The 823,982-nt window shown below is 72.1% G+C and carries 731 protein-coding genes, 3 tRNA genes, 5 pseudogenes and 3 riboswitches (1 of these 742 cut by a window edge); of the genes and pseudogenes, 294 read left to right on the top strand and 445 right to left on the bottom strand.

The window, feature by feature from the left end:
* The 7 genes from ACFZAT_RS05110 to ACFZAT_RS05080 all read right to left on the bottom strand — a co-directional run.
* A partial coding sequence (locus ACFZAT_RS05110; RefSeq protein WP_391260106.1) for a carboxyl transferase domain-containing protein occupies nucleotides 1-281 on the bottom strand: 281 nt, incomplete at its 3' end.
* Between the two features lie 154 nt (nucleotides 282-435).
* Complete coding sequence (locus ACFZAT_RS05105) at nucleotides 436-1,683, bottom strand: carbohydrate ABC transporter substrate-binding protein (protein WP_391260103.1); 1,248 nt, start codon at nucleotides 1,681-1,683, stop codon at nucleotides 436-438.
* Entirely contained in the window at nucleotides 1,680-2,735 is a 1,056-nt protein-coding gene (locus ACFZAT_RS05100; protein WP_391260100.1) for a hypothetical protein, read from the bottom strand. The genes ACFZAT_RS05105 and ACFZAT_RS05100 overlap by 4 nt, the downstream gene beginning before the upstream one ends.
* On the bottom strand, nucleotides 2,732-4,129 hold the full coding sequence (locus ACFZAT_RS05095) for a hypothetical protein (protein ID WP_391260097.1): 1,398 nt from the start codon (nucleotides 4,127-4,129) through the stop codon (nucleotides 2,732-2,734). The genes ACFZAT_RS05100 and ACFZAT_RS05095 overlap by 4 nt, the downstream gene beginning before the upstream one ends.
* Before the next feature lie 55 nt (nucleotides 4,130-4,184).
* Nucleotides 4,185-6,455 (bottom strand): tetratricopeptide repeat protein, encoded by a 2,271-nt coding sequence (locus ACFZAT_RS05090; protein WP_391260094.1) that lies wholly within the window; start codon nucleotides 6,453-6,455, stop codon nucleotides 4,185-4,187.
* Nucleotides 6,452-7,810, bottom strand: a complete 1,359-nt coding sequence (locus ACFZAT_RS05085) for a trypsin-like peptidase domain-containing protein (protein WP_391260090.1) — start codon at nucleotides 7,808-7,810, stop codon at nucleotides 6,452-6,454. Before ACFZAT_RS05085 ends, ACFZAT_RS05090 begins: the two co-directional genes overlap by 4 nt.
* 76 nt (nucleotides 7,811-7,886) lie before the next feature.
* Nucleotides 7,887-11,732, bottom strand: coding sequence for an endo-alpha-N-acetylgalactosaminidase family protein (locus tag ACFZAT_RS05080; RefSeq protein ID WP_391260287.1), 3,846 nt, complete (start codon nucleotides 11,730-11,732; stop codon nucleotides 7,887-7,889).
* Between the two features lie 377 nt (nucleotides 11,733-12,109).
* Here ACFZAT_RS05080 and ACFZAT_RS05075 point away from each other — a divergent pair, with 377 nt between their 5' ends.
* Nucleotides 12,110-13,339 carry a beta-1,3-glucanase family protein gene (locus ACFZAT_RS05075; protein ID WP_391260087.1) on the top strand — a complete coding sequence of 410 codons (1,230 nt, stop codon included), beginning with the start codon at nucleotides 12,110-12,112 and terminating at the stop codon, nucleotides 13,337-13,339.
* Nucleotides 13,340-13,409: 70 nt separating this feature from the next.
* Here ACFZAT_RS05075 and ACFZAT_RS05070 read toward each other — a convergent pair whose 3' ends face one another.
* On the bottom strand, nucleotides 13,410-14,477 hold the full coding sequence (locus tag ACFZAT_RS05070) for a DUF4185 domain-containing protein (RefSeq protein ID WP_391260084.1): 1,068 nt from the start codon (nucleotides 14,475-14,477) through the stop codon (nucleotides 13,410-13,412).
* 76 nt (nucleotides 14,478-14,553) lie between these two features.
* Nucleotides 14,554-15,093 (bottom strand): hypothetical protein, encoded by a 540-nt coding sequence (locus ACFZAT_RS05065; RefSeq protein WP_391260082.1) that lies wholly within the window; start codon nucleotides 15,091-15,093, stop codon nucleotides 14,554-14,556.
* A 225-nt stretch (nucleotides 15,094-15,318) separates the two neighbouring features.
* Here ACFZAT_RS05065 and ACFZAT_RS05060 point away from each other — a divergent pair, with 225 nt between their 5' ends.
* Entirely contained in the window at nucleotides 15,319-15,939 is a 621-nt protein-coding gene (locus ACFZAT_RS05060; protein ID WP_391260079.1) for a YceI family protein, read from the top strand.
* A 43-nt stretch (nucleotides 15,940-15,982) separates the two neighbouring features.
* Here ACFZAT_RS05060 and ACFZAT_RS05055 read toward each other — a convergent pair whose 3' ends face one another.
* From ACFZAT_RS05055 to ACFZAT_RS05025, 7 genes are all read right to left on the bottom strand, one after another.
* A complete protein-coding gene (locus tag ACFZAT_RS05055) occupies nucleotides 15,983-16,501 on the bottom strand; it encodes a proline dehydrogenase (protein WP_391260076.1) in 519 nt (172 codons plus the stop codon).
* A 31-nt stretch (nucleotides 16,502-16,532) separates the two neighbouring features.
* Nucleotides 16,533-17,075 (bottom strand): DUF664 domain-containing protein, encoded by a 543-nt coding sequence (locus tag ACFZAT_RS05050; protein WP_391260074.1) that lies wholly within the window; start codon nucleotides 17,073-17,075, stop codon nucleotides 16,533-16,535.
* 83 nt (nucleotides 17,076-17,158) lie between these two features.
* On the bottom strand, nucleotides 17,159-18,733 hold the full coding sequence (locus ACFZAT_RS05045; protein WP_391260070.1) for an FAD-dependent oxidoreductase: 1,575 nt from the start codon (nucleotides 18,731-18,733) through the stop codon (nucleotides 17,159-17,161).
* Between the two features lie 90 nt (nucleotides 18,734-18,823).
* A complete protein-coding gene (locus ACFZAT_RS05040) occupies nucleotides 18,824-19,483 on the bottom strand; it encodes a methyltransferase domain-containing protein (RefSeq protein ID WP_391260066.1) in 660 nt (219 codons plus the stop codon).
* 25 nt (nucleotides 19,484-19,508) lie between these two features.
* Nucleotides 19,509-20,240, bottom strand: a complete 732-nt coding sequence (locus ACFZAT_RS05035; protein WP_391260063.1) for a nitroreductase family protein — start codon at nucleotides 20,238-20,240, stop codon at nucleotides 19,509-19,511.
* A gap of 85 nt (nucleotides 20,241-20,325) precedes the next feature.
* Nucleotides 20,326-21,456 (bottom strand): glycoside hydrolase family 3 N-terminal domain-containing protein, encoded by a 1,131-nt coding sequence (locus ACFZAT_RS05030; RefSeq protein ID WP_391260060.1) that lies wholly within the window; start codon nucleotides 21,454-21,456, stop codon nucleotides 20,326-20,328.
* Nucleotides 21,457-21,547: 91 nt separating this feature from the next.
* Nucleotides 21,548-22,405, bottom strand: a complete 858-nt coding sequence (locus ACFZAT_RS05025) for a GH25 family lysozyme (RefSeq protein ID WP_391260057.1) — start codon at nucleotides 22,403-22,405, stop codon at nucleotides 21,548-21,550.
* 324 nt (nucleotides 22,406-22,729) lie between these two features.
* Between ACFZAT_RS05025 and ACFZAT_RS05020 the strand changes: the two genes are divergently transcribed.
* On the top strand, nucleotides 22,730-24,352 hold the full coding sequence (locus ACFZAT_RS05020) for an adenosine deaminase (protein WP_391260055.1): 1,623 nt from the start codon (nucleotides 22,730-22,732) through the stop codon (nucleotides 24,350-24,352).
* 92 nt (nucleotides 24,353-24,444) lie between these two features.
* On the opposite strand, the gene ACFZAT_RS05015 is transcribed toward ACFZAT_RS05020, so the two are convergent.
* From ACFZAT_RS05015 to ACFZAT_RS04955, 13 genes are all read right to left on the bottom strand, one after another.
* On the bottom strand, nucleotides 24,445-25,863 hold the full coding sequence (locus ACFZAT_RS05015; protein ID WP_391260052.1) for a hypothetical protein: 1,419 nt from the start codon (nucleotides 25,861-25,863) through the stop codon (nucleotides 24,445-24,447).
* Between the two features lie 91 nt (nucleotides 25,864-25,954).
* The gene (locus tag ACFZAT_RS05010; protein WP_391260049.1) at nucleotides 25,955-29,032 is read right to left on the bottom strand and encodes a glycoside hydrolase family 3 N-terminal domain-containing protein; all 3,078 of its coding nucleotides are present in this window, start codon (nucleotides 29,030-29,032) and stop codon (nucleotides 25,955-25,957) included.
* 139 nt (nucleotides 29,033-29,171) lie between these two features.
* Complete coding sequence (locus ACFZAT_RS05005) at nucleotides 29,172-31,046, bottom strand: discoidin domain-containing protein (RefSeq protein WP_391260047.1); 1,875 nt, start codon at nucleotides 31,044-31,046, stop codon at nucleotides 29,172-29,174.
* Between the two features lie 55 nt (nucleotides 31,047-31,101).
* On the bottom strand, nucleotides 31,102-32,523 hold the full coding sequence (locus ACFZAT_RS05000) for a GH1 family beta-glucosidase (RefSeq protein WP_391260044.1): 1,422 nt from the start codon (nucleotides 32,521-32,523) through the stop codon (nucleotides 31,102-31,104).
* Between the two features lie 40 nt (nucleotides 32,524-32,563).
* Nucleotides 32,564-33,571 (bottom strand): oligopeptide/dipeptide ABC transporter ATP-binding protein, encoded by a 1,008-nt coding sequence (locus tag ACFZAT_RS04995; protein WP_391260041.1) that lies wholly within the window; start codon nucleotides 33,569-33,571, stop codon nucleotides 32,564-32,566.
* The gene (locus tag ACFZAT_RS04990) at nucleotides 33,568-34,554 is read right to left on the bottom strand and encodes an ABC transporter permease subunit (RefSeq protein ID WP_391260039.1); all 987 of its coding nucleotides are present in this window, start codon (nucleotides 34,552-34,554) and stop codon (nucleotides 33,568-33,570) included. Before ACFZAT_RS04990 ends, ACFZAT_RS04995 begins: the two co-directional genes overlap by 4 nt.
* Before the next feature lie 3 nt (nucleotides 34,555-34,557).
* Complete coding sequence (locus ACFZAT_RS04985; RefSeq protein ID WP_391260036.1) at nucleotides 34,558-35,538, bottom strand: ABC transporter permease subunit; 981 nt, start codon at nucleotides 35,536-35,538, stop codon at nucleotides 34,558-34,560.
* Nucleotides 35,535-36,596, bottom strand: a complete 1,062-nt coding sequence (locus tag ACFZAT_RS04980; protein WP_391260033.1) for an oligopeptide/dipeptide ABC transporter ATP-binding protein — start codon at nucleotides 36,594-36,596, stop codon at nucleotides 35,535-35,537. Before ACFZAT_RS04980 ends, ACFZAT_RS04985 begins: the two co-directional genes overlap by 4 nt.
* 24 nt (nucleotides 36,597-36,620) lie before the next feature.
* Nucleotides 36,621-38,297 (bottom strand): ABC transporter substrate-binding protein, encoded by a 1,677-nt coding sequence (locus ACFZAT_RS04975; RefSeq protein WP_391260030.1) that lies wholly within the window; start codon nucleotides 38,295-38,297, stop codon nucleotides 36,621-36,623.
* A gap of 119 nt (nucleotides 38,298-38,416) precedes the next feature.
* The gene (locus ACFZAT_RS04970; protein WP_391260027.1) at nucleotides 38,417-39,391 is read right to left on the bottom strand and encodes a substrate-binding domain-containing protein; all 975 of its coding nucleotides are present in this window, start codon (nucleotides 39,389-39,391) and stop codon (nucleotides 38,417-38,419) included.
* A 348-nt stretch (nucleotides 39,392-39,739) separates the two neighbouring features.
* A complete protein-coding gene (cimA, locus tag ACFZAT_RS04965) occupies nucleotides 39,740-41,347 on the bottom strand; it encodes a citramalate synthase (protein WP_391260025.1) in 1,608 nt (535 codons plus the stop codon).
* Nucleotides 41,348-41,684: 337 nt separating this feature from the next.
* Complete coding sequence (locus ACFZAT_RS04960) at nucleotides 41,685-42,770, bottom strand: branched-chain amino acid aminotransferase (RefSeq protein ID WP_018102491.1); 1,086 nt, start codon at nucleotides 42,768-42,770, stop codon at nucleotides 41,685-41,687.
* A gap of 229 nt (nucleotides 42,771-42,999) precedes the next feature.
* Nucleotides 43,000-44,040, bottom strand: a complete 1,041-nt coding sequence (locus ACFZAT_RS04955) for a 3-isopropylmalate dehydrogenase (protein ID WP_391260021.1) — start codon at nucleotides 44,038-44,040, stop codon at nucleotides 43,000-43,002.
* A gap of 129 nt (nucleotides 44,041-44,169) precedes the next feature.
* Between ACFZAT_RS04955 and ACFZAT_RS04950 the strand changes: the two genes are divergently transcribed.
* Nucleotides 44,170-45,738 carry a fibronectin type III domain-containing protein gene (locus ACFZAT_RS04950; protein ID WP_391260018.1) on the top strand — a complete coding sequence of 523 codons (1,569 nt, stop codon included), beginning with the start codon at nucleotides 44,170-44,172 and terminating at the stop codon, nucleotides 45,736-45,738.
* A 21-nt stretch (nucleotides 45,739-45,759) separates the two neighbouring features.
* Here the strand turns inward: ACFZAT_RS04950 and ACFZAT_RS04945 are convergent, their stop codons facing one another.
* Nucleotides 45,760-45,891 (bottom strand): hypothetical protein, encoded by a 132-nt coding sequence (locus tag ACFZAT_RS04945; protein ID WP_265540900.1) that lies wholly within the window; start codon nucleotides 45,889-45,891, stop codon nucleotides 45,760-45,762.
* Nucleotides 45,892-46,176: 285 nt separating this feature from the next.
* On the opposite strand from ACFZAT_RS04945, the pseudogene ACFZAT_RS04940 reads away from it, so the two are divergent.
* From ACFZAT_RS04940 to ACFZAT_RS04925, 4 genes and pseudogenes are all read left to right on the top strand, one after another.
* Nucleotides 46,177-46,722, top strand: a pseudogene (locus ACFZAT_RS04940) (zinc-binding dehydrogenase); the annotation flags it as partial.
* Nucleotides 46,723-46,804: 82 nt separating this feature from the next.
* Entirely contained in the window at nucleotides 46,805-47,377 is a 573-nt protein-coding gene (locus ACFZAT_RS04935) for a CDP-alcohol phosphatidyltransferase family protein (RefSeq protein ID WP_391260014.1), read from the top strand.
* Complete coding sequence (locus ACFZAT_RS04930; protein ID WP_391260010.1) at nucleotides 47,374-48,234, top strand: phosphatidate cytidylyltransferase; 861 nt, start codon at nucleotides 47,374-47,376, stop codon at nucleotides 48,232-48,234. The genes ACFZAT_RS04935 and ACFZAT_RS04930 overlap by 4 nt, the downstream gene beginning before the upstream one ends.
* Nucleotides 48,231-49,442, top strand: coding sequence for a 1-acyl-sn-glycerol-3-phosphate acyltransferase (locus tag ACFZAT_RS04925; protein ID WP_391260008.1), 1,212 nt, complete (start codon nucleotides 48,231-48,233; stop codon nucleotides 49,440-49,442). The genes ACFZAT_RS04930 and ACFZAT_RS04925 overlap by 4 nt, the downstream gene beginning before the upstream one ends.
* A gap of 87 nt (nucleotides 49,443-49,529) precedes the next feature.
* Here the strand turns inward: ACFZAT_RS04925 and pruA are convergent, their stop codons facing one another.
* Nucleotides 49,530-51,161 (bottom strand): L-glutamate gamma-semialdehyde dehydrogenase, encoded by a 1,632-nt coding sequence (gene pruA, locus ACFZAT_RS04920; RefSeq protein ID WP_391260005.1) that lies wholly within the window; start codon nucleotides 51,159-51,161, stop codon nucleotides 49,530-49,532.
* Between the two features lie 48 nt (nucleotides 51,162-51,209).
* Nucleotides 51,210-52,136: a proline dehydrogenase family protein gene (locus ACFZAT_RS04915; protein ID WP_391260002.1), complete on the bottom strand. Its 927-nt coding sequence runs from the start codon at nucleotides 52,134-52,136 to the stop codon at nucleotides 51,210-51,212.
* Between the two features lie 188 nt (nucleotides 52,137-52,324).
* Between ACFZAT_RS04915 and ACFZAT_RS04910 the strand changes: the two genes are divergently transcribed.
* On the top strand, nucleotides 52,325-53,470 hold the full coding sequence (locus ACFZAT_RS04910) for a helix-turn-helix domain-containing protein (RefSeq protein WP_391259999.1): 1,146 nt from the start codon (nucleotides 52,325-52,327) through the stop codon (nucleotides 53,468-53,470).
* Between the two features lie 12 nt (nucleotides 53,471-53,482).
* On the opposite strand, the gene ACFZAT_RS04905 is transcribed toward ACFZAT_RS04910, so the two are convergent.
* From ACFZAT_RS04905 to ACFZAT_RS04870, 8 genes are all read right to left on the bottom strand, one after another.
* Entirely contained in the window at nucleotides 53,483-54,001 is a 519-nt protein-coding gene (locus ACFZAT_RS04905) for a hypothetical protein (RefSeq protein WP_391259996.1), read from the bottom strand.
* Nucleotides 53,998-54,591, bottom strand: a complete 594-nt coding sequence (locus tag ACFZAT_RS04900) for a TetR family transcriptional regulator (protein ID WP_391259993.1) — start codon at nucleotides 54,589-54,591, stop codon at nucleotides 53,998-54,000. The genes ACFZAT_RS04905 and ACFZAT_RS04900 overlap by 4 nt, the downstream gene beginning before the upstream one ends.
* Nucleotides 54,592-54,674: 83 nt before the next feature.
* Nucleotides 54,675-56,267 carry a phosphoglycerate dehydrogenase gene (gene serA / locus ACFZAT_RS04895; RefSeq protein WP_391259990.1) on the bottom strand — a complete coding sequence of 531 codons (1,593 nt, stop codon included), beginning with the start codon at nucleotides 56,265-56,267 and terminating at the stop codon, nucleotides 54,675-54,677.
* A gap of 216 nt (nucleotides 56,268-56,483) precedes the next feature.
* Nucleotides 56,484-57,485 (bottom strand): ketol-acid reductoisomerase, encoded by a 1,002-nt coding sequence (ilvC, locus tag ACFZAT_RS04890; RefSeq protein WP_391259987.1) that lies wholly within the window; start codon nucleotides 57,483-57,485, stop codon nucleotides 56,484-56,486.
* A 115-nt stretch (nucleotides 57,486-57,600) separates the two neighbouring features.
* On the bottom strand, nucleotides 57,601-58,128 hold the full coding sequence (gene ilvN, locus ACFZAT_RS04885; protein ID WP_136329340.1) for an acetolactate synthase small subunit: 528 nt from the start codon (nucleotides 58,126-58,128) through the stop codon (nucleotides 57,601-57,603).
* 23 nt (nucleotides 58,129-58,151) lie between these two features.
* Entirely contained in the window at nucleotides 58,152-60,008 is a 1,857-nt protein-coding gene (locus ACFZAT_RS04880; RefSeq protein WP_391259983.1) for an acetolactate synthase large subunit, read from the bottom strand.
* Nucleotides 60,009-60,223: 215 nt separating this feature from the next.
* Nucleotides 60,224-63,067 carry an EAL domain-containing protein gene (locus tag ACFZAT_RS04875; RefSeq protein WP_391259980.1) on the bottom strand — a complete coding sequence of 948 codons (2,844 nt, stop codon included), beginning with the start codon at nucleotides 63,065-63,067 and terminating at the stop codon, nucleotides 60,224-60,226.
* Nucleotides 63,068-63,360: 293 nt separating this feature from the next.
* On the bottom strand, nucleotides 63,361-64,323 hold the full coding sequence (locus ACFZAT_RS04870; protein WP_391259978.1) for an NAD(P)-dependent oxidoreductase: 963 nt from the start codon (nucleotides 64,321-64,323) through the stop codon (nucleotides 63,361-63,363).
* Nucleotides 64,324-64,432: 109 nt separating this feature from the next.
* On the opposite strand from ACFZAT_RS04870, the gene ACFZAT_RS04865 reads away from it, so the two are divergent.
* Nucleotides 64,433-65,389 (top strand): aldo/keto reductase, encoded by a 957-nt coding sequence (locus ACFZAT_RS04865; RefSeq protein WP_391260284.1) that lies wholly within the window; start codon nucleotides 64,433-64,435, stop codon nucleotides 65,387-65,389.
* Nucleotides 65,390-65,559: 170 nt separating this feature from the next.
* The gene (locus tag ACFZAT_RS04860) at nucleotides 65,560-66,741 is read left to right on the top strand and encodes a PQQ-dependent sugar dehydrogenase (protein ID WP_391260281.1); all 1,182 of its coding nucleotides are present in this window, start codon (nucleotides 65,560-65,562) and stop codon (nucleotides 66,739-66,741) included.
* A gap of 12 nt (nucleotides 66,742-66,753) precedes the next feature.
* Here ACFZAT_RS04860 and ACFZAT_RS04855 read toward each other — a convergent pair whose 3' ends face one another.
* The 14 genes from ACFZAT_RS04855 to mnmA all read right to left on the bottom strand — a co-directional run bounded on the left by ACFZAT_RS04855 (nucleotide 66,754) and on the right by mnmA (nucleotide 85,531).
* Nucleotides 66,754-69,882, bottom strand: coding sequence for an AAA family ATPase (locus ACFZAT_RS04855; RefSeq protein ID WP_391259975.1), 3,129 nt, complete (start codon nucleotides 69,880-69,882; stop codon nucleotides 66,754-66,756).
* Nucleotides 69,883-69,958: 76 nt separating this feature from the next.
* Nucleotides 69,959-70,150, bottom strand: a complete 192-nt coding sequence (locus tag ACFZAT_RS04850) for a hypothetical protein (protein WP_391259972.1) — start codon at nucleotides 70,148-70,150, stop codon at nucleotides 69,959-69,961.
* A 261-nt stretch (nucleotides 70,151-70,411) separates the two neighbouring features.
* Nucleotides 70,412-71,008 (bottom strand): hypothetical protein, encoded by a 597-nt coding sequence (locus ACFZAT_RS04845; RefSeq protein ID WP_391259969.1) that lies wholly within the window; start codon nucleotides 71,006-71,008, stop codon nucleotides 70,412-70,414.
* A gap of 64 nt (nucleotides 71,009-71,072) precedes the next feature.
* Entirely contained in the window at nucleotides 71,073-73,286 is a 2,214-nt protein-coding gene (locus ACFZAT_RS04840) for an MMPL family transporter (RefSeq protein WP_391259966.1), read from the bottom strand.
* A 252-nt stretch (nucleotides 73,287-73,538) separates the two neighbouring features.
* Complete coding sequence (gene gatB / locus ACFZAT_RS04835; RefSeq protein ID WP_391259963.1) at nucleotides 73,539-75,047, bottom strand: Asp-tRNA(Asn)/Glu-tRNA(Gln) amidotransferase subunit GatB; 1,509 nt, start codon at nucleotides 75,045-75,047, stop codon at nucleotides 73,539-73,541.
* 15 nt (nucleotides 75,048-75,062) lie between these two features.
* Nucleotides 75,063-75,305, bottom strand: a complete 243-nt coding sequence (locus tag ACFZAT_RS04830; protein WP_073963825.1) for a hypothetical protein — start codon at nucleotides 75,303-75,305, stop codon at nucleotides 75,063-75,065.
* Nucleotides 75,302-76,804, bottom strand: a complete 1,503-nt coding sequence (gene gatA / locus ACFZAT_RS04825) for an Asp-tRNA(Asn)/Glu-tRNA(Gln) amidotransferase subunit GatA (protein ID WP_161211025.1) — start codon at nucleotides 76,802-76,804, stop codon at nucleotides 75,302-75,304. Before gatA ends, ACFZAT_RS04830 begins: the two co-directional genes overlap by 4 nt.
* Before the next feature lie 5 nt (nucleotides 76,805-76,809).
* Complete coding sequence (gene gatC / locus ACFZAT_RS04820; protein ID WP_018102521.1) at nucleotides 76,810-77,106, bottom strand: Asp-tRNA(Asn)/Glu-tRNA(Gln) amidotransferase subunit GatC; 297 nt, start codon at nucleotides 77,104-77,106, stop codon at nucleotides 76,810-76,812.
* Nucleotides 77,107-77,243: 137 nt separating this feature from the next.
* Entirely contained in the window at nucleotides 77,244-79,418 is a 2,175-nt protein-coding gene (locus ACFZAT_RS04815; RefSeq protein ID WP_391259959.1) for an EAL domain-containing protein, read from the bottom strand.
* Nucleotides 79,419-79,663: 245 nt separating this feature from the next.
* A complete protein-coding gene (gene ligA, locus ACFZAT_RS04810) occupies nucleotides 79,664-81,880 on the bottom strand; it encodes an NAD-dependent DNA ligase LigA (protein ID WP_391259954.1) in 2,217 nt (738 codons plus the stop codon).
* Nucleotides 81,881-81,910: 30 nt separating this feature from the next.
* Nucleotides 81,911-82,885, bottom strand: coding sequence for a methionine synthase (locus tag ACFZAT_RS04805; RefSeq protein ID WP_391260277.1), 975 nt, complete (start codon nucleotides 82,883-82,885; stop codon nucleotides 81,911-81,913).
* A 74-nt stretch (nucleotides 82,886-82,959) separates the two neighbouring features.
* Complete coding sequence (locus ACFZAT_RS04800; protein WP_073964848.1) at nucleotides 82,960-83,649, bottom strand: SDR family oxidoreductase; 690 nt, start codon at nucleotides 83,647-83,649, stop codon at nucleotides 82,960-82,962.
* Between the two features lie 43 nt (nucleotides 83,650-83,692).
* A complete protein-coding gene (locus tag ACFZAT_RS04795; RefSeq protein ID WP_391259951.1) occupies nucleotides 83,693-84,232 on the bottom strand; it encodes a TIGR00730 family Rossman fold protein in 540 nt (179 codons plus the stop codon).
* 168 nt (nucleotides 84,233-84,400) lie between these two features.
* Nucleotides 84,401-85,531 carry a tRNA 2-thiouridine(34) synthase MnmA gene (gene mnmA, locus ACFZAT_RS04790; protein WP_391259948.1) on the bottom strand — a complete coding sequence of 377 codons (1,131 nt, stop codon included), beginning with the start codon at nucleotides 85,529-85,531 and terminating at the stop codon, nucleotides 84,401-84,403.
* A gap of 61 nt (nucleotides 85,532-85,592) precedes the next feature.
* Here mnmA and ACFZAT_RS04785 point away from each other — a divergent pair, with 61 nt between their 5' ends.
* A complete protein-coding gene (locus ACFZAT_RS04785; protein WP_391259945.1) occupies nucleotides 85,593-86,270 on the top strand; it encodes an N-acetylmuramoyl-L-alanine amidase in 678 nt (225 codons plus the stop codon).
* Here the strand turns inward: ACFZAT_RS04785 and ACFZAT_RS04780 are convergent.
* The 3 genes from ACFZAT_RS04780 to ACFZAT_RS04770 form a co-directional block, all read right to left on the bottom strand.
* Nucleotides 86,267-87,436, bottom strand: a complete 1,170-nt coding sequence (locus tag ACFZAT_RS04780) for an aminotransferase class V-fold PLP-dependent enzyme (protein ID WP_391259942.1) — start codon at nucleotides 87,434-87,436, stop codon at nucleotides 86,267-86,269. The two genes, ACFZAT_RS04785 and ACFZAT_RS04780, sit on opposite strands and share 4 nt — an antisense overlap.
* A gap of 87 nt (nucleotides 87,437-87,523) precedes the next feature.
* The gene (locus ACFZAT_RS04775; RefSeq protein WP_391259939.1) at nucleotides 87,524-87,793 is read right to left on the bottom strand and encodes a DUF4190 domain-containing protein; all 270 of its coding nucleotides are present in this window, start codon (nucleotides 87,791-87,793) and stop codon (nucleotides 87,524-87,526) included.
* Nucleotides 87,790-87,942, bottom strand: a complete 153-nt coding sequence (locus ACFZAT_RS04770) for a hypothetical protein (RefSeq protein ID WP_391259937.1) — start codon at nucleotides 87,940-87,942, stop codon at nucleotides 87,790-87,792. The genes ACFZAT_RS04775 and ACFZAT_RS04770 overlap by 4 nt, the downstream gene beginning before the upstream one ends.
* Before the next feature lie 124 nt (nucleotides 87,943-88,066).
* On the opposite strand from ACFZAT_RS04770, the gene ACFZAT_RS04765 reads away from it, so the two are divergent.
* The gene (locus tag ACFZAT_RS04765; protein WP_391259934.1) at nucleotides 88,067-88,702 is read left to right on the top strand and encodes a TetR family transcriptional regulator; all 636 of its coding nucleotides are present in this window, start codon (nucleotides 88,067-88,069) and stop codon (nucleotides 88,700-88,702) included.
* An 18-nt stretch (nucleotides 88,703-88,720) separates the two neighbouring features.
* On the opposite strand, the gene ACFZAT_RS04760 is transcribed toward ACFZAT_RS04765, so the two are convergent.
* From ACFZAT_RS04760 to ACFZAT_RS04715, 10 genes are all read right to left on the bottom strand, one after another.
* Nucleotides 88,721-89,557 (bottom strand): acyl-CoA thioesterase domain-containing protein, encoded by an 837-nt coding sequence (locus tag ACFZAT_RS04760; protein ID WP_391259931.1) that lies wholly within the window; start codon nucleotides 89,555-89,557, stop codon nucleotides 88,721-88,723.
* A 58-nt stretch (nucleotides 89,558-89,615) separates the two neighbouring features.
* On the bottom strand, nucleotides 89,616-90,275 hold the full coding sequence (locus ACFZAT_RS04755; protein ID WP_391259928.1) for a TRIC cation channel family protein: 660 nt from the start codon (nucleotides 90,273-90,275) through the stop codon (nucleotides 89,616-89,618).
* Nucleotides 90,276-90,293: 18 nt separating this feature from the next.
* The gene (locus tag ACFZAT_RS04750) at nucleotides 90,294-91,493 is read right to left on the bottom strand and encodes a dipeptide ABC transporter ATP-binding protein (RefSeq protein ID WP_391259925.1); all 1,200 of its coding nucleotides are present in this window, start codon (nucleotides 91,491-91,493) and stop codon (nucleotides 90,294-90,296) included.
* On the bottom strand, nucleotides 91,490-92,578 hold the full coding sequence (locus ACFZAT_RS04745) for an oligopeptide/dipeptide ABC transporter ATP-binding protein (protein WP_391259924.1): 1,089 nt from the start codon (nucleotides 92,576-92,578) through the stop codon (nucleotides 91,490-91,492). The genes ACFZAT_RS04750 and ACFZAT_RS04745 overlap by 4 nt, the downstream gene beginning before the upstream one ends.
* Nucleotides 92,575-93,564, bottom strand: a complete 990-nt coding sequence (locus ACFZAT_RS04740; RefSeq protein WP_391259922.1) for an ABC transporter permease subunit — start codon at nucleotides 93,562-93,564, stop codon at nucleotides 92,575-92,577. The genes ACFZAT_RS04745 and ACFZAT_RS04740 overlap by 4 nt, the downstream gene beginning before the upstream one ends.
* Before the next feature lie 89 nt (nucleotides 93,565-93,653).
* On the bottom strand, nucleotides 93,654-95,417 hold the full coding sequence (locus ACFZAT_RS04735) for an ABC transporter substrate-binding protein (RefSeq protein ID WP_391259919.1): 1,764 nt from the start codon (nucleotides 95,415-95,417) through the stop codon (nucleotides 93,654-93,656).
* 44 nt (nucleotides 95,418-95,461) lie between these two features.
* Entirely contained in the window at nucleotides 95,462-96,454 is a 993-nt protein-coding gene (locus tag ACFZAT_RS04730) for an ABC transporter permease subunit (RefSeq protein ID WP_391259916.1), read from the bottom strand.
* A gap of 297 nt (nucleotides 96,455-96,751) precedes the next feature.
* Nucleotides 96,752-97,519: an enhanced serine sensitivity protein SseB C-terminal domain-containing protein gene (locus ACFZAT_RS04725; protein ID WP_391259913.1), complete on the bottom strand. Its 768-nt coding sequence runs from the start codon at nucleotides 97,517-97,519 to the stop codon at nucleotides 96,752-96,754.
* A 114-nt stretch (nucleotides 97,520-97,633) separates the two neighbouring features.
* Complete coding sequence (locus ACFZAT_RS04720; RefSeq protein ID WP_391259910.1) at nucleotides 97,634-98,404, bottom strand: enhanced serine sensitivity protein SseB C-terminal domain-containing protein; 771 nt, start codon at nucleotides 98,402-98,404, stop codon at nucleotides 97,634-97,636.
* Between the two features lie 125 nt (nucleotides 98,405-98,529).
* Nucleotides 98,530-99,213: an AAA family ATPase gene (locus ACFZAT_RS04715; protein WP_391259908.1), complete on the bottom strand. Its 684-nt coding sequence runs from the start codon at nucleotides 99,211-99,213 to the stop codon at nucleotides 98,530-98,532.
* A gap of 184 nt (nucleotides 99,214-99,397) precedes the next feature.
* Nucleotides 99,398-99,491: riboswitch (glycine riboswitch) on the top strand.
* Nucleotides 99,492-99,635: 144 nt separating this feature from the next.
* On the opposite strand from ACFZAT_RS04715, the gene gcvT reads away from it, so the two are divergent.
* The 6 genes from gcvT (at nucleotide 99,636) to ACFZAT_RS04685 (ending at nucleotide 107,595) form a co-directional block, all read left to right on the top strand.
* A complete protein-coding gene (gcvT, locus tag ACFZAT_RS04710; RefSeq protein ID WP_391259905.1) occupies nucleotides 99,636-100,751 on the top strand; it encodes a glycine cleavage system aminomethyltransferase GcvT in 1,116 nt (371 codons plus the stop codon).
* 101 nt (nucleotides 100,752-100,852) lie between these two features.
* Nucleotides 100,853-101,230, top strand: a complete 378-nt coding sequence (gene gcvH / locus ACFZAT_RS04705) for a glycine cleavage system protein GcvH (protein WP_391259902.1) — start codon at nucleotides 100,853-100,855, stop codon at nucleotides 101,228-101,230.
* Nucleotides 101,231-101,249: 19 nt separating this feature from the next.
* Nucleotides 101,250-102,509, top strand: coding sequence for a serine hydroxymethyltransferase (gene glyA, locus ACFZAT_RS04700; protein ID WP_391259900.1), 1,260 nt, complete (start codon nucleotides 101,250-101,252; stop codon nucleotides 102,507-102,509).
* A gap of 164 nt (nucleotides 102,510-102,673) precedes the next feature.
* Complete coding sequence (locus tag ACFZAT_RS04695) at nucleotides 102,674-104,056, top strand: L-serine ammonia-lyase (RefSeq protein WP_391259898.1); 1,383 nt, start codon at nucleotides 102,674-102,676, stop codon at nucleotides 104,054-104,056.
* A 102-nt stretch (nucleotides 104,057-104,158) separates the two neighbouring features.
* Nucleotides 104,159-105,865 carry a methionine--tRNA ligase gene (metG, locus tag ACFZAT_RS04690; RefSeq protein WP_391259895.1) on the top strand — a complete coding sequence of 569 codons (1,707 nt, stop codon included), beginning with the start codon at nucleotides 104,159-104,161 and terminating at the stop codon, nucleotides 105,863-105,865.
* 749 nt (nucleotides 105,866-106,614) lie between these two features.
* On the top strand, nucleotides 106,615-107,595 hold the full coding sequence (locus tag ACFZAT_RS04685) for a terpene synthase family protein (RefSeq protein ID WP_391260274.1): 981 nt from the start codon (nucleotides 106,615-106,617) through the stop codon (nucleotides 107,593-107,595).
* Between the two features lie 187 nt (nucleotides 107,596-107,782).
* Here ACFZAT_RS04685 and ACFZAT_RS04680 read toward each other — a convergent pair whose 3' ends face one another.
* The 5 genes from ACFZAT_RS04680 to ACFZAT_RS04660 form a co-directional block, all read right to left on the bottom strand.
* On the bottom strand, nucleotides 107,783-107,998 hold the full coding sequence (locus ACFZAT_RS04680; protein ID WP_391259892.1) for an EF-hand domain-containing protein: 216 nt from the start codon (nucleotides 107,996-107,998) through the stop codon (nucleotides 107,783-107,785).
* 417 nt (nucleotides 107,999-108,415) lie between these two features.
* Complete coding sequence (locus ACFZAT_RS04675; protein ID WP_026171446.1) at nucleotides 108,416-108,931, bottom strand: ATP-binding protein; 516 nt, start codon at nucleotides 108,929-108,931, stop codon at nucleotides 108,416-108,418.
* Between the two features lie 274 nt (nucleotides 108,932-109,205).
* Nucleotides 109,206-109,973: an enoyl-CoA hydratase-related protein gene (locus ACFZAT_RS04670; RefSeq protein ID WP_391259888.1), complete on the bottom strand. Its 768-nt coding sequence runs from the start codon at nucleotides 109,971-109,973 to the stop codon at nucleotides 109,206-109,208.
* Nucleotides 109,974-110,106: 133 nt separating this feature from the next.
* Nucleotides 110,107-111,360 carry an Ig-like domain-containing protein gene (locus tag ACFZAT_RS04665; protein ID WP_391259886.1) on the bottom strand — a complete coding sequence of 418 codons (1,254 nt, stop codon included), beginning with the start codon at nucleotides 111,358-111,360 and terminating at the stop codon, nucleotides 110,107-110,109.
* A 177-nt stretch (nucleotides 111,361-111,537) separates the two neighbouring features.
* Nucleotides 111,538-112,764: an Ig-like domain-containing protein gene (locus ACFZAT_RS04660; protein WP_391259883.1), complete on the bottom strand. Its 1,227-nt coding sequence runs from the start codon at nucleotides 112,762-112,764 to the stop codon at nucleotides 111,538-111,540.
* Nucleotides 112,765-112,916: 152 nt separating this feature from the next.
* Between ACFZAT_RS04660 and glgX the strand changes: the two genes are divergently transcribed.
* A complete protein-coding gene (gene glgX / locus ACFZAT_RS04655; protein ID WP_391259881.1) occupies nucleotides 112,917-115,175 on the top strand; it encodes a glycogen debranching protein GlgX in 2,259 nt (752 codons plus the stop codon).
* Nucleotides 115,176-115,184: 9 nt separating this feature from the next.
* Here glgX and ACFZAT_RS04650 read toward each other — a convergent pair whose 3' ends face one another.
* From ACFZAT_RS04650 to ACFZAT_RS04635, 4 genes are read right to left on the bottom strand one after another with little or no spacing between them, the layout of a single operon-like run.
* Complete coding sequence (locus tag ACFZAT_RS04650; RefSeq protein ID WP_391259879.1) at nucleotides 115,185-115,835, bottom strand: response regulator; 651 nt, start codon at nucleotides 115,833-115,835, stop codon at nucleotides 115,185-115,187.
* 23 nt (nucleotides 115,836-115,858) lie between these two features.
* On the bottom strand, nucleotides 115,859-117,112 hold the full coding sequence (locus ACFZAT_RS04645) for a histidine kinase (protein WP_391259876.1): 1,254 nt from the start codon (nucleotides 117,110-117,112) through the stop codon (nucleotides 115,859-115,861).
* Between the two features lie 24 nt (nucleotides 117,113-117,136).
* The gene (locus ACFZAT_RS04640; RefSeq protein WP_391259872.1) at nucleotides 117,137-117,925 is read right to left on the bottom strand and encodes an ABC transporter permease; all 789 of its coding nucleotides are present in this window, start codon (nucleotides 117,923-117,925) and stop codon (nucleotides 117,137-117,139) included.
* A 1-nt stretch (nucleotide 117,926) separates the two neighbouring features.
* The gene (locus tag ACFZAT_RS04635) at nucleotides 117,927-118,856 is read right to left on the bottom strand and encodes an ATP-binding cassette domain-containing protein (protein ID WP_391259869.1); all 930 of its coding nucleotides are present in this window, start codon (nucleotides 118,854-118,856) and stop codon (nucleotides 117,927-117,929) included.
* Between the two features lie 175 nt (nucleotides 118,857-119,031).
* Between ACFZAT_RS04635 and ACFZAT_RS04630 the strand changes: the two genes are divergently transcribed.
* The 3 genes from ACFZAT_RS04630 (at nucleotide 119,032) to ACFZAT_RS04620 (ending at nucleotide 125,219) form a co-directional block, all read left to right on the top strand.
* A complete protein-coding gene (locus tag ACFZAT_RS04630; RefSeq protein WP_391259866.1) occupies nucleotides 119,032-120,903 on the top strand; it encodes an ABC transporter transmembrane domain-containing protein in 1,872 nt (623 codons plus the stop codon).
* The gene (locus ACFZAT_RS04625; RefSeq protein ID WP_391259863.1) at nucleotides 120,900-122,783 is read left to right on the top strand and encodes an ATP-binding cassette domain-containing protein; all 1,884 of its coding nucleotides are present in this window, start codon (nucleotides 120,900-120,902) and stop codon (nucleotides 122,781-122,783) included. Before ACFZAT_RS04630 ends, ACFZAT_RS04625 begins: the two co-directional genes overlap by 4 nt.
* A gap of 393 nt (nucleotides 122,784-123,176) precedes the next feature.
* The gene (locus tag ACFZAT_RS04620; protein ID WP_391259860.1) at nucleotides 123,177-125,219 is read left to right on the top strand and encodes a M4 family metallopeptidase; all 2,043 of its coding nucleotides are present in this window, start codon (nucleotides 123,177-123,179) and stop codon (nucleotides 125,217-125,219) included.
* Between the two features lie 68 nt (nucleotides 125,220-125,287).
* Here the strand turns inward: ACFZAT_RS04620 and ACFZAT_RS04615 are convergent, their stop codons facing one another.
* Nucleotides 125,288-126,496, bottom strand: coding sequence for an alginate lyase family protein (locus ACFZAT_RS04615; RefSeq protein WP_391259857.1), 1,209 nt, complete (start codon nucleotides 126,494-126,496; stop codon nucleotides 125,288-125,290).
* A gap of 188 nt (nucleotides 126,497-126,684) precedes the next feature.
* The gene (gene glgP / locus ACFZAT_RS04610; protein ID WP_391259855.1) at nucleotides 126,685-129,288 is read right to left on the bottom strand and encodes an alpha-glucan family phosphorylase; all 2,604 of its coding nucleotides are present in this window, start codon (nucleotides 129,286-129,288) and stop codon (nucleotides 126,685-126,687) included.
* A gap of 603 nt (nucleotides 129,289-129,891) precedes the next feature.
* Between glgP and ACFZAT_RS04605 the strand changes: the two genes are divergently transcribed.
* The 4 genes from ACFZAT_RS04605 to glgB all read left to right on the top strand — a co-directional run bounded on the left by ACFZAT_RS04605 (nucleotide 129,892) and on the right by glgB (nucleotide 137,754).
* The gene (locus tag ACFZAT_RS04605; RefSeq protein WP_391259852.1) at nucleotides 129,892-131,925 is read left to right on the top strand and encodes a maltotransferase domain-containing protein; all 2,034 of its coding nucleotides are present in this window, start codon (nucleotides 129,892-129,894) and stop codon (nucleotides 131,923-131,925) included.
* Nucleotides 131,922-133,628, top strand: coding sequence for a maltose alpha-D-glucosyltransferase (gene treS, locus ACFZAT_RS04600; RefSeq protein WP_143619642.1), 1,707 nt, complete (start codon nucleotides 131,922-131,924; stop codon nucleotides 133,626-133,628). The genes ACFZAT_RS04605 and treS overlap by 4 nt, the downstream gene beginning before the upstream one ends.
* A gap of 227 nt (nucleotides 133,629-133,855) precedes the next feature.
* Nucleotides 133,856-135,247 (top strand): maltokinase, encoded by a 1,392-nt coding sequence (locus tag ACFZAT_RS04595; protein WP_391259848.1) that lies wholly within the window; start codon nucleotides 133,856-133,858, stop codon nucleotides 135,245-135,247.
* Between the two features lie 53 nt (nucleotides 135,248-135,300).
* Nucleotides 135,301-137,754 carry a 1,4-alpha-glucan branching enzyme gene (glgB, locus tag ACFZAT_RS04590; protein ID WP_391259845.1) on the top strand — a complete coding sequence of 818 codons (2,454 nt, stop codon included), beginning with the start codon at nucleotides 135,301-135,303 and terminating at the stop codon, nucleotides 137,752-137,754.
* A 53-nt stretch (nucleotides 137,755-137,807) separates the two neighbouring features.
* Here glgB and trxA read toward each other — a convergent pair whose 3' ends face one another.
* The 3 genes from trxA to ACFZAT_RS04575 are packed head-to-tail and all read right to left on the bottom strand — an operon-like array spanning nucleotide 137,808 to nucleotide 139,964.
* Nucleotides 137,808-138,140 (bottom strand): thioredoxin, encoded by a 333-nt coding sequence (gene trxA / locus ACFZAT_RS04585; RefSeq protein ID WP_391259841.1) that lies wholly within the window; start codon nucleotides 138,138-138,140, stop codon nucleotides 137,808-137,810.
* 3 nt (nucleotides 138,141-138,143) lie between these two features.
* Entirely contained in the window at nucleotides 138,144-138,548 is a 405-nt protein-coding gene (locus ACFZAT_RS04580) for a MerR family transcriptional regulator (protein ID WP_391259838.1), read from the bottom strand.
* A gap of 42 nt (nucleotides 138,549-138,590) precedes the next feature.
* Nucleotides 138,591-139,964 carry a cation:dicarboxylate symporter family transporter gene (locus ACFZAT_RS04575; RefSeq protein WP_391260271.1) on the bottom strand — a complete coding sequence of 458 codons (1,374 nt, stop codon included), beginning with the start codon at nucleotides 139,962-139,964 and terminating at the stop codon, nucleotides 138,591-138,593.
* Nucleotides 139,965-140,100: 136 nt separating this feature from the next.
* Here ACFZAT_RS04575 and ACFZAT_RS04570 point away from each other — a divergent pair, with 136 nt between their 5' ends.
* The 3 genes from ACFZAT_RS04570 (at nucleotide 140,101) to ACFZAT_RS04560 (ending at nucleotide 143,166) form a co-directional block, all read left to right on the top strand.
* On the top strand, nucleotides 140,101-141,711 hold the full coding sequence (locus ACFZAT_RS04570) for an ATP-binding protein (protein ID WP_391259836.1): 1,611 nt from the start codon (nucleotides 140,101-140,103) through the stop codon (nucleotides 141,709-141,711).
* On the top strand, nucleotides 141,708-142,382 hold the full coding sequence (locus ACFZAT_RS04565; protein WP_391259834.1) for a response regulator: 675 nt from the start codon (nucleotides 141,708-141,710) through the stop codon (nucleotides 142,380-142,382). The genes ACFZAT_RS04570 and ACFZAT_RS04565 overlap by 4 nt, the downstream gene beginning before the upstream one ends.
* 154 nt (nucleotides 142,383-142,536) lie before the next feature.
* A complete protein-coding gene (locus ACFZAT_RS04560; protein WP_391259832.1) occupies nucleotides 142,537-143,166 on the top strand; it encodes a helix-turn-helix domain-containing protein in 630 nt (209 codons plus the stop codon).
* A 5-nt stretch (nucleotides 143,167-143,171) separates the two neighbouring features.
* Here ACFZAT_RS04560 and ACFZAT_RS04555 read toward each other — a convergent pair whose 3' ends face one another.
* Complete coding sequence (locus ACFZAT_RS04555) at nucleotides 143,172-144,197, bottom strand: ATP-dependent 6-phosphofructokinase (RefSeq protein WP_391259829.1); 1,026 nt, start codon at nucleotides 144,195-144,197, stop codon at nucleotides 143,172-143,174.
* A gap of 262 nt (nucleotides 144,198-144,459) precedes the next feature.
* On the opposite strand from ACFZAT_RS04555, the gene pta reads away from it, so the two are divergent.
* The 3 genes from pta to pyk all read left to right on the top strand — a co-directional run bounded on the left by pta (nucleotide 144,460) and on the right by pyk (nucleotide 149,284).
* Nucleotides 144,460-146,532 carry a phosphate acetyltransferase gene (gene pta / locus ACFZAT_RS04550; RefSeq protein ID WP_391259826.1) on the top strand — a complete coding sequence of 691 codons (2,073 nt, stop codon included), beginning with the start codon at nucleotides 144,460-144,462 and terminating at the stop codon, nucleotides 146,530-146,532.
* A gap of 5 nt (nucleotides 146,533-146,537) precedes the next feature.
* Complete coding sequence (locus tag ACFZAT_RS04545) at nucleotides 146,538-147,779, top strand: acetate/propionate family kinase (RefSeq protein ID WP_391259823.1); 1,242 nt, start codon at nucleotides 146,538-146,540, stop codon at nucleotides 147,777-147,779.
* Between the two features lie 74 nt (nucleotides 147,780-147,853).
* On the top strand, nucleotides 147,854-149,284 hold the full coding sequence (gene pyk / locus ACFZAT_RS04540; protein ID WP_391259820.1) for a pyruvate kinase: 1,431 nt from the start codon (nucleotides 147,854-147,856) through the stop codon (nucleotides 149,282-149,284).
* Nucleotides 149,285-149,446: 162 nt separating this feature from the next.
* Here the strand turns inward: pyk and ACFZAT_RS04535 are convergent, their stop codons facing one another.
* The 4 genes from ACFZAT_RS04535 to ACFZAT_RS04520 form a co-directional block, all read right to left on the bottom strand.
* The gene (locus tag ACFZAT_RS04535; RefSeq protein WP_391259817.1) at nucleotides 149,447-150,742 is read right to left on the bottom strand and encodes a hypothetical protein; all 1,296 of its coding nucleotides are present in this window, start codon (nucleotides 150,740-150,742) and stop codon (nucleotides 149,447-149,449) included.
* Nucleotides 150,732-151,301 (bottom strand): DUF6114 domain-containing protein, encoded by a 570-nt coding sequence (locus ACFZAT_RS04530; RefSeq protein WP_391259814.1) that lies wholly within the window; start codon nucleotides 151,299-151,301, stop codon nucleotides 150,732-150,734. Before ACFZAT_RS04530 ends, ACFZAT_RS04535 begins: the two co-directional genes overlap by 11 nt.
* A 96-nt stretch (nucleotides 151,302-151,397) precedes the next feature.
* The gene (locus ACFZAT_RS04525; protein WP_391259811.1) at nucleotides 151,398-152,012 is read right to left on the bottom strand and encodes a DUF6230 family protein; all 615 of its coding nucleotides are present in this window, start codon (nucleotides 152,010-152,012) and stop codon (nucleotides 151,398-151,400) included.
* 679 nt (nucleotides 152,013-152,691) lie between these two features.
* Complete coding sequence (locus ACFZAT_RS04520) at nucleotides 152,692-153,666, bottom strand: tetratricopeptide repeat protein (RefSeq protein ID WP_391259808.1); 975 nt, start codon at nucleotides 153,664-153,666, stop codon at nucleotides 152,692-152,694.
* Nucleotides 153,667-153,984: 318 nt separating this feature from the next.
* On the opposite strand from ACFZAT_RS04520, the gene ACFZAT_RS04515 reads away from it, so the two are divergent.
* Nucleotides 153,985-154,644 (top strand): TetR/AcrR family transcriptional regulator C-terminal ligand-binding domain-containing protein, encoded by a 660-nt coding sequence (locus ACFZAT_RS04515; RefSeq protein ID WP_391259806.1) that lies wholly within the window; start codon nucleotides 153,985-153,987, stop codon nucleotides 154,642-154,644.
* On the opposite strand, the gene ACFZAT_RS04510 is transcribed toward ACFZAT_RS04515, so the two are convergent.
* The 4 genes from ACFZAT_RS04510 to ACFZAT_RS04495 all read right to left on the bottom strand — a co-directional run bounded on the left by ACFZAT_RS04510 (nucleotide 154,620) and on the right by ACFZAT_RS04495 (nucleotide 158,709).
* The gene (locus tag ACFZAT_RS04510) at nucleotides 154,620-156,320 is read right to left on the bottom strand and encodes a methylmalonyl-CoA mutase family protein (protein WP_391259804.1); all 1,701 of its coding nucleotides are present in this window, start codon (nucleotides 156,318-156,320) and stop codon (nucleotides 154,620-154,622) included. The genes ACFZAT_RS04515 and ACFZAT_RS04510 overlap by 25 nt on opposite strands.
* A 79-nt stretch (nucleotides 156,321-156,399) precedes the next feature.
* Nucleotides 156,400-156,735: a DUF3817 domain-containing protein gene (locus ACFZAT_RS04505; protein WP_391259801.1), complete on the bottom strand. Its 336-nt coding sequence runs from the start codon at nucleotides 156,733-156,735 to the stop codon at nucleotides 156,400-156,402.
* A gap of 65 nt (nucleotides 156,736-156,800) precedes the next feature.
* The gene (locus ACFZAT_RS04500; protein WP_073964851.1) at nucleotides 156,801-157,310 is read right to left on the bottom strand and encodes a MarR family winged helix-turn-helix transcriptional regulator; all 510 of its coding nucleotides are present in this window, start codon (nucleotides 157,308-157,310) and stop codon (nucleotides 156,801-156,803) included.
* A gap of 10 nt (nucleotides 157,311-157,320) precedes the next feature.
* Entirely contained in the window at nucleotides 157,321-158,709 is a 1,389-nt protein-coding gene (locus tag ACFZAT_RS04495; protein WP_391259799.1) for an MFS transporter, read from the bottom strand.
* 74 nt (nucleotides 158,710-158,783) lie between these two features.
* On the opposite strand from ACFZAT_RS04495, the gene ACFZAT_RS04490 reads away from it, so the two are divergent.
* On the top strand, nucleotides 158,784-159,767 hold the full coding sequence (locus tag ACFZAT_RS04490; protein WP_391259796.1) for a DUF5937 family protein: 984 nt from the start codon (nucleotides 158,784-158,786) through the stop codon (nucleotides 159,765-159,767).
* Between the two features lie 57 nt (nucleotides 159,768-159,824).
* Here the strand turns inward: ACFZAT_RS04490 and ACFZAT_RS04485 are convergent, their stop codons facing one another.
* Together ACFZAT_RS04485 and ACFZAT_RS04480 are read right to left on the bottom strand one after the other, a co-directional pair.
* Complete coding sequence (locus tag ACFZAT_RS04485) at nucleotides 159,825-160,118, bottom strand: MTH1187 family thiamine-binding protein (RefSeq protein WP_030971479.1); 294 nt, start codon at nucleotides 160,116-160,118, stop codon at nucleotides 159,825-159,827.
* A complete protein-coding gene (locus ACFZAT_RS04480) occupies nucleotides 160,115-160,465 on the bottom strand; it encodes a DUF3817 domain-containing protein (RefSeq protein ID WP_018102592.1) in 351 nt (116 codons plus the stop codon). Before ACFZAT_RS04480 ends, ACFZAT_RS04485 begins: the two co-directional genes overlap by 4 nt.
* 148 nt (nucleotides 160,466-160,613) lie before the next feature.
* On the opposite strand from ACFZAT_RS04480, the gene ACFZAT_RS04475 reads away from it, so the two are divergent.
* The 4 genes from ACFZAT_RS04475 to ACFZAT_RS04460 all read left to right on the top strand — a co-directional run bounded on the left by ACFZAT_RS04475 (nucleotide 160,614) and on the right by ACFZAT_RS04460 (nucleotide 163,253).
* Complete coding sequence (locus ACFZAT_RS04475; protein WP_073963885.1) at nucleotides 160,614-161,246, top strand: AIM24 family protein; 633 nt, start codon at nucleotides 160,614-160,616, stop codon at nucleotides 161,244-161,246.
* Entirely contained in the window at nucleotides 161,246-161,896 is a 651-nt protein-coding gene (locus ACFZAT_RS04470) for an AIM24 family protein (protein ID WP_391259794.1), read from the top strand. The genes ACFZAT_RS04475 and ACFZAT_RS04470 overlap by 1 nt, the downstream gene beginning before the upstream one ends.
* The gene (locus ACFZAT_RS04465; protein WP_391259791.1) at nucleotides 161,893-162,657 is read left to right on the top strand and encodes an AIM24 family protein; all 765 of its coding nucleotides are present in this window, start codon (nucleotides 161,893-161,895) and stop codon (nucleotides 162,655-162,657) included. Before ACFZAT_RS04470 ends, ACFZAT_RS04465 begins: the two co-directional genes overlap by 4 nt.
* A 128-nt stretch (nucleotides 162,658-162,785) precedes the next feature.
* Complete coding sequence (locus tag ACFZAT_RS04460; protein ID WP_391259788.1) at nucleotides 162,786-163,253, top strand: MarR family transcriptional regulator; 468 nt, start codon at nucleotides 162,786-162,788, stop codon at nucleotides 163,251-163,253.
* Between the two features lie 147 nt (nucleotides 163,254-163,400).
* Here ACFZAT_RS04460 and ACFZAT_RS04455 read toward each other — a convergent pair whose 3' ends face one another.
* The 4 genes from ACFZAT_RS04455 to ACFZAT_RS04440 form a co-directional block, all read right to left on the bottom strand.
* A complete protein-coding gene (locus ACFZAT_RS04455) occupies nucleotides 163,401-165,629 on the bottom strand; it encodes a protein kinase (RefSeq protein WP_391259785.1) in 2,229 nt (742 codons plus the stop codon).
* Nucleotides 165,630-165,664: 35 nt separating this feature from the next.
* A complete protein-coding gene (locus ACFZAT_RS04450) occupies nucleotides 165,665-168,109 on the bottom strand; it encodes a protein kinase (protein ID WP_391259782.1) in 2,445 nt (814 codons plus the stop codon).
* A 112-nt stretch (nucleotides 168,110-168,221) separates the two neighbouring features.
* Entirely contained in the window at nucleotides 168,222-169,181 is a 960-nt protein-coding gene (gene meaB / locus ACFZAT_RS04445) for a methylmalonyl Co-A mutase-associated GTPase MeaB (RefSeq protein WP_391259778.1), read from the bottom strand.
* 37 nt (nucleotides 169,182-169,218) lie between these two features.
* A complete protein-coding gene (locus ACFZAT_RS04440; RefSeq protein WP_391259776.1) occupies nucleotides 169,219-170,421 on the bottom strand; it encodes an acetyl-CoA C-acyltransferase in 1,203 nt (400 codons plus the stop codon).
* Nucleotides 170,422-170,555: 134 nt separating this feature from the next.
* Here ACFZAT_RS04440 and mce point away from each other — a divergent pair, with 134 nt between their 5' ends.
* From mce to ACFZAT_RS04405, 7 genes are all read left to right on the top strand, one after another.
* Nucleotides 170,556-170,984 carry a methylmalonyl-CoA epimerase gene (gene mce / locus ACFZAT_RS04435; RefSeq protein ID WP_391259773.1) on the top strand — a complete coding sequence of 143 codons (429 nt, stop codon included), beginning with the start codon at nucleotides 170,556-170,558 and terminating at the stop codon, nucleotides 170,982-170,984.
* A gap of 132 nt (nucleotides 170,985-171,116) precedes the next feature.
* Nucleotides 171,117-174,914: a polarized growth protein Scy gene (gene scy, locus ACFZAT_RS04430; protein ID WP_391259770.1), complete on the top strand. Its 3,798-nt coding sequence runs from the start codon at nucleotides 171,117-171,119 to the stop codon at nucleotides 174,912-174,914.
* A gap of 185 nt (nucleotides 174,915-175,099) precedes the next feature.
* The gene (locus ACFZAT_RS04425; RefSeq protein ID WP_391259767.1) at nucleotides 175,100-176,038 is read left to right on the top strand and encodes a cellulose-binding protein; all 939 of its coding nucleotides are present in this window, start codon (nucleotides 175,100-175,102) and stop codon (nucleotides 176,036-176,038) included.
* A gap of 76 nt (nucleotides 176,039-176,114) precedes the next feature.
* Complete coding sequence (locus ACFZAT_RS04420; RefSeq protein WP_391259764.1) at nucleotides 176,115-177,107, top strand: ATP-binding cassette domain-containing protein; 993 nt, start codon at nucleotides 176,115-176,117, stop codon at nucleotides 177,105-177,107.
* A gap of 2 nt (nucleotides 177,108-177,109) precedes the next feature.
* On the top strand, nucleotides 177,110-177,889 hold the full coding sequence (locus ACFZAT_RS04415) for an ABC transporter permease subunit (RefSeq protein ID WP_391259761.1): 780 nt from the start codon (nucleotides 177,110-177,112) through the stop codon (nucleotides 177,887-177,889).
* Between the two features lie 145 nt (nucleotides 177,890-178,034).
* Nucleotides 178,035-179,219, top strand: a complete 1,185-nt coding sequence (locus tag ACFZAT_RS04410) for an ATP-binding cassette domain-containing protein (RefSeq protein ID WP_391259758.1) — start codon at nucleotides 178,035-178,037, stop codon at nucleotides 179,217-179,219.
* Nucleotides 179,216-180,076 (top strand): ABC transporter permease subunit, encoded by an 861-nt coding sequence (locus ACFZAT_RS04405; protein ID WP_391259755.1) that lies wholly within the window; start codon nucleotides 179,216-179,218, stop codon nucleotides 180,074-180,076. Before ACFZAT_RS04410 ends, ACFZAT_RS04405 begins: the two co-directional genes overlap by 4 nt.
* A gap of 12 nt (nucleotides 180,077-180,088) precedes the next feature.
* On the opposite strand, the gene ACFZAT_RS04400 is transcribed toward ACFZAT_RS04405, so the two are convergent.
* Nucleotides 180,089-180,418 (bottom strand): ATP/GTP-binding protein, encoded by a 330-nt coding sequence (locus ACFZAT_RS04400; protein ID WP_143619724.1) that lies wholly within the window; start codon nucleotides 180,416-180,418, stop codon nucleotides 180,089-180,091.
* Nucleotides 180,419-180,616: 198 nt separating this feature from the next.
* On the opposite strand from ACFZAT_RS04400, the pseudogene ACFZAT_RS04395 reads away from it, so the two are divergent.
* Nucleotides 180,617-181,657, top strand: a pseudogene (locus ACFZAT_RS04395) (LLM class flavin-dependent oxidoreductase).
* Between the two features lie 99 nt (nucleotides 181,658-181,756).
* On the opposite strand, the gene ACFZAT_RS04390 reads toward ACFZAT_RS04395, so the two are convergent.
* Complete coding sequence (locus tag ACFZAT_RS04390; protein WP_018102614.1) at nucleotides 181,757-182,149, bottom strand: SCO5389 family protein; 393 nt, start codon at nucleotides 182,147-182,149, stop codon at nucleotides 181,757-181,759.
* A gap of 266 nt (nucleotides 182,150-182,415) precedes the next feature.
* Here ACFZAT_RS04390 and nucS point away from each other — a divergent pair, with 266 nt between their 5' ends.
* Nucleotides 182,416-183,087: an endonuclease NucS gene (gene nucS, locus ACFZAT_RS04385; RefSeq protein WP_018102615.1), complete on the top strand. Its 672-nt coding sequence runs from the start codon at nucleotides 182,416-182,418 to the stop codon at nucleotides 183,085-183,087.
* Nucleotides 183,088-183,237: 150 nt separating this feature from the next.
* On the opposite strand, the gene ACFZAT_RS04380 is transcribed toward nucS, so the two are convergent.
* The 4 genes from ACFZAT_RS04380 to ACFZAT_RS04365 form a co-directional block, all read right to left on the bottom strand.
* Nucleotides 183,238-185,703, bottom strand: coding sequence for an ATP-binding protein (locus tag ACFZAT_RS04380; protein WP_391259752.1), 2,466 nt, complete (start codon nucleotides 185,701-185,703; stop codon nucleotides 183,238-183,240).
* A 267-nt stretch (nucleotides 185,704-185,970) separates the two neighbouring features.
* Complete coding sequence (locus ACFZAT_RS04375; protein WP_018102617.1) at nucleotides 185,971-186,294, bottom strand: STAS domain-containing protein; 324 nt, start codon at nucleotides 186,292-186,294, stop codon at nucleotides 185,971-185,973.
* A gap of 237 nt (nucleotides 186,295-186,531) precedes the next feature.
* Entirely contained in the window at nucleotides 186,532-187,380 is an 849-nt protein-coding gene (locus tag ACFZAT_RS04370) for a 3-hydroxybutyryl-CoA dehydrogenase (RefSeq protein WP_391259749.1), read from the bottom strand.
* Between the two features lie 132 nt (nucleotides 187,381-187,512).
* Nucleotides 187,513-188,154, bottom strand: a complete 642-nt coding sequence (locus tag ACFZAT_RS04365; protein WP_391259747.1) for a TetR family transcriptional regulator — start codon at nucleotides 188,152-188,154, stop codon at nucleotides 187,513-187,515.
* 80 nt (nucleotides 188,155-188,234) lie between these two features.
* Here ACFZAT_RS04365 and ACFZAT_RS04360 point away from each other — a divergent pair, with 80 nt between their 5' ends.
* Genes ACFZAT_RS04360 through ACFZAT_RS04350 form a run of 3 tightly spaced genes read left to right on the top strand, consistent with a single transcriptional unit; the run spans nucleotide 188,235 to nucleotide 190,367 of the window.
* Nucleotides 188,235-189,014 (top strand): ATP-binding cassette domain-containing protein, encoded by a 780-nt coding sequence (locus ACFZAT_RS04360; RefSeq protein ID WP_391259744.1) that lies wholly within the window; start codon nucleotides 188,235-188,237, stop codon nucleotides 189,012-189,014.
* Nucleotides 189,015-189,031: 17 nt separating this feature from the next.
* Complete coding sequence (locus ACFZAT_RS04355; protein WP_391259741.1) at nucleotides 189,032-189,781, top strand: ABC transporter permease; 750 nt, start codon at nucleotides 189,032-189,034, stop codon at nucleotides 189,779-189,781.
* A gap of 13 nt (nucleotides 189,782-189,794) precedes the next feature.
* Nucleotides 189,795-190,367: a cob(I)yrinic acid a,c-diamide adenosyltransferase gene (locus ACFZAT_RS04350; protein WP_391259738.1), complete on the top strand. Its 573-nt coding sequence runs from the start codon at nucleotides 189,795-189,797 to the stop codon at nucleotides 190,365-190,367.
* Here ACFZAT_RS04350 and ACFZAT_RS04345 read toward each other — a convergent pair.
* Nucleotides 190,364-190,909, bottom strand: a complete 546-nt coding sequence (locus tag ACFZAT_RS04345) for a hypothetical protein (protein ID WP_391259736.1) — start codon at nucleotides 190,907-190,909, stop codon at nucleotides 190,364-190,366. The two genes, ACFZAT_RS04350 and ACFZAT_RS04345, sit on opposite strands and share 4 nt — an antisense overlap.
* A 94-nt stretch (nucleotides 190,910-191,003) precedes the next feature.
* On the opposite strand from ACFZAT_RS04345, the gene ACFZAT_RS04340 reads away from it, so the two are divergent.
* The 3 genes from ACFZAT_RS04340 (at nucleotide 191,004) to ACFZAT_RS04330 (ending at nucleotide 194,907) form a co-directional block, all read left to right on the top strand.
* Nucleotides 191,004-192,191 (top strand): histidine kinase, encoded by a 1,188-nt coding sequence (locus ACFZAT_RS04340; protein ID WP_391259733.1) that lies wholly within the window; start codon nucleotides 191,004-191,006, stop codon nucleotides 192,189-192,191.
* A complete protein-coding gene (locus tag ACFZAT_RS04335; RefSeq protein WP_391259729.1) occupies nucleotides 192,188-192,838 on the top strand; it encodes a response regulator in 651 nt (216 codons plus the stop codon). Before ACFZAT_RS04340 ends, ACFZAT_RS04335 begins: the two co-directional genes overlap by 4 nt.
* 179 nt (nucleotides 192,839-193,017) lie before the next feature.
* The gene (locus ACFZAT_RS04330; protein ID WP_391259726.1) at nucleotides 193,018-194,907 is read left to right on the top strand and encodes a glycosyl hydrolase family 18 protein; all 1,890 of its coding nucleotides are present in this window, start codon (nucleotides 193,018-193,020) and stop codon (nucleotides 194,905-194,907) included.
* 82 nt (nucleotides 194,908-194,989) lie between these two features.
* On the opposite strand, the gene ACFZAT_RS04325 is transcribed toward ACFZAT_RS04330, so the two are convergent.
* From ACFZAT_RS04325 to ACFZAT_RS04205, 25 genes are all read right to left on the bottom strand, one after another.
* Nucleotides 194,990-195,436 (bottom strand): DUF2550 family protein, encoded by a 447-nt coding sequence (locus ACFZAT_RS04325; RefSeq protein ID WP_391260269.1) that lies wholly within the window; start codon nucleotides 195,434-195,436, stop codon nucleotides 194,990-194,992.
* A gap of 140 nt (nucleotides 195,437-195,576) precedes the next feature.
* A complete protein-coding gene (locus ACFZAT_RS04320; protein ID WP_143619738.1) occupies nucleotides 195,577-195,951 on the bottom strand; it encodes a F0F1 ATP synthase subunit epsilon in 375 nt (124 codons plus the stop codon).
* A 109-nt stretch (nucleotides 195,952-196,060) separates the two neighbouring features.
* On the bottom strand, nucleotides 196,061-197,503 hold the full coding sequence (atpD, locus tag ACFZAT_RS04315) for a F0F1 ATP synthase subunit beta (protein WP_164399148.1): 1,443 nt from the start codon (nucleotides 197,501-197,503) through the stop codon (nucleotides 196,061-196,063).
* Entirely contained in the window at nucleotides 197,503-198,417 is a 915-nt protein-coding gene (locus ACFZAT_RS04310) for a F0F1 ATP synthase subunit gamma (RefSeq protein WP_018102632.1), read from the bottom strand. The genes atpD and ACFZAT_RS04310 overlap by 1 nt, the downstream gene beginning before the upstream one ends.
* 3 nt (nucleotides 198,418-198,420) lie before the next feature.
* Nucleotides 198,421-199,992 (bottom strand): F0F1 ATP synthase subunit alpha, encoded by a 1,572-nt coding sequence (atpA, locus tag ACFZAT_RS04305; RefSeq protein WP_391259723.1) that lies wholly within the window; start codon nucleotides 199,990-199,992, stop codon nucleotides 198,421-198,423.
* 137 nt (nucleotides 199,993-200,129) lie between these two features.
* Nucleotides 200,130-200,945 (bottom strand): F0F1 ATP synthase subunit delta, encoded by an 816-nt coding sequence (locus ACFZAT_RS04300; protein WP_391259721.1) that lies wholly within the window; start codon nucleotides 200,943-200,945, stop codon nucleotides 200,130-200,132.
* A complete protein-coding gene (locus ACFZAT_RS04295) occupies nucleotides 200,942-201,487 on the bottom strand; it encodes a F0F1 ATP synthase subunit B (RefSeq protein ID WP_018102635.1) in 546 nt (181 codons plus the stop codon). Before ACFZAT_RS04295 ends, ACFZAT_RS04300 begins: the two co-directional genes overlap by 4 nt.
* A 37-nt stretch (nucleotides 201,488-201,524) precedes the next feature.
* Nucleotides 201,525-201,773 (bottom strand): ATP synthase F0 subunit C, encoded by a 249-nt coding sequence (atpE, locus tag ACFZAT_RS04290; protein WP_018102636.1) that lies wholly within the window; start codon nucleotides 201,771-201,773, stop codon nucleotides 201,525-201,527.
* A gap of 68 nt (nucleotides 201,774-201,841) precedes the next feature.
* Nucleotides 201,842-202,663 carry a F0F1 ATP synthase subunit A gene (gene atpB, locus ACFZAT_RS04285; RefSeq protein ID WP_391259716.1) on the bottom strand — a complete coding sequence of 274 codons (822 nt, stop codon included), beginning with the start codon at nucleotides 202,661-202,663 and terminating at the stop codon, nucleotides 201,842-201,844.
* Nucleotides 202,664-202,889: 226 nt separating this feature from the next.
* The gene (locus tag ACFZAT_RS04280) at nucleotides 202,890-203,327 is read right to left on the bottom strand and encodes a hypothetical protein (RefSeq protein ID WP_391259713.1); all 438 of its coding nucleotides are present in this window, start codon (nucleotides 203,325-203,327) and stop codon (nucleotides 202,890-202,892) included.
* A gap of 260 nt (nucleotides 203,328-203,587) precedes the next feature.
* Nucleotides 203,588-205,009 (bottom strand): MraY family glycosyltransferase, encoded by a 1,422-nt coding sequence (locus ACFZAT_RS04275; RefSeq protein ID WP_391259711.1) that lies wholly within the window; start codon nucleotides 205,007-205,009, stop codon nucleotides 203,588-203,590.
* A gap of 114 nt (nucleotides 205,010-205,123) precedes the next feature.
* Nucleotides 205,124-206,383 (bottom strand): serine hydroxymethyltransferase, encoded by a 1,260-nt coding sequence (glyA, locus tag ACFZAT_RS04270; protein ID WP_391259709.1) that lies wholly within the window; start codon nucleotides 206,381-206,383, stop codon nucleotides 205,124-205,126.
* A gap of 79 nt (nucleotides 206,384-206,462) precedes the next feature.
* Nucleotides 206,463-207,104 (bottom strand): protein-tyrosine-phosphatase, encoded by a 642-nt coding sequence (locus ACFZAT_RS04265; RefSeq protein WP_391259706.1) that lies wholly within the window; start codon nucleotides 207,102-207,104, stop codon nucleotides 206,463-206,465.
* Nucleotides 207,101-207,748: an L-threonylcarbamoyladenylate synthase gene (locus ACFZAT_RS04260; RefSeq protein WP_073963915.1), complete on the bottom strand. Its 648-nt coding sequence runs from the start codon at nucleotides 207,746-207,748 to the stop codon at nucleotides 207,101-207,103. Before ACFZAT_RS04260 ends, ACFZAT_RS04265 begins: the two co-directional genes overlap by 4 nt.
* A gap of 55 nt (nucleotides 207,749-207,803) precedes the next feature.
* On the bottom strand, nucleotides 207,804-208,649 hold the full coding sequence (gene prmC, locus ACFZAT_RS04255) for a peptide chain release factor N(5)-glutamine methyltransferase (protein WP_018102642.1): 846 nt from the start codon (nucleotides 208,647-208,649) through the stop codon (nucleotides 207,804-207,806).
* 47 nt (nucleotides 208,650-208,696) lie between these two features.
* Nucleotides 208,697-209,773, bottom strand: coding sequence for a peptide chain release factor 1 (gene prfA, locus ACFZAT_RS04250; RefSeq protein WP_073963916.1), 1,077 nt, complete (start codon nucleotides 209,771-209,773; stop codon nucleotides 208,697-208,699).
* 150 nt (nucleotides 209,774-209,923) lie between these two features.
* Nucleotides 209,924-210,148, bottom strand: coding sequence for a 50S ribosomal protein L31 (rpmE, locus tag ACFZAT_RS04245; RefSeq protein WP_018102644.1), 225 nt, complete (start codon nucleotides 210,146-210,148; stop codon nucleotides 209,924-209,926).
* 143 nt (nucleotides 210,149-210,291) lie between these two features.
* The gene (locus ACFZAT_RS04240) at nucleotides 210,292-211,392 is read right to left on the bottom strand and encodes an LCP family protein (protein WP_391259701.1); all 1,101 of its coding nucleotides are present in this window, start codon (nucleotides 211,390-211,392) and stop codon (nucleotides 210,292-210,294) included.
* Between the two features lie 298 nt (nucleotides 211,393-211,690).
* Nucleotides 211,691-213,715, bottom strand: a complete 2,025-nt coding sequence (gene rho, locus ACFZAT_RS04235; RefSeq protein ID WP_391259698.1) for a transcription termination factor Rho — start codon at nucleotides 213,713-213,715, stop codon at nucleotides 211,691-211,693.
* A 474-nt stretch (nucleotides 213,716-214,189) separates the two neighbouring features.
* Entirely contained in the window at nucleotides 214,190-215,107 is a 918-nt protein-coding gene (thrB, locus tag ACFZAT_RS04230; RefSeq protein ID WP_391259696.1) for a homoserine kinase, read from the bottom strand.
* A 295-nt stretch (nucleotides 215,108-215,402) separates the two neighbouring features.
* Complete coding sequence (thrC, locus tag ACFZAT_RS04225; protein WP_073963920.1) at nucleotides 215,403-216,473, bottom strand: threonine synthase; 1,071 nt, start codon at nucleotides 216,471-216,473, stop codon at nucleotides 215,403-215,405.
* 6 nt (nucleotides 216,474-216,479) lie between these two features.
* A complete protein-coding gene (locus ACFZAT_RS04220) occupies nucleotides 216,480-217,790 on the bottom strand; it encodes a homoserine dehydrogenase (protein ID WP_018102649.1) in 1,311 nt (436 codons plus the stop codon).
* A 125-nt stretch (nucleotides 217,791-217,915) separates the two neighbouring features.
* Entirely contained in the window at nucleotides 217,916-219,307 is a 1,392-nt protein-coding gene (gene lysA / locus ACFZAT_RS04215; protein WP_391259691.1) for a diaminopimelate decarboxylase, read from the bottom strand.
* 26 nt (nucleotides 219,308-219,333) lie between these two features.
* Complete coding sequence (nrtL, locus tag ACFZAT_RS04210; protein ID WP_391259689.1) at nucleotides 219,334-220,557, bottom strand: ArgS-related anticodon-binding protein NrtL; 1,224 nt, start codon at nucleotides 220,555-220,557, stop codon at nucleotides 219,334-219,336.
* A gap of 55 nt (nucleotides 220,558-220,612) precedes the next feature.
* Nucleotides 220,613-221,026, bottom strand: a complete 414-nt coding sequence (locus ACFZAT_RS04205; RefSeq protein ID WP_391259686.1) for a response regulator — start codon at nucleotides 221,024-221,026, stop codon at nucleotides 220,613-220,615.
* Between the two features lie 216 nt (nucleotides 221,027-221,242).
* On the opposite strand from ACFZAT_RS04205, the gene ACFZAT_RS04200 reads away from it, so the two are divergent.
* Nucleotides 221,243-221,314: transfer RNA gene (locus ACFZAT_RS04200), tRNA-Arg, on the top strand.
* 129 nt (nucleotides 221,315-221,443) lie between these two features.
* On the opposite strand, the gene ACFZAT_RS04195 is transcribed toward ACFZAT_RS04200, so the two are convergent.
* Complete coding sequence (locus ACFZAT_RS04195; RefSeq protein ID WP_391259684.1) at nucleotides 221,444-221,917, bottom strand: ArsI/CadI family heavy metal resistance metalloenzyme; 474 nt, start codon at nucleotides 221,915-221,917, stop codon at nucleotides 221,444-221,446.
* Nucleotides 221,918-221,998: 81 nt separating this feature from the next.
* Between ACFZAT_RS04195 and ACFZAT_RS04190 the strand changes: the two genes are divergently transcribed.
* Genes ACFZAT_RS04190 through ACFZAT_RS04180 form a run of 3 tightly spaced genes read left to right on the top strand, consistent with a single transcriptional unit; the run spans nucleotide 221,999 to nucleotide 223,864 of the window.
* Nucleotides 221,999-222,370 carry a metalloregulator ArsR/SmtB family transcription factor gene (locus ACFZAT_RS04190; RefSeq protein WP_391259681.1) on the top strand — a complete coding sequence of 124 codons (372 nt, stop codon included), beginning with the start codon at nucleotides 221,999-222,001 and terminating at the stop codon, nucleotides 222,368-222,370.
* On the top strand, nucleotides 222,367-223,464 hold the full coding sequence (gene arsB, locus ACFZAT_RS04185) for an ACR3 family arsenite efflux transporter (protein ID WP_391259677.1): 1,098 nt from the start codon (nucleotides 222,367-222,369) through the stop codon (nucleotides 223,462-223,464). The genes ACFZAT_RS04190 and arsB overlap by 4 nt, the downstream gene beginning before the upstream one ends.
* Entirely contained in the window at nucleotides 223,457-223,864 is a 408-nt protein-coding gene (locus tag ACFZAT_RS04180) for an arsenate reductase ArsC (protein WP_391259674.1), read from the top strand. The genes arsB and ACFZAT_RS04180 overlap by 8 nt, the downstream gene beginning before the upstream one ends.
* Before the next feature lie 140 nt (nucleotides 223,865-224,004).
* On the opposite strand, the gene glyA (ACFZAT_RS04175) is transcribed toward ACFZAT_RS04180, so the two are convergent.
* Nucleotides 224,005-225,300 (bottom strand): serine hydroxymethyltransferase, encoded by a 1,296-nt coding sequence (glyA, locus tag ACFZAT_RS04175; RefSeq protein WP_391259671.1) that lies wholly within the window; start codon nucleotides 225,298-225,300, stop codon nucleotides 224,005-224,007.
* A gap of 361 nt (nucleotides 225,301-225,661) precedes the next feature.
* Here glyA (ACFZAT_RS04175) and ACFZAT_RS04170 point away from each other — a divergent pair, with 361 nt between their 5' ends.
* Nucleotides 225,662-227,572, top strand: coding sequence for a protease pro-enzyme activation domain-containing protein (locus tag ACFZAT_RS04170; RefSeq protein WP_391259668.1), 1,911 nt, complete (start codon nucleotides 225,662-225,664; stop codon nucleotides 227,570-227,572).
* Nucleotides 227,573-227,653: 81 nt separating this feature from the next.
* On the opposite strand, the gene ACFZAT_RS04165 is transcribed toward ACFZAT_RS04170, so the two are convergent.
* Complete coding sequence (locus ACFZAT_RS04165; RefSeq protein WP_391259665.1) at nucleotides 227,654-228,712, bottom strand: Ku protein; 1,059 nt, start codon at nucleotides 228,710-228,712, stop codon at nucleotides 227,654-227,656.
* Between the two features lie 62 nt (nucleotides 228,713-228,774).
* On the opposite strand from ACFZAT_RS04165, the gene ligD reads away from it, so the two are divergent.
* From ligD to ACFZAT_RS04120, 9 genes are all read left to right on the top strand, one after another.
* The gene (gene ligD, locus ACFZAT_RS04160) at nucleotides 228,775-229,665 is read left to right on the top strand and encodes a non-homologous end-joining DNA ligase (RefSeq protein ID WP_391259663.1); all 891 of its coding nucleotides are present in this window, start codon (nucleotides 228,775-228,777) and stop codon (nucleotides 229,663-229,665) included.
* Between the two features lie 149 nt (nucleotides 229,666-229,814).
* Nucleotides 229,815-231,929, top strand: coding sequence for a HEAT repeat domain-containing protein (locus tag ACFZAT_RS04155; protein ID WP_391259660.1), 2,115 nt, complete (start codon nucleotides 229,815-229,817; stop codon nucleotides 231,927-231,929).
* Entirely contained in the window at nucleotides 231,926-232,261 is a 336-nt protein-coding gene (locus ACFZAT_RS04150; protein ID WP_391259658.1) for a zinc-ribbon domain-containing protein, read from the top strand. Before ACFZAT_RS04155 ends, ACFZAT_RS04150 begins: the two co-directional genes overlap by 4 nt.
* Before the next feature lie 115 nt (nucleotides 232,262-232,376).
* Nucleotides 232,377-233,105: a hypothetical protein gene (locus tag ACFZAT_RS04145; RefSeq protein ID WP_391259655.1), complete on the top strand. Its 729-nt coding sequence runs from the start codon at nucleotides 232,377-232,379 to the stop codon at nucleotides 233,103-233,105.
* Nucleotides 233,102-234,409 (top strand): ATP-binding protein, encoded by a 1,308-nt coding sequence (locus ACFZAT_RS04140; protein WP_391259653.1) that lies wholly within the window; start codon nucleotides 233,102-233,104, stop codon nucleotides 234,407-234,409. The genes ACFZAT_RS04145 and ACFZAT_RS04140 overlap by 4 nt, the downstream gene beginning before the upstream one ends.
* A gap of 62 nt (nucleotides 234,410-234,471) precedes the next feature.
* Nucleotides 234,472-235,878 carry an FtsW/RodA/SpoVE family cell cycle protein gene (locus ACFZAT_RS04135; RefSeq protein ID WP_391259651.1) on the top strand — a complete coding sequence of 469 codons (1,407 nt, stop codon included), beginning with the start codon at nucleotides 234,472-234,474 and terminating at the stop codon, nucleotides 235,876-235,878.
* Nucleotides 235,875-237,332 (top strand): penicillin-binding transpeptidase domain-containing protein, encoded by a 1,458-nt coding sequence (locus ACFZAT_RS04130; RefSeq protein WP_391259649.1) that lies wholly within the window; start codon nucleotides 235,875-235,877, stop codon nucleotides 237,330-237,332. The genes ACFZAT_RS04135 and ACFZAT_RS04130 overlap by 4 nt, the downstream gene beginning before the upstream one ends.
* 4 nt (nucleotides 237,333-237,336) lie before the next feature.
* Nucleotides 237,337-238,446: an amidase family protein gene (locus tag ACFZAT_RS04125; RefSeq protein WP_391259646.1), complete on the top strand. Its 1,110-nt coding sequence runs from the start codon at nucleotides 237,337-237,339 to the stop codon at nucleotides 238,444-238,446.
* Between the two features lie 77 nt (nucleotides 238,447-238,523).
* Nucleotides 238,524-238,829 carry an SCO0607 family lipoprotein gene (locus ACFZAT_RS04120; protein ID WP_391259645.1) on the top strand — a complete coding sequence of 102 codons (306 nt, stop codon included), beginning with the start codon at nucleotides 238,524-238,526 and terminating at the stop codon, nucleotides 238,827-238,829.
* 7 nt (nucleotides 238,830-238,836) lie between these two features.
* Here ACFZAT_RS04120 and ACFZAT_RS04115 read toward each other — a convergent pair whose 3' ends face one another.
* Nucleotides 238,837-239,691 (bottom strand): hypothetical protein, encoded by an 855-nt coding sequence (locus ACFZAT_RS04115; RefSeq protein WP_391259642.1) that lies wholly within the window; start codon nucleotides 239,689-239,691, stop codon nucleotides 238,837-238,839.
* 79 nt (nucleotides 239,692-239,770) lie between these two features.
* Nucleotides 239,771-240,880 carry a diiron oxygenase gene (locus tag ACFZAT_RS04110; protein ID WP_391259639.1) on the bottom strand — a complete coding sequence of 370 codons (1,110 nt, stop codon included), beginning with the start codon at nucleotides 240,878-240,880 and terminating at the stop codon, nucleotides 239,771-239,773.
* A gap of 177 nt (nucleotides 240,881-241,057) precedes the next feature.
* Here ACFZAT_RS04110 and ACFZAT_RS04105 point away from each other — a divergent pair, with 177 nt between their 5' ends.
* The 5 genes from ACFZAT_RS04105 to ACFZAT_RS04085 all read left to right on the top strand — a co-directional run bounded on the left by ACFZAT_RS04105 (nucleotide 241,058) and on the right by ACFZAT_RS04085 (nucleotide 247,376).
* On the top strand, nucleotides 241,058-241,993 hold the full coding sequence (locus tag ACFZAT_RS04105; RefSeq protein WP_391259636.1) for a diiron oxygenase: 936 nt from the start codon (nucleotides 241,058-241,060) through the stop codon (nucleotides 241,991-241,993).
* A gap of 26 nt (nucleotides 241,994-242,019) precedes the next feature.
* Nucleotides 242,020-242,772 carry a TetR family transcriptional regulator gene (locus ACFZAT_RS04100; protein WP_391259633.1) on the top strand — a complete coding sequence of 251 codons (753 nt, stop codon included), beginning with the start codon at nucleotides 242,020-242,022 and terminating at the stop codon, nucleotides 242,770-242,772.
* Between the two features lie 43 nt (nucleotides 242,773-242,815).
* The gene (locus ACFZAT_RS04095) at nucleotides 242,816-243,100 is read left to right on the top strand and encodes a hypothetical protein (RefSeq protein ID WP_391259630.1); all 285 of its coding nucleotides are present in this window, start codon (nucleotides 242,816-242,818) and stop codon (nucleotides 243,098-243,100) included.
* Between the two features lie 121 nt (nucleotides 243,101-243,221).
* A complete protein-coding gene (locus ACFZAT_RS04090; RefSeq protein ID WP_391259627.1) occupies nucleotides 243,222-246,065 on the top strand; it encodes a PQQ-binding-like beta-propeller repeat protein in 2,844 nt (947 codons plus the stop codon).
* A 156-nt stretch (nucleotides 246,066-246,221) separates the two neighbouring features.
* Entirely contained in the window at nucleotides 246,222-247,376 is a 1,155-nt protein-coding gene (locus ACFZAT_RS04085) for an NlpC/P60 family protein (RefSeq protein ID WP_391259625.1), read from the top strand.
* A 22-nt stretch (nucleotides 247,377-247,398) separates the two neighbouring features.
* Here ACFZAT_RS04085 and ACFZAT_RS04080 read toward each other — a convergent pair whose 3' ends face one another.
* From ACFZAT_RS04080 to ACFZAT_RS04060, 5 genes are read right to left on the bottom strand one after another with little or no spacing between them, the layout of a single operon-like run.
* Nucleotides 247,399-248,640, bottom strand: coding sequence for a styrene monooxygenase/indole monooxygenase family protein (locus ACFZAT_RS04080; RefSeq protein ID WP_391259622.1), 1,242 nt, complete (start codon nucleotides 248,638-248,640; stop codon nucleotides 247,399-247,401).
* A 43-nt stretch (nucleotides 248,641-248,683) separates the two neighbouring features.
* Nucleotides 248,684-249,331, bottom strand: a complete 648-nt coding sequence (locus ACFZAT_RS04075; protein ID WP_391259619.1) for an ATP/GTP-binding protein — start codon at nucleotides 249,329-249,331, stop codon at nucleotides 248,684-248,686.
* A complete protein-coding gene (locus ACFZAT_RS04070; protein WP_018102680.1) occupies nucleotides 249,312-249,728 on the bottom strand; it encodes a DUF742 domain-containing protein in 417 nt (138 codons plus the stop codon). The genes ACFZAT_RS04075 and ACFZAT_RS04070 overlap by 20 nt, the downstream gene beginning before the upstream one ends.
* Complete coding sequence (locus ACFZAT_RS04065) at nucleotides 249,725-250,207, bottom strand: roadblock/LC7 domain-containing protein (RefSeq protein WP_391259616.1); 483 nt, start codon at nucleotides 250,205-250,207, stop codon at nucleotides 249,725-249,727. Before ACFZAT_RS04065 ends, ACFZAT_RS04070 begins: the two co-directional genes overlap by 4 nt.
* Complete coding sequence (locus tag ACFZAT_RS04060) at nucleotides 250,204-253,074, bottom strand: nitrate- and nitrite sensing domain-containing protein (RefSeq protein WP_391259613.1); 2,871 nt, start codon at nucleotides 253,072-253,074, stop codon at nucleotides 250,204-250,206. Before ACFZAT_RS04060 ends, ACFZAT_RS04065 begins: the two co-directional genes overlap by 4 nt.
* Nucleotides 253,075-253,439: 365 nt before the next feature.
* On the opposite strand from ACFZAT_RS04060, the gene ACFZAT_RS04055 reads away from it, so the two are divergent.
* Entirely contained in the window at nucleotides 253,440-254,222 is a 783-nt protein-coding gene (locus ACFZAT_RS04055; RefSeq protein WP_391259610.1) for a hypothetical protein, read from the top strand.
* Between the two features lie 17 nt (nucleotides 254,223-254,239).
* Here ACFZAT_RS04055 and ACFZAT_RS04050 read toward each other — a convergent pair whose 3' ends face one another.
* Nucleotides 254,240-254,722 (bottom strand): MarR family transcriptional regulator, encoded by a 483-nt coding sequence (locus tag ACFZAT_RS04050; RefSeq protein ID WP_391259607.1) that lies wholly within the window; start codon nucleotides 254,720-254,722, stop codon nucleotides 254,240-254,242.
* A 240-nt stretch (nucleotides 254,723-254,962) separates the two neighbouring features.
* On the opposite strand from ACFZAT_RS04050, the gene ACFZAT_RS04045 reads away from it, so the two are divergent.
* Both ACFZAT_RS04045 and ACFZAT_RS04040 read left to right on the top strand, forming a co-directional pair.
* Entirely contained in the window at nucleotides 254,963-255,805 is an 843-nt protein-coding gene (locus ACFZAT_RS04045) for a GH25 family lysozyme (RefSeq protein ID WP_391259604.1), read from the top strand.
* A 237-nt stretch (nucleotides 255,806-256,042) separates the two neighbouring features.
* Nucleotides 256,043-256,723, top strand: coding sequence for a polysaccharide deacetylase family protein (locus ACFZAT_RS04040; protein ID WP_391260267.1), 681 nt, complete (start codon nucleotides 256,043-256,045; stop codon nucleotides 256,721-256,723).
* Nucleotides 256,724-256,790: 67 nt separating this feature from the next.
* On the opposite strand, the gene lon is transcribed toward ACFZAT_RS04040, so the two are convergent.
* A complete protein-coding gene (gene lon / locus ACFZAT_RS04035; protein WP_391259602.1) occupies nucleotides 256,791-259,211 on the bottom strand; it encodes an endopeptidase La in 2,421 nt (806 codons plus the stop codon).
* A 97-nt stretch (nucleotides 259,212-259,308) separates the two neighbouring features.
* Here lon and ACFZAT_RS04030 point away from each other — a divergent pair.
* The 11 genes and pseudogenes from ACFZAT_RS04030 to ACFZAT_RS03980 form a co-directional block, all read left to right on the top strand.
* A pseudogene (locus ACFZAT_RS04030) lies at nucleotides 259,309-259,564 on the top strand (DUF4259 domain-containing protein); the annotation flags it as partial.
* A 64-nt stretch (nucleotides 259,565-259,628) separates the two neighbouring features.
* Nucleotides 259,629-260,207 carry an isochorismatase family protein gene (locus ACFZAT_RS04025; RefSeq protein ID WP_391259599.1) on the top strand — a complete coding sequence of 193 codons (579 nt, stop codon included), beginning with the start codon at nucleotides 259,629-259,631 and terminating at the stop codon, nucleotides 260,205-260,207.
* A gap of 42 nt (nucleotides 260,208-260,249) precedes the next feature.
* Nucleotides 260,250-260,843, top strand: a complete 594-nt coding sequence (locus ACFZAT_RS04020; RefSeq protein ID WP_391260264.1) for a sigma-70 family RNA polymerase sigma factor — start codon at nucleotides 260,250-260,252, stop codon at nucleotides 260,841-260,843.
* Complete coding sequence (locus ACFZAT_RS04015) at nucleotides 260,840-261,802, top strand: hypothetical protein (RefSeq protein WP_391259596.1); 963 nt, start codon at nucleotides 260,840-260,842, stop codon at nucleotides 261,800-261,802. Before ACFZAT_RS04020 ends, ACFZAT_RS04015 begins: the two co-directional genes overlap by 4 nt.
* Nucleotides 261,803-261,812: 10 nt before the next feature.
* Complete coding sequence (locus tag ACFZAT_RS04010) at nucleotides 261,813-262,598, top strand: ATP-binding cassette domain-containing protein (RefSeq protein WP_391259593.1); 786 nt, start codon at nucleotides 261,813-261,815, stop codon at nucleotides 262,596-262,598.
* On the top strand, nucleotides 262,595-263,896 hold the full coding sequence (locus ACFZAT_RS04005) for a hypothetical protein (protein WP_391259590.1): 1,302 nt from the start codon (nucleotides 262,595-262,597) through the stop codon (nucleotides 263,894-263,896). The genes ACFZAT_RS04010 and ACFZAT_RS04005 overlap by 4 nt, the downstream gene beginning before the upstream one ends.
* Entirely contained in the window at nucleotides 263,893-264,495 is a 603-nt protein-coding gene (locus ACFZAT_RS04000) for a hypothetical protein (protein WP_391259587.1), read from the top strand. Before ACFZAT_RS04005 ends, ACFZAT_RS04000 begins: the two co-directional genes overlap by 4 nt.
* An 88-nt stretch (nucleotides 264,496-264,583) precedes the next feature.
* The gene (locus tag ACFZAT_RS03995) at nucleotides 264,584-265,276 is read left to right on the top strand and encodes a spermidine synthase (RefSeq protein WP_391259584.1); all 693 of its coding nucleotides are present in this window, start codon (nucleotides 264,584-264,586) and stop codon (nucleotides 265,274-265,276) included.
* Nucleotides 265,277-265,511: 235 nt separating this feature from the next.
* Nucleotides 265,512-266,249 (top strand): response regulator transcription factor, encoded by a 738-nt coding sequence (locus ACFZAT_RS03990; RefSeq protein WP_073963975.1) that lies wholly within the window; start codon nucleotides 265,512-265,514, stop codon nucleotides 266,247-266,249.
* Entirely contained in the window at nucleotides 266,246-267,322 is a 1,077-nt protein-coding gene (locus ACFZAT_RS03985) for an ATP-binding protein (protein WP_391259580.1), read from the top strand. The genes ACFZAT_RS03990 and ACFZAT_RS03985 overlap by 4 nt, the downstream gene beginning before the upstream one ends.
* Nucleotides 267,323-267,579: 257 nt before the next feature.
* Nucleotides 267,580-271,401 (top strand): multifunctional oxoglutarate decarboxylase/oxoglutarate dehydrogenase thiamine pyrophosphate-binding subunit/dihydrolipoyllysine-residue succinyltransferase subunit, encoded by a 3,822-nt coding sequence (locus ACFZAT_RS03980; protein WP_391259577.1) that lies wholly within the window; start codon nucleotides 267,580-267,582, stop codon nucleotides 271,399-271,401.
* A gap of 72 nt (nucleotides 271,402-271,473) precedes the next feature.
* Here ACFZAT_RS03980 and fxsT (ACFZAT_RS03975) read toward each other — a convergent pair whose 3' ends face one another.
* The 13 genes from fxsT (ACFZAT_RS03975) to ACFZAT_RS03915 all read right to left on the bottom strand — a co-directional run bounded on the left by fxsT (ACFZAT_RS03975) (nucleotide 271,474) and on the right by ACFZAT_RS03915 (nucleotide 292,685).
* A complete protein-coding gene (gene fxsT, locus ACFZAT_RS03975) occupies nucleotides 271,474-274,740 on the bottom strand; it encodes an FxSxx-COOH system tetratricopeptide repeat protein (protein ID WP_391259574.1) in 3,267 nt (1,088 codons plus the stop codon).
* On the bottom strand, nucleotides 274,737-276,008 hold the full coding sequence (locus tag ACFZAT_RS03970) for a CHAT domain-containing protein (protein ID WP_391259571.1): 1,272 nt from the start codon (nucleotides 276,006-276,008) through the stop codon (nucleotides 274,737-274,739). Before ACFZAT_RS03970 ends, fxsT (ACFZAT_RS03975) begins: the two co-directional genes overlap by 4 nt.
* Nucleotides 276,001-277,911, bottom strand: a complete 1,911-nt coding sequence (locus ACFZAT_RS03965; RefSeq protein ID WP_391259568.1) for a hypothetical protein — start codon at nucleotides 277,909-277,911, stop codon at nucleotides 276,001-276,003. Before ACFZAT_RS03965 ends, ACFZAT_RS03970 begins: the two co-directional genes overlap by 8 nt.
* A 13-nt stretch (nucleotides 277,912-277,924) precedes the next feature.
* Complete coding sequence (locus tag ACFZAT_RS03960; RefSeq protein ID WP_391259565.1) at nucleotides 277,925-278,872, bottom strand: AAA family ATPase; 948 nt, start codon at nucleotides 278,870-278,872, stop codon at nucleotides 277,925-277,927.
* Complete coding sequence (locus ACFZAT_RS03955; RefSeq protein WP_391259562.1) at nucleotides 278,869-279,276, bottom strand: CU044_2847 family protein; 408 nt, start codon at nucleotides 279,274-279,276, stop codon at nucleotides 278,869-278,871. The genes ACFZAT_RS03960 and ACFZAT_RS03955 overlap by 4 nt, the downstream gene beginning before the upstream one ends.
* Before the next feature lie 69 nt (nucleotides 279,277-279,345).
* The gene (gene fxsT, locus ACFZAT_RS03950) at nucleotides 279,346-282,333 is read right to left on the bottom strand and encodes an FxSxx-COOH system tetratricopeptide repeat protein (protein ID WP_391259559.1); all 2,988 of its coding nucleotides are present in this window, start codon (nucleotides 282,331-282,333) and stop codon (nucleotides 279,346-279,348) included.
* An 80-nt stretch (nucleotides 282,334-282,413) separates the two neighbouring features.
* Nucleotides 282,414-283,796, bottom strand: coding sequence for an aKG-HExxH-type peptide beta-hydroxylase (locus ACFZAT_RS03945; RefSeq protein ID WP_391259557.1), 1,383 nt, complete (start codon nucleotides 283,794-283,796; stop codon nucleotides 282,414-282,416).
* Nucleotides 283,793-284,932, bottom strand: a complete 1,140-nt coding sequence (locus ACFZAT_RS03940; RefSeq protein ID WP_391259554.1) for an FxsB family cyclophane-forming radical SAM/SPASM peptide maturase — start codon at nucleotides 284,930-284,932, stop codon at nucleotides 283,793-283,795. The genes ACFZAT_RS03945 and ACFZAT_RS03940 overlap by 4 nt, the downstream gene beginning before the upstream one ends.
* Before the next feature lie 252 nt (nucleotides 284,933-285,184).
* Nucleotides 285,185-285,373 (bottom strand): FxSxx-COOH cyclophane-containing RiPP peptide, encoded by a 189-nt coding sequence (gene fxsA, locus ACFZAT_RS03935; protein ID WP_391259551.1) that lies wholly within the window; start codon nucleotides 285,371-285,373, stop codon nucleotides 285,185-285,187.
* Between the two features lie 150 nt (nucleotides 285,374-285,523).
* Entirely contained in the window at nucleotides 285,524-288,943 is a 3,420-nt protein-coding gene (locus ACFZAT_RS03930) for an SAV_2336 N-terminal domain-related protein (protein WP_391259548.1), read from the bottom strand.
* Nucleotides 288,944-288,950: 7 nt separating this feature from the next.
* Nucleotides 288,951-289,976 carry an AAA family ATPase gene (locus ACFZAT_RS03925; RefSeq protein ID WP_391259545.1) on the bottom strand — a complete coding sequence of 342 codons (1,026 nt, stop codon included), beginning with the start codon at nucleotides 289,974-289,976 and terminating at the stop codon, nucleotides 288,951-288,953.
* A gap of 130 nt (nucleotides 289,977-290,106) precedes the next feature.
* Nucleotides 290,107-292,173 carry a trypsin-like peptidase domain-containing protein gene (locus ACFZAT_RS03920; protein ID WP_391259542.1) on the bottom strand — a complete coding sequence of 689 codons (2,067 nt, stop codon included), beginning with the start codon at nucleotides 292,171-292,173 and terminating at the stop codon, nucleotides 290,107-290,109.
* On the bottom strand, nucleotides 292,170-292,685 hold the full coding sequence (locus ACFZAT_RS03915; RefSeq protein ID WP_391259539.1) for a CU044_2847 family protein: 516 nt from the start codon (nucleotides 292,683-292,685) through the stop codon (nucleotides 292,170-292,172). Before ACFZAT_RS03915 ends, ACFZAT_RS03920 begins: the two co-directional genes overlap by 4 nt.
* Nucleotides 292,686-292,798: 113 nt before the next feature.
* Between ACFZAT_RS03915 and ACFZAT_RS03910 the strand changes: the two genes are divergently transcribed.
* Nucleotides 292,799-292,981 (top strand): DUF6104 family protein, encoded by a 183-nt coding sequence (locus ACFZAT_RS03910; protein ID WP_003961784.1) that lies wholly within the window; start codon nucleotides 292,799-292,801, stop codon nucleotides 292,979-292,981.
* A gap of 3 nt (nucleotides 292,982-292,984) precedes the next feature.
* Here ACFZAT_RS03910 and ACFZAT_RS03905 read toward each other — a convergent pair whose 3' ends face one another.
* The gene (locus ACFZAT_RS03905; protein ID WP_391259536.1) at nucleotides 292,985-293,806 is read right to left on the bottom strand and encodes a hypothetical protein; all 822 of its coding nucleotides are present in this window, start codon (nucleotides 293,804-293,806) and stop codon (nucleotides 292,985-292,987) included.
* Between the two features lie 160 nt (nucleotides 293,807-293,966).
* On the opposite strand from ACFZAT_RS03905, the gene ACFZAT_RS03900 reads away from it, so the two are divergent.
* Nucleotides 293,967-294,824, top strand: a complete 858-nt coding sequence (locus ACFZAT_RS03900; protein WP_391259534.1) for a DUF4097 family beta strand repeat-containing protein — start codon at nucleotides 293,967-293,969, stop codon at nucleotides 294,822-294,824.
* A 1-nt stretch (nucleotide 294,825) separates the two neighbouring features.
* The gene (locus ACFZAT_RS03895) at nucleotides 294,826-295,794 is read left to right on the top strand and encodes a helix-turn-helix transcriptional regulator (protein WP_391259531.1); all 969 of its coding nucleotides are present in this window, start codon (nucleotides 294,826-294,828) and stop codon (nucleotides 295,792-295,794) included.
* An 82-nt stretch (nucleotides 295,795-295,876) separates the two neighbouring features.
* On the opposite strand, the gene ACFZAT_RS03890 is transcribed toward ACFZAT_RS03895, so the two are convergent.
* From ACFZAT_RS03890 to ACFZAT_RS03875, 4 genes are all read right to left on the bottom strand, one after another.
* Nucleotides 295,877-296,452, bottom strand: a complete 576-nt coding sequence (locus tag ACFZAT_RS03890) for a Clp protease N-terminal domain-containing protein (RefSeq protein ID WP_391259528.1) — start codon at nucleotides 296,450-296,452, stop codon at nucleotides 295,877-295,879.
* Complete coding sequence (locus ACFZAT_RS03885; protein ID WP_391259525.1) at nucleotides 296,452-296,661, bottom strand: helix-turn-helix domain-containing protein; 210 nt, start codon at nucleotides 296,659-296,661, stop codon at nucleotides 296,452-296,454. The genes ACFZAT_RS03890 and ACFZAT_RS03885 overlap by 1 nt, the downstream gene beginning before the upstream one ends.
* Nucleotides 296,662-296,692: 31 nt before the next feature.
* Complete coding sequence (locus ACFZAT_RS03880) at nucleotides 296,693-297,664, bottom strand: zinc-binding dehydrogenase (protein ID WP_018102717.1); 972 nt, start codon at nucleotides 297,662-297,664, stop codon at nucleotides 296,693-296,695.
* Nucleotides 297,665-297,853: 189 nt separating this feature from the next.
* Complete coding sequence (locus ACFZAT_RS03875; RefSeq protein ID WP_391259522.1) at nucleotides 297,854-299,089, bottom strand: malic enzyme-like NAD(P)-binding protein; 1,236 nt, start codon at nucleotides 299,087-299,089, stop codon at nucleotides 297,854-297,856.
* Nucleotides 299,090-299,614: 525 nt separating this feature from the next.
* Between ACFZAT_RS03875 and ACFZAT_RS03870 the strand changes: the two genes are divergently transcribed.
* Genes ACFZAT_RS03870 through ACFZAT_RS03860 form a run of 3 tightly spaced genes read left to right on the top strand, consistent with a single transcriptional unit; the run spans nucleotide 299,615 to nucleotide 302,326 of the window.
* Entirely contained in the window at nucleotides 299,615-300,583 is a 969-nt protein-coding gene (locus ACFZAT_RS03870; protein WP_391259519.1) for a transporter substrate-binding domain-containing protein, read from the top strand.
* Nucleotides 300,584-300,611: 28 nt separating this feature from the next.
* Nucleotides 300,612-301,568: an ABC transporter permease subunit gene (locus ACFZAT_RS03865; protein WP_391259516.1), complete on the top strand. Its 957-nt coding sequence runs from the start codon at nucleotides 300,612-300,614 to the stop codon at nucleotides 301,566-301,568.
* Complete coding sequence (locus tag ACFZAT_RS03860) at nucleotides 301,565-302,326, top strand: ATP-binding cassette domain-containing protein (protein WP_391259513.1); 762 nt, start codon at nucleotides 301,565-301,567, stop codon at nucleotides 302,324-302,326. The genes ACFZAT_RS03865 and ACFZAT_RS03860 overlap by 4 nt, the downstream gene beginning before the upstream one ends.
* A 60-nt stretch (nucleotides 302,327-302,386) precedes the next feature.
* On the opposite strand, the gene ACFZAT_RS03855 is transcribed toward ACFZAT_RS03860, so the two are convergent.
* Both ACFZAT_RS03855 and ACFZAT_RS03850 read right to left on the bottom strand, forming a co-directional pair.
* Nucleotides 302,387-303,160 (bottom strand): hypothetical protein, encoded by a 774-nt coding sequence (locus tag ACFZAT_RS03855; RefSeq protein WP_391259510.1) that lies wholly within the window; start codon nucleotides 303,158-303,160, stop codon nucleotides 302,387-302,389.
* Entirely contained in the window at nucleotides 303,157-303,645 is a 489-nt protein-coding gene (locus ACFZAT_RS03850; protein WP_391259507.1) for a SigE family RNA polymerase sigma factor, read from the bottom strand. Before ACFZAT_RS03850 ends, ACFZAT_RS03855 begins: the two co-directional genes overlap by 4 nt.
* Before the next feature lie 201 nt (nucleotides 303,646-303,846).
* Between ACFZAT_RS03850 and ACFZAT_RS03845 the strand changes: the two genes are divergently transcribed.
* Nucleotides 303,847-304,476: an ABATE domain-containing protein gene (locus ACFZAT_RS03845; protein WP_391259505.1), complete on the top strand. Its 630-nt coding sequence runs from the start codon at nucleotides 303,847-303,849 to the stop codon at nucleotides 304,474-304,476.
* Here ACFZAT_RS03845 and sodX read toward each other — a convergent pair.
* Nucleotides 304,380-304,838, bottom strand: a complete 459-nt coding sequence (sodX, locus tag ACFZAT_RS03840) for a nickel-type superoxide dismutase maturation protease (RefSeq protein WP_391259502.1) — start codon at nucleotides 304,836-304,838, stop codon at nucleotides 304,380-304,382. The genes ACFZAT_RS03845 and sodX overlap by 97 nt on opposite strands.
* A gap of 150 nt (nucleotides 304,839-304,988) precedes the next feature.
* On the opposite strand from sodX, the gene sodN reads away from it, so the two are divergent.
* On the top strand, nucleotides 304,989-305,384 hold the full coding sequence (gene sodN / locus ACFZAT_RS03835) for a superoxide dismutase, Ni (RefSeq protein ID WP_073963998.1): 396 nt from the start codon (nucleotides 304,989-304,991) through the stop codon (nucleotides 305,382-305,384).
* 166 nt (nucleotides 305,385-305,550) lie between these two features.
* On the opposite strand, the gene ACFZAT_RS03830 is transcribed toward sodN, so the two are convergent.
* Nucleotides 305,551-308,412 (bottom strand): M4 family metallopeptidase, encoded by a 2,862-nt coding sequence (locus ACFZAT_RS03830; RefSeq protein WP_391259498.1) that lies wholly within the window; start codon nucleotides 308,410-308,412, stop codon nucleotides 305,551-305,553.
* A 147-nt stretch (nucleotides 308,413-308,559) separates the two neighbouring features.
* On the opposite strand from ACFZAT_RS03830, the gene ACFZAT_RS03825 reads away from it, so the two are divergent.
* The gene (locus tag ACFZAT_RS03825) at nucleotides 308,560-309,570 is read left to right on the top strand and encodes a LuxR family transcriptional regulator (protein ID WP_391259495.1); all 1,011 of its coding nucleotides are present in this window, start codon (nucleotides 308,560-308,562) and stop codon (nucleotides 309,568-309,570) included.
* 73 nt (nucleotides 309,571-309,643) lie between these two features.
* Here ACFZAT_RS03825 and ACFZAT_RS03820 read toward each other — a convergent pair whose 3' ends face one another.
* Complete coding sequence (locus ACFZAT_RS03820) at nucleotides 309,644-311,095, bottom strand: MFS transporter (RefSeq protein ID WP_391259492.1); 1,452 nt, start codon at nucleotides 311,093-311,095, stop codon at nucleotides 309,644-309,646.
* Between the two features lie 100 nt (nucleotides 311,096-311,195).
* On the opposite strand from ACFZAT_RS03820, the gene ACFZAT_RS03815 reads away from it, so the two are divergent.
* Complete coding sequence (locus tag ACFZAT_RS03815; RefSeq protein WP_391259489.1) at nucleotides 311,196-311,807, top strand: TetR/AcrR family transcriptional regulator C-terminal ligand-binding domain-containing protein; 612 nt, start codon at nucleotides 311,196-311,198, stop codon at nucleotides 311,805-311,807.
* 27 nt (nucleotides 311,808-311,834) lie between these two features.
* Here ACFZAT_RS03815 and ACFZAT_RS03810 read toward each other — a convergent pair whose 3' ends face one another.
* From ACFZAT_RS03810 to ACFZAT_RS03790, 5 genes are all read right to left on the bottom strand, one after another.
* On the bottom strand, nucleotides 311,835-312,458 hold the full coding sequence (locus tag ACFZAT_RS03810) for a nucleotidyltransferase domain-containing protein (protein ID WP_391259485.1): 624 nt from the start codon (nucleotides 312,456-312,458) through the stop codon (nucleotides 311,835-311,837).
* Between the two features lie 2 nt (nucleotides 312,459-312,460).
* Nucleotides 312,461-313,384 (bottom strand): NAD(P)H-binding protein, encoded by a 924-nt coding sequence (locus ACFZAT_RS03805; protein ID WP_391259482.1) that lies wholly within the window; start codon nucleotides 313,382-313,384, stop codon nucleotides 312,461-312,463.
* A complete protein-coding gene (locus ACFZAT_RS03800) occupies nucleotides 313,381-313,737 on the bottom strand; it encodes a DUF952 domain-containing protein (protein WP_391259479.1) in 357 nt (118 codons plus the stop codon). Before ACFZAT_RS03800 ends, ACFZAT_RS03805 begins: the two co-directional genes overlap by 4 nt.
* A gap of 82 nt (nucleotides 313,738-313,819) precedes the next feature.
* On the bottom strand, nucleotides 313,820-314,803 hold the full coding sequence (locus ACFZAT_RS03795; RefSeq protein WP_391260261.1) for an NAD-dependent epimerase/dehydratase family protein: 984 nt from the start codon (nucleotides 314,801-314,803) through the stop codon (nucleotides 313,820-313,822).
* 122 nt (nucleotides 314,804-314,925) lie between these two features.
* Nucleotides 314,926-315,870, bottom strand: a complete 945-nt coding sequence (locus tag ACFZAT_RS03790; RefSeq protein WP_391259477.1) for a LysR substrate-binding domain-containing protein — start codon at nucleotides 315,868-315,870, stop codon at nucleotides 314,926-314,928.
* A 257-nt stretch (nucleotides 315,871-316,127) separates the two neighbouring features.
* Between ACFZAT_RS03790 and snpA the strand changes: the two genes are divergently transcribed.
* Nucleotides 316,128-316,787 carry a snapalysin gene (snpA, locus tag ACFZAT_RS03785; protein ID WP_391259474.1) on the top strand — a complete coding sequence of 220 codons (660 nt, stop codon included), beginning with the start codon at nucleotides 316,128-316,130 and terminating at the stop codon, nucleotides 316,785-316,787.
* Nucleotides 316,788-316,853: 66 nt separating this feature from the next.
* Here the strand turns inward: snpA and ACFZAT_RS03780 are convergent, their stop codons facing one another.
* The 5 genes from ACFZAT_RS03780 to ACFZAT_RS03760 all read right to left on the bottom strand — a co-directional run bounded on the left by ACFZAT_RS03780 (nucleotide 316,854) and on the right by ACFZAT_RS03760 (nucleotide 321,642).
* A complete protein-coding gene (locus ACFZAT_RS03780) occupies nucleotides 316,854-317,213 on the bottom strand; it encodes a GntR family transcriptional regulator (protein ID WP_391259471.1) in 360 nt (119 codons plus the stop codon).
* A gap of 2 nt (nucleotides 317,214-317,215) precedes the next feature.
* Nucleotides 317,216-318,199, bottom strand: coding sequence for a DUF1648 domain-containing protein (locus tag ACFZAT_RS03775; RefSeq protein WP_391259468.1), 984 nt, complete (start codon nucleotides 318,197-318,199; stop codon nucleotides 317,216-317,218).
* 87 nt (nucleotides 318,200-318,286) lie between these two features.
* Nucleotides 318,287-318,967 carry a DUF6304 family protein gene (locus ACFZAT_RS03770; protein WP_391259465.1) on the bottom strand — a complete coding sequence of 227 codons (681 nt, stop codon included), beginning with the start codon at nucleotides 318,965-318,967 and terminating at the stop codon, nucleotides 318,287-318,289.
* 95 nt (nucleotides 318,968-319,062) lie between these two features.
* Nucleotides 319,063-320,106 (bottom strand): family 2 encapsulin nanocompartment cargo protein polyprenyl transferase, encoded by a 1,044-nt coding sequence (locus ACFZAT_RS03765; RefSeq protein ID WP_391259462.1) that lies wholly within the window; start codon nucleotides 320,104-320,106, stop codon nucleotides 319,063-319,065.
* A 129-nt stretch (nucleotides 320,107-320,235) separates the two neighbouring features.
* Nucleotides 320,236-321,642, bottom strand: a complete 1,407-nt coding sequence (locus tag ACFZAT_RS03760; RefSeq protein WP_391259459.1) for a family 2B encapsulin nanocompartment shell protein — start codon at nucleotides 321,640-321,642, stop codon at nucleotides 320,236-320,238.
* A 201-nt stretch (nucleotides 321,643-321,843) separates the two neighbouring features.
* Between ACFZAT_RS03760 and ACFZAT_RS03755 the strand changes: the two genes are divergently transcribed.
* The 4 genes from ACFZAT_RS03755 (at nucleotide 321,844) to ACFZAT_RS03740 (ending at nucleotide 325,241) form a co-directional block, all read left to right on the top strand.
* The gene (locus ACFZAT_RS03755; protein ID WP_391259456.1) at nucleotides 321,844-322,293 is read left to right on the top strand and encodes an Rrf2 family transcriptional regulator; all 450 of its coding nucleotides are present in this window, start codon (nucleotides 321,844-321,846) and stop codon (nucleotides 322,291-322,293) included.
* Between the two features lie 87 nt (nucleotides 322,294-322,380).
* The gene (locus ACFZAT_RS03750) at nucleotides 322,381-323,574 is read left to right on the top strand and encodes a globin domain-containing protein (RefSeq protein WP_391260258.1); all 1,194 of its coding nucleotides are present in this window, start codon (nucleotides 322,381-322,383) and stop codon (nucleotides 323,572-323,574) included.
* Nucleotides 323,575-323,695: 121 nt separating this feature from the next.
* Nucleotides 323,696-324,289 (top strand): N-acetylmuramoyl-L-alanine amidase, encoded by a 594-nt coding sequence (locus ACFZAT_RS03745; protein WP_391259453.1) that lies wholly within the window; start codon nucleotides 323,696-323,698, stop codon nucleotides 324,287-324,289.
* Between the two features lie 34 nt (nucleotides 324,290-324,323).
* Entirely contained in the window at nucleotides 324,324-325,241 is a 918-nt protein-coding gene (locus tag ACFZAT_RS03740) for a pyridoxal-phosphate dependent enzyme (RefSeq protein ID WP_391259451.1), read from the top strand.
* On the opposite strand, the gene ACFZAT_RS03735 is transcribed toward ACFZAT_RS03740, so the two are convergent.
* Nucleotides 325,223-326,818: a Na+/H+ antiporter gene (locus tag ACFZAT_RS03735; RefSeq protein WP_391259448.1), complete on the bottom strand. Its 1,596-nt coding sequence runs from the start codon at nucleotides 326,816-326,818 to the stop codon at nucleotides 325,223-325,225. The two genes, ACFZAT_RS03740 and ACFZAT_RS03735, sit on opposite strands and share 19 nt — an antisense overlap.
* 35 nt (nucleotides 326,819-326,853) lie before the next feature.
* Between ACFZAT_RS03735 and ACFZAT_RS03730 the strand changes: the two genes are divergently transcribed.
* The 3 genes from ACFZAT_RS03730 to ACFZAT_RS03720 all read left to right on the top strand — a co-directional run bounded on the left by ACFZAT_RS03730 (nucleotide 326,854) and on the right by ACFZAT_RS03720 (nucleotide 328,735).
* Complete coding sequence (locus tag ACFZAT_RS03730; RefSeq protein WP_073862940.1) at nucleotides 326,854-327,114, top strand: UBP-type zinc finger domain-containing protein; 261 nt, start codon at nucleotides 326,854-326,856, stop codon at nucleotides 327,112-327,114.
* Nucleotides 327,115-327,344: 230 nt separating this feature from the next.
* Nucleotides 327,345-327,758: an anti-sigma regulatory factor gene (locus tag ACFZAT_RS03725; protein ID WP_018105584.1), complete on the top strand. Its 414-nt coding sequence runs from the start codon at nucleotides 327,345-327,347 to the stop codon at nucleotides 327,756-327,758.
* The gene (locus ACFZAT_RS03720) at nucleotides 327,755-328,735 is read left to right on the top strand and encodes a SigB/SigF/SigG family RNA polymerase sigma factor (RefSeq protein WP_391259443.1); all 981 of its coding nucleotides are present in this window, start codon (nucleotides 327,755-327,757) and stop codon (nucleotides 328,733-328,735) included. The genes ACFZAT_RS03725 and ACFZAT_RS03720 overlap by 4 nt, the downstream gene beginning before the upstream one ends.
* Nucleotides 328,736-328,801: 66 nt before the next feature.
* On the opposite strand, the gene ACFZAT_RS03715 is transcribed toward ACFZAT_RS03720, so the two are convergent.
* The gene (locus ACFZAT_RS03715) at nucleotides 328,802-329,194 is read right to left on the bottom strand and encodes a hypothetical protein (protein ID WP_391260255.1); all 393 of its coding nucleotides are present in this window, start codon (nucleotides 329,192-329,194) and stop codon (nucleotides 328,802-328,804) included.
* Between the two features lie 207 nt (nucleotides 329,195-329,401).
* Here ACFZAT_RS03715 and ACFZAT_RS03710 point away from each other — a divergent pair, with 207 nt between their 5' ends.
* Both ACFZAT_RS03710 and ACFZAT_RS03705 read left to right on the top strand, forming a co-directional pair.
* Nucleotides 329,402-330,370 (top strand): diacylglycerol kinase family protein, encoded by a 969-nt coding sequence (locus ACFZAT_RS03710; protein ID WP_391259440.1) that lies wholly within the window; start codon nucleotides 329,402-329,404, stop codon nucleotides 330,368-330,370.
* Nucleotides 330,371-330,689: 319 nt separating this feature from the next.
* Entirely contained in the window at nucleotides 330,690-330,947 is a 258-nt protein-coding gene (locus ACFZAT_RS03705) for a WhiB family transcriptional regulator (protein ID WP_003953983.1), read from the top strand.
* 170 nt (nucleotides 330,948-331,117) lie between these two features.
* On the opposite strand, the gene ACFZAT_RS03700 is transcribed toward ACFZAT_RS03705, so the two are convergent.
* Entirely contained in the window at nucleotides 331,118-332,584 is a 1,467-nt protein-coding gene (locus tag ACFZAT_RS03700; RefSeq protein WP_391260252.1) for a histidine kinase N-terminal domain-containing protein, read from the bottom strand.
* 357 nt (nucleotides 332,585-332,941) lie between these two features.
* Nucleotides 332,942-334,012, bottom strand: coding sequence for an SIS domain-containing protein (locus ACFZAT_RS03695; RefSeq protein WP_391259438.1), 1,071 nt, complete (start codon nucleotides 334,010-334,012; stop codon nucleotides 332,942-332,944).
* A 197-nt stretch (nucleotides 334,013-334,209) separates the two neighbouring features.
* Here ACFZAT_RS03695 and nagB point away from each other — a divergent pair, with 197 nt between their 5' ends.
* On the top strand, nucleotides 334,210-334,995 hold the full coding sequence (gene nagB / locus ACFZAT_RS03690) for a glucosamine-6-phosphate deaminase (RefSeq protein ID WP_391259435.1): 786 nt from the start codon (nucleotides 334,210-334,212) through the stop codon (nucleotides 334,993-334,995).
* Between the two features lie 62 nt (nucleotides 334,996-335,057).
* On the opposite strand, the gene ACFZAT_RS03685 is transcribed toward nagB, so the two are convergent.
* The 4 genes from ACFZAT_RS03685 to ACFZAT_RS03670 form a co-directional block, all read right to left on the bottom strand.
* Nucleotides 335,058-336,593, bottom strand: coding sequence for a glycoside hydrolase family 3 N-terminal domain-containing protein (locus ACFZAT_RS03685; protein ID WP_391259432.1), 1,536 nt, complete (start codon nucleotides 336,591-336,593; stop codon nucleotides 335,058-335,060).
* Between the two features lie 9 nt (nucleotides 336,594-336,602).
* Nucleotides 336,603-337,466: a carbohydrate ABC transporter permease gene (locus ACFZAT_RS03680; protein ID WP_073964037.1), complete on the bottom strand. Its 864-nt coding sequence runs from the start codon at nucleotides 337,464-337,466 to the stop codon at nucleotides 336,603-336,605.
* Complete coding sequence (locus ACFZAT_RS03675) at nucleotides 337,463-338,476, bottom strand: ABC transporter permease subunit (RefSeq protein WP_391259428.1); 1,014 nt, start codon at nucleotides 338,474-338,476, stop codon at nucleotides 337,463-337,465. Before ACFZAT_RS03675 ends, ACFZAT_RS03680 begins: the two co-directional genes overlap by 4 nt.
* Nucleotides 338,477-338,766: 290 nt before the next feature.
* Nucleotides 338,767-340,065, bottom strand: coding sequence for a sugar ABC transporter substrate-binding protein (locus ACFZAT_RS03670; protein ID WP_073964039.1), 1,299 nt, complete (start codon nucleotides 340,063-340,065; stop codon nucleotides 338,767-338,769).
* Between the two features lie 281 nt (nucleotides 340,066-340,346).
* On the opposite strand from ACFZAT_RS03670, the gene ACFZAT_RS03665 reads away from it, so the two are divergent.
* The 5 genes from ACFZAT_RS03665 (at nucleotide 340,347) to ACFZAT_RS03645 (ending at nucleotide 346,972) form a co-directional block, all read left to right on the top strand.
* Entirely contained in the window at nucleotides 340,347-341,117 is a 771-nt protein-coding gene (locus ACFZAT_RS03665; RefSeq protein WP_018105573.1) for a GntR family transcriptional regulator, read from the top strand.
* Nucleotides 341,118-341,357: 240 nt separating this feature from the next.
* On the top strand, nucleotides 341,358-341,612 hold the full coding sequence (locus ACFZAT_RS03660; protein ID WP_391259424.1) for a DUF3311 domain-containing protein: 255 nt from the start codon (nucleotides 341,358-341,360) through the stop codon (nucleotides 341,610-341,612).
* Entirely contained in the window at nucleotides 341,609-343,225 is a 1,617-nt protein-coding gene (gene mctP, locus ACFZAT_RS03655) for a monocarboxylate uptake permease MctP (protein ID WP_391259422.1), read from the top strand. Before ACFZAT_RS03660 ends, mctP begins: the two co-directional genes overlap by 4 nt.
* A gap of 58 nt (nucleotides 343,226-343,283) precedes the next feature.
* Nucleotides 343,284-343,416: riboswitch (cobalamin riboswitch) on the top strand.
* 140 nt (nucleotides 343,417-343,556) lie between these two features.
* A complete protein-coding gene (locus tag ACFZAT_RS03650; RefSeq protein WP_391259419.1) occupies nucleotides 343,557-345,953 on the top strand; it encodes a ribonucleoside-diphosphate reductase subunit alpha in 2,397 nt (798 codons plus the stop codon).
* Nucleotides 345,953-346,972 carry a ribonucleotide-diphosphate reductase subunit beta gene (locus ACFZAT_RS03645; RefSeq protein ID WP_391259416.1) on the top strand — a complete coding sequence of 340 codons (1,020 nt, stop codon included), beginning with the start codon at nucleotides 345,953-345,955 and terminating at the stop codon, nucleotides 346,970-346,972. The genes ACFZAT_RS03650 and ACFZAT_RS03645 overlap by 1 nt, the downstream gene beginning before the upstream one ends.
* A 20-nt stretch (nucleotides 346,973-346,992) precedes the next feature.
* On the opposite strand, the gene ACFZAT_RS03640 is transcribed toward ACFZAT_RS03645, so the two are convergent.
* Nucleotides 346,993-347,205, bottom strand: a complete 213-nt coding sequence (locus tag ACFZAT_RS03640) for a hypothetical protein (RefSeq protein WP_391259413.1) — start codon at nucleotides 347,203-347,205, stop codon at nucleotides 346,993-346,995.
* 81 nt (nucleotides 347,206-347,286) lie between these two features.
* Here ACFZAT_RS03640 and ACFZAT_RS03635 point away from each other — a divergent pair, with 81 nt between their 5' ends.
* Nucleotides 347,287-348,261 (top strand): helix-turn-helix domain-containing protein, encoded by a 975-nt coding sequence (locus ACFZAT_RS03635; protein WP_391259410.1) that lies wholly within the window; start codon nucleotides 347,287-347,289, stop codon nucleotides 348,259-348,261.
* Between the two features lie 157 nt (nucleotides 348,262-348,418).
* On the opposite strand, the gene ACFZAT_RS03630 is transcribed toward ACFZAT_RS03635, so the two are convergent.
* From ACFZAT_RS03630 to ACFZAT_RS03590, 9 genes are all read right to left on the bottom strand, one after another.
* Nucleotides 348,419-349,150, bottom strand: a complete 732-nt coding sequence (locus tag ACFZAT_RS03630) for a D-Ala-D-Ala carboxypeptidase family metallohydrolase (protein WP_391259409.1) — start codon at nucleotides 349,148-349,150, stop codon at nucleotides 348,419-348,421.
* Nucleotides 349,151-349,293: 143 nt separating this feature from the next.
* Entirely contained in the window at nucleotides 349,294-349,932 is a 639-nt protein-coding gene (def, locus tag ACFZAT_RS03625) for a peptide deformylase (RefSeq protein ID WP_391259406.1), read from the bottom strand.
* A gap of 59 nt (nucleotides 349,933-349,991) precedes the next feature.
* Nucleotides 349,992-350,984, bottom strand: coding sequence for a hypothetical protein (locus ACFZAT_RS03620; RefSeq protein ID WP_147970808.1), 993 nt, complete (start codon nucleotides 350,982-350,984; stop codon nucleotides 349,992-349,994).
* Between the two features lie 91 nt (nucleotides 350,985-351,075).
* Nucleotides 351,076-352,398 (bottom strand): HD domain-containing protein, encoded by a 1,323-nt coding sequence (locus tag ACFZAT_RS03615; protein ID WP_391259402.1) that lies wholly within the window; start codon nucleotides 352,396-352,398, stop codon nucleotides 351,076-351,078.
* Nucleotides 352,395-353,813, bottom strand: coding sequence for an HD domain-containing phosphohydrolase (locus ACFZAT_RS03610; RefSeq protein ID WP_391259400.1), 1,419 nt, complete (start codon nucleotides 353,811-353,813; stop codon nucleotides 352,395-352,397). The genes ACFZAT_RS03615 and ACFZAT_RS03610 overlap by 4 nt, the downstream gene beginning before the upstream one ends.
* Nucleotides 353,814-353,919: 106 nt before the next feature.
* Complete coding sequence (gene rsrA / locus ACFZAT_RS03605) at nucleotides 353,920-354,240, bottom strand: mycothiol system anti-sigma-R factor (protein ID WP_073964051.1); 321 nt, start codon at nucleotides 354,238-354,240, stop codon at nucleotides 353,920-353,922.
* Nucleotides 354,237-354,893, bottom strand: a complete 657-nt coding sequence (locus tag ACFZAT_RS03600) for a sigma-70 family RNA polymerase sigma factor (protein WP_018105559.1) — start codon at nucleotides 354,891-354,893, stop codon at nucleotides 354,237-354,239. The genes rsrA and ACFZAT_RS03600 overlap by 4 nt, the downstream gene beginning before the upstream one ends.
* A gap of 283 nt (nucleotides 354,894-355,176) precedes the next feature.
* Entirely contained in the window at nucleotides 355,177-355,836 is a 660-nt protein-coding gene (locus tag ACFZAT_RS03595; RefSeq protein ID WP_391259396.1) for an alpha/beta family hydrolase, read from the bottom strand.
* 56 nt (nucleotides 355,837-355,892) lie between these two features.
* The gene (locus ACFZAT_RS03590) at nucleotides 355,893-356,708 is read right to left on the bottom strand and encodes an SOS response-associated peptidase (protein WP_026171853.1); all 816 of its coding nucleotides are present in this window, start codon (nucleotides 356,706-356,708) and stop codon (nucleotides 355,893-355,895) included.
* A 65-nt stretch (nucleotides 356,709-356,773) separates the two neighbouring features.
* On the opposite strand from ACFZAT_RS03590, the gene ACFZAT_RS03585 reads away from it, so the two are divergent.
* The 6 genes from ACFZAT_RS03585 (at nucleotide 356,774) to ACFZAT_RS03560 (ending at nucleotide 361,770) form a co-directional block, all read left to right on the top strand.
* A complete protein-coding gene (locus tag ACFZAT_RS03585; protein WP_391259393.1) occupies nucleotides 356,774-357,487 on the top strand; it encodes a M50 family metallopeptidase in 714 nt (237 codons plus the stop codon).
* A gap of 37 nt (nucleotides 357,488-357,524) precedes the next feature.
* A complete protein-coding gene (gene aroA / locus ACFZAT_RS03580) occupies nucleotides 357,525-358,862 on the top strand; it encodes a 3-phosphoshikimate 1-carboxyvinyltransferase (protein WP_391259390.1) in 1,338 nt (445 codons plus the stop codon).
* A 3-nt stretch (nucleotides 358,863-358,865) separates the two neighbouring features.
* The gene (gene rsgA, locus ACFZAT_RS03575) at nucleotides 358,866-359,882 is read left to right on the top strand and encodes a ribosome small subunit-dependent GTPase A (RefSeq protein WP_073964057.1); all 1,017 of its coding nucleotides are present in this window, start codon (nucleotides 358,866-358,868) and stop codon (nucleotides 359,880-359,882) included.
* A 116-nt stretch (nucleotides 359,883-359,998) separates the two neighbouring features.
* Complete coding sequence (locus ACFZAT_RS03570) at nucleotides 359,999-360,322, top strand: SMR family transporter (protein ID WP_391259387.1); 324 nt, start codon at nucleotides 359,999-360,001, stop codon at nucleotides 360,320-360,322.
* 57 nt (nucleotides 360,323-360,379) lie between these two features.
* The gene (hisN, locus tag ACFZAT_RS03565; RefSeq protein WP_391259384.1) at nucleotides 360,380-361,183 is read left to right on the top strand and encodes a histidinol-phosphatase; all 804 of its coding nucleotides are present in this window, start codon (nucleotides 360,380-360,382) and stop codon (nucleotides 361,181-361,183) included.
* Nucleotides 361,184-361,368: 185 nt separating this feature from the next.
* Complete coding sequence (locus ACFZAT_RS03560; protein WP_391259382.1) at nucleotides 361,369-361,770, top strand: CBS domain-containing protein; 402 nt, start codon at nucleotides 361,369-361,371, stop codon at nucleotides 361,768-361,770.
* Between the two features lie 69 nt (nucleotides 361,771-361,839).
* Here the strand turns inward: ACFZAT_RS03560 and ACFZAT_RS03555 are convergent, their stop codons facing one another.
* Entirely contained in the window at nucleotides 361,840-363,291 is a 1,452-nt protein-coding gene (locus ACFZAT_RS03555; protein WP_391259379.1) for a catalase, read from the bottom strand.
* A 176-nt stretch (nucleotides 363,292-363,467) separates the two neighbouring features.
* Here ACFZAT_RS03555 and ACFZAT_RS03550 point away from each other — a divergent pair, with 176 nt between their 5' ends.
* Nucleotides 363,468-363,887, top strand: a complete 420-nt coding sequence (locus ACFZAT_RS03550; RefSeq protein WP_361031642.1) for a Fur family transcriptional regulator — start codon at nucleotides 363,468-363,470, stop codon at nucleotides 363,885-363,887.
* 111 nt (nucleotides 363,888-363,998) lie between these two features.
* Here the strand turns inward: ACFZAT_RS03550 and ACFZAT_RS03545 are convergent.
* The 4 genes from ACFZAT_RS03545 to ACFZAT_RS03530 all read right to left on the bottom strand — a co-directional run bounded on the left by ACFZAT_RS03545 (nucleotide 363,999) and on the right by ACFZAT_RS03530 (nucleotide 369,598).
* Nucleotides 363,999-364,072 (bottom strand) — tRNA-Met (locus ACFZAT_RS03545).
* Nucleotides 364,073-364,191: 119 nt separating this feature from the next.
* A complete protein-coding gene (locus ACFZAT_RS03540; protein WP_391259376.1) occupies nucleotides 364,192-366,192 on the bottom strand; it encodes a sel1 repeat family protein in 2,001 nt (666 codons plus the stop codon).
* Between the two features lie 292 nt (nucleotides 366,193-366,484).
* Nucleotides 366,485-366,558: transfer RNA gene (locus ACFZAT_RS03535), tRNA-Met, on the bottom strand.
* Nucleotides 366,559-366,610: 52 nt separating this feature from the next.
* Entirely contained in the window at nucleotides 366,611-369,598 is a 2,988-nt protein-coding gene (locus ACFZAT_RS03530; RefSeq protein WP_391260248.1) for a UPF0182 family protein, read from the bottom strand.
* A gap of 128 nt (nucleotides 369,599-369,726) precedes the next feature.
* Between ACFZAT_RS03530 and ACFZAT_RS03525 the strand changes: the two genes are divergently transcribed.
* Nucleotides 369,727-370,296: a PPA1309 family protein gene (locus tag ACFZAT_RS03525; RefSeq protein ID WP_391259373.1), complete on the top strand. Its 570-nt coding sequence runs from the start codon at nucleotides 369,727-369,729 to the stop codon at nucleotides 370,294-370,296.
* Nucleotides 370,297-370,323: 27 nt separating this feature from the next.
* Here ACFZAT_RS03525 and ACFZAT_RS03520 read toward each other — a convergent pair whose 3' ends face one another.
* From ACFZAT_RS03520 to ACFZAT_RS03505, 4 genes are all read right to left on the bottom strand, one after another.
* Nucleotides 370,324-371,412: a PDZ domain-containing protein gene (locus ACFZAT_RS03520; RefSeq protein WP_391259370.1), complete on the bottom strand. Its 1,089-nt coding sequence runs from the start codon at nucleotides 371,410-371,412 to the stop codon at nucleotides 370,324-370,326.
* A 93-nt stretch (nucleotides 371,413-371,505) separates the two neighbouring features.
* Entirely contained in the window at nucleotides 371,506-371,694 is a 189-nt protein-coding gene (locus ACFZAT_RS03515; protein WP_391259368.1) for a hypothetical protein, read from the bottom strand.
* Nucleotides 371,695-371,821: 127 nt separating this feature from the next.
* Nucleotides 371,822-372,283, bottom strand: coding sequence for a molybdenum cofactor biosynthesis protein MoaE (locus tag ACFZAT_RS03510; RefSeq protein WP_391259365.1), 462 nt, complete (start codon nucleotides 372,281-372,283; stop codon nucleotides 371,822-371,824).
* Nucleotides 372,284-372,373: 90 nt separating this feature from the next.
* Nucleotides 372,374-373,516, bottom strand: a complete 1,143-nt coding sequence (locus tag ACFZAT_RS03505; RefSeq protein WP_391259362.1) for an NAD-dependent epimerase/dehydratase family protein — start codon at nucleotides 373,514-373,516, stop codon at nucleotides 372,374-372,376.
* A gap of 189 nt (nucleotides 373,517-373,705) precedes the next feature.
* Between ACFZAT_RS03505 and ACFZAT_RS03500 the strand changes: the two genes are divergently transcribed.
* Both ACFZAT_RS03500 and ACFZAT_RS03495 read left to right on the top strand, forming a co-directional pair.
* Nucleotides 373,706-375,154, top strand: coding sequence for a zinc-dependent metalloprotease (locus ACFZAT_RS03500; protein ID WP_391259361.1), 1,449 nt, complete (start codon nucleotides 373,706-373,708; stop codon nucleotides 375,152-375,154).
* Nucleotides 375,151-375,699 (top strand): NUDIX domain-containing protein, encoded by a 549-nt coding sequence (locus ACFZAT_RS03495; protein WP_391259358.1) that lies wholly within the window; start codon nucleotides 375,151-375,153, stop codon nucleotides 375,697-375,699. The genes ACFZAT_RS03500 and ACFZAT_RS03495 overlap by 4 nt, the downstream gene beginning before the upstream one ends.
* Before the next feature lie 69 nt (nucleotides 375,700-375,768).
* Here the strand turns inward: ACFZAT_RS03495 and ACFZAT_RS03490 are convergent, their stop codons facing one another.
* The 4 genes from ACFZAT_RS03490 to ACFZAT_RS03475 all read right to left on the bottom strand — a co-directional run bounded on the left by ACFZAT_RS03490 (nucleotide 375,769) and on the right by ACFZAT_RS03475 (nucleotide 379,634).
* Nucleotides 375,769-376,524: an AIM24 family protein gene (locus tag ACFZAT_RS03490; RefSeq protein WP_391259355.1), complete on the bottom strand. Its 756-nt coding sequence runs from the start codon at nucleotides 376,522-376,524 to the stop codon at nucleotides 375,769-375,771.
* Between the two features lie 19 nt (nucleotides 376,525-376,543).
* Entirely contained in the window at nucleotides 376,544-377,224 is a 681-nt protein-coding gene (locus tag ACFZAT_RS03485) for an AIM24 family protein (RefSeq protein ID WP_018105538.1), read from the bottom strand.
* An 11-nt stretch (nucleotides 377,225-377,235) separates the two neighbouring features.
* Complete coding sequence (locus tag ACFZAT_RS03480) at nucleotides 377,236-378,882, bottom strand: TerD family protein (protein WP_391259352.1); 1,647 nt, start codon at nucleotides 378,880-378,882, stop codon at nucleotides 377,236-377,238.
* A gap of 131 nt (nucleotides 378,883-379,013) precedes the next feature.
* Entirely contained in the window at nucleotides 379,014-379,634 is a 621-nt protein-coding gene (locus ACFZAT_RS03475) for a M48 family metallopeptidase (protein WP_073862912.1), read from the bottom strand.
* A 224-nt stretch (nucleotides 379,635-379,858) separates the two neighbouring features.
* Between ACFZAT_RS03475 and ACFZAT_RS03470 the strand changes: the two genes are divergently transcribed.
* Nucleotides 379,859-381,007 carry a ThiF family adenylyltransferase gene (locus ACFZAT_RS03470; protein ID WP_391259349.1) on the top strand — a complete coding sequence of 383 codons (1,149 nt, stop codon included), beginning with the start codon at nucleotides 379,859-379,861 and terminating at the stop codon, nucleotides 381,005-381,007.
* 41 nt (nucleotides 381,008-381,048) lie between these two features.
* Nucleotides 381,049-382,569, top strand: a complete 1,521-nt coding sequence (locus tag ACFZAT_RS03465) for an AarF/UbiB family protein (protein ID WP_391259346.1) — start codon at nucleotides 381,049-381,051, stop codon at nucleotides 382,567-382,569.
* A gap of 247 nt (nucleotides 382,570-382,816) precedes the next feature.
* Here the strand turns inward: ACFZAT_RS03465 and ACFZAT_RS03460 are convergent, their stop codons facing one another.
* The 4 genes from ACFZAT_RS03460 to ACFZAT_RS03445 form a co-directional block, all read right to left on the bottom strand.
* Nucleotides 382,817-383,146, bottom strand: coding sequence for a hypothetical protein (locus ACFZAT_RS03460; RefSeq protein WP_073964864.1), 330 nt, complete (start codon nucleotides 383,144-383,146; stop codon nucleotides 382,817-382,819).
* A 32-nt stretch (nucleotides 383,147-383,178) separates the two neighbouring features.
* Nucleotides 383,179-383,547 carry a WhiB family transcriptional regulator gene (locus ACFZAT_RS03455; RefSeq protein ID WP_018105532.1) on the bottom strand — a complete coding sequence of 123 codons (369 nt, stop codon included), beginning with the start codon at nucleotides 383,545-383,547 and terminating at the stop codon, nucleotides 383,179-383,181.
* A gap of 173 nt (nucleotides 383,548-383,720) precedes the next feature.
* Nucleotides 383,721-384,059: a hypothetical protein gene (locus tag ACFZAT_RS03450; RefSeq protein WP_391259343.1), complete on the bottom strand. Its 339-nt coding sequence runs from the start codon at nucleotides 384,057-384,059 to the stop codon at nucleotides 383,721-383,723.
* A gap of 165 nt (nucleotides 384,060-384,224) precedes the next feature.
* Nucleotides 384,225-386,474 (bottom strand): UvrD-helicase domain-containing protein, encoded by a 2,250-nt coding sequence (locus tag ACFZAT_RS03445; protein WP_391259341.1) that lies wholly within the window; start codon nucleotides 386,472-386,474, stop codon nucleotides 384,225-384,227.
* Nucleotides 386,475-386,732: 258 nt separating this feature from the next.
* Here ACFZAT_RS03445 and ACFZAT_RS03440 point away from each other — a divergent pair, with 258 nt between their 5' ends.
* Nucleotides 386,733-386,990 (top strand): mycoredoxin, encoded by a 258-nt coding sequence (locus ACFZAT_RS03440; protein WP_073964075.1) that lies wholly within the window; start codon nucleotides 386,733-386,735, stop codon nucleotides 386,988-386,990.
* A gap of 65 nt (nucleotides 386,991-387,055) precedes the next feature.
* Here ACFZAT_RS03440 and nudC read toward each other — a convergent pair whose 3' ends face one another.
* The 3 genes from nudC to ACFZAT_RS03425 are packed head-to-tail and all read right to left on the bottom strand — an operon-like array spanning nucleotide 387,056 to nucleotide 392,791.
* A complete protein-coding gene (nudC, locus tag ACFZAT_RS03435) occupies nucleotides 387,056-388,003 on the bottom strand; it encodes an NAD(+) diphosphatase (RefSeq protein ID WP_265541586.1) in 948 nt (315 codons plus the stop codon).
* Between the two features lie 44 nt (nucleotides 388,004-388,047).
* A complete protein-coding gene (locus ACFZAT_RS03430; RefSeq protein ID WP_391259337.1) occupies nucleotides 388,048-389,442 on the bottom strand; it encodes a dipeptidase in 1,395 nt (464 codons plus the stop codon).
* Between the two features lie 10 nt (nucleotides 389,443-389,452).
* On the bottom strand, nucleotides 389,453-392,791 hold the full coding sequence (locus tag ACFZAT_RS03425; RefSeq protein ID WP_391259334.1) for a UvrD-helicase domain-containing protein: 3,339 nt from the start codon (nucleotides 392,789-392,791) through the stop codon (nucleotides 389,453-389,455).
* Nucleotides 392,792-392,933: 142 nt separating this feature from the next.
* On the opposite strand from ACFZAT_RS03425, the gene ACFZAT_RS03420 reads away from it, so the two are divergent.
* A complete protein-coding gene (locus ACFZAT_RS03420) occupies nucleotides 392,934-393,839 on the top strand; it encodes an SAM-dependent methyltransferase (protein WP_391259331.1) in 906 nt (301 codons plus the stop codon).
* On the opposite strand, the gene ACFZAT_RS03415 is transcribed toward ACFZAT_RS03420, so the two are convergent.
* Nucleotides 393,840-397,166: a UvrD-helicase domain-containing protein gene (locus ACFZAT_RS03415; RefSeq protein WP_391259328.1), complete on the bottom strand. Its 3,327-nt coding sequence runs from the start codon at nucleotides 397,164-397,166 to the stop codon at nucleotides 393,840-393,842.
* Between the two features lie 249 nt (nucleotides 397,167-397,415).
* Complete coding sequence (locus ACFZAT_RS03410) at nucleotides 397,416-397,802, bottom strand: MGMT family protein (RefSeq protein WP_391259325.1); 387 nt, start codon at nucleotides 397,800-397,802, stop codon at nucleotides 397,416-397,418.
* Nucleotides 397,803-398,033: 231 nt separating this feature from the next.
* On the opposite strand from ACFZAT_RS03410, the gene ACFZAT_RS03405 reads away from it, so the two are divergent.
* The 3 genes from ACFZAT_RS03405 (at nucleotide 398,034) to ACFZAT_RS03395 (ending at nucleotide 404,107) form a co-directional block, all read left to right on the top strand.
* On the top strand, nucleotides 398,034-400,754 hold the full coding sequence (locus ACFZAT_RS03405; RefSeq protein ID WP_391259322.1) for a lysylphosphatidylglycerol synthase domain-containing protein: 2,721 nt from the start codon (nucleotides 398,034-398,036) through the stop codon (nucleotides 400,752-400,754).
* 151 nt (nucleotides 400,755-400,905) lie between these two features.
* Nucleotides 400,906-402,507, top strand: a complete 1,602-nt coding sequence (locus tag ACFZAT_RS03400) for an alpha/beta fold hydrolase (RefSeq protein WP_391259319.1) — start codon at nucleotides 400,906-400,908, stop codon at nucleotides 402,505-402,507.
* A gap of 73 nt (nucleotides 402,508-402,580) precedes the next feature.
* The gene (locus ACFZAT_RS03395; RefSeq protein ID WP_391259316.1) at nucleotides 402,581-404,107 is read left to right on the top strand and encodes an alpha/beta fold hydrolase; all 1,527 of its coding nucleotides are present in this window, start codon (nucleotides 402,581-402,583) and stop codon (nucleotides 404,105-404,107) included.
* A gap of 63 nt (nucleotides 404,108-404,170) precedes the next feature.
* Here ACFZAT_RS03395 and moeZ read toward each other — a convergent pair whose 3' ends face one another.
* The 7 genes from moeZ to ACFZAT_RS03360 form a co-directional block, all read right to left on the bottom strand.
* Nucleotides 404,171-405,349 (bottom strand): adenylyltransferase/sulfurtransferase MoeZ, encoded by a 1,179-nt coding sequence (moeZ, locus tag ACFZAT_RS03390; RefSeq protein WP_391259313.1) that lies wholly within the window; start codon nucleotides 405,347-405,349, stop codon nucleotides 404,171-404,173.
* Nucleotides 405,350-405,434: 85 nt separating this feature from the next.
* Nucleotides 405,435-406,262 carry a spherulation-specific family 4 protein gene (locus ACFZAT_RS03385; RefSeq protein ID WP_391259311.1) on the bottom strand — a complete coding sequence of 276 codons (828 nt, stop codon included), beginning with the start codon at nucleotides 406,260-406,262 and terminating at the stop codon, nucleotides 405,435-405,437.
* Nucleotides 406,250-407,215, bottom strand: coding sequence for an NAD(P)-dependent oxidoreductase (locus ACFZAT_RS03380; RefSeq protein WP_018105517.1), 966 nt, complete (start codon nucleotides 407,213-407,215; stop codon nucleotides 406,250-406,252). The genes ACFZAT_RS03385 and ACFZAT_RS03380 overlap by 13 nt, the downstream gene beginning before the upstream one ends.
* 161 nt (nucleotides 407,216-407,376) lie before the next feature.
* Nucleotides 407,377-408,579: a hypothetical protein gene (locus ACFZAT_RS03375; RefSeq protein WP_391260246.1), complete on the bottom strand. Its 1,203-nt coding sequence runs from the start codon at nucleotides 408,577-408,579 to the stop codon at nucleotides 407,377-407,379.
* 61 nt (nucleotides 408,580-408,640) lie between these two features.
* Nucleotides 408,641-410,380, bottom strand: a complete 1,740-nt coding sequence (locus tag ACFZAT_RS03370; RefSeq protein ID WP_391259306.1) for a glycosyltransferase — start codon at nucleotides 410,378-410,380, stop codon at nucleotides 408,641-408,643.
* 180 nt (nucleotides 410,381-410,560) lie between these two features.
* On the bottom strand, nucleotides 410,561-411,880 hold the full coding sequence (locus ACFZAT_RS03365) for a DUF3152 domain-containing protein (protein WP_391259304.1): 1,320 nt from the start codon (nucleotides 411,878-411,880) through the stop codon (nucleotides 410,561-410,563).
* Nucleotides 411,865-412,830, bottom strand: a complete 966-nt coding sequence (locus ACFZAT_RS03360) for an alpha/beta fold hydrolase (protein WP_391259302.1) — start codon at nucleotides 412,828-412,830, stop codon at nucleotides 411,865-411,867. Before ACFZAT_RS03360 ends, ACFZAT_RS03365 begins: the two co-directional genes overlap by 16 nt.
* 110 nt (nucleotides 412,831-412,940) lie before the next feature.
* Here ACFZAT_RS03360 and ACFZAT_RS03355 point away from each other — a divergent pair, with 110 nt between their 5' ends.
* From ACFZAT_RS03355 to ACFZAT_RS03340, 4 genes are all read left to right on the top strand, one after another.
* A complete protein-coding gene (locus ACFZAT_RS03355; protein WP_018105512.1) occupies nucleotides 412,941-413,156 on the top strand; it encodes a hypothetical protein in 216 nt (71 codons plus the stop codon).
* Nucleotides 413,157-413,324: 168 nt separating this feature from the next.
* Nucleotides 413,325-413,966 (top strand): TetR/AcrR family transcriptional regulator, encoded by a 642-nt coding sequence (locus tag ACFZAT_RS03350; RefSeq protein WP_018105511.1) that lies wholly within the window; start codon nucleotides 413,325-413,327, stop codon nucleotides 413,964-413,966.
* A gap of 131 nt (nucleotides 413,967-414,097) precedes the next feature.
* Nucleotides 414,098-414,325, top strand: a complete 228-nt coding sequence (locus tag ACFZAT_RS03345) for a DUF3107 domain-containing protein (RefSeq protein ID WP_374781919.1) — start codon at nucleotides 414,098-414,100, stop codon at nucleotides 414,323-414,325.
* 190 nt (nucleotides 414,326-414,515) lie between these two features.
* Nucleotides 414,516-414,785, top strand: a complete 270-nt coding sequence (locus ACFZAT_RS03340; RefSeq protein ID WP_391259297.1) for a hypothetical protein — start codon at nucleotides 414,516-414,518, stop codon at nucleotides 414,783-414,785.
* Between the two features lie 12 nt (nucleotides 414,786-414,797).
* Here ACFZAT_RS03340 and ACFZAT_RS03335 read toward each other — a convergent pair whose 3' ends face one another.
* Entirely contained in the window at nucleotides 414,798-415,532 is a 735-nt protein-coding gene (locus ACFZAT_RS03335) for a ferritin-like fold-containing protein (protein WP_391259294.1), read from the bottom strand.
* Nucleotides 415,533-416,036: 504 nt separating this feature from the next.
* On the opposite strand from ACFZAT_RS03335, the gene ACFZAT_RS03330 reads away from it, so the two are divergent.
* Together ACFZAT_RS03330 and ACFZAT_RS03325 are read left to right on the top strand one after the other, a co-directional pair.
* Nucleotides 416,037-417,905: a DEAD/DEAH box helicase gene (locus ACFZAT_RS03330; RefSeq protein ID WP_391259291.1), complete on the top strand. Its 1,869-nt coding sequence runs from the start codon at nucleotides 416,037-416,039 to the stop codon at nucleotides 417,903-417,905.
* A gap of 229 nt (nucleotides 417,906-418,134) precedes the next feature.
* Nucleotides 418,135-418,980, top strand: coding sequence for an alpha/beta fold hydrolase (locus ACFZAT_RS03325; protein WP_391259288.1), 846 nt, complete (start codon nucleotides 418,135-418,137; stop codon nucleotides 418,978-418,980).
* Nucleotides 418,981-419,013: 33 nt separating this feature from the next.
* Here the strand turns inward: ACFZAT_RS03325 and ACFZAT_RS03320 are convergent, their stop codons facing one another.
* Entirely contained in the window at nucleotides 419,014-419,901 is an 888-nt protein-coding gene (locus ACFZAT_RS03320) for an NYN domain-containing protein (RefSeq protein WP_073964097.1), read from the bottom strand.
* Nucleotides 419,902-420,110: 209 nt separating this feature from the next.
* On the opposite strand from ACFZAT_RS03320, the gene ACFZAT_RS03315 reads away from it, so the two are divergent.
* A complete protein-coding gene (locus ACFZAT_RS03315) occupies nucleotides 420,111-420,263 on the top strand; it encodes a hypothetical protein (protein ID WP_018105503.1) in 153 nt (50 codons plus the stop codon).
* Between the two features lie 91 nt (nucleotides 420,264-420,354).
* Here the strand turns inward: ACFZAT_RS03315 and ACFZAT_RS03310 are convergent, their stop codons facing one another.
* The 3 genes from ACFZAT_RS03310 to ACFZAT_RS03300 form a co-directional block, all read right to left on the bottom strand.
* On the bottom strand, nucleotides 420,355-420,960 hold the full coding sequence (locus ACFZAT_RS03310; protein ID WP_365680225.1) for a MarC family protein: 606 nt from the start codon (nucleotides 420,958-420,960) through the stop codon (nucleotides 420,355-420,357).
* Between the two features lie 122 nt (nucleotides 420,961-421,082).
* Complete coding sequence (locus ACFZAT_RS03305; protein ID WP_391259284.1) at nucleotides 421,083-421,949, bottom strand: PHP domain-containing protein; 867 nt, start codon at nucleotides 421,947-421,949, stop codon at nucleotides 421,083-421,085.
* An 89-nt stretch (nucleotides 421,950-422,038) separates the two neighbouring features.
* Nucleotides 422,039-422,683, bottom strand: coding sequence for a DUF6758 family protein (locus ACFZAT_RS03300; RefSeq protein WP_391259281.1), 645 nt, complete (start codon nucleotides 422,681-422,683; stop codon nucleotides 422,039-422,041).
* A 205-nt stretch (nucleotides 422,684-422,888) separates the two neighbouring features.
* Here ACFZAT_RS03300 and ACFZAT_RS03295 point away from each other — a divergent pair, with 205 nt between their 5' ends.
* Nucleotides 422,889-424,136 carry an MFS transporter gene (locus ACFZAT_RS03295; RefSeq protein WP_391259279.1) on the top strand — a complete coding sequence of 416 codons (1,248 nt, stop codon included), beginning with the start codon at nucleotides 422,889-422,891 and terminating at the stop codon, nucleotides 424,134-424,136.
* Between the two features lie 5 nt (nucleotides 424,137-424,141).
* On the opposite strand, the gene ACFZAT_RS03290 is transcribed toward ACFZAT_RS03295, so the two are convergent.
* A complete protein-coding gene (locus tag ACFZAT_RS03290) occupies nucleotides 424,142-424,777 on the bottom strand; it encodes a suppressor of fused domain protein (RefSeq protein WP_391259277.1) in 636 nt (211 codons plus the stop codon).
* Nucleotides 424,778-425,182: 405 nt separating this feature from the next.
* Between ACFZAT_RS03290 and ACFZAT_RS03285 the strand changes: the two genes are divergently transcribed.
* A complete protein-coding gene (locus tag ACFZAT_RS03285) occupies nucleotides 425,183-426,304 on the top strand; it encodes a CorA family divalent cation transporter (RefSeq protein ID WP_391259274.1) in 1,122 nt (373 codons plus the stop codon).
* A gap of 23 nt (nucleotides 426,305-426,327) precedes the next feature.
* Complete coding sequence (locus ACFZAT_RS03280; protein WP_391259271.1) at nucleotides 426,328-426,843, top strand: hypothetical protein; 516 nt, start codon at nucleotides 426,328-426,330, stop codon at nucleotides 426,841-426,843.
* Nucleotides 426,844-426,850: 7 nt separating this feature from the next.
* Here the strand turns inward: ACFZAT_RS03280 and ACFZAT_RS03275 are convergent, their stop codons facing one another.
* On the bottom strand, nucleotides 426,851-427,621 hold the full coding sequence (locus ACFZAT_RS03275; protein WP_391259268.1) for a hypothetical protein: 771 nt from the start codon (nucleotides 427,619-427,621) through the stop codon (nucleotides 426,851-426,853).
* Nucleotides 427,622-427,827: 206 nt separating this feature from the next.
* Between ACFZAT_RS03275 and ACFZAT_RS03270 the strand changes: the two genes are divergently transcribed.
* The 3 genes from ACFZAT_RS03270 to ACFZAT_RS03260 are packed head-to-tail and all read left to right on the top strand — an operon-like array spanning nucleotide 427,828 to nucleotide 430,824.
* A complete protein-coding gene (locus ACFZAT_RS03270; RefSeq protein ID WP_093706487.1) occupies nucleotides 427,828-429,102 on the top strand; it encodes a magnesium transporter MgtE N-terminal domain-containing protein in 1,275 nt (424 codons plus the stop codon).
* Nucleotides 429,092-429,646: a DUF1003 domain-containing protein gene (locus tag ACFZAT_RS03265; protein ID WP_018105493.1), complete on the top strand. Its 555-nt coding sequence runs from the start codon at nucleotides 429,092-429,094 to the stop codon at nucleotides 429,644-429,646. Before ACFZAT_RS03270 ends, ACFZAT_RS03265 begins: the two co-directional genes overlap by 11 nt.
* A 44-nt stretch (nucleotides 429,647-429,690) precedes the next feature.
* Nucleotides 429,691-430,824, top strand: coding sequence for a P-loop NTPase (locus tag ACFZAT_RS03260; RefSeq protein WP_391259264.1), 1,134 nt, complete (start codon nucleotides 429,691-429,693; stop codon nucleotides 430,822-430,824).
* A 63-nt stretch (nucleotides 430,825-430,887) separates the two neighbouring features.
* On the opposite strand, the gene ACFZAT_RS03255 is transcribed toward ACFZAT_RS03260, so the two are convergent.
* The 5 genes from ACFZAT_RS03255 to sigE all read right to left on the bottom strand — a co-directional run bounded on the left by ACFZAT_RS03255 (nucleotide 430,888) and on the right by sigE (nucleotide 435,822).
* Complete coding sequence (locus ACFZAT_RS03255) at nucleotides 430,888-431,544, bottom strand: hypothetical protein (RefSeq protein ID WP_391259261.1); 657 nt, start codon at nucleotides 431,542-431,544, stop codon at nucleotides 430,888-430,890.
* Between the two features lie 116 nt (nucleotides 431,545-431,660).
* On the bottom strand, nucleotides 431,661-432,137 hold the full coding sequence (locus tag ACFZAT_RS03250; RefSeq protein ID WP_391259258.1) for a sec-independent translocase: 477 nt from the start codon (nucleotides 432,135-432,137) through the stop codon (nucleotides 431,661-431,663).
* 99 nt (nucleotides 432,138-432,236) lie between these two features.
* A complete protein-coding gene (locus ACFZAT_RS03245; protein ID WP_391259255.1) occupies nucleotides 432,237-433,949 on the bottom strand; it encodes a trypsin-like peptidase domain-containing protein in 1,713 nt (570 codons plus the stop codon).
* 122 nt (nucleotides 433,950-434,071) lie between these two features.
* Entirely contained in the window at nucleotides 434,072-435,055 is a 984-nt protein-coding gene (locus ACFZAT_RS03240) for a zf-HC2 domain-containing protein (protein ID WP_391259253.1), read from the bottom strand.
* Nucleotides 435,052-435,822 carry an RNA polymerase sigma factor SigE gene (sigE, locus tag ACFZAT_RS03235; protein ID WP_391259250.1) on the bottom strand — a complete coding sequence of 257 codons (771 nt, stop codon included), beginning with the start codon at nucleotides 435,820-435,822 and terminating at the stop codon, nucleotides 435,052-435,054. Before sigE ends, ACFZAT_RS03240 begins: the two co-directional genes overlap by 4 nt.
* Before the next feature lie 177 nt (nucleotides 435,823-435,999).
* On the opposite strand from sigE, the gene ACFZAT_RS03230 reads away from it, so the two are divergent.
* Nucleotides 436,000-436,665, top strand: coding sequence for an O-methyltransferase (locus ACFZAT_RS03230; protein WP_018105486.1), 666 nt, complete (start codon nucleotides 436,000-436,002; stop codon nucleotides 436,663-436,665).
* 106 nt (nucleotides 436,666-436,771) lie between these two features.
* Here the strand turns inward: ACFZAT_RS03230 and ACFZAT_RS03225 are convergent, their stop codons facing one another.
* Nucleotides 436,772-436,939, bottom strand: a complete 168-nt coding sequence (locus ACFZAT_RS03225; protein WP_018105485.1) for a DUF3117 domain-containing protein — start codon at nucleotides 436,937-436,939, stop codon at nucleotides 436,772-436,774.
* Between the two features lie 314 nt (nucleotides 436,940-437,253).
* Between ACFZAT_RS03225 and ACFZAT_RS03220 the strand changes: the two genes are divergently transcribed.
* Nucleotides 437,254-438,066 carry an enoyl-CoA hydratase-related protein gene (locus ACFZAT_RS03220; RefSeq protein WP_391259246.1) on the top strand — a complete coding sequence of 271 codons (813 nt, stop codon included), beginning with the start codon at nucleotides 437,254-437,256 and terminating at the stop codon, nucleotides 438,064-438,066.
* 221 nt (nucleotides 438,067-438,287) lie between these two features.
* Here ACFZAT_RS03220 and ACFZAT_RS03215 read toward each other — a convergent pair whose 3' ends face one another.
* Together ACFZAT_RS03215 and ACFZAT_RS03210 are read right to left on the bottom strand one after the other, a co-directional pair.
* A complete protein-coding gene (locus ACFZAT_RS03215; RefSeq protein ID WP_391259244.1) occupies nucleotides 438,288-438,875 on the bottom strand; it encodes a DNA-3-methyladenine glycosylase I in 588 nt (195 codons plus the stop codon).
* Complete coding sequence (locus tag ACFZAT_RS03210) at nucleotides 438,872-439,288, bottom strand: DivIVA domain-containing protein (RefSeq protein WP_391259241.1); 417 nt, start codon at nucleotides 439,286-439,288, stop codon at nucleotides 438,872-438,874. Before ACFZAT_RS03210 ends, ACFZAT_RS03215 begins: the two co-directional genes overlap by 4 nt.
* 133 nt (nucleotides 439,289-439,421) lie before the next feature.
* Between ACFZAT_RS03210 and folP the strand changes: the two genes are divergently transcribed.
* Nucleotides 439,422-440,282, top strand: a complete 861-nt coding sequence (gene folP, locus ACFZAT_RS03205; protein WP_391260244.1) for a dihydropteroate synthase — start codon at nucleotides 439,422-439,424, stop codon at nucleotides 440,280-440,282.
* Nucleotides 440,283-440,393: 111 nt separating this feature from the next.
* On the opposite strand, the gene ACFZAT_RS03200 is transcribed toward folP, so the two are convergent.
* Nucleotides 440,394-441,179, bottom strand: coding sequence for a TIGR00730 family Rossman fold protein (locus tag ACFZAT_RS03200; RefSeq protein WP_391259238.1), 786 nt, complete (start codon nucleotides 441,177-441,179; stop codon nucleotides 440,394-440,396).
* A gap of 109 nt (nucleotides 441,180-441,288) precedes the next feature.
* A complete protein-coding gene (gene dapE / locus ACFZAT_RS03195) occupies nucleotides 441,289-442,368 on the bottom strand; it encodes a succinyl-diaminopimelate desuccinylase (protein WP_391259237.1) in 1,080 nt (359 codons plus the stop codon).
* 96 nt (nucleotides 442,369-442,464) lie between these two features.
* Between dapE and ACFZAT_RS03190 the strand changes: the two genes are divergently transcribed.
* Both ACFZAT_RS03190 and ACFZAT_RS03185 read left to right on the top strand, forming a co-directional pair.
* Entirely contained in the window at nucleotides 442,465-443,328 is an 864-nt protein-coding gene (locus ACFZAT_RS03190; RefSeq protein ID WP_391260241.1) for a hypothetical protein, read from the top strand.
* A gap of 316 nt (nucleotides 443,329-443,644) precedes the next feature.
* Nucleotides 443,645-444,043, top strand: coding sequence for an ATP-binding protein (locus tag ACFZAT_RS03185; protein ID WP_391259234.1), 399 nt, complete (start codon nucleotides 443,645-443,647; stop codon nucleotides 444,041-444,043).
* Nucleotides 444,044-444,109: 66 nt separating this feature from the next.
* Here ACFZAT_RS03185 and ACFZAT_RS03180 read toward each other — a convergent pair whose 3' ends face one another.
* The gene (locus ACFZAT_RS03180; protein WP_391259231.1) at nucleotides 444,110-445,204 is read right to left on the bottom strand and encodes a bifunctional succinyldiaminopimelate transaminase/glutamate-prephenate aminotransferase; all 1,095 of its coding nucleotides are present in this window, start codon (nucleotides 445,202-445,204) and stop codon (nucleotides 444,110-444,112) included.
* A gap of 109 nt (nucleotides 445,205-445,313) precedes the next feature.
* Entirely contained in the window at nucleotides 445,314-445,634 is a 321-nt protein-coding gene (fdxA, locus tag ACFZAT_RS03175; protein WP_018105475.1) for a ferredoxin, read from the bottom strand.
* 117 nt (nucleotides 445,635-445,751) lie between these two features.
* Between fdxA and ACFZAT_RS03170 the strand changes: the two genes are divergently transcribed.
* The 5 genes and pseudogenes from ACFZAT_RS03170 to thrS all read left to right on the top strand — a co-directional run.
* A complete protein-coding gene (locus ACFZAT_RS03170; RefSeq protein ID WP_391259227.1) occupies nucleotides 445,752-446,750 on the top strand; it encodes a GNAT family N-acetyltransferase in 999 nt (332 codons plus the stop codon).
* Between the two features lie 3 nt (nucleotides 446,751-446,753).
* Nucleotides 446,754-447,593 (top strand): tetratricopeptide repeat protein, encoded by an 840-nt coding sequence (locus ACFZAT_RS03165; RefSeq protein WP_391259225.1) that lies wholly within the window; start codon nucleotides 446,754-446,756, stop codon nucleotides 447,591-447,593.
* 231 nt (nucleotides 447,594-447,824) lie between these two features.
* A complete protein-coding gene (locus ACFZAT_RS03160; RefSeq protein WP_391259222.1) occupies nucleotides 447,825-448,661 on the top strand; it encodes a hypothetical protein in 837 nt (278 codons plus the stop codon).
* 122 nt (nucleotides 448,662-448,783) lie between these two features.
* Nucleotides 448,784-449,491 carry a class F sortase gene (locus ACFZAT_RS03155; RefSeq protein ID WP_391259219.1) on the top strand — a complete coding sequence of 236 codons (708 nt, stop codon included), beginning with the start codon at nucleotides 448,784-448,786 and terminating at the stop codon, nucleotides 449,489-449,491.
* Between the two features lie 204 nt (nucleotides 449,492-449,695).
* Nucleotides 449,696-450,934: pseudogene (gene thrS / locus ACFZAT_RS03150) on the top strand (threonine--tRNA ligase); the annotation flags it as partial.
* A gap of 108 nt (nucleotides 450,935-451,042) precedes the next feature.
* On the opposite strand, the gene ACFZAT_RS03145 reads toward thrS, so the two are convergent.
* Nucleotides 451,043-452,260, bottom strand: coding sequence for an MFS transporter (locus tag ACFZAT_RS03145; RefSeq protein ID WP_391259216.1), 1,218 nt, complete (start codon nucleotides 452,258-452,260; stop codon nucleotides 451,043-451,045).
* Between the two features lie 110 nt (nucleotides 452,261-452,370).
* Here ACFZAT_RS03145 and ACFZAT_RS03140 point away from each other — a divergent pair, with 110 nt between their 5' ends.
* Both ACFZAT_RS03140 and ACFZAT_RS03135 read left to right on the top strand, forming a co-directional pair.
* Nucleotides 452,371-452,949 carry a sugar O-acetyltransferase gene (locus ACFZAT_RS03140; protein WP_147970729.1) on the top strand — a complete coding sequence of 193 codons (579 nt, stop codon included), beginning with the start codon at nucleotides 452,371-452,373 and terminating at the stop codon, nucleotides 452,947-452,949.
* 14 nt (nucleotides 452,950-452,963) lie between these two features.
* A complete protein-coding gene (locus ACFZAT_RS03135) occupies nucleotides 452,964-453,506 on the top strand; it encodes a TetR family transcriptional regulator (protein WP_391259212.1) in 543 nt (180 codons plus the stop codon).
* A 51-nt stretch (nucleotides 453,507-453,557) separates the two neighbouring features.
* Here the strand turns inward: ACFZAT_RS03135 and ACFZAT_RS03130 are convergent, their stop codons facing one another.
* Nucleotides 453,558-454,199: a methyltransferase domain-containing protein gene (locus ACFZAT_RS03130; protein ID WP_391259209.1), complete on the bottom strand. Its 642-nt coding sequence runs from the start codon at nucleotides 454,197-454,199 to the stop codon at nucleotides 453,558-453,560.
* A 299-nt stretch (nucleotides 454,200-454,498) separates the two neighbouring features.
* Between ACFZAT_RS03130 and ACFZAT_RS03125 the strand changes: the two genes are divergently transcribed.
* Nucleotides 454,499-456,313, top strand: a complete 1,815-nt coding sequence (locus tag ACFZAT_RS03125; protein WP_391259206.1) for a coagulation factor 5/8 type domain-containing protein — start codon at nucleotides 454,499-454,501, stop codon at nucleotides 456,311-456,313.
* A 90-nt stretch (nucleotides 456,314-456,403) separates the two neighbouring features.
* On the opposite strand, the gene ACFZAT_RS03120 is transcribed toward ACFZAT_RS03125, so the two are convergent.
* Nucleotides 456,404-456,976, bottom strand: a complete 573-nt coding sequence (locus tag ACFZAT_RS03120; protein ID WP_391259204.1) for a TetR family transcriptional regulator — start codon at nucleotides 456,974-456,976, stop codon at nucleotides 456,404-456,406.
* Nucleotides 456,977-457,098: 122 nt separating this feature from the next.
* Between ACFZAT_RS03120 and ACFZAT_RS03115 the strand changes: the two genes are divergently transcribed.
* Nucleotides 457,099-458,028, top strand: a complete 930-nt coding sequence (locus tag ACFZAT_RS03115; RefSeq protein WP_391259201.1) for an NAD-dependent epimerase/dehydratase family protein — start codon at nucleotides 457,099-457,101, stop codon at nucleotides 458,026-458,028.
* A 90-nt stretch (nucleotides 458,029-458,118) separates the two neighbouring features.
* Here ACFZAT_RS03115 and ACFZAT_RS03110 read toward each other — a convergent pair whose 3' ends face one another.
* The 8 genes from ACFZAT_RS03110 to ACFZAT_RS03075 all read right to left on the bottom strand — a co-directional run bounded on the left by ACFZAT_RS03110 (nucleotide 458,119) and on the right by ACFZAT_RS03075 (nucleotide 465,615).
* Nucleotides 458,119-458,730 (bottom strand): response regulator, encoded by a 612-nt coding sequence (locus ACFZAT_RS03110; protein WP_391259199.1) that lies wholly within the window; start codon nucleotides 458,728-458,730, stop codon nucleotides 458,119-458,121.
* Complete coding sequence (locus ACFZAT_RS03105; protein ID WP_391259196.1) at nucleotides 458,727-459,905, bottom strand: histidine kinase; 1,179 nt, start codon at nucleotides 459,903-459,905, stop codon at nucleotides 458,727-458,729. Before ACFZAT_RS03105 ends, ACFZAT_RS03110 begins: the two co-directional genes overlap by 4 nt.
* The gene (locus tag ACFZAT_RS03100) at nucleotides 459,902-460,642 is read right to left on the bottom strand and encodes an ABC transporter permease (RefSeq protein ID WP_391259193.1); all 741 of its coding nucleotides are present in this window, start codon (nucleotides 460,640-460,642) and stop codon (nucleotides 459,902-459,904) included. Before ACFZAT_RS03100 ends, ACFZAT_RS03105 begins: the two co-directional genes overlap by 4 nt.
* Entirely contained in the window at nucleotides 460,639-461,574 is a 936-nt protein-coding gene (locus tag ACFZAT_RS03095) for an ATP-binding cassette domain-containing protein (protein WP_391259190.1), read from the bottom strand. Before ACFZAT_RS03095 ends, ACFZAT_RS03100 begins: the two co-directional genes overlap by 4 nt.
* Before the next feature lie 205 nt (nucleotides 461,575-461,779).
* The gene (locus tag ACFZAT_RS03090) at nucleotides 461,780-463,633 is read right to left on the bottom strand and encodes a peptidoglycan binding domain-containing protein (protein ID WP_391260238.1); all 1,854 of its coding nucleotides are present in this window, start codon (nucleotides 463,631-463,633) and stop codon (nucleotides 461,780-461,782) included.
* A gap of 407 nt (nucleotides 463,634-464,040) precedes the next feature.
* Entirely contained in the window at nucleotides 464,041-464,496 is a 456-nt protein-coding gene (locus tag ACFZAT_RS03085; protein ID WP_391259187.1) for a DUF6113 family protein, read from the bottom strand.
* Nucleotides 464,493-465,392 (bottom strand): N-acetyl-1-D-myo-inositol-2-amino-2-deoxy-alpha-D-glucopyranoside deacetylase, encoded by a 900-nt coding sequence (gene mshB, locus ACFZAT_RS03080; RefSeq protein ID WP_391259184.1) that lies wholly within the window; start codon nucleotides 465,390-465,392, stop codon nucleotides 464,493-464,495. The genes ACFZAT_RS03085 and mshB overlap by 4 nt, the downstream gene beginning before the upstream one ends.
* Before the next feature lie 28 nt (nucleotides 465,393-465,420).
* Nucleotides 465,421-465,615, bottom strand: coding sequence for a hypothetical protein (locus ACFZAT_RS03075; RefSeq protein WP_018100847.1), 195 nt, complete (start codon nucleotides 465,613-465,615; stop codon nucleotides 465,421-465,423).
* Between the two features lie 208 nt (nucleotides 465,616-465,823).
* On the opposite strand from ACFZAT_RS03075, the gene ACFZAT_RS03070 reads away from it, so the two are divergent.
* Nucleotides 465,824-467,905: a prolyl oligopeptidase family serine peptidase gene (locus ACFZAT_RS03070; protein ID WP_391260236.1), complete on the top strand. Its 2,082-nt coding sequence runs from the start codon at nucleotides 465,824-465,826 to the stop codon at nucleotides 467,903-467,905.
* Between the two features lies 1 nt (nucleotide 467,906).
* Here the strand turns inward: ACFZAT_RS03070 and ACFZAT_RS03065 are convergent, their stop codons facing one another.
* From ACFZAT_RS03065 to ACFZAT_RS03040, 6 genes are all read right to left on the bottom strand, one after another.
* A complete protein-coding gene (locus ACFZAT_RS03065) occupies nucleotides 467,907-468,962 on the bottom strand; it encodes a hypothetical protein (protein ID WP_391259180.1) in 1,056 nt (351 codons plus the stop codon).
* A 178-nt stretch (nucleotides 468,963-469,140) separates the two neighbouring features.
* Nucleotides 469,141-470,403, bottom strand: a complete 1,263-nt coding sequence (locus ACFZAT_RS03060) for a dipeptide ABC transporter ATP-binding protein (protein ID WP_391259177.1) — start codon at nucleotides 470,401-470,403, stop codon at nucleotides 469,141-469,143.
* On the bottom strand, nucleotides 470,393-471,370 hold the full coding sequence (locus ACFZAT_RS03055) for an oligopeptide/dipeptide ABC transporter ATP-binding protein (protein ID WP_391259174.1): 978 nt from the start codon (nucleotides 471,368-471,370) through the stop codon (nucleotides 470,393-470,395). The genes ACFZAT_RS03060 and ACFZAT_RS03055 overlap by 11 nt, the downstream gene beginning before the upstream one ends.
* A gap of 13 nt (nucleotides 471,371-471,383) precedes the next feature.
* Nucleotides 471,384-472,358, bottom strand: coding sequence for an ABC transporter permease subunit (locus ACFZAT_RS03050; protein ID WP_391259171.1), 975 nt, complete (start codon nucleotides 472,356-472,358; stop codon nucleotides 471,384-471,386).
* Entirely contained in the window at nucleotides 472,351-473,274 is a 924-nt protein-coding gene (locus tag ACFZAT_RS03045) for an ABC transporter permease subunit (protein WP_391259168.1), read from the bottom strand. The genes ACFZAT_RS03050 and ACFZAT_RS03045 overlap by 8 nt, the downstream gene beginning before the upstream one ends.
* A 100-nt stretch (nucleotides 473,275-473,374) precedes the next feature.
* Complete coding sequence (locus ACFZAT_RS03040; RefSeq protein ID WP_391259164.1) at nucleotides 473,375-475,006, bottom strand: ABC transporter substrate-binding protein; 1,632 nt, start codon at nucleotides 475,004-475,006, stop codon at nucleotides 473,375-473,377.
* 507 nt (nucleotides 475,007-475,513) lie between these two features.
* Here ACFZAT_RS03040 and ACFZAT_RS03035 point away from each other — a divergent pair.
* The 5 genes from ACFZAT_RS03035 to ACFZAT_RS03015 all read left to right on the top strand — a co-directional run bounded on the left by ACFZAT_RS03035 (nucleotide 475,514) and on the right by ACFZAT_RS03015 (nucleotide 481,665).
* Nucleotides 475,514-476,542 (top strand): ABC transporter permease subunit, encoded by a 1,029-nt coding sequence (locus tag ACFZAT_RS03035; protein ID WP_391259161.1) that lies wholly within the window; start codon nucleotides 475,514-475,516, stop codon nucleotides 476,540-476,542.
* A gap of 74 nt (nucleotides 476,543-476,616) precedes the next feature.
* Nucleotides 476,617-478,404, top strand: coding sequence for an ABC transporter substrate-binding protein (locus ACFZAT_RS03030; RefSeq protein ID WP_391259159.1), 1,788 nt, complete (start codon nucleotides 476,617-476,619; stop codon nucleotides 478,402-478,404).
* A gap of 86 nt (nucleotides 478,405-478,490) precedes the next feature.
* Entirely contained in the window at nucleotides 478,491-479,471 is a 981-nt protein-coding gene (locus ACFZAT_RS03025) for an ABC transporter permease subunit (protein WP_391259156.1), read from the top strand.
* An 11-nt stretch (nucleotides 479,472-479,482) separates the two neighbouring features.
* Nucleotides 479,483-480,508 (top strand): oligopeptide/dipeptide ABC transporter ATP-binding protein, encoded by a 1,026-nt coding sequence (locus ACFZAT_RS03020; RefSeq protein ID WP_391259153.1) that lies wholly within the window; start codon nucleotides 479,483-479,485, stop codon nucleotides 480,506-480,508.
* A gap of 26 nt (nucleotides 480,509-480,534) precedes the next feature.
* Entirely contained in the window at nucleotides 480,535-481,665 is a 1,131-nt protein-coding gene (locus tag ACFZAT_RS03015) for a dipeptide ABC transporter ATP-binding protein (protein ID WP_391259150.1), read from the top strand.
* Between the two features lie 198 nt (nucleotides 481,666-481,863).
* Here the strand turns inward: ACFZAT_RS03015 and ACFZAT_RS03010 are convergent, their stop codons facing one another.
* The 10 genes from ACFZAT_RS03010 to ACFZAT_RS02965 form a co-directional block, all read right to left on the bottom strand.
* Complete coding sequence (locus tag ACFZAT_RS03010) at nucleotides 481,864-483,009, bottom strand: dipeptide ABC transporter ATP-binding protein (RefSeq protein ID WP_391259147.1); 1,146 nt, start codon at nucleotides 483,007-483,009, stop codon at nucleotides 481,864-481,866.
* Nucleotides 483,002-484,060, bottom strand: a complete 1,059-nt coding sequence (locus ACFZAT_RS03005; RefSeq protein WP_391259144.1) for an oligopeptide/dipeptide ABC transporter ATP-binding protein — start codon at nucleotides 484,058-484,060, stop codon at nucleotides 483,002-483,004. The genes ACFZAT_RS03010 and ACFZAT_RS03005 overlap by 8 nt, the downstream gene beginning before the upstream one ends.
* A 10-nt stretch (nucleotides 484,061-484,070) precedes the next feature.
* Entirely contained in the window at nucleotides 484,071-485,018 is a 948-nt protein-coding gene (locus ACFZAT_RS03000; RefSeq protein WP_391259141.1) for an ABC transporter permease subunit, read from the bottom strand.
* On the bottom strand, nucleotides 485,011-485,943 hold the full coding sequence (locus tag ACFZAT_RS02995; protein WP_391260233.1) for an ABC transporter permease subunit: 933 nt from the start codon (nucleotides 485,941-485,943) through the stop codon (nucleotides 485,011-485,013). Before ACFZAT_RS02995 ends, ACFZAT_RS03000 begins: the two co-directional genes overlap by 8 nt.
* A 166-nt stretch (nucleotides 485,944-486,109) precedes the next feature.
* Nucleotides 486,110-487,750 (bottom strand): ABC transporter substrate-binding protein, encoded by a 1,641-nt coding sequence (locus ACFZAT_RS02990; RefSeq protein ID WP_391259138.1) that lies wholly within the window; start codon nucleotides 487,748-487,750, stop codon nucleotides 486,110-486,112.
* A 461-nt stretch (nucleotides 487,751-488,211) separates the two neighbouring features.
* A complete protein-coding gene (gene typA / locus ACFZAT_RS02985; RefSeq protein ID WP_073964160.1) occupies nucleotides 488,212-490,119 on the bottom strand; it encodes a translational GTPase TypA in 1,908 nt (635 codons plus the stop codon).
* A 219-nt stretch (nucleotides 490,120-490,338) separates the two neighbouring features.
* Nucleotides 490,339-492,678: an ABC transporter substrate-binding protein gene (locus ACFZAT_RS02980; RefSeq protein ID WP_391259135.1), complete on the bottom strand. Its 2,340-nt coding sequence runs from the start codon at nucleotides 492,676-492,678 to the stop codon at nucleotides 490,339-490,341.
* A 220-nt stretch (nucleotides 492,679-492,898) separates the two neighbouring features.
* Nucleotides 492,899-493,450, bottom strand: a complete 552-nt coding sequence (locus ACFZAT_RS02975) for an isochorismatase family protein (protein WP_391259133.1) — start codon at nucleotides 493,448-493,450, stop codon at nucleotides 492,899-492,901.
* A gap of 35 nt (nucleotides 493,451-493,485) precedes the next feature.
* On the bottom strand, nucleotides 493,486-494,892 hold the full coding sequence (locus tag ACFZAT_RS02970) for an MFS transporter (RefSeq protein ID WP_391260230.1): 1,407 nt from the start codon (nucleotides 494,890-494,892) through the stop codon (nucleotides 493,486-493,488).
* 11 nt (nucleotides 494,893-494,903) lie between these two features.
* On the bottom strand, nucleotides 494,904-495,356 hold the full coding sequence (locus ACFZAT_RS02965) for a MarR family transcriptional regulator (RefSeq protein ID WP_391259130.1): 453 nt from the start codon (nucleotides 495,354-495,356) through the stop codon (nucleotides 494,904-494,906).
* Between the two features lie 128 nt (nucleotides 495,357-495,484).
* Here ACFZAT_RS02965 and ACFZAT_RS02960 point away from each other — a divergent pair, with 128 nt between their 5' ends.
* Nucleotides 495,485-497,584 carry a TPM domain-containing protein gene (locus ACFZAT_RS02960; protein WP_391259128.1) on the top strand — a complete coding sequence of 700 codons (2,100 nt, stop codon included), beginning with the start codon at nucleotides 495,485-495,487 and terminating at the stop codon, nucleotides 497,582-497,584.
* Nucleotides 497,585-497,712: 128 nt separating this feature from the next.
* Complete coding sequence (locus ACFZAT_RS02955) at nucleotides 497,713-498,426, top strand: PspA/IM30 family protein (protein ID WP_391259125.1); 714 nt, start codon at nucleotides 497,713-497,715, stop codon at nucleotides 498,424-498,426.
* 19 nt (nucleotides 498,427-498,445) lie between these two features.
* Here the strand turns inward: ACFZAT_RS02955 and ACFZAT_RS02950 are convergent, their stop codons facing one another.
* The 4 genes and pseudogenes from ACFZAT_RS02950 to ACFZAT_RS02935 all read right to left on the bottom strand — a co-directional run.
* Entirely contained in the window at nucleotides 498,446-500,998 is a 2,553-nt protein-coding gene (locus ACFZAT_RS02950) for a SpoIIE family protein phosphatase (RefSeq protein ID WP_391260227.1), read from the bottom strand.
* 194 nt (nucleotides 500,999-501,192) lie between these two features.
* Entirely contained in the window at nucleotides 501,193-501,621 is a 429-nt protein-coding gene (locus tag ACFZAT_RS02945; protein WP_391260224.1) for an ATP-binding protein, read from the bottom strand.
* A gap of 217 nt (nucleotides 501,622-501,838) precedes the next feature.
* Nucleotides 501,839-502,240: an NUDIX domain-containing protein gene (locus ACFZAT_RS02940; RefSeq protein WP_391260221.1), complete on the bottom strand. Its 402-nt coding sequence runs from the start codon at nucleotides 502,238-502,240 to the stop codon at nucleotides 501,839-501,841.
* A 6-nt stretch (nucleotides 502,241-502,246) separates the two neighbouring features.
* Nucleotides 502,247-502,768: pseudogene (locus tag ACFZAT_RS02935) on the bottom strand (PadR family transcriptional regulator); the annotation flags it as partial.
* A 111-nt stretch (nucleotides 502,769-502,879) separates the two neighbouring features.
* Between ACFZAT_RS02935 and ACFZAT_RS02930 the strand changes: the two are divergent.
* The gene (locus tag ACFZAT_RS02930; protein ID WP_391259121.1) at nucleotides 502,880-504,346 is read left to right on the top strand and encodes an MATE family efflux transporter; all 1,467 of its coding nucleotides are present in this window, start codon (nucleotides 502,880-502,882) and stop codon (nucleotides 504,344-504,346) included.
* On the opposite strand, the gene ACFZAT_RS02925 is transcribed toward ACFZAT_RS02930, so the two are convergent.
* Both ACFZAT_RS02925 and ACFZAT_RS02920 read right to left on the bottom strand, forming a co-directional pair.
* Nucleotides 504,343-504,543, bottom strand: a complete 201-nt coding sequence (locus ACFZAT_RS02925; RefSeq protein ID WP_073964871.1) for an SPOR domain-containing protein — start codon at nucleotides 504,541-504,543, stop codon at nucleotides 504,343-504,345. The two genes, ACFZAT_RS02930 and ACFZAT_RS02925, sit on opposite strands and share 4 nt — an antisense overlap.
* 231 nt (nucleotides 504,544-504,774) lie before the next feature.
* Complete coding sequence (locus tag ACFZAT_RS02920) at nucleotides 504,775-505,527, bottom strand: GntR family transcriptional regulator (RefSeq protein ID WP_391259118.1); 753 nt, start codon at nucleotides 505,525-505,527, stop codon at nucleotides 504,775-504,777.
* 202 nt (nucleotides 505,528-505,729) lie between these two features.
* Here ACFZAT_RS02920 and ACFZAT_RS02915 point away from each other — a divergent pair, with 202 nt between their 5' ends.
* Entirely contained in the window at nucleotides 505,730-507,109 is a 1,380-nt protein-coding gene (locus tag ACFZAT_RS02915; RefSeq protein WP_391259115.1) for a glycosyl hydrolase family 18 protein, read from the top strand.
* Nucleotides 507,110-507,426: 317 nt separating this feature from the next.
* Complete coding sequence (locus ACFZAT_RS02910) at nucleotides 507,427-508,140, top strand: lytic polysaccharide monooxygenase (RefSeq protein WP_391259111.1); 714 nt, start codon at nucleotides 507,427-507,429, stop codon at nucleotides 508,138-508,140.
* Nucleotides 508,141-508,207: 67 nt separating this feature from the next.
* Here the strand turns inward: ACFZAT_RS02910 and ACFZAT_RS02905 are convergent, their stop codons facing one another.
* Nucleotides 508,208-509,023, bottom strand: coding sequence for an SDR family NAD(P)-dependent oxidoreductase (locus ACFZAT_RS02905; protein WP_391259109.1), 816 nt, complete (start codon nucleotides 509,021-509,023; stop codon nucleotides 508,208-508,210).
* A 163-nt stretch (nucleotides 509,024-509,186) separates the two neighbouring features.
* Here ACFZAT_RS02905 and ACFZAT_RS02900 point away from each other — a divergent pair, with 163 nt between their 5' ends.
* Nucleotides 509,187-509,771, top strand: coding sequence for a TetR family transcriptional regulator (locus ACFZAT_RS02900; protein ID WP_391260218.1), 585 nt, complete (start codon nucleotides 509,187-509,189; stop codon nucleotides 509,769-509,771).
* A 124-nt stretch (nucleotides 509,772-509,895) separates the two neighbouring features.
* Nucleotides 509,896-511,239, top strand: coding sequence for a hypothetical protein (locus ACFZAT_RS02895; protein ID WP_391259107.1), 1,344 nt, complete (start codon nucleotides 509,896-509,898; stop codon nucleotides 511,237-511,239).
* 207 nt (nucleotides 511,240-511,446) lie between these two features.
* On the opposite strand, the gene ychF is transcribed toward ACFZAT_RS02895, so the two are convergent.
* The 7 genes from ychF to ACFZAT_RS02860 all read right to left on the bottom strand — a co-directional run bounded on the left by ychF (nucleotide 511,447) and on the right by ACFZAT_RS02860 (nucleotide 520,185).
* Nucleotides 511,447-512,535 carry a redox-regulated ATPase YchF gene (ychF, locus tag ACFZAT_RS02890; protein ID WP_391259105.1) on the bottom strand — a complete coding sequence of 363 codons (1,089 nt, stop codon included), beginning with the start codon at nucleotides 512,533-512,535 and terminating at the stop codon, nucleotides 511,447-511,449.
* Between the two features lie 119 nt (nucleotides 512,536-512,654).
* Nucleotides 512,655-513,866, bottom strand: coding sequence for a GNAT family N-acetyltransferase (locus ACFZAT_RS02885; protein ID WP_391259102.1), 1,212 nt, complete (start codon nucleotides 513,864-513,866; stop codon nucleotides 512,655-512,657).
* A gap of 62 nt (nucleotides 513,867-513,928) precedes the next feature.
* Nucleotides 513,929-514,981, bottom strand: coding sequence for a peptidase C39 family protein (locus ACFZAT_RS02880; protein WP_391259100.1), 1,053 nt, complete (start codon nucleotides 514,979-514,981; stop codon nucleotides 513,929-513,931).
* Nucleotides 514,982-515,000: 19 nt separating this feature from the next.
* Nucleotides 515,001-517,109, bottom strand: coding sequence for a Fe(3+)-hydroxamate ABC transporter permease FhuB (locus ACFZAT_RS02875; RefSeq protein ID WP_391259097.1), 2,109 nt, complete (start codon nucleotides 517,107-517,109; stop codon nucleotides 515,001-515,003).
* The gene (locus ACFZAT_RS02870; protein WP_391259094.1) at nucleotides 517,106-518,170 is read right to left on the bottom strand and encodes an ABC transporter substrate-binding protein; all 1,065 of its coding nucleotides are present in this window, start codon (nucleotides 518,168-518,170) and stop codon (nucleotides 517,106-517,108) included. The genes ACFZAT_RS02875 and ACFZAT_RS02870 overlap by 4 nt, the downstream gene beginning before the upstream one ends.
* 78 nt (nucleotides 518,171-518,248) lie before the next feature.
* Nucleotides 518,249-519,112 carry an ATP-binding cassette domain-containing protein gene (locus tag ACFZAT_RS02865; protein WP_391259091.1) on the bottom strand — a complete coding sequence of 288 codons (864 nt, stop codon included), beginning with the start codon at nucleotides 519,110-519,112 and terminating at the stop codon, nucleotides 518,249-518,251.
* 179 nt (nucleotides 519,113-519,291) lie between these two features.
* Nucleotides 519,292-520,185, bottom strand: a complete 894-nt coding sequence (locus ACFZAT_RS02860; RefSeq protein WP_391259088.1) for a helix-turn-helix domain-containing protein — start codon at nucleotides 520,183-520,185, stop codon at nucleotides 519,292-519,294.
* Between the two features lie 244 nt (nucleotides 520,186-520,429).
* Here ACFZAT_RS02860 and ACFZAT_RS02855 point away from each other — a divergent pair, with 244 nt between their 5' ends.
* The gene (locus ACFZAT_RS02855) at nucleotides 520,430-520,963 is read left to right on the top strand and encodes a DUF6542 domain-containing protein (RefSeq protein ID WP_391260215.1); all 534 of its coding nucleotides are present in this window, start codon (nucleotides 520,430-520,432) and stop codon (nucleotides 520,961-520,963) included.
* A gap of 43 nt (nucleotides 520,964-521,006) precedes the next feature.
* Here the strand turns inward: ACFZAT_RS02855 and ppgK are convergent, their stop codons facing one another.
* Both ppgK and ACFZAT_RS02845 read right to left on the bottom strand, forming a co-directional pair.
* Entirely contained in the window at nucleotides 521,007-521,753 is a 747-nt protein-coding gene (ppgK, locus tag ACFZAT_RS02850; protein WP_391259085.1) for a polyphosphate--glucose phosphotransferase, read from the bottom strand.
* A gap of 61 nt (nucleotides 521,754-521,814) precedes the next feature.
* Nucleotides 521,815-522,804 carry a 4-hydroxy-3-methylbut-2-enyl diphosphate reductase gene (locus tag ACFZAT_RS02845; protein WP_198956985.1) on the bottom strand — a complete coding sequence of 330 codons (990 nt, stop codon included), beginning with the start codon at nucleotides 522,802-522,804 and terminating at the stop codon, nucleotides 521,815-521,817.
* Between the two features lie 74 nt (nucleotides 522,805-522,878).
* Between ACFZAT_RS02845 and ACFZAT_RS02840 the strand changes: the two genes are divergently transcribed.
* The 4 genes from ACFZAT_RS02840 (at nucleotide 522,879) to ACFZAT_RS02825 (ending at nucleotide 526,546) form a co-directional block, all read left to right on the top strand.
* Nucleotides 522,879-524,252 carry an amino acid permease gene (locus ACFZAT_RS02840; protein ID WP_391259082.1) on the top strand — a complete coding sequence of 458 codons (1,374 nt, stop codon included), beginning with the start codon at nucleotides 522,879-522,881 and terminating at the stop codon, nucleotides 524,250-524,252.
* A gap of 47 nt (nucleotides 524,253-524,299) precedes the next feature.
* Entirely contained in the window at nucleotides 524,300-525,511 is a 1,212-nt protein-coding gene (gene xseA, locus ACFZAT_RS02835; RefSeq protein ID WP_391259079.1) for an exodeoxyribonuclease VII large subunit, read from the top strand.
* A 59-nt stretch (nucleotides 525,512-525,570) separates the two neighbouring features.
* Nucleotides 525,571-525,807 (top strand): exodeoxyribonuclease VII small subunit, encoded by a 237-nt coding sequence (locus tag ACFZAT_RS02830; protein ID WP_018100910.1) that lies wholly within the window; start codon nucleotides 525,571-525,573, stop codon nucleotides 525,805-525,807.
* A 148-nt stretch (nucleotides 525,808-525,955) separates the two neighbouring features.
* Nucleotides 525,956-526,546, top strand: coding sequence for a malonic semialdehyde reductase (locus tag ACFZAT_RS02825; protein WP_391259076.1), 591 nt, complete (start codon nucleotides 525,956-525,958; stop codon nucleotides 526,544-526,546).
* Nucleotides 526,547-526,636: 90 nt separating this feature from the next.
* Here the strand turns inward: ACFZAT_RS02825 and ACFZAT_RS02820 are convergent, their stop codons facing one another.
* Complete coding sequence (locus ACFZAT_RS02820; RefSeq protein WP_391259073.1) at nucleotides 526,637-527,155, bottom strand: DUF4245 family protein; 519 nt, start codon at nucleotides 527,153-527,155, stop codon at nucleotides 526,637-526,639.
* Nucleotides 527,156-527,298: 143 nt separating this feature from the next.
* Here ACFZAT_RS02820 and glpX point away from each other — a divergent pair, with 143 nt between their 5' ends.
* Complete coding sequence (gene glpX, locus ACFZAT_RS02815; RefSeq protein WP_365678062.1) at nucleotides 527,299-528,330, top strand: class II fructose-bisphosphatase; 1,032 nt, start codon at nucleotides 527,299-527,301, stop codon at nucleotides 528,328-528,330.
* A 76-nt stretch (nucleotides 528,331-528,406) separates the two neighbouring features.
* Here the strand turns inward: glpX and ACFZAT_RS02810 are convergent, their stop codons facing one another.
* Both ACFZAT_RS02810 and ACFZAT_RS02805 read right to left on the bottom strand, forming a co-directional pair.
* Nucleotides 528,407-528,751: a WhiB family transcriptional regulator gene (locus ACFZAT_RS02810; protein WP_018519019.1), complete on the bottom strand. Its 345-nt coding sequence runs from the start codon at nucleotides 528,749-528,751 to the stop codon at nucleotides 528,407-528,409.
* 166 nt (nucleotides 528,752-528,917) lie between these two features.
* Nucleotides 528,918-529,583 carry a DUF1707 domain-containing protein gene (locus ACFZAT_RS02805; protein WP_391259068.1) on the bottom strand — a complete coding sequence of 222 codons (666 nt, stop codon included), beginning with the start codon at nucleotides 529,581-529,583 and terminating at the stop codon, nucleotides 528,918-528,920.
* A gap of 147 nt (nucleotides 529,584-529,730) precedes the next feature.
* Here ACFZAT_RS02805 and ACFZAT_RS02800 point away from each other — a divergent pair, with 147 nt between their 5' ends.
* Nucleotides 529,731-531,407, top strand: a complete 1,677-nt coding sequence (locus ACFZAT_RS02800) for a fumarate hydratase (RefSeq protein ID WP_164640683.1) — start codon at nucleotides 529,731-529,733, stop codon at nucleotides 531,405-531,407.
* A gap of 42 nt (nucleotides 531,408-531,449) precedes the next feature.
* Here ACFZAT_RS02800 and ACFZAT_RS02795 read toward each other — a convergent pair whose 3' ends face one another.
* Entirely contained in the window at nucleotides 531,450-532,466 is a 1,017-nt protein-coding gene (locus ACFZAT_RS02795) for a LuxR C-terminal-related transcriptional regulator (protein WP_391259063.1), read from the bottom strand.
* A 146-nt stretch (nucleotides 532,467-532,612) separates the two neighbouring features.
* Between ACFZAT_RS02795 and ACFZAT_RS02790 the strand changes: the two genes are divergently transcribed.
* Nucleotides 532,613-533,812, top strand: coding sequence for an MFS transporter (locus tag ACFZAT_RS02790; RefSeq protein WP_391260212.1), 1,200 nt, complete (start codon nucleotides 532,613-532,615; stop codon nucleotides 533,810-533,812).
* A gap of 452 nt (nucleotides 533,813-534,264) precedes the next feature.
* The gene (locus ACFZAT_RS02785) at nucleotides 534,265-535,566 is read left to right on the top strand and encodes a M18 family aminopeptidase (protein ID WP_391259060.1); all 1,302 of its coding nucleotides are present in this window, start codon (nucleotides 534,265-534,267) and stop codon (nucleotides 535,564-535,566) included.
* Between the two features lie 59 nt (nucleotides 535,567-535,625).
* Here the strand turns inward: ACFZAT_RS02785 and ACFZAT_RS02780 are convergent, their stop codons facing one another.
* Nucleotides 535,626-537,149, bottom strand: coding sequence for a ricin-type beta-trefoil lectin domain protein (locus ACFZAT_RS02780; RefSeq protein ID WP_391259058.1), 1,524 nt, complete (start codon nucleotides 537,147-537,149; stop codon nucleotides 535,626-535,628).
* Nucleotides 537,150-537,263: 114 nt separating this feature from the next.
* On the opposite strand from ACFZAT_RS02780, the gene ACFZAT_RS02775 reads away from it, so the two are divergent.
* The 3 genes from ACFZAT_RS02775 to ACFZAT_RS02765 all read left to right on the top strand — a co-directional run bounded on the left by ACFZAT_RS02775 (nucleotide 537,264) and on the right by ACFZAT_RS02765 (nucleotide 541,694).
* Nucleotides 537,264-538,667: an aspartate ammonia-lyase gene (locus ACFZAT_RS02775; RefSeq protein ID WP_391259056.1), complete on the top strand. Its 1,404-nt coding sequence runs from the start codon at nucleotides 537,264-537,266 to the stop codon at nucleotides 538,665-538,667.
* A 44-nt stretch (nucleotides 538,668-538,711) separates the two neighbouring features.
* On the top strand, nucleotides 538,712-539,419 hold the full coding sequence (locus ACFZAT_RS02770) for a DUF402 domain-containing protein (RefSeq protein WP_391259053.1): 708 nt from the start codon (nucleotides 538,712-538,714) through the stop codon (nucleotides 539,417-539,419).
* Between the two features lie 385 nt (nucleotides 539,420-539,804).
* A complete protein-coding gene (locus tag ACFZAT_RS02765) occupies nucleotides 539,805-541,694 on the top strand; it encodes a SpoIIE family protein phosphatase (RefSeq protein WP_391259051.1) in 1,890 nt (629 codons plus the stop codon).
* Between the two features lie 92 nt (nucleotides 541,695-541,786).
* Here ACFZAT_RS02765 and ACFZAT_RS02760 read toward each other — a convergent pair whose 3' ends face one another.
* Entirely contained in the window at nucleotides 541,787-544,072 is a 2,286-nt protein-coding gene (locus ACFZAT_RS02760; RefSeq protein WP_391259048.1) for a transglycosylase domain-containing protein, read from the bottom strand.
* A 222-nt stretch (nucleotides 544,073-544,294) separates the two neighbouring features.
* Between ACFZAT_RS02760 and ACFZAT_RS02755 the strand changes: the two genes are divergently transcribed.
* The 5 genes from ACFZAT_RS02755 to ACFZAT_RS02735 all read left to right on the top strand — a co-directional run bounded on the left by ACFZAT_RS02755 (nucleotide 544,295) and on the right by ACFZAT_RS02735 (nucleotide 549,227).
* On the top strand, nucleotides 544,295-545,266 hold the full coding sequence (locus ACFZAT_RS02755) for an SPFH domain-containing protein (protein ID WP_391259045.1): 972 nt from the start codon (nucleotides 544,295-544,297) through the stop codon (nucleotides 545,264-545,266).
* Nucleotides 545,263-545,529: a hypothetical protein gene (locus tag ACFZAT_RS02750; RefSeq protein ID WP_391259042.1), complete on the top strand. Its 267-nt coding sequence runs from the start codon at nucleotides 545,263-545,265 to the stop codon at nucleotides 545,527-545,529. Before ACFZAT_RS02755 ends, ACFZAT_RS02750 begins: the two co-directional genes overlap by 4 nt.
* Nucleotides 545,530-545,632: 103 nt before the next feature.
* Nucleotides 545,633-546,157, top strand: coding sequence for a PadR family transcriptional regulator (locus ACFZAT_RS02745; RefSeq protein ID WP_073964203.1), 525 nt, complete (start codon nucleotides 545,633-545,635; stop codon nucleotides 546,155-546,157).
* On the top strand, nucleotides 546,154-546,840 hold the full coding sequence (locus ACFZAT_RS02740; protein ID WP_391259039.1) for an ATP-binding cassette domain-containing protein: 687 nt from the start codon (nucleotides 546,154-546,156) through the stop codon (nucleotides 546,838-546,840). Before ACFZAT_RS02745 ends, ACFZAT_RS02740 begins: the two co-directional genes overlap by 4 nt.
* On the top strand, nucleotides 546,837-549,227 hold the full coding sequence (locus ACFZAT_RS02735; RefSeq protein ID WP_391259036.1) for an FtsX-like permease family protein: 2,391 nt from the start codon (nucleotides 546,837-546,839) through the stop codon (nucleotides 549,225-549,227). Before ACFZAT_RS02740 ends, ACFZAT_RS02735 begins: the two co-directional genes overlap by 4 nt.
* Before the next feature lie 22 nt (nucleotides 549,228-549,249).
* Here ACFZAT_RS02735 and ACFZAT_RS02730 read toward each other — a convergent pair whose 3' ends face one another.
* Entirely contained in the window at nucleotides 549,250-550,215 is a 966-nt protein-coding gene (locus ACFZAT_RS02730; protein ID WP_391259034.1) for a LysR substrate-binding domain-containing protein, read from the bottom strand.
* Between the two features lie 132 nt (nucleotides 550,216-550,347).
* On the opposite strand from ACFZAT_RS02730, the gene ACFZAT_RS02725 reads away from it, so the two are divergent.
* Together ACFZAT_RS02725 and ACFZAT_RS02720 are read left to right on the top strand one after the other, a co-directional pair.
* On the top strand, nucleotides 550,348-550,902 hold the full coding sequence (locus ACFZAT_RS02725; RefSeq protein WP_164636257.1) for a peroxiredoxin: 555 nt from the start codon (nucleotides 550,348-550,350) through the stop codon (nucleotides 550,900-550,902).
* A gap of 12 nt (nucleotides 550,903-550,914) precedes the next feature.
* Entirely contained in the window at nucleotides 550,915-551,448 is a 534-nt protein-coding gene (locus ACFZAT_RS02720) for a carboxymuconolactone decarboxylase family protein (protein ID WP_391259030.1), read from the top strand.
* A gap of 77 nt (nucleotides 551,449-551,525) precedes the next feature.
* Here ACFZAT_RS02720 and ACFZAT_RS02715 read toward each other — a convergent pair whose 3' ends face one another.
* The 4 genes from ACFZAT_RS02715 to ACFZAT_RS02700 form a co-directional block, all read right to left on the bottom strand.
* Nucleotides 551,526-552,926, bottom strand: coding sequence for an AI-2E family transporter (locus ACFZAT_RS02715; RefSeq protein ID WP_391259027.1), 1,401 nt, complete (start codon nucleotides 552,924-552,926; stop codon nucleotides 551,526-551,528).
* Between the two features lie 131 nt (nucleotides 552,927-553,057).
* Complete coding sequence (locus tag ACFZAT_RS02710; RefSeq protein ID WP_391259024.1) at nucleotides 553,058-553,765, bottom strand: lytic transglycosylase domain-containing protein; 708 nt, start codon at nucleotides 553,763-553,765, stop codon at nucleotides 553,058-553,060.
* A 389-nt stretch (nucleotides 553,766-554,154) separates the two neighbouring features.
* Nucleotides 554,155-555,477 (bottom strand): PhoH family protein, encoded by a 1,323-nt coding sequence (locus ACFZAT_RS02705; protein ID WP_391259021.1) that lies wholly within the window; start codon nucleotides 555,475-555,477, stop codon nucleotides 554,155-554,157.
* Between the two features lie 185 nt (nucleotides 555,478-555,662).
* Nucleotides 555,663-556,424 carry an isoprenyl transferase gene (locus ACFZAT_RS02700; protein WP_147970648.1) on the bottom strand — a complete coding sequence of 254 codons (762 nt, stop codon included), beginning with the start codon at nucleotides 556,422-556,424 and terminating at the stop codon, nucleotides 555,663-555,665.
* A gap of 200 nt (nucleotides 556,425-556,624) precedes the next feature.
* Here ACFZAT_RS02700 and mgrA point away from each other — a divergent pair, with 200 nt between their 5' ends.
* Nucleotides 556,625-557,665: an L-glyceraldehyde 3-phosphate reductase gene (mgrA, locus tag ACFZAT_RS02695; RefSeq protein WP_391259018.1), complete on the top strand. Its 1,041-nt coding sequence runs from the start codon at nucleotides 556,625-556,627 to the stop codon at nucleotides 557,663-557,665.
* 271 nt (nucleotides 557,666-557,936) lie between these two features.
* Here mgrA and ACFZAT_RS02690 read toward each other — a convergent pair whose 3' ends face one another.
* The 4 genes from ACFZAT_RS02690 to ACFZAT_RS02675 form a co-directional block, all read right to left on the bottom strand.
* The gene (locus ACFZAT_RS02690; protein WP_391259015.1) at nucleotides 557,937-558,470 is read right to left on the bottom strand and encodes a hypothetical protein; all 534 of its coding nucleotides are present in this window, start codon (nucleotides 558,468-558,470) and stop codon (nucleotides 557,937-557,939) included.
* Between the two features lie 64 nt (nucleotides 558,471-558,534).
* The gene (locus ACFZAT_RS02685) at nucleotides 558,535-558,993 is read right to left on the bottom strand and encodes a hypothetical protein (RefSeq protein ID WP_391259012.1); all 459 of its coding nucleotides are present in this window, start codon (nucleotides 558,991-558,993) and stop codon (nucleotides 558,535-558,537) included.
* A 121-nt stretch (nucleotides 558,994-559,114) separates the two neighbouring features.
* On the bottom strand, nucleotides 559,115-559,906 hold the full coding sequence (locus ACFZAT_RS02680; RefSeq protein WP_391259008.1) for a methyltransferase domain-containing protein: 792 nt from the start codon (nucleotides 559,904-559,906) through the stop codon (nucleotides 559,115-559,117).
* Nucleotides 559,907-560,189: 283 nt separating this feature from the next.
* Complete coding sequence (locus ACFZAT_RS02675; RefSeq protein WP_391259005.1) at nucleotides 560,190-560,999, bottom strand: prepilin peptidase; 810 nt, start codon at nucleotides 560,997-560,999, stop codon at nucleotides 560,190-560,192.
* A 98-nt stretch (nucleotides 561,000-561,097) separates the two neighbouring features.
* On the opposite strand from ACFZAT_RS02675, the gene ACFZAT_RS02670 reads away from it, so the two are divergent.
* Complete coding sequence (locus ACFZAT_RS02670) at nucleotides 561,098-561,469, top strand: DUF192 domain-containing protein (RefSeq protein ID WP_391259002.1); 372 nt, start codon at nucleotides 561,098-561,100, stop codon at nucleotides 561,467-561,469.
* Between the two features lie 11 nt (nucleotides 561,470-561,480).
* Here ACFZAT_RS02670 and ACFZAT_RS02665 read toward each other — a convergent pair whose 3' ends face one another.
* Nucleotides 561,481-562,074: a hypothetical protein gene (locus ACFZAT_RS02665; RefSeq protein WP_391259000.1), complete on the bottom strand. Its 594-nt coding sequence runs from the start codon at nucleotides 562,072-562,074 to the stop codon at nucleotides 561,481-561,483.
* A 195-nt stretch (nucleotides 562,075-562,269) separates the two neighbouring features.
* Between ACFZAT_RS02665 and ACFZAT_RS02660 the strand changes: the two genes are divergently transcribed.
* Nucleotides 562,270-562,773 carry a DUF664 domain-containing protein gene (locus ACFZAT_RS02660; protein ID WP_391258997.1) on the top strand — a complete coding sequence of 168 codons (504 nt, stop codon included), beginning with the start codon at nucleotides 562,270-562,272 and terminating at the stop codon, nucleotides 562,771-562,773.
* A gap of 63 nt (nucleotides 562,774-562,836) precedes the next feature.
* Here ACFZAT_RS02660 and ACFZAT_RS02655 read toward each other — a convergent pair whose 3' ends face one another.
* The gene (locus tag ACFZAT_RS02655; protein ID WP_391258994.1) at nucleotides 562,837-563,754 is read right to left on the bottom strand and encodes a YhjD/YihY/BrkB family envelope integrity protein; all 918 of its coding nucleotides are present in this window, start codon (nucleotides 563,752-563,754) and stop codon (nucleotides 562,837-562,839) included.
* Nucleotides 563,755-563,937: 183 nt separating this feature from the next.
* Between ACFZAT_RS02655 and ACFZAT_RS02650 the strand changes: the two genes are divergently transcribed.
* From ACFZAT_RS02650 to ACFZAT_RS02635, 4 genes are all read left to right on the top strand, one after another.
* The gene (locus tag ACFZAT_RS02650; RefSeq protein WP_391258991.1) at nucleotides 563,938-564,366 is read left to right on the top strand and encodes a hypothetical protein; all 429 of its coding nucleotides are present in this window, start codon (nucleotides 563,938-563,940) and stop codon (nucleotides 564,364-564,366) included.
* The gene (locus ACFZAT_RS02645; protein WP_391258988.1) at nucleotides 564,363-565,118 is read left to right on the top strand and encodes a DUF2071 domain-containing protein; all 756 of its coding nucleotides are present in this window, start codon (nucleotides 564,363-564,365) and stop codon (nucleotides 565,116-565,118) included. Before ACFZAT_RS02650 ends, ACFZAT_RS02645 begins: the two co-directional genes overlap by 4 nt.
* A 253-nt stretch (nucleotides 565,119-565,371) precedes the next feature.
* The gene (locus ACFZAT_RS02640; RefSeq protein WP_391258985.1) at nucleotides 565,372-567,000 is read left to right on the top strand and encodes a TlrC/CarA/OleB/SrmB family ABC-F type ribosomal protection protein; all 1,629 of its coding nucleotides are present in this window, start codon (nucleotides 565,372-565,374) and stop codon (nucleotides 566,998-567,000) included.
* Between the two features lie 98 nt (nucleotides 567,001-567,098).
* Complete coding sequence (locus ACFZAT_RS02635; RefSeq protein WP_391258982.1) at nucleotides 567,099-568,760, top strand: FG-GAP-like repeat-containing protein; 1,662 nt, start codon at nucleotides 567,099-567,101, stop codon at nucleotides 568,758-568,760.
* 50 nt (nucleotides 568,761-568,810) lie between these two features.
* Here the strand turns inward: ACFZAT_RS02635 and ACFZAT_RS02630 are convergent, their stop codons facing one another.
* The 12 genes from ACFZAT_RS02630 to ACFZAT_RS02575 form a co-directional block, all read right to left on the bottom strand.
* Nucleotides 568,811-569,416 carry an OmpA family protein gene (locus ACFZAT_RS02630; RefSeq protein WP_391258979.1) on the bottom strand — a complete coding sequence of 202 codons (606 nt, stop codon included), beginning with the start codon at nucleotides 569,414-569,416 and terminating at the stop codon, nucleotides 568,811-568,813.
* A 44-nt stretch (nucleotides 569,417-569,460) separates the two neighbouring features.
* Entirely contained in the window at nucleotides 569,461-570,054 is a 594-nt protein-coding gene (locus ACFZAT_RS02625) for a hypothetical protein (RefSeq protein ID WP_391258976.1), read from the bottom strand.
* A gap of 25 nt (nucleotides 570,055-570,079) precedes the next feature.
* Complete coding sequence (locus tag ACFZAT_RS02620; protein ID WP_391258973.1) at nucleotides 570,080-570,742, bottom strand: pilus assembly protein TadG-related protein; 663 nt, start codon at nucleotides 570,740-570,742, stop codon at nucleotides 570,080-570,082.
* Complete coding sequence (locus ACFZAT_RS02615; protein WP_391258971.1) at nucleotides 570,739-570,972, bottom strand: hypothetical protein; 234 nt, start codon at nucleotides 570,970-570,972, stop codon at nucleotides 570,739-570,741. The genes ACFZAT_RS02620 and ACFZAT_RS02615 overlap by 4 nt, the downstream gene beginning before the upstream one ends.
* 231 nt (nucleotides 570,973-571,203) lie before the next feature.
* Complete coding sequence (locus ACFZAT_RS02610) at nucleotides 571,204-572,091, bottom strand: DUF5936 domain-containing protein (RefSeq protein ID WP_391258968.1); 888 nt, start codon at nucleotides 572,089-572,091, stop codon at nucleotides 571,204-571,206.
* A 19-nt stretch (nucleotides 572,092-572,110) separates the two neighbouring features.
* Entirely contained in the window at nucleotides 572,111-573,049 is a 939-nt protein-coding gene (locus tag ACFZAT_RS02605) for a type II secretion system F family protein (protein ID WP_391258966.1), read from the bottom strand.
* Between the two features lie 30 nt (nucleotides 573,050-573,079).
* Nucleotides 573,080-574,420, bottom strand: coding sequence for an ATPase, T2SS/T4P/T4SS family (locus ACFZAT_RS02600; RefSeq protein ID WP_391258963.1), 1,341 nt, complete (start codon nucleotides 574,418-574,420; stop codon nucleotides 573,080-573,082).
* Between the two features lie 45 nt (nucleotides 574,421-574,465).
* Entirely contained in the window at nucleotides 574,466-574,834 is a 369-nt protein-coding gene (locus tag ACFZAT_RS02595; RefSeq protein WP_391258960.1) for a TadE/TadG family type IV pilus assembly protein, read from the bottom strand.
* The gene (locus ACFZAT_RS02590; protein WP_391258958.1) at nucleotides 574,828-575,235 is read right to left on the bottom strand and encodes a TadE/TadG family type IV pilus assembly protein; all 408 of its coding nucleotides are present in this window, start codon (nucleotides 575,233-575,235) and stop codon (nucleotides 574,828-574,830) included. The genes ACFZAT_RS02595 and ACFZAT_RS02590 overlap by 7 nt, the downstream gene beginning before the upstream one ends.
* 23 nt (nucleotides 575,236-575,258) lie before the next feature.
* Nucleotides 575,259-576,506, bottom strand: coding sequence for an AAA family ATPase (locus ACFZAT_RS02585; protein WP_391258955.1), 1,248 nt, complete (start codon nucleotides 576,504-576,506; stop codon nucleotides 575,259-575,261).
* Nucleotides 576,507-576,513: 7 nt separating this feature from the next.
* On the bottom strand, nucleotides 576,514-577,227 hold the full coding sequence (gene cpaB / locus ACFZAT_RS02580; RefSeq protein ID WP_391258953.1) for a Flp pilus assembly protein CpaB: 714 nt from the start codon (nucleotides 577,225-577,227) through the stop codon (nucleotides 576,514-576,516).
* A 66-nt stretch (nucleotides 577,228-577,293) separates the two neighbouring features.
* Nucleotides 577,294-578,130 carry a hypothetical protein gene (locus ACFZAT_RS02575; protein ID WP_391260209.1) on the bottom strand — a complete coding sequence of 279 codons (837 nt, stop codon included), beginning with the start codon at nucleotides 578,128-578,130 and terminating at the stop codon, nucleotides 577,294-577,296.
* 389 nt (nucleotides 578,131-578,519) lie between these two features.
* Here ACFZAT_RS02575 and ACFZAT_RS02570 point away from each other — a divergent pair, with 389 nt between their 5' ends.
* Together ACFZAT_RS02570 and ACFZAT_RS02565 are read left to right on the top strand one after the other, a co-directional pair.
* Nucleotides 578,520-580,187, top strand: coding sequence for a carbohydrate binding domain-containing protein (locus ACFZAT_RS02570; protein WP_391260206.1), 1,668 nt, complete (start codon nucleotides 578,520-578,522; stop codon nucleotides 580,185-580,187).
* Between the two features lie 147 nt (nucleotides 580,188-580,334).
* Nucleotides 580,335-582,602 carry a protein kinase gene (locus tag ACFZAT_RS02565; protein WP_391258950.1) on the top strand — a complete coding sequence of 756 codons (2,268 nt, stop codon included), beginning with the start codon at nucleotides 580,335-580,337 and terminating at the stop codon, nucleotides 582,600-582,602.
* A gap of 15 nt (nucleotides 582,603-582,617) precedes the next feature.
* Here the strand turns inward: ACFZAT_RS02565 and ACFZAT_RS02560 are convergent, their stop codons facing one another.
* From ACFZAT_RS02560 to ACFZAT_RS02545, 4 genes are all read right to left on the bottom strand, one after another.
* Nucleotides 582,618-584,093, bottom strand: a complete 1,476-nt coding sequence (locus ACFZAT_RS02560) for a gluconate:H+ symporter (RefSeq protein WP_391258946.1) — start codon at nucleotides 584,091-584,093, stop codon at nucleotides 582,618-582,620.
* 106 nt (nucleotides 584,094-584,199) lie between these two features.
* A complete protein-coding gene (locus tag ACFZAT_RS02555) occupies nucleotides 584,200-584,610 on the bottom strand; it encodes a RidA family protein (RefSeq protein WP_018100981.1) in 411 nt (136 codons plus the stop codon).
* 6 nt (nucleotides 584,611-584,616) lie between these two features.
* Nucleotides 584,617-585,375: an IclR family transcriptional regulator C-terminal domain-containing protein gene (locus tag ACFZAT_RS02550; RefSeq protein ID WP_391258942.1), complete on the bottom strand. Its 759-nt coding sequence runs from the start codon at nucleotides 585,373-585,375 to the stop codon at nucleotides 584,617-584,619.
* Nucleotides 585,372-586,430, bottom strand: coding sequence for a PfkB family carbohydrate kinase (locus tag ACFZAT_RS02545; protein WP_391258939.1), 1,059 nt, complete (start codon nucleotides 586,428-586,430; stop codon nucleotides 585,372-585,374). The genes ACFZAT_RS02550 and ACFZAT_RS02545 overlap by 4 nt, the downstream gene beginning before the upstream one ends.
* A 166-nt stretch (nucleotides 586,431-586,596) precedes the next feature.
* On the opposite strand from ACFZAT_RS02545, the gene ACFZAT_RS02540 reads away from it, so the two are divergent.
* From ACFZAT_RS02540 to ACFZAT_RS02530, 3 genes are all read left to right on the top strand, one after another.
* Complete coding sequence (locus ACFZAT_RS02540) at nucleotides 586,597-587,886, top strand: alanine racemase (protein ID WP_391258936.1); 1,290 nt, start codon at nucleotides 586,597-586,599, stop codon at nucleotides 587,884-587,886.
* 93 nt (nucleotides 587,887-587,979) lie between these two features.
* Nucleotides 587,980-589,590, top strand: a complete 1,611-nt coding sequence (locus ACFZAT_RS02535) for an amidohydrolase family protein (RefSeq protein WP_391258933.1) — start codon at nucleotides 587,980-587,982, stop codon at nucleotides 589,588-589,590.
* Nucleotides 589,591-589,623: 33 nt separating this feature from the next.
* On the top strand, nucleotides 589,624-590,487 hold the full coding sequence (locus ACFZAT_RS02530) for a DUF1206 domain-containing protein (RefSeq protein ID WP_391258930.1): 864 nt from the start codon (nucleotides 589,624-589,626) through the stop codon (nucleotides 590,485-590,487).
* 63 nt (nucleotides 590,488-590,550) lie between these two features.
* On the opposite strand, the gene ACFZAT_RS02525 is transcribed toward ACFZAT_RS02530, so the two are convergent.
* Both ACFZAT_RS02525 and ACFZAT_RS02520 read right to left on the bottom strand, forming a co-directional pair.
* Complete coding sequence (locus ACFZAT_RS02525) at nucleotides 590,551-591,423, bottom strand: trypsin-like peptidase domain-containing protein (protein ID WP_391258927.1); 873 nt, start codon at nucleotides 591,421-591,423, stop codon at nucleotides 590,551-590,553.
* A gap of 136 nt (nucleotides 591,424-591,559) precedes the next feature.
* A complete protein-coding gene (locus ACFZAT_RS02520) occupies nucleotides 591,560-591,886 on the bottom strand; it encodes a hypothetical protein (protein WP_391258925.1) in 327 nt (108 codons plus the stop codon).
* A gap of 136 nt (nucleotides 591,887-592,022) precedes the next feature.
* On the opposite strand from ACFZAT_RS02520, the gene ACFZAT_RS02515 reads away from it, so the two are divergent.
* From ACFZAT_RS02515 to ACFZAT_RS02505, 3 genes are all read left to right on the top strand, one after another.
* Nucleotides 592,023-592,859 carry an arylamine N-acetyltransferase gene (locus ACFZAT_RS02515; RefSeq protein ID WP_391258922.1) on the top strand — a complete coding sequence of 279 codons (837 nt, stop codon included), beginning with the start codon at nucleotides 592,023-592,025 and terminating at the stop codon, nucleotides 592,857-592,859.
* 270 nt (nucleotides 592,860-593,129) lie between these two features.
* Entirely contained in the window at nucleotides 593,130-594,341 is a 1,212-nt protein-coding gene (locus tag ACFZAT_RS02510; RefSeq protein ID WP_391258919.1) for an aminotransferase class I/II-fold pyridoxal phosphate-dependent enzyme, read from the top strand.
* Between the two features lie 92 nt (nucleotides 594,342-594,433).
* A complete protein-coding gene (locus tag ACFZAT_RS02505; RefSeq protein WP_391258916.1) occupies nucleotides 594,434-594,829 on the top strand; it encodes a hypothetical protein in 396 nt (131 codons plus the stop codon).
* 71 nt (nucleotides 594,830-594,900) lie between these two features.
* Here ACFZAT_RS02505 and ACFZAT_RS02500 read toward each other — a convergent pair whose 3' ends face one another.
* The 3 genes from ACFZAT_RS02500 to ACFZAT_RS02490 all read right to left on the bottom strand — a co-directional run bounded on the left by ACFZAT_RS02500 (nucleotide 594,901) and on the right by ACFZAT_RS02490 (nucleotide 599,661).
* Nucleotides 594,901-597,033, bottom strand: a complete 2,133-nt coding sequence (locus ACFZAT_RS02500) for a hypothetical protein (protein WP_391258914.1) — start codon at nucleotides 597,031-597,033, stop codon at nucleotides 594,901-594,903.
* A 99-nt stretch (nucleotides 597,034-597,132) separates the two neighbouring features.
* Nucleotides 597,133-597,657: a hypothetical protein gene (locus ACFZAT_RS02495; RefSeq protein ID WP_391258911.1), complete on the bottom strand. Its 525-nt coding sequence runs from the start codon at nucleotides 597,655-597,657 to the stop codon at nucleotides 597,133-597,135.
* A 177-nt stretch (nucleotides 597,658-597,834) separates the two neighbouring features.
* Nucleotides 597,835-599,661 (bottom strand): phosphoenolpyruvate carboxykinase (GTP), encoded by a 1,827-nt coding sequence (locus tag ACFZAT_RS02490; protein ID WP_391258908.1) that lies wholly within the window; start codon nucleotides 599,659-599,661, stop codon nucleotides 597,835-597,837.
* 230 nt (nucleotides 599,662-599,891) lie between these two features.
* Between ACFZAT_RS02490 and ACFZAT_RS02485 the strand changes: the two genes are divergently transcribed.
* A complete protein-coding gene (locus ACFZAT_RS02485) occupies nucleotides 599,892-600,590 on the top strand; it encodes a hemolysin III family protein (RefSeq protein ID WP_391258905.1) in 699 nt (232 codons plus the stop codon).
* 52 nt (nucleotides 600,591-600,642) lie between these two features.
* On the opposite strand, the gene ACFZAT_RS02480 is transcribed toward ACFZAT_RS02485, so the two are convergent.
* Complete coding sequence (locus ACFZAT_RS02480) at nucleotides 600,643-602,649, bottom strand: DUF255 domain-containing protein (protein WP_391258903.1); 2,007 nt, start codon at nucleotides 602,647-602,649, stop codon at nucleotides 600,643-600,645.
* 130 nt (nucleotides 602,650-602,779) lie between these two features.
* Here ACFZAT_RS02480 and ACFZAT_RS02475 point away from each other — a divergent pair, with 130 nt between their 5' ends.
* Together ACFZAT_RS02475 and ACFZAT_RS02470 are read left to right on the top strand one after the other, a co-directional pair.
* On the top strand, nucleotides 602,780-604,180 hold the full coding sequence (locus tag ACFZAT_RS02475; RefSeq protein ID WP_391258900.1) for a DUF1800 family protein: 1,401 nt from the start codon (nucleotides 602,780-602,782) through the stop codon (nucleotides 604,178-604,180).
* A 20-nt stretch (nucleotides 604,181-604,200) separates the two neighbouring features.
* The gene (locus ACFZAT_RS02470; protein ID WP_391258897.1) at nucleotides 604,201-605,448 is read left to right on the top strand and encodes a DUF1501 domain-containing protein; all 1,248 of its coding nucleotides are present in this window, start codon (nucleotides 604,201-604,203) and stop codon (nucleotides 605,446-605,448) included.
* On the opposite strand, the gene ACFZAT_RS02465 is transcribed toward ACFZAT_RS02470, so the two are convergent.
* The gene (locus ACFZAT_RS02465) at nucleotides 605,449-606,849 is read right to left on the bottom strand and encodes an ATP-binding protein (protein ID WP_391258894.1); all 1,401 of its coding nucleotides are present in this window, start codon (nucleotides 606,847-606,849) and stop codon (nucleotides 605,449-605,451) included.
* Complete coding sequence (locus tag ACFZAT_RS02460; RefSeq protein WP_391258891.1) at nucleotides 606,846-607,550, bottom strand: response regulator; 705 nt, start codon at nucleotides 607,548-607,550, stop codon at nucleotides 606,846-606,848. The genes ACFZAT_RS02465 and ACFZAT_RS02460 overlap by 4 nt, the downstream gene beginning before the upstream one ends.
* Nucleotides 607,551-607,685: 135 nt before the next feature.
* On the opposite strand from ACFZAT_RS02460, the gene ACFZAT_RS02455 reads away from it, so the two are divergent.
* On the top strand, nucleotides 607,686-610,886 hold the full coding sequence (locus tag ACFZAT_RS02455) for a tetratricopeptide repeat protein (RefSeq protein ID WP_391258888.1): 3,201 nt from the start codon (nucleotides 607,686-607,688) through the stop codon (nucleotides 610,884-610,886).
* A 66-nt stretch (nucleotides 610,887-610,952) separates the two neighbouring features.
* On the opposite strand, the gene ACFZAT_RS02450 is transcribed toward ACFZAT_RS02455, so the two are convergent.
* A complete protein-coding gene (locus ACFZAT_RS02450; RefSeq protein WP_391258885.1) occupies nucleotides 610,953-611,192 on the bottom strand; it encodes a hypothetical protein in 240 nt (79 codons plus the stop codon).
* Nucleotide 611,193: 1 nt separating this feature from the next.
* Nucleotides 611,194-612,075 carry a mycothiol conjugate amidase Mca gene (mca, locus tag ACFZAT_RS02445; protein ID WP_073964258.1) on the bottom strand — a complete coding sequence of 294 codons (882 nt, stop codon included), beginning with the start codon at nucleotides 612,073-612,075 and terminating at the stop codon, nucleotides 611,194-611,196.
* A 97-nt stretch (nucleotides 612,076-612,172) separates the two neighbouring features.
* Between mca and ACFZAT_RS02440 the strand changes: the two genes are divergently transcribed.
* The gene (locus tag ACFZAT_RS02440) at nucleotides 612,173-612,589 is read left to right on the top strand and encodes a DUF4307 domain-containing protein (protein WP_391258882.1); all 417 of its coding nucleotides are present in this window, start codon (nucleotides 612,173-612,175) and stop codon (nucleotides 612,587-612,589) included.
* 183 nt (nucleotides 612,590-612,772) lie between these two features.
* Complete coding sequence (gene greA / locus ACFZAT_RS02435; protein WP_018101005.1) at nucleotides 612,773-613,270, top strand: transcription elongation factor GreA; 498 nt, start codon at nucleotides 612,773-612,775, stop codon at nucleotides 613,268-613,270.
* A 72-nt stretch (nucleotides 613,271-613,342) separates the two neighbouring features.
* Here greA and ACFZAT_RS02430 read toward each other — a convergent pair whose 3' ends face one another.
* The 3 genes from ACFZAT_RS02430 to ilvA all read right to left on the bottom strand — a co-directional run bounded on the left by ACFZAT_RS02430 (nucleotide 613,343) and on the right by ilvA (nucleotide 616,521).
* Complete coding sequence (locus ACFZAT_RS02430) at nucleotides 613,343-614,206, bottom strand: ABC transporter permease (RefSeq protein ID WP_391258877.1); 864 nt, start codon at nucleotides 614,204-614,206, stop codon at nucleotides 613,343-613,345.
* Entirely contained in the window at nucleotides 614,203-615,189 is a 987-nt protein-coding gene (locus tag ACFZAT_RS02425) for an ATP-binding cassette domain-containing protein (protein ID WP_391258874.1), read from the bottom strand. Before ACFZAT_RS02425 ends, ACFZAT_RS02430 begins: the two co-directional genes overlap by 4 nt.
* Nucleotides 615,190-615,291: 102 nt before the next feature.
* The gene (gene ilvA / locus ACFZAT_RS02420; protein ID WP_391258872.1) at nucleotides 615,292-616,521 is read right to left on the bottom strand and encodes a threonine ammonia-lyase; all 1,230 of its coding nucleotides are present in this window, start codon (nucleotides 616,519-616,521) and stop codon (nucleotides 615,292-615,294) included.
* A gap of 156 nt (nucleotides 616,522-616,677) precedes the next feature.
* Here ilvA and ACFZAT_RS02415 point away from each other — a divergent pair, with 156 nt between their 5' ends.
* The 4 genes from ACFZAT_RS02415 to ACFZAT_RS02400 are packed head-to-tail and all read left to right on the top strand — an operon-like array spanning nucleotide 616,678 to nucleotide 618,247.
* Nucleotides 616,678-617,208 carry a MarR family winged helix-turn-helix transcriptional regulator gene (locus ACFZAT_RS02415; RefSeq protein WP_073964263.1) on the top strand — a complete coding sequence of 177 codons (531 nt, stop codon included), beginning with the start codon at nucleotides 616,678-616,680 and terminating at the stop codon, nucleotides 617,206-617,208.
* Between the two features lie 57 nt (nucleotides 617,209-617,265).
* Complete coding sequence (locus tag ACFZAT_RS02410) at nucleotides 617,266-617,760, top strand: sigma factor-like helix-turn-helix DNA-binding protein (protein ID WP_391258869.1); 495 nt, start codon at nucleotides 617,266-617,268, stop codon at nucleotides 617,758-617,760.
* Nucleotides 617,757-618,005: a hypothetical protein gene (locus ACFZAT_RS02405; protein WP_391258866.1), complete on the top strand. Its 249-nt coding sequence runs from the start codon at nucleotides 617,757-617,759 to the stop codon at nucleotides 618,003-618,005. The genes ACFZAT_RS02410 and ACFZAT_RS02405 overlap by 4 nt, the downstream gene beginning before the upstream one ends.
* Nucleotides 618,006-618,061: 56 nt before the next feature.
* On the top strand, nucleotides 618,062-618,247 hold the full coding sequence (locus ACFZAT_RS02400; protein WP_391258863.1) for a DUF1059 domain-containing protein: 186 nt from the start codon (nucleotides 618,062-618,064) through the stop codon (nucleotides 618,245-618,247).
* 55 nt (nucleotides 618,248-618,302) lie between these two features.
* Here the strand turns inward: ACFZAT_RS02400 and ACFZAT_RS02395 are convergent, their stop codons facing one another.
* Nucleotides 618,303-619,448 carry a cystathionine gamma-synthase gene (locus ACFZAT_RS02395; protein ID WP_391258860.1) on the bottom strand — a complete coding sequence of 382 codons (1,146 nt, stop codon included), beginning with the start codon at nucleotides 619,446-619,448 and terminating at the stop codon, nucleotides 618,303-618,305.
* A gap of 66 nt (nucleotides 619,449-619,514) precedes the next feature.
* On the opposite strand from ACFZAT_RS02395, the gene ACFZAT_RS02390 reads away from it, so the two are divergent.
* Together ACFZAT_RS02390 and msrA are read left to right on the top strand one after the other, a co-directional pair.
* Nucleotides 619,515-620,621 (top strand): hypothetical protein, encoded by a 1,107-nt coding sequence (locus ACFZAT_RS02390; protein ID WP_391258857.1) that lies wholly within the window; start codon nucleotides 619,515-619,517, stop codon nucleotides 620,619-620,621.
* Between the two features lie 71 nt (nucleotides 620,622-620,692).
* Nucleotides 620,693-621,358, top strand: coding sequence for a peptide-methionine (S)-S-oxide reductase MsrA (msrA, locus tag ACFZAT_RS02385; protein ID WP_391258854.1), 666 nt, complete (start codon nucleotides 620,693-620,695; stop codon nucleotides 621,356-621,358).
* Nucleotides 621,359-621,425: 67 nt separating this feature from the next.
* Here msrA and gdhA read toward each other — a convergent pair whose 3' ends face one another.
* Together gdhA and ACFZAT_RS02375 are read right to left on the bottom strand one after the other, a co-directional pair.
* Nucleotides 621,426-622,805: an NADP-specific glutamate dehydrogenase gene (gdhA, locus tag ACFZAT_RS02380; RefSeq protein WP_391260203.1), complete on the bottom strand. Its 1,380-nt coding sequence runs from the start codon at nucleotides 622,803-622,805 to the stop codon at nucleotides 621,426-621,428.
* Between the two features lie 247 nt (nucleotides 622,806-623,052).
* Nucleotides 623,053-623,406, bottom strand: a complete 354-nt coding sequence (locus ACFZAT_RS02375) for a DUF1330 domain-containing protein (protein ID WP_391258851.1) — start codon at nucleotides 623,404-623,406, stop codon at nucleotides 623,053-623,055.
* A 268-nt stretch (nucleotides 623,407-623,674) separates the two neighbouring features.
* Here ACFZAT_RS02375 and ACFZAT_RS02370 point away from each other — a divergent pair, with 268 nt between their 5' ends.
* Nucleotides 623,675-624,124, top strand: coding sequence for an RDD family protein (locus ACFZAT_RS02370; RefSeq protein WP_391260200.1), 450 nt, complete (start codon nucleotides 623,675-623,677; stop codon nucleotides 624,122-624,124).
* A gap of 57 nt (nucleotides 624,125-624,181) precedes the next feature.
* Here ACFZAT_RS02370 and ACFZAT_RS02365 read toward each other — a convergent pair whose 3' ends face one another.
* The 3 genes from ACFZAT_RS02365 to ACFZAT_RS02355 form a co-directional block, all read right to left on the bottom strand.
* Complete coding sequence (locus tag ACFZAT_RS02365) at nucleotides 624,182-624,865, bottom strand: ATP-binding cassette domain-containing protein (protein WP_391258847.1); 684 nt, start codon at nucleotides 624,863-624,865, stop codon at nucleotides 624,182-624,184.
* A 35-nt stretch (nucleotides 624,866-624,900) separates the two neighbouring features.
* Nucleotides 624,901-626,367 carry an ABC transporter permease gene (locus ACFZAT_RS02360; protein WP_391258844.1) on the bottom strand — a complete coding sequence of 489 codons (1,467 nt, stop codon included), beginning with the start codon at nucleotides 626,365-626,367 and terminating at the stop codon, nucleotides 624,901-624,903.
* Nucleotides 626,368-626,511: 144 nt separating this feature from the next.
* Nucleotides 626,512-627,777 (bottom strand): Ig-like domain-containing protein, encoded by a 1,266-nt coding sequence (locus ACFZAT_RS02355; RefSeq protein ID WP_391258841.1) that lies wholly within the window; start codon nucleotides 627,775-627,777, stop codon nucleotides 626,512-626,514.
* Nucleotides 627,778-628,190: 413 nt separating this feature from the next.
* Between ACFZAT_RS02355 and ACFZAT_RS02350 the strand changes: the two genes are divergently transcribed.
* Nucleotides 628,191-628,379 (top strand): hypothetical protein, encoded by a 189-nt coding sequence (locus tag ACFZAT_RS02350; RefSeq protein WP_391258839.1) that lies wholly within the window; start codon nucleotides 628,191-628,193, stop codon nucleotides 628,377-628,379.
* Here ACFZAT_RS02350 and hutH read toward each other — a convergent pair.
* The 5 genes from hutH to ACFZAT_RS02325 form a co-directional block, all read right to left on the bottom strand.
* Nucleotides 628,360-629,904, bottom strand: coding sequence for a histidine ammonia-lyase (hutH, locus tag ACFZAT_RS02345; protein ID WP_391260197.1), 1,545 nt, complete (start codon nucleotides 629,902-629,904; stop codon nucleotides 628,360-628,362). The two genes, ACFZAT_RS02350 and hutH, sit on opposite strands and share 20 nt — an antisense overlap.
* Before the next feature lie 100 nt (nucleotides 629,905-630,004).
* Complete coding sequence (locus ACFZAT_RS02340; protein ID WP_391258836.1) at nucleotides 630,005-631,186, bottom strand: diguanylate cyclase domain-containing protein; 1,182 nt, start codon at nucleotides 631,184-631,186, stop codon at nucleotides 630,005-630,007.
* A gap of 85 nt (nucleotides 631,187-631,271) precedes the next feature.
* The gene (locus ACFZAT_RS02335; RefSeq protein ID WP_391258833.1) at nucleotides 631,272-632,084 is read right to left on the bottom strand and encodes an enoyl-CoA hydratase-related protein; all 813 of its coding nucleotides are present in this window, start codon (nucleotides 632,082-632,084) and stop codon (nucleotides 631,272-631,274) included.
* Between the two features lie 89 nt (nucleotides 632,085-632,173).
* The gene (locus ACFZAT_RS02330; protein WP_391258831.1) at nucleotides 632,174-633,355 is read right to left on the bottom strand and encodes an adenylate/guanylate cyclase domain-containing protein; all 1,182 of its coding nucleotides are present in this window, start codon (nucleotides 633,353-633,355) and stop codon (nucleotides 632,174-632,176) included.
* Nucleotides 633,356-633,480: 125 nt separating this feature from the next.
* Nucleotides 633,481-634,344, bottom strand: a complete 864-nt coding sequence (locus ACFZAT_RS02325; protein WP_391258829.1) for a biotin--[acetyl-CoA-carboxylase] ligase — start codon at nucleotides 634,342-634,344, stop codon at nucleotides 633,481-633,483.
* Between the two features lie 133 nt (nucleotides 634,345-634,477).
* Between ACFZAT_RS02325 and ACFZAT_RS02320 the strand changes: the two genes are divergently transcribed.
* The 4 genes from ACFZAT_RS02320 (at nucleotide 634,478) to ACFZAT_RS02305 (ending at nucleotide 637,176) form a co-directional block, all read left to right on the top strand.
* A complete protein-coding gene (locus ACFZAT_RS02320; RefSeq protein ID WP_391258826.1) occupies nucleotides 634,478-636,061 on the top strand; it encodes a carboxyl transferase domain-containing protein in 1,584 nt (527 codons plus the stop codon).
* Between the two features lie 14 nt (nucleotides 636,062-636,075).
* On the top strand, nucleotides 636,076-636,282 hold the full coding sequence (locus ACFZAT_RS02315) for an acyl-CoA carboxylase epsilon subunit (protein WP_391258823.1): 207 nt from the start codon (nucleotides 636,076-636,078) through the stop codon (nucleotides 636,280-636,282).
* A gap of 67 nt (nucleotides 636,283-636,349) precedes the next feature.
* Nucleotides 636,350-636,478, top strand: a complete 129-nt coding sequence (gene mmpB, locus ACFZAT_RS02310) for a morphogenic membrane protein MmpB (RefSeq protein WP_391258820.1) — start codon at nucleotides 636,350-636,352, stop codon at nucleotides 636,476-636,478.
* An 89-nt stretch (nucleotides 636,479-636,567) separates the two neighbouring features.
* A complete protein-coding gene (locus ACFZAT_RS02305) occupies nucleotides 636,568-637,176 on the top strand; it encodes a Maf family nucleotide pyrophosphatase (RefSeq protein WP_391258818.1) in 609 nt (202 codons plus the stop codon).
* 7 nt (nucleotides 637,177-637,183) lie between these two features.
* Here ACFZAT_RS02305 and ACFZAT_RS02300 read toward each other — a convergent pair whose 3' ends face one another.
* Nucleotides 637,184-637,666, bottom strand: coding sequence for a hypothetical protein (locus ACFZAT_RS02300; protein ID WP_391258815.1), 483 nt, complete (start codon nucleotides 637,664-637,666; stop codon nucleotides 637,184-637,186).
* 372 nt (nucleotides 637,667-638,038) lie between these two features.
* Between ACFZAT_RS02300 and ACFZAT_RS02295 the strand changes: the two genes are divergently transcribed.
* Together ACFZAT_RS02295 and ACFZAT_RS02290 are read left to right on the top strand one after the other, a co-directional pair.
* Entirely contained in the window at nucleotides 638,039-639,793 is a 1,755-nt protein-coding gene (locus ACFZAT_RS02295; RefSeq protein ID WP_391258813.1) for a biotin carboxylase N-terminal domain-containing protein, read from the top strand.
* A 128-nt stretch (nucleotides 639,794-639,921) separates the two neighbouring features.
* Entirely contained in the window at nucleotides 639,922-640,527 is a 606-nt protein-coding gene (locus ACFZAT_RS02290; protein ID WP_391258810.1) for a TetR family transcriptional regulator, read from the top strand.
* 98 nt (nucleotides 640,528-640,625) lie between these two features.
* On the opposite strand, the gene ACFZAT_RS02285 is transcribed toward ACFZAT_RS02290, so the two are convergent.
* Together ACFZAT_RS02285 and ACFZAT_RS02280 are read right to left on the bottom strand one after the other, a co-directional pair.
* Nucleotides 640,626-641,576, bottom strand: coding sequence for a DeoR family transcriptional regulator (locus tag ACFZAT_RS02285; RefSeq protein WP_391258807.1), 951 nt, complete (start codon nucleotides 641,574-641,576; stop codon nucleotides 640,626-640,628).
* Between the two features lie 129 nt (nucleotides 641,577-641,705).
* Nucleotides 641,706-643,145, bottom strand: a complete 1,440-nt coding sequence (locus ACFZAT_RS02280; protein ID WP_391258805.1) for an NAD(P)H-quinone dehydrogenase — start codon at nucleotides 643,143-643,145, stop codon at nucleotides 641,706-641,708.
* A 260-nt stretch (nucleotides 643,146-643,405) separates the two neighbouring features.
* Between ACFZAT_RS02280 and ACFZAT_RS02275 the strand changes: the two genes are divergently transcribed.
* From ACFZAT_RS02275 to ACFZAT_RS02265, 3 genes are all read left to right on the top strand, one after another.
* A complete protein-coding gene (locus ACFZAT_RS02275) occupies nucleotides 643,406-643,843 on the top strand; it encodes a gamma-glutamylcyclotransferase (protein WP_026171252.1) in 438 nt (145 codons plus the stop codon).
* Between the two features lie 105 nt (nucleotides 643,844-643,948).
* On the top strand, nucleotides 643,949-644,773 hold the full coding sequence (locus tag ACFZAT_RS02270) for a purine-nucleoside phosphorylase (protein WP_391258802.1): 825 nt from the start codon (nucleotides 643,949-643,951) through the stop codon (nucleotides 644,771-644,773).
* 152 nt (nucleotides 644,774-644,925) lie between these two features.
* A complete protein-coding gene (locus tag ACFZAT_RS02265; protein WP_391258799.1) occupies nucleotides 644,926-646,572 on the top strand; it encodes a phospho-sugar mutase in 1,647 nt (548 codons plus the stop codon).
* Between the two features lie 83 nt (nucleotides 646,573-646,655).
* On the opposite strand, the gene ACFZAT_RS02260 is transcribed toward ACFZAT_RS02265, so the two are convergent.
* The gene (locus ACFZAT_RS02260) at nucleotides 646,656-647,294 is read right to left on the bottom strand and encodes a PH domain-containing protein (protein WP_391258796.1); all 639 of its coding nucleotides are present in this window, start codon (nucleotides 647,292-647,294) and stop codon (nucleotides 646,656-646,658) included.
* A gap of 135 nt (nucleotides 647,295-647,429) precedes the next feature.
* On the opposite strand from ACFZAT_RS02260, the gene deoC reads away from it, so the two are divergent.
* Genes deoC through ACFZAT_RS02245 form a run of 3 tightly spaced genes read left to right on the top strand, consistent with a single transcriptional unit; the run spans nucleotide 647,430 to nucleotide 650,705 of the window.
* Nucleotides 647,430-648,377 (top strand): deoxyribose-phosphate aldolase, encoded by a 948-nt coding sequence (deoC, locus tag ACFZAT_RS02255; protein ID WP_391260194.1) that lies wholly within the window; start codon nucleotides 647,430-647,432, stop codon nucleotides 648,375-648,377.
* Nucleotides 648,378-648,382: 5 nt separating this feature from the next.
* Nucleotides 648,383-649,822: an aldehyde dehydrogenase family protein gene (locus ACFZAT_RS02250; RefSeq protein ID WP_391258793.1), complete on the top strand. Its 1,440-nt coding sequence runs from the start codon at nucleotides 648,383-648,385 to the stop codon at nucleotides 649,820-649,822.
* The gene (locus ACFZAT_RS02245) at nucleotides 649,812-650,705 is read left to right on the top strand and encodes an aldehyde dehydrogenase family protein (RefSeq protein ID WP_391258791.1); all 894 of its coding nucleotides are present in this window, start codon (nucleotides 649,812-649,814) and stop codon (nucleotides 650,703-650,705) included. Before ACFZAT_RS02250 ends, ACFZAT_RS02245 begins: the two co-directional genes overlap by 11 nt.
* Nucleotides 650,706-650,775: 70 nt before the next feature.
* Here the strand turns inward: ACFZAT_RS02245 and ACFZAT_RS02240 are convergent, their stop codons facing one another.
* The gene (locus ACFZAT_RS02240; RefSeq protein ID WP_391258788.1) at nucleotides 650,776-651,192 is read right to left on the bottom strand and encodes a hypothetical protein; all 417 of its coding nucleotides are present in this window, start codon (nucleotides 651,190-651,192) and stop codon (nucleotides 650,776-650,778) included.
* Nucleotides 651,193-651,369: 177 nt separating this feature from the next.
* On the opposite strand from ACFZAT_RS02240, the gene ACFZAT_RS02235 reads away from it, so the two are divergent.
* Nucleotides 651,370-651,963: a uridine kinase gene (locus ACFZAT_RS02235; RefSeq protein ID WP_391260191.1), complete on the top strand. Its 594-nt coding sequence runs from the start codon at nucleotides 651,370-651,372 to the stop codon at nucleotides 651,961-651,963.
* Between the two features lie 223 nt (nucleotides 651,964-652,186).
* On the opposite strand, the gene ACFZAT_RS02230 is transcribed toward ACFZAT_RS02235, so the two are convergent.
* Nucleotides 652,187-652,933 (bottom strand): SigE family RNA polymerase sigma factor, encoded by a 747-nt coding sequence (locus tag ACFZAT_RS02230; protein ID WP_073964294.1) that lies wholly within the window; start codon nucleotides 652,931-652,933, stop codon nucleotides 652,187-652,189.
* A gap of 213 nt (nucleotides 652,934-653,146) precedes the next feature.
* Between ACFZAT_RS02230 and afsQ1 the strand changes: the two genes are divergently transcribed.
* The 5 genes from afsQ1 (at nucleotide 653,147) to ACFZAT_RS02205 (ending at nucleotide 656,896) form a co-directional block, all read left to right on the top strand.
* Entirely contained in the window at nucleotides 653,147-653,824 is a 678-nt protein-coding gene (gene afsQ1, locus ACFZAT_RS02225) for a two-component system response regulator AfsQ1 (protein WP_026171255.1), read from the top strand.
* On the top strand, nucleotides 653,821-655,362 hold the full coding sequence (locus ACFZAT_RS02220; protein WP_391258784.1) for an ATP-binding protein: 1,542 nt from the start codon (nucleotides 653,821-653,823) through the stop codon (nucleotides 655,360-655,362). The genes afsQ1 and ACFZAT_RS02220 overlap by 4 nt, the downstream gene beginning before the upstream one ends.
* On the top strand, nucleotides 655,359-655,970 hold the full coding sequence (locus ACFZAT_RS02215; RefSeq protein ID WP_391258781.1) for a hypothetical protein: 612 nt from the start codon (nucleotides 655,359-655,361) through the stop codon (nucleotides 655,968-655,970). Before ACFZAT_RS02220 ends, ACFZAT_RS02215 begins: the two co-directional genes overlap by 4 nt.
* An 80-nt stretch (nucleotides 655,971-656,050) precedes the next feature.
* The gene (locus ACFZAT_RS02210) at nucleotides 656,051-656,602 is read left to right on the top strand and encodes a VanZ family protein (RefSeq protein ID WP_391258778.1); all 552 of its coding nucleotides are present in this window, start codon (nucleotides 656,051-656,053) and stop codon (nucleotides 656,600-656,602) included.
* 90 nt (nucleotides 656,603-656,692) lie between these two features.
* Complete coding sequence (locus tag ACFZAT_RS02205; RefSeq protein WP_391258775.1) at nucleotides 656,693-656,896, top strand: PspC domain-containing protein; 204 nt, start codon at nucleotides 656,693-656,695, stop codon at nucleotides 656,894-656,896.
* Between the two features lie 73 nt (nucleotides 656,897-656,969).
* Here the strand turns inward: ACFZAT_RS02205 and ACFZAT_RS02200 are convergent, their stop codons facing one another.
* Together ACFZAT_RS02200 and ACFZAT_RS02195 are read right to left on the bottom strand one after the other, a co-directional pair.
* On the bottom strand, nucleotides 656,970-657,284 hold the full coding sequence (locus tag ACFZAT_RS02200; RefSeq protein ID WP_391258772.1) for a hypothetical protein: 315 nt from the start codon (nucleotides 657,282-657,284) through the stop codon (nucleotides 656,970-656,972).
* Nucleotides 657,285-657,418: 134 nt separating this feature from the next.
* A complete protein-coding gene (locus ACFZAT_RS02195; RefSeq protein ID WP_391258769.1) occupies nucleotides 657,419-658,573 on the bottom strand; it encodes an adenosine deaminase in 1,155 nt (384 codons plus the stop codon).
* Between the two features lie 138 nt (nucleotides 658,574-658,711).
* Between ACFZAT_RS02195 and ACFZAT_RS02190 the strand changes: the two genes are divergently transcribed.
* Nucleotides 658,712-659,476, top strand: a complete 765-nt coding sequence (locus tag ACFZAT_RS02190) for a prolyl oligopeptidase family serine peptidase (RefSeq protein WP_391258767.1) — start codon at nucleotides 658,712-658,714, stop codon at nucleotides 659,474-659,476.
* A gap of 35 nt (nucleotides 659,477-659,511) precedes the next feature.
* On the opposite strand, the gene ACFZAT_RS02185 is transcribed toward ACFZAT_RS02190, so the two are convergent.
* Nucleotides 659,512-660,465 (bottom strand): LysR substrate-binding domain-containing protein, encoded by a 954-nt coding sequence (locus ACFZAT_RS02185; RefSeq protein WP_391258765.1) that lies wholly within the window; start codon nucleotides 660,463-660,465, stop codon nucleotides 659,512-659,514.
* Between the two features lie 63 nt (nucleotides 660,466-660,528).
* Here ACFZAT_RS02185 and ACFZAT_RS02180 point away from each other — a divergent pair, with 63 nt between their 5' ends.
* The 3 genes from ACFZAT_RS02180 (at nucleotide 660,529) to ACFZAT_RS02170 (ending at nucleotide 663,755) form a co-directional block, all read left to right on the top strand.
* A complete protein-coding gene (locus tag ACFZAT_RS02180) occupies nucleotides 660,529-661,827 on the top strand; it encodes an MFS transporter (protein WP_391258762.1) in 1,299 nt (432 codons plus the stop codon).
* Nucleotides 661,828-661,930: 103 nt separating this feature from the next.
* The gene (locus ACFZAT_RS02175; RefSeq protein WP_391258759.1) at nucleotides 661,931-662,647 is read left to right on the top strand and encodes a L,D-transpeptidase family protein; all 717 of its coding nucleotides are present in this window, start codon (nucleotides 661,931-661,933) and stop codon (nucleotides 662,645-662,647) included.
* Nucleotides 662,648-662,744: 97 nt separating this feature from the next.
* Entirely contained in the window at nucleotides 662,745-663,755 is a 1,011-nt protein-coding gene (locus ACFZAT_RS02170; RefSeq protein WP_391258756.1) for an RNA polymerase subunit sigma-70, read from the top strand.
* Nucleotides 663,756-663,809: 54 nt separating this feature from the next.
* On the opposite strand, the gene ACFZAT_RS02165 is transcribed toward ACFZAT_RS02170, so the two are convergent.
* The 12 genes from ACFZAT_RS02165 to ACFZAT_RS02110 all read right to left on the bottom strand — a co-directional run bounded on the left by ACFZAT_RS02165 (nucleotide 663,810) and on the right by ACFZAT_RS02110 (nucleotide 677,446).
* Complete coding sequence (locus ACFZAT_RS02165; protein ID WP_391258754.1) at nucleotides 663,810-664,109, bottom strand: STAS domain-containing protein; 300 nt, start codon at nucleotides 664,107-664,109, stop codon at nucleotides 663,810-663,812.
* Nucleotides 664,110-664,153: 44 nt separating this feature from the next.
* Nucleotides 664,154-665,431 (bottom strand): thymidine phosphorylase, encoded by a 1,278-nt coding sequence (locus ACFZAT_RS02160; protein WP_391258751.1) that lies wholly within the window; start codon nucleotides 665,429-665,431, stop codon nucleotides 664,154-664,156.
* A 117-nt stretch (nucleotides 665,432-665,548) separates the two neighbouring features.
* The gene (locus ACFZAT_RS02155) at nucleotides 665,549-665,953 is read right to left on the bottom strand and encodes a cytidine deaminase (RefSeq protein ID WP_073964308.1); all 405 of its coding nucleotides are present in this window, start codon (nucleotides 665,951-665,953) and stop codon (nucleotides 665,549-665,551) included.
* Nucleotides 665,950-667,239, bottom strand: a complete 1,290-nt coding sequence (locus tag ACFZAT_RS02150) for an ABC transporter permease (protein WP_391258747.1) — start codon at nucleotides 667,237-667,239, stop codon at nucleotides 665,950-665,952. Before ACFZAT_RS02150 ends, ACFZAT_RS02155 begins: the two co-directional genes overlap by 4 nt.
* Entirely contained in the window at nucleotides 667,236-668,351 is a 1,116-nt protein-coding gene (locus tag ACFZAT_RS02145; protein ID WP_391258744.1) for an ABC transporter permease, read from the bottom strand. The genes ACFZAT_RS02150 and ACFZAT_RS02145 overlap by 4 nt, the downstream gene beginning before the upstream one ends.
* Nucleotides 668,348-669,937 (bottom strand): ATP-binding cassette domain-containing protein, encoded by a 1,590-nt coding sequence (locus ACFZAT_RS02140; RefSeq protein ID WP_391258741.1) that lies wholly within the window; start codon nucleotides 669,935-669,937, stop codon nucleotides 668,348-668,350. Before ACFZAT_RS02140 ends, ACFZAT_RS02145 begins: the two co-directional genes overlap by 4 nt.
* Before the next feature lie 252 nt (nucleotides 669,938-670,189).
* Nucleotides 670,190-671,230, bottom strand: coding sequence for a BMP family protein (locus ACFZAT_RS02135; protein ID WP_073964312.1), 1,041 nt, complete (start codon nucleotides 671,228-671,230; stop codon nucleotides 670,190-670,192).
* A 149-nt stretch (nucleotides 671,231-671,379) separates the two neighbouring features.
* Nucleotides 671,380-672,609, bottom strand: a complete 1,230-nt coding sequence (locus tag ACFZAT_RS02130; protein ID WP_391260188.1) for an amidohydrolase — start codon at nucleotides 672,607-672,609, stop codon at nucleotides 671,380-671,382.
* 217 nt (nucleotides 672,610-672,826) lie between these two features.
* On the bottom strand, nucleotides 672,827-673,885 hold the full coding sequence (locus ACFZAT_RS02125; protein WP_391258738.1) for a hypothetical protein: 1,059 nt from the start codon (nucleotides 673,883-673,885) through the stop codon (nucleotides 672,827-672,829).
* An 11-nt stretch (nucleotides 673,886-673,896) separates the two neighbouring features.
* Entirely contained in the window at nucleotides 673,897-674,832 is a 936-nt protein-coding gene (locus tag ACFZAT_RS02120) for an N-acetylneuraminate synthase family protein (RefSeq protein WP_391258735.1), read from the bottom strand.
* An 11-nt stretch (nucleotides 674,833-674,843) separates the two neighbouring features.
* Nucleotides 674,844-676,064 (bottom strand): cytidylyltransferase domain-containing protein, encoded by a 1,221-nt coding sequence (locus ACFZAT_RS02115; protein ID WP_391258731.1) that lies wholly within the window; start codon nucleotides 676,062-676,064, stop codon nucleotides 674,844-674,846.
* A gap of 32 nt (nucleotides 676,065-676,096) precedes the next feature.
* On the bottom strand, nucleotides 676,097-677,446 hold the full coding sequence (locus ACFZAT_RS02110; protein WP_391258728.1) for a DUF6716 putative glycosyltransferase: 1,350 nt from the start codon (nucleotides 677,444-677,446) through the stop codon (nucleotides 676,097-676,099).
* 209 nt (nucleotides 677,447-677,655) lie between these two features.
* Here ACFZAT_RS02110 and ACFZAT_RS02105 point away from each other — a divergent pair, with 209 nt between their 5' ends.
* The 4 genes from ACFZAT_RS02105 to ACFZAT_RS02090 all read left to right on the top strand — a co-directional run bounded on the left by ACFZAT_RS02105 (nucleotide 677,656) and on the right by ACFZAT_RS02090 (nucleotide 683,475).
* Nucleotides 677,656-678,633: a glycosyltransferase gene (locus ACFZAT_RS02105; protein ID WP_391258726.1), complete on the top strand. Its 978-nt coding sequence runs from the start codon at nucleotides 677,656-677,658 to the stop codon at nucleotides 678,631-678,633.
* A complete protein-coding gene (locus tag ACFZAT_RS02100; protein ID WP_391258723.1) occupies nucleotides 678,633-679,982 on the top strand; it encodes a polysialyltransferase family glycosyltransferase in 1,350 nt (449 codons plus the stop codon). Before ACFZAT_RS02105 ends, ACFZAT_RS02100 begins: the two co-directional genes overlap by 1 nt.
* A 2-nt stretch (nucleotides 679,983-679,984) precedes the next feature.
* Nucleotides 679,985-682,468, top strand: coding sequence for a YfhO family protein (locus tag ACFZAT_RS02095; RefSeq protein WP_391258720.1), 2,484 nt, complete (start codon nucleotides 679,985-679,987; stop codon nucleotides 682,466-682,468).
* Between the two features lie 80 nt (nucleotides 682,469-682,548).
* Nucleotides 682,549-683,475 carry a class I SAM-dependent methyltransferase gene (locus ACFZAT_RS02090; protein ID WP_391258717.1) on the top strand — a complete coding sequence of 309 codons (927 nt, stop codon included), beginning with the start codon at nucleotides 682,549-682,551 and terminating at the stop codon, nucleotides 683,473-683,475.
* A 27-nt stretch (nucleotides 683,476-683,502) separates the two neighbouring features.
* Here ACFZAT_RS02090 and leuE read toward each other — a convergent pair whose 3' ends face one another.
* A complete protein-coding gene (gene leuE / locus ACFZAT_RS02085) occupies nucleotides 683,503-684,171 on the bottom strand; it encodes a leucine efflux protein LeuE (RefSeq protein ID WP_391258714.1) in 669 nt (222 codons plus the stop codon).
* 204 nt (nucleotides 684,172-684,375) lie between these two features.
* Here leuE and ACFZAT_RS02080 point away from each other — a divergent pair, with 204 nt between their 5' ends.
* The gene (locus ACFZAT_RS02080; protein ID WP_391258711.1) at nucleotides 684,376-685,284 is read left to right on the top strand and encodes a L,D-transpeptidase family protein; all 909 of its coding nucleotides are present in this window, start codon (nucleotides 684,376-684,378) and stop codon (nucleotides 685,282-685,284) included.
* Nucleotides 685,285-685,478: 194 nt separating this feature from the next.
* On the opposite strand, the gene ACFZAT_RS02075 is transcribed toward ACFZAT_RS02080, so the two are convergent.
* From ACFZAT_RS02075 to ACFZAT_RS02055, 5 genes are all read right to left on the bottom strand, one after another.
* Nucleotides 685,479-686,600 carry a hypothetical protein gene (locus ACFZAT_RS02075; RefSeq protein WP_391258709.1) on the bottom strand — a complete coding sequence of 374 codons (1,122 nt, stop codon included), beginning with the start codon at nucleotides 686,598-686,600 and terminating at the stop codon, nucleotides 685,479-685,481.
* Entirely contained in the window at nucleotides 686,600-687,433 is an 834-nt protein-coding gene (locus ACFZAT_RS02070; RefSeq protein ID WP_391260185.1) for a sigma-70 family RNA polymerase sigma factor, read from the bottom strand. The genes ACFZAT_RS02075 and ACFZAT_RS02070 overlap by 1 nt, the downstream gene beginning before the upstream one ends.
* A 340-nt stretch (nucleotides 687,434-687,773) precedes the next feature.
* A complete protein-coding gene (locus tag ACFZAT_RS02065; protein ID WP_391258706.1) occupies nucleotides 687,774-688,370 on the bottom strand; it encodes a hypothetical protein in 597 nt (198 codons plus the stop codon).
* 153 nt (nucleotides 688,371-688,523) lie between these two features.
* Nucleotides 688,524-689,363 carry a DUF4328 domain-containing protein gene (locus tag ACFZAT_RS02060; protein WP_391258703.1) on the bottom strand — a complete coding sequence of 280 codons (840 nt, stop codon included), beginning with the start codon at nucleotides 689,361-689,363 and terminating at the stop codon, nucleotides 688,524-688,526.
* Between the two features lie 128 nt (nucleotides 689,364-689,491).
* Nucleotides 689,492-691,087 carry a family 20 glycosylhydrolase gene (locus ACFZAT_RS02055; RefSeq protein WP_391258702.1) on the bottom strand — a complete coding sequence of 532 codons (1,596 nt, stop codon included), beginning with the start codon at nucleotides 691,085-691,087 and terminating at the stop codon, nucleotides 689,492-689,494.
* A gap of 321 nt (nucleotides 691,088-691,408) precedes the next feature.
* Between ACFZAT_RS02055 and ACFZAT_RS02050 the strand changes: the two genes are divergently transcribed.
* The 6 genes from ACFZAT_RS02050 to ACFZAT_RS02025 all read left to right on the top strand — a co-directional run bounded on the left by ACFZAT_RS02050 (nucleotide 691,409) and on the right by ACFZAT_RS02025 (nucleotide 696,312).
* Nucleotides 691,409-691,918, top strand: a complete 510-nt coding sequence (locus ACFZAT_RS02050; RefSeq protein ID WP_391258699.1) for a 2-oxo-4-hydroxy-4-carboxy-5-ureidoimidazoline decarboxylase — start codon at nucleotides 691,409-691,411, stop codon at nucleotides 691,916-691,918.
* A 243-nt stretch (nucleotides 691,919-692,161) separates the two neighbouring features.
* Nucleotides 692,162-692,542, top strand: a complete 381-nt coding sequence (sdhC, locus tag ACFZAT_RS02045) for a succinate dehydrogenase, cytochrome b556 subunit (RefSeq protein ID WP_026171265.1) — start codon at nucleotides 692,162-692,164, stop codon at nucleotides 692,540-692,542.
* A gap of 5 nt (nucleotides 692,543-692,547) precedes the next feature.
* On the top strand, nucleotides 692,548-693,021 hold the full coding sequence (locus tag ACFZAT_RS02040) for a succinate dehydrogenase hydrophobic membrane anchor subunit (protein WP_073964328.1): 474 nt from the start codon (nucleotides 692,548-692,550) through the stop codon (nucleotides 693,019-693,021).
* 29 nt (nucleotides 693,022-693,050) lie between these two features.
* The gene (sdhA, locus tag ACFZAT_RS02035) at nucleotides 693,051-694,805 is read left to right on the top strand and encodes a succinate dehydrogenase flavoprotein subunit (protein ID WP_391258696.1); all 1,755 of its coding nucleotides are present in this window, start codon (nucleotides 693,051-693,053) and stop codon (nucleotides 694,803-694,805) included.
* Nucleotides 694,805-695,581, top strand: coding sequence for a succinate dehydrogenase iron-sulfur subunit (locus ACFZAT_RS02030; RefSeq protein ID WP_018519182.1), 777 nt, complete (start codon nucleotides 694,805-694,807; stop codon nucleotides 695,579-695,581). The genes sdhA and ACFZAT_RS02030 overlap by 1 nt, the downstream gene beginning before the upstream one ends.
* Before the next feature lie 152 nt (nucleotides 695,582-695,733).
* On the top strand, nucleotides 695,734-696,312 hold the full coding sequence (locus tag ACFZAT_RS02025; protein WP_391258692.1) for a hypothetical protein: 579 nt from the start codon (nucleotides 695,734-695,736) through the stop codon (nucleotides 696,310-696,312).
* A gap of 59 nt (nucleotides 696,313-696,371) precedes the next feature.
* Here ACFZAT_RS02025 and ACFZAT_RS02020 read toward each other — a convergent pair whose 3' ends face one another.
* A complete protein-coding gene (locus tag ACFZAT_RS02020; RefSeq protein ID WP_073964332.1) occupies nucleotides 696,372-696,881 on the bottom strand; it encodes a MarR family winged helix-turn-helix transcriptional regulator in 510 nt (169 codons plus the stop codon).
* Nucleotides 696,882-696,976: 95 nt separating this feature from the next.
* Here ACFZAT_RS02020 and ACFZAT_RS02015 point away from each other — a divergent pair, with 95 nt between their 5' ends.
* Together ACFZAT_RS02015 and ACFZAT_RS02010 are read left to right on the top strand one after the other, a co-directional pair.
* Nucleotides 696,977-698,248, top strand: a complete 1,272-nt coding sequence (locus tag ACFZAT_RS02015) for an MFS transporter (protein WP_391258689.1) — start codon at nucleotides 696,977-696,979, stop codon at nucleotides 698,246-698,248.
* 28 nt (nucleotides 698,249-698,276) lie between these two features.
* Nucleotides 698,277-699,002: a TetR family transcriptional regulator gene (locus ACFZAT_RS02010; RefSeq protein ID WP_391258686.1), complete on the top strand. Its 726-nt coding sequence runs from the start codon at nucleotides 698,277-698,279 to the stop codon at nucleotides 699,000-699,002.
* A 78-nt stretch (nucleotides 699,003-699,080) separates the two neighbouring features.
* Here the strand turns inward: ACFZAT_RS02010 and ACFZAT_RS02005 are convergent, their stop codons facing one another.
* The 3 genes from ACFZAT_RS02005 to ACFZAT_RS01995 all read right to left on the bottom strand — a co-directional run bounded on the left by ACFZAT_RS02005 (nucleotide 699,081) and on the right by ACFZAT_RS01995 (nucleotide 702,434).
* Nucleotides 699,081-700,634, bottom strand: coding sequence for an ABC transporter substrate-binding protein (locus ACFZAT_RS02005; protein ID WP_391258683.1), 1,554 nt, complete (start codon nucleotides 700,632-700,634; stop codon nucleotides 699,081-699,083).
* A gap of 220 nt (nucleotides 700,635-700,854) precedes the next feature.
* Nucleotides 700,855-702,123, bottom strand: a complete 1,269-nt coding sequence (locus tag ACFZAT_RS02000; protein ID WP_391258680.1) for a metallophosphoesterase — start codon at nucleotides 702,121-702,123, stop codon at nucleotides 700,855-700,857.
* A gap of 65 nt (nucleotides 702,124-702,188) precedes the next feature.
* Nucleotides 702,189-702,434: an SCO4848 family membrane protein gene (locus ACFZAT_RS01995; protein WP_265541947.1), complete on the bottom strand. Its 246-nt coding sequence runs from the start codon at nucleotides 702,432-702,434 to the stop codon at nucleotides 702,189-702,191.
* Nucleotides 702,435-702,555: 121 nt separating this feature from the next.
* On the opposite strand from ACFZAT_RS01995, the gene ACFZAT_RS01990 reads away from it, so the two are divergent.
* A complete protein-coding gene (locus tag ACFZAT_RS01990; protein WP_391258677.1) occupies nucleotides 702,556-703,824 on the top strand; it encodes a D-alanyl-D-alanine carboxypeptidase family protein in 1,269 nt (422 codons plus the stop codon).
* On the opposite strand, the gene ACFZAT_RS01985 is transcribed toward ACFZAT_RS01990, so the two are convergent.
* Nucleotides 703,772-704,728, bottom strand: coding sequence for a YhjD/YihY/BrkB family envelope integrity protein (locus ACFZAT_RS01985; RefSeq protein ID WP_391258674.1), 957 nt, complete (start codon nucleotides 704,726-704,728; stop codon nucleotides 703,772-703,774). The genes ACFZAT_RS01990 and ACFZAT_RS01985 overlap by 53 nt on opposite strands.
* Nucleotides 704,729-704,868: 140 nt before the next feature.
* Between ACFZAT_RS01985 and ACFZAT_RS01980 the strand changes: the two genes are divergently transcribed.
* Nucleotides 704,869-706,209: an FAD-binding protein gene (locus tag ACFZAT_RS01980; RefSeq protein WP_391258671.1), complete on the top strand. Its 1,341-nt coding sequence runs from the start codon at nucleotides 704,869-704,871 to the stop codon at nucleotides 706,207-706,209.
* 30 nt (nucleotides 706,210-706,239) lie between these two features.
* On the top strand, nucleotides 706,240-707,028 hold the full coding sequence (locus tag ACFZAT_RS01975) for a decaprenylphospho-beta-D-erythro-pentofuranosid-2-ulose 2-reductase (RefSeq protein ID WP_018101109.1): 789 nt from the start codon (nucleotides 706,240-706,242) through the stop codon (nucleotides 707,026-707,028).
* A 5-nt stretch (nucleotides 707,029-707,033) separates the two neighbouring features.
* Here ACFZAT_RS01975 and ACFZAT_RS01970 read toward each other — a convergent pair whose 3' ends face one another.
* Nucleotides 707,034-707,627 (bottom strand): 2'-5' RNA ligase family protein, encoded by a 594-nt coding sequence (locus ACFZAT_RS01970; protein ID WP_391258668.1) that lies wholly within the window; start codon nucleotides 707,625-707,627, stop codon nucleotides 707,034-707,036.
* Between the two features lie 106 nt (nucleotides 707,628-707,733).
* Complete coding sequence (trpS, locus tag ACFZAT_RS01965; protein ID WP_391258666.1) at nucleotides 707,734-708,747, bottom strand: tryptophan--tRNA ligase; 1,014 nt, start codon at nucleotides 708,745-708,747, stop codon at nucleotides 707,734-707,736.
* A gap of 179 nt (nucleotides 708,748-708,926) precedes the next feature.
* On the opposite strand from trpS, the gene rocD reads away from it, so the two are divergent.
* A complete protein-coding gene (gene rocD, locus ACFZAT_RS01960; RefSeq protein ID WP_391258663.1) occupies nucleotides 708,927-710,132 on the top strand; it encodes an ornithine--oxo-acid transaminase in 1,206 nt (401 codons plus the stop codon).
* A 6-nt stretch (nucleotides 710,133-710,138) separates the two neighbouring features.
* Here the strand turns inward: rocD and ACFZAT_RS01955 are convergent, their stop codons facing one another.
* Nucleotides 710,139-711,545, bottom strand: a complete 1,407-nt coding sequence (locus ACFZAT_RS01955; protein ID WP_391258661.1) for an aminotransferase class I/II-fold pyridoxal phosphate-dependent enzyme — start codon at nucleotides 711,543-711,545, stop codon at nucleotides 710,139-710,141.
* 47 nt (nucleotides 711,546-711,592) lie between these two features.
* On the opposite strand from ACFZAT_RS01955, the gene ACFZAT_RS01950 reads away from it, so the two are divergent.
* Both ACFZAT_RS01950 and ACFZAT_RS01945 read left to right on the top strand, forming a co-directional pair.
* Nucleotides 711,593-712,102, top strand: coding sequence for a carboxymuconolactone decarboxylase family protein (locus tag ACFZAT_RS01950; RefSeq protein ID WP_391258658.1), 510 nt, complete (start codon nucleotides 711,593-711,595; stop codon nucleotides 712,100-712,102).
* Nucleotides 712,103-712,110: 8 nt separating this feature from the next.
* A complete protein-coding gene (locus ACFZAT_RS01945; protein ID WP_391258655.1) occupies nucleotides 712,111-712,833 on the top strand; it encodes an isocitrate lyase/phosphoenolpyruvate mutase family protein in 723 nt (240 codons plus the stop codon).
* Nucleotides 712,834-712,897: 64 nt separating this feature from the next.
* Here the strand turns inward: ACFZAT_RS01945 and ACFZAT_RS01940 are convergent, their stop codons facing one another.
* The 3 genes from ACFZAT_RS01940 to ACFZAT_RS01930 form a co-directional block, all read right to left on the bottom strand.
* Complete coding sequence (locus ACFZAT_RS01940; protein ID WP_161210469.1) at nucleotides 712,898-713,887, bottom strand: malate dehydrogenase; 990 nt, start codon at nucleotides 713,885-713,887, stop codon at nucleotides 712,898-712,900.
* A 357-nt stretch (nucleotides 713,888-714,244) separates the two neighbouring features.
* Nucleotides 714,245-714,724 (bottom strand): DUF3017 domain-containing protein, encoded by a 480-nt coding sequence (locus ACFZAT_RS01935; RefSeq protein ID WP_391260182.1) that lies wholly within the window; start codon nucleotides 714,722-714,724, stop codon nucleotides 714,245-714,247.
* Nucleotides 714,705-715,574 (bottom strand): bifunctional methylenetetrahydrofolate dehydrogenase/methenyltetrahydrofolate cyclohydrolase, encoded by an 870-nt coding sequence (locus ACFZAT_RS01930; protein WP_391258652.1) that lies wholly within the window; start codon nucleotides 715,572-715,574, stop codon nucleotides 714,705-714,707. Before ACFZAT_RS01930 ends, ACFZAT_RS01935 begins: the two co-directional genes overlap by 20 nt.
* Nucleotides 715,575-715,801: 227 nt before the next feature.
* Between ACFZAT_RS01930 and ACFZAT_RS01925 the strand changes: the two genes are divergently transcribed.
* Nucleotides 715,802-716,383, top strand: a complete 582-nt coding sequence (locus tag ACFZAT_RS01925) for an RDD family protein (RefSeq protein ID WP_391258649.1) — start codon at nucleotides 715,802-715,804, stop codon at nucleotides 716,381-716,383.
* Between the two features lie 84 nt (nucleotides 716,384-716,467).
* On the opposite strand, the gene purH is transcribed toward ACFZAT_RS01925, so the two are convergent.
* Both purH and purN read right to left on the bottom strand, forming a co-directional pair.
* A complete protein-coding gene (gene purH / locus ACFZAT_RS01920; protein WP_391258645.1) occupies nucleotides 716,468-718,021 on the bottom strand; it encodes a bifunctional phosphoribosylaminoimidazolecarboxamide formyltransferase/IMP cyclohydrolase in 1,554 nt (517 codons plus the stop codon).
* The gene (gene purN, locus ACFZAT_RS01915; RefSeq protein WP_391258643.1) at nucleotides 718,008-718,664 is read right to left on the bottom strand and encodes a phosphoribosylglycinamide formyltransferase; all 657 of its coding nucleotides are present in this window, start codon (nucleotides 718,662-718,664) and stop codon (nucleotides 718,008-718,010) included. Before purN ends, purH begins: the two co-directional genes overlap by 14 nt.
* A gap of 296 nt (nucleotides 718,665-718,960) precedes the next feature.
* On the opposite strand from purN, the gene ACFZAT_RS01910 reads away from it, so the two are divergent.
* Complete coding sequence (locus ACFZAT_RS01910; protein WP_391258640.1) at nucleotides 718,961-719,788, top strand: hypothetical protein; 828 nt, start codon at nucleotides 718,961-718,963, stop codon at nucleotides 719,786-719,788.
* Here ACFZAT_RS01910 and ACFZAT_RS01905 read toward each other — a convergent pair.
* Together ACFZAT_RS01905 and ACFZAT_RS01900 are read right to left on the bottom strand one after the other, a co-directional pair.
* Entirely contained in the window at nucleotides 719,778-721,349 is a 1,572-nt protein-coding gene (locus ACFZAT_RS01905) for a DUF6350 family protein (protein ID WP_391260179.1), read from the bottom strand. The two genes, ACFZAT_RS01910 and ACFZAT_RS01905, sit on opposite strands and share 11 nt — an antisense overlap.
* Before the next feature lie 94 nt (nucleotides 721,350-721,443).
* Nucleotides 721,444-721,692: a hypothetical protein gene (locus ACFZAT_RS01900; RefSeq protein WP_391260293.1), complete on the bottom strand. Its 249-nt coding sequence runs from the start codon at nucleotides 721,690-721,692 to the stop codon at nucleotides 721,444-721,446.
* On the opposite strand from ACFZAT_RS01900, the gene ACFZAT_RS01895 reads away from it, so the two are divergent.
* A complete protein-coding gene (locus ACFZAT_RS01895; protein WP_391260176.1) occupies nucleotides 721,592-722,695 on the top strand; it encodes a DNA-directed RNA polymerase sigma-70 factor in 1,104 nt (367 codons plus the stop codon). The two genes, ACFZAT_RS01900 and ACFZAT_RS01895, sit on opposite strands and share 101 nt — an antisense overlap.
* A gap of 99 nt (nucleotides 722,696-722,794) precedes the next feature.
* On the opposite strand, the gene sucD is transcribed toward ACFZAT_RS01895, so the two are convergent.
* The 5 genes from sucD to ACFZAT_RS01870 form a co-directional block, all read right to left on the bottom strand.
* Complete coding sequence (gene sucD, locus ACFZAT_RS01890) at nucleotides 722,795-723,679, bottom strand: succinate--CoA ligase subunit alpha (protein WP_391258637.1); 885 nt, start codon at nucleotides 723,677-723,679, stop codon at nucleotides 722,795-722,797.
* A gap of 21 nt (nucleotides 723,680-723,700) precedes the next feature.
* Nucleotides 723,701-724,882 carry an ADP-forming succinate--CoA ligase subunit beta gene (sucC, locus tag ACFZAT_RS01885; protein WP_164404329.1) on the bottom strand — a complete coding sequence of 394 codons (1,182 nt, stop codon included), beginning with the start codon at nucleotides 724,880-724,882 and terminating at the stop codon, nucleotides 723,701-723,703.
* Between the two features lie 189 nt (nucleotides 724,883-725,071).
* Complete coding sequence (locus ACFZAT_RS01880) at nucleotides 725,072-726,277, bottom strand: VWA domain-containing protein (RefSeq protein ID WP_391258633.1); 1,206 nt, start codon at nucleotides 726,275-726,277, stop codon at nucleotides 725,072-725,074.
* A complete protein-coding gene (locus ACFZAT_RS01875; protein ID WP_391258630.1) occupies nucleotides 726,274-728,646 on the bottom strand; it encodes a DUF5682 family protein in 2,373 nt (790 codons plus the stop codon). The genes ACFZAT_RS01880 and ACFZAT_RS01875 overlap by 4 nt, the downstream gene beginning before the upstream one ends.
* A complete protein-coding gene (locus ACFZAT_RS01870) occupies nucleotides 728,643-729,755 on the bottom strand; it encodes an AAA family ATPase (protein ID WP_391258627.1) in 1,113 nt (370 codons plus the stop codon). Before ACFZAT_RS01870 ends, ACFZAT_RS01875 begins: the two co-directional genes overlap by 4 nt.
* 127 nt (nucleotides 729,756-729,882) lie before the next feature.
* On the opposite strand from ACFZAT_RS01870, the gene ACFZAT_RS01865 reads away from it, so the two are divergent.
* The gene (locus tag ACFZAT_RS01865; protein WP_391258624.1) at nucleotides 729,883-731,274 is read left to right on the top strand and encodes an SWIM zinc finger family protein; all 1,392 of its coding nucleotides are present in this window, start codon (nucleotides 729,883-729,885) and stop codon (nucleotides 731,272-731,274) included.
* 29 nt (nucleotides 731,275-731,303) lie between these two features.
* A complete protein-coding gene (locus ACFZAT_RS01860; protein WP_391258621.1) occupies nucleotides 731,304-732,953 on the top strand; it encodes a DUF5691 domain-containing protein in 1,650 nt (549 codons plus the stop codon).
* Between the two features lie 525 nt (nucleotides 732,954-733,478).
* On the opposite strand, the gene ACFZAT_RS01855 is transcribed toward ACFZAT_RS01860, so the two are convergent.
* The gene (locus ACFZAT_RS01855; protein ID WP_391258618.1) at nucleotides 733,479-733,892 is read right to left on the bottom strand and encodes a cobalamin-dependent protein; all 414 of its coding nucleotides are present in this window, start codon (nucleotides 733,890-733,892) and stop codon (nucleotides 733,479-733,481) included.
* Nucleotides 733,893-734,207: 315 nt separating this feature from the next.
* Here ACFZAT_RS01855 and ACFZAT_RS01850 point away from each other — a divergent pair, with 315 nt between their 5' ends.
* Both ACFZAT_RS01850 and ACFZAT_RS01845 read left to right on the top strand, forming a co-directional pair.
* Entirely contained in the window at nucleotides 734,208-735,068 is an 861-nt protein-coding gene (locus ACFZAT_RS01850) for an alpha/beta fold hydrolase (protein WP_391258615.1), read from the top strand.
* A gap of 199 nt (nucleotides 735,069-735,267) precedes the next feature.
* Nucleotides 735,268-736,695, top strand: coding sequence for a peptidoglycan DD-metalloendopeptidase family protein (locus tag ACFZAT_RS01845; RefSeq protein ID WP_391258612.1), 1,428 nt, complete (start codon nucleotides 735,268-735,270; stop codon nucleotides 736,693-736,695).
* A 73-nt stretch (nucleotides 736,696-736,768) separates the two neighbouring features.
* On the opposite strand, the gene pcrA is transcribed toward ACFZAT_RS01845, so the two are convergent.
* Entirely contained in the window at nucleotides 736,769-739,207 is a 2,439-nt protein-coding gene (gene pcrA / locus ACFZAT_RS01840; RefSeq protein ID WP_391258609.1) for a DNA helicase PcrA, read from the bottom strand.
* A gap of 161 nt (nucleotides 739,208-739,368) precedes the next feature.
* Nucleotides 739,369-739,519: riboswitch (cyclic di-AMP (ydaO/yuaA leader) on the top strand.
* Here pcrA and ACFZAT_RS01835 point away from each other — a divergent pair.
* Nucleotides 739,518-740,672, top strand: coding sequence for an NlpC/P60 family protein (locus tag ACFZAT_RS01835; RefSeq protein WP_391258605.1), 1,155 nt, complete (start codon nucleotides 739,518-739,520; stop codon nucleotides 740,670-740,672). Its footprint overlaps the riboswitch before it by 2 nt.
* A 58-nt stretch (nucleotides 740,673-740,730) precedes the next feature.
* Here the strand turns inward: ACFZAT_RS01835 and ACFZAT_RS01830 are convergent, their stop codons facing one another.
* Nucleotides 740,731-741,084 (bottom strand): hypothetical protein, encoded by a 354-nt coding sequence (locus tag ACFZAT_RS01830; RefSeq protein WP_073964366.1) that lies wholly within the window; start codon nucleotides 741,082-741,084, stop codon nucleotides 740,731-740,733.
* Nucleotides 741,085-741,393: 309 nt separating this feature from the next.
* Here ACFZAT_RS01830 and ACFZAT_RS01825 point away from each other — a divergent pair, with 309 nt between their 5' ends.
* Nucleotides 741,394-742,440: an NlpC/P60 family protein gene (locus tag ACFZAT_RS01825; protein ID WP_391258602.1), complete on the top strand. Its 1,047-nt coding sequence runs from the start codon at nucleotides 741,394-741,396 to the stop codon at nucleotides 742,438-742,440.
* A 42-nt stretch (nucleotides 742,441-742,482) separates the two neighbouring features.
* Complete coding sequence (locus ACFZAT_RS01820) at nucleotides 742,483-743,244, top strand: GNAT family N-acetyltransferase (RefSeq protein WP_391258600.1); 762 nt, start codon at nucleotides 742,483-742,485, stop codon at nucleotides 743,242-743,244.
* Nucleotides 743,245-743,256: 12 nt separating this feature from the next.
* Here ACFZAT_RS01820 and ACFZAT_RS01815 read toward each other — a convergent pair whose 3' ends face one another.
* Nucleotides 743,257-743,961 carry a LuxR C-terminal-related transcriptional regulator gene (locus ACFZAT_RS01815; RefSeq protein WP_391258598.1) on the bottom strand — a complete coding sequence of 235 codons (705 nt, stop codon included), beginning with the start codon at nucleotides 743,959-743,961 and terminating at the stop codon, nucleotides 743,257-743,259.
* Nucleotides 743,945-745,243: a PspC domain-containing protein gene (locus tag ACFZAT_RS01810; protein WP_391258595.1), complete on the bottom strand. Its 1,299-nt coding sequence runs from the start codon at nucleotides 745,241-745,243 to the stop codon at nucleotides 743,945-743,947. Before ACFZAT_RS01810 ends, ACFZAT_RS01815 begins: the two co-directional genes overlap by 17 nt.
* A 186-nt stretch (nucleotides 745,244-745,429) precedes the next feature.
* Between ACFZAT_RS01810 and ACFZAT_RS01805 the strand changes: the two genes are divergently transcribed.
* Together ACFZAT_RS01805 and ACFZAT_RS01800 are read left to right on the top strand one after the other, a co-directional pair.
* A complete protein-coding gene (locus tag ACFZAT_RS01805) occupies nucleotides 745,430-746,746 on the top strand; it encodes a PspC domain-containing protein (protein WP_391258592.1) in 1,317 nt (438 codons plus the stop codon).
* On the top strand, nucleotides 746,733-746,996 hold the full coding sequence (locus tag ACFZAT_RS01800; RefSeq protein ID WP_391258590.1) for a hypothetical protein: 264 nt from the start codon (nucleotides 746,733-746,735) through the stop codon (nucleotides 746,994-746,996). The genes ACFZAT_RS01805 and ACFZAT_RS01800 overlap by 14 nt, the downstream gene beginning before the upstream one ends.
* Here the strand turns inward: ACFZAT_RS01800 and ACFZAT_RS01795 are convergent.
* From ACFZAT_RS01795 to guaA, 4 genes are all read right to left on the bottom strand, one after another.
* Nucleotides 746,903-747,424, bottom strand: coding sequence for a DoxX family membrane protein (locus ACFZAT_RS01795; protein WP_391258589.1), 522 nt, complete (start codon nucleotides 747,422-747,424; stop codon nucleotides 746,903-746,905). The two genes, ACFZAT_RS01800 and ACFZAT_RS01795, sit on opposite strands and share 94 nt — an antisense overlap.
* A gap of 106 nt (nucleotides 747,425-747,530) precedes the next feature.
* Nucleotides 747,531-748,796: a hypothetical protein gene (locus ACFZAT_RS01790; protein ID WP_391258586.1), complete on the bottom strand. Its 1,266-nt coding sequence runs from the start codon at nucleotides 748,794-748,796 to the stop codon at nucleotides 747,531-747,533.
* A gap of 167 nt (nucleotides 748,797-748,963) precedes the next feature.
* Nucleotides 748,964-749,719 (bottom strand): methyltransferase domain-containing protein, encoded by a 756-nt coding sequence (locus tag ACFZAT_RS01785; RefSeq protein WP_391258583.1) that lies wholly within the window; start codon nucleotides 749,717-749,719, stop codon nucleotides 748,964-748,966.
* 269 nt (nucleotides 749,720-749,988) lie between these two features.
* On the bottom strand, nucleotides 749,989-751,575 hold the full coding sequence (gene guaA, locus ACFZAT_RS01780) for a glutamine-hydrolyzing GMP synthase (RefSeq protein ID WP_147970504.1): 1,587 nt from the start codon (nucleotides 751,573-751,575) through the stop codon (nucleotides 749,989-749,991).
* Nucleotides 751,576-751,909: 334 nt separating this feature from the next.
* Here guaA and ACFZAT_RS01775 point away from each other — a divergent pair, with 334 nt between their 5' ends.
* Nucleotides 751,910-752,200, top strand: a complete 291-nt coding sequence (locus ACFZAT_RS01775; RefSeq protein WP_391258579.1) for a chorismate mutase — start codon at nucleotides 751,910-751,912, stop codon at nucleotides 752,198-752,200.
* Nucleotides 752,201-752,503: 303 nt separating this feature from the next.
* Here the strand turns inward: ACFZAT_RS01775 and ACFZAT_RS01770 are convergent, their stop codons facing one another.
* The 7 genes from ACFZAT_RS01770 to ACFZAT_RS01740 form a co-directional block, all read right to left on the bottom strand.
* Nucleotides 752,504-754,237 (bottom strand): peptidase, encoded by a 1,734-nt coding sequence (locus ACFZAT_RS01770; protein WP_391258577.1) that lies wholly within the window; start codon nucleotides 754,235-754,237, stop codon nucleotides 752,504-752,506.
* A gap of 287 nt (nucleotides 754,238-754,524) precedes the next feature.
* Complete coding sequence (locus ACFZAT_RS01765; RefSeq protein ID WP_391258574.1) at nucleotides 754,525-756,351, bottom strand: GMC oxidoreductase; 1,827 nt, start codon at nucleotides 756,349-756,351, stop codon at nucleotides 754,525-754,527.
* Nucleotides 756,352-756,413: 62 nt separating this feature from the next.
* Nucleotides 756,414-758,042: a succinic semialdehyde dehydrogenase gene (locus tag ACFZAT_RS01760; protein WP_391258572.1), complete on the bottom strand. Its 1,629-nt coding sequence runs from the start codon at nucleotides 758,040-758,042 to the stop codon at nucleotides 756,414-756,416.
* Nucleotides 758,043-758,194: 152 nt separating this feature from the next.
* Complete coding sequence (locus ACFZAT_RS01755; protein WP_391258569.1) at nucleotides 758,195-759,832, bottom strand: protein kinase; 1,638 nt, start codon at nucleotides 759,830-759,832, stop codon at nucleotides 758,195-758,197.
* Between the two features lie 122 nt (nucleotides 759,833-759,954).
* Nucleotides 759,955-762,837 carry a protein kinase gene (locus tag ACFZAT_RS01750; RefSeq protein ID WP_391258566.1) on the bottom strand — a complete coding sequence of 961 codons (2,883 nt, stop codon included), beginning with the start codon at nucleotides 762,835-762,837 and terminating at the stop codon, nucleotides 759,955-759,957.
* A gap of 199 nt (nucleotides 762,838-763,036) precedes the next feature.
* Nucleotides 763,037-764,977 carry a protein kinase gene (locus ACFZAT_RS01745; RefSeq protein ID WP_391258563.1) on the bottom strand — a complete coding sequence of 647 codons (1,941 nt, stop codon included), beginning with the start codon at nucleotides 764,975-764,977 and terminating at the stop codon, nucleotides 763,037-763,039.
* A gap of 142 nt (nucleotides 764,978-765,119) precedes the next feature.
* Nucleotides 765,120-766,829 carry an FAD-dependent oxidoreductase gene (locus ACFZAT_RS01740; RefSeq protein WP_391258560.1) on the bottom strand — a complete coding sequence of 570 codons (1,710 nt, stop codon included), beginning with the start codon at nucleotides 766,827-766,829 and terminating at the stop codon, nucleotides 765,120-765,122.
* A 248-nt stretch (nucleotides 766,830-767,077) separates the two neighbouring features.
* Between ACFZAT_RS01740 and ACFZAT_RS01735 the strand changes: the two genes are divergently transcribed.
* Both ACFZAT_RS01735 and ACFZAT_RS01730 read left to right on the top strand, forming a co-directional pair.
* Nucleotides 767,078-768,340 (top strand): nucleotide sugar dehydrogenase, encoded by a 1,263-nt coding sequence (locus ACFZAT_RS01735; RefSeq protein ID WP_391258557.1) that lies wholly within the window; start codon nucleotides 767,078-767,080, stop codon nucleotides 768,338-768,340.
* A 122-nt stretch (nucleotides 768,341-768,462) separates the two neighbouring features.
* A complete protein-coding gene (locus ACFZAT_RS01730; RefSeq protein ID WP_391258554.1) occupies nucleotides 768,463-768,990 on the top strand; it encodes a hypothetical protein in 528 nt (175 codons plus the stop codon).
* A gap of 67 nt (nucleotides 768,991-769,057) precedes the next feature.
* On the opposite strand, the gene ACFZAT_RS01725 is transcribed toward ACFZAT_RS01730, so the two are convergent.
* The 4 genes from ACFZAT_RS01725 to ACFZAT_RS01710 all read right to left on the bottom strand — a co-directional run bounded on the left by ACFZAT_RS01725 (nucleotide 769,058) and on the right by ACFZAT_RS01710 (nucleotide 773,389).
* On the bottom strand, nucleotides 769,058-770,182 hold the full coding sequence (locus ACFZAT_RS01725) for a GuaB3 family IMP dehydrogenase-related protein (RefSeq protein WP_018101158.1): 1,125 nt from the start codon (nucleotides 770,180-770,182) through the stop codon (nucleotides 769,058-769,060).
* A 105-nt stretch (nucleotides 770,183-770,287) separates the two neighbouring features.
* On the bottom strand, nucleotides 770,288-771,790 hold the full coding sequence (gene guaB, locus ACFZAT_RS01720) for an IMP dehydrogenase (protein ID WP_391258551.1): 1,503 nt from the start codon (nucleotides 771,788-771,790) through the stop codon (nucleotides 770,288-770,290).
* Between the two features lie 162 nt (nucleotides 771,791-771,952).
* On the bottom strand, nucleotides 771,953-772,528 hold the full coding sequence (locus tag ACFZAT_RS01715; RefSeq protein WP_018101160.1) for a sigma-70 family RNA polymerase sigma factor: 576 nt from the start codon (nucleotides 772,526-772,528) through the stop codon (nucleotides 771,953-771,955).
* A 249-nt stretch (nucleotides 772,529-772,777) separates the two neighbouring features.
* The gene (locus ACFZAT_RS01710) at nucleotides 772,778-773,389 is read right to left on the bottom strand and encodes a response regulator transcription factor (protein WP_003948568.1); all 612 of its coding nucleotides are present in this window, start codon (nucleotides 773,387-773,389) and stop codon (nucleotides 772,778-772,780) included.
* A 426-nt stretch (nucleotides 773,390-773,815) separates the two neighbouring features.
* On the opposite strand from ACFZAT_RS01710, the gene ACFZAT_RS01705 reads away from it, so the two are divergent.
* The gene (locus tag ACFZAT_RS01705; RefSeq protein ID WP_018101161.1) at nucleotides 773,816-774,142 is read left to right on the top strand and encodes a WhiB family transcriptional regulator; all 327 of its coding nucleotides are present in this window, start codon (nucleotides 773,816-773,818) and stop codon (nucleotides 774,140-774,142) included.
* A gap of 87 nt (nucleotides 774,143-774,229) precedes the next feature.
* On the opposite strand, the gene ACFZAT_RS01700 is transcribed toward ACFZAT_RS01705, so the two are convergent.
* Nucleotides 774,230-775,132 (bottom strand): LysR substrate-binding domain-containing protein, encoded by a 903-nt coding sequence (locus tag ACFZAT_RS01700; RefSeq protein ID WP_391258546.1) that lies wholly within the window; start codon nucleotides 775,130-775,132, stop codon nucleotides 774,230-774,232.
* An 89-nt stretch (nucleotides 775,133-775,221) separates the two neighbouring features.
* Here ACFZAT_RS01700 and ACFZAT_RS01695 point away from each other — a divergent pair, with 89 nt between their 5' ends.
* Nucleotides 775,222-775,893: an MOSC domain-containing protein gene (locus ACFZAT_RS01695; RefSeq protein WP_391260173.1), complete on the top strand. Its 672-nt coding sequence runs from the start codon at nucleotides 775,222-775,224 to the stop codon at nucleotides 775,891-775,893.
* 52 nt (nucleotides 775,894-775,945) lie between these two features.
* Nucleotides 775,946-776,719 (top strand): SDR family NAD(P)-dependent oxidoreductase, encoded by a 774-nt coding sequence (locus tag ACFZAT_RS01690; protein ID WP_391258543.1) that lies wholly within the window; start codon nucleotides 775,946-775,948, stop codon nucleotides 776,717-776,719.
* A 28-nt stretch (nucleotides 776,720-776,747) separates the two neighbouring features.
* Here ACFZAT_RS01690 and ACFZAT_RS01685 read toward each other — a convergent pair whose 3' ends face one another.
* Nucleotides 776,748-778,514, bottom strand: a complete 1,767-nt coding sequence (locus tag ACFZAT_RS01685) for a DUF2264 domain-containing protein (RefSeq protein ID WP_391258541.1) — start codon at nucleotides 778,512-778,514, stop codon at nucleotides 776,748-776,750.
* A 171-nt stretch (nucleotides 778,515-778,685) separates the two neighbouring features.
* Here ACFZAT_RS01685 and ACFZAT_RS01680 point away from each other — a divergent pair, with 171 nt between their 5' ends.
* The 5 genes from ACFZAT_RS01680 to ACFZAT_RS01660 all read left to right on the top strand — a co-directional run bounded on the left by ACFZAT_RS01680 (nucleotide 778,686) and on the right by ACFZAT_RS01660 (nucleotide 784,030).
* Nucleotides 778,686-779,798 (top strand): substrate-binding domain-containing protein, encoded by a 1,113-nt coding sequence (locus ACFZAT_RS01680; RefSeq protein ID WP_391258538.1) that lies wholly within the window; start codon nucleotides 778,686-778,688, stop codon nucleotides 779,796-779,798.
* A 107-nt stretch (nucleotides 779,799-779,905) separates the two neighbouring features.
* Nucleotides 779,906-781,231 (top strand): extracellular solute-binding protein, encoded by a 1,326-nt coding sequence (locus ACFZAT_RS01675; protein ID WP_391258535.1) that lies wholly within the window; start codon nucleotides 779,906-779,908, stop codon nucleotides 781,229-781,231.
* Between the two features lie 4 nt (nucleotides 781,232-781,235).
* Nucleotides 781,236-782,123 (top strand): carbohydrate ABC transporter permease, encoded by an 888-nt coding sequence (locus tag ACFZAT_RS01670; RefSeq protein WP_073964391.1) that lies wholly within the window; start codon nucleotides 781,236-781,238, stop codon nucleotides 782,121-782,123.
* A complete protein-coding gene (locus ACFZAT_RS01665; protein WP_391258532.1) occupies nucleotides 782,120-782,974 on the top strand; it encodes an ABC transporter permease subunit in 855 nt (284 codons plus the stop codon). The genes ACFZAT_RS01670 and ACFZAT_RS01665 overlap by 4 nt, the downstream gene beginning before the upstream one ends.
* Before the next feature lie 27 nt (nucleotides 782,975-783,001).
* A complete protein-coding gene (locus ACFZAT_RS01660; protein WP_391258530.1) occupies nucleotides 783,002-784,030 on the top strand; it encodes an NAD(P)-dependent oxidoreductase in 1,029 nt (342 codons plus the stop codon).
* Nucleotides 784,031-784,134: 104 nt separating this feature from the next.
* Here ACFZAT_RS01660 and groL read toward each other — a convergent pair whose 3' ends face one another.
* A complete protein-coding gene (groL, locus tag ACFZAT_RS01655; protein ID WP_073964396.1) occupies nucleotides 784,135-785,760 on the bottom strand; it encodes a chaperonin GroEL in 1,626 nt (541 codons plus the stop codon).
* Nucleotides 785,761-785,861: 101 nt separating this feature from the next.
* Nucleotides 785,862-786,170: a co-chaperone GroES gene (gene groES, locus ACFZAT_RS01650; RefSeq protein ID WP_018101172.1), complete on the bottom strand. Its 309-nt coding sequence runs from the start codon at nucleotides 786,168-786,170 to the stop codon at nucleotides 785,862-785,864.
* 306 nt (nucleotides 786,171-786,476) lie between these two features.
* Here groES and ACFZAT_RS01645 point away from each other — a divergent pair, with 306 nt between their 5' ends.
* Entirely contained in the window at nucleotides 786,477-786,887 is a 411-nt protein-coding gene (locus ACFZAT_RS01645; RefSeq protein ID WP_391258526.1) for a DUF6234 family protein, read from the top strand.
* Here ACFZAT_RS01645 and ACFZAT_RS01640 read toward each other — a convergent pair.
* The 7 genes from ACFZAT_RS01640 to tsaB form a co-directional block, all read right to left on the bottom strand.
* The gene (locus tag ACFZAT_RS01640) at nucleotides 786,878-787,852 is read right to left on the bottom strand and encodes a polysaccharide deacetylase family protein (protein WP_391258524.1); all 975 of its coding nucleotides are present in this window, start codon (nucleotides 787,850-787,852) and stop codon (nucleotides 786,878-786,880) included. The genes ACFZAT_RS01645 and ACFZAT_RS01640 overlap by 10 nt on opposite strands.
* A 135-nt stretch (nucleotides 787,853-787,987) precedes the next feature.
* Nucleotides 787,988-788,641 carry a hypothetical protein gene (locus ACFZAT_RS01635; RefSeq protein ID WP_391258521.1) on the bottom strand — a complete coding sequence of 218 codons (654 nt, stop codon included), beginning with the start codon at nucleotides 788,639-788,641 and terminating at the stop codon, nucleotides 787,988-787,990.
* Between the two features lie 47 nt (nucleotides 788,642-788,688).
* The gene (locus ACFZAT_RS01630; RefSeq protein WP_391258518.1) at nucleotides 788,689-789,159 is read right to left on the bottom strand and encodes a VOC family protein; all 471 of its coding nucleotides are present in this window, start codon (nucleotides 789,157-789,159) and stop codon (nucleotides 788,689-788,691) included.
* Nucleotides 789,160-789,222: 63 nt separating this feature from the next.
* Nucleotides 789,223-789,513, bottom strand: coding sequence for a hypothetical protein (locus tag ACFZAT_RS01625; RefSeq protein WP_391258515.1), 291 nt, complete (start codon nucleotides 789,511-789,513; stop codon nucleotides 789,223-789,225).
* A complete protein-coding gene (gene tsaD, locus ACFZAT_RS01620; RefSeq protein WP_391258512.1) occupies nucleotides 789,510-790,610 on the bottom strand; it encodes a tRNA (adenosine(37)-N6)-threonylcarbamoyltransferase complex transferase subunit TsaD in 1,101 nt (366 codons plus the stop codon). Before tsaD ends, ACFZAT_RS01625 begins: the two co-directional genes overlap by 4 nt.
* Nucleotides 790,610-791,104, bottom strand: coding sequence for a ribosomal protein S18-alanine N-acetyltransferase (rimI, locus tag ACFZAT_RS01615; protein ID WP_018101179.1), 495 nt, complete (start codon nucleotides 791,102-791,104; stop codon nucleotides 790,610-790,612). Before rimI ends, tsaD begins: the two co-directional genes overlap by 1 nt.
* Entirely contained in the window at nucleotides 791,101-791,739 is a 639-nt protein-coding gene (tsaB, locus tag ACFZAT_RS01610) for a tRNA (adenosine(37)-N6)-threonylcarbamoyltransferase complex dimerization subunit type 1 TsaB (protein ID WP_391260170.1), read from the bottom strand. Before tsaB ends, rimI begins: the two co-directional genes overlap by 4 nt.
* A 224-nt stretch (nucleotides 791,740-791,963) precedes the next feature.
* Here tsaB and ACFZAT_RS01605 point away from each other — a divergent pair, with 224 nt between their 5' ends.
* Nucleotides 791,964-792,509 (top strand): hypothetical protein, encoded by a 546-nt coding sequence (locus tag ACFZAT_RS01605; protein ID WP_391260167.1) that lies wholly within the window; start codon nucleotides 791,964-791,966, stop codon nucleotides 792,507-792,509.
* Nucleotides 792,510-792,529: 20 nt separating this feature from the next.
* Here the strand turns inward: ACFZAT_RS01605 and ACFZAT_RS01600 are convergent, their stop codons facing one another.
* The 9 genes from ACFZAT_RS01600 to ACFZAT_RS01560 form a co-directional block, all read right to left on the bottom strand.
* Entirely contained in the window at nucleotides 792,530-792,712 is a 183-nt protein-coding gene (locus ACFZAT_RS01600) for a hypothetical protein (protein WP_391258509.1), read from the bottom strand.
* 129 nt (nucleotides 792,713-792,841) lie between these two features.
* Entirely contained in the window at nucleotides 792,842-793,393 is a 552-nt protein-coding gene (gene tsaE, locus ACFZAT_RS01595) for a tRNA (adenosine(37)-N6)-threonylcarbamoyltransferase complex ATPase subunit type 1 TsaE (RefSeq protein ID WP_391258507.1), read from the bottom strand.
* Complete coding sequence (locus ACFZAT_RS01590; RefSeq protein WP_391260163.1) at nucleotides 793,362-794,573, bottom strand: alpha/beta fold hydrolase; 1,212 nt, start codon at nucleotides 794,571-794,573, stop codon at nucleotides 793,362-793,364. The genes tsaE and ACFZAT_RS01590 overlap by 32 nt, the downstream gene beginning before the upstream one ends.
* A 105-nt stretch (nucleotides 794,574-794,678) precedes the next feature.
* Entirely contained in the window at nucleotides 794,679-795,827 is a 1,149-nt protein-coding gene (alr, locus tag ACFZAT_RS01585; protein ID WP_391258504.1) for an alanine racemase, read from the bottom strand.
* A gap of 52 nt (nucleotides 795,828-795,879) precedes the next feature.
* Nucleotides 795,880-796,266: a DUF488 family protein gene (locus ACFZAT_RS01580; RefSeq protein WP_391258501.1), complete on the bottom strand. Its 387-nt coding sequence runs from the start codon at nucleotides 796,264-796,266 to the stop codon at nucleotides 795,880-795,882.
* A 42-nt stretch (nucleotides 796,267-796,308) separates the two neighbouring features.
* Nucleotides 796,309-797,775: an NAD(P)H-hydrate dehydratase gene (locus ACFZAT_RS01575; protein ID WP_391258498.1), complete on the bottom strand. Its 1,467-nt coding sequence runs from the start codon at nucleotides 797,773-797,775 to the stop codon at nucleotides 796,309-796,311.
* Nucleotides 797,776-797,920: 145 nt separating this feature from the next.
* Complete coding sequence (locus ACFZAT_RS01570) at nucleotides 797,921-798,289, bottom strand: holo-ACP synthase (protein ID WP_391258496.1); 369 nt, start codon at nucleotides 798,287-798,289, stop codon at nucleotides 797,921-797,923.
* 22 nt (nucleotides 798,290-798,311) lie between these two features.
* Nucleotides 798,312-800,159, bottom strand: a complete 1,848-nt coding sequence (glmS, locus tag ACFZAT_RS01565) for a glutamine--fructose-6-phosphate transaminase (isomerizing) (RefSeq protein ID WP_391258494.1) — start codon at nucleotides 800,157-800,159, stop codon at nucleotides 798,312-798,314.
* A 93-nt stretch (nucleotides 800,160-800,252) separates the two neighbouring features.
* Nucleotides 800,253-801,749 (bottom strand): DHA2 family efflux MFS transporter permease subunit, encoded by a 1,497-nt coding sequence (locus ACFZAT_RS01560; RefSeq protein WP_391258491.1) that lies wholly within the window; start codon nucleotides 801,747-801,749, stop codon nucleotides 800,253-800,255.
* Nucleotides 801,750-801,879: 130 nt separating this feature from the next.
* Here ACFZAT_RS01560 and ACFZAT_RS01555 point away from each other — a divergent pair, with 130 nt between their 5' ends.
* Both ACFZAT_RS01555 and ACFZAT_RS01550 read left to right on the top strand, forming a co-directional pair.
* Entirely contained in the window at nucleotides 801,880-802,863 is a 984-nt protein-coding gene (locus tag ACFZAT_RS01555; protein WP_391258489.1) for an AsnC family transcriptional regulator, read from the top strand.
* A gap of 121 nt (nucleotides 802,864-802,984) precedes the next feature.
* Nucleotides 802,985-803,374 carry a Rid family hydrolase gene (locus ACFZAT_RS01550; protein WP_391260160.1) on the top strand — a complete coding sequence of 130 codons (390 nt, stop codon included), beginning with the start codon at nucleotides 802,985-802,987 and terminating at the stop codon, nucleotides 803,372-803,374.
* 18 nt (nucleotides 803,375-803,392) lie between these two features.
* Here ACFZAT_RS01550 and ACFZAT_RS01545 read toward each other — a convergent pair whose 3' ends face one another.
* Entirely contained in the window at nucleotides 803,393-804,310 is a 918-nt protein-coding gene (locus ACFZAT_RS01545; RefSeq protein WP_391258487.1) for a LysR family transcriptional regulator, read from the bottom strand.
* Between the two features lie 132 nt (nucleotides 804,311-804,442).
* Here ACFZAT_RS01545 and ACFZAT_RS01540 point away from each other — a divergent pair, with 132 nt between their 5' ends.
* From ACFZAT_RS01540 to ACFZAT_RS01530, 3 genes are all read left to right on the top strand, one after another.
* Complete coding sequence (locus ACFZAT_RS01540) at nucleotides 804,443-804,841, top strand: nuclear transport factor 2 family protein (RefSeq protein ID WP_391258484.1); 399 nt, start codon at nucleotides 804,443-804,445, stop codon at nucleotides 804,839-804,841.
* A gap of 10 nt (nucleotides 804,842-804,851) precedes the next feature.
* Nucleotides 804,852-805,139 carry a hypothetical protein gene (locus ACFZAT_RS01535; protein WP_391258480.1) on the top strand — a complete coding sequence of 96 codons (288 nt, stop codon included), beginning with the start codon at nucleotides 804,852-804,854 and terminating at the stop codon, nucleotides 805,137-805,139.
* Between the two features lie 87 nt (nucleotides 805,140-805,226).
* Complete coding sequence (locus tag ACFZAT_RS01530) at nucleotides 805,227-805,871, top strand: dihydrofolate reductase family protein (protein ID WP_391258478.1); 645 nt, start codon at nucleotides 805,227-805,229, stop codon at nucleotides 805,869-805,871.
* 13 nt (nucleotides 805,872-805,884) lie between these two features.
* On the opposite strand, the gene ACFZAT_RS01525 is transcribed toward ACFZAT_RS01530, so the two are convergent.
* The gene (locus tag ACFZAT_RS01525; protein ID WP_073964419.1) at nucleotides 805,885-806,343 is read right to left on the bottom strand and encodes a DUF4396 domain-containing protein; all 459 of its coding nucleotides are present in this window, start codon (nucleotides 806,341-806,343) and stop codon (nucleotides 805,885-805,887) included.
* Between the two features lie 136 nt (nucleotides 806,344-806,479).
* On the opposite strand from ACFZAT_RS01525, the gene argG reads away from it, so the two are divergent.
* The 3 genes from argG (at nucleotide 806,480) to ACFZAT_RS01510 (ending at nucleotide 810,073) form a co-directional block, all read left to right on the top strand.
* Nucleotides 806,480-807,925, top strand: coding sequence for an argininosuccinate synthase (argG, locus tag ACFZAT_RS01520; RefSeq protein WP_073964420.1), 1,446 nt, complete (start codon nucleotides 806,480-806,482; stop codon nucleotides 807,923-807,925).
* 162 nt (nucleotides 807,926-808,087) lie between these two features.
* Nucleotides 808,088-809,080, top strand: a complete 993-nt coding sequence (coaA, locus tag ACFZAT_RS01515; protein ID WP_161211383.1) for a type I pantothenate kinase — start codon at nucleotides 808,088-808,090, stop codon at nucleotides 809,078-809,080.
* A gap of 18 nt (nucleotides 809,081-809,098) precedes the next feature.
* Nucleotides 809,099-810,073 (top strand): DUF389 domain-containing protein, encoded by a 975-nt coding sequence (locus tag ACFZAT_RS01510; protein WP_391258474.1) that lies wholly within the window; start codon nucleotides 809,099-809,101, stop codon nucleotides 810,071-810,073.
* 52 nt (nucleotides 810,074-810,125) lie between these two features.
* Here ACFZAT_RS01510 and glmM read toward each other — a convergent pair whose 3' ends face one another.
* From glmM to ACFZAT_RS01490, 4 genes are all read right to left on the bottom strand, one after another.
* On the bottom strand, nucleotides 810,126-811,484 hold the full coding sequence (gene glmM / locus ACFZAT_RS01505) for a phosphoglucosamine mutase (protein ID WP_391258471.1): 1,359 nt from the start codon (nucleotides 811,482-811,484) through the stop codon (nucleotides 810,126-810,128).
* 165 nt (nucleotides 811,485-811,649) lie between these two features.
* Entirely contained in the window at nucleotides 811,650-812,174 is a 525-nt protein-coding gene (gene rpsI / locus ACFZAT_RS01500; protein WP_018101205.1) for a 30S ribosomal protein S9, read from the bottom strand.
* Between the two features lie 45 nt (nucleotides 812,175-812,219).
* Nucleotides 812,220-812,663 (bottom strand): 50S ribosomal protein L13, encoded by a 444-nt coding sequence (rplM, locus tag ACFZAT_RS01495; protein WP_073964425.1) that lies wholly within the window; start codon nucleotides 812,661-812,663, stop codon nucleotides 812,220-812,222.
* Between the two features lie 220 nt (nucleotides 812,664-812,883).
* Entirely contained in the window at nucleotides 812,884-814,512 is a 1,629-nt protein-coding gene (locus ACFZAT_RS01490) for an ATP-binding cassette domain-containing protein (protein ID WP_391260157.1), read from the bottom strand.
* Nucleotides 814,513-814,570: 58 nt separating this feature from the next.
* On the opposite strand from ACFZAT_RS01490, the gene ACFZAT_RS01485 reads away from it, so the two are divergent.
* Entirely contained in the window at nucleotides 814,571-815,419 is an 849-nt protein-coding gene (locus tag ACFZAT_RS01485) for a hypothetical protein (protein WP_391258466.1), read from the top strand.
* On the opposite strand, the gene truA is transcribed toward ACFZAT_RS01485, so the two are convergent.
* From truA to rpsE, 13 genes are all read right to left on the bottom strand, one after another.
* On the bottom strand, nucleotides 815,416-816,270 hold the full coding sequence (gene truA, locus ACFZAT_RS01480) for a tRNA pseudouridine(38-40) synthase TruA (RefSeq protein ID WP_391258463.1): 855 nt from the start codon (nucleotides 816,268-816,270) through the stop codon (nucleotides 815,416-815,418). The genes ACFZAT_RS01485 and truA overlap by 4 nt on opposite strands.
* Before the next feature lie 88 nt (nucleotides 816,271-816,358).
* Nucleotides 816,359-816,835 carry a 50S ribosomal protein L17 gene (rplQ, locus tag ACFZAT_RS01475; protein ID WP_391258460.1) on the bottom strand — a complete coding sequence of 159 codons (477 nt, stop codon included), beginning with the start codon at nucleotides 816,833-816,835 and terminating at the stop codon, nucleotides 816,359-816,361.
* Between the two features lie 180 nt (nucleotides 816,836-817,015).
* The gene (locus ACFZAT_RS01470; RefSeq protein WP_003966937.1) at nucleotides 817,016-818,038 is read right to left on the bottom strand and encodes a DNA-directed RNA polymerase subunit alpha; all 1,023 of its coding nucleotides are present in this window, start codon (nucleotides 818,036-818,038) and stop codon (nucleotides 817,016-817,018) included.
* 137 nt (nucleotides 818,039-818,175) lie between these two features.
* Entirely contained in the window at nucleotides 818,176-818,580 is a 405-nt protein-coding gene (rpsK, locus tag ACFZAT_RS01465) for a 30S ribosomal protein S11 (protein ID WP_003948617.1), read from the bottom strand.
* 105 nt (nucleotides 818,581-818,685) lie between these two features.
* On the bottom strand, nucleotides 818,686-819,066 hold the full coding sequence (gene rpsM, locus ACFZAT_RS01460; RefSeq protein WP_018101211.1) for a 30S ribosomal protein S13: 381 nt from the start codon (nucleotides 819,064-819,066) through the stop codon (nucleotides 818,686-818,688).
* 191 nt (nucleotides 819,067-819,257) lie between these two features.
* Nucleotides 819,258-819,371 carry a 50S ribosomal protein L36 gene (rpmJ, locus tag ACFZAT_RS01455; RefSeq protein ID WP_003956441.1) on the bottom strand — a complete coding sequence of 38 codons (114 nt, stop codon included), beginning with the start codon at nucleotides 819,369-819,371 and terminating at the stop codon, nucleotides 819,258-819,260.
* Nucleotides 819,372-819,431: 60 nt separating this feature from the next.
* Nucleotides 819,432-819,653 carry a translation initiation factor IF-1 gene (infA, locus tag ACFZAT_RS01450; RefSeq protein WP_003956442.1) on the bottom strand — a complete coding sequence of 74 codons (222 nt, stop codon included), beginning with the start codon at nucleotides 819,651-819,653 and terminating at the stop codon, nucleotides 819,432-819,434.
* A gap of 190 nt (nucleotides 819,654-819,843) precedes the next feature.
* On the bottom strand, nucleotides 819,844-820,686 hold the full coding sequence (map, locus tag ACFZAT_RS01445) for a type I methionyl aminopeptidase (protein WP_391258457.1): 843 nt from the start codon (nucleotides 820,684-820,686) through the stop codon (nucleotides 819,844-819,846).
* Nucleotides 820,687-820,815: 129 nt separating this feature from the next.
* Nucleotides 820,816-821,475: an adenylate kinase gene (locus ACFZAT_RS01440; protein WP_391258454.1), complete on the bottom strand. Its 660-nt coding sequence runs from the start codon at nucleotides 821,473-821,475 to the stop codon at nucleotides 820,816-820,818.
* Nucleotides 821,475-822,794: a preprotein translocase subunit SecY gene (secY, locus tag ACFZAT_RS01435; protein ID WP_391260154.1), complete on the bottom strand. Its 1,320-nt coding sequence runs from the start codon at nucleotides 822,792-822,794 to the stop codon at nucleotides 821,475-821,477. The genes ACFZAT_RS01440 and secY overlap by 1 nt, the downstream gene beginning before the upstream one ends.
* Nucleotides 822,795-823,017: 223 nt before the next feature.
* The gene (gene rplO, locus ACFZAT_RS01430) at nucleotides 823,018-823,473 is read right to left on the bottom strand and encodes a 50S ribosomal protein L15 (RefSeq protein WP_018101215.1); all 456 of its coding nucleotides are present in this window, start codon (nucleotides 823,471-823,473) and stop codon (nucleotides 823,018-823,020) included.
* Between the two features lies 1 nt (nucleotide 823,474).
* Nucleotides 823,475-823,657: a 50S ribosomal protein L30 gene (gene rpmD / locus ACFZAT_RS01425; RefSeq protein WP_003966943.1), complete on the bottom strand. Its 183-nt coding sequence runs from the start codon at nucleotides 823,655-823,657 to the stop codon at nucleotides 823,475-823,477.
* Nucleotides 823,657-823,982, bottom strand: partial view of a 30S ribosomal protein S5 gene (gene rpsE, locus ACFZAT_RS01420; protein ID WP_391258451.1) — the 3' portion only. It continues 280 nt past the right edge of the window; 326 of the gene's 606 nt are visible here — the last part of the coding sequence; its start codon lies off the right edge, out of view; its stop codon occupies nucleotides 823,657-823,659. Before rpsE ends, rpmD begins: the two co-directional genes overlap by 1 nt.

Genomic DNA, 823,982 nt, shown 5'->3' with positions numbered 1-823,982 from the left:
ACCGTGCCCCACCCGGTGACGACGCCGTCGGTGTACGGCTTCTTCGCCTCCAGCCCGAAACCCGTCGCCCGGTGCCGCCGCAGCTGCTCCACCTCGTGGAAGGAACCCGGGTCGAGGAGCAGCTCGATGCGCTCGTGGGCGGTCAGCTTGCCCTTGGCGTGCTGTGCCTCGGTGGCCCGGTCACTGGGTCCGCGCCGGGCCTGCTCGCGCAGTGCCAGCAGTTCGGCGACACGGCCGCGGGTGTCGCTCGGCTCGCCCTGGGTTTCGTCCACAACGGTCATGTAACGACCCTACGAACCCCGCCAAGAAAATCCTGCCGTCGACTCCGTACAGTCTCCTGCCCGGTTTACTGGTGGAGCCTGACAGAAGGCCGGGCCCATGCAGGCGAAGTACCAGCCGGTACCGGGTTCTCCTTGTGGAGGTCCCACAAAGGGTTCACTGTGTCCTGCCGCACACGCCCTTGAGCCGGGGGACGCGGGCCACCTGGGCGTCCTGCACCTTCTGGATGTCCTTCAGGCGCGGGAGCACCGGCTCCTGCGGGTGCGCCACGGTCAGCAGCACCGCCTCGTAGAACGCGTCCCGCACCGCCGCCGGCATGACGTCCGAGGCGTCCAGGCACAACGGCACCCGCTGGTCCGTGAGCCGGCGCCCGACCTCGCGCTCCACCTCGCCCTTCCGGGCCGGGACCGCGGCATTGGCCGAGAACACCCCTCCCTCGCGGCCCCACGCCTCCTGGGCCTTCTCGGACGTGAGGCGCCGGATCATCGTCCGGGCCCGCTCACCGTCCCCGAACAGCGCGGCGAAGTCGGCCGACACCTCGTGGGCCTTCACGGTATAGGAGCCGCCGGGCAGCAGCCCCGCCGAGTCCACGAAGGCGGCCCCGGCCCTGCGGTCTCCGTAGAACGAGCGGGCGAAGGAGCCCTGGTGTTCCAGGGAGCAGCCCCCGCCGCCGTCGAAGAGCAGCCCGTGTCCGCCGGCCGGGCCGCGGTGGTCCCTGGTCAGGATCGCCTGGCGGTCCTCGCGCGAGCCCTGGGCGAGCAGGTGCGCCCAGGTGGTCCAGGCGGTGACGACGTGCGGGGCGGTCCAGGGCAGGTCGCCGGTGGCCCAGCGCGCGTACAGCATCGAGCCCGCCTGCTGGAGGAGCAGGTCCTCGATCCAGTCGCTGCCGGGCCAGCCCGAGGAGCCGTCGTCGCCCATGGCGGCGCACCAGGCGTCCAGGGCGGCCGGGGAGTCCGGCGGGGTCTCGCCCTTCCGGTACCAGACGATGGACTTGAGGTCGACCTTGAGCGGCACCCACAGGTCCTTCTTTATGCCCTCGGCCTCCGGCAGCCACGGGTTGCCGTACTCCCCCGGCTCGTAGAGGCCCGTGAGCGGCTTGAGCCGGTTGTCGGCGGCGTACTCGACCAGTTCACCGACGCCGGGCAGGATCGCGATGTCCGGCGGATTGCCGGCCTGCACCTCGGCGAGCAGGACCTCGCGGGTGGCCGCGGTGCCCTGGTAGGTGTACGGGATGCCGAAGCCGTCCAGGACCTCCTTGAACTGCCGTTCCTGCTCGTCGGTCCAGGGGCCGAGGATCGTCACCCTCGGCTCGGCGTCGCTGCCGCCCGGGGCCGCGAGGCCGCATCCCGCGGCGGTCAGGAGCAGGGCGAGGACGAGCAGGAGCGCCCGGGACCGCCGTCTCATCCGGCCCTCCAGTAGTAGTCGGCGTTGAGCCTGCGGCTGAGCCCGGCGGCCGGCAGCAGGAGGACCAGCGCGCCGGCGCCGAGCGCGCCGTAGTAGGTCCAGCTCTGCCAGCTCCGGGCGGCCAGTCCGCCGCGCAGCTCGGTGGAGGCGCGGGTGACGTACTGCTGGGCGTCGGCGAGGCGGTCCGGTTCGCGGGCCGTGTCCCCGGCCCGTACGAGGGGGTCGCGCGCGGTGTCCTCGATCCGCACCAGCTGCCGCCGCGCCGCGTCCAGCCGTTCCTGGGTGGCGGCGGTCGCCCACAGCGGTACGACCGCGAGGGCGACGGCCACCAGGAGCGTCGGCAGCAGCCACGGGTCCAGGCTGCGCCCGCAGCGGCGGCGCAGCAGCCACAGCGCGCTGAGCGTGGTCAGGGTCAGGACGAGGAAGCCCAGTTCGGCGACGGACCAGCCGGTGACCTGGAGGGGGCCGAGGGTGCTGATCCGGGTCATCCGGTGCATCTGGTGCTCCTGGAGGACGTCGAGGCGGGGCACGACCCCCGTGCCCGGGCGGTTCAGCTGGCGCTCGGCCTCGCTCATCTTCTGCCGTTGCATCAGCTCGTCGTCCACGTACTTCACGGTCCCGGGCGTGATGGAGCCGCTGTACGAGGTGAGCACTCCGGTGACGGTCTCCAGGACGCCCCGGCCCCGCTCGCCGTCGATCTGGACGTCGGAGAGCCGGGACAGGCCCTGGCCGGCGGCGGAGAGCTGGGCCTCGTAGCGGGCGCCGGCCCCGACGACCTCGTCGATGCCGAAGCGCACGGAGACCTCCGCCTCCTGGTGGGCGCGGAGCAGGGCGAGCTGGGTCGCGGAGACGCCCTGGACGGCGGGGGCGGCGTGGGCGCGCATCTCGCCGGCCGCGTTCTGCACCTCGCGGTAGGAGACGAGGAGGGCGGTCATCGAGACGAACGCGGCGAGCACGATGACGGCCAGGTGCAGTTCGAGCAGCCGTCTGGTGCGGGAGCCGGTCCGGCGGGCCCGGAAGGCACGCGTCCAGTGGGTGGGCCGGGGCCTCACAGGCTCCTCCCGCAGGCGATGCAGTAGCGGGCGCCCGGCCCGGCGGTGTGACGGCAGCCGGGGCACTTGCCGGGCGGCCCCCCGGCGTGCGCGGGCAGGTCGAGCAGGGGGCCGGACGCGACCTGGAGCCGCCCCTCGCGCACGGTCCCCCGGTCGACGGTGGGGCCGACGCGGACCAGGCCCTGTGCCCCGTCCACGATGTCGGCCACGGTGCGGACCTTGGTGAGGACCCAGTCGGCGCCGATCTCGTGGGCCAGCCGGACCGCGAGCCCGAACTGCCGCTCGGCCTCCTCGCGGCTCATCGGGTCCAGGGCCGCGTAGCCCCGTTCGAGCGCGGTCCGCATCCGGGTCGCGGCGTTCATCGCGTCGACTGTGCCTCCCCCGCCGCCGCCCGCGCCCACGGCGACGCCGGGCGGCAGCCAGCGGACCACGAGCGGGGCGGTGGCCCCGCCGACGGACACCGTGGCGAGCTGGAGCAGCACCCCGAGCGGGTCGGCACCGGCGTCCGCCCGGACGGCGAGCAGGTAGTCCCGGGTGCCCGGCTCCCACTGGTGGGTGGCGAAGTCGTACCGGTGCGGGTGCTCCGGCGCCGTCGCCGGTACGAGGGCGTGCTGCCGGGGCTGCCGCTCGCTGAGCGCGACCCCGGTCACCGCGGGGCGGCCGGTGACGGTGACGGGCAGTTCGGGGCTCCGGACCCGGCGCAGCCGCCGCAGCGCCCCGGTGACGGCGGGGGCGAACCGGTCGGGCGCGGTGTCGGCGGTGCCGTGCAGCCCCTCGGTGAGGGCGAGCAGCGGTGCCGGGTCCCAGTCCACGCCGAGCGCGAGCACGTCCGCGCTGAACTCCTCCCGGCACGCGGCGATCCCGGCCCCGAGGTCCGCCTCGCCGGCCGGATCGTGCCCGGCGCCGTCGGTGACGAGGATCAGGTGCCGTACGGGCAGGGGGCGTTGTCCGAAGAGCGTCCGGGCGGCGGTGAGCCAGGCCCCGTACCCGGGCGGCGGCCGGTCGTCCGGGGTCGGCGCGACGCGCCCCACGCTGAACGCGGCGCGCCGCTTCTCGTCGGTGTCCGCGAGCGCCCAGGGCCCGCGCAGCGGGTAGCACCGCCCGGGGCCGTCGTCCCCGGCGCCGCCGAGCACCGTGAACGACAGCCCGTCGGGCAGGGCGCGCAGGGCGGCGGCGAGCGCGGCGGCGGCGTCGCGGCGGCGCGCCGGGGCGACGTCCAGCGCGAGGACGACGGCGAGTTCGGTGGCGGGCCGCTGGTCGCGGGGGCCGGTGCCGGTGGCCTTGACGCGCACATGGGCGTCGATCCGGGTGTCGTGGTGCGGCTGCTGGTCGCGTCGCACGTCGACGGACACGGCGAAGCTGAGCCCGGTCGGCGACGGGTCGGAAGCGGCCATGTACGGATCTCCAGGGGAGGACGGGGTGGTGGCTGGCGGGACCGGGGACGCGCCCTCAGAACCGTGTCTGCGGGCGCACCGCGTGCGACAGGTCGATGAGCCGTTCGTACTCCGCCGGTCTGCGGCGCTGCCGGGCCAGCCAGCGGTAGCACTGCTCCAGTTCGGCGCGGACCTCCCGTTCGCCGGGGACCGGCGGGGGCGGGAGGCTTCTGCGCAGCCAGGTCCGTTGTCCGGGCGGGGGGCCGGCCGCGGTGCGGACCGCGTCGAGTTTCCACTCGTACAGTTCGGTGCGGAGCAGCCAGGCCGCCTCGTCGCCCGCGACGACGGGGCCGGTCAGCGCGGCCAGTGCCGCGTCGATCTCCCCGAGACCGGGCAGTGGGCGGTCGCCGCGGGCCAGTCGGGCGGCCCGGATGCGCAGGGCGGCGACGCGGGCCACGGTGTGGTCGCGGGACTCGTCGGGGACCAGGTCCAGGACCTGGACGGCGGCGGTCCGGTCGCCCCGGGCCAGGGCGAGCCGGGCGAGGCCGAGGGCGGCGCCGACGTGGGAGGGGTTGCGGGCGTGCACCGCGCGGAAGAGTTCGTACGCGGACGGGCCCGCGCCGGGACCCGCCTGCTCCGCGCAGTAGGCGAGGGCGAGTTTCGCCGCGTACTCCCCGGGCAGGGCGCGGTGCACGGCCGAGAAGTGGCCGTGGGCGGCCTCCAGCAGCGCCTGCCGCTCCTTCTCCCGTACGTCCGCGCCGCGCAGCGCGACCAGGCCCCGGTGCCAGCTGAGGCGCCACTGCCGGACCGGGCCCGGTCCGGGGATCGCGGCCGCCGCCTCGACCTGCTCATGGGCCGCCGCCAGGGCCTCGGGGCCCTCCTGGCCGAGCAGCAGCCGGGCGTTGTGCAGGCAGATCTCGACGGACCGCTCCCCCTCGGCGGGCTGGGCGAGCGGCTGGCCCGGGTCGTAGCTGCTGACCCCGAAGCGGGCGGCCTGCGGGTCTCCGGGGTAGGGCCGGGGCACCGGCAGGCGGCGGGCGATCTCGGTCGGGGTCGGGGTCCCCGGGTCGAGCGTGGGCGCCGGGGGCGCTTCGCGGCGGCTGTGCAGCGGGCGGCGCAGCCAGTGCGCGTAGTCCGGGACCGAGCCCAGGCGGGCGCCGAGGAGTTCGGTGGAGGGCGTGAAGTACGCGGAGGGTTCGGGCTGGTCGCGCTTGCCGCGCAGGGCCCGGATCTCGCGCAGCACCCCGCGCAGCTGTCCCGCCATGTCCTCGGCGGTGCCGAAGCGTTCCTCGGGGTCCTCGGCGGTGGCCCGGGCCACGACGAGGCGGAAGGAGCTGATGCCGAGCCCGGGGACGTCGTCGCCGACCGCCCAGCGGGCCAGTTCGTCGAGGGTGACGCCGACCGTGTGCACGTCGTGGGCCACGGTGAGCGGCTTGGTGCCGTCCGTCTCCGGGGCGGCGAAGTACGGGGTGATCACGGGGGGCGGGTCGACGCTGCCCGCCTTGCGGACGCCCCCGAGGTCGATGACCTTGATGCCGTCGAGGTGGTGGATCACGTTGGACGGCTTCATGTCCCCGTAGAGGAAGCCCATCCCGTGCAGATGGGACAGGGCCTCCAGGATCTGGCAGCCGTAGGTGACGACGTGTTCGATGTCGAGGACGAAGTCACCCTGCCGGACCGACTCGACCAGCGCGGACAGGGTGCGGTCGCCGACGTCCTCCATGACGATGTAACCGCCGGAGACGGTGCCGTCGGCGTTGGTGGTGGAGACGAAGTCGCGGATCTGCACGATGCGTTCGTGTCGGATGGCGACCAGGCTGCGGCGTTCCTCACCGGCCTGGGCGGCGCCGCGCTCCGCGTAGCGGTTGAGGAGGCCCTTGACGGCGACGAAGTCCTCCAGGTGGGTGTCCTCGGCGAGGTAGACCCAGCCCTGTCCGCCGTGCGCGATGGGGCCCCGGATGACGTACTGGTCCTGGAGCGGCGGCCCGTCCCTGGTGAGTTCGGGACGGTACGAGTAGGGCGCCCGGCACACCGGGCAGTACCCCTCGTCCGGGGGCGGCGCGGCGGTGTGCGGCGGGACGAACGCGGTGTCGCAGGACTTGACGGAGCAGGTCATCACGATGCGCACGGGGTGTTCGGCGGCGGCCAGCCGTTCCGCCGGGCTGCCCGGGTCGAGCAGCGGGAGTTCGAGGAGTCCGGCGGGTCCGTGGTCCTCGGGCGCGGCGGGCAGCGGCGGGAGGCCGGGGGCGGTCTCGTCGCGGCCGCAGGTGTCGCAGTAGCCGGTGGACCGGACGGCGCCGGTGCAGGGGCCGCCGGTGAAGCGGCGGTGCGGGCAGGGGATCCTCATGGGCGGCCCACGGGTCCGGTGCGCTGCCCGGGCATGCGGCCCGGCGCCCCCGCGACGTCGGCGCGTAAATCGCGTAACAGCTGCTTCAGCCCCACCAGCCGGGCGTGCGGCTCGGACAGCCCGCGCAGCTCCCCCAGCCGGTGCCGGCGGGCCGCCGGGTCGGTGGCGGGGCGCGGGGGCGCCGAGGCGGAGTCGGTCAGGCCGTCCAGGCGGGACCAGGTGCGCTCCATCTGTTCCGCCCTCCTCAGCAGTTCCTCGGCGCGCTCGTCCAGCGCCGGTACGAGCAGGTCGCGTTCGACCGCGCCGGGCGCCGGGCCCTCCGTGCCGCGTACGACGATCAGCAGCCGGAAGCCGAGGGTGCGCACCCGGGCGAGGACGCGGACGAGCGCCGCCGGGTCCGGCTCCTCGTCCAGGCCGATCACCGCGAGGACCGGGCCCGCGGCGGGGCGCCCGGCGAGGGAGCGTTCGGGTTCGTCGCCGCCTTCGAGGAGCCAGTCGCGGTAGCGGTTGCGCTGGTGGAGCGGGGGGCGCAGCTGGGCGACGAGGGTGTCCACGAGTGCGTCGGGGGTGCCGCGTCCGCCGTGGTGGACGAGGTGGGCGCGGTGCAGCTGGTGGCGCAGGGTGCGGTCGCGGCCGCCGCCCTCCGGGATGACGCTGAAGCGCACCGAGGGCTGGTCGGCCCCCGCGAACCAGCGCCGCAGCCGCGCGGCGAAGGCGTGGTCCCATCCGTCCGGGCCGCTCAACTCGGCGACCAGGGGCAGGAGTTCCGCGATGCGGTCGACGGGGATCATGTACGAGAAGGCGAGGTCGTTCTCGGTGGGCAGCTCCATCTCCAGGTCGCCGCGCCAGCTGACGACGAGGCCGACGACGCTCTCGGGGCGCTCGCCCCGGCGCCCGGTGTGGACGGCGGCGCCGCTGAAGCCGGGCCGCACGACCTCCGCGTTGGTGCGGGCGTCGAGCTGCACCCAGTCGCCGTGGAGACCGCTGATCCGTGCGGCGAGCCACATGCCGTCGGCGTCGAAGGGTGCCGCGTAGCCGCCGAGCCACACCTCGGCGCCGCGTTCCAAGTGCCTTGACAGGGGCGCGGGTTCGGCCTGGGGGCGGGGGCTTTCCAGGGCGAGGACGGCGATGTCCTCGCGGCCCCGGAGCCAGCCGTCCGGGGCGACCCGGGCGGCGACGGGCGGGATGCCGGGGTTCTCGGCGAACTCGATCCACATCCGGGTGTCCGGTTCCCCGACGACGTGGGCACAGGTCAGCACCCTGTCCTGGGTGATCAGCACCCCGGCCCCGCACACCGGCTCCTTCGGGTCGTCCCGGCGCAGTCGCAGCCGCCAGTCCGCTCTCAACTCCCCCATGGTCCACGAGCGTACGCGCGCACGGGCCCCGCTTCCCAGTGTCCGGACACAATGGGAAGCGGAGCCCCGTGGGTGCTCACCCGCAGTGGAAACGGGCGTTGCCCCAGTCGGCGTGGTCGTTGCCGTTGCCGTCGCCGCCGTCACCGGCGATCAGCTCGACGTAGGTGGCGCCGGTGACGTCCGCCGTGAGCGACCAGGCGGCGTCGGAGGCGCGGAGCACCGGGGACTTCACCTTCTCGGTGCCGTCCGCCTCCACGGAGAACCGCACGCTGCCCGCGGTCTTCTGGACGTCGTCCACGCCGACCTCGGCGGTGAAGGAGGTGCACTGTCCGCCGAGGTAGTAGCGGATGGTCGCCGGGGCGTGGCTGCCGAGCCCCTTCTCGTAGACCGTGCCCCCGATGGTGAGCGCGGTGCCGTCGCCGGTGCCGGTCTCGCCGTTGGACAGATCGCGCTCGACCGGGCCCCAGCCGTTGGTGGTGGCCGTCCAGTCGAGGTCACTGGCCCAGCTGTCCCGGGTGGGCGGCGGCGGCAGGGTGCGTACGGAGGTCTGCGCGCCGAGCTCCCGCTGTCCGTCGCCGGTCGTGTACGTGGCCCGGGAGGTCAGGGTGTACGCGCGGTAGGCGGCGTCCACCGGCGGGGTGACCTGCCAGTGTGCGGTGACCTTCGCGCCGGGTGCGACGGAGTCGAAGGCGACGGCTCCGGCGGGCTCGGCCTGCCAGCCCTCGGGGACGGCGAGGTCCACCTGCACGCCGGTCGCGGGGGTGGACTCGTAGTTGGTGAAGCTCGCCTCGACGGGGTTGGCGGTGCCGGGCTCAAGTGTCCCGGTACCGGCCGCGACGGTCAGCGTGGCGCAGGTGGCCTGCTCACCGGCGGGCGCCTCGCCGAGGTCGGTGACGGTGAAGGCGTCGAGCACGAAGTCGGCGCCCTCCGGGGCGTCGCCGCGCTTGCGCAGCCCGGTCCAGGTGTCGCCGCAGCCCGCCGTGACGGTCTCCGTGAAGTGGCCGGTGTCGTGCTGGGCGCCGATGGCGGTGGTCCGGGTCTCGACGGAGGCGGGCTTGCCGTCGGCGGTGATCCGGTCGTAGCCGTCGACCCACTCGTAGGCCCCGGCGTGGCTGGACTGGTAGTCGTACTCCACCTTGTAGCGGTGGCCCGCGGTCATCGGGACGGTCCAGGGGGCGGTGCGGTAGACGAGGCCGGTGTTCTCCTCGTGGGCCTTCAGGGACTCCTTGCCGCCGATCACGTCGTCGATCGGCTTCCCGTTCCAGCCGGCCTGGGTGTACGGGGCGTGCAGCTGCGAGATGACGGTGCGGGGGTCGGTGGAGCCGCCCGCGTCGCCCTTGAGGAAGGGGCCCCAGCCCTGGTCCACGTCCTCGAAGTCCTCGTGGACGACGGTGTCGTTCTTGGTGGCGGGGGCGTTGGCGACGAGGCGGACGTCGTCGGCGCGGACGGTGGCGGTGCTGCCGTCGGCGGCCTCGATGCGCAGGGTGGTGCGGCCGTCGGCCGGGGCGGTGAAGTTGACCTTGGCGCGCTGGAAGTAGCTGCCGTGCCAATCGGACGCGGCGACGTAGTCCCTGGCGGTGGAGCGGTCCACGGCGACGGACTTCCCGCCCGCCGAGAGCGTGGTGTGCCGGCTCCTCCCGGGCTCGACCTCGATGAGCGCGGACGCGGTGTAGCGGGCGCCGGGCTTCAGGCCGCCGATGCGCTGGGAGAGCGCGGCGGTGCCGGAGCCGGACAGCTTGGCGCTGTTGCGGCCCTGGGCGTCGGTGTCGCGGACGGCGGTGCCGGTCCTCGTCCAGTCGCCGAGCCGGGCGTCGTTGAAGCCGGGGTCGGCGACGAGGGTGTCCTCGCCCCACTTCGGGTCGGCGGCCCCGGGGGCCCGGTGCGGGTAGAGGACGTACGGCTGCCCGGCCTCGGCCTTCAGCGTGATCCTCCCGTTCACCGGGCGGACCGTGCCGGTCTTCACGCGGCCGTTGTCGGTGAGCTCGAAGACGGTGTACGCGCCCTTCGAGGGCACCGCCCAGCTGCTCGTACCGCCCTTCTGGCTGTAGTGGTAGAGCTTCTTGCCGCCGTCCCACGGGAGCAGGTAGCCGGTGCCGCTGAGGACCTTGCGGCCGTGGTCGTAGAAGGTCCGCCTGCCGTCCTCGACCGTGCCGGAGATCCCGCCGGTGAAGGCGATGTCGTTGCCGTCCCAGCGGGTGATCTTCTGCTGCTGGAGGTACTTGGCGGGCAGGTCGCGCTGCCAGATGTTGTCGTAGAAGGCGTTCCAGTCGGTCTCGCCGGTCCAGCCCTCGAATTCGTCGATGGCGCTCTGGCCGAGGACCGGGTCGTTGTTCCAGACGTCCTTCTCGCCGTTCCGGATGAACCGGATGATCTTCGAGTTGATCCCCTTGTTGGTGGCGCCGCCGTAGTCCAGGTCGTTGGCCCAGTGCGACCAGAGCGAGGCCCGCTCGAACTTGTCGGCCCACTCGCTGGAGACGTTCCAGCCCTGCTTCTGGAGGGCCTGGACGGTCTTGTCGGCGATCCAGCCGTGGGTGTAGTAGACGTCGATGTACAGCATCGAGAGGTTGCTGCCGGTCTCGTCGCGCAGCTGCTGGAAGCGCTTGGCCAGGTCGCCGCTGTTGATGTCGCGGCGCTGGTCGATGTAGTAGCTCTGGCCCAGCCAGTTCCAGCCCGGCTTGGTCTTGTCGACCAGCTGCTCGTCGAACGCCTTCGCCTCCGGGTACGCCTCCGTGGCGTTGACGTGGACGCCGAAGGTGGCGCCCCACTTCTTGCCGTCCTTCAGCAGGGCGTTGAGGTCCTTGAGGCCGCCGGCGCGCTTGTTGTAGTCGCCGCCGTAGTCGGGGTGGGCGGAGTCGTGGCCCTCGGAGGCGTACCCCTTGAGCAGCGCGAGCTGGCCGAGGCCGTCCGTCGCGAGGGAGATCCGCTTGACGTCGTCCAGGGTGCGCAGGAAGGGGTGTGTGGCCTGACTGGCGAAGTTGAACGGGATGTGGGTGATGACCCGGTCCGCGGTGTCCTCGCTGCCCGGCGCGACGACGCCGATCGAGCGGAACGCGACGGCCCCGTCCTGCCAGTCGACCGTACGGTCGCCGTTGGCGTCGGGCGTGACGACGACCTTGGCCCAGGGCAGGGCGTCCCCGCTCTCCGGCTTCGGCGCGCCCTCGCCCCGGTAGGTCCACTGGCCGGACCGGACGGCGACCCGCGTCGAGCCGTCGTCCTCCTTGCGGGCCTGGTGCCAGAACCGGGCGTCGTCCCCGCCGGTGGCGCCGGAGGGCTTGTCGTACGAGGAGTTGGACTCGACGGCCGCGGCGAGCGAGTCGGTGTTGACGATCGCGTACGTGGCGCCGGTGGGCGCGGACTCGGCCGGGGTGTCCCCGGTGACCGATCCGAAGACGTCGGCGGTCTTCGTGGAGTCGGTGTCCAGCTTGGTGAAGGCGGTGGCCGCCCCGGCGTCCGTACTGGCGACGGAGACCAGGTCGTGCCCGGGTATGTCGATCGTGGACACCCGGAACGCGGCGGTGTCCCGGACGGCGGTGACCTTGAACGTGGTGGCGCGGCCGGACACGGAGAGCGCGGCGTCGATCTCCACCCCGGGAAGGTCGGTGAAGGTCAGCGTGTAGCGGGCGGCCGGGCCGGTGACCTTCGGGGCGCCCTTCAGCTTCACCGGGTGCGCGGTGCCGTTCAGGGTGACGGCGGTGACCGGTCGGGTGGAGCCGGTGAGCTGCTTGCCGGATCCGCGGTCGGTGTACGTGAGGACGCGCGGGAAGTCCGCGGCGACGGCGACCGCGAGCTGCGCGGAGGTGAGGACGGGGCTGCCCGCGGGCACGGCGGCAGCGGGTGAGGGGGCGGCGGCCACGGCGGGGAGGGCGGTCCCCACCAGGGCCAGGACGGCTGCTGAGGCGGCGGCTGCGACGCCCACCGGCATACGGCTTGGTGACATGTGCACTGCGTAGTCGTCGGCTCCGCGCACCGTCAACGACGTACGGCTCCGAGGGCTTCGCCAGTCCAACAACCGCCTTCCGTAAGTCCAAGGAAGCCCAAGTGGGGCGGGACCGGGACATCCGGGACGCCGTGTTCAGTTCCTGATCGCCACTTGTTCGGGTGTCGACCGCAGTCCAGGCAAGTGCCGCCCACCAGCGTCGAGTTGTGAAGAGTTCTTCTTTTTGAGAGCGCTCTCAGTCACAAGTCTTGACGCCCGTGCCGCGCATCGAGAAAGTGGTGCGCACCGCGGACGCCCCCCGCTCCACCTCCCCCCGCACGGTCCACCCGTCCGCGCCCCCCACGCACCCCCGGAGTCGCCTCATGATTTCGCGCCGGAAGTTCCTGACGGGCGGAGCCGCCGCCACCGCCACCGCACTGAGCTACCCCCTCTGGGGCAGCGCGCTGAGCCCGAGCGCCTCGGCCTCCGCCGCCACCTGCGAACTCGCCCTGGTCAACAAGTCGCTGCCCGGACGCGTCAACGCCTATGTCACCGGCCACGAGCAGGGCACCGACCGCTGGGTCCTGCTCCGCGCCGACGGCAGCGTCTACCACCCCGACTCCCCCTCGGCCCCGCAGACCCCGCTGCCGGTCGACTGCGCGATCCCGCTGAACGGGGCGGGCGGCGCGCCCGTCACGCTGACGCTGCCTCAGATGTACGGCGCGCGGGTGTACTTCGTTCGCGACGACACGCTGACCTTCTACCTCAACCCGGGCCCGGCCCTGGTCGAGCCGGCGTTCGCCACCTCCACGGACCCCAACTACGGGCGGACCTGGTCGTTCTGCGAGTTCACGTTCAACCCGCAGCAGCTGTACGCCAACATCAGCTACGTCGACCTGGTGACCGCGCTCCCGATCGGCCTGACCCTGGAGGGCGACTCCACGCACACCGTCGCCCCGCTCCCCGACGGCGCCGTGCAGCGGATCGCCGACGGCCTCATCGCCCAGGCGGCCGCCGACGGCCAGCCCTGGGACCAGTTGGTGACCCGCGGCGCGGACGGCAGCGTGCTGCGGGTCATCTCCCCGCAGAACCTGATGGCGCCCTACTTCGACCGGCCGGACCAGATGCCGTTCCGGGACCTGTTCACGGCGCAGATCGACCAGGTCTGGGAGAAGTACCGCTCGACGGACCTGCGCATCGACCTCCAGGGCGGGCGCGGCGTGCGCACGGGCCGGGTCAGCGGGGACACACTGACCTTCGACGGCGGGCACACCTTCAGCAAGCCGGTGTCGAAGGACATCTTCACCTGCAACCACGGGCCGTTCACCAACAACCCGGCGGACAACGACGACAAGAAGGCCCTGCTGGCCCGGCTGGCGGCGGGCTTCAACCGCTCGATCATGCTCAGCCACCCGGACCAGCCCAACGGCACCTCGGTGTCGGACTACTACCAGGGCGCGGTGACCAACCACTGGTCCCGGATCGTCCACGCCAACAGCCCGATCGGCTACGCCTTCCCGTACGACGACGTGCGTCCGGACGGCCAGCCGGACGTGTCGGGCGCCGCCAATGACGGCAACCCGCGGCGGTTCACGGTGAGCGTCGGTTCCTGACCTCACCCCACAGACCGGGAGGACCCCCGTCCGGGCGGGACGGGGGTCCTCCCCCATGCGCGTGCGCGGCTCAGGCGGCGAGTCCGTTGATGCGGTACTGCATGACCCGGTAGTTCTGGTTGTCGAACCACTGGCTGACGGCGAGGTGGAAGTCGGCGAACGTCGAGCCCGGGACGATGAAGCCGCCGTACGGGCTGGCGACCGCGTTGCCCACCTCGAGACCGGGCACGGTCGGCACGATCACGGTCTGCTCCGGGGTGGTGAACAGATTGGACGTGGGCAGCGCGAAGACCTGCGCCCTGATGTCGAGCGGGGCCATGTTGAGCCAGGTGAGGGCGTACTTGCCGCCCATGGCCCGGAAGCAGATCTCGCCCCAGCGGCGGGCCCCGGTGATGGTGGTCGGCGCGTTCCCCCAGGCCCAGGCGCCGCCCGCGTACCCCCAGGGCTGGTAGGCGGCGGGGTTCCCCAGGGCGTCCTGCCGTACGCGGTGGAGCAGCAGCCCCGAGGTGATGTCCCGGTTGAACGCGGTGGACAGGACGTAGCAGTACCCGTCGTCGGCGACCGCGTACGTCTTCTGCTGGAACTGGCCGCCGTACTGGTCGCCGGGCCACTGGCAGAGGTACTGCCAAGTGGCGCCGTTGTCGTCGGAGCGCCAGAAGTCCGAGTGGTGGGTGCGGTAGATGACCCCGCGCATCAGGTGCATGTACATCGTGGAACCGACGGTGAACACGTCGGACGGGATGGCCGTGGTGCCGCCCGCGTGGCCCTCGGGGACGAGCCCGTTCGCATGGGCCCCGCCGACGCTGCCGTCGATGACGAGGGAGCCCAGGGAGGGGTTCGAGGCGCGCAGGCCGATGGGGGCGCGCCAGTCGGGTCCGCCGACCCCGCCGCCGTCGAAGGTGTCGCCGCAGACGAAGAGCATCGATCCGTCGGGGCAGCGGGCGGGGATGCCGAGGTCGGTCCAGGGTGCGGCGAAGCGGCCGGTCTCCGCCGGTCCGGTGAGATTGCGGACCTTGCCCCCGGTGACGAGGGAGGCCGCGTCGGCTGCGGGGGCGGCGGCCGCGAGTCCGGCGGCGGCGAGGGCGGCCCCCGCGCCGGTGCGCAGCAGGGCGCGGCGGCTCGGATGCAGTGCGTTCATGGCGACTCCTGTGGGGGGTACGGGGAGCGCGGGTGCCCCGCCCGGACGGACGGGGCACCCGCGCGAGGAGGCCGGGTCAGCAGCCGCCGCAGTTGTAGTAGGTCACGTCCCAGTGGTTGCCCTCGTCGGCGTAGACGTTGCCGGAGCCGGACTTGTACTGGGGGGCGCCGTCACCGCGCAGGCCGATGTAACTGAACGCGCTCTTGATGTAGTTGGTGAGACAGGTGGTCTTGCCGAAGTCGAGCTTGTAGCCGTTCCAGTGCGAGTACGTGCCGCTGGCGTGCCCGGTCTCCGTGCCGCCGGTGATGTTCAGGGCGCAGCCGGTGGCGCTCTTCAGCGTCTGGGCGCCCTGGGCGGTCGTCAGGTTGAGCTGGTCGAACGAGGTGCAGGTGGAGACGTTCCGGTTGGAGCAGCCGCCGGAGGACGACCAGGTGATGCCGGACGAGCTGAACCGGGAGGTCGCCTGGCTGTGCGTGAGCTTGGTGACGGCGTACGCGTCGGTCGAGCCGCTCACCACGCCGAAGCCGGGCGCGAAGAGGACGCCGAGCACCAGGGCGAGGGCGGTCAGGACGGGGCGCAGCGTCATCCGGGACACATGGGGCGCGTGGAAGACCATGGGGGGACTCTCCTCCTGTGCATGACAAAGGGGCAGGAGAGATGGTGCCCCAGTTCTACGCGCGTCGCCAGAGGGCCTCACGTAACGGCCGCGTGAACAGATGACGGACACCGCGCGAGTCCCCGCGCTAGATGTTGAACTTTGAACAAGATAGGTCTACAGTGAATGTCGTTGAAGGTTAAACAACGGGTCGAGCCCGCTCGGCCAGGTCTTTGAGGAGGAGCCATGGCTCTGTTCAACCGCAAGTCCGACAACGCCGCTGCCGCCGCCACGACCACGGCCGTCGTCGACCCCGCCCTGGCCGCCCTCACGGGTGACTACACGATCGACCCGGCGCACAGCAGCATCGGCTTCACCGTGCGGCACGCCATGGTCACCAACGTGCGCGGCTCCTTCGCCGAGCACGAGGGTTCCCTGAAGCTCGACGGCGGCGACCCGGCCAACTCCTCGGCCTCGATCGACGTGAAGATCGCCAGCGTGGACACCGGGATCAAGGACCGCGACGGCCACCTGGTGAGCGGCGACTTCTTCGACGCAGAGAAGTTCCCCCTGATGACGTTCCGCTCGACCTCCGCCGAGCAGCTGGGCGGCGACAAGTACCGCGTCACCGGCGACCTGACCATCAAGGACGTGACCCGCCCGCTCGCCATCGACCTGGAGTTCAACGGCTCCGCGACCGATGTGTACGGCAACGAGCGCGTCGGCTTCGAGGGCGGCGCCGAGATCCTTCGCTCCGACTGGGGCCTGACCTGGAACGCGGCGCTGGAGACCGGCGGCGTCATGGTCAGCGACAAGGTGAAGCTGAACTTCGACATCTCCGCGATCAAGGCCGCCCCGCAGGCGTAGGGCCTGTTCGGCAGGTCAAGGCCGCCCCGCAGGCGTAACGCTCTCAGCGCGGCGCGTCCAGCACCCGCGCGGCGGCAGCACGAAGGCCCTTCACCGACTGGTGGAGGGCCTCGTCGCGTCGGGCGGCCAGCGCGGTGTGCGCGGCCTTGTGCGTGGTGTCGCCGGCGCGGGCGTCCGCGACCATCCGCCGCATGAGCTCGGCGCGCTCGCCGGACGCCCGGCCCACCCCGCCGACCGCCGCCACCATGGCATCCGGCCCCTCCACGAGGACGACCTCGGCGGCCCGGTGCACCTCGCGGGCCAGGCCGACGAACGCGTCGACCCGCTCGTCCACCGCAGCCAGGTCCGGCCGCTCCGGTCGCAGCGCCTCGAAGACGGCGTCCAGCGCGATGTCCCGGTCGTGCAGGGCCCCGAGGTACGCCACATACGCGTCCCGGCGGTGCTGTCTGCGCCACTGGTCGTACTGCGAGCGGGCCGCCGTCCGCCCGGTCACGAAGGCCGCCCCCAGGGTGGTGAGCGAGCCGACGGCGGCCCCTATCAGCGCGGCGACTTCGGCATCCATGCGCGCCATTGTGCCGCCGGCCCGGACCGGCTCAGCCCATGGACTTCGAGCCGTCCAGGGATTCCCGGATGATGTCCGCGTGGCCGGCGTGCTGCGCGGTCTCCGCGATGATGTGCATCAGCGTCCTGCGGGCCGACCACTTCGCGTCCCCGTCGAACCACGGGGCCTTCGGCAGCGCGTGCGCGGCGCCCAGGTCGGGCAGCGAGGCGACCAGTTCGTCGGTGTCCGCCGCCACCTTCTCGTAGGCGTCGAGCACGCCCGCCAGCGTCTCGCCCGGCTGCATCCGGAACTCGTCGGCCCGCTTGGCGAAGTCGGCCTCGGTCATCTTGTTGAAGTCCGGCATCGCGGCGGCCCCCTCCACGATGAACCCGGCCCAGCCCCGCTCGACCGAGGTCACGTGCTTGATCAGGCCGCCGAGACACAGCTCGCTCGCCGTGGTCCGCTGCCCGGCCTGCTCGTCGGTCAGGTCGCGGGTGGTGAACCGCAGGAAGTGCCGCTGCTTGTCCAGCGCCTCCAGGAGGTCCGCCCGCTCGTCCGAGCCGGTGTTCGCGGTGGCCGTCTCGCTGGCGTTCATGGTTCTGCCTTCCGTCGTTCTCGTTCCGCCGTCAGAACCGACAGTACGAGCGCATTAGGTCAGATCCGGTCCTGTACGCGCGGTCAACGCCGCCTGACCTTGAGGGCGTTGTCCGTACGGGTGGTGGGGTTGCCGTCCGGGTCGTTCTGGACGCGCTCGTGCTCCTCGCTGAGCAGCACCTCCCACTCCCCCTCCGGCAGCTCCAGCTGGGCCAGCACCTCGTCCGGGGTCGGCAGCTCCACGTCCGCGTGCCGGTGGTCCCAGGCCGGGAAGCCCGCGTGCCCCACGATCAGCAGCACCCCGCCCGGGGCGACCGCCCGGGCCGCCCGGCGCAGGATGCGTTCGCGGGGCAGGTCGCCCATGGAGTGCAGGAACTGCGCCGAAACCAGGTCGTACGCCCCTTCGGGGAAGGTGGCGCCCAGGTCGTGGAACTGCCAGTCGACCCGGTCGGCGACCCCGGCCTCCGCCGCGTGCTCGGCGGCCCGTTCGAGCGCCACGCGCGAGATGTCCGTCGCGGTGACGTGCCAGCCCCGGCCCGCCAGCCAGACCGCGTCCGCGCCCTCCCCGCAGCCCAGGTCCAGCGCCCGGCCCGGCGCCAGGTCCTCGACCTCGCGGACGAGCACGGTGTTGGGCTTGCCGCTCCAGATGCGGTGGCTCTCGCGGTACCGCTCGTCCCACAGCTCCGCGTCGGAGGGCGCGTTGCGGGCCCGCACGGCGCGCTGGGTGTCCTCGGTGACGAGGTCCCCGTTGATGGCGGCGCCCGCCTTGAGCCCGGCGGCGGCGGCGCCGATGACCTGGTCCAGGAGACCGGTGACGTTCCCGGCGACCCACACGTTGGCCGCCTCCGTCGTGCCCGCCGGGTCCGCCTCGATGTACGAACCGATCAGCTGCCCGCCCATCTCCGCCTCCACGGGCCGCAGCCCCAGGCTCTCCAGCAGGCCGGAGCGCGCCGTGAGCTTCGTCTGGACGACCACAGCCGCCCGCTCGACCACCCGGCCGCCCGCGAGGCGGACGCCGGTCAGCCGGTCGTCGGTCACCTCCAGCCCTGCCACCTTGCCGTCCACGACCGCGATGCCGCGCGCCGCGAGCTGCTCGTACTCCTCGTCGGTGGGCTCCGGACCGTCGTGCAGGAAGAGCGTGACGTCCTCGCTCCACTGCCGCCACAGGAGTGCCTGGTGCACGGCCATGGGGCTGGTGGCGATGACACCGATCGCCGCGTCGCGCACCTCCCAGCCGTGGCAGTACGGGCAGTGCAGCACCTCGCGGCCCCACCGGTCGGCCAGGCCCGGGATGGACGGCAGCTCGTCGGTCAGCCCGGTCGTGACCAGCAGCCGCCGCGCGGTGACGGCGGTCCCGTCCGCGCGTACGACTCGGAACCCGGAGTGCTCCGGCAGCGGCTCGGCGGTGGTGACCTCGCCGGTCACGACCTCGACCCCGTACCCGGCGACTTCCTCCCGCCCGATGGCCAGCAGCTCGCCGGGCGGGGTGCCCTCGCGGCCCAGGTAATTGTGGACGTGCGACGCGGGCGCGTTGCGCGGGTCCCCCGCGTCGATCACGAGCACGGACCGCCGTGCCCGCCCGAGGGCCAGCGCCCCGCTCAGCCCGGCGGCCCCGCCACCGATCACCACTACGTCGTACGCCTGCGTGTTGTCGCTCATGCGAACCTCCTCCATGTACGGAGATGGTGCGCACCGGCGGCCTGTACGGCAAACATCCTTGCCGGTGCGGCAAAAATGACGGGCGAACGTCTAGCGCCTCGTCGCCGTGAGGTACACGCGGCGGGACGGGATCTCGTTCTCGTATGCCTCGCGGACCGTGCAGTCGTCGGTGGCGAAGCCTGCCTCGTGGGCCGCCCTGCGGAGCTCGTACGCGGTGAACTCCGACCAGTAGACGCGGAGTTCGCTGCCCAGGGGGTCGGCGGTGACGCCGTCCGCCTCGCCCTCCTTCGCGACGATGAGCAGCCGGCCGCCGGGGCGTATCGCGGCGGCCCAGGACGCCATCGTGCCGGGCAGGCGGTGCTTGGGCTGGTCGTGGAGGGAGTAGTACGCGACCAGGCCGTCGAGCGGGCCGCCCGTGAGCGCGGTCTGGTCCATGACGGCGAACCGCACACCCGGCTGCTCCCGGCGCGCCAGCGCCACGCAGCGGGGTGAGAGGTCGATGCCCAGCATGTCGAGGCCGTGGGCCGCGAGCAGGGCCGTGACGTGACCGCAGGGGCCGCAGCCCGCGTCGTACACCCGGCCGCCCGCGCCGACCCGCTGGGCGAACGCGCGCAGGACTTCCAGGTCGTACGGCTTCTCCGCCAACTCGTCACGGAAGAGCCGCAGATAGTGGTCCGCGCGGGCGTCCCACGTACGGACGACGTCGGCGGAGCTGCCGGGTGCGGGCGACGGTACGGGCGCGTCGGTCATCGCCGTACCGTACACGCGCGTGGTTCTACCAGCGGTCGCGGTGGACCACATCGGCCACCGGGCGGCGGCGCACCGGGCCGAAGTTGCCCTGGGGCCGGCCGACCGGAATCGCGGCGAAGGTGTGCATGTCCGAGGGGATGCCGAGGGCGTCCTTCCACTCCTGCTCCAGCATCAGGTGCCAGATGGTGATGTTGGCCGCGAGGCCCAGCGCCCGCGCCGCCAGCAGGATGTTCTGGACGCCGGGGTAGACGCAGGAGCCCTCGGCCAGCGCCTGGAAGCGCGTCTGGGTGTTCGCCATGCGTTCCAGGCCGGCCGGGCCGAGCGACGCGGCGTAGACGCCCAGGCCCTCCTCGTCGAACCGCGGCTCGGGGAACCTGTAGCAGGGGATGATCAGCGCCGGGGTGTCCGCGAAGTGGTCGCGCTGGTACTCGATCGCCGCCACCATCCGCCCGTACGCGGCGTCGTCCATCCCCTCCGGCGCGTGCTTGCCGGTCGTCGCGAGGTAGGCGTCCACGCAGCGCTTCCAGAGCGGGGCGAGCTCGGCCATGACCGCGCGGTCGGTGACGACGACATACTCGTAACACTGCATGTTGCCGCCGCTCGGGCCCCACACGGCGGCCTGTATGAGCTGGTCGATGGTCTCGTCCGGCACGGCGTCCGGCTTGAGGCGGCGCATCGCGCGCATCGTGGACATCGTGGGGAAGAGCGCGGGGCCGTCGGCGGAGGGCGCGTCGGCGTAGATCGTTTCGAAGGTCATGATCGCGGAGTCTACGGCTCGATTCCCGCCCCGATAAGGCTCCTTGGGAGCCGCCCGGCGCCCCCTCGCGCCGGGCGGCGGGCCGTCACAGCCCCGCGCGCAGAGTGTTCACGCGGGCCGCGGCGGCGTCGAAGGCGGCCGGGTCCAGGGAGTCGCCCAGGGCGTCGGCCAGTGCGGTGACGGCCTCGTCGCCCTGGGAGACGCTGCGGGCCGAGCAGAGCAGCAGGTCCATCCCGGCGGCGGCGGCCTTCACGGCGCGCTGCGACGTACTGCCGTAGGACGAGAGCGCACCGGCCTCCAGCGCGTCCGTGACGGTGACGCCCTTGAAGCCGAGCCGGTTGCGCAGCTCGCCGACGACGGTCGGCGAGAGACCGGCGGGGCGGGCGGAGTCCAGGCCCGAGTAGATCGCCCAGGAGAGCATGACGAGCTTGACGCCCGCCGCGATGGCGTCCCGGTAGGGGGCCTCGTCCACGCTGCGGAGGGTCGAGGCGGAGGTGGTGATCGTGACGGACCGCAGGTCGGTGTTCTGGCTCGCCGTCGCCGGACCCAGGCCCGGGAAGTGCTTGGCGGTGGCGGCGACGCCCTCGCGCTGCTGCGCGGTGATGAAGTCCGCGCCGCAACTGGCCACGGCGGCGGCCGACTTGCTGTACGAGCGCTCGTACTGGTCGGTGAAGTCGCCGGCCGTGCGGTAGACGTCGAGGACCGGGGCCAGATTGACGTTCATGCCGACGCCCGCGAGGTTCAGGCCCGCGCCGCTGCCGGTGAAGTCGGCCCAGTAGTGCGGGTCGGAGGAGGCGCCGACGTCCTTCGCGGACTTGACGGGCTCCCCCGGCAGGCGGCGGATCATGCCGCCCTCCTGGTCGGTCATGAGGAGGAGCGGCGCCTTGATGGGCGACGAGGCGCGGGCCTGCTCCATGGACCGGATGACACCCTCGATCTGCGTCAGGTTCTGGACGTTCTCGCCGAAGAAGATGACGCCCGCCGTGTGGCCCTGCTCGATGGCCGTCATCAGGGACGCGGGGGGCGTGAGGCCCGGGTACGAGTGGATGACGCGCTGCCCGGCGCGCTGGAGGGGCGACAGGGCGGAGAGGCGGGGGCGGGCGCTCTCCGGCAGCAGGCGGGCCGCCTCCGCCGCACCGGCCGCCGGGCCCAGACCGCCGGCGAGGGCCGCGGCCCCGGCGATCAGGGCGCCGCGCCGGCTCAGGGGTGGGGTCATGACGTGCTCCTTCGTGAACGGTCATGGGGGGCGGGCGGGGCCGGAGCGGCCCGGTCGGGCCGCTCCGGCTCGTACACCTATACGTTTACGTTCACGGCGTGTTGTTCGCCAGGGCGAGGAGGCGGGAGCGGTCGCCGCTGAAGCGGTCCCGGTCGACGTTGCCGGAGACTCCGCTCACGGCGCCGGTGGAGGTGTACTGCCAGACCGTCCAGAAGGGGAAGCCCGACGGGATGCTGGGGCTGCCGGCGGAGGTCCAGTGGGCGACCCAGAGCGGGCTGAGGGCGGACATGCCGTTCCAGCCGCCGGTGCAGGTGTTCCACCAGCTCGGGCTGGTGTAGATCACGACGTCACGGCCGGTGCGGGCCTTGTACTTGTTGTAGAAGTCCAGCACCCACTGCCGCATCCCGGCCTGCGAATAGCCGTAGCAGGTGCCCTCGATGTCCAGTACGCCCGGGAGGGTGAGGTTGTCGCGCGACCAGGCGCCGCCGTTGCTCGCGAAGAAGTCGGCCTGCGCCGCCCCGCCGGAGACGTCCGGGCGGGCGTAGTGGTACGCGCCCCGGATGACGCCCGCGTTGTAGGCGTTCAGGTAGTTGGCGCTGAACGTCGGGTCCTTGTACGTCAGGCCCTCGGTGGCCTTCATCCAGGCGAACTCGATGCCCGCGCCGCGCACGGAGCTCCAGTTGATCGAGCCCTGCCAGCTGGAGATGTCGATGCCGACCGGGTTCGCCTTGAGGTTGGCGTCCGGCTGGGCGTCCAGGGCGAGTTGGCGGGTGTCCGGCTTGAAGTCCTTGCTGTCCTGGACGTAGCCGACGCCCATGTACCCCTTGCCGAGCGGGACGGGGTTGTCGTGGCGGGGTGCCGACGAGGCGGTGCCGGACATCAGGCCGAGCAGCAGCGCCGCGCTCGTACCGAGGACACCGGCCGCGGTGAGTCTCTTGCGAGTGATCATGAGGAGCCTCCTGCTGGTGGGGGGAGCGGCCGTGGCCGGGCCACTCGGGCAGCACGCTTCACGCATGGGTCTACGCGCGTCCACTTGTCGCGAACACGACACAGTCAGCCACAGAGGTGACCCTCCGGTAAATAGCTTCCAGTCTTCGTTAGTGGTCTAGACCACCACCCGCCGCCGTGAACTGCGCGAACGCCCGCCGCCCGGCAGAACTTTCCGTACGGCCGGACCGGTCCGCCAGGTCCGGTCCCACTCGATCGGGTGGACGTTCCCTCTCAAAGGCATGATTCACGGGCAAATGACGCGGGCGAGCGCGATCATGCCTCGGTGATCTCTACCAACCGGACGGTCCGCCGTCCCAAGTCCCCTGTGCTGGCCGGGTTCGGCGGCGTTCTCGCCCTGCTGAGCCTGATCCCGGCGATCCCCGCGACCGCCGCCGCTCCGGCGCGCGACAGCGCCGTACGCACCACCGCGTACGCGGCGCCGCGTCCGGTGACGCCCGCCGAACGCGGCACCGCCGCCTATCTGGACTCGCTGCGGGACCGGCCCGCGCGGCTGCGGGCCTTCTTCAAGGAGCTGCCCAAGGGCGGTGACCTGCACAATCACCTGTCCGGCGCGGTGACCACCGAATACCTGCTCCGGCTCGCGATCGAGCAGGGGCTCTGCATCGACGCGACGATGACCGCGGTGGCGTCGCCGTGCGCCCCGGGCGCCCGCCCGGCCTCCGACGCGCGCACGGACCCCGCGTTCCGGCAGCAGATCATCCGGGCCTGGTCGATGCAGGACTTCCCGGCCGACGAGTCCGGGCACGACCACTTCTTCGACACCTTCGGCAAGTTCGGCATGGCCACCTGGTACGCCCGGGGCAAGATGCTCGCCGATGTCGCGAACACCGTGGTGAAGCAGAACCAGTTCTACCTGGAGACGATGGTCAGCCCGGCCTCGGACAGCGCCAAGGCACTGGCCGACGCGGTGGGTTACGACGCCGATTTCGCCGCGCTGCACCGCAAGCTCGTCGCGGGCGGCAAGCTGGACAAGGTCATCGACGAGGCGGTCCAGGAGGCCGACGACAGCGACGCGCAGTTCCGCGAGGCCGCGCACTGCGACACCCCGCGCCCGGCGCCCGCCTGCAAGCTGCCCGTCCGCTGGATCTCCCAGGTCTCCCGGGGGAGTTCCCCGGTCCGCGTCTTCACGCAGATGGCCGTCGGCATGCGGCTGGCCGAGCGCGACCCGCGGTTCGTCGCGGTCAACCTCGTCCAGCCGGAGGACTGGGACAGCTCGCTGGAGAACTACAGCCTTCAGATGCGGATGCTGAAGTACCTGCGCGGGCAGTACCCGGGCGCCCACCTCACCCTGCACGCCGGTGAGCTGGCCCCGGGCCTGGTCAAGCCGGAGGACCTGACCTTCCACATCAACGAGGCGGTGCGGGTCGCCGGCGCCGAGCGCATCGGCCACGGCGTCGACCTGGTCCACGAGGACGACTGGCGCGCGCTGGCCCGGACGATGGCCCGGCGCCACGTGGCCGTCGAGGTGCCGTTCTCCAGCAACAAGCAGATCCTCGGCATCGCGGGCGACGAGCACCCCTTCAACGCGTACCGCCGCTACGGCGTGCCGATCGTGCTCTCCACGGACGACCCGGGCGTCTCCCGGATCGACATCAGCCACGAGTACCAGTACGCGGCGAAGACCTACCGCCTCTCGTACACCGAGCTGAAGGACCTCGCCCGCGCCTCGCTGGAGTACGCCTTCCGCGACGGCCGCAGCCTGTGGGCCACCGGCACCACGTCCTCCGGCTACCGCGTGGTGGCGGCCTGCCGGGCCGACCGTCCCGGTGACGGCCGCCCGGGCGCGCGCTGTGCGCGGTATCTCGCGGGCAGCCCGAAGGCGGCGACCGAGTGGCGCCAGGAGGTCGCCTTCGCCGCGTTCGAGCGGGCCCACGGGGGCCGCTGAGCCGGTCCGACCGTGCCGCGAAGGGGTACGGGGCGTGGGCCCCGTACCCCTGCGTCATGCCGGTGGAAGTCACGCCGCCGGAGGCCGCGCTCTCAGAACCCGCCGCCGAAGTCCCCGCCGCCCCCGAAGCCGCCGCCGTCTCCGAAGCCTCCCCCGTCGCCGAAGCCTCCGCCGCCGAAGCCGGACGAGTCGAAGTCCGTGCCGGAGAAGTCGCCGCCGGAGAAGTCCCCGCCCCCGTCACCGCCGCCGTAGTCGCCGCCCCCGTAGTCCGCCGCGTACGCCGGGGTCGCCAGCATCGAGCCGAGCATCGTGCCGACCAGGAGGCCCGGGAGCAGGCCGCCCCCGAAGTAGCCGCCCGCCCAGGGCCCGTAGGCCGGGCCCGCCTCCCAGTACGGGCGGCGGGTGCCGTCGCCCACCTCGACCGTGCGGCTCATCGGGTCCTCGCCCGCGTTCAGCCGGGTCTCGTCCGCCGCGCACACCGGGACCTCCCTGGCGCTGCCGCCCGCCGGGGCCCAGCGCACGTCCGCGACCGAGGGGCCGTGGCGCGGGTCGAAGAAGCAGGGCGGGCGGCGGTCCGGGAGTGCGCGGCCGGAGCGGCGGGCGTCGAGCACCGCGAGCGAGTAGCGCCCGTCCTCCAGGGCCTGGGTCACCCCGCGCACGTCCGAGGGGTGTTCCGCCCCGGCCATACGGGACTTGGCGCTCTCGTAGGAGTCGAGGGCGCGTTCGTAGTCACCGCGCATCGCGTCGTCGGCGCCGGGCTCCGCCGGGTGGAAGTCGAGCCGTTCCAGGGTCTCCCCGTACGCCGTGATGTCCTCGTCCACGACCACCCGCAGCTTGTCGAGCGCGAGCCGCTCCTCTTCCTCCTTGCGCCTGCGGTTGCGGCGTACGACCGTGTACGCGGCGGCCCCGCCGAGGACGACCACGCCACCGACGACGGCCAGGCCGACGGCGGCCGAGCTGCCGGATTCGGAGTGCTCGCCACCGCTCCAGGAGGCGGGGGCGCTGCCCCGGGCCTGTTCGACGGCGCGGTCCACGAAGGCGTTGAGCTGGGTCGCCGCGTCGGTGTCCGCGCCGGGGGTCTTCACGGCGGCGGTGAGGTTGATGACGGCGTTCCGGGACATGACACGCGGGTCGGCCCCCGCGCTGAAGCCGTCGCCGAGGCGGATCGCGTAGACGCCGGTGATGCCGGTCTCGGCGCGCAGGGTGCGCAGCACGGTGTCCTCGGGGAAGGCGGCGGTGTTCGGCAGGACGGCCACGAACACCGGTTTGTCCGCGTCCTCGATCTTCTTGCTCAGGGCCGCGGCCTGGCTCCGGGAGAGTTGGTCGGAGGCGGCCGGGTCCACGTAGACGGGGCCCTTGCGCAGGGCCTGGGCGACGTCCTGGACGGTGGAGGCGCCGGGCGCGGCGGGCGCGGCCGGGGCCAGGAAGAGGGCGAGTGCGGACAGCAGGGCCAGGAGCCCCGCCAGGAGCGCCGCCGGGGCCGCGAGGGTGCAAAACGGCCTGTTCCGCATACTCCCAAGCTAACGCACACGCGTGCGAAACGGGTCGGGATGTACGGAACGGGCGAGCGGCCTCCTGGTGCCGCCCGCCCGTTCCGCGTCGTCAGGCGGCCCGGTAGGCCGTCCTGAGCTTCGCCACCGCACCGGTCAGATCACCGGTGAGCAGCAGGTGGTCGGCGTCCGCGAACGGCTTGGACACCTTCTCGGTCAGCTTGCCGCCGGTCTTCTGCTGGACCAGCAGCCGGGCCTGGCCGACGATCTCGCGGCCGGTCTCGGTCCTGCCGAGGCCGGTGCGTTCGGCGACCTGGGCGGCCAGGCCGAGCAGGGCGAGCGTGACCTCGCCGCCGGCCGGGGGCTTCTTCAGTGTGGTGAGGCCCCAGCCGTACGGGAACTGCGGGTCGTACGACGCGTCGCCCACGTTGATCGGGAGCTGCGCCTCGGACTTGGGCCAGGTGACCGGGAGCTGCCCGGTGAAGGCCCGCTTGCCGAAGAGGACGTCGGCCACGCCGTCGCCCTCGGAGCCCGGCAGCCAGGACGCCACCAGCGCGTCGATGTCCCCGAGCTGGTCCCCGATGAGCTGGGGGCGGCCCGAGACGATCAGGACGGCGCACTTCATCGCGGCGCAGACCTTGTCGACCGCGGCTCGGTCGGCGTCGGACAGCTTCAGGTCGTGCCCGTTGCCGACGTCGCCGACGCCCTCCGCGTACGGGGTCTCGCCGACGACGACCACCCCGACGTCGTAGCCGGCGGTGTCGGCGGACGCGTCCTTGGAGTACGTGACGGAGGCGGCGTCCTTCTTCATGGCGGACAGGATCGTGGTGCCCGGGGTGATGGCGCCGGAGGAGCCCTGCCAGCTGACGGTCCAGCCGCCGGCCTGGTTGCCGATGTCGTCGGCGTTGGAGCCGGCCACGTACACCTTCTGCGTGGACTTCAGCGGCAGCACGTTGCCGTCGTTCTTCAGCAGGACCTGCGACTTCGCGGCGGCCTCGCGGGCCACGGCCCGGTGCTCGGCGGAGCCGATCTTCGCCAGGTTGGCGGTGTCCGCGTACGGCTTCTCGAAGAGGCCCAGCTTGAACTTCTGGGTCAGGATGCGGGAGACCGCGTCGTCGATCCGGGACTGCGGGATGCGGCCCGCGGCGACCTCGTCCTGGAGCGTCTTCGTGAAGTCCTTGTACTCGGTCGGGACCATGATCATGTCGAGCCCGGCGTTGACCGACGTGCGCACGTCGCTCGCGTAGTCGCCGGGGAGCTGGTCGATCGCCTTGTAGTCGCTGATGACGAAGCCCTCGAAGCCCATGCGGTCCTTGAGGACACCGTTGATCATCTCGGCGTCGCCGTGCATCTTCACCGGGCCCTGGTCGTCCCCGATGATGTCGAGCGAGGAGTAGGACGGCATGACCGTGCCGACGCCGCGCTCGACCGCGTCCTCGAAGGGCGCGAGGTGGACGGCCTCCAGCTCCTGCCGGGTGACCTTGGTGACGCCCTGGTCGGTCGTGTACGAACCGGTGGTGGACGAGCCGTACTCCGTACCGCCGTCGCCGACATAGTGCTTGGCGGTGGCCAGCACCTTGTCGTTGCGGTCCAGGTCCTTGCCGGACGCGGCGCCCTGCATGCCCTGGATCACGGTCTCCAGGGACTTCACGAGGGCCGGGTCCTCACCGTAGGACTCGTAGGAACGGCCCCACCGCTCGTCGCGCGAGACGCAGAGGCAGGGCGCGAAGTCCCACGGGACGCCGGTCGCGCGGACCTCGCTCGCGGTGACGGCACCGGTCTTCTCGGCCAGCTTCGGATCGCGCGTGGCGCCGAGGCCGACGTTGTGCGGCATGATCGTCGAGCCGACCAGGTTGTTGTGGCCGTGCACCGCGTCCACGCCGTAGATCAGCGGGATCTGGAAGCGGGTGGCCCGGGCGCGCAGCTGGTAGCCGTCGATCATCTTCGCCCACGCCTCGGGGGTGTTGGGCGAGGGGACCGAACCGCCGCCGGAGAGCAGCGAGCCGAGATCGTACGTGGCGATGTCGCCCTGCGTGGAGAGCGCGTTGCGCTCGGCCTGGGTCATCTGGCCGGCCTTCTCGGCGGGCGACATCCGGGCGAGCAGGTCGGCGACGCGCTGCTTCACCGGCAGCTTCGCGTTCTGGTACGGCAGCCCGTGGGCGTCGATGACGGCCTGCGGGTTCTCCTTCGGCGGCCGGGCGCCGGTCACCGTCAGCTCCAGCGGGACCGTCTTCGCGGTGGCGGCGCCGGAGATCTTCTTCGTCGCGACCTTCACCTGGTGGGTGGTGCCGGACGCGGTGCCCGCCGGGAAGGTGTACGTGCCGCTGACCGGCGTGAAGTCGGTGCCGGGCTTCGCCGTGCCGCCCTTCGTCTCGTACGCGACGGTGACGGGCTCGTCCAGCGGGACGGACCCGGTCGTGGTGAGCGTGAAGCCGAGGGACGCGGAGGCGCCCTGCTCGACCGGGACCACCGCCGCGTCGGTGACGACGCTCGCCTTCAGGGCCGCGTCGGCCTTGCCGTACAGCTCCACGCCGTCGAGGGCGAACTTCCCGGGGGCGCCGGTCGGCAGGGTGAGGGCGTACCCCCACATCTCGTTGAGGCCGAGGACCTGGTCGATGCCGCCGACGGGCTGGTAGTCGCCCCGGTAGGCGAAGTCGGCGAACGGGATCTCGACGAGGTGCCAGCCCTCCCAGTCGTCGGTGAACGAGGTGGTCCAGAGCTCGGACGCCTCGCCGTTGGCGCCGCCGTCCTTGATCTCGAAGTTGATCCGCTTGCCCGAACCGGGCGGCAGCGGCGCGGTGTTCTGGCCGTACCACCAGAAGCGGATGCCCTTGTGGGCGGACCAGTCGTGGGCGGGCCGGTCGGCGGCGTAGTCGTGGCTGAAGCCGCCGTAGCCGCTGATGTCGTAGGTGCCTTCGAGGACCTTGGCGCCCTCGGGGGCGTCGGCCCGGTCCTTCAGCGCCAGGGTGGGCGGGTCGTCGGCGTCGCCGCCCCAGGTGAAGATGCCCTCGGCCGGTTGGCTGGCGAAGGGCACCTCCCCCTCGAAGCGGTCGACGGCGACCGGCGCCGGTTCGTCGGCGGCCGGTGCCGCCGTGGACGGGACCGCCCCGGCGAGCAGGCCGGCCACCACGGTGGCGGCGGCCAGCACGGCGGTCGCGGGTCTCGCCCGGCGGCGGGTGCGGAGTGGCATCTGTGCGGCTCCTTCGTACGGTGCCCGGGCGCGGCCCGGCAGCGAGGCCGGGCCGCGCGCGGGACGCGGGTGGTACCGGAAGGTGACGTGCCTGTGGGGGGTGGTGGTGCGTGGGGGGTGGCTCGGGGGCCCGGGGGCGCTACTTCTTCTGCTCCACCCGCACCCAGTCGATCTCCGCCTTGACGCCGCCCTGCGCGACACGGTCGACGCTGGACTGCGGAAGTCCCCAGTAAGGGCTGGTGACCTTGTTCCACCCGGCGGGGTACGCGCCGCCGAGCGCCAGGTTGAGGATCACGTACTGGTTGTGGTCGAAGACCCACTTGCCGCGCGTGGACTCCAGCTTGGAGCGGGAGGTCGTCTGCACGACGCGGTCGTCCACGGTGAACGTCATGCCCTCGGGCGTCCACTCGACGCCGTAGGTGTGCCACTGGTCGGCCCGGCCGCCGTTCGCGTACGTCTGCTGCTTGCCGATGTTGCCGTCGGCCGAGTAGCCGGGGCCGTGCAGGGCGGAGCTGGTCCAGTCGCCGTAGCCGATGTTCTCCATGATGTCGGTCTCGCCCGAACCGGGCCAGGAGACGTCCGGGTTGTCGACGTCGCTGCCGAGCATCCAGAAGGCCGGCCAGAAGCCGTCACCGACCGGCAGCTTCATGCGGGCGCTGACCTTGCCGTAGGTGAAGTCGAACTTGGTGTTGGTGTCGATGCGGCCGGACGTGAAGTCGAAGGTACCGGCGGGTGTTCGGGTGCAGCCCTTGCAGTACTTCGACTGGAGGACCAGGGAGCCGTTCTCGGTACGGATGTTGTCCGCCGAGTCGACGTACGCCTGGGACTCGCCGTTGACCGGGTTCATCTCCGTGCCGGTGCGCACGACCCGCCACTTGTTGCGGTCGAGTCCCGAGCCGGTGAAGTCGTCGAAGAAGGTGGTGGTGTAGGCGCCGCCCGGGTTCTTCGGGAGGGCCGGATAGGCGGCGTTGGCGCTGCCGCCGGTGCCCCACACCTGGAACTCGTAGAGCGAGTAGCCGAATTGGGCGGTGGCGGGCGCGGGGTTGTAGAAGGAGCGGCGCTCGACACCCAGCATCCGGACGTAGCGGCCGGTCGCCGGGGACGGCAGCCTGACGGTGTCGTGCCGGCCGACGGCGTCGCCGGGCGACTTGACGTCCGCGCGGCGGGCGGCGACCTCGGAGGCGGACGGCTGGTAGACGGTGCGCCAGGTGCGGTTGTCGTCGGAGACCTGGATGCGGTAGTCGACGGCGTAGGCCGCCTCCCAGTACAGGTCCACGGTGTCGATGGTGGAGGTGGCCCCGAGGTCGACGCCCACCCAGCGGTTGGCGTTCCAGTCGCTGGACCAGCGGGACTGGTCGGCCTTCAGGTCGGCGGGCCAGCCGCCGTCGGTGACGAAGGCCGGGGAGTTGCCCGCGTGCTGGTAGAAGTCGCCGTACGCGGGGTGGTTGAGGGCGAGATTACTGCGGGTGGTGGAGGCCGGGGCGGGCTCTCCTCCGTACACCTTGAAGGAGTACAGCGAGTAGCCCCAGGGGGTGGCGCGCTGGATGCCTCGCATCCGGACGTAGCGGCCGGTGACCTCCTGCGGGTAGGTGTGCGCGGTGACGCTGCCGCCGGTGCCGTCGTCCTCGGTGTAGAAGGTGGTCCAGTCCGTGCCGTTCTTCGACACCTCCAGGACGTATTTCTTGCCGTAGGCCGCTTCCCAGTCGAGGGTGACGCTGCTGACGCGGATGACGGAGCCGAGGTCGACCCGGATCCAGGCGTCGTCGGCGAAGTTGCTGGACCAGCGGGTGGTGCCGTTGCCGTCGGCCACCGCCCCGGGCCCGGAGGCGGCGTTCTCGCTGCCGGAGGCGGTGACGGCGCCCGGGTTCGCCGTGTACGCGGCGGCGGCCCGGTCGGTGTCCCAGGCCGCGGCCTGCGCCGCGGCCGGCTTGGGGGCCGGGGCGGCGAAGGCCATGGGGGCGGCGAGGGCGATCAGAGCGGCGGTGGTGGCTGCCAAGGTCGTACGAGAGGGCATGGTGGGGTGTCCCGTTCGTATCGGTGAGGGTGAGGCGCCACACCCGCGGTCGCGGCTACGACGCGTCGCGGGTGAGCCGGATGGTGTCGCGGTACCACTTGGCGCTGTCCTTGAGCGTCCGCACCTGCGTGTCGTAGTCGACGCGGACGATGCCGAACCGCTTGTCGTAGCCGTAGGACCACTCGAAGTTGTCCATCAGTGACCAGGCGAAGTAGCCCCGCACGTCCGCACCCTGGGCGCGGGCGGCGGCGACGGCGGCGATGTGATCGGCGAGATAGGTGGTGCGGTCGGCGTCGTGGATCTCGCCGTCCTCGGAGACGGTGTCGTCGAATGCGGCGCCGTTCTCCGTGATGACCGTCGGGAGGCCGTAGTCCTTCTCCAGACGGACGAGCAGGTCGGTGAGGGCGGTGGGGGTGATCTCCCAGTCCATGGCGGTGCGCGGCAGATCGCGCTCCACCTGGCGGGTGACGGGCAGTCCCTCCGCGTCCGTGGTCGCGCCGTCCTCCGTGACGCCGGAGAACAGCGAGCCCCGGTAGAAGTTGACCCCGAGCACGTCCAGCGGCGTCGAGATCGTGGCCAGGTCGCCGTCCTGGACGGGCAGTTCGATGCCCTGGGCGGCGAGGTCGGCGACGGTGTCCTCGGGATAGGCGCCCTTGACCAGCGGGTCCAGGTAGAGCCGGGCGCCCAGGCCGTCGGCGCGGCGGCACGCCTCGGCGTCCTCGTGGCTGTCGGTCTCCGGGGTGGCGGTGCCCAGGTTGAGGGTGATGCCGAGTTCGAGCTCGTTGCCCCGGGCGGCGGCCTGCTCGCGCATGTACTGCGAGGCGAGTCCGTGGCCGAGGAGCAGGTGGTGCACGGCGTGGATGGCCTCGCCGAAGTTCTGCCGGCCCGGCGCCTGGCCGCCGTAGGCGTAGCCGAGCATCGCGGAGCACCAGGGCTCGTTGAGCGTCGTCCAGTGCGTGACCCGGTCGCCGAACGCGTCGTACGCCAGCGCGGCGTACTCGGCGAAGCGGTACGCGGTGTCACGGGCCGGCCAGCCGCCCGCGTCCTCCAGCTCCTGCGGCAGGTCCCAGTGGTAGAGGGTGACCCAGGGGGTGACGCCCTTGGCCTCCAGCTCGTCCAGCAGCCGCTTGTAGAAGTCGAGGCCCTTGGCGTTGGCCGGGCCCCGGCCGCCCGGCTGGATGCGCGGCCAGGCCAGCGAGAAGCGGTACGTGTCGACGCCGAGGTCAGCGATGAGCTGCACGTCCTGGGGCATGCGGTGGTAGTGGTCGCACGCCACGTCGCCGTTCTCACCGCGGACGACCATGCCCGGCACCCGGCAGTACGTGTCCCAGATGGACGGGGTCCTGCCGTCCTCGGCCGCCGCGCCCTCGATCTGGTACGCGGCTGTGGCGACGCCCCAGCGGAAGCCGGCGGGCAGACCGGGTACGGCCTGGGCGGCGATCTCGCGGGCGTATGCCTGAGGGGTGACGAGGTTCATGGTTCTCCTGTGGTGTGCGTTGCTCGGGCGGCCGGCGGGGCTAGGCGCGGGCGGTGGCCGGGGCCTCGTGGTGGAGCCAGCAGGCCACCGAGCGGGAGCCGTCCGTCCCGGGCGCCGCGAGCACCGGGACGTGGGTGTCGCAGCCCTCGACCTTCTTGGCGCAGCGGGGGTGGAAGGCGCAGCCGGTGGGCATCGACGAGAGGTGCGGGGGCGAGCCGGGGATGCCGCTGAGTTCGCGGCGGGGTCCGTGCAGCGCGGGGAAGGAGTGCAGCAGCCCGGCGCTGTACGGGTGGTGCGGGTCGCGGTAGATCTCGGAGGCGCCGGCCTGCTCCACGATCCGGCCGCCGTACATGATCGCGATCCGGTCGGAGAACTCGATCAGCAGCGAGATGTCGTGGGTGATGAAGACGACCGAGAAGCCGAGCTCCTCGCGGAGCCGGACCAGCTGGCGCAGGATCTGCCGCTGCATGACCACGTCGAGCGCGGTGGTCGGCTCGTCCATGATGACGATCTCGGGTTCCAGGGCGAGCGCCATCGCGATCATCACGCGCTGGCGCATGCCGCCGGACAGCTGGTGCGGGTAGGCGCCGAGCCGGTCCGGGGAGATCCCGACCAGGCTGAGGAGCTCGCGGGCCCGGGCGGTGCGGTCGGCCTTCTTCATCTCCGGGCGGTGGGCCTGGAGTACGTCGGTGAGCTGGGCGTGGACCGTGTAGACGGGGTTCAGCGAGTTCATCGCGCCCTGGAAGACGATGGACAGCTCCTGCCAGCGGAAGGCGCGCAGCTCGGCCGCCGACATGGCGAGCAGGTCCATGGCCTCGCCGTCGCGCCCGTGGTAGTGGACCTCCCCGCCGGTGATGACGCCGGGCGGGGAGAGGAGCCGGGTGACCGCGTAGGCCAGGGTGGACTTGCCGGAGCCGGACTCGCCGGCGAGGCCGAGGACCTCGCCGCGGTGCAGGGTGAGGTCGATGTCGCGCAGGGCGTGCACGGCGTCGGTGCCGGTCCCGTAGTCCACGTTGAGGCCGCTGATGGTGAGGACGGGCTCGCTCATGAGCGGGTCTCCTTGTGGCGCGGGGTGGTGCTGCCGGGGCGGGCCACCGGGGTGAAGCCGACGCGCATCTTGACCTTCTTGGAGCCGCCGGTCTCGGTGCGCAGGCGCGGGTTGACGAATTCGTCGATGCCGAAGTTGATCAGGGCGAGGGACATGCCGAGCAGGGCGATGCAGAGCCCCGCCGGGACGAACCACCACCAGGCGCCCTGGGCCAGTGCCTGGCTGGACTGCGCCCAGAACAGGACGGTCCCCCAGTTCCAGTTCGAGATGTCGGCGACGCCGATGAAGGCGAGGGTGATCTCGGAGAGAATCGCGAAGATGACCGTGCCGACGAAGCCGGAGGCGATGACGGCGGTGAGGTTCGGCATCACCTCGAAGAGGATGATCCGCCAGGTCGGTTCGCCCGTGGCGCGGGCCGCCTCCACATAGTCGCGGCGGCGCAGCGACAGGGTCTGGGCGCGCAGGACGCGGGCGCCCCAGGCCCAGGAGGTGAGGGCGATGACGAAGGCGATGAGCAGGTCGCCGGCGTCCGTGACGAAGCTGGCGATGATGATGATCAGCGGCAGTCCCGGGATGACCAGGAAGACGTTGGACAGCAGCGACAGCGCCTCGTCGGCCAGTCCGCCGAGGAAGCCGGCGGTGACGCCGATCAGCACGGACAGGGCGGTGGCGAGGATGCCCGCGACGAAGCCGACGACGAGCACGCCCCGGGTGCCGACCAGGATCTGCGAGAGCACGTCCTGACCGGTCTGCGTGGTGCCGAACCAGTGCGAGCCGGAGGGCGCCTCCAGCAGGTCCTGGCTCATCGCGCTGGGGTCGTACGGGGCGATCCACGGGCCGATGATCGCGATCAGCACGAAGAAGAGCAGGATGCCCAGTCCGATGACGGTCTTCCGGCCGCGCAGGAACCGGAACTTGCGCTTGCTCGCTGCCGGGGTTTCGGCGGCATCGAGTACGGCGACCTCGGTGGCGGTGACGGCCATGTCCTACGCCTCCCTTCGGGTACGGGGGTCGAGGAGCATGTAGAGGACGTCGGCGAGGAGGTTCGCCGCCAGGACGGAGAGCGTGATGATGAGGAAGATGCCCTGCATGAGGGGGTAGTCCTTGGCGCCCACGCCCTGGAAGAGCTGGTAGCCGATGCCCGGGTAGGAGAAGACCATCTCCACCAGGAGCGTGCCGCCGACGATGAAGCCGAGCGAGAGGGCGAACCCGGAGATGTTGGGCAGGATCGCGTTGCGTGCCGCGTAACCGAACATCACCCGGCGCTCGGAGAGGCCCTTGGCCTGGGCGACCATGACGTAGTCCTCGCTGGACACCGTCACCATCATGTTCCGCATGCCGAGGATCCAGCCGGCGACCGCGCTGAGGACGATCGTGAAGCCGGGCAGCACCCCGTGGTAGAGCGCGCTGGAGATGAACGGCCAGTCGAAGGCGGGCACCAGCGAGTTGTCGTAGCCGCCGTCGGCCGGGAAGAGCGGCCACTTCACGGCGAACAGCGAGATCGCGATCAGCCCGAGCCAGAAGTACGGGATGGACGAGATGAAGGTGGTGACGGGCAGCAGGTTGTCCATCCAGGAGCCGCGCCGCCAGCCCGTGAAGACGCCGATCCCGGTGCCGAGCAGGAAGCTGATCAGCGTGGTGATGCCGACGAGCGCCAGCGTCCAGGGCAGCGACTGCGCGATGACCTCGCTGACCGGGGTCGGGAAGAAGGTGAACGACAGGCCCAGGTCGCCGTGGAAGAGGTGCGCCCAGTAGTCGGTGTACTGCTCCCAGAGCGACTGCTTCTTGTCGAGCCCGAAGAGGGCCCTGAGCGAGGCGATGGCGCTGGTGTCCAGCTGGCCCTGGAAGCGGGCGATGAGTGCCTGGACGGGGTCGCCGGGCATCAGGCGCGGTATGAGGAAGTTGATCGTGATCGCGGCCCAGGCCGTGACCAGGTAGAAGGCGAGCCGTTGGAGCAGGAACTTCACTTCGCAGCCTCCTTCTCGTGGTCGTCGGTGCGGGCGGTGCCGATGCCGTCGTAGAGCCAGCAGGCGGCCCACTGGCCGTCGGCCAGGTCGAACCGGGGCGGCAGCTCGGTGCGGCAGCGCTCCATCGCCTTGGGGCAGCGGGGGTGGAAGCGGCAGCCGGCGGGCGGGGCGATGAGCGACGGGGGCTCACCGGTGCCCTGGTCCTCCGGCTCGTCCTCGGCGTGCTCCCGGTCGGGGTGCGGCGCGGAGGCGATGAGGAGCTGGGTGTAGGGGTGTGCGGGGCGCTGCGTGACGGTCTCGCTGTCACCGCCCTCGACGATGCGGCCCGCGTACATCACCAGGGTGGTGTCCGCGAAGTAGCGGGCGGACGCGATGTCGTGGGTGATGTAGAGGATCGCGAGGTGCAGCCGGTCCTTGAGGTCCTTGAGCAGGTTGAGCACCCCGAGCCGGATGGACACGTCCAGCATCGAGACCGGCTCGTCGGCCAGGAGGACCTGGGGGTCGGCGCCGAGCGCGCGGGCGATGGCCACGCGCTGGCGCTGACCGCCCGACAGCTCGTGCGGGAACTTGTCCAGGTACTGATGAGGAGGAGTCAGCTGGACGCGGTTCAGCAGAGCGGTCAGGTTCTGTTCCAGTTCCGCCTCGCCGTTGCCCGCCCGGCCGTGGATCTTCAGCGACCGGGTCAGGTGGTAGCGCACGGTGTGCACGGGGTTCAGCGAGGCGAACGGGTCCTGGAAGATGAGCTGGACCCGGCGTACGTAACTGCGGAAGGACCGGCCACGTCCGGCCTTCACCGGCTGCCCGTTCAGGTGGATCTCGCCCGAGGTGAGCGGATACAGCTGCGCGAGCAGTCTGGCGACGGTGGACTTCCCGGAGCCCGACTCCCCCACCAGTGCCGTGACGGTGCCGCGCCGCAGTTGCAGCGAGGCGTCGTCCACGGCGTGGACGGTACGGCGCGTGCGTCCGAGGAGGTCGCGGGCGTTGCGCCGTACGGCGAAGTGCTTGGTGACTCCGCGTGCTTCGAGCACGATGTGGTTGTTCTCTGGCTGTTCAGACATGGCCGGTACCTGATCCCTGCTGTACTACTTGGCGGGCTTGAGATTCAGCACGACTTCCAGCGAGGTGCGCTGGGTGTGCTGCGGGTCCGCGTACGGGTTGTCCTCGGTGGGCCAGCCCACCCAGTTCTTCGTGGAGTACTCCGCCCCGACGGGTGCAGCCGCGGTCGGGATCATCGGCGCCTGCTCGACCATGATCTTCTGGAGGGCGTCCATCGCCTGCTTGCGGGCGGTGTCCGTGGTGGCCTGGGCGAAGTCCTTCAGCGCCTCGGTCGCCTCAGTGCTCTTGAAGCGGCCGAAGTTGCCGGACTGCGACGGCTTGCCGATGGGCTGGAGCAGGGCGCCGTCCATGATGTTCTGGTACATGTCGTACGGCGTGGCACCGCTGTTGGTCCAGTGCAGGGTGGCGTCGAAGTTGCCGTTGGCGACGTCCGCGTTCCAGGAGTCGGCGGTCTGCGTCTTGACCTTGGCGTCGATGCCGATCTTCTTGATGTTGTCCTTGATGATCGACAGGCCCGTGATGTAGTCGTTCCAGCCGGCCGGGTCGGTGAGGGTGAGCTTCACCGGCTTGCCGTCCGGGTCCTTGAGGACGCCGCCGCTGAGCGTGAAGCCGGCCTTCTCCAGGACCTGCTTGGCGCCCTCGACGTCCGGCTTGGTGGTGGCCTTCTTGTACGTGTCGGAGATGAAGGACTCACCGGCGGGCAGCGGGATGCCGGTGGGGTTGGTGATCTCCGGGTAGAGCGTCGCCTCCGCCTGGGTGTAGATGGCGTTGCGGTCGACGACCATCGCCATGGCCTTGCGGAGCGCCGCGTTGTCGAACGGCTTGCGCGCGGTGTTGATCCACAGGCCGTGGATGCCGAGGCCCGAGGGGAACCACAGCTTGTGGTTCTTCGGGTCCTTGTCGATGAACAGCTTCTTGAAGTCCGGCATGAAGACGAACGACCACTCCAGCTTGCCGCTGGCCAGCGCGGTGGTCGCCGCGTTGTTGTCGTTGTACGTGCTGTAGCGCAGCTCCTTGACCTTGGTCGAGCCCTTCCAGTAGGTGGGCGTCGCGGTCAGGGTGGTCGTCTGCGGCGTGAAGGTCTTCAGCTTGTACGGGCCGGAGCCGACCGGGTTCCGGTTCGGCCAGGTCTCCGGGTTCTTGACCTTCTCCCAGATGTGCTTCGGCACGATGTACTGCTGGAGGATCTTGTTCTGGTTGACGTACTGCGAGCTGTTGAAGGTCAGGATGACCTTCTTGTCCTTGACCTCGACACCGCCCCACTGGATGCCGTCGGCGTTGAGCGCCGGGTGCTTCTTCAGCAGGTTGAAGGTGTACGCCACGTCGTCGGCGGTCAGCGGCTTGCCGTCGGCCCACTTGGCGCGCTCGTCGATGGTGAGGGTGACCTTCTGGAAGTTGAGGTCCCACTTCCAGTCGGTGGCCAGCCACGGGTCGGGCTTGTCGGCGGGCCGGATCTGGCTGACCATCGCCAGCGGCTCGTAGATCATCCAGCGGTAGCCGAGGGTGGCGCCGGCCGAGGTGTTGAGGAAGGGGTTGCTGTTGTTCGTCTGCGGCCCGTCCGGCTTGCCGATGTTCAGGACGCCCGAAGCGGCACTGCCGCCGTTCTTGTTGTGGTTCGAGTTGGCCGAGGAACAGCCTGCGGCGAGTGCGACCACGGCGGTGGCGAGCGCGGCGGCTCTCAGCGTGTGACGGCGTGCGGACATAACGACTCCAGGAGGGACTGGCGGGTCTTGGGATCCGGAAACGGGCAGCGCTGGGCGCGCCTTGGTACGGCTGTGCGGGTGGTGCGGGTGCGGTGTGGGCCTGGGGGTGCCCTTGTCCGCTAGGGCGCCGAGTGGCGCACGACCAATTCGGTGGGGAGCACGACCGGGGTGTCCGGTGCGAGCGTGCCGCCCAGGTGGGAGAGGAGCATCCGGGCGGCCATCTCACCCATCTGCCGGGTGGGCTGGCGCACGGTGGTCAGGGGCGGTTCGGTGTGCTCGGACATCGGGATGTCGTCGAAGCCGACGACCGCGATGTCCCCCGGCACGGTCTTGCCCGCGGCGCGCAACGCCCGCAGCACGCCTGCCGCGGTGATGTCGTTGTGGGCGAAGACCGAGTCGAACTCCGTGCCCGAGGCGAGCAGTTGCTCCACCGCGAGCCGGCCGGAGAGCTCGGTGAAGTCCCCGAGGACCACGTGTTCCGTGGGGAGGACCGAGACGAAGCCGGCCAGTCGGTCCCGTACGCAGCCGAAGTGCGCGGGACCGGTGATCACGACGGGCCTGGTGCGACCGGCGTCCCGCAGATGACGGGCGGCCGACGCGCCTCCTTCGTGGTTGGTGGTCACGACGGAGGGGAATTCGGGGTGGTGGCCGCGATCGTCGATGAGCACGATCGGCAGACCGTCGCGGTGCAGTTCCGTGAGGTGGTCCAGGGTGTTCTCGGGTTCCACCACCACCAGCCCGTCGAAGGCCCGCGCCGACACCTGGCTGGTGAAGCGCTCGACGGACTCGGCCCCGCGGTTGCAGGTGAACAGCAGCAGCCCGTAGTCGGCGGCCTCGACGGTGTCGACCACACCCTGGAGCAGTTCGCCCATCCAGGGCCAGGTCAGCGAGGGCACCAGCATGCCGACCGTCCGGCTGCTGCCGCGGGCCAGACCGACGGCGCCCGAACTGGGCACGTAACCGAGCTGCGCGATCACTTCGCGAACGCGCGCGGCCGTCGAGCCGTCCACCTCGCCCTTGGTGTTGATGACCCGGGACACGGTCGTCTTGCTGACGCCGGCCTCACGGGCGACATCAGCGATGGTGACGCGCATCGGGGCCTCCAGGGACACAACGGGACAGAGAGAACGGCCGCAACGGCCGGCGATGGAACCGGTACCGCAACCGGTTCCGGAACCGGTACCGGCGTTGGTGGCGTGAGTTAACCCCGCAGAAACACCGCCGTCAATACTTCACGTCGAGATTGGTCCGTACCCATCTGATAACGAGAAGAACACGGTCCTTACGTTCAACTTCTGAACGCAAAGACCTCTTGACGCGGGCACGCGAATCCCGTTCACTCAGTCCCCGTACGGGGCCGTACACGCGAACGCCCCCGTCCGCCCTGCCAATTGAGGCGGGCGGACGGGGGCGGGCGTGTGCGGGAGACGGCCCCGTGCGGGTCAGTCGGTCGGTTCGAGGCCGGCGCGCAGCAGACCGTAGGTGTACGCGTCCTCCAGCGCCTGCCAGGACGCGGAGATGATGTTCTCGGCGACCCCGACCGTCGACCACTCGGCGGTCCCGTCACCGGTGGTGATCAGGACGCGGGTGGTCGAGTCGGTGCCGGTGCGGCCTTCCAGGATGCGGACCTTGTAGTCCGTCAGCTCCAGCTTGGCCAGCTGCGGGTAGATCCGCTCCAGGGCCACGCGCAGCGCCCGGTCCAGGGCGTTGACCGGTCCGTTCCCCTCGGCGGTGGCGACGATCCGCTCGCCCTTGGCCCACAGCTTCACGGTCGCCTCGTTGGCGTGGGTGCCGTCGGGGCGGTCCTCCACGATGGCCCGCCAGGACTCGGTGCGGAAGTAGCGCCGCACCCGGCCCTCGGCCTCGGCGCGCAGCAGCAGTTCGAAGGAGGCGTCGGCCGCTTCGTACGTGTAGCCCTTGAGTTCGCGCTCCTTGACCCGGGCGACGACCCGGGCGACCAGCTCACGGTCGCCCCCGAGGTCGATGCCGAGCTCGTCGCTCTTCAGCTCGATGGAGGCCCGTCCGGCCATGTCGGAGACCAGCATCCGCATGGTGTTGCCGACGAGCGCGGGGTCGATGTGCTGGTAGAGGTCCGGGTCCACCTTGATCGCGGAGGCGTGCAGCCCGGCCTTGTGCGCGAAGGCCGAGACACCGACGTACGGCTGGTGCGTGGAGGGGGTGAGGTTGACCACCTCGGCGATGGCGTGCGAGACGCGGGTCATGTCGGCGAGGGCCCCGTCCGGGAGGACCCGCTTGCCGTACTTGAGCTCCAGGGCGGCGACGACCGGGAAGAGGTTGGCGTTGCCGACGCGCTCGCCGTAGCCGTTGGCGGTGCACTGGACGTGCGTGGCACCCGCGTCGACGGCGGCGAGGGTGTTGGCGACGGCGCACCCCGTGTCGTCCTGGGCGTGGATGCCGAGCCGGGCGCCGGTGTCGGCGAGGACCGTGGAGACGACGGCCTGGATCTGGGCCGGGAGCATCCCGCCGTTGGTGTCGCAGAGGATGACCACGTCGGCGCCGGCCTCGGCGGCGGCCTTGACGACGGCCTTGGCGTACTCGGGGTTGGCGCGGTACCCGTCGAAGAAGTGCTCGCAGTCCACGAAGACCCGGCGGCCCTGCTCGCGGAGGTGGGCGACGGTGTCGCGGACCATCTCCAGGTTCTCCTCCAGCGTGGTGCGCAGCGCGAGCTCCACGTGGCGGTCGTGGGACTTGGCGACCAGCGTGATCACCGGGGCGCCGGACTCCAGCAACGCCTTGACCTGCGGGTCCTCGGCGGCCGTTCCGCCCGCCCTGCGGGTCGCGCCGAAGGCGACCAGCTCGGCGTTCTTGAACTCGATCTCCTGGCGGGCGCGGGCGAAGAACTCGGTGTCGCGGGGGTTGGCGCCGGGCCAGCCGCCCTCGATGAAGCCGACGCCGAACTCGTCCAGGTGCCGGGCGATGGTCAGTTTGTCGGCGACCGTCAGGTTGATGCCTTCACGCTGTGAACCGTCGCGCAGCGTGGTGTCGAAGACATGGAAGCTGTCGTCGGTGGGCTTGGCCTTGGTGGTCATTGCTGGTCTGACTCCTGTCGGATGAGTGGATCCGGACGATCTGGCTCCACTTGCCCCCATCATCCCGTGCGCCGCGTCCCCGGCCGAGGTGGAGGCCGGAAAACAAAAAACCCCTCGCGGGTGCGAGAGGTCTGCGCGCGGGTCTGGGGCACGGTGGCCGTGCCGTACGTGGTGGTACGGAACGGTCACTGCGGACCGGCGCGCCTGCTGCCAATAATCATGACGAACGAGGACACGGAAGCAGTCTGGCACAGGACCGCCGCGGTGAACCGCCCGTCTCAGGATGCGGGCGTACCGGGGCCCCCGGCGAGACACCGGGGGCCCTCCGTACGGCTGCTCACGCCAGGGAGTGCATCCAGCCGTGGGTGTCCTCGGCGGTGCCGCGCTGGATGTCGAGCAGGCGCTCGCGCAGCTTGAGGGTGACCGGGCCGGGGGTGCCGTCGCCCTGGGTCCACTCGCCGCCCGCGCTCTTCACCGTGCCGACGGGGGTGATGACGGCGGCGGTGCCGCAGGCGAAGACCTCGGTGAGGGTGCCGGCGGCGGTGTCCTCGCGCCACTGGTCGATGGAGACGCGGGACTCCTCGGAGGTGTAGCCGAGGTCACTCGCGAGCTTGAGGAGCGAGTCCCGGGTGATCCCGGCGAGCAGGGAGCCGGTGAGGGACGGGGTGACGATCCGGTCCCCGTACACGAAGTACAGGTTCATGCCGCCCAGCTCCTCCACCCACTTGTGCTCGACGGCGTCGAGGTAGGCGACCTGGTCGCAGCCCTTGGCGGCGGCCTCGGCCTGGGCGAGGAGGGAAGCGGCGTAGTTGCCGCCGGTCTTGGCGTCGCCCATGCCGCCGGGGACGGCGCGGACCCGGTCCTCGGAGAGCCAGATGGAGACGGGCTTCACACCGCCGGGGAAGTAGGCGCCGGCCGGCGAGGCGATGACCAGGAACAGGTACTCGTTGGCCGGGCGCACCCCGAGGCCGACCTCGGTCGCGATCATGAAGGGGCGCAGGTAGAGGGACTCCTCGCCGCCGTGGGCCGGGACCCAGGCCGCGTCCTGCTGGACGAGCGCGTCACAGGCCGCGACGAAGGTCTCGACGGGCAGCTCCGGCATAGCGAGGCGGCGGGCGGAGGAGCGGAAGCGCTCGCCGTTGGCCTCGGGGCGGAAGGTGGCGACGGAGCCGTCGGGCTGGCGGTACGCCTTCAGGCCCTCGAAGATCTCCTGGCCGTAGTGGAGCGTCATGTTGGCCGGGTCGATCGACAGCGGCGCGTAGGGCACGAGCTGGGCGTCGTGCCAGCCGCGGCCTTCGGTCCACTTGATCGTCACCATGTGGTCGGTGAAGTAGCGGCCGAATCCGGGCTGGGCCAGGATCGCCTCGCGCTCCGCGTCGGACAGCGGGTTCGAGGAGGGCTTGAGCTCGATCGTGGTCGTCATGAGTGCGTGTCCTTCACCGTGATGTGTGTGTAGGACCGCGTGCACGCCTTCAAGTGCTAGGACGTCCGAGCTTCGCTGCGAGCCACGGCCCCGTTCGATTATCTCTCGAAGGCTGCCGTGCACGAAATGGCGTGAATGCGGTCCAGGATTCGATGGTGACACCCGGGGCCGCACAGGAGAAGCCGCCGGGTGCGTCTGCGACCCGGCGGCTTCCGTGGGAGTCGTCGGGTCAGCCCGCTACGCGTACCGCGAGGGCGTCGCCGATCTCGTCGGTCGTACGGGCGCTGCCGTCGCGCTCCGCGAGGTCGGCGGAGACGGCGTCCTCGATGCGCACGGCCTCGGCCTCGTAGCCGAGGTGGCGCAGCAGGAGGGCGACGGAGAGGATCGTGGCGGTCGGGTCGGCCTTGCCCTGCCCCGCGATGTCGGGGGCGGAGCCGTGGACCGGCTCGAACATCGACGGGAAGGCGCCCGTCGGGTTGATGTTGCCGGAGGCGGCCAGGCCGATGCCGCCGGAGACGGCCGCGGCGAGGTCGGTGAGGATGTCGCCGAAGAGGTTGTCGGTGACGATGACGTCGAAGCGCTCCGGCTGCGTGACGAAGAAGATCGTCGCTGCGTCGACGTGCAGGTAGTCGGTGGTGACCTGCGGGTACTCGGCGGCGACCTTGTCGAAGGTGTTCTTCCACAGGTGGCCCGCATAGACCAGGACGTTGTTCTTGTGGACCAGCGTCAGCTTCTTGCGCGGGCGGGCGGCGGCACGCTCGAAGGCGTCCCGGACGACCCGCTCGACACCGAAGGCGGTGTTGAGGCTCACCTCGGTGGCGACCTCGTGCTCGGTGCCGGTGCGCAGCGAGCCGCCGTTGCCGGTGTACGGACCCTCGGTGCCCTCGCGGACGACGACGAAGTCGATGTCCGGACGGCCGGCGAGCGGGGTCTCGGTGTTCGGGAAGAGCTTCGACGGCCGCAGGTTGATGAAGTGGTCGAAGGCGAAGCGCAGCTTCAGCAGCAGCCCCCGCTCCAGCACGCCGGAGGGCACGGACGGGTCGCCGATCGCGCCGAGCAGAATGGCGTCGTGCCCCTTGAGGGCGTCGAGCTCCGCGTCGGGGAGGGTCTCACCGGTGCGGTGCCAGCGCTGGGCGCCGAGGTCGTACTCCTTGGTCTCCAGCTTCACATCCTGCGGGAGAACAGCGTTGAGGACCTTGAGGCCCTGGGACACGACCTCCTGGCCGATACCGTCGCCGGGGATCACTGCGAGATTGATGCTGCGAGACATGGTGGCACCCTACTGCTCGTCCCACCCCATGACACGTCCCGTCCACCATACGGACACATGATCATCTGTACGTGTACCGTTCACCTATTCGACGGGGTGCCGTCAGCCGCGCGGTGGAGGTTGTCACCCATGGACCTCCCCCGCTTCGGCATCCCCGAGAAGCTCGCCGGCCGCATGACCATGGCCGAGCAGCACGACTACCTCCGCACCCGGCTCACCCGCCGCGGGGCGCTGCGCACCGGCGCGGCGACCGCCGCCGTGGTGGGCACAGGGATCGGCCTCGCCTCCGCCTCCCCCGCGTACGCCGCCCCCACCGTACTCACCTCGCACAGCACCACCCGGGTCGACGGCGCGCTGGTCGCCCCGTTCGGGCGCCACCTGGCGTACGGGGCCGACCCGAGGACGCGGATGGCGGTCTCCTGGCAGGTGCCGTTCGCGGTGCGCCGCCCGTACATCCGGATCGGTCTCGAGCCGTGGGCGCTCAGCCGGAAGATCGACGCCGAGGTGCGCCACCTGACGACGCCGCAGCTGAACAACGGCAGGATCGCGGCGGCCGAGCAGTTCTACGTACACGCGTCCCTGGAGCGGCTGCGGCCCGGCACCACGTACTACTACGGCGTCGGCCACGAGGGCTTCGACCCGGCGGACGCGCGCAACCTGGGCACGCTCGGCACCTTCACCACCGCCCCGGCACGGGCGGAGAACTTCACCTTCACCGCCTTCGGCGACCAGGGCGTCAGCTACCACGCGCTCGGCAACGATCAGCTGATCCTGGGCCAGAACCCGGCCTTCCACCTGCACGCCGGGGACATCTGCTACGCGGACCCGTCGGGCTCCGGGCAGACCACCGACACCTATGACGCGCGCACCTGGGACCAGTTCCTGGCGCAGACGGAGACGGTCGCCAAGACGGTGCCGTGGATGGTGACGACCGGGAACCACGACATGGAGGCGTGGTACTCGCCGGACGGCTACGGCGGCCAGAACGCGCGCTGGACCCTGCCGGACAACGGGCCGGACCCGGTGAACCAGCCCGGCGCCTACTCCTTCGTGCACGGCAACGTGGGCGTGATCGCGCTCGACGCCAACGACGTCAGCTACGAGATCCCCGCCAACTTCGGCATCAGCGGCGGCCGGCAGACCCGCTGGCTGGACCGGCGCCTCGGCGAGCTGCGGGCCCGCCGGGACATCGACTTCCTGGTGGTCTTCTTCCACCACTGCGCCTTCTCCACGACCAACGCGCACGCCTCGGACGGCGGGGTGCGGGACGCCTGGGTGCCGCTCTTCGAGAAGCACCGGGTGGATCTGGTCATCAACGGGCACAACCACGTCTACGAACGCACCGACGCGATCCTCGGGAACGCCGTGAAGCGCCCGGTGCCGATCGGCGAGCGCACCGACCCCCGCCGGGACGGCATCGTCTATGTCACGGCGGGCGGCGCGGGCAAGGCGCTGTACGACTTCCCGGTGCCGGACAGCTACGAGGGGCATGTCGCGGACCTGGAGAGCGTGAACACCTACCACGTGGCCAAGGGCGGCGCGAAGGCCGTCGAGACCGTGGAGTGGTCGCGGGTGCGGTACACCGGCTTCTCGTTCCTCGCGGTGGAGGTGGAGGCCGGACGGCACCCCCGGATGAAGGTCACCGCCCTCGCCGAGTCGGGCGAGCGCGTCGACCACTTCGAGATCAGCCGCGGCTGAGCGCGGCCCGAGGGGGACCGGTCAGTGGCCGGTCGAGCCGCCGTTGTCCCTGCGGTCGAGGGCGCGTTGCAGGGCGGCGGCGGCAGCCCGTCGCTCCGACTCGGTCGGGCGGTGGGCGTGACGGACACGGCGGCGGGTGGTGGTCTCGGCCATGGTGGATCGACTCCTTGAGATCGCGAGGATTTCGAGATCGAACAGCGTGGGGTGATGTCGAGATCGTTGATTTCGAGGCGCCGGAAGGGGCGGGGAACGGGCGCCGCAGGGGTTGCCTGCGCAGGGCGCGCGCTCTCGACCGCCAGTCGCTTGATCTAGCGAGACGTTCGGCTCCTACAAAGCTAGAACAGCCCGGCCGGTCTGTCTCCACAATTACTCGGACTTCCTACTATCTGAGACGGAGGTTTCCGGCGGCTCACCCGCCGCTCACTCCTCCGCCGCCGCGGGGGGGTGGGCACGGCCGTGGGCCGGATCGCCCGGCTGCTCCGCGCCGGCCGGATCATCGGCAGCGCGGGCTCGGCCGCCAAGGTCGCCCGGCTCACCGGGCAGCTCGGCTTCGACGCGGCGTTCGACTACCACGACGGGCCGGTCGGCGAGCTGCTGGCGAAGGCCGCGCCGGACGGGATCGACGCCGCCGTGGACAACGTGGGCGGCGACCACCTGGAGGGCGTCATCGCCGCGATGCGCGATTCCGGCCGGATCGCCTGGGTCGGCGCCATCGCCCAGTACCACTCCGCGCACACGCCGCCACCGGCCCCGCGCAATCTGTTCGACGTGGTCGGCAAGAGCCTGCGCCTCGAAGGCGTGCTCGTCCGCAACCACCGGGACGCGCAGGGCGAGTTGGAGGCGCTGCTGGTCCCGCACCTGCGCAGCGGCCGGATCGCCCCGGACGTCACGGTCGTGGACGGCTTCGAGCGGACCGTGGACGGCTTCCTGGGCATGCTGCGCGGCGAGAACACCGGGAAGATGCTGATCCGCACGGCCGCGTAGGACCGGGGCCGCCCACGTACTCAGGCTCATTTGAGTACCCGGGCCGTGTCGAAAGAACGTGCGTCGCACGAGAGTTGCGGTCATGAACGGCCTCTACGCTCTCAAGCCCTGGTACGCGGACCGGCTCTCCGGCGTCCGCGCCTCGCTGGTCCGCCGTGAGGTGGCGCCCGACACCCTCACCGCCGCCGGGGTGGCCGCCGCGGCCGGTGCCGCCGCCGCCCTGGCCTGGCTGCCCGCCCCGGTGGCCGCCCTGCCGGTCGCCGTCCTGCTCGCGGCGCGGCTCGCCTTCGCCAACCTGGACGGGGCGCTGGCCCGGGACACCGGCCGTGCCACCCGGCGCGGCGCGGTCCTCAACGAGCTGGGCGACCGGGTCGCCGACCTAGTCGTGCTCGCCGGCTTCCTGACGCTCGCCCCGCTCTGGCTGGTCGCGCTGGCCGGGCTCGCGGCCACGCTGCCCTCCTGGGTGTCGCTGGCCGGGGCCGCCGCCGGGGCACCCCGCCGCAACGGGGGCCCGGTCGGCAAGACCGAGCGCTGCCTGCTCGTCGTGATCGCCGCCGCAGGCGGCTGGGCCGTCCCGGTCCTGGCCTTGATCGCCGCGGGCTCCCTGCTCACCGCCGCCCTCCGGCTGGCCGGCCTCTGGCGGGAGCTGGCATGAGCGCCGTCCTGATCGCCGAGGAGGCCGCCGTCCGAGCGGTGCCGCTGGTCGCGGGCGTGCTGGGCGCGGGCGGGGTCGCCGTCGCGGTGCTGCCCGCCAGGGTGCGGATGCGCGCGGAGCTCCGCAAGCGGTGGCGGACCTGGGCGCTGGTGGCCCCGGTCTTCCTGGGGGCGTTCTTCCTGGGCGGCGGCGGCACATACGTGCTGGCCGCCGGGCTCGGCGTGGTCGCGGCCGGCGAGTACGCCCGGATGGCGGGGCTGCGCCGGGGCGACGTGGCCGTCCTCGCGCCGGCGGCGGCGGCCCTTCCGGCGCTGGCCTGGCTCGCCCCGCACGCGCTGGACCTGCGGGCGGCGGCCCTGCTGCTCGTCGCGGCGGCGCTGCCCTCCGTGCTGGGCGGCGACGACCGCATGGGCTTCACCCGCACTGCCCGGACCGCCTTCGGGCTGCTGTGGATACCGCTCGCGCTGACCGGCCTGGTCACGCTCGGGGACACGGCGGTCGCGGTGGGCCTGGCGGTGGCGCTCGGGGACGTCGGCGCCTGGTGCGGCGGTACGGCGCTGGGGCGGCGTGGTCCGCTCGCCCGGCCGCTCTCGCCGCTCTCCCCGAACAAGACATGGGCCGGGGTGCTGGGCGCGGCCGCCGCCACCGGGGCGCTGCTGCTGGTCCTCGGCGCGTTCAGCCCGGCGCTGTGGGCGGCCGTGGTCGGCGGCTGCGTCCTCGGTGACCTCGTCGAATCCATGGTCAAGCGGGAGTCCGGGGTGAAGGACGCGGGCAGCTGGCTGCCCGGCTTCGGCGGGCTGCTGGACCGGATCGACTCCCTGCTGGTGGCCCTTCTCCTGGCGATGGTGATGACGTGACGCTGCCCGGAAGCACTCCTGTACGCACCCCCTCCCTCCTCCCGGTCCGCTCCCGGGTCGCCTCCGCGCTGCGGCGCGGCCTGTGGTGGGGCGTACTCAGCCTCACCGGCGGGGTCGAGCGGCGCGGCAGGCTGCCGCGCGGCGGTTGCGTGGTCGTCGCCAACCACAGCTCGCACGCGGACACGGCGGCGCTCCTGGCGGCGCTGGACGCCCGGCACGGCCCCGCGATCGGCGCGGCGGCGGACTACTGGTTCGCCTCCCCCTGGCGGCGCCGGATCTGCCGCAGGCTGGCGGCCGGCTTCCCGGTCCGCCGGGCGGGCGGCGGGATGGCGGACCTGCTGACGATGACCGGCGAGCTGCGCGAGGGCCGGGCGGTCGTGCTCTTCCCGGAGGGCACCCGCGCCGAGGACGGCACTCTCGGCGCGTTCCACAAGGGCGCGCTGGTCCTGGCCGAGGAGGCCGGTGTGCCGGTGGTGCCCGTGGGCATCGCGGGCACGGACCGGCTGCTGCCCAAGCACGGGCGGCTCCGCTCGTCCCTGGTCCGGGTGGCCATCGGTGCGCCGCTGCCCGCCGGGGTCACCCCGGAGGAGGCCCGGGACGCGGTGCGCGCCCTGCACGACCGGACGGCCGCCGAACCGCTGCGGGACTCCGCGGTCCGCAGGCGGGTGGCCTCGGTCGTCACGTCCCTGGTGGGGCTGCCGCTGGCCTTCTGCTGGGCGTTCGCGGAGGCACTGAGCTGGCCGCTGATGCCGGAGCTGCTGCTCGGGGTGGTATGCGTGGCGGTGCCGCGCGCGGCCCTGAGGATGTCGCTGGGCGCGCTGGCCGGGAGCCTGGCGGGCGGGCTGCTCGCCCTGCACCTGGCGGCGGCGGGCGTGCAGCTGCCGGCCCCGCTGACCACGGACCGGATGCGGGCGCAGGTCCGCGCGGAGCTGTCGGTGGAGGGGGCGCGGGCCGTCCGCCACCAGCCGTGGAACGGCATCCCGTTCAAGGTGTACGGGGCGGAGGCGGGCCGGGCCGCGGTGCCGGCGGCGGACTGGGTGGCCGCCTCGTCGGCGGCCCGGGGAGCGCGGACCCTCACGGTGGGACTGGCCTTCGGCGCGTCCGGGCTGCTGCTGCGCCGCCACCGCCGGCTGTACGGGCGCTACCTGGCGCTGCTGGGCGGCGGCTTCGCGGCGGGGCTCGGGCTGATCGTGCACGGGTGGAGCTGAGCCGCGTATGGAAACCGCCCCCCGTCCGGCAGGGGAACCGGACGGGGGGCGGGACTCGGGGCGGGGCGACGGGCGCCCCGGAGGGCGTCAGCCCTGGTGGGGGTAGGTGTACTCGGTCGGCGGGACCAGGGTCTCCTTGATGGCCCGGGTGAGGGTCCAGCGCTGGAGGTTCTGGGGGGCTCCGGCCTTGTCGTTCGTACCCGAGGCGCGGCCGCCGCCGAAGGGCTGCTGGCCGACGACGGCACCGGTCGACTTGTCGTTGATGTAGAAGTTGCCCGCGGCGTACCGCAGCTTCTCCATCGTGTACGCGGCCGCCGCGCGGTCGTTCGCGATGACGGAACCGGTGAGGGCGTAGTCGGAGACCGACTCCATCTGCTCCAGCATCGCGTCGTACTGGTCGTCCTCGTACACGTGCACGGCGAGGATCGGGCCGAAGTACTCGGTCGTGAAGACCTCGTTCTCGGGGTCGGTGCACTCGATGACGGTCGGGCGGACGAAGTAGCCCACCGAGTCGTCGTAGCTGCCGCCCGCGACGATCGTGCACGCCGGGTCGGCGGCGGCGCGGTCGATCGCGGCCTTGTTCTTCGCGAAGGAGCGGTCGTCGATGACGGCGCCCATGAAGTGCGAGAGGTCGGTGACGTCACCCATGGTGATGGAGTCGACCTCGGCCGCGAACGCCTCCTTGAAGCCCGAGTTCCAGATGGAGGCCGGGATGTAGGCGCGCGAGGTCGCCGAGCACTTCTGGCCCTGGTACTCGAAGGCGCCGCGGGTCAGCGCGGTCTTCAGGACGGCCCGGTCGGCCGACGGGTGGGCGACGACGAAGTCCTTGCCACCGGTCTCGCCGACGAGCCGCGGGTAGGTGCGGTAGTTGGCGATGTTGTTGCCGACGGTCTTCCACAGATGCTGGAAGGTCGGGGTGGAGCCGGTGAAGTGGATGCCGGCCAGGTCGCGGTGGTTCAGGGCCACCTCGGAGACGGCGATGCCGTCACCGGTCACCAGGTTGATGACGCCCTTGGGCAGACCGGCCTCCTCCAGGAGCTGCATCAGCAGCACGGCGGCGTGGGTCTGCGTCGGGGACGGCTTCCACACGACGACGTTGCCCATGAGGGCGGGCGCGGTCGGCAGGTTGGCGGCGATGGCCGAGAAGTTGAACGGCGTGATCGCGTAGACGAAGCCCTCCAGCGGGCGGTGGTCCATGCGGTTCCACACGCCCGGGGAGTTGGCCGGGGGCTGCTCGGCGAGGATCTGGCGCGCGTAGTGCACGTTGAAGCGCCAGAAGTCGACCAGCTCGCAGGGGCAGTCGATCTCGGCCTGCTGGGCGGTCTTGCCCTGGCCGAGCATGGTGGAGGCGGCAAGGGTCTCGCGCCACGGGCCGGACAGCAGCTCGGCGGCGCGCAGGATGATCGCGGCGCGGTCGTCGAAGGACATCGCGCGCCAGGCCGGGGCGGCGGCCAGAGCCGCGTCGATCGCGTCCTGGGCGTCCTGCTCGGTGGCACCGGCGAAGGTGCCGAGGACGGCCTTGTGGTTGTGGGGCTGCACGACCTGGACGCGCTCGCCGCCACCCATCCGCTTCTCGCCGCCGATGGTCATCGGCAGGTCGATGGGGTTCTGGCTGAGCTCCTTGAGCTTGGCCTCCAGGCGGGCGCGCTCCGGGGAGCCCGGGGCGTAGGAGTGGACCGGCTCGTTGACCGGCGCGGGGACCTGGGTCACAGCGTCCATGGTGTCCTTTGCTCCTTCAGTCAGTCGTTGGGAGGGGTGGAGGGGTGCTCAGCCCTTGGTGAGGATGGAGCGGCCGAAGAACAGCAGGTTGGCCGGCTTCTCGGCGAGGCGGCGCATGAAGTACCCGTACCAGTCGGTGCCGTACGCGGTGTAGACACGCATGCGGTGGCCCTCGGCGGCGAGCCGGATGTGCTCGTCGCTGCGGATGCCGTACAGCATCTGGAACTCGTACTCGTCCAGCTTGCGCCCGGCCTGGCGGCCCAGCTCCTGGGCGATGGCGATCAGGCGGGGGTCGTGGGACCCGATCATCGGGTAGCCCTCGCCCTGCATCAGGGTCTTCAGGATGCGGACGTACGCCTTGTCGATCTCGGCCTTGTCCTGGTACGCGACGGAGGCGGGCTCCTTGTAGGCGCCCTTCACGATCCGCACGCGGCTGCCGGCGTCGGCGAGACGGCGGGCGTCCTCCTCGGTGCGGAAGAGGTACGCCTGGATGACGCAGCCGGTCTGCGGGAAGTCCCTCCGCAGCTCCTCGTGGATGGCGAACATCGAGTCGAGGGTGGTGTGGTCCTCGGCGTCCAGGGTGACCGTGGTGCCGATCGCGGCGGCGGCCTCGACGACCGGGCGCACATTGGCGAGGGCCAGCTCGTGGCCGCCGTCCAGGGACTGGCCGAACATCGACAGCTTGACGGACATCTCCGCCCGGGTGCCCAGGCCGAGGTCCTTGAGGCGCTCGATGAGCTCCAGATAGGCGTCGCGCGCGGCGGCGGCCTGCTCGGGCGTGGTGATGTCCTCGCCGACCACGTCGAGGGTGACTTCGAGCCCCTTGTCGGCGGCGTCCTCGATGACCGGGACGACCTGGTCGACCGTCTCACCGGCGATGAAGCGGTCCACGACCTGCTTGGTGCCGGGCGCGGCCGAGATGAACCGGCGCATCTTGTCGCTTCGCGACGCGGCGAGAATCACGGGACCCAGCACGGGGCACCTCCACGGAAAGTACGAACGAAGCCACACCGCCGTATATGCCGTGTAACGAACATAGGCGGTACAGCACGGAGAACCACCGTGAAATCTAAGGATCGCGCGGATTCCCTGCCATCGACAGCTGCCACACATCCGTGGACTGGATCTCAGACATATGTCTGAAGGGGTGCGAGAATGGCCGGGTGAAGGGCGATTACCAGGAGCTGGTGGACGAGATCTCCGCGCTGCTCGGTGTCCCCGCGACGCTGGAGAACCGGGACTTCGGCCTGGTCGCCTTCGGGGCCCACGACAGCGACGACACCACGGCGATGGACCCGGTCCGCACCCGGTCGATCCTGACCCGCCGGTCCACCCCGGCGGTCCGCGCCTGGTTCGAGAACTTCGGCATCACCCGCGCCACCGGCCCCCTCCGTATCCCCGCCGCCCCCGAGGCCGGCGTCTACCGCGACCGCATCTGCCTGCCGGTACGCCATCGGGGTGTCGTGCTCGGTTACGTCTGGCTGCTCGACGCCGACCCGGGGCCGACCGACCGCCAGCTCGACGCCGCGATGGACGTCGCCGCCCGGATCGGCGCACTGCTGGCCGACGAGGAGCGGGCGGGCACCGACCTGTCCCGGGAGTTCGGCGCGGTGCTGGCCGCCGGGCGCGGCTGGCAGCGGGACATGGCGGTCGCCGCGCTCGCCGAGGCGCTGGGCCCCGACGCGGACGGGCTGCACACCGTGGTCTGCGTGGCCCCGTGGGCGGACGGCCCGCCCGCCGTGCGCACCGTCCCCTCGGCGGCCGCGCTGACCGGCGCCCCGCTGCCGGGCCGGGCCGGGCCGCCGGCCCTCGCGGCGCTGGTCCGGCTGCGGTCGCCGGAGGTCCTGGACCCCGCGCTCACCGCAGCCGGCCGGCTGCGCGCCACCGCCGGGGAGGCGGCCACCGCCGGGATCGCCGTCCCGCGCCGGGGCCTCGCGGAGCTGGCGGACGCCTGGCACGAGGCGTCGGCGGCGGCCCGGGCGGCGGCGGCGGAGACCCGGTACGGCCCGGTCGCCGACTGGTCGTCCATCGGCCCGTACCGCACGCTGACCGCGCTCACCCCGGACGCCCTGCCCGACCCGGCCGTGCGCGCCCTGCTGACCCCGGCCCAGCGGGACCTGGCGCGCACCGCGGAAGTGTTCCTGGACTGCGCGGGCCAGGCGTCCCGGACCGCCGCCGAGCTGGGCATCCACCGCCAGACCCTGTACTACCGGCTCTCCCGCGTCCAGCAGCTCACCGGACTCGACCTCAACGACGGCGAGGACCGGCTGCTGCTCCACATGGCCCTGAAGGCGGCCCGGCTGCGGTGACGCGCCGGGGTCTCACAGCCAGGCGGGCGGCGGCGGGGCGGTGATCGGGCGGTCGCTGACCACGGCGGCCATGACCAGGGGCGCGTCCCCGTCACTGCGGCCGACGCTCACGCCCACCCAGCGCTCCCCCGGTCCGGGGAGCGGACCCCAGGCGGCCAGGTCGCCGTGGCAGTCCTCGGCGAGGAGGGCGTCGAAGAGCGGAGGGACCGGGGTGCCCTCCTGCTTGAGGAGCAGCGCGACGTGGACGGCGACGCGGTGGTGCGGGCCCCAGCGGGTCTCCAGCTCCGCGACGAGGGCGGCGAGCCGGGCCTCGGCCGCCTCCTCCGCCTCGTCGTCGCTGTCTCCGTCCCCGTCGGACTCCCAGAGCGGGACGGCCCGGAAGCCCTCGCCGGTGGTCGCCCGCCACTCCCCCGAGTCCGGGTCGCCCTCGGCCACCACGGGTCCGGCGGCCGGGAGCGGGGCGGTGAGCAGGGCCGCCACCTCGGCGGCGGTGCGCCCGAGGTCGAAGGGCTCGCCGGCCCGGACGGTCACCGGGGGTCCCCGGGGGCCTGGCCGCGTCCTTCCAGGACCAGCTTCAGGCCCTCCGTCAGGTCCTGGGCGGACGGGGCCGACTCGGGGTCCATCAGCCACTGGACCATGACTCCGGCCAGGAGGGCCTGGCAGAAGAGGCCGGCGACGCGGGCGCGCTCGGGGTCGGCCTCGGGGTCGACGCCCATCATGGACTCGGCGAGTCCGTCGCGGCCCGCGCGCTGCGGTCCGATGAGGGCCTTGCGCAGCTCGGGGTCGGAGTCGATCCGGGAGATGACCTCCATCTGGAGCTGCCAGACGGCGCGGGTCTGCTCGTAGCTCCCGATCACCCGTTCCCAGGTCTCACGGAACTGGTCGAGCGGGGCGGCGGGGGCCTCCGGCCCGCCCGCGGGGTCCTCGAACCGTTCGCCCCACTCCTCGGTCAGCTTGATGAAGGCGAGATTGAGCAGCGCGTCCTTCGAGCCGTAGTGGTAGCCGATGGAGGCGAGGTTCGTGCCCGACGCGGCCACGATGTCGCGCGCCGTGGTGCGCGCGTACCCCTTCTCCAGCAGGCAGCGCTTGGCGCCTTCGAGCAGATCCTCACGATGTCCCATGACAGCAGCGTACCCGGCATGCAGACGTTTGTGTAAGACGCGTGTCTACATGCCGGGTACGGGTGGGCCCGTGAGCCCCGAGGTCAGTCGGTGAGGTTCACCGTACGGGCCGAGGCGGCGCCGATCTCCGAGGAGATCTCGGTCAGCACGGCCGCCGGAACGTCGTCGTCCACGGTGAGGACGACGAGCGCCTCGCCGCCCACGTCGGCACGGGAGACCTGCATGCCCGCGATGTTCAGACCGGCCTCGCCGAGGATGCGGCCGACCGTGCCGACGACGCCGGGACGGTCCTCGTAACGGAGCACGATCATGTGGTCGGCGAGCGCCAGGTCCACGTCGTGCTCACCGATCGCGACGATCTTCTGGAGGTGCTTGGGGCCGGCCAGCGTGCCGGAGACGGCGACCTCCTGGCCGTCCGCGAGGGTGCCCCGGACGGTGACCACGTTGCGATGCTCGGGCGACTCGGAGCTGGTGGTGAGGCGGACCTCGACCCCGCGCTCCTGGGCGAACAGCGGAGCGTTCACGTACGACACGGTCTCGTCCACGACGTCCTCGAACACGCCCTTGAGCGCGGAGAGTTCGAGCACCTTGACGTCGTGCTGGGTGATCTCGCCGTACACCTCGACGTCGAGGCGGGCGGCGACCTCGCCGGCCAGCGCGGTGAAGATCCGGCCCAGCTTCTCGGCGAGCGGGAGGCCCGGGCGCACGTCCTCGGCGATGACGCCGCCCTGGACGTTGACCGCGTCCGGGACGAGCTCACCGGCGAGCGCGAGGCGCACGGACTTGGCGACCGCGATGCCCGCCTTCTCCTGGGCCTCGTCGGTGGAGGCGCCGAGGTGCGGGGTGCAGACGACCTGGTCGAACTGGAAGAGCGGGGAGTCCGTGCAGGGCTCCTTCGCGTACACGTCGAGCCCGGCGCCGGCGACGCGGCCCTCCTTGAGGGCGGAGGCGAGCGCCTCCTCGTCCACGATGCCGCCGCGCGCGGCGTTGACGATGCGCACCGTGGGCTTCACCTTGTGCAGCGCCTCGTCGCCGATCAGCCCCAGCGTCTCCGGGGTCTTCGGGAGGTGCACGGTGATGAAGTCGGAGACCTCCAGCAGCTCGTCCAGCGAGAGGAGCTTGACGCCCATCTGCGCGGCACGGGCCGGCTGCACGTAGGGGTCGTACGCGACGATCTTCATGCCGAAGGCGGACATGCGCTGGGCGACCAGGACGCCGATGCGGCCGAGGCCGACGACGCCGAGGGTCTTCTCGCTCAGCTCGACGCCGGTGTACTTCGAGCGCTTCCACTCGCCGTTCTTGAGGGCGGTGTTGGCCTGCGGGATGTGGCGCGCGGTGGCCACGAGCAGACCGCAGGCCAGCTCGGCGGCGGTGACGATGTTGGAGGTCGGGGCGTTCACGACCATGACGCCGGCCTTGGTGGCCGCGGAGACGTCGACGTTGTCCAGACCGACGCCCGCGCGGGCGACAACCCTCAGCTTGTTCGCTGCGGCGATGGCCTCGGCGTCGACCTTGGTGGCGGAGCGCACCAGGATGGCGTCGACATCGGCGATGGCGGGGATGAGCTCGGCGCGGTCCGCGCCGTTGCAGTGCCGGATCTCGAAGTCCGGGCCCAGGGCGTCCACCGTGGCGGGCGACAGCTCTTCAGCGATGAGTACGACAGGTTTCGAGCTCACGTGAGTCCTCACAGATCCAGTGCGGACGGCCGTCCCGACGGCCGCAGGCGTGGAGGGGCTTGCCGCGTGGAAGACGCACGACACTGTGGGCCTGACGCGTGTATGTGGAGCAGTGTAGTCATGCGCGAGACCCCGATCAGCGCCCCTTCGGAAGGATCACCCGCACGAGTGCGTGGGCGCCGGGGGCGGGGCTGACCCGCCCCCGGCGCCGGGGTGTTACGCGTCCTCGTCGTTGACCCAGCTCATGAGCTTGCGCAGCTCGCGGCCGGTGGTCTCCAGCAGGTGGTCGCTGTCGGCCTTCTTGTACTCGTTGTACTTGGGCAGACCGTTGTGGTACTCGGCCATCCAGTTCTTGGCGAAGGTGCCGTCCTGGATCTCGGCGAGGACCTTCTTCATCTCGGCCTTGGTGGCGTCCGTGATGATGCGCGGGCCGGTGACGTAGTCGCCCCACTCGGCGGTCTCCGAGATGGACCAGCGCATCTTCTCCAGGCCGCCCTCGTACATGAGGTCCACGATGAGCTTCAGCTCGTGCAGGCACTCGAAGTACGCGATCTCCGGCTGGTAGCCGGCCTCGGTCAGGGTCTCGAAACCGGCCTTGACCAGGGCGGCGGTGCCGCCGCAGAGGACGGCCTGCTCGCCGAAGAGGTCGGTCTCGGTCTCCTCGGTGAAGGTCGTCTTGATGACGCCGGCCCGGGTGCCGCCGATGCCCTTGGCGTACGAGAGGGCGAGCGCCAGGCCGTTGCCCGTGGAGTCCTGCTCGACGGCCACGATGCACGGAACGCCGCGGCCCTCCTCGTACTGGCGGCGGACCAGGTGGCCCGGGCCCTTGGGGGCGACCATGCAGACGTCGACGTCGGCCGGCGGCTTGATGAAGTCGAAGCGGATGTTCAGGCCGTGGCCGAAGAACAGCGCGTCGCCCTTCTTGAGGTTGTCCTTGATGGACTCCTCGTAGACCTGGGCCTGGATCGGGTCCGGGACGAGGATCATGATGACGTCGGCCTCGGCCGCGGCCTCGGACGGGGTCACCACGCGCAGGCCCTGCTCCTCGGCCTTGGCCTTGGACTTGGAACCCTCGTGCAGACCGACACGGACGTCGACACCCGAGTCACGCAGCGACAGCGCGTGGGCGTGGCCCTGGCTGCCGTAGCCGATGACCGCGACCTTGCGGCCCTGGATGATGGACAGGTCGGCATCGTCGTCGTAGAACAGCTCGGCCACTGGGTCTTCTCCTTGGTGTGCAGGTGTTGCGTCCCACCGTACGGCGGGGTGCGTCGATGAAGTTTTCGGGTCTCGCCATACGAGCGGGCGGCGGGTCGGCGAGTCCCCGGGGGGTTTACGCCGTGCGGTCGAGGGCGCGCAGGGACCGGTCGGTGATCGAGCGCGCGCCGCGCCCTATGGCGATGGTGCCGGACTGGACGAGCTCCTTGATGCCGTACTGCTCCAGCATCTTGAGCATGGCCTCCAGCTTGTCGGCGCCGCCGGTCGCCTCGATCGTGACGGCCTCGGGCGAGACGTCGACGGTCTTGGCGCGGAACAGCTGGACGATCTCGACGATCTGGGAGCGGGTCTCGCTGTCGGCGCGGACCTTCACCAGGACGAGCTCGCGCTGGATCGCAGCGGACGGCTCGAGTTCGACGATCTTGAGGACGTTGACCAGCTTGTTGAGCTGCTTGGTGACCTGCTCCAGGGGCAGGTCCTCGACGTTCACGACGATGGTGATGCGCGAGATGTCGGGGTGTTCGGTGGTGCCGACCGCGAGCGAGTCGATGTTGAAGCCGCGGCGGGAGAACAGGGCGGTGATCCGGGCCAGGACACCGGGCTTGTTCTCGACCAGGACGGAGAGCGTGTGCTTGGTGGACATGGAAGTCGGTCTCTCTCTGTCTCTCAGTCGTCTTCGTTGTCGCCGAAGTCGGGGCGGACGCCCCGGGCGGCCATGACCTCGTCGTTGGAGGTGCCTGCGGCGACCATCGGCCACACCATGGCGTCCTCGTGGACGATGAAGTCGATGACGACCGGGCGGTCGTTGATCGCGTTGGCCTCGGCGATGACCTTGTCCAGGTCGGCCGGGTCCTCGCAGCGGATCGCGTGGCAGCCCATGGCCTCGGAGAGCTTCACGAAGTCCGGGATGCGGGTGCCCTTGTTCGGCGGGGTCTCGCCGTCCGGGCCGGCGTGCAGCACGGTGTTGGAGTACCGCTGGTTGTAGAACAGGGTCTGCCACTGGCGGACCATCCCGAGGGCGCCGTTGTTGATGATGGCGATCTTGACCGGGATGTTGTTCAGGGCGCAGGTGGTGAGCTCCTGATTGGTCATCTGGAAGCAGCCGTCGCCGTCGATCGCCCAGACCGTGCGGTCGGGCATGCCGGCCTTGGCGCCCATCGCGGCGGGGACCGCGTAGCCCATGGTCCCGGCGCCGCCGGAGTTGAGCCAGGTGGCGGGCTGCTCGTACTGGATGAAGTGCGAGGCCCACATCTGGTGCTGGCCGACGCCCGCGGCGAAGATCGTGTCCGGCGGGGCGAGTTCGCCGATGCGCTGGATGACCTGCTGCGGCGAGAGGCTGCCGTCCTCGGGGAGGTCGTAGCCGAGCGGGTAGGTCTCGCGCCAGCGGTTGAGGTCCTTCCACCAGGCGGTGTAGTCGCCGGTGTTGCCCTCGGTGTGCTCGGCCTGGACGGCCTGGACCAGGTCGGCGATGACCTCGCGGGCGTCGCCCACGATCGGGACGTCGGCGGCGCGGTTCTTGCCGATCTCCGCCGGGTCGATGTCCGCGTGGACGATCTTGGCGTACGGGGCGAAGCTGTCGAGCTTGCCGGTGACGCGGTCGTCGAAGCGGGCGCCGAGGGCGACGATCAGGTCGGCCTTCTGCAGCGCGGTGACGGCGGTGACCGCACCGTGCATACCGGGCATTCCCACGTGCAGCGGGTGGCTGTCGGGGAAGGAGCCGAGCGCCATCAGGGTGGTGGTGACGGGCGCTCCGGTCAGCTCGGCCAGCACCTTGAGTTCGGCGGTGGCCCCGGCCTTCATGACGCCGCCGCCCACGTAGAGCACCGGGCGCTTGGCCTGGGTGATGAGCTTGGCGGCCTCGCGGATCTGCTTGGCGTGCGGCTTGGTCACCGGGCGGTAGCCGGGCAGGTCCATGACCGGCGGCCAGCTGAAGGTGGTCTTCGCCTGGAGCGCGTCCTTGGCGATGTCGACCAGGACCGGGCCCGGGCGGCCGGAGGCGGCGATGTGGAACGCCTCGGCGATGGTGTGCGGGATGTCCTCGGCCTTGGTGACCAGGAAGTTGTGCTTGGTGACCGGCATCGTGATGCCGCAGATGTCCGCCTCCTGGAAGGCGTCCGTACCGATGGCGGCGGAGGCCACCTGGCCGGTGATCGCGACGATCGGCACCGAGTCGAGGTACGCGTCGGCGATCGGGGTGACCAGGTTGGTGGCGCCGGGGCCCGAGGTGGCCATGCAGACGCCGACCTTGCCGGTGGCCTGCGCGTAACCGGTGGCCGCGTGGCCGGCGCCCTGCTCGTGGCGGACCAGGACGTGACGGACGCGCTTCGAGTCCATCATCGGGTCGTAGGCGGGAAGGATCGCGCCGCCGGGAATACCGAATACCGTGTCGGCCCCCACCTCTTCGAGGGAGCGGATGAGGGACTGCGCACCCGTGACGTGCTCAACGGTGGCGGAGGGCGATCCGCCGGTACGGGCCCGCGGCTGGGGATGGTGGGCCCCGGTGGCCTGCTCGGTCATCGGCATTCTCTTCTCGAAGCTGAGGTTTTTGCGAGTGTTTTACGACGTTTTGCCTGGTCCGGTGCAACAAAAAACCCCTCGTGCCGTGAGGCAAGCGAGGGGAGCGCGCCGGTGCGGTCCGCAGAGTGTCATGGAGGGACCCTGCTTCAGCCGACGCGCTTTCCAAGTACGAGAATTCGGGTGCGCATGGCATTGACCCTCTCTCCGACGCACGCGGGGTGTCAAGTGGGTGGGACGGGTGTCTCATCATGTGAGCGGCTGAGTGACGGGATCGCGCCGCCCGTGAGGACCTTCTGCGCGGGTACCCCGGCGGGCACCGGGAAGGTGCCCCGGGCCAGGGCGCGGCGCAGCCGGTACTCGTCCAGCGGCCCCGAGAAGGCGGCGCCCTGGCCGTGCGTACAGCCCATGGCGCGCAGGGCTAGGACCTGCTCCGGGACGTCCACGCCGTCGGCCACGGACTGCATGCCGAGGTCGCAGGCGATCCTGAGCAGCCCGCTGGTGATCTTGTGCAGCCGGGCCGACTCCACGACGCCCTCCACCAGGCCCCGGTCCAGCTTGAGCACGTCGATGGGGAGACGGCGCAGGGCGTTGATCGCGGCGTAGCCGCTGCCGAAGCCGTCGAGCGCGATCCGGACGCCCAGCCGGCGCAGCGCGGCCAGGCGCTGTTCCAGGTCCTCGAAGGAGACCCGGGGATCGCTGTCGGCGACCTCGATCATCAGCGCCCCGGAGGGCAGCCCGTACCGCGTGAGCAGCGCCTCGACGGAGCCGGCCGGGAAGCTGCGGTCGAGCAGCCGGCGGGCCGGGAGGCGGACGGAGACGGCGGTCCGGTGGCCCGCCCCGGCCCGGTCGGCGGCCTGCTCGACGGCCTCTTCGAGGAGCCAGCGGCCCAGCTCGGCGGTGCGGTCGCCGTCCTCGGAGATCCGCAGGAACTCGGCGGGCGTGAACAGGATGCCCTGGGCGGAGCGCCAGCGGGCCTGGGCGGCGACGGCGGCGACCCGGCCGGTGGCGAGGTGCACCACGGGCTGGTGGAGGAGTGCGAACTCGCCGTCGCGCAGGGCGCCGCGCAGCCGGGTCGCAAGCTCGGAGCGGCGGACCACGTCGGCCTGCATCTGCGGGGCGTAGAGCTCGACCCTGTTCTTGCCGCCGGCCTTGGCGCGGTACATGGCGAGGTCCGCGTTGCGCATGAGGTCGTTGGGGGTGATGCCGGGTTCGGCGAAGGCGACGCCGATGGAGGCGGTGACGCGGACCTCGCCGTCGCCGACCCGGTACGGCTCGGAGAGCGTGAGGCGCAGCCGGTCGGCGATCTCGTGGACCTGGCACTCCCGGGCGTCCTGCTCGCGGGTGGCGTCACCGACGATGAGGGCGGCGAACTCGTCGCCTCCGAGGCGGGCGGCGGTGTCCCCGGAGCGGACGGACTCGTGGAGGCGGCGGGCGGCCTGGACGAGGAGTTCGTCGCCGGCCTGGTGGCCGAGCCGGTCGTTGGCCGCCTTGAAGCCGTCCAGGTCGATGAAGAGGACGGCGGTGCCCGCGTCCCCGGCGCGGCGGCCGGAGAGCGCCTGGCGGACCCGGGCGGTGAACAGGGCCCGGTTGGGCAGGTCGGTGAGCGGGTCGTGCTCGGCGTTGTGCTGCAACTGGGCCTGGAGGCGGACGCGTTCGGTGACGTCCCGGCTGTTGAGGATCAGGCCGCCCTGATGCCGGTTGACGGTGGACTCGACGTTGAGCCAGTCGCCGGAGCCGGACCGGAAGCGGCACTCGATGCGGGTGGTGGGCTCCTCGCCGGGCGGGGCGGCGAGGAAGCGGCGGACCTCGTGGACGACCCGGCCGAGGTCGTCGGGGTGGATGATCGAGGACAGCTCGGCGCCGACCAGCTCGTCGGCGTCACGCCCGTAGACACCGGCGGCGGCGGGGCTGACGTAGCGCAGGACGCCGCTGGGGGCGGCGATCATGATGACGTCGCTGGAGCCCTGCACCAGGGAGCGGAAGTGGTTCTCCTTCTGCGCCAGTTCCTGGGTGAGGGCGATGTTGTCGAGGAGCATGATGCCCTGGCGCACGACGAGCGCGAGGACCACCGTGCACCCGGTGAGCACGACGACGCGGTCCACCCGGCGGCCCTCGATCACGTTGTACAGGATGCCCAGGGTGCAGACGGCGGCGGCGAGATACGGGGTGAGCGCGGCCAGGGAGCCGGCGATGGGGCGGCCGGCGGTGCCCGGGGCGGCCGGGTCCGCGCGCTGCTCCTCGTCCTGGACAGCGTTGTCCGCGTCGCGCGCGGCGCCCCAGGGGGCGTACGCGAGGAGCAGCGAGCCGGCGAACCAGCCGGCGTCGAGCAACTGGCCGGAGTGGTAGGTCTGGCGCAGCAGCGGCGAGGTGAACAGGGCGTCGCACAGCACGGTCAGGGCGAGTGCGGCGATGGCGGTGTTCACCGCGGCGCGGTTGACGCTGGACCGGCGGAAGTGCAGGGCGAGGACCATCGAGACGAGCACGATGTCGAGCAGCGGGTAGGCCAGCGAGAGCGCGGCGCGGGCCACGCTGTCGCCCTCGATGTCCGCGACGTGCGCGGTGTGGGCGAGGGCGAGGCTCCAGGACAGGGTGAGCAGCGAGCCGCCGATCAGCCAGGAGTCGAGGGCCAGGCAGACCCAGCCGGCGCGGGTGACGGGCCGCTTGGCGAGGACGAGGAGTCCGACGATGGCGGGCGGCGCGAAGCAGAGGAAGAAGACGTCGGCGAGGGACGGGCTCGGGACCCGGACCGCGCGCACGCACTCGTACCAGCCCCAGACGCCGTTGCCGCCGGCCGCCATCAGCGAGGAGAGCGCGAACAGCAGCCAGGCCGGGCGGAATCGCGGATCGGCGACGCGGGCGAAGAGGAAGCAGGAGACGGCTGCGGCGAGCGCGGCGGCGCTGAGGCCGAAGTCCCCCATGAACAGGGCGACCCGGACCGAGCCCCAGCCGGTGGCCGCGCCCACCGCGTAACCGCCGCAGACGAGGCCGAGGGCGAGCTGCGGGAGCAGCGCGGAGGTGCGGCCCGCCCCGGACTGCCGGGCGAGGAACGCTCCGCGGGTGCTCACCGGGGCGCTCACCGCGGCCCTCCCGAGGTGCCCGGCCGGCTGCGGCGCCGGTTCACCGGGCCCTCCGCGCGTCGTCGCCGGCTCCGTCGTGTCGGATCGTTCGCCCATCGGCCGTCCATCGCCCGTCGCCCCCTCGCGTGTGGCTGGCTCCCCGGCGCCGTCCCTGCCACGGCGCGACACCCCTTTCGGGACGATACACCAGACTCGTCACTCAGGGACATAGTTCCTCTACTCTCCGTGACGACCTGCGATGTTGCGGCCACGGAGGGGAACCGGACGTGCCCGTTGCGTGGTCAGCCGGTGGTGCGTACGACGTTGTCCAGCGGCTGCCCCGCGGCGAAGCGGGTGAGCTGTCCGGCGATCAGCCGCTTGGCGCGCGGCAGGAACGCGGAGGTACTGCCGCCGACGTGCGGCGTGATGAGGACGTTCGGAGCATGCCAGAGGGGATGGCCGGAAGGCAGCGGTTCCGGGTCGGTGACGTCGAGGGCGGCGCGCAGCCTGCCGGACTCGAGTTCGGACAACAGGGCCTTGGTGTCGACCACTCCACCCCGCGCGACGTTGACCAGGAGCGCCCCGTCGCGCATCGCGGCGAGGAAGTCCGCGCCCGCCAGCCCCTGCGTGGAGGGGTTCAACGGGGTGGAGAGGATGACCACATCGGCCTCGGACAGCAGGGCCGGGAGGTCGTCGAGTGTGTGTACGGGGCCGCGTGCGGTTGTCCGTGCGGAGCGCGCGACGCGTGCGACCCGCGCGCACTCGAACGGCGCGAGCCGGTCCTCGATGGCCGAGCCGATCGATCCGTAGCCCACGATCAGCACGGACTTGTCGGCGAGCGCCGGGTAGAAGCCGGACCGCCACTCCTCGTCGTCCTGGCCGTGCACGAAGCCGGGGAATCCGCGCAGCGAGGCCAGGATCAGCGCGAGGGTCAGCTCGGCGGTGGACGCCTCGTGGACGCCCTTGGCGTTGCACACCTGCACGCCGGCGTGGAGTCCGGCGAGGCCCGGCTCGACGTGGTCGGTGCCCGCCGACAGCGTCTGCACGACCTGGACGCGGCCCATCGCACCGAGCGGGCGGACCGCGACCTCCATGCCCTTCATGTAGGGGACGACGTAGTAGACGCAGTCGGCGGGGTCGGCCGGGTAGTCCTTCCCGCCGTCCCAGAAGCGGTACGTCAGCCCCTCGGGAAGCCCCTCGATCTCGTCTGCCGGGAGGGGCAGCCAGACCTCGGGGGCGGGGGCGGAATGCGTGGTGGAAGTCATGGTCAGGAGGCTATGCGAAGCCCTCCGGGACGCAGAGGTTAGGTTGTTGGCGGTGCGAGGAGGGGTTCGGGAGTTGGAGCGCAGGAGTCTCGGTGCGGCGGCGCTCGCCGTGGGCGCGGTCGGTCTCGGCTGCATGCCGATGAGCTGGGCGTACAGCGCCTCGCAGCAGCGCGGCGACCGCGCGCTGCGGGCGGTGCACGCGGCGCTGGACGCGGGTGTCGAACTGCTCGACACCGCCGACATGTACGGGCCCTTCACCAATGAGCTGCTGGTGGGGCGGGCCCTCAAGGGGCGGCGCTCGGAGGCGTTCGTGTCCACCAAGTGCGGGCTCCTGGTGGGCGATCAGCACATCGTGGCCAACGGCAGGCCGGGTTACGTGCGCAGGGCCTGCGACGCCTCGCTGCGACGGCTCCAGACGGATGTGATCGATCTCTACCAGCTCCACCGCGCCGACCCCGAGGTGCCCGTCGAGGAGACCTGGGGCGCGATGGCGGAGCTGGTGGGCGCGGGCAAGGTGCGGGCGCTGGGGCTGTGCGCGGTCGGTGCGCGGGCGTCGCGGCGGCCGGGTGCCCGGATGCATGACGGAACGATCCGGCAGCTGGAGCGGGTGCAGCAGGTCTTCCCCGTCAGCGCGGTGCAGGCGGAGCTCTCGGTGTGGTCGCCGCAGGCGCTGGAGTCGCTGCTGCCGTGGTGCGCGGACCGGGGCGTGGGCTTCCTGGCCGCGATGCCGCTGGGCAACGGCTTCCTCACGGGGACGCTGACGCCGGGCCAGGGGTTCGAGCCGGAGGATCTGCGCGCCCGGCACCCCCGGTTCACGGCCGAGATGATGGCGGCGAACCAGCCGTTGGTGGTGGGGCTGCGCCGGGTCGCCGAGCGGCACGGGGCGACGCCCGCGCAGGTGGCCCTGGCCTGGGTGCTGCACCAGGGGCCCCAGGTGGTGCCGGTGCCGGGCACGAAGCGGGAGGACTGGGCGGTGGAGAACGCGGGCGCGGCCGGGCTGACCCTGACGGAACGCGACCTGGCGGAGATCGACCGGCTGCCCCCGCCCCGCGAGTCCTGGGACTAGGGCCACGCCCGTCACCGGTCCGGAAAGCGCCCCGGTCCGCGCCCGCTCGGTGTAAGAACAGGGGACAGGCGGCCGTTGAAGGGACAGGTGTGGTGGTGGGATCAGTGCAGGGCTCCGAGGGGCGTCGTACGGGGGACGGCCGGGGTGGCCCGGGGGCGCGGCGGGGTGCGGTGGCCGTGCTGGCGGCCGGGGCCCTGCTGATGGCCGCCGGGTGCAGCTCGCAGGACGGCACCGGGAGTCCGGCGGGCGCGAGTTCCCCGGCGCACTCCCCCTCCGCGTCGGCCGCCGCGTCCCCCTCCCCGTCGCCGTCCGTCTCCCGCCCCCCGGCCGACCAGCCCCCCGCCAAGGGCTCGGCGAAGGTGGTCTCGACGCTCACCGAGGGGCTGAACTCCCCCTGGGGGCTGGCCGCGCTCCCCGGCGGCGACCTCCTGGTGGGCTCCCGGGACAAGGGCACGATCACCCGGATCGACGCGAAGACCGGCAAGAAGAAGCTCCTCGGCACGGTGCCCGGGGTCGCCCCGGCCGGTGAGGGCGGGCTGCTCGGCCTCGCCGTATCGCCCGACTTCGGCACGGACCACCAGGTGTACGCGTACTTCACCACCGCGTCGGACAACCGCATCGCCCGCATGATCTACGACGAGAACGGCTCCCCCGGCCAGTTGCTCGGCGCCCCGGACACCATCCTGCGGGGCATCCCCAAGGGGCAGATCCACAACGGCGGCCGGATCGCCTTCGGCCCGGACCGCGCGCTGTACGCGGGCACCGGCGAGACGGGCGACGACGGCCGCGCCCAGGACCAGAAGTCCCTGGCGGGCAAGATCCTGCGGATGACGCCCGACGGCGAGCCGCTGCACGGCAACCCGGACGGCGACTCGGTGGTGTATTCGTACGGGCACCGCAACGTCCAGGGCCTCGCCTGGGACGCGGAGAAGCGGCTGTGGGCCTCCGAGTTCGGCCAGGACACCTGGGACGAGCTGAACCTGATCGAGCCGGGCGGCAACTACGGCTGGCCGGACGTCGAGGGCACCGCGCACCAGAAGGGCTTCCACGATCCGGTCGCCCAGTGGAAGACCTCCGAGGCGTCGCCGAGTGGCATCGCGTACGTCAAGGGCTCCATCTGGATGGCCGGGCTGCGGGGCGAGCGGCTGTGGCGCATCCCGCTCTCCCGCGAGGACGGGGCCGCCGACGAGCCCCTGGCGGACCCGCAGGCGTTCCTGGAGGGCGAGTACGGCCGGCTGCGGACGGTGCTCGCGGCGGGCGGCGACAAGCTGTGGCTGGTCACCGGCGAGACGGACAGCCGGGGCACGCCGGAGCCGGGCGACGACAAGATCCTGCTGGTACAGGTCAAGTAGCCCCCGGCCGCCTCACCGGTGCTCCGGCACCGGGTACAGCCGCAGCCGGTGGGCGAGCGCCGCGGCCTCGCCCCGGCCGGTCACGCCCAGCTTGGCCAGGATGTTGGAGACGTGGACGCTCGCGGTCTTCGGCGAGATGTACAGCTCCTCGGCGATCCGCCGGTTGGTGAAGCCCGCCGCGACCAGCCGGTGGACGTCCTGCTCGCGCGGGGTCAGCCCGAAGGACTCCACCGCGGCCGCGGCGGCCCGCAGCTGCTCGTCGGAGGGGTCCCGGGCGGGCCCGGGCTCGTCCGACACGACGACCGCGGCCGGGATCTCCTCGGCCTCGCCGCCCGCCCCGGCCAGGGCGATGCGGGCGCGGCCGGCCAGCAGCTCGATGGTCTCGGTGAGCGGGCGGGCCCCGAGCCGGACGGCGGTGGCGTGCGCGTCGCGCAGCAGGCCGGTGGCGGCGGCCCGGTCACCGGAGGCGACGAGCAGGGCCTCCGCCCAGCGGTGGTGGATCTGCGCCAGCTCGTACGGGCGGTGCAGCGGGGTGAACGCCCGGGCGGCGCCCTCCCAGTGGTCCGGGGTGTCGACGCCCTCGGCCCTGGCCAGCTCCGCCTCGACCAGGAGGGCGTAGGCGGACCAGACCGGGACGAGGACCGGCAGCCGCTTGAGGTGGCTGCGGACCAGGTCGAGGACGGCGGGGCGGCCCGGCTCGGTGGCGGGCAGGCCACGGGCGTCGGCCTCGGCCGCCGCGACGACGTGCAGCATGGGGAAGGCGTAGCGCTGGGTGCCGGTGGGGAAGCCCTCGGCGGCCTGTTCCTCGAAGGCGGCGCGCGCCTCGGGCAGCCGGCCCTGCCGTACGGCGATCTGGATGGTGTGGCGTACCGGGTTGATGAAGTGCTGGGGCTGGGGGTCGCTGGAGCCGAAGCAGCGGCGGGTCAGGGCGAGTTGCCGTTCGGCCTCGGCGATGTCGCCCCGGGCGACGGCGAGTTCGGTACGGCGGGAGGCGACCAGTCCCTGGGACTTGCGGGACAGCGACTTGCGGGCGGCGGCCTCCGTGGTGGCCGCCGCCTCGTCCCAGCGGCCCAGCGAGAACAGGGACATCGCCTGGTTGGTGCGGACCCACGCCTCCATGTCCGCGACGCCGTGCTCGTGGCAGATGCGGATGCCGTGGTCGGCGGCGGCCACCGCCTCCAGGGAGCGGCCCATGGCCTCCAGCGTGGAGGGCAGGTTGATGCTGGCCCGGCCCATGATGTCGATGAGGCCCAGCTCGTCGGCCCGGTCGCGCACGGTGTACATCTCGGCGATGCCCTCGTCCACGGCGCCCGCGTCCGCGTTGAGCCAGCCCCGGGTGAGCCGGGCGTGCAGCCCGATGTACTCGTCGCCGACGAGCTGGGCGTACTCCACGGCCCGCTCGGCGGCGGCCAGGGTCTCGGCGCCGGGGCGGTGCAGGGCGCCCCAGCCGGCCACCAGCATCAGGACGAACGCGTGCACCTTCGACGGGGGCAGGCCCCGGACCAGCCGCTCGGCGGTGGCCAGCTCCTCCCAGCCGTCGCCGCGCGTCAGGTCCTGGACGAGGCGGGAGCGCTGGACCCAGAACCAGGCGGCGCGCAGCGCGTCGTCCTCGCCCTCCAGGATGCGCAGGGCCTTCTTGCAGATGGCGAAGGCCCGTTCGCGCTCGCCGCCGAGGCGCGCGGCTACGGTGGCCTCGGCCATCAGGTCGAGGTACGTCAGCGGGGTCGAGGCGTCGCGCCCGCAGGTCGGGTAGACCTCGGCGTAGTCGATGGGGCGCAGGGTGCGGCGGACGTCGTCGGGGGCGTCGTCCCACAGTTCGAGGGCGCGTTCCAGGAGGCGCAGCTGCTCGGCGTAGGCGTTGCGGCGGCGGGCCCGGACCGATGCCTTCAGGACGGCGGGCAGCGCCTTGGCGGCGTCGTGCGCGCCGTACCAGTAGCTGGCCAGGCGGGTCGCGCGCTCGTCGTCGGGGACGAGGGAAGGATCGGCCTCCAGCGCTTCCGCGTACCGGCGGTTGAGGCGGGAGCGCTCGCCGGGGAGCAGGTCGTCGCTGACGGCCTCGCGGACCAGGGAGTGGCGGAAGCGGTAGCCGTCGCCGTCCGGGGTGGTGAGGAGCAGATTGGCGCCGACGGCGGTGCGCAGCGCCGCGATGAGGTCGTCCTCGCCGAGCCCGGCGACGGCGGCGAGCAGTTCGTACTCGACGGCGGAGCCGCCCTCGGCGACGATCCGGGCGACCTTCTGGGCGTCGGCGGACAGGGCCTCGACCCGGACGAGGAGGAGGTCGCGCAGCGATTCGGGCAGGCCGTCGCCGTCCCCGTCACCGCACTCCAGGATGCAGGCCAGCTCCTCCACGAAGAAGGCGTTGCCGTCGGAGCGCTCGAATATCTCGTCCACCAGGGCGGGGTCGGGGGTGTCCGCGAGGATGCCGGCGAGCTGGCGGCGGACCTCGGGGCGGGTGAACCGGGAGAGTTCGATGCGGCGGACGGTGCGGAGCCGGTCGATCTCCGCGAGGAGGGGGCGCAGGGGGTGGCGGCGGTGGATGTCGTCGGCGCGGTAGGTGCCGACGACGACGAGGCGGCCGCTGCGCAGGGTGCGGAAGAGGTAGGCGAGGAGGTGGCGGGTCGAGGAGTCCGCCCAGTGCAGGTCCTCCAGGACGAGGACGACGGCCCGGTCGGCGGAGATGCGTTCCAGGAGCCGGACGGTCAGTTCGAAGAGGCGGGCGGTGCCGAGTTCGTCGTTGCCGTCGCGGGCGGTCTCGCCGAGTTCGGGGAGGAGGCGGGCCAGTTCGCCCTCCTGGCCGGCGCAGGCGGCGGCCATCTCGTCGGGCAGGGCGCGGCGCAGGGCGCGCAGGGCGGTGGAGAAGGGGGCGTAGGGCAGGCCCTCGGCGCCGATCTCGACGCAGCCGCCGACGGCGACGACGGCGTCACGCCGGGCGGCGAGGGCGAGGAACTCCTCGACGAGGCGGGTCTTGCCGACGCCGGCCTCGCCGCCGATGAGCAGGGCCTGGGGCGCGCCGGAGAACCCTCCGGCGGCGCCGGAGGGTTCCTTGGCGGCGCGGGTGAGCGCGCCGGTGAGCGAGTTGAGTTCGCCGGTGCGGCCGACGAACACGGGACTGACTGACCTGGTCTCCACGTGGGCGAGCATCGCACACGGGTCCGACCGTGCGGACGGAATTTGCCGTGGGCTGAGAGGCCCCGGGCCCCGGTCCACCGCCACTGCCTCAGGCGGCGTGCGTGAACCGGTCCCGTACGCCGCCGGTACTCACCGGCCCCTCCGCCTCCTGGCGTGCGGTGCGGCGGGCGTCGCGGCGCGAGGTGCGGCGGGCGCGGGTCGCTTCGCCGGCGAGGCGCTGGAGGTCGGCGCGGCGCAGGAGTTCGGCGTGCATGACCTTGTGGAGTTCGTACTCGAACATGGGATGTCCCCCTGGGGTGAGGGCCCTTGCGGGCCTCGGTGGGCGGCAGTTCCTCTGCCGTGCCACCACTCTCGTCCCCCAGGGGGGTGCGCCACATCGGGCGTGTTCCGCATCTGTGGCGTACGGGCGCCTTAGGCCCGGGGCCTTACCACCCCTAGGACCGGTGAAACCGTCCGGACATGCCTTAGTCCGTGGCGCCGGAGGCCCTAGGGGGCGTCGTCACCTTCCCGTCTGCCGGGCGACGCCATGTGACGACAGGGCCTAGCCGCCCGCGGTGGGCAGGGCGACGATGAGGTCGAAGTACATGGCTATGGAGATCAGGACGCCGAGGGCGCCGAGGGCGATGCCGCCCCGGGCGACCGCGCGGACCCAGCCCGCCTGCGGCTGCCGGGCGGGGGCGCCGAAGGCGGGCCGGACCAGGACGTAGCTGCCGACCAGCAGGGCGAGGAGGCCGAAGATGCCGTTGACCAGGGCGGTGGAGTGCCAGGCGTCGCCGTAGATCTCGTTGATCTGCTGGGCGGCCGAGCCGCCGGACTGGGTCTTGATCTGACCGATCAGGGTCTCGCGCTCGGCGGCGACCCGGCCGGTCCAGGCGCCGGTGAGGCCGACGACGCCGAGTCCGGCGGAGACGACGGCGGCGGAGGCGGCGGCGAGCCGCCCGGAGGTCTCCTCGTCGGTGTCGTCGTCGGTCTCCTCGACGGCTTCCGGCTCGTCCACCGGGCCCGTCTCGTCCCGGTCCCGCGGTTCCTGGCTCTCCGCGACGGCGCGGTCGGTGCTCTGTGTCGTCTCCGGGGTCTCGGTCGGCTCGTCGGTCGTCTTCTCGCCGTCGGTGACGGTCGCGGGCGTGGTGCGGTTCATGCGGCGCACGCTAGGTGCCCCAGATGAGAGGCCCCTTAACGCCCTCCGTCGCCCCGGCGTGCGGTCAGTGGACGCGCTCGGCCGGCTCGTCCTCGTACGTCCGCACAGCCGGCACCGGCACCCGCACCACCGGGCGGTCCGGCGGTTCGATGCTCAGGCGGGGCAGCCGGCGCTCCAGCCAGCCGGGGAGCCACCAGTTGGCGCCGCCCAGGAGGTGCATGAGGGCCGGGACGAGCAGGGTGCGCAGGACGAAGGCGTCCAGGGCGACGGCCGCCGCGAGCGCGATGCCGAACATCGCGATGACGCGGTCGCCGCTCAGGACGAAGGCGAGGAACACCGAGATCATGATCACGGCGGCCGAGTTGATCACCCGGCTCGTCTCGGCGAGGCCGACCCGGACCGCGCGCCGGTTGTCGCGGGTCTCCAGCCACTCCTCGTACATCCGGCCGACCAGGAAGACCTGGTAGTCCATGGAGAGGCCGAAGAGCACGGAGACCATGATCACCGGCAGGAAGGGTTCGATGGGGCCCGGGCTGCCCAGGCCCAGCAGCTCGCTGCCCCAGCCCCACTGGAAGATCGCGACGACGACGCCGAACGACGAGGCGACCGCCGCGACGTTCATCGCCGCTGCCTTCAGCGGAATGCCGACGGACCGGAAGGCCAGCAGCAGGAGCAGGCAGCCGAGTCCTATGACGACGCCGATGAACAGCGGCAGCTTGCCGATGATGATCTGCGCGAAGTCGTCGTAGCTGGCCGTGACCCCGCCGACATGGGTCTCCAGCGAGGTGTTGTCGGCGGCCTTCGGCAGCACGTCCGTACGCAGCCGCTCCACGAGGTCGCTGGTCGCGCGGGACTGCGGGGCCGAGTCGGGGACGACGGTGATGTACGCGGAGTCGCCTGCGGCGTTGTACGTCACCGGGTGGGCCCACGCCACCCCGTCGACCGTGCGCAGGGTGGCCGGCAGGGCGTCCATCGCGAGCCGGTCGTCGGCGCCGTCCAGGTGCGCGGCGACGGTGAGCGGTCCGTTGACGCCGGGCCCGAAGCCGTCGGCGAGCAGGTCGTACGCCTGCCGGGTGGTCGAGGAGCGCGCGTTGTTGCCCTGGTCGGAACTGCCCAGGTGGAGCGAGAAGGTGGGCAGCGCGAGAACCAGCATCACCGCGGCGGCCACCGCGCCCAGGAGCTTGGGGTGCCGCTCCACGAAGGCGGACCAGCGGGCCGCGAAACCGGTGGGCGGCTCGGGCTGCGGCCCGTGCTCGGCGAGCCGGGCCCGTTCGCGCCGGCTGAGCGCCCGCAGTCCGATGAGCGAGAGGAGGGCCGGCAGCAGGGTGACCGAGGCGGCCACGGTCAGGACGACGGTGAGGGAGGCGGCGATGGCCACGCCGTTGAGGAAGCTCAGGCGCAGGATCAGCATGCCGAGGAGCGCGATGCAGACGGTGGCCCCGGCGAAGACCACGGCCCGGCCGGTCGTCGCCACCGCGTGCTGCGCGGCCTCCGGCACGGTCATGCCGCGCCTGAGCCCTCTGCGGTGCCGCGTGACGATGAACAGGGCGTAGTCGATGCCCACGCCGAGCCCTATCAGCATGCCGAGCATGGGCGCGAAGTCGGCGACGGTCATCAGGTGTCCGAGGAGCACGATGCCCGCGTACGCCGTGCCGACCGAGACGAGGGCCGTGGCGATGGGCAGCAGGCTCGCGGCGAGCGAGCCGAAGGCGAGGAAGAGCACGACGGCCGCGACGCCGACTCCGATGACCTCGCTGAGATGCGCGGCGGGCGCCTCGGTGAGCCCGATGGCCTGGCCGCCGAGTTCGACGCGCAGATGCGGGCTCCCGGCCGCCTTCGCGGTGTCCACGACCGCTCGCGCCTGCGCCACGGGCACGTCGTCGGCGCGCTGGTCGAAGGTGACCGTGGCGTACGCGGTGTGCCCGTCGGTGCTGATCTGCGCGGCCCCGGTCTCCGTGTAGGGGCTGTCGACCGCCCCGACCCCGGGCAGCCGCTCCACGGCGTGCAGGGTGCGGGTCATCTTCTGCTCGACGTCGGTGGCCCGGACCGTGGAGTCGGCGGTGTGCCAGACGATGGTGTCGGTGTCCCCGCCGAGATCGGTGAACCCGCTCTTCAGCAGCTCCGCGGCGCGCCCGGACTCGGTGCCCGGCGCCTCGTAGTCGTTGGTGTAGGCGGACCCCGCGAACCCGGCGGCGGCGGCCGTGCCCCCGAGGGCGAGCAGCCAGAGCAGGACGGCGATGAGGCGGTGCGTGACGCACCAGCGGGCGATGGCAGCCAAGGGGACGTGCTCCCTGCGGGTTCGTGGTGCTCCCGGAACCGGCAGAAGCCGCCCGAGGGAGAACGCATGACCTGAGAACGGCCACTCTCGCAGCCATTCGAGATCATTTGCCCCATTCGTGGGGAGGGTCACAGCGGGCGCATCCCCTTATGGGCGACATGGCCGCACCCACCCCGTGGACCCGGGTACGACGAGGGGCGGTGCGCCCGGTTCGCACCGGACCCACCGCCCCTGCGGCGTACGCGGGAGGCGTCAGCCCTCGACGCCCAGCTTCTCCAGGATCAGCTCGCGGACGCGGGCCGCGTCCGCCTGGCCTCGGGTCGCCTTCATGACCGCGCCGACCAGCGCGCCGGCCGCCGCGACCTTGCCGCCGCGGATCTTGTCCGCGATGGCGGCGTTGCCCGCGATGGCCTCGTCCACGGCGGTGGACAGCGCGCCCTCGTCGGAGACGACCTTCAGGCCGCGCTTCTCGACGACGGTGTCCGGGTCGCCCTCGCCGGCGAGCACGCCCTCCAGGACCTGGCGGGCGAGCTTGTCGTTGAGGTCGCCCGCGGCGACGAGCTCGGCCACCCGGGCGACCTGTGCCGGGGTGACGGGCAGTTCGTCCAGGCCGCGGCCGGTCTCGTTGGCGTTCCGGGCCAGCTCGCCCATCCACCACTTCCGGGCCTGGTCCGAGGGGGCGCCCGCCTCGGTCGTGGCGACGATCAGGTCGACCGCGCCCGCGTTGAGGATGGACTGCATGTCGTGCTCGGAGACGCCCCACTCCTCCTTGAGCCGGGCGCGGCGGACGCGCGGCAGCTCGGGGAGGCCCTTGCGCAGCTCCTCGACCCAGGCGCGGGCCGGGGCGACGGGTACGAGGTCGGGCTCGGGGAAGTAGCGGTAGTCCTCGGCGTTGTCCTTGATGCGGCCGGCCGTGGTGGAGCCGTCCTCCTCGTGGAAGTGCCGGGTCTCCTGCACGATCGTCCCGCCGGAGTTCAGCACCGCGGCGTGGCGCTGGATCTCGAAGCGGGCGGCGCGCTCGACGGAACGCAGCGAGTTCACGTTCTTCGTCTCGGAGCGCGTACCGAAGGTCTCGGTGCCGTTGGGGCGCAGCGACAGGTTGACGTCGCAGCGCATCTGGCCCATCTCCATGCGGGCCTCGGAGACGCCGAGCGCCTTGATGAGCTCGCGCAGTTCGGCGACGTACGCCCGCGCGACCTCGGGGGCGCGTGCGCCCGCTCCCTCGATCGGCTTGGTGACGATCTCGATGAGCGGGATGCCCGCGCGGTTGTAGTCGAGCAGGGAGTGGGACGCGCCGTGGATACGGCCGGTGGCCCCGCCGACGTGCGTCGACTTGCCGGTGTCCTCCTCCATGTGGGCGCGTTCGATCTGCACCCGGAAGACCTCGCCGTCCTCCAGCTGAACGTCCAGATAGCCGTTGAAGGCGATCGGCTCGTCGTACTGGGAGGTCTGGAAGTTCTTCGGCATGTCCGGATAGAAGTAGTTCTTCCGGGCGAAGCGGCACCACTCGGCGATCTCGCAGTTCAGCGCGAGGCCGATCTTGATGGCCGACTCCACGCCGATCTCGTTGACGACCGGCAGCGCGCCGGGCAGCCCGAGGCAGACCGGGCAGGTCTGCGTGTTGGCGTCCTGCCCCAGCTCGGTGGAGCAGCCGCAGAACATCTTCGTCTTGGTGCCGAGCTCCACATGGACCTCAAGGCCCATGACGGGGTCGTACGTCGCGAGGGCGTCCTCGTACGACTCCAGGTCGATGACAGTCACGGAAAACTTTCCCTCTCAGCCCAGCAGTACGTCGTCGTCGCCGAGACGCTTCAGTTCGCGATAGAGGATCGCGAGACCGGTGGCGATGGCGGCGGCGGACACGGCGGCGTCGATGAGGCGCAGCGTGTCGTTGTCCGAGCGGGCCAGCTTCGCCTGCTTGGCGACGCTGAGCGCTCCGAAGGCGGTGGTCGCCATCGACACGTACAGCCCGGTCTTCGACTTCTTGAAGTTCTTGGCCTTCTTGGTCATGGCGCTCATAGCGACGGAGCCTCCTCGATCAGCGGGTGTCCCCACTTTTCCACGAAAGCGGCCTCGACGGCGGCTCCGACCTTGTACAGCCGGTCGTCCTTCATCGCCGGGGCGATGATCTGGAGGCCGACGGGCAGGCCGTCCTCGGGGGCCAGGCCGCAGGGCAGCGACATGGCGGCGTTGCCGGCGAGGTTGGTCGGGATGGTGCACAGGTCGGCCAGGTACATCGCCATCGGGTCGTCGGCGCGCTCGCCGATCGGGAAGGCGGTGGTGGGCGTGGTCGGCGAGACGATCACGTCGACCTGCTCGAAGGCCTGCTCGAACTCGCGGGTGATCAGCGTGCGGACCTTCTGCGCGGAGCCGTAGTACGCGTCGTAGTAGCCGGAGCTGAGCGCGTACGTACCGAGGATGATGCGGCGCTTGACCTCGTCGCCGAAGCCGGCCTCGCGGGTGAGCGCGGTGACGTCCTCGGCGGACTTCGTGCCGTCGTCCCCGACGCGCAGGCCGTAGCGCATGGCGTCGAACCGGGCGAGGTTCGAGGAGCACTCGGAGGGCGCGATCAGGTAGTACGCCGACAGGGCCAGGTCGAACGTCGGGCAGTCCAGCTCCACGACCGTGGCGCCGAGCGACTTCAGCAGCTCGACCGACTCGTTGAAGCGCTGGACGACCCCGGCCTGGTAGCCCTCGCCGGAGAACTGCTTGACGACGCCGACGCGCATGCCCTGGACCGAGCCGTTGCGCGCGGCCTCCACGACCGGCGGCACCGGCGCGTCGATCGACGTCGAGTCCATCGGGTCGTGCCCGGCGATCGCCTCGTGCAGCAGGGCCGCGTCCAGGACCGTGCGGGCGCAGGGGCCGCCCTGGTCGAGGGAGGACGAGAAGGCGACCATGCCGTAGCGGGAGACCCCGCCGTAGGTGGGCTTGACGCCGACCGTGCCGGTGACGGCGGCGGGCTGGCGGATGGAGCCGCCGGTGTCCGTGCCGATGGCGAGCGGGGCCTCGAAGGAGGCGAGGGCGGCCGAGGAGCCGCCGCCGGAGCCGCCCGGGATGCGGGTGAGGTCCCAGGGGTTGCCGGTGGGGCCGTAGGCGCTGTTCTCGGTGGAGGACCCCATGGCGAACTCGTCCATGTTGGTCTTGCCGAGGATGACGACGTCGGCGGCCTTCAGCTTCCGCGTGAGGGTCGCGTCGTACGGCGGGACCCAGCCTTCGAGGATCTTCGAGCCGACGGTGGTCGGCATGTCCTTCGTGGTGAAGATGTCCTTGAGCGCGAGCGGGACTCCGGCCAGCGGGCCCAGCTTCTCGCCGGCCGCCTTCTTGGCGTCCACGGCGCGGGCCTGGGCGAGCGCGCCCTCGCGGTCGACGTGCAGGAAGGCGTGCACCTTCTCGTCCACGGCGTCGATCCTGGCGAGGTGGGCCTCGGTGACCTGGACGGCGGTGAGCTCGCCGGAGGCGATCTTCGCGGCGATCTCGGCCGCGGTGAGCTTGATGATGCTGCTGATGTCCGTCATGGCAGTCAGTCCTCCCCCAGGATCTGCGGCACCTTGAAACGCTGCTGCTCCTGGGCCGGGGCGCCGGAGAGCGCCTGCTCGGGGGTGAGAGACGGACGGACGACGTCCGCCCGCATGACGTTCGTCAGCGGCAGCGGGTGGGAGGTCGGCGGTACGTCTTGGTCGGCGACCTCGGAGACGCGGGCGACCGCGCCGATGATGTCGTCGAGCTGACCGGCGAAGTGATCGAGCTCTTCGCCCTTCAGCTCCAGACGCGCCAGCCGGGCGAGGTGGGCGACCTCCTCGCGCGTGATGCCAGGCATGCAGCGATCCTCAGGGGTTGGTGTGTGGTTTTCGCCCAATCCTATGGGGTCGGCCGCACGGCTGAGGACACGGTTTTACGGGAGGCCGCCCCGTCGTCCGTACGGGAGACCGCTCCGTACGTCTTCACCGGAGGCCGCTACGTCGTCGCGGGGCGCGGGCCCGTCGTGCGGCCGGAGGGGCGCTGTTCCAGCTCGGGCGCCGGGGCCGCGGGCGCCGCGGCGGGGGCCGGGGCCCCGGCCCCCGCCGCCGCCGCCAGTTCGGCCGGGCGGCGCCAGCCGTGCTCGCCCCGGGCCCGCAGCCAGGCCGTGGTCTCCTGGGGCGGCATCGCGGCCGCCACCAGCCAGCCCTGGACCGCGTCGCACCGCAGGTCCCGCAGCCGCTCCCAGGTCTCGTCGTCCTCGACGCCCTCGGCGACGACGAGCAGGCCGAGCGAGTGGGCCAGGTCGATGGTGCAGCGGACGATCTCCGCGTCCTCGTGGTCGATGGCGAGCCGGGCCACGAACGAGCGGTCGATCTTCAGCTCGCTGACCGGCAGCCGGCGCAGATGGACCAGCGAGGAGTACCCCGTGCCGAAGTCGTCCAGGGACATCTTCACGCCGTGCCCGGTCAGCCCGGCGAGCGTGTCCGCCGCCCGCTGCGGGTCCTCCAGGAGCACGTGCTCCGTTATCTCCAGCTGGAGCGCTCCCGCCGGGACCCCGTGCCGGGCGAGCCGGGCCGCGACGCCGCCGGCGAATCCGGGGGTGTGCACATCGCGCGGCGACACGTTGACGGCGACGGGCACGAAGAGGCCCTGGGCCCGCCACCGGGCGACCTGGGCGAGCGCCGTCTCCAGCACGTACTCGGTGAGGTGCGGCATCAGCCCGGACGACTCCGCGATGGCGATGAACTCGTCCGGGGGCACTCTGCCGCGCTCCGGGTGCACCCAGCGCACCAGCGCCTCCAGGCCGGCGACCTGGCCGTCGAAGCGGACCTTGGGCTGGTAGTGCAGCTCCACCTCGCCCGCGTCCAGCGCCCGGCGCAGGTCGCCGAGGAGGCCGAGCCGGTCCGGGGTGTTGCTGTCGCGCTTGGACTCGTACACCTCCACGCCGGTGCGGTCCCGCTTGGCCTGGTACATCGCCACGTCGGCCCGGCGCAGCAGTCCCTCCGCGTCCAGCGCGTGGTCCGGGAAGACGGCGACGCCGGCGCTGGCCTCCAGGACCAGGGTCAGTCCGTCCAGGTCCAGCGGGGACGACAGCTCGGCGACCAGGTGGCGGGCGACGCGCTGGGCACTGGTCGTGGAGTCGGCGGTGGGCAGCAGCACCGCGAACTCGTCGCCGCCGAGCCGGGCCGCCTCCGCGCCGCGCGGCAGGGCGAGCCGGAGCCGTTCGGCGATCTGGAGCAGCAACCGGTCGCCGGCCAGGTGGCCGAGGGTGTCGTTGACGGCCCGGAAGCGGTCGAGGTCGATGAGGACCAGGGCGACCCGGCTGCCGACGCCCTCCGCCTCCTCCAGCGCGGTCCAGGTCCGCTCCAGCAGCCACTGGCGGTTGGGCAGCCCGGTCAGCGGGTCCTTCAGCTGCTCCTCGGCGCGGGCGCGGGCGATCCACAGCGTGGAGTCGAGCGCGATCAGCGGCACCGCGAAGAGCGGCAGCAGGACCGGCCGGGCCATCGCGACCACGCAGATCAGCGGCGCGATGCCGAGCAGGGCGACCGCGACGAGGCCCTGGCGCAGCATCGCGGTGCGGGCGACGGTGGGCAGGCCGCCGCCGGGCTGGGCCCGCGAGTACCACAGCAGGACCCGGGTGACGAGCAGATAGGTGGAGGCGGCGAGCAGGACCTCCGGGACGGCGTCGATGCCCCAGTCGAGTGGCCGCCAGGGCGCCTCGACGGACTGCACCTCGCCGAACGCGGCGAGCACCAGGGCCGCCGCGCCGACCCCGAGGATGTCCACGGCGCCGTGCAGCAGCCCCTGCCACCAGCGGTGTCTGCGGGCGACGCCGACGAGGACGACCACGACGAGGCTGACCAGTCCGGCCGGCACCCAGCCGTACAGCAGCAGGACGGCCAGGGTGAGGGCGGCGCCGGAGCCGGTGCCGCCCCACCAGCGGTCCCGGCCGAGCGCGACGAGGTGGCCGACGACGATGCCGGTGAGGACGGCGAGCGACCAGCCCGCCCGGCCGTCCGGGAAGAGTGCGTGCCCCTGGCCGAGGGCACGGGAGAAGCCGGTCGCGAGCTGGATCGTGGCCAGGGCCACCACGACGGCGCCCACTTTGGGCGCGGGTCCCACGAAACCTTGCAGCCGCGCCACCGGTGCGGCGCTCTCGGTCGGTTTCATTCCGTCCCTCTCACAGCCGGCGATGCCGATGTCACCCGATGAATGCGTGCCGTGCCACGACGCACCCCGGCCCCGCCCGGTGGCCAGGTTCGAGGGCGTGTCCGACCACAGTAGGCCGCGGAGGGCTGCTACGGGCAGCGGTCTACGGGTCTTGCCCGAATGCGAACCGACTATCCGTCAGCATCTGGTAGGGGGGCACCCCCTGGGCGCCGATCGGGTGACGCCGACGAGGCGTCGGCGGGCGCTCACTCCGCGGGGGCGGCGCCCTCCTCCGGAGCCGGTTCCCCGGCCGGGACCGCCGCCTCGCGGGCGGCGTCCGGGCCCTCGGTGAGGAGCACGGCGAAGCCGGCCTCGTCCAGGACGGGGACCTTCAGCTGGACCGCTTTGTCGTACTTGGATCCGGGGTTGTCGCCGACGACGACGAAGGCCGTCTTCTTGGAAACGGAACCGGTGACCTTCGCTCCCCGGCTCTGCAGGGCCTCTTTCGCGCCATCCCTGGTGTGCCCGGCCAGGGTGCCCGTGACGACGACGGTGAGTCCTTCGAGCGGCCGGGGGCCCTCGTCCTCGCCGGCACCCTCGTCCTCCATCCGGACGCCGGCCGCGCGCCACTTGCGCAGGATCTCGCGGTGCCAGTCCTCGGCGAACCACTGCTTGACCGAGGCCGCGATGATGGGCCCGACCCCGTCCGCGTCGGCCAGCTCCTGCTCGGTGGCCTCCTCGATGCGGTCGATGGACCGGAACTGGCGGGCCAGCTCCCGGGCCGCGACCGGGCCGACGTGGCGGATGGAGAGCCCGGTGAGGATGCGGGCGAGCGGGGCCTCCTTGGCCGCGGCGATGGCGTCGAGCATCGCGAGGGCGTTCTTCTTGGGCTCGCCCTGCTGGTTGGCGAAGACCTGGGCGATCTTCTCCTCGCCGGTCTTCGGGTCGCGCTTGGGCAGCCCGCTGTCCGGGTCGAGGACGTAGGCCCGGATCGGCAGCAGCTGCTCCACGGTCAGCCCGAAGAGGTCGCCCTCGTCGCGCAGCGGCGGCTCGGCGGGCTCCAGCGGCGCGGTCAGCGCGGCGGCGACCACGTAACCGAAGTGGTCGATGTCGAGGCACTTGCGGCCGGCCAGATAGGAGACGCGCTCACGCAACTGGGCGGGGCAGGAGCGGGCGTTGGGGCAGCGGACGTCGACGTCCGCCTCCTTCATGGGCTTCAGCTCCGTGCCGCACTCGGGGCAGTGGGTCGGCATGACGAACGCCCGCTCGGTGCCGTCGCGCAGGTCCACGACCGGGCCGAGGATCTCCGGGATCACGTCCCCGGCCTTGCGGAGCACCACCGTGTCGCCGATCAGGACGCCCTTGGCCTTGACCACGTTCTGGTTGTGCAGGGTGGCGAACTCGACCTCGGAGCCGGCCACCACGACCGGCTCGACCTGGGCATACGGGGTGACGCGGCCGGTGCGGCCGACGCCGACGCGGATGTTGACCAGCTTGCTGTTGACCTCCTCCGGCGCGTACTTCCAGGCGATGGCCCAGCGCGGGGCACGGGAGGTGGAGCCCAGGCGGCCCTGGAGCGGGATCTCGTCCAGCTTGACGACGACGCCGTCGATCTCGTGCTCCACGGAGTGCCGGTGCTCCCCGAAGTACGCGATGAACTCCCGTACGCCTTCGAGGGAGTCGACCACCTTGTTGTGTTTGGCGGTGGGCAGGCCCCACTCGTGCAGCAGCTCGTAGGCGTGCGACAGGCAGTCGATGTCGAAGCCCTCGCGGGCGCCGATGCCGTGCACCACCATGTGCAACGGGCGCGTGGCGGTGACCTTGGGGTCCTTCTGGCGCAGCGAACCGGCCGCCGCGTTACGGGGATTGGCGAAGGGCTTGTCCTCGGCCTCCACCAGCCGGGCGTTCAGCTCCTCGAACCCCTCCATCGGGAAGAAGACCTCGCCGCGCACCTCGACCAACGGGGGCACCCGGTCGCCCTTGAGCCGGTGCGGGATGTCCGTGATGGTGCGGACGTTGGGCGTGATGTCCTCGCCGGTGCGGCCGTCGCCCCGGGTCGCGGCGCGGGTCAGCACGCCATGCTCGTACGTGAGGTTGACGGCGAGGCCGTCGATCTTCAGCTCGCACAGGAAGTGGTAGCCGGGCGAGCCGACGTCCCGGGCGATGCGTTCGCCCCAGGCGGCCAGCTCCTCGTCGTCGAAGGCGTTGTCCAGGGACAGCATCGGCTCGCGGTGCTCGACCGACGTGAACTGCGTGCGGTACGGCCCGGCGACCTTCTGGGTCGGCGAGTCCGGGGTGCGCAGCGGGGGGTGGGACTCCTCCAGGGCCTCCAGCTCGCGCATCAGCCGGTCGAACTCGGCGTCGCTGACGACCGGCTGGTCGTTCACGTAATACCGGAAGCGGTGCTCCTCGATCTGCTCCGCGAGGAGCTTGTGCCGCTCCTGCGCCTCGGCTGGCACCGCCGTCTGCTCTTCGCCGGCCATCGTCCCGTCCTCCCGTTACCCAGCGTCCCGCTACTCAGGGTTGTCTGCGAGCGATCTCGCGGCCCGGGCGCAGTGGGCGAGCGCGGCCCGTGCGTACGCGGGCGACGCACCCGCGAGTCCGCACGAGGGGGTGACCGTCACGGACTCGGTGAGAGTCCCCGGATTCAGCCCCAGCCTGCGCCACAGCGTCCTGACACCCATGACGCTACCGCCCGGGTCGGACAATCGGCCCGAGGCCGGGTCGGTGCCGGGTACGACCCCGAAGAACATCCGGGTGCCGCCCTCGACGGCTTCCCCGATCGCCTCCTCCTCACGCTCGGTGAGCAGGGAGAGGTCGAAGGAGATACCGTCCGCCCCGGCCCGGCGCAGCAGCGCGAACGGGACCTCGGGGGCGCAGGTGTGCACGAGCGTCGCGGTCCCGCCGGCCGCCGCCAGGACCTCGCGCAGGGTGGCCTCCACGATCTGGCGGTCCACCGCGCGGTGGGTGCGGTAGCCGCTGGCGGTCCTGACCCGGCCGCGCAGCACGGCGGTGAGCGAGGGCTCGTCCAGCTGGAGGGCGATGCGCGCCCCGGGCACCCGGCGGCGGACCTCGGCGAGGTGGCCGCGCAGCCCCTCGGCGAGCGAGTCCGCGAGGTCGCGGCAGGCGCCCGGGTCGCCGAGGAACGCCTCGCCGCCCCGGCGTTCCAGGGCGGCGGCCAGCGTCCAGGGCCCCACGGCCTGGACCTTGAGCGGGCCCTCGTAGCCCTGGGTGAACTCCTCCAGGGCGTCCAGGTCCTCGCCGAGCCAGGACCGGGCCCGGCGGGTGTCGCGGCCGGGCCGGTCGCTGATCCGCCAGCCGCTGGGCTCGACGTGCCCGTACAGCTCGGAGAGCAGTCCGACCGTGCGCCCGGTCATGTCGGCGCCGGGCCCGCGCGCCGGGAGTTCCGCCAGGTACGGCATGCCCTCGCCGTCGCCGAAGGAGCCGGTGACGGTCCTGGCCGCCTCCCGGGCGTCTCCCCCGGGCATCGAACCGATCCCGGTGGCCGGGCAGTCCCTGAACACGTTGATCTCGCTCACGCGAGAAGCGTACGGCCCGGCGATCAGCGGCCGGGGCGCACGGTCAGGTCGTTGACCTCGGCGTCGCGGGGCAGGTCGAGCGCCATCAGGATGGTGGTCGCGACGGACTCGGGGTCGATCCAGCGGGCGGGGTCGTACTCCTTGCCCTCCTGCCGGTGGACCTTCTCCTGCATGGGGCTGGCGGTGCGGCCCGGGTAGACGGTGGTGACGCGGACGCCGTTGCCGTGCTCCTCGTGGCGCAGCGAGTCCGCGAGGGCCTTCAGGCCGTGCTTGCTGGCGGCGTACGCGCTCCACTCGGGGCTCGCGGAGAGCCCGGCGCCGGAGTTCACGAAGAGCACGTGGCCCTGGGCGACGCGCAGCTGGGGCAGGGTGAGCCGGGTCAGCTCGGCGGGGGCGACGAGGTTGGCGTTGAGCTGGTAGTGCCACGCCTTGGGGGTCAGCTCACCGACCGGGCCGAGCTCGACCACACCCGCGATGTGCAGCAGCGAGTCGAGCCGTTCCGGCACGCTCTGCTGGGCGAGGGCCCAGGAGAGCCGGTCCGGGTTGGACAGGTCGCCGACGAGGGTGCGGGCGCCGGGGTGGAGCGCGGCCAGCTCCTTGGCGCGGCCCGCGTCGCGGGCCAGCAGGACGAGGTCGTCGCCGCGCTCGGTGAGACGCCGGGCGACCGCTGCGCCGATGCCGGAGCCGGCACCGGTGATGAGGTGAGTGGACATGGCCCCCATCGTCGCATCCGCCGCCCGGGCCCCGTACGGCACATCACTGCAGGCCGGCCGACTCCTCCAGGTAGGCCAGGGCGCCGACGCCGTCCTCCGCGAAGAACACCAGCTCGGTCAGCGGGAGCGGCAGGAAGCCCTCGTCCTCCATGCGCTGGAACTGCTCGCGCAGGCCGTCGTAGAAGCCGGCGGTGTTGAGCAGGACGACCGGCTTGGTGTGCTTGCCGTGCTTCTTCAGCTCCAGGATCTCGGTCGCCTCGTCGAGCGTCCCGGTGCCGCCGACCATGATCACGACCGCGTCGGACTTCGCGAGCAGGAGCGCCTTGCGCTCGGCGAGGTCGCGGGCGATGACCATCTCGTCGGCGTTGGTACGCGCCTTGGCGGCCAGGAAGTCCACGGAGACCCCGACCAGTTTCCCGCCCGCCTCCTGGACGCCGTCGGCGACGACCTTCATCAGCCCGCTCTCGGACCCGCCCCAGACGAGGGTGTGCCCGCCGCGCCCCAGCAGCTCGGCGAATTCGCGGGCGGGCACGGTGTAGCGGTCGGGAAGGTCGGCGGCGGAGAGGAAGACGCAGATGTTCATGGCTGCCACGGTAAGGCCCGCCTTCCGCGGGCCCGCCGCCGGGATGCGGCGGGCGCCCGGGTGGCGGACCCTGAGATGCGTGGTGCGCACACCCTTGAGCGCCCCGCGCGGCCACGCCCGTACTGGGGTCGGGCGTTGCCGTGCGGGGCTTGTGCGCCTCTACGCGGCTCAGCCCGTCGCCGCGCGCTCCCGGCGGACCGTCGTCGCGATCGTCGCGGAGCCGACCACGCGGGTGCCGTCGTACAGGACGACCGCCTGGCCGGGGGCGACGCCCCGGACCGGCTCCGTGAACGTGACGTGCAGGCTGTCCTCGGCCGGCTCGGCGGTCACCTCGGTCTCGCCGCCGTGGGCGCGGAGCTGGGCGGTGTACGTGCCCGGGCCGCACGGGGGTGTGCCGCACCAGCGGGGCTTGATCGCGGTGAGCGCGGTGACGTCCAGGGCCTCGGCGGGGCCGACGGTCACCGTGTTGTTCACCGGGGAGATGTCCAGGACGTAGCGCGGCTTGCCGTCGGGCGCGGGATGGCCGATGCGCAGGCCCTTGCGCTGGCCGATGGTGAAGCCGAAGGCGCCCTCGTGGGTGCCCAGCTTCGCACCGGACTCGTCCAGGATGTCGCCCTCCGCCCTGCCGCCGAGGCGGTCGGCCAGGAAGCCCTGGGTGTCGCCGTCGGCGATGAAGCAGATGTCGTGGCTGTCGGGCTTCTTGGCGACCGCGAGGCCCCGTCGCTCGGCCTCGGCGCGGATCTCGTCCTTGGTGGTGAGGGTGTCGCCGAGCGGGAACATCGCGTGGGCGAGCTGGCGCTCGTCCAGGACGCCGAGCACGTAGCTCTGGTCCTTGGCCATGTCCGAGGCGCGGTGCAGCTCCCGGTTGCCGTCGGCGCCGGTGACGACCGTGGCGTAGTGGCCGGTGCACACCGCGTCGAAGCCGAGCGCGAGGGCCTTGTCGAGGAGCGCGGCGAACTTGATCTTCTCGTTGCAGCGCAGGCACGGGTTGGGGGTGCGCCCCGCCTCGTACTCGGCGACGAAGTCCTCCACGACGTCCTCGCGGAAGCGTTCCGCCAGGTCCCACACGTAGAAGGGGATGCCGATGACGTCCGCGGCGCGGCGGGCGTCCCGGGAGTCCTCGATGGTGCAACAGCCCCGGGCCCCGGTCCGGAAGGACTGCGGGTTCGCGGAGAGGGCGAGGTGCACACCGGTCACGTCGTGGCCCGCCTCGGCGGCGCGGGCGGCGGCGACGGCGGAGTCGACACCGCCCGACATGGCGGCGAGCACACGGAGGGGGCGCTGGGGAGTCTCAGTCATAGCCCCACCAGGGTACGTGGGGGCGGGAACCGAAAGCCCGCGGATAAGCGTTGTCCGTCGCATGGGGACCAAGGGGACGGACGGCGGCGGCACCGGGACCGGGATCAGCCGGCGCTCGGTGCTGATCGGCGGCGCCGTCACGGCCGTGGGCACGGCGGCGCTGGCGCGGGAGCCGCTGAAGCGTGCCTGGTGGCGGCTGCCCGGCGTGGAGAAGCCGCGTACCGCGGGTGCGGTGGATTACGCGGGGGCGCGGTGGGTGGCGGCCTCGGAGGCGAACTGGCGGCGGGCCGACCGCCCCGACGACTACGGCATCGACCGGGTGATCGTCCATGTCACCCAGGGCAGCCTCGGCAGTGCGGTCCGCGCCTTCCAGGACCCCGGGCACCAGGCCGCGGCCCATTACGTGGTGGGCAAGGACGGGCACGTGACGCAGATGATCCGCGAGCTGGACGTGGCGTTCCACGCGGGCAACCGCTCGTACAACGAACGCAGTGTGGGCATCGAGCACGAGGGCTTCGTGGAGCGCCCGCAGGACTTCACCGCCGCGATGTACGGGGCGTCGGCGAAGCTCACCGCGGCGATATGCGGGCGGTACGGCATCCCGGTGGACCGGGAGCACATCATCGGGCACGTCGAGGTGCCGGGCGCCGACCACACGGACCCGGGCCGCGGCTGGGACTGGGACCGCTACATGGAGCTGGTCCGGCGCGCGGCCACATCGGGTAACGGGGAGGACTAGCTGAGCCCAGCCGAGCGCGCTCTTTCCACCGCGGGGCCGATCGCCCGGGCCACGTCCTGGACGTCCTGCTTGGTCGAGGTGTGGCCGAGCGAGAAGCGCAGGGTGCCCCGGGCCAGGTCCGGATCGGTGCCCGTGGCGAGCAGCACATGGCTGGGCTGGGCGATCCCGGCGGTGCAGGCGGAGCCGGTGGAGCATTCGATGCCCTGGGCGTCCAGCAGCAGCAGGAGCGAGTCGCCCTCGCAGCCGGGGAAGGTGAAGTGCGCGTTGGCCGGCAGGCGGCCGCCCGGGGCCGGGTCGCCGCCGAGCAGGGCGTCGGGGACCTCCGCCAGGACGGCGGCGGCCAGCTCGTCGCGGAGCGCGCCGGTCTCCCGGGCGAAGTCCTCGCGCCGGTCGGCGGCGATCCTTCCGGCGACGGCGAAGGAGGCGATGCCCGGCACGTCGAGGGTGCCGGAGCGCACATGGCGCTCCTGCCCGCCGCCGTGCAGCACGGGCACCGGGGTGTACTCGCGACCGAGCAGCAGCGCGCCGACCCCGGTGGGCCCGCCGATCTTGTGCGCGCTGACGGTCATCGCGGCGAGCCCGGAGGCGCCGAAGTCCACGTCGAGCTGGCCGAACGCCTGGACTGCGTCGGCGTGCATGGGGATCTCGAACTCGCGTGCCACCTCGGCCAGTTCGCGTACCGGCAGGATCGTGCCGATCTCGTTGTTGGCCCACATCACGGTGATCAGCGCGATGTCGTCGGGGTCGCGCAGGACGGCCTCGCGCAGCGCCTCGGGGTGGACGCGCCCGTAGCGGTCGACGGGGAGGTATTCGACGGTCGCGCCCTCGTGGGCGGCCAGCCAGTCGACCGCGTCGAGGACGGCGTGGTGTTCGACGGGGCTGGCGAGGACCCGGGTGCGGCGCGGGTCGGCGTCGCGGCGGGCCCAGTACAGGCCCTTCACCGCGAGGTTGTCCGATTCGGTGCCGCCCGAGGTGAAGACCACCTCGCTGGGGCGTGCGCCGAGGGCGTCGGCGAGGGATTCCCGGGACTCCTCGACGGTACGGCGGGCCCGGCGCCCGGCGGCGTGGAGTGAGGACGCGTTGCCCGTGACGGCGAGCTGCGCGGTCATCGCCGCGATCGCCTCGGGAAGCATCGGCGTGGTCGCGGCGTGGTCGAGGTAAGCCATGGTGGGCTCGATTCTACGAGCCCCCGGTGGGGCGTACGGCGGGCGCATGGGGTCCCGGGGCCCGCGCACCCTGTGCGGCGGTGCGGGTCAGCCGCCGAAGTTCCAGGCGACGACGCCGTTTCCGGTGACCAGGAAGGCGAGGACCAGCAGGTCGGCGACGCCGAGCGCGAGGCCGAGGAAGGCGCGGCCGCGCCGGTTCGTGGCGCGGGCCAGGGCCACGATCGCCATCACGATGGCGGCGGGACCCAGCAGGATGTTCATCACCAGCAGCCCGACGAGGCCCAGCACGAACGAGGCGACGGCGAGCCCGTCGGCGTCCCGGCGGGAGCGCGGGGCGGCTTGCACGGGGGCGCTCACCGGGAACCCCGCGCCCGCTCGCGTACGGCGAAGACCAGCAGCCAGCAGCCGATGAGGGCGCCGAGGGCGAGCGACAGCGGAAGCGGGATCTGGGCCACCGCTCCCAGTGCGATCCCCAGCAGGAGCAGGGCGGCGACAAGGACGATCATGTTCGGCCTTTCGTGTGCGGATGGCGTGCGCCAGGAGCATTCAGAGTACGACTGTTCACTGACTCTTGAGTCTAAACCTGCTCACCCCTTCCCCGCTCCGGAGAACAGTTGTTTACTGAATGGCATGAGTCACATCGCCGGGGTCCGCCAGAACCAGAAGCTGAAGACGCGCCAGGCGCTCCTGGACGCCGCCCTCGGGCTGCTGGCGGAGCAGAGCCTGAGCAGCCTCGGGCTGCGCGAGGTGACCCGGGCGGCCGGCATCACGCCCACGGCCTTCTACCGGCACTTCGAGAGCGTGCCCGCACTCGGCGTGGCCCTGGTCGAACAGACCCTGGGCAGCCTGCACGGCATGATCGGCGCGATACTCGCGGAGACGGGCGACAGCGAGGTCCGGCTCGACCGCAGCGTGGAGCTGATACGGCGTCACGTACGGGAGCAGCCCGCGCACTTCCGCTTCATCGCGCGGGAGCAGCACGGCGGGGTCGGCCCGGTCCGCGAGGCCATCGCGGCGCAGCTGCGGCTGTTCGCCGAGGAGGTGGCGGCGGCCCTCGCGGCGGAGCCGGGCTCCGGGGGCTGGGCCGAGGAGGACCTGTTGATGCTGGGCGGCCTCTATGTGGACCACATGGTGATCACCGCGTCGGCCCTGCTGGACGCGGGCCCGGCGGACGACGAGCGGGTGGCCCGCACGGCGGGGCGCCGGTTGCGGCTCATCGCACTCGGCGCCCTGCACTGGCTCGACGAACCGGCCCAGGGCGCCTGAGAAGGGGGCCCGGGAGGGTCAGTCGCGCGGGGCGCGGGCGAGCTGGCGGGACTGGGCGACCAGACGGTCGGCGCTGTCCCAGACGTCCGCGTCCTCCTCCAGGAAGCCGCCCGCCAGATTGCGGGTGGTGATGGAGACGCGGAGCGGGCCCGGGGCGGGGCGGCAGCGGATGTGCGTGGTGAGCTCGATGGTGGGGGTCCAGCCCTTGAGCCCCAGCTCGAACGAGGTCGGGGGCAGGGCGTCCACGGTGAGCAGCAGCGAGAGCGCGTCGGGGTCGCGGCCGTCCGCCAGACCGAACCAGCCGCGCATCTCGCCCTTGCCGGAGGGCTGTCCGATCGCCCAGCCGATGGTCGCCGGGTCCAGCTTGATGTCGAGCCGGTCGGTGATCGCGGAGCTGCCCGGGATCGGCGCCGGTCCGTCGCCGGGACCGAGGCAGTGCTCGCGCGGCGGGATGGCCGGCGGCTTCGCGGCGGTGCGGATGTCGTCGGTGAGCGCGTCCAGGTCGCCGTAGGTGGCGAGGACGCGGATGCGCTCGACCTCGGTGCCGTCCTCGGCGTACTGGAAGAGCGACGCCTGACCGGTGGAGAGGGTGCGGCCGGTCCGGACGGCCTGGGTCCGGATCACCGCCGGGCCGGGCACGGAGGCGGTGAGGTAGTGCGCGGAGACGGAGAACGGGTCCGCGTGCGGCAGGGCCTCGCCGAGCGCGCGGCCCAGCATCGCCAGCAGGTATCCGCCGTTGACGGCGTGGATGATCGTCCAGCCCGCCGAGAGCTCCGCGTCGTAGACGCCCTCTTCGCGCAGGGTGACCGCGGTGTCCCGGTCGAACTCGCTGTCCCCGATGGTTGCCTGTGCCATGGTCGCACCGTACACCGATTGTATTACTGAGCGGTAGCTTTTTGTGCTCCCGAGTAGCTCACCCCTCGTCCGCCCGCGCCGAGCGCCGGTTGTAGGCGCGCGGGGCCCGCCAGTGGAAGCGGAGCGCGAGCAGCCGCAGCACGAACGCGGTGATCACGGCCGCGCCGCTGGTCAGGGCGTTGAGCGCGTCGAAGCGGATGCAGAGCACGGTCATGGCGGCGCCCACCATGGCGGGCACCGCGTACAGGTCGCGGTCCCAGCGCAGCAGCGACGGCACCTCGTTGGCCAGGACGTCCCGCAGCACACCGCCGCCGACCGCCGTGGCCAGGCCGAGCGCCGCCGACGCGGTGAGGCCGAGCCCGTAGTCGTACGCCTTCACCGTGCCGGTGACGCAGAAGAGGCCGAGACCGGCCGCGTCGAACACGTTCACGCCGACCTGGATGCGCTCCACGTGCGGATGGAGGAAGAAGACCAGGCCCGCGGCGAGCAGCGGGGTGGTGAAGTACCCCAGATCCGTGAAGGCGGCGGGTGGCACCGCCCCGATGATCAGGTCACGGAAGAGCCCTCCGCCCAGCGCGGTCACCTCGGCGAGCACCGCGATGCCGAAGACATCGAAGTTCTTGCGTACGGCGAGCAGGGCGCCCGAGATCGCGAAGACGAAGATCCCCACGATGTCGAGCGCGTGCTGGACGGAGGGCGTGAACAGTTCGTTGAGCACCGGGCAATTGTGCCCGTACTACTCCTTCGTACCGTCCGGGGCGGGTTCGGCGGGTTCGGCGGCCTTCGCGGGCTCCTCGGGCGCCTCGGCCGCGGACTCCTTCACGGGCTCCTTCGCGGGCGCCTGCCGGACCGTGATGACGTCCGCGACCAGCGGGGCGTCGCCCGGCACCTGGTCCTCGCCGTTCTCCGGGTGGTGGCAGGCCACCTGGTGCCCGGTCTTCATCTGGAGCAGCGGCGGCTCGGTCGTCCCGCAGACCTTCGTCGCCTTCCAGCACCGGGTGTGGAAACGGCAGCCGGCGGGCGGCGAGATCGGCGACGGCACATCGCCCTTGAGCAGGATGCGGTCGCTCTTGGCACCGCGCCGGCGCGGGTCCGGCACGGGCACCGCGGACATCAGCGCCTTGGTGTACGGGTGCATCGGCGCCTCGTACAGCGACTTGCGGTCCGCCAGCTCGACGATCTTGCCGAGGTACATGACCGCGATCCGGTCCGAGACGTGGCGGATCACCGACAGGTCGTGCGCGATGATCATGTAGGTGAGCCCGAGCTCGTCCTGGAGGTCGTCCAGCAGGTTCACCACCTGCGCCTGGATCGACACGTCCAGCGCGGAGACCGGCTCGTCCGCGACGACCAGCTTCGGCTTGAGGGCGAGCGCGCGGGCGATGCCGATGCGCTGACGCTGGCCGCCGGAGAACTCGTGCGGATAGCGGTTGTAGTGCTCGGGGTTGAGCCCGACCAGCTCCAGCAGCCGCTGGACCTCCGCCTTCACCCCGCCCTCGGGCTTGACGCCCTGGAGCCGGAAGGGCGTGGAGACGATCCCGCCGACCGTGTGGCGCGGGTTCAGCGAGCCGTACGGGTCCTGGAAGATCATCTGGATGTCGCGCCGCATCGGCCGCAGCCGTCCGGCGGACAGGTGGGTGATGTCGCGGCCCTGGAACTCGACCTTGCCGCCGGTCGGTTCGAGGAGCCGGGTCACCAGCCGCCCCATGGTCGACTTGCCGCAGCCCGACTCGCCGACGACGCCCAGGGTCTCCCCGGGGCGCACGTCGAAGGTGAGGCCGTCGACCGCCTGGACCGCGCCGACCTTGCGCTTCAGCACGCCCTTGGTGATCGGGAAGTGCTTGACCAGGCCGTCCACCTTGAGGAGCGGTTCGGGGCCGGACCCGTCCGACCCGGCCGCGGCGGGCGCGGGAGTCTTCTTGTTCAGCTCAGTCACAGCTTCGGCGCAATCTCTTCGGTCCAGATCCGGTCGCGCTGCTCGGGCGACATGTGGCACGCGGAGAAGTGCCCGTCGCCGACCTGCCGCAGCTCCGGACGCTCGGTGCGGGTGATGTTGTCGGGCGGGACGTCGGCGTACGGGCAGCGCGGGTGGAAGGCGCAGCCCGAGGGGACGTTGATGAGACTGGGCGGCGAGCCCTTGACGGGGATCAGCCGCTCGGTCTGCTCCCGGTCGATCCGCGGCATCGAGCCGAGCAGACCCCAGGTGTACGGGTGCTGGGGCTCGTAGAACACCTTCTCGGCGGAGCCGCGCTCCACGCACCGTCCCGCGTACATCACGAGGATCTCGTCCGCGATCTCGGCGACGACACCCAGGTCGTGGGTGATCATGATGACCGCCGAGCCGAACTCCTTCTGCAGATCCCGGATCAGGTCCAGGATCTGCGCCTGGACGGTGACGTCGAGGGCGGTCGTCGGCTCGTCGGCGATGAGCAGCTGCGGGTTGTTGACCAGGGCCATCGCGATCATCGCGCGCTGGCGCATGCCGCCGGAGAACTGGTGCGGATAGTCGTCGAACCGGCGGTGCGGCTCAGGGATGCCGACCCGGTCGAGCATCTCGACGGCCCGCTTCTTGGCGGCCTTCTTGTCGACCTTGTGGTGGACCCGGTGGGCCTCCACGATCTGCGCGCCGATCGTGTAGTACGGGTGCAGGGCGGACAGCGGGTCCTGGAAGATCATGGCCATCTTCTGGCCGCGCAGCCTCCGGACGCGCTCGGCGCCCGAGCCGATCAGCTCCTCGCCGTCGAGCCAGATCTCGCCGCCGATCCGGGCCCGCTCCGAGGTGTGCAGGCCCATGACCCCCAGCGAGGTCACGGACTTGCCGGAGCCCGACTCGCCGACGATGCCGAGGGTCTTGCCTGCCTCCAGGTCGAAGCTGACGCCGTCCACGGACTTGACCAGGCCGTCGTCGGTGTCGAAGTGGACCTGGAGGTCGCGTACGGAGAGGAACGGCCGGCCGTCGCCCGGGCGGGGGGCCGGGACGCTCTCTGCCGTCTGGGAGTCCTTCTTGGTCGCGCCGCTCATGAGAGCCTCACCCGGGGGTCGATCGCGGCGTACACGAGGTCCACCAGCAGGTTGCAGATGACGATGAAGAAGGCCGCGACCAGGGTCACGCCCATCACCTTGGGCAGGTCGGCGGTGGTCACGCCCTGGATCGCGAAGGCGCCCAGCCCCTGGAAGGAGAAGACGCGTTCGGTGATGACCGCGCCGCCGAGGAGCAGCGCGAAGTCCATGCCGAAGATGGTGACCAGCGGGGTGAGCGCGGACCGCAGCCCGTGCTTGACGACCACCTTGCGTTCCTGGAGGCCCTTGGCGCGCGCGGTCCGGATGTAGTCCTCGCTCATGGTCTCCAGCATCCCGGCCCGGGTGAGCCGGGCGTAGAGCGCGGAGTACAGCAGGGCGAGGGTGCACCAGGGCAGGACCAGGCTGCCCGCCCAGGCGACCGGGTCCTCGGTGATGGGCACGTACTCCCCGTTGCCGAAGAGCGCCAGGACCACCAGGCCGGTGAAGAACATCGGGAGGGAGACGCCGGCGAGGGCGACGCCCATGGAGAGGCGGTCGAAGAGCGAGCCCCGCTTCAGCGCGGAGACGACGCCGATCGCGACACCGGAGATCACCCAGATGACGGCGGCACCGACGGCCAGCGAGAGCGTGACCGGGACCCGGTCCACGAGCTGCGGCCAGATCTCGGTGTGCGTCTTGAACGAGTAGCCGAAGCACGGGGCGTTGCACGTGACGGGGTCGGGGCCGAACTGGTACTGGGCGCCGACCACGATGCCCTTCACGAAGTGCCAGTACTGGAGGTACAGGGGCTGGTCGAGCCCCAGGTTCTTCTTGACCGCGGCGATGACGTCGGGGTCCGGGCTCTTCCCCACGTACTGGGCGGCCATGGAGTCGAGGGTCTGCCCGCCGAGGCGGGGCACCAGGAAGAAGATCGCGAACGTGACTGCGCTGACCACCAGCAGCAGCAACACCGCGGCGAATACGCGTCGGATGATATACGCAGCCACAGCCGTGCGGCGCCGGGCGGGTGGGGCGGGAAACCCCGCCGCCCGGCGCCTTCACCTGCCTTTCAGGGGATGCTTTTGATGAACAGGCGCTACTTGCTGGACGACATGAGCACGTAGTCGTACATGCCGAGGTACGCGTCGGTGACGGTGACGTTCGCCGCGGAGGCCGGGCGGTACAGCAGGTTCTTGCGGTAGAAGAGGGGAACGACCGAGGCGTTCTCCATGACCTTCTGGTCGACCTCGCCCCACGTGGCGTTGCGCTGCGTGGTGTCGACGGTCCCGATGCCCTTGACGAGGAGTTCGTTGATCCCCTTGTCGTTCAGCTCCATCAGGTTGGTGCCGCCGGAGGGCTTGATGGCCGAGCCGTTGACGATCTGGTCGAGGAAGCCGAAGCCGGTCGGCCAGTCGGCGCCCCAGGCCATCATCATCATGCCCGCGTTGTTCTTGTGGACCCAGGCCGGGACACCGGCGAAGTCGGTGAAGTACTTGTCCGCCGGGAACTGCTTGATCTCGGCGGTGACGCCGATGGCCTTCAGGCTGTTCTGGAGCTGGGTGGCGGCGGTGACCTCGTCAGGACGGTCCGAACGGGCCGTCAGCGTGGTCTTGAAGCCGTCCGGGTGACCGCACTTGGCCAGGTGCTCCTTGGCCTTGGCCGCGTCGCCCTTGCTGCCCTCGGTCGGGTACAGGTCGAACTTCTTGTAGCCGGCGACGGTCGGGGGGATGACCGTGCTCGCCGGGTCGCCCTTGACCGGGCCGCCGATCGAGTCGATCATGCTCTGCTTGTCGACCGCGTACTGGACGGCCTTGCGGCACTCGATGTTGTCGAACGGCTTCACGTTGACGTTCAGCGCGAGGTACTGCAGGGCGCCGGCGTACGGGTTGTCCGTCTTCGCCTTCTCCGACGCCTTGACCAGGACCTTGGGCTGGGTCTTGGACTGCAGACCCGTGCCCGCGATGTCCGCGGTGGTCTCGTCGTTGAGCAGGTGCTCGTCGACCGTGGTGGGGTTGACGTTGAACTTCAGCTCGATCCGGTCCGGCAGCGCCTTGCGGATCGGGTCCGACTTCGGGTCCCACTCCGGGTTGCGGACCAGGGTCGCGCCCTTGCTCTCGTCGTACTTCGAGAACTTGTAGGGGCCCGAGGAGACCATCTTCTGGACGTAGCTGGCGCCCGTGTCGGCCTTCTGCTGGACCGGCGCGGTCTGCGAGAACGCGGCCAGGTAGTCCATGTCCGCGAACGGCTTGTTGAGGTGGAAGACGATCGTGTACTTGTCCGGGGTCTCGATGGACTTCAGACCCGCGGTGGACTTGTCCTTGTACGGACCCTTGTACTTGTCGCCGCCCTCGAGGTAGGCCTTGAAGTACGTCGGGCCGTTGGACAGGGCCTCGGGCGCGAAGTTGGAGCGCTCCACGGCGTACTTGACGTCCTGCGAGGTGATCTCGGAGCCGTCCTCGAACTTCACGCCCTTACGCAGCGTGTACGTCCAGGTCTTCGCGTCCGCGCTCGCCTTGCCGAGACCGGTGGCGAGGTCGGGGACGACCTTCAGGCTGTCCTTGCCGGCGGCCGGCTGGAAGGTCACCAGCGAACGGGCGTACAGGCGGGAGAAGTTCTGCACCCAGCCGTAGTACGTGTTGCCGGGGTCCAGGGAGTCCGGGCCACTGGAGTGCTCGTAAGTGACCGTCCCGCCCTTCTTGTCGCTGGCGTTGACGATGCTCGTCAGGCCGGCGTCGGCCTTGGCGTTGCCACCGCCGCCGCCCTTGCCGCTGCCTCCGTCGGAGTCCTTGCTGCACCCCGTGGCGGCGAGCGACACCGCGATGGCGACGGCTATGAGCGCCGCTGTCTTCTTGTTCTGCATGCTGAGGAAAGCCCCCTCGCTAGTCCTGTGCGGCACTGCCGCGATTACTTGCCACGAGGGTCGAGTGCGTCACGCAGCCCGTCCCCCAGCAGGTTGAAGGCCAGCACGGTGATGAAGATCGCCATGCCGGGAATGACCATGAACATCGGGTCCACCTCGTAGAGGTCGACCGCCTGCGTGAGCATGCCGCCCCAGGAAGCCTGCGGCGGGGCGATGCCGACGCCCAGGAAGGACAGGGCCGCCTCGAAGAGGATGTTCGTGGGGATCAGCAGGGTCGCGTACACGAGGATCGGCGCGACCAGGTTGGGCAGCAGTTCGCGGAAGAGGATGAACGGACCGCGTGCGCCCAGCGAACGGGCGGCCTCGACGAACTCGCGCTCGCGGAGCGACAGCGTCTGCGCGCGCACGATGCGCCCGATGTAGGGCCAGCTGAAGAAGCCGATCACGAAGATCAGGACCGCGATCCGCAGCGTGAGCCCTTCCATTCCGAAGGCGTTGCCCTGGAGGGACGCGGAGATGGAGATCGCGAAGAGCAGCAGCGGAAAGGCGAGGAAGGTGTCCATCAGCCGGCTGATCAGGCTGTCCACCCAGCCGCCGTAGAACCCGGCCACGACACCCATGACGACGCCGATGGCGACGGAGAGCAGGGTGGAGCCGACGGCGACGACCAGCGAGACCCAGGAGCCTTCGAGGATGCGCGCGAAGATGTCGCGGCCGGTCTGCGGTTCGACACCGAACGGGTGGTCCCAGCTGATCCCGCCCAAGCTGCCCTTGGGGGCCAGCATGACGGGGTCGACCAGGCTCTGGTTGAACGCGTTGGGGTCGAGCCCCAGCAGCGACTGGAGCGGCTTGGACAGCACCGCGGTCAGGATCAGCAGGACGACAACGATGCCACCGGCCATCGCGGCCTTGTCCCGCTTGAACCGGGTCCAGGCGATGCGGCCGAGCGAACGGCCCTCGATCTCCTTGCGGCCCGCGCCTTCCAGCACCGCTTCGGGCTGCGTATCCGCCCTGGTGGTCTCGATAGGTGCCGTCATTGCGCTGGAGACCCCTCTCGACCGGCGGTGGCCGGCCCGTGACCGCCGCGGTAGCGGCTCGTACATAGCTAGTTGCGTGGGAGTCTTCAGCCAGTTCGCGCACACCCGCCAGACCTGGCGGGGAATGTTTGCTCAAACGTGATGACGTCAGAATGCAACCGATATCCGAACAGCCGGACTCGGCAATCGGGCCTCCCGGTCACAAAACGGCGATTACGAACACTTCGCACGCGAACGCCGAAGTGCCCGCAATGCCCCCGATATGCCGGGAACCTGACGCGGGATCAGCAAACGGGGTCAGTACGCGGGGCTCTGCGGGTAGCCGTAACCGGGCGCGGCGTGCGCCTCGCGGTCGTAGAAGGGCCGGGAGTTGGCGCGCAGCCACATCGCGACCGGGTCGTACTCGTCGGACATCGCGACCGTGGAGACCGGCAGCCCCTCGGGGACGGCGCCGACCGACTGGCGCATCATCGCGCGCACCGCGTCGACGGACGGCCTGCTCGTGTCGTACAGGTCGAGACCGACGGCGAGGTACGGGACGCCCAGCGCGGGCTGCACCCAGGCGCGGCGCAGCGAGCGGATCGCGGGGGTGTGGTGGGCGTTCTGCGTGAGCTGGGCGTAGAACTGCGGGATGTCGACGGCGGGTTCGCTGATCCGCAGCGGCCCGGCGGGCATCCGGTCGAGGCCGGTCGCGATGCGGCGCAGGTCCAGCCAGGGGATTCCGACGCCGCCGCCCGGGGCGTGCGGATTGAGCCAGACGCCCCAGCGGTCGGGGTAGAGGGCGCGCGCGACGTCCAGCCCGGCGACGACCTCGTGGTCCCGGCTCCAGCCGCTGGCGGTGAGCTCCTGGGGGGAGGTGACGCAGGGGGCGTAGCCGAGGCCTTCGACCTCCATGTTCCCGTACTGGGCGTCGGGGGCGCCGGGGCGGCCGTGCCAGAGGAGCATCCAGACCCGGCCGGCCGCGAGGGCCTGGAGCAGCGCCTCGTAAGCGTCGTAGCGGCCGGGCGCGACCTGTCGCAGCATGTGCTCGACCTGACCGGCCGCCGCGGTGCCTGACGCACTCACCCTGGTCCCGCCCCTCGTTGATCCTCTGCTTCGGCCACCGGGCATCGGCCTTCGGCCATCAAACCAGCTTATGCGGCCGCGCTGTCACCGGCTTGACGCGGCGGCCGCCCCCCGTCACTCCGGGGCGCGCGTGTAGAAGGGCCGCACCCGCTCGCGCATCCAGTCGGCGACCGGGTCCTGCGCCACGTCGAGGAGGACGAGGTTGACCGGCCACGGCACCGCGACGCGACCCAGCGCCCGGCCCAGGGCGTCCATCGGGGCGCTCTGTCCGGCGCCGTCCCAGGTGGAGAACTCGACGCCGACGAAGAGCACCGGGTCGTCGCCCTCGATGCTGGCCAGGACCCGGCGGGCGGTGCGGACGACGCCGCTCTCCTGGAACTCGCCGGCGGCGGCGGCCAGGAAGTCGACGGGCTCCTCCTTCCAGTCCGGCTCGTACAGCCGGACCCGGCCCCCGGTCGCCGGGCCGTCGAGCGGGGTGCGCCCGGCCCGGCACAGTTCGGCGACGGCGGGCGGGGGCAGCGGCAGGCCGACCGCGCCGCCCGGGTTGACGGCGATGCCCAGCTGCGGGGGCAGTCCGCGGGCGAACTCGGCGGCCGGGGCGATGGTGAAGGACATCTGCGCCCCGACGCAGCTGAGGAACTGGTGCTCGGAGCTGTAGACGGGGACGTAGGCGGCGCCGTCGATCTCCATCGCCGGCAGGTCCAGCTCACCGGCGGCGGGCCCGCCGCCGTTGGGAAGGGGGACCCAGACGTGGCTGCGGCCGAGCACCTCCAGCAGGCGGCCGCCCGCCTCCGGCGTGCCGAGCGAGGCGCCCAGCACCTCTTCGAGTTCATTGGCCGGCCAGCCGCCCTGCGGCAGGCTCCCGGTCTGTGCCGGAATGTCCACTGCTTCCCTCTCGCCCCGTTGCCGTGCAGCAAGAGGGTACGGCCTCGGTGGTCCTCCGTCGCTCCCCGGGGCCGCCCGGAAAACACTCGTTCCCGGCTACCGTCCAGCCGTTGGACGGTCCGTTTTCAGCCGTCGGTCTGTGCGTCTGCGAACGTGATGCGGGTAAGGGCCCCGGCCGCCTCGCGGTCGAGCAGCACCGCCGAGGCGCAGCCGTGCGGCAGCAGTCCGGCCTCGGTGTCGCGCAGCAGCCGCCGCACGGCTCTGCGGTGCCGGGCGAAGGCGTACGCGGAGACGCCCCGGCCGCGCTCGCGCTGCCCCTCGCGCGCGGTCCGGGCGGAGACGTCGAGCAGGACCAGATGCAGGCCGGTGCCCCGGCGCCGGGCATGGCGGGCGAGCAGGGTGCGGACCCAGCTCTGCGTACCGCAGTCGTGGACGACGGCCGAGGCGCCGGAGCGCAGCACCCGCCGCAGCCCCCAGTAGTGGGCGAGGCGGACGAGCGGGCGGTAGAGGACGTACGGGAGTAAGCCGGGCAGCCGGCGGGCCCAGCGGTCGCGGGTGTCCTGGGAGTCGACCGCGTGCGCCGGTGCGGTGCGGGAGATCAGCGTCGACTTGCCGCTGCCGGGGAGCCCGGAGACCACCACCACGTCCCCGGCGGCGAAGCGGAGGGCGCGCGGGCCGCGCCCGGACCGGCCGCGCAGGTCGCGGACGACGGGCGGATGGGTGCCCACCGCCTGCCGGGGCGGTGAGCCGGACTGCGCGGGCAGCGTGGTGCTCGTGGTTCCCGCGGTCGTGGCGTAGCGCAACGTCATCGCCTCCCCCTGGCCGTACGGCCGACGCGTGCAGGACCGATACCTACCCCTGAAGTGTAAAGAAAAGGTAATGCGAGGCAACCGTCCGACCCGCCGCGGAAGCGTGACGGGCTCCACCGGTCCCGGCGCCCCACTCCCCCGGAATGCGTGCGATGATGACCCCGCCAACTGCATACAGGCCGCTTGAATCCGCGCGGGAGAGTCCCGGTCACCGTGCCGGGCGCCGAAGGAGCAAGATCCTCCCTTGAATCTCTCAGGCCCCGTACCGCGTGGATGAGGCAGATCTGAAAAGCGAGCCGCCCGGCGGCTCCACCCAAGGTGCAAGCCGAACCCCGGTGGGGTCTCTCGGCGAACCTCTCAGGTTCCGATGACAGATGGGGAGGGATCGTCCTCACCGTCGTCATGCCCTGGGAGCCCGTTTCATGAGCAGCACCCCTCGTCTCACTGCCCTCGATGCGCTGCATCGTTCGCTGGGCGCCACCATGACCGACTTCGCGGGCTGGGACATGCCGCTGCGCTACGCCAGCGAGCGCGACGAGCACAACGCCGTCCGCACGAAGGCGGGCCTCTTCGACCTGTCCCACATGGGCGAGATCACGGTCACCGGCCCGCAGGCCGTGGACCTGCTGAACTACGCGCTGGTCGGCAACATCGGCACGGTCTCCACCGGCCGGGCCCGCTACACGATGATCTGCGCCGAGGACGGCGGCATCCTGGACGACCTGATCGTCTACCGCCTCCAGGACACGGAGTACATGGTCGTCGCCAACGCCGGCAACGCCCAGCTCGTCCTGGACACGCTGACCGAGCGCGCCGCCGGCTTCGACGCCGAGGTCCGCGACGACCGCGACGCCTACGCGCTGCTCGCCGTCCAGGGTCCCGAGTCCCCGGCGATCCTCGCGGCCGTGACCGACGCCGATCTGGACGGCCTGAAGTACTACGCCGGGCTGCCCGGGGTGGTCGCCGGGGTGCCCGCGCTGATCGCCCGTACCGGCTACACCGGCGAGGACGGCTTCGAGCTGTTCGTCGCGCCCGGCCACGCCGAGCAGCTGTGGCAGGCGCTCACCGACGCGGGCGCCGCGCACGGCCTGATCCCGTGCGGCCTGTCCTGCCGTGACACGCTGCGCCTGGAGGCGGGCATGCCGCTGTACGGGCACGAGCTCACGACCTCGCTGACCCCGTTCGACGCCGGGCTCGGCCGGGTCGTGAAGTTCGAGAAGGACGGCGACTTCGTCGGCCGCAAGGCGCTGGAGGCCGCCGCGGAGCGCGCCGCGACCGCCCCGCCGCGCAAGCTCGTCGGCCTGCTCGCCGAGGGCCGCCGGGTGCCGCGCGCCGGCTTCCCGGTCGTCGCGGACGGCCGGGTCATCGGCGAGGTCACCTCCGGGGCCCCCTCCCCCACGCTGGGGAAGCCGGTCGCCATGGCGTACGTCGACGCGGCGCACGCCGAGCCGGGCACCGCCGGAGTCGCGGTGGAGATCCGAGGCAGCCACGAGCCGTACGAGGTCGTGGCGCTCCCCTTCTACAAGCGCAAGAAGTAGAACCGTAGGACCCGGCCGGTGCCGCATACGTGACGCGGTCCCGTCTCACACCGTAAGACCATCGTTCATCCGCACTCCCCGCGTACAGGAGAATTCAGACCATGAGCAACCCCCAGCAGCTGCGGTACAGCAAGGAGCACGAGTGGCTGTCGCCCGCCGAGGACGGTGTGGCCACGGTCGGCATCACCGAGCACGCGGCCAACGCGCTCGGTGACGTCGTCTACGCGCAGCTCCCCGAGGTCGGTGACGCGGTGACCGCGGGCGAGACCTGCGGCGAGCTGGAGTCGACCAAGTCGGTCAGCGACCTGTACTCCCCGGTGACCGGTGAGATCACGGAGTCCAACCAGGCCGTCGTGGACGACCCGTCGCTGGTCAACTCCGCTCCGTTCGAAGGCGGCTGGCTGTTCAAGGTACGCGTCGCGGAGGAGCCGAAGGACCTGCTCTCCGCCGACGAGTACACCGAGTTCTCCGGCAACTGAGACCCCAAGGGACCACCTGATGTCGCTTCTCAACTCCTCCCTCCACGAGCTGGACCCGGACGTCGCCGCCGCCGTCGACGCCGAGCTCCTGCGCCAGCAGTCCACGCTCGAAATGATCGCCTCGGAGAACTTCGCTCCGGTCGCCGTCATGGAGGCACAGGGCTCCGTCCTGACCAACAAGTACGCCGAGGGCTACCCCGGCCGCCGCTACTACGGCGGCTGTGAGCACGTCGACGTCGTCGAGCAGATCGCGATCGACCGGATCAAGGCGCTCTTCGGCGCCGAGGCCGCGAACGTCCAGCCGCACTCCGGTGCGCAGGCGAACGCCGCCGCGATGTTCGCGCTGCTGAAGCCGGGCGACACGATCATGGGCCTGAACCTGGCGCACGGCGGTCACCTGACCCACGGCATGAAGATCAACTTCTCCGGCAAGCTCTACAACGTGGTCCCGTACCACGTCGACGACACCGGTGTCGTGGACATGGCCGAGGTGGAGCGCCTGGCCAAGGAGGCCAAGCCGCAGCTGATCGTCGCCGGCTGGTCCGCGTACCCGCGCCAGCTGGACTTCGCCGCCTTCCGCCGCATCGCGGACGAGGTCGGCGCGTACCTGATGGTCGACATGGCGCACTTCGCCGGTCTGGTCGCCGCGGGCCTGCACCCCAACCCGGTGCCGCACGCCCACGTCGTCACCACCACCACGCACAAGACCCTCGGCGGTCCGCGCGGCGGTGTGATCCTCTCCACCCAGGAGCTCGCCAAGAAGATCAACTCGGCGGTCTTCCCGGGTCAGCAGGGCGGTCCGCTGGAGCACGTGATCGCGGCCAAGGCGGTCTCGTTCAAGGTCGCGGCGGGCGAGGAGTTCAAGGAGCGCCAGCAGCGCACCCTGGAGGGCGCCCGCATCCTGGCCGAGCGCCTGGTCCAGCCCGACGTCACCGAGGTCGGCGTCTCCGTCCTGTCCGGCGGCACCGATGTGCACCTGGTCCTGGTGGACCTGCGCAACTCCGAGCTGGACGGCCAGCAGGCCGAGGACCGGCTCCACGAGATCGGCATCACGGTCAACCGGAACGCCATCCCCAACGACCCGCGCCCGCCGATGGTCACCTCCGGCCTGCGGATCGGCACCCCGGCCCTGGCCACCCGCGGCTTCGGCGCCGAGGACTTCACCGAGGTCGCCGAGATCATCGCCTCGGCCCTCAAGCCGTCCTACGACGCGGACGACCTGAAGGCCCGGGTCGCGAAGCTCGCCGAGAAGTTCCCGCTGTACCCCGGCCTGAAGTAGCCGGTCCGGCGCATTCGCGCCTCCGGGAGGGGCACCCGCACACTGAACAGTGGGCGCGGTGCCCCGTCCCTTGTCCCCCGCTTTGTCTCATGCACTCCGGGCCGTCCCGCCCGTACCGCACCACCCGGCAGACAACGGCGTCTACCAACCCTGAGGAGTTCCCCGTGGCCATCTCGGTCTTCGACCTGTTCTCGATCGGCATCGGCCCGTCCAGCTCCCATACGGTCGGCCCCATGCGCGCGGCCCGTATGTTCGCGCGCCGGCTGAAGAACGAGGGCCTGCTCGCCCACACCGCCTCGGTCCGCGCCGAGCTGTACGGTTCCCTCGGCGCCACCGGCCACGGCCACGGCACCCCGAAGGCGGTCCTGCTCGGTCTGGAGGGCGAGTCCCCGCGCACCGTCGACGTGGAAACGGCCGACGAGCGGGTCGAGGCGATCCGCTCCACCGGCCGGATCAACCTGCTCGGGATGCACGAGATCGACTTCGACGCGGACGAGCAGCTGGTCCTGCACCGCCGCAAGGCGCTCCCGTACCACGCCAACGGCATGACCGTCTTCGCGTACGACGCCGAGGGCGCCCCGCTCCTGGAGAAGACGTACTACTCGGTCGGCGGCGGCTTCGTCGTGGACGAGGACGCCGTGGGCGAGGACCGGATCGTGCTCGACGACACGGTCCTGAAGTACCCCTTCCGCACCGGCGACGAGCTGCTGCGCCTCGCCCGCGAGACCGGGCTTTCGATCTCCTCGCTGATGCTGGAGAACGAGCGCGCCTGGCGCACCGAGGAGGAGATCCGCTCCGGGCTCCTGGACATCTGGCGCGCCATGCAGGCGTGCGTCTCGCGCGGCATGTCCCGCGAGGGCGTCCTCCCCGGCGGCCTGCGGGTGCACCGCCGCGCCGCGAAGACCGCCCGCCAGCTGCGCGCGGAGGGCGATCCCCAGGCGCACGCCATGGAGTGGATCACCCTGTACGCGATGGCGGTCAACGAGGAGAACGCGGCGGGCGGCCGCGTGGTCACCGCCCCGACGAACGGCGCGGCCGGCATCATCCCGGCCGTCCTGCACTACTGGATGAACTTCGCCGCGGGCGGCTGCACGGAGGCCGAGAAGGAGGACGGCATCGTCCGCTTCCTGCTGGCCGCGGGCGCCATCGGCATGCTGTTCAAGGAGAACGCCTCCATCTCCGGCGCCGAGGTCGGCTGCCAGGGCGAGGTCGGCTCCGCCTGCTCGATGGCCGCCGGCGCCCTCGCCGAGGTCCTGGGCGGCAGCCCGGAGCAGGTGGAGAACGCCGCCGAGATCGGCATGGAGCACAACCTGGGCCTGACCTGCGACCCGGTCGGCGGCCTCGTCCAGATCCCCTGCATCGAGCGCAACGGCATGGCCGCGGTGAAGGCGGTCACGGCGGCGAAGATGGCGCTGCGCGGCGACGGCAGCCACAAGGTCTCCCTCGACAAGGTCATCAAGACGATGAAGGAGACCGGCGCCGACATGAGCGTCAAGTACAAGGAGACGGCCCGGGGCGGTCTCGCGGTGAACATCATCGAGTGCTGAGGGTCCCGGAAATCCGGTAAAGGGGGGTGTCCCCGGTTCGATAGGATGCAAAACGGCCTGCGACAGAGGCACCGGCACCTTAGAAACTGGGAGCATCCGACGATGACTCGACACCTGATCACCAGCGCGCTTCCCTACATCAATGGGATCAAGCACCTGGGGAACCTGGTCGGGTCGATGCTCCCGGCGGACGTCTATACGCGGTATCTGCGCCAGCGGGGCGAGGAGGCGCTGTACATCTGCGCCACCGACGAGCACGGCACCCCGGCGGAGCTGGCCGCGAAGGCGGCCGGGCTGCCGGTCGCCGAGTTCTGCGCGCAGCAGCACGACGCGCAGAAGGCGGTCTACGACGGGTTCGGGCTCGCGTTCGACTACTTCGGGCGCAGCTCCTCCGCCGAGAACCGCGACATCACCCAGCACTTCGCCCGCAAGCTGCACGAGAACGGCTTCATCGAGGAGCGGGCGATCCGCCAGGTCTTCTCGATCGCCGACGACCGCTTCCTGCCGGACCGCTACATCGTCGGTACGTGCCCGCACTGCGGGTACGACAAGGCGCGCGGCGACCAGTGCGAGAACTGCACCCGCGTGCTGGACCCGACGGACCTGATCGAGCCGCGCTCCGCGATCAGCGGCAGCAGCGAGCTGGAGGTCCGGGAGACCAAGCACCTCTTCCTCCTCCAGTCGAAGCTGTCCGGCGAGGTCGAGGCGTGGATCGACGAGACCAGCGACGAGTGGCCGCACCTGGCCTCCTCCATCGCTCGCAAGTGGCTCACCGAGGGCCTGCACGACCGGTCGATCACCCGTGACCTGGAGTGGGGCGTGCCGGTCCCGGCCGACACCTGGCCGGAGCTGGCGGCCGAGGGCAAGGTCTTCTACGTCTGGTTCGACGCCCCCGTCGAGTACCTCGGGGCGACGAAGGAGTGGGCGGACCAGGAGCCGGAGACCCGGGACTGGAAGTCCTGGTGGTACGAGGCGTCCGACGTCCGGTACACGCAGTTCATGGCCAAGGACAACGTCCCGTTCCACACGGTGATGTTCCCGGCGATGCAGATCGGCACCCGGGAGCCGGTCAAGCGGGTCGACCACGTCAAGGCGTTCAACTGGCTGAACTACTACGGCGGCAAGTTCTCGACGTCGCAGCAGCGCGGCATCTTCTCCGACACGGCCCTGGAGCTGCTGCCCGCGGACTACTGGCGCTACTTCCTGATGGCGCAGGCCCCCGAGTCGGACGACACGTCGTTCACCTGGGAGCTGTTCGCCACCTCGGTCAACAAGGACCTGGCCGACACCCTCGGCAACTTCGTGAACCGGGTGCTGTCCTTCTCGCGCAAGCGGTTCGGTGACGAGGTCCCGGCGGGCAAGGAGGCCGGGGAGGCCGAGCGGAAGCTGGGCGAGGAGATCGCGCGGCTGCTCGCGGAGTACGAGGGCCACATGGAGGCGCTCCAGTTCCGCAAGGCGGCCCAGGCCCTGCGCGCGCTGTGGAGTGCGGGCAACTCCTACCTGGAGGAGAAAGCCCCCTGGCTGGAGATCAAGACCGACCAGGACGGCGCCGCGCTCACCCTGCGCACCGCGATGAACCTGATCCACCTGTACGCGGTCGTCTCGGAGCCGTTCATCCCGTCGTCCGCGCGGGCCATGCGCGAGGCGTTCGCCCTGGCGGACGACACGGCGACGTGGGTGAGCGCCGACGAGGCCCGCGCCCTGGCGTCCGTACCGGCCGGGACCGCGTTCACGGTGCCGCCGGTGCTCTTCGCCAAGATCACCGACGAGGACCTGGAAGCGTGGCGCTCGCGCTTCGGCGCCCAGTAGCCCTCGCAGTCGTACGTCGTCGCCCGGCCGGGTCCTCCCGGCCGGGCGACTTCGCGTTCCCGGGCCCTCGCCGAGTCCGTTCCGGCCCGGCTCTTCGACCCGCCGCCGCTCCCGGCGGGCTCCGGCTGCAACTGACCGGCTCGAAGGGGCGCTCACCGAATCAGCCGGACGGCTCCCTGGCCGCCCGACGCGCGGGCGGCCCAGGAGTAAGCCAACTGCTCACAACCGCGCAGGAGTTCATGTCGATCACACATTTTCGGTCACCTGCTCCTTCCCTCCTCTGCTCGCGGGGAGTTCACTGGACGTGACGAGTGGTGACGCGACCGCCGCGCACGTCAGGCGGCGCGCTGCCCCGGGCCAGGCTCCGGCCGCCCGGTCCGCGCGGAGGAAAGAGGACAGTCATGCCAGCCGCCCCTCCCCCCGGCACGCCCACGGCGTGATCCGGCCGTGCGGGCCGCGCACGGCCGTCCGGAGCGGCCGGCCGGGTTTCCCGCGACGACCGCCTGCCGCGCCCACGCCGGAGCGCCGGCGCGGCGGGCGTCGTCGCGGCGGGCGTCGTCGCGGCCGGCCCGTGATCCCACCGCACTCCCGCCGCGCCGGTACGGGCCGCTGCCGCACGACCCCGGGAACGTCCGCCATTCGTCGTCGCGCGTTCCTTGTGCGCGTATCCGTCTCGCGCATCCCCCTGCCCTGTTCTTATCGTCACGACGAGGTGCACCATGAGCAAGATCGCGCTTCCCGAATTCCACATGCCGTTCGAAAGTGCGGGATGTCATCCGGGAGTTGAGAAGACGAAGAAGGCCGCCTGGGAATGGGCGGAGGCCAGTGAACTCGTCCTGTCACCCGTGGCCGTGAAGAAAATGATCAGAACCCGCCCGGAGCTCTGGATCTCGCTGATATTTCCCCGGGCCTCGCAGAAACATCTGGACCTGTTCTGTCAGTGGCTCTTCTGGGCCTTCCTGGTGGACGACGAGTTCGACGACGGCCCGGCCGGACGCGACCCCCGGCTGTGCGAGAGCGCGATCGGGCGTCTGGTGGACGTCCTGGACGGGATGCGGGCGCCCGTCGGCCGCATGGAGCACGCGCTGGACGAGCTGCTCGCCCGGACCTGCGTGGACCGCCCGGCGCACTGGGTGCGGCAGTTCCGGCGGGACACGGCGGCGTGGCTGTGGACGTACTACGCGGAAGCCGTGGACCGGGCGGCGGGACATGTGCCGAGCACCGCCGACTTCGTGAAGCACCGCCGCGATTCCGTGGCGATGCAGCCGTTCCTGGATCTGCACGAGATCACCGCCGGAATCGACCTCCCGGAATCCGCCCGGAGCCTGCCCGCCTATATCGCGCTGCGCAATGCGGTGGCCGACCATTCCGGGCTCTGCAACGACATCTGCTCGTTCGAGAAGGAGGCGGTGCTCGGATACGAGCACAACACCGTGCGGCTGCTCCAGCGCGACCGGGGCTGCTCGCTCCAGGAGGCGGTGGACGAGGCGGGAATTCTGCTCGGCCGTATCGCCGACCGGGTCCAGCGCGCCGAGAAGGAACTCGTACAGGAGATCGAGGCGGCGGGCATCGAGGGCCCGACGCGCGTCGCCCTGGAGCGCTGTGTCCAGGACTACCGGGGGCTCGTACGGGGGGACTTCGACTACCACGCCCGGGCCGAGCGCTACACCCGTCCGGAGCTGACGGAGATCGAGGAGGACGGCTCGATGTCCCGGAATTTCGCGGCCTGACGGGCCGGAGCGGGGGCGGGCGGGACGGGGGCCGGGACCGGGGCGCGGGGCCGCGTCGGCGATTTCCGGACTTTTCTCGTCGCGCCGGGCCCCCGCGCCGCCGCGGGGGCCGGGAAGGCCGCCGGTGGCCGGAACCAGCGGCCCCGGCGCCTGTCCCGGATCAGCCCTTGCGCTGCGCGACTTTTGCTCAGCCCTTGTTCTGCGCGGCCCAGAACTCGTCGAACGTGAGGAGCCCGTCGCCGTTCGCGTCGTGGGAGTTGATCACGGCCTGCGCGACCGGCTCGGTGACGTACGGGTCACCCAACTGGGCCATGACGCTCGTGTACTCGGCGGCCGAGATCAGCCCGTCGCCGTTCAGGTCGTACCGCTCGAACGCCTTGCGCGCCGACTCGATGTCCGCCACTGTTCCGCCCCTTCGTATGCCTGTCTGACGAGAGTCAGATTATCGGGCGCCCCGGGCGGCCCACGACGCGGCGGGGGTCGACGGTCCGGGGCGCGCGGTCCACATCGTGGACGATCAATGGATCATGCGCGGATACCGATGAATATTCATGGATTTCCAGGCGAGTGACCCAACACACCTGCGTTTCCTCCATGAAATGTCCATAAATGCCGGGTAATGCGATGTATGCGGCTTTGGCTGGGGAGTCTTCCGTCTGTCATAGTCGATGACACGACCCCCATTGACCCGGGCCAGGTCGTCATGAGCGGCCGTGAACACACCCCCCATTTCACGGTCCCCCCACAGAAGCCCCCGAGGCGCCGCACCACGGCCGACACGGGGGCTTCTGTCTGCCCGGGGCGGCCGTGCGGAACGGGGTCAGCGGTCGGAGATGCGCATCTCGAACCAGGTGGTCTTGCCCCGGGGTAAGAGGTCCACGCCCCAGCGGTCGGAGAGCTTGTCCACGAGCATGAGGCCCCGGCCGCTGATGTCCATCTCACGGACCGGCATGAGGCACGGCAGCCCGCGCGAGGGGTCGCGCACCTCGATCCTGATCCAGCCCCGGCGGCGCAGCATGCGCAGCCCGAAGACCCGGGCCCCGGTGTGCCGCACGGCGTTGCCGACGAGCTCGGAGACGAGCAGGACGGCGTGCTCGGCGGCCTGCGAGGAGAGCGCCCACTGATGCAGGACGACGCACGAGGTGAGCCGGCGGGCCGTGGCCGCGGACTCCGGGCGGGAGGGCAGCCGGACTTCTTCCTCCGTCGGGTTTCCGAACAACTCCAGCGCTTTGAACGCCTGTTCGTCCTCGACGGCCGGCAATCTCCGTGCCGCTGTCGCGCTGCTGCGCGGTCGCGGCTGCTCCACACCCTCCAGGCCCGCCATGCACACCATCATGGCCGCACAGCGGGCCTTCCGGGGCCGTTCCGGGGGAATACGCGACCCGTAATCAGTCGTTCCGCGAGGGCCGTCCGGCATATGCCATGGGCACTACGCCATCGAAAACAGCCCGTCTGACCTGCGAAAACAATCCATCCGGTCGGGTTCTCCGGCACCTCCCGCGCAACGGTTCTTAAGGTTGCCTTAAGGTTTTGCTAATCCGCCCGCACGGATGAACGCGCCGGTTTCCGTTCTCCACCGGCGTTCGGTCGGGGCTTCAACCAACCCCCGGTCAGAGGAATTTCGCCTTGCCCGGACCCTCCTCCACGAAGCTGCGCATCCCGCGCTCCCGGTCCTCCGTGGCGAACAGACCGGCGAACCACGTCCGTTCGATCGTGAGGCCCGTGTCGATGTCCGTCTCCAGTCCGGCGTCGACGGCCTCCTTGGCCGCGCGCAGCGCCAGCGCCGGGCCCTTGGCCAGCTCGGCCGCCCAGGCGTGCGCCTGCTCGTACACCTCGGCGGCGGGCACCACACGGTCCACGAGCCCCATCGTCAGGGCCTCGTCCGCCCGGACGTGGCGGCCGGTGAAGATGAGGTCCTTGGCCTTGGCGGGGCCGACCAGGCGGGCGAGCCGCTGGGTGCCCCCGGCGCCCGGGATGAGGCCGAGCAGGATCTCCGGCTGGCCGAGCTTGGCGTTGTCCCCGGCGATGCGGAAGTCCGCGCAGAGGGCCAGTTCGCAGCCGCCGCCGAGCGCGTAGCCGGTGACGGCCGCGACGACGGGCTTGGGGATGCGGGCGACGGCGGTGAAGGAGTCCTGGAGGGCCTTGGAGCGCAGCACCATGGCCGCGTGGTCCATCGCCTGCATCTCCTTGATGTCCGCGCCCGCCGCGAACACCTTCTCGCCGCCGTAGAGCACCACGGCGCGCACGTCGTCGCGCCGGGACGCCTCTTCGGCGAGCTCGCGCAGCCGGTCCTGGGTCGCCACGTCCAGGGCGTTCATCGGCGGACGGTCCAGGCGGATGGTGCCGACGCCGTCGCGTACTTCGAGGGTTACGGTCATGGGGTGCAGGTTAACCAACGCTAACCGCGGGCGGTACGGGCCGGGGGCGGTGCCGTGCGTCACGGCGGACGCGGGCGGGCCCGGCACCGTGGATCTCGGTGCCGGGCCCGCCGGGGTGTGAGGGGGGGTGGAGCTACTTGGTCCACTCCGACCAGCTCATGTTCCAGCCGTTGAGGCCGTTGTCCGGGCTGATGGTCTTGTCGTGGGAGTTCTTCACGACGACGACGTCGCCGATGAGCGAGTTGTTGAAGAACCAGGCCGCCGGGGTGGAGGAGCTGCCGCCGCCGCGCACGTCCTGGAGGCCGACGCAGCCGTGGCTGGTGTTGGCGTTGCCGAAGACCCCGGAGCCGCCCCAGTAGTTGCCGTGGATGAAGGTGCCCGAGGTGGACAGGCGCATCGCGTGCGGCACGTCCTTGATGTCGTACTCGCCGCCGAAGCCGACGGTGTCGCCGTTCATCCGGGTCACCCGCAGCTTCTCGCTGATGACCATCTGGCCGTTGTACGTGGTGGTGGCCGGGGCGCCCGCCGAGATCGGGATGTCCTTGATCTGCTTGTCGTCCCGGACGACCTTCATCCGGTGCGTCTTCGCGTCGACGGTGCTGACCTGGCTGCGGCCGACGGTGAAGGAGACGGTCTTGGCCTGCTTGCCGTAGACCCCGGGCCGGCCCTCGACGCCGTCGAGGTTGAGCCGCACGGTCACCTTGGTGCCGGCGGCCCAGTACTGCTCGGGGCGGAAGTCCAGGCGGTCGTTGCCGAACCAGTGGCCCTCGACGGGGACGGCCGGCTCGGCGGTCACCTTGATGGCCTTCTCGACGGCCGCCGGGTCGGTGATGCCGCGCGTGAAGTGGATGGAGACCGGCATGCCGACGCCGACCGTCGAGCCGTCCTCCGGGGTGTACTGCCCGATGAAGGTGTTCTTGGGGACGAGCGTGGTGAAGGAGGTGTCCTTCGCGGACTCACGGCCCTTGGCGTCCTTGGCCACCGCGTGGACCTTGTACTTGGTCGCCGATGCCAGGTGCTGGTCGGGCACCCAGCTGGCGCCGTCCGTCGCGATCTTCCCCTCGACCTCGCCGCCCTTGGCGTCCGAGACCTTGACGACCGTCAGCTTCCCCTGCGCGGCGGTGATCTTCAGCGCACCGCTCGTCGCGACGTCGTCGGTCCCGTCCTTGGGCGCCACGGTCACCACGGCCTGCGAGGCGCTGGTGTCCTGGTCCTTGACCCCGCCCGCCTTGCCGTCCGCGCTCCCCGCGTCGGCGTCTCCCCCACCGCAGGCCGTCACCAGAAGCAACAGCGCACCCACCGCCAGGGCCGGCAGACCGGTGGCTCCCCGCAGCCGCCGCCTGCCGCCCGTCCCGGCCGATGTCCCCGATATCGGCTGCCCGTTCAATGTGGTCGTCTCCCCTCACACGGCCTGGCCCCGCCAAGGCCCGGGGAACCCGTGGGTTCCCGCCCCCGCGCACTGCACACGTGCGCTCAGCAGAGAGATAATCACACCGACTGCGGGCAGATCCTCTCGGAATTGTCACCGTTCCGTCCCAAGTGGCGCCGGGGCGTGGCCGACCCGCTAGCGGAGCGCGGAACCCGCCCTCCACTTGGCCCAGTCCAGGTTCCAGCCGCTGAGTCCGTTGTCCGGAGCGACCGTCTTGTCCGGGGAGTTGACGACCTCGACCACGTCCCCGATGAGGGTCCGGTCGAAGAACCAGCCGGCCGGGGTCGAGCCGCTGCCGCCCTGGACGTCACGCAGCCCGATGCAGCCGTGGCTGACGTTGGTGGAGCCGAAGACGTCCTCGTCGGACCAGTAGTTGCCGTGAAGGAAGGTGCCGGACCTGGTCAGCCGGATGGCGTGCGGCACGTCCTTGATGTCGTACTCGCCGCCGAAGCCGACGGTCCGCCCGTCCATCCGCGTCACCTCGTGCATCTCGCTCACCACCATCTTGCCGTTGTACGTGGTGGTCGTCGGCGAGCCGGCGGTGACCGGGACCGTGGAGACCAACTGCCCGTCCCGGCGCACCTCCATGGTGTGCGCGGCGGAGTCCACCCGGGAGATCTGCTCCCGGCCCACCGTGAAGCGCACGGTCTTGCGCTGGCTGCCGTACACCCCCGGCGCGCCCTCCACATCGGCCAGCCCGATGTCCACCGTGACCTCGGTGCCGGACTGCCAGTACTCCTCGGGGCGGAAGTCCAGGCGGCTCTTCCCGAACCAGTGCCCCGCCACGGCCACCGGCGGATCGGCGGTCACCCGGATCGCCCGCTCCACCGCCGCCCGCCGGGTGACGGGCCGGTTGAACTCGAAGGAGACGATCATCCCGGTGCCGACGGTCGAGCGGTTCTCCGGCTTGAAGTAGCCGATGAAGCGGTCCTTGGGGACGGCGGTGGTGAAGGTGGTGTGCCGGGCCGCGCGGTGACCGCCGCCGTCCACCGCGACCGCGTCGACGCTGTACTTGGCGGCCAGACCCAGCCGCGCCCCCTTCGCCGGTGCCCAGGAGTGGCCGTCCTCGGCGATCCGGCCGGGCACCTCCTGCTCCTGCGCGTCCTCGATCCGCCGCACCCGGACGCTCTCCAGCCGCCCGTCCGGGACCTCCACCCCGACCCGGGTGTCCGCCCGGACGTCCTCGGCCCGGTCGGCGGGCGTGACCCGGATGGCCTCCTGCGGCTTTCCCTTCCCGCCGATGAACGAGCCGGCGCCCGAACAGCCCGTCAGCACGGCCAGCAGCGCCAGTACGGCGAGCAGGCACCGCGCGGGCGGCGGGGCGAACGGACGCGTCCCTGCCTTCTTCGCTACGTCAGTCATGTCCCCCCAACGACGCGGGCCGCCCGGGGGAAACGTGAGTGCGGGCCGCCCGGTGGGCAGAACAGAGGGGACGGCCGCACTCGGGGAGCCGCGGCCGGGACGCCGCACACCCCCTTCCGGTGCCGGTCCCACGAGCCGCGGGAGGCGAGCAGGTGTCGAGCGCAGCCGAGCAGGAAGCAGTACGGGAGACGGACGCGGGGACCGTGGCGGGGACCGCCGGGGCCGTGGCGGAGGCGGTCGCCGCCGTCACGCCCGGACCGCGCCCGCCCGCGGTGTGGCCGGGGGCGCCGATGCCGCTCGGCGCCCGCTTCAGGACCGGCCCCGACGGGGTCGCGGGCACCAACTTCGCGCTCTGGGCGGGCGGCGCGGAGGCCGTCGAGCTGTGCCTCTTCGACGAGGACGGCACGGAGACCCGGCTCCCCCTGACCGAGCTCACCCACGAGGTCTGGCACGGCTTCGTGCCCGGGGTGCGGCCGGGCCGGCGGTACGGATACCGGGTGCACGGCCGGTGGGACCCGTGGACGGGCGCCCGGTGGAATCCGGCGAAGCTGCTGCTCGATCCGTACGCCCGGGCCGTGGACGGCGAATTCACCCTTCCGGCCGAGGTGTACGGCCATGTGAGGGACTGGCCCGACCAGCAGTTCGCGGACACCGTACGGGACGAACGGGACTCCGCCCCGTACGTGCCGAAGGGGGTCGTCGTCCACGACGACGACGACTGGGCCGACGACCGCCGGCCGAAGACGCCGTGGGCGGACTCCGTCATCTACGAGCTGCACGTGAAGGGCTTCACCCAGCGCCACCCGGGCATCCCGGAGGAGCTGCGCGGCACCTACGCCGGGCTCGCCCACCCGGCGGCGGTCGGGCATCTGAAGGACCTCGGGGTGACGGCGGTCGAGCTGCTGCCGGTGCACCAGTTCGCGCACGAGGACCACCTGCTGCGGCGCGGGCTGCGCAACTACTGGGGCTACAACTCCATCGGCTACTTCGCCCCGCACGCGGCCTACTCGGCGAGCGGTACGACGGGCGGCCAGGTCGGCGAGTTCAAGCGGATGGTGCGCGCGCTGCACGACGCGGGCATCGAGGTCATCCTCGACGTGGTCTACAACCACACCGCGGAGGCGGGCGAGCTGGGCCCGATGCTGTCGCTGCGCGGCATCGACAACCGGGGCTACTACCGCCTCCAGGGCGACGCCCGCCGGTACGCGGACTACACCGGCTGCGGCAACACCCTGCACGTCGTCCAGCCCAACGTGCTGCGGCTCATCACGGACTCGCTGCGGTACTGGGTGACCGAGATGGGCGTGGACGGCTTCCGCTTCGACCTGGCGGCGGCGCTCGCCCGCTCCATGCACGACGTGGACATGCTCTCCCCGTTCCTCGCGGTGATCGCCCAGGACCCGGTGCTGCGCCGGGTCAAGCTCATCGCCGAGCCCTGGGACGTCGGCAACGGCGGCTACCAGGTGGGGGCGTTCCCGCCGCTGTGGACCGAGTGGAACGACCACTACCGGGACGCCGTACGGGACTTCTGGCGCGGCGCGCTGCCCGACGTAAGGGACCTCGGCTACCGGCTGACCGGGTCGAGCGACCTGTACGCGTGGGGCGGGCGGCGCCCGTACGCCTCGGTCAACTTCGTCACCGCGCACGACGGCTTCACCCTGCGCGACCTGGTGAGCTACCAGGAGAAGCACAACGAGGCCAACGGCGAGGAGAACCGGGACGGCACCTCGGACAACCGGGCCTGGAACTGCGGGGCCGAGGGCGAGACGGACGACGCGGAGGTCAACGCGCTGCGCCGCCGCCAGCTGCGCAACCTGCTCACCACGCTGCTGCTGTCGACCGGGGTGCCGATGCTGGTCGCGGGCGACGAGATGGGGCGTACGCAGGGCGGCAACAACAACGCGTACTGCCAGGACAACGAGATCGGCTGGGTCGACTGGTCGCTGCTCGACCGGCCGGAGTGGCGGGAGCTGGCCGCGCTGACCGCGCGGGTCCTCGCGCTGCGCCACCGCCACCCGGTGCTGCGGCGCCGGGCGTTCTTCGCCGGGCGGCCGCAGGCCCCGGACGGGCTGCGGGACCTGGCGTGGTTCACCAGTGCGGGCGCGGAGATGACCGAGTCCGACTGGTACGCGCCGGCCGCGACGGTCGGCCTCTACCTCTCCGGCCGGGACATCCCGGGGCGGGACGCGCGCGGGGAGCAGGTGACCGACGACAGCTTCCTGGCCGTGCTGCACGCCGGCCACGAACCGGCGGACTTCCTGCTGCCGGGTCCGCCGTGGGCCCAGGCGTACGAACTGGTCCTGGACACCTCGCGCGAGGACCAGGCCGGGCCCCCGGGCACGGTGCACCGGGGCGGCGAGCGGCTGACGGTGCCGGAGCGGTCGGTGCTGCTGCTGCGCGTACGGGAGTGAGCCGCCGGGTCAGCCGAGGATGCCTCGGTCGTAGCCGGTGGCCACGGCGGCGGCGCGGTCCTTGACGCCGAGCTTGGCGAAGAGGTGGGTGAGGTGGGTCTTCACGGTGGCCTCGCTGATGAACAGCTCGGCGGCGATCTCCCGGTTGGAGGTGCCCCGGGCGACGAGCGCCAGGACCTCGCGCTCGCGGGCGGACAGCGTGTCGTTGCCGGGGGCGGCCGGGGCGCGTACGGCCGAGACGAGCCGCGACGCGACGGCGGGTGACAGGACGGTCCGGCCCTCGGCGGCGGCCCGGACGGCGGTGAACAGCTCCTCGCGGGGCGCGTCCTTGAGGAGGTAACCGGTCGCGCCCGCCTCGATCGCGGGGAGGGTGTCGGAGTCGGTGTCGTACGTGGTGAGGACGAGGACCTTGGAGCGGGCGCCGCGCCGGGTCAGCTCGGTGATCGCGGCGACCCCGCCGCCGCCCGGCATCCGCAGGTCCATGAGCACCACGTCGGGGTCGAGCCGGAACGCCATCTCGACGCCCCCGACCCCGTCGGCCGCCTCACCCAGCACCCGGAACTCCGGTGCGGAGGCGAACATCCCGCGCAGTCCGTCCCGTACGACGGGGTGGTCGTCGACGACGATCAGGGTGATGACGCGCGCGGGTTCCCGGTCCATGGCGCCCACGGTACGGGACGGGTTCAGGCGTGCGGCACCAGCGGGACGCGGGCGCTGACCGCCGTGCCCAGGCCCGGTCCGGTCTCCACCTCGACGGTGCCAGCGATGCGTTCGGCGCGCGAGCGCATCCCGCCGAGGCCGAATCCGCCGGCACCCCGGTACGGGGGCAGCGCGGCCGGGTCGAAGCCCCGGCCGTCGTCGCGGACGTCGAGCGTGATCTCGTCGCCCATGTACGACAGGGTGACTCCGGCCCGGGACGCCTCCGCGTGCCGGCCCGCGTTGGCCAGGGCCTCCTCGGCTATGCGGAGCAGGGTGGCGCCGACCTCGTCGTGCAGGGGGGCGACGGTGCCGGTGACGGTGAACTCGGCGCGCACCCCGGTGCGCTGGGCCCAGGTGGCGACGGTCTTCTTGAGCGCGCCGGGCAGGTCGTCGTGTTCGAGGGCCGCCGGCAGCAGGTTGTGCACCGAGCGGCGGGCCTCGCCGAGGCTGTGCCGGGCGAGGGCGGCGGCCCGGACGAGGTGGACGCGGGCGAGGTCCGGGTCGGTGTCGGCGGTGGAGGTGGCGGCCTGGAGCTGGGCGATGATGCCGGTGAGGCCCTGCGCGATGGTGTCGTGGATCTCGGCGGCCAGCCGGCTCCGCTCGTCGGCCACCCCGGCCTCGCGGGCCTGCACGAGGAGCTGGGCGTGCAGCCCGGCGTTCTCCGCGAGGGCCTGTTCCAGGCGGGCGTTGGCGGTCTCCAGGGCGGTGATGGTCTCGGTGCGGGCCCGGTCCTGCTCGGCCTCCCGGTCCCCGATCTGGGCGAAGACCATGGTGAGGGTCACGTGCACGGCGAGGACGATGCCGAAGACGATCCAGTTCATCAGGGTGGCGGGCGGCAGGGTGCTGCCGCTCTGGGCGCCCGCCATGATGACGGCGACCGCGAGCAGCCCGGGCCGGACGCCGCGTCGCGGGAGGACCCGTCCGGCGTCGAAGTAGCCGAGCACCGCGTAGATGGAGAAGAACGGGTTGCACCAGGTGAGCCCGAGGGTCAGCAGGGTGCGGGCGGTGAAGTAGCTGACGCCCGCCGCCGGTCCGGCGGTGGGCGCGCTCCGGGACCACCACAGCTGGAGGACGAGCGCCGCCGGCAGGAGCACGGCGGCGGTGCGCTCGTCGGCCGGGGACATGACGAGGTTCCGGGTGACCGCCGAGACCACGGCGGCCAGGCCGAGCAGCCCGTACGGGCCGTACCGGAAGAACCGGCCCCACCACTGCTCGGCCGTCGTGACGTGTGCGCTCATACGGGAAGTCTCCCCCGGCCCCCGCTACTGCCACCGGAACGCACGGATCGCGGTCCACCCGGCCGCGACGGCCCAGGCGGCGACCGCGCCGAGGAAGGCCCAGGCCGGCCAGTCGCCCCGGGCGGCCTGGTCCAGGGCCTGGGACGCGGCGCCGAAGGGGGTGGCCTGGACGATGCGGCGGAGCGCGTCGGGCATGGTCTGGACGGGGACCCAGACGCCCGCCGTGAACATCATGGAGAAGTAGACCAGCGAGCCCGCGGCGGCGGCGATCTTCGTCGTACGCGAGAGGGCGCAGATCAGCGAGCCGATGGCGAGGACGCAGCCGACCGCGAGCAGCAGCGCCAGCAGATAGCCGAACGGCTGCTCCGGCAGCCGCACCCCGTAGGCGGTCCGGCCGACGGCCACGACCAGCAGGGCGGAGACGAGCGCGGCCGCGCCGTGCAGCGCGATCTGCGCGCCGAGCAGGGCGGAGGGCCGCACAGGTGTGGTGGACATGCGGCGCAGGATGCCGCGTTCGCGGTAGCCGGTGAGGACGGGCGGCATCGCCTGGAGCCCGGACATGATCAGGGCGAGGAGCACCGCGACGGGCACGTACAGATCGATGACGCGCCGGCCGCCGAGCCCGTCGTCGTGCGCCCGGAAGGAGGGGACGAGGCCGAGGATCGTCAGGAGCGCGGTCGGGAAGACGACGATCCAGAACAGGCTGCCGGGTTCCCGCAGGAAGAGCCGGGTCTCCGCCTTGAGGACGGCGAGGGCCGCGGCGGGGACCGCGGTGCGGGGTGCGGCGGTGGGTGCGGTGTGCGCTGTGGCCATCTCAGGCCGCCCTTTCTGTGCGGCCGGGCCCGTCGGCGGGGCCGGTGAGGTCGAGGAAGGCGTCGTCCAGGGTGGCTTCGGAGACGCGCAGGCGGTGGGCGGTGACGCGGAGCCGGGCGAGCAGCGAGATCACGGCGTTGACGGTCTCGTCGGTGCCGTTGATGACGACCCGGCCGCCCTCGGTCTCGTACGACACCGCGCCGGGCAGGCCCGCGAGTTCGGCGTCGGGCAGCGGCTCGGAGGGCGTGAAGGAGATGACGGTCGAGCCGTCGGCGCCGGCGACGAGGCCGGCCGGGGTGTCGAGCGCGACGACGCGCCCCTGGTCGATGACGGCGATGCGGTCGCAGAGGCGCTGGGCCTCCTCCATGAAGTGGGTGACGAGCACGACGGTGACCCCGCCGTCGCGGATGTCCTCGATCAGTTGCCAGGTGTCGCGCCGGGCCCTCGGGTCCAGGCCGGTGGTCAGCTCGTCGAGGATGACGACGCGGGGGCGGCCGACGAGGGCGAGCGCGATGGACAGGCGCTGCTTCTGGCCGCCGGAGAGCTTGTGGAAGCGGGTGTCCAGCTTGGCGGCCAGGCCGAGCCGTTCGGCGAGCGGGCGCCAGTCGGCGGGCCGGGGGTAGAAGGCGCTGTACAGGTCCAGGGCCTCGCGTACGGTGATCTTGGTCTGGAGTTCGCTCTCCTGGAGCTGGGTGCCGAGCAGTCCGGTCACCCGGTCCCGGTCGGCGACCGGGTCGAGCCCGGCGACCCGGACGGTGCCCGCGTCGGGGACCCGCAGGCCCGCGACGCACTCGACGGTGGTGGTCTTGCCCGCGCCGTTGGGGCCGAGAATCCCGAAGATCTCCCCCTCGTCGACGGCGAAGGTGACTCCGTCGACCACGGGGCGGCCGGCGTAGGACTTGCGCACCCCGTTCGCTTCGATGATTGCCATGGCACCGAGCATCGGGGCGGCGGGCCCGCCCCGGTATCGGCCATCGCGCTCGAACCGGCATCGGCCGATCGGTTGATGTCTCCTACGACCCCCGCGGGGTGAGCGCCCGCCGGGGCACCCGTGGCGGGATAAAACCCCAGGACCGATATCCGGACGGACCGTAGGCTCCTCCCTGATGCACCAGGAACATGTAGAACCCAAGGACCGGTCGGCCGTACGTGCGCTGCTGCGGCTCTGGCCGTACGTGAAGCCGGTACGGGCACGGCTCTTCGGGGCCGCCCTGGTGGCGATCGTCGCCTCCTGTCTGGGCCTGGTGATCCCGCTCGTCCTGAAGTGGATCGTGGACGGGCCGGTCGCGGACGCGGACCCGGGCGGGGTCTGGCTCGGCGCGCTGTACCTGTTGCTCCTGGGCATCGCCGAGGCGGTGCTGTTCGGGGTGCGGCGGTGGATGGTGGCGCGCCCGCTGGCCGGGGTCGAGGCGTCGATGCGCGCGGACCTCTACCGCCACCTCCAACGGCTGCCCGTGGCCTTCCACGACCGGTGGCCCTCGGGGCAGTTGCTGTCGCGCGGGACGACGGACCTGATGATGGTCCGGATGTTCCTGGCCTTCCCGCTGACCTTCCTGCTGGTCAACGCGACCACGATCCTGGTCGGCTTCGTGGTCCTGCTGTTCCAGGAGTGGACGCTCGGGCTGGTGCTGCTCGCACCCGTCGTTCCGCTGGTCATCGTCTGCTCGGCCTTCGAGACGAAGTACGCCAAGGTCGCGCGCCGCGCCCAGGACCAGGTCGGCGACCTGACCACGGTCGTCGAGGAGAGCGTCCTCGGCATCCGCATCATCAAGGGCTTCGGCCGCCACCGCAGCCAGTCCGACGCCTTCCGGGAGCTCGCCGGGCAGCTGCGCACCACGGAGCTGGGCAAGGCCCGGCTGCTCGCGTGGATCTGGACCCTCATCACCACGCTGCCCGAACTCGCCATCGGGGCCGCCCTGGTGTTCGGCACGATCGAGGTCGCCGACGGCGGTCTGTCGGCGGGCACCCTGGTCGCCTTCCTCTCCACGGCCCTCGCGCTGCGCTGGCCCGTGGAGTCGATCGGCTTCCTGCTGGCGATGAGCCAGGAGGCGGCGACGGCGACCGAGCGGTACTTCGAGGTGATGGACGCCGCCGAGGAGGAGGACACCGGCCGGGCGGCCGCGCCCGCGGACCCCGGGGCGGGCGGGATGGTCTTCGAGGGCGTCCGGTTCCGCTATCCCGACGCGGAGGAGGGCTCGGCGCCCGTACTCGACCGCATCGACCTGCACGTCCGGCCGGGCGAGACCATGGCCCTGGTCGGCGCGACCGGGTCCGGCAAGACCACGCTCACCTCGCTGGTGCCCCGGCTGTACGAGGCGACGGCCGGGCGGATCACGCTGGACGGCGAGGACATCACCGCCATGCCGCGAGCCCGGCTGCGGGAGCTGGTGTCGGTGGCGTTCGAGGAGCCGACGCTCTTCTCGGCGAGCGTCGGAGAGAACGTGCTGATGGGCGCCGAAAGGGCCGGCGAGGAGGAGCTGCTGCGGGCGCTCTCGGTCGCCCAGGCCGGTTTCGTCCACGAGTTGCCGCACGGCGTGGGCACGGAGGTCGGCGAGCAGGGCCTGAGCCTGTCCGGCGGCCAGCGCCAGCGCCTCGCCCTGGCCCGGGCGGTGGTGGGCCGGCCGCGCTTCCTGGTCCTCGACGACCCGCTCTCCGCGCTCGACGTGCACACGGAGGCCCTGATCGAGGCGGCGCTCCGGCAGGTCCTGGCGGAGACCACGGCGGTGGTGGTCGCGCACCGGCCGTCGACCGTGATGCTCGCGGACCGGGTGGCGCTGCTGTCCGGGGGCCGGATCAGCGCGGTCGGCACCCATCAGGAACTCCTGCGCACCAACGCCGAGTACGCCTGGCTGATGTCGGGCGCGGGGGCGTCGGGCGACGCGGGGGCGGAGCCCGTACCGGAGCGGCCCGTCCCCGACACCGACCGCACCGAACCCCTGGGCGCGAAGGCCCCTGCCGAGGAGGGCAGCACCCGATGACGAGCACGACGACCGGACGGCCCGCTGAGCCCGCTGAGCCCGCTGAGCCCGCCGGACCCGGCAGCCCGGAGGACCGGCGGGCGGCCCCCGGGGACCCTTTCGACCGCGACGACCTGCCGACCCCGCGCGGTGCCACCCGGCAGCTGCTCGCCTCGCTGCTGCGGCCGATGCGGGGGCGGGTGGCCGCGTCCGCGCTGGCCATCCTGTTGCAGCAGGCGGCGGTGCAGGCCGGGCCGCTGCTGGTGGCGTACGCCATCGACAGCGGGGTGCCCGCGTTCCGCGCGGACGACTACGGGCCGCTGATCGCCGTGGCGCTGGGCTACGCGCTCTGCTCGGTGGTCTCGGGCGCCTTCCAGTACGCGTTCATCCAGCTGTCCGCGCGGGTCAGCCAGGACGTCCTGCTCGATCTGCGCGGCCGGATCTTCCGCCATGCGCAGGCGCTGAGCGTGGACTTCCACGAGCGGTACACCTCGGGCCGGCTGATCTCGCGGTCCACGACCGACCTGGAGTCGCTGCGGGAGCTGCTGGACGAGGGGCTCCAGGAGCTGATCCACATCGTCCTGTCGTTCGCGTCCATCGCCGTGGTGCTGCTCTGGCTGGACCTGGCCACGGGCGCGGCGGCGGTGGCGTCCTTCCTGCCGCTGTATCTGCTGGTGCGGCTCTACCGGAAGCGCTCCTCGGTGATCTTCGCGGGCCGTTCGACGGCGATCGCCTCGGTCATCGTGAAGTTCGCGGAGACCATGAACGGCATCCGGCCCGTCCAGGCGTTCCGCCGGGAGCCGGTGAACGACGCGGCGTTCCTGGAGCTGAACACACGTCACCGGGCGGCCAACGGCGACGCGATGCTGGAGAACGCGCGTTACGTGGTCGGCTCGCGGCTCGTCGCCAACACGGCGGTGGCCGGAATCGTGCTGTGGGGTGCCTACCGCGTCGCGGACGGTGGTCTCGCGCTGGGGGTGCTGGCCGCGGTCGTGCTCTATCTGCGGCGGCTGTACGACCCGATCGACCGGCTCAGCATGTTCCTCAACTCCTTCGAGTCCGCGGCGGCCTCGCTGGCGAAGATCGCCGGTCTGCTGGCCCAGGCGCCGACCGTCCCGGAGGCGCTGGAGCCCCGTGAGCTGCCGGCCAGGACCGGGGACCAGCCGGGCCGCGAGGCGGTCTTCGACGGGGTGAGCTTCGGATACCGGACGGGCGGCGAGGTGCTGCCCCCGTTCGACCTGACGATCCCGGCGGGGCAGACGGTGGCCGTGGTCGGCTCCACGGGGGCCGGCAAGTCGACGCTCGCCAAGCTGCTGGCCCGGTTCTACGACCCGAGCGCGGGCCGGGTCCTGCTCGACGGCACCGACCTGCGCGACCTGGCCACGCCCGAGCTGCGGCGCGGGGTGGTGATGGTGACCCAGGAGGCGTTCCTGTTCTCCGGGACGGTCGCGGACAACATCGCGATCGGCCGCCCGGGAGCGAGCCGGGAGGAGATCGAGGGGGCCGCGAAGGCGATCGGCGCCCATGACTTCATCACCGGTCTGCCCGACGGCTACGACACCGATGTGCGCAAGCGGGGCGGGCGGATCTCGGCGGGCCAGCGCCAGTTGGTGGCGTTCGCCCGGGCGCTGCTGGCCGACCCGGCGGTGCTGATCCTCGACGAGGCGACCAGTTCGCTGGACATCCCCGGTGAGCGCGCGGTGCAGCAGGCGATGGACACGGTGCTGCACGGCCGCACCGCGGTGGTCATCGCGCACCGGCTCTCGACCGTGGAGGTCGCGGACCGGGTGCTGGTGATGGAGCGGGGCCGGATCGTGGAGGACGGCACCCCGGCCGAGCTCATCGCCGGGACGGGCCGCTTCGCCGGCCTGCACCGCGCCTGGCGGGAGAGCCTGGCCTGACGGCCGCGCGCCGCCCCGGCCGGCCGCCCCTTTTGTCAGGGATGCGGCCAGTCGGATCCGGCCACGCCTTCATACCGTCTCGACAGGTGGGAACTTTCCGCTTGTTCACATTCGCGTCGTACTCCGCTCGTACGCCCGCAACCCCGACGCGCCCTGCACTTTCAGGTCGCACGAGCCCTCCGGGCACCCCTCGACACCCCCGCGTGACCATTCGCGAAACGTCCGCTTAACGAACACGCATCTTCCGGCAACGAACGAATTCCGGCCAAGTTGTTGACGCGGTCCTGACAGAGATGACCGACTCCTGACACTCTTCACCCCGTTCCGCGCTCTGCTTGCTCTGCCCGGACGGCTCACCCAGCCGCCGGTACCCCCCTCGCAGAAGGAGTCCGCGTGAGATCCACGCACAGCCGTCGTGCCACCGCGACCGGCGCTCTCATAGCCGCAGCCGCCCTCCTCGCCGTAAGCGCGCAGACCGGATCGGCCTCCGCCGCCCCGGACAACGGCACCACCAGGACCGCCTCCGCCTCCAAGGCGAACCCCGGCGCCCTCGCCAAGCAGCTCTCGCCCTCGCAGCGGGCCGAGCTGATCCGCGAGGCCACCGCGAGCACCGCGGACACCGCGAAGAAGCTCGGTCTCGGGTCCCAGGAGAAGCTCGTCGTCAAGGACGTCGTCCAGGACAACGACGGCACGACGCACACCCGTTACGAGCGCACCCTCGGCGGCCTCCCGGTCCTCGGCGGCGACCTGGTCGTCCAGGAGTCCAAGGCAGGCGCGACGGAGAGCGTCGTCAAGGCGTCCCGTGCCACCACCGCCCAGCTGAAGGCCGTCGACACCGTCGCGAAGATCACCCCGGCGGCGGCCGGCAAGCAGGCGCTCGGCGCGGCCAAGGCGGCCGGTTCGGACAAGGCCGTTGCCGGCAAGGCGCCCCGCAAGGTGGTCTGGATGGCCTCCGGGACGCCGCAGCTGGCGTACGAGACGGTGGTCGGCGGCCTCCAGGAGGACGGCACCCCGAACGCGCTGCACGTCATCACGGACGCCTCAACCGGAGCGAAGCTCTACGAGTGGCAGGCCATCGAGAACGGCGTCGGCAACACCGAGTACAGCGGCCAGGTCACCCTGGGCACCTCCGGGTCCTCCGGCTCGTACAACCTGACCGACACCGCGCGCGGCAGCCACAAGACGTACAACCTGAACCACGGCACGTCCGGCAAGGGCACGCTCTTCTCCGGCTCCGACGACACCTGGGGCAACGGCAGTGCCTCGAACGCGGAGACCGCGGCGGCGGACGCCCACTACGGCGCGGCCGAGACCTGGGACTACTACAAGAACGTCCACGGCCGCACCGGCATCAAGGGCGACGGCGTCGGCGCGTACTCCCGCGTCCACTACGGCAACAACTACGTGAACGCGTTCTGGGACGACAGCTGCTTCTGCATGACGTACGGCGACGGCAGCGGCAACGCCAACCCGCTGACCGCGCTGGACGTGGCGGCCCACGAGATGAGCCACGGCGTCACCTCGAACACGGCCGGCCTGAACTACAGCGGGGAGTCCGGCGGCCTCAACGAGGCGACCAGCGACATCTTCGCCACCGCCGTCGAGTTCTACGCCAACAACTCCGCCGACCCGGGTGACTACCTGATCGGCGAGAAGATCGACATCAACGGCGACGGCACGCCGCTGCGCTACCAGGACAAGCCGAGCAAGGACGGCGCGTCCAAGGACGCCTGGTACTCGGGTCTGGGCAACCTCGACGTGCACTACTCGTCGGGCCCGGCCAACCACTTCTTCTACCTCCTGTCGGAGGGCAGCGGCGCCAAGACCATCAACGGCGTCAGCTACAACTCGCCGACCTCGGACGGCCTGCCGGTGACCGGCATCGGCCGCGCGAAGGCCGAGCAGATCTGGTTCAAGGCGCTCAGCACCAAGTTCACCTCGACCACCAACTACGCGGGCGCCCGCACCGGCACGCTCGCGGTGGCCGGTGAGCTGTACGGCACCAGCAGCGCCGAGTACAAGGCCGTCCAGGACGCCTGGGCCGGGATCAACGTCGGTGCGCGCTCCGGCGGTACCGACCCCGGCACCGGCACCGTCTTCGAGAACTCCACCGCGGTCTCCATCCCGGACGCCGGCTCCGCCGTCACCAGCGCGGTCACCGTCACCGGCCGCACCGGAAACGCCCCGAGCGCCCTCAAGGTCGGTGTGAACATCACCCACACCTACCGCGGTGACCTGGTCATCGACCTCGTCGCGCCGGACGGCAGCACGTACCGCCTGAAGAACTCGTCCTCCAGCGACTCGGCGGACAACGTCAACACCACCTACACGGTCAACGCCTCGTCCGAGACCGCCAACGGCACCTGGAAGCTGAAGGTCCAGGACGTCTACAGCGGGGACACCGGGAAGATCAACAGCTTCAAGCTGACCTTCTGATCTTCTGACCGGACACGACACGGCCGCCCGGGAGAGGACCCCCTCTCCCGGGCGGCCTTCGTGTGCGCTCAGTTCGGGTTGTTCGCGTGGGTCAGGGTCTCCCAGGCGACGAACAGGTTGTTGGAGCCGGCCGGCCGCTGCCGCTCGGTGAGGGTCTGGGTGTTGGTCATCGCGATGCCCATCCGGTTGTGCAGCGCGTTGAACCCGACCTCGGTGACGGGCCCGAGGGCGTCCTTGAGGCTTCCGCCGCACAGATTGCCCGGTACCGGATTCCCCACCTGGTACTTGGCGTGCAGCCCGAGCGCGTGGCGCAGCCGCTCGGCGATCTCCGGGTAGAGGTCCTGGCCCTGGATCCGGCTGGTCTCGGCGATGTGCGAGATGGCCGAGAGGCCGTATCCGGTGTGGGTGAGGTCGCGGCAGGTCTCCTGGGAGAGCCCGTCCATGAACGTGGACTGCCCCTGCCAGTACTTGATGATCTTGTCCTTGGTGTCCAGTCCGCTGCCGGGCGCCGCCTTCGGCAGCGCGCCGTCCGCGCTCACATAGATGTACGCGGGCACCCGGCCGCGGAACTTCGCGACCGCCTTGTCGTACGCGGTCCGGTCCTCCAGGAAGACCGCGATGCCGATCGCGGCCTCGGTCATGGACAGCTCCCAGTTGCCGTTGCTCTGGGAGCCGTTGATGACCTTCGGCAGATAGACGTCGCGCAGCATGGTGGCGAAGCGGCCGGAGTTCGGCCAGGAGCCGTACGTGTACTTGATGATCTCGGCGGCGCGCGGCCAGGAGGAGCCCGCCCAGCCGGTCTGGAGCGGGGCGTTGCTGTTGGTGTGGTCCCTGATCACGGCCGACCAGGCATCCATGATCTCGATCGCCTTCTGCGCGTAACGGCTGTCCTGGGTGATGTACCAGGCCAGCGAGAGGGTGTACGCGGCGATGGCGTCCTCGCGCTCGTCGGTGCAGCCGTAGTTGGGGTTGGAGTACGAGCCGCACTCGACGACCGCGCGCGGCTTGGCGGTCCGGCCGAGCGAGGCGTACGCGCTGCCCATCATCTGGTCGTAGGCGCTCTTCCAGGGCTGGGCGCCCGCCTGGACCTTGGCGCGCACGAAGTCGAGCTGGGGGCGGCTGACGAGCACGCCGGGGTGGGTGAAGGCGGCGGGGGCGGCGGCCCGGGCCGGGGTGCCGGCGGGACCGGCGGAGGCGGGGGCCGTGAAGAGGCCGGAGGTGAGGGCCGCGAGGGCGGCGGCGAGGCCGAGGCCGCGCGCGATGGTTCCGGTGCGCATGTGGGGGTGCCTTCCGGTTCAGGGAGACCCGATGTTCACATCCATGAACGATGGGCCGGTTTGTGAACGCTGCGATGAGTGAGGAACCTAAAGGCATTCCATGGACACGTCAAGTTTCTGTCTTCGGAAAGCGAAGGGCCCGGTGCCGGGAGACGACTCCCGGCACCGGGCCCCTGCGGCCGCGCGGCTCAGCGCAGCAGCACGCCCCCGCCGTCACCCGCGGCCCCGGCCGGCTGAGCGACCAGGCCGAGTTCGGCGCCACTGGCCAGCAGCCGGTGGGCCGGCAGCACGCGCACGGTGTAGCCGTACGGCCCCGTGCGGTCCAGGGCGAGCGGGCCCTCGTACAGCCAGTGGCCCTCCAGGTCCTGACCGCCCGCCGGCTTCAGCGGGAAGACCTGGGCCTCGGAGATCGCGTCGGACGAGTCCACCCGCCCGGCCACCGCCTGCACCTCCACGTCGTCCGGTGCCAGCGCGCCCAGCGAGACCCGGACCCGCAGCGCCAGCGTGGACCCCAGCTCCGCCGTCGTGGCGGAGGCGGTCGGGGTCACCGCCTCCACATGGTCGACGGCCACCCCCGGCCAGGCGGCCCGGACCTTCGCCTTCCAGCCCGCCAGCTCCCGCGCCCGCGGGACGTCCAGCGAGCGCTGGGCCAGCGCGGCGGGGGCGTAAAGACGCTCGACGTACTCCGCGACCATGCGGTCGGCCAGCACCTTGGGCCCCAGGGTGCCCATCGTGCGCCGGACCATCTCGATCCAGCGGCCGGGCAGCCCCTCGGTCCCGCGCTCGTAGAAGTGCGGGGCGACCCGGTCCTCGATCAGCTCGTACAGGGCATTGGCCTCCAGGTCGTCGCGCCGGTCCTCGTCCAGCGCGCCGCCCTCGGCCGTGGGGATCGCCCAGCCGAAGTCCGGCTCGAACCACTCGTCCCACCAGCCGTCCAGCACGGACAGGTTGAGACAGCCGTTGAGCGCGGCCTTCATCCCGCTCGTACCGCACGCCTCCAGCGGGCGCAGCGGGTTGTTCAGCCAGACGTCGCAGCCCGGGTAGAGCTTCTGGGCCATCGCCATCCCATAGTCGGGCAGGAAGACGATGCGGTGCCGGACCCGGGCGTCGTCGGCGAACCTCACCAGCTCCTGGACCAGCCGCTTCCCGCCGTCGTCGGCCGGGTGCGCCTTGCCCGCGACGACGATCTGGACCGGCCGCTCCGGGTGCAGCAGCAGCGCCCGGAGCCGGTCCCGGTCGCGCAGCATCAGCGTCAGCCGCTTGTACGAGGGGACGCGGCGGGCGAAGCCGATGGTGAGGACGTCCGGGTCGAGCACCCCGTCGATCCAGCCGAGTTCGGCGGGCTGGGCGCCCCGGTGGCGCCAGGAGGCGTGCAGCCGCTGCCGGACCTCGGCCACCAGCTGTTCGCGCAGGGTGCGGCGCAGGTCCCAGAGCCGGCGGGCCGGGATGTCCGCGACGGAGTCCCAGCGGCCCGGGGTGCCTCCCGACTCGGCGCGCAGCCGGTAGACCTCGGGGGCGACCCAGGTCGGTGCGTGGACGCCGTTGGTGACGGAGGTGATCGGGACCTCCGGCGCGTCGAATCCCGGCCAGAGCCCGGCGAACATCTCCCGGCTGACCGCGCCGTGCAGGGTGGAGACGCCGTTGGCGCGCTGGGCGAGCCGCAGCCCCATGACCGCCATGTTGAAGACGCCCGGGTCGCCGCCGGGGTAGGTCTCGGTGCCGAGTTCCAGTACGCGTTCGGCGGGGACGCCGGGAAGCTCGCCGTCCTCGCCGAAGTGGCGGGCGACGAGCTCGCGGTCGAACCGGTCGATTCCGGCCGGGACCGGGGTGTGGGTGGTGAAGACGGTACCGGCCCGGACGGACTCCACCGAGGCGTCGAAGTCTAGCCCGGTCGTAGCGAGTTCGCGGATGCGCTCCAGGCCGAGGAAGCCGGCGTGGCCCTCGTTGGTGTGGAAGACCTCGGGGGCGGCGTGGCCGGTGAGCCGGCAGTACGCGCGCACGGCGCGGACGCCACCGATGCCCAGCAGCATCTCCTGGAGCAGCCGGTGCTCGCTGCCGCCGCCGTACAGCCGGTCGGTGACCTCGCGCTCGCCGGGGGCGTTCTCCTCGACGTCGGAGTCGAGCATGAGCAGGGGGACCCGGCCGACGTGGGCCTGCCAGATCTGGGCGTGCAGGGAGCGGCCGCCGGGCAGGTCCAGGACGACCTGGCTGGGGGTGCCGTCGGCCTCGCGGATCAGGGTGAGCGGCAGCTCGTTCGGGTCGAGGACGGGGTAGTGCTCCTGCTGCCAGCCGTCCCGGGACAGGCTCTGCCGGAAGTAGCCGTGGCGGTAGAGCAGCCCGACGCCGATGAGGGGCACGCCCAGGTCGCTGGCGGCCTTGAGGTGGTCCCCGGCGAGGATGCCGAGCCCGCCGGAGTACTGGGGCAGGGCGGCGGTCACCCCGAATTCGGGTGAGAAGTAGGCGATGGCCGCGGGGAGCGCGTCGTCCTGCCGGCGCTGCTCCTGGTACCAGCGGGGGTCTTGGAGGTACGCGCGGAGGTCGGCGGACGCCTCGGCGAGCCGGCGCAGGAACGCTTCGTCCCGGGCCAGCTCGGTGAGCCGTCCGGCGGACACGGAGCCGAGCAGGCGTACGGGGTCGCACTCCGCGCCGGAGCCGGCGGCCGGGTCGACGGCCCGGAAGAGCTCGCGGGTCTCGGTGTGCCAGGACCAGCGCAGGTTCCGCGCCAGGTCGCTGAGGGGTTGGAGGGAGTCCGGAAGGACGGGACGCACGGTGAATCGACGAATGGCCTTCACGCATTCCACCTTTACAGGGGACGTACGAATCCGAGCGGGACGCACCTCCATGTGCGCCGCTCCGTCACCCTCGACGGTAGCCGTGTTCCCGGCTCGCCCGACACGGCATCCGGTTTTCCCGTACGCCTCCATCGTCCCGGAAGGCCTCACCGGACCCGTGCGTCACAGGCGTTATGGCCGATTCCTTCTCCCCACTCGGTCTTGTGGGCCTTCGCGGCACAGGGAAAGCTGCCGGGTGGCGCCCATTCCCACGTCCCCCGTACGCCCGAGCAGATGACATATCACCGGATTGGCCCACCGCGATGTGGGGGAAGGTTTCCCGGGTACCCGGAACGAATGCATTCGGATGACAGCGATGACGGTTCATCTCCGGCACGCGCGTGATTCATTCCCTGGCCGCCGGTGATCGGTCCCCGATTCGTATACGACCTGTTTGGACTGCCATTCGAGTGAACGCGGACAGGAGCGGCCATGCCCAGACCCCACCAGTCATCCACCGAGCGGCTAGAAAGGACGCAACCCCATCTTCGCGGCGCGCGCGTTCAGCCTTCGGCGCCCGCTGCCCACTCTGCCGAGTCCGAGCTCCAGCCCCCAGGTGATTCCATGATCGGTCGCATTCCCGTTCTCGACGTCCATCCGCTCGTCGACTGCGGCAGAAGGCCCGCCAAGGCCGTTGCCGGTGAGACCTTCCAGGTCACCGCGACCGTCTTCCGCGAGGGCCATGACGCGGTGGCCGCCAATGTGGTGCTGCGCAGCCCGAGCGGGCGCCCCGGTCCCTGGACCCCGATGCGCGAGCTGGCGCCGGGCACCGACCGCTGGGGCGCCGAGGTCACCCCGGACTCCGAGGGCCGCTGGACGTATACGGTCGAGGCGTGGAGCGACCCGGTCGCGACCTGGCGCCACGCGGCGGGGATCAAGATCCCGGCGGGCATCGACACCGCGCTGGTCCTCGCCGAGGGCGCCGAGCTGTACGAGCGCGCCGCCGAGGGCGTCCCGAAGCGCGACGGCCGGGAGGCCGTGCTGGCGGCGGTGGACGCGCTGCGCGACGAGTCCCGGCCGGCCGAGGCGCGGCTCGCGGCGGCCCTGGCGCCGGAGGCCCGGGAGGCGCTGGACCGCCACCCGCTGCGCGAACTGGTCACCGCGTCCCGCCCGCACCCGCTGGTGGTCGAGCGCCGGCGCGCCCTGTACGGCTCCTGGTACGAGCTGTTCCCGCGCTCCGAGGGGGCCAGGTACGAGACCCCGAAGCCGCGCAAGGGGCGGGGCGCCAAGGCCGCCGAGCCGCAGCAGCCCCGGCTGGTGAGCGGCACCTTCCGGACGGCGGCCGAGCGGCTTCCGGCGGTCGCCGCGATGGGCTTCGACGTGGTCTACCTGCCGCCCATCCACCCCATCGGCACGACCCACCGCAAGGGCCCGAACAACTCGCTGACCCCGGGCCCCGAGGACGTGGGCGTGCCCTGGGCGATCGGTTCGGCGGAGGGCGGGCACGACGCGGTCCACCCGGACCTGGGCACGCTGGAGGACTTCGTCCACTTCGTGGAGACGGCCCGCAACCTGCGCCTCGAAGTGGCCCTGGATTTCGCCCTCCAGTGCTCGCCGGACCATCCGTGGGTGGAGAAGCACCCCGAGTGGTTCCAGCACCGGGCCGACGGTTCGATCGCGTACGCGGAGAATCCGCCGAAGAAATACCAGGACATCTATCCGATCGCCTTCGACCGGGATCTTCCGGGCATCGTCGCGGAGACCGTGCGCATCCTGCGGTTCTGGATGGACCGGGGGGTACGGATCTTCCGTGTCGACAATCCGCACACCAAGCCGGTGATCTTCTGGGAGAAGGTCATCGCGGAGATCAACCGCACCGATCCCGATGTGATCTTCCTGGCCGAGGCATTCACCCGGCCGGCGATGATGCGCACCCTCGGCGCCATCGGGTTCCAGCAGTCGTACACGTATTTCACCTGGCGGAACACCCGTCAGGAACTGACGGATTACGTGTCCGAACTGGCCGGTGAGACCGCCGCGTTCATGCGGCCGAATTTCTTCGTGAACACGCCCGACATCCTTCCGGGATACCTTCAGGAAGGCGGCAGGCCCGCGTTCGAGGCCAGGGCGGTGCTCGCGGCGACCCTTTCCCCCTCCTGGGGGGTGTACGCGGGGTTCGAGCTGTGCGAGAACACCCCGATCCACCACGGCAGTGAGGAGTACCTCGACTCGGAGAAGTACGAGATCCGGCCCAGGGACTGGGAAGCCGCAGAGCGCGAGGGCCGTTCGCTCGCCCCGCTCATCACCTCGCTCAACCGGATCAGGCGCCGCCACCCGGCCCTGCAGCAATTGCGCGACGTGCACTTCCACGCGTCGGACAACGACGCGGTGATCGCGTACAGCAAGCGTTCCGGTTCGAACATCCTTCTGGTGGTCGTCAACCTCGACCCGCACCACACCCAGGAGGCGACCGTCTCGTTGGACATGCCGCAACTCGGCCTCGACCGGCACGAGAGCGTGCCGGTGCGCGACGAGCTCACCGGCACTTCCTATCACTGGGGCAGGACGTTCTATGTGCGCCTAGAGCCGGGCGTCACGCCCGCGCACATCGCCGTCCTGCGACCGTCCCCGCCGACCGGAGGGTCACCCACACCATGATCGTCAATGAGCCCGTCCACGACACCTTCGAGGACACCCCGGCCAAGGACCGCGATCCCGACTGGTTCAAGCGTGCCGTCTTCTACGAGGTGCTCGTCCGGTCCTTCCAGGACTCCAACGGCGACGGCATCGGAGACCTGAAGGGGCTCACCGCCAAGCTCGACTACCTCCAGTGGCTGGGGGTCGACTGCCTCTGGCTGCCGCCATTCTTCAAGTCACCGCTGCGCGACGGCGGTTACGACGTCTCCGACTACACCGCCGTGCTGCCGGAGTTCGGCGACCTCGCCGACTTCGTGGAGTTCGTGGACGCCGCGCACCAGCGCGGCATGCGCGTGATCATCGACTTCGTCATGAACCACACGAGCGACCAGCACGAGTGGTTCCAGCAGTCCCGGACCGACCCCGACGGGCCGTACGGCGACTACTACGTCTGGGCCGACGACGACAAGCAGTTCCAGGACGCCCGGATCATCTTCGTGGACACCGAGACGTCCAACTGGACCTTCGACCCGGTGCGCAAGCAGTACTACTGGCACCGGTTCTTCTCGCACCAGCCCGATCTCAACTACGAGAACCCGGCGGTGCAGGAGGAGATCATCTCCGCGCTCCGCTTCTGGCTGGACCTGGGCATCGACGGCTTCCGGGTCGACGCGGTGCCGTATCTCTACCAGCGCGAGGGCACCAACTGCGAGAACCTCCCCGAGACCCACAACTTCCTCAAGCGGGTCCGCAAGGAGATCGACGCCAACTACCCCGACACGGTGCTGCTCGCCGAGGCCAACCAGTGGCCCGAGGACGTGGTCGACTACTTCGGGGACTACCAGTCCGGCGGCGACGAGTGCCACATGGCGTTCCACTTCCCCGTGATGCCGCGCATCTTCATGGCGGTACGGCGCGAGAGCCGCTACCCGGTCTCCGAAATCCTGGCCAAGACCCCGGCGATCCCGGACAACTGCCAGTGGGGCATCTTCCTGCGCAACCACGACGAGCTGACGCTCGAAATGGTGACGGACGAAGAGCGCGACTACATGTACGCGGAGTACGCCAAGGACCCGAGGATGCGGGCCAACATCGGCATCCGCCGCCGGCTGGCGCCGCTGCTGGACAACGACCGCAACCAGATCGAGCTGTTCACCGCCCTGCTGCTCTCGCTGCCGGGCTCCCCGATCCTCTACTACGGGGACGAGATCGGGATGGGCGACAACATCTGGCTGGGCGACCGGGACGCCGTACGCACCCCGATGCAGTGGACGCCCGACCGCAACGCGGGCTTCTCCTCCAGCGATCCGGGGCGGCTCTACCTCCCCACGATCATGGACCCGGTCTACGGCTACCAGGTCACCAACGTCGAGGCGTCGATGGCCTCCCCGTCCTCGCTGCTGCACTGGACCCGGCGGATGATCGAGATCCGCAAGCAGAACCCCGCGTTCGGCCTCGGCACGTACAACGAACTGCCGTCGTCGAACCCGGCCGTGCTCGCCTTCACCCGCGAGCACGGGGACGACCTCGTGCTGTGCGTCCACAACTTCTCCCGGTTCGCACAGCCGACGGAGCTCGACCTCAGGTCCTTCAACGGGCGTCATCCGGTGGAGCTGATCGGCGGGGTGCGCTTCCCCGCCATCGGTCAGTGGCCCTACCTGCTGACTCTCGCCGGACACGGCTTCTACTGGTTCCGGCTGCGCAAGGACGCGCCGCCGAGCTGACACGCGAGGCCACCGACGGGGCGGTTTCCACCGCCCCGCACGGGGCACTCGACCCCATACCGGGTGGTTCAGGAAGCTTCCTGGATCCTCCTGGCGTTTCGATCCCCTCATGTCGAGTCCGTACGGATCATCCTGACCCGACACGTCCCGCACAGCCGGACAGCCAATGCCGCAATCCGGGACACTCTTCGCATCCTGTGGTGTGCCCGGGGAAAGGACGCGATGCCATGTCGGAGGCTGCATCCGCTCAGGTCGCCCTGGCGAACAGCACAGCCCTGATTCCGTCTCTCGGACCGCTGCTCCACGAATGGCTGCCCCGGCAGCGGTGGTTCGCGGGCAAGGGGCGGCCCATCACCGCCTTCTCGCTCGTCTCGGCCACCGAGATACTGCCGGTGGACGGTGGCGACGGCTCCGCCCCCGGGCTCCTGCACCTACTGGTGCGGGTCCATCAGCCCACGATGCCCGCCCAGCCCCCCGTGGACTGCTACCAGTTGCTCCTCGGGGTCCGCTCCGCGCTGCCCCAGCACCTCGCGCCCGCCGCCGTCGGCCGGGTGTCCGACGGGCCGCTGGCCGGGCTCACCGTCTACGACGGGCTGCACGACGCCCGGCTCGCCTCGCTGCTGCTGGAACGATTGCGCACCCCCGGCCGGCTCGGCGCGGTCCGCTTCGACCGGGGCGCGGACCCGATCCCGGAGGACCTGGCGCCCCGGGTGCTGGACACCGAGCAGTCCAACTCCTCGCTGGTGTACGGCAACGCGTACATCCTGAAGATCTTCCGCCGGGTCTTCCCGGGCACCAACCCGGACCTGGAACTGCCGCTCGCGCTCTCCCGCGAGGGGTGCGGACGGGTCCCGGCACCGGTCGCCTGGTTCGAGGCGGCGACGCCGGAGCGGCTGACCCTCGGGGTGCTCCAGCCCTTCCTGCGCGGCGCCCAGGACGGCTGGCAGCTCGCCCTGCGCGCCCTCGCCACCGGGCACGACTTCGTGGACGAGGCGAGGGCGCTGGGCCGGGCCACCGCCGAGGTGCACACCGCGCTCGCCGCCGCCCTGCCCACCCCGGTGCTCCGCCGCTCCCAGACCGACGAGCTGGCCGCCGCCATGGTGGAGCGCCTGGAGGCCGCGGCCCACGCGGTCCCGGAGCTGGTCCCGTACGTCCCCGGGCTGCGCACCGCCTTCGACGCGGTCGCCGCGCTCGGGCACCGGGGGCGCAGCTGGGCCGCCCAGCGGGTGCACGGCGACCTCCACCTCGGTCAGACCCTGCGCGGCGCCGACGGCTTCTGGTCGCTGATCGACTTCGAGGGCGAGCCGGCCCGGCCGCTCCCGGAGCGCCGCAGCCCGCAGCCGCCGGTGCGCGATGTCGCCGGGATGCTGCGCTCCTTCGACTACGCGGCCCGCTCGCACCGGCCCTGGAAGCCCGAGTGGGCCGCCCGCTGCCGGGACGCCTACTGCGACGGCTATGCCGAGGCGGCGGGCACCGACCCGCGCGCCGAGCCGGAGCTGCTGCGCGCCCACGAGACCGACAAGGCGGTGTACGAGGTGCTGTACGAGGCCCGGCACCGGCCCGACTGGCTGCCGGTCCCGATGGCCGCGATCCACCGCCTGGCCTCGGTCTCCGGCTGAGGATGCCCCGTTCCCCGTACCGCCCCGCCAACACCTCCGAGGAGGCTGTCCCTGTGACCGCCCGCAAGCCGTCCCGCAAGTCCGAGCCCGCCGCCGAGCTCCCGCTCGCCGAGGAACCGATCGCCGCCACGCTGTCCGCGCCACCGGCCGCCCCCGCGGAGGCCGTCGCCGCGCCGGCGGCCGGGTCCGTGGCGGCACCGGAACCGGCCAGGCCGCCCGCGAAGAAGCGTGCGCCGAAGAAGGCCCCCGCCACGGGGGCCGCAGCCGCCCCGCCGAAGCGCGCGAAGAAGGCCGCGGCGCCTCCCAAGCCCCGCAGCGCCGGCAGCCAGGAGCTGCGGCCCGCCACCCCGCTGCACGACGCCGACCGGGGGCGGCTGCTGGCCGGGGAGCACCACGCCCCGCACGATCTGCTGGGCGCGCACCAGGTGGGCGACGGGGTGGAGATCCGGGTGCTGCGCCCGTTCGCCCGGTCGGTCACCGTGCTCGCGAAGGGGCTGCGGGCGCCGCTGCACGGCGACGGGGACGGGCTGTTCTCCGGGGTCCTGCCGCTGCCCTCGGTGCCGGAGTACCGGCTGCTGGTCACGTACGAGGACAACGAGATCGAGGTCCACGACCCGTACCGCTTCCTGCCCGCGCTCGGGGAGCTGGATCTGCACCTGATCGGCGAGGGCCGGCACGAGGAGCTGTGGACCGCGCTCGGGGCGCGGCCGATGGAGCACCAGGGGATCGCCGGGACGCGGTTCACGGTGTGGGCGCCGAACGCCCGGGGCGTGCGGGTGTGCGGTGACTTCAACTACTGGGACGGCACGGGCTTCCCGATGCGGTCGCTGGGCTCCTCCGGGGTGTGGGAGCTGTTCCTGCCGGGGACCGGCGAGGGCGCGCTGTACAAGTTCGACATCTGCCGCCCGGACGGTTCGCACACGATGCGCTCGGACCCGATGGCCCGGCACACCGAGGTGCCGCCCGCCACCGCCTCGGTGGTGACGGCCGCGCACCACGTGTGGCAGGACCGGGAGTGGATGGCGAAGCGCGGGAACGTGCCGGTGCACGAGGCGCCGTTCTCGGTGTACGAGGTGCACCTGCCGTCCTGGCGGCCCGGTCTCTCGTACCGGCAGCTGGCGGAGCAACTGCCCGCATACGTCAAGGAGCTGGGCTTCACGCACGTCGAGCTGATGCCGGTGTCGGAGCACCCCTTCGGCGGCTCCTGGGGCTACCAGGTCACCGGGTTCTACGCGCCGACCTCCCGGATGGGCTCGCCGGACGACTTCCGCTTCCTGGTGGACGCGCTGCACCGGGCCGGGATCGGCGTGATCATGGACTGGGTGCCGGCGCACTTCCCGCGCGACGACTGGGCGCTCGCGGAGTTCGACGGCCGGCCGCTGTACGAGCACGAGGACCCGAGGCGGGCCGCGCACCCGGACTGGGGGACCCTGGAGTTCGACTACGGGCGGGCCGAGGTCCGCAACTTCCTGGTCGCCAACGCCACGTACTGGTGCGAGCAGTTCCACATCGACGGGCTGCGGGTGGACGCGGTGGCCTCGATGCTCTACCTGGACTATTCGCGCGAGGACGGCCAGTGGTCGCCGAACGAGTTCGGCGGGCGGGAGAACCTGGACGCGGTCTCCTTCCTCCAGGAGATGAACGCCACGGTCTACCGGCGCAATCCGGGCGTGGTCACCATCGCCGAGGAGTCCACGGCCTGGGAGGGCGTGACCCGGGCCACCGACCACGGCGGGCTCGGCTTCGGGCTGAAGTGGAACATGGGCTGGATGCACGACTCGCTGGTGTACGTCTCCAAGGAGCCGGTGCACCGCAAGTACCACCACAACGAGATGACGTTCTCGATGGTGTACGCGTACAGCGAGAACTACGTGCTGCCGATCTCGCACGACGAGGTGGTGCACGGCAAGCAGGCGCTGGTCTCCAAGATGCCGGGCGACTGGTGGCAGCAGCGCGCCAACCACCGCGCCTACCTGGGCTTCATGTGGGCCCACCCGGGCAAGCAACTGCTGTTCATGGGGCAGGAGTTCGCGCAGGGTGCGGAGTGGTCGGAGGGCCACGGCCCGGACTGGTGGCTGCTGGACCCGGCGTACGAGGCGTCCGGCGACCACCGCGGGGTGCGGGAGCTGGTCGGCGACCTCAACAAGGTGTACGGGGCGACGCCCGCGCTCTGGCAGCGCGACACCCGTCCGGAGGGCTTCGCCTGGGTGGAGGGGGGCGCGGCGGAGGACAACGTGTTCGCGTTCCTGCGCCACGACGCGAAGGGCGCGCCGCTGCTGGCGGTCTCCAACTTCTCACCGGTGGTGCGGCACGACTACCGGCTCGGGGTGCCGGAGGGCCCCCGGCTGTGGGCGGAGGTCCTGAACACGGACGCGGCCCGGTACGGGGGCGGCGGGGTGGTCAACGAGGAGCCGCTGAAGCCGGAGGACGTGCCCTCCCACGGCAGGCCGTCGAGCGTGTCGCTGACGCTGCCGCCGCTGGCGACGGTGTGGTTCAAGCCGGCGTGACGCGGTGACGCGGCGAGGGGGCGGGGCCGGGTGGCCCCGCCCCCTCGGGCGGTTCAGAGCACGTCCTCCAGCTCCTGGAGGAGCCGGCGCTTCGGGCGGGCGCCGACCATGGACTTCACCGGTTCGCCGTCCCGGAACACCATCAGGGTCGGCATCGAGAGGACGCCGTACCGGGTGCTGATCCCCGGGTTGCGGTCGACGTCGATCTGGACGACGCGCAGCCGTTCGCGCTCCTCGTCGGCGATGGCGCCCAGGACCGGGGCGAGCTGGCGGCAGGGGCCGCACCAGTCGGCGGTGAACTCCACCAGGACGGGCCGGGTCTCCCCCCGCACCTCGGTGTCGAAGCTCTCGTCGGTGAGCTCGTCGACACCCGTTACGTGGATCATCTGTCATCCTCCCAGTTCGCAGCGTGGTTCGGGGCCGCCGGGCAGTCCGGCGGACGCCTCCAGCTCGGCGCGGGCCAGCTGGGCGCCCACCTCGGTGCGGACGGCCCGCAGCTGCTCGATGAGCCGGTCGAGCTCGCCGAGCTTGCGCCGGTAGACGGCGAGCGAGGCGGGGCAGGCGTCCCCGGCGGGGTGCCCGGCGCGCAGGCACTCCACGAAGGGCCGGGTCTCCTCCAGGTCGAACCCGAAGTCCTGGAGGGTCCGGATCTGCTGGATCAGCCTGAGGTCGCTCTCGTCGTACGTGCGGTAGCCGTTCACCGCGCGCCGGGCGGGCAACAGCCCGCGCGACTCGTAGTAGCGCAGCGTCCGCGTCGTCGTCCCGGCCCGTTCGGCCAGCTCCCCGATTCGCATACCGCGACCGTAATCCTTGACGCCGACGTCAAGGCAAGGGCGTCAGACCTTGGTGAGCGAGGGCCGGTCCTCGTCGCCGTCCCGGGCCTCGGGGACGTACGGCTCGGCGGGGCCCTCGTCGCTGAGCATCTTCTCGTCGAAGGGGACCGCGCCGGAGAGCACCTGGCCGACCCGTTCGCGGTCGATCTCCTTGGTCCAGGTGCCGACGAGGACCGTGGCGACCGCGTTGCCCGCGAAGTTGGTCAGGGCGCGGGCCTCGCTCATGAAGCGGTCGATGCCGACGATCAGGCCGACGCCGTCGACCAGCTCGGGGCGGTGCGACTGGAGGCCGCCGGCCAGCGTGGCGAGACCGGCGCCGGTGACGCCCGCCGCGCCCTTGGAGGCGATGACCATGAAGACCAGCAGGGAGATCTGCTCACCGATGCTCAGCGGGTCGCCCGTGGCGTTGGCGATGAACAGCGAGGCCATCGTGAGGTAGATCGCGGTGCCGTCCAGGTTGAAGGAGTAGCCGGTCGGGACGGTGATGCCGACGACGGGCTTGCTGACCCCCATGTGCTCCATCTTCGCGATCAGCCGGGGCAGCGCCGACTCCGAGGAGGAGGTGGACAGGATCAGCAGGAACTCCCGGCCGAGGTACTTCAGCAGCGCGAAGATGTTGACCCCCGCGACCAGGCGCAGGATCGCGCCGAGCACCACGAAGACGAAGAGCGCGCAGGTGATGTAGAAGCCGATCATGATGACCGCGAGGGACTTCAGCGCGTCCACGCCGGTCTCGCCGACCACCGCGGCCATCGCGCCGAACGCGCCGATGGGCGCCGCCCACATGATCATGGCGAGGATGCGGAAGACGAGGCGCTGGATGTGCCCGATGCCGCGCAGCACCGGCTCGCCGGCCGAACCCAGGGCCTGCAGGGCGAAGCCCGCGAGCAGGGCGATCAGCAGGGTCTGGAGGACCTCGCCCTCGGTGAAGGCGGAGACCAGGGTGGTCGGGATGATCCCGAGCAGGAAGTCCGTGGTGGACTCGCCGGCCCCCTCGGCCTGCTTCTCACCGGCGGCCCGGACCGCCTCCGTGATGTGGAGGCCGGAGCCGGGCTCCAGGATGTTGCCGACGATCAGGCCGATGGCCAGCGCCACCGTCGACATGACCAGGAAGTAGCCGAGGGCGAGGCCGCCGACGGCCCCGACCTTGGCGGCCTTGCGGACCGAGCCGACGCCCAGGACGATCGTGCAGAAGATGATCGGCGAGATCATCATCTTGATCAGGTTCACGAACCCGGTGCCGATGGGCTTGAGCTCGACGGCGGCGTCGGGGGCGACGAAGCCCACGAGGATGCCGAGGCCCACGGCCACGATCACGGCGAGATACAGGTACTTCGTACGGTCCGGCTTGGCGCGTTCCGGCTCGGCGGCGTTCACTGCCACGGGGGTCTCCTCGGGTCGTCGTCGTCCCACCCCCGTGCCGGGGGTCCCGGCGACTATCCCGCCCGCTGTGACCCCGGTCACCGTTGCGTGCATTTCGTTCATACGTTTTCGGCCAGGCACACTGATGGGCATGCGTTTCCCCCGTACCCGACCGCGCAGCCTGGCCGGCCAGCTGTTCGCGTGGCAGGTGGTGCTGGTGGCGGCCGTCGTGGCGGGGTGCGCGTTCTTCGCGTACGTCTCCGGGCGCGGCCAGGCCGAGGAGACGGCGGCCCGGCAGGTGCGGGCGGTGGCCCTCTCGGTGGCCGGATCGCCGTCCGTCCGGGAGGCGATCCGCACCGACGACCCCTCCGCCGCGCTCCAGCCGTACGCGGAGCGGGTGCGCCGGGACACCGGGATCGCCTTCATCACGATCATGAGCCCGGACCGGGTCCGCTGGACGCACCCCGACGCCGACCGCATCGGCGAGACCTTCCTCGGGCACACCGCCCGGGCGCTGCGCGGCGAGACCTTCACGGAGACGTACACCGGCACGCTCGGGCCCTCCATCCGGGTCGTCACCCCGGTCCGCGACGGCGGCCGGATCACCGGCCTGGTCAGCGCGGGCATCACCGTGGACCGGGTCTCCTCGCAGGTGCGGGCGCAGCTCGGCGCCCTGGCGCTGGCGGCCGGCGCGGCCCTGGTGCTCGGCGGGCTCGGCACGTACGTGATCAACGCGCGGCTGCGGCGGCACACGCACGGGATGAACGCGGCGGAGCTGAGCCGGCTGCACGACTACCACGAGGCGACCCTGCACGCGGTGCGCGAGGGGCTGCTGATGCTGGACGGGCAGCGCCGGATCGCCCTGATCAACGACGCGGGCCGGGAACTGCTCGGCCTGGCCCCGGGCACCGTCGGCCGCCGGATCGCCGACCTCGATCTGCCGGCCCCGCTGACCGGGGCGCTGCTCGCCTCCGAGGAGCGGGTGGACGAGGTGCACCTGACGGCGGACCGGGTGATCGTCGTCAACACCCGTCCGGTGGTCGGCGGCGAGCGGCGCGGGACCGTCGTGACCCTGCGCGACCACACCGAGCTCCAGGCGCTCTCCGGGGAGCTGGACTCGGAGCGCGGCTTCACCCGGGCGCTGCGCTCACAGGCGCACGAGGCGGCGAACCGGCTGCACACCGTGGTCTCGCTGATCGAGCTGGGCCGGGCGGACGAGGCGGTGGGCTTCGCCACGGCCGAGCTGGAGCTGGCCCAGGCGCTCACCGACCGGGTGGTGGGCGCGGTCGCCGAACCGGTGCTCGCCGCCCTGCTCCTGGGCAAGGCGGCCCAGGCGAACGAGCGGGGCGTGGAGCTGGTGCTCGCCGAGGACAGCCTCATCGACGACGGCGCCCTGCCCACCTCGCTCCCCGCCCGCGACCTGGTGACCATCCTCGGCAATCTGATCGACAACGCGGTGGACGCGGTGACCCGGGGGGCGGCCGTGTCCGGGCGGCGCGGCCGGGTCACGGTCACCGCGCTCGCCGACGGGGGCGAACTGCTGCTGCGGGTCGCGGACAACGGGGCCGGGGTCGCCCCGGCGGACGCGGCCGAGGTGTTCCGGGCCGGCTGGTCGACGCACGGCGCGGGGCGCGGCCTCGGCCTGGCCCTGGTCCGGCAGGCGGCGCACCGGGGCGGCGGGACGGTGGCTCTGGAGCGGGGTCCGGACGGGGGCGCCGAGTTCACCGTGCGGCTGCCGCTGACCGCGGGGGTGCGCGCGTGATCCGGGTGCTGGTCGTGGAGGACGACCCGGTCGCGGCGGACGCCCATCAGCTGTACGTGGGCCGGGTGCCGGGCTTCGTGGTGGCCGCCGTGGCGCACTCGCGCGCCGAGGCGGTCCGGGCGCTGGAGCGCACCCCGGTGGATCTGCTGCTCCTGGACCTCTATCTGCCCGACGGGCACGGGCTCCAGCTGCTGCGCTCGCTGCGGGCGGCCGGGCACTCGGCGGACGTGATCGCGGTGACCTCGGCCCGCGACCTGGGCGTGGTCCGGGAGGGCGTCTCGCTGGGCGTCGTGCAGTACGTGCTGAAGCCGTTCACCTTCGCCACGCTGCGGGACCGGCTCGTGCGGTACGCGGAGTTCCGGGCGGCGGCCGGCGAGGCGAGCGGGCAGGACGAGGTGGACCGGGCGCTCGCCGCGCTGCGGGCCCCGGAGCCGGCCCGGCTGCCCAAGGGGCTGAGCGGTCCGACCCTGGAGTCGGTGACCGGGGCGCTGCGGGCGGCCCCGGACGGTCTGACGGCCGCGGCGGCGGGCCTGGAGCTGGGGATCTCGCGGATCACCGCGCGCCGCTATCTGGAGCATCTGGTGACGGCGGGACGGGCGGTGCGCAGTCCGCAGTACGGGCAGGTGGGGCGGCCGGAGCTGCACTACCGGTGGCGGCCGGAGGGGCGCTGAGATGCCCGGGCGGCCCCTAGGACCTTCCTACGAGCCGTGTTCTCGGGTGAACACACCGTAGTCAGCGGAGCACCGGCCTCCTTACGGTGTCCCCGTGCACCCCTCTCCGCCTTTCAACGCCCCCGCCGCGCGAAGACTCCGCGAGGCCCTGGGTATGGCTCCCGGCCATGTCGCCTACGGTCTCGGCGCTCAGTACGGACTACGGATCACCGCCGAGACGGTGGCCGCCTGGGAGCGCGGGCTCGCGCTCCCCACGGAATACGAACTCACCGCACTGGCCGGGGTGCTGTGGTGCGCCCCGGGCGAGCTGCTGACGGCCGCGCGCAGCCTGCGCGAGCACCGGGTCTCCCGGGCGCTGTCGCCGGACGAGCTGGCCGCCCGGCTGGGGATGGCCGCCTCCGCGTATCTGCGGATGGAGGAGTCGGGGCGGTGGCGGGGCAACGAGCGCCAGTCCGCCGCGCTGAGCGAGGCGCTGGGCCTGACGCCCGCGGACTTCGTGACGGCGACCGGGCGCGAGGAGGAGCTGGCGGAGCTGCTGCGCAGCGCGGTGACGACGCGGTGGCAGGCGTACAGCCGGCCGGTGGCCAAGCTGGTGCCGGTGGACCGGCGCCGGATCCAGGAGGTCCTGGAGCGGCTGCACGGCGACTACCAGGCGCTGATGGTCTCCACGCTGAGCTGGAGCAGTGCGGGTACGGACCGGCCGGGCAACACCGGTGAGGAGGGCCGGGCCTTCCTCACCGGGATCGTGCCCCGCTTCTGGGAGGCGGCCGGCCCTCCGGCGTAACCCGCTCAGAAGACCGACTCGGCCTCGTGCATCCGGTCCAGCGGGACCGTCTTGAGCTGGGTGACCGCCTCGGCGAGCGGGACCATCACGATGTCGTTGCCGCGCAGCGCGGTCATCCGGCCGAAGTCGCCCCGGTGCGCGGCCTCCACCGCGTGCCAGCCGAAGCGGGTGGCGAGGACGCGGTCGTACGCGGTCGGGGTGCCGCCGCGCTGGACGTGGCCGAGGATGACCGGACGGGCCTCCTTGCCGAGCCGCTTCTCCAGCTCGACGGCCAGCCGGTTGCCGATGCCCTGGAACCGCTCGTGTCCGAACTGGTCGATCTCGCCCTTGGCGTACGGCATCGAGCCCTCGGCCGGGTGCGCGCCCTCGGCGACGCAGATGACGGCGAACTTCTTGCCGCGCGCGAAGCGTTCCTCGACCATCTTGACCAGGTCGCCCACCTCGAACTTGCGCTCGGGGAGGCAGATGCCGTGGGCGCCGCCGGCCATGCCGGACTCCAGGGCGATCCAGCCCGCGTGGCGGCCCATCACCTCGACCACCATCACACGCTGGTGGGACTCGGCGGTGGTCTTCAGACGGTCTATGGCCTCCGTCGCGACGCCCACGGCGGTGTCGAAGCCGAACGTGCGGTCGGTGGAGGAGATGTCGTTGTCGATGGTCTTCGGGACCCCGACGACCGGCATTCCGGCGTCCGCGAGCATCCGGGCGGCGGTGAGGGTGCCCTCGCCGCCGATCGGGATCAGCGCGTCCATGCCGTACCGCCGGCTCAGCTCGGCGCAGTTCTCGGCGGCCTCGCGCAGCCGGGAGCGCTCCAGGCGGGCCGAGCCGAGGATGGTGCCGCCGCGGGCGAGGATGCCGCTGACGGCGTTCAGGTCGAGGGGCCTGAAGTGGCCGTCGAGGAGGCCCTTGAAGCCGTCCTCGAAGCCGATGACCTCGTCGCCGTGGCCGACGACCGCCCGGTGGACGACCGAACGGATCACTGCGTTCAGGCCGGGGCAGTCGCCGCCTGCGGTGAGAACTCCGATGCGCATCCTGTTCCGTCTCCTGCTCGCTGGGCCCGTCCACTGGCATCCGGAACGGGGCTTCTACGGCTTGCCCCGTACCGTGAGTCACGACGAGTGTCCCACGCCGGGCGCGCGGCTCGCGCTCCCGGCCGCTCCGGTGCCGCCTGCGCGCGCCCTCGCGGGGCAGTCGTCCGGCGGGCGGCCCCTGCGCCCCCACGGGTATCGTCAAACGGGCGATTACCACTCGAACCGGGCACCATACCGGACCAGAGACGACGGGAGAGCACGCGTGACGCGCAGCGTGTACGTGACCGGGATCGACCGGGGAGACGGCCGCCAGGTCGTGGACCTGGGCGTCATGGAGCTGCTGACCCGCCAGGTCGACCGGGTCGGGGTGTTCCGCCCCCTGGTCCACGACGACCCCGACCGGCTGTTCGAGCTGCTGCGGGCCCGCTACCGGCTCTCCCAGGACCCGGGCACGGTCTACGGGATGGACTACCACGAGGCGTCCGCGATCCAGGCCGAGCAGGGCACCGACGAACTCGTCTCCCTGCTGGTCGAGCGCTTCCACCGGGTGGCCGTCGACTACGAGGTGGTGCTCGTCCTCGGCACCGACTACGCCGGCACCCAGCTCCCCGACGAGCTGGCGCTCAACGCCCGGCTGGCCAACGAGTTCGGCGCCTCGGTGATCGCGGTGGTCGGCGGCCAGGACCAGAACGCGGAGTCGGTGCGCGCCGAGACCCGCAACGCGTACCGGGCGTACTCCGGCCTGGGCTGCGACGTACTCGCGATGATCGTGAACCGGGTGGCCCCCGCCGACCGGGACGTCGTCGCGGAACGCCTCGCCGCGACCCTGCCGGTCCCCTGCTCGGTGCTGCCGGACGAGCCGGCCCTGTCGGCGCCGACGGTCGCCCAGATCACCGCGGCCCTGGGCGGCACGGTGCTCCTCGGGGACGATTCGGGGCTCGCCCGGGACGCGCTGGACTTCGTCTTCGGCGGCGCGATGCTGCCGAACCTGCTGAAGGCGCTGACCCCGGGGTGCATGGTGGTGACGCCCGGGGACCGCGCCGACCTGGTGATCGGTTCGCTCGCCGCGCACAGCGCCGGGACGCCGCCGATCGCCGGGGTGCTGCTGACCCTGGACGAGCGGCCCGGCGAGGAGATACTCACGCTGGCCGCGCGGCTCGCACCGGGCACCCCGGTCGTCTCGGTGGCCGGCGGCTCGTTCCCCACCGCCGCGGAGCTCTTCGCCCTGGAGGGCAGGCTCAACGCGGCGACCCCGCGCAAGGCGGAGACCGCGCTCGGCCTCTTCGAGCGCCACGTCGACACCGCCGCCCTCCTCGACCGGGTCTCGGTCGCCCGCAGCGGCCGGGTCACGCCGATGATGTTCGAGCACGAGCTGCTGGAGCAGGCGCGCGCGGACCGGCGCCGGGTGGTGCTGCCGGAGGGCACCGAGGAGCGCGTGCTGCGCGCGGCGGACGTGCTGATGCGCCGGGACGTCTGCGACCTCACGCTGCTCGGCGACCCGGACACCATCCGCAAGAAGGCCGCCGACCTCGGCATCGACCTCGCCGAGACCCAGCTCATCGACCCGCAGACCTCCGAGCTGCGCCAGTCGTTCGCCGAGCGGTACGCACAGTTGCGGGCGCACCGCGGGGTGACGGTCGAGCTGGCGTACGACGTGGTCTCGGACGTCAACTACTTCGGCACCCTGATGGTCCAGGAGGGCCTGGCCGACGGGATGGTCTCGGGGGCGGTGCACTCCACGGCGGCGACCATCCGGCCCGCCTTCGAGATCATCAAGACGAAGCCCGACGCCTCGATCGTCTCCTCGGTCTTCTTCATGTGCCTCGCCGACAAGGTGCTGGTGTACGGCGACTGCGCGGTCAACCCGGACCCGGACGCCGAGCAGCTCGCGGACATCGCGGTGCAGTCCGCCGCCACGGCGGCCCGCTTCGGCGTGGACCCCCGGATCGCGATGCTGTCGTACTCGACGGGGACCTCGGGCACCGGCGCCGACGTGGACAAGGTGCGCGAGGCGACGGACCGGGTGCGCGGGAGCCGCCCGGACCTGAGGATCGAGGGGCCCATCCAGTACGACGCGGCGGTCGAGCCGAGCGTGGCCGCGACGAAGCTGCCGGAGTCGGAGGTGGCCGGGCAGGCGACGGTCCTGATCTTCCCGGACCTGAACACCGGCAACAACACGTACAAGGCCGTGCAGCGCTCGGCGGGCGCGGTGGCGGTGGGGCCGGTCCTCCAGGGGCTGCGCAAGCCGGTCAACGACCTGTCCCGGGGCGCGCTCGTGCAGGACATCGTGAATACCGTGGCCATCACCGCGATCCAGGCCCAGGGCGAGGAGTGACCCGCATGACCACCCCGAACACCGAAGACACCGCGGCGGCCGGGAAGCCGAGCCGGGTGCTCGTCCTCAACTCCGGCTCGTCCTCCGTGAAGTACCAGCTGCTCGACATGGCCGACCGCTCCCGGCTGGCGTCCGGCCTGGTCGAGCGGATCGGCGAGGAGACCTCCCGGCTCGTCCACACCCCGCTGGCCGGGGGCGGCGAGCCCCGGGAGCGGGTGGGCCGGATCGCCGACCACGACGAGGCGCTGAAGGCGGCGGCCGAGGAGCTGGCGGCCGACGGGCTCGGCCTGGACTCCCCCGAGCTGGCGGCGATCGGGCACCGGGTGGTGCACGGCGGGCTGCGGTTCACCGAGCCGACCGTGATCACCGACGACGTGCTCAAGGAGATCGAGCGGCTGGTCCCGGTGGCGCCGCTGCACAACCCGGCCAACATCACGGGCATCCGCACCGCCCAGGCGCTCCGCCCGGACCTGCCGCAGGTGGCGGTGTTCGACACGGCGTTCCACACGACGATGCCGGAGTCCGCGGCGCGGTACGCGATCGACGTGGAAACGGCCGACGCCCACCGCATCCGCCGCTACGGCTTCCACGGCACCTCGCACGCGTACGTCTCCCGCAAGGCGGCCGAACTGCTGGGCAAGGAGCCGGCGGACGTCAACGTCATCGTGCTGCACCTGGGCAACGGGGCGTCCGCCTCGGCGGTCGCGGGCGGGCGGTGCGTGGAGACGTCGATGGGCCTGACCCCCTTGGAGGGGCTGGTGATGGGTACCCGGTCCGGGGACATCGATCCGGCCGTCACCTTCCATCTGAAGCGGGTGGCGGGGATGTCGGCGGACGAGATCGACGTCCTGCTCAACAAGAAGAGCGGCCTGGTGGGGCTCTGCGGTGACAACGACATGCGGGAGATCCGGCGCCGGGTGGACGAGGGCGACGAGCGTGCGGCGCTCGCCTTCGACATCTACGTCCACCGGCTGAAGAAGTACATCGGCGCCTATGCGGCGGTCCTCGGCCGGGTGGACGCGGTGGTCTTCACGGCGGGGGTGGGCGAGAACTCCGCCCCGGTGCGCGAAGCCGCCATCGCCGGCCTGGAGGAGCTGGGCCTCGCGGTGGACGCGGATCTCAACGCCGTACGGTCCGGCGTACCGCGGCTGATCTCGCCGGATTACGCGCGGGTCGCGGTCGCCGTGGTGCCGACCGACGAGGAGCTGGAGATCGCCACCCAGACCTTCGCACTGGTCGACAACTGAGCGGCCCCCCGCCCTTTTGTATCTTCCACCAGCCGGAATATTCCGCAGCGAAACAAACCGATAGGATCCGCCTCATGCGCCGTTCCAAAATCGTCTGCACCCTCGGCCCCGCCGTCGACTCCCACGAGCAGCTCGTCGCTCTGATCGAGGCCGGCATGAGCGTGGCCCGTTTCAACTTCAGTCACGGCTCCCACGCGGAACACCAGGGTCGTTACGACCGGGTCCGCGCGGCCGCCGCCGAGACCGGGCGGGCGGTCGGCGTGCTCGCCGACCTCCAGGGCCCGAAGATCCGCCTGGCGAAGTTCGCCGAGGGTCCGGTCGAGCTGGTCCGCGGGGACGAGTTCGTCATCACCGCCGAGGACGTCCCCGGGGACAAGTCGATCTGCGGCACGACCTACAAGGGGCTGCCCGGTGACGTGGCCAAGGGCGACCCGATCCTGATCAACGACGGCAACGTCGAGCTCAAGGTCGTCTCCGTGGACGGCCCCCGGGTCCACACCATCGTCATCGAGGGCGGGGTGATCTCCGACCACAAGGGGATCAACCTGCCGGGTGCCGCGGTCAACGTCCCGGCCCTGTCCGAGAAGGACGTCGAGGACCTGCGCTTCGCGCTCCGGATGGGCGCCGACATGGTCGCGCTCTCCTTCGTCCGCGACGCGAACGACGTCAAGGACGTCCACAAGGTGATGGACGAGGAGGGCCGCCGGGTCCCCGTCATCGCCAAGGTGGAGAAGCCGCAGGCCGTCGAGCACATGGAGGGCGTCGTCATGGCGTTCGACGGTGTGATGGTGGCCCGTGGCGACCTCGCCGTCGAATACCCGCTGGAGAAGGTCCCGATGGTGCAGAAGCGCCTGGTGGAGCTGTGCCGGCGCAATGCCAAGCCGGTGATCGTGGCGACCCAGATGATGGAGTCGATGATCACCAACTCCCGCCCGACCCGCGCCGAGGCGTCCGACGTCGCCAACGCGATCCTGGACGGCGCGGACGCGGTCATGCTCTCCGCGGAGTCCTCGGTCGGCGCGTACCCGATCGAGACGGTCAAGACCATGTCGAAGATCGTGGTCGCCGCCGAGCAGGAGCTGCTCTCCAAGGGCCTCCAGCCGCTGGTGCCGGGCAAGAAGCCCCGCACCCAGGGCGGTTCGGTGGCCCGCGCGGCCTGCGAGATCGCGGACTTCCTGGGCGGCGAGGCGCTGGTCGCCTTCACCAAGTCCGGTGACACCGCCCGCCGGCTGTCCCGCTATCGCGCGGCCCAGCCGATCCTGGCCTTCACCACGGACGAGTCCACCCGCAACCAGCTGGCGCTCAGCTGGGGCGTTGAGGCCCACGTCGTCCCGCACGTGGACAACACGGACGCGATGGTGGACCTGGTCGACTCGGAGCTGCTGAAGCTCGGCCGCTACAACACGGGCGACACGATGGTCATCACGGCCGGCTCGCCCCCCGGGGTCCCCGGCACCACCAACATGGTCCGCGTCCACCACGTGGGCGGCCAGGACCAGGACTGACGTCCTTCGCGCGAGCGGTGCCCCCGGTCCCGGAACCTTCCGGGACCGGGGGCACCGCCCTTTTCGGACCGGCCGGCCGCCTCCCGGTTCAGCGCGTCGACGAGCATGGCGACGGCCCGCACCCCGTGGGGCGGCGGGCCGTCGTCATACCACCCGGACGCGTCAGGAGCCGTCCTTGGTGAGGTAGTTGTGCAGTCCCGGGACCGTCAGCGTGCCGCCGAACTGGCCGGCCTGGGTGACCTTCACCTTGGTGAAGAAGGCGAACGGGACGTTCAGCGGGGGCGGGGTCTCCGGGCTGAAGGTGATCGGGATGAGGCCGAAGAGGTTGCCCTTCAGCTCCTCCGTGTACATCGTCACCGTGCCGTTGCGGATGGTGGAGGTGGAACCCTTCCGCGCCTGCACGTGGCCCGTGGTGCCGGGCATCGGGCCGGTCGTCAGCTGGTGCAGGTCCTTGATGTCGATCGAGGACGCGGTGAACTTCAGCACCTTCTTGGTGGCGCCGTCGCCCGTCCGTACCTCCACGATGCCCTTGTAGTCGAGCCCGTTCAGGGTGAGCAGCGAGCTCTCCAGGATCCACGGGTCGGTGGGCAGGTTCGGGATGCCCGGCTCCAGCTTGGCGTTGGCGAGCGCCTCCGGGTCCGCGGTCGGACACGGGAACGGCTCCTTGGCGCCGTCCGGGATGTCCTCGTCCTTCTTGGCGTCGGTGCCCTTGACGTCCTCGTCCAGCTCCTCGACCGTGCGGCCCGCCTTGCCGGCCGCGTCGCGGATGGCCTCGGTGGTCTTGTCGGCCGTGTCCTTCACGGTGTCCTTCGCCGCGTCGGTGGCCTTGTCCGCGGGCTCGTCCTCGGTGTCCGCGGTCGCGGACGGCTTCGGGGACGCCGTGGTGGGGCTCGGGGACGGGCTCGCCGCCTCCTTGTCCTTGTCGCCGTCGAAGAGGTCCTTGAGCGCGTCGCCGAGGCCCAGCGGGTCGAGCGGGTTCGTCGTCTTCGTGGGCGACGGCGTGGCGGCCGGGGTCTCGGCCGGGGCGGCGTCCGTGCTCTTCTTCGCGGTGTCGGTGCTCTTCGCGGTGTCGTCCGCGGAGCCCGTGGCCGTGGGCTTCGGGGTCGCCTCGTCGGTCGTCCCCGGCGTCGGCTTCGCGCTCTCGCTCGTGGAGGGGGACGGCGTCTTCGACGCGGAGGGCGTCGGGTCCGCCGACTCGCTCGGCTCGTCGGAGCGGGTGACGCAGGGGCCGGGCGCGTAGGGGATGTCCGTCGAGTCGTCGGCCATCGCCAGCCGGGGCGTGAGGCCCATCCCGACGAAGACCGCCGTCGGCATCGCGGCGAGCGCGAACGCCTTCTTGCCCGCGGGCATGTGGAGCTTCGTCAGCAGCGACTTCCGGGGCGCGGCGTGGCGGGGACCTCTGCGCTCGCGGGTCCCGTTCTCGTCCGCGCCGTTCATCTGCTCGTCGTCACCCCGCACGGTGCCTCCCGCCCTCGGCCGTGGTGTCGTACGGCGCCTGCGGCTGCTCGGGGATGCCGGCGCCGTGGAGCGCGCCCTCCGGGAACGGCTCGTCCTTCGCGAACGACACGTTCTCCGGGGCCTCCTCGGCGGGAGCGGGCTCCGCCTCGGCCTCCGCCTGCGGTTCGCCCGGGGCCCAGGACACGGAGAGCGCGCCGCCGAGCAGGGCGAAGATGAAGCCGATCAGGAAGCCGCCGATGTTGGCGACGGGTATGGAGATGAGGGCCAGCAGAATCGCCGCGACACCGGCGAACACGCGGACGATGCTGTGGAACCACATCGTCAGGCCCAGCGTGACGAGCAGGACCCCGATGATCAGCGAACCGGCGCCGGCCGTGGTGGACATCGCCAGCGTCACGTTGCCGAGGTGCATGTTCGCGTACGGGAAGTACATGATGGGCAAGCCGCCCAGCATGGTGAACAGTCCGGCCCAGAACGGCCGGTCACCCCGCCAGGTGCGGAAGCCTCGCCGGGCGACGGAGAGGTAGTGCTCGTTCTGCCCTTGGGATTCGGGGCTCATGGAAAACAGCTCCCTGGGAACCGGTACTGCTGTGAGAAAGAGAAGGGTGGGCGGCCGGGGACCCGTGATGCGCCCCCGGCCGCCCGGGCTAGTGCCCTAGTAGCACTCGTCGACGCCCTTGGACAGCCCAAGGTGCAGACCCGGCAGCTTGAACGTTCCTGCCGTGGTGGCCCACGCCTTCTGCTTGACGTTCTTCAGGTTGGCGTGCTCGGCCCGCTGCGCGAAGCCGTTCGGGTTGACCTTCTCCTCGGTCCCGGGCTGGATGCCCGGGCCCTTCAGGTCGCCCGAGCGCACACCGATGTCGATGTTCTTGAACTCGGCGTCGGCGTTGAGGTCCGAGACGTCGAGGTAGAGGCCGGTCGCGTCGACCAGCTTCTTCTCCCGGTCCTCGCCCGTCGCCTTGCCCGGGTCACCGGCGGTCAGCTTCAGCGTCACGCTGCCCAGCCCGAAGGGCAGGTTGGGCGTGACGACCGACTGGCACATCTTGGTGATGGTGGCGTGGCTGAACCCGGACACGGCGACCGGAGCCGCCTGGTCCTCGCCCTTGAGGCTCTTGCCCGTCGCGACGCTGCCGTACTGGACGAAGTTGTCGCCGTCCAGCTCCTGCGCCGTGACCTTGAACTCCTGGCCCGACACGCTGAAGGACGCGGCGAGCGCGCCCTGGGCCAGACCGACGCCGACGGCGGCGGTGGCTATGACGCTCGGCACCATGACGACAGCGAAACGCTTCCATCTCGTGCCACCGCGAACCTGGGAACTCATACTTTTCCTCCTTCTCGGACGTACATCTCCGGTCAGGCATCCTGCCCGACCTGGGATGGGAGAAGTGCTACGTCCTCGGAAAGGAGAGCGCCCGGATACGGAGGCTGTACCGCGCCCGCATCACCGGCGATCACCCCCGAGCGACAACCACGGGTCACGCGTGTGCGCGACCTGATCGGACAGGCCCTGCCGAACGGCAGGAACCCCCCTGTCCGGAGCCGGCGCCCACTGCCGCCGACCCGCCCGGTGGGGACCCAACGGAGCCGCCGCTCCCGACTGGCAGCCGGACTGGCGTTATTGGACCGAGCGTGGCCGATCGTGGTCCATTCCCGGCCGGGACACAAGGGGGTTCGTTACTCGCTGGTAACGCCCTCATAAACAGGCCACGACCTGCTGGCACCGACCGGCCACACAGGGTTGCCCCGGACCGACGGGCAAAAAGGAGGAAGAGCGAGCAGAACGGGACAGACCACAAAGATCGATTTACTGCGAGTAACAGGCCGTGCTTTTATCAAGATTTGGTAAAGCAGGGCCTACTCTTATCGCCTGATCGCGAAAACGGCCGCGGCGCCCGGAGGCGGCCGCGGCCGTGTTGTCAGTTCAGCACAATCGGTTCGGACAGACCGGATCAGAACAGGACGCGCGCGAGCGCGGTGCGCGCGGCACCGACCCTCGGGTCCTCCGGGCCGATCACCTCGAAGAGGTCGAGCAGCCGCAGCCGGACCCGGTCGCGGTCGTCGCCGAACGTCCGGCGCACGGTCTCGACCAACCGCCCGAAGGCGTCCTCGACATGGCCGCCGACGAGGTCCAGGTCGGCCGCCGCCATCTGCGCGTCCGCGTCGGCCGGCTTCTCCGCCGCCTCCGTGCGCACCTTCTGCGGGTCCGTCGCCCCGACCCGGGACAGCAGCTCGGCCTGGGCGAGGCCCAGCTTCGCCTCGGTGTTGGCCGGGTCGTCGGACAGCACGTTCTTGTACGCCTGCACGGCGCCCGCGAAGTCGTTGGCGTCCAGCGCCAGGGCGGCCGCCTCGAGCAGGGAGTCGTACGGGCCGGGCGGGGCCGGGGCCGCCGCCTGGGCCGGCTCACCGGCCGCCGACGGGTCCACCGCGATGCCGGTCAGGCCGAAGCGCTCCTCGCCGACCTGGATCAACTGGTCCAGGGTCTGCCGGATCTGCGCCTCGGGGGCCGCGCCCTGGAAGAGCGGCAGCGCCTGTCCCGCGACGACCGCGAAGACCGCCGGGATGCCCTGGATGCCGAACTGCTGCATCAGCATCTGGTTGGCGTCGACATCGACCTTGGCCAGCAGGAAGCGGCCGTTGTACTCGTGGGCCAGTCGCTCCAGGAGCGGGCCCAGCTGCTTGCACGGCTCGCACCACTCGGCCCAGAAGTCGATCACGACGGGCACTTCGGCGGAGCGCTGGAGGACGTCGTTCTCGAAGCCCGCCTCGTTGACGTCGATCACGAGGGAGGACGCGGGGACGGCCGCGGGGCCGCCCTGGCGTGCGGACTCGGCGCGCGTCTGCTCCGCCTTCGCCTTGGCCTCTCCGGCCGCCTTCACCGCGGCGAGGTCGACGACGCCGCTCATGGACATGTTTCTGGGCTGCATGCGTACATCCTCCCCCTTCGGTGCGCGGTTCCGGAAAGCGATACGTGAACCGCGCCCGTCCGCGACCCCCGCCGGTGTGCGGGGTGGACGGACAGACACGGCCGCGGGGCCCCTGAAAGACCCGGTTCGGCGCCCGGTCCCCACCCGGCGCCTGTGGCTGTCGTTCGTTCGTGGCGTCCACGACGGTCCGGACCGTCGCCTTACGCTACGACCCGTAGCGTAACTGGCCGGGCCCCCTCACGCACAAGAGTGTCCGGTGATCTGTCTCACGGCTTCCGGGGCCGGTCGGATTTACCTACTGACGGGTATGGTCTCGGCATGTTCAGCCGCCCCCACCCCAAACCCGCACGATCGGGACGCCCGCGCAGCACCGAGGCCGACGAGGCGATCCTGGAGGCGACCAGAGCCTCGCTCGTGGACCTCGGCTGGTCGAAGCTGACCATGGGTGACGTGGCGACGCGGGCCGGGGTCGCCAAGACGACCCTCTACCGGCGCTGGGCGGGCAAGAACGAACTGGTCGTGGACGCGGTGGCCGTGCTCTTCGACGAGCTGGAGATGCCGGACCTGGGCAGCCTGTCCGCCGATGTGGAGGCGGTCGTGCTGCAGTTCGCCGCGCTGCTCGACCGGCCGGAGACCCGGACCGCGCTGATGGCGGTGGTCGCCGAGTCGACGCGGGACGAGGCGCTGCGGGCCCGCATCCGCGACTCGATCGTCAACCGGCAGAAGCGGCTCGTGCTCCAGGGCCGGCGGCGGGCGCAGGAGCGCGGCGAGCTGCCCGTCGAGCCGGACGAGGCCACGGCCGACCTGACGGCGGACCTGATCTTCGATGTGATCGCCGGTGCGGTGGTGCACCGGACGCTGGTGAGCGCCGAGCCCGTCGATGCCGACTGGGCCCGGCGCTTCACGCTGCTGCTGCTGGCGGGGCTGGGCGCGGCCGCCGGTCAGCCGGTGCGTCAGAAGCCCGCGGGTTCCGTGTAGACGCCCCACTCGTCGCGCAGGACGCCGCAGATCTCGCCGAGGGTCGCCTCCGCCCGGACCGCGTCGAGCATCGGCGCGATCATGTTGGAGCCGTCGCGGGCGGCGGCCAGCATGGCGTCCAGGGCGCTCCTGACCCGCGCGTCGTCGCGGCCCTCCTTGCGGCCGGCGAGGACGCGGACCTGCTCGCGCTCGACCTCGTGGCTGACGCGCAGGATCTCCAGGTCGCCGGTGACCGAGCCGTGCGCCGTGTTGACGCCGACGACCTTCTTGTCGCCCTTCTCCAGGGACTGCTGGTAGCGGAACGCGGACTCCGCGATCTCGCCGGTGAACCAGCCGTCCTCGATGCCGCGCAGGATGCCGGAGGTGACCGGGCCGACCGGGTGCTGCCCGTCCGGGTGGGCGCGGGTGCCGCGCTCCTTGATCTGCTCGAAGATCTTCTCGGCGTCGGCCTCGATGCGGTCGGTGAGCTGCTCCACGTACCAGGAACCGCCCAGCGGGTCGGCCACGTTGGCGACGCCGGTCTCCTCCATCAGCACCTGCTGGGTGCGCAGCGCGATCTCGGCGGCCTGCTCGGAGGGGAGCGCCAGGGTCTCGTCGAGGGCGTTGGTGTGCAGCGAGTTGGTGCCGCCGAGGACGGCGGACAGGGCCTCGACGGCGGTGCGCACGACGTTGTTGTACGGCTGCTGCGCGGTGAGGGAGACCCCGGCGGTCTGGGTGTGGAAGCGCAGCCACTGGGCCTTGTCGGTCTTCGCGCCGTACGTCTCCTTCATCCAGCGGGCCCAGATGCGGCGGGCGGCGCGGAACTTGGCGATCTCCTCGAAGAAGTCGAGGTGCGCGTCGAAGAAGAAGGACAGGCCGGGCGCGAAGGTGTCGACGTCGAGGCCGCGGGAGAGGCCGAGCTCCACGTAGCCGAAGCCGTCGGCGAGGGTGTAGGCCAGCTCCTGCGCGGCCGTCGCCCCGGCCTCGCGGATGTGGTAGCCGGAGACGGAGAGCGGCTTGTACGCGGGGATGGAGGCCGCGCAGTGCTCCATCAGGTCGCCGATGAGGCGCAGATGGGGCTCGGGCTGGAAGAGCCACTCCTTCTGCGCGATGTACTCCTTGAAGATGTCGGTCTGGAGCGTGCCGTTGAGGACGGCCGGGTCGACGCCCTGGCGCTCGGCGGCGACCAGGTACATGCAGAAGACCGGGACGGCCGGCCCGCTGATCGTCATCGACGTCGTGACGTCACCGAGCGGGATGTCCTTGAACAGGACCTCCATGTCGGCGGCGGAGTCGATGGCGACGCCGCAGTGGCCGACCTCGCCGAGCGCGCGGGGGTCGTCGGAGTCGCGGCCCATCAGCGTCGGCATGTCGAAGGCCACGCTGAGCCCGCCGCCGCCGGCGGCCAGGATCATCTTGTAGCGCTCGTTGGTCTGCTCGGCGTTGCCGAAGCCGGCGAACTGGCGGATGGTCCAGGTGCGGCCCCGGTAGCCGGTCGGGTGGAGCCCCCGGGTGAAGGGGTACTCGCCGGGCCAGCCGATCCGCTCGAAGCCCTCGTACGCGTCTCCGGGGCGGGGGCCGTAGACGGGCTCCACCGGGTCCCCGGACAGCGTGGTGAAGTCCGCGTCCCGCTTGCGGGCCTTGTCGTAACGGGCCTGCCAGCGGCGGCGGCCTTCCTCGATCGCGTCAGCGTCCATGCCACCCAATTTACTAGGACGTCCTAGTAAATGTCGATGACAAACCGCCCGGCGCTTCGCGCGGGGCGGTTCGGAGATGTCAGACGTTCGCGGGGGCCGCGGGCGTTGCGTCGGCGACCAGCGGCTCGACCTCGCGGACGACCTTGCGCTCGACGAAGAACGCGGCCGTCGGGATCGTGCCCGAGATCAGCACCCAGGCGAGCTTGCCCAGCGGCCACTTCGCCTTGGAGCCCAGGTCGAAGGCGAAGATCAGGTAGATGATGTACAGCACGCCGTGGATCTGGGAGACGACGAGCGTCAGGCCCTCACCCTTGTCGAAGCCGTATTTGAAGATCATGCACACGCAGAGGATCAGCAACATGACGGCGGTGACGTAAGCCATCACCCGGTATCGGGTCAGCACACTGCGTTTCATGCCAACGAGCGTAACCGGACGTCCGGGGCGATCTTGCAGCGGGCCGGACACCGGAACCGCGCCTCTCAGATCTCCTCGAAGTCCTGCGCGGCGATGCGCAGCGGCCGCAGCAGCGCGAAGATCTCGGCGCACTCCTCGGCGTCGTACGCCCCGAGTCCGAACTCCATCGCGACCAGGTCCCGGGTGGCCGATTCCACGACCTCGCGGCCCTTGTCGGTGATCGAGGCCAGCGTGCCCCGGCCGTCGTTCGGGTTCGGGCGCTTGTCGACCAGGCCGGAGCGCACCAGCCGGTCCACCGTGTTGGTCACGGACGTCGGGTGGACCATCAGCCGCTCGCCGATCTTGGACATCGGCAGCTCGCCCGCCTTGGAGAAGGTGAGCAGCACCAGCGCCTCGTACCGCGCGAAGGTCAGTCCGTACGGCTTGACGACGGCGTCGACCTCGGAGAGCAGGATCTGCTGCGCCCGCATGATCGAGGTGATCGCCGCCATGGACGGGACCGGGCCCCAGCGCTGCTGCCAGAGCTCGTCGGCGCGGGCGATGGGATCGAAGGGGAGACTGAGCGGCTTCGGCACGGCCATGACCTTACCCATGGGGAACTTGGCGGTCCTCCCCGTCTCGCACTTCGGTCCGGGCCCCGGCAGCGGGTGCGGTTGCGCGGACCTCGGCGACGAGCACGAGCAGGCACAGCGTGCCGAGGACGGCCGCCCCGGCGACCACCCGGTGCACGGGGAAGAACTCGGCGGCGAGTCCGGTGAGGGCCATGCCGACGCCCTGGAGCGTCATGAGCCCGGCGGTGAGCAGGGTCATCGCCCGCCCGCGCAGCTTCTCCGGGACCTCGGCGACGAACCACTGGTCGAGGCCGATGACGTACGCGGACGAGGCCCCGGTCACCACCAGCGCGACGGCTGCCGCCGCGACGCCCGGCGCCAGCGCGTACCCCGCGAGGGGCAGCAGCCCGGCGGCGGCCAGCGGCAGCACGATCCGCTCACGGGTGCGCGGGCGCAGCGCGGTGCCCGCGTACAGCTCGGCGGCGATGTGGCCGACGGGCATGGCGCACATCAGCAGCCCGAGCGCGGCCGGGCCCGCTCCGATCTCGTCGGCGTACGGCGCGGCGACCGCCTCCGGCGCGACGACGAACAGCGGGGGCAGCCAGAACAGCAGCATCAGCGCCCGGAGCCGGCGGTGGCCGAGGACCAGGCGGGCACCGGACAGGGACTCCCGCAGCAGACCGGCGCCGCCTGCCGCGCGGGCGCGGGCGGGCCGGTCGCGGGTGCCGAGGCGCAGCAACGCGGCCGAGCAGAGGAAGGTGGCGACGGTGATCGCGATCGCGCCGCGTGGCGGAAGGACGGTCAGCAGTACCCCGCCGACGCCGAAACCGGCGAGCAGCGACCCCTGCGAGACGATCCGCAGCAGTGAGCGCCCCAGCACGAACAGCTCGCCCTCGCCGAGGATGTCGGTGAGCGCGGCCATCCGCGTCCCGGTGAAGACCGGCGAGACGGCGGCGACCAGGCAGCGCAGCACGAGGAGCCCGGCGACCGGGGTGCCCGGCAGCACCATCACGGCGACGCAGACCGCGCAGACAAGGTCGCAGGTGACGAGGACCCGGCGGGCCGGGTAGCGGTCGGCGATGCCGCCGAGCAGGGTGCCGCCGACGAGGTACGGCAGCATGCCGAGCGCGAAGGTCAGGGCGCTGAGCAGGGGCGACGAGGTCAGGTCGTAGACGAGCACGGTGAGCGCCAGCTCGCTGACGACGACGCCGAGCAGCGAGAGCAGATGCGCGGCGAAGACCGCGCGGAACTCGCGTACGGCGAAGACGGCGCCGTACCCCCGGGGCGCGGCCGGCCCGCTCGGGTCAGGGGGGCCGGCGCGCTCCGGGGGCGGGGCCGGGAGAGGGGCCGGTCCGGCGGTGGCGGGGTCCGGGGTGTCGGGGGTGGGGCGGCCCGCCCCGGGATCGGTGGTGTCTCTCGGCATGGCCGCAGCCTGCGGGACCGGGGCGGGCCGGCCGTAGACTTTCGGCCCCAGCCGAATCTTCCCGGGGTGCGCCGATGTCCTCCCACCTGCATTTCGACGGGAGCGATCTGCTGCGCTGCCGGTTCGCCGTCTCCCCGCTGTGGGAGACCCAGGCGGCGGTACGGGTGCTGGCGCGGCCGGAGCAGCAGGGCTACCACCTCCCGTGGCTGCGCCGGATCCGGGACGCGGCGGCCGGGCTCGAACTGGGGCCGCTGTGGCTGCTGATGCCGGACGGCGGGCACTGCCCGGACTTCTTCTCGCCGCCGCCGGTGGGCCCGCTGGCCTCCTTCGAGGAGGAGATCGCGGCGGTGCGTGCGGTCGCCCCGGAGCTGGTCCGCCAGGACATCGCGGCTTCGCTCCGGGGCCGGCCGAGGGCGCTGGACTCCCCCGCCGGGCAGGCGCTGCTGGCCGATCCGGCGCGGAGTCTGCGGGATCTCGCGGACCTGCTGGAGCGGGCCTGGGAGGTGCTGATCGCCCCGCACTGGCCCCGGCTGCGGGCGCTCCTCGAAGCGGATGTGGCGTACCACTCGCGGCGGCTGGCGGCGGTGGGTTTCGAGCGGCTGCTCGGTGAGCTGAGTCCCCGGCTGCGCTGGTCGGGCTCGACGCTGACCATCACCGACACGAAGAGCCGGCACTCCCGGGTGCTGGGCGGCCAGGGTCTGGTACTGATGCCGTCCGTGTTCGTCTGGCCGGCCACGGTCGGCGGCTTCGAGGACCCCTGGCTCCCGGCCGTCGTCTACCCGGCGCGCGGGATCGGGGGTCTGTGGACGGAGCCGGGCGCGAGTACCCCTCGGGCGCTGGCGCGGCTGCTCGGGCGGGCGCGGGCGGACATCCTGTGCGCCCTGGACGAGCCGGCCGGCACGAGCGCGCTGGCCCACCGGCTCGGTCTGGCGCCGTCCTCGGTGTCGGAGCACCTGTCGGTGCTGCGGACGGCGGGGCTGCTGACCTCGCGGCGCTACGGGCACCAGGTGCTGTACGAGCGGACGCCGCTGGGGATCGCGCTGGCGGTCCCGGAATGAGGGGAGCCCCCGCCGGCCGGACCGGGGCGGGGGCTCCGCGTACGTGCGTACGGAGGGTCAGTCGGCGAGGTACCGCTCGACGGTCTCCACCTTGGAGGTGAGTCCGTCGGTGACTCCGGGGCGGATGTCCGCCTTCAGGACGAGCGAGACCCGCCCGGCCCGCGCCTCCACGGCGGCCACCGCGCGCTTGACGACGTCCATGACCTCGTCCCACTCGCCCTCGATGGAGGTGAACATGGCGTCCGTGCGGTTGGGCAGCCCCGATTCGCGGACGACCCGGACGGCGTCGGCGACGTACTCGCCCACGTCCTCGCCGACCCCGAGCGGGCTGACGGAGAAGGCGACGATCATGCGCTGACCGTGCCTTCGCGGCGGGCCCGGGCGGCGATGACGCTGTCCGCCTCGTAGCGCTTGAGCACCTTGTCCCCGTACAGGCCGCCGAACGGCAGCACGCACAGCAGGAAGAAGAACGCGACGCGCTTCAGCGGCCACTTGGTCTTCGCCCACACGTCGAGCAGCAGCACGACGTAGATCACGAAGAGCACGCCGTGCAGCATGCCCAGCGGCATCATCAGGAAGTCGATGTCGGAGACCCGGCTCAGCACCGAGCCGAAGAGGATCAGCGCCGGGAAGGACAGCGCCTCGGGAATCGAGATGAGGCGCAGCCGGTGCAGGGCGGTAGCGGTCTTGATGTCCACGGGGGCACCTTCGGTGGGAGGGTCGTGACAGCTTGTGAACGCACGCACAAGCGGCACCCATTGTGACATCGCGGGCGGACGGCCCGGGCGCCGGGTACTGGCCCCCTGTTCCGGTGGCGGTCGCTGCGGCTATTTTCGCCGGGTGGCAATGTTCCGGCTTGAGGGAAACAAGACGCTCGCCGTCGATCTGGCAGGCGATGCCGTCAAGGCGAAGAACGGTTCGATGGTCGCGTACGAGGGCCAGATGACGTTCAAGAAGATGACGGGCGGCGGTGAGGGACTGCGCGGGATGGTGACCCGCAGGCTGACCGGTGAGTCGATGGCGGTGATGCAGGTCAGCGGGCAGGGCACCTGCTACTTCGCGGACCGGGCGAGCGAGATCAACCTCGTCACGCTGCACGGCGACAAGCTGTACGTGGAGGCGAGCAACCTGCTCTGCACCGACGCGGGGCTGCGCACCGGCACCACGTTCACCGGACTGCGGGGCGGCGCGACGGGCAACGGCCTGTTCACCACCACCGTGGAGGGGACGGGGCAGGCGGCGATCATGTCGGACGGCACGGCCGTGGTGCTGCGGGTCTCCCCCCAGTACCCGCTCTTCGTGGACCCCGGCGCGTACATCGCCCACCAGGGCAACCTCCAGCAGAACTTCCAGTCCGGGGTGAACTTCCGGACGCTGATCGGCGAGGGCTCCGGCGAGTCCTTCCAGATCCGGTTCGAGGGCGACGGACTGGTCTACGTGCAGCCCAGCGAACGGAACACGATCGGGGGGAACGTCTGATGCCGTTCCGTGAGATCAACTCGAAGATGGTCGAGGCGACGGTGGTCCCCGGCCAGAAGATGTTCAGCCAGCGCGGGGCGATGCTCGCGTACCGGGGCGAGGTGGCGTTCACACCGAACATCCAGGGCGGCCAGGGCGGCATGATGTCGATGATCGGCCGCCGCCTCGCGAACGAGGCCACGCCGCTGATGACGGTCGAGGGGAACGGCACGGTGATGTTCGGCCACGGCGGCCACCACATCCACGTGATCAGCCTCACCGGGGACACCCTCTACGTGGAGGCGGACCGGCTGCTCGCCTTCGACGGCACGCTCCAGCAGGGCACGATGTTCATGGGCTCGCAGGGCGGGGTGATGGGCATGGTCCGCGGCCAGGTGACCGGGCAGGGCCTGTTCACCACGACGCTCCGGGGGCACGGATCGGTGGCCGTGATGGCGCACGGCGGGGTGATCGAGCTGCCGATCACGCCGGGCCGCGATGTGCACGTCGACCCCCAGGCGTATGTCGCCCACCACGGCGACGTGCGCAACAAGCTCTCCACCGCGCTCGGCTGGCGCGAGATGGTGGGCCGCGGCTCGGGCGAGGGCTTCCAGCTGGAACTGAGCGGCAACGGTGCGGTGTACGTCCAGGCGTCGGAGGAGAAGCTGTGAACGGGCCCGTGGTCTTCGACCCGATGACGCTGCCGGCGGACGACAACGTCAACGCGTACACCTTCTGCGTGGAGCTCAAGGGGAGCCAGTGGTTCCTCCAGAAGGGCAAGATGATCGCCTACTACGGGCAGATCAACTTCGACGGCATCGGGCACGGCCGCTTCGAGCGGCTGGTCCGCTCCAGCTTCCACTCACCGCTGCACGCGAGCGACTGGGTGGTGGCCGAGGGCAGCGGCAAGATGCTGCTCGCGGACCGGGCGTTCGATGTGAACTCCTACGACCTGGACGACGGGAACCTGACCATCCGGTCCGGCAACCTGCTCGCGTACCAGCCGTCGCTGGCACTGAAGCAGTCGATCGTGCCCGGGTTCCTGACACTGATCGGCACCGGCAAGTTCGTCGCCGCGTCCAACGGTCCGGTGGTCTTCATGGAGCCTCCGCTGCGCGTCGACCCGCAGGCGCTGGTCGGCTGGGCGGACTGCCCCTCCCCGTGCCACCACTACGACCACGGCTACATGACCGGCCTGCTGGGCGGGCTGCGCGGGCTGACCGGAATCGGCGGAGCCTCGGGCGAGGAGCACCAGTTCGAGTTCGTCGGCGCCGGTACGGTGCTGCTCCAGTCCTCCGAGGCACTGATGGCCGAACAGCCGACGGGGGCGGTGCCGCAGCAGGCGGGGGTGCCGGGCGGGGGCGCGCGGCCGGGGCAGCCGCCCCGGGCCCCCGGTCAGCTGGGGGACCTCCAGCGTCGCTTCGGTTTGTGAACGGTAGTCTGCGGAGTGTGACGTCGAACGCCTGCGCCCCGGCACGGACCGCCCGTGCGGCGGCGCGGTGCCAGGGGTCACATCCTCACACTTCGTCCGGCTTTCAACTTCTTAGGTAGAATCCATACATGGAGACCGAGACGGCCACCCGCTGGCTGAGCGATGCCGAGCAGTGCGCCTGGCGCACCCATCTGGACGTCGGCAGGCTGCTGACCCACCAACTGGAGAAGGACCTCCAGCCGTTCGGCCTGACCATGAACGACTACGAGATCCTCGTCAACCTCTCGGAGTCCGAGGACCGCCGGATGCGGATGAGCGATCTCGCGGGGGCGACCCTGCAGTCCAAGAGCCGCCTCTCGCACCAGATCACGCGCATGGAGAGCGCGGGTCTCGTGCGGCGGGAGAACTGCGAGTCGGACCGGCGGGGTCTCTACGCGGTCCTCACGGACGACGGCCTGGAGACGATGCGGAAGGTGGCACCGCACCATGTCGCGTCCGTCCGCAAGCACTTCATGGATCTGCTGTCGCCGGAGGCGCTGGCGGAACTGCACGCGGCGCTGGCGCCGGTGGCGCAGCACCTGCGGGGGCAGCGGTAGGGGCGGTGCGGGTGCGCTGCGCCTGCGGCGGGCCCTGTCCGCCACCCGCCCCTCCCCGAAACCGGGGCTCCGCGCCGGACCCCGCGCCTCGATCGCCGGCGGGGCTGCCTGTGAGCCCCGCCGGCGCTTGAGGAGCGGGGGCACCCGTCACGGCGCGTACGCCGACAGCACCGTGCCGTTCTCGAAGCCCGCGAGCACCGTGTCGCCCTGGGCCAGGAAGGACACCGACGCCGGGTCGAGGCGGTCGTCCACCGTCGTGTCCGGCCAGCCCTTGATCTCCGCCGCGCCCCGCGGTCTGACCTCGCCCTCGGAGTCGAGGGGGATGACCGTGGGGCCGTACCACTGCATGATCATCGCCCGGTCGCCGACCACGAACGGCGCGCCCGACTCCGAGGGGTACTCGTCGCACTCGCACGTCGCCCACCGCATCTCGCCGGACCCCAGGTCCACCCCGTAGATCCGGTCCCGACTGCTGACCACGACCGTGTCGTCGGGCCCCAGCGCGGGGCGGTACGCGATGTCCACGCCGGGGAGCAGCGTGCGCCGTTTCCCGGGGGACGCCACGTCGAGCACGGTCAGGCCGTCCGCGCCCGCGCACAGGAGCCGACGTCCCTTCAGGGCCGGGGTGCGGCACGTCGTTCCGGACTCCGCGACGCGGGTCCCGTCCGACGCCTTCAGGACCGTCACCGCGTCGCCCGCCGCGACCAGGCGGCCGTCGGCCAGGAGGAGTTCGGGGGTGCCGGACCGCTCCCGCCACTCCTTGCCCCAGAGCCGGCCGTGGTCGCCCGTCAGGCGGCGCGCGGTCAGCCGGGCCGTCGCGGAGCCCCGCGCCCTCGTCGCGTAGTACAGGGTGCCGCCCGACTGCACGGAATCGGCCACGGCTGCCCCGTCCGGCAGCGGTTCGCGCCACTTCTCGGCGCCGTCGGACAGCGCCCGCGCCACCAGCGCGCCGCCCTCGAACGCGTAGACGGTGTGGTCGTGGACGGCGGCCACCGACGTGGGGCCGGATTCCGTTCGCGCGCCGCGCCAGAGCCGCTTGCCGTCCGCCGCCCCCAGCACCGTGATCCGGCGGGGGCCCGCGCACACCACGGACGTGCCCGCGTACACACACGCGACCCGGCCGTCGTCCACCTGCGCGTGCCACGCCCGCCAGCCCTCGGGGCGGGCCGCGACGTCGGCCGCCGCCGTGCCGAAGTCGCCGCTGCGGCCCGGGTCCGCGCCGGGGAAGACGACCTGGCCAAAGGCTCCGGCGCCCCCGCCGGTGCCGTCCCGCTCGTCGTCACCGGAGAGGAGCGCGGGGAGCAGGACCGCGCCCAGGGCGACGCAGGCCGCCGTCGCCAGCGCGGCGAGCCCGAGCCGCAGCCGCCTGCCGCCCTTCCGGTCCCCCGGGACCGCGACCGGCACGACCGGGGTGCGGGCGAACGCCGGGTGGTGGGGCGGGAGCGGCGGGGTGGCCGGGGCCGGGGCCGCCGCCCGTGCGCAGGCGTCGGCCGCCGCCGCGTGGGCGGCCAGCTGCCCCCGTACCGCACCGGTCCACGGGAACGCGCCCGGCGCGGGCCGCTCCGGCAGCAGCAGGTCCGCAAGGCGGGCGGGCGCGGGCCGGGCCGCCGGGTCGGTGTGCAGACACGCCTCGATCAGCGGGCGCAGGGCGGGCGGTACGCGGGAGAGCTCGGCCTCCCCCCGCGAGATCCGGAAGATCACGGCGGCCATGTCCGAGTCGTCGAACGGCCCGTGGCCCGTCGCCGCGAACGCCAGCACCGCGCCCAGGCAGAACACGTCGGACGCGGGCACCAGGGCGCGGGAGCCGTTGACGTGCTCGGGCGAGATGTAGCCGGGGCTGCCGACGACGACACCGGTCCGGGTGAGCTGGGTGGCGTCGAACGCCTGGGCGATCCCGAAGTCGATGACCTTGGGCCCGTCCGGCCCGAGGAGCACGTTGCCCGGCTTCAGGTCGCGGTGCAGGACCCGGACGGCGTGCATGTCCGCGAGGGCCAGGGCCAGTCCCGCGCCGAGGGCCCGGACCACCGGTTCGGGGAGCGGCCCGCCCCGTGCCACCGCCTCGGCGAGCGAGGGACCCGGCACGTACTCGGTGGCCAGCCACGGCAGCCGGGCGCTCGCGTCGCCGCCCACGAGCGCGGCGGTGTGCGGGCTGCGGACGGCCTCGGCGGCGGCGATCTCGCGGCGGAAGCGGACCCGGAAGCCGTCGTCCAGGTCCAGGTCGGGCCGGACGGTCTTGAGGGCGACGAGGCCACCGGAGCCCCGGCCGCCCACGGGCCGGGCGAGATACACCTCGCCCATGCCGCCCGCGCCGAGCAGCCCGAGCAGCTGGTACGGCCCGGTCAGCCGGGCCCGGCCGGCCGGCAGCGGCTGGATCACGGTGCGCTCTCCTCGGTGCGGGGGTTGCGGGCGGTTCAGTCCGGCAGGCGTACGGAGACCGCCGTGCCGTCGTCGTACACGAGGTGCACCACCCCGCCCACCGGCAGCACCCGGGGCGCGAGCAGTTCCTTGCCCAGTTCGATGCCCTGGGCCCGGTCGTATTCCGGGGTCGCGCTCGGGCCGGGGGCGCCGGGGACCGCGGTCCTCCTGAGGGGCCCGAGCGTGCCGTCCGGGCGCACGGGCACCGTGTAGAGCGTCGCGGTGTCCGCCCAGACCACGGTGTCGGCGACGATCAGCGGGACGGAGGCGGGGTTGCTCGTCCCCTCCTCGGGGTGCGGCGTCAGCGGGAAGCGGCCGAGGGTGCGGCCGTCCGCCCGGCTCACGACGTCGATCTCGTCGGGCACGCTCTCCACGTACTCGTCGCCCCTGCTGAGCACGACCACCCGGTCGTCGACGGCGGCCAGTGTGGCACCGGACACCAGCCCGGCGTCCAGCTTCACCCGTCCCTCGGACCTGAGGTCGCCGGCCGTGAACCGCAGGACGACGATGTCCTCGCCGAAGCCGGAGTAGCCCTCGCCGTTCGGCACGAACGACGCGCAGAAGGCGGAGGCGCCGCGCACCCGCAGGTCCGCGCAGCCGGAGTTCGCCGACTTCTGGCCGGCGTCGCCTCCGGCCGTGCCCAGCAGCCGGCCGTCCTCGGGGGCGAACGCCTTCGGGCCCTCCAGCCCGATCGCGTACACCGCCCTGCCGTCCGTGGCGACGGGCCAGAAGTTGCCCTTCTGCGCCATGGCGATGTCCTCCTCCGCCAGCCGCTTCCGCCACTTCTCGGCGCCCGTCCTCCGGTCGTACGCGGCGAGTTCGGCCCCCTCGGACGCGGAGGCGGCGGCGAGGACGAGGTCGCCGACGACCAGCGGCGCGCTCTCCAGCGCCAGGGCCGCGCCCGCCCTGGTCTCCCAACGCCCCTTGCCCGTACGGGCGTCCAGCGCGTGCAGACGGTCGCCGACCGCGAGCAGGACGGTGTCGTCGTACACCGTGGGCACGGTGGCCCCGGCCGGCATGAAGAACGCGCCGGTGGGCCCGTAGCCCGCTTGGCGGCCGGACATCTCCTGCCCCGAGTCGAACGTCCACAGGTGGTGCCCGTCGGCGGCCGACAGCCCCTCGTACGTGCCGTCGACCAGCCGGCACACCAGTACGTCGCGGCCGGCCGAGCAGCCGAGCGGGGGCTCCGCGAACGCGCCCCGCCACGGCTTCTTCCAGCCGGCCGGGCGTACGTCACGGCCGTAGGGGACGGTCCCCGACGCGTCCGGGCCGCCCTTCTCCCCCACGCCCGCCACCATCGCCGTCGCACCGCCGCCCGGGGATGCCCCGGAACCGCCGCCCCGCTCGCGCCATCCCAGATACCCGCCGGTGGCCGCGCCGAGGAGGACCAGGGCCACCAGAACAGCCGCGAGTCCCCGCCGCGGGCGGCGCGCGGGTGCGGGGAGGCCGGGGCCCTGGGTGGGGGCGAGGTGCACGGAGCCGGGCGGCCGGTGCGGGCCGGCCGGGTTCCCGGTGGCGGCCTCGGTGGGCGTGTAGCCGGGCAGCAGGGGGCCGTCGAGGGCGGTGACCCGGGCCAGCTCCCGGTCGTACTCCGCGATCTGCGCGCCGACCGGGGCGGGCCAGCCGGTGGCGGCGCCGGGCGTCAGCCGTTCGGCGAGGGCCGCGGCGGTGGGGCGGGCGGCCGGGTCGGCGGTGAGGCAGTCCTCCAGGACCGCGCGCAGCCCGTCCGGCACGTCCGCGAGGTCGGCCTCGACGTATTTGACGCGGTACAGGACGGCCGCCACGGGCCCGTCGCCGAAGGGGTCGCGACCGGTGGCGGCGAAGCAGAGCACGGAGGCGAGGCAGAAGACGTCGGAGGCCGGGACGACGCGTCCGCTGCCCGCGACGTGCTCCGGGGACATGAAGGCGGGGCTGCCGACCATCCGGCTGGTCGTGGTGAGCGGGGTGGCGCCGGTGTCCCGGGCGATCCCGAAGTCGATGAGGCGGGGCCCGTCGGCGGCGAGCATCACATTGCCCGGCTTCACGTCCCGGTGCACGATCCCCGCCGCGTGCACGACCGCCAGGGCGCGGGCGAGCCCGGCGCCCAGCATCCGCACCTCGGCGTCTTCCAGCGCGCCCGCTCCGCGCACGGCGGCGGAGAGCGTCGGCCCGGCCACGTACGCGGTGGCGAGCCAGGGCACGTCGGCGTCGGCGTCCCCGTCGAGCAGCGGGGCGAGGTGGGCGCCGGTGACGGACCGGGCGACGGCGATCTCGCGGCGGAAGCGGTCACGGAAGCCGGGGTCCCGCGCCACGTCGCGCCGGACGGTCTTGACGGCGGCGGGCGCGGTGGAGCCGCCCCGGTCGCCGAGGAAGACCTCCCCCATGCCGCCGGCGCCCAGCCGGGCCCGGATCGTGTACGGGCCGATGGCCCTGGGCGAGTCGTCCCTGAGCGGACCGAGCATGTGGCACTTCCCCCCTCGTGCGCATGACCGGCGGCCATCCTGCCACGGGGGCAAGGGAGTTGAGAGGCCTGTCCCGGGGCGCGGCCCGCACGCCGCGTCCCGGGAGGGGCCGTCAGCTCTCGCCCGTCAGCCCCGCCACGAGTTCGTCCGCCGCCGCGTACGGGTCGAGGCGGCCGGCCACGATGCGTTCGGCCAGGGCGTCCAGGCGGCGGTCGCCGTGCAGGGAGCCGATGCGTTCGCGGAGGCGGGTGACCGCGATCGTCTCGACCTCGCGGGCGGCGCGGGCGGCCCGGCGTTCGCCGAGGACGCCGTGCTCCTCCATCCAGGCCCGGTGCTTCTCCAGGGCCTCGACCACCTCGTCGACGCCCTCGCCCCGGGCGGCGACCGTCTTCACGATCGGCGGCCGCCAGTCGCCGGGGCTCCGGGACTCACCGAGGCCCAGCATGTGGTTGAGCTCGCGGGCGGTGGCGTCCGCGCCGTCCCGGTCCGCCTTGTTCACCACGTACACGTCGCCGATCTCCAGGATGCCCGCCTTCGCGGCCTGGATGCCGTCGCCCATGCCGGGGGCGAGGAGGACGACCGAGGTGTCGGCCTGCGAGGCGATCTCCACCTCGGACTGACCGACGCCCACGGTCTCCACCAGGATCACGTCGAAGCCCGACGCGTCCAGCACCCGGATCGCCTGCGGGGCCGCCCAGGCGAGGCCGCCGAGGTGGCCTCGGGTCGCCATGGAGCGGATGTAGACGCCCGGGTCCGACGCGTGGTCCGACATCCGGACCCGGTCGCCGAGCAGCGCCCCGCCGGAGAACGGCGAGGACGGGTCGACGGCGAGCACCGCGACCCGCCTGCCCTGCTTCCGGTACGCGGAGACGAGCGCCGACGTCGACGTCGACTTGCCGACGCCCGGCGAACCGGTCAGGCCGACCACGTACGCGCTGCCCGCCAGCGGCGCGAGGGCCGCCATCACCTCGCGCAGCTGCGGCGAGGCACCCTCCACCAGGGAGATGAGCCGGGCCACCGCCCGGGGTCCGCCCGCGCGGGCCTGCTCCACCAGGGTGGGGACGTCCACCATCACCGCTCCGTTCCGCTCGCCGCTCTCTCGTACCGCGTTACTTGCCCGGAACGCGCAGGATCAGCGCGTCGCCCTGGCCGCCGCCGCCGCACAGCGCCGCCGCACCGGTGCCGCCGCCGCGCCGCTTCAGCTCCAGCGCCAGGTGCAGCACCACGCGGGCGCCGGACATGCCGATGGGGTGGCCGAGCGCGATGGCGCCGCCGTTGACGTTGACCTTGTCCGAGGTGACGCCGAGGTCCTTCATGGACTGGACGGCGACGGCCGCGAACGCCTCGTTGATCTCGATGAGGTCCAGGTCCTCGACGCCGATGCCCTCCTTCTTCAGGGCGTGCCGGATGGCGTTGGACGGCTGCGACTGGAGCGAGTTGTCCGGGCCCGCCACATTGCCGTGGGCGCCGATCTCGGCGATCCACTCCAGGCCCAGCTCCTCGGCCTTGGCCCTGCTCATGACGACGACCGCGGCGGCGCCGTCGGAGATCTGCGAGGAGGTGCCCGCGGTGATCGTGCCGTCCTTGGCGAAGGCCGGGCGCAGCTTGCCCAGGGACTCCACGGTGGTCTCGGGGCGGATGCCCTCGTCCTTGGCGAAGAGGACCGGGTCGCCCTTGCGCTGCGGGATCTCGACCGGGGTGATCTCGGCCTCGAAGAGACCGTTCTTCTGGGCGGCGGCGGCGCGCTGGTGGGAGAGGGCGCCGATCTCGTCCTGGGCGGCGCGGTCCAGGCCGAGGCGGGTGTTGTGCTTCTCGGTGGACTCGCCCATCGGGATGTTCTCGTAGGCGTCGGTCAGACCGTCGTACGCCATCGAGTCCAGCATCTCGATCGCGCCGTACTTGTGGCCCTCGCGGGACTTCGGGAGCAGGTGCGGGGCGTTCGTCATGGACTCCTGGCCGCCGGCCACGACGACGTCGAACTCACCGGCGCGGATGAGCTGGTCGGCCAGGGCGATGGCGTCGAGTCCGGAGAGGCACACCTTGTTCACGGTGAGCGCGGGAACGTTCATCGGGATGCCGGCCTTGACCGCGGCCTGGCGGGCGGGGATCTGGCCCGCGCCGGCCTGGAGCACCTGGCCCATGATCACGTACTCGACCTGGTCGCCGCCGATGCCGGCCCGGTCCAGCGCGGCCTTGATGGCGATGCCGCCCAGGTCGGCGCCGGAGAAGGTCTTCAGGGAGCCGAGGAGCCGGCCCATGGGCGTCCGCGCGCCCGCGACGATCACGGAGGTGGTACCGGTCGTTCCTGACATGAGGCACAGCCCCTTGGAGTAGATGTGAACGAGGGTTTACTTGAATGTACTGAGCGGTACCCGCCCCGTCATCCGCCCGCGAGTGTGATCGCGCGCACCTTGCGTAACCGTCGGGAGCACGCTGCACTGTCCCCATGCTGACGCGAATCGACCACATCGGGATCGCCTGTTTCGACCTCGACGAGACCGTCGAGTTCTACCGCTCGACCTACGGGTTCGAGGTCTTCCACTCCGAGGTCAACGAGGAGCAGGGCGTACGCGAGGCCATGCTCAAGATCAACGATACGTCCGACGGCGGCGCCTCGTACCTCCAGCTCCTGGAGCCCACCCGGGAGGACTCCGCCGTGGGCAAATGGCTGGCCAAGAACGGGGAGGGGGTGCACCACATCGCCTTCGGCACGGCGGACGTCGACGCCGACGCCGCGGACATCCGCGAGAAGGGGGTCAGGGTGCTGTACGACGAGCCCAGGACGGGTTCCATGGGGTCCAGGATCACCTTCCTCCACCCCAAGGACTGCCACGGCGTCCTCACCGAACTGGTCACGGCGAAGAAGGAGCACTGACCCCAGCCATACCCGCCCGGTAGAGTGGGCTCTTCCGGGCCGGGGCCGGGTCGGGGGCGCGCCGCGTCCCCAGCCGTTGATCTGTCACCATTCCCCGAACGTTGAGAGCTCGGGGAAGGATGGGACCGCGCAGTGCGGGGCTACGAACGCCAGGAGAGCCACCGAGCTGAAGACGACCATCTCTCGCGGTTCGAGGCCGAGATGGACCGGCTCAGGACCGACCGGGAGAAGGCCGTCCAGCACGCCGAGGACCTCGGCTACCAGGTCGAGGTCTTGCGTGCCAAGCTGCACGAGGCACGGCGCAGTCTGGCGATGCGTCCCGCCTACGACAGCGCGGACATCGGCTACCAGGCGGAGCAGCTGCTCCGGAACGCCCAGATCCAGGCCGAGCAGCTGCGCAGCGACGCCGAACGCGAGCTGCGCGACGCCCGCGCCCAGACGCAGCGCATCCTCCAGGAGCACGCCGAGCACCAGGCCCGCCTCCAGGCCGAGCTGCACAACGAGGCGGTGCAGCGCCGCCAGCAGCTCGACCAGGAGCTGGCGGAGCGCCGCCAGACCGTCGAGTCCCACGTCAACGAGAACGTCGCCTGGGCCGAGCAGCTGCGGGCCCGGACGGAGTCGCAGGCCCGCCGCCTGATGGAGGAGTCCCGGGCCGAGGCCGAGCAGGCGCTCGCCGCCGCCCGGGCCGAGGCGGCCCGGCTGGCCGAGGAGACCCGTCAGCGCGTCGGTTCCGAGGCGGAGTCCGCCCGGGCCGAGGCGGAGTCGATCCTGATGCGGGCCCGCAAGGACGCGGAGCGGATGCTCAGCGCCGCGGCCGGCCAGGCGCAGGAGGCCACCAGCCACGCGGAACAGCTGCGGCAGACGACGACCGCGGAGACCGAGCAGACCCGGCAGCAGACCACCGAGCTGAACCGGGCCGCCGAGCAGCGCATGCAGGAGGCCGAGACCCGGCTGCGCGAGGCGCGCCTGGAGGCCGAGAAGGTCCTCGCCGAGGCCAAGGAGGCCGCGGTCAAGCGGCTGGCTTCGGCGGAGTCGCAGAACGAGCAGCGCACCCGGACCGCCAAGACGGAGATCGCCCGGCTGGTCGGCGAGGCGACCAAGGAGTCCGAGAGCCTCAAGGCGGAGGCCGAGCAGTCGCTCGCGGACGCCCGCGCCGAGGCCGAGCGGCTGCGCGCGGAGGCGGCCGAGGCCGCGCGCACCGCCGCGGCCGAGGACGCGGCGGCCCAGCTCGCGAAGGCGGCCAGGTCCGCCGAGGAGATCCTGACCAAGGCGTCCGAGGACGCGAAGGCGGCCACCCGGGCGGCGGGCGAGGAGGCTGAGCGCATCCGCCGCGAGGCCGAGGCCGAGGCGGACCGGCTGCGCGGGGAGGCGGCCGAGCAGGCCGACCAGCTCAAGGGCGCGGCCAAGGACGACACCAAGGAGTACCGGGCCAAGACGGTCGAGCTCCAGGAGGAGGCGCGCCGGCTGCGCGGGGAGGCCGAGCAGCTTCGGTCCGAGGCGGTCGCGGAGGGCGAGCGGATCCGGGGCGAGGCCCGCCGCGAGGCCCTTCAGCAGATCGAGGAGGGCGCGAAGACCGCCGAGGAGCTGCTCGCGAAGGCCAAGGCCGACGCGGAGGAGCTGCGCGGTACGGCGACCGCCGAGGGCGAGCGCGTACGGACCGAGGCCACGGAGCGGGCCGCCGCGCTGCGCAAGCAGGCGGAGGAGGCGCTCGACCGGGCCCGCGCCGAGGCCGAGCAGCTGCGCACGGAGGCGGAGGAGCACGCCGAGGCGGCGAGGACCGCAGCCGAGGAGGCGGCGGCCGCGCTGCGCGAGGAGACCGAGCTCGCCGTCGCGGCCCGGCAGTCGGAGGCGGCCGAGGAGCTGACCCGGCTCAAGGACGCGGCGGAGACCCGGGTCACCGCGGCCGAGCAGGCGCTCGGCGAGGCGCGTACGGAGGCGGAGCGCATCCGGCGCGAGGCCGGTGAGGAGTCCGAGCGGCTGCGCGCGGAGTCCGCCGAGCGGCTGCGGACGCTCCAGGAGCAGGTGGAGGCCGAGGCCCAGCGGCTGCGCGACGAGGCCGCGGCGGACGCCTCGCAGTCGCGTGCCGAGGGCGAGGCCGTCGCCGTACGGCTGCGCACCGAGGCGGCCACCGAGGCGGAGCGGCTGCGGACCGAGGCGCAGGAGACCGCCGACCGGATGCGGTCGGAGGCCGCGGCGGCGGCCGAACGCGTGGGCACGGAGGCCGCCGAGGCGCTGGCCGCCGCCCAGGAGGAGGCGAACCGGCGCCGGCGCGAGGCCGAGGAGACGCTGGACGCGGCCCGCTCCGAGGCGAACCAGGAGCGCGAGCGCGCCCGTGAGCAGAGCGAGGAGCTGCTGGCCTCCGCGCGCAAGCGGGTCGAGGAGGCGCAGGCCGAGGCGCAGCGCCTGACCGGCGAGGCGGAGACCCGGGCGGCCGAGCTGGTCGCGGCGGCCGAGCAGACCGCCCAGCAGGTGCGGGACTCGGTCAGCGGGCTCCAGGAGCAGGCCGAGGCGGAGATCGCCGGGCTGCGCTCGACGGCGGAGCATGTCGCGGAGCGGACCAAGTCGGAGGCCCAGGAGGAGGCCGACCGGCTGCGGGCCGACGCGCACGCCGAGCGGGAGCGGGCGGGCGAGGACGCCTCGCGCATCCGCCAGGTGGCCAAGGAGGAGACGGACGCCGCGAAGGCGATGGCGGAGCGCACGGTCTCCGACGCGATCGCGGAGTCCGAGCGGCTGCGGGCGGACACCGCCGAGTACAGCCAGCGGATGCGCACGGAGGCGTCGGACGCGCTGGCCTCCGCCGAGCAGGACGCGGCGCGCAGCCGGGCGGAGGCCCGCGAGGACGCCAACCGGATGCGGACCGACGCGGCGGCCCAGGCCGATCTGCTGGTCTCCGAGGCGACCTCCGAGTCCGAGCGGCTGCGTACGGACGCGGAGCACCAGGCGGCCCGGACCGTGGACGAGGCGGCGGGCGACGCGGAGCGGATGCGGGCGGAGGCTTCGGCCACCGTGGGCTCCGCGCAGGAGCACGCGGCGCGCACCCGGGAGGAATCGGAGCGGCTGCGGGCGGACGCGGAGGCGGCTGCCGAGCAGATGCGGGCGGAGGCACGCCAGGAGGCGGACCGGCTGCTCGACGAGGCGCGCGAGGCGGCGGCGAAGCGGCGGGCGGACGCGGCGGAGCAGGCGGACCAGCTCATCGCCAAGGCCCAGGAGGAGGCGCTGCGCGCCGCCACGGAGGCCGAGGAGCAGGCCGACACGATGGTCGGCGCGGCGCGCAAGGAGGCGGTGCGGATCACCTCCGAGGCGACGGTCGAGGGCAATGGGCTGGTGGAGCGGGCCCGGACGGACGCGGACGAACTGCTGGTCGGCGCGCGCCGGGACGCCACGCAGATCCGGGAGCGGGCCGAGGAGCTGAAGGCCCGGGCGGAGACCGAGGTCCAGGAGCTGCACGACCGGGCGCGCCGGGAGACGGCCGAGCAGGTCAAGACGGTCGGCGAGCGCGTCGACAAGCTGATCAAGGCCGCCACCGAGCAGCGCGAGGAGGCTGCGGCGAAGTCCAAGGAGCTGCTGGCCGACGCCAATTCGGAGGCGAGCAAGGTCAGGATCGCCGCCGTGAAGCGGGCCGAGTCGCTGCTGAAGGAGGCCGAGCAGAAGAAGGCCAGCCTGGTGCGCGAGGCGGAGAAGCTGCGGGCGGACGCCGAGGCCGAGGCCAAGCGGATGGTGGACGAGGGCCGGCACGAGCTGGAGGTCCTGGTGCGCAGGCGCGAGGACATCAACACGGAGATCTCCCGTGTCCAGGACGTGCTGGAGGCGTTGGAGTCTTTCGAGACCCCTGCGGCGGGCGGTAAGGGCGGGGGCCCCGCACCGGCCGGCGGCGTCAAGGCCGGGGCCGCGGCGGGCACTCGATCGAGTGGCAAGCAGTCCGATGGGTAGCCGACCGGCCTTCGTCCGTGGTTGCCCATGGACCGTCATTCGTCCGAGTGGCAAGGGTTACGGGGGTCAGCCACTCAAAAGGGGTGTCATTCTCCAGATCAAACCGGCATCTGCTCGATGACACGCCGTTCCGGCCCCTAGGATTCCCTCTATCACCTCACCGGTCTCACTTCGACAGGAACCCCATGAGTGACCCTTCCTCCCCCTTCGGCTTCGAACTCGTGCGGCGTGGTTACGACCGCGGTCAGGTGGATGACCGCATTACCAAGCTCGTCGCCGACCGTGATAGTGCTCTCACCCGCATCACATCGCTGGAAAAGCGCATCGAGGAGCTGCACCTCGAAACGCAGAACGCCCAGGCCCAGGTGAACGACGCGGAGCCGTCGTACGCCGGTCTCGGCGCGCGCGTGGAGAAGATCCTCCGCCTGGCCGAGGAGGAGGCGAAGGACCTGCGCGAGGAGGCCCGTCGCGCCGCCGAGCAGCACCGCGAGCTCGCCGAGTCCGCCGCCCAGCAGGTGCGCAACGACGCCGAGACCTTCGCCGCCGAGCGCAAGGCCAAGGCCGAGGACGACGGCGTCCGCATCGTCGACAAGGCCAAGGGTGAGGCCACCGCGCTGCGCTCCGACGCGCAGAAGGACGCGGCGCAGAAGCGCGAGGAGGCCGACGCCCTCTTCGAGGAGACCCGCGCCAAGGCCGCCCAGGCCGCCGCGGACTTCGAGACCAACCTCGCCAAGCGCCGCGACCAGTCGGAGCGCGACCTCGCGTCCCGCCAGGCCAAGGCCGAAAAGCGCCTCGCCGAGATCGAGCACCGCGCCGAGCAGCTCCGCCTGGAGGCGGAGAAGCTGCGCACCGACGCCGAGCGCCGGGCCCGTCAGACGGTGGAGACCGCGCAGCGCCAGTCCGAGGACATCGTGGCGGACGCCAACGCGAAGGCCGACCGCATCCGCAGCGAATCGGAGCGCGAGCTCGCGGCGCTCACCAACCGCCGCGACTCGATCAACGCGCAGCTGACGAACGTCCGCGAGATGCTGGCGACGCTGACCGGTGCCGCGGTGGCCGCCGCCGGCACCCCCGCCGACGAGGAGCCCGCCTCCCGAGGTGTCCCGGCCCAGCAGACCCGCTGATTCCGGTTGCCTCACCCGCGTGCCCGGTTCCGCCCTTGTGGTGGCGCCGGGCACGCGGGCGTTCTAGCGTGAACGCATGATCGAGCTCGATGGCCTCACGAAGAGGTACGGGAACAAGGTCGCCGTCGACCAGTTGTCGTGCGTGATCAGACCGGGAATGGTGACGGGTTTTCTGGGACCCAATGGGGCGGGCAAGTCCACCACGATGCGGATGATGCTCGATCTCGACAACCCGACCAGCGGTTCCGTGCGGATCGACGGCAAGCATTACCGCGAACTGGAGGAGCCGCTGAAGTACATCGGGGCGCTCCTGGACGCCAAGGCGATGCACGGCGGGCGCAGCGCGTACAACAATCTGCTCTGTCTGGCGCAGAGCAACCGCATTCCCGAACAGCGGGTGGCGGAGGTGCTGGAGACCGTCGGCCTGACCGCGGTGGCGCGGAAGAAGTCCAAGGGTTTCTCGCTCGGCATGGGCCAGCGGCTGGGCATCGCGTCGGCGCTGCTCGGTGATCCCCGGATCCTGATGTTCGACGAGCCGGTGAACGGTCTCGACCCCGAGGGCATCCACTGGATCCGGAATCTGATGAAGACGCTCGCCTCACAGGGCCGGACGATCTTCGTCTCCTCGCACCTGATGAGCGAGATGGCCCTCACCGCCGACCATCTGATCGTCATCGGCCAGGGCAGGCTGCTCGCCGACACGTCGATGGCCGACTTCATCCAGGAGAACTCGCGCAGCTACGTCCGGCTGCGCTCCCCGCAGCAGGAGCGGCTGCGCGACGTGCTGCACCAGGAGGGGGTCGTCGCCGTCGAGGCGGACGGCGGCACGCTGGAGGTGGACGGCGCCACCACCGAGGACCTGGGCGAGCTGGCCGCCCGGCACGGGATCACGCTGCACGAGCTGAGCGCCCAGCGGGCGTCGCTGGAGGAGGCGTTCATGCAGATGACGGCGGGCTCGGTCGAGTACCACGCGCACTCGGAGCCGGGCGGGGGCGCTCCACCGCCGGCCGAGGGCCGGCCCTGGGGCGAGGGCTGGGTCCAGCGGCCCGGCGGCGGAGAGGGGGCGTGACGATGGCTTCGGTCCCCGCGGTCCTGACCTCCGAATGGACCAAGATCCGTACGGTCTCCTCCACCACCTGGACGCTGATCTCGGCGTTCCTGGTCACCGTGGCGATGGGCGCGGCCCTGTGCGCGGTGATGAACGTCCAGTTCGACGATCTCGAACCGGCGGAGCGGGCCACCTTCGACCCGACGTTCATCAGCTTCTCCGGGATGATCCTCGGCCAGCTGGCGATGGTGGTGTTCGGGGTGCTCGTCGTCGGTACGGAGTACAGCTCCGGCATGATCCGCACCTCGCTGGCGGCCGTGCCGCAGCGGGCGACCTTCCTGTTCAGCAAGATGCTGGTGGCGGGGGTCCTCGCGCTGGTGGTGGGGCTGGTCACCGGCTTCGTCACGTTCTTCCTCGGCCAGGCGCTGCTGGGCGACCACGGTACGGACATCGGCGCGGAGAACGTGCTGCGCGCGGTCGTCGGCGGCGGGCTCTACATGGGGCTGATCGCGCTGTTCTCCATGGGGGTCGCGGCGATGCTGCGCAGTTCCATGCTGTCGCTGGGCATCCTGATGCCGTTCTTCTTCCTGGTCTCGCAGATCCTGTCGGCGGTGCCGGGCGCCAAGAAGGTCGCCCAGTACTTCCCGGACCAGGCGGGCTCCAAGATCATGCAGGTGGTGCCGGACGCGATGAACAGCGATCCGGCGCCGTACGGGCCGTGGGCCGGGCTGCTGATCATGGTGGGCTGGGTGGCGGCCGCGGTGCTCGGCGGCTTCCTCGTACTGAAGAAGCGGGACGCCTGAGCGCCCGTACGGCAGGACGGTCCGGGACTCACCCCCGTAACGGCTTGGGCGGAACCGTCAAGGCGCGGATATCCTCCTAACTCTTACGGGGGCGTACGGCCGGACGGCGTGTGCCCCGACGACAGAGAGTCGATGGGGCTGGAGCATGATCGAGGCAGTCGGCCTGACCAAGCGCTATGGCGCGAAGACGGCCGTGTACAACCTTTCCTTCCAGGTGCGGCCGGGTGCCGTCACCGGGTTCCTCGGTCCCAACGGGTCGGGCAAGTCGACCACCATGCGCATGATCCTCGGCCTGGACCGGCCGACGGCCGGCCGGGTCACCATCGGCGGCCACGAGTTCCGGGACCTGCCGAACGCGCCCCGCCAGGTGGGCGCCCTGCTCGACGCCAAGGCGGTGCACGGCGGGCGCAGCGCCCGCAACCACCTGCTCTCGCTCGCCCAGCTGGCCGGCATCCCGGAGGCCCGGGTGGACGAGGTGCTGGGCGTCGTCGGCCTCCAGGCCGTGGCCCGTAAGCGCTCCAAGGGGTTCTCGCTCGGCATGGGCCAGCGGCTCGGCATCGCGGCGGCGCTCCTCGGCGATCCGCAGGTGCTGCTGTTCGACGAGCCGGTCAACGGCCTCGACCCGGAGGGCATTCTCTGGGTCCGCAATCTGATGAAGATGCTGGCCTCCGAGGGCCGCACGGTCTTCGTCTCCTCGCACCTGATGAGCGAGATGGCCCTCACCGCCGACCATCTGATCGTGATCGGGCGCGGCCAGCTGATGGCCGACATGAGCGTCAAGGACTTCATCTCGGCCAACTCGGCCGACTTCGCCCGGGTCCGCGTCCCCGACGAGACGCCGGAGCAGCGCGAGAAGCTGACGACCACGCTGACCGAGGCGGGCGGCCAGGTCCTCTCCGAGCCGGACGGCGCCCTGCGGGTCACCGGCCTGGCGCTCCCCCGCATCAGCGACCTGGCCCACGAATCGGACGTCCGGCTCTGGGAGCTCTCGCCGCACCAGGCGTCGCTGGAGGAGGCGTACATGCGGATGACGCAGGGCGCCGTGGACTACCGCTCGACGGCCGACCAGCGCGCCCACCTCCAGCAGCAGCCGCCGCATCCCGGCTACGGGCCGCAGCCGGGGTACGCCCCGCCGCCCCAGCAGCCCGTGCCGGACGTGCCGCAGCAGGGCTGGTACGCCCCGCCGCCGCCCGGACAGAACCCGTACGCGGCCGCCGCACCGGCCCAGGCGCCCGCCCCGGCCGCCGCTCCTCCCGCACCGGCGGCGCCCGCCGAGGCACCCGCCCCCGCAGACCTGACCAAGCGCGAGACCAGCGAGGACCCCCGATGACCACGCCGCCGGCGCCGCAGGCGCCGTACCAGCAGCCCGCGCCGCAGCAGGGGTACCAGCAGCAGGGCTTCTACACCTCGCCGATCCCGCTGCGTCCCGCGACGCTCGGGGACGCGATCGCCTCGGAGTGGACCAAGATCCGGTCCGTCCGCTCGACCATGTGGACGCTCGGCGTCATGACCGCGCTGCTGCTGGTCATCGGGGTGCTCACGGCCGTCGCCGTCTCCGCCTCCGACTCCAGCATGAACGGCACCCCGGTGCTGAGCCTCGGCTTCTTCGGGGTGCTGCTCGGCACGATCTGCGTGATCACGCTCGGCGTCATGACGATCGCCTCGGAGTACGGCACCGGCATGATCCGTACGACGCTGACGGCCTGCCCGAGCCGGGGCCGGGTGCTCGCCGCCAAGGCGCTCGTCTTCTTCCTGCTCACCTTCGTCATCACCACGGTCATGACGTCGGTGGTCGCCCTGATCCAGTCGTCCATGCTGGACGCGGCGTCGCCGAGCGGCGAGGAGTGGCTGCGCGCCACGGTCGGCGTGGGGCTCTACGTGGCGACGCTGGGGCTGCTGGCGCTCGCGGTCGGCGCGCTGATCCGGCACTCGGCCGGGGCGATCACCCTCATGATCGGTCTGGTGCTGCTGCCGCTGGTGCTGGCGCTCTTCATGTTCGCCGACTCGCTGTCGACGCTCCGCGAGAAGCTGCTGGAGTACTCGATCCCCAACCAGCTGAGCATCTTCTACGACAGCTCGGTCACCTCGTCCGGGCCGTCCGGCTGGGACCCGCTGTGGATCATCCTCGTCGTGACGGCGGTGGCCATGGGCGGGGCGTACCTGTCGATGAACCAGCGCGACGTCTGAGGCCGCGCCGCCTCAGTAGCGGGGCGCGTTCCGGGACCGCTGCACCTTCGTGGTGCGGCGGTCCTTCGCGTTCCAGCAGGCCTTGTGCCAGTGCCTGCGGTCGTCGACGCCGCCGTACTCGGACCAGGCCACCAGATGCGGGACACCGGAGGGGATCTCCTGGTCGCAGCCGGGGCAGCGGTAACGCTTGCCGGCCGCGCTCGCGCCGCTGACCGGGCGCACCGACCACTCCTCGCCCTGCCACTCCTCCGTACGCCCTCCCCCGCCGTACCGGTCGCCCGACTCGCTCGCGCTGTCGTTGCGGCTCTCGCCGCCTCGGGGGCGGTTGCGGCGCGGGGACACGTTTCACCTCACGGAACGGGCTGGGCGGGACCCGTCCAGCGTAGGGCCATTCGGGCGGGGTACCCGACTCTCGGAGTTCGTGGCGCACGCGGTTACCGGAAAATCGCAACAACTCCGCGCCGGACCGTGCCTTTGGCACGTGTCAGACGTTGTTGCCAGTAGGGGAGAGCCGCGTCGGCCGCAAGGAGGCAATTGGCGATGCGCGTCGGAACGTTCGTACTGGCGGCCCAGTTTCCGGGCCAGGGACCGGGGGAAGCGCTGCACCGCGCGATCCGGTCCGCCGAGGTCGCCGAGGAGTCCGGGCTCGACTCGGTCTGGCTGGCCGAACACCACTTCGTGCCGTACGGGGTGTGCCCGTCGGCCGTCACCCTGGCCGCGCAGCTGCTCGGCCGGACCCGCCGCATCCGCGTCGGCACGGCGGTGAGCGTGCTGCCCACGCAGCATCCGGTGGCGCTCGGCGAGCAGGCGGCGCTGCTCCATCTGACCAGCGGGGGCAGATTCAGCCTCGGGGTCGGCCGGGGCGGTCCCTGGGTGGACCTGGAGGTGTTCGGCGGCGGCCTGGAGGCGTAGGAGAAGGGGTTCCCGGAGTCCCTGGGACTGCTGCTCGACTGGCTGCGCGAGCCGCGCGTGGCGGGCCGGGGCGAGCGCTACGCCTTCCGCGAGGTCGCGGTCGTCCCCCGGGCCGACGAGCTGATCGGCGCGGAGGAGGCGGAGGGGGCCGGGCCCGAGGTGATCGTCGCGTGCACCTCGCGCAAGACCGTCGAGCTCGCCGCCGACCGGGGCCTGCCGATGCTGCTCGGCATGCACTGCGGGGACGAGGAGAAGGCGGAGATGGTGGCGCTCTGGCGGTCCCGCGCGCTGGCGGCCGGCCATGCGCCGGAGAAGGTGCGCGGGGCGGGGCACGTCTCGGCCGGGGTGGCCCAGATCGCCGACCGCACCGAGGACGCCGTCGAGACGCTGGTGAAGGCGATGCCGGGCTGGCTGCGCCAGGGGCTGGGCGCGCATGTCACCGTCGACGGCCGGCACCGCGTGATGCGGGACCCCGTGGGGTACGCGGAGCTGCTCTGCGGCCTTCATCCGGTGGGCACGCCGGAGCTGGCGGCCGAGCGCCTCGCGGTGACCGCCGAGCGCACGGGCATCACCCGCTTCGCGCTCCTGGTGGAGGGGTCCGGAGATCTCGTCGCCACGGAGGAGAACGTAGCGCGGCTGGGCACGGAGGTACGGCCACTCCTCGAATGACCCCCGCGCACGGACGGAAGGGTGTACGGCGGTGTGCTTACGGAGCCGCCGCCCCGGACCAGTTGCACCTCCCGCGGCCCGGAACGGCGACGGAAGCGTTCAGCAGTCCCGTAGTTCGGGCGACTGGTTGAGCAACTGACCCCTCACCGAGGTGAACTTGGCCAGTCGGTCGTCGACCGAGGCGTCCAGCGGGAACACCGCGACGCGGTGGCAGTTCTGGAATGCGAGACGCACCCCGAAGTGCCGCTGCAGTGCTCCGCGTATCGCATCACTCGCGAGCGCGCGCAGCAGCTGACCACGTGCCTGCTCATTGGGCGGCGGCGTCTGGTTGTCGGCGAACTCCCCGCCGTCGACCTTCAGCTGAGCCACCAACGAGCTGATCATCTCCCATGCGTAGGGCAGGGAGGTCCGGACGCAGTCGACGAAGTCGGCTTCGTCGACCTCGCCTCGCTCGGCCTGTTCCAACAGAGCCGGTGAGACGTCGAGCGACATGGGTTCTCCTCTCGCGGCCCCGGCGGATTACCGGAGCCTTACGGGCAGGGAAGAAGGCCGACGACGACGCAGCGTGCACGCACGGCGACCTCCCGCTTCCACGGTAAGGGCGCAGTCCGGGCCGCACCAGGAGATTGGGAACACAACCGGCCAATAACGAAGGGGTTCAAAGAGGGGCAAGACAGAAAGCGTCAACTCCGGAAGGGACGGGAGTGACGGATGGGTGAATCGCGCCGGGCACCCGACGTCGAGTAGCGTTGCCGACCATGCGTCTCGTCATCGCCCGCTGCTCCGTGGATTACGCCGGCCGGCTCACGGCCCACCTGCCCTCCGCTCCCCGCCTCATCCTGGTGAAGGCGGACGGAAGCGTGTCGATTCACGCCGACGACAGGGCGTACAAACCGCTCAACTGGATGTCCCCGCCCTGCACCCTGAAGGAGGGCAGCGGCGACGCCGAGGGCGTCTGGACCGTGGTGAACAAGGCGGGCGAAAAACTGATCATCACGATGGAGGAAATCCTCCACGACTCAAGTCATGAACTGGGCGTCGACCCGGGGCTGATCAAGGACGGCGTCGAGGCGCACCTCCAGGAACTGCTGGCGGACCGCATCGAGACCCTGGGCGAGGGCTACACGCTGATCCGCCGCGAGTACTTCACGGCCATCGGCCCGGTCGACATCCTGTGCCGCGACGCGGACGGGCAGACGGTGGCCGTCGAGCTGAAGCGGCGCGGCGACATCGACGGCGTCGAGCAGCTGACGCGTTACCTGGAACTCCTCAACCGCGACCCGCACCTGGCCCCGGTGAAGGGCATCTTCGCGGCCCAGGAGATCAAGCCGCAGGCGAGGGTCCTCGCCACGGACCGCGGCATCGGCTGCGTGGTCCTGGACTACGACGCGATGCGAGGCATCGAGGACGACAAGCTGCGCCTGTTCTGAGCGTGCGACCGGCGCCCCTTTCAAGCCGGTCCGCCCAGTGGGCCTTCACCCGACCGATGGCCTTGGGCCCGGCGGCCCATTCAAGCCCGTCCGGCGATTGAGGACGGAACCCCCGGGCCGGGGGCCGGCGCCCCTGGGCCCGGGCCCGGCCTAGGCTCCCGACGGGCTGCCGGCGCCGGACGGCGCACTCACCGGATCCGATCCGTCGTCCCCGGACTCCGTCTGCGAAGGACTGGGGGACCCGGTGCCCGAGTCGCCCGGGTCGGGGGACGACGAGTCGCTCGGCGCCGTGGCCGACCGGTCCGGCGACGGGGACGCAGGCGGCTTCTCCGACGACTCCGTCGCCCGGGGCGACGACGGCGAACCCGGGGACGACGGCGTGTCCGGCGCCGAGGACGTCGCCGAAGGCGACACCCCACCGGCCGGCGCCGACCCGCTCCCCGTGGCCGACGGCGTCACCGAGGCCGACGAGGACGCGGAACCCGAAGGGGCCTCACTCGTGGACGGCCCGTCCGCCGGCTCCCCGACCTCCACATCCGAGTCGTAGATGCTGTCGTCGTCCGGCACCTCCTGCTCGGTCGACGTACCGGCCCCGCCCTGCGGGTCACTGCTCGACGTCAGCCCGAGCGTCACCACCGTGCCGAGCACCCCGGCCAGCAGCACGCCCGCCCCGGCGGCGACCAGGTTGCGCCGGGCCCCGCCGATCAGGGCCAGCGGCCCGCCCCGCGCAGCGCCCTTGCCGCCGCCCGCCGCAGGCGAAGGCACCCGCACCGTCATCGGCTCCTGCCGCGGCACCACGGCGGTGTCGGCGAACGCGCTCGTCATCGAGACCGGCACGACGGCGGGCACGCCCAGCGGCGGCGACGCCGCGAACGCACCGTCGCCGCCCGTCGCCCCGCCCCCGGCCCGGTCCTCGACCAGGGCGAGCGCCCGCCGCCCGGCCACCGCGCCGCTCTTGTCGGCGAGCGCCCCCCGCATGCTGATGGCGGTCTCCAGCTCCGCCCTGGCCCGGTCGGGGTGACCGGTGCACAGCGCGAGGACGCCCAACTCATGGTGGAAGTACGCCTCTTCGGCGACCTCCCCGGCGAGCCGCCCGGCCTCCTGGCCGATCCGGAGCGCCCGCTCCCAGGCCCCCCAGTGCAGCCCGGCCGCGAAGGCGGGCGCCGCGCTCCGGGCGAGGAGCACGGCGGCGCTCGTCCCCCCGGCCCCCTCCCCCGGCACCAGCCGGCCCAGGGCGGCGATGATCGCGTCGGCCTCGGCGGCCGCCCGCTCCGGGGTGACCGAGGGGTGCCCGGTCCACCAGGCGTAGTGCTGGGCTGCGGTGCGGGCGCGGTCGGCGGCGCCGTCCTCGTAACCGGCCGCCGTCAGCTGGGCCGGCACTCCGGCGGCGAGCCGGTAACGGGAGCCGGACGGGGAGAGCAGCCCGCAGCCGGCCAGCTCGCCGAGGGCGGCGTCGGCGTGGGTGTCCCCGACGAGCGCGGGCAGATGGGCCTGGTGCGGGACCTCACCGCCGAGGGCCACCGCGAACCGCAGCGTCTCGCGGGCGGCGTCGCTCAGCCGGGAGGCGAGCAGGGCCGCCGGCGCCGCGCCCTCGCCGAGGCTGGGCAGCGGCACATCGGATTCCTCGGCCGCCGCGGGCGCGGGCGGCGCGTCGGCGGGCCGGTTCTCCAGATAGCCGTACTCGTCGTACGCGCCGGCGTCCGTGCGCAGCCGGTCGCGCTGGCGCAGCAGCGCACCGGCCTGGACGAAGCGCAGGGGCAGGCCCTCGGACTCGAACCAGAGGTCTCCGGCCCAGTTGGCCTCCTCCTCGGTGAGCTGCCGTTCGACCACCCGGCGGAGCAGGTCGAGGGAGGTGGCGCGGTCGAGACCGGTGAGGAAGACCTCTTCGAGCGCGGAGTCGGCGCCGGGCGCGGCGATCTCGGGCGTGGCGGAGAACAGGAAGGCGCACTCGGGGGTCGCGTCGAGCAGTTCGTCCAGGGCGGCGCCACCGAGCTCCAGGTCGTCCAGGACGACGACGGCGCCGGTGGACCGCAGCGTCTCCAGCAGTACCGCCCGGTCCGGCCGGTACTGAGGGGCGTCATGGACGGCGTCGAACAGCGCGTACAACAGGTCGGTGGCCGTGCGCTTGTGGCCGCTGAGGCGGATGACCCCGTCGGGCGCGAAGTCAGCGCAGTCGGCGGCGACTGCGTCGAGCAGGGCGGTACGGCCGGAACCCGCCGGTCCGGTGAGCCGGACGGAACGGCCGCGGGCGAGGAGGCGGGTCAGCCGTTCGCGTTCCTCTTCGCGCCGCAGCAGCGGGAGCTGGAGGACGGGCGGTCCTGGCGGTACGGGGGGCGCCGCGGCGCGGGCGCGGGCGGTGCGCTCGGCGGGGGCGCGGCGGACGGGGGCGGCGGGCCGCTCACCGGGCGGGCAGGGCTCGACCTCGCTGCCGTCGACCGGGTTGACGGTGAGCGTCAGGTCGCCGGCGACGAGGGTGACCATGCGGACCTGCTGCGGTGTTTGCTGACCGAAATCCGGGGTCAGCGGATCGCGCGAAGGGCGGCGCCGGCCGGCCTCGTCGGCGAAGTCCTTGCTGTCGTGGCCGAACTCTTCCGACCCCCGGTGTATCGGGTCCATCGCCAAAGCCCCCAAGACGTGTCGAGCGCGGTTGTCCCTCCCGGCCTCGCACGTCCGGATGCCGCCCACGGTCCGGTGTCCGCCGGGTCGGGTCCGTCAATCGGCAGACGGCCGAACCCTAAACCTTCGCACAGTATCCACGAGCATCCGGGGTAACGCGCCGTCCCGAGATCACGGTCTCGTGAGGATTGTGTGCCTTCTCGCCGTACGGTCACCGAGGGTCTGCCGGGGGTCCACGGGGCGTCCCCGTAAGCCCCTTCACACCCCTCAGACGCGGGGCAGGGACTCCGCCGCGATGCCGCCCTCGATGGCGAGGATGCGGTGCAGCCGGGTGGCCACCAGGAGGCGTTGCATCTGCGGAGGCACGCCGCGCAGCACGAGGCGCCGTCCGGCGCGCCCGGCCCTGCGGTGTGCGCCCATGATGACGCCGAGCCCGGTCGCGTCCCACGAATCCAGCTCGGTCAGGTCGAGCACCAGATCGCCGACGCCGTCGTCCAGGGCCGAGTGCAGGACCGTACGGGCGTCCGCCGCGCTTCGGACGTCGAGGCGGCCCCCGACGACCAGCTCGGCGTGGTCGCCCCTGATGTGCATATGCGCTCCCCTGGAATGCTCCGTGGCCCGGTCCGGCTGTCCGAAACTGTCTCTGCCCCAACTGACTGCGGCAGCGACAGGGTAGTTGCCGTCTGTAAGCGAACCGATACCGAATTCACTCCGAGGAGTGATGCGGGACGGTCGCGAACGCTGGTGGATCCGGTGGATCCGGACGGCGTTCCCCGAACGGCACCCGGTCTGGCTGACAGCGGATCAGCCGGACCGGACCGAAAATGATCAGTAGGTGTAGAAGCCCTGCCCGCTCTTGCGCCCGATGTCACCTGCATCGACCATCCGGCGCATCAGCTCCGGGGCGGCGAACTTCTCGTCCTGCGACTCGGTGTAGATGTTGCTCGTCGCGTGCAGCAGGATGTCCACGCCGGTGAGGTCCGCGGTCGCGAGCGGCCCCATCGCGTGGCCGAAACCGAGCTTGCACGCGACATCGATGTCCTCGGCCGTGGCGACGCCCGACTCGTACAGCTTGGCGGCCTCGACCACGAGCGCCGAGATCAGCCGGGTGGTGACGAAGCCGGCCACGTCGCGGTTGACGACGATGCAGGTCTTGCCGACGGACTCGGCGAACTCCCGTGCCGCGGCGAGGGTTTCGTCGCTGGTCTTGTAGCCGCGTACGAGCTCGCAGAGCTGCATCATCGGGACCGGCGAGAAGAAGTGCACGCCGACCACGCGCTCCGGGCGCTCCGTCACGGCCGCGATCTTGGTGATCGGGATGGCGGAGGTGTTGGAGGCGAGCACGGTGTCGTCCCGGACGATCTTGTCGAGCGTCCGGAAGATCTCGTGCTTCACCTCCAGCTTCTCGAAGACGGCCTCGACCACGATGTCCGCGTCGGCGACGGCGTCCAGGTCGGTGGTCGTGGTGATCCGGCCGAGCGCCGCCTCGGCGTCGGCCGCGTCCAGCTTGCCCTTGGCGACGAACTTGTCGAAGGAGCCCTTGATGCCGTCGCGGCCACGGGTCAGGGCCTCATCGGTGACGTCGCGCAGGACGACGTCCCAGCCGGCCCGGGCGGAGACCTGCGCGATGCCGGACCCCATGAGTCCGGCTCCGATGACGGCGAGCTTCCTGGCCACGTTGGCACCCCTCTGTATGTGTCGCTGGTTCTGGTCCATGCCCTCCGGCGGAGGTTAGTACCCGGGGCGGGCGCTGGGGACGCGAAGAGATGCGCGTCACGTCTCAAATGACGGACATCACACCGGGGGCCGTCATTCGGCGGTGCGCCGGGCGTAGTTGAGCACCTTTTCGCCCAACAGGTCCTCGATGTCGTCCAGCAGGACGAGCGCCTCCCTGGACACCTCCGCGGGCTTGCCGCCGGCCACCATCTCCTGCCCGATGTACGCCATGAGGGTGCTGTGGACCCAGGAGAGCTGACCGGCCACCAGGACCGGTGTCCGGCCCCCCGCCCCTGCCCCGCCCACCTCCACGAGGGTGGCCTCCAGGTGCTGCGCGGCCTCCTGCTGGATGTGCCAGAGGCGCGCCTTGAGGCTGTCGGCCTCCTCGATGACCCGCATGAAGCGCGCGTACCCCTCCATCAGGCCGACGGTGGGCGACACGCTCTCGACCTGGATGCGCAGCTCCCGGAGCACGGCGTCGGCGGCGGACTCGCCCCGGTCGCGGCCCCGGACGTACCGCGAGAGGCGTTCCACCACGCCGTTGCCGCGGTCGAGGAACAGGTCCTCCTTGGCGGGAAAGTAGTTGTACACGGTGTTGACCGAGACGTCGGCGGCACGGGCGACCTCGGCGATGGTCACCGCGTCGAAGCCCCGCTCCAGGAAGAGGCCGGTGGCCACGTCCGAGAGGTGCTGCCTGGTCTGCCGCTTCTTGCGCTCCCTGAGTCCCTCAGCCATGGCTCCATCGTAGATCGTCTGGGGTTCCTTAAAAATTGGAGTCATTGCATTTTTGCAGTGACTCTGTTTTCGTGGGGCGCATGACCGTCATCAGCACGTCCGGGCTCGCCCGGACCTTCATGAGCAAGTCCGGACCCGTCGAGGCCGTCCGCTGCCTGGACCTGACCGTCGCGGCGGGCGAGATCGTCGGCCTGCTCGGGCCGAACGGCGCGGGCAAGACGACCACCCTGCGCATGCTCACCACGCTGCTCTCCCCCACCGGCGGCGCGGCCACCGTCGCCGGCCGCGACCTGGTCGCCGACCCGGCGGGCGTACGCGAGCGGTGCGGTTACGTCGCCCAGTCGGGCGGAGTCGACCCGCACACCACCGTGCGGGAGGAATTGGTCACCCAGGGCCGGATGTACCGGCTGGGCAAGGCGGCGGCGGTCGCCCGGGCCGCCGGACTCGCCGGGGAACTGGGCCTGTCGGACCTCCTCGACCGGCGCACCGTCACCCTCTCCGGAGGCCAGCGCCGACGTCTCGACATCGCCATGGGGCTCACCCACCGCCCCGCCGTGCTCTTCCTGGACGAGCCGACCACCGGGCTCGACCCGGGCAGCCGCGCCGACCTCTGGGACCTGGTGCGCCGACTGCGCGAGACGCACGGCACCACCGTCGTGCTCACCACGCACTACCTGGACGAGGCGGACGCGCTCGCCGACCGGCTCGTCGTCATCGACGGCGGCCTGGTCGCGGCGGAGGGCACCCCGCCCGCGCTCAAGACCCGGTACGCGGGCTCGCCCGACGCCACGCTCCAGGACGCCTTCCTCGCCCTCACCGGACGCGCCCCCGCCACCGACACCGCCCCCCTCGCGGTCTGACACCCCTCGGGACACCCATGCTGCTGCACGACACCGCGCTGATCTTCGGGCGCTACGCCCGCCAGACGCTGCGCTCCAAGTTCCAGATCCTCTTCGGCATCCTGATGCCCCTGCTCTACCTGCTCTTCTTCGGTCCGCTGCTCACCGGGCTGCCGCTCGGCGGGGGCACCGACTCCTGGCAGATCCTGGTGCCCGGACTGCTGCTCCAGCTCGGCCTGTTCGGGGCCTCGTTCGCCGGGTTCGGCCTGATCATCGACAAGTCGACCGGGGTGGTCGAGCGGATGCGGGTGACCCCGGTGAGCCGGGCGGCGCTGCTGCTGGGCCGGGTGCTGCGGGACGCTCTGCTGTTCGTGTTCCAGGCGGTGCTGCTGGTGCTCGTCGCCGTCCTCATGGGGCTGCGGGCGCCGCTGGCCGGGGTGCTGATCGGCTTTCTCTTCGTCGGCCTGCTCACGGTCTCGCTGGCCTCGCTCTCGTACGCGCTCGCCATGCGGGTCTCGACGCCGCAGGAGTTCGGGCCCGTCATCAACTCGCTCACCATGCCCGCGATGCTGCTGTCCGGCCTGATGCTGCCGATGACGCTCGGCCCGAAGTGGCTGGACGTCCTCTCGCACTTCACGCCGTTCCGCTACCTGGTGGACGCGGTCCGGGACGCGTACGCGGGCTCGTACGCCACCGCGCACATGCTGTACGGGGTCCTGGTCGCCCTCGGCTTCGCGGCCCTGGCCGTGACGGTGGGCACAGGTGTCTTCCGGAAGGCCGGGGCGTAACTACTCTGACCGCATGGTCAATCTGACGCGCATCTACACCCGTACCGGCGACCAGGGCACCACCGCCCTCGGCGACATGAGCCGCACCGCCAAGACCGATCTGCGGATCTCCGCGTACGCCGACGCCAACGAGGCGAACGCGGTCATCGGCACCGCGATCGCCCTCGGGCAGCTGGACGAGGACGTCGTGAAGGTCCTCGTCCGCGTGCAGAACGACCTGTTCGACGTGGGCGCGGACCTCTCCACGCCGGTGGTCGAGGACCCGAAGTATCCGCCGCTGCGGGTGGAGCAGTCGTACGTGGACAAGCTGGAGGCCGACTGCGACCACTACCTGGACCAGGTGGAGAAGCTCCGCAGCTTCATCCTCCCGGGCGGCACACCGGGCGCGGCGCTGCTCCACCAGGCGTGCACCGTGGTCCGGCGCGCCGAGCGGTCGACCTGGGCGGCGATGGAGGTGCACGGCGAGATCATGAACGCGCTGACGGCGACCTACCTCAACCGCCTCTCGGACCTGCTGTTCATCCTGGCCCGGGTGGCGAACAAGGAGGTCGGCGACGTGCTGTGGGTGCCGGGCGGCGAGCGCTAGGCATTCGGGTCCGGCGCCCGTTTCGGAAACACCGTGTAGCTCGCCGCGATCACCAGGTTGATCCCGATGACCAGCAGCATCGTCCGCTGCCAGGACCGCAGCGAGCTCACGTCCCCGTCCCCGCCCACGTACCAGACGGCCGCCTGGAGCAGCGCCAGCGCGGTCGCGGCGGCCACGGTCCAGCGGCCGGCCACCTTCCACTCGTGGACCGCCCGCGCCTTCCCGTACTTCGGCGGCCTCACCGGCTGCGGGCCACCGGCGAACCGGTGCGCGACGCGGGCGTCGGCCCACTTGATGGTGGAGTGCCCGAGGCCGGCCGTGAAGCCGATGTAGACCGCGGCGAGCCCGTGCTTCCAGTCCGGCTCGGCGCCGTTCTTCAGGTCGACGGCGGTCACCGCGAGCAGGACGAGCTCCAGCACCGGTTCGCCCAGCAGCACGGCGGCGCCCAGGTGCGGTTTGCGCGCCCCGTACCGCAGCGCCAGGCCGGCGGCCAGCAGCACCCAGAAGGCGATCTCGCAGGCGACGATCAGTGTGACGATCACGGGTCCGCTCCTTTTCGCTCCCTTCCAGCCTGGCCGCCGCCCCGGGCCCGATCATCGGTCCCGATGACGAATCCCGACTGCATACTTCGATGTAGTGCCGACTCCCTCCCCGCCCCGCCCGCACCGCGACGACGTGCTCATCGCGGTCCTCGGGCTGCTCGGCGGAGTGGTGCTGTGGCTGCTCAACCTCCACATGCGCACCGGTGACGTCCTCGGGGACACCCGGCTGCCGCTCATCCCGCTCGTCGTGATGTCGGGGGCGGAGCTGCTGCGCAGGACCTCGCCCCGCACCGCCCTGACCGTCGGCTCCGTCGCGCTCGTCGCGGACCAGTGCACCCACGGCAATCTGGCCACCGTGGCGATGTACACGGACGTCATGTACGCGGCCGTGCTGTACGGGACCCCGGCGGCCGCCCGCCGCATCCCGGTGGTCACCTTCCTGATCTCCCTCCTCGTCACCATCGGTTCGCTCGCCTGGACCCGCAGTCCCGAGGCCCTGCTCCTCGGCATCGTCACCGCCCTCGTCGTCTTCGTGCCCGCGCTCACCGGCGTCAGCGTGCGCAACCACCGGGACGCGGCCGAGACGGCCCGGCTGCGCGCCGACCAGACCGCCCTGCTCGCCGAGATGGACCGCACCCAGGCGGTGACCGCCGAGCGGGCCCGGATGGCGCGCGAGCTGCACGACCTGGTCGCCAACCACCTGTCCGCGATCGCGATCCACTCCACCGCCGCGCTCTCCCTCGACGACCCGGACACCTCGCGCGACGCCCTCGGGGTCATCCGCGAGAACAGCGTCGAGGGTCTGGCCGAAATGCGCCGCCTGATCGGGTTGCTGCGCACCGGTGGAGCCGACGCGGAGCCCAGCAGCTCGCCGTCCCTGGATTCGCTGGACGCGCTGGTCGAGCAGCATGGCGCGGCCGCCGCGGACGCCGGTCTGACCTGCGTACTGGAGGACACCAGGGACGGCGGGGCACCCCTGCCGGCGCCGGTCGGGCTGGCCGCGTACAGGATCGTGCAGGAGTCCCTGACCAATGCGCTCAAGCACGCGGCGCCGGGCCCGGTCACGGTGCGGCTGGGGCAGCCGGGGCGGCGGCTGACGGTCGAGGTGAAGAGCGCGCTCGGGGACCGGACGGGGCCGCGCGCGCCGGGGTCCGGGGCCGGTCTGGTGGGGATGCGGGAACGGGTGGCGCTGCTCGGCGGGGAGTTCGAGGCGGGCCCGGAGGGCGAGTGGTGGCGGGTGCGGGCGGAGCTGCCCGTGGACGAGGGAGAGGCGGGGTCATGACGGTCCGGGTGGTGGTCGCGGAGGACCAGACGGCGGTACGGGCGGGGCTGGTGCTCATCCTGGGCAGCGCGCCGGACATCGAGGTCGTCGGCGAGGCCGGGGACGGCGAGGAGGCGGTACGGCTGGCTCGGGAGCTGCGGCCGGACCTGGTGCTGATGGACGTGCAGATGCCGCGCCTGGACGGGGTTTCGGCCACCCGGCAGGTGACCGGTGAGGGGCTGGCGGACGTGCTGGTGCTGACGACGTTCGACCTGGACGCCTATGTGTTCGGGGCGCTGCGGGCGGGGGCGTCGGGCTTCCTGCTGAAGGACACCGAGGCGGCCGGGCTGCTCGACGCGGTGCGCACGGTGGCGCGCGGCGAGGGGCTGATCGCCCCGGCCGTGACGCGGCGGCTGATCGCGGAGTTCGCGGGGGCCCGCTCCGTACGGGCGGCGGACGCTCCGGACGCCTCGGTGCTGGAGGCGCTGACCCGGCGGGAGCGCGAGGTGCTGGGGTGTCTCGGCGAAGGGTTGTCGAACGCGGAGATCGCGGCGCGGCTGTCCATGGCGGAGGCGACGGCGAAGACGCACGTCAGCCGGTTGCTGGGGAAGCTGGAGCTGCGCAGCAGGGTCCAGGCGGCTGTGCTGGCCCAGGAGTTGGGCGTCTGAGGTTTATTCGGCGGACGGTCACGATCTTTGGTCCAGACCTCTTGACGATTGGTCCAGACCTTCTTAATCTCACCGAACACACTGCGGTGAGCCTGCCATGACAAAAGCGGGCTCAGGGCGGCGCAGGGTTGCAGTTCACGGACCACCCCGTATGTCCGGACCTCACCCGAGGAGCACCGTTGAGCACTGAGACCCCCCGCCGTTCCCGATTCAGACTCGGGTCCGGTCAAGCCACCAGAACCAGAGCCGTCGCGGGCCTCACCGCGCTGCTCCTTCCGCTCGCCGCCATGGTCGGCATGGCCTCCCCCGCCGAGGCGGCGACCTCCGCCACGGCCACGTACGTCAAGAAGTCCGACTGGGGCACGGGCTTCGAGGGCCAGTGGACGGTGAAGAACACCGGCACCACCTCCCTCAGCTCCTGGACCATCGAGTGGGACTTCCCCAGCGGCACCGCCGTCGGCTCCGCCTGGGACGCCACCGTGACCCACACGGGCAACCACTGGACCGCCAAGAACGTCGGCTGGAACGGCACCGTCGCCCCCGGCGCCAGCGTCTCCTTCGGCTTCAACGGCACCGGCTCCGGCAGCGGCGCCGCCACCAACTGCACGCTGAACGGCGCCTCCTGCGACGGCGGCCCCACCGTCCCGGGTGACAATCCCCCGTCGGCGCCGGGCACCCCCACCGCGAGCGCCGTCACCGACACCTCGGCGAAGATCAGCTGGACCGCGGCCACCGACGACAAGGGCGTCAAGAACTACGACGTCCTGCGGGACGGCTCGGTCGTCGCCACGGTCACCGGCACCACGTACACGAACACCGGCCTCACCGCGGGCACGGACTACTCGTACAGCGTGCAGGCGCGGGACACCGCCGACCAGACCGGCCCGGTCAGCGGCGCCGTCAAGGTCCACACCACTGGCGGCGGCGGCACCGACCCCGGCGGGCCGGGCACCGGCGACAAGGTCAACCTCGGTTACTTCACCGACTGGGGCGTCTACGGCCGGAACTACCACGTCAAGAACATGGACACGTCCGGTTCGGCCGCGAAGATCACGCACATCAACTACGCCTTCGGCAACGTCCAGGGCGGCAAGTGCACCATCGGCGACTCGTACGCCGACTACGACATGGCGTACACCGCGGACAAGTCCGTGGACGGCGTCGCCGACACCTGGGACCAGCCGCTGCGCGGCAGCTTCAACCAGCTGCGCAAGCTCAAGGCGAAGTACCCCCACATCAAGGTGCTGTGGTCGTTCGGCGGCTGGACCTGGTCCGGCGGCTTCGGCCAGGCGGCCCAGAACCCGGCCGCGTTCGCCGAGTCCTGCTACAACCTGGTCGAGGACCCGCGCTGGGCCGATGTCTTCGACGGCATCGACATCGACTGGGAGTACCCCAACGCCTGCGGGCTGACCTGTGACACCAGCGGCCCGGACGCGCTGAAGAAGCTCACCTCGGCGCTGCGCACCAAGTTCGGCAGCAACAACCTGGTCACCGCCGCCATCACGGCCGACGGCTCCCAGGGCGGCAAGATCGACCTGGCGGACTACGCCGGCGCCGCGCAGTCGCTCAACTGGTACAACGTGATGACGTACGACTTCTTCGGCGCCTGGGACGCGAAGGGCCCGACCGCCCCGCACTCCCCCCTCACCTCCTACAGCGGCATCCCGAAGGCCGGCTTCAACTCCGCCGACGCCATCGCCAAGCTGAAGGCCCAGGGCGTCCCCGCGTCCAAGCTGCTGCTGGGCATCGGCTTCTACGGCCGCGGCTGGACCGGTGTCACCCAGGACGCGCCCGGCGGCACCGCCACCGGCGCCGCGCCCGGCACGTACGAGGCGGGCATCGAGGACTACAAGGTCCTCAAGAACACTTGCCCGACCACCGGCACGATCGCCGGCACCGCGTACGCCCACTGCGGCACCAACTGGTGGAGCTACGACACTCCGGCCACCATCAAGTCGAAGATGGCCTGGGCGAAGACGCAGGGCCTGGGAGGCGCGTTCTTCTGGGAGTTCAGCGGGGACACCAGCAACGGTGAACTCGTGAGCGCCATGAACACCGGCCTCAAGTAACCCCCGAGGCTCAACCCCCCGAAAAACGCCGGGGAGACAGGTCCGCCCCCTGTCTCCCCGGTTTTCGCATGCGGTACGCGGCTCAGGCCACGTTCACCCTCTGGCCGGGCGGGGCCGCCTCCAGCCAGGCCAGGAAACCGGTCAGCGCGTCCTCGCTCATCGCCAGCTCCAGTCGGGTCTCGCGGTGGAGACAGCCGAGCACGATCGCGTCGGAGAGCAGCGCAAGCTCCTCCTCGCCCTCCGGTATCCGGCGGGCCACGACCTCGATCGCGGACCGCTCCAGGACCCGGCGCGGACGCGGCGAGTAGCTGAAGACGCGGAACCAGTTCACCTTGTCGCCGCTGTACCGGGCGACGCCGTACACCCAGCCCTTGCCGGACAGGTCCGGTTCCTCGGGTACGTTCCACCGGAGACTGCAGTCGAAGGTCCCGCCCGAGCGCTGGATCAGCCGCCGGCGCAGACCGAAGACGAAGAGTCCCAGCGCGACCAGTGCGACGACCAGTCCGCCCACCCACAGCGCGAGGTACATCTCCACCGACCTCCTCGCATCATCGAGTAGACGGACACCGTCCGTACGTCACCTGCATCTGCATCGCCTCAGCCGCGACACGGTCCGGAGGGGTCTCCGGCACGGGCCGCGGCTGAGGGTAAAACCATGTCGTGAGGTGGCTAGTGTGCCGCCACCGCACGCAGTCGCACTTCGGCGCGCCGCTCGGAAGCGGCGTCCGTGTCCGACTTCGCACGCTCAAGCGCACGTTCGGCGCGCTCGACGTCGATCTCGTCGGCAAGCTCCGCGATCTCAGCGAGAAGCGACAGCTTGTCGTCGGCGAACGAGATGAAACCGCCGTGCACGGCGGCGACGACGGTCGCGCCCTCGCTCGTACGGATCGTCACCGGGCCCGATTCCAGCACACCCAGAAGCGGCTGGTGACCGGGCATGACGCCGATGTCGCCGGACGTGGTGCGCGCGACGACCAGGGTGGCCTCGCCGGACCAGACACTGCGGTCCGCGGCGACCAGCTCGACGTGCAGCTCAGCAGCCAAGGGTGGCTCCTCGGGTCACCACCCGGCGGTCGTGCCGGGTGTTGGGTCAATTCTACGGGGCGTGGTGAGGGGGACGGGACGCACCCGCCCCCCTCGGTGAGCCGGGGGCTCAGGAGACGCCGAGCTCCTTGGCGTTGGCCTTCAGGTCCTCGATGCCACCGCACATGAAGAACGCCTGCTCGGGGAAGTGGTCGTACTCACCGTCGCAGATGGCGTTGAACGCGGCGATCGACTCGTCGAGCGGAACGTCCGAACCGTCCACGCCGGTGAACTGCTTGGCGACGTGGGTGTTCTGCGACAGGAAGCGCTCGACGCGACGGGCACGGTGGACAACGAGCTTGTCCTCCTCGCCCAGCTCGTCGATACCGAGGATCGCGATGATGTCCTGGAGGTCCTTGTACTTCTGCAGGATCCCCTTGACACGCATCGCGGCCGAGTAGTGGTCCTCGGCGATGTACCGCGGGTCGAGGATGCGGGACGTCGAGTCCAGCGGGTCCACGGCCGGGTAGATGCCCTTCTCGGAGATCGGACGGGAGAGCACCGTCGTCGCGTCGAGGTGGGCGAAGGTGGTCGCCGGCGCCGGGTCGGTCAGGTCGTCCGCGGGGACGTAGATCGCCTGCATCGAGGTGATCGAGTGACCGCGGGTCGACGTGATGCGCTCCTGGAGCAGACCCATCTCGTCGGCCAGGTTCGGCTGGTAACCCACCGCGGACGGCATACGGCCGAGCAGGGTGGACACCTCGGAACCGGCCTGGGTGTACCGGAAGATGTTGTCGATGAAGAAGAGCACGTCCTGCTTCTGCACATCGCGGAAGTACTCCGCCATGGTCAGACCGGCCAGGGCGACGCGGAGACGGGTCCCCGGCGGCTCGTCCATCTGGCCGAAGACGAGCGCCGTCTTGTCGATGACGCCGGAGTCGGCCATCTCCTCGATGAGGTCGTTGCCCTCACGGGTGCGCTCACCGACGCCCGCGAACACCGACACACCGTCGTGGTTGTTGGCGACGCGGTAGATCATCTCCTGGATCAGCACGGTCTTGCCGACACCGGCACCACCGAACAGACCGATCTTTCCACCCTTGACGTACGGGGTGAGGAGGTCGATGACCTTGACGCCGGTCTCGAACATCTCGGTCTTGGACTCGAGCTGGTCGAAGTTGGGCGCCTTGCGGTGGATCGGCCAGCGCTCGGTGACCTCGGCCTCGGCCTCGGGCTTGTTGAGGATCTGGCCGAGGGTGTTGAACACCTTGCCCTTGGTGATGTCACCGACGGGGACGGTGATGCCGGTGCCCGTGTCGGTGACCGGGGCCTGGCGGACCAGACCGTCGGTCGGCTGCATCGAGATCGCGCGGATCACACCGTCGCCGAGGTGCTGGGCGACCTCGAGCGTCAGGGTCTTGAGCTTGCCGTCCTCGGCCGGGTCGGCCACCTCGACGGTCAGCGCGTTGTAGATGTCCGGCATCGCGTCGACGGGGAACTCCACGTCGACGACCGGGCCGATGACCCGGGCGACGCGGCCCGTGGCAACGGCCGTCTCAACTGTGGTCGTCATTACTTGTCACTCCCCGCGGTCGCGTCGGCCAGCGCACTGGCACCACCGACGATCTCGCTGATTTCCTGGGTGATTTCGGCCTGGCGGGCCGCGTTGGCAAGCCGGGAGAGCGTCTTGATGAGCTCACCGGCGTTGTCGGTGGCCGACTTCATCGCGCGGCGGCGGGCGGCGTGCTCGGAAGCAGCGGCCTGCAGCAGCGCGTTGTAGATACGGCTCTCGACGTACCGCGGAAGCAGGGCGTCGAGGACGTCCTCCGCCGACGGCTCGAAGTCGAAGAGCGGCAGGATCTCGCCCTTGCCGGTCTCCTGCTCCGTGGCACCGAGACTGAGCGGCAGCATCCGGTCGTCGACCGGGTTCTGCGTCATCATCGACACGAACTCCGTGAAGACGATGTGCAGCTCGTCGACACCGCCCTCGGCGGTCTCCTGGGACACCGCCTCGATCAGCGGGGCAGCCGCCCGCTTGGCATCCGCGTACGTCGGGCTGTCGGTGAAGCCGGTCCACGAGTCCGCGATCTTGCGCTCGCGGAACCCGTAGTAGGCGACACCCTTGCGGCCGATCACGTACGTGTCGACCTCCTTGCCCTCACCGCGCAGCCGCTCGGTCAGCTTCTCCGCGGCCTTGATGGCGTTGGAGGAGTAACCGCCGGCCAGACCGCGGTCGCTCGTGATGAGCAGGATCGCGGCCCGGGCCGGGGACTCGGCTTCGGTGGTCAGCGGGTGCTTGGTGGTGGAGCCGGTCGCCACCGCGGTCACCGCGCGGGTGAGCTCGGTCGCGTACGGCGTCGACGCCGCCACCTGGCGCTGCGCCTTGACGATGCGCGAGGCGGCGATCATCTCCATCGCCTTGGTGATCTTCTTCGTGGCGGTGACGGAGCGGATGCGGCGCTTGTAAACGCGAAGCTGAGCGCCCATCGATCAGCCCTCGCCCAGGAGCTTGCCGTCCGAGGTCTCGAACTGCTGCTTGAAAGCGGCGACGGCGTCGGCGATGGCCTCGAGCGTGTCGTTGGACATCTTGGCGCCCTCGCGGATGCTGGTGAGGAGGTCCTTGCGCTCGCGGCGCAGGAACTCCAGCAGCTCCGTCTCGAAGCGGCGGATGTCCTCGACCGGGACGTCGTCCATCTTGCCGTTGGTGCCGGCCCAGACGGAGACGACCTGCTCCTCGACCGGGAACGGGGCGTACTGCGGCTGCTTCAGCAGCTCGACCATGCGCTTACCGCGCTCCAGCGACGCCTTCGAGGCCGCGTCCAGGTCGGAACCGAAGGCGGCGAACGCCTCCAGCTCGCGGTACTGGGCGAGGTCCACGCGGAGCCGGCCGGACACCTGGCGCATGGCCTTGTGCTGGGCGGAGCCACCGACGCGGGAGACCGAGATACCGACGTTCAGGGCCGGACGCTGACCGGCGTTGAACAGGTCGGACTCCAGGAAGCACTGGCCGTCGGTGATGGAGATGACGTTGGTCGGGATGAACGCCGACACGTCGTTCGCCTTGGTCTCGACGATCGGGAGACCCGTCATCGAACCGGCACCCATGTCGTCGGAGAGCTTGGCGCAGCGCTCCAGCAGACGCGAGTGGAGGTAGAAGACGTCACCGGGGTACGCCTCACGGCCCGGCGGGCGGCGCAGCAGCAGGGAGACGGCGCGGTAGGCGTCGGCCTGCTTCGAGAGGTCGTCGAAGATGATCAGGACGTGCTTGCCCTGGTACATCCAGTGCTGGCCGATGGCCGAGCCGGTGTACGGCGCGAGGTACTTGAAGCCGGCCGGGTCGGACGCCGGGGCGGCGACGATGGTCGTGTACTCCAGGGCGCCGGCCTCTTCGAGGGCGCCGCGCACGGAGGCGATCGTCGAGCCCTTCTGACCGATGGCGACGTAGATGCAGCGCACCTGCTTGTTCACGTCGCCCGAGCGCCAGTTGTCGCGCTGGTTGATGATCGTGTCGACGGCCAGAGCGGTCTTACCCGTCTGACGGTCGCCAATGATCAGCTGACGCTGGCCGCGGCCGATCGGCACCATGGCGTCGACGGCCTTGTAGCCGGTCTGCATCGGCTCGTGCACCGACTTGCGGACCATGACGCCAGGGGCCTGCAGCTCGAGGGCGCGGCGGCCGTCGGTCGCGATCTCGCCGAGACCGTCGATCGGGTTGCCGAGCGGGTCGACGACACGGCCGAGGTAGCCCTCGCCGACGCCGACGGAGAGCACCTCACCGGTGCGCTGCACCGGCTGGCCCTCCTCGATGCCGCTGAACTCGCCGAGGACGATCGCACCGATCTCGCGCTCCTCGAGGTTGAGGGCGAGACCGAGGGTGCCGTCCTCGAACTTCAGCAGCTCGTTCGCCATGGCGGAGGGCAGGCCCTCCACCTTCGCGATGCCGTCGCCGGCAACGCTGACCGTACCGACCTCCTCGCGCGAGGCCGCGTCCGGCTTGTACGACTGGACAAAGTTCTCCAGCGCGTCCCGGATCTCCTCCGGCCGGATCGTGAGCTCCGCCATCTGGGTTCCCTGCTCTCCTTGTTGGGCCCGAAGTTTCTTAAGGGGGTCTGGGGGCCGACCCCCAGGAATCTTCTGCAGTTTCTGCACGGCCCAACCGGGCCGCTGGTCTTGCTCTGTTCTGTTGCGCTGCGTCTGTGTCAGCCGGCCATACGACGGGTCGCCTCGTCGAGGCGGTCCGCGATGGTGCCGTTGATGACCTCGTCGCCGACCCGCACCGCGATCCCGCCGAGGACCGAGGGGTCCACGTCCAGGTTCAGGTGCATCTCGCGGCCGTAGAGCTTCGCCAGGGCGGCACCCAGGCGCTGCTTCTGCCGGTCGCTGAGCGGCACCGCGGAGGTGACGATCGCGACCATGCGCTCCCGGCGCTCCGCGGCGAGCTTGGAGAGGGAGTCGAGTCCCGCTTCCAGGCTACGTCCACGCGGCTGGGTGACAAGCCGCACGATGACGCGCTCGGTGGCGGGCCGCGCCTTGCCGCCGAGCAGGCTGCGGAGCAGCTCGCCCTTGGCGGCGGGGGTCGCGGTCCGGCTGGTGAGCGCGGCGCGCAGGCCGGTGTCCGAGGCGACGATGCGGCCGAACCGGAAGAGTTCGTCCTCGACGTCGTCCAGGTCACCGCCCCGCTGGGCGGCCGTGAGGTCGGCGGTGTTCGCCAGCTCCTCGACCGCGTCGACCAGGTCGCGGGACTGCGACCAGCGCGAGCGGACCATGCCGGTGACCAGGTCGACGGCTTCGCCGCCCACCTGGCCGCCGAGCAGGCGGCCTGCCAGCTCGGCCCTGGCCTCGCCCGGCTGCGCCGGGTCGGTCAGGACCCGGCGCAGCGACACCTCGCGGTGCAGCAGCGCCGTGACGCCGGCCAGGTCCTCGGCGAGCTTCGCCGCGTCGACCGACGTGGAGTCGGTCAGCGCGTCGAGACGCTCGCGTGCGGCAGCCAGTGCCTCGCGGCTCGCGCTGTTCATCGGACGGCCTCGGCCTTCGCTTCGAGCTCGTCGAGGAAGCGGTCGACGGTGCCACTCTGCCGGGCGTGGTCCTCCAGGGACTCACCGACGAGCTTGCCGGCCAGGTCGGTGGCGAGCTTGCCCACGTCCTGGCGCAGCGCGGCGGCGGCGGCCTTGCGGTCGGCCTCGATCTGGGCGTGGCCGGCGGCGACGATCTCGTCGCGCTGGCGCTGGCCCTCGGCACGCATTTCCTGCAGGATCACGGCGCCCTGCTCCTGCGCCTCCTGGCGCATACGAGCGGCTTCGTGGCGGGCCTCGGCGAGCTGAGCCTTGTACTGCTCAAGAACGCTCTGGGCCTCGGTCTGGGCCGCATCGGCCTTCTCGATACCGCCTTCGATGGCCTCGCGGCGCTCTTCCAGAACCTTGTTGATGTTCGGGAGGAGCTTCTTGGCGAGGAAGCCGAAGACGATGACGAAAGCGATGAGGCCAATGACGAGCTCAGGGATCGGCGGAATGAGCGGGTTTTCCGCTTCCTCCGCCGCGAGCTGAACCAGGGGGTTCACGTCAGTGCCTTCCGTCGAATGGGCTGTTCGCGACCGGTCAGGAGGTCGGGTAGACGAACGGCATGACCAGACCGATCAGGGCGAGCGCCTCACAGAAGGCGAAGCCGAGGATCTGGTTGGCGCGGATGAGACCGGCAGCCTCGGGCTGACGGGCGAGCGCCTGGGTGCCGTTACCGAAGATGATGCCGATGCCGACGCCGGGGCCGATCGCGGCGAGGCCGTAACCGATCGAGCCGAGGTTGCCCTTGATTTCGACGCCGGCGGCGAGGGTCTGGAGAGCGGACATGCCGGTTCTTCCTTCTCTTTCAATGTCCGGTGGGGGTTGGCCACCGGGTGCTTCAGGAGGTGGGGTGCTCAGTGGCCCTTGGCGAGAGCGCCCTGGATGTAGCTGCAGGCCAGCAGCACGAAGACGTAAGCCTGAACAGCCTGGATGAAGAGTTCGAAGGCCGTCATCACGAGGACCATCACGAACGACACGCCCGCGTAGGCGATGCCGATGCCGTTGAGCATGTACCAGCTGGCGATCGTGAAGAGCAGCAGGAGCGTGTGGCCCGCGAACATGTTGGCGAACAGTCGGACCGCGTGCGTGAACGGCCGGACCAGGAGGTTCGAGAAGAACTCGATGGTCATCGAGAGCGGCAGGACCCCGCCGAGGTTCTTGTCGTAGCCCGTGAAGTTCTTGAGGGCTCCGACGAACCCGTGCTTCTTGAAGGTCAGGCCGACCCACAGGAGGTAGACGATTCCGGCGAGGACCGCCGGGTACGAAATGATCGCCGTCACGGGGAACTGGGCAACCGGGATGATGGACCAGAGGTTCATCATCCAGATGACGAAGAACAGCGAGACCATCAGCGGGACGTACTTCTCGCCGTCCTTCTTGCCGATCGTCTCGTACACGATGCCGCGGCGGATGAAGTCGTATCCCGCCTCGGCCGTCATCTGGAGCTTGCCGGGCACCAACTTCGGCTTGCGGAAGGCGGCCCAGAAGAAGCCAACGATGATCACCGAGCCGAGCAGGGCCAGCAGCATCGTCTTGTTGAAGTACAAGTTGCTGTCCGCGTCGCCCCAGAGGGGCTCGAACAGGAACGAGTGCAGGCCGGGTGCCGGAAAGCCACAACCGTCGAAGAGGTGGCAATCGGTCTCGAAGGCGAGCACCTGTGTCGGGTCAGCACTCACCGCGGGCTCCTTCAGCGTGGCGCATAGGTACGGCAACCTCGTTGTGTCGGCGCGGCGCGCAGCCGCGGTTCGGCACTGGACTGGTGTTTCGGATGTGTGAGCGGCAGTCAGGCATGTGAGCCTCGCGATCGAGCAGGCGTCAGCTCACATGCACGCGCCCGCAGTGCCGCAGTTGGAACCGGACGATAGCAGGGTCCTGACCCCGCACTTATTCCGCCCCTACCCTTCACGCGTCGGACCCCGGTTTCCCGGCCTTGCCGGCCTTCTCGGATTCGGGTTCCACGTAAAGGATCTTGGCCTTCATGTGCGCACGCGCCTGTGCGGCGATCCACACGAGGGTCGTCGCGACCAGGGTGATCGCGAACGCCTTCGGGTTGAACAGCGAGGTGTTCTTGAAGACGGCGACGAAGATGAACAGGAGCAGGAGCTGCGCCGTGTAGAGCGCGAGCCCCATCGCCTGGAAGAGGTGGGGCATGGACCTGGCGGTCCGCTGGAGGACCACGAGTCCGATCCCCATGAAGAGGATGACCACGATCGTCCCCACGATCGCGCCCAGGGCTCCCTTGCCGCCCGCGACGCCAGCGCTGATGGCGGCGGCTACGGCGCCGGCAGCAGCGGTGGGTACGGCGGTCTGGAGGAGAGTCCGGACGTCGTTGGACGGCATGGCGGCAGCTCCGCTTGCAGGGGGTGGGCAGTGTGTCGTCATGGACGAGCGTAGGCCCGGTCCGAGTCGATGCCTCGGGCCGATGGACCGTGCTACATCAGGTCCTTCGGCTCTGTCACCGGGCTTCGTGAACGGTATCACAAACTATTTGATGAGGTCTTTACCTAGAAAGTGTGCTTGCTGTCACACGTGAGGGCTAATGAGCACGTGTGAGCGAGGCACGGCGCCGCTTTGTCTGCTAATGGGCGCCCGTGACCGGTTCAGCGGCGGGTGGAACCGGCCGCCCGACGGTCAGTCGTACGCGAACGGTGGCCGATCGCGGTCGCCCCGTTGACGCTCCGGGCCGCCGCGGCGACGGACGCCCCGGCAGCCGCCTCACGCTCCTCCGCGGCCCCCTCCGCCCCGGCCGTCGCACCCGTCTCCATCTGGCCGTCCGCGGGCTCCTGTTGGCCCTCCGCGGCCTCCTCCGACGCGGCGGCACCCGACCCCTCCGGGCGACCCCGTCTGCGGCGGTAGCGCGGCGGCACGAAGCGTTCCGCCCAGCGGGGGGCGCGCGGGGTGAACCGGGGCATCAGGAGCAGGATCAGCCCGAGCGCGCTCAGCCCCACGATCACGATCACGATCCACAGCGACGTCGAGTGCACCGAGTACCCCACCGCGCCGAAGGCGATCAGCGCCGACCAGAAATACATGATCAGCACCGACCGGCTGTGCGAGTGGCCGATGTTGAGCAGCCGGTGGTGCAGGTGGCCCCGGTCCGCCGCGAACGGCGACTGGCCGTTCCAGGTGCGCCGGACGATCGCCAGCACCAGGTCCGCCGCCGGGATCGCGATGATGGTCAGCGGCAGCAGCAGCGGGATGAAGACCGGGAGCATCGCGTGGGTGGCCTGGCGCTCACTGCCCTCGAAGATCTTCATGGTGTCCGGGTCGACCTGCCCGGTCACCGAGATCGCGCCGGCCGCGAGCACCAGACCGATGAGCATCGACCCCGAGTCGCCCATGAAGATCCGCGCGGGGTGCATGTTGTGCGGCAGGAAGCCGAGGCACATGCCCATCAGGATCGCCGAGAACAGCGTCGCCGGGGCGGCGGCCTCGATGGTGTGCCCGTACCAGAGCCGGTAGGTGTACAGGAAGAACGCGGCGGCGGCGATGAGCACCATGCCGGCCGCGAGCCCGTCCAGGCCGTCCACGAAGTTGACCGCGTTGATCGTGATGACGACCAGCGCCACGGTGAGCAGCGTGCCCTGCCACGGGGTGAGGGCGACGGTTCCGACACCGGGAATCGGCAGCCACAGGATCGTGAGGCCCTGGAGGACCATGACGGCGGCGGCGAGCATCTGCCCGCCCAGCTTGATCAGGGCGTCGATCTCGAACTTGTCGTCCAGGACCCCGATCAGCCAGATCAGCGCCGCCCCGGAGAGCAGCGCTCTCGGTTCGCTGGACAGCTCGAAGACGCCGTCGAGGTTGGCGAGGTGGTTGGCCACGATGAGCCCCGCGCACAGCCCGCCGAACATGGCGATGCCGCCGAGCCTCGGGGTCGGTTCGCGGTGGACGTCGCGCGCGCGGATCGCGGGCATCGCCCCGACCGCGATGGCGAACTTGCGCACCGGACCGGTGAGCAAGTAGGTCACAGCGGCCGTGACACAGAGTGTCAGCAGGTAATCACGCACGGGCTGCCCCACAGATATCGCCGGCCATCTCAGCCCACACCTTAACTAGACACGTCCCATGGTTGAGGACACGAAGCTGTCCGCGATGGTTGCACGGCCCGTCCCGGCAAGATCGACGGGCCCCTCTCACCCCGGGTACGGCGGATGGGACGCGGCCAGCTCGCGGACCCGGTCCAGGATGCCGTCCTCGCCGCGCACCGCCGCTCCGATCAGCACCGCGAGACGCGCCATGTCCCCCGCGTCCAGGCCCTGCGTCGTCACGGCGGCGGTGCCGAGCCGGATGCCCCGGGCCTCCCCGCAAGGCAGGGCGCAGGTGTCCAGCACCATGCCCGCCCCGGCCAGCCGGTCCCGGGCGGTGGGGCCGTCGACGCCGAGCGGGGCCGGGTCCGCGACGATCAGGTGGGTGTCCGTCCCACCGGTGGACAGCGCGAAGCCCTCCGCCGCGAGCCCCGCCGCCAGCTCCCGGGCGCGGGCGACCACCCGGTGCGCGTACGCGGCGAAGTCCGGCGTCGCCGCCTCACCGAGGGCGACGCCCTTCGCGGCGATCGTGTGCATCTGGGCGCCGCCCTGCGTGAACGGGAAGACCGCCCGGTCGACGCGCTCGGCGAACTCCGCGCGGCACAGCAGCAGCCCGCCTCTCGGACCGCGCAGCACCTTGTGCGTGGTCGCGCACACCACGTCCGCGTACGGCACCGGGCTCGGCGCCGCTCCCCCGGCGATCAGCCCCATCGGATGTGCGGCGTCGGCGATCAGGAGGGCGCCGGTCTCGTCGCAGATGTCCCGGAACAGTGCGTGGTCCGGGTGGCGCGGGTACGCGATGGAGCCGCTGACGACCGCCTTCGGACGGTGCGCCCGGGCCAGTGCGCGGACCTGCGCGTAGTCGATGATCCCGGTCTCCGGGTCGGTGCCGTAGCCGATGAAGTCGAACCAGCGGCCGGAGATGTTGGCGGACGATCCGTGCGTGAGATGGCCGCCGTCCGGGAGACCCATGGCGAGGACCGTGTCGCCGGGGCTCAGCAGCGCGGCGTAGGCGGCGAGCACGGCGGAGGTACCGGAGTGCGGCTGGACGTTGGCGTGGTCGGCGCCGAACAGGGCGGTGGCGCGCCGGACGGCGATGCGTTCGGCGGCGTCCGCCTGGGCGCAGCCGCCGTGGTGGCGGTGGCCGGGGTAGCCCTCGGCGTACTTGTTGGCGAGAGGTGAGCCCAGGGCGGCGAGGACGGCGGGCGAGGTGAAGTTCTCGGCGGCGCTCAGCTGGAGGGTGCCGGACTGCCGGTCCAGCTCCCCCAGGAGGACGCCGGCGATCTCGGGGTCCTCGCGGAGCAGGGCGCCGAAGTCCTGCGGCAGGCCGTCTGCGGCGGAGGGTGCGGCGGATCGGTTGACCGGCATCGGAGGCTCCGGGCGCCCGGGGACTGTGGCGTACCACCAATGTAGGCCCGTCACGGGCCGGCTGCCCGCCGCCGGGCGGTCAGTGGTGCGCGGAGACGCCGGTCAGCGCGGTCACGACCGGGTCCAGGGCCTGGCTGATCTCGTCGCCGATGGACCGGAAGAAGGTGATCGGGGCGCCGTACGGGTCGTGGACCTCGTCGGCGTCCGCGGTCGGGGCGAGCAGCCAGCCGCGCAGCGCCGCGGCGGCCCGGACCAGGGCGCGGGCACGCTCGACCACGCCCTCCTCGCGGGCGTCGGGCAGGGTGGCCGGGTCTATGGCCCGGACCAGCCTGGTGAACTCCTTGAGCGTGAAGGTGCGCAGCCCGGCCGAGTGGCCCATGGAGATGACCTGGGCGCGGTGGTCGCGGGTGGCCGTGAGCACGAGGTCGGCACGGATCACGTGCTCGTCCAGCAGCTCACGGCCGGTGAAGCCGGTGGCGTCGGCGCCGAAGTCGGCGAGGACCACCTCGGCGTTGGCCTCCATCGGGGCGCCCTCGTGGCCCCACGTGCCGGCGCTCTCCACGATCAGCCCGCCCTGCAGCGGGTCCCCGAGCCGGTGCACCAGGGCGTGCCGGGTCAGCCGCTCGGTGATCGGCGAGCGGCAGACGTTGCCGGTGCTGACGTGGAGGATGCGGAAAGTGTCGGGCCGCCCCGCTATGCCACGCCCCTCGGGGGCGGTCAATTGGCCACCTCGAGGTCGGGGACCACCTTGCGCAGCTCCTCCGCCGAGATCGCTCCGGCGCGCAGCAGGACGGGCACCTTGCCGGTGACGTCGACGATGGAGGAGGGCACGATGCCGGGGGTCGGGCCGCCGTCGAGGTAGACGGAGACGGAGTCGCCGAGCATCTCCTGGGCCGCGTCGCAGTCCTCCGGCGAGGGGTGGCCGGTCAGGTTGGCGCTGGAGACGGCCATCGGGCCGACCTCGGTGAGCAGCTCGATGGCGACCGGGTGCAGCGGCATCCGGACGGCGACGGTGCCCCGGGTGTCGCCGAGGTCCCACTGGAGCGAGGGCTGGTGCTTGGCGACCAGGGTCAGGGCGCCCGGCCAGAACGCGTCGACCAGCTCCCACGCCTGCTCGGAGAAGTCGGTGACCAGGCCGTGCAGGGTGTTCGGGGAGCCGATGAGGACCGGCGAGGGCATGTTGCGGCCCCGGCCCTTGGCCTCCAGGAGGTCGCCGACCGCCTCGGCGGCGAAGGCGTCCGCGCCGATCCCGTACACGGTGTCGGTGGGCAGCACGACGAGCTCGCCGCGGCGGACGGCCGACGCGGCTTCGCGCAGCCCCGTCGTGCGGTCGGTCGCGTCGTTGCAGTCGTATCGCCGTGCCATCAGCCGGCCTCCTCAAGCATGTACGGGTAGGGCTGGTAGAGGTGGCGTCCCCCGGTCACGGCATCGCCTTGCGGGCGGTGGCGAACCGGGGTCGCCGGTTGAGGTCGGGGTGGTCGGCCGCGTCGGCCCAGCCCCGCTCCTCGGTGAAGATCCAGGGCACCTGGCCGCCCTGGGTGTCGGCGTGCTCGATGACGACGAGGCCGCCGGGGCGGAGCAGGCGGTGCGCGGTGCGCTCGATACCGCGGATGGTGTCGAGGCCGTCCTCGCCGGAGAACAGCGCCATCTCGGGGTCGTGGTCGCGCGCCTCGGGCGCCACGTACTCCCACTCGGTGAGCGGGATGTACGGCGGGTTGGAGATGACCAGGTCGACCTGGCCGTCCAGCTCGGGCAGGGCGGTGAGCGCGTCGCCGCGGTGGACGGTGACGCGGGAGTTCTCGGCGTTCTTCCGGGTCCACTTCAGGGCGTCCTCGGAGAGCTCCACGGCGTGCACGCGGGAGCGCGGGACCTCCTGGGCCATGGCGAGGGCGATGGCGCCGGAGCCGGTACACAGGTCCACGATCAGCGGCTCGACGACGTCCATCGCGCGGACGGCGTCTATGGCCCAGCCGACGACCGACTCGGTCTCGGGACGGGGCACGAAGACGCCGGGGCCGACCTGGAGCTCCAGGTAGCGGAAGAAGGCGCGTCCGGTGATGTGCTGGAGGGGTTCGCGGGCCTCGCGGCGGGCGATGGTCTCCCAGTAGCGGGCGTCGAAGTCGGCGTCCGGCACGTTGTGCAGCTCGCCCCGCTTGACTCCGTGCACGAACGCGGCGAGTTCCTCGGCATCGAATCTCGGCGAGGGAACACCGGCGTCGGCCAGCCGCTGGGTGGCCTGGGCCACCTCGGCGAGCAGCAGGTTCATCGCGGTTCTCCGTACGGGTTCACGAGCGGGGCGGGGCGGGCGTGGGCTCAGGCGGCGGCCAGTTTGGCGGCGGAGTCGGCGTCGACGCACGCCTGGATCACCGCGTCCAGGTCGCCGTCGAGCACCTGGTCCAAGTTGTACGCCTTGAAGCCGACGCGGTGGTCCGAGATCCGGTTTTCCGGGAAGTTGTACGTCCGGATCTTCTCGGAACGGTCGACCGTACGCACCTGGCTGCGACGTACGTCCGAAGCCTCCTGCTCGGCGGCCTCCTGGGCGGCGGCGAGGAGCCGGGAGCGCAGGATGCGCATCGCCTGCTCCTTGTTCTGGAGCTGGCTCTTCTCGTTCTGGCAGGAGGCGACGACGCCGGTCGGCAGGTGCGTGATGCGGACGGCGGAGTCGGTCGTGTTGACGGACTGGCCGCCGGGTCCGGACGAGCGGTAGACGTCGATGCGGAGGTCGTTGGCGTGGATCTCGACGTCGACCTCCTCGGCCTCGGGCGTCACGAGGACACCGGCGGCGGAGGTGTGGATGCGGCCCTGGGACTCGGTGGAGGGCACGCGCTGCACACGGTGCACCCCGCCCTCGTACTTCATCCGGGCCCAGACGCCCTGGCCGGGCTCGGTGGCGCCGTTGCCGCCCTTGGTCTTCACGGCGACCTGGACGTCCTTGTAGCCGCCGAGCTCGGACTCGGTGGAGTCGATGATCTCGGTCTTCCAGCCGACGCGCTCGGCGTAGCGCAGGTACATGCGCAGCAGATCGCCGGCGAACAGCGCGGACTCGTCGCCGCCCGCCCCGGCCTTGATCTCCAGGAGCACGTCCTTGTCGTCGCTGGGGTCCCGGGGGACGAGCAGGAGGCGCAGCTTCTCGGTGAGCTCCTCGCGCTGCTGTTCCAGCTCCTTGACCTCGGCGGCGAAGTCGGGGTCGTCGGCGGCGAGCTCGCGGGCGGTCTCGATGTCGTCACCGGACTGCTTCCAGGAGCGGTACGTCGCGACGATCGGGCTCAGCTCCGCGTAGCGCTTGTTGAGCTTGCGCGCGTTGCCCTGGTCGGCGTGGACCGCGGGGTCGGCGAGCTGCTTCTCGAGATCGGCGTGCTCACCGATCAGTTCCTCGACCGCCTCGAACATCTCGGGCTCCTGGTTCCTTCGCTCGTCGTGCCTGCCGGCCGGTGGGTGCCTGCCGGGGCCGGGGTACGGAGACCCCGTGCCCGGACCGGAAAAAAACGCCGGCCACGGCGCCCCCGGAAGAGGGCACCGCGGACCGGCGCGGACGGCTCGCTACTTGCCGGCGGCCTTGGCGCCCTTGCCGAAGCGGGCCTCGAAGCGGGCCACACGGCCACCGGTGTCGAGGATCTTCTGCTTGCCCGTGTAGAACGGGTGGCACTCGGAGCAGACCTCGGCACGGATGGTGCCGCTGTCCAGCGTGGAGCGGGTGGTGAACGACGCGCCACAGGTGCAGCTGACCTGCGTCTCGACGTACTGGGGGTGGATGTCGCGCTTCAAGGGTGTCTCCTAGGTTCGGGAGGGCACCGGGTCGTACGCACGGATTGCGCGTCCGTGAACCGGGGCCGACGTACCAGTCTGCCAGGACCGGCCGTATCTCCCAAAACCAGGGTGGACGGCCGGGTATTCCCCCGGCTCCCGGCTCAGCGGACGACCTTTCCGGCGTCGCCCTTGTCGCCTGCCGACTGCTTCGTCGCGGCGGCGGGGATGGGCCGGTCGGCGCGGAGCGCGTCCCAGACCTGCCGGTCGGCCTTCTCCTGCGGGATGACGCGGTTGGGGTCGGCGGGGTCGTACTCGACGGGCAGGGTCACCATGTTCACGTTGTCGGAGCCGAGGCCCTTGAGGCCCTTGGCGAAGCTCGCGAGCTTGGTGACCGAGCCGAGTTCGGAGTCGGTGGTGACGGCCTTGGTGGCGGTGTCCGCGATGCCGTACAGCTTGGTGCCGTCGAACACGCCCACGCTCTTGACCTGCTGCATCAGCGCCTTGATGAACGCCTGCTGGAGCTGGATGCGGCCGAGGTCGCTGCCGTCGCCGACGCTGTGCCGGGTACGGACCAGGCCGAGGGACTGCTCGCCGTCCAGGGTGTGGGTGCCGGGCCGGAGGTCCAGGTGGCTGTCGGGGTCGTCGATCGCCTTGGTGGTGGTGATCTCGACGCCGCCGAGCTTGTCGATCAGCTTCTTGAAGCCGGTGAAGTCGACCTCGACGTAGTGGTCCATGCGGATGCCGGACATCGATTCGACGGTCTTGACCGCGCAGGCCGGCCCGCCGACCTCGTACGCCGTGTTGAACATGGCGCGCTGCTGCCCGGCCACGGTCTTGCCGCTGACGTCGCCGGTGCAGTCGGGCCGGGTGATGAGGGTGTCGCGCGGGATGGAGACCACACTCGCGGTCTTGTGGCCCTTGTTGACGTGGACGACCATCGCGGTGTCCGAGCGGGCCCCGCCGCCGTCGGCGCCGTATTTGCTGTTCGCGCCGGAGCGGGAGTCGGAGCCGAGGACGAGGATGTCCTCGGAGCCGTTGTCGACGTTCTCGGGGCGGTCCTTGCCGAGCGCGGTGTTGATGTCGACGGCCTGGAGATTGCCGTTGAGGTGCACGTACGCGTAGCCGAGGCCCGCACCGCCCACGACGACCGCACCGGCCAGGCTCCAGACGGCTATGCGCTTCGCCCGGCGGCCGCGGGACGGTTTCTTCCGGCGTTTGCCGGTGGCCCGTATTCGGCCGTTGCTCCCGCTTCGCTCGCTCATGCGTCTCCCTCGTTCCGTCGTCTGCTGTCCGGGTACCCCCTCTTGCGGTGGTGGCGACAAAAAGCGTGGCACAGGCCGCTGTGGGCCCCCGAGGACCACGAAACGGCTCGCGCGGCCGCGGAAACGGCTGGTATCCGGCCGCTCACCTGCGGTTTCGTGGTCCGTACAAGGGTCGTCGGGGGTCCCGCGCGGCCGCGCCCGTGTGGTGAAGGTCTCGGAACGGCAACGGGGTACGGCACAGGGCCGCCCCCGCACGGAAGTGCGGGGGCGGCCCTGTGTGCTGCCGGCGGGGCGACGACTAGTCGTTGTTGTTGCCCGGGGCCGGCGTCGTCTTCTGGATCTGGAGCAGGAACTCCGCGTTCGACTGGGTCTTCTTCATCCGGTCGAGCAGAAGCTCGATGGCCTGCTGCTGGTCGAGCGCGTGCAGCACCCGGCGCAGCTTCCAGACGATCCCCAACTCCTCGCTGCCGAGCAGGATTTCCTCCTTGCGGGTGGAGGACGCGTCGACGTCCACCGCCGGGAAGATCCGCTTGTCGGAGAGCTTGCGGTCGAGCTTGAGCTCCATGTTGCCGGTGCCCTTGAACTCCTCGAAGATCACCTCGTCCATGCGCGAGCCGGTCTCGACGAGCGCGGTGGCCAGGATGGTCAGCGAGCCGCCGTCCTCGATGTTGCGCGCGGCACCGAAGAAGCGCTTCGGCGGGTAGAGCGCGGTCGAGTCGACACCACCGGACAGGATGCGCCCGGACGCCGGGGCGGCGAGGTTGTACGCGCGTCCCAGGCGGGTGATCGAGTCGAGCAGGACGACCACGTCGTGGCCCAGCTCCACGAGGCGCTTGGCGCGCTCGATGGCCAGCTCGGCGACCGTGGTGTGGTCCTCGGCGGGGCGGTCGAAGGTCGAGGAGATGACCTCGCCCTTCACCGACCGCTGCATGTCGGTGACCTCTTCCGGACGCTCGTCCACGAGGACGACCATCAGGTGGCACTCGGGGCTGTTGACCGTGATCGCGTTGGCGATGGCCTGGAGGATCATGGTCTTGCCGGTCTTCGGCGGGGCCACGATCAGACCGCGCTGGCCCTTGCCGATGGGGGCGACCAGGTCGATGATCCGCGTCGTCAGGACGTTGGAGTCGGTCTCCAGGCGGAGCCGGTCCTGCGGGTAGAGCGGGGTCAGCTTCTGGAACTCGGGGCGGCCGCGGCCCGATTCGGGCGCCATGCCGTTGACCGAGTCGAGGCGGACCAGCGCGTTGAACTTCTCGCGGCGCTCGCCGTCCTTGGGCTGGCGCACCGCACCGGTGACGTGGTCACCCTTGCGCAGGCCGTTCTTGCGGACCTGGGCGAGCGAGACGTACACGTCGTTCGGACCGGGCAGGTAGCCGGAGGTCCGGATGAACGCGTAGTTGTCGAGGATGTCCAGGATGCCCGCGACGGGGATCAGGACGTCGTCGTCGGTGACGGGCGGGGCGTCGGCGAACTCGTCGCGCCCACGACGGCCCCGGCGGTCGCGGTAGCGCCCGCGCCGGCCGCGCCGGCCGCCCTCGTCGTCGTAGCCGTCGTCCTGCGGGCCGTTGTTGCCGCCCTGGTTCTGGCCGCCGCCCTGGCGTCGGTTGCCGCCCTGGTCGTCGCCCTTGCCGCGTTGCCGGTCGCGCTGGCGGTCGCGGCGCTGCTCGCCGCCCCGGTCTCCGCGCTGGCGGTCGCCGCGGTCGCCCCGGCGGCCCTCGGCGTTGTCGGCACCGGACTCGGCCTTGGCGTCGGCGGAGCGGTCCTCGGCGGGCGCCTCGTGCTTCTGGTCCTGCTTCGGCTCGTCCTGGGCGCGGTCCTTGGTCTGCGCCTTGGCGTCCGGCTTGCTCTCCGGGCTGCCCGCCTGCGCGGTGGCGCGGCGGCGACGGCGCTCGCCCGCGGGCTGGTCGTCGCTGGCCGGCTGGCCCGGGATGTCGATCTGCTGCTGGGCCGCGGCCCTGTCGGCGGGCGCGGCGGCCGGGGCCTCGTCGGCGCCGGTGCGCGCCTTGGAGGTGGCGCGGCGCTTCGGCTTGGTCTCGGCGCCCTCGGCGGGGGCCGCGGTGGCCTTGGCCTTGGGGGCGGAGGAGCCGCCGCCGGCCTGGGCTTCCTTGATGACCTCGATCAGCTGGCTCTTGCGCATCCGCGCGGTGCCCTTGATGCCGAGGCCGGACGCGACCTGCTGCAGCTCGGCCAGGACCATGCCCTCAAGGCCGGTGCCGGAGCGGCGGCGCCGTGCGGTGGTGCCAGTGGCAGCACCTTCGGCGGGCGCGGCGCTGTCGACGTTCTTGTCGGCAGTCACGCCCATCAGATCGGTGGTGTCGCTCACGAAGGGTCCTTCCCTGGAGCGGACGTCGGCCTTCTGGCTCGGCGACCGGTTGTGCTGTCCGGCTGCGGTCCTCGGTTGGTGCGGCCCGTGCCGGGGCGGTGGTCCGCCGGATGGAACGGCGGAGAGATGAGGTGTGCATGTGCCCGGCGCGAGCATCCCCCTGCTCGGCCCACTCCTGGACGAGCGAGGGGTGTCGTGCCGGTTCCGGAGCGTGCTCGCAACTGCTCAGGCAGGCTGCTCAGGCAGTTGGGGAGGCTCCCGGAAGAAATGGTGGTCCCGAAGGGGACACGGAGCAACGCGCCTCATGGACGTCGATTGCAGACTTGAGATTAACACTACCGGCTCCAACAAACATTCCCCCTCTCACTCACCGGCAATCACTTCTCGGCCGGCCTCGCGGGCCGGCCATGTCCGCGCAGTCCCGTCGTACGCCCGAAAGGCGTCGCGGGCCGGACGGGAGTGTGCGGACATGGCCTACGCGGCCAGCGGCAGGACGCTCGCGCCCCGCGCGTCGAGAGCGAGCCGGTTGGCCGCCCACCCCTCGCCCGCCAGTCGGGCGACCTTGTCGGCGTCGCCGTCGCCGGCCAGGGCCAGCACCGTGGGTCCGGCGCCGGAGATGACCGCGGGGACGCCCTCGGCGCGCAGCCGGCCGACGAGTTCGACGCTCTCGGCCATGGCGGGCGCGCGGTAGTCCTGGTGCAGCCGGTCCTCGGTGGCCGTGAGCAGCAGCTCGGGGCGCCTGGTCAGGGCCTCGACGAGGAGGGCGGCACGGCCGGCGTTGAACGCGGCGTCGACGTGCGGGACGGTGCGCGGCAGGAGGCCGCGGGCGGTCTCGGTGAGCACCGGCTTGCCGGGGACGAAAACCACCGGAACGATGGAATCAGCGGGATCCATCCGGATCGCGCGGGCGGAGGCGCCGTCCATCCAGGCGAGCGTGAATCCACCGAGCAGGCAGGCCGCGACGTTGTCGGGGTGGCCCTCGATCTCGGTGGCGAGCTCCAGCAGGGCCGCGTCGTCGAGGCGGGCGTCACCGCCGGTCGTCACGGCGCGGGCGGCGACGATTCCGGCGCAGATGGCGGCGGACGACGAGCCGAGGCCGCGTCCGTGCGGGATGCGGTTGGCGCAGACGATCTCCAGGCCGCGGGGCTGTCCGCCGAGCAGGTCGAAGGCGGTGCGCAGGGACCGTACGAGCAGGTGCTTCTCGTCGCGGGGCAGGGTGTCCGCGCCCTCACCGGCGATGTCGATGTGCAGTCCGGAGTCGGCGACGCGTACGACGACGTCGTCGTACAGGCCGAGCGACAGGCCGAGGGCGTCGAAACCGGGGCCCAGGTTGGCGCTGGTCGCGGGGACGCGCACCCGGACGGCGGCGGCTCGGAAGGCGGGACCGGCCATCGCTGTGACGACTCTCCTTGTGAGGCGGCGGGGATTTCCGGGGGCTGCGGGCGGGGGTTGTTCGGGGGAGCCGCAACGGCCCGGGGCACCCCGGCAGATGCGGCGGGGCGGGTTGGGTACAGCTTATCGAAGGAAGGTTCTGTGGCGACATAGGGCGCACAGGAGGCGCACGATGCGTGTCGCACGCCCGCGATGCGCTCTTGTTGCTGGAAAGGGCCGGTGGGACGGCCTTTCTGACGAAGTGTCGCGCTGCCCCGGACCGTCGTGCGGACCGGCCCGGGGCAGCGTTACGCGGTTACGCCAGGCCCAGCTTCTCGGCGGCGGCGGCCGCGTCGACCGGGACGGTGACGGGCTGCGGGGCGCCCGCGACGGCCCAGTCGGGGTCCTTGAGGCCGTTGCCGGTCACCGTGCAGACGATGCGCTGGCCGGGGTCGACCTTGCCCTCCTCGGCGGCCTTGAGCAGACCGGCGACGGACGCGGCCGAGGCGGGCTCCACGAAGACTCCCTCCTGCGAGGCCAACAACCGGTATGCGGACAGGATCTGACGGTCCGTGACCTCATCGATGAAGCCGCCGGACTCGTCGCGCGCGGCGAGTGCGTAGTTCCAGGAGGCCGGGTTGCCGATCCGGATCGCGGTCGCGATGGTCGACGGGTCCTTGACGACCTCGCCGCGCACGATGGGCGCGGAGCCGGACGCCTGGAAGCCCCACATGCGCGGCTTGTGCGTCGACATGCCGTCCCCGGCGTACTCGGTGTAGCCCTTCCAGTACGCGGTGATGTTGCCCGCGTTGCCGACCGGCAGGACGTGGATGTCCGGAGCGTCGCCGAGCGCGTCGACGATCTCGAACGCGGCGGTCTTCTGGCCCTCGATACGGACCGGGTTGACCGAATTGACCAGCGCGACCGGGTAGTTGTCCGAGAGCGAGCGGGCCAGCGTCAGGCAGTCGTCGAAGTTGCCGTCGACCTGGAGGATCTTGGCGCCGTGCACGAGCGCCTGGCCCATCTTGCCGAGCGCGATCTTGCCCTGCGGCACGAGGACCGCGCAGACCATGCCGGCCCGGACCGCGTAGGCGGCGGCCGAGGCGGAGGTGTTGCCGGTGGAGGCGCAGATGACGGCCTGCGCGCCCTCCTCCTTGGCCCGGGTGATGGCCATGGTCATGCCGCGGTCCTTGAAGGACCCGGTGGGGTTGGCGCCCTCGACCTTGAGGTGCACCTCGCAGCCCGTGCGCTCGGAGAGGACCTGAGCGGGGACGAGCGGCGTGCCGCCCTCACGGAGCGTGACGACCGGCGTCGTGCTCGTGACCGGGAGACGGTCCCGGTACTCCTCGATGATGCCGCGCCACTGGTGGGTGCCCTTGGTGGTCATGGGTCCTTACTCCCCTTCAACACGCATGATGCTGGCGACACCGCGCACGGTGTCGAGCTTGCGCAGCGCTTCGACGGTCCCGGAGAGGGCGGCGTCGGGCGCGCGGTGGGTGACGACGACGAGAGAGGCCTCGCCGTCGGTTTCCTGACTGTCCGGCCGGCTCTGCTGGCGGACCGTATCGATGGATACGCCCTGGTCGGCGAAGACCGTCGCGACCTGGGCGAGCACGCCCGGCTTGTCGGCCACGTCGAGGCTGATGTGGTACCGCGTGACGACGTCGCCCATGGGGCTCACCGGCAGGCGCGTGTACGCGGACTCACCGGGCCCGGGGGCCTCGTTGAGCTTGTTGCGGCAGACGGCGACGAGGTCGCCGAGGACCGCGGAGGCGGTGGGCGCGCCGCCGGCGCCGGGCCCGTAGAACATCAGCTGCCCGGCCGCCTCGGCCTCCACGAACACCGCGTTGTACGCCTCGCGCACCGAGGCGAGCGGGTGGCTCAGCGGGATCATCGCGGGGTGCACGCGGGCCGTCACGGAGGCGCCGTCGGCGGCGCGCTCGCAGATGGCGAGGAGCTTGACGGTGCAGCCCATGCGGCGGGCGGACGCGATGTCGGCGGCGGTGACCTCGGTGATGCCCTCGCGGTGCACGTCGCCGATCCTCACCCGGGTGTGGAAGGCGATCCCGGCGAGGATCGCGGCCTTGGCGGCGGCGTCGAAGCCCTCCACGTCGGCGGTCGGGTCGGCCTCCGCGTAACCGAGGGCGGTGGCCTCGTCCAGCGCCTCGGAGTATCCGGCGCCGCTGGTGTCCATCTTGTCGAGGATGAAGTTGGTGGTGCCGTTGACGATGCCGAGCACCCGGTTGACCTTGTCGCCGGCCAGGGACTCGCGCAGCGGGCGTACGAGCGGGATGGCGCCGGCCACGGCGGCCTCGTAATAGAGGTCCCGGCCGTGCTGCTCGGCGGCGGCGTGCAGGGCGGCGCCGTCCTCGGCGAGCAGGGCCTTGTTGGCGGAGACGACGCTCGCGCCGTGCTCGAAGGCGGTCCTGATCAGCGTGCGGGCGGGCTCGATGCCGCCGATGACCTCGATGACGACGTCGATGTCGCCGCGTTTGACCAGGGCGGTCGCGTCCGTGGTGATCAGGGCGGGGTCGATGCCCTCGCGCACCTTGGAGGGCCGGCGGACGGCGACACCGGCGAGCTCCACCGGCGCGCCGATGCGCGCGGCGAGGTCGTCGGCGTGCGTCGTCATGATGCGCGCCACCTCTGAGCCGACCACACCACAGCCCAGCAGCGCCACCTTCAGCGGACGCGTACGCATCATCCGACCTCGTTTCCTTTACACCTGTAGTACGGACCAGTCTCACTCACCGGACGGGTGTTCCCGCCACCCGTCCGGATCCTGAGATGTTTATCGGGGCAGCGTGGTACGCCCCCGGAAATACGTCATCAGCCGACGTCGAGACGCAGGAGATCTTCCTCCGTCTCGCGCCGGACGATCACCCGCGCCTCCCCGTCCCGCACGGCGACGACCGGCGGGCGCAGGGCGTGGTTGTAGTTGCTCGCCATGGAGCGGCAGTACGCGCCGGTGGCGGGCACGGCGATCAGGTCGCCGGGGGCCAGGTCGGAGGGCAGGAAGGCGTCCTTGACCACGATGTCGCCGCTCTCGCAGTGCTTGCCGACGACCCGGACGAGCATCGGTTCGGCGTCCGAGGTCCGCGAGGCGAGCGCGACGCTGTACTCGGCGTCGTACAGCGCGGTCCGGATGTTGTCCGACATCCCGCCGTCGACGCTCACATAGGTGCGCAGGCCCTCCAGCGGCTTGACCGTGCCGACCTCGTACAGCGTGAAGGCGGTCGGGCCGACGATGGCGCGGCCCGGCTCGACGGAGATGCGGGGGGTGGCGAGCCCGGCGGCCTCGCACTCGCGGGTCACGATGTCGCCGAGCGACTTGGCGATCTCGTGCGGTTCGCGCGGGTCGTCCTCGGAGGTGTACGCGATGCCGAGGCCGCCGCCGAGGTCGATCTCGGGCAGCTCGACGCCGTGCTCGTCGCGCACCTCGGCGAGCAGCTGCACGACGCGGCGGGCGGAGACCTCGAAGCCGGCCATGTCGAAGATCTGGGAGCCGATGTGGGAGTGGATGCCGACGAGTTCGAGCCCGTCCAGGGTGAGCGCCCGGCGCACCGCCTCGGCGGCCTGTCCCCCGGCGAGCGCGATGCCGAACTTCTGGTCCTCGTGAGCGGTGGCGATGAACTCGTGAGTGTGCGCCTCGACGCCGACGGTGACCCGGATCTGGACGCGCTGGCGCTTGCCGAGGCTCTGCGCGACGTGGGCGACGCGGACGATCTCCTGGAAGGAGTCGAGGACGATGCGTCCGACGCCCGCCGCGACGGCGCGCTCGATCTCCTCGGCGGTCTTGTTGTTGCCGTGGAAGGCGATGCGCTCCGCGGGCATCCCGGCGTCGAGCGCGGTGGTGAGCTCGCCGCCGGAGCAGACGTCGAGGTTGAGGCCCTCCTCCTTGAGCCAGCGCACGACGGCCCGGGAGAGGAACGCCTTGCCCGCGTAGAAGACGTCGGCCCCGGGCCCGAAGGCGTCGGACCAGGCCCGGCAGCGGGCCCGGAAGTCGGCCTCGTCCAGGAAGTAGGCGGGGGTGCCGAACTCCTCGGCGAGGCGGGAGACCGTGAGCCCCCCGACGGTGACGGCGCCGTGCTCGTCGCGGGTGACGGTACGGGACCACACCTTCTCGTCCAGGACGTTGAGGTCGTCGGCGGGGGCGAGGTAATGGCCCTCGGACATGACGTCGGCGTGACGGGGTCCGGCGGGGTGTGCGGATCGGCTCATCGTGTGGCTCTGCTCTCTCGGGGTGCTCAGAGGTGTTCGGGCGCGCTGACGCCGAGCAGGGACAGGCCGCCGGCCAGCACCGTCCCGGCGGCTTCGGCGAGGGCCGTCCGGGAGCGGTGGGCGGCCGAGGGTTTCTCGTCCCCGGCGGGGAGCGGTGGGGCGGCGTCGTGGAAGTCGAAGAAGGCGCCGGCGACCGCGTCGAGGTGCCGGGCGAGCCGGTCGGGGGCACGGTGGCGGGCTGCGCCCGCGAGTGCGGCGGGGTGCGCGTCGAGCAGCGCGAGCAGGGCGGTGGACGCCTCGGCGGCGGCGCTGCGCGGCCCCGCGGTGGACGCGGTCGCGCCGATGCCCCGGCTGGGCCCTGCGGTGGACGCGGTCGCGTCGACATCCCGGCCGGGTCCCGCGGCCGCCCCGGTCGCGTCGACGTCCCGGCGGGGCCCCGCTGCCGCCCCGGGCGCGTCGATGTCCTCGCCGGGCCCCGCGACGGCGACCCCGAGGCGGGCCGCCTCGCGGACGACGGCGCGGGCGCGTGCGTGGGCGTAACGCACCCGGAAGAGGGAGTTGGCCTCGGTCTGCGCGATGAGCTCGGGCCCCAGGGGGGCACGGTCGTGCCCGGCGACGCGGAGGAGGCCCCAGCGGGCGGCGTCGGGGCCGAGCCGGGCCAGCAGGGTGGCGGCGGTCTCGCCCGCGGGGACGGGACGTATGGGGGCTTCCGCCTGAGCCCCGGGCGCCTCCGTACGCACCCCGAGCCGCGTCCAGTCCGGGTCCGGCTCGCCCTCGCAGCCGACGCGCACGTCGGCGCCCTGGGCGCTCAGGAGGCGGCGGACGGCGTCGGCGGTGACGGCGGCCCGGACCTCGCGGGCGTGGACGACGCACAGCCGCTGTCCGGCGAGTTCGTCCCCGTACCCGTACCGCGGCCCCTGCTCCCGCACCCGGTGGACGAGGGCGCGGTGGGCGGCGGCGCCGGTGGCGGCGTCGAGCGTGAAGTTGAGGAAGCCGGGTCCGGTGATCTCGACCCCGGCGACTCCGGGGGCTCCGGCGAGCCGGTCGCGCAGGATCTCGGCGACCTCGCGGGCGCCGAGGCCCGCGGGTCCGGCGAGCTGGAGCGCGACGGCGCTGGCGTAGTCGCCGCGCCCGCCGGGCCGGGTCCTCTCCACCCGTACGCGCGCGGGCACGGGCGCGCGCAGGGCGTCCTCGCGGACTGCGCGGCGCACGGCGCGCAGCACAGTCGTGGAGAGATCGACGGGGGTCACGGGACAAGCGTATGGGAGGGAGGGGGTCCCTTCGCGAACCGGTTTCGCCATGCGGTCAGCCGACGGAGCGGTCCGCCCGCCCGGCACGCGACCCGCCGTCCAGAACGGGCGGCCGGCCGCGCTCGACGAGCCGGCGCACGAGCATCACCAGCTCGCCCGGCTCGAACGGCTTGGCGAGGAACGCGTCCACTCCGGCGGCGACCCCGTGGTCCACCTCGTAGGGCGTGCAGGCGCTGACGATCGCGAGCGGCAGATGCCCGGTGCGCGGGTCGGACCGCAGCCGGCCGGCGGTCTGGAGGCCGTCGAGCCGGGGCATGACCACATCGAGCGTGATCACATCGGGGCGGACCCGGTGCACGAGATTCAGACACTCGACACCATCGCCCGCGGTCACGACCTCGAAGCCCTCAAGCTCAAGGTTGACCCTGATCAACTGCCGGATGACCTTGTTGTCGTCGACAACAAGCACGCGGCCGCATGCCCCAGACACCCTTCGAGAGTAGGCGCGCCGGAGGGGCTGCGTCCGGGTTTTGCCCACTTCCGCCCCAGGAGGACCGCCCGTAAGGATGGCCGGATGTGCGTACGAGGGGGCGCGCACCGTCACGCGATGACGCGGAATACCTGTTCACGGGCACCCCGTCGGAGCTGGTAGTGTTTCACCCGTCGCAGAGCAGCACAGCGATACGCCCCCGTAGCTCAGGGGATAGAGCATCGGCCTCCGGAGCCGGGTGCGCAGGTTCGAATCCTGCCGGGGGCACCTCATGGAGGTGCCAAAGACCCCGCCGTCAGCGGAAACGCTGAGGTCGGGGTCTTCGCGTATGGGCGTACGGTCGGGCGCCGCGTTTCTCGTCGCCACCTCCGACCGCCGCGGTCGGGCTGCCGGAGCTCAGGTGCCGCACGCGCAGCCCGCGGTCGCGGGTGCCGCCTCGGTCGCCGGCTGGTCGGTGCAGCAGGCGGCGGTGGATTCGGTCGCGGGGCTCTTGCCCATCCGGTCGGCGTCGGCCTTGACGACGTAGACCTCCCAGGGTTCCCTGCCGGGGCCGTGGACCCAGACCTTGTCCTGGAGGGCGTAGCAGCAGGAGGTGTCGTTCTCCTCGAACGTGGCGAGTCCGGCCTCCTTGAGGCGGTCGGTGGCGGCGGTGACGGCCCCGGTGGATTCGACCTCGACGCCGAGGTGGTCCAGGCGGGTGTCCTGGCCGGGCTCGCCCTCGATGAGGACGAGCTTGAGCGGGGGCTCGGCGACGGCGAAGTTGGCGTACCCGGGGCGGCGCTTGACCGGTTCGACGCCGAACAGCTTGGAGTAGAAGGTCACCGAGGCTTCGAGGTCGGCGACGTTGAGCGCGAGCTGGACACGGGACATGACGGTACTCCCCGAACAGGTTGATTCGATGTCTGTCGATACAACCTTGCGTCGAAGATTGAAGGATGTCAATATAGAAGAATGTCGAAACAAGAGCTCGTGGTGCTCGGCCAGGACGGTGCCGCGGGATGCTGCCCGGCGCTGCTGACCGCCCCGCTGGACGAGGACCAGGCCACCGACCTGGCGAAGGTGTTCAAGGCGCTGGGTGATCCGGTGCGGCTGCGACTGCTGTCGCTGATCGCTTCACGGGCGGGCGGCGAGGTCTGCGTATGCGACCTGACGCCCGCCTTCGACCTGTCGCAGCCGACGATCTCCCATCACCTGAAGCTGCTGAAGCAGGCCGGGCTCATCGACTCCGAGCGGCGCGGCACCTGGGTCTACTACCGCCTGCTGCCCGAGATGACGGACCGGCTCGCCGCGATCCTCACCCGCCCCGCCGGAACCGTCTCGTGACGACGGACGCCGCCGCACCGGCACCGGCCGTCGGAAGGCTGTCGTTCCTCGACCGCTTCCTCGCCGTCTGGATCCTGCTCGCGATGGCGACCGGGCTCGGCCTGGGCCGTCTCGTGCCCGGTCTCGGGGACGCGCTGGCCGGGGTGACCGTCACCGGTGTCTCCCTGCCGATCGCGCTGGGCCTGCTCGTGATGATGTACCCGGTGCTGGCCAAGGTCCGCTACGACCGCCTCGACACGGTCACCCGCGACCGCGCGCTGCTCGTGACATCCCTGGTCCTCAACTGGATCGTCGGTCCGGCGCTGATGTTCGCGCTCGCCTGGATCTTCCTGCCGGACCTGCCCGAGTACCGCACCGGCCTGATCATCGTCGGGCTCGCCCGCTGCATCGCCATGGTCGTCATCTGGAACGACCTCGCCTGCGGCGACCGCGAGGCCGCCGCCGTCCTGGTCGCCCTGAACTCGCTCTTCCAGGTGCTCGCCTTCGCCGCGCTGGGCTGGTTCTACCTGTCCGTGCTGCCCGGCCTGCTCGGCCTGGAACAGACCGCGCTCGACGTGTCCGTGTGGGAGATCGCCCGCTCGGTCCTGATCTTCCTCGGCATCCCCCTGCTGGCCGGGTTCCTCACCCGCCGCCTCGGCGAGAAGGCCCGGGGGCGCACCTGGTACGAGACGAAGCTGATCCCCCGGATCGGCCCGGTCGCCCTGTACGGGCTGCTGTTCACCATCGTCGTACTCTTCGCCCTCCAGGGCGACGCCATCACCTCCCGGCCCCTGGACGTCGCCCGGATCGCGCTGCCCCTGCTGGCGTACTTCGCGCTCATGTGGGCCGGGTCCATGGCCACCGGCCGCGCCGTGGGGCTGGACTACCCGAGGACGACGACGCTGGCGTTCACCGCGGCCGGCAACAACTTCGAGCTCGCCATCGCCGTCGCCATCGCCACCTTCGGCGCCACCAGCGGCCAGGCGCTCGCCGGGGTCGTGGGCCCGCTCATCGAGGTCCCCGTCCTCATCGGGCTGGTCCATGTCGCCCTCGCCGCCCGCCGCCACTTCCCTCAGCCGTCGCCCGCCGCCCCGGAAGGCTCCGCCCGTGCCTGAACCCCGACCGTCCGTGCTGTTCGTGTGCGTCCACAACGCGGGCCGCTCGCAGATGGCCGCCGCTTTCCTGACCCACCTCTCCGAAGGCGGCGTCGAGGTCCGTTCCGCCGGGTCCGCGCCCGCGGCTTCGGTGAACCCGGCGGCCGTCCAGGCCATGGCCGAAGTCGGCATCGACCTCTCCGCCGAGACGCCGAAGGTACTGACCGTCGAGGCCGTACAGGCATCGGACGTGGTGATCACGATGGGGTGCGGAGACACCTGCCCCGTCTTCCCCGGCAAGACGTACCTCGACTGGTCGCTCGAAGACCCGGCCGGTCACGGGATCGAGGCCGTCCGGCCGATCCGCGACCGGATCGAGCGACACGTCCGCGATCTCCTCGCCGGACTCCGGCCCCGCTGACGCGAGTCGAGACCCGATCCCCGGCCCGTCGCGGACCCGCCCTCTCGCCCACGGCCTGGGGCGAGTTGGTCGCGTACGCCGTCCAGGGCCGTGCCCCGCACCGTGCCCCGCACCGGTGGTGCGGGGCACGGTCATGTGGCTCAGGCGACCGGCAGGCCCGGTGCCGGGTACGCGTCCATGAGTTCCTTCACCTCCGCGCGCACCTTCCCGATCGTGTCCTCGTCGCCCGTGATCACGCGGTCGATCCAGTCCGCGATCGCGGCCATCTCCGAGACGGGGACGCCCCGGGACGTCAGCGCCGGCGTACCGAGGCGGATGCCGGAGGGGTCGAAGGGCTTGCGGGGGTCGTAGGGGACCGCGTTGTAGTTGGCGACGATGCCCGCCCGGTCCAGGGCCTTGGCCGCCGGCTTGCCCGGGACGCCCTTGGCCGTGAGGTCCACCAGCAGCAGGTGGTTGTCGGTGCCGCCGGAGACCAGGTCGTAGCCACGGGCCGACAACTCCTCGCCCAGCGCGCGGGCGTTGGCCACCACCGCGTGGGCGTAGGCGCGGAAGTCCGGGGTGGCCGCCTCCTTCAGGGCTACGCCGATCGCGGCCGTGGTCTGGTTGTGCGGGCCGCCCTGGAGGCCGGGGAAGACGGCGCGGTCCAGGGCGCGGGCGTGCTCGGCGCGGCTGAGGAGCATCGCGCCGCGCGGGCCGCGCAGGGTCTTGTGGGTGGTCGTGGAGACGACGTCCACGTGCGGCGCGGGCGAGGGGTGGGCGCCGCCCGCGACCAGGCCCGCGATGTGCGCGATGTCCGCCACCAGGATCGCGCCCACCTCGCGGGCGATCTCCGCGAAGCCCGCGAAGTCGATCGTGCGGGGCACGGCGGTGCCGCCGCAGAAGATGAGCCTGGGCCGCTCGGCGAGGGCCAGATCGCGGACCTCGTCCAGATCGACGCGGCCGGTGTCGCGGCGCACGCCGTACTGGACGCCGTTGAACCAGGTGCCGGTGGCGGAGACGCCCCAGCCGTGCGTGAGGTGGCCGCCCATGGGCAGCGACATGCCGAGCACGGTGTCGCCGGGCTTGAGGAAGGCCAGGTAGACGGCGAGGTTGGCGGGTGAGCCGGAGTACGGCTGGACGTTGGCGTGGTCCATGGCGAAGAGGGTCCGGCCGCGGTCGGCGGTCAGGGTCTCGATCTGGTCGATGACCTGCTGGCCCTCGTAGTACCGCTTGCCGGGGTAGCCCTCGGAGTACTTGTTCTGGAGCACGGTGCCGGACGCTTCGAGCACCGCGGCGGAGACGTAGTTCTCGCTGGGGATCAGGCGCAGGGTGTCCGCCTGGAGCTGTTCCTCGGCGGTCACGAGGGCGGCGAGTTCGGGGTCGGCGCCCGCCAGGGCGGGGTGGCGGGGGTGTGCGGGTACGGACGCGGTCACGGGTTCCTCCCGGGTCGGTCGCATGGCTGCGGCGTGGACCCGGATGCCCAGGCGGACGGCTCTCCGGCATGACGCCCCCGGGCACGCCCGGGGTGTGCCGCTCCCTCGTGGTCGATTCCACTGAGCACCCCGCGAGGAGTGCGCGCCAGTCGCGGCCTTCCGCACCTTACCGGGCGGCGGCGGCCCGAGGCGGAGTGAACCGGCCCGTCTCCGGACGCACTTGGCCGAGTCTTGAGGAATGCATGTCCCCTACATGAAGGGTTCCTCGCCAGAGTGGCGCATTACATGTGCACTTCATTCGGCACATGCTCCGTACGCGAGACCCATATCGCAGGGGGTTGTTGTTTTGATATTCAGCCGCGCCGGACGACGCGCCGGGCTGAGCATGGCAGTGACACTGCCGCTGCTCGCCGGGGCGCTCGCCCTCGGGATGCCCGACGCCAGTGCCGATGCCGGGCACGGGGGCCGGGACGCGTTGCAGGGCACCAAGCCGGCCTGGGCGACCGCCTCGGCCGACCAGGGGGCCGCTTCCGACAGCACGAAGGTGGCCGTGCGGGTGCACCTGGCGGGCCGGGACGCGAAGGGGCTGGCCGCCTACGCCGCCGCCGTGTCGGACCCGGAGTCGTCCTCGTACGGGAAGTTCCTGAGCCCCGCGCAGGCGCGGGCCCGGTTCGGGGCCACCCCGGAGCAGATCGAGCGGGTCAGGCAGTGGCTGGAGGCCGGCGGGCTGACGGTCACCGGGGCGAACGAGCACTACGTCTCGGCCACCGGTGACGTCGCTGCCGCCGAGAAGGCGTTCTCCACGCAGCTGCGCAACTACCGCAAGGACGGCCGCACTTACCGCGCCCCGTCCGGCACCGCCTCGGTCCCCGCCGGGCTGGGCGACGCCGTGCTCGCCGTGTCCGGCCTGGACAACGCCCCGCACACCGCCCGCCACGACGACGTGCTGCCGCCGCCGGACGCGGTGTTCCGCAACTCCGGCCCGTTCTCGTCGTACTTCGGGTCGAGGACGGCCTCCTCGCTGCCCAAGGCGTACGGGTCGAAGGCGCCGTACGCCGTCAAGGGCTACACCGGCAAGCAGCTGCGCGCCGCGTACGGGGCCGGGGACTACACCGGCAAGGGGGTGACCGTCGCCATCACCGACGCGTACGCCTCGCCCACCATCGCGAAGGACGCCGCCGAGTACGCCAAGCGCAACGGCGACGCGCCGTACCGGCGCGGCCAGTTGAGCCAGGTCCTGCCGGACGACTACACGAAGACCGAGGAGTGCGGGGCCTCCGGCTGGTACGGCGAGGAGACCCTCGACGTCGAGGCCGTGCACGCGGTCGCGCCCGCCGCCGGCATCGTGTACGTGGGCGGCGCCTCCTGCTACGACAACGACCTGCTCGACTCGCTGAACAAGGTCGTCGACCACCGCCTCGCGGACATCGTCTCCAACTCCTGGGGCGATGTGGAGGCCAACCAGACCCCGGACCTGGCGCTCGCCTACGACCACGTGTTCCAGATGGGCGCGATCGAGGGCATCGGCTTCTACTTCTCCTCCGGCGACGCGGGCGACAACGTCGACTCGACCGGCACCAAGCAGATCGACGTCCCGTCCAACTCGGCCTGGGTGACCTCGGTCGGCGGCACCGCGCTCGCGGTCGGCAAGCACGAGAAGTACCTCTGGGAGACCGGCTGGGGCACGCTCAACGCCCCGCTGGCGGCGGACGGCCGCAGCTGGGAAGGGTTCCCCGGCGCGTACACCTCGGGCGCGGGCGGCGGCACCAGCTCCACCGTGAAGCAGCCGTTCTACCAGCGCGGGATCGTGCCCGACTCGCTGGCGCGGGCGAACGGGAAGACCCGGATGCGCACGGCCCCGGACATCGCGGCCGTCGCGGACCCGAACACCGGTTTCCTGGTCGGGCAGACCCAGACCCTGCCCGACGGTTCGCTGGGCTACGACGAGTACCGCATCGGCGGCACCTCGCTGGCGGCCCCGGTCATCGCGGGCATTCAGGCGCTGGCGCAGCAGGCCCAGCACGGGCGGCCGATCGGGTTCGCCAACCCGGCGATCTACGCCCGGTACCACTCGAAGGCGTACCACGACGTGACCGACCACCCGCTGGGCGCACACCGTGACCTGGCCGTCGTCCGGGTGGACTTCGTCAACGGCGTCGACGCGGCGGACGGTCTGCGGACCACCGTGCGCAGCCTGGGCAAGGACGCCTCCCTGGCGGCCGTGCGCGGCTACGACGACGTGACCGGCGTCGGCACCCCGGCCGCCGGTTATGTGAGCTCCTACCGCCGGCGCTGACCGCCCGGCGCTGGGACGAGGCGTGGGGCCGGTACACCGAGATCGGCGTACCGGCCCCATGTCGTCAAAGGCTCGAAAGGCTCAGGCCGAGGCGCGTTTGCGGGATGCCGTGCTCTTCGAGCCCGTCTTCTTCGCCGTCGTCTTCTTGGCGGCCGCCTTCTTCGCGGTGCTCTTGGTGGCCGTCTTCTTGGCCGCCTGCTTGCCCGAACCGCTCGATGTGGACTTCTTGCCGCCGGTGGACTTCGGGGAGGAGGCGGACTTCTTGGCGGCGCCGCCGGAGCCGGATGCCTTCTTCTCGGCGCCGGACGCCTTGCGGTCCGCGAGGTGCGTGACGTCCGCCACGGACTCCTCCCCCTCCTCGCCCCGGGCCTCCTTCGCCGCCTTGACGCTGCTCTCCAGGGCGGCGAGCAGATCGATGACCTTGCCGCCCCCCTTCGCGCCCTTCTCGGCCGGCTCCGGCTCCTCGCCCGACGCCTTCGCCGCGATCAGTTCCTCGACCGCTTCCCGGTAGTCGTCGTGCAGCGAGTCCATGTCGACCTCGCCGAGGGTGTCCATCAGGGCGTCCGCGAGGTCCAGCTCCGCGTCGCGCACCGTCACGTCGGACTCCGGGGCGACGCCCTCGGGGGCGCGGATCTCGTCCGGCCAGAGCAGCCCGTGCATGGCGATCACGTCGTCCACGACCCGGAGCATGCCCAGGCGCTCGCGCCCGCGCAGCGCGTACTTGGCGAGGGCCACCTTCCGGCTCCGCTTCAGGGCCTCGCGCAGCAGGGTGTACGGCTTGGCCGCCGGGACGCCGTTGGCGGAGAGGTAGTAGGCCGCGTCCATCTGGAGCGGGTCGATCGCGTCGGCCGGGACGAAGGCCACGATCTCGATGGTCTTCGCGGTGGGCAGCGGCAACTGGCTCAGGTCCTCGTCGGTGATCGGGATCATCGTGCCGTCGGCGTCCTCGTACGCCTTGCCGATCTCGGCGGACGTCACCTCCTCCCCGTCCAGCTCGCACACCTTGCGGTAGCGGATGCGCCCGCCGTCCTCGACGTGGATCTGCCGGAACGAGATCGAGTGGTTCTCGGTGGCGTTGACCAGCTTGATCGGGATGCTGACCAGCCCGAAGGAGATGGCGCCGTTCCAGATGGACCTCACCGATTCACCCCTTGGATCCGTATATGCGAAGAAAAGACATTTTTGCGTGTGATTCTTATCGTATGACGCCGATCACCGAGGTGGAGGGGCGACGGCTGTCCCTGAGCAATCTGGACAAGGTGCTGTATCCGGCCACCGGCACCACGAAGGGCGAGGTGCTGCACTACTACGCGGCCACGGCGTCCGGGGTGCTGCTCCCGCATCTGCGGGACCGGCCGGTGTCCTTCCTGCGCTATCCGGACGGGCCGGAGGGCCAGCTCTTCTTCACCAAGAACCCGCCGCCCGGTACTCCGTCCTGGGTACGCCGGGCCCCGGTGCCGCACCACGGGAGCGAGCCGTCCGAACAGGTGGTCGTGCAGGATCTGGCCTCGCTGATGTGGGCCGCCAACCTGGTGGTGGAGTTCCACACCCCGCAGTGGCGGGCCGGGAGCCCGGCGGTGGCCGACCGGCTGGTCCTCGACCTGGACCCGGGGGCGCCCGCCACGGTGGTCGAGTGCTGCCGGGTCGCGCTGTGGCTGCGGGAGCGGCTGGCCGAGGACGGCCTGACGGCGTACGGCAAGACCTCGGGCGCCAAGGGCCTGCATCTGCTGGTCCCGCTCGTCCCCACGGACTCGGCGGCGGTGTCGGCGTACGCGAAGGGCCTCGCCGTCCGCGCGGAGAAGGAACTCCCGGACCTGGTGGTGCACCGGATGCGGAAGGCGCTGCGGCCGGGCAAGGTCTTCGTCGACTTCAGCCAGAACGCCGCCGCGAAGACCACCGCCACGCCCTACACCCTGCGCGCCCGCCCCGAGCCGGCCGTCTCGGCGCCGGTCACCTGGGCGGAGATCGAGGGCTGCCGCTCCCCCGGCGACCTGGTGTTCCTGGCGGACGGCATGGCGGCGCGGCTCGGCCGGCACGGCGATCTGCTGGCCCCGCTGTGCGACCCGGAAGCGGGACGGCCGCTTCCGGCCTGACCGTACGCACCCGCCCCGTCCTTACCGCACGCACACGACTCTTGTCATGGAACAGGGCAAAAGCGCGCCGGACGTGGTCGGATCGTCCGAGCCGTGGTGCACACTCTGCGCAGGCACTGCGTGTGTGACGTCGGCGGGGAGGCGATGGCGTGTTCGCGGGGATCGAAGAGGTCGACTGGGCCTCGATGGAACATGCCTATGGACCGGCGGACGACGTTCCTGCGCTGCTGCGGGGGCTGGCATCCGCCGATCCGGCGGAGCGCGAACGGGCGCTGGACGGGATGTACGGGGCGGTGCACCACCAGGGCGACGTCTATCCGTGCACGCTGGCCTGCATCCCCTTCCTCTTCGAGCTGGTCGCCGACCCCTGGGTGCCGGACCGGGGCGACATAGTCGAGTTACTGACCAGCATCGGCGGCATCGACCTCGGCAAGGACGACGAGGAAGAACTCGACGAGGACGAGGCGGAGGGCGCCGCCAACTACGCGATGGCCGCGGCGGCCGTCTCCGCCGGTGCGGGGGTCTTCTTCGCGCTGCTGGCCGACGACGACCCCGGTGTACGGCTCAGCGCCCCGCTGGCGCTGGCCGCCCTGCACGACGAGCCGGGCAGGGTGCTGGCCCTGCTGCGGGCGCGGCTGGCGGCGGAGCGGGACGAGGAGGTGCGGCTGGCCCTGATCGAGGCGGCAGGGCGGCTCGCCCTGCGCCACCGGCCGCTGGCCGGTCCGGTCGCCGACTGGCTCGGCCGGCTGGCGGGCGACGCCGGACCGCCGGGGCTGCGGCTCGCGGCCCTGGCCCAGCTGGCGCGCTGCGCCCCGGGTGCGCTGCCCGGCGATGTGGTGCCCCTGGTGACGAGCCTGCTGGGCCGCCTGCGCACCTCGCCCTCCGGCCTCGGCTCCACCCGGGCGCGCCCCGTCGAACCGCCCGCCCCCGGCGCCGAGGCGGCCCCGCTGACCCTGCGGGGGCAGGTGCGGGCGCTGTCCGCCGAGGAGACGGCGGGGCGGGCCGCGCCCTGGACCGCCGATCTGCTGCGCAGCCTGCACGACGGGCTCGACGACCGGGTCGCCGAGCGGGCGGCCCTCCTGGCCGACCAGCTGAGGAGCGCCGCCCCCTGGCAGCGCGTCGACGCCGTCCGCATGAGCGCCCGGCTGATCGGCGGCTGGCGGGGCTCGTACGCGGAGCTGGTGCGGCTCCTGGGCGAGCAGTTGACCGCGCCCGAGCCGAGGCTCGCCGAAGCCGCCTCGCAGCTGCTGGAGGGCCTGTTCGGGCTGGCCGCCCCGGCGGCGGACGCGCTGGCGGAGCGGGTGGCGGCGGACCCCGGGGCCTGGGTGCGGACCGGGCCGGACGGGCGGGCCCGGCTGGGCAGCGCGGTGACGGCCCTGGCCCGGCTCGGCGACCCGCGCGCCCTGCCGGCCCTGACCGCCGCCCTCGCCCGTCCCCTGGTGCCGCCCGAGGTGGAGTCCGGGATCGCCCGGCTCGGCGAGGCGGCCCGGCCGCTGACCGGGGCGCTGCGGCAGCGGCTGGGCGAGGCGGTGCTCGACGAGCAGGCGTACGACCGGGCGGGACCGCTGCTGGGCGCCCTCACCGCGCTCCGGGCGGGCGAGGCGGCCCCGGAGGTGCTGCGGGTGCTGCGCGGGGCCCAGGAGCCCGGGAGCGAGTTGCTGCGGACGGCGGCGCTGCGGGCGCTCGCCGCCTTCGGGCCCGCCGCGCGCTGCGCCGTACCGGAGCTGCGGGCCCTGCTGCGGCGTACCGGCACGGTGGAGGCGGCGGAGGCGGCGGGCGCGCTGTGGGCGGTGGAGGAGGACGCCGACGCGGTGCTGCCCGCGCTGCTCGCGGGGCTGGCCGCCTGGGACCTGGACGCGCGGCACGCCGCGGTGGGCGCGGTGGGGCGGCTCGGCGGACGCGCGGCGGCGGGCGCGCCCCGGCTGCGGGAACTGCTGCGCGACGGAAACCTGTGGTTGCGGGTGGACGCGGCGACCGCACTGTGGGAGGTTTCCGGTCGTGCCGAGGAGTCCGTCCCGGTGCTGCTGGCAGCCTGGGAGCAGAACCACCGGGTCCGGGTCCGGGTGGCGGAATGCCTGGCGCGGATGAGGCCCGCTGGTGCAGGGTCGGACGCGGCACGGGTGCTGCTCGCCGAGCTCACCTCCGTACGCCGTCACAACGCGCCGGAAGGCGCCTACGGCAGCCACGACACGTACACCGACGAAAAGCTGCTGGCGCTCTGCCGCCGGGCGCTCCCGGGGAACACGGGGAAGGAACCGACATGATCATTTTCGGCACGCGGGGTTATCTGTACCAGCTGGCGATCCTGACGCTGGTCTGCGGCTGGTGCGGGAACCCGGCGGCGCACACGCTGCGCAAGCGGGTCACGAAGTTCACGCTGTTCTTCGTGCCGCTGTTCCCGGTCTCCACCTCGTACGCCACGCAGTGCACGTTCTGCGGTGGCGAGCAGCGGATACCGAAGGACCAGGCCGAGCAGCTGCTGGCCCAGCAGATGGCCTCGCAGCGCGGCAATCCGTACGGCCAGGCGCCGCAGCAGGGTTACGCGCCGGGCGCCTCGGGGCCTGCGGGGCAGGGGCAGAACCCGTACCAGCAGTAGCCCGCGCCACCCTGACCGCGCGTCAGCGCTAAATACGCATAAGAGACTTCCATCCGAATAAGGTCGGCAGGGCCCGGTCCGTCCGCCCGTCCGTCCGCCGGAAACGGAGGAAGTCATGCGTCTGCGGCTGCCTGCCCTGGCGACCCTGGGGGTCGTGCTGCTGGCCGGCTGCGGCACCGGCGGGGAGCTGCGGAGCGCCGGGCGGACCCCGCCCGCGGACGGCCCGGTGCGGCTGTGGCCGACGCTCCCGCCGGCCTCCGCCGCCCCTTACGACTACGGCGAGGGCGAGACCGCGCGCATCCCCGGCATCCGGGTCACCGGCGGCGACGTGCGCCGGCTCGACCCGGTGGCGGTGGTGCGGGCGGGCCTGAAGGTGCCGCCCGAACGGGCCGGCGAGGGCGGTGAGCTGCCGGCCCGGACGGTGGCGCTGGTCGAGGCCTGCCGGTCGGCGCCCCGGACCTGCCCGGTGCTGCCCCCGTACTTCCGGGACCTGACGGGCGACGGCCGGGACGAGATGGTCCTCGCGGTCCGGATGCCGGGCCGTCAGCTCTCCGTACGCGTCTACATGCCGGAATCCGGCGGGCTGACCCGGATCATGTCCACCTCGGACGCGGTCCTCAGCGTCCAGCTGGCCGGGCGCGACCTCATCATGCGGGCGCCGTCGGCGATCACGGGGTACGAGTACCGCACGGCCTGGTCCTGGGACGGGCGGCAGCGGGCGATGCTCCCGACGCAGGACGAGATCCTGCGCACCCGGGACGGCGGGCGGCGGACTCCGGTGCCGCGCCCCTCCGCCCCGCGCACGCCCCGGCCCACGGCCTCCCTGTCGGCGGAGCGCCGGTGAGCCGCCGGGCGGCGGCGCCGCGACGGCGGGCGCGGCCGCGCCTTCCGGCCTGGACGGCGACGCTGACGTGGAAGGCCGCGGTGTTCATCACCGTGATGTGCTGCGTGCTCGCCGCGCTCCTCGGCGTCCTGGTGCACACCGCGGTCACCCGGCAGACCGTCGGCCACGCCCGCGAGAAGTCCCTCGCCCGGCTGACCGAGGTGCGGGCCGCCTTCGAGGCGGGCGAGGCGCTGCCGCCGCGTTCCGGGGTGGACCCGCCGGGGCTCCCCGGTCCGTTGCGGGCGCTGGCGGCGGACGGGCGGCGGGGCACGATGACCGGGCGGCTGCGGGGGCGGCCGGTGATGTGGGCGGCGGCCCCGGCGGACGGCGGGCACGCGCTGGCGGCCTGGACCGACTACAGCCAGAGCGCCCGCACCATCAACGGCCTGGACGGGGCGATCATCGGCTCCTCGGTGCTGGCGATCGGCGCCACGCTGCTGATCGGCGCCTTCGCGGTCACCCGGGTCACCCGGCGGCTGCACCAGACCGCGCGGGTGGCCCGGCGGATCGGGGCGGGCGACCTGGACGCCCGGGTGGACGACCCGCGCACGGCGGACCCGTCGCGGCGGCAGGACGAGGTCGCCGTCGTCGCCGGGGCGCTGGACACCATGGCCTCGGCGCTCCAGCGCAAGCTCCAGGCGGAGCAGCGGTTCACCGCGGACGTGGCGCACGAGCTGCGGACCCCGCTGACCGGTCTGTCCGCCGCCGCCGAGCTGCTGCCGCCGGGCCGCCCCTCCGAGCTGGTGCAGGACCGGGCCCGGGCCCTGCGCGCCCTGACCGAGGACCTGCTGGAGATCTCGCGCCTCGACGCCCGGACCGAACACGTGGACCTGGACGCCCATGAACTGGCCCCGCTCGCCGCCCGGGTGGCGCAGGGGACGGACACCCGGGTCGAGGTCACCGGGGAGCCGGTGCGCGTCGAGACGGACCGGCGGCGCCTGGAACGCGTCCTGGGCAATCTGATCAGCAACGCCCACCGGCACGGCAGGCCGCCCGTGGTGCTCACCGTGGACGGGCCCGTGGTGACCGTGCGGGACCACGGCGACGGCTTTCCGGAGTACCTGACGGCGGGCGGCCCGCAGCGCTTCCGCACCGAGGGCGGCGGCAAGGGGCACGGCCTCGGGCTGACCATCGCGGCCGGCCAGGCCGAGGTGATGGGCGCGGCGCTCGCCTTCGGCAACGCGCCGGACGGCGGCGCGGTGGCCCGGCTGACGCTGCCCCGGTACGTACGGCCGGACGGGGACGACCGTCACGAAGGGCCGTGAGCTTGCCCGTACGCGTCGCGACATAACCGACATAACACCCGCGTCTTGCTACGTTGCGGGGCATGACCGCATCGACGGCGGACGCACCCCCGCCCGAGCTGCGCCTGCCCCGGCGGCGCGGCGTGGAACTCTCGCTCCTCATCGGGGCCGTCCTGATCTCCGTCTACGGCTACGCCGCGGTCGGGCTCGCGCACGACGACGCGGTCCCGCCCGATGTCGCCGGATACGGCGCCGGCCTCGGGCTGCTGGCGCTGCTCGCGCATCTCGCGGTACGGCTCCGCGCCCCGTACGCCGATCCGCTGCTGCTGCCCATCGCCGTGCTGCTCAACGGGATCGGCCTGGTGCTGATCTACCGGCTGGACCTGGAGACCCCGGGCGACCGGGCGGCGACGACGCAGCTGATCTGGTCCACGATCGGCGTCGCGTTCTTCATCGCGGTCGTGGTGTTCCTGCGCGACCACCGGATCCTCCAGCGGTACGCGTACGTGTCGGTGGCGGCCGCGCTGGTCCTGATGATCGTGCCGATCTTCTTCCCGGCGGTGAACGGGGCGAAGATCTGGATCAGGATCGGCGGCTTCTCCTTCCAGCCCGGCGAGTTCGCCAAGATTTTGCTCGCGGTGTTCTTCGCCGCGTACCTCGCGGCGAACAGCAACGCCCTCGCGTACACCGGCCGCAAGGTCTGGAAGTTCCAGCTGCCCACCGGGCGGGTGCTCGGCCCGATCGTGGCGATCTGGCTGCTCAGCGTCGGCGTGCTGGTCCTGGAACGCGATCTGGGCACCTCGCTGCTGTTCTTCGGCCTCTTCGTGATCCTGCTGTACGTGGCGACCGGGCGGCGCGGCTGGATCGCGGTGGGGCTGCTGCTCGCGGCGGTCGGCGCGTTCGTCGTGGGCTCGTTCGAACCCCATGTGCACAGCAGGGTGCAGGACTGGCTCGATCCATTCGCCTCGATCGACGCCGGACGCGGTCCCGGCCAGCTCGCCCAGTCGCTGTTCGCCTTCGCGGCCGGCGGGATGCTCGGTACGGGGCTGGGGCTCGGCCACTCCGTGCTCATCGGCTTCGCCGCGAAGTCCGACTTCATCCTGGCCACGGCGGGCGAGGAGCTGGGGTACGCCGGGCTGACCGCGCTCTTCCTGCTGTACGCGCTGCTGGTGGCGCGCGGCTTCCGGGCGGGGCTCGCGCTGCGCGACGCCTTCGGGCGGCTGCTCTCGATCGGGCTCGCCTCGATCCTGGCGCTCCAGGTCTTCGTGATCGCGGGCGGGGTGATGGGGCTGATCCCGCTGACCGGGATGGCGATGCCGTTCCTGGCACAGGGCGGTTCGTCCGTCGTCACCAACTGGATCATCGTGGCGCTGCTGATCCGGGTCAGCGATCTCGCCCGCAGGCCCGCGCCGGACCCGGTGGAGACGGGGGTGGTGGCGTCGGTCCCGGCGGGCTCGTCGCAGTCCCCGGGCGAGGAGGACGAGCGGTGATCCGCTACATCCGGCACGCCGCCGCGTTCTGCCTGCTGCTGCTCGTGGCGCTGCTGGCCAACGCCGCCCGGGTCCAGGTCTTCGAGGCCGACTCGCTGGACGACAATCCGGCCAACCGGCGCAACACCATCGCCCGTTACGACCAGGCGCGCGGCAACATCCTGGTCGACGGGCGGCCCGTGACCGGCTCGAAGAACACCGGCGAACAGCTCGCCTACGAGCGGACCTACCGCTACGGGCCGCTGTACGCGCCGGTCACCGGCTACGCCTCGCAGACGTACGGCACCACCCTCATCGAGAACGCCGAGGACGGCATCCTCGCCGGCACCGACCCGCTGCTCGCCCCGCTCCCCCTGTGGGGCGAGGTGAGCCGGACCCAGCAGCCGGGCGGGGACGTCGTCACCACGGTCCGGGACGGGATGCAGCGCGCCGCGTACGAGGGCCTGGGCAACCGGCGGGGCGCGGTCGCCGCCGTCGAACCGGCGACCGGGCGCATCCTGGCGCTGGTCTCGACCCCCTCGTACGACCCCGAGCGGCTGTCCGGGACCGGCGCGTCCGTCACGGACGCCTGGCGGGAGCTGAACGACGCGGAGAGCCGGCCCATGCTCAACCGGGCGATCCGGCAGACCTATCCGCCCGGCTCCACGTTCAAGATCGTGACGGCGGCGGCCGCGCTGGACGCGGAGGTCGTCACCGATCCGGACGAGGAGACCGACACCCCGTCCCCGTACGTCCTGCCGGGCACTTCGACCGTGCTGCCCAACGAGTCGCGCGGCTGCGACAAGGCGTCCCTCTCCGACGCGATCCGGGTCTCCTGCAACACCGTGATGGCGCACCTCGGGGTGGAGGTCGGGCTCGACGGAATGGTGGACGCGGCCGAGCGGTTCGGCTTCAACGACACCGGGCTGAAGATCCCGTCCGGGGTGGCGAAGAGCAACTTCGACACGGAGATGAGCGACGACCAGCTGGCGCAGTCCTCGATCGGCCAGTTCGACACCACCGCGACCCCGCTCCAGATGGCAATGGTCGCGGCGGCCGTCGCCAACGGCGGGGAGCTGATGTATCCGCACCTCGTGGAGCGGACGACCAAGCACGACGGGGCCACGGTCCGCACCACGGGGTCGGCCTCGTACCACCGGGCGATGAACCCGATGACGGCGACGCAGCTGCGGCAGATGATGGTCGACGTGGTCCAGGACGGTACGGGCACCAACGCGGCGATCGACGGGGCGACGGTCGGCGGCAAGACCGGCACCGCCCAGCACGGCGTCGACAACTCCGACCTGCCGTACGCCTGGTTCATCTCCTGGGCGCAGGCCGACGGCGCGGCCCGCCCGGCGGTGGCGGTCGCCGTGGTCGTGGAGGACGCCGAGGCCGACCGCGCCGACATCAGCGGCGGCGGCAGCGCGGCCCCGATCGCCCGCGCCGTGATGGAGGCGGCCCTGGAAGACTGAGCCCATGGCCGCTTCCGGAGACACGCACGGGGAACTGCGCGAGGTGCTGGCCTCGATCGCCCGCGAGGATCCCGGGCTCCGCGCCTTCCTCGACGTCTGGCCCGAGGACGCGCTCGCCCGGCTCCCCGCCGCGTCCCGGCTCCCGCTGGCCGGGCTCCCCTTCGCCGTGAAGGGCCCCACCGGCCTCCGCTCGTACGCGGCCCGGCGGCTGATCGCGGCGGGCGGTGTCCCGGTCGGCTCGGCCTCCGTGCCCGGTCCGGGGACGCACTGGCAGACCTGGGGGCTCGGCAGGCACGGCCGCACGGTCAACCCCTGGCGCCCGGACCGGACGCCGGGCGGTTCGTCGGCGGGCTCGGCGGCGGCGGTCGCGGCGGGCCTGGTGCCGCTGGCGACGGGCAGCGACGGGGCGGGGTCGGTGCGCATCCCGGCCGCCTGGTGCGGGGTGTTCGGCCTGAAGACGACGAACGGGCTGCTGCCCTCACCGGACCGGTCGGGGCTCGCGTCGGCCGGGGTGCTGGCGGCCTCGGCGGCGGAGGCGGAGACGTATCTGCGCTGCGTGCTGGACGGGTACGCGGGTGTTTCGCCGGTGCTGCCGTTGTCCGCCGCCTACAGCCCGGACCTGGGCTTCGCCGAGACCGAGCCGGAGGTGGCGGCCGTGGTGCGGGGCGCGGTGCGGCGCCTGGAGGCGGCCGGGGTCGTGCGGCTCGGCGGGGACCGCTGCGATCTGCTGGACCCGGCGGCGACTTGGCTGGCGGTGCGGGGCGGGGGCATACGCCCGCCGGAGGCGGAGGTGCGCGCGGAGAACGACCGCCGCCTGGACGCCCTCTTCGCCCGGACGCCGCTGCTCCTGACCCCGGTCACGCCCAACCGCCCGCACGGCCACGAGGGTCCGGGTGACACCTTTTCGACCGCGCTGACCTGGGCGTTCAACCTGAGCGGGCATCCGGCGGCGAGCGTTCCGGCCGGGTTCACCGGGGATGGCTGCCCGGTGGGGCTCCAGCTCGTCGCCGCCCGGGGGCGGGACGCGGAACTCCTGGGCGCGGCGAGGGCGGTGGAGCGGGCGCTGCGGGGACCGGGTGTGCCGTTCGCCCACGTACGCGGACCTCGTGGATGAGTACGTGTACTCAGGGCGGCCCGACGCCCGGACCGGCAGCCTGGACTCCGACAGCCACCCTCTGAAGGAGAGTCACGATGCGTACGACCAGCCGCCCCCGTTCCCTGCGGACCACCGCCGCCCTCGCCGCGGGCGCCGCGGTGTTCGCGCTGCTCACGTCCGCCTGCTCGACGGCGGACGCGGTGTGCTCCGGCGGCGAGTACCCGGTGCTGTACGTCGGCAGCACGGGCAGCGCGTGCGTGAAGGACGGCGAGGAACCGCCCAAGGGGTACGCCCGCTACCCCGAGGGCAAGGTGCCGAAGCACGTGGACGACAAGTGGTGGACGTACTGGAACGAGCACAGTCTCGACAAGGACGGGAACATCATCGAGGTCTCGCAGTAACGGCCGGTCAGCCGGCCGTCCCCGCCCCCGCCCCGATGGGCTGCCGCATCTCCTTGCGGACCTGGGCGGCCTGGCGGGCCGCCTCGGCCAGATCGACCTCGTCGGGGTCCTGGAGGGCGGTCTCCTCGGTGACGACGGCGACGAAGGAGGCGGTGTTGTCGTCGCCCCAGGCGCACATGGGCAGGGTGCTGGTGACGCCCCCGTCCTCGGAGCGGACGACCTCGCAGGCGACGGTGATGCCGTAGCCGGCGGGCGTGAACTCCCGCGCGGGCACCGCCACGGTCATGCCCTCGGCCTCGGCGGCGCCCTTGAGGATCGTGTCGCGGGAGAACTCGGGCTTCTTGATGCGCCCCCACATCCCGGAGACGATCAGCGTCCCGCCGTCCTTGGAGGCGTACTGCGTGACCACGGCCTTGGGGTCGCGGATCGTCGGGTCGTACGTCTCCTCGATGTCCTTGCCGTCCGTGGCCGAGGTGTCCGCATGGAGCGTGTAGTCGCCCTCGAGCAGCGTCTTCGGCACGGTGAGTCTGTACTCGGCCGCCGGGAACCCGTCGGACCCGCCGGACCCACTGGACACCGGCAGCTTGTCGTCGGCCTTGTCGCCCAGCTGCACGACGCCGAAGACGACGCCGCCCGCCACCACAAGCGCCCCGGCGACGACCGCCGCGATCACCCCGGGCCGGGTCCGCCGGCCCGGCGGGAACCCGGGCCCGCCGGGCGGCGCTCCCCACGGCTGGGGCGCGGCGCCCTGCGGGGCTCCCCAGGGCTGCTGCTGGGCGTACGGATTCGGCTGGGGCTGCGGCGGGCCGTAGGGGCCCTGGGGTGCACCGTAAGGGCCCTGCGGCGGCGGGGGCATGCTCATGCCGCACAAGCTACGGCATGGACGCGCGCGCCCTCCACGGCCGGTGCCGGGTCCGACCGCGCTCCCGGGGCCGGTGCCGTCAGGCTCCCGCCCCGCCCTGTGCGATCGCCTCGGCCACCTCCGCCACCCTCGCCCGCTCCTCCGCCTCGAAGCGGTCCTTGTCGAGTTGTTCGGCGATCTCCTCGTCCTGGGCCATGAGCAGGTCGAGGCTGGAGTCGCCGAGTTCGAGGACGCCCATGTCGACGTACGCCTTCTGGAGCCGTTCGCCCCACAGGCCGATGTCCTTGACGCACGGGACGATGCGGCTGAACAGCAGCTTACGGAAGAGCTGGAGGAATTCGGAGTGCTCGCTGAGCTCCTTCGCCTCCTGCTTGCCGATGCCGAAGTTCTCCAGGACCTCGACCCCGCTGAGCCGGTCGCGCATCAGGTAGCAGCCCTCGATGACGAACTCCTCGCGCTCGCGCCGTTCCGCGTCGCTGAGCTGCTTGTAGTAGTCGCGCAGCGCCATCCGCCCGAAGGCGACGTGGCGGGCCTCGTCCTGCATCACGTACGCCAGGATCTGCTTGGGCAGCGGCCGGGTCGTGGTGTCGCGGATCATGCCGAACGCGGCGAGCGCCAGGCCTTCGATGAGGACCTGCATGCCGAGGTACGGCATGTCCCAGCGGGAGTCGCGCAGGGTGTCGCCGAGCAGGCCCTGGAGGCTGTTGTTGACCGGGTAGAGCATCCCGATCTTCTCGTGCAGGAACCGGCCGTAGATCTCCGCGTGCCGGGCCTCGTCCATGGCCTGGGTCGCGGAGTAGAACTTGGCGTCCAGGTCGGGGACGGCCTCCACTATCCGGGCGGCGCAGATCATCGCGCCCTGCTCGCCGTGCAGGAACTGGCTGAACTGCCAGGAGGTGTAGTGCTTGCGCAGCTCGCCCCGGTCCTTCTCGGTCATCCGCGCCCAGTGCGGGGTGCCGTACAGGGTCAGGGCCTCGTCGGGGGTGCCGAGCGGGTCGGCGGGGTCGACTTCAAGGCTCCAGTCGATGCGCTTGTTGCCGTCCCACTGCTTGTCCTTGCCCTTCTGGTACAGGGCGAGAAGGCGCTCGCGGCCGTCGTCGTAGTCCCAGCTGAAGCGGGCGGCGCCGGTGGCGGGAACGGTCCACAGCGGTTCCTCGGGGGCGGTGGTGTAGAGGTCGTGGGTCGACACGGACGGCTCCTTCGCCTCGCGACTGCCGGGAAGTCGGCGGGCTCCCCGCTCAGTTGGCAGGTTCACACGTTGGTAGACGCGCGGTCAACAAGTCGCGCACAAGGGATTGACGGCCTTGCTGACAAGCAGTCTCATAATGGGTGACCGTCGGTAACCCATGGATGAGGTGGATCCGCGATGACGACCGTGACCGAAGGCGGCCTGCAGACGCTCCGCGACGCACTCGGCCCGCTGCGCGGCCGCGAGCAGATCGCCGAACGGCTCCTGGAGGCGTCCGCCAAGCACTCCTTCGACCCCGACAAGGAGCTGGACTGGGACGCGCTGCCCGAGGACGGCAAGTGGTTCTGGCCGCCCGAGCTGGTCTCGCTCTACGACACCCCGCTGTGGCGGCGGATGTCGCACGACCAGCGGCAGGAACTGGCCCGGCACGAGGCCGCCTCGCTCGCCTCGCTCGGCATCTGGTTCGAGATCATCCTCATGCAGCTGCTCGTCCGGCACGTCTACGACAAGCCCCCGACCAGCAGCCACGTTCGCTACGCGCTCACCGAGATCGCCGACGAGTGCCGGCATTCGATGATGTTCGGCCGCATGATCACCTGGGGCGGCGGCCCCACGTACACGGTGCCGCGCCGCTATCACAACATGGCGCGCGTCCTGAAGAGCGTGTCCACGACGCCCGGTTCGTTCGCCGGGACGCTCCTCGGCGAGGAGATCCTCGACTGGATGCAGCGGCTGACCTTCCCCGACGAGCGCGTCCAGCCCCTGGTGCGCGGGGTGACCCGCATCCACGTCATCGAGGAGGCGCGGCACGTCCGTTACGCCCGCGAGGAGCTGCGCCGCCAGATGGTGACGGCGCCCCGCTGGGAACGCGAACTGGCCCGTGTCAGCTGCGGACAGGCGGCCCGCGTCTTCTCCGTCTGCTTCGTCAACCCGCAGGTGTACGAGAACGTCGGGCTGAACCGCCACGAGGCGGTCGCCCAGGTCAGGGCCAGCGGACACCGCACGGAGGTCATGCAGACGGGCGCCAAACGGCTCACCGACTTCTTCGAGGACATCGGCGTCCTGAACGGGGTGGGCCGCAGGCTCTGGAAGAGCTCGGGCCTGCTGGCGTGACGACGGGTGCGCTTAGTCTGGGTGTCATGACCCCAGCCGCCGCCGCGCCGCCCGGCCGTGCGTACCGAAGACTCAGCGTCGAGGAGCGCCGCACCCAGCTGCTCGGCGCGGCCCTCACGCTCTTCGCGCACCGGCCCCCCGACGAGGTCTCGCTGGACGAGGTCGCGACGGTGGCCGGGGTGTCCCGGCCACTGGTGTACCGCTACTTCCCGGGCGGGCGGCAGCAGTTGTACGAGGCGGCGCTCCGTTCGGCCGCCGAGCAGCTGAAGCTGTGCTTCGCCGAGCCGGCCGAGGGCCCGCCGACCGAGCGGGTCACCCGCGTCCTCGACCGCTATCTGGCCTTCGTGGACGAGCACGACGCCGGATTCAGCGCGCTGCTCCGGGGCGGCAGCGTCGCCGAGACGTCCCGCACGACCACCATCGTGGACGAGGTGCGGCGCGCGGCGGCCGAGCAGATCCTCTTCCACCTGGGCCAGGACGAGCACAGCGAACCCGCGCCCCGGATGAGCATGATGGTCCGCACCTGGATCGCCGCGGTCGAGGCGGCCTCGCTGATCTGGCTGGACGAGGGCAAGCGGCCGGACGCCGCCGAACTGCGGGACTGGCTGGTCGACCAGTTCATCGGCCTGCTGGCCGTCACCTCGTCCTCGGACCCGCAGACCGCGGCCGCCGTGGCCGCGCTGCTCCCGCTGGAGACCGTGGAGGGCCCGGCCGGACGGCTGGTGGACCGGCTGGCCCCGCTGGTGGGCGTCGCCGCGCATCTGCTGCCGCCGGAATGACCGGCGGCGCGGGGCCCGCCCCACGATCGGTCAGACTGGCCGGGTGAGAAGCGAGAACACCGCCTTCGTCGGCGGCCCGCTGGACGGCCGGGTCCTGCCCGTCCTGACCGGCGCGACCGGCCACCCGCCCAAGTGGTACGAGGTCCCGGTCCCGGACGCGGCCGGCGGACCGCCCACGGTGCACGCGTACCGAAGGACCCCGGCCGGTCACACGAAGCGGCTCGGCATCCAGCGGGGGTGGGTCTACGAGTACGCCCCCGAGGGGCGCGAGCGGCCCCGGTGGCCGTGGTCGAAGCCGGGCGGTGGGCGGCAGGAACCGCCCCATTAGGGCCTGCCCGTCCCGCTGCCGCCGTCGCCCGCCCGGCAGACGGCAGCGGGACGGCAGGCCCTAAGATCGAACGTCTGGTCCCTGGGGACGGGACGGGGACGGTCACAAGGGGGGATGCGCCATGGAGGCGCCGCGTCAGGACGAGCCACGCCGCTTCGGTCCGTACACCGTGCTGGCCCGCTTGCGTGAGACGGCCGCCGCGGTGCAGTACCTCGCGCACGGCGCGGACCCCGGCGAGCTCTTCGTGGTCACCGCCGCCCGGCCCGAACTCGCCGCCTCGCCCGCCTACCGCCAGCGCTTCGACGCCGAGGCGCGCCTCGCGGGCCGGCTCGCCGGGGGCTGGGTCGACGGGCCGCTGGAGACCCGCACGGACGGGGCCGACGCGCCCTGGACCGCCGCGAAGTACGTCCCCGCGCTGACCCTGGCCGAGGCCATAGAGGCCGCCGGTCCGCTGCCCGCGCGCGCCGTGCGGATACTGGGCGCGGGCATCGCCGAGACCCTGTCCCGGGTCCACGCCACCGGCGCCGTGCTGCACGGCCTGGCGCCCGGGACCGTGCTGCTCGCCGAGGACGGCCCCCGGCTCAACGCCTTCGGCCCGCTGGGCGCGGCGGCCGAGGCGTCGGCGGGCGAGGGCGGCCGGCTCTCCGTACGGCTCGGCTATCTGACCCCGGAACAGCTCGCGGGCGAGGAGGCGGGCCCGGCCTCCGACCTCTTCGTGCTCGGCCTGCTGCTCGCCTACGCGGCGACCGGGACGACCCCGCTGGCGGAAGGGCCCCCGGCCGAGGCCGCCGACCGCATCGCCCAGGCCGCCCCGGAACTCGGCGGCGTCCCCGGCGAACTGCGCGACCTGATCGCCCGCTGCCTGGCGAAGGACCCGGCCGACCGCCCCGCGGCGGGCACGGTCGCCGCCGAACTCGCCCTGGAGGGCGCGGCGGCACTCGCGGCGGGCGACTGGCTCCCGGGGCAGCTCGCGGCGGCGGTGGCCGAACAGGGCGCCCAGGCCCGGAGGCCGGCGGGCGGGGCGCACTCGCCGGCCGGGGCGGGCCTGGCGCCCGGCGCCGGCACCCCGTCCCCCGCGTCCGGGGCCGACGCCCGGCCGGTGTCCGGCGCCGCGCCGGTGTCCGGCGCCGCGCCCGCAAGCGCCGCCCCGCCCGTGAACCTGCCCGTGCCCGTGAAGAACGCGTCTGTGGAGAACCCCGTGTCCGATCAGTATCCGGTGTCCGACGAGAACCCCTCGGGCGCCCGGGGTGCCAATGCCCCGAAGTCGTACGGGGACGTCTGGGACGCCGTCGCGCCCGCGCCCCGGCCGGCGCCCGAGCCCGACATACAGGACGCCGTGCCGCCGCAGCACGAGCCGACGCCGGTGCCCGCGTGGCAGCAGCCGACGGTCGCCGGGGGCGGCACGGTCCCGGACGCGTCCGGCGTCCCGGACGCGTCCGGCGTCCCGGACACCCGCACCACACAGCTCGGGGCGATCGGGCAGCAGGCGCAGCCCGCTCCGTGGCCGGACCAGTCCGCGTACGGGTATCCGCAACAGCAGCCGCAGCCCCCGTACCAGCACCAGGCGCCCCAGCCCGTCCCCGTGCCGCTGCCGCCCGCACCCGTCCCGAACGCCGCACCGCCCGCCGAGCCCCGGCGGTCCGGGCCGAGCCGGCGCGGGCTGCTGTTCGGGGCGGTGGGCGGCGTGGCCGGACTCCTTGTCGGCGGCGGGACGCTGTACGCGCTGACCTCCGGCGACGAGGACGAGCCCGGCCCGGACCCGAAGCCGGCGCCGACGTCGGGCGGGCCCAGCGTCGCGGGGGCCGCGCCGACGCCGCGCTGGGTCTACAACCACCCGGCGTCCGAGCCGGTCCCGCTGACCGCCGCCGTGTGGAACGACCGCCTGCTGGTGCTGTCGGACGAGAGCCAGGCCAGCGCGGTCGACCTGCGCACCGGGCGCCGGCTCTGGGAGAACCCCGACGGCGCCACCGGCCGGGCCGCCCTGCCCGCCGACGAGGAGCACTGCTTCATGTCGGGGCGCACCGAGATGCTGTGGCTCGCGGTGAAGGACGGCAAGGTCGCCCACCGGGTGGCCTACACCGAAGCGTTCAAGGACGCACCCGGCCTGGTCGTGCGGACGCTCGTCGGATCCGACGGCGCGACCGTCTGGTTCACCGGCTCGACCAAGGCCGTCGTGAAGGCGCCCAAGCCGAAGAAGGGGCAGAAGCCCGGCAAGGACAAGCAGGTCGTCAAGTCGTACATGTTCGCGTACGACATCGTGCGGCGCCGGGAACTGTGGCGGACCCAGGTGCCCGACGGCCGCGGCTCCGCCGCCCCGATCTACCGGATGATCGCGGTCCGCCCGGACTCCGTCATCGTGCGCCAGCGCCCCGCGACCCTCACCTCCGGCCAGGTGAAGGGGTACAAGAACAAGACCCACTTCCACAGCTTCGACCGCGAGACCGGGAAGGTCCAGTGGTCCAAGGCGCTGGGCACCGTCGGCCTCAGCGCCCAGGCCGTGGGGGACTCCAACGGCGTGGTCTACGCGGCGGACGGCTCCGGCCTCCGCGCCTTCGACACACCCGGCGGCAAGGCGAAGTGGACGGTCAAGGGCGGTCGCGGCTCCGTCTTCGGGGCCTCCGTCCGGGCCAAGGACGTGCTGCACACGACCAACGTCAACCAGGAGGTGGGCGCGGTCGACCCGGCGAGCGGCCAGGTCAAGTGGCGCCGTTCCACGGAGGCGACGCCGGACAAGGCGACGCCGGTCCTCACCGTCACGGCCTCCGGCAAGACCGTCCTGGCCGCGGGTACCGGCCAGGTCACCGCCTTCTCCGCCACCGACGGCAAGCGGCTCTGGAAGTTCCAGGACATCGGCAACCAGGCCCCGGAGGGCGAGACCGTCACGGCCGGCTACCAGGTGCTGGCGTACGACAGGACGGCGATCGTCCGGCGCGGCCGCACGGTGTACGCGTTCCCGGTCGCGTGACGTCGTCCGCCGCCTTCCGGGCGAATCCGGAGGGCGGCGGGGGGCCGCCACGGCCGTGGGTTCTTGCATCGCCCCGTCGCACGGGTGAGCGTATGACCGCATTGCGCTCACTCATGGGGTAGTCGCACGATTCACCCCGGTTCCGGAGGTGATGTCGTGTCGTCGGGCACCCTGGTGCGTTCCCTCGGTACGGCGGCGCTCGCCGCCGTCGTGGTGGTCTCGCCGGCCACCGCCGTAGCCGCCCCCTCGCCCGCCCCGCCCGCGCCCGGCGCCCCGGCCGGCGGGGCCGCCGCGCTGCTGAGCGAGTTGCAGCGCCTCTATCAGCAGGCCGAAGAGGCCACCGAGACCTACAACGGCACGACGGCCGAGCTGAAGAAGCGGACCGCGCGGGCGAAGAAGCTCGACGCGGCCCTCGTCACCGCACGGCGCTCACTGGCCAGAGGCCGGGACGCGGCCGGGCAGCTGGCCCGCGAGCAGTACCAGGGCCGGTCCGAGCTCTCCGCGTATCTGCGGCTGCTGCTGATGCGCGACCCGGAGGCCGCCCTGACCCAGGGCCAGGTCATCCAGCGCCTCGCCGCCGGGCGGGTGGCGGCCGTTCAGCGGCTGGGAGCGGCCGAGAAGCGGGCCGGCGAGCTGGCGAAGGAGTCCCGCAAGGTGCTCGCCGAGCAGCGGACCCTGACCGCGCGGAAGAAGAAGGACCGCGACACCGTACGCACCCGCCTGAAACAGGTGGAGGCGAAGATCGCCACGCTCACCGAGGACCAGCTCGCCGAGGTCTCCGGCCTCGCCCGGAAGAACACGGACAAGGCCCAGGACGCGCTGGTCGCCTCCGGCGCGCTGTCCTCGTCCCGCCCGCCGACCGCCCAGGGCGGGGAGGCCGTCCAGTACGCGGTCCGGCAGATCGGCAAGCCGTATGTGTGGGGTGCGGAAGGGCCGGGTTCGTTCGACTGCTCCGGGCTCACCTCGCAGGCGTGGGCGAACGCCGGACGCGTCATCCCGCGCACCTCGCAGGAGCAGTGGCGGCAGCTGACCAGGATCCCGGTGAACGCGCTGCGCCCCGGCGACCTGGTGGTCTACTTCCCGGAGGCGACCCATGTGGCGCTGTACCTCGGCAACGGCCTGGTGGTGCAGGCGCCCCGGCCCGGCACCAGCGTGAAGGTCTCGCCGGTGGCGTCCAACCCGGTGCTGGGGGCGGTCCGGCCCGACCCGGACGGCACGCCGCTGGCCTCGTACCGGGGCCCGGAGCTGCCCGACGGTGCGACGGACGGTTCGGACGAGGGGTACGGGGCGTCCTCGGCCCCGGCGTCGTGAGCGCCGGGGCCGGAGGGCGCGATCAGGCGGCCGGGCCCGCCACCGAGGCAAGGTAGGCGTTCGCCTTCTCCGGCTCGAAGAAGAAGTTCTCGAAGTCGGCCGGGTCGTTGAAGCCGTTGGCGAAGCGGTCCGCGACCGGCTGGAGCTGTCCGGCGGCGCCGATCAGGTTCAGCACGTGCTCCGGCGGGACGCCGAGCATCGCGTTGGTCCACTTGGTGACGTGCTGGGCGGTGTCCCAGTACCGGTCGAACGTGGACTGCATCCACGCCTCGTCGAACTCGCGGTCGCCGCGCTCCACGATCGAGTCGAGGTAGGCGGCGGCGCACTTGGACGCCGAGTTGGAGCCCTGGCCGGTGATCGGGTCGTTGGCGACGACGACGTCCGCGACGCCGAGCACCAGGCCGCCGCCGGGCAGCCGGCCGATGGGCTTGCGGACGGTGGGGGCGTAGCGGCCGGCGAGGGTGCCGTTGGCGTCGGTCAGCTCGACCTTGGTGGCGCGGGCGTACTCCCAGGGCGTGAAGGTCTCCATGAGCTCCAGGGTCTTCGCCAGGTGCTCGGAGGGGTCCTTGATGCCCTGGAACGCGTCGAGCGGCCCGCCCGGGACGCCCTCCCAGAACAGGATGTCGGCGCGGCCGGAGGTGGTCAGGGTCGGCATCACGAAGAGCTCGCCGACGCCCGGCACGAGGTTGCAGCGGACCGCGTCGAACTCCGGGTGCTCCGGGCGCGGGCCCATGCCGTGCACGTACGCGACGGCCAGCGCGCGCTGCGGGGCGTCGTACGGGGAACGGGAGGCGTCCCGGCCGAACATCGAGACCAGCTCGCCCTTGCCGGCGGCGACCAGCACCAGGTCGTAGGTGCGCGAGAAGTAGTCCAGGTCGGAGACGGCCGCACCGTGGATGACGAGCTGTCCGCCGCGCTGGGCGAAGGTGTCCATCCAGCCGGCCATCTTGACGCGCTGGTCCACGGACTGGGCGTATCCGTCGAGCTTGCCGACCCAGTCGACGGCCCGCGAGGAGTCGGGGGCGGCCACCGAGACGCCGAGGCCCTCGATGCGCGGGGCCTGCGACTCCCAGAAGTTGAGCTGGAGGTCCCGCTCGTGCTGGAGCGCGGTGTGGAACATGCACTGCGTGGACATGACCCGGCCGGAGCGGATCTCGTCGGCGGTGCGGTTGGACATCAGGGTGACTTCGTACCCCTTGGACTGAAGTCCCAGGGCGAGCTGGAGCCCGGACTGACCGGCTCCGACTATCAGTATCTTCCGCATCGCGGTTCTCCGTTGTGTGGTGCTGAGGGGGAGGCTGGGGGGGCTACGCGGGGGTGGCGTCGAGTGCGTGGCCGACGAGGGCCAGCAGGGACTCGACCACCGTGATCCTGTTGCGCGCGTCCATGATCACTACGGGCACGTGCGGGGGCACGGTCAGGGCCTCCCTGACGTCCTCGGCCTCGAAGCCGGGCGTTCCCTCGAAGTGGTTGACGGCCACGATGTACGGCAGCCCGCAGCTCTCGAAGTAGTCGAGGGCGGGAAAGCAGTCGGCGAGGCGGCGGGTGTCGGCCATGACAACGGCACCGATCGCACCGCGCACCAGGTCGTCCCACATGAACCAGAACCGCTGCTGGCCCGGGGTGCCGAACACGTACAGCACGAGGTCGTCGTCCAGCGTGAGCCGGCCGAAGTCCATGGCGACGGTCGTGGTGGCCTTGTCCGGGGTGGCGCTGAGGTCGTCGGTGTCCTCGCTGGCCCGGGTCATCATGGCCTCGGTCTGCAACGGGGTGATCTCGGAGACCGCGGTCACGAACGTGGTCTTGCCGACGCCGAAGCCGCCCGCGACCACGATCTTCGTGGCGATCGGGGCCCGGGTGCGGTCCAGCTGCCAGGGCTGGAGCTTCTCCTCGGGCCGCTCCTCCGGGCCCGGCTGCCGCGGGGCGAACAGCGACTCAGAGACGGCGGAGTCCATCGAGCACCCTTTCGAGCAGTGCGCGGTCGGGCTGGCCGGTGCCGTGCCCGGTCCCGTACACGCGGATCTTTCCCTGGTCGGCCAAGTCGCTGAGCAGCACCCGGACCACGCCGAGCGGCATCTTCAGCAGTGCCGAGATCTCGGCGACGGTACGCATCCGGCGGCAGAGCTCGACGATGGCCCTGAGCTCCGGCATCAGACGGGTCGCCAGATTGCCGTTGGTGAGTTCGCGGCGCTCCTCGGGGGCCTCCAGCGCGGCGACGAACGTCTCGACGAGCAGGACGTGCCCGAAGCGGGTGCGGCCGCCGGTGAGCGAGTAAGGACGGACCCGCGCGGGCCGTTTGCCGGCCCCCCGGACGGGCAGTTTGCGGGCGGGTCCGGCTGCGGCGTGGCTCACTGGGCGCTCTCCATCGATTTGCGCAGCTCACTGCGGAGTTCGGGGGTGAGTACGTGTCCGGCGCGGCCGACGAACAGCGCCATGTGGTACGCGATGACGCCCATGTCGCAGTCGGGGGCGGCGTGCACCCCGAGCAGCGAGCCGTCGCTGATCGACATCACGAAGACGCTGCCCTCCTCCATGGCGACCATGGTCTGTTTCACACCGCCGCCGTCCATCAGCTTCGCCGCGCCGACGGTGAGGCTGCCGATGCCGGAGACGATGGTCGCCAGGTCGGCGCTGGAACCGCGCGGTCCGCTCTGCGGGGCCGCGGGCTCGGCGGCGTCGTGGTGGCCGGGGTCGGAGGACAGCAGCATCAGCCCGTCGGACGAGACGACGGTGACGGAGTGGACCCCTGGCACCTCCTCCACGAGATTGCTCAGCAACCAGTGCAGGTTCCGGGCCTCGGTGCTCAGCCCGAATGTGCTGGGCGCAGTCAACTGCGTGCCTCCTCGACTGTGTCCCCCGTCTCTCCGGTCCGGCCGTCGCTACGGCCTGCCGGCTCGGCGTGCTCGGTACGTGTGGGGCTCGCGCCCTCGGCGAGCTCGGCCTCGACGTCGCGGCGGCCGTCCCTGGCCCCCTGCTGGAAGCCGCCGAGCCTGCGCCGCAGGGCGTCCTTGTCGACGCTCCCCCGCCGCTCGGCGACGGGCGCCCCGGCAGGCCGGACGACCTTGGGCGTCCGCTTGGGCAGCCCCTTGTCGGTGACCGGGTCGGCCTCGGGCCGCCGGGGGCCGGGGACGGTGTCCGTCGGCGCGGGGGCCTCGGTGGTCACGGGGGCCGGTGCCTCGTCGGCGGCACGCTCGTGGCGGTCGGGGCCGATGGCGTACGGGTCGGCGTCCACCGGCTTGGGGGGCCGGGGCAGGCGGACCTGGAGGGTGCGCTCGGGATCGGTCTCGGCCTCCGGCTCGGGGGTGGGCTCCGGCTCGGGGGTGGTGGCCTCGGGAGTGGTGGCCTCGGGAGTCCCGGGCACCGCAACGGCCTCCGGTGCCGCAACGGCCTGCGGTGCCTCGACGGCCTCAGGGGTCACCGGCGCCTCCGGCGCCACGGGCGGCTGCGCCGCCCCCGCCCCCGCAAGGGCGCGTTCCGCTGCCGCGATCATCGGGTCGTCCGAGGGGGACGCGGTGCGCCCCGGCAGGGTGTTGGAGTTGGCCTCGGCCACCGAGCCCGGCAGGTTCAGCGCGGGTGCGTCGCCCGGGGCGGTGACCGGCGGGGGCGTCGCCGCCGGGAGGGCCTTGGGCAGCAGGGCCTCGGGCAGGACGACGACCGCGGTCACCCCGCTCCCCTTCTGTTCGCGCAGCTCCACGCGTACGCCGTGCCGGGCGGCGAGCAGCGAGGTGACCTGGAGGCCGAGCCCGGCCCCGTCGGCGTTCTGCTCGCCGGCCTCGAAGAGCGCCGGGTCGGCCAGCCGGGTGTTGAGCTCGCCCATCCGTACGGAGGACATGCCGATGCCCTCGTCCTGCACGGAGAGCATCACCTCGCCGCTCTCCAGGAGCCAGCCGGAGAGCTGGACGTGGGAGTCGGGCGGCGAGAACGAGGTGGCGTTCTCCAGCAGCTCCGCGACCAGGTGGCTGAGGTCGTCGGCGGCGAACCCGGCGACCTGGCCGTGCGGCGGCAGGGACTGGATGGTGACCCGTTCGTACCGCTCGATCTCGCTGACGGCCGCGCGCAGGACGTCGACCAGCGGGATCGGGCCCTGGTGGCCGTGGCCGTGGTCCGCACCGGCGAGGACCAGCATGTTCTCGCTGTGGCGGCGCATGACCGTGGCCATGTGGTCGAGCTTGAAGAGGGTGCCGAGCCGTTCCGGGTCCTGCTCGCGCTCCTCCAGGGACTCGATGACGCCGAGCTGCCGTTCGACCAGTCCGAGGGTGCGCAGCGAGAGGTTGACGAAGGTGTGGCGGACGGTGTTCTGCAGCTTCTCCAGCTGGGCCGTCAGGTCCGCCGCGCGCACCTGGAGTTCGGCGCGCTGGACCGTGAGGGCCTCGCGTCCGGCGACCAGTTCGGCGCGCTCGGTCTCCAGGCTCTCGAAGCGCCCGTTGAACTGCTGGAGCAGCTCCCGCAGGCGGCCGTGCAGGGCGTTGATGGAGCGGACGGTCTGGGCGAACTCGTCGTTGCGGCCGGTGTAGCGGACCGGTTCGGCGGTGGCGGGTTCGGCGGCGAGCCGGGCGGCGCCGATCCGGAGCACGGCGAGCGGCTGGGTGAGGGTGCGGGCGACGGCGGTGGAGACGGCGACCGCGACGAGGAAGCAGCCACCGAGGAGGGCGATGCGCAGTTCGAGGGCGGTGACGTCGTCGTCGCGGAGCTGTTCGAGGCGCTGGACCTGGGTGGTGCCGAGCGCGGACTCGACGGAGCGCATCCGGTCGACGCGGGCGGCGAGGGCGGCGGCGACCTTCTTGTCGCTGACCTTCAGGTCGGACTCGGACAGCTCGGGGCGGTCGGTCAGCTCGGCGAGGTACTTCTCGGCGCTGTTGACCTCGGGGCCCGTGACGGTGGCGGCCAGCTTGTCGCGGGCGGTGGCGCCGGCGGACTGGTCGAAGTCGGCGAGCGCGGAGAGTTCACCGACCCGGGCCTGCTGGGCGGCGGCGCTCAGCGCGTTCCGGGTGCGGTCCTCCTTGGTCTCCCCCTCGTCCTCGCTCTGCACGGGCAGCCCGGTGAACGGGTCGATGCGCGGGGGCGCGGGCTCGGGGCGGGGGACGGCGAGCGCGGCGAGCAGCAGCCCGCGGGCGGCGGACGCCTCCTCGGTGGCCCGGCCGAGCGCCTGCGGGGTGCGGGTGGCGGCGGCGGCGCGCGGCGGGGTGGAGCGGCCCAGTTCGTCGGCGAGGGAGTGGAGTGCGGCGATGACCTCGGAGTACGCCCGGTGGGCCTCCAGGGCCGTGCCCTTGCCGCTGATCGCGTCGCGGCGCAGGGACGGGATGGTGGACAGGTCGCGCAGCAGGTCGGCCGGGGCCGTCCCGCGGATCTCGTCCACCTGCTGGTCGACGCGGGTGCCCCGGCTGCCCGGTTCGCCCTCGCGGCCGCCCGCGATGTAGACGGTGACCTCGTCGCGCTCGTCGGCGAGGGAGTGGGCCAGGGAGATCGCCTGCTGGTTCAGCTCGGCGAGGGTGACCAGGTGCTGCGAGTCGTTGAGGTCGGACGACGCGGCGAGCACGGCCGGCGTCCCCGCCGCTATGACGGTGATCCCGACGACGGCGACGCCCGCGACCAGCCGGTTGCGGACGCGCACGCGGCGACCGCCCTCGGCCTGGGTCGTCGGCGCCGCCTCGGAACCGCTGTTGCTGCCGCCCTTGCTCCGAGGCCGCTTCTTCTGCACCGGTGCTCGCAATCTCGACTCGTCCGCCCTTGAAGCAGAGGTGACGCACGGTCACATGAACGAGCGTCCCGCCCCCCTGGTACGGCTCCCGACCATTCCAGTGCTTTTCAGGAGGGGGCGCGCATCAACCGCTCCGCCACACGAACGAGTGAACAACACTCCCGAGTTGGCGAACAAGTCTCCCCAGCGGGCCCCGACGTCATGCGTGGACACCGGCTGGAACTTCGGCGCGGGCTTTGGCAGGATGCCCGCCCGCACCTCGGGGCGGAGGGATTCCTTCCGCTCCGACCACCCTTCTGACCTGCTGGTACACACCAATCCCAGGGCCGTGCAGGCACGGTGAAGGCATCGTGCAGACTGGCCGGATGCGCATCGAACTCGCGACCGCTCCCGGCGCCCCGGACCGCCCGAATGAGGACTGGACGGCCTCGGTCCTCCCCGCCTCCGGTCGGGGCGGCGGTCTGGTGCTGCTCGACGGCGTGACCCCGCCGCAGGGGGATGCCGGTTGTGTGCACCCGGTCCCGTGGTTCACCGCCCGGCTGGGTGGAGCGCTGGTCGAACTGTCCGGTTCGCGGCGGGATCTGACCTTGCGGGAGATCCTCGCGGAGTCCATCCGGCGCACCGCGGACACCCACCGCTCGACCTGTGACCTTTCTCACGTACGTACGCCACAGGCAACCGTCGTCGTGGTGCGTTGGGACGAGGCCGAGGTGGAGCACCTGGTGCTGTCCGATTCGGTGCTGCTCCTCGAAGCGCCCGACGGGGGTGTCCGCGCGGTCCTGGACGACCGGCTCGACCGGCTGCCCCGGGAACTCCTGGTCTCGGACGCGGTGGCCGACGCCCGGGCGCGCAACAAGGAGGGCGGCTTCTTCACGGCCGCCGCCGATCCGGCCGTGGCGGAGCGCGCGGTCACCGGGCGGACGCCGCGCGCCGGGGTGCGGGCCCTGGCCGCGATGACGGACGGGGCGAGCCGCTGGACGGAGATGTTCGGCGCGGGCGACTGGGGGGCGTGCCTCGGGATCCTGGAGAAGGAGGGCCCGCAGGCGCTGATCGACCGGGTTCGCGCCCTGGAGGACGCGGACACGGAGCGTAAGCACCTCAGGGGCAAGACGCACGACGACGCGACGGCGGCGTACGTACGGCTGTGAGCCCCTCCCCCGGGCACTCAGTCCTCGGCGCTCGCGTTCAGCTGGTGCAGCAGGCGGGCGAGTTCCGCGACCTCGGCGCGGTCCCAGTCGGCCAGCTTGCGGACGTAGCGGTCGCGGCGGGCGTCGCGGACGCTCCGGAAGCGGGCGAGCCCTTCCTCGGTGAGGTGCACGAGAAAGGCGCGCCCGTCGGCCGGATCGGGCTCGCGCGCCACCAGGCCGAGGGCCTCCAGGGCGCGGAGCTGCCGGCTCATGGTGGCCTTGCCGACGCCGAAGTACGCGGCGAGATCGGTGGCCCGCTGCCGGCCGGCCGATTCCAGGCGTACGAAGAGGCCGTAGGCGGCCGCTTCGAGTTCGGGATGCACCTCGCGCGCCATCTCGCCGGAGTTGGCCCGCGCGCGGCGCAGAAAGACGGCCAACTCCAGCTCCAGGGCGAGGAATTCGTGGTCCACACCACTTCCTCCGGTAGCGCCGGGGTCTCGTCCGCTTTCGCTCCCGTGCACGTCAACTCCCCTCAAGAGCTTTCCCGCAGATGAAAGTTTCTTCCGCCGACGGTCATCGCCGCAGCTCCGCCAGTATTTCGCAGGAGTAGACCAACGGCGCCGCCCAGGCCCTCTTCCGCCGCACGGGTCTACGTGCGTAGCGTCATGCATGGCATGTCCACACCATGGCATGCCGCCGGGATCGCCGCGCGGCGCCTCCCGGGTCGGCAGCTCCCCCCACTGAGGTCTCGGAGGCACGCAATGCCCGTGCACAGATCCGGCTCCACGAAGTCCCGCCGCTCGCGCCTCGCCGCGGCCGGCACCCTGCTCGCAGCCCTCTCCCTCCTCATCGCGCTCCCCGGCGCCTCGAACGCGGCGGGCGGCGACCCCACCGCGCCCGCGCGCGGCAGCGCCACCATGGGCATGGGCGTCGTCGCCCACGACGGCAAGGGCGGTCTGCCGGTCGAGGGCCGCGCCGCCCAGACCGAGGGCGTGGACGTCAGCAGCCACCAGGGCAACGTCGCCTGGTCGACGCTCTGGAACAGCGGCGTGAAGTGGGCCTACACCAAGGCCACCGAGGGGACGTACTACACGAACCCCTACTTCGCGCAGCAGTACAACGGCTCGTACAACGTCGGGATGATCCGCGGCTCGTACCACTTCGCCACGCCCGACACCACGAGCGGCGCCACCCAGGCCAACTACTTCGTGGACCACGGGGGCGGCTGGTCCAAGGACGGCAAGACCCTGCCGGGTGTGCTCGACATCGAGTGGAACCCGTACGGCGCGCAGTGCTACGGCAAGACCGCCGCGCAGATGGTCGCGTGGATCCGTGACTTCGTGAACACGTACAAGGCGCGCACCGGGCGCGACGCGGTGATCTACACCGCGACGAGCTGGTGGAAGGACTGCACCGGCAACAACGGCGGCTTCGCGACCACCAACCCCCTGTGGGTGGCCCGCTACAACACCACGGTCGGCGAGCTCCCGGCCGGCTGGGGCTTCTACACGATCTGGCAGTACACGTCCTCCGGCCCGACGGTGGGCGACCACAACCACTTCAACGGCGCCCTGGACCGCGTCCAGGCACTCGCCAACGGATAGTTCCCGGCCCCGCGGAGCCCGGTGACGCACCCCGTCACCGGGCTCCGTCGCGTCCGGGCCACCCCACTATGAACTCGGTGTATACATCGCAGGTATAGTCACCGCTCCAGGTCGCACACCAGTGCGTCCGTTCACCTGAGGGAGTGGCGCGCCGTGCCCAGTAAGAGGAAGTCGATCGGTACGGGGTTGGGCGTCGCTCTTGTGACGGCGCTCACGCTCACGCTGAGCGGCTGCACGATGGAGACCACCGCGCCCGGCTCGGCCCGCGACGACGCCGCTTCGGACGCCAAGGCCCCGATGGGCCCGGTGGACTGCCGCAAGGCCAAGTGCATCGCGCTGACCTTCGACGCGGGCCCGGCCGAGGACACGCCCCGTCTGCTGGACATCCTCAAGGAGAAGAAGGTCCACGCGACGTTCTTCCTGCTCGGCAAGAACCACGTCAGGAAGCACCCGGACACCGTGAGGCGGCTCGCCGCCGAGGGCCACGAGATCGCCAACCACACCTGGTCGCACAAGATCCTGACCGACCGGAAGCCGGCCGAGATACGCGCCGAGCTGGAGAAGACGCAGGACGCCATAGCGGACATCATCGGTAGGAGACCCCGGCTGATGCGCCCGCCGCAGGGCCGTACCGACGACACGATCTCCGGCATCTGCAAGGACCTCGGGCTCTCCCAGATCCTGTGGAGCGCCACCGCCAAGGACTACTCGACCACCGACTCGGCGCTGATCAGGAAGCGGATAGTCGACCAGGCGAGCAAGGACGGCATCATCCTGCTGCACGACATCTACAAGGGCACCGTGCCCGCCGTGCCCGGGATCATCGACACGCTGAAGAAGCAGGGCTACACCTTCGTGACGGTCCCCCAGCTGATGGCCCCCGCCGAGCCGGTCCCGGGCACGATCTACCGGCCGTAGGCGCGGCGGTACGCGGAACGGCCCGCCTGCCCGGGCCGTTCCGCGTCCGTCGTTTCGGTTGCTTCCGTTACGCCGCTTGTGCCGCCGGGATCCTGCGCTCCGCCGTGGCCGGGGCCAGGGCGATCTCCAGGACCTGGCGGACGTCGGTGACCGGGTGGACCTCCAGGGTCTCCAGCACCTCGGCCGGGACATCGTCCAGGTCGGCCTCGTTCCGCTTGGGGATCACCACGGTGGTGATGCCCGCCCGGTGCGCGGCCAGCAGCTTCTGCTTCAGGCCGCCGATCGGCAGCACCCGCCCGGTCAGCGACACCTCACCGGTCATCGCCACGTCCGTGCGGACCAGCCGTCCGGAGAGCAGCGAGGCCAGCGCGGTCGTCATCGTGACGCCCGCGCTCGGGCCGTCCTTGGGGACCGAGCCCGCCGGGAAGTGGATGTGCACGCCCCGGTCCTTGAGGTCCGCGACCGGCAGCTCCAGCTCCGCGCCGTGCGACCGGAGGAAGCTCAGCGCGATCTGCGCGGACTCCTTCATGACGTCGCCCAGCTGGCCGGTGAGGGTCAGACCGGACGCCCCGGTCTCCGGGTCGGCGAGCGACGCCTCCACGAAGAGGACGTCCCCGCCCGCCCCGGTCACCGCGAGCCCGGTGGCCACGCCCGGCACCGACGTACGGCGCTCGGCCGGGTCCTGGGCGGACTCGGGCACGTGGTGCGGGCGGCCGATGAGACCGCGCAGGTCGTCCGCGCCCACGGTGAACGGCAGCTCGCGGTCGCCCAGCTCGCTCTGGGCCGCGACCTTGCGCAGCAGCCGGGCGACGGCGCGCTCCAGGTTCCGTACGCCGGCCTCGCGGGTGTACTCGCCGGCCAGCTTGCGCAGCGCCGGTTCGTCGAGCGCGACCTCGCCCTTCTCCAGACCGGCCCGTTCCAGCTGGCGCGGGAGCAGGTGGTCGCGGGCGATGACGACCTTCTCGTCCTCCGTGTAGCCGTCGAGCCTGACCAGCTCCATGCGGTCGAGCAGCGCCTCCGGAATGGCCTCCAGGACGTTGGCCGTGGCCAGGAAGACGACGTCGCTGAGGTCGAGCTCGACCTCCAGGTAGTGGTCGCGGAAGGTGTGGTTCTGCGCGGGGTCGAGGACTTCGAGGAGGGCTGCGGCCGGGTCGCCCCGGAAGTCGGAGCCGACCTTGTCGATCTCGTCCAGGAGGACGACCGGGTTCATCGAGCCGGCCTCCTTGATGGCGCGCACGATGCGTCCGGGCATCGCCCCGACGTACGTACGCCGGTGGCCGCGGATCTCCGCCTCGTCCCGGACACCGCCGAGCGCGACGCGGACGAACGTGCGGCCCATGGCGTGCGCCACGGACTCCCCGAGCGAGGTCTTGCCGACCCCGGGCGGGCCGACGAGGGCCAGCACCGCGCCGCCGCGCCGCCCGCCGACGACCCCGAGGCCGCGATCGGCCCGGCGCTTGCGCACGGCGAGGTATTCGGTGATGCGCTCCTTCACGTCCTGGAGGCCCGCGTGCTCGGCGTCCAGGACCTCCTGGGCGCCCTTGATGTCGTAGGCGTCCTCGGTGCGCTCGGTCCAGGGCAGTTCGAGGACGGTGTCGAGCCAGGTCCTGATCCAGGAGCCCTCGGGGCTCTGGTCGGAGGCGCGCTCCAGCTTGTCGACCTCCTTGAGCGCCGCCTCGCGGACGTGCTCGGGCAGGTCGGCGGCCTCGACACGGGCCCGGTAGTCGTCGGACTCGTCCTCCGGGTCGCCGTTCAGCTCGGAGAGCTCCTTGCGTACGGCGTCGAGCTGGCGCCGCAGCAGGAATTCGCGCTGCTGCTTGTCGACGCCCTCCTGGACGTCCTTGGCGATGGACTCGGCGACGTCCTGCTCGGCGAGGTGCTCGCCCAGCCACTGGATGGCGAGCTTCAGCCGGGCGACCGGGTCGGTGGTCTCCAGGAGGCGGACCTTCTGGGCGGTCGTGAGGAAGGGCGAGTAACCGGAGTTGTCGGCGAGCGCGGAGACGCCCTCGATCTGCTGGACCCGGTCCACGACCTGCCAGGCCCCGCGCTTCTTCAGCCAGCTGGTGGCGAGCGCCTTGTACTCCTTGACCAGTTCGGCGACGGCCCCGGGCAGGGGGTCGGGGACGGATTCGTCCACCCGGGCCCCTTCCACCCAGAGGGCGGCGCCGGGGCCGCTGGTGCCCGCTCCGATGCGGACCCGGCCGCGGCCCCGGATGAGGGCGCCCGGGTCGCCGTCGGAGAGCCGCCCCACCTGCTCGACGGTGCCGCGGACACCGATCCCGGTGTACGTCCCGTCGATGCGCGGGACGAGCAGCACCTCCGGCTTGCCCCCGCCCTCCCGGGCAGCGGCCTGCGCGGCCTCGACGGCGGCGCGCACCTCGGTGTCCGACAGGTCCAGCGGCACCACCATCCCCGGCAGCACGACCTCGTCATCGAGCGGCAGCACGGGCAGGGCGAGCGGTGTGACGGCGTTGGACTCAGTAGCCATGATCTCCCCTTCGGCAGTCAAGTTGAGCTATACCGGCTCAATGCTTGTGAGCCCCGCAATGTTCCCCGGGCGTTGTTCGCTCTGAGCGATCAGCCGCGACGTGGCGGACGAGGCCGTAGCGGCGGCCGCCCCGGTCGCGGCGCGGTGCCCCAGGGGGTGCCCCCGCCGACTCCGCGTACGGCCCGGACGAGCCCCTGCCGGACCTGACCGGCCTGCGCGGACTCGCGCTCCGGGCGCTGGACCGGGTCCTGACGGAGCCGTCCGAGGCGCTGGAGCTCTGGGAGGGAGCGGAGGACGGGCCCTGGCACACCGGGGTCAACCGGCTGCGCGAAGTCCTTATGCCCCGGCCCTGAGCGGCCCTGGTCCGCACCCCGATATTCCGTGGAGCCGGGGCGCCGCGCCGGACAGGATGGCCGCATGACCGAGACCCCGCTCCCCGTACAGGCCCTGATCGTGGTGGACGTGCAGAAGGACGGGGTGACCGGGGCGGGGGCCGTCCCCGCGGCCGAGGTGCTGCTGGACCGTACGGCCGGGCTGCTGGCGCGGGCCCGGGACGCGGGGGCGGTCGTCGTCCACCTCCAGAACGACGGCGACCCGGGGTCGGGCGACGAGCCGTTCACGCCGGGGTGGGCGCTGCACCTGCCGGTCGTGGCGGGCCCCGCGGAGTCCGTGATCCGCAAGACCTGGGACGACGGCTTCAAGGACACGTCCCTGGGCGCCGTCCTGGCGGAGGCGGGCGTGGAGTCGCTGGCCGTCTGCGGCGTCATGTCGGAGATGTGCGTCCAGGCGACGGCCCGCACCGCCCTGGCGCGGGGCTACCGGGTCGTCCTCCCGTACGACGCCCACGCCACGCACGACGTCCCGGCCGCCCCCGGGATCAGCGACGCGGTCCCCGCCGCCGTCGTCTCGCGGGTCGCCGCCTGGGCGATCAGCGCGGACGCGGATGTCACCGCACCCGCCTCGGCCGTACGGTTCACGGCGCCGCCGGGGGCGTGAACCGGGCGGCGGGCGGCCGCCGATAGAGGGGGTGTGAGCGACATGCGCCCCTCGGGGGACGACCGGAGCGACGAAGCGCTTCTGCGTGCCGTCGCGCAGGGCGACACGGCCGCCCTGGCCGCGTTCTACGACCGGCACGCCGGCTGGCTCCTCGCCCGGCTGAGCCGCCGGTGCCCGGACCCGGAGACCGTACGGGAGGTCGTCCAGGACACCTTCGTGACGGTCTGGCGCTCCGCCGCCGCGCACCGGGGCGCCGAGGCGGGCGGCTGGCTCTGGGTGATCGCCGCCCGGCGCCTCGTCGACGCCCAGCGGACCCGGGCCCGGACGGAACGCGCGACGGCGGCCGAGCAGGCGGGCGACGCCCGCTGGGCCGCCCCCGCACCGTCCGCCGAGGACCGGGTCCTGGCCGGCCTGGAGTACGGGGATGTGGGCGCCGCGCTCGACCGGATCTCGCCGGAGCTCCGCGAGGTCCTGCGGGCGACGGTGGTCGACGGCCTGACCACCAGGGAGGCGGCCCGGCTGCTCGGCATACCCGAGGGCACGGTCAAGACCCGGGCCATGCGCGCCCGCCGCGAGCTGCGCGCCGCCCTCGACCGCCTGGTCGCGGAGAACGGCCCCCTGGGAGGCACGGCATGACGACGTGGCACGTGACGGACGATCTGGTCCTGCGGTACGCGGAGGGCACGGCCCCGGAAACGGACTCCTGGTCCCTGGAGAAGCACGTCGAATCCTGCACGGGGTGCGCGGAACGCGTGTCGGCGGCGGTGCGCGACGGGGGGGCCGGAGCCGCGGTACTGGACGCGGTCCGGGCGGCGGTGCTGGCGGATGCGCTGGCGGAGCCGGTGGCGGGCACGTGGCGCCGGGTGCGGGGCGCGGGGCGACGCTCCGGCGGCGCGGACGTGCCCTGGTCCGGAGCATGGCGCCGGGCGCTCGACGCGGGTGTGCGGGGCCGCGTGACCGGGCCCCGCCTCCTCGGACGGGCGCTCCGGGCCGCCGGGCCCGCCCTGCGTGGGCCCTGGGGTGGGGCGCTGGTCCTCGTGGTGTGCGCGGCCGTGGCGCTCGCGTACGGGGGTGGGCTCGGGGGGTCGGTGCGGGCGCTGCTGCTGCTCGTGGCGCCGGTGCTGCCGGTTGCCGGGGTCGGGGTCTCGTACGGGCGTTCCGCCGACCCGCTGCACGAGATCATCGCCACCTCCCCCGGCGGCGGGCTGCGGCTGCTGCTGACCAGGACGGCCGCGGTGCTCGGGGTGACCGTCCCGGTGCTCGCCCTGGCCTGGGCGGTGCTGCCCGCGTCGGCCGGCGGGCCGGGGCCCCTGGCCTGGCTGCTGCCGGGACTCGCCCTGACCCTCGCGGCGCTGGGACTCGGCTCGTACGTCGGCTGCCGCACCGCGGCCCTCGTCGTCGCGGCGGGCTGGGCGGCCGCCGTCACCGTACCGGCGCTCGACACGTCCCCGTCCGCTCTCCTCGACGGAACGCCGAGGGCGCTCCGCTACTTCGCGGGGCTCCCCGCACAGGGCGCGTGGGCGGGGGCGGCCCTGCTCGGCGCGGCCCTGCTCGTCCTGCGCCGCCGATCCTTCGACCACCTGGAGACGTCATGAGCGTGATCGCGTGAACAGCACCGTCAGGGTGTCCGGGCTGACGGTCCGGCACCGCCGCAGAACCGCCCTGGACGCCGTGGAGCTCGCCTTCGGGCCCGGTGTGCACGGGCTCCTGGGCCCCAACGGAGCCGGCAAGACCTCGCTGATCCGCGTCCTGTCCACGGCCGCCGCGCCGGACGCCGGGCGGGTCGAGCTGCTGGGCGCCGACGTGGGGCCGGCGTCGGGCCACCGGGCCCGGGCGGAGGTCCGGCGCAGGCTGGGCTATCTGCCGCAGGAGTTCGGCTACTACGCCGGTTTCACGGTCCGCGAGTTCGTCGCCTATGTGGCGTGGCTCAAGGAGATGGACGGCCCCCGGGTGGCCGCCGCCGTGGAGCGGTCCGTGGACCGCGTAGGGCTCGCCGACCGCATCGACTCCCGGATGAAGACGCTGTCCGGCGGCATGCTCCGGCGCGTCGGCATCGCCCAGGCGATCGTCAACGAGCCGGAGCTGCTGCTCCTGGACGAGCCGACCGCCGGGCTCGACCCGGAACAGCGCGTCGAGTTCCGCGCCCTGATGCGGGACCTCGGGGAGCACGCGACGGTCATCCTCTCCACCCATCTCGTCGAGGACGTGGTGGCGGCCTGCGAGGACGTGACGCTGATAGAGGCGGGCCGCGTCGCGTACCGGGGGACGACGCGCGAGCTGGCGGCCCTCGGCAGGGACGGCGACGACCCGGACACGCTCCACGGCAGCCCGATCGAGCGCGGCTACACGACGGCCCTGCGCTCCCACCGGGCGACGGCGGGCGCCCGATGACCCTGACCGAAACCCCCGCGCGCCGAACGGCCCCGGGCCCGGCGCGCCCCGCGCTGCGGACCGAGGCGCGGCGCGGCATCGGCCCGTGGACCGGGCTGTCCACGGCGCTCATGATCGGCGTGACCATGGCCGCGAAGGCCGACGACTGGCAGGGCGACTGGATCGAGACCCAGAGCATCCTGCACTCCGGCGCCACCCTGCTCGCGGGCCCGCTGGTGGCTGCGGCGGCCTGCTGGCAGGGCGCCCGCGACCACCGGCGCGCCACCGATGAGCTGTGGCGCTCGACGCCGCGTGCCCGGTGGCAGCGGATGACGGTCGCCGCGCTGCCGCTCGCGCTGTGGGCGGTCGCCGGGTACGCGGTCGGGCTGGCCGGATCGCTGGCGGCCACCTGGCCGTATGCGGGCGGCGGCAGCCCGCTCCTCTCGCTCGCCGTGGTGGACGCCGCGTTCCTGGCGGCCGTGGCGCTGCTCGGGTTCTCCGTCGGCGTGCTGTGCCGGTGGCGGCTGGCCGCGCCCGTGCTCGCCGCCCTGATGTACCTGGTGCTCGGGGTGCCGAACTACTCGGAATCCCCGGCGCAGTTCCTCGACCCGGCCGTGCAGTACGCACTGGACAACAGCCTGCCCGTGGGGTGGTACGCCCCCGCCATGGTGGCCTGGACCTGTGGACTCGGGGCCGCCGCGCTGACCGCCGTCGCGGCCCGGCGCCGGCTCGCCGCTCTCGTACCGCTCGCCGTCGCGGCCGCCGTCGCCCCGCTGATCGTGTCCACGGGCGACGGTCTGTTCCCGCACGACCCGGCGGCCGACCACCTCGTCTGCACGGAGGGGAGTCCTCAGGTCTGCCTGAGCGGGCGCCGGGCGCACCTGCTGCCCCAGGTCGCCGAGGCGCTGTCGGGGCTGACCGGGCGGCTGGAGGGGGTGCGGGGGGCGCCGACGCGTTACGTCGCCCGGCTGCCGCTGCACGGCCCGGAGGAGGCGTGGATCCCGCCGCCCAACCCCGGCTGGTACCTCTTGCGCGGGCGGTTGCAGGACACGGGGGACTACGCCTGGCAGGTGGCGGCCAACATGACGATGCGGGACTGTCCGGATCTCCACCACGAGGGCGCCGGCGGCCGTCGGGTGGGCGAGACGGACAGCGCTGTCGGGCAATGGCTCGCCCCCGCCGGGGCGGCCCCCGGCGCGGAGAAGTCCCCCGAGCTCCGCCGCCTCGAAGCCATGCCCGACGCCGAGCGCCGTGCCTGGCTCGGCCGCTACTTGACCACGCGCACCAGCTGCGACTTCTCGGAGGTGCCGGTCCTGTGAGCCTCCCCGTCCTCTACCTCCGCTCCCGCGCCCTCCCCCGGACCGCCGCGGCCCTCGCCTGCACGGCCGTGCTCGCCGCCTGGGCAGCCCACTGGATCCAGGCGCAGCCGACCTTCGACCACAGCGCCCGCGTCCCCGTCCTGGTCCTGGCCCCGCTGCTGGTCTCGTCGGCCATCGGGACGAGCCTCCACGCCGCGGCGGACGAGCTCGACCGGACGGCGGTCCGGCGCTGGTGGCCCCGGCGGCTGGCGCACCTGCTCGCGCTCACCGTCCCGGCCGCCGCGGCACTCGCGCTGGCCGTCCCCGGGCACCCGGAGGCGTTCGGCGCGCCCGGCATGGTGCGCAACGTGCTCGGGGCGACCGGGATCACCGCCGCCGCGGCCGCCCTGATCGGGGCCCGGCTGAGCTGGCTGCCGGTCACCGTGTACATCGGCGCGGTCTATCTGGCCGCGCCGCGCACCCCCGGCGGCGCGGCCTCCGTGTGGGCCTGGCCGATGCAGCCGGGGCCCCAGGTGGGGGCGTGGGCCGTCGCGGCGGCGGCGTTCGCGGCGGGGGCGGCGCTCCACGCCGTACGCGGGGCGCGCCGCGAACGCGGCTGACCGGGGCCCTGAGAACCCACTGGCCCCCGCCCGCCCCCGCGCGAAAGGATGGCGGGGACAGCGACCACGGCCACCGGAGACCAGTGCCATGCCCCACACGTTCGGCCCCGACGCCGACGCCCCCGTCACCCTGGACCGCCGCGAGGGACCGTTCGGGGAGGTCGTGCTGCGCCGGCGCGGGGAGCACTTCGAGATCATCGCCAACGGGTGCTTCCTGATGGACACCTCGGACGGGCGCTCCGAGCGGCTGCTGATCGACGCCGCGCTGGACGCGCTCCCGGCCGGCCGCACCGCGCCCGCCGTGCTCATCGGGGGGCTCGGCGTCGGGTTCTCGCTCGCCCGGGCCGCCGCCGAGCCCCGGTGGGGCCGGATCGCGGTCGCCGAGCGGGAGGAGGCGATCGTGGACTGGCACCGGCGGGGGCCGCTGGACCGGATCTCGGGGCCCGCGCTCGCCGACCCCCGTACGGAGATCCTGACGACCGACCTCGTCGCGTATCTGCGTACGACTACGGACCGTTACGACGCGCTGTGTCTGGACATCGACAACGGGCCGGACTGGACCGTCACCGAGGACAACAACGACCTCTACTCCCCCGCCGGTCTCGCCGACTGCCATGCGCGGCTCACCCCGGGCGGGGTGCTCGCCGTCTGGTCCGCACAACCGTCCGCCGCATTCGACCGAGCCCTACGGAATGCCGGTTTCCAGGGGGTACGTGCGGAAGAAGTGGGCGTTGCCCGAGGTGTGCCCGACGTGGTCCATCTCGCAATCCGGGGCGAGTGAGATCCCCCCGGCGGGTATCGGAAGCCCCCGGATGCCCGGAGAGCCGGGCGCACCGGCGCTCCGTCCCGCCCCGCGCGAAGATCCCTCACAGCGGTCCGGCCTTGCACCCTGCGTAGCCGAAACGCCTCCGCTGCCTCTACGCTGCTGACCGGTAGCGGGATCACCCACGAAATTCACGAGCGAAAACCGTACGTCCGGGGGAATGGCCTCCGTGAGAACGGGCAGGGGCGGGGCGATGGAACAGACACACACCACCCACAGCGGCGTCGCGGCCACCCCGGGCGCGCAGCGCCGGGTGCTGGTGGTCGAGGACGACGCCACGATCGTCGATGCCATTTCCGCCCGGCTGCGGGCGGAGGGCTTTCTCGTGCAGACCGCGCTCGACGGCCCCGCCGCCGTGGACGCGGCCGAGGCGTGGCAGCCGGACCTGATGGTGCTCGACATCATGCTGCCGGGCTTCGACGGCCTGGAGGTCTGCCGCCGGGTCCAGGCCCAGCGGCCGGTACCGGTGCTGATGCTGACCGCGCGGGACGACGAGACGGACATGCTCGTCGGGCTCGGGGTCGGCGCCGACGACTACATGACCAAGCCGTTCTCGATGCGTGAGCTCGCCGCCCGGGTGCACGTCCTGCTGCGCCGGGTGGAGCGGGCCGCGCTGGCCGCGGTGACGCCGCGCAGCGGCATACTCCGCCTCGGCGAGCTGGAGATCGACCACGCGCAGCGCCGGGTGCGGGTCCGCGCCGACGACGTGCACCTCACCCCGACCGAGTTCGACCTGCTGGTCTGCCTGGCCAACACCCCGCGCGCGGTGCTCTCCCGGGAGCAGCTGCTCGCCGAGGTGTGGGACTGGGCGGACGCCTCGGGCACCCGGACGGTCGACAGCCACATCAAGGCGCTGCGCCGGAAGATCGGCGCGGAGCGCATCCGTACCGTGCACGGCGTCGGCTACGCGCTGGAGACCCCCGCGCCATGACCTCGCCCGGACCGGGGCTGCGGCCGTTCTCGATCAAGGCCAAGCTGGGCACCCTGGTGGTGGTCTCGGTGTTCATCACCACCGGGCTGATCATGGTGGCCTTCCGTACGCGGACCGAGCTGCGGTTCATCACCGTGTTCTCGGTCATCGCGACGCTGCTGATCACCCAGTTCGTGGCGCACGGCCTGACCGCGCCGCTGGACGAGATGCGCGCGGTGGCCCGGTCGATCTCGCACGGCGACTACACGCGGCGGGTCAACGGCGCGGACCGGCGCGACGAGCTCGGCGACCTGGCGCAGACCATCAATCTGATGGCCGACGACCTGGCGGCCGTGGACCGGCACCGCAAGGAGCTGGTGGCGAATGTCTCGCACGAGCTGCGCACACCCATCGCGGCGCTGAGAGCCGTCCTGGAGAACGTCGTGGACGGGGTGTCCTCGGCCGATCCGGAGACGATGCGCACCGCGCTCAAACAGACGGAGCGCCTGGGCCGCCTGGTGGAGACGCTGCTCGACCTGTCCCGGCTGGACAACGGCGTCGTCCCGCTGAAGGCCGGCCGCTTCGAGGTGTGGCCCTATCTGTCCGGGGTGCTGAAGGAGGCGAACCTCGCCGCCGCGCACCGCCGGCTCTCCTCCGGGTCCGGCAACCACTCGCGTACGGACGTCCATCTGCACCTGGACGTGTCACCGCCCGAGCTGACCGCGCACGCGGACGCGGAGCGGCTGCACCAGGTGGTGGCCAATCTCATCGACAACGCCGTCAAGCACAGTCCGCCGCACGGCCGGGTCACGGTGCTGGCCCGGCGCGGCCCGCAGCCGGAGTCCCTGCACCTGGAGGTGGTCGACGAGGGCCCGGGCATTCCGGAGTCCGAGCGCCACCGGGTCTTCGAGCGGTTCAACCGGGGCGAGGTGGCCTCGCCGCACGGTCCGGGCAGCGACGGCGGTACGGGGCTGGGGCTGGCGATCGCCCGCTGGGCGGTGGATCTCCACGGCGGCCGGATCGGAGTGGCCGAATCTGCTCGCGGCTGCCGGATCCGCGTCACTCTTCCGGGGATTCCGCAACAGCGAGGTTGACATAGGGTTCGAACCGGAAGGCCGCGTTCTACGTGTTCCGGTTACGGGATACGGTCGAGGAGGCCGCTGCGGCGGCCTCGCGTACCCGGAGCGAAGCGGAACCATGCTTGTTTCCCGCCATTTCCAGCGCCGAAACCCGGCTTCCGATGTGACTTGCACGACGAAGACCTCCCCGGCCTGCAAGGAACGGCCACGGAGGCGTAGCCTTGATTCCCGCTGTCCATCACCTTGCGAAGCGGAAGAGGGCGGTCACCGCCGTGTCGTCTCAGTCCCCCAGTAACTCGAGCATCTCGACCGACCAGGCCGGCCCGGGCACCAACCCGGCCGCGGCATTCGGCGCCAATGAGTGGCTCGTCGACGAGATCTACCAGCAGTACCTCCAGGACCCCAATTCGGTCGATCGCGCCTGGTGGGACTTCTTCGCCGACTACAAGCCGGGCAAGACCGGCACGGCGGACAAGCCCGGCGCCGCAGCCGCGGGGGCTGCAGCGCCCGCGGCCCCGGCCGCCCCCACCACCGCACCGGCGGCCCCGGCCGCTCCGGCTCAGCCCGCCGCCCAGGCCCCCGCGGCACCCGCCGCCCCGGCCCAGGCCGCTCCTGCCAAGACCGCCGCCCCGGCCGCGCCCGCGGCACCGGCGAAGGCCGCCCCGGCTCCGGCCGCCAAGGCCCCCGCCGCGAAGGCCAAGGCCGCCGCGGACACCGAGGCGCCGGCCGGACCGGAGTACGTGACGCTGCGCGGCCCGTCCGCCGCGGTCGCGAAGAACATGAACGCCTCGCTGGAGCTGCCCACGGCCACGTCCGTGCGCGCCGTCCCGGTGAAGCTGCTCTTCGACAACCGCATCGTCATCAACAACCACCTCAAGCGCGCCCGGGGCGGGAAGATCTCCTTCACGCACCTCATCGGGTACGCGATGGTGCAGGCGCTCAAGGCCATGCCGGCCATGAACTACTCCTTCGCGGAGAAGGACGGCAAGCCCACCCTGGTCAAGCCGGAGCACGTCAACCTCGGCCTCGCCATCGACCTGGTGAAGCCGAACGGCGACCGCCAGCTGGTCGTCGCGGCCATCAAGAAGGCCGAGACGCTCAACTTCTTCGAGTTCTGGCAGGCGTACGAGGACATCGTCCGGCGCGCCCGCAACGGCAAGCTCGGCATGGACGACTTCACCGGCGTCACCGCCTCGCTGACCAACCCCGGCGGCATCGGAACCGTCCACTCGGTGCCCCGCCTGATGCCCGGACAGGGCCTCATCATGGGCGTCGGCGCGATGGACTACCCGGCCGAGTTCCAGGGCACCTCGCAGGACACCCTGAACAAGCTGGGCATCTCCAAGGTCATGACCCTGACCTCCACGTACGACCACCGGGTCATCCAGGGCGCCGCCTCCGGCGAGTTCCTGCGCATCCTCTCCCAGCTGCTGCTCGGCGAGAACGAGTTCTACGACGAGATCTTCAAGGCGCTGCGCATCCCCTACGAGCCGGTCCGCTGGCTCAAGGACATCGACGCCTCGCACGACGACGACGTCACCAAGGCCGCGCGGGTCTTCGAGCTGATCCACTCCTACCGGGTCCGGGGCCACGTCATGGCCGACACCGACCCGCTGGAGTACCACCAGCGCAAGCACCCCGACCTGGACATCACCGAACACGGCCTCACCCTGTGGGACCTGGAGCGGGACTTCGCGGTCGGCGGCTTCGCCGGCAAGTCGATGATGAAGCTCCGCGACATCCTCGGCGTGCTGCGTGAGTCGTACTGCCGCACCACCGGCATCGAGTTCATGCACATCCAGGACCCGAAGCAGCGCAAGTGGCTCCAGGACCGGGTGGAGCGTCCGCGCCCCAAGCCGGAGCGCGAGGAGCAGCTGCGCATCCTGCGCCGCCTGAACGCCGCCGAGGCGTTCGAGACGTTCCTGCAGACCAAGTACGTCGGCCAGAAGCGGTTCTCGCTGGAGGGCGGCGAGTCCGTCATCCCGCTGCTCGACGCGGTCATCGACTCCGCCGCCGAGGCCCGCCTCGACGAGGTCGTCATCGGCATGGCCCACCGCGGCCGCCTGAACGTCCTGGCGAACATCGTGGGCAAGTCGTACGCCCAGATCTTCCGCGAGTTCGAGGGCAACCTCGACCCGCGCTCGATGCACGGCTCCGGCGACGTGAAGTACCACCTGGGCGCCGAGGGCACCTTCACCGGTCTGGACGGCGAGCAGATCAAGGTCTCGCTGGCCGCCAACCCCTCGCACCTGGAGGCGGTCGACCCGGTCCTGGAGGGCATCGCCCGCGCCAAGCAGGACATCATCAACAAGGGCGGCACGGACTTCACCGTCCTGCCCGTCGCCCTGCACGGCGACGCGGCCTTCGCGGGCCAGGGCGTCGTCGCCGAGACGCTCAACATGTCGCAGCTGCGCGGCTACCGCACCGGCGGCACCGTGCACGTGGTGATCAACAACCAGGTCGGCTTCACCGCCGCCCCGGAGTCCTCCCGCTCCTCGATGTACGCCACCGACGTGGCGCGCATGATCGAGGCGCCGATCATCCACGTCAACGGCGACGACCCCGAGGCCGTCGTCCGGGTCGCCCGGCTCGCGTTCGAGTTCCGCCAGGCGTTCAACAAGGACGTCGTGATCGACCTCATCTGCTACCGCCGCCGCGGTCACAACGAGGGCGACAACCCGGAGTTCACCAACCCGCAGATGTACACCCTGATCGACAAGAAGCGCTCGGTGCGCAAGCTCTACACCGAGTCCCTGATCGGTCGCGGCGACATCACCCTGGAAGAGGCGGAGCAGGCGCTCCAGGACTTCCAGGGCCAGCTGGAGAAGGTGTTCGCCGAGGTCCGCGAGGCCACCTCGCAGCCCGCGCAGCCGCACGTCTCCGACCCGCAGGCCCACTTCCCGGTCGCCGTGAACACCGCGGTCTCCGCCGAGGTCGTCAAGCGGATCGCCGAGTCGCAGGTCAACATCCCCGAGTCGATCACCGTGCACCCGCGGCTCATGCCGCAGATGCAGCGCCGTGCCGCCTCGGTGGAGAACGGCACGATCGACTGGGGCATGGGCGAGACCCTGGCCATCGGTTCGCTGCTGATGGAGGGCACCCCGGTCCGGCTCGCCGGCCAGGACAGCCGCCGCGGCACCTTCGGCCAGCGCCACGCGGTGCTGGTGGACCAGGTCACGGGCGAGGACTACACCCCGCTCCTCTACCTGACGGACGACCAGGCCCGTTACAACGTCTACGACTCGCTGCTCAGCGAGTACGCGGCGATGGGCTTCGAGTACGGGTACTCGCTGGCCCGTCCGGAGTCGCTGGTCATCTGGGAGGCCCAGTTCGGTGACTTCGTCAACGGCGCGCAGACCGTCGTGGACGAGTTCATCTCCTCGGCCGAGCAGAAGTGGGGCCAGACCTCCGGCGTCACGCTGCTCCTGCCGCACGGTTACGAGGGCCAGGGCCCGGACCACTCGTCCGCCCGCCCGGAGCGCTTCCTCCAGATGTGCGCGCAGGACAACATGACGGTCGCGATGCCGACCCTGCCGTCGAACTACTTCCACCTCCTGCGGTGGCAGGTGCACAACCCGCACCACAAGCCGCTGATCGTCTTCACCCCGAAGTCGATGCTCCGCCTCAAGGCGGCGGCGTCGAAGGTGGAGGAGTTCACCACCGGCGGCTTCCGCCCGGTCATCGGCGACGACACCGTCGACCCGAACGCCGTCCGCAAGGTCGTCTTCTGCGCCGGCAAGGTCTACTACGACCTGGAGGCCGAGCGCGAGAAGCGGGGCGTCACGGACACCGCGATCATCCGTCTGGAGCGCCTGTACCCGCTGCCGGGTGCGGAGATCCAGGCCGAGATCGCCAAGTACCCGAACGCCGCGAAGTACCTGTGGGCCCAGGAGGAGCCGGCCAACCAGGGTGCCTGGCCGTTCATCGCCCTGAACCTGATCGACCACCTGGACCTGGCCGTCGGCGCGGACGTCCCGCACGGCGAGCGCCTGCGCCGCATCTCGCGTCCGCACGGCTCGTCCCCGGCGGTCGGCTCGGCCAAGCGCCACCAGGCGGAGCAGACCCAGCTGGTCAACGAGGTCTTCGAGGCCTGACCGGCACAGCCCGTACGCCCGAGGGGCCCGTCCCGCGCACCCGCGCGAGGCGGGCCCCTCGGCCGTGGCGGCTCAGGTGACCAGCGGTTCGAAGGGCCAGAACCGGGGAAGCGGGTCCGCCGGACCGGCGGTGAGCACCTCACGGCAGGCCACGGCCAGCGGGTGGCGGGTGCCCAGCACCGCGTCGGCCCGGGCGCTGTTCGTACGCCCCGGCAGCCGCCGGTCCGCGGGCCGCACCAGCGCAGCGTTCAGCGCCCAGCCGATCGCCCAGGGGTGGTCGTCGCCGACGGCCCGCGCCATCCGGACGACGGCCCGCTCGATGCCCTCGGCCCCCCGGTCCCGGTCGCCGGCCGTCCAGCGCATCAGCCCCAGGTTCCCCCGCGTACCGATGGTGTACGGGTGCTCGTCGCCCAGCATGCTCCGGTAGCCGGCCACCACCTGCTCGTGGAGGTCCAGCGCCGCGCGGGGGTCGCCCGCCTCCCGTTGCGCGGAGGCGGTGCCGGTGCTGATCAGGAGGGTGAGCGGGGTGTACTCGCCCAGGGTGCGCAGGGCGTCGCGCCGGATGCGGTCCAGGTCCGCGAGCACGGCCTGGGCGCCCCTGATCGCGCACTGGCAGAGCGCCAGGTGGTACCGGCCGCGCAGGGTCTGCGGGGCGTTGCCCCCGAGCACCCGCAGATGGTGGTCGACCGTTTCCCGCAGCGCCTGTTCCGCCTCCCGGTACCGGCCGAGGAGCCGCAGGTCCATGGCGAGGTTGATCTCCGAGTACAGCGCCGCCGGCGCGTCCGGCGACAGCACCGCCCGGCGGAGTTCGAGGCAGCGCTCGTCCAGGGCGAGCGCGTCCCCGTAACGCCCGAGGAGCCGCAGCGAGACGGCGAGATTGTTCTCCGCGTTGAGGGTGCGCGGGTCCTCGGGGCCGAGGACCCGGCGGTCGCGCTCCAGGATCGACGCGGACAGCTCCGCCGCCTCCTGGTAACGGCCGAGCCCGCGCAGATCGGCGGCGAGTCCGCCGGCGGCCCGCAGGTGGTCCAGGTCCAGCTCGCCGCGCTCGGCCGCGAGGAGGTCCGCGGTGGCGCGCTCGACCCGCTCGCTGTTGCGGTAGTCGCCGAGGGCCCGCAGCAGATTGGCGTAATGGTGGCGCAGCGCCCACGTCCGGGGGTCGCCGGAGCCGAGCGCGCTCTCCCAGGACTCCGTCGCCGCTTCGGCGAACCGGATGCCGCTGCCGTACTCGCCGGAGAGATACATGTAGCGCAGGCAGTTGAGGACCAGCTGATGGACCTGTGGGTCCGTGCTGTCCAGGACCTCCGCCCATTCGAGGTGAGTGGTGAGTGCGGCGTACGCGGGCCAGTGGCGCGGGTCCGAGGGGTCGCCCGGGTCGGCGGCGGCGAGCGCCCGGGCGGCCCCCTCGGCGAGCGCCCACCGCTCGCGCTCGGGGATGTCCCTGCGGATGATCTGGTGGACCATGCGGTGGAGGTGGACGGACTCGTCGCCCCCCCGGGACTCCACGCGGATCACGGAGAACCGGCGGAGCTGGCGGATCGCGCTGTCCCACGGCAGCGGATCGCGCGCGAGCCGGGCAAGCTCCTCGGGCAGTACCTCGGGCGGCACGGCCCTGAGCAGGTGTACGGAGACGGCCCCGGGTGCGAAGAAGCAGCAGAGGTGCAGCAGGCCGATCGCTTCCGGGGCGGTCTCGCGGAGCCGGTTCAGCAGGATCGCCCAGGCGGTCCGGAAGGGGAGCGGGAAGTCGGCCGACACGTGGACGACTTCCTGGTCGGCGCCTTCTTCCAGCAGTTCGATGTACTCCTCGACCGGCACGTCCGATTCGCTCAGCCAGCCCGCCGCCTGGTCGAGCAGGAGCGGCAGATCCTCCAGTGCCTCGGCGAGCCGGCCGGCTTCGGCGGCGGTGAGGCGTGGTGCCCGGCGGCACAGGAAGGTGACCGACTCCTGGCGGGCGTGGGCGGGTACTTCGACGACCTGACCGCCGCGTTCGGCCCAGTTCTGGTTCCGGGAGGTGATCAGCACGTGTCCGGTCCCGGGGGGCACCAGGTCCCACAGCTCTTCCGGGTCGTCCGCCCCGTCCAGGATCAGCAGCCACCGGGCGTACGGCTCGCCCCGGCCCAGCGCCTCGCGTACGGCCCGGAGCCGTTCCCCGTACTCGGCGCCGGTCGACAGGCCGAGTGCCGGAGCCAGTCCGGCGAGTCCCTGCCGGTAGTGCGCGCGCCGGTCGGCGGGCACCCACCAGATGGCGTCGTAGTCGGTGCCGAAGCGGTAGACGTACTCCGCCGCGACCTGCGTCTTGCCGATCCCGGGCATGCCGTGCAGGACCACGCGCCGCCGCCCCGGCTCGGCCAGGCGGAACTTCTCGTAGACGGTCGCCAGCAGCTCGTCGCGGCCGGTGAAGCGAACGTTGCGGCGCGGCACTCCGCCCCAGACGGCGGGCACGCTCGCCGGGAAGCGGGGCCGCAACGATGCTGCTGCTTCCGGGGGCAGCGGGTCCGTGGGCAGTCCCAGCCGGGCGAGGAGCCGCCGTTCCGCCTCCTTGGCACCGAGGCCGAGCAGGTCGGCCGCGTCGAAGACGCTCGCGTCTCCGGGAAGCGCGGACGTGGTGACGCGGACGGCCGCGAACCGGTCTGCTCGGGGGGCGACTTCGGAGCGCAGGGCGCGGTTCCACTCCTCGGGGCTCCGGGGCCCGAGCTGGACGTACCAGTCGCTGAGGACCACCAGGACGCGCCCGGGCGCGAGCGTCAGGTCGCGCAGCGGCTCCTCCAGCGGCTCGTCCGGCGCCGGGTTCCACTCCCGGTGGAGCACCCGCACCCCGCGCCGCTCAAGACAGTCCCCGATCCACGCCGCCCACGCCCGGTCGTGTCCGGCGGAGCTGACGGTGACGCTCGCGTCGGGCTGCGGGGCCGCCGGGCCCGGGCCCGGTGCGGTCAGGCCCCCCACGACCGCACCGGGCCGGGCCGACTCCGTGATGGCGCAGGGCAGTTCGGCCTTGCGGACGGAGGCGCCCCACTGGTTGAAGATGGTCAGCCGCAGCACCCCCGGACCGGCCGAAGGGCCCGCGGTGACGAGGAAGGTCGCGGGCCCGTACGTACCGCCGAAGCGGTGCAGGACGAGACCGGGGTCCTCGACGGCCTCGCAGACGAAGTGCGGCCCGCCCTCCAGCGCGACGCTGAACGTCAGCTCCTCCTCCTCGTACGGCCAGGCGTCGCCGTCCGTGTCCCCGTGGGCGTCGAGCGGGCCGCGCAGGTCGACGCTGACGCACTGGACGAGGCCGGGTTCCACCTCGGGGAGCCAGCCCACGACGGGCTCGATCAGCAGCGGGCGTTCGTCCGGGGTCATGGCCGCCCGCCCGCCTCGGTCCGTACGGGGGCGCCGTGGTGGCGGGCGGTGAGGCGCAGGGTGCTGAGCGGATGCCCGTAGTACTGGAACATCAGGCTGTACAGCAGGCGCAGCACGTTCTGCTGCCGGTCCTTGTCGAAGGTGCCGTCGTCCGTGACCATCATCGGGACCCCGCCGCCCGCGAGGAAGGTGTCGTAGACCTCCGCGCGGAAGGCCCGGAGCGCACCGGCGACGGGCCGGCCGGGAGTCTCGGCCACGCTGTCGACGATGCGGCGGATCATCACCCGGGCCTCCGGGTCGCCGACCGCACCGGCTGAGACGATGCAGCCGCCCGCGCCGTTGCGCAGGAAGATCTGGGTGAACCCGCGCAGATACTGCCTGCCGTCGCCGCCGTAGTCGAGGAACCGCCCGGAATGGCAGGCGTTGAGGCAGACCAGGGACGCGTCGCGGCCCAGGAGGCGCATGTCGAGGTCGTGGTAGTCGGCCCAGGTGCCGCCGCCCAGGGTGAGCTTGCTGAGTTCCTGGTCGAAGGTGCCGTGGCAGCCCATGTAGACCAGTCCGGTGCGCTGCCCGTCGAGGTCGTCCAGGTTGTTCAGGAAGCTCTGGATGCCGAAGTGCGGCCGGTGTTCGTACGGGTCGAAGAACTCCTGGTCGCGGGTCATGTCGGCGTGGAAGAAGCTGAGCACCCGGCCGTCCGGGGCCACCGCCCGGTCCGGGAAGTCGTCCAGCCAGCGCGCCACGTCCACGAGCGCGCCGAGCGGCCCGCCGCGCAGCCCGGCTCCCGGCTCCGGGGGCAGGTCCAGGGCCTCCCAGGGCAGTTCGAAGCCGGTCTGGTCCAGGACGACGATCTGGAGCGCTTCGCCGTGGACCCGCCGGCACCGGTTGATCCAGCCCGTCAGCCGGTGCTGGTACGCCGACCAGCGCCGGATGGACCGGAAGAGTTCGGAGGGCGGGATGCCGCCCCGGCGCGCATGGCCGAATCCGATGTCCCCGGGCCGGAGCTGGTCGGGTCCCGTGGTGTACGGGAGGCGGTCCACGCCCGCGCACCACGCCTCGACCCCGAACGCGTCGGGAGCACCGGGCCCGGTGTGGTGGCGCCCGACCCGGATGCGGGCGTACGCCGTGTCCGGCGGGCGGGCGGCGTCCACGGGCGCGGCGCCCAGCCCGCGCGGCTCCGGGGCGCCGGGTGCCGGGGGACGCGGTCCGGGCAGCGCCTGGGCGGCGGAGGCGACCATGTTCCGGATCACCCGGAGCCGCCCGTCACCCATGGCGCGCCTCCCGGTCCGGGGCGGCGGGGGCCTCCTCGGCGTCGGCCCCGCCGACGACCCCGCCGCCCAGGGCCTCGGCCAGGGCGGCCGGGAGGCGGGTGTACGGGGGCCGGCCCGGGTTCACGACGACGCCGCGGAGGCGGCTGCGGCCGAGGGTGCGGATGTGCGCCGCCACGGCCACGGCGTCGTCCACGCCGGTACGGCGCACCGGGCCCTGCCCCGGCCGGCCGCTGCGGCTCACGGCGAGCGGGACGTTGCCCCGCCCGTCGGTGGCGACGACCAGGAGCGCTTCGACGAGTCCGGCGCTGTGGTGCCGGAACGCCCGCCGCAGCGCCTGCCCGGCCAGGTCGAGTCCGTGGGCGAGCGGGGTGGCCCGTCCGGGGTGGCGGGCCAGGGCGGCGGCGATGCGGGGGTCCCGGGTGGAGCGGGCGGTGAACGCGCGGGCCCGGAGCTCGTCCGCTTCCCCCGCGGCGCCGACCTCGACCACGTGGACGGCGGCCCGGGTGACGTACGCCCAGCGCAGGAACGGTTCGAGGGCCGGGTACCAGTCCCAGCCCGCCCGGCAGGTGTGGTCGAGGACGACGGTCAGGATCCGTACGGGCTCCGGGGCCCGGAGATAGCCGCGCAGGTCCGCCGGGGCGATCACCAGCGGGCCTGCCGTACCGCCCCGGACGGCCCGGTACTTCGCGGCCTCCATCGCGGTGCGGACCGGGGCCAGATCCCACAGGTCGCGGGCGCGCCGCACCCCGATGACCGGCCCCCGGGAGGCGCGTGCCCCGGTGGCGCGCCGGGCCGGCACCCGCAGCGTGGTCTCGCCGCGCCCCGGGCCCGCCACGTCCTCCGGGTACGGGAGGTCGGCGGCCGGTGCCCGTTCGCGGGGGGCCGCCGCCGGGCCGAGCGGCTGGGCCGATTCCGGTCCGTGCACGGGGAGACCGGCTGCGGCCTCCTGCTCCGCGCCGCGCGAGGGTTCCGGGCGCGGCAGCGGACGGCCGGCCCCCGGCGGCTCGGGCGGCTCCCGGTCCGGGGCGTGCTCCGGCCGCGCTTCCGGGCGGTGCGGGGGGCGGAGCCGGATGAGCCGCGCGGCGCGGTCGACGTGGGCGGGGGTGACGGGGAGGGGCGGGCCGTTCCGCGGGGTGTCCGCCGGGCTCTCCAGCCGGGCCAGGGCGCGTGCGATGCGGGCCAGGGCGAGCGCGCGCCGGTTGCCGCCGCCCTCCTGCTCGTCCAGGAGGTCCAGCACGGCGGTGGCGGCCTCGTCGGTGAGCGTGGTGGGGGGCCGGGGGGTGTCCGCGGCGAGGGACGCCGCCCAGCTGTCGGGGAGCGGGCCGAGCGGGTCGGGGCCGGGGCGCGGGCGCAGGGCCGGGGCGGCGAGGCGCAGGGCGAAGCGGTCCAGGAGGTGCGGCGAGAGGAGCGCGGCGTCCTCGGACCGGCAGCACGCCAGCCACCGTGCGCGGGGCCGCCAGTGGTGCCGGAGACCGGAGTGCTCCAGGGTGGCGGTGTCCGAGCCGAGCAGCTGGACGGCGGCGCGCAGCCCGGGGACGCTGAGCCGGGCGAGGTCGGGGACGACGACCAGCCGGGGGCCGCCGTCCGGCTCGGCCAGCGGACCGGGGCCGAAGGTGAACCCGATGCCTTCCGGGCCCCGGCGCACCCGGGGGCGTATCCACAGGTCCTCGTCCACCGTGGCGGAGTCCAGCACGGTCCGGGGCGCGGGACGGCCGGGCGGCTGCCCGTACGCGCTGCCGAGCAGCCGCGCGAACGTCCGGGCGACGACCGGCAGGTGCGCGGGCGGGAGGTCGAACAGCAGGACGCCGGCGAGCGAGGGCTCCAGCGCGGCGGAGACCAGCACGGTGAGCAGCCGCCGGAGGTCGTCGTCCGGCTCGTCCGCCTGGTCCCCTGTCGGTCGCACCGGTGTCCCCATGTCAGCCGAAGAGCTCGTCCAGCTGGGATTCCTCGTCAGGACCCCAGACCGGCTCGGGTCCGTGCACCGAATCGGGCCTGCGGTGGCGCAGGGCGAGCGGCACCACCCGGCGTACGTGGGACCGCTCCACGGCCCGGGCGCCGTCCCGCGCGGCGAGCGCGCGGGCCGCCTTGGCCACGAGCAGGTCGCCCCGCTGGCCGACGGCCCCGGTGCGGGCGGCGGCCTCGGCGCAGAGCCTGCTGATGTCCGCGTCCAGCCGGACCGCCGTCAGCCGTTCCCGGGCATCGAGCAGGCCGTCCCGCAGGCGCTGGTTGTCGGCCTCGGCCTCCCGTAACCAGGCGGAGTCCGCGGCGAGGCGTTCCTCCTCGAAGGCGAGCACGGTGGTGATCATCCGGTGCCGCTCGTCGATGTCCAGGTCGGCCGCGGTCACCATGAGCCCGAAGCGGTCGAGCAGTTGGGCCCGCAGACTGCCCTCCTCGGGGTTCATCGTGCCGACGAGCCCGAACGAGACATGGGCCTCGGTGTCGATGCCCTCGCGCTGCACGGACAGGACCCCGGTGGAGACGACGTCGAGGATGATGTTGACGATGTGGTCGTCCAGGAGGTTGACCTCGTCCACGTACAGCAGGCCCTTGCGGTGCGCCTCCTCCAGGAGGCCGGGCTGCCGTCGCGCCTCCCCGTGCATCAGGGCGTCCAGCTCCCAGCCGCCGAGCACCCGGTCGTCGGTCGCGTTGATCGGCAGGGTGACGGGCAGGCAGCCGCCGGTCATCAGCGCGAAGGCCCGGACAACGGTGGACTTGGCGGTGCCGCGCCGGCCGGCGATGAGGACGCCGCCGATGGCCGGCGCGATGAAGTTCAGCTCCAGGGCGAGCTTCAGCTCCTCCTGCCCGACGATGCGGCTGTACGGGAGGATCGGCACCGGTAACGCCTCGGCCGCCGCCTCGCTCACGAGGGCTCCACCACCGTGGACACCCGCTCCTCGCGTCCCGGCTGCCAGCGGAAGGTGACCTGGATCTGCGCCTCCGCCCCGGCCTTGACCACGGCGGCCATCCCCGCTTCGAAGGTGATGCCGACCTGGAGCTCGACCTCGTCGGGCCGCAGCCCGTCCCCGAGGTCGCCCAGCCTGCGCATCGCCTGGGAGGCGCAGCGCCGGGCGAGGTCGAGGCCGTCCCCGTAGAGGTCCTGCGCCGCGCCGAGCGCCCGGCGGCCGGCGTTGTCCCGGGTCTCCTCGCCCCCGTAGAGGGAGTCCGCGTCGGTGACGGGCACCCCGGTGGCGGCGAACGCTTCCGCGTCCACGACCACCGGTATCGGACCGTCCTCGCCCGGTGCGGGTGATCCCACTACTACCGCCATCGATGCCCCCCTCCACTAACTGCCCTACGTCGCAACATTACTGACAGGCCATCATCGACGACCCCGAAGTCAGATCATCTGGGGTTCGAAGTCCCAGTAGGGCCGATTCCTGGAACGCGCCGACACGGTGTGCACGTGCTTCACACCAAGCGTGGCCTCCAGATCACCCAGCGCCTCCGTCTCGAACTTCTCCGCCCGCTGCCTGTCCCGAATCCCCCGAAGGTCCGCGGCATGAGCGATCCGAGCGGAGAGCGTCAGGGGATGCGTGCGCCCCAGGACCTCGGTGGCACGCGTGACCACTGAGTCCGACAGGGCCACGGCCGCCTCCACGTCACCGATCAGGTTGCGGGTGGCCGAGGCGTTGATGGCGCAGCCCAGCGTCCAGGGGTGGTTGTCGCCGACGGCCCGCTCCATGCCTGCGAGCGCTTCCTCCATCAGGTGGTACGCCTGCTGACGCTCGCCGACGCTGCGGAGGATCAGCGCATGATTGCCGCGGGTGCCCGCCACGTACGGATGCTCCTCACCGAGCATGTCCACGTAACCCTGGACGACCTTCTCGCTTATGGCCCTGGCCTGGTCGATGGCGCCGTCTTCGCGTGCGAAGAAGCTCTGGCTGGTGGCGAACATCATCGTGAGCGGGTCGCTCTCACCCAGCGCGCGCTCGCATCGCTCGAGAACACGGGTGAACAGCTCCGCCGCCTGAACGCGTTCGCCGTTGCGGTAGTGGCACAGCGCGAGGTTGTGCTCGGCGCGCAGAGTCTGCGGGTTGTCCACTCCCAAGACCCGTCGATGGACCTGGACACTCTGGTTCTGCAGGGAGAACGCCTCGCTGTAACGGCCGAGGAGCCGCAGGTCGGTGGCGTAGTTGATCTCGGAGTAGAGGGTCCACGGGTGGCGCTGGCGCAGGAATTGGCGACGGGCGTCGAGAGTCCTCCCATCGAGTTCGAGGCACTCCGTGTACCGGCCGAGCACCCGGTACGCCACGGCCAGGTTGTTCTGGGCGTTGAGCGTGCGGGAGTCCTGTTCACCCAGCAGTTCCTGGTATCCGGTCAGCACCCAGCCGGAGATCTCAAGCGCCTCGTCGTACCGCCCGAGGCCGCGCAGGTCGGCGGCCAGCCCGGTGGCGGCGCGCAGGTACTCCAGTTCATGGGTCTCACGTTTGGTGCGCAGATGCTCCACCGCCGCGCGTTCGATGGCCTCGGTGGCCGCGTAGTCACCGACGGACCTGAGCAGATTGGCGTAGTGGTAGCTCAGCTCCCAGATTCTCGGGTGGTCCTCGCCGAACAGCTCCCGCCAGGCGGCCAGGGCGCGTTCGCCCAGTTTGATGCCGGCCCGGTACTCCCCCGACAGGTACATGTAGCGAAGGCAGTTGAGCACCAGGGTCTGGACTGCCGGATCGGTGCTCTTCAGTACGTCGGCCCACTTGAGGTGCGGGGTGATCTCGGCGTACGCGGGCCACAGCCGGGTGTCGGTGGGGCGGCCCGGGTCCGCCGCCGCGAGGGCGCGCCGGACGACGTCGATGAACTCCTGGCGGTTCTCCTCCGACATGTCGTGCCCGACGATCTGGTGGACCATGCGGTGCATGTAGAGGGATTCACCGGCGGAGGCCGCGTCGGCCCCCGACTCGTGGGACTCCAGCCGGACGACGGAGTACTGGCGGAGCTGGTTGATGGCCTTGTTCCACAGCAGGGGGTCGCTCATCAGCCCGGAGACCTGCTCCGGCAGATCCCCCGGCGGCATGTCCTTGAGCAGCCTCACAGGAATGGAGCCGGGCGCGAAGAAGCTGCACAGGCGCAGCAGGTCGACGGACTCGGGGACGGTGTCCCGGAGCTTGTTCAGCAGTATCGACCAGGCGGTCTGGAAGGCGAGGGGGAAGTCCGCGGAGACCTTGACGACGTCCTGGTCGATGCCGCCTTCGAGGAGTTCGATGTACTCCTCCACGGACAGGTCCGAGTCGTTCAGCCAGCCCGCGGTCTGGTCGAGCAGCAGCGGCAGGTCTTCCAGGGCCTCGGCCAGCTGGTCGGCCTCGGCCGGGGTCAGGCGCGGGGCGCGGCGGCGGATGAAGGCCACGGACTCGTCGCGCCGGTAGACGGGCACCTCGACGAGGTTGCTGTTGTGCTCGCTCCACTCCGGGTTGCGGGAGGTGATGAGCACGTGCCCCGGGCCGGTGGGCACGAGGTCCCAGATCTGGTCGGGCTCGTCGGCGCCGTCAAGGATCAGCAGCCAGTGGGAGTGCGGGTCGCCCCGGCGCAGCGAGTCGCGGACGGCCCGGAGCCGTTCCCCGTACTCGGGGCCGGTGGACAGGCCCAGTTCCGGGGCGAGTTCGGCGAGCTTCTGGCGGTAGAGGGCGCGCCGGTCGGCCTGCACCCACCACACCACGTCGTACTCGGAGCCGAAGCGGTAGACGTACTCCGCCGCCAGTTGGGTCTTGCCGACGCCGGACATGCCGTGCAAGGTCACGACCCCGGCGCCGGGTCCGGACTCCTGGAGCGCCCGGTAGGCGTCGCTGAGCAGTTGCTCGCGTCCGGTGAAGCGGATGTTGCGGCGCGGCACTCCTCCCCAGACCTGCGGGATGTCGGAGGGGAATCGCGGACCCGCCGGGGTGCCGTCGGGCAGTGGGTCGGTGGGCAGTCCCAGCCGGACGAGGAGACGCCGCTCCGCCTCCTCGGCACCGACGTTGGTGAGATCGGCGGCACCCAGTGCGGAGGTGGCTCCGGGAAGCGCGGACGTGGTGACGCACACCGCTGCGAACCGGTCTGGATTGGGCGCGACTTCGGAGCGCAGTGCCCGGTTCCACTCGTCGTGGCTCCGGGGGCCGAGCTGGAAGTACCAGTCGCTGAGGATCACCAGGACGCGTCCGCGTGCGAGCGTCAGGTCGCGCAGCGACTCCTCCAGCGGGATCGAGACCGGCGGGTCCCACCGCTGCTGGACGACCTCCACACCACGCCGCTCCAGACGGTCCGCGATCCACGCCGCCCAGGCGCGGTTGAAACCGGCGAAACTGATCGTGACGGTGTTCGCCCCGGTTACTCCAACTGGCTTACGCGTTCCGGGCATTCAACCGTCTCCCTGCCTCGATACGAGCCTTCACAACATACCCCGGAGCATGGTCGCTCCGGCTGGAATCCGGGCGATGTTCACTGCCTTCGCGAGCCGTTCCTCTGCTGCCATATCACCTTGGTGGTGCTCACGTACGCCTCCGCGCGCGCAAGGTGCCCCGAGGGAGGCGGCGAATCCTCCAGACGGTGGTAGACCGAGATCATCTCGTTGACGACCGTCCGGCCCTCGGGGGTGAGCGCCGCCGAGCCGGCCAGCACCGGCAGTACGGCCCCGACCTGCTGCCGGCAGCGCGCGTGCTCGGCCCAGGCCAGGTCCCGGTGCGTCACGCGCCGGGCGTTCAGCGCGAACCGCTGCCAGTAGTCGGCGAGCGCGAGGTGCGAATAGGCACCCTGGAGCAGTCCGTCGAAGGGCCGGGGGTCGGGGCGCCAGGGCGCGAAGTGCCGGGGGGCCGTGTCCTCGTGGTGCAGGGGAACGAGGGCGCAGAGTGCGGCGAGCTTGGTGTGCTGGAGTTCGTGCACGAGCGTGGAGGCGAAGTACGCGGCGGTGGCGGGCTTGCTGCTGAGTACCGCGCCGAACGCCTCACGCCGGGTACCGCTGCAATGAGCGGCGCTACGGCCGGTGGGCCCGGAGCCCGGTGGGGGACCGAGCGGGACCATGCAGCGCAGCAGGACGGACGCCTCGGCGAGCCGGTGCTCGCCGCCCAGGCGCAGCAGCGGTTCGACCCCGGACCAGGACTCGGCCCACGCCTTGCGCTCCCAGTCGTCGATCTCGGCAGCGTCCCCCAGTCCGTGGGTCTCGGCTCCGCCCCCCCGCGTCCGGTACGGGTCGAGGTCGTCCAGCACCACGGGTGCCGCCCCCGGCACCACGGCGGGCAGTACGACCAGGGGCACCCAGCGCGGGTCCGCCGAGCTCGTGGCCCCGTCCCGATGGACCTGGACGGTGAAGGGCGCCCCGTCGGCCGGGCTGACCGTCAGTTCCCGTTCGAGCCCGTGGAGTTCTACCGGCCCGATGTCCGCGCGTACGGCTCCCAGCGTGGGCATCGACAGCAGCCCGCCCCGCGGGCCGAGCCGCGCCCGGAACCCGATCCCCGCCCGCACCCCCGCCACGGCCGCCAGCGCGGTCAGGTGGGCCAGGTCGGCCGACAGGTCCGCCCCACCCGACGTGAGCCCGCCCAGCAGCCGCTCCGCCCAAGGCCCGGCCAAGGGGTGGAACAGAACACTCCGCACCGCCCCCCGGTCCGCCCGTTCGGCCGCTTCGAGGAGGGCCCAGTCCGCGCGGAGCCGGTCCAGCATGGGTGGCGGGCAGACCGTGGCCGGGGCGGCCTCCGCGGCGTCGAGCACGGCGCGCAGGAGGACGAGGCGGCGGGTGTCCTGGTCGCGGACGAGCAGGCCCAGCGACGCGGCGTCGCCCTCGGTGCGGCCGAGTTCGCGCAGGACGTGGTCGGGGACGGCAGAACTCATGGGGGGTCTCCAGCGGTTGCTTCGGCGAGCCGGTCCGCGATGTGGCGGATCAGCCGTTCGAGGTCGGCGCAGTAGACGGAGGGGTTCCGGAAGCCGTTGTCTGCGCGGTAGCGGTGTGCGTAGTGGCCGCCCCCGCACACGGTCAGCAGCGGGCAGGCGCGGCAGGCGGCGGCGAGTGCGCCGGCCCCCGCCTGGCGGGCGGCCACGCCCGGGTGGCGCAGCGCCTCGTCGAAGGTGTGGTGGAAGACGTCGAGGCCGGTGGCGGCCGCGCCGTCGTACGCGGACTTCAGCGAGTCGACCTGCTCGATGGAGCCGTCCGTCTCGATCACGACCGCGTTGACCGGGTCCAGGCCGAGGGATTCGGTCGCGGCGGGCAGCCCGAGGAGCAGCGCGAAGCACTCCTCGAACAGCCGGATCCGGGTCTCCCGCCGGGGCGCCCCCCACCAGCGGTCGAAGACCGCGCACAGCCAGTCGCCGTAAGGGGTGGGACGCCCCGGTCCGGGAGCGGCGGTAAGGCCCGGCGGCGGACTGGACCAGTTGCCGTGCGGCAGCAGGAGGTCCAGGGCCGGAGGGCGCAGGGCGAGCAGGGACTCGTACATCTCCACCGGGTCGGTGCGCGGGTCGACGACGGTGAGGATGCCCGCGTACGCCTCGGGGTGGCGGTCGGCGAGGAGCCGGGCGCCCCGGGACGCGGCGGGCCAGGAGGGGCGGCCCGCATGGTCGGTGCGCAGGGTGTTGTGGGCGGCGAGCCCTCCGTCGAGGCTGATGCCGACGCGGATGCCGTGCCGGGCGAGCGTGTCGATGCCGGCGTCCGTGAGCAGCGTGGCGTTGGTCTGCACCGTGGTTCGTACGGCGCAGCCGGCCGGGACCCGTTCGCGCACCGCGTCGGCGAGGGCCGCCAGCCTGCCCGGTCCGGCGAGCAGGGGTTCGCCGCCGTGCAGGACGAGGGCGACGCTTCCCAGCCCGTGGGCGGCGGCGTGCTCGGCGATGCGGGCGGCGGTGCGCTCCAGGACGGCGGGCGACGCGGCGGACGGCCGGTCGCGCCAGGTGCGGTCGGGGCCCTCGTACAGGTAGCAGTAGCGGCAGGCCAGGTTGCAGCGGCCGTGCACCTTCACGATGAACTGCCCGAAGGGCACGGGTCCGGCGCCCGGGGCGCGCGGTTTCCCCTTCGCGTCGGGCTCCGTGTGCCGTCCCCGCGGTGTCGTCCGTCCAGCCACTCACGCACCCCCGTGCTGTACACCGGCCGGGGCACCCCGTACCGGCCCGGGGCGAGTGTTCCCGGTGATGGACAGGGCCAGGCGGCACCCGGGTGATGATGTCTCAATCGGGTGCAGCACGGGCCGGAATCGAGTGGTGCCGGGAAGGGGCCCCGGTGACGCGGCCCTCGCTCAGAAGGCGTTGGTGAACCCCCAGAGCATCTCCTTCGGCTGCTCGGCCCGCCCGCGCAGATCCGCCACCACCTCGGACAGCACCGGGTGGTCCATGGTCCGCAGGGCCGCCAGGTCCAGGCCCAGCAGGTCCGGCAGTTCACCCGCGCCGGCCGCGCCCGTTCCCTCGTACCGTGTCGACTCGCTCATCACGCCTCCCCGTACCGCAGCACCGGGCCGGCCGGTGACCCGCTCGCCGTTGAGCGCGTCCCGCCGGTCCCGCATCCCTGACCTGTCCTGTCGCCTGCTGCCTCACGCGCATGCCGGGGCCCGGCCCGCCCGCCCTCGGGCGCGCCGTTCTCACCGCTCCAGCTCCGCCAGCCGCTCGGCGGTCGCTTCGCCCGCCGCGCCGCCGTTGTCCGGCAGTTTGCGCCACTCCTGGCGGGCCGCCCGGTACGCGTCGCGCGCGGCCCGGGGGCGCCCCGCCCTCTCGTACGTCATACCCCGCCAGTGGTTGGCTGTAGCAGCCAACTCCACTGCTTCCTGGAGATGTTGTGGACTCTCTTGCTCCGTTTGTGCCTCGCCGGCCGCGTCGGCGGCCGAGCGGAACGCCTCCGCCGCCTCGTCGCGGCGGGCCGGGCGGTCGAGGATGCCGGCCGCCTGGAGGAGGGCCCGGCCCAGCTCCAGCCAGCAGCGGGCGGCGGTGAGCGGGGCGGTGGCCTCCTCGGCCGCCAGCTTGAAGAGGTACTCGGCCTCCCGCAGGTCGACCCGGTCCCACGTGGCGCGGTGGCGCAGCATCAGGGCGCGGCCCAGCATCAGCAGGCGCTCGGACTGCTGGGCGCCGCCGGCCGGGGTCTCCGAGCGGCAGTCGCGCAGCACCCGGACCGTCGCGCCGATGTATTCGCGGCCGTCCGGGAGTTCGGCGCGGCGCAGCAGGGTGGCGCCCCATTCGGCGAGCAGGTCGGTGTGGGCCCGGGAGTCGCGGGGGATGCCCCGCGCCGCGCGGGTGAACCACTCGGTGGCGGCGACGAGTTCGGCGGGGTCGCCGGTGTGTTCGTAGCGGGCGACCCGGACCCGGCCGGCCCGGGTCTGGAGCTGGGCGCGCTGGCGCTGGTCGCGCACGGTCTCCAGCGACTGGGCGGTGAGGGTGGCGGCCTCCTCCGGTTCGGCGCCCGAGGCGAGCAGCGCGTCGACCAGATCGAGGACGATGCGGACCTCGGTGCCCATGGTCTGCCCGGCGCTCTGGGCGAACGCGGTGCGCAGGGACCGGGCCGACTGGCGGGCGTACTCGCGCGACTGTTCGACGTCCTGGGTGGCGCGGGCCAGCTTCAGGAGGGTGCGGCCGTGCTGGAGGGGCAGGACGGCGGGGCGGTTCTCCTGGTCGGGCCAGGCGTCGGCGAACGCCTCCAGCATCCCGCAGGCGCTCTGGAGCAGGGCGGTGTCGCCGTCGAGCCGCCACTGCGCCTCCAGGGCCCGGACCCGTTCCAGGGTGAGGCGCAGGGCCTCGCCGGGCTCCAGTCCGGGGCTGGCGCAGGCCGCGGTGTACTCGCGGTCGGCGCGCCGCAGCAGTTCCAGCGCGCCGCGCCGGTCGCCGCGCCGGCGCCGGTCGTCGGCGGCCGCGTGGAGGACCTTGGCGAGCACCGCGCGTTCCCGTACGGCGCCGGGGCGGGCGGCGGCCCGTTCGGCGGCGCGTTCGGCCTCGTCGAGCAGGTCGGCGCCGCCCTGGACCTCCCACAGGCGCAGCACGCAGCGCGCGTACTCCGCCCAGAGTTCGGTGTCGTCGGCGGGGGCCGGGGTGTGCTCGGCGGCGCCCCTGAGCAGCTGTACGGCGTCGATCAGGCGCTGCACCATCTTGTCGGTCTCGAAGTGGCGCACGAGTTCCCGCGCGCGGCGCACGGCGAGGCCGGCGGCCTGGGGGTTTCCGGGCGTCTTGGGCTCCCGGGTGACGAATCGTGGCGGTACGGGCATGAATCGCTCCAGTACGCGGGCTGCGACTTCGGCAAAGGCGTGGGGGACGCGCGGACCCCCGGGTCTCTCGTTCCCCCCGTTCCCCTCGTTCTCCTCGCTGTCGTCGGCTTCTTCGGCCTCGCGGGCCGCGGTGTCCGTGGCGGGGGCCGGCCAGGGGGTGCCGTGCGCGGCGCCGCGGGTGGTGCCGTCGCCGAGCTGGGCGTAGGCCAGGGCCGGGAAGTTGGGCCCGCCCTTGCCGAACCGCTGCTCTATGTACTGCGAGCAGTGCTTGAGCACGAGCAGGGCCTCGTCGCGGCCGAGGGGCCCGAGCAGTGCTTCCTGGACGTCGGGCTCGAAGACGTACCACTGTCCGCGTCCGGTGCCGCCCTCCTGCCGCTTGAGGAGTCCGCTGAGCAGGACCTCGGCGAGTTCGGAGGGTCCGGAGTGGGGCAGCATCGTGCGCTGGACGAGTTGCATGACGGGCAGGTAGAGCGGGGCCGCGGCGAGGTAGACCGCGAGCTGTCCGGCGGCCGGGGAGGCCGTCGAGCGGAACCGGCTGACCAGTTGCAGCGAGGAGAGCGCGTCGCCCGGGCGGCGGGCCGGGGCCGCAGGCTGGTCCGCCCGGACCCAGCCGACCGCGCCCGGCACCGAGGCGGCGCCGGTTCCGGAGAGCAGCCGGGCCCAGGCGGCGAGCGCGTCCGCGACCGGCGGCAGCACGGGCACGGCGAGGGCACCGGGGTGGGCGGGGCCCGCTCCGGCGTCGCCGGTGACCTTGAGGAGGGTGGCCCCGGCCGGGCCCTCGCCCCGGGTGAGCGAGCCGAAGGTGACCGGCAGCCGGGTCCGGTTCCACATGCGCTGCGGCAGCGGCTGGAGCACGGCGACGGGGGCGAGCCGGGCGAGCTGGTGCAGCAGCCGGTGAGCGTGTCCGGTGCGCCAGAGGGGGCCGGCGCAGTCGCTGACCACGACGGTCACCCGGCGTCCGGTGGGGTCGCTGAGCCGGTCCGCCGAGTGCAGCGGGGCGGCGGTGGGGTCGGGGCTGCGGCTGACCGTGCAGCCGCCGTCGGGGCCGGGGTGGAGGTAGCGCATCTGCACGTCCCGGAACGCGCCGATCCGGGCGAAGATCTGCTGGAGCTCCTCGAACAGCCGGTCCCAGACCAGCATCGAGGAGGAGGCGTCCAGCACGCACTGCACGACGGCGTCGCCGCGCCGGACCCCCCGGAAGACGGGCATGACCACGCCTCCGGCGCGGGCGCTGCGTTCGGCGGTCGCCGTCTCGTCCAGGACCTGGCGCAGCGGTGCGGAGGCCGGGCGGTAGCGCTGCAACGGGCGCAGCGCGCGGGTCAGTTCGAGGGCCGCGGGCAGGACGGGCGCGGCCGGTACGCCGAGGGGCAGCACGGCGGCGTGGGCGTCCGCGCCGGGCCGGATGTCCTCCGGGCCGGGTGGAGCGTCCGGGTCGCCGGGCCGGGCGCGGCCGGGGACGGGGTGCAGGGAGATCCGTTCGCGGTCCCCCGGTGCGGGCGTCTCCTCGCGCCGGGCGTCCCGGTCCTCGTCCGGGGTGCGGGCGTCCGGGGTTGCGGTGCGGCGGGGGTCGGGGCGTTCCTCGGAGGGGCGGTGGCCGGGGCGGCGCGCGGGGTCCGGGCCGGACTCCTCGCCGGGCGCGGACGTGCCGCGGGTCCACCGGGCCAGCCAGAGGGCGTCGCAGAGCTGTTCGACGTCGGGGTCGAGCCCGGCGCCGCGCAGCCGCGCGACCAGCTCGGGCAGTAATCCGTCGTCGTGGGGCTCCGGGGCGCCGGGCCCGCCGCCGCCACCGTTCTCGTCCGCCGCACCGGACATCAGCGCCTCACCTCGGCCGGTCGAGTCGCTGGATGAGCAGGTCGGCGAGCCGGTCGCGGCCCGCCGGTGACGCGGCGTGCGTGAGGTATATGGCGTTCAGCAGCTGGTCCGTGGCGAGGAGTTCGGTGCGGGAGCGCTCCAGGAAGTGGGCGATCAGGTCGTCGCTGGCGCGGGCGGCCTCCTCGCCGAGGTGGGCCTTGACGAAGGAGGCGAGGCGCTTGTGGTCGGGGCGGCCGAGTTCCAGGTGGATGCAGCGGCGCATCAGCGGGGCCGGGAAGTCCCGTTCGCCGTTGCTGGTGAGGACGACGAAGGGGAAGGCCCGGCACTGCACCCGGCCGCCCTTGATGCGGACCTTGTTGCCGTCGTGGTCGAGGACGTCCGCCTCGCCGTCGGGCAGCCGGTCGGCGATCCGCTCCAGCTCGGGGATGGCGAACTCGCCTTCCTCCAGGACGTTCAGCAGGTCGTTGGGCAGGTCGATGTCGCTCTTGTCCAGCTCGTCGATGAGCAGGACGCGCGGCCGGTCCGAGGGCAGCAGCGCGGTGCCGAGCGGCCCGAGCCGGATGTAACTGCCCACGCTCTGTGCCGCGTCGGCCCCGGCGGCGCCGCCGGCCGCCGCGTGCGAGGCGATCTGGACGTCCTGGAGCCGGGCGATGGCGTCGTAGTGGTAGAGGCCGTCCTGGAGGGTGGTGCGGCTGACCACGGGCCAGCGGAGCACCTTGCCGAGTTCGAGCTCCCGCGCCACGGAGTGGGCCAGGGTGCTCTTGCCCGCGCCCGGGTCCCCGGTGACGAGCAGGGGGCGCCGCAGGTACAGCGCGGCGTTGATCATCTCCAGTTCCTCGGCGCCGGGCCGGTGCTCCTCGGCGACGCGCCCGGGGATGCCGAGCCGGCGGTCGGCGGACTCGCCGCCGTCCGCACCGGCGGACCCGCGGCCTCCGGTGAAGTCGCGCCAGGGCGGCGGGGGCGGCAGCTGGGGCACCTCGTCGTGCGGTTCGCCGATGCCCCGGTAGATGAGCCACTCGCTCGGTTCGCTCATAGCGTGTCCCTCGTTGTCACCCGTCCGCCAGGGGCGGCCTGCGTCGGACGTGCCCTACCGTATCGATCCGGATCAACACCCGTAAGGGGAAGGTCAGTTCGCTTACACGACTGATGCTTTGCGCGGTGGCTCACGGCGCCTCCAGGAAGTCGGAACCCGGCAGCGGACGGTGCGGATCGTCGTAGTAGAGGGCGGCGCCCGCGGACCAGTACATCTCCGTTCGTCCCGCGCTCACCCCGCGTCTCAGTTCATGGATCTTCCATGGCAGCCGGTCGTGGGTGCGGGTGTCCGACACCGCCTCGGCCACGCGCCGGTGGAACTCCTTGCAGACCGTGTCGCCCTCCGCCGTGCGCCGCTGGAGCAGCGCCACACCGAAGCCGCTGTCGAGCAGCCGTACCACCCCGGCCGTCACCTCGGGGTCCGGCAGGCTCCCGTAGCGGCACAGGACGGGCACGGTCCCGTGGGCCAGGGTGCGCAGCCGCGCCGACTCCGGTACACATACCCGCAATTCGTCCTCGCAGTCGACGACCTCGGCCCGGACGGCGGCCGCGAGACCCGCGTCCCACCGGGCGGGCCGCTCCTCGGCGGGCCCCTGGTACGGGCTGCGCAGTACCACGGGCCGTACGGCTCCGAGCCGCATCCCGGACGGCGGCAGCACCCAGTCGTCCACCGGGAGGCCGAAGAGCGCGGGCGCGACGACGACCTGGAGCATGGCGGGGCTGTCCGGTTCGTCGCACCGCCGGAACGCCTCGGTCAGCGCGGCGGCGAGCCGGTCCGGGACGGTGCCGAGCGGGACGCCGCGGCTGTCCTCGTCCACCGGCTCCGCCTCACCGGCTCTGCGGTCCACGGCGACCCGCCAGTCGTACTGGTCGCGCGCCCAGCCCTGGAGGTCCACGTGGAGCACGACGCAGTCGCGTTCGCCGTAGAGGACGGGCTCGCCCGCCGGGGCGCGGGCGGCCCGCTGGCGGTTCTGTTCCAGGCGGAGCCGGATCGCGGCCCACTCCATGTCGAGCTGCCGGCGCAGGTCGCGGGGGAGTTCGGTGTCGGCGATGCGCTTGACCCAGCCCCAGAGCGCCTTGGCGTTGCGCACGGAGAGCTGGCCGCAGGGGCGGTCGGCCGCGAGGACGCCCATGCAGTAGCGGACGATCAGCTCGAACCGGGCCTCGCGGTCCCGGGCCCGGGCGTCGTAGAGCGCGCCGAGGCCGTCGCGCCAGCCGCGCGGGGCCGGGCGGTGGTCGCGGGCGTACACCCCGGGCAGCCGGTCGAGCAGTGTCAGCAGCGACCGGGTACTGGCCGGGGGCGACAGCTCGGCGAGCCGGCCGAGGAGTTCGGCGCGCAGCTTGGGGCCGAGGATGCCGCCGGGCGGGTCGGGCAGGTCGCTCTGCGCGTCGGTCCAGGTCCGCTCGGTGCCGGCGGAGCTGGTGTGCCGGTCGGCGTGGTAGCGGTCGTGGGCGTGGAAGACGGACTGGTATATGTCGTCGGTCTCGGACTCGACGGGCCCGGCCGGCACCTCCAGGGTGCGCAGCCGCTCGACGCCGACGGCGGTGCCGCCCTGGTGGCCGTTGATCTGCGACTTGATGACGCCGACGACCTCGCCCCGGGCCAGGTCGACCAGCGGGCCGCCGGACATGCCGAGCTCCACCCAGTCGCCGTCGATCCTGACGACCTGTTCGGCGTCGCCCGATCCCCCGTACGAGCCCTTGACGACGCAGACGCCGCTGCGGTTCTGCAGTCCGCCGCCCTGGACGGGCGCCCAGCCCACGCAGCGGACCTCGCGGCTGCGGAGCATCGCCTCGGACCGCTCGGTGACGTACACGCAGGGGTGTTCGACGGGGCGCTGGAGCTGGATGAGCGCGAGGTCGGGGGCGGGCCAGCCGCCCGGGCCCGGGGGACGGGTGCCGGGCAGCGCGGCGACGACCCGGCCCGGCACCTCGGTCAGTTCGGTGCTGTAGCGGTCCTCCTTGAACCACACGCCCACCATGCCCCCCTCCCCCCGCATCGCCACGTGCGCGCACGTGAGGACCCAGCTGGGTGCGACGAAGAATCCGCTGCCCAGGAAGTCCCCTTCCGGCCCGTCCTGGGCATACCCGGACGGCGGGCGATGGATGCGTACGGTGGCGTCCTGGACGAGGTCCATGAGGGCGGCCTGGGCGGGGCCGAGGGCCCCCTCCGCGCCCCCCTGTTCCCCGAAGGTCATGCCCCGCCGCCGACGGTGTCGTCCGCACCGCCGGGGTGTGCCGGTGCGCCGGGGGGTGCCCCGGCGGGCGGGAGGCCGGGAGGTGCGCCGGCGCCCGGCGGCGGCGCCGTCTGCGCCGGTACGGGGGCGGGCGGGGGCGCGTCGATGGGCGGCCCGCCGCCGTTCCAGGTGAGGGTGACCGTGATGGCGCCCTTGGCCTCGCCGTCCGCGAGCAGCCCGACGATCTTCCCGGCCTTGGCGGTCAACTCAATGCCGAACTCGACGCTCACCTCGTCCGGCCGCACCGCCCGCAACGGCACGGCGAGCGAGCGGGCCACCCCGGTCACCACGGAGTGCAGGCTCTCGACCCGGGCCTGCACCTGGTCCGTGAAGTCCCCGAACCCGGTGTCCGTATAGGTCGGACCGCCTCCGGGCACCGGCGCGTCCAGCTCCTCGGCCCCGGAGATCCTGGCCCAGACCGGCGTACCGTCCGGCAGCTCAATGCGCGTAATACGGGACCCACTGTCACCCATGACACCCCCCGTTTCGCCAACTACCCGCAGATTAACGGCCGTAGCCGGCGGATGCGGGGTGGATCGACGAGGAGGCGGCCCGAGGTGCGTGAAGGCCGCTCTAGACTTGAGCCATGTACTTCACCGACCGCGGTATCGAGGAGCTGGAGAAGCGCCGAGGCGAGGAGGAGGTCACGTTCGAGTGGCTCGCCGAGCAGCTTCGCACGTTCGTCGATCTCAATCCCGACTTCGAGGTGCCGGTCGAGCGCCTCGCGACCTGGCTGGCCCGCCTGGACGACGAGGACGAGGACGAGTAGGGATCACTCCCCGCCGGGGCGGCCCTCGCGTACGCGGTCGTACGCGAGTCCCAGCGCCCCGTGCGCCATCAGGAGCGCCCCGGCGAAGGCCCAGCCGCCGCTGCGCCGGGCCGCTCCCCACAGGGCGAGCGGCAGTCCGGCCGCGAGCTGGAGGCCCGCCAGCGCCCGCGCCCTCGGGCCCCGCACCCACGGTCCGAGCCGGCTGCTCTCCACCGCGCCCAGGTCGACCCGGACCGCGTCGCGCCACCCGGGCCACTCGATGCGCTCGGCGCTCTCCCAGTCCTCCCCCGCGCCGAGCCCGGCCGGGAGTGCGAGGCCGGTGCGGGTGAGGACGGCGACCAGCCCGCGCAGCCGGGCCCGGGCGTCGGCGTCCGGGTCGGGGCGGGTGAGCGCTTCGAGCGACTGCACGTCCAGTACGGGGTCGAGCCCCAGCCGCTCGGCGAACGTCCGCATGGCCTCGTCCTCACCGGCCGGGGTGCCGTCCGCCAGCCAGACGTAACCCACGGGGCGGCGGAAGCCCGAGGCCAGCGTGTATCCGGCCCGGTCGGCGTCCCACCACAGCGCGAGCACCGGCCAGGTGGAGCCGACGGCGAGCGCGGTGGCCCAGCCGCCCAGCACCCGGTCGACGGGTTCGGCCCGCTCCCCCTCCCCGGCCCTGGCCCGGCGCCCGCCCTGCCAGGGCTCCCCCTCCGGTACGAGAACGCTCCAGCCCGGCCCGGCCGGTGCGAGCAGCAGCGGTTCGCGCAGCAGCTGCGCGACCGGGCGCACGGCGTCCGGCACGGTCCGGCACAGCAGCAGGGCACCCACGGGTGAGGTCGCGTCCATGCCTCACACCGTAGGCCACCTTGCCCCTGCTTGTGGGGTTTTGTGCACCCTGGCCACCCGCGCTCACGCCCCATTTCTTGACTTCCCCATGCCGCGATATATCGTGTTCCTCAAGAGACGCGATATGTTGCGTCGCCAGTACTATCGGGAGGTCAGATCCATGCCTGTCTCGACGTGGGCCGTCGCCGAGCCTCGGAAACTGGCCTTCGAGGAGCCCGTGACCGCACTGAAGGTGCGGATCGTCAACGGCACGGTCAACGTGGTCGGCACCGACGAGCCGACCGCGCGCCTGGAGGTCTCCGCCATCGAGGGCCCGCCGCTGGTCGTGACGCAGGAGGACGGCGTCCTGACCGTGGCGTACGAGGACCTGGCCTGGCAGAACCTGCTGAAGTGGTTCGACCGCAAGGAGTGGCGCCGCACCGCCGTCGTCTCGCTCGCCGTCCCGGCCGACTCCTCGGTGGAGGTCGGCGTGGTCGGCGCCGGGGCCTTCGTCTCCGGCGTCCGGGGCCGTACGGAGGTCCGTGGCGTCACCGGTGACACCACGCTCGTCAAGCTCTCCGGACCGGTCGGCGCGGAGACGGTCTCGGGCAGCATCGAGGCCCAGTCCGTCACCGGGGACCTGCGCTTCAAGTCGGTCTCCGGCGAGCTGACGGTCGTCGAGGGCGCGGGCGCCTCCGTGAAGGCGGAGTCCGTCAGCGGCGGCATGGTGCTCGACCTGGACCCGACCGGGAAGCCCACGGACATCCGGCTGACCACGGTCTCCGGCGAGATCGCCATCCGGCTGCCGCACCCCGCCGACGCCCGGGTGGAGGCGAACACCGCGAGCGGTTCCGTCTCCAACGGCTTCGAGGACCTGCGGGTCAGCGGCCAGTGGGGCGCCAAGAAGATCACCGGCACCCTGGGCCCCGGCACCGGCACCCTGCGGGCGACGACCGTATCGGGGTCGATCGCGCTCCTGCGCCGCCCGCCGGCCGAGGAGGAACCGTACGAGGCCGAGCCGACCGGAAAGGTGCTCTGACATGCCCCCCGTTTTCGCCCACGGCCGTCTGCGGCTGTATCTCCTCAAGCTGCTGGACGAGGCGCCCCGGCACGGCTACGAGGTGATCCGTCTGCTGGAGGAGCGCTTCCAGGGCCTGTACGCCCCCTCGGCCGGCACGGTCTACCCCCGGCTGGCCAAGCTGGAGGCCGAGGGCCTGGTCACGCACGCCACGGAGGGCGGCCGCAAGGTCTACTCGATCACCGACGCGGGCCGCGCCGAACTCGCCGACCGCACCGGGGAGCTGGCCGATCTGGAGCTGGAGATCCGCGAGTCGGTCGCCGAGCTGGCCGCCGAGATGCGCGACGACGTGCGCGGCGCCGCGGGCAAGCTGCGCAGCGAGATGCGGGCGGCGGCCGACGAGTCGCGCCACACGCCGGGCGCCGCTTCCGGCGGCGGGGACCCGTTCGGCGGGCTCGGCGACTTCGGTGACCACGAGACGTGGCGTACCGCCAAGGACGAGCTGCGCAAGGCCAAGCAGGAGTGGAAGGAGCAGGCACGCCGGGCGAAGGACGAGTCCCGGCGCGCCCGCCAGGACGCCCAGCAGGCCCGCCGCCAGGCGAAGGAGGCCCAGGACCGGGCCCGCGAGCAGATGCAGCAGGCCGCCCGCCAGGTCCAGGAGCACTTCGCCCGCGGCGACTGGCCTGCCGGGGTCCGCGAGGGCCTGGCCGAGATCACCGGCCAGCTGGGAGGCTTCGCCCGTACGGGAAGCCGGGGGCCGTACGCGAAGCCGGACGCCGCCGGCGCCGACCCCGAGTGGGGCAGGGACGCGGGCGGCACGGGCGACCCGGCCCGCGACCTGGACCGGCTGCTCGACCGCTTCCGCGACGAGCTGCGTGACGCGGCGCGGGACCACGGGGTGACGGAGGCCCAGCTCGCGGAGGTCCGCCGCCACTTGGGGACGGCGGCGGCGCAGGTGGGTGCGGTGCTCCGGGGGGACGGGGAGAAGTAGGTACGGGGGCCGGTCGCCCGGCCCCCGTACACCCGCCTGCCCCGCCCCCGTCGAGCCGGGCCGCCCGGCCCGCCCCGTCGAGTCAGCCCGCCTTGCGCTCCCGGCCGTCCGCGCCGCCGTCCCCGTACAGCGCGCGTCCGACCGAGGCGTACGTCGCCCCGTGGTCGGCGAGCGCGTCGGCGACGGGGCCGGGGGTCACGGTGAGGGCCAGCAGGAGGTGCTCCCCGCCGATGAACCGGTCGCCGCGCCCGAGCGCGACGCGCAGCGACTTCTCCAGGATCTTCTTCGCCTCCCGGGAGAAGGCCGGTCGGCCCGCACGGCGCCGGCGTCCACCGGCGTCCCGCAGGGCCCCCTCGCCGTGCGCCTCCTCGATGCGCGAGACGACGGCGGTGAGGTCGATGCCGATGTCCGCGAGCGCCTCGGCGTCGGCCCTGCTCATGCCCCCGCGCCTGCGGGCCTCGGCGAGCGCCGCCTCGACGGACTCCCTGCGGTCCACCAGGCCCAGCGCGGTGAGCGCGAAGGCGGCGCGGCCGTCTTCCTGGTCGAGGAGGGCGAGCAGCAGATGTTCTCCGGTGACCGGGGAGGCCCCGGTCCGCCCGGCATGGTCCACGGCGCCGGTCACCGTGGCGCGGGCTTCCTTGGTGAATCGCTCGAACATCAATGCCTCCCGTACTTCTTGTGCACGGCCTGCCTGCTGACGCCCAGTTCGGCGGCGATCTCCTGCCACGACCAGCCCTTGGCGCGGGCGCTTCCGACTTGTACGGCTTCCAGCTGCTCCAGCAGCCGCCGCAGCGCGGCGACCGACCGCAGCCCCACCCGGGGGTCGCGGTCGCCCGCCCGCTCGGCGAGATCCGTCGCTTCGGTCATGATGTCAACTTACATTGACATGCGGGCCTTGTCAACCATTGTTGACAGTGAGCACGATCTTCCCGAACTGGTCGCCCGCCGCGAGGCGTTCGAAGCCCTCCCGGGCGCGGTCCAGGGGCAGCACCTCGTCGATCACGGGGCGCACGCCCGTGGTGGCGCAGAAGGCGAGCAGGTCCTCCAGCTCGTCCTTGGAGCCCATGGTCGAGCCGACGACCTTCAGCTCCAGGAAGAAGATCCGGGTCAGCTCGGCGTGCGAGGGGCGGTCGCCGCTGGTGGCGCCGGAGATGACCAGCGTGCCTCCGGGGCGCAGCGACTTGACGGAGTGGGACCAGGTGGCGGCGCCGACCGTCTCGATGACGGCGTCCACCCGGTGCGGCAGCCGGGCGCCCGCCTCGAACGCCTCCACGGCGCCCAGCTCGACGGCCCGCCTGCGCTTGGCCTCGTCGCGGCTGGTGGCGTAGACCCGCAGCCCGGCGGCCCGGCCGAGCACGATCGCGGCGGTCGCGACCCCGCCGCCGGCGCCCTGCACGAGCACGGAGTCCCCGGGGCGCACCCCGGCGTTGGTGAAGAGCATCCGGTACGCGGTGAGCCAGGCGGTCGGCAGGCAGGCCGCCTGCTCGAAGCTCAGCTCCCTGGGCTTGGGCAGCACGTTGTACGTGGGAACGGTGACCCGTTCCGCGAACGTGCCCTGGTAGCGCTCGGTGAGGATGGACCGGGGCTCGTCGGGCCCGACGCCGTGCCCGGTCTGCCCGATGACGGAGTGCAGGACGACCTCGTTGCCGTCCTGGTCGATCCCGGCGGCGTCGCACCCGAGGATCATCGGCAGCTTGTCCTCGGCGAGGCCGACGCCGCGCAGGGACCAGAGGTCGTGGTGGTTGAGGGACGCGGCCCGGACGTCGACGGTGGTCCATCCCGGCCGGTCCTGCGGGGCTGGGCGGTCGCCCAGCTCCAGGCCGTTGAGGGGGTGGGCGGGGTCCAGGGCGGCTGCGTAGGCGGCGAACATGCCGCCGACGATAGGCGTCACCGTACCGACGCGTAACCGCCTGCGACTGTGACGCGCACCGCTGGTTTCGGGGCTCCGCCCCGGACCCCGCGCCTCAAACGCCGGCAAGGCTGAAAGTGGCCGCGGCCAAAATCAAGCCCCTCCGGCGATTGAGGAGCGGGGGTACGGGGGCAGCGCCCCCGCAACACCTCAGCGCCGGGCCACGCCCTCCGCCCGCGCCGCCGCCGCCACGGCCGCCGTGACCGCCGGGGCGACCCGCTCGTCGAACGGGGACGGAATCACGTAATCCGCCGCCAGCTCATCGCCGACCACGTCGGCCAACGCGTTGGCCGCGGCGATCTTCATGCCCTCCGTGATCCGGGACGCCCGCACCTGCAGCGCCCCCGCGAAGATCCCGGGGAAGGCCAGCACGTTGTTGATCTGGTTCGGGTAGTCCGACCGCCCCGTCGCGACGACGGCCGCGTACTTGTGGGCGATGTCCGGGTGGACCTCCGGGTTCGGGTTGGCCATCGCGAAGACGAAGGCCCCCGGCGCCATCGAGGCGACCGCCGCCTCCGGCACCGTACCGCCGGAGACGCCGATGAAGACGTCCGCGCCGGCCAGCGCGACCTCCAGGGGGCCCGAGATGCCCGCCCGGTTCGTGAGCTCCGCCAGCTCGCGCTTGACGTCGGTCAGGTCCTCGCGGTCCCGGCTCACGATGCCCTTGCGGTCCGCGACCGCCACGTCGCCGAGCCCCGCCTCCAGCAGGAACTTCGCGATGGCCACGCCCGCCGCACCCGCGCCGGAGATCACCGCGCGCAGATCGCCCAGGCTGCGCCCGGACAGCTTCGCGGCGTTGCGCAGGGCGGCCAGCGTGACGACGGCCGTGCCGTGCTGGTCGTCGTGGAAGACCGGAATGTCCAGCCGCTCCTGGAGCTTGCGCTCGATCTCGAAGCAGCGCGGCGCCGAGATGTCCTCCAGGTTCACCCCGCCGAAGGAGGGGGCGAGCCGGACGACGGTCTCCACGATCTCGTCCGCGTCGGTGGTCGCGAGCGCGATCGGCACCGCGTCCACCCCGCCGAACTGCTTGAAGAGGATGGCCTTGCCCTCCATCACGGGGAGGGACGCCTCGGGACCGATGTCGCCGAGGCCGAGCACCGCCGTGCCGTCCGTGACGACGGCGACGACCTGCGACTTCCAGGTGTAGTCGTGGACGAGCTCCGGCCGCTCCGCGATCGCGCTGCACACCTTCGCCACGCCCGGCGTGTACGCGAGGGACAGGTCGTCCCGGTCCCGGATCGGAACGGTGGCCTGCACGGCCATCTTGCCGCCCCGGTGGAGCGCGAAGGCCGGATCGAACGGCTCGTCGGTGGTGCTGTCGGTACTGCTGTCGGTACTGCTGTCGGTACTGCTGTCGCTGCGAGGATTGACGATCTCCGCTGCCATGGTGTTGACCCCTTAAGTCTTCATCGTTTGAGGGTGGCCACTCCTGGTTGAGGAGGGGTGGGCGGACCCGCGTACGTGCCCTGCGCCTGGCGGTTGGCCCGCCCCGGCAGGGGGAGGTACGTACGCGCGGGCGCGCCGCACACGCGCCCTGAGCCCCGGATGAGGGGTGTAAAGGTCTTTCTTACCGGACGGACCAGGTCACGGACGAGTCCATATGCGCTCCGTGACATGACTCATAGTGGGCTGCCATTTCAACAGGTCAGCCTCGTGCCGGAGCTGAGTCCGGCACGCGAGACGCGCCGCAGATCCTCCGGCCGCGATAAGGAAACCCCATAAAAGGTCCGGCCTTGGTGTACCGGCCTCAAGAGGTTCGGGGATCACCCGTTACCCGATTTTGACATGCCGGGCCCCCTGTTCGGGCTAATCCGCATGGCAACATGCCGTAATCACACAAGGCGGCGACACCCGACGCCGTGTGCCATTACCGCCTGGCGAACCGTCCCCACCTGCCGGAGGAACCCGAACATGACCGCACGCTCCACCCGTCGTACGGCCGCGACCACCCGCATCGCCGCGGTCGGCGCCATCGCGGTCGCCGGCACCATGCTGCTGACCGCCTGTGGCGACCAGACGAAGAACAACGACTCCGGATCGACCAAGGCGAGCACCGGCGCCTCCGCCGGCGAGAACTCCCCCGCCGACCTGCTCCCCGCGGACATCAAGTCCAAGGGCGTCATCCGCGTCGGCTCCGACATCGCCTACCCGCCGGTCGAGTTCAAGGACAAGTCCGGTGCGACCGTCGGTATCGACCCCGACCTCGGCGCCGCGCTCGGCAAGGTGCTGGGCGTCGAGTTCAAGTTCGAGAACGGCACGTTCGACACCCTGGTCACCGGCCTGCGCGCCAAGCGCTACGACGTCGCGATGTCGGCGATGACGGACAGCAAGGAGCGCCAGGAGGGCATCGACCCGGAGACGAAGAAGAAGGTCGGCGAGGGCGTCGACTTCGTCGACTACTTCACCGCCGGTGTCTCGATCTACACCAAGAAGGGCGATGACCAGGGGATCAAGACCTGGGCCGACCTCTGCGGCAAGAAGATCGCCGTCCAGCGCAACACCGTCTCGCACGACCTGGCCAAGGACGAGTCCAAGAAGTGCGCGGGCGGCAAGAAGATCGCCATCGAGACGTACGACACGGACCTGGAGGCCCAGACCCGTATCCGCTCGGGCGGTGCCGACGCCGGCTCCTCCGACTTCCCGGTCGCCGCGTACGCGGTGAAGACCTCGGGCGGCGGCAAGGACTTCCAGATCGTCGGCGACCAGGTCGAGGCGGCCCCGTACGGCATCGCCGTCGCCAAGGGCAACGACAAGCTCACCCAGGCCATCAAGGCGGCCATGGACGAGATCATCAAGAGCGGCGAGTACGACAAGATCATCGCCAAGTGGGGCGTCGAGGCCGGTGCGGTCACCGAGGCCAAGGTGAACGGCGGGTCCTGACCCGATCCGGCACTGAAAGGCATCAGCCGTGACTGACATCAAGAAGACGGGACCGGCCGACGAGCCGCCCGCATCCTCCGCCACGGCGGCGGCGCCCGCACCGGAGGCCATCCGGGCCATCCCGGTCCGGCACTACGGCCGGTACGTCGCGGCGCTGGTCGCCATCGCCGTACTCGCTTCCCTCGTCTACGCCTTCAGCCAGGGCAAGATCAACTGGGGTGCGATCCCGGACTACTTCTTCGACGACCGCATCATCGACGGTGTGGGGCAGACCCTGCTGCTCACCGTCCTGTCGATGCTGATCGGCGTGGTCGGCGGCATTCTGCTCGCCGTCATGCGGCTGTCGAGGAATCCGGTGACCTCGTCCATCGCGTGGTTCTACATCTGGTTCTTCCGGGGCACACCCGTCCTGGTGCAGCTGTTCGTGTGGTTCAACCTGGGGCTGGTCTTCGAGTACATCAACCTCGGGCCGATCTACAAGGACTACTGGTCCAGCTTCATGACGCCGCTGCTCACGGCGCTGCTCGGGCTCGGCCTCAACGAGGCCGCGTACATGGCGGAGATCTGCAGGGCCGGTCTGCTCTCGGTGGACGAGGGCCAGACCGAGGCGTCGCACGCGCTGGGCATGAGCCACGCGAAGACCCTCCGGCGCGTCGTGATCCCGCAGGCCATGCGGGTGATCGTGCCGCCCACGGGCAACGAGGTCATCAACATGCTGAAGACGACCTCGCTGGTGGCGGCGGTGCAGTTCTACGAACTCTTCAAGAACGCCCAGGACATCGGGCAGGCGTCCGGGGCACCGGTGGAGATGTACTTCCTCGCCGCCGCCTGGTACCTGATCATGACCTCGGTGCTGAGCATCGGGCAGTACTACCTGGAGCGGTACTACGCGCGTGGATCGAGCCGCAGCCTGCCGCCGACCCCGTTCCAGAAACTGAGGGCCACCGTGCTCTCGGTGGGCCGCCCGAAGGGAGGCATCGCATGACCGCGATGGTGAAGGCCGAGGGCGTCCACAAGTCCTTCGGCACCGCGCACATCCTCAAGGGCATCGACCTGGAGGTCGCCCCGCAGGAGGTCTTCTGCCTGATCGGCCCGTCCGGTTCCGGCAAGTCGACGTTCCTGCGGTGCATCAACCACCTGGAGCAGATCAGCGCCGGGCGGCTGTACGTCGACGGCGACCTGGTGGGCTACCGCCAGAAGGGCGACAAGCTCTACGAGCTCAAGGACAGCGAAGTCGCCCTGAAGCGCCGGGACATCGGCATGGTCTTCCAGCGCTTCAACCTGTTCCCGCACATGACGGCGCTGGAGAACGTCATGGAGGCGCCCGTCCAGGTGCGCCGCGAGTCCAAGGCGGTCGCCCGGGCCCGTGCCGAGCGTCTGCTCGACCGGGTCGGCCTCCGCGACAAGGCCGGGAACTACCCCTCGCAGCTCTCCGGCGGGCAGCAGCAGCGGGTGGCCATCGCCCGGGCCCTGGCCATGGAGCCGAAGCTGATGCTCTTCGACGAGCCCACCTCGGCGCTCGACCCGGAGCTGGTCGGTGATGTGCTCGACGTGATGCGGGGACTCGCCGAGGACGGCATGACGATGATCGTCGTCACGCACGAGATGGGCTTCGCCCGCGAGGTCGGTGACGCGCTGGTCTTCATGGACGACGGCGTGGTGGTCGAGTCGGGCCACCCGCGCGACGTCCTGGGCAATCCGCAGCACGACCGGACGAAGTCATTCCTGTCGAAGGTGCTCTAGGAATCACAGGAAGGGCGGTACGGACCACGGGGTCCGTACCGCCCTTCCGCCTTCCCGGGGTCAGCTCCCCGGCAGCAGCTCCGGACGCAGCATCAGCTCGCGCAGTTGGGCGCGGGTGAGCGGCGGGGTCTTCAGCAGCGGCCCCTGGACGACGTCGGCCTCGAAGCCGGTGCTGTCGCGTACGCCGAGCAGCGAGCCGTCCGCCAGGGTGAGCCGGGCGGCCAGCTCCGGCCCCCACTGCGGGGTGCCGTCGCCGTAGTCCATGTCGTCGCTCCAGATGGTGAGCACCCGGCCACCGGACAGCTCCTCGCGGACGCAGTTGTCGGGGGCCGGCTCGCCGTTCGTCGGGTGGCACAGGTCCACGACCGGCGCACCGCCACCGAGCTTCTTCTCCACGGCCTTCGCGTCCATGACGTCGATGGTCAGATAGCCGACGCCGCCCTCCCGGCGGATCTCGTACTGCCCGTCGAGCGGCCCGGTCCTGGAGGGCTCGGGCGGCGGTGGCGAGACGTGCTTGATGATGTCCGCGAACGACACCTCTTCGACCGTGCCGTTCAGATCCGGCAACAGCTTGAGCAGCCGCACGTCCCGCGGCGACTCACCGGGCTCCTGTGCCAGGGACCCCACGGACGAGGTCCGCGGGGAGGCAGGTCCCGAGGCGAGCTGGGGCACGACGAACGCCCCCGCCGCCACCGCGCACACCGCCGTCGCCGTCACAGCGGTGCGCCGCCGCCATCGCACCCGGGCCGCCTTGGCGAACACCGCCTCCGTGCTGATGACCGGCCGTCCGGCGTCGTCGGCGGCCTGCCCCAGCAGCTCACGCACGTCGTTCATACCAATACCTCCGCCATCTCGGCGCGCAGCGCCGCCAACCCCCGAGCCGTGTGGCTCTTGACCGTGTTCTCCCGCATCCCGAGCGTCGCGGCCGTGGCCTCGACGCTCAGGTCCTCCCAGTAGCGCAGCACCAGGACCGCCCGCTGCCTGGGCGTGAGCCGGGCGAGCGCCGCCCGTACCGCCAGGCCGGTGTCGCAGTCGGGTGCCTCGACCGCCCGCTCGGGCAGCTCCCCGTACGCCTGCTCGCGGCGCCAGAACCGGCGGCGGCCCGCGATGAAGGTGTTGACCAGGGTCTTTCGCGCGTACGCCTCGATGTTGTCGAGCCGCCCGTACCGCCGGCCGCCGAGCACGACCTTGACCAGAGTCGTCTGGACCAGGTCCTCGGCCTCGTGGCGGTCGCCGCAGAGCAGGAACGCGCTGCGGAACAGGGCGGTGCGTCTGCCCTCCACGAAGGCGTGCAGCGCGGCGTGGTCATCGCTCCGCATCCGGTTGTCCCTCCCCCGGCCCGCGGGGCGCGGACCGTCTCACCCTTCCAGTGCGGTGGCCGGCCCGGCGGGTTGCGGCGTGTACGCGGATATTTTCGGGGCGCCGCGACCCCCCGGCCCCCGCCCGTAATACCCTGTACGCTGAGCGACCCATTACGCCCGCTTCGCACCGACCCTGGACCGACGCCGTAAGGACACCTCGTGGAACTGGCCTATTACGCGGACTACGCCGTGCGCCTGGTCAACACCGAGCACCCGGCCCGGAACACGGACGCCCTCACCTCGGTCGACGCGGTCCGGGAGCTGTTCGGCCCGAGCGGCCAGGCGGCCCGGCGGGCGACCGACGCGGACGTGACCCGGTTCCGTTCCGTACGGGCCCGGCTGCGCGCGGTGTTCGAGGCGGCGGACGCCGGGGACGAGCGGCTCGCGGTGGACCGGCTGAACTCGCTGCTGATGGAGTTCCCGGTCAGCCCGCAGATCTCCGGGCACGAGGAGCGGGACGCGGACGGCAGGCCGGACTGGCACATGCACCTGGCGGACCACCCGTCCAACGCGACCGCGGGATACGCCGCGATCGCCTCCATGGGTCTGGCCTTCCACCTCACCTCGTACGGCGTGGACCGGCTCGGTCTGTGCGAGGCCGCGCCGTGCCGCAACGCGTACCTCGACACCTCGACCAACCGCTCCCGCCGCTACTGCTCGGACCGCTGCGCGACCCGTGCCAACGTGGCGGCCTACCGGGCCCGCAAGCGCCTGGAGACGGAGCGCGCCGCCGACACGGGCCGCAGCGCGGAGACCGCCCAGGTCACCACCCCGCGCACCGAGCGCTGATCCTTCGTCAGCGGCCGGTACCGCGCCCGGACGCGGGCCAGCACCAGCTCCTCGGGCACGGTCCCGTAGTCCGTGCTGTCCCCGCCCGCGTAACTGTTGTCCCCCAGCACCCACCAGCCCCCGGTCCGCCGCTCCACGGCCCGCTTCACCACCAGCAGGTCCTGCTGGAACGGGTGGCGCAGAATCACCACGTCACCGGGGCGCACCGGCGCCCCGTACTGCACGAGCAGCCAGTCCCCGTGGTGGAGCGTGGGCACCATCGAGGGCCCCGTCACCTCCACCACCTGGAACGGCACCCGCCCCGCCAGCCCGCGCGCGGGCTGCTCCTCGGCCGGTTCCGGCACGTCCGGCACCTCCCTCATCTCCGTTCCTCACAGGGTTTCGTACATTCGGCCACTGGACCCACACTCATCCCGGACTTTTGGCCTAAGCCCCCGGGGGCACTCGCTGAAACAGGCATCTCACGGAGTAATGTCCCACCTGAGAAGACGATCACGAGGAAGGACAGCTCAATGCTTTCCCGCCTGTTTGCCCCCAAGGTGAAGGTCAGCGCCCACTGCGACCTGCCCTGCGGCGTGTACGACCCGGCCCAGGCCCGCATCGAGGCGGAGTCCGTCAAGGCCGTCCAGGAGAAGTACCAGGCCAACGAGGACGCGGACTTCCGCACGCGCGCGGTCCTGATCAAGGAACAGCGCGCCGAGCTCGCGAAGCACCACGTCTCGGTCCTGTGGAGCGACTACTTCAAGCCCCCGCACTTCGAGAAGTACCCGGAGCTGCACCAGCTGGTCAACGACACCCTGAAGGCCCTCTCGGCCGCCAAGGGCTCGAACGACCCGGCCACGGGCCAGAAGGCGCTGGACCTGATCGCGGAGATCGACAAGATCTTCTGGGAGACCAAGAAGGCCTGATCTCCACCTGGGCGGCCCGACCCGTATTCCCACGGGTCGGGCCGCCTTGCTGTCTGGGGAGGGTGCCGTCGCTTGGATTGCCCTGCCGGCTCATCCGTGTGGGATCGCACGAGCGGCCGGGCCCCCGCCGACAGGGGCCCGGCCGCTCAGGTGTTACCGGGTCAGGTCAGCACTTGCCCGCCGGGCGGTCGCGCTTGACCAGGTTGGTGTAGCCGGTCGTGCCGTCCAGCCACAGGACGCGCCCGCCTTCGTCGGCCGCGCCGAAGACCTGGTCGCCGCGGTTGCAGGAGACGCGCTGCGGGCCGCCCTTGCCGTCGGGGGCGACCTGGTACAGCTTCGGCAGGGTCGCGTTGTCCCAGGAGGTGGCCAGGGGCAGCGAGGTGATGGTCACCGCGTCGTCCGAGGCGGTCAGCTGGTAGGCCGGGAGAGCGTCGGCGCCCGCCTCGGGGGTGACGGTGATCGGGTTCGTACCGTCGAAGTTCGCGCGGCGCACCGCGGCCTCGCCCATGTCGGTGATGTCGTTGTCCTCGATCCAGAACACCCCGTCATCGGTGACGGCCGTCTGGCCGAGGCCGCCCACGTTGGCCGGGTCGATCGGCATCAGCGTCTTCTTGCCGGTGGCGGTGTCCAGGACCTCGACGCCGAGCTTGTAGCCGTCGCTCTCGGGCCACAGCTTTGCGTAGGCGATCTTGCCGTCGTGGACGGAGGGAAGCGCCGTCTGGCCGACGGGGTTGGTGAACACCTCCGTGGTCTCCGACGTGCGGATGTCGATGTAACGCACCGCCGTCAGCCCGGTGCGCGGGTTGACGTAGCTGTAGACGACGTAGTTGCCGTCGATCGCGACCGAGTTGACGTTGGCACCGATGCCGCCGACGACCTTGTCCATGCCGCCCTTGACCGGGCGGACGTGGAAGCTGACGGCCGAAGGGCCGTACTCCGCCCACGCGACGTTCTTGCCGTCCGTGTCGGCGTACACGTTGTAGTTGCCGTTGTTCGGGCTGACCAGCTGCGGCTGGCCCTTGCCGTTGGTGTTGCCGAGCCAGACCGAGTAGGGCTCGCTGCCCTCCTCGTTGGAGCGGGAGACGGCGTACTTGCCGCCGCCGGCGCCGAGGCCGGTGCCCGCGATGTTGACCTTGGAGAGGATGGTGTCGGTGTCGACGCCCAGCGCCTTCTCCCAGCCCGGGACGATGCCGTGGGCGTCGAAGGAGCGCTTCACGATGTTGAGCTGGGCCTTGGTGACACCCAGCTCCTGCGCGGCGGCGATGACGGCGGCGCGGCCCTCGGTGAAGCCGTCGAGCGGCGTCATGTACGCGGAGAGAGCGCGGTAGACGATCTGGTCGGCGAGCTCCGCGCCCAGGTCCTCGCGCATGTCCCACAGCGAGCCGGAGAAGATCGTGGAGTTGAGGTGGACACCACCGTTGTCGCCGCGGTAGCTGACGCCGATGAAGTTCTTCGAGGTGGTGGCGCCGTCGTTGAGGTCGCGCAGGGCGCACTCGCGGGGCCCGGCATGGGTGCACAGGTCCTCGCCGAGCAGGCCCGCGTCCGGGTCGCTCATGGAGACGTGGTTGGCCTCCAGGTCGATGGCGTTGCCGAAGTAGTCGGCGATGGCCTCGTTCATCGCGCCGGACTGGCCCGCGTAGACCAGGTTCGCGGTGTGCGTGACGACGCCGTGCGTCATCTCGTGGCCCACCACGTCGGTGTCGGCCGAGAAGGTGCGGTAGTCGCCGCCGCCCTGCCCGTACACCATCTTGGTGCCGTCCCAGAAGGCGTTGTTGTACGGCTGCCCGTTGTTGACGACACCGACGAGCGAGTAGATGAACCCGTCCTTGCCGTCGAGGCTGTTCCGGTCGAAGTGGTTCTTGTAGAAGTCGTAGACCTTGCCCGCCGCCCAGTGGGCGTCCACCGCACCGGAGTTGGTGTACTCCTCGCCGAGCTCCGGGGTGGCGGGGCGGAAGGTCTGGATGCCGCTCGGCCAGACGCCGGAGGCGCTGGACGCCTCCCGGCCCCGGGCGTCGTAGGTGGCGATCATGGGGCCCGCGTACGGGGAGTCGGCGGCGCGCTTGCTGTAGTCGATCATCTGCAGGCCACCCTTGGTGTCCTTGTACAGATTGATGTCGACCTTCTCGCCGTCGTAGCGGACACCGCTGCCCTTGACGACGAGCTGGTCCGCCGCGGCGGTGGACGCCTCGGCGGGGGCGGCCGGGCCGTCCGTGGCACCAGTGGCCGTGTTCGTCGCGCCGAAGGTCTGGATGCCGCTGTACTGCATGACCGGGAAGCCGGAGTGCGCGTCGATGTACACCTCCTGCTGGACCGGCGAACCGTCGGCCGGGTTGGTGCCCGTGACGGTGATGTGCCGGGTCAGCACGCCGGTGCCCTGCGGAAGGATGGTGACGTCGCCCGCCTTGCCGGTGAACTCGGCGGCCGCCGCCTTCTCGCCCTTGGCCGGGACGCGCAGCATGCCGCCGCCGAACTGGGCGCTGACCGCGCCGACCGCGCGCTCGATCGCGGTCTTCTCGGAGACCTTCGGGGCGACCGTGTCCAGCTTCAGCTTGGTGAAGTAGTTGCCGGAGGTACCGGTGACGGCGCGCTTGCCGTCCTTCTTCGTCATCCGGACGACGTACTGGCCGCCCAGGACCTCGACGCCCTTGTACTTCTGCTGGAGGCGGACCGTCTCCTTGCCGCCCTTCTCGGTGGTGGTCCCGACGGAGGTCAGGTCCTTGGCCGAGGTGTCGGCGATGTGGTAGCGGCTCTTCCTGGCCTTGAGGTGGCCGCGTGCGGCGTCGGCCGCGCTGCCGGTGGCGGCGACCTCCTCGTGCAGACCGGTCACGAGCGAGGGGGCGTCGGTCTCGCTGCCGGGCGTGGTCTCGGAGGCGGCGGGGGCGGCCGCCGCGGTGTCGGCGTGTGCTGCCGGCATGGCGGTGGCCATCAGGCCCGCCGTGGCCAGCAGCGCGGCTATGCCCTGACCGACAACGACGCCGGTGCGGCGCCCCTGTGATCCAACTGCTCGTCTGCGTACTGAAGTCCGCACGGTGCTCCTCCGGTTGCCACAAAGGCGGGAACGGTTATCGGATGCCGACATGGAAGACCCGGAGCGGGATGTGAACAATGCGTTCCACCTGCAGACTTCTGTACGTGCACACTTGTGTGGCCCGCACGGGGCGGCGAAAATCGGCTGGTGAAATGGGCTGATCTGGACGAACAGTGGCAGGCACTCGGGCTCGGCGCCGACGAACTCAGGGTGTACGAGGAGCTGTTGAACACCCGCGGCGATCGCACCCGGGCGGCCCTCGCCCACGGCCTCGGCCTCTCGCCCCGGCAGCTGCGCAACGCCCTGGACCGCCTCGACGAGCGCGGCTTCACCCGCCCCGCCCGGGGCTCGGGGCTGCCGGTCCCGGACGCCCCGGCCACCGCCCTGCGCAACCTCATCCATCTGCACCAGGCGGAACTACTGCGGCGCGAGGCGGAGTTGGAGGAGCTGACCGGCTCCGTGGACCGGATCGCCGCGCAGCTCATGTCCGCCTCGCACACCCCGCGCACCCTCGGGATCGAGACGCTTCGGGGGCGTAGGGCGATCGCCGAGCGGGTCACCTCGCTGGTGGTGTCCGCGACCGAGGAGGTGGCCCTCCTGGACCGCCCCCCGTACGCCGCGAGCGAGCCGGACGGCATGCCCGAGCCGATCAACATGGCCGAGCCGGTCCGGCGCGGAGTGCGGGTGCGGGCCGTGGTCGACCGGGAGGGGCTGAGCTTCCAGGGGCGGGCGCGCGGGCTGAACGAGCTGTCCGCGCAGGGGGTGCAGATCCGGCTCGGCATGGACCTGCCGACGAAACTGATCACCGTCGACCGCCGGATGACGCTGCTGCCGCCGACCGACGCGGCCGACCCCACCGCCACCGCCCTGGTGGTCAGCGACGCGCTGCTGAGCAACGCGCTGGTGCCGCTGTTCGAGGCGGTGTGGGAGCGGGCGGTCCCGATCGGCTCGGTCGACAACGCCCAGGTCACGGACGAGGACCGAGAGCTTCTGACGATGCTCTCCTCCGGCCTGAAGGACGAGGCGATAGCCCGCCGCCTGGAGGTGCACGTCCACACGGTCCGCCGACGCATCAGCCGCCTGATGCAGGAGCTGAAGGCGGAGACCCGCTTCCAGGCCGGCGTACAGGCGGCGATGCGCGGGTGGCTGACGCTCTAGGGGGCATCTTGTCGATCAAGGCCGGGTCCGACCCCTGATCGGCAAGACACCCCCTAGCGCCGGACCGGCGCGCTCAGCTCTTCCGGCGCGTCCGCAGGAACGTACCGGCGAGCAGCGCCCCGGCCAGGACCAGGGCCGAGTTGACCAGGACGGCGACCGAGACGCCGGAGAGCACGCCGGACGGGCCGGTGTCGCCGAGCGCGGTCATCCGGGCGGTCGCGATGGCGCTCATGACCGGGATGCCGAGGGTGATGCCGACCTGCTGGGTCATCGTCGCGAGGCCGGTCGCGAGGCCCTGCTCCTCGTCGGGGAGGCCGGAGGTCGCGGTGACCATGAAGCCGACGATCATCAGCATGTTGCCGATGCCCCCGGCGAACGTCGCGGCCAGCAGGAGCCAGATCCAGCCGCCCGAGGTGCCGAGCGCCACCAGCGAGAGCGTGGCGAGGGCCTGGACGACTCCCCCGGCGACGATGGTCCTGCGGTTGCCGAAGCGGCCCACCGCCCGGCCGCCGAGGGTGCCGCCGATCACGGTGCCGATGCCGAGGACGCCGAAGGCGAGTCCGGTGGAGAGGGGGGTGTAGCCCAGGACCTCCTGGAGGTAGAGCGTCAGCAGGAAGACCAGGGACGTCTCGGTGACGAAGGCGATGAGCCCGGTGGCGTTGCCCCAGATGACGCTGCGGCGCTTGAGGATGCGCACGGGGACGAGCGGCGCCTTCGCCCGCTTCTCCACGAACCAGAAGGCGACGAGCAGGGCGAGCCCGGCGAGGAGCGCCACGAGGGTGGCGGGGGCGGTCCAGCCCGTCGCGCCGGCCTGGGTCAGCCCGTAGACGAGGAGCAGCAGCCCCCCGGTGACGGCGGCGGCGCCGGGAACGTCGAGCCGGGGGCGCTCGGCCGGGCGGGAGTCGGCGATGACGGCCGGGGCCAGGGCGACGACGAGGGCGGCGACGGGGACGTTGACCAGGAAGGCCCACCGCCAGGAGAGCAGGTCGGTGAGGAGCCCGCCGAGGATCGCGCCCGCGGTGAATCCGGCGGACATCAGGGCGCCGTTGAGGCCGAGGGCGCGTTCGCGCAGCGGGCCCTCCTTGAACGCGGTGGTCAGCAGGGCGAGTCCGGCGGGCGTGACGGCGGCGGTGGCGAGGCCCTGGAGCACGCGGGCGGTGAGCAGCACCTCCGGCGAGGTGGCCAGGCCGCCCAGCAGCGAGGAGAGGCCCAGGACCGCCATGCCCGCGATGAACAGGCGCTTACGTCCGACGAGGTCGGCGACGCGCCCGAACAGCAGCGTGAACCCGGCGGCGGCGAGGGCGAACGCGGTGGCGATCCACTGGAGGTCCTGGAGCGCGAAGCCGAGCCCGTCCCCGACGACGGGCAGCGCGACGTTCAGGATCGAGAAGTCCACGGCGATCATGAACTGGGCGCCGAGGAGCAGGGCCAGGACGAGCTTCTGGCGCCCGGTCATCCGGGCGGGCGGCGGCGGTACGGAGGCGGTGGGTGCGGGGCGTGACGGGGTGCGGCTGGGCGCGGACATGGTCGTCCCTCCTCGGACGGAAGCTAAACGGTTCCGTGGTTCCGTTAAGATGGAGTGACCGTAGCAGAGGAATGCTCACTAATGGAACTGGAGACCCATTATGGCGTCCGAGAGTGTGGAACCCGGCACCGTGAGGCCCGGTGGGCGGACCGCCCGGGTGCGGGAGGCCGTCCTGCGCGCGGCCGGCGACGCACTCGCCGAGCACGGCTTCGACCGCCTCGACCTCGCCGATGTGGCGCGCCGCGCGGAGGTGGGCAAAACGACCGTGTACCGGCGCTGGTCCTCGCCCACCGGTCTCATCGCGGACCTGCTGGACGACATGGCCGAGCAGTCCTCGCCGCGCGCGCGGACCGGCTCGCTGGAGGGGGACCTCAGGGCGAACGCGCGGCTGGTGCTGAAGACGCTCACCGATGAGCGCCAGGGCGCGCTGTTCCGCTCGGTGATCGCGGCGGCGACCTGCGATCCGCGTACGGCCCAGGCGCTGCACCGCTTCTACGCGATCCGGGTCGAGGAGTGGGCCGGCTGTGTCACCGAGGCCGTCGAGCGGGGCGAACTGCCGTCCGGCACGGACCCGGACGAGGTCGTCCGCGCGGTCTCCGCGCCGCTCTACTACCGCCTGCTGGCCGGCGGCGGCCCGCTGGACGAGGCAGCCGCGGACCGCGCCGCCGACGCGGCGGTCCTCGCGGCGAAGGCGGGGGCGTATACGAGGTGAGGGCGGGGTGCCCGAAGCGCCCCGCCCTCAGCCCGCCAACAGCCCCCGCAGCCGGGCCGCCCACGGGTGGTCCGCGCCCTCGGCCAGCGTGATCGTCTCGGCCAGCCAGGCGCGTGCGTGGTCGTCCAGGACCGGCAGCGCCGCGTCGAAGTCCCGCTCGTCCTTGGGCCTCCGGGACTTGGACTTATAGAGCAGCTGGATCTCGGGCGCGAGGTACGGAACGCCGTCCGGCGAGCGGCGTCCCAGCCGCTCCAGCGGCAGGCGGACCCGGGGGTCGCGGCGGAACACCCAGTCCTCGCCGTCCGTGCCGTCCAGCATGAACTGCAGCCGCCAGGGCTCGTCCGGCCCCGGCCGGCACCAGATGTCGTGGACTCCGGCGGGCAGGATCTCGCCGGGCCGCCAGGGCCGCAGCGTGCCGGGCGGATCGGCGGCCCACCATTCCCAGCCGGACAGGACCCGCTGGGCCTCCACCTGGTCGCGGCGCAGCAGGAGCACGTCGATGTCACCGTGGGCCCGGTACGCGCGGCCCACCGCCAGCTCGACCGCGTACCCTCCGGCGATCCACCACGGGGCGCGCAGCGGGGCGAGCAGCCGGACGGCATCGGCGAGCGGCGGCGGGTCCCAGACGCCCCACGGGGTCTCGGTGCGCATGGTCAGCTCTCCCGCAGGAGGTGGCGGTAGCTGTCGGGGTGTTCGCGCAGATAGCCGGCCAGGTCCATGGCGGGGCGGCCGGTCAGCGTCGGGACCGCGTCCGAGACGGTGGCCATCTCTCCGGCCGCGATGGCCTCGTACGAGGTGACCCAGCCGGCCACCTCCCAGTCCTGGGCCCCGTATCCGGCCCGTGAGGCGTAGGCCTCCTCGCGGGTCTCCGGCACATAGGTGACGGTGCGTCCGGTGACCCGGCTCAGCTCCTCCGCCGCCTCGGCGAGCGTGAACGCCTGGGGGCCGGTCAGGTCGTAGGTGCGGCCGTCGTGCGAGGGGCCGGTCGCGTCGGTGTCCGCGAGGAGCACGGCGGTCGCGGCGTCGGCGATGTCCTCGTGGGCGACGGCGGCGACCCGGCCGTCCCCGGCGGGACCGCGCAGCACGCCGTCGGAGCCGGTCATGGCGGGGAGCCCGGCGAGATACCAGCTGTCGCGCAGGAAGGTGTACCGGACGTCGGCGGTGCGAATGTGCGCCTCGGTGTGCCAGTGGTCCCGGGCGAAGGTGAAGGTGGCGTCGGGGGCGGCGCCCAGGAAGGAGACGTACACGATGCGTTCGACGCCGGCCGCGACCGCCGCGTCCACCGCCGTCGTGTGCTCGCGGACCCGGTCGGGGCTCTCGTGCGCCGAGACGAGGAACAGGGTGTGCGCCCCGGCCAGGGCGCGCCGCATGGCCTCGCCGTCGCCGTAGGGCGCGGGCGGTGCGAGGTCGGCGCCGGGGAGGACGGGCAGCCGGGACGGGTCGCGGCCGAGCAGCCGGACGGGGACGCCGGCCCGGGTCAGCCGGGCGGCGACACGGCTGCCGAGCGCGCCGCTCGCCCCGGTGACGGCGGTGGGCGGACCGCTGGCGACGGTCCCGGATGCGGGGTCGGGGCTCATGCGGGGGTGCCCTCCTCGGACGGCCAGGGGCGCACCTCGACGACCGCGTCGACGGGGAGCGGCCCGTAGATGTGCGGGAACTCCTCGCCGCCGGGCACGGCGGCCTCGTACCGCAGGGGTGCGGTGAGCCGTGCCGGGTCGATGACGAGGACCACGAGCTCCTGGTCGGCGGCTCCGGCCCGGCTCTCCGCGCCGTACAGCAGCTCGGCCACACCGGGGAGTTGGTGGGGCAGCGAGCAATGGATGAAGCCCTCTTCGTGCAGGGTGCGGCCGCGGGTGGACATCTCGTACGTCCCGATCCCGCGCGCCGCCTCCCAGAGCGGTCCTTCGGTGAGGTGCAGCAGTTCGGCCATGGCCCGAGGCTAACGCCGCGACGGGCCCCGGCGCGGAGCCTGTGGATAACCCCTCGCCGCGTCGGCGCGGCGGCCCGGCTTCTCAGCCCGCCAGGAGCTTCGCCTCCGTCTCCGGGGCGAGGCCAACGGTGGGGCGGTCGGGGCGCTGCGGAGCCGTACCGCCGATCTCGCGCAGCCAGGTCCAGGTGTCCGCGACGGTCTCCTCGACCGGGCGGCAGCGCAGCCCCGCCGCGAGGGCGCGGCCGACGTCGCCCTGGTGGAGGGTGTCGTACACCTCCCCCGGCGGCAGCCACACCGGCAGGTCGGTCCAGGGCTCGACGCCCGCCGCGAGGATCTTCTCCGCCGGGGTCCAGCGCAGTTCGGCGTCCGAACCGGTGGCGCGCACACAGGCGTCGAGCAGTCCGCCCATGGTGGTGTGGCCCGGTCGGCTGACCAGGTTGTACGGGCCGTGCAGCCCGCGCTCCGCCGCGTCGAGCACCCATTCGGCGAGGTCGCGTACGTCGATGTACTGGATGTCCGTGTCCGGGGTGCCGGGGGCCAGGACCGGGCCGCCGCGGGCGATCCGGTTCAGCCACCAGGGCAGCCGGCCGATGTTCTCCCAGGGGCCGAGGATCAGGCCCGCCCGGGCGAGGAGGGCGCGGTCCCCGAAGGCGTCCTGGGCGGCCAGTTCGCCGCCGCGCTTGGCCAGGGCGTACGACTGGTCGTCGCCGGCGTCCGGCGAGGCGCCCGCCACCACGGGGCCGTCCTCGGTGAGGCCCGCCGGGGCCGGGAAGTCGTAGACGGAACGGCTGGATATGTACGTGTAGCGGGCGGCCCGGCCGGAGAGCAGCCGGGCGGCGTCGCGCACCGCCGAGGGGGCGCCGCTCCAGGTGTCGACCACCAGGTCCCAGACAGGACCGTCGGCGGCGAGCGCGGCCAGGCCGTTCTCCGCGGTGCGGTCGCCGAGGATCTCGGCGGTCCCGGGCGGGGCCGGGTGGTGGCCCCGGTGGAAGACCGTGACCTGCCGGCCGCGCGCGAGGGCCGCCTCGGTCACGGCCCGTCCGACGAACTCCGTACCGCCCAGCATCAGAAGCCTCATGTCCCCGACTCTGCCCTGTCGCGGCGCGGTCCGGAACGGCCCACGCTCTCGGCTGAATCACCCGGAGGCGGGAACTCCCCGAGCGAGGCCCCGGCCCGGCCGCCCTCGGCTCAGGAGAGGACCAGCGGGCTGCGGTGGCGCAGCAGCCACTGGTGGTATCCGGCCACTCGGCGCGCCGCTTCCCGGTAGGCGGCCTCCAGTTCCGCGTAGACCTCGGTCATGTCCGCGCCGGGGCGGGAGACCAGGAGCAGCCGGACCGCGAGCGGATCGTCGCGCAGCGGGCGAATCGCCATGTCGTCCCGGGGGCCCGAGGTGGGCTGGCAGGGGGCGACCGCCTCGCCGAGGACGACGAGGGAGGCGGCGGTGAGGTAGTCGCCGTGCAGGACCACGGGCGCCAGCCCCGCTTCGCTGAACATCCGGCGCAGGCCGTCCCATTCGCCGTCCACCGTGGGGTCGACCATCCACCGGTCGGCGGCCAGGTCCGCCAGGTCGACCACGGGCAGCGCGGCGGCCGGGTGGTCGCGGGCCATGGAGACGAACTGCGGTTCGCGGTCCACCAGGACCCGCTGCTCCAGCCCGTCCGGGACGGCGAGCGGGCAGCCCTCCACCTCGTGCACGAAGGCCACGTCGAGCCGGCCGGCCCCGACCGCGCGGAGCAGGGCGCGGGCGGAGACGTCGACCCGGAGCGAGATGTCGGTCCCGGGCAGCCTCAGCCGCAGCCGGCGCAGCCAGCCGCCGATGACCCGGCTGGCGGTGCAGCCGATGCGCAGCCGGGGACCCTCGGCGCTCGCGGCATCCGCCATCGCGTCGCTGACCAGGGCGCTCATTCCGTCGACGAGGGGGCGGGCGCGGCTGAGGACGGCGCGGCCGAGGAGAGTGGGGCGGCAGCCGGTGCGTTCGCGGCTGAAGAGTTCGGCTCCGAGCGCGTTCTCGATCCGGCGCAGCTGGGTGGTGAGCGCGGGCTGGCTCACGCCCAGGGTGCGGGCCGCCCGGTGCAGGCTGCCGCTGTCGGCGATGGCGCACAGCGCCCTGAGGTGTCTCACCTCAAGCTCCATGGTGCCGAGATTAGGGCGGGCCGTCCGGGCGCACCATGGGCCGTAATCCCGTCAAAACTGAGCAATTCACCGCCGGTTGGGCATGTGGCCCGCAGACGTGCACGAGATGTGCACACGAGGGCGATAGGGCCGCGTTATCACCGGCTGACATCATCCGCCCGGGCTCCGCTTCCCCGACACTCTCTCCGTACCGCCCCCGTCCGAGTCCGATCATCGGACGGGTTCCTCTGACAGGTAACTGGTAGGAGACCCCCCACATGAGACACCCCAGGACCGTCATGTCGGCCGTGCTCGGACTCGGCCTCTCGCTCGCCGCCGCGTTCGGCACCGCCCCCGCCGTCGCCGCTCCGGACACCTCCGCCACGGCCCCCCACGTGGCGTTCACCGGCCCCTCGGACTCGCACGAGAGCGCCGCCGCCAACAAGGCGTTCTTCGAGGCGGTCGCGAAGTCGGTGGCCGAGAAGCGGGCCGCCAACCCGGGCGCCCAGTCCGTCACCATCGTCTACAGCACCGCGAACGCCCCGAGCTTCCGCACGCAGATAGCCAACAGCGCGTCGATCTGGAACGGCTCGGTCTCCAACGTCCGGCTCCAGGAGGGTTCGAACGCCGACTTCTCGTACTACGAGGGCAACGACCCCAGCGGCTCGTACGCCAGCACCGACGGCCACGGCAACGGCTACATCTTCCTGGACTACGCCCAGAACCAGCAGTACGACTCGACCCGGGTCACCACCCACGAGACCGGGCACGTGCTCGGCCTGCCGGACCACTACTCGGGGCCGTGCAGCGAGCTGATGTCCGGCGGCGGCCCCGGCCCGTCCTGCACCAACCCGTATCCGGACGCCAATGAGCGCAACCAGGTGAACTACCTCTGGCAGAACGGCTTCGCGGCCGCGCTGGCCAACGCCGGTTCCTGACCGGTTCCGCTCGCGCGGAGGGCCGCCCCGCAGGACGGGGCGGCCCGTAGCCGTGTCCGCGCGCGGTCAGCCGGTGCCGTATTCGGTACGGACCAGGGTCAGCAGTTCGTCCGCGGTGAGGCCCAGGCTCCTGGCCTCGCCGACGGTCTCACGGACCCGTTCGAGGAGCCGGGCGCGGTGCGGGGAGGCGCCGTCAGCGACGGCCGCGCCCCGGCCCCGGCGCAGCTCGATCAGGCCCTCCTCGCGCAGCCGCTGGTAGCCCCGCAGCACCGTGTGCACGTTGACTCCGAGCGATGCGGCCAGGACGCGGGCGGCGGGCAGCCGGTCGCCGGGGGCCGCCGCGCCGTCGGCCACGGCGCGCCGCACACAGGCGGCGATCTGGTCGCCGAGCGGCACGGTGGAGGTGGGGTCGACCCGGAAGAGCATGGTCAGTGGTCCGTTCGGCGCTGGTCGATCAGGGTGTTGAGGAGAGCCGCCCCGGTCGCCGAGTCGTCCACGGTCACCGCGAAGTCGCGGCCGTTCGACAGCCGGGCCACGATGCCCTCCCCCGACCGGATCATGACACCGCTGCGCCCGGGCCGGATGCGGTACCCCCAGCCGCCGTACTCGGCGAACGGGCTGATGTCGCGGCTGGCCGCCGCCTCTATCCGGTCCAGCGGGACCCGGACGCGCGGCCACGGGAGCAGCCCGGAGACGGTGATCCCGCGCCGGTCCACGGTGACGTACGGGCGGGCGAAGGCCGTCAGCAGCACGCCGATGACGAGAACCGGCAGGGCCACGGGCCAACTGGCCGTGAACAGCACGGTGACGCCGGTGCCGAGGACCAGGAGCGCGATGAGCGGCAGCCACCAGGCCCCGGCGCCCCGGGCCCACCCGGCGACCTCCCCGGCGCCCAGCGTGATGCGCGCGCCGTCCCCCTCGGGCCGGTCGTCGGCGGCCGGTTCGGGGACGGGTGTCAGCATGGCCGCGAGGTAGCCGATCCCGAAGGCCACGACGCCCGCCCCGGCGGCCGCGGCGATGTGCCACAGGGGGAAGTGGACGTCCTGCCCCCGGCCCTGCGCGTCCTCGACCGCGCCCACGTTGACGAGGAGCACGGCCCCCAGGAGATAGCCGAGGAAGGCGGCGAAGGCGTATCCGAGGGCGACCATCACGCGGTGGGCCTGGCCGGCGAACTTCCCGAAACCCGTCATCAGCGCCCACAGCAGCCCGACCCCGAGCAGTACGAGCGTGGTGGCGACCAGGTACGAGGTCCGCCCGGCGTAGTCGTCCACCCGGCCGTTGCCCACGAAGTGGCTGGCCAGCCGGGCGGGCAGCCGGTCGCGGCGGGTGGCGTAGAGCAGCAGGTCGACGGCGAGCGCGAGCAGGAACGGCAGGACGGTGAGCACCGCACGGCCGACGGACTTCAGGTTCATCAAAACCTCCCTTGTTCGCATGCTAGTAGAACAATGAAGGTGAAGACAACGGCACAAGGGGTGCGCGGCGGCCCGGCGCCCGGGCGGTCAGGCCGTTTCGAGCGGGAACGCTCCCCGGTGGCCCGTGCCGGCGCCCTCGGTCGGCCGGGGCTCGAACTCCCGGCAGCTCCATACCTCCTGGACGAAGCCGGTCCGGCGCTCCCACAGCCCGAGCACGTCCTGCTCACCGGCCGTGCCCCGGTACGCCTCCTTGGCACCCCGGAAACAGGCGAGCCCGCCGGAGAGGCCGCGGCCGGACACCGGGTCGGGGGCCGGGAAGTAATCGGAGAACGCACAGGCTATGCAGGTCCGCAGGCGTACCCCGGGCGGCAGCTCCCGCTGGATCGTCGCCAGCGCGGACCCGAAGTCGCTCTCGGCCCGCTGCGAGCCGAAGGCCGCCCCGCCGAACCGGAGTTCCAGGTACAGATAAGGGTCGGGCCTGCGCAGCGAGAGCAGGCAGCTCAGGGTCGCCTGCCGCTCCACCCCCTCCGCCAGGACGGGGAACGGCAGGTCCCACTCCAGGACGCAGTCGCCCAGCACGCCGTCCGTCAGCGCGAACAGCTCCTGTTCGGCCGGTCCGGCCGCCACCGGGCGCAGGCCGTCGAAGCTGCCGCCCTCGAAGTCCACACCCCGGACGCGGAGGCGGAGTTGCTGTCCGTCGGTGGTGAGGATGACGGCGTCCGATCCCTGCCGGTCCCGGTACCACCCTGCCCACGACTCATCTGTCATGAGCAGGGACTGTAGCCCCTGCCACCGACACCGCCCCTGCCGCCCTCCACTTGGCCGGCGCCGGCCTTCAACCCCTCCTGCCGGGCGCCCGCTTGTCAGTGCTTCCGGCGGGTGACGAACTCGGCCAGGGCCAGCAGATCGCCCGCCGCCGAGAGGTCCGGGACCGCCCTGGACAGGTGGTGCACGGCCCGCGCCATGCGGTCCGCGGCGCAGCTCTGCGCCCAGTCCCGGCCGCCCGCCCGGTCCACCGCCTCCGCGGCCCGGCTCACCTCGGCGCGGGTGTTCATCGCGCCCCGGTACAGCTCGGCCAGCTCCGCCGCCGCTGGGCCGCCCGCGGTGAGCGCGGCCACCACGGGCAGCGACTTCTTGTGGGCGCTGAGATCCGCGCCGACCGGCTTCCCGGTCTGGGCCGGGTCGCCCCAGATGCCGATCAGATCGTCGATCAGCTGGAAGGCGAGCCCCGCCTCCCGGCCGAAGCCGTCCATGGCCCGGACGGCCCGGTCGTCGGCGCCCGCGTAGAGCGCGCCCAGGGCGCAGGCGCAGCCCAGCAGCGCACCGGTCTTCGCCGTCGCCATGGTCAGGCACTCGTCCAGCGACACCTGGTCCGGGTCGCGGTCCTCGAAGGCGCAGTCCGCCTGCTGGCCCGCGCAGAGCTCGATCACACACGTGGAGAGCCGGGCCGACGCGCCGGGCGACATCGCCCGGCCGTCCTCGGCGAGCAGCCGCTGGGCGAGGGCCAGCATCGCGTCGCCGGCGATGACGGCGTCCGGGACACCGAACACCGTCCAGGCGGTGGCCCGGTGGCGGCGGGTGTGGTCCTCGTCGATGACGTCGTCGTGGAGCAGGGTGAAGTTGTGGACGAGCTCGACGGCGACGGCGGCCCGGACGGCCTGTTCGGGGTCGCCGCCCAGGGCGCGGGTGGCCGCCAGGACGAGCGCCGGTCTGATCGCCTTGCCCGCGCCGCCGGCCGCCGGGCTGCCGTCGGCGTTCTGCCAGCCGAAGTGGTACATCGCGACCCGCCGGATCGAGCCGGGCAGGGAGGCGACCGCCGCCCGCAGGTGCGGGTCCACGAGGGTCCGGGTGTACTCAAGGAGCGCCGCGGCCTCGTTGCCCTCGGTCGCGGCGTCTGTTCGGGTCATGGTCAATCGGTCACCCCTGTCGTTGCGGCCCCGCCCCGGCCGCTGGCGCGGCGGGGCCGGGGACGTGGGTGGTTGCTGGGAGGGCGGGCGGCCGGGGGCCCGGACCGCGAAGGGTCCGGGCCCCGTAGCTCACCGCCAGCGGCTGACCTCGACGTTCTCCAGGACACCGAGGGCGTCCGGGACGAGGACGGCCGCGGAGTAGTAGGCCGTCACGAGGTAGGAGATGATCGCCTGCTCGTCGATGCCCATGAAGCGGACCGAGAGGCTGGGCTCGATCTCGTCCGGGATGCCGGTCTGCTGGAGGCCGATGACGCCCTGCTCGGCCTCGCCGGTCCTCATGCAGATGATCGACGTGGTGCGGGCGTCGCTGACCGGGATCTTGTTGGACGGGAAGATCGGGACACCGCGCCAGGCGGGCACGTGGTGGCCGCCGATGTCGACGCTCTCCGGCACCAGTCCGCGCTTGTTGCACTCGCGGCCGAAGGCGGCGATGGCGCGCGGGTGGGCGAGGAAGAGCTTGGATCCGCGCCGGCGCGAGAGCAGTTCGTCCATGTCGTCGGGGCTCGGCACCCCGTCGTGCGGCTGGAGCCGCTGGCCGTAGTCGCAGTTGTTGAGCAGGCCGAACTCGCGGTTGTTGATGAGCTCGTGCTCCTGGCGCTCGCGCAGCGCCTCGACCGTGAGCCGCAACTGCTGCTCGGTCTGGTTCATCGGCTGGTTGTAGAGGTCGGCGACGCGGCTGTGGACCTTCAGGACGGTCTGGGCGACGCTGAGTTCGTACTCGCGCGGGGCTGCGTCGTAGTCCACGTAGGTGTGCGGGACGACGGCCTCGCCGACGTGGCCCGCGGAGAGGTCGATCTCCGCCTCGCCGTACTTGTTGGTGCGCTGCTGCGGGACGGACAGCAGCCCGGCGAGGTGGCTGCGCAGCGAATCCGAGCGTTCGGCGAGGTTGAGCACGTCCGCCCGCCGGAGCGTGAGCACCGTGCACGCGGTGACGGCGCGGGCCGTGTACTCCCAGACGGCGTCACCTTCGATGAGGGAGTGGTCCCCGAAATAGGCCCCGTCCGCATGGACCCCGAGCACCGTCTCGTCCCCGTACGGGCCGGTTCCGACCTTCTCGACCTTGCCGTGCGCCAGCAGGTAGACCCGGTCCGCCGCCTCGCCCGCCGTGGCCAGGAGCTGACCGGCGGGGATCTCGCGCTGCTCGCACCTCCTGGCCAGCTCGGCGAGCGCCTCCTCGTCCCCGAAGTCCCTCAGCGCCGGGAGCTCCCCCAGCTCGGCGGGGATGACCGTCACCCGGTCCCCGGTCTGCACGAACGTGACACGGCCGTCCCCGACCGAGTAGCTCAGCCGGCGGTTCACCCGGTACGTCCCGCCCTGCACCTGGACCCACGGCAGCATCTTCAGCAGCCACCGCGAGGTGATCTCCTGCATCTGCGGAGCGGACTTGGTGGTCGTCGCGAGGTTCCGCGCGGCTGCCGTGCCGAGACTCTGCTGCGGCGGCACCTGCGCGTTCTGAACCTCTTCACCAACGGACATCTGTCGTCCTCTCGATCTATCGGCTGACCTGCGGGAAGAACACTTCCAGCACGAGGACGGGGCACGCCATTACACAAAAGAGTGTGACTAATCGGGCTTTGGGCGGGGCACAACGCTGCGCGATGCCCACGCACCCCCGCCGCCATGCCACCCAGCCACGTTAATTTGCATCCGGAATACCACTTACTTAATCTGGCCGCCATGCGGCTGACCAAGTTCACTGACGTCGCGCTGCGCGTCCTCATGCGCCTCGCCGTCGTGAAGCACGAGGAGCCGCCGACCACCCGCGAGGTGGCGGCGGTCATGCGGGTGCCGTACTCGCACGCCGCGAAGGTCGTGGCCCGCCTCCAGCACCTCGGCCTGGTCGAGGCGCGACGGGGCCGGGGCGGCGGGCTCGCCCTCACCGAAGCGGGCAGGAACGCGTCGGTCGGCGCCCTCGTCCGCGAACTGGAGGAGCCCGGCGACGTGGTCGACTGCGAGGGCTCCACGCCGTGCCCGCTGCGCGCGGCCTGCCGACTGCGCGGCGCCCTGCGCGAGGCACAGAAGGCCTTCTACGCCTCCCTGGACCCGCTCACCATCGCGGAGTTGACCGCCGCACCCACCGGCCCCCTGCTGATCGGCCTCGGCGCCGGTCCGCCACCCCGGGACTGACCCCCGCCGCACCGGGCCCCGGCCCGGTGCCTACACTGCCGTTAAATGCGCATCTCAGATGCCAATTCAATATCCGAGGAGTCACCGATGCTCTCCGAGTCGTCCGCCGCCACCGTCCGCGCCACCCTGCCCGCCGTCGGCGCGGCCATCGGGGACATCGCCGATCTCTTCTACCGCAAGCTGTTCGACGCCCACCCGGAGCTCCTGCGCGACCTGTTCAACCGGGGCAACCAGGCGTCCGGCGCCCAGCGCCAGGCGCTCGCCGGTTCCATCGCCGCCTTCGCGACCCAGCTGGTCGAGCAGCCCGGCACCCGCCCCGACGTGATGCTGAGCCGGATCGCGCACAAGCACGCCTCGCTCGGGGTCACCGCGGCCCAGTACGACGTCGTCCACACCCACCTCTTCGCCGCGATGGCCGAGGTCCTGGGCGACGCGGTGACCCCCGAGGTCGCCGCCGCCTGGGACGAGGTCTACTGGCTGATGGCCAACGCCCTGATCGCCGCCGAGGAGCGGCTGTACGCGGAGCAGGGCGTCGTGGCCGGAGATGTCTGGCGCGCGTGGGAGGTCGTCTCGCGCACCGAGGAGACCGACGACGTCGCCCGGTTCCGCATCCGCCCCGCCGACGGCTCGCCGGCCCCCGCCTTCCGCCCCGGCCAGTACGTCTCCGTACAGGTCGAACTCCCGGACGGCGCCCGCCAGATCCGCCAGTACAGCCTCTCCGGCGCGCCCGGCTCGGCGCTCCGCTCGATCACGGTCAAGCGGGTGCACGGCAACGACGCCCCGGACGGCGAGGTCTCCCGCCACCTGCACGCCGAGGTCCGCGCCGGTGACCGGCTCCGGGTCTCGGCCCCGTACGGTGACCTCGTGCTGAAGTCCGGCGAGGCCCCGCTGCTGCTCGCGTCCGCGGGCATCGGCTGCACCCCGATCCTGTCGATGCTGGAGCACCTCGCGGAGTCGGAGCACCGCGCCCCGGTCACCGTCGTGCACGGCGACCGCTCCCCCGCCGACCACGCGCTGCGCACCGACCACACCGCGCTCACGGCCAAGCTGCACGACGCCGCCGCCCACTTCTGGTACGAGCACCCGGCCGACGGCCACCCCGCCGACCGCACCGGGCTCGTGGACCTGAGCGGCCTCACCGTCCTCCCGGGCACGCACGCCTACCTCTGCGGCCCGCTGCCCTTCATGCGCGCGGTCCGCACCCAGCTGCTCGCCCAGGGCGTCCCGGCCTCCGACATCCACTACGAGGTGTTCGGCCCCGACCTGTGGCTGGCCTCCTGAGCCCGGACCTGGCCGGATCGGCTCGCACAGGAACCGAACAGGGCCCCGCCGTCGCCCCGCGATCGGTCGGGGCCCTTCCGTCCGGGTAGAACCGCTCCTATCCGCACAAAAGGAGCCGGCCATGTCCTCACCCATGTCCGCGAGCGCTTTTCTCGCCGCCCTCAAGAAGGAAGGGCTCACCGTCGTCGAGGTCGGCGACTGGCGCAGCCACAACCGCAACCACAAGGGCCCCTGGGGCCCGGCCAACGGGGTGATGATCCACCACTCCGCCACCAAGGGGACCGACGCCACCGTGAAGATGTGCCGCGACGGCCACCCCGACCTGCCGGGGCCGCTGTGCCACGGCGTCATCGCCAAGGACGGCCGGGTCCATCTGGTCGGCTACGGCAGGACCAACCACGCGGGCATGGGCGACGACGACGTCCTGCGCGCGGTCGTCGCGGAGAAGAAGCGCCTTCCGCACGACAACGAGGCCAACACCGACGGGAACCGGCACTTCTACGGCTTCGAGTGCGAGAACCTCGGCGACGGCGAGGACCCCTGGCCCGACGCCCAGCTCGACGCGATCGAGAAGGTCTCGGCGGCCATCTGCCGCCACCACGGCTGGACCGCCCGCTCGGTCATCGGCCACCGCGAGTGGCAGCCCGGCAAGGTGGACCCGAAGGGGTTCTCGATGGGCGACCTGCGCGACCGCGTCCACGACCGCCTCAAGTGACCCCCGGGCGGCGACCGCCGCCACAATGGGACACATGTCCGCCCCGTCCCCCGTATCCCGGCTGCGCCCGCTGCTGCCCTCGCCCGTGCAGCCGGCCGACGACGAGCGCTTCGCCCGGCACGGGGTGACGCTGCTGCTCAAGCGCGACGACCTCATCCACCCGGATCTGCCGGGCAACAAATGGCGGAAACTCGCGCCCAATCTGGCGGCCGCCGCCGGCCGTCCCGTGCTCACCTTCGGCGGCGCGTACTCCAACCATCTGCGGGCCACCGCCGCCGCCGGCCGCCTCCTCGGATTCCGCACCATCGGGGTCGTACGCGGAGACGAACTGGCCCACCGCCCCCTCAACCCCTCGCTCGCCCGGTGCGCCGCCGACGGCATGCGGCTGCACTTCGTGGACCGGGTGACCTACCGCGCCAAGGCCGACCCGGCGGTCCTGGCCGGGCTGCTGGAGGCGTACGGGGACTGCGAGGTCGTCCCGGAGGGCGGCAGCAACGCCCTCGCGGCCCGGGGCTGCGCCGGACTCGGGCGCGAACTGCGGGGCGTGGCCGACGTGGCGGCGGTGGCCTGCGGGACCGGCGGCACCCTGGCCGGGCTCGCCGCCGGACTGGCGCCGGGGCAGCGCGCGCTCGGCGTCCCGGTCCTGCGCGGCGGCTTCCTGGGCGAGGCGGTGCGGGAGCTCCAGCGCGAGGCGTTCGGCGGTCCGGCGGGCGACTGGTGGCTGGACGAACGGTTCCACTTCGGCGGCTACGCCCGTACGACACCGGCCCTGCACGCGTTCGCAAAGGATTTCGAGGACCGGCACGGGCTGCCCGTGGAACGGCTGTATGTGGCCAAAATGCTGCACGCGCTGACGGTGCTGACCGAGGAGGGCGCCTTCCCCGCCGGCACCACGGTCGCGGCGGTGATCACCGGCCGCCCGGACGAGGAGGCTCAGCCCTCCTCCCGGTAGGCCGCCGCCTCCTCCAGGTCCAGCCGGCGCAGCAGCGTCCGCATCATCTCGTCGTCGATCCTGCGCTCGTCCCGCAGCCGCACGAAGACCTCCCGCTCGGTCTCGATCATCTCGCCGGCCAGCCGCCGGTAGGTCTCGTCCGCCGACTCCCCGGTGACCGGGTTGCCCGCGCCCAGGCGTTCCCACACGGCGTTGCGGCGGCGCTCCAGGACGGTCCGCAGGCGGTCCGCCAGGGGCTCGGGCAGCCGGTTGCGCTCGTCGGTGAGCAGGTCGTCCAGGCGGGCCTCGGCGGCCGTGGACGCCGCGTTCTGGGCCTGCGCCTCGGCCAGGGTGTCGGCCTGCCGGTCCCGGCCCGGGAGCTTCAGCACGCGCACCAGGAGCGGCAGCGTGAGCCCCTGGACCACCAGCGTGCCGATGACGGTGGTGAACGTCAGGAAGAGCACCAGGTTGCGCGCCGGGAAGGCGTCGCCGTCGGCTGTGACGAGCGGGACGGAGAAGGCGATGGCGAGCGAGACGACCCCGCGCATCCCCGCCCAGCCGACGATGAGCGGCGAGGTCCAGTCGGTACCGGTCTCCCGCTCCCTGATCCGCCGCGACAGCCACCGGGGCAGATAGGTCGCCGGGTAGACCCAGACGAAACGGACCACCACCACGGCCAGGAAGACCAGCACCGCGTACCCGAAGGCGTCCGCCACGGAGTACGCGCCGAGCCCCTTGAGGACGAACGGCAACTGGAGGCCGATCAGCGCGAACACGGCCGACTCCAGCACGAAGGCGACCATCTTCCAGACGGCGGCCTCCTGGAGCCGGGTGGCGAAGTCGACCTGCCAGGACCGGTGGCCCAGGTACAGCGCGACGACGACCACGGCCAGCACCCCCGAGGCATGCACGCGCTCGGCCGCCGCGTACGCCACGAACGGGATGAGGAGCGACAGGGTGTTCTGGAGCAGCGGCTCCTTGAGATGGGTGCGCAGCCAGTGCAGCGGGACCATGAGCAGCAGGCCGACCGCGACACCCCCGACCGAGGCCAGCAGGAATTCCCGCACCCCGCCGCCCCAGCTGATCCCCTCACCCACGGCGGCGGCCAGCGCCACCTTGTACGCGGTGATCGCGGTGGCGTCGTTCACCAGGGACTCGCCCTGGAGGATCGTCGTGACCCGCGCGGGCAGCCCCACCCGGCGCGCGATGGCCGCGGCGGTGACCGCGTCCGGCGGGGCGATCACGGCGCCGAGCACCAGCGCGGCGGTCAACGGCAGATCGGGCACCAGCAGATAGGCCAGCCACCCCACCGCGACCGTCGCGAACAGGACGTAGCCCACGGAGAGCAGCGCCACGGGCCGCAGGTTGGCCCGCAGGTCCAGGTAGGAGCTGTCCACGGCGGCCGTGTAGAGCAGGGGTGGCAGCAGCAGGGGGAGCACGATGTGCGCGTCCAGGGTGTACGACGGCACCCCCGGCACGTACGAGGCGATCAGGCCGACGGCGACCAGGAGAAGCGGGGCCGGCACCGGGGTGCGGCGAGCGAGGCCTGCCGTCGCGGCGCTGCCCGCGACCAGCGCCACCAGGGGCAATGCGTCCATCTCATGATCCTCGCATCCGTCGTAACCTGGCCATCATGAGTGGTTGCCCGCATGTACCGGACCTGCCGCGCCCCGAGCCCGCGCCCCTCGGTGAAACCTGTCCCGAGTGCCTGGCGGCCGGCACCCACCCCGTTCAGCTGCGGCTGTGTCTGAGCTGCGGTCATGTCGGCTGCTGCGACTCCTCGCCCGGGCGGCACGCGACGGGGCACTTCGAGCAGACCGGCCATCCGGTCATGCGGAGCTTCGAACCGGGCGAGAACTGGCGCTGGTGCTTTGTCGACGGTTCGATCGTCTGACGTCCGGGTACGTCAAACCGGCGCGCGTTGTTCGCAATTGAGCGACGCAGACCTCTAGGCACTGTGCGTACTCATGGATCTACCATGAGTGACAGCCGCCGGAGGGGGTTCCGGCGACACGGCATCATGGATCGCGATAGCGTCGCCGGACCGAGAACCGAAGACGTACCGCATGGCTCCGGGCGTTCTCCCGGAACCTCGAATGAGTTTGTGCCACCTTGGAGGTGAGGGTGTCCCAGATCGCAGGCGAGCCCGGGAATCAGGACTTCGTAGAGGTCCGGCTGCCCGCTGCGGGTGCCTACCTGTCGGTGCTGCGCACGGCCACGGCCGGGCTCGCAGCACGCTTGGACTTCACTCTCGACGAGATCGAGGACCTTCGCATCGCGGTGGACGAGGCGTGCGCGATCCTGCTCCAGCAGGCCGTGCCCGGTTCGGTCCTCAGCTGCGTGTTCCGTCTCATCGACGATTCACTCGAGGTGACGGTCGCGGCCCCGACCACGGACGGCCGCGCCCCGGAGCGCGACACCTTCGCCTGGACGGTGCTCTCCGCGCTGGCCGGGAAGGTCGACTCCTCGGTCGCCGACGACCGTACGGTCAGCATCAGCCTGTACAAACAGCGCGGCGCGGGACCCGGGCCGGCGTGAGCAACGGGAACGGGGACGGTCCTGTGCGGGACGAGACGATCCGACCAGGGGTGGTGCGTGCGGCAGGCATCCCGGAGCAGCAGGCCCTGCCTCATCCGGTGGACGGGGCGGAGCCGCCCCGTGCGGTGGACGGGGCGGACGGGCCCGCCGGCATTACGGTCGCGGTGGAGCAGTCGCAGGCGGAGCGGGCAGGCCAGATGAGCGAGCACGGGCACCACGATCCAAACGACCGCAGCGAGGCGCGGGCGTTGTTCATCGAGCTGGGCAAGCTCGCCGACGGTTCGCCGGAGCGGGCCGAGCTGCGCAACCGGCTGGTGCGGATGCACCTGCCGCTGGTGGAGCACCTGGCCCGGCGCTTCCGCAACCGCGGGGAGCCGCTGGACGACCTGACCCAGGTCGCCACGATCGGGCTGATCAAGTCCGTCGACCGGTTCGACCCGGAGCGGGGCGTCGAGTTCTCGACGTACGCGACGCCGACGGTCGTCGGGGAGATCAAGCGCCACTTCCGCGACAAGGGCTGGGCGGTGCGGGTGCCGCGCCGCCTCCAGGAGCTGCGGCTGTCGCTGACCTCGGCGACCGCGGAGCTCTCCCAGCTGCACGGCCGTTCGCCCACGGTGCACGAGCTGGCGGAGCGGCTGGGGATCTCCGAGGAGGAGGTCCTGGAGGGCCTGGAGTCGGCCAACGCGTACAGCACGCTCTCGCTGGACGTGCCGGACACCGACGACGAGTCGCCGGCCGTGGCGGACACGCTGGGCTCCGAGGACGAGGCGCTGGAGGGCGTCGAGTACCGGGAGTCGCTGAAGCCGCTCCTGGAGGACCTGCCGCCGCGCGAGAAGCGGATCCTGTTGCTGCGGTTCTTCGGCAACATGACCCAGTCGCAGATCGCGCAGGAGGTCGGCATCTCGCAGATGCACGTCTCGCGGCTGCTGGCCCGCACGCTGGCCCAGCTGCGCGAGCGGCTGCTCGTGGAGGAGTAGCGGGCGCGGTACGCGGAAGAGGCCGCCGGGTCGCCCCGGCGGCCTCTTCGTGTGCGGGGGGAGCCGTCAGGCGTCCTCGGTGTCCGTTTCCGGCTCCGCGCCCGGCCTGCGGATGCCGAGGGCCTCGATGGTGGCGGGCCTGACCAGCTGGTAGAGCGCGGTCAGGGCGACGGCGGCGAGCACGATGCCGGCCGGGATCAGCACGCCGTGGGAGCGCAGCAGCGTCCAGGCCACCGGGAGCGCGATGATCTGCGTGATGAGCGCGGGGCCCCGGCTCCAGCTGCGGCGCAGCAGGAGGCCGCGGGCGGCGAAGAGCGGGATCAGGCCGAGCGCGATGACGGTCAGCCCGCCCATCTCGGCCTGTTCGGGACTGTCGGGCCTGCCCAGCAGGCCCATCACCAGCATGTAGATCCCGCCGATGACCAGGGCCGCGCCTTCGAGGCCGCTGAGCGCGGCCACCAGGGTGATCCTGGCCGGCTTCGCGGGCTCGGCCAGGGGCGAGGGCACGTTCTGCTGAGTACTCACCCTTGCAGGTTGGCATCCCGGGCCCGGCAAAGGAAAGCCGGGGTGGCGGGTGCCACCGCCGCACGTCCGCACCGTCACGGAGCGTGAGGCCCTGCGGCCAGGACTTCGGGGGTGTACCTCGCGGTAGGTAGGCTGGCAGTCATGCGCGCACTTCTTGTGGTCAATCCAGCCGCCACCACCACCAGTGCGCGGACCCGTGACGTGCTGATCCACGCGCTGGCGAGCGAGATGAAGCTGGAGGCCGTCTCCACGGAGTACCGCGGGCACGCCCGCGACCTGGGACGGCGGGCCGCCGACAGCGACGACATCGACCTCGTGGTGGCGCTCGGCGGCGACGGCACGGTCAACGAGGTCGTCAACGGTCTGCTGCACCGGGGCCCCGATCTGGACCACCTGCCGAAGCTGGCCGTGGTGCCCGGCGGCTCCACCAATGTCTTCGCGCGGGCCCTCGGGCTCCCCAACGACGCGGTGGAGGCGACCGGCGCCATCCTGGACGCGCTGGCAAACCGGACCGAACGCACGGTCGGGCTCGGCCTCGCGGCGGGGACTCCGGGCACCGAGGACGAATCGGTGCCGGAGCGGTGGTTCACCTTCTGCGCCGGCCTCGGATTCGACGCCGGAGTGGTCGGCCGGGTCGAACAGCACCGGGAGCGCGGCAAACGTTCGACGCATGCCCTGTACGTGCGCCAGGTGCTCCGGCAATTCCTGGAGGAGCCGCACCGCAGGCAGGGCGTGATAACGCTCGACGTGCCGGGCGAGGATCCGGTCACCGATCTGGCGCTTTCCATAATCTGCAACACGTCACCCTGGACGTATCTGGGGAACCGGCCGGTGTACGCGGCCCCGAAGGCGTCCTTCGACACCGCCCTCGACGTGCTGGGCCTGCGGAAACTGTCCACGGCGGCGGTCGGCCGCTACGCCACCCAGCTGCTCACGTCGAGTCCCGAGAAGGGCCCACGGGGGAAGCACGCGGTTTCACGGCATGACCTCACGGACTTCACCTTGCATTCAAAGGTGCCACTGCCCTTCCAGATGGACGGTGACCACCTCGGAGTGCGTACAAGTGTGACGTTCACAGGCGTACGCCGTGCACTGCGTGTGATTGTGTGAGTGGAAGGGACCAAAGTCCTTTAACTCGAACGTTTGGACTGGGCTCCACCCTCTAGAAGTACGGCTGTGACCTAGCCGACACCGAGGAATCAAAAAAAACTTTCCTGAAGGGGTTGTATCCGCCGCCGAGGTTTGCGAATCTCTACATGGCGATCGGGACGGCCCGCAACAACGGCCTCCACTGAGAGCCAGAACCCCTCCTCACTTCACAGGACCACAACCAGTTCACCTGGGCGTCGGGCCTCCACCTGTGGGGGGATTCGTGAAAGCGTTCACATTCACAAGCCACAGTACGTATCACCAAGGAGAGGTAGCAGCCATGGACTGGCGTCACAACGCCGTTTGTCGTGAGGAAGACCCGGAGCTGTTCTTCCCCATCGGCAACACCGGTCCTGCGCTGCTGCAGATCGAGGAAGCCAAGGCCGTCTGCCGTCGCTGCCCCGTCATGGAGCAGTGCCTGCAGTGGGCGCTCGAGTCCGGCCAGGACTCCGGCGTCTGGGGTGGCCTCAGCGAGGACGAGCGCCGCGCGATGAAGCGCCGCGCCGCTCGCAACCGGGCGCGCAACGCCAGCGCCTGACCGACGCCACCGCTACGAACCTCAGCGCAGGCGGCGCGTACAGCGCGTACGCACCACCCCGCCCCCCGAGTCGCAGCGCGCAGTACCCCCGAAGCGCATGCTTGACCAGAGAGCCCGGACCGTTCACCAACGGTCCGGGCTCTCTGCCGTGTTCGGGCGGTCCGGCCGCCCTACTTCTCGTTGCGGACCGGGAGGTCGAGGACGACCTGCGTCCCGCGCTCCGGCGCCGGCACCATGCCGAACGTGCCGCCGAGCTCGCCCTCGACCAGCGTGCGGACGATCTGGAGGCCGAGGTTGCCGGCCTTCTGCGGGTCGAAGCCCTCGGGCAGACCGCAGCCGTCGTCCTGGACGGTGATGAGCAGCCGCCCCTCGGCGGGCGAGCCGCCCCGGACCGCCGAGACCTCGACGGTGCCCGACTCCGCGACGGAGAAGGCGTGTTCCAGGGCGTTCTGCAGGACCTCGGTGAGGACCATCGAGAGCGGCGTCGCGACCTCGGCGTCGAGTATCCCGAAGCGTCCCGTGCGGCGGCAGGTCACCTTGCCCGGCGAGATCTCCGCGACCATGGCGATCACCCGGTCCGCGATGTCGTCGAACTCCACCCGCTCGTCCAGATTCTGGGACAGCGTCTCGTGGACGATGGCGATCGAACCCACGCGCCGCACCGCCTCGTTGAGGGCCTCGCGGCCCTGCGGGGAGTCCATCCGGCGGGCCTGGAGGCGCAACAGGGCCGCGACCGTCTGGAGGTTGTTCTTCACCCGGTGGTGGATCTCCCGGATGGTGGCGTCCTTGGTGATCAACTCGCGCTCGCGGCGGCGCAGTTCCGTCACATCGCGCAGGAGGACCAGGGAGCCGATGCGGACGCCCTTGGGCTTGAGCGGGATCGCGCGCAGCTGGATCACCCCGCCCGCGCACTCCACTTCGAACTCACGGGGCGCGTAACCGCTGGCCATCTTGACCAGGGCCTCGTCCACCGGGCCCCGGGACGGGGCGAGTTCGGCGGTGATCTGGCCGAGGTGCTGGCCGACCAGGTCGGAGGCGAGGCCGAGGCGGTGGTAGGCGGAGAGGCCGTTGGGGCTGGCGTACTGCACGACCCCGTCGGCGTCCAGCCGGACCAGGCCGTCACCGACGCGGGGGGACGCGTCCATGTCCACCTGCTGGCCCGGGAAGGGGAAGGCCCCGGCGGCGATCATCTGGGCCAGGTCGGAGGCGGACTGGAGGTAGGTCAGCTCAAGGCGGGACGGGGTGCGGACGGTGAGGAGGTTGGTGTTGCGCGCGATCACGCCGAGCACCCGGCCCTCCCTGCGTACGGGGATCGACTCGACCCGTACGGGCACCTCCTCGCGCCACTCCGGGTCGCCCTCGCGCACGATCCGGCCCTCGTCCAGGGCGGCGTCCAGGAGCGGGCGGCGGCCGCGCGGGACCAGGTGGCCGACCATGTCGTCCTGGTAGGAGGTCGGCCCGGTGTTGGGCCGCATCTGCGCGACGGAGACGTACCGCGTGCCGTCGCGGGTGGGCACCCACAGGACGAGGTCGGCGAAGGAGAGGTCGGAGAGCAACTGCCACTCCGAGACCAGCAGGTGGAGCCATTCGAGGTCGGTGTCGCTCAGGGCGGTGTGCTGGCGTACGAGGTCGTTCATGGAGGGCACGTGTGCGAGCGTACCCGTGGATACGTGCCCGTCCGAACCGGAAGCGCCGCCCGTACGTGCAGTGAACCGGGGCCTACATTGGCACTGCGCATGGATGGACACGGCCCAGTGGTCTAGTCCACAATGCTTGATGTAGGACCTCCGCTCTCCCCGCACAGGAGAGCGGACCGAGGTACCCGCGCTCTCTGCCCTGACTGCGCCGGTGCCTCTCCCCCGGCCGGGGGCACCGCACACCGCCGGCCGAGCCGGCCGCCCGCGAGGGCGGCCCTACTCCGGGCTGCGGTGCTGGTCGGGCTGAGGGTCCCGGCCCGGCGCCGCGGCCCGCGGGTTCTTCCGGGGCCCCGAATCTCAGCGGGTCTCGGTGACCTTCGCGAGCGCGCGCGGCGCGTCCGGGTCCTGGCCCCGCGCGATCGTCACCTCGTACGCCAGCATCTGGAGCGGCAGGATCTCCAGGACGGGCTGGACCTCCTCCGCCACCCCGGACGTCGGCAGCACGAACCCCGCGGACGCCGCCTCCACCTGGGCCAGGGGCCCGACGACGAAGAGGTCGGCACCCCGGCCGCGCAGCCGGTCCAGGACGGGCTGAAGGGCCTCGCCGCCCCGGCCGTCGGTCACCACGGCGATCACCGGTGAGATGTTGTCGACCATCGCGAGGGGCCCGTGCAGCAGGTCGGCGCCGGAGTACGAGAGGGCGGGGATGTAGCTCGTCTCCATGAGCTTCAGAGCGGCTTCCTTGGCCGTGGGATAGCCGTATCCCCGCGAGGTGATGACCATGCGCTCGGCGAACCGGTAGCGCGAGGCCAGGGCCCGCACCTCGTCCTTGCGGGCGAGTACCTCCGCCGCGAGGTCCGGCAGGACACCGGCCGCCGCCCCGTCGCCGCCGCGCAGCCCCTCCACGAAGAGGTACAGCGCGAGCAGGGACGCGGTGTACGTCTTGGTGGCCGGCAGCGCCTTCTCGGGCCCGGCCAGGATGTCGATGTGGTACTCGGAGACGGCCGCGAGCGGTGAGTCCGGGTTGTTGGTCACCGCGAGGGTCACCGCTCCGGCCTCCCGGGCCGCCTTGGTCGACGCCACCAGGTCGGGCGAGCCGCCGGACTGGCTGACGGTGATCACCAGCACGTCGCGCAGGTCCGGCTTCGCGCCGTACGCCGTGGTGGTCGACATGGAGGCCAGCCCGCAGGGCAGCCCCAGCGTGATCTCCAGCAGGTACTTCGCGTAGAGCGCGGCGTTGTCCGAGGTGCCGCGGGCGGTGAGCAGGACGAAGCGCGGGTTCCTGGCCGCGATCCGGCCGGCGGTCTCGCGGATGGCGGGCGCGCCGCGCTCCAGGATGCGGCGGAGCACCGCGGGCTGCTCGGCCATCTCACCGGACATGATGCGGCCGGGCCACTCGCCGTCACCGGCCGGGTATGGGGCGGACATGTCTGGTGCCTCCCGGGTGTCGCGATGCCTCGCCCAAGTCGAACACGGGGTGCGCGGGGGCCGCCAGCGGGCGGCGGCCGCGCGGGGCGTCCGGGTACCGGTACGGGCCCCTCGGAGCGGGCCCGAGTCTGCTAGATTGGAACCTTGATTGGTCTATACCACATATCGTCACTCTCGATCGGATCGGCAGGCCCCGCGTGGAAGTTGTCATCGTCCCGGACGCCAAGGCAGGCGGCGAACTGATCGCGGGGGCCATCGGCACCCTGCTCGGCCGCAAGCCCGACGCCCTGCTCGGCGTTGCCACCGGCTCTACCCCGCTGCCCATCTACCAGGCGCTCGCGGACCTCGTCCGCTCCGGCGCCGTGGACGCCTCGCGCGCCCGCGTCTGCCAGCTGGACGAGTACGTCGGACTGCCGGCGGGCCACCCGGAGTCGTACCGCTCCGTGGTGCTGCGCGAGGTGGTCGAGCCGCTCGGGCTCTCCGAGGCCGCGTTCATGGGCCCCGACGGCTCCGCCGAGGACGTCCAGGCGGCCTGCGAGGCGTACGACAAGGCGCTGGCCGCGGCCGGCGGCGTCGACCTCCAGCTGCTGGGCATCGGCACCGACGGGCACATCGGCTTCAACGAGCCCTGTTCCTCGCTCGCCTCCCGCACCCGGATCAAGACGCTCACCGAGCAGACCCGGGTCGACAACGCGCGCTTCTTCGACAACGACATCGACCAGGTGCCGCACCACGTCATCACCCAGGGCATCGGCACGATCCTGGAGGCCCGCCACCCGATCCTGCTCGCGACGGGCGAGGGCAAGGCGGACGCGGTGGCCGCGACGGTCGAGGGACCGGTCGCCTCGATCGTGCCCGCCTCGGCGCTCCAGCTGCACCCGCACGCGACCGTGGTCGTGGACGAGGCGGCGGCCTCGAAGCTGAAGCTGGCGGACTACTTCCGCGCGACGTACGCGGCGAAGCCGGCCTGGCAGGGGCTGTAGTTCTCCTACGGGAGAGGGCCGGGACACCTTGGTGGTGTCCCGGCCCTCTCCCGTGTGCGGGGTCAGCCCCCGGTGATGATCTCCGCCGCCGCCTGGCCGCAGACGCGGGCGGCGCCGTGGGTCGCGATGTGCAGCGCTCCCCTGGGCCCGGCCTGGGGGACGCCCATCTCGACCACGATGGTGTCCGGGCGCGCCGCGAGCAGCGCGTCCAGGGCCTCGCTCATCCACGCGTGGCGGTGCGCGTCGCGGACCACGGCGACGATGCGCCGGTCGCCCGCCGCCCGGAGCGCGGCCTCGGCCGGGGCCTCGGAGTTCCCGTTGTACGTGTCGGTCTCCGTGCCGGGGACGAGCCGGGTCAGCTCGGCCGCGAGGCCCCAGGGGGTCTCGTCGCCGACCGCGATGTTCGCGACCGGGGTGAAGGCGGCCACGTACGCCGGACCGGTGAGCGGTGCGCCCTCGCCGGTCACCTTCACCGCGCGGCGGGCGGCGACCAGGCCGATGTCCGAGGCGATGCCGGTGTTCTGCCCGGTGCCGGGCGCGGTCCCCTCCTGTGCTGCCGCGCCCGGCTCCCGTACAGCCCCCCTGGCCTCCCGCGTCCAGGACGCGAGGGCCCGAACCCGTGCAGCGGCATCGGCGAGCCGCTCCTCGGGAAGTTCACCGGAGCGCACCGCCGCGACCAGCGCGTCGCGCAGCCGCAGAACGGTGCTGTCGTCGTCGAGCCCGCCGCCGACGCAGAGCGCGTCGGCACCGGCCGCGACGGCGAGGACGGAGCCGCGTTCGATCCCGTACGTCGAGGCGATGGCCTGCATTTCCACGGCGTCGGTCACGATGAGCCCCTGGTACCCCAGCTCCTCGCGCAGCAGACCGGTGAGGATCTGGGGGCTGAGGGTGGCCGGGCGGTGCGGGTCGAGCGCGGGCAGCAGGATGTGCGCGCTCATCACCGACTTGGAGCCCGCCGCGATGGCCGCCCGGAACGGGACGAGCTCCCGGGCGTGCAGGGTCTCCAGGTCGACGTCGATGCGGGGCAGTGCGTGGTGCGAGTCGACCGCGGTGTCGCCGTGCCCGGGGAAGTGCTTGGTGCAGGCGGCGACGCCGGCGGCCTGGAGGCCCTCCACGTACGCCGCGGTGTGCCGGGCGACCAGGTGCGGGTCGGCGCCGAAGGAGCGGACGCCGATGACGGGGTTGCCCGGGTTGGAGTTGACGTCCGCGGACGGGGCCCAGTTGAGGTTGACGCCGCACTCGGCGAGCCGGCGGCCCAGCTCGTGGGCGACGGCCCGGGTCAGCGCGGTGTCGTCCACCGCGCCGAGCGCCAGGTTGCCGGGGAAGGAGGAGCCGTGCCGTACCTCGAGGCGGGTGACGTCGCCGCCCTCCTCGTCGATGGCGACGAGGACGTCGTCCCGCTCGGCCCTGAGCTGGGCGGTGAGCGCGGCGAGCTGCTCGGGCGTCTCGATGTTGCGGCCGAACAGGCCGACGGAGGAGAGCCCTTCGCCGACCCGGCGCAGCAGCCACTCGGGCGCCGAGGTGCCGGTGAAGCCGGGCTGCAGCACGGCGAGTGCGTCACGGGTGACGGTGTCCGTGGTGGAGGTGAGGGTGGTCATGGGGCGGCGTTATCCCTTCACGGCGCCGGAGGTGAGCCCCGCGGCCATCTTCTTCTGCACGAACATGAAGAAGATCACGACCGGAAGAGCGATCATGGTGGACGCCGCCATCAGGGCGCCGTAGTCCGTACCGCGCTCACTGGTGAACGTCATCAGCCACACGTTGAGCGTGTACTTGGAGTTGTCGTTGATCAGGATGTAGGCGAAGAGGTACTCGTTCCACGCGTTCACCAGCGCGAAGATCGACGCGGCGGCGAGGCCGGGGGCGAGCAGCGGCAGGATCACCCGGCGGAAGGCACCGAAGCGGGTGCAGCCGTCCACCATGGCGGACTCCTCCAGCTCCACCGGGATGTTCACCACGAAGCCGCGGATCATGATCGTCGCGAAGGGCAGCGTGGAGACCAGGTAGACGACGATCAGGCTCCAGTACTCGTCGATGCCGCCCATGGCGTTGAGCTGGGCGTAGATCGGGATGAGCATCGCCGTGGGCGGGAGCATCTGGACCAGGATGAGGATGAGGACCAGGGGCTTGCGGCCGAAGAAGCGGAACCGGCCGATGGCCAGGGCCGCGAGGGTGGCGATGACCATGCCGCCGAGGACGGCGGTGATCGTGACGATGAGGCTGGACTGGACCGCGGTGCCGAAGTTCGGCTGGTCGACGGCCTTGACGAAGTTGTCGAAGGTGATCGACGAGGGCCACAGGGTCTGGTCGTACGAGCGGATCTCGCGGCTGGGCCGCAGGGCGCTGACGACCAGCCAGTAGACCGGGAAGACCATGACCAGGGCGATGCCGAGGCCGAGGATGTTCAGGCCGACCCGGGTCTTCTTGCGGTCCGGGCGCAGGACCTGAGGTGTGTCGGTCGTGGTGCTCATTCGACCTCTCCCGTCTTCATGAGCTGGCGCAGGTAGTACACGGCCACCGCGGACAGCAGGATCACCGTGATCAGGGCGATGGCGGAACCCTGGCTGAAGGAGGTGGACTCGAACGCCTTGGAGTACGAGTAGAGGCCGAGGGTCTCGTACTCGGGCTCGGGCTTGCTGCCGCGCAGCAGCCAGATCTGGCCGAAGACGTTGAAGTCCCAGATCACCGAGAGCGTGGAGACCATGCTGAAGACCGGCTTGATGACCGGCCAGGTCACGTAGCGGAAGATGCCGAAGCTGGTGGCGCCGTCGAGCGAGGCGGCCTCCTCCAGTTCCTGGGGGACCTGGGTGAGGGCGGCGTACAGCGTGACGACGACGAACGGGATGGCACCCCAGACGACCAGCAGCGTGATGATCGCGAAGCCCTGGACCGGGTCGAGGTACCAGTTGTGGCCGAGCCAGTCGTCGCCCACGACCTTCGCGATGAGGGTGTTGATGAGGCCGTAGTCGGAGTCGGCCATGAAGCGGAAGATGGAGGCGGCGACCATCAGCGGCATCGCCCAGGCGGCGATGAGGCAGAAGGTCAGGATGAGCCGCACCCAGTTGGACAGCCGGCGCATCAGCAGGGAGATCAGCAGGCCGATGCCCATGGTCAGCGTCACGCAGACGGCCATGAAGACGACGGTGCGGAAGGTCACCCACCAGAACTCGGAGTCACCGAGGATGTTGGTGAACTGGTCGAAGCCGACCCAGGGTGCGGGATCACCGGTCCACAGCTCGCGCCGGCCCATGTCCTGGAAGGACATGATGACGGTCTTGGCGAGCGGGTAGAGGTAGACGGCGGCGATCGCCACGATCGCCGGGAGGATCAGGAGGTAGGGCAGCAGTTCGCCCTTCTTCCGCTTCCTCTTCTGCTTCAGGGGGGCGTTGCCGCCCTCGTCGGACAGGGGGCTCCCGTCCGCTTCGGGATCACGTGGTACGGGGACCGGTGGCCCGGCGGCCTTGGTATCGGCGGCAGTCACGTGGCTGACCTTCCATCGCGGGTCCGAGGCAGCCCCCCGGAAAACACGGCGTTCTTGAGCTGGGGCGTGTTTCGAAAGTAGCGCCGTTCGCCCGGAGGGCGGGCCGGGCGGCGTCCGGTGCGTGCGATCGCAAGGCGCCGGGAAGCCCTCGCAGCGGAGCTACCAGGGCTTTTCGGCAACGCCGCGAGCGTGCGTGCCGGGCGTCGCCCGGCAGGCGGGACTTTCGAAACACGCCCCAGGGAGCGGGGGCCGCGGCGCAATGCCGGGCCCCCGCCAGGCGATCAGAAGGCTCAGGCCTTCTTGTTGATCAGTGCGTCGATCTCGCTGTCGGCCTTCTTGGTGGCGTCGGCGACGGACGTGCCCTTGAGGATCTTCAGGAGCATGTTCTCCAGAATCTCCTCCTTCTCGATGGAGGCCCAGCCCGGAGCGATCGGCGTGAACCAGGCGTCCGGCACCGCGTTGGCGATGGCGGCCGTCTCGGGCTTGGCCTTCAGCGGCTCAAGCTGCTTCTCGTTGTTCGGGAGGATGTTCTTCGACGCGAGGACGTCCATGGACTTCGCGTTGGTGAAGAGGGAGATCCACTCCTCGCCCAGGTCCTGGACCTTGGACTTGGAGATGGTGGCGAGGTCGGAGCCGCCGATGAAGGACGGGAGCGCCTTGCCGTTCGGGCCGGGCATACCGGCCGTGGCGATCTTGCCGTCGAGCTTCGGGTTGCCGTTCTCGCCCGTGGTGACGCTGCCGGCCTCCCAGGCCTGGCCGTAGATGACCGCGGCCTTCTCGTTGGCCATGACGTTGGCGTGGTCCTGCTCGTCCTTCGTCTGGTCGGCCTTGTTGTACTTCTTGACCAGGTCGACGAAGTGCTGGATGCCCTTCTGCGCCTCGGGGGTGGAGAGGGTGGCCTTCCACTCCTTCGAGCCCTCGTCGTACTTGGCGATCTGGCCGCCCTCGGCTGCGACGTAGGACATCGCGGCGTACCAGTAACGGCCGGGGTAGTACAGGGACGAGGCGCGCTTGTCCTTCTTCGCGAGCTCGGCCTGGACCTTGTCCATCGCCTTGAGGAAGTCGTCCTCGTTCTGCGGGAGGGTGTCGCTGCCGGTACCGGCCTTCAGCATGTCCTTGTTGTAGACCGCGAGGCGGGCGGAGGCGTAGTAAGGAACGCAGTAGATCTTGCCCTCGTAGGAGCAGGTGTCCTTGAGGCCCTTGATCCAGGTGTCCGAGTTCTCGTACTTCGAGGTGTCGATCTCGCCGAGCGCGCCATTGAGGATGTACTGCATGGTCTCGGTGTTGCCGAGTTCGACAACGTCCGGGAACTTGTCGCCACCGAGGGAGGTGTCGAGCTTCTTGACCTTGTCAGCCCAGCCCTGGTACTGGATCTTGACGTTGACGTTCGGGTACTTCTTCTTGAACTGGGCGTTGACGTCCTTCACCAGTTCGGGCCAGGTCGACTGGGCCTCGCCCATGAGCCAGACAGTCAGGTCTTCCTTGCGGTCCTTCGGGTCCTTCGAGGACGTCTTGTCGTCCGAACCACACGCCGCGATGGAAACCAACATGCCCGCGACGCCGATCGCCGCGATGAGCTTGCGCTTCACGCCACCCTCCTCAGGGATGCTGCAACCCCCTCCCCACCGCGCGAGAACGTCGACGAGTACCTCTGGGGCTGGGACCTGGTCTTTAATGGTTTAGACCAGTACCGGGAGCTTGGCCTAGACCTTTAGGGGTGTCAAGGGTGTATAAGAAGTGCACTCGCGTCCGTTATAGGACCGACACCTGAGGGAGGGCGACGAGCCGTGACCGGACCGTGCCACCATGTGAGCCGCGACAGACGGAGGAGCCGGTGACGGCAGCAACGCAGCAGTCGGGAAGGCGGGCCATGGGCGCCGACGGGGGCAGTTCGGAGAACGAGACGGGTGCGGGCGCCGGGACGCGCACCGCGCGCGTACCAAAGTACTACCGGCTGAAGCGACATCTCCTCGACATGACGGACACCATGCCGCCGGGCACCCCCGTCCCCCCGGAACGGACCCTGGCGGCCGAGTTCGACACCTCGCGCACCACCGTGCGCCAGGCACTCCAGGAACTGGTCGTCGAGGGCCGGTTGGAGCGCATCCAGGGCAAGGGCACCTTCGTCGCCAAGCCGAAGGTCTCGCAGGCCCTGCAACTCACCTCGTACACCGAGGACATGCGCGCCCAGGGCCTCGAACCGACCTCGCAGCTCCTGGACATCGGCTACGTCACCGCCGACGACACCCTCGCCGGGCTGCTCGACATCAGCGCCGGCGGCCGGGTCCTGCGGATCGAGCGCCTGCGCCTCGCGAGCGGCGAGCCGATGGCCATCGAGACCACGCACCTGTCGGCCAAGCGCTTTCCCGCGCTACGCCGTTCACTGGTCAAGTACACCTCGCTCTACACCGCGCTCTCCGAGGTGTACGACGTCCGGCTGGCCGAGGCCGAGGAGACCATCGAGACCTCCCTCGCCACCCCGCGCGAGGCCGGACTGCTCGGCACCGACGTGGGCCTGCCGATGCTGATGCTCTCCCGGCACTCGCTGGACGAACAGGGCGAACCGGTCGAGTGGGTGCGCTCGGTCTACCGCGGCGACCGCTACAAGTTCGTGGCCCGCCTGAAGCGGCCGCTGGACTGACCCGTCGTACGCATGTGCTTCCGAACGGCCCCCGGACCCGCCCCCGGGGGCCGTTCGGCGTTCCCGTAGCCCGGCTTGGCCTGGACCAACCCCCGGACGTTTGCCACCATTCCGGCCATCCGGCCGGTCCGTGACGACCGTTGCCGGACCGCAATGCGGACAGGGGGTGACGGTGGCCGGATGACTCGCCTAGATTTCCTGCGCATTACAGGTGATCAGCGAGGGGACGGAGTCGCCGCCATGCCGGAAGAACCAGAAGGAAAACCACCCACGGTCACACCCGTGCGGGTGGTCATCGCCCTGTGTCTCGTCGCGCCGTTCGTGGCGATGCTCTGGGTGGGTTCGTACGCGAAGATCGACCCGACCTTCATCGGCATCCCGTTCTTCTACTGGTACCAGATGCTCTGGGTGCTGATCTCCACCGCGCTCACCATGATCGCGTACAAGCTGTGGCAGCGTGACCAGCGCGCCCGCAAGGGAGGTGCGTCGGCATGAAGGACGGCGTGAACGGCGTCGCGCTCGGCGTCTTCATCTTCTTCTTCCTGGCCGTCACGGTCATGGGCTTCCTGGCCGCCCGCTGGCGCAAGGCCGAGAACGAGGCCACCCTCGACGAATGGGGCCTGGGCGGACGGTCGTTCGGCACCTGGGTCACCTGGTTCCTGCTCGGCGGCGACCTCTACACCGCGTACACCTTCGTCGCGGTGCCCGCGGCGATCTACTCGCTCGGAGCCTCCGGCTTCTTCGCGGTGCCGTACACCATCCTGGTGTACCCGCTGATCTTCACCTTCCTGCCGCGCCTGTGGTCGGTCTCGCACAAGCACGGGTACGTCACCACCTCGGACTTCGTCCGCGGCCGGTTCGGCTCGAAGGGCCTCTCGCTGGCCGTCGCGGTCACCGGCATCCTCGCCACCATGCCGTACATCGCGCTCCAGCTCGTCGGCATCCAGGCGGTGCTCGACGTGATGGGCGTCGGCGGCGGCGAGAACACCAACTGGTTCGTCAAGGACCTGCCGCTGCTGATCGCGTTCGCGGTGCTCGCCGCGTACACCTACTCCTCCGGGCTGCGGGCGCCGGCGCTGATCGCGTTCGTCAAGGACGGGCTGATCTACCTGGTCATCGCCGTCGCGATCATCTACATCCCGATCAAGCTGGGCGGCTTCGACGACATCTTCGCCTCCGCCCAGGACAAGTTCACCAAGGCGGGCGCGGGCAGCCTCGCACCGGCCGCGGCCGGGCAGTGGGGGTACGCGACCCTGGCGCTCGGGTCCGCGCTGGCGCTGTTCATGTACCCGCACTCGATCACGGCGACGCTCTCCAGCCGCAGCCGTGAGGTGATCCGCCGCAACACCACGATCCTGCCGCTGTATTCGCTGATGCTGGGCCTGCTCGCGCTGCTCGGCTTCATGGCGATCGCCGCCGGCGTCAAGGTGCAGAACGGCCAGCTGGCCATCCCGCAGCTGTTCGAGAACATGTTCCCCGACTGGTTCGCGGGCGTGGCCTTCGCCGCGATCGGCATCGGCGCCCTGGTGCCGGCCGCGATCATGTCCATCGCGGCGGCGAACCTGTTCACGCGCAACATCTACAAGGACTTCCTGAAGCCGGACGCGACGCCCGAGCAGGAGACCAAGGTCTCCAAGCTGGTCTCGCTCCTGGTCAAGGTCGGCGCGCTGGCCTTCGTCCTCACCATGGACAAGACCGTCGCGATCAACTTCCAGCTGCTGGGCGGGATCTGGATCCTCCAGACGATGCCGGCCCTGGTCGGCGGCCTGTTCACCCGGTGGTTCCACCGCTGGGCGCTGCTCGCCGGCTGGGCGGTCGGCATGATCTACGGTACGGCTGCCGCGTACGGGGTCGCGAGCCCCACGCAGAAGCACTTCGGCGGGTCCTCCAAGGAGATCCCGGGCCTCGGCGAGATCGGTTACATCGGCCTCACCGCGTTCGTGCTGAACGTCGTGGTCGTCGTCGTCCTCACCTTCGTCCTGAACGCCGTGAAGGCGCCTGCCGGGATCGACGAGACCTCCCCGGGCGACTACACCGCGGACGCGGGCGACCCGGGCGTCCAGGAGAAGCTGCCGCCGGCCACGGCGGGAGCGCCGGGCGGTCACTGACCGCACACCTTTACGCCACGCGACACAACATGTGGGGGCCGCCCGACAGGACGGCCCCCACATGTATGCTCATGCTCGCTGTCGCCGCAGGGGAATCCGGTGTGAATCCGGAACTGTCCCGCAACGGTGTATTCGGTGCGCTTTGGTGCATCCGTGGAGTCCGAGGACCTGCCGACAGCGCATCCGGCTCGACCGAACCGGATGCCCAGACGTCCGGGCCTCGTGGGATGGGCCGGTGGACGCCGCACGGAGTGCCGCCCCGCCCGGGCCCCCTCCTGCCCGGCTGCCCCCGCTCCCCGCCGGGCCGGAGCCGAGCGAGGGAGAGCACCACGTGACCATCGCGCCAGCCGATCCGGTCTCAGCGGCCGAAGCAACGGGAACCGCGGGCGACGGACCCGGCACCGCACTGCTGCGGACCCTGACCGAACTCACCGCCGACCTGCCCGACACCGACCCCGGTCGCGTCGCCGCCGCCGCACTGCGCGGCCGCAACGCCCGGTCGGACGAGGCGGAGCTGCGCTCGCTGGCCACCGAGGCCGCGGCGGGCCTCATCTCCGAGGACCCCGCCTACTCCCGCCTCGCCGCCCGGCTGCTCACCCGGACCATCGCGGACGAGGCCGCGGGGCAGGGCGCCACCTCGTTCTCGGCCTCGGTCGCCGTGGGCCACCGCGAGGGCCTGATCGCGGACCGCACCGCCGCCTTCGTCACCCTGCACGCGGCCGCCCTGGACGCCCTGGTCGAGCGGTCCCTCGCGGACGGGGCCGACGACCGCTTCGGGTACTTCGGGCTCCGCACCCTGCACAGCCGCTATCTGCTGCGCCACCCGCATACCCGCGAGGTCATCGAGACCCCCCAGCACTTCATGCTCAGGGTCGCCACCGGGCTCGCCGAGGACACCTCCGAGCGGGCGCTGGACGAGGTCGCCGCGCTGTACGGACTGATGAGCCGGCTGGACTACCTGCCGTCCTCGCCGACGCTCTTCAACTCCGGCACCCGCCACCCGCAGATGTCCTCCTGCTATCTGCTGGACTCGCCGCTGGACGAGCTGGACTCGATCTACGACCGCTACCACCAGGTGGCCCGGCTGTCGAAGCACGCGGGCGGCATCGGCCTCTCGTACTCCCGCATCCGCGCCCGGGGTTCGCTGATCCGGGGCACCAACGGCCACTCCAACGGCATCGTGCCGTTCCTCAAGACGCTGGACGCCTCCGTCGCCGCCGTGAACCAGGGCGGCCGGCGCAAGGGCGCCGCCGCGGTCTACCTGGAGACCTGGCACGCGGACATCGAGGAGTTCCTGGAGCTCCGCGACAACACGGGCGAGGACCAGCGCCGCACGCACAACCTGAACCTGGCGCACTGGATCCCGGACGAGTTCATGCGCCGCGTCGACGCGGACGGCACCTGGTCGCTGTTCTCCCCGGCGGACGTGCCCGGGCTGACCGACCTGTGGGGCGACGAGTTCGACGCCGCGTACCGGGCGGCCGAGGCGAAGGGCCTGGCCCGCAAGACCATGCCGGCCCGCGAGCTGTACGGCCGGATGATGCGGACCCTGGCGCAGACCGGGCAGGGCTGGATGACGTTCAAGGACGCCTCCAACCGCACCGCGAACCAGACCGCCGAGCCGGGCAGGGTCGTGCACTCCTCGAACCTGTGCACCGAGATCCTGGAGGTGACCGACGACGGCGAGACGGCCGTGTGCAACCTCGGCTCGGTCAACCTCGGCGCGTTCGTCGAGGGCGGCTCGATCGACTGGGAGCGGCTGGACGCCACCGTGCGGACCGCGGTGACCTTCCTCGACCGGGTCGTGGACATCAACTTCTACCCGACCGAGCAGGCCGGCCGGTCCAACGCCCGCTGGCGGCCGGTGGGCCTGGGTGCGATGGGGCTCCAGGACGTCTTCTTCCAGCTGCGGCTGCCCTTCGACTCCCCCGAGGCCCGGGCGCTCTCCACGAAGATCGCCGAGCGCATCATGCTCGCCGCCTACGAGGCGTCCTGCGCCCTCGCGGAGAGGTCGGGTCCGCTGCCCGCCTGGTCCGGGACCCGGGCCGCGCGCGGGGTGCTGCACCCCGACCACTACGACACGGAGCTGAACTGGCCGGAGCGCTGGGACGCCCTGCGGGCCCGGATCGCGAAGACCGGGATGCGCAACTCGCTGCTCCTGGCCATCGCCCCGACCGCGACGATCGCCTCGATCGCGGGTGTCTACGAGTGCATCGAGCCCCAGGTCTCGAACCTCTTCAAGCGGGAGACCCTGAGCGGTGAGTTCCTCCAGGTCAACGGCTATCTGGTGGACGAGCTGAAGCGGCTCGGCGTGTGGGACGCGCGGACGCGTGAGGCGCTGCGCGAGTCGAACGGCTCGGTGCAGGGCTTCGCCTGGATCCCGGCGGACGTGCGGGCGCTGTACCGCACCGCGTGGGAGATCCCGCAGCGCGGCCTGATCGACATGGCGGCGGCCCGTACGCCGTTCCTCGACCAGAGCCAGTCGCTCAACCTGTTCCTGGAGACGCCGACGATCGGCAAGCTCTCCTCGATGTACGCGTACGCCTGGAAGCAGGGCCTGAAGACGACGTACTACCTGCGGTCGCGTCCGGCGACCCGGATCGCCCGTGCCGCGTCCGGTGCCGCGCCGGCCGCCGCCGCCGTCCCCGCACAGCAGGCGCAGGCGCCCGACGCGGACGCCATCGCCTGCTCCCTGGAAAACCCCGAGTCCTGCGAGGCCTGCCAGTAATGACCGCCGTCACCACCGAGAAGAACCTGCTCGACCCGGGATTCGAGCTGACCCTGCGCCCGATGCGCTACCCGGACTTCTACGAGCGCTACCGGGACGCGATCAAGAACACCTGGCACGTCGAGGAGGTCGACCTCCACTCCGACGTGGCGGACCTCGCGAAGATGACGCCCGCCGAACAGCACCTGATCGGACGCCTCGTGGCGTTCTTCGCGACCGGTGACTCCATCGTCGCGAACAACCTGGTGCTGACGCTGTACAAGCACATCAACTCCCCCGAGGCGCGGCTGTACCTGTCGCGGCAGCTGTTCGAGGAGGCCGTGCACGTCCAGTTCTATCTGACGCTGCTCGACACCTATCTGCCCGACCCGGACGACCGCGCGGCGGCGTTCGCGGCGGTGGAGAACATCCCGTCCATCCGCGAGAAGGCGCAGTTCTGCTTCCGCTGGATGGACTCGGTGGAGAAGATCGACCGGCTGGAGTCGAAGGCGGACCGCCGTCGCTTCCTGCTGAACCTGATCTGCTTCGCGGCCTGCATCGAGGGGCTGTTCTTCTACGGCGCCTTCGCGTACGTGTACTGGTTCCGCTCGCGCGGGCTGCTGCACGGCCTCGCCACGGGGACCAACTGGGTCTTCCGCGACGAGACCATGCACATGAACTTCGCGTTCGAGGTGGTGGACACGGTCCGCAAGGAGGAGCCGGAGCTCTTCGACGACTCCCTCCAGCAGCAGGTCACCGACATGCTGAAGGAGGCCGTCGAGGCGGAGTTGCAGTTCGGCCGCGACCTGTGCGGCGACGGCCTGCCCGGCATGAACACCGAGTCGATGCGCGCGTACCTGGAGTGCGTCGCCGACCAGCGGCTCACCCGGCTGGGCTTCCCGGCGATGTACGGATCGCAGAACCCGTTCTCGTTCATGGAGCTCCAGGGGGTCCAGGAGCTCACGAACTTCTTCGAGCGGCGCCCGTCGGCGTACCAGGTGGCCGTCGAGGGCACGGTCGCTTTCGACGACGACTTCTAGGCCGACACCCCCTAGGGGGACTAGATTCTCGCCCAGCTCCTGACGTACGGACGCCGTGCGGCCCCCACCGGCCGTGCGGCGTCCGCCGTTCGCGGTGGGCGGGTACTCCGGTCCTGTTCCGCTTCGCGCAGCTCGCGGTCGATGCGGCGCTCGCGGGCCATGCCGACCAGCGCCGGCAGCAGGACGAGGGCGAAAAGTGCGGAAATGCCGAGGAAGTTCTGGAATGTGTTCATGCCTCTACTGTCCTCGTTCCGGCACGGAAGCGGCAGTGGCAGGACTGTCATAGGACATCGAATTACTGCCACACTGATTCCATGCTGAACAATGTCGCCGCCCTGATGCTCGATGACGTCCACCCCTTCGAACTCGGCGTGCTCTGCGAGGTCTTCGGCCTCGACCGCAGCGACGAGGGCCTGCCGGTGCACGATTTCGCGGTGGTCTCCGGCGAGGGGCCCGAGCTGCGGACGCACGCCGGCTTCACGATCCGGACCCCCTACGGCCTCGACCGGCTGGAGGAGGCCGACCTCGTCGCCGTACCGGCCGGCAGCCGCTTCGGGGAGCGCGAGTTCCCGGCGGAGGTCCTGACCGCCCTGCGCCGGGCCGTGGAGCGGGGTGCCCGGGTGCTCAGCGTCTGCTCGGGGGCCTACCTCCTGGGCGCGGCCGGGCTGCTGGACGGCCGCCGCTGCACCACGCACTGGCGGCACGCCGACGACCTGGCCCGCCGTTTCCCCGGGGCCGTCGTCGAGCCGGACGTGCTGTACGTGGAGGACGGGCCGGTCACCACGTCGGCGGGGACGGCGGCGGGGATCGACGCCTGCCTGCACCTGGTCCGCCAGGCGTACGGGCCGGCCGCCGCCAACACCATCGCCCGGCGGATGGTGGTGCCGCCGCACCGGGACGGTGGGCAGGCGCAGTACATCCAGCGGCCGCTGCCGCGCACCCGGTGCGACACCGTGGGCGACACACTCGCCTGGATGGAGCGCCACCTCGACCGCGAGATGACCGTCGAACAGCTCGCGGACCGGGCGCACATGTCGCCGCGCACCTTCGCCCGCCGCTTCCAGCAGGAAACCGGGACCACTCCGTACCGCTGGCTGCTGCGCCAGCGCGTCCTGCTGGCCCAGCATCTCCTGGAGACATCCGACGAAACCATCGACACCATCGCCGACCGGACCGGCTTCGGGACGGCGGCGGCGCTGCGCCACCAGTTCGTCCGGGCACTGGACACCACGCCACAGGCGTACCGGCGCACCTTCCGGGGGCCTTCCGCCATCACCGAGGCGGCCTGAGGCGAGCTGAGCGCATCGGATCATTCGCGACCGGCGCGAAGACCAGCCTGAGGCCGGGCAGCGCGGCGGTGCAGACGAGGGCGGCACACCGCTGCGGGCCGGGGCGGCACACCGCGATGGGGGCCCGCCGACGGACGGCGGGCCCCCATCGCGTCGGTCAGATACCGCAGTTGGGCGCGGACCAGTAGTGGCTGGGGCCCTGGTTCACGTGGACGTGGTCGTTGTGGTCCGGGTAGCCAGGGCCGAGGATGCCGTTGAAGCCGTGGTTGCGGGCCTCCTTGGCGAGGGTGCAGAACGCGATCCCGCCGAGGTCGGCCGCGTCACCGTACAAGTGGCGGCTGTTCGAGGCGCCGCCCACGGCGCTGTTGCAGGACGTCGAGCGGAATCCGCTGTTGATGGTGATGGGCCGGTCGCCGAGCGCGTGGCGCAGCGCCTCCAGCTTCCACATGGTGCTCAGCGCGTTGGCCTTCGCCGTGGCCGCCGAGACCGCGCCGCCCGACCAGGTGCTGTTGCAGCGGTTCATCTCGGCGTACGTGAAGTGCGCCGGGGTGCAGTCGTTGTCCTGGAGGGCGTAGATCTTGGCCTGCGTGGCGGGGCCCGCGACGCCGTCGGCGGCCAGCCCGTACGCGGTCTGGAAGCGCTTGACGGCGGCGGCGGTGGCAGGGCCGTACGAGCCGTCGATGGCCAGGACCGAGTTGTAGCCGGGGTAACCGGCGACCCGGATCTGGAGCTGCTTGACGTCGTCGCCGGTGGCGCCGGACTGCAGGGTGCGGGTCCAGGTGTAGCAGCCGTCGGCGTGCGCGGTGCCGGCGGTGACCACGGCACCGCCCAGCGCAAAGGCCATGGTCATGACAAGGCTGAGCAGGAGTCGTGCGGAACGTCTGATCACGGGGGCTCCCTACCGCTGTCGAAGGTGTGGTGCACGAGCCTGGCGGATGACGGGGAGCCCGTCAACTACGCGTGTAGAAACGGGTGTTGACGGAGAAACGAACGCGGCGCGGGACGGGCCCGCGCCGCGTTCGCCGTCAAGGCTCAGTCGTTCGGGACGACCTCGTAGCGCGGGGTGTTCTCCGCCATCTGCCGCAGCGCGTCCTTGCGCTCGCGCTTGGAGAGCCGGTCGATGTACAGGTACCCGTACAGGTGGTCCGTCTCGTGCTGGAGGCAGCGCGCGAAGTAGCCCGTGCCACGCACCCGGACCGGATTGCCCTGCGCGTCCTGGCCGCGCACCACCGCGTAGTCCGGGCGCGCCAGCTTGGCGTACGCCGTCGGCACGGACAGGCAGCCCTCGCCGGAGTCGTCCAGGACGCGCGCCTCGGGCGGCAGCTCCTCCAGGACCGGGTTGCAGAGGGCGCCGACGTGCCGCACGCCCTCGTCGTCGGGGCAGTCGTAGACGAAGACCTTGAGGTCGACGCCGATCTGGTTGGCGGCCAGGCCGACGCCCTCCGCCGTGCGCTGGCTCGCGAACATGTCGTCGATCAGCGCGGCCAGCTCGTCGCCGAACTCCGTGACGTCCTTGCACTCCTTGTGCAGGACCGGGTTGCCCACGACCGTGATCGGACGGGAGGTACCGCGCTCGCGGTGTGCCGTCTCGCGCGCCTCACAGTCCTCGGTGTCGATGAGGAAGCCCTCCTCGTCGACGCTGACCTGCTCGTCCGTCTCCTGCTGCGCCATGTCCGCCGTACGCCTTCCTCAAAACCCGAATCGATGCGTACACAGCCTACGGGCAGCGCTCAGCAGACTTCTTCGAGATCGCGCCACTCGCGGCTGTCCGGGCTGTCCGCCACCCAGCCGTCCAGGAGTCCGCGCACCAGTCCGGCCGGGGCCGCCAGGCCGCATTCACGCTCCGGAACCCACAGCTCACCGGCCGTGCGATGACCCAGCGGACCCGGGTGGCCCGGCTCGCTGTGGTCGTGCGGGTCCAGGTGCTCGCCGTCGCCCTCGTCGCTCTCCATCCGGCTCTCCGAACAGGAACGGCACAGCAGCCGCACCGACGAGGACCAGTCCTCGGCGGCGAAACCGGCGTCCGAGGCCAGCTGCTCCAGCGCGTCCCGGTCCGCCTCCGTGGCCGCTTCGAGCAGCACCACCCAGGTCGGCACGGGCGACGGGGCCCACAGCTCGATCTCGTCGAACACCGGGTAGGACGGGCCCGCCGCGGTGATCCGTTCGCCGTTCGGCACTCCGTCGTGCAGCACGACCTCGCCCCAGCGGCGCCCGGAGGACGGCAGCGGGATCGACAGCACCTCTATCCGGGCCGGGTCGAGCCGCCGGCCCCACACGACCTCGGCCTCGCCCTCCGGCGACAGCCGTACCGCGGCGCTGCCCAGCTCCATGCCGACCGGCTCGTTGCCCGCGGCCGGGGTCTGCTGCCCGCCGCCGGGCACCTTCAGCCCGTACGCCTGCCAGGCGCGGCGCGCCAGCGGCCAGTCCTGGAGGGCGGTCGCGGCGATGCCCACGTTCCACCAGTCCGGCGCTCCGGACTCCTTGTCGAGCAGGGCGACGGCCCGCAGCCCGGCGGCCCTCGCCTGTTCCCAGTCGTGCCGGAACTTGTGCAGCAGCGCCAGGTTGAACCACGACTCGGAGAGCCAGGGCTCCAGGTCCGCCGCGCGTGTCAGCAGCGCCCCCGCGTCCTCGTACCGGCCGTCGCCGATCAGCGTGAACGCGCGGTCCGTGGCCTGCCGCCAAGAGGCGGACGGCCGATGCCGTACCTTCCCGAAGATCCTCACGATTCCCGCCTGTCCCGACTGGACACCCTCGTTCTACCGCTCTCTTCGCATCCAACCATGCCGGGCCGGACGCCCGCTCATTACCCATCGGTTACCCGGGCGGGACGGGGGTCAGACCGCCCCGGGCCAGAACCCGGGCCAGTGACTCCACCACCTGCGGCTGGTAGTCGTGCCCGGTGCCGAGCCTGAGCTGTTCCAGCGCACCCAGTGGCCCCGAGAGGCTTTCCCCGCTGAGGTCGTCGTATGCGTTCACCGCCCGGACGATCCTGGCGGACAGCGGCTGCTCGCGATAGGGGTCGGCCTGCCGCTCCACCACGACGGCGACTTTCGCGTCCACCCCGGTCTGCCGGACCACCGCACCCCCGAGCAGCGCGATCCGGCGCTGCTCGGCGGCCGGCAGCAGGGCCGTCGCCCCGTCCGGCACCGGGTCGACCAGCGAGAGCTGGCCGATGTCGTGCATCAGCGCCGCGTACTCCAGGACGGTGAGCTCCGGCCCGGTCAGGCCCATCTCGCGGCCGACGGCCGTGCACAGCTCGGCCACCCGGCGGGCGTGGCCGTGCGGGGTGTAGCCGGCGATCTCGGTGGACCGGGCGAGCGAGGCGATGGTCTGCCGGTAGGTGGTGCGCACGGCGGCGAACCTGCGGTAGGAGAGCTGGGTGAGCAGCAGCGGTACGCAGAGCACGGGCAGCGCCCACAGCCCGGCGGCGGCCACCCCGAGCGCCATGACCGCGCCGGTCGCGCAGACGGCCGAGCCGATGCCGATGAGCCCCCGCAGCTCGTCGCGGAGCAGCGGCCCGTACGGGGCGGGGGCCTGTCCGGCGGATCGTCGCGGGCCCAGGAAGATCCGCCGGACAGGCCCCAGGGCGGCCCGGGAGCCGCGCGGCAGGGTGCGGGCGCGCAGCAGGAGCGCGGCGAGCACGGCGTCGCACAGGGCGGTCAGGCCGAGCAGCAGGAGCAGGAAGGCCGCGTAGTACGGACCGTCGCCGAACCACGTCTCGCTGAGGCCCGCGTTGTACAGCGGCTGGAAGCAGACCGCCGCGAAGGTCACGGTGAGCAGCCGCCGGGCCACCTGGTCGGCGCCCGGCCCGTCCCCCCGCGCCAGTTGCGGCACCGAGGCGACGAGCTGGGCGGCGGCGAGGACCGCGACGACCTGGAGGACCCCGTGACTGGTGGGCTGCCCGCCGCTGCGCCCGAGCAGGGCGTACGCGAGGGCTCCGGCGGCCCCGAGGGGCGCGGGCTCCCGTTCCCCGGGCAGGGCGCCCCAGCGGGCCAGCTCCCCGATGGTGATGAGGGCGCCGAAGGCGAGGGCGTGCCCCGGATCGTGGACGCCGCGCCACAGCGTGTGACCGAGCCCGGCGACGGCGAGGACGAGGGCGGCGCCGCGCACGCCGAGGGCGACGGGGCCCGGGGTCACCGGGGGCCCTCGGTGCGGTCGGTCGGGTCGGGGCCGGCCGGCGGCCCGGGCCTGGCGGTGGGGCCCGGGCCGAGCGGTGCCCTGACGGCCGCGGCACCTCCGGCGCCCCGGCCGCCGTCCGCCTCGCGCGGAGGTGGCAGCTGCGCGTCGTCCGCCGTGACGGCCCCGAACCAGCCGTACCGCTCCAGGCCGCGCGCCAGGGCCCGCACCATCTGGGGGTCGAACTGCGTCCCCGCGCACCGCTTCAGCTCCTCCACGGCGACCGGGACCGGCCGGCCCCGCCGGTAGGACCGGGTCGAGGTCATGGCGTCGAAGGCGTCGGCGACGGCGACGATGCGGGCGCATTCCGGGATGCCCCGGCCGGAGAGCCCGTACGGGTAGCCGCTGCCGTCGAGGCGTTCGTGGTGGTGCAGGATCGCGGCCCTGGCCTCGCCGAGGAAGCCGATGCCCCGGACGATCTCGTGCCCGTACTCCGGGTGCAGCTCGATGACGCGCCGCTCCTCGGGGGTGAGGGGGCCGTCCTTGCGCAGGACACGGGTCGGCACGCCCAGCTTGCCGACGTCGTGGAGGATGCCGGCGAACCGGAGGACCTCGACGCGTTCCCGGTCCAGGCCCAGTTCGTGCGCGATGAGGACGGAGGCGCGGCCGACCCGTTCGCTGTGGCCCCGGGTGTAGGTGTCCTTGATGTCGACGGCCTGGACGAGCGCCCGGATGGTGGCCCGGTGCGCGGCGTGCTCGCGGTGGTACTGGGCGTAGACCCAGCAGGAGATGTACATGGGCAGCAGCACGAAAAGCGCGGCGAGCGGCCCGTACGAGCTGTTCCAGAGGACGGCCATCAGCAGTCCGGCGAGGCCGTGCACCAGGTGGGGGGCGAGCGAGCGCGGCAGGAGCCCGCGCCAGGCCCGGCGCACCGGCAGCTGTTCCGCGACGAGCAGGATCGAGCCGTCGAGGACGGCCAGCACGACGCTGAAGGCGAGGGTCGCCGCGCAGACGGGCAGCAGCGCGTAGGGCAGGTCGGGCGGGCTGCCGAGCGCGGCGGGCCCGCCGAGCAGCGCGTGGACGCGGGCGGCCGCCCAGACGGCGACGGCCGGTTCGGCGGCGCGCCAGATCCGGCGGGCGGCGAAGGGGGGTTTGCCGGCCCGGCCCGCGAGGGACCCGGGGACGGCGACGAGCGCCGCCGCCGCGGGCGGGAGCAGGAAGGCGGCGGCGAGCAGCAGCGGGAAGAAGGAGCCCGCGCCCACGGCGCCGACCGGGAAGGGCCGGCGGCCGAGGAGTTCGCAGGCGAGGTAGAGCCCGGCGAGCAGACCGAGGGTGGTCCACGGGGTGCCGGGGCGCAGGGCGGGCGCGGCGCACAGGGCCGCGCCGAGGGCGACGGCACCGATATGGGCCCGCGCCGCCCCGCGTGTGGCTCTCACCCTCGCTCGCCCCCCAGCTCCGCTCGTGGAGGGGCCACGCTAACGAGCGGGGCGATCCGGGCGGGTGCCGTTGGGGGCGATTAGCACGTTCGGGTGAAGCGGAGGGTCACTCCTTGGCGGCGCTCGGCACCTCGGGGCCGGAGACCGTGACGTCCTGTTCCGGGACCGCCTGGCCCGAGCGGATGAGGTCGATGCGGCCCATCACCTTGGAGCGCAGGTCGGCCGGCACGTCGTCCTGACCGCAGCAGCGCTTCACCAGCTTCTTGACGGCCTGTTCGAGGCCGTACTTCTCCAGGCAGGGGGAGCACTCCACGAAGTGCTCCTCGAACTTGGTGCAGTCGCTGTCGGGCATCTCCCGGTCGAGAAACTCGTAGAGGTGGTCGAGGACCTCTGCGCACTCCGTCTCGTGCGGCTCTCCGCAGCTCATGAGCCCGAGCCTTTCCGATCGTCCGACTCCCCGGCGCCGGCCGGGACGAGCCCGCGGTCACGGGCGTAGTCCTCCAGCATGCCGCGCAGTTGGCGGCGGCCCCGGTGCAGTCGGGACATCACCGTACCGATGGGAGTCCCCATGATGTCCGCGATCTCCTTGTAGGCAAAGCCCTCGACATCGGCGAGATAGACCGCGATGCGGAACTCCTCGGGGATCGCCTGGAGCGCGGACTTCACGTCCGAGTCGGGCAGGTGGTCGAGGGCCTGGGACTCGGCGGAGCGCAGACCGGTCGACATGTGCGACTCGGCGCGGGCCAGCTGCCAGTCCTCGATCTCCTCGGCGGCACTGCGCTGGGGCTCGCGCTGCTTCTTGCGGTACGAGTTGATGAAGGTGTTGGTGAGGATGCGGTACATCCACGCCTTGAGGTTGGTGCCCTCACGGAACTGGTGGAAGGAGCCGTACGCCTTGGCGTACGTTTCCTGGACCAGGTCCTCGGCGTCCGCGGGATTGCGCGTCATGCGCAGGGCTGCCGAGTACATCTGGTCGAGGAAACCGAGGGCGTCGCGCTCGAAACGCGCGTTGCGCTCGGCCGTCGTCTCCTGCGGGCGGCCGTCGTCGGTCCCTGTGTCGGTCCCTGTGACCGGACCCACCTCCTCCAACGCTGGGGCGGAGCCGAAACCGGACCCGCTCGAATCGGAGAATAGTCGACCTTGGTCCGGCGCGGGCTGTCGATCCGTTCCGCCGAGTGACCGCTCGGGAGTGGTCTTGGCCGCGTGAAGGACCGTCCACTCCAGGTCAGCAGCGTTCGAGCGACGCGGGCAGATGGTCGAACCCATACGACGGACTCCCTCTCCACTTACGACGTTGGCGTACCGATGTCCGGAACAACAGCGGCCCCGGGCCGGGCATTCCCGGGCGCGCGAGGGGCGCGTGTCACGCCGTTTCCGCCAGCCACGCGGTGACGGACGCGGTGAGGATCTCCATCGCCCGCTCCTCGGTGAGCCCCGACCGCTTCGGTACGGAGAAGCCGTGGTCGCCGTACGGCACTTCGGTGATCCGGTAGTCGCCGGGCGGGAATTCGGCGGGCTTCCCGAAGGGGTCGTTGCCGCCCTGCACGACGAGCGCGTCCACCCCGCAGCCCAGCAGCTCGTCGGCGCGGTTCTTCTCGGGGCGGCCCGGCGGGTGCAACGGGAAGCTGAGCGCCAGGACCGCCCGGGCGCCGAGCTCCGCGGCGGTGCGGCAGGCCACCCGGGCCCCGGCGCTGCGTCCCCCGGCGACGACCGGCAGCCCGGGCGCCGCGAGGGCCGGCCAGAGTCCGCGCCAGCCGGTGTCCAGGGTCTTCGGGGCGGGCGCGAGCTTCTTGCCGGCCACCCGCCAGGGCTGCTCCACGAGGGCGACGGTCACGCCGTGCGCGGGCAGGGCGGCGCCGAGGGCCTTGAGATCGCGGGCCTCGATGCCGCCGCCGGCGCCGTGGCCGAGGGCGAGCACGAGGCGGGGTCCGGGGGCGTCCAGCCAGGTGATCCGGGCGGTGCCGGTCCCGGTCTCGACGGTCTCGGTACGGGGGGTGGTGGCGTCGGTGTTCACGGCGCCCATCCAACCAACACCCGGTGGGCGGTACGCGGATGGCGCGGGGCCCCGTCGCGTACGGCTCAGAAGAGGGTGCTCACCTCGGGCTCGGCCAGCTCGTCCTTCAGCTCGGGGCCGTTGTTGCGGACGTTGCTGACGGCGGTCGCGACCGGGTAGGCGCGCATCAGGCCGGGCGGCGGCGGTGCGAGCAGGGCGCGCAGCTCCTCGATGTCGGTGCGCGAGGGGTCCAGCCAGTCGTCCCAGCGGTCCGGCGTGAGCATCAGCGGCATCCGGGGGTGGATGTCGGAGAGCGAGGCCGGTCCGTCGGCGGGGGCGACGGCGAGCGGACCGGTCTCCGCCTCCGTGGTGATCACGGAGCAGGTGACCCACCACGCCTGCGGGTGGTCGTCGGGCAGGGTGCGGTCGCGCCAGAACTCGTACAGACCGGCCATCGCGAAGACCGAGCCGTCGGCCGGGGTCACGAAGTAGGGCTGCTTACGGGGGCGCTTGCGGCGCCCCTTCTCCTCCAGCTCCCGTTCCTCGGCACCGGTCACCCACTCGTAATAGCCGTCGGCGGGCAGGATGCAGCGCCGGGAGACGAAGGGGCGGCGGAAGGACGGCTTCTCGTGGACGGTCTCGGCCCGGGCGTTGATCATCCGGGCGGCGCCCTCCGGGTTCTTGGCCCAGGACGGGACCAGCCCCCATTTCAGTGCCCGCATCTGGCGAACCGGTCGCTGGTCGTCCGCGTCTTTCACAGGACGTTCCAGTACGGCGTAGACCTCCTTGGTCGGCGCCACGTTGTAATCGGGCTCCAGCGCCTCGGCCGGTTCCCACTTCTCCACCTGGAAGAGTCCGGTCAGATCCTCGGGCCGCCGACTCGCTGCATACCGTCCGCACATAAGTGCCAGACTGCCACGACCGCCGTCCCGAACGGACCCCGATCCGGTAAGGAGCCGCCCGCCCCATGGACAGCACCGATCTCGGCAACCTGTGGGACCGCGTCACCGGCACGCAGCCCGCCCCGGAGCAGTGGCTGGTGGTGGTGACCGCGACGGCGGCGCTCATCGCGGTCGTGCCGAACATCCTGTGGCGGATGTCCCGGAACGCGATCACCATCGCGCACGAGGGCGGCCACGGACTGGTCGCCCTGCTCTCCGGCCGGCAGCTCTCGGGCATCCGGCTGCACTCGGACACCAGCGGGCTGACCGTGAGCCGGGGCAAGCCGACCGGGATCGGCATGGTGCTGACCGCGGCGGCGGGCTACACCGCGCCCTCGCTGCTCGGGCTCGGCGGCGCCTGGCTGCTGGTGGACGGCCGGATCACGCTGCTGCTGTGGCTGGCGACGGCCCTGCTCGCGGTGATGCTGGTGATGATCCGCAATGTGTACGGGGCGCTGACGGTGATCCTCACCGGCTCGGTGTTCCTGCTGGTCTCGTGGCTGGCCTCGCCCGCCTGGCAGTCGCTGTTCGCGTACACCGCGGTGTGGTTCCTGCTGCTGGGCGGAGTACGCCCGGTCTTCGAGCTCCAGTCGAAGCGGCGGCACGGCGGGGCACCGGACTCGGACGCGGACCAGCTGTCCCGGCTGACCGACGTCCCGGCGGCGCTGTGGCTGTTCCTCTTCCACGCGGTGTCGCTGTGCTCCCTGATCGGCGGCGGGCGCTGGCTGCTGGGGCTGTGACCGGGCTCACTTACGCCCAAACCTCTAAAGTGAGCGCATGACCGAAAGCTCCGTGCACCCCGCCCTCTGGCCCGCCCCCCTCGCGAGCGGAGCCGTCGACGCGACCGTCACGGTGCCCGGTTCCAAGTCGGTCACCAACCGGGCGCTGGTGCTGGCCGCGCTCTCCTCGGAGCCGGGCTGGCTGCGCCGTCCGCTGCGCTCCCGGGACACCCTGCTGATGGCGGACGCGCTCCGCGCGATGGGCGTCCGCATCGAGGAGACGGTGTCCTCCAGCTCTTCGGCGACCGGCGCGGAGGCCGCGGGCGAGGCGTGGCGGGTCATCCCGGCCCCGCTGCACGGCCCGGTCACCGTGGACGTCGGCAACGCCGGTACGGTCATGCGCTTCCTGCCCCCGGTGGCCACCCTCGCCGACGGACCGGTCCGCTTCGACGGCGACCCCCGCTCCTACGAGCGCCCGCTGACCGGGGTGATCGAGGCGCTGCGGGTCCTCGGCGCCCGGATCGACGACGACTCCCGGGGCTCGCTGCCGATGACCGTGCACGGCGGCGGCGCGCTGGACGGCGGGCCGGTCGCGATCGACGCCTCCTCGTCCTCCCAGTTCGTCTCGGCGCTGCTGCTGTCCGCGCCGCGCTTCAACCAGGGCGTGGAGGTCCGGCACACCGGCGACCGCCTCCCCTCGATGCCGCACATCCGGATGACCGTGGACATGCTCCGGGCCGTCGGCGCGCAGGTGGACGAGCCGGAGACCGGCGGCGAGCCGAACGTCTGGCGGGTCTCCCCCTCGGCGCTCCTCGGCCGCGACCTGACCATCGAGCCGGACCTGTCCAACGCCCAGCCGTTCCTGGCGGCGGCGCTGGTCACGGGCGGCCGGGTGACCATCCCGGACTGGCCGTCGCGCACCACGCAGCCCGGTGACGCGCTGCGCGACATCTTCACCGCGATGGGCGGCAGCTGCGAGCTCACCGAGCAGGGGCTGACCTTCACCGGCTCCGGCCGTGTCCACGGCATCGACGTGGACCTCTCCGAGGTCGGCGAGCTGACCCCGGGCATCGCCGCCGTCGCCGCCCTGGCCGACTCCCCCTCCACGCTGAGTGGCGTCGCCCATCTGCGGCTGCACGAGACGGACCGGCTGGCCGCGCTCACCAAGGAGATCAACGAGCTCGGCGGCGACGTCACCGAGACCGCCGACGGCCTGCACATCCGCCCGCGCCCGCTGCACGGCGGTACCTTCCATACGTACGACGACCACCGGATGGCCACCGCGGGGTCCGTCATCGGCCTTGCCGTCCCCGGAGTGGAGATCGAGAACGTGGCGACGACCGCCAAGACCCTGCCGGACTTCCCGCAGATGTGGACCGGAATGCTCGGGGCCTGAGACATGCGCCGCTACGGCAAGAACCCCGACGAGGACGACATCCGCGTCCGCCCCAACCGCAAGGGCAACCGCCCGCGCACCCATATCCGGCCCAAGCACGAGGACGCCGAGGACGGGATGGTCCTCACCGTGGACCGGGGCCGCCTCACCGTCCTGGTCGGCGACCGCACGATCGTCGCGATGAAGGCCCGCGAACTGGGCCGCAAGGCCGCGGTGGTGGGCGACACCGTCTCGCTCGTCGGCGACCTGTCCGGAGACAAGGACACCCTCGCCCGGATCGTCCGGATCGGTGAGCGGCGCTCGGTGCTGCGCCGGACGGCGGACGACGACGACCCCTTCGAGCGGGTGGTCGTGGCCAACGCGGACCAGCTGGCGATCGTGACCGCGCTGGCCGATCCGGAACCGCGTCCGCGCATGATCGACCGGTGCCTGGTCGCCGCGTACGACGGGGGGCTCTCCCCGCTCCTGGTGCTGACCAAGTCCGACCTGGCCTCACCGGACCAGCTGCTGAGCGCGTACACCCCGCTGGGGGTGCCGTTCGTCGTCACCAGCCGCGAGGAGCTGGAGAACGGGGACGCGGCCGACCGGGTCCGCGAGCAGCTCGACGGCCGGGTGACGGCCTTCGTCGGGCACTCGGGCGTCGGGAAGACCACGCTGGTCAACGCGCTGGTGCCGAAGGAGAAGCGGCGCACCACGGGGGTCGTGAACGCGGTCACCGGCCGGGGCCGGCACACCACCACCTCGGCCCTGGCGCTGCCGCTGCCGGGCTACCGGGGCTGGGTGATCGACACCCCCGGGGTGCGCTCGTTCGGGCTGAACCACATCGACCCCTCGCGTGTCATCAACGCCTTCCCGGACCTCCAGCCCGGTACGGAGGAGTGCCCGCGCGGCTGCACCCACGACAGCCACGAACCGGAATGCGCGCTGGACGCCTGGGTGGCGGCGGGGCACGCGGACCCGGCGCGGCTGGACTCGCTGCGACGGCTGCTCTCGACCCGGAACAGGCGCGAGGGCGACTGAGCGGCGACCGGGCCGGGCACGTTTGCGATCACTCGCTTCCGGTAAGTGCATAATCACGCCCAGCGGCACCGGCCGGTGCGGGGCGGGGCGGTCGGCGATGCGGGAGGGTGCGGACGATGGCATGGCTGCTGGTCGTGGTGGCGGGACTTCTGGAGACCGGGTTCGCGGTCTGCCTGAAGCTCTCGCACGGCTTCACCCGGCTGTGGCCGACCATCGCGTTCTGCGTCTTCGCGCTCGGCAGCTTCGGTCTGCTGACCCTGTCGCTGAAGAAGCTCGACGTCGGACCCGCGTACGCGGTGTGGACCGGCATCGGCGCGGCGGGGACTGCCATCTACGGCATGGTCTTCCTCGGTGACATCGTCTCCACGCTCAAGCTGGTGTCGATCTCGCTGGTGATCCTCGGCGTGATCGGCCTCCAGCTCTCCGGCTCCGCGCACTGACTTCCGGCCCCAGGACCCGTGTGGCCCGGCTCACCGGCGGGTCGATACTGTGACGGCATGCCCGATTACCACGATGATCTTCGCCTGGCCCACGTACTGGCGGACGCCGCCGACGCGGTGACGATGGCCCGGTTCAAGGCTCTGGACCTCAAGGTCGAGACCAAGCCGGACATGACGCCGGTGAGCGAGGCCGACAAGGCCGCCGAGGAGCTGATCCGGGGCCATCTGCACCGGGCGCGCCCGCGCGACGCGATCCTGGGCGAGGAGTACGGGATCGAGGGCTCGGGGCCGCGGCGCTGGGTGATCGACCCCATCGACGGCACCAAGAACTACGTACGGGGCGTGCCGGTCTGGGCGACGCTGATCTCGCTGATGGAGGCCGGGGACGGGGGAAGCTTCCAGCCGGTCGTGGGCGTGGTCTCGGCGCCCGCGCTGAACCGGCGCTGGTGGGCCGCGAAGGGCTCGGGCGCGTACACCGGCCGCAGTCTGACCTCCGCGACCCGGCTCCAGGTCTCCAGCGTGGAGCGGATCGCGGACGCCTCGTTCGCGTACTCCTCGCTGACCGGCTGGGAGGAGCAGGGCCGGCTCGACGGTTTCCTGGACCTGACCCGGGCCTGCTGGCGCACCCGGGGTTACGGGGACTTCTGGCCGTACATGATGGTCGCCGAGGGGTCCGTGGACATCTGCGCGGAGCCGGAGCTCTCGCTCTGGGACATGGCGGCGAACGCGATCGTCGTCCAGGAGGCGGGCGGCCGGTTCACCAGTCTGGACGGTGTGGACGGGCCGGGCGGCGGGAACGGCGCGGCATCGAACGGGGCCCTCCACCGCGAGCTGCTGGGGTTCCTGAACCAGCGTCACTGAGTGCGCTCCGCCCCCAGGGCGGCGTCATGAGCACGCGAGGGGCGTGCGGCGAGGCCGCGCGCCCCTTTTGTGATCTTCGCGACCCCTTGTCGTCCTCCCGCATCGGTGCAACTCTGAGCATTCCCCCACTTGTGAACTTGTGAATCGACTCACGCAGTCGCTTCACCGAGGAGGTGGCACTCTTCATGCTCGTCCGTGACGCCATGAGCACGATGGTCCTCACCATCGGCCCGGCCCATACGCTCCGCCAGGCCGCCCGGCTGATGTCGGCCCGCCGGATCGGGGCGGCCGTCGTCCACGACCCCGATACCTGCGGGCTCGGCATCCTCACCGAGCGCGACATCCTCAACGCCGTCGGCGCGGGCCAGGACCCCGACGCCGAGACGGCCTCCGCCCACACCACCACCGACGTGGTCTTCGCCGCCCCCGGCTGGACGCTCGAAGAGGCCGCGGCGGCCATGACGCACGGCGGCTTCCGCCATCTGATCGTCCTCGACGAGGACGGCCCGGTCGGGATCGTCTCGGTCCGCGACATCATCCGCTGCTGGTCCCCGTCCCGCCCCCGCCCCGCCGAACTGGTCGGCTGACCGCCCCCGCACACGCGACCGGCCCGGCCCCCGGGTGCGGGGCCGGGCCGGTCGTACGGCCGAGGGGACTCAGGCGCGCAGCGCCCGCACGGCCGCCTCCAGCCGCTTGCCGAAGTCCTCGTCGGCACGGCGGAAGTTGCCGATCGCGCGCTCGGCGATGTCGTCGCGCGAGACCTTCGCGATGAAGCCGGACAGATTGTCGACCAGCCGGGCCTTCTCGTCCTCGGACATCAGCCGGTAGAGGTTCCCGGCCTGCACGAAGTCGTCGTCCTCGGCGTGGCGCGGGGTCTCGTGGTTGCCCGTGACGCCCGCGACCGGGATGGCGCCGGAGAGCGGCCGGCCCGTCTCGGCGGGACCGCCGAAGCTGTTGGGCTCGTAGTTCTTCGCGCCCTTGTGGCGGCCGTCGTACAGGTAGCCGTCCCGGCTGTTGGTCCGCGCCTCGGTGGCGTGCGGGCGGTTCACCGGGAGGTGGTCGGCGTTGATGCCGACGCGGTAGCGGTGCGCGTCGCCGTACGCGAAGAGACGGCCCTGGAGCATCTTGTCCGGGGACGGCCCGATGCCGGGGACGAAGTGCGCCGGGCTGAAGACCGACTGCTCGACCTCGGCGAAGATGTTCTCCGGGTTGCGGTTGAGCTCCAGCTTGCCGATCTCGACCGGCGGGTAGTCCGCGTGCGGCCACACCTTGGTGAGGTCGAAGGGGTTGAAGCGGTACGTCGCCGCCTCGGCCGCCGGCATGATCTGCACCTGCACCGTCCAGGACGGGAAGTCACCGCGCTCGATCGACTCGCGCAGGTCCCGCTGGTGGCTGTCCGGGTCCACACCGGAGAGACGCACGGCCTCCTCGGTGGTGAGGTTCTTGATGCCCTGGTCGGTCTTGAAGTGGTACTTGACCCAGAAGACCTCGCCGGCTTCGTTCTGCCACTGGTAGGTGTGCGAGCCGAAGCCGTCCATGTGCCGGTAGGAGGCCGGGATGCCCCGGTCACCGAAGAGCCAGGTCACCTGGTGGGTGGATTCGGGCGAGAGCCCCCAGAAGTCCCAGACGTTGTCCGCCTCCTGGGAGCCGGTGTACGGGTCGCGCTTCTGGGTGTGGATGAAGTCGGGGAACTTGATGGCGTCCCGGATGAAGAACACCGGGGTGTTGTTGCCGACGAGGTCGTAGTTGCCGTCCTCGGTGTAGAACTTCAGCGCGAAGCCGCGCGGGTCGCGCGCGGCGTCGGCGGAGCCGAGGTTGCCCGCGACGGTGGAGAAGCGCAGGAACGTCTCGGTCTGCTTGCCGACCTCCGAGAGGAACGCCGCCCGCGTCCACCGCGACACGTCGCGGGTCAGGGTGAACGTCCCGTACGCGCCGGCGCCCCGGGCGTGCACCACCCGCTCCGGGATGCGCTCGCGGTTGAAGTGCGCCAGCTTCTCCATCAGCAGTTGGTCCTGCACCAGCACCGGGCCGCCGACCCCGGCGGTCTCGCTGTTCTGGTTGTCGGCGACCGGTGCGCCTGCCTCCGTGGTGAGCGGTCCCTGCGTCACGTGCGCCTCCTGCGTCGTTTCCGCACGTCATGCCTTCATGCCGTGCCCCGCGTCCGGCCTTCCTGTCCTCCGGCCGACGCCGTAAGCGATCCTACATTGGACAAAGTCCAAGTCAACTTGCCATCCAAAGTCGCACCTATTCAAGACCTGGCCCTTGCGCTGCTAGAATGGCGCCCATGAGTGACCTGCTGGAACGACTTCGAGGACGTGGCTGGCGTATGACCGCGCAGCGGCGCGTCGTGGCCGAGGTCCTCGACGGGGACCATGTGCACCTGACCGCCGACGAGGTCCATGCCCGCGCGGTGGCCAAGCTGCCCGAGATCTCCCGCGCCACCGTCTACAACACGCTGGGCGAGATGGTGAGCCTCGGCGAGGTCATCGAGGTCTCCACCGACCGCCGCGCCAAGCGCTACGACCCCAACGCGCACCGCGCCCACCACCACCTGGTGTGCGCACAGTGCGGCGCCATCCGCGATGTGCACCCCTCGGGCGACCCCCTGGCGGACCTGCCGGCCGGCGAGCGCTTCGGCTTCACGATCTCCGGGGTCGAACTGACCTACCGGGGCATCTGCCCGGACTGCGCCGCGACGGCCTGAACGCCGGCGCGCCGGGCCGCCCCCGCGCCGGGGGCGGTTTTTGCGCGCACCCACAGCCGCGCATACGACTGAGGGCCGGATCTTCGAAAAGATCCGGCCCTCGGTCTTCAGTAGCGGGGACAGGATTTGAACCTGCGACCTCTGGGTTATGAGCCCAGCGAGCTACCGAGCTGCTCCACCCCGCGTCGTTGTGTTCACAACCCTACGGGACGTCCTGGACCAGTGCAAATTCGTTTGTGCGGCTTCGTTCGTGCGGCTTCGTCGTGCGGCCGCATGACGCGGGGCGGCCCGGCCGTCCCCGGGCTCAGGCCGTCAGCTCCTGGTGCAGGGCCTCGCGCAGACGGGCCGCGCGTTCCGCGACCTCCGCCGGCCCCAGCTCGACCGCCCGGGCGCACCAGCGCTGCCCCTCCGCCAGCTCGCCCCGGCGCGCGGCCAGCAGGGCGAGCCGCAGCGCGGCCCGTCCGTGGCCGGCGGCGGCGGCCCGGGTCCACCACAGGGCCGCCTCGCGCTCGCTGCCCTCGCGGGCGAGGAGCAGGCCGAGGTTGAACGCCCCGTTGCGGCTGCCGGACTCGGCCGCCTCCCGGTACCAGTGCCCGGCGCTCTCCACGTCCCCCCGGGAGGCGGCGAGCATGCCGACGCGGACCTGGGCGCGGCGGTGCCCCTGCTCGGCGGCCCGCTCGTACCACTCCTCGCACTCGGTCTTCTCGGGCAGCGGCTCGCCCAGCGCGGGCGGCCCGGGCGGCGGCTGCCGCGCGTCGAGCAGCCCGGCCAGCCGGAAGGCCGCCTCCGCGCTGCCACCACCGGCCGCGCAGCGCAGATGGCGCTCGGCCTCCTGCTCCTCGCCGTGGTGCAGGAGCGCCATGCCGACCTGGAGCGCCGCCTCGGTGTGCCCGGCCGCGGCGGCCCGCTCGTACCAGAGGAGGGCGGTGCGGTCCTCGTCGCGCCCGGCGTAGAGGATGCCGAGGTTGAAGGCGGCGTCGACGCTGCCGGCCTCGGCCGCCTTGGAGAACCAGGGCTCGGCGCCGGCCGGGTCGCCGGCCTGGAGCAGGAGCACGGCGAGCGCGTTGGCGGCCTCGCGGTGTCCCGCGTAGGCGGCACGGCGGTACCACTGCTCGGCCTGGGCGGTGCGGTCCTGCGCGGCGCAGAGCAGCCCGAGGTTGTACGCGCCGTTGACGTCGCCCGCGTCCATCGCCGCCCGGTACCAGCGCTCGGCGGTCTGCTGCTCGCCCCGGGCCGCGTGCAGCGCGCCGAGGGCGTTCGCGGCGTTGCCGTCGCCGTCCTGGGCGGCGCGCAGCCACCACACGGCGGCGCTCTCACGGTCGCCCGCGTCGCGCAGCAGGAAGCCGAGCGCGCAGGCGGCCCGGGCCTCGCCCGCCTTGGCCGACATGAGGTACCAGCGCCCGGCCTCCTTGAGCTCGCCGCGCTGTTCGAGGATCGCGCCGAGGTGCAGGGCGGCGCGCCGGTGACCGCGCGCGGCGGCCTGCCGGTACCACTGCTCGGCCTCGCCGCCGCGCGCGTGGTCGGGGCCGGCGACCGGGCCGTCGGCCCCGGCAGTGCGGCGGGGCGCGGCGGGCTCGACGTCGGCGCGCGGGCCCAGGCCGGGGCGGCCGAACACCTCGTGCGCGGCATCGGCGGCGTTGCGCTCCAGGAGGCGCGCCAGCCGGTAGGCCGCCTCGCGGTGGCCCTGTTCGGCGGCGGCGCGCAGCCAGCGCTCGGCGCCGACGTCGCTGCGGTGCTCCAGCAGGTCGGCGAGGGCGTAGGCGCCGAGCGCGTGGCCCTGCTCGGCGGACTGGCGCAGCCAGTACTCGGCGGCGGGCTCGTCCCCGCGCTCGCGGAAGTGCCGGCCCAGGGCGTGCGCGGCCGCGGCGGAGCCGGCCACGGCGGCGGTGCGCCACCAGCCGGCCGCCTCGTCGGGGTAGCCGCGCTGGTGCAGCAGGACGCCCAGGTTGTTGGCGGCGGCCCGGTCCCCGTCGGCGGTGGCGCCCCGCAGGTAGGGCTCGGCACCGGCGAGGTCGCCCCGGCGCAGGAGCAGGGCGCCGAGCACGCTCATCGACGCGGTGTCACCGGCGTCGGCCGCGCGGCGGTGGCGCGCCTCGGTCTCGGCGCCGTCCGCGCTCGCCTCGGTCTCCGCCCGCTCGGCGTTCTCCACGCCGTCGGCGGTCTCGATGGTCTCTGCGGTCTCGGCGGTCGCGGCACTCTCCGCGTTCTCGGAAGTCTGGACGGTCTGGGTGATCCGGGCGGTCTCGGCGCTCTCGATGGTGTCTTTGTACTGCTCGGCGGCAGCGGCAAACACCACATCCGCCATCTTTTCCGCCGGATGGGCGTGTCCCCGCGCAAACCGCCCTGTCTTCAACAGAGTTGACCTGTCCCCCATAAATACCATCGTCGCACCACCTGTAACCCGCGTACACCTGGTATATCGCGGTCAGTGACGTCACTTCAGCGTTTTGTCGACATGCCCACAGAGAGACAAGTCAAACACGCCCCCGGTCAACTCGTGCCCCTCGAACCGCACTTCACGCCCACCTTGCGAAACAGGCTGCCACGGCACGACGAAGGCCCGGATCCCCTGGAGGATCCGGGCCTTCGTCTTTCAGTAGCGGGGACAGGATTTGAACCTGCGACCTCTGGGTTATGAGCCCAGCGAGCTACCGAGCTGCTCCACCCCGCGTCGTTGTGTTCAAACCGTACCACGACGCGGAGGTGGAGCTTTACCGGGTTACTCAGCCTCCGCCCGCATCGCCCGCTTCGTCCGAAGCGCCGGCCTGGCTGGCCTTGTCGGCCTTGTCACCCTTGTCGCTCTGATCGGCCTTGCCGTCATCGGACTTGTCGGCCTTGCCGTCGCTGTCCGCCTTGGACTGGGCCGCGGCCGCCCTCTCCAGGGCGTCCTGGAGATCGGTCTGCGCCTTGCCGTAGGCCGTCCAGTCCTGCTTCTTCAGGGCCGCCTCGCCCTCCGTGTACGCCTTCTGGGCGTCGGCGATGGCCTTCTTGAGCGCGGCGTCACCGGTGGCCGGCGGCTGACTGGTGTCCGGCGGCTCGGTGGTGTCGCCCGGTGGCTCGCTCGTATCGGAGCCCTCGGCACCGAACACGGCGTTCAGGGCCTCGCCGAGGCTGTTCTCGAAGACGATCTTCGAGCCGTAGGAAGCGGCGACCTTGCGCAGCAGCGGGTAGTTCTGCGTACCACCGCGCGTGTAGACCGGCTCGATGTAGAGGAAGCCCCCTTCGAGCGGCACCGTCAGCAGGTTGCCGTACTCGATGTCGGAGTCGGTGCCCTTGAGGTTTCTCACGAACTCGGCCACGTCGTCGTTGCCGTTGAGCTCACTCTGTACCTGCCCGGGGCCCTTCACCGCGCCGGTGACTCTCAGGAGCCTTATGGTTCCGTAGTCCTTGCTGGCCGCATCGGCGTCCACCGCCATGAACGCCCCGAGGTCGGGCCGCCCCTTCGGGGTGAACGTCGTGGTGAGCGAGAACTTCTGAGCTGTCTGACCCGGCATCTTTATGCTCAGGTAGTACGGCGGGACGGAGCCGGACTCCTTGTTGGTCGGGTCGTCCGGGACCTGCCAGGCGTCACTGCCGCTGTAGAACTGGGCGGGGCTGGTGACGTGGTAGCGGGTCAGCAGCTCCCGCTGCACCTTGAACAGGTCCTGCGGGTAGCGCAGGTGGTCCATGAGGTCCTGGGGGATGTCCGCCCTGGGCTTCACCGTGCCGGGGAACGCCTTGCGCCAGGTCTTCAGGACCGGGTCCTTGGTGTCCCACTCGTACAGCGTGACCGTGCCGTCGTACGCGTCGACGGTGGCCTTCACCGAGTTGCGGATGTAGTTGACCTGGTTCTGCTGGGCGACGACCGCGCGCTGGTTGGTGGTCAGCGAGTCGGCCGTGGTGTCACCGAGCGTGGTGCGCGAGGCGTACGGGTAGCCGTTGGTCGTCGTGTAGGCGTCGACCACCCACTGGATGCGCTTGTTGACCACGGCCGGGTAGGCGTCGCCGTCGATGGTGAGCCAGGGGGCCACCGCCTCGACGCGCTCCTTGGGCGTGCGGTTGTAGAGGATCCGCGAACCGTCGCCGATGGCGCCCGAGTACAGGATCTGCGGCTCGCTGAACGCCACGGCGTAGGCGGCGCGGTTGAACGTGTTGGAGAGACTGACCCCGCTGTCGCCCTTGTAGCTGGTGGTCTTCTCGCCGTCCTCCTCGTAGTCGAGCTCCTTCTGGGGCCCGCCGACGATGGAGTACTGCTCGGTCTTCTCGCCGTAGTAGATCTCCTGCTTGTACGTGCCCAGGTCGCCGGTGGTCGGCAGTCCGGACTCGGTGAAGTCGGGAGATCCCTTCGGGTTCTTGCCGGTCGTGGTCCCCCGGGCGGCGATGGCGCCGTAGCCGTGGGTGTAGGTGAAGTGGTCGTTGATCCAGTTGCGCTTGGGGATGCCCTGGATGTTGAGCTCGCGCAGACCGATGACCGTGTCCTGCTCCTTGCCGGCGTCGTCCTTGTAGCGGTCGACGTCCAGCGTCTTGGGGAACTGGTAGTAGTTCCTCTTCTGCTGGAGCTGCTGGAAGGCGGGCGAGACGACGTTGGGGTCCATGACGCGGTAGCTGGCCGCGTCGTTCGCCGCGGCCCGGAGCTTGGCGTCGTCGTCCTCGGTGGACTTGCCGGTGTAGTCCGAGACCTGCGCGTCATCGATGTCGTACGCGTTGCGCGTCGCCTCGATGTTCTTCCGGATGAACGGGGCTTCCTTGGCCTGCTCGTTCGGTTGGACCTGGAACTTCTGCACGATCGCCGGGTAGAGGCCGCCGATCAGGATCGCCGAGAGCACCATGAGACCGAAGCCGATGACCGGCAGCTGCCAGGTGCGCCGCCAGAGCGTGGCGAAGAACAGCACGGCGCAGATCGCGGCGATGCAGAACAGGATCGTCTTCGCCGGAAGGTACGCGTTGGCGTCGACGTACCGCAGACCCGTCCAGTTGTCGGTGGCCTTGAAGTCACTGGACTTCACCGCCAGGCCGTACCGGTCGAGCCAGTACGCCACGGCCTTGAGCGCGACGAAGACGCCGAGCAGCACCGACAGATGGCCGGTGGCCGCGCCCGTCGCCCGCGCGCCGGGGCTGGTGACGCGCAGCCCGCCGTACAGGTAGTGGGTCAGCGCGGCGGCGATCAGCGAGAGCACCGTGGCCGCGAAGCCGAAGCCCAGCAGGAAGCGGTACCAGGGCAGGTCGAAGGCGTAGAACGACACGTCCAGATGGAACTGGGGGTCCTTCTGGCCGAACGACACGCCGTTCACGTACATCAGCCACGTCCGCCACTGCCCCGAGGCGGAGGCACCCGCGATCAGACCGACCAGCGCCGTGACCGCGAGCAGCACCCACTTCTTGTACGGGGCGAGGCTCATCCGGTAGCGGTCCAGGCTCTGCTGCTCAAGCGACATCGCGCTCAGCGGCGGCCGGAGCCGGTGCGCGAGCCAGATGTTCAGGCCGACGGCCAGGGCCATCAGCAGTCCGAAGACGAGGAACAGCCCGATCTTGGTCCACAGGGTGGTGGTGAAGACGGACGAATACGCGACCGACCGGTACCAGAGCCAGTCCGTCCAGAACCCGGCGAACATGACGAACGCCATGGCGAGAATCGCCAGGACGCCCAGAGTCATGAGCAGGGTTCGGGCGCGCCGGGACGGGCGGCCGACTCTGATCCGTGGCCCGGTCGGGCCTCCGCCGCGGTCCGGCATCTGGAAAGCCAACGTGCGCACCTCGAAGTTCGCGGGTCGTGTGGAACGGGCCCAGCGATCGTAGAGCCCATCCCTTCAACTTACTGATGCTTTACCTAGTTCCCGTTCCGGGGGCGGAAGGAGGCAGGATGTTGCCCATGTCCAACGTTTCCCCCTCAGGCCCTCCGATGGCCGCGAGCCCGCTCACCGTCGCGGTGCTCGAAATCGATGAGTACGTCTCCACCCTCGGCTGGGACCAGCCGGCCCGCCTCTTCGCCCTGGTCGACACCGCGCGGCTGCGGGCCCAGGAACCGGGCCTCGCCGCCCAGCTCGGCCTTGATGAAGACGGTGCCAAGCCCGCCGCGCTGACCCCCGTCGAACAGGAGGAGCTGCCCGCGGGCACGGCGCTGGACGAGTTCCTCGCCACGATCGCCTGGCCCGACGCGGTCGCCGGCTGCGCGATGACGGTGGAACGCCTGATGCTGCCGCCGTCCGCCGAGGCCTCCGTGCCGGACGGGCTGGACGACAAGCGGCTGACCAAGTGGGTCGCCGAGCACCCCGACCGGCAGGAGGTGCGGATGACCGTGGCCGTCCTGCGGGACGGGGCGCGGGAGTCCGCCGTACGCCTGCGCGAGAAGGACTCGGCGAGCGAGGTGCTGACCGGTGCCGGTCTCGTCCCGGGGCTGGCCGAGGCGCTGGCGGCCACCTTCGAGTCCTGACCGCCGCCGTGTGCAGCGGGGGCGCGGTCAGCCCGCCGAGCAGCTCGGCAGCCCGGCCGTGTCCCCCGCACGGAGCTTGTCCAGGGACTTCTTGGCGTCGTCGATGTTCTTGACCCGGATCAGGGTGAGCCCGTCGGGAGTGTCCGCCGCGGCGGACGCGCAGTTCTCGTCGGGGGTCAGGAAGTAGCGTGCGCCCGCGTTCCGCGCGCCGACCAGCTTCATGGTGATCCCGCCGATGGGGCCGACCTTGCCGGCGTCGTCGATGGTGCCGGTGCCGGCGATGAACTTTCCGCCCGTCAGCTGCCCCGGGGTCAGCTTGTCGACGATGCCCAGCGAGAACATCAGCCCCGCGCTCGGACCGCCCACGTCGGCGAGCTTGATGTCGATGTCGAAGGGGAAGGTGTGGTCGGTCCCCGCCTGGATGCCGACGATCGCGCGGTTCTCCTTGGGGGCCTTCACGGTGGTGAGCGTGACCTTCTGGGTGCCCTCGGGCTCCTTGCCCGCCTTCTCGGCCGCCGCCGCGGTCTTGGCCGGGATCACGGTGAAGGTGACGTCCTGGCCGGGCTTGCGCTTGGTCACCAGCTTCGCGACGTCCTCGGGCTTCTCGACCGCGGTGCCGTCGACGCTCTTGATGACGTCGCCCGCGTGCAGCTTGCCCTGCGAGGGGCTGTCCTTGACGACGCTGGAGACCACGACGCGCGAGGAGACCGGGATGTTCAGTTCCTTGAGGGCCGCGACCTTGGCGCTCTCCTGGGACTGGCTGAACTCCTCGGCGTTCTCCTGCGTCGACTGCTCCTCGGTCTTGCCGTCCGGGTAGAGGGTGTCGTGCGGGACGACGACGCTGTCGTGGCCCAGCCATCCGGAGACGGCCTCGACCAGGTTCATGCTGTAGTCGGCGCCGGTGACGCGGACCGTCGTCATGTTGAGGTTGCCGGACGTCTTGTACGTCTTGTGGCCCGTGATCCGCAGGACGGGATCGCCCTCGACGTCACCGAGCGTGTTCACCGTCGGACCGGGAGACATCTCCGAGTACGGCACTTTGATCAGCACGCCTGCGCAGAGCAGCGCGATCAGGACCAGTGTGGAGGCGAGCATCGTCGCGGTGCGGCGTGGCATGGAACGACAGTACGGGAAGGGTCTGTCCGTGCACCGCCGGGGCCGGTCCGTACGGGGCCAGGGGCGGGCGGGGTGAGGGGGCCGAGTGCGACCTCAGGCGTTGGATATCTGCTCCACCGGTTCCGAACCGGAGTGCGACTTCTCCATGGCTTCGCGGAACTTCGCGTACCCGGCGAGTTCGGTGACGTCGCCGGTGGTGCGATTGCGGGCGGCCCAGCCTCCCCATATCGCAGCGCCGAACGCGGCGACAACCGGAATCAACAACCAGGCGAGCGCTGCCATGCCGACCTCCCTACCCCCTGATGCGGCCGACTGGCCGATCAGCAGATTAACCATCTGGAAAACCAACGCTCGTGGCAGGGGTGCGGTTACGCAAATCGGGGCGGATGCCCACCGTTCCGGTTTGCGATCAGCAGGCGCCGACCCACTCCTCGGTGCCGTCCGAGAAGCGCTGGTGCTTCCAGATCGGGACCTCGTGCTTGAGGTCGTCGATGAGCTTGCGGGAGGCCGCGAACGCCTCCGCGCGGTGCGGGCAGGAGACCGCCACGACGACCGCGATGTCACCCACCCGCAGTTCACCCACTCGGTGGACGGCGGCCAGCGCCCGGACCGGGAAGTCGGCGACGACCTTCTCCGCCACCCGGCGCAGCTCCTCGGCGGCGGAGGGGTGGCACGAATAGCCGAGGCCGTCGACGTCCTGTCCGCTGTCGTGGTCACGCACGGTGCCGACGAAGAGGGTGGTGCCGCCCGCGGCCTCGTCCCCGACCGCCCGGAAGACCTCGTCCACCGACAGCGGCGTTTCACGGATGTCCAGCAGCCGGATCGGGTCCTGCGCCGTCTGCTCGCCGGGGTGGTCGTACGTGAGTGCCATGACCCCCATCGTGCCGTACCGCACCGACAACACGGAATTGCCGATTCACCCGGCGGGCCGCGCTCCGTCTTGGAGCCTCCTACAGGGTGGTCAGATGCGGCGGCGGGCCTTGCGGGCGCGGCGCACCAGGGCCGCGGTGCCCAGCAGGGCGACGGTCGCCCCGGCTGCTCCGGCGGCGGTGGCGTCCTTGCGGCCGAGGCGGCGGCCGGCGACGGTGTGGCGTCCCTCCACCTCTTCCAGGAGCGCGGCGAGCACCTCCTCGTTGGTCCAGGCCGGGCGCCAGCCCGCGTCGTGCAGCCGGCTCACACTGACCACCCAGGGGTGCATGGTGTACGCCAGGTCGCCCGCGGGCGAGGGGGTGAGGCCGATCCGGTGCAGCCGGGCGGCGGCCCCCAGCGCGACGGCGGAGGGGAGCTCCATCCGGCGCACCCCGCTCAGCTCCTCGACCTCCTCCTGTTCCAGCCAGCCGTCGCAGCCGACCGCGAACTCCCCGTCGATCTTCTCCAGGGCGGCGTACTCCAGCGCCGTGACCAGGTCCTCGACGTGGCAGAACTGCCAGGCGGGCCGGGAACCGGCGACGACGAGCAGCCGGGGCGACTCGAAGTAGCGGGTCAGCGCGGTGTCCGTGCCGCCGACGAGCACGGCGGGGCGTACGACGGTGACGTGCAGCCCGGGGTGGGCGCGCGGGGCGCGGCGGCCGAGCCGTTCGATCTCCAGCAGGTCGCCGACGCCGGTGGCCTCGGCGGTGGCCCGCAGCTCGGCGTCCTCGGCGAGCGGGAGGTCGTTGTCGGGGAGCGCGCCGTAGACCATGGCGGAGGTGCACAGGACGACGCGGTGGACCCCGGCGGCCGCGGCGGCGGTCAGCACGGTCTGGGTGCCGCGCACGTTGTAGGCGGTGCGCGCGGCGGGGTCGGTCTCCAGGTCGAGGTCGAGCGCCAGGTGGACGACGACGTCCGCGCCGCGCAGCTTGTCGGCGATGGCGGGGTCGCGGACGTCGAGGAGGTGCCAGGTCGCGTCGGACACCTCGCCCCGGCGCTCGTCGATGGCGATGACCTGCTTGATCTCCTCGGAGGCGGCGAGGCGTGCGGTGAGCAGCTCACCGACCCCCGTCGCGGCTCCGGTGACGGCCACGACCGGGCCGCTGCCTCCGGGGCGGGCCGGGACGGATTTCTTCTCGGGTGACGGGTCGGCCAGGTTTCGCGCTGCGCGAACCTGCGGATCTGGGGAACTCACCGGGCGTCTCCAGCGGTTGTCTTCAGTACGTACCCGCGTGACACGTACGTACCAGGTGGCGTCCATCCTGCCGCAGGGCCGGACCGGGCGGAGCACTGAGGCCCTGAGCGGACTTGGTGTCTACGCTGGATGGTGATGTCGGGCAGTCGCCGCCGGTTCCCCCGGCGGCCCTACGAGCCGAGGAAACCCGTGAGTGACACCCCATTCGGATTCGGCCTTCCGCCGGAGGAGCCGGACGACGGCGACAAGGGCAAGAAGAACGACCCCACCGGAGGTGGGCAGGGTTCGGGCGGTCCGGCGAACCCGTTCGGCTTCGGCCCCGGCGCGGGCGGTGACAACCCCTTCGCCGCCATGTTCGGCTCGATGAACCCGAACGACCTGGGCGCGGCCTTCCAGCAGCTCGGCCAGATGCTGAGCTACGAGGGCGGGCCCGTCAACTGGGACATGGCCAAGCAGATCGCCCGCCAGACGGTGTCGCAGGGCACCCCGGACGGCTCCAAGGACGCGAGCGTGGGCCCCGCCGAGCGCTCGGCGGTCGACGAGGCGCTGCGCCTGGCCGACCTCTGGCTGGACGGGGTGACGTCGATGCCGTCCGGTGCCATCTCCAGCGTGGCGTGGAGCCGCGCGGAGTGGGTCGAGGCGACGCTCCCGGCCTGGCAGCAGCTGGTGGACCCGGTCGCCGAGCGGGTGGGCCTCGCCATGGGCGAGGTGCTGCCCGAGGAGATGCAGGCGATGGCGGGCCCGCTGATCGGCATGATGCGGTCGATGGGCGGCGCCATGTTCGGTCAGCAGATCGGGCAGGCCGTCGGTGTGCTGGCGGGCGAGGTGGTCGGCTCGACCGACATCGGGCTGCCGCTGGGCCCCGCCGGCCGGGCCGCGCTCCTCCCGCTGAACGTGGAGCGGTTCGGCAAGGACCTGTCCGTCCCGCTGGACGAGGTGCGGCTGTACCTGGCGCTGCGCGAGGCCGCCCACCAGCGGCTCTTCGCCCACGTCCCGTGGCTCCGCTCGCACCTGTTCGGCGCCGTCGAGGGGTACGCGCGCGGCATCAAGGTCGACACCAGCAAGCTGGAGGACGTGGTCGGCCAGTTCGACCCCGCGCAGCCCGAGCAGCTGCAGGAGGCCCTTCAGCAGGGCATGTTCCAGCCGGAGGAGACCCCGGAGCAGAAGGCGGCCCTGGCCCGTCTGGAGACGGCCCTGGCGCTGGTCGAGGGCTGGGTGGACGCCGTGGTGCACGCCGCCGCGAAGTCCCGGCTGACCTCGGCCGACGCGCTGCGCGAGACGATGCGCCGGCGCCGTGCGTCCGGCGGCCCCGCCGAGCAGACCTTCGCCACGCTGATCGGCCTCCAGCTGCGTCCGCGCCGGCTGCGGGACGCCTCGCGGCTGTGGGCCTCGCTCACGGACGCCCGTGGTCTTGAGGGGCGGGACGCGCTGTGGGAGCACCCCGACATGCTCCCGACCGCTCACGACCTGGACGACCCGGACGGCTTCGTCCACCACGAGCAGCTGGACTTCTCCGAGCTGGACAAGATGCTCGGTGAGGCGGCGAACGGCCCGAAGAAGCCCGAGGCGGGGGCGGACACCCCGGACGACGCCACGAACGAGGGCGACGGCGACGGCAAGGACGACAGCGACAAGTGAGCCTGCACGACGACGCCGTCCTCGTACTCAAGGGTTACGGGGCGGGGGCCGGGCAGGCCCAGGAGGAGCTGCGCGACGCCTATCTGGAGCACCTGGCGCGCCATCCGGACGGCATGTGGAAGTCCTGCGGGGCCGGGCATCTGACGGCCAGCGCCCTGGTCGTGGACCCGGAGCGCGGCCGGGTGCTGCTCACGCTGCACCGGAAGCTGCGGATGTGGCTGCAGATGGGCGGCCACTGCGAGCCCGGTGACGACACGCTCGCGTCGGCCGCGCTGCGGGAGGCCACGGAGGAGTCCGGGATCACCGGGCTGACGCTGCTGCCGGGCGGGCCGGTGGTCCTGGACCGGCATCCGATCCCCGCACCGTGCCACTGGCACCTGGATGTGCAGTACGCGGCGGTGGCGCCGGCGGGCGCGACGGAGAACATCAGCGACGAGTCGCTGGACCTGCGCTGGTTCGCGTACGAGGAGGTGGCCGAGGTCGCCGATGCCTCGGTGGTCCGGCTGGTGGAGCGCACGCGGGCGGCGCTGGAGGGCGGCCGGTAGCCACTCGTACGACGGGACAACGGTAAGGGGCGGCCTTCGGGAGGCCGCCCCTTACCGTTGCCGGGTGGCTCAGTTCCAGGCGTTGTTCTGGTTCTGGCCGTGGGCGCCGTGCTGGCCCATGCCGTACTGGGCGGCGAGGCCCTGTCCGATCTGGGCGTTCTGCGGCGGCATCAGCTCGCTCGGCTGGACCAGGGCGAAGCCCTGTCCGAGGAAGCTGAGCTCCCAGCCCTCGCCGGTGTTGCCGCGTCGGCGGAAGACGCCCGAGGAGTGCGTCTGGGCCTGCATCTGCACCCGCAGCGAGGTCGACCAGGCGACGATCGCGTCGGCGTCCGCGCTGACGTACTTGTCCGGCGTGACCTGCATCATCAGCGGCTGGCCCGAGGTCATCAGGGCGACCTTGCCGGTGCCGGAGATGTTGAGCTGGTACTTGCCGGTGCCCGAGATGCCGTACTGGCTGTCCACCGCGATGACCTCGGTGTGCAGCGAGGAGTCCAGCGCCAGGACGTACGAGCTGTCCACCGTCAGGCCGTCGCGGTCGACGTCCACGACGTGGATGTACTGCGCCAGGTTGGCGAGGTAGACGGTGCCCTGCCCGGAGCAGCGCATCAGGTCCAGGCCCTCACCGGTGTGGGCGCGGGCGCGGCGCTGGGCGTTCGACTGGTACTCGCCGTCGAACTCCATCAGCCCCTGGTACGCGACCATGGCGCCCTTGCGGGCGAGGACGTCGTCGTGGCCGGTCAGCGCGACCCGCAGCAGCTGCGGGTTCTGGATGGTGTAGCGGTCCTGGGACTGCTGTTCCGTCAGGCCGAAAAGCGAACTCTGCATGGTGTGTTCTCCCTCCCCGTCAGTGCCGGACGCGCAGCCGGTCGGTGCTGTCCTCGCTCGGCTGGACGACGACGATCCCCTGGCCGGAGAAGGCCATCTGGAACGCCTCGCCGCTGCCCCGCCCGATGAGCGAGGACGCCTTGAAGCTGCGCTTGCCCTTCACCTTGAGGTTCGGGGACCAGGCGACCAGCGCGTCCGGGTCGACGTACGTCTCGTCCTCGCCGCGCCCGCAGTCGACCACGAGCGGCGTGCCGCGCGAGGTGATCGCGACCCAGCCGGTCCCCGAGATGCAGACGTTCCACAGGCCCTGGCCGGCGAACTTGGCGAGACCCTTGACCCGCTCGACGCCCCAGGTGAGGTGGCCGTCGAAGGCGAGCACATTGGTGCCGTTGACCGAGATCGAGTCGTTGTTGAGGTTGATCACGACGACGTCGGCGCCGTAGTCGGCGAGGTAGAGCAGCCCGTCGCCGGTGCACTTCATGAGCGGCGCGCCCTCGCCGGTGATCCACTGCGAGGCGATCTGGCGGACGGCGGGCGGGTTGGGCTCGTACTGGATGAAGCCCTCGTACGCGACCATCGATCCGGTGCGCGCGTAGAGGTCCTGACCGGTCGCCATGGCGACCTTCAGCATGGAGTGGCCGTGGTTCTCCATCCGTGCCGTGACGGGGGTCGGGGCGTAGCCCGCGAGTTGCTGGTTCATGACGGGCTCCCTCAGACCTCGTAGGGCTGGACGACGATGAAGTTGCCGGGCGCGCCCCGGAACTGGAGGTTCACGGTCTCGCCGCTGTGTCCGGGGTACGCGTTGCGGCGCAGCCGGACCTGGCTGGAGATGATCACCTGGGACGCGGACGACCACGCCACCACGGCGTTGCAGTCGGCGAAGGTGGTCGGGGTGACCGGCAGGACGACGGGGACACCGTGCGTCTTGACGACGAGGGTGCCGGTTCCCTGGAACTGCATGGTGAACAGGGCGCCGCCGGGGATGCCGTGGCCCTCGATGCGGCGGACCTCGTACTGGAGCGACTCGTCGAAGGCGAGCACGTTCTCGGCGGAGACGCAGACTCCGTCGCCCTGGAGCTCGATGGAGTGCAGATGGGCGCCTTCCTCGGCGAGGAAGACCTGGCCACGGCCGGTACAGCGCATGAGCTGCATCTCCTGGCCGGTGGCGTTGCCCACCATGCGGCCGGCGAAACCCGCGCCCTTGTAACCGAAGTCTACCTTGCCCTGGTACATCACCATGCTGCCCTGCCGGGCGAGCACTCCCGTACCGCCCATGGTCAGGTCGACCCGCATGAGCTGCTGGTTCTGCGGGGTCCAGCGCTGTCCGGTGGCGGTCTCCTTGTACGGCTGGAGCGCGGCCTGAAGACCGGCTCCGGCGGCCTGCGGAGCACCGCCGGGCATACCGTGCCCGCCCGGCGGCATGCCGGGAGGCTGCTGCCCGTACGGGGACGGGGCCTGCTGTCCGTAGGGTGCGGGAGCCTGGCCGGGGACCTGCCCGAACTGCTGCTGGGGCGGATGGGGCTGCTGCCCGAAGTGCTGCTGCGGCTGCTGGCCGGGCTGCCCGTACGGGGCCGGCGCGGGCGGCGGGGGCACGGTGCCGCCGGGCGGGGTCATCGGGGCGACGATCGTCGGCGCGGCGTGCATCTGCTGCTGCGGGGTCGGCGCCGGGCCGGGGGCGGGCGGCGGAGTCCCGAAGGACGGCGCGGGCTGCGGCGCCTGGGGTGTCTGCGGGGCTGCCGGGGCGCCGAAGGACGGGGCCGGGGCGGCCTGCGCGGGCGGGGCGAACGACGGGGCGGCGCCCTGCGGCGGTGCGGCGGCGGCCGGTTCCTCCTCGGCGACCTCGCCGCCGAAGTTCTTCAGCAGCGCCTCCAGGCCGCCGTCGAAGCCCTGGCCGACCGCGGCGAAGCGCCAGACGTCCTTCAGGTAGAAGTCGCCCAGCATGACGGCGCGTTCGGTGCTGAATTCCGAGCCGTTGAACGCGTACCTGACGACTTCCTCGCCGCCCGCGACGATCCGGATGTATCCGGGCCCGACCTGCGACATCTGCCCGGCACCGTCGACGGTCGCGGTGAACGACAGCTTGTGGATGTTCGCCGGAATGCGGTCCAGGGTGACGCGGAACGACTCGGTGTCACCGGACTGGGCTCCGAGGAGCTGAATGGACTCCTCGGGAGATTTCGGCTGATTGAAGAAGATGAAATACCGGTCGTCGGAGAGCTGCTCATTGGCATCGAGCCCGAAGCAGCTGATGTCAAAGCTCAGCCCCGGGCCGGCGATCTGCACCCCTACGTACAGGTCCGTCCCCGGCGTGAGATCGCTGATCTTGGCCTTGTGGCCGCGTTGGAATTCCCTGGCCATGCGTAACGACCGTCCCCCATCCGGAAGGTGAATGCGTCGCGTCAGGCTATCCGCAAACTCCGGCATTGGGCGAAGCCGGTACAGACCCGGTACAGAAACACCCGACACCGCTCACCCGGCGCCACCACCAGTCACTCGCCGCGTGCGGCGGGCAGATGCGGCAGCCGGTCGGCGGCCACCACACCCTCCAGATAGCCGCGGGCCCGCTCGGTGCGGGGATAGGCGTCCAGCAGCCGCCAGAACCGCGGCCCGTGCCCGGGCACCAGGAGGTGGGCGAGTTCATGGACGAGCACGTAGTCCACGACGTACTCCGGCATGCCCTGCAGGCGGTGCGACAGCCGGATGCTGCCCTCGGACGGGGTGCACGAGCCCCAGCGGGTGTTCTGGTTGGTCACCCACCGTACGGAGGCGGGCCTGGCCCGGCCCTCGAAGTACTGCGCGGACAGGCGCTCCGCCCGCTCGGCGAGCTCGGTATCGCCGAGGACGCGCCTGCTCTCCTGGGCGGCGAGCTTGTCGAGCATCACGTCCACCCAGCGCCGCTCCTCGGCCTCGGACATCCGGGCGGGGATGAGCACGATCGTGCGGTCGCCCTCCCGGTACGCGGAGACCGTTCTGCTGCGACGGGCACTTCTGCGGACCTCGACGGCGCTCGTGGCCGGGGCGCGGCGGGCAGGATTCGCACCGCGCCGGCGTGGTCCGGCGCCGGGCACGGCGGGCTCCCCGGCGGAGCCGGGCGACGGGTCGGCGGGCACGGCTCGACGTTACCCGCTGTGTGCGGGGGAAGTCCCGCCTCAGGGACGGTTCTCCGTGATCGACTCCACGCCTTGCACCATTTGAACGACTAATGCCCACGCCTGTGGATAACTTTCCGCACGTCTCGGCGGCCCGCTGCATTCTGGCAAAGGAACACGCACAGCGAAGTCACAGACGCACAGTCGCGGACACACTGTCGCGGACACACAGACCGGGGGAAGCCGTGCATCCGATGTTGAAGCCCGCACTGCGCCGCGCATGGCGGGGCGGGGACACCGTGCAATTCGGAGTGACACCCGCACATGCGGTGAAGGTCGGCCCGATGGATATCGCGACGGGCTGTTTCATGGAACTGCTCGACGGCACCAGAGGTATGCCGCTCCTCCGTGAACAGGCCAGGGCGATGGACTTGAGCGAACGTCATGTGGACACCCTCGTGACGCGGTTGGTGGACGCCGGACTCGTGGACGACGTACGGGCGGGCGGCCCGGCGGCGGACGCCCTGCGGGCCAGGTCCGACGTCCTGGAGCGTCACCGGCCGGACCTGGCCTCGCTCTCCGTCGTGCATCCCGAGCCCGGCGGAGGGATGCGCAGACTCGCGGCCCGCCGCTCGATGCGCGTGCAGGTCCGGGGCGCGGGCAGGGTCGGTGCGACCGTCGCGGCCGTGCTCTCCGGAGCGGGGGTCGGCCGGGTGGAGGTCATGGACGGCGGGTGTACGGAGCCGGGCGACGTCTCGCCGGGCGGGCTGCCCGCCTCCGCCGTCGGGGAGCGCAGGGACATGGCGGCCCGGCAGTTGGTCCGCCGCTCCGCCCCGGGTCCGGGACCCCGGGCGCCCGGAGCGGCGGGCAGCGGTCCGGCCGGGCACGAGCCGGGGCTTTCCCTGATCGTGGTCGCCCCGCGCGACGGGCTCTCGGCGTACGTCCCCGATCCGGGCACCGCCGAGCCGTGGATCTCCTCGGGGACACCTCATCTGTACGCGGGGGTGATGGAGGCCACCGGCTTCGTCGGGCCCCTGGTCCTGCCCGGCGGCACGGCCTGCGCCGGCTGCCTCCGGCTCCACCGGCGGGAGCGGGATCCGCAGTGGCCGCGCATGCTGGCACAGTGGCAGTCCGGGCGGCGTGGCGCCGCGCAGGCGTGTGACCTGGCCGTGGCGACGGCGGTGGCGGGACTCGCGGCGGCGCATGCGCTGGCCTTCCTGGACGGCGAGTTGCCCGTGAGCACCGGTGCGCGGTGGGAGGCGGCGCTGCCGCTGTTGGACTGGAGGTCCGAACGGATCGGGGCGCACCTCGACTGTTCCTGTGGCGCCGCCGGTCACACTGAGGGGGTCCGCGCCTCCGGAGCCGGGACGGCACACGACACAATGGCCGGGTAACCGCCGCCCGCAGCGCGGCAGTCTGGGAATTGGAGGGGCATATGTCTGATCTTCCCCGGAAGGCGGTCACCCGTACCGCCAAGCTGGCCACGCTGCCGTTGGGTTTCGCCGGCCGCGCCACGTGGGGGCTGGGCAAGCGCATCGGCGGGAAGTCGGCGGAGCTGGTGGCCCGCGAGGTCCAGCAGCGCACCGCCGACCAGCTCTTCAAGGTCCTCGGGGAGCTGAAGGGCGGGGCGATGAAGCTCGGCCAGGCCCTGTCCGTCTTCGAGTCCGCGCTTCCCGAGGAGGTCGCGGGCCCGTACCGCGCGGCGCTCACCAAGCTGCAGGAGGCCGCACCGCCCATGCCGAGCGGCACGGTGCACGCGGTCCTGGCGGAGCGGCTCGGCGAGGACTGGCGGGAGCTGTTCCTCACCTTCGACGAGAAGCCGTCGGCTGCGGCGTCGATCGGCCAGGTGCACCGGGCGGTGTGGCACGACGGCCGGGACGTGGCCGTGAAGGTGCAGTACCCGGGCGCGGGCGAGGCGCTGCTCTCGGACCTGACCCAGCTCAGCCGGTTCGCGCGGCTGCTGGGCCCGCTGGTTCCGGGCATGGACATCAAGCCGCTGATCACGGAGATGCGCGACCGGGTCTCCGAGGAGCTGGACTACGAGCAGGAGGCGCGGTCCCAGCAGGCACATGCCGAGGAGTTCGCGGACGATCCCGATGTCGTGATCCCGGAGGTGGTCCACCAGTCGGCCCAGGTGTTGGTCACCGAGTGGATGGACGGGGTTCCGCTGGCCGATGTGATCGCCGACGGGTCGGCCGGGCAGCGCGACCGGGCCGGCCAGTTGCTCGCGAGGTTCCTCTTCTCGGGCCCCGCGCGCACCGGCCTGCTCCACGCCGATCCGCACCCGGGCAACTTCCGGCTCCTGCCTCCGGATTCGGAGGCCGAGGAGGGTGCCGACGAGGCCTCATGGCGGCTGGGCGTACTGGACTTCGGGACGGTGGACCGGCTGCCGGGGGGTCTGCCACAGACCATCGGGGACGCGTTGCGGCTGACGCTGGCGGGCGACGCGGACGCGGTCTACGAGATGCTGCGGACGGAGGGGTTCGTCAAGGACTCGATCGACCTGGAGCCGGACGCGGTACTGGACTATCTGCTGCCGATCATCGAGCCGGCCGAGGTGGAGGAGTTCACGTTCAGCCGGAGCTGGATGCGTCATCAGGCGGCCCGGATAGCGGATCCGCGCTCTCCGGCCCATCAGTTGGGCAAGCAGTTGAACCTGCCGCCGTCCTACCTGCTGATACACCGGGTGACGCTGAGCACGATCGGGGTGCTGTGCCAGCTCGGCGCCACGGTCCGCCTCCGCGACGAACTCGACTCCTGGCTGCCGGGGTTCCTGCCGGTGGAGGAGGACGCGGAGGACCTGGAGGTCCAGGAGGACGTGGAGGACGCGGAGGACCTGGCCTCGGAGGACCCGGACGCGGAGGACCCGGACGCGCAGGACCAAGGCTCCGAGGACCAGGGCTCCAAGCACGTACCGCCGGCACCGAGGTCCGCCGAAGCGGTGGACGCCGGTTAGCTGAGCCGGGCCGGACCCGGACGAGCCCGAGCGGACTCGGCCGGACTCCGGCTCCCGGACTCCGGCACCCGGTCCGGGCCCCGGCGATGTGGGCCCCGCCCGCCCCGAAACGCCCCCGGGGCCGGTCCGTCGGACGGATCGGCCCCGGGGTGGGGTGCTGCTGCGCGGGTGGCGCCGGGAGGCGCGGTCCGCCGGGCGCAGAGAGCGGCTGCGTCCGGGCGGGGCCTCCTTGGCCGGCCGGGGCCGGTCAGTGCATGACGGCCATGGCCAGCGCGCGGCGGGCGCGCATCGAGGCGCGCTCGGCACGACGCTGCATCCGCCGGGCGGAGATCAGGCGCACTGCCTGACGGTCCGCGTCGGCCTCGCGCAGGCGGTCGTGCATATGCGCACGGGCCAGGGCTTCTGGGATGAGTTGCATTTCGCGGGTCCTGTTCTGACGCGAGTCGTTCGCGCCGATGATGGTGACGTCTGGGGTCGCGGAGCCGGCGGGCTCGGACGTGGGGGTGGGGATGGTCATTGGAGCCTGGTTTCGGGGATCGTGGGTGAGGGGACGGTCGATGGTTCCGATGCGCTTCATGGGCTTGGGGGCCGGGACCCCCAGGTCGGCGGTCACGCCGCGACCGGGTTCTTGCGCGGGCGACCACGCGGCCGCTTCCGGGCGACGACGACGCCCTGAATGAAGAGCTCGCCACCCCAGACACCCCACGGCTCGCGGCGCTCCTTGGCACCGGCGAGACACGCCTCGACCAGCGGGCAGGTGCGGCAGAGGGACTTCGCGTACTCGACGTCGGCCGGCGACTCCGCGAAGAAGACCTCCGGGTCGTAGGCGCGGCAGGGGACGGGTACGCCGAGGTTCTCGATGGCGTCGTCGAGCGCGGTGAGCGCGGTGAGGGGGGTCAAGGTGGAGTCCTCCGTGAGGCCGGGCGGGGAGATCGTGTCGGAAGGCGGTACTGACGGGGCGTGCGCTTCGAGTTGCACGGTGGTGGTGTCCTCGTCTGGTCGTTTCCGGCCTGTTGGCCGGGGGGCGGCTGGTACCAGGTCCTGCTTGTCCCGAGGCCCCTTCTCGTTGTCTCGCCCGTGGAGGCAAAACAAAAGGGCCGCGGATCCCGAGTGGGGTTCCGCGGCCCTGAAGGCGCCGGCCTGATGCTGGATCAGGCTGGATCACTCCAGGGTTCAGGCCCACGGAAGGCCCACATCGTGTGGTGCTGCTTCGTCTGCTCGATGACGCCGGCTTCCGCTCCCGCACCGACGGCCGCAAAGGCATAGGCCGGGGCCTGTCCCTTCGCTACTGCTGCTGCCGGTGCCTGGGTCGGTCGCTCATTGCGCTCCCGCACGGGAAGGCCGGCCAGGGACATCGGAATGACGGCGGAGACGCCGGACACACCGGTGGCGCGCAGGGAGGACTTCGGGGCACGGGCGAGAAGGCCGAGCGAGCAGGCGGAGACGACCGAGAGATCGGTCATTTTGTTGGTCTCGATGATGCTGATCACTTCAATCGCCTCCTCTCGGCGTCTCGGGGGGACCGGCGGGCCGGTCCTGCGTATTCGGATAAGTACAGCACGGAGCGAGGGCTTCAGAGAAGCCGCTGTTTCCGTGGTTAAGAACCTATGGTGATGACTGGGGCGGGCGCAAACTATTTTTGCGACGAGTTTTTCTCACATCTCCCCGGCGGCCTCCGCCTCACCCTCGCGCCCATCGCCACCTGCGCAGATGTCCAGAACGGCGGCGCCGAAGCGGCCCAGCTTCCGCGCGCCCACCCCCGGGATCCCGGCCAGATCGCCCTCGGTGCCGGGCACCGCCTCCGCGATGGCCATCAGCGTCCGGTCGGTGAACACGCAGTAGGCGGGCTGGCCGATGTCCCGCGCCCGGGCCGCCCGCCAGTCGTGCAGCCGCTCGTACAGCGCCTCGTCCATGTCGGACGGGCAGTCGTCGCAGCGCATCAGCTTCATCTCGCCGGCGTCCGTCAGGGTCTTGCCGCAGACCCGGCACCGGGCCGGTGTCCGGGCCTTCCGCCTGGCCGCCGCCGGCCGCCCCGCGCCACCGGAGCCGCCCGCCCCGCCCTCGCCGCTCCGGAAGCCGTCCCCGGCCCAGACGCCGCCCTGCCCGGCCGCCGCCGCGCTCCGGGCGCCGGGGCCCGTGGAGCCGGGGCGGAGCCCGTTCAGGAAGCGGGTCGGCTTCCGTCCGGGCCGGCCGCCGGGGGACCGGGAGAGCGACCAGGACAGACTGAGGTGGAAGCGGGCCCGGGTGACGCCGACGTACAGCAGCCGGCGCTCCTCCTCGATCTGCTCCGCCGTCTTGGCGTAGGTGATCGGCATCATGCCCTCGGTCAGCCCGACCAGGAACACCGCGTCCCACTCCAGGCCCTTCGCCGAGTGCAGCGAGGCCAGGGTGACGCCCTGGACCGTGGGCGCGTGCTGAGCGGCGGCCCGCTCGTCCAGCTCCGCGACCAGGTCGGAGAGCGTCGCCCCCGGGTGGGCCCGCTCGAAGTCCTCGGCGAGCCGCACGAGGGCGGCCAGGGACTCCCAGCGGTCGCGCGCCGCACCGGACCCGGCGGGCGGTTCGCTGCGCCAGCCCGTGGTGGAGAGCACCGCGCGCACCTCGGCGGGGAGGTCGTCCGCGTGGTCCAGGAGGGAGTCGTTGCCCCCCGCACGGGCCGCCCCGCGCAGGGCCACGCCCGCCTCGCGGACCTCCGCGCGCTCGAAGAACCGCTCGGCGCCCCGGAGCTGGTAGGGCACGCCCGCGTCCGCGAGGGCCTGCTCGTACACCTCGGACTGGGCGTTGATCCGGTAGAGCACCGCGATCTCGCCGGCCGGGACGCCCGCCGCGATCAGGTCGCGGATGCGGCGGGCGGTGCCCTCGGCCTCGGCGGGCTCGTCCGCGTACTCCACGAAGGCCGGCTCGGGGCCGCGCTCGCGCTGCGAGATCAGGTCGAGGCGGTGCTCGGCGGCCCGGCCGGTGGCCTGCGAGAGCAGCCCGTTGGCCAGGTGGACCACCTGCGGGGTGGAGCGGTAGTCGCGAACCAGCTTCACGACGGTCGCACCGGGGTGGCGGGTGCGGAAGTTGAGCAGGTGGTCCGGGGTCGCCCCGGTGAACGAGTAGATCGTCTGGCCGGCGTCGCCGACGACGCAGAGGCTGTCCCGGTCGCCGAGCCAGAGGTCCAGCAGCCGCTGCTGGAGCGGGCTCACGTCCTGGTACTCGTCCACGACGAAGTGCTGGTACTGGCGGCGGACGTGGGCGGCGATGTCGTGCCGGTCCTGGAGGATGCCGACGGTGAGGAGCAGCACGTCCTCGAAGTCGATCACCGTGCGCTCGCGCTTCAGCTCCTCGTAGGTCTCGTAGACCTTGGCGATCTCCGCCGGATCGCGCGGGGCGTCCCGCTGGGCCTTGGCGACCACCGCCGGGTAGTCCGCGGGGACGGTCTGGGTGACCTTGGCCCACTCGATCTCGCTCGTGACGTCGCGCAGTTCGTTGCGGTCGAGCCGCAGGCCGCTGCGGGCCGCCGCCTCGGCCACCAGCTGGACCTTGCGCTCAAGGAGCCGGGGCAGCTCGCCACCGACTGCTTTCGGCCAGAAGTACTGGAGCTGGCGCAGGGCCGCGGAGTGGAAGGTGCGCGCCTGCACCCCGCCCGCGCCCAGCTGGCGGAGCCGGCCGCGCATCTCGCCCGCGGCCCGGTTGGTGAACGTGACGGCCAGCACGCTCGACGGCTGGAGTATCCCCGCGCGCACCCCGTAGGCGATGCGGTGTGTGATGGCCCGCGTCTTGCCCGTACCGGCTCCGGCCAGCACGCACACCGGGCCCCGCAGGGCCGTGGCCACCTCGCGCTGCTCGGGGTCGAGCCCGTCGAGGACGGCGTCCGCGGTGTCCGGGACCCGGGGGAAGAGGGTGGAGTGCGTCGCTGATGTCACCCCGCCATGCTGCCAGGTCGCACGGGACGCGTGCGGTGGTTGTCCACAGGGGTGAGGTATCCGTCGCACTAATGCGAGGACGGTCCCGCGGGCCGTCTCCGTAAGGGCCCCGGGGGCGGGAATGGCGGCCGGGTCGCATACGTTCACCTGGCGTGCGGCAACGCACGCCCCGGCCGCGTGTGACGTACCAGACGCGCGGGCGGCCGTCCGGGCGTGACGGGATTTGCCGGGACCGAAGAGACAGAGGAGCGCGAAGACATGCCGGGCACTGTGACGATGTACAGCACCACCTGGTGCGGCTACTGCCGTCGGCTGAAGGGGCAGATGGACCGCGAGGGCATCGCCTACACCGAGATCAACATCGAGCAGGACCCGGAGTCGGCCGCCTTCGTCGAGAAGGCCAATGGCGGAAACCAGACGGTCCCGACCGTGCTCGTGGTCCCCGAGAACGGCGGCGGGGACGTCGTGATGACCAACCCGAGCCTGGCCCAGGTGAAGCAGGCCCTCGGCGCCTGACGCCCCCGGGCTCCCCGCCCCCTCCGGTCCCGTACCGGTGGGGGCGGTGTCGTGTCCGGGCCGGGTCAGACGCCCGCGCGCACCGGCTTCGGGAGCGGCTTGCCGTACCAGAGCTCGATCAGCCGGGAGGCGATCGAGATGCCGAACGGGGGCAGGATCTCGCCCGACTCGAAGGCGGCGGTCAGCTCCTCGCGGGAGAACCAGCGCGCCTCCTCGATCTCCTCGCCGTCCACGTTGATGTCGAACGTCGCGGCGCGGGCCATGAAGCCCAGCATCAGGCTGGACGGGAACGGCCAGGGCTGGCTGGCGACGTACTCGACCTCGCCGACCGTGATGCCGGCCTCCTCGAAGACCTCGCGGGCCACGGACTGCTCGATCGACTCGCCCGGCTCGACGAACCCGGCCAGCGTGGAGAAGCGGCCCTCGGGCCAGTGCACCTGGCGGCCGAGCAGTGCCCGGTCCTGGTCGTCGGTGACGAGCATGATGACCGCCGGGTCGGTGCGCGGGTAGTGCTCGGCGCCGCACGCCGGACAGCGGCGGATGTGGCCGGCCGCCGCGATCACCGTGCGCTCGCCGCAGCGGGAGCAGAAGCGGTGCAGCCGCTGCCAGTTCTCCAGGGCCACCGCGTGCACCATCAGGGCGGCGTCGCGCGGGCCGAGCAGCATCCCCGCCTCGCGCAGCCCCGCCGGGCGGGCCGACTGGTCCATGCGGCCGGGCAGGGTGTCCTTCTGCAGGGCGAAGTAGCTGACGCCGTCCGCGTCCGTGCCGAGGAAGTAGCGGTGGGTCTCGGTGACGGGGGCCTCGAAGGCGGGCGTCATCACGAGTTCGGTGCCGTCGTCGGTGTCGTCGATCAGCACCTGGCCGCCGGAGACGACGAAGACCCGGGTCGTCGGGTGGCTCCACGCGGCGGACAGCCACGCCTCGTCAAGGCGGTGGTGCGCCGCGCGGTCGATGCCGCTCGGCGCGGTCAGACCGATGGGCCGGTCCGTGGTGGCGTTGTCGAAGGTGCTCACAGGTGCTTCCTACTCCCCCGGGATGGATCGGGCGTTCAGAGAATTCAGCGGAGGGCGGCCGCCAAGTCGCTCCAGAGGTGGGCGGCGGTCTCGACGCCCTTGAAGAGGAGGTCCAGTTCGACCTTCTCGTCGGGGGCGTGCCAGCCGTCGGACGGTACGGAGATGCCGAGGAAGAGGACCGGCGCGCCGAGCACGTCCTGGAGGTCGGCGGCGGGTCCGGAGCCCCCCTCGCGGGTGAAGAGGACCTTCTGGCCGAAGGCCCGGCCCATGGCGCGGGCCACGGCCCGGAGCGCCGGGTGGTCCAGGGGCGTCAGGCAGGGCCGGGTGGCGGGGAGGAAGGTGATCCGGTGGCTGATCCCGGCCGGGACGCGGGCCTCGGCCCAGGCCCGTACGGCCTTCTCGATGTGGTCCGGGTCCTGGCCCGCCACCAGGCGGAAGCTGATCTTCGCGCGGGCGGACGAGGGGATGATCGTCTTGCTTCCGGCGCCCTGGTAGCCGCCGCCGATGCCGTTGACCTCGGCGGTCGGGCGGGCCCAGATCCGTTCCAGCGTCGAATACCCGGCCTCCCCGGAGGCGGCCCGGGACCTGGCGGTGTGCAGCCAGTCGGCCTCGTCGAAGGGCAGCTCGGCGAAGAGCGCCCGCTCGGTCTCCGTGAGCTCGGCCACGCCGTCGTAGAAGCCGGGGACCGCGACCCTGCCGTCCGCGTCGTGGAGCGCGGCGACGAGGCGGGCGATCTCGGTGGCCGGGTTGGGGACGGCGCCGCCGAAGGAGCCGGAGTGGATGTCCTGCCCGGGTCCGTGGAACTCGATCTCGCACTCGGCGAGGCCGCGCATCCCGGTGCAGACGGTCGGCGTGGTCTCGTTCCACATGCCGGTGTCCGAGACGATCACCGCGTCGGCGGCGAGGTGGTCGGCGTGGAGTTCGACCAGGTCGCGGAAGTGCGGGGAGCCGGACTCCTCCTCGCCCTCCACGATCAGCTTGAGGTGCACGGCGGGGGCGGTGCGGCCGGTGGCGGCGAGGTGGGCCCGCACGCCGAGGGTGTGGAAGAACACCTGCCCCTTGTCGTCGGCCGCGCCGCGTCCGTACATCCGGCCGTCGCGGATCACCGGCTCGAACGGCTCGGTGCTCCAGCCGTCCTCGCGGGCGGCGGGCTGGACGTCGTGGTGTCCGTAGACCAGGACGGTGGGCGCCGACGGGTCGTCGGAGGGCCACTCGGCGAAGACGGCGGGTGCGCCGTCGGTCTCCCAGACCTCGGTGACCGGGAATCCGGTCTCCTTCAGCTTGGCCGACAGCCACTCGGCGCTGCGCCGTACGTCGCCCTCGTGCTCCGGCTGAGCGGATACGGAGGGAATGCGCAGCCACTCGGCGAGGTCGTCGAGGAAGGCCGCGCGGTGCTGCTCGGTGTACGTGCGGACAGCGCTGTCCGGGGTGTCGCTCATGACCTTCAGCTTATCCGTCCGACGGAAGTGGCTCGTCCAGAAGGATGCGCTCCAGCTCCGGACGGCCCGGCAGGGAGGCCGGGCGGACGGCCTCGCCGGTGCGGACGAAGAGGAAGGTGGCCGTGACGTCGGTGAGCGGGAGTCCGTGCAGCTCGGCCCAGGCCAGCCGGTACACGGCGAGCTGGAGCGGGTCGGCGGTGTGGGTGCGGCCGGTCTTCCAGTCCACGATCTCGTACGTGTCCCCCGTGCGGTACACGGCGTCGATACGGCCCCGGATGATCCGGCCGGCCAGGGTGATCTGGAACGGCGTCTCCACGCGGTACGGGGTGCGGCGGGCGTACGGGGTGCGCTCGAAGGCTTCCTTCAGGTCGGCGAGGTCGCGCTCGTCGGCGATGCCGGCGTCGCTCTCGTCGCCGCCGGGCAGCTCGTCGGGGCCGAGCATGGGCAGCGGCAGCTCCTCGAACCGGGACTCCACCCAGGCGTGGAAGCGGGTGCCCCGGCGGGCGGCGGGCTGCGGCGGTCGGGGCATGGGCCGGGCCAGCTCCCGGGCGAAGGCGTCGGGGTCGTCGGCGAGGCGCAGCAGCTGGGTGGCGGAGAGCGACGCGGGGACGAGGACGTCGCGCACGGTGGCGCGGGCCCGGCGCAGCTCCCCGGCCAGCGCGTCGAGGTCACGGTCCCAGGAGGCGAGGGTGCGCGTCTCCTCGGGGGTGAGGCGGGCGGGCGTGCGGGGGGCCGGGACCTCGGGGGGCCCAAAGGGCTCCGGGGCCTCCGAGCCCGCTGCGACCTCCGAGCCCGTTGCGACCTCCGAGCCCGTTGCGACCTCCGCGGCCTCCGCCCGGGACAGCAGCTCCATGACCGTGTCCGCGGCGGCCCTGCGGCGGGCCAGGGCGGTGTCGTCCAGCGGGAGCGGCCAGGCGTGGTCGGCGGACGCCTCGGCCAGGGCCGGGTTCTCGTCGGTCTCCGCCGGGGCGTCCGCCCACACCTCGATCTCGCCGTACCCGGCGGCGCAGTGCTCGTACAGCGCGTCCAGGAAGGGGGACGGGCCGCGCGGCTTCTTCTGGGTGGGGCCCCACCAGTGGCCGGAGCCGAGCAGCAGGGTGCGGGGGCGCGTGAAGGTGACGTAACCGAGGCGCAGCTCCTCCGTGTGCTGGTGCTCCTTCATCGCCTCCTTGAAGCCCTTGAGGCCCTTGGCGTCGTAGCCGTGGAGGGCGGGGAGGGTGGCGGTGTCGCCGCGCAGGGCGTGCGGGAGGACCTTGGCCTGGGAGGTCCAGGCGTCCCGGGACTGGCCGCTGGGGAACTGACCGGTGACCAGGCCGGGCACGGCGACGACGTCCCACTCCAGGCCCTTGGACTTGTGGGCGGTGAGGACCTTGACGGTGTTCTCGCCGCCGGGCAGCGCGTTGTCGAGGCCCTTCTCGTACTGGGCGGCGGTGTGCAGGAAGCCGAGGAAGGCGAGGAGTGTGGCCTCGGCGTCGACGGCGGCGAAGCGGGCGGCGACGTCGAGGAAGTTGCTCAGGGTCTCGCGGCGGCGGGCGGCCAGGGCCTGCGGGGAGGCGGAGAGCTCGACCTCCAGGCCGGTGGTGGCGAGGACGCGGTGCAGGACGTCCATCAGGGGGTCGGAGAGGGAGCGGCGCAGGTCGCGCAGTTCGGCGGCGAGGCGCGCGAAGCGCACGCGGGCCTCGGCGGAGAACGGAAGCCGGTCGTCCTCCTCGCCGCCGCCGTCCAGGAAGGTGTCGAGGGCGTCGGCGAGGGAGATCACCTCGGCCGGGTCGATGCCCTCGACGGCCTCGGCGAGTCTGCGGTCGGGGTCGGCATCCTGGTCGTCGCCGTGGGCGGCGCGGTGCACCAGGAGGCGGGCCCGGCGGCCGAGCAGGGCCAGGTCGCGCGGGCCGATCCGCCAGCGGGGGCCGGTGAGCAGCCGGACGAGCGACGCGTTGGCGCCCGGGTCCTGGAGGACCTCGCAGACGGCGACGAGATCCGCGACCTCGGGGAGGTGGAGCAGTCCGGAGAGGCCGACGACCTCGACCGGGATGTCGCGGGCGACCAGCGCGGCCTGGATCTCCGGGAAGTCACCGGCGGTGCGGCACAGGACGGCGATCTCGCCGGGCGCCTTGCCGGTGCGCACGAGGTGGGCGAGGGAGTCCGCGAGCCAGGCGATCTCCTCGGTGTGGGTGGGCAGCAGGGCGCACCGGACGAGGCCGTCCCGCTCGGCGCCGGGTGCGGGGCGCAGGGCCTCGACGCCCTCGTGCATGGCGCGCAGGGGTGCGGCGAGTCCGTTGGCGAGGTGGAGGAGGCGGCCGCCGCTGCGGCGGTTCTCGCTGAGGGCGTAGCGGGTCGCGGGGGTGCCGTCGGCGTGCGGGAAGTGGCTCGGGAAGTCGTCCAGGTTGGCGACGGAGGCACCCCGCCAGCCGTAGATGGCCTGGCAGGGGTCGCCGACGGCGGTGACGGCGTGGCCGGTCGGCTCACCGGTGCCGGGGCCGCTGCCGAAGAGGGCGGAGAGCAGGAGGCGCTGGGCGACGGAGGTGTCCTGGTATTCGTCGAGCAGGACGACCCGGTAGGTGTCGCGGAGGATCGCGCCGACCTCGGGGCGGGTGAGGGCCAGCTCGGCGGAGAGGGCGATCTGGTCGCCGAAGTCGAGGAGGTCGCGGCTCCGCTTGGCGTCGCGGTAGCGCCGGGTCAGCGCGAGCAGTTCGCGGCGGGCCTCGGCGGTCGCCGGGATCTTGCGCAGCTCCTCGTTGCTGAGCTTGGCGGTCTCCAGCGCGGTCAGCAGTTCGGTGTCGTACGCGTCGAGCTGTTCGGGGCGTACGAGGTGTTCGGCCAGCTCGGCGTCGAGGGCCAGCAGGTCGCTGACGAGGGTGGGGAAGGACCTGGTCAGGGCCGGGTAGGGGCCGGGGGCCTCGCGCAGCACGCGGGCGGCGAGCTGGTAGCGGGTGGCGTCGGCGAGGAGGCGGGTGCCCGGTTCGAGTCCGATGCGCAGTCCGTGCTCGGTGAGCAGCCGCCCGGCGAAGGCGTGGTACGTGGAGATGCCGGGTTCGCCCGGGGGGTTGTCCGGGTCGATCACGTCCGGGTCGGTGATCCCGGCGGCGACGAGTGCCTTGCGTACGCGCTCGGCGAGCTCACCGGCCGCCTTGTTGGTGAAGGTGAGCCCGAGGACCTGCTCGGGGGCGACCTGGCCGGTGCCGACCAGCCAGACCACACGGGCGGCCATCACCGTGGTCTTCCCCGACCCGGCTCCGGCCACGATCACCTGCGGGGCGGGCGGCGCGGTGATGCAGGCCGTCTGCTCCGGGGTGAAGGGGATGCCCAGCAGCTCCTTGAGCTGCTCGGGATCGGTGAGGCGCGGGGACACCCCACAGAGGCTAACCGGCGCCACCGACAACCGGCGAAGGCGTGGAAGCGGCCCACCTCTCCGCCTCCCGGCGGCGTCCGTCACACCCAAGCGGGTCTAAATTATCTGCTTGTCGCACCAACAGCCTTACGAGGACGGTCATATGAGCGCCGACGCAGCCGCCCCTGACGCCACCGAGCTCAGGAAGCGCATCGACACGACGAAGGCGCATCCCGCGCGGGTGTACGACGTCTTCCTGGGCGGCAAGGACAACTACCCGGCCGACCGCGAGGCCGCGGCCATGGCGCTGTCCGCCAATCCGCGCGGCTACCTCACCGTGCGGCACAACCGGGACTTCATGCGGCGGGCGGTGACCCTCGCCGCGAACGACGGCGTCCGGCAGTTCCTGGACGTCGGCACCGGGCTGCCCACGCAACAGAACGTGCACCAGATCGCGCAGCGCGTCGCGCCCGAGTCGCGCGTCGTCTACGTGGACAACGACCCGGTGGTCCTCGTCCACGCGCAGGCCCTGCTCACCAGCGGTCCCGAGGGCCGCACCGACTACATCGAAGCGGATCTGCGGGAGCCGGACCGGATTCTGGCGGCCGCCCGCCGCACGCTGGACTTCGACCGCCCGGCGGCCCTGGTCCTCGCGGCCGTGACCCACTTCATCGAGGACGAGACGGCCTACCCGGTCGTGCAGCGGCTGGTGGACGTGCTGGCCCCCGGCAGCTTCCTCGTCCTGAGCAACGTCAGCTCGGACCTCAACCCGGAGCAGGTCGGCAGCATCACCAAGGGCTTCAAGGAGCGCGGCTTCGCCATGGTGCGCCGGTCGTACGCCCAGATGGAACGGTTCGTCACCGACAACGGCCTGGAGCTCCTCGAACCCGGCATCGTCCCCGTGCACCGCTGGCGCCCCGAACGGGTCGTGGACCTTCCGGAGGCCCGGGACCCGGATCCGGAGTTCGTGGCGGGCCTGGACGAGCTGGACCGTACGCGCTACCAGGACATCAATGACGTCACCGACGCCGACGTCAGTGTGTACGGCCTGGTGGCCCGTAAGAACTGATCACTCGATGACGTTCCGCCCCTCCGGCTGCGCGCTGCACGACGCTTTGAAGGAGCAGTGGCCGCAGTGCTGGCCGGTCGTCGGAGTGAACCGTTCGTCCAGGACCCGGCCGGCCGCGGTCGCCAGCAGGTCGGAGACCCACTCGCCGTCGGGCGGCGCCTGGGCCTGCACCTTGGGCGCGGCGTCGCCGCCCTCCTTCTTGGGGGCGGGCCGGCGCAGCTGTACGAGTTCGGCGCCGCCCGGCTCCGGCCGCGTACCGCCGAAGGCGTCGTCGACCGCCCCTTCCCGGACCGCCAGCTGGTAAACGGCGAGCTGGGGGTGGCGGTGGACCTCGTCCTTCGTCGGGGACTGCTTGCCGGTCTTGAAGTCGACCACATAGGCCCGGCCCTCGGCGTCCCGTTCGACGCGGTCCATGGAGCCCCGGATGCGCACCTCGTACTCCCCCGCCTCCAGGGTCACGTCGAAGTCGTGCTCGCTGGCGACGGGGGTGCGTCCCGCGCGGTCCATGACGTGCCAGCGCAGGAAGCGTTCGAGGGCGGCGCGGGCCTGGTCCTTCTCCTGGCGCGACTTCCAGGGGGCGTCGAAGACGAGCCCGTCCCAGACCGAGTCGAGCCGTTCCATGAGGACGTCCAGGTCGGCGGGCGTACGGCCGGAGGCCACCTCGTCGGCCAGCACGTGGACGACGTTCCCGAAGCCCTGGGCGGCGGTCGCGGGCGCGTCGGCCTTCACCTCGCGGCCCAGGAACCACTGGAGCGCGCAGGTGTTGGCGAGCTGGTCGAGCGCGCTGCCGGAGAGGGTGACCGGCTGGTCCCGGTCGCGCAGCGGCACAGCCGAGCGGGTCGGCTCGTACAGGCCCCACCAGCGGTACGGGTGCGCGGACGGTACGAGCGGCTGGCCGTCGTCGTCGGTGAGCGCCGCGAGCCGGGCGAGGCGGCGGGCGGCCTCCTCGCGCAGCGCGTCCGAGGCGGCCGGGTCGACGGTGGTGGCGCGCAGTTCGGCGACGAGCGCGGCGACGGACAGCGGGCGGCGCGGGCGGCCGGTGATGTCGCGGGGTTCGACGCCCAGCTCGGCGAGGAAGCGGGAGGGCTGGTCGCCGTCGTCGGCGGGGGCCTTGACCGCCGTGACGACCAGGCGCTCGCGGGCGCGGGTCACCGCCACGTAGAACAGCCTCCGCTCTTCCGCGAGGAGGGCGCCGGGCGTCAGCGGCTCGGCGAGCCCGTCGCGGCCGATCCGGTCCGCTTCGAGCAGCGAGCCCCGGCGGCGCAGGTCCGGCCAGAGCCCTTCCTGGACGCCCGCGACGACGACGAGGCGCCACTCCAGGCCCTTGGAGCGGTGGGCGGTCATCAGCCGGACGGCGTCGGGGCGGACCGCGCGCCGGGAGAGGGTGTCGGCCGCGATGTCCTGGGCGTCCACCTCTTCCAGGAAGTTCAGCGCGCCCCGGCCGCCGGTGCGTTCCTCGGCACGGGCGGCGGTCTCGAACAGCGCGCACACCGCGTCGAGGTCGCGGTCGGCGTTGCGCCCCGCGGTGCCCCCGCGCAGGGCCGCCCGCTCCAGCCGGCCCGGCCACGGGGTGCCCGACCACAGCGCCCACAGGGCCTCCTCGGCGGTGCCGCCCGCTTCCAGGAGCTCGCGGGCGGTACGCAGGAGCGCGCCGAGGCGCTGGGCGCCCCGGGCGTACGCCGGATCGTGCGTGACCAGGCGTTCCGGCTCGGCGAGCGCCCGGGCCAGCAGGGTGCCGGAGGGCGCGGGCACCTTGTTGCCGGCGGCGCGCTCCTCGTCCCGCAGGGCGCGGCCGAGGCGGCGCAGATCGGCGGCGTCCATCGCGCCGAGGGGCGAGGCGAGCAGGGTGAGCGCGGTCTCGGTGTCGAGCCAGGGCGCTTCCCCTTCCACGGGTGCCCCGCCCCGCACCGCCGCCTCCGCCACCGCGCGCAGCGCCGTCAGGAGCGGGCCCACCGCCGGCTCGTGGCGCAGGGCCAGATCGTCGCCGTCGACCTCCAGGGGGACGCCCGCCGAGGTCAGGGCCCGGCGCAGGGAGGGCAGCGTGCGTCCGCCGGCCCGGACGAGGACCGCCATCTCGGACCACGGGACGCCGTCCTCCAGGTGGGCCCGGCGCAGCAGGTCCGCGATGTTCTCCAGCTCCGTGGAGGCGGTCGGATAGGTGTACGCCTCGACGGTGCCGCCCTCGCGGACCGCGCCCAGTTCGCGGTGGGCGCGGACCTTCGCCGAGGGCAGCCGGGTGAGCGGCATCCGCCGGGTGAGCAGCCGGGTGGCGGCCAGCAGCCGGTCGCCGGAGCGGCGCGAGGTGGTGAGGACGCCGACCGGGGCCGGGGCGCCGTCCGCGCGCCGGAACATCTCCGGGAAGTCGAGGATGCCGTTGACGTCGGCGCCCCGGAACGCGTAGATCGACTGGTCCGGGTCACCGAAGGCGATCAGGTCGCGCCCGCCGCCGCCCCCCGGGGTGCTGCCCCGGTTGCCGGCCAGCGCGTGCAGGAGCCGCACCTGCGCGGGGTCGGTGTCCTGGTACTCGTCCACGAAGACCGCGTCGTACGCCCCCGCCAGCTGCGCCGACACCTCGGGACGCTCCGCGAGCAGCACCGCGCGGTGCACCAGTTCCGCGTAGTCCAGCACGCCCTGGGCGTCCAGCACGTCGAGGTATTCGGCGAGGAAGCGGGCGGCGGCGCCCCAGTCGGGGCGGCCGGTGCGCCGGGCGAAGGCGGCGAGGGCGTCCGGGCCGAGGCCCAGCTCACGGCTGCGGGCGAGCACCGCGCGTACCTCGTCGGCGAAGCCGCGCGTGGTCAGGCAGGCGCGCAGCTCGTCGGGCCAGCTGATGTGCGGGCGCCCCTCCTTCTCCAGTTCGAGCTGGCCGGCCAGGAGGTCGCGGACGGTCACGTCCTGCTCCGGGCCGGAGAGCAGCCGCAGCGGGTCCGCGAAGAGGTCGGCGTCCTGGTGGGCGCGGACGAGGGCGTAACAGAAGGAGTGGAAGGTGGTGGCCTGCGGCCCCCGGGCGGCACCGAGCCGGGCGGCCATCCGGTCGCGCAGTTCCACGGCGGCCTTGCGGCTGAAGGTGAGGATCAGCAGGCGGGCCGGGTCGGCGCCCCGGGCGATGCGCGCGGCGACGGCTTCGACGAGCGTCGTCGTCTTGCCCGTACCGGGTCCGGCGAGGACCAGGAGCGGGCCGCCGGGGTGGTCAACCACGGCGCGCTGCGCCGCGTCCAGGAGAGGGGGCTCCACCGACCCCGGCAGGGTGCGCACCAGCCGGTACGGGCCCGTGGTCCCCGGCCGTGCGTGACGGTGAGGACTGTGCCGGGTGGTGGAGGAGGTGCTCACGTGGGTTCGCCGGTCCTGGTGGGTGTACGGGTGGTCAGGGCGCGCTGTCGCCCGCGAACTGAAGACGCTACTCCGGCGTGCCCCTCGAATGGGGCGGGAGGGCTGCGGGGCTCGTCACGTTCTCCCGGCCGCACACCGCCGGACGGCCGGCGGCTCCCGGCGGGCCGGGTCGCGGACGGGCCGCCGCCCGCCCCGCGCCCACCGTACGGACGCGGATCCGCCCGTTCCGCCGCCCCATGGCGGAAGCTGTCAGGTGTGAGCTCCCCCACCGCCGCCGGCCGCCGCCGGGCCGCCCGTCTCGCCGTCCCATCGCGCGCGCCGCATGTCCAGGCGCGGGAGGTGGCCCTCCGCGCTCGCGGGGGCCTCGCGCAGCGGGGTGCCCTCCGCCCGGTAGTGGTCCAGGGCGCGCAGCTCGTGGCCGGGCAGCAGCCTGCCGTCGGAGCGCACCACGCGCCACCACGGCGCCGCGCTCCCGTACAGCGCCATGACCCGGCCGACCTGGCGCGGGCCGCCCTCGTCCAGCCACTCCGCGACATCGCCGTAGGTCATGACACGGCCGGGCGGGATCAGGTCGGCGACGTCGAGCACGCGCTCCGCGTACTCCGGCAGCGCGTCGCCCGTCGGGTGTTCGCTCATCCGCCCCATCCTGCCGCACACCACCGACAGCCCGGCCGCTCACGAGCCGTCCCGTGTCCGTGCGCACACGCAGCGTGCACACGGCGGGAAAGGAGCGTATGTTGCGCATCGCACGCCCCCGCATCGCACCCTGATGCCCCCTTGCGCCCATCGGCCGTGCCACCATCATGCGGGCGGTGACCGGTGATACGAGAACACGAAGACCAATCAGAGGCGACGAAGGAGCAGGGCGTGCAGCCACCGAAGGCGGCCGACGACGCCTCCGATGCCGAGCCGCGTCCGGACAGTGACCGGCGGCGGCCGGAGACGGACGCGGAGTATCCGGCAGGCTCGACGCTCGCCACCTCCGACGAGGCGCTGACCGAGCGCGTCTCCGGGGACGAACCCCTGCTGCCCGCCCGGGTGCACCGCCCCTCCGACCTGCTGCGCCTGCTCATCGGGGTGCTGGCGGTCGTCGTGCTGGTCTCCGTCGCCGCCTTCGCCCACGGCACGACCACCGGCCTCGAACAGGACATCAACAAGGGCACCGGACAGGCCCCCGACCTGCTGATCAAGCTCGCCGGGCTGGTCTCCAGCATCGCCGTGCTGCTCGTGCCGGTCGCCTTCGCCATCGAGCGGCTGATCAAACGCGACGGGCTGCGGATCGCCGACGGGGTGCTGGCCGCGGTGCTGGCGCACGGGGTGACGCTCGCCACCGACCTGTGGGTCGCCAAGTCCGCCTCCGGCACCATCCAGGACGCGCTGACCCAGCCGCAGCCCGGCGACGCGGTCACCGATCCCGTGCACGGCTACCTCGCGCCGGTGATCGCGTACATGACCGCAGTCGGCATGGCGAGACGGCCGCGCTGGCGGGTCGTGCTGTGGGTGGTGCTGCTGCTGGACGCGTTCGCGATGCTGGTCGGCGGCTACACCACCCCGTTCTCCATCGTGCTCACGGTGCTGATCGGCTGGACGGTGGCGTACGGCACGCTGTACGCGGTCGGTTCACCGAACGTCCGCCCGACCGGCCAGCACCTGATGGCCGGGCTGCGGCGCGTCGGCTTCCGCCCGGTCACCGCGATGCGCGCGGACGAAGCGCCCGACTCCGGCGACCAGAGCGACCGGGGGCGCCGCTATCTGGTCTCCCTGGAGGACGGGCCACCGCTCGACGTGACCGTCGTGGACCGCGAGCAACAGGCCCAGGGGTTCTTCTACCGGGTGTGGCGCAGGCTCACCCTGCGCGGCATCACCCAGCGGCGGTCCATCCAGTCGCTGCGCCAGGCGCTGGAGCAGGAGGCGCTGCTCGCGTACGCGGCCATCGCCGCCGGGGCCAACGCGCCCAAGCTCATCGCCACCTCCGAGCTCGGCCCGGACGCCGTGATGCTGGTCTACGAGCACATCGGCGGCCGGACCCTGGACGCCCTGGAGGACTCCGAGATCACCGACGACCTGGTGCGCGGGGCGTGGGACCAGGTCAAGGCCCTCCAGTCGCGCCGGATCGCGCACCGCAGGCTCACCGGCGACGCCATACTGGTGGATCGTTTCGGCACGGTGTTCGTCACCGATCTGCGCGGCGGCGAGATCGCGGCCGGCGACCTGGTCCTGCGGATGGACATCGCCCAGCTGCTCACCACCACCGGTCTGCGGGTGGGCCCCGAGCGGGCCGTGGCCGCCGCGCTCGCCGTGCTCGGCCCCGACGCGGTCGCCGACTGCCTGCCCCTCCTCCAGCCGATCGCGCTCAGCCGCTCCACCCGGGCCCAGCTGCGCAGGCTCGCCCGGGAACGTTCGCAGCGCGAGCGCGAGGCGGTCCTGGAGGCGTCGGACGCGGCCAAGCGCGCCCGGGCCGAGGACGCGGAGCTGTCCAGGAGCGGTGACCGCAGAGGCGCCCGCAAGTCGCTGCGCACCGAGAAGCAGGCCGAGAAGCGGGCCATGGACGACGCCCTCGAAGAGGCGCGCGAGGAGGACCTGCTCTCCCAGATCCGCCGGGAGGTCCTGCTGATCCGGCCGCAGGCGCCGGTCGAGCCGGTCCGCCTGGAGCGCATCAAGCCGCGCACCCTGTTCAGCTTCATCGCCGGTGCCATCGCCGCGTACTTCCTGATCTCGCAGGTCACCGAGGCCGACTTCGGGGCGGTCGTGGAGCAGGCGGAGTGGGGCTGGGTGGCCGCCGCGCTCGGCTTCTCGGCGCTGAGTTACGTGGCCGCCGCGATGAGCCTGCTGGGCTTCGTGCCCGAGCGGGTGTCGTTCGGGCGGACCGTCCTCGCGCAGGTCGCCGGTTCGTTCGTGAAGATCGTGGCGCCGGCGGCGGTCGGCGGGGTCGCGCTGAACACCCGCTTCCTCCAGCGTTCCGGGGTGCGGCCCGGTCTCGCGGTCGCCAGCGTGGGCGCGTCCCAGCTGTTCGGTCTCGGCTGCCACATCCTGCTGCTGGGTGCCTTCGGCTATCTGACCGGCACCGAGAAGACGCCGTCCTCGCTCACTCCGTCCAGGACCGTGATCGCCGGGCTGCTGACGGTCGCCGTGCTGGTCCTCGTGGTCACCGCCATCCCGTTCCTGCGGAAGTTCGTGGTGACCCGGGTGCGGTCGCTGTTCGCCGGGGTCGTGCCCCGCATGCTCGACGTGGTGCAGCGCCCGCAGAAGCTGCTCACCGGGATCGGCGGGATGCTGCTGCTGACCGGCGTCTTCGTGATGTGCCTGGACGCCTCGGTCCGGGCGTTCAGCGGGCCGGACACCCCGCACCTCAGCTACGCGAGCATCGCGGTGGTCTTCCTCGCCGGCAACGCGCTCGGCTCGGCCGCGCCGACGCCGGGCGGCATGGGCGCCGTCGAGGGCGCGCTGACGCTGGGTCTGATCGCGGTCGGGCTGCCGAAGGAGGTCGCCGCCCCGGCTGTGCTGCTGTTCCGGCTGATGACCCTGTGGCTGCCGGTCCTTCCCGGCTGGCTGTGCTTCAACCACCTCACGCGCAAGGGGCAGATCTGAACGTGCGCGGGCGCTGAGCGGGAGAGCCGGGTGCACGGGAGGGCGCGGGCGCGCAGCAGGGCGTAGGTGCGCAGAAGGGCCTACGTGCACGGGCCACCCACTTGGACCGGCACCCCGTGCGCGCGCCCCGGCGCCACCGCAGCATGGAGCGATGAGGACCTCCCCTGCCCTGCGCGCCGCGGCCCTCGCCGCCACCGTGACCGTGCTGCTCCCCCTCGCCGGCTGTGCGGACGGCGGTGACAAGGAAGCCGCCGACCCGACGAGCCAGGCCCGCGCGGCGAACGCCACCACCGGCAGCCCGTCATCCGGCCTCACCTCCCAGAAGCTGACGTGGAAGAAGTGCCCCGCGCCCTCCCAGGCCCAGGGCGGCGGCAAACCGCCGTCCCCGCTGCCCGGCGGGGCGAACTGGGAGTGCGCCTCCATGAAGGCCCCCCTCGACTACGCGAAGCCCGACGGGGACACCATCGAGCTGGCGCTCATCCGCGCGAAGGCGATCAGCCCGAAGAAGCGGATCGGCTCGCTCATCTTCAACTTCGGCGGCCCCGGCGGCTCGGGCGTCGCCACCCTCCCCGCATTCGGTACGGCGTACGACAAGCTGCGCGCCCGGTACGACCTGGTGAGCTTCGACCCGCGCGGAGTGGGGAACAGCGACGGCGTCGAGTGCGAGACCGACAAGCAGCTGGACGCCCGCTACCAGGAGGACGGCACCCCGGACGACGCGGCCGAGGAGAAGGCGTTCGTCCAGGACACCAAGAGGTTCGCCGCCGCCTGCGAGAAACGGTCCGGCGAGCAGCTCCCGTACGTCGGCACCACCAACGCCGCCCGCGACATGGACCTGATGCGCCAGGTCCTCGGCGACGACAAGCTGTACTACTTCGGCATCTCGTACGGCACCGAGCTGGGCGGCGTCTACGCGCACCTCTTCCCGAAGAAGGTCGGCCGGGCGGTCCTGGACGCGGTGGTCGATCCCACCGAGGACGCCGAGCAGTCCTCGCTGAGCCAGGCCAAGGGCTTCCAGCTCGCCCTGGAGAACTTCACCAAGGACTGCGCGGACCGGGGCGACGCCTGCAAGCTGCCCGGCTCCGACGCCGAGGAGATCGAGAAGGGCATCGCCGCCCTGCTGGACCAGCTGGAGAAGAAGCCCGTCAAGGGCATCGGCGCCCGCAAGCTGACCGAGACCCAGGCCACCACCGGCATCGCGGCGGCCCTCTACTCCAAGGAGACCTGGCCGCTCCTGGAACAGGGCGTGGACGAGGCCGACGGCGGGAACGGCTCCCTGCTCCTGGCGCTCGCCGACTCCCTCAACGGCCGCGCCGACGACGGGCGCTACGACAACTCCGCCGCCGCCTACTCCGCGATCAGCTGCGCCGACTCGCGCGAGCGGTTCACGCTGGAGCAGACGAAGGCGAAGCTCCCCGAATTCCGCGACGCCTCCGCGGTCTTCGGGAACTACCTGGGCTGGGGCCTGATGGGCTGCACCGACTGGCCGGTCAAGGGCACCTGGAAGACCCCCGACGTCAGCGCCCCCGGCTCCGCCCCCATCCTCGTCATCGGCAACACCGGCGACCCGGCGACCCCGTACGCGGGCGCCGAGGCGATGGCCGAGGAGCTGGGCGAGGACGTCGGCGTGCAGATGACGTACAAGGGCCAGGGCCACGGCGCGTACAACAGCGGCGACGCCTGCGTGCAGAAGGCGGTCGGCGGCTATCTGCTCGACGGCAAGGCCCCGGAGGCCGGCACGGTCTGCGGCTGAGCGCCCGCGGGGCGGCCCCCTACGATGGGCGAACTGCCGTACGGGCAGCGCTCGACGGGGAGGAAACGCACACGTGGTCGCACACGCACGGACCGGGGCCCTGGCCGCCGCCGCACTGCTGCTGACGGGGGTGCTCACGGGCTGCGAGGACGGTACGGACGACAAGCCGGGCGGGCGGGCGGACGGCGGCACCGCCTCGTCGTCCGCCCCGCTCGCCTCGCAGCACCTGGACTGGGCCCGCTGCAAGGCCCCCGAGGGCGGTGAGACGCCGGGCTCCGAGTGGCGCTGCGCGACGGTGAAGGTACCGCTGGACTACGCGAAGCCCCAGGGCGACACGATCGGCATCGCCCTGATCCGCAAGGAGGCCACGGACAAGGCCGGGCGCCTGGGCTCGATGCTCTTCAACTTCGGCGGGCCCGGCGGCTCCGGCGTCTCGATCCTGCCGCGCGCCGCCGCCGCGTACACCACCCTCAACACCCGTTACGACCTGGTGGGCTTCGACCCGCGCGGGGTGGCGCGGAGCGCCGGGGTGCGGTGCCGCGACGACCGGGCGCAGGAGAAGGCGTACCAGGATGTGGACATGACGCCGGACACCGCGACCGAGGAGGCGGCGTTCATGAAGGACGGCGCCGACTTCGGGGCCGGCTGCGCCCGCCTGTCCGGCACGGTCCTCCCGTACGTCGGCACGACGAACGCCGCCCGCGACATGGACCTGATCCGCCAGGTCCTCGGGGACGGGAAGCTGACGTACTTCGGAATGTCGTACGGCACCGAACTGGGCGGCACGTACGCCCACCTCTTCCCGAAGAACGTGGGGCGGACGGTCCTCGACGCGGCCGTGGACCCCACCGCGGACACCACCGGGCACGCGCGCAACCAGGCGACCGGCTTCCAGCGGGCCCTGGAGAACTACCTCAAGGACCGGGGCCAGGACCCGAAGGCGGGCACCCGGCGGATCGCGGCGCTGCTGAAGCGGATCGACGCCGAGCCGCTGCCGACCGGCACGGACCGCGAGCTGAACGAATCGCTGGCGATCACCGGCATCGTCACCCCCCTCTACTCCAAGGACAGCTGGCCCACCCTCACCCGCGCCCTGGACGAGGCCGAGGGCGGCAGCGGCGCCCTGCTGCTCCAGCTCGCCGACTCCTACAACGGCCGGGACGAGAACGGCCACTACGACACCCAGAACCACTCGCAGCGGGCCATCTCCTGCGCGGACGGCAAGGCGCGGCCCACGGCGGCCGAGGCCAAGGCGCTGCTGCCCGAGTTCGAGAAGCTGTCCCCGGTCTTCGGCCCGTTCCTGGCCTGGGACACGGCGGGCTGGTGCTCCGGCTGGCCGGTGGACGGCGAGCACGACCACCCGGAGGCGAGCGCTCCGGGCGCCGGTCCGGTCCTGGTCGTGGGGACGACGGGTGACCCGGCCACGCCCTACGAGGGCGCCCGCCGGATGGCGGACGAGCTGGGTGAGGGCGTCGGCGTGCTGCTCTCCAACGAGGGCGAGGGGCACGGCGCGTACGGCGGCAACAGCTGTGTGACGTCGACCGTGGACTCGTACTTCCTGGACGGGAAGGTCCCGGCGGACGGCAAGACCTGCTCGTAACGACGCCGTTGGAACGCCGAAGGGGCCGGCCCGCGCGATGCGGACCGGCCCCTTCGAGGTCTTCTAGTACACCGGCTTCTCGGGCTCGATCTGGTTGACCCAGCCGATCACGCCGCCGCCCACGTGGACCGCGTCGGCGAAGCCCGCCGACTTGAGGACCGCGAGGACTTCCGCACTGCGGACACCCGTCTTGCAGTTCAGGACGATGCGCTTGTCCTGCGGGAGGTCCTGGAGGGCGTTGCCCATCAGGAACTCGTTCTTCGGGATCAGCCGGGAGCCCGGGATCGCGACGATCTCGTACTCGTTCGGCTCGCGAACGTCGATGATCTCGATCTTCTCGTCGGCGTCGATCCACTCCTTGAGCTGCTTCGGAGTGATGGTCGAACCGGCCGCCGCCTCCTGGGCCTCCTCCGACACGACGCCGCAGAACGCCTCGTAGTCGATGAGTTCGGTGACGGTGGGGTTCTCGCCGCAGACCGCGCAGTCGGGGTCCTTGCGCACCTTGACCTGGCGGTACTGCATCTCCAGGGCGTCGTAGATCATCAGCCGGCCGACCAGCGGGTCGCCGATGCCGGCGAGCAGCTTGATGGCCTCGTTGACCTGGATCGAGCCGATGGAGGCGCAGAGCACACCGAGGACGCCGCCCTCGGCGCAGGACGGAACCATGCCCGGCGGGGGCGGCTCCGGGTAGAGGCAGCGGTAGCAGGGTCCGTGCTCGGACCAGAACACGGACGCCTGGCCGTCGAAGCGGTAGATCGAGCCCCAGACGTAGGGCTTGTTCAGCAGGACCGCGGCGTCGTTGACGAGATAGCGGGTGGCGAAGTTGTCCGTGCCGTCCACGATCAGGTCGTACTGGGAGAAGATGTCCATCACGTTCTCGGCTTCCAGCCGCTCTTCGTGAAGGACCACGTTGACCAGGGGGTTGATGCCCTGGACGGTCTCCTTGGCCGACTGGGCCTTGGACTTGCCGATGTCGCCCTGGCTGTGGATGACCTGGCGCTGCAGGTTCGACTCGTCGACCTCGTCGAACTCCACGATGCCGAGCGTGCCGACACCGGCGGCGGCCATGTACATCAGGGCCGGCGAACCGAGGCCGCCGGCGCCGACACAGAGCACCTTCGCGTTCTTCAGCCGCTTCTGCCCGTCCATCCCGACATCCGGGATGATCAGGTGGCGGGAGTACCTGCGGACCTCGTCGACGGTGAGCTCAGCAGCTGGCTCGACCAGGGGTGGCAGCGACACAGGAACCTCAACAATGCAGGTGGTCGGTTTCTACGTACTTCGACTACGTACGGTTGTTCTTCCCGTAACACTGCCACGCCCCCTCTCATTCCGAGATACCGGGTCCGATCCGCGAGACGATTTCGTCCCAGTACCTGGGCAGTGCCGCGAATGGGTCGCTTTGTCCGCGGCCATTCCCCGGACCGGACCGTCCGCCCCGGTCGGTGAAGAAGATCGTCCCGGCACCCTGCCAGCGGGCGATGCGCATCGCCTCCTCCAGGTGCGTGCGCGGAACGCCGTGCACGAAGTGCGCGAAGCGGCCGGGCGGGTAGGCCGCGGTCCACTCCGCCACCTGGGACCAGCGGTAGTCGCTCCAGGGACCCCGGAAGGTGACGAGCTGGTCGCCCGTCTCCGCGTAACCGGGATACGGGTGGGTGTCGTGCCCCAGCACGAGGTGGCCGTCCTCCTTCCCCAGGAAGACCCGCAGGGTGCCGGCGAGCCGCCGGACGGCGGGCAGCTCGGCGCGCCCGGCCGGGCAGCGGTCCAGGTAGAAGCCGTCCACCCGGTACCAGTCCAGGTACGACCGGGCGTCGGTGAGCAGCTCCCCGAACGGGCGGGTGCCGTGGGCGAGGTCGAGCTGTCCGAGCAGCCTGCCGCCGGAGGCCCGGACGGCGTCGACCGGATCCCCGTCGCGCAGCGCGCGGGCGCGGGCGTTGCGGAGCCGGCCGGCCGCCTCCAGGCAGTGCGGGTCGGGCCTGCTGCCGGGGCCGTTGTCGATGTTGAGGACGGCCCAGTGCAGCGGGGTGCCGGGGCGGGTCAGCTCGGCCCACTCGGCGGGGGCGAGCAGCGGGTGGGCGTAGCCGGGGACGCCGAAGCCGAGCCGGTCGGCGCCGCTGGTGCGCCGGGCGGTGCCGGTGCTCGTCAGATACGGCACGCCGCCTCCATCCAGATGTCGGCGAGCGATTCCTCCAGGTTGATCCGGGGGCGCCAGCCGAGCCGGTCCCGCGCGGTGCGGACGTCGGCCTGCTGCCAGGCGCCGCAGCCGTCCGGGTAGGGGGACGGGGTGGCCGAGAGGTGTTCGATGACCGACTCGGTGGAGGTGCGGGGGGCGCCGATGGGGAGGCGGGCGGGGGGCGAGTCCAGCTCGTGGAGCGCGCCCGCGTATCCGGCGACCTTGGCGAGGACGGCCGCCGCGTCGCGCAGCCGGACGGCCCGGCCGGTGCCGATGTTGACGACGCCCTGCGCGGCGGAGAGCGAGGCGGCGTGGACGGCCCGCGCCACATCGCGTACGTCCACGAAGTCCCGCTGCACACCGAGGCCGCTGAGCTTCAGCTCGCCGTCGCCGGCCTGCATGGTGCGGCGCATCGCCTCGGCGAGCCGGCCCAGCGGGGAGCCGGCCGGGGTGCCGGGGCCGACCGGCGAGAAGACCCGCAGGACGACCGCGTCGAGCCCGGAGCCGAGGACGAGCTCGGTGGCGGCGAGCTTGCTGACGCCGTACGGGCCGCCGGGGCGCGGGATGGCGTCCTCGGCGGTGGAGGACCCGGGCTGCGAGGGCCCGTACTCCGACGCGCAGCCGACCTGGACCAGGCGGGCGGTGCAGCGGCTGCGCCGCATCGCCTCGCAGACGGTGGCCACGGCGACGGTGTTGTGCCGGGTGAGGTCGCGCGCGCCGCCCCGGGTCGCGCCGGCGCAGTTGACGACGACCCCGGGGTGGACGGCGTCCAGGAAGCGGGTGAGCGCGCCGGGGCTGCCGGTCGCGAGGTCGAACCGGACGTCGGCGTCGTCGCCGCGGCCGAGGGCCGTGAGGTGGACGGCGGGGTCGGCGAGCAGCCGGTCGGCCACGAACCGGCCGATGAATCCGTTGGCTCCGAGCAGCAGCACCCTCATCGCGCACCGCCCCGGCCTGAGGGCCGACGGCGGGCTGCCGGTGCGGGGGATTGGCGGGTCATGTCGGTGTCTCCTTGAGGGCTGTTCCGTACGTTTCGGTGCGTACGGGTCGGGCACGGCCCGCGGCGTCGGCTCCGCGGGTGGGGGGCTCTGGGGCCGCCTCAGGGGGCGGCGTGGGCGGATGCCCGGGAAAGGGCGATAACGGCGGTGACCAGCAGGCCGAGCGCGGCGGTGCCGCAGGCGAGTACGGGCACGACCCCGGGGCCCGCCGCCTCGATCAGTGCGTCGACGGGGCGGGCCACCGCGTGGAGCCCGGGCAGCCGTCCGGCCAGGATCAGGGCGGGGGCGGCGGCCTCCATGGCGCAGGCAGCGGCGAGTCCGGTGGCGGCTGGTTCCGGGAAGCCGTGGACGGTCAGCAGGCGGGCCAGCAGGAGCAGCACCCCGAGGGCGGCGGCCCCGGCCGGTGAGCCGCCGGTGCCGAAGCCGAGACGGGCCAGGTGGAGCAGTGCGGCGAGGACGCAGACGAAGAGCGCGACGACCCCGAAGAGCAGGGGGCGCACCCCCGCCCCGAACTCCTCCAGCGCATGGCTGCCGTGCAGTCGGCGGTGCGCGGCGAGGGCGAAGAGGTGCGCGCACCAGGCGGCCGGGGCCACCGCGACGGCAAGCCCCAGCAGGGGTGCCGGGGTCAGCGTCCAGGGGCCCTCGGGGCCGCCGCTGAGGACTTGGTGGAGCAGGTCGTCGCCGTACAGGACGTAGCCGAGCAGCCAGCAGGCGCCGAGCGCGGCGGCGCCGGACGAGCCCGCCCCTTCCCGGGCGCTGAGCGGGCCGGTGCGCAGGGTGAGGGCGAGGCCGGTGAGTGCGAGGAGGGCACCGGCGGAGCCGAGGGCGAGGCGGGCGTCGCCGCCGAGCACCCCGTCGGTCAGCCCGAGTGCGACGAGGGTCGCGAGGCAGGCGGCGCCGGGGAGCAGCGCGCGCAGGGACCAGGCGGCGCGCGTGGTGACGTCGCGCGCCGGAGCGGAGCCGGTCACCACGGGCTCCCCCGCCACCGCCGGTACCCGCGCGAAGAGCTCCTCGGCGAGCGAGAACACGTCGCGGTGCCGGTAGCGAGCGGCGGTGCGGTCGGTGACCCCGTGGGCCTCCAGGCCTGCGGCGATCTCCAGCGGGTCGACGGCCCGTTCGCACAGGTCCCGGTGACGGTGCATGAGCGCCCGCACGGGGTCGGCGGTTCCCCGGCGCCCGACGGCGGTCTTGCGCACGGCGGACGCGGGGTGCGCGTGCGCCACTTCGGGGGCGCGCGGGGGCGCGCCCTCGGCCGCGAGCTCCCCCGCCGGTGCGGCGTCCCCCTGCTGGCCCTCGCGGCTCATCGTCGTTCCTCCGTGGTGCTGTTCGCCCGGTGCGGGGGCGGCCGGGTCCGCCGTCTCCTGGCTACGCATCGCCGCTCCCGGCGCCCGCCCAGCTGGGCGTGCGGTCGGCGCGCTCCCGGCCGGCCCGCTCCGGCCAGTGGTCCAGGACGTGGGCCTCCGGCGGGGTGGCGAAGGGGCGCGGGCCGTCGTGGGTGGCGGGATGCGGCCGCTCGCGTACCGGCGCCCGGGCGATCAGCTCCAGGTAGATGCCGTGGAAGGCGGCGAGATTCTGTTCGACGGTGAAGAGTTCGAGAGCACGGGCGCGCGCCGCCGCACCCAGGCGTGCACGGCGCTCGGGGTCGCGCAGGAGCGCGAGGCAGGCGTCCGCGAGCGCCCGGGGGTTGCGCGGCGGGACCACGAGCCCCGTGCCGCCGATGACCTCGACCACCGCGCCGACGTCCGTGGAGACCGTGGCCCGGCCGCAGAACATCGCCTCGACCAGGCTGATCGGGAAGCCCTCGACCACGCTGGAGAGCACCACGACCCCGCCCGCCGCGTACGCCTGGGTCAGCTCCGGGACCTCGGGACCGCCGATCTCCTCGAAGCCGACCGCGCCCTCCTCGGGAAAGAGCTGGACGGCCAGCTCGCGGCAGCGGGCGAGGTAAGCGGCGCCCGCCGGGCCCGGGGCCGGGGCGCCGATGATCCGCAGCCGGGCGTCCGGCTCGGCCAGGCGCACCTCGGCGAAGGCGTGCAGGAGGCCGATCAGGTCCTTGGCGGGCTCGATGCGGCCGACCCAGACGAGTGTGTCGGGCCCGCCGTCGTCCTCGCTCTCGCCGAGCGCGGCGAACCTGGCCGCCTCCATGCCCGGGTACACCGTCCGCAGCTTCGCGGGGTCGGCCCCGCAGCGCTCCTGCCAGCGGCGGGCGTGGGTGTTGCCGGGGGTGATGAGGTCGGCCTGCCGGTACACCTCGGTGGCGAGCTGTCCGTGCAGGTTGGCGAGGAGGGCGCGCACCGGCGCGCTGACCGGCGCACCGCCCGAGGCGAGGTAGTGCGCCCGCACCCGGACGGCGTGCTCGGTGACCAGCAGCGGCACCCCGAAGAAGCGTTTGGCCAGCAGCCCCGGCAGCGCGGCGGCACCGCCCGCCGTCGCGTGGCAGAGGTCCACGGCGCCGAGGCCGTCCTCCTCGTACCAGTCGAGGGAGAGGGGGCGCAGCACCCGGTCCAGCTCGGCGGCGAAGGCGAGCAGGTCGGTGACGGTGGCGGTCTGCACGGTGCGTCCGGTGCCGGGTGCGCGGCAGGCGGCCTCCAGGATGCGGACGGCCGTCTCGGAGCGCAGGGCGGCGGGCAGTCCGCCGTGTTCCCAGGCGAGTTCGGCGAGGCCGTAGAGCCCGCGGGTGAACCGCTCGTCCGCGAGCCGGGATTCGGCACCGCCTTCCGGGTGGCCCGCGTCCGTGCGCGCCCGCTCCGGGCCTGCGGCGGCGCAGACGGAGGCCGCGAGGTCGGCGAAGTGCGCGGCGAAGCGCCGCCGTTCGCGCCGGGCGTACGTCCGCGCGCCCCCGCCGGTCAGCAGCCGGGCCAGCGGTCCCCGGGGGGCGTGCAGGCCGAGGGTGTCCTCGTCGGCGGTCCACAGGGGTGCGGTGCGTACGCCGACGACCTGGGCGGGCAGCCGGACCCAGCCCGCCGCCTCCTGTTCGGCGGAGCGGCTGAGCGCGAAGAGGTCGAACTCGTGCGGTGCGAGCCCGCGTACGAGCCGGTCGCACCAGAGTCTGGACTCACCGGTCGCGTACGGATAACCACCGTCGGTGAGCAGTCCGATCCGCACGAGCGCACCCCCGATCTCCCTTGTGAGCGGCCGCCGTTCCTTCGGCGACTCGCGGCGGGACGACCGTAAGCGGATACGCCGGTGGCGCGACGGACGGTTGTCCGTCGCGCCACCGAAAGGGGTGAACCGGCGTAACTTTCCCGGCGAAATAGCGTTCTGTCGCGCTAAGGAAACTGAGGGTTACTCAGAGGTGGGGTACACCCACGGGTTGGGGCGGCACTTGATGCCGTCGAGGTCCAGCGTCTTGGTCTGCTGCTGCATGACCGGCGCGAGCGCGCCCTCCGTCCGGCAGCTCACGTGGTTGTGGCCGAGCCGGTGGCCGACCTCGTGGTTGATGAGCATCTGCCGGTACGAGTACAGCTTGTCCGGTCCGAAGGTGGCCGAACCCTGTGCCCAGCGATAGGCGTTGATCATCACGCGCTCGGTGGCGGCCGAGTCGCAGGAGACGTTGTCCTCCATGGTGTCCAGGCCGGACTTGGCGCACCACTTGCCGGTGGTGCCGGGGCTGGCCAGGGTGATGACGAAGTCCGGCTTGCCCTCGGAGATCCGTTCGAAGGTCATGTCGCCGTCGTGCGCCCAGCTCCGGTCGTCGTTGAGGGTCTTCTGGACGGCCTGGGCGAACAGCTGGGCGTCCAGGCCGAGGCCCTTCTCCACGTCGATCCGGTAGCGGTGCCTGGTCCCCTTGCCCGGCGCCTCGGCGGAGCCGGGCACGGTCTCGAACTTCCCCGTGCCCGTCAGCGCGGGCGAAAGCGGATAGGGCTCGGCCATCTTCTGTGCGTACGTGAGGGGCTTGACCGCCGCCGCCCCGGGCGAGGGGGTCGTACGGCTGTCGGAACGGGAGGCGTCGCCCGCGTCGTCCCGGTCCACCCCCGCGGCCTGCGCGGCGCCGCTCCCCGACGTGCTGTCGTGGGCGACCTGACCGGCCACCACGACCGCGAGCACGGTGGTCACCGCGGCGGCGGCGATCCCGGTGAACGTCCGGCCCTTGCCGCCCTTGGCCTCCCTCGCGGGGGCCGCGGCCTCCTCGCGCCGGGTCTCCGGCTCGCGGATGTCCCCGTCGGTGACGGAGCGGTGCGGGTCCTCGGCCACCGCCCCACGCCGGCGCGGGGCGGGCGGGCTGTCGAAGGCTTCGACGAACTCGCGCCGCGGGCCCGGTATCAGCGGCCGGCTGCCGGTGGCCCGCTGGTGGTGCGGGGGGCGCGGAGCGCCGGGGCGCGCGCCGGGCGCGGGCGCCTGGAGGCCGGGGCGGGAAGGGGTGCGCAGGGGGCCCGCGCCCCAGCCGCCGCCCGGTTCACGCTGTTCGGGGTGGCCGCCGCGCACCTCGGGCGCCCCCTCGAAGGGCGCGGATCCCGCCTGCCGTCTGCGCCGTCCGGTGCCGACGACGGGGCGGGACGCCTCGCGCCCCGCTTCGTCCGGCTCCGCCTGCCCGGTTGCGGGCGCGCTGGGCGCAGGGCCCTTCCGGCTGTGTCGTCCCACGCCCTGGATCAGCTCCCGCCGCATTCGTCGAGCAATTCCCGGAACGCCTGGGCGACCGTCTCCGGGTACTCCATCATCGCCACGTGCCCGGCATCGGGCAGTGTCAGCAGGCGCGCGTCGCGGAAGGCCGCGGACGCCCTGCGGGCCATCCGGAACGAGACGAGCTGGTCCCGTCCGCCGTACACCAGCTGGGTCGGCGCGAGCACCCGCTCGGCCTGGCGCCACAGCCCGTGCTGTCCGCCCAGGGTGTACGCGTCGACGATGCCACGGGCGGAACGCGCCATGGCGTCCCAGAAGTACGGCAGTTCCAGCCTGCGCTCCATTTCGGCCACCGCATCGCGGAAGCCTGCCTCGGAGACCCGTGCCGGATCGCCGTAACAGAGTGCCATGACTCCGCGGGTGCGTTCCTCCGCGGTCCAGTCCCGGGACAGCCGGGCGAACAGGGAGGCGACGCCCGGCAGTGCGAGCAGGGCGGTCGGGGCCGCCGTGCGCTGGACCCGGATCTCCGGCAGCGCGGGCGAGATCAGCGTGAGCGTACGCACCAGGTCGGGGCGGACCGCGGCGACCCGGGTGGCGACCGCGCCGCCCATCGAGTTGCCGAACAGGTGGACGGGGCCGCGCTCCTGGGCGTCCAGCAGGCGGATGACCGCGCGGGCGTGCCCGGTGACCGAGTAGTTGCCGTCGTCCGGGGGCGGGGAGTCGCCGAATCCGGGCAGGTCGACCGCCTCGCAGTCGGCCAGCTCCTCCAGGAGCGGCATCAGGGCCGACCAGTTCTGCGAGGAGCCGCCGAGGCCGTGCACGAAGACGGCGGACGGCAGCCCGGGCCCCCGGGAAGGCCGCGAACGGACGGTGAGCGTCAGGCCGGGCAGCTCGACGGAGCGCAGCCGCTCCCCCTCCGCGACCCTGACGGCGCTCACCGTGGGTGACACCGCCGCGGCGGCGGCGCGGACTCCCGGCAGCTCGGTCGAAGACATGCGGCAATGTTACGAGATGATCACACCGGGGTTCATGTGTTCGCCGTCACACGATCGCATAGCGGCTTCACGGGGTACCTCATAGGCTCGAACCGAGGAAGGGAGTCACCATGACGGTCGACCCGAGGGAGCCGGAGACCTTCGAGGACGTCCAGCCGGACGAGCCCGACCAGGAGACGCCCGAGGCGGACGCCGCCGAGCAGCACACCGATCTCCGTCCGGAGAGCGACGAACCGCTCGCGGACCTCGACCGCAGCGGCGCCAGCGAGGCGGACGCGGCGGACCAGGCCCGCGTGGTTCCACAGGATGAGGACGATTACCGCTGATACGTCCCGCTCTGCGCACGGAAGCGGGCCGTCTGCGGCTTCCGCAGCCGTCCGGTCCGTGAAATTCTGCGTCCGCGCCGCGCATACCGGGGTTACCCAAAAGTACGATGTCGGTATGGCGCGGCACGTACGGAACGGCTGTGTCGGACCACGAATTTGGGAGGCGGCGTGACAGCCATCGAGCAGACCGAGGCGGCGCGCCCGCGGGGCACTCGCCTGCCCCGCCGCGCCCGACGCAACCAGCTGCTGGGAGCCGCGCAGGAGGTCTTCGTCGCGCAGGGCTACCACTCCGCGGCGATGGACGACATCGCGGAGCGCGCCGGGGTCAGCAAGCCGGTGCTCTACCAGCACTTCCCGGGCAAGCTGGAGCTCTACCTGGCCCTTCTCGACCAGCACTGCGAGTCGCTGCTCCAGGCGGTGCGCACGGCGCTGGCGTCGACCACGGACAACAAGCTGCGCGTGGCCGCGACGATGGACGCGTACTTCGCGTACGTGGAGGACGAGGGCGGTGCCTTCCGGCTGGTCTTCGAGTCCGACCTGACCAACGAGCCCGCCGTGCGCGAGCGCGTGGACCGGGTCTCGCTCCAGTGCGCCGAGGCGATCTCCGACGTGATCGCGGGCGACACGGGCCTGTCCAAGGACGAGTCCATGCTCCTCGCGGTGGGCCTCGGCGGGGTGTCCCAGGTGGTCGCCCGCTACTGGCTGTCGAGCCGGTCGGCCATTCCGCGCGACACCGCGGTCCAGCTGCTCACCTCGCTGGCCTGGCGCGGCATCGCCGGCTTCCCCCTGCACGGCATCGATCAGCACTGACCGCCCGGACCGGCGCCCGTGTTCGCTGCGGGCGTGCCCGGGGGGCCCTGACGAGTCCCCTCAGCGGGCTAATGTGTGCTGCGTACGGCGCGGTTCGCCGCGCAGGGACTGACCGTCGGAGGGACATAGCCGTGGAGGTCAAGATCGGGGTGCAGCACACGCCCCGGGAGATCGTTCTGGAGAGCGGACTTTCCGCCGAAGAGGTCGAGAGCGCGGTGTCCGAGGCTCTCGCCGGCAAGGCGCGGCTGCTCAGCCTCACGGACGAGAAGGGCCGCAAGGTCCTGGTGCCGGCCGACCGGATCGCCTACGTGGAGATCGGCGAGCCCAGCACCCGACGGGTGGGGTTCGGCGCGCTGTAGAGCGTACGAACGCGAGGAGCGGCCCGGTGGGATTTCCCACCGGGCCGCTCCTCGTTTCCGTGCCCGGAGCCGGGGCCGGCTGTGCGGCGGCTGGGCGAAGCCTGTGCGCGGGAGGGTTGTGAGCGGTCGCTCACGGGTAGTACCAGCATCACCGAAGCACACGTTCCGCATATCTGCGAGGTGATCGTCCGTGATCCTGGAAACCGTGAGCGCCGTCGTGCTCGGAGTGGCCCTCTCCTGGGCGGCGCTCCGCTCGCTCCCCGGCCGGCTCCCGGCCCGCCGGACCGTGTTCGGCACGGGAGCACTCGGCGGCCTGTTCGGCGCGTCCCTGATGCACTCGGTGCTCGGCGGGGACCACACGGCGGCCGTCATCGTGGGCGCGGTGCTGATCGCCGCCGTGACGGTGTCCCTGCTGATCCGCCCCCGCAGCCGCCGGCTGCGCCGGTCGGCCGCCGCCTGACCTCCGGTTCCGTTACGCGGCCAGCCCCAGGGCGGCCATGCGCTTGGTGTGCGCCTCGGTGATCCGGGAGAACATCCGGCCCACCTCCGCCAGGTCGAAGCCGTCGGCGACCCCGCCGACCAGCATGGTCGACAGCGCGTCGCGGTCCGCGACCACCCGCTGCGCCTGCGACAGCGCCTCGCCCATCAGCCGCCGCGCCCACAGCGCCAGCCGGCCGCCGACCCTCGGGTCCGCCTCGATCGCGGCGCGCACCTTCTCGACGGCGAAGTTGCCGTGGCCCGTGTCGTCCAGCACGGCCAGGACGAGCGAGCGGGTGTCGGAGTCCAGGCGGGCCGCGACCTCCCGGTAGAAGTCGCTGGCGATCGAGTCGCCGACGTACGCCTTGACCAAGCCCTCCAGCCAGTCCGAGGGGGCGGTCTGGCGGTGGAAGTCGTCCAGCGCCCGGGCGAAGGGCTCCATGGCGGCGGTCGGCTCGACCTCGATGGCGGTCAGCCGCTGCGTCAGCTGCTCGAAGTGGTGGAACTCGGCGGACGCCATCTTCGCCAGCTCCGCCTTGTCGCCCAGGGTCGGCGCCAGCTTGGCGTCCTCGGCCAGCCGCTCGAAGGCCGCGAGCTCCCCGTAGGCGAGGGCGCCCAGCAGATCCACGACGGCGGCCCGGTACTGCGGCTGCGCGGACGCGGTGGCCCAGTCCTGGTCGGCGATTCTGGTCGTCGCGGGGGCTTCATTGGCGTTGTCAGGCGTCTCCATGCAGCGCAGAATAGCCCGCCCGGGCAGCGGCGGAAGGGCCCGCCCGACGACCGACGTCACACCGTTCCGACGAATTCGCCCAACACAGATGCGCGGATCCGGGGTACAGTGGTAATGCGCTTACTGAGCACTTTGCATCCGCTCGTGGCGCGAAATTGAATGAGGATGCCCGGTCGGTGGCCCGATCGGCTCCGACCCGACAGCCCTCCACGCGGTGTGTGCACACGTACGACCGCAGATGAGGGGCCCCCTCAGCGGCACGAGCGCTCGAGCGACGGCAGTGGTCCCGCGCCACCCGGCACATCCGCCGGATGACCAACCCCGGCACGGTACGACCCCCTTCGTTCGCCTCGGACCGCGTCTCACAGAAGAGGCAGCACCCTGACTACGTTCCGAGACCTCGGGATTCTTTCCGAGACGGCCGAGGCCCTTGAGGCCGTCGGCATCACCTCCCCCTTTCCCATCCAGGAGCTGACGCTCCCGGTCGCCCTCTCCGGCTCCGACGTGATCGGCCAGGCCAAGACCGGCACCGGCAAGACGCTCGGCTTCGGCCTCCCGCTCCTTGAGCGCGTCACCGTCCTCGCGGACGTCGAGGCGGGCCGCGCGAAGCCGCAGGAGCTGACCGACTCCCCGCAGGCCCTCATCGTCGTGCCCACCCGCGAGCTGTGCCAGCAGGTCACCAACGACCTGCTCACCGCCGGCAAGGTACGCAACGTGCGGGTCCTCGCGATCTACGGCGGCCGGGCCTACGAGCCCCAGGTCGAGGCCCTGAAGAAGGGCGTCGACGTGATCGTCGGCACCCCCGGCCGGCTGCTCGACCTGGCGGGCCAGCGCAAGCTGGACCTGTCCAAGGTCCGCGCGCTCGTCCTCGACGAGGCCGACGAGATGCTGGACCTGGGCTTCCTGCCCGACGTCGAGCGCATCATCACGATGCTGCCGGCGAAGCGCCAGACGATGCTGTTCTCGGCCACCATGCCGGGCGCGGTCATCTCGCTCGCCCGCCGCTACATGTCGCAGCCGACGCACATCAACGCCACCTCGCCCGACGACGAGGGCACGACCGTCAAGAACACGGCGCAGCACGTCTACCGCGCCCACTCGATGGACAAGCCCGAGATGGTCGCGCGGATCCTGCAGGCCGAGGGCCGCGGGCTCGCGATGATCTTCTGCCGCACCAAGCGGACCGCGGCGGACATCGCCGAGCAGCTGGAGCGGCGCGGCTTCGCCTCCGGCGCGGTCCACGGCGACCTCGGCCAGGGCGCCCGCGAGCAGGCCCTGCGCGCCTTCCGCAACGGCAAGGTCGACGTGCTGGTCTGCACCGACGTCGCCGCCCGCGGTATCGACGTCGAGGGCGTGACGCACGTCATCAACTACCAGTCCCCCGAGGACGAGAAGACCTATCTGCACCGCATCGGCCGCACCGGCCGCGCGGGCGCCAAGGGCATCGCGATCACGCTGGTCGACTGGGACGACATCCCGCGCTGGCAGCTGATCAACAAGGCCCTGGACCTGAAGTTCCCGGACCCGGTCGAGACGTACTCCACCTCCCCGCACCTCTACGAGGACCTCGACATCCCGGCCGGCACCAAGGGTGTCCTGCCGCGTGCCGAGCGCACCCGCGCCGGTCTCGGGGCCGAGGAGATCGAGGACCTGGGCGAGACGGGCGGCCGCAGCCGCAAGTCCGCCGCGCCGGCCGCCCGCGAGGAGCGCGCGCCGCGCACCCCGCGTCAGCGCCGTCGCACCCGTGGTGGCGCGTCGGTCGCCGAGGGCGACGCGACCGCGACCGTGCCCGCCCCGGCCGCCGAGGCCGAGGCCGCGGCCGACGCCCCGCGCACCCCGCGCCGCCGCCGGCGCACCCGTGCCGGTGCCGCGGAGGCCATCGCGGCGGAGGCCGCCGCCGCCAAGGCCGCGGTCGCCGTGGCGGAGGCCCCCGAGGCCGTCGTGGCCGAGCCGGAGGCCGAGGCCGCGCCGAAGAAGCGCACCCGGACCCGGACCGCCAAGCCGAAGACGGAGGCCGTCGCCGCCGAGGTCGTCGCGGAGACCGCGACCGCCGAGGCCGAGGCCAAGCCGCGTCGCCGCCGGGCCCGCGCCGCCAAGCCGGTGACCGAGGAGGCCGTGGTCCAGGCCGCGCCGGTCGCCGAGCCGGAGGCGCCCGCCGTCACCCGGCCGCGCCGCCGTCGGGTGATCAAGCCCGTCGAGGACGAGGTCGACTTCCAGATCGCGCCGATCTCGGAGCCCGAGCCGGTCCGTCGTCGTACGCGTACGGCGTCCAAGCCGAAGGCGGAGGCCGTGGCGGAGACCGCGACCGCCGAGGGCGAGGCCAAGCCGCGCCGGCGCCGGGCACCGCGCGCCACCGCGAAGGCCGAGGGCTGAGCGGACCACGCGGCATCTGACGGGCGGCCCCGGGGATCTCTCCCCGGGGCCGCCCGCCGTTCGTGCACGGAACTGCCCGCCCGCGCGGGACCGCGCCGCCTTTCGTCCCCGGGACGGCACCACCCGCCGTTCCCGGACAGGACGCCTCCCGTCCCCGGGACCACGCCACCCATTCCCGGACGGGCCCGCCCGTCCTTCGCCGGTGCGTGGGACGTCTTAACCTCGTTCCATGAGCCGGCCACCCACTTTCGTCCCGCCCTCCTGCGCCCGCGCCCGTGTCCTGCCCACCGCGCGTGGGGACTTCGCCGTGCTGGACGCGGCCCCCGCCGGGACCCCGCGCGGCACCGCCCTGCTGGTGCCCGGGTACACCGGCAGCAAGGAGGACTTCATCGCGCTCCTCGAACCGCTCGCGGACGCGGGCTTCCGGGCCGTCGCCGTCGACGGGCGCGGGCAGTTCGAGAGCCCGGGGACGGACGACCTCCGGGAGTACGCGCAGGAGGAGCTGGCCCGTGACGTGCTCGCGCAGACCGCCGCGCTCGCGGCCGGTGCGGGCGGGGTGCACCTGCTGGGGCACTCGCTCGGCGGACAGCTCTGCCGGGTGGCGGTCCTGCTGGACGCGACGCCGTTCCGCTCGCTGACCCTGATGTCCTCGGGGCCCGCCGAGGTGGTCGAGGCACAGCAGGTGAAGCTGAAGATCCTCGGTGACGCGCTGGCCACCATGACCATGGACGCCGTCTGGGACGCGATGCGCGCCTTCGACCCGCCGGCCGAGGCGGAGACGGGCGGCGAGGACCTGCGGCGGCGCTGGCTGCTCCACCGTCCGGCTCAGCTGATCGCGACGGGCCGCCAGCTGGCCGCCGAGCCGGACCGGGTGGCCGAGCTCGCGGCGACCGGGCTGCCGGTCCATGTCGTCTCCGGTGAGGTGGACGACGTCTGGCCGGTGCCGGTGCTGGACGAGATGGCGGTACGGCTCGGGGCGCGCCGGACCCGGATCGAGGGCGCCGAGCACTCCCCCAACACGGGCCGGCCGGAGGCGACCGCCGCCGCGCTCGCCTCCTTCTGGGACGGCCTGTAGCTCCCGTCCGCAGGTGGCCCGTACCGGCGGCTCTCAGTACTGCGACTGGAGGTGCTGCCAGAAGCCGTCGCGCAGCGCCCGGCGCAACGGGGGGTGGCCGCGCAGGGAGCGCTGGAGGAGGCGTTCGGCCTCGTGCAGCAGGTCCTGGTCGACCGAGCCCGGCAGGAAGGGGTGGCCGGGCAGCAGGTCGGCCAGGGATTCCCGGCCGCGCGCGGCGAGCCAGGCCGCCGCGATCTGCGCGCCGACGAAGTGGACGTCCTCGCGGGAGGGCGCGGGGGCGTCCTCCTCGTAGGTGGTGACGGGGCGTCGGGTCACGTAGGGGCGGCAGAAGTCCAGGTCGAAGGTGCGCTGGCTGTCCACCTCCCAGAGCAGCGGCTCCGCCTGGTTGCGGCCCTCGCCCGCCTCGATGCCCCAGAGGTGGACGCGGGCGCCGTACCCCTGCGCGGCCTCGACGGCCGAGACGAGGTCCTCGTCGCCGCCGACGAGCGCGGCGTCGCTGATGGCCCGGTGCCGGGCGAGCGACTCCAGGTCGGTGCGGATGAGGGAGTCGACGCCCTTCTGCTGGTTGTTGGCGTTGAGGTTGCCCAGTCTGACCTTGACGTCGGGAAGTTCGGCGATGGTCTGCTGCTCGGTGGTGTGGATGCGACGCCTGGCCCCGTCGTACCAGTACACGCGCAGCAGCCGGCTGTCCGCGAAGATGGTGCGGGCCTTGTCGATGAACGCCTCGATCAGCCCTTCGGCGTCGAGGTCGAAGGAGCGCCGGTCCTCGGTGCCGGTGACGAGCAGCCCGGCGGCGGCGTACACATAGCCCGCGTCCACGAAGATCGCGTGGGTCGACGGGGTCTTCGAGACCTCGGCGAGTACGCGTTCGAGCAGGGCGTTGGTGCGGTCCAGCCGCTCACCGATCTCCGCGTCGTTCATGCGCGTCCCGTCATGCCCGCACGCCTGATTACCGGCCGGTACTTAGACATCCGAAAATTTTCCTTAGCGTAGGGAATGATTGCAGGAGGCAAGCCGTTGTAACCACCGTGGGGCGCACGACAGGCGTGCCTGGCGCTCCTCATCCTTGCGGACGGGACACCGTCCTCCCAGTAGTTCTCCAGCAGGAGGATCAGACGAAGGGAAGCCCTATGCGCTTCGAGATCATGCGACTCGACGATGTCGACGGTACCGCCGTGGACAGCACCGTCGTGGACGCCGCCTCCGTCAAGCGGATCGTGCAGCAGGCCGCGGCCACGGGCCAGCGCATCTATATCCGACCGGCCGAAAGTCCGGCTTCATAACACCTTGCCGATGTGAGTTGTCGACGTAACGAAGACGAAGCGCCCCCGCACGGAACGATCGTGCGGGGGCGCTGTTGCGTCCGGGGCCGGGTCAGCCGCCCCGGATGACCTGGGTGACGCCGTTGATGATCTGCTGCACGGCGATGGCGGACAGCATCATGCCGGCCAGCCTGGTGACGAGCACGACGCCGCCGTCCTTGATGACGCGGATGATCAGCAGCGAGTAGCGCATGGTCAGCCAGAGCACGATGTGCATGGCGAGGATCGCCGTCCAGACGGAGACCTGGCTCGCCACGCTGTCGGCGTGCTGCACGGCGAGGATCACCGAGACGATCGCGCCGGGACCGGCGAGCAGCGGCATGCCGAGCGGTACGAGGGCGACGTTGACGTCCTTGGTCTGCGTCGGCTCGTCGGTCTTGCCGGTGAGCAGGTCGAGCGCGATGAGCAGCAGGAGCAGCCCGCCGGCGATCATCAGCGCCGGTACGGAGACGTGCAGGTAGTCCAGGATCTGCTGGCCGAGCACGCCGAAGACGGCGATGACGCCGAAGGCGACGGCGACGGCCTGGAGGGCCATCCGGCGCTGCACCTTGGCGGGGCGCCCGGCGGTGAGGGCGAGGAAGATCGGGGTGATTCCGGGCGGATCCATAATCACAAAAAGGGTGAGAAAAAGGGATCCGAAGACAGCGACGTCGAACACGGGTGAGCCTTGCGGGGAGTGAGCGGGTGTGCGGCGGGTGACCGCGGGGAAGCGGCGCACCGCACCGCCGCCCGGACGTGCCGGACGGCGGCGGGGTGTGAAGAGAGGACGAGCGGGTGCCGTTACAGGGCGGCGGGTCCACCGGCGCCCGGCACCGGGAAGGCTCCCGTGGCGCGCCGGGTGATCTCGCCGTAGATCTCGGGGTCGGTGGTGTACGTGCCGAGCTCCACGGTCTTGCGGCTGCCGTGGTAGTCGCTGGAGCCGGTCGTCAGCAGCCCGAGCTCGCGGGCGAGTGCGCGCAGCCGGGTCCTGGTGGGCTCGTCGTGGTCCATGTGGTCGACCTCGATGCCGTCGAGCCCGGCGGCGGCCAGCTCGGCGATCCGCGCCTCGGGCACCGTACGACCGCGCTTGACGGCGGCCGGGTGGGCGAAGACGGTGACGCCGCCCGCGGCCCTGACGAGCCGGATCGCGTCGAAGGGGTCCAGCTCGTGCTTGTCCGCGTAGGCGCGCCCGCCGTCCCCGAGCCAGTCGGGCGTGAAGGCGTCGGACACGGTCGGGACGACACCCAGCTCGACGAGGGCGGTGGCGACGTGCGGCCGGCCCACGGAGCCGTCTCCGGCGATCCGGGCGACCTGCTCCCACGTGATCGGGACGCCCAGCTCCTGAAGCTTGCGGACCATGGTCCGGGCGCGCGGCACCCGGTCGTCGCGCACCAGCTCGCGCTCGCGGGCGAAGTCCGGCTCGTCCGGGTCGAAGAGGTACGCCAGCATGTGCAGGCCCACGCCGTCGATGCGGCAGGACAGCTCGGCGCCCGGGACGAGGGTGAGTCCTTCGGGGAGCGCGGCGGCGGCCTCGGCGTGGCCGCGCACGGTGTCGTGGTCGGTGAGGGCGACGACGTCCAGGCCCGCGGCGGCGGCGTTGCGCACCAGCTCGGCGGGGGTGTCCGTGCCGTCCGACGCGGTGGAGTGGGTGTGCAGATCGATGCGCACGACTCGTACTCCAGTGCTCGCGGCCGGACAGGGGGACACCCCAGGATAACCGGCGCGCGAGCTTGATCCGGACGGTGCGAAGGCCCCCGTCAGGGGCCCGTCAGCAGGCGGGGGGTGAGGGCGCCGCAGGGCACCAGGTCCACCTCTCCCCCGGCGTCGCGCAGGTCGGTAAGCACCAGCTCGTCGTACATCAGCAGCCCGGACTGCTCGGGCCACACGATGGCCCACAGCCACAGGCCGCACGCCTCGCCCGCGAAGACGGCGCGGTCGGCGGGGGCGTGCCGGACGTGCCAGAGGGGGGTGGGGCGCCCGGCGGCGAGCACCTTGGAGTCCGGGGGGCCGTCCACGCGCAGCAGGGGTCCGGGGTCCGGTCCGTCGATTCCCGCGTACCGCGCGCCGAGCCCGACGCCCAGCTCCTCGGCGACGAGCAGCAGCTCGCCCATGCCGCCGAGCGGCCCGGGTCCGGAGCAGGCGACGGCGGTGGCGCGTCCGCCGGTGCGGTCGTCGCCGGCGCCGGCGACGCCGGTGAACAGCCAGCCGACGGGGAGGGGCCAGGGCATCCACACGGGGACCTGGGCCCGGTGCACCACCACGCCGAGCGCCTCGACGCTCGGCGGGACGACCGGCTGCAGCGGGTGCACGCTGCCGTGGTCGTCGCACTGCCAGGTGTCGGCGAAGAGCCCGGGCGCCCTGACCCGGCCTCCGCACTTCGGGCAACTTGGTTCGCCCCTCATAACGTCCCACGGTCCTCTCCGGCCGTCGCCTCGTCAAGGACGATCAGCCTCGCGCGCCGCGCACCCAGACCCCTCTACCCCGCGCGCCATGGGGTCACCGGGCCACCCTCGGAGAATTTAGATGTAACTTGCATTCATTAGCTTCTCTAACTTATTCTGTGTATAACGCATCGATCCAGTGGAGCCAGTGGAGAAGGAGAGGCCCATGCCGTCAGAGGCAGTAACGGGAGAGGATCCGTTCAACCAGGAGCCGGTCAGCATCCTGCGCCAGCCGAAGGCCGTCTGGGCCACGGCGGGCGCTTCGGTCGTGGCATTCATGGGCATCGGCCTGGTGGACCCGATCCTGCCGTCCATCGCCAAGGGTCTGGAAGCGACGCCGAGCCAGGTGTCGCTGCTCTTCACCTCGTACTTCCTGATCACCGCCGTCGCGATGCTCGTGACCGGCTTCGTCTCCAGCCGCATCGGCGGCCGCAAGACGCTGCTGGCCGGGCTCGCGCTCGTGGTGGTCTTCGCGGCGCTCTCCGGCACCTCCTCGTCCGTCGGCGAGCTGGTCGGCTTCCGGGCCGGCTGGGGCCTGGGCAACGCGCTGTTCGTCTCGACGGCGCTCGCGGTGATCGTCGGCGCGGCGGCCGGCGGCAGCTCGGCGGCGATCCTGCTGTACGAGTCGGCGCTCGGCCTCGGCATGGCGTGCGGGCCGCTGCTCGGCGCCCTGCTCGGTGACGCCAGCTGGCGCTTCCCGTTCTTCGGGACGGCCGCGCTGATGGCGATCGGCTTCGTCTGCATCACGGCGTTCCTGAAGGAGCAGCCCAAGCCCGCCCGCAAGACCTCACTGCTCGACCCGGTCAAGGCGCTCGGCCACGGCGGCCTCGCCTCCGTCGCGGCGTCCGCGTTCTTCTACAACTACGCGTTCTTCACGATCCTGGCGTTCACCCCGTTCGTGCTGAACATGACGCCGTACAAGTCCGGTGCCGTCTTCTTCGCCTGGGGCCTGCTGCTCGCGGTCTTCTCGGTGCTCGTGGCGCCGCGGCTCCAGCAGCGGTTCGGCTCGCTCAAGGTGCTCGGCGCCTCGCTGGTGCTGCTCGCCGCCGACCTGGTGGTCCTCGGGTACGGGAGCCACACCACGGCCATCGTCTGCACCATCGTGTCCGGCGCCCTGATCGGCATGAACAACACGGTGTACACGGAGCTGGCGCTCGGCGTCTCGGACGCGCCGCGCCCGGTGGCCAGCGCGGGCTACAACTTCGTCCGCTGGTTCGCCGCCGCCGCGGCGCCCTACCTGGCTCCGAAGATCGAGGAGTGGAGCAACATCCACATCCCGTTCGTGGTCGCCGCCGCCGCCTCGGTGATCGGTGCGATCGTCGTCTGGGTACGGCGCTCCGCGCTGACCCACGAGGCGGAGGAACTGGAGCCGAAGCACGCCACGGAGGACGGCGTCACGGTCTTCGCCAACTGACGCCGTCAGTCCAGCGTCACGGAACGTCGCAGGGGATCGCGCAGGTCGGTCCCCTGCGACAGCCATTTCTCCTGGAGTTCCTGCGCACCCCGGACCCGCTTCCAGGCGGCCTCGTTCTGTGTCATCGGCAGCAGCGGCAGGAAGCGCACCGGCTCCAGGGTCCCCCCCGTCTCCCGGCCACCACTCCTCACGGGGCCGCTGCCCAGCACAGCTTCATCGAGCTCCAGATCCTCGACCAGCCCCCCGCTCTCCGCGACGAGCACCGAGGTGAACGGCGCGCCCGGCCACAGCGGTTCGCCGACGTCCAGCGAGGCGCCGGGCGCCACGACCAGGCCCTCCACCTGGGGCGAGGCCGCGAGCACCGCGAGCTTGCGCAGCACCTGGTCGGTGTCGGCCAGGCCGCCCCGTACCGACAGGACCAGTTCGGCGCGCGGGCCCTTCAGCGGGTCGGCCACGACGGCCGTCGGGTCGGACATCGGCTGGGCGGACATGCCGAGCGTGGCGTACCGCACGATGTCGCCGTCGATGAAACGGAGCACCTCGATCCGGTCCGTCCCGAGAAACGTCACTGCCGCACGTGCGTCCGGTTCACCCAGGGCCGTCCGCAGACGCGCCTCGACCAGAGCAAGAATTTCTGCCATGCCGCGAGCATAGGTCGCGTATGGAACGGGCAAAGTAAGGGATTGGCCCTGTGGTGGCTGCTAGCCTGGGGTGTCGGCCGGGACAGCCACGCTGAAGCGTCGCTCTCAAGTCCCGGCGCCACGTCATCCCCCACGGGGGACCGGCAGGAGGAGGTGGGGCTGCGGTGGATCCGAGTCGATCGTGCAGTACCAACCGCTCTTCCGCCGGACGCCCCTCCGTGTGATCTGACACCCGGTCGGGGCCCTGGCATGTCGCACGACGGAAGAGCACAGCTTATTTCCTGTCTGTAGCGAACGCCGTCGTCGTGCCGCCGCGGTGCCGCCCGCTTTGCGGATGTGAGTCCACGTCCCCATTCCGGGCTGTTCCAGGCCCTCCGACGACGGCCCTCCGTGAAGGAGCCAGCCATGTCGATGATCCGTGACCTGCGCGCCGTCGTGCGTCCCTCCCTGCGCAAGAGCGCCCCTCTGCACAACAGCTACGACACCACCCGCGACCCGTCCGCCTCCAGCGCGGTGGTCGACTGCGCGGTCTACCGGGACGGCCGCCGGCTCGCCGAGGCGGACGGCACCTGCCGCACCGCCCGCGAGGCGATGCTCCGGGTCCGGGAGAAGGGCGGCTTCGCCTGGATCGGGCTGCACGAGCCGACCGAGGAGGAATTCGCGGGCATCGCCCGGGAGTTCGGGCTGCACCCGCTGGCCGTGGAGGACGCCGTCCACGCCCACCAGCGCCCGAAGCTGGAGCGCTACGACGACACGCTGTTCACCGTCTTCAAGACCATCCACTACGTCGAGCACGCCGAACTGACCGCGACCAGCGAGGTCGTGGAGACCGGCGAGGTCATGTGCTTCACCGGCCGGGACTTCGTCATCACCGTGCGGCACGGCGGCCACGGCTCGCTGCGCGCGCTGCGCCACCGTCTGGAGGACGACCCCGAGCTGCTCGCCAAGGGCCCTTCCGCCGTGCTGCACTCCATCGCCGACCACGTGGTCGACGGCTACATCGCGGTGGCGGGCGCGGTGCAGGACGACATCGACGAGGTGGAGATCGAGGTCTTCTCCACCCCGGACAAGGGCAGCGCGCGCGGCTCGGACGCCGGGCGGATCTACCAGCTCAAGCGCGAGGTGCTGGAGTTCAAGCGGGCCGTCTCCCCGCTGCTCCGCCCCATGCAGCTGCTGAGCGAACGGCCCATGCGGCTGATCGACCCGGACATCCAGAAGTACTTCCGGGACGTCGCCGACCACCTGGTGCGGGTCCAGGAAGAGGTCATCGGCTTCGACGAGCTGCTGAACTCCATCCTCCAGGCCAACCTCGCGCAGGCGACCGTCGCGCAGAACGAGGACATGCGCAAGATCACGTCCTGGGCGGCGATCGTCGCCGTGCCGACCATGATCTGCGGGGTCTACGGAATGAACTTCAAGCACATGCCGGAGCTGGGCTGGACGTACGGCTATCCGATGGTGATGGGCTTCATCGGCGTGGTGTGCTTCTCCATCCACCGCATGCTCAAGCGCAACGGCTGGCTCTGAGCGTCCCCATTAAGCTCTGCCCCATGACTGCTGCTGACACGCTGCTCGGGCCGGCCCTCGTCGAGGAGGCCACGAAGAAGTCGGGCCTCGTCTGGGTGCGCGCCACCGGCGCGGCACGGGCGCTGTGGCACGTATGGCACGAGGGCGCCGCCCACCTCGTGGGCGACGGCCCCGGCGAGCAGCCGCTCCCGGCCGGGCTGACCGAGGGCGCCACCGCCGAGGTCACCGTCCGCAGCAAGGACAAGGGCGGCCGCCTCGTCGCCTGGTCCGCCTCGGTCACCGTGCTCGCCCCGCACTCCGAGGAGTGGGAGGCCGCCGTCGCCGAGCTGAAGGGCAAGCGGCTGAACGCGCCGGACGCGGAGCGGATGACGGACCGCTGGGCGCGCGAGTGCCGGGTCGTCCGGCTCACCCCCCTGGACGCCCGCACCGAACTGCCCGAGACCTCCGGGGCGGCCGCACCGCTGCCGACGACGGCGACGACCCGGCTGCCCGTCCCGGCGGGCCTGCCGCGGCTGCTGAAGCGCTCCCTGCGCAAGTGAAGGTGTCTCAGGACGAGGTCTTCGGGAGCTGCTTGCCGTAGTCGACGGTCTCGTCCTTCGCGGGTGCCTTCAGCGTGAAGTCCTTGCCCCAGTCGGCGAGCGTGATCACGCCTCCGCCGCCGCCCCGGGCGAAGCGCAGCGGATACGGCTTGCCCTCCAGCGCCACGTCGAGCGCGCCGCCCGCGCCCTCGCCGCCCATGATCCGCACCGTGCGCACCCCGTCGACCTTGTCGCGGTCGCCCTTGGTGAGCTTGCCGTGCAGCGTGAGCATCCCGTCGAGCAGCACCTTCTTGTCGGTGAAACCGCTCAGCTGCTTGTACGTGGGGTCGCCCTCGGGGACCTTGACGTACTTGCCCTCCAGCTTGCCGGCCGCCGCCGCCCCGTCCTCGCCGGTGTCCGCCCTGCCCTCGTCGTCGTGGCTCCAGAAGCCGGCGCCGGCCTTGAGGTACAGCTCGTCATCGATCCGCAGCAGCGTGAAGGTGCTGTTCTTCGAGGTGACGGAGCCGGCACCGCCCTTGTCCTTGAGCCGCATATCGATCTTGTACGTGCCGCCCTTGCTGACCAGCGTCCCGGCGAGCCGCACCGCGTCGGCGGAGTCCGTCGCGGTCTGCGCCTTCTTCTCGATCTCCGGCGCGGAGAGCTTGCCGACGCCGTTGGTCCCCTCGTCCGGGTCCTCGCCCCCGCACGCGGTCAGCGCCGCGGTCAGGCCCGCGCAGAGCGCGACGGCAAGGGATGCGTTCCGGCGGCGGGCCCGTACGGCCGGGGCGGAAGAGGTCACAGGCGCACTGCCTCTCGTATCCATGGTGGGGGGTGGCAGACGGCAGCGTACCCGGGTGGCCTACGCCATCGGACCCGGAGCCGTCCGGACGGCCAGCCGGGGCGGTCCGCGTGCGCACGGGCTAGCCTGATCACGTCATAACAGCGCGATAACTGTCGGAAGTGGGCGGCCGGGGGCCGTTCCGAGGCGAGCGAGGAGGTGCGGGAATGACGCCGGTGACGCCCCGGGTGTTCGTCTCGCACCTGTCCGGTGTGCCGGTCTTCGACCCCAACGGCGACCAGGTGGGGCGCGTCCGCGACCTCGTGGCGATGCTCCGCGTCGGCGGCCGTCCGCCCCGGCTGCTCGGCATGGTCGTCGAGGTGGTGAGCCGGCGGCGGATCTTCCTGCCGATGACCCGGGTGACGGGCGTGGAGTCGGGGCAGGTGATCACCACGGGCGTGGTCAACATGCGGCGCTTCGAGCAGCGGCCCACCGAACGCCTGGTGCTCGGCGAGTTCCTCGACCGCCGGGTGCGCCTGGTGGAGACGGACGAGGAGGTCACCATCCTGGACGTGGCCATCCAGCAGCTGCCCGCCCGCCGGGACTGGGAGATCGACAAGTACTTCGTCCGCAAGGGCCGGGGCGGGGCGCTGCGCCGCAAGGGCGAGACGCTGACCGTCGAGTGGTCGGCGGTGAAGGGTTTCTCGCTGGAGGAGCACGGGCAGGGCGCCGAGTCCCTGGTGGCCACCTTCGAGAAGCTGCGCCCCGCCGACGTCGCCAACGCGCTGCACCACCTGACCCCCAAGCGCCGGGCGGAGGTCGCGGCGGCGCTGGACGACGACCGGCTCGCCGACGTCCTGGAGGAGCTGCCCGAGGACGACCAGGTCGAGATCATCGGCAAGCTCCAGGAGGAGCGCGCGGCGGACGTCCTGGAGGCGATGGACCCGGACGACGCGGCCGACCTGCTCTCCGAGCTGCCGGAGGAGGACAAGGAGCGGCTGCTGACGCTGATGCGCCCGGGCGACGCGGCGGACGTCCGGCGGCTGATGTCGTACGAGGAGCGCACCGCGGGCGGCCTCATGACGACGGAGCCGGTCATCCTGCGCCCGGACGCCACGGTCGCCGACGCGCTCGCCCGGGTGCGCCAGTCGGACCTGTCACCGGCGCTGGCCGCGCAGGTGTACGTGTGCCGGTCGCCGGACGAGACGCCGACGGGCAAGTACCTGGGCACCGTGCACTTCCAGCGGCTGCTGCGGGACCCGCCGTTCACCCTGGTCAGCTCACTCCTGGACAGCGATCTCGTACCGCTGCCGCCGGACACCCCGCTGTCGGTGGTGACCAGTTATCTGGCGGCGTACAACCTGGTGTCGGTGCCGGTGGTGGACGAGAGCGGTTCGCTGCTGGGCGCGGTGACCGTGGACGACGTGCTGGACCACCTGCTGCCGGAGGACTGGCGGGAGACGGACTTCCACGGCCGCGAGGGGGTGCTCCGTGACCGGTGACGACCGCGCCCGCGCGTCGAACGGCTCGACGGCGCTGACCCGTACCCCGAGGAACCGGCTCGACCAGCCGAAGGCGCCGCGCCGGCGGCTGCTTCCGGAGTACGACCCCGAGGCGTTCGGCCGGTTCTCGGAGCGCATCGCGCGCTTCCTGGGTACCGGCCGGTTCATCGTCTGGATGACGCTGATCATCATCGTGTGGGTGGCGTGGAACATCTTCGCGCCCGAGCACCTGAGGTTCGACCAGTACCCGTTCATCTTCCTGACCCTGATGCTGTCGCTCCAGGCGTCGTACGCGGCTCCGCTGATCCTGCTCGCGCAGAACAGGCAGGACGACCGGGACCGGGTCACGCACGAGCAGGACCGCAAGCAGAACGAGCGCTCCATCGCCGACACCGAGTACCTGACCAGGGAGATCGCGGCACTGCGGATGGGCCTCGGCGAGGTCGCCACCCGGGACTGGATCCGGTCCGAGCTGGAGGACCTGGTGAAGGACCTGGACGACCGCCGCGCGCTGCTGTCGGCCGAGAGTGACGAAGACCGCTGACGGGGCTACCCACGCGTACGGTACGGCGCCGTACCATCGTTCCTATGGCTACGGAAGACGCGGTGCTTGAGGCACTGGCGACAGTGAACGACCCCGAGATCCACCGTCCGATCACCGAGCTGGGCATGGTGAAATCGGTCGACATCGATCCTGACGGTGTGGTCGCTGTCACGGTGTACCTCACCGTCTCCGGCTGTCCGATGCGCGAGACCATCACCCGGAACGTGACCGACGCGGTGGCCGCCGTCGAGGGCGTCTCGCGGGTCGACGTCACCCTCGACGTGATGAGCGACGAGCAGCGCAAGGACCTCGCGGCCTCGCTGCGCGGCGGCACGGCGGAGCGCGAGGTGCCGTTCGCGAAGCCCGGCTCGCTGACCCGGGTGTACGCGGTCGCCTCCGGCAAGGGCGGCGTCGGCAAGTCCTCGGTGACGGTGAACCTGGCCGCGGCGATGGCGGCGGACGGGCTCAAGGTCGGTGTCGTGGACGCGGACATCTACGGTCACAGCGTGCCCCGGATGCTCGGCGTGGACGGCCGTCCGACCCAGGTCGAGAACATGATCATGCCGCCGTCCTCGCACGGCGTGAAGGTCATCTCGATCGGCATGTTCACCCCGGGCAACGCCCCGGTGGTCTGGCGCGGCCCGATGCTGCACCGCGCGCTCCAGCAGTTCCTGGCCGACGTCTTCTGGGGCGACCTGGACGTCCTGCTGCTCGACCTGCCGCCGGGCACCGGCGACATCGCGATCTCGGTCGCGCAGCTCGTGCCGAACGCGGAGATCCTGGTCGTCACGACCCCGCAGCAGGCCGCCGCCGAGGTGGCCGAGCGGGCCGGTTCGATCGCCGTGCAGACCCACCAGAAGATCGTCGGCGTCGTCGAGAACATGTCCGGCATGCCGTGCCCGCACTGCGACGAGATGGTCGACGTCTTCGGCTCGGGCGGCGGCGCCAAGGTCGCCGAGGGGCTGACGAAGACGGTCGGCGCCGAGGTGCCGGTGCTGGGCGCGATCCCGATCGACGTACGGCTGCGCGAGGGCGGCGACGAGGGCAAGCCCGTCGTGCTCTCCGACCCCGACTCCCCCGCCGGCAAGGCGCTGCGCACCATCGCGGGCAAGCTGAGCGGCCGTCAGCGCGGCCTGTCCGGCATGTCGCTGGGCATCACCCCGCGCAACAAGTTCTGACACCCGTACGACAGCGGGGAAGGCCGGGACCCGAGGGCCCGGCCTTCCCCGCTGTCGTATGCGTTACGCGTACGCCTGGATGTCCTTGACCACCGAGAAGCCCAGCCCGTACGCGCTCATCCCGCGCCCGTAGGCGCCGATGTGCACCCCGCCGGGCGCGGAGCCGGCCAGCACCCAGCCGAACTCGGACTCGCGGTAGTGGAAGGGCACCGGGACGCCGTCGACCGGCAGGGACAGCGCCGACCAGGCGGGGCCCTCCAGATCGTCGGCGAGCTCGAACGCGGTCTCCGTCTGCTGGTCCAGCCAGTCGTCGCGCAGGGTGTGGTCGAGCTGCGGCGGCCAGGTGCAGGACAGCAGCCCGGAACCGGCCAGCCAGGCCGCGGAGGACACGGTCGTCGCCTCCAGCACCCCGGTGCCGTCACCACTGCGCCGTACGGGGCTGCTGGCGACGGTCACCACGACCGCGAACCGCTGCTTGTCGGTGCCGGCGTCGCCCCGGACCAACGGCTCGTCGCCGTGCCCGATGGAGCCGTGCTGCACCTCGCCGTCGGCGGCGGTGCCCAGGGGCAGCAGCCGACGCGGACCGGTGAACGCCTCGTCCAGCGCGTACCAGGGGAACGGGGCCTTCAGATAGCCGTCGACCACCATGAGCCGGGCCGCCGGGACCGCCTCCACCGTGTCCGGCGCGTCCTGTGCGCCCACCCGACTCGTCGTCTCCATCAGCCCGGCCGCCTCCTCGATCCGTGGGTCCGGAGCGGCCCGCCCCCCGCGGGCGTCTCACAACCGGACAGATGGAGAATAGCCATACCGTCCGGGCGACCCGGGATTGGCCGCCCTCAGGTGGCGTCCGCGTCGAACGGGGGCGGGGTGTCCTTCGGCGGCTGCTCGCCCTTCTTGAGCAGGTCCGGAGCGCCCTTCGAGCCGTTCGCGGCCGTGACCGAGGCACCGCCCGACACGCCGGTCTTCGCCTCGACGGACGAGGTGCCGCGCCCGTTCACCGCGTCGGTGACCTCGGTGATCTCCTTGCGCAGGTCGAAGCTCTCGCGGATCTCCTTCAGCCCCAGGTCGTCGTTGCCGTCCATGAGCTGCTTGCGGACGAAGGTCTTGGGGTTGAGGTCCTCGAACTCGAAGTCCTTGAACTCCGGGCCCAGCTCCGTGCGGATGTCCTCCTTGGCACTCTCCGAGAACTCACGGATCTTGCGGATGAGGCGGGAGGCGTCCTGAATGACCTTGGGCAGCTTTTCCGGACCGAAGACGAGTACGCCGAGAATCGCGAGCGTCAGCAGCTCGAGTGCACCTATGTCGTTGAACACCTTGCGGCTCCTCGTATTCTCCGCGACCAGCTCGGATGAGGTCCGGACATCGAACACGGTACCCGGCGAATCTGTCCGGACGGTAGCTTCCCGTGGCGGTCACGTGCCGGTTGCCGAGCCCAGCGTCAAAGTTATGGACAGGTCTTTACCACCGCGGGTCACGGTCAGATCGAGCCGGTCGCCCGGCCGGTGCGAGCGGATCTTGACGATGAGCTCCTCGCCGCTGTGCACCCGCGCCCCGTCCACCTCGGTGATGACGTCGTCCGCCTCGATGCCCGCCTTGTCGGCCGGGCCGCCCGCCGTCACCGGCGAGGATCCCTGCGTGCTCCCGCCGACCTTGGCGCCGTCGCCGGTGTACTTCATGTCGAGCGTGACGCCGATCACCGGGTGGGTCGCCTTGCCGGTGTTGATCAGCTGCTCGGCGACGAGCTTGCCCTGGTTGATCGGGATGGCGAAGCCGAGGCCGATGGACCCCGCCTGCCCGCCCTCGCCGGCCGAGCCGCTGTCGGCGGCGCGGATGGCGCTGTTGATGCCGATGACATGGGCGTCGGTGTCCACCAGCGGGCCGCCGGAGTTGCCGGGGTTGATCGGCGCGTCGGTCTGGAGCGCGTTGACGTAGCTGACGTCGCTGCCGTCGCCCTTCTCGCCGCCCGCGGTGATCGGGCGGTCCTTGGCGCTGATGATGCCGGAGGTGACGGTGTTGGACAGGTCGAACGGCGCCCCGATGGCCACGACCGGGTCGCCGACCCGGACGTTGTCGGAGTTGCCCAGCGGCAGCGGCTTGAGCCCGGAGACGCCGCTGACCTTCACGACGGCCAGGTCGTAACCGCTGTCCTTGCCGACGACCTCGGCGGTCGCGGTCTCGCCCCCGCTGAACGTGACGGTGATGTCGCCGGACGAACCGGCCGGGGCGACCACGTGGTTGTTGGTGAGGATGTGGCCCCGGTCGTCGAGCACGAAGCCGGTGCCGGTGCCGGACTCGGTGGCGCCGCTGACGTGCAGGGTGACCACGCTGGGCAGGGCGCTGGCCGCGATACCGGCCACGCTGTCCGGGGCCCGGCCGCCGCCGTCCCGCTCGTCCTGGGGCAGTTCGACGCTGGTGAGACCGCCGTTGCGTTCTATGTACGCGCCTATGCCGCCGCCGATGCCACCCGCGAGCAGGGCGAGGAGCAGCGCGCCGATCAGCAGCGCGCCGCGCCGGTTCTTCCGCCGCCCGTCCGGGAGCGGCGGTCCTGGCTGGGTGACGAGCGGCTGCCGGGGCGCGCCCCAGGGGTCGTAGCTCTGCCACTGGGGGGCAGGCGGGTGCGAGTCCTGCGGAACCGGCGGGGGCGCGATCCCCGCGCCGTTCGTCCCCGCGTACGGCGGGGGCACGGGGGTGCCGTGCGCGGGCGTCGGCCGCTGTACGGGAGGGGCGGGCGACCAGGGACCGGGGCCGCCGTAGGGCGGGGTGCCGTACGGGTCGGGCTCGTGCAGCGGCTGGGGCGCGGGGGCGTCGCGGGGTGCGTCGAGCACCGCGGGGGCCTCGGGCGCCTCGGGGACGTCGTGGGGCGCGGGGGTGTCGTAGGCACCGGGTGTCACGGCCGCGTCGTGGGCTTCGGGGGCGCCTGGTGTCCCGGCGGAGCCGTGGTCCCCGGGTGCCCCGGGCGGTGCCGGGGGCAGGCTCGCCGTGGGCGCCTCAGCCGACACGGGCGCCTGGGCCGACCCAGCCGGCTGGGTCGGCGCGGGTTCCGGGGCCTCGCCGGCCGTGGCCTGCCCCGCCGGGGGGCGGCTCCACCACTTCGCCTTGGGCTCGGTCGGCTTCCCGTCGTCCATGTTCTCCCCGCAACTGCCGCAACCGGCCCTCCGCACGCCCCCGAAGGGGCGTCCCTCCCAAAATCCTGCCGGAATTCAACCAGGTTTGGGCCTGGGCCGCGCGTCCCGTACCGGGTACGGGATCAGCGACGGGGCGCGAGGGGCAGTCCGTGGTCGGCGGAAGCCGGTTTCGCGGCGGCGGAGGTGGGCGGCAGGGAGGGCTCCGGGGCGGGGGCGGACGAAATCGGATCGAGCCCGCCGACCGGGGTGCGGCCCAGCAGCGAACCGGCCCCGCCGGGGCGTATCGCGGACATGCCGGAACGCAGGCCGCCCAGCCCGTACGGATTGCCGGAGAGGCGGCCGGTGCCCAGCAGCGACGGGGCGGCGAACCCGGCCGACACGGTGTTCACCGCGAGGGAGACCGAGCGGTCCGCCTGGCCGGACATGGTGCGCGTACCTTGGCCCGGCCCGTTCCGCCGGGCGGCCAGGACGGAGCCGCCGGTCCGGGCGTCGGCGCCCGCCGGGGTCACGTTGTTGCCCGAGCCGGAGGCGCGGGTCGGGGTCTCGGTGGTCGTCGGGAGCGCGCCGCCGAGCGCGATGGCGGCCAGCGACACGGCACTCGCGGCGGCGAAGGCGAACCTGCGGCCCCGCCACGGGGAGCGGTCCCCCTCGCGCCCCACCTCGTGGATGCGGAAGCCCGCACCGGGCGAGGGCAGCGCCGTGGCCCCGCCGCGGGCGGCGGGGAGGTAGCCGAAGCCGTCCAGCGGGCCGGGACCGGCGGTGAGCTCCGCCCGGCCGCCCGGCGGGCGCGTCCCCGGGAGGAGTCCGTCACCGAACCGCCCGGAAGCGCCCCCGGATCTTCCCTGCGGGTCGTCGTCACCCCCGGGCGGTCCGCCCGGAAGCCCTTGGAGGCGGGCCAGGAAGCCTTCGGAGGGCGAGGGCGGTGCGGCCTGCGCGAACACGTTCTTCAGGCGGCGCTGGGCGGCCGCCTCGGCCGCGCACTTGGCGCAGGTCGCGAGATGAGCGAGCACCCGGTCGCGGGCATCATGCTTGAGCTCGCCGTCGACGAGCGCGGCGAGGCGGTCCCCCAGGTGTTGTTCCGCGGGGGTCGGATCCGTACCACTCACGCCGTGCCGCCCTCCCCGGCCAGGAGGGCCCCGGCGCCCGCGAGGGAGCGCTGCTGCTCGGCGCGCGCCTCGGGCGAGCGGTGGCGCAGCGCCTTGCGCAGGTGGGAGCGCCCGCGGTGGATACGGCTGCGCACGGTGCCGAGCTTCACGCCGAGCGTCGCCGCGATCTCCTCGTACGACAGACCCTCGATGTCGCAGAGGACGACGGCGGCACGGAATTCGGGCGCGAGGGTGTCCAGCGCCTGCTGGACGTCGGCGTCGAAGTGGGTGTCGTTGAAGACCTGCTGGGGGGAGGGCTCGCGGCTGGGCAGCCGCTCGGCCGCGTCGTCCCCGAGGGAGTCGAAGCGGATGCGCTGCTTGCGGCGGACCATGTCCAGGAAGAGGTTGGTCGTGATGCGGTGCAGCCAGCCCTCGAAGGTGCCGGGCGTGTAGGTCGACAGCGAACGGAAGACGCGGACGAAGACCTCCTGCGTGAGGTCTTCCGCGTCGTGCTGGTTTCCCGTCAGCCGGTAGGCGAGGCGGTAGACGCGGCCGCTGTGCGTGCTGACGATCTCTTCCCATGTGGGCGGGGTCCACGCCTGGGATTCCGCATCGGAGGCGAAGGTCGCGGTCGGTGCGGAGTCTTTGGAAGAACGGTCAGCAATGTCGGTCACGGATTTCGGCTCACCCGCCGACCTGAGAAAGCGCCGAAGCACTCCTCCCCGATCCACAGGCGCTGCCGCACCTCCCCTATCGGCTCTGGTGGTGTCCAGTGGAGCCCCTACCATAACCACCTCGCCCGTTAGCTCCGGATAAGCCTTTTTCCAGCTGGGGCCGGGGAAATCCCCGGAAGCTCTCCCGTGCCACGGACCCGATCGGCGGGCCTCGTCACCGGGCTTCTCCCCACCTTTGGACAACGCCCGGTCCCATCTGCGGGTTCCCGGGTCCAGCGGATACAGTCACCGTTGCGCCAACTAAGGGGACAGGAGAGGGTCATTACCGCCAACCGGCAGACGAGCTGGGCGTTCGCCGACGCCTTTGTCGCCGAGGACGAAGCACTGCGCTGGGCCCGGGACCGGGCCCGCGAGGCAGGGCTCCGCTCGGTGTCGCCAGGCACCGGGGCCGCCCTGCGCCTGCTCGCTGCCACCACGGACGCCAAGGCCGTGGCGGAAATCGGCACCGGCACCGGCGTGTCCGGCATCTATCTGCTGCACGGGATGCGGCCGGACGGGGTGCTGACCACGGTCGACCCGGAGCCCGAGCGGCAGCAGTTCGCCCGGGAGGCGTTCCGGGCGGCGGGCTTCGCGGCCAACCGGTCCCGTTTCATCCCCGGGCGCGCCCTCGATGTGCTCCCCCGGCTCGCGGACGGCGGCTACGACCTCGTGTTCTGCGACGGCGACCGGATGGAGAGCCTGGACTGTCTCGCTGAATCGTTGCGCCTGCTGCGACCTGGGGGTCTCGTCTGCTTCGAGGGCGTCTTCGCGGACGGCCGTACGGTCGACTCGGCCGCCCAGCCGGCGGAGGTGCTGCGCGTACGGGAACTGCTGCGCGCGGTCCGCGAGAGCCAGGAGCTGATGGCGACGCTGCTGCCGGTGGGCGACGGCCTGCTCTGCGCGGTCCGGCGCGGCTGAGCCGTACACCCGGCTGCCCCGGCGTACGCGTACCGCCGGCTCCGGACGCACCGCTGCCCCGGCACGGGAACCATGCCGGGGCAGCGGTGAAGTTATGAGCGTCTGCTCAGCCGACGACCTGCTTGAGGGCGTCGCCGAGGGCATCGGCCTCGTCCGGCGTCAGCTCCACGACAAGCCGACCGCCGCCTTCGAGCGGAACTCGCATGACGATGCCCCGCCCCTCCTTTGTCACCTCGAGCGGGCCGTCGCCCGTCCGCGGCTTCATGGCCGCCATGCTCGTTCCCCTTCCTGAAACCAGCTCATCGCAACCGGCGGCCCCATGACAGGCGCTGCCTCACCGGCATCGAACACAATGCTTCCACGCCATTATCCCGCATCACCGACCCCGATGACCAACATCGCTCTGCATCTCTTGGGCAACGCGCTCACTCAAAACCACCCAATTCGGGGACCTCACTGGGATACTCCGGCCCCTTCAGCCCCTCCGTGACGCGGAAATGTTTGACGCAGGTCACATGTCCACCCCCCGCGAAGTCGGCCATGCTTGCCTGGACACGCAGGTCGACGACACGCAGAGGGGACCTTCCCATGGCCGATCACGACGACGTGGTGCGGTACGACATCAGCGACGGGCTCGCGACCATCACGATCAACCGGCCCGGCGCGATGAACGCCATGAACACCGCCGCCAAGGTGGCCCTCCGTGACGCGCTGCGGTCCGCCGCCGCCGACACCGGCGTACGGGCGGTGCTGCTCACCGCGGCCGGGGAGCGTGCCTTCTGTGTCGGGCAGGACCTCAAGGAGCACTTGGCCAAGCTGGCCGAGACCGAGGCGGCCGGTGAGGGCAACGCGCTGAGCACCGTGCAGGAGCACTACAACCCCATCGTGCGGGCGCTGACCGAGATGCCGAAGCCGGTCGTGGCCGGGATCAACGGCGCCGCCGCCGGTGCGGGCTTCGGCTTCGCGCTCGCCTGCGACTACCGGGTCGCCGCCGACACCGCCTCCTTCAACACCTCATTCGCCGGGGTCGCCCTCACCGCCGACTCGGGCGTCTCCTGGACGCTGCCCCGGCTCATCGGCCAGAGCCGCGCCGCCGACCTGCTGCTCTTCCCGCGCTCGATCTCCGCGCGGGACGCCCATGAGCTGGGCATCGTCAACAGGCTGGTGCCCGCCGCCGAGCTGGCCGCCGAGGCGGCCGCCGTGGCCCGCGCCCTGGCCGACGGGCCGACCGTCGCCTACGCGGCGCTCAAGGAGTCGCTCGCCTTCGGCGCCGGTCACAGCCTGGCCGAGGCCCTGGAGAAGGAGGACGAGCTCCAGACCAGGGCGGGGGTGTCCGAGGACCACGGGATCGCGGTGCGGGCCTTCCTCGCGAAGGAGAAGCCGAAGTACCTCGGGCGCTAGGGGGTGTCTTGTCGATCAGGGGCGGATCAGGCCGCGGCGTCTGGTGCGGTGCATCGCAAGGCGCCGGAGCGTCTCGACTGGGGTCTCCCCTGCTCGAACGGAGTTGAGAGCTTGGGGAAGGAGCTGTCGGGGCGTTTCGGCAACGCCGCGAGGTGCCGTGCCAGGCGTCGCGGACCCGGCCATGATTGGCAAGACACCCCCGGCCTGTCCGGCGACAGGCCCTAGGCGGGGGTGGGGCGGGAGACGCAGTCGGCCAGGTGGTCGTCCACCAGGCCGCACGCCTGCATCAGGGCGTAGGCGGTGGTCGGTCCGATGAACCGCAGCCCCCGCTTCTTCAGCTCCTTGGCCAGGGCCGTGGATTCGGGCGTGACCGCCGGTACGTCCCCGAGGGTCTTCGGGGCCGGGCGGCTCAGCGGGTCGGGGGCGTACGACCAGATCAGCTCGTCCAGCTCACCGGCGTCCCAGCCGGCCAGCACCCGGGCGTTGGCCATGGTCGCGTCGACCTTGGCGCGGTTGCGGATGATGCCCTCGTCGGCCAGCAGCCGCTCCCGGTCCGCGTCCGTGAACTCCGCGACCGCCGGGATGCTGAAGCCGGCGAACGCGCTGCGGAAGCCCTCGCGGCGGCGCAGGATCGTCAGCCAGGACAGACCCGACTGGAACGCCTCCAGGCACAGCCGCTCGAACAGCGCGTCGTCGCCGTGGACCGGGCGGCCCCACTCCGTGTCGTGGTACCAGAGGTAGTCCTCGGTGGACAGGCCCCAGGGGCAGCGCAGTCCGCCGTCCGCCGCCGCCGCGGCTCCGCCGGTCATCGGCCGGGCTCCTCGTCGTCACCGGCCGGCCGCTCGTCCGCCGGGGCGGCGGTCCCGGGCGACTCCCAGGGGCGGGGCGTCTCCTCCTTGAGCAGATCGGGGCCGCCGGTCCTGGTCGCCTGCGCACCGGCGAGGGCCGACTCCAGCTCCGCGATCCGGGCGTCCCGTTCGGCGAGCTCGGCGCCCAGCCGGCCGAGCGCGTCGTCCACGTCGGCCATCCGGTACCCCCGGAGGCCGACGGGGAGCCGCAGCGCCTCGACGTCCGCCCTGCCGACCGGGCGCGAGGCGGGCAGCGGGTCGGTCAGCTGCTCGGGCGCCACGTCCTGCAGGACGGCACTCCTGCCTCCACCGACCACCGCGAGGGTGACCGTGGCAACCACCACCACCATCGCCAGCAGCAAGAACCAGAACACGCGTATCTCCCCGGGAGCGGAATTCGTCCGGGTCCGATCGTGCCATGCGGTACTGACAGTTAGTGTCGGCTGTTGGCCTGCGAGGGTTGTTCCGCAGGTGGATCCACAGGAAGGGACACGGATGGCAAGCGGTGTGCTCCGGCTGGGGCGGCGTGAATTCGGGGCGCACGAGCAGGTGATCATGGCGATCGTGAACCGCACCCCGGACTCCTTCTACGACCGGGGCGCCACCTTCCGGGACGAGCCGGCGCTCGCCCGGGTCGAGCAGGCCGTGGCCGACGGGGCGGCGATCATCGACATCGGCGGCGTCAAGGCGGGCCCCGGCGAGGAGGTCACCGCCGAGGAGGAGGCCCGCCGCACGGTCGGGTTCGTCGCCGAGGTGCGCCGCCGCCACCCGGACGTGGTGATCAGTGTCGACACCTGGCGCCACGACGTCGGCGAGGCGGTCTGCGAGGCGGGGGCGGATCTGCTGAACGACGCGTGGGGCGGGGTGGACCCCAGGCTCGCGGAGGTCGCCGCGCGGTACGGGGCGGGGCTCGTGTGCACCCACGCGGGCGGGGCCGAGCCCCGGACCCGGCCGCACCGGGTGGGGTACGAGGACGTGATGGCCGACATCCTGCGGGTGACCGTGGGGCTGGCCGAGCGGGCCGTCTCCCTGGGGGTCAGGACCGACGGGATCATGATCGACCCCGGTCACGACTTCGGGAAGAACACCCGGCACTCGCTGGAGGCGACGCGCCGGCTCGGCGAGATGGCGGAGACGGGGTGGCCGGTGCTGGTCTCGCTCTCCAACAAGGACTTCGTGGGCGAGACGCTGGACCGGCCGGTGAAGGAACGGCTGCTCGGGACGCTGGCGACGACGGCGGTGTCCGCATGGCTGGGGGCCCGGGTGTACCGGGTGCACGAGGTGGCAGAGACGCGGGACGTCCTGGACATGGTGGCGTCCATCGCGGGGTGGCGGGCACCGGCGGTGGCGCGGCGCGGGCTGGCGTAGGGGGCGGGTGCTCTTCGCTCCTGTCGCCGCGGATGTGCGGCGACAGGAGCGAAAATCAAGCCCCTCCGGCGATTGAGGAGCGGGGGTACGGGGGCAGCGCCCCCGCAACCCTCAGCGCCCCACTTCCTTCGTCACCAGCGCCACCGCCTCGTCCACGTCATCCGTGACGTGGAACAGCAGCAGGTCCTTCTCCGACGCCTTGCCCTGCGCCACCACCGTGTCGCGGAGCCAGTCCACCAGACCGCCCCAGTACGCCGTGCCGAAGAGGACGATCGGGAAGCGGGTGACCTTGCCCGTCTGGACCAGGGTCAGGGCCTCGAAGAGTTCGTCCAGGGTGCCCAGGCCGCCGGGCAGGACGACGAAGCCCTGCGCGTACTTGACGAACATCGTCTTGCGGACGAAGAAGTACCGGAAGTTGACGCCGATGTCGACGTGCGGGTTCAGCCCGGACTCGAAGGGCAGCTCGATGCCGAGGCCGACCGAGACGCCGCTCGCCTCGCGCGCGCCCCGGTTCGCCGCCTCCATCGCACCCGGGCCGCCCCCGGTGATGACCGCGAAGCCCGCGTCGACCAGCGCCCTGCCGATCCGTACACCCGCCTCGTACTCCGGTGCACCGGCGGGCGTACGGGCCGAACCGAAGACGCTGATGGCGCTCGGCAGTTCGGCGAGCGCGCCGAAGCCCTCGACGAACTCCGACTGGATGCGCATCACCCGCCACGGGTCGGTGTGCACCCACTCGGAGTCGTCCTCGGAGTCCAGCAGCCGCTGATCGGTCGTGCCGGGCTGCACCTGGTCCCTGCGGCGCAGTACGGGGCCGAGTCGCTGCTCCTCGGGCCGTACCGCGCCCTCGGGGATCTCCGCACCCTCGGGAATGCGCGCGTCCTCGCGGTTGCCCATGACCTGCTCCCTCCGCCGACGTCGGGGGCGCCCTGCGACGCCTCCGTCTCCCGCCAGCGTAGATCGCCACGGGTTACGGACAGGGGAATCCGGGGGGTCAGGTCGTGGGTCAGGCGGTGAGCCAGGAGCGCAGCCGCTCCTCGCAGTGGGTGATGCGCTCCACCTTGACGTGCTCGTCGCGCTTGTGGGCGAGGACCGGGTCGCCCGGGCCGTAGTTGACCGCCGGGACGCCGAGGGGGCCGAAGCGGGCCACGTCCGTCCAGCCGAACTTGGGCCGGGCGACGCCGCCGACCGCGTCCATGAAGGCCTTGGCCGCCGGGTGGGAGAGGCCGGGCATCGCCGCGCCGGAGTGGTCGTCCACGGTGAACTCCGCGACGCCGCAGTCCGCGAAGACCTCGCGGACGTGGGCCAGGGCCTCCTCCTCGCCGAGGTCGGGGGCGTAGCGGTAGTTGACGACGACCGTGCAGGCGTCGGGAATGACGTTGTTGGCGACGCCGCCCTCGATGCGTACGGCGTTCAGGCCCTCGTGGTATTCGAGGCCGTCGATCACCGGTCGCCGGGGTTCGTACGCGGCGAGGCGGGCGAGGACCGGGGCGGCGGCGTGGATGGCGTTGGACCCCATCCAGCTGCGCGCGGAGTGCGCCCGCTCGCCCGCCAGGTGGAGGAAGACCCGCAGGGTGCCCTGGCAGCCGCCCTCGACCTCGCCGTTCGAGCCCTCCAGCAGGATGGCGAAGTCGCCCTTCAGCCAGTCCGGGTGGGCGTCGGCGATGCGGCCGAGGCCGTTGAGGTGGGCGGCGACCTCCTCCTGGTCGTAGAAGACGAAGGTGAGGTCGCGGTTGGGCTCCGGCACGGTGGCGGCGATGCGCAGCTGGACGGCGACGCCGGATTTCATGTCGGAGGTGCCGCAGCCCCAGAGGAGGCCTTCGGCGTCGAGCCGCGACGGCACGTTGTCGGCGATCGGCACGGTGTCGATGTGCCCGGCCAGGATGACGCGTTCGGAGCGGCCGAGATCCGTCCTGGCCACGACGTTGTTCCCGTACCGCTCGACGGTCAGGTGCGGCAGTGCGCGCAGCGCCGTCTCGATGGCGTCGGCGAGGTCCTTCTCCTCCCCGCTGACCGAGGGGAAGTCCACGAGCGCGGCGGTGAGGGCGGGCCCGTCAAGGGTGAGGTCAAGCATGCTTTCGGCCATGGCTACGAGCCTAGTACCTCGCGTACGGTGACCCCCGTGACCAGGACCGATTCCGCTGCTCCCCGGCGTCCCGGCCGCAGCCGCCGGCTGCGGATCGTGGCGGCCGTCGGTGTGCTCGCGGCGGTGGCCGGTTATGTGACGGTCCAGTACGTCTCGGGCGGGCGCGGGTCCGATCAGTGCACGGTGCGGTCGGCGGACGGTTCGTACCGGCTGACGCCCGAGCAGGCCGCGAACGCCGCGACGATCTCCGCCGTCGGCACCCGCCTCGGGATGCCGGAGCGCGCGGTGACCATCGCGCTGGCCACGGCGTTGCAGGAGTCCGCGCTGCACAACCTCGACCACGGTGACCGGGACTCGCTCGGGCTGTTCCAGCAGCGGCCCTCGCAGGGCTGGGGCACCGCGCGGCAGGTCAGGGACCCGGTGTACGCGGCCGGGAAGTTCTACCAGCACCTGGCGAAGGTGCCGGGCTATTCGCGGCTCCCGCTGACCGAGGCCGCGCAGCGCGTCCAGCGCAGCGGTTTCCCGCAGGCGTACGCGAAGCACGAGCCGGACGCGGCGCTGCTGGCGGCCGCGCTGACCGGCCGCACCCCGGCCGCGCTGGACTGCGAGCCGCCGCGGACCACCGGCGGGACGGGCGACGCGACGAAGGTGCGGGCTGCCCTGGTGAACGCCTTCGGCACGGACGTGCTGCCGGCCGGCACCGGCACGGCGGGCCCCTCGGCCTCGGGGACGCTCGCGGTCCCGGTGCGGGCGGACCGCCGCGCCGACCGGGACGGCGTACCGCAGCGCGGCTGGGAGCTGGCGCACTGGGCGGTGGCCCAGTCCGAGGCGCTGGGCATCGACCGGGTCGCGTACGGGGGCCGGGTCTGGGCGGCGGGCTCGGGCTGGCACACGGAACGCGAGGCGTCCCGGCGCGAGGCGTCGGACACGGACGAGGTGCGGCTCCGCCTGGTGAGCTGAGAGCGCGCTCGGGGTCGCCCGCGCACACGTGCGGACCGTCGCCCGTCCGGGCGTACCGTCGTGCGCCCCCGGCGCCCCCCGGAAGGCCCGTCGGGGGCCGGTCGTGCGCCGCTCGCGAGCCTTGTGGCGCAAGGGGAGTGACGGTTCGCCGGGTGACCACGGAGCGCACCGTTTGCCCGGGTTCCTCCGCTGAGGATTATCCGACGCATTGCTCAGTCTTTACGTCACCGCACCGCAACCTCACCCGCCCCCACGACGGTTGTCATGGCGTCCGGCTCACGGACAGCCCGAATTCCTCTCCCGTCGAAGGAGCATCATGTCCCTCCCCCTGACCCGTCGGATCGCCCGTACCGCGCTGCTGATCGCGGCGGGTGCGGCCCCCGTGGTCGGTGCGGCCGGTGCCGCGGGTGCCGCGGAGCTCCCGCAGGCCCCGGACCTCGGCGGTCTCACCAGCGTCGAGGGTTCCGGTCTCGGCAAGACGGTCGAAGGCGCCGCCAAGCCGGCCTCGGGCGCCGCGAACGAGACCGGCGGCAAGCTCGTCGGCACCGCCCTGCCGGTGGCGGGCAAGACGCTCACCGACGTCGGCGGCAAGGCCGCCCCCGCCGCGAAGAAGGTCTCCGGCGCCACCAAGGGCGGTGCCACCGGCGCCGTCTCCAAGACGGCCAAGGGCGGCCTGCCCACCGACTCGCTCACCCAGGGCCTGCCCCTCGGCTGACGCCCGCCCGACGCATGAGGGCCCCCGGGAGCGCGTGCTCCCGGGGGCCCTCCCGTACGCAGGTGGTCAGCCCAGGCGCTTGACCGCCGCCGCCACGCGCTCGTCCGTGGCCGTGAACGCCACGCGGACGAAGCGGTCGCCGGCGGGTCCGTAGAAGTCGCCGGGCGCGACCAGGATGCCCAGCTCCGCCAGGTACGCCACGGTGTCCCAGCAGGGTTCGTCGCGGGTGGCCCAGAGGTACAGGCTCGCCTCGCTGTGCTCGATGCGGAAGCCGTGGGCCTCCAGCGCCGCGCGCAGGGCGGCGCGCCGGTCCGCGTACCGGGCGCGCTGCTCGGCCACGTGCGCGTCGTCGCCGAGCGCGGCGACGGTCGCGGCCTGGACGGGCGCGGGCGTCATCATGCCGCCGTGCTTGCGGATCAGCAGCAGCTCGCCGAGCACGGCCGCGTCGCCCGCGATGAACGCGGCGCGGTAGCCCGCGAGGTTGGACCGCTTCGACAGGGAGTGGACGGCGACGATGCCCTCGTACGTACCGCCGCACACGTCCGGGTGGAGCACGGAGACCGGCTCCGCTTCCCAGCCCAGTTCCAGGTAGCACTCGTCGCTGAAGACCAGTACGCCGTGCTCGCGCGCCCAGGCGACGATGCGGATCAGCTCGTCCTTGGCGAGGACACGGCCGGTCGGGTTGGACGGTGAGTTGAGCCAGAGGAGCTTCAGGCCGGCCGGGTCGAGCTCGGTCGGGTCGTCGTAGACCACCGGCTCCGCGCCGCAGAGCCGGGCACCGACCTCGTACGTCGGGTAGGCGAGGCGCGGGTAGGCGACCTTGTCGCCGGGGCCCAGGCCGAGCTGGGTCGGCAGCCAGGCCACCAGTTCCTTGGAGCCGACGACGGGCAGCACGTTCTCGTGGGCGACCGACACCGCGCCGAGCCGCCGCTCCACCCAGCCGGTGAGCGCGTCGCGCAGCGCGGCGGTCCCCCACACCGTCGGATAGCCGGGGCTGTCCGCGGCCGCGACGAGCGCCTGCCGGATCAGCTCGGGCACCGGGTCGACGGGAGTGCCGACGGACAGGTCCACGATCCCGTCCGGGTGGGCCTCGGCCGTCGACTTGTAGGGCGTCAGCCTGTCCCAGGGGAAGACCGGGAGGCGGGAGGAGACTGCGGACACGGCTCTCTGCTTTCTCGTACGGAGTTCACGCGGGCGGCGCGGGAAACACCGCGGTCCCGCACGGCGGCGAGCCGTACGGGACCGGGGCGGCGCACGTACCGGGGCGCTGTTACTGGTTCTGCGGCGGCAGCGCGGCGATGAACGCGTGGTCGCGCTCGATCAGACCAAGCTTGGAGGCACCACCCGGCGAACCGAGGTCGTCGAAGAACTCGACGTTCGCCTTGTAGTAATCCTTCCACTCGTCCGGGGTGTCGTCCTCGTAGAAGATCGCTTCCACCGGGCAGACCGGCTCGCAGGCTCCACAGTCGACGCACTCGTCCGGGTGGATGTACAAGGACCGCTGGCCCTCGTAGATGCAGTCGACGGGGCACTCTTCGATGCAGGCCTTGTCCTTGACGTCGACACAAGGCTGCGCGATGACGTAGGTCACGCTGTCGTTCCTCCTCGGTAGGGCGTTGGCTCTCGCGCGGGAGCGCGGCGTCGTCGATGCCCGCACCTAGTATCTCCGTTCGCGGGCACGATCCGAACAGGAGGGGCGGACAGAGCTGTGGAATTCACCATCGGCGGACGGCTTGAGGTCCGAATTGCACCGGCTGACGTGGGCAAACGGGTATCAGTCCGGCGTCTGACCGAAGACGGCTCGGACGGGTCGAAATTCACCGACACGGTCGGCGTTCTCACATCATGGAACGATGGTGTGCTGTGCGTCACACCCAGGAATGGCGAGTCGGTGCGGATCGCGGAGTCCTCCCTCGTGGCGGGCAAGGTCGTGCCGTCCGCCCCGGCCCGGCGGCGCGGTCCCGCCGCCTCCTTCACCGAACTCGCCCGGGTGACCGCGCGCGCCTGGCCGCCCGTGGAGAGCGAACCGCTGGGCGACTGGCTGCTGCGCGCCTCCGCCGGATTCACCCGCCGCGCCAACTCGGTGCTGCCGCTCGGCGACCCGGGCATGCCGCTCGACGCGGCGCTCGGGCGTGTCCGCGCGTGGTACGCGGACCGGGGGCTGCCCGCGTACGTACAGACCGCGACCGGTGCCGAGGGCGCGCAGGAGGAACTGTGCGCGGCTCTGGAGGGGCACGGCTGGCGGCGCGAGGTGACGGCGGAGGTCCGGATCGCGGAGCTCGCCCCGGTCGGTGACCTGCCGGCCGAGGTGTCCCGGGTCCGGCTCGACCGTACGGCCGGAGCGTCATGGCTCGCCCGCTACCAGCGCGTCGGGAAGCCGGGGCCGGAGGTGACGGCGGTGCTGCACGGCGGCCCCTCGGTGTGGTTCGCGACCGTACCCGGGGATGAAAGCGAGGCGCCCGCCGCGATCGGGCGGTGCGTGGTGGACGGCCGGTGGGCCGGTTTCATGGCCGTCGAGGTGGCCCCCGAGCACCGCCGCCGGGGCCTGGCGACCGCCGTGATGACCGCGCTCGCCCGGCAGGCGATGGACGAGGGCGCGTCCGCGGCCTGGCTCCAGGTGGAGGCGGACAACGAGGGCGCCCGCGCGCTGTACGACGGGATGGGCTTCACGGCACACCACCGCTACCACCACTTCCGGCCGGTGTGACCGGTGGCTCCCGAGAGGAACGACCGCGAGGAGCTGCGCCGCCGGTTCGCGGAGGAGGCCCGGGCCGAGCGACCCGATCTGGCGCTGCTGTGCCTGCTGGTGGCGGCGGAGGCGGATCCGGAGCTGGACGCGCACGGCATCGACGAGGCCCAGATCGAGCTGGACCGGCTGGCCGGGCTCCTCCCGTACGGGCTGCGCGGAGCCCACGCCTGGGCGTCGGCGCTGTCCGAACTGCTCGGCGAGCGCTACGGGTTCGAGGGGTCGGCGGCGGACTACCAGCGGCTGGAGTCGTCCCTGCTGCACGAGGTGCTGCGGCGGCGGCGCGGGCTGCCGATCCTGCTGTCGGTGGTGTGGATCGAGGTCGCCCGGCGGGCGGGCGCCCCGGTGTACGGGGTGGCTCTGCCGGGTCATTTCGTGGTCGGCTTCGGCGACCCGGCCGAGCGGGTGCTCGCCGATCCGTTCGCCGGGGGGCGGCCGCTGACGGACCAGGACGCGGAGCTGCTGGTGACGAGCGCGACCGGGGAGCGGTGGGAGCCGTCGTCGCTGGAGCCGGCGCGGCCGCTGGAGGTCGTGCTGCGGGTCCTGAACAACATCCGGGCCTGGGCCGCGGCCCGCCCGGAGCACACGGCCGTGGCGCTGTGGGCGGCCGAGCTATCGCTGCTGCTGCCGTCGCACCCGGCCAGGCTGCGCTACGAGCACGCCCAGCTGCTGGTGCGCGCGGGCGAGTTCCAGCGCGGGGCGGCCGAGATGGAGGAGTACGCGCGGGTCGTCGAGGACGTGGAGCCGGCCGTGGCGGAGTCGGTGCGCAACAGTGCGCGGGCGGCACGTGCGCTCCTGAACTGACGGAGCGGGAGGTGGGGCGCGGCGCCCAAACCTCACGGCGGCGCGGCATGCCGTCCAACGGGTGATTATCCGCTCTTCGCCACTCGATGGGCCCACGCCGTAGCCCCAATGCGGCGCTCTCCGATGGCGCGCTCCCGGGTTCGGACTGACGGTGGATCACGTAGCCGCTGCGTCACCAGGAGTCGACACGTCGTCACTCCTCGCAGGGGCGACGAAAGGAAATGTGTACAGATGCGCTCTGCCCGCACGCTGTTCGCTTCGGCCGCCGTCACGGCGGTCCTCACCATCACCGCTCCCTCGGCCTACGCGATGACCGTCGCCGCCGACCAGCACCACGGCGGCTCGTCCGCCTCCGACCACGACAGCTCCGACAGCGACTGGAAGAAGGACAAGCCGCACGGCGGCATGCACACCGGCGGCGGCGCGCTGTCGAAGACCGTCACCAAGGAGTGGCAGCCGGGCGACGAGGGCGGCAAGTACAGCAAGGACGACGAGGACAAGCCGCACGGCGGCATGCACACCGGCGGCGGCGCCCTCGCCAAGGCCGTGGCCAAGGAGTGGCAGCCCGGTGACGAGGGCGGCAAGTACAGCAAGGACAAGCCGCACGGTGGCGTCCACACGGGCGGCGGCGCGCTGGCCAAGACGCTCGCCAAGGAGTGGGAGCCCGGCGACGAGGGCGGCAAGTACAGCAAGGACGACGAGGACAAGCCGCACGGCGGCATGCACACCGGCGGCGGCGCCCTCGCCAACACCCTCGCCAAGGAGTGGCAGCCCGGCGACGAGGGCGGCAAGTACAGCAAGGACGACGAGGACAAGCCGCACGGCGGCATGCACACCGGCGGCGGCGCCCTCGCGCAGACCGTCACCAAGGAGTGGCAGCCCGGTGACGACGAGGGCGGCAAGTACAAGGACGAGGAGAAGCCGCACGGCGGCATGCACACCGGCGGCGGTGCGATGGCGATGACCGGCAGCGGTCTGGCGGCCGGTTCGCTGCTGCTGCTCGGTGGCGCCGGTGTGGCCGCGTACCGGCTCCGCCGCCGTCAGGCGTCCGGCGGTGCGATGGCCTGACCGGCCCGCGGGCCCTCTGTCGTCGCGGTCGCCGTCCCTCCGGGGCCGGCGGCCGCGGCGCCCGCGTTTTCCCGGTCCTCCCCACTCGTACCGCCCCCGTATGGACGAAAGGCACGTTCTCCATGGCCGCCCCGCAGACCACCGAAACCCCCTCCCCCGGGGCCGCGTCCCGCACCGGCTCACTCGGCCGTGCCCTGTTCTGGCCCCTCGCGACGGCCGGTCTCGGCATGACCCTGATCTACCACTCCATCGGTTCGCCGGCCGACGACAAGGCGCCCGCCCCGCCCCCGGCGGCCGCGTCCGCCGCCGCGTCCCCGTCGGTCGCGGCCTCGGCCGAGGCCGCTCCGAGCGAATCGCCCGCGCTGCCCCGCTCGGTGCCGACACGGCTGCGGATCCCGGCGATCGCGGTGGACGCGCCGTTCACCCCGCTCTCCATCGGCACGTCGGGCCGGCTCGACGCACCGCCGCCGAACGACAAGAACCTGGTCGGCTGGTTCAAGGACGGTGCGACTCCCGGCGAACGGGGGGCGTCGATCGTGGCGGGCCATGTGGACACCACGACCGGTCCGGCCGTCTTCCTCCAGCTGCGCTTCCTGAAACCCGGGGCGACCGTCGACATCACCCGCGCCGACGGCACGGTGGCCACGTTCGCCGTGGACACCGTGGAGACGTTCAGCAAGGCGGACTTCCCGGACGACAAGGTGTACGCCGACACCCCGGACGCACAGCTGCGGCTGATCACCTGCGGCGGCAACTACGACCGCAAGGCCAAGGACTACGAGGACAACGTCGTGGTCTTCGCCCACCTGGACTCGGTGAAGAAGGGGTGAGCGGTCTTCCCCCGCGGACGGGTGGGAAAACCGGATGCGGGCGGGCGCGGGGCGCTGTTAGCTTCGGAACCATGCAGCGTGCCGCCATGAACACGACGACGCCGGAGAGTGTCCCGGCGCGCTGACCGATGATCAGTCGACAAGCCCCGGGGCGAGTGCCCCGGGGCTTTCGCGTGGGGTCGCTCGCCCTTCCCACGCGAGGAGACCGCCATGCACGACCACCGCAGACTCGGCCGTGAGCTCGAACTGTTCGACACCGATCCGTTGATCGGCGCCGGGCTCCCCTACTGGCTTCCGGACGGGGCGGAGCTGAGGCACACCCTGGAGGAGTACGTCCGGGGCGCCGAGCGGCGGGCGGGCTACCGCCATGTGTACTCCCCCGTGCTCGGCAAACGGGAGCTGTACGAGCGCTCGGGGCACTGGGCGCACTACAGCGACGACATGTTCCCGCCGATGGACCTGGGCGAGGGTCAGCAGCTGGTGCTGCGGCCCAGCCTGTGCCCGCACCACGCGCTGATCTACCGCTCCCGGGCGCACAGCTACCGCGAACTGCCGCTGCGCATGGCGGAACTGGGCGGGATGTACCGCGCGGAGCTGTCCGGGGTGCTCGGCGGGCTGTCCCGGGTGCGCTCCATCCAGCTGAACGACGCGCACATCTTCTGCACTGTGGAGCAGGTCGCCGACGAGGCACGCGGCGCGCTCGACATGATCCTCCGGGCGTACGGGGCGCTGGGCTTCCGCGCGGCCCGCTTCCGGCTCTCGCTGCCGGGGCCGGGCGGCAAGTACGTCGCGGCCCCGGAGCTGTGGCGGCGCTCGACCGCGCTGCTGACCGAGGTGCTGGAGGCGTCGGGGCTGCCGTACGAGGCGGCGGAGGGCGAGGCGGCGTTCTACGGGCCGAAGATCGACGTCCAGGTCGAGGACGCGGCGGGGCGCGAGTTCACCCTGTCCACCGTGCAGGTCGACTTCCACCAGCCGGAGCGCTTCGACCTCCACTACATCGGCGAGGACGGGGCGAAGCACCGCCCGGTCATGGTGCACCGCTCCATCATCGGCAGCGTCGAGCGGGCCGTGGCCCACCTCATCGAGCAGCACGGCGGCGCGTTCCCGGCCTGGCTCGCCCCGAAACAGCTGGCCGTCCTGCCGGTGTCCGACGCCGAACTCCCGGACGCGGAGGCGCTGGCCGCGCGGTGCGCCGAGCTGGGGCTGCGCGCGGAGATCAGCGGCCGGGGGCGCGGCAGCCTGGGCGCCCGGATCCGCGAGGCCAGGCTGGTGCCGTACCAGGTGGTGATCGGCGCGGCGGAGGCGGCCGACGGACTCGTCGCGCTCCGCCTGCGCGATGGCCGCAGGCTCGCCCCCATGCGGGCCGGGGACGCGCTGTCCCGGATCGCCGCGCTGACCGCCGCGCACAGCACCGCGCTGTGGGACGAGGAGCCGGAGGCGTAACGACTCCCGCGCTCAGGAGATGAGGGCCTCGGGGGGCGAAGGCCTCAGGGAGCGAAGGCCTCAGGGAGCGAAGGCCTCAGGGAGCGAAGGCCTCGGGATGCGACCGCCTCAGGGCGCGACCGGCGCCGCCTCCGTCCCGGTCGCGTCGCTCTCGCGGCCGGGGCCCAGCGCCCCGGCCAGCGTCGCCGCCAGGGCCACCAGGGCCAGGACCACGGTCATCGTGAGGCGCAGGCCGATGTGGTCGGCGAGGAAGCCGAGGGCGGGCGGGCCGACCAGGAAGGCGCCGTAGCCAGCCGTGGAGACCGCCGCCACCCGGGCGGCGGCGTCCGTCGGGTGGTCGCCCGCGGCGGACACCGTGACCGGGAAGCCGAGTGAGGCCCCGAGCCCCCACAGGACCGTGGCGGCGCCCGCCATCAGGGGACTCGGGGCGACGATGACCACCGCCAGGCCCAGCGCGGCGGTCAGGCCGCTGATCCGGACGACCAGTGCCCGGCCGAACCGCTCCAGGAAGGGGCCGCCGGCGAGCCGCCCCAGGGTCATCGAGGCGGCGAAGACCAGGAAGGTGAGCGAGCCCGCCGTGGGGCTCACGTCGTACCCGTCGACCATGAGCAGCGGCAGCCAGTCGTTGGCCGCGCCCTCCGCGAAGGCCATAGCCAGCACGATCACGCCGATGAGGACGAGCTGCCGGTCGCGCCATACGTGCAGCTGACCGCGGAGGCCGCCCTGCCCGGCGTCGGCCGCGGGCGCGTCGTCCTTGCCGGTGCCGGGCGGGATGGCGAGGACCGCCCGCGTACCGGCCGCGGCTATCAGCACCGCGACGAGTGTCAGATGCCATCCGACAGGGAACGCGGCCGCCGTCAGCGCCATGCCGAGGAGCGCCCCGACGACGGTGCCCAGGCTGAAGCAGCCGTGCAGCACGGGCAGGACGGGCCGCCCGATGGCGGTCTCGACGGCGGCGCCCTCGATGTTGAACGCCACCTCGCTCATCCCCATCCCGCCGCCGAACAGGGCCAGTCCCGCGAAGACCACGGCCGCGAGCGAGAGGGCGGTGCCGGCCGCGACCACCAGCAGCCCGGCGACGATCAGGGCGACCCCGCCGAGGATCGTCGTCCGGCCCCCGTGGCGCCGCACCAGCGGCCCGGACGCCATGACACCGGCCATCGAACCGGTGGAGAGCCCGAACAGCACCAGGCCCATCGCGCCGGTGGACACGTCGAGCCCGTCCCGGACGGCCGGGGTGCGCGCGACCCAGGAGGCCATGCCGGTACCGGCGGCGAGCATGAAGAGGAACAGTGCGGCACGCCAGTGGCGTGTGGCGGCATCCATACAGCGGGGCCTCGTCAGACGGTCGGAGGAGTGGCGGTCGGAAAGCGGGTTCGAGAAGTGGCGGGCGCCATGAGCGTACGATCGTACGCCTGGAGTGTACGATCGTACCCATGACGGACTACTTCGCGGGTGATCCGCGCACGAACCACGAGCGGATGCTCGCCGGAGACCTGTACATCGCGGACGACCCGCAGATCGTGGAGGCCCAGAAGCGGGCCGTGCGGCTGGCCGCCCGCTATCTCGCCGCCTACGCCGAGGACCCGGACGCGGCGCAGCCGGTCGTCGCCGAACTCCTCGGCGGTCTCGGCGCGGGGGCGCACATCCGGCCGCCGCTGTACGTCGACTACGGCTCGTACATCACGGTCGGCGAGGACACCTTCATCAACTACAACCTGACCGCGCTGGACGTCGCGCCGATCACCATCGGCCGCGACTGCCAGATCGGGCCGAACGTCCAGCTGCTCACACCCACGCACCCGGTGGAGCCGGAGCCGCGCCGGGACAAGCTGGAGGCGGCACGGCCCATCACGATCGGCGACAATGTCTGGCTCGGCGGCGGGGCGATCGTGCTGGCCGGGGTGACCATCGGGGACAACAGCGTCATCGGCGCGGGAGCCGTCGTCACCAAGGACATCCCCGCCAACGTGGTCGCCGTGGGCAATCCGGCCCGGGTGATCCGTTCGATCTAGACGAGGGACAGAGCGTGGCGACCGGACAGAACGACCCCGAGCGGCGGGAGCGCATCATCACCGCCGCGCTCGACCTGATCGCGGCCGAGGGGGTCGCCGGGACCTCGCACCGCAAGGTCGCCGCGCGTGCCGGGGTGCCGCTCGGCTCGATGACGTACCACTTCGCCGGCATGGACGAGCTGCTGCGGGAGGCGTTCACCCGCTTCTCCAGCAGCATCGTCGCCGTCTTCGAGGAGCGGCTGGGCGCCGCCACCACGCAGGACGAGGCCCGCGAGGCGGTCGCCGATCTGGTCCACCATCTGTCCGGCGGCAATCAGCGCGAACTGGTCCTCACGCACGAGCTGTACACCCTCGCCGCCCGCAAGCCCGCCTACCGCGAGCTGACCCGCGAGTGGATGCGCCGCAGCCGGGTCGCCCTGGAGTGGCACTTCGACCCGGCGACAGCCCGTCAGCTGGACGCGCTGATCGAGGGCCTTTCCATCCATCGCGCGCTGGAGACCGAACCGCACGACCGCGCCCTGACCGTCGAGGCCATCGCCCGCATCACGCGCGCCTGACGCGCCCACAGCCCCTGGCCGGCACCTCACCTGACCAAGGTGCCGGCCAGGTCACACCCTTGACGCACCGGCCACCCGGGCCAGCAGGCAGACCTGGGGCCACCTCGAACCCGGGGTCGTCAGCCGGGCGGTGAGGGCGAAACCGGCCTCCTCCAGTTGTCCGACAACCCTGTCGGGTGACAGCAGATGGATGGCGTACGCGAATCCGCCGGCACGCTTCTCCGAGACGTAGGGCTCCCCGTTCCCCGCGTGGAACCCCAGCAGCAGCCGGCCGCCGGGGGCGAGGACGCGGCGGAACTCCGCGAAGAGGACCGGGAGCCGGTCCGGCGGCGTATGCAGGATCGACCACCAGGCGACGATTCCGCCGAGGCCGTCGTCCGGCAGCCCGAGCGCGTCCATCGTTCCGGTCTCGAAGCGCAGCTCCGGGTGGCGTCGCCGGGCGATGTCCACCATGCGCGGCGACACGTCCATGCCGTGGACGCGCAGCCCGAGGCCGGCCAGATGGGCCGTCACATGGCCGGGACCGCAGCCGAGATCGGCGACGGGAAGTCCGCCGTCCGCGCGGACCTCCTCCGCGAACGCGCCGATCAGCGCGCGCCCGGGCACGTCCTCGGCGAAGAGGCCGGGAACACGTGCGGCGTAGTCCTCGGCGACGGTGTCGTAATAGGCGCGGGTCGCCTCGGCTTCGGTCACCCGTACGACCCTACGGGGTGGTGACGCCGGGCGACTCCGGGTGATCTCGCGCTCCCGGGTGGTCACCGTCAGCTCCTGAACCCAAGAGCACGCCGAACTGGCCACAGAGCGGGTCAATTGCCGTGCCACAGACATTATTTGTTGCGCACAGCCCGGTTGGGACAAGGCTTCCGATGCACACCTCTTGACGTGTCCAGGGTAACGGCGGAAGCATCGACACCCACCGGAGAGCGCTCTCTGAGTGCTTCTCGGGACCGTTCGTCGCGTCACCCGCACCAAGACCCAGGAGACGTACGTCCATGCACCTTCCCCCCACGGAAGCCCCCACCACACCCCCCACACCCACCCCCACCGCACCATCCCGCCGCAAGCGCCGGGGCAGGGCCTTCGGGTTCGCCGCGTTCGCCGTGTCGCTGCTCATGGCCGTCCCCACGGCGCAGACCGCCTTCGGGCAGGACGCGCAGGCCGTCGAGGGCGGTGGCGACCTCGGGCCCAACGTCATGGTCTTCGACCCGTCGACGCCGGACATCCAGGCCAAGGTCGACGAGGTGTTCAAGAAGCAGGAGTCGGCGCAGTTCGGCGACGGCCGCTACGCGCTGCTGTTCAAGCCGGGCACGTACGACAACATCAACGCGCAGATCGGCTTCTACACGTCGATCGCCGGTCTCGGGCTGAACCCCGACGACACCACGTTCAACGGTGATGTCACCGTGGACGCGGGCTGGTTCAACGGCAACGCCACGCAGAACTTCTGGCGCTCGGCCGAGAACCTCGCGCTGAACCCGGTCAACGGCACCGACCGCTGGGCCGTGTCCCAGGCCGCGCCGTTCCGCCGGATGCACGTCAAGGGCGGGCTCAACCTCGCACCCGACGGCTACGGCTGGGCGAGCGGCGGGTACATCGCCGACAGCAAGATCGACGGGCAGGTCGGCCCGTACTCGCAGCAGCAGTGGTACACCCGCGACAGCTCCATCGGCAGCTGGGGCAACGGCGTCTGGAACATGACGTTCTCGGGCGTCGAGGGCGCGCCCGCGCAGAGCTTCCCCGAACCGCCGTACACCACCCTCGAGAACACCCCGGTCTCGCGCGAGAAGCCGTTCCTCTACCTGGACGGCAACGACTACAAGGTGTTCGTCCCGGCCAAGCGCACCAACGCGCGCGGGGTCTCCTGGGGCAACGGCACCCCGCAGGGCGAGTCCATCCCGCTCGACCAGTTCTACGTGGTGAAGCCGGGCGCGAGCGCGGAGACCATCAACGCGGCGGTGGACCAGGGCCTGCACCTGCTGTTCACGCCCGGGATCTACCACGTCGACCAGTCGATCGACATCGACCGCGCCAACACCGTCGTGCTGGGCCTCGGCCTCGCCACGATCATCCCGGACAACGGCGTGACCGCCCTCGAGGTCGGTGACGTGGACGGCGTGAAGCTGGCCGGGCTGCTCATCGACGCGGGCACCACCAACAGCGAATCCCTGGTCGAGGTCGGCCCCGAGGGTGCGTCCGCGAGCCACGCGGACAATCCGACCAGCGTCCAGGACGTGTTCGTCCGGGTCGGCGGCGCGGGTGCCGGCAAGGCGACCACGGGCATGGTGATCAACAGCAACGACACGATCATCGACCACACCTGGCTGTGGCGCGCCGACCACGGCGAGGGCATCGGCTGGGAGACCAACCGCTCCGACTACGGCCTCCAGGTCAACGGCGACAACGTCCTGGCCACCGGGCTCTTCGTCGAGCACTTCAACAAGTACGACGTCCGCTGGTCCGGCGAGAACGGCAAGACGATCTTCTTCCAGAACGAGAAGTCCTACGACGCGCCGAACCAGGACGCCGTCCAGAACGGCAGCGTCAAGGGCTTCGCGGCCTACAAGGTGGACGACTCGGTCAACACCCACGAGGGCTGGGGACTCGGCAGCTACTGCTACTACAACGTCGACCCGAGCATCCGCCAGGACCACGGCTTCGAGGCCCCGGTCAAGGCGGGCGTGAAGTTCCACGACCTGCTCGTCGTCTCGCTCGGCGGCCAGGGCCAGTACAACCACGTCATCAACGACACGGGTTCGCCGACCTCGGGCACGGACACCGTCCCGTCGCAGGTCGTGTCGTTCCCGTAGACCGCGACCGGATACGGGGCACCGTCCGCCGGTGCCCTCCGTGAGAACGACGCCCGCCCCGTCACTCCCGACGGGGCGGGCGTCGTCGCGTCAGGGGCGGCCGCCCGCCATCAGGGATTCGAGACCGGCCAGCCCTTCCAGGATGAACAAGCCCATGCCGCGCACCCCGGTGGTGTCGATCCAGCGCTCGAAGGCGACCTTGAAGACGGCGATCCCCGCCTCGGCCGCCAGACTCGCCGCCGGTTCACTGACGCCCCGCGCCCGCAGGGCCTCCCCCATCGCCGCGGCCAGCGAGGCGAGTTTCACCAGTTCGCGTTCCCGCAGCTCCGGATTGGCCGTGATGATCCGCTGCCGCTGCCGGGCCTGTGCGTGGCGCTCGTCGAACACGGCCGCGGCCGCCTGGAGCGCCGCCGCCACCGCGTCCATCGGGGGTGCGGCCGGGGGCGCCTCGGCGAGGCCGCTCACCAGGCGCTCCCGGAGCAGGGCGGAGCCGGCGAACAGCACCTCGCGCTTGTCCGCGTAGTGCCGGAAGAACGTGCGTTCCGTGAGTCCGGCCCGCTTGGCGATCTCGGTCACGGTCGTCTGCTCGTAGCCGCGCTCGCCGTAGAGCTCCATGGCGGCCTGCTCCAGCCTGCCGCGCGCGTTCGGCTCCCATCGACCCATACGGCGAGTCTATGGGATGACAGTGACTGACATCAGCGTTAGGCTGATGACAGTCGCTGACATCGGGGGTCCGGCAGCGTTCCCGCCGCCCGGATCGTCAGCCTGTTCCAGGAGGTTTCCTCATGCGTGTATTCATCACCGGCGCGTCCGGCTGGATCGGCTCCGCCGTCGTCCCCGAGCTCATCGGGGCAGGTCATCAGGTCGTCGGGCTCGCCCGTTCGGACGCCTCGGCCGAGGCGCTGGCCGCCGCCGGGGCTGAGGTGCGGCGCGGATCGCTGGACGACCTGGACGTGCTCCGCGAGGCCGCGGCGGGGGCGGACGGGGTCGTCCACCTCGCGTTCAAGCACGACATCGCGTTCTCCGGGGACTTCCAGGGCGCCACCGACGCGGACCGGAAGGCCATCGACGCCTTCGGGGACGCGCTCGCGGGCTCCGGCAAGCCCTTCGTCATCGCGTCCGGGCTCCTCGGGCTGGCCCCGGGCCGGGTCGCGACCGAGCAGGACGGGCAGAGCGCCGACCCGGACGCGCCCGCCGGGGGCCCGGGCGGCCGCCAGGACAACGCGCGGGCGACGATCGCCCTCGCCTCCCGGAACGTCCGCTCGTCCGTCGTCCGGCTGCCCCCGACGGTCCACGGCGACGGGGACCAGGGCTTCATGGCCGCTCTCGTCGCCACCGCCCGCGCCCAGGGCGTCTCCGGCTACATCGGCGACGGCTCCCAGCGCTGGCCGGCCGCTCACCGCGAGGACGCCGCCCGGCTGTTCCGGCTGGCCCTGGAGCAGGCGCCCGCCGGCTCCACGCTGCACGCGGCGGCGGAGGAGGGCGTCCCGCTGCGGTCCGTCGCCGAGACCATCGGCCGCCACCTCGGCGTCCCCACGGCCTCCGTCGCCCCCGAGGACGCGGCAGCCCACTTCACCTGGCTGGGCGGCATGGTGAGCCTCGACTCCCCCGCCTCCAGCGCCCTGACCCGCGAACGGTTCGGCTGGAAGCCGGCCGGACCCGGGCTCATCGAGGACCTGGACCAGGGGCACTACTTCGGTGCGCCGGGCGCGTAACGCGCAACCGGCCCCACCGCCGTCACCGGTCGCGGCGGTGCTGCGTGCGCCGCGGCGGGGTCCCTTCGCCCGAACCCCGGACCGGCACGCCTACAGCCAGCCCTTCTCCCGCGCCATGCGGACCGCCTCGGCGCGGTTGCGGGCGGCCATCTTCTGGATGGCCATGGAGAGGTAGTTGCGGACGGTGCCCTGGGAGAGGTGGAGGGAGGAGGCGATCTCCGCGTTGGTCGAGCCGTCCGCGGCGGTGCGCAGGACCTCGCGTTCGCGGTCGGTCAGCGGGTTCGCGCCATCGGCGAGGGCGGCGGCGGCGAGTCCGGGGTCGATGACGCGTTCACCGGCGAGCACCTTGCGTACCGCTTCGGCGAGCTGGGACGCGGGGGCGTCCTTGACCAGGAAGGCGTCGGCGCCCGACTCCATGGCGCGGCGCAGATAGCCGGGCCGGCCGAATGTCGTGACGACCACGACCTTCACGTCGGGCAGGGCCTCGCGGAGCCGGGCCGTTGCCTCGATTCCGGTCATGCCGGGCATCTCGATGTCCAGGAGGGCCACGTCGACGGAGTGTTCCCGGGCCGCCGCCAGGACCTCGTCGCCGCGGGCGACCTGGGCGACCACCTCGATGTCCGGTTCCAGGCCGAGGAGCGCCGCCAGGGCCTCGCGCACCATGGACTGGTCCTCCGCGAGGAGAAGTCTGATCATGCTCATTCCGCGGATCCTAGGCCGGATTCGAACGGAACGCTGAGGACCATGGTGAAGCCTTTGCCCGAACGGGGCTGGGTGGCCCGGGTGGTGAGGGTGCCGTCCACGGAGGCCAGGCGTTCGGTGAGCCCGGTGAGGCCGTTGCCGGGCGCCGTTCCGGCGGCGCCCCGGCCGTCGTCGGCGACGGTCAGTTCGAGCACCCGCCCGTCCAGCGTCTGACGGGGCGTCAGGGTGATGGTGCAGCGGCGCGCACCGCTGTGGCGTACGACGTTGGTGACCGCCTCCCGCAGTCCCCAGGCGAGCACCTCCTCCGCCTTCTCGGGCAGCCCCTCGGGGACGTCGGCCGGGACGTCGGCGTCGACTCCGGCGGCGGCCAGCGCGGTGCGGGCCCCGGCCAGTTCGCCGGGGAGGGTCGGCCGGCGGTAACCGGTGACGGCACTGCGCACGTCCACCAGGGCCTGGCGGCTGACCTGTTCGATGTCCGCGACCTGGGCGGCCGCCAATTCGGGCCGGTCGGGGAGCATCCGGCCGGCCAGCTCGCTCTTGAGGGTGATCAGCGAGAGGGAGTGGCCGAGCAGGTCGTGCAGGTCGCGGGCGAGGCGCAGCCGCTCCTCGTTGGCGGCGAGCTGCGCGACGGTGGCCCGGGCCTCCCGCAGCTGGATCGTGGTGCGGATCATCTGCCGTACGCCCGTCATCGCGAAGCCGCCCAGCAGGGCCGGGAAGACCAGGGCGGTGATGATCTCGCGCGCGTTCTCCATGGTCGCCCCGACGCCCACCAGGACGGCGGTGACGACGGGGATCAGCCAGCGCGCGGTCCGCAGCGGCAGCGTGGCCCCGACCGAGACCGACACGTACACGAAGAGGACCAGCCACGGCGTGCCGAACGTCAGCGACAGCAGGACCGCGAGGGCCCCGAGGAAGGCGAGCGACGCCCGGACCCGGAAGGGGTCGAGCGCCTTCGACGTGTGCCGGAAGACCAGGACCAGATAGGCGCCGACGAAGACCAGCAGCCCGAGGACGCCGAGCGCGGTCGCCCACGGGGTGTGGTTGCCGTCCACGAGGTCCTTGACCGGCGCGCTCATGAAGGCGAGCCAGATCCCGATCCACAGCAGCTTGACCCCGGCCTGGCGGGCGGTCGCGGGCGGCCGCCCCAGCCCCACCGACATCTCGTCGTCGTTCACGCCTTCAAGGTGTCCTTCCGGTAGAGCCAGGCCGCACCGCCCGCGAAGAGCAGGAAGTAGGCACAGAGGACGGCGACGTCCTTGGCGTGCGGTGCGCCGCCCATTTCGACGGCCTGGCCGAGTGCAGCGTACGCGTGCGTGGGAAGCCACTCGGAGATGTTCTGGAGCCACTGCGGGAAGGTCGCGCTGGGCATCCAGAGGCCGCCGAGGATGGAGAGCCCGAAGTAGATGATCATCGTGATCGGGCGGACCGCGTCACCGCTGGCGACATAGCCGATGGCCACGCCGAGCGCGGCGAAGACCAGGGAGCCGGCCCAGATGACGCCGGTCAGTGCGAACCACTGCCAGAGGTCGAAGCGGACGTGTTTGACCGAGGCGGCGACGAGGAAGACCACGACGATGCACGGCAGGGTGACCATGGCGGCGCTGGCGATCTTCGCCAGGACGTAGCCCCGGCCGGGCAGTGCGGTCAGCCGCAGTTGACGCACCCAGCCCTTCTCGCGCTCCTTGGCGATGCGCTCGCTGTTGCCCATGAGGACGGCGGTCAGTGCGCCGAAGGAGGCCATGGAGACCATGAAGAAGGACTGCAGGGTCAGATTCGTGTGCGGGATCTTGTCGGTGTCGTTCTGGGTGCCGGAGATCAGCAGGTAGATCACCGACGGGTAGATGACCGAGAAGAACATGAACTTCTTGTTCCGCAGGGTGCGGGTCACTTCGAGCCGGATGAGGGTGTTCACGACTTCTTGGCCTCCTCGGCCTCGGTGATGGCGACGAATGCCTGTTCCAGGCCGAGTCCGGCGACTTCCAGCTCGCGCGGGTAGAGGCCGAGGCCGTAGACCGCGTGCACGGTCGCGTCGGCGTTGTGGGACTGGATGCGCACCCGTCGGCCGTTGACGTCGAGCGAGGCGAGGAACGGCAGGGCGCGCAGGGCGTCCTGGTCGATCGCGCCCTCCAGCTCGAAGGAGATCCGGCGGGCCCCGGCCTTCGCCTTGATCTCGGCGGCGGTGCCGTCGGCGAGGAGGCGGCCCTTGTGCAGGACCAGGACGCGGTCGGCGATCGCGTCGGCCTCTTCGAGGTAATGGGTGGCGAACAGGACGGTGCGGCCCTGCTCGGCCTGCTCGCGCATGGTGGCCCAGAACGCCTGGCGGGCGGTGACATCCATGCCGGTCGTCGGCTCGTCGAGGACGATGAGGTCGTTGGCACCGGCGGTGGCGAGAGCGAAGCGGACGCGCTGCTCCTGGCCGCCGGAGAGCTTGTTGACCATCCGGCCGGCGATCGACGCGATGCCCGCCCGGGCCAGCACATCGCCCACCGGGTGGGGGTGCGGGTGCAGGTCGCAGGCCAGCCGGACCAGTTCCTCGACGGTGACGTCCTCCATCAGGCCGCCGCTCTGCAGCATGGCGCCGACCCGGCCGGCCTTGATGGCCTCCTGCGGGGTGGTGCCGAAGAGGCTGACGGTGCCGGAGTCGGCGGTGCGCAGGCCGAGGAGGAGGTCGAGGGTGGAGGACTTGCCGGCTCCGTTGGGGCCGAGGAGGGCCACGGTCTCGCCGGGGTGCAGGTCCAGGGTGAGGCCGTCGACGGCGCGTACGTCCCCGTAGACCTTGCTGACCTGGTCGAAGCTGACCACCGCGGTCCTCGTCGCGGTCGCTCCGGTGGCTGTCGTTGTCATGCGTCCAGCCTGGCCGAACAGGGGGTGCGCGCGGCAGGGTCAGCGGTCGTGGATCCGGGATGACAGATGTCATGTGCCGGGGATGACGGGCGTACGGGGGCGGGGCGCGGGAAGCCGTCACCCTGCCCGGGGTCCGTTTTCGCCCGGTTACGACGCCGCCCCCGGCCGGGGTCCGGTCGGGGGCGGGGGCGCGGGGCGGGGCGGATCAGCCGTTGCCGTCGAGGTCGATGGTGACCGTGCGCTCGGCGGGGGTCTTCCCCAGCAGCGCGCCCTTCATCGCGAAGGCCACGTCGTCCGCGCTGAGCTGGTGCTTCTTGCCGTCGCCCTTGGTGATCATGACGCCGTCGAAGACACCGGCGCAGAGCCGGTCGATGGCCTCCTTGTCGTAGACGTCGACCAGCTTCCCGTCGACCGCCTTCATCGACAGGATCTGCGGCAGCGACTTCGCCGGGCCGAACGGGATCTCCTTGCCACCGGCCCGGATGGTGATCAGGCCGGACATCGCGGGCTTCGCGAAGTCCTTCATCGCCCGGTCCAGTTCGGCCTGGGTGATGGTGGGTTCCTTGGTGACGACGGGCAGTTCGACGGACCTGGCGCTGCCGGTCTCGACCTGGGCGCGGTAGGCGTCCCGGACGGAGCCCATCGACTTGTTGACGTCGATCGCCTTGCCGGCCTCGCCCGGTACGGCGACGGCCTTGCCCGGCTCGAACTTGATGGTGCCGTCCTTCGCGGTGCCGGAGGCGCCGGCCAGGTCCTGGAGCGCGACGCCCAGCTTCTCCTCGTCCACCGGGAACACCGGCTCGACGGCCCGCTCGCCGCCGAACAGCGAGCCGATGACGGAGACCGGGTTGTAGTCGCTGCCGGCCGCGGCGCGCACGGTGGCCTGACTGTCCAGGGAGAGCCCGGCCTTGTCCGGGGCGAGCTCCGTCTCCTTGCCGTCCACGGTCAGCTTGAGCGGGGTCGCGGCGCGCTTGGCGAGCGCGCCGTCCATCTTCTCGACGCCGTCCTCCTTGGTGCCGCCGCCGATGTCGACGCCGAGGACCGTGGTGCCCTTGGGTACGTCGGAGTGGTTCATCAGGAGTCCGGCGCCGTACGCGACACCGAGCAGGCAGACGACCGCCACCCCGAGCAGGACCAGCTTCGAGCGGCCCTTCTTGGCGGGTGCCGGCTTCGGCGTGGGCCTGGCCGCGGCCGGCTTGGGCGCCGCGCTGCCGGGGCTGCCCGGCCCACCGGGCCCGCCGGGGCCGGTGCCCATCGGGTCGCCCGGGACGTTCCGGCCGCCGGGCACGACGGGGATGCCGCTGTTCAGCGTGTCACCCGAGACGTTGCCGCCGGGGCCGCCCGGGGGCGGGGCGAACTGCGGGGTGAGGATGGCGGTGTCGTCGGACATGCGCGGAGGCACCCCGCCCTGCCCGGGGCCGCCCGCGTTCAGCGGACCGGGGCCCGGCGGGAAGGGGCCGGGGCCGTCGAGGTTCGGGGTGAGCGACGAATTGCCGGTGGCCGGGCCCGTGGTGGGGCCGGCCGGGCCGGGGGTACGGACGCCCAGGTCGGGGGTGGAACGCGGGCCGCCCGGACCGTCGCCGGGGCCCTCCGGGAAGTCGCGCTGCGGCCCGTCCGAGAAGTACGGCAGGTCGGTACGGGGACCGGAGGGCGGGGAGACACGGCCGGGACCGGGAGCGCCGGGGCCGGCCGGGCCGCCCGCACCAACGGGACCGCCGGGCCCACCCGTGACACCGGCACCGCCGGGCGCACCCGTGACACCAGCACCGCCGGGCGCACCCGGACCACCGGGCGCGCCGCCCGGCGCCGCGAATCCCGCGCCGTCCGTGTCGCCGGGGCCGCCGCCCGTCGACGGCTTCGAGCCCGCCGGAGACTTGCGCGGGGCGAACCAGTCGCTGCCGCTCTTCTCCTTGGCCGGCTTCTCGGACTCCGCCGGGGCCGCGTCCTCGCCGGACTCCGCGGCCGGTGGCTGGGGCGCCTGCGGTGCGCCGCCCGGCGCGGGCGCGCCCGGACGCGGGGTCGAGCCGGTGCGCTCGCCCTCGCCGTCGGCGTCGCTCATGGGCGTACGCATGACAACAGGCGGGATGGGGCGCGAGCCCGGGATGTTGATCCGGATGCGCGTCGTCAGCGTCGTCTCGGTCTTGGGCTCGTCCGGCCGGTCCGGCCCGCCGGGCTCCTGGGCCCCGTCCGAGGCGTCCTGCGACGGATACTGGCGGGATCCGTACGGCGGCGTACCCGAGGGGTACGCGGCTCCGCCGCGCCCCTGGGGCCCGGAGGACGAACTGTCAGTTTCACGACTCAAAGCAGGTTCTCCCGATTGGCTCCGCCGCCCGTACTTCCCCCGTGCCGCAGCCCGGGCGCGCGAACCACCATACTGGCCGCCGCCGGCACACACCCCGCGACCGGGGGAAACGACTGCGCACCCCCGGGACGGGCAGGGGGCATTACGGGATCGGACGGAGCACATTACTTGGCAGGTCGGCCGCTTTCGGCCCGCTGCCCGGACGATCGCGGCATGGTGGCACAGATCACAGCGATGGCCATTCCGCCCAGCATGAAGAGGCCGAGGCCGAGCGCGTCACCGAAGACATAGTCCCCTTCGGGCCGTCCGCTGAGCAGAAAGACGACCGAAACCAGCCATCCCGCAGCCGGTGCGACCGCTCCGGGCTGGGTGCCCGTCAGCGTGCGTCCGCCGTAGAAGAGGCCGGCCGCCGCCGCCAGGGCGATGAGCAGTCCGCCCGGGAACCAGGCGGGCTGGACGAGCGTTCCGGCGATGCCCACGACGGCGCCGAGGACCGCGAGTCCGAACAGGGCGGCGATCCGGGCGGGGTTGAGGGGAGCGGCCAGACCACTGGCCGGAATGTCCCGCTTCCGCGCGTCCGTCCGGCTGGCGCCGGCCCGCGCCCTGCTGCTGCCGCTCATCGGTCCGCCCCCGGCACACCCGCGAAGAGGTCCCGCTCGCGCCGGCCCGCCGGAGCGCCCGGGGTGCCGCTGACCAACTCGTAGTACTCCGTGGTGAACACGGGCTGCCCCAGGTCGTTCGACAGGGCGAAGTAGGGTCCCCGGACGGCGATCTGGGTGGCGTGCGCCCGCATCGCCGCGGTCTTCGCGTCCTCGTATCCGGTGCCGTCGATCACGGTGGTGATCCGGTCGTCGTCCACCACACCCGGTACGTCGCCGATCTCGGCGATCCCCGGGAACGCGTCCGGGGCCTCGGCGCGCAGCGCGGCGAACCCCTCCTCGGCGACCGGGCGCGGCACCCGGTTCCAGTAGACCTTCGCGACGGTGTGCGGGGCGCCGGAGCCGGGCCGGTACGCGGCATCGGCGGCCAGCTCCGCGGCGCGGGTGGCGACCCGGTGGGCCTGGATGTGGTCGGGGTGCCCGTAGCCCCCGTCGGGGTCGTACGTGACCAGGACCTGGGGGCGCACCTCGCGGATGACGTCGGTGAGGTGCCCGGCGGCCTCGTCGAGGTCGGCCGACCAGAAGGCGCCGGGGCGGCGGTTCTGCTCGGCGCCCATCATCCCGGAGTCCCGGTAGCGGCCGGGGCCGCCGAGGAAGCGGTGGTCGGTGACGCCCAGCTCCTTCATCGCCGCGGCCAGCTCGCCGCTGCGGTACGGGCCCAAGGCGTCGTCGCGGTCGGCGGCGAGGTGGGCGAGGGCGGGCGGAATGATCTCGCCCTCCTCGCCGAGCGTGCAGGTCACCAGCGTGACCAGGGCGCCCTCGGCCGCGTACCTGGCCATGGTGGCGCCGTTGTTGATCGACTCGTCGTCCGGGTGCGCGTGCACCAGGAGCAGCCGCCGGGCGGGAAGGTCCGTCATGGGACCAGCGTAGGGCCTGTCCTTCGGGTCAGAATTTGATGCCGCCGATCATGCCCGCCACGTTCGTGGTCAGCTCGGAGATGGTGGGTGCGATGGACGAGCTGGCGAGATAGAAACCGAGCAGCGCGCAGACGACCGCATGTCCTCCCTTCAGTCCGGACTTCCGGATCAGCAGGAAGACGATGATCGCCAGCAGCACCACCGCCGAAATCGAGAGCGCCACGGCGGTTCACCTCCATCTGTACGGTCGGGACGGGCAGCACGCGTGGAGCCAGCAGGTTCATACCCACCGAGCGCTACGGATCATAACTATCCGTGGCAACGCATTGTTCGGGGCACAGCAGCACGAGGGGCGCACGGACGGACGCGGCCGATAGGTTCGGCGCATGACTTCGTCTGAGATCACGTTCCCGCTCCAGCAGGCCCGGACCATGAGATTCACCCTCGGGGCGCCGCGTGCGTTCACGGTGTCACCCGACGGTGGACGCGTGGTCTACCTGCGCTCGGGTTCGGGTACGGACCGCTCGGGGCAGCTCTGGGTGCTGGACCTGGACGGGGGCTCCGGGCCGCGAGAACGCCTGGTGGCCGATCCGCAGGAGCTGCTGGGCGGTTCACAGGAGCGCCTGTCGGCGCAGGAGCGCGCCCGGCGGGAGCGCAGCCGCGAGGGCTCGTCCGGGATCGTGGGCTACGCGCTGGACGGGGCCGCCGAGTTGGCCGCGTTCGCGCTCTCCGGGAAGGTCTGCGTCGCGGATCTGAGGGCGGGAACGGCGCGCGCGCTGCCCGTTCCCGGCCCGGTGATCGATCCGCGCCCCTCCCCGGACGGGCGACACGTCGCCTATGTGTCCAAGGGTGCTTTGCGCGTCGTCGGGGTGGACGGCGCGGCGGACCGGGCACTCGCGGAGCCGGAGGACGACCATGTCACCTACGGGCTCGCGGAGTTCATCGCGGCCGAGGAGATGCACCGCTTCCAGGGCTTCTGGTGGTCGCCGGAGTCGGACCGGCTGCTCGTGGCCCGGGTGGACGACAGCCCCGTCCAGCGGTGGTGGATCGCCGACCCCGCGCACCCGGAGCGCAAGCCGGCCGAGGTCGCGTACCCGGCGGCGGGCACGCCCAACGCGGAGGTGGGGCTCCAGGTCGTGGACCTGGACGGCAAGCGCACCGAAGTGGTGTGGGACCGGGCCCGGTTCCCGTATCTGGCGCGCGTGCACTGGTCCTCGTACGGGGCTCCGCTCCTTCTCGTCCAGGCCCGGGACCAGCGGAGCCAGCTGTATCTGGCGGTGGACCCGGAGACCGGGGCGACCCGGACCGTGCACGCGGACGAGGACGCGGTGTGGCTGGAGCTGTTCTCCGGGGTGCCCGCGTGGGCGCCGGACGGGCGGCTCGTGCGGATCACCGACGAGGGCGGGGCGCGGCGGCTCGCGGTCGGCGACCGCCCGCTGACCAGGGGCCGGCTGCACCTCCAGTCGGTGCTGGACATCGGGGACTCCGACGTCCTGGTGACGGCGTCGGCGGGTGCGGACGCGGCCGAGCCCGAGATCGGCGAGACCCACGTCTACCGGGTCAACGAACTGGGCGTGGAGCGGGTCTCCGAGGGCGTCGGCGTGCACACGGCCGTCCGGTCGGGCCGGGTGACGGTGCTGGTCTCGGCGACGCCGGAGCGGCCGGGGTCGACGGCGCGGGTGCTGCGGGACGGCAAGGAGGTCGCCGTCGTGGAGAACCGTGCGGAGCGCCCGGTGCTGACCGCGCGGCCGGTGCTCACCGAAGGGGGCGCACGGCGGATTCCGTGCGCCGTGTTGCTCCCCACCGGGTACTCGGAGTCGGACGGTCCGCTTCCGGTCCTCATGGACCCGTACGGTGGGCCGCACGGCCGGCGGGTGGTGGCCGCCCACCATCCGCATCTCACCTCGCAGTGGTTCGCGGACCAGGGCTTCGCGGTCGTCGTCGCCGACGGACGCGGCACGCCCGGCCGTTCACCGGCCTGGGAGAAGGCGGTCAAGGACAATCTGGCCCTCAGCCTCGACGACCAGGTGGACGCCCTGCACGCGCTCGCGGAGCGCTTCCCGCTGGATCTGGACCGGGTGGCCATCCGGGGCTGGTCGTTCGGCGGCTTCCTGGCCGGGCTGGCCGCGCTGCGGCGGCCCGACGTCTTCCACGCGGCGGTCGTCGGCGCCCCGGTGACCGACCAGCGGCTCTACGACACCCATTACACCGAGCGCTATCTGGGCGACCCGGCGCAGCACCCGGAGGTGTACGCGCGCAACTCGCTGATCACCGACGCGGGTCTGTCCGGGGCGGCCGAGCAGGTGCGGCCCATGCTGATCATCCACGGCCTCGCCGACGACAACGTGGTCGTCGCGCACAGTCTGCGGCTGTCCTCGGCACTGCTCGCCGCGGGCCGTCCGCACGAGGTGCTGCCGCTGAGCGGGGTGACCCACATGACCCCGCAGGAGAACGTGGCCGAGAATCTGCTGCTGCTCCAGGTGGACTTCCTGAAGCGGTCGCTGGGGCTCTGAGCTACCAGCCGGGCGGCGGCTGCGAGGGCGGCGGGGGCGGGCCGAAGCCGCCGCCGCCCTGCGGGTAGCCGTAGCCGGGTCGCTGTCCGAGGTACGGGGGCGGTGCGGGCGCGGGGCCCCAGCCCGGGCCGCTGCCGGACCACGGGTCCGGGCCCGGGGCGCGGACCGGTCCCGGCACGGCGAGGGCGATGAGCGCGGCCAGGGCGGCGAGCACCTGGAAGAAGGAGCTGAGCACGTTGAGCTGGAACTCGGTCGGCAGATCGCCGAAGTTCTCCAGCATGTCGTAGTGCACGGTCCGCACCACCCCGAACACCCCGCCGGGCAGCAGCACCGCCGCGGCCACCAGGCCGAACGGGCGGGCGTGCCGGGCCCGGGCCGCGGCGGTGATCCCGGCGAACACGCAGAGCAGGGCGAGCATCACGGTGGCCCAGCCCGGCGGCGGACCGGTCAGATACTGCGCGATCCGGTCACCGCCCACGTACCAGTCGGGGAAGAACTCCGGGTCCCGGACGACCTGGCGGATCTCCCAGGCGATCAGCACGGCCCCTGCGGCGGACAGCGCCAGGAACGACAGCACGCCCGCGCCGGGGCCCGGCCCGGCCGGCGTCCGCTCGTAGGCGTCGGCGGGCGGCCGGCGGCCCGCCGCGGCGGTGATGGTCATCGCGGCGGCCGCGGCGACGGCGACGAAGGCGCAGACCAGGGCCCGTGAGCGCAGGTCGTCGGAGTACACGGCCTCCATCCGGCGGCTGCCGATGGTCCAGAGTCCGGGGAGCCGCACCGTGAGGGTGACCACCCCGGCGACGACGAGCGCGGACGCGGCGGACGCGGCGCGCAGCGCGGCCACGGCGACGGCCACGTACACCACGAAGAGGACGAGGTCCGTGCCGGAGGTGGTGGGGAAGGTCTGCAGGCGGGTGCCGTGCAACCCGGCCCAGTAACGCCACAGTTGGCCGAAACCAATCGCATCGACGTCCCGTATCAGCCAGCCCGCGACGATCACCGCGAGCACGACGGACAGGACGGATCCGGTGACTCTTGCTCCGCGGGTGACTATCACACCGGCGATACTTCCGTGCGTCCGCCCTCCGGACAAGAGGGCCTGCGCCGCCGCCCGTACGGCCACCGGCCGGGGGGCGTCACACCCCGCCGGCCGGTCCACGGCACCCGCACGGCCGTACGTTGTTCATGGTGGCGCGTCCGTATATCGGGGACGTTGCCCGTGTGTTAACGCCGCGTCAGACGGCGCGGCTGCTCCCTGAGGGCGGGGGCGGGTTCTCGTCGTCCCCGCCGGGCGGTCCGGGCCGCTCCGCCGTGTCCGCCGCGCGCGCGGCCGCCTCGTCCTGGCCGCCCTCCCCCGGCACCGCGTCCAGGGTGCCCTCCGGCGGGACCACCCGCTTCTCCTCCGCGAAGTGGCAGGCGGAGGGGTGCCGGGCCGGGGTGTCCACGTCCTGGAAGACCGCCGGGACCGCCAGCAGCGGCACCTCCAGCTCGCACCGCTCCTGGGCCTTCCAGCAGCGGGTGCGGAAACGGCAGCCGGAGGGCGGATTGGCGGGCGAGGGCACGTCGCCGTGCAGGATGATCCGCTCGCGGAACTCCCGCGCGGCGGGGTCCGGCACCGGCACGGCGGAGAGCAGCGCCTGGGTGTACGGGTGCGTGGGGTGGTCGTAGATCTCCGCGTCGGTGCCGATCTCGATGAACCGGCCCAGATACATCACGCCGACCCGGTCGGAGATGTGCCGCACGATGGACAGGTCGTGCGCGATGAAGACGTAGCTCAGGTTGAACTCGGCCTGGAGCCGGTCCAGCAGGTTGACGACCTGGGCCTGGACGGAGACGTCGAGCGCGGAGACCGGTTCGTCGGCGACGATGATCTCCGGGTTGAGCGCGAGGCCGCGGGCGATGCCGATGCGCTGGCGCTGGCCGCCGGAGAACTGGTGCGGGTAGCGGTTGATGTACTCCGGGTTGAGCCCGACGACGTCGAGCAGCTCCTGCACCTTGCGGCGCCGGCTGCCCTTGGGGGCGACCTCCGGGTGGATCTCGTACGGCTCCCCGATGATGTCGCCGACCGTCATGCGCGGGTTGAGCGAGGTGTACGGGTCCTGGAACACCATCTGGATGTTGCGGCGGACGGCCTTGAGCGCGCGGCCGGAGAGCTTGGTGATGTCCTCGCCCTTGTACCGGATGGCGCCGGACGTCGGCTTCTCCAGCTGCACGAGCAGCCGGGCGACGGTCGACTTTCCGCAGCCGGACTCCCCCACGACGCCCAGGGTCTCGCCGGCCCCGAGGTCGAAGGTGACTCCGTCGACGGCCTTGACCGCGCCGACCTGCTTCTTGATGAGGATGCCCTGGGTCAGCGGGTAGTGCTTGACCAGGTCGCGCACCTCCAGGATCGGTTCGCCGCCCGCGTAGGCGCTCTCCTGGCGCGACTTGGACAGCAGGGTGCGCGCGGTCTCGCCCTCCTCGCGCGCTTCCTTGCGCCCCGAGTGGTCAGCGTGCATCGAGCGTCTCCTTCCAGAAGTGGCAGGCGCTCTGTCGGTGCTCGGCCACGTCGTACAGCGGCGGCACGTCGGTGCGGCAGACGTCCTGGGCCATCGGGCAGCGCGGGTTGAAGGCGCAGCCGGGCGGGATGTGCAGCAGGTTGGGCGGCAGGCCCTTGATCGCGTACAGCTCCTGGCCCTTCTGGTCCAGGCGCGGGATCGAGGCCAGCAGGCCCTTGGTGTACGGATGGGCGGGGGCCTTGTAGATGTCGTGCACGGGCGAGGTCTCGACGATGCGGCCCGCGTACATCACGGCGATCTTGTCGGCGACGTCGGCCACCACGCCGAGGTCGTGGGTGATGAGGATCAGGCCCATGTTCAGTTCGCGCTGGAGCTCCGCGAGGAGGTCCATCACCTGGGCCTGGACGGTGACGTCGAGGGCGGTGGTGGGCTCGTCGGCGATGATCAGGGAGGGCTCCAGGGCGAGCGCCATGGCGATCATGATGCGCTGGCGCATACCGCCGGAGAACTGGTGCGGGTAGTTGCCCACCCGCTCCTTGGCGGCCGGGATGCGGACCCGGTCCATCAGCTCGACGGCCTTGGCCTTCGCGTCCTTGCGGGACATCCCGCGGTGCACGACGTACATCTCGCCGAGCTGCTCGCCGACGGTCAGGACGGGGTTGAGGGAGGACAGCGCGTCCTGGAAGATCATGGCCATCTCCTGGCCTCGGATCTTCCGGCGCTCCTCCTTCTTCATGTTCAGCAGATCGCGGCCCTTGAACAGGATCTCGCCCTGCGGGATCCTCCCCGGGGGCATGTCGAGGATGCCCATGACCGCCTGTGCGGTGACCGACTTGCCGGAGCCCGATTCGCCGAGCACCGCGAGCGTCTCACCCTCGGCCACCGAATAGTTGACCCCGTTGACGGCCTTGACGATCCCGTCCCGGGTGTGGAACTCCACGTGCAGATCGCGGACTTCGAGCAACATGGCAGCGGACTCCTCAGCGCAGCTTGGGGTCGAGGGCGTCGCGCACCGCGTCGCCGAGCATGATGAAGGCCAGCACCGTGACGGCCAGCGCGCCGGCGGGCCAGAGGAGCATGTGCGGGGCGTTGCGGATGTACTGGGACGCGGCGGAGATGTCGATGCCCCAGGAGACGGCGGGCGGCTTCAGGCCGACGCCGAGGAACGACAGGGTCGCCTCCAGCGAGATGTACGTGCCCAGCGCGATGGTCGCGACGACGATGACCGGGGCGACGGCGTTCGGCGCGATGTGGCGCAGCATCATCCGGCCGTTGGAGGCGCCGAGGGCCCGGGCGGCCTGGACGTAGTCGTTGTGCTTGGCGGTGATGACGGAGCCGCGGGCGATGCGGGCGATCTGCGGCCAGCCGAGCAGGACGATGAAGCCGATCACCGGCCAGACGGTGGAGCTGGTCACCACGGAGAGGAAGACCAGGCCGCCGAGGACGACGGGGATGCCGAAGAAGATGTCGGTGAGCCGGGACAGGATCGCGTCCCACCAGCCGCCGAAGAACCCGGCGAGGCCGCCGAGGACGCTGCCGATCAGGGCGACGCCGAGGGTGGAGCAGATGCCGACGGTGACGGAGTTGCGGGCGCCGTAGACGACGCGGGTGTAGACGTCGCAGCCCTGTCCGTCGAAGCCGAAGGGGTGGCCGGGCTGGGAGCCCTGCTGGGCCTTGCCGAGGTCGCAGTCGAGCGGGTCGCCGGAGGCGATGAGCTGCGGCCAGATCGAGATGACCACCAGGAACAGGATGATCAGCGCGGAGATGATGAAGACCGGGTTGCGGCGCAGGTCGCGCCAGGCGTCGGACCACAGGCTCTGCGGTTTGGTGTCGGGACCGGTCCCGTCGGGGCCGCCGGGGGTCTTCTCCAGGCTGTCGCCCTCCGCGAGCGCGAGGTCCGTGGGCCCGCCGGCTCCGGCGGCCGAGATCGCCTCGTCCGGTGTCTGCTCAGGCATAGCGGATCCTCGGGTCGAGTACGGCGTAGAGGAGGTCGACGATCAGGTTGGCCGCCAGGAAGACCAGCACCAGGACGGTGACGAAGCCGACCACGGTCTGCGAGTTCTGACGCAGGATGCCCTGGTAGAGCTGGTAGCCGACGCCGTGGATGTTGAAGATCCGCTCGGTGACGATCGCCCCGCCCATCAGGGCGCCCACGTCCGTACCGATGAAGGTGACGACGGGGATCAGCGAGTTGCGCAGCAGATGGCGGATGACCACGCGGCGCCGGGGCAGCCCCTTGGCGGTGGCGGTGCGGACGTAGTCGGCGCGGGTGTTCTCGGCGATCGAGGTACGGGTGAGCCGGGTGACGTACGCCAGCGACACGGAGGCGACCACCAGGCCCGGGATGATCAGCTCGTTCAGGGGGGCCTCGGGCGAGACGGACGGTTTGATGACGCCCCACTCGACGCCCAGGAGCAGCTGGAGCAGCAGACCGGTGACGAAGGTCGGGATGGAGATCACGACCAGCGTCAGGATGAGGACGGTGGTGTCGACCGGCCGACCCCGGCGCAGCCCCGTGACCACGCCGAGGCTGATGCCGATCACGATCTCGAAGACGATCGCGACGAGGGTGAGGCGGATGGTGATGGGGAAGGCGGTGCCCATCAGCTCGGTGACCTCCTGCCCGTTGAACGCGGTGCCGAAGTCGCCGGTGAAGACGTTGCCCATGTAGGTGAGGTATTGCTGCCACACCGGCTTGTCGAGGCCGAATTCCGTGCGGAGTTGGGCGGCGGTCGCCGGGTCGCACTGGCGGTCGCCGCAGAGACCGGCGATGGGGTCACCCATCACGTTCACCATCAGGAAGATCAACAGCGTGGTGCCGAAGAAGACCGGGATCATCTGCAGCAGCCGCCGGATCACATAACGTCCCATGAAGGGCTCCGGGGGTCGCGGGGGACGGAGGCTGAGGAGTCGGGAGGACGGGGAAGCCGGGCGGCCGGTGCGTCACCGCACGGTCGCCCGGCTCCGTCCCTTACTTGACCTTGATCTGCTCGTACACCGGGACGCTGAACTGGTTCAGCGAGACGTTGGTGACGTTGTCCGAGTAGCCGGCGCTGCCGTTCTGGTACCAGAGCGGGATGACGGGCATCTGCTGGACCATGACCTTCTCGGCGTCCTGGAAGGTGGAGACGGCCTTGGCCTTGTCGGACTCGGCGTTGGCCTTGTCCACGAGGCCGTCGAACTGCTTGTTGTTCCACTTGCCGTCGTTGGACGAGGCGTTGGTGTAGTACACGGGCTGCAGGAAGTTCTGGATGAGCGGGTAGTCCATCTGCCAGCCCGCGCGCCAGGCGCCGTGCAGCTTCTGCTGGGAGACCTGGCTGCGGAAGTCGGCGAAGGTGCCGACGGGGGCGCCCACGCACGCCTTGTTGTTGCCCATGACCTTGTTGATGCTGTTGCAGACGGCGTCGACCCATTCCTTGTGCGAGCCGGTGTCCGCGTTGTACGAGATCTTGAGCTGGCCGCCCGGGATGCCGCCGCCGTCCTGGATCATCTTCTTGGCCTCGGCGGCGTTGTACGTGCACTCCTTGCCGCAGAGGCCCTTCTTGAAGCCGCCGTCCTCGCCGAGGACCGGGGAGGTCCAGTCGGAGGCGGGGGTGCGGGTCTTCTGGAAGATCTGGTCGGTGATCTGCGGGCGGTTGATCGCCATCGACAGACCCTGGCGGACCTTGGCCGCGTCCGGGGTGTCCCACTGCTTGTCGTAGAAGGGGAAGGCCAGGGTCTGGATGATGCCGGCCGGGGTGTTGATGTAGCGGTCGCCGAGGTCCGACTTGACGTTCTTGAGCTGCGAGGCGGGCACGTCGTCCACGAGGTCGAGGTTGCCGGCCGTCAGGTCGGTGTAGGCGGTGTTGTTGTCGGTGTAGACCTTGAGGTCGATGCCACCGTTCTGCGCCTTGTCGTCACCGGGGTAGTCGTCCCACTTCCGCAGGCTCATCGAGGAGCCCTTGGTGTACTTGTCGATGGTGTACGGGCCGTTGCCGACGGGCTGCTTGAGCCAGGCCGCGTGGTTGTCGAAGAACGCCTTGGGGAGCGGGGCGAAGGCCGGGTAGCCGAGGGTGTCGGGCCAGAGCGAGAACTTCTGCGCCAGCTTGACCGTGAAGGTCTTGCCGTCCACGACCTTGAGGCCGGACATGGTGGTGGCGCTCGCCTTGCCGGACTCCGGGTGCACCTTGTCGTAGCCGTCGATGTAACCGAAGAAGTAGGCGTTCTTCTGGTTGTTCTTGAGGAGTGCGCCGTAGTTCCAGGCGTCCACGAAGGACTTGGCGGTGATCTTCTCGCCGTTGCTGAAGGTCCAGCCGTCCTTCACCGTGACGGTGAAGTTCTGGTTGTCCTTGGTCTCGATCTTCTCGGCGAGCATGTTGGTGGCCTCGCCGGTCTTCGGGTCGTACTTCTTCAGACCCCGGAAGATCATGTCGAGGACCTTGCCGCCCTGCACCTCGTTGGTGTTGGCCGGCTCCAGCGGGTTCTGCGGGTCACCCCAGGACGAGCTGACGATCCCGTCGGCGCCACCTCCACCGCCACCGCTGTCGCCCCCGCCGCAGGCCGTCGCCGCCAGGGCGACGGCCGCCGCACATGCGGCCCACTTGACGTGTGTGGCTCCGCGCATGGAGTGCCTCCTCATTGTGCTCCGGCTTACGTGAGGTCAAATATCACCTCAGAGCGGTACGTACGCATATCTACTCCCCCCATTCGGGCACGGACGGCACCCGTCCGGTCGTCGGCGAACGCGCCCCGACACCGGATTCCGGACGCGTACACGACACCCGAACGAGCCCTTCCACCCCCTCTGACGAGCAGCGAAGCGGTAACGACGGGGCAACGAACCGGCATCGGCCCCATAGCACCACATCCGGATGTACGAATTCCGAGACAATGCCGCCCGGATATCGGACTCAATGCCCGGATTGAATTGAATTGCAGGTCAATATCCCCCGGATACGGCAAACGCAAGATAAAAGACTCACCATGTGAAGGTCATGGTCAGGTCAAGGTGCCAAAGAGCGGACCAAGGCGGCTCGACATTCATTGACCCTGCGTGAATTGCGTTGAAAAAGTCCGGGTAGCCCGTGGGTGTGCCCTGCGGAGTCCTTCGACCCTCCGGGCCAGGAGCACCATGACGATTCCAACCTCGAACGCAGCAGCCACCCTTGAGGCGGCGGACGTGACAGCGGCCCTTCCGCCGGAGTCCGCCTCGGGCAAGGGGGGTGACGGCCGGTCTCCCGGAAAGCTCGCCTGGCGCCGCTTCAAGCGGGACCGCACCGGCGTGATTTCCGCGTATGTGGTCATTTTCTTCTTTGTGGTGGGCATTGCCGCACCGCTGATCGCGAAGCTGTACGGAAAGAACCCGTACACGACGTACGGGCAGGACGACACCAGCCTGCTGGACGACTTCGGCTCCCCCGTCCTCCCCAACGGCGGTATCAGCGGCGACTTCTGGTTCGGCATCGAGCCCGGCCTCGGCCGGGACGTCTTCACCTTCCTGCTCTACGGCATCCGCAACTCCCTGCTCATCGCCGCCGCCACCACGCTGCTCGTCACCGTGATCGGCATCGCGATCGGCATCACCGCGGGCTACCTCGGGGGCAAGACGGACTACCTGGTCGGCCGGGTCATCGACATCCTGCTGGCCTTCCCCTCCACGCTCTTCTTCATCGCCTTCTGGCCCGTACTGCTCTCGATCCTGGTCGACCCGGAGGAGAACACTCCGGTCTGGCTGACCGTGGTCACCCTCATCTCGGTCATGACCGCCTTCGGCTGGGCCTCCATCGCCCGTCTGCTGCGCGGTGAGGTGCTGGCCCTGCGCGAGCGCGAGTTCGTCGAGGCCGCCAAGGTCACCGGCGCGTCCCCGGCGCGGATCATCTTCAAGGAACTGCTGCCCAACCTCTGGACGCCGATCCTGATCCAGGCCACGCTCGCGCTGCCCGCGTACGTGACGGCGGAGGCGGGTCTCGCGTTCCTCGGCGTCGGGCTGACGTCGCCGACCCCGGACTGGGGCGTGATGATCCAGCGCGGCTCGGACGTCTACCAGAGCGACATCACGTTCATGCTCTTCCCCGGCGCGTCGATGGTGATCTTCGTGATCGCCTTCAACCTCCTCGGCGACTCCGTGCGCGACGCACTGGACCCCAAGACCAAGCGCTGAACCCGCCGTACTCCGGACGGGCGACGGGGCCCACCCGGATCCATCGTTTCTCCACTCGACCAGAGCAGGAAGCCATGTCTCTCTCCCGCAGAAACTTCGTCATCGCCACGTCGGTCGCGGCCGGCGGCTCGATGGTGCTCACCGCCTGCAGCAGCGGCAGTTCCACCGCCGGCAAGGGCGACAAGAGCAAGGGCCACGGCGGCGCCGACAAGTACACCGGCTCGGTGGTCGTCGGCACCAAGGAGGACTCCACGGGCGCCGCTCCGGAGATCCCCGGCGCCAAGAAGGGCGGGACGATCCGCGGTATCGCGCCGGACGACTTCTCGCACCTGGACCCGCAGCGCATCTACTTCTCGTGGAACTCCGCGGTCGGTGACCTCTTCATCCGCTGCCTGACCGGCTACAAGATCGCCTCCGACGGCTCGATGAAGCTCGTCGGCGACCTCGCCACCGACGCCGGCACCACCAAGGACGGAGGCAAGACCTGGGAGTTCACGCTCAAGGACGGCCTCAAGTGGGAGGACGGCAAGGAGCTGACGGTCGAGGACGTGCGCCACGGCATCGAGCGCGGCTTCGCCAGCTTCACCACCGAGGGCGCCGGCTACGCCCAGCAGGCGCTCACCGGCTCGACCGACTTCCGCGGCAAGTACAAGGGCCCGTTCAGCGGCAAGCACCTCGACTCGGTCGTCACGGACACCGCGAAGAAGACCATCACCTTCAAGCTGGCCGAGACCCGCCCGGACTTCAACTTCACCCTGGCGATGAGCTCCTACGGCGCCGTCCCGGTCAAGGGCGACAGCAAGGAGAAGTACGACAAGGACCCGGTCTCCTGCGGCCCGTACCGCATCAAGGCGCACTCCGTCGACAAGTCGATGACCCTGGTGCGCAACGAGCACTGGGACCCGAACACCGACGCGATCCGCAACGCGTACCCGGACAGCTTCGTCTACGAGTTCGGCCCCGAGTCGCTCCAGGCGACCGACCGCCTGATCGCCGACTCCGGCGACGACCAGTACGCCGTCATGGCGTACAGCGGTGTCCCGGCCGAGCGCATCCAGAAGGTCCTCACCGACGCCGACCTGAAGAAGCGCACCTTCAACGGTCTGCTCACCGGCCTCTACTACTACGCGATCAACACCAAGCGCATCACCGACCTGAAGGTGCGCCAGGCCCTCATCCACGCCTGGCCGCTGGAGCAGATCCGCAAGATCTACGGTGGTCCGTCGGCCGGTGACTACGCCACGTCCATCCTGAGCCCCGACATCATGGGCTACGCCAAGGACGACGTCTACGGCAAGCTGAAGAAGCCGCAGGGCGACCCGGAGAAGGCGAAGGCGCTGCTGAAGGAGGCGGGCAAGGAGGGTCAGAAGATCGTCTACGCCTTCCCGCAGGGCAACACCTACGACAAGACCAAGGTCGTCATCGAGAACGCCCTCAAGGCCGCCGGCTTCGAGCCCGTTCTCAAGCCGCTGGAGTCCACCAGCTACTACGACGGCGTCCAGAAGATCGACAACAAGTTCGACGTGATGTGGTTCGGCTGGTCCCCGGACTGGCCGACCGGCTACACCCTGGTGCAGCCGCTGTTCGACGGCGGCACCATCGCGGACGGCGCGAACAACATCTCGCAGCTGAACGTCGACTGGGTCAACGAGGCCATCAAGAAGAACGTCACCATCGCCGACCCGGTCGAGGCCGGCAAGCAGTGGGCCGCGCTCGACAAGCGGATCATGACGGAGGAGGCGCCGATCATCCCCGAGACGTTCCAGCGCCGCTTCTACCTGTACGGCTCCAAGGTCGGCGGCGCCATGTTCCACCCGCTGTGGTCCTCGGCCGTGTTCTACAAGCTCTTCGTGAAGGCCTAGCCGACACCCCCCGAGGCGGGGCGCCCCTGCGGCGCCCCGCCCGCTCCCCTCCCCCTCGTCGGCGTCTGCCAGGGAAATCCATCGCCATGTTCCGCTTCCTCATCCGCCGGGCAATCGGCGCACTGGTCATCCTGCTGATCATCAGTGCCATCACCTTCGTCCTCTTCTACGTCGCGCCCCGCGACCCGGCTCGCGCGGCCTGCGGCAAGATCTGCACGCCGGAGACGCTGGCGCTGGTCAAGCAGAACCTCGGCATCGCCGACCCGCTGCCCGTGCAGTACTGGCACTGGCTGGAGGGCGTGTTCGTCGGGCGCGACTACAGCTCGTTCGGCCACTGCCCCGCGCCGTGCCTGGGCTACTCGTTCCGCAACCGCGAGCCGGTCCTCGCCACCATCCTGGACCGCCTCCCGACGACGCTCTCCCTCTCCGTCGGCAGCGCGGTCGTCTTCGTGCTCTTCGGTGTGGGCACCGGCATGCTGGCCGCCGTGAAGCAGGGCAAGGCGCTGGACAAGGTCGCCTCCTCGGCGTCCCTGATCGGCTCCTCCATGCAGATCTACATCGTCGGCGTGGTCGCCATGTACTACCTCAGCGACCAGTGGCACATCCTCAGCCGTCCCAAGGACGTCGCGTTCACCGAGGACCCGGCCGGCTGGTTCTCCGGACTGCTGCTGCCCTGGATGGTGCTGGCGCTGATCTTCACCGCCAACTACACGCGTATGACCCGCTCCCAGCTCGTCGAGACGATGAGCGAGGACTACGTCCGCACCGCCCGGGCCAAGGGCCTGTCCCGGCGCACCGTGTTCTTCCGGTTCGCCTGGCGGGGCGCGATGGGCCCGATCGTCACCATCTTCGGACTCGACCTCGGCCTGCTGCTCGGCGGCGCGATCATCACCGAGAAGACCTTCGGTCTGCACGGCATCGGCGCCCTGTCGATCAAGGCGGTCTACGACAACGACCTGCCGATGATCCTCGGCGTCGTCCTGGTCGCGGCGGCGGCGATCGTCCTCTTCAACATCATCGTCGACGCCGTCTACGCCCTCATCGACCCACGCGTCCGCCTCGCCTAGGGAGAGACCCCATGAGCACCCCCTTCCTCTCCGTACGCGATCTGCGCGTGCACTTCTCCAGCGAAGACGGCATGGTCAAGGCCGTCGACGGGCTCTCCTTCGACCTGGAGCGCGGCAAGACCCTCGGCATCGTCGGCGAGTCCGGCTCCGGCAAGTCCGTCACCAACCTGGCGATCCTCGGACTGCACCACCCCGATCACACCGAGATCGAGGGCGAGATCCTGCTCGACGGGCAGGACCTGCTGTCGGCGTCCGAGCGTGAGCTGGAGCGGCTGCGCGGCAACAAGATGGCCATGGTCTTCCAGGACGCCCTGGCCTCGCTGTCGCCGTACCACACCGTCGGCAAGCAGATCGGCGAGACGTTCCGCAAGCACACCGGCGCCTCCAAGCAGGAGGCCCGGGCGCGGGCGATCGAGATGCTCACCAAGGTGGGCATCCCGCAGCCGAACCTGCGCGTGGACGACTACCCGCACCAGTTCTCCGGCGGTATGCGCCAGCGCGCCATGATCGCCATGTCGCTGGTCTGCGACCCCGCGCTGCTGATCGCCGACGAGCCGACGACCGCGCTGGACGTCACCGTGCAGGCCCAGATCATGGACCTGCTCAAGGACCTCCAGCAGGAGTTCGGCACCTCGATCATCTTCATCACCCACGACCTCGGCGTCATCGCCGACATCGCGGACGACGTCCTCGTGATGTACGGCGGGCGCTGTGTGGAGCGGGGTACGAAGAAGGAGGTGCTGCGCGCGCCCCAGCACCCGTACACCTGGGGGCTGCTGGGCTCGATGCCCACCCTCGAAGGCCCGGTGGACGTGCCGCTCTCGCCGATCCCGGGTACCCCGCCGAGCCTCCTCAACCCGCCGACCGGCTGCCGCTTCCACCCGCGGTGCTCCTTCACCGAGCAGGTCGGCGGCGACCGCTGCTCGACCCAGCAGCCTCCGCTGGACCTGGTGTCCGGGCGCGGGGCCGCCTGCCACCTGACCCCGGAGCAGCGCGTGGAGTTCTTCACCGACTTCGCCGGCACCCGGGCCAACTGACGTACAAGAGACGGGACTTTCCCACCATGAGCAGCACCGATCCCCTCCTGGACGTCTCCGGACTCACCAAGCACTTCCCGATCAAGGGCGGCTTCCCGATCCGGCGGACCGTCGGGGCCGTCCAGGCCGTGGACGGACTGGACTTCACCGTCGCCGAGGGCGAGAGCCTGGGCCTGGTCGGTGAGTCCGGCTGCGGCAAGTCGACCACGGGCCGGCTGGTCACCCGGCTCCTCGAACCGACCGCGGGCAGGATCACCTACCGTGGGCAGGACATCACGCACGCCGGGCGCAAGCAGCTGGCGCCGGTCCGCTCCGAGATCCAGATGATCTTCCAGGACCCGTACGCCTCGCTGAACCCGCGCCAGACGGTCGGCAAGATCGTCTCGGCGCCCATGGAGGTCAACGGCATCGAGCCGCGCGGTGGCCGCGAGGCCCGGGTGCGGGAGCTGCTGGAGACGGTCGGGCTCAACCCGGAGCACTACAACCGGTTCCCGCACGAGTTCTCCGGCGGTCAGCGCCAGCGCATCGGGGTCGCCCGCGCGCTGGCCCTGGAACCGAAGCTGATCGTGGCGGACGAGCCGGTGTCGGCGCTGGACGTGTCGATCCAGGCGCAGGTGGTCAACCTGTTGCAGAAGCTCCAGAAGGAGCTGGGGATCGCCTTCCTGTTCATCGCCCACGACCTGGCCGTCGTACGGCACTTCTCGCAGCGCGTGGCCGTGATGTACCTGGGCCGGATCGTGGAGATCGCGGACCGCGAGGACCTGTACGGGAATCCGCGCCACCCCTATACGCGGGCGCTGCTCTCCGCCGTGCCCGAGGCGACCGCGGACGACACGCCGGCCCGTGAGCGCATCCGGCTCACCGGCGACGTCCCGTCCCCCGTCAACCCGCCCTCGGGCTGCCGCTTCCGCACCCGGTGCTGGAAGGCCACGGACAAGTGCGCGAGCGAGGCGCCCCCGCTGGTTCAGGTCTCCGGCAGCCGTGCGGGCCACCTGACGGCCTGCCACTACCCGGAGGACTCCCAGACCGTGGCCGCCGTCCCGCAGGCCCGCACCGAGGACGCCGGGCCCGCCAAGAGCCTCGGCAAGGAGAACGCGAAGCCCGCCGCGAGCCTGGACAAGGACGGCGGGCCCGAAGACCGCGAGGCGCGAGGCTGACACCCCTCGCCTCGGCCCCGGGGCCGTACGCCCGGCGCGGGACCCGACCGGTCCCCGCCCGCCGTACGGCTCCGGCCGGGGGAACCGAGCACGCAACGGCCCATTGACCCGAGCACACTGCGAGCCCGGTACCCGGTACACGGGAAAGGCGCCCCGGAACCGATCGGTTCCGGGGCGCCTTTCGTCACGCGCGCGGTGTCACGAGACCGCGTGCACCACGTCCTTCTCCTCCGCGAAGTGGCAGGCCGACTCGTGAGCGGCCGGCGTCTTCGAGGCCTTGAAGCGCTCGGGGACCGCGAGGAGCGGCACCTCGGTGGCGCACTTGTCCTGGGCCTTCCAGCAACGGGTGCGGAAGCGGCAGCCCGAGGGCGGGTTGGCCGGGGAGGGGACATCACCGGTGAGGATGATCCGCTCGCGGCCCTCGCGGGCCTCCGGGTCCGGGACCGGGACGGCCGACAGCAGCGCCTGGGTGTACGGGTGCGTCGGGTGGTCGTAGATCTGGACGTCCGTACCGATCTCGGCCATCTTGCCGAGGTACATGACGCCGACCCGGTCCGAGATGTGCCGGACGATCGACAGGTCGTGCGCGATGAAGAGGTAGGACAGGTTGAACTCGTCCTGGAGCTTCTCCATCAGGTTGACGACCTGCGCCTGCACCGACACGTCGAGCGCGGAGACCGGCTCGTCGCAGATGATGATCTCCGGGTTGAGCGCGAGGCCGCGGGCGATGCCGATGCGCTGGCGCTGGCCGCCGGAGAACTGGTGCGGGTAGCGGTTGATGTACTCCGGGTTGAGGCCCACCACGTCCAGGAGCTCCTGGACCTTGCGGCGCCGGTCGCCCTTGGGGGCCACCTCGGGGTGGATCTCGTACGTCTCGCCGATGATGTCGCCCACCGTCATACGGGGGTTCAGCGAGGTGTACGGGTCCTGGAACACCATCTGGATGTTGCGGCGGACGGCCTTCAGGGCGCGGCCGGACAGCTTGGTGATGTCCTGGCCCTTGTAGAAGACCTCGCCGGCGGTGGCCCGCTCCAGCGTCATCAGCAGCTTGGCGACGGTGGACTTGCCGCAGCCGGACTCGCCGACGATGCCGAGGGTCTCGCCCGCGTACAGGTCGAACGAGATGCCGTCGACGGCCTTGACGGCGCCGACCTGCTTCTTGAAGAGGATGCCCTGCGTCAGCGGGAAGTGCTTGACGAGGTTGCGCACCTGGAGGATCGGTTCCCCCTGCGACACGGGCGCGTCGATGGCGGCTACGGCCTCCGCCTCGGTCGCCGCGTCGACGGTCTCCACCTCGGAGACGTTGGGGGTGGCGTCCACGGACTCCTTCGAGATGTCAGCCATGGATCGTCTCCTTCCAGAAGTGACAGGCGCTGCGGCGGCCGGCCAGCTCGGTGCCGTCCTGCTCGGTCACCGCGTGGAGCGGCGGGATGTCCGAACGGCAGATGTCCTGGGCCATGGTGCAGCGCGGGTTGAAGGCGCAGCCCGACGGCACGTGCAGCAGGTTGGGCGGCAGGCCCTTGATCGCGAAGAGCTCCTGGCCCTTCTGGTCCAGGCGCGGGATCGAGGCCAGCAGACCCTTGGTGTAGGGGTGCGCGGGGCGCTTGTAGATCTCGTGCACCGGGGCGGTCTCGACGATCCGGCCCGCGTACATCACGGCGATCTTGTCCGCGACGTCCGCGACGACACCCAGGTCGTGGGTGATCAGGATCAGGCCCATGTTGTACTCGCGCTGGAGCTCCGCGAGCAGGTCCATCACCTGGGCCTGGACGGTCACGTCGAGCGCGGTGGTCGGCTCGTCCGCGATGATCAGGTCCGGCTCCAGGGCGAGCGCCATCGCGATCATGATGCGCTGGCGCATACCGCCGGAGAACTGGTGCGGGTAGTCCGAGACCCGGGCCGCGGCGGCCGGGATCTTCACCTGGTCCATCAGCTCGATGGCCTTGGCGCGGGCTTCCTTCTTGGACAGGCCCTGGTGGACCCGGAACATCTCACCGAGCTGGTAGCCGACGGTCAGGACCGGGTTCAGCGAGGACAGCGCGTCCTGGAAGATCATGGCGATCTTCTGGCCGCGGATCTTCCGGCGCTCCTCGTTGGACATCGTGAGCATGTCCTGGCCGCGGAAGAGGATCTCGCCCTTGGGGATCTTCCCGGGCGGCATGTCGAGGATGCCCATGATGGCCTGCGCCGTCACGGACTTGCCGGAGCCGGACTCACCGAGGACGGCGAGGGTCTCGCCGGCGTCCACGCTGTAGTTGACCCCGTTGACCGCCTTGGCCACACCGTCGCGGGTGTGGAACTCCACGTGCAGGTCACGGACTTCGAGCAGGGGACCGACGTGGTCGTCACCCCGGCGTGCGGACGGGACTTCGGCGGTCTTGTTGATGGTGGCCACGTTCGCCCTCCTATCGCGACTTCGGATCGAGGGCGTTGCGGACGGCTTCGCCGAGCATGATGAACGCCAGAACGGTGATGCTGAGCATGATCGACGGGTAGATCAGGATGTGCTGCGCCACCCGGATCTGGTTCGAACCGGTCGAGATGTCGATGCCCCACGAGATGGTCGGGTCGGCGAGACCGAGACCGAGGTACGACAGGGTCGCCTCGGCCGAGATGTACACACCCAGCGAGATGGTGGCGACGACGATCACCGGCGCCATCACGTTCGGCAGGATGTGCCGGAACATGATCCGGGTGGTCCCCGCGCCGAGCGCCCGGGCCGCCTGGACGTAATCGGCCTCCTTGACGGTGATCACCGCGCCACGCATGACACGGGCGATCTGCGTCCAGCCGAGGAACGCCAGGGCGAGCACGACGACCCACACCTTGCGCTCGCTGAAGGACTGGAGCACGACCATCGCGCCGAGCAGGAAGGGCAGGCCCAGGAAGATGTTGGTGAAGCCGGAGAGGATCGCGTCCACCCAGCCGCCGAAGAACCCGGACAGCATGCCGATGAGGCCGCCGAACAGGGTCACCAGCACGGTGACGCAGACGCCGACGGTGATCGAGGCGCGGGTGCCGTAGATGACGCGGGCGTAGACGCTGCGGCCCTGCCCGTCGTAGCCGAGCCAGCCCTCCGAGCCGATCTTGCTCAGCTCCGGCTTCTTCAGGAAGTGCTTCCCGAGGTCCGCGTGGGTCGCCGAGGCCCCGGTGAACAGGCCGGGGAAGACGGCTATCACCAGGAGGATGACGATGAGGACGGACGACACCAGGAAGTACGGGTTGCGACGCAGGTCGGCCCAGGCGTCGCCCCACAGGCTGCGCGCCTTGGCGGCCTTCACGACGGAGGTCGGGTCCGTGACGGGACCGTGGACGTCCTCGGGCGCGGGTGCGGTCTTGGTCACGTCAGGCATAACGGATCCTCGGGTCCAGGACCGCGTACAGCAGGTCGACGATCAGGGTCATGAACAGGTAGACGAGCACCAGGATGGTGACGAGGCCCACCAGGGTGGTGCCTTCACGCCGGGTGATCGACTCGACGATGGTGCCGCCGATGCCCTTGACGTTGAAGACGGACTCGGTGACGACCGCACCGCCCATCAGGGCGCCCAGGTCGGTGCCCAGGAAGGTGATGACGGGGATCATCGAGTTGCGCATCAGGTGCACACCGATGATGCGGCTCTTGGGAAGTCCCTTGGCGACGGCCGTACGCATGTAGTCGGACCGCAGGTTCTCGGCCATCGTCGTACGGGTCAGCCGGGCCACGTACGCGAGGGAGAGCGAGCCGAGCACGATGGCCGGGGTGAGTAGTTCGCTCCAGGTCGCCTCGTTCGAGACGTTGGGCGAGATCAGCCCCATCTGGTCGGCGAAGACGGACTTGACGATGTGCGCCAGCACGAAGACGGGGATCGAGATGATCAGCAGCGTCAGGATCAGGACCACGTTGTCGGCCAGCCGGCCGGCGCGCAGACCCGCGACCATGCCCAGGCCGATGCCGAGGATGATCTCGATGACGAACGCCATGCTCGCCAGTCGCAGGGTGACCGGGAAGGCGTCGCCGAGCACGTCGGTGACGGGCCGCCCGCTGGCTATCTGGGTGCCGAAGTCCCCATGAAAGAGCATGCCCTTCATGTAGTCCCAGTACTGCACCAGAATCGGCTGGTCCAGTCCGAGCTTGTGCCGCATCGCTTCCAGAGTGGCCGGATCGGCCCCCTTGTCCCCGAAGAGCCCGCGCACGGGGTCGCCGGGCAGCGTGTAGACCATCAGGAAGATCAGCAGCGTTGTCCCGAGGAAGACCGGGATCATCTGGAGCAGTCGTCGTGCGACATAGCGCCCCATCATGCCTCCATGTAATAGGCGGCGGCAGCCGACGGGCCCTCCCCCGCACCGACGCCCCCTGAGGGTGGGTCGATTGCGTGGAAGGGCCCCCCGGCCACTGCGTGCGGCAGGCGCGGGACCGTTCTTCAGGCGGTCCCGCGCGTGCGCGCGGACTACGTCGGTGTGATTACTTCTTGACCTCGACCTGCGTCAGGATCGGGTCGCCGTCCTGCGCGTAGTCGACGTTCTGGACCTTCTCCGAGTAGCCGGCGTTGACCTTGTAGTACCAGAGCGGGATGGAGGGCATGTAGTTCACCAGCTCCTTCTCGATCTTCTGGTACGCGGCGACGGACTCGTCGAGGGAGGCGGCGGAGTCGGCCTTCTTGATCTCCGCGTCCAGACCCTTGTTCGAGAAGTCGCCCTGGTTGCCCGCGGCGCCGGTACGGAACAGGTCCGAGATGAAGTTGGCGTTCATCGGGTAGTCGAGCACCCAGCCGGAGCGGTACAGGGACTTGACCTGCTTGGCGTCACGCGCGTTGGTGTCGGCCTGGAAGTCGGCCTTCGAGTCGGTGGTGCACTTGACACCGGTCGACTGCGTGATGCTGTTGCAGACCGCCTCGACCCATTCCTTGTGGCCGCCGTCGGCGTTGAACTGGATCGAGATCTTGTTGCCCGGGACGCCGCCGCCGTCCTTGATGAGCTGCTTGGCCTTGGCGGGGTCGTACTTGGTGACGTCGCCCGCGGCGTCCTTCTGGTAGCCGAGGACACCCTGGGCGACCCAGCCGGTGGCCGGCTCACGCGTGCCCTGGAGCACGGTCTTGGTGATCGTGTCGCGGTCGATGCCCATCGACAGGCCCTGGAGGACCTTCGGGTCGATGTTCTTCCACTGCTTGGTGTAGAACGCGACGGCGATCGTCTGGATCGAGGAGTACGGCTTGTCCACGGCGCGGTCACCGAGGTCGGACCGGTAGACCGGGAGGTCCTTCGGGCCGATCTGGCGGAGCACGTCGACGTTGCCGGACTTCAGGTCCTCGTAGGCGGTCTCGAGGGTGGTGTAGTTCTTGAAGATCACACCGCCGTTCTTCGCCTTGTCGAGACCCTTGTAGTCGTCGTTGCGGACGACCTTGATCTGCTTCTTGTGGTCCCAGCTGACGAACTTGTACGCGCCGTTGCCGACCGGCTTCTCACCGGCGGCCTTCGGGTCCGCGTAGAAGGACTCGGGCAGCGGGGAGAAGACCGTGTAGCCGAGCTTGTACGCGAAGTACGGCAGCGGGGAGTTGAGCTCGATGGTGAACGTGTAGTCGTCCACCTTCTTCAGACCGGACATGGTGTCCGACTTCGGCTTGGCCTTCGCGTCCTCCGGGTGGACGTCCGCGTAGCCCTTGATGTCGCCGAACCAGGACGCGTTGGTCTGGTCGTTCTTGATGTTGGCGGCCCAGTTCCACGCCTTGATGTACGACTCGGCGGTGACGGGGGTGCCGTCGTGGAACTTCCAGTCCTTCTTGAGCTTGACGGTCCAGAGCTTCGAGTCCTTGGTGTCGACGGACTCGGCGTTGATCATCTCAAGCTTGCCGGACGGGTCGTAGTCCACCAGCTGCGAGAAGATCGCGTCGGTGACGATGCTGCCGTTCGACTCCATCGTGTTGGCCGGCTGCAGCGGGTTCTGCGGCTCACCGACCTCGACGGAGAAGATGCCGTCCGGGTTCACCGCGCCCTTGGCGCTCTTGCCGCCCTTGTCGGCATCGTCGTCGCCGCCACCGCAGGCAGTCGCAGCCAGGGCGATGATGGCCGCTCCCGCGACCCACTTGGCGCTCTTGGCACCACGCATGGGTTTCCTCCTCATGAGTCCACTTTTGACTACAAGAAGGGCACTGGGTCGATACACCGACACCCCTGACGGTGATCGTTTCAGTGCCCTTAGTGTGCTCGTGAGTCGGCGCACTCCCCACAGTGCGTGACCCATTGACCCGAGCTCAATGGAGCCAACTATTAAGTACGACTGGGCCGTAAACCACACTTAAAGGGTCTCGGTTTGACAACATCCGACCCTTGCGCGGACCAAAATCCGGACAAAGCGATCCCAGACAGACACCCCCGAAACGGACTGTTAACACATGTTTCGGAGAGCAACCTCCGATAATCGGACGTTTCTGTCTCAAATCCTGGACAGGCAAGCCGAAAACCGGTTGACCACGGCCGAGGGCCCCCACAGTGTCTGTGAGGGCCCTGGGCTACGGCAATGCCTTGAGCTGACGGATCGTCGGCCGGAAATCGCCTACCGGCGTCGGCTCAGCCGTGCTTGGCGCGCGAGGCGGTGCGGCTGCGCTCCTTCTGGTCGAGGACGACCTTGCGGATGCGGACGGCCTCCGGGGTCACCTCGACGCACTCGTCGTCGCGGCAGAACTCCAGGGACTGCTCCAGCGAGAGCTTGCGCGGCGGGACGATCGCCTCGAAGGAGTCGGCCGACGAGGACCGCATGTTCGTGAGCTTCTTCTCCTTGGTGATGTTCACGTCCATGTCGTCGGAGCGCGAGTTCTCGCCGACGATCATGCCCTCGTACACCTCGGTGCCGGGGTCGGTGAACAGCACACCGCGCTCCTGGAGGTTCGTCATCGCGAAGGCGGTGACGGCACCGGCGCGGTCGGCGACCAGCGAGCCGTTGTTACGGGTCGTCAGGGTGCCGAACCACGGCTCGTGGCCCTCGTGGATGGAGTGCGCGATACCCGTCCCGCGGGTGTTCGTCAGGAACTCCGTACGGAAGCCGATGAGGCCGCGGGACGGGACGACGAACTCCATGCGGACCCAGCCGGAGCCGTGGTTCGACATGTTGTCCATGCGGCCCTTGCGGACGCCCATGAGCTGCGTGACGGCGCCCATGTGCTCCTCGGGCACGTCGATCGTCATGCGCTCGACGGGCTCGTACGTCTTGCCCTCGACGTCCTTCGTGACCACCTGGGGCTTGCCGATGGTCATCTCGAAGCCCTCGCGCCGCATCTGCTCGACCAGGATGGCCAGCGCCAGCTCACCGCGGCCCTGCACCTCCCAGGCGTCGGGGCGCTCGGTGTCCAGGACGCGCAGCGAGACGTTACCGATCAGCTCGCGGTCCAGGCGGTCCTTGACCTGGCGGGCGGTGACCTTGCGGTCCTTGACCGCGGCCTTGGCGTCCGCGCCCTTGCCCGTGCCGCCCCGGCCGACGAGCGGCGAGGTGTTGGTGCCGATGGTCATCGAGATCGCGGGCTCGTCCACCGTGATCAGGGGCAGCGCGACCGGGTTCTCCGGGTCGGCGAGCGTCTCACCGATCATGATCTCCGGGATACCGGCGACGGCGCAGATGTCACCGGGTCCGGCCACCTCGGCGGGCTTGCGGGTGAGCGCCTCGGTCATCATCAGCTCGGTGATGCGCACGTTCTGGATGGAGCCGTCGCGCTTGATCCAGGCGACGGTCTGGCCCTTGCGCAGCTCGCCCTGCTCGACGCGCAGGAGCGCGATGCGGCCGAGGAAGTTGTCGGCGTCGAGGTTGGTGACGTGGGCCTGGAGCGGCGCGCCCTCCTCGTACGTCGGGGCCGGGACGTGCTCCAGGATCGCGGAGAAGAACGGCTCCAGGTTGGTGGAGTCCGCGGGGACGGTGCCGTCCTCCGGCTTGGTCAGCGAGGCGATGCCGTCACGGCCGCACGCGTAGACGATCGGGAACTCGATCTGCTCCTCGTCCGCGTCCAGGTCGAGGAAGAGGTCGTAGGTCTCGTTGACGACCTCGTCGATCCGGGAGTCCGGGCGGTCCGTCTTGTTGATGCACAGGATGACGGGCAGCCGCTGCTGGAGCGCCTTGCGCAGCACGAAGCGGGTCTGCGGGAGCGGGCCCTCGGAGGCGTCGACCAGAAGCACGACCGCGTCCACCATCGACAGGCCGCGCTCGACCTCGCCACCGAAGTCGGCGTGGCCGGGGGTGTCGATGATGTTGATGGTGATGACGTCGCCGCCATCCTTGGGGTGGTACTTCACGGCCGTGTTCTTGGCCAGGATCGTGATGCCCTTCTCACGCTCCAGGTCGTTCGAGTCCATCATGCGGTCGTCGAGGGACTCGGCGGCGTGCGCGGCGAAGGAGCCGGCCTGCTTGAGCATGGCATCGACGATGGTCGTCTTGCCGTGGTCGACGTGGGCGACGATGGCTACGTTACGGATGTCGTGGCGCGTGGGCATGGTGTGGCTTGCGCTTCTCTCGGATCGGGGATTCAGGCGCCTGGGTCGGTCTTGAGTCCTCGTACGCCCGCCGGGCGGACGCGCCACGGCTACTCCCATGGTACGGGGCGGTCGCTGCTGCGGCTTCCCCGGCAAGTTTCCGGGTCAATGGTGGGTACAGCTTTGCCCGCCGGTGAACCGGCGGGCAAGGGTTCTGAGCTGCATCTGAGCTTGTCGGCGCTACTTCCTCCGCTGGGCCGGGGCGCCCGCCGCCTGCGGGGCCTTGTAGCCGATGTCCTGGTAGTGCGGGACTCCGAGGCCGAAGGCGCCGACGTTCACGAGTTGCTTGCCGGTGGCGACGAGCTGGGGGCGCTGGAAGAGGGGAATCGATCCTGCGGCGGCCCAGATCCGGGCGTCCGCCTTGCGCATGAGGTCCTGGGCGGCCTTCTCGTCCAGCTCCGACGCGGCCTGGTCGAAGAGCTGGTCGATGTGGTCCGTGCCGACCCGGGTGTAGTTCTGCTCCACGAGCAGCGAACCGTCGGACGCGGGCAGCGGCTTGGCGAAGATCGGGCGGTCGTCGGTGGCCGGGTAGGCGGTGGCGGGCCAGGAGTACAGGGCCATGTCGTAATCGCCGGAGGCCACGTGGTCGCGGAAGTAGCTGTCGTCGGAGACCTTGGTGATCTCGGTGCGGATGCCGATCGTGTCGAGCATCGCGGCGATCTTCTCGCCGACGCTGCGCAGTCCGGCCGAACCGGGCCCGGACGGCAGGACGAAGCGCAGGCTCAGCGGCTTGCCGTTCTTGCCGAGCGGGCCGCGCGCGGCGTCGGCCGCCTTGGCGGGGGCCGCGGTACCCGCCGGGGCGTACGCTCCGGCGGCGCCCCCGGGCTGCCGGTCCTGGGCCCGGATCGCGTCCCGGGCGTCCTCCGAGGTGCCCGTGGAGCCGAGGTGCCCGGCCTGGCGCAGCAGGGCCACGCTCTGCGCGGCGGCGTCGGGGGCCGGGGCGAGGACGTGGATGCCGCCGGGCTTGTCGTCGCCGACGATGTAGAGGCCGTCGTCGGCGGCGGGCTCGCCCGCGGCGCGGTCGCCCTTGCCGTCGTCCGCGTCCTTGCCGGCGTTCCCCTTCTTCTCCGCGTCCTTCTCCTCCGCCTTTTCGCCGGCCTTCTTCTGCTTCTCGCTCTCGCTGCCCGCCTTGGTGCCGTCGCTCCGGCTCAGCGCGCCCTCGCGCGTCCAGCCCGCGTCGGCGAGCAGCGCCTGCGCCTGCTCGGTGTCCTGCTTGCCGAGCGCGTCGCTGCCGTCCCGGTACGCGGGCTGCCCGGCGACGGCGAGGTGGCTGCCGAGCGGCTGCGCGGGCAGTCCGAGCGGCTTCAGCACGGTGTCGGCAAGCTGCTGCCGGTCCAGGGCGCGGGCGACGGCCCGGCGCACCCGGTCGTCGGCGAGCGGTCCGGTCTCGCCGTTCAGCGCGAGCTGGGTGTAGGCGGGTTCCAGGGACTTGCGGACGACGAAGGCGCGCAGCCCGCTCTGCTCGGTGGCGTACGCGTCGGCCGCCCTGGCCTTGTCGTCCCGCGCCTCCTGCTCCTCCTCGGCCGCCTCCTCGTCGGTGCCGTGCGCCACGGCCCAGGAGCGCAGGGCGTCCGCCGGGCTCTGTGCGGCGCCGGGCCCGTGGGCGGGCGGCGCGCCGGCCGCGCCCTCGCGCGCCGCCTGGGCGATGCGGTGGGCGGTGGTGGAGTCGATGTCGGCGATGTCGACGGCGCCCTCGGCCAGCGCGTCGGTGCGCTCCTCGGGCTTGACGGCCTGGAAGACCAGCGAGTCCAGCTTGGCGCGGCCGCCCCACCAGCGCGGGTCGCGGGTCAGCGTGACGGACCCGGTCTTCTTGTCCACCTCGCGCAGCCGGAACGGCCCGGCGGTCGCCTTGAGGGTGGTGCGGGCGCCGTCGTTGAAGGCGTCCGGGGAGCTCGTCACCTGCTTCGGGTAGAGCGGCGAGAACAGCGAGCGCCAGTCCGCGTACGGCTTGGCGAAGGTGACCTTGACCTCCAGGTCGTCGTGGCCGCGCTCGATCTTCTCGATGCGTTCGTACCCGGCGTTGCGGGCGGTCCAGAACGCGGAGTCCTTGCCGCTCAGCGCCCGCCACTGGGCGACGAAGTCCGGGGCGCCGATGCTGCGGCCGTCGCTCCAGACGGCCTGCTGGTTGAGCCGGTAGACGACGACCTGGCGGGGCTCGGTCTCGGTCACCTTGGCGGATTCGAGGTAGTCCGGGTTGAGCTGGGGCCGGCCCTGGGCGTCGAGCGGGAAGAGGGTCGGCAGCAGGGCGCCGGTGATCCGGGTGGTGGCGCTGTCGGCGTCCGCCTGGAAGGCGTTGAAGGTGGCGGGGAGCGCGTCGATCGCCCAGGTGACCCTGCCCCCGTCGGCGACCTGGGGGCGGGCGGCGCGGGCCACGTCCTGCGGTACGGCGGCGACGGCCGCGGTGTCCTTCCCGCCCGAACTGCATCCGGCCAGCGCCGGGAGGGTGAGGACGCCTGCGGTGAGCAGGGCGGGGATGCGCCTCTTTCGGGCCGTCCCGCGCGGGACGCCGACGTGGGACATGGCTGATACCTCCGGGGACGGCCCGGCCCGCACCGGGAATGGGCCTGATTGAGCGTTTTTGGTGGCATTTGCAGTTGATCACACTGGTTCCGCCTCTCCACTGAAAACGCCCTCGCGCGGGAACGCCGTGCCGACACGGCGGGTACGCCCCGAAGCCCACCCGTACGGCGGAGCGCCGCGGCCCGGGTGGGCCGCGGCGCTCCGTTGGGTGCGGATCCGGTCAGCCGAGGAGCTTGACGATCTCGTCGGTCGTGCCGGTCTCGCCGAGGCGCGGGAAGACGCGCTGCACGCTGTTGTCGTGGGCCTCGCCGCTCATGTCGGTCATCGCGTCCGTGGCGAGGGTGACGTGGTAGCCGTGCTCGTGCGCGGAGCGGGCGGTGGACTCGACGCCGATGCTGGTCGCGATGCCGGCCAGCACGACCTGGGTGACGCCCCGGCGGCGCAGCTGGAGGTCGAGGTCGGTGCCGTAGAAGGCGCCCCACTGCTGCTTGGTGACGATGATGTCGCCCTCGGCGGGGCCCATCTCGGGCACGATCTCGGCCCAGTCGGCGGCCGGCTGCCCGGACCGGGCCGGACCCTCGGTGCGGCCGGGGGCGCCGCCGGTGACGCGGACGAGGATCACGGGGAGGCCCTTGGCCCGGAAGGAGTCGGCGAGGGTGGCGGCGTTGGCGATGACGCCGGCGGAGGGGTGGGCGGTGGGCAGGGCGGTGATGCCCTTCTGGAGGTCGACGACGATCAGCGCGGTGGTGGGGTCGAGAACGGTGGCGGTCATGGTGGTGCTCCTTGTGGGGTGGTGCTCGATGGGGATCAGGTACGCCCGCGCAGGGCGCGGTCGGTGACGGTGAGGACGATGAGCAGGACGCCCAGGACGGCGGCGACGGCGGCCATCAGGTGCAGCCCCCGGTCTCCGGCCGACTGTCCGTAGGCCAGGGCGATGAGGCTGGAGGCGGTGATCGCGCCGATGTACTGGGCGGTGCGCTGGAGGCCGGCGGCCGAGCCGACGGAGGCGGGCGGCGCGTACGCCTGCACGGCCGCCTGGTTGCTGGTGCCGATGAGCCCCTGCGGGATGCCGAAGCAGGCGCCGGCGAGCAGCAGCAGGGCGACCGGTGCGTCGCCGGACAGGAGGAAGAGCATTCCGGCCCCGGCGGTGAGCAGGACGCAGGCCAGGACGAGGGGGCCCCGGATGCCCTTCGTACGGGCGCCGAGCAGCGAGCACACCAGCGCCGCGACGGACATCGGCAGCATGAGGAGTCCGGTGTGCCCGGAGGAGTAGCCCCGGGCCTCCTCCAGCCACTGCGTGTATCCGTACATCACGCAGTAGATCAGCAGGTAGCTGATGCCGTGCCGGAGGTACGTACGCGAGAGCGCGCCGTTGACCGCGAGCATCCGCAGATCGATGAAGGGGGCGGGCGCCCGCAGCTGCCACCACACGAGGGCGGCGGTCAGCGCGGCGAACGGCGCGAGCAGCCACCACATCGGGTGCGCGAGGTCGAGCAGGAAGAAGACCAGGACGGTGAGCGCGGTCGCGAACAGGCCGATGCCGAGCGGGTCGAGGCCGAGCCGGGGTGCCGGGCCGCCGGTGGCGCGGGCGCGCGGCGGGTCGGCCGGGATCCAGAGCAGCGCCGCGCCGAGGGCGATCAGCGCCACGGGCACGTTGACGGCGAAGATCCCGCGCCAGCCGGCCGTCATGACGAGCAGTCCGCCGAGCGTGGGCCCGACCGCCGCACTGCCGAGCGCGGCGAAGGAGAGCCGGGCCAGCACCGGGCGCGGGGTCGGCCGCCCGATCCGGGCCGACTCGTCGCGCAGCACCGCCATGGCGGCCGGATAGGCCGCCGACGTACCGATGCCGAGCAGCAGCCGCGACACGATGAGCTGGCCGAAGCCCTGCGCGAAGGTGCCGACCAGGCCGGAGGCGACGACCACGACCAGTCCGGCGAGGAAGACCCGGCGCGGCCCGAGGACGTCGGCGAGCCGGCCCAGGACGGGCTGGGCGACGGCGCTGGCGAGGTAGAGGACGGAGATCAGCCAGGCGGTGTCGGCGGCACCGACGGAGAAGTGGTGCCCGATCGCCACCAGCGCGGTGGAGATCATGGTGGTGTTCAGCGGATTGAGCAGCGAGCCGAGCAGCAGCGGTGCGGTGAGCCGGGCGCTGAAGCCGGGGCCGGGCGCCGTCCCGTCCGGACGGGCCGCCGCACGTACCGCCCCGGGGAGCACATCGCGAGCACTCACGAACCGACCAGGCGTTCGATCAGGGCGGCGGCCTCGGCGACCGTGCGCCGCTCGTGCCCGTCGAGTTCGGCGGCGAGCGCCTCGGCGAGCCAGTTCCGCTTGGCGGCCCTGACCTCGGCGAGGGTGGTGCGCCCGGCGTCCGTGATCGACATGACGGACTTCCGCCCGTCGGCCGGGTCCGGCGCCCGCTCGACCAGCCCCTGCGTCTCCAGCGCGCCCAGGGTCAGCCGCATGGACTGCGGCCGTACGAATTCGGCGCGGGCCAGGTCCGCGGTGGTCGCGGCGCCCCCGTCTTCGAGGCGGGCGAGCACGGAGCGCTGGGTCGGCGTCAGCAGCGACTCCGACGAGGACGAACGCAGTCGCCGCAGCAGCCGGCCGACCACGGAGGCCAGCTGGTTCGCCACCTCTTCGGCCGTGGGGTCGGGGGCCGCCCCGGATGATTGCGTCATACACCCACCGTACGAGAAAGGCAGGGCACCTTGCAAGGCAACCTGTCTTTCTCGACCGCTGACCACACACCACCCCTCCCGGGCGCCCCGTGTCGCGGCCCCCCGAAGCTGGACATAGCCTCACAAACGTGACACCGCCTGAGAGCCGAATCCGGATCCTCATACCGGGCCGGGCCCTGCTCGCCGTGCTCCTGACGGTGTGCTGGCTGGCCCTGACCCCCGCGCCTGCCGCCCGCGCCGATGATCCGGTCACGCTGTCCCGCGACGGGCAGATCACCGACAAGGTGGGCGCCCTCGGCGACCGCCGCCCCCAGGTGGTCACGGCCCTCGACCGGCTCTACGCCGAGCACCGCCTCCAGCTCTTCGTGGTGTACGTACGCGACTTCTCCGGGCGCTCGGCCCAGGACTGGGCCGACGCGACCGCCGACCGCAACGGCCTCGGCCGCGACGACGTCCTGCTGGCCGTCGCCACCCACGCCCGCCAGTACGCCTACTCCGTCGACCAGGACGCCCCGCTCACCGACGCCCAGCTCCGGGACGTGGCGAACACCGCGATCGAACCGGCGCTGAAGCAGAACGACTGGGCGGGTGCCGCGATCGGTGCCGCCGACGGCTGCACCGCCGTCCTGTCAGGCGAGCCCGTGCCCGCCCCGGCGATCACCCCGGGCGCCTCCGACCCGGGCTCGGGCTCCGGCGGCACCAGCACCGGTGACCTCCTCCTTCCGCTCGTCCTGCTCTGCGCGGTGGCGGCGGTCGCCGCGTACGCGTTCCTGCGGCGCAAGCGGCGCGCCACCACCCGTACGACGCCCGGCACGACCGGCTGGGGCGGCGGCGTCCCGGCGCCCGCCCCGCTGCCGGAGCTCGACGCGAAGGCCAAGGAGACGCTCGTCGCCACCGACGACGCGGTCCGCACGAGCGAGGAGGAGCTGGGGTTCGCGACCGCCCAGTTCGGGGAGGAGGCCGCCGCGCCGTTCGCCGAGGCGGTGGCCTACGCCAAGGGCGAGCTGACCACCGCGTTCCGGCTGTGCCAGCAGCTGGACGACGCCTTCCCGGAGGACGACGAGACGCGCCGCCGGATGCTGGACGAGATCATCAGCCGCTGCGCGGACGCCGACGGCCGCCTCGACGCGGTCTCCGAGGACTTCGACCGGCTGCGCGAGCTGGAGCGCGAGGCGCCGCAGGCCCTGGCCGCCGCCGAAGCCGCGCTCCACGAGCTGACCGGCCGCGTCCCGGCCGCCGAGTCCGCGCTCGCCTCGATGCGCGAGCGGTACGCGGACCAGGCATCGGCCCCCGTCGCCGCCGACGCGGACCAGGCCGAGGACCGGCTCTCCTTCGCGACCGCCTCCCTCGGCCGGGCCCGGAAGGCGGTGGACGGCGGCGACCACGCGGCGGCAGCCGTCCATGTCCGGGCCGCCGAGGGCGCGCTCGACCAGGCGGGCACCCTCGTGGACGGCGTGGAGCGGCGGGCCCGCGAGCTGGACGCCGCGGCGGACCGGCTGACCGCCGCGCTCACCGAGCTGGACACCGACCTCGCGGACGCGGGCGGGCTGCTCGACGGCACGGCGCAGGGGGCGTCCACCGCCGACCTGCGCGGCCGGATCGCCCGTGCGCGGGCGGTGGCCGGCGATGTGCGCGAGGAGCGGGCGGGCCGGTACGACCCGATCGACGCGCTGCGCCGGGTGGAGGAGGCGGACCGGGCGCTGGACGAGACGCTGGCCGGGGCTCGCGAGCGGGAGCAGAACGACACCCGGGCGCGCTCGCTGCTCGACGGGGCGCTGCTCACCGCACGCTCCTCGGTCGCCGCCGCCGCGGACTTCGTGACGACGCACCGGGGCGCGGTCGGCAGCACCGCCCGGACCCGGCTGGCGGAGGCGCAGCGCCGGCTGGAGCAGGCCGCCGCGCCGGCGGGGAACAGCGATCCGCAGGCCGCCCTGGCCGAGGCGAACCGCGCGGACGCGCTGGCCCGCGAGGCGCGGAGCCTCGCCGAGCAGGACGTACGCGGCTACGGCTACGGCGGGCGCGGCGGCATGGCGGGCGGAGGCGGCGGGGGCATGGGCGGCGCGGTGCTGGGCGGGATCATCCTCGGCGGCCTGATGGGCGGGGGCGGCGGACGGGGCGGCTTCGGAGGCGGCGGGGGCTCCGGGGGCGGCTTCGGCGGGGGCGGCGGGCCCGGCAGCTTCGGCGGCGGCGGGACGCGGGGCCGCCGGGGCGGCGGCGGGCGCTTCTGACGCGGGGAGCTTCCCGTACAGCCGTATAGCCGTATAGCCGTATAGCCGTATGCGTGAACGAGCGGGCGGCATCCCCGCAGGCGCACCCCACGAGCAGCAGAACACGACACCCGACAAGAGAGGCCCCCATGCGCAAGCAGACCATCCTCGGCCGTGTCACCCAGCTGGCGAAGGCCAACATCAACGCCCTGCTCGACCAGGCCGAGGATCCGCAGAAGATGCTGGACCAGCTGATCCGCGACTACACGAACAACATCGCGGAGGCCGAGCAGGCGGTGGCCGCCACCATCGGCAATCTCCGTCTGATGGAGCAGGACCACCAGGAGGACGTCGAGGCGGCGCGCGAGTGGGGCGGCAAGGCGCTCGCCGCCAGCCGCAAGGCAGACGAGCTGCGGGCGGGCGGATCGGGCCCCGAGGCGGACAAGTTCGACAACCTGGCCAAGGTCGCGCTGGGCCGGCAGCTCCAGTCGGAGAAGGAGGCCGGGACCGCCGAGCCGACCATCGCGGCGCAGACCGAGGTCGTCGACAAGCTCAGAACGGGGCTCGACCAGATGAAGGCGAAGCTCTCGGAGCTGAAGGCCAAGCGGGACGAACTGGTGGCGCGCGCCAAGTCGGCGCAGGCGCAGAACCAGATGATGGACGCGGTGAAGAACATCGACGTCCTGGACCCGACCAGCGAGCTGGGCCGGTTCGAGGACAAGGTGCGGCGCGAGGAGGCGCGTGCTCTGGGCAAGCAGGAGCTGGCGGCCTCCTCGCTGGACGCGCAGTTCGAGGAGCTGGACGCCCTGGGCGACAGCGCGGAGGTGGAGGCCCGGCTCGCCGCGCTGAAGACCACGAAGTGAGCCGCACCCCGGCCGCCGCTCAGAACATGCTGAGCAGTTCCTCCACCGAGCGCTCGGCCGGCGGCCGCCCGTCGGGCAGCGGCAGTTCGAACCAGACGGTCTTGCCGCGCGGGGTCCGCCGCGCCCCCCAGGCCGCGCTGAGCAGACCCACCAGCTGGAGGCCCCGGCCGCCCTCGTCCGTGTCCCGGGCGCGCCGGCGCCTCGGCTGGACGAGACCGGCGTCCCACACCTCGCAGACCAGGGTGCGGTCGCGCAGCAGGCGGAGCCGGATCTCGCCCTCGCCGTAGCGCAGGGCGTTGGTGACCAGCTCGCTGACCAGGAGTTCCGTGGTGTCGACCAGTTCGTCGAGGCCCCAGCTGGTGAGCTGGCCCCGGGCCAGCTCACGGGCCCGGCCGACCGAGCGGGGCTCGCGGGGCAGCCGCCAGTCGCCGACGGCCTCGGTGGGCAGGCCCTGGATACGGGCCATCAGCAGCGCGATGTCGTCCTCGCCGTGCCGGGTGTGCAGCGAGCCGAGGACCCGGTCGCAGACGTCCTCCAGCGGCTGGGCCGGTTCGGTCAGGGCCTTGCGGAGGGCGGCCAGGCCCTCGTCCAGCGGATGGTCGCGCGATTCGACCAGGCCGTCGGTGTAGAGGGCGAGGAGCGCGCCCTCCTTCAGCTCGACCTCGACCTCCTCGAAGGGTTCGCCGCCGACACCGAGCGGCATCCCCGGCGGTACGTCGAGGAGCAGCGCGGCCTCGCCCGGCTCGACCACGACGGGCGGCAGATGGCCCGCGTTGGCGAAGGTGCAGCGCCGGGTGACCGGGTCGTAGACCGCGTAGACACAGGTCGCGAGGTACACCTCGGAGAGGTCCGCCTCACGGGACTTGTGCGCGGCGCGGGCGGGCCACTGGGCTCCCCCGCCGCCGGACGCGGAGGCCGCACCGGGGGCGCCGAGGCCCCGGGCGACCTCGTCCAGCGCGGACAGCACCTCGGCCGGTTCCAGGTCGAGGAGGGCCAGCGTGCGCACGGCGGTGCGCAGTTCGCCCATGGCCACGGCGGCGCGCAGGCCGCGCCCCATCACGTCGCCGACGACGAGCGCGGTGCGGTGTCCGGGCAGCTCGATCACGTCGAACCAGTCGCCGCCGACCTCGTTGGCGGTGTTGCCGGGGAGGTAGCGACAGGCGATGTCGAGCCCGGCGGCCTCCGGGTCGCCCGGGGGCAGCAGGCTGCGCTGGAGGATGAGGGCGCGTTCGTGCTCGCGCCGGTAGAGGCGGGCGTTGTCGATGCAGACGGCGGCGCGGGCGGCCAGCTCGGTCGCGAGGGCCCGGTCCCGGGCGTCGAACGGCTCGCTGCCCTTCGTACGGGAGAAACGGACGAGGCCCACCACGGTGTCGTGGGCGACCATCGGCACGGCCAGCGTGGACTGCACGAAGCCCCGGTCGTCGCCCGGCACGTCCTCGACGCGGCCGGTGCGCAGCGCGGCGGCGCACGGCGAGCCGAAGGGGTAGCGGTGGACGGAGCCGAGCGCGGGGGGCGCGCCGCCCGGGGGCCCGGACGCGGCGTACGCGGCGCCGGGCAGGACGTCGGACACGGCGCTGGCGAAGGCGACGCGGCGCAGTTCGGCGGAGCCGCCGACCGCCTCCTGGCTGAGCGGGCTCCAGCCGCCGGGCGCCGCCTCGTCCCCGGTGAGCAGGGCCTGGTAGAGGTCGACGGAGGCCAGGTCGCAGAAGACCGGGACGGCGACGTCGAGGAGTTCGCGGGCGGTGGTCTCCAGGTCCAGGGAGTTGCCGATGCGGGCGCCGGCCTCGTTGAGCAGGGCGAGGTTGCGGCGGGCGCTGGCGGCCTCGCGGGCGGCGGTGTGACGCCGGGTCACGTCGGTGGCGAGTCCGGCGATGCCGATGGGGCGGCCCGATCCGCTGTGCACCCGGTAGAGGTTGATCGACCAGTGGCGGCGCTCGGTGTCACCGGGGGCCGTGCCGACGAGCTGGAGGTCGGTGACGGAGTTGCCCGTCTCCAGGACCCGTTCGAGGGTGGCGGTGAGGCGGTCGGCCTCGGCACCGGTGAGGTAGTCGCCGACGGTGCGGCCCCGGTGGTCGTCGGCGCGGCCGCCGAAGACGGTGGCGAAGCGCTCGTTGGCCCGGACGACGGTGAGGTCGGTGCCGAACAGGACGAAGCCGAACGGAGATTGGCCGAAAATCGCCTGCGAGGCGGCGAGGTCCGTCTCGATCCGGCGCAGCGCGCGGACATCCACGACGATGCAGACCGCCGCCCGTTCGCCGGTGGCCGTCTCACTGGGCATCACATAGATCTCGGCGAGCCCGTGCGTGCCGTCCTCGCCGGGCATCCGGAAGGGGACCAGGCCCGTCCACTCCTTGCCGTCGAGCACCTCGCCGACCCGGCGGTGGCCCTCGCGGCGGACCTCGCCGGGCAGGAACGCCTCGACCGGGTCCTTGCCCACGGCCTCGTGGGCGGCCACGCCGAAGAGACCGGCGGCCCGGCGGCTCCACTGCTCGATCAGCCCGTCGGGCCCGATCGAGAAGGAGGCGACTCTGATGTAGTCGTAGATCGAGCCGGGCGGACTGCTCTGCCACACGACGTCGCCCGCTGTCCCAGGTATTTCGCTCACGCGACCGTCCCCTCCAGCTCACACACCGGACCGGTCATGCCCGCAGTATTCAGCACTACGGCCCCGTCCGGCACGGCGTTCACGATCACAGCACGGTCTCAGTCCCTTTCAGCCAGGTTCGGCCCCGACCTCCGGTGATCGCTGTGCGTCCCTCCTCACTCCTAACCAGGCAGAGCCAGCTCGAACCACACCGTCTTGCCGCTCTTTCCCCGCCGGGTCCCCCAGCGCCTGGCCGCACAGGCCACGAGCTGCAGTCCCCGGCCGCTCTCGTCGTCGGGTCCCGCCGTACGTTCGGTGGGTGGATCGGGGAGGGGATCGGAGACCTCCACGAGGAGACCGGAGTGGGCGGCGGAGTGGCCCCCGTCCGGATGGGGGCGCAGCAGCCGCACCCCGATGGGGCCCGGGGTGTAGCGCATGGAGTTGGTGACCAGCTCGCTGACCAGCAGAATCGCTTCGTCACCGACGGCGGCGTCGAGACCCCAGCCGCGCAGGGTGTCCTGGACGGCGTGCCGGGCGGTGCGCACGGCACCGGGGACGGCAGGAAAGCTCCACTCGGCTCGATCGCCTTCGGTATCGGTCACGCCGATCACTCCCAGAGCCGGCAACGGTGACGCCCTGTCCGCACGGGGCAAACACCACATACCCGATATCTCGGGGCGAATACCGCTGGGCTCGACACGCGGGGCGTACGGGTGTACGGCGGCGCGCACGTACGAGTGCCCGGGAAGCGGGGGCGCACACACCTGGGCGCCACGCGCCGCACCATGATCCGCGCGCCGGACCCGGGGCCCCTAGGGGGCGTCGGACTCAGACCAGGTCGCCCGACGCCCTGAGGTCGTCGAAGAGCAGCTGATCGACGGGCGGCACCCGGTCGCGGTCGGCGTACGAGAACCAGGCCACGTCCTCGATCTCGCTGCTGGCCCTCAGCTCACCGCTGAACCCGGCGGTGTAGCAGGCCATCCGGACCACCGCACCGTCCGGCAGGCCGGGTCCGCCGGCCTCGTACGTCCCCACGTGTGCGACCGTCTCCGCGTCGATACGGACCGTCAGCTCCTCCTCGATCTCGCGCACGAGCGTGTCGAGGTCGCTCTCGGCGCCCTCGCGCTTGCCGCCCGGGATGTAGAAGACGTCCTTCCCGCGCGGACGGGCGCACAGGATGCGGCCCTCCTCGATCCGCACCCACGCCACCGTGTCGATCAGCACCGGCACCTCCCCGCCCTTCAGTTCACCGATCGCCTCGGCCAGCCACTTCTTCTCCTCGGCGCCCGTGGCGCGGGCGATGCGCAGCATGCCCTGCCGGAAGAGTGTGGTCGCCTCCTCGGCCCGCACCGGCTCGCCGTCCCGGTAGAAGAAGCTCGCCGGGGTGTCGAGGAACGCCTGCCGCCGGCGCAGGACGGCCGCCTGCCCGGCGCGGTCCGGGAGGTGGTGCAGGAACGCGAGCAGCGTGAAGAAGCGCTGCCCGTCGGTGATTTCGGCCTCCTTCGGGTGCCCGAGCCGGGCGTACAGCTCCTCGCGTCCGGCCTCGGTGAGGGAGAGGACCCGGCGGGGCGCGGAACCCGTACCGGGCTCGGTGTGCTGGTCGACCAGGCCCGCCTTCACCAGCCGGGAAATGGCCGGATAGAGCGCCCCGTCGCTGACCGTGCGGATGTGGCCGCTCAGGGCCTGGATGCGGGCCTTCAGCTCGTATCCGTGCAGGGGCTCCTCGGAGAGGAATCCCAGAATCGACAGCTCCAGCACGCGTCGAACCCCTTACCGCATCCGCGTCACCCTGCTTGCCCGTCCGGCGTCCTCATGTTATCTCTTTCCGCTGTACCTCGATTCGAGGTACAGCGGAAAGAGGGGGCGGTCATGGAAGTGGTGGAGCACCGGCGCACGCTGGTGGCACTCGCGGGTCCGGTCTACGTGGAGCTCCTGGCGGGGGTCGCGGCCGGGATCATCAACATGGTCTGGGTGGCCCGGCTGGGCGGGGCGGCGGTCGCCGCAGTGGCCGCCGCCACCAACGTCGAGAACCTGCTGCTCGGCGTGATCCTGGTGGCCGGCTCCGGCACGACCGCGCTCGTCGCACGGGCCAGGGGCGCGGGCGATCCGGCAGCGCTGCGCTCGGCGGTGCGGGGCGGCTGGGCGCTGTGGGCCCTGGTCACGCCCGTGGTCGCGGTGGGCGGCTGCCTCTGCCGCGCGCCGCTGGCCCGGCTCGTCCTCGGGACCGGCGAGGGCGGCGCACCGGCCCTGGCCGCCGGCTACTTCGCGATCGCGCTGCCGGGCATCGCGGTGTTCTTCGCGGCCAACGTGGTCGACGGCATCCTGAAGGGCGCGGGCGACACCCGCACCCCGATGCGGCTGGCGCTCCTCGCGAATGGGCTGATCCTCTGTCTGGATCCGCTGTTCATCCTGGGGTTCGGGCTGGGGGTGCGCGGCGCGGCGGTCGCCACGGTGCTGGGCCGGACCGCCGCGCTGATCTGCGGTCTCCTGGCGCTGCGCCGCAACGGCGTGCTGCGGTGGGCGGCACCGGCGGGCGGGGGCCGTGTGCGCGGGGGCCCGAACGCCGACGCGCGCGGCGGCCCGGACACCGACGCGCGCCGGAGCCTTGCCGCCGACGCGCGCCGGACCGCCGCCACGGGCCTGCCCATGTCGGCGGAGTTCACCGTGCGGATGGCGGGCGCCCTCGCGCTCGTCGCCGTCGTCGCCCGGCTCGGGGTGGCCGAGGTCGCCGCGTACGGGATCGCGACGAAGGCGATGTACGTCGCGACGATGGCCTTCTACGCGGTGCGCCAGGCCGCCGTCATCCGCACCGCCCATCTGCTCGGTGCCGGGCACGACGCACGGCGGGCCGTCGGGCGGCAGGCGCTGCTGGTGGCCGCGGCGCTGGGCCTCACGGCCGCGGCGGCGCTCCTGGCGGCCGCCCCCTGGATCATGCGGGCCTTCGGCGGCGAGGGCGCGGTGGCCGGGGCCGGGGCACTCTATCTGCGCTGCGTAGGACCGTATCTCCTGCTGCTGGCCTGCTTCATCGCGCTCGGCGGCGTCTTCGAGGGCAGCGGCGCGAGTCCGGCCCTCGCCCGCGTCACCGCCTGCGGGGTCGCCGTCCAACTGGCGCTCGCGTACGCCCTGTCGGGGTGGGGGCTGCCGGGCGTCTGCCTGGCCATGGGCCTCTCGATGGCCGCGCAGTGCGCCGCCGTCGCCGTCATGTACCGGCGCACGGCGCGCCCGGACCGGCCCCGGACATCCGCCCCGGCACCCGACGGGCCCTCACCCCGGAGCAACTCCGGTGGTGCACCGGCGCATGAGCCTCGCGCGCCCCACGCCCAAGGCCTGTCCTAGGACTGGGCGGCCTGCCCGACGCGCTCCACCCAGTACAGCTGCTTGTGCCCCCGGTCCTGCAACTTGTCGGCCGCGCGCTGGGCCTCGCCCTGCGTGGCGTACCTGCCCACGCGGTAGCGGTTGCCGTTGTCGTCCTGCCGTATCACCAGCCAGGAAAGCACGGCACCGCTATCACTCATCGTGTTTCTCCCGAGCATCGCGCCCCTCCCCTGAACGATGTGCACGCTTCTAAGGAACTCCAGGAAACCCCGGTACGCATATGCCTGAGCCTACGCCTGACCTTTACTCAACGGATACGTCTTTGCACAAAGAGGTACCGATCCGGCCAGGAACGGACCAACGCCCTGGGGGCGCATTCTCACGAATGCGCCCCCAGGGCGTTGCAGCGGGTCCGGGGCACGACAATCAGGGGCCGGTCCGCCCGGAAATCACCTCACGGGGAGCCGGTATCCCACCCGGTAGCGGTCGGCCGGCACCACCACGTCGGCGGTCTCGACGGGCCGTCCCGAGGCGTAGAAGGTCCGCTCGACCACCATCACCACATGGCCGGGGACCCCGCCCAGCGCCAGGAGCTCCTCCGCAAGCCCCGGGCGCGCGCCCACCTGCTCGGCGACGTTGTCCACGACCACGTCGATGGCGGCCATCCGCTCGACCACCCCGCAGCCGCCCAGCGGCCCCTCCTCCGGCAGCATCACCGGCGTCCGCCCCGTGATGGCCAGGGGCTCCCAGGAGGTGGAGAGCATCACGGGCTCACCCGCCTCCCGGAACACGTAATGCGTGCGCATGACACGGTCGCCCGGTTCGATCCCGAGCCGGGCGGCGATCTCCGCGCTCGCGCCCTCCTGCTCGCTGCGCGACTCCCAGGTCCCCCGCGCCCCGTCGGCCGCCTGCTCCTGGCGGAACGGGCCCGCACCCACCTCGGGCCGGAAGCCGGAGCGCTCGACCATGCGGGGCACCGGCCGCTCGCGGACGTACGTCCCCGAGCCGGAGCGGCCCTCGACCAGGCCCTCCGCCATCAGGACCTTGCGCGCCTCCAGCGCGACGGTGTCCGAGACCCCGTACTCCTCGCGGATGCGCGCCTGCGACGGCAGGCGCGTATGCGGCGGCAGCAAACCGTTGACGATCTTCTCTCTCAGATCGCTCGCCACGCGCAGATAGGCGGGCTGCTCACCGAAAGCCACAGGCCACTCCCCAAGAGGTTGACGGACTGCGACAGCGTCGCAACCGTGGGTTCCGAATCGCAAGCGCAGGCCACAGTTTCACTCGAAGTGATGACATTGCATGGGCCTGCGCATAGTCCGCGGCGCGCCGGCCGGAACTCCTTTGAACCGCCTTTGCCAAACCCTTGACCGCGTTTGGTCCAGACCAATAGCTTCTGGCCTCATGCGCCGAAGAACCTTGTCTTCACTCGCCATCGCCGCCTGCGCCCTCACGCTCGCGGCCTCCTCCTCCCCCGCCGCCAACGCCTCGTCCGGGCACGGCGGTCACGGCGGCGGGCACGGCCACCACGGCTCCGCGCCCGACTACAAGCGTGTCGGCTATTTCACCCAATGGGGCGTCTACGGACGCGACTTCCAGGTCAACGACCTGGAGACGAGCGGCACCGCGGCCAAACTCACCCACGTCAACTACTCGTTCGGCAACGTCAGCGCGGACGGCACGTGCTTCACGGGCAATGTGCCCGGCGAGGCCGACGCCTGGGCGGACTACGTCCGTCCGCTCGACGCGGCCAACTCCGTGGACGGGATCGCCGACACCGACGACCAGAAGCTGGCGGGCAACTTCAACCAGCTGAAGGAGCTCAAGGCCGAGCACCCGGGCCTCAAGGTGATGATCTCGCTCGGCGGCTGGAGCTGGTCCACGCACTTCTCCGACGCGGCCCGCACCGCCGCGTCGCGCAAGGCGCTCGTCGCCTCCTGCATCGACCTGTACATCAAGGGCAATCTGCCGGTGGACGGGACGCGCGGCGGCGAGGGCGCGGCGGCCGGGCTCTTCGACGGCATCGACATCGACTGGGAATGGCCGGGATCCGCCGGTGACACCGACACGGTGTACCGCCCGGAGGACAAGCGGAACTTCACCGCCCTGGTCCACGAGTTCCGCACCCAGCTCGACGCGTACGCGAAGAGCGCGGCCAAGGGCCGGCACCACGGCGCGAAGCCCAAACACTACGACCTCTCGGCCTTCGTCCCGGCGTCCCCCGAGAAGATCGACGCCGGGTTCGACGTGCCGCGCATCATGCGGGACTTCGACTTCGTGAACCTCCAGGGCTACGACTTCCACGTCTCCGGCGAGGCGAAGACCGCCCAGCAGTCCGCGCTGTACGCCAAGGGCGACTACAGCGTCGACCGGACCGTGCGGGACTGGCTGAAACGGGGCGCCCCGGCGCGCAAGCTGGTGATGGGCATGCCCTTCTACGGCCAGGGCTGGACGGGCGTGACCGGCGGCGGCGACGGCCTCGGCCAGCCGGCGGCGGGCCCCGCCCCGGCGACCTGGGCGGCCGGTTACGAGGACTACAAGGCCCTCAGGAAACTGGCCGAATCCGGTACGTACAAGGTGCACCGCAACACCCGGGACGGCAGCGCCTGGCTGTTCGACGGCACCACGCTGTGGACGTACGACGACCCCCAGGTGCTGCGCACCAAGACCGCGTACATCCGCGACCACCGGCTCGGCGGCGCGATGTTCTGGTCGCTGGACGGCGACACGGAGAACGGCGAGCTGATCACGGCCGTCGACCGCGGGCTCTCCTCCCGCCGGTAGGAACATCTCGCGAGGGGCGGCTGCGCAAGGGCAGCCGCCCCTTTCGCATGCCATCCGACTCATGACGCACCGTCAAAAAGCTTGCGCACAGGCCCTATTGACGAGTACACGCCCATGAGTATGGTCTAGACCTAAGGTGAGCCGTGGTCGCCCCCGGGCGGCCGTCGGCGTGCGCGGGGCTGCGGGCGGCGCCCCCTCGCCACCGGCCGTACCCCTGCCCCCACCGCGTCGGCACCCCCCTGTCCAGGCCGCTGCCCGGTGCGGGCATGTCCGACCGCTGCCGTCACCCCTCGGCAGTCCCCAGCGAAGGAGTTGGCATGAACGCGAAGCGAAAACTGGCCCTCGTACTCGGTGCGGGAGTCGCCCCCCTGCTCGCGGTGGTCCTGCCGGCCACCACGGCCAGTGCGCACGGTTACGTCTCCTCGCCGCCGAGCCGCCAGGCGCAGTGCGCGTCGGGCGTGGTCGACTGCGGCCAGATCAAGTACGAGCCGCAGAGCGTCGAGGGCCCCAAGGGCCTGATGAGCTGCAGCGGGGGCAACGCGCAGTTCGCCGAGCTGGACAACGACAGCAAGGGCTGGAAGGCCACTCCCGTCGGCAGCTCCGCCGATTTCTCCTGGACGCTGACGGCCCGCCACGCCACGAGCACCTGGCAGTACTACATCGGCGGCTCGAAGATCGCGGAATTCAACGACAACGGCGCCCAGCCCGGCGCCACCAAGACCCACCACGTGAACCTCAGCGGCTACAGCGGCCGCCAGAAGGTGCTGGCGGTCTGGAACATCGCGGACACCGCCAACGCGTTCTACGCCTGCATCGACCTCCAGATCGGCGGGGGCGGCACCCCCGGCGGCGGTGACGGCGGGGACCCGGGCGACTGCGCCGCCTCGGCGTGGGAGGCGGGCCGCGTGTACAACGGCGGCGACACGGTCTCGTACAACGGACACACCTGGCGCGCCAAGTGGTGGGTCCAGGGCGACAAGCCCGGCACGACCGGCGAGTGGGGCGTCTGGGAGGACCTGGGCGCCTGCTGACACACGCCTCTCCGCGGGGCTCCGGCCCCGCGGAGAGGTACGCGCGAGCAGGACTCCTGCCGCGTACTCATGCCGCGTACGGCTCGGTCCGCGTGGCGCCCTCGGAGACGAGGACCTTACGCGTGACGCGCTCGGCGATCGCCGCGACCAGGGTGCGCGGCCGGCGCGGCAGCAGGTGCGCGGAAAGGGAGTTGCCGAAGCCCGGGGTGACGTAGGCGCGGCCGCGGTCGAGGGCGGCCAGCGCGGCGCGCACGACCGGCTCCGGGGTGCTCATCGACCCGTTGACGGCCGCCTCACGGGTCCCGATGGCCTCGAAGAACGGCGTGTCGACCGGCCCGGGGCAGAGGGTGAGCACGCGCACGCCGCGTCCGCGGCACTCCTGGCGCAGGGACAGCCCGAAGTTCAGCACGAACGCCTTGGCGGAGCTGTAGACCGCGAAGTACGGGGCGGGCTGGAAGGCCGCGGTGGAGGCGACGTTGACGACGGCGCCGGTGCCGCGTTCCAGCATGCCGGGGAGCAGGGCATGGGTGAGGCCGACGAGTGCGACGACGTTGACCATCAGCTGGTCGTGGTCGCGCTCCGCGTCGATGTCCTCGAAGCGGCCGCAGGTCCCGAACCCCGCGTTGTTGACGAGCAGCCCGATGCTCAGCCCGCGCTCGTCGAGCCGTTCGGCGACCGCGCGGGCGGCGCCGGGCTCGGCGAGGTCCTGGACGAGGACGTGGGCGCGCACGCCGTGCTCGGCCTCCAGCCGCGCGGCGAGTGCGGTGAGCCGGTCCTCCGAACGCGCGACCAGGATGAGGTCGTGCCCACGGGCGGCGAGCTGGGCGGCGAACTCCGCGCCGAGCCCGGAGGAGGCACCGGTGACGAGGGCGGTTGCAGGCATGGGAGGTCTCCTTGGCGAGGCGTCGATGGGTCGAGCATCTGCGACAAGAGAGTACTCATTCTCTCGTTATCTGCAACACAACTGTTCCACCTAAGCCAGAGATGGCGCACGGGTGTTACGTTTAAGGCCCTGGTTCAGCGACGTGGACAACGAGGAGAACGCCATGGGCGGCGAGGCGACGGCACGGCCGCTGCGGGCGGACGCGGAGCGCAGCGTGCGCCTGATCCTGGAGGCGGCGGAACGCCTGCTCTCCAAGGACCCCGGCGCCTCGATGGAGCAGATCGCGGCGGAGGCGGGCGTGTCCCGCACGACGATCCACCGCCGCTTCGCGCACCGCCAGGCACTGATCGACGCCTTGGCGCTGTCGGCGGCCCGCCAGCTCGCCCAGGCCGTGGACGACGGCCGTCCCACCACCGCCCCGCCCCTGGTGGCCCTGCACCGCATCACCGCCAACGTCCTTGAGGTCAAGGGCGCCTGGACCTTCGCCCTGAGCCTGCCGGCCACCCCCGGCACGGAGGCGGCCGCGCTCCACGAAACGATGACCGAACACTGCCTCACGGTCCTGTCCCGAGCCCGCGAAGCCGACCTCATCGCCCCCTCGTCCGACCTCCCCTGGCTCCAACGCGTCTACTACGCCCTCCTCGGCGAAACCCTGCACGGCAACCCGAACGACCCGGTCACGGACCCGGACGCGCTGGCGGCGCGCGTGGTGGAGACGTTCCTGCGGGGGGCGGGGGGACGGGGCTGACGGACCTTCGCCGGGCGCCACCCCGCAACACGTGGGCGTGCGGGTCCAATGTCAGTGCGCATCAATACAGTTGCTCCGAAGATCGCGTCCGCACGGTCGCATCCCTACTCGAAGGAGCTGTCACATGCGCATACGAAGACGCGCGGCGGGTGTCGCACTGGTGATAGCGACGGCGTCGCTCAATCTGCTCGGCGCTCCCGGCACAGCAGCGGCAGATTCTCAGGATGGCGTCGTTCTGCCCGTGCGGTCGCACTGGCAGACCCTCGCCGACAGCAGTCATGTCTACATCAGCGCGCCCGGCGATGACGCGGTGCTGGCGGTCGACCACGACGGACAGGTCGTGAAGAAGGTCGCGGGTCTCGACGGGGCGCGGGGCATGGCCGAGACCGCCGACGAGTCCACTCTGTACGTGGCGCTCCCGGACGCCGACGCGATCGCCGTGATCGACGTCGCGACCTTGACCGAAACGCAGCGCATCTCGATCGGGGCCGACACCGAACCGGAAAACCTCGCCGTTGCCGGCGGCCGACTCTTCTTCAGCTATCAGGCCACTGTCTTCGACGCCGGCATCGGATCGGTTGCTGTCGCCGAGGCGACCCCGAGTGTCACCCTGGACGACAACCCTGTCTGGTACGGCAAGCCGCGACTCGCCTCGTCACCGGGGGCGCCCGACCGGCTCGTTGCCGCGGACAGTCAGGGCGCGGCAGGTATGCGCGTCTACGACGTGGGCTCGGGCACGCTTCGGGAGATTGCCTACAGCGATGCTATCGGCGACGTCGAGGACCTCGCGGTGACGCCGGACGGCAGCAGCGTGATCACCGCGGACGGCTATGACTACTACCACCAGCGGTGGCACCTGTCAGACCTGACGGAGGAGGTGCGGTACGACACCGGCCCCTACCCCAATGCCGTCGCCATCGATTCACGCGGAACGGTCGCCGCAGGAATCGTGTCGGGAGGAAATTGGGACGTCTACGTCTACCGTCCCGGAGAGACCGCCGCGTACCGCACGGTGGCGCTGTCATGGCCCCACATGGATCTGCTCGACCGGGGCTTGGCCTGGGCGCCCGACGGCAGCAGGCTGTTCGCCACTCGATTCCCCTACTCCGGCGAGGTCACTCTCGACATCGTCTCCGACCTGGCCAAAGCCTCCAGCACGATCACCCTGTCCGCCCCGGAGACGAACCCCGTCGGCACGCCGGTCACCGTAACGGGGAAGCTGACCTCCATGGTCCCCTTCCCGAAGGGCGGCAAGGTCGAGGTGACGCGCAACGGCCTGGAGCTGCCGGACGTGGAGGTCCGACGGAACGGCACCTTCAGCTTCCGTGACACTCCGCCCGACTGGAACATGTACGCCGATTACACGGTCACCTACGCGGGCGACGCCCAGCACGTGTCAGGAACGGCAACCACCTCGGTCGAACTCGTCGGCTCTCCAAGTCCGGAGAGGCGCCCGGGCCTTTCGTAAGGACGTGGGGCCAGTACCTCCCCGGGGGTACTGGCCCGGCACAACGGCCCTCCGGAAACCGGCTGCGGTTGGCCGAGAAGGAGCCACGAGGCCTGACGAGGGCACGCCTCCGGCCTCCAGCTCCACCACGTGAACCTGCCGTCACGCGAACCGCAGAGACCGCCCAACCCGCTCCTCCACAGGTCAGACGGCCTTTGGCCGGACGTATCAGACGTTGAAGCGGAACTCCACCACGTCCCCGTCCTGCATCACGTACTCCTTGCCCTCCATGCGGGCCTTGCCCGCTGCGCGGGCTTCGGTTACCGAGCCGGTTTCCATCAGGTCTTCGAAGGAGATGATCTCCGCCTTGATGAAGCCCTTCTGGAAGTCGGTGTGGATGACGCCGGCGGCCTCGGGGGCGGTGGCGCCCTTCTTGATGGTCCAGGCGCGGGTTTCCTTGGGGCCTGCCGTGAGGTACGTCTGGAGGCCCAGGGTGTCGAAGCCGACGCGGCCCAGGGTGGCGAGGCCGGGTTCTTCCTGGCCCATGGACTGGAGGAGTTCCAGGGCCTCGTCGTCGTCCAGCTCGATCAGCTCGGACTCGATCTTGGCGTTCAGGAAGATCGCCTCGGCGGGGGCGACCAGGGCGCGCTGGTCGTTCTTGAAGTCCTCGTCGACCAGCTCGTCCTCGTCGACGTTGAACACGTAGATGAAGGGCTTGGTGGTGAGGAGGTGGAGCTCGTGGAGGAGGCGGCCCTTCTCCGTGGAGGCCGTGATGCCCGCGTGGAAGAGGGTGTCGCCGGCTTCGAGGATCTTCTGCGCCTCCTCCACCGCCGCGAGGACCGCGACCTTCTCCTTCTGGAGGCGGGACTCCTTCTGGAGGCGCGGGATCGCCTTCTCGACCGACTGGAGGTCCGCGAGGATCAGCTCGGTGTTGATCGTCTCGATGTCGTCCTTGGGCGAGACCTTGCCGTCGACGTGGACGACGTTCTCGTCCTTGAACGCGCGGATGACCTGGCAGATCGCGTCCGACTCACGGATGTTCGCGAGGAACTTGTTGCCCAGGCCCTCGCCCTCGCTCGCGCCCCGTACGATCCCCGCGATGTCCACGAAGTCCACCGTCGCCGGCAGGATCTTCTGCGAACCGAAGATCTTCGCCAGGGCGTCCAGACGGTGGTCCGGGACGCCGACCACGCCGACGTTCGGCTCGATCGTGGCGAACGGGTAGTTGGCCGCCAGCACGTCGTTCTTGGTCAGGGCGTTGAACAGGGTCGACTTGCCGACATTCGGCAGTCCGACGATTCCGATACTAGTACTCATGCCACAAACGTCCGCTCAGGATCAAGAAGGGTGGGGTGGGCCGCGACGGCAGCCCAGGCGTGCCATCGTCCACGTGCGCGTATCACGGTACAGGGACCGGGGCGAGGAGATCTCCTCGGTCAGAACCAGTGCAGGCAGTGCGGGGACACGTCGCTCGCGAACAGCGCGTCCGCGCGGTCGGCGGCAGCCGGGTCGTGCGCCCGGATGTGTCCGGCCCGTACGAGGGTGCTCGGGCGGGTGCCGCCGAGGTAGACCGCGCCCAGGTCCCGTACGTCCAGCGACAGGTCGGGCCGCCGGTCCGTCGCCACGCACTCCGCCCTGCCGTCGCGGACGGTCAGCAGGTAGCGGCCGCGCTCGCCCAGGAACGGGTCGTCCACGTCCAGCACCAGCTCCCCGTCCGTGAACCAGCCGCGCGCCGTCAGCGCACGCGGTACGTCGAGCAGGCGCACCCAGAGCCAGTCCGTGTGGCCGGCGACCTCGCCCGCCCGGATGTCCGCGAGCTGCCAGCGCAGCGGGTGCTCCGGCGGGACGTGCCGGAACACGACCTGGGAGACCAGGTCGTGCCCGAGGGCGTACCGGGCCAGGGCGGTGAAGGCCGCGTCGTCCACGGCGATGGTCTCGTCCACCGTCAGGGTGCCGGACTCCGTCGAGTAACCGGCGTAACCGTCCGGCGTACCGTCCGCGTCCCGGTGCACCGCCACGTAGCGAGGGGCCCGGGACACCGGCGGCTGGCCCGCGCCCAGGTCCCACCAGCGGTGCGGCCGGGACAGCGCGCCGGGCTGCGCGCGGCGGTACCGGTCGTAGACCGCTTCGAGGATCTCGCCGCAGTCCGCCCGCCGCAGCACCTCGACGGAGCCGGTGGCCTCCTCGGCCGGTTCTCCCCGCCGCTCCGCCCACTCCCCTCTGTGCCGCGCCACCGTCAACCGCGCCGTCGACGTCGCGGGGCCGTACCCGAAGCGGCCGTAGATCCGCGCCTCCGAGGCCAGCAGCACTGACAGGAACTCGCCCCGTTCGCGCACATCGGCGAGCTGGTGGCGCATCATCGCGCTGAGCACGCCGCGCCGCCGGTGCGAGGGCACGACGCCGACGGCGGTCACTCCGGCGGCCGGGACGGGCCTGCCGCCGGGCAGGGTGAGTTCGAAGGAGTACGCGGCGGCGGTGCCCACGGGCTTGCCGTCCGGGGCCACGGCGAGCAGGCCGCGGTCCATCTCCAGCGCCGACCACCAGCGCCCGCCCTCCGCGACGGGGGTCTCCGGGAACTGCCCGAAGGCCGTGTGGACGGTCGCGACGAAGTCCTCGAAGTCCTCGTCGGTCGTGGGACGGATCTCCATCACTGCCGTTTCTCCTCGGGTGCGGAAAGGGGCCCAGGCTACGCGGGGCCCCGCGTGGCGGATTACTCGTGGGCGGAGTGCAGGGTCACGGCCCCGCGGAAGTCCCCCGGCGCCATCCGCGACATCGCGTCCAGCGACGCGTCCGGCACCGGGAGCAGGTGGGCGTCGACCCAGGTGTCGCCGGTCGCGCCGTTGGCCCAGGGGTCATCGATCACCACGGCACCGGGCACGACGCCGTGGCAGAGGACCCAGTGCGGCACCTCGAACCCCTGCATCGCGGCGAGCGAGAGCAGCAGGAGTACGTGGTCCCGCCGGGCGACCGCGTCCCGGACCGCGCTCAGGGGGAGGTGTTCCGGGTCGACCGGGACGCCGATGTGCTCCGCCTCCGTACGGGACACCCGCTGGAGCAGCGCGCGCCACTCCTGGTCGCCCGGGGCGAGGTGGCCGAGCATGACCGGCCGCTCCGTGTCGAGGTGGACCGTGACCCGGGACGACGGCCGGGCCCGGCGCAGGGCGACGCCCAGGCCGACGGGCTCGCAGGCCAGGAAGTTGGTCGCGTCCCGCCACAGCGTCAGCTCCGCCCGGCGGTCCAGCGCCTCGCGCGGCAGGACGCCCGCGTGCACCTGCGCGACGAGGGCGGTGACGGCGCCGCAGCTGAAGTGGGTGGTCTGCCCGTAGTACGGGGGCGCGGTCACCGCGTCGCCGTCCAGCCAGCGGACGTAACCGGTGACCGGCCCGTTCGCGCCTTCCGACTGCGAGAGCGGCGGGTCCAGGGGCGCGAAGCCCGCGGCGGCGGTCTCCGAGGGCGTGACCGTCCACCCCTCCCACTTCAGCTGGACGAGACCCCGGTCGCGCGCGTGGGCGGCGACGGCCTCGACGACGGCCGGTACGTCGCCCACGGCGTCCACGATCTTCAGATACGCCGTGCCCGGCCGGGCGGTCACGAGCGCGGCGCCCGTCCATTCCCCGCCGTCACCGTGCACGGCGACGAGGTGCGGAGCGTGGGCGGAGCGGTCGACCGCGCCCCAGCGCTCCGCCACATCCGGGGGGACGAGCGGGGCGGGCGCGGTGCCGGGCTCGTATGGCACGGGCCCTTCTTGCGGGGAGGACGACATTCGGATGCTCCAGGGGAAGTCAGGCGCGGGACTGCTTGAGCACCCACACGAAGTACGGCGCGCCGACCAGCGCGATCATCAGCCCCGCCGGCACCTGGGAAGGGGTCGCGACCGTGCGGCCCAGCGCGTCCGCGACACACACCAGCACCCCGCCGAGCAGCATCGCGACCGGGATCGTGCGGGCCTGCCGGGCGCCGACCAGGGAACGGGCGAGGTGCGGGGCGACGAGCCCCACGAAGCCCACGACGCCGATGGCGATCACGCTGAGCGCGGCGAGCACCGCGGCGATCGCCAGGGCGATGAAGCGGGTGCGCTCCACCCTGACGCCGACGATGCGCGGGGTGTCCTCGTCGACGGCGAGCAGGTCGAGCCGTTCCCGCATGGCCAGCAGTACGGGAAGGGCCAGGGCCAGGGCCACGGCGACCGGGACGGTGTCGGAGAACGTACGGCCGTAGGTCGTGCCGGAGAGCCAGGTGAAGATGCGGGGCGTGTTGTACGGGTCGGCGCGCAGCAGCAGGAACGTGGTCACGGCGCTGAGGCCGTACCCCGCACCGATGCCGATCAGCACGAACCGGTCGGGCAGGAAGCCGCCGCGCCAGGCCAGCAGGGCGATCACCGCGAAGGTGGCCAGCCCGGACGCGACGGCGACCGCGACGAGCACCGTCTGTCCGCCGCCGAGCCCCGAGGTGACGACGCCCGCCGCGCCGAGACCGGCGCCCGCCGTGATGCCGAGGATGCCCGGCTCCGCGAGCGGGTTGCGTACGGTGCCCTGCACCACGCATCCGGCGAGTCCCAGCGCCATGCCGGCGAGGACGGCGGCGGTGACCCGGGGCACCCGGTCGTCGAGGGCGGCCCCGATCAGGTCGGGGGCGGTGCCCTGGACCCAGAGGGCGAGGTCCCCGGTCTTCAGCCAGAGGCTCCCCGCCAGGGTCCCGACGAGGGCGGCCACGGCCAGCAGGACCGCGGCCCCGGTCACGACGAGGAGGTAGGCGCGCCGGGACCGGGCGGCGACCCGGGCCCGTGGCGGCTGCTGGACGCGGCCCGGGTCGCGCAGCCGCAGTGCGAGGACCACGATCACGACGGAGCCGAGCAGCGCGGTCGGCACCCCGGTCGGTATGGAGGCCGCCCCGTCCGCCCCCTGCACCGCCCGCAGGACCGTGTCCGCGAGCAGGATGAGCAGCGCGCCGAGCAGGCCGGCCGCGGGGATCAGGAGCAGGTGGCGGCGCAGCGCGCGGACCCGGCCGGCGATCAGGCGGGCCAGGACGGGGGCGCCGAGGCCGACGAACGCCATCGGGCCCGCGAGGGTGACCGAGGTGCTGGTGAGGAGGACCGCGCAGACCACGGCGAGCACCCGGGTGCTGCGGATCGGCACGCCGAGGGTGGCGGCGGTGTCGTCGCCGAGGTTCATCACGTCGAGGCGCCGGGCAAGGGCGAGAGCGGCGCAGAGCACCAGGACGACGAGGGGGACGGCGCGCAGCGACGCGTCGATGTCGAGCTGCGAGAGCGAGCCGCTGCCCCAGGCGTAGAGGCCGGTGGTGTTCTGCTTGAACAGGATGAGGAGCATCCCGGTGGCGGAGTCCAGGGCCATCGCCAGCGCCGATCCGGCGAGGATCAGGCGGGTGCCCGAGGTGCCCGCCGCCCGGCCCGCGAGGAGCAGCACGAGCGCCGCCGCGACCAGCCCGCCGGCGAAGGCGACGACGCCCGAGGCCCACAGCGGTACGGACAGGCCGAAGGCGGCGACGAGCGAGACGGCGAAGTAGGACCCGGCCGAGACCGCGAGGGTGTCGGGCGAGGCCAGCGCGTTGTGCGTGACGGACTGGAGCAGCGTGCCGGCGCAGCCCAGGGCGAAGCCGACCGCGACGCCCGCGAGGAGGCGCGGCAGCCGGGAGCCGGTGAGGATTTCGCCGACCGGCGCGCCGTCGGCGCTGTCCTTCTGCCCGGCGAGGTGGCGCACCAGGTCGCCGACGCCGACGCCGGAGGTGCCCTGGGTCAGGTGCCACAGGCCCACCAGGACGGTCGCGGCGAGGAGGAGTGCCAGAACGGCCGCCCCGGCGGGAGCGCCGCCGCGTTCTTTGAACGGACGCGGGGGCGCTCCCTCGGCGGGTGGCGCTGTGCGTACGGCGCTCACTTCTTGTCGAGTACGTCGACGTAGGCGTCGATCGCCTGCTCGTTGGAGCGGGGACCGCCGGCGCCCCAGACCCGCGCCGGGAAGGCGTGGGCGCGGCCTTCCGCGACGGCCGGGAGCTTCTTCCAGATCGGGTTCTTCCGGAGCGCGGCGACGTAGCCGCCGGCGCCCTCGTCGTTGGCGTAGAAGAGGTTGGCGTCGCCCACCGCGACAAGGCCCTCGACGTCGGTCTGCGCGAGGCCGTAGGCGGGGTCGACGCCTCCGTCGCCGTGCTCCTTGTTGACGCTGCTGGTCCACGCGGGCTTCAGGCCGAGCTCCTTGCCCAGTTCGGTGAAGAGGGCGCCGTCGCTGTAGGGGCGGACGGTGAGGTTGTTGCCCTCCAGCCAGCCGTCGAAGAAGACGAAGTCCTTCGTGGGCAGGTCGGCGTCGGTGACCTGCTGCTTGGCCTTCGCGAGGTGGGCGTCGAACTCCTTGAGGACCTGGTCGGCGCGCTCGGTGCGTCCGGTGGCCTCGCCGATCATGCTGAAGACCTGGCGCATGTTCCCGATCGGGTCCTTCGGGTTGGCGCCGCGCGTGGCGAGTACGGGGACGCCCCGCTTCTCCAGCTTCTTGATCATCTCGTCCTTGGCGTCGAACGCCTCCACGACGATGAGGTCGGGCTCGGCCGCGTACAGGGTGTCGAGGTCGGGCTCCTCGCGGGTGCCGATGTCGGTCACCCCGCCGGGCAGCTTCTCCGCGCTGACCCAGGTGCGGTAGCCCTTCGCGTCGGACACGGCGGTGGGGGTGACGCACAGGGTCAGCGCGTCCTCGACCTGCTGCCACTCCAGGACCGCGATGCGCTGGGCGGGCTTGTCGAGCTTCACCTGCCGGCCGACGCCGTCCGTGAGGGAGACCGGCTTCGTCGACGTGGTGGTGGTGTCGTCGGCGCAGCTCTTGGACGCGGGGGCGGCCTCGGCGCTGCTCCTGGCCGTGACGTCGTCGGCGTCGGTCGTGCCGCAGGAGGCGAGGGCGAACAGGGCGAGCCCGGTCGTGGCTACGGCCGTGAGGCGGCTGGCGCGGTTCATGGAGGGTCCTCTTTCTCAGATTTTCGAACGTTGCGTCGGAGCGCCGCACGGCTGCTCCGGAAGGGGGTGGCGGCCTCGTCAGGTGAGGTGGCGCCCGAGGGGGTCGATGCGCAGCCGGCCCGTACGCGGGTCGAGGGCTACGTCGACGCGGATGTCGTAGACCAGGCCGATGTTCTCGGCGGTGAGCACGTCGGCCGGGTCGCCCGCCGCGTGGATGCGGCCGGCGTGCATGAGGACCAGCGTGTCGGCGACCCGGGACGCCTGGTCGAGGTCGTGGAGCACGATGCCGACGGCGAGGCCGTGCCGCTCCACGAGGTCCCGCACCAGGTCGAGCGTCTCGAACTGGTAGCGCAGGTCCAGGTGGTTGGTCGGTTCGTCCAGCAGCACGACGCCGGTGTCCTGGGCGAGGCAGGCCGCGAGCCAGACGCGCTGCATCTCGCCGCCGGACAGCTCCCCGACCTGCCGGTCCGCCATGTCCCGTACGCCGGTGACGCCCAAGGCGCGGTCGACGGCGGCACCGTCCTCGGGGGTGGGTCCGGCGAAGCCGCGCCGGTAGGGGTGGCGCCCGAAGGCCACGACCTCGGCGACCGTCAGCCCCTGGGGCGCGGGCCGCGACTGGGAGAACAGGGTCACCTCGCGGGCGAAGCCGCGCGGACTGAGCAGGGCGGCGTCACGCTCGGCCGCTCCGTCGGGGCCGCCGAGGGTGACCCGGCCGCCGTCCACCTGGTGCAGCCGGGACAGCGCGCGCAGCAGCGTGGACTTCCCGCTGCCGTTCGGCCCCACGAGGGCGGTCGCGCGGCCGGGCTCCAGGGTGACCGAGACCCCGTGGACGACCGGCTCGCCGCCGTAGCGCAGGACCAGGTCGCGCCCGTGGAGCGCGGCGGCCGGTGCGTGGGGGCCGTCCGGGAGTCTTCCGGCACGGCGGAAGGGGCTTGTGAACATGAGGAGGTCCGGGTGGTCGGAGGGGCGCGGTGTGGGGCACCCCCCGCCCGGCCTTCGCGGGCCGGGCCGCACGCTCTCCGTACGGGGGCAGCACCGCGTACGGGCGTACGCGGGCAGCGCCGCGCACGGCGAGCGACAACTAAGGGTTACCTAACTCGAAGAAGACTATATTCCGCTTGTCAGGCGGACAATCCGGCGTTCTCGCCACCCGATACGGGATTCCGGACATCCCGGCGGGCCGCTTCCGACGATCCGGAGAACGCGCCGGGCGTGGTTCCCATGACGCGCCGGAAGGCGGCGATGAAGGAGCTGGGCTGTGCGTAGCCGAGCTGTTCGGAGACGGACATCACGTCGAAGCCGTCGGACAGGAGCATCAGCGCCCGGTGCACCCGCAGCATCTGCCGCCACTGCGCGAAGGAGAGCCCGGTCGACCGGCGGAACGCGCGGGTGATCGTCCGGTCGCTGGTACTCAGGTGCCGCGCCCACTCCTCCAGTGAGCGGCCGTCGGCGGGATCGTCCAGCAGGGCTTCGGCGATGGCGTCGATCCGGGGGTCACCGGGCAGCCGCAGCGCCAGCTGCAGCTGGTGTTCCGAGGGCTCGATCACGTCGAAGACCACGGCCTCCGCCCGCAGCCGCGCGTCCTCGGTGAGGTCGGTGCGCGACAGGTGGGTCAGCAGTGATACGAGCAGCGGGGTCATCGCGATCGCCTTCGGCTCCCCGAACGCGAAGGGTGTGCGGTCGGGGGCGAAGAAGGCGCTGTGGAAGCGGGCGCCCTCCGTCGCGCGGCCCGCGTGGACCACCCCGGCGGGCATCCAGAGCCCGTGTCCCTCGAACACGGTGAAGACCCGGTCGCCCACCCGGGACGTCAGGGTCCCGCCGCGCACCCAGACGAGCTCGTGCAGCCGGTGCGCGTGCTGGGCCCACTCCGTGGGGGCGGTGACGATCCGGAACTCGGCGACGACGGCACCGGAGGACGGCCCGCGTTCGGGAAGCGCCCCGGCCCGGCGCATCACCGTGCCCGCCTCGCGGCGCCACAGCCCCGGGCTCACCTCGGGGGACTGCGACCGGACCATACGAGCGAGTCTAAGCGGGCGCTCCGAACCGGTTCCCGTTGCGCCGTGTGGCATCGAACTCATCGCCAAGGTCGGCCAAAGCGCGTGTCCCGCACCTGATTCCGGCCTCCCGGCGACCTACGTTGTCCCGGTGGAGCAGCACAGGACACGTCCCCCGCAGCGCAGGCAGGCCCCGTTGTCCCCGCTGGGGGCGGCCAGGGGGGCCAGGAAGGCCGACGGCACGGGGGCCCTCGGTCACCGGGTGATGAGCGCGTCCGCCGGGCGGCCGGCCTCCCCCGCCGCGGGCGTTCTGCGCCGGCTGCCCAATCCCCGGCTCACCGGGATCGGCGCCGGGCTCTTCGCGGCTGCCGCGATGTTCCTGATCGGGTGCCTCGACTGGCTGCTGTTCGATGAGTCGCCGGTCGTGTTCGGGGTGCTGTTCCTGCCGGTCAGCGCGCTCACCGCGCTCTGGGTGCGGCCTGCGGACCTGGTGACCGCACCCATCAGCGTGCCCATCGCCTTCGCGCTCGGCATCGCCCCCATCGCCGGTGGCGGCGGAGGGCTCGGCGGCCGGACCATGGCCGTCGTCACCGCGCTCGCCGTGCACGCCGGCTGGCTGTACGGCGGGACCCTCGTCGCGGGCCTCATCGCCTCCGTACGCAAGGTGCGGCTGATGCGGGCCCGGCAGCGGCGGCTGATGCAGGCCGCGCACACCGCCCGGCCGGCGGCCGCCACCGCCTCGCCGGCGCCGGCGGGCCGTGCGGCGGGGCGGGCGCCCCGCCGGCCCTCGCAGCGCTGAGCCGTCCTTCCGGGCCGAACGCCGAACGCGAGACACTGGACCGTCAGTCCGAGGCGGCCGCCTTCGCGGCCATCGCCGCGCCCACGATCCCGGCGTTGTTCTGGAGCTCCGCCGGGACCATTTCCGCCCGTACGTGCTCGATCAGCGGCAGGAACTTGTCGGCCTTACGGCTGATTCCGCCACCGATGATGAACAGCTCGGGCGAGAAGAGCATCTCCACATGGGCCAGGTACTTCTGGACCCGGCGGGCCCAGTGGTGCCAGCCCAGGTCCTCGTCCTCCTTGGCCTTCGTGGAGGCGTGCTTCTCCGCGTCGTGGCCGTTGAGCTCCAGGTGGCCGAGCTCCGTGTTGGGGACGAGCCTGCCGTCGACGAAGAGCGCGCTGCCGATCCCCGTACCGAAGGTCAGCATGATCACCGTGCCCTTGCGGCCCCGGCCCGCGCCGAACGTCATCTCGGCGATGCCCGCCGCGTCCGCGTCGTTGAGCACGGTGACCGGGAGGCCCAGCTTCTCGCCGAGCAGACTGCGGGCGTCCTGGTCGATCCAGCCCTTGTCGACGTTGGCCGCGGTGCGGGTGAGGCCGTCCGTGACGACGCCCGGGAAGGTGACCCCGACCGGGCCCTTCCAGTCGAAGTGGCCGACGACCTCGGCCACGCACCCGGCCACGTCCTTGGGCGTCGCCGGGTGCGGTGTCAGTACTTTGTGGCGCTCCTGCGCCAGGTCTCCGCGGTCCAGGTCCACGGGAGCGCCCTTGATCCCGGATCCGCCGATGTCCACGCCGAAGATCTCCATGTGATCCACGGTACGGGCACCGGCGCGCGCCCACTCCCGGAACGGCTCCCGAAGGCCCCGGCTACTCGCCCTTCAGGGCCGCCGCCTCCGCGCGCAGGTCGCGGCGCAGCTCCTTGGGCAGCGAGAAGACGATCGACTCCTCGGCGGCCTTCACGATCTCGACGTCCTCGAAACCCCGCTCGGCCAGCCACGCCAGCACGCCGTCGACCAGCACCTCGGGCACGGAGGCGCCGGAGGTGACGCCGACCGTGGAGACGCCGTCCAGCCACGCCTCGTCGATCTCGTCGGCGCCGTCGACCAGGTGGGAGGCGCCCGCGCCCGCGCCGAGGGCGACCTCGACCAGGCGGACCGAGTTGGAGGAGTTCTTCGAGCCGACGACGATCACCAGGTCCGCGTCGGCGCCCATCTGCTTCACGGCGATCTGGCGGTTCTGCGTGGCGTAGCAGATGTCGTCGCTCGGCGGCGAGATCAGCAGCGGGAACTTCTCCTTGAGCGCGCCGACCGTCTCCATCGTCTCGTCCACGGAGAGGGTGGTCTGGGAGAGCCAGACGACCTTGGACGGGTCGCGCACCTCGACGTTCTCGACGTCCTCGGGACCGTCGACCAGGGTGATGTGCTCGGGGGCCTCGCCGGAGGTGCCGATGACCTCCTCGTGGCCCTCGTGGCCGATGAGGAGGATGTCGAAGTCGTCCTGCGCGAAGCGCACGGCCTCCTTGTGGACCTTGGTGACCAGCGGGCAGGTCGCGTCGATGGTGGCGAGCTTCCGCTCGGCCGCCTCCTGGTGCACGGTCGGGGCGACGCCGTGCGCGGAGAACATCACGATCGAGCCCTCGGGGACCTCCGCCGTCTCCTCGACGAAGATCGCGCCCTTCTTCTCCAGGGTCTGTACGACGTACTTGTTGTGGACGATCTCGTGGCGCACGTAGACCGGGGAGCCGTACTGCTCCAGGGCCTTCTCCACGGCGATCACGGCACGGTCCACGCCCGCGCAGTAGCCACGGGGAGCGGCGAGGAGGACGCGTCGGGGGGTCGTAGCAGTCATGCGTCCCATCGTAAGGCCGTATCGGACGCGCGCGGGGGGCAGCAGGTCGGGAGACTGATCTTGACGCGACCAATGGAGGGCTCATGGCCGACAGCGGTACGGAATCCGGCGGCGGGGGCTCCACGGAGCGGGCCCGGCTGCGGCGGACCCTGGGCTTCCGGGACCTGGTGGTCTACGGGCTGCTGTTCATCGCCCCGATGGCCCCCGTCGGCGTGTTCGGGACGCTGGACGCGAAGTCGGACGGGGCGGTCGCACTGGTGTACGTGGCCGCGACCGTGGTGATGGCGTTCACGGCGTTCAGTTACGCGCAGATGGTGCGGGTCGCCCCGATGGCGGGGTCGGTGTTCGCGTACGCCCGCAAGGGGCTCGGCGAGGGGCCCGGCTTCATCGCGGGGTGGATGGCGATGCTGGACTACCTGCTGATCCCGGCCGTGGCGTACCTCTTCTCGGGGATCGCGATGAACTCGCTGGTTCCCGGCGTCTCGCGGTGGGTGTGGACCGCGCTCGCGGTGGTCCTGACGACGCTGCTCAACCTGTGGGGCGTACGGGCCGCCGCCCGGGTCGGTTTCGCGGTGCTGGCGATGGAGATCGTGGTGCTGCTGGTGTTCGTGGTGTCCGCCGTGGTGGTGCTCGTACGGGACGGGGCGCAGCGCGGCTGGCTGACGCCGCTCACCGGGGATTCCGGCTTCTCCATGACGGCGGTGCTGGGCGCGGTGTCCGTGGCGGTGCTCTCGTACCTCGGCTTCGACGCCATCGCCTCGTTCGCGGAGGAGGTGACAGGCGGCTCGGCGCAGGTGGCGCGGGCGCTGCTGTTCTGCCTGGTGCTCGCGGGGGCGCTGTTCGTGGCGCAGGCGTATCTGGCGGCCCTGCTCGAACCGATGACCTCGGCGGAGCTGACCGCCGATCCGGGGGCGCAGGGTTCGGCGTTCTACGACACGGTGGACGCCGCGGTGGGGACCTGGCTGCACGATCTGGTGGCCATCAGCAAGGCGATCGGGGCGGCGTTCGCGGCGCTGGCGGGGCAGGCGGCGGCGGGGCGGCTGCTCTTCGCGATGGCCCGGGAGCGGCGGCTGCCGGGGCTGCTGTCGAAGGTCGATCCGCGCTCGGGGGTGCCCCGGGTGGCGATCCTGATCGCGGCCGTGGTGACGCTGGTCGCGGCGGTGTGGGCGGCCCGGCGCGACGACGGGCTCGACCATCTGGTCTCGGTGGTGGACATCGGCGCGCTGACGGCGTTCGTGCTGCTGCACGCGTCGGTGGTCGGCTGGTTCGTGGTGCGGCGCAGGGAGGGCGAGCCGAGCTGGTGGCGCCATCTGGTGGTGCCGGTCGTCGGCGCGGGGGTGCTGATCGCGGTGATCGTGGAGGCGACGGGGAGCGCGCAGGTGGTGGGTGCCTGCTGGCTGGTCGTGGGCCTCGTGGTGGTGCTGGTGCAGCGGGGGCGGCGGGGCGTGGCCCCGTGAGGCCGTGACAGGACCCGTTGTCGGTCCCGGCCGTTACGCTCGCTCGCATGGCTCTGAACACTTCCCCGGAAGCCCCGCTGCCCGTCGGTGATGTGTCGCGGCTCATCGGTGGCTGGATCGACCGGCTCGGTGCGGTCTGGGTCGAGGGCCAGATCACGCAGTTGTCGCGGCGGCCCGGGGCCGGGGTGGTGTTCCTGACGCTGCGCGACCCGTCGCACGACATCTCGGTGAGCGTGACCTGCTTCCGGCAGGTCTTCGACCGGATCGCCGATGTCGTCTCGGAGGGCGCGCGGGTCGTCGTCCTCGCCAAGCCGGAGTGGTACGCGCCCCGGGGGCAGCTGTCGCTGCGGGCGACCGAGATACGGCCGGTCGGCATCGGCGAGCTGCTGGTGCGCCTTGAGCAGCTGAAGAAGTCCCTGGCCTCCGAGGGGCTCTTCGCCCTGGACCGGAAGAAGCCGCTGCCCTTCCTGCCGCAGCTGGTCGGGCTGGTCTGCGGACGGGCCTCGGCGGCCGAGCGCGATGTGCTGGAGAACGCCCGCCGCCGGTGGCCCGCCGTCCGCTTCGAGGTCCGCAACACCGCGGTGCAGGGGGTGCACGCGGTGAACCAGGTGGTGCGGGCGGTCAAGGAGCTGGACGGCATCCCGGACGTGGACGTGATCGTGGTGGCGCGCGGCGGCGGCAGCGTGGAGGACCTGCTGCCGTTCTCGGACGAGGAGCTGATCCGTACGGTCGCGGCCTGTCGTACGCCGGTGGTCTCGGCGATCGGGCACGAGCCGGACTCCCCGCTGCTCGACCTCGTCGCGGACGTGCGGGCCTCGACGCCCACGGACGCGGCGAAGAAGGTCGTGCCGGACGTGGGCGAGGAGCTGGACCGGGTGCGGCAGCTGCGGGACCGGGCCCTGCGGACGGTCCAGGGGCTGCTCGACCGGGAGGAGCGGGGCCTCGCCCACGCGCTGGGGCGGCCCTGCATGGAGCACCCGCGGCGGATGGTGGACGAGCGCGAGGCGGACGTCGACGCGCTCGCCGGGCGCGCCCGCCGGGTGCTGGGCCATCTGCTGGACCGGGCCGATTCGGAGCTGTCCCACACCAGGGCCCGGGTGCTCGCGCTGTCGCCCGCCGCGACCCTGGAGCGCGGTTACGCGGTGCTCCAGCGCCCCGACGGGCACGTGGTGCGGGAGCCCGCGGACGCGGGCGGGGCCGGGGAGCCGTTGCGGGCCCGGGTGTCGGGGGGCGAGTTCGCGGTGCGGGTCGCGGAGTAGCCCCCGGGGCCGGGACCGGCACGGAGGCCGGACACATGACGACGCATAGGGTGGAAGACATGACGGACGACGGGACGGCGGCCGCCGCCGCGACGAGCCCGCTGGGCTATGAGCAGGCGCGCGACGAGCTGATCGAGGTGGTGCGCCGCCTTGAGGCGGGCGGGACCTCGCTGGAGGACTCCCTCGCGCTCTGGGAGCGGGGCGAGGAGCTGGCGAAGGTGTGCCGGCACTGGCTGGAGGGCGCCCGCGCCCGGCTGGACGCCGCTCTCGCGGGCCCGGCGGAGGACGAGGCGTAACGATTTATTCCGGCCCCGTGGCGTGAGTCTCCCCACTCCGCATTTAGTTGAATGTTAATGCACTTCCGCCGTACGGTGATCGTCGTGGCCGGATCCTCCGCGTCCGTGACCCGATCCCCCCGTGTTCGCCCGGAAGGTAATACGCACGATGTCCCTCGTTCTTGACCCCGCCGCCCAGGACCTCCTCTTCCGCGAGGCCCGCACCGCCAACACGTTCACCGACGAGCCGGTGACGGACGAGCAGGTCCAGGCCATCTACGACCTGGTCAAGTACGGCCCGACCGCCTTCAACCAGTCGCCGCTGCGCGTCGTCCTGGTGCGCTCCGACGAGGCCCGCGCGCGTCTGGTGCAGCACATGGCCGAGGGCAACCAGCCCAAGACCTCGACCGCTCCGCTGGTCGCGATCCTCGCCGCGGACAACGAGTTCCACGAGGAGCTGCCGGCCCTGCTGCCGCACTTCCCGCAGGCCAAGGACATGTTCTTCTCGGAGCGCCCGGTCCGCGAGTCCGCCGCCTCGCTGAACGCCGCCCTCCAGGCCGCGTACTTCATCATCGGCGTCCGCGCCGCCGGCCTGGCCGCCGGCCCGATGACCGGCTACGACGCCGCGGGCATCGAGAAGGAGTTCCTGGACGGCGACCACAACGTCCTGATGGTCGTCAACATCGGCAAGCCGGGCGACGACGCCTGGTTCCCCCGCCTGCCGCGCCTGGCCTTCGACGAGGTCGTCAAGACCGTCTGAGCCACGGGCCGTTCCGAACGGCCGGATACGGGGAAGGCCCCGGAGCACTCGCTCCGGGGCCTTCCCCGTATCCGTACGCCGTACGGGCGGTCAGGACGTCTTCAGCGCCGCCGCCATCTCCGCCAGCCGCTTCGCCGGGGCCGACCCGGTCACCACCGTGGTGGCACCCTTCTCCTCGCGCACCAGCGCGTCGTACTTCGGGCCCTCCCACCGCTGCCAGGTCTGCCCGGCGACCTCCTGGGTACGCCCGGTGTCCTTGGCCTCCTGGCTCACCTGGGCGATGTAGGCCGTGGCCGGGGCCGTGGACTGCTCGACCGCGACGTACTTGCCGTCCGGGTCGAGGAAGCCCAGGTGCCAGCTGTTGCCCTTGTCCCGTTCGTACGTGACGGAGGTGGGCTTCCAGCCCGTGGGCAGGCCGTCGGGGGCCGCCACCGGGTATGGGGCGGCGCGCCGCGCGGTCAGGAGTTCGACGCGGTAGTCGACCGCCTTGACCGGATCGGCCTTGTCGTCGTGCGGGATGAAGATGTAGACGACACCCGCCACGGCGGCGATCGCCAACAGCGACAGGATCATGTCCCGGACGGTCTGCTTGCCTTGCTTGCTTGCCACGCCCCCATCGTCGCATCAGCCTCCGTGCGTCCGAATCGGGGGCCACCCCGCTCAAACGTGACCCGGTCTGCTCATTTTATCGGCCTGGCGATAGAGTCAGATCACCCTCATCCGGTCGTCGCCGTACAGAAAGGTGCGCTCCGATGTCCGAGCATCATCTGCCGTCCCAGCTGGAGGTCTCCCCGGAGGCCCCCGACCGCAACCTCGCCCTGGAGCTGGTCCGGGTCACCGAGGCCGCCGCCATGGCCGCCGGGCGCTGGGTCGGCCGCGGGGACAAGATCGGGGCCGACGGCGCCGCCGTGAACGCCATGCGGACCCTGGTCTCCACCGTCTCCATGAACGGCGTCGTCGTCATCGGTGAGGGCGAGAAGGACGAGGCGCCCATGCTGTTCAACGGCGAGCACATCGGGGACGGCACCGGACCCGAGGTGGACATCGCCGTCGACCCGATCGACGGCACCACCCTCAACGCCAAGGGCATGCCGAACGCGATCGCCGTCCTGGCCGCCGCGGACCGGGGCGCGATGTTCGACCCGTCCGCCGTCTTCTACATGGACAAGCTGGTCACCGGCCCGGAGGCGGCCGACTTCGTGGACATCAACGCCCCGGTCTCGGCGAACATCCGCCGCGTCGCCCGGGCGAAGAACTCCACGCCCGAGGACGTCACGGTCGTCGTCCTGGACCGCCCGCGCCACGAGGGCATCGTCAAGGAGATCCGGGAGACCGGCGCCCGCATCAAGTTCATCTCCGACGGCGACGTGGCCGGCTCGATCATGGCCGCCCGCGAGGGCACCGGCGTGGACCTGCTCATGGGCATCGGCGGCACGCCCGAGGGCATCATCTCGGCCTGCGCCATAAAGTGCCTCGGCGGTGTCATCCAGGGCAAGCTCTGGCCCAAGGACGAGGCCGAGCGGCAGCGCGCCCTGGACGCCGGGCACGACCTGGACCGCGTGCTGTCCACGGACGACCTGGTCAGCGGGGACAACGTGTTCTTCGTGGCGACCGGGATCACCGACGGCGAGCTGATGCGCGGGGTGCGCTACCGCTCGGAGACGGCGACCACCGAGTCCATCGTCATGCGGTCCAAGTCCGGCACCATCCGGACGATCAGCTCCACCCACCGGCTGTCGAAGCTGCGGGCGTACAGCGCCATCGACTTCGACCGCGCGAAGTAGTACCGCGCGTCCACCCGAAGAGGCGCCCCCCATGTGCGGTGGGGGCGCCTCTTCGTGCGGACAAGACCGGGCGGGATCAGCCCGCGGCCTTCAGCTCCACGTCCCGCCGCCGGCGCCGGGCCAGCGCCACGCGGCGCTCGGCGGCCGTGAGGCCGCCCCACACTCCATAGGGCTCGGGCTGCATCAGGGCGTGCTCGCGGCACTCCACCATGACGGGACAGCGCGCGCAGACCCGCTTCGCGGACTCCTCGCGCGAGAGGCGGGCGGCAGTCGGCTCCTTCGACGGGGCGAAGAACAGCCCGGCCTCGTCCCGGCGGCACACCGCCTCCGAATGCCAGGGGCCTGCCTGGTCCTCCCGAGCGGGGACCCGCTGCGGGGGAACGGCGGCGACCTGCAGGGGCTGATGCGGCAGTTGCAGCACGGTCCACTCCTGACGACGGCTTCGCGAGCGAGAGACGATGCAGCAGTCCCTACCCGCTGTGCGTGCGCCTATGCACTGAGTGGCACTCAGGTCCGTACCGCGCAATTGCGGTCGAGTCCCTTTTCGGACCGGGTGAATATGCCTCCCCCGCCCGGCCGGAAGGGCGTCAGTGGCCGAGGTGTTTGCGCAGCCGGTCCTGGAGATCCGCGATGAACTTGCCGCGTTTCGGCTTCGCCTCGACGCTGCCGAACACCGAATATCCGTTGACGACGACCACCGGCGCCTCGGGGTCGGCGGATTCCAGCGTGCGGACTTCGAAACTGCCGAAAATGCCCGTTCCGCTGCCGCGCAGCGAGATGTTCTCGGGGACCCGGATCTCCACGCTGCCGAAGACCGAGGTCGCGTTGATGACGGTGAGACGCTGGCCGAAAAGCGCCTCCGTCAGGTCGATTTCCACACTGCCGAACAGCGAGAACGCGTTCGTTCGGGGGCCCACCCGCCAGCGGCCCCTGCGGGTGGAGCTGCTGAAGATCGCCACCAGATTGTCCGCGGGCCCGGCCGCCGGCTCGGGGCCGTACGCGTACGGCGTGCCGGCGGCCCTGGGCGCACCGCCCGGCGTCGGCAGGTCGCGCACGAGCGGTTCGAGCTCCCCGACGGTCTTGGCGCGGTAGACGGAGTCGACGCGCTCCGCGTGCTCGTCGGCGGTCAGCCGGCCCTCGGCCAGCGCCTCGCGCAGGATGTCCGCGATCCGGTCGCGGTCCGCGTCGGAGGCACGGATGGTGTCGGTGTCCGCCGGTGCGGTGGGCTGCTGGGGCTGCTTGTCGAGGTCCACCGCCCCAGCGTACCGAAACGCGATAGATCGCGACAGGGGTGGTGAGCCTGCGGTGAGCCCTACCTCACAAGCCCGCCGCTCCCGGTGCGTCCTACCCTGGTGGGTGCGCTGTCCAAGGGTGGCCAGCCGCTGTCTGCCGAGTGAGGAATGGCCGTAATGCCAGAGTTTGCGTACTCCGATCTGCTCCCCCTGGGAGAGGACACCACGCCGTACCGTCTGGTCACCGCCGAGGGTGTGTCCACCTTCGAGGCCGACGGGCGTACGTTCCTCAAGGTCGAGCCGGAGGCGCTGCGCACCCTGGCCGCCGAGGCCATGCACGACATCTCGCACTACCTGCGGCCCGCGCACCTGGCGCAGCTGCGGCGGATCGTGGACGACCCGGAGGCCTCGTCCAACGACAAGTTCGTCGCGCTCGACCTGCTGAAGAACGCGAACATCGCCGCCGCGGGTGTCCTGCCCATGTGCCAGGACACCGGCACCGCGATCGTGATGGGCAAGCGCGGGCAGAACGTGCTGACCGAGGGCGGTGACGAGGAGGCCCTGTCGCGCGGCATCTTCGACGCGTACACCAAGCTCAACCTGCGCTACTCGCAGATGGCCCCGCTCAACATGTGGGAGGAGAAGAACACCGGCTCCAACCTCCCCGCGCAGATCGAGCTGTACGCCACCGACGGCGGCGCGTACAAGTTCCTCTTCATGGCCAAGGGCGGCGGCTCGGCCAACAAGTCGTTCCTCTTCCAGGAGACCAAGGCCGTCCTCAACGAGGCGTCCATGATGAAGTTCCTGGAGGAGAAGATCCGTTCGCTGGGTACCGCGGCCTGCCCGCCGTACCACCTGGCGATCGTCGTCGGCGGTACGTCCGCCGAGTTCGCGCTGAAGACCGCGAAGTACGCCTCCGCGCACTACCTGGACGAGCTGCCCGCCGAGGGCTCCCCCACCGGGCACGGCTTCCGCGACAAGGAGCTGGAGGAGAAGGTCTTCGAGCTGACGCAGAAGATCGGCATCGGGGCGCAGTTCGGCGGCAAGTACTTCTGCCACGACGTCCGCGTGGTGCGCCTGCCCCGGCACGGCGCCTCGCTGCCCGTCGCCATCGCCGTCTCCTGCTCGGCGGACCGCCAGGCCACCGCGAAGATCACCGCCGAGGGCGTCTTCCTGGAGCAGCTGGAGAAGGACCCGGCCCGCTTCCTGCCGGACACCACCGACGAGCACCTCGACACCGAGGGCGACGTCGTCCGGATCGACCTGAACCGGCCGATGGACGAGATCCTCGCGGAGCTGACCAAGTACCCGGTCAAGACCCGGCTCTCGCTGACCGGTCCGCTGGTCGTGGCGCGCGACATCGCGCACGCCAAGATCAAGGAGCGGCTGGACGCGGGCGAGGAGATGCCGCAGTACCTGAAGGACCACCCGGTGTACTACGCGGGCCCGGCGAAGACCCCCGAGGGGTACGCCTCCGGTTCCTTCGGCCCGACGACCGCCGGCCGCATGGACAGCTACGTCGCGCAGTTCCAGGCGGCGGGCGGCTCCAAGGTGATGCTGGCGAAGGGCAACCGCTCGAAGCAGGTCACCGACGCGTGCGGCGAGCACGGCGGCTTCTACCTCGGTTCGATCGGCGGCCCGGCGGCCCGGCTCGCGCAGGACTGCATCAAGAAGGTCGAGGTCGTCGAGTACGAGGAGCTGGGCATGGAGGCGGTCTGGCGGATCGAGGTGGAGGACTTCCCCGCGTTCGTCGTCGTCGACGACAAGGGCAACGACTTCTTCACCGAGCCCGCCCCGGCGCCCACCTTCACCAGCATCCCGGTGCGCGGCCCGGGCCTGGGCTGAGCCCGGCGCCGCCGGAGGGGCACGGCGCCCTTCCGGCGGCGCTCAGCAGTCGAGCAGCCCCGAGGTGGCGACGAGGTAGCCGAGCTGGGCGCGGCTGGTGCTGCCCAGTTGCTCGGAGACCTTGCGCATGTGCTCGGCGACGCTGCGCCTGCTCATCCCGATCCGGCGGGCTATCGCGGCGTCCGTCTCGCCGTTCACCACGGCCTGCAGGATGGCCCGTTGCAGGTCGGAGGTGACGACCGGGGTGCGCAGCGGCGCCCGTTCAGGCCGTACGGGCACGGCCCGCGCCCATGCCTCGTCGAAGTCGCGGGCCAGGAAGCGCACCAGCGCCGGATGGCGTACGCACAGCGCCTCGTGCGGTGCGTCGGAGAACGGCACGAAGGCGAGGTCGAGGTCGACGACGATCACCCGGTCGGTCACCTCGGCGAGCGTCCTGATCTCGGCCCCGGCCGCGCTCACCTGCTCGATGTAGGCGAGGGTGGCCCGGTCCGAGCGGACGGTGTGCTGGTAGACGGTCCGCTGGCGGATGCCGCGCCGCAGGTTCCCCAGGTCTCGGACCAGCGCCTCCCGGAGCGCCTGCTCGGGGCGGCCGCCGCCGGGCTGCGCGGTGCGGATCTCCTCGCGGCAGCCGGCCACCCCGGCCTCCAGGGCCCTGCTGATGACGGCTTCCCCGGACAGGCGGGTGAGCGCGGGCTGTTCGAGCCGGTGCACGTCGGCGTACAGGGTCTCGAAGGCGGCCAGGGCTGCGCGGGTGGCCCGCAGCGCGCGGCGTCCTTCGAGCACGGCCTCCTCCAGCGGCGCGAGCGCGGCGTGGGAGGCGGTCTCCGGTGGTACGGGGACCATCGAGCCGGGTGACGCGCGGTCCGGGACCATCAGGTGAAGGGCGGTCAGGCAGCCGGACACCTCCTCGCGCGGCAGGCTGCCCGCCACCAGCGCGCGCCGGTACACGGCGAGGGCGCGCTCGCACGGCTGCTGCGGCGGGTCTCCCGGCCGACCGGTGCCGTCCGGCGCCGATTCGCGGCAATCGCATGCCGTTGGGCGGGATTGATCGTCCTTCACAAGCGTGCAGATTACCTTTGTGCATACGGGGGAACGGGCCCCGGTTCCGGGCGCTGGACCACGATGTCCGGGTGTCCTCCAGCAGCGCCGCTCCCGTCGGCGAACCACCCGTGCCACCGCGCGGTGAGCGCTTCTTCCGTTTTCTGGTGGCCGGGTACGCGGTCTCTTCGTACGGCACGTTCCTCAATATGGTGGCGCTCAATCTCTTCGTCTACGAAACGACGGGGCGGGCGCTCGCGATGGGGCTGTTCATGGCCCTGCGACTGGGTGCCGGATTCCTCGCCGGGCTGATCGCGGGCGGGCTGCTCGCACGGTGCACGGCGAAGAGCGTGATGCTGTGGGCGAATGTCGCGCAGGGCGCCGTGATGGTCCCGCTGATTCTCGCGCCGGACGGCTGGCGTACGCCCGCGCTGTTCGCCGTCTCCGTGGTGGTCGGGTCCTGCGGGACGCTGTTCATGGTGGCCCTGCGCAGTTCGGTGCCGGAGATGGTGGGCGAGGAGCGGCGGTCCTGGGCGAACTCCTTGTCGGTGACCGGCCGTTCGCTGGCGATGGTGGCGGGCTTCGCCTCGGCGGGTGTGGTCGTGTCGCTGGTGGGGTACACCGCCGCGTTCGTGGTGGACCTGTGCACCTTCGCCGTCTGCGCGCTGACGGTGGCGCTGCTGCCGGTCGCGGGCGGCGGCCGGGGCGGGGCGGTTGCGGAAGCCCCGGAGGGGGAACGGCCCCGGCGCCGGAAGCCCGTCGCGTTCGCCGCGCTGGCCGCCGTGCCCGGTCTCGGGCTGATGGTGGGCCTGCGCGGGGTGGACGCGCTCGGCTCCTCGTCGCACAACGCGGCGCTGCCCGTGCACTCCGCCGCACTGGACGACGCGCACCCCGCGCTGTTCGTCAGCGCGTTCTGGTGCCTGTGGGCGGTCGGCAACATCGTGGCGCAGCAGGTGATCCAGCGCTACGGGCGCCGCACCGGCCGGTCCGTGGGCGCGGCGGGCTTCGGCTACGGCACCTGCGTGATGTCGGCGGCGTTCATCCTGGCGTTCGCGGGGTTCCCGGCGGCGGCCACCGCCGTGATCGCCCTGGTGGCGGGCGCGGCGGACGGCCTGACCGAGGTCTCGTACACCTCGCACCTCCAGACCCTGCCTGCCGGGCCCCGGGCGCACGCCTTCGGGCTGTCCGCGACGGTGGAGAACCTGGGCTTCGGGGCCGGGATGATCGCCGTGGCGGCGGCCCTGGAGCACTTCAGCCCGCTCGCGGTGGTCGGCTGGTCGCACGGCGCGGCCCTCGCCATGGCGGTGGTGTTCCTGGTGCGCACGGCGGGAGCGCGCCGGGCGCGGGCGGCCGCGCCGGCCCCGTGACGGGGCGACGGCATCCGGCGCGAAGCGGGGTCCTACACGTACGTCGGAAATCAGCCATTCTCGCGCGATGGCCGCGCGGCTCGCGCGACGGCGCCGCCCGGACCCGCGACGACCCGGCCGGGACCGGGGCGGGGCCCGGGGCGCCCGTCCGGCCTCCGCCGCGTCCGGCGGCGCACCGCCGCTTTCGCGCACCGGGCCGTCCGCCGGGCTTGCGGGGCACCGCACGAATGCGGTGGGTTGTCCGGCGTTGCCGGAGAACTCCGCACCGCCGGGCGGCCGGCCCGGTGCCACCGCCGGAGGCGGGCCCGCCCCCACGAGCCCGCCGCCGTCCTCGCCCTGCCGACCCCTGCCGCCCCACCGCCCCCACGTGCGGCTGCCCGAACCCGCACGGCCGTCCGAACCCGGGCGGCCGCGCCACCCTCACCGTCCCACTCCGGAAAGGCGGACACCGCATGACGCCGGTCCCCCACCGCAGCCATGCCGACGACCTGCTCACCTTCATCGCCGCCAGCCCCTCCCCGTACCACGCCGTGGCGAGCGCGGCCCAGCGGCTGGAGAAGGCGGGCTTCCGTGAACTGCGCGGAACCGACGACTGGACGGGCACGACGGGCGGTGCCTTCGTCGTCACCGGGGGCGCCCTGATCGCCTGGTACGTGCCCGAGTCGCTGCCCGCCCACACCCCGTTCCGGATCATCGGCACGCACACCGACTCGCCGAACCTGCGGGTCAAGCCCACGCCCGACACCGGTTCGGCGGGGTGGCGGCAGGTCGCGGTGGAGATCTACGGCGGCGTGCCGCTCAACACCTGGCTCGACCGCGACCTGGGCATCTCCGGCCGGCTGGCGCTGCGCGCACCGGGCGGCGGGACCGAGTCCCGGCTGGTGCAGATCGACGAACCGCTGTTGCGGGTGCCGCAGCTGGCGATCCACCTGGACCGCACGGTCAACGACGGGCTCTCCCTGGACCGGCAGCGCCACATCGCTCCCGTCTGGTCGCTCGGCGCGGCCGACGAGGGTGCGCTGCTGCGCCGGGTCGCGGCGGCGGCCGAGGCGGAGCCGGGCGACGTGCTGGGCTGGGACCTGATGCTGCACGACGTGCAGCCGCCCGGCTATCTGGGCGCGGACCGGGAGTTCCTGGTGTCCTCGCGGCTGGACAACCTGGTGTCGGTGCACGCCGGGGTCACCGCGCTGACCGCCGCGGCGACGGCCGCCGAGCCTCCGGCGTACATCCCGGTGCTCGCCGCCTTCGACCACGAGGAGGTCGGCAGCGGCTCGGACACCGGGGCGCAGAGCCCGATGCTGGAGCGGGTGCTGAGCCGTTCGGTGTCGGCCCGGGGCGGCAGCGGCGAGGACTGGTCGCGGGCGCTGGCCGGCGCGTACTGCGTGTCCGCCGACATGGCGCACGCGGTGCACCCCAACTACGCGGAGCGCCACGACCCGGGCCACCAGCCGCTGCCCAACGGCGGCCCGACGGTCAAGGTCAACGTCAACCAGCGGTACGCCACCGACTCGGCCGGGATCGCGCTGTTCGCGTCGGCCTGCGAGCGGGCGGGCGCACCGTGGCAGCCGTTCGTCTCCAACAACGCGATGCCGTGCGGCACGTCGATCGGCCCGCTGACGGCGGCCCGGCTCGGTGTGCCGACGGTCGACGTGGGGGTGCCGGGGCTCTCGATGCACTCGGCCCGCGAGCTGTGCGGAGCACGTGACCCCGGTCATCTGGCGGCGATCCTGTCGGCGTTCGTGACGTCGGCGTAAGGGGCGGGGGTACGGGGAAGGGCCGCGCGGCCCTTCCCCGTACCCGTATCCGCGGCGGGTTACGCGAAGCGCTGCTTCGCGCCGCCGTCGCAGGTCTGCAGCCTCAGCGGGTCGTGGGCGCCCGCCAGGGACGCGCACAGGCCAGTGGACGCGGCCGGGCGCAGGGTGCCCGACTGGCGTACGAAGCGCTGGTTGGCGGCGCCGGAGCAGTTGTAGAGGATGAGCGGGGCGCCGGCCCTGTAGTCGGCGCCGGGGACGTCCAGGCAGCGGTCGTGGCTCAGTTCGGTGCGCAGGGTCTGCGTGCCGGAGTCGTACCACCAGCCCTGATTGCGCCCGCCGTGGCACTCCCAGCCGGTGACCCCGGTGTTGTTGCGGGTGACCGAGGCGGGGGCGTCCAGGCAGGTGGCCGTCGCCTCGCCGCGCAGCGGCCTGAAGACGTCGTCCCAGGCGACCGGCTGGAGCACGGGCTGTCCGGTGCTCGCCGGGTCGGCGCAGCTCGCCTCGCGCAGGCCGGAGTTGTAGATCTGGGTCAGGCAGGAGGCGAAGGCGCCGTGCCCGGCCGCGTTCGGGTGGAAGGACTGGCGCACCGAGTTGGAGTCCGGCGGGAAGTGCGACAGGTCGATGTAGAGGCCGCGCGCCCAGGTGGACTCGCTGCACACCTCGTGGCCGTGGAAGAGCCGCGAGTTGTCGAGGTAGACCGCGCCGGTGTCGGCCGCCGCCTTGCGCATACCGCGCTCGAACGCGGGAACGGCGGTGTTGCGGCCCCAGGCGGCGTCGGAGTCGTACCCCGCGCAGCCGCCGGGAAGCTTGCCGGGGAAGTTCGGGTTGTCGTAGAAGTCCGGGCCGATGGGGCTCGGGTAGCCCATGACGACGAGCTTGTAGTCGCGGTCCGCGTAACCGGCGCCGGTCATCACGGTGCGCAGGTCGCGCACGGTCTTCTCGACCTTGGGGACCAGCCCGTCGACCCGGGCCTGCCAGCCGCCCTCGTACTTCGACTGGCACGGGCCCTGGATGAGGACCCAGCGCTCCACGCAGTCCGTCATGACCGGTCCGAACTGGAGGTCGTCGTTGGCGCCCGCGACCAGCACGATCATCTTGATGCGGGTGTTGCGCGCCTTGATGGCCAGGCTGTCGCTCTGCACCAGCTCGTCGGCGTACTGCTTGGAGCCGCCGATGACGATGTTTCCGGTGTACGCGCCGGAGCACGAGACGTTGTACGTGACGTCGGCGGCGATCCCCGTACGGTGGATGGCGGCGTCGGGCGAGCGGTGGCACCAGTTGTCGGGGCCGTTGGTGCCCGCCTCGTACGTGCCGACGCCCTCGCCGGAGATCTCGCTGTCGCCGAGCGAGATGAGCCCCGTCCTGCGCTGGTCGAGCGGGCGCTCGGCCGGGTCGCCGTACAGCCGGGTGGCCTCCGCGGCGCGGATGGCCTCCAGTTCGGGCGGCAGGGGGGTGGATGCGGTACTGGTGGTACCGGGCCGGGCGGCTGCCGGTCCGGCGGCCGCGGTCATCCCGCCGAACGCCGCCGCGATGGCCGCGGCGGCCGCGACGGTACAGCGGAGTCTGTGCCTGGTGCGCCTCATTGCGCCTCCCCGGGTTGTGGTTACCCCCGGTATTTACTGGTCGGTAGGCGGCTTGGGAATACATCGAACAAGACAAGTGCTCATCTTTTTGGGTGACTTCAGAGAGGTTGAACGATGACGGATCAGGGAACGGCCGGGGGCTACCGCGTCGAGCACGACTCGATGGGCGAGGTCCGGGTGCCCGCCGACGCCAAGTGGCGGGCCCAGACGCAGCGGGCCGTGGAGAACTTCCCGGTCTCCGGCCAGCGCCTGGAGCGGGCCCACATCGAGGCCCTGGCCCGGATCAAGGCCGCCGCCGCCAAGGTCAACGCCGAGCTGAGGGTCCTCGACCCGGACATCGCCGCGGCCATCCAGGAGGCGGCGGGCGAGGTCGCGGAGGGGCGCTGGGACGCGGAGTTCCCGGTCGACGTCTTCCAGACCGGCTCGGGTACCTCGTCGAACATGAACACCAACGAGGTCCTGGCCACCCTCGCCACCGAACGCCTGGGCCGCCCGGTCCACCCCAACGACCACGTCAACGCCTCGCAGTCCTCCAACGACGTGTTCCCCTCCTCGATCCACATCGCCGCCACCGCCGCGGTCACCGCCGGCCTGATCCCCGCCCTGGACCACCTCGCCGCCGCCCTGGAGCGCAAGGCGGAGGAGTTCGCGACGGTGGTGAAGTCCGGGCGCACCCATCTGATGGACGCCACGCCCGTCACCCTCGGCCAGGAGTTCGGCGGATACGCCGCCCAGATCCGCCACGGCGTCGAGCGGCTGCGCGCCTCGCTCCCCCGCCTCGCCGAACTCCCCCTCGGCGGCACGGCCGTGGGCACCGGCATCAACACCCCGCCCGGCTTCTCCGCCGCCGTCATCGCCGAGGTGGCCCGCGTCACCTGCCTGCCGCTCACCGAGGCCCGCGACCACTTCGAGGCGCAGGGCGCCCGGGACGGCCTGGTGGAGGCCTCGGGCCAGCTGCGCACCATCGGCGTCTCGCTCACCAAGATCTGCAACGACCTGCGCTGGATGGCCTCGGGACCGCGCACCGGCCTCGCCGAGATCGCCCTGCCCGACCTCCAGCCGGGCTCCTCGATCATGCCGGGCAAGGTCAACCCGGTCATCCCCGAGGCGGTCCTGATGGTCGCCGCTCAGGTCACCGGGAACGACGCCACGGTCGCCGCCGCGGGCGCCGCCGGGAACTTCGAGCTGAACGTCATGCTCCCGGTCATCGCGAAGAACCTGCTGGAGTCCGTACGGCTGCTCACCAACGCCTCCCGGCTGCTCGCGGACCGTACGGTCGACGGGATCACCGCGCACGCCGAGCGGGCCAGGGAGTACGCCGAGTCCTCGCCGTCCGTGGTCACCCCGCTGAACAAGTACATCGGCTACGAGGAAGCGGCCAAGGTCGCCAAGAAGTCGCTCGCGGAACGCCGGACGATCCGTGAGGTCGTCCTCGAAGCGGGCTATGTGGAGCGCGGAGACCTGACCGAACAGCAGCTCGACGAGGCCCTGGACGTGCTCCGCATGACCCGCCCGTGACGTGCGCCACCGTGCCGGGGCCGCGCGATCCGTAGGATCTCTCCATGACGGGTACCGGAGAGACCGAGCGCTGGGCGCCGGGTGACCAGATTCTGTGGCGCTACCGCGGCAACGGACCCGCGCGGCCGGATTCCGCCGCTCACGCGTTCCACATCTGCCGCCCGGTCACGGTCGTCCAGGACACCGACGAACTGCTCGCGGTGTGGGTGGCGCCCGGCACCGAGTGCGTCAAACCGGTCCTGGCGGACGGCACCGACGTACACGCCGAACCACTCGTCACCCGGTACACCGCACCGCGCACGACGGCCCGTTCGCTCTGGCTGGGAAACGGCGTGCTGAAGCTCGCCAGACCCGGCGAACCCTGGTCCGTCTGGCTGTTCTGGGAGCGCGGCTGGCAGTTCCGCAGCTGGTACGTGAACCTGGAGGAGCCGCGCACCAGGTGGGCGGGGGGCACCGACTCCGAGGACCACTTCCTGGACATCTCCGTCTACCCCGACCACAGCTGGCTCTGGCGCGACGAGGACGAGTTCGAGCAGGCCCAGCGGGTGGGCCTGATGACGCCGGAGACGGCACGCCGGGTGCGCGAGGCGGGGCGCGCGGCGGTCGGGCTGATCCGCTCCTGGGGTGCGCCGTTCCGGGACGGCTGGGAGAACTGGCGGCCCGATCCGGCCTGGCCGGTGCCCGAACTCCCGGACGACTGGGACCGCCGGCCGGACGGTTCGGACCGCACGGCTTCCGCCATGCCGTCGTGAGACCCTTGATGCACCCCAGGGGGGCAAACGTAGGATCGTCCCGAGGAGCGCGGCTCGACCCCAACCGGCAGGCGGGGTGCAGGACCTGACCGCAAGTCATCGGCCCGTCGCGCGGACCGCGCCCTCAAGGGCCGCATCGGCGTCACCCGTCGCACGAGTTGCCCGCATCGCATGAGCCACTACGAGGGGGTGGAGACGTGTCCGCCGGCCGCTGCCGCCCTCATGGAAACGTTGTCACCGGCATCCTGATCGGACATCGCGTTTCGGCCCCGTACGACGGGGAAGGCGATGTCAGCCGTTGTTATTGCCGCTCCTGGCGGGGCACAGTAGCGCCCCACAAGGTGATTGCCTCATACAACCGGCCCGGACGGACGGAATCCCACGCGTGACGGAGCACCCCACCTCCCACGAAGGCCGGCAGCCTCTCGCCGCCCGGCCGCAGGAACGCACCCGGCCCCGGCAGCGGGACGCCGCCGTGGCGGCCGCCGCTGCCGCCACGGCGATCCCGGCACCCGCCAAGGGCCCCGCGGGCGCGGCCCCCGATCCACAGGCGGCGACGCGGCGCGAGGGCGACCGGCTGCGCTTCGTGGGGGCCGCGACCCGGCGGATCGCCCGGGGCATCGATCTGGACGAGATCGTGCTCGGACTGTGCCGGGCCAGTGTGCCGACGTTCTCCGACGCCATACTCGTCTACCTCCGCGACCCGCTGCCCGTCGGCGACGAGCGGCCGGTCAACCCGTTCGTGCTGCGGCTGCGCCGCTCGGACCGGCTGCGGCTGACCGACGAGGAGACCGAGAGCCTGTCCGAGACGGAGCGGCTGCGGCTGCCCGCCGTCGACCCGCAGGCCGACCTGATGCCCGCCGCCGAGCTCTGCGAGGTCCGTGCCGGGAGCGCTCTCGCCGAGGTGCTGCGCGGAGTGCGGCCGGTCTTCGGCGACTCCGCGGCGGCCCGCGTCGCGCTGCCCGAACTGCTCGGCGCCGACCGCACGGTGCCGTCCGGCCACCGGGTGATCCTGGCCCCGCTGCGCGGCCGGCGGCGGGTGATCGGGGCTGCGGTCTTCCTGCGCGGCGCCGAACGCCCGGCCTTCGAGGCCAACGACCTCTTGGTCGCCGCCCAGTTGGCGACGCACACCGCCCTCGGCATCGACAAGGCCGTGCTCTACGGGCGCGAGGCGTACATCGCGGACGAGCTCCAGCGCACGATGCTGCCCGACTCGCTTCCCCAGCCGACCGGCGTGAAACTCGCCTCGCGCTATCTCCCGGCCGCCGAGACGGCCCGGGTCGGCGGCGACTGGTACGACGCGATCCCGCTGCCCGGCAGCAGGGTCGCCCTGGTCGTCGGGGACGTCATGGGCCACTCCATGACCTCCGCCGCGATCATGGGCCAGCTCCGCACCACCGCGCAGACCCTGGCCGGGCTCGACCTGCCCCCGCAGGAGGTCCTGCACCACCTGGACGAGCAGGCGCAGCGCCTCGGCAGCGACCGCATGGCCACCTGCCTCTACGCGGTGTACGACCCCGTCGCGCACCGCATCACCGTCGCCAACGCGGGCCACCCGCCGCCCGTCCTGCTCCACCTGGGCGGCCGCGCCGAGGTCCTGCGGGTGCCCCCGGGCGCCCCGATCGGCGTCGGCGGGGTCGACTTCGAGGCCGTCGAGCTGGACGCGCCGGCCGGCGCCACGCTGCTGCTGTACACCGACGGTCTGGTCGAGTCGCGGCTGCGGGACGTCTGGACGGGCATCGAGCTGCTGCGGGAACGGCTGGCCGCGACCGCCCGGCTGACCGGCCCGGACCACTCGCCGCCACTGGAGGCCCTGTGCGACGACGTGCTGGACATGCTGGGCCCCGGTGACCGCGACGACGACATCGCGCTGCTCGCCGCCCGCTTCGACGGGATCGCGCCGAGCGACGTCGCCTACTGGTTCCTGGACCCGGACGAGTCCGCCCCCGGCCGGGCCCGCAGGCTGGCGCGCCGGGCGCTCGGCCGGTGGGGCCTGGACGACCTCTCGGACTCGGTGGAGCTCCTGATCAGCGAGGTGGTCACCAACGCCGTGCGGTACGCGGAGCGCCCGGTCACCCTGCGCCTGCTGCGCACCGACACCCTGCGCTGCGAGGTCGGCGACGACTCCCCGCAGCTGCCCCGGCAGCGCCGCGCGAAGGACATGGACGAGAACGGGCGCGGCCTGTTCCTGGTCAACCGGCTGGCCCGCCGCTGGGGCGCGACGCGCCTGTCGACGGGCAAGGTGGTGTGGTTCGAGATGCCGGTGCGCGGGTAGCGGCCCGCCCCGGGAGACGCGGAACGGGCGGTGTACGAGGAGCATCCTCGTACACCGCCCGTTGCCGTGGTCAGGGGCGGCCGGTCAGCCGGTCACCTGGCGTCGTCGCCGTTGTCCGGCCGCTTGTCCCCCGAGAGGTCCGGGAGCTCCACGGTGGACGAGGGGTCCGGGCCCGGCCGGTTCGAGGGGCTGGGCGGCGGTTCGCTCGTCGGGCCGCCCGAGGGCGAGGCGGGCGGGGAGCTCCGCGGCGACTCGCTGGCCGGCGGGGACTCGGAGGACGGCGAGCTGGACGGCGTGTCGGAGGGCGAGGGCTTCTCGGACGGCGAGGTGGTCGGGCTCGGCGAGGTGGACGCGGGCGGCGGGCTGACCGCGGCGCCCATGTCCGTGTCGAGGTCGAACTCGCGGGCCTTGCCGACGGAGTGGCCCATGTAGTCGGCCCAGATCTCGGCGGGGAAGCCGCCACCGTTGACGCGTCCGCCGCCGCCGGCGCCCTGGAGGGTCACCTGCGCGTTCTTCTTGATCTTCTTGCCGTCGTCGGCGGTGCGGTCGAATGCGGCCTCGCCGAACAGGCCGACCGAGGTGACCAGGTTGGAGGTGTAGCCGGTGAACCAGGCCGACTTGTTGTCGTCGGAGGTACCGGTCTTTCCGGCGATGTCCTTGTCGGAGAGCCCCTCCGCGTTGCGGACCGAGCCCCGGGCCGTACCGTCGTCGACCACGCCGGTCAGCACGGACGTCACGGAGTCCGCCGCCTGGCGGGAGATCACCTGGTCGCCGACGGCGTCGGGCAGCTTGAGCGGGGCGTCGCCCTGGTGCACGGCGGCCTTCACGATCTGCGGGGTGACCTGCTTGCCGTGGTTGTCGAGCGTGGCGTAGATCCCGGCCATCTCCAGCGGGCTCGCACCCATGGAGCCGAGGGTCTGCGCGGGCACGGCCGGCAGCTTCTCCACGTCCATGCCGAGCTTGCCGGCGGTCTTCATCACCTTGTCCATGCCGACATCCACGCCCATCTGCGCGAAGACGGAGTTGACGGAGGCGTTCATCGCGGTCTGGACGCTGATCTGCCCGTAGTTGTGGTCGTCCTCGTTCTCCGGGCTGAAGGGGATGTCGCTGCCGACGACCGGGCGTTTGCTGGTGCCGTCGTAGCGGGTGTTCGCGGTGATCCGCTCGCCGTCCTGCGTCTTCGACTTCTGGTCGAGGGCGGCGGCGAGGATGACCGGCTTGAAGGTGGAGGCGGGCTGGTAGTCCCGGCGCCCGGCGTTCGAGATCCAGTGCTCGCTCTGGCCGCGTCCGCCGTACAGCGCGAGGACCGCGCCGGTCTTCGGGTCGACCGAGGCCGCGCCCGCCTGGATGTCCTTGTCGAGCTTGCGCTGCTTGGTGTCCAGCTTGTCGAGCAGCTTGGCCTGGACCGACTTCTCCAGCTGCTTCTGCTTCTTCTTGTCGATGTTGACGGTGATCGTCCAGCCGCCGAGGTTGAACTGGTCCTCGGTGATGCCCGCCTGCTTGATCACGGCCTGGCGGGCCGCCTCGACGATGTAGCCCTTCTGCCCGGCCGTCCCGTTCAGCGGCTTGGGGTCGTGCGGCACCGGGAACGTCTGCTTCTGGCGCTTCGCGGAGTCGAGCCAGCCCTCCTCCACCATGTTGTCAAGCGTGTACGCCCAGCGCGCCTTGACCAGCCGCTTGCCGTTCGGACCGGCGACGGCCCAGTCGTACTGGCTCGGCGCCTGGAGCAGCGCGGCGAGGTAGGCGCCCTGGGAGACGTTCAGGTCCTTGGCGTCCACGCCGTAGTACGCCTGTGCGGCGGCCTGGATGCCCCAGGCGCCGCGTCCGTAGTAGCTGGTGTTGATGTACCCGGCGAGGATGTCCTTCTTGGACGTCTTCTGGTCCAGCTTCAGGGAGATGACCAGCTCCTTGAGCTTCCGGCTGACCGTCTGGTCCTGGTCCAGGTAGTAGTTCTTGACGTACTGCTGGGTGATGGTCGAGCCGCCCTGCTTGCCTTTGCCGGACAGGGTGTTGAGCAGGCCGCGCGCGGTGCCCTTGAAGTCGACGCCGTGGTCCTTGTAGAAGGACTTGTTCTCGGCGGCGACGAAGGTGTCCTGCACCTCCTTGGGCACCTCGGCGAGGCTCACGACCTCGCGGTTCACCTCGCCGGTCCTGGCGAGCAGGGTGCCGTCGGCGTACTTGTAGACGTTCGACTGCAACTCCATCTTGGGGTTGCCCTCCGGCACGGGCACCAGCATGTAGAGCACGGCGAAGGCACCCATGCCCAGCAGGATCACCCCGAGGGCGGTGCCCAGTAGTTTGCGCCAGGTGAAGAGCCTGCGTATGCCGCCGCTCTTCGCAGCCCGCCGCTGGGCTCGTCGCGCTTCCGCTCGACCCATCGCTTGGTCGCTCCTGTTTCTCTGCTCTGCCGAATCAGCCCGGACCTGCCAGCTAACACTGTGGGCAAGGCCGAAAAGCCGACGATCCGAGGTTTTACGGACGTGAGAATCAGCACCCGCCCCCGATGGAACCGACTCCTGGGGGGTGCGCAAGGTTGCGAAAACCATTAATGTGTAATCACATTGCTAGCGACCGGCTAGCTGACCATCACGGGGGCCACCATGACCGATCCACTCGACCCGAACACCGCCGCCCAGCCGCCCGCCGACCTCACCCCGGACGCGCCCGAAATGCCGGAACCGCAGGTCCGGGAGGTGCGGGCGCACAGCATCGCCGGCGGCCTCGGGCTGCTGCTGACCGTGCTCGGCGTGATCGCCGGCATCGCCCTCGCCGTCGTCGGGGGCGTCATCGGCTCGAACGGGAACAACGCCGTGGGCATCCCGGTCTGCGTCCTGGGCGTCCTGCTCGCCATCGCCTCGTTCTTCTGCATGGGCGGTGTGAAGATGGTCGCACCGGGCGAGGCACGGGTGATCCAGCTGTTCGGCCGGTACGTGGGCACCATCCGCACCGACGGACTGCGCTGGGTGAACCCGCTGACCTCCAGCCGCAAGATCTCCACCCGGGTCCGCAACCACGAGACCGCCGTCCTCAAGGTCAACGACGCCTACGGCAACCCGATCGAGCTCGCCGCGATCGTCGTGTGGAAGGTCGAGGACACCGCCCAGGCACTCTTCGAGGTGGACGACTTCCTGGAGTTCGTGGCCACCCAGACCGAGTCCGCCGTCCGGCACATCGCCCTCGAGTACCCGTACGACGCCCACGACGAGGGCGGCCTGTCGCTGCGGGGCAACGCCGAGGAGATCACCGAGAAGCTGGCCGTCGAGCTGACCGCCCGGGTGCAGGCGGCGGGCGTGCGGATCATCGAATCGCGCTTCAGCCACCTCGCGTACGCCCCCGAGATCGCCTCCGCGATGCTCCAGCGCCAGCAGGCCGGCGCGGTCGTCGCGGCCCGGCAGCAGATCGTCGAGGGCGCCGTCGGCATGGTCGAGATGGCGCTGACCCGGATCGCCGAGCAGGACATCGTGGAGCTCGACTCGGAGCGGAAGGCGTCCATGGTGAGCAATCTGATGGTGGTCCTGTGCGGTGACCGCGCCGCCCAGCCGGTCCTCAACACGGGCACGCTCTACCAGTGACCGAGGAGAGCCCGGAGGACGCGCGGGAAACGCCCCGCGCCCGGTCGCGGCAGCGCAAGCAGATGCTGCTGCGGCTGGACCCCGCCGTGCACGACGCGCTGGCCCGCTGGGCGTCGGACGAACTGCGCAGCGCGAACGCGCAGATCGAGTTCCTGCTGCGCCGGGCGCTCGCGGAGGCGGGCCGGCTGCCGGGCGGCGCGGCACCCATCCCCCGCCGGGGGCGCCCGCCGAAGGCGGCGCCGGAGCCGCCGGGCGAAGAGTAGGACCTGAGGCCCGTCCCGCCAGGGGCGGGCCTTTCACCTGCACCGTCCGGGTGTACCCCCGGCGTATACACGGCAGGTATACACACCATGTAGAGTGCTCCGCATGTCTATCGGCCACACCCTGCTCGGGCTCCTGGAGTCCGGCCCACGCCACGGTTACGACCTCAAGCGGACGTTCGACGAGAAGTTCGGGCACGACCGCCCCCTGCACTACGGACAGGTCTACTCGACCATGTCCCGGCTGCTGAAGAACGGCCTCGTGGAGGTCGACGGCGTGGAGAGCGGGGGTGGCCCCGAGCGCAAGCGGTACGCGATCACGGACGCGGGCATCACCGATGTCGCCTCCTGGCTCGCGCAGCCCGAGAAGCCGGAGCCGTACCTCCAGTCGACCCTGTACACCAAGGTCGTCCTGGCCATGCTCACCGGCCGCAACGCGGCGGACGTGCTGGACGCCCAGCGCTCCGAGCACCTGCGCCTGATGCGCATCCTCACCGACCGGAAGCGACGGGGCGACCTCGCCGACCAGCTGATCTGCGACCACGCCCTGTTCCATCTCGAAGCCGACCTGCGCTGGCTGGAACTGACCGCCGCCCGCCTCGGCCAGCTCCAGAAAGTGGTGGCCCCGTGACCCCCGCCGGCTCCCTGCTCTCCGCGCACGACCTGCACAAGACCTACGGGTCGACCCCCGCGCTCGACGGCGCCTCGTTCTCCGTCCACCCCGGCGAGGTCGTCGCGGTGATGGGCCCGTCCGGCTCCGGCAAGTCCACGCTGCTGCACTGCCTCGCCGGGATCATCACCCCGGACTCCGGCACCATCACCTACGACGGCCACGAGCTGTCCGCCATGTCCGACGCGGAGCGCAGCGCCCTGCGCCGCAGCGACTTCGGGTTCGTCTTCCAGTTCGGCCAGCTCGTGCCCGAGCTCACCTGCGTCGAGAACGTCGCCCTCCCGCTCCGCCTCAACGGCACCCGCCGCAAGGACGCCGAGCGCACCGCCCTCTCCTGGATGGAGCGCCTGGAGGTCGAGGACATCGGCGCCAAGCGCCCCGGCGAGGTCTCCGGCGGCCAGGGCCAGCGCGTCGCCGTGGCCCGCGCGCTCGCCGCGTCCCCGAAGGTGATCTTCGCCGACGAGCCGACCGGCGCGCTGGACTCCCTCAACGGCGAGCGGGTCATGCAGCTGCTCACCGACGCCGCCCGCTCCGCCAACGTCGCGGTGGTCCTGGTGACCCACGAGGCCCGCGTCGCCGCCTACTCCGACCGCGACGTCACCGTGCGCGACGGCCGGGCCCTCGACCTGGAGCACGCCGTATGACGCTCCTGGACGAGCAGCCCACCCAGGCGGCCCCCGCTCCGGCCCGCCCCTCGCGCACCGCGCCCTGGCTGCGCGACCTCGCCCTCGGTATCCGGTTCGCCGCCGCCGGCGGGCGCGAGGGCTGGATCCGCACGATGCTCACCGCCATCGGCGTCGGCCTCGGCGTCACGCTGCTGTTCCTCGCCGCGTCCGTGCCGCACGCGCTCGACGCGCGTACCGACCGGACCAACGCGCGCAGTGAGACGCAGTTCTCCGACAACCCCGACGCGCGGGCGAAGAAGTCCGACACCACGGTCCTGCGGATCGCGACGGAGACGGAGTTCCGCGACCACACGATCCTCGGCTATCTGATGCGCCCGGAGGGAACCCACCCGGTCGTCCCGCCGGGCATCGACGCCCTGCCGGCGGCCGGTGAGATGGTGGTCTCCCCCGCGCTGAAGGACCTCCTCGACGACTCGGGCAACGCCCTGCTCAAGGAGCGTTTCCCGTACAGGGTGACCGGCACGATCGCGGACGAGGGACTGCGGTCGCCCAACGAGCTGGTCTACTACGCCGGCAGCGACACCCTGACCCCGTCCGCGGGCGGGCACCGCGTCGTCGGCTACGGCGACCCCTCACCGACCCCGCCGCTCGCCCCGCTGCTCGTCGTTCTGGTGATCATGGTCTGCGTGGTGCTGCTGGCGCCCGTCGCCATCTTCATCGCCACCGCCGTGCGCCTCGGCGGCGACCGCCGCGACCGCCGGCTGGCCGCGCTGCGCCTGGTCGGTACGGACATCAGGTCGACCCGGCGGATCGCGGCGGGCGAGGCCCTGTTCGGCTCGGTGCTCGGGGTGCTCATCGGCCTCGCCCTCTTCCTGGTGGGCCGGCAGTTCGTCGGCTACATCGAGGTATGGGACGTCAGCGCCTTCCCGTCGGACCTCGCCCCCGACCCGCGGCTGTGCCTGCTCGTCGCGGTCGCCGTCCCGCTGACCGCCGTGCTGGTCACGCTGTCCGCGATGCGCTCCGTGGTGATCGAGCCGCTCGGGGTCGTACGCAACAGCCGGGCCCGCAAGCGCCGTCTGTGGTGGCGGCTGCTGCTCCCGCTGGCCGGGCTCGGCGTGCTCGCGCTCAACGGCCAGTCCGGCGAGTACGAGGTCGTCAACCCGTACGCCATCGCCACCGGCGCGGTCCTCGTCCTCCTCGGCCTGGCCCTGCTGCTGCCGTGGCTGGTCGAGGCGTGCGTGAACCGGCTGCGCGGCGGCCCGGTGCCCTGGCAGCTCGCCACCCGCAGGCTCCAGCTGAGCAGCGGGACGGCGTCCCGGGCCGTCAGCGGCGTCACCGTGGCGGTGGCCGGCGCGGTGGCCGTGCAGATGCTGTTCGCGGCGATGAACGCCGACTTCAACAAGGCGACCGGGCAGGACCCCACCCGCGCCCAGTTCTACGCCGTGTCGGAGAAGGTCAGCGGCAACGCCGCCGTGGACACCATCAAGGAGTTCCGCGCCACCAAGGGCGTCACCCAGGTCATCGGCATGGTCGAGGCGTACGTCACCAAGCCCGGGAAGTACGCCGAGGACGACATCCAGCCCACCACCTCGCTGAACGTCGGTGACTGCGCCACCCTGCGCGAGGTCGCCGCCATCGACTCCTGCAAGGACGGCGACTCCTTCGTCGTGCACCCCAGGAACGACAAGGACATGGCCGGCTGGATGGACAAGACCGCCCGCAAGGGCAAGGAGGTCGAGTTCGAGTCGGAGAGCGGCCGGAAGCTGCGCTGGACGCTGCCCGCCGACGCGAAGACCGTGGTCAGCCGCAAGGACCCGGTGGGCGAGGACCACTGGGGGATCATGGTGACTCCCGGGGCGATCGACGCGACGACCCTGCCGGGCGCGACGACCGTCTCGCAGATCCGCATCGACGAGAGCGTCCCGGACGCCGCCGAGTACGTACGCAACACCGCGGCCCGCATCGACCCCGGCATGCGCCTGGTCACCCTGACGTCCGTCGAGCGCGACCGCCAGTACGCCAGCGTCCAGACCGGCCTCCAGGTCGGCGCCACGGTCACGCTGCTGCTGATCGCGGCCTCCATGCTGGTCTCCCAGCTGGAACAGCTGCGCGAGCGCAAGCGGCTGCTCTCGGTCCTGGTGGCCTTCGGCACCCGGCGGGCCACCCTCGCCTGGTCGGTGCTCTGGCAGACCGCGCTCCCGGTGGTCATCGGCCTCGCGGTGGCGGTGGGCGGCGGCCTCGCCCTGGGCGCCGCGATGTGCTGGATGGTCAGCAAGGAGGTGACCGACTGGCTGGTGTTCCTCCCCCTCGCGGGAGCGGGCGGGGCGCTCATCCTGCTGGTCACGCTGCTGTCCCTGCCGCCGCTGTGGCGCATGATGCGCCCGGACGGGCTGCGCAGCGAGTGACCCCGCGTAGGGTGGCCGGACGTCAGCTCCGGCCGCCCTCCGTCACGCGTACCGGCAGCGCCCGCATCGTCCCGCGCAGCGCCGCCGCCAGCTCCTCGAACTCCTCGTGCCGCGCCGCCCCGGTCCGCATCGCCAGCGCCACCCGCCGCGTCGGGGCCGGGTCCGCGAAGTACCCCGTGGTCAGCGCCTCGTTGCGGGCCGTCTCGACGGTGACCGCGGTGCGCGGCAGCAGCGTCACCCCGAGGCCCCCGGCCACCAGCTGGACCAGCGTGGAGAGCCCGGCCGCGGTCGTGGTGACCGGGGCGCCCTCCGTACGGCCGGCCTCGCGGCAGATGTCGAGCGCCTGGTCGCGCAGGCAGTGCCCCTCGTCCAGGAGCAGCAGCGGGAGCTTGCGGAGGGCGTCGCGGGGGATGTCGGCGCGCCCGCCGAGCGAGTGGCCGCGGTCCATGACGAGCACGAAGTCCTCGTCGAAGAGCGGGAGCTCGCTGACCCCGGGGACACCGAGGGGCACGGCGAGCAGCAGCAGGTCGAGCCGTCCGGCGCCCAGCCCTTCGATCAGCGAGGAGGTCTGCTCCTCGTGCACCTGGAGGTCGAGGGCCGGGTAGCGCTCATGGACCAGCCGCAGCACGGCCGGCAGCAGATACGGGGCGACGGTCGGGATCACACCGAGCCTGAGCACTCCGGTGAACGGGGCGCGGACCGCCCCGGCCTCCTCCATCAGCTCGCCGACGGCGTCGAGCACGACGCGCGCCCGCACCGCGAGCCGTTCCCCGGCGGGCGAGAGCAGCACCTTGCGCGTCGTACGCTCGATGAGCTGGACACCCAGTGCCTCCTCCAGCGCGGACACGGCTCCGGAGAGCGCGGGCTGACTCATCCCGATTGCGGCCGCCGCGTCCCGGAAGTGCAGATGTTCGGCGACGGCGGCGAAGGCGCGCAGCTGCGAGAGGCTGGGCTGTTTGGGCCGGTTGCCCGGATTGCTCTGCACCACTGATAGGCACCTCCGATCATCACGACCGAGTGTAGCTATTTCCGCGATCAATGCACTCTGTGCCAAGGTGGAGACCGTCCAACCCCCAGGAACTCCCTCAAAAGGGGAGAACCTACGCTGCAAGGAGAGCGCGTGCTCACTGTCGGTGACAAGTTCCCCGAGTTCGACCTGACCGCCTGCGTGTCGCTGGAGAGCGGCAAGGAGTTCGAGCAGATCAACCACAAGACCTACGAGGGTCAGTGGAAGGTCGTCTTCGCGTGGCCGAAGGACTTCACCTTCGTGTGCCCCACCGAGATCGCCGCCTTCGGGAAGCTGAACGACGAGTTCGCCGACCGCGACGCCCAGATCCTCGGCTTCTCCGGCGACTCCGAGTTCGTGCACCACGCCTGGCGCAAGGACCACCCGGACCTGACCGACCTGCCCTTCCCGATGATGGCCGACTCGAAGCACGAGCTCATGCGTGACCTCGGCATCGAGGGCGAGGACGGCTTCGCCCAGCGCGCCGTCTTCATCGTGGACCCGAACAACGAGATCCAGTTCACGATGGTGACCGCCGGTTCCGTGGGCCGTAACCCCAAGGAGGTCCTGCGGGTCCTCGACGCCCTGCAGACCGACGAGCTGTGCCCCTGCAACTGGACCAAGGGCGAGAACACCCTGGACCCGGTCGCGCTCCTCTCGGGCGAGTGAGCTGATACGGACATGGCTCTCGACGAACTGAAGTCCGCCGTACCGGACTTCGCCAAGGACCTGAAGCTGAACCTCGGTTCGGTCATCGGCAACAGCGAGCTCCCGCAGCAGCAGCTCTGGGGCACCGTCCTGGCCTGCGCGATCGCCTCGCGCTCGCCGAAGGTGCTGCGCGAGCTGGAGCCGGAGGCGAAGGCCAACCTCTCCGCGGAGGCGTACACCGCCGCGAAGTCGGCCGCCGCCATCATGGCGATGAACAACGTCTTCTACCGCACCCGCCACCTGCTCTCGGGCCCCGAGTACGGGAATCTGCGCGCGGGTCTGCGGATGAACGTCATCGGCAAGCCGGGCGTGGAGAAGATCGACTTCGAGCTGTGGTCGCTCGCCGTCTCCGCGATCAACGGCTGCGGCCAGTGCCTCGACTCGCACGAGCAGGTGCTCCGCAAGGCCGGCGTGGACCGCGAGACCATCCAGGAAGCCGTCAAGATCGCCTCGGTGATCCAGGCGGTGGGTGTGACCCTCGACGCCGAGGCCGTGCTCGCCGAGTAGGCACCGTACCCTGGAACACGAGAAGGGCCCCGAGGACGACCGACCGTCCGAGGGGCCCTTCTTCCTGTGCGTACGCGCTACGGGGCGTCCGGTGACGGCTCGTCCCCGCCCCGCTCCGGGTTCTCCGCCTTCTCCGGCGGGGCGCCGGAGGCCGGGGCGGGCGCCGCGTCGAGCGCGGTCGACCCGTGCGGGGGCGGCGAGTGGCGGCGCGACTCCCCTTGCCCGTACGACCGCAGATAGCCGACCACCGTATTGGTCACCGCGACCAGCGGCACCGCCACCACCGCACCGCCGATCCCGGCGACCATGCCGCCCGCCGCGACCGAGAGCACCACGGCCAGCGGGTGCACCCGCACCGCCCGGCCCAGGATGAACGGCTGGAGGACGTGGCCCTCGATCTGCTGCACGGCGAGGACCACGGCCAGCACCATCAGCGCGGTGAACACGCCCTCCGTGACGAGCGCGACGACCACCGCCAGCGCCCCGGACACCACCGCGCCGACGAGCGGGATGAAGGCGAACAGGAAGATGAAGACGGCCAGCGGCACCGCCATCGGCACATTGAGGAAGTAGATCCCGAGTCCGATGAAGATCGCGTCGATCAGGGCCACGATGACCGTGCCGCGCACATAGGCGGTCAGCGTCCGCCAGGCGCGCGGACCGGCCCCGGCGACCCCGGGCCTCGCCTGTGCGGGCACCAGCTTGAGCACCCACTGCCAGATGCGCGCGCCGTCGTAGAGGAGGAAGAGCGTCGAGAACATCGCGAGCAGCGCGCCGGTCATGAACTCCACGACCACGGTGACGCCCTGGAGCCCGGCGGTGGTGATCGCCTCGGTGTTGGTGCCGACGGTGTCGCTGAGGTTCTTGGCGATGTCGTTGATCTGTTTGTCGGTCACATGGAACGGGCTGTCGAGGAGCCAGTTCTTGAGGTCGTCGATCCCCTTGGTCACCTTCTCGGACAGGGTGTCGATGTTGTCCATGACCTGCCACACCACGAACCAGCCGACCAGGCCCATGATGACGAAGCCGGAGATCGCGGTGACGGCCGTCGCCAGGCCTCTCGGCAGCCCGTGGCGCCGGAGCCGGGCCACCGTCGGCTGAAGGAGCGCGGTGACGAGCAGCGCGGCGACGAAGGCCAGCACGACCAGCTGTACGGCGCTGATGACCCGCATCAGTACCCACAGGGTCCCCGCCAGCACCAGCAGCCGCCAGCCCGCCTCGGCGGCGACCCGCATCCCCCACGGGATCGCCGCGACCGGATCGGGCCGGGCGGCCACGGTGGGCGCGTAGGTGGGCGGAGCGGGCACCTGGTCCACGTGGTCCGCCTCGTCCTTCCCGTTCTCGCCGGAGACCGAACCGGACGGGCCCCCGAGCAGGGGGTCGTCGGCCTCCGTCTCGGCCCGTCGTTCGTCAAGACGCTCGCTCAGCCTGCTCAGCTCAGCACCCAGTTGTCCGAGCCACCCCGGCAGTTTCGACATAACGCTTCCTCTACCCCCGTCCGCTCTCCCCACCGCTCCCCCGGGAGCGTTCCGCACGACCGTACACGCGTGAAGCCCCCCACCGAAGGACGGCGGGGGGCTTCACGAGGTTGCGCAAGTGAACCCTGGTTCTAGTACCAGTGGTTGGCCTGCCAGAAGGACCAGGCGGCACACGGGCTGCCGTAGCGCGAGCTGTTCATGTAGCTCAGGCCCCACTTGATCTGGGTGGCCGGGTTGGTCATCCAGTCGGCGCCGGCCGAAGCCATCTTGGAGCCGGGGAGGGCCTGTACGAGACCGTAGGCGCCGGAGCCCGGGTTGCTCGCCCGGTAGTTCCAGCTCGACTCGTGGTTCACGATGTTGCTGAAGCACTGGAACTGGTCGGCGGGCATCATCTGGCGAGCCATCGCCTGGACTTCCGCCACGGTGTAGGAGCTCTGTACGGCGAACGAAGTGGAGCGGACCTCGGAGCGGCTTGCGCGCTCCTGGGCTTCCTTCTTCTTCGCCTCGCGCTCGCGCTCCAGCTTGTCCTCGGCGGCCTGCTTCTTGGACTTCGCGTCCTTGGCGGCCTGGACGCGGGCGGTCTCCTCCGCGGACTTCTTCGCGGCGGCGTCGGCGGCGGACGCCTGGGCGTCGGCCTGCTGCGTCAGCGAAGCGGTCTGCACCTGGGCCTGCTGGCCCGCGGGAATGTCTGCGAGCAGCGTGGTGTCGGCTGCGGTCGCCTCGAAGTTGTTGTCGTCGGCAGCAGGGGTGCTGCCCGATGCAACGCCTACGACGGCGCCTACGGTGGTGACCGCGGTGGCGGATGCCACGGCGAACCCCCGGACCGAAATCCGGCTCACACGGTGTCCTTCCAGCATCGCCCGCTTAGGTGACCTCGCGGGCGCAATCGTGCCCTTGACACTGGCCTCCCTACTGCTTGGGTCACGGGAGGCACGGGCCCGGTGGGCGACTCCCCGGAAGGAGCGCCGCGTGGTACTCGCGGGCGGCATACGGACGGCGGTTGTTGAGTTGTGTGGTGCGTGGCGCCTCTGGAGGTGCCGGTGTGCCGTATGCGGGGCCTGACGGAAGCAAGACTCTGCCGGAACGAGACCGGGGGAAGCAATTCTCCGTTGCGTGTGAAAGGTCACACCCCGTTTGGCGGACCTGAATTACGGAAAAGGCGCCGCAACACGCCGCCGCCCGGCTAGGCTGCTTGGCCCGCCGGGCGGCGTCAACGTCCCAACCCGTATCAGATCTGACCTTCCTCCAGCATTTCGGTCACCAGTGCGGCGATGCGGGAACGCTCCGAACGCGTGAGCGTCACATGGGCGAAGAGCGGGTGCCCCTTCAGCTTCTCCACCACGGCGACCACACCGTCGTAACGGCCGACCCTGAGGTTGTCCCGCTGGGCCACGTCATGGGTGAGGACGACCCGGGAATTCGTGCCGATCCTGGACAACACGGTCAGCAGGACGTTCCGTTCGAGCGACTGGGCCTCGTCGACGATCACGAAGGCGTCGTGCAGGGAACGGCCCCGGATGTGGGTGAGCGGCAGGATCTCCAGCATGCCGCGCCCCAGCACCTCTTCGATGACCTCGCGCCCGGAGACCGCCGAGAGGGTGTCGAAGACGGCCTGTGCCCAGGGGCTCATCTTCTCGGCCTCGCTGCCGGGGAGATAGCCGAGCTCCTGCCCGCCCACCGCGTACAGCGGGCGGAAGACCATCACCTTCTTGTGCTGTCCCCTCTCCAGCACCGCTTCGAGCCCCGCGCAGAGCGCCAGCGCCGACTTGCCGGTGCCGGCCCGGCCGCCCAGCGAGACGATGCCGACCTCCTGGTCGAGCAGCAGGTCCAGGGCGATGCGCTGTTCGGCGCTGCGGCCGTGGATGCCGAAGGCCTCCCGGTCGCCGCGGACGAGCCGCACGTTGCCCTCGGGCGTGACCCGGCCGAGCGCCTTGCCGCGTTCGGACTGGAGGACCAGGCCGGTGTGGACGGGCAGCTCGGCGGCCTCGGGGACGTACAGCGTCTCCTCGGAGAAGAGGAGGTCCACCTGGTCGGCGGCGAGGGGCAGTTCGGCCATGCCCGTCCAGCCGGAGTCGGTGATCGCCAGCTCCGCGCGGTACTCCTCGGCGAGGAGGCCGACCGATGACGCCTTGATGCGCAGCGGGAGGTCCTTGGAGACGACCGTGACGTCGTACCCCTCGGCCTGGAGGTTGCGCGCGACCGCCAGGATCCGTGAGTCGTTGTCCCCCAACCGGTAGCCGGCGGGCAGAACGCCGGGATCGGAGTGGTTGAGTTCGACGCGGAGCGTCCCGCCGAGATCCCCGAGGGGGATCGGCGCGTCCAGCCGGCCGTAGCGGATCCGGAAGTCGTCCAGCAGGCGCAGGGCCTGGCGGGCGAAGTAGCCGAGCTCCGGATGGTGCCGTTTGGCCTCCAGTTCCGTGACCACGACGACGGGGAGCACGACCTCGTGCTCGTCGAATCGGGCCATGGCGTTCGGATCGGCCAGCAGGACGCTGGTGTCGAGAACGTAGGTGCGCCTGTCGGGCAGGCGGCGCTTTGTGCTGGTCACCACGGAAGGACGTACCCCCTCGGAAGAGGCTGGCGTGCGACGGCGGGCCGTCGCGGAGCATCCCGCTTGTCATCGGCGCCCACCTGGTTGGTGACCGGGCGCCGGCCTGTCAGGGATATGCCCTCTTACCCGGCCGGCCATGCCGACCGGATCTCTTCCGGGGGACGGCGGGGCGGAGCCCGCCCTGCTCAGCCTCCGTAGCGGCGGTGGCGGGCGGCGTAGTCCCGCAGGGCCCGCAGGAAGTCGACCCGGCGGAAGGCCGGCCAGAAGACCTCGCAGAAGTAGTACTCCGAGTGCGCGCTCTGCCAGAGCATGAAGCCGGAGAGGCGCTGCTCGCCACTGGTGCGGATGACGAGGTCGGGGTCGGGCTGGCCGCGCGTGTAGAGGTGCTCGGAGATCAGGTCGGTGGAGACGATCTCGGCCAGGTCCTCGAAGGAGGTGCCCTTGGCGGAGTGGTCGAGGAGCAGGGAGCGCACGGCGTCGGCGATCTCCTGCCGGCCGCCGTAGCCCACGGCGACGTTGACGAGTATCCCGTCGATCCCGACCGTGGCCTGCTCGGCCTCCTTGAGGACGGTCTGGGTGTGGGCGGGCAGCAGGTCGAGCGTGCCGACGTGGTGGACGCGCCAGCGGCCGTCCGCGGCCAGGCCGCGCACCGTGTTCTCGATGATGCCGAGGAGCGGGGTCAGCTCGGACTCGGGCCGGTCGAAGTTGTCGGTGGAGAGCAGCCAGAGCGTGACGACCTCGACGTCGGTCTCACTGCACCAGCCCAGGAGCTCCTTGATCTTGTCGGCCCCGGCCTGGTGGCCCTCGGCCGCCGTGCCGCCGGACGCCTTGGCCCAGCGCCGGTTGCCGTCGAGGATGACGCCGATGTGCTTGGGCACCTGGGAGTGGTCGAGGCGGGCCTCCACCCGGCGCGCGTAGAGCCCGTACACCAGGTCGCGCAAGTTCACTGAGTCCACCTCTCGGTTCCGTGCGGGCCCGCCGGCCCCTTCGGCAGGGGTCCGGGGTCGTCCCCTGGGGATCGGATCGCCGCACTGGAAGGGGGCGGATCGCCCCGCCGTGTCATGGCAGTCCCGTCAGGCCACATTACTGCGCGGGCCCCGCACCCACCCAACTCGGCCTGTCACAAGTCCGTGATAAAGAGATAATCGTGACTGATTCCTCTTCCCCCTATCAGGCCGCCGCATCCCGCTACGACTCCATGGAGTACCGCCGCAGCGGACGCAGCGGTCTCAAGCTGCCGGCCGTCTCGCTCGGCCTCTGGCACAACTTCGGCGACGACCGGGCGCTGGGCTCCCAGCGGGCCATCCTGCGTCGCGCCTTCGATCTCGGTGTGACCCATTTCGACCTGGCCAACAACTACGGCCCGCCGGCCGGCTCGGCCGAGCTGAACTTCGGCAAGCTCTTCCGCCAGGACTTCGCCCCGTACCGGGACGAGCTGCTGATCTCGACCAAGGCGGGCTACGAGATGCACCCCGGGCCGTACGGGGAGTGGGGCTCGCGCAAGTATCTGCTGTCGTCGCTGGACGCCTCGCTGAAGCGGATGGGCCTGGACTACGTCGACATCTTCTACTCGCACCGCTTCGACCCGGAGACCCCGCTGGAGGAGACGATGGGGGCGCTGGCCTCCGCCGTACAGCAGGGCAAGGCGCTGTACGTGGGGGTGTCCTCGTACAACTCGGCGCAGACCGCCGAGGCGGCGCGGCTGCTGCGGGAGATGGGTGTCCCGGCCCTGATCCACCAGCCGTCCTACTCGATGATCAACCGCTGGACCGAGGAGGACGGGCTCCTGGACACGCTGGAGGCGGCCGGAATGGGCTGCATCTCCTTCGTGCCGCTGGCCCAGGGGCTGCTGACCGGGAAGTATCTGAACGGCATCCCGGAGGGCTCGCGGGCCACGCAGGGCAAGTCGCTCGACCCGGACCTGCTGTCGCAGGAGGTGGTGCGCCGGCTGAACGGGCTGAACGACATCGCGCGCCGCCGGGGCCAGTCGCTCGCCCAGCTGGCCCTGGCGTGGGTGCTGCGCGACAGCCGGATGACGTCCGCCCTGATCGGCGCGTCGAGCGTGGGGCAGCTGGAGGAGAACGTCGCGGCGCTGGCGGGTCCGGAGCTGTCGGCCGAGGAGCTGAAGGAGATCGACGTCTTCGCCGTCGACACCGAGGGCACCAACATCTGGGCCGCACGGGGCTGAACGCGTGCCCGGCCCGGTGCCGGGCACAAAAAACGGGCCGGTCCGTGGGGGGGGGTTACGGACCGGCCCGAGGGGGGGTTTCCACCATAACCCTTCGTAAGTGATGCTGGGTGCCGCGGCGCGAAATAATTACTCTCCGAGAGTGAAAGGCTCCGCTCCGGTCACCGGTCGGCACTTCCCGTACGCCTCTGACCTGCGAGAACACCACCCGGCCCCGGCGGGGCCCCGGAAACACGCCCGAGACGTCCACAGGATGTCCACATTCCGCTCGTCAGTGGCCGCCGCGCGGCTTCACACAGCCCGTTCCCTCCATGTAGCGACCGTGCACCTCCGCGTTGACGATTCCGTTGACCGCGCCGTCCAGCGAGCCGTCCAGGCAGAGGATCCCGAGGGTCACGGTGAAGGAGGTCCGGTCCGTTCCGAAGGTGCTCGTGGTGACCGATCCGTCCGGGTATCCGAGGGCGTGGAGTGCGTGGAAGACCGAGTCCTCGGTGGACTTCCGCCCCTCCGCGAGCGCGGCGAGTCCCTGTTCCACCCGCTTCACCTCGGCCTCGCCCCGGACGCGGTCCGCGTCGGACAGGTCGAAGGTGGACTGGAAGGCGTGGTTCTCGGCGTAGTGCGGGTTGGCGTCGCCGCCCTCCTCGGCACGCTGACCGGCGGTCGGCCCGTCGCCCGGGCCCCCGGGGACCGAGACGGCGGAGGCCGGGGGCGGCGCCGCGTCGCCGGGGGTGGCCAGGATGTGCCCGCAGCCGGTGAGGGCGCAAACGGTCAGGAGCAGGGCGGCCGTACGTCTCACGGAGGTCATGCGTACGAGTATCGGACCGGAACCGGGCGTGCGACGGCGGGAGTTGGCATCCGATGCCGTTCCGTCACGTCGCGGCCGCCGCGCCCCGGTGCCCCCGGGTGAAGCGGACGCCGACGGTGTCCCCGCCGACAACCACGAAGCGGCCGCCCTCGCAGCGGATCACGGCCTCGTGGACCTCGCCCCGCTCGTCCCGGCGCTCGCCCGTGCTCAGCACCGTCCAGCCGCCCTCCGGGGGCTGGGGCAGTCCGGCCAGCTCGGCGAACTCCCACTGGGCGGCGGGCACACACCAGTCGGGCAGCTGCGGCCAGGTGCCGGCGCCCACGTGCAGGGTGCCGTCGGAGGCGCAGGTCAGGCGGACCGACTGACCGTCGTCCAGCACGAACGAGACGGCCTCCGGCTCGCCCATCCGGCCCTCGGGGCGGTAGAAGATCCCGAGGACGCGGACGATCCTGGCCCCCTTGAGCCACTCGGAGCCACCCCGGCGCGGGCCGTGCGCTGCGTCCCCGTCGATGCCGAGGTCCATGGCCAGCTCCTTCCCCTGAGGGTGTCCTGTCGGTCGTGGTCTGACCGGCCCTGACCGGCAAGACACCCCCGAGCGCTCGCGACCAGAGTGCCATCCTTTGTGCCGTGTGGGGGTGTTGGCCTCACGCGGGTTTGCGTGCCTCGATCAGGAAACGGGTGGTGTGGGCGACGAACGGGCCCTCGGTCTCCATCCGGTGGTGCAGCGCCGCGAGTTGGGGCCGGTACGCGTCGACCGTGAAGCCGGGCACCATCCAGATCACCTTGCGCAGGAAGTAGACGACGGCCCCGATGTCGAAGAACTCGGTGCGCAGCCGCTCCGCCCGCAGGTCCACGACCTCCAGCCCGGCCGCCTCGGCGTCGGCCCGCGCCCGCTCCGGGTCGCGCGCGTCGCGCACCTCCGGGGGCTGCGGTCCGAGGAAGTACTCGACGAGCTCGAAGACGCTGGCGGGGCCCACCTGTTGCGAGAAGTACGTGCCACCGGGGGCCAGCACCCGGGCGATCTCCTGCCACCACGTGGTCACCGGATGCCGGCTGACCACCAGGTCGAACGCCCCGTCCCCGAACGGCAGTGGCGGCTCGTCCTCGTCCGCGACGACGGCAACGCCGAGCGGGTGCAGCAGGGCGGTGGCCCGGGCGATGTTCGGCGCCCAGGACTCGGTGGCGACGGCCAGCGGCGGCAACTCCGGCGCGGAGGCCAGCACCTCGCCCCCGCCCGTCTGCACGTCGAGCGCGGCCCGCGCCCGCCCCATCCGCTCCCCCATGGCCCGCGCATACCCCCAGGAGGGCCGCTGCTCGGTGGCCCGCCCGTCGAGCCAGGAGAAGTCCCACCCGTCGACGGAGACACGGTCCGCCTCGGCGACGAGGGCATCGAACCGGTCGGCTTCACGGGAGGCGGTGCCGGGCGTTTCGGTCATGGGGCGATGATCCCAGCCGGAACGGGCCACCCGCGACCGCTTTACGGGCGGGGCAGACTCACCACCAGTGGACCGGGTACGGCTGCCCGCTGATCCGGTTGCCGGGCGGGCCGGCCGGCACCAGGAGGACCGTCGCCGCGGCCAGCAGTGCGAGGAACGGGCCGGTGGAGTGGGCGGTGGCGGTGGCGGTGGCGGCCGCTATGACGGTGGTGCGGCCCGGCCCTGCGGGAACCGCGCCCGCGTGGCGCGCCGCAGCGCCAGGACGCGCTGAGTCGCCCCTCGCTCAGGCCGCCAGGCCGCCGAACAGCAGCCCCAGGAACGCCCCCGCGATCATGAACGGGCCGAACGGGATGCCCGTCCTGCGGTTCGCGCGGCGCAGCGCGACCAGCCCTGCCCCGTACACCGCGCCGAACAGGAACCCCGCGAAGCCGCCCGCGAAGACGACCGGCCAGCCGTACCAGCCGAGGACCGTGCCGAGGGAGAGGGCCAGTTTGACGTCGCCGAAGCCCATGCCGCGCGGGTTGATGAGGAAGAGCAGGAAGTAGAAGGCGCCCAGGACGAGCCCGCCGAGGAGGGCGGAGAGCCAGGAGCCCGCGTGTTCCGGCAGCAGAGCCGCCAGGCCCAGGAGCACGGCGGCGGCTCCGGCGGCCGGCAGGGTCAGCCCGTCCGGCAGGCGGTGCACGCGGTGGTCGACGCTCGCGAGGAGCACGGCGACCGGGGCGAGCAGCAGCCAGGCCGCCAGCTCGGGCCGGGTGCCGGTGGACCAGGCGAGGGCGGCGCAGGCGAGCGCGGTGACGGCGGGGGCGAGGCGGTGGGGGGCGTAGCGGGGCCCGGCCTCGGGCGGTACGGCAGCGGGCGTGTCCTCGGGCGGTACGGCAGCGGGCGCGCCCGTGCGCACCTCCGCGACCGCGCCCTCGGCGCACCCGCCGCAGCGCGTCGCGCCCAGCCAGGCGCGGGCGGGGCCGGTGAGGGGGTGACCCGCCGGGCAGGCGTCCCGCCAGGGTTCGCCGGGCGGAACGGAGAACCGGTAGGCGGCGCGCGGGACCAGGAGCCCGGTCGCGGCGCCCCAGAGTGCGGCGACCCCTGTCAGCATGGCGTACACCCCAGCGATCCTAATCGGCGCGGTCCGGGCGGGGGTTGGGCCTGTGGATTCGGGCCCGGCGACGGTCCGGTCGCCGCTACCGTCGGGCCATGGCTCGATGGCGCGATGGCACGGGGACGCTGACGATCACGGACCGGGACGGGGTGACCGAGATCCGGGTGCCGCTGCGGATCGCGGCCTCCTACCGGCACCGCGCGCGGGGGCTGCTCGGGCGGGACGGGATCGAGGGGGCCCTGATGATCACGCCGTGCGGGAGCGTGCACTCCTTCCGGATGCGGTTCACGATCGATGTGGCCTATCTGGACAGGAAGTTCAACGTGCTGGCGGTCCACACGATGAGGCCGGGCCGGCTCGGGCTGCCCAGGCCGCGCGGCCGGCATGTGATCGAGGCGGAGGCCGGCGTGATGTCGGCATGGGGGCTGCGGCCCGGCGTACAGGTCCGGATCGAGCAGGCTCCGTAGGGACCCGCCGTCTATCTGCGGGGCACGTCGCTGCCGTAGACGACCCACGGCGACTGCTCGAAGGAGTTCACGCCGGACAGCTGCGGCTGCGCGGCGGCCACTTCGGGGAGCAGCGCGAGCGTGTCCGGCCAGCAGTCGAAGTACACGGCCCCCTTGACGATGAAGCCCGCCCAGTCGGTGGCCGCCGACGCGCCCTCGCGGTCGAGCACGAAGCCCACGCAGAGCAGCGAGGCCCGCCCTATCGCCTCGCGCACCGCGCGGACCACCCGTTCCTGGGCCTCGCGGGCCGCCGCGCCGAGGCCGAAGCGCAGCTCCACCGTGCCGTCGTCGCCCCGGCCGACTCTCGCCCGTATCTCCTCGCCGTCGGGCAGCCACAGCAGGAAGTCGACCCGGTCGAGGCGTTGCAGCCCGGCCAGCAGCACGAGTTGGTCCCGGCTCACCCACGACTGCGTACCGGACGGTTCGGCTCCGGGGCTGATCAGGGTGATACGCCGGGTGACCGGGTGGTCGGCGCGCACGCCCGCCGCCTCCAGGTCGCCGAGCAGCGACTCGGCGTCGGGGCGGCTCCAGCACAGGTGGTACGAGCAGAAGAAACCGTCACTCATCGGCGCGTCACCTCGGTACTCGTGGTGGCTGCCCGCCCCGCCCGCGACACCGCGCGGAGCGGCGGCGTGGGGGGGCCGGCGGGTGGTCGGTACCCGAGCGTACGGGCAGCCCCTGGTCCGGGACGCGGGTCCGGGCCTTCGCCGCACGGCATAAGCGGTGGACAACCCGTCCCGCCCCCGGGAAGCTGTGCGGCGATGACACGCACCGATACGCCTCCCGCTTGGGACGAGCGCACCCAGCTGACCACGTTCCTCGACTACACCCGCGCCACCGCACTCGCCAAGTGCGAAGAGCTCTCGCAGGAGGACGCCGTGCGGGCGCCCCTGCCCGGCTCCCCACTGATGACGATCGCGGGGGTGGTCAACCACCTGCGCTGGGTCGAGTACTACTGGTTCGAGGTCGTCTTCCTCGGCGGCGAGGACGAGGGCCCGTGGACGGACGAGGACCCGGACCGCGAGATGCGGATCGCCGTCGACATGCCGCTCGCCGATGTACTGAAGGACTACGAGGAGCAGTCCGCCCGCCACCGGGAGCTGGTCGCGGCCCACGACCTGGACACCCGGGCCGAGCGCAAGCGCTCGAACGGCACGGCCCCCGATCTGCGCTGGATCCTGCTGCACCTCGTCGAGGAGACGGCCCGTCACAACGGCCACATCGACATCATCCGCGAGATCGTGGACGGGACGACCGGGGACTAGGGGGTGTCTTGTCGATCAGGGCCGGATCAGGCGCGGACCCGGCCATGATCGGCAAGACGCCCCCTAGCCGCGCCGGGCCCGGTCCAGCTCCACGTTGAACTGGGCCCCGGACAGCAGCGCCAGGTTGGTGAACCAGACCCAGATCAGGAACACCACCAGCCCCGCCAGTGAGCCGTACAGCCGGCTGTAGGAGCCGATGTACGTGGCGTACAGCGCGAATCCCGCCGACGCGGCCAGCCACAGCAGCGCCGCGAGCAGCCCGCCGGGCACCGCCTGCCGGGCACGGCGGGCCGGCTCCGGGCCGGTGCGGAAGAGGACCGTGATCAGCCCGGCGACCAGGCACAGCAGCACCGGCCACTTCAGGACCTCCCACACCGCGTCCCCCACATGGGTCAGGCCGAGCCGGTGCCCGGCCCAGCGCGCCAGCGGCCCCGTGAGTACGAGGGCGAAGGCGCTGGTCATCATCAGCAGGAGCAGCCCGACCGCCCACGCCACGATGATGTGCGCCTGGCGCAGCGCCGGCCGGGTGTCGCATACGCCGTGCATGGCGTGCAGCGCCCGCCGGAACACCGCGAGATAGCTGGACGCGGACCACAGCGCGCTGACGGACCCGGTCGCGACGAGCAGCCAGACGGCGGTGCGCTGCTGGGTGGCGGCCTCCAGCGGTTCGCGCAGCGCGGCGGCGGCCTCGGCGGGCGCGAAGGCGGTGATGTCCGCGATCAGCGCACCGGTGGCGCCCGGGCTGGCGAGTCCGATGACGGACACGGTCACGAGGAGCGCGGGCAGCAGCGCGAGGATCGCGTAGTACGTGAGGGCCGCGGCCCAGTCCGATATGTCGTCGTTCCACAGCGAGACGGGCGTGCGGCGCAGCGCGAGCGGCCAGCGCCTGGCCCTCCCGGGGCCGGGATCGGGGGCGGTGGGCGCGGTTCTGCGCGAGTGGGGCGGGGCCCCGGCGGCGGTGCCGCTGGACTGGCTGGACACGGTTGCGGCTCCGGGGACGTGAGCGGTGTGGACGGGGCGGTATCGGGGTACGGGGGGGCGGCGTCGGGGTACGGGGGCGCCCCGCCTCTCCTCTTCTGCTCACGTTCCCGCCCGGTACACCCGATTCCGCACCGGCGGACGCCGTCGGTCCCCGTTGTCGTACCCCGCCCGTACCCTCGCCCCATGAGCGTCTCCCTCTACTACACCGCGCGCCGCGCGACCCCGCTGACCGGGCCGGAGTCGGCCGCCGTCACCCGTATCGTCAGCGCACGCCAGGCGTCGTTCCCGTACGGGGACGAGGAGAGCCTGTACGTGTACGACCCCCGCGCCGCGGAGCCGGGGACCGTCCTCGACGGCTCCACCAAGATGCCGTTCGACCCCGGTCGGATGCTGCCGGTGGTGGCCCATGTGCTGGACTCGGTCACGGAGTTGCGCCTGGCCCTGCCGGGCGCCGACTGGCGGGTGCACATGGACGACCTGGACGTGGCGTGGGACGAGGCCAGGGGATACGAGCTGCCCGGGATGCGCGACCCGGACCTCATCGCGGAGCTTGCCGCGATCCCGGATCCCGTGGGGAAGGCGCCGGACGGCCCTGCCACGCTTGGCCCGTGACGATGCCCTCGCCCGTGACACCCGATGCCCCCGATGTCCTGCGCCGCCCGCTCCTGACCCAGCAGTGGCTGGACCTCTGCTTCGTCCACTGGGCCGTGGAGCCCGAGGCGGTGGCGCGGCTGCTGCCGGCGGGGACGGTGCCCGACAGGTGGGAGGGGGTCACCTACGTCGGTCTGGTGGCCTTCCGGATGCACCGGGTGGGGTGGCTGGGGCTGCCCGGGGTGCCGTATCTCGGCTCGTTCCCCGAGACGAACGTCCGCCTGTACTCGGTCGACGAGCGGGGACGGCGCGGGGTCGTCTTCCGCTCGCTGGACGCGTCCCGGCTGCTGCCCGCGGCGATGGGCCGGCTGGGCTTCGGCCTGCCGTACGTGTGGTCCCGGATGCGGGTGGAGGCTGCCGGCGACACGATCGGCTACACCAGCACGCGCCGCGTACCCGGCCCTCGTGGCGCGTACAGCCGCATCACCGTGCGCCCCGGTGAACGCATAGACCGGCCGACGGAGCTGGAGCACTTCCTCACCGCGCGCTGGGGCCTGCACCAGTCCGTCCTCGGCCGTACCGCCTATCTGCGCAACGACCACCCCCGCTGGCCCCTGCACCGCGCGGACCTGCTCGCCTGCGAGGAGAACCTGATCGAGGCGGCGGGCCTGCCGGCCCCGGACGGGGCCCCGGTCAGCGTGCTGTACTCCCCCGGTGTGCCGGTCCGGCTGGGCGGACCGTCCCGACCGGCCGCCCCGGCGGGCCCGGCCTGACCGAAAATCGCTTGCCGGCGCCCTGGGCCCCGCCTACCTTGGTGCGCATGGGTTCTCTGTGACATTCCCCCTGCGCCTGCGTTGAGCTCGGCTCCGCAGTAGCGCATTCTCCCGCGCATCCGCTTCTCCACGCTTTCGCAGCTCCGTGACGCCTGCCCTTCCGGCACCCGGCCGCGGTGTGCCGCCGGCGTGCGCGGACGCGCCCCGACCACCGCGCGCCGATCGGCACGGGCCGAGAATCAGGGGGCTTTTCTTGCACACCGGACAACTCACCCTTCAGCACGTCACCCGCCGCTACGACGACCGCGTCGTGCTGGACGACGTCACCTTCACCGTCGGGCCCGGCGAACGGGCCGGCATCATCGGCGACAACGGCGCCGGCAAGTCCACGCTGCTCCGGCTGATCGCCGGGCTCGACCGGCCCGACAACGGGGAGCTGACCGTCGTCGCGCCCGGCGGCTCGGGTTACCTCGCCCAGTCGCTCGCCCTGCCCGCCGGGGCCACCGTCCAGGACGCGGTGGACGCGGCGCTGGCCGGGCTGCGGGAGCTGGAGGCCCGGATGCGCCGGGCCGAGGCCGGGCTCGCGGGTCTGGCCGGCCCGGAGCTGACCGCCGCGCTGGAGGCGTACGCGGAGCTGGTCGCGCGGTACGAGTCGCGGGCCGGTTACGAGGCCGACGCGCGGGTGGACATCGCCCTGCACGGTCTCGGACTGCCCGGCCTGGACCGGGACCGGCCGCTGTCCACGCTGTCGGGCGGCGAGCGGTCGCGGCTGGCGCTGGCGGGGACGCTGGCCTCCCGGCCCGAGCTGCTGCTGCTCGACGAGCCGACCAACGACCTGGACGACGGGGCGGTGGACTGGCTGGAGAACCACCTGCGGGCGCACCGGGGCACCGTGCTCGCGGTGACCCACGACCGGGTGTTCCTGGAGCGGGTCACCACGACGATCCTGGAGGTCGGCGAGGGCCGGGTGACCCGGTACGGGGACGGCTACGAGGGCTACCTCGCCGCGAAGGCCGCCGATCGCCGGCGCCGGCTGCGGGAGTACGCGGACTGGTGCGAGGAGCTGGCCCGCAACCGCGAGCTGGCCGCGTCCAATGTGGCGCGGCTGGACGCGATCCCGCGCAAGGTGCCGCTCAGCGTGTTCGGGCACGGCGGGTTCCGGGCGCGGGGGCGGGGGCACGGGGCGATGGTCCGCATCCGCAACGCGAAGGAGCGGGTCGAGCGGCTCACGGAGCGGCCGGTCGCTCCGCCGCCGGATCCGCTGGTGTTCGCCGCCCGGGTGACCACCGCCGGGACGTCGGCTCCCCCGGTCGCGGCGGAGCTGGCCGGGGTCCGCGTCGGCCACCGCCTCTCCGTGCCCGCGCTGCGGATCGGGGGCACGGAACGGCTGCTGGTCACGGGGGCGAACGGGGCCGGCAAGTCGACGCTGATGCGAGTGCTCGCGGGTGAGCTGCGGCCGGACGCCGGGACCGTGCGGACGTGGGGGCGGGTCGGGCACCTGCGCCAGGACGAGACGCCGTGGCCGGCCGGACTGACGCTCCCGGAGGCCTACGCCCACGGGCGCGGCGGTGACCTCGACGCGCACACGGAACACCTGTTGTCGCTGGGCCTGTTCGGCCCGGCGGACCTGCGCCTCCGGGTGGGCGAGCTGTCCTACGGGCAGCGGCGCCGGATCGAACTGGCCCGTCTGGTCGGCGCACCCGTCGATCTGCTGCTGCTCGACGAGCCGACGAACCACCTCGCGCCGGCGCTGGTGGAGGAGCTGGAGGGCGCGCTGGCCGGGTTCGGGGGTGCGGTGGTCGTCGTCACGCACGACCGGCGGCTGCGGGACCGCTTCCGCGGGAGGCGGCTGGAACTGGACGGTGGACGGGTCATGCCTTGATGGCTGAAACCGGCCCCCTCCAAGGGGGTCCGGCACCAGTCACATGAACGCCAGTCGGCGTATGGGCAGCTGGCTCATAAACAACCCCTGGGGGAGCTTTGCACCTGTCTTCACCGACATCCGGCCGCACCGGCCACGCGCGTTCGAAGCGCGCGAGCCGGGTCGCGGCCTGCACCGCGCTCGTCCTCGCCGCCGGCACGCTACTGGCGGCCCCGGCCTCGGCCGACGACGTGAAGGCCGCCGATGCGCCGAAGGCCGTCGGCTCGACGCCGCGCAACATCTCCGGCGACAACATCCTCTACCAGAACCGGAAGGGCTATCTGTATCTGTCGCCGGGCGGGAGGACGCAGGACTATCCCTTCGTGCTCAACAACGAAGAGGATCCGGCCAACTACGTCGTCTACAAGGACGTCATCGCGCCGGGCGACCTGCAAGGCGATGGCGAGCCCGAGATCCTGACCCTGACGGCGTCCGGGACCCTCACGCTGCGCACCTGCTTCAGCCCGGACAGGAACGCCGGTCCTCCCACCTGGTCCGGCAACGGCTGGCAGAAGTACAACAAGGTCGTTGCGCCCGGCGACCTGACCGGTGACGGTCACAACGACCTGATCGCGCGCACACCCTCCGGCGACCTCTATCTCTACGTCTCCACCGGGCGCATCGAGGGCCGGCCCTTCGAACCCGGCGTCAAGGTGGCCTCGGGCTGGCAGGCGTACGACCAGATCGTCGGCATGAACGACGCCACCGACGACGGCATCGGCGACGTCGTCACCCGGACGCCCGCCGGTGACCTCTTTTTCCACGAGGGCACCGGTGACCCGTCGGAGCCCTTCGAGGCGCCGTTCAAGATCGGTTACGGGTACGACACGTACAACCAGCTCGTGGGCCTCGACGACGTCAACGGCGACGGTCGCGGCGACCTCATGGGCCGCAGGACGAACGGTGACACGTACGTCTACCACTCCCTGGGCGACGGCCGGGTGCAGGCGAGGATCACCGGAACGTCGGGGTGGCAGAAGGCGTCCCTGTTCGCCGGGGCGGGCGGCAACCCGGACTCCGGCAAGCGCAACGTCATAGCCGCCGATCCCGAGGGCTTCGGGTATGTGTACGAATCCCTGAACAACGGCGAGCTCTACGGGGCGAGTGAGAGTCCGTACAACTCCCGCGACGGCCTCGTGCGGAACGCCTCCTCCCTCGACGGCGACGGGAAGTCCGACGTCCTCCGGGTGGAGGACGACGAGCTGTACGTCGAATACAAGCAGATCAGTGCCGGATGGGGCGTCTACGACGACATCGTCGGCCCGGGCGACCTGAGCGGTGACGGCGCGGGCGACCTCCTCGCCCGCGACTCCAAGGGCGACCTGTTCCTGTACCAGGGGAACGGCCAGGGCACCGCGTTCGCGGCGAGGGTCAAGGTGGGCTACGGCTACGGCACCTACCGCTTCGTCGTCGGCGCCGGGGACCTCACCGGTGACGGCCGGGCGGACGTGGTGGCGATCGCCAAGGACGGCACGCTGTACCTCTACGAGGGCACGGGGAAGGCGTCCGCACCGCTGAAGGCGCGCGTCGAGATCGGCTCCGGTTTCGACATCTACAACAAGTTCGCCGCCGTGGACAACCTCAACGGGGACGGCAGAACGGGCCTGGTCGGGGTCAACGGCTACGGCGATCTCTACCGCTACGCGTCGACCGGGACGGGTGAGCTGAGCAAGCGCGTACTGATCGACTCCGACTTCAACAAGTACAAGGCCCTGTACTGATCCCCCGCGCGGCGGCGGCCCTGGTGCGGGCCGCCACCGCGCGGTGCGGGTCAGCTCTGCGAGCCGGTCTCGGTCTCGCCGCGCTGGAAGGAGACCTCCACGCGGCGGTTCTTGCGGCGGCCGTCCTCGTCGTCGTTGCTGGCGATCGGGTAGTCCTCGCCGTAGCCCCGGATCTCAAAGGTGATCCCGGAGCCGCCGAGCGCCTCGTCCAGCACGTTGTGGACGGCTTCGGCGCGCTTCTTGGACAGCACGTCGCCGTGCTCGGACGAGCCGAGGTCGTCGGTGAACCCGAAGACGCGGACCTTCTTGGCGTCCTGCCGCTTGATCTCCTCGGCGATGGCGTTGATCCGCCCCTTGGCCTCGCCGCCGAGCTTGGCACTGTCCTTGCCGAAGAGCACTTCCGCCTGGAGGGCGAACTTGATGTCGGCGTTGGTGTCCTCGCGGCGCTCCTCGCCGCCGAGGTCCTCGATGACGGACTTGATGTCGAGGACTTTGGGCGCGGCGAGGGTGGCCCCGTCCGGAAGCTTCAGGTCGGAGTCGTTGGAATCGACCTGTACCGGTGGCTCCGCCGATGCGGACGGGTAGGGACTGTCCTCGGCGACCGCCTGGGTGGCTTCGGTTGCCACGAACGCGAGTGCCGCTGCGAACGCGGTCATGACGACGCGCGCCCTTGTCCCCTTCGCAGAGTCGGTGCCGGCACTCATCCGGAGATCTCAATCGTCGCGTTCGGGAACCCTGGGAACTGAAGGTCCACCTTGTTGGTGGTGCTGGGCGGAGACGGGAACTGGGCAAAGAAGTTCAGGCTCTGCCCTGGGTCGATGCTCGACGCGTAGTTGCTCGTTGTGAGCGGTCGATTGTCCGTATCCCGCAGCACGTAATAACGCTTCTTACCGATCGAGTCGACAAGCGTCATACCGGCCAACGAAGGACCGGTATCGGTGACCGCTTCCTCCTGCCCGCTCCATTCGAGAGGTGTGGTGAACCCTTCTCCACCGGTGTTCTTGAAGTCGCCACTGACGGTCAGGAATCCACCGCCGTCCCGCTTGGCCGAGTAAACGATCATCTCGACACCCTTGTCGTTCTTGAGGGTCGCGAGAGTCTTACTGCGGTCCGGCAGCGTGTCGCTCTGCGCACCCTGCTTGCCCTCCCCCTTGCTTGCATCGGACGAGGCCGCGGGCTCCTTTTCCAGTCCCTCGTCGTCACCACCACACGCTGCCACTGAGAACAGTAGAGATGAGGCCAGGAGTGCAACTGCCCCAGCCCGGCGTACTTTCCCCACCTGCCGGAAATTCATTCGGGATCCTTTGCGTCATTTGTGGTCAGTTCTCGGCCAAGCGCACGGAGAAGAGGTCGGCCATCTCAGGCATGAGCGTCAGATCCTCGGAGTCCACCGCCCAGTCCGGGCCGCCGTCACAGCGGACCTTGCCGACTGGCGTGGTCGTCGCCTCCGGGTCCGGATCCGCTTCCGGATCAGAAGAACTCGCCGGATCCGGAGTGTTGTCCGGCTCCGGGGTGAACGTGCAGCGAGGTTCGACCACCGCCACGGCGACAGCTTCCGCCTTCTTGCCCTCGGTACCCGGCACAATGTCCTCGCTCATGCCCTTGTCGGACTGCAGCCGGACCTCGTAGCCCCATCTGCCATCGGCCAGTGGCTGACAACGGACAACGCTCGCCCTGTTCAGCGCAGCGAAAGAAGACGCCCTCCAGCAGGTGTTGTCCGGGCCGCCCAGGAAGGACGGGCTGAACATCGATTCAAGGTAACCGGGGTCCGCGAGATGTGCCTTCAGATCGGGTTCGAGCTGGCTGCGTGATTCCTTGGCCGCTGCCAGCGCTGCCGCATCGGCGGCACCCTGCACGCCATTTCGCTGAATGTCGGCTTCGCCGAATGCGAAGAAGACCAAGGCAAGGAAGAGCAGGCCCACCACCGCTGTGATGTACAGCGGCGCGGCTTGCCCCGACTCCTCGCAAACCTCCGGTGTCACTTGCCCAAGACCTTATTGATCTTATCCTTGAACTTGTTTCCGATGGTCGTACCCATCTTGGTGTTGATCAGAGCAATCACGATCGCCACCACCAGAATCGTGATGCCGACGTACTCGATCGCCCCCTGCCCCTCGTCCTTCCGGCGCTTCATGCGGTCCACGGTGGTGTGCGCCCAGTGGTTCACATAAGTCTGCGTGCGCACCGTCGCCCTGAGCGCGATGTCCTTCATGGCGATGTCCCCCTCCAGGTTCGACCGACCGGGAATCGGTCGACGTTGATCCGTAAGTCCGCGTGCCGCGGGCAAGGTACGTCGGTGCGGTGGCCCTTGTCGTGGGCTGCCGGGCCCATTCCCACTTCTGGGGCCCGTCAGACGTATCGCTTTCAGCCATGCCGTCCCCTCCCGCCCCCCTCGGCTCCGAATGTCCCACAAATGGCCCTCTGGGGAGAGCACTTCGCGGGCTCAGCTGCCGAAGATCTCATTGATGTTCACGTTCGCGGCGTAGTAGAACCCGACCGCGATCAGGATGATCGTGCCCGGGAGCATGAAGCTCGTGACGATCAGCGTGGCCTTGGGGACCGCCTTGGAGGCCTTGCGGCGGGCGTTCTGGGCGTCCGTGCGGCGCATGTCGTTGGCGATCTGGATCAGGGTGTCGACGATGGGCGCGCCCAGCTCCTCGCCCTGTTGGAGCGCGGAGACGAACATCGAGACCTGTTCGGACTCGTTGCGGCGGCGCAGCTGGTCGAAGGCGTCGCGCCTGCTGACGCCCATGTCCATCTGGCGCAGGGTGATGCGCAGTTCGTCGGACCACGGACCGGTGTACTTCTCCGCGACCCGCTCCAGCGCCTGCCGGAAGCCGAGACCGGCCGAGACGACGACCGCGAGGACGTCCAGGAAGTCGGGCAGGGTGCGCTCGATGTCGTCCTTGCGCCGGCTGATGGCCGCCCGGATGATCACGTCCGTCCAGAACAGGCCGTAGACGAGCAGGACGACGGCCAGGAACACCTGACCGTTCATCAGCATCGCCAGGGCGGCGAGGATGCCGAGCCCGCCGAAGACCGCGCGCCGGGCGGCGTAGCGGTCGACCGTCAGGCCGCGCGGGTTGCCCGCCATGTCGAGCTTCCGGCGGATCCGGTCGACCCGTTTCGGGCCCATCAGCGACAGGACCCGGGGGGCGTACCGCATGCCGATGCGGTCGATGGCCGAACCGGCGGCGCTGGTGCGGCTGGCGCCGACCTCCAGGGCGAGCGCCAGGTCGCCGGGGAGCTTGGCGTCCGCGCGGTACATGCGCACGCCCTGGAAGGCGCCGAGGACGGCGAGTCCCAGGACGGCGGCGAGCAGGATCTCCATGGGGGTGTCCTTCCGGCCCTCAGATGCGGACGCGCGTCAGGCGGTTGATCAGGAAGAAGCCGAGGCCGTAGAGCCCGGCGGCGACGACGATGGCGATGCGGCCGGGGGTCGCGGCGGCCATGTCGTCCAGTGCGCCGCCCCGCATGGTGTTGATGAGGAGCAGGAAGAGCAGCCCGAGGACGGGGACGGCGACGGCGGTGACCTTCACCTGGGAGAGGAGCGTGGTGACCTCGCGCCGGGTCTCCTTGCGCTCCTCCAGCGTGTTGGTCAGGTTGCGCAGCGACGAGACGATGGTGCCGCCCGCCCGGTTGGAGAGGATCAGGGTCGAGACCAGGACGGTCAGCTCGCGGGAGGGCAGCCGTTCCACGAGTTCGTTGAGGGCGTCGTCCAGCGAGTGCCCGATGGCCAGCCGGTCGGCGACGCGGCGCAGCTCCTCGTGGGCCGGGTCGTCCAGTTCGTCGACGGCCATGGAGATCGCGGTGCGCAGGGCGAGTCCGGCCTGGGTGGCGTTGGCGAGGACGCGGGTGAGTTCGGGGAGCTGGCTGATGAACGCCTCGGTGCGTTTGGCGCGCTGCCAGTTGAGGAAGGCGTTGCCGCCCCAGGCCCCGATGAGGACCGCGAGGAGCCCGAAGAACGGGGCGAAGACGGCCGCGGTGACGAAGTAGAGCCCGAGCAGGGCGGCAATGACGTACACGGCGTACTCGCCGGGCGTCAGGTCGAGCCCGGTGACCGCGAGCTTCCGCTCGATCCGCTTGCCGAGGGCGGTCCGCCGCAGCTTGCGGTCGACGGACCGGAAGCGCCGGACGCGCCCCTCGATCGCCAGGGGGCCGGTCCGGGAGAGGCGGTCGATGAGCGCCCGCTGCTGCTCCCTGCCGGAGGCGAAGACATGCAGGCCGATGACGGCGAGCACACAGGCGATCAGGGCCACGCCGACCGTCAGGAGCGGGAGGTTGTCCATGTCGGGAAGCGCCTTCCAGGGGGTTGAGGGTCAGGCCGTCGGCGTACGGGTCAGCAGTTGCTCGTCCGTATGGGCGACCCCGAACGCCGGCGGGACCGCCTCGTTCGCCATGTAGAAGCGGTCCGCGACCCGCCGGGGCACCGGGAAGTACGCGAACTGCCCGTACACGCGCCCGTCCGCCGCCATGGGGAGGGCGTCGAAGCGGCAGACGGAGACGATGCGGTAGTCCTCGCGGCCGTACGAGTCCACGACGGCGATCTCCGTGACGCGGCGGGAGCCGTCGCCGTGCCGGGTCAGCTGGATGATGACGTCGACGGCGCTGTTGATCTGGTCGTGGATCGCGGCGAACGGGATCTCGACCTCGGACATGGAGCTGAGGGTCTGGAGCCGCATCAGCGCGTCCTCCGCGCTGTTGGCGTGGACGGTGGCGAGGGACCCGTCGTGGCCGGTGGACATGGCCTGGAGCATGTCCAGGGTCTCGCCGCCCCGGACCTCGCCGACGATGATGCGGTCGGGCCGCATGCGCAGGGAGTTGCGGACGAGGTCGCGGATGGTGACCCGGCCCTTGCCCTCGACGTTGGGCGGCCGGCTCTCCAGCGTGATGACGTGGGACTGCTGGAGCCGTAGCTCGGCGGAGTCCTCGATGGTGACGATGCGCTCGCCGTCGGGGATCAGCCCGGAGAGCGCGTTGAGCAGGGTGGTCTTGCCGGTGCCGGTGGCGCCGGAGACGATTACGTTGAACTTGGCGCGCACGAAGCCCGCGAGCAGCAGCAGCATGGGCTCGTCCAGCGAGCCGAGCGCGATCATCTCCTGGAGCGTGAACGCGCGGGGGAAGCGCCGGATGGTGAGGATCGGGCCGGACAGGGAGAGCGGCGGGATGACGACGTTGACGCGCTCGCCGGAGGGGAGCCGGGCGTCGACCATCGGGTTCGACTCGTCCACGCGGCGGTTGACCGTGGAGACGATGCGTTCGATGGTCTGCATCAGCTGCTCGTTGGACGAGAAGCGCATCGGCAGGAGTTCGAGGCGTCCGCCGCGCTCCACGTAGACCTGTTCGGGGCCGTTGACCATGATCTCGCTGATGGAGGCGTCCTCCAGGAGCGGTTCGAGGATGCCGAGGCCGAGCGCCTCGTCCACGACCCGGCGGATCAGCTGCGAGCGTTCCACGGAGGACAGGACGGGGCCCTCGCGGCTGATGATGTGGCCGAGCACGCGTTCGAGCCGGGCCCTGCGGTCGGCCGCCGCGAGGGCGGACATCTCGGCGAGGTCGATCTCCTCCAGCAGTTTGGCGCGGTAGGCGCCGACGAGCCGGCTCTCCTCGCTCATCCCGTTCGCGGGTTCGGGGCTGGTGATGCGCGCCCGCAGGCTCATGTGATCGACTCCCTCGTTTCCTGTGGCCGCATGGTCGGTTCCGGGTCAGTCGCTCGGCATGGTGGCGCTCTTCTCGACGGAGCCGAAGGAGAACATCGGCAGCAGAGCGGGGATGGAAACCCGCACGGTGACGGTCACCGATTCCGCGCCGGCCCCGGTGCTGACGGTCGCCCCGTCCGCGAGCCAGCTGCTCATGGACTCCCGGGCCACCGCGCCCGCCCGGCCCTGCTGGCCGTCGGTCGACGCCACCCGGGCCGCAGCGCGCGCGGCCGTACCCGCCTGCTGGGCCGCGTACACGGCGAGGCCGAGCTGGACCACGGCCAGCGCGACGACGAGCAGCAGGGTGAGCACGCCCACGTACTCGATGGCGGCCTGCCCGCGCTGCCGGGAGCCGGAGCGGCGCCGCGTCACCATGCGTCCCGCCGCTCGTTCCGGGCACTGGCCTCGCCCGTGGCGTGCATGGGCACGCTGAACGCCCCGGGGAAGAGCAGGGGTACGTCGATGCGCACGGTCGCGGTGACCAGATCGCCGGACTCGCCGCAGCCCACCGTCGCCGACCAGGCGCCGGGGACGTCCTCGCGCCCCGCCCGCGTGCAGGCCACCCCCGGGTCGCCCTCCGCGACGGCGGCGGCCCGGACGGCCTTGTCGGCGGCGTTCCCCGCGAGGATGTACGTGTAGCAGACGAGCCCCGCCTGCCAGAGGAGCGCGAGGGTGAGCAGGATCAGGGGCAGGGTGCCGACGAACTCGATGGCGGTCTGGCCCCGGTCGGAGCGGGAGCGGGCGTCACGGCGCAGGTCTGCGCGTAAGAGGCTCATGGCACGGCACTCCCCCTCGGTGGTCATTTCGCCCGCGCCCGCCGGCCGCCCGACGCGCCGCGTTCACCCTTCAGCCTGCCCCCTCGGACGGCCGCTTGCGCGTTCTTGACCAGACCGAGGTCTGCGGCCAGCCCCCACAGGGCCTGTTTCACGGTGGACTTGGCGTCCAGGTCCTGGAGGCGCCCGGCGTCCACCACGGCCTGGAGCTCCTTGAAGTTGGCCGGAACGGCGATCCGGGCGACCTTGGTGGCGGTGATCTTCTCGATCAGCGCGGGCTGGATCTCCGTGTGCCGGGTGTGCCGGTTGACGAGGGTGATGGTCTCCTCGGCCTTGCGGACCTGGAGCCGGTCCCAGAGCCGGACCATGCGCTTGGCGGCCCGGACGGTGATGACGTCCGGGGTGGTGACGAGCACGGTGCGGTCCGCCATCTCGACGGCCGCGGCGTTGGCCGAGTTCATGTACGTACCGCAGTCGACGACGACGACCTCGTAGCGGTGGCGCAGGGCGCTGACGGTCTGGCGTACGACGCGGTCGGTCACGTCCTCGCCGCGCTCGCCGTCGGCCGGGGCGAGCAGCAGGGCGACGCCGGACTCGTGGTTGTACAGGGCGTCCTGGAGGACCCGGGGCGAGATGTCCTGGATGGTGGCGAGGTCCACCACGGACCGGCGGAACTGCACGTCCAGGTAGGAGGCGACGTCCCCCGACTGGAGGTCCAGGTCGGCCAGCGCCACGGTGTGCCCGGAGGCGGCGGCCGCCAGGGCGAGCTGGACGGCGGTGACCGTGGTGCCGACGCCGCCCTTGGCGCCGCTGACGGTGACGACGGTGCCGCCGGGGCCGGTGTGCAGCTCGGCGCCGGCCCCGAGGTGGCGGCGGACGCCGACGGACCAGCCGGAGGCGGCCTGGACGCGCTGCGCCAGCTCCTCGTACGAGAGGGGCAGGCCGACCAGGCCGCGGGCGCCGGAGTCCATGGCGGCGGAGTAGAGCCCGGGGCTGGTGTCGGCGGTGACGAGGACGACGCCGACGGCGGGGAAGCGCAGGGCCACTTCCCGGATCAGCTCCAGGGCCGGGACCGGGCCGATCCGTTCGTGCACGAGGACGACCTCGGGCAGCTCGTCCAGGGATTCGGCGGCGAGCCGGGCGAGGGTGTCGAGCAGTGAGGTCGAGTCGCCGAGCGGGGCGGCCGGCTCGGCGTCGGGGAGCTGGCCGAGGAGCCCGGAGACGGCGCGGGCGGCGTCGGCGTCACCGACGGCCGGGAGGATGCGTGTGCTCATCCGGTCCTCACTTTTTCTTGTCTTCGTCGAGGTCGTAGCTGCCCTCGCCCGGGCCCAGGGTGGTCGGGCTGCCGGCGGGGAGCAGGGCGAGGCGTACGTGTTCGGCGAAGGACTCCGCGTAGGCGACGCGCTGGGCGTCGTCGGTGTCCAGGGCGAAGGTGATCGGCACGGCCTCGGTGGTGCCGGTGCCGCGGTCCTCCGGCTTGGGTTCGAGCGAGGTGAGCCGGCCGACGTCGATGACGTGCGCATTGGCCACGATGACGCGCGAGGTGGGCTTCTCCTTGTCGGTGCGGCCGGCGAAGGTGGCGTAGATGTTGACGAGGTTGCCGGGCCTGATCTTGCCCGCGACACCGGTCGCCGCGTCGATCATGATCGCGATCTCCTGCTGCCCGCTCTTCAGCTTCGGGCGGTCGACCAGCATGTCCTCCTGGAGCAGGGAGCCCGGGTGCAGTTCGGTGACGGCGATCTTGCCGCGCAGGGCGGAGAGGTCGGTGACGGCGCTCTTGGAGAGCCAGCGCTCGGGCATCGAGATCTTCTCGAACTGGTCCGCTTCCAGGGGCTTGTAGGGCGCGATGGTGGTCCTCACCCGGTACGCGGTCACCTCGGGGCCCACCTTCGCGTTCACGTCACCGATCACCGAGATCACACCGGCGAAGGCGGCGAGGGCGCACAGGACCGACAGGACGAGCAGGATGACGCCGCGGCGTTGCCGTGAATTCATGGGCGGAGCGACCTCGTTGGGGTATGTGGGCCGACGGACGGTGCGGGGCGGGGCGGTGCCGCTGACTCAGGGATTCAGGGCGGCGGGGCCGCGCGTACGGTCCTCCGGCGGGTGCAGAGGGGCGTTGCACAGGCCGCAGCGGTCGCCGATGAGTTCGTTTCCGCACCAGGTACAGACCTCTCTGCGCACCGAGGAGACCAGTTGGTAGATCAGCGAGATGTCGGGCAGATAGGCCACGAACTCGATCAGCTTCGGGGTGCCCCACCAGCCGGGGGACTCGTCGGGCAGGACGGCCTCGTGCACCGCCTGCGCCTGCCACGCCCGGGCCAGCGTGCCGGTCACCCACTCCGACGGGGACTGCCCCCGGGCGACGAGGAGATGCGTGGCGAAGCGGGGGCCGGCCAGTTCCCCCGTACCGACCCTGACGAGCTGGGGTTCCGGGTTGGCGAGCACGCCGAACTGGGACCCGGGGACCCAGGACTTGGCGTGCGACTTGAGGCTGACCGGCACCCGGTCGAGCCGGGTCACGGAGTGGAGCAGCGCCCCGGCGTGCACGTAGTGGGACAGGAGCCGCGCGGCGGAGGCGATCACCCCGGCACTGAAGTCGCAGACGGACAACTGCCGTAACTGACGCACGAGTACGGCCACGCCGAGCGGCGGCAGGTCCGACTTGAGCAGGGCGATGCGGTCGCTCTCCAGGATCGCCCGGACGGTGTGGAGCCGGCGCTCGTGCGCGGCGGGGATGCCCGCCGGGTAGACGGCGATGACGTGTCCGTGCTGCTCCAGGAGGAGCCGCATGTCGTCCAGGGCCTGGTCCAGGGACTGTTCGCCGGGGCCGCGCAGGACGACCGCGGGGGGCGTCTGGCGGTCCTGCGGGGGCAGCACGAGGCCGGGACCGGTCACTGCTATGGCTGTCGGCACGCCGCTCCCCGTTCCTCGGGCCGCCGCGCACGGCCGCACTCGCTCCCCCGGGCGCTTCCGCTCGGATGCTCCCGCCTGAGCACTTTATCCACGTACGGCAGGACAGAGAACACTTTCAAGAAGCCCGCGGAGCACGGGTGATGAGGTCGCGGGCGACTCCGGGGGGACCGGAGGGCGCCAGAGGTCTTGACAACTTGATTGGTCTGGACCAGTTTATCGGCCAGCGGTGGCCACCGTTCTTCGATTCCACACCCCCGGCACCCCCGTGTCGTCCCCCCGCCATCCCCGACTCCCCCCGGAGGCAGCAAGTGGATCGTTCCCCCGCCCCGAGCCGCAGAAGACGCCGCACCCGCCCCGTCCTCGGCTCCGCGATGGCCGTCGTCGCGGCCGGCGCCCTGACCCTCACCGGGCTCGTGACCAGCGCCGAGGCCGCCGACGTCAACGTCGCCAAGAACGCCGGCTTCGAATCGGGCCTCGCCAACTGGACGTGTACCGGCAACTCCGGCACCACCGTCTCCTCCCCCGTGCACGGCGGCACCTCCGCCCTGAAGGCCACCCCGGCCGGCCAGGACAACGCCAAGTGCTCGCAGACCGTGGCCGTGAAGCCCAACTCCACTTACCAGCTCAGCTCCTGGGTGCAGGGCAGTTACGCCTACCTGGGTGCCAGCGGCACCGGAACCACCGACGTCTCCACCTGGACGCCCGGCTCCACCGGCTGGACGCAGCTGAAGACCAGCTTCACGACCGGCGCGAACACCACGTCCGTCACCGTGTACACGCACGGCTGGTACGGCCAGGCGGCCTACCTCGTCGACGACTTCTCGGTGACCGGCCCCGACGGTGGCGGCGGCACCGACCCCGGCCCGTCGATCCCCGGCGCCCCGGCCGGGCTCGCGGTCGGCTCGACCACGTCGTCCTCCATCGACCTGTCCTGGAACTCGGTGTCCGGCGCGACCGGCTACACCGTCTACAAGGACGGCGTGAAGGCGACCACCTCCTCCGGCACCTCGGCGACGGTCACCGGTCTCGCGGCCGACACCGCCTACCAGTTCGCGGTGACCGCCACCAACGCCGCCGGTGAGTCCGTGAAGTCGGCGACGGTCAGCGGCCGGACCGCCAAGTCCGGTGGCGCCAACCCGAATCCGGGCACCTCCGTGCCGAAGCACGCGGTCACCGGCTACTGGCAGAACTTCAACAACGGCGCCACCGTCCAGAAGCTCAGCGACGTGCCCGCGAACTACGACATCATCGCGGTGTCCTTCGCCGACGCGACGACCACGCCCGGCGCCGTCACCTTCAACCTGGACTCGGCGGGCCTGAACGGCTACACCGTCGCCCAGTTCAAGGCGGACATCAAGGCGAAGCAGGCGGCCGGCAAGAACGTCATCATCTCGGTCGGCGGTGAGAAGGGCTCGGTCTCGGTCAACAGCGACGCGTCCGCGACCAACTTCGCCAACTCGCTCTACTCGCTGATCCAGGAGTACGGCTTCAACGGCGTCGACATCGACCTGGAGAACGGCCTCAACTCCACGTACATGACGAAGGCGCTGCGTTCGCTGTCGCAGAAGGCGGGCTCCGGCCTCGTCATCACGATGGCCCCGCAGACCATCGACATGCAGTCCACCGCGGGTGAGTACTTCAAGACGGCGCTCAACATCAAGGACATCCTGACCGTCGTCAACATGCAGTACTACAACAGCGGTTCGATGCTCGGCTGCGACGGCAAGGTCTACTCGCAGGGCTCGGTGGACTTCCTCACCGCGCTCGCCTGCATCCAGCTGGAGGGCGGCCTCGACCCGTCGCAGGTCGGCCTCGGTGTCCCCGCCTCCACCCGGGGCGCGGGCAGCGGCTATGTCGCCCCGTCGGTCGTGAACGCGGCCCTGGACTGCCTGGCCAAGGGCACCGGTTGCGGCAGCTTCAAGCCCTCGAAGACCTACCCGGGTCTGCGCGGCGCGATGACCTGGTCGACCAACTGGGACGCCACGGCCGGAAACGCCTGGTCGAACGCGGTCGGCCCGCACGTCCACGGCCTCCCGTAAACCACATCCCCATGACCAGCAGCGCCGCCGCTCCCCCGGCGGCGCTGCTGCGTGTACGGACAGCCCACCCGGGCCCCGGCTTCGATACCGGTAACGCAACAGTCGTGTACGGGAGTTGCCTCGCCGCATGGCTGTGCGCGTCCGGACGTGGCACGGTTGTGGGGCGCGATGCTGGGCGACGGGGGGAGTGACATGGCCGGGGCGCGGATCGAAGCGCTGGGCGGGGACGATCCGGTGACGCTCGGGCCGTACCGGCTGCTCGGGCGGCTGGCGTCCGGCGGCATGGGCCGGATCTACCTGGCCCGGGCCGGCGGCCGGGACCTCGTCGCCGTGAAGACGCTCCTCGCGGAGGGCCGGGTCAGCGACACCGACCGGCGGCGCTTCGCCCGTGAGGTGGCGGTCGCCCAGCGGGTGGACAGCGCCTACACCGCCCGCGTACGGGATGCCGATCCGGACGCCGAGCGGCCCTGGATGGCCATCGACTACATCGCCGCGCCCCCGCTCTCGGAACTGGTCCGCTCCTGCGGGCTGCTGCCCGCGTCGGCCGTACGGTGGATCGCGGCCGGCACCGCCGAGGCCCTGGTCACCCTGCACGGGGTGGGGATCGTCCACCGCGATGTGAAGCCGCAGAACGTGCTGCTGCCGCTGGACGGGCCCCGGGTCATCGACTTCGGCATCTCGCACGCCAGCGACCTCACCCTGACGGGCCTCACGCTGGGCACGATCGCCTTCACCTCGCCGGAGCAGGCGCGCGGCGAGGAGTCCACGGCCGCCTCCGACGTGTACTCGCTGGGCGCCACGCTCTTCCTGCTGGCCACCGGCCGGGCGCCCTACCGCGCGGACGGCGACACGCTGCGGCTGCTGGCCCGGGTGCAGCGCGGCGAGCTCGATCTGACCGGGCTGCCCAAGGAGCTGGTCGCGACGATCCGGCCGTGCCTGGCCGTGCGGCCCCGGCACCGTCCGGCCCCCGCCGAGCTGCTGGCGCGCTTCCGGGAACAGCAGGCCGGGCTGCCGATGACGACGAGCGGCTCGCGCTGGCTGCCGCCGCGCTGGACGGCGCTGATCGACGCGTACGCGGACCAGGGCCTGGAATGGGCGGGCGGCCGGTCCCCGGGCGGCCCGTCGCACACCCCGACCGTGACGCGGCGGACGCGCGCGGTGCCCAAGCCGCCCCCGACGCTGGTGTATTCGCCGCAGCGGCAGGCCCGGGCCGACCGCGACCGCACCCGCCGCGAGATGGCGGCCCTGGCCCAGCTGGCCGAGCGGCAGCGCGCGGAGCGGGAGCAGTCGGAGCACGAGGAGGCGGAGCGGGCGGCCCGTCGGCAGGCGGAAGCGGCCCGGCAGGAGCGGGAGCGTGCGGAGGCCGCCCGCCGCGAATCCGCCCGCCGCGAGGCCGCCCGTCTGGAGGCCGAGCGCGTGGCGCGGGTGCGCGCGGCCCAGGAGCGGGCCGACCGCGAGCGGGCCGAGCAGGAGCGGGCGGCCCGGCAGCGCGCGGAGCGGGAGCGCGCCGAGCGTGCGGCCCGGGCGCGGACCGCCCCGCCGCCCGCCCCGGCCCCGGCCCCCGTCCCGGCGGGCCCGCGCACCGGCTCGTCGTCCTCCGGCACCGCCGTCCTGGGCTGGCTGCTGGCCCTGGTCGCCGTGGCGGCGCTGCTGATCTGGCAGCCGTGGGAGAAGGCGGGCGGAGGTTCGTCGTCGGGCGGCAGCGCGTCCGGCTCCGTCACCTCGGGCAGCGACCTCGACACGCACGCGGACGACAGCACGACCGCCGACACGGACACGTCGAGCAGCAGAGGCGGCGGCGGCTCGGCGGACAGCGACTCCGACACCGATGACACCGATGACTCCGTGACGGAGGACCCGATACCGACCCCCACCCCGACCCCGACCCCCACCCCGACCCCGACCCCCACGCCCACCATGGACTCCACCGACCGCGCCTTCGCCGCCGTGCACGCGGGCGACTGCCTCGACGTCTACAACGACGGCTACGACAACATGAGCGCGAGCCGCCCGATCCGGGTGAACTGCGGCGCCTCGAACGCGTACATGCACGTCAACCGGGTGAGCACCCTCACCGGCGCGTCCGGTTCCTGCGACACGGGGGCGGGTTTCACCTGGTGGAGCCGGTCGGGCGACGACGGGATCACGCGGACGCTCTGCCTGGACCGGGTGTACAGGGCGGGGCAGTGCTTCCCGGCGAAGGTGAACGGGGAGACCAACGCGGACCTGACGGTGGTGTGGCGCTGCAACGCCTCGAAGGTGCCCAAGGCGGGGCAGTCGATCCTGCGGATCACCGGCTTCTACCGGGCCCCGAAGAAGGGCCAGAACTGGACCTGTCCGGCGGGGCCCGGCGAGCGGTTCTGGTACTGGCAGGTCAACCAGGGGCGCAGCATCATCTGCGCCTCCGCCGCCTGACTCGTACCCGTACTGCTAGATCACCAGGCTGAGCAGCGCCGCGACGGCGAACCCGGCGACCGACAGGACGGTTTCGAGCACCGTCCAGGACTTCAGGGTGTCGCGTTCGGAGATGCCGAAGTACTTCGACACCATCCAGAAGCCGCCGTCGTTGACGTGCGAGGCGATGATCGAGCCGGCCGAGATCGCCATGATGATCAGCGCGAGGTGGGCCTGCGAGAAGTCCTGGTTCTCGACGAGCGGGACCACGATGCCGGCGGTGGTGACGATGGCGACGGTCGCCGAGCCCTGGGCGATGCGCAGCACGGCCGAGATCAGCCAGGCGAGCAGGATGACGGGCAGGCCGACGTCGTTGAAGGTGTCGGCGAGCGCGTCCGCGATGCCGCTGCCCTTGAGCACGGCGCCGAAGATGCCGCCCGCGCCGACGACGAGCAGGATGTTCCCGACCGGCTTCAGCGAGGAAGTGGACACGGACTCCAGGGACTTGCGGGACCAGCCGCGCCGGATGCCGAGCAGGTAGTACGCGAGGAGAAGCGCGATCGTCAGGGCGACGAAGGGGTTCCCGAAGAACTCGATGACCGAGCGGCCCGTCGAGGGGTCCATCGCGATCGAGGAGAACGTGGCGGCGAGGATCAGGATCAGCGGGGTGCCGATGATGGCGAGCACGGTGGAGAGCGCGACCGGCTCCTCACGCGGGGTGACCCCGGCGGCCCGCTGCTCGGCGACGACGGCGGCCTTCGCCTCCTCGGCGGCCTCCACCATGTCCTGCGGGACGTCCACGAAGATCCGCTTGCCGATCCAGGCGGCGTAACCCCAGGCGGCGAGCACGGACGGGATGCCGACGAGGGCGCCCATCAGGATGACCCAGCCGAGCGAGACGTGGAACAGCCCCGCGGCGGCGACCGGGCCGGGGTGCGGCGGCAGGAACGCGTGGGTCATGGAGAGCCCCGCGAGCAGCGGCATGGAGTACAGCAGGATCGATTTTCCGGACCGCTTGGCGGCGGCGTAGACGATCGGCGCGAGGACGAAGATGCCGACGTCGAAGAAGACCGGGATTCCGAAGATCAGACCGGTCAGGCCCATCGCGAGCGGGGCGCGCTTCTCACCGAAGAGCCGCAGCAGCCGGGCGCTCAGCACCTCGGCGCCGCCGGAGACCTCCAGGATCGCGCCGAGCATCGTGCCGAGGCCGATGATGATCGCGACATGGCCGAGGATGCCGCCCATGCCGGATTCGATGACGGAGACGGCGGCGGACTTCTGCACGGTGCCGAAGAGTTCGGTCACCGAGAGTCCCGCGCCCAGGCCGACGGCTATGGAGACCGCGAGCAGCGCGACGAACGGCTGGAGCCTGACCTTGATGATCAGGAAGAGGAGGAGCGCGATACCGAGGACGGCGACGGTCAGCAGACCGGCGGTGCCGTCGATGAGGAGGAGGAGTCCACCGGTGTGGGGTGGCGTCCCGGGCGGGGTGGGGCCTGCGGCGAGCTGCATGGGTAACTCCGTTGTTCGTCCATGTTTCTGGGCAGGGTGGACCGCGGCACGGCGCCACAGTGCTGTACGGCGCCGTGCCGGGCGGGGTGCGGATTACGGGGATGGCTCAGCCCAGGACGGCGAGGGCGTCGATCTCGATGAGGAGGCCCTTCGGGAGACCGACGTAGACCGTGGTGCGCGCGGCCGGGGCCTCCTTGAGGTTCTGCTCGGCGAAGTACGCGTTGTAGATCTCGTTCATCTCGGCGAAGTGGTCCACGTCCGTGAGGTAGACGCGCATCATCATCACGTCGTCCCAGCTCGCGCCGCCCTCCTCCAGGATCGCCTTGACGTTGGCGAAGGTCTGGAGGGTCTGCTCGCGCAGGGTCGGTCCGGCCGGGGTGGGCGCCTGGCCCTCGACGGCGGGCAGGAAGCCGACCTGGCCGGCGACCTGGAGGATGTTGCCCTTGCGCACGCCGTGCGAGAACTTCGCGGGCGGGGTGGTGTGGGTGCTGGGGGTGAGCGCGGTCTTGTCGGTCATCGCTGATCAGACTTTCTTGGGTCGGTTGCTGCCGGAGTACTCCCGGCTGATGGTGTCGGCGGTCCGACGGACCAGGGGGAGCAGGGTGAGGAGTTCCTCGGCCGTGACGACCACGTTCGGTGCGGAGACCGACATCGCGGCGACGACGCGCCCGTCGGCGCCGCGGATCGGGGCGCCGACGCAGTTGATGGATTCCTCGTGGCCGCCGAGGTCGGTGGCCCAGCCCTGTTCGCGTACGGCGGCGAGCTCCTTGAGGAACGCGGCGGCGCCGGGCGTCGAACGGGGCGTGTACATGGGGTAGTCGAGCTTGTCGGCGATGGCCCGCCGCTCGGTCTCGCTGAGGTCGGCGAGCAGCAGCTTGGCCACGGCGGCGACGGTGATCGCGACGGGCTTGCCGATCCGCGAGTACATCCGGACCGGGTAGCGGCTCTCGACCTTGTCGATGTAGAGGACCTCGTTCTCCTCGTACACGGCGAGGTGGACGGTGTGCCCGCAGTGCTCGTTCAGCTCGACGAGGTGCGGGTGGGCGATCTCCCGTACGTCGAGGTTCTCGACGGCCTCCTGCGCGAGCGCGAACAGCCGGGCGCCGAGGCGGTAGCGCTGGTCCTGCTGCCGGTAGACGAGCCCGTGCTCGTGCAGCGTACGGAGCAGGCGCAGTGCGGTGGACTTGTGGACGCCGAGGCGGTCGGCGACCTGTCCGAGGTCGGCGGGCCCCTGGGCGAGGAGCGGCAGAATGCTGAGCGCCCGGTCGACGGTCTGACTCATGTCGTACGTACCTCCGTGTCGTCCCCCGTCCACCCGGGGCCGAGACGCAGTCTCCCCCAGGCGTCGTCGTCCAGTGCGGCCAGCCGGTCGGCGTGCTCGCGGGCGGGCGGTGCGGTGAGGTCGCCGGGGACGGTGAGGACGGCGGCGGCCATGAGGTGCCCGTGGCGGGCGCGGTCGCGGACGGGCAGTCCGCGGAGAGTGGCGGAGAGGAACCCGGCGGCGAAGGCGTCGCCGGCGCCGACGGGGGCGACGACGTCGACCCGGAGCGCGGGGGCGTGGGTGACCTCATCAGCCCCGCCGGCGTTTGAGGCGCGGGGTCCGGGGCGGCCACCCGGTTCACGCGAGAACACCGTCACCCCGTCGGCACCGCGCTTCACCACGACCACCCCCGGCTCCGGCAACGCCTCCCGGATCGCTGCGGCGCCCACGACGCCCCACGCCTCCTCCGCCTCGTCCTCCCCCACGAACACCACATCCGCCCGCCGCGCCAGCTCCAGCAGGACCGCAGGGGACTCCCCCCGCCACAGCCCCGGCCGGTGGTTCACGTCGAACGAGATCAAGGGCCGCCCCACCCGCGGCGCGGTCAGCTCGTGGAGCAGCGCCAGGCAGTCCGCCGACAGCGCGGCGGTGATGCCCGACACGTGCAGGATCCGCCCGGCGGGCAGCCCGTCGCACGGCACGGTGGACGGAGACATCGCGGAGGCCGCGGACCCGGCCCGGTAGTACGCCACCTCGTGGACGTCCGTGGCCCGGTCCGTGGCCGTACGGAAGTAGATCCCCGTCGGCCGCGCGGGATCGCGCCGCACGAAGGACGTGTCCACGCCGTACGCGGCGACCGCCTCCACGAGGTGGTCGCCGAAGCCGTCCGCCCCGACCCGGCTCACCCAGGCCGCCCGGTGCCCGGCCGCGGCCAGCGCGCAGGCGACGTTGGACTCGGCGCCGCCGATGCCCCGGTCGAAGGACGGCACGTCGGCGAGGCGCCCGGGCCGTGAGGGCAGGAACGTCACCATGGACTCACCGAGGCACACGACATCGGCGGGCGTCGTTCCGGACACGCGGGGCTCCTCAGCAGTCGGGCGGCGGCACCGGCACTCACCATTGACCGGGCGTCGGCTCGGATGTTAGACAGCCCTGAGCGATATACGCAATGGGTGTTGCATATGTTGCAATCAGATCGCTGACCGGATCACACCCTGACCGGACCCGGACCGAGGAGACCCCATGGCCGCCGCGCACCACGTGACCGCTCTCGCCGACGAACCGGTCGACCACCGGTTCAAGGGCCTCCCGCCCGACGCCGAGGGCCTGACCGTCGGCGCCCTGGCCGCCGAACGCCGCAACCTCTTCGACGGCGGGTTCACGACCCCCGTCCTCGCGCTGTCCGCCGAGTCCGTCGAGCACAACCTCGCGCTCCTGGAGACGTACGCGGAACGCCACGGCCTCGCCTTCGCCCCGCACGGCAAGACGTCGATGTCCCCGCAGCTCTTCGCCCGCCAGCTGGAGCACGGCGCGTGGGGCATCACGGCCGCCGTTCCCCACCAGGCGCGGGTCTACCGCGCGTTCGGGATCGGCCGGATCTTCCTCGCCAACGAGCTGGTCGACGCCGCCGCGCTGCGCTGGCTGGCGGGCGAACTGGACGCCGACCCGGACTTCGCCTTCGTCTGTTACGTGGACTCCGTGCGCGGGGTCGAGCTGATGGACGAGGCCCTGCGAGCGGCGGGCGCCTCCCGCCCGGTGGACGTGGTCGTGGAGCTGGGCGCGGGCGAGGGCGCGCGCACCGGCGCCCGGACCGAGGCGGACTGCGCCGCCGTGGCCGACGCGGTGGCGGACGCGCCGGCCCTGCGCCTGGTCGGCGTGGCCGGATACGAGGGCGAGGTGCCGGAGGCGGACGGCGACCGGGTCCGGGCCTGGCTGCGCCGCCTCGTCGCGCTGGCCGCCGGCTTCGACGCGGCGGGCCGCTTCGGGGCGCTGGGGGCCGGCGAGCGCATCGTGATCAGCGCGGGCGGCAGCGCGTGGTTCGATGCGGTGGCGGACGTGTTCGCCGAGATCCCGGAGCTCTCCGCCCCCGTACTCAAGCTGCTGCGCTCGGGGGCGTACGTCTCGCACGACGACGGCCACTACCGCCACCTCACCCCGTTCAACCGCGTCCCGGAGGAGGGCGCGCTGCAGCCCGCGTTCCGGCTGTGGGCGCAGGTGGTGTCGCGCCCGTCCGCCGGGCAGGCGTTCCTCAACGCGGGCAAGCGGGACGCGGCCTACGACCTGGACCTGCCCGAGGCGCAGGTGGTGCGCTCGGGCCGGGACGGCTCGGTGCGCCCGGCCGAGGGGATCACCGTGACCGGTCTGTCCGACCAGCACACCTGGGTCCGCACGGACGAGGGCGCGCGCCTGGAGGTCGGGGACTGGGTGGGCATGGGCCTGTCCCACCCCTGCACCAGCTTCGACAAGTGGCAGCTGATCCCGCTCGTGGCAGCGGACGGCACGGTCACGGACTTCGTCCGCACGTTCTTCTGAGCGGCATTCCCAGCCGCGTTCCAAGCCCCTCCGGCGATTGAGGAGCGGGGGTCCGGGGGCACGAGCCCCCGCCCCCGGACCCGAAAGGCACCCATGGACCTCGTCATCCGCGATGCGACCGTCATCGACGGCACCGCCACCCCCGCCTACCGCGCCGACGTGGCCGTCACCGACGGCCGCATCGCGGAGATCCACCGCGAGGACTCCCCCGGCCCCCGCCCCACGGGGAAGCGCACGCTGGACGCCGACGGCCTCGCCCTCTCCCCCGGCTTCATCGACATGCACGCCCACAGCGACCTCGCGCTGCTGCGCGACCCGGACCACAGCGCGAAGGCCGCCCAGGGCGTCACCCTCGAAGTCCTCGGCCAGGACGGCCTGTCGTACGCACCCGTGGACGACCGCACGCTCGCCCAGGTCCGCCGCTCCATCTCCGGGTGGAACGGCGACGGCGAGGACATCGACTTCGACTGGCGGACCGTCGGCGGCTACCTGGACCGCCTCGACCGCCAGGGCATCGCCGTCAACGCCGCCTACCTCATCCCGCAGGGCACGGTCCGGATGTACGCGGTGGGCTGGGACGACCGCCCCGCGACCGACGCCGAACTGGACCGGATGCGCCGACTCGTCGACCAGGGCATGCGCGAGGGTGCGGTCGGCATGTCCTCGGGTCTGACGTACACCCCCGGCATGTACGCGGACGACGCCGAACTCACCGAGCTGTGCCGGGTGGTGGCCGCCCACGACGGCTACTACTGCCCGCACCACCGTTCGTACGGGGCAGGCGCACTGGAGGCGTACGAGGAGATGGTGCGGCTCACCCGCAGCGCGGGCTGTTCCCTCCATCTGGCCCACGCGACCATGAACTTCGGCGTCAACGAGGGCCGCGCCCCCGACCTCCTCGCCCTCCTGGACGACGCGCTCGACGCGGGCGCCGACATCTCCCTCGACACCTACCCGTACACCCCCGGCTGCACGACCCTCGTCGCGATGCTGCCCAGCTGGGCGAGCGAGGGCGGCCCGGAAGCGGTGCTGGCCCGTCTCGCCGACGCGGGGACGGCCGCCCGCATCCGCCACGACCTGGAGATCGTGGGCTCGGACGGCTGCCACGGGGTGCCGATCGAGTGGGACACCATCGAGATCTCCGGCACCGGCACACCGGACCTCGCCGGATACGTCGGGCGTACGGTGGCCGAGTCGGCGGCCCTGCGGGGCGAGGAGCCCTGGGTGACCGCGCGACGGCTGCTGGTGGAGGACCGGCTCGGGACGACGATCCTCCAGCACGTCGGCCACGAGGAGAACGTCCGGCAGATCATGCGCCACCGCGTGCACACGGGCGGCAGCGACGGCATCCTCCAGGGCGACAAGCCGCACCCCCGCGCGTACGGCACCTTTCCCCACTACCTGGGCCGCTACGCCCGCGACCTCGGCATCCTCTCCCTGGAGGAGTGCGTCGCCCACCTCACCTCCCGCCCGGCGGCCCGCCTCCGCCTCCCCGACCGGGGCCTCGTCCGCGAGGGCTACCGCGCCGACCTGGTGCTCTTCGACCCGGCGACGGTCGCGGCAGGCTCGACGTTCGAGGAGCCGCGCGTGCTGCCGACCGGCATCCCGCACGTGCTGATCGACGGCCGCTTCGTCATCGAGGACGGCAGGCGCACCCAGGTGCTGGCGGGCCGGTCGGTGCGCTCCGCGGCGGCGGCGGTGTAGTTTCCCCGGCCGCCGCCAGGGCAACCGGGTGTCATGAATATCTCTGCGACAGCCTCGAAGGGCCAGGGAAAGGCCCGGCAGGCGGGAAACAGCACAGCTGTGGAGGCGGCCGGCCGTGCGGGGTTCGTGGCACGCGGGGTCATCTACTTCCTCGTCGGTTTCCTCGCCCTGCGCATCGCGTTCAACGGCGGCGACAGTGACGGCAAGGGCGGCGGCGGCAAGCAGGCGGACCGGGGCGGGGCACTCGCGGAGATCGCGCAGAAGCCCTTCGGCCACGTCCTGCTGTGGGTCCTCGGCATCGCGCTCGTGGGCATGGCCCTGTGGCGGCTGTCCGAGGCGGCGTTCGGCGCGGCGGGCCCGGACGGGCACAAGGCGACCAAGCGGCTGGCCTCCGGCGGCCGGGCCGTCTTCTACGGCTTCGTCGCCTACTCGGTCCTGTCGTTCGCGGCCGGCGACAAGGGCAGCGGCAGCGGCAAGGGCGACGCCCGCTCCCAGGACGTCACGGCCCGGGTGCTGGACCTGCCCGGCGGGCGCTGGCTGGTGGGCGCGGCCGGTGTGGGCATCGCCTGCGCGGGCCTGTGGATCGCGGGCCGTGCGGCGCTGCGGAAGTTCCACAAGCACCTGCGGATGGAGGACATGTCGCGCGTCGAGCGGCGGGCCGTGGACGTCACCGGGATCTTCGGCGGTGTCAGCCGGGGTCTGGTCTTCGCGGTCGCCGGAGGTTTCGCGGTGTCGGCGGCGGTGAAGGCGCGCTCCGGCGAGGCCAAGGGCATGGACGACACGCTGCGCTCCTTCAGCGCGACCCCGGCCGGCCCGTGGCTGCTGGGCCTCATAGCCGTCGGCCTGGTCGCCTTCGGCCTCTTCTCCCTCGCGAACGCGCGGTGGCGCAAGATCTGAGCAGACCGCGCACGACGCAGGGGCGGGGCCTTGGAGGCCCCGCCCCTTCTCACGTCCGACGGATCACGGCTTGGGCAGTGTGCACCCCGAGCGGTTCAGGTCGAAGACGCTGCCGGTGCCGATGCAGGCGGCGATGCCGTAGGTCTCCTGGGCATAGTTGATGCCCTGACGGACCGTCACCTTCCCGCTTTCGTCGACCTCGCAGGGGTTGTTGTCCGTGCAGCGCTGGCCGTCCTCGTTACCGGTGTTGTTGACGGCGACGACCTTGCCGGTGGCGTTGTCGATCACGGGCGAGCCGGAGGTTCCGCCGATGGTCTGGCAGGCGGAGGTGTAACGGACCGAGTCCTTCCAGGTCCAGTTCCCCTCCTTGAGGCGGTAGACGAAGCCGTCCACGTTGCAGCTGTACAGGCGCTTCCAGTACCCGGACGCCACGGTGATCGCGGTGCCGGCGACGGGATGCGTGGTGCTGAGTTCCAGCGCCTTGATGCCGTAACGGCTCTCTATCTGCGCGTACGTGGAGGTGAGCTGGTACACCGAGATGTCGGTGTCCGTCATCGTCCCGTACGCGATCTTGCTCGCCCGGACCGTGCCGACGCCGCTGCCCGAGGCGTTGAGCAGGGTGAAGCTGCGGCTGGACGAGCGGTTGAACACGACCGCGCCGGGGGCCGGGAAGCCGGTCTCCAGGCAGTGCCCGTTCGACAGCACGAGGGCGGGGTCGCCCGGCTGCGAGGAGGGCGTGCGGACGACCGAGCCGGAGCAGTTGCTGAGCGCCACGGTCCCGGCGAAGTTGACCGCCTTGGCCCGTACCGCCTTCTCGGCCTTGACCGCGGTGTGACCTGCCGGTGCCGCGCCGTGGCTCGTGGCCGCGGTCGCGGGTGCGATGCCCGCTCCGAGGAGCAGCACCGCGAAGAGTGCACCGACGAGAGGCTTTTTCATGTGGGGGTCCCCTCTTGCGACTGAACAGAGCACGACTGGCCTCTGCGACCGAAGTTCCTTCGGTTTGACATGCGCATGCTGGCGTACGGAGAGGGGGCGCACAAGGGGCGGATTCCGGCCGCCGTCCTCGCGGGACTCAGCCGGAGACGACCGCCGCCTCCCTCGACAGCTGCACCGCCTGGCGCAGGCTCAGCCCCGGCTCGGCCTGCCGCAGCGCCTTGACCGCCGCCACCGCGTCGAGGGGTCCGTCGTATCCGCCCGCCGTGATCCGCCGCGCGGCCCACCGCCCGCGCAGCTCCGCGTCCGGCACCCCGGTCCGCGCCTCGACCAGCGCGAGGGCCCGTTCCAGGCCGGGGCGGTCCACGTCCGCCGCCCGCGCCAGCTCCTCGCGCAGCGCGGCGGCCACGGCGTCCGCGTCCCGCACCACGATCACGGCCAGGTCCTTCTTCCCGTTTCCGATCATGGAGCGGGCCTCCCCCGAAGCACCCGGGTGTATACGGCCGTTGAGCTACTTCAGAGGTTCGGGGGGACCGGCGGACCAGAGCAACCCCTCCCCGGGGCGGAGGCGGCGGAGCGGCGCCCCCGCATACCGTCGGACCATGACGCACGACGCCGCCCACGCACTCGACCTCGACGCCTACCTCGCCCGCATCGGGTACGCCGGGGAGCGCCGCCCCACCGCGGAGGTGCTGCGCGCCGTGCACCGGGCGCACGCGCTGGGCATCCCGTTCGAGAATCTGGACCCGCTCCTGGGTACCGTGCCCTCGCTCGCGCTGCCGGACCTGGAGGCGAAGCTCGTACGGGGCGGGCGCGGCGGCTACTGCTACGAGCAGAACACCCTGTTCGCCGCCGCGCTCCGGGCCCTCGGCTTCGGCGTCACCCTGCTCGCCGCCCGCGTGGTGCTGGGCGCGGCCCCGGGTGACGTCCGGCCGCGCACCCACATGCTGATGGAGGTCCGGGTGGCGGGCGAGCCGGACCCGTACCTCGCGGACGTCGGCTTCGGCGGGTCCGGCGCGCTGCTGGAGCCCCTCGCGCTGGTCCCGGACGCGGAGCTGCGCGACACCCCGCGCCACCACCGGCTCGTCCGGCTCCCGCACGACGGGCCGCTGGACCTCTGGGAGCTGCGGGCCCGGACGCGCGACGGGGAGTGGGCGGGGCAGTACGCGTTCACCCGGGAGCCCTTCGAGGCGCCGGACTACGAGGTCGTCAACTGGCACATCGCGACCAACCCGCGCTCGCCCTTCTCCCGGCTCCTGTACGTACAGCGCACCACCGGGGACGCCCACCTGTCGCTCTCCGGCCGCACCCTCGTGGTGACACCGCACGACGGCGGCACCCGGCGCGAACGGGAGCTGGCGGACGCCGACGAGGTGGCGCGCGTCCTGACGGAGGACTTCGCGCTGTGCCTCCCCAAGGGCGCGCGGCTTCCCGCGTAGACGCGGCGCAACCGCCGGCCGGGGCGCGCCGGCTTCCCGCGCGTGCCCCGGCGCACACCACTCCGTGGCGTATCTCACCCGTTCCGGTCCGTCACACCGCCGCGCCACCCCATTCCAAGCCCCGGGCCTCCCGTGACCGGCGTTCCCACGGTTCGCGGGAGGCGGGCGCATGGCGATGAAAGCCCGCACGGAGGGGCGCCGCCGCCCGGGCGGACCAACCGGCGGGCAAAGCCCGGGCGGCCCGGGAAACACAGTCGTAAGCTCGCTGACATGCAGGTCATCCAGTCCACGAAGCTCGCCAACGTCTGCTACGAGATCCGCGGCCCCGTGCTCGAGGAGGCGATGCGGCTGGAGGCGGCCGGGCATCGCATCCTCAAGCTGAACACCGGCAACCCCGCCGCGTTCGGCTTCGAGTGCCCGCCCGAGATCCTTGAGGACATCCTGCGCAACCTCTCCGGGGCGCACGGCTACGGCGACGCGAAGGGGCTGCTGTCCGCGCGCCGGGCGGTGATGCAGCACTACCAGACCAAGGGCATCGACCTGGACGTCGAGGACGTCTACCTCGGCAACGGCGTCTCCGAGCTGATCCAGATGTCGATGCAGGCGCTGCTCGACGACGGCGACGAGGTGCTGGTCCCGGCCCCGGACTACCCGCTGTGGACGGCCTCGGTCTCGCTGGCGGGCGGCACGGCCGTGCACTACCGCTGCGACGAGCAGTCCGACTGGATGCCCGACCTCGCCGACATCGAGCGGAAGATCACCGACCGCACCAAGGCGATGGTGATCATCAACCCGAACAACCCGACGGGTGCCGTCTACGACGACGAGATGCTGCGCGGTCTCACGGAGATCGCCCGCCGGCACAACCTGGTCGTCTGCTCCGACGAGATCTACGACCGCATCCTGTACGACGGCGCCACGCACACCCCCACCGCGACGATCGCCCCGGACCTGATGGTCCTGACCTTCAACGGGCTGTCCAAGAACTACCGGGTCGCCGGTTACCGCTCCGGCTGGATGGCCGTCTGCGGCCCCAAGGCGCACGCCTCCTCGTACATCGAGGGGCTGACGATCCTGGCCAATATGCGGCTGTGCGCCAACATGCCCTCGCAGCACGCGGTCGCCACCGCGCTCGGCGGCCGGCAGTCGATCAACGATCTGGTGCTGCCCGGCGGCCGCATCCTGGAGCAGCGCGACGCGGCGTACGACCTGCTGACCCGGATCCCGGGCGTGACCTGCGTGAAGCCGAAGGGCGCGCTGTACCTCTTCCCCCGGCTCGACCCCAAGGTCTACAAGATCAAGGACGACCGGCAGATGGTCCTGGACCTGCTGCGGGCCGAGAAGATCATGGTGGTGCAGGGCACGGGCTTCAACTGGCCGGATCCCGACCACTTCCGCGTCGTCACGCTGCCCTCGACGGAGGATCTGACGGACGCGATCGGCCGGATCGCCCACTTCCTGGACGGCTACAGTCAGGTCTAGCCCCAGGACCGATCGAGCTTTTCTCGAAGACGGACAACTTTAGACTGAATCCAAGCTAGGATGGTTCTCACAGCACCACCAGGAGGCCATCCATGTACGAACCGATCCGCACCAAATCGGTCCACACACCGGCCGACCACGCCGGCGACTTCCCGCACCGCACCCGCGAGGAGGAGCTGGACATCCAGCTCGCCGGGCACCTGGCCGCCCTGCTCGCGGTCACCGACGAGCTGGGTCTCGGCGAGGCGGGCGACCGCATCGCCGGGCAGGTGGCCAGGCTGCGCGGCACCCCGCCCGTCCGTCACGCCGGACTGAGCGACGCCCCCGCGACCGCCCTCCACCGCCGCGCCCACGCCCTCGCGGGCCGGGCCCTGGTGGTGGCGGCCTCCCGTGCCGACACGGCGGTCGCGATCCTCTCGGCCGAGCGCATGGACGCCCACACCGAGGCGCTCGCGGCCGAGACGCGGACGCCGGTCGGCGCCCACTGACGGCCCCGGTCCACGCACCGCAGAGGTGCGTGGACCGGGTGCCACCCATCTTCAGTTGCCACGCGTGTACATCAGTGCCGGCCGCGCGGCCTGGACTTCATCCGGACGGTGACGATGCCGGCCAGCAGCAGGAGGACGGCCGCGATGCCCGCGCCGGTCGCCGCGCTGCCGGTGTCGGCCATGCCCCCGCCGCCACCGCCGTGGTGACCGCCGTTCGTCGGGTGCGGACCCGGGGTCCAGGACGGGCCGGGGGTCCAGGACGGGCCGGGCCCGTGGGTGTGCGTGTGCGTCGGCTTCGGCGACGGGCTCGTGCTGTCCGTCGGTGACGGGGTCGGGGTCGGGCAGTCGTCCGTGGGCGACGGACTCGGGCTCGGGCTCGGGTTGGTCACCGGGACCTCGGTGGTGCAGGGCAGCTCGGCGGCCCCGTCCGTGGTGCAGCGGGCACCCGGCGTGTCGGAGGTGACGGAGTTGCGCAGAACCGCGTCGCCCTCGTCCGGGTCGTCCACGGTGACCGTGTAGGTGATCGTCGCGGAGGCTCCGGGGGCCAGCTCGCCGGACCAGTCGAGCGTGTCGCCGGTCACCTGCGCGGTGCCGGTGGTCGCGGTGGGCCCTGTGGTGAGCGAGGCGTCGTCCAGGACACCGGACAGGTCGTCGGTGAGGTGGGCGGGGCTCAGCGTGGTCTCACCGCTGTTGGTCGCGGTCACGGTGTAGGTGACGGTGTCGCCCGGCTCGGCCTCGGCGGGCTCGGCCGTCTTGGAGATGTCCAGCACCTGGTCGAGCTGCTCGACGGGGACGGACGCGGACGACTCGTTGGACGTCACCTCATTGGTGCCGGCCGTGCCCTGGGCGGTGGCCGTGTTGGTGAAGGTGTCGTTGACGACGTCGGCCTCGGTCAGGACGTGGGTGCCCTCGCAGACCATGGACGAGGTGGCGGAGCCCATCGGGCCGAGCGTGGTGGACGGGCAGGTCACGTCGGTGACGGACGGGTCCTCGACGTGGACGTCGGTGAGCTCAGACGTACCGGTGTTGGTGACGAGGAACTGGTAGTGCACGGTGTCGCCGACCTCGAAGGGCTCGGTGGCCGCGTTGTCCGGGGGCGCGACGGTCTTGACCAGGTTCAGCTGGTCGAGCTCGTCCACGGAGCTGGCTTCGAGCGCCCGGATGAGGTGGGTGTCGATGCTGCCGCCGGTCGAACCGGAGAAGCCGAACTTGTACGTGGGCGGAGCGTCGGCCGTCATCTGCGTCGACAGCACGGGCTGGAAGCCGGCGCCGTCGTTGAAGTCGATCTCGACGGCCACGGTCGGCCGGGTGTCCGGGCTGACCGTGATGTGCACGGTGCGCTTGGCGGGCAGCGGGTCGGTGCCCTTCTCGCGCAGGCTGCCGGGCAGGGTGGAGCGGAAGCCGGACGGCTGGGTGGCGTCCGCCTCGATGGTGGAGTCCAGGAAGCAGTAGCCGTCGTCGCCCTGCCCGGGACCGCGCAGCGTGACGGTGTCGGGGACCGGGAGTCCGCTGGTGACCGGGGACTTCTGACCGTCGGGGCAGCCGTTGCCGCGCAGCTCGGCGTCGTTGGCGAAGTTCCCGTACGCGTCGAGCCCGACGCCGAGGTAGCCGCCGTCGACCCCGGGGTCCAGGTTTCGCTGGGCGTACCCGAGGGAGCCGCCGTTGGCCCCGGCCTTGGTGAGGTCCACCGAGCCGTCGACCAGGAAGAACCCGATGCCGTCGGCGCCGGCGTCGCCGGTCCCGTACTGGTACTGCTCGAACGTGACGTCGAGCCCGCCGTTGCCGGGCAGCGGGCGGTTGTAGAGCATCCCGCCGACCCGGTAGTAGTCGTGGTCCGTGAGCTGGAGCCACCCGGGCGTCTGGCCCGGGGTGGGCACCGGCGGGGTCATCTGGGTCGCGGGGTCGTCGCACGGCCCGGTCTGCGACTGCCCGGCGGGCGGTTCCTCCGACGCGCCGGTCAGACAGGCGGTGTCCAGGGGTACGAAGCCGGGGTCGGCGACCGAGGTGCCGGTGAAGGTCTCGTTCAGCAGCACGGACTCGCCGAGCGCCCGGGCCGACAAGGAGGCGGCGGGTGCGGTGTCGGCGAGGGGGCCGGCGGACTGGGCGACCCCGGAGGCGGTGGTCAGCAGGAGCCCCAGCGCCGTTCCCGCACAGGCGGTGGCCGCCACGGCCGGAACGTGGAGCAGCCGTTCATATTTGCGCATGAAAAAAACATAAGAAAACGGGATATGACGCTTGCTCAGCCCACCCGGGACACGCCGCAACGGCGGCCGAATGGCGGCGCGGACCCCCGGGTGTCCGGCTCAGGACGCGGGCGGTGACGGGCGCGGGGACACCGTCGCGGCCCCCGCGGTCGACTGGAACGTCACCTCGGCCACCTCGCACTCCGGCGCCCCCGGCACCGCGTCGGGCCCGACGACCCGCTCCGACACCGTGTCACCGACCGCCAGATCCCTGACGACCAGGGTGCGCTTCCCGGCGGCCACGCCCTGCCCGCTCCCGGCCGCGCGGTCCCGGAAGACGAGGTGCACGGTGTACGTCCCGCGCCGGGCCGCCCGACTCGTGATTCGCAGACCGGCCACGGGGCGGCGCGCCCCCTCGTCCATCCGGCAGGAGGTGACGGTGACGTCGTCGTACGGGTACCGCATGTCCGCGTGGACCTCGCCGTACGCGTGGGCGAACACGATCAGGCCGACGAGCCCGCCCACCGCCGCCACGGCGATCAACGCGCCCACGGTGATCAGGGCGACCGTCATGCCGCCCGTCCGGCGCCCGGGGAAGAGCGGCGGCCCGCCCTCCGACGTCTTCGGGTACGGCGGATACTGCATGCCGAGCGGCCCCCCTCCGCTGCCGCGCACCGGCGGCGCGACCGGCTCAACCGTACGGGCGCTGACCTCACCCCCGTAGCACCGTGGGGTCACAAGCCGACTACGAACAGGGCGCGTTGAGCAGGCCGATGGCCCCCGAAGCGGCTTCGGGGGCCATCGGCGTACGTACGCGGGAAATCAGCCGAGGCGCTCGACCAGCGCGCGGTACTCGTCCCACAGCTCCTTCGGCGTGTGGTCGCCGAAGGTGTTGAGGTGCTCGGGGACGAGCGCAGCCTCCTCGCGCCAGACCTCCTTGTCGACCTTCAGCAGGAAGTCGAGGTCGGACTCGGAGAGGTCCAGGCCCTCGGTGTCGATCGAGTCCTTCGCGGGCAGGATGCCGATCGGCGTCTCGACGCCCTCCGCCTTCCCCTCCAGGCGCTCGACGATCCACTTCAGGACGCGGCTGTTCTCGCCGAACCCGGGCCAGACGAACTTGCCCGCGTCGTTCTTGCGGAACCAGTTCACGTAGTAGATCTTCGGCAGCTTCGACTGGTCCGGCTTGTCGGCGCCGACCTTGAGCCAGTGACCCATGTAGTCGCCCATGTTGTAGCCGCAGAACGGCAGCATGGCGAACGGGTCGCGGCGCAGCTCGCCGACCTTGCCCTCGGCGGCGGCGGTCTTCTCGGAGGCGACGTTGGCACCGAGGAAGACACCGTGCTGCCAGTTGAAGGACTCGGTGACCAGCGGGACGGCCGAGGCGCGGCGGCCGCCGAAGAGGATGGCCGAGATCGGCACGCCCTTCGGGTCCTCCCACTCGGGCGCGATGATCGGGCACTGCCCGGCCGGAACGGTGAAGCGGGCGTTGGGGTGGGCGGCGGGCGTCCCGGACTCGGGGGTCCAGTCATTGCCCTTCCAGTCCGTGAGGTGCGCGGGCGCCTCCTCGGTCATGCCCTCCCACCAGACGTCGCCGTCGTCGGTGAGCGCGACGTTGGTGAAGACGGAGTTGCCCCACATCGTCTTCATGGCGTTGGCATTGGTGTGCTCGCCGGTGCCGGGCGCGACGCCGAAGAAGCCGGCCTCCGGGTTGATCGCGTACAGCTGACCGTCCTCGCCGAACCGCATCCACGCGATGTCGTCGCCGATGGTCTCGACGGTCCAGCCGGAGATCGTGGGCTCCAGCATGGCGAGGTTCGTCTTGCCGCAGGCGCTCGGGAACGCGGCCGCGACGTACTTCGACTCACCGCGCGGCGGCGTGAGCTTCAGGATGAGCATGTGCTCCGCGAGCCAGCCCTCGTCGCGGGCCATGACGGAGGCGATGCGCAGCGCGTAGCACTTCTTGCCGAGCAGCGCGTTGCCGCCGTAGCCGGAGCCGTACGACCAGATCTCGCGGTCCTCCGGGAAGTGCGAGATGTACTTGGTCTCGTTGCAGGGCCACGGGACGTCCTCCTGGCCCTCGGCCAGCGGGGCGCCCAGCGTGTGGACGGCCTTCACGAAGAAGCCGTCGGAGCCGAGCTCGTCCAGCACCGGCTGCCCCATGCGCGTCATGGTGCGCATCGAGACGGCGACGTACGCGGAGTCGGTGATCTCGACGCCGATCGCGGACAGCGGGGACCCGAGCGGGCCCATGCAGAACGGGACGACGTACATCGTGCGGCCCCGCATGGAGCCGCGGAAGACGCCCCGCTCCCCCACGAAGATCTCCCGCATCTCGGCGGGGTCCTTCCAGTGGTTCGTCGGGCCGGCGTCCTCCTCCTTCTCGGAGCAGATGAACGTACGGGTCTCGACGCGGGCGACGTCGCTGGGGTCGGAGGCCGCGTAGTAGGAGTTCGGGCGCTTGATCTCGTCCAGCTTGGTGAAGGTGCCCTTGGCGACGAGCTCCCCGCACAGGCGCTCGTACTCGGCCTCGGAACCGTCGCACCAGACCACCCGGTCCGGCTCGGTGAGTGCTGCGATCTCGTCCACCCAGGAGATGAGCTCCTGGTGGTTGGTGGGAACAGTGAGGGGAGCCGCGATGTCGCGCGCCACGATCGCTCCTTGATGAGGGTGTATTCGGTTGGTGCTCCTGCTGCCCCGTGGGGGCCTCGACCCGGATGCGTGTACCCCTTCGAATCCCCTTGGCGCTCATCCGGTGCCGACCGCACTCATTTGATCATCCGACCCTGGCGCCCATATGTCCAGGGGGTCGCCCATGTGAGCATCCACACGTGATTCCGGACCGTATCCGTTACCTACGGAGGCGTAGGTACGATGCGGGAATGACTGCTGCCGCTGCCGCACCCGACAACGCCGGCCCCCGTCCGGCCACGCTCGCCGACGTCCCGCTGAAGCCACGGATGCGCGGGTGGCTGCACGCCGGAATGTTTCCCGCCGTGGTCATAGCGGGCATCGTGCTCGTCGCGCTCTCGGACAGCACCCGGGGCCGGATCGCCTGCGCGATCTACGTCGTGACGGCGTGCCTGCTGTTCGGCGTGAGCGCGGTCTACCACCGCGGTACGTGGGGGCCGCGCGGCGAAGCCGTACTGCGCCGGCTCGACCACGCCAACATCTTCCTGATCATCGCGGGGACGTACACCCCGCTCACCCTGCTCCTGCTGCCCGCGTCGACGGGCACCCCGCTGTTGTGGGCGGTGTGGGCGGCGGCGCTCGCCGGCATAGCGTTCCGGGTCTTCTGGGTCGGCGCCCCGCGCTGGCTGTACACGCCGTGCTACATCGCGATGGGCTGGGCGGCGGTCTTCTTCCTGCCCGACTTCATGCGGACCGGCGGGATCGCGGTGCTGGTGCTGGTGGTCGTCGGCGGTGTGCTCTACAGCGCGGGCGGCGTCATCTACGGCATCAAGAAGCCGAACCCGTCACCGCGCTGGTTCGGCTTCCACGAGGTGTTCCACTCGCTGACGCTCGCCGCGTTCGTGGTGCATTACGTGGGCATCTCGCTGGTGGCGTACACCCACAGCTGACACCTTCGCCCGATGTGCGCGGGGGCACCTCGGGGGCGCCCCCGCGCAGGTGTCACGCCCCGCCGAGCGCGCGGGCCAGTGTCTCCGCGTCCGTCGTCGGGGCGTCGCAGACGAAGTGCCTGCACACGTACGCGGTCGGCGCTCCGTCCGCCATCGGCCGGCCGGCCAGCAGCGGGAACTCCGCCCCGCCCGGCTCCCCCGCCGCGACGACCGCGCCGGGCGCCCGCCCGAGCAGGGCCGTCCGGTGCAGCTCCCCGCCGACCGGCCCGGCGACGGCCACCTCGCGCGGCCCGTCGAGCAGCGCCTCGGCCACCGCGAGCCCCCAGCCGATGAAGCGAGGGGCGCGCGGCCCCAGCGCCTTCACCACGCCCAGGGACTCCTCGGCGGCGGTGCGGTGGGGCTCGGAGCCGGTGTGCGCGGCGTACGAGAGGAGCGCACCGGCGGCGGCCGTCCAGCCGGCCGGGGTCGCGCTGTCGGTGGGGTCCTGGGGGCGCCGGATCAGCCGCTCGGCGTCGTCCGCGGTGTCGTAGAGCTCGCCGCCCTCGCCCCGGAAGTGCTGGAGCACGATGTCCAGCAGGAACCCGGCGAACTCCAGCCAGGCGCCCTCGCCGGTGACCGCGGCGAGCGCGAGGAAGCCCTCGGCGACGTCCCCGTAGTCCTCCAGGACCCCGGCGTGGTCGCCGGCGCGTCCGTCCTTCGACGTCCGTACGAGCCGGGCGACGGGGCCCATGTGCACCCGCACCAGCAGATCGGCGGCCTCGGTGGCCCGCTCGATCAGGTCCGGCCGGTCGAAGAAGGCACCGGTCTCCGCGAGCGCGGCGACGGCCAGCCCGTTCCAGGCGGCGACGATCTTGTCGTCGCGGCCGGGGCGCGGGCGCGCGTCCCGGGCGGCGAGCAGCCGCTCCCGTACGCCGGCGGCACGGGGGTCGTCGGGGTCCCCGGGCAGCTGGAGTACCGAGGAGCCCTCCTCGAAGGTGCCCTCGTCGGTCACCCCGAAGTGCTCGGCGGCGAAGGCGGCGTCCTCCTCGCCCAGCACCTCGCGCAGCTGCTCCGGCGTCCACACGTAGTACGCGCCCTCGACGTGCTTGCCGTGCGCGTCCTCGCTGTCGGCGTCGAGCGCGGAGGCGAAGCCCCCTTCGGGCGTCCGCAGCTCGCGCACCATGAAGTCGGCGGTCTCCAGGGCCACCCGCCGGGCGAGTTCGGACCCGGTGGACCGCCAGAGGTGGGCGTACACGCGGCAGAGCAGCGCGTTGTCGTAGAGCATCTTCTCGAAGTGCGGGACGACCCATTCCCGGTCCACGGCATACCGGGCGAACCCGCCGCCGAGCTGGTCGTAGATCCCGCCCCGGGCCATCACCGCGCAGGTGTCGGCGGCCATCTGAAGGGCGCCGTCGGCCCCGGTGCGGGCATGGTGGCGCAGCAGGAACTCCAGCACCATGGACGGCGGGAACTTGGGCGCGCCGCCGAATCCGCCCCGCTTCTCGTCGTAGTCCCGGGTCAGCCCGAGCAACGCCTGCGCGAGCTCCGCCTCACCGGGCGGCCCGTCGCCGCCGAGGGCGAGACTCCGCTCGGACAGGTCCCGCACGATCCGCCCGGCGACCTCCCCGACCTCGTCGCGCCGGTCGGTCCAGGCGGCGGCGACCCCTTCCAGCACCTGCCGGAAGGAGGGCATCCCGTGCCGGGCCTCGGGCGGGAAGTAGGTCCCGAAGTAGAACGGCTCCGCGTCCGCGGTCAGGAACACGGTCATCGGCCACCCGCCCTGCCCGGTGGCCGCCTGCACCGCCTCCATGTACACCGCGTCCACATCGGGCCGCTCCTCGCGGTCCACCTTGACGGACACGAAGTGCTCGTTCATGTAGGCGGCGGTCACCTCGTCCTCGAACGACTCGTGCGCCATGACGTGACACCAGTGACAGGACGAGTACCCGACGCTGAGCAGCACGGGCACATCCCGCCGCCGCGCCTCCTCGAACGCCTCGGACGACCAGGGCCACCAGTCGACCGGATTGTCAGCATGCTGAAGCAGATACGGCGAGGTCACACCAGCCAACCGGTTCATGCGGGCCAGCCTCTCACAGCGCCGGGCCCGGGCGGGTGACGCGCAACGGGCGCTCCGGGGTCCGCGATTCACACCGGATTCACACCGTCCGCCGACCTGCGTGGAACGGACCGGCGGCACGCTGCGGGGTATGGGAAGGACACTCGACACCAGGGCACACGTCACGCGCCTGCTGCAGCGCACGGGGTTCGGGGCGGCCCCGGACGCCGTGGACGCGGCGGAGAAGGCGGGGTTCGAGGCGACCCTCGCGCGCGTGCTCGGCGAGGGGCGCGACGCCGGTGCGGAGGCTACGCCCGTACCCGAACCGGGTCCGCTGCCTCCGCGCAACAGCAAGCGGAAGGAGAGGAAGGCCGCCGGCTCACCGGAACCGATGCCCAGTGCGTCGGGCACCGCGAAGGACCCCAAGAACGACCCCGTGCGCAAGGCGTACCGCGAGGAGCTGCGAAAGCAGCGGGCCGAGGCCACGCACTGGTGGCTGGAGCGCATGGTGGCCGCCGAGCGGCCGTGGACCGAGAAGCGCACCCTGCTGTGGCACAACCACTGGGCGACCTCCATCCAGAAGGTGAAGTCCGGGGCCGCGATGCTCCAGCAGAACGAGACGCTGCGCCGGCTCGGCGGGGGCGATTTCCGGACGCTGGCCCGTGCCATGGTCGTCGATCCCGCCCTCATGGTGTGGCTGGACGCCGACGGCAGCACCGCGAAGGCGCCCAACGAGAACCTCGGCCGCGAGCTCATGGAGCTGTTCGTACTCGGTGTCGGCAACTACACGGAGAACGACGTGCGCCAGGCCGCCGCGGCCCTCACCGGCTGGACCCTCGACCGGCACAGCACGCCGTGGAAGGCCCGGTTCCGGCCGGGTCGGCACGACCAGGGGCGGCAGACGGTCGTCGGGGAGACCGCCGACTTCTCGGCCCGTACCCTCATCGACCACCTGGTGAGCCTGCCGGACTCGCACGCACACGTGGCCGGACGCATGTGGGGCGCGCTGGTGAGCAACGAGAACAAGCCGTCGAAGACGGCCCTCGCGCGGATCACCTCGGCGTACGGGGCGAACCGGGACACCACCGCGATGTTCCGTGCGATGTTCACCGACGACGCCTTCGCGGACCCTGCGAACGTCCTGGTCAAGCAGCCCGTCGAGTACGTCGTGGGCAGCCTCAGGGCACTCGGCGTACGCCCCTCGAAGCTGCCGGACAAGGCCCGTGAGCAGTTGCTGACGCGCACGCTCGCGGGGCTCGGTCAGGTGCCGTTCGCACCGGAGAGTGTGGGCGGCTGGCCGGCCGGCGCCGCGTGGCTGACGACGTCGGCGGCACAGGTGCGGATCGGCTTCGCACAGGGGCTCGTCAAGCACGCCGATCTCGGCGATGTGGAGGACGCGCCGGCGAAGGAGCGGCCCGATCTCCTCGCCCGCGTGCTCGGCGTCGGCGCCTGGGGCGACGCCAGCAGGGGCGTACTGAACGCCGCCGCGCGCGACCCGCACAAGGTGACGGCGCTCGCGCTGACCGCGCCCGAACATCTCGTACTGAGCTGAATCCGAAGGAGACGGAGCACGTGGACACGTGGAGCCGACGCAAGTTCCTGACCGCGAGCGGTGTCGCCGGCGGGGTCGCACTCGCCGGCGGGGCGACCGCCTGGGGCGTGAGCGAGCTGCTCGCCACCGGATCGTCCGGCGGCGGCGACAGTGATGCCTCGACGCTGGTGCTCGTCACCCTCTACGGGGGCAACGACGGCCTCAACACCCTGGTGCCGGCGGCCGATCCGCACTACCGCGACCTGCGCGGCGATCTCGCGTACGACGAGGACGAGGTGCTGCCGCTGGGCGAGGGGCTGGGCCTCAACCCGGGGATGAAGGGCCTGAAGAAGCTCTGGGACGACAAGCGGCTCGCGGTCGTCCGGGGCGTCTCGTACCCGAAGCCCGACCACAGCCACTTCCGCTCGATGGCGATCTGGCAGACCGCGTCGCCGTCCGGGCCCGTCCCCTCCGGCTGGCTGGGCCGCTGGCTCGACCACGAGGGCGGCGGGGACCCGCTCCGGGCGGTGTCCGTGGGGGCGACGCTGCCGCCGCTGATGGCCGGGGAGACGACGGCGGGCGCGGCGGTCCGGCTCGGCGGCAAGAAGCTGCCCGACGCCTGGCAGCGGGCCTGTACGGAACTGGCCCGCGTCGACCAGGACGCGCACCCGCTGCTGCGGCGGGCCGGGACTTCGCTCGCCGAGCTGACGAAGGTGTCCGCGGCCTTCGACGGCAGCGGGAAGACCGACCGGGAGGATCCGAACGAGCCGCGCGACGAGGACGAGGGCAACGACGGCGCGTCGGCCGGCGGTCAGGGCGAACTCGGTGCCCAGCTGGACGTGGTGGCCAAGGCGATCGAGGCCGGCGTCTCCACGCGGGCGTACAGCGTGAGCCTGGGCGGCTTCGACACGCACGCCAACGAGAAGGCGACCCAGTCCCGGCTGCTCGGGCAGCTCGACAAGGACCTCACCGCCTTCCTGGAGCGCGTGCGGAAGACGCAGGCGGGCCGGAAGGTCGTCGTCGCCGTCTACTCGGAGTTCGGGCGGCGGCCGAAGGCCAACGCCAACCAGGGCACCGACCACGGCACGGCGGGCCCGGTCTTCGTCCTCGGCGATCCGGTCCGGGGCGGGTTCTACGGCGACCAGCCGAGCCTCACCGACCTGACGGACGACGACCTCCGCGTCACGACCGACTTCCGGGACGTGTACGCCACGCTGCTCCGAGGCGTCCTCGGCACGGACCCCGGCAAGGTCCTCGACGGACACGACACGACGCTGGCGTTCCTGTGATCACCGGTGGCGCGCCGGCACCGGCAGGCTGACGCGGACCCTGGTGCCCTCGCCGGGCGGGCTCGCGACGTCGACCGTGCCCCCGTGGGCCCCGGCCACCGCCGCGACGATCGCCAGGCCGAGACCGCTGCCCTCCCCGCTGTGGGCGGGCGACGCGCGGTAGAAGCGGTCGCATACGCGGGGCAGGGCATCGGCGGCGATGCCGGGGCCGGTGTCCTCCACCGTGAGCAGGGCCTCCCCGCCGTCGTCGGCGCTGCGCACCGTGACCCGCGCCGGGGTGCCGTCCGGCGTGTGATTGCGTACGTTCGCCAGCAGGTTGTCGACCACGCGGCGCAGCTGTTCGGCGTCCCCGCGGACGACGACGCCCGGCTCGGCGACGACCGTCAGCGGCGTTCCCGGGGCGACGACCCGGGCGGCGGACGCGGCGTCGCGGGCGATCGCGGCCAGGTCGACGTCCTCCCTTTCGCGCGCGGGCACGGCGTCCAGGCGGGCGAGCAGGAGGAGGTCGTCGACCAGGCGGCGCATCCGCAGGGCCTCGGTGGTGATGCCGTGCATCGCGCTGTCACGCTGCGCGGGCAGGGCCAGGACCCCTTGGTGGTGCAGGTCGGCGTAGCCGAGCACCGCGGTCAGGGGGGTGCGCAGCTCGTGCGAGGCGTCGGCGACGAACCGGCGGAGCCGGTCCTGGGTGGCCCGCTGCCCGGCCAGCATGGTGTTCAGGGCGAGACCGAGGCGCCCGACCTCGGTGTCCGCGTCGGCGGGCGCGACCCGGCCGGTGCGGTCTCCGGCGGCGATGGCGTCCGCGTCGGCTGCCATGGTCTCCAGCGGGCGCAGGCCCCGTCGCAGGATCCACAGCCCGGCTCCCGCGAGGAGGATCAGGGCGCCTCCGGTCGCCGCGCCCTCGATCAGGAGGAGGCGGCGCAGCGTGCCCTGCACCTGGTCGAGCGGTGTGGCCACGATCAGCGTGCCGCGGCCCGGGACCCGGGCGGTGAGCAGCCGGTAGTCGGGGCCTCCGGGCCGGGCCGGGCCGACGGTGACCGGGGTGCCGCGTCCCGGTTTCGGCAGGGGCCTCGGCAGCTCCGGGGCCGCGTCGGCCGGGTCGCGCAGGCGCGGCACGAGCTCCCGTACCGTGCCGTCGGGCTTGCGGAGCTGGAGGTAGAACTCGGAGGCGCCGAGGAGGCGGACGTCGTTGCCGAGCCGCGCGTCCGCGCCGGGCTCCGCGAGCTGGTGCGCCACCCGTCCGCGTACCGCGCGCAGGGTGACGTCGGCGTCGGCGGTGAGGTAGCCGCGCAGTGCGCCGTAGACGACCGCGTCGAGGGCGACGAGGGCCACCGCCGCCAGTGCCAGCAGGGTGAGGACGAGCCGCCCGCGCAGTGAGCGCGGCCGCCGCCGGCCGGCGGTCACGGTGTCCCCGGCTCGCGCAGGATGTATCCGATGCCGCGCCTGGTCTCGATCAGGGGCGGGCCGAGCGCGTCCAGCTTCCGGCGCAGGTAGGAGATGTACGTCTTCACGACGCCCGGGTCGCCGTCACCGAAGTCCCATACGTGTTCCAGGAGTTGTTCGTGGGTGAGGACACGGCCCCGGTAGGTCAGCAGGTGGTGGAGGAGGCGGTACTCGGTCGGTGAGAGGTCGATACGGCGACCGGACCGCCGCACCTCGTAGGTGGCGGTGTCCACTTCGAGGTCGGCGCAGCGCAGCACCTGCTCCGGTGACCGGCCCTCGCCCCTGCGCAGCACCGCCCGCACGCGTGCGGCCACTTCCGCGAGGCGGAACGGCTTGGTGATGTAGTCGTCGGCGCCCAGGTCGAGCCCGTCGACGACGTCCGTGCCGCTCTCCCTGGCGGTGAGGAAGACCACCGGCACCGTGGAGCCGCCCTGGCGCAGCCGCCGTACGACGTCGAATCCGTCGAGGTCGGGAAGCATGACGTCGAGCAGCACGAGGTGCGGGTCGTGCTCGCGGGCCGCCGCGAGGGCCGCCCGCCCGGTGGCCGCCTCGGTGACCTCGTAGCCGAGGAATCTCAGCGAGGTGGCCAGCACGTCGAGAATGGCCGGCTCGTCGTCCACGACGAGCAGCCGAAGGCCGTGCGCCTCGTCGGGTGTGCTCATGACCGGCCATCCTGGCATCCGCTGTCGGGGGCGCTTCCCCGGGTGCCCGCTCCGCCCGCCCGCATCCCTCGCGCGGGCGCCCCGTACCAACGACACTGGTACCTCGCGACCACCGGAGCCGGAGGGGGACGACAGATGCGGATGCGGGACGGTCACCGGGCCGACGCGGAACGGCTGTTGGTCAGGGCCGTGGAGGAAGAGGCACGACGTGGCGGCGGCCGGACGGACGCGTCCGTCCTGCTGCCCAGGGCGCGGGCCGCCCTCGACACCATCGCGGAGGGCGCTGCCGAGGAGTACGCGGCATATGTGGAGGCTCTCGACGCCTCGGCAAACGGGCAGCGCTTCCGCCGGGAGAGCATGGCGACGCCGTTACTGGTCACCGGTGTCGCCGCCGCGGCGGCCTTCGGCGCCGACGTGGCGCTCGGCACGGCGTCCGGGCTCGCGCTCGGCGCGGGCGCGGTCGTCGCCGTGGCGGGGGCCACCGCGACGGTCGCCAAGGCCACCGCCTCGCACCGCCCGGCCGAGCGTGCGGGCGCCCGTCCGGACCAGCTGCGGCTGCAGTGGCTGGCCGCGCTGGACGTACGGGGCATACGCCCGTTCCTCGACCAGCAGCGGATGCTCGCCGCCACCACCCGGGCCCCGGCGAAGAAGGCCGCCGCCAAGGCGCGGACCCCGCTGCGCGGCGGGGACCGGAGCGCGGCGGCGCGGATGCGGTCGCTCCTGGAGCAGTCGTTCGGCCATCTCCCGGCGGCCGACGGGCTGTTCGCGGGGCGGCGGGGCGAACTGGCCCGCATCGGGCAGTGGGTGCACGCGGCCCGCGCGTCGACCGAGACCAAGCCGACCGTCGTCGTGCTGCACGGCCCCCCGGGCGCCGGGCGCACCACGCTCGCCGTGCGGGCGGCGCACGAGCTGAAGGACCAGTTCAAGGGCGCGTGCGTGGTGGACCTGCGCGGTGACGCGGAGGGCGAGGCGCCGCTGCCGACCCGGGACGCGCTGCTGCACCTGCTGAACCGGCTGGGCGCGCCCCGCGAGCAGTTGCTGTTCCGGGACAGCGCGTCGGCCGAGCAGCAGGTGCGCCGGCTCGGTGAGCTGTACCACCAGCATCTGACGGGCACCGCCGTGACGATCGTCCTGGACGACGCCCGGGACGCGGAGCAGGTCGCCCTGCTGATCCCGGAGCGCTCGGACAGCCTGGTCCTGGTCACCGCCCGCGAGCCGCTGGAGCTGCCCGAGTCCCTGCCGGCCTGGGTGCACCGGCTGGAGGTCGGGGCCCTGGATCCGGGCGGGGCGGAGGAGCTGCTGCGCGGGGTCTCCCAGGAGGCCGATCCCGGCCCCTACGACTATCCGTCCAGCGAGGCGATCACCGGACTGTGCGGCGGGCTGCCGCTGGCCCTGCGCGTCGCCGGTTCCGCGCTCGGGGCGCGTACGGCGGACGTGCTGGCCGCCGACCTCGCAGCCTACGGCCCGGTGCCGCCGGTCGAGCGGGCCCTGTGGCTGCGCTACACCGACCAGTCCGAGCAGGCCCGGCGGCTGCTGCGGCGCCTCGCGCTGGCGGGCCGGGCGAGCCTGGGCGCGGCGGCGGCAGCGGCCCTGCTCTCCGCCGACGAGCAGGAGGCCGGCCGGCTGCTGACGGCCCTGTCGGGGGCCGGGCTGATCGACCACGTGCGCGGCTCCCGCTACCGGCTGCACGACCTGGTACGCGGCTTCGCCCTGGCCCGGCTGCTGGACGAGGAGGAGCCGGCCGAGCGCGCGGCCGCGCAGGAGCGGCTGATCGCGAACTACGCGGAGCTGGCCGGTGCGGTGATCCGGATGGTGGACGGCAAGATGTCGACCCGGGCCGGGCAGTTCGGCTCGCACGGCTTCAGCTCGCTGGACGCGGCCCTGCGCTGGCTGGACGAGGAGTCGAGCTTCATCACCTCCGCGCTGCGGCACGCGGAGGGCGTCGACCAGGCGGCGGTGCTCGCGCTGCTCGGCGCGCTGTGCGACTACTGCCTGCTGCGCGGCGACCTCTACCGGCTGGGCGAGATCAGCGAGCTGTCCCAGGCGGTCGACCAGGGGCTCCTCGAACGGTCGGTGCGCTGGCGTACGGGCATCGCGGCCCGGCAATTGGGCGAGCTGGACAAGGCCCGCACCACGCTGTCCTCCGTCGTCGGCCTGTACCGGGAGGCGCAGAACGACGCCGGTACGGCGCTGGCGCTGTGCTCCCTCGGCATCACGCTGCACCACCAGGGCAATCTGACCGAGGCGGCGGCCCGGCTCCGCGAGGCGATGGAGCTCCAGCTCGCCGCCGGGCAGGACGAGGACCGGGCCTGGTCGCTGCACGCGCTGGCCGCCGTCGAACGCGACCGGGGCAACCTGTCCGAGGCGGTGGCCCTGCTGGACACCGCGCTCACCCTGCACCGCGAGGGCGAGTCGCTGCACGGCGAGGCCTGGACCCGTTTCCAGTCCGGCCAGGTCCGGCTGCGCCTGGGCGAGGTGGAGCGGGCCGAGGCCGAGCTGCGCGCCGCCCTCGATCTGTACGGGCGGACCCGGGACGAGCGCGGCACGGCGTGGGCGACGACCCAGCTGGCCCGGGCCCGGCTGCTGGACGGCGAACCGGGCGCGGCGGTCGAGCAGCTGACCGCGGCCCTGGCCCGCCACCGGGACAACGAGGACGCGCGCGGCGAGGCGTGGACCCTGTACTACCTGGGCCAGGCGCTGGAGGAGACCGGGGACACGGTGGATGCCGTGCGGCAGCTGGAGCGGGCCCGGACGATGTTCTCGCGGATGCGCGATGTCTACGGTCTCGCGTGCGCCCGGCACCACTCGGGGCGCGTCACCCGGGACCAGCGGGCCGCCCAGACGGGCAACCTGCGCAATTCCGGCTTCGCCCGCCAGCTGCTCGCCGACGCGCGGGCGGACTTCCGGCGCATCGGGGTCGCCCACGGCGAGGCGTGGACCTGCCTGGACCTCGCGCTGATCGACGCGGGCAACCAGCGGACGCCCCAGGCCCTCGGGCTGTGCGACGAGGCGGTCGCCCTGTTCGAGTCGTACGGGGACGCGCGCGGCGCGGACTGGGCGCGCTTCCTGCGGTGCACGCTGCTGCCGTACGCCTCACCGGGGGGCGTCGAGGTGGGCACGGTCGTCGCCCAGCAGGAGCTGGCCGACCTCCGCGCGGCCGGCCACCCGGCCAGGGACCCCAAGGTGGACGACGGCGCGGACACGTACCGCGTGATCCTGGACCGCGGCGCGGACCTGGAAACGGGCTGGCAGGCGTGGTCGCTGCACTTGGTCCCGTCCCGTCGGACCCGGGAGATCATGGGCGTGGCGGTCCATTCAAGCCCGCCCGGCGACTGAGGGCATCTTTTCGCCGAACGACGGCGGCGGCGGGGACAACGTCCGTACGCACCCCGCCCCGCCGTGCTACTTCCGCTTCGCGGACCCGGCCACCGGCTCGGACGCCGGCTCCGCCGGCCCCGGCTCCGCCGGCCGCTCCTCGAAGTTCACCCGCCCCATGTGCCGGTTCATCGACTTCATGAGCGCCCACACGCCCACGGCGAGCGCCGCGAAGACGATGAAGCCGAGGACCCCGGGGGTCACCTTGTTCTTGTCGAGTTCCTCGGCGAGCGGGACGAGGTTCGTCAGTGCCTGAGTCGCGTACATATCAGGCATTGTCGCGGATGCCCGCGAAGAGGTCGCTCTCGGGGAGGGAGGTATCGACCAGAGACTTCGCCAGCTCGTACTCCTCGGTCGGCCAGACCTCCCGCTGGATGTCCATCGGGACGCGGAACCAGCCGCCGTCCGGATCGATCTGCGTGGCGTGCGCGATGAGCGCCTTGTCCCGGATCTCGAAGAAGTCCGCGCACGGAACGTGCGTGGTCAGGGTGCGCTCGGCGCGCCCGAACTCCTTCCAGCGCTCCAGCCACTCCCCGTACGGCGACTCCATGCCCCGGGCGAGCAGCGCCTCGTGCAGGGCGACCGTGCGCGGCCGGTTGAAGCCCTGGTTGTAGTAGAGCTTCTGCGGCGTCCAGGCGGGGCCGAACTCCGCCTCGGGGAACTTCTCGGTGTCCGCAGCACCCTCGAAGGCGATCATCGAGATGGTGTGGGTCATGATGTGGTCGGGGTGCGGGTAGCCCCCGTTCTCGTCGTACGTGGTGATGACCTGCGGCCGGAACGCGCGGATCTGCGCGACGAGGCGGCCGGCCGCGACGGTCTCGTCCTCCAGGGCGAAGCAGCCCTCGGGGAGCGGCGGCAGCGGGTCGCCCTCGGGCAGGCCCGAGTCCACGAAGCCCAGCCACTCCTGCTTGACGCCCAGGATCTCCCGGGCCTCGTCCATCTCCTTGCGGCGCACCTCGTGGATGTTCTCCTCGATGTACGCGTCGCCCTGGAGTTTCGGGTTGAGGATGGAGCCGCGCTCGCCTCCCGTGCAGGTCACGACCAGCACGTCCACCCCCTCGGACACATACTTGGCCATGGTGGCCGCGCCCTTGCTCGACTCGTCGTCGGGGTGAGCGTGTACGGCCATCAGTCGAAGCTGCTCAGTCAAGACTCGATCCTCAGTCATTGGTCGCGAAGTGCAACTTCTATAGTGACTGAACCGGGGGGTGGAAAATTCCTCGATCCCCGGTACGGGAGGAACGATCATGACGGCGGTGCGCGAGGCGCTTCCCGAGAACCGCTACGGCCGCTCCGCGGACCGGCGCGCGGACCGCAAGCTCAAGATCATCGGCTCCGTGCTGGGCGTCGCCCTGCTGGGCGTGGTCGGCTGGATCGGCTACGACTACGTGGGCGGCAAGGGCCTCAGCGCCGAGATGATCAAGTTCAAGGTCACCTCGGACGACCGCGTCGAGGTGCACCTGGAGGTCCGCAAGGGCCGGGACGACCAGGGCTACTGCACCCTCCGCTCGCTGAGCGAGAACGGCACCGAGGGCGCCCGCAAGGACTTCCGCTTCGACGACGACAGCGACCGGATCGACAGGATCCTGACCCTGCGGACGACGTCCCGGGCGACCGCCGTCGAACTGCTGGGCTGCACGGAGGACGGCGGGGCGTCGAGTTGACCGCAGCACGCCCGTCGTAACCCCATTTAACCTGCCCTGACCTGCGATTTCCGCAGTCGGGACTTTTACCTTCTCCCCCTTTTCCCGGTGAATTGTTAGGCTCGTGGTTTCGCCCACCCGCCGCAGCGCATGCTTGCGGGTAGGGCGTTGCTTTGTATTCCCAGTACCGACGAGGAGCACCCTGTGACCCAGACCAGCGAAAACGTCACCTGGCTCACGCAGGAGGCGTACAACCAGCTCAAGGCCGAGCTGGAGTACCTGTCTGGTCCCGCGCGCACGGAGATCGCCGTCAAGATCGCGGCGGCCCGTGAGGAGGGGGACCTGCGTGAGAACGGCGGGTACCACGCGGCCAAGGAGGAGCAGGGCAAGATGGAGCTCCGGGTGCGCCAGCTGACCCAGCTCCTCGAACACGCGAAGGTCGGCGAGGCACCGGCCGACGACGGCGTGGTCGAGCCCGGCATGGTCGTCACGATCGCCTTCGACGGCGACGAGGACGACACGATGACCTTCCTTCTGGCCTCCCGTGAGTACGCGAGCGCGGACATCGAGACGTACTCCCCGCAGTCGCCGCTCGGCGTGGGCGTCAACGGCAAGAAGACCGGTGACAACGCCGACTACGAGCTGCCGAACGGCAAGACCGCCACGGTGAAGATCCTGTCGGCGAAGCCGTACACCGGCTGACCCGTACGTGAGAGAGCCCCGGCCGCGCGGTGCGGCCGGGGCTCTTCCGTGTCCGGGGTCGTCCGGGTGTCCTCAGTGCGAGACCGAGCGGTACTTGCGTACGGCCAGGGTCCGGAAGACCACGATGATCAGCACGGACCAGATGAGCGAGGCCCAGACCGGGTGCTCCATCGGCCAGGCGCCGGTCACCGACTTCGGGACGCCCTCGATGGTGTTGCCGAACAGTTCGCGGGCCGCCGCCACCGTGGCACTGAAGGGGTTCCACTCGGCGACGTACTGCAGGAAGGCCGGCATGCCGTTGACCGGTACGAAGGCGTTCGAGATGAACGTCAGCGGGAAGAGCCAGATCAGGCCGCCCGAGGTGGCCGCTTCCGGGGTGCGGACGGTCAGGCCGATCAGCGCGCCGATCCAGGTGAAGGCGTAGCCGAGGAGCAGCAGCAGCGCGAAGCCGCCGAGGACCTTGCCGATGTTCTCGTGGGTGCGCCAGCCGACGAGCAGGGCGACGCCCGCGAGGACGACGAGCGTGACGGCGGTCTGCACCAGGTCGGCGAGCGTCCGCCCGGTCAGCACCGCGCCCCGGGCCATCGGCAGCGACCTGAACCGGTCGATGAGGCCCTTGTGCATGTCCTCCGCGATGCCCGCGCCGGCGCCCGCGGTGGCGAAGGTCACCGTCTGCGCGAAGATGCCGGCCATCAGGAATTCCTTGTACGCGCTCGCGCTGACGCCCGCGCCCGGGATGGCGATCGAGCCGCCGAACACGTACGTGAAGAGCACCACGAACATGACCGGCTGGATGATCCCGAACAGGATCATCTCGGGGATCCGGGTCATCCGGATGAGGTTCCGCTTGCCGATGACCAGTGAGTCGCGGACCGACTGGCCGATGCCGCCGCCCGACCGTGGGGCGGCTGTACGGGCTTCGCTGAGGGCGCTCATTTCTCCGTCTCCGTTCCGGGGTTCCCGGCCCCGTTCTTCTCCTGCTCGGCCGCGTGGCCGGTGAGGGAGATGAACACGTCGTCCAGGGTGGGGCGGCGCAGCCCGATGTCGTCGATCTCCACGCCCTGGGCGTCGAGGTCGCGGATGACCTCGGCGAGGAGCTTGGCGCCGCCGTCGACCGGGACGGTCAGCTTGCGCATGTTCGGCAGGACGGTGGTCTCGCCCTCGCCGAGGCGGGTGAGGACGGTGCGCGCGGGCTCGATCTGCTCGGGGTCGTGCACGACGACCTCGACGCGCTCGCCGCCGATGCGGGCCTTGAGCTGGTCGGAGGTGCCGCGTGCGATGACGCGTCCGTGGTCGATCACGCAGATGTCGTGGGCGAGGTGGTCCGCCTCCTCCAGATACTGCGTGGTCAGCAGCAGGGTCGTCCCGCCGGCCACCAATTCCTCGATGACCTCCCAGAGCTGCTGCCGGTTGCGCGGGTCGAGCCCGGTCGTCGGCTCGTCCATGAACATGACCGGCGGGGACACGACGAGCGCCGCCGCCAGGTCGAGGCGGCGGCGCATGCCCCCGGAGTACGTCTTGGCGGGGCGGTCCGCCGCGTCGGCCAGGTTGAAGCGGTCGAGCAGCTCGCCCGCCCTGGCCTTCGCCGCGCGCCCGCTCATCTGGTAGAGCTGGCCGACCATGCGCAGGTTCTCGCGGCCGGTCAGATATTCGTCGACGGCGGCGAACTGGCCGGAGAGCCCGATCGAGCGCCGCACCTCGTTGGGGTTCTTCAGGACGTCGATCCCCGCCACGAAGGCCCGGCCGCTGTCCGGTCTGAGCAGCGTCGTCAGGACCCGGACGGCGGTCGTCTTGCCGGCCCCGTTGGGGCCGAGGAGTCCGAGTACGGTGCCTTCCGGCACATCGAGGTCGACGCCGCCGAGTGCAGTGACGTCACCGAAGGTCTTGACGAGCCCTTCGGCGTAGATGGCGCCTGGCATATGGGATTCCCCCAGTGCGTTCGGGTGGCTACCTCTCAGGTCCAGATCCTAGGGACGCCGGAGGTGCCGTGCCCGGTGAACACACGAGCGGCGCGCAGATCGTCAGCCCATCACCAAATAGCCCGCGTCCCGCAGCGCCGCCTTCACGTCGTCGCAGTGCTCGGGCCCCTTCGTCTCCAGGTGCAGCTCCACCTCCGCCTCGGTGAGGCCGAGCCGGGGGTCCGTACGGGCGTGGCTGACGTCCAGCACGTTGGCGTCCGCGACCGAGAGCACGCCGAGCATGGCGGCCAGCGCGCCGGGCCGGTCGGTGAGCCGCAGCCGCAGGCTGAGGTAGCGCCCGGCCGCCGCCATGCCGTGGGTGAGGATGCGCTGCATCAGCAACGGGTCCACATTGCCGCCGGAGAGCAGCGCGACGACGGGCCCGTGGAACGACTTGGGGTCGCTGAGCAGGGCGGCCACCGGGCTCGCCCCGGCCGGTTCGACCACCATCTTGGCCCGCTCCAGGCAGAGCAGCAGGGCGCTGGACAGCTCGTCCTCGGAGACCGTACGCACCTCGTCCACCAGGTCCCTGACCAGGGCGAACGGCACATCGCCGGGGCGTCCGACCTTGATGCCGTCCGCCATGGTCTGGAGCGTCCCGAGGGAGACGGGGCGGTCGGCCGCCAGGGACGGCGGGTAGCACGCGGCGCCGGCCGCCTGCACGCCGACGATGCGCACATCGGGCCGGACGGCCTTGACCGCGACCGCGATGCCGGCCGCGAGCCCGCCGCCGCCCATGCCGACGACGATCGTCCGGACCTCGGGGCACTGCTCCAGGATCTCCAGCCCGACCGTGCCCTGCCCGGCGATGATGTCGGCGTGGTCGAAGGGGTGGATGAACACCGCGCCGGTCTCGCGCGCGTACTCCTGCGCGGCGGCCAGGGTCTCGTCGACGACCGTGCCGTGCAGCCGCACCCGGGCCCCGTACTCGCGGGTGGCGGCGACCTTCGGCAGCGGCGCCCCGACCGGCATGAAGACCGTGGAGCGTACGCCGAGGAGCGCAGACGCGAGGGCGACACCCTGCGCATGGTTCCCGGCGCTCGCGGCCACGACCCCTGCGGCGCGTTCGACCGGGGTGAGTCCCGAGATGCGTACGTAGGCGCCCCGCAGTTTGAACGAACCGGTCCGCTGGAGGTTCTCGCACTTGAACAGGACGGGCGCGCCCACGAGGCCCGAGAGATGGCGGCTGCCTTCGAGCGGAGTGACCTTGGCGACCCCGGAGAGCATCTTCTGCGCCCCCCGTACGTCATCGAGGATCACGGAGGGAAAGCTGCCGGGCGACGGGAAGTTCATACCGTAAGTCTTGCAGCTCGGAGGGGTCCCGGCCGCCGCTTGCCGGGCCGTCCTGCGCCGATGTCCGCAGGTTTGTGCAGCACTGGTACGCGTTGCCCCGGGGCCGCGTACTCTGTCCCCCACCCATCCGACACCGCACGAAGAGAGCCCCCGGCCATGCCCCCTCAGGACATGACGACTGCCTCGTCTCCATCCGGGGGCGCCGCCCCGGAAAACCCGGGTCCCGACCACGTTCTCGACACCCTCCAGCATCAGGTGGCCGTCTTCGCCCGCCGGGCCGAGCAGACCCGTCTCGGCGGGGTGGGCCAGGTGCGCAACTCCATGGACCGGGCGGCCTATCTGCTGCTGAACCGGCTGGACCGGGAAGGTCCGATGGGCGTCAAGGCGCTGGCCGCCGGGATGGGGATCGACTCGTCCACGGTGACCCGGCAGGTCGCGCCGCTGGTCGACACCGGCCTGGTGAAGCGGACCTCGCACCCGGAGGACGGGCGGGCGGTCGTGCTCCAGTTGTCGCCGCGCGGCCAGGCCCGGCTGGACGAGGTCCGGGACTCGCGGCGGGAGTTGATGTCGCAGGTGACGGACGGGTGGAGCGAGGAGGAGCGGGACACGTTCTGCGCGCTGCTCACCCGGTTCAACGCGGCGCTGGCGGCCCGGCAGACCGCGCACCAGACGGCGCACGCGAACTGAACGCCCGTCGGCTCCCCGGGGGTTGACCTGAGGGCCGCGGCGCGCTCGGATTGAGGTGTGCGAGAGCGTCATGCGGGCCCGCTGCGGGGCCGCGCCCAGGACTTCGAGTCCTTCGTCGCGGGCGCGGCGGGCCGGCTGCTGCACACGGCCACGCTGCTGACCGCCGAACCGGCGGACGCACCCGGCGCGCACCCGCACGCGCTGCGGCTGCTCACCGCCTCGCTGGCCCGGACGTTCGCCGACTGGGAGCGGCTGCGGGGCGAGGACCCGTACAACCGCACCCGGCAGGAGCTGGCGGCCAGGTTCGCCCGCGAGGCGTGGCGCCACCACCGGCCGCGCGGCGGCCTGCTGGACCGGCTGACCCCGCAGGAACGCCTGGTGCTGGTGCTGCGGCTGTACGAAGGGGTCCCCGAGGAGCAGACGGCGGCCCTGCTCGGGCTGCCCGAGGACCGGGTGCGCGCGGTCTGCAACCGGTCGGTGGCCACCCTGCGCGGCACCAGGAGCCCGACCGCGCGCCGGGGCCCGGCCCGGCTGCTGGGGGCCGCGCCGTGAGCGGCACCGGGCGGCGCGAGGACGAGGTGCGCCGGATGCTGGAGGGCCCGCATCCGCAGGTGCCCGCCGACCTGTCGGCCCGGGCGGCCGAGCGGGGCGGGGGGCTGCTGCGGCGGCGGCGGGCGCTGCGCAGGCTCTGGGTGCTGGCGCTGGTCGCCGCGGTGGCGGTGTTCGCCGTGTGGGCGCTGACGGTCCGGCCGTGGGAGACGCCCCCGGCGGAGACGACGCCGGTGGACAGCTGGTAGAAGCGGCGGGCCCGGTGTTCCGGACTACCCTGGAAAGGAGTGGTCAGGAGGCTGTCATGACCCGGAAAATCGCTGACTGCCGCAAGTATCCGAGCGAGTCGGACTGCTCGCTGACGATCGCCGGCGAGGAGGAGGAAGTCGTGCGGGCCGCGAGCGAGCACGCCGTCTCCGTCCACCAGCACACGGACAGCCCCGAGCTGCGGGAGCAGGTCAGGGCGACGCTGGAGGACGAGCCGGCCTGAAGCCCGGGCGGGCGGGACCGAAGACTCCGGCCCCGCCCCCCTTGTTTTTCTGCGCCTAACCCAGCGCCTGCGTCAGGTCCGCGAGCAGGTCGTCCGCGTTCTCGATGCCGACGGAGAGCCGGACCAGGTCGGCCGGGACCTCCAGCGGGGAGCCGGCCGCCGAGGCGTGCGTCATGCGGCCGGGGTGCTCCAGGAGCGATTCGACGCCGCCCAGGGACTCGCCCAGGGTGAACAGCTTCGCCCGGTTGCAGACCTCGACCGCCGCCTCCTCGCCGCCCTCGACGCGGAAGGACACCATGCCGCCGAAGGCCCGCATCTGCTTGGCGGCGACCTCGTGGCCCCGGTGCTCGGGCAGGCCCGGGTAGAGGACCTGGGTGACCTTGGGGTGCCGGGTCAGCAGCTCGGCGACCTTGGTGGCGTTCTCGCTGTGGCGGTCCATGCGCACGGCGAGCGTCTTGATGCCGCGGAGCACCAGCCAGGCGTCGAACGGGCCGGCCACGCCGCCCATCGCGTTCTGGTGGAAGACCAACTCGTCGGCCAGGTCGGGGTCGTTGACGATCAGCGCGCCGCCGACGACGTCCGAGTGGCCGCCCATGTACTTGGTGGTGGAGTGCACGACGACATCCGCGCCGAGCGCCAGCGGCTGCTGGAGGTAGGGGCTCGCGAAGGTGTTGTCCACGACGAGCCGCGCCCCGGCGGTGCGGGCGACCTGGGCGACGGCGGCGATGTCGGTGATGCCGAGCAGCGGATTGGACGGGGTCTCCACCCAGACCGCCTTGGTGCGCGGGGTGATCGCCGCCCGGACCGCCGCCACGTCCGAGGTGTCCGCCACGGAGAACTCCACGCCCCAGCGCGAGGCGACCTTCGCGAACAGCCGGAACGTGCCGCCGTAGGCGTCGTTCGGGATGACCACGTGGTCGCCGGGGGTCAGCAGCGTGCGGAGCAGGCAGTCCTCGGCGGCGAGGCCGGAGGCGAAGGCGAGCCCGCGCCGGCCGCCCTCCAGGGCCGCGAGGTTCTCCTCCAGGGCGGTGCGGGTCGGGTTGGCGCTGCGGCTGTACTCGTAACCGCCGCGCAGCCCGCCCACGCCGTCCTGCTTGTACGTGGACACCTGGTAGATGGGCGGGACCACGGCGCCGGTGAGGGGATCGGCGGTGTTCCCCGCGTGGATGGCGCGGGTTTCGAAGCTGTGCTGGTCGCTCATGGGGCCGAGCGTAGTTCGTCACGAGGGGGCTCACGGGTCACATGGCCGTCCGGTGACAATGGGGGCATGGAGATTCTGTGGTTCCTGCTCGCGCTGTGCCTGCTGACCGCCGCGATCGGCCCGTACGTGCTGCGCCGGCGCGGGGGCGGTATCCGGCTGGCGGCGCCGGGCTCCCCCGATGCCGCCGACCCGCAGGACTACGGCTTCGTGCGCCAGGAGGAGCTGGACGTCCGGACGCCGGGGGCGGACCAGGACCTGCTGGACGTGCTGGAGGTCGTGCAGCACACGCAGGAGTGGCGGGCCGCGTCCCAGCTGCTGGCCGGGACGCCGAAGGAGGGCGAGCTGCGCTGGCAGCGGGTACAGGCGTTCGCCGGGGCGGCCTCCCTGGAGCTGCTGCGGCAGCCGGGCGTCGGCGGGGCGTGGCTGCGCAAGTGGCGCGCGGAGGCGCCGAAGGACGCGGGCGCGGCGGCGGTGCACGCGGAGTTCCTGGTGCAGCAGGCGTGGCGTTCGTCCACGGCGGGTACGGACGACTTCCGGATCATCCTTGAGGAGGCCCGTACGGTGATCGGCGAGGCGGCCCTGCTCGCCCCGGGCGACCCGGTCCCGTACATCGTGGAGTTGGCGGTCGCGCGCGGACTCGGTTACTCCGGCGAGGAGTTCGACCAGCTGTGGGCGAAGATCATCGACCGGGCGCCCGCGCACCTGGGCGCGCACGTCGCCGCGCTGCACTTCTGGAGCGAGCGGTGGCACGGCTCGCGCGAGGAGGCCGACCGCTTCGCGACGGCCGCCGCCGCCCGCGCCCCGCAGGGCTCGCTGCTGGCCGGGCTGCCGCTGTTCGCGGTGTACGAGCACCTGCCCGAGGTCAATCTGGTGCGCGGCTTCTACGAGAGCCAGGTGGTGACCCGGGCCGTGGAGGGCGCGATGTACGCGGTGCACTCGGCGCGCGCGGACGACCCGATGCTGCCGCACGTGCGCCATCTGCTGGTGCTGTTCCTGGTGCGGATGGAGCGCTGGGCGGAGGCGGTGCACCAGCTGGTGCACATCGACGGGTACGTGGGCGCGCTGCCGTGGACGGCGAGCGAGGACCCGGCCGCGGAGTACGCGGTGTACCGGGCACTGGCGGTCGCGGGATACGAGGCGAACGGCGGCAGCCCGGCGACCCTGCCGCACTGAGCCCCGCGAGGAATCCGCGGGGGCCCCGGAGCGTTGTACGGACAGCACGCCGACCCAGGAGGAGCCCCCGCATGTTCCTGCACCGCCGCACCCCCCAGCTCCCCACCCGGGAGGAGGCCCTGCGCGGCCGTCCCACCCCCGAGTTCACCGTCCCGGACCGCCACACGGTGCTGGGCAATCCGCTGCTCGGCCCGTATCCGGAGGGCCTGGAGGTCGCCGACTTCGCGCTGGGCTGTTTCTGGGGCGCCGAGCGCAAGTTCTGGCAGACGGACGGCGTCTGGACGACACTCGCCGGCTACCAGGGCGGCTATACGGAGAATCCCGCGTACGAGGAGGTCTGCTCGGGCCTCACCGGCCACACGGAGGCCGTCCGCGTCGTGTACGACCCGAGGACCGTCACGTACGCGGAGCTGCTGAAGCTGTTCTGGGAGTCCCACGACCCGACCCAGGGCTTCCGCCAGGGCAACGACGTGGGTACGCAGTACCGCTCCGCGGTCTACACCCACTCCCCCGAGCAGGCGGCGGCCGCCGAGGCGTCCCGCCAGGCGTACCAGAAGGTCCTGACGGCCTCCGGCCACGGCGAGATCACCACGGAGATCCTGCCGGCCGACGGCCGCCCGTTCTGGCCCGCCGAACCGGCGCACCAGCAGTACCTGGACAAGAACCCGGCCGGCTACTGCGGCATCGGCGGCACGGGCGTCTCCTGCCCGGTGGGCGTGGCGCCCGCGGAGAGCTGAGCCCCGCGCGTACGGGAACGGGCCCGGGGAAGCGTCCCCGGGCCCGTTCCGTGCGTCGTGGCCGGGGTCAGATGAGCCCCTGGGCCAGCATCGCGTCGGCGACCAGTTCGAAGCCGGCGATGTTGGCGCCGACGACGTAGTTGCCGGGGCTGCCGTACTTCTCGGCGGTGGTGTAGCAGGAGTCGTGGATGTGGCGCATGATCTCCGCGAGGCGCTGCTCGGTGTGGGCGAAGGTCCAGGAGTCGCGCGAGGCGTTCTGCTGCATCTCCAGGGCGCTGGTGGCCACGCCGCCCGCGTTGGCCGCCTTGCCGGGGGCGAAGGCCACTCCGGCGTCCTGGAAGACGCGGACGGCCTCGGGGGTGGTGGGCATGTTGGCGCCCTCGGCGACCGCCTTGACGCCGTTGCGGACGAGGGCGAGCGCGTCGGCCTCGTGCAGTTCGTTCTGCGTCGCGCAGGGCAGGGCCACGTCGACGGGGACGTTCCAGACGCCGGTGCCCTCGACGTACTTCACGTGCGCGCCGCGCCGCTCGGCGTACTCGGAGATGCGGCCGCGGCCGCGCTCCTTGATCTCCTTGAGCAGGTCGAGGTCGATGCCCTTGTCGTCCACGATGTAGCCGCCGGAGTCGGAGGCGGTGACGACGGTGGCGCCGAGCTGCTGGGCCTTCTCGATGGCGTAGATCGCGACGTTGCCGGAGCCGGACACGGAGATGCGCTGGCCGTCCAGGGACTCGCCCCGGCTGCGCAGCATCTCGGCGGTGAACATGACGCAGCCGTAGCCGGTCGCCTCGGTGCGGACGAGGGCGCCGCCCCAGCCGAGGCCCTTGCCGGTGAGGACGCCGGACTCGTGGCGGTTGGTGATCCGCTTGTACTGGCCGAAGAGGTAGCCGATCTCGCGCCCGCCGACCCCGATGTCACCGGCGGGCACATCGGTGTACTCGCCGACGTGGCGGTGCAGCTCGGTCATGAAGGACTGGCAGAACCGCATGATCTCGGCGTCGGAGCGGCCCTTCGGGTCGAAGTCCGCGCCACCCTTGCCGCCGCCGATGGGCATGCCGGTGAGGGCGTTCTTGAAGATCTGCTCGAAGCCGAGGAACTTCACGATGCCGAGGTTGACCGAGGGGTGGAAGCGCAGACCGCCCTTGTACGGACCGAGCAGGCTGGAGAACTCGACGCGGAAGCCCCGGTTGACGTGGATGTCGCCCGAGTCGTCCGACCACGGCACCCGGAAGATGAGCTGGCGCTCCGGCTCGCAAATGCGTTCGATGACCCGGGCGTCCACGAACTCCGGCCGCTTGGCGAGCACGGGACCGAGGGTCTCCAGGACCTCCCGGACCGCCTGATGGAACTCCTTCTCGCCCTGATTGCGGCGCAGCACCTCGGCGTACAACGGCTCGATGATGCGGTTCTCGGCGGCGTGCGAGGTGGCGGAGTCAGGGGTGACCGGCATCTGATCAAGACCTTCCATGGGTCGGCTCATACGCGGGGGCACCCCGATTCTCCCAGCGGCTCCGGCCCGAGGACCGTGGCATCCGGCGGGTGATCCGCCGCCGAAGGGCCCGCGACCTGGCCAACGGCCTTGCGCACGGCCGGATCGGCGCGCGATTGGCCGGGCCCGCACGCCCGGCGAGCCCCCGCCGACGTGGTGAACCTCACAGTCGCGCGGCCTCGACGGTGAGGTTCCGGAAACCCGGGCGTTACGCCGCGGGAGTGACGTCCGCCCGCAGCGCCGCCGCCGTCGCCGTCGGGTCGTAGTCCGGCGCGACGCCCTCCACGAGCACCACGTCGCCCGCCATGTTCCGGGCCCGCAGCGGCACCAGCTCCTGGTAGGCCGGCGAGGCGTACCAGGCGCGCGCCTCCCCGATGGACGGGAAGCCGACGACCACCACCGCACCGGGCCACGCGCCCTCGATCACCTCAACCGGCGCGTTGTGGACCAGGAAGCGGCCGCCGAACGGGTCCAGCGTCGACTGGATGCGCGCGATGTAGTCGATGACCTCCGCGTTGGGGCGGCCCTCGGGGTACAGGTGCGCGATGGCGTAGGCGGTCATGGTGGGCCCTCCGGTTCGTACGGTCGTCCGTCGGCTGATGGGCCCCATGCTGCCGACGGCGCCGGAGGGCGTCGATTACCCGCGGGGTAATAGGGAACGCCCCGGGACGTAATGACGGTGCATCAGACATGATTCGCTCATGACATCCATACGGGGAAACCGCAGAGGTCTCCGTCCGCACCGGCCCGCCGGCCCCGCGCTGCCCGCCCGGTCCGGCCCCAGCGGGTCGTTACGCCCCGGCCCGCGCACCCCGCCGCGCGCCGGTGAGATGCGGCGCTGCCTCTCGGTGGGCCTGGACTGCTACCTCTGCGTGCTCGCGGCCGGGCTGCTGGCCAGGCCGTACATGGACACCGCCGCGCTGCCCGAGGCGGTGGCGCTGCTGGCCGTGCCGGTGCTCGTGCTGTCCTTCGTCAACCAGGTCGTGCTCACCGCGTTCCTCGGCGCGGGCGCGGGCAAGCTGATCATGGGCATCCGGGTGGTGAGCCTGCCGGACGTCCGCCGCCCGGGCCCCGGCCTGCTGGTGCGGCGCTGGCTGTACGGGCTGGCCTGGCTGCCGCTGCGCCCGTGGCACGGACTGCGCGGGCGGCACGACGAGGACGGGCCCCCGCTGGTGCGGAGCTGCGAGCAGGAGGCCTGGTACGCGGACCCGCTCGGCCTGCGCCAGGTCCGCAGGGGCGACCTCGTGGCGTACCGCAGGGCTGTGCGGCCCCGGGCCTGACACCGCCGCCGGGGGCACGGGGCCCGCCGGCGGCGGCCGGGGACGGGGCGGGGCGGGTCAGGCCGGGGCGTTCTCCGTGATGGTGACCCTGCCCTTGCGGATGGTGGCCAGACGCGGGGCGCGGCGGGCGATGGAGCTGTCGTGGGTGACCATGACGAAGGTGAGCCCGTGCTCCTTCCACAGGGTCTCCAGGACCTCCATGATCTCGTCGCGCATGGACTCGTCGAGATTGCCGGTGGGCTCGTCCGCGAGCAGCACCTTGGGCCGCTTGACCAGGGCACGGGCGATGGCGACGCGCTGCTGCTGGCCGCCGGACATCTCGCCGGGCACATGGCCCAGGCGCTCGCCGAGCCCGACGGAGTCCAGCGCCTCGGCGGCTCTTCCGCGCCGCTCGGACGCCTTGACGCCGAGAGGGACGAGGGCGGTCTCGACGTTCTCCTGGGCGGTGAGCGTCGGGATGAGGTTGAAGCTCTGGAAGACGAAGCCGATGTTCTCGGCGCGCACCTTGGTGAGCTTGGCCTCGCTGAGCTCGGCCAGGTCCATGCCGTCGAGCTCGATGCTCCCGGCGGTGGGCCGGTCCAGGCCGCCGAGCATCTGGAGCAGGGTGGACTTGCCGCCGCCGGTGGGGCCCTGGATGACCAGGCGGCCGCCGTCCTCGATGGTGAGGTCGACTCCGGCGAGGGCGTGCACGATGGACTTGCCGCGCTGGTACTGCTTGGTGACGCCGCGAAGTGTGTACATGGGTGATCTCCTGACGGGGTGTGGGGTCCGGGCTGCTACTCGACGCGGCGCAGTGCGTCCGCCGGGCGCAGCCGGGAGGCGCGCCAGCCGCCGAAGGCGCCCGCGATCAGCCCGCCCGCCACGGCCAGGGCGACGGCGGTCAGGATGACGGAGAGGGAGACGGGCGCGGTGAGCGCGATGTCGAGGGCCTTGGACGCGCTCTGCCGGCCGAAGCCGGGCCCGCCGCCGCCCATCATGCCGCCGCGCGCCCCACCGCCGGAGGAGCCCAGTTCGGCGGTGAGCGTGGGGCTGACGGCGGTGACCGCGTAGGCGCCGGCCAGACCGACGGCGATGCCGAGAACGCCGCCGATGAGGCCGTTGACCAGGGCCTCGCCGACGACCTGGCGGGTGACCCGGCCGCTCTTCCAGCCGAGCGCCTTCAGCGTGCCGAATTCGCGGACGCGGCGGCTGACGGCGGAGGAGGTGAGGAGCCCGGCGACCAGGAACGCGGCGACCAGGACGGCGATGGAGAGCCACTTGCCGACGCCGGCGGCCAGGTCGGACGCGGTGGACAGGGAGCCGGAGACGGTGTCCGCGAGGTCGGCGGAGGTGGTGACCGTGGTGCCGGAGATGTTCTTCTGGATGGCCGACTTGACGCCGTCGATCCGCTGGGAGTCCGTGGCCTTCACGTACACCGTGGTGACCTTGTCCTTGGAGTCGGACAGGGTCTGCGCCTGCTTGAGCGGGATGTAGAGGTTGGCGGCCGCGTCGCCGCTGTCGGCCGTCGAGACCCCGATGATCGTGAACTTGGTGCCGTGGACGGTCACGGTCTTGCCGGGGGCGAGGCTCTTCTCCTTGGCGTACGCGGAGTCGACCACGGCCACCTCGGCGTTGGTCTCGGTCGTCTTGAACGTACGCCCGGAGGTGATCTTCGAGGAGGTGAGCGGGCCGAGGTCCTGCTGGGTGACGTCGGTTCCGTACACCGTGTAGGAGTTGACGTCGAAGGAGGCGCCGCCGCCCCTGACCTCGCCCTGCGGCTGGCCGCTGCCGCCGCCGAACCCGCGGCCGCCGCCGCCCTGGCCCGTACCGCCCTCCTGCTTGAACTCGCCGCGCTTGAACTGCCCGTCGACCTTCATGACGTTCAGGCTCAGCCCGCCCACCGCACCGGCGACGCCGTCCTGCTCGCCCACCTTGGTGACGGTGGAGGAAGCCAGGGTCTGGAAGCCCTGGACCATGACCCGGTCGGTGCTCTGGGTCGCGTCGTCGTCGTTGTCCTTGGCGTCGAACTCGAACCTGGGGCGGCCGGTTGCGCCCGATCCCGGCGCCGCGGCCGCCTTGGTGACGGTCATGTCGGTGCCGAGCCCGTACAGCGATTCCAGGACCTTGTCCTGGGCCTTGCTCATGCCCGAGGAGACGGAGCTGACGACGATGACCAGCGCAATGCCGAGGGCGAGCCCGGAGGCGACGACGAGCGCCGCCTTTCTGCGGCGGCGCAGTTCGCGCCGGAGGTAGGTGAAGAACATGGCGCGAGGCTAGGAACGGCGCGTGATGGTGGGTTAAGGCCACCATGAGAGCCGGATGAGAACCACGGGCACGCCGAAGGCGGCGGCACCGAGGGGGTGCCGCCGCCTTCGGCGTACGGGGTGGGGTCCGGCCGGACGGACCGGTCAGGCGGTGGAGCCCGCCGTCCACTCGGCCCAGCTGAGGTTCCAGCCGTTCAGGCCGTTGGAGGGCTGGATCGTCTTGTCCGGGGAGTTCTTGACGACGACGACGTCACCGACCATGGAGTTGTTGTAGAACCACGCGGCCGGCTGGTCCGCGTCACCGGCGCCCTTGACGTCCTGGAGGCCGACGCAGCCGTGGCTGGTGTTGACCTTGCCGAAGATGCCCTTGCCCCAGTAGTTGCCGTGGATGAAGGTGCCCGACGTGGACAGCCGCATGGCGTGCGGCACGTCCTTGATGTCGTACTCGCCCTTGCCGTCGTCGTCCGTGAAGCCGACGGTGGCGCCGTTCATCCGGGTCTCCTTGTACTTCTCGGAGATCACCATCTGGCCGTTGTACGTCGGGTTGTCGGGGCCGCCCGCGGAGATCGGGATGGTCTTGACCGTCTTGCCGTCCCGGGTGACGGTCATCATGTGGGTCTTGGCGTCGACCGTGGAGACCTGGTTGCGGCCGATCTTGAAGGTGACCGTCTTCTGCTGGACGCCGTAGACGCCGTCCGAGCCCTCGACGCCGTCCAGGGACAGCTTCAGGGTGACGGTCGAACCGGCCTGCCAGTAATTCTCGGGGCGCAGGTCGAGGCGCTGGTTGTTGAACCAGTGGCCGACGACTTCCTGGCCGCTGCTGGACGTCACCTTGATGCCGTCCTGGACGGCCTTGGTGTCGGTGATCGGCTTGTTGAAGTTGATCGAGACGGGCATGCCGACGCCGACCGTGGAGCCGTCCTCGGGGGTGAAGTTCCCGATGAAGCTCTTGTCGGGCGAGACGGTGGTGAAGGAGGAGTTCTCGTGCGCCTCGCGGCCCTTGGCGTCCTTCGCCGTCGCGCTGACCTTGTAGGTGGTCGAGCGCTCCAGCTGGGCGTCCGGCTGCCAGCTCGTGCCGTCGGCGGAGAGGGTGCCCTTGACGCTCTTGCCGTCCGCGCTGGTCATGGTGACCTCGGTCAGCTTGCCCTTGGCGACGGTGACCTTGGCGGCGTTGTTGATGCTCGCGTTGGTCGCGCCGTTCTTGGGCGCGATCGTTATCTGCGCCTCGGAGGTCTCCTGAGCCGCCGCCTTGTCGACGTCGGCCGCCTGGGACTTCGAGCTCTCGGGGCTGGGACCGCCCTTGTCGCCGCCGTCGTCGCAGGCGGAAAGCACCAGTACGCCGCCGAGCAGTGCGGACGCGGCCATCAGGCCCTTGCGCCGCTTGCTGTCCGTCATCACACGCTTCTCCATCGTTGCCGAAATCCCCAAAAACCCCGAAAAGGCCGCCCAACGGCGAAACCCCGTCAATGTTCCAAGAACCCCTGGTACGGGATCCCCGTTCCACGTCCGTCGAATGTGTGGGGAACACCACTCTTCGACGCCGTGCCGGGGGCGGTGGTTCCCGCGTCCGCGGCACGGACCGGCTCCGGTCCGCCACGAGCGGGCAGGGCCTGCGTTCCCGCAGGTCGGGCCCGCCGCTTGGGACCGCCGCAGCCGTCGGCCTCCCTCCCATTGTGCGGGACGACCGGGGCACCCCTCGTCGAGGACGCGTTCCCCGGCGGCCTCACCGCCATGCCTTCCCCAGGGCCCTGGCGTGATGCGAATGACAGGCCCTAGCATCGGCACGAGCCGGACGTCCGGCCGTCGCAAGGGAGACCGATTTCGTGACCATCGCCCTCCGCCCGCTCCTGACCGCCACCGCCGCGGGAGCCCTGCTCTGCGCCCTGTGGTTCGTTCCGTCGGCCAATGCCACGAGCGATACGGGGACCGCGCCCGGCGCGGCGGCGACAGCGGGTGACGACGCGGATTCCGGCGCGCTCCCCGAGATCGGTCTCAGGCCAGCGACCCGGTGACCGGCTCCACGGCGGAGACCAGCCCGCCCGCCCGCACGAAGGCGTCGGCGGCGGCCAGGTCCGGCGACAGGAAGCGGTCGGGGCCGGGCCCCTCGACACCGGCGGCCCGCAGCGCCTCGATGACGGCGCGGGTGGCGGGGGCCGGGGTCAGCCCCCGCTGAGCGCGCAGCTCGACCGCGCGGGTCGCCGCGTAGAGCTCGACGGCGACGATCCGGGCGAGGTTGCCGACGGCGGTACGCAGCTTGCGCGCGGCGGACCAGCCCATCGAGACGTGGTCCTCCTGCATGGCGGAGGACGGGATGGAGTCGGCGGAGGCCGGGACGGCGAGCCGCTTCATCTCGCTGACCAGGGCGGCCTGGGTGTACTGGGCGATCATCAGCCCGGAGTCCACCCCCGCGTCGTCGGCCAGGAACGGCGGCAGCCCGTGCGAACGGTTCTTGTCGAGGAGCCGGTCGGTACGGCGCTCGGTGATCGAGCCCAGGTCCGCGGCGGCGATGGCCAGGAAGTCCAGGACGTACGCGACGGGCGCTCCGTGGAAGTTGCCGTTGGACTCGACGCGCCCGTCCGGAAGGACCACCGGGTTGTCCACGGCCGCGGCCAGCTCGCGGTCGGCGACGGTCGCGGCGTACGCGAGGGTGTCCCGGCCCGCCCCGTTGACCTGCGGCGCGCACCGCACCGAGTAGGCGTCCTGGACGCGCGGGGCGTCGTCCTGATGGTGACCGGTGAGACCGGAGCCCGCGAGGACCCGCAGCATGTTGTCCGCGCTGGCGCCCTGGCCCGGGTGCGGGCGGATGGCGTGCAGCTCGGGGGCGAGGACCTTGTCCGTGCCGAGCAGGGCCTCCAGGGAGAGGGCGGCGGTGATGTCGGCCGAGGTGTACAGCGTCCGCAGATCGGCCAGGGCCATGATCAGCATGCCGAGCATGCCGTCGGTGCCGTTGAGGAGGGCCAGGCCCTCCTTCTCGCGCAGCTCGACCGGGGTGATCCCGTGCGCGGCGAGCAGTTCACCGGCCGGGCGGACGGTGCCGTCGGGGCCCTCCGCGTCGCCCTCGCCCATCAGGGCCAGCGCGCAGTGCGACAGCGGCGCCAGGTCGCCGGAGCAGCCGAGCGATCCGTACTCGTGGACGACGGGGGTGATCCCGGCGTTCAGCAGGTCGGCCATGGTCTGCGCGACCTCGGGCCGGACGCCGGTGTGGCCGGAGGCGACCGTCTTCAGCCGGAGGAACATCAGCGCCCGGACCACCTCGCGCTCGACGCGCGGGCCCATGCCGGCGGCGTGCGAGCGGACGATGTTGCGCTGGAGCTGGGCGCGCAGCTCCGGGCTGATGTGGCGGCTGGCCAGCGCGCCGAAGCCGGTCGAGACGCCGTAGACCGGCTCGGGCTTGGCGGCGAGCGCGTCCACGATCTCACGGGCGGCGGCCAGCGCGGCCACCGCGTCGGCGGAGAGCTCGACACGGGCGTTGCCGCGGGCCACGGCGATAACGTCCTGAGCGGTGGTACCGGACGTCCCCACCACGACTGTATGCATATCCATATTCAGCAGCGTACGGATTGAAAGCCTTCATGTCACCAGCGGTCGGCGGGTTGACCCCTTACGCGGATCCCGCCGCGAACGTCCGCCCTGCGGGTCAGTGGCCGGGCGGGTTGCCGCGCAGCCGGCGCCGGTCGTGCGGCGACTTCGGCGGGGAGTCCGCCAGCCGGATCACCTCGTCGTCACGGCCCGCCACCACCGGGCGGTCCGAGCGGGCCGCCTTCGCCCGGTACTGCGCCGCGTCCGCCAGCCGGAACAGCCGCCGGGCCGAGACCACCGGCCCGATGTCGTCACCGGTGGACGCGATCCCGCAGGCGACCCCGTTGCCGAACTCCAGACCGGCCGCCCGCCCGCACAGCTCAGTGGCCACGGTGACCACCTCGTCCGCCCCGGGGCCCACCGCCAGCAGGCAGAACTCGTCGCCGCCCAGCCGGGCCGCCAGCGCGCCGGGCAGTATGGCCCCGCACCGGGACAGCACCGAGCCGAAACGTTCCAGCAGCCGGTCGCCCACCGCGTGGCCATGGGTGTCGTTGACCCACTTCAGCCCGTTCAGATCGCAGACGACCAGGCTGACCACCGCCCCGTCCGCCCGGTGCCGCTCCAGCGCCTCGTCCAGCCGCACATCGACGGCCCTGCGGTTGGCGAGGCCGGTCAGCGGGTCCGTGAAGGCCAGCTTGCGGACCTCCTCCAGGCGCTCGGTCTGGGCGAGCCCGGCGGCCACCACCGCGGCCAGCACCGTCGCGAAGTCGGCGTCCGCGCGCCCGAAGACCGGTTCACCCACGGGCCGTGCCACGTACAGCTCGCCCCAGGCCCGCCCGTGCAGCACGATCGGCGCGACCACGCAGCAGCCGCGCCCCCGCCGGCGCAGCGCCGCGACCCGCTGGTGGCAGTAGCCGGGCCCGTATCCGTGCGCACCGGCCGCCGGCTCCTCGCCCGGCTCCTCGTCCACCGGACCCTCGGCCGTCTCCACCCAGGCGTCCGGCTCACCGCCCCCGGCCCACCGCTCGTGCAGGAACTCGGTGATCTCCGGGAAGCGGTGGACCGGGTAGACCTCCTCCTCGGGGAACTCCTCCTCGCCCTCGGCCCGCTCCCCCGCGTTGACCAGGACCCTCAGCCGGCCCCGGTCGCGTTCCCAGACCGAGAGCGCGGCGAAGCTGCCGCCCAGCGCCTCGCGGGCCCCCAGGGCGGCCGCTCGCCAGCACCCCCGGGGGGTCTGCGCCGCGGCCATCGTCTGCGCCAGCGAGACCACAGCGCGCAGTCGTGCGTCGTCACCACCCATTGCGCCAGTTTAGGGCGATATGGACTCCGTGATCACTCGGCGACTCCGGAGCGTGACCGATGGGCTCGAGAACGGGCACCGAGGGTCACTCCCCGGGCCAGTTCGCCTTCCGCTTCTCGTTGAACGCGGCCACGCCCTCCGCCCGGTCACCGGAGAAGGCCACCGACCGCCACGCGGAGTCCTCGACCTCCAGACCGGCCCGCAGGTCCAGCCCGTGCCCGAGCCGCAGCGCCCGCTTGGCCGCCCGCAGCCCGACCGGCGAGTTCGCGGCGATCCGGGCGGCCAGGGCCAGCGCCGCGGTCCGGTCCTCGCCCTCCGCCACCAGTTCGTCCACCAGGCCCAGCTCACGGGCCTCGGGACCCGGCACCCGGCGGGCGCTGAAGATCAGCTCGGCGGCGCGCGCGGCCCCGACCCGGCGGGGCAGCAACTGGGTGCCGCCGCCGCCCGGGATGACGCCGACGGAGACCTCGGGCAGGCCCACCAGGGCGGTCGGGTCGGCGACGATGAGGTCGCAGGACAGGGCCAGTTCGAAGCCGCCGCCCAGGGCGAAGCCGTGCACGGCGGCGATCGTCGGCATGGGCAGTTCGAGCACACCGGTGTAGGCGGCGCGCGCGGTGGGCCGCTGGCGCACCAGGTCGGCGTCGGAGAAGGAGTTGCGCTCCTTGAGGTCCGCGCCCACGCAGAACGCCCGCTCGTGGCTGGAGGTCAGGACGGTGACGCGCACGTCCCGGTCGGCGGCGAGCGCGTCGCAGGCGGCGGCGATCGAGCGCGCCATGTCCGTGGACACCGCGTTCATCGCCTTCGGCCGGTCGAGAACCAGCTCGGCGACGTGGTCGAACCCCTCGTGGGCCCGGACGACGACGAACTCCCCGAACCGCTGCTCGGACGTGACGGTCATGCTGCACCCCTGTCGGTTAACGAGCGTTACCGAAGGGATCCTAGAGCTCTCCCCCGAAAGGGTGGCCGGGACAGGTCGGGACGTGCGGCTCAGGAGGTGCCGCGACGCGCCAGCAGCCAGGGTTCGACCACGCCGAGGCCGCGCACCGGGCGCTGCCACATCGGCTGGAGCCCGTAGCGGTACTTCGGGACCGGGATCACCGCGGCGTCCGGCCCCTCCTTCGCGGCCCGCTCGGCCGCCGCCGCGGCCTCCTCCGCCGCCCGCGCCTCGGAGACCGGGGCGTCGCCCGTACGCGTCAGCTCCTCGGCGAACGCCCCGTCGACCAGCACCGCGTCCTTGGGCGCTATCGAGGTGAGCCGGCTGGCCAGGTTCACCGTGGTGCCGAAGACGTCGCCCATCCGGGTGGTGACCGTGCCGAAGGCGATGCCGACCCGGAGCGCCGGCATCGTCTCGTCCACGGTCATCGCCTCGACCAGGCGCAGCGCGATCTCGGCGGCGGTGCCCGCGTCGTCGGCGGCGAACAGGACCTCGTCGCCGAGGGTCTTGATGAGCCGGCCGCCGTGCGCCGCGACCAGGTCGGCGCAGGTGGTCTCGAAGGACTCGACCAGCTCGCCGAGCTCCTCCTCCTCCAGCCGGCGGGTGAGCCGGGTGAAGCCGACGAGGTCCGCGAAGCCCACGGCGAGGCGGCGGTCCACCATCTCGTCGTCGTCGGCCGCCTGCACGACCCGGCCCGTGGCGGCGGCGAGCTGGCGCCGCCACACGTACACCAGGAACTCCTCCAGCTCGGGCAGGAGCAGTTCCACCAGGGGGTACGTGACCTCGGTGCGGGTCATGCCGGGCTCGGGGGGCTCGGTCAGGCCCTCCAGGAAGGAGTCGATCTGCCATTCGGCCAGCCGGGCGGTGGTCTGCCCGGTCGACCGGGCGACCTGGATCGCCATCGGCTCGCTGAGCAGCCCCGCCTCGACGAGACCGGAGAGCCGCCGCAGGGCCAGCACGTCGGCCTCGGTGAGCGCCTTGGCCTGGCCGATGTCCGCGAAACCCATGGCCCGCCAGAAGCGGGAGGCCAGGTCCATGGAGACGCCGGCCGTGCGGGCCGCCTGGAACGGCGTGTAGCGACGGTCGGCGCCCAGGATCAGCTGTTCCAGCCGGATCGCGAGGGGGTCGTCGGTCGGCTCGGCCGTGTGGTCGACTTCGTGGTGCGGTGTGGCGTGCACCGAGGGGTCCGGTGACTGCTGCGCGCCATCGCCGGAGGTCGTGTCGTCGACGGTCACCAGCCGCCTCCTGCCCGTTCCCTGCGCACTGCCCTGCCGATCTGTCCGCCGGTGGATCACCTCAACGATACGGCAGGTGTGCCCTACCTCACGTCCTCAGGGCACGCGGACGGGGCCCCGGCGGTTCAGGTCAGGCCGCCCTCCGCACCGCGCAGGTGCACGATGTCGCCCGCGGAGACCGGTGCGCGCAGTCCGCCGTCCGTGGCCAGGACGAGCCGGCCGTCCCCGTCGACGGCGACGGCCTCTCCGGTGAGCGTGCGGTCGCCGGGCAGCTGGGCCCGTACGGCCTTGCCGAGGGTCGCGCAGCCCGCCGCGTACGCCTCCTGCACCCCGCTCGCCGCCGCGTCGCCGTCCGCGTCGCGCCAGAGCCCGTACCAGTGCTCCAGGGACCTCAGGACGCCCCGCAGCAGCGTCTCGCGGTCGGTGGAGACCGCGCCGGCCAGGGCGAGCGAGGCGGCGGTGGGGGCGGGGAGCTCGTCGGCGCGCAGCGAGACGTTGAGGCCGATGCCGATGACGACGCCGTCGCCGGCCCGCTCCGCGAGGATGCCGCCGGTCTTGCGCTCCTCGCCCTCGACGGTGACGAGCAGGTCGTTGGGCCACTTCAGGGCCATGTCGACGCCCGCCGCGCGGGCCAGGCCGGTCGCGGCGGCGACGCCGGTGAGCAGCGGCAGCCAGCCCCAGCGCTCGGCGGGCACGTCCCCCGGGGTCAGGTAGACGGAGAAGAACAGCCCGGAGCGGGCCGGGGCGGTCCAGGTGCGCTCCAGGCGCCCGCGCCCTGCGGTCTGCTCCTCGGCGACGAGGACGGTGCCCTCGGCGAGGCCCGCGGCGCGCGCGGCGAGATCGGTGTTGGTGGAGCCGGTCGACTCGACCACGTCCAGGACGGTCCACAGCGAGCCGGGCCGCAGCAGTCCGCGGCGCAGCGCGGGGACGTTGAGGGGCGGCCGGTCCAGGTCCGACCAACGGCTCTGTGGCGCATCCGAAGGTGTCATGCAAGCCACCCTAGGTGTGTCAAAGGACGCACTGCCGAACCGTATCCGCGCCGATACGCTACGGCTCAGTAGCTGTTCGTCAGCAGATCAGCAGCCAAGTCGTCCCCGTGACCAGGCAGGGAGCCGCCACCCGATGTCCGAGCCGGAAGAGACCGACATCCACACGACCGCGGGCAAGCTCGCGGACCTGCAGCGCCGTATCGACGAGGCGACCCACGCCGGGTCGGCGCGCGCGGTGGAGAAGCAGCACGCGAAGGGCAAGCTGACGGCGCGCGAGCGCGTCGAGCTGCTGCTCGACGAGGGTTCCTTCGTGGAGCTCGACGAGTTCGCCCGGCACCGCTCGACCAACTTCGGCATCGAGAAGAACCGGCCGTACGGGGACGGCGTCGTCACCGGCTACGGCACGGTCGACGGCCGCCCGGTCTGCGTGTACTCGCAGGACTTCACCATCTTCGGCGGCTCGCTGGGCGAGGTCTACGGTGAGAAGATCGTCAAGGTGATGGACTTCGCGCTGAAGACCGGCTGCCCGGTCATCGGCATCAACGACGGCGGCGGCGCCCGCATCCAGGAGGGCGTCGCGGCGCTGGGGCTCTTCGCGGAGATCTTCCGGCGCAACGTGCACGCCTCGGGTGTGATCCCGCAGATCTCGCTGATCGTCGGCCCGTGCGCGGGCGGCGCGGTGTACTCCCCCGCGATCACCGACTTCACGGTGATGGTCGACAAGACCTCGCACATGTTCATCACGGGCCCCGACGTCATCAAGACGGTCACCGGTGAGGACGTCGGCTTCGAGGAGCTGGGCGGAGCCCGTACGCACAACACCACCTCGGGCGTCGCGCACCACATGGCGGGCGACGAGAAGGACGCCATCGAGTACGTCAAGTCGCTGCTGTCCTACCTCCCGTCGAACAACCTCTCGGAGGCCCCGGCCTTCCCGGAGGAGGCGGACCTCGCGGTCAGCGACGAGGACCGCGAGCTGGACGCGCTGATCCCGGACTCGGCGAACCAGCCGTACGACATGCACACCGCGATCGAGCACGTGCTGGACGACGGCGAGTTCCTGGAGACCCAGGCCCTGTTCGCGCCGAACATCATCACCGGCTTCGGCCGCGTCGAGGGCTACCCGGTCGGCATCGTCGCCAACCAGCCGATGCAGTTCGCCGGCTGCCTGGACATCAACGCCAGTGAGAAGGCGGCGCGTTTCGTCCGCACCTGCGACGCGTTCAACGTGCCGGTGCTGACCTTCGTGGACGTGCCGGGCTTCCTGCCGGGCGTCGACCAGGAGTACGGCGGCATCATCCGGCGCGGTGCCAAGCTGATCTACGCGTACGCGGAGGCGACGGTCCCGCTGATCACGGTGATCACGCGCAAGGCGTTCGGCGGCGCGTACGACGTCATGGGCTCCAAGCACCTGGGCGCCGACATCAACCTCGCCTGGCCGACCGCGCAGATCGCCGTCATGGGCGCCCAGGGCGCGGTGAACATCCTGCACCGCCGTACGATCGCCGCCGCCGAGGACCAGGAGGCCACGCGCGCCGAACTGATCGCGGACTACGAGGACACGCTGCTCAACCCGTACGTGGCGGCCGAACGCGGGTACGTGGACGCGGTGATCATGCCGTCCGACACCCGGGCGCACGTGGTCAAGGGCCTGCGCCAGCTCCGCACCAAGCGCGAGTCCCTGCCGCCCAAGAAGCACGGCAACATCCCCCTCTAGAAAGGGTCCTGGCCATGATCAAGGTCGTACGGGGCAACCCGACCCCGGAGGAACTGGCCGCCGCGCTCGCGGTCGTCCGGGCCCGTGCCGCCGCGGTGTCCGCGGTGCCGTCCAGCACCCCGCAGCCCCCGGCCGGCTGGTCCCACCCGAGCCGCCTGGCCCGAAGCGCCCGCCACCTGCCGGGCCCGCGCGCCTGGGCCCGTACGTACTGGCCCGCGTAACCGCCGGGGCGGCGGTTGAGTACGCGTACTCAGGCGCCGCCCGAGGCCTCCGCAGCAGGATCGGACCATGCTCTGGTCCGACCCTGAGAACAAACCCCCCGAGGAACTCCGCGACGCGGAAACGATGATGCGCCGAGCGGGCTTGATCCTGGCCCTGGCGATGGTCGTGGCGATGTTCGTACTCGGTACGCGCTGAGGCGGAATCAAGCCCCTCCGGCGATCGAGGAGCGGAGGCCCGGGGGCAGCGCCCCCGCAGCGAACCCGCGCGCACCCCACGTCCGTACGATGGCGGTCATGACCGCCCAGCGCCTCGTACTCGCCTCCGCCTCCCCGGCCCGCCTCGGCCTGCTCCGCCAAGCCGGCCTCGCCCCGGAGGTGATCGTCAGCGGCGTCGACGAGGACGCCCTCACCGCCGACACCCCCGCAGAACTCGCCCTCGTCCTCGCCGAGGCCAAGGCGGCCGTCGTCGCCGCGCTCCCCGAGGCCGCCGGCGCCCTGGTCATCGGCTGCGACTCGGTCCTGGAGCTCGACGGCCGGGCGCTGGGCAAGCCGGCCGACGCCGAGGAGGCCACCGCGCGCTGGAAGTCGATGCGCGGGCGCACCGGCGTGCTGCGGACCGGGCACAGCCTGACGGACACCACGACCGGCCGCACGGTCTCGCGGACGGCGTCCACGACCGTGCACTTCGGCGAACCGACGGACGCCGAGATCGCCGCCTACGTCGCCTCCGGCGAACCGCTGCACGTGGCCGGGGCCTTCACCCTGGACGGCCGCTCCGCGCCGTTCGTGGACTCCATCGAGGGCGACCCGGGCAACGTCATCGGGCTCTCGCTCCCGCTGCTGCGCCGCCTGCTGGCCGAACTGGGCATCCAGGTCACCGACCTCTGGGCCTGAGCGGGAATCAGGCCGGCCCGGGCTCCGGCTCGGCCCCGGCCGGTTCCGCCCCGGCCGGTTCGGTGCCCGCCTTCTCGGACCGGGCGGCCGGCCCGGGGCCGTACGCCACCAGGACGAGCACGATCAGGGCGAGCGTCACCATCATCCAGGCGAACGCCGCCCAGCCGACGAGTCCCACCGTCAGCGCGCCGAGCACGCCGTGGACGACCGCGCAGCAGATGAGCACGATCCGGCCCGCACGCCCCGGGCCCCGGTCGCGGATTCCCGCCACCACGAGCAGCACGGCGCACAGCAGCAGGAAGACCCCGGAGACCCCGCCGAGCACCCAGGTGCCCTGGGACATCGCCTCGGGGTCCGTACCGGCGAGGGACATGTCCTGGTTCTTCACGACCGTGCCCAGGACCACGTTGATGATCACGATGCCCACGGCCTCCACGGCCAGCACGAGCGCGGCCAGAAAGGCCACCAGCCTGCGAACCACGACGCTCACCCCCTGTTACCAGCAGTACGTGCAATAGCGCGGACCCTACTAACGGGTAATGGCCACGACAAGAGCCCTGCGCAACCCGGACGCACCCCTGCTTCTCGGGGCTTTCGTGGGTCGGGCAAAGAATTGCCCACCCCTTAGTGGGAACTCCACAAAGAATCACGGTAAGTCGCTGCTCGTGGCGATAGAGACCTGGGCCACACCTGGTCGCTACTGTGCGGTTTCAGAACCCGGCGTACCGTGGTGGCACAAGGGATTTCGCGACTCGAGCACACCTCGAATCACACTCCGTGTGGGCAAGCTCACCATTGGGGACGGGTCGTAGGACCGTGTCGGTAGTCCCTAAACTCAGCTTGTTTCAAGGAGGGAGCCATCGTGCGCAAGGTGCTCATCGCCAACCGTGGCGAAATCGCTGTCCGTGTTGCCCGGGCCTGCCGGGACGCGGGTATCGGCAGCGTGGCCGTCTACGCCGATCCGGACCGTGACGCTCTGCACGTCCGTGCGGCCGACGAGGCATTCGCTCTGGGCGGTGACACCCCGGCGGCCAGTTACCTGGACATCGCCAAGGTGCTCCAGGCTGCCAAGGACTCCGGGGCGGACGCGATCCACCCGGGTTACGGCTTCCTCTCGGAGAACGCCGAGTTCGCCCAGGCCGTGCTGGACGCCGGCCTGACGTGGATCGGCCCGCCGCCGCACGCGATCCGGGACCTCGGTGACAAGGTCGCCGCCCGTCACATCGCGCAGCGCGCCGGCGCCCCGCTCGTCGCGGGCACCCCGGACCCGGTCTCGGGTTCGGCGGAGGTCGTCGCCTTCGCCGAGGAACACGGCCTGCCGATCGCGATCAAGGCGGCGTTCGGCGGCGGCGGCCGCGGTCTGAAGGTCGCGCGCACGCTGGAGGAGATCCCGGAGCTGTACGACTCCGCCGTCCGCGAGGCCGTCGCCGCGTTCGGGCGCGGGGAGTGCTTCGTGGAGCGCTACCTCGACAAGCCGCGGCACGTGGAGACCCAGTGCCTGGCCGACACCCACGGCAACGTGGTCGTCGTCTCGACGCGTGACTGCTCGCTCCAGCGCCGCCACCAGAAGCTCGTGGAGGAGGCCCCGGCCCCCTTCCTGTCGGATGCGCAGAACGCGGAGCTGTACGCGGCGTCCAAGGCGATCCTGAAGGAGGCCGGCTACGTCGGCGCCGGCACGGTCGAGTTCCTGGTCGGCATGGACGGCACGATCTCCTTCCTGGAGGTCAACACGCGCCTGCAGGTGGAGCACCCGGTGACCGAGGAGGTCTCCGGCATCGACCTGGTCCGCGAGATGTTCCGGATCGCCGACGGCGAGGAGCTGGGTTACGACGACCCCGCCTCGCGCGGTCACTCCTTCGAGTTCCGTATCAACGGCGAGGACCCGGGCCGCGGCTTCCTCCCGGCGCCCGGCACGGTGACGAAGTTCGAGGCGCCGAGCGGTCCGGGCGTCCGCCTGGACGCGGGTGTGGAGTCCGGCTCGGTCATCGGCCCCGCCTGGGACTCGCTGCTCGCCAAGCTCATCGTGACCGGCGCGACGCGTGAGCAGGCGCTCCAGCGTGCGGCGCGCGCCCTGGCGGAGTTCAACGTCGAGGGCATGGCGACCGCCATCCCGTTCCACCGCGCGGTGGTGACGGACCCGGCGTTCACCGCGGACCCGTTCCGCGTCCACACCCGCTGGATCGAGACGGAGTTCGTCAACGAGATCAAGCCGTTCGCCGCGCCGGCCGAGGCCGAGGCGGACGACGAGTCCGGCCGCGAGACGGTGGTCGTCGAGGTCGGCGGCAAGCGCCTGGAGGTCTCGCTGCCCTCCTCGCTCGGCATGAGCCTGGCCCGTACCGGTCTCGCGGCGGGCGCCAAGCCCAAGCGCCGCGCGGCCAAGAAGTCCGGCTCGGCCGTCTCCGGCGACACCCTCGCCTCCCCGATGCAGGGCACGATCGTGAAGATCGCCGTGGAGGAGGGCCAGGAGGTCAAGGAGGGCGACCTGATCGTCGTCCTGGAGGCCATGAAGATGGAGCAGCCGCTGAACGCGCACCGCTCCGGCACGATCAAGGGCCTGGCCGCCGAGGTCGGCAGCTCGATCTCCTCGGGCGCCGTCATCTGCGAGATCAAGGACTGACCCCGCGTCTTCCCCGCCGGTGCCCCGGTCACGTCGTCGGACGTGACCGGGGCACCGGCGCATTCGGAGGACGGGGGCGGCCCGCGCGATGGCATCCTGGAGACCGGGGAGACAGGAGGGACCGCACCATGGCGATGAGTACGGCAGGGACGCCGGCCCGGCCCATGCGTGCCGACGCGCGCCGCAATTACGGCCGACTGCTGGCGGAGGCCCGTACCGCCTTCGCGGAACACGGCACCGACGCGTCCCTGGAGGACATCGCGCGGCGCGCGGGAGTGGGCATCGGCACGCTGTACCGCCACTTCCCGACCCGGCACGCGCTGATGAGCGCGGTCTTCCAGGAGGCGGTGACCGCCCTGATCACCCGCTCCCGCGAACTGGCGGGCTCGGAGCGGCCGTGCGCGGCGCTGGTGGAGTGGCTGGGCGCGATCGTCACCCACGCGGGCGAGTACCGCGGCCTGGCCCAGGCCCTCATGTCGACCTGCCGCGACGAGAGTTCGGCCCTGGCCCGCTGCAACACCCCGCTGCGCGAGGCGGGTTCCACCCTCCTGACCCGCGCCCAGTCGGCGGGCACGGTGAGGCACGACGTCTCGATAGACGACCTGATGCAACTGACGAACGCCATCGCCCTGGCAGCGGAACAATCCCCGGACGACCCGGAACTGGCAACACGCTTGCTGGCACTGACGCTGAGGGGACTGGGCCCCACCCCTGACACATCACGCTCCAGCTGACAAGGCAGGCTCCAGCGGCAGCACTTCAAGCGCCACCGGCGGCACGTCAAGCCCCTCCGGCGATTGAGGAGCGGGGGTCCCGGGGCAGCGCCCCCGACCTACCGCCGCCGCAGGTCCGCCACCCGCGCCCGGTCCCGCTCACCGGCCCCCGCGTCACCGAGCGCCCGCAGCCCCTGCCCCTGCGTACGCCGCTGCCCGGGCAACGGCATCTCGCGCCTGGCGGGCCGTCCGCCCGCCGCCCCCGGATCCGCTGCCGCCGAGGCCGCCCCGCCCCCCGCGACAGCGATCCGTACGCCCTGATCCGCCAGCGCCTGCAACTCCGCCGCCGACCGGTCGTCATGCGCGGCGGGCTCGTCCGTCACCAGATGGGTGATGAGATCCGTCGGCACGGTCTGGAACATCGTGTCGGAACCGAGCTTCGTGTGATCCGCGAGGACCACCACCTCCGCCGCGGCCTGCACCAGCGCCCGGTCCACGCTCGCGGAGAGCATGTTGGACGTGGAGAGCCCGCGCTCGGCGGTGAGCCCGCTCCCGGACAGGAACGCCCGGGAGACCCGCAGCCCCTGGAGGGACTGCTCGGCCCCGCTGCCCACGAGGGCGTAGTTGGAGCCGCGGAGGGTGCCCCCGGTCATCACCACCTCCACCCGGTTGGCATGGGCCAGCGCCTGGGCGACGAGCAGCGAGTTGGTGACGACGGTCAGGCCGGGGACGCGCGCGAGCCGGCGGGCCAGCTCCTGCGTGGTCGTACCGGCACCGACGACGATGGCCTCGCCCTCTTCGACGAGGCCGGCGGCCATCTCGGCGATGGCCGTCTTCTCCGCGGTCGCGAGATGGGATTTCTGCGGAAAGCCGGACTCCCGCGTAAAACCGCCCGGCAATACCGCACCGCCATGCCGGCGGTCGAGGAGTCCTTCTGCCTCCAGTGCCCGCACGTCCCGCCGTACGGTCACTTCGGAGGTCTGGACGACGCGGGCGAGCTCACGGAGCGATACCGCCCCGTTGGCGCGCACCATTTCGAGGATCAACTGACGACGTTCTGCAGCGAACACGAAACTGACAGTAACGTGACCGCGCGAGACTTTTCAGCAGTTTGCGCCGATTAGCAGAAGTTGTACATACAGGCGGTCACCAAGTGATATAGGAGACCGCCTTGTTGTCCTCTCCTGACCGAACGGCGGTCACGCCCCGCCCGTGCGCTTACGGCTGTGCAACTGGCGGGCCACTTCGGCGATCGATCCCGACAGGGACGGGTACACAGTGAAGGTGTTTGCGATCTGGTCGACCGTCAGATTGTTGTCGACCGCGATCGAGATCGGGTGGATCAGCTCGCTCGCCCGGGGGGCGACGACACAGCCGCCGACCACGATGCCGGTGCCGGGGCGGCAGAAGATCTTCACGAAACCGTCCCGGATGCCCTGCATCTTCGCGCGCGGGTTGCGCAGCAGCGGCAGCTTGACGACCAGCGCCTCGATCCTGCCCGCGTCGACGTCCGCCTGGGTGTAACCGACGGTGGCGATCTCCGGGTCGGTGAAAACGTTGGAGGACACCGTCTTGAGGTCCAGCGGGGCCACCGCGTCGCCCAGGAAGTGGTACATCGCGATGCGGCCCTGCATGGCGGCGACGGAGGCGAGCGCGAAGATGCCGGTGACGTCACCGGCCGCGTAGACGCCGGGCGCGCTGGTACGGGAGACCTTGTCGGTCCAGATGTGCCCGGAGTCCTTGAGCCGGACTCCGGCCTCCTCCAGGCCCATGCCCGCGGTGTTCGGGATGGCGCCGACGGCCATCAGGCAGTGCGTGCCGGAGATGACCCGGCCGTCGGCGAGGGTCACCTCGACCCGGTCGCCGACGCGCTTGGCGGACTGGGCGCGGGAGCGGGCCATGACGTTCATGCCGCGCCGCCGGAACACGTCCTCCAGGACGGCCGCCGCGTCGGGGTCCTCGCCGGGCAGCACCCGGTCGCGGGACGAGACGAGGGTGACGCGCGAGCCGAGGGCCTGGTAGGCGCCGGCGAACTCGGCGCCGGTCACGCCGGAACCGACGACGATGAGCTCCTGCGGCAGCTCGTCGAGGTCGTAGACCTGGGTCCAGTTCAGGATGCGCTCGCCGTCCGGCTGCGCGTCCGGGATCTCCCGGGGGTGCCCGCCGGTCGCGATCAGCACGGCGTCCGCGGTGAGCGTCTCCTCCGTACCGTCGGCGGCCCTGACGACGACCTGGCGGGAGCCGTCGGCGGCCTGGAGGCCCTCCAGACGGCCGCGGCCGCGCATGACGCGGGCGCCGGCGCGGGTGACGGAGGCGGTGATGTCGTGGGACTGGGCGAGCGCCAGGCGCTTGACGCGGCGGTTGACCTTCCCCAGATCGACGCCGACCACACGCGCGGCCTGCTCTATGTGCGGGGTGTCGTCCGCGACGATGATGCCCAGCTCCTCGTACGAGGAGTCGAAGGTGGTCATCACCTCGGCCGTCGCGATCAGGGTCTTCGAGGGCACGCAGTCGGTGAGGACGGACGCGCCGCCGAGGCCGTCACAGTCGACGACGGTCACCTCCGCGCCGAGCTGGGCGCCCACCAGTGCCGCCTCGTACCCGCCGGGTCCGCCGCCGATGATCACGATCCGGGTCACGAAAAGTCCGCCTCGCGTTTCTCGTCCCACGGCCGTCTGCTGTCCCGGCCGGGGTCCGGGGGATCGCCCCGGGGGAATGCAGTACGTACTTCATTGTCCCGCACGCGCCAAGGTGCTTCTCCCCGGGGCCCTCCATACGTGCGCCGGGGCGCACGGCGCACGGACCCGGCGGGCCCGGCCGCCCCGTTCGCGCCTCCCCTCGGGGGGCGTTCCTCACAGGAACCGGCATGCCCGCCGCCACCTCCCGTACCCTCGATCCCATGTCGCTCTACGCCGCGTACGCCGGCAACCTCGACGCGCGGCTGATGACGCGCCGCGCCCCGCACTCACCGCTGCGCGGGACCGGCTGGCTGAACGGCTGGCGGCTGACCTTCGGCGGGGAGCAGATGGGCTGGGAAGGCGCGCTGGCCACCGTGGTGGAGGCGCCCCGCTCGCAGGTCTTCGTCGCCCTGTACGACCTGGCCCCCATGGACGAGGACTCCATGGACCGCTGGGAGGGCGTCGGCCTCGACATCTACCGGCGCATGCGGATCCGGGTGCACACCCTGGACGGCGAGGAGCCGGCCTGGATCTATGTGCTGAACGGTTACGAGGGCGGCCTGCCGTCCGCCCGCTATCTGGGCGAGATCGCGGACGCGGCCGAATCGGCGGGCGCGCCGCACGACTACGTGATGGAGCTGCGCAAGCGCCCCTGCTGAGGGGGCGGGCCGCCGTCCCGATTGTCGGAACACACGAACGATTCCCGCAAGACTCTGTGCAGGGGCATCTACGCGCGTAGGGATTCAGCGGTTACGCTCGTCCGCGTGAACGCATCACTTATTCCGGACCACATCCAGGGCGACCCGCACGCCGCCGCCGCCGACGCCGCCGCCCGCCTGCGCGAGCTGACCGGTGCCGAGACCCACGACGTCGCCCTCGTGATGGGCTCCGGCTGGGCGCCAGCCGCTGCCGCGCTCGGCGTTCCGGCGGCCGAGTTCCCGGTGACGGCCCTGCCCGGCTTCCCGGCGCCCGCCGTCGAGGGCCACGGCGGCACGATCCGCTCGCACGTGATCGGCGACAAGCGGGCCCTGGTGTTCCTCGGCCGCACGCACTACTACGAGGGCCGCGGAGTCGCCGCCGTCGCGCACGGGGTCCGTACGGCGGTCGCCGCGGGGTGCCGGACGGTGATCCTGACGAACGGCTGCGGCGGCCTGCGGGAGGGCATGCGTCCCGGGCAGCCGGTCCTGATCAGCGACCACATCAACCTCACGGCTGCCTCGCCGATCATCGGCGCGAACTTCGTGGACCTCACCGACCTGTACTCGCCGCGCCTGCGCGCGCTGTGCAAGGAGGTGGACGAGACGCTCGAAGAGGGCGTGTACGTGCAGTTCCCCGGCCCGCACTACGAGACTCCGGCCGAGATCGGCATGGTCCGCGTGATGGGCGGCGACCTGGTCGGCATGTCCACGGTCCTGGAAGCGATTGCCGCCCGGGAGGCGGGGGCCGAGGTCCTGGGCCTGTCCCTGGTGACGAACCTGGCGGCGGGGTTGAGCGGGGAGCCGCTGAACCATGAGGAGGTCCTTCAGGCGGGGCGGGATTCCGCGACGCGGATGGGGTCCCTGCTGGCGCGGGTGCTGGACCGGATCTGAGGTTGTCCTGGGGGCACCCCGGTTTCGGGAAGAGTCGGGTCTCCCCTGCTCGAACGAAGCCGAGAGCTTGGGGACGGGTCGGGGACAAGGCCCGCCGCAGGCGCCCCCACCCGCACACGCCCACCCACTCGCCCACCCCCGAAAGGCACCCCGTGACGACACCCCCGGACCTCCTCGCCCGCGCCAGCGCCTGGCTGGACGAGGACCCCGACCCCGACACCCGCGAAGAGCTCGCCAAGCTCATCGCGGCCGAGGACACCGCAGAGCTCACCACCCGCTTCGCGGGCACCCTCCAGTTCGGCACCGCCGGCCTGCGCGGGGAGCTCGGCGCGGGCCCGATGCGCATGAACCGCTCCGTGGTCATCCGTGCCGCAGCCGGCCTCGCCGCGTACCTCAAGGACCAGGGGCGGACCGGCGGTCTCGTCGTCATCGGCTACGACGCCCGCTACAAGTCCGCCGACTTCGCACGGGACACCGCCGCCGTGATGACCGGCGCCGGCCTCCGCGCGGCGGTCCTGCCCCGCCCGCTGCCCACCCCCGTGCTCGCGTACGCCATACGGCACCTGGGTGCCGTCGCCGGCGTCGAGGTGACCGCCAGCCACAACCCGCCCCGCGACAACGGCTACAAGGTGTACCTCGGCGACGGCTCGCAGATCGTGCCGCCGGCGGACGGCGAGATCGCCGCGGCCATCGCGGCGGTCGGCCCGCTGGCCGGCGTGGACCGCCCGGAGACCGGCTGGGAGACCCTGGGCGACGAGGTCCTGGACGCGTACCTGACGCGCACGGACGCCGTACTCGACGCGGGGTCGCCCCGCACCGCCCGCACCGTCTACACCGCGATGCACGGCGTCGGCACCTCGGTGCTCACCGCCGCCTTCGACCGGGCCGGCTTCCCGGCCCCGGTGCTCGTCGCGGAGCAGGCCGAGCCGGACCCCGCGTTCCCCACCGTGGCCTTCCCCAATCCGGAGGAGCCCGGCGCGATGGACCTCGCGTTCACCGCCGCGCGCCGCGCGAAACCGGATCTCGTCATCGCGAACGACCCGGACGCGGACCGCTGCGCCGTCGCCGTGCCGGACCCGGCGGCGGACGGCGGCTGGCGGATGCTGCGGGGCGACGAGACCGGTGCGCTGCTCGCCGCGCACCTGGTGCGCCGGGGCGCGACCGGCGTGTTCGCGGAGTCGATCGTCTCGTCCTCGCTGCTGGGCCGGATCGCCGAGAAGGCGGGCCTGGGCTACGAGGAGACCCTGACGGGCTTCAAGTGGATCGCCCGCGTCGAGGGGCTGCGTTACGGGTACGAGGAGGCGCTCGGCTACTGCGTGGACCCGGAGGGCGTCCGCGACAAGGACGGCATCACGGCCGCGCTGCTCGTGGCCGAACTCGCCTCCGTACTGAAGGAGCAGGGCCGCACGCTCCTCGATCTGCTGGACGACCTCGCGCTCGAACACGGGCTGCACGCCACCGACCAGCTGTCGGTGCGGGTCGAGGACCTGTCGGTCATCGCGGACGCGATGCGCCGCCTGCGCGAGCAGCCGCCGGCCGCCCTGGCGGGGCTGCCCGTGGCCTCGGCCGAGGACCTGTCGCGGGGCACGGACCGGCTGCCGCCGACCGACGGGCTGCGCTACACGCTCGACGGCGCCCGGGTGATCGTCCGCCCGAGCGGCACCGAGCCGAAGCTGAAGTGCTATCTGGAGGTCGTCGTGCCGGTGGGCTCCGCCGACGCGCTGCCCACCGCCCGCGCCCGCGCCACGGAGCTGCTGACCGGCATCAAGCGCGACCTGGCCGCAGCGGCGGGCATCTGAGCCGGGGCGGCCTGGCCCGGCCCGGCCGCCTTCCGCTCAGCCCGCCGGGCGCGGCGCAGGGCCGGCCGCGAGCGTCCGGGGCGTCAGCCGGTCGCGCCGAGGACCACGAGCAGCACCGCGCCGACGAGGGCCGGTGCGATGACCTCGTACGCCCAGCGCACCGAGGCGGTGGGGGCGCCGGGCGCGGGCTTGTCCCCGGCCCGCTCGGACAGCTCGCGCAGGTCCGCGACGGTCTGGTCGGCGGCCGCGGTGCGGGCCTTGGTGTTGCGTACGTCGGCGATCGTGGACGTACGCCGGTACGGGTCGTCCACCGCCTGCCGGGACTGCTGGCGGGCCGCCTTCTTGCGCTGCCGCAGCGACACGGGGACGGCCCAGAGCTGGAACTTCTTGCCCTCGTTCGTGAAGAGCTCGCTCGAATACCCGGCCCGTACGTCGGCCACGTCGCTCCACGGCAGCGTGATCGTGCGGAAGGGGTTGCGGATGCGGATGCGCGCGTCGTTCGCGGCGACCACCGGGCGCAGCGTGAAGGCGACGACCACCGGCACGGCGGTCAGCATTCCGGCGAGCGCCATCCACGGCACCCGGCCGTCGCCCCGGATCAGGGCGTCGCCGCCGATCCCGCAGACGAGCACGAGGAGCAGGACGCCGCCGGCCAGCCCGGCGGGCGACCGGAAGGTCCGGTCGGCGTAGGTGGGCTCGTCGGCAGGCGTGGGGCTCGTCATGAGCCCGATTGTGCCTGACGCGGCGAGGGGGCGCGGCGGCGGCTTGGCCCGCGGCGGAGGCCCGGTGCGGGAACCTCCGGTGACCTGGGTCCCTGTACAGGTCGCTACGCGCGTAGATATGCTCATGTGGTGACCATGCCCACCACCCTCCCCGCATTCGCCGACGCGACGGCGTCCGACAGTGCGCTGCGCCGCTTCCTGCACGGGCTGCCCGGCGTCGACCCGGTCGGACTCGAAGCGCGCGCCGCAGCCCTCGGAACCAGGTCGATCAAGACGACGGCCAAGGCGTACGCCATCGACCTCGCCATCTCGATGATCGACCTGACGACGCTCGAAGGCGCGGACACCCCCGGCAAGGTCCGGGCCCTCGCCGCCAAGGCCGTCCACCCCGATCCCACCGACCGCACGACCCCGCGCACCGCCGCGGTCTGCGTCTACCCCGACATGGCGGCCACCGCGGCCGCCGTCCTGGCCGGCTCCGGCGTGAAGGTGGCGTCCGTGGCGACGGCCTTCCCCGCCGGACGCGCCGCGCTCGACGTGAAGCTCGCGGACGTCCGGGACGCCGTGGCCGCCGGGGCCGACGAGATCGACATGGTGATCGACCGGGGCGCGTTCCTGGCCGGCCGCTATCTGAAGGTGTACGAGGAGATCGTCGCCGTGAAGGCGGAGTGCGGCTCCGCCCGGCTCAAGGTGATCTTCGAGACCGGCGAGCTGTCCACGTACGACAACATCCGGCGGGCCTCCTGGCTCGGGATGCTGGCCGGCGCGGACTTCATCAAGACCTCGACCGGCAAGGTGGCGACGAACGCCACGCCCGCGAACACCCTGCTGATGCTGGAGGCGGTGCGCGACTTCCGCGCGCAGACCGGCGTCCAGATCGGCGTGAAGCCGGCCGGCGGCATCCGCACCTCGAAGGACGCGGTGAAGTTCCTCGTGCTGGTCAACGAGACGGCGGGCGAGGACTGGCTGGACAACCACTGGTTCCGCTTCGGCGCCTCCAGCCTGCTGAACGACCTGCTGATGCAGCGCCAGAAGCTCAGCACCGGCCGTTACTCCGGCCCCGATTACGTGACGGTGGACTGATACCCATGGCATCCGCATTCGAGTACGCACCGGCACCGGAGTCCCGCTCCGTCGTCGACATCGCCCCCTCGTACGGCCTGTTCATCGACGGTGAGTTCACCGACGCGGCCGACGGCAAGGTCTTCAAGACGGTCAGCCCGTCCTCCGAGGAGGTGCTGTCCGAGGTCGCGCGGGCCGGCGCCGACGACGTGGACCGGGCCGTGAAGGCCGCCCGCCGCGCGTTCGAGAAGTGGTCGGCGCTGCCCGGCTCCGAGCGCGCCAAGTACCTGTTCCGGATCGCCCGGATCATCCAGGAGCGCTCCCGCGAGCTGGCCGTCCTGGAGACCCTGGACAACGGCAAGCCGATCAAGGAGACCCGCGACGCGGACCTCCCGCTGGTCGCCGCGCACTTCTTCTACTACGCGGGCTGGGCCGACAAGCTGGACCACGCGGGCTACGGCCCGGACCCGCGTCCGCTCGGCGTGGCCGGCCAGGTCATCCCGTGGAACTTCCCGCTGCTGATGCTCGCGTGGAAGATCGCTCCGGCGCTCGCCACGGGCAACACGGTGGTCCTGAAGCCCGCCGAGACGACGCCCCTGTCGGCGCTGTTCTTCGCGGACATCTGCCGCCAGGCGGGCCTGCCCAAGGGTGTCGTCAACATCCTGACGGGGTACGGCGACGCCGGCCAGGCGCTCGTGGAGCACGCGGACGTGAACAAGGTCGCCTTCACCGGTTCGACCGCCGTCGGCAAGGCCATCGCCCGGAGCGTCGCGGGGACGGACAAGAAGGTCACGCTGGAGCTGGGCGGCAAGGGCGCCAACATCGTCTTCGACGACGCCCCGATCGACCAGGCCGTCGAGGGCATCGTCACCGGCATCTTCTTCAACCAGGGCCAGGTCTGCTGCGCGGGCTCCCGCCTCCTGGTGCAGGAGTCGGTCCAGGACGAGCTGCTGGACGCCCTGAAGCGCCGCCTGTCCACGCTGCGCCTCGGCGACCCGCTGGACAAGAACACGGACATCGGCGCGATCAACTCCGCGGAGCAGCTGGCCCGGATCACCGCGCTCACGGAGACCGGCGAGGCGGAGGGCGCGGAGCGCTGGAGCGCCCCGTGCGAACTGCCCTCGGCCGGCTACTGGTTCGCCCCGACGCTCTTCACCAACGTCACCCAGGCGCACACCATCGCCCGCGACGAGATCTTCGGCCCGGTGCTCTCGGTGCTGTCGTTCCGTACGCCGGACGAGGCGGTCGCCAAGGCGAACAACAGCCAGTACGGCCTGTCGGCGGGCATCTGGACGGAGAAGGGCTCGCGCATCCTCGCGGTCGCGAACAAGCTCCGGGCGGGCGTCGTCTGGGCCAACACGTTCAACAAGTTCGACCCGACCTCGCCGTTCGGCGGTTACAAGGAGTCGGGCTTCGGCCGCGAAGGCGGCCGTCACGGCCTGGAGGCGTACCTCGATGTCCGATAACCGTCTGAGCGTCTTCAAGACCTACAAGCTGTACGTCGGGGGCAAGTTCCCCCGCTCCGAGAGCGGCCGGGTGTACGAGGTGACGGACTCGAAGGGCAAGTGGCTGGCGAACGCGCCCCAGTCCTCCCGCAAGGACGCGCGCGACGCGGTCGTGGCCGCCCGCAAGGCGTTCGGCGGCTGGTCCGGCGCGACGGCGTACAACCGCGGCCAGATCCTCTACCGCGTCGCGGAGATGCTGGAGGGCCGCCGCGAGCAGTTCGTGCGCGAGGTGGCCGAGGCGGAGGGCCTGTCGAAGTCGAAGGCGGCGGCTGTCGTGGACGCGGCGGTGGACCGCTGGGTCTGGTACGCGGGCTGGACGGACAAGATCGCCCAGATCGTGGGCGGCGCGAACCCGGTCGCGGGCCCGTTCTTCAACCTGTCGACGCCCGAACCGACCGGTGTGGTCACGGTCCTGGCACCGCAGGAGTCCTCGTTCCTGGGCCTGGTCTCGGTGATCGCTCCGGTGATCGCGGCCGGCAACACCGTGGTCGTGGCCGCCTCCGCGAAGTCCCCGCTGCCCGCCCTGTCGCTGGGCGAGGTGCTGGCCACCTCGGACCTGCCGGGCGGTGTGGTCAACGTCCTGTCGGGGAAGACCGCGGAGATCGCCGCGCCGCTCGCCGCCCACCAGGACGTGAACGGCATCGACCTGACGGGGGCGGACGCGGAGCTGGCGAAGGAGCTGGAGATCGCGGCGGCCGACAACCTGAAGCGCGTCTCGCGTCCACAGGGTGTGGACGGCGACTGGACGGCCGACCCCGGAACGCACCGCCTGACGGCGTTCCTGGAGACCAAGACGGTCTGGCACCCGACGGGCGCGCTGGGCGCGTCGGGCTCCTCGTACTGACCGCACACGGCGACGGCCCGTTTCCCGGAGACGCTTCCGGGAAACGGGCCGTCCCGCTGCCCGCGGAGAATCAGCCGCGCAGGCCCTCCACGACCGGGCCCACGACGGGCAGGTCCTTGATGGCGCCGCCGCTCGTCAGCGGGTCGGTGACCAGCGCGGTGGAGAGCGGCTTGAAGTCGGCGACCTGGGTGCCCACCGCGTTGTTCAGCGGGTCCGTCCCGGTACCGGCCAGCGGGTCGAGCCGCAGGTGGGTGACGGGCGCGACGCTGTGCTCCAGCGACTGCCCGAGCGCCCCGGTGACCGCGCCGCCGGCCGCCTCGGTGGCCTCCGCGAGGCCGACGTCGGCCCCGGTCTCCTGAACCACGGGCAGCGGGGCGGCCTGCGCCGCCGCACCCCCCGCGCCGAGCGCGGCGCCGACCGCCGTGACGGTCAGCCCTGCGCGCAGCAGGGTGCGGCGCCGGGACTTGGAAAGTGCGTGACGTGCCATGGATTTCCCACCTGATCGGGACGATCGGACCATCGGCCGGGTAATCGACCGAACGCAAAGAGTAGTTGAGGTGTGATGAGGGATACCAACAGGACCTCCGGGGGGTCCCTTGTTCGGGTCAATGCCTCACACTGGTGTCCCGTGAGTTCCCAAGCGCTTTCGACCCGCGTCGTCCTCCTGACGGGCCCCTCCGGCTCCGGCAAGTCGTCCCTCGCCGCCCGCACCGGCCTCCCGGTGCTGCGGCTCGACGACTTCTACAAGGAAGCCGACGACCCCACGCTGCCGCTCGTCGTCGGCAGTACGGACATCGACTGGGACTCCCCGGACTCCTGGGACGCCGACGCGGCCGTCACCGCGATCACGGAGCTCTGCCGGACCGGCCGCACCGACGTCCCGGTGTACGACATCTCCACCAGCTCCCGCACCGGGCACGAGGTCCAGCACATCGGGCGCACCCCGCTCTTCGTGGCCGAGGGCATCTTCGCGGCCGACATCATCGACCGCTGCCAGTCCCTGGGCCTCCTGGCCGACGCCCTCTGCCTGCGCGGCCGCCCCTCCACGACCTTCCGCCGCCGCCTCCTCCGCGACCTGCGCGAGGGCCGCAAGTCGGTCCCGTTCCTGCTGCGTCGCGGCTGGCGCCTGATGCGTACGGAACGCCGCATCGTGGCCCGCCATGTCGCGCTCGGCGCGCACGCCTGCGCGAAGCAGGAAGCGCTGGGCCGCCTGGCGGCGGCTGCTGCGGGCCGGTGCCGTTTGCCGGCGACCCGGTAAGCCCTCCGCCGGTTTCGGTTTCGGGGGCTCCGCCCCCGCGCCCCCGCTCCTCAATGGCCGGAGGGGCTTGGCAGGAATGCGCCGAAGGGTCGGACAGGACCCCCCGGCCCGTCCGACCCCTCGGCTTCCCCGTATCCCCCGAGATACCCCCGTATCCCCCGTTCCCCCCGTAACGACACCACCGCATCCCCCGACGCGGCAGCGCCCCCGTTCCCCCCAGCCTTCAGGCCACCAGCTCGCCGAAGGACTCCTCCTCGTCACGGCCGAAGCTGAGGACCTCGTCCTCGCGCAGCCGGCGGAGCGACCGCCAGATGCTCGACTTCACCGTGCCGACACTGATGTCGAGGATCGACGCGATCTCGGGGTCCGTACGACCCTCGTAGTACCGCAGGACGAGCATCGTGCGCTGCAGCTCGGGAAGGCGCGCCAGCGCCTGCCAGAGCACGGCGCGCAGCTCCGTACCGCGCATCGCGTCCGTGTCGCCCGCCGTCTCCGGCAGCTCCTCGGTCGGGTATTCGTTCAGCTTGCGCCTGCGCCAGGCGCTGATGTGCAGATTGGTCATCGTGCGGCGCAGATAACCGCCGACAGCGGCCTTGTCGCTGATGCGGTCCCAGGCCCGGTACGTCGAGAAGAGGGCGCTCTGGAGCAGGTCCTCGGCCTCGAACCGGTCACCGGTCAAGTGGTAGGCGGTGGCGTACAGGGAGGCGCGGCGCTCCCGGACGTAGGCCGTGAACGCCGCTTCGGCGTCCCCGGACCGCTCCGGTGACTTCCGCTCCCCCGAGTCCTCCCCGTACGCGCTTCCCCCGTTGCCCCCCGCGTCAACCACCGTCATGAATGACGTGTGCTGACGCCCGGCGCCACGAACGCACCCCCGTCCGTTCACTGCGGCGCCGGACTTCTCGGTGCTCCGCCCGACATCGTGGAGACGCGTGACAACTGCGCTTGCGTTGATGCTGTGAGTTGCGTTCATCTCGCGCCCCCCATCGGGTGGAGTCCGTCCGTTCCTTGTGCCAACGAGCTTGCCGGGGCAGTTTCATGGCGTTGTCCGCCGACTGTCACAGGGCTGTCACAGGGCCCGGCGGCGTCACGAATCCGTGCTTCCTGATGCATGGGGGACGTATGGGGCACGCATCAGGGGGGACCAACTGTCGAACTGGGGCGCCCCATGGGTCAGAATGACCAAGTGCCTTTCCTGTTGCTGATCGAGGACGACGACGCCATCCGCACGGCCCTCGAACTCTCGCTGTCACGCCAGGGCCACCGTGTGGCCACCGCGGCGACGGGAGAGGACGGCCTCAACCTGCTGCGCGAGCAGCGCCCCGACCTGGTCGTGCTGGATGTGATGCTGCCCGGGATCGACGGTTTCGAGGTGTGCCGGCGCATCCGCCGCACCGACCAGCTGCCGATCATCCTGCTGACCGCCCGCAGCGACGACATCGACGTCGTGGTGGGCCTGGAGTCCGGCGCCGACGACTACGTGGTCAAGCCCGTGCAGGGCCGGGTGCTCGACGCCCGTATCCGCGCGGTGCTGCGCCGGGGCGAGCGCGAGTCGACCGACTCCGCGACCTTCGGGAACGTGGTGATCGACCGTTCCGCCATGACCGTCACCAAGAACGGCGAGGACCTGCAGCTCACGCCGACCGAGCTGCGCCTCCTGCTCGAACTGAGCCGCCGGCCCGGCCAGGCCCTGTCCCGGCAGCAGCTCCTGCGCCTGGTCTGGGAGCACGACTACCTGGGTGACTCCCGGCTGGTCGACGCCTGTGTCCAGCGGCTGCGCGCCAAGGTGGAGGACGTTCCGTCCTCGCCGACCCTGATCCGTACGGTCCGGGGCGTGGGTTACCGGCTGGACTCGCCGCAGTGAGCACGGCTGTGCGGCGGGGCCTGCGTGCCGGGCTCCGCTGGACCAGCCTGCGACTGCGGCTCGTCATCGTCTTCGGGCTCGTCGCGCTGACCGCGGCGGTCTCGGCCTCCGGCATCGCGTACTGGCTCAACCGCGAGGCCGTGCTGACGCGTACCCAGGACGCGGCGCTCGGGGACTTCCGCCAGGAGATGCAGACCCGGGCCGCCTCGCTGCCGCTGCGCCCCTCCAAGGAGGACCTGCAGTCGGCCGCCGTGCAGATGGCGAGCAGCAGCCCCGGCTACAGCGTGCTCCTGATCGACGAGCGCGACCCGGGCAAGCCCATCGTCGGCAACAGCGACCTGGACACCTTCACCCGCGACAACGTACCGCTGTCGTTGCAGGAGCAGGTGGACCGGAAGCAGCCGGTCAAGGCGGGCAACAAGTACGAGTACCACCTGTTCTGGCAGCGCACCTCGATACGCGGCACGCCGTATCTGGTCGCCGGTACGAAGATCATCGGCGGCGGTCCGACCGGCTACATGCTGAAGTCGCTCGACCAGGAGCGCCAGGACCTCAGTTCGCTCGCCTGGTCGCTCGGGATCGCCACGGCGCTCGCGCTGGTCGGCTCGGCGCTGCTCGCGCAGGCGGCGGCGACGACCGTGCTGCGGCCGGTGCAGCGGCTCGGGGACGCGGCCCGCAAGCTCGGTGAGGGCAAGCTCGACACCCGGCTCGTGGTGTCCGGCACCGATGAACTGGCCGATCTGTCACGGACGTTCAACCGGACCGCCAGTTCACTGGAGAAGAAGGTCGCGGACATGAGCGCCCGCGAGGAGGCCAGCCGCCGCTTCGTCGCCGACATGTCGCACGAGCTGCGTACGCCGCTGACGGCGCTCACCGCGGTCACCGAGGTGCTGGAGGACGAGGCCGACAGCCTCGACCCGATGATCGCGCCCGCGGTGAACCTGGTGGTCAGCGAGACCCGCCGGCTGAACGACCTCGTGGAGAACCTGATGGAGGTGACCCGCTTCGACGCGGGCACCGCCCGCCTCGTCCTGGACGATGTGGACGTCGCCGACCAGGTGACCGCCTGCATCGACGCCCGCGCCTGGCTGGACGCGGTCGAACTGGACGCCGAGCGCGGCATGATGGTCCGCCTCGACCCGCGCCGGCTCGACGTGATCCTCGCCAACCTGATCGGCAACGCGCTCAAGCACGGCGGTTCGCCGGTACGGGTCTCGGTGCGCATCGAGGGCGACGAGCTGGTCATCGAGGTCCGGGACCACGGCCCCGGCATCCCCGAGGACGTCCTGCCGCATGTCTTCGACCGGTTCTACAAGGCGAGCGCGTCCAGGCCGCGTTCGGACGGCAGCGGGCTCGGGCTCTCCATCGCCATGGAGAACGCGCACATCCACAACGGCGACATCACCGCCCGCAACTCCCCCGACGGCGACGGCGCGGTCTTCGTGCTGCGCCTGCCGCGCGACCCCGGGGCGCCGGGCGACGCCGCCGGGGACCACGACGCACCGATACCGGACCACCAGGAGGACGACGCGACGTGAGGCGCAGCGAACGCCGGGGACACCGAACCGCCGCCGCCCTGGCAGGTGCCGCACTCTGTGCCGTACTGGCGGCGGGCTGCGGCATCCGTACGACCTCGGTGCCGGTGGACGCCGGTGCCGCCCCGTCCCGGGTGCCGTGCGCGATGCCCGCCGAGGACGCGGCGTCCCGGGCCCGGCAGGGGATCCCCGTACAGGTGTACCTGGTCTGCGCCTCGCAGCTGGTGACGGTGGACCGGGCGGTGCAGGTCCAGGAGGCCCGGTCGGACCGGCCGGCGGTCGCCACGGAGCTGCTGGACGAGTTGCGCAAGCAGCCGGCCGAGGACGAACGGCAGGCGGGTTTCTCCACCGATGTGCCCGCGACGCTCCGCGTCTCCGGCCCTCGCCCGGGGGACGCGAAGAGCGCGCTGCGGCTCAACGAGCAGCCGGAGGACCTGCCGGCCGAGGCCCTGGCCCAGGTCGTCTGCACCTTCGCGGACAGCGAGGCCCTGACGCCCGGCGAGACGGTGACGCTGGGCGGCCCCGGCGACTATCCGGCCCGCGGCTACCTGTGCACGGCGGAGACGAAGGCGAGCCCGAAGGCGGTGCCGAGCACGGTGGGAGTGCCGTAGGGGCCCCTGGGACCCGCCGTGAGGCAGGTCTCCCCAGGTCCGGCGGAACCGATCCGGCGGCTGTCCGCGTCTAGGGCTTCGTGCGTCAAGGTACGGACGGCCAGGCCGTCATCCGCTTCCGCGCGTTCGGGGTGTCGCTGCTCCTCGCGCATCTGCTGCTCGTCGGGTGGCTCACCCTGCGTCCGCTGGACGTGCCGTGGATGGACGCCGCCAACCTCTCGCCGTTCGCCGGCATCAGGGCCGATCTGTCTCTGGGCCCCGCCGCCGCGTTCCGCCGGATCGGCGGCGGCCTGCTGCTCCTGGCGCCGCTGGGCGTGCTGCTCCCGATGGCCGGGGGCCGGCTGTACGTGTCGCCGTGGCTCTCGCTGGCCCGTACGGTCGCGGCCGGTTCGCTGATCTCGCTGGCCATCGAGCTGGGGCAGACCGGAGTGCCCGGCCAGGTGGTGGACGTGGACTCGCTGTTCCTGAACACGGCGGGGGTCGCCCTCGCGCACGTCCTGGTGGTGCCCGCGTGCCGGGCGCGGTTGCGGCGGCGCGGCGGAGCGCCCCGAACGCATGTGGTGGCGCGCAGGGGGCACGAGGCCCCTCAGGGTTCGACCCCGACGATTTCCGGGGTCGGGATGGCCCCGTAGAGCGACGCTTCGTCCGGTTCGTCGCGGCACGATGGACGTATCGGGAGCACACCGGACTGCTCCCCGCAACGGTTCGCGAAGGAGCCCACCATGGCCGCACTTGCCCGCCCCCGTGACGGACGCATGATCGGCGGAGTGTGCGCAGCGCTGGCGCGGCGTTTCGGCACGTCGGCGAGGACCATGCGCATCATCTTCCTGGTCTCGTGCCTGCTGCCGGGCCCGCAGTTCCTGCTCTATCTGGCGCTGTGGCTGCTGCTGCCGCAGGAGCGGCCGTCGACGTCGGCCGCCTGGTAGCCGTTCCCGTACGCATGCCTGTGGGCGGGCACCCGGTCGGGGTGTCCGCCCACAGGCGTGTTCCGGCTCGGGCTCAGCCGCCGAGCGGCAGACCGTTGGCGGACAGGCCGCTGGTGGTCAGACCGCCGGCCGGCATGCCGCCGAGGAGGCCCTTGACGGGGGTGGTGGCGTCGTCGAGGACCTTGGTCTGGCTGGTGCCGAGGAGCTGGTCGGCGGTGTCCTGGACCGGCAGCGTCGAGGTGGCGTCGGCGACGGCACCGGCGACGGGCAGGACGCTGGTCGCGGTCTCCAGCGGCAGCGCGGAGGCGGACGCGGTGCCGGCGGCGGCAGCGGCGAAAGCGGCACCGAGAGCGGCGACACCGAGAGTCCTGGCAGCAGACTGCTTCATATGACATTCATCCTTGGGGAAGGGGATGTGAGCGGCTATGCAACGTAGTCAGCCGCCACTCCGCTCCGCAAACATGCGACACCACGGAAAACGGCCGGGAAATGTGCTCCCCGGCCGTTCCCCGTACGCCTCCGTCAGCCGGCCGGCGAGGAAGACACGCTGGTCGCAGCGGTCTGCTCGAAAAGCCATTCGGACTTCAGCTCGGCATACCCGGGCTTGATGACGTCATTGATCATCGCCAGACGTTCATCGAAAGGAATGAATGCGGACTTCATTCCATTGACGGTGAACCACTGCATGTCATCGAGCGTGTATCCGAAAGCCTCGGTCAGCTTCTCGAATTCCTGGCTCATGCTCGTGCCGCTCATCAGCCGGTTGTCGGTATTGACGGTGGCCCGGAAGTGCAGCTTGCGGAGCAGCCCGATGGGGTGCTCGGCGTACGAGGACGCGGCCCCGGTCTGGAGGTTGGACGTCGGGCACATCTCCAGCGGGATGCGCTTGTCCCGTACGTAGGAGGCGAGCCGGCCCAGCTTCACGGAGCCGTCGTCTGCGATCTCGATGTCATCGATGATGCGGACCCCGTGTCCGAGCCGGTCGGCGCCGCACCACTGGATGGCCTGCCAGATCGACGGCAGCCCGAATGCCTCGCCCGCGTGGATCGTGAAGTGGTTGTTCTCGCGCTTGAGGTACTCGAAGGCGTCCAGGTGCCGGGTGGGAGGGAACCCGGCCTCGGCGCCCGCGATGTCGAAGCCGACGACGCCCTGGTCCCGGTAGCGGTTGGCCAGCTCCGCGATCTCCAGGGAGCGCGCGGCGTGCCGCATGGCGGTGAGCAGGGCGCCGACGCGGATGCGGTTGCCGTCCCGCCGGGCCCGCCGCTCGCCCTCGCGGAAGCCCTCGTTGACGGCCTCGACCACCTCTTCGAGGGTCAGCCCGGCCTCCAGGTGCTGCTCGGGGGCGTACCGCACCTCGGCGTAGACGACCCCGTCGGCGGCCAGATCCTCGGCGCACTCGGCGGCGACCCGGACCAGCGCGTCACGGGTCTGCATGACCGCGCAGGTGTGGGCGAACGTCTCCAGATACCGCTCCAGCGAACCGGAGTCCGCGGCCTCCCGGAACCAGATGCCGAGTTTGTCGGGCTCGTTCTCGGGAAGCGCGTCGTAACCGGTCGCCGCCGCGAGGTCGACGATCGTTCCGGGACGCAGACCGCCGTCGAGGTGGTCGTGCAGAAGGACCTTGGGGGCACGCCGGATCTGGTCCGGGCCGGGCACGTTGAGGGTCGGGCTCATCATCCAGGCACTGTAGCGCCTACGCGCGTAGAGCGGGCTAGTCGTTGCATAACGGTACGGTCGAGCCTCCCCGCGCCCCGCTGCGTAACAGACCCCGCGAACAGGGGTGGCGGACCCGCGCCCGTCTGACACTGTTACGCCATGGCACAGCGCGCACTCCCCCAGCCCGCGGCACGGCTGGGACGGGCCGTCGGAGCGGCGGCCGGAGCAACAACGGTCGGCGGCGTGGTCCTGCTGCTCCCGGACGGCGAACCGCACTCGCACCGCCGCCCCTCCGCCCTCTCCCACGCCCGCCTGCTCCCGCTGGCCCGCGCCCTGGCCCACGCGGGCCGCACCGACGGCCTCACCGCCCATGTGGTGCGCTATCGCTGCCGCGGCTGGAACGAGGACGCCGCGCACCTCGCGGCGGACGCGGAATGGGCGGTGGACGAGGCCGTACGCCGCTACGGCGACATCCCCCTCTGCCTGGCCGGCCACGGCATGGGCGCCCGGGCGGCCCTCCGCGCGGGCGGTCACCCGGCGGTCGGCGCGGTCCTGGCCATGGCCCCCTGGCTCCCCGGCGACCCGGCCGCCGCCCCCGAACCGGTCAAACACCTGGTCGGCCGCCCGGTCCTGCTGGTCCACGGCACCAACGACACGCGCTGCGCCCCGGACCTCTCCTTCCGCCTGGCCGAGCGCGCCAAGAAGGCCAACCGCGACACCTGCCGCTTCGAGGTCCACTCGGACGGGCACGGGCTACGCCAGCACCGCGCGGAAGTCGCGGCCCTGGCCGCCGACTTCGTACGCGGCACGCTGTTCGGCCACGCGTACGCCCGCCCGGTGACGGACGCCCTGGCGGCGCCGCCGCCGCTGGGACTGCGGATGCCGCTGGCGGTGGGGTTCGGGGAGTCGTTGGGGGTGGGGTGAGGGGGCCGTGACGGCCGCACGCACCCGGCGCCCCCTCACCCCGGCAGCAGACTCCCCCGCCTCCCCAGCAGGAACTTCTTGAACGCCGCCACCGGAGCCGTGTCCGGGTGCCCGTCCAGCCAGGCCACCCCGATCTCGCGCACCGCCCTCGGCGCCGTCACCGTCAGTTCCACCACGCCCGGGCGGGCCACCGCCGGCGGGGGCAGCAGGGCCACGCCCAGGCCCGCCGCCACCAGGCCCCGCAGCGTCTCGGCCTCCTCGCCCTCGAAGGCGACCCGGGGGACGAAGCCCGCCGCCGCGCAGAGGTCGTCCGTGATGCGGCGGAGGCCGTAGCCGGGTTCCAGCGTGACGAACGTTTCGTCGGCGGCTTCGGCGAGGCGGATGCGGCGTCGGGTGGCGAGGGGGTGGTCCTCGGGGACGACCAGCCGGAGGCGTTGTTCGTCGAGGCGGCGGGTGACCAGGTCGGGGGCGTCCGGGACCGGTGAGGTGAGGCAGAGGTCGAGGCCGCCGGCGCGCAGGCGTTCGATCATGGCCTCGCCGTAATTCTGGACGAGCTGGAAGCGGACCCGGGGGTGGTCGGCCCGGAAGGCGCGGATGAGGGCGGGGACGGTCTCGGAGCCCATCGTGTGGAGGAAGCCGAAGGCCACCTTGCCCGCGGTGGCGTCGGCGTCGGCGCGTACCGAGTCGGCGGCCTTCTCCACCTCGGCGAGGGCGCGCTCGGCCGAGCCGAGGAAGGTGCGGCCGGCCGGGGTCAGGGACACCGTGCGGCCCTTGCGCGCGAACAGGGCGACGCCGAGGTCGTCCTCCAGCCGCACCATCGCGCGCGAGAGCGTGGACTGCGGGACGCCCAGCTCCTGCGCGGCGCGCGTCACGTGCTCGTGGCGGGCGACCGCCTCGAAGTACGCGAGGCGCGGTGCGAGGACCGCGCGGATGTCTTCTTCGTAACTGCTCGGTGACAGCCGGGGCTGTGAGCTGTGTTGATGCACCATGGGATTGATTATCAGCTGTTTGTGCATTGGACGCATGAATCGGAAGCGGCATACGTTTTCCGCATGCCTCCCGCCAGTACCGGGGCGTCCACCCTCACCGTGGCCGCCTCGACCCCGTCGTCCCCCGTCACCGACACCACCGACCGGCTCGCACCCGGGCGCCCCGGCTACCGCCGGATGAGCTTCGCCCTCTTCGCCGCCGGTGTCGCGACGTTCGCGCTCCTCTACTCCACGCAGGCGCTGCTGCCCGCCGTCTCCGCGTCCTTCGGCGCGACGGCCGGGCAGGCGAGCTGGACGGTGTCCGCCGCGACCGGGGCGCTGGCGCTGTGCGTGCTGCCGATGAGCGCGCTGTCCGAGCGGTTCGGACGGCGCCAGATGATGACCGCCTCGCTGGTGATCGCGGTGACGGTAGGCCTGTTCGTGCCGTTCGCGCCCTCCCTGGGCTGGCTGATCGCACTGCGGGCGGTCCAGGGCGCCGCACTGGCCGGACTGCCCGCCTCCGCGATGGCGTACCTGGCAGAGGAGGTGCGGCCCAAGGCGCTCGTCGCCGCGATCGGGCTGTTCGTGGCCGGCAACAGCATCGGCGGGATGAGCGGCCGCATCCTCACCGGCTGGATCGCGCAGCTGTGGGGCTGGCGGGCGGCGCTCGGCGCGGTCGGGCTGCTGGCCGTGGCCTGCGCGGTCGTCTTCCACTTCATGATCCCGCGCGCCCGGAACTTCACCCCCGGGACGCTGAACCCGAAGGCGCTCGCGAAGACCGTCGGTTCGCACCTCGCCAACCCGCTGCTGCGGCGGCTGTACGCGATCGGCGCGCTGTTCATGACGGTGTTCGGCGCCGTGTACACGGTCATCGGATACCGGCTCGTGGAGGCCCCGTTCAACCTGCCGCAGGGCATCGTGGGCTCGATCTTCCTGGTGTACCTGGTCGGTACGGTCTCGTCGGCCGCCGCCGGACGGCTCGTCGCCCGGCTGGGCCGGCGGGGCGCGCTGTACCTCGCGGTCTCGACCACGGCCGCCGGGCTGCTGCTCTCGCTGGGCGACCAACTGGCCGCCGTGCTCCTCGGCCTGGTGCTGATCACGGCCGGCTTCTTCGCCGGGCACGCGGTCGCCTCCTCCTCGGTGAGCCGTACGGCGACGACGGGCCGCGCCCAGGCGTCGGCGCTGTACCAGTCGGCGTACTACCTCGGCTCCAGCGCGGGCGGCACGCTCGGCGCGGTGGCCTTCCACACCGGCGGCTGGGCGGGCACGGTCGCGCTGGGACTGCTCGCGGTCCTCGGAGTCGTGTCCATCACGCTGTACGGGACGCGGGCCGCCCGCGCCGAACGGCTGCGGCCCGCCGCCGTGGCGCCCGTACAGAACTGAGACATTCGGCGCACAACCTGTCGCTCCCCTTCGCGCGTCTAGCAGGCGGAATCACCGCAGTGCGCGCGAAGGGGAGTTGGCGTACATGGGAGTCAGGAAGAGCATGCGTAACATTCGGGGCATTACGGGCGTACGGGCGCGGCGGGGACTCGTCCTGTCCGTCGCGGGTCTGACCGCGATACCGGCCTTCGTCCTCGGTACGGGCGGCACCGCGCAGGCGGCGTCCTGCACGACGTCCACGGGCCCGTACCAGAAGCAGGTCGAGAAGTACCTGCATCTGAAGGTGGACGGCAAGCAGTCGTCGGCGGACTGCACGAAGATCCGGTCGTTCCAGAGCACCTACGGGGTCACTCCGGCCATCGGTTACGCGGGACCGGTCACCTGGCGGACGATGCAGACGCTCACCGCGCAGAAGGCGGCCGGCAAGAACCCGAACAAGGCCGGGAAGTGCCCGACCAACAAGGGGCGCATCGCCTGCGTCGACCTGACGCGGCAGATCAGCTGGATCCAGGACGGCAAGAAGCTGAAGTTCGGGCCGGTGCCGGTGCGGACGGGCCGGGACACGTACGAGACGCGGACGGGCGCCAAGAAGATCTACTGGCGTCACAAGAACCACGTGTCGTCCCTCTACCACGTGTCCATGCCGTATTCGCAGTTCTTCGACGGCGGCCAGGCGTTCCACGCGGTCGGCGTGAAGATGTGGAACCCGCCGGGGTCGCACGGCTGCGTCAACATGCGCACCTCGGACGCGAAGTCATACTGGAATCTGTTGAAGAACGGTGACGACGTCTACGTGTACGGCCGCAAGCCGGGGACCTGACGGCTGCCGCTCGCCCGCCCGTTGTCAGTGCCCCGCTGTAGCTTCCGAAGTACTGGACGAAGTGAGCGGTGTCACGGCACGACAGGGTGGATCGGCGATGACTGACATGACAGCGGCGGCAGCGGGTCCCGGTGCGCCGGGCGACATCGACAGCCGGCTGGAGGGGCACCGGGTCGAGCTGACCGGTTACTGCTACCGGATGCTCGGCTCGGCGTTCGAGGCGGAGGACGCGGTCCAGGACACGCTGGTACGGGCGTGGCGCAGCTTCGACAAGTTCGAGGGCCGGTCCTCACTGCGGTCCTGGCTGTACCGCATCGCGACCAACGTCTGCCTCGACATGCTGAACGCGGGCAGGAAGCGGGCCCGGCCGGTCGATCTGACCGGGCCGACCCCGCTCGCGCAGGCCGCGCTCAACCCGCTGCCGGAGAACGCGTGGCTGGAGCCGATGCCGGACGGCCGGATCATCCCGACGACCGACGACCCGGCGGAGGCGGCGGTGGCGCGCGAGTCGGTGCGCCTCGCGTTCGTCGCGGCGCTCCAGCACCTGCCGCCGAAGCAGCGCGCGGTGCTCATCCTGCGCGAGGTGCTGGCGTGGAAGGCGGCGGAGGTCGCGGAACTGCTCGGCACCTCGGTCGCCTCGGTCAACAGCGCCCTTCAGCGGGCCCGGGCGACCCTGACCGACCGCGAGCCCGTGACGGCCGACGCGGCGGACCCCCTGGACGCGGCGCAGAAGGCCCTGCTCGAACGGTACGTGGCGGCGTTCGAGGGCTACGACATGAAGGCGCTGACCGCCCTCCTCCACGAGGACGCGGTGATGACGATGCCGCCCTTCGACCTGTGGCTCCGGGGCCACGACGACATCACCGGCTTCATGACCTCCCTGGGCGCGGCCTGCGCCGGCTCCCGCCTGCTCGCGACCTCCGCCAACGGCACCCCGGCCTTCGCGCAGTACAAGCCGGACCCGGAGGGCCCGGGCTTCCTTCCCTGGGCGGTCCAGGTCATCGACATCTCGGACGGCGAGATCACGGGCCTGCACTGCTTCCTGGACACGGACCGCTGGTTCCCGCTGTTCGGCCTGCCGGACCGCCTGGAGGCGGATGCGGGGTGAGGCGGCGTGCGACCACCCGTCGTCGGGGCGCCGACGCACCGGGGCCGGGGCGCCTCAGGGCGGCCTCTCCGCCAGCTCCCCCAGCCCCACCAGCTCCAGCAACGCCCGTAGTCCCGGTGGCGCTCCGTGCAGGCGCAGGCGGCGGCCGTCGGCCCGTCGGGCCGTGAGGGACAGGCGGGCCAGGGCCTCGATCGTCGTCAGGTCCGGGTGGGCGACCGCGCTCGCGTCGCAGACCGCCTCCGTGGCCGGGGACGCCGTCAGGGCCGCCGCCAGCTCCGTGCAGAGGCGGGGGACATCGGCCCGGGTGAGGGGGTCCGGGAGGACGACGACGGCCGCCGGCTGCTCGGGGTTCATATCCAGGCAGACCGGCGGCGCGCCGGGAATTCATCGCACGGCGGTCAGGCGATGCGCTCCCGCACCACCGGAGTCGCCGTGAACGGCGTGCCCGCGGGCTCGATGTCGTACGCGTCCGGGAGCGCCTTCAGGGCGTAGTCGAACTTCTCCGGGGTGTCCGTGTGCAGCGTCAGCAGCGGCTGGCCGGCGGTGATCTCGTCGCCGGGCTTGGCGTGCAGCTCGATGCCCGCGCCGGCCTGGACCGGGTCCTCCTTGCGGGCGCGGCCCGCACCGAGGCGCCAGGCGGCGACGCCGATGTCGTAGGCGTCCAGGCGGGTCAGGACGCCGGAGGAGGACGCCTTGATGACGTGCTGCTCGCGGGCGACCGAGAGGGCCGCGTCCGGGTCGCCGCCCTGGGCGGAGATCATGCGCCGCCAGACGTCCATCGCGGAGCCGTCCGCGAGGGCCTTCTCCGGGTCGGCGTCCTTGAGGCCGGCCGCGTCCAGCATCTCGCGGGCGAGGGCGAGGGTGAGGTCGATGACGTCCCTCGGGCCGCCGCCTGCCAGGACCTCGACGGACTCGCGGACCTCCAGGGCGTTGCCCGCGGTGAGGCCGAGCGGGGTGGACATGTCGGTGAGCAGGGCGACGGTGCGGACGCCGCTGTCGGTGCCGAGGGCGACCATCGTGGAGGCCAGCTCGCGGGCGTCGTCCAGGGTCTTCATGAACGCGCCGGAGCCGACCTTGACGTCGAGGACCAGGGCGCCCGTGCCCTCGGCGATCTTCTTGGACATGATCGAGCTGGCGATGAGCGGGATCGCCTCGACGGTGCCGGTGACGTCGCGCAGCGCGTACAGCTTCTTGTCGGCGGGGGCCAGGCCGTCGCCCGCCGCGCAGATGACCGCGCCGGTGGTGTCCAGGACGTCCAGCATCTCGGCATTGGAGAGGTGGGCTCGCCAGCCGGGGATGGACTCCAGCTTGTCCAGGGTGCCGCCGGTGTGGCCGAGGCCCCGGCCGCTGAGCTGGGGGACGGCCGCGCCGCAGGCGGCGACGAGCGGGGCGAGCGGCAGGGTGATCTTGTCGCCGACGCCGCCGGTGGAGTGCTTGTCCGTGGTGGGGCGGGAGAGGCCGTCGAAGTTCATCCGCTCGCCGGAGGCGATCATCGCGGCGGTCCAGCGGGCGATCTCCGTACGGTTCATGCCGTTCAGCAGGATCGCCATGGCCAGCGCGGACATCTGCTCGTCGGCGACCTCGCCGCGGGTGTACGCGTCGATGACCCAGTCGATCTGCTCGGGGGTCAGCTCGCCTCGGTCCCGCTTGGTGCGGATGACGGAGATGGCGTCCATGGTCTGGCGTCCTTCCGGCCGGTACGTACGGTGCGCGTGAGCCCTGTTGACTCTACGCGCATAGAGAGAAAAAGAGGCGCCGGGCGGACCCACTACGGGCCCGCCCGGCGGGAGGCGTCAGCCGAGGTGCGACGGGCCGAACGCCTGGGGCAGCATCTCGTCCAGGGTGCGGAAGCCGTCCGGGGTCTCCAGGATCAGCTCCGGTCCGCCGAACTCGTACAGCAGCTGCCGGCACCGGCCGCACGGGACCAGGCTCTCGCCCGCCCCGTCCACACAGGTGAAGTGGGTCAGCCGGCCGCCGCCCGTGGCGTGCAGCTGGGAGACCAGCCCGCACTCGGCGCAGAGCCCGATCCCGTACGAGGCGTTCTCGACGTTGCAGCCGGTGATCGTACGGCCGTCGTCCACCCGGGCGGCGACGCCGACCGGGTAGCCGGAGTAGGGGGCGTACGCCCGGGACATGGCGTCCCGGGCGGCGGCCCGCAGGGCTTCCCAGTCGGCCTCGGTGAAGGGCGGGGGCGTCACTTGCCCTGGCCCTTGCGGTAGCGCATGCCGTCCGCCTTCGGCATCCGCAGCCGCTGCGCGGAGAGCGAGAGGACGAGCAGCGTGACGATGTACGGGGTCGCGCTGACGAACTCCGTGGGCACGCTGTCCGTACCGAGGTACCAGACGAGGACCGCGGCCGCGATGACCGCGCTGACGACGCCCTGCACGTAGCTCTTGCGGTAGAGCTTCCACCCGGCGAGGCCGACGAGCACCACGAACAGCAGCAGGAGCAGCGCGTGGACGGACTCGCCGCCGTTGCGCAGCTGGAGCGCGTCGGCGAAGCCGAACAGGCCCGCGCCCATGGCGAGTCCGCCGGGGCGCCAGTTGCCGAAGATCATCGCGGCGAGACCGATGTAACCGCGTCCGCCGGTCTGGCCCTCGTTGTAGATGTGCGAGGTGACCAGGGAGAGGAAGGCGCCGCCGAGCCCGGCGAGACCGCCGGAGACGATCACCGCGACGTACTTGTACGTGTAGACGTTGACGCCCAGCGATTCGGCGGCGACCGGGTTCTCGCCGCAGGAGCGCAGCCGCAGGCCGAACGCGGTCTTCCACAGGACGAAGAAGGTCCCGATGAAGAGCACGATGGCCAGGATCGTCAGCAGCGACAGGTTGGTGACGAGACCGCCGAGGATGCCGGCCAGGTCGGAGACGAAGAACCAGTGGTGCTTCTCGATGGAGTGCAGTCCGTCGGAGAGGCCGGGGATCGTCACCGAGGTGATCTCGTCGGCCGGCGGGGACTGCTTCGGGGAGCCGCCCTTGGCCGCGGCCTCGCCGGTGTTGAACCACAGCTTGGCGAAGTAGGTGGTGAAGCCGAGCGCCAGGATGTTGATCGCGATGCCGGAGATGATGTGGTCGACGCCGAAGGTGACGGTCGCGACCGCGTGCAGCAGGCCGCCGAGCATGCCGCCGACGACACCGGCCAGGACGCCCAGCCAGGGGCTGGTCTGCCAGCCGGCCCAGGCACCGAAGAAGGTGCCGAGGATCATCATGCCTTCGAGGCCGATGTTGACCACGCCGGCGCGTTCGGACCAGAGGCCGCCGAGACCGGCCAGGCCGATCGGCACGGCCATGGCGAGCGCGGCGCTGATCTGGCCCGCCGAGGTGACGTCCTGGGCGCCGGTGATCGCGCGCACGGCGGACAGCGCGAGCAGGACGCCCGCGACGATCAGCAGGATGACGGGGAAGGAGAGGCGGGAGCGCCCGCTCTTGCCGCCGGAGACCTTGGGGGCCGCCGGGGGCGGGGTGGAAGTCGCCGTGACGGTCACGCCGACACCTCCTGCTGGTCGGAGTTACGGGCGGCCTGTGCGGCGAGTTCCGCGCCGACCTTGCTCTGCTGGCGCTTGAGTCCGTAGCGGCGGACGACTTCGTACGCGATGACGACGCACAGGACGATGACGCCCTGGATCACGCCGACGATCTCCTTGTCGTACCCCTCGAACTCCAGCTTTCCGGTGCCGCGCTCCAGGAAGCCCCAGAGCAGCGCGCCGAGCGCGATGCCGACGGGGTGGTTGCGGCCGAGGAGGGCGATGGCGATGCCGGTGAAGCCGATGCCGACCGGGAAGTCGCCGCTGAACTCGTAGCTGTCGTTGAGCAGCGTCGGCATGCCGATGAGGCCGGCGACGGCGCCCGAGATGAGCATCGAGGTGATGACCATGCGGCGGACGTTGACCCCGCTGGCCTCGGCGGCCGAGCCGGACTGGCCGACGGTGCGCAGGTCGAAGCCGAAGCGCGTACGGGAGAGCGTGAACCAGTACGCGATGCCGGCGGCGACGGCGACGACGATGAAGCCCCAGACGGGCGTCGGCGTCGTCGGGAACTCGAAGAAGTGCGAGGACTCCGGGAGCGGCTTGGTGGAGATCTTGGTGCCGGCCTCGTCGAGGTGGCCGAGGCGGTTCTGCTGGAGCAGATAGCCGATGACCGCGGTGGCGATGGAGTTCAGCATGATCGTCGAGACGACCTCGCTGACGCCCCGGGTGACCTTGAGCAGACCGGCGATGCCGGCCCACATGGCGCCGACGATCATCGCGGTGAGGATGATCAGCGGGATCTGCAGGGCGCCGGGCAGGGTCAGCGCGCCGCCGAGCGCGGCGGCGAAGAAGGCGGCGAGGCGGTACTGCCCGTCGACACCGATGTTGAAGAGGTTCATCCGGAAGCCGACGGCCACCGCGAGACCCGCGAGGTAGTACGTCGTCGCCTTGTTGAGGATGTAGACCTGGCTGTCCGACTTCAGGCCGTAGTCGAACATGATGCCGAAGGCGTTGAACGGTTCCTTGCCGGTGGCGGCGAGCACGAGCGCCGTCACCAGGAAGGCGACCACGATCGCGAGTACGGGGGCCGCGATCCCCAGGAGCAGCCGCTCCTTGTCGATCTTCTTCATCGGTCCTCTCCCCCTTCGCGGGGGTCGGTGTCGTCGTCCGTGGCGGGCGCGGCGGGCGCCTCGCCCTCCTCCGGCGCTTCCAGGTGGCCGCTGGCCGCGCCGGTCATCGCCGAGCCCAGCTCCTCGGGGGTGATGTCCGCCGGGTCGGCGTCCGCGACCAGGCGGCCGCGGTACATGACGCGCAGGGTGTCGGAGAGCCCGATCAGCTCGTCCAGGTCGGCGGAGATCAGCAGGACCGCCAGGCCCTCGCTCCGGGCCTCGCGGATCTGGTCCCAGATCTGGGCCTGGGCGCCGACGTCCACGCCCCGGGTGGGGTGCGCGGCGATCAGGAGCTTGGGCGCGTGGCTCATCTCGCGGCCGACGATCAGCTTCTGCTGGTTGCCGCCGGACAGGGAGGCCGCGGTGACGTCGATCCCGGGGGTGCGGACGTCGTACTCGCGGACGATGCGCTCGGTGTCGGTGCGGGCGGCCTTGATGTCGAGGAAGGCGCCCCGGCTGTTGGGCCGCTCGGAGACGTGGCCCAGGATGCGGTTCTCCCAGAGCGGGGCCTCCAGGAGGAGGCCGTGCCGGTGGCGGTCCTCGGGGATGACGGCCATGCCGCGCTCGCGGCGCCTGCGGGTCGGGGTTCGGGAGATGTCCGCGCCGTCCAGCGTGAGGACGCCCTGGTCCGGGGTGCGCATGCCCATGATCGCGTCGACCAGTTCGGACTGGCCGTTGCCCTCCACGCCGGCGATGCCCAGGACCTCGCCCTTGTGGATGGTGAAGGTGATGCCGTCGAGCACGGCGCGCACGGCACCGTCCGGGTCGGTCGCGGTGAGCCGCAGGCCGTCCACGGTGAGCATGGGCGTGTCGGTGACCGTCGACTCGCGGGTCTCCGGGGAGGGGAGCTCGCTGCCGACCATGAGCTCGGCGAGCTGCTTGGTCGTGGTGTTGCGGGGGTCGGCGGTGCCCACGGTGGTGCCGCGCCGGATGACCGTGATCTCGTCGGCGACCGAGAGGACCTCGCCCAGCTTGTGCGAGATGAAGATGACGGTCAGGCCCTCGGCCTTGAGCTCGCGCAGGTTGTCGAAGAGCGCGTCGACCTCCTGGGGCACGAGGACCGCGGTCGGCTCGTCGAGGATCAGGGTGCGGGCGCCCCGGTAGAGGACCTTGAGGATCTCCACGCGCTGCCGGTCGGCGACGCCGAGGTCCTCGACCATGGCGTCCGGGCGGACGCCGAGGCCGTACGCGTCGGAGATCTCGCGGATCTTGGCGCGGGCGCGGTCACCGATGCCGTAGAGCTTCTCGGAGCCCAGGACGACGTTCTCGAGGACGGTGAGGTAGTCGGCGAGCATGAAGTGCTGGTGCACCATGCCGATGCCGCGGTCGATGGCGTCGCCCGGGTTGGAGAACACGGCCTGTTCGCCGTCCACCGCGATGGTGCCCTCGTCCGGCTTCTGCATGCCGTAAAGGATCTTCATCAGAGTGGACTTGCCTGCGCCGTTCTCGCCGACGAGGGCGTGGACGGTGCCGCGGCGCACGGTGATGTCGATGTCGTGGTTGGCCACGACCCCGGGGAACCGCTTGGTGATACCGCGGAGCTCCACGGCGTTGGGACTGCTGGACGCGTTGATGGCGCACTCTCCTTGGCAGGAGCGGAGGGCGGGGGCGGTGAGGACGGGAAGCGGGGGGTGGAAAACGTATCGCGCCCGGCCGGTTCCAGTCCCGACGCTACGCGCGTAGCGTCGCCGAATCGTTGGCCACCTGATCACAGGTGGCCGCCACCCCGCCGGGGGTACGTGAATCGGGGCCCGGAACGAGCGGCCGAAGCCGCTCGCCGGGCCCCGATCGACGGTGGATCAGGTCGTGGTCTTGACCGTGATGGTGCCGTCGACGATCTTCTTCTTCGCCTCGTCGAGCTGGGTCTGGATGTCCTTGAGGTGGTCACCCGTGGGGGTCAGGCTGACGCCGCCCTTGGCCAGCGAGTACGTCTGCGTGCCGGTCAGCGGCTTGCCGTCCTTGACGGACTTGACCAGGTCGAAGACGCCGGAGTCGACGTTCTTGACGACCGAGGTCAGGATCGTGTCGGCGTACTTCGACAGGGCCGGGTCCTTGGCCTGGTCGGAGTCGACGCCGATGGACCAGGCGCCCTTCTTGCCGGCGACGGCCTCGATCGAGCCGGCGCCCGAGCCGCCCGCGGCGGCGAAGATGACGTCGATGCCCTTGTCGAGCATGCCCTTGGCGGCGGCCTTGCCCTTGTCGGGGCTGCCGAAGCCGGAGAGGTCCGAGCCGGTGGACAGGTACTGGATCTGCACCGTGGCCTTCGGCTTGGTGTCCAGGACGCCCTGGCGGAAGCCGGCCGCGAACTTCTTGATCAGCGGGAGGTCGACGCCGCCGATGAAGCCGATCTTGTCGTCCTTGGACTTCAGCGCCGCCGCGACACCGGCGAGGTACGAGCCCTGCTCCTCGGTGAAGACGATGTTGGCGACGTTCTTCGCGTCGGAGACCGAGTCGACCAGGCCGAAGCTGACCTTCGGGTACTTGGGCGCGATCTTGTCGACCGCCTCCTTGTACGCGAAGCCGATCGCGATGACCGGGTTGTAGCCGCCCTCGGCGAGCGACTGGAGGCGCTGGTCGCGGTCGGCCGAGCTCTCACCGGTCTTGGCGGTGAGCTCCTTCGTCTCGGCGCCGAACTCGGCCTTGGCCTTGTCCAGGCCGCGCGCGGCGGAGTCGTTGAACGAGTTGTCGCCACGGCCGCCGACGTCGTAGGCCATGCCGATCTTCATCTTGCCGTCGTCCGAGCCGCTGCTCTCGTCGGACGACTCGCCGCACGCGGTGGCGGTGAGAGCGAGGGCCGCGGTGACGGCGATCGCGGCGCTGAACTTGGATACCCGGCGCAAGGGAAGGCTCCTTCAAACCTGACCGAAGCGCCTCTTCCGGCGCTGGTTTCGCCGCGATCGTAACGCGCGTAGATGTCAGATAAAGACCTGTACGGAAGCCGTTATCGGATCGTCGCGAACGCGCGCCGAACCCGGGGCGACGTGTCCGGTTACAGGTGGTTGACGTGGAGCAACGCGGAGGCGGTGAAGAGCTCCACGCCGACCGTGATCGCTTCCTCGTCCACGTCGAAGTTGCCCCGGTGGAGGTCGAGCCCGCGCGTGTCGCCGGGGGTACGGACCCCGAGCCGCGCCATGGCCCCCGGGACGTGCTCCAGGTACCAGGAGAAGTCCTCGCCGCCGAGGCTCTGCTCGGTGTCCTCGATCGCGTACGGTCCCCGGCGCGCGGCCATCGCGCCGGCCAGGAGGTCGGTCGCGGCGGCCTCGTTGACGACGGGCGGGACGCCCCGGACGTAGTTGATCACCGTCTTGGCCCGGTACATTCCGGCCACCTCGTCGATCGCGGCGTGCACCAGGTCCGGCGCCTCGCGCCACGCCTTGAGGTCCAGGCAGCGGACCGTGCCGGAGAGCTCCGCGTGCTGCGGGATGACATTGCAGGCGTGGCCCGTCTCCAGGCGCCCCCAGGTGAGGGCGAGCCCGGCCCGCGCGTCCACCCGGCGGGCCAGCAGGGCGGGCACCTCGGTGGCGACCTTGGCGGCGGCGGTGACCAGGTCCGTGGTCAGGTGGGGGCGGGCGGTGTGGCCGCCGGGCCCGTCCAGGGAGAGTTCGAGGCGGTCGCAGGCGGAGGTGATCGCGCCGACCCGGAGCCCGATCCGGCCGACGTCCACCTTCGGGTCGCAGTGGACGCCGATGATCCGGCCGACGCCCTCCAGGGCCCCGGACTCGATCGCGTCGGGCGCCCCGCCGGGCAGCACCTCCTCGGCCGGCTGGAAGATCAGCCGCACCGGGTTGGGCAGCAGCCCCTGCCGGTCCAGCTCGGCGAGCACGAGGCCGGCGCCGAGCACGGTGGTGGTGTGGACGTCGTGCCCGCAGGCGTGCGCGCGGTCGGGCACGGTGGAGCGGTACGGCACGCCGCTCTTGGTGTCCGGGATGGGGAGCGCGTCGATGTCGGCCCGGAGCGCGAGCATCGGCCGGGTGTCCTCCCCGCGCGTCCCGACGTCGCACAGGAGCCCGGTCCCGGAGGCGAGCACTCTTGGCGCGAGTCCGGCCTGCTCCAGCCGGGCCTTGATCGCCGCAGTGGTGCGGAACTCCTGTTTGCCCAGCTCAGGGTGCATGTGGAGATCCCTGCGGAAGGCGATCAGCTCGGCGCGCAGGGCGTCGGGCAGCACGCCGGGCAGGCTCTCACCCTGGGAGGGACCGGCTTCGGACTCGGGGCAGATCAACTGGCTCACCTTTTGAAGGGTAAGCCTGTTCCCTCCTCAACTGACCATGAAACAAGAAAACTTCAGCCACACAGGCGAATGTTTGGCCGCGTCTCAGCGTGTGGGACGCGCGCGGGATGGGTACACTCCGGCGCTCGCCTCGCGGTGGAGCGGCGCTCGGGCGGGGTGGTCGCGCACAGGCCCCCGCGTCCCCCCAGGCCTCCCCCGTCACCGCCCCTCACGCCTCCCCCGTCACCGCCGTGACCCGCCAGGGCGCCAGGCGGTGGACGTCGCGGGCGGTCTCCGTGACGCCGCTCAGGAACCCCTGGGCGCGGGGGGAGGCCGTTTCGTGGAGCCATTCCGGGGCGATGTCGCAGACCGCGACCTTCACCTCGGTGCCGGCCAGGGCGAGGGGCAGGGTGTGCACCACGGTGGACGGGAAGCTCAGGACCGTGCGGCCGATCGGGCCGCGGCGGGCGATGAGCTCCAGGGGGAGGTCGGGCCGGACGATCTCCAGGCCGGTGACCGCCTCCAGGGCGTGCAGCTTCTCGGTGGACTCGCGGCGGTGCGCGAAGTAGCGGGTGGCGCCGTGCGTACGGGCGAGGGCGGCGACCGCCTCCAGATAGCGGGCCCGGTCCACCACGCCCGTCTCGACCAGTGAGGTGCCGACCAGGTCCGCGCCCTTGGTGAGCGACGGCGGGCCGAAGCGGGACCGGGTCCAGGAGAAGGTGTTCGGGATGAGGGTGACGCCGGGCGGCGGGACCACGGGCATGGCGGTGAACAGCTCGACCTCGCGCGCCGCCGACGGGGTGAAGCGGCGCCGCGCGGTGGACGTCACCGGGGCGAGGGCCAGCTCGCGCGGGCCGAGGCCGCCGCGCCGGTGCCAGCGCACCAGGCGCTCGCCCCGGGTGAGCTGGGCGACGAACTCCATGGTGGCGGTGCCGTCGTCGACCACGGTGAGGCGGCGGGGGCGTACGAGCGTGAGCAGCAGCTGCACGTAACGCGAGAAGGGGTCGCCGATCACGATGTGGTCGGCGTTGCGGACGAGCCGGGTGAGGGCGCGCAGCGACTTCAGGGGGGTGCCCGAGTCGCCGCGCGCCTCCTGCCAGCGCACGGTCATGCCCTCGTCGCGGGCCAGCTCCGCCATCCGGCGCAGCTGACCGCGCGACATCGGGTCGACCGGGGGGAGGACGACGACGGTGACGTCCGTGAGGACGCGTCCGCCGCCTCCCTCGGTGACGGCCCACTCCAGGACGTTCAGGAGCTGGACCGGGCTCTCGACGAAGGCGAGGTTCACCGGCCGGCCCGTCAGACCGCGACCGGCTCGGCGGCCGGGGCCGCCGCGTCGCTCTCCGCCACGACGCCCGGGACCCGGCGGAGCTTCTTCATCGGGCCGAGCTCGGACTCGTACACCTTCTTGACGCCGTCGCCGAGGCTCGCCTCGATGGTGCGGATGTCGCGGACGAGGCGGGACAGGCCCTGCGGCTCGACCGAGGCCGCCTGGTCGGAGCCCCACATGGCGCGGTCCAGGGTGATGTGCCGCTCCACGAACGCGGCGCCGAGGGCGACGGCGGCGAGGGTGGTCTGGAGGCCCGTCTCGTGGCCGCTGTAGCCGATCGGGACGTTGGGGTACTCCTGCTGGAGGGTGTTGATGACCCGCAGGTTCAGCTCCTCGGCCTTCGCCGGGTACGTGGAGGTGGCGTGGCAGAGCAGGATGTTGTCGGAGCCCAGCACCTCGACGGCGTGCCGGATCTGGCGCGGGGTCGACATGCCGGTGGAGAGGATCACCGTGCGGCCGGTGGCGCGCAGGGCGCGCAGCAGTTCGTCGTCGGTGAGCGAGGCGGAGGCCACCTTGTGGGCGGGGACGTCGAACTTCTCCAGGAAGGCGACGGCCTCGGTGTCCCACGGGGACGCGAACCAGTCGATGCCGCGCTCGGCGCAGTGCTCGGAGATGGCCCGGTACTCGTCCTCGCCGAACTCGACGCGGTGGCGGTAGTCGATGTACGTCATGCGGCCCCAGGGGGTGTCGCGCTCGATGTCCCACTGGTCGCGCGGGGTGCAGATCTCCGGGGTGCGCTTCTGGAACTTCACGGCGTCGCAGCCGGCTTCGGCGGCCACGTCGATCAGCGCGAGGGCGTTGTCGAGGTCGCCGTTGTGGTTGATGCCGATCTCGCCGGTGATGTAGACGGGGTTGCCGGGCCCGGCGGTGCGGTTGCCGAGGGTGCGCAGGCGGGAGGTGCTCATGAGGGTGTTCCTTACTGGGTGGGGGCTGTGGTGAGGGTGGGGCCCAGGAGCCAGGCCGCGATCTCGCGGATGGCGCCGGAGCCGCCCGGGGTGGTCGTCACGGCGCGCGCCGCTGCGCGCACCGAGTCGTGGGCGCTCGCGACGGCCACGGGCCAGCCGGCGAGCGCGAAGCAGGGGAGGTCGTTGACGTCGTTGCCGACGTACATGACGCGTTCGGGTGCGAGGGACTGCTCGTCGCACCACTGCTTGAGCGCGAGGTCCTTGCGGTCGACGCCGTGCAGGACGGGCACGCGCAGCTTGCGGGCGCGGGCGGCGACGACGGGGTTCTGTTCGGTGGACAGGATCAGCAGCGGTACGCCCGCCTTGCGGAGCGCGGCGATGCCGAGTCCGTCGCCCCGGTGCACGGCGACGGTCTCGCGGCCCTCGGAGTCCACGAGGACCCGGTCGTCGGTCTGGGTGCCGTCGAAGTCGAGGACCACGGCGTCGATGTCGTCCAGGGTCGGCAGCGGGGCCGGGTCCAGGAGCGGGGCGAGCGCGCGGGCGCGGGCCAGGTCGTGCGGGTCGTCGATCTCCAGGACGCGCGCCGGGTCGGTGCGGACCAGCGCGGTGTGGCCGAAGAAGCGGTGCCGGTGGGTGCGGAAGCCGGCGGCGTCCATGGCGTAGGCGGCGCCCGTTTCGAGCAAATCCTCGGGGCGGTCCTGGCGGCGCGGGCGGACCCGCTTGTCGTGGTTGACGCCGTAGTTGTGGTCCTCGACCGCGGTGCCGTCGCGCCACAGGAAGCCGTGGAAGGGGGCGACGGTGAGGGCGGTGTCGGCGCCCTCACCGGCGACGGCGGCGGCGACCCCGTCGATGTCCTCGCGGGTGACGAAGGGGCTGGTGCACTGGACGAGCAGGACGACATCGGCGGTACGTTCCCGCAGCGCCTCGTAGGCGTCGAGGGCGTGCAGCACGGCGGCCTCGCTGGTCGCTGTGTCGCCGGCGATCTCCTCGGGGCGCTGGACGCAGTGCAGCCGGGCGCCCTCGCCGAGCGCCTCGGCCGCCGCGCGGGCGGCCTCGGCGACGGCGGGCGCGTCCGTCGTCACCACGACGTCGGTGACCTCGCCGGAGGCCAGGCAGGCGTTCACGGCGCGGGCGACGAGCGGGACGCCGCCGACCCGGGCCAGGTTCTTGGCGGGGACGCCCTTGGAGCCGCCGCGTGCGGGGATGACGGCGAGCACGGTGGGTCGGTTCATCGGTGCTCCGGTGAGTGTGGTTTCGGTGGCGGTCACAGCTCCCCCATCCGCCGGACGACCGGGGCGACGCGCTGGACGCCGTGCCGGTACGCGCCCCGCGCCGCGTCCCGGACCGCCTCGCGCACCGCCGTCCTGACCCGGCCGGCCTCGCGGGGCGCGGCGGCGCCGGGCAGCGGGTGGCCGTCGGGGGCCAGGTGGTGGCGGGCGAGGATGCCGGGGAGGTAGCCGGGGGCGGTGGCGGGCGTGTAGTAGGGCGCCGGGTCGGGCAGCCGGCCCCGGGCCAGCAGTGCGGTGACCCGGGCCCGGGCGGTGTCGTACGCGGTGGGATAGCTGCCGTCGGCGGCGACGCCCTGGCCGGCCAGCCATTCCGGGTCGGGTTCCGGGTGTCCGCCGCCGTCGAGGTGGTCGAAGGAGGTGAGCAGTCCGGACCCGGTGAAGTGGTGGTTGCCGAGCGCTTCGCGGACCCCGAGGTCGGTCAGGACGGCGGTGGGGATGCGGCGGTGCAGGGACTCCAGGGCGGCCGTGGAGGAGACGGTGACGAGGAGGTCGGTGCGGTCCAGGACCTCGCCCATGTGCCCGTACACCAAGCGGAAGTTGGGCGGGAGTCCGCCGGGCAGGCGCTCGGCGAGCCGCTGGTAGGGGTGTTCCTCGATGTGCGTGGTGTGCTCGCCGGGCTTGGAGCGCAGCTTCAGCAGCACCTCGCGGCGGGGGTGCAGCCGGGCGTGCTCGACCAGCCTGCGCAGCAGGTACGCGCGGTCGGCGCGGTTCTCCGGTACGGAGGGCTGGGCGGCGAACACGAGGGTGTCGCGGCCGGGTTCGGGCCGGTACGGGGCGCCGCCGAGGAAGGGCAGGGCGGCCTCGGTGACGGCCGAGGCGTCGGCGCCCACTCCCTCGTACACGGTGCGGAAACGCTGAGCGTCGTGGCGGGAGTTGGCGAGGACGACGTCGGCGCCGTGGCGCAGCAGAAGCCCGTCGGTGAGCTTCTCGTAGACGACGCCGACGTAGCCGGTGACGAGGACGGGCCTCGTGGGCAGCCGGAGCGCCGCGATGCCGTGCAGCATGGCCTGGACGGCGCCGCCGACGAGGGCGAGGACGACGACGTCGTACCCCTCGTCCCGTACGGCGTGCAGGAATTCGACGGCGGTGACCTCGCGCACCCGGTCGGCGGGGATCCCCACGTCGCCGACCTCGGCGAGCTGGCGGGGGGTCGGGGTCGCCCGGCCGCGCAGCAGCAGTCCGCTGACCTCCACCCGCTGCGCGGGCGCCCCGGACACGGGGGCGGTGAGGCGGTGCGCGGTGAGCGCGCCCCATTTCCACCGGGTGTCGGAGTCGGCGATCACGGCTGCCCTGAGGGCGGTCGTCTTTTCGGTACGTCGTGGCACGTCTCCGAATTTAGGAAGGCATTCGGATTCGCGGCCCAACGTGACGGCAACAGCGGGTTAACAGCCCGCCGACACCCGGAGAATCAGCTGATGGAATGGGGGTTCCGGGGCGGGGAATCGGGCCGGTTCATGGTCCCGACATTCTTCGTTCACCTGGTGTACCTGTCGGGTCCAGGGTAAATGCCGGACCGCCCCCTAGCGTGGTCCGCGTGGTCAAGCTCTCCGTCATCGTGCCGTTCTACAACGTTCGGGCCTACGCCCCCGACACCCTGAGAAGTCTGCGGGCCAATGCCCGCGACGGTGTCGAATTCATCCTCGTCGACGACTGTTCGTCCGACGGGACCCTGGACATCCTGCGGCGCGCCGAGCGCGAGCTCCCGGGTGCCGTCCTGGTGCCGCACGAGCGGAACGGGGGTCTGGCCACCGCGCGCAACACGGGGATCGACGCGGCGCGCGGCGAGTACCTGACGTTCCTGGACGGCGACGACTGGGCGGCGCCCGGGCACTACGAGCGGCTGCTGGCCGCGATCACGGCCCTGGGCTGCGATTTCGTCCGTACGGACCATGTGCAGTTCACCGACCGGGTGCGCACGGTCCACCGCGTCCCGTTCGGGCCGCGGAACACGGTGGTCAGCCCGCGCGAGGTGATCCTGCCGGCCGACCGGTCGACTCCGGTGGACTACGCGTACGCCTGGGCCGGGGCCTATCACCGCAGGCTCGCGGATTCGGGGCTGCTGCGGTTCCGGGACGGACTGCGCACGGCGGAGGACCGGCCGTGGATCTGGCGGCTGCACCGGGAGGCGGAGTCCTTCGCGGCGGTCGGGCTGCCCGGGATCTTCTACCGGCGCGGGGTCGCCTCCTCGCTCACCCAGATCGGCGATGTGCGCCAGCTGGACTTCATTCGCGCGTTCGACCAGGTGCTGGAGGAAACGGCCCTGGATCCGGAGGCGGACCGGCTGATGCCGAAGGCCGTGCGTACGTACTGCGCGGTCATGGCGCACCATTTGGAATCCATCGAAAGGTTCGAACCAGCAGTGGCCAGGAAATTGCGCTCGATGAGTGCGGCTTCGCTGCGGCGCATGCCCCAGGACATTCTCGCGGAAACGCTGAATTCGCTGGGTGAGCGCCGTGCGGACCGGCTGCGCCGGGTGCGCCGCCGTTCCGTTTCGCGGGAGGTCGCGGCCTGATGCCCGGCACCGTCCAGGTCTTCTCGGCGTGCACGCAGTACGCCGCCGCCACGCTCGTCGCGGCCCTGCGCTCCGGCATGTTCGGGCCGCGCTCGGAGCACCGGCGCATCCTCGTCGTGAGCGACACCTCGCCCGCCCCGGAGCTCGGCACCCCTCTCCACCACCGGCCCGGGTTCGAGGCGCTGGCCGCCGAATTCGACGCGGTGCGGTCCTGGAACGAGTTCATCAGCCCGTTCCACCCGGCGGGCTGGGCGCCCCGGGAACAGGACGCCCCGCTGTGGGAGCGGGCGGTGCGCGCGGCCTGGGACCTCGGGGACGCACCGGTCGAGCTGGCCTGCGAGTCCATCCAGGCCAACCCCGCGCAGGCGCTGGCGACGGTCTTCGGGGACAGCCCGCTGCATGTGTACGCGGACGGGCTGATGAGCTACGGACCGACGCGCAGCCGGCTCGACCAGCTGGTCGGCACCCGCATCCGCCGCCTGCTCCACCTGGACCTGGTGCCGGGGCTCAGGCCCTTGCTGCTCACGGAGTTCGGGGTGGAGCCGGAGGTCGTCCCGACGGACGCGTTCCTCAAGGTGCTGGGCGAGCTGGCCGACCCGGTGGCCGCCCCCGCGTCGCCGGGCCCCGCACTCGTTCTCGGTCAGTACCTCTCCACCCTCGGGATTCTGACGCCCCGCCAGGAGGAGGACCTGCACGCGGGGATGGTGCGCGGCGCGGTCGCCCTCGGCCACACCCGTATCGTCTTCAAACCGCACCCCAGCGCGCCCGCCCACTGGACGCGCGCCCTGGAGGAGGAGGCGGCACGGCTCGGCGCCACGCTCACCGTGGCGGACAGCCCGGTCCTGGCCGAGACGCTGTTCGAGTCGATGCGCCCCGCCCTCGTCGTCGGCTGCTTCTCCACCGCGCTGCTGACCGCCGCCTCGTTCTACGGACTGCCGGCGGCCCGCCTGGGCACGGGCCCGCTGCTGCAACAGCTCAGCCCGTACCAGAACAGCAACCGCATCCCCGTCACCATCGTGGACGCGCTGCTCCCCGACCTGGACGACCCGGCAGCGGTGACCGGCTGGTCGATGCCCTCGCCCGAGGAGATCGCGCGCGGGGCCGCCGGGCTGGTCGGGGCGGTCGGCTACGCGATGCAGCCGCAGCTCCAGGCCCCCCTGCGCCCCGTCGCCGAGCGCTATCTCAGCGGCCACCGGGACAGCGTGCGGCGGTATTTCAAGCGGCGGCGGCTGACCGCGCTCGGGCTGCCCGGGGCGATTCCGGCGCAGCTCACGTTCATCCCGCGCAACGCGACGGTCCGCCGCATCGCGCGCCGGGCCCGGACGCTGAAGCGGGCTGCGGCCGGCTGAGCATGAGGAAACTCCCGATACTCCGGTCGCCGCGCGGCCGGGCCGCCGCTCTGGCCGCCGTGCTCGCCGCCCTCACGGTCTGCGCCGGGGACGCGGTGGCCCGCAGCTTCCCCTTCGGCCCGCACACCCGCAGCGTCAACGACCTGGGCAACCAGTTCGTCCCGTTCCACGCCCGCCTCTGGGACCTGCTGCACGGCCGCGCCGACGGCGGACTGCTCCTCAACTGGCAGTCCGGTTTCGGCACGGGCTTCCTGCCCGACTTCGGTACGTATCTCAGCAGCCCGTTCGCCCTGCTCGTCGGGGTCTTCCCCCGGGACCGCATCGACCTGGCCGTGTACGCGGTCACGCTGGTGAAGACCGGGGCGGCGGCGGCCGCGATGACCTGGCTGCTGACCGCGCTGCGGCGGGGACGCGGCCGGGAGTGGGCGGCGGTCGTCCTCGGGGCCTCGTACGCGCTGTGCGGGTGGTCGGTGATCGAGGCCGTGTACAACCCGATGTGGCTGGACGGGCTGGTCGCGTTCCCGCTGCTGAGCCTGGCCGCCGAGTGGGCCCGCACGGGCCGGCGGCCGGTCCTGGGCACCCTGCTGGTGACGCTGGCCTGGGTGTCGAACTTCTACACCGCCTACATGGCGACGCTCGGTGCGGCGCTGGTGCTGGTGGTGCGGCTGCTGGTGGAGGACGGGACGCGCCGGGAGCGGATACGGGGGCTGGGGAGGGCGGTCCGGACGGTCGCGCTGGGCGTGGGACTCGCCGCGCCGGTCCTGCTGCCGGTGTTCCTCGGGACACGGCACGCATACCCGGGCTGGACGCGTGAGTTCGCACCGGCGGCCTGGCCGGACGTCGCGGCCCGGTTGCTCCCGGCCACGTACAGCTTCTTCAGTCCGGCGCTCTTCCTGGGCACCGGCGCCCTGCTGCTCGCGGGCGCCCTGGCCTTCCACCGGGCCGTCCCGCGCACCGAACGCCTGGTGTGGGCGGGGCTCGTCGCGGGGGTCGCGCTGTCCTTGCAGTGGGGGCCGACGCATCTGCTGTGGCACGCCTTCGCGACGCCCAACGGCAGCCCGTACCGCCAGACGTTCGTGCTGTCCGGGCTCCTGGTGATCGCCGCCTGGCTGTCGGTCGCCTCCGGCTGGCCGGACCGGCGGGCGCTGCTCGGCGGCGCCGGGGCGGTCGCGCTGATCGCCGCCGGGGCCGCGTCCAGCGCCCTGGTCACCGCCTGGACGTACCCGCTGGTCGCGGCGGGCCTGGCGGCCGTGGCGGGCGCCCTGGTGCTGGCCCGGCGCGGCCGGTACGCCGTGCTGGCGGCGCTGCTGCTGGTCGGGGCGCAGGCCGGGCAGGCCGCCGCGACGACCGCGTACGCCGACCGGCAGCGGCTGGGCCGGCTGGACGACTACGCGCCCTGGGGCGAGCGCCAGCGCCTCCAGGCGGCGGCGGTCGCCGAGGCGGACGGCTGGCCGCGCTACCGGACCGATCCGGGCCTGGAGCAGAGCACGGCGAACGATCCGCTGCTGACCGGCGGCCAGGGCGGGGCGTACTACAGCAGCCACACCCCGGACGTGCTGACCCGCACCTTCCTGGCCCTGGGCGCCGGCTGGACGTCCAACGGCCGCGCCCTGCACGACCTGGACAGCCCGGTGACGGACGCGGTGTTCTCCGTGGGCGCCCGGGTGCACATGCCGCGCGACCCGCACCAGGGCTGGAACCGCCCGGACGACCGCCCGGTCGCGGTGACCCACGAGGACGTGCCGCCGCTGGTGACCGTACGGCCCGCCAACGAGCGGTCCCATTACGGGCGTTCACCGTTCCGCAATCAGGAGAAGCTGCTCGGCTCGTCCGTCTATACGGTGCCGGAGACCGCCCTGCGCGCGGTGGACGGGAGCAGCGCGGCGGACGCGGGCGCGTACGACTACGCGGTGCGGCCCGGCTCGTACACCCTCCGGGCCGCCTGTCCGGCGGGCAGCGAGGTGTATCTGTGGGCGCCGGACCTGTTCGGCCGCGCGCGGCTCGGGTCGTCCGAAGGGGCGGACTTCCGGGGCGAGTTGCCGGGCCGCCGGGCCGAGCTGCGGAAGCTGGGCGACGGCGGCGGGGCGCTCGACGTGGCGTTGCGGGTGGCCCGGCCGGGGACCGTCCCGCACGAGGCCGTCGGCTGCCTGGACCGGGACCGGCTGGCCGCCGCGGTGGCCCGGCTGAAGCGGACGGGGGCGGCGCGGGTGACGGTGACCGGGAGCGGGGTGCGTGCCGAACTCCCCGCCGGGACACGGGGCCTGGCGGTGCTCGCCGCGCCCCGGATCGCCGGGTGGAGCTGCCAGGGCCGCCCGGCGGACTCGTACCTCGGGCTGGTCGCGGCCCCGGTGAGCGGCGACTGGCCGGTGCTCGACTGCACGTACCGGCCGCCGGGGCTGAGGGCGGGGAGCCTCGCGGGGGGCGCGGCGCTGCTGGGGCTGGTGGCGGTGGGGGTGGCCGGGCGGCGGCGCCGGGCGGCACCGTAAACCCGGACACCCGCGACGACACCGAGACTTCATCTCCGCGTGGTGGGAGCGGCCCGGCGCGCGCGCGTACGTTCCCAGCCATGGCCTCCCTTCTGAACAACCGCCTCGCACGGCGCGCCCTGCGCCCCGCCGCCGCCCTGGTCGACCGCCGCATCCAGCAGCGCGTGGAGCGCGCCGCCGGACCGTTGCGCGGCGAACTCGCCACCCTGCGGAGGCAGTACGAGGAGGAGCGGCGCGGCCGGTATGCCGTGGAGCTGCTGCTCGACGGGACCGGGCGCGGCGCGCACCGCCTGCCCCCGGCCCACGAGGTGGACCGGCTGGTCCGCGAGGTGGGGGCGCTGGCCGGGAACGACGCGGCGGCGCGGCGCGGTGTGGTGTCCGCGTACCGCACGGTGGTCGCCCTGGAGGCGCTGGGCGTCGGGCGTCTGGCGGGCTCGACGTCCAATGTGTGCGGCAAGCTGGCGACCGTACCGCTGCTGGCCCCGCCGAACGGGCGCATCCTGGAGATCGGCACGCTGTACGGGCTGTTCGCCGCCGCGCTGACCCGGATGACGCACCGGGCGGGGGTGGAGCCGGAGCTGACGATCGTCGACCCGTTGGCCGGTTCGCAGCTCCAGCCGGGCACCGCGCAGCCCGCCGACCCCACGGGCACTCCGGTCCGCGAGGACGTGGTGCGGGCCAACCTGGCGCTGACCGGGGGCGGCACGACGCACCACCCCCGGATCGTGCGGGGCTTCTCCAGCGCCCCGGAGGTGCGGGCGGAGGCGGGCGACCGGGAGTACGGGGTGATCGTGGTGGACGGCGACCACTCCATGGCGGGGGTGGCCGCCGACCTGGAGTGGGTCGAGGGGATCGTGGCCCCCGGCGGAATCGTGGTCCTCGACGACTACGGGGACGCGGCGTGGCCGGGCGTCCAGGAGGCCCTGGACAAGCATCTGGCGGACGGGGCCTCGCGGCTGCGGCTGCTGGGGCGTGTGGCGACGTCGGCGTATCTGCGGGCGGGGTGAGGCGTACGCTCCCGGGCCCCGGGCCGGTCAGACGCTGCTGAGCGACAGCTTCGCGGCGAAGCCGAGGAACAGCACCCCGGCCGCCGAGGTGGCCCCGGCCGAGAGCCGCCGGCGCCTGCGGAAGGCGGCGGACAGCCGGGTGCCGCCGAAGATCAGCGCCGACAGGTACAGGAAGCTGGCGAGCTGGAGCAGGGTGCCCAGGACCAGGAACGAGAGGGCGGGGTAGGCGTATCCGGGGTCCACGAACTGCACGAAGAACGAGATCAGGAAGAGGATCGCCTTCGGGTTGAACAGGCTGACCACCAGCGCCCGCCGGTACGGCCGCTCCATGGACCCCGGCGCCTGCGCCTCGGCCCGCTCCTCGTCCGTGATCTCCGCGACCCGCCGGTGCCGCTCGCGCCACATCGACACGGCGGCGCGCAGCATCCCGATCGCCATCCAGGTCAGATAGCCGGCGCCCGCGTACTTGACGATCGCGAACAGCACGGGCGTCGTCTGCAGCAGCGAGGAGGCGCCCAGCGCGGACAGCGTCATCAGCACGGTGTCCCCGGTCCACACCCCGGCCGCCGCCACGTACCCCGTCCGCACCCCGCGCCGCGCGGCGACGGAGAGCACGTACAGCGAATTCGGGCCCGGCAGCAGAACGATCAGCACGAGGCCGGCGAGATAGGTCGGAAGGTCGGTGACACCCAGCATGGAACGGAGTCTCGCACGCGGCCACGACCGTGCGGAAGCGGGTATTCCGGGGCGAGCGGCATGAAGGAGTGCGTTCTCCGTCACAGATGCGCGACGAGAAGAGAGAGACAGGATTCGGCAACCGGGTGGAGCGGGAACCCGTCCCATGGGATACGCGGGTTCAAGGGGCCGGCGATGCCGGGACCGAGGACGTAAGGGGCTGGGATGATACGCACGCGCAGGACCGGGCGCGGTTACGCGCTCCGAGGGGCCGCCGTCGTGGCCGTGGTGGCGATGGCCGGGGTGACCGCCGGCTGCAAGGAGCAGCCCGCGTCCGGTTCCTCGGCCGCGCCCTCGGCACCGGCGGGCAGCAGCTCCCCCACCGACGACGCGAAGCCGGGCGGCTCCGCGAGCCCGACGCGGAGCGCGAAGCCGAAGGAGCCCGTCACGGCATCGCCGGAGCCGGGCGCGAGCAGCACCACGCCGGCCGCCGATCCGCAGGGCAAGGTGCTCATGGCGAGCGGGTCCGAGGGCAAGCAGGTGCGCGAACTCCAGGCACGGCTACGGCAGATCGGGCATTTCAACCGCAGCCCCACGGGCTACTACGGAACCGTCACCGTGGCCGCCGTGCAGTCCTTCCAGGGCAAGCGCGGCCTGGCGCGGACCGGCAGGACGGACACCGTCACCTGGCAGAAGCTGCTCGGCATGACGCATGAGCCGACGGCGGCCGAGCTGAATCCGCCGACCACCCGGCCGGTCGCCAAGCCGGACAAGCGGTGTCTGACGGGGCGGGTCATCTGCATCAGCAAGAACAGCCGCACGCTGTCCTGGATGATCGACGGCAAGGTCGTCTCGTCCATGGACGTGCGGTTCGGCTCGCAGTACACACCGACCCGCGAGGGCACGTTCTCCGTGTACTGGAAGTCGCGCCACCACGTGTCCACGATCTACCACACGGCCATGCCGTACGCGATGTTCTTCAGCGGCGGCCAGGCGGTGCACTACTCCTCGGACTTCGCGGCCCGCGGCTACAACGGTGCCTCGCACGGGTGTGTGAACGTCCGGGACGAGGGGAAGATCGCGGCCCTCTTCGCCGCCGTCCGCAACGGCGACAAGGTCGTCGTCTACAAGTGAGACAACGTCGTCCACGAGTGAGGCGCGGGGGATGAGGGGCGCGGACGGGACCGGGGGAACGTGTCCCGCCCGCGCCATGTGCGCCGAGCCGCAGGTACGGGGGGAACCCCGGCTCGGGCGCTGCCGATGACCAGTCGGCTCATTCCGTACAGCGTCGGCGGGCCGGAAAACGTCACACCGGCCGGTAGCAAGGGTCAGCGGGCCCGCACGGAGGCGGCCGGCCGGGGGTCCTCCGTGGCGGATTCCGTCGGCTCCGGGTCCGGCGCGATGCCCGCCGTCGAAGGGGCGGGCGACTCGGTGAACCGGATGGCGGGGAGCGGCGCGGAGGCGTCGCCGCCCTGCTCGGCGTCGCCCGCGCCGCTGCCGTGCTTGCCGTCCTCGGCGGCGAGCAGCCGGTCGCAGAACCGGTCCAGGTTGCGGGCGCCCTTGGCCAGGGCTTCGAGGCGGGTGCGGCGGTCGGCGTCGAGCGTGCCGTCGCGGTAGTCGCGGCACGCCTGGAGGGTCTTGGCGTACCAGGAGCCGGAGGAGTCGTCGCCGGAGTGGCCGTTCCCCTTCGAGGGGTCCTCGCTCCCGCCGTCGTCGTCGGAGCCGCCGTCGCCGGGGTCCGTCCCGCCGCCGGTGCGGCTGCCGCCCGTCCGGTCGGTGCCGGTCCCGTCGTCCTTGCCGCCCGGGTCGTCGTGGGACGCGCCGCCGCCGGGGCGCGCGGTGTCCTGGTCGCCGGAGTCGGGGCCGGCGCCGGTGCGGCCGCCGGGGGGCGGGGCGTCCGGGGTCGGGGTGCCGGGCCGCGGGGGCGCGGAGGTCTCGTCGTCGGGGAGGACGTCGGTGCCCAGTTCCTCGGGGGACTCGGCGGCCGAGACCGAGGTCGCCGGTGAGGGGGTGTGCCGGCTGAAGGGCCCGGGCAGCATCCCGGACCCGGCGGCCACGGCCACCCCTCCTATGGCACAGCAGGCCAGCGAGGCGGCGAGCCCGAAGCGCAGGGGCCTGCTCCAGCGGAACGGGCGCCCATCGCGCTCGGGGCCGGCCGCCCTGCCTATGCGGACCGGGGGGAGCACCGTCGTATCGGTGTCGTCGCCGTGCACGGTCGCGGCCCCGGCGGTACGGGCGCGGCGGGGGGCGACACGGAAGGCGGCGAGCGCGGCGGCCTCGCCGGGGAGTTCACCGGCGGCGGGGCGGGCGGTGCGGGCGACGGCGTCGAGGGCGGCGGCCAGGCGTTCGGCGTCCTGGCGGGGACGGCCTTCGGCAGGGTCGACCGGTTCGCCGCGGAGCAATTTCTCCGCCGCTTCCTTGTCAAGCCATGCGTACTGCTCGTCGGCCATCACATGTCCTTCTGCGTCCACAGACGCGAATGCGTCACACCGGCGGGAGCCACCAGGCCGGTGCGCGGGGGGCGTTGTACGGGTACGGCGCCGAGCTCACCGGTCCGTTCCGGCGCGTCCCCCGCATTCTCCCGGAAGGCCGCCGAGGGCGCCTCGGGGCCCTCCGGCTCGCCCTCGTAACGGCGACCGCCGTCCACGGGGCCGGGGTGGCCGGGGATCTGGTCCGCGCCGGGGCCCGTCCTTCCGTCGCCGCCGCCCGGGCGCTGGGCCGCGGTCCCGGCCGCGTCCGCCCCGAGCAGTTCGGCGAGCCGCTTCAGCCCGCGGTGGGCGGCGGTGCGGACCGCGCCGGGCCGCTTGCCGAGCGTCTGCGCGGCGCTCTTCGCGTCGAGGCCGACCACCACCCGGAGCACCACCGCCTCGGCCTGGTCCTGCGGCAGCTGGGCGATGAGCGACATGGTGCGCCCGGTCGCCAGGGACTCGATCGCCTCGTCGGCGGTGTCGGAGACCGCCGGCTTGTCGGAGAGCTCCGTCTCGTCGCCGCCGATGGCCGGGCGCCTGCCGCGCATCCGGAGATGGTCCAGCGCGCGGTTGCGGGCTATCCGCGCGGCCCAGCCCCGGAAGCGGTCGGCGTCCCCGCTGAAACGGTCGAGGTCACGGGCTATCTGAAGCCACGACTCGGACGCCACGTCCTCGGCGTCGGGCTCCCCCACCAGTGTCCGTATGTAGCCAAGCAGCCGCGGCTGCACAGCGCGGTACACAGTACGGAAGGCGTCCTCGTCCCCGCGCTGTGCCGCGAGCACCGCGGCAGTAAGCCCCGCGTCGTCCCCCAGCACTCCCTCAACCCTGCCCTGCTGTCCGAATCGCAGCTGGTCACCACTGCCGCGCCACCCTGCGCGACTCAGCACGCTACGTCCTTGGCGTGCACCGCGTCCATGACTTGTACAACCCGCAACATTCCATCGCCCGCCCCGGTGTGACAGAAAACGCACCCACGGCGCAGAGATGAGTACGGGGTCGTCCTGCGACCCCGCGGAAGACGACCGGGGCCTCTCCTGTGGGGGGTGGCGGCCCCGGTCGTCCTCGTTCTCCCCGCCACGCGGCGGCTGGTCGAGGGCGCCGGGGACGTCCTGCCGCCCCGGTCACGGACGCGACGTACGCCCTGTCGTCAGGCGCTCAGGACCGCACCCGCCCCCGCCGGGCCGCCGCGCCGAGTATCCGGCGGCCCTCCGTGGAGACGTCGCGGATCTGGCGCAGCCCCGCCGTGGCCGGGGCGTCCTCGTCCATGGCCGCCAGCATCTCCAGGATCGCCGTCTGGCGGGCCGCCTCGCCCGCGAGCAGGGGGCCCGCGCCCGAGGGGTCGCCCGCCCGGCAGCGCGCCACCGGGTCCGGGGCGGCAGGGGCGGTCGTGTCGTGGCCGAGGTGGACCTCCAGGGCCAGCACCGAGCAGGCGTCCGCCCAGCCGCGCAGCGCCTCGCCCGCCCGCTCGGTCGGGGCGGCGGCGAGCAGGTCCCGGACGCGGGCGGCGGATGCGCCGGGGTCCGCGAGGGCGGTGGCCGGGGTGCCGGGGTCCGCGAGGGAATCCAGCGCGGTGCGGGCCTCGGCGAGGCGGGCGGCCCAGAGGCGGGGCTCGGCGCAGGCGGCCCAGAGCGGGCGCAGGGGGTCGGGGGCGGGGCCCCGGGCGGGCTGGGGCAGACAGCGTTCGAGGCAGGCGACCGCTGCGGCGGCGAGCCCGCGTTCGTCGGCGGCGGCGATCAGGTCGAGCAGGCTCATCGGCGTCTCCTGTCAGCCCTCCCGTATGTGCCCCATGCCGGGACACAGGGGGGCGCAGCGCTTCCTGTTATCGCATTCAGCGCCGAATGGCCGAAAAGCGTCACTGTCGATGGCCGATTACCGCCGCCCTCTCCGGAACATCCCGTGTCCCCCTCAGCCCGTCTGGAGCGGGTGCGGCACCGCAGGGACCGGGCCGAGGTCCGCGCGCCGGGACTGCATCGCCGTCAGCCTGCGGACGAACAGGATCGCCAGGACCGCCGCGCCGATGTCCAGCGCGTCACCGACCGCGAGCATGTCGAGCCCGCGCACCATCGCGTCGCCGCTCTCCGCGCGGGCGTAGTAGCGGCCGGCACCCCGGCTCACGATCTGGTCCACGACCAGCACCGCCCACCACGCGTTCAGCGTGCCGCGCGGCGCGGCGGGCCGGCCGCCGGGGGTGCCGATGGGTGCGCTCGCCGTCCAGATGCCGCTCGCCACCCGGAACGGCAGCCACAGGTTGCCGATGGGGACGAACCAGGCGCCGATCGCCCAGCCGGGCCGCATCGAGTGGGCGTAGGCGTCGAACACCTCCGCGTTGCGCCGGACCCGGCGGAACCACACCAGGAAGACGATGCCCGTCGCCAGGAGGGTGAACGCCTGGAGGGACGCCGCGGCCCCGGTCAGGTTGTCGGCGAGGGTCAACTCGTCGTCGCTCACCGAGAGGAAGCCGTCGTCCAGCCCCTCCGCGAGCAGCATGCGGCTGTGGACACCGGCGGCGATCGACAGCACGTCCGCGACGGCCACGGCACCGAGCAGGACGCACACCGCCTTGGCGAGGCCCACCGGCGAGCGCAGCTGGTCGAGCCGGGGCCCGTTCGGCGTCACACCGGTGCTGCCGGCCCGGGCCCGGCCCCGGCCAAAGTCCGCCGGAGCGGCGTCCGCCGCTCCGGCGCACACGGCGCACCGCGCATCGGCCGAGTCGACCGGTCTCGTACCGCAGAGTGAACAGAGCATGGAAACGGAACCCCCCAGGATTCGGACGTCGACGCGAGAAGCGCGCGCGTCCCTCCCCGGACGACGCGGCCACCGGAACGTAATGCCCGGCGGCCGCATTGTCCATGGTCAGAGGCGTTTCCAGTGACTCAGCCCGCGTCGATCTCCTTCGCCAGCGACTGGAACTCCGCGTAGCTCAGCTTCGGCTTGCCCGGGACCCACAGCTTCTGGGCCGTCGCCCGCAGCGGCATCCGGATGCCGGCCGCGACCTGCTCGGCGGTCTGGGCGTTCGGGAAGTCGCCCCAGACGGCGAACCGGCCGCCGAGGATCTGGTCCGAGTAGCGGGCCGGGACCGGGGTGGTGCCGCGCAGCACGAGCGGGGTCCACTGTTCGTAGATCCGCTTGCCGGTCGGGTAGACGAAGGCGTTGGGCTGGCCGAGCACGTAGTACATGAACTCGTCGTTGAGGTTGAGGACCTTGCGGCCCTCGCGCAGATACTCCTCCGGCGACCGGGCCCCGTACTCCTTGCCCGTCCAGTACTCGACCTCGATGTCCTTGTCGGCGCGCACCTTGCTGTCGCGGAACTGGCCGTCGTTCCACGCCTTCGGCCGCATGCCGTGCTTGCGGATCACCTCCGCCCGGTCGTTGAGCCAGCCGGTGGCGAGGTCGGAGATGCCGGCCCCGGAGCCGTACTTCGCGACGGCCGCGCGCTGGAGCTGCGGGTAGGACGCGGCCGGGTTGCTCGCCATCAGCGCCCGGTACTCGTCGCCGCCCAGGTGCCAGTACTCGCCGCCGAACAGCTCCGCGTACTCGCCGAGCAGCTCGTCGATCAGCTTGGCCGCGCCCGGCTTGGAGATGTCGAGCGATCCGGTCGAGGCGACGCCGGAGACGTTGTGCAGCTGGAGGTCGGGGTGGGCGCGCAGCACCGCGCCGAGGTGGCCCGGCGAGTCGATCTCCGGAACGACCTGGATGTGCAGCCGGCCGGCCAGGTCCACGATGTGCCGGACCTGCTTCTTGGTCAGGTGGTCCGGCGAGACCACCTCGGGGTGCGTGTCGGACTCGATGCGGAACGCCTGGTCGTCCGAGAAGTGCAGGCCGAGCTGGTTGAGCTTCAGGTCGGCCATCTCGTGCATCCGGTCCTCGATCCAGGACGCGGTGTAGTGCTTGCGGGCGATGTCGAGGTTGAGGCCGCGCTGCGGCTTGTCCGGCCGGTCGCGCACCTCGCCCTCGGGCATCGAGCCGTCGGCGCGCACGGACTGCTTGAGGGTGCGGGTGCCGTAGAAGACGCCGGCCTCACCGGGGCCGCTGACCCGCACCCGCCCGTCGGCGGTGCGCAGGGTGTACGACTCCGGCCCGCCGGACGCCTTCGGGGTGAGCGCCAGCTCCACGTCACCGGCGCGGGCGGACACCTCGCCCCGGTAGTGGATCTTCAGCTCCCCGGCCAGCAGCTTCCCCTCGTCGGCCAGCTTGCCGCTGCCCTTCGCGAGGACGACCCCGCTGTCCTTGCCGGGTTTCCAGCCGGGCCCGTGGGCGGGGGTGTGCTCGCGTACGGCGGGGATGGTGCGAGGCGTCCTGGAGAGCGGGTAACTGCGGGTCGGGGACGGGGTGGGGGACGGGGACGAGGCCGCACGGGACGTCTCGGGGCCGTTGCCGTGCTCGGTTCCGGAGCCGTCGCAGCCGACGAGGGCGACGCTCGCCGCGGCCGCCGCCGTCACGGCCAGGAGGGCGCCGCGTGAGGGTGCCATCTGTCAGAAACCTCCGGTTCGGGGGAAGGGGGGAAGAAAGGGAGCACAAGGGAACACAAGGGAGCAGAACTGCGAGAAAACGGTGCAGATGTAGGGAGGTAACCGGGCATTCTCCTCACACATCCGCTCGCCAGGCATCGCGAAACTCTCCCGTCCGGGTGAAATTCGCGCATCCTTCGCCCGCCCTTATCCCCTCCTCGCTAGCGTTGAGCCCCCTCAGTCCCTTCAGTCTCTCCATTTCGGGAGCCCACGCTGTCCAGGTCCAGCGAGTCCCACGCCGGCCTCCCCGAGCGGCCGCCCCGGCCCGCCCGGCGCACCGCCGTGCCCGTGCAGCACCGCGGCGGCACCCCCGCCCGGTCCGCCGCGCACGCCTGGGACCTGCCCCGGTTCAACGGCGCACCCGCCCCCGAGGCCGAGGCGGCCCTGCTCGGCTGCTTCGGCAGCGCGGCCTGGGCGCGGCGGCTCGCCGCCCACCGCCCCTACCCGGACGCGGAGGCGCTGCTCGCCGCGGCCGACGAGGCGGCCTACGACCTCGCCCCCGCCGATCACGCCGAGGCGCTGGCGGCCGAGGTGTCCCCGGGGCTGCGGGCGGACGCGCCGCGCTCCGCCCATCTCGCGCTGGCCGCCGCCCACGCCGAGTACGAACGCAAGTTCGGCCATGTCTTCGTGATCTGCCTGGACGGCTATCCGCCCGCCGAGCACCCCGACCAGGTCCTGGCCGGCATCCGGGCCCGGCTCGCGCACGAGGAGGACCGGGAGCGGGCGGTCACGGCGGACGAGATGCGGCGACTCGCCCGGGGCCGCCTGGCCGCGTTGGTATCGAGTCGATAACGGGTTCGGGGCGGGCCGCGCAGCCCGGATTCCCCGGCGCGGAGGGGCCGAGCAGGGTCACGGCGGGCTGTCCATAGCCCGTCCGTGCCTGTTTCGTTGCCACTTTGATCACACCGGAGGGCCCCGCGCGATCGAACCGACAATCCGTCGCTACGATGGCCGGGGCCGGTGGACCGTACCCGGCCGGGTCAGACCGACAGTCAAGCCGGCCGACCCCAATCCCCGCTCCCGGAGGGTTCTTCCGTGCCGGCTGGAACGCTGTACCGCGGCCGGGAAGGCATGTGGTCCTGGGTGGCTCATCGAGTCACCGGTGTCCTCATTTTCTTCTTCCTGTTCGTGCATGTCCTGGACACCGCCCTCGTCCGCGTCTCCCCCGAGGCGTACGACGACGTCGTGTCCACGTACAAGACGCCGATCGTCGCGCTGCTGGAATACGGCCTGGTGGCCGCGATTCTCTTCCACGCGCTGAACGGTCTGCGCATCGTCGCCGTGGACTTCTGGGCCAAGGGCCCGCGCGTTCAGAAGCAGATGCTCTGGGTCGTGCTGGGCATCTGGATCGTGCTGATGCTGGGTGCCCTGTACCCCGTGCTCGGCCACGCCGTACGCGAACTCTTCGGGAGCTGAGGCCCATGTCCACCGAGACTTCCGCGATCGGCGCAGTCGAAGGCGTGAGCCTGTACGACGTCGACAACCCGGCCCCCGTCATCGAGCCGCCGCGCAAGCGGACCGGCAAGACCCCCAAGGGCTCGCGCACCAACTTCGAGATGTACGCCTGGCTCTTCATGCGCCTGTCGGGCATCGTGCTGGTCGTCCTGGTCATCGGCCACCTGCTGATCCAGCTGGTGCTGGACGGCGGCGTCTCCAAGATCGGCTTCGCCTTCGTGGCGGGCCGCTGGGCCTCGCCGTTCTGGCAGGTCTGGGACCTGGCGATGCTGTGGCTCGCCATGCTGCACGGCGCCAACGGTCTGCGTACGGTCATCAACGACTACGCCGAACGGGACAACACCCGCTTCTGGCTGAAGATGCTGCTGTACACCGCCACGGTGTTCACCGTCCTGCTGGGCACGCTGGTGATCTTCACCTTCGACCCGAACATCCGCTAGGCGCCGGGCCCGAAGACCAGAGGTAGACCATGCAGATCCACACGTACGACACCGTCATCGTCGGCGCCGGCGGCGCCGGCATGCGCGCGGCCATCGAGTCGACCAAGCGCAGCCGCACCGCCGTGCTGACCAAGCTCTACCCCACCCGCTCCCACACGGGCGCCGCGCAGGGCGGCATGGCCGCCGCGCTGGCCAACGTGGAGGAGGACAACTGGGAGTGGCACACCTTCGACACGATCAAGGGCGGTGACTACCTGGTCGACCAGGACGCCGCCGAGATCCTGGCGAAGGAGGCCATCGACGCCGTTCTCGACCTGGAGAAGATGGGCCTGCCGTTCGGCCGCACTCCCGAGGGCCGGATCGACCAGCGCCGCTTCGGCGGTCACTCCCGCAACCACGGCGAGGCCCCGGTCCGCCGCGCCTGCTACTCGGGCGACCGCACCGGCCACATGATCCTCCAGACGCTGTACCAGAACTGCGTCAAGGAGGGCGTGGAGTTCTTCAACGAGTTCTACGTCCTGGACCAGCTGGTCGTCGATGAGGACGGCGTCAAGAAGTCCGCCGGCGTCGTCGCGTACGAGCTGGCCACCGGCGAGATCCACGTCTTCAAGGCGAAGGCGGTCATCTACGCCTCCGGCGGCACCGGCAAGTTCTTCAAGGTGACGTCGAACGCGCACACCCTGACCGGTGACGGCCAGGCCGCCTGCTACCGCCGGGGTCTGCCGCTGGAGGACATGGAGTTCTTCCAGTTCCACCCGACGGGCATCTGGCGCATGGGCATCCTGCTGACGGAGGGCGCCCGCGGTGAGGGCGGCATCCTCCGCAACAAGGACGGCGAGCGCTTCATGGAGAAGTACGCGCCCGTCATGAAGGACCTCGCCTCCCGTGACGTCGTCTCGCGCTCCATCTACACGGAGATCCGCGAGGGCCGCGGCTGCGGTCCCGAGGGCGACCACGTCTATCTCGACCTGACGCACCTCCCGCCGGAGCAGCTGGACGCCAAGCTCCCGGACATCACCGAGTTCGCGCGTACGTACCTCGGCATCGAGCCCTACACGGACCCGATCCCGATCCAGCCGACCGCGCACTACGCCATGGGCGGCATCCCGACCAACGTCGAGGGCGAGGTGCTGGCCGACAACACCACCGTCGTCCCGGGCCTGTACGCCGCCGGCGAGGTCGCCTGCGTGTCGGTGCACGGCGCCAACCGCCTCGGCACCAACTCGCTGCTCGACATCAACGTCTTCGGACGCCGCGCGGGCATCGCCGCCGCCGAATACTCCGCGAAGAGCGACTTCGTCGAGCTTCCCGAGAACCCGGCGCAGCAGGTGGTCGACCAGGTCGAGCGGCTGCGCAACTCCACGGGCACCGAGCGGGTCGCGACGATCCGCCAGGAGCTCCAGGAGTGCATGGACGCCAATGTGATGGTGTTCCGCACCGAGCAGACGATCAAGACCGCGGTCGACACGATCGCGGAGCTGCGCAAGCGCTACCTGGACGTGTCCATCCAGGACAAGGGCAAGCGGTTCAACACGGACCTGCTGGAGGCCATCGAGCTGGGCAACCTGCTCGACCTCGCCGAGGTCATGGCGACGTCGGCGCTGGCGCGCAAGGAGTCCCGCGGCGGTCACTACCGCGAGGACTACCCCAACCGCGACGACGTCAACTTCATGCGCCACACCATGGCGTACCGCGAGGTCGCCGAGGACGGCACCGAGTCGATCCGGCTGGACTACAAGCCGGTCGTCCAGACCCGCTACCAGCCGATGGAGCGTAAGTACTGATGGCTACACCCACCCTGGACAAGGCCGACAAGGCGCCCGAGCCCGAGGCCGGCTTCGCCGACTCGCCGTACATCACGGCCACGTTCCGCATCCGGCGGTTCAACCCCGAGGTCTCCGACGAGGCCCAGTGGCAGGACTTCCAGATCGAGATCGACCCGAAGGAGCGTGTGCTCGACGCCCTTCACAAGATCAAGTGGAACCAGGACGGGACGCTCACGTTCCGCCGGTCCTGCGCGCACGGCATCTGCGGTTCGGACGCCATGCGGATCAACGGCAAGAACAGGCTCGCCTGCAAGACGCTGATCAAGGACCTGAGCCCGGAGAAGCCGATCACGATCGAGGCCATCAAGGGCCTCACGGTCCTCAAGGACCTCGTGGTCGACATGGACCCGTTCTTCCAGGCGTACCGCGACGTCATGCCCTTCCTCATCACCAAGGGGAACGAGCCGACCCGCGAGCGTCTGCAGTCCCCCGAGGACCGCGAGCGCTTCGACGACACCACCAAGTGCATCCTGTGCGCCGCCTGCACGTCCTCGTGCCCGGTGTTCTGGAACGACGGCCAGTACTTCGGCCCGGCGGCGATCGTCAACGCGCACCGCTTCATCTTCGACTCGCGCGACGAGGGCGGCGAGCAGCGCCTGGAGATCCTCAACGACCGTGACGGTGTGTGGCGTTGCCGCACCACGTTCAACTGCACGGACGCCTGCCCGCGTGGCATCGAGGTCACCAAGGCGATCCAGGAGGTCAAGCGCGCGCTGATCACGCGTCGCTTCTGATCCCCGCGCGCCCGTGAAGAGGCCCGGACCCCCTCGGGGGTCCGGGCCTCTTGCTGCGCCGGGGCGGCCCGGACGGTACGGTCGTGCGGAACCGGTGGTCGGTTCACCCACCGCCGCACGGGGATGCGCGGGGGAGCGAGAGCGGGGGCACGTTGAGCGATCCGAATCCGTACGCGGACGACTCATACAAGTGGGGACCTTCCCAGCAGCCCGGGACCCCTCCCGGCGCGCCGAACGGCCAGGGCTACGGCTATCCGGCGGCCGGCAACCCGGTCTACGGCTACCCGCAGCCGCTCTCCGGCCCGCCCTCGCAGCCGCCGGGCTACGGGTATCCGTCGCAGCAGCCCCAGGGGTACGGGTATCCGGGCGCGGCTCCGGCGGGCGGCGGGACGCCGGTGCTGTCCATCGGGGACATCACGGTGATGAGCGACTCGATCGTGACGCCCTCCGGGACGATGCCCCTCAAGGGCGCGGTGTGGACGGCGACGGACATGTCGCGCACCGAGGAGAAGATCCCGCCGGTGGCCATCGTGCTGGCGATCATCTTCGCCCTGGCCTGCCTGATCGGCCTGCTCTTCCTGCTGATGAAGCAGAAGCAGACGACCGGCTTCGTCCAGGTGACGGTGACCAGCGGCGGCCGCCACCACTCCACGATGATCCCGGCCACCCACCCGGAGACCTTCGCGATGGTGATGTCCCAGGTCAACACCGCCCGCTCGATGAGCGTCTGAGGGCGGACACCCCGCGGCGCGGGGCGGGGAGGACGCGGCCGGTCCGCTCTGTGACGGGCTCAGTCCCAGGCCGCCCCGCCGCGGTCCTCCGCGACCACCATGATGCGCCGCAGCATGTCGTTGAGCAGTGCCCGCTCGTCCGCGTCCAGGACGCCGAGCAGCCGTTCCTCCTCGTGCCCGAGGAAGGCCATCGCGCCGCGCCAGGTGGACCGGCCCTCGTCCGTCAGCACCACGTCGACGCGGCGCCGGTCCGTGGTGGACGGGGTGCGGCGGACGAAGCCGCGGCGCTCGACGGCGTCCAGCCGGCCGGTGACGGACGCGGGGGCGAGGTCGAGGTCGGCGGCCAGTTCGGACGGGGCCGCCGTGCCGCCGCGCCCGGCCAGCTTGTGCAGGGTGTCGAACTCCTGCCGGTCCAGGTCGAAGTCGACGAGGGACTGCTCGCGCACCCGGCGCAGGTGGACGGAGAGCTTCTTCATCCGGGTCACCGCGCCCTCGACGTCCGCGTCCAGCTCGGGAAGCACGGGTCTCCACCGCTCCACGTGCCCGTCGGTCCAGTCGCGTCGCTCCATGGCGCTCAGCCTACGCGGACGCCCCGGCGGACGGAGTCCTTCGGAAGCGTAATTCTCGTTGACGGATACTTCGGTACCGAAATAGATTGCGGCGCATGGTCACCCCTGCGCCGCCCACGGCGCATCCCTTGAGGACACGCTCGTTCCGGCTGCTCTTCATCGGCCGCTCGCTGTCGATGCTGGGCGACTCCGCGATCCCCGCCGCGCTCACCCTCGCCGTCTATCTGGCCACCGGCTCGACCGGCGCCCTTGCCCTGGTGCTGGGCTGCGCGATGGTGCCCAAGCTGCTGCTGCTCCCGCTGGGCGGTGTCGTGGGCGACCGCTTCAACGCCCGTACGGTGGCCCTGACCACCGACCTCGTGCGGTGCGCGACCCAGCTCTTCGTCGGCACCGAACTGCTCTCGGGCACCCCGGCCCTCTGGCAGATCGCGCTCGCCGAGGCGGTCGGGGGCGCCGCCGGCGCCTTCGCGATGCCGACCTCCGCCCCGCTGGTCCGGGGCACCGTGGACGAGCCGGGGCTGCTGCGCGCCAACTCGCTGATGGCGGTGGCCTCCGGGACCGCGCGGCTCGGCGGGCCCGCCGTCGCCGGGGCCCTGATCCTCACCGCCGGACCGGGCTGGGCCTTCGTGCTGGACGGTGCCAGCTTCGCGGTGAGCGCCGCCCTGCTGTACGTGATCCGGGTCCGCCATGTGCCCATCCCCCGGCGCTCGTTGCTCGGCGACCTCAAGAACGGCTGGGCCGAGGTCCGCGGCCGCGACTGGTACTGGACGAGCCTGATCGCGCACGCCGCCTGGAACGGGGCGGCGGCCGTGCTGACCACGCTCGGCCCGGCCCTCTTCGTCAACGGCCCCGGCGGCAAGGGGAGCTGGGTCCTGCTCCTCCAGACCGGTGCGGTGGGCCTGCTCCTCGGCTCGCTGGTGGCCGGCCGGCTCCGGCCCCGCCGGGCGGTCCTGGCCGCCAATCTCGCCGGCGCGCTGTACGTGCTGCCGCTCTGCCTGCTGGCCGCGCACGCCCCGGTGCCCGTCTCGCTCACCGCGTACGGGATCGCCATGGCCGGTCTCGGCTTCCTCAACCCGGTCTGGGAGACGGCCGTCCAGTCCGCGGTGCCGCCGCAGGTCCTGGCCAGGGTGACCTCGTACGACTGGCTGCTCTCGCTGGCCGCGATGCCGCTGGGCTACACCCTCGCCCCGCTCGCCGCCTCCGCCTGGAACACGGAGACCCCGCTCGCCGTGGCCGGGCTGCTCGCCGGTGCGGCCTGCGCGGGCACCGCCCTGGTGCCGGGCGTACGGCGCTTCGGGGTGCCGGACGCCGGTGGCGCGGCGCGGGAGGCCGGGGCGCCGGCCGGGACGACTCCCGCGGCGGGATAGCGGGCGCGGCCCGGATACGCTCGGGGCCGTGGTGAAGGAAGAGAACGACGTGAAGGCCGTCAAGGCCCCCCGGAGCGAGCAGACCCGTGCGCTGATCCTCGAAACCGCGCTCCGGCTCTTCCAGGAGCGCGGCTACGACCGGACGACCATGCGGGCCATCGCCCAGGAGGCGGGCGTCTCCGTCGGGAACGCCTACTACTACTTCTCCTCCAAGGAGCACCTGGTCCAGGGCTTCTACGACCGGCTCGCCGCCGAGCACGCGGAGGCGGTGCGGCCGGTCCTGGGCGGCGAGAAGGACCTCGGTGCACGGCTGCGCGGGGTGCTGCTGACCTGGCTGGACGTGGCGGAGCCGTACCGCCCCTTCGCCACGCAGTTCTTCAAGAACGCGGCCGATCCGGAGAGCCCGCTCAGCCCGTTCTCACCGGAGTCGGTCACCGCCCGCGAGGCGGTCATCGCCATCCACGAGCGCTGCCTGACCGGCTCCACCACCCGGACGGACCCCGAACTGACCCCGCTGCTGCCACGGTTGATGTGGCTCGCGCATATGGGCCTGGTGCTCTTCTGGGTGTACGACCGGACGGACGGCGCCGCCCGCAGCCGCCGCCTGGTGACGCGTACGGTGCCGATCGCCGCCCGCGCGCTGGCCCTGTCCCGGTTCCGGGTGGTGCGACCGCTGGTGCGCCAAGTGGCCGAGGTGCTGGAGGAGTTCCTGCCGGAAACGACGGCGCGGGCGGCCGGACCGGTGAAGTCCTAGGGGGTGTCTTGCCGATCATGGCCTGACCCGACCCTGATCGACAAGACACCCCCTAGCCGCCCGCGCCCCGGTCGCGGATCAGATCCAGCCGAGCTCCCACAGGCGCCACACGCCCGTGCCGTCGGAGAGGTACTGCGAGCCGGAGACGTCCGCCTTGGCGATGACGTAGTCCTTCTTCTGCCACAGCGGCACCAGCGGTACGTCCTCGCCGACCAGCTTCTGGAGCTCCTTGAAGTCCCCGGAGGCCCGGCTGCGGTCGCTGTACTGCAGCGTGGCGCTGATCAGTTCGTCCATCTTCTTGCTGGTGTAGCCGTTGTGGAGGCTGCTGTCACGGCCGACGAGCGGCTGGCTGAAGGTGTCGGGGTCCGGGTAGTCCGGGAGCCAGCCGACGGTGTACATGTCGTACTCACCGGCCGCGTAGCCCTTCTGGAACCGGGTCCACTCGACGGCCTTGATCGTCACCTTGAAGAGCCCGGTGGCGTTCAGCTGACGCTGGATCTCCTTCGTCTCCGCGACGTACTGGTCGCCCTCGCGGTAGGCGAAGAGGACGGGCAGCGGCGTCTGGATGCCGGCCTCCTCCATGAGCGCCTTCGCACGCTTGGTGTCCGGCGCGGGGTAGGCGTCGAAGAACGGGGTGCTGTGCCCGATGGTGCCCTGCGGGATCAGCGAGTAGAGGGGTTCGACGGTGCCCTGGTAGACCTTGCTCACCAGCGGGCCGCGGTCGATCACCGAGGCGATGGCCTGGCGGACCTTGCGGTCGGCGAGCGGGGCGCCCTTGCGGACGTTGAAGACGAGGTTGCGGATCTCGGCGCTGTCCGCCTCGGTGACGCGCTTGTCGCTGTCGCCCGGGTCGAGCGCGGCGAGCGTGGCCGGCGGCAGCTGACGGTGCGTCACGTCGACCTGGCCGGACTTCCAGGCCGAGAGGAGGTCGTCGGACTCCTTGTAGTACCGCACGGTGATCGGGCCGCCGGTCTTGGTGACCGCGCCCTTGTACCGCGAGTTCGGCACGAGTTCGGCCTTCACGCCGGCCTCGTAGGACTTCAGGACGTACGGCCCCGAGCCGGTCACCTGGCCGTCGTTGCGCAGCTTGTGCTCCGCGTAGGCGTCCTTCTCCACGATGGAGCCGGCGCCCGTGGCGATCTTCTGCGGGAAGGTCGCGTCCCGCGAGGAGAGGTTGAAGGTGATGACCCGGCCCTCGGTGACCACGTTCTTCAGGCTGGGGAAGAGGACCGAGGGACCGACGTCCGTCTTGATCTCCAGCATCCGGTCGAACGAGTACTTGACGTCCTCGGCGGTGATCTTGTCGCCGTTGGAGAACGTCAGGTCGTCACGGAGCTTGCACTGGTACGTCTGGAGCTTGGCGCCGATGAAGCCGCAGCTCTCGGCCGCGTCCGGCTCGGGGACGATGCCGCCGGACTTGAACGTCATCAGGGACTGGTAGACGTTGCTGTACATCGCCCAGGAACCGGCGTCGTAGGCGCCCGCCGGGTCGAGCGAGGTCACCGCGTCGGTCGTCCCGACGACGACCGGATCGGAGTTCCCCTCGTCCGAGGGCAGCAGTTGCCAGGCGACCACGCCTGCGATGACCAATACCGCGAAAATCGCGAGAATCCGTAGCCGGATCGACCGCATTGACGTGCTCTCCCTTAACTGCCCCACCTCGGTGTCGCGCTCAGATACGCAGATCACCGCACGTTCGCGCCAAGCAAATCACACGATTTTCACATCTGGAAGGGGAGATCAGAGGCTCATAGCCAATTGTTTGTCAGTCGAAACCTTTGACGCTTACCCCGAATACAGAGGGTTCCCGGACGGTCACCCGTTTCGCCATTTCGCGTGCGTACGAGGGTGATTACGCCTGCCGGGAGGCGAGCTCGACAACGGTGATGTCGGAGGGGGCGCCGACCCGCACGGGCGGGCCCCACGCTCCGGCGCCCCGGGTGACGTAGAGCTGGGTGTCGCCGTAGCGTTCGAGCCCGGCGACGGTCGGATTGGACAGCTCCGCAACGTAGTTGCCCGGCCACAGCTGGCCGCCGTGGGTGTGCCCGGACAACTGCAGGTCCACGCCGTGCTCGACGGCCTCGTCGATGACCACGGGCTGGTGCGCCATGAGCACGACCGCGCGGGCGGGGTCGCGGTCGCCGAGGGCGCGGGCGAAATCGGGGCCCTGCCCCTCGCTCTCGCCGGCGATGTCATTGACTCCGGCCAGATCGAAACCGCCGGTCTCCACCCGGGCGTTCTCCAGTGGGTGCAGGCCCAATTCCCTTACATGATCAACCCATTGGGCCGCGCCGGAGTAGTACTCGTGATTGCCGGTGACAAAGAACGCCCCGTGCCGGGCGCGGAGGCCCGCGAGCGGTTCGGCGGCCGGGCCGAGATCGGCGACCGATCCGTCGACCAGATCACCGACGACCGCGATGAGATCGGGCTGGGTCCGGTTGACCGCGTCCACGATCCGTTGCGTATGGGAGCGGCCCAGGATCGGGCCCAGGTGAATATCGCTGACGACGGCGATGCGGAAACCGTGCGCGGACCTGGGCAGCCGGGCGAGCGGCACGGTGACCCGCTTCACCCGGGGGCCGCGCAGCACGCCGTACGCCCCGTAGCCCACGGTCCCGAACCCGGCGACGGCGGCGGCGCCCCCGACCGCCCGCGCCACGAAGAGCCGCCGCGACGGGGCGGGGAGGGGCGGCGCGGCGGGTCCCGCTTCCGGCGCGGGCCCGGCCTCCGGCGCCGACGCCGCTACGGGGACGGGCGCGGGTTCGCGTACCGGCGCGGATTCCCGTACGGGCGCCGCCCGGCGCGCGAGCCACCGGCGCAGCAGGGGCCGTACGGCCTCGCCGGCGAGCAGGGCGAGCGTCAGATAGAGCAGCGCGGCGAGCCAGAGGTAGCCGGGCCAGGCCAGCGCCCGCTGGACCGGGAAGGGCGCCCCGGCGGGCCCGGCGACCAGGGCGCCGGCGCTGAGCAGAGGCAGCGCGTAAGCGGCGATCGTGCCGGCCCTGCGCCACGGGCTGCCCCGGCGCGTCGTGTCACCGACGAGCCGGCGCCACACATAGCGGTGCACGGCCACGAGCAGGGCGAGCACCACAAGCGCTGCCAGAACGGCCACCACGACCCGCATACCCGCTCCCCTGCCCCGTCCGTCCCGGTATCGCCCGATTCAGGTCCCGGCCGGGACCGGTGGTTTCAAGCCTTCTCGGCGCGCAGGGCCCTGACGCCCCGGAACCCGATCCAGCCCACACCCGTCCCCAGAAGAAAGGACGTGATGGCGAGCAGCAGATGCACCCAGAAGTACGCGGTCGGGTCACCGGCGTCGTCGAAGGCGAGGCCGCTGCCGTCCTTCCAGAGATTCTTCACGAAGGTGACCCAGATGACCCACGACCACGCCCCGAAGGCGAGCAGGAACCAGGAGACCGGGCGGCTGAGCTTCATGGATTCAGTATCGCCGCCGCGTTCCGGGGGGCTCGGGCGGGGTGGTCCGTCCCGGCGGCCCGCCCGGCGGGTCACGGCGCCAGTACATATATTCACATCAACTGCATGTACGTTTTCGACCGTGCCAGCTCTCAAGAAGGCCGCGTTGGCGGTCACCTCTGCCGCCCTGCTGTCCGCTTTTGTCGTCACGCCCGCCTCGGCGGCCGACGGGGACGACGACGCTCCGAAGCCCCCGGCGACCATGTCGCAGATCGGCGGCGCGCAGCTGGGGCGGTCCGGCACCCAGGTCAATCTCGGGCCCGGCGCCCCGGTGCTGCCCAAGGAGCTGACGGGCCGGTCGTGGATGGTCTCGGACGCGGAGACGGGCGAGGTCCTCGCCGCGCACAACGCCCACTGGCGGCTGCCCCCGGCGTCCACGCTGAAGATGCTCTTCGCGGACACGCTCCTCGGTGATCCGGCGCTCCTGCCGAAGACGCGGGAGTACACGGTGAAGGACGAGGACCTGGCCGGCATGGGCGAGGGCAGCAGCCTCGTCGGCATCAAGGAGGACCTCAGCTACACGGTGCACGACCTGTGGCTCGGGGTCTTCCTGCGCTCGGGGAACGACGCGGTGCACGTCCTGTCCTCGATGTACGGCGGGGTGCCGAAGACCGTCCAGGCCATGCAGGACCGCGCGGAGGAGCTCCAGGCGCTCGACACGAACGTGGTGTCGCCCGACGGGTACGACGCGCCCGAGCAGGTCTCCAGCGCGTACGACCTCTCGCTCTTCGCCCGCGACGGGCTCCAGAACGCGGACTTCCGGGAGTACTGCTCGACCTCCACCGCGCAGTTCCCCGGTGAGCAGAAGAAGGGCAAGAAGCGCGAGACCTTCGGCATCCAGAACACCAACCGGCTGCTCACCGGGGCCGACGGCGTCACCGCGTACAAGGGCATCGCCGGCGTCAAGAACGGCTACACCACGCACGCCGGCAACACCTTCACCGGTGTCGCCGAGCGGGGCGGCAAGGTCCTCCTGGTCACCGTCATGCACCCGGCCGACGACGAGACTCACGCGGTGTACAAGGAGGCGGCCCGGCTCCTGGACTGGGGGTTCGCCGCGACCGGCAAGGTGACCCCGGTCGGTGAGCTGGTCCCGCCGAAGTCCGCGGTCACCGGCGACGGCGCGGACACCGAGGGCGCGGGCAAGGGTGCCGAGGCGGAGAAGGCGGACGAGGGCGGCCGGGGAGCGGACAAGGCGGCGCGGGCGGCGGCCGCCACCGACAGTTCCGGCGGGGTCGGGATCGCGCTGGGCATCGTCGGCGGCGTGCTGGTCCTGCTGGCCGGCGGGGTGTTCCTGGTCAACCGGCGCTGGCCGCTGCCGGACCTGATGCGTCGCCGTTCCCGCCCGTGACGCGCCGGGCGGCGAGCGTGGAGCCCTCCTCCGCGTCCGCCGCCGGTTCGTCCTCCTTGCTCGGCGTCGCCGTCCAGGCGGCGCAGAACAGCAGCAGCTTCGCCGAGAAGTTGATCCACAGCAGCAGGGCGATCGGCACCCCGAACGCGCCGTACATGCTCTTGGAGGCGACGCCCCTCATATAGCTCCCGAGCAGCAGCTTGAGCAGTTCGAACCCGACCGCGCCGACCAGCGCGGCCACCATCAGCCGGCGGCGCGGCGGTTCGACACCGGGCAGCAGCGTCAGCAGGTAGAGCAGCATCAGGAAGTCGGCGGCGACGGCCACCAGCAGGGCGGCGATCCGCAGCAGCACCCCGCCCGCCCCGTTCTCGGGGATGTTGAGCAGGTCGGCGACCCAGCCGACGGCCACCGAGCCGACCGAGGAGATCGCGAGCGTCACCAGCGCCGCGCCGCCGAGCCCGAACAGCACCCCGGCGTCCTTGAGCTTGCGCAGAACCGGATTGCCCTCGTCCAGGTCGTCCCTCTCCCAGACCGCGCGCAGGCAGTCCCGCATGGAGCCGATCCAGCCGACACCGGTGAAGAGCAGCAGCGCACCGGCCACCAGACCGACCGTCCCCGCGTGGGCCACCAGGCTGTCGATGCCGAGCTGGTCGGAGATGCCGGGCACCTGCTCGGCGATCTTGTCCTCGATCCTGTCCAGCTGCTTGTCGGTCAGCAGCGCGGCACCGATCGCCGCGCCGACCGCGATCAGCGGGAAGAGCGCGAGGAAGCTGATGAACGTGATGGCCGCGGCCAGCCGGGCCCAGTGGACCCGCACCAGCGTCTCGTAACTGCGCCACGCGTGCGTCTCCATCAGCCGGGAGACGAGTGGCCCGATGACGGGGAGATTTTTCAGCCAGTCCATAGGTCACTGCTACCCCTCCGGCGCGCGAAAACCGAAGCCCGGTGCGAGGTGGAGAAGATGACGGACCCTCAATCACCCATTTCGGTGAGTGTTGTAACAAATCCCTCAAAGGTGTTATCCCGGACGATACGGTCACCCTCATGTCTGTCGACACCGTGTCCCTGACCGGCTGGGGCCGCACCGCCCCGACGACCGCGCTGCGTTTCCGCCCCCGTAGTTACGAGGAGGCCGCGGCGACCGTGCTGGGCTGCGGGCCGCGCGGCTCGATCGCCAGGGGTCTGGGCCGGACACACGGCGACGCGGCGCAGAACGCCGGGGGTTCGGTGCTGGACATGACGGCACTGGACCGCGTCCGCACGATCGACGCGGCGGCCGGGCTGGTGGTCTGCGACGCGGGCACGACACTGCACCGGCTGCGCGAGGTGATGCTTCCGCTCGGCTGGTTCCCGCCGGTGGTGCCCGGCGGGCGTTACGTCACGGTGGGCGGCGCGATCGGCTCGGACGCACACGGCGACAATCACCGCGCGGCCGGCTCCTTCTCCCGCCACGTCACGGAGTTCACGCTGCTCACGGCGGACGGCGAGGTGCGCACGGTGCGGCCGGGCAGCCCGCTCTTCGACGCGACCGCCGGCGGCCTCGGCCTCACCGGGGTCATCCTCTCGGCCACACTCCGGTTCCGGCCCGTGACCACGGCGCTGATGTCCGTCGACACCGAGCGGGCGGCCGGGCTGGACGACCTGCTGGGCCGGATGGCTCGCGGCCACCGCCCGTACGAGTACGCCCGGATCGACCTGACCGCCCGGGGCCGGGCCACCGGGCGCGGCGTCCTGGTCCGCGCGGACCACGTCCCGGTGCGGGCGCTCCCGGCGCACGCCCGGCGCACCGCGCTCTCCCCCGGCCCGGCGCGCCGCCCCGCCGCGCTGCCGCTGCTGCCCCGCCTCTTCGGCCTGCTCTCCGCCACCGCGCTCAACGAGTTCGGCTACCGCTCCGCGCCCCGGTCCCGCACCGGCGAACTCCAGCCCGTCGGGGCCTTCTTCCGTGCCCTGGACGTCCGGCCGCACAGCAACCGCGTCTCGCCCACCGGCGGCCGCATCCACTACGCGTTCCTGGTCGGGCACGGGCAGGAGGAGACGCTGCGCCGGATCGTCGGGCGCATCGCTCGCAGCCGCTGCCCGTCCTTCCGGGCGGTGCTCAGGCGGTGCGGCGAGGGCGGTCCGGGCTGGCTGTCCTTCCCGGCGCCCGGCTGGCACCTCTCCCTCGATCTGCCGGCCGGTCTGCCGGGGCTCGCCCGCTTCCTCGACTCGCTGGACGAGGAGGTGGCGGCGGCGGGCGGCCGGGTCTGCCTGACCGAGGACGCCCGGCTGCGCCCCGGCGCACTCGCCGCGATGTACCCGCGACTGCCCGAGTTCCGGGCGCTGCGGGCCGAACTGGACCCGAACGGGGCGTTCCGCTCGGACCTGTCCCGCCGGCTGTCGCTGTAGACCCCCTCTTCCCCTGCAAGGAGCGTTCCCGTGAAGGATGCCTTCGGTGCCCCGCAGTCCCTGCTCGTCCTCGGCGGCACGTCGGAGATCGGGCTCGCCACCGCACGCCGGCTGATCGCCCACCGCACCCGCACGGTCTGGCTGGCCGGCCGCCCCTCGCCCGCCCTGGAGGCGGCGGCGGAGGACCTGCGCCACCGGGGGGCGTACGTCCAGACGGTGGCGTTCGACGCGCTGGACACCGAGTCCCACGAGACGGTCCTCGGCAAGGTCTTCGCCGAGGGCGACATCGACATGGTGCTGCTCGCCTTCGGCATCCCGGGCGACCAGGGGCGCGACGAGGAGGAACCGCTCGCGGCGGTCCGGGTGGCGCAGACGAACTACACCGGCGCGGTCTCCGCCGGGCTGGTGTGCGCGGGCGCGCTCCAGGCGCAGGGGCACGGTTCGCTGGTGGTGCTGTCCTCGGTGGCCGGTGAGCGGGCCCGGCGGGCGGACTTCATCTACGGGTCGAGCAAGGCGGGCCTGGACGTGTTCACGCAGGGCCTCGGCGACGCGCTGCACGGCACGGGGGTGCACGTGATGGTGGTGCGCCCGGGGCTCGTGGTGCCGGACGCGGCGGGGGTGCGGGAGGCCGGGGGGCCGCTGGCGACGATCCCGTTCACCCGGACGCCGCTGGTGACGACGCCGGGTGCGGTGGCGGACGCGATCGTGACCGGGCTGCGCAGGCGCCAGGAGACGGTGTGGGTGCCGGGGGCGCTGCGCGCGGTGATGTCCGCGCTGCGGCACGTGCCCCGGCCGCTGTTCCGGCGGCTGCCGGTCTGACCCTGCTACGGGTGCAGGGAGGGGGCGTCCAGGGTGCTGCCGCTCTGCGCGGGAACGGCGGGGCCCGCGCCCCCGGCACCGAACGGGAACTCGTTGATCTTGCGCCAGACACGGTCCAGGCGGCCCTGCTCGTACAGTGCGAAGGAGCCGCAGATCCAGGACGCCTCGTAGTCGGCGAGCTCCTCGTACGCCCGGTCCATCGCCGCTTCGGAGATGTCGTGGGCGACGGTCACATGCGGGTGGTACGGGAACTGGAGCTCGCGCGTCAGCGGCCCGGAGGCGTCCCGTACCCGCTTCTGGAGCCAGGAGCAGGCCGAGGCGCCCTCGACCACCTGGACGAAGACGACCGGAGAGAGCGGGCGGAAGGTGCCCGTGCCGGAGAGCCGCATCGGGAAGGGGCGGCCGCCGACCGCGATGGACGCGAGGTGCGCCTCGATCGCGGGCAGGTCGGCCGCCTCGGCCTCGGTCGGCGGCAGGAGGGTGACGTGGGTGGGAATGCCGTGTGCGGCAGGGTCCCCGAAGCTCGCGCGGCGCTCCTGGAGCAGGCTGCCGTAGGGCTCCGGGACCGCGATCGAAACGCCGAGCGTTACGGTCCCCACGTCGTTCTCCTCAATCCTCGGTGGTCTGTTTTCAGCCACTGACGGCCGCAGGCCTCACGCCGTAAGTGTGCCGCCTGCGAGCCCTCCGCCGCCAGGGTCCTTGGACTCAGTGCTTCGCGGGCAGAAGGCCCATCCGGTCGTAGGTGAGCGCCAGGGTCTCCGCCGCCACGGCCCGCGCCTTCTCGGCGCCCTCGGCCAGGATGGAGTCCAGCGTCTCCGGGTCGTCCAGATATTCCTGCGTCCACGTGCGGAACGGTGTGACGAAGTCGACCATGACCTCGGCGAGGTCCGTCTTCAGCGCGCCGTAGCCCTTGCCCTCGTACTTCTGCTCCAGCTCCGGCACCGTGGCCCCGGTGAGCGTCGAGTAGATGGTCAGCAGGTTGCTGACGCCGGGCTTCCCGGCCCGGTCGAAGCGGATCACCGTGTCGGTGTCGGTGACGGCGCTCTTCACCTTCTTGGCGGTGGCCTTCGGCTCGTCCAGGAGGTTGATCAGGCCCTTCGGGTTCGCCGTCGACTTGCTCATCTTCGAGGACGGGTCCTGGAGGTCGTAGATCTTCGCCGTCTCCTTGAGGATGTACGGGTCCGGGACGGTGAAGGTCTCGCCGTAGGTGCTGTTGAAGCGCTCGGCGAGATTACGGGTCAGCTCCAGGTGCTGGCGCTGGTCCTCGCCGACCGGGACCTGGTCGGCCTGGTAGAGCAGGATGTCGGCGACCATCAGCATCGGGTAGGTGAACAGGCCGACCGTGGTGCGGTCGGCGCCGTGCCGGGCCGACTTGTCCTTGAACTGCGTCATGCGGGACGCCTCGCCGAACCCGGCCAGGCAGTTCATGACCCAGCCCAGCTGGGCGTGCTCGGGCACATGGCTCTGGATGAACAGCGTGCAGCGCTCGGGGTCGAGTCCGGCGGCCAGCAGCTGGGCGACGGCGAACCGGGTGTTGGCCCGCAGCTCCGCCGGGTCCTGCGCGACGGTGATCGCGTGCAGGTCGACCACCATGTAGAAGGCGTCGTGGGACTCCTGCAGGGCCACCCACTGGCGGACGGCGCCGAGGTAGTTGCCGAGGTGGAACGAGCCGGAGGTGGGCTGGATTCCGGAGAGCACGCGGGGACGTTCAGAGGCCATGGGCTCATTGTCTCAGGTGTGCGGCCCTTCCCGGGCAGCCGGTGGAGGAATCGCCCGCCGGGCCTCCGCAGCGACATGCGCGGGCGCGCCGTGAACCGAAGGTTTCCTCGCGGCCGAACCGACCGACGATACAAAGTGGGCCCAACCTCGGCTCACGCCGCACGACGATCGGAGATCCCGTGTCGACCACGGAAAACGCCATCGCCTCCGCCGAGGCGCACAGCGCGCACAACTACCACCCGCTGCCCGTCGTCGTCGCCACGGCGGACGGGGCCTGGATGACCGATGTCGAGGGCCGCCGCTATCTCGACATGCTCGCCGGATACTCGGCGCTCAATTTCGGCCACGGCAACCGCCGGCTGATCGATGCGGCGCGCGCCCAGCTGGAACGCGTGACGCTCACCTCCCGGGCCTTCCACCACGACCGGTTCGCCGACTTCTGCACGCGCCTCGCGGAGCTGTGCGGCATGGAGATGGTGCTCCCGATGAACACCGGGGCGGAGGCCGTCGAAACGGCGGTGAAGACCGCCCGCAAGTGGGGCTACCGGGTCAAGGGCGTCCCGGACGGCATGGCGAAGATCATCGTCGCCGCCGACAACTTCCACGGCCGCACGACCACGGTGATCAGCTTCTCCACGGACCCGGAGGCCCGTGCCGACTTCGGCCCGTACACCCCCGGCTTCGAGATCGTGCCGTACGGGGATCTCACCGCGATGCGCGAGGCCATGACGGAGAACACCGTGGCGGTGCTGATCGAGCCGATCCAGGGCGAGGCGGGCGTGCTGGTGCCGCCGCCCGGCTATCTCGCCGGGGTGCGGGAGCTGACCCGCGAGCGGGACGTGCTGTTCATCGCGGACGAGATCCAGTCCGGTCTGGGCCGGACCGGGAAGACCTTCGCCTGCGAGCACGAGGGCGTCGTCCCCGACGTGTACCTCCTGGGCAAGGCGCTCGGCGGCGGTGTGGTGCCGGTGTCGGCCGTGGTGTCGTCGGCGGCGGTGCTCGGGGTGTATCGCCCCGGGGAGCACGGCTCGACGTTCGGCGGCAACCCGCTGGCCTGCGCGGTGGCGCTGGAGGTCATCGCCATGCTGGACACCGGCGAGTACCAGCAGCGCGCCGCCGAGCTGGGCGACCACCTCCACCACGAACTGGGGCTCCTGGTGGGCGGCGGCGCGGTCCGGGCGGTACGGGGACGCGGGCTGTGGGCGGGCGTGGACATCGAACCGGAGCTGGGCACCGGCCGCGAGATCTCCGAACGGCTGATGGAGCGCCGGGTCCTGGTGAAGGACACCCACGGCTCCACGATCCGGATCGCACCGCCGCTGGTGATCGGCAAGGAGGACCTGGACTGGGGGCTCGACCAGCTGCGGGAGGTCCTGCGGGGCTGAGCAGGCTCAGGCCAGCACCCGCAGCAGCGCCTCCAGCGCCCCCTTCCAGGCGCTGTCCGTCGGGGTGCCGTAGCCGATGACCAGCGCCTCGCGCTTCAGTTGGGCGTCCGGGTGGCGGTAGAAGGCCAGGCCCTCGACCGCGAGGCCCTGCCAGGCCGCCGCCCGGATCACCTCGGCCTCGCTGCCCTCCGGGAGTTCGAGGACCGCGTGCAGCCCGGCGGCGATCCCGCTGACCCGGATGTGCGGGGCGCGCTCGGCCAGCGCCGCGACGAGCTGGTCGCGCCGGTTGCGGTAGCGCAGCCGCATGGACCGTACATGCCGGTCGTACGCCCCCGAGGCCATGAACTCCGCGAGCGTCAGCTGGTCCAGCGCGCCCGGCGCCCAGTCGCTCGCCCCCTTCGCCTCGGCGATCTCGGCGGCCAGGGCGCGCGGCACCACCATCCAGCCGAGCCGCAGCCCCGGCGCCAGGGACTTGCTGGCGGTGCCCAGGTAGACGACGCGTTCCGGGTCCAGGCCCTGGAGGGCGCCGACCGGCTGGCGGTCGTACCGGAACTCGCCGTCGTAGTCGTCCTCCAGGATCAGCCCGCCGGTGGACCGCGCCCAGTCGACGGCCGCCGCCCGCCGGTCCGGGTGGAGCGGGACGCCGGTGGGGAACTGGTGCGCCGGGGTCAGCAGGACCGCGCCCGCGTGGCGCAGGGCGTGCAGCTCGCCGGTCCGGGTGCCGTTCTCGTCGACCGGCAGGCAGGGGATGCGCAGCCCGGCCTCGGTGAGCAGGCGGGTGTGGATGCCGAGGCAGTACGACTCGACGGCCACGTCGCGTACCCGGCGCCGGCGCAGCACCTTGCCGAGCAGCATCAGGCCGTGCACGAATCCGGAGCAGACGATGATCCGGTCCGGGTCGGCGTACACCCCGCGCGCCCGGGCGAGATATTCGGCGAGGACGGTGCGCAGCTCGATCCGGCCGCGCGCGTCGCCGTAGCCGAAGGCGTCGTTGGGCGCGGCGGACAGCGCGCGCCGGGCGGCCTTCAGCCACTCGGCGCGCGGGAAGGTGGCGAGGTCCGGGGTGCCCGACTTCAGGCTGTACGCGGGTGCGCCGCGCGGCGGCTTCGCGCGGGGAGGCGGGGCGGTCGCCGGGGGCCGGGGGTCGGCGCGGCGGGCGACCCGGGTGCCGGAGCCCTGGCGTGCGGTGAGCCAGCCCTCGGCGACGAGCTCCGCGTAGGCGTCGGCGACGGTGTTGCGGGCGATGCCGAGATCGGCGGCGAGGGTGCGGGAGGACGGCAGGCGGGTGCCGGGGGTCAGCCGGCCGGTGCGGACGGCCTCGCGCAGGGCGTCCATCAGGCCGGCCCGCAGACCGGTCGAGCCGGTCGGGTCGATGTGGAGGTCAGCCCCGAAAGTGGCCCAGGCATCTGTCATGGAAATGGACCATACCGCTGCGCCACTCCCCCCGTAGCGTTGAGGGCATGACGACGAACGAGAACAGCAACAGCAACTCCGGCTACTGCCCCGAGCACACCCCGCGCCTGGCCTGGTCGCAGCACGCCCCCGACGTCTACAAGGCGATGGCCCGGCTGGACGCCGCCTCCCGCAGGGGCATCGACCCGGTGATCGGCGAGCTGGTGAAGATCCGCGCCTCGCAGCTCAACCACTGCGCGTTCTGCCTGGACATGCACACCAAGGACGCGCTCGCGGCGGGCGAGTCGCTGGAGCGGATCATCCAGCTCAGCGCGTGGGAGGAGTCGCAGCACTTCTACACGCCGAAGGAGATCGCCGCGATCGAGCTGACCGAGGCGGTGACCGTGCTGACCGACGGCTTCGTCCCGGACGAGGTGTACGCGCGGGCCGCGAAGCACTTCGGCGAGGAGGAGCTGGCCCACCTCATCGCCGCGATCATCACGATCAACGCGTGGAACCGGTTCGCCGTGTCCACCCGCATGGTGCCGGGTCACTACACGCCCGGCGACCACGGCTGAGCGGCCCGGTGACCGCGTCGGGCCTGCGGGCCCTGCACCACGGCCGCGCCCCCGGCGATCCGCTGGTCCTCCCCGGCCCGTGGGACGCCGCGAGCGCCCGTGTCTTCGCGGACGCCGGCTTCCCCGCGCTCGCCACGCCGAGCGCGGGGGTCGCCGCGTCCCTGGGTTACGAGGACGGCGGGACTCCCGCCGACGAGATGTTCGCGGCGGTGGCCCGGATCGCGCGGGCCGTCTCCGTACCGGTTTCCGCCGATGTCGAGGCGGGGTACGGGCTGCCGCCCGCGGAGCTGGTGGAGCGGCTGCTCGCGGCCGGGGCCGTCGGCTGCAACCTGGAGGACACGGTCGACGGGGTCCTGCTGGACGCCGGACGGCAGGCTGAGCGGCTGGCGGAGGTACGGGCGGCGGCCGGGGACGCGCTCTTCGTGAACGCCCGGATCGACACGTACGTCACGGGTGTCCCGGACGGGGTGGACCCGGCGGCGGAGACTCTGCGCCGGGCCCGGCTGTACGCGGCGGCGGGCGCGGACTGCGTGTATCCGATCCTGGCCCCGCCCGGGGTGTTCGGCCCGCTGGCCGCCGCCCTGCCCGGGCTGCCGCTGAACGCGCTGGCCGTTCCGGACGGGCCGGGTCCGCGCCGCCTCGGAGAGTTGGGGGCGACCCGGATCACCTTCGGGCCGGGGCTCCAGCGGCGGGCCATGGCGGCGGTGCGGGAGATCGCGGCCGGGCTCTGACCACGTCACGCATACACCACGCCCCCGGCAGCGCTGCGGCTGCCGGGGGCGTGGTGTATGCGGATCAGATGAGGCCGAGCTCGCGGACCGCGTCGCGCTCCTCGGTGAGCTCCTTCACCGAGGCGTCGATGCGCGCACGGGAGAACTCGTTGATGTCCAGGCCCTGGACGATCTCGTACGTGCCGTTCTTCGTGGTGACCGGGAACGACGAGATGATGCCCTCGGGCACGCCGTAGGAGCCGTCCGACGGGATGCCCATGGAGGTCCAGTCGCCCTCGGCGGTGCCGTTGACCCAGGTGTACACGTGGTCGATGGCGGCGTTGGCGGCGGAGGCGGCGGAGGACGCGCCACGGGCCTCGATGATCGCGGCGCCGCGCTTGGCGACGGTCGGGATGAAGGAGTCGGCGAGCCACGCCTCGTCGTTGACGAGCTCGGCGGCGTTCTTGCCGGCGACCTCGGCGTGGAAGATGTCCGGGTACTGGGTGGCCGAGTGGTTGCCCCAGATCGTCAGCTTCTTGATGTCGGAGACGGCGGCACCGGTCTTGGCGGCGAGCTGCGAGATCGCGCGGTTGTGGTCCAGGCGGGTCATCGCGGTGAAGCGCTCGGCCGGGACGTCCGGGGCAGCGGCCTGCGCGATGAGCGCGTTGGTGTTGGCCGGGTTGCCGACGACGAGGACCTTGATGTCGTCCGCGGCGTTGTCGTTGATCGCCTTGCCCTGCGGCTTGAAGATGCCGCCGTTGGCGGAGAGCAGGTCGCCGCGCTCCATGCCCTTGGTGCGGGGGCGGGCGCCGACGAGCAGGGCGACGTTCGCACCGGCGAAGCCGACGTTCGCGTCGTCGGTGATCTCGATGTTGCGCAGCAGCGGGAACGCGCAGTCGTCGAGCTCCATCGCGGTGCCCTCGGCGGCCTTCAGCCCCTGGGGGATCTCCAGGAGACGCAGGTTGACCGGCACGTCCGGGCCGAGCAGGTGGCCGGAGGCGATGCGGAAGAGCAGCGCGTAGCCGATCTGGCCGGCTGCGCCGGTCACGGTGACATTCACGGGAGTGCGGGTCATGGCGATCTCCGTTAGACAGCTGGCGGTCCGGGCTCCTGGCCCCTGGTGCGGGACATCTCCCTGAATCTTGATGTGAAGAGATATCCGTCGGCCAGGCTATCGGACCCGGAACCCCACGGCCGCCCGGCCCCCGTTGCCTGTCGATCACACGGTGGCGGAATGGTCACTTCCGTGCCACAGGGAACAGCCGTCCCTTGAACGGGTGAAAGCCGTCAACAAGGCTGGACGCAGGACGGGGCAAGGCCGCTCGACCGCCGCTTCGGGAGCTTCGCGCTCCGAGGTTGCCCCGGACTCCGGTGTCCGTCCCTTCTCGGGGGAGGGGACGGCCACCGGTTCTTCCGCTCCGCGGAGCGCGGGTCAGCGGACCGTGAAGTGGACCGCGTCCTCCAGGAACGGGATGTCGAGCCAGGGCTTCGGCTGCGCGACGAGCGCGAGCAGCACGATGAGGACGCCGAGCAGGCCGTACGTCACCAGATCGGTGAAGCGGGACCGCACCGCGAGCATGCCCACCGACCGGACGGTCACGCGCAGCACCGCGCCCAGCACGAGGCCGACGCCGATCAGTATCGTGCCGACGCGGAATGCCTCGTCGAAGGGATCGGCCGCCACGATCAGCAGTCCGATCCCGGCCGTGGAGAGGACCGCGAGCAGCGGCCACTGCCGGGCCGGGGCGGGCGCGTCCCCGCCGGCCGCCCGCCCGCCGCCCTCGGGCCGCGCGGTGTCCCGGGTCAGCGAGAAGCGCCGGGACCGCCGGGTGGCTGCGGGAGCCGTCGCCTCCGTGGACCCGGTGTCCGGACTCGTACCAGCGTCCACGGGGTCAGCCGGCGGAGACGGCAGCCGCGTCGCGCTCGGCGGCCTCGACCACGTTGACGAGCAGCTGGGCGCGGGTCATCGGGCCGACACCGCCCGGGTTCGGCGAGATCCAGGCGGCGACCTCGGCCACGCCCGGGTGGACGTCGCCGACGATCTTGCCGTTCTCGTCGCGGCTGACGCCGACGTCCAGGACGGCGGCGCCCGGCTTCACGTGCTCCGGCTTGATGATGTGCGGCACGCCCGCGGCGGCGACGATGATGTCGGCCTGCTTCAGGTGGGCGGCCAGGTCCCGGGTGCCGGTGTGGCACTGGGTCACCGTGGCGTTCTCCGACTTGCGGGTGAGCAGCAGCGGGATGGACCGCCCGATGGTGACACCGCGTCCGACGACCACGACGTGGGCGCCGTTGATCTCGACGCCGTGGTGGCGCAGGAGCTGGACGACGCCCTGCGGGGTGCAGGGCAGCGGGCCGGTCTCGTTGAGCACCAGACGGCCGAGGCTCATCGGGTGCAGGCCGTCCGCGTCCTTGGCCGGATCCATCAGTTCCAGGACGCGGTTGGTGTCGATCCCCTTGGGGAGGGGAAGCTGCACGATGTAGCCGGTGCAGGCGGGGTCGGCGTTGAGTTCGCGGACGACGGCCTCGATCTCCTCCTGCGTGGCGGTGTCGGGCAGTTCGCGCTGGATGGAGCCGATGCCGACCTGCGCGCAGTCCTTGTGCTTGCCGTTCACGTACCACCTGCTGCCCGGGTCGTCCCCGACCAGCAGGGTTCCCAGGCCGGGCGTGACGCCCCGGGCCCTGAGGGCCGCCACGCGGGCGGTCAGATCGGACTTGATCGCGGCTGCGGTGGCCTTGCCATCGAGAATCTGGGCAGTCATGGTCCCCATACTCCCGGATGACCCCGCCCTCGGACCAATCAGGTACCAGGCGTGGACGCAAGGTTGCACTTGGACAACTTCTTGGGCTGCGGCTAGACAAACGTACTAACGGCTTATAACGATGAAGGCCGCTGTGCCGCAGCAGTACCCGGGGGGCTGGACCGCTGACGTTTTCTCTCTCCTCCGTGCGGCCGCACCGTCCCCGTACGTCTGTTGGAGGAACGCCCATGAGCTTCGGCGACCCGAACCCGAACAACCCCTACGGGCAGCAGCCCGGTCAGCCGCAGCCGGGCTACGGCTATCCGCAGGCCCCGCAGGGCGTGCCGCAGCAGGGCTACGGCTACCCGACCGCCCCGCAGGTGCCGGGCGGCGACTACGGCCAGCAGCCCGGTTACGGGGCGCGCCCGCCGCTGGCCGGCTGGTGGCGGCGCGTCGGCGCGATCCTGATCGACGGCCTCGTGATCGGCGTCCCGTACGGCCTCATCCTCGGGATCGGCGGCGCCGTGGGCGGCGGCGCGGGCACCGCACTCGTGTTCCTCGGCGTCATCGTGGCCTTCGGCGGCGGCCTCTTCAAGCTGTACAAGGAGGGCACGACGGGCCAGTTCATCGGCAAGAAGGCCCTCGGCATCAGCCTGCTGCGCGAGGCCGACGGCCGGCCGCTCGGCTTCGGCATGGCCTTCGTCCGCAACATCGCGCACTTCCTGGACAGCATCGCCTGCTACCTCGGCTGGCTGTGGCCGCTCTGGGACGACAAGAACCAGACGTTCGCGGACAAGGTCTGCTCCAGCGTCGTGGTGCGCGTCGGCTGACCCACCGTCGGACAGGCCCGAGGGCCGTAACCGCACGCGGATCGCGTGGGGTTACGGCCCTCGGTCGTACGGGGACGAGCCGGCTCAGTGGAAGAAGTGCCGGGTGCCCGTGAGGTACATCGTCACGCCGGCCTTCTTCGCGGCCTCGACCACCGCCTCGTCGCGGACCGAACCGCCCGGCTGCACCACGGCCTTGACGCCGGCGGCGGTCAGGATCTCCAGCCCGTCCGGGAAGGGGAAGAAGGCGTCGGACGCCGCGTAGGAACCGGCCGCCCGCTCCTCGCCCGCGCGCTCGACGGCGAGCTTCGCGGAGTCGACCCGGTTGACCTGGCCCATGCCGACGCCGACCGAGGCGCCGCCCTTGGCGAGCAGGATGGCGTTGGACTTGACGGCCCGGCACGCCTTCCACGCGAAGGCGAGCTCCTTCAGCTCGTCGGCGGAGAGCGCGTCACCCGTGGCGAGCGTCCAGTCGGCCGGGTCGTCGCCGTCGGCCTGGAGACGGTCGGTGACCTGGAGCAGCGCGCCGCCGTCGATCTGCTTGACCTCGACCTCGGCGGACGGGGCCTCGGGGGCACGCAGCACGCGGATGTTCTTCTTGCGGGACAGGACCTCGACCGCGCCGTCCTCGTACGCCGGGGCGACGATGACCTCGGTGAAGATCTCCGCGACCTGCTCGGCCATCTGGACGGTCACCGGGCGGTTGACGGCGATGACGCCGCCGTACGCCGACAGCGGGTCGCAGGCGTGGGCGTTGCGGTGCGCGGTCGCGACGTCGTCGGCGACGGCGATGCCGCAGGGGTTGGCGTGCTTGATGATCGCGACGCACGGCTCGGCGTGGTCGTACGCGGCACGCCGGGCGGCGTCGGTGTCCGTGTAGTTGTTGTAGGACATCGCCTTGCCGTGCAGCTGCTCGGCGCCGGCCAGGCCGCCGGTGCCCGAGGTGTAGAGCGCGGCGGGCTGGTGCGGGTTCTCGCCGTAGCGCAGGACGTCCTGGCGCTCGTACGTCGTACCGAAGAAGTCCGGGAAGCCCGAGTCGTCGGCGGCGGCGTAACCGTCGGCGAACCAGCCTGCGACGGCCACGTCGTACGCGGCGGTGTGCTGGAACGCCTCGGCGGCGAGCCGCTTGCGGGCGGTCAGGTCGAAGCCGCCCGCCTTCACCGCGGCGAGCACGTCGGCGTAACGCTCCGGGCTGGTGACGACGGCCACGGAGGGGTGGTTCTTGGCGGCGGCGCGGACCATCGACGGGCCGCCGATGTCGATCTGCTCGACGCACTCGTCGTCCGAGGCGCCGGAGGCGACGGTCTCCTTGAACGGGTACAGGTTGACGACCACCAGGTCGAACGGCTCGACGCCCAGCTCGGCCAGCTGCTCGCGGTGCGCGTCGAGGCGCAGGTCGGCGAGGATGCCGGCGTGGACGCGGGGGTGCAGCGTCTTGACGCGGCCGTCGAGGCACTCGGGGAAGCCGGTCAGCTCCTCGACCTTGGTGACCGGGACCCCGGCGGCGGCGATCCTTCCGGCGGTGGAGCCGGTGGAGACCAGCTCGACACCCGCCTCGTGGAGGCCGCGGGCGAGGTCTTCGAGGCCCGTCTTGTCGTAGACGCTGACCAGGGCGCGGCGGATGGGCTTATTCTCCGACATGACCGAGATGAACCTTTCGTCCCTCAATGCGATAGCCGTCGCGGGCGAGCCGCCCCACGGCCTCGACGAGCAGCTTGCGCTCGACTTCCTTGATGCGTTCGTGGAGGGCCGCTTCGCCCTCCGGGGTGTCCTCTTCGGTCACCTCGACCACGCCCTGCGCGATGATCGGACCGGTGTCGACGCCGTCGTCGACGAAGTGGACGGTGCACCCGGTGACCTTCACGCCGTACGCGAGCGCGTCACGCACGCCGTGGGCACCGGGAAAGCTGGGGAGCAGGGCGGGGTGGGTGTTGATGAACCGGCCGCCGAACCGGGCCAGGAACTCCTTGCCCACGATCTTCATGAACCCGGCGGACACCACGAGGTCCGGCCGGTGCGCGGCGGTCGCCTCGGCGAGCGCGGCGTCCCACTCCTCGCGGGTGGCGTGGTCCTTGACGCGGCACGTGAAGGTGGGGAGCCCGGCGCGCTCGGCTCGTTCCAGGCCGGTGATGCCGTCGCGGTCGGCGCCGACCGCGACGATCCGGGCACCGAAGCCCGCGGGATCGTCACCGATCGTGTCGAGCAGCGCCTGAAGGTTCGTACCGGAACCGGAGACCAGCACGACCACACGGGCCGGGGCGGCGGAGGGAAGCGGGGAGGCCACGGCTGGGCCCTTTCTCGCGTGCGAGCGGTTCGAAGCGGCCGGCCCGCCACCACGGCACCGGGGCGGCGGCCTGCGATTTGTACGGTCGTACGAAAGAAGCGCGCTCCCCCATACGGGGAACTATACGAACGGGCCGACCGTCAGCAACGATACCGGCACCTCACCGCACCCCTGCCTGACGGGGGTGACGGACCCCCGCGCTCCCCGCTTTCGGCCCTTCCGCACCGGAAGGTAGCGTCAGGGGCAGCGAACCGTCCGCCGGGCGGAAACGACGAGATGGGGAAGACGTTCACCACATGCCGGACCGACGCCGCACCGCCTTCCGCCAGCCGCTGCCCGAGCGGGCCACCGTGCTGATGCGCGAGCGCTCCTCCTCGTCCTCGTCCGGCTCCTCCGGCTCCTCCGGCTCTTCGGGGGACCGGGACGACGACAACCCCTTCGCGCCGCCGCCCGAGGGCCGGCCCGACCAGCCCTGGCAGCCGCGCCACCCGTCCGGCTCGGCGCACGGCGACGGCGGGGACCGGCCCGAGGGCGGGCCCTCCGACGACCGGCCCGCCTGGGGCAGCCAGTGGAGCAGCCGTCAGCCCGGTCGCGAGAACGGCTCCTTCGGCGGGCGGCCCTCCGGACCCGGCGGTACGGAGAGGCCCCCGGCCGGTCCGCGCTGGGACCCGACCGACCCCATCCAGCGCCGCGCCCGCTATGCGCTGCTCTCCGGCATGTGGGCCTTCTTCTTCGCGATCTTCGACTTCTCGGAGATCGCCCTGCTGCTCGGCGCGCTCGCCACGTACTGGGCGGTCAGCGCGCTGCGCGCCAAGCCGAAGCCGCCGGTGGCCGGTGCCGCCGCCGCGTCCGGCGGGGCGGAGAGCCCACGGGCGGACGGATCCGCTCCCGCGCCGGACACGCTCGCCGCGCAGCGCGGAGGCCGGCAGCAGACCACGGCGGCGGTGAGCGGTCTGGTGACGGGTGTGGTCGCGCTGGCGATCGTCGCGACGACGTTCACGGTGCAGATGGTCTACCGCGACTACTACACCTGTGTGAACGACGCCCTGACCAAGTCGGGCCAGCTGACCTGCAACGACCTGCTCCCGAAGCCGCTGGAGCCCTTCTTCGGCGTCAAGCGCTAGCGGCCGGAGGGCCGGGGGACGCGTCGGTCTCCCGGTCGGTCTCACGCTCGGTCTCCCGGGCGTGCCAGGGGTCGGTGGGGAGGAAGTCGTAGGCGTCGAGGTCGTCCTCGTCGTCGCCCTCCTCCTGGCTCTCGCCTTCGTCCTCGCCCTTCGCGCCGTTCTCTTCCTTCGCGTTCTTCGCGTTCTTCGCGTTCTTCGCGTTCTTCGCGGGTGCGGGCGGCTCGGGGACGGCGGGCGCGGGGGGCTTGGCCGTGCTCACGGGGTGCGCCGGGGTTCCCTCCTCGACGTCCTCCTTCTTGCGTCCGCGCAGCCGCCAGGCCCGCAGCAGCAGGCCCGCCGGGACGCCGATGACCGTCGTCCACGCCAGCGCCGCCGCCCCGGTGAGCCACCACACCGGGCCGAAGTCCGCCAGGGCGTGCGTGCCGAGCGGTCCCCCGGCGGCCGCCGCCGGCAGCGCCGCGCCGAGCCCGCAGCCGAACGCCCCCAGTGCGGTGGTGAGCGCGGTCTCCCCCGGACCCCACGCCTCTTCCCCTTCGCCTTCGGCCGGCACCGCCCTCCGTACGGTGAACCACGCCACCGTCAGCGCCGCCGCCACCGGGACCGCCCCGGCCGCCCAGTTCAGCGGCGTGCCCGGGCCGTGCGCGGGCATCGCGGCCAGCAGCGGGAAGTCGGGGACGGCGGGGTGCCCGGTGAAGGCCAGCGGGGTGACCGTCGAGGCCGTACCCAGGGCGAACCCGGGGCCCAGCCCGTACGCCGCGCCCCACACCGCCGCGTTCGGCACGAGCCCCAGCGCCAGCAGGAGTACGGCGATGCGGCCGCCCCAGTCGCCGGAGAGCCGGAGGAACGACTCCTGGACCGGTGCGCCGTGCCACACCAGGGCCGACGCGACGACCAGCGCGCCGCCGCCCAGCAGCACCGCGGTCCCTGCCAGCGCCGCCCGGCCCACCGCGTCGGCCCGCCGCAGGAACCGGGTGCGCGCCATCGCCTCGTGCAGCCGAACCGGCGCCCAGGAGGGCGGCGGGCCGAGCGGGCGCCCGTGGGCCGTCCACACCCCGGACGCCGCCGCACCCGCCACGACGAGGGCGCCGGGAAGCAGGAGGGAGAGCGGGCGCGCGGACAGCGATGCGCCGCGCACATAGAGGGCGACCGCCCCGCCGACCAGCAGATATCCGCCCGTCACCAGGGCGAACGCGGCCCCGGGCGACGGGGCGCCGCGCCCCTCATCGGGCTCCAGCACGTCCCTGGCCGCCCGGTGCACGAGCCAGACCGGCAGCACGGAGAGCAGCAGCGGGACGACGCCCATCGGTGCCGGGGCCCCGGTCAGCGTCTCGGTCCTGACCAGTTCGGCGCCGTGCGCGAGGAGCCAGAGGGCGGCCGCCGTGTGGAACGCCTCACCGGGTCCGCTGTCCGGGGCCGGTGAGCTGATCCAGAGCGCGGCGACGAGGACGGCGAGGGAGCCCAGGCCGAGCCCGGCCGCGAGGGCGCCGCGCAGCACCGCGGAGACCAGCACGACGGGCCGGCCCCGCTCGCCCTGCGACAACAAGGGGCTGCGTTCGGTCACTTGGGTCACGCGGTCATGCTGCCAACGACACGCGCTTATTTCGTGTAACGGGCGAACAGCCGGGGTGTCGATCAATATACGTTTATGTACTTTTTCACCCGGTGCAGGCCGTGTGGGCGGCCCTCATGACGCAGAGCACGTCCGAGAAGGCCGCCGCCCCTCCGCTGCCCTCGCCGAAGGAGCGGCGCAGGCTGCGGAAGGCCCTGGCACTGACGGAGGACCAGGTCGCGTCGGCCGTCGGCGTGACCCGGGCGACGGTGCGGGCCTGGGAAACCGGCCGCAGCAGTCCGCGCGGCCGCAAGCGCGAGGCGTACGCCCGGCTGATCGGGGCGGTCGCGGCCACCCCGGAATCCCCTGCGCCCGCCGCTCCCCCTCCGCCGGTTCCGCCGGTTCCCGTCGAAGCCCCCGGGAGCGTAGCCATGGCCGCCACCGAACCGGACGAGGCCGTTAAGCGTGTTGAGCCTGTTGAAGCCGTTGCGCCTGAGGCGCCTCTTGCTGCTGAGGCTTCTCCGGCCCCTCCGGACGACGATGCGCCCGCTGCCGCGTTCGACGCGTTGTACCGGTACGCCGCATCGGCCCTCTTCCAGCAGACCTATCTGCTGACCGGGCAGCGCGCCCTGTCCCGCGCGGCCGTGACCAAGGCGTTCGAGCTGGCCTGGGAGCGGTGGCCGGAGGTCGCGGTGGACCGGGACCCGGTCGGCTGGGTGCGGGCCGCCGCGTACGAGTACGCGATGTCCCCGTGGCGGCGGCTGAACCGGGAGCACCGCCGCCCCGACCCGCCGCCCGAGGCACCGGACTCGCGGGCGCTGCTCGACGCGCTCCTGGCGCTGCCCCCCTCGTACCGCCGCACGCTGGTGCTGCACGACGGGGTGGGGCTCGGGCTGCCGGAGACGGCGGCCGAGACCGAGGCGAGCACCCGGGCGGCGGCGGGGCGGCTGGTGACGGCGCGGGCGGCGGTCGCCGAGCGGCTGCCCGAGATCGCGGAGCCGGACGCGCCGGACGGGCAGGCCGCGCTGATCCACGAGCACCTGGGCGCTCTCGCCCGCAGCCGGCCCGTCTCCTCGCTGCCCGTGCCGGAGCTGATCCGTACCGGCAGCGAACGCAAGGCGCAGCTGTGGGCCCGGACGGCCATCGCGTTCACCGTGCTGATCGTGGGGCTCACGCTGATCACACTGGCGACGGCTCCCCGGAAGTACGAGACGCCTCCGGCGCCCGCCCAGAAGGTCGGCGGGGTGCCGCCGGTGGGGGGCCCGCAGAAGCTGACGCCGCGCGATGTCGAGCTGCGGAAGAAGCTCGCCGACGAGGTCTTCCACGGCCCGGCCCGGCTGGTGCCCGAGGCGGGCTGAAGCGGTCGCGCACGACGAAGCGGGCCCGTCCCCCGGGTGAGGGGGACGGGCCCGCTTCGTGCGTAGGTGACACCCTGCCGCGCGAGCGCGGCGGCGGCGTCAGGCGCCGAGGATCTCGCGCGCCAGCTTGGCGGTCTCGGTCGGCGTCTTGCCGACCTTGACACCGGCGGCCTCAAGGGCCTCCTTCTTCGCGGCGGCGGTGCCGGAGGAGCCGGAGACGATGGCGCCCGCGTGGCCCATGGTCTTGCCCTCGGGGGCGGTGAAGCCCGCGACGTAACCGACGACCGGCTTGGTGACGTTCTTCGCGATGAAGTCCGCCGCACGCTCCTCGGCGTCGCCGCCGATCTCGCCGATCATGACGATCAGGTCGGTCTCGGGGTCCGCCTCGAACGCCGCGAGGGCGTCGATGTGCGTCGTACCGATGACCGGGTCGCCACCGATGCCGACGGCGGACGAGAAGCCGATGTCACGGAGCTCGTACATCATCTGGTAGGTCAGCGTGCCGGACTTGGACACGAGACCGATGCGGCCGGGCTTGGTGATGTCGCCCGGGATGATGCCGGCGTTGGACTGGCCGGGGGTGATCAGGCCGGGGCAGTTCGGACCGATGATGCGGGTCTTGTTGCCCTTCGAGCCGGCGTACGCCCAGAAGGCGGCCGAGTCGTGGACGGCGATGCCCTCGGTGATCACGACGGCGAGCGGGATCTCGGCGTCGATCGCCTCGATGACGGCGGCCTTCGCGAAGGCCGGCGGCACGAAGAGGACGGACACGTCGGCGCCGGTCTTCTCCATCGCCTCGGCGACGGAGCCGAAGACGGGGACCTCGGTGCCGTCGAAGTCGACGCTCGTGCCGGCCTTGCGCGGGTTGACGCCGCCGACGATGTTGGTGCCGTCGCCGAGCATGAGCTTGGTGTGCTTCATGCCGGTGGCGCCGGTCATCCCCTGGACGATGACCTTGCTGTCCTTGGTGAGGAAGATAGCCATGGTGGTCTGAGTCCCTCTTCCTTACTTCGCAGCCGCGGCGAGCTCGGCGGCCTTGTCGGCCGCGCCGTCCATGGTGTCCACGCGCTGGACCAGCGGGTGGTTGGCGTCGGAGAGGATCTTGCGACCCAGCTCCGCGTTGTTGCCGTCGAGGCGGACGACGAGGGGCTTGGTGACGTCCTCGCCCTTCGACTTGAGCAGCTCCAGGGCCTGGACGATGCCGTTGGCGACCTCGTCGCAGGCGGTGATGCCACCGAAGACGTTGACGAAGACGGACTTGACGTCCGGGTCGCCGAGGATGATCTCCAGGCCGTTCGCCATGACCTCGGCGGAGGCGCCGCCACCGATGTCGAGGAAGTTGGCGGGCTTCACGTTGCCGTGCTTCTCACCGGCGTACGCGACGACGTCCAGGGTCGACATGACCAGACCGGCGCCGTTGCCGATGATGCCGACCTCGCCGTCGAGCTTGACGTAGTTGAGGTTCTTGGCCTTGGCGGCGGCCTCGAGCGGGTTGGCCGCGGCCTTGTCCTCGAGGGCCTCGTGCTCCGGCTGGCGGAAGTCGGCGTTCTCGTCGAGCGAGACCTTGCCGTCCAGGGCCAGGATGCGGCCGTCCTTGGTCTTCACCAGCGGGTTGACCTCGACGAGGAGCGCGTCCTCGGCGACGAAGGTCTCCCACAGGGTGACCAGGGCCTCGGCGACGCCCTCGGCCACGTCGGCCGGGAACTTCGCCTGGGCCACGATCTCGCGGGCCTTGGCGATGTCGACGCCGTCGACGGCGTTGACCGGGACCTTCGCGAGGGCCTCGGGGGTCTTCTCCGCGACCTCCTCGATGTCCATGCCACCCTGCACCGAGGCCATGGCCAGGAAGGTGCGGTTGGTGCGGTCGAGCAGGTACGAGACGTAGTACTCCGCCTCGATCTCCGGCGACAGCTCGGCGATCATCACCTTGTGGACCGTGTGGCCCTTGATGTCCATGCCGAGGATGTCGGTCGCGCGGGCGACCGCCTCGTCGGCGTTCGCCGCCAGCTTGACGCCGCCGGCCTTGCCGCGGCCGCCGACCTTCACCTGCGCCTTGACGACCGACTTGCCGCCCAGCCGCTCGGTCGCCTCGCGGGCTGCCTCAGGCGTGTCGATGACTTCACCGGCCAGCACCGGTACACCGTGCTTGGCGAAGAGGTCCCTCGCCTGGTACTCGAACAGGTCCACGCGCGTCCGTCCCTTATCAATGGTCTCGCGGTTGGTTTTCTGCGTGGGCGTGCCGCGAGGGGCAACGTGACTGCGGTGTCACTAGGAAGGCGCACACGGTGACCGGATACGCGGCATGTCCATTTCGCAGGTTATCCCCGAGGCCGGTGTGACCCTAAATCGCAGATCACACCTGGGCGGTGATTACGGTCACAGAATCCCACTGGTGGGGGCGGTCTCCGGGTCCGGTACCGGCAGCGGGCGCTTCTCGATCGCGGCGGCCATCACGTCCGGGAAGAGGTCCGGCGTGCAGGCGAAGGCGGGGGCGCCGAGCGCGGACAGGGCGGCCGCGTGGTCGCGGTCGTAGGCCGGGGCGCCCTCGTCGGACAGCGCGAGCAGGGTCACGAACTGCACGCCCGACGCCTTCATCGCGGCGACCCGCTTCAGCATCTCGTTGCGGATGCCGCCCTCGTACAGATCGCTGATGAGCACGACGACGGTGTCGGCCGGCCGGGTGATCCGGGACTGGCAGTAGGCCAGGGCGCGGTTGATGTCGGTCCCGCCGCCGAGCTGGGTGCCGAACAGGACGTCGACGGGGTCGTCCAGCTGGTCGGTGAGGTCGGCCACCGCCGTGTCGAAGACGACCAGCCGGGTCCGGAGCGAGCGCATCGAGGCGAGCACGGCGCCGAACACCGACGCGTAGACCACGGAGGCGGCCATCGAGCCCGACTGGTCGATGCAGAGGATGACGTCCTTCTTCACGGACTGGGCGGCGCGGCCGTAGCCGATGAGCCGTTCGGGGACGATCGTGCCGGCTCCGTCCAGGCCGGGGAGCTCCAGGTAGTTCTTGAGGTTGGCCCGGATGGTGCGGTCCCAGTCGATGTCGTGGTGGCGGGGGCGGGTGACCTTCGCCGACCGGTCGAGCGCGCCGGTGAGCGTGGCCCGGGTGCGGGTGGTGAGCCGCTTCTCCAGCTGCTCGACCACCTTGCGGACCACGGCCCGGGCGGTCTCCTTCGTCGTCTCGGGCATGGCCTTGTTGAGCGAGAGCAGGGTGCCGACGAGGTGGACGTCGGCCTCGACGGCCTCCAGCATCTCCGGTTCCAGCAGGAGCGCGGAGAGGCCGAGGCGGTCGATCGCGTCGCGCTGCATGACCTGGACGACGGAACTGGGGAAGTACGTGCGGATGTCACCGAGCCAGCGGGCCACGGAGGGCGCGGAGGCGCCGAGTCCGGCGGAGCGGCTGCCGCCGCCCCGGCCGCCGGGGCGGCCGCCGCTCTCGTAGAGCGCGGTGAGCGCCTGGTCCATCGCGGCGTCGCGGCCGGTGAGCTTCCGGCCGGTGCTCTCCTCGCTGTCGGCCCCCAGCACCAGGCGCCAGCGGCGCAGCCGCTCGTCGTGGGCGGTGTCCTTGGTCGTCATGCCGTTTCCCCCAGGGGTGGGTCGTCGTGGTGGGCGGGGGCCTTCGCGGGCGCCTGTGCCGCGGCCTCGTCCAGGCCGAGGAGCAGGCGGAGGACCGGGACCACCGCGTCCGCGCGGGCGGTGTCCAGGACCGGGCCGAAGCCCGGGGCCGTGGCGCCCGCGCCCGCCGGGGATCCGGCACCCTGTGCCCCGGCCGGGGCCGGGCCGCGCCGGACGAGGTCGCCGAGGGTGCGCCGGACGCCCGCTTCGTACGCGGAGAACGTGCGCCGCAGCAGGGGCAGCACGTCGGTGAACGTGTCGGCGGGGACCGCGGTGAGCCAGGCGTCGACCAGGGCGAGCAGCCGTTCGTCGTGGACGAGGAGCATGCCGCCGCCCGCCGCCCCGCCGACGAAGCCCTCGATCCAGGCGGCCGCGTCGGCCGGCGGGGTGCCCGGGGAGAGGGCGAGGCCCATCAGCCGGGCGGCGGCCTCCTGGTCGAGGTGGCCGTCGTCCAGGAGCAGCCGGGCGGCCCGGCCCCGGATGACGCCCGCGACGGTGTCCCGGACGGTGAGCTTGTGCAGCACCGCGCGCCACCGCCCGCGCAGCCCGTCCGCGCTCGAAGGGACGGCGCCGGCGAGCAGCCCGATCGCGGTGTGGACGCCGTCGACCTGGCGGCGCAGCGCCTCCGCACCGTCGGCGTCGAGCCCGGTGCAGGCGGGGGGCAGGCCGACGCAGATCCGCTCCGCGAGGCCGGCCGCGACCTCGCCGAGCGCGGTGGTGTCCGTGGCGCGGACGTCTCCGTAGCGCAGGGTGCGGGCCAGGGCCGGGAGGGCGTCCGCGAGGTGGCCGACGTCGGAGTCGAGCGCGGCGCGGTCGGCGAGGGCCCGCATCACGACCGGCAGGGCCTCCGGCAGACCGGCGAGCAGACAGCGCTCGGCCAGCGCCGTGACCTCGGCGAGCGCGGTCGCGGACAGGGCGTCGGACTCGGCGCGGGCGGTGGCGGCGGAGAGCACGGTGGTGCCCCAGACGCCCGCCTCCGCGACGCGCACATACAGCTCGGGCTCCCAGCGCAGCCGCCAGCTCTCCCGGAAGGTGCCGGTGCTCCCCCGGCCCGTGGCCGGTTCGCCCCAGGAGATGCCGAGGAGGCGGAGCCGGTGCAGCAGACGGCTGCGGGAGGCGTCGGTGTCCTTGCGGAGGTCGAGGTCGATCTCCCGCTCGTCGGCCTCCGGCTTGAGCCGCAGGGTGCGCTGCTGCCGGGTCAGGTCGCGCTGGAGGGGGACGGCGGGGGCGGTGTCGGGCACCTCGCCGAGCGTGGTGCCGACGACGAGGCGGTCGTGGACGAGCGCGAGGGGCACGTCGGAGCCCTCGCACATGACGGCCCGGATCGCGTCGGTCGTCTCGCTCAGCCCGGCGAGCGGGCGGCCGCGCATCGCGGCGAGCGTCTCGGCGAGCCGGACGGCCTCGATGGCGTGGGCGGACGAGACGAACCGGTCCTCGTCGCGCAGGAGTCCGGCGACCTTCGTCATCCACCGCTCGATGGGGCGGTCCGGGGCGGCGAAGAGGTGCTCGTACCAGCCGGGCGACTCGATGCCCGCGCCGTATCCGCTGTGCCGGGCGAGCCGGCGGTGGGTCCAGGGCACCCAGGTCAGTTCGGCCTTGGCCTTGGGCAGGCCCTTGAGCAGGGCGCGGTCGGCGGTGAGCGTCGTCCGCGTCAGGAGGGCGGGGACGTGCCAGGCGCCGCAGACCACGGCGAAGTCGTCGCCGAACTCCTTCTTCGCCGCCCGGATCCGGATGCGCATGTACGCCTCGCGCACCGCGTCCCGCGGATGCCCGCCGTCGCCGTACGCCTCGCGGAGCGCGGTCATCGCCTCGCCGAGGGCGGCGAACGCGGCGAGCGGTCCGGCCGCCTCGCCGCTGCCGGGGACGCGGTGCTCGACCACGTCCTCCCACCAGCGCTCGGGGTCGTCGTACCCGGCGGTCTCGGCGAGCACCCGGATCGGGTCGACGGGGACGGACCGTTCGCCGGGCTCCTCCTCGGGGGCGTCGTCGGCCTCCATCGCCAGCGAGTGCGCGGCGGGCAGGTCGATGAAACGGACGGGCACGTCCCGGGCCAGGGCCCAGCGGATCGCGACCCACTCCGGGGAGAATTCGGCGAACGGCCAGAAGGCCGCCCGGCCGGGGTCGTCGACCGCGTGGGCGAGCAGGGCGACTGGGGGCCGCATCTCCTCGTCGGCGGCGAGCGGCAGCAGCGCGTCGCCCTCGGGCGGGCCCTCGATGAGGACCGCGCGGGGGTTCGCCGTGTCGAGGGCGGCGCGGACGGCGCGGGCCGAGCCGGGGCCGTGGTGCCGCACCCCCAGCAGCAGCGGCCCGGCGGCGGGGGTGCCGGTCATGCGGACGCCTCCCGGCAGGCGCGGTAGAAGTCCTTCCAGCCGTCCCGCTCGCGCACCACGGTCTCCAGGTACTCCTGCCAGATCACCCGGTCCGCCGCCGGGTCGCGGACGACGGCGCCGAGGATGCCGGCCGCGACGTCGCCGGGGCGGAGCTCGCCGTCCCCGAAGTGGGCGGCGAGAGCGAGGCCGTTGGTGACGACGGAGATGGCCTCGGCCGTGGAGAGCGTCCCCGAGGGGGACTTGAGCTTGGTGCGGCCGTCGGTGGTGACGCCGTCGCGCAGTTCGCGGAAGACGGTGACGACGCGGCGGATCTCGGTGAGGCCGTCGGGCGCGGGCGGCAGGTCGAGCGAGCGGCCGACCTGGTCGACGCGGCGGGAGACGATGTCGACCTCCGCCTCCGGGGTCGCGGGCAGCGGCAGGACCACGGTGTTGAACCGGCGGCGCAGCGCGCTGGACAGCTCGTTGACGCCCCGGTCGCGGTCGTTGGCGGTAGCGATGACGTTGAACCCGCGCACTGCCTGGACCTCCTGGCCCAGTTCGGGCAGGGGCAGGGTCTTCTCGGAGAGGATCGTGATCAACGAGTCCTGCACATCGGCGGGGATGCGGGTCAGTTCCTCGATGCGGGCGGTCATGCCCTGGGCCATGGCACGCATCAGCGGGCTGGGCACGAGCGCGTCGCGGCTGGGGCCGTTGGCGAGCAGCTGCGCGTAGTTCCACCCGTAGCGCACCGCTTCCTCGGGGGTGCCCGCCGTGCCCTGGACGAGCAGCGTCGAGTCCCCGCTGACGGCGGCCGCCAGATGCTCGGAGACCCAGGTCTTCGCGGTGCCGGGGACGCCGAGGAGCAGCAGCGCGCGGTCGGTGGCGAGCGTGGTGACGGCGACCTCGACGAGGCGGCGCGGGCCCACGTACTTGGGTGTGATGACGGTGCCGTCGGGCAGGGTGCCGCCGAGGAGATACGTCGCGACGGCCCAGGGCGACAGCCGCCAGCGCTCGGGCCTGGGGCGGTCGTCGGCCGCCGCGAGCGCCTTCAGCTCGTCGGCGAAGGCGTCCTCGGCATGCGGGCGCAGGGCCTCGGCTGAGCTTGTCTGGGTGGTTTCGGACACGGTCATGGATCCCCCTCCGGATCGGTCGCCAGGTCGGTCGGCCGGATGTGGTTCCACCGTGCACCATGGCACTGACAATTGGTCTTTGCGCAGGTCGGAGTGATTGTCAGTGGGGCCACCTAACGTCGTTGGCATGCTGCTGACTGACGGGGGAGAACCCTTGGCCGACGCTGCCTCGGCCGCGCGCTGGACGGTGGAGCAGGTGCTGGCCCTGGCTCCTGACGACGCCTCACGCAAGGCGGGGAACAAGCTCGCCGCGGCCGGCTCGTGGTCGGAGACCGGGTGCGAGGCGACGGGTGCGGTGTGGGGGCTGTGCAAGGGCAGTGGGAGCAAGCCGTACCGGACGGTGGTGGACACCACCGGCCCGGCGTACAAGTGCAGTTGCCCCAGCCGGAAGTTCCCGTGCAAGCACGCGCTGGGGCTGTTGCTGCTCCGGGCCGCCGGTGAAGCGGCGGTGTCCGCCGGGACACCGCCGGACTGGGCGCGGGAGTGGCTGACCGGCCGCCGCGCCCGCGCGGAGGCGAAGGCGCGGCCCGCCGGGGGTGACGGTGCGTCGGGTCCCGCCGATCCGGAGGCCGCGCGCAAGCGGGCCGAGAACCGCGCCGCGCGGATCGGGGGCGGCGCGCGGGAGTTGGAGCAGCGGCTCACGGACCTGCTGCGCGGGGGTCTCGCGTCGGCCGAGCAGGCGGGGTACGGGCTGTGGGAGGAGACGGCGGCCCGGATGGTCGACGCGCAGGCGCCCGGTCTCGCGGGCCGGGTGCGGGAGCTGGGTGCCGTCCCGGCGTCCGGTCCGGGCTGGCCGGTGCGGCTCCTGGAGGAGTGCGCGCTGCTCCATCTGCTGGACTCCGCCTGGCTGGGCCGCGACCGGCTGCCGCCCGCGCTGGCGGCCACGGTCCGTACGCGGGTGGGGCTTCCGGCCTCCCCGGAGGGTCCGCCGGTCCGCGACCGCTGGCTGGTCCTCGCCCAGTACGACACGCCTGAGGGCAGGATCGTCACCCGTCGCATCTGGCTGTACGGGGCGGAGTCGGGCCGCACCGCGCTGCTGCTGTCCTTCGGGGCGGCAGGCCGCTCCCCCGCCCAGGCCCTGCCCGTGGGCGTCACGATCGACGCCGAGCTGACGCCCCATCCGGGGTCCGGCCGCCTCCGCGCCGAGCTGGGCGAACGCTTCGCCGTGCCCGAGCCCGCCGTCGCGCCCCCGCCGGGTGTCACGGTCACCGAGGCGATCGCCGCGTACGGGCGGGCCCTGGGCGACGACCCGTGGGCGGAGTCCTGGCCGGTGACCCTGCGCGACGTCATACCGGTGCCGTCCCCGGACGGCTGGCAACTGGTGGACGGGGAGGGCCGCGAGACCCTGCCCGTGGCTCCCGCCGCGCTGAACCGCCCGTCGCTCTGGAAGCTCGTCGCGGTCTCGGGCGGCGCCCCGCTGACGGTCTTCGGCGAGTGCGGCCACCGGGGCTTCGACCCGCTGGCGGCGTGGGCCGCGGGTGGGACGGGTGCCCCCGTCGACACCGTCACGCTCATCTGACTCCGTAGTCCGGCTCCCGAGGAGGGGCGATGTCCCGTAAGACCACACCAGCCACCACCCCGACAGTCGCCGCGTCGGCGGCGTCCGTGCCGTGGGAGGAGCTGGTCACCTCGGCCCTGCTCGGCACGGACCGGCGGCCGCCCGAGGGCGTGTCCGGCACCGGCCCGGACGGCACCGCCGCCGCGCTGCTGGACGCGGCCGCGCTGCACACCGTGCGGCGGCGGGCGGGGCTGCTGCCCGCCGCCGCGTCCCCGTGCCCTGCCGTGGCGCCCGACGATCCCCGGCCGCACCTGCCGGAAGCGGCCCGCGGCCGGCTGGCCCAGCTCCTGGCGGACCGGGCCGCGGGCTCCGGAGGCGGGCGGGGCGCGGCCCCGGACCTGACGGAGCTGATCCCGCAGTGGCTGGCCGCCGCCAATCTGCACGGCTACCGGGCGCCGGACTCCGCACTGCCCGCGCTGCTCGACGCGGCCCGGGCCCGCACCGATCTGCGCCCGCAGACCCTGGAGTTCGCCGGGCCGCGCGGCCTGTGGCTGGCCGGGCTGAACCCGGAGTGGAAGTTCGCGCTGCGCGGCGCGTCCGGCAGCGCGCTGCTGCCCTCGCCGGACGACCCGGAGGCGGTGCGACAGCTCTGGGAGGAGGGCCTGTTCGCGGAGCGGGTCGCGCTCCTCGGGGCCGTACGGGCGCATGACGCGGAGGCGGCCCGTGCGCTGCTGGCCACCACGTGGAAGACGGAACGGGCCGAGGACCGGCTGATGTTCGTCGACTCGCTGCGCACCGGGCTGTCCGCCGACGACGAGGAGTTCCTTGAGCAGGCGCTCGCGGACCGCAGCCGCAATGTCCGGGCGACGGCGGCCGAGCTGCTGTCCGCGCTGCCGGGGTCGGCGCTGGCCCGGCGGATGGCGGACCGGGCGTTGTCCTGTGTGAGCCCGGGGCTCACCGGTGACGAGCCGTTCGTCGCGGTGGAGGCGCCGCACGAGTGCGACGAGGCGATGCAGCGTGACGGGGTGGTGCCGCTCCCGCCGTCCGGCCGGGGCGAACGGTCGTGGTGGCTGGGCCAGTTGGTGGAGGCGACCCCGCTCTCCGTCTGGGCGGCGCGGTTCGGCGGGCGCGGTGCGGCGGAGATCGTGGGCCTGCCCGTGGCGGACGGCTGGGGCGAGGAGCTGCACGCGGCCTGGTGCCGGGCTGCCGTGCGGCAGCGGGACGCCGGGTGGGCGCGGGCGTTGCTGGGTCCGCCGTCGACGCCCCCGTCGAACGCCCCCGGTACGGCGTCGCTCGCCGAGCGGGCGAAGCTCCTGGCGGTGCTGCCCCCGGCGGAACGGGCGCTCTGGGTGGCGGATTTCGTCGCCGCGCACGGTTTGTCGGAGGCGTTCCAGCTGCTGGGGGTCTGCCCGGTCCCGTGGGCGCCGCCGCTCGGCCGGGCCGTGGTCGACGCGCTCGACATCGCGCGGGACGCGGGCAGCTACCCGTGGAGCTTCAGCGGCGTCATGGGCCTGGCCGAACGCTGCCTCGACCCGGCCGAGGCGGCCCGCCTGGAGGTCCTGACCACCACCCCCGCCGAACCGGAGGACGCCTCCCCCGGCGCGAACGGCTACTGGACGGAGGCGTTCCAGCGCCTGGTCTCCACGCTCCGCCTGCGCGCAACGATGGACAGCGAGCTGTCCGGGTCCCCGATGGGGTGACCGTCCGCCCGGGGCGGCCCCGAGTGCGCGGGGCCGCCCACGCAGAAGCCACATGCACGCGGCCGCCGCCGCGGCCCCGGCCCGCCCCGGCGGCGGCGCGCACGGTGCACGGCCCGACGCGACCCCCTGCCTCCCCGGGCGCCCGCACCGGCTCCACCCGGCAGGATGCCGCCGCGGACCGCCCCGCGAGCGCGCCCCTGAGGGACGGCTACGCGGAACTGCCGCCCAGCGGACCCGGCCGCGCGGCGCCGACACGGACGGCCCGCCCGGCCCGGCATGCCGGAGGTCGCGCCCCGGGCCCCGGCGCACGGCGTACCCGACCGCCCCCGACCGCAGCGCCCCGGGCCCCGGCGCACGGCGTACCCGACCGCCCCCGACCGCAGCGCCCCGGGCCCCGGCGCACGGCGTACCCGACCGCCCCGGACCGCAGCGCCCCGGGCCCCGGCGCACGGCGCACCCGGTCTCCCCCGACCGCAGCGCCCCCGGACCGCAGCACGCCCCCGGACCCCGGCGCCTTCGGGCGCCCTACGCCTCCGCCGTCTGGCGGACATTCGCGTTGACCCAGTCGACGATCGCCGTCGTCGTCGCGCCCGGGGTGAAGATCTCCGCGACGCCCTGGTCCTTCAGGGGGGCGATGTCGGCCTCCGGGATGATGCCGCCGCCGAAGACCTTGATGTCCGCCGCGTCGCGGTCCTTCAGGAGTTCGATCACCTTGGCGAAGAGCGTGTTGTGTGCGCCGGAGAGGATCGAGAGGCCGATCGCGTCGGCGTCCTCCTGGATCGCCGTGTCCACGATCTGCTCGGGCGTCTGGTGCAGGCCGGTGTAGATGACCTCCATACCCGCGTCGCGCAGCGCCCGCGCGATCACCTTCGCCCCGCGGTCATGGCCGTCGAGGCCCGGCTTGGCCACCACCACACGGATCGGACCGGTCACACCCATCACTGCCTCCACATGCGTCTCCCGTGCCTGAAGGGCCGGGGATGTGAACGAACGTTATCCACAGCATCCCGCAAGCCGCCGTTTCACGGTGGGCCGGGAGGGGGAAATCACACATGGGACATTGTTCACGGGCACCGGCCCCGGACCCCGCGGCGCTTTCGCCGTGCGGGGTCGGCCGCCCGGGGAGCCGCGTCGGGTCGCCGTATCACCGCGCCGTCAGCCGCACGGCACGGTGGTACGGGCCTCCGTCCGCACGGGCCGCAGCCCGCCCGGACCTCCGCCGGCGCGGCGCCCGTCCGGAGCAGGAGGCCGACGATGAAGACCCCCAGCCTGCCGTTCCCCGCCCCGCCGACCGCACTGCTGAGAGCGACCGCCCTGGAGCTCTTCGTGCTCGCCGGGCACGCCCTGCTGTATCCGACCGGGATCACCGGTGAACGCCACCCGGACCGCGCTCCGGCCGCCGACGAGGGCGCCGAAACCGCCGTCCGCCCGGACATCACCCCCACCGACCGGCCACCCGTCGTCTTTCTTCACGGTTTCATCGACAACCGCTCCGTCTTCGTCCTGCTGCGCCGCTCGCTGGCCCGGCACGGCTGGCACCATCTGGAATCGCTCAACTACTCCCCGCTGACCAGCGACATCCGTACGGCCGCCGAGCTGCTCGACCGCCACATCGAGGAGATCTGCGCCCGCACCGGGCACCACCGGGTGGACATCGTGGGCCACAGCCTCGGCGGCCTCATCGCCCGCTATTACGTACAGCGGCTGGCCGGTGACCACCGGGTGCGCACCCTCGTCACGCTGGGCACCCCGCACTCGGGGACCGCCGTCGCCCCGCTGGCCGGGGCGCTGCCCATCGTGCGGCAGATGCGTGCGGGCTCGGCCCCCGTCGAGGAGTTGCGGCTGCCCGCACCGGGCTGCCGGACCCGGTTCGTCAGCTTCTGGAGCGAACTCGACCGGGTGATCGTCCCCGCCGAGGCGGCCTGCGTCGACCACCCGGACCTCGACGCGGTCAACGTACGCGTCACCGGCATCGGCCACCTCGCCCTGCCGGTGCACCCGGCGGTCGCGGCGGCCGTGCGCCAGGCGCTGGACGAGGCGGAGCCCGTGCAAGAGGCCTCCGGGACCGCACACCGGACGACCTCCGGAACCACTCGCCCCACCCCCGCCGCCTAAACCGAACAAACTTCGAACATAGAGCCAAGGCTCTGTGCGGGCGCCGTCGAAACACGGCCGATTGCCCGTTTTCCCGGGCGCCCCGACGCCGTCGAAGATTGTCGATGGCGGATACCGCCGGGTACAGTCGCCGCCAGTTCTCCCGGGGTACCCCACGCCCCCGGAACCTGGTCCTGCTGCCGAGGCGAGAGAGAAGTTGGTGAACGACCAGCACCCCCACGCCGGGTATGCCGGATACGACGGCCGCTCCACAGGCAGCTTCGAGACGGGCAGCTTCGAGACGGACCCGCTCTTCGGCTCCCTCCCCGGCACCGGCGTCACCTACGACGGCGCCTATGACGCCTCGTACGACACCTCGCAGGGCTACGGCATCCCGTACACCGGCGGTGAGACCGGATACGGCGGCCCGTACGACACCACCCAGTGGGACACCGGCGCGCACCACGCCTACCAGGCCCCGCAGCACCCGCAGTACGACACCACCGCGTACGACACCGGGCAGTACGACACCACCACCGCCTGGCTCCCGGCGGACGGCTACTCCTCCGGCCAGTGGGACACCACCACCTGGACCGCCGCCGCGACCGCGTGGCCCTCGGACGACACGGGGACGTACGACACGGGCGTGTACGACGCCACCGCCTGGAACACCGGCGCCACGCCCGGGCACGAAGAGCAAAATGTGCAAAGCCCGGCCGCCTCGAACGAAGCCGAACAGGCCACCCCCTCGGAGCCGTACGAGACCTACGTGTCGTACGACGGGCACGAGTCCTACGACTACGACCCGTACGAGCCCCACCGCCGCGCCGACGACGGCGACGAGCCGGACGTATCCGCCGGGCCGCACCCCGATCTCGCCCCCGCGGAACCCCGCCGCGGCGGCCGCAGCCGCAGGCGTTCCCCCGCGAAGCGCTCCGCACTCCTCACCGTCGCCGTCCCCTCCGCCTGCGTGATGAGCGTGGCCGGGATCGCCGCCGCCTCCGTGAGCGGCATGGGCGGGGACGAGACGAAGAAGGACGCGACCACCACCATGGCCGCAGCCGACCCGGGCACGGTCAAGCCGGTCGCGGCCAACAACGAGCTGGACACCCAGCTCGCCAACCTCAGCGCCGACGCCGAGAACTTCGCGGACCGCGCCAGCCGCACCCAGGAACGCATCGACCTGAAGCAGCGGCAGGCAGCCGAGAAGAAGAAGCGCGAGGAGGAGGCCGCCCGCAAGGAGGCCCTGCGCCCCAAGTTCGTGCTGCCGGTCAAGCAGCACGGGCTGAGCGCCTACTTCGGGCAGGCGGGCGTCAACTGGATGTCCGTGCACACGGGCATCGACTTCCCCGTCCAGTACGGCACCCCGGTGATGGCGGCGACCGACGGCACGGTCCGTACGCAGTACAACACCGCCTACGGCAACATGGCCATCGTGACCATGGCCGACGGCACGGAGACCTGGTACTGCCACCTCAGCAGCACCCGTATCCGCTCGGGCCCGGTCAAGGCCGGCGATGTCATCGCGTACTCCGGGAACTCCGGGAACTCGACCGGCCCGCACATGCACTTCGAGGTGCGTCCGGGCGGCGGCGCGGCGATCGACCCGCTGCCGTGGCTGCGCAGCCACGGGGTCAACCCGACCTGAGTCGGCGAGATACGCGGAACGGCCGGAGCCTCGGGGGCTCCGGCCGTTCCGCGTATCTCAGGGCCTGCGCGTCTCAGAGCTTCTGCACCGGCGCGTACCGCAGGAGCAGCTTCTTGGGGCGGCCGTCACCGAAGTCGACCGTGGCCTTCGCCTGGTCGCCGACGCCCTCGACCGCCGTCACCGTGCCCAGGCCGAACTGGTCGTGCGTGACACGGTCGCCCGCGACCAGCGTGATCGTCGGCTTGTCCGAGGTCCGCCGGGTCGCGAAGCCGGAGGGGCCGGAGCGGGCCCGGGAGGCGGAGAGCGAGGAGGTGATCCCCGAGGTGGGGCCGGCCGGGGCGGCCATCGGGCCCTTGCGCTTCCAGTCCAGGTGCTGGTCCGGGATCTCCTCCAGGAACCGCGACGGCGGGTTGTACGAGGGCTGGCCCCAGGCGCTGCGCATGGCGGCCCGGGTCAGATACAGCCGCTCGCGGGCGCGGGTGATGCCGACGTAGGCGAGGCGGCGCTCCTCCTCCAGCTCCTTGACCTGTCCGAGGGCCCGCATGTGCGGGAAGACGCCGTCCTCCATGCCGGTCAGGAAGACGACCGGGAATTCGAGGCCCTTCGCGGTGTGCAGGGTCATCAGCGTGATGACGCCGGAGCCGTCGGTGTCCTCGTCGGGGATCTGGTCGGAGTCGGCGACGAGCGCGACCTGCTCCAGGAACTCCGCGAGCGTGCCCGCGCCCTCCTCCTCGCCCCGGTCCTGCTCGAATTCGAGGGCGACGGCGGCGAGCTCCTGAAGGTTCTCGATGCGGGTCTCGTCCTGGGGGTCGGTGGACGCCTGGAGCTCGGCGAGATAGCCGGTACGCTCCAGGACCGCTTCCAGCACGACGGCGGGACCGGCGCCGGACTCCACGATCGTGCGCAGCTCCTCCATCAGCGTGTTGAACCGCTTCACGGCGTTGGAGGAGCGGGCGGCCATGCCGTACGCCTCGTCCACCCGGCGCAGCGCCTGCGGGAAGGTGATCTTCTCGCGCAGCGAGAGCGCGTCGATCATGGCCTCGGCGCGCTCGCCGATGCCGCGCTTCGGGACGTTGAGGATGCGGCGGAGCGGGACGGTGTCCTCGGGGTTGGCGAGGACCCGCAGGTAGGCCAGGACGTCCCGGACCTCCTTGCGCTCGTAGAAGCGGACACCGCCGACGACCTTGTAGGGCAGGCCGACGCGGATGAAGATCTCCTCGAAGACACGGGACTGCGCGTTCGTCCGGTAGAAGACGGCGACGTCGCCGGCCTTCGCGTCGCCCGCGTCGGTGAGGCGGTCGATCTCCTCGGCGACGAACTGCGCCTCGTCGTGCTCGGTGTCCGCGACATAGCCCGTGATGCGGGCGCCGCTGCCGGCGTTGGTCCAGAGGTTCTTGGGGCGGCGGCTCTCGTTGCGCTCGATGACCGCGTTGGCGGCGGACAGGATCGTCTGCGTGGAGCGGTAGTTCTGCTCCAGGAGGATCGTCGTCGCGTCCGGGTAGTCCTCCTCGAACTGGAGGATGTTCCGGATGGTCGCGCCCCGGAAGGCGTAGATCGACTGGTCCGCGTCACCCACGACGCACAGCTCGGCGGGGGCGTTCTCGGGACCGGCCGGGCCGACCAGCTCGCGCACCAGCGTGTACTGGGCGTGGTTGGTGTCCTGGTACTCGTCGACAAGGACGTGCCGGAAGCGGCGGCGGTAGTGCTCGGCGACGTCCGGGAACGCCTGGAGCAGGTGGACCGTCGTCATGATGATGTCGTCGAAGTCCAGCGCGTTGGCCTCGCGCAGCCGGGCCTGGTACATCGCGTACGCCTGGGCGAGCGTCTTCTCGAACCCGTCGGCGGCCTGGCCCGCGAAGGTCTCCTCGTCGATGAGCTCGTTCTTGAGGTTGGAGACCTTGGCGGTGAAGGACTTCGGCGGGTAGCGCTTCGGGTCCAGCTCCAGGTCGCGGCAGACCAGGGCCATGAGCCGCTTGGAGTCGGCGGCGTCGTAGATCGAGAACGAGGACGTGAAGCCGAGCCGCTTGGACTCGCGGCGCAGGATACGGACGCAGGCGCTGTGGAAGGTCATGACCCACATCGCGTTGGCCCGGGGCCCGACCAGCTGCTCGACGCGCTCCTTCATCTCGCCGGCGGCCTTGTTGGTGAAGGTGATCGCCAGGATCTGGCCGGGGTGGACGCCCCGCTCGGCCAGCAGGTGGGCGATGCGGTGGGTGAGCACCCGGGTCTTGCCGGAGCCCGCCCCGGCCACGATGAGCAGGGGCGACCCGGCGTGCACGACGGCGGCGCGCTGCTCGGTGTTCAGCCCGTCGAGCAGCGCCTCGGGGTCGATGACGGGGCGGTGCGCGCCGTCGCGGTAGTACGCGTCACGGGGCGGCGGGGGCCCCTCGAACACGCCCGCGAACAGGTCCTCCGGCACCGCTTCGGGTGCGGGGTCCTCGGGGGGCGGCGGGGGCGCGTCCTCCTCCTGCTGGAGGCCGGCCAGGAAACTGTCGTCAAAGAGGCTGCTCATCGCTGTCCGAGTCTAAGGCGCCCGACTGACACCCGGCCCCGGTCCGGAAAGGTCACGGAAATGTATCGGGCATATCGCACACCAACCTTCACAGCGGCCCCATGAGTTGGCTAGCGTGCACGTTCGGACGGCCCGTACCCCCAGAGGCGACCTACGCCGAGCGTGCCGCCACGCCGAATCCGGGCCCGCCCGGAACCGGGGACCCACACGCAGTACCGGGGTGAATCGGTCCTTCCCCACCGGACCGTAGGGCAGCCTTCCGTTCCGCCCGAACCCGACAGCTAACCCGGTAGGCGGTCCACGGAAGGAGATGCCGGCCTTGGCGTCGCATCGCAAACCGCGCACCCGGATGCGCTCCACCGTCCCGGCCGTCGGGCTGACCTCGGCCGCGCTGGCCTCGGTGACCCTGCTGTCCTCCCAGAGCGCGATGGCCGCGCCCGCGCCGAAGCCGAGCATCGAGGAAGTACAGAAGAAGGTCGACGACCTGTACCGGCAGGCCGGCAACGCGACCCAGAAGTACAACCAGGCCAAGGAGGCCACGGACCGGCAGAAGTCCAGGGTCGACTCGCTCCTGGACGACGTGGCCGAGCGCACCGAGAAGGTGAACGACGCCCGCAGGACGCTGGGCAACTACGCCGCCGCCCAGTACCGCAACGGCGGCCTCGCGCCGACCGCGACCTTCTTCCTGGCCGACGACCCGCAGTCGTTCTTCGACCAGACGCACCTCATGGACCGGATGGCCGAGCGCCAGCAGCAGGCGGTCACGGAGTTCCGTACGCAGCAGGCCAAGGCGTCCGAGCAGCGGGCCGAGGCCGTGGAGAGCCTGGAGACGCTGACCGAGTCGCAGGCCTCGCTGCGCACCAGCAAGCAGAACGTCCAGACGAAGCTGACAGAGGCCCGGACGCTGCTGTCGAAGCTGACCGCCGAGGAGAAGGCGCGGCTGGCGGAGCTGGAGCGCAAGAAGGAGGCGGAGGCGAAGCGGAAGGCCGCGGAGCTGGCGAAGAAGCAGGCCGCCGCCCGTAAGGAGGCCGAGCGGAAGGCCAAGGAGGCGGGGAGCAGCGGTACGGAGACGGGCTCGGGCTCCGGTTCGGACACCGGCTCCGGGAGCAGCGCCTCCACCAAGGCGGAGAAGGTCCTCGCGTTCGCCCGCGCCCAGATCGGCAAGCCGTACGTCTGGGGGGCGACGGGCCCCGCCTCGTACGACTGCTCGGGGCTGACGCAGGCGGCCTGGAAGGCGGCGGGCGTCGACCTCCCGCGTACCACCTGGGACCAGGTGAACGTCGGGACCCGGATCGCGACGGCCGATCTGCAACCCGGTGACCTGGTCTTCTTCTACGACGACATCAGCCACGTGGGGATCTACAAGGGCGACGGGATGATGATCCACGCGCCGAAGCCCGGGGCGAACGTGCGCGAGGAGTCGATCTACTACATGCCGATCTACGGGAGTGTGCGCCCGGCCTGACCGGGGAGGGGGGCCGGTCCGAGCGGGCCGGCCCCCTCTTCCGGGGCGCGTCCGCCGCTCAGGTCCAGAGCGTGGCGATGAAGATGTTCGCCAGGGTCAGCGCGCCGACCGCCGCGAAGGCGCCCTTCTCGACCTTCTCCTCGTCCCGCTTGATGTAGACGAGCCCCAGGATCACGACCAGGAACAGCAGCTTGATCCCGATCTTGACGTTGTTCACGGGGTGGTCGTCGGCCTGGTCCAGGCCGACGAGGGCGACGCCGGTGACGAGCATGGTCAGCGCACCGTGCAGCATGCCGGGGACGAACCGGGCGGTGCCGGCCTTCATCGCCTTCATCTGGCCGAGGAAGCCGCCGAGCAGGGCAGCGATGCCGATGATGTGCAGGGCGACGACGAAATCGATGAGTACGCGCATGGTTGTGCACCCTAGAGCCCTCTCACCGGACCCCTCCGGGCAGGGTGGGGCCTACGGGCCGCTTGAATGATGAATGCACTTTTTGCCTGATTCTGTGGCCCTTTTCCCGGCCATTCAGGCTTCAAGAGCGGTCATCCGGTGACAATGCCACGCCAAGAGCGGGCAATAACCGTCATAACGACACCGTCCCGTGACCTGGGATTAGCGTCCCTTCCCGGTGGCCGTGGACCAGGAACCGTCCTCGCCGGCCACCGGAGCACCCCGCCGGTACCCCCCGCCGGGCCGTCGCACGGAAGGACGCCCGCCCCCGTGGCAGCGCATCGCAAACCCAGGCAGCGCCTCACCACCGCCTCCGCGGCTCGCACCGCGGCGACCCTCGCCGTCGCCGGAGCCGCGACGGCCGCCGTGCTGCCGGGAGCCGCGCACGCGGACCCCGCGCCCACCGCGAAGCAGGTCAAGGCCCAGGTGGACCGGCTGTACCGGGAGGCGGAGGTCGCCACCGAGAAGTACAACGGCGCGAAGTCCGAGGCGACCGCCGCCGCCAAGTCGGTCGACGCCCTGCGCGACGAGGCCGCCCGCAGGACCGCCCGTCTCAACACCGCCCGCGACGTGCTCGGCGCGTACGCCGCCGCGCAGTACCGGTCCGGCGGGATCGACCCCTCCGTGCAGCTGGCGCTCTCCTCCGACCCGGACCAGTACCTGCGCCGCGCCACCTACGCGGAGCGGGCCGGTGAACGCCGGGCCGCCGAGGTGCGCTCGGTGCGCCGCCAGGTCGCGGAGATCGCCCAGGTGCGCGCCGAGGCGGCCGGGAAGCTCACCGAGCTGGCCTCCCGGCAGGCCGCCCTGAAGGAGCACCGGGCGACCGTCCGCGCCAAGCTGGCCGAGGCCCGCCGCCTGCTCGCCCGCCTCACCCCGGCCGAGCGCGCCTCCTACGACGCCGCCGAGGAGGGCCGCGGGGCCGGCCACGCCGACCGCAGCGCGCCGCGCTCCACCGTCGCCGCGCCCCATTCGCGCGCCGCCCAGGCGGTCGCCTTCGCGTACAGCGCCCTGGGCAAGCCGTACGTATGGGGCGCGACCGGGCCGGACTCCTTCGACTGTTCCGGGCTCACCCAGGCCGCCTGGCGCGCCGCCGGGGTGTCGCTGCCCCGGACCACGTACACCCAGATCAACGCCGGACAGCGGGTCGCGCGCTCCCAGCTGGCCCCCGGGGACCTGGTGTTCTTCTACTCGGGCATCAGCCATGTCGGCCTGTACATCGGCAACGGCCGGATGATCCACGCGCCGCGCCCCGGGGCCCCGGTCCGGATCGCGCCCCTCGACGAAATGCCCTTCGCGGGGGCGACCCGGGTGGCATAGGCTCCGGCCCTCCGAAGCCAACGGCCCGAAGGACAACCGCACATGCCGATGGACGCCGACGTCCAGACCCACGCCCGTACGCTCACGCTGCGCTCCCCGGACCATGTCCGCGTCGGGCCCTTCGTGATCCGCTACAACCCGAACTGGTCGCTGAAGTACGCCAACTACGCGATCCCGGACCAGGGCGCGGAGCCGACGCCCGGCGAACTCGACGCGCTGATAGCGGCGTTCCGCGAGCGGGACCGGATGCCGCGCCTGGAGTTCCTGCCCGGCTGGGCGCCCGCCGTCGAACCGGCGCTGCTCGCCGCCGGGTTCACCGTCGAGAACCGCGCCCCCGTCCTCGCCTGCGCCCCCGGCGGGCTGGTGGAGCCGGAGCCGGTCGCGGACCTGGTCATGGCCGAGCCCGCCTCGGAAGCGGAGTTCGCCGCCGCCGCGCTCGTCCAGCACCTGGGGTACGGCGGGGAGGGCGAGCCCGAGGACGGCACGGCGCAGTGGCTGCGCGACGCGGTGGCGGGCGGCGGGGTCGCCGCGCTCGCGACGGTCGGCGGTGTCCCGGCGGGCGCGGGCGGCTGCTCGGTCCCGGTGGACGGGCTGAGCGAGCTGGCGGGCCTGGCGGTCGGCGCGGACTTCCGCCGCCGGGGCATCGGCGCCGCGCTCTCCGCCCACCTGACGCGCACCGCGTTCGCACGGGGCTGCCGCGTGGTGTGGCTGGAGCCGGGCGACGCCGACGTGGAGCGGATCTACGTCTCCATCGGCTACCGGAGGATCGGCGAGAAGCTGAACATCTCGCTGGACCCCGCCTGATCCCGCAAGGCGCTAGACCAGCCGTCGCGCCGTCGCCCAGCGGGTGAGTTCGTGGCGGTTGGAGAGCTGGAGCTTGCGGAGCACCGCCGAGACGTGGGACTCGACCGTCTTCACCGAGATGAACAGCTGCTTGGCGATCTCCTTGTACGCGTAGCCCCGGGCGATCAGGCGCAGGACCTCGCGCTCGCGCTGGGTCAGCCGGTCCAGGTCCTCGTCGACCGGGGGCGCGTCCGTGGAGGCGAAGGCGTCGAGGACGAAGCCGGCCAGGCGGGGCGAGAAGACGGCGTCGCCGTCCTGCACGCGGAAGACCGAGTCGACCAGGTCGGTGCCGGTGATCGTCTTGGTGACGTATCCCCGGGCGCCGCCCCGGATGACGCCGATGACGTCCTCGGCGGCGTCGGACACGGAGAGCGCGAGGAAGCGCACCGGGTTCTCGGCGGCGCCCATCAGGGGCGCGCAGCGGCGCAGCACCTCGACGCCGCCGCCACCGGGGAGGTGGACGTCGAGGAGGACGACCTCGGGGCGGGTCGCCGTGATGACGGTGACCGCCTGGTCGACGTCGGCCGCCTCGCCGACGACCTCGACGCCGGTCTCCTCGGTGCGGCCGATCTCGGCCTGTACGCCGGTGCGGAACATCCGGTGGTCGTCGACGAGCACGACTCGTACCCGGCGCTCCGGGCTCTCCTGGCCCCCGGTCGCCTCACTGGTCCCGTTCATCGCTCGTCCTCTCCATCTCAAGCTCGACCTCGGTGCCCCCGCCGGGCACCGAACGCAGCCGGGCCGTGCCGCCGTTGCGCTGCATCCGGCCGATGATCGATTCTCGTACGCCCATTCTGTCCCCCGGTACGGAGTCCAGGTCGAATCCCGGGCCCCGGTCGCGCACGGAGACGAAGACCGTGCGGCCCTCGACCTCCGCGTAGACCTGGACGGCGCCGCCCTCGCCACCGTACTTGGCGGCGTTGACCATCGCCTCGCGTGCGGCCTGCATCTGCGCGGCCAGCTTCTCGTCCAGCGGGCAGTCGCCGACGACGACGACCTCCAGCGGGACGCCGTGCTTGTCCTCGACCTCGGCGGCGGCCCGTTTGACGGCCTCGGCCAGGGTCTCCGGCTCGTCGTCCTCGTCCTTGCCGGTGCCCTCGGGGTTGTACAGCCAGTTCCGCAGCTCGCGCTCCTGGGCGCGGGCCAGGCGGCGGACCTCACCGGCGTCGTCGGCGTTGCGCTGGATCAGGGTGAGGGTGTGCAGCACGGAGTCGTGGACGTGGGCGGCGACCTCGGCGCGCTCCTGGGCCCTGATGCGCATGAGGCGTTCCTCGGAGAGGTCCTGGGTCATGCGGACGAGATAGGGGCCGGCGAGGAGGGCGATGCCGGTGAGCACGGCGATGGCGGCGGTGATGACGTTGCCGAGCTGGGCGGCGGAGCCGCGTACGACCATGAAGACGGCGAGGCCGAGGCCGACAAGGGCGACTCCGGCCAGCGCGCGGGCCAGTTGCAGGACGCGGCGGCGGCGGCCGACCTCCATCCAGCGGGCGCGGCGGGCGTTGTCCGCCTGGCGCCAGACGAGGACGGAACCGGCGCCGATGAGGAGGCTGGGCCAGATGTAGCGGTCGGCCTTGCTGCCCATGTCGACGTTGCCGACGAAGACGAAGGCGCCGATGAGCAGCGCGATGAGGGCGAAGAGCTGGCCCTTGTCGGGTTTGCGGAGGCGGCGCGTGCCGTCGGGGGCGGTCTCGAAGACGGACCGGGGTCCTTCCACACCGCCGACGCCGAGCGGGACCACGATCCAGAACACCGCGTACAGCAGGGCGCCGAGGCCGTCCGCGAAGAACAGGCCGAGGAAGACGAAGCGGAGCCAGGCGACCGGGAGTCCGAGGTGTCCGGCGAGTCCGCGCGCCACTCCGCCGAGGAGCCTGCCGTCGGCGCTGCGGTACAGCTTGCGCAGCGGGGGCTCCTCCGGGTCGGGGGCGTGGGAGCTTGCGGCTCGGGTGGTGGCGGCTGGCATGGTCCGATCGTCACATGCCCGTACGGGCGAGGGCATCAGGGTCGGCCCCCGGTTCGACCCTGAGACAGCCGGGGGGCGAGGGCGGGGCGGGGCCCGGCGTCCCTGAGAGGCGGGCGGGCCAATATCAGGGACCGGCCAGGGTCGGGGCGGGTGCCGGTGGGGCGCGGGGGCCGTCACCATGGAGCCATGACCGTTCCCCAGGACGCGCCGCCCGGCGCCGCACCTCCCCCGGACTCCGCACCGCGCCTGCACCGCAGCCCGCGGCACAAGGTGGTGGCCGGGGTGTGCGGCGGGCTGGGCCGGTACTGCGACGTCGATCCGGTGATCTTCCGGATCGTGCTCGGGGTGCTCTCGGTGACCGGTGGTTTCGGGCTGATCTTCTACGGCTTCGCCTGGCTGCTGATCCCGGTGGAGGGCGAGGACGAGAACGAGGCGCGGCGGCTGCTGTCGGGGCGGGTCGAGCTGGCGTCGCTGAGCGCGGTGCTGTGCGCGCTGATCGGCTGCGGTCTGTTCCTGTCGATGCTGGGGAACGGCGGCACGCTGGCGTTCTCCGCGATGCTGTCGGTCGCGGTCCTCGGCTTCTCGATGTGGACGCAGGCGCGCAAGAAGGCCGGTCCCGAGGACCCGCTGCACCAGGCGGCCGCGCAGGCGGCTTCGGAGGCACCGCCCGAGGTGAAGGCGCCGCCGACCCTGTCCGGACCCTCCTGGTGGCGCGACCCGATCGTCAAGGACGGCACGACGGGGCCGGTGGCCCTGGGCTATCTGTGGGGGCCGCCGGACACGGTGGTCGGCGGGGAGCGGGAGCCGCGCGGGGCGACGCCCGACGCGCCGTTCCGCCCGCCGCCGCCCCGGTCGCGGGAGGTGCGGGGGCCGCGGTCCATCGCCGGCCTCGCGTTCCTCGGCGCCCTGCTCGCGGGCGGTCTCGGTACGGGGCTGACCTGGGAGTCCCAGCCGCTGGGCACGAGCCTGGAGGCCGGGCTCGCCGCCGCGCTCGCGGTGTTCGGCCTGGCGATGCTGGTCAGCGCGTTCGTCGGGCGGACCGGGTTCGGCACGCTGTTGCTGGCGGTGATCACGTCCGGGCTGCTGGTGGGCGCCGCCTCGCTGCCCAAGGACATCAGCACGCACTGGGTGCGCGAGGAGTGGCGCCCGGCGTCCGTCGCCGCCGTCCGGCCGCTGTACGCGATCGGCTCGGGCCAGGCCGAGCTGGACCTGACCCGGGTCACGGTGCCCAAGGGCGACACCGTGCGGACCCGGGTGGAGGCCCGGGCGGGCCGGGTCCTGGTGCACGTGCCGCCGGAGGTCACCGTCCGGGTGCACGCGCGGACCCGGTTCGGGGCGCTCGTGGTGGTGGACGGGCGGCACAAGGGCGATCTGGACATCCGCGCCACGCAGGACCAGCGCAAGACGCTGTCACCGGCCGAGGGCAGCACCCCGGGCGGCACGGTCGACCTGGATCTGGAAGTGGACTACGGACAGGTGGAGGTCAACCGTGCCGCGTCATGAGTTCCGGCCGGGGCGCGCCGTCACCGGCCTGGTGATGCTGGCCCTGGCCGCCGGATACGCGGCGGACGCGGCGGGCGCCTGGGACGCCCCGCCGCAGTTCTTCATCGCGCTGCTCAGCGGAGGGCTGTGGACGGCCGCGTGGGTGACGTGGATCGGCTACCGGATCCGGCGGCGGCGCGCCGCGAAGAGCGCGTCGACCGAGAGCGACGCGGCCCCGCCCAGCAGCAGCGGCAGCCACGCCATGAGGTAGATCAGGTCGTTGCCGAGGTAGTACGGGGAGACCTGCCAGCTGACGGTCAGCCACAGGCTCAGCGAGATGAGGGCACCGCCGAGCGCGGCGATCCGCGTCCACAGGCCGAGGAGGGTGCCGATGCCCACGGCGAGTTCGCCGATCGCGATCGCGTAGCCGAAGCCGGACGGGCTGTTCAGCGCCAGGTCGACCAGGCCGGGGATCGCGGCGGAGTCGCGGACGGCGTGCATCTGCTCGCCGATCGACCCCGGGCCGGAGGCGTGGAAGAACGCGCTGTCGGTGAGCTTGTCGAGCCCCGCGTACACGAAGGTGACGCCGAGGAAGATCCGCAGCGGCAGCAGCGCGTGCTGCCGCGCCAGGTCCCGCAGGCTGCTGCCCTCGCCCTCGACCCGTCCCAGGCCGCGCCCGTTACCGCCGTACCCGTACATGCTGCTCCCGCCTGCCGTGTGCCACCGGACCGTACGGCCCGTCACCCGACCTTACGTACGAACGCGGCGAAAGCGTTCAGCGCGGTCCGGGTTCGCGGGGTGTGGGTCAGTCCGTGACGTCGATGACGACCGGGGCGGTCTCCGTGCCGGCGGCCGTCACCACCTGCACCTCGACCACGCCCGGCTCCACCTCCACCGGCACCGGCACGGTCAGCAGCGTGTCGGAGGGGTTCGCGAAGCCCCCGGGGACCGGCACCAGAGGGACATGGACGTGCACGGTCCCGATCCGCACCACGACCCGGGCCAGCCGGTCCGGGGCCCCCGCGCCGGGCGGCACGAATCCCGCGCCCCGGATCTCGATGTCGTCGCCGGTCCGGATCGGCGCGTCCAGGTCGCCCGCCTCGCGGGCCCGGACGACCGAGAGCACGACGGGCCGGCCGCCCTCGCCGAACTTCCCGGTGAAGTAGACGGCCGCCGAGACCGCCACCAGGAGGGCGAGGCCCCACGGCAGGTCGGGCAGCTGCTCGGGCCTGCGGGCGAGGCGGACGGCGGCGAACACCGCGGCGACCGTGGACACCAGCACGTACTGCACGTCCGTGAAGCCGCCGCGCCCCGAGTCGTCGGTGAGCAGGTCGGCCGCGCGCGGCCGGTCGGCGCGCAGCTTCTGGAGCCGTCCGGACAGCACCCGTACGCTCACCACCCGGCGCACGGCCACCGCCACCGCGCACACCAGCGCGAGGACCGTCACGATCCCGGCGCCGCGCGCCAGGTCCAGGCCCTCGATCAGCTCGTCGCGCCGGGCGTGCCCGGAGGCGGCGGCCAGTTCCAGGGCGAGGACGAGGACGGCGAACACGGCGAGCAGCACCCAGGACGCGGCGACCGCGCGGGAGGTGGAGAGCCGGTTGTCCTCGCCGATCAGCGGGGCGAGGAGGCCGCCCCGGGCCCGGTGGACATGGGCGGCGGCGGTCAGCAGCGCGGCGGTGACCAGACCGGCGACGAGTCCGGCGGTACGGGCATGGGTCCAGCCGGCCCCGATCGCGGTGGCGGCCTCGGCAAGGGCGAGGACGGCGAGGCCGCCCCAGACGAGGACCAGGGTGCGCTGCCACACCCGGTACAGCCAGGCGTCACCGGCCTCGCGGCCCCGGTCGGCCACCTCGCGGGCGGACTCGGTCAGCTCGTCGGAGACCCACTGCCGGGTCGCGGACGCCGACTGGGCGACCCCGGCCGGCAGCCCCTGCCCGGCGGCGAATCCGTCGCGCTTGGCCAGGAAGGCGGCCACCGCGCGCCGGTGTCCCTGGCGCGCCCCGTGCGGGCAGTCCCCGCAGGTGCAGCCGCCGCCGTGCGCGCCCTGTCGTGCCTCGTCCAACGCCACGGAGAACGCCGCCCTTTCCCGCCCCTGTTGCCGCGAACTGCGGTCCAACTCGTCTGTGAACGCTGCGAATTGTGCCGTACGGGGCGGAGGGGTGCCGCATCGGGGCGCACCGGAGGGGTGCCTTCGCCAGCGTGTTCGAGGGCCGCTCGGGTGCTGAGTGCGGGTGTTCAGGCGCTGAGCACGAGGTAGGCCAGGCCGAACGTGCCCCGGTAGCCGCCGTAGTAGCCGGTGCGGCGCTCGTCCACGGCGGCGACGACCCCGTCGCGCAGGGGGTGCTCGGGGTGGGCCAGGGCCCAGCGCTCGCCCCGGCCGATGTTGGCGTGCGACTCGAAGAGGTCCCACTCGCGTCGGTCGGCGGCGGTGACCTGGAGTGCACGCAGCCCTGCCGCCTCGGCCTGGCGGATCAGGTCGAGCAGCGAGCCGAAGTCGCCCGGTTCGGCGCCGAGGCCGGTCAGGGCCGCCTCGTCCGGCTCCCGTTCCCAGAAGCCCTCGCCGAACAGGACCCGGCCGCCGGGCCGTACGGAGGCCCGCAGCGCGGCCAGGGCCTCGGGGGTGCCGCCGGGCCAGGCGTGCGAGGCGCCGATGGACACGGCGAGGTCGTAGTCCTTCTCCGGCCACTCGGCGGCGGGGACCTCGTGGAACCGTACGCGCTCCGCGAGGCCGCGCTCCGCCGCGAGTGCCCGGCCGCGTGCGATGGCCTCCGGGTCGGTCTCCACGGCGTCGCCGGTGCTGCCCGGTGCGGACTCCACGAGGCGCATCAGCAGCTCGCCCCAGCCGCTGCCCAGGTCGGCGATGCGGGAGCCGGGGGTGGGGGCGCAGGCGGTGATCAGGTGGGTGGCGTGGTCGTCGGAGAGGGGGGTGTTCCAGGTGAGGTGGGTGTTGTGGGCGGCGGACATCAGGGTGCGGATTTCTTCTGCGGACATGGGGGCGGAGCCTGCCATGGGGGATCGGCGTCCGCCACGCGTTTTCGGGGGGGGCGGGTGGGGGCGCCTGCGGCGGGCCTTGTCCCCGACCCGCCCCTTCCCGAAACCGGGGCGCTGCCCCGGGCCCCGCTCCTCAAGCGCCGGAGGGGCTGAAACTGGAAACCGGGGCTCCACCCAGGGCCCCGCTCCTCAAGCGCCGGAGGGGCTGAAGACAGATGCCGCCGCCCGGTTCGCCGGGCGGCGGCATCGTCAGCGGGCTGCGGGGAGGGTTACTCCCACTCGATCGTCCCCGGCGGCTTGCTCGTCACGTCGAGCACGACGCGGTTGACGTCGGCGACCTCGTTCGTGATGCGGGTGGAGATCTTCGCCAGCGTCTCGTACGGCAGGCGCGACCAGTCCGCGGTCATGGCGTCCTCGGAGGAGACCGGGCGCAGCACGATCGGGTGGCCGTAGGTGCGGCCGTCGCCCTGGACGCCGACGCTGCGGACGTCCGCGAGCAGGACCACCGGGCACTGCCAGATGTCGCGGTCCAGGCCGGCCGCGGTCAGCTCCTCGCGGGCGATGGCGTCGGCCTCGCGGAGCAGGTCGAGCCGGTCCTTGGTGACCTCGCCGACGATGCGGATGCCGAGGCCGGGGCCGGGGAAGGGCTGGCGCTGGACGATCTCGTCGGGCAGGCCGAGCTCCTGGCCGACCATCCGGACCTCGTCCTTGAACAGCTGGCGCAGCGGCTCGACGAGCTCGAACTCGATGTCCTCGGGGAGGCCGCCCACGTTGTGGTGGGACTTGATGTTGGCGGTGCCGGTGCCGCCGCCGGACTCCACGACGTCCGGGTAGAGCGTGCCCTGGACGAGGAAGGCGACCTCGGGGCCGTCCTCCTGGAGGATCTCCAGCTGGGCCTGCTCGAAGACGCGGATGAACTCGCGACCGATGATCTTCCGCTTCTGCTCCGGGTCGGACACGCCGGCCAGGGCGTCGAGGAAGCGCTTCTCGGCGTCGACCACCTTGAGCTTGGCGCCGGTCGCGGCGACGAAGTCCTTCTCGACCTGCTCGGTCTCGCCCTTGCGCATCAGGCCGTGGTCGACGTACACGCAGGTGAGCTGCGAGCCGATGGCCTTCTGGACGAGGGCGGCGGCGACGGCGGAGTCCACGCCGCCGGACAGGCCGCAGATGGCGCGCTTGTCGCCGACCTGGGCGCGGATCGCGGCGACCTGCTCCTCGATCACGTTGCCCGTGGTCCAGGTGGGCTCGATGCCCGCGCCCCGGTAAAGGAAGTGCTCCAGGACCTGCTGGCCGTGCGTGGAGTGCATGACCTCGGGGTGGTACTGGACGCCGTAGAGCTTCTTCTCGTCGTTCTCGAAGGCGGCGACCGGGACGACGTCCGTGGACGCGGTGACGGTGAAGCCCTCGGGAGCGGCGGAGCAGGCGTCGCCGTGCGACATCCACACCGACTGCTCGTCCGGGGTGCCCTCGAAGAGGGTGGAGCCGGACTTGGAGACGGTCAGCGGGGTGCGGCCGTACTCGCGGGCGCCGTTGTCGTCCACGGTGCCGCCGAGCGTGGTCGCCATCAGCTGGAAGCCGTAGCACATGCCGAAGACGGGGACCCCGGCCTCGAAGAGCGCGCGGTCGAGCGAGGGCGCGCCCTCGGCGTAGACGGAGGAGGGACCGCCGGAGAGGATGATCGCGCGGGGGTTCTTGGCCAGCATCTCGGCCACCGGCATCGTGGACGGCACGATCTCGCTGTAGACCCGGGCCTCACGGACGCGGCGGGCGATGAGCTGGGCGTACTGCGCGCCGAAGTCGACTACCAGGACCACGTCGGTGGTGGTGTCGGGGGCGGCGGGGGGTGCTGCTGGCACGGGCGGCCTTCCGGCGGTGGAGAGGGGTCGGTCCTCCAATTCTACCGGCGGCCGGAAGTGGCCTGCCCCGGTCCGGGGCCGCCGCCCCGGGTGTGCGCCGTCTCACGATCCGGGCCGGGTGCGGTCCCGCCGGGACGGGGGGCCATACTGTCCCCATGCGTCAGCACACGACCTTCGTCTTTACCTATGGCATCCGGCCCGCCGGCTGCCATGGTCGTGCTGCTTGAGCAACTGACAAGCAACGTTCCAGGCGCCCCGGGCCGAAAGGCCCGGGGCGTTCTGCGTTCCGGGCCCGTCCGGCCCCCGGGGTGCCGCATCTCACCGGGAGACCGTCATGAGCAGCACCACCAGCACCGAGACCACCGGCGCCCGCACCGACGAGGCCGCGTCCCTGATCGGCGACGCCCGCACCCGTATCGATTCCCTGGACGACCGGATCATCGGGCTCGTCCAGGAACGGATGGCGGTCTCGTCGGTGATCCAGGAGGCCCGCATGACGTCGGGCGGCCGCCGGGTCAACCTGTCCCGCGAGACGGAGATCCTGATCCGTTACCGCGAGGCGCTCGGCAAGCCGGGCACCTCGCTGGCGATGACGCTCCTGGAGCTCTGCCGGGGCCGGGTCTGAACGCCGCTCCCCCGCCGTATCCCAGTTCGGGCGGAGTCTCACCCGTACGGCGCGTGACCGGGTCCCGCGCGGCTTCGTTGGTCCCGGTGTCCGCGTCGGCCAGGGGCGGATCTTCAGAGGAACCACACGTGGCTCCGCCGGGGTGTGTGGCGTACCGCGTGTACGCCGTGGGACCACGCACCGGCGTGCGTGACCGGTCGGCAGGGGACAGCAGCCCGGTCACTCGGGGGGACCGCCAGGTCTCTCCAGGGAAACGGCCGGCTCCGGGGACGCCCGGGGCCGGCCGTTTCTCCTTGTACGGGGTCAGCGCGTCGCGCGCCGCCTGGACACGGTGAACAGGACGCCGCCCGCGAGCAGCGCGACGACGGACGCGCCGGACGCGGCGAATGCGACGGTGCCGGTGGAGGCGAGCGAGCCGCCGCCGGAGCCGGAGGAACCGGAGGTGCCGGAGGTACCTGTGGTGCCCGTGGTGCCGGAGCCGCCGGTGCTGCCGTTCGTACCGCTCGTGCCGCTCGTGCCGCTCGTGCCGCTCGTGCCCGACGAGGTCGAGCCGCCCGCGGCGGTCGGGCCGCCGTCGTCGGAGCCGCCCGTCGTGGCGTGCCCGTCCTCGCCGTTGAGTTCCACCGACGCCTTGTTGTTGGCGGGCTTCGGGTCGAAGGGCAGCGCGGGCGCCCGGAGGTGGGTGTTGCGGACGACGACCGCGCCGTTGCTGCCCGGGTCCGCCGAGACGAGCTTCAGCCGGAAGGGCAGGGCGAAGTCGGCGTCCTCCAGGACCGACATGGGCGTGGCGCAGAAGTAGCGCGGGGCCTTCTCCTGGTTCTCGCGGTACTCGCCGGTCGCGGTCACGCCCCGGCAGATGTCCGGCTTGGAGACGACGTAGCTGCCGTGGGGCACGGTGAAGTCGACGGTGGCGACGGGCTCGCCGGAGCGGATGTACCCGATCCAGGCGGGGCCCTTGTTGCGGAAGCCCAGGGTCACGTCGACGGTGTCGCCGGGCTTGCCCGCCGCCCGGTCGCCGTAGGCCGCGAAGTCGGCGCTGTTGGTGGTCCGGAAGTCGGCGTCCTGCTGGTTGTCCGACGGGTCCAGGTCGGCCGAGCGGACGGCCGGGGCCTTGCGCAGGGCCAGCTGCGCGCCCTTGCCGGGGCTGAAGCGGGCGCCGGAGCGGAGCGCCGCCCGGGCGTCGGTGCCGTCCTCCTCGATCCGGTAGAGGAAGGAGTCGTAGAAGGCGCGCTCCGTGGCCCGCAGGGTGGGCGGCACCTCCAGCGTGTACGTGGCGCCGGGCTCGTAGCTGCCGGGGAAGGTGCAGAGCGCGGTGGACCAGGCGCCCGGGCTGCCCATGCCCAGGTCCTCCTCGCTGTACTCGCAGTTCTCGTAGCGCTCGGCGAACTCCAGGCCGCGGGTGTTGCGCAGGGTGAGCAGGACGCCCTGGGCGGCGCGGGTGCCGTTGTTGGTGAAGGTGAGGGGCACCGGCTGGCTGTCGCCGGGCTTGAGCTCCGTCTTCAGCGGCAGCCGCTTCATCGACAGGTCGGGCCCGCCGATCGACACCTGCGCGGTGAACGGGCGGAAGGTGGCGCCCTCGGCCTCGGCGGTGACCTCGATGGTGCCGGAGTCGCCGTCCTCGCTCCCCTCGGCGGCGCTGAGCCGGAGCTCGGCGAGGGTGCTCAGGCCGGGCCAGATCCCGTAGTCGTGGCAGACGACGGTGGTCCCGGTCCGCTCGCAGTCCGGGCTGCCCTCCTTGTCGAAGGACACGTCCGCGACGCCCGCCAGCTTCCCGAAGTCGAAGCGGACGGTGTACTCCTCCGCGAAGTACCCGTTCTCCTCGTCCTCGGACGGGTTGGTCACCGTGATGTCGAGGCTCGACTTCTGCGGGGAGCCCGTGGCCGGATACGGGTGCAGCGCGGTCTCGGCGGGACCGCCGATCGTGAACTCGGGGTAGGCGGCCTGCGCGGGGCTGCTCAGCGTGAGCAGACCGCCCGCCAGCAGGCCGGCCGAGGCGACGATGCCCGCCGCACGGCGGAACGGGGTCGTGCTTCTCATCTTGGGCCTTCGGGGTCGTCGGGAGCTGTGTGACCGCTGGGGCGGCGACAGCGGGTACGACCGGGGGCGCCCGGGAAAAGTTGCCCGGAATCAGATCACGGATCAGGCACGACAAGCGAAGTGATCCACCTCACATAAGGATTTCATCAGTACGAGGACAACCATCCGGGGGTCCGGCAGGTCATGCATGCGGAACACCGGTTGTCGGTTGTTGAACAACGGACCGGTTACAGCGTGAGGGGCTGCACTGGGAGGGGGGTGCAGCCCCTTCTGCTGTTCCCGTGCCGTTACGCCTTCTCCTTAGGCGGCACCGCCGGAATCCCCAGGAACGGCAGCCTGAGCGCGCCGAACGCCTCCTTCGGGACCGCCGGCGCCTGCGGCTCCACCGCCGCCAGCCGCTCGTACGCCTCGCCCTGCGCCGGGCGCGGGTCCCGCTCGCCCTTGTTCGGCCAGAACGACATGGCGCGCTCCGCCTGGGCGGTGATCGTCAGCGACGGGTTGACCCCGAGGTTCGCGGAGACCGCCGAGCCGTCGACCACCGAGATGCCCGGGTGCCCGAACAGCCGGTGGTACGGGTCGATGACGCCCTCGTCCGCGTCGGCGCCGATCGGGCAGCCGCCGAGGAAGTGTGCGGTGAGCGGGGTGCCCATCAGCTCGCCGATGTTGGAGCCGGGGAAGCCGTTGATCTCCTCGGCGAGCAGGGTCGCGCTCTGCGTCGCCTCGGCGATCTGCGTGGGGTTGGGCGCGCCGTGGCCCTGGCGGGCGGTGAGCAGGCCCTTGCCGATGCCGCGCGGCTTGCGGTAGGCGGTCAGGGAGTTGTCGAGCGACTGCATGACGAGCCCGATGATGACCCGCTCCGACCAGCGCCGGTTGGAGAGCGAGCGGGCGGCGATCGTGGGGTGCTTGACCAGGTTCGCGAGCCAGGCGCGGACCCGGTGGGCGCTGTAGGGGACCTGGACGATGGTCAGGCCGCCCATGGCGTTGGAGCCCTTGCCGTAGCGGACGGGCTCGATGTGGGTGTTGGCGTCCGGGTGGATGGACGAGGTGATGGCGACGCCCTTGGTGAAGTCGGGCTTCGTACCGTGCCTCTTGCGGTAGCGCCGGTCGGAGGTCTGGGCACCGACCAGGCCCTCGGAGTTGGTACGGGTCAGCTCGCCGAGCCGCGCGGAGAGCCGGGGCAGCAGCCCCTTGTCCTTCATCGTGTGCAGCAGGGTCTGGGTGCCGTACGTGCCCGCCGCGACGACCACCTTGCGGGCGCGCAGGGCCGTGGGCTTCGCCTTCTTCCGCCGGTCGGTGGGCACGGTGGCGACGCGGTAGCCGCCCTCGGGGTGCTCGGTGACGGCGACGACGGAGGTCATGGGGTGGATGACCGCGCCGGCCTTCTCGGCGAGGTGGAGGTAGTTCTCGTTGAGGGTGTTCTTCGCGCCGTGCCGGCAGCCGGTCATGCACTCGCCGCACTCGGTGCACGCCTTGCGCGCCGGGCCCGCTCCGCCGAAGTACGGGTCCGGGACCGTGCCGCCGGGCTTCGCGCGTGCGGTGCCGTCCGCGTCCTCCCCGTCGCCGAAGAAGACGCCGACCGGGGCGAGGTGGAAGGTGTCGCCGACGCCCATGGCCTCGGCGGTCGCCTTGAGGTGGACGTCGGAGGGGGTCGTCGTGGGGTTGAGCCGGACTCCGAGCATCCGCTTGGCCTGGTCGTAATACGGCTTCAGCTCGTCCTGCCAGTCCGTGATGTGCGCCCACTGCCGGTCCTCGAAGAACGGGGCGGGCGGCACGTACAGCGTGTTGGCGTAGTTCAGGGAGCCACCGCCCACCCCGGCACCGGCCAGCACCATCACCTTGCCGAGCAGGTGGACGCGCTGGATGCCGAAGAGGCCGAGGGCGGGCGCCCAGAGGTAGTTCTTCAGGTCCCAGGAGTTCTTCGGCAGGGTCCCGGGGGTGAAGCGGCGCCCCGCCTCCAGGACGCCGACCCGGTACCCCTTCTCGGTCAGCCGCAGCGCCGAGACCGCACCGCCGAAGCCGGACCCGACGACGATCACGTCGTAGTCGTACGCGGCGTCGTCGTCGGCCGCACCGGCCGGCCGGTCCTGATTCTGGGCAGGGCTGTCCTGGGACATGGCACTCCTCGGTACGAAAAGGACAGAAGTGGTGCGGGGATTCACCGGCCCCCCGAAGGGGCTCAGCGCAGGCGGAACGCCTTCATCGCCTTCAGGCTGCGGGTCATGAACGCGGCGTACTTCTCGTCGTCCATCCCGAAGGACGGGGCGAGCGGGATCAGCCGCTGCTGGGCGACGGTCTGGGCCTCGGTGTACTTGAGGATGCCCTCGGAACCGTGGCGCCGGCCGAGACCGGAGTCCTTCATGCCGCCCATCGGGGACTGCACGCTGCCGTACGCGGGGGCGTACCCCTCGTTGATGTTGACGGTGCCGGTGCGCAGCCGGGCGGCGATCCGGTGGCCGCGCCGGCCGTCCTTGGTCCAGACGCTCGAATTGAGGCCGTACGGGGTGGCGTTGGCCAGCTCCACGACCTCGTCCTCGTCGCGGAAGCGGTAGATCGAGACGACCGGGCCGAAGGTCTCCTCGGTGCACACGGCCATGGGCGCCTCGACGCCGTCCAGGATCGTCGGCTCGTAGAAGAGCGGGCCGATGTCCGGGCGGGCGACCCCGCCCGCGACCAGCCTGGCGCCCTTCTCGACGGCCTCGGCGACATGTCGGCCGACGGTCTCCAGCTGGCGCTCGCCGACCAGCGAGCCCATGTCGGCGCCGTATGCGAGGGCGCTGCCGAGCCGCATCGCCTTCGTCCGGGCGGCGAACCGCTCCACGAAGTCGTCGGCGACCGACTCGTGGACGTACAGCCGCTCGATGGAGATGCAGAGCTGCCCGGCCGAGGAGAAGCAGGCGCGGACGGCGCCGGCGGCGGCCTTCTCCACGTCGGCGTCGGCCAGGACCAGCATGGCGTTCTTGCCGCCGAGTTCGAGGGAGACGCCGACGAGCCGGGCCGCCGCGCCCTGGGCGACCTCGCGGCCGGTGCGGGTGGAGCCGGTGAACGAGACGTAGTCGGCGTGCTTGACGACCTCGGGGCCGACGACCGGCCCCTCGCCGAGGACGACCTGGAAGACCTCGTCCGGGAGCCCCGCCTCGATCAGCAGGTCGCGCGCCCACAGGGCGGTGAGCGCGGTCTCGGTGTCGGGCTTCATCACCACGGCGTTGCCGGAGACGAAGGCGGGCAGCGCGTCGCCGACGGACAGCTCCAGCGGGTAGTTCCAGGGGGCGATCTGGCCGACGACACCGCGCGGCTGACGGAGTTCGGTGACCTTGGTCAGCGTCGGCACGACCCCGGTGTGCCGCTTCGGCTTCAGATACGCGGCCGCCCTGCGGCCGTAGTGCCGGGCGGCGACGGCGACCGCCTGGACCTCCTCGTGGGCGTGCAGCCGGGCCTTGCCGGTCTCCAGCTGGATGAGGTCGAGGACCTCGGACTGGCGGCTCATGACCAGGTCGTGGAAGCGCAGGAGCACGGCGGCCCGGGTCCGGACCGGCAGGGCGGCCCAGGCGGGCTGGGCGGCGCGGGCGCGCGCGAAAGCGGTGGCCACGTCCTCGGGGGTGGACTCCGGCAGGTCCGCCAGCTTCTCGCCGGTGAACGGCGTGTGGTTGGCGGTGCGGCCTGAGCCGGTGACGCCGCGCGTCAGCCGGGCGATCACCTCGGGCGTCGCGACATCGGCGGCCGTGCGCACGCCCGCGGGGGCGGCGGCCACGGGGTTGGTGCCGGCCGTGGCGGCGGCGGGGGACGTGGGGGCCTGCGAGTCCGTCATGAGGGCGAGAGTACGTCGGCGGGAAGGCTTTGGGTACCCGTGGGTAACACCTTTTCACCGTCTCTCCCGGAGTCCCGCCACACCCCCGCCGACCCAGCCAGTGATCACTGGCGGCATAAGCCCTGATCAGGGGCTATTGCTCGGCCCGGGGTCTATTGCTCGGCCGGGGGGCGCCAGCTGCGGAGGATCGCGTTGAAGCGGTCGCGGGTGTTGTCCCAGTCGTCCGCCGGGCCCGTCATGTAGAGCGCGTACTCCGGGCCGCCGTCCTTCTCGAAGTACATCTGGTCGATCGCGTGCCGCGCCTCGCCGTCCTTCTCGGTCCAGGTGAACTCCCAGATGGAACCGGGGTAGTCGCGGTAGAGGTTGGTGTTCAGCTCGATCCGCCGGTACTCCGGCAGCCGGGTGCTGAGCGACTTCTCCAGCCCGACCATGTGGTCGTAGGAGTTGTCGAAGTCGGGGGCCGGATCGGAGCTGACCCGGAAGTAGTGCACGCCCCCGTCGGGGCTGTAGTCGATGTTGTTCTCGGTGACCTTGCGCTCCCAGCCCTCCGGCAGCAGCACGCTGAACCCGGACGGGTCCACCACCCGCCGCCAGCCGTCCGGCACGTCCTGCGTCACGGTGTCCGAGGGGCTCGGCGTGGGCGTCGGCCTCGTCTTCGAGGTGTCCGGCTCCGGGCTCCGGCCGCCGTGCGAGGCCGTGCCGCCGTCCCCGCTCCCGGCCGCGTCCGAGCGGTTCCCGTACAGCATCGCGGCGATCCCCGCGCCGCCGCCGAGCACCGCGGCCAGGACGATGACCAGGACCGCCGTACGCCAGCGGCTGCGGCGGGCGGCCGGGGCGGGCACGGGCGCGGGCATCGCGGCGGGACCGGGCCGGGGCAGTACGGCGGTGCCCCCGCGCAGCATCTCCTCGGAGACGTGCTGCGTCGGGACGAACGCCTGCGCGGCCCGGGGCGTGCGGCCCTCCATGGCCTCCAGGAGCATCCGCTCGGTCTCCTCCGCCGACGGACGCTCGTCCGGCTCCTTGCGCAGCAGCGCGGTGATGACGGGGGCGAGCGCCCCGGCCCGGGCGGGCGGCGGCGGTTCCTCGGTGACGACGGCCTGCATGGTCGATATGGGGGACGTCCGGCGGAACGGCGAGCGTCCCTCGACGGCCGTGTACAGCGTGGCGCCCAGGGACCAGAGGTCGGAGGCCGGGCCGGGGTCGCCGCCGCGTACCCGCTCCGGCGCCAGGTAGTCGATGGAGCCGACGAGTTCACCGGTCCTGGTGATGGTGGAGTCGCCCTCGATCGCGGCGATCCCGAAGTCGGTGAGCAGGACCCGGCCGTCCCGGGCGAGCAGCACGTTGCCCGGCTTCACGTCCCGGTGCAGCACCCCGGCCCCGTGCGCGGCGCGCAGCGCGCCCAGCACGTGCAGCCCTATGCGGGCGGCCTCGCGGGCCTCGATCTCGCCGCCGGACTCCTTCGCCCGGTCGGCGAGCGACGGCCCGTCCACGTACTGCATGACGATCCACGGCCGGTTGTCGTACTCGACCACGTCATGGACGGTGACGACGCCGGGGTGGGTGATCCGGGCGGCCGCGCGGGCCTCCTTCTGGGTCCGCTGGTGCAGCACGATCCGGTCCGACTCGGCCACGTACAGACCGGCGGTCAGCTCCTTGACGGCGACCGTGCGGTGCAGCACCTCGTCGTGGGCGCGCCACACCTTGCCCATGCCGCCGCGTCCGAGGACGTCGCCCAGCCGGTACCTCCCGGCCAGCAACAGCCCCGCTTCCGTGCCCTGTGATCGATCCACCTGTGTCCCCGCCCCCGTTGCTTCGGATGACAGGTTACGGAGGGGACGCGCGGCCACGGAACCTCGCATCGCCCACGAGATCGCACTGTGATGCGAATCCCGGCCGTCGGACCGTCAGCCCGTCAGCCCGTCACGCGGTAGGACACGCTGGCCTGTTGGTAGATCTCGGTGATCCGGTCGCGCTCGTCCTCCGGGCCGATGACCTGGAGGATGTGGTACCGCCCGCCGACGAGCATGACGAGGTTGCGGACGTACACCTCGCGGCCGTTGCTGTCCTGCCAGGTGAACTGGCCCTCCGCCATGGCCTGTCGGCCGACGTCCGTACGCCGCAGGCCGCTCGCCGACGACCAGCTGGAGTCCCGGAACGGCTTCAGCTCCGGCTCCTTGTCCCGCTGGTAGTCGAGCGGATCGCTGCCGTTGGCCTTCGCGGTGTCGCGGCCGGGGACGATGAGCACGCTGAACCCGTCGCTGCCGTAGCGGATCTGACGCTCCGCGTTGGCGGGGCTGCGCTGCCAGCCCTTGGGCAGCCCGACCTCGAAGCCCTCGGCGTCCTTGCGCAGCGTGTACCCGGGCGCGAGGGCGGCGGCGGACCGGGTGGTCTGCGGCTTCTGCGCCCCGGAGGAGGCGGGCGCGGACGGCTTCGCCGACGCGCTCGCCCCGGGCTCGGGCGTCGTGGACGCGGGGGGTGCGGAGGAGGTACGGGAGGGGGCGGCGCCGGTCCCCTTGCCGTCCTCCTCGCCGGACTTGGGCATGAACAGCACCGCGTACGCGATCGCCGCGACGAGCACCAGCATGATGAGGACGAGCAGCGTCCGGCCGAGCCGGCGCGGCTGGTCGCCCTGCCGCAGCGCGCGGGGCTCCCGGGGCGCGCGGGGCTCCCGGGGCTCGCGCGGCGGCTTGAGGCGGGGTTCGCGGTGAGTGACGGCGGTGCGGTCCACGGCCTCGCGGGGGAGGCGGCCGCGCGCGTGCGTCCCTCCGCCGCGCCGGGAGCGCCGCTTGCGGACGAGCTCGCCGCGCCTGCGGACGACGGGGAGCCGGGTGGCGTCCTCGGCGGGCAGCGGCACGACGTCGAACCCGGCCTCCGGCTCCGGCGCCGACCGTACGAGGGAGCGCAGCCAGCCGCTCAGCTCCTCCACGTCGGGCCGCTCGGTGGGGTCCTGCCGCAGCAGCGACTCCACGACCGGGCGCAGCGGCCCGCACTCCTCGGCGAAGGCGGGCGGTTCGCCGCACACCATCTGGACCAGCTCGGCCGCGCTGTCCTCCGGGTAGGGCGCGTGCCCCTGGACGGAGCGGAAGAGCAGGGCGCCGAGGGCCCACAGGTCGGTGGCGGGCCCGATGGGCGGCGCCAGCTGCCAGTTGCCGTGGACGGGCCCGGCCTGCTCGGGCGCCCACCGCTCGGTGACCGCGCCGACGACGGCGATCCGCGCCTGCCGCGCCCGCTCGGCGGCGAGCGCGGTGGCGGGGCCCCGGTATCCGGCCGCGCCGGTGTCCTCGGTCTCCTCGTCGTCCCAGCCACCGGTGGGGGGCTGGGGGCCGGGCGTCCGGGCGCCGTAAGCCTCCCGGCTCGACGGCGGCAGTTCGGCGCGGGTCCCCGGCGGCGTGCCCCGGCGCGCGGCGTCGGCGCGGAGCGCGTCCTCGCGGGAGCCGCCCGCGGGCACGGGGCGCCCGGCGGTCGGCCCGTCGTCCCAGGTGCCGGTGAGGTGGAGGCGGCGGGGCGGCGGCCCGTCGTCCTCGTCCTCGTCGTCCTCGTCGTCGTAGAAGGGGGCGTCGTAGGACCCCGGCGCGTCCGGGCCGCGCACCCAGCCGCCGGGCAGCTGCGGCAGCTCGGGGCGGGGGCGCGGCGGGACACCGGGACGCGGCTCGTCAGGACCGTCGCCGTACGCGCCGTACGCCTCGTCGCGACGTGAGCGCGGCGGAGTGCCGGGACGCGGCTCGTCAGGACCGTCGCCGTAGGCGTCGTGGCCCTCGTAGCCGTCGTGGCCCTCGTCGCGCGCGGGCGGCAGGGCGCTCCATGGCCCGGTGTCGTCGTCCCGGGGGCGGTCCGGCGCGCCGGGGCCCGAAGGCGCGGTGTCCCGTGCCCACGCGTCCCGCTCCGGCGGCGCATCGCGGCGGGCGGCGGCGGCACGGGTGCCCGCGCGGTACGCGGCGATGGCTCCGGCCCGGGCGCGCGCGGCGCTGTCCGCCCCGGCGGCGGGCACGGGCAGCCCGGCGGGCGGCACCGGCCGGGGCGCGGGGCTCTCGGCCGGGTGTTCGGCGGCGCCCTCGGCGGGGTCCTCCTCGGCGCCGTACGGGCCGGGGCCGGGCTCTATCGCCGCCGGGCCCCGGGAGGCGGGCAGCACACCGGCGGGCGGCACATACGGGCCGGTGGGGCCGGTCTCGACGCCGGGCCCGCCGAATCCGTCCTCGTCCGGCTCCTCGTCCTCGGGGCGCGGCACCGGGCTGTAGCCGCAGAGCGCCTCCTCGGCCGCCCCGGCGGCGAGGCCGGTCAGCACGACGCGTCCGTCGTCGCAGACGAGCACCGTGCGCACGGTGATGTTGCGGTGGGTCCAGCCGTGCGCGTGCAGCACCCGCAGCGCGGTCAGCACGTCGGAGCCGATCTCGGCGGCCCGGAAGGGATTCAGCGGGCGCTCGGCGAGGAGCGCGGCGAGTGGACGGGACGCGACGAGTTCACTCACTATCCAGAGCGAGCCCTCCTCCGCGAACACGTCGAAGACCTGGTCGAGGCGCGGATGGTCGGGCACCTGGGCCGCCGCCTGGGCGGCCTCGATGGCGCGCCGCACGGCCGGATCGGCGGGCCGCCGCGCGGTGCGCGGCGCGGCGGACGTGCGCCCGTCGCCCTCCACGAACTCCGCGTCCACGACCTCGGGCAGCGGCACCTGACGGACCAGGACCTCCTGCCCGCTGTAGGTGTCGAAGGCCCGCGTCTCCACGAGTTCGTACGCGTCGGACGGAGGCAGCGGAAGGCGGTAGCGGTCGGCGAGCACCCGACCCGCGTAGTCGTCCACGACGCCTCCCCAGAGCGCGCTGTCCCCCGGCCACGGAGACCGCACCGAATTGGTCAATCACAGTCGCTTGCGGTGCAATTGACTGCGTGTTTCGGCTGCGTACGGTCTCCGGGCTCTCACCATACGTGGCAAGCGCCGACCGCGCGGCAGGTCGGCCCAACCAGCCGCGCCGCCGCGCCCGATCCCGCCGTCGCCCGTCTCAGTCGACCGGCTTGAACGAGTCGAACGCCGCCTTCCGCAGCGCCCGGCACTCCTTGCCGTCCCACTCGTCGGCCTTGCAGCTGATCATGATCGCGTAGCCGTGGTCGCTGTCGGCCTTGAAGCCCCGGTTGAGCACGCGTACCCGCTGACCCTGCTGCGTACGCTCGAACTGCCAGTCGGCGACGGTCGGGTAGCCGTTGTACTCCACCTTCTTGATGCCCAGGTGGTGGTAGTTCGTGCTGGAGGCGGCCACTCCGCCCCGGGCGGAGTTCCAGGAGGCGGCGGCGTCGTTGCCGGGCGAGGAGGTGTAGTCGACCTGGAGGCGGGGGAAGCCGCCGCCCGCGTTGTAGATCGCGCCGGCGCCCTGGCCGGAGGTGGTGTCGAAGCGGAAGTCCTTGGGCATCGCGATGGAGAAGTGGAACCGCTTGTTGGTCACGGTGTGGTAGCCGGCGGGCAGGGCGTCCTCGGCCTTGCCGTCGTTCTTGTCCTCGCCCTGCTCACCGGCCGCGTCGTCGTCCTGGCCCTTGCCCTGGTCCTGGCCCTTGTCCTCGCCGGGGTCCTGCTCCTTGCCGCTGTCGCCCTGCGCGGTGTCGGAGGAGCCGGACGGGGACTCGGCGCTCGGCGCCCCGGCCGGGGCGGAGGCGCCGGTGCTCTTCTTCCCGGAGTCGTCGGGCTTGTCGTCGCCGCCGCCGAGCGTGAGCGCCAGCACGGTGCCCAGGACCGCGAGCACGATGACCGCCGCGATGATCGCGAGGGTGCGGCGCGGGACGACGTCCGTGAGGGACGCCCGGGGAGCGGTGACCGGCGAGGAGGCCGGGCGCTGCGGCGGCACGGCCCCGGAGGGGGACGCGGCGCCGGGCGCGGAGGTCGGCCGGGCCGGGACGGGCGGTGCGGTGACGGGGGCGGCGGCCGCACCGGCGGCGGGCGTGGTCCGGGCGTTGCGCACGGAGCGCAGCGCGCCGCGCAGCCGGTCCCGGGTGCCCTCGCCCGCGTCACCGGACGCGGGCTCGGCGTCGGCGACACCCTTGGGCAGCGCCATCACCTGGGTGGCGTCGGCGGGCGGCGGGACGGGGCGCTCCGGCTGCTCGAAGGAGCTGATGACGTCGTTGAGCAGGGCGCGCGCCCCCGCGTCGTCCAGCCGCTGTTCGGGGTCCCGGGTGAGCAGCCCGTAGATGACCTCCTCCAGCGGGCCCGCGTTCTTCGGCGGGTCCAGCGGCTCGGTCATCACGGCGGTCAGGGTCGCGATGGCGGAGCCCTTGTCGTACGGCGGGGAGCCCTCGACGCTCGCGTAGAGCAGGCCGCCGAGCGACCAGAGGTCGGCGGGCGGTCCCGGCTTGTGGCCGCGCGCACGCTCCGGCGAGATGTACGAGGGGGCGCCGACGAGCATGCCGGTGGAGGTGACCGAGGGGTCGCCCTCGACCTGGGCGATGCCGAAGTCGGTCAGCACGACCCGGCCGTCCTCGGCGATCAGTACGTTGGACGGCTTCACGTCGCGGTGCAGGATGCCCTCGCGGTGCGCGGAGCGCAGCACGTCGAGGAGGGCGAGGCCGATCTCGGCGGCCCGCTTCGGCGTCAGGACGCCGTCCTCGCGGACCGCTTCGGCCAGCGACTTGCCCTCGATGAGCTCCATGACGATCCACGGCCGGTCGTCCTCGTCCACCACGTCGTAGACCGTGACCGCGCCGTTGTTCCGGATGCGCGCGATCGCCTTGGCCTCGCGCAGCGTACGCGTGATGAGGCGGCGCTTCTCGTCCTCCTCGATGGCCGACGGGAACCGCAGTTCCTTGACCGCGACCGTGCGGCCCAGGGTCTCGTCAACGGCACGCCAGACCGTGCCCATACCGCCCCGGCCGAGCACCTCCCCCAGCCGGTACCGCCCCGCCAGGAGACGTCCGTCCGTGTCCCCTTGGGGCTCCCGTGCCTGCTCCGCCTCCGACATGCGTCCCCTCTGCGATCAACCCGCCCTGGCAGAGCGTTCATTGTCCCTCACCCCGGGACCGGTCCCGGTGCCGGGTCCTCATGCCGGGTCCCGGTACCGCTTCCGGCCCGGTCATGACGGGCCCCACCGAAGGGACATCAGGTCACAGCAGCGGCACGATGTCCGGCGCCCCCAGCCGCGCCGCGTCCGCCGTCAGGTCGTCCGGCTGGCGCTGCGATTCGCGTTCCGCCTCCACCCGCTTCTCGTAGTGCTCGGTCTCCCGGTCGATCCGCTCCGCGTCCCAGCCGAGGACCGGCGCCATCAGCTCGGCGCAGAGCCGGGCGGAGAGGGTGCCCCGGTCGAAGGTCTCGATGGAGATCCGGGTGCGCCGGGTCAGTACGTCGTCCAGGTGACGCGCGCCCTCGTGCGAGGCGGCGTACACGATCTCGGCCTTCAGATAGTCGTCGGCGGCCGGCAGCGGTTCGCCCAGCGCGGGGTCGGCGACGATCAGCTCCAGGAGCTCCTCGGTCATCGAGCCGTACCGGTTGAGCAGATGCTCCACCCGCGCGACGTGGAGACCGGTGCGGGCGGCGATCCTGGCGCGCGCGTTCCACAGGGCGCGGTAGCCCTCGGCGCCCAGCAGCGGGACGTCCTCGGTGACGCAGTCGGCGACCCGCTGGTCGAGGCCGTGCACCGCCTCGTCCACGGCGTCCTTGGCCATCACCCGGTACGTCGTGTACTTGCCGCCCGCGACGACGACGAGGCCCGGCACCGGGTGGGCGACGGTGTGCTCGCGCGACAGCTTGCTGGTGGCGTCCGACTCACCGGCCAGCAGGGGCCGCAGGCCCGCGTACACGCCCTCGACGTCGTCCCTGGTCAGGGGCGTCGACAGGACCGCGTTCACATGTTCCAGCAGATAGTCGATGTCGGCGCTGGAGGCGGCCGGGTGCGCCTTGTCCAGGTCCCAGTCGGTGTCCGTGGTGCCGACGATCCAGTGCCGGCCCCAGGGGATGACGAAGAGCACGGACTTCTCGGTGCGCAGGATGAGGCCGGTCGAGGAGTGGATGCGGTCCTTGGGGACGACCAGGTGGATGCCCTTGGAGGCCCGTACGTGGAACTGGCCGCGCTCGCCGATCAGCGACTGGGTGTCGTCCGTCCAGACCCCGGTGGCGTTGACCACCTGTTTGGCCCTGACCTCGTACTCACCACCCGCCTCGACGTCCTCCACGCGGGCGCCGACGACGCGTTCGCCCTCCCGGAGGAAGCCGGTCACCCGCGCCCGGTTCGCCACCTGCGCGCCGTACGCGGACGCGGTGCGCACCAGCGTGGCGACATAGCGGGCGTCGTCCATCTGGGCGTCGTAGTACTGCAAGGCCCCCACCAGGGCGTCCCGCTTCAGGGCCGGGGCGACGCGCAGCGCCCGGCGGCGGGAGAGGTGGCGGTGCGTGGGCAGGCCCCGGCCGTGCCCGGAGGAGACGGACATCGCGTCGTACAGCGCGACGCCGGAACCGGCGTACAGCCGCTCCCAGCCCTTGTGCTGCAAGGGGTAGAGGAAGGGCACCGGCTTCACCAGGTGCGGGGCGAGCCGTTCGAGGAGCAGCCCGCGCTCCTTCAGCGCCTCCCGTACGAGGGCGAAGTCGAGCATCTCCAGATAGCGCAGGCCGCCGTGGATCAGCTTGCTCGACCTGCTCGACGTGCCGGACGCCCAGTCGCGCGCCTCGACCAGTCCGGTCGAGAGCCCCCTGGTGACCGCGTCCAGCGCCGTCCCGGCGCCGACCACGCCCGCTCCCACGACCAGCACGTCCAGTTCGCGCTCGGCCATGGCGGCGAGCGCCTCGGCGCGCTCCGCGGGTCCCAGTGTCGCTGTCCTCACCGCTGCCTCCCGGTTGCTGGGGGTGGTCGGACACGGATCTCGGCCCCGACCATGCGTTCGGTGCCCGTGCCCACAGATCGATTCTGTCCGCGCTGAGCGACTTCAGCCACCGCCTGTGGACAACACCCGGACGACAAGGGCCGCGCAATGCGACATATAGGTCATATTTACGCCTAACCTGACAGAGCGCTGTCCACAGCGGTTGCGCTTTCTGTCTCCTGGTCTTAAGGGAAGGACGGGCCCGCCCAGTGCCTGCAGACCTCGCCGTCATCGGACTCGGTCACCTCGGCCTGCCCCTGGCCCAGGCCGCCGTCCATGCCGGTATCCAGACCATCGGCTACGACACCGACCCACGGGCCTTCGCGGAGGTCGCGGCCGGCCGTGCCCCGGTCGAGGGATCGCTGCCGGCCTCCGACATCCGCCGCATGCTCTCGCTGGGCTTCCGGCCCACCACCGACCAGGCCGAGCTGGGCCGGGTCCGCACCGCCGTGATCTGCGCGCCCACCCCGCTCGGCCCGGACCGCACCCTCGACCTGAGCGCCGTCGCCGACGCGGCCCGCGCCCTGGCCGCCCGGCTGCGCCCGCACACCACCGTGCTCCTCGAATCGGCCGTGCCCCCCGGCACCACGGAGGGCTTCCTGCTCCCGATCCTGGAGGAGGGCTCGGGGCTGCGCGGCGGGCGCGACTTCCACCTCGCGCACTCCCCCAGCCGGCTCGACCCCGGCAACCGCACCCACGTCTACGCCAACACCCCCAAGGTCATCGGCGGCCTCACCCCCGCCTGCACCGAGTCGGCCGCCGCCTTCTACGGCCGGCTCACCGACAAGGTGGTCCGGGCCCGGGGCACCCGCGAGGCCGAGATGACGAAGGTCCTGGAGACCAACTTCCGGTACGTCAACATCGCCCTGGTCAACGAGATGGCGGTGCTCTGCCACGATCTGGGCGTCGACCTGTGGGACGTCATCCGGTGCGCCGAGACCAAACCCTTCGGCTTCCAGCCCTTCCGCCCGGGCCCCGGCGTCGGCGGCCACGGCGCCCCGGTCGACCCGGGCCATCTCCCGTACCACCACCGCACCCCCGGCCCCCCGCTGCGGATGGTCTCGCTGGCGCAGGAGATCAACGAGCGGATGCCGCAGTACGTGATCCAGCGCTGCGCCACCCTCCTCAACGAGCACGGGAAGGCGGTGCGCGGCGCCAGAATTCTTCTGCTGGGCGTCACCTACAAGCCCGACCTCGCCGACCAGGAGGCGTCGCCCGCCCGCGAGATCGCCACCCGGCTGATGGACATGGGCGCCCAGATCGGCTTCCACGACCCGCACGTCCTGGACTGGCGCGTCCGCCAACTCCCCGTCCCCCGCGCCGATTCGCTGTACGAGGCGGCCGCGGGCGCGGACCTCACGGTGCTGCTCCAGCACCACCGCACGTACGACCTCCAGGGCCTCGCCGTAAAGGCGCAGCTGCTCCTGGACACCCGTGGCGCGACCCCCGCCGGAGCCGCCCACCGGCTGTGATGACGGGCCCTCAGCCCAGTTCCCCCAAGGATTTCGGTGGGCCGATGTCGGAACCGGCTGCTAGCCTGCGGCGTCACTCCTCGCACAGCAGTGCGTAGACGTCCCCAGGGGGAGAACCCAGCATGAGCCAGCCCGTACCACCGCCGAACCAGCCCTACGGCCAGCCCCAGGGCGGCAACCCGTTCGCCGGCCAGCACCCCGGCGCCCCGTTCGGCGGCGGCCCCGCGCCGTTCAACCCGGCGCCTCCGGCGCGTAAGAACATCGCGCTCGGTCTCGGCGCGGGCGTGGTCGCGGCCGTCGTCGGCGCGCTCATCTACGGCTTCATCCTGGGCAAGTCCGATCACCAGATCGGCTACATCGCGGTCGGCGTCGGCTTCCTCGTCGGCTTCGCGGCGAGCAAGCTCGGCGGCGCCAACCCCGCCGTGACCGTCGTCAGCGCCCTGATCTCCATCGGCGCCGTGTACATCGGTCAGCTCGTGGGCATCTCGATCGCGCTCTCCGACCTCGCGCACGAGTCGGCGAGCAGCATCTTCTTCGACCACTTCGGCGCCCTCACGGACGCGTACAGCGAGGGGGCCGACTTCAAGGACTACCTCTTCCTGGCCCTCGGCGCGCTCGGCGCGGTCGGTGGTGCCCGCAAGGGCGCGTAACGCGAAAACCCGGAGGGCCCGGACCGCAAGCGCGGTCCGGGCCCTCCGGCGTACGTTACGGGGAGACTCAGCGGCGGTGCTGGGAGTCCGCGACCGTCACCTCGACGCGCTGGAACTCCTTGAGGTCGCTGTAGCCCGTGGTGGCCATCGCGCGGCGCAGCGCCCCGAAGATGTTCATCGAGCCGTCCGGGGTGTGCGAGGGGCCGGTCAGGACCTCCTCGGTCGTCCCGACCGAGCCCAGGTCCACCAGCTTGCCGCGCGGCACGTCCTCGTGGACGGCCTCCATGCCCCAGTGCCGGCCCCGGCCGGGCGCGTCCGTCGCGCGGGCCAGCGGGGAGCCCATCATCACGGCGTCCGCGCCGCAGGCGATGGCCTTCGGCAGGTCGCCGGACCAGCCGACGCCGCCGTCCGCGATGACGTGCACGTAACGGCCGCCGGACTCGTCCATGTAGTCGCGGCGGGCACCGGCCACGTCGGCGACGGCGGTCGCCATCGGGACCTGGATGCCGAACACGTTGCGCGTGGTGTGCGCGGCGCCGCCGCCGAAGCCGACGAGGACACCGGCAGCGCCGGTCCGCATCAGGTGCAGGGCGGCGGTGTACGTGGCGCAGCCGCCGACGATCACCGGGACGTCCAGCTCGTAGATGAACTGCTTCAGGTTCAGCGGCTCGGCCGCGCCCGAGACGTGCTCGGCGGAGACCGTGGTGCCCCGGATGACGAAGATGTCCACACCCGCGTCGACCACGGCCTTGGAGAACTGCGCGGTGCGCTGCGGGGAGAGCGCGGCGGCGGTGACGACGCCGGAGTCGCGCACCTCCTTGATGCGCTGCCCGATCAGCTCCTCCTGGATGGGGGCGGAGTAGATCTCCTGGAGCCGGCGGGTCGCCGTCTCGACGGGCATCTCCGCGATCTCGTCCAGGAGCGGCTGCGGGTCCTCGTGCCGGGTCCACAGCCCTTCCAGGTTGAGGACGCCGAGGCCGCCGAGCTCGCCGATGCGGATGGCGTGCTGCGGGGACACCACGGAGTCCATGGGGGCGGCCAGGAACGGCAGCTCGAAGCGGTAGGCGTCGATCTGCCAGGCGATCGAGACCTCCTTCGGGTCGCGGGTCCGGCGGCTCGGGACGACGGCGATGTCGTCGAATGCGTATGCCCGGCGGCCGCGCTTGCCGCGCCCGATCTCGATCTCAGTCACGATGATGTGGCCTTTCCCTCTGCGTCTGCGCTGTCCAGTATCCCCGACACACACGTGAGGGGCGGTCCCGGGAACCCCGGTCCGCCCCTCACCTGCGCCGTCGCGCTACTTCTTGCTGTAGTTCGGTGCTTCGACCGTCATCTGGATGTCGTGCGGGTGGCTCTCCTTGAGACCCGCCGAGGTGATCCGCACGAAGCGGCCCTTGCTCTCCATCTCGTCCACGGTCGCGGCGCCGACGTAGCCCATGGTCTGGCGGAGGCCGCCGACGAGCTGGTGCAGCACGTTGGCGAGGGGGCCCCGGTAGGGCACCTGGCCCTCGATGCCCTCGGGGACGAGCTTGTCGTCCGAGGCGACCTCGGCCTGGAAGTACCGGTCCTTGGAGTAGGAGCGGCCCTGGCCGCGCGACTGCATCGCGCCCAGCGAGCCCATGCCCCGGTACGACTTGAACTGCTTGCCGTTGATGAACATCAGCTCGCCCGGGGACTCCTCGCAGCCCGCGAGAAGGGAGCCCAGCATCACGCTGTCGGCACCGGCGGCGAGCGCCTTGCCGATGTCGCCCGAATACTGGAGGCCGCCGTCGCCGATGACCGGGACGCCCGCCGCGCGGGCGGCCAGTGCGGCCTCGTAGATCGCGGTGACCTGCGGGACGCCGATGCCGGCGACGACGCGGGTGGTGCAGATGGACCCGGGGCCGACGCCGACCTTGACGCCGTCCACACCGGCGTCGATCAGGGCCTGGGCGCCGTCGCGGGTCGCCACGTTGCCGCCGATCACGTCGACGTTCACGGCCGACTTGATCTTGGCCATCCAGTTGAGCGCGTTGCTGTTGTGGCCGTGCGAGGTGTCCACGATGAGGAAGTCGACGCCCGCCTCGGCCAGCGCCTGGGCGCGGTCCAGCGCCTCCGGGCTGGCGCCCACGGCGGCACCGACGAGGAGCCGGCCGTCGGCGTCCTTGGCCGCGTTCGGGTACTGCTCGGCCTTCTTGAAGTCCTTGACGGTGATGAGGCCCTTGAGGAGGCCCGCCTCGTCCACCAGCGGCAGCTTCTCGATCTTGTGGCGGCGCAGCAGCTCCATGGCGTCCACGCCGGAGATGCCGACCTTGCCGGTGACGAGCGGCATCGGCGTCATGACCTCGCGCACCTGGCGGGAGCGGTCCGACTCGAAGGCCATGTCGCGGTTGGTGACGATGCCGAGCAGCTTGCCCGCCTGGTCGGTGACCGGGACACCGCTGATGCGGAACTTCGCGCAGAGCGCGTCCGCCTCCGCGAGCGTGGCGTCCGGGCCGACCGTGATCGGGTCGCTGACCATGCCGGACTCGGACCGCTTCACCAGGTCGACCTGGTTGACCTGGTCCTCGACCGAGAGGTTGCGGTGCAGCACGCCGACGCCGCCCTGGCGGGCCATCGCGATGGCCATGCGGGCCTCGGTGACCTTGTCCATGGCGGCGGACAGCAGCGGGATGTTGACGCGGACGTTGCGCGAGATGAGCGTCGAGGTGTCGACCGCGTTGGGCAGCACTTCGGATGCGCCCGGCAGCAGCAGCACGTCGTCGTATGTCAGCCCGAGCGTCGCGAATTTCTCGGGCACTCCGTCGACGTTTGCAGTCATGACACCTTCCCCAAATGGCCTTGATCGGTGCGGATGTCCATGCTAACGGGCTCGGGAGGCGTCTCATTCCACGAGCAAGATCACCCGCAGGTTCTGTAGCTTTCTACGTCTGTGGCGTACGTCTCCGAGGGGCCGGAGCCACCGCTCGGCCCCCTGTCCGGCTCACTGTTCCGCGAGGGCCCGGAGGCGGCTGAGCGCCCGGTGCTGGGCGACCCGGACGGCGCCCGGGGACATGCCGAGCATCTGCCCGGTCTCCTCGGCGGTCAGCCCGACGGCGACGCGCAGCACGAGCAGTTCGCGCTGGTTCTCCGGGAGGTTGGCCAGGAGCTTCTTGGCCCAGGCGGCGTCGCTGCTGAGCAGCGCGCGCTCCTCGGGCCCGAGCGAGTCGTCGGGGCGCTCCGGCATCTCGTCGGAGGGCACGGCGGTCGAACCCGGGTGCCGCATCGCGGCGCGCTGGAGGTCGGCCACCTTGTGACCGGCGATGGCGAAGACGAAGGCTTCGAAGGGTCTGCCCGTGTCCTTGTAGCGCGGCAGCGCCATGAGCACGGCGACGCAGACCTCCTGCGCCAGGTCCTCCACGAAATGGCGGGCGTCACCGGGCAGCCGGTTCAGCCGGGACCGGCAGTAGCGCAGGGCGAGCGGGTGGACGTGGGCGAGCAGGTCGTGCGTGGCCTGCGCGTCGCCCTCGACGGCGCGGTGCACCAGGGCACCGATCACCGTCGTCCCGTCGTCGCGCATCGAACCATGGTGCCCCGGCCCCGCTTCATCCGCGGCACCGCGTCCGTAGTTGTGCACCGAAGCGTTATGAGCGGGTGCGCCGGAAGTCATGTCCTGCGCCCTCCCCTTCCGCTCGACCGAATCGTTCCCGAGGAACTCCACGTCTCAAGGATGCGGCATCGGCCGGGAAGCGTCACATACCGCCGGATCGGCGGGGTACGGCGGCGTGCGCCGCACCCCTGCCCGGGCCCAGGAGGCCCGGGCCGACTGTCAGCGCACCAGGCCCCACCGGAAGCCCAGGGCCACCGCGTGGGCGCGGTCCGAGGCGCCGAGCTTCTTGAAGAGCCGCCGGGCGTGCGTCTTCACCGTGTCCTCGGAGAGGAACAGCTCGCGGCCGATCTCCGCGTTGGAGCGGCCGTGGCTCATCCCCTCCAGCACCTGGATCTCGCGCGCCGTGAGCGTGGGCGCCGCCCCCATCTCGGCCGACCGCAGCCGGCGCGGGGCGAGCCGCCACGTCGGGTCGGCCAGCGCCTGGGTGACGGTCGCCCGGAGCTCGGCCCGGGAGGCGTCCTTGTGCAGATAGCCGCGGGCGCCGGCGGCGACCGCGAGCGCGACGCCGTCCAGGTCCTCGGCGACGGTCAGCATGATGATCCGGGCGCCGGGGTCGGCGGAGAGCAGCCGCCGGACCGTCTCCACCCCCCCGAGCCCGGGCATGCGTACGTCCATGAGAATCAGATCCGAACGGTCGGCACCCCAGCGGCGGAGGACTTCCTCGCCGTTGGCGGCCGTCGTCACACGCTCGACGCCGGGCACGGTCGCGACCGCGCGACGGAGCGCTTCTCGGGCAAGCGGGGAGTCGTCGCAGACGAGGACGGAAGTCATGACCGCCCTCCGCAGCTGATGCGCGTCACCTTGAGCCTCCAGGCTGTTACAAGTCGTCACCTGTGCGGTTGACGCTCTCGGACATCTGCCCGATCGCTCTTTCTGCCAACCGCCTCCGCACTCTCAACGATGGTCACTCGAAAGAGTTACGGGTTGGAAGACCGAGTTCGGCACTCTACGTGAGTAAGCGCTCACGGAGGAGAGCGCCACGAGTCGTCCAGTCGTCAACCGAAACTTTTGGCGGCTCCGTGCCCCATTTAGCGGGATTTCTTCCCTTTCGGTGGTGTCTGTGGCTAGATTCGCAATCAGTCATATTTACATCTACTAACACCGTAGATGTACGGTCTTGTACGCGGTCATCGACAAGCACTCACCCACGACGCACGACGACGCTTCCGACTCAGCACGGTTTCGAGGGGACAAGCAATGGCCGATTTCTCCCGACTTCCCGGACCAAACGCCGATCTGTGGGACTGGCAGCTGCTGGCCGCCTGCCGCGGGGTCGACAGCTCGCTCTTCTTCCATCCCGAAGGGGAACGGGGTGCCGCCCGGAGCGCCCGCGAGACCTCCGCGAAGGAGGTGTGCATGCGGTGCCCCGTACGCGCGGAGTGCGCGGCGCACGCCCTGGCCGTCCGCGAGCCCTACGGGGTGTGGGGTGGGCTCACCGAGGACGAGCGGGAGGAGCTGATGGGGCGGGCGCGGAATCGGCTGATCACCGCTGCGGCACCGGCGTCTCCGCCGGGGCATGGGTGACCTTCGCTGCGCATATCGGGGGAGAAACGTTTCTGCATCTCGCCCCGCCCCTTCCCGAAACCGGGGCTCCGTCCCGGACCCCGCGCCTCAGACGCCGGCGGGGCTGGAACTGGCCAGCGCCAGGTGGTCCAGGGTGGCCGCTACCGCCGGGACCCGTGCCAGGTCCGGCAGGGTCAGGGCGACGATCTCGCGTTCGATGGCCGGGGCCACCGTGAGGGTCCTGGCTCCACGCGGGCGTACCGACTCGATGGCCAGGGCGGGCAGTACGGCGACGCCCAGGCCCGCACCGACCAGGCCGATCACCGCCGGGTAGTCGTCCGTGGCGAAGTCGATGCGCGGGGTGAAGCCGGACTCCTCGCACACCTCCACGAGCTGCCTGCGGCACCGGGGGCACCCGGCGATCCAGGACTCCCCGGCCAGCTCCGCGATGCCCACCTCGTCCCGGCCCGCCAGCGCGTGCCCCTCGGGGACCAGGCCCGTGAGGCGGTCCGTGAGCAGCGGGCGGACCACCAGGTCGTCCCATTCGGCGCCCGGCTCCCCGTAGCGGAAGGCGAGCGCGATGTCGCAGTCGCCGTCGCGCAGCATCTCCACCGAGCGGGGCGGCTCGGCCTCCACGAGGGAGACCCGGGTGCCGGGGTGGGCGGCGCGCAGAGCGGCGAGGGCGCCCGGGACCAGCGACGAGCTGCCGCTCGGGAAGGAGACGAGCCGGACCCGGCCGGCTCGCAGTCCGGCGATCGCGGCGACCTCCTCCTCGGCGGCGGTGAGCCCGGCGAGGATGCCCGACGCGTGCCGCACCAGCGCCTCGCCCGCCTGGGTCAGCCGCATCTCGCGGCCGGTCCGGATGAGCAGCGTGGTCCCCGCCGAGGACTCCAGGGCCTTCATCTGCTGGCTGACGGCGGGCTGGGTGCAGCCCAGCTCCCGGGCGGCGGCGGAGAAGGAGCCGGTGGCGGCGACGGCGCGCAGGACGCGGAGGTGGCGGGCTTCGATCACCCCTCCAGCATAAGCGACCCTTGGGGCGGTCGCGGGATATTCGCGTGCGGCTTTGGGGTGGGCTTGGATACGGTTCCGGTATGACCGCGATGACTGTGCTGACCGTGAACGCGGGGCGTCCCACGCCGGCGTCCTACACCGACGCCCCGGGCGGCAGGACCGGGATCGACAAGCGCCCGGTGGACGGGCCGGTGCGGGTGTCGGACCCCGGGCCCAGGGGCGAGGGCGGCAGCGGTGTCGCCGGGGACGCGGTGTGCGACCTGCGCCACCACGGCGGCTCGGACCAGGCGGTGTACGCGTTCGCCCGTGAGGACCTGGACGTCTGGGAGCGGGAGCTGGGCCGCTCGCTGCCCAACGGCACGTTCGGCGAGAACCTGACCACGGCGGGGCTGCGGGTCGGCGAGGCCCTGATCGGCGAGCACTGGCGGATCGGCGGGGAGCTGGTCCTGGAGGTCGCCTCGGGCCGCATCCCGTGCCGTACCTTCCAGGGCCATCTCGGCGAGGCCCGCTGGGTGAAGCGGTTCACGCGGGCGGCGGCCCCGGGGGCGTATCTGCGGGTGATCACACCGGGGTCCGTCCGGGCCGGGGACCCGGTCGAGATCGTGCACCGGCCGGGCCACGAGGTGACCGTGGAGCTTGAGTTCCGGGCCGTCACCACCCGGCGCGACCTGCTGCCCTTGCTCCTCCCGGCCGGCGAGGCGCTGTGCCCGTCGACGCTGCGCAGGGCGCGCGCGTACGCGGCGGAGCTCGCCGCCTCCTGAGGCCGCGGGAGCGCCCGGAGGCGCCGCTTCGGGATGCTCTACCGTGCCGCTTATGACGACTGCACTGATCACGGGCGCGACGGCGGGTATCGGTGCCGCCTTCGCCCGGCGGCTCGCCGCCGACGGGTACGACCTGGTCCTGGTGGCCCGGGACGCGGAGCGGCTGCGCGAGCAGGCGACCGAGCTGCACGACCGGCACGGCATCGAGGCCGAGGTGCTGCGGGCCGACCTGTCCGAGGACAAGGGCATCCGCGCGGTCGAGGAGCGCCTCGGGGACGCCCGGCACCCGGTCGACCTGCTGGTGAACAACGCGGGCTTCGGCAACAAGGGGCGCTATCTGGAGGTCCCGATGGCCGACGAGCTGACGATGCTGAAGGTGCACTGCGAAGCGGTGCTGCGGCTGACCTCGGCGGCGGCGTCCGCGATGCGGGAGCGCGGCCGGGGCGGCATCGTCAACGTGGCCTCGGTCGCGGCGTTCGTGCCGCGCGGCACGTACGGCGCTTCGAAGGCGTGGGTCGTGCAGTTCAGCCAGGGCGCGGCGAAGGACCTGGCCGGGTCCGGGGTGCGGCTGATGGCGCTGTGCCCGGGCTTCGTGCGTACGGAGTTCCACCAGCGGGCCGGGATGGGAACGGGCAACATCCCGGGCTGGATGTGGCTCGACGCGGACAAGCTGGTGACCGCCGCGCTCGCGGACCTGGCGCGGGGCAAGTCGGTGTCGATCCCGGACCCGCGGTACAAGGTGCTGATGGGCGCGGTGAAGCTGGCCCCGCGCGGCCTGCTCGGCGGGCTGACCTCGCGGACGGGCCGCAAGTACGGACCGCAGTAGGGGGCCTTCACTCCTCGGCAGAGGGCCGTCACTCCTCCGGGAGCCGGAGTACGGCGGTGCTGCCGTCGTGCCAGGTCACCCGGATCTCGTGGGGGCTCTGTACGTGGATCCCGGCGAGGGTCTCGACGGGCGCCGGGTCCGCCTCGCCGGTGAGCGAGGCGAGCGCGACGAAGAGGGACCGGGGTCCGGTGGTCGCGCCCTCGGCGGCCAGGAGCCGGGAGCTCTCGCCGAACATGGTGTCGCCGCCGCGCAGTTCGCGCACCCCGCCCTCGTAGCCGTGGACCGGGTGGAGCTGGGCGGTGAGCCCCTGGTCGTCCCCGGTCGCCCACCCCGTCTGGCGGACGGGCGTGCCCTCGGGCGCGCCCGTGACCAGGTGCGCGCGGACCTCGGCGCGGCCGTGGGCGAGGGTGGCGGAGACGACGCGGACGCCGGGGAGCGGGGTGTGTCCGGAGGCGGCGTGGCCGAGCGGGTCCGCGGTGCGGCGAGCGGTCGGGTCGCCGCCGTCGGGCAGCAGCGCGAAGTGGTTGTCCCGCTCGGCGTCCCCGTGCGTGGGGCCGGTGCGGGTGGAGTACGCGAAGCGGGCGTAGCCGGGGTCCTCCTCGTCGCCCACGTGGTTCGAGCCGTGGTTGTGAAGCCGGACGAGGCCGTCCGCGGTGGTGGACTGGAGGAGCATCCCGGTCGGGCCGAGGAGGGTCACGGCGTCCGCGGTCTCGGCGGGCAGCGGCTCCTCGGTGGCCGTCCAGACGGGGTGGTCCGGGGGCATCAGGAGGCCGAGGAAGCCCTTGGAGGCCCAGTACGGGGACGCCGGGCCGGAGTAGGTCTGGAGCATGGGCTCGTACGGACGGTGCCAGCCGAGGGTGAGGAGGCCGTCCCGGTCGGTGGCGCCGTGGTCCAGGAAGTGGCGCAGGGTGCCGGAGGCGAGGCGGCGGGTCGCGCCCGGGGTGAGCGGGGTGTGGCCGGTCATCGCGCCGAGCCAGGGGGCGGCCGCGGCGGCGAAGCGGTAGATGAGGGAGCGGCCGAACGGCATGGGCGCGCCGTCCGCGCCGAACATGCGGCTGTAGTCGTCCAGCTGGCGGTGCAGGCGGGGGCCGTAGCGGTCCAGGAGGTCCCGGTCACCGGCGAGGTGGGCGTGCAGGACCGGGTAGAAGTGCATCGCCCAGGCGTTGTAGTGGTCGAAGGAGCGGTTCGGGCCGTCGCTGTACCAGCCGTCGCCCAGGTACCAGTCCTCGACGTGGGCCAGCGCGCGGTCGATGGTCTTCCGGGCCCGGTCGGTCTCGATGCCCGCGTCCTGGAGGAAGCCGGCGACGGTGAGCCCGAAGAACCACCAGTTGTTGTTCACCGGGGGCGCGTCGAGGGCGGGCCGGAGCCAGTCGACGGCGCGCTGCCGGGTGGCGTCGTCCAGGGCGTCCCACAGCCAGGGGCGGGTGAGGCGCAGGCCCAGGGCGATGGACGCGGACTCCACGATGGCCTGGGGGACGTCCGCGATGCGGGGCCAGGCGTCGGGGCCGCCCGACGGCTCCGACGTACCGGCGGCGAGCCCTTCGGCGTACCGGCCGAGGAAACCGTGCGGGTCCTCGCCGCGCGCTCCGGCGGTCCGCAGCGCGGCGAGCAGCCAGGTGCGGGCGTAGCCTTCGAGGCCGTCGGAGAGCGGTCCGGACCAGCTCGGCCGGGGGCCCGGGAGGTCGATGCGGCCGTGGCGGGGCGAGGCGTAGGGGCGTACCGCGAGAAGCAGCCGGTCGGCCGTGCGCTCCCAATCGGCACGGGTGTACCCCGTGTACGGACTCGTCGTGGGCATGATGCTCCCAGGGGAGGCGGACTTCGGCATCGCGGGAAATCGTGAACCGCTGATTGATCGAACGTCAAGGGATGGCGTAGCGAATGATCGAAACTTCCTTCAATCGATCACAGTGGATTAGGGTCTGGCGAGCCGAGCCATCACATCGCGATTTACAAGGGGACTGCCGCCGTGCGCGAGAGTGCAGCTGAACGTCACGACCGACTTCTGGCCCTGGTACGGGAGCGCGGCTCGGCCCGTGTCTCCGATCTGGCCGGCCTGCTGGGGGTCTCCCCCGTCACGGCGCGCCGCGACGCCGAGGCGCTGGCCGAGCGCGGACTCCTCGACCGGGTCCACGGCTCGGTCTCCTGGCCCCGGGACGCCGCCGCGCCCGACGCCCCCGCCCCGGGCGGCGGCCCGGTGCTCGGGCTGATCGCCCCCTCGGCGACGTACTACTTCGCCGAGGTCATCCGGGGGGCGCACGAGGCGGCCGCGCGCGCCGGGGGCCGGCTCGTGCTGCGGATCTCCGACTACCGGCCGGAGGGGGACCGGGCGCGCGCCGAGGGGCTGCTCGCCTCCGGGGCCGAGGGGCTGCTCATCGCCCCGGCCTGGCGGGGCGCCGAGGACCAGGCGGCGTACGGGGACTGGATGGCCGGGCTGCCGGTGCCCGCCGTGCTCCTGGAGCGGACCCCGGCGCCGGGGTCCGCGCTGGACGGCCTGGACCGGGTCTGCTCCGACCACCGGCACGGGGTGCTGCTCGCGGTGCGCCATCTGACCGGACTCGGCCACGGCACCCCGCTCCTGGTGGCCCGCGCCGACAGCCCGACCGCGCTCGCGGTGCGCTCCGGGTACGAGGACGCGCTGGCGGTGCTCGGTCTCGCCGAGGGCGCTCCGGCGATGATCGGGACGTCCGGGCCGGAGGTGGATCCGGCGCGCTTCGAGGAGGCGGTGCGCGAGGTGCGCGACGCCGTGGTCTCCGGCCGGGCCGCGTCGGTCCTCGTGCACAACGACGTGGACGCGATCCACCTGGTGCAGCGCCTGTCGGAGCTGGGCGTACGGGTGCCGGAGGACCTGGCGGTGATCGCGTACGACGACGAGGTGGCGGCGCTGGGCGACATCCCGCTCACCGCGGTCAGCCCGCCCAAGCGGCACGTCGGGCAGTACGCGACGGAGCTGCTGATCGGGCGGCTCGCCGCGGGGCGGGACGGGGCCGGGCGGGACGGTTCGGGGGCCGACGGGGACGAGCCCGGAAGGCATCTGGCGCTGCTGCCGCGGCTGCGGGTGCGGGCCTCGACCGCTCGATAACGTTCTGATCTTTTCTCGATCAATCAATCTTTCGCTCTTGACTTCGGTCATCGGTGGACCAAGGATCACGCCCAACGTCCCTGTCACCGTCGACTCAGGAGCCCGCCGTGAACCGCAGTTGGAGCAGAACGACTCTTTCCATAGCCGGAGCCGTCACCGCCCTCGCCGTCGTCACGGCCTGCGGCGGGAGCGGGGACGACTCCGGCGGCGGCACCGGCACCGCCGCCAAGCCCGTGACCATCACCTTCTGGGGCTGGGCCAAGGGCACCAAGGAGGTCGTGGACGCCTTCAACGCCTCGCACGAGAACATCCACGTGAAGTTCGAGGAGACCCCCTCCGGGAACGCCGGCGGCTACGCCAAGATCTCCAACGCGATCAAGGCGGGCAACGCCCCCGACCTGGTCTCCGTCGAGTACCCGCAGCTCCCCGAGTACGTCAGCCAGGGCGGCTTCCAGGACATCGGGACGTACCTCACGGACGACGTCAGGAAGAAGTTCCTCCCGCAGGCGATCGAGCAGACCACACTCGGCGGCAAGAGCTGGGCGGTCCCCTTCGACGCCGCGCCGCAGGCGTTCTTCTACCGCAAGGACCTCTTCACCAAGTACGGCATCGACGTCCCCAAGACCTGGGCCGAGTTCAAGTCGGCGGCCGAGAAGGTGAAGAAGGCCGACTCCAAGGCCCGCATCGGCACCTTCTTCCCGGACGACCCGACCACCTTCGAGGCGATGGTCTGGCAGGCCGGCGCCCAGTGGTTCAAGGCCGAGGGCGACACCTGGAAGGTCGACACCACCGACGCCGCCACCACCGAGGTCGCCGACTACTGGCAGGGCCTGGTGAAGGACGGCCTGGTCCGCACCGACGCCTCCTTCTCGCCCGCCTGGACCAACTCCCTGAAGACCGGAGGCACCATCGGCTACCTCGGCGCCTCCTGGGGCGGCGGCGTCCTCGGCTCCACCCTGCCCGAGCAGAGCGGCAAGTGGGCCGTCGCCCCGATCCCGGCCTGGGACGGCAAGCCCGCCGGCGGCATGCTCGGCGGGACCACCTTCGCGGTGCCGAAGAACAGCGGGAAGGCCGCCGCCGCCGTCGAGTTCGCGACCTGGATGACCACCACGGAGGACGGCATCAAGGCCCGTATCTCCTCCGGCACCTCCAGCGCCTTCCCGGCCGCGCTCGCCCTGCGCCCGGCGGCCAAGAAGGCGTTCGACACCAAGTTCTACGGCGGCCAGGACATCTACCAGGTCTTCGAGGACGGCGGCGCCGCGATCAGGCAGGGCTGGACCTGGGGCCCCTCGATGGGCACCACCAACACCACGCTCAAGGACCGCTTCGGCAAGCTCGCCGGGGGCGGCACCACCATCCCCGACGCCGTGAAGGCCGCCCACGACGCGACCGTCGCGGAGCTGTCGAAGCGCGGCCTGAAGGTCGAGGGCTGACCGGATGAAAGCCCGCACCCGCGCCGCCGCGATCCTGCTGACCCCGTTCTTCGTCCTGTTCACCGCCGTCATGCTGATCCCGATCGGCTACGCGGTCTGGCTCAGCCTCTTCACCGAACAGCAGTCGGGGCTCGGCTTCGGCGGATCCGAGACGGTCTTCACCGGACTCGGCAACTACACGGCGGCGCTGGGTGACCGGGTCTTCCGCGACGGCTTCCTCGTCCTCCTCGGCTATTGCGCCGTCTACATCCCGCTGATGGTCGGCGGCGCCCTCGGCCTCGCCCTGCTGCTCGACTCGGCGCTCGCCCGCGCCCGGCGCTTCTTCCAGCTCGCGCTGTTCCTGCCGCACGCCGTGCCCGGGATCATCGCCGCGATGATCTGGCTGTACCTGTACACCCCGGGCCTCAGCCCCGTCGTCTCCGCGATGCACTCCGGCGGCATCGGCTTCGACTTCTTCTCACCCGGTGGCGCGCTGCCCTCCGTCGTGAACATCGCGCTGTGGGAATGGCTCGGCTACAACATGGTGATCTTCTACGCCGCCCTCCAGGCCATCGACCGCTCGGTGCTCGAAGCGGCCACGGTGGACGGGGCGAGCGGCGGGCGCATCGCGTTCAGCATCAAGCTCCCGCTGATCCGGTCCTCGGTCGTGATGGTCGTGCTCTTCACGATCATCGGCTCGCTCCAGCTCTTCACCGAGCCGCTGATCCTCAACACCGGCTCCGGGTCCGCCGTCTCCTCCTCCTGGACACCGAACATGTACGCCTACACCGCGGCCTTCGCCCGTAACGACTTCGGACTCGCGGCCGCCGCCTCCGTACTCCTGGCGCTGACCGCCGCGCTGCTGTCCTTCGTCGTCACCCGCCTCACCGGCCGGAAGGGCGCGCACGCATGAGCACCACGACCCGCAAGAACCCCTGGCTGTCCAAGGCGGCCGTCAACGGAGCGCTGCTCCTGGCCGTCCTCTACATGCTCTTCCCGCTCGTCTGGCTGGTCACCGCAGCCACCAAGGACACCGGTTCGCTGCTCGCCGGGGACACCTTCTCCTTCGAGGGCTTCGACCTCTCGAAGAACCTCTCCGACATCGCCACGTACGGGGACGGCGTCTACTTCCGGTGGTACGGGAACAGCCTGCTGTACGCGGGAGTGGGCGCCGCGGTCTGCTCGCTGATCTGCGTCGCCGCCGGGTACGCCTTCGACAAGTACGAGTTCCGGGGCAAGGAGAAGCTGTTCGGTCTCGTGCTGCTCGGGGTGCTCGTCCCGACGACCGCGCTGGCCCTGCCGATGTACCTGCTGGCCAGCAAGCTCGGCATCGTCAACACGTACTGGTCCGTGCTGATACCCGTCCTGGTGAACCCGTTCGGCGTCTATCTCGCCCGGGTCTTCTCCGCCGGGTACATCCCCGGCGAGGCGCTGGAGGCCGCGCGCATCGACGGGGCGGGCGAACTGCGCACCTTCTTCTCCATCGGGCTGCCGATGATGATGCCGGGGTTCGTCACGGTCTTCCTCTTCCAGTTCACCGCGATCTGGAACAACTTCTTCCTTCCGCTGGTGATGCTCTCCGACCGCGAGCTCTTCCCGCTGAGCCTCGGCCTGTACTCCTGGAACACCAACACCCACAGCGAGCCGGGCTTCTACCCGCTCGTCGTCACCGGTTCGCTCCTCGCCGTCATCCCGCTGATCGTCGCCTTCGTCTCCCTGCAACGGCACTGGAAGGCCGGTCTCACCGCCGGCAGCGTCAAGTAGCCCCCACACCAAGGGAGTCGTTCACCCATGCAGTCCACCACTGACCCCAGGCCGTCCGTCCTGCTCGCGATGGGCCCGGACATCTACGAGCGCCTCTTCGAGCCCCGCCACCGCGACCGGCTCACCGCCCTCGCCCGTACGGACCCGGCCCTCGTCGCCCACGACCTGGCCGCCCCGGACCCCCGCGTCGCCGCCGCGCTCGCCGAGGCCGAGGTCCTCCTCACCTGCTGGGGCGCCACCCCGCTCACCGCCCAGGTCCTCGCCGCCGCGCCCCGCCTCAGGGCGGTCGTCCACGCGGCCGGCTCCGTCAAGCACCACATCACCGACGCCTGCTGGGAGCGCGGCCTCGCCGTCTCCTCGGCGGCCGGGGCCAACGCCCTGCCGGTGGCGGAGTACACCCTGGCCACGATCCTGCTCGCCAACAAGCGCGTCCCGCACTCCGCCCACGTCTACCGCGAGGTCCGCGCCGACCACGACTGGCGCGCCGAGCTGGACGGCGCCGGCAACTACCGCCGCACGGTGGGCATCGTCGGCGCCTCCCGCATCGGCCGCCGCGTCATCGAGCTGCTCCGCCCCTTCGACCTGGCGGTCCTGCTGTACGACCCCTTCGTCACCGCGGCCGAGGCGGCGCGCCTCGGCGTCCGCCCGGTCACCCTGGACGAGCTGTGCGCCCGCGCCGACGTGGTCTCCGTCCACGCCCCCCAGCTCCCCGAGACCCACCACATGATCGGCACCCGCCAACTGGCCCTGATGCGGACCGGCTCGACGCTGATCAACACGGCCCGGGGCTCCCTGATCGACGAGACGGCCCTCCTCCGCGAACTGGTCCCGGGCCGCCTCCACGCCGTACTGGACGTGACGGACCCCGAACTGCCCCCGTCCGACTCCCCCCTGTACGACCTCCCGAATGTCCTCCTGACCCCCCACGTGGCGGGCTCCCTGGGCAACGAACTCCACCGCATGACCGACCACGCCCTGGACGAACTGGAGCGCTACGCGGCGGGCCGCCCGTTCGCGGAGGGGGTACATCCGGCGGCACTGGGCCGGTCGGCGTGAAATCCAGCCCCTCCGGCGCTTGAGGAGCGGGGGTCCGGGGGCAGCGCCCCCGGACAGCGCAAAGGCCCGGTCCCCCGCGGGGACCGGGCCTTTGCGGCTAACCGCTAGTGCGAGTGGCCGTGGCCGTGGCCCGCGGCCTCCGGCTCCTCCTCGGCCGGCTTCTCGACGACCAGGGTCTCGGTCGTGAGCAGCAGCGACGCGATGGACGCGGCGTTCTCCAGGGCGGAGCGGGTGACCTTGACCGGGTCGATGACGCCGGCCTTGACCAGGTCGCCGTACTCGCCGGTGGCGGCGTTGAAGCCCTGGCCCTTGTCGAGCTCGGCGACCTTCGAGGTGATGACGTAGCCCTCGAGGCCGGCGTTCTCGGCGATCCAGCGCAGCGGCTCGACGGCGGCGCGGCGGACGACCGCGACACCGGTGGCCTCGTCGCCGGTCTTGCCGAGGTTGCCCTCCAGGACCTTGACGGCGTGGACGATGGCGGAGCCACCACCGGAGACGATGCCCTCCTCGACCGCGGCGCGGGTCGCGGAGATGGCGTCCTCCAGACGGTGCTTCTTCTCCTTGAGCTCGACCTCGGTGGCGGCACCGACGCGGATCACGCAGACCCCGCCGGCCAGCTTCGCCAGGCGCTCCTGGAGCTTCTCGCGGTCCCAGTCGGAGTCCGTGGCCTCGATCTCGGCCTTGATCTGGTTGACGCGGCCGGCGACCTCGTCGGACTTGCCGCCACCGTCGACGATGGTGGTGTCGTCCTTGGTGACGGTCACGCGGCGGGCGGTGCCCAGCACGTCCAGACCGGCCTGGTCGAGCTTGAGGCCGACCTCCTCGGCGATGACGGTCGCACCGGTGAGGGTGGCGATGTCGCCGAGCATGGCCTTGCGGCGGTCACCGAAGCCCGGCGCCTTGACGGCGACGGCGTTGAACGTGCCGCGGATCTTGTTGACGACCAGGGTCGACAGGGCCTCGCCCTCGACGTCCTCGGCGATGATCAGGAGCGGCTTGGAGCCACCGGCCTGGATGACCTTCTCCAGGAGCGGCAGCAGCTCCTGGATCGAGCCGATCTTGCCCTGGTGGATCAGGATGTACGGGTCGTCGAGGACGGCCTCCATGCGCTCCTGGTCGGTCACCATGTACGGGGACAGGTAGCCCTTGTCGAAGGCCATGCCCTCGGTGAAGTCGAGGTCCAGACCGAAGGTGTTGGACTCCTCGACGGTGATGACACCGTCCTTGCCGACCTTGTCCATCGCGTCCGCGATGAGCTCGCCGACCTGCGGGTCCTGCGCGGAGAGCGCGGCCACGGCGGCGATGTCGGACTTGTCGTCGATCGGGCGGGCGGTCGCGAGGAGCTCCTCGGACACGGCCTTGACCGCGGCGTCGATGCCCTTCTTCAGGGCGGCCGGGGAGGCGCCGGCGGCGACGTTGCGCAGACCCTCGCGGACGAGCGCCTGGGCGAGGACGGTGGCGGTGGTGGTGCCGTCACCCGCGACGTCGTTGGTCTTGGTCGCCACCTCCTTCACCAGCTGGGCGCCGAGGTTCTCGTACGGGTCGTCCAGCTCGACCTCGCGCGCGATGGTGACACCGTCGTTGGTGATGGTGGGGGCACCGAACTTCTTGTCGATGACGACGTTGCGGCCCTTGGGGCCGATCGTCACCTTGACCGTGTCGGCAAGCTTGTTGACGCCGCGCTCAAGGGCGCGACGGGCGTCCTCGTCGAACTTCAGGATCTTCGCCATGGAGCTGAACTGTTCCTCTCAAAACAAGAACTGCGCCCCTGCCGCCCGGCTGTTGGTTCGCAGGGGGCCAGGGGCGCAGAACAGAAGCAAACGTGGGTGAATTACTTCTCGATGATCGCGAGGACGTCGCGCGCCGAGAGGACGAGGTACTCCTCGCCGTTGTACTTCACCTCGGTGCCGCCGTACTTGCTGTACAGCACGACATCGCCGGTCTTGACGTCGAGCGGCAGGCGCTCGCCGTTCTCGAAGCGGCCCGGGCCCACGGCCAGGACGACGCCCTCCTGGGGCTTCTCCTTGGCGGTGTCCGGGATAACCAGGCCGGAGGCCGTGGTCTGCTCGGCGTCGAGCGGCTGGACCACGATGCGGTCCTCGAGCGGCTTGATCGCAACCTTGGAGCTGGCGGTCGACACGATCCGGTCTCCCCCTTCGGAGATCTCACGGGGTTTAACAGTCTTTGGGGTGGCGACCAGGTGGGCCCGTCGTCGCGGGTGCCGGACCTGCCGGTCGCGCAGTACTGCTGGCACTCTCCATCGGGGAGTGCCAGCACTGAGACTATGACCGCGATTAGCACTCGGTCAAGCGGAGTGCCAATTCACGCCCCTCGTGGCGTACCCGGGAGCCGCCCGCCCCTCCGTACGGCTGCGGCCGTACAACGTTCCGGACACCGTAGGGACAACGCGGGAGCCGCCCGGACCGTTCCGGTGGACGGTGTCGTCATGCGCATACGAAGCTCCGGCCCCCCGGCCCCCTCGCGCCCCGGCCCCGTGCTGACCGGCTGCCTCGACGTGGTGCTCGGGGTACTGCTCATCGCGCTGGAGGGAGTGCTCGGCGCGGTCCTCTTCTACGCGTACACGGGCTCCGACCCCCGGCCGCCGAACCCGGACATGGCGGAGGCCGGACCGCCCGGGATGGACTGGTCCGGCACTCTCGTCCTCGCCGCCGTCACGGTGGCGGCCTGCGTGATCGGCGTGGTGCTGCTGCGCCACGGGCTGCCGATCGCGGGCGTCGTCCAGCTGCTCGGCGCATGCCTGCTGCTGGTGCTCACGCTGACGGCCTGGCACCGCGCCCACGAGGACGCGCACCCGGAGCCCGGAAACGCCCGCGCGTACGCCGCTTCCTATACGTAGTCCTCCAGGCGGGCCACGGAGTAGCCCTGGTCCGTGATGACCTTCATGACGGACCGGACCAGGTCGGGCATGCTGCCCTTCCAGTCCGCCTCGCCCCGGAAGTGCGTGAGGATGATGTCGCCGGGGTGCAGCTTCCGGTCCTCCTCGCGCCACTCCATGTGGTCGGGGAACGCCTCCGCCTCCCAGAGCGGCACGGCGGTGATGCCGCAGGACTTGGCGACCTTCAGCGTGTCGGTGTTGTAGTTGCCGTACGGCGGCCGGAAGAGCCGGGGCCGCTTGCCGAACTGCTCCTCCAGGATGTCCTGCTGGCCGCAAATCTCGCGCTTCTGCTCGTCGTGCGAAAGGCCCGGCAGATAGCGGTGGTTGAGCGTGTGGTTGCCGAGCACGGTCCCGCGCGACTGGGCGTCCTTGAAGTACGTGTAGTCGTCGCGCACCAGGTAGTCGGTGAGGAAGGCGCTGTACGGGATGTTCAGCTCCGACATCATCTTCAGCAGCTCGGGGTCCTTGTCGTCCCCGTCGTCCATCGTCAGGAAGACGACCTTGTCCGTGGTGGGGACCCGGGTGAAGACCGGCGGCAGCGAGTCGTCCTGGCCCGAGACCTCGAAGCCCTTGCGGGTCGTGAGGTGCGGCTTCTTCGCGGGCGGCACGGGCGCCGCGAGCGGTGTGACCGCCAGGCCCCACTTCTTGGCGGCGACCGCGCGGGCCGCCTGGGCCAGCTTCGCCCGCTCCGCCTGCGCCGCGCGGGTGCCGAGGGCCCCGGCCGCCGGTTCGGCCGGCGCGCCCGGCTGCCCCGCCTGGGCCTTCGCGCTCCGGGCCGCGGCGCCCGAGTCGTCCCCGGCCGCACAGCCGGACGCGGCGGCGGCGACCAGGAGCGCGGCGAGGACCGCGTAACCGGGCCTGCGCCGCGGCCGGCCCCGCCCCCGCCGCCGGCCACCCGTCACCGCACCCGTTTCACGCCCATTCATGGCCAATTTGTCCTTTTGTCGTACTGGCTGCATGGCGCCGGATCCTGCCAGTACGTGACGGGGCATCGGCCACGACACCGCCGCCGGGCGCGCGCGGTCCCCCGGGTGGCTCACACGGAGGCGGCCGAAGGGGCTTCAGCGGTGGACGCCCCCTAGGGGCTGCGGCGCGGCGACCCCGGCCAGCGTCCGCACGATCCAGCGCCGGTGCCAGAACGCCTTGAAGACGCCGACGAGCCCGACGAGCCAGGCCAGCAGCCCGAGCCCCATGATCAGGGCCATCAGCCCGTACGTGTCCTCGCCCCGGACCGCTCCGGCGGGCACGACGACGCAGAGGTAGAGGCCCAGCGCGCCGAGCGCGAAGGAGGGCAGCAGCCACCCCAGGCCCGTGCCGGGGAGCCGGAGTCCGGCGTCGCGGGCGGGGTCGCGGTCCAGGTCGCCCCACTGGGTGAGCAGCCGGCGCAGCGCCACGTCCCGGCGCAGTCCGGAGACGAGCAGGATCACCGCCGGGATCAGGGCGCCGACGCCGATCGCGAGCATCACCAGGGCGAAGATCGCGCTGATGGGGTCGTACGACTCCGCGAAGCCGATGACCGCCGTCCCGATGAACGACCAGCCGATCGCGCCGACCGCCCCCCACAGCCACAGCAGCCCGAGCCGGCCGGGTCCGATGTGCGCCTTGACCAGTACACCGAGCAGGAAGGACCGGTCGGCGAGCAGCGCGTCCCGGTCGGGCCAGGAACGTATCTCCACGGGCGGCGGGGGCGGCGGCAGCACGAAGCGAGGGGACATGGGGCCGACCTTATCGAGCACCCCTGGCCCCAATTGCCGGGCGGGGCTCAGGCGTTGCGGATGGCCTCGATGTCCAGCCGCTTCATGCCCATCATGGCCTTCATCGCACGGGCGGCCTTCTCCGGGTCCGGGTCGGTCAGGGCCTCACCGAGGCCCGGCGGGACGATCTGCCAGGAGAGGCCGTACTTGTCCTTGAGCCAGCCGCACTGGACCTCCTGTCCGCCGCCGGAGGTGAGTTCGTTCCACAGCCGGTCCGCCTCCTCCTGCGAGTCGCACTCGACGGAGAGCGAGGCGGCCTCGGTGAAGGGGAACTCGGGCCCGCCGTCGAACGCGACGTACTCCGCGCCGTCCAGCTGGAACCGCACGGTCATCGCTTTTCCGGCCTCGCCGAGGCTCGCGGCGGTCCAGGCGGTGGTCTCCAGGACGCGTGAGTCGCCGCCGACGACGGAGACGTAGTAATCGGCCGCTTCCTCGATCAGGCCCTTCGGGAACCACAGGAACGTGGTGACCTTCTGCATGGTCCTCTCCTCACGTACAGGGGCAAAGTGCCGTGAAGGGTAGACCGCGCGGGCGCCCGGAACTCATCGACGTGCCGGGGGCTGGACCGCTCCCAGCGATTCGAAGCGCCAGCGGTGGACCGGCCGGGTGACGAGGGCCGGGTCCGGCTCGGGCAGCTCCGGCAGCTCGTCGGCGTACCCGCCCTGCCACCAGGTGATGACGAGGACCCGGTCCTGCGGGGCGCGCAGCAGCTCGCTGCGGAGCGGGCGGCGGGGCAGCGCGGCGGCGCGGGCGCGGGCCCACTCCGCCAGCTCGCCGCCCCGGCCCTCGGCGGCGCGGGCCTCCCACATCAGGGCGGTGACCGGGGCGCTCATGAGTAGAGGTTGTCCTTGCTGATCTCGTGCACGTGGTCGTGGTCGTGCGGGTGGGCGCCCGGGACGTGGGTCTCGGTGACGGGCAGCGAGGAGTCGGCGGACAGCTCCAGGTCGGAGGCGGGCCGGTTGCGGGCGACCATCTCGGCGCCGAGCGCGGCGACCATCGCGCCGTTGTCGGTGCACAGCTTGGGGCGGGGCACGCGCAGCCGGATGCCGGCCCGCTCGCACCGCTCCTCGGCGAGCGCGCGCAGCCGGGAGTTGGCCGCCACGCCGCCGCCGATCATCAGATGGTCGACGCCCTCGTCCTTGCAGGCCCGGACGGCCTTGCGGGTGAGCACGTCGACCACGGCCTCCTGGAAGGACGCGGCCACGTCGCGCACCGGCACCTCCTCGCCGGCCGCCCGCTTGGCCTCGATCCAGCGGGCGACGGAGGTCTTCAGGCCGGAGAACGAGAAGTCGTACGCGGGGTCGCGCGAGCCGGTGAGCCCGCGCGGGAAGGCGATGGCGGCCGGGTCGCCCTCGCGGGCGAGGCGGTCGATGACCGGGCCGCCGGGGAAGCCGAGGTCCAGGACGCGGGCGATCTTGTCGAACGCCTCGCCGGCCGCGTCGTCGATGGTCGCGCCGAGCGGCCGCACGTCGTTGGTGATGTCCGGTGCGAGCAGCAGCGAGGAGTGCCCGCCGCTGACCAGGAGCGCCATGGTGGGCTCGGGCAGCGGGCCGTGCTCCAGCTGGTCGACGCAGATGTGGGAGGCCAGGTGGTTGACCCCGTACAGCGGCTTGTTCAGCGCGTACGCGTACGCCTTGGCGGCGGAGACGCCGACGAGCAGGGCGCCCGCGAGGCCGGGTCCGGCGGTGACCGCGATGCCGTCGAGGTCGCGGCCGCTGACCCCGGCCTCCTTCAGGGCGCGCTCGATGGTGGGGACCATCGCCTCCAGGTGGGCGCGGGAGGCGATCTCGGGGACGACGCCGCCGAAGCGGGCGTGCGTGTCGACGCTGGACGCGACGGCGTCCGCGAGGAGCGTGGTCCCCCGGACGATGCCGACCCCGGTTTCGTCGCAGGAGGTCTCGATGCCGAGTACGAGCGGTTCGTCAGCCATCAGTCAGTCTCGTTTTCTTCGTGTACGTGGAGGCGCATGACGAGCGCGTCGATATTGCCCGGCTGGTAGTAGCCGCGGCGGAAGCCGATCGGTTCGAAGCCGAAGCGCTCGTAGAGCTTCTGGGCGCGGGTGTTGTCGACGCGGACCTCCAGCAGCACCTCGGCGCACTCGAAGGCGGTGGCGTGCCGGAGCAGGTCGGTCAGCAGCTCGGAGCCGAGCCCGCCGCCCCAGTGGTCGCGGGCGACGGCGATCGTCTGTACGTCGGCGAGGTCCCCGGCGGCCGCGAGGCCCGCGTATCCGACGATCCGGCCGGTGCCCGGCTCCTCGGCGACGACGTAGCGGCGGGTGGCGGCCGGGCCGCGCGCGTGGGCCAGCTCGGACCAGAACATGCCCGCCGACCAGGCGTCCTCCGGGAACAGCTCGTGCTCCAGGGCGAGCACGGGGTCGATGTCCCACCAGCGCATCTCGCGCAGCACCGCGGTCGTGACGGTCACTTCGGGGTGACCACCTTGTAGTTCTTCGGCACCTGCGCGTCGGGCCTGCGCAGGTAGAGCGGCTGGGGCGGCAGCAGCTCCTCGCCCGCCGCGAGGCGTTCGGCGGCGAGGCCCGCGAGGGCGCCCGCCGCGAGGTGTTCCGGGCCGCGCGCGTCCGGGAACGCCTCCGGATAGAGCACCGCGCCCGCGCCGACGACCGGAAGGCCCGCGAGCTGGTCCGCGATGTCGGCGGGCCGGTCGACGCAGGGCCCGGCGGTCCGGGTGCGGGCGTCCTCGTACCGCGCCCAGTAGACCTCCTTGCGGCGGGCGTCCGTGGCGACGGCGAAGGGGCCGTCGAGCCCGGCCGCGTACGCGAGGCCGTCCAGGGTGCACAGGCCGTGCACGGGCACGGAGAGCGCCGAGCCGAAGGTGGCGGCCGTCACCAGGCCGACGCGCAGTCCGGTGTACGGGCCGGGGCCGACGCCCACGACGACGCCCGTGACGGCGTCGAGTTTCACCCCGGCGTCCGCGAGGACCCGGTCGACGGCGGGCAGCAGCAGCTCCCCGTGCCTGCGGGCGTCGACCTGCACGGACTCGGCGACGACGCGGGTCCCGTCGTGCAGGGCGACGGTGACGGCGGGGGTGGCGGTATCCATTGCGAGCAAGAGCACGCAAACAGCCTACGGCTCCGACGCGGCCCGCCCCGCGCCCCGTACGGCGTCCCGGACCGGGCGGTCCCGGCTGCTACCGTCACCGGGTATACGCGGAGTACGTGAAAACGCTTGTACGACTTACGGTCCGCGTACGACTTCTGGTTCGCGCCTTACGGCACACGACAGCGAAAGAGGCACGCACGGTGGCAAGGGGCAGCTCGGGAATCGTGGCCGCGCTCACCGCGGCGGCCGTCGCGGTGGTCGGCTTCCTGGCGTACCAGGCTTCCGCGCATGTGCCGGACGACCTGGCCACGAAGCCGAAGGCGTCGAGCAGCGCCTCGGCTTCCGCCCCGGCGGGCGGGCACGCCAAGGCCAAGCCGAAGAAGGACCCGCTCGCCGTCCCGGCCGGCTCCGGCACCGGGGCGCGGGTCGTCTACGCGCTGCACGACCGCCGGGTGTGGCTGGTCGACGCGAAGGGGAAGTCGTCGCGCACGTTCAAGGTGATGCCGAGCTCGGTGCACGCGGCGCCGGGCACGTACCACGTGACGTCGCGCTCGGGGAGCGTGAAGGGGTCCGACGGCGTGCCGATCGAGCACGTGGTGCGGTTCGCCACGGTGAACGACGTGACGATCGGCTTCAGCGCCGCGCAGGACGGGTCGATGGAGGAGCCGGACCCGACGGTGAAGGCGGGGGGCGTGCGGATGTCCCGGGCCGACGGGGACGCGGTGTGGCGGTTCGCCACGGTGGGGGCGACCGTGGTGGTGGTCCCGTAGCCGGGACCTGCCCCTTGTCCTCAGTCGCCGGACGGGCCGGGTTTGCCGGTGCGGGCCGTCGGCGCTCCCGTCACCGATGTCCTCGATCGCCGGACGGGCTTGACCGGCGGCGTTGATACCGCGGTCGCTGCCGCGCCCGCCGCCAGCAGGGTGGTCATCGGTACCGGCGGTCGCGGGTCCGGGGTGCGCTCGGACGTCGGCATAAATGCCTCCTGGGGCTCCGGTGGAAGGCGTGGTTAGGTAGACCTAACCCGCTCTCGTCCTCCATGTCACCATGTCCGCCCCGTCCCGCGCAACATTTTGCCGACACCCCGTCGGAAACAGGGGCCCGCTCAGCCCCACGGCGCCCAGGACTCGTTCCGCAGACCGGCCCAGCGCTCCCCCACGCCCACCAGGGTCACCGTGCGCCGCTCGTCGTCCGTGTCCCCCACCGCGCGGTCGATGAACACCTGGAGCCGGTCGTCCGACAGCTCCTCGACCTTGCCGTCGCCCCACTCCACGACCACCACGGACTCCGGCAGCGACACGTCGAGGTCCAGGTCCTCCATCTCGTCGAGCCCGCCGCCCAGGCGGTACGCGTCGACGTGGACCAGTGCGGGCCCGCCGGCGAGCGACGGGTGGACGCGGGCGATCACGAAGGTGGGGGACGTCACCGCGCCCCGGACGCCCAGGCCCTCGCCGAGCCCCCGGGTCAGCGTCGTCTTGCCGGCGCCCAGCTCGCCGGTGAGCATCACGAGGTCGCCGGGGCGCAGCGCGGCGGCGAGCCGGCGGCCGAGGGCCTGCATCTGTTCGGGGGAGTCGAGGGCGAGGCGCACGGTGACGGCGCCGGGGACGTGTCCGTACGCGGTGGCCTCAGCGGCCGCCGGGCTGTTCTGCGGTTCCATGCCCGCCAACGTTAGAGGACTCCGGTACGGCTCCGGCCCGCACCAGCAGGTCCGCGAGCCGGTCGGTCACCGTCTCGGGGTGCTCCAGCATCACCAGGTGCCCGGCGTCCGGCACGATGACGAGTTCCGCGTCGGGCAGCTGGTCCGCGATGGCCTCGCTGTGCGAGCTGGGCGTCACGAGGTCCTTGTCCCCGGCCAGGATGAGGACCGGGAGGTCGCGGAAGAGGGGCAGGGCCGCGCTCTTGTCGTGCTCCGCGAAGGCCGGGTAGAACTCGGCGACCACGTCGATCGGGGTGGACTCGATGAGCCGTTCCGCGAACCGCGCGACGGCCGGGTCCACGTCCCGGGAGCCGAAGGAGTACCGCTTGATCAGCCCGGCGAACAGGTCGGCGGTCGCCCGGCGTCCCCGCTCCACCAATTCCGCCTGCGAGCCGAGCGCCCGCAGCACCCCGGGGAGCACCCGCCGCACGGCGTTGACGCCCATCACGGGCAGCCCGAAGCTGACCTCGTTGAGCTTCCCGCTCGACGTGCCGACGAAGGCGACGGCGGCGACCCGGTCGCGGAGCAGTTCCGGGTACTGCTCGGCGAGCGCCATGACCGTCATGCCGCCCATCGAGTGGCCGACGAGGACGAGCGGGCCCTCGGGGGCCGCGGCGTCGATGACGGCCTTGAGGTCGCGGCCGAGCTGGTCGATGCCGACGGGCACCCCTCCCCCGGCGCGGGCCTGGGCGCGCCCGCGCTCGGACCTGCCGTGGCTGCGCTGGTCCCAGTGGACGGTGCGCACGATGCCGCGCAGGGCGGCGCGCTGGAAGTGCCAGGAGTCCTGGCCGAGGCAGTAGCCGTGGCTGAAGACGACGGTGACGGGGGCGGGCGCCTTGCGCCCGAAGAGGCGGCGTCGGCGGGAGCCCGTGGGGGCGGCGGGGTCCTCGGGCGGATCGGCCTCGTCCACCTCGTAGTACAGCTGGGTGCCGTCGTCGGCGGTGGCCCGGCCGGGGGTCCCGCGCAGCGAGCCGTACGGGCCGGTGGCGTCCAGGGCGAGCCGGGCACGCTTGCGCATGCCCCGGCCGACGGTCAGCCGCTCCACGGCGACCCCGGCCGCGGCCCCGGCGGCGAGCACGCCTATGGCGGCGCCGGCGATGCCCGCCCGGCGCCAGGCCCCCGAAGCGGCCGCCGTCGCCATCACCTCACCCGTGCTGATGTCGCTCACCCGTGCCCCGCTCCTCGTGGGTCGTGTCAGTGGGTCGTGCCGGTCGGTGCTGTCGGTCGGTACTGTCGGCAGGCGCTGTCAGTCGGTCGTGGCGCCCCGGTGGACGCGCTCCACCCGGGCCCCGATCCGGGTGACGATCTCGTACGCGATGGTGCCGGCGGCCTCCGCCCAGTCCTCGGCGCTCGGCTCGCCCCGGTCGCCGGGCCCGAACAGCACCGCCTCGCTGCCCGCCTCGGCCTCGTCGCCGTCCAGGTCCACGACGAACTGGTCCATGGCGACCCGGCCCGCGATCGTCCGCCGCACCCCGCCGACCAGCACCGGGCCCCGGCCGGACGCGTGGCGCGGGATGCCGTCGGCGTAGCCGAGGGGCACCAGGGCGAGGGTGGTCTCGCGGGGGGTCGTGTAGTGGTGGCCGTAGCTGATGCCGTGGCCGGCCGGGACCTGCTTGACCAGGGCGACGGACGCGGTGAGCGTCATCACGGGGCGCAGCCCGAAGTCGGCGGAGGTGCCCAGCTCCGGGCTGGGCGAGATGCCGTACATGGCGATCCCGGTCCGCACCAGGTCGAAGTGGGACTCGGGGACGGTCAGGGTCGCCGGGGAGTTGGCGATGTGCCGCACCTCGGGCTCGACGCCGGCCTTCTCGGCGTACGCCACCATGTCGCGGAAGGTGTCCAGCTGGGCGGTGATCGAGGGGTGGCCCGGCTCGTCGGCGCAGGCGAAGTGGGACCAGAGGCCGGTGACGCGGACGGTGCCCGCGCGTTCGGCGGCGCGGGCGGCGGCGATCAGCTCGGGCCAGTCGGCGGGCTGGCAGCCGGCCCGGCCGAGTCCGGTGTCGGCCTTGAGGTGGATACGGGCGGTCCGGCCGGACGCCCCGGCGGCCCCGATGACCTCGCGCAGCGCCCACATCCCGCTGACCGAGACGTCGATGTCGGCCTCGATCGCCTCGCGCCAGGGCCCGCCCGGGGTCCAGAGCCAGCACAGCATCGGGCCGTCGAGCCCGGCGGCGCGCAGCGCCAGGGCCTCCTGCGGGGTCGCGGTGCCCAGCCACGCGGCGCCCGCCTCGCGCGCGGCGCGCGCGCAGGGGACCGCGCCGTGCCCGTAGGCATCGGCCTTGACCACGGCCATGAGTTGCGCCCCGGCCGCCCGGGCACGCAGGACGCGCACGTTGGCGCGGAGTGCGGCGAGGTCGATCTCGGCACGGGCTCGCAAGGACGCTGTCTCGTTCATATCGCGCCCAGTTTCTCATTCCCGCCCGTGCGGGCCGGTCCGGCGGGGCGCGTCAGCGGTGGCGCAGCTCGTGTTCCAGGTGATCGGCGAGGACCGGTACGTGGCTGTGCTCGACGTCCTTGACGGCCGTCACGAGGGTCACCGGGCCGCCCTCGCGGACCAGTCCGGCCAGCTCGTCCACGGCCGCCGACTCGGCCGGACCGGCGAGTTCCGCCCGGTAGCGCTCGACGAAGGCGTCGTAGCGGGTGGCGGAGCGGTCCTCGTGGTACCAGGAGCGCAGCTCGTCGGACGGGGTGAGGTCCTTGAGCCAGCGGTCGACCGCGGCCTTCTCCCTGGACACCCCGCGCGGCCACAGCCGGTCCACCAGGACACGGGTGCCGTCGCCCTCCTCCACCCCGTCGTAGACCCGGCGTACGCGCACGTCACCGCTGCTGCTCACGGCAGGTCACCTCTCCTCGGCGGTCGTCCTCCTCAGCTTCGCTCAGGCCCGGACGTCCCGCCACGCCCCGGGGATCGCGTCGGCGACGTCCATCGCGGCGAGCGGGGAGCCGTCGGCGGCGCGGCGGGCGGCGAGCCCGTGCAGGTACGCCCCGGCGGATGCCGCGTCGAGCGGGGCGAGTCCGGCGGCGAGCAGGGAGCCGGTGAGGCCGGAGAGCACGTCACCGCTGCCGGCCGTGGCCAGCCACGGGGTGCCGGTCGGGTTGACCCGGACCGGGGTGTGCGGGGTGTCCGTGGCGATGAGGGTGGTCGAGCCCTTGAGCAGCACGGTCGCGCCGAACCGCCCGGCGAGTTCCCGTACGGCGGCGAGCCGCCCCGCCTCGACCTCCTCGCGCGCCACGCCGAGCAGCGCGGCGGCCTCCCCGGCGTGCGGGGTGAGCAGGGTGGGCGCGCTGCGGCCCCGCACCAGTTCCGGGTCGAGGAGCCGCAGCCCGTCCGCGTCGACCAGCACCGGCACGTCGGTGGCCAGCACGTCGGAAACGGCCGCCACGGCGTCGGTGCCGTCACCGAGTCCGGGGCCGACCACCCACGCCTGCACCCGCCCGGCCTCGGAGGGGCGCCCCGCGTGGACCAGGGTCTCCGGATGCCGGGCGATGACCGCCTCGCCGCCGGGGCCCGCGTAGCGCACGGCCCCCGCCCCGCCGCGCAGCGCCCCGGAGACGGCGAGCACGGCGGCTCCCGGGTAGCGCGCCGATCCGGCGGCGATGCCGACGACCCCGCGCCGGTACTTGTCGCTCTCGGCCGCCGGTACGGGCAGCAGCGCGGCCAGGTCCTCGTACTGGAGCGCCTCCAGATCGGGCACCTCGGGGAGTTCGGGCCCGAGGCCGATGTCCACGAGGCTCAGCGCCCCGGCCCGTTCGGCGGCCGGGTCCACGAGCAGCGCGGGCTTGTACGCGCCGAAGGTGACGGTGACGTCGGCGCGCACCGCGTCGCCGGTCACCTCGCCGGTGTCCGCCTCGACCCCGCTGGGCAGGTCGACGGCGACGACGGGCGCGCCGTGCGCGGTGTACTTCCGGACCAGCTCGGCGGCCTCGGGGCGCAGTCCGCCGCGTCCGCCGATGCCGGTGACGGCGTCCACGACGAGGTCGATGCGCCCGGCCCAGTCCTCGTGCGCAGTGCTCCGCGCCCCGTCGACCACGTGCCCGCCGGCCGCGACCAGCGCCGCGCTGCCGCCCTCGTGGGCCCGCCCCGGGCTGACCCGCACGGCGACCACCCCCGCGCCCCGCCGGGCGAGCCGCGCCCCCGCGTACAGGGCGTCGCCGCCGTTGGCGCCGGTGCCGACGAGGAGGACGACGCGGGAGCCGTAGACCCGCCCGGCCCGTCGCAGCAGCCCGGCACAGGCGGCGGCGAGCCCGGCGGCGGCCCGCTGCATCAGGGCCCCATCGGGAACCCGCGCCATGAGGGCGGCTTCGGCGGCCCGTACGGTGTCGACGCTGTAGGCAGTACGCATGCCTTCCAACGTACGCAGGTTGAGAACCCCACGCAGGCGATGGGCGGCACCGACAAGCGGCGACCGGCCGCATCAAGCCCGTCCGGCGATTGAGGACGGAACCGGCCCGCCGGAGCACCCGAGGCCACAGGGGCAAGAGCCCCCGTCACCCCTCCGCGATCACCACCGCGGAGGCGACCCCCGCGTCGTGGCTGAGCGACACATGCCACTGCCGCACCCCCAGCCCGGCGGCGCAAGCCGCCACCGTGCCGCGTACCCGCAACCTCGGCTGCCCGCTCTCCTCCACGTACACCTCGGCGTCCGTCCACAGCAGCCCGCCGGGCGCCCCGAGCGCCTTCGCCAGGGCCTCCTTCGCGGCGAACCGCGCGGCCAGCGAGGCGATCCCGCGCCGCTCGCCGCTCGGCAGCAGCAGCTCCGCCTCCACGAACAGCCGCGAAGCGAGCTGCGGCGTACGCTCCAGCGCCGCGTCGAACCGCTCGATCTCCGCCACGTCGATCCCGACCCCGATGATCACGTTCCCACCCTCACTGCTCGGCTCACTCCACGGTGACGGACTTCGCCAGGTTGCGCGGCTGGTCCACCTCGTTGCCCCGGGCCGTCGCGAGCTCGCAGGCGAAGACCTGCAACGGCACGGTGGCGACCAGCGGCTGAAGCAGCGTAGGCGTTGCGGGGATCCGGATGAGGTGGTCGGCGTACGGGACGACCTCGTCGTCGCCCTCCTCGGCGATGACGACGGTACGGGCGCCCCGGGCCCGGATCTCCTGGATGTTCGACACGATCTTGCCGTGCAGCACGGACCGCCCGGCCGGGGACGGGACCACGACGACGACGGGCAGCCCGTCCTCGATGAGCGCGATCGGCCCGTGCTTCAGCTCACCGGCGGCGAAGCCCTCGGCGTGCATGTACGCGAGTTCCTTCAGCTTCAGCGCGCCCTCCAGGGCGACCGGGAAGCCGACGTGGCGGCCGAGGAAGAGCACGGTGTCGTGGGAGGCGAGCGAACGGGCCAGCTCCCGGACGGGCTCCATGGTCTCCAGGACCCGTTCGACGGAGCCGCTGATCTCGGAGAGCTGCCGGATGACGGTGCGGATCTCGTCGCCCCACTTGGTGCCGCGCACCTGGCCCAGGTAGAGGGCGACGAGGTAGCAGGCGACGAGCTGGGTGAGGAACGCCTTGGTGGAGGCGACGGCGACCTCGGGCCCGGCGTGCGTGTAGAGCACCGCGTCGGACTCGCGCGGGATGGTCGAGCCGTTGGTGTTGCAGATGGCGAGGACCTTCGCGCCCTGCTCGCGGGCGTGCCGCAGGGCCATCAGGGTGTCCATGGTCTCGCCGGACTGCGAGATGGCGACGACCAGGGTGTGCGGGTCCAGGATCGGGTCGCGGTAGCGGAACTCGCTGGCGAGCTCGGTCTCGCAGGGGATGCGGGTCCAGTGCTCGATGGCGTACTTGGCGATCATCCCGGCGTGGTACGCGGTGCCGCAGGCGACGATCACCACCTTGTCGACCTCGCGCAGCTCGCCGCGCGTGATGCGGACCTCGTCGAGGTGGAGGGTGCCCTCGGGGTCGATGCGGCCGAGGAGGGTGTCGGTGACGGCCTTCGGCTGCTCGGCGATCTCCTTGAGCATGAAGGAGGCGTACCCGCCCTTCTCGGCGGCCGAGGCGTCCCAGTCCACGTGGTACTCGCGCACCTGGGCGGGGCGGCCGTCGAAGCCGGTGACGAGGACGCCGTCCCGGCGCAGCTCCACCACCTGGTCCTGGCCGAGCTCGATCGCGGACCGGGTGTGCTCGATGAACGCGGCGACGTCGGAGGCGAGGAAGGACTCGTCGTCCCCGAGCCCCACAACGAGCGGGGAGTTGCGCCGGGCGCCGACCACCACGTCGGGCGCGTCCGCGAAGACCGCGACCAGGGTGAACGCCCCTTCCAGGCGGCGGCACACCTGGCGCATGGCCTCGGCCGGCTCCCCGCTCTGGCTGTACGCCTCGGCGAGGAGGTGGGCGACGGTCTCGGTGTCGGTCTCGGAGATCAGGTCGTGGCCGCGCTCGCCGAGCTCGGTGCGCAGGGCGGCGAAGTTCTCGATGATCCCGTTGTGGACGACGGCGACGCGGCCGGCGTTGTCCAGGTGCGGGTGGGCGTTGGCGTCGGTGGGCCCGCCGTGGGTGGCCCAGCGGGTGTGCCCGATCCCGGCGGTGCCGGCCGGGAGCGGGTGCTCGCCGAGCTCCTTCTCCAGGTTGACGAGCTTCCCGGCCTTCTTGGCGGCGGCGAGCCCGCCGTCGGCGAGGACGGCGATGCCGGCGGAGTCGTAGCCCCGGTACTCCAGCCGCTTGAGGCCCGCGACGACGACGTCCTGCGCCGACTGCCCGCCGACGTAACCCACGATTCCGCACATAGTGGTCCCTTCATGGTCACTAGGCCCTGTTCTTCGCATAATCGCAGAAAACCGGGCCCATGAGCCGATTGAGGACCACGCGCCGCCGCGCCCTCACCCCGCCCGTACGGCCTCCGGCACGGCACCGCTGCCCGCCGTCTTCGACGCGTCCGGCGCCTTCCGCTCGCCCTTGACCAGCAGCAGCACCGCGACACCCGCGACGAGGCCCACCGCACCGGCCACCACCGCGGCCGTGTTCAGTCCCGAGGCGAACGCCGTCCGCAGCGCGTGCTCCGGCATCCCGGCGGCCCGCAGCCCCGCCGCGCCGCCGCCCGCCAGGGCGTGGGACCTTCCGTCGCCCAGGCTCTCCGCCATCCGGGAGGTCAGCACCGTCCCGAGCACGGCGACCCCGAAGGCGTAACCGAGCTGGCGGAAGGTGTTGACCGCGCCGCCCGCCGTCCCGGCCCGTTCCGGCGGGACCGCCGCGAGCGCCGCGCCCGCGATGGCCGGCGAGACCAGCCCCGTACCGATGCCCGCGAGCGCCAGCCCCGGGATCAGGGCGGGCCAGGAGGAGCCCGCGCCCAGGACCGCCTGGGCCAGGGTGCCGGCGCCGATGAGGGCGAGCCCGATGCCGATGGTGAAGCGCGGCTGCACCCCGTGCAGCAGCCGGCCGCCGGCGGCGGCGACCACGAACGAGGTGGCGGCGAGCGGCAGGACCGCCAGGCCGCCCTGGACGGGGCTGAGTCCGAGGACCGTCTGCAGCCAGATCGAGGTGTACGGCAGCACGCCGAAGGCCGCCATGTTGAAGGCGAGCGCCCCGGCCATCACCCCGGTGAACGCGGAGGTGCGGAACAGCGACAGGTCGAGCAGCGGGTGCTCGACGCGCAGCTCCACGACGACGAAGCAGACCAGGGCGAGCGCGGCGATCCCGAACGTGACGAGCGTCTGCCCGGACCCCCAGCCGACGCTGCCCGCCCGGACGACGGCGTACGTGGCCGCCCCGGCGAACACCGCGAAGGCGACGGTCCCCGCCCAGTCGGTGCGCCGGTCCCGCGCCCCGTGCGACTCGGGCACGGTCCGCAGGGTCAGCCAGATCGCGGCGACGCTCACGGGGAGGTTGACGTAGAAGATCCACCGCCAGCCGGGCCCCTCGGCGAGCAGCCCGCCGACCACGGGCCCGATCGCGGCGGCGCCCCCGGCCACCGCGCCCCAGAGCCCGAGCGCCACGGACCGGTCCTTGCCCCGGTAGACCGAGGCGAGCAGCGGCAGCGTCGTCGCGAACATCGCGGCGGCCCCCACGCCCTGGACGGCGCGCGCCGCCACCAGCAGGCCCGGTGAGGCGGCGAGCCCGCAGGCCAGCGAGGCGGCGGCGAAGAGGACGACGCCGACGACGTGGACCCGGCGCCGGCCGAGCCGGTCGGCCGCCGCGCCCGTGCCGAGGAGCAGGGCGGCCAGCGCGAGGGCGTAGCCGTCGATGACCCATTGCAGGTCGGAGAGCGAGGCGTCGAGCGCCTTCGCCATGTCGGGCAGTGCCACGATGACGATCGTGACGTCCAGCAGCAGCATGAACGTCCCCAGACAGACCGCGGTGAGCGGCCCCCACTTACGCATGTCCTTGTCCTTCTCCCGTACGGGTTCCGTGTGACCGGCGGCCACCCCCGTACGATCGGATGCGAGCGGCCGGAATCCCCAGCCAGTGGCACCCCGGCGCCGGAATCCGACACGGAAGGGGCCTTCGGGAGTGGAATCACCCACCCGGGGCGACGCTCTGGATCTGCGCGTCCTGCACGCGCTGGAGCTGGACGCCCGCGCGTCCTTCAGCCGGATCGCGACCGTCCTCGGCGTCTCCGACCAGACGGTCGCGCGCCGCTTCCGGAGGCTGCGGGCGGAGGGCGGGCTGCGGGTCGTCGGAGTCCGGTGCGCCGCCTCCGACGAGCCGTTCGAGCACTGGCTGCTGCGGGTGCGGTGCGCGCCGGAGGGTGCCACGGCCATCGCGGAGGCCCTGGCCAAGCGCCCCGACACCGCCTGGGTCGGGCTGACCTCGGGCGGCACCGAGGTGACGTGCACGGCCAACGTCCGCAACCGGGGCGACGCGGACGACCTGCTCCTCGGCAAGCTGCCGCGCACCCCGCACATCGTGGACATCCGCGCCCACCAGCTGCTGCACCGGTTCTACGGCGGCCCGAGCGGCTGGCTGCACAAGAGCACCGCGCTGACGGCCGAGGAGGCCGCCGCCCTCGCCCCGGCCCCCGACCCCGCCCCGCCCGGCCCGCGGGTCATCACCGCCGACGACGAACCGCTGGTCGCCGCGGTCGAACGGGACGGCCGGGTCACGTACGCCGAACTCCAGAGCGCGACCGGCCTCTCCGAATCGGCGGTCCGGCGCCGCCTGGCCCGGCTGATCGCGTCCGGCGCGCTGTACGTGGACGTGGAGTTCGACGCCGGCTACTTCGGCTTCCGCAACTCCAGCATGCTCTGCGTCACCGCCGCCCCCCGCGCCCTCCACGCGGTGGGCGAGGCGCTCGGGGCCGACCCGGAGGTGGCGTACGCGGCGGCCACCACGGGCCCGTCGAACCTGATGGCCGTCGTGATCACCCGCGATTCCGCCCACTTGTACCGCTACCTCAGCGAACGCCTGGGCGGCCTGGACGGCGTCGAACACGTGGAGTCGATGCCGCTGCTGCGCCGGGTGAAGCAGCTGACGTACCGCCAGTTCCGCGGCTAGCGTCCGCCCGTGACGGGCTCGCCCCTCCCAACCCCGTTCGTACCGCCTATCGTTGGCCCGCTGGGACGACCGGAGGAGAGAGGGCACCGTGCAGGACAAAACAGAGGATTCCGTCGAGACCATGCTGACCCACGTCGCGCCGGAGGGCGTCGCCCCTGCCCAGGGCTACAGCCATGTCGTCGTGGGCGAGGGCAGGCTCGTCGTGGTCTCGGGGCAGATCGCGCTGGACGAGAAGGGGAATCTGGTCGGGGAAGGCGATCCCGCCGCCCAGGCGCGCCAGGTCTTCGAGAATCTGAAGCGGTGCCTGGAGGCGGGCGGGGCGACGTTCGCCGATGTCGCGAAGCTCACCTTCTACGTCACCGACGTGGCGTTCCTGCCGGCCATCCGCGTCGCGCGGGACGCCCATGTCGACGTGACGCGCCCCCCGGCCAGCACGGCCGTGCAGGTGGCCGCGCTCTTCCGGCCGGACCTGCTCATGGAAGTGGAAGCCCTCGCCGTCCTCCCCTGGTGACCGCCGGGCCCCGGGTGCTCACCCCACCGCCCCCGGCGACCGCAGCCACCCTCCGGCCCGGGCCACCTCGCCGGCCACGCGCAGGAGTTGGGCGGTGACGGGGCGCCCGCCCCGGCCCCGGGTGAGGAGGTGGAGTTCGATGGCCGCTCCTCCGGTCAGGGGGCGCCAGACCAGGCCCGCCGGCAGGCTCGGGGCGGCCGAGTCGCCGACGACCGAGACCGCTTCGCCCCGGGCGACCGGGGTGTGGCCGGCGTCGAACGCCAGCGGGCGGAGGAGCAGTCCGGGGCCGGCGCCCGCCGCGGCCAGGAGCGCGGTGATCGCGTCGTAGTGACCCGGGTTCGCCTCGCGCGGGTGGATGAGCAGCGTTTCCGGGGACAGCTCGGCCGGGTCCACGGCGGGGCGCGCCGCGAGGCGGTGGGCGGCGGACATCAGGACGCCCTGCGGTTCCAGCCGTACGAGCGTCCGCACGAGTTCTGGCGTCGGCGGCGGGCAGCGGACCAGGCCCGCGTCGAGGGTGCCGTCGGCGACCCCGGACAGGATCTCGGCGGTGGACAGCAGCCGGGTGTCGGCGGTGATGCCGGGCAGCCGGTCCGCCAGGGCGGCGAGGATCGCGGGGGCCGTCTCGTAACTCGTACTCATGCTGTAGCCGAGCACCAGCGTGCCGCTCTCGCCCCCGGCGAAGCCGCGCACATCGCGCCAGAGGCGGTCCGCCTCCTCGCTGAGGGCCGCGCCGCGCTCCATCAGCAGCCGCCCGGCCTCCGTGGGTTCGACGGAGTGCGTGGTGCGGTCCAGGAGCCGTACGCCCAACTCGCGCTCCAGCTCCCGGATCTGGCGGCTGAGCGCGGGCTGCGCGATGTGCAGGCGCTCGGCGGCGCGGGTGAAGTTGCGTTCCTCCGCCACGGCCAGGAAATAGCGCAGGCGTCGTAGATCCGACATGACGAACAGCATATGACCTGCCGTGATGCCGCGCGGGTCTGGAGCGATCGGGAACAGGTCTTTCCCCGCGGGGCCCCGGTCTCCATAGCGTTCAGGCATCGGAAAGAAGCAGTCACGGAAGGGCTTACGACCATGAGCGGCACCCCCAAGGACGTCGTCCTCGACTACATGAAGACCCTCGCCGCCGGCGACATGGACCGGCTGAGGGCGTTCTTCGACGCCGATGTCACCTGGACGCTCGCCGGGGACCTCCCGGTCTCGGGCACCTGGACCGGGCCGGACCAGATCTTCGACGAGTTCGTGGCGGCGATGACCGCCCGGCTGGTGCCGGAGACCGTGGAGATCGAGTTCCTGGGCGCGATCGCGGAGGGCGAGCGGGTGCTCGCGGAGTGGAACACACGCGCGCTGACCCGGAAGGGCGCCCGCTACGACCAGCACTGCCTGGCCGTGTTCACCGTGCGCGACGGTCGGATCGCCTCGGTCCGGGAGCACTTCGACACCCTGCACGCCCACGACGTCGTCTTCGCCTGAGGAGCCCGCGGTGCGCGCACCGCTCCCCGCCGCCGAGGCGGGCGGCACGGTCCGGAGCCGCACCCCGGTCACACCGGACTTCTTCGGCGGCCCGGCCCGGGCCCGTATCGCCCACTTCGGCCACACCCGTGCCGACACCGCGTACGCGGCCGAACTCGCCGCCCCGGTAAGGCCGGTGGCGGGCGGGCGACTGCACCCGGAGATACGCTCGGTCCGCGACTGGTCACGCACCGGGGACGCCATCGCGGACATCCGGGCGCGCCGGGTGCGGGGGAACGCGGCGCTTACGGTGGGATGAGAAATCGGGACGGCGTACGGCGATGAGTCCGGGCGGCCCGAGGAGTCACCCCTTGCGTTGTCACCCATCACCGGGAGAAGAGCACTCATGACTCAACTGCTGAAGGTCCAGAACTTCACCGTCTCCGCCGACGGGGTCGCCTGCGGGGAGAACCAGACCCTGGAGCGGCCCTTCGGCCACGTCGACCCGGGGCAGCTGTTCTCCTGGGCCGGGGCGACCGCGAGCTGGCCGGGCCGGAGGGACCCGGGCGGCAGCCGGGGCCTGGACGACTACATGACGCGGGACTTCTCGCTCAACATCGGCGCCGAGATCATGGGCCGCAACAAGTTCAGCCCGCAGCGCGGTCCGTGGGAGAACCACGAGTGGCAGGGCTGGTGGGGCGACGAGCCGCCGTTCCACACCCCGGTGTTCGTCCTGACGCACCACAAGCGGCCCTCCTTCACGCTCTCCGACACCACCTTCCACTTCGTGGACGGCGAGCCCGCCGACGTCCTCGCCCAGGCCCGGGAGGCCGCGCAGGGCAAGGACGTACGGCTCGGTGGCGGGGTCTCCACCATCAGGGAGTTCCTGGACGCCGACCTGGTCGACACCCTGCACGTGGCGGTGTCCCCGGTGAAGCTCGGGACGGGCATGCGCCTCTGGGACTCCCCGGACGACCTCCGCGACCGCTTCCACCTGGACGTCGTGCCGAGCCCGAGCGGGGTGACCCACCACCTGTTCTGGCGGAAGTGAGCCCCGTACGCGCTCAGTGATAGGCGTGCACCACGGCGTGGCCCTTGCCGCGTCCGATCATCCAGCGGTTGACCGGTGTGGTGATGACGAAGGCGAGGGCCAGCGAGCCGGCGAGCGCGCCCCAGAACAGGACGTCGGACAGGCCCGCGTCCATGGCGCCGGGGATGGTGACCATGACGGTGTTGTCGATGAGCTCCATGACGGCGATCGACAGCGTGTCGGCGGCCAGCGCCACCTTCAGCGCCTGCCGCAGGGGCACGTCCGCCTTCAGGACGCCGCGCATGGTCAGCGCGTAACCGAAGACGAAGGCCAGGGCGATGGAGAGGGCCACGGTGGCGCCGTTGTGCAGGCCGGCCGCCGTGCCGATCACCATGCCGAGGATCTCGCCGATCGCGCAGCCGGTGAGGCAGTGCAGGGTCGCCTGCGCCGCCATCCTCCAGGTGGCGTGACCGCCGTGGTGGACGTGATCCATCGCGCTTCCCTCCGTCGGGCGGTACGGGACGGGTTTCCCGTACGCAGCTCCTCAACCACATACCCCCTAGGGGTATTCCCGGCGGAGTCACACCCGAGACGTTGCATGATCATGCGAGATGATGCATAATCTTCCTATGTCCAAGGTCCTCACCTCCCTGCCCACCGGCGAACGCGTCGGCATCGCCTTCTCGGGCGGCCTCGACACCTCGGTCGCGGTCGCGTGGATGCGCGACAAGGGTGCCGTCCCGTGCACCTACACCGCCGACATCGGCCAGTACGACGAGCCCGACATCGCCTCGGTCCCGGGCCGCGCCAAGACGTACGGCGCCGAGCTCGCCCGCCTGGTCGACTGCCGCGCCGCACTCGTCGAGGAGGGCCTGGCCGCGCTGACGTGCGGGGCGTTCCACATCCGCTCGGGCGGCCGGGCGTACTTCAACACGACGCCGCTGGGCCGCGCGGTCACCGGCACGCTCCTGGTCCGGGCGATGCTGGAGGACGACGTCCAGATCTGGGGCGACGGCTCCACGTTCAAGGGCAACGACATCGAGCGGTTCTACCGCTACGGCCTGCTGGCCAATCCGCACCTGCGCATCTACAAGCCCTGGCTGGACGCCGAGTTCGTGACGGAGCTCGGCGGCCGCAAGGAGATGTCGGAGTGGCTGGTCGCCCACGGCCTGCCCTACCGGGACAGCACCGAGAAGGCGTACTCCACGGACGCCAACATCTGGGGCGCCACCCACGAGGCCAAGACGCTGGAGCACCTGAACACCGGTGTGGAGACCGTCGAGCCGATCATGGGCGTGCGGTTCTGGGACCCGTCGGTCGAGATCGAGACCGAGGACGTCACGATCGGCTTCGACCAGGGCCGCCCGGTCACGATCAACGGCGAGAAGTTCGAGACCGCCGTCGACCTGGTCCTGAAGGCGAACGCCATCGGTGGCCGCCACGGCCTGGGCATGTCCGACCAGATCGAGAACCGGATCATCGAGGCCAAGAGCCGGGGCATCTACGAGGCCCCCGGCATGGCCCTGCTGCACGCCGCGTACGAGCGCCTGGTCAACGCCATCCACAACGAGGACACCCTCGCGCAGTACCACAACGAGGGCCGCCGCCTCGGCCGGCTGATGTACGAGGGCCGCTGGCTGGACCCGCAGGCGCTGATGGTCCGCGAGTCGATCCAGCGCTGGGTCGGCACCGCCGTCACCGGCGAGGTCACCCTGCGGCTGCGGCGCGGCGAGGACTACTCGGTCCTCGACACCACGGGCCCGGCCTTCAGCTACCACCCGGACAAGCTGTCCATGGAGCGCACCGAGGACTCCGCCTTCGGCCCGGTCGACCGCATCGGCCAGCTCACCATGCGGAACCTGGACATCGCGGACTCCCGCGCCAAGCTGGAGCAGTACGCGGGCCTCGGCATGATCGGCACCGCGAACCCGGCCATCGGCGCGGCCCAGGCCGCCGCCACCGGCCTGATCGGCCAGCTCCCCGAGGGCGGCGCCGAGGCCATCGCCTCGCGCGGCGAGGTCTCGGACCAGGACGAGATGCTGGACCGCGCGGCGATGGAGGCCGGCACGGACTGACCCGTCCCGCACGCACGACCGGCCGGACACCCCTCGGGGTGCCCGGCCGGCTCTGTTCCGTACGGCGGTCGGCGGCCGTCGCCGTCGGTGCCGAGAGGGCCGGAGCACCCACGTGACCGACCCCACCCTCCGCTCCCGTAGAACTCCCGCAACAATGAAGACGTGATCACCTCACCCGCACGGAGCCCCCGACGCGCCGAGCACGCGGCGACGCCGTACGTCGACCTCTCCCGGGCGGAGTGGAGCGCGCTGCGCGACAAGACGCCGCTGCCGCTGACCGCCGAGGAGGTGGAGCGGCTGCGCGGGCTCGGCGACGTCATCGATCTCGACGAGGTGCGGGACGTCTATCTGCCGCTCTCGCGGTTGCTGAACCTGTACGTGCAGGCCACCTCCGGGCTGCGCGGCGCGCTCAACACCTTCCTCGGCGACGCGGGCAACGGGCAGGGCGCGCAGCGCGGCACCCCGTTCGTCATAGGCGTCGCGGGCAGTGTCGCCGTCGGCAAGTCCACCACCGCGCGCATCCTCCGGGCCCTGCTGGCCCGCTGGCCGGAGCACCCCCGGGTCGAGCTGGTCACCACCGACGGGTTCCTGCTGCCGATGAAGGAGCTCCACGCGCGGGGCCTGATGTCCCGCAAGGGGTTCCCGGAGTCGTACGACCGGCGCGCCCTGACCCGTTTCGTCGCCGACATCAAGGCGGGCAAGGACGAGGTCACCGCCCCGGTCTACTCGCACCTGATCTACGACATCGTGCCCGGCGAACGGCTCACCGTGCGCCGCCCGGACATCCTGATCGTGGAGGGGCTGAACGTCCTCCAGCCCGCCCTGCCCGGCAAAGACGGCCGCACCAGGGTCGGGCTCGCCGACTACTTCGACTTCAGCGTGTACGTGGACGCCAGGCCGGAGGACATCGAGACCTGGTACCTCAACCGCTTCCGGAAGCTGCGCGAGACGGCGTTCCAGGACCCGTCCTCGTACTTCCGCAAGTACACCCAGGTCTCCGAGGCCGAGGCGATGGAGTACGCGGCCACCATGTGGCGCACCATCAACCGGCCGAATCTGGTGGAGAACGTGGCGCCGACGCGGGGACGTGCCACGCTGGTGCTGCGCAAGGGGCCCGACCACAAGGTCCAGCGGCTGTCGCTGCGCAAGCTCTGAACCGGAAGGGTCCGCCCCGTGCTGCATCTGCGTCTGCTCGTCCCCGCCGACCGCACGGACGAGGTGACGAACCTGCTGGAGCGGACCGTCGGCACCACACACCTCGCGGTGCTGCCGGGGGTCGCGCGCGACCCGGTGGGCGACATCGTGCTGTGCGACGTGGCGCGCGAGGCGGGCGACGAGCTGATCGCCGAGCTGCGCAGGATCGGGCTCGACGACTTCGGTGCGATCACCGTCGAGAACATGGACCTGACGCTCTCCGCGCGCGCCGACCGGGCGGAGGAGGAGGCGCCGGGCGAGGGGTCGGACGCGGTGCTCTGGGAGGAGCTGGTCGAGGCCACCCACGACGACTCGACGTTCAGCGCCACCTATGTCGCGTTCCTCGCGGTGGCGACGATGCTCGCCGCCTGCGGGGTGATGCTGGACAACGCGATCCTGATCGTGGGCGCGATGGCGGTGGGCCCCGAGTTCGGGCCGCTCGCCGGGATCTCGACGGCGCTGGTGCAGCGCGCCCCGCACCTGGTGTGGCGCTCGCTGATCGCGCTGATCGGCGGGTTCGCCGCGGCGATGCTGCTGACGGTGGGCTTCGCCTGGCTGATGGACGCCTTCGGGCTGTTCGACCGCGGGATGATCGAGGGGAAGCGGCCGAACACCGCGTTCGTCTGGCAGCCGGACTGGATGTCGTTCGTCGTGGCGTTCCTGGCCGGCATCGCGGGGACGCTCTCGCTGACCTCGGCGAAGTCCGGCGCGCTCATCGGGGTCGCGATCTCGGTGACGACCGTACCGGCGGCGGCCAACGCGGCGGTGGCCTTCAGCTACCGGGACTACAGCCAGATGACCGGGTCCGTCCAGCAGCTGCTGGCGAACCTCGGCGGGATCGTGGTCGCGGGCACGCTGACGCTGCTGGTGCAGAAGGCGCTGTGGCGGACGACCCGCCGCCACCAGCGGGCCCATCAGCGCGCCCACACGAAGCCCACGGCACCGACGCACTGACAGCGGCTGCGGAAGGGGCGGGCGCGCCCGCGAGAGCGCCCGCCCCTACCCTCTAGCCCAGCGCCGACTTCACGACGTCCGCCAGCTGCCCCGCCACCGTGCGGGCCTGCTCGATGTCCGCCGCCTCGACCATGACCCGCACCAGCGGCTCCGTGCCCGAGGGGCGCAGCAGCACGCGGCCGGTGTGGCCCAGCTCGCGCTCGGCGTCCGCGACGGCGGCGGCCACCTCCTGCGAGGTGTGCACGCGGGACTTGTCGACGTCCGGGACGTTGACCAGGACCTGCGGCAGGCGCTCCATGACCCCTGCCAGCTCGGCGAGCGGGCGGCCCGTCGCGGCGACCCGGGCGGCGAGCATCAGGCCGGTCAGGGTGCCGTCGCCGGTCGTGGCGTGGTCCAGGACGATGACGTGGCCGGACTGCTCGCCGCCCAGCGCGTAGCCCTCGGCCTTCATGGACTCCAGGACGTAGCGGTCGCCGACGGCCGTCTGGACGAGCTGGATGCCCTCGCGCTCCATGGCCAGCTTGAAGCCGAGGTTCGACATTACGGTGCCGACCACGGTGTCCCGGCGCAGCTGTCCGGCCTCGCGCATGGCGAGGGCCAGCACGGCGAGGATCTGGTCGCCGTCGACCTCCTCGCCCGCCGCGTCCACGGCCAGGCAGCGGTCGGCGTCGCCGTCGTGCGCGATGCCCAGGTCCGCGCCGTGCTCGACGACGGCGGCGCGCAGCAGGGCCAGATGGGTGGAGCCGCAGCCGTCGTTGATGTTCAGCCCGTCCGGCTCGGCGCCGATCGTGACGACCTCGGCCCCGGCGCGGGCGAACGCCTCGGGCGAGACGCGGGCGGCGGCGCCGTGCGCCTCGTCCAGGACGACCTTCAGGCCGTCGAGGCGGTTCGGGAGGACGCCGATGAGGTGGGCGACGTACCGGTCGAAGCCCTCCACGTAGTCCGTGACGCGGCCGACGCCGGCGCCGGTGGGGCGGGTCCACGGCTCACCGGTGCGGTGCTGCTCGTAGACCGTCTCGATGCGGTCCTCCAGCTCGTCGGCGAGCTTGTGGCCGCCCCGGGCGAAGAACTTGACACCGTTGTCCGGCATGGCGTTGTGGCTGGCGGAGAGCATGACCCCGATGTCGGCGCCGAGCGCGCCGGTCAGGTAGGCCACGGCCGGGGTCGGCAGCACGCCGACGCGCAGGACGTCGACGCCCGCGCTCGCCAGGCCGGCCACCACGGCGGCCTCCAGGAACTCTCCGGAGGCGCGTGGGTCACGGCCGACCACGGCCGTCGGCCGATGGCCCTCGAAGGTGCCCGCCTCGGCCAGTACGTGTGCCGCGGCCACCGAGAGGCCGAGCGCGAGCTCGGCCGTCAGGTCCGCATTGGCGACACCGCGCACGCCGTCCGTGCCGAAGAGTCGTCCCACTGGTGTCCTCCGAAAGTGCTCCGAAACGCAAAAGATCAGATCACGCAACCAACAAGCCTATGAACGCCTTATGCCGTTATATGCCCGAGGATGTCGATAAACGAACGCCCCGGCAGCACGAGAGGTGCCGCCGGGGCGAACGTGTAACGCGGATGAGCAGGCGGTTTAGCGCTTGCTGTACTGCGGGGCCTTGCGGGCCTTCTTGAGACCGGCCTTCTTGCGCTCGACCGCACGGTCGTCGCGGGAGAGGAAGCCGGCCTTCTTCAGGGTCGCGCGGTTGTTGTCCACGTCCGCCTCGTTCAGCGCGCGGGCCACACCCAGGCGCAGGGCGCCGGCCTGACCCGAGACGCCGCCACCCGCGATGCGGGCGATGACGTCGTAACGGCCGTCGAGCTCGAGCACCTTGAAGGGCTCGTTGACTTCCTGCTGGTGCACCTTGTTCGGGAAGTAGCTCTCGAGGGTGCGACCGTTGATCTTCCACTTGCCGGTGCCCGGAACGATCCGGACGCGGGCGATGGCGTTCTTGCGACGGCCCAGGCCGGCGGCGGGCTGCGGGTCGCCGAAGCGGCCGGCGAGCGACTCGGAGGTGTACTCACCCTCGACGGGGACCTCGGACTCGAAGGTGGTCACCTCGGCGAAGGTCTCCTCGCCCTCGGTGCCCTCGACGGTCTCAACAGTGGTCTCGGCCACGATTCTCCTCAGATCTTTCTTTATGTCTTTGGGGGGAGGCCGGAACTACTGCGCGACCTGGGTGATCTCGTACGGGACCGGCTGCTGCGCAGCGTGCGGGTGCTGGTCGCCCGCGTAGACCTTCAGCTTCGAGATCATCTGACGGCCCAGGGAGTTCTTGGGGATCATGCCCTTGATGGCCTTCTCGACGGCCTTCTCGGGGTTGTTCGCGAGCAGGTCGTCGTAGCGCACGGAGCGCAGACCGCCCGGGAACCCGGAGTGGCGGTACGCCATCTTCTGGGTCCGCTTGTTGCCGGACAGGTGAACCTTGTCGGCGTTGATGATGATGACGAAGTCGCCCATGTCCATGTGGGGGGCGTAGATCGCCTTGTGCTTGCCTCGCAGGAGGTTCGCAGCCGTGGTGGCGAGACGGCCCAGGACGATGTCCTGCGCGTCAATGATGTGCCACTGGCGGGTCACATCGCCGGGCTTGGGGCTGTACGTACGCACTTCGTAGCCTTCGCTTCTTCAGTGGATGGGGTCCAGACACACGACACCTCTGAAGCGATCATGCAGCTGGGGCACACAATGCCGGGGCGATGCCCGTATGCGAGCCACTGGTAACTGCTCCAGAGAACCTGCGCACGGTGCGCGCCATGAAGACGCAGCCCATACGCATAACAAACGTCGAGACTACCCGTCCGGCCCGGGACGGGTCAAAACGCGTCCCCTACCGCGCCCGCTCGACCCGCCGCTCGTCCCACACCGGCTCCGAGGTCTCGCGGACGACCCCGTCCGAGCCGAAGACCAGGTACCGGTCGAAGCTCTTCGCGAACCACCGGTCGTGCGTCACCGCGAGCACCGTGCCCTCGTACGCCTCCAGGCCGTCCTGCAACGCCTCCGCCGACTCCAGGTCCAGGTTGTCCGTCGGCTCGTCCAGCAGCAGCGCGGTCGTGCCGGACAGCTCCAGGAGCAGGATCTGGAACCGGGCCTGCTGCCCGCCGGACAGCTTCTCGAACGGCTGGTCCCCCTGCCGCTCCAGCTCGTAGCGGCGCAGCACGGACATCGCCCCGCCCCGGTCCTTCGCCTGCTCGGTCCACAGGATGTCGACCAGCGTGCGGCCCAGCAGCTCCGGGTGCGCGTGGGTCTGCGCGAAGTGCCCGGGGACCACCCGCGCACCGAGCTTCCACTCCCCCGTGTGCGCGACGGGCTCGCCCGCGAGGAGCCGCAGGAAGTGGGACTTGCCGGACCCGTTGGAGCCGAGGACCGCGACCCGTTCCCCGTAGAAGACCTCCAGGTCGAACGGTTTCATCAGGCCGGTCAGCTCCAGCCCCTTGCAGGTCACCGCCCGCACCCCGGTCCGGCCGCCGCGCAGCCGCATCCGGATGTCCTGCTCGCGCGGCGGCTCCGGCGGCGGGCCCGCCTCCTCGAACTTCCGGAACCGGGTCTGCATCGCGTGGTAGCGGCTCGCCATGTCGGGGCTGATCGCCGCCTGCTGGCGCAGCCGGTGCACGAGCGCCTTCAGCCGCTTGTGCTCCTCCTCCCAGCGCCGCAGCAGCTCCTCGAAGCGGGCGAACCGCTCCTTGCGGGCCTGGTGGTACGTGTCGAAGCCGCCGCCGTGGACCCAGACGTCGCTGCCGGCCGGGCCCGGCTCCACGCTGACGATCTTCTGCGCGGCACGGGACAGCAGCTCCCGGTCGTGGGAGACGAAGAGCACCGTCTTGCGGGTCTCCCTCAGCCGCTCCTCCAGCCACCGCTTGCCCGGCACGTCCAGATAGTTGTCCGGCTCGTCCAGGAGCAGCACCTCGTCGGGCCCCCGCAGCAGGGCCTCCAGGACCAGCCGCTTCTGCTCACCGCCGGAGAGCGTGCGCACCTCGCGCCACTGCGCCTTCTCGTACGGGACGCCGAGCGCGGCCATGGTGCACATGTCCCACACCGTCTCGGCCTCGTAGCCGCGCGCCTCCGCCCAGTCGCTCAGCGCCTGCGCGTACGCCATCTGCGCGGCCTCGTCGTCCACGGTGAGGATGCGCTCCTCGGCCCGGTCGACGGCGAGCGCGGCCTCCCGGATACGGGGCTGCGCCACGGAGACCAGCAGGTCGCGCACGGTGCGCTCGTCGCGGACCGAGCCGACGAACTGGCGCATCACGCCGAGCCCGCCGCTCACCGACACCGAGCCGCCGTGCGGCTGGAGCTCCCCGGCGAGCAGCCGCAGCAGCGTGGTCTTGCCGGCGCCGTTCGCCCCGACGAGGGCGACGACGGCACCGTCGGCCACCCGGAAGGAGGCATCGCCGAGCAGCACCCGCCCGTCCGGAAGGTAGTACTCAAGGTGGCCCGCTTCGAGATGTCCCATGCAGAGCATTGTCACGGGCGCCGCGCGGTTGGCCCAACCGGATTACGCGGCGTCTAGGATGCGCGGCATGAGCTTTGGGGACGGGGGGCCCTCCGGGGGGCCCGGGAACGGCGGCACTCCCGACTGGGAGGCGCTGGCCGATGCCTCCGCGGCCCGCGCCCGGCGCAAGAAGTGGCTGCTGATCGGCGGCGGGGCCCTCGCCACGGCGGCCGTGGCCGCGGTCGTGGCGACGGCGGTGATCTCCGCGAACGGCTCCGGCGGCCGGGCCGGGGAGCACGCGAGCGAGCTGCCCACGGCAGACGACCCGCCGACCGGGCTCCCCGCCCCCGATCCGTCCTTCTCGTCGGTGGCGCCCCCGCCCCCGCCGGACCCCCGCGACTACATAGCCGACGTGAAGAAGGACCGGCTGCCGGTCGACGTGGACGCCTTCTTCCCCGACGCCGAGCTGACCGCCGGAGGCCGTACGTACGCCAGGGGCGCCACCCACCGCACCGAGCAGTGCGCGGCGACCACCCAGGGCGCGCTGGGCGCGATCCTCACCGCCAACGGCTGCGACCAGGTCATCCGGGCCACGTACAGCCGCGACGGCGTGGCGGTCACCGTCGGCATCGCGGTCTTCGACACGGAGGCCCGGGCGAAACGCGCCGCGCGGCTGGCGACCGGCGGGCTGGCCTCGCTGAGCGGCTCGGGCGTCCCGGTCTTCTGCCGCGACGGCGTGATCTGCCGCCGCACCGCGAACTCGTACGGCCGGTACGCGTACTTCACGGTCGGCGGCTTCACGGACGGCCGCAACGCCACCAAGGCCGACAAGGACGTCTACACGACCGGCGACGACCTGACGGACTACACGTTCCGCCGCATCCGCCACCGCGGCGAGGTCCAGGCGTCGGCCGCCGCCGACATCACGACGACCTAGCAGCAGCCCGCCCCCGGCAGCGTCCGCACGTTGCGCGCCTCCACCGCGCGCGCCGCCAGCAGCCCGTCGGCCGGGTACGCGACCTCCTCCAGCGTCAGCCCGTGCGGGCGCACCACGTGCACCCCGGGATCACGCACCGCGGCGGCCAGCACCTCGGCCGGCCAGGGGTCGGGGCGCCGCCCGTCGCCGACGAAGAGCATCGCCCCGACGAGGGCGCGCACCATGTTGTGGCAGAACGCGTCCGCCTGCACGGTCCCGGTGATGATCCCGGTCTCCGCGTCGCGCACCCAGTGCAGCTTCTGGAGCGTCCGGATCGTCGTCGCGCCCTCGCGCTTCTTGCAGTACGCGGCGAAGTCGTGCTCCCCGGTCATCCGCGCCGCCGCGGCGTTCATCGCGGCCACGTCCAGCGGCCGGTCGTGCCAGAGCACATGGCCCCGGACGAGGGGGTCGACGCCGCCGGGGCGGTCGGCGATGCGGTACGCGTACCGGCGCCACAGCGCGGAGAACCGGGCGTTGAACCCGGGCGCCGCCTCCGCGATCCGCCAGACCCGCACATCGGGGGCCATCCGCCCGGCCAGCCGCCGCAGCAGCTTCTCCTCGTGCTCGGCCCAGACCTCTTCCGGCAGGTCGACATGGGCGACCTGGCCCCGGGCGTGCACCCCCGCGTCGGTGCGGCCGGCCACCGTCAGGTCGTACGTGCGTGAGGAGCGGGTCACGGTCCGCAGCGCATCCTCGATCTCGCCCTGGACCGTCCGCCGCGCGGTCTGCTTCGCCCAGCCCGAGAAGTCCTTGCCGTCATAGGCCAGGTCCAGCCGTACCCGTACGGAACCGGGCTCCACCTCGTCACTCACCAGCGCATCCTCTCAAGATCCCGCACAGCCGAACGGGCCCGCACCGCCCCGGAGGGTGATGCGGACCCGTTCAGTGGTTCCGGAACGCTCAGGCGTCCTGCGCGTCCTCGGTGGACTCGACCGGGGTCTCGTCCTTCTTGGCCGCGTCTTCCTTGACCGCACGCTTGGTGGCGGCCTCGGCCTCACCGGTGGCCTGCTGCGCCACGGTCAGCGCCTCGACCAGTTCGATGACGGCCATCGCGGCGTTGTCGCCACGACGGTTGCCGATCTTGGTGATGCGGGTGTAACCACCGGGGCGGTTCTCGTACCGCGGGGCGATCTCGGTGAAGAGCGTGTGGACGACGCCCTTGTCCGTGATCGACTGCAGCACCAGGCGACGGTTGTGGATGTCGCCCTTCTTCGCCTTGGTGATGAAACGCTCCGCGACCGGACGCAGGCGGCGGGCCTTGGCCTCGGTCGTGGTGATGCGGCCGTGCTCGAACAGCGACTTCGCGAGGTTGTTGAGAAGAAGCTTCTCGTGCGCGGCGCTGCCGCCCAGACGGGCACCCTTGGCGGGCTTCGGCATGGGTTTTCTCCTTTTGTGCTGCACCGGCCGTATCAGGTACCGATGTCAGTTCCCACGCGGCGGCCGCCGCGCGGAAGTGTGTGCATCCGGCCGGACCGATCAAGCCCGTCCGGCGATTGAGGACAGAGCCCTCGCCCGGACCGGGGCACCCAAAAACGGGCACCCCAGCCCGGAGGCGTACTAGTACTGCTCGGTCTCCACGAAACCCGCGTCCGCGTCGTCGTCGGCGCCGAAGGCGTCCGCCGCGGCGGTCGGGTCGAAGCCGGGAGGCGAGTCCTTCAGCGCCAGGCCCATACCGGCCAGCTTCGCCTTGACCTCGTCGATCGACTTCGCACCGAAGTTGCGGATGTCGAGCAGGTCCGCCTCGGAGCGGGCCACCAGCTCGCCCACCGAGTGGATGCCCTCGCGCTTCAGGCAGTTGTACGAGCGGACCGTGAGCTCCAGCTCCTCGATCGGCAGCGCCAGGTCCGCCGCGAGCGCGGCGTCCGTCGGCGACGGGCCCATGTCGATGCCCTCGGCGTCGATGTTGAGCTCGCGCGCCAGACCGAACAGCTCGACCAGGGTCTTACCGGCCGAAGCCATCGCGTCACGCGGACGCATGGCCTGCTTGGTCTCGACGTCGACGATCAGCTTGTCGAAGTCGGTGCGCTGCTCGACACGGGTCGCCTCGACCTTGTACGTGACCTTGAGCACCGGCGAGTAGATGGAGTCGACCGGGATACGGCCGATCTCCTGGCCCACCTGCTTGTTCTGGACGGCGGAGACGTAGCCGCGACCGCGCTCGACGGTCAGCTCCATCTCCAGCTTGCCCTTGCCGTTCAGCGTGGCGAGGACGAGGTCCGGGTTGTGCACCTCGACACCGGCCGGCGGAGCGATGTCCGCGGCGGTGACCAGGCCGGGGCCCTGCTTGCGCAGGTACATCACGACGGGCTCGTCGTGCTCCGAGGAGACGACCAGCTGCTTGATGTTGAGGATGAGGTCGGTCACGTCCTCCTTGACGCCCGGCACGGTGGTGAACTCGTGCAGGACACCGTCGATGCGGATGCTGGTGACGGCGGCACCCGGGATCGAGGAGAGGAGCGTGCGGCGCAGGGAGTTGCCGAGCGTGTAGCCGAAGCCCGGCTCCAGCGGCTCGATGACGAACCGCGAGCGGAATTCGTCGACGACCTCTTCGGTCAGCGACGGACGCTGAGCGATAAGCATGCTGTGATCCTTCAGTCGGGGGCACCCACTATTTGATGCCCGACAGATGTAACAAGGGTACGGGCGGTACGCCCCCGAAGGGGTGTACCGCCCGGACCCGGCGCTACTGGCGCACGGCCGTCACCGGCCGTGACGACTCAGACGCGGCGACGCTTCGGCGGACGGCAGCCGTTGTGCGGCGTCGGGGTGACGTCCTGGATCGAACCGACCTCCAGGCCGGTGGCCTGGAGCGAACGGATCGCGGTCTCGCGGCCGGAGCCCGGACCCTTCACGAAGACGTCGACCTTGCGCATGCCGTGCTCCTGCGCGCGGCGGGCGGCCGACTCGGCGGCCATCTGCGCGGCGAAGGGGGTGGACTTGCGCGAGCCCTTGAAGCCGACGTGGCCGGCGGAGGCCCAGGAGATCACGTTGCCCGTGGGGTCCGTGATCGAGACGATCGTGTTGTTGAACGTGCTCTTGATGTGCGCGTGGCCGTGAGCGACGTTCTTCTTTTCCTTGCGACGCACCTTCTTGGCTGCGCCCTGACGTCCCTTGGGGGGCATGTCTTGACTCCAGATGGAGAGGGGAGGTGATCGGTCCTACAGCGAAGACCGCTGGTTGCTGCGGAGGCCGGATGTGCCGGTCGCCCGCAGTGCGTCCGCTGAGGACTACTTCTTGCCGGGCTTCTTCTTGCCGGCGATCGCGCGACGCGGACCCTTGCGGGTACGGGCGTTGGTGCTGGTGCGCTGGCCGTGGACCGGCAGACCGCGACGGTGACGGAGACCCTGGTAGCAGCCGATCTCGACCTTGCGGCGGATGTCGGCCTGGATCTCGCGGCGGAGGTCACCCTCGGTGCGGAGGTTGGCGTCCACGTACTCGCGGATCTTGACCAGGTCCTCTTCGGCCAGGTCACGAACGCGGGTGTTCGGGTTCACGCCGGAGGCGGCGAGGATCTCCTTGGACCGGGTGCGCCCGATACCGAAGACGTAGGTGAGGGCAACCTCCACGCGCTTTTCGCGCGGGATGTCAACACCTGAAACGCGTGCCATTCAATGGCTCCAGTTGTTAAGTCGGGGGTCTTCCGCAGAACCACTCCCGACCGCCGACCCCTCGCTGGGAGAGGTGGTACGTCCGGGTCCCCGGCCCCCGCCGGAGGTGCCGTCAGCCGTGGCTTGGACGGGCTCTGCGTATGTACGTGTTACGTGCGTCGCGCGAACTGCGAGATGCAGGGGGTCGTGCGTCAGCCCTGGCGCTGCTTGTGGCGCAGGTTGTCGCAGATGACCATGACCCGGCCGTGACGGCGGATCACCTTGCACTTGTCGCAGATCTTCTTGACGCTCGGCTTGACCTTCATGGGATGTCAGGTTCTCCGGGTCAGTGCCCACGCCCGCAGGGAAGCGGGCGGCGGCAAGATCTACTTGTAGCGGTAGACGATCCGGCCACGCGTCAGGTCGTACGGAGAGAGCTCCACGACGACCCGGTCATCCGGGAGGATGCGGATGTAGTGCATACGCATCTTGCCGCTGATGTGCGCGAGGACCTTGTGACCGTTCTGGAGCTCCACCTTGAACATGGCGTTCGGGAGGGACTCGATCACGGTGCCCTCAATTTCGATGGCACCTTGCTTCTTGGCCACGCTTCGCCCTTCGAATCGGCTACCTTGATCGACTTACGTACCCCGCATGCGGACACACGGATGCACGAGAGCCGACGAGTCAGTCTACGTCAGCGGACTCCCAAAGGCGAATCCGTCAAGTTTGCCCACCCGGGGAGATCCTTAGACCTCCCCCGAGGCCCCAATCAGGTGATGGGGTCTCGCCTGATCCTCAAGACCTTGCGGAAGGGTCCGGCGCCGTCTCGACGCCGTACTGCGCCAGCTTCTCGCGGCCGCAGTCCGGGGCGGTGAGGACCAGCGGGCCCTGCTCCGTGAGGGCGATGGAGTGCTCCCAGTGCGAGGACCAGGTGCCGTCCGTGGTGATCACGGTCCACTCGTCCTCCAGCACCTCGGTGTGCGGGGTGCCCAGCGAGACCATGGGCTCGATGGCCAGGCAGAGGCCCGGGACCAGCTTGACGCCCTTGCCGCGCTTGCGGGAGACGTAGTTCAGCAGGTGCGGGTCCATGTGCATCTCGGTGCCGATGCCGTGCCCGCCGTAGTCCTCGATGATCCCGTACTTGCCGGTGGCGGGACGGGGCTGGCGGCGGATGTAGGACTCGATCGCCTTCGAGATGTCGACCAGGCGGTTGTTGACCTTCATCGCGGCGATGCCGGCCCACATCGACTCCTCGGTCACCCGGGAGAGCTCGATCAGCTCCGGCGCGTGCCCCGTACCGACGAAGGCGGTGTACGCGGCGTCGCCGTGCCAGCCGTCCACGATCGCGCCGGCGTCGATGGAGATGATGTCGCCGTCCTTCAGGACCGTCTTGTCGTCCGGGATGCCGTGGACGACGACCTCGTTCACCGAGGTGCAGATGGTCGCGGGGAATCCGCCGTATCCGAGGAAGTTCGACTTCGCGCCGTGGTCGGCGATCACCTTGCGGGCGACCTGGTCCAGGTCGCGGGTGGTGGCGCCGGGCACCGCCGCCTCACGGGTGGCCGCGTGGATGGCAGCGACCACCAGCCCCGCCTCGCGCATCTTCGCGATCTGCTCGGGGGTCTTGATCTGCACCATGCTGCGGCGCCTTTCCGGTGGGACGGTGAACGGGGGCGGGTCTTCCACGATACGCGGCGGCAAGCAGTCGGCCGCGGCGTCCGAGGACGCCGCGGCCGGCTTGTACTGCGGGTGCTGCGAGGCGGGCGCTCAGTCCTCCGCGGACTTCTTCAGCGCCTCCATGGCCCGGTCGGTCACCTCGGTGACCTTGCCGAGCGCGGAGATGGTGACCACCAGGTCCTGCGCCCGGTAATAGTCGATGATCGGCTCGGTCTGCGTGTGGTAGACCTCCAGCCGGGTGCGCACCGTCTCCTCGCTGTCGTCGTCGCGCTGGTACAGCTCGCCGCCGCAGGTGTCGCAGACGCCCTCGGTCTTCGGCGGGTTGTACGTGGCGTGGAAGACGTGCGCGCTGTCGTTGCGGCAGATGCGGCGACCCGCGATCCGCTTCACGACCTCGTCCTCGGGGACCTCCAGGTCGAGCACGGCGTCCAGCTTCACGCCCTCGTCCTTGAGCATCACATCCAGAGCCTCGGCCTGACCCACGTTGCGCGGGAAGCCGTCGAGCAGGAAGCCGTTGACCGCGTCCGGCTGGGCCATGCGGTCCTTGGCCATCCCGATCGTCACCTCGTCCGGCACCAGCTGCCCCGCGTCCATGTAGGCGCGGGCCTGCTTGCCAAGGTCGGTGCCCTGGCTGATGTTGGCGCGGAAGAGGTCGCCCGTGGAGATGTGCGGAATCGACAGGTTCTTGGCAAGGTACGCGGCCTGCGTTCCCTTGCCGGCACCCGGCGGGCCGACGAGGACGATTCGCATCAGCGGAGGAACCCTTCGTAATTGCGCTGCTGGAGCTGACTCTCGATCTGCTTCACGGTCTCCAGACCCACACCCACGATGATGAGGATGCTCGTCCCGCCGAACGGGAAGTTCTGGTTAGCGCCACCGAAGCTTGCCAACGCCATCGTCGGCACCAGAGCGATCAGACCCAGGTACAGCGAGCCCGGCCAAGTGATCCTGTTGAGCACATAGCTCAGGTACTCGGCAGTAGGTCGACCAGCCCGGATACCCGGGATGAAGCCACCATACTTCTTCATGTTGTCGGCGACTTCCTCGGGGTTGAACGAGATCGCCACGTAGAAGAAGGCGAAGAACACGATCAACAGGAAGTAGGCCGTCATGTAATACGGGTGGGTGCCCTTGGTCAGGTTGTCCTGGATCCAGATCGCCCAGCCGGCCTTGGAGTTGGAGAACTGGACGATCAGTGCCGGGATGTAGAGCAGCGAAGAAGCGAAGATGACGGGAATCACACCCGCCTGGTTCACCTTCAGCGGGATGTAGGTGGAGGTGCCACCGTACGAACGGCGTCCGATCATGCGCTTCGCGTACTGCACCGGGATACGGCGCTGGGCCTGCTCGACGAAGACGACGAGGGCCACCATGACGAAGCCGACCAGGATGACGGTGAAGAACTCGATCCAGCCGTCCGCCAGCTTGCCGCTGGTCTTGATGGCCCACATGGCCGACGGGAAGGTCGCGGCGATCGAGATGAACATCAGGATCGACATGCCGTTGCCGATGCCGCGGTCGGTGATGAGCTCACCGAGCCACATGACGGCGGCGGTGCCGGCGGTCATCGTGATGACCATCGTGATGGTCGTGAAGAGCGAGTCGTTCGGGACGATCTGGTCGGCGACCGGGCAGCCGCTGAAGAGCGCGCCGCTGCGGGCGGTGGCGACCAGGCCGGTGCCCTGGAGGATGGCGAGCGCGACCGTCAGATAACGCGTGTACTGCGTGATCTTCGCCTGGCCGGACTGCCCCTCCTTCTTGAGCGCCTCGAGTCGGGGGATGACCACGGTCAGCAGCTGGAGAATGATGCTGGCCGTGATGTACGGCATGATGCCGAGCGCGAAGATCGTGATCTGCAGCAGCGCACCACCGCTGAACATGTTCACCAGGCCGAAGAGGCTGTTGTTGCCCTTGCTGGCCTGATCAACACAGGTCTGCACGTTCTCGTAGCTCACGCCCGGTACCGGGACGTGGGCCCCGAGCCGGTAGAGCACGATGATGCCGAGAGTGAAGAGCAGCTTCTTGCGCAGGTCGGGCGTCTTGAACGCCCGGGCGAAGCCGGTGAGCACGGTGCCTCCTGCGACCCCCGCGCAGAGCGTAGAGGTGACGGTCTTGAGGATCGACGGATACGTAAAAGCCAAGGAGCCCGGGCGCGTGCGCCCAGGGGATACCACAGCAACGGACGCCACCTTACCGGCGTACATGCCCCCCTAGGAACGACCAACCGGGGATGCCCCATTTGAGAGGGCATCCCCGGTCGGATGTTCAGGTCACCTAAGTGTCCGAGTTGTCTCAGACGAGCTCGGTGACGGTACCGCCGGCGGCGGTGATCTTCTCCTTGGCGGAGCCGGAGACGGCGTCAACCGAAACCTGCAGCGCCACGGAGATCTCGCCCTGTCCGAGGACCTTGACGAGGTGGTTGTTGCGCACGGCGCCCTTGGCGACCAGGTCGGCCACCGTGACCTCTCCACCCTCGGGGTAGAGCGTCGCGAGCTTGTCCAGGTTCACGACCTGGTACTCCGTGCGGAACGGGTTCTTGAAGCCCTTGAGCTTCGGCAGACGCATGTGGAGGGGCATCTGCCCACCCTCGAAGCGCTGCGGAACCTGGTAACGGGCCTTGGTGCCCTTGGTACCACGACCAGCGGTCTTACCCTTGGACGCCTCACCACGACCCACACGGGTCTTGGCGGTCTTGGCACCCGGGGCAGGCCGGAGGTCATGGGCCTTCAGCGGCTTGTTCTCCGCCATGTCAGTCGACCTCCTCAACCGTCACGAGGTGGCGGACGGTGTGCACCATGCCGCGGAACTCGGGGCGGTCCTCCTTGACAACCGAGTCGTTCAGGCGCTTGAGCCCGAGCGAACGCAGGGTGTCGCGGTGGTTCTGCTTGCTGCCGATGTACGACTTCGTCTGCGTGATCTTGAGGCGAGCCATTACGCACCCGCTCCCGCACGCGCACGAAGCAGGGCCGCGGGGGCGACGTCCTCGAGGGGCAGACCGCGGCGGGCCGCGATCTCCTCGGGACGCTGCAGGCCCTGGAGGGCCGCCACGGTCGCGTGCACGATGTTGATCGGGTTCGACGACCCGAGCGACTTCGACAGGATGTCGTGGACGCCGGCGCACTCGAGAACGGCGCGCACCGGGCCACCGGCGATCACACCGGTACCGGGGGAAGCCGGCTTGAGCAGGACGACGCCCGCAGCCTTCTCACCCTGGATCGGGTGAGGGATGGTGCCCTGGATACGCGGGACCTTGAAGA

This window comes from Streptomyces sp. NPDC008163, assembly GCF_042956885.1.
In the GTDB taxonomy this organism is placed as follows: domain Bacteria; phylum Actinomycetota; class Actinomycetes; order Streptomycetales; family Streptomycetaceae; genus Streptomyces; species Streptomyces drozdowiczii_A.
The sequence above is the reverse complement of the archived record's forward strand: the minus strand, read 5'-3'. Positions and strand labels throughout refer to the sequence as shown.

Coding starts and splice junctions, on each gene's coding strand:
- ACFZAT_RS05105 (WP_391260103.1), bottom strand. CDS start 1,683: ATGAGACGGCGGTCCCGGGCGCTCCTGCTCGTCCTCGCCCTGCTCCTG.
- ACFZAT_RS05095 (WP_391260097.1), bottom strand. CDS start 4,129: ATGGCCGCTTCCGACCCGTCGCCGACCGGGCTCAGCTTCGCCGTGTCC.
- ACFZAT_RS05090 (WP_391260094.1), bottom strand. CDS start 6,455: ATGAGGATCCCCTGCCCGCACCGCCGCTTCACCGGCGGCCCCTGCACC.
- ACFZAT_RS05085 (WP_391260090.1), bottom strand. CDS start 7,810: ATGGGGGAGTTGAGAGCGGACTGGCGGCTGCGACTGCGCCGGGACGAC.
- ACFZAT_RS05080 (WP_391260287.1), bottom strand. CDS start 11,732: ATGCCGGTGGGCGTCGCAGCCGCCGCCTCAGCAGCCGTCCTGGCCCTG.
- ACFZAT_RS05075 (WP_391260087.1), top strand. CDS start 12,110: ATGATTTCGCGCCGGAAGTTCCTGACGGGCGGAGCCGCCGCCACCGCC.
- ACFZAT_RS05070 (WP_391260084.1), bottom strand. CDS start 14,477: ATGAACGCACTGCATCCGAGCCGCCGCGCCCTGCTGCGCACCGGCGCG.
- ACFZAT_RS05065 (WP_391260082.1), bottom strand. CDS start 15,093: ATGGTCTTCCACGCGCCCCATGTGTCCCGGATGACGCTGCGCCCCGTC.
- ACFZAT_RS05060 (WP_391260079.1), top strand. CDS start 15,319: ATGGCTCTGTTCAACCGCAAGTCCGACAACGCCGCTGCCGCCGCCACG.
- ACFZAT_RS05055 (WP_391260076.1), bottom strand. CDS start 16,501: ATGGATGCCGAAGTCGCCGCGCTGATAGGGGCCGCCGTCGGCTCGCTC.
- ACFZAT_RS05050 (WP_391260074.1), bottom strand. CDS start 17,075: ATGAACGCCAGCGAGACGGCCACCGCGAACACCGGCTCGGACGAGCGG.
- ACFZAT_RS05045 (WP_391260070.1), bottom strand. CDS start 18,733: ATGAGCGACAACACGCAGGCGTACGACGTAGTGGTGATCGGTGGCGGG.
- ACFZAT_RS05040 (WP_391260066.1), bottom strand. CDS start 19,483: ATGACCGACGCGCCCGTACCGTCGCCCGCACCCGGCAGCTCCGCCGAC.
- ACFZAT_RS05035 (WP_391260063.1), bottom strand. CDS start 20,240: ATGACCTTCGAAACGATCTACGCCGACGCGCCCTCCGCCGACGGCCCC.
- ACFZAT_RS05030 (WP_391260060.1), bottom strand. CDS start 21,456: ATGACCCCACCCCTGAGCCGGCGCGGCGCCCTGATCGCCGGGGCCGCG.
- ACFZAT_RS05025 (WP_391260057.1), bottom strand. CDS start 22,405: ATGATCACTCGCAAGAGACTCACCGCGGCCGGTGTCCTCGGTACGAGC.
- ACFZAT_RS05015 (WP_391260052.1), bottom strand. CDS start 25,863: ATGCGGAACAGGCCGTTTTGCACCCTCGCGGCCCCGGCGGCGCTCCTG.
- ACFZAT_RS05010 (WP_391260049.1), bottom strand. CDS start 29,032: ATGCCACTCCGCACCCGCCGCCGGGCGAGACCCGCGACCGCCGTGCTG.
- ACFZAT_RS05005 (WP_391260047.1), bottom strand. CDS start 31,046: ATGCCCTCTCGTACGACCTTGGCAGCCACCACCGCCGCTCTGATCGCC.
- ACFZAT_RS05000 (WP_391260044.1), bottom strand. CDS start 32,523: ATGAACCTCGTCACCCCTCAGGCATACGCCCGCGAGATCGCCGCCCAG.
- ACFZAT_RS04995 (WP_391260041.1), bottom strand. CDS start 33,571: ATGAGCGAGCCCGTCCTCACCATCAGCGGCCTCAACGTGGACTACGGG.
- ACFZAT_RS04990 (WP_391260039.1), bottom strand. CDS start 34,554: ATGGCCGTCACCGCCACCGAGGTCGCCGTACTCGATGCCGCCGAAACC.
- ACFZAT_RS04980 (WP_391260033.1), bottom strand. CDS start 36,596: ATGTCTGAACAGCCAGAGAACAACCACATCGTGCTCGAAGCACGCGGA.
- ACFZAT_RS04975 (WP_391260030.1), bottom strand. CDS start 38,297: ATGTCCGCACGCCGTCACACGCTGAGAGCCGCCGCGCTCGCCACCGCC.
- ACFZAT_RS04970 (WP_391260027.1), bottom strand. CDS start 39,391: ATGCGCGTCACCATCGCTGATGTCGCCCGTGAGGCCGGCGTCAGCAAG.
- cimA (WP_391260025.1), bottom strand. CDS start 41,347: ATGACCACCAAGGCCAAGCCCACCGACGACAGCTTCCATGTCTTCGAC.
- ACFZAT_RS04960 (WP_018102491.1), bottom strand. CDS start 42,770: ATGACGACCACGATCGAGCTCAAGCCCTCCTCGAACCCGCTGTCCGAC.
- ACFZAT_RS04955 (WP_391260021.1), bottom strand. CDS start 44,040: ATGTCTCGCAGCATCAATCTCGCAGTGATCCCCGGCGACGGTATCGGC.
- ACFZAT_RS04950 (WP_391260018.1), top strand. CDS start 44,170: ATGGACCTCCCCCGCTTCGGCATCCCCGAGAAGCTCGCCGGCCGCATG.
- ACFZAT_RS04945 (WP_265540900.1), bottom strand. CDS start 45,891: ATGGCCGAGACCACCACCCGCCGCCGTGTCCGTCACGCCCACCGCCCG.
- ACFZAT_RS04935 (WP_391260014.1), top strand. CDS start 46,805: ATGAACGGCCTCTACGCTCTCAAGCCCTGGTACGCGGACCGGCTCTCC.
- ACFZAT_RS04930 (WP_391260010.1), top strand. CDS start 47,374: ATGAGCGCCGTCCTGATCGCCGAGGAGGCCGCCGTCCGAGCGGTGCCG.
- pruA (WP_391260005.1), bottom strand. CDS start 51,161: ATGGACGCTGTGACCCAGGTCCCCGCGCCGGTCAACGAGCCGGTCCAC.
- ACFZAT_RS04900 (WP_391259993.1), bottom strand. CDS start 54,591: ATGGGACATCGTGAGGATCTGCTCGAAGGCGCCAAGCGCTGCCTGCTG.
- ilvN (WP_136329340.1), bottom strand. CDS start 58,128: ATGTCCACCAAGCACACGCTCTCCGTCCTGGTCGAGAACAAGCCCGGT.
- ACFZAT_RS04880 (WP_391259983.1), bottom strand. CDS start 60,008: ATGCCGATGACCGAGCAGGCCACCGGGGCCCACCATCCCCAGCCGCGG.
- ACFZAT_RS04870 (WP_391259978.1), bottom strand. CDS start 64,323: ATGACTTCCACCACGCATTCCGCCCCCGCCCCCGAGGTCTGGCTGCCC.
- ACFZAT_RS04855 (WP_391259975.1), bottom strand. CDS start 69,882: ATGCTCGCCCACGTGGAGACCAGGTCAGTCAGTCCCGTGTTCGTCGGC.
- ACFZAT_RS04850 (WP_391259972.1), bottom strand. CDS start 70,150: ATGTTCGAGTACGAACTCCACAAGGTCATGCACGCCGAACTCCTGCGC.
- ACFZAT_RS04845 (WP_391259969.1), bottom strand. CDS start 71,008: ATGAACCGCACCACGCCCGCGACCGTCACCGACGGCGAGAAGACGACC.
- ACFZAT_RS04830 (WP_073963825.1), bottom strand. CDS start 75,305: ATGAGCGCCATGACCAAGAAGGCCAAGAACTTCAAGAAGTCGAAGACC.
- gatA (WP_161211025.1), bottom strand. CDS start 76,804: ATGACGGACATCAGCAGCATCATCAAGCTCACCGCGGCCGAGATCGCC.
- gatC (WP_018102521.1), bottom strand. CDS start 77,106: ATGCCTGGCATCACGCGCGAGGAGGTCGCCCACCTCGCCCGGCTGGCG.
- ACFZAT_RS04815 (WP_391259959.1), bottom strand. CDS start 79,418: ATGAAACCGACCGAGAGCGCCGCACCGGTGGCGCGGCTGCAAGGTTTC.
- ligA (WP_391259954.1), bottom strand. CDS start 81,880: ATGGCCGGCGAAGAGCAGACGGCGGTGCCAGCCGAGGCGCAGGAGCGG.
- ACFZAT_RS04805 (WP_391260277.1), bottom strand. CDS start 82,885: ATGCCCGGGGGAGACGCCCGGGAGGCGGCCAGGACCGTCACCGGCTCC.
- ACFZAT_RS04800 (WP_073964848.1), bottom strand. CDS start 83,649: ATGTCCACTCACCTCATCACCGGTGCCGGCTCCGGCATCGGCGCAGCG.
- ACFZAT_RS04795 (WP_391259951.1), bottom strand. CDS start 84,232: ATGAACATCTGCGTCTTCCTCTCCGCCGCCGACCTTCCCGACCGCTAC.
- mnmA (WP_391259948.1), bottom strand. CDS start 85,531: ATGACTGAGACTCCCCAGCGCCCCCTCCGTGTGCTCGCCGCCATGTCG.
- ACFZAT_RS04785 (WP_391259945.1), top strand. CDS start 85,593: ATGGGGACCAAGGGGACGGACGGCGGCGGCACCGGGACCGGGATCAGC.
- ACFZAT_RS04780 (WP_391259942.1), bottom strand. CDS start 87,436: ATGGCTTACCTCGACCACGCCGCGACCACGCCGATGCTTCCCGAGGCG.
- ACFZAT_RS04770 (WP_391259937.1), bottom strand. CDS start 87,942: ATGATCGTCCTTGTCGCCGCCCTGCTCCTGCTGGGGATCGCACTGGGA.
- ACFZAT_RS04765 (WP_391259934.1), top strand. CDS start 88,067: ATGAGTCACATCGCCGGGGTCCGCCAGAACCAGAAGCTGAAGACGCGC.
- ACFZAT_RS04760 (WP_391259931.1), bottom strand. CDS start 89,557: ATGGCACAGGCAACCATCGGGGACAGCGAGTTCGACCGGGACACCGCG.
- ACFZAT_RS04745 (WP_391259924.1), bottom strand. CDS start 92,578: ATGAGCGGCGCGACCAAGAAGGACTCCCAGACGGCAGAGAGCGTCCCG.
- ACFZAT_RS04735 (WP_391259919.1), bottom strand. CDS start 95,417: ATGCAGAACAAGAAGACAGCGGCGCTCATAGCCGTCGCCATCGCGGTG.
- ACFZAT_RS04730 (WP_391259916.1), bottom strand. CDS start 96,454: ATGACGGCACCTATCGAGACCACCAGGGCGGATACGCAGCCCGAAGCG.
- ACFZAT_RS04715 (WP_391259908.1), bottom strand. CDS start 99,213: ATGACGTTGCGCTACGCCACGACCGCGGGAACCACGAGCACCACGCTG.
- gcvT (WP_391259905.1), top strand. CDS start 99,636: ATGAGCAGCACCCCTCGTCTCACTGCCCTCGATGCGCTGCATCGTTCG.
- gcvH (WP_391259902.1), top strand. CDS start 100,853: ATGAGCAACCCCCAGCAGCTGCGGTACAGCAAGGAGCACGAGTGGCTG.
- glyA (WP_391259900.1), top strand. CDS start 101,250: ATGTCGCTTCTCAACTCCTCCCTCCACGAGCTGGACCCGGACGTCGCC.
- metG (WP_391259895.1), top strand. CDS start 104,159: ATGACTCGACACCTGATCACCAGCGCGCTTCCCTACATCAATGGGATC.
- ACFZAT_RS04685 (WP_391260274.1), top strand. CDS start 106,615: ATGCCGTTCGAAAGTGCGGGATGTCATCCGGGAGTTGAGAAGACGAAG.
- ACFZAT_RS04675 (WP_026171446.1), bottom strand. CDS start 108,931: ATGATGGTGTGCATGGCGGGCCTGGAGGGTGTGGAGCAGCCGCGACCG.
- ACFZAT_RS04670 (WP_391259888.1), bottom strand. CDS start 109,973: ATGACCGTAACCCTCGAAGTACGCGACGGCGTCGGCACCATCCGCCTG.
- ACFZAT_RS04660 (WP_391259883.1), bottom strand. CDS start 112,764: ATGACTGACGTAGCGAAGAAGGCAGGGACGCGTCCGTTCGCCCCGCCG.
- ACFZAT_RS04650 (WP_391259879.1), bottom strand. CDS start 115,835: ATGGACCGGGAACCCGCGCGCGTCATCACCCTGATCGTCGTCGACGAC.
- ACFZAT_RS04645 (WP_391259876.1), bottom strand. CDS start 117,112: ATGAGCGCACACGTCACGACGGCCGAGCAGTGGTGGGGCCGGTTCTTC.
- ACFZAT_RS04640 (WP_391259872.1), bottom strand. CDS start 117,925: ATGGCCACAGCGCACACCGCACCCACCGCCGCACCCCGCACCGCGGTC.
- ACFZAT_RS04635 (WP_391259869.1), bottom strand. CDS start 118,856: ATGGCAATCATCGAAGCGAACGGGGTGCGCAAGTCCTACGCCGGCCGC.
- ACFZAT_RS04630 (WP_391259866.1), top strand. CDS start 119,032: ATGCACCAGGAACATGTAGAACCCAAGGACCGGTCGGCCGTACGTGCG.
- ACFZAT_RS04625 (WP_391259863.1), top strand. CDS start 120,900: ATGACGAGCACGACGACCGGACGGCCCGCTGAGCCCGCTGAGCCCGCT.
- ACFZAT_RS04615 (WP_391259857.1), bottom strand. CDS start 126,496: ATGCGCACCGGAACCATCGCGCGCGGCCTCGGCCTCGCCGCCGCCCTC.
- ACFZAT_RS04605 (WP_391259852.1), top strand. CDS start 129,892: ATGATCGGTCGCATTCCCGTTCTCGACGTCCATCCGCTCGTCGACTGC.
- treS (WP_143619642.1), top strand. CDS start 131,922: ATGATCGTCAATGAGCCCGTCCACGACACCTTCGAGGACACCCCGGCC.
- ACFZAT_RS04595 (WP_391259848.1), top strand. CDS start 133,856: ATGTCGGAGGCTGCATCCGCTCAGGTCGCCCTGGCGAACAGCACAGCC.
- trxA (WP_391259841.1), bottom strand. CDS start 138,140: ATGATCCACGTAACGGGTGTCGACGAGCTCACCGACGAGAGCTTCGAC.
- ACFZAT_RS04580 (WP_391259838.1), bottom strand. CDS start 138,548: ATGCGAATCGGGGAGCTGGCCGAACGGGCCGGGACGACGACGCGGACG.
- ACFZAT_RS04570 (WP_391259836.1), top strand. CDS start 140,101: ATGCGTTTCCCCCGTACCCGACCGCGCAGCCTGGCCGGCCAGCTGTTC.
- ACFZAT_RS04560 (WP_391259832.1), top strand. CDS start 142,537: ATGGCTCCCGGCCATGTCGCCTACGGTCTCGGCGCTCAGTACGGACTA.
- ACFZAT_RS04555 (WP_391259829.1), bottom strand. CDS start 144,197: ATGCGCATCGGAGTTCTCACCGCAGGCGGCGACTGCCCCGGCCTGAAC.
- ACFZAT_RS04545 (WP_391259823.1), top strand. CDS start 146,538: ATGACCACCCCGAACACCGAAGACACCGCGGCGGCCGGGAAGCCGAGC.
- pyk (WP_391259820.1), top strand. CDS start 147,854: ATGCGCCGTTCCAAAATCGTCTGCACCCTCGGCCCCGCCGTCGACTCC.
- ACFZAT_RS04530 (WP_391259814.1), bottom strand. CDS start 151,301: ATGAGCCCCGAATCCCAAGGGCAGAACGAGCACTACCTCTCCGTCGCC.
- ACFZAT_RS04525 (WP_391259811.1), bottom strand. CDS start 152,012: ATGGTGCCGAGCGTCATAGCCACCGCCGCCGTCGGCGTCGGTCTGGCC.
- ACFZAT_RS04520 (WP_391259808.1), bottom strand. CDS start 153,666: ATGCAGCCCAGAAACATGTCCATGAGCGGCGTCGTCGACCTCGCCGCG.
- ACFZAT_RS04515 (WP_391259806.1), top strand. CDS start 153,985: ATGTTCAGCCGCCCCCACCCCAAACCCGCACGATCGGGACGCCCGCGC.
- ACFZAT_RS04510 (WP_391259804.1), bottom strand. CDS start 156,320: ATGGACGCTGACGCGATCGAGGAAGGCCGCCGCCGCTGGCAGGCCCGT.
- ACFZAT_RS04505 (WP_391259801.1), bottom strand. CDS start 156,735: ATGAAACGCAGTGTGCTGACCCGATACCGGGTGATGGCTTACGTCACC.
- ACFZAT_RS04495 (WP_391259799.1), bottom strand. CDS start 158,709: ATGCCGAGAGACACCACCGATCCCGGGGCGGGCCGCCCCACCCCCGAC.
- ACFZAT_RS04490 (WP_391259796.1), top strand. CDS start 158,784: ATGTCCTCCCACCTGCATTTCGACGGGAGCGATCTGCTGCGCTGCCGG.
- ACFZAT_RS04485 (WP_030971479.1), bottom strand. CDS start 160,118: ATGATCGTCGCCTTCTCCGTCAGCCCGCTCGGGGTCGGCGAGGACGTG.
- ACFZAT_RS04475 (WP_073963885.1), top strand. CDS start 160,614: ATGTTCCGGCTTGAGGGAAACAAGACGCTCGCCGTCGATCTGGCAGGC.
- ACFZAT_RS04470 (WP_391259794.1), top strand. CDS start 161,246: ATGCCGTTCCGTGAGATCAACTCGAAGATGGTCGAGGCGACGGTGGTC.
- ACFZAT_RS04460 (WP_391259788.1), top strand. CDS start 162,786: ATGGAGACCGAGACGGCCACCCGCTGGCTGAGCGATGCCGAGCAGTGC.
- ACFZAT_RS04450 (WP_391259782.1), bottom strand. CDS start 168,109: ATGCTCGGTCCGCTCAGGGACGACTCGCCCAGGGCCATCGGCCCGTAC.
- meaB (WP_391259778.1), bottom strand. CDS start 169,181: ATGGTGGACGTCCCCACCCTGGTGGAGCAGGCCCGCGCGGGCGGACCC.
- ACFZAT_RS04440 (WP_391259776.1), bottom strand. CDS start 170,421: ATGTCAGGAACGACCGGTACCACCTCCGTGATCGTCGCGGGCGCGCGG.
- mce (WP_391259773.1), top strand. CDS start 170,556: ATGCTGACGCGAATCGACCACATCGGGATCGCCTGTTTCGACCTCGAC.
- ACFZAT_RS04425 (WP_391259767.1), top strand. CDS start 175,100: ATGAGTGACCCTTCCTCCCCCTTCGGCTTCGAACTCGTGCGGCGTGGT.
- ACFZAT_RS04420 (WP_391259764.1), top strand. CDS start 176,115: ATGATCGAGCTCGATGGCCTCACGAAGAGGTACGGGAACAAGGTCGCC.
- ACFZAT_RS04415 (WP_391259761.1), top strand. CDS start 177,110: ATGGCTTCGGTCCCCGCGGTCCTGACCTCCGAATGGACCAAGATCCGT.
- ACFZAT_RS04410 (WP_391259758.1), top strand. CDS start 178,035: ATGATCGAGGCAGTCGGCCTGACCAAGCGCTATGGCGCGAAGACGGCC.
- ACFZAT_RS04405 (WP_391259755.1), top strand. CDS start 179,216: ATGACCACGCCGCCGGCGCCGCAGGCGCCGTACCAGCAGCCCGCGCCG.
- ACFZAT_RS04390 (WP_018102614.1), bottom strand. CDS start 182,149: ATGTCGCTCGACGTCTCACCGGCTCTGTTGGAACAGGCCGAGCGAGGC.
- nucS (WP_018102615.1), top strand. CDS start 182,416: ATGCGTCTCGTCATCGCCCGCTGCTCCGTGGATTACGCCGGCCGGCTC.
- ACFZAT_RS04380 (WP_391259752.1), bottom strand. CDS start 185,703: ATGGACCCGATACACCGGGGGTCGGAAGAGTTCGGCCACGACAGCAAG.
- ACFZAT_RS04375 (WP_018102617.1), bottom strand. CDS start 186,294: ATGCACATCAGGGGCGACCACGCCGAGCTGGTCGTCGGGGGCCGCCTC.
- ACFZAT_RS04365 (WP_391259747.1), bottom strand. CDS start 188,154: ATGGCTGAGGGACTCAGGGAGCGCAAGAAGCGGCAGACCAGGCAGCAC.
- ACFZAT_RS04360 (WP_391259744.1), top strand. CDS start 188,235: ATGACCGTCATCAGCACGTCCGGGCTCGCCCGGACCTTCATGAGCAAG.
- ACFZAT_RS04355 (WP_391259741.1), top strand. CDS start 189,032: ATGCTGCTGCACGACACCGCGCTGATCTTCGGGCGCTACGCCCGCCAG.
- ACFZAT_RS04350 (WP_391259738.1), top strand. CDS start 189,795: ATGGTCAATCTGACGCGCATCTACACCCGTACCGGCGACCAGGGCACC.
- ACFZAT_RS04335 (WP_391259729.1), top strand. CDS start 192,188: ATGACGGTCCGGGTGGTGGTCGCGGAGGACCAGACGGCGGTACGGGCG.
- ACFZAT_RS04325 (WP_391260269.1), bottom strand. CDS start 195,436: ATGTACCTCGCGCTGTGGGTGGGCGGACTGGTCGTCGCACTGGTCGCG.
- atpD (WP_164399148.1), bottom strand. CDS start 197,503: ATGACGACCACAGTTGAGACGGCCGTTGCCACGGGCCGCGTCGCCCGG.
- ACFZAT_RS04310 (WP_018102632.1), bottom strand. CDS start 198,417: ATGGGCGCTCAGCTTCGCGTTTACAAGCGCCGCATCCGCTCCGTCACC.
- atpA (WP_391259723.1), bottom strand. CDS start 199,992: ATGGCGGAGCTCACGATCCGGCCGGAGGAGATCCGGGACGCGCTGGAG.
- ACFZAT_RS04300 (WP_391259721.1), bottom strand. CDS start 200,945: ATGAACAGCGCGAGCCGCGAGGCACTGGCTGCCGCACGCGAGCGTCTC.
- atpE (WP_018102636.1), bottom strand. CDS start 201,773: ATGTCCGCTCTCCAGACCCTCGCCGCCGGCGTCGAAATCAAGGGCAAC.
- ACFZAT_RS04280 (WP_391259713.1), bottom strand. CDS start 203,327: ATGCCGTCCAACGACGTCCGGACTCTCCTCCAGACCGCCGTACCCACC.
- glyA (WP_391259709.1), bottom strand. CDS start 206,383: ATGCCGGTCAACCGATCCGCCGCACCCTCCGCCGCAGACGGCCTGCCG.
- ACFZAT_RS04260 (WP_073963915.1), bottom strand. CDS start 207,748: ATGGCACGGCGATACGACTGCAACGACGCGACCGACCGCACGACGGGG.
- prmC (WP_018102642.1), bottom strand. CDS start 208,649: ATGAACCTGCTGCTCGCCGAGGTGGCCCAGGCCACCCAGCGGCTGGCC.
- prfA (WP_073963916.1), bottom strand. CDS start 209,773: ATGTTCGAGGCGGTCGAGGAACTGATCGGTGAGCACGCCGATCTCGAG.
- ACFZAT_RS04240 (WP_391259701.1), bottom strand. CDS start 211,392: ATGAGCGAGCGAAGCGGGAGCAACGGCCGAATACGGGCCACCGGCAAA.
- thrB (WP_391259696.1), bottom strand. CDS start 215,107: ATGGCCGGTCCCGCCTTCCGAGCCGCCGCCGTCCGGGTGCGCGTCCCC.
- thrC (WP_073963920.1), bottom strand. CDS start 216,473: ATGACCACCAAGGGCACCCACCAGTGGCGCGGCATCATCGAGGAGTAC.
- ACFZAT_RS04220 (WP_018102649.1), bottom strand. CDS start 217,790: ATGATGCGTACGCGTCCGCTGAAGGTGGCGCTGCTGGGCTGTGGTGTG.
- lysA (WP_391259691.1), bottom strand. CDS start 219,307: ATGAGCCGATCCGCACACCCCGCCGGACCCCGTCACGCCGACGTCATG.
- ACFZAT_RS04195 (WP_391259684.1), bottom strand. CDS start 221,917: ATGTCCCGTGTCCAGCTCGCGCTCAACGTCGCCGACCTCGAAGCCTCG.
- ACFZAT_RS04190 (WP_391259681.1), top strand. CDS start 221,999: ATGTCGAAACAAGAGCTCGTGGTGCTCGGCCAGGACGGTGCCGCGGGA.
- glyA (WP_391259671.1), bottom strand. CDS start 225,300: ATGCGACCGACCCGGGAGGAACCCGTGACCGCGTCCGTACCCGCACAC.
- ACFZAT_RS04170 (WP_391259668.1), top strand. CDS start 225,662: ATGGCAGTGACACTGCCGCTGCTCGCCGGGGCGCTCGCCCTCGGGATG.
- ligD (WP_391259663.1), top strand. CDS start 228,775: ATGACGCCGATCACCGAGGTGGAGGGGCGACGGCTGTCCCTGAGCAAT.
- ACFZAT_RS04150 (WP_391259658.1), top strand. CDS start 231,926: ATGATCATTTTCGGCACGCGGGGTTATCTGTACCAGCTGGCGATCCTG.
- ACFZAT_RS04145 (WP_391259655.1), top strand. CDS start 232,377: ATGCGTCTGCGGCTGCCTGCCCTGGCGACCCTGGGGGTCGTGCTGCTG.
- ACFZAT_RS04135 (WP_391259651.1), top strand. CDS start 234,472: ATGACCGCATCGACGGCGGACGCACCCCCGCCCGAGCTGCGCCTGCCC.
- ACFZAT_RS04125 (WP_391259646.1), top strand. CDS start 237,337: ATGGCCGCTTCCGGAGACACGCACGGGGAACTGCGCGAGGTGCTGGCC.
- ACFZAT_RS04120 (WP_391259645.1), top strand. CDS start 238,524: ATGCGTACGACCAGCCGCCCCCGTTCCCTGCGGACCACCGCCGCCCTC.
- ACFZAT_RS04115 (WP_391259642.1), bottom strand. CDS start 239,691: ATGAGCATGCCCCCGCCGCCGCAGGGCCCTTACGGTGCACCCCAGGGC.
- ACFZAT_RS04105 (WP_391259636.1), top strand. CDS start 241,058: ATGACGACCGTGACCGAAGGCGGCCTGCAGACGCTCCGCGACGCACTC.
- ACFZAT_RS04100 (WP_391259633.1), top strand. CDS start 242,020: ATGACCCCAGCCGCCGCCGCGCCGCCCGGCCGTGCGTACCGAAGACTC.
- ACFZAT_RS04090 (WP_391259627.1), top strand. CDS start 243,222: ATGGAGGCGCCGCGTCAGGACGAGCCACGCCGCTTCGGTCCGTACACC.
- ACFZAT_RS04080 (WP_391259622.1), bottom strand. CDS start 248,640: ATGCGGAAGATACTGATAGTCGGAGCCGGTCAGTCCGGGCTCCAGCTC.
- ACFZAT_RS04075 (WP_391259619.1), bottom strand. CDS start 249,331: ATGGACTCCGCCGTCTCTGAGTCGCTGTTCGCCCCGCGGCAGCCGGGC.
- ACFZAT_RS04055 (WP_391259610.1), top strand. CDS start 253,440: ATGCGCATCGAACTCGCGACCGCTCCCGGCGCCCCGGACCGCCCGAAT.
- ACFZAT_RS04045 (WP_391259604.1), top strand. CDS start 254,963: ATGCCCGTGCACAGATCCGGCTCCACGAAGTCCCGCCGCTCGCGCCTC.
- ACFZAT_RS04040 (WP_391260267.1), top strand. CDS start 256,043: ATGGAGACCACCGCGCCCGGCTCGGCCCGCGACGACGCCGCTTCGGAC.
- lon (WP_391259602.1), bottom strand. CDS start 259,211: ATGGCTACTGAGTCCAACGCCGTCACACCGCTCGCCCTGCCCGTGCTG.
- ACFZAT_RS04025 (WP_391259599.1), top strand. CDS start 259,629: ATGACCGAGACCCCGCTCCCCGTACAGGCCCTGATCGTGGTGGACGTG.
- ACFZAT_RS04020 (WP_391260264.1), top strand. CDS start 260,250: ATGCGCCCCTCGGGGGACGACCGGAGCGACGAAGCGCTTCTGCGTGCC.
- ACFZAT_RS04015 (WP_391259596.1), top strand. CDS start 260,840: ATGACGACGTGGCACGTGACGGACGATCTGGTCCTGCGGTACGCGGAG.
- ACFZAT_RS04005 (WP_391259590.1), top strand. CDS start 262,595: ATGACCCTGACCGAAACCCCCGCGCGCCGAACGGCCCCGGGCCCGGCG.
- ACFZAT_RS03995 (WP_391259584.1), top strand. CDS start 264,584: ATGCCCCACACGTTCGGCCCCGACGCCGACGCCCCCGTCACCCTGGAC.
- ACFZAT_RS03990 (WP_073963975.1), top strand. CDS start 265,512: ATGGAACAGACACACACCACCCACAGCGGCGTCGCGGCCACCCCGGGC.
- ACFZAT_RS03985 (WP_391259580.1), top strand. CDS start 266,246: ATGACCTCGCCCGGACCGGGGCTGCGGCCGTTCTCGATCAAGGCCAAG.
- fxsT (WP_391259574.1), bottom strand. CDS start 274,740: ATGACCCCGGACGAACGCCCGCTGCTGATCGAGCCCGTCGTGGGCTGG.
- ACFZAT_RS03970 (WP_391259571.1), bottom strand. CDS start 276,008: ATGGGTGACGGGCGGCTCCGGGTGATCCGGAACATGGTCGCCTCCGCC.
- ACFZAT_RS03955 (WP_391259562.1), bottom strand. CDS start 279,276: ATGGCGGTAGTAGTGGGATCACCCGCACCGGGCGAGGACGGTCCGATA.
- fxsT (WP_391259559.1), bottom strand. CDS start 282,333: ATGCCCGGAACGCGTAAGCCAGTTGGAGTAACCGGGGCGAACACCGTC.
- ACFZAT_RS03945 (WP_391259557.1), bottom strand. CDS start 283,796: ATGAGTTCTGCCGTCCCCGACCACGTCCTGCGCGAACTCGGCCGCACC.
- fxsA (WP_391259551.1), bottom strand. CDS start 285,373: ATGAGCGAGTCGACACGGTACGAGGGAACGGGCGCGGCCGGCGCGGGT.
- ACFZAT_RS03930 (WP_391259548.1), bottom strand. CDS start 288,943: ATGTCCGGTGCGGCGGACGAGAACGGTGGCGGCGGCGGGCCCGGCGCC.
- ACFZAT_RS03925 (WP_391259545.1), bottom strand. CDS start 289,976: ATGAGCGAACCGAGCGAGTGGCTCATCTACCGGGGCATCGGCGAACCG.
- ACFZAT_RS03920 (WP_391259542.1), bottom strand. CDS start 292,173: ATGACCTTCGGGGAACAGGGGGGCGCGGAGGGGGCCCTCGGCCCCGCC.
- ACFZAT_RS03915 (WP_391259539.1), bottom strand. CDS start 292,685: ATGGGTGACAGTGGGTCCCGTATTACGCGCATTGAGCTGCCGGACGGT.
- ACFZAT_RS03910 (WP_003961784.1), top strand. CDS start 292,799: ATGTACTTCACCGACCGCGGTATCGAGGAGCTGGAGAAGCGCCGAGGC.
- ACFZAT_RS03905 (WP_391259536.1), bottom strand. CDS start 293,806: ATGGACGCGACCTCACCCGTGGGTGCCCTGCTGCTGTGCCGGACCGTG.
- ACFZAT_RS03900 (WP_391259534.1), top strand. CDS start 293,967: ATGCCTGTCTCGACGTGGGCCGTCGCCGAGCCTCGGAAACTGGCCTTC.
- ACFZAT_RS03895 (WP_391259531.1), top strand. CDS start 294,826: ATGCCCCCCGTTTTCGCCCACGGCCGTCTGCGGCTGTATCTCCTCAAG.
- ACFZAT_RS03890 (WP_391259528.1), bottom strand. CDS start 296,452: ATGTTCGAGCGATTCACCAAGGAAGCCCGCGCCACGGTGACCGGCGCC.
- ACFZAT_RS03885 (WP_391259525.1), bottom strand. CDS start 296,661: ATGACCGAAGCGACGGATCTCGCCGAGCGGGCGGGCGACCGCGACCCC.
- ACFZAT_RS03880 (WP_018102717.1), bottom strand. CDS start 297,664: ATGTTCGCCGCCTACGCAGCCGCCCTGGACCCCGCCCACCCCCTCAAC.
- ACFZAT_RS03875 (WP_391259522.1), bottom strand. CDS start 299,089: ATGGCAGCGGAGATCGTCAATCCTCGCAGCGACAGCAGTACCGACAGC.
- ACFZAT_RS03870 (WP_391259519.1), top strand. CDS start 299,615: ATGACCGCACGCTCCACCCGTCGTACGGCCGCGACCACCCGCATCGCC.
- ACFZAT_RS03860 (WP_391259513.1), top strand. CDS start 301,565: ATGACCGCGATGGTGAAGGCCGAGGGCGTCCACAAGTCCTTCGGCACC.
- ACFZAT_RS03855 (WP_391259510.1), bottom strand. CDS start 303,160: ATGAACGACGTGCGTGAGCTGCTGGGGCAGGCCGCCGACGACGCCGGA.
- ACFZAT_RS03850 (WP_391259507.1), bottom strand. CDS start 303,645: ATGCGGAGCGATGACCACGCCGCGCTGCACGCCTTCGTGGAGGGCAGA.
- sodX (WP_391259502.1), bottom strand. CDS start 304,838: ATGAGGGAGGTGCCGGACGTGCCGGAACCGGCCGAGGAGCAGCCCGCG.
- sodN (WP_073963998.1), top strand. CDS start 304,989: ATGCTTTCCCGCCTGTTTGCCCCCAAGGTGAAGGTCAGCGCCCACTGC.
- ACFZAT_RS03820 (WP_391259492.1), bottom strand. CDS start 311,095: ATGTCCGCGCCCAGCCGCACCCCGTCACGCCCCGCACCCACCGCCTCC.
- ACFZAT_RS03815 (WP_391259489.1), top strand. CDS start 311,196: ATGGCGTCCGAGAGTGTGGAACCCGGCACCGTGAGGCCCGGTGGGCGG.
- ACFZAT_RS03810 (WP_391259485.1), bottom strand. CDS start 312,458: ATGCGCACCGAGACCCCGTGGGGCGTCTGGGACCCGCCGCCGCTCGCC.
- ACFZAT_RS03805 (WP_391259482.1), bottom strand. CDS start 313,384: ATGAGCCCCGACCCCGCATCCGGGACCGTCGCCAGCGGTCCGCCCACC.
- ACFZAT_RS03800 (WP_391259479.1), bottom strand. CDS start 313,737: ATGGCCGAACTGCTGCACCTCACCGAAGGACCGCTCTGGGAGGCGGCG.
- ACFZAT_RS03795 (WP_391260261.1), bottom strand. CDS start 314,803: ATGCTGGGCGGTACGGAGTTCGTCGGACGGGCCGTGACCGAGGCGGCC.
- ACFZAT_RS03790 (WP_391259477.1), bottom strand. CDS start 315,870: ATGGAGCTTGAGGTGAGACACCTCAGGGCGCTGTGCGCCATCGCCGAC.
- snpA (WP_391259474.1), top strand. CDS start 316,128: ATGAGACACCCCAGGACCGTCATGTCGGCCGTGCTCGGACTCGGCCTC.
- ACFZAT_RS03780 (WP_391259471.1), bottom strand. CDS start 317,213: ATGCTCTTCCGGGTCGACCCCACCTCCACCGTGCCGCTCGGCGACCAG.
- ACFZAT_RS03775 (WP_391259468.1), bottom strand. CDS start 318,199: ATGAACCTGAAGTCCGTCGGCCGTGCGGTGCTCACCGTCCTGCCGTTC.
- ACFZAT_RS03770 (WP_391259465.1), bottom strand. CDS start 318,967: ATGACAGATGAGTCGTGGGCAGGGTGGTACCGGGACCGGCAGGGATCG.
- ACFZAT_RS03765 (WP_391259462.1), bottom strand. CDS start 320,106: ATGACCCGAACAGACGCCGCGACCGAGGGCAACGAGGCCGCGGCGCTC.
- ACFZAT_RS03760 (WP_391259459.1), bottom strand. CDS start 321,642: ATGTCCGTTGGTGAAGAGGTTCAGAACGCGCAGGTGCCGCCGCAGCAG.
- ACFZAT_RS03755 (WP_391259456.1), top strand. CDS start 321,844: ATGCGGCTGACCAAGTTCACTGACGTCGCGCTGCGCGTCCTCATGCGC.
- ACFZAT_RS03750 (WP_391260258.1), top strand. CDS start 322,381: ATGCTCTCCGAGTCGTCCGCCGCCACCGTCCGCGCCACCCTGCCCGCC.
- ACFZAT_RS03745 (WP_391259453.1), top strand. CDS start 323,696: ATGTCCTCACCCATGTCCGCGAGCGCTTTTCTCGCCGCCCTCAAGAAG.
- ACFZAT_RS03740 (WP_391259451.1), top strand. CDS start 324,324: ATGTCCGCCCCGTCCCCCGTATCCCGGCTGCGCCCGCTGCTGCCCTCG.
- ACFZAT_RS03735 (WP_391259448.1), bottom strand. CDS start 326,818: ATGGACGCATTGCCCCTGGTGGCGCTGGTCGCGGGCAGCGCCGCGACG.
- ACFZAT_RS03730 (WP_073862940.1), top strand. CDS start 326,854: ATGAGTGGTTGCCCGCATGTACCGGACCTGCCGCGCCCCGAGCCCGCG.
- ACFZAT_RS03710 (WP_391259440.1), top strand. CDS start 329,402: ATGCGCGCACTTCTTGTGGTCAATCCAGCCGCCACCACCACCAGTGCG.
- ACFZAT_RS03705 (WP_003953983.1), top strand. CDS start 330,690: ATGGACTGGCGTCACAACGCCGTTTGTCGTGAGGAAGACCCGGAGCTG.
- ACFZAT_RS03700 (WP_391260252.1), bottom strand. CDS start 332,584: ATGAACGACCTCGTACGCCAGCACACCGCCCTGAGCGACACCGACCTC.
- ACFZAT_RS03695 (WP_391259438.1), bottom strand. CDS start 334,012: ATGTCCGCCCCATACCCGGCCGGTGACGGCGAGTGGCCCGGCCGCATC.
- ACFZAT_RS03685 (WP_391259432.1), bottom strand. CDS start 336,593: ATGACCACCCTCACCTCCACCACGGACACCGTCACCCGTGACGCACTC.
- ACFZAT_RS03680 (WP_073964037.1), bottom strand. CDS start 337,466: ATGAGCACCACGACCGACACACCTCAGGTCCTGCGCCCGGACCGCAAG.
- ACFZAT_RS03665 (WP_018105573.1), top strand. CDS start 340,347: ATGGGCGCCGACGGGGGCAGTTCGGAGAACGAGACGGGTGCGGGCGCC.
- ACFZAT_RS03660 (WP_391259424.1), top strand. CDS start 341,358: ATGCCGGAAGAACCAGAAGGAAAACCACCCACGGTCACACCCGTGCGG.
- mctP (WP_391259422.1), top strand. CDS start 341,609: ATGAAGGACGGCGTGAACGGCGTCGCGCTCGGCGTCTTCATCTTCTTC.
- ACFZAT_RS03645 (WP_391259416.1), top strand. CDS start 345,953: ATGACCGCCGTCACCACCGAGAAGAACCTGCTCGACCCGGGATTCGAG.
- ACFZAT_RS03640 (WP_391259413.1), bottom strand. CDS start 347,205: ATGAACACATTCCAGAACTTCCTCGGCATTTCCGCACTTTTCGCCCTC.
- ACFZAT_RS03635 (WP_391259410.1), top strand. CDS start 347,287: ATGCTGAACAATGTCGCCGCCCTGATGCTCGATGACGTCCACCCCTTC.
- def (WP_391259406.1), bottom strand. CDS start 349,932: ATGGCGCAGCAGGAGACGGACGAGCAGGTCAGCGTCGACGAGGAGGGC.
- rsrA (WP_073964051.1), bottom strand. CDS start 354,240: ATGAGCTGCGGAGAGCCGCACGAGACGGAGTGCGCAGAGGTCCTCGAC.
- ACFZAT_RS03595 (WP_391259396.1), bottom strand. CDS start 355,836: ATGGGCGCCGTGAACACCGACGCCACCACCCCCCGTACCGAGACCGTC.
- ACFZAT_RS03590 (WP_026171853.1), bottom strand. CDS start 356,708: ATGTGCGGACGGTATGCAGCGAGTCGGCGGCCCGAGGATCTGACCGGA.
- ACFZAT_RS03585 (WP_391259393.1), top strand. CDS start 356,774: ATGGACAGCACCGATCTCGGCAACCTGTGGGACCGCGTCACCGGCACG.
- aroA (WP_391259390.1), top strand. CDS start 357,525: ATGACCGAAAGCTCCGTGCACCCCGCCCTCTGGCCCGCCCCCCTCGCG.
- rsgA (WP_073964057.1), top strand. CDS start 358,866: ATGCGCCGCTACGGCAAGAACCCCGACGAGGACGACATCCGCGTCCGC.
- ACFZAT_RS03570 (WP_391259387.1), top strand. CDS start 359,999: ATGGCATGGCTGCTGGTCGTGGTGGCGGGACTTCTGGAGACCGGGTTC.
- hisN (WP_391259384.1), top strand. CDS start 360,380: ATGCCCGATTACCACGATGATCTTCGCCTGGCCCACGTACTGGCGGAC.
- ACFZAT_RS03560 (WP_391259382.1), top strand. CDS start 361,369: ATGCTCGTCCGTGACGCCATGAGCACGATGGTCCTCACCATCGGCCCG.
- ACFZAT_RS03550 (WP_361031642.1), top strand. CDS start 363,468: ATGAGTGACCTGCTGGAACGACTTCGAGGACGTGGCTGGCGTATGACC.
- ACFZAT_RS03540 (WP_391259376.1), bottom strand. CDS start 366,192: ATGGCGGATGTGGTGTTTGCCGCTGCCGCCGAGCAGTACAAAGACACC.
- ACFZAT_RS03530 (WP_391260248.1), bottom strand. CDS start 369,598: ATGCCGGACCGCGGCGGAGGCCCGACCGGGCCACGGATCAGAGTCGGC.
- ACFZAT_RS03525 (WP_391259373.1), top strand. CDS start 369,727: ATGTTGCCCATGTCCAACGTTTCCCCCTCAGGCCCTCCGATGGCCGCG.
- ACFZAT_RS03520 (WP_391259370.1), bottom strand. CDS start 371,412: ATGCCACGCCGCACCGCGACGATGCTCGCCTCCACACTGGTCCTGATC.
- ACFZAT_RS03515 (WP_391259368.1), bottom strand. CDS start 371,694: ATGGCAGCGCTCGCCTGGTTGTTGATTCCGGTTGTCGCCGCGTTCGGC.
- ACFZAT_RS03510 (WP_391259365.1), bottom strand. CDS start 372,283: ATGGCACTCACGTACGACCACCCCGGCGAGCAGACGGCGCAGGACCCG.
- ACFZAT_RS03490 (WP_391259355.1), bottom strand. CDS start 376,524: ATGCAGAGTTCGCTTTTCGGCCTGACGGAACAGCAGTCCCAGGACCGC.
- ACFZAT_RS03485 (WP_018105538.1), bottom strand. CDS start 377,224: ATGAACCAGCAACTCGCGGGCTACGCCCCGACCCCCGTCACGGCACGG.
- ACFZAT_RS03480 (WP_391259352.1), bottom strand. CDS start 378,882: ATGGCCAGGGAATTCCAACGCGGCCACAAGGCCAAGATCAGCGATCTC.
- ACFZAT_RS03465 (WP_391259346.1), top strand. CDS start 381,049: ATGTCTGATCTTCCCCGGAAGGCGGTCACCCGTACCGCCAAGCTGGCC.
- ACFZAT_RS03460 (WP_073964864.1), bottom strand. CDS start 383,146: ATGAAGCGCATCGGAACCATCGACCGTCCCCTCACCCACGATCCCCGA.
- ACFZAT_RS03440 (WP_073964075.1), top strand. CDS start 386,733: ATGCCGGGCACTGTGACGATGTACAGCACCACCTGGTGCGGCTACTGC.
- ACFZAT_RS03430 (WP_391259337.1), bottom strand. CDS start 389,442: ATGAGCGACACCCCGGACAGCGCTGTCCGCACGTACACCGAGCAGCAC.
- ACFZAT_RS03420 (WP_391259331.1), top strand. CDS start 392,934: ATGAGCGCCGACGCAGCCGCCCCTGACGCCACCGAGCTCAGGAAGCGC.
- ACFZAT_RS03410 (WP_391259325.1), bottom strand. CDS start 397,802: ATGAGCGAACACCCGACGGGCGACGCGCTGCCGGAGTACGCGGAGCGC.
- ACFZAT_RS03400 (WP_391259319.1), top strand. CDS start 400,906: ATGAGGACCTCCCCTGCCCTGCGCGCCGCGGCCCTCGCCGCCACCGTG.
- ACFZAT_RS03380 (WP_018105517.1), bottom strand. CDS start 407,215: ATGAGGGTGCTGCTGCTCGGAGCCAACGGATTCATCGGCCGGTTCGTG.
- ACFZAT_RS03375 (WP_391260246.1), bottom strand. CDS start 408,579: ATGAGCCGCGAGGGCCAGCAGGGGGACGCCGCACCGGCGGGGGAGCTC.
- ACFZAT_RS03365 (WP_391259304.1), bottom strand. CDS start 411,880: ATGCGGCGGGAGCTGATCCAGGGCGTGGGACGACACAGCCGGAAGGGC.
- ACFZAT_RS03360 (WP_391259302.1), bottom strand. CDS start 412,830: ATGTCTTCGACCGAGCTGCCGGGAGTCCGCGCCGCCGCCGCGGCGGTG.
- ACFZAT_RS03355 (WP_018105512.1), top strand. CDS start 412,941: ATGACGGTCGACCCGAGGGAGCCGGAGACCTTCGAGGACGTCCAGCCG.
- ACFZAT_RS03335 (WP_391259294.1), bottom strand. CDS start 415,532: ATGGAGACGCCTGACAACGCCAATGAAGCCCCCGCGACGACCAGAATC.
- ACFZAT_RS03325 (WP_391259288.1), top strand. CDS start 418,135: ATGAGCCGGCCACCCACTTTCGTCCCGCCCTCCTGCGCCCGCGCCCGT.
- ACFZAT_RS03320 (WP_073964097.1), bottom strand. CDS start 419,901: ATGAACGACGCGGAGATCGGTGAGCGGCTGGACCGCACCAACGCCCTG.
- ACFZAT_RS03315 (WP_018105503.1), top strand. CDS start 420,111: ATGCGCTTCGAGATCATGCGACTCGACGATGTCGACGGTACCGCCGTG.
- ACFZAT_RS03300 (WP_391259281.1), bottom strand. CDS start 422,683: ATGAGGGGCGAACCAAGTTGCCCGAAGTGCGGAGGCCGGGTCAGGGCG.
- ACFZAT_RS03295 (WP_391259279.1), top strand. CDS start 422,889: ATGCCGTCAGAGGCAGTAACGGGAGAGGATCCGTTCAACCAGGAGCCG.
- ACFZAT_RS03290 (WP_391259277.1), bottom strand. CDS start 424,777: ATGGCAGAAATTCTTGCTCTGGTCGAGGCGCGTCTGCGGACGGCCCTG.
- ACFZAT_RS03285 (WP_391259274.1), top strand. CDS start 425,183: ATGTCGATGATCCGTGACCTGCGCGCCGTCGTGCGTCCCTCCCTGCGC.
- ACFZAT_RS03280 (WP_391259271.1), top strand. CDS start 426,328: ATGACTGCTGCTGACACGCTGCTCGGGCCGGCCCTCGTCGAGGAGGCC.
- ACFZAT_RS03270 (WP_093706487.1), top strand. CDS start 427,828: ATGACGCCGGTGACGCCCCGGGTGTTCGTCTCGCACCTGTCCGGTGTG.
- ACFZAT_RS03260 (WP_391259264.1), top strand. CDS start 429,691: ATGGCTACGGAAGACGCGGTGCTTGAGGCACTGGCGACAGTGAACGAC.
- ACFZAT_RS03255 (WP_391259261.1), bottom strand. CDS start 431,544: ATGGAGACGACGAGTCGGGTGGGCGCACAGGACGCGCCGGACACGGTG.
- ACFZAT_RS03245 (WP_391259255.1), bottom strand. CDS start 433,949: ATGGACGACGGGAAGCCGACCGAGCCCAAGGCGAAGTGGTGGAGCCGC.
- sigE (WP_391259250.1), bottom strand. CDS start 435,822: ATGGTAGGGGCTCCACTGGACACCACCAGAGCCGATAGGGGAGGTGCG.
- ACFZAT_RS03225 (WP_018105485.1), bottom strand. CDS start 436,939: ATGGCGGCCATGAAGCCGCGGACGGGCGACGGCCCGCTCGAGGTGACA.
- ACFZAT_RS03220 (WP_391259246.1), top strand. CDS start 437,254: ATGGCCGATCACGACGACGTGGTGCGGTACGACATCAGCGACGGGCTC.
- ACFZAT_RS03215 (WP_391259244.1), bottom strand. CDS start 438,875: ATGACCGGCGGAGCCGCGGCGGCGGCGGACGGCGGACTGCGCTGCCCC.
- ACFZAT_RS03200 (WP_391259238.1), bottom strand. CDS start 441,179: ATGGGCAACCGCGAGGACGCGCGCATTCCCGAGGGTGCGGAGATCCCC.
- dapE (WP_391259237.1), bottom strand. CDS start 442,368: ATGGCCGAAAGCATGCTTGACCTCACCCTTGACGGGCCCGCCCTCACC.
- ACFZAT_RS03185 (WP_391259234.1), top strand. CDS start 443,645: ATGTCCCTCCCCCTGACCCGTCGGATCGCCCGTACCGCGCTGCTGATC.
- ACFZAT_RS03160 (WP_391259222.1), top strand. CDS start 447,825: ATGCGCTCTGCCCGCACGCTGTTCGCTTCGGCCGCCGTCACGGCGGTC.
- ACFZAT_RS03155 (WP_391259219.1), top strand. CDS start 448,784: ATGGCCGCCCCGCAGACCACCGAAACCCCCTCCCCCGGGGCCGCGTCC.
- ACFZAT_RS03145 (WP_391259216.1), bottom strand. CDS start 452,260: ATGGATGCCGCCACACGCCACTGGCGTGCCGCACTGTTCCTCTTCATG.
- ACFZAT_RS03140 (WP_147970729.1), top strand. CDS start 452,371: ATGACGGACTACTTCGCGGGTGATCCGCGCACGAACCACGAGCGGATG.
- ACFZAT_RS03125 (WP_391259206.1), top strand. CDS start 454,499: ATGCACCTTCCCCCCACGGAAGCCCCCACCACACCCCCCACACCCACC.
- ACFZAT_RS03120 (WP_391259204.1), bottom strand. CDS start 456,976: ATGGGTCGATGGGAGCCGAACGCGCGCGGCAGGCTGGAGCAGGCCGCC.
- ACFZAT_RS03115 (WP_391259201.1), top strand. CDS start 457,099: ATGCGTGTATTCATCACCGGCGCGTCCGGCTGGATCGGCTCCGCCGTC.
- ACFZAT_RS03110 (WP_391259199.1), bottom strand. CDS start 458,730: ATGAGCATGATCAGACTTCTCCTCGCGGAGGACCAGTCCATGGTGCGC.
- ACFZAT_RS03095 (WP_391259190.1), bottom strand. CDS start 461,574: ATGACAACGACAGCCACCGGAGCGACCGCGACGAGGACCGCGGTGGTC.
- ACFZAT_RS03090 (WP_391260238.1), bottom strand. CDS start 463,633: ATGAGCGACGCCGACGGCGAGGGCGAGCGCACCGGCTCGACCCCGCGT.
- ACFZAT_RS03085 (WP_391259187.1), bottom strand. CDS start 464,496: ATGAGCGGCAGCAGCAGGGCGCGGGCCGGCGCCAGCCGGACGGACGCG.
- mshB (WP_391259184.1), bottom strand. CDS start 465,392: ATGACGGACCTTCCCGCCCGGCGGCTGCTCCTGGTGCACGCGCACCCG.
- ACFZAT_RS03070 (WP_391260236.1), top strand. CDS start 465,824: ATGAGATTCACCCTCGGGGCGCCGCGTGCGTTCACGGTGTCACCCGAC.
- ACFZAT_RS03060 (WP_391259177.1), bottom strand. CDS start 470,403: ATGCACGCTGACCACTCGGGGCGCAAGGAAGCGCGCGAGGAGGGCGAG.
- ACFZAT_RS03055 (WP_391259174.1), bottom strand. CDS start 471,370: ATGTTGCTCGAAGTCCGCGATCTGCACGTGGAGTTCCACACCCGGGAC.
- ACFZAT_RS03050 (WP_391259171.1), bottom strand. CDS start 472,358: ATGCCTGAGCAGACACCGGACGAGGCGATCTCGGCCGCCGGAGCCGGC.
- ACFZAT_RS03045 (WP_391259168.1), bottom strand. CDS start 473,274: ATGGGACGTTATGTGATCCGGCGGCTGCTGCAGATGATCCCGGTCTTC.
- ACFZAT_RS03040 (WP_391259164.1), bottom strand. CDS start 475,006: ATGCGCGGAGCCACACACGTCAAGTGGGCCGCATGTGCGGCGGCCGTC.
- ACFZAT_RS03035 (WP_391259161.1), top strand. CDS start 475,514: ATGACGATTCCAACCTCGAACGCAGCAGCCACCCTTGAGGCGGCGGAC.
- ACFZAT_RS03030 (WP_391259159.1), top strand. CDS start 476,617: ATGTCTCTCTCCCGCAGAAACTTCGTCATCGCCACGTCGGTCGCGGCC.
- ACFZAT_RS03025 (WP_391259156.1), top strand. CDS start 478,491: ATGTTCCGCTTCCTCATCCGCCGGGCAATCGGCGCACTGGTCATCCTG.
- ACFZAT_RS03020 (WP_391259153.1), top strand. CDS start 479,483: ATGAGCACCCCCTTCCTCTCCGTACGCGATCTGCGCGTGCACTTCTCC.
- ACFZAT_RS03015 (WP_391259150.1), top strand. CDS start 480,535: ATGAGCAGCACCGATCCCCTCCTGGACGTCTCCGGACTCACCAAGCAC.
- ACFZAT_RS03010 (WP_391259147.1), bottom strand. CDS start 483,009: ATGGCTGACATCTCGAAGGAGTCCGTGGACGCCACCCCCAACGTCTCC.
- ACFZAT_RS03000 (WP_391259141.1), bottom strand. CDS start 485,018: ATGCCTGACGTGACCAAGACCGCACCCGCGCCCGAGGACGTCCACGGT.
- ACFZAT_RS02995 (WP_391260233.1), bottom strand. CDS start 485,943: ATGGGGCGCTATGTCGCACGACGACTGCTCCAGATGATCCCGGTCTTC.
- ACFZAT_RS02990 (WP_391259138.1), bottom strand. CDS start 487,750: ATGCGTGGTGCCAAGAGCGCCAAGTGGGTCGCGGGAGCGGCCATCATC.
- typA (WP_073964160.1), bottom strand. CDS start 490,119: ATGCCCACGCGCCACGACATCCGTAACGTAGCCATCGTCGCCCACGTC.
- ACFZAT_RS02980 (WP_391259135.1), bottom strand. CDS start 492,678: ATGTCCCACGTCGGCGTCCCGCGCGGGACGGCCCGAAAGAGGCGCATC.
- ACFZAT_RS02975 (WP_391259133.1), bottom strand. CDS start 493,450: ATGACCGCCACCGTTCTCGACCCCACCACCGCGCTGATCGTCGTCGAC.
- ACFZAT_RS02965 (WP_391259130.1), bottom strand. CDS start 495,356: ATGACGCAATCATCCGGGGCGGCCCCCGACCCCACGGCCGAAGAGGTG.
- ACFZAT_RS02955 (WP_391259125.1), top strand. CDS start 497,713: ATGCGCAAGCAGACCATCCTCGGCCGTGTCACCCAGCTGGCGAAGGCC.
- ACFZAT_RS02930 (WP_391259121.1), top strand. CDS start 502,880: ATGGAAGTGGTGGAGCACCGGCGCACGCTGGTGGCACTCGCGGGTCCG.
- ACFZAT_RS02925 (WP_073964871.1), bottom strand. CDS start 504,543: ATGCTCGGGAGAAACACGATGAGTGATAGCGGTGCCGTGCTTTCCTGG.
- ACFZAT_RS02915 (WP_391259115.1), top strand. CDS start 505,730: ATGCGCCGAAGAACCTTGTCTTCACTCGCCATCGCCGCCTGCGCCCTC.
- ACFZAT_RS02910 (WP_391259111.1), top strand. CDS start 507,427: ATGAACGCGAAGCGAAAACTGGCCCTCGTACTCGGTGCGGGAGTCGCC.
- ACFZAT_RS02905 (WP_391259109.1), bottom strand. CDS start 509,023: ATGCCTGCAACCGCCCTCGTCACCGGTGCCTCCTCCGGGCTCGGCGCG.
- ACFZAT_RS02900 (WP_391260218.1), top strand. CDS start 509,187: ATGGGCGGCGAGGCGACGGCACGGCCGCTGCGGGCGGACGCGGAGCGC.
- ACFZAT_RS02895 (WP_391259107.1), top strand. CDS start 509,896: ATGCGCATACGAAGACGCGCGGCGGGTGTCGCACTGGTGATAGCGACG.
- ychF (WP_391259105.1), bottom strand. CDS start 512,535: ATGAGTACTAGTATCGGAATCGTCGGACTGCCGAATGTCGGCAAGTCG.
- ACFZAT_RS02885 (WP_391259102.1), bottom strand. CDS start 513,866: ATGGAGATCCGTCCCACGACCGACGAGGACTTCGAGGACTTCGTCGCG.
- ACFZAT_RS02880 (WP_391259100.1), bottom strand. CDS start 514,981: ATGTCGTCCTCCCCGCAAGAAGGGCCCGTGCCATACGAGCCCGGCACC.
- ACFZAT_RS02870 (WP_391259094.1), bottom strand. CDS start 518,170: ATGAACCGCGCCAGCCGCCTCACGGCCGTAGCCACGACCGGGCTCGCC.
- ACFZAT_RS02865 (WP_391259091.1), bottom strand. CDS start 519,112: ATGTTCACAAGCCCCTTCCGCCGTGCCGGAAGACTCCCGGACGGCCCC.
- ACFZAT_RS02860 (WP_391259088.1), bottom strand. CDS start 520,185: ATGGTCCGGTCGCAGTCCCCCGAGGTGAGCCCGGGGCTGTGGCGCCGC.
- ACFZAT_RS02855 (WP_391260215.1), top strand. CDS start 520,430: ATGAGCGCGTCCGCCGGGCGGCCGGCCTCCCCCGCCGCGGGCGTTCTG.
- ppgK (WP_391259085.1), bottom strand. CDS start 521,753: ATGGAGATCTTCGGCGTGGACATCGGCGGATCCGGGATCAAGGGCGCT.
- ACFZAT_RS02845 (WP_198956985.1), bottom strand. CDS start 522,804: ATGGGACGCATGACTGCTACGACCCCCCGACGCGTCCTCCTCGCCGCT.
- ACFZAT_RS02840 (WP_391259082.1), top strand. CDS start 522,879: ATGGCCGACAGCGGTACGGAATCCGGCGGCGGGGGCTCCACGGAGCGG.
- xseA (WP_391259079.1), top strand. CDS start 524,300: ATGGCTCTGAACACTTCCCCGGAAGCCCCGCTGCCCGTCGGTGATGTG.
- ACFZAT_RS02830 (WP_018100910.1), top strand. CDS start 525,571: ATGACGGACGACGGGACGGCGGCCGCCGCCGCGACGAGCCCGCTGGGC.
- ACFZAT_RS02825 (WP_391259076.1), top strand. CDS start 525,956: ATGTCCCTCGTTCTTGACCCCGCCGCCCAGGACCTCCTCTTCCGCGAG.
- glpX (WP_365678062.1), top strand. CDS start 527,299: ATGTCCGAGCATCATCTGCCGTCCCAGCTGGAGGTCTCCCCGGAGGCC.
- ACFZAT_RS02800 (WP_164640683.1), top strand. CDS start 529,731: ATGGCCGTAATGCCAGAGTTTGCGTACTCCGATCTGCTCCCCCTGGGA.
- ACFZAT_RS02785 (WP_391259060.1), top strand. CDS start 534,265: ATGACGCCGGTCCCCCACCGCAGCCATGCCGACGACCTGCTCACCTTC.
- ACFZAT_RS02780 (WP_391259058.1), bottom strand. CDS start 537,149: ATGAGGCGCACCAGGCACAGACTCCGCTGTACCGTCGCGGCCGCCGCG.
- ACFZAT_RS02775 (WP_391259056.1), top strand. CDS start 537,264: ATGACGGATCAGGGAACGGCCGGGGGCTACCGCGTCGAGCACGACTCG.
- ACFZAT_RS02770 (WP_391259053.1), top strand. CDS start 538,712: ATGACGGGTACCGGAGAGACCGAGCGCTGGGCGCCGGGTGACCAGATT.
- ACFZAT_RS02760 (WP_391259048.1), bottom strand. CDS start 544,072: ATGGGTCGAGCGGAAGCGCGACGAGCCCAGCGGCGGGCTGCGAAGAGC.
- ACFZAT_RS02755 (WP_391259045.1), top strand. CDS start 544,295: ATGACCGATCCACTCGACCCGAACACCGCCGCCCAGCCGCCCGCCGAC.
- ACFZAT_RS02745 (WP_073964203.1), top strand. CDS start 545,633: ATGTCTATCGGCCACACCCTGCTCGGGCTCCTGGAGTCCGGCCCACGC.
- ACFZAT_RS02735 (WP_391259036.1), top strand. CDS start 546,837: ATGACGCTCCTGGACGAGCAGCCCACCCAGGCGGCCCCCGCTCCGGCC.
- ACFZAT_RS02720 (WP_391259030.1), top strand. CDS start 550,915: ATGGCTCTCGACGAACTGAAGTCCGCCGTACCGGACTTCGCCAAGGAC.
- ACFZAT_RS02715 (WP_391259027.1), bottom strand. CDS start 552,926: ATGTCGAAACTGCCGGGGTGGCTCGGACAACTGGGTGCTGAGCTGAGC.
- ACFZAT_RS02690 (WP_391259015.1), bottom strand. CDS start 558,470: ATGACCTCCGTGAGACGTACGGCCGCCCTGCTCCTGACCGTTTGCGCC.
- ACFZAT_RS02685 (WP_391259012.1), bottom strand. CDS start 558,993: ATGGACCTCGGCATCGACGGGGACGCAGCGCACGGCCCGCGCCGGGGT.
- ACFZAT_RS02680 (WP_391259008.1), bottom strand. CDS start 559,906: ATGACCGAAACGCCCGGCACCGCCTCCCGTGAAGCCGACCGGTTCGAT.
- ACFZAT_RS02675 (WP_391259005.1), bottom strand. CDS start 560,999: ATGCTGACAGGGGTCGCCGCACTCTGGGGCGCCGCGACCGGGCTCCTG.
- ACFZAT_RS02670 (WP_391259002.1), top strand. CDS start 561,098: ATGGCTCGATGGCGCGATGGCACGGGGACGCTGACGATCACGGACCGG.
- ACFZAT_RS02665 (WP_391259000.1), bottom strand. CDS start 562,074: ATGAGTGACGGTTTCTTCTGCTCGTACCACCTGTGCTGGAGCCGCCCC.
- ACFZAT_RS02660 (WP_391258997.1), top strand. CDS start 562,270: ATGACACGCACCGATACGCCTCCCGCTTGGGACGAGCGCACCCAGCTG.
- ACFZAT_RS02650 (WP_391258991.1), top strand. CDS start 563,938: ATGAGCGTCTCCCTCTACTACACCGCGCGCCGCGCGACCCCGCTGACC.
- ACFZAT_RS02630 (WP_391258979.1), bottom strand. CDS start 569,416: ATGACCGCGTTCGCAGCGGCACTCGCGTTCGTGGCAACCGAAGCCACC.
- ACFZAT_RS02625 (WP_391258976.1), bottom strand. CDS start 570,054: ATGAATTTCCGGCAGGTGGGGAAAGTACGCCGGGCTGGGGCAGTTGCA.
- ACFZAT_RS02615 (WP_391258971.1), bottom strand. CDS start 570,972: ATGAAGGACATCGCGCTCAGGGCGACGGTGCGCACGCAGACTTATGTG.
- ACFZAT_RS02610 (WP_391258968.1), bottom strand. CDS start 572,091: ATGGAGATCCTGCTCGCCGCCGTCCTGGGACTCGCCGTCCTCGGCGCC.
- ACFZAT_RS02605 (WP_391258966.1), bottom strand. CDS start 573,049: ATGGACAACCTCCCGCTCCTGACGGTCGGCGTGGCCCTGATCGCCTGT.
- ACFZAT_RS02600 (WP_391258963.1), bottom strand. CDS start 574,420: ATGAGCCTGCGGGCGCGCATCACCAGCCCCGAACCCGCGAACGGGATG.
- ACFZAT_RS02595 (WP_391258960.1), bottom strand. CDS start 574,834: ATGGTGACGCGGCGCCGCTCCGGCTCCCGGCAGCGCGGGCAGGCCGCC.
- ACFZAT_RS02590 (WP_391258958.1), bottom strand. CDS start 575,235: ATGAGCCTCTTACGCGCAGACCTGCGCCGTGACGCCCGCTCCCGCTCC.
- ACFZAT_RS02585 (WP_391258955.1), bottom strand. CDS start 576,506: ATGAGCACACGCATCCTCCCGGCCGTCGGTGACGCCGACGCCGCCCGC.
- cpaB (WP_391258953.1), bottom strand. CDS start 577,227: ATGAATTCACGGCAACGCCGCGGCGTCATCCTGCTCGTCCTGTCGGTC.
- ACFZAT_RS02570 (WP_391260206.1), top strand. CDS start 578,520: ATGGCCGTCGTCGCGGCCGGCGCCCTGACCCTCACCGGGCTCGTGACC.
- ACFZAT_RS02560 (WP_391258946.1), bottom strand. CDS start 584,093: ATGCAGCTCGCCGCAGGCCCCACCCCGCCCGGGACGCCACCCCACACC.
- ACFZAT_RS02555 (WP_018100981.1), bottom strand. CDS start 584,610: ATGACCGACAAGACCGCGCTCACCCCCAGCACCCACACCACCCCGCCC.
- ACFZAT_RS02550 (WP_391258942.1), bottom strand. CDS start 585,375: ATGAGTCAGACCGTCGACCGGGCGCTCAGCATTCTGCCGCTCCTCGCC.
- ACFZAT_RS02540 (WP_391258936.1), top strand. CDS start 586,597: ATGGCCGCCGCGCACCACGTGACCGCTCTCGCCGACGAACCGGTCGAC.
- ACFZAT_RS02535 (WP_391258933.1), top strand. CDS start 587,980: ATGGACCTCGTCATCCGCGATGCGACCGTCATCGACGGCACCGCCACC.
- ACFZAT_RS02530 (WP_391258930.1), top strand. CDS start 589,624: ATGAATATCTCTGCGACAGCCTCGAAGGGCCAGGGAAAGGCCCGGCAG.
- ACFZAT_RS02525 (WP_391258927.1), bottom strand. CDS start 591,423: ATGAAAAAGCCTCTCGTCGGTGCACTCTTCGCGGTGCTGCTCCTCGGA.
- ACFZAT_RS02520 (WP_391258925.1), bottom strand. CDS start 591,886: ATGATCGGAAACGGGAAGAAGGACCTGGCCGTGATCGTGGTGCGGGAC.
- ACFZAT_RS02515 (WP_391258922.1), top strand. CDS start 592,023: ATGACGCACGACGCCGCCCACGCACTCGACCTCGACGCCTACCTCGCC.
- ACFZAT_RS02510 (WP_391258919.1), top strand. CDS start 593,130: ATGCAGGTCATCCAGTCCACGAAGCTCGCCAACGTCTGCTACGAGATC.
- ACFZAT_RS02505 (WP_391258916.1), top strand. CDS start 594,434: ATGTACGAACCGATCCGCACCAAATCGGTCCACACACCGGCCGACCAC.
- ACFZAT_RS02500 (WP_391258914.1), bottom strand. CDS start 597,033: ATGCGCAAATATGAACGGCTGCTCCACGTTCCGGCCGTGGCGGCCACC.
- ACFZAT_RS02495 (WP_391258911.1), bottom strand. CDS start 597,657: ATGCAGTATCCGCCGTACCCGAAGACGTCGGAGGGCGGGCCGCCGCTC.
- ACFZAT_RS02485 (WP_391258905.1), top strand. CDS start 599,892: ATGACTGCTGCCGCTGCCGCACCCGACAACGCCGGCCCCCGTCCGGCC.
- ACFZAT_RS02480 (WP_391258903.1), bottom strand. CDS start 602,649: ATGAACCGGTTGGCTGGTGTGACCTCGCCGTATCTGCTTCAGCATGCT.
- ACFZAT_RS02475 (WP_391258900.1), top strand. CDS start 602,780: ATGGGAAGGACACTCGACACCAGGGCACACGTCACGCGCCTGCTGCAG.
- ACFZAT_RS02460 (WP_391258891.1), bottom strand. CDS start 607,550: ATGAGCACACCCGACGAGGCGCACGGCCTTCGGCTGCTCGTCGTGGAC.
- ACFZAT_RS02455 (WP_391258888.1), top strand. CDS start 607,686: ATGCGGATGCGGGACGGTCACCGGGCCGACGCGGAACGGCTGTTGGTC.
- ACFZAT_RS02450 (WP_391258885.1), bottom strand. CDS start 611,192: ATGTACGCGACTCAGGCACTGACGAACCTCGTCCCGCTCGCCGAGGAA.
- ACFZAT_RS02440 (WP_391258882.1), top strand. CDS start 612,173: ATGACGGCGGTGCGCGAGGCGCTTCCCGAGAACCGCTACGGCCGCTCC.
- ACFZAT_RS02430 (WP_391258877.1), bottom strand. CDS start 614,206: ATGAGCGCCCTCAGCGAAGCCCGTACAGCCGCCCCACGGTCGGGCGGC.
- ACFZAT_RS02425 (WP_391258874.1), bottom strand. CDS start 615,189: ATGCCAGGCGCCATCTACGCCGAAGGGCTCGTCAAGACCTTCGGTGAC.
- ilvA (WP_391258872.1), bottom strand. CDS start 616,521: ATGAACTTCCCGTCGCCCGGCAGCTTTCCCTCCGTGATCCTCGATGAC.
- ACFZAT_RS02415 (WP_073964263.1), top strand. CDS start 616,678: ATGCCCCCTCAGGACATGACGACTGCCTCGTCTCCATCCGGGGGCGCC.
- ACFZAT_RS02400 (WP_391258863.1), top strand. CDS start 618,062: ATGACCCGGAAAATCGCTGACTGCCGCAAGTATCCGAGCGAGTCGGAC.
- ACFZAT_RS02395 (WP_391258860.1), bottom strand. CDS start 619,448: ATGAGCGACCAGCACAGCTTCGAAACCCGCGCCATCCACGCGGGGAAC.
- ACFZAT_RS02390 (WP_391258857.1), top strand. CDS start 619,515: ATGGAGATTCTGTGGTTCCTGCTCGCGCTGTGCCTGCTGACCGCCGCG.
- msrA (WP_391258854.1), top strand. CDS start 620,693: ATGTTCCTGCACCGCCGCACCCCCCAGCTCCCCACCCGGGAGGAGGCC.
- gdhA (WP_391260203.1), bottom strand. CDS start 622,805: ATGCCGGTCACCCCTGACTCCGCCACCTCGCACGCCGCCGAGAACCGC.
- ACFZAT_RS02375 (WP_391258851.1), bottom strand. CDS start 623,406: ATGACCGCCTACGCCATCGCGCACCTGTACCCCGAGGGCCGCCCCAAC.
- ACFZAT_RS02370 (WP_391260200.1), top strand. CDS start 623,675: ATGCGGCGCTGCCTCTCGGTGGGCCTGGACTGCTACCTCTGCGTGCTC.
- ACFZAT_RS02365 (WP_391258847.1), bottom strand. CDS start 624,865: ATGTACACACTTCGCGGCGTCACCAAGCAGTACCAGCGCGGCAAGTCC.
- ACFZAT_RS02360 (WP_391258844.1), bottom strand. CDS start 626,367: ATGTTCTTCACCTACCTCCGGCGCGAACTGCGCCGCCGCAGAAAGGCG.
- ACFZAT_RS02355 (WP_391258841.1), bottom strand. CDS start 627,777: ATGGAGAAGCGTGTGATGACGGACAGCAAGCGGCGCAAGGGCCTGATG.
- hutH (WP_391260197.1), bottom strand. CDS start 629,904: ATGCATACAGTCGTGGTGGGGACGTCCGGTACCACCGCTCAGGACGTT.
- ACFZAT_RS02340 (WP_391258836.1), bottom strand. CDS start 631,186: ATGGGTGGTGACGACGCACGACTGCGCGCTGTGGTCTCGCTGGCGCAG.
- ACFZAT_RS02335 (WP_391258833.1), bottom strand. CDS start 632,084: ATGACCGTCACGTCCGAGCAGCGGTTCGGGGAGTTCGTCGTCGTCCGG.
- ACFZAT_RS02325 (WP_391258829.1), bottom strand. CDS start 634,344: ATGACACCTTCGGATGCGCCACAGAGCCGTTGGTCGGACCTGGACCGG.
- ACFZAT_RS02320 (WP_391258826.1), top strand. CDS start 634,478: ATGTCCGAGCCGGAAGAGACCGACATCCACACGACCGCGGGCAAGCTC.
- ACFZAT_RS02315 (WP_391258823.1), top strand. CDS start 636,076: ATGATCAAGGTCGTACGGGGCAACCCGACCCCGGAGGAACTGGCCGCC.
- mmpB (WP_391258820.1), top strand. CDS start 636,350: ATGCTCTGGTCCGACCCTGAGAACAAACCCCCCGAGGAACTCCGCGAC.
- ACFZAT_RS02305 (WP_391258818.1), top strand. CDS start 636,568: ATGGCGGTCATGACCGCCCAGCGCCTCGTACTCGCCTCCGCCTCCCCG.
- ACFZAT_RS02290 (WP_391258810.1), top strand. CDS start 639,922: ATGGCGATGAGTACGGCAGGGACGCCGGCCCGGCCCATGCGTGCCGAC.
- ACFZAT_RS02275 (WP_026171252.1), top strand. CDS start 643,406: ATGTCGCTCTACGCCGCGTACGCCGGCAACCTCGACGCGCGGCTGATG.
- ACFZAT_RS02260 (WP_391258796.1), bottom strand. CDS start 647,294: ATGACGAGCCCCACGCCTGCCGACGAGCCCACCTACGCCGACCGGACC.
- deoC (WP_391260194.1), top strand. CDS start 647,430: ATGCCCACCACCCTCCCCGCATTCGCCGACGCGACGGCGTCCGACAGT.
- ACFZAT_RS02250 (WP_391258793.1), top strand. CDS start 648,383: ATGGCATCCGCATTCGAGTACGCACCGGCACCGGAGTCCCGCTCCGTC.
- ACFZAT_RS02245 (WP_391258791.1), top strand. CDS start 649,812: ATGTCCGATAACCGTCTGAGCGTCTTCAAGACCTACAAGCTGTACGTC.
- ACFZAT_RS02240 (WP_391258788.1), bottom strand. CDS start 651,192: ATGGCACGTCACGCACTTTCCAAGTCCCGGCGCCGCACCCTGCTGCGC.
- ACFZAT_RS02230 (WP_073964294.1), bottom strand. CDS start 652,933: ATGAACGCAACTCACAGCATCAACGCAAGCGCAGTTGTCACGCGTCTC.
- ACFZAT_RS02205 (WP_391258775.1), top strand. CDS start 656,693: ATGGCCGCACTTGCCCGCCCCCGTGACGGACGCATGATCGGCGGAGTG.
- ACFZAT_RS02200 (WP_391258772.1), bottom strand. CDS start 657,284: ATGAAGCAGTCTGCTGCCAGGACTCTCGGTGTCGCCGCTCTCGGTGCC.
- ACFZAT_RS02195 (WP_391258769.1), bottom strand. CDS start 658,573: ATGATGAGCCCGACCCTCAACGTGCCCGGCCCGGACCAGATCCGGCGT.
- ACFZAT_RS02190 (WP_391258767.1), top strand. CDS start 658,712: ATGGCACAGCGCGCACTCCCCCAGCCCGCGGCACGGCTGGGACGGGCC.
- ACFZAT_RS02185 (WP_391258765.1), bottom strand. CDS start 660,465: ATGGTGCATCAACACAGCTCACAGCCCCGGCTGTCACCGAGCAGTTAC.
- ACFZAT_RS02180 (WP_391258762.1), top strand. CDS start 660,529: ATGCCTCCCGCCAGTACCGGGGCGTCCACCCTCACCGTGGCCGCCTCG.
- ACFZAT_RS02175 (WP_391258759.1), top strand. CDS start 661,931: ATGCGTAACATTCGGGGCATTACGGGCGTACGGGCGCGGCGGGGACTC.
- ACFZAT_RS02170 (WP_391258756.1), top strand. CDS start 662,745: ATGACTGACATGACAGCGGCGGCAGCGGGTCCCGGTGCGCCGGGCGAC.
- ACFZAT_RS02165 (WP_391258754.1), bottom strand. CDS start 664,109: ATGAACCCCGAGCAGCCGGCGGCCGTCGTCGTCCTCCCGGACCCCCTC.
- ACFZAT_RS02160 (WP_391258751.1), bottom strand. CDS start 665,431: ATGGACGCCATCTCCGTCATCCGCACCAAGCGGGACCGAGGCGAGCTG.
- ACFZAT_RS02145 (WP_391258744.1), bottom strand. CDS start 668,351: ATGAAGAAGATCGACAAGGAGCGGCTGCTCCTGGGGATCGCGGCCCCC.
- ACFZAT_RS02120 (WP_391258735.1), bottom strand. CDS start 674,832: ATGAGCACCTCCCGCCTGCGCACCCTCGGCAACCGCACCGCCGGGCCC.
- ACFZAT_RS02115 (WP_391258731.1), bottom strand. CDS start 676,064: ATGAACCGACCCACCGTGCTCGCCGTCATCCCCGCACGCGGCGGCTCC.
- ACFZAT_RS02100 (WP_391258723.1), top strand. CDS start 678,633: ATGCCCGGCACCGTCCAGGTCTTCTCGGCGTGCACGCAGTACGCCGCC.
- ACFZAT_RS02095 (WP_391258720.1), top strand. CDS start 679,985: ATGAGGAAACTCCCGATACTCCGGTCGCCGCGCGGCCGGGCCGCCGCT.
- ACFZAT_RS02090 (WP_391258717.1), top strand. CDS start 682,549: ATGGCCTCCCTTCTGAACAACCGCCTCGCACGGCGCGCCCTGCGCCCC.
- leuE (WP_391258714.1), bottom strand. CDS start 684,171: ATGCTGGGTGTCACCGACCTTCCGACCTATCTCGCCGGCCTCGTGCTG.
- ACFZAT_RS02080 (WP_391258711.1), top strand. CDS start 684,376: ATGATACGCACGCGCAGGACCGGGCGCGGTTACGCGCTCCGAGGGGCC.
- ACFZAT_RS02075 (WP_391258709.1), bottom strand. CDS start 686,600: ATGGCCGACGAGCAGTACGCATGGCTTGACAAGGAAGCGGCGGAGAAA.
- ACFZAT_RS02065 (WP_391258706.1), bottom strand. CDS start 688,370: ATGAGCCTGCTCGACCTGATCGCCGCCGCCGACGAACGCGGGCTCGCC.
- ACFZAT_RS02060 (WP_391258703.1), bottom strand. CDS start 689,363: ATGCTCTGTTCACTCTGCGGTACGAGACCGGTCGACTCGGCCGATGCG.
- ACFZAT_RS02055 (WP_391258702.1), bottom strand. CDS start 691,087: ATGGCACCCTCACGCGGCGCCCTCCTGGCCGTGACGGCGGCGGCCGCG.
- ACFZAT_RS02040 (WP_073964328.1), top strand. CDS start 692,548: ATGTCCACCGAGACTTCCGCGATCGGCGCAGTCGAAGGCGTGAGCCTG.
- sdhA (WP_391258696.1), top strand. CDS start 693,051: ATGCAGATCCACACGTACGACACCGTCATCGTCGGCGCCGGCGGCGCC.
- ACFZAT_RS02030 (WP_018519182.1), top strand. CDS start 694,805: ATGGCTACACCCACCCTGGACAAGGCCGACAAGGCGCCCGAGCCCGAG.
- ACFZAT_RS02020 (WP_073964332.1), bottom strand. CDS start 696,881: ATGGAGCGACGCGACTGGACCGACGGGCACGTGGAGCGGTGGAGACCC.
- ACFZAT_RS02015 (WP_391258689.1), top strand. CDS start 696,977: ATGGTCACCCCTGCGCCGCCCACGGCGCATCCCTTGAGGACACGCTCG.
- ACFZAT_RS02005 (WP_391258683.1), bottom strand. CDS start 700,634: ATGCGGTCGATCCGGCTACGGATTCTCGCGATTTTCGCGGTATTGGTC.
- ACFZAT_RS02000 (WP_391258680.1), bottom strand. CDS start 702,123: ATGCGGGTCGTGGTGGCCGTTCTGGCAGCGCTTGTGGTGCTCGCCCTG.
- ACFZAT_RS01995 (WP_265541947.1), bottom strand. CDS start 702,434: ATGAAGCTCAGCCGCCCGGTCTCCTGGTTCCTGCTCGCCTTCGGGGCG.
- ACFZAT_RS01985 (WP_391258674.1), bottom strand. CDS start 704,728: ATGGACTGGCTGAAAAATCTCCCCGTCATCGGGCCACTCGTCTCCCGG.
- ACFZAT_RS01980 (WP_391258671.1), top strand. CDS start 704,869: ATGTCTGTCGACACCGTGTCCCTGACCGGCTGGGGCCGCACCGCCCCG.
- trpS (WP_391258666.1), bottom strand. CDS start 708,747: ATGGCCTCTGAACGTCCCCGCGTGCTCTCCGGAATCCAGCCCACCTCC.
- ACFZAT_RS01955 (WP_391258661.1), bottom strand. CDS start 711,545: ATGACAGATGCCTGGGCCACTTTCGGGGCTGACCTCCACATCGACCCG.
- ACFZAT_RS01950 (WP_391258658.1), top strand. CDS start 711,593: ATGACGACGAACGAGAACAGCAACAGCAACTCCGGCTACTGCCCCGAG.
- ACFZAT_RS01940 (WP_161210469.1), bottom strand. CDS start 713,887: ATGACCCGCACTCCCGTGAATGTCACCGTGACCGGCGCAGCCGGCCAG.
- ACFZAT_RS01930 (WP_391258652.1), bottom strand. CDS start 715,574: ATGACTGCCCAGATTCTCGATGGCAAGGCCACCGCAGCCGCGATCAAG.
- ACFZAT_RS01925 (WP_391258649.1), top strand. CDS start 715,802: ATGAGCTTCGGCGACCCGAACCCGAACAACCCCTACGGGCAGCAGCCC.
- purH (WP_391258645.1), bottom strand. CDS start 718,021: ATGTCGGAGAATAAGCCCATCCGCCGCGCCCTGGTCAGCGTCTACGAC.
- ACFZAT_RS01910 (WP_391258640.1), top strand. CDS start 718,961: ATGCCGGACCGACGCCGCACCGCCTTCCGCCAGCCGCTGCCCGAGCGG.
- sucD (WP_391258637.1), bottom strand. CDS start 723,679: ATGGCTATCTTCCTCACCAAGGACAGCAAGGTCATCGTCCAGGGGATG.
- ACFZAT_RS01880 (WP_391258633.1), bottom strand. CDS start 726,277: ATGACGACCAAGGACACCGCCCACGACGAGCGGCTGCGCCGCTGGCGC.
- ACFZAT_RS01875 (WP_391258630.1), bottom strand. CDS start 728,646: ATGACCGGCACCCCCGCCGCCGGGCCGCTGCTGCTGGGGGTGCGGCAC.
- ACFZAT_RS01870 (WP_391258627.1), bottom strand. CDS start 729,755: ATGACCGTGTCCGAAACCACCCAGACAAGCTCAGCCGAGGCCCTGCGC.
- ACFZAT_RS01865 (WP_391258624.1), top strand. CDS start 729,883: ATGCTGCTGACTGACGGGGGAGAACCCTTGGCCGACGCTGCCTCGGCC.
- ACFZAT_RS01860 (WP_391258621.1), top strand. CDS start 731,304: ATGTCCCGTAAGACCACACCAGCCACCACCCCGACAGTCGCCGCGTCG.
- ACFZAT_RS01855 (WP_391258618.1), bottom strand. CDS start 733,892: ATGGGTGTGACCGGTCCGATCCGTGTGGTGGTGGCCAAGCCGGGCCTC.
- ACFZAT_RS01850 (WP_391258615.1), top strand. CDS start 734,208: ATGAAGACCCCCAGCCTGCCGTTCCCCGCCCCGCCGACCGCACTGCTG.
- pcrA (WP_391258609.1), bottom strand. CDS start 739,207: ATGAGCAGCCTCTTTGACGACAGTTTCCTGGCCGGCCTCCAGCAGGAG.
- ACFZAT_RS01835 (WP_391258605.1), top strand. CDS start 739,518: ATGCCGGCCTTGGCGTCGCATCGCAAACCGCGCACCCGGATGCGCTCC.
- ACFZAT_RS01830 (WP_073964366.1), bottom strand. CDS start 741,084: ATGCGCGTACTCATCGATTTCGTCGTCGCCCTGCACATCATCGGCATC.
- ACFZAT_RS01820 (WP_391258600.1), top strand. CDS start 742,483: ATGCCGATGGACGCCGACGTCCAGACCCACGCCCGTACGCTCACGCTG.
- ACFZAT_RS01815 (WP_391258598.1), bottom strand. CDS start 743,961: ATGAACGGGACCAGTGAGGCGACCGGGGGCCAGGAGAGCCCGGAGCGC.
- ACFZAT_RS01810 (WP_391258595.1), bottom strand. CDS start 745,243: ATGCCAGCCGCCACCACCCGAGCCGCAAGCTCCCACGCCCCCGACCCG.
- ACFZAT_RS01805 (WP_391258592.1), top strand. CDS start 745,430: ATGACCGTTCCCCAGGACGCGCCGCCCGGCGCCGCACCTCCCCCGGAC.
- ACFZAT_RS01795 (WP_391258589.1), bottom strand. CDS start 747,424: ATGTACGGGTACGGCGGTAACGGGCGCGGCCTGGGACGGGTCGAGGGC.
- ACFZAT_RS01785 (WP_391258583.1), bottom strand. CDS start 749,719: ATGTCCGCAGAAGAAATCCGCACCCTGATGTCCGCCGCCCACAACACC.
- ACFZAT_RS01775 (WP_391258579.1), top strand. CDS start 751,910: ATGAGCAGCACCACCAGCACCGAGACCACCGGCGCCCGCACCGACGAG.
- ACFZAT_RS01770 (WP_391258577.1), bottom strand. CDS start 754,237: ATGAGAAGCACGACCCCGTTCCGCCGTGCGGCGGGCATCGTCGCCTCG.
- ACFZAT_RS01765 (WP_391258574.1), bottom strand. CDS start 756,351: ATGTCCCAGGACAGCCCTGCCCAGAATCAGGACCGGCCGGCCGGTGCG.
- ACFZAT_RS01760 (WP_391258572.1), bottom strand. CDS start 758,042: ATGACGGACTCGCAGGCCCCCACGTCCCCCGCCGCCGCCACGGCCGGC.
- ACFZAT_RS01745 (WP_391258563.1), bottom strand. CDS start 764,977: ATGTCGGAGGCGGAGCAGGCACGGGAGCCCCAAGGGGACACGGACGGA.
- ACFZAT_RS01730 (WP_391258554.1), top strand. CDS start 768,463: ATGAGCCAGCCCGTACCACCGCCGAACCAGCCCTACGGCCAGCCCCAG.
- guaB (WP_391258551.1), bottom strand. CDS start 771,790: ATGACTGCAAACGTCGACGGAGTGCCCGAGAAATTCGCGACGCTCGGG.
- ACFZAT_RS01715 (WP_018101160.1), bottom strand. CDS start 772,528: ATGCGCGACGACGGGACGACGGTGATCGGTGCCCTGGTGCACCGCGCC.
- ACFZAT_RS01710 (WP_003948568.1), bottom strand. CDS start 773,389: ATGACTTCCGTCCTCGTCTGCGACGACTCCCCGCTTGCCCGAGAAGCG.
- ACFZAT_RS01705 (WP_018101161.1), top strand. CDS start 773,816: ATGGCCGATTTCTCCCGACTTCCCGGACCAAACGCCGATCTGTGGGAC.
- ACFZAT_RS01695 (WP_391260173.1), top strand. CDS start 775,222: ATGACTGTGCTGACCGTGAACGCGGGGCGTCCCACGCCGGCGTCCTAC.
- ACFZAT_RS01690 (WP_391258543.1), top strand. CDS start 775,946: ATGACGACTGCACTGATCACGGGCGCGACGGCGGGTATCGGTGCCGCC.
- ACFZAT_RS01685 (WP_391258541.1), bottom strand. CDS start 778,514: ATGCCCACGACGAGTCCGTACACGGGGTACACCCGTGCCGATTGGGAG.
- ACFZAT_RS01670 (WP_073964391.1), top strand. CDS start 781,236: ATGAAAGCCCGCACCCGCGCCGCCGCGATCCTGCTGACCCCGTTCTTC.
- ACFZAT_RS01665 (WP_391258532.1), top strand. CDS start 782,120: ATGAGCACCACGACCCGCAAGAACCCCTGGCTGTCCAAGGCGGCCGTC.
- ACFZAT_RS01660 (WP_391258530.1), top strand. CDS start 783,002: ATGCAGTCCACCACTGACCCCAGGCCGTCCGTCCTGCTCGCGATGGGC.
- groL (WP_073964396.1), bottom strand. CDS start 785,760: ATGGCGAAGATCCTGAAGTTCGACGAGGACGCCCGTCGCGCCCTTGAG.
- ACFZAT_RS01645 (WP_391258526.1), top strand. CDS start 786,477: ATGCGCATACGAAGCTCCGGCCCCCCGGCCCCCTCGCGCCCCGGCCCC.
- ACFZAT_RS01640 (WP_391258524.1), bottom strand. CDS start 787,852: ATGAATGGGCGTGAAACGGGTGCGGTGACGGGTGGCCGGCGGCGGGGG.
- ACFZAT_RS01635 (WP_391258521.1), bottom strand. CDS start 788,641: ATGTCCCCTCGCTTCGTGCTGCCGCCGCCCCCGCCGCCCGTGGAGATA.
- ACFZAT_RS01630 (WP_391258518.1), bottom strand. CDS start 789,159: ATGCAGAAGGTCACCACGTTCCTGTGGTTCCCGAAGGGCCTGATCGAG.
- ACFZAT_RS01625 (WP_391258515.1), bottom strand. CDS start 789,513: ATGAGCGCCCCGGTCACCGCCCTGATGTGGGAGGCCCGCGCCGCCGAG.
- tsaD (WP_391258512.1), bottom strand. CDS start 790,610: ATGGCTGACGAACCGCTCGTACTCGGCATCGAGACCTCCTGCGACGAA.
- tsaB (WP_391260170.1), bottom strand. CDS start 791,739: ATGGATACCGCCACCCCCGCCGTCACCGTCGCCCTGCACGACGGGACC.
- ACFZAT_RS01600 (WP_391258509.1), bottom strand. CDS start 792,712: ATGCCGACGTCCGAGCGCACCCCGGACCCGCGACCGCCGGTACCGATG.
- tsaE (WP_391258507.1), bottom strand. CDS start 793,393: ATGGAACCGCAGAACAGCCCGGCGGCCGCTGAGGCCACCGCGTACGGA.
- ACFZAT_RS01590 (WP_391260163.1), bottom strand. CDS start 794,573: ATGGCGACGGCGGCCGCTTCGGGGGCCTGGCGCCGGGCGGGCATCGCC.
- alr (WP_391258504.1), bottom strand. CDS start 795,827: ATGAACGAGACAGCGTCCTTGCGAGCCCGTGCCGAGATCGACCTCGCC.
- ACFZAT_RS01575 (WP_391258498.1), bottom strand. CDS start 797,775: ATGCGTACTGCCTACAGCGTCGACACCGTACGGGCCGCCGAAGCCGCC.
- glmS (WP_391258494.1), bottom strand. CDS start 800,159: ATGTGCGGAATCGTGGGTTACGTCGGCGGGCAGTCGGCGCAGGACGTC.
- ACFZAT_RS01560 (WP_391258491.1), bottom strand. CDS start 801,749: ATGCGTAAGTGGGGGCCGCTCACCGCGGTCTGTCTGGGGACGTTCATG.
- ACFZAT_RS01550 (WP_391260160.1), top strand. CDS start 802,985: ATGCTGACCCACGTCGCGCCGGAGGGCGTCGCCCCTGCCCAGGGCTAC.
- ACFZAT_RS01545 (WP_391258487.1), bottom strand. CDS start 804,310: ATGTCGGATCTACGACGCCTGCGCTATTTCCTGGCCGTGGCGGAGGAA.
- ACFZAT_RS01540 (WP_391258484.1), top strand. CDS start 804,443: ATGAGCGGCACCCCCAAGGACGTCGTCCTCGACTACATGAAGACCCTC.
- ACFZAT_RS01530 (WP_391258478.1), top strand. CDS start 805,227: ATGACTCAACTGCTGAAGGTCCAGAACTTCACCGTCTCCGCCGACGGG.
- ACFZAT_RS01525 (WP_073964419.1), bottom strand. CDS start 806,343: ATGGATCACGTCCACCACGGCGGTCACGCCACCTGGAGGATGGCGGCG.
- argG (WP_073964420.1), top strand. CDS start 806,480: ATGTCCAAGGTCCTCACCTCCCTGCCCACCGGCGAACGCGTCGGCATC.
- ACFZAT_RS01490 (WP_391260157.1), bottom strand. CDS start 814,512: ATGCTCTGCATGGGACATCTCGAAGCGGGCCACCTTGAGTACTACCTT.
- ACFZAT_RS01485 (WP_391258466.1), top strand. CDS start 814,571: ATGAGCTTTGGGGACGGGGGGCCCTCCGGGGGGCCCGGGAACGGCGGC.
- rplQ (WP_391258460.1), bottom strand. CDS start 816,835: ATGCCGAAGCCCGCCAAGGGTGCCCGTCTGGGCGGCAGCGCCGCGCAC.
- ACFZAT_RS01470 (WP_003966937.1), bottom strand. CDS start 818,038: ATGCTTATCGCTCAGCGTCCGTCGCTGACCGAAGAGGTCGTCGACGAA.
- rpsK (WP_003948617.1), bottom strand. CDS start 818,580: ATGCCCCCCAAGGGACGTCAGGGCGCAGCCAAGAAGGTGCGTCGCAAG.
- rpsM (WP_018101211.1), bottom strand. CDS start 819,066: ATGGCACGCGTTTCAGGTGTTGACATCCCGCGCGAAAAGCGCGTGGAG.
- rpmJ (WP_003956441.1), bottom strand. CDS start 819,371: ATGAAGGTCAAGCCGAGCGTCAAGAAGATCTGCGACAAGTGCAAGGTG.
- map (WP_391258457.1), bottom strand. CDS start 820,686: ATGGTGCAGATCAAGACCCCCGAGCAGATCGCGAAGATGCGCGAGGCG.
- ACFZAT_RS01440 (WP_391258454.1), bottom strand. CDS start 821,475: ATGCGAATCGTCCTCGTCGGCCCGCCGGGTGCCGGCAAGGGAACGCAG.
- rplO (WP_018101215.1), bottom strand. CDS start 823,473: ATGGCGGAGAACAAGCCGCTGAAGGCCCATGACCTCCGGCCTGCCCCG.
- rpmD (WP_003966943.1), bottom strand. CDS start 823,657: ATGGCTCGCCTCAAGATCACGCAGACGAAGTCGTACATCGGCAGCAAG.